Source organism: Streptomyces sp. MMS24-W38, assembly GCF_059889265.1.
This window is the reverse complement of sequence record NZ_JCBCPP010000001.1, coordinates 5,527,875-6,450,620: the sequence shown is the minus strand read 5'-3', so window position 1 is coordinate 6,450,620 and position 922,746 is coordinate 5,527,875. Positions and strand designations below refer to the sequence as shown.

Annotated in this window: 741 protein-coding genes, 10 tRNA genes, 3 rRNA genes, 52 pseudogenes and 5 riboswitches (1 of these 811 cut by a window edge); of the genes and pseudogenes, 303 read left to right on the top strand and 503 right to left on the bottom strand. The window is 71.2% G+C overall.

The window, feature by feature from the left end; translation table 11 throughout:
- The 3 genes and pseudogenes from AC6F7H_RS28235 to AC6F7H_RS28225 all read left to right on the top strand — a co-directional run.
- A protein-coding gene (locus tag AC6F7H_RS28235) for an SMI1/KNR4 family protein (protein ID WP_500759953.1) crosses the window boundary here: on the top strand, window positions 1-1,894 show its 3' portion. The gene continues 44 nt to the left of window position 1, outside the view; 1,894 of the gene's 1,938 nt are visible here — the last part of the coding sequence; the start codon falls outside the window, past its left edge; its stop codon occupies window positions 1,892-1,894.
- Window positions 1,895-2,007: 113 nt separating this feature from the next.
- Complete coding sequence (locus AC6F7H_RS28230; RefSeq protein ID WP_500759952.1) at window positions 2,008-2,586, top strand: hypothetical protein; 579 nt, start codon at window positions 2,008-2,010, stop codon at window positions 2,584-2,586.
- Window positions 2,587-2,762: 176 nt separating this feature from the next.
- Window positions 2,763-2,984: pseudogene (locus tag AC6F7H_RS28225) on the top strand (integrase core domain-containing protein); the annotation flags it as partial.
- Window positions 2,985-3,137: 153 nt separating this feature from the next.
- Here the strand turns inward: AC6F7H_RS28225 and AC6F7H_RS28220 are convergent.
- Both AC6F7H_RS28220 and AC6F7H_RS28215 read right to left on the bottom strand, forming a co-directional pair.
- Complete coding sequence (locus AC6F7H_RS28220; protein WP_363043327.1) at window positions 3,138-3,380, bottom strand: DUF5302 domain-containing protein; 243 nt, start codon at window positions 3,378-3,380, stop codon at window positions 3,138-3,140.
- 213 nt (window positions 3,381-3,593) lie between these two features.
- Window positions 3,594-5,009: a DEAD/DEAH box helicase gene (locus AC6F7H_RS28215; RefSeq protein ID WP_500759951.1), complete on the bottom strand. Its 1,416-nt coding sequence runs from the start codon at window positions 5,007-5,009 to the stop codon at window positions 3,594-3,596.
- Between the two features lie 487 nt (window positions 5,010-5,496).
- Between AC6F7H_RS28215 and AC6F7H_RS28210 the strand changes: the two are divergent.
- A pseudogene (locus AC6F7H_RS28210) lies at window positions 5,497-5,955 on the top strand (IS5 family transposase); the annotation flags it as partial.
- Between the two features lie 9 nt (window positions 5,956-5,964).
- Here AC6F7H_RS28210 and AC6F7H_RS28205 read toward each other — a convergent pair.
- The 5 genes and pseudogenes from AC6F7H_RS28205 to AC6F7H_RS28185 all read right to left on the bottom strand — a co-directional run bounded on the left by AC6F7H_RS28205 (window position 5,965) and on the right by AC6F7H_RS28185 (window position 12,109).
- A complete protein-coding gene (locus AC6F7H_RS28205; protein WP_500759950.1) occupies window positions 5,965-6,840 on the bottom strand; it encodes a PhzF family phenazine biosynthesis protein in 876 nt (291 codons plus the stop codon).
- Window positions 6,841-7,022: 182 nt separating this feature from the next.
- A pseudogene (locus tag AC6F7H_RS28200) lies at window positions 7,023-7,824 on the bottom strand (IS5 family transposase).
- A gap of 401 nt (window positions 7,825-8,225) precedes the next feature.
- Window positions 8,226-9,881 (bottom strand): DUF6236 family protein, encoded by a 1,656-nt coding sequence (locus tag AC6F7H_RS28195; protein ID WP_500759949.1) that lies wholly within the window; start codon window positions 9,879-9,881, stop codon window positions 8,226-8,228.
- 156 nt (window positions 9,882-10,037) lie between these two features.
- Window positions 10,038-10,996, bottom strand: a pseudogene (locus AC6F7H_RS28190) (IS630 family transposase); the annotation flags it as partial.
- Between the two features lie 453 nt (window positions 10,997-11,449).
- Window positions 11,450-12,109 (bottom strand): MSMEG_1061 family FMN-dependent PPOX-type flavoprotein, encoded by a 660-nt coding sequence (locus AC6F7H_RS28185; protein WP_500759948.1) that lies wholly within the window; start codon window positions 12,107-12,109, stop codon window positions 11,450-11,452.
- 113 nt (window positions 12,110-12,222) lie between these two features.
- Between AC6F7H_RS28185 and AC6F7H_RS28180 the strand changes: the two genes are divergently transcribed.
- The gene (locus AC6F7H_RS28180) at window positions 12,223-13,188 is read left to right on the top strand and encodes a transposase (protein WP_500762097.1); all 966 of its coding nucleotides are present in this window, start codon (window positions 12,223-12,225) and stop codon (window positions 13,186-13,188) included.
- Window positions 13,189-13,248: 60 nt separating this feature from the next.
- Here AC6F7H_RS28180 and AC6F7H_RS28175 read toward each other — a convergent pair.
- The 3 genes and pseudogenes from AC6F7H_RS28175 to AC6F7H_RS28165 all read right to left on the bottom strand — a co-directional run bounded on the left by AC6F7H_RS28175 (window position 13,249) and on the right by AC6F7H_RS28165 (window position 14,113).
- Window positions 13,249-13,519: pseudogene (locus AC6F7H_RS28175) on the bottom strand (hypothetical protein).
- The gene (locus AC6F7H_RS28170; RefSeq protein ID WP_500759947.1) at window positions 13,519-13,752 is read right to left on the bottom strand and encodes a hypothetical protein; all 234 of its coding nucleotides are present in this window, start codon (window positions 13,750-13,752) and stop codon (window positions 13,519-13,521) included. Before AC6F7H_RS28170 ends, AC6F7H_RS28175 begins: the two are co-directional and overlap by 1 nt.
- 235 nt (window positions 13,753-13,987) lie before the next feature.
- On the bottom strand, window positions 13,988-14,113 hold the full coding sequence (locus AC6F7H_RS28165) for a hypothetical protein (protein WP_500759946.1): 126 nt from the start codon (window positions 14,111-14,113) through the stop codon (window positions 13,988-13,990).
- A 158-nt stretch (window positions 14,114-14,271) separates the two neighbouring features.
- Here AC6F7H_RS28165 and AC6F7H_RS28160 point away from each other — a divergent pair, with 158 nt between their 5' ends.
- Window positions 14,272-14,928 (top strand): hypothetical protein, encoded by a 657-nt coding sequence (locus tag AC6F7H_RS28160; RefSeq protein ID WP_500759945.1) that lies wholly within the window; start codon window positions 14,272-14,274, stop codon window positions 14,926-14,928.
- Window positions 14,929-15,406: 478 nt separating this feature from the next.
- On the opposite strand, the gene AC6F7H_RS28155 is transcribed toward AC6F7H_RS28160, so the two are convergent.
- From AC6F7H_RS28155 to AC6F7H_RS28145, 3 genes and pseudogenes are all read right to left on the bottom strand, one after another.
- Window positions 15,407-15,709 (bottom strand): hypothetical protein, encoded by a 303-nt coding sequence (locus AC6F7H_RS28155; RefSeq protein ID WP_500759943.1) that lies wholly within the window; start codon window positions 15,707-15,709, stop codon window positions 15,407-15,409.
- Window positions 15,710-15,795: 86 nt separating this feature from the next.
- Window positions 15,796-16,134 (bottom strand): annotated as a pseudogene (locus AC6F7H_RS28150) (Tn3 family transposase); the annotation flags it as partial.
- 121 nt (window positions 16,135-16,255) lie between these two features.
- A complete protein-coding gene (locus AC6F7H_RS28145) occupies window positions 16,256-16,660 on the bottom strand; it encodes a hypothetical protein (protein WP_500759941.1) in 405 nt (134 codons plus the stop codon).
- Between the two features lie 183 nt (window positions 16,661-16,843).
- On the opposite strand from AC6F7H_RS28145, the gene AC6F7H_RS28140 reads away from it, so the two are divergent.
- Complete coding sequence (locus tag AC6F7H_RS28140; RefSeq protein ID WP_500759940.1) at window positions 16,844-17,344, top strand: transposase; 501 nt, start codon at window positions 16,844-16,846, stop codon at window positions 17,342-17,344.
- 39 nt (window positions 17,345-17,383) lie between these two features.
- On the opposite strand, the gene AC6F7H_RS28135 is transcribed toward AC6F7H_RS28140, so the two are convergent.
- Entirely contained in the window at window positions 17,384-18,367 is a 984-nt protein-coding gene (locus AC6F7H_RS28135) for a helix-turn-helix transcriptional regulator (RefSeq protein ID WP_500759938.1), read from the bottom strand.
- Window positions 18,368-18,614: 247 nt separating this feature from the next.
- Here AC6F7H_RS28135 and AC6F7H_RS28130 point away from each other — a divergent pair, with 247 nt between their 5' ends.
- Complete coding sequence (locus AC6F7H_RS28130) at window positions 18,615-20,027, top strand: aminopeptidase P family protein (protein WP_500759937.1); 1,413 nt, start codon at window positions 18,615-18,617, stop codon at window positions 20,025-20,027.
- A gap of 171 nt (window positions 20,028-20,198) precedes the next feature.
- On the opposite strand, the gene AC6F7H_RS28125 is transcribed toward AC6F7H_RS28130, so the two are convergent.
- On the bottom strand, window positions 20,199-21,017 hold the full coding sequence (locus AC6F7H_RS28125) for a DeoR/GlpR family DNA-binding transcription regulator (protein ID WP_500759936.1): 819 nt from the start codon (window positions 21,015-21,017) through the stop codon (window positions 20,199-20,201).
- Window positions 21,018-21,193: 176 nt separating this feature from the next.
- Complete coding sequence (locus AC6F7H_RS28120) at window positions 21,194-22,318, bottom strand: ISAs1 family transposase (RefSeq protein WP_500754596.1); 1,125 nt, start codon at window positions 22,316-22,318, stop codon at window positions 21,194-21,196.
- A 279-nt stretch (window positions 22,319-22,597) separates the two neighbouring features.
- On the opposite strand from AC6F7H_RS28120, the gene AC6F7H_RS28115 reads away from it, so the two are divergent.
- From AC6F7H_RS28115 to AC6F7H_RS28075, 9 genes are all read left to right on the top strand, one after another.
- Complete coding sequence (locus AC6F7H_RS28115) at window positions 22,598-23,656, top strand: ABC transporter substrate-binding protein (protein ID WP_500759935.1); 1,059 nt, start codon at window positions 22,598-22,600, stop codon at window positions 23,654-23,656.
- A gap of 32 nt (window positions 23,657-23,688) precedes the next feature.
- Entirely contained in the window at window positions 23,689-24,531 is an 843-nt protein-coding gene (locus AC6F7H_RS28110; RefSeq protein ID WP_500759934.1) for an ATP-binding cassette domain-containing protein, read from the top strand.
- Window positions 24,528-25,778 carry a sugar ABC transporter permease gene (locus tag AC6F7H_RS28105; protein WP_500759933.1) on the top strand — a complete coding sequence of 417 codons (1,251 nt, stop codon included), beginning with the start codon at window positions 24,528-24,530 and terminating at the stop codon, window positions 25,776-25,778. The genes AC6F7H_RS28110 and AC6F7H_RS28105 overlap by 4 nt, the downstream gene beginning before the upstream one ends.
- A gap of 4 nt (window positions 25,779-25,782) precedes the next feature.
- Window positions 25,783-27,294 (top strand): FGGY family carbohydrate kinase, encoded by a 1,512-nt coding sequence (locus AC6F7H_RS28100; RefSeq protein ID WP_500759931.1) that lies wholly within the window; start codon window positions 25,783-25,785, stop codon window positions 27,292-27,294.
- On the top strand, window positions 27,291-28,787 hold the full coding sequence (locus AC6F7H_RS28095; RefSeq protein WP_500759930.1) for an FGGY-family carbohydrate kinase: 1,497 nt from the start codon (window positions 27,291-27,293) through the stop codon (window positions 28,785-28,787). Before AC6F7H_RS28100 ends, AC6F7H_RS28095 begins: the two co-directional genes overlap by 4 nt.
- Window positions 28,784-29,407 carry a histidine phosphatase family protein gene (locus tag AC6F7H_RS28090; RefSeq protein WP_500759929.1) on the top strand — a complete coding sequence of 208 codons (624 nt, stop codon included), beginning with the start codon at window positions 28,784-28,786 and terminating at the stop codon, window positions 29,405-29,407. Before AC6F7H_RS28095 ends, AC6F7H_RS28090 begins: the two co-directional genes overlap by 4 nt.
- Window positions 29,404-30,438, top strand: a complete 1,035-nt coding sequence (locus tag AC6F7H_RS28085; protein ID WP_500759928.1) for a 2-hydroxyacid dehydrogenase — start codon at window positions 29,404-29,406, stop codon at window positions 30,436-30,438. The genes AC6F7H_RS28090 and AC6F7H_RS28085 overlap by 4 nt, the downstream gene beginning before the upstream one ends.
- 124 nt (window positions 30,439-30,562) lie before the next feature.
- Window positions 30,563-31,732: a hypothetical protein gene (locus AC6F7H_RS28080; protein WP_500759927.1), complete on the top strand. Its 1,170-nt coding sequence runs from the start codon at window positions 30,563-30,565 to the stop codon at window positions 31,730-31,732.
- A 41-nt stretch (window positions 31,733-31,773) separates the two neighbouring features.
- Window positions 31,774-32,577: a helix-turn-helix domain-containing protein gene (locus tag AC6F7H_RS28075; RefSeq protein WP_500759926.1), complete on the top strand. Its 804-nt coding sequence runs from the start codon at window positions 31,774-31,776 to the stop codon at window positions 32,575-32,577.
- On the opposite strand, the gene AC6F7H_RS28070 is transcribed toward AC6F7H_RS28075, so the two are convergent.
- The 3 genes from AC6F7H_RS28070 to AC6F7H_RS28060 form a co-directional block, all read right to left on the bottom strand.
- Entirely contained in the window at window positions 32,567-32,986 is a 420-nt protein-coding gene (locus AC6F7H_RS28070; RefSeq protein ID WP_500759925.1) for a hypothetical protein, read from the bottom strand. The two genes, AC6F7H_RS28075 and AC6F7H_RS28070, sit on opposite strands and share 11 nt — an antisense overlap.
- Window positions 32,987-33,351: 365 nt before the next feature.
- Complete coding sequence (locus AC6F7H_RS28065) at window positions 33,352-33,834, bottom strand: DUF1990 domain-containing protein (RefSeq protein ID WP_500759923.1); 483 nt, start codon at window positions 33,832-33,834, stop codon at window positions 33,352-33,354.
- A 445-nt stretch (window positions 33,835-34,279) separates the two neighbouring features.
- Window positions 34,280-35,710 carry an endo-1,4-beta-xylanase gene (locus AC6F7H_RS28060; RefSeq protein ID WP_500759921.1) on the bottom strand — a complete coding sequence of 477 codons (1,431 nt, stop codon included), beginning with the start codon at window positions 35,708-35,710 and terminating at the stop codon, window positions 34,280-34,282.
- 728 nt (window positions 35,711-36,438) lie between these two features.
- Between AC6F7H_RS28060 and AC6F7H_RS28055 the strand changes: the two genes are divergently transcribed.
- Window positions 36,439-37,905, top strand: coding sequence for a non-reducing end alpha-L-arabinofuranosidase family hydrolase (locus AC6F7H_RS28055; protein ID WP_500759920.1), 1,467 nt, complete (start codon window positions 36,439-36,441; stop codon window positions 37,903-37,905).
- Window positions 37,906-38,226: 321 nt separating this feature from the next.
- Here AC6F7H_RS28055 and AC6F7H_RS28050 read toward each other — a convergent pair whose 3' ends face one another.
- Window positions 38,227-38,418, bottom strand: a complete 192-nt coding sequence (locus AC6F7H_RS28050; protein ID WP_500759918.1) for a DUF397 domain-containing protein — start codon at window positions 38,416-38,418, stop codon at window positions 38,227-38,229.
- Window positions 38,415-39,157, bottom strand: a pseudogene (locus AC6F7H_RS28045) (helix-turn-helix domain-containing protein). The gene AC6F7H_RS28050 and the pseudogene AC6F7H_RS28045 overlap by 4 nt, the downstream one beginning before the upstream one ends.
- Window positions 39,158-39,477: 320 nt before the next feature.
- Here AC6F7H_RS28045 and AC6F7H_RS28040 point away from each other — a divergent pair.
- Together AC6F7H_RS28040 and AC6F7H_RS28035 are read left to right on the top strand one after the other, a co-directional pair.
- Window positions 39,478-39,699 (top strand): annotated as a pseudogene (locus AC6F7H_RS28040) (DUF397 domain-containing protein); the annotation flags it as partial.
- An 87-nt stretch (window positions 39,700-39,786) separates the two neighbouring features.
- A pseudogene (locus tag AC6F7H_RS28035) lies at window positions 39,787-40,029 on the top strand (hypothetical protein); the annotation flags it as partial.
- A gap of 135 nt (window positions 40,030-40,164) precedes the next feature.
- On the opposite strand, the gene AC6F7H_RS28030 reads toward AC6F7H_RS28035, so the two are convergent.
- The 3 genes and pseudogenes from AC6F7H_RS28030 to AC6F7H_RS28020 all read right to left on the bottom strand — a co-directional run bounded on the left by AC6F7H_RS28030 (window position 40,165) and on the right by AC6F7H_RS28020 (window position 40,851).
- A complete protein-coding gene (locus AC6F7H_RS28030; protein WP_500759917.1) occupies window positions 40,165-40,302 on the bottom strand; it encodes a hypothetical protein in 138 nt (45 codons plus the stop codon).
- Window positions 40,286-40,735, bottom strand: a pseudogene (locus AC6F7H_RS28025) (hypothetical protein); the annotation flags it as partial. The pseudogene AC6F7H_RS28025 and the gene AC6F7H_RS28030, both read right to left, overlap by 17 nt.
- Window positions 40,693-40,851: a hypothetical protein gene (locus tag AC6F7H_RS28020; protein ID WP_500759915.1), complete on the bottom strand. Its 159-nt coding sequence runs from the start codon at window positions 40,849-40,851 to the stop codon at window positions 40,693-40,695. The pseudogene AC6F7H_RS28025 and the gene AC6F7H_RS28020, both read right to left, overlap by 43 nt.
- Before the next feature lie 8 nt (window positions 40,852-40,859).
- Between AC6F7H_RS28020 and AC6F7H_RS28015 the strand changes: the two are divergent.
- Both AC6F7H_RS28015 and AC6F7H_RS28010 read left to right on the top strand, forming a co-directional pair.
- Window positions 40,860-42,230 (top strand): annotated as a pseudogene (locus tag AC6F7H_RS28015) (flavin monoamine oxidase family protein); the annotation flags it as partial.
- Between the two features lie 261 nt (window positions 42,231-42,491).
- The gene (locus AC6F7H_RS28010; RefSeq protein ID WP_500759913.1) at window positions 42,492-42,860 is read left to right on the top strand and encodes a hypothetical protein; all 369 of its coding nucleotides are present in this window, start codon (window positions 42,492-42,494) and stop codon (window positions 42,858-42,860) included.
- Between the two features lie 273 nt (window positions 42,861-43,133).
- Here AC6F7H_RS28010 and AC6F7H_RS28005 read toward each other — a convergent pair whose 3' ends face one another.
- The 4 genes from AC6F7H_RS28005 to AC6F7H_RS27990 all read right to left on the bottom strand — a co-directional run bounded on the left by AC6F7H_RS28005 (window position 43,134) and on the right by AC6F7H_RS27990 (window position 47,465).
- Complete coding sequence (locus tag AC6F7H_RS28005) at window positions 43,134-43,793, bottom strand: DUF1775 domain-containing protein (protein WP_500759912.1); 660 nt, start codon at window positions 43,791-43,793, stop codon at window positions 43,134-43,136.
- A 189-nt stretch (window positions 43,794-43,982) separates the two neighbouring features.
- The gene (locus AC6F7H_RS28000; protein ID WP_500759911.1) at window positions 43,983-45,371 is read right to left on the bottom strand and encodes a copper resistance CopC/CopD family protein; all 1,389 of its coding nucleotides are present in this window, start codon (window positions 45,369-45,371) and stop codon (window positions 43,983-43,985) included.
- A 107-nt stretch (window positions 45,372-45,478) separates the two neighbouring features.
- Complete coding sequence (locus AC6F7H_RS27995) at window positions 45,479-46,807, bottom strand: sensor histidine kinase (protein ID WP_500759910.1); 1,329 nt, start codon at window positions 46,805-46,807, stop codon at window positions 45,479-45,481.
- The gene (locus AC6F7H_RS27990; RefSeq protein ID WP_500759908.1) at window positions 46,800-47,465 is read right to left on the bottom strand and encodes a response regulator; all 666 of its coding nucleotides are present in this window, start codon (window positions 47,463-47,465) and stop codon (window positions 46,800-46,802) included. The genes AC6F7H_RS27995 and AC6F7H_RS27990 overlap by 8 nt, the downstream gene beginning before the upstream one ends.
- A gap of 167 nt (window positions 47,466-47,632) precedes the next feature.
- On the opposite strand from AC6F7H_RS27990, the gene AC6F7H_RS27985 reads away from it, so the two are divergent.
- Window positions 47,633-48,004 carry a response regulator gene (locus AC6F7H_RS27985; protein ID WP_500759906.1) on the top strand — a complete coding sequence of 124 codons (372 nt, stop codon included), beginning with the start codon at window positions 47,633-47,635 and terminating at the stop codon, window positions 48,002-48,004.
- A 104-nt stretch (window positions 48,005-48,108) separates the two neighbouring features.
- On the opposite strand, the gene lepB is transcribed toward AC6F7H_RS27985, so the two are convergent.
- From lepB to AC6F7H_RS27860, 25 genes and pseudogenes are all read right to left on the bottom strand, one after another.
- Window positions 48,109-48,639 (bottom strand): signal peptidase I, encoded by a 531-nt coding sequence (gene lepB, locus AC6F7H_RS27980; protein ID WP_500759904.1) that lies wholly within the window; start codon window positions 48,637-48,639, stop codon window positions 48,109-48,111.
- Window positions 48,636-49,139: a hypothetical protein gene (locus AC6F7H_RS27975; RefSeq protein WP_500759903.1), complete on the bottom strand. Its 504-nt coding sequence runs from the start codon at window positions 49,137-49,139 to the stop codon at window positions 48,636-48,638. Before AC6F7H_RS27975 ends, lepB begins: the two co-directional genes overlap by 4 nt.
- Complete coding sequence (locus AC6F7H_RS27970; protein WP_500759901.1) at window positions 49,123-50,697, bottom strand: multicopper oxidase family protein; 1,575 nt, start codon at window positions 50,695-50,697, stop codon at window positions 49,123-49,125. The genes AC6F7H_RS27975 and AC6F7H_RS27970 overlap by 17 nt, the downstream gene beginning before the upstream one ends.
- Window positions 50,698-51,233: 536 nt before the next feature.
- Window positions 51,234-53,219 carry a fibronectin type III domain-containing protein gene (locus tag AC6F7H_RS27965; protein WP_500759900.1) on the bottom strand — a complete coding sequence of 662 codons (1,986 nt, stop codon included), beginning with the start codon at window positions 53,217-53,219 and terminating at the stop codon, window positions 51,234-51,236.
- 662 nt (window positions 53,220-53,881) lie between these two features.
- Complete coding sequence (locus AC6F7H_RS27960; protein WP_500762208.1) at window positions 53,882-54,064, bottom strand: hypothetical protein; 183 nt, start codon at window positions 54,062-54,064, stop codon at window positions 53,882-53,884.
- Window positions 54,065-54,099: 35 nt separating this feature from the next.
- Window positions 54,100-54,387 (bottom strand): annotated as a pseudogene (locus AC6F7H_RS27955) (transposase family protein); the annotation flags it as partial.
- 200 nt (window positions 54,388-54,587) lie between these two features.
- Window positions 54,588-55,100, bottom strand: a complete 513-nt coding sequence (locus AC6F7H_RS27950) for a GNAT family N-acetyltransferase (RefSeq protein ID WP_500759899.1) — start codon at window positions 55,098-55,100, stop codon at window positions 54,588-54,590.
- Window positions 55,101-55,199: 99 nt separating this feature from the next.
- Window positions 55,200-55,403, bottom strand: coding sequence for an MbtH family protein (locus AC6F7H_RS27945; protein ID WP_500759898.1), 204 nt, complete (start codon window positions 55,401-55,403; stop codon window positions 55,200-55,202).
- A 95-nt stretch (window positions 55,404-55,498) separates the two neighbouring features.
- Complete coding sequence (locus tag AC6F7H_RS27940; RefSeq protein ID WP_500759897.1) at window positions 55,499-75,643, bottom strand: non-ribosomal peptide synthase/polyketide synthase; 20,145 nt, start codon at window positions 75,641-75,643, stop codon at window positions 55,499-55,501.
- Between the two features lie 13 nt (window positions 75,644-75,656).
- Complete coding sequence (locus AC6F7H_RS27935) at window positions 75,657-94,241, bottom strand: non-ribosomal peptide synthetase (RefSeq protein ID WP_500759896.1); 18,585 nt, start codon at window positions 94,239-94,241, stop codon at window positions 75,657-75,659.
- 126 nt (window positions 94,242-94,367) lie between these two features.
- On the bottom strand, window positions 94,368-95,717 hold the full coding sequence (locus tag AC6F7H_RS27930) for a serine hydrolase domain-containing protein (RefSeq protein WP_500759895.1): 1,350 nt from the start codon (window positions 95,715-95,717) through the stop codon (window positions 94,368-94,370).
- A gap of 92 nt (window positions 95,718-95,809) precedes the next feature.
- Window positions 95,810-97,033 (bottom strand): cytochrome P450, encoded by a 1,224-nt coding sequence (locus tag AC6F7H_RS27925; protein ID WP_500759894.1) that lies wholly within the window; start codon window positions 97,031-97,033, stop codon window positions 95,810-95,812.
- A gap of 891 nt (window positions 97,034-97,924) precedes the next feature.
- Complete coding sequence (locus AC6F7H_RS27920) at window positions 97,925-98,677, bottom strand: thioesterase II family protein (RefSeq protein ID WP_500759892.1); 753 nt, start codon at window positions 98,675-98,677, stop codon at window positions 97,925-97,927.
- A 267-nt stretch (window positions 98,678-98,944) separates the two neighbouring features.
- A pseudogene (locus AC6F7H_RS27915) lies at window positions 98,945-99,132 on the bottom strand ((2Fe-2S) ferredoxin domain-containing protein); the annotation flags it as partial.
- 140 nt (window positions 99,133-99,272) lie between these two features.
- A riboswitch (cobalamin riboswitch) is annotated at window positions 99,273-99,389 on the bottom strand.
- Window positions 99,390-99,550: 161 nt separating this feature from the next.
- A pseudogene (locus AC6F7H_RS27910) lies at window positions 99,551-99,892 on the bottom strand (ferric reductase-like transmembrane domain-containing protein); the annotation flags it as partial.
- A 426-nt stretch (window positions 99,893-100,318) separates the two neighbouring features.
- Complete coding sequence (locus tag AC6F7H_RS27905; RefSeq protein ID WP_500759890.1) at window positions 100,319-100,786, bottom strand: SAM-dependent methyltransferase; 468 nt, start codon at window positions 100,784-100,786, stop codon at window positions 100,319-100,321.
- Between the two features lie 198 nt (window positions 100,787-100,984).
- Window positions 100,985-101,127, bottom strand: a pseudogene (locus AC6F7H_RS27900) (IS5/IS1182 family transposase); the annotation flags it as partial.
- Between the two features lie 25 nt (window positions 101,128-101,152).
- On the bottom strand, window positions 101,153-102,583 hold the full coding sequence (locus AC6F7H_RS27895; protein ID WP_500759889.1) for an MFS transporter: 1,431 nt from the start codon (window positions 102,581-102,583) through the stop codon (window positions 101,153-101,155).
- A 184-nt stretch (window positions 102,584-102,767) separates the two neighbouring features.
- Window positions 102,768-104,417: an FAD-dependent monooxygenase gene (locus AC6F7H_RS27890; protein ID WP_500759887.1), complete on the bottom strand. Its 1,650-nt coding sequence runs from the start codon at window positions 104,415-104,417 to the stop codon at window positions 102,768-102,770.
- Between the two features lie 15 nt (window positions 104,418-104,432).
- Window positions 104,433-105,392, bottom strand: a complete 960-nt coding sequence (locus AC6F7H_RS27885; RefSeq protein ID WP_500759886.1) for an MBL fold metallo-hydrolase — start codon at window positions 105,390-105,392, stop codon at window positions 104,433-104,435.
- A 128-nt stretch (window positions 105,393-105,520) separates the two neighbouring features.
- Entirely contained in the window at window positions 105,521-106,069 is a 549-nt protein-coding gene (locus AC6F7H_RS27880; protein ID WP_500759885.1) for a MarR family winged helix-turn-helix transcriptional regulator, read from the bottom strand.
- 32 nt (window positions 106,070-106,101) lie between these two features.
- On the bottom strand, window positions 106,102-107,289 hold the full coding sequence (locus AC6F7H_RS27875; protein WP_500759884.1) for an acetyl-CoA acetyltransferase: 1,188 nt from the start codon (window positions 107,287-107,289) through the stop codon (window positions 106,102-106,104).
- Window positions 107,286-107,939: a CoA transferase subunit B gene (locus tag AC6F7H_RS27870; RefSeq protein WP_500759882.1), complete on the bottom strand. Its 654-nt coding sequence runs from the start codon at window positions 107,937-107,939 to the stop codon at window positions 107,286-107,288. Before AC6F7H_RS27870 ends, AC6F7H_RS27875 begins: the two co-directional genes overlap by 4 nt.
- A 40-nt stretch (window positions 107,940-107,979) precedes the next feature.
- A complete protein-coding gene (locus AC6F7H_RS27865) occupies window positions 107,980-108,693 on the bottom strand; it encodes a CoA transferase subunit A (protein ID WP_500759881.1) in 714 nt (237 codons plus the stop codon).
- A gap of 59 nt (window positions 108,694-108,752) precedes the next feature.
- Window positions 108,753-110,075 (bottom strand): winged helix-turn-helix domain-containing protein, encoded by a 1,323-nt coding sequence (locus AC6F7H_RS27860; protein ID WP_500759879.1) that lies wholly within the window; start codon window positions 110,073-110,075, stop codon window positions 108,753-108,755.
- Window positions 110,076-110,385: 310 nt separating this feature from the next.
- On the opposite strand from AC6F7H_RS27860, the gene AC6F7H_RS27855 reads away from it, so the two are divergent.
- The 4 genes from AC6F7H_RS27855 to AC6F7H_RS27840 all read left to right on the top strand — a co-directional run bounded on the left by AC6F7H_RS27855 (window position 110,386) and on the right by AC6F7H_RS27840 (window position 114,192).
- Entirely contained in the window at window positions 110,386-111,585 is a 1,200-nt protein-coding gene (locus AC6F7H_RS27855) for a homogentisate 1,2-dioxygenase (protein WP_500759877.1), read from the top strand.
- Window positions 111,582-112,463: a hypothetical protein gene (locus tag AC6F7H_RS27850; protein WP_500759876.1), complete on the top strand. Its 882-nt coding sequence runs from the start codon at window positions 111,582-111,584 to the stop codon at window positions 112,461-112,463. Before AC6F7H_RS27855 ends, AC6F7H_RS27850 begins: the two co-directional genes overlap by 4 nt.
- Window positions 112,460-113,701, top strand: coding sequence for a fumarylacetoacetate hydrolase family protein (locus tag AC6F7H_RS27845; protein ID WP_500759875.1), 1,242 nt, complete (start codon window positions 112,460-112,462; stop codon window positions 113,699-113,701). Before AC6F7H_RS27850 ends, AC6F7H_RS27845 begins: the two co-directional genes overlap by 4 nt.
- A gap of 335 nt (window positions 113,702-114,036) precedes the next feature.
- A complete protein-coding gene (locus AC6F7H_RS27840; protein WP_500759873.1) occupies window positions 114,037-114,192 on the top strand; it encodes a hypothetical protein in 156 nt (51 codons plus the stop codon).
- A 131-nt stretch (window positions 114,193-114,323) separates the two neighbouring features.
- Here AC6F7H_RS27840 and AC6F7H_RS27835 read toward each other — a convergent pair whose 3' ends face one another.
- Window positions 114,324-115,886 carry a N,N-dimethylformamidase beta subunit family domain-containing protein gene (locus tag AC6F7H_RS27835; RefSeq protein ID WP_500759872.1) on the bottom strand — a complete coding sequence of 521 codons (1,563 nt, stop codon included), beginning with the start codon at window positions 115,884-115,886 and terminating at the stop codon, window positions 114,324-114,326.
- Between the two features lie 290 nt (window positions 115,887-116,176).
- Here AC6F7H_RS27835 and AC6F7H_RS27830 point away from each other — a divergent pair, with 290 nt between their 5' ends.
- Window positions 116,177-116,416, top strand: coding sequence for a DUF6186 family protein (locus AC6F7H_RS27830; protein ID WP_500759871.1), 240 nt, complete (start codon window positions 116,177-116,179; stop codon window positions 116,414-116,416).
- Window positions 116,417-116,488: 72 nt separating this feature from the next.
- Entirely contained in the window at window positions 116,489-116,833 is a 345-nt protein-coding gene (locus tag AC6F7H_RS27825) for a DUF6256 family protein (protein WP_500759870.1), read from the top strand.
- A gap of 451 nt (window positions 116,834-117,284) precedes the next feature.
- Here AC6F7H_RS27825 and AC6F7H_RS27820 read toward each other — a convergent pair whose 3' ends face one another.
- A complete protein-coding gene (locus tag AC6F7H_RS27820) occupies window positions 117,285-118,235 on the bottom strand; it encodes a Rieske (2Fe-2S) protein (RefSeq protein WP_500759869.1) in 951 nt (316 codons plus the stop codon).
- A gap of 278 nt (window positions 118,236-118,513) precedes the next feature.
- Between AC6F7H_RS27820 and AC6F7H_RS27815 the strand changes: the two genes are divergently transcribed.
- The 3 genes from AC6F7H_RS27815 (at window position 118,514) to AC6F7H_RS27805 (ending at window position 121,778) form a co-directional block, all read left to right on the top strand.
- Complete coding sequence (locus AC6F7H_RS27815; RefSeq protein WP_500759868.1) at window positions 118,514-119,251, top strand: nitroreductase family protein; 738 nt, start codon at window positions 118,514-118,516, stop codon at window positions 119,249-119,251.
- A gap of 360 nt (window positions 119,252-119,611) precedes the next feature.
- Complete coding sequence (locus tag AC6F7H_RS27810) at window positions 119,612-121,024, top strand: sigma-70 family RNA polymerase sigma factor (protein WP_500759866.1); 1,413 nt, start codon at window positions 119,612-119,614, stop codon at window positions 121,022-121,024.
- Window positions 120,948-121,778, top strand: a complete 831-nt coding sequence (locus AC6F7H_RS27805; RefSeq protein WP_500759865.1) for a ribonuclease BN — start codon at window positions 120,948-120,950, stop codon at window positions 121,776-121,778. Before AC6F7H_RS27810 ends, AC6F7H_RS27805 begins: the two co-directional genes overlap by 77 nt.
- Before the next feature lie 85 nt (window positions 121,779-121,863).
- On the opposite strand, the gene AC6F7H_RS27800 is transcribed toward AC6F7H_RS27805, so the two are convergent.
- Window positions 121,864-122,928, bottom strand: a complete 1,065-nt coding sequence (locus tag AC6F7H_RS27800; protein ID WP_500762095.1) for an MGDG synthase family glycosyltransferase — start codon at window positions 122,926-122,928, stop codon at window positions 121,864-121,866.
- Window positions 122,929-123,163: 235 nt separating this feature from the next.
- On the opposite strand from AC6F7H_RS27800, the gene AC6F7H_RS27795 reads away from it, so the two are divergent.
- The 5 genes from AC6F7H_RS27795 to AC6F7H_RS27775 all read left to right on the top strand — a co-directional run bounded on the left by AC6F7H_RS27795 (window position 123,164) and on the right by AC6F7H_RS27775 (window position 128,874).
- Window positions 123,164-124,009: an SDR family NAD(P)-dependent oxidoreductase gene (locus AC6F7H_RS27795; protein ID WP_500759864.1), complete on the top strand. Its 846-nt coding sequence runs from the start codon at window positions 123,164-123,166 to the stop codon at window positions 124,007-124,009.
- A gap of 13 nt (window positions 124,010-124,022) precedes the next feature.
- On the top strand, window positions 124,023-124,925 hold the full coding sequence (locus AC6F7H_RS27790; RefSeq protein ID WP_500759862.1) for a DMT family transporter: 903 nt from the start codon (window positions 124,023-124,025) through the stop codon (window positions 124,923-124,925).
- Between the two features lie 42 nt (window positions 124,926-124,967).
- Entirely contained in the window at window positions 124,968-125,753 is a 786-nt protein-coding gene (locus tag AC6F7H_RS27785) for a polysaccharide deacetylase family protein (RefSeq protein ID WP_500759860.1), read from the top strand.
- Between the two features lie 126 nt (window positions 125,754-125,879).
- On the top strand, window positions 125,880-127,496 hold the full coding sequence (locus AC6F7H_RS27780; protein WP_500759859.1) for an SDR family oxidoreductase: 1,617 nt from the start codon (window positions 125,880-125,882) through the stop codon (window positions 127,494-127,496).
- A gap of 4 nt (window positions 127,497-127,500) precedes the next feature.
- Entirely contained in the window at window positions 127,501-128,874 is a 1,374-nt protein-coding gene (locus AC6F7H_RS27775) for a cryptochrome/photolyase family protein (RefSeq protein WP_500759857.1), read from the top strand.
- Window positions 128,875-128,979: 105 nt separating this feature from the next.
- Here AC6F7H_RS27775 and hypE read toward each other — a convergent pair whose 3' ends face one another.
- The 15 genes from hypE to AC6F7H_RS27700 all read right to left on the bottom strand — a co-directional run bounded on the left by hypE (window position 128,980) and on the right by AC6F7H_RS27700 (window position 143,876).
- Window positions 128,980-130,083: a hydrogenase expression/formation protein HypE gene (hypE, locus tag AC6F7H_RS27770; protein ID WP_500759855.1), complete on the bottom strand. Its 1,104-nt coding sequence runs from the start codon at window positions 130,081-130,083 to the stop codon at window positions 128,980-128,982.
- Complete coding sequence (hypD, locus tag AC6F7H_RS27765; RefSeq protein WP_500759853.1) at window positions 130,076-131,215, bottom strand: hydrogenase formation protein HypD; 1,140 nt, start codon at window positions 131,213-131,215, stop codon at window positions 130,076-130,078. The genes hypE and hypD overlap by 8 nt, the downstream gene beginning before the upstream one ends.
- Window positions 131,212-131,532: a HypC/HybG/HupF family hydrogenase formation chaperone gene (locus AC6F7H_RS27760; RefSeq protein WP_500759852.1), complete on the bottom strand. Its 321-nt coding sequence runs from the start codon at window positions 131,530-131,532 to the stop codon at window positions 131,212-131,214. Before AC6F7H_RS27760 ends, hypD begins: the two co-directional genes overlap by 4 nt.
- A 40-nt stretch (window positions 131,533-131,572) precedes the next feature.
- Window positions 131,573-133,957 (bottom strand): carbamoyltransferase HypF, encoded by a 2,385-nt coding sequence (hypF, locus tag AC6F7H_RS27755; protein WP_500759850.1) that lies wholly within the window; start codon window positions 133,955-133,957, stop codon window positions 131,573-131,575.
- A complete protein-coding gene (gene hypB / locus AC6F7H_RS27750; protein WP_500759848.1) occupies window positions 133,954-134,649 on the bottom strand; it encodes a hydrogenase nickel incorporation protein HypB in 696 nt (231 codons plus the stop codon). The genes hypF and hypB overlap by 4 nt, the downstream gene beginning before the upstream one ends.
- Window positions 134,650-134,690: 41 nt before the next feature.
- The gene (locus tag AC6F7H_RS27745; RefSeq protein WP_500759847.1) at window positions 134,691-135,086 is read right to left on the bottom strand and encodes a hydrogenase maturation nickel metallochaperone HypA/HybF; all 396 of its coding nucleotides are present in this window, start codon (window positions 135,084-135,086) and stop codon (window positions 134,691-134,693) included.
- Between the two features lie 110 nt (window positions 135,087-135,196).
- Window positions 135,197-135,313, bottom strand: a complete 117-nt coding sequence (locus AC6F7H_RS27740; protein WP_500759845.1) for a DUF6893 family small protein — start codon at window positions 135,311-135,313, stop codon at window positions 135,197-135,199.
- Between the two features lie 32 nt (window positions 135,314-135,345).
- Window positions 135,346-135,858, bottom strand: a complete 513-nt coding sequence (locus AC6F7H_RS27735; protein ID WP_500759843.1) for a hydrogenase maturation protease — start codon at window positions 135,856-135,858, stop codon at window positions 135,346-135,348.
- A complete protein-coding gene (locus tag AC6F7H_RS27730) occupies window positions 135,855-137,261 on the bottom strand; it encodes a hypothetical protein (protein ID WP_500759841.1) in 1,407 nt (468 codons plus the stop codon). Before AC6F7H_RS27730 ends, AC6F7H_RS27735 begins: the two co-directional genes overlap by 4 nt.
- Entirely contained in the window at window positions 137,258-137,950 is a 693-nt protein-coding gene (locus tag AC6F7H_RS27725; protein WP_500759839.1) for a DUF6084 family protein, read from the bottom strand. The genes AC6F7H_RS27730 and AC6F7H_RS27725 overlap by 4 nt, the downstream gene beginning before the upstream one ends.
- A complete protein-coding gene (locus AC6F7H_RS27720; RefSeq protein ID WP_500759838.1) occupies window positions 137,947-138,597 on the bottom strand; it encodes a DUF5947 family protein in 651 nt (216 codons plus the stop codon). Before AC6F7H_RS27720 ends, AC6F7H_RS27725 begins: the two co-directional genes overlap by 4 nt.
- Entirely contained in the window at window positions 138,594-139,166 is a 573-nt protein-coding gene (locus AC6F7H_RS27715) for a NifU-related iron-sulfur-binding protein (RefSeq protein WP_500759836.1), read from the bottom strand. Before AC6F7H_RS27715 ends, AC6F7H_RS27720 begins: the two co-directional genes overlap by 4 nt.
- Window positions 139,163-140,941 (bottom strand): nickel-dependent hydrogenase large subunit, encoded by a 1,779-nt coding sequence (locus AC6F7H_RS27710; RefSeq protein ID WP_500759834.1) that lies wholly within the window; start codon window positions 140,939-140,941, stop codon window positions 139,163-139,165. The genes AC6F7H_RS27715 and AC6F7H_RS27710 overlap by 4 nt, the downstream gene beginning before the upstream one ends.
- A 76-nt stretch (window positions 140,942-141,017) precedes the next feature.
- Window positions 141,018-142,106, bottom strand: a complete 1,089-nt coding sequence (locus tag AC6F7H_RS27705; protein WP_500759832.1) for an NADH-quinone oxidoreductase subunit B family protein — start codon at window positions 142,104-142,106, stop codon at window positions 141,018-141,020.
- Window positions 142,107-142,160: 54 nt separating this feature from the next.
- Window positions 142,161-143,876 carry a hydrogenase maturation protein gene (locus AC6F7H_RS27700; RefSeq protein ID WP_500759831.1) on the bottom strand — a complete coding sequence of 572 codons (1,716 nt, stop codon included), beginning with the start codon at window positions 143,874-143,876 and terminating at the stop codon, window positions 142,161-142,163.
- Between the two features lie 224 nt (window positions 143,877-144,100).
- On the opposite strand from AC6F7H_RS27700, the gene AC6F7H_RS27695 reads away from it, so the two are divergent.
- A complete protein-coding gene (locus AC6F7H_RS27695) occupies window positions 144,101-144,487 on the top strand; it encodes a hypothetical protein (protein ID WP_500759829.1) in 387 nt (128 codons plus the stop codon).
- A 99-nt stretch (window positions 144,488-144,586) separates the two neighbouring features.
- Here the strand turns inward: AC6F7H_RS27695 and AC6F7H_RS27690 are convergent, their stop codons facing one another.
- From AC6F7H_RS27690 to AC6F7H_RS27680, 3 genes are all read right to left on the bottom strand, one after another.
- Window positions 144,587-145,474 carry an oxygenase MpaB family protein gene (locus AC6F7H_RS27690; protein ID WP_500759827.1) on the bottom strand — a complete coding sequence of 296 codons (888 nt, stop codon included), beginning with the start codon at window positions 145,472-145,474 and terminating at the stop codon, window positions 144,587-144,589.
- 360 nt (window positions 145,475-145,834) lie between these two features.
- Window positions 145,835-147,397, bottom strand: a complete 1,563-nt coding sequence (locus AC6F7H_RS27685; protein WP_500762093.1) for an MDR family MFS transporter — start codon at window positions 147,395-147,397, stop codon at window positions 145,835-145,837.
- A gap of 146 nt (window positions 147,398-147,543) precedes the next feature.
- Window positions 147,544-148,263, bottom strand: coding sequence for a TetR/AcrR family transcriptional regulator (locus AC6F7H_RS27680; protein ID WP_500762091.1), 720 nt, complete (start codon window positions 148,261-148,263; stop codon window positions 147,544-147,546).
- Between the two features lie 196 nt (window positions 148,264-148,459).
- On the opposite strand from AC6F7H_RS27680, the gene AC6F7H_RS27675 reads away from it, so the two are divergent.
- A complete protein-coding gene (locus AC6F7H_RS27675) occupies window positions 148,460-149,362 on the top strand; it encodes an RNA polymerase sigma-70 factor (protein WP_500759825.1) in 903 nt (300 codons plus the stop codon).
- A gap of 69 nt (window positions 149,363-149,431) precedes the next feature.
- Here AC6F7H_RS27675 and AC6F7H_RS27670 read toward each other — a convergent pair whose 3' ends face one another.
- From AC6F7H_RS27670 to AC6F7H_RS27645, 6 genes are all read right to left on the bottom strand, one after another.
- On the bottom strand, window positions 149,432-150,874 hold the full coding sequence (locus AC6F7H_RS27670) for a flotillin family protein (protein WP_202278004.1): 1,443 nt from the start codon (window positions 150,872-150,874) through the stop codon (window positions 149,432-149,434).
- A 146-nt stretch (window positions 150,875-151,020) separates the two neighbouring features.
- Complete coding sequence (locus AC6F7H_RS27665) at window positions 151,021-151,530, bottom strand: NfeD C-terminal domain-containing protein (RefSeq protein WP_500759823.1); 510 nt, start codon at window positions 151,528-151,530, stop codon at window positions 151,021-151,023.
- A gap of 256 nt (window positions 151,531-151,786) precedes the next feature.
- Window positions 151,787-152,422, bottom strand: coding sequence for an Rv1733c family protein (locus AC6F7H_RS27660; protein WP_500759821.1), 636 nt, complete (start codon window positions 152,420-152,422; stop codon window positions 151,787-151,789).
- A gap of 56 nt (window positions 152,423-152,478) precedes the next feature.
- Window positions 152,479-153,288: a rod shape-determining protein gene (locus AC6F7H_RS27655; RefSeq protein WP_500762089.1), complete on the bottom strand. Its 810-nt coding sequence runs from the start codon at window positions 153,286-153,288 to the stop codon at window positions 152,479-152,481.
- Window positions 153,289-153,314: 26 nt separating this feature from the next.
- On the bottom strand, window positions 153,315-153,683 hold the full coding sequence (locus AC6F7H_RS27650) for a TraR/DksA family transcriptional regulator (protein WP_500759819.1): 369 nt from the start codon (window positions 153,681-153,683) through the stop codon (window positions 153,315-153,317).
- Between the two features lie 63 nt (window positions 153,684-153,746).
- Complete coding sequence (locus tag AC6F7H_RS27645; RefSeq protein WP_109378111.1) at window positions 153,747-154,073, bottom strand: TraR/DksA family transcriptional regulator; 327 nt, start codon at window positions 154,071-154,073, stop codon at window positions 153,747-153,749.
- Window positions 154,074-154,399: 326 nt separating this feature from the next.
- Between AC6F7H_RS27645 and AC6F7H_RS27640 the strand changes: the two genes are divergently transcribed.
- The 3 genes from AC6F7H_RS27640 to secD (AC6F7H_RS27630) all read left to right on the top strand — a co-directional run bounded on the left by AC6F7H_RS27640 (window position 154,400) and on the right by secD (AC6F7H_RS27630) (window position 158,910).
- Window positions 154,400-155,353 carry a HAMP domain-containing sensor histidine kinase gene (locus tag AC6F7H_RS27640; protein WP_500762086.1) on the top strand — a complete coding sequence of 318 codons (954 nt, stop codon included), beginning with the start codon at window positions 154,400-154,402 and terminating at the stop codon, window positions 155,351-155,353.
- Window positions 155,350-156,018: a response regulator gene (locus AC6F7H_RS27635; protein WP_500759817.1), complete on the top strand. Its 669-nt coding sequence runs from the start codon at window positions 155,350-155,352 to the stop codon at window positions 156,016-156,018. Before AC6F7H_RS27640 ends, AC6F7H_RS27635 begins: the two co-directional genes overlap by 4 nt.
- A gap of 546 nt (window positions 156,019-156,564) precedes the next feature.
- Window positions 156,565-158,910: a protein translocase subunit SecD gene (secD, locus tag AC6F7H_RS27630; protein ID WP_500759815.1), complete on the top strand. Its 2,346-nt coding sequence runs from the start codon at window positions 156,565-156,567 to the stop codon at window positions 158,908-158,910.
- A 103-nt stretch (window positions 158,911-159,013) separates the two neighbouring features.
- Here the strand turns inward: secD (AC6F7H_RS27630) and AC6F7H_RS27625 are convergent, their stop codons facing one another.
- A complete protein-coding gene (locus AC6F7H_RS27625) occupies window positions 159,014-160,942 on the bottom strand; it encodes an ABC transporter ATP-binding protein (RefSeq protein ID WP_500759813.1) in 1,929 nt (642 codons plus the stop codon).
- 309 nt (window positions 160,943-161,251) lie between these two features.
- Here AC6F7H_RS27625 and AC6F7H_RS27620 point away from each other — a divergent pair, with 309 nt between their 5' ends.
- From AC6F7H_RS27620 to AC6F7H_RS27610, 3 genes and pseudogenes are all read left to right on the top strand, one after another.
- A complete protein-coding gene (locus AC6F7H_RS27620) occupies window positions 161,252-162,349 on the top strand; it encodes a mechanosensitive ion channel family protein (protein WP_500759811.1) in 1,098 nt (365 codons plus the stop codon).
- Between the two features lie 59 nt (window positions 162,350-162,408).
- A pseudogene (locus AC6F7H_RS27615) lies at window positions 162,409-162,620 on the top strand (VOC family protein); the annotation flags it as partial.
- Window positions 162,621-162,704: 84 nt separating this feature from the next.
- Window positions 162,705-162,778, top strand: a tRNA-Pro gene (locus AC6F7H_RS27610).
- 235 nt (window positions 162,779-163,013) lie between these two features.
- Here the strand turns inward: AC6F7H_RS27610 and AC6F7H_RS27605 are convergent.
- From AC6F7H_RS27605 to AC6F7H_RS27590, 4 genes are all read right to left on the bottom strand, one after another.
- Window positions 163,014-163,811: an N-formylglutamate amidohydrolase gene (locus tag AC6F7H_RS27605; protein ID WP_500759809.1), complete on the bottom strand. Its 798-nt coding sequence runs from the start codon at window positions 163,809-163,811 to the stop codon at window positions 163,014-163,016.
- Window positions 163,812-163,915: 104 nt separating this feature from the next.
- Window positions 163,916-165,067, bottom strand: a complete 1,152-nt coding sequence (gene metX, locus AC6F7H_RS27600) for a homoserine O-acetyltransferase MetX (protein ID WP_500762084.1) — start codon at window positions 165,065-165,067, stop codon at window positions 163,916-163,918.
- Window positions 165,064-166,425, bottom strand: coding sequence for a bifunctional o-acetylhomoserine/o-acetylserine sulfhydrylase (locus AC6F7H_RS27595; RefSeq protein WP_500759807.1), 1,362 nt, complete (start codon window positions 166,423-166,425; stop codon window positions 165,064-165,066). The genes metX and AC6F7H_RS27595 overlap by 4 nt, the downstream gene beginning before the upstream one ends.
- Window positions 166,426-166,824: 399 nt before the next feature.
- Complete coding sequence (locus tag AC6F7H_RS27590) at window positions 166,825-169,044, bottom strand: NADP-dependent isocitrate dehydrogenase (RefSeq protein ID WP_500759805.1); 2,220 nt, start codon at window positions 169,042-169,044, stop codon at window positions 166,825-166,827.
- A 242-nt stretch (window positions 169,045-169,286) separates the two neighbouring features.
- Between AC6F7H_RS27590 and AC6F7H_RS27585 the strand changes: the two genes are divergently transcribed.
- On the top strand, window positions 169,287-170,447 hold the full coding sequence (locus AC6F7H_RS27585) for a Gfo/Idh/MocA family protein (protein WP_500759803.1): 1,161 nt from the start codon (window positions 169,287-169,289) through the stop codon (window positions 170,445-170,447).
- Here AC6F7H_RS27585 and AC6F7H_RS27580 read toward each other — a convergent pair.
- Complete coding sequence (locus AC6F7H_RS27580; protein ID WP_500759801.1) at window positions 170,428-171,471, bottom strand: LacI family DNA-binding transcriptional regulator; 1,044 nt, start codon at window positions 171,469-171,471, stop codon at window positions 170,428-170,430. The genes AC6F7H_RS27585 and AC6F7H_RS27580 overlap by 20 nt on opposite strands.
- A 115-nt stretch (window positions 171,472-171,586) precedes the next feature.
- Here AC6F7H_RS27580 and AC6F7H_RS27575 point away from each other — a divergent pair, with 115 nt between their 5' ends.
- The 3 genes from AC6F7H_RS27575 (at window position 171,587) to AC6F7H_RS27565 (ending at window position 174,659) form a co-directional block, all read left to right on the top strand.
- Window positions 171,587-172,774 carry a phytanoyl-CoA dioxygenase family protein gene (locus AC6F7H_RS27575; protein ID WP_500759799.1) on the top strand — a complete coding sequence of 396 codons (1,188 nt, stop codon included), beginning with the start codon at window positions 171,587-171,589 and terminating at the stop codon, window positions 172,772-172,774.
- 27 nt (window positions 172,775-172,801) lie between these two features.
- Window positions 172,802-173,578, top strand: coding sequence for an SDR family oxidoreductase (locus AC6F7H_RS27570; RefSeq protein ID WP_500759797.1), 777 nt, complete (start codon window positions 172,802-172,804; stop codon window positions 173,576-173,578).
- A gap of 76 nt (window positions 173,579-173,654) precedes the next feature.
- A complete protein-coding gene (locus AC6F7H_RS27565) occupies window positions 173,655-174,659 on the top strand; it encodes a Gfo/Idh/MocA family protein (protein WP_500759795.1) in 1,005 nt (334 codons plus the stop codon).
- 52 nt (window positions 174,660-174,711) lie between these two features.
- On the opposite strand, the gene AC6F7H_RS27560 is transcribed toward AC6F7H_RS27565, so the two are convergent.
- From AC6F7H_RS27560 to AC6F7H_RS27540, 5 genes are read right to left on the bottom strand one after another with little or no spacing between them, the layout of a single operon-like run.
- Window positions 174,712-175,731: a Gfo/Idh/MocA family protein gene (locus tag AC6F7H_RS27560; RefSeq protein WP_500759793.1), complete on the bottom strand. Its 1,020-nt coding sequence runs from the start codon at window positions 175,729-175,731 to the stop codon at window positions 174,712-174,714.
- A gap of 58 nt (window positions 175,732-175,789) precedes the next feature.
- Complete coding sequence (locus AC6F7H_RS27555) at window positions 175,790-176,692, bottom strand: sugar phosphate isomerase/epimerase family protein (RefSeq protein ID WP_500759792.1); 903 nt, start codon at window positions 176,690-176,692, stop codon at window positions 175,790-175,792.
- Window position 176,693: 1 nt separating this feature from the next.
- Window positions 176,694-177,605 carry an ATP-binding cassette domain-containing protein gene (locus tag AC6F7H_RS27550; RefSeq protein WP_500759790.1) on the bottom strand — a complete coding sequence of 304 codons (912 nt, stop codon included), beginning with the start codon at window positions 177,603-177,605 and terminating at the stop codon, window positions 176,694-176,696.
- Between the two features lie 5 nt (window positions 177,606-177,610).
- Window positions 177,611-178,687: an ABC transporter permease gene (locus tag AC6F7H_RS27545; RefSeq protein WP_500759788.1), complete on the bottom strand. Its 1,077-nt coding sequence runs from the start codon at window positions 178,685-178,687 to the stop codon at window positions 177,611-177,613.
- Window positions 178,687-179,706, bottom strand: coding sequence for a sugar ABC transporter substrate-binding protein (locus AC6F7H_RS27540; RefSeq protein ID WP_500759787.1), 1,020 nt, complete (start codon window positions 179,704-179,706; stop codon window positions 178,687-178,689). The genes AC6F7H_RS27545 and AC6F7H_RS27540 overlap by 1 nt, the downstream gene beginning before the upstream one ends.
- Window positions 179,707-180,018: 312 nt before the next feature.
- Between AC6F7H_RS27540 and AC6F7H_RS27535 the strand changes: the two are divergent.
- From AC6F7H_RS27535 to AC6F7H_RS27515, 5 genes and pseudogenes are all read left to right on the top strand, one after another.
- Window positions 180,019-180,273 (top strand): annotated as a pseudogene (locus AC6F7H_RS27535) (PfkB family carbohydrate kinase); the annotation flags it as partial.
- Window positions 180,274-180,341: 68 nt separating this feature from the next.
- On the top strand, window positions 180,342-181,217 hold the full coding sequence (locus AC6F7H_RS27530; protein WP_500759785.1) for a Cgl0159 family (beta/alpha)8-fold protein: 876 nt from the start codon (window positions 180,342-180,344) through the stop codon (window positions 181,215-181,217).
- A 28-nt stretch (window positions 181,218-181,245) separates the two neighbouring features.
- Window positions 181,246-182,139, top strand: a complete 894-nt coding sequence (gene iolB / locus AC6F7H_RS27525; protein ID WP_500759783.1) for a 5-deoxy-glucuronate isomerase — start codon at window positions 181,246-181,248, stop codon at window positions 182,137-182,139.
- Window positions 182,136-184,007 carry a 3D-(3,5/4)-trihydroxycyclohexane-1,2-dione acylhydrolase (decyclizing) gene (gene iolD / locus AC6F7H_RS27520; protein WP_500759782.1) on the top strand — a complete coding sequence of 624 codons (1,872 nt, stop codon included), beginning with the start codon at window positions 182,136-182,138 and terminating at the stop codon, window positions 184,005-184,007. The genes iolB and iolD overlap by 4 nt, the downstream gene beginning before the upstream one ends.
- Window positions 184,008-184,061: 54 nt before the next feature.
- Window positions 184,062-184,847 carry a GntR family transcriptional regulator gene (locus tag AC6F7H_RS27515; protein WP_500759781.1) on the top strand — a complete coding sequence of 262 codons (786 nt, stop codon included), beginning with the start codon at window positions 184,062-184,064 and terminating at the stop codon, window positions 184,845-184,847.
- On the opposite strand, the gene AC6F7H_RS27510 is transcribed toward AC6F7H_RS27515, so the two are convergent.
- Window positions 184,837-185,643, bottom strand: coding sequence for a DUF427 domain-containing protein (locus AC6F7H_RS27510; RefSeq protein ID WP_500759779.1), 807 nt, complete (start codon window positions 185,641-185,643; stop codon window positions 184,837-184,839). The genes AC6F7H_RS27515 and AC6F7H_RS27510 overlap by 11 nt on opposite strands.
- Window positions 185,644-185,847: 204 nt before the next feature.
- Here AC6F7H_RS27510 and AC6F7H_RS27505 point away from each other — a divergent pair, with 204 nt between their 5' ends.
- Together AC6F7H_RS27505 and AC6F7H_RS27500 are read left to right on the top strand one after the other, a co-directional pair.
- Window positions 185,848-186,492 (top strand): putative DNA-mimic protein, encoded by a 645-nt coding sequence (locus tag AC6F7H_RS27505; RefSeq protein ID WP_500759778.1) that lies wholly within the window; start codon window positions 185,848-185,850, stop codon window positions 186,490-186,492.
- 128 nt (window positions 186,493-186,620) lie between these two features.
- Entirely contained in the window at window positions 186,621-186,800 is a 180-nt protein-coding gene (locus AC6F7H_RS27500) for a recombinase family protein (RefSeq protein ID WP_500759777.1), read from the top strand.
- A 408-nt stretch (window positions 186,801-187,208) separates the two neighbouring features.
- Here the strand turns inward: AC6F7H_RS27500 and AC6F7H_RS27495 are convergent, their stop codons facing one another.
- The 3 genes from AC6F7H_RS27495 to AC6F7H_RS27485 all read right to left on the bottom strand — a co-directional run bounded on the left by AC6F7H_RS27495 (window position 187,209) and on the right by AC6F7H_RS27485 (window position 189,181).
- Entirely contained in the window at window positions 187,209-187,631 is a 423-nt protein-coding gene (locus AC6F7H_RS27495; protein ID WP_500762082.1) for an ATP-binding protein, read from the bottom strand.
- A gap of 128 nt (window positions 187,632-187,759) precedes the next feature.
- On the bottom strand, window positions 187,760-189,007 hold the full coding sequence (locus AC6F7H_RS27490) for a helix-turn-helix domain-containing protein (RefSeq protein ID WP_500759776.1): 1,248 nt from the start codon (window positions 189,005-189,007) through the stop codon (window positions 187,760-187,762).
- 100 nt (window positions 189,008-189,107) lie between these two features.
- Window positions 189,108-189,181: transfer RNA gene (locus AC6F7H_RS27485), tRNA-Pro, on the bottom strand.
- A 99-nt stretch (window positions 189,182-189,280) separates the two neighbouring features.
- Here AC6F7H_RS27485 and AC6F7H_RS27480 point away from each other — a divergent pair.
- Together AC6F7H_RS27480 and cobF are read left to right on the top strand one after the other, a co-directional pair.
- Complete coding sequence (locus AC6F7H_RS27480; protein WP_500759775.1) at window positions 189,281-189,814, top strand: DUF309 domain-containing protein; 534 nt, start codon at window positions 189,281-189,283, stop codon at window positions 189,812-189,814.
- A gap of 63 nt (window positions 189,815-189,877) precedes the next feature.
- Entirely contained in the window at window positions 189,878-190,678 is an 801-nt protein-coding gene (gene cobF / locus AC6F7H_RS27475) for a precorrin-6A synthase (deacetylating) (protein WP_500759774.1), read from the top strand.
- 20 nt (window positions 190,679-190,698) lie between these two features.
- On the opposite strand, the gene AC6F7H_RS27470 is transcribed toward cobF, so the two are convergent.
- Window positions 190,699-191,439, bottom strand: coding sequence for a cobalt-precorrin-6A reductase (locus AC6F7H_RS27470; protein WP_500759773.1), 741 nt, complete (start codon window positions 191,437-191,439; stop codon window positions 190,699-190,701).
- Between the two features lie 178 nt (window positions 191,440-191,617).
- Between AC6F7H_RS27470 and AC6F7H_RS27465 the strand changes: the two genes are divergently transcribed.
- On the top strand, window positions 191,618-193,018 hold the full coding sequence (locus AC6F7H_RS27465) for a diacylglycerol/lipid kinase family protein (protein WP_500759772.1): 1,401 nt from the start codon (window positions 191,618-191,620) through the stop codon (window positions 193,016-193,018).
- A gap of 75 nt (window positions 193,019-193,093) precedes the next feature.
- Here AC6F7H_RS27465 and AC6F7H_RS27460 read toward each other — a convergent pair whose 3' ends face one another.
- Window positions 193,094-193,888 (bottom strand): sulfite exporter TauE/SafE family protein, encoded by a 795-nt coding sequence (locus AC6F7H_RS27460; RefSeq protein ID WP_500759770.1) that lies wholly within the window; start codon window positions 193,886-193,888, stop codon window positions 193,094-193,096.
- A gap of 183 nt (window positions 193,889-194,071) precedes the next feature.
- On the opposite strand from AC6F7H_RS27460, the gene AC6F7H_RS27455 reads away from it, so the two are divergent.
- The 3 genes from AC6F7H_RS27455 (at window position 194,072) to AC6F7H_RS27445 (ending at window position 196,194) form a co-directional block, all read left to right on the top strand.
- Window positions 194,072-194,554, top strand: coding sequence for a Dps family protein (locus AC6F7H_RS27455; protein ID WP_500759769.1), 483 nt, complete (start codon window positions 194,072-194,074; stop codon window positions 194,552-194,554).
- Window positions 194,555-194,726: 172 nt separating this feature from the next.
- Complete coding sequence (locus AC6F7H_RS27450; RefSeq protein ID WP_500759768.1) at window positions 194,727-195,539, top strand: SAM-dependent methyltransferase; 813 nt, start codon at window positions 194,727-194,729, stop codon at window positions 195,537-195,539.
- A 118-nt stretch (window positions 195,540-195,657) separates the two neighbouring features.
- Window positions 195,658-196,194 carry an NUDIX hydrolase family protein gene (locus AC6F7H_RS27445; protein ID WP_500759766.1) on the top strand — a complete coding sequence of 179 codons (537 nt, stop codon included), beginning with the start codon at window positions 195,658-195,660 and terminating at the stop codon, window positions 196,192-196,194.
- Between the two features lie 25 nt (window positions 196,195-196,219).
- On the opposite strand, the gene AC6F7H_RS27440 is transcribed toward AC6F7H_RS27445, so the two are convergent.
- The 6 genes from AC6F7H_RS27440 to AC6F7H_RS27415 all read right to left on the bottom strand — a co-directional run bounded on the left by AC6F7H_RS27440 (window position 196,220) and on the right by AC6F7H_RS27415 (window position 201,627).
- Window positions 196,220-197,410: an ABC transporter ATP-binding protein gene (locus AC6F7H_RS27440; protein ID WP_500759765.1), complete on the bottom strand. Its 1,191-nt coding sequence runs from the start codon at window positions 197,408-197,410 to the stop codon at window positions 196,220-196,222.
- A gap of 74 nt (window positions 197,411-197,484) precedes the next feature.
- Window positions 197,485-198,318: a carbohydrate ABC transporter permease gene (locus tag AC6F7H_RS27435; protein WP_500759764.1), complete on the bottom strand. Its 834-nt coding sequence runs from the start codon at window positions 198,316-198,318 to the stop codon at window positions 197,485-197,487.
- Window positions 198,318-199,277, bottom strand: coding sequence for a carbohydrate ABC transporter permease (locus tag AC6F7H_RS27430; RefSeq protein WP_500759763.1), 960 nt, complete (start codon window positions 199,275-199,277; stop codon window positions 198,318-198,320). The genes AC6F7H_RS27435 and AC6F7H_RS27430 overlap by 1 nt, the downstream gene beginning before the upstream one ends.
- A gap of 55 nt (window positions 199,278-199,332) precedes the next feature.
- A complete protein-coding gene (locus AC6F7H_RS27425; RefSeq protein WP_500759761.1) occupies window positions 199,333-200,553 on the bottom strand; it encodes an ABC transporter substrate-binding protein in 1,221 nt (406 codons plus the stop codon).
- 247 nt (window positions 200,554-200,800) lie between these two features.
- Window positions 200,801-201,409 (bottom strand): GPP34 family phosphoprotein, encoded by a 609-nt coding sequence (locus AC6F7H_RS27420; RefSeq protein ID WP_500759760.1) that lies wholly within the window; start codon window positions 201,407-201,409, stop codon window positions 200,801-200,803.
- Window positions 201,410-201,550: 141 nt separating this feature from the next.
- Window positions 201,551-201,627 (bottom strand) — tRNA-Pro (locus tag AC6F7H_RS27415).
- A 132-nt stretch (window positions 201,628-201,759) separates the two neighbouring features.
- Between AC6F7H_RS27415 and AC6F7H_RS27410 the strand changes: the two genes are divergently transcribed.
- Both AC6F7H_RS27410 and AC6F7H_RS27405 read left to right on the top strand, forming a co-directional pair.
- Window positions 201,760-202,467: a thiamine pyrophosphate-binding protein gene (locus tag AC6F7H_RS27410; protein WP_500759758.1), complete on the top strand. Its 708-nt coding sequence runs from the start codon at window positions 201,760-201,762 to the stop codon at window positions 202,465-202,467.
- Between the two features lie 55 nt (window positions 202,468-202,522).
- Window positions 202,523-203,422 carry a transketolase family protein gene (locus tag AC6F7H_RS27405; RefSeq protein ID WP_500759756.1) on the top strand — a complete coding sequence of 300 codons (900 nt, stop codon included), beginning with the start codon at window positions 202,523-202,525 and terminating at the stop codon, window positions 203,420-203,422.
- A gap of 24 nt (window positions 203,423-203,446) precedes the next feature.
- Here the strand turns inward: AC6F7H_RS27405 and AC6F7H_RS27400 are convergent, their stop codons facing one another.
- From AC6F7H_RS27400 to AC6F7H_RS27345, 12 genes are all read right to left on the bottom strand, one after another.
- Window positions 203,447-203,806: an MmcQ/YjbR family DNA-binding protein gene (locus AC6F7H_RS27400; protein ID WP_500759755.1), complete on the bottom strand. Its 360-nt coding sequence runs from the start codon at window positions 203,804-203,806 to the stop codon at window positions 203,447-203,449.
- A 61-nt stretch (window positions 203,807-203,867) separates the two neighbouring features.
- A complete protein-coding gene (locus AC6F7H_RS27395; protein ID WP_500759754.1) occupies window positions 203,868-204,773 on the bottom strand; it encodes a LysR family transcriptional regulator in 906 nt (301 codons plus the stop codon).
- A gap of 45 nt (window positions 204,774-204,818) precedes the next feature.
- Window positions 204,819-206,018: a glycine C-acetyltransferase gene (locus AC6F7H_RS27390; protein WP_500759752.1), complete on the bottom strand. Its 1,200-nt coding sequence runs from the start codon at window positions 206,016-206,018 to the stop codon at window positions 204,819-204,821.
- A gap of 91 nt (window positions 206,019-206,109) precedes the next feature.
- Window positions 206,110-207,138 carry an L-threonine 3-dehydrogenase gene (gene tdh / locus AC6F7H_RS27385; RefSeq protein ID WP_500762080.1) on the bottom strand — a complete coding sequence of 343 codons (1,029 nt, stop codon included), beginning with the start codon at window positions 207,136-207,138 and terminating at the stop codon, window positions 206,110-206,112.
- A gap of 261 nt (window positions 207,139-207,399) precedes the next feature.
- On the bottom strand, window positions 207,400-207,963 hold the full coding sequence (locus AC6F7H_RS27380) for a GAF domain-containing protein (protein ID WP_500759750.1): 564 nt from the start codon (window positions 207,961-207,963) through the stop codon (window positions 207,400-207,402).
- Window positions 207,964-208,023: 60 nt separating this feature from the next.
- Entirely contained in the window at window positions 208,024-208,641 is a 618-nt protein-coding gene (locus AC6F7H_RS27375; protein ID WP_500759748.1) for a GTP-binding protein, read from the bottom strand.
- Window positions 208,619-208,990, bottom strand: a complete 372-nt coding sequence (locus AC6F7H_RS27370; protein ID WP_109376185.1) for a DUF742 domain-containing protein — start codon at window positions 208,988-208,990, stop codon at window positions 208,619-208,621. Before AC6F7H_RS27370 ends, AC6F7H_RS27375 begins: the two co-directional genes overlap by 23 nt.
- A gap of 2 nt (window positions 208,991-208,992) precedes the next feature.
- Entirely contained in the window at window positions 208,993-209,427 is a 435-nt protein-coding gene (locus AC6F7H_RS27365) for a roadblock/LC7 domain-containing protein (RefSeq protein ID WP_500759746.1), read from the bottom strand.
- Between the two features lie 62 nt (window positions 209,428-209,489).
- On the bottom strand, window positions 209,490-211,601 hold the full coding sequence (locus AC6F7H_RS27360; RefSeq protein ID WP_500759744.1) for a sensor histidine kinase: 2,112 nt from the start codon (window positions 211,599-211,601) through the stop codon (window positions 209,490-209,492).
- Between the two features lie 549 nt (window positions 211,602-212,150).
- On the bottom strand, window positions 212,151-213,386 hold the full coding sequence (locus AC6F7H_RS27355; protein ID WP_500759743.1) for an MBL fold metallo-hydrolase: 1,236 nt from the start codon (window positions 213,384-213,386) through the stop codon (window positions 212,151-212,153).
- A 197-nt stretch (window positions 213,387-213,583) separates the two neighbouring features.
- Entirely contained in the window at window positions 213,584-214,369 is a 786-nt protein-coding gene (locus AC6F7H_RS27350) for an SGNH/GDSL hydrolase family protein (protein ID WP_500762078.1), read from the bottom strand.
- A gap of 235 nt (window positions 214,370-214,604) precedes the next feature.
- Window positions 214,605-215,534, bottom strand: coding sequence for a LysM peptidoglycan-binding domain-containing M23 family metallopeptidase (locus AC6F7H_RS27345; protein ID WP_500759742.1), 930 nt, complete (start codon window positions 215,532-215,534; stop codon window positions 214,605-214,607).
- Window positions 215,535-215,536: 2 nt separating this feature from the next.
- Window positions 215,537-215,701: riboswitch (cyclic di-AMP (ydaO/yuaA leader) on the bottom strand.
- Between the two features lie 462 nt (window positions 215,702-216,163).
- On the opposite strand from AC6F7H_RS27345, the gene AC6F7H_RS27340 reads away from it, so the two are divergent.
- A complete protein-coding gene (locus tag AC6F7H_RS27340) occupies window positions 216,164-216,961 on the top strand; it encodes a tyrosine-protein phosphatase (RefSeq protein ID WP_500759740.1) in 798 nt (265 codons plus the stop codon).
- A gap of 57 nt (window positions 216,962-217,018) precedes the next feature.
- On the opposite strand, the gene AC6F7H_RS27335 is transcribed toward AC6F7H_RS27340, so the two are convergent.
- The 20 genes from AC6F7H_RS27335 to AC6F7H_RS27240 all read right to left on the bottom strand — a co-directional run bounded on the left by AC6F7H_RS27335 (window position 217,019) and on the right by AC6F7H_RS27240 (window position 238,338).
- Window positions 217,019-217,141, bottom strand: a complete 123-nt coding sequence (locus AC6F7H_RS27335) for a DUF6126 family protein (protein WP_457463505.1) — start codon at window positions 217,139-217,141, stop codon at window positions 217,019-217,021.
- On the bottom strand, window positions 217,138-217,761 hold the full coding sequence (locus AC6F7H_RS27330; protein ID WP_500759739.1) for a helix-turn-helix domain-containing protein: 624 nt from the start codon (window positions 217,759-217,761) through the stop codon (window positions 217,138-217,140). Before AC6F7H_RS27330 ends, AC6F7H_RS27335 begins: the two co-directional genes overlap by 4 nt.
- 109 nt (window positions 217,762-217,870) lie before the next feature.
- The gene (locus tag AC6F7H_RS27325; RefSeq protein ID WP_500759738.1) at window positions 217,871-219,286 is read right to left on the bottom strand and encodes an aspartate aminotransferase family protein; all 1,416 of its coding nucleotides are present in this window, start codon (window positions 219,284-219,286) and stop codon (window positions 217,871-217,873) included.
- A complete protein-coding gene (gene dxs, locus AC6F7H_RS27320) occupies window positions 219,283-221,196 on the bottom strand; it encodes a 1-deoxy-D-xylulose-5-phosphate synthase (protein ID WP_500759736.1) in 1,914 nt (637 codons plus the stop codon). The genes AC6F7H_RS27325 and dxs overlap by 4 nt, the downstream gene beginning before the upstream one ends.
- Before the next feature lie 28 nt (window positions 221,197-221,224).
- Entirely contained in the window at window positions 221,225-222,382 is a 1,158-nt protein-coding gene (ispG, locus tag AC6F7H_RS27315) for a flavodoxin-dependent (E)-4-hydroxy-3-methylbut-2-enyl-diphosphate synthase (RefSeq protein WP_500759735.1), read from the bottom strand.
- Window positions 222,383-222,386: 4 nt separating this feature from the next.
- Window positions 222,387-223,409 carry an adenosyl-hopene transferase HpnH gene (hpnH, locus tag AC6F7H_RS27310; RefSeq protein WP_500759734.1) on the bottom strand — a complete coding sequence of 341 codons (1,023 nt, stop codon included), beginning with the start codon at window positions 223,407-223,409 and terminating at the stop codon, window positions 222,387-222,389.
- 5 nt (window positions 223,410-223,414) lie between these two features.
- Window positions 223,415-224,056, bottom strand: coding sequence for a phosphorylase family protein (locus tag AC6F7H_RS27305; RefSeq protein ID WP_500759732.1), 642 nt, complete (start codon window positions 224,054-224,056; stop codon window positions 223,415-223,417).
- Window positions 224,056-226,185, bottom strand: a complete 2,130-nt coding sequence (gene shc / locus AC6F7H_RS27300) for a squalene--hopene cyclase (RefSeq protein ID WP_500759731.1) — start codon at window positions 226,183-226,185, stop codon at window positions 224,056-224,058. The genes AC6F7H_RS27305 and shc overlap by 1 nt, the downstream gene beginning before the upstream one ends.
- Before the next feature lie 119 nt (window positions 226,186-226,304).
- Window positions 226,305-227,369 carry a polyprenyl synthetase family protein gene (locus tag AC6F7H_RS27295; protein ID WP_500762076.1) on the bottom strand — a complete coding sequence of 355 codons (1,065 nt, stop codon included), beginning with the start codon at window positions 227,367-227,369 and terminating at the stop codon, window positions 226,305-226,307.
- A gap of 71 nt (window positions 227,370-227,440) precedes the next feature.
- Window positions 227,441-228,907, bottom strand: coding sequence for a hydroxysqualene dehydroxylase HpnE (gene hpnE / locus AC6F7H_RS27290; RefSeq protein ID WP_500759730.1), 1,467 nt, complete (start codon window positions 228,905-228,907; stop codon window positions 227,441-227,443).
- Window positions 228,904-229,044, bottom strand: a complete 141-nt coding sequence (locus tag AC6F7H_RS27285; protein WP_500759729.1) for a DUF6380 family protein — start codon at window positions 229,042-229,044, stop codon at window positions 228,904-228,906. Before AC6F7H_RS27285 ends, hpnE begins: the two co-directional genes overlap by 4 nt.
- A complete protein-coding gene (gene hpnD, locus AC6F7H_RS27280) occupies window positions 229,044-229,994 on the bottom strand; it encodes a presqualene diphosphate synthase HpnD (protein ID WP_500759728.1) in 951 nt (316 codons plus the stop codon). Before hpnD ends, AC6F7H_RS27285 begins: the two co-directional genes overlap by 1 nt.
- Window positions 229,991-230,893 carry a squalene synthase HpnC gene (gene hpnC / locus AC6F7H_RS27275; protein ID WP_500759727.1) on the bottom strand — a complete coding sequence of 301 codons (903 nt, stop codon included), beginning with the start codon at window positions 230,891-230,893 and terminating at the stop codon, window positions 229,991-229,993. Before hpnC ends, hpnD begins: the two co-directional genes overlap by 4 nt.
- Window positions 230,894-231,237: 344 nt before the next feature.
- Window positions 231,238-232,026 (bottom strand): ABC transporter ATP-binding protein, encoded by a 789-nt coding sequence (locus AC6F7H_RS27270; RefSeq protein WP_500759725.1) that lies wholly within the window; start codon window positions 232,024-232,026, stop codon window positions 231,238-231,240.
- On the bottom strand, window positions 232,019-232,954 hold the full coding sequence (locus AC6F7H_RS27265; RefSeq protein WP_500759724.1) for an ABC transporter permease: 936 nt from the start codon (window positions 232,952-232,954) through the stop codon (window positions 232,019-232,021). Before AC6F7H_RS27265 ends, AC6F7H_RS27270 begins: the two co-directional genes overlap by 8 nt.
- Window positions 232,955-233,054: 100 nt before the next feature.
- A complete protein-coding gene (locus AC6F7H_RS27260) occupies window positions 233,055-233,900 on the bottom strand; it encodes a glycosyltransferase family 2 protein (protein WP_500762074.1) in 846 nt (281 codons plus the stop codon).
- A gap of 44 nt (window positions 233,901-233,944) precedes the next feature.
- Window positions 233,945-234,724: a CDP-alcohol phosphatidyltransferase family protein gene (locus AC6F7H_RS27255; protein ID WP_500759722.1), complete on the bottom strand. Its 780-nt coding sequence runs from the start codon at window positions 234,722-234,724 to the stop codon at window positions 233,945-233,947.
- Window positions 234,702-235,763, bottom strand: a complete 1,062-nt coding sequence (locus tag AC6F7H_RS27250) for an iron-containing alcohol dehydrogenase family protein (RefSeq protein WP_500759721.1) — start codon at window positions 235,761-235,763, stop codon at window positions 234,702-234,704. The genes AC6F7H_RS27255 and AC6F7H_RS27250 overlap by 23 nt, the downstream gene beginning before the upstream one ends.
- Window positions 235,751-236,503, bottom strand: coding sequence for a phosphocholine cytidylyltransferase family protein (locus AC6F7H_RS27245; RefSeq protein WP_500759720.1), 753 nt, complete (start codon window positions 236,501-236,503; stop codon window positions 235,751-235,753). The genes AC6F7H_RS27250 and AC6F7H_RS27245 overlap by 13 nt, the downstream gene beginning before the upstream one ends.
- Window positions 236,500-238,338 carry a DUF5941 domain-containing protein gene (locus AC6F7H_RS27240; protein WP_500759719.1) on the bottom strand — a complete coding sequence of 613 codons (1,839 nt, stop codon included), beginning with the start codon at window positions 238,336-238,338 and terminating at the stop codon, window positions 236,500-236,502. The genes AC6F7H_RS27245 and AC6F7H_RS27240 overlap by 4 nt, the downstream gene beginning before the upstream one ends.
- 513 nt (window positions 238,339-238,851) lie before the next feature.
- On the opposite strand from AC6F7H_RS27240, the gene AC6F7H_RS27235 reads away from it, so the two are divergent.
- Window positions 238,852-239,790, top strand: coding sequence for a cation diffusion facilitator family transporter (locus AC6F7H_RS27235; RefSeq protein ID WP_500759717.1), 939 nt, complete (start codon window positions 238,852-238,854; stop codon window positions 239,788-239,790).
- Between the two features lie 283 nt (window positions 239,791-240,073).
- Window positions 240,074-240,667 (top strand): isopentenyl-diphosphate Delta-isomerase, encoded by a 594-nt coding sequence (gene idi / locus AC6F7H_RS27230; RefSeq protein WP_500759716.1) that lies wholly within the window; start codon window positions 240,074-240,076, stop codon window positions 240,665-240,667.
- Window positions 240,668-240,673: 6 nt separating this feature from the next.
- Here the strand turns inward: idi and AC6F7H_RS27225 are convergent, their stop codons facing one another.
- Window positions 240,674-241,177, bottom strand: a complete 504-nt coding sequence (locus tag AC6F7H_RS27225; RefSeq protein ID WP_500762072.1) for an ATP-binding protein — start codon at window positions 241,175-241,177, stop codon at window positions 240,674-240,676.
- A gap of 267 nt (window positions 241,178-241,444) precedes the next feature.
- On the opposite strand from AC6F7H_RS27225, the gene AC6F7H_RS27220 reads away from it, so the two are divergent.
- From AC6F7H_RS27220 to AC6F7H_RS27210, 3 genes are all read left to right on the top strand, one after another.
- Window positions 241,445-242,221 (top strand): enoyl-CoA hydratase/isomerase family protein, encoded by a 777-nt coding sequence (locus tag AC6F7H_RS27220; RefSeq protein WP_500759714.1) that lies wholly within the window; start codon window positions 241,445-241,447, stop codon window positions 242,219-242,221.
- Window positions 242,222-242,316: 95 nt separating this feature from the next.
- Window positions 242,317-242,448, top strand: coding sequence for an LPFR motif small protein (locus tag AC6F7H_RS27215; RefSeq protein ID WP_500759712.1), 132 nt, complete (start codon window positions 242,317-242,319; stop codon window positions 242,446-242,448).
- Window positions 242,449-242,553: 105 nt separating this feature from the next.
- Complete coding sequence (locus tag AC6F7H_RS27210; protein ID WP_500759710.1) at window positions 242,554-244,941, top strand: Tex family protein; 2,388 nt, start codon at window positions 242,554-242,556, stop codon at window positions 244,939-244,941.
- A gap of 240 nt (window positions 244,942-245,181) precedes the next feature.
- On the opposite strand, the gene AC6F7H_RS27205 is transcribed toward AC6F7H_RS27210, so the two are convergent.
- The 3 genes from AC6F7H_RS27205 to AC6F7H_RS27195 all read right to left on the bottom strand — a co-directional run bounded on the left by AC6F7H_RS27205 (window position 245,182) and on the right by AC6F7H_RS27195 (window position 249,791).
- Window positions 245,182-246,822, bottom strand: a complete 1,641-nt coding sequence (locus tag AC6F7H_RS27205) for an ABC-F family ATP-binding cassette domain-containing protein (RefSeq protein ID WP_500759709.1) — start codon at window positions 246,820-246,822, stop codon at window positions 245,182-245,184.
- Between the two features lie 101 nt (window positions 246,823-246,923).
- A complete protein-coding gene (locus AC6F7H_RS27200) occupies window positions 246,924-247,955 on the bottom strand; it encodes an oxidoreductase (RefSeq protein WP_500759708.1) in 1,032 nt (343 codons plus the stop codon).
- A 114-nt stretch (window positions 247,956-248,069) separates the two neighbouring features.
- Window positions 248,070-249,791 carry a BCCT family transporter gene (locus tag AC6F7H_RS27195; protein WP_500759707.1) on the bottom strand — a complete coding sequence of 574 codons (1,722 nt, stop codon included), beginning with the start codon at window positions 249,789-249,791 and terminating at the stop codon, window positions 248,070-248,072.
- A 181-nt stretch (window positions 249,792-249,972) separates the two neighbouring features.
- Between AC6F7H_RS27195 and AC6F7H_RS27190 the strand changes: the two genes are divergently transcribed.
- Window positions 249,973-250,671, top strand: a complete 699-nt coding sequence (locus tag AC6F7H_RS27190; protein ID WP_500759705.1) for a MerR family transcriptional regulator — start codon at window positions 249,973-249,975, stop codon at window positions 250,669-250,671.
- 80 nt (window positions 250,672-250,751) lie between these two features.
- Here the strand turns inward: AC6F7H_RS27190 and AC6F7H_RS27185 are convergent, their stop codons facing one another.
- From AC6F7H_RS27185 to AC6F7H_RS27175, 3 genes are read right to left on the bottom strand one after another with little or no spacing between them, the layout of a single operon-like run.
- Complete coding sequence (locus AC6F7H_RS27185) at window positions 250,752-252,941, bottom strand: 3-hydroxyacyl-CoA dehydrogenase NAD-binding domain-containing protein (RefSeq protein WP_500759704.1); 2,190 nt, start codon at window positions 252,939-252,941, stop codon at window positions 250,752-250,754.
- Window positions 252,942-252,980: 39 nt separating this feature from the next.
- Window positions 252,981-254,195, bottom strand: coding sequence for an acetyl-CoA C-acetyltransferase (locus tag AC6F7H_RS27180; RefSeq protein ID WP_109380211.1), 1,215 nt, complete (start codon window positions 254,193-254,195; stop codon window positions 252,981-252,983).
- A complete protein-coding gene (locus tag AC6F7H_RS27175) occupies window positions 254,192-255,346 on the bottom strand; it encodes a CaiB/BaiF CoA transferase family protein (RefSeq protein WP_500759702.1) in 1,155 nt (384 codons plus the stop codon). Before AC6F7H_RS27175 ends, AC6F7H_RS27180 begins: the two co-directional genes overlap by 4 nt.
- Before the next feature lie 262 nt (window positions 255,347-255,608).
- On the opposite strand from AC6F7H_RS27175, the gene AC6F7H_RS27170 reads away from it, so the two are divergent.
- On the top strand, window positions 255,609-256,805 hold the full coding sequence (locus AC6F7H_RS27170; RefSeq protein WP_500759700.1) for a saccharopine dehydrogenase family protein: 1,197 nt from the start codon (window positions 255,609-255,611) through the stop codon (window positions 256,803-256,805).
- Window positions 256,806-256,899: 94 nt separating this feature from the next.
- Entirely contained in the window at window positions 256,900-257,106 is a 207-nt protein-coding gene (locus tag AC6F7H_RS27165) for a hypothetical protein (RefSeq protein WP_500759699.1), read from the top strand.
- 314 nt (window positions 257,107-257,420) lie between these two features.
- Here the strand turns inward: AC6F7H_RS27165 and AC6F7H_RS27160 are convergent, their stop codons facing one another.
- Window positions 257,421-258,137 carry an endonuclease V gene (locus tag AC6F7H_RS27160; protein ID WP_500759698.1) on the bottom strand — a complete coding sequence of 239 codons (717 nt, stop codon included), beginning with the start codon at window positions 258,135-258,137 and terminating at the stop codon, window positions 257,421-257,423.
- 234 nt (window positions 258,138-258,371) lie between these two features.
- Between AC6F7H_RS27160 and ssgD the strand changes: the two genes are divergently transcribed.
- The 5 genes from ssgD (at window position 258,372) to AC6F7H_RS27135 (ending at window position 264,197) form a co-directional block, all read left to right on the top strand.
- A complete protein-coding gene (gene ssgD, locus AC6F7H_RS27155) occupies window positions 258,372-258,788 on the top strand; it encodes a spore wall synthesis regulator SsgD (protein ID WP_500759697.1) in 417 nt (138 codons plus the stop codon).
- Between the two features lie 90 nt (window positions 258,789-258,878).
- Window positions 258,879-260,099, top strand: coding sequence for a GDSL-type esterase/lipase family protein (locus tag AC6F7H_RS27150; protein WP_500759696.1), 1,221 nt, complete (start codon window positions 258,879-258,881; stop codon window positions 260,097-260,099).
- A 353-nt stretch (window positions 260,100-260,452) separates the two neighbouring features.
- Window positions 260,453-262,069 carry an ABC-F family ATP-binding cassette domain-containing protein gene (locus AC6F7H_RS27145; RefSeq protein WP_500759694.1) on the top strand — a complete coding sequence of 539 codons (1,617 nt, stop codon included), beginning with the start codon at window positions 260,453-260,455 and terminating at the stop codon, window positions 262,067-262,069.
- A 196-nt stretch (window positions 262,070-262,265) separates the two neighbouring features.
- Window positions 262,266-263,042: a dimethylargininase gene (ddaH, locus tag AC6F7H_RS27140; protein ID WP_500759693.1), complete on the top strand. Its 777-nt coding sequence runs from the start codon at window positions 262,266-262,268 to the stop codon at window positions 263,040-263,042.
- 180 nt (window positions 263,043-263,222) lie between these two features.
- Entirely contained in the window at window positions 263,223-264,197 is a 975-nt protein-coding gene (locus AC6F7H_RS27135) for an acyl-ACP desaturase (protein WP_500759691.1), read from the top strand.
- 63 nt (window positions 264,198-264,260) lie between these two features.
- Here AC6F7H_RS27135 and AC6F7H_RS27130 read toward each other — a convergent pair whose 3' ends face one another.
- The 3 genes from AC6F7H_RS27130 to AC6F7H_RS27120 all read right to left on the bottom strand — a co-directional run bounded on the left by AC6F7H_RS27130 (window position 264,261) and on the right by AC6F7H_RS27120 (window position 266,766).
- The gene (locus tag AC6F7H_RS27130; protein ID WP_500759689.1) at window positions 264,261-264,506 is read right to left on the bottom strand and encodes a WhiB family transcriptional regulator; all 246 of its coding nucleotides are present in this window, start codon (window positions 264,504-264,506) and stop codon (window positions 264,261-264,263) included.
- A 152-nt stretch (window positions 264,507-264,658) separates the two neighbouring features.
- On the bottom strand, window positions 264,659-265,699 hold the full coding sequence (locus AC6F7H_RS27125; RefSeq protein WP_500759687.1) for a LacI family DNA-binding transcriptional regulator: 1,041 nt from the start codon (window positions 265,697-265,699) through the stop codon (window positions 264,659-264,661).
- A gap of 83 nt (window positions 265,700-265,782) precedes the next feature.
- The gene (locus AC6F7H_RS27120; RefSeq protein WP_500759686.1) at window positions 265,783-266,766 is read right to left on the bottom strand and encodes a multicopper oxidase domain-containing protein; all 984 of its coding nucleotides are present in this window, start codon (window positions 266,764-266,766) and stop codon (window positions 265,783-265,785) included.
- Between the two features lie 259 nt (window positions 266,767-267,025).
- Here AC6F7H_RS27120 and AC6F7H_RS27115 point away from each other — a divergent pair, with 259 nt between their 5' ends.
- Both AC6F7H_RS27115 and AC6F7H_RS27110 read left to right on the top strand, forming a co-directional pair.
- Entirely contained in the window at window positions 267,026-269,536 is a 2,511-nt protein-coding gene (locus tag AC6F7H_RS27115; protein WP_500759684.1) for a ThuA domain-containing protein, read from the top strand.
- Between the two features lie 14 nt (window positions 269,537-269,550).
- On the top strand, window positions 269,551-271,734 hold the full coding sequence (locus tag AC6F7H_RS27110; RefSeq protein WP_500762070.1) for an OmpL47-type beta-barrel domain-containing protein: 2,184 nt from the start codon (window positions 269,551-269,553) through the stop codon (window positions 271,732-271,734).
- A gap of 130 nt (window positions 271,735-271,864) precedes the next feature.
- Here the strand turns inward: AC6F7H_RS27110 and AC6F7H_RS27105 are convergent, their stop codons facing one another.
- Window positions 271,865-273,055, bottom strand: a complete 1,191-nt coding sequence (locus AC6F7H_RS27105; protein WP_500759683.1) for a zinc-dependent alcohol dehydrogenase — start codon at window positions 273,053-273,055, stop codon at window positions 271,865-271,867.
- Window positions 273,056-273,256: 201 nt separating this feature from the next.
- On the opposite strand from AC6F7H_RS27105, the gene AC6F7H_RS27100 reads away from it, so the two are divergent.
- A complete protein-coding gene (locus tag AC6F7H_RS27100) occupies window positions 273,257-274,294 on the top strand; it encodes a DUF3048 domain-containing protein (RefSeq protein WP_500759681.1) in 1,038 nt (345 codons plus the stop codon).
- Between the two features lie 59 nt (window positions 274,295-274,353).
- Here the strand turns inward: AC6F7H_RS27100 and AC6F7H_RS27095 are convergent, their stop codons facing one another.
- Window positions 274,354-274,812 (bottom strand): MarR family winged helix-turn-helix transcriptional regulator, encoded by a 459-nt coding sequence (locus AC6F7H_RS27095; protein WP_500759679.1) that lies wholly within the window; start codon window positions 274,810-274,812, stop codon window positions 274,354-274,356.
- Between the two features lie 366 nt (window positions 274,813-275,178).
- On the opposite strand from AC6F7H_RS27095, the gene pcaH reads away from it, so the two are divergent.
- Genes pcaH through pcaDC form a run of 4 tightly spaced genes read left to right on the top strand, consistent with a single transcriptional unit; the run spans window position 275,179 to window position 279,051 of the window.
- A complete protein-coding gene (gene pcaH, locus AC6F7H_RS27090) occupies window positions 275,179-275,958 on the top strand; it encodes a protocatechuate 3,4-dioxygenase subunit beta (RefSeq protein ID WP_500759677.1) in 780 nt (259 codons plus the stop codon).
- 5 nt (window positions 275,959-275,963) lie between these two features.
- On the top strand, window positions 275,964-276,569 hold the full coding sequence (gene pcaG, locus AC6F7H_RS27085) for a protocatechuate 3,4-dioxygenase subunit alpha (protein ID WP_500759676.1): 606 nt from the start codon (window positions 275,964-275,966) through the stop codon (window positions 276,567-276,569).
- The gene (gene pcaB, locus AC6F7H_RS27080) at window positions 276,566-277,927 is read left to right on the top strand and encodes a 3-carboxy-cis,cis-muconate cycloisomerase (protein ID WP_500759674.1); all 1,362 of its coding nucleotides are present in this window, start codon (window positions 276,566-276,568) and stop codon (window positions 277,925-277,927) included. Before pcaG ends, pcaB begins: the two co-directional genes overlap by 4 nt.
- Window positions 277,924-279,051: a bifunctional 3-oxoadipate enol-lactonase/4-carboxymuconolactone decarboxylase PcaDC gene (gene pcaDC / locus AC6F7H_RS27075; RefSeq protein ID WP_500759673.1), complete on the top strand. Its 1,128-nt coding sequence runs from the start codon at window positions 277,924-277,926 to the stop codon at window positions 279,049-279,051. The genes pcaB and pcaDC overlap by 4 nt, the downstream gene beginning before the upstream one ends.
- A gap of 159 nt (window positions 279,052-279,210) precedes the next feature.
- Here pcaDC and AC6F7H_RS27070 read toward each other — a convergent pair whose 3' ends face one another.
- Entirely contained in the window at window positions 279,211-281,946 is a 2,736-nt protein-coding gene (locus tag AC6F7H_RS27070) for an ATP-binding protein (protein WP_500759672.1), read from the bottom strand.
- Window positions 281,947-282,339: 393 nt separating this feature from the next.
- Here AC6F7H_RS27070 and AC6F7H_RS27065 point away from each other — a divergent pair, with 393 nt between their 5' ends.
- Complete coding sequence (locus AC6F7H_RS27065) at window positions 282,340-283,338, top strand: DUF2510 domain-containing protein (RefSeq protein WP_500759671.1); 999 nt, start codon at window positions 282,340-282,342, stop codon at window positions 283,336-283,338.
- Between the two features lie 27 nt (window positions 283,339-283,365).
- Here AC6F7H_RS27065 and AC6F7H_RS27060 read toward each other — a convergent pair whose 3' ends face one another.
- The 4 genes and pseudogenes from AC6F7H_RS27060 to AC6F7H_RS27045 form a co-directional block, all read right to left on the bottom strand.
- Window positions 283,366-283,794 carry a hypothetical protein gene (locus tag AC6F7H_RS27060; protein WP_500759670.1) on the bottom strand — a complete coding sequence of 143 codons (429 nt, stop codon included), beginning with the start codon at window positions 283,792-283,794 and terminating at the stop codon, window positions 283,366-283,368.
- An 18-nt stretch (window positions 283,795-283,812) separates the two neighbouring features.
- Window positions 283,813-284,487 (bottom strand): helix-turn-helix transcriptional regulator, encoded by a 675-nt coding sequence (locus AC6F7H_RS27055; protein ID WP_500759668.1) that lies wholly within the window; start codon window positions 284,485-284,487, stop codon window positions 283,813-283,815.
- A 32-nt stretch (window positions 284,488-284,519) separates the two neighbouring features.
- Entirely contained in the window at window positions 284,520-284,846 is a 327-nt protein-coding gene (gene fdxA, locus AC6F7H_RS27050) for a ferredoxin (RefSeq protein WP_109380233.1), read from the bottom strand.
- Window positions 284,847-285,010: 164 nt separating this feature from the next.
- Window positions 285,011-285,437, bottom strand: a pseudogene (locus AC6F7H_RS27045) (hypothetical protein).
- A 233-nt stretch (window positions 285,438-285,670) separates the two neighbouring features.
- Between AC6F7H_RS27045 and AC6F7H_RS27040 the strand changes: the two are divergent.
- Window positions 285,671-286,615, top strand: a complete 945-nt coding sequence (locus tag AC6F7H_RS27040; protein ID WP_500759666.1) for a DUF5996 family protein — start codon at window positions 285,671-285,673, stop codon at window positions 286,613-286,615.
- Window positions 286,616-286,647: 32 nt separating this feature from the next.
- Here the strand turns inward: AC6F7H_RS27040 and AC6F7H_RS27035 are convergent, their stop codons facing one another.
- The 6 genes from AC6F7H_RS27035 to AC6F7H_RS27010 form a co-directional block, all read right to left on the bottom strand.
- Window positions 286,648-288,822: a discoidin domain-containing protein gene (locus AC6F7H_RS27035; RefSeq protein WP_500759665.1), complete on the bottom strand. Its 2,175-nt coding sequence runs from the start codon at window positions 288,820-288,822 to the stop codon at window positions 286,648-286,650.
- Window positions 288,823-288,868: 46 nt separating this feature from the next.
- A complete protein-coding gene (locus AC6F7H_RS27030; protein ID WP_500759663.1) occupies window positions 288,869-290,557 on the bottom strand; it encodes a glycoside hydrolase family 13 protein in 1,689 nt (562 codons plus the stop codon).
- A 36-nt stretch (window positions 290,558-290,593) separates the two neighbouring features.
- Entirely contained in the window at window positions 290,594-291,457 is an 864-nt protein-coding gene (locus tag AC6F7H_RS27025) for a carbohydrate ABC transporter permease (RefSeq protein WP_500759662.1), read from the bottom strand.
- Window positions 291,454-292,407: a carbohydrate ABC transporter permease gene (locus AC6F7H_RS27020; RefSeq protein ID WP_500759660.1), complete on the bottom strand. Its 954-nt coding sequence runs from the start codon at window positions 292,405-292,407 to the stop codon at window positions 291,454-291,456. The genes AC6F7H_RS27025 and AC6F7H_RS27020 overlap by 4 nt, the downstream gene beginning before the upstream one ends.
- 6 nt (window positions 292,408-292,413) lie before the next feature.
- Complete coding sequence (locus tag AC6F7H_RS27015; RefSeq protein ID WP_500759659.1) at window positions 292,414-293,757, bottom strand: ABC transporter substrate-binding protein; 1,344 nt, start codon at window positions 293,755-293,757, stop codon at window positions 292,414-292,416.
- Window positions 293,758-293,988: 231 nt separating this feature from the next.
- Window positions 293,989-294,297 (bottom strand): hypothetical protein, encoded by a 309-nt coding sequence (locus AC6F7H_RS27010; RefSeq protein WP_500759657.1) that lies wholly within the window; start codon window positions 294,295-294,297, stop codon window positions 293,989-293,991.
- A 337-nt stretch (window positions 294,298-294,634) separates the two neighbouring features.
- Between AC6F7H_RS27010 and AC6F7H_RS27005 the strand changes: the two are divergent.
- The 5 genes and pseudogenes from AC6F7H_RS27005 to AC6F7H_RS26985 form a co-directional block, all read left to right on the top strand.
- A pseudogene (locus AC6F7H_RS27005) lies at window positions 294,635-294,883 on the top strand (glycosyltransferase family 2 protein); the annotation flags it as partial.
- Window positions 294,884-294,950: 67 nt separating this feature from the next.
- The gene (locus AC6F7H_RS27000; protein WP_500759656.1) at window positions 294,951-295,220 is read left to right on the top strand and encodes a hypothetical protein; all 270 of its coding nucleotides are present in this window, start codon (window positions 294,951-294,953) and stop codon (window positions 295,218-295,220) included.
- Window positions 295,217-296,710 carry a DUF6056 family protein gene (locus tag AC6F7H_RS26995; protein WP_500759655.1) on the top strand — a complete coding sequence of 498 codons (1,494 nt, stop codon included), beginning with the start codon at window positions 295,217-295,219 and terminating at the stop codon, window positions 296,708-296,710. Before AC6F7H_RS27000 ends, AC6F7H_RS26995 begins: the two co-directional genes overlap by 4 nt.
- A gap of 561 nt (window positions 296,711-297,271) precedes the next feature.
- Window positions 297,272-297,697, top strand: coding sequence for a hypothetical protein (locus AC6F7H_RS26990; protein ID WP_500759654.1), 426 nt, complete (start codon window positions 297,272-297,274; stop codon window positions 297,695-297,697).
- A gap of 1,318 nt (window positions 297,698-299,015) precedes the next feature.
- A complete protein-coding gene (locus AC6F7H_RS26985; RefSeq protein ID WP_500759653.1) occupies window positions 299,016-300,179 on the top strand; it encodes a ricin-type beta-trefoil lectin domain protein in 1,164 nt (387 codons plus the stop codon).
- Between the two features lie 460 nt (window positions 300,180-300,639).
- Here the strand turns inward: AC6F7H_RS26985 and AC6F7H_RS26980 are convergent.
- The 3 genes and pseudogenes from AC6F7H_RS26980 to AC6F7H_RS26970 form a co-directional block, all read right to left on the bottom strand.
- Window positions 300,640-300,954: pseudogene (locus AC6F7H_RS26980) on the bottom strand (IS3-like element ISRhosp5 family transposase); the annotation flags it as partial.
- A gap of 61 nt (window positions 300,955-301,015) precedes the next feature.
- A complete protein-coding gene (locus AC6F7H_RS26975; protein ID WP_500759651.1) occupies window positions 301,016-302,020 on the bottom strand; it encodes a LacI family DNA-binding transcriptional regulator in 1,005 nt (334 codons plus the stop codon).
- A gap of 86 nt (window positions 302,021-302,106) precedes the next feature.
- Window positions 302,107-302,769, bottom strand: coding sequence for an MmyB family transcriptional regulator (locus AC6F7H_RS26970; RefSeq protein ID WP_500759650.1), 663 nt, complete (start codon window positions 302,767-302,769; stop codon window positions 302,107-302,109).
- Window positions 302,770-302,992: 223 nt separating this feature from the next.
- On the opposite strand from AC6F7H_RS26970, the gene AC6F7H_RS26965 reads away from it, so the two are divergent.
- Together AC6F7H_RS26965 and AC6F7H_RS26960 are read left to right on the top strand one after the other, a co-directional pair.
- Complete coding sequence (locus tag AC6F7H_RS26965; RefSeq protein WP_500759649.1) at window positions 302,993-303,649, top strand: helix-turn-helix domain-containing protein; 657 nt, start codon at window positions 302,993-302,995, stop codon at window positions 303,647-303,649.
- A 150-nt stretch (window positions 303,650-303,799) separates the two neighbouring features.
- The gene (locus AC6F7H_RS26960) at window positions 303,800-304,036 is read left to right on the top strand and encodes a hypothetical protein (protein ID WP_500759648.1); all 237 of its coding nucleotides are present in this window, start codon (window positions 303,800-303,802) and stop codon (window positions 304,034-304,036) included.
- Window positions 304,037-304,105: 69 nt separating this feature from the next.
- On the opposite strand, the gene AC6F7H_RS26955 is transcribed toward AC6F7H_RS26960, so the two are convergent.
- Together AC6F7H_RS26955 and AC6F7H_RS26950 are read right to left on the bottom strand one after the other, a co-directional pair.
- Window positions 304,106-304,783 (bottom strand): 4'-phosphopantetheinyl transferase family protein, encoded by a 678-nt coding sequence (locus AC6F7H_RS26955; RefSeq protein ID WP_500759646.1) that lies wholly within the window; start codon window positions 304,781-304,783, stop codon window positions 304,106-304,108.
- On the bottom strand, window positions 304,780-305,670 hold the full coding sequence (locus AC6F7H_RS26950; RefSeq protein WP_500759644.1) for a metallophosphoesterase family protein: 891 nt from the start codon (window positions 305,668-305,670) through the stop codon (window positions 304,780-304,782). Before AC6F7H_RS26950 ends, AC6F7H_RS26955 begins: the two co-directional genes overlap by 4 nt.
- Before the next feature lie 318 nt (window positions 305,671-305,988).
- Between AC6F7H_RS26950 and AC6F7H_RS26945 the strand changes: the two genes are divergently transcribed.
- Complete coding sequence (locus AC6F7H_RS26945) at window positions 305,989-307,140, top strand: ATP-grasp domain-containing protein (RefSeq protein WP_500759643.1); 1,152 nt, start codon at window positions 305,989-305,991, stop codon at window positions 307,138-307,140.
- A gap of 58 nt (window positions 307,141-307,198) precedes the next feature.
- Here the strand turns inward: AC6F7H_RS26945 and AC6F7H_RS26940 are convergent, their stop codons facing one another.
- Together AC6F7H_RS26940 and AC6F7H_RS26935 are read right to left on the bottom strand one after the other, a co-directional pair.
- Window positions 307,199-310,264, bottom strand: coding sequence for an alpha-mannosidase (locus tag AC6F7H_RS26940; protein ID WP_500759641.1), 3,066 nt, complete (start codon window positions 310,262-310,264; stop codon window positions 307,199-307,201).
- A 20-nt stretch (window positions 310,265-310,284) separates the two neighbouring features.
- Window positions 310,285-311,649 carry a 6-phospho-beta-glucosidase gene (locus tag AC6F7H_RS26935; RefSeq protein WP_500759639.1) on the bottom strand — a complete coding sequence of 455 codons (1,365 nt, stop codon included), beginning with the start codon at window positions 311,647-311,649 and terminating at the stop codon, window positions 310,285-310,287.
- 364 nt (window positions 311,650-312,013) lie between these two features.
- Between AC6F7H_RS26935 and AC6F7H_RS26930 the strand changes: the two genes are divergently transcribed.
- The 5 genes from AC6F7H_RS26930 to AC6F7H_RS26910 all read left to right on the top strand — a co-directional run bounded on the left by AC6F7H_RS26930 (window position 312,014) and on the right by AC6F7H_RS26910 (window position 317,806).
- Complete coding sequence (locus tag AC6F7H_RS26930; protein ID WP_500759637.1) at window positions 312,014-313,429, top strand: glycoside hydrolase family 16 protein; 1,416 nt, start codon at window positions 312,014-312,016, stop codon at window positions 313,427-313,429.
- A gap of 280 nt (window positions 313,430-313,709) precedes the next feature.
- Window positions 313,710-315,278, top strand: a complete 1,569-nt coding sequence (gene zwf / locus AC6F7H_RS26925) for a glucose-6-phosphate dehydrogenase (RefSeq protein WP_500759636.1) — start codon at window positions 313,710-313,712, stop codon at window positions 315,276-315,278.
- Window positions 315,275-316,210, top strand: a complete 936-nt coding sequence (gene opcA, locus AC6F7H_RS26920) for a glucose-6-phosphate dehydrogenase assembly protein OpcA (protein ID WP_500759635.1) — start codon at window positions 315,275-315,277, stop codon at window positions 316,208-316,210. Before zwf ends, opcA begins: the two co-directional genes overlap by 4 nt.
- A gap of 70 nt (window positions 316,211-316,280) precedes the next feature.
- Entirely contained in the window at window positions 316,281-317,216 is a 936-nt protein-coding gene (gene gnd, locus AC6F7H_RS26915; RefSeq protein ID WP_500759633.1) for a phosphogluconate dehydrogenase (NAD(+)-dependent, decarboxylating), read from the top strand.
- A 5-nt stretch (window positions 317,217-317,221) separates the two neighbouring features.
- Window positions 317,222-317,806: a histidine phosphatase family protein gene (locus tag AC6F7H_RS26910; protein WP_500759632.1), complete on the top strand. Its 585-nt coding sequence runs from the start codon at window positions 317,222-317,224 to the stop codon at window positions 317,804-317,806.
- A 195-nt stretch (window positions 317,807-318,001) separates the two neighbouring features.
- Here the strand turns inward: AC6F7H_RS26910 and AC6F7H_RS26905 are convergent, their stop codons facing one another.
- Together AC6F7H_RS26905 and AC6F7H_RS26900 are read right to left on the bottom strand one after the other, a co-directional pair.
- Window positions 318,002-319,837, bottom strand: a complete 1,836-nt coding sequence (locus AC6F7H_RS26905) for a bifunctional sugar phosphate isomerase/epimerase/4-hydroxyphenylpyruvate dioxygenase family protein (RefSeq protein WP_500759631.1) — start codon at window positions 319,835-319,837, stop codon at window positions 318,002-318,004.
- A gap of 67 nt (window positions 319,838-319,904) precedes the next feature.
- Window positions 319,905-320,789, bottom strand: a complete 885-nt coding sequence (locus tag AC6F7H_RS26900) for a shikimate dehydrogenase (protein ID WP_500759629.1) — start codon at window positions 320,787-320,789, stop codon at window positions 319,905-319,907.
- Between the two features lie 145 nt (window positions 320,790-320,934).
- On the opposite strand from AC6F7H_RS26900, the gene AC6F7H_RS26895 reads away from it, so the two are divergent.
- Entirely contained in the window at window positions 320,935-321,600 is a 666-nt protein-coding gene (locus AC6F7H_RS26895) for a TetR/AcrR family transcriptional regulator (RefSeq protein ID WP_500759628.1), read from the top strand.
- Between the two features lie 199 nt (window positions 321,601-321,799).
- A complete protein-coding gene (locus AC6F7H_RS26890) occupies window positions 321,800-323,158 on the top strand; it encodes an MFS transporter (protein ID WP_500759626.1) in 1,359 nt (452 codons plus the stop codon).
- A 75-nt stretch (window positions 323,159-323,233) separates the two neighbouring features.
- Here AC6F7H_RS26890 and AC6F7H_RS26885 read toward each other — a convergent pair whose 3' ends face one another.
- Window positions 323,234-323,644: a VOC family protein gene (locus AC6F7H_RS26885; RefSeq protein WP_279332409.1), complete on the bottom strand. Its 411-nt coding sequence runs from the start codon at window positions 323,642-323,644 to the stop codon at window positions 323,234-323,236.
- Window positions 323,645-323,779: 135 nt separating this feature from the next.
- A complete protein-coding gene (locus tag AC6F7H_RS26880) occupies window positions 323,780-324,223 on the bottom strand; it encodes a PPOX class F420-dependent oxidoreductase (RefSeq protein ID WP_363042007.1) in 444 nt (147 codons plus the stop codon).
- Window positions 324,224-324,376: 153 nt separating this feature from the next.
- On the opposite strand from AC6F7H_RS26880, the gene AC6F7H_RS26875 reads away from it, so the two are divergent.
- Window positions 324,377-325,606, top strand: coding sequence for a serine hydrolase domain-containing protein (locus AC6F7H_RS26875; protein ID WP_500759625.1), 1,230 nt, complete (start codon window positions 324,377-324,379; stop codon window positions 325,604-325,606).
- A 46-nt stretch (window positions 325,607-325,652) separates the two neighbouring features.
- On the opposite strand, the gene ribA is transcribed toward AC6F7H_RS26875, so the two are convergent.
- The gene (gene ribA / locus AC6F7H_RS26870; protein ID WP_500759623.1) at window positions 325,653-326,312 is read right to left on the bottom strand and encodes a GTP cyclohydrolase II; all 660 of its coding nucleotides are present in this window, start codon (window positions 326,310-326,312) and stop codon (window positions 325,653-325,655) included.
- A gap of 41 nt (window positions 326,313-326,353) precedes the next feature.
- Between ribA and AC6F7H_RS26865 the strand changes: the two are divergent.
- Window positions 326,354-327,112 (top strand): annotated as a pseudogene (locus AC6F7H_RS26865) (creatininase family protein); the annotation flags it as partial.
- Here AC6F7H_RS26865 and AC6F7H_RS26860 read toward each other — a convergent pair.
- From AC6F7H_RS26860 to AC6F7H_RS26840, 5 genes are all read right to left on the bottom strand, one after another.
- Window positions 326,998-328,254, bottom strand: coding sequence for a lysylphosphatidylglycerol synthase transmembrane domain-containing protein (locus AC6F7H_RS26860; protein WP_500759622.1), 1,257 nt, complete (start codon window positions 328,252-328,254; stop codon window positions 326,998-327,000). The pseudogene AC6F7H_RS26865 and the gene AC6F7H_RS26860 sit on opposite strands and share 115 nt — an antisense overlap.
- Window positions 328,251-329,363 (bottom strand): class I SAM-dependent methyltransferase, encoded by a 1,113-nt coding sequence (locus AC6F7H_RS26855; RefSeq protein WP_500759620.1) that lies wholly within the window; start codon window positions 329,361-329,363, stop codon window positions 328,251-328,253. Before AC6F7H_RS26855 ends, AC6F7H_RS26860 begins: the two co-directional genes overlap by 4 nt.
- The gene (locus tag AC6F7H_RS26850; RefSeq protein WP_500759619.1) at window positions 329,360-330,562 is read right to left on the bottom strand and encodes a glycosyltransferase family 4 protein; all 1,203 of its coding nucleotides are present in this window, start codon (window positions 330,560-330,562) and stop codon (window positions 329,360-329,362) included. Before AC6F7H_RS26850 ends, AC6F7H_RS26855 begins: the two co-directional genes overlap by 4 nt.
- Window positions 330,559-330,957 carry a 6-pyruvoyl trahydropterin synthase family protein gene (locus tag AC6F7H_RS26845; RefSeq protein ID WP_363041997.1) on the bottom strand — a complete coding sequence of 133 codons (399 nt, stop codon included), beginning with the start codon at window positions 330,955-330,957 and terminating at the stop codon, window positions 330,559-330,561. The genes AC6F7H_RS26850 and AC6F7H_RS26845 overlap by 4 nt, the downstream gene beginning before the upstream one ends.
- Window positions 330,958-331,090: 133 nt before the next feature.
- Complete coding sequence (locus tag AC6F7H_RS26840) at window positions 331,091-332,074, bottom strand: zinc-dependent alcohol dehydrogenase (RefSeq protein ID WP_500759617.1); 984 nt, start codon at window positions 332,072-332,074, stop codon at window positions 331,091-331,093.
- Between the two features lie 108 nt (window positions 332,075-332,182).
- Here AC6F7H_RS26840 and AC6F7H_RS26835 point away from each other — a divergent pair, with 108 nt between their 5' ends.
- Window positions 332,183-332,947, top strand: coding sequence for a CDP-alcohol phosphatidyltransferase family protein (locus AC6F7H_RS26835; RefSeq protein WP_500759615.1), 765 nt, complete (start codon window positions 332,183-332,185; stop codon window positions 332,945-332,947).
- A gap of 118 nt (window positions 332,948-333,065) precedes the next feature.
- Window positions 333,066-334,067: an ATP-binding protein gene (locus AC6F7H_RS26830; protein WP_500759614.1), complete on the top strand. Its 1,002-nt coding sequence runs from the start codon at window positions 333,066-333,068 to the stop codon at window positions 334,065-334,067.
- A 34-nt stretch (window positions 334,068-334,101) separates the two neighbouring features.
- Here AC6F7H_RS26830 and AC6F7H_RS26825 read toward each other — a convergent pair whose 3' ends face one another.
- Window positions 334,102-334,641, bottom strand: a complete 540-nt coding sequence (locus tag AC6F7H_RS26825) for a hypothetical protein (RefSeq protein ID WP_500759613.1) — start codon at window positions 334,639-334,641, stop codon at window positions 334,102-334,104.
- 215 nt (window positions 334,642-334,856) lie between these two features.
- Between AC6F7H_RS26825 and AC6F7H_RS26820 the strand changes: the two genes are divergently transcribed.
- Window positions 334,857-335,186 carry a hypothetical protein gene (locus AC6F7H_RS26820; RefSeq protein WP_500759611.1) on the top strand — a complete coding sequence of 110 codons (330 nt, stop codon included), beginning with the start codon at window positions 334,857-334,859 and terminating at the stop codon, window positions 335,184-335,186.
- Window positions 335,187-335,197: 11 nt separating this feature from the next.
- Window positions 335,198-335,428: a hypothetical protein gene (locus tag AC6F7H_RS26815; protein WP_500759609.1), complete on the top strand. Its 231-nt coding sequence runs from the start codon at window positions 335,198-335,200 to the stop codon at window positions 335,426-335,428.
- Window positions 335,429-335,504: 76 nt separating this feature from the next.
- On the opposite strand, the gene AC6F7H_RS26810 is transcribed toward AC6F7H_RS26815, so the two are convergent.
- From AC6F7H_RS26810 to AC6F7H_RS26800, 3 genes are all read right to left on the bottom strand, one after another.
- Window positions 335,505-335,921, bottom strand: a complete 417-nt coding sequence (locus tag AC6F7H_RS26810) for a hypothetical protein (protein ID WP_500759607.1) — start codon at window positions 335,919-335,921, stop codon at window positions 335,505-335,507.
- A gap of 44 nt (window positions 335,922-335,965) precedes the next feature.
- On the bottom strand, window positions 335,966-338,224 hold the full coding sequence (locus AC6F7H_RS26805; protein ID WP_500759605.1) for a competence protein CoiA family protein: 2,259 nt from the start codon (window positions 338,222-338,224) through the stop codon (window positions 335,966-335,968).
- A 159-nt stretch (window positions 338,225-338,383) separates the two neighbouring features.
- Window positions 338,384-338,974 carry an Rv1352/Rv1906c domain-containing protein gene (locus AC6F7H_RS26800; RefSeq protein WP_500759604.1) on the bottom strand — a complete coding sequence of 197 codons (591 nt, stop codon included), beginning with the start codon at window positions 338,972-338,974 and terminating at the stop codon, window positions 338,384-338,386.
- Between the two features lie 291 nt (window positions 338,975-339,265).
- Here AC6F7H_RS26800 and AC6F7H_RS26795 point away from each other — a divergent pair, with 291 nt between their 5' ends.
- The 4 genes from AC6F7H_RS26795 (at window position 339,266) to AC6F7H_RS26780 (ending at window position 351,185) form a co-directional block, all read left to right on the top strand.
- The gene (locus tag AC6F7H_RS26795) at window positions 339,266-341,452 is read left to right on the top strand and encodes an N-6 DNA methylase (RefSeq protein WP_500759602.1); all 2,187 of its coding nucleotides are present in this window, start codon (window positions 339,266-339,268) and stop codon (window positions 341,450-341,452) included.
- A 279-nt stretch (window positions 341,453-341,731) separates the two neighbouring features.
- Window positions 341,732-343,027: a serine/threonine-protein kinase gene (locus tag AC6F7H_RS26790; protein WP_500759600.1), complete on the top strand. Its 1,296-nt coding sequence runs from the start codon at window positions 341,732-341,734 to the stop codon at window positions 343,025-343,027.
- A 162-nt stretch (window positions 343,028-343,189) separates the two neighbouring features.
- Window positions 343,190-346,087, top strand: coding sequence for a DEAD/DEAH box helicase (locus AC6F7H_RS26785; RefSeq protein WP_500759598.1), 2,898 nt, complete (start codon window positions 343,190-343,192; stop codon window positions 346,085-346,087).
- 25 nt (window positions 346,088-346,112) lie between these two features.
- A complete protein-coding gene (locus AC6F7H_RS26780; protein WP_500759597.1) occupies window positions 346,113-351,185 on the top strand; it encodes a class I SAM-dependent DNA methyltransferase in 5,073 nt (1,690 codons plus the stop codon).
- Between the two features lie 97 nt (window positions 351,186-351,282).
- Here AC6F7H_RS26780 and AC6F7H_RS26775 read toward each other — a convergent pair whose 3' ends face one another.
- From AC6F7H_RS26775 to AC6F7H_RS26760, 4 genes are all read right to left on the bottom strand, one after another.
- On the bottom strand, window positions 351,283-351,489 hold the full coding sequence (locus tag AC6F7H_RS26775) for a DUF397 domain-containing protein (RefSeq protein WP_500759596.1): 207 nt from the start codon (window positions 351,487-351,489) through the stop codon (window positions 351,283-351,285).
- Entirely contained in the window at window positions 351,486-352,304 is an 819-nt protein-coding gene (locus AC6F7H_RS26770) for a helix-turn-helix domain-containing protein (RefSeq protein ID WP_500759595.1), read from the bottom strand. Before AC6F7H_RS26770 ends, AC6F7H_RS26775 begins: the two co-directional genes overlap by 4 nt.
- A 196-nt stretch (window positions 352,305-352,500) precedes the next feature.
- The gene (locus tag AC6F7H_RS26765) at window positions 352,501-353,721 is read right to left on the bottom strand and encodes a hypothetical protein (protein WP_500759594.1); all 1,221 of its coding nucleotides are present in this window, start codon (window positions 353,719-353,721) and stop codon (window positions 352,501-352,503) included.
- Window positions 353,703-354,560, bottom strand: a complete 858-nt coding sequence (locus AC6F7H_RS26760; RefSeq protein ID WP_500759592.1) for a hypothetical protein — start codon at window positions 354,558-354,560, stop codon at window positions 353,703-353,705. Before AC6F7H_RS26760 ends, AC6F7H_RS26765 begins: the two co-directional genes overlap by 19 nt.
- A gap of 656 nt (window positions 354,561-355,216) precedes the next feature.
- Between AC6F7H_RS26760 and AC6F7H_RS26755 the strand changes: the two genes are divergently transcribed.
- Both AC6F7H_RS26755 and AC6F7H_RS26750 read left to right on the top strand, forming a co-directional pair.
- Window positions 355,217-355,408, top strand: coding sequence for an ATP-binding protein (locus AC6F7H_RS26755; RefSeq protein ID WP_500759590.1), 192 nt, complete (start codon window positions 355,217-355,219; stop codon window positions 355,406-355,408).
- A gap of 111 nt (window positions 355,409-355,519) precedes the next feature.
- A complete protein-coding gene (locus AC6F7H_RS26750) occupies window positions 355,520-356,395 on the top strand; it encodes an AAA family ATPase (protein WP_500759589.1) in 876 nt (291 codons plus the stop codon).
- Window positions 356,396-356,412: 17 nt separating this feature from the next.
- On the opposite strand, the gene AC6F7H_RS26745 is transcribed toward AC6F7H_RS26750, so the two are convergent.
- A complete protein-coding gene (locus tag AC6F7H_RS26745) occupies window positions 356,413-357,621 on the bottom strand; it encodes an RNA-guided endonuclease InsQ/TnpB family protein (RefSeq protein ID WP_500759587.1) in 1,209 nt (402 codons plus the stop codon).
- A 73-nt stretch (window positions 357,622-357,694) separates the two neighbouring features.
- Here AC6F7H_RS26745 and tnpA point away from each other — a divergent pair.
- A pseudogene (gene tnpA, locus AC6F7H_RS26740) lies at window positions 357,695-358,092 on the top strand (IS200/IS605 family transposase).
- 555 nt (window positions 358,093-358,647) lie between these two features.
- Here tnpA and AC6F7H_RS26735 read toward each other — a convergent pair.
- Window positions 358,648-359,382 carry a translation initiation factor IF-2 gene (locus AC6F7H_RS26735; RefSeq protein ID WP_500759585.1) on the bottom strand — a complete coding sequence of 245 codons (735 nt, stop codon included), beginning with the start codon at window positions 359,380-359,382 and terminating at the stop codon, window positions 358,648-358,650.
- A 293-nt stretch (window positions 359,383-359,675) separates the two neighbouring features.
- Here AC6F7H_RS26735 and AC6F7H_RS26730 point away from each other — a divergent pair.
- Together AC6F7H_RS26730 and AC6F7H_RS26725 are read left to right on the top strand one after the other, a co-directional pair.
- Window positions 359,676-360,169, top strand: a pseudogene (locus AC6F7H_RS26730) (ATP-binding protein).
- Window positions 360,170-360,389: 220 nt separating this feature from the next.
- The gene (locus AC6F7H_RS26725) at window positions 360,390-360,914 is read left to right on the top strand and encodes a hypothetical protein (protein WP_500759583.1); all 525 of its coding nucleotides are present in this window, start codon (window positions 360,390-360,392) and stop codon (window positions 360,912-360,914) included.
- Window positions 360,915-361,103: 189 nt separating this feature from the next.
- Here AC6F7H_RS26725 and AC6F7H_RS26720 read toward each other — a convergent pair.
- From AC6F7H_RS26720 to AC6F7H_RS26710, 3 genes and pseudogenes are all read right to left on the bottom strand, one after another.
- Window positions 361,104-361,187 (bottom strand): annotated as a pseudogene (locus AC6F7H_RS26720) (VOC family protein); the annotation flags it as partial.
- Window positions 361,188-361,277: 90 nt separating this feature from the next.
- Window positions 361,278-362,804: a hypothetical protein gene (locus tag AC6F7H_RS26715; RefSeq protein WP_500759582.1), complete on the bottom strand. Its 1,527-nt coding sequence runs from the start codon at window positions 362,802-362,804 to the stop codon at window positions 361,278-361,280.
- 113 nt (window positions 362,805-362,917) lie between these two features.
- Window positions 362,918-363,031 (bottom strand): annotated as a pseudogene (locus AC6F7H_RS26710) (IS5/IS1182 family transposase); the annotation flags it as partial.
- A gap of 164 nt (window positions 363,032-363,195) precedes the next feature.
- On the opposite strand from AC6F7H_RS26710, the gene AC6F7H_RS26705 reads away from it, so the two are divergent.
- A complete protein-coding gene (locus AC6F7H_RS26705; protein WP_500759581.1) occupies window positions 363,196-363,669 on the top strand; it encodes a nuclear transport factor 2 family protein in 474 nt (157 codons plus the stop codon).
- A gap of 62 nt (window positions 363,670-363,731) precedes the next feature.
- Here AC6F7H_RS26705 and AC6F7H_RS26700 read toward each other — a convergent pair whose 3' ends face one another.
- Complete coding sequence (locus AC6F7H_RS26700) at window positions 363,732-364,226, bottom strand: hypothetical protein (protein ID WP_500759579.1); 495 nt, start codon at window positions 364,224-364,226, stop codon at window positions 363,732-363,734.
- A 306-nt stretch (window positions 364,227-364,532) separates the two neighbouring features.
- Here AC6F7H_RS26700 and AC6F7H_RS26695 point away from each other — a divergent pair, with 306 nt between their 5' ends.
- The 14 genes and pseudogenes from AC6F7H_RS26695 (at window position 364,533) to AC6F7H_RS26630 (ending at window position 376,574) form a co-directional block, all read left to right on the top strand.
- Window positions 364,533-364,955 (top strand): hypothetical protein, encoded by a 423-nt coding sequence (locus tag AC6F7H_RS26695; protein ID WP_500759578.1) that lies wholly within the window; start codon window positions 364,533-364,535, stop codon window positions 364,953-364,955.
- A 171-nt stretch (window positions 364,956-365,126) separates the two neighbouring features.
- Window positions 365,127-365,636, top strand: coding sequence for a DinB family protein (locus AC6F7H_RS26690; protein WP_093531971.1), 510 nt, complete (start codon window positions 365,127-365,129; stop codon window positions 365,634-365,636).
- A gap of 86 nt (window positions 365,637-365,722) precedes the next feature.
- Entirely contained in the window at window positions 365,723-366,637 is a 915-nt protein-coding gene (locus tag AC6F7H_RS26685) for an IS982 family transposase (protein WP_500759576.1), read from the top strand.
- Between the two features lie 408 nt (window positions 366,638-367,045).
- Window positions 367,046-367,147 (top strand): annotated as a pseudogene (locus AC6F7H_RS26680) (ATP-grasp ribosomal peptide maturase); the annotation flags it as partial.
- Window positions 367,144-368,268, top strand: coding sequence for an ATP-grasp peptide maturase system methyltransferase (gene tgmC / locus AC6F7H_RS26675; protein WP_500759574.1), 1,125 nt, complete (start codon window positions 367,144-367,146; stop codon window positions 368,266-368,268). The pseudogene AC6F7H_RS26680 and the gene tgmC (AC6F7H_RS26675), both read left to right, overlap by 4 nt.
- A gap of 217 nt (window positions 368,269-368,485) precedes the next feature.
- The gene (locus tag AC6F7H_RS26670; RefSeq protein WP_500759573.1) at window positions 368,486-368,920 is read left to right on the top strand and encodes a VOC family protein; all 435 of its coding nucleotides are present in this window, start codon (window positions 368,486-368,488) and stop codon (window positions 368,918-368,920) included.
- Between the two features lie 26 nt (window positions 368,921-368,946).
- Window positions 368,947-369,174 (top strand): hypothetical protein, encoded by a 228-nt coding sequence (locus AC6F7H_RS26665; protein WP_500759572.1) that lies wholly within the window; start codon window positions 368,947-368,949, stop codon window positions 369,172-369,174.
- Between the two features lie 437 nt (window positions 369,175-369,611).
- Window positions 369,612-370,067, top strand: coding sequence for a DUF2690 domain-containing protein (locus tag AC6F7H_RS26660; protein ID WP_500759571.1), 456 nt, complete (start codon window positions 369,612-369,614; stop codon window positions 370,065-370,067).
- A 169-nt stretch (window positions 370,068-370,236) separates the two neighbouring features.
- Window positions 370,237-370,449, top strand: a complete 213-nt coding sequence (locus AC6F7H_RS26655) for a hypothetical protein (protein ID WP_500759569.1) — start codon at window positions 370,237-370,239, stop codon at window positions 370,447-370,449.
- Between the two features lie 262 nt (window positions 370,450-370,711).
- A complete protein-coding gene (locus AC6F7H_RS26650) occupies window positions 370,712-372,262 on the top strand; it encodes an esterase (RefSeq protein WP_500759567.1) in 1,551 nt (516 codons plus the stop codon).
- Window positions 372,263-372,663: 401 nt separating this feature from the next.
- Window positions 372,664-373,065, top strand: coding sequence for a hypothetical protein (locus AC6F7H_RS26645; RefSeq protein WP_500759566.1), 402 nt, complete (start codon window positions 372,664-372,666; stop codon window positions 373,063-373,065).
- A 265-nt stretch (window positions 373,066-373,330) separates the two neighbouring features.
- Window positions 373,331-374,143, top strand: coding sequence for a class I SAM-dependent methyltransferase (locus tag AC6F7H_RS26640; protein WP_500759565.1), 813 nt, complete (start codon window positions 373,331-373,333; stop codon window positions 374,141-374,143).
- A 160-nt stretch (window positions 374,144-374,303) separates the two neighbouring features.
- Window positions 374,304-375,554, top strand: coding sequence for a metal-dependent hydrolase family protein (locus tag AC6F7H_RS26635; RefSeq protein WP_500759564.1), 1,251 nt, complete (start codon window positions 374,304-374,306; stop codon window positions 375,552-375,554).
- Between the two features lie 402 nt (window positions 375,555-375,956).
- Window positions 375,957-376,574 (top strand): DUF1707 SHOCT-like domain-containing protein, encoded by a 618-nt coding sequence (locus AC6F7H_RS26630; protein ID WP_500759563.1) that lies wholly within the window; start codon window positions 375,957-375,959, stop codon window positions 376,572-376,574.
- A gap of 43 nt (window positions 376,575-376,617) precedes the next feature.
- On the opposite strand, the gene AC6F7H_RS26625 is transcribed toward AC6F7H_RS26630, so the two are convergent.
- From AC6F7H_RS26625 to AC6F7H_RS26615, 3 genes and pseudogenes are all read right to left on the bottom strand, one after another.
- Window positions 376,618-377,019 (bottom strand): cytidine deaminase family protein, encoded by a 402-nt coding sequence (locus AC6F7H_RS26625; protein ID WP_500762068.1) that lies wholly within the window; start codon window positions 377,017-377,019, stop codon window positions 376,618-376,620.
- 431 nt (window positions 377,020-377,450) lie between these two features.
- On the bottom strand, window positions 377,451-378,767 hold the full coding sequence (locus tag AC6F7H_RS26620; protein WP_500759562.1) for a hypothetical protein: 1,317 nt from the start codon (window positions 378,765-378,767) through the stop codon (window positions 377,451-377,453).
- Between the two features lie 150 nt (window positions 378,768-378,917).
- A pseudogene (locus AC6F7H_RS26615) lies at window positions 378,918-379,022 on the bottom strand (Ohr subfamily peroxiredoxin); the annotation flags it as partial.
- 426 nt (window positions 379,023-379,448) lie between these two features.
- On the opposite strand from AC6F7H_RS26615, the gene AC6F7H_RS26610 reads away from it, so the two are divergent.
- Window positions 379,449-379,826 carry a hypothetical protein gene (locus AC6F7H_RS26610; RefSeq protein WP_500759561.1) on the top strand — a complete coding sequence of 126 codons (378 nt, stop codon included), beginning with the start codon at window positions 379,449-379,451 and terminating at the stop codon, window positions 379,824-379,826.
- Window positions 379,827-380,416: 590 nt separating this feature from the next.
- Here AC6F7H_RS26610 and AC6F7H_RS26605 read toward each other — a convergent pair.
- Window positions 380,417-381,220: an SAM-dependent methyltransferase gene (locus AC6F7H_RS26605; RefSeq protein WP_500759559.1), complete on the bottom strand. Its 804-nt coding sequence runs from the start codon at window positions 381,218-381,220 to the stop codon at window positions 380,417-380,419.
- A 593-nt stretch (window positions 381,221-381,813) separates the two neighbouring features.
- On the opposite strand from AC6F7H_RS26605, the gene AC6F7H_RS26600 reads away from it, so the two are divergent.
- The 3 genes and pseudogenes from AC6F7H_RS26600 to AC6F7H_RS26590 all read left to right on the top strand — a co-directional run bounded on the left by AC6F7H_RS26600 (window position 381,814) and on the right by AC6F7H_RS26590 (window position 384,496).
- A complete protein-coding gene (locus AC6F7H_RS26600; protein ID WP_500759558.1) occupies window positions 381,814-382,440 on the top strand; it encodes an ATP-binding protein in 627 nt (208 codons plus the stop codon).
- Between the two features lie 149 nt (window positions 382,441-382,589).
- Window positions 382,590-383,828, top strand: a pseudogene (locus tag AC6F7H_RS26595) (AAA family ATPase).
- Window positions 383,825-384,496, top strand: a complete 672-nt coding sequence (locus tag AC6F7H_RS26590; RefSeq protein ID WP_500759556.1) for a hypothetical protein — start codon at window positions 383,825-383,827, stop codon at window positions 384,494-384,496. The pseudogene AC6F7H_RS26595 and the gene AC6F7H_RS26590 overlap by 4 nt, the downstream one beginning before the upstream one ends.
- A 99-nt stretch (window positions 384,497-384,595) precedes the next feature.
- Here AC6F7H_RS26590 and AC6F7H_RS26585 read toward each other — a convergent pair whose 3' ends face one another.
- The 5 genes from AC6F7H_RS26585 to AC6F7H_RS26565 all read right to left on the bottom strand — a co-directional run bounded on the left by AC6F7H_RS26585 (window position 384,596) and on the right by AC6F7H_RS26565 (window position 387,299).
- Window positions 384,596-385,156, bottom strand: coding sequence for a hypothetical protein (locus AC6F7H_RS26585; protein WP_500759554.1), 561 nt, complete (start codon window positions 385,154-385,156; stop codon window positions 384,596-384,598).
- 193 nt (window positions 385,157-385,349) lie between these two features.
- On the bottom strand, window positions 385,350-385,850 hold the full coding sequence (locus tag AC6F7H_RS26580; protein ID WP_500759553.1) for a hypothetical protein: 501 nt from the start codon (window positions 385,848-385,850) through the stop codon (window positions 385,350-385,352).
- Window positions 385,851-385,912: 62 nt separating this feature from the next.
- Window positions 385,913-386,569 (bottom strand): contact-dependent growth inhibition system immunity protein, encoded by a 657-nt coding sequence (locus AC6F7H_RS26575; RefSeq protein WP_500759552.1) that lies wholly within the window; start codon window positions 386,567-386,569, stop codon window positions 385,913-385,915.
- A gap of 21 nt (window positions 386,570-386,590) precedes the next feature.
- Window positions 386,591-386,890: an RNase A-like domain-containing protein gene (locus tag AC6F7H_RS26570; RefSeq protein ID WP_500759551.1), complete on the bottom strand. Its 300-nt coding sequence runs from the start codon at window positions 386,888-386,890 to the stop codon at window positions 386,591-386,593.
- A 13-nt stretch (window positions 386,891-386,903) separates the two neighbouring features.
- A complete protein-coding gene (locus tag AC6F7H_RS26565) occupies window positions 386,904-387,299 on the bottom strand; it encodes a hypothetical protein (protein WP_500759550.1) in 396 nt (131 codons plus the stop codon).
- A gap of 137 nt (window positions 387,300-387,436) precedes the next feature.
- Between AC6F7H_RS26565 and AC6F7H_RS26560 the strand changes: the two genes are divergently transcribed.
- Complete coding sequence (locus AC6F7H_RS26560; RefSeq protein ID WP_500754596.1) at window positions 387,437-388,561, top strand: ISAs1 family transposase; 1,125 nt, start codon at window positions 387,437-387,439, stop codon at window positions 388,559-388,561.
- 213 nt (window positions 388,562-388,774) lie between these two features.
- On the opposite strand, the gene AC6F7H_RS26555 is transcribed toward AC6F7H_RS26560, so the two are convergent.
- The 5 genes from AC6F7H_RS26555 to AC6F7H_RS26535 form a co-directional block, all read right to left on the bottom strand.
- A complete protein-coding gene (locus AC6F7H_RS26555; RefSeq protein ID WP_500759549.1) occupies window positions 388,775-389,644 on the bottom strand; it encodes an RNase A-like domain-containing protein in 870 nt (289 codons plus the stop codon).
- Between the two features lie 161 nt (window positions 389,645-389,805).
- On the bottom strand, window positions 389,806-391,194 hold the full coding sequence (locus AC6F7H_RS26550) for an IS1380 family transposase (RefSeq protein WP_500759548.1): 1,389 nt from the start codon (window positions 391,192-391,194) through the stop codon (window positions 389,806-389,808).
- A 59-nt stretch (window positions 391,195-391,253) separates the two neighbouring features.
- Complete coding sequence (locus tag AC6F7H_RS26545; RefSeq protein WP_500759546.1) at window positions 391,254-392,174, bottom strand: hypothetical protein; 921 nt, start codon at window positions 392,172-392,174, stop codon at window positions 391,254-391,256.
- Window positions 392,174-392,488: a WXG100 family type VII secretion target gene (locus AC6F7H_RS26540; protein WP_500759545.1), complete on the bottom strand. Its 315-nt coding sequence runs from the start codon at window positions 392,486-392,488 to the stop codon at window positions 392,174-392,176. The genes AC6F7H_RS26545 and AC6F7H_RS26540 overlap by 1 nt, the downstream gene beginning before the upstream one ends.
- Window positions 392,489-392,531: 43 nt before the next feature.
- A complete protein-coding gene (locus tag AC6F7H_RS26535) occupies window positions 392,532-392,954 on the bottom strand; it encodes a WXG100 family type VII secretion target (RefSeq protein ID WP_500759544.1) in 423 nt (140 codons plus the stop codon).
- Window positions 392,955-393,272: 318 nt separating this feature from the next.
- Between AC6F7H_RS26535 and AC6F7H_RS26530 the strand changes: the two genes are divergently transcribed.
- Window positions 393,273-400,235, top strand: coding sequence for a DEAD/DEAH box helicase (locus AC6F7H_RS26530; protein ID WP_500759542.1), 6,963 nt, complete (start codon window positions 393,273-393,275; stop codon window positions 400,233-400,235).
- Window positions 400,232-402,511, top strand: a complete 2,280-nt coding sequence (locus AC6F7H_RS26525; RefSeq protein WP_500759540.1) for a UvrD-helicase domain-containing protein — start codon at window positions 400,232-400,234, stop codon at window positions 402,509-402,511. Before AC6F7H_RS26530 ends, AC6F7H_RS26525 begins: the two co-directional genes overlap by 4 nt.
- Here the strand turns inward: AC6F7H_RS26525 and AC6F7H_RS26520 are convergent.
- Entirely contained in the window at window positions 402,483-403,442 is a 960-nt protein-coding gene (locus AC6F7H_RS26520; RefSeq protein ID WP_500759539.1) for a serine/threonine-protein kinase, read from the bottom strand. The two genes, AC6F7H_RS26525 and AC6F7H_RS26520, sit on opposite strands and share 29 nt — an antisense overlap.
- 536 nt (window positions 403,443-403,978) lie before the next feature.
- Complete coding sequence (locus AC6F7H_RS26515; RefSeq protein WP_500759538.1) at window positions 403,979-404,731, bottom strand: SDR family oxidoreductase; 753 nt, start codon at window positions 404,729-404,731, stop codon at window positions 403,979-403,981.
- 85 nt (window positions 404,732-404,816) lie between these two features.
- Here AC6F7H_RS26515 and AC6F7H_RS26510 point away from each other — a divergent pair, with 85 nt between their 5' ends.
- On the top strand, window positions 404,817-405,290 hold the full coding sequence (locus tag AC6F7H_RS26510; RefSeq protein WP_500759537.1) for an RrF2 family transcriptional regulator: 474 nt from the start codon (window positions 404,817-404,819) through the stop codon (window positions 405,288-405,290).
- Between the two features lie 52 nt (window positions 405,291-405,342).
- Here the strand turns inward: AC6F7H_RS26510 and AC6F7H_RS26505 are convergent, their stop codons facing one another.
- Window positions 405,343-405,825, bottom strand: coding sequence for a MarR family winged helix-turn-helix transcriptional regulator (locus AC6F7H_RS26505; RefSeq protein WP_500759536.1), 483 nt, complete (start codon window positions 405,823-405,825; stop codon window positions 405,343-405,345).
- 139 nt (window positions 405,826-405,964) lie between these two features.
- On the opposite strand from AC6F7H_RS26505, the gene AC6F7H_RS26500 reads away from it, so the two are divergent.
- The 3 genes from AC6F7H_RS26500 (at window position 405,965) to AC6F7H_RS26490 (ending at window position 408,592) form a co-directional block, all read left to right on the top strand.
- A complete protein-coding gene (locus AC6F7H_RS26500) occupies window positions 405,965-406,930 on the top strand; it encodes an aldo/keto reductase (protein WP_500759535.1) in 966 nt (321 codons plus the stop codon).
- Between the two features lie 49 nt (window positions 406,931-406,979).
- A complete protein-coding gene (locus AC6F7H_RS26495) occupies window positions 406,980-408,095 on the top strand; it encodes an SDR family oxidoreductase (protein ID WP_500759534.1) in 1,116 nt (371 codons plus the stop codon).
- A gap of 149 nt (window positions 408,096-408,244) precedes the next feature.
- Window positions 408,245-408,592 (top strand): antibiotic biosynthesis monooxygenase family protein, encoded by a 348-nt coding sequence (locus AC6F7H_RS26490; protein WP_500759532.1) that lies wholly within the window; start codon window positions 408,245-408,247, stop codon window positions 408,590-408,592.
- Window positions 408,593-408,875: 283 nt separating this feature from the next.
- On the opposite strand, the gene AC6F7H_RS26485 is transcribed toward AC6F7H_RS26490, so the two are convergent.
- Complete coding sequence (locus AC6F7H_RS26485) at window positions 408,876-409,166, bottom strand: VOC family protein (protein ID WP_500759531.1); 291 nt, start codon at window positions 409,164-409,166, stop codon at window positions 408,876-408,878.
- Between the two features lie 282 nt (window positions 409,167-409,448).
- On the opposite strand from AC6F7H_RS26485, the gene AC6F7H_RS26480 reads away from it, so the two are divergent.
- The 3 genes from AC6F7H_RS26480 to AC6F7H_RS26470 all read left to right on the top strand — a co-directional run bounded on the left by AC6F7H_RS26480 (window position 409,449) and on the right by AC6F7H_RS26470 (window position 411,989).
- The gene (locus tag AC6F7H_RS26480; protein ID WP_500759530.1) at window positions 409,449-410,249 is read left to right on the top strand and encodes a sigma 54 modulation/S30EA ribosomal C-terminal domain-containing protein; all 801 of its coding nucleotides are present in this window, start codon (window positions 409,449-409,451) and stop codon (window positions 410,247-410,249) included.
- A gap of 209 nt (window positions 410,250-410,458) precedes the next feature.
- The gene (locus AC6F7H_RS26475; protein ID WP_500759529.1) at window positions 410,459-411,343 is read left to right on the top strand and encodes a universal stress protein; all 885 of its coding nucleotides are present in this window, start codon (window positions 410,459-410,461) and stop codon (window positions 411,341-411,343) included.
- A gap of 190 nt (window positions 411,344-411,533) precedes the next feature.
- Window positions 411,534-411,989 carry an archease gene (locus AC6F7H_RS26470; protein ID WP_500759527.1) on the top strand — a complete coding sequence of 152 codons (456 nt, stop codon included), beginning with the start codon at window positions 411,534-411,536 and terminating at the stop codon, window positions 411,987-411,989.
- Window positions 411,990-412,012: 23 nt separating this feature from the next.
- Here the strand turns inward: AC6F7H_RS26470 and AC6F7H_RS26465 are convergent, their stop codons facing one another.
- Window positions 412,013-412,231, bottom strand: a complete 219-nt coding sequence (locus AC6F7H_RS26465) for an RtcB family protein (protein WP_500759526.1) — start codon at window positions 412,229-412,231, stop codon at window positions 412,013-412,015.
- 140 nt (window positions 412,232-412,371) lie between these two features.
- On the opposite strand from AC6F7H_RS26465, the gene AC6F7H_RS26460 reads away from it, so the two are divergent.
- Window positions 412,372-412,797: a BON domain-containing protein gene (locus AC6F7H_RS26460; protein WP_500759525.1), complete on the top strand. Its 426-nt coding sequence runs from the start codon at window positions 412,372-412,374 to the stop codon at window positions 412,795-412,797.
- 146 nt (window positions 412,798-412,943) lie between these two features.
- On the opposite strand, the gene AC6F7H_RS26455 is transcribed toward AC6F7H_RS26460, so the two are convergent.
- Window positions 412,944-413,594: a putative PEP-binding protein gene (locus tag AC6F7H_RS26455; RefSeq protein WP_500759524.1), complete on the bottom strand. Its 651-nt coding sequence runs from the start codon at window positions 413,592-413,594 to the stop codon at window positions 412,944-412,946.
- A gap of 271 nt (window positions 413,595-413,865) precedes the next feature.
- On the opposite strand from AC6F7H_RS26455, the gene AC6F7H_RS26450 reads away from it, so the two are divergent.
- Entirely contained in the window at window positions 413,866-414,342 is a 477-nt protein-coding gene (locus AC6F7H_RS26450) for an Hsp20/alpha crystallin family protein (RefSeq protein WP_500759523.1), read from the top strand.
- A 431-nt stretch (window positions 414,343-414,773) separates the two neighbouring features.
- Window positions 414,774-415,877, top strand: coding sequence for a baeRF2 domain-containing protein (locus AC6F7H_RS26445; protein WP_500759522.1), 1,104 nt, complete (start codon window positions 414,774-414,776; stop codon window positions 415,875-415,877).
- A gap of 78 nt (window positions 415,878-415,955) precedes the next feature.
- On the opposite strand, the pseudogene AC6F7H_RS26440 reads toward AC6F7H_RS26445, so the two are convergent.
- The 3 genes and pseudogenes from AC6F7H_RS26440 to AC6F7H_RS26430 form a co-directional block, all read right to left on the bottom strand.
- Window positions 415,956-416,222 (bottom strand): annotated as a pseudogene (locus tag AC6F7H_RS26440) (hypothetical protein); the annotation flags it as partial.
- Window positions 416,223-416,809: 587 nt separating this feature from the next.
- A complete protein-coding gene (locus tag AC6F7H_RS26435; protein ID WP_500759521.1) occupies window positions 416,810-417,241 on the bottom strand; it encodes an SPFH domain-containing protein in 432 nt (143 codons plus the stop codon).
- A gap of 123 nt (window positions 417,242-417,364) precedes the next feature.
- Complete coding sequence (locus tag AC6F7H_RS26430; RefSeq protein WP_500759519.1) at window positions 417,365-418,030, bottom strand: lysophospholipid acyltransferase family protein; 666 nt, start codon at window positions 418,028-418,030, stop codon at window positions 417,365-417,367.
- A gap of 492 nt (window positions 418,031-418,522) precedes the next feature.
- On the opposite strand from AC6F7H_RS26430, the gene AC6F7H_RS26425 reads away from it, so the two are divergent.
- From AC6F7H_RS26425 to AC6F7H_RS26395, 7 genes and pseudogenes are all read left to right on the top strand, one after another.
- Complete coding sequence (locus tag AC6F7H_RS26425; protein WP_500759518.1) at window positions 418,523-419,185, top strand: DUF7019 family protein; 663 nt, start codon at window positions 418,523-418,525, stop codon at window positions 419,183-419,185.
- Window positions 419,185-423,531, top strand: a complete 4,347-nt coding sequence (locus tag AC6F7H_RS26420) for a WD40 repeat domain-containing serine/threonine protein kinase (RefSeq protein WP_500759517.1) — start codon at window positions 419,185-419,187, stop codon at window positions 423,529-423,531. Before AC6F7H_RS26425 ends, AC6F7H_RS26420 begins: the two co-directional genes overlap by 1 nt.
- On the top strand, window positions 423,516-424,250 hold the full coding sequence (locus AC6F7H_RS26415) for a hypothetical protein (RefSeq protein WP_500759515.1): 735 nt from the start codon (window positions 423,516-423,518) through the stop codon (window positions 424,248-424,250). The genes AC6F7H_RS26420 and AC6F7H_RS26415 overlap by 16 nt, the downstream gene beginning before the upstream one ends.
- A gap of 74 nt (window positions 424,251-424,324) precedes the next feature.
- Window positions 424,325-424,678, top strand: a pseudogene (locus AC6F7H_RS26410) (IS5/IS1182 family transposase); the annotation flags it as partial.
- A 293-nt stretch (window positions 424,679-424,971) separates the two neighbouring features.
- Window positions 424,972-425,775 (top strand): M23 family metallopeptidase, encoded by an 804-nt coding sequence (locus tag AC6F7H_RS26405; RefSeq protein ID WP_500759513.1) that lies wholly within the window; start codon window positions 424,972-424,974, stop codon window positions 425,773-425,775.
- Window positions 425,776-426,369: 594 nt separating this feature from the next.
- Window positions 426,370-426,750: a transposase gene (locus AC6F7H_RS26400; RefSeq protein ID WP_500754603.1), complete on the top strand. Its 381-nt coding sequence runs from the start codon at window positions 426,370-426,372 to the stop codon at window positions 426,748-426,750.
- Between the two features lie 20 nt (window positions 426,751-426,770).
- On the top strand, window positions 426,771-427,775 hold the full coding sequence (locus tag AC6F7H_RS26395; protein WP_109382741.1) for an IS3 family transposase: 1,005 nt from the start codon (window positions 426,771-426,773) through the stop codon (window positions 427,773-427,775).
- A gap of 13 nt (window positions 427,776-427,788) precedes the next feature.
- On the opposite strand, the gene AC6F7H_RS26390 is transcribed toward AC6F7H_RS26395, so the two are convergent.
- Together AC6F7H_RS26390 and AC6F7H_RS26385 are read right to left on the bottom strand one after the other, a co-directional pair.
- Window positions 427,789-428,139: a protein kinase domain-containing protein gene (locus tag AC6F7H_RS26390; protein ID WP_500759512.1), complete on the bottom strand. Its 351-nt coding sequence runs from the start codon at window positions 428,137-428,139 to the stop codon at window positions 427,789-427,791.
- A 309-nt stretch (window positions 428,140-428,448) separates the two neighbouring features.
- Entirely contained in the window at window positions 428,449-428,577 is a 129-nt protein-coding gene (locus tag AC6F7H_RS26385; protein WP_500759510.1) for a hypothetical protein, read from the bottom strand.
- A gap of 599 nt (window positions 428,578-429,176) precedes the next feature.
- Here AC6F7H_RS26385 and AC6F7H_RS26380 point away from each other — a divergent pair.
- From AC6F7H_RS26380 to AC6F7H_RS26365, 4 genes are all read left to right on the top strand, one after another.
- Window positions 429,177-431,960, top strand: coding sequence for a glycosyl hydrolase (locus AC6F7H_RS26380; protein WP_500759508.1), 2,784 nt, complete (start codon window positions 429,177-429,179; stop codon window positions 431,958-431,960).
- 280 nt (window positions 431,961-432,240) lie between these two features.
- Window positions 432,241-432,789, top strand: a complete 549-nt coding sequence (locus AC6F7H_RS26375; protein ID WP_500759506.1) for a TetR/AcrR family transcriptional regulator — start codon at window positions 432,241-432,243, stop codon at window positions 432,787-432,789.
- Window positions 432,786-433,439, top strand: coding sequence for a hypothetical protein (locus AC6F7H_RS26370; protein WP_500759505.1), 654 nt, complete (start codon window positions 432,786-432,788; stop codon window positions 433,437-433,439). Before AC6F7H_RS26375 ends, AC6F7H_RS26370 begins: the two co-directional genes overlap by 4 nt.
- Before the next feature lie 249 nt (window positions 433,440-433,688).
- Entirely contained in the window at window positions 433,689-434,492 is an 804-nt protein-coding gene (locus AC6F7H_RS26365) for an N-formylglutamate amidohydrolase (protein WP_500759504.1), read from the top strand.
- 41 nt (window positions 434,493-434,533) lie between these two features.
- On the opposite strand, the gene betT is transcribed toward AC6F7H_RS26365, so the two are convergent.
- The 14 genes and pseudogenes from betT to AC6F7H_RS26295 form a co-directional block, all read right to left on the bottom strand.
- Window positions 434,534-436,660 carry a choline BCCT transporter BetT gene (gene betT / locus AC6F7H_RS26360; protein WP_500759503.1) on the bottom strand — a complete coding sequence of 709 codons (2,127 nt, stop codon included), beginning with the start codon at window positions 436,658-436,660 and terminating at the stop codon, window positions 434,534-434,536.
- A gap of 106 nt (window positions 436,661-436,766) precedes the next feature.
- The gene (locus tag AC6F7H_RS26355) at window positions 436,767-438,338 is read right to left on the bottom strand and encodes a GMC family oxidoreductase (protein WP_500759501.1); all 1,572 of its coding nucleotides are present in this window, start codon (window positions 438,336-438,338) and stop codon (window positions 436,767-436,769) included.
- Window positions 438,339-438,406: 68 nt separating this feature from the next.
- Window positions 438,407-439,873, bottom strand: a complete 1,467-nt coding sequence (locus AC6F7H_RS26350) for an aldehyde dehydrogenase family protein (protein WP_500759500.1) — start codon at window positions 439,871-439,873, stop codon at window positions 438,407-438,409.
- Between the two features lie 247 nt (window positions 439,874-440,120).
- Window positions 440,121-440,504 (bottom strand): hypothetical protein, encoded by a 384-nt coding sequence (locus AC6F7H_RS26345; protein WP_500759499.1) that lies wholly within the window; start codon window positions 440,502-440,504, stop codon window positions 440,121-440,123.
- Between the two features lie 238 nt (window positions 440,505-440,742).
- Window positions 440,743-442,107, bottom strand: a complete 1,365-nt coding sequence (locus tag AC6F7H_RS26340; protein ID WP_500759498.1) for a hypothetical protein — start codon at window positions 442,105-442,107, stop codon at window positions 440,743-440,745.
- A gap of 240 nt (window positions 442,108-442,347) precedes the next feature.
- Window positions 442,348-443,487, bottom strand: coding sequence for a zinc-binding dehydrogenase (locus AC6F7H_RS26335; RefSeq protein WP_500759497.1), 1,140 nt, complete (start codon window positions 443,485-443,487; stop codon window positions 442,348-442,350).
- Window positions 443,484-444,038, bottom strand: coding sequence for a putative quinol monooxygenase (locus AC6F7H_RS26330; RefSeq protein ID WP_500759496.1), 555 nt, complete (start codon window positions 444,036-444,038; stop codon window positions 443,484-443,486). Before AC6F7H_RS26330 ends, AC6F7H_RS26335 begins: the two co-directional genes overlap by 4 nt.
- Before the next feature lie 426 nt (window positions 444,039-444,464).
- Window positions 444,465-445,694 (bottom strand): annotated as a pseudogene (locus AC6F7H_RS26325) (glycoside hydrolase family 10-like protein); the annotation flags it as partial.
- Window positions 445,695-445,953: 259 nt separating this feature from the next.
- Window positions 445,954-446,664, bottom strand: a complete 711-nt coding sequence (locus tag AC6F7H_RS26320; RefSeq protein WP_500759495.1) for a (2Fe-2S)-binding protein — start codon at window positions 446,662-446,664, stop codon at window positions 445,954-445,956.
- 121 nt (window positions 446,665-446,785) lie between these two features.
- On the bottom strand, window positions 446,786-447,205 hold the full coding sequence (locus AC6F7H_RS26315) for a (2Fe-2S) ferredoxin domain-containing protein (RefSeq protein ID WP_500759493.1): 420 nt from the start codon (window positions 447,203-447,205) through the stop codon (window positions 446,786-446,788).
- Between the two features lie 6 nt (window positions 447,206-447,211).
- Window positions 447,212-448,258 carry an ABC transporter substrate-binding protein gene (locus AC6F7H_RS26310; protein WP_500759492.1) on the bottom strand — a complete coding sequence of 349 codons (1,047 nt, stop codon included), beginning with the start codon at window positions 448,256-448,258 and terminating at the stop codon, window positions 447,212-447,214.
- Window positions 448,259-448,273: 15 nt separating this feature from the next.
- The gene (locus tag AC6F7H_RS26305; protein ID WP_500759490.1) at window positions 448,274-449,059 is read right to left on the bottom strand and encodes an ABC transporter ATP-binding protein; all 786 of its coding nucleotides are present in this window, start codon (window positions 449,057-449,059) and stop codon (window positions 448,274-448,276) included.
- The gene (locus tag AC6F7H_RS26300; protein ID WP_500759489.1) at window positions 449,059-450,168 is read right to left on the bottom strand and encodes a FecCD family ABC transporter permease; all 1,110 of its coding nucleotides are present in this window, start codon (window positions 450,166-450,168) and stop codon (window positions 449,059-449,061) included. The genes AC6F7H_RS26305 and AC6F7H_RS26300 overlap by 1 nt, the downstream gene beginning before the upstream one ends.
- Before the next feature lie 102 nt (window positions 450,169-450,270).
- Window positions 450,271-450,391: riboswitch (cobalamin riboswitch) on the bottom strand.
- 66 nt (window positions 450,392-450,457) lie between these two features.
- Entirely contained in the window at window positions 450,458-450,931 is a 474-nt protein-coding gene (locus AC6F7H_RS26295) for a VOC family protein (RefSeq protein ID WP_500759488.1), read from the bottom strand.
- 288 nt (window positions 450,932-451,219) lie between these two features.
- On the opposite strand from AC6F7H_RS26295, the gene AC6F7H_RS26290 reads away from it, so the two are divergent.
- A complete protein-coding gene (locus AC6F7H_RS26290) occupies window positions 451,220-451,957 on the top strand; it encodes a hypothetical protein (RefSeq protein WP_500759487.1) in 738 nt (245 codons plus the stop codon).
- 301 nt (window positions 451,958-452,258) lie between these two features.
- Here AC6F7H_RS26290 and AC6F7H_RS26285 read toward each other — a convergent pair.
- The 6 genes and pseudogenes from AC6F7H_RS26285 to AC6F7H_RS26260 all read right to left on the bottom strand — a co-directional run.
- Window positions 452,259-452,587 (bottom strand): annotated as a pseudogene (locus tag AC6F7H_RS26285) (2Fe-2S iron-sulfur cluster-binding protein); the annotation flags it as partial.
- Window positions 452,588-452,727: 140 nt separating this feature from the next.
- Entirely contained in the window at window positions 452,728-454,356 is a 1,629-nt protein-coding gene (locus AC6F7H_RS26280; RefSeq protein WP_500759486.1) for an alpha/beta hydrolase, read from the bottom strand.
- Between the two features lie 323 nt (window positions 454,357-454,679).
- Window positions 454,680-456,038 carry a GH1 family beta-glucosidase gene (locus AC6F7H_RS26275; protein WP_500759484.1) on the bottom strand — a complete coding sequence of 453 codons (1,359 nt, stop codon included), beginning with the start codon at window positions 456,036-456,038 and terminating at the stop codon, window positions 454,680-454,682.
- Between the two features lie 105 nt (window positions 456,039-456,143).
- On the bottom strand, window positions 456,144-456,983 hold the full coding sequence (locus tag AC6F7H_RS26270) for a carbohydrate ABC transporter permease (protein ID WP_500762066.1): 840 nt from the start codon (window positions 456,981-456,983) through the stop codon (window positions 456,144-456,146).
- A 28-nt stretch (window positions 456,984-457,011) separates the two neighbouring features.
- Complete coding sequence (locus tag AC6F7H_RS26265) at window positions 457,012-458,010, bottom strand: carbohydrate ABC transporter permease (protein WP_500759482.1); 999 nt, start codon at window positions 458,008-458,010, stop codon at window positions 457,012-457,014.
- A gap of 14 nt (window positions 458,011-458,024) precedes the next feature.
- The gene (locus AC6F7H_RS26260; protein ID WP_500759481.1) at window positions 458,025-459,341 is read right to left on the bottom strand and encodes an ABC transporter substrate-binding protein; all 1,317 of its coding nucleotides are present in this window, start codon (window positions 459,339-459,341) and stop codon (window positions 458,025-458,027) included.
- A 244-nt stretch (window positions 459,342-459,585) separates the two neighbouring features.
- Here AC6F7H_RS26260 and AC6F7H_RS26255 point away from each other — a divergent pair, with 244 nt between their 5' ends.
- Together AC6F7H_RS26255 and AC6F7H_RS26250 are read left to right on the top strand one after the other, a co-directional pair.
- Window positions 459,586-461,427: a pectate lyase-like domain-containing protein gene (locus AC6F7H_RS26255; protein ID WP_500759479.1), complete on the top strand. Its 1,842-nt coding sequence runs from the start codon at window positions 459,586-459,588 to the stop codon at window positions 461,425-461,427.
- 82 nt (window positions 461,428-461,509) lie between these two features.
- Window positions 461,510-461,632, top strand: coding sequence for a hypothetical protein (locus AC6F7H_RS26250; protein ID WP_500759478.1), 123 nt, complete (start codon window positions 461,510-461,512; stop codon window positions 461,630-461,632).
- Here AC6F7H_RS26250 and AC6F7H_RS26245 read toward each other — a convergent pair.
- From AC6F7H_RS26245 to AC6F7H_RS26220, 6 genes are all read right to left on the bottom strand, one after another.
- Complete coding sequence (locus tag AC6F7H_RS26245) at window positions 461,613-462,404, bottom strand: ABC transporter permease (RefSeq protein ID WP_500759476.1); 792 nt, start codon at window positions 462,402-462,404, stop codon at window positions 461,613-461,615. The genes AC6F7H_RS26250 and AC6F7H_RS26245 overlap by 20 nt on opposite strands.
- Window positions 462,401-463,402: an ATP-binding cassette domain-containing protein gene (locus tag AC6F7H_RS26240; protein ID WP_500759475.1), complete on the bottom strand. Its 1,002-nt coding sequence runs from the start codon at window positions 463,400-463,402 to the stop codon at window positions 462,401-462,403. The genes AC6F7H_RS26245 and AC6F7H_RS26240 overlap by 4 nt, the downstream gene beginning before the upstream one ends.
- Before the next feature lie 64 nt (window positions 463,403-463,466).
- Window positions 463,467-464,309 (bottom strand): DUF4097 family beta strand repeat-containing protein, encoded by an 843-nt coding sequence (locus AC6F7H_RS26235; protein ID WP_500759473.1) that lies wholly within the window; start codon window positions 464,307-464,309, stop codon window positions 463,467-463,469.
- Between the two features lie 82 nt (window positions 464,310-464,391).
- Window positions 464,392-464,904: a hypothetical protein gene (locus AC6F7H_RS26230; RefSeq protein WP_500759471.1), complete on the bottom strand. Its 513-nt coding sequence runs from the start codon at window positions 464,902-464,904 to the stop codon at window positions 464,392-464,394.
- 294 nt (window positions 464,905-465,198) lie between these two features.
- Window positions 465,199-467,265 (bottom strand): elongation factor G, encoded by a 2,067-nt coding sequence (gene fusA / locus AC6F7H_RS26225; RefSeq protein WP_500759470.1) that lies wholly within the window; start codon window positions 467,263-467,265, stop codon window positions 465,199-465,201.
- A gap of 454 nt (window positions 467,266-467,719) precedes the next feature.
- Window positions 467,720-468,367 carry a hypothetical protein gene (locus AC6F7H_RS26220; protein ID WP_500759469.1) on the bottom strand — a complete coding sequence of 216 codons (648 nt, stop codon included), beginning with the start codon at window positions 468,365-468,367 and terminating at the stop codon, window positions 467,720-467,722.
- Between the two features lie 278 nt (window positions 468,368-468,645).
- On the opposite strand from AC6F7H_RS26220, the pseudogene AC6F7H_RS26215 reads away from it, so the two are divergent.
- A pseudogene (locus AC6F7H_RS26215) lies at window positions 468,646-468,801 on the top strand (RNA polymerase sigma factor); the annotation flags it as partial.
- Window positions 468,802-468,943: 142 nt separating this feature from the next.
- Here the strand turns inward: AC6F7H_RS26215 and AC6F7H_RS26210 are convergent.
- Genes AC6F7H_RS26210 through AC6F7H_RS26200 form a run of 3 tightly spaced genes read right to left on the bottom strand, consistent with a single transcriptional unit; the run spans window position 468,944 to window position 474,200 of the window.
- A complete protein-coding gene (locus AC6F7H_RS26210) occupies window positions 468,944-470,029 on the bottom strand; it encodes a DEAD/DEAH box helicase (protein ID WP_500759468.1) in 1,086 nt (361 codons plus the stop codon).
- Window positions 470,026-471,885 carry a DrmB family protein gene (gene drmB, locus AC6F7H_RS26205; RefSeq protein ID WP_500759466.1) on the bottom strand — a complete coding sequence of 620 codons (1,860 nt, stop codon included), beginning with the start codon at window positions 471,883-471,885 and terminating at the stop codon, window positions 470,026-470,028. Before drmB ends, AC6F7H_RS26210 begins: the two co-directional genes overlap by 4 nt.
- Window positions 471,882-474,200, bottom strand: coding sequence for a helicase-related protein (locus AC6F7H_RS26200; protein WP_500759465.1), 2,319 nt, complete (start codon window positions 474,198-474,200; stop codon window positions 471,882-471,884). Before AC6F7H_RS26200 ends, drmB begins: the two co-directional genes overlap by 4 nt.
- A gap of 200 nt (window positions 474,201-474,400) precedes the next feature.
- Here AC6F7H_RS26200 and AC6F7H_RS26195 point away from each other — a divergent pair, with 200 nt between their 5' ends.
- On the top strand, window positions 474,401-475,651 hold the full coding sequence (locus AC6F7H_RS26195) for a hypothetical protein (RefSeq protein WP_500759464.1): 1,251 nt from the start codon (window positions 474,401-474,403) through the stop codon (window positions 475,649-475,651).
- Window positions 475,652-475,716: 65 nt separating this feature from the next.
- Here the strand turns inward: AC6F7H_RS26195 and AC6F7H_RS26190 are convergent, their stop codons facing one another.
- The 6 genes and pseudogenes from AC6F7H_RS26190 to AC6F7H_RS26165 form a co-directional block, all read right to left on the bottom strand.
- Window positions 475,717-475,908, bottom strand: a complete 192-nt coding sequence (locus AC6F7H_RS26190) for a DUF397 domain-containing protein (RefSeq protein ID WP_500759463.1) — start codon at window positions 475,906-475,908, stop codon at window positions 475,717-475,719.
- Window positions 475,905-476,150 (bottom strand): annotated as a pseudogene (locus tag AC6F7H_RS26185) (Scr1 family TA system antitoxin-like transcriptional regulator); the annotation flags it as partial. The pseudogene AC6F7H_RS26185 and the gene AC6F7H_RS26190, both read right to left, overlap by 4 nt.
- A gap of 18 nt (window positions 476,151-476,168) precedes the next feature.
- A pseudogene (locus AC6F7H_RS26180) lies at window positions 476,169-476,606 on the bottom strand (transposase family protein); the annotation flags it as partial.
- A 130-nt stretch (window positions 476,607-476,736) separates the two neighbouring features.
- Window positions 476,737-478,173, bottom strand: coding sequence for a group II intron reverse transcriptase/maturase (gene ltrA, locus AC6F7H_RS26175; RefSeq protein WP_500759461.1), 1,437 nt, complete (start codon window positions 478,171-478,173; stop codon window positions 476,737-476,739).
- 589 nt (window positions 478,174-478,762) lie between these two features.
- Window positions 478,763-479,080, bottom strand: a pseudogene (locus AC6F7H_RS26170) (helix-turn-helix domain-containing protein); the annotation flags it as partial.
- Between the two features lie 103 nt (window positions 479,081-479,183).
- Window positions 479,184-479,811, bottom strand: a pseudogene (locus AC6F7H_RS26165) (helix-turn-helix domain-containing protein); the annotation flags it as partial.
- Window positions 479,812-480,178: 367 nt separating this feature from the next.
- Between AC6F7H_RS26165 and AC6F7H_RS26160 the strand changes: the two are divergent.
- The 4 genes from AC6F7H_RS26160 to AC6F7H_RS26145 all read left to right on the top strand — a co-directional run bounded on the left by AC6F7H_RS26160 (window position 480,179) and on the right by AC6F7H_RS26145 (window position 489,736).
- Complete coding sequence (locus AC6F7H_RS26160; RefSeq protein ID WP_500759460.1) at window positions 480,179-486,082, top strand: hypothetical protein; 5,904 nt, start codon at window positions 480,179-480,181, stop codon at window positions 486,080-486,082.
- A 5-nt stretch (window positions 486,083-486,087) separates the two neighbouring features.
- A complete protein-coding gene (locus tag AC6F7H_RS26155) occupies window positions 486,088-487,590 on the top strand; it encodes a hypothetical protein (protein ID WP_500759458.1) in 1,503 nt (500 codons plus the stop codon).
- 107 nt (window positions 487,591-487,697) lie between these two features.
- Window positions 487,698-487,883, top strand: coding sequence for a hypothetical protein (locus tag AC6F7H_RS26150; protein ID WP_500759457.1), 186 nt, complete (start codon window positions 487,698-487,700; stop codon window positions 487,881-487,883).
- Window positions 487,884-488,089: 206 nt separating this feature from the next.
- Complete coding sequence (locus AC6F7H_RS26145) at window positions 488,090-489,736, top strand: hypothetical protein (protein WP_500759456.1); 1,647 nt, start codon at window positions 488,090-488,092, stop codon at window positions 489,734-489,736.
- A gap of 11 nt (window positions 489,737-489,747) precedes the next feature.
- Here AC6F7H_RS26145 and AC6F7H_RS26140 read toward each other — a convergent pair.
- The 4 genes and pseudogenes from AC6F7H_RS26140 to tgmA form a co-directional block, all read right to left on the bottom strand.
- A pseudogene (locus AC6F7H_RS26140) lies at window positions 489,748-490,023 on the bottom strand (helix-turn-helix domain-containing protein); the annotation flags it as partial.
- Between the two features lie 176 nt (window positions 490,024-490,199).
- Complete coding sequence (gene tgmC / locus AC6F7H_RS26135; protein ID WP_500759454.1) at window positions 490,200-491,333, bottom strand: ATP-grasp peptide maturase system methyltransferase; 1,134 nt, start codon at window positions 491,331-491,333, stop codon at window positions 490,200-490,202.
- A complete protein-coding gene (tgmB, locus tag AC6F7H_RS26130) occupies window positions 491,330-492,301 on the bottom strand; it encodes an ATP-grasp ribosomal peptide maturase (RefSeq protein WP_500759453.1) in 972 nt (323 codons plus the stop codon). The genes tgmC (AC6F7H_RS26135) and tgmB overlap by 4 nt, the downstream gene beginning before the upstream one ends.
- Window positions 492,298-492,549 (bottom strand): putative ATP-grasp-modified RiPP, encoded by a 252-nt coding sequence (gene tgmA / locus AC6F7H_RS26125; RefSeq protein WP_500759451.1) that lies wholly within the window; start codon window positions 492,547-492,549, stop codon window positions 492,298-492,300. The genes tgmB and tgmA overlap by 4 nt, the downstream gene beginning before the upstream one ends.
- Window positions 492,550-493,071: 522 nt before the next feature.
- On the opposite strand from tgmA, the gene AC6F7H_RS26120 reads away from it, so the two are divergent.
- The 5 genes from AC6F7H_RS26120 to AC6F7H_RS26100 all read left to right on the top strand — a co-directional run bounded on the left by AC6F7H_RS26120 (window position 493,072) and on the right by AC6F7H_RS26100 (window position 498,002).
- Window positions 493,072-495,459 (top strand): glycoside hydrolase family 84 protein, encoded by a 2,388-nt coding sequence (locus AC6F7H_RS26120; protein WP_500762064.1) that lies wholly within the window; start codon window positions 493,072-493,074, stop codon window positions 495,457-495,459.
- A 306-nt stretch (window positions 495,460-495,765) separates the two neighbouring features.
- Window positions 495,766-496,320 carry an SUKH-4 family immunity protein gene (locus AC6F7H_RS26115; protein ID WP_500759449.1) on the top strand — a complete coding sequence of 185 codons (555 nt, stop codon included), beginning with the start codon at window positions 495,766-495,768 and terminating at the stop codon, window positions 496,318-496,320.
- A 463-nt stretch (window positions 496,321-496,783) separates the two neighbouring features.
- On the top strand, window positions 496,784-497,218 hold the full coding sequence (locus tag AC6F7H_RS26110) for an ATP-binding protein (RefSeq protein WP_457463182.1): 435 nt from the start codon (window positions 496,784-496,786) through the stop codon (window positions 497,216-497,218).
- An 89-nt stretch (window positions 497,219-497,307) separates the two neighbouring features.
- A complete protein-coding gene (locus tag AC6F7H_RS26105) occupies window positions 497,308-497,607 on the top strand; it encodes a hypothetical protein (protein ID WP_500759447.1) in 300 nt (99 codons plus the stop codon).
- Entirely contained in the window at window positions 497,604-498,002 is a 399-nt protein-coding gene (locus tag AC6F7H_RS26100; protein ID WP_500759446.1) for a hypothetical protein, read from the top strand. The genes AC6F7H_RS26105 and AC6F7H_RS26100 overlap by 4 nt, the downstream gene beginning before the upstream one ends.
- 38 nt (window positions 498,003-498,040) lie before the next feature.
- Here the strand turns inward: AC6F7H_RS26100 and AC6F7H_RS26095 are convergent, their stop codons facing one another.
- From AC6F7H_RS26095 to AC6F7H_RS26085, 3 genes are all read right to left on the bottom strand, one after another.
- Window positions 498,041-499,264 carry an RNA-guided endonuclease InsQ/TnpB family protein gene (locus tag AC6F7H_RS26095; protein WP_500759444.1) on the bottom strand — a complete coding sequence of 408 codons (1,224 nt, stop codon included), beginning with the start codon at window positions 499,262-499,264 and terminating at the stop codon, window positions 498,041-498,043.
- A gap of 361 nt (window positions 499,265-499,625) precedes the next feature.
- Window positions 499,626-499,772, bottom strand: coding sequence for a hypothetical protein (locus AC6F7H_RS26090; protein ID WP_500759443.1), 147 nt, complete (start codon window positions 499,770-499,772; stop codon window positions 499,626-499,628).
- Window positions 499,773-499,784: 12 nt separating this feature from the next.
- Window positions 499,785-500,897 carry an ADP-ribosylglycohydrolase family protein gene (locus tag AC6F7H_RS26085; protein WP_500759441.1) on the bottom strand — a complete coding sequence of 371 codons (1,113 nt, stop codon included), beginning with the start codon at window positions 500,895-500,897 and terminating at the stop codon, window positions 499,785-499,787.
- A gap of 352 nt (window positions 500,898-501,249) precedes the next feature.
- Here AC6F7H_RS26085 and AC6F7H_RS26080 point away from each other — a divergent pair, with 352 nt between their 5' ends.
- Window positions 501,250-501,762, top strand: coding sequence for a hypothetical protein (locus AC6F7H_RS26080; RefSeq protein WP_500759439.1), 513 nt, complete (start codon window positions 501,250-501,252; stop codon window positions 501,760-501,762).
- A gap of 53 nt (window positions 501,763-501,815) precedes the next feature.
- Here the strand turns inward: AC6F7H_RS26080 and AC6F7H_RS26075 are convergent, their stop codons facing one another.
- The gene (locus AC6F7H_RS26075; RefSeq protein ID WP_500759437.1) at window positions 501,816-502,277 is read right to left on the bottom strand and encodes a tellurium resistance protein; all 462 of its coding nucleotides are present in this window, start codon (window positions 502,275-502,277) and stop codon (window positions 501,816-501,818) included.
- Between the two features lie 435 nt (window positions 502,278-502,712).
- On the opposite strand from AC6F7H_RS26075, the gene AC6F7H_RS26070 reads away from it, so the two are divergent.
- The 7 genes and pseudogenes from AC6F7H_RS26070 to AC6F7H_RS26040 all read left to right on the top strand — a co-directional run bounded on the left by AC6F7H_RS26070 (window position 502,713) and on the right by AC6F7H_RS26040 (window position 510,746).
- Window positions 502,713-504,173, top strand: a complete 1,461-nt coding sequence (locus tag AC6F7H_RS26070; RefSeq protein WP_500759435.1) for a hypothetical protein — start codon at window positions 502,713-502,715, stop codon at window positions 504,171-504,173.
- Entirely contained in the window at window positions 504,170-504,670 is a 501-nt protein-coding gene (locus tag AC6F7H_RS26065) for a hypothetical protein (RefSeq protein WP_500759434.1), read from the top strand. The genes AC6F7H_RS26070 and AC6F7H_RS26065 overlap by 4 nt, the downstream gene beginning before the upstream one ends.
- 37 nt (window positions 504,671-504,707) lie before the next feature.
- Window positions 504,708-505,373, top strand: a complete 666-nt coding sequence (locus tag AC6F7H_RS26060) for a vWA domain-containing protein (protein WP_500759432.1) — start codon at window positions 504,708-504,710, stop codon at window positions 505,371-505,373.
- A 302-nt stretch (window positions 505,374-505,675) separates the two neighbouring features.
- Complete coding sequence (locus tag AC6F7H_RS26055) at window positions 505,676-506,476, top strand: protein phosphatase 2C domain-containing protein (protein ID WP_500759431.1); 801 nt, start codon at window positions 505,676-505,678, stop codon at window positions 506,474-506,476.
- Window positions 506,473-507,426, top strand: a complete 954-nt coding sequence (locus AC6F7H_RS26050; RefSeq protein ID WP_500759429.1) for a hypothetical protein — start codon at window positions 506,473-506,475, stop codon at window positions 507,424-507,426. The genes AC6F7H_RS26055 and AC6F7H_RS26050 overlap by 4 nt, the downstream gene beginning before the upstream one ends.
- A 338-nt stretch (window positions 507,427-507,764) precedes the next feature.
- Window positions 507,765-509,546: pseudogene (locus AC6F7H_RS26045) on the top strand (DUF4357 domain-containing protein).
- A pseudogene (locus AC6F7H_RS26040) lies at window positions 509,543-510,746 on the top strand (McrC family protein). Before AC6F7H_RS26045 ends, AC6F7H_RS26040 begins: the two co-directional pseudogenes overlap by 4 nt.
- 43 nt (window positions 510,747-510,789) lie before the next feature.
- Here the strand turns inward: AC6F7H_RS26040 and AC6F7H_RS26035 are convergent.
- The 4 genes and pseudogenes from AC6F7H_RS26035 to AC6F7H_RS26020 all read right to left on the bottom strand — a co-directional run.
- Window positions 510,790-511,374, bottom strand: coding sequence for a DUF4352 domain-containing protein (locus AC6F7H_RS26035; RefSeq protein ID WP_500759428.1), 585 nt, complete (start codon window positions 511,372-511,374; stop codon window positions 510,790-510,792).
- Window positions 511,375-512,113: 739 nt separating this feature from the next.
- A complete protein-coding gene (locus AC6F7H_RS26030; RefSeq protein ID WP_500759427.1) occupies window positions 512,114-513,772 on the bottom strand; it encodes an N-6 DNA methylase in 1,659 nt (552 codons plus the stop codon).
- 294 nt (window positions 513,773-514,066) lie between these two features.
- Window positions 514,067-516,121: an NPCBM/NEW2 domain-containing protein gene (locus AC6F7H_RS26025; RefSeq protein WP_500759426.1), complete on the bottom strand. Its 2,055-nt coding sequence runs from the start codon at window positions 516,119-516,121 to the stop codon at window positions 514,067-514,069.
- A 193-nt stretch (window positions 516,122-516,314) separates the two neighbouring features.
- Window positions 516,315-516,667 (bottom strand): annotated as a pseudogene (locus AC6F7H_RS26020) (helix-turn-helix domain-containing protein); the annotation flags it as partial.
- A 354-nt stretch (window positions 516,668-517,021) separates the two neighbouring features.
- On the opposite strand from AC6F7H_RS26020, the gene AC6F7H_RS26015 reads away from it, so the two are divergent.
- A complete protein-coding gene (locus tag AC6F7H_RS26015) occupies window positions 517,022-517,291 on the top strand; it encodes a hypothetical protein (protein WP_500759425.1) in 270 nt (89 codons plus the stop codon).
- A gap of 70 nt (window positions 517,292-517,361) precedes the next feature.
- On the opposite strand, the gene AC6F7H_RS26010 is transcribed toward AC6F7H_RS26015, so the two are convergent.
- Window positions 517,362-517,727 (bottom strand): YybH family protein, encoded by a 366-nt coding sequence (locus tag AC6F7H_RS26010; protein ID WP_500759423.1) that lies wholly within the window; start codon window positions 517,725-517,727, stop codon window positions 517,362-517,364.
- Between the two features lie 98 nt (window positions 517,728-517,825).
- Between AC6F7H_RS26010 and AC6F7H_RS26005 the strand changes: the two genes are divergently transcribed.
- On the top strand, window positions 517,826-518,746 hold the full coding sequence (locus AC6F7H_RS26005) for a LysR family transcriptional regulator (protein ID WP_500759422.1): 921 nt from the start codon (window positions 517,826-517,828) through the stop codon (window positions 518,744-518,746).
- A 541-nt stretch (window positions 518,747-519,287) separates the two neighbouring features.
- Window positions 519,288-520,499: a globin domain-containing protein gene (locus tag AC6F7H_RS26000; protein ID WP_500759420.1), complete on the top strand. Its 1,212-nt coding sequence runs from the start codon at window positions 519,288-519,290 to the stop codon at window positions 520,497-520,499.
- A 57-nt stretch (window positions 520,500-520,556) separates the two neighbouring features.
- On the opposite strand, the pseudogene AC6F7H_RS25995 reads toward AC6F7H_RS26000, so the two are convergent.
- The 4 genes and pseudogenes from AC6F7H_RS25995 to AC6F7H_RS25980 form a co-directional block, all read right to left on the bottom strand.
- Window positions 520,557-521,756 (bottom strand): annotated as a pseudogene (locus AC6F7H_RS25995) (phosphodiester glycosidase family protein).
- A gap of 265 nt (window positions 521,757-522,021) precedes the next feature.
- Window positions 522,022-522,672, bottom strand: coding sequence for a YceI family protein (locus AC6F7H_RS25990; protein WP_500759419.1), 651 nt, complete (start codon window positions 522,670-522,672; stop codon window positions 522,022-522,024).
- A 284-nt stretch (window positions 522,673-522,956) separates the two neighbouring features.
- Window positions 522,957-523,865 carry a ribokinase gene (gene rbsK, locus AC6F7H_RS25985; protein ID WP_500759417.1) on the bottom strand — a complete coding sequence of 303 codons (909 nt, stop codon included), beginning with the start codon at window positions 523,863-523,865 and terminating at the stop codon, window positions 522,957-522,959.
- Window positions 523,862-524,902 carry a LacI family DNA-binding transcriptional regulator gene (locus AC6F7H_RS25980; RefSeq protein WP_500759415.1) on the bottom strand — a complete coding sequence of 347 codons (1,041 nt, stop codon included), beginning with the start codon at window positions 524,900-524,902 and terminating at the stop codon, window positions 523,862-523,864. The genes rbsK and AC6F7H_RS25980 overlap by 4 nt, the downstream gene beginning before the upstream one ends.
- Before the next feature lie 467 nt (window positions 524,903-525,369).
- Between AC6F7H_RS25980 and uriH the strand changes: the two genes are divergently transcribed.
- From uriH to AC6F7H_RS25965, 3 genes are all read left to right on the top strand, one after another.
- Complete coding sequence (gene uriH, locus AC6F7H_RS25975; RefSeq protein ID WP_500759414.1) at window positions 525,370-526,317, top strand: uridine-preferring nucleoside hydrolase UriH; 948 nt, start codon at window positions 525,370-525,372, stop codon at window positions 526,315-526,317.
- On the top strand, window positions 526,314-527,756 hold the full coding sequence (gene uriT, locus AC6F7H_RS25970; RefSeq protein WP_500759413.1) for a uridine transporter UriT: 1,443 nt from the start codon (window positions 526,314-526,316) through the stop codon (window positions 527,754-527,756). The genes uriH and uriT overlap by 4 nt, the downstream gene beginning before the upstream one ends.
- Before the next feature lie 349 nt (window positions 527,757-528,105).
- Window positions 528,106-529,518 (top strand): MFS transporter, encoded by a 1,413-nt coding sequence (locus tag AC6F7H_RS25965; RefSeq protein WP_500759412.1) that lies wholly within the window; start codon window positions 528,106-528,108, stop codon window positions 529,516-529,518.
- 342 nt (window positions 529,519-529,860) lie between these two features.
- Here the strand turns inward: AC6F7H_RS25965 and AC6F7H_RS25960 are convergent, their stop codons facing one another.
- The 3 genes from AC6F7H_RS25960 to AC6F7H_RS25950 all read right to left on the bottom strand — a co-directional run bounded on the left by AC6F7H_RS25960 (window position 529,861) and on the right by AC6F7H_RS25950 (window position 531,548).
- A complete protein-coding gene (locus AC6F7H_RS25960; RefSeq protein WP_500759411.1) occupies window positions 529,861-530,091 on the bottom strand; it encodes a thiolase family protein in 231 nt (76 codons plus the stop codon).
- A gap of 18 nt (window positions 530,092-530,109) precedes the next feature.
- Complete coding sequence (locus AC6F7H_RS25955) at window positions 530,110-530,769, bottom strand: ferredoxin--NADP reductase domain-containing protein (protein WP_500759409.1); 660 nt, start codon at window positions 530,767-530,769, stop codon at window positions 530,110-530,112.
- Window positions 530,770-531,104: 335 nt separating this feature from the next.
- Complete coding sequence (locus AC6F7H_RS25950) at window positions 531,105-531,548, bottom strand: universal stress protein (RefSeq protein ID WP_500759407.1); 444 nt, start codon at window positions 531,546-531,548, stop codon at window positions 531,105-531,107.
- A 940-nt stretch (window positions 531,549-532,488) separates the two neighbouring features.
- On the opposite strand from AC6F7H_RS25950, the gene AC6F7H_RS25945 reads away from it, so the two are divergent.
- Window positions 532,489-534,810: a heavy metal translocating P-type ATPase gene (locus tag AC6F7H_RS25945; RefSeq protein WP_500762062.1), complete on the top strand. Its 2,322-nt coding sequence runs from the start codon at window positions 532,489-532,491 to the stop codon at window positions 534,808-534,810.
- A gap of 125 nt (window positions 534,811-534,935) precedes the next feature.
- On the opposite strand, the gene AC6F7H_RS25940 is transcribed toward AC6F7H_RS25945, so the two are convergent.
- From AC6F7H_RS25940 to AC6F7H_RS25915, 6 genes are all read right to left on the bottom strand, one after another.
- The gene (locus tag AC6F7H_RS25940; RefSeq protein WP_500759406.1) at window positions 534,936-535,139 is read right to left on the bottom strand and encodes a hypothetical protein; all 204 of its coding nucleotides are present in this window, start codon (window positions 535,137-535,139) and stop codon (window positions 534,936-534,938) included.
- A gap of 133 nt (window positions 535,140-535,272) precedes the next feature.
- Complete coding sequence (locus AC6F7H_RS25935; protein WP_500759405.1) at window positions 535,273-537,672, bottom strand: glycoside hydrolase family 65 protein; 2,400 nt, start codon at window positions 537,670-537,672, stop codon at window positions 535,273-535,275.
- A 53-nt stretch (window positions 537,673-537,725) separates the two neighbouring features.
- The gene (locus tag AC6F7H_RS25930) at window positions 537,726-538,598 is read right to left on the bottom strand and encodes a universal stress protein (RefSeq protein ID WP_500762060.1); all 873 of its coding nucleotides are present in this window, start codon (window positions 538,596-538,598) and stop codon (window positions 537,726-537,728) included.
- A gap of 452 nt (window positions 538,599-539,050) precedes the next feature.
- Complete coding sequence (locus tag AC6F7H_RS25925) at window positions 539,051-539,329, bottom strand: SHOCT domain-containing protein (protein WP_500759404.1); 279 nt, start codon at window positions 539,327-539,329, stop codon at window positions 539,051-539,053.
- A gap of 27 nt (window positions 539,330-539,356) precedes the next feature.
- The gene (locus AC6F7H_RS25920; RefSeq protein WP_500759402.1) at window positions 539,357-540,235 is read right to left on the bottom strand and encodes a universal stress protein; all 879 of its coding nucleotides are present in this window, start codon (window positions 540,233-540,235) and stop codon (window positions 539,357-539,359) included.
- A 135-nt stretch (window positions 540,236-540,370) separates the two neighbouring features.
- Entirely contained in the window at window positions 540,371-541,249 is an 879-nt protein-coding gene (locus tag AC6F7H_RS25915) for a universal stress protein (RefSeq protein WP_500759401.1), read from the bottom strand.
- Between the two features lie 499 nt (window positions 541,250-541,748).
- Here AC6F7H_RS25915 and acsA point away from each other — a divergent pair, with 499 nt between their 5' ends.
- The 5 genes from acsA to AC6F7H_RS25890 are packed head-to-tail and all read left to right on the top strand — an operon-like array spanning window position 541,749 to window position 547,264.
- The gene (gene acsA, locus AC6F7H_RS25910) at window positions 541,749-543,539 is read left to right on the top strand and encodes an acetate--CoA ligase (protein ID WP_500759399.1); all 1,791 of its coding nucleotides are present in this window, start codon (window positions 541,749-541,751) and stop codon (window positions 543,537-543,539) included.
- Window positions 543,536-544,633, top strand: coding sequence for a pyruvate dehydrogenase (acetyl-transferring) E1 component subunit alpha (pdhA, locus tag AC6F7H_RS25905; protein WP_500759398.1), 1,098 nt, complete (start codon window positions 543,536-543,538; stop codon window positions 544,631-544,633). The genes acsA and pdhA overlap by 4 nt, the downstream gene beginning before the upstream one ends.
- The gene (locus tag AC6F7H_RS25900; protein ID WP_500759395.1) at window positions 544,630-545,625 is read left to right on the top strand and encodes an alpha-ketoacid dehydrogenase subunit beta; all 996 of its coding nucleotides are present in this window, start codon (window positions 544,630-544,632) and stop codon (window positions 545,623-545,625) included. The genes pdhA and AC6F7H_RS25900 overlap by 4 nt, the downstream gene beginning before the upstream one ends.
- Window positions 545,626-545,627: 2 nt before the next feature.
- Window positions 545,628-547,022, top strand: a complete 1,395-nt coding sequence (locus AC6F7H_RS25895; RefSeq protein WP_500759393.1) for a dihydrolipoamide acetyltransferase family protein — start codon at window positions 545,628-545,630, stop codon at window positions 547,020-547,022.
- Entirely contained in the window at window positions 547,019-547,264 is a 246-nt protein-coding gene (locus AC6F7H_RS25890) for an acyl carrier protein (protein ID WP_500759391.1), read from the top strand. Before AC6F7H_RS25895 ends, AC6F7H_RS25890 begins: the two co-directional genes overlap by 4 nt.
- Window positions 547,265-547,303: 39 nt before the next feature.
- On the opposite strand, the gene AC6F7H_RS25885 is transcribed toward AC6F7H_RS25890, so the two are convergent.
- Entirely contained in the window at window positions 547,304-548,350 is a 1,047-nt protein-coding gene (locus tag AC6F7H_RS25885; RefSeq protein WP_500762058.1) for an alcohol dehydrogenase catalytic domain-containing protein, read from the bottom strand.
- A gap of 96 nt (window positions 548,351-548,446) precedes the next feature.
- A pseudogene (locus tag AC6F7H_RS25880) lies at window positions 548,447-549,323 on the bottom strand (universal stress protein); the annotation flags it as partial.
- Window positions 549,324-549,514: 191 nt separating this feature from the next.
- On the opposite strand from AC6F7H_RS25880, the gene AC6F7H_RS25875 reads away from it, so the two are divergent.
- The gene (locus tag AC6F7H_RS25875; RefSeq protein WP_500762056.1) at window positions 549,515-550,369 is read left to right on the top strand and encodes a universal stress protein; all 855 of its coding nucleotides are present in this window, start codon (window positions 549,515-549,517) and stop codon (window positions 550,367-550,369) included.
- Between the two features lie 97 nt (window positions 550,370-550,466).
- A complete protein-coding gene (locus AC6F7H_RS25870; RefSeq protein ID WP_500759390.1) occupies window positions 550,467-551,072 on the top strand; it encodes an Rv1733c family protein in 606 nt (201 codons plus the stop codon).
- Between the two features lie 244 nt (window positions 551,073-551,316).
- Here the strand turns inward: AC6F7H_RS25870 and AC6F7H_RS25865 are convergent.
- From AC6F7H_RS25865 to AC6F7H_RS25805, 13 genes and pseudogenes are all read right to left on the bottom strand, one after another.
- A pseudogene (locus AC6F7H_RS25865) lies at window positions 551,317-551,499 on the bottom strand (hypothetical protein); the annotation flags it as partial.
- Between the two features lie 105 nt (window positions 551,500-551,604).
- Window positions 551,605-554,286, bottom strand: coding sequence for a formate dehydrogenase subunit alpha (fdhF, locus tag AC6F7H_RS25860; RefSeq protein ID WP_500759389.1), 2,682 nt, complete (start codon window positions 554,284-554,286; stop codon window positions 551,605-551,607).
- Complete coding sequence (locus AC6F7H_RS25855; RefSeq protein ID WP_500759387.1) at window positions 554,283-555,968, bottom strand: NAD(P)H-dependent oxidoreductase subunit E; 1,686 nt, start codon at window positions 555,966-555,968, stop codon at window positions 554,283-554,285. Before AC6F7H_RS25855 ends, fdhF begins: the two co-directional genes overlap by 4 nt.
- Window positions 555,969-556,160: 192 nt before the next feature.
- Entirely contained in the window at window positions 556,161-556,835 is a 675-nt protein-coding gene (locus AC6F7H_RS25850; RefSeq protein WP_500759386.1) for a CBS domain-containing protein, read from the bottom strand.
- A gap of 131 nt (window positions 556,836-556,966) precedes the next feature.
- Entirely contained in the window at window positions 556,967-557,605 is a 639-nt protein-coding gene (locus AC6F7H_RS25845) for a V-type ATP synthase subunit D (protein WP_500759385.1), read from the bottom strand.
- On the bottom strand, window positions 557,602-559,047 hold the full coding sequence (locus AC6F7H_RS25840; RefSeq protein ID WP_500759383.1) for a V-type ATP synthase subunit B: 1,446 nt from the start codon (window positions 559,045-559,047) through the stop codon (window positions 557,602-557,604). The genes AC6F7H_RS25845 and AC6F7H_RS25840 overlap by 4 nt, the downstream gene beginning before the upstream one ends.
- Before the next feature lie 30 nt (window positions 559,048-559,077).
- The gene (locus AC6F7H_RS25835) at window positions 559,078-560,811 is read right to left on the bottom strand and encodes a V-type ATP synthase subunit A (RefSeq protein ID WP_500759381.1); all 1,734 of its coding nucleotides are present in this window, start codon (window positions 560,809-560,811) and stop codon (window positions 559,078-559,080) included.
- Window positions 560,799-561,326, bottom strand: coding sequence for a hypothetical protein (locus AC6F7H_RS25830; RefSeq protein ID WP_500759379.1), 528 nt, complete (start codon window positions 561,324-561,326; stop codon window positions 560,799-560,801). The genes AC6F7H_RS25835 and AC6F7H_RS25830 overlap by 13 nt, the downstream gene beginning before the upstream one ends.
- On the bottom strand, window positions 561,323-561,535 hold the full coding sequence (locus tag AC6F7H_RS25825; protein WP_500759377.1) for a V-type ATP synthase subunit F: 213 nt from the start codon (window positions 561,533-561,535) through the stop codon (window positions 561,323-561,325). Before AC6F7H_RS25825 ends, AC6F7H_RS25830 begins: the two co-directional genes overlap by 4 nt.
- Window positions 561,536-561,545: 10 nt before the next feature.
- A complete protein-coding gene (locus AC6F7H_RS25820; protein ID WP_500759375.1) occupies window positions 561,546-561,968 on the bottom strand; it encodes an ATP synthase subunit C in 423 nt (140 codons plus the stop codon).
- Entirely contained in the window at window positions 561,965-563,344 is a 1,380-nt protein-coding gene (locus AC6F7H_RS25815; protein WP_500759373.1) for a V-type ATPase 116kDa subunit family protein, read from the bottom strand. Before AC6F7H_RS25815 ends, AC6F7H_RS25820 begins: the two co-directional genes overlap by 4 nt.
- 4 nt (window positions 563,345-563,348) lie before the next feature.
- Window positions 563,349-564,281: a hypothetical protein gene (locus AC6F7H_RS25810; protein ID WP_500759371.1), complete on the bottom strand. Its 933-nt coding sequence runs from the start codon at window positions 564,279-564,281 to the stop codon at window positions 563,349-563,351.
- Window positions 564,278-564,697 (bottom strand): hypothetical protein, encoded by a 420-nt coding sequence (locus AC6F7H_RS25805; RefSeq protein ID WP_500759369.1) that lies wholly within the window; start codon window positions 564,695-564,697, stop codon window positions 564,278-564,280. The genes AC6F7H_RS25810 and AC6F7H_RS25805 overlap by 4 nt, the downstream gene beginning before the upstream one ends.
- A gap of 224 nt (window positions 564,698-564,921) precedes the next feature.
- Between AC6F7H_RS25805 and AC6F7H_RS25800 the strand changes: the two genes are divergently transcribed.
- Entirely contained in the window at window positions 564,922-565,773 is an 852-nt protein-coding gene (locus tag AC6F7H_RS25800) for a CBS domain-containing protein (RefSeq protein ID WP_500759367.1), read from the top strand.
- A gap of 81 nt (window positions 565,774-565,854) precedes the next feature.
- Window positions 565,855-566,067: pseudogene (locus AC6F7H_RS25795) on the top strand (CBS domain-containing protein); the annotation flags it as partial.
- A 110-nt stretch (window positions 566,068-566,177) separates the two neighbouring features.
- On the opposite strand, the gene AC6F7H_RS25790 reads toward AC6F7H_RS25795, so the two are convergent.
- Genes AC6F7H_RS25790 through AC6F7H_RS25780 form a run of 3 tightly spaced genes read right to left on the bottom strand, consistent with a single transcriptional unit; the run spans window position 566,178 to window position 568,141 of the window.
- On the bottom strand, window positions 566,178-566,804 hold the full coding sequence (locus tag AC6F7H_RS25790) for a YigZ family protein (protein WP_500759365.1): 627 nt from the start codon (window positions 566,802-566,804) through the stop codon (window positions 566,178-566,180).
- A 9-nt stretch (window positions 566,805-566,813) separates the two neighbouring features.
- The gene (locus AC6F7H_RS25785; protein WP_500759363.1) at window positions 566,814-567,380 is read right to left on the bottom strand and encodes a SixA phosphatase family protein; all 567 of its coding nucleotides are present in this window, start codon (window positions 567,378-567,380) and stop codon (window positions 566,814-566,816) included.
- The gene (locus AC6F7H_RS25780; protein ID WP_500759361.1) at window positions 567,377-568,141 is read right to left on the bottom strand and encodes a hypothetical protein; all 765 of its coding nucleotides are present in this window, start codon (window positions 568,139-568,141) and stop codon (window positions 567,377-567,379) included. Before AC6F7H_RS25780 ends, AC6F7H_RS25785 begins: the two co-directional genes overlap by 4 nt.
- Before the next feature lie 106 nt (window positions 568,142-568,247).
- Here AC6F7H_RS25780 and AC6F7H_RS25775 point away from each other — a divergent pair, with 106 nt between their 5' ends.
- Window positions 568,248-568,655 carry a CoA-binding protein gene (locus AC6F7H_RS25775; RefSeq protein ID WP_500759359.1) on the top strand — a complete coding sequence of 136 codons (408 nt, stop codon included), beginning with the start codon at window positions 568,248-568,250 and terminating at the stop codon, window positions 568,653-568,655.
- Window positions 568,656-568,679: 24 nt separating this feature from the next.
- Here the strand turns inward: AC6F7H_RS25775 and pspAB are convergent, their stop codons facing one another.
- The 3 genes from pspAB to AC6F7H_RS25760 all read right to left on the bottom strand — a co-directional run bounded on the left by pspAB (window position 568,680) and on the right by AC6F7H_RS25760 (window position 570,726).
- A complete protein-coding gene (gene pspAB, locus AC6F7H_RS25770) occupies window positions 568,680-569,282 on the bottom strand; it encodes a PspA-associated protein PspAB (RefSeq protein ID WP_500759357.1) in 603 nt (200 codons plus the stop codon).
- Between the two features lie 22 nt (window positions 569,283-569,304).
- Window positions 569,305-570,219: a zinc metalloprotease HtpX gene (htpX, locus tag AC6F7H_RS25765; protein ID WP_500759355.1), complete on the bottom strand. Its 915-nt coding sequence runs from the start codon at window positions 570,217-570,219 to the stop codon at window positions 569,305-569,307.
- 147 nt (window positions 570,220-570,366) lie between these two features.
- The gene (locus AC6F7H_RS25760; RefSeq protein ID WP_500759353.1) at window positions 570,367-570,726 is read right to left on the bottom strand and encodes an ArsR/SmtB family transcription factor; all 360 of its coding nucleotides are present in this window, start codon (window positions 570,724-570,726) and stop codon (window positions 570,367-570,369) included.
- Between the two features lie 61 nt (window positions 570,727-570,787).
- Here AC6F7H_RS25760 and AC6F7H_RS25755 point away from each other — a divergent pair, with 61 nt between their 5' ends.
- Complete coding sequence (locus AC6F7H_RS25755; protein ID WP_500759350.1) at window positions 570,788-571,813, top strand: cation diffusion facilitator family transporter; 1,026 nt, start codon at window positions 570,788-570,790, stop codon at window positions 571,811-571,813.
- A gap of 43 nt (window positions 571,814-571,856) precedes the next feature.
- On the opposite strand, the gene AC6F7H_RS25750 is transcribed toward AC6F7H_RS25755, so the two are convergent.
- From AC6F7H_RS25750 to AC6F7H_RS25740, 3 genes are all read right to left on the bottom strand, one after another.
- Entirely contained in the window at window positions 571,857-572,414 is a 558-nt protein-coding gene (locus AC6F7H_RS25750; protein ID WP_500759348.1) for a YbaK/EbsC family protein, read from the bottom strand.
- Between the two features lie 43 nt (window positions 572,415-572,457).
- Window positions 572,458-573,030 carry a helix-turn-helix domain-containing protein gene (locus tag AC6F7H_RS25745; RefSeq protein WP_500759347.1) on the bottom strand — a complete coding sequence of 191 codons (573 nt, stop codon included), beginning with the start codon at window positions 573,028-573,030 and terminating at the stop codon, window positions 572,458-572,460.
- 139 nt (window positions 573,031-573,169) lie between these two features.
- Window positions 573,170-573,943, bottom strand: a complete 774-nt coding sequence (locus AC6F7H_RS25740) for an acyltransferase (RefSeq protein WP_500759344.1) — start codon at window positions 573,941-573,943, stop codon at window positions 573,170-573,172.
- Window positions 573,944-574,051: 108 nt separating this feature from the next.
- Here AC6F7H_RS25740 and AC6F7H_RS25735 point away from each other — a divergent pair, with 108 nt between their 5' ends.
- Window positions 574,052-574,585, top strand: coding sequence for a gamma carbonic anhydrase family protein (locus tag AC6F7H_RS25735; RefSeq protein WP_500759342.1), 534 nt, complete (start codon window positions 574,052-574,054; stop codon window positions 574,583-574,585).
- Between the two features lie 74 nt (window positions 574,586-574,659).
- Here the strand turns inward: AC6F7H_RS25735 and AC6F7H_RS25730 are convergent, their stop codons facing one another.
- Window positions 574,660-575,568 (bottom strand): universal stress protein, encoded by a 909-nt coding sequence (locus AC6F7H_RS25730; RefSeq protein WP_500759340.1) that lies wholly within the window; start codon window positions 575,566-575,568, stop codon window positions 574,660-574,662.
- Between the two features lie 274 nt (window positions 575,569-575,842).
- Here AC6F7H_RS25730 and AC6F7H_RS25725 point away from each other — a divergent pair, with 274 nt between their 5' ends.
- Window positions 575,843-576,307, top strand: a complete 465-nt coding sequence (locus AC6F7H_RS25725; RefSeq protein WP_500762054.1) for a cyclic nucleotide-binding domain-containing protein — start codon at window positions 575,843-575,845, stop codon at window positions 576,305-576,307.
- Window positions 576,308-576,343: 36 nt separating this feature from the next.
- Here AC6F7H_RS25725 and AC6F7H_RS25720 read toward each other — a convergent pair whose 3' ends face one another.
- Complete coding sequence (locus AC6F7H_RS25720; protein ID WP_109381061.1) at window positions 576,344-576,781, bottom strand: DUF4442 domain-containing protein; 438 nt, start codon at window positions 576,779-576,781, stop codon at window positions 576,344-576,346.
- 180 nt (window positions 576,782-576,961) lie between these two features.
- Between AC6F7H_RS25720 and AC6F7H_RS25715 the strand changes: the two genes are divergently transcribed.
- Window positions 576,962-577,966, top strand: a complete 1,005-nt coding sequence (locus AC6F7H_RS25715; RefSeq protein ID WP_500759338.1) for a DUF8017 domain-containing protein — start codon at window positions 576,962-576,964, stop codon at window positions 577,964-577,966.
- Window positions 577,967-578,058: 92 nt separating this feature from the next.
- A complete protein-coding gene (locus tag AC6F7H_RS25710) occupies window positions 578,059-579,351 on the top strand; it encodes an MFS transporter (RefSeq protein WP_500759337.1) in 1,293 nt (430 codons plus the stop codon).
- Here AC6F7H_RS25710 and AC6F7H_RS25705 read toward each other — a convergent pair.
- From AC6F7H_RS25705 to AC6F7H_RS25695, 3 genes are all read right to left on the bottom strand, one after another.
- Window positions 579,313-580,158 carry a spermidine synthase gene (locus AC6F7H_RS25705; RefSeq protein WP_500759335.1) on the bottom strand — a complete coding sequence of 282 codons (846 nt, stop codon included), beginning with the start codon at window positions 580,156-580,158 and terminating at the stop codon, window positions 579,313-579,315. The two genes, AC6F7H_RS25710 and AC6F7H_RS25705, sit on opposite strands and share 39 nt — an antisense overlap.
- A 109-nt stretch (window positions 580,159-580,267) precedes the next feature.
- Window positions 580,268-581,437 (bottom strand): elongation factor Tu, encoded by a 1,170-nt coding sequence (tuf, locus tag AC6F7H_RS25700; protein ID WP_500759333.1) that lies wholly within the window; start codon window positions 581,435-581,437, stop codon window positions 580,268-580,270.
- A 308-nt stretch (window positions 581,438-581,745) separates the two neighbouring features.
- Window positions 581,746-582,477, bottom strand: coding sequence for a DNA alkylation repair protein (locus AC6F7H_RS25695; protein ID WP_500759331.1), 732 nt, complete (start codon window positions 582,475-582,477; stop codon window positions 581,746-581,748).
- A 49-nt stretch (window positions 582,478-582,526) separates the two neighbouring features.
- Between AC6F7H_RS25695 and AC6F7H_RS25690 the strand changes: the two genes are divergently transcribed.
- From AC6F7H_RS25690 to AC6F7H_RS25680, 3 genes are all read left to right on the top strand, one after another.
- Complete coding sequence (locus AC6F7H_RS25690) at window positions 582,527-583,342, top strand: TVP38/TMEM64 family protein (protein WP_500759329.1); 816 nt, start codon at window positions 582,527-582,529, stop codon at window positions 583,340-583,342.
- A 225-nt stretch (window positions 583,343-583,567) separates the two neighbouring features.
- Complete coding sequence (locus AC6F7H_RS25685) at window positions 583,568-584,443, top strand: undecaprenyl-diphosphate phosphatase (RefSeq protein ID WP_500759328.1); 876 nt, start codon at window positions 583,568-583,570, stop codon at window positions 584,441-584,443.
- A gap of 89 nt (window positions 584,444-584,532) precedes the next feature.
- Window positions 584,533-584,712 (top strand): hypothetical protein, encoded by a 180-nt coding sequence (locus AC6F7H_RS25680; protein ID WP_500759327.1) that lies wholly within the window; start codon window positions 584,533-584,535, stop codon window positions 584,710-584,712.
- Window positions 584,713-584,763: 51 nt separating this feature from the next.
- Here the strand turns inward: AC6F7H_RS25680 and AC6F7H_RS25675 are convergent, their stop codons facing one another.
- On the bottom strand, window positions 584,764-585,504 hold the full coding sequence (locus AC6F7H_RS25675) for an SDR family NAD(P)-dependent oxidoreductase (protein ID WP_109381069.1): 741 nt from the start codon (window positions 585,502-585,504) through the stop codon (window positions 584,764-584,766).
- 136 nt (window positions 585,505-585,640) lie between these two features.
- Between AC6F7H_RS25675 and AC6F7H_RS25670 the strand changes: the two are divergent.
- Both AC6F7H_RS25670 and lnt read left to right on the top strand, forming a co-directional pair.
- Window positions 585,641-586,095: pseudogene (locus AC6F7H_RS25670) on the top strand (nuclear transport factor 2 family protein).
- A 113-nt stretch (window positions 586,096-586,208) separates the two neighbouring features.
- Entirely contained in the window at window positions 586,209-587,786 is a 1,578-nt protein-coding gene (gene lnt / locus AC6F7H_RS25665; RefSeq protein WP_500759326.1) for an apolipoprotein N-acyltransferase, read from the top strand.
- Here lnt and AC6F7H_RS25660 read toward each other — a convergent pair.
- Window positions 587,707-588,615 (bottom strand): Gfo/Idh/MocA family protein, encoded by a 909-nt coding sequence (locus AC6F7H_RS25660; protein WP_500759323.1) that lies wholly within the window; start codon window positions 588,613-588,615, stop codon window positions 587,707-587,709. The genes lnt and AC6F7H_RS25660 overlap by 80 nt on opposite strands.
- Entirely contained in the window at window positions 588,612-589,967 is a 1,356-nt protein-coding gene (locus tag AC6F7H_RS25655; protein ID WP_500762051.1) for an FAD-dependent monooxygenase, read from the bottom strand. The genes AC6F7H_RS25660 and AC6F7H_RS25655 overlap by 4 nt, the downstream gene beginning before the upstream one ends.
- A gap of 140 nt (window positions 589,968-590,107) precedes the next feature.
- On the opposite strand from AC6F7H_RS25655, the gene AC6F7H_RS25650 reads away from it, so the two are divergent.
- The 3 genes from AC6F7H_RS25650 to AC6F7H_RS25640 all read left to right on the top strand — a co-directional run bounded on the left by AC6F7H_RS25650 (window position 590,108) and on the right by AC6F7H_RS25640 (window position 591,865).
- Complete coding sequence (locus AC6F7H_RS25650) at window positions 590,108-590,698, top strand: TetR/AcrR family transcriptional regulator (RefSeq protein ID WP_500759322.1); 591 nt, start codon at window positions 590,108-590,110, stop codon at window positions 590,696-590,698.
- A 43-nt stretch (window positions 590,699-590,741) separates the two neighbouring features.
- Entirely contained in the window at window positions 590,742-591,251 is a 510-nt protein-coding gene (locus AC6F7H_RS25645; protein WP_500759321.1) for a DinB family protein, read from the top strand.
- 113 nt (window positions 591,252-591,364) lie between these two features.
- A complete protein-coding gene (locus AC6F7H_RS25640; RefSeq protein WP_500759320.1) occupies window positions 591,365-591,865 on the top strand; it encodes a hypothetical protein in 501 nt (166 codons plus the stop codon).
- A gap of 52 nt (window positions 591,866-591,917) precedes the next feature.
- On the opposite strand, the gene AC6F7H_RS25635 is transcribed toward AC6F7H_RS25640, so the two are convergent.
- The 5 genes from AC6F7H_RS25635 to fabG all read right to left on the bottom strand — a co-directional run bounded on the left by AC6F7H_RS25635 (window position 591,918) and on the right by fabG (window position 596,767).
- A complete protein-coding gene (locus AC6F7H_RS25635; protein ID WP_500759318.1) occupies window positions 591,918-592,454 on the bottom strand; it encodes a hypothetical protein in 537 nt (178 codons plus the stop codon).
- Window positions 592,455-592,562: 108 nt separating this feature from the next.
- The gene (locus AC6F7H_RS25630; RefSeq protein ID WP_202281407.1) at window positions 592,563-593,246 is read right to left on the bottom strand and encodes a uracil-DNA glycosylase; all 684 of its coding nucleotides are present in this window, start codon (window positions 593,244-593,246) and stop codon (window positions 592,563-592,565) included.
- Between the two features lie 114 nt (window positions 593,247-593,360).
- On the bottom strand, window positions 593,361-594,953 hold the full coding sequence (locus AC6F7H_RS25625; protein WP_500759317.1) for an ABC transporter substrate-binding protein: 1,593 nt from the start codon (window positions 594,951-594,953) through the stop codon (window positions 593,361-593,363).
- A 278-nt stretch (window positions 594,954-595,231) separates the two neighbouring features.
- Window positions 595,232-595,990, bottom strand: coding sequence for an SDR family oxidoreductase (locus AC6F7H_RS25620; protein WP_500759316.1), 759 nt, complete (start codon window positions 595,988-595,990; stop codon window positions 595,232-595,234).
- Window positions 595,991-596,002: 12 nt separating this feature from the next.
- Entirely contained in the window at window positions 596,003-596,767 is a 765-nt protein-coding gene (fabG, locus tag AC6F7H_RS25615; protein ID WP_109381079.1) for a 3-oxoacyl-ACP reductase FabG, read from the bottom strand.
- 529 nt (window positions 596,768-597,296) lie between these two features.
- On the opposite strand from fabG, the gene AC6F7H_RS25610 reads away from it, so the two are divergent.
- Entirely contained in the window at window positions 597,297-597,791 is a 495-nt protein-coding gene (locus tag AC6F7H_RS25610; RefSeq protein ID WP_500759315.1) for an excalibur calcium-binding protein, read from the top strand.
- 37 nt (window positions 597,792-597,828) lie between these two features.
- On the opposite strand, the gene AC6F7H_RS25605 is transcribed toward AC6F7H_RS25610, so the two are convergent.
- Both AC6F7H_RS25605 and AC6F7H_RS25600 read right to left on the bottom strand, forming a co-directional pair.
- A complete protein-coding gene (locus AC6F7H_RS25605) occupies window positions 597,829-598,212 on the bottom strand; it encodes a DUF3037 domain-containing protein (protein ID WP_500759314.1) in 384 nt (127 codons plus the stop codon).
- Complete coding sequence (locus AC6F7H_RS25600; protein WP_500759313.1) at window positions 598,209-598,973, bottom strand: HipA family kinase; 765 nt, start codon at window positions 598,971-598,973, stop codon at window positions 598,209-598,211. Before AC6F7H_RS25600 ends, AC6F7H_RS25605 begins: the two co-directional genes overlap by 4 nt.
- 261 nt (window positions 598,974-599,234) lie before the next feature.
- Between AC6F7H_RS25600 and AC6F7H_RS25595 the strand changes: the two genes are divergently transcribed.
- Together AC6F7H_RS25595 and AC6F7H_RS25590 are read left to right on the top strand one after the other, a co-directional pair.
- On the top strand, window positions 599,235-599,729 hold the full coding sequence (locus AC6F7H_RS25595; RefSeq protein WP_500759312.1) for a Rieske (2Fe-2S) protein: 495 nt from the start codon (window positions 599,235-599,237) through the stop codon (window positions 599,727-599,729).
- A gap of 30 nt (window positions 599,730-599,759) precedes the next feature.
- Window positions 599,760-600,236 (top strand): pyridoxamine 5'-phosphate oxidase family protein, encoded by a 477-nt coding sequence (locus tag AC6F7H_RS25590; RefSeq protein ID WP_500759310.1) that lies wholly within the window; start codon window positions 599,760-599,762, stop codon window positions 600,234-600,236.
- Window positions 600,237-600,263: 27 nt separating this feature from the next.
- Here the strand turns inward: AC6F7H_RS25590 and AC6F7H_RS25585 are convergent, their stop codons facing one another.
- On the bottom strand, window positions 600,264-601,601 hold the full coding sequence (locus AC6F7H_RS25585; RefSeq protein WP_500759308.1) for an aminotransferase class I/II-fold pyridoxal phosphate-dependent enzyme: 1,338 nt from the start codon (window positions 601,599-601,601) through the stop codon (window positions 600,264-600,266).
- A gap of 35 nt (window positions 601,602-601,636) precedes the next feature.
- On the opposite strand from AC6F7H_RS25585, the gene AC6F7H_RS25580 reads away from it, so the two are divergent.
- Window positions 601,637-602,320, top strand: a complete 684-nt coding sequence (locus AC6F7H_RS25580; protein WP_500762049.1) for a pyridoxamine 5'-phosphate oxidase family protein — start codon at window positions 601,637-601,639, stop codon at window positions 602,318-602,320.
- Between the two features lie 52 nt (window positions 602,321-602,372).
- On the opposite strand, the gene AC6F7H_RS25575 is transcribed toward AC6F7H_RS25580, so the two are convergent.
- From AC6F7H_RS25575 to AC6F7H_RS25560, 4 genes and pseudogenes are all read right to left on the bottom strand, one after another.
- A complete protein-coding gene (locus tag AC6F7H_RS25575; RefSeq protein WP_500759306.1) occupies window positions 602,373-603,326 on the bottom strand; it encodes a DMT family transporter in 954 nt (317 codons plus the stop codon).
- 248 nt (window positions 603,327-603,574) lie between these two features.
- Entirely contained in the window at window positions 603,575-604,588 is a 1,014-nt protein-coding gene (locus AC6F7H_RS25570; protein ID WP_500759304.1) for an EamA family transporter, read from the bottom strand.
- A 134-nt stretch (window positions 604,589-604,722) separates the two neighbouring features.
- Window positions 604,723-605,203: pseudogene (locus tag AC6F7H_RS25565) on the bottom strand (peptidase); the annotation flags it as partial.
- 164 nt (window positions 605,204-605,367) lie between these two features.
- Complete coding sequence (locus AC6F7H_RS25560) at window positions 605,368-605,997, bottom strand: PadR family transcriptional regulator (RefSeq protein ID WP_500759303.1); 630 nt, start codon at window positions 605,995-605,997, stop codon at window positions 605,368-605,370.
- Between the two features lie 175 nt (window positions 605,998-606,172).
- On the opposite strand from AC6F7H_RS25560, the gene AC6F7H_RS25555 reads away from it, so the two are divergent.
- Window positions 606,173-606,988: a PhzF family phenazine biosynthesis protein gene (locus AC6F7H_RS25555; protein WP_500759302.1), complete on the top strand. Its 816-nt coding sequence runs from the start codon at window positions 606,173-606,175 to the stop codon at window positions 606,986-606,988.
- A 68-nt stretch (window positions 606,989-607,056) separates the two neighbouring features.
- On the opposite strand, the gene AC6F7H_RS25550 is transcribed toward AC6F7H_RS25555, so the two are convergent.
- Both AC6F7H_RS25550 and AC6F7H_RS25545 read right to left on the bottom strand, forming a co-directional pair.
- A complete protein-coding gene (locus tag AC6F7H_RS25550) occupies window positions 607,057-607,857 on the bottom strand; it encodes a CPBP family intramembrane glutamic endopeptidase (RefSeq protein WP_500759300.1) in 801 nt (266 codons plus the stop codon).
- An 89-nt stretch (window positions 607,858-607,946) separates the two neighbouring features.
- Window positions 607,947-609,464 (bottom strand): glutamate-cysteine ligase family protein, encoded by a 1,518-nt coding sequence (locus tag AC6F7H_RS25545; RefSeq protein ID WP_500759298.1) that lies wholly within the window; start codon window positions 609,462-609,464, stop codon window positions 607,947-607,949.
- A 552-nt stretch (window positions 609,465-610,016) separates the two neighbouring features.
- Between AC6F7H_RS25545 and AC6F7H_RS25540 the strand changes: the two genes are divergently transcribed.
- From AC6F7H_RS25540 to AC6F7H_RS25530, 3 genes are all read left to right on the top strand, one after another.
- On the top strand, window positions 610,017-610,601 hold the full coding sequence (locus AC6F7H_RS25540; RefSeq protein ID WP_500759296.1) for a hypothetical protein: 585 nt from the start codon (window positions 610,017-610,019) through the stop codon (window positions 610,599-610,601).
- A gap of 388 nt (window positions 610,602-610,989) precedes the next feature.
- Window positions 610,990-611,193: a DUF5999 family protein gene (locus AC6F7H_RS25535; RefSeq protein WP_109383024.1), complete on the top strand. Its 204-nt coding sequence runs from the start codon at window positions 610,990-610,992 to the stop codon at window positions 611,191-611,193.
- 204 nt (window positions 611,194-611,397) lie between these two features.
- On the top strand, window positions 611,398-611,793 hold the full coding sequence (locus AC6F7H_RS25530) for a TOBE domain-containing protein (RefSeq protein ID WP_500759295.1): 396 nt from the start codon (window positions 611,398-611,400) through the stop codon (window positions 611,791-611,793).
- 90 nt (window positions 611,794-611,883) lie between these two features.
- On the opposite strand, the gene gcvP is transcribed toward AC6F7H_RS25530, so the two are convergent.
- Entirely contained in the window at window positions 611,884-614,769 is a 2,886-nt protein-coding gene (gene gcvP / locus AC6F7H_RS25525) for an aminomethyl-transferring glycine dehydrogenase (RefSeq protein ID WP_500759294.1), read from the bottom strand.
- Between the two features lie 172 nt (window positions 614,770-614,941).
- A riboswitch (glycine riboswitch) is annotated at window positions 614,942-615,038 on the bottom strand.
- 118 nt (window positions 615,039-615,156) lie between these two features.
- Between gcvP and AC6F7H_RS25520 the strand changes: the two genes are divergently transcribed.
- On the top strand, window positions 615,157-615,534 hold the full coding sequence (locus AC6F7H_RS25520) for a PRC-barrel domain-containing protein (RefSeq protein WP_500759293.1): 378 nt from the start codon (window positions 615,157-615,159) through the stop codon (window positions 615,532-615,534).
- A 24-nt stretch (window positions 615,535-615,558) separates the two neighbouring features.
- Here AC6F7H_RS25520 and AC6F7H_RS25515 read toward each other — a convergent pair whose 3' ends face one another.
- From AC6F7H_RS25515 to AC6F7H_RS25455, 13 genes are all read right to left on the bottom strand, one after another.
- Window positions 615,559-616,995 (bottom strand): DNA polymerase IV, encoded by a 1,437-nt coding sequence (locus AC6F7H_RS25515; RefSeq protein ID WP_500759292.1) that lies wholly within the window; start codon window positions 616,993-616,995, stop codon window positions 615,559-615,561.
- Window positions 616,996-617,093: 98 nt separating this feature from the next.
- Window positions 617,094-617,780: a MerR family transcriptional regulator gene (locus tag AC6F7H_RS25510; RefSeq protein WP_500759291.1), complete on the bottom strand. Its 687-nt coding sequence runs from the start codon at window positions 617,778-617,780 to the stop codon at window positions 617,094-617,096.
- A 218-nt stretch (window positions 617,781-617,998) separates the two neighbouring features.
- Window positions 617,999-618,472, bottom strand: a complete 474-nt coding sequence (locus tag AC6F7H_RS25505) for a bifunctional nuclease family protein (RefSeq protein ID WP_500759290.1) — start codon at window positions 618,470-618,472, stop codon at window positions 617,999-618,001.
- 84 nt (window positions 618,473-618,556) lie between these two features.
- Window positions 618,557-619,300: a transcriptional regulator FtsR gene (ftsR, locus tag AC6F7H_RS25500; RefSeq protein ID WP_500759288.1), complete on the bottom strand. Its 744-nt coding sequence runs from the start codon at window positions 619,298-619,300 to the stop codon at window positions 618,557-618,559.
- Window positions 619,301-619,346: 46 nt separating this feature from the next.
- Complete coding sequence (locus AC6F7H_RS25495; RefSeq protein WP_500759287.1) at window positions 619,347-620,294, bottom strand: FHA domain-containing protein; 948 nt, start codon at window positions 620,292-620,294, stop codon at window positions 619,347-619,349.
- A gap of 61 nt (window positions 620,295-620,355) precedes the next feature.
- Complete coding sequence (locus tag AC6F7H_RS25490) at window positions 620,356-621,255, bottom strand: DUF881 domain-containing protein (RefSeq protein ID WP_500759286.1); 900 nt, start codon at window positions 621,253-621,255, stop codon at window positions 620,356-620,358.
- A gap of 5 nt (window positions 621,256-621,260) precedes the next feature.
- Window positions 621,261-621,593: a small basic family protein gene (locus tag AC6F7H_RS25485; protein ID WP_003988855.1), complete on the bottom strand. Its 333-nt coding sequence runs from the start codon at window positions 621,591-621,593 to the stop codon at window positions 621,261-621,263.
- Complete coding sequence (locus AC6F7H_RS25480; protein WP_500759285.1) at window positions 621,590-622,504, bottom strand: DUF881 domain-containing protein; 915 nt, start codon at window positions 622,502-622,504, stop codon at window positions 621,590-621,592. The genes AC6F7H_RS25485 and AC6F7H_RS25480 overlap by 4 nt, the downstream gene beginning before the upstream one ends.
- 119 nt (window positions 622,505-622,623) lie before the next feature.
- The gene (locus tag AC6F7H_RS25475) at window positions 622,624-625,119 is read right to left on the bottom strand and encodes a sugar phosphate nucleotidyltransferase (RefSeq protein WP_500759284.1); all 2,496 of its coding nucleotides are present in this window, start codon (window positions 625,117-625,119) and stop codon (window positions 622,624-622,626) included.
- Window positions 625,120-625,234: 115 nt separating this feature from the next.
- The gene (clsA, locus tag AC6F7H_RS25470) at window positions 625,235-625,843 is read right to left on the bottom strand and encodes a cardiolipin synthase ClsA (protein ID WP_109383035.1); all 609 of its coding nucleotides are present in this window, start codon (window positions 625,841-625,843) and stop codon (window positions 625,235-625,237) included.
- Window positions 625,844-625,952: 109 nt separating this feature from the next.
- A 5S ribosomal RNA gene (gene rrf / locus AC6F7H_RS25465) occupies window positions 625,953-626,069 on the bottom strand.
- Between the two features lie 86 nt (window positions 626,070-626,155).
- Window positions 626,156-629,276 (bottom strand): 23S ribosomal RNA (locus AC6F7H_RS25460).
- 321 nt (window positions 629,277-629,597) lie between these two features.
- Window positions 629,598-631,125: ribosomal RNA gene (locus AC6F7H_RS25455) — 16S ribosomal RNA — on the bottom strand.
- The 16S, 23S and 5S rRNA genes sit together here, the layout of an rRNA operon.
- 557 nt (window positions 631,126-631,682) lie before the next feature.
- Between AC6F7H_RS25455 and AC6F7H_RS25450 the strand changes: the two genes are divergently transcribed.
- A complete protein-coding gene (locus AC6F7H_RS25450; RefSeq protein ID WP_500759283.1) occupies window positions 631,683-632,132 on the top strand; it encodes a PTS sugar transporter subunit IIA in 450 nt (149 codons plus the stop codon).
- An 80-nt stretch (window positions 632,133-632,212) separates the two neighbouring features.
- Window positions 632,213-633,883: a phosphoenolpyruvate--protein phosphotransferase gene (gene ptsP, locus AC6F7H_RS25445; RefSeq protein WP_500759281.1), complete on the top strand. Its 1,671-nt coding sequence runs from the start codon at window positions 632,213-632,215 to the stop codon at window positions 633,881-633,883.
- A gap of 122 nt (window positions 633,884-634,005) precedes the next feature.
- Here the strand turns inward: ptsP and AC6F7H_RS25440 are convergent, their stop codons facing one another.
- On the bottom strand, window positions 634,006-634,896 hold the full coding sequence (locus AC6F7H_RS25440) for a DUF8829 domain-containing protein (RefSeq protein WP_500759280.1): 891 nt from the start codon (window positions 634,894-634,896) through the stop codon (window positions 634,006-634,008).
- A gap of 174 nt (window positions 634,897-635,070) precedes the next feature.
- The gene (locus tag AC6F7H_RS25435; protein ID WP_500759279.1) at window positions 635,071-637,047 is read right to left on the bottom strand and encodes an acetoacetate--CoA ligase; all 1,977 of its coding nucleotides are present in this window, start codon (window positions 637,045-637,047) and stop codon (window positions 635,071-635,073) included.
- Window positions 637,048-637,259: 212 nt separating this feature from the next.
- On the opposite strand from AC6F7H_RS25435, the gene AC6F7H_RS25430 reads away from it, so the two are divergent.
- Window positions 637,260-639,629 carry a glycoside hydrolase family 31 protein gene (locus AC6F7H_RS25430; protein WP_500759278.1) on the top strand — a complete coding sequence of 790 codons (2,370 nt, stop codon included), beginning with the start codon at window positions 637,260-637,262 and terminating at the stop codon, window positions 639,627-639,629.
- A 33-nt stretch (window positions 639,630-639,662) separates the two neighbouring features.
- On the opposite strand, the gene AC6F7H_RS25425 is transcribed toward AC6F7H_RS25430, so the two are convergent.
- A complete protein-coding gene (locus AC6F7H_RS25425; protein WP_500759277.1) occupies window positions 639,663-640,205 on the bottom strand; it encodes an NUDIX domain-containing protein in 543 nt (180 codons plus the stop codon).
- Between the two features lie 70 nt (window positions 640,206-640,275).
- Window positions 640,276-641,094: a M15 family metallopeptidase gene (locus AC6F7H_RS25420; RefSeq protein ID WP_500759276.1), complete on the bottom strand. Its 819-nt coding sequence runs from the start codon at window positions 641,092-641,094 to the stop codon at window positions 640,276-640,278.
- A gap of 110 nt (window positions 641,095-641,204) precedes the next feature.
- Here AC6F7H_RS25420 and AC6F7H_RS25415 point away from each other — a divergent pair.
- Window positions 641,205-641,398: pseudogene (locus AC6F7H_RS25415) on the top strand (diguanylate cyclase); the annotation flags it as partial.
- Window positions 641,399-641,421: 23 nt separating this feature from the next.
- Here the strand turns inward: AC6F7H_RS25415 and AC6F7H_RS25410 are convergent.
- Genes AC6F7H_RS25410 through AC6F7H_RS25390 form a run of 5 tightly spaced genes read right to left on the bottom strand, consistent with a single transcriptional unit; the run spans window position 641,422 to window position 649,327 of the window.
- Window positions 641,422-642,027 carry a GTP-binding protein gene (locus AC6F7H_RS25410; protein WP_500762047.1) on the bottom strand — a complete coding sequence of 202 codons (606 nt, stop codon included), beginning with the start codon at window positions 642,025-642,027 and terminating at the stop codon, window positions 641,422-641,424.
- Window positions 642,008-645,709, bottom strand: a complete 3,702-nt coding sequence (locus AC6F7H_RS25405) for a hydantoinase B/oxoprolinase family protein (RefSeq protein ID WP_500759275.1) — start codon at window positions 645,707-645,709, stop codon at window positions 642,008-642,010. The genes AC6F7H_RS25410 and AC6F7H_RS25405 overlap by 20 nt, the downstream gene beginning before the upstream one ends.
- A 24-nt stretch (window positions 645,710-645,733) precedes the next feature.
- On the bottom strand, window positions 645,734-646,129 hold the full coding sequence (locus AC6F7H_RS25400) for a DUF742 domain-containing protein (RefSeq protein ID WP_500759274.1): 396 nt from the start codon (window positions 646,127-646,129) through the stop codon (window positions 645,734-645,736).
- 9 nt (window positions 646,130-646,138) lie between these two features.
- Window positions 646,139-646,573, bottom strand: a complete 435-nt coding sequence (locus AC6F7H_RS25395; protein ID WP_500759272.1) for a roadblock/LC7 domain-containing protein — start codon at window positions 646,571-646,573, stop codon at window positions 646,139-646,141.
- 12 nt (window positions 646,574-646,585) lie between these two features.
- On the bottom strand, window positions 646,586-649,327 hold the full coding sequence (locus AC6F7H_RS25390; protein WP_500759271.1) for a nitrate- and nitrite sensing domain-containing protein: 2,742 nt from the start codon (window positions 649,325-649,327) through the stop codon (window positions 646,586-646,588).
- A 417-nt stretch (window positions 649,328-649,744) separates the two neighbouring features.
- Between AC6F7H_RS25390 and AC6F7H_RS25385 the strand changes: the two genes are divergently transcribed.
- Entirely contained in the window at window positions 649,745-650,263 is a 519-nt protein-coding gene (locus AC6F7H_RS25385; protein WP_500759270.1) for a hypothetical protein, read from the top strand.
- Between the two features lie 90 nt (window positions 650,264-650,353).
- On the opposite strand, the gene AC6F7H_RS25380 is transcribed toward AC6F7H_RS25385, so the two are convergent.
- The 9 genes from AC6F7H_RS25380 to AC6F7H_RS25340 all read right to left on the bottom strand — a co-directional run bounded on the left by AC6F7H_RS25380 (window position 650,354) and on the right by AC6F7H_RS25340 (window position 663,840).
- The gene (locus tag AC6F7H_RS25380) at window positions 650,354-650,566 is read right to left on the bottom strand and encodes a hypothetical protein (protein ID WP_500759269.1); all 213 of its coding nucleotides are present in this window, start codon (window positions 650,564-650,566) and stop codon (window positions 650,354-650,356) included.
- Window positions 650,567-650,744: 178 nt separating this feature from the next.
- The gene (locus AC6F7H_RS25375) at window positions 650,745-655,379 is read right to left on the bottom strand and encodes a hypothetical protein (protein WP_500759268.1); all 4,635 of its coding nucleotides are present in this window, start codon (window positions 655,377-655,379) and stop codon (window positions 650,745-650,747) included.
- A 94-nt stretch (window positions 655,380-655,473) separates the two neighbouring features.
- Complete coding sequence (locus AC6F7H_RS25370; protein WP_363042886.1) at window positions 655,474-656,355, bottom strand: hypothetical protein; 882 nt, start codon at window positions 656,353-656,355, stop codon at window positions 655,474-655,476.
- Window positions 656,356-656,470: 115 nt separating this feature from the next.
- Window positions 656,471-657,997 carry a hypothetical protein gene (locus AC6F7H_RS25365; protein WP_500759267.1) on the bottom strand — a complete coding sequence of 509 codons (1,527 nt, stop codon included), beginning with the start codon at window positions 657,995-657,997 and terminating at the stop codon, window positions 656,471-656,473.
- 206 nt (window positions 657,998-658,203) lie between these two features.
- On the bottom strand, window positions 658,204-659,067 hold the full coding sequence (locus AC6F7H_RS25360; protein WP_500759265.1) for an SGNH/GDSL hydrolase family protein: 864 nt from the start codon (window positions 659,065-659,067) through the stop codon (window positions 658,204-658,206).
- Complete coding sequence (locus AC6F7H_RS25355; protein ID WP_500762045.1) at window positions 659,064-660,254, bottom strand: glycosyltransferase; 1,191 nt, start codon at window positions 660,252-660,254, stop codon at window positions 659,064-659,066. The genes AC6F7H_RS25360 and AC6F7H_RS25355 overlap by 4 nt, the downstream gene beginning before the upstream one ends.
- Before the next feature lie 110 nt (window positions 660,255-660,364).
- Window positions 660,365-661,489, bottom strand: coding sequence for a glycosyltransferase family 4 protein (locus AC6F7H_RS25350; protein WP_500759264.1), 1,125 nt, complete (start codon window positions 661,487-661,489; stop codon window positions 660,365-660,367).
- Between the two features lie 162 nt (window positions 661,490-661,651).
- Entirely contained in the window at window positions 661,652-663,070 is a 1,419-nt protein-coding gene (locus AC6F7H_RS25345; protein WP_500759262.1) for a HEAT repeat domain-containing protein, read from the bottom strand.
- 377 nt (window positions 663,071-663,447) lie between these two features.
- Window positions 663,448-663,840, bottom strand: a complete 393-nt coding sequence (locus tag AC6F7H_RS25340; RefSeq protein WP_109379400.1) for an ankyrin repeat domain-containing protein — start codon at window positions 663,838-663,840, stop codon at window positions 663,448-663,450.
- A gap of 333 nt (window positions 663,841-664,173) precedes the next feature.
- Here AC6F7H_RS25340 and AC6F7H_RS25335 point away from each other — a divergent pair, with 333 nt between their 5' ends.
- Window positions 664,174-664,368, top strand: a complete 195-nt coding sequence (locus AC6F7H_RS25335; protein WP_500759260.1) for a hypothetical protein — start codon at window positions 664,174-664,176, stop codon at window positions 664,366-664,368.
- Window positions 664,369-664,425: 57 nt separating this feature from the next.
- A complete protein-coding gene (locus AC6F7H_RS25330) occupies window positions 664,426-666,105 on the top strand; it encodes a hypothetical protein (RefSeq protein WP_500759259.1) in 1,680 nt (559 codons plus the stop codon).
- A 64-nt stretch (window positions 666,106-666,169) separates the two neighbouring features.
- Here the strand turns inward: AC6F7H_RS25330 and AC6F7H_RS25325 are convergent, their stop codons facing one another.
- Window positions 666,170-667,663, bottom strand: coding sequence for an SCO1417 family PLP biosynthesis transcription factor (locus AC6F7H_RS25325; protein ID WP_500759258.1), 1,494 nt, complete (start codon window positions 667,661-667,663; stop codon window positions 666,170-666,172).
- A gap of 99 nt (window positions 667,664-667,762) precedes the next feature.
- On the opposite strand from AC6F7H_RS25325, the gene yczE reads away from it, so the two are divergent.
- The 4 genes from yczE (at window position 667,763) to AC6F7H_RS25305 (ending at window position 671,233) form a co-directional block, all read left to right on the top strand.
- The gene (gene yczE, locus AC6F7H_RS25320) at window positions 667,763-668,428 is read left to right on the top strand and encodes a membrane protein YczE (RefSeq protein ID WP_500759256.1); all 666 of its coding nucleotides are present in this window, start codon (window positions 667,763-667,765) and stop codon (window positions 668,426-668,428) included.
- Window positions 668,425-669,192: a glycerophosphodiester phosphodiesterase family protein gene (locus tag AC6F7H_RS25315; protein ID WP_500759255.1), complete on the top strand. Its 768-nt coding sequence runs from the start codon at window positions 668,425-668,427 to the stop codon at window positions 669,190-669,192. Before yczE ends, AC6F7H_RS25315 begins: the two co-directional genes overlap by 4 nt.
- Window positions 669,193-669,239: 47 nt before the next feature.
- Complete coding sequence (locus tag AC6F7H_RS25310; protein ID WP_500759254.1) at window positions 669,240-670,592, top strand: MFS transporter; 1,353 nt, start codon at window positions 669,240-669,242, stop codon at window positions 670,590-670,592.
- A gap of 266 nt (window positions 670,593-670,858) precedes the next feature.
- The gene (locus AC6F7H_RS25305) at window positions 670,859-671,233 is read left to right on the top strand and encodes an RNA polymerase-binding protein RbpA (protein WP_003977404.1); all 375 of its coding nucleotides are present in this window, start codon (window positions 670,859-670,861) and stop codon (window positions 671,231-671,233) included.
- Between the two features lie 126 nt (window positions 671,234-671,359).
- Here AC6F7H_RS25305 and fxsA read toward each other — a convergent pair whose 3' ends face one another.
- The 4 genes from fxsA to AC6F7H_RS25285 all read right to left on the bottom strand — a co-directional run bounded on the left by fxsA (window position 671,360) and on the right by AC6F7H_RS25285 (window position 675,653).
- Window positions 671,360-671,941, bottom strand: coding sequence for an FxsA family membrane protein (fxsA, locus tag AC6F7H_RS25300; RefSeq protein WP_500759252.1), 582 nt, complete (start codon window positions 671,939-671,941; stop codon window positions 671,360-671,362).
- A gap of 110 nt (window positions 671,942-672,051) precedes the next feature.
- Complete coding sequence (locus tag AC6F7H_RS25295) at window positions 672,052-672,909, bottom strand: polyprenol monophosphomannose synthase (RefSeq protein WP_500759251.1); 858 nt, start codon at window positions 672,907-672,909, stop codon at window positions 672,052-672,054.
- A 550-nt stretch (window positions 672,910-673,459) separates the two neighbouring features.
- On the bottom strand, window positions 673,460-675,076 hold the full coding sequence (locus tag AC6F7H_RS25290) for an amidohydrolase (protein ID WP_500759250.1): 1,617 nt from the start codon (window positions 675,074-675,076) through the stop codon (window positions 673,460-673,462).
- Between the two features lie 136 nt (window positions 675,077-675,212).
- The gene (locus AC6F7H_RS25285) at window positions 675,213-675,653 is read right to left on the bottom strand and encodes an Lrp/AsnC family transcriptional regulator (RefSeq protein WP_109379411.1); all 441 of its coding nucleotides are present in this window, start codon (window positions 675,651-675,653) and stop codon (window positions 675,213-675,215) included.
- A gap of 267 nt (window positions 675,654-675,920) precedes the next feature.
- Here AC6F7H_RS25285 and AC6F7H_RS25280 point away from each other — a divergent pair, with 267 nt between their 5' ends.
- Entirely contained in the window at window positions 675,921-676,355 is a 435-nt protein-coding gene (locus tag AC6F7H_RS25280; RefSeq protein WP_500759249.1) for a hypothetical protein, read from the top strand.
- Between the two features lie 383 nt (window positions 676,356-676,738).
- Here the strand turns inward: AC6F7H_RS25280 and AC6F7H_RS25275 are convergent, their stop codons facing one another.
- From AC6F7H_RS25275 to AC6F7H_RS25260, 4 genes are all read right to left on the bottom strand, one after another.
- Window positions 676,739-677,914 carry an acyl-CoA dehydrogenase family protein gene (locus AC6F7H_RS25275; protein ID WP_500759247.1) on the bottom strand — a complete coding sequence of 392 codons (1,176 nt, stop codon included), beginning with the start codon at window positions 677,912-677,914 and terminating at the stop codon, window positions 676,739-676,741.
- 398 nt (window positions 677,915-678,312) lie between these two features.
- Window positions 678,313-678,969, bottom strand: a complete 657-nt coding sequence (locus tag AC6F7H_RS25270; RefSeq protein ID WP_500759246.1) for a TetR/AcrR family transcriptional regulator — start codon at window positions 678,967-678,969, stop codon at window positions 678,313-678,315.
- Between the two features lie 64 nt (window positions 678,970-679,033).
- Entirely contained in the window at window positions 679,034-679,192 is a 159-nt protein-coding gene (locus AC6F7H_RS25265) for an SCO1431 family membrane protein (RefSeq protein WP_500759245.1), read from the bottom strand.
- Between the two features lie 149 nt (window positions 679,193-679,341).
- A complete protein-coding gene (locus AC6F7H_RS25260) occupies window positions 679,342-680,733 on the bottom strand; it encodes a C39 family peptidase (protein ID WP_500759244.1) in 1,392 nt (463 codons plus the stop codon).
- A 17-nt stretch (window positions 680,734-680,750) separates the two neighbouring features.
- Between AC6F7H_RS25260 and AC6F7H_RS25255 the strand changes: the two genes are divergently transcribed.
- The 3 genes from AC6F7H_RS25255 (at window position 680,751) to AC6F7H_RS25245 (ending at window position 683,967) form a co-directional block, all read left to right on the top strand.
- Window positions 680,751-680,978 carry a hypothetical protein gene (locus AC6F7H_RS25255; RefSeq protein ID WP_500762206.1) on the top strand — a complete coding sequence of 76 codons (228 nt, stop codon included), beginning with the start codon at window positions 680,751-680,753 and terminating at the stop codon, window positions 680,976-680,978.
- A 56-nt stretch (window positions 680,979-681,034) separates the two neighbouring features.
- The gene (locus tag AC6F7H_RS25250; protein WP_500762043.1) at window positions 681,035-681,664 is read left to right on the top strand and encodes a uridine kinase family protein; all 630 of its coding nucleotides are present in this window, start codon (window positions 681,035-681,037) and stop codon (window positions 681,662-681,664) included.
- Window positions 681,665-682,095: 431 nt separating this feature from the next.
- Window positions 682,096-683,967: an AAA family ATPase gene (locus AC6F7H_RS25245; protein ID WP_500762041.1), complete on the top strand. Its 1,872-nt coding sequence runs from the start codon at window positions 682,096-682,098 to the stop codon at window positions 683,965-683,967.
- Between the two features lie 27 nt (window positions 683,968-683,994).
- Here the strand turns inward: AC6F7H_RS25245 and AC6F7H_RS25240 are convergent, their stop codons facing one another.
- The 9 genes from AC6F7H_RS25240 to AC6F7H_RS25200 all read right to left on the bottom strand — a co-directional run bounded on the left by AC6F7H_RS25240 (window position 683,995) and on the right by AC6F7H_RS25200 (window position 691,626).
- Window positions 683,995-685,155 carry a hemolysin family protein gene (locus AC6F7H_RS25240; RefSeq protein ID WP_500759243.1) on the bottom strand — a complete coding sequence of 387 codons (1,161 nt, stop codon included), beginning with the start codon at window positions 685,153-685,155 and terminating at the stop codon, window positions 683,995-683,997.
- Window positions 685,152-686,498: a hemolysin family protein gene (locus AC6F7H_RS25235; RefSeq protein WP_500759242.1), complete on the bottom strand. Its 1,347-nt coding sequence runs from the start codon at window positions 686,496-686,498 to the stop codon at window positions 685,152-685,154. Before AC6F7H_RS25235 ends, AC6F7H_RS25240 begins: the two co-directional genes overlap by 4 nt.
- A 259-nt stretch (window positions 686,499-686,757) precedes the next feature.
- Window positions 686,758-687,237, bottom strand: a complete 480-nt coding sequence (locus AC6F7H_RS25230; RefSeq protein WP_500759240.1) for a PH domain-containing protein — start codon at window positions 687,235-687,237, stop codon at window positions 686,758-686,760.
- A 25-nt stretch (window positions 687,238-687,262) separates the two neighbouring features.
- Window positions 687,263-688,126 (bottom strand): ATP phosphoribosyltransferase, encoded by an 864-nt coding sequence (gene hisG, locus AC6F7H_RS25225; protein ID WP_500759238.1) that lies wholly within the window; start codon window positions 688,124-688,126, stop codon window positions 687,263-687,265.
- A gap of 50 nt (window positions 688,127-688,176) precedes the next feature.
- On the bottom strand, window positions 688,177-688,449 hold the full coding sequence (locus AC6F7H_RS25220) for a phosphoribosyl-ATP diphosphatase (RefSeq protein WP_010046365.1): 273 nt from the start codon (window positions 688,447-688,449) through the stop codon (window positions 688,177-688,179).
- Between the two features lie 34 nt (window positions 688,450-688,483).
- Window positions 688,484-688,969 (bottom strand): 6,7-dimethyl-8-ribityllumazine synthase, encoded by a 486-nt coding sequence (ribH, locus tag AC6F7H_RS25215; RefSeq protein ID WP_457456016.1) that lies wholly within the window; start codon window positions 688,967-688,969, stop codon window positions 688,484-688,486.
- 37 nt (window positions 688,970-689,006) lie between these two features.
- Window positions 689,007-690,374 carry a 3,4-dihydroxy-2-butanone-4-phosphate synthase gene (ribB, locus tag AC6F7H_RS25210; RefSeq protein WP_500759237.1) on the bottom strand — a complete coding sequence of 456 codons (1,368 nt, stop codon included), beginning with the start codon at window positions 690,372-690,374 and terminating at the stop codon, window positions 689,007-689,009.
- Entirely contained in the window at window positions 690,371-691,015 is a 645-nt protein-coding gene (locus AC6F7H_RS25205; protein WP_500759236.1) for a nicotinamide mononucleotide transporter family protein, read from the bottom strand. The genes ribB and AC6F7H_RS25205 overlap by 4 nt, the downstream gene beginning before the upstream one ends.
- Window positions 691,012-691,626: a riboflavin synthase gene (locus AC6F7H_RS25200; RefSeq protein ID WP_109379426.1), complete on the bottom strand. Its 615-nt coding sequence runs from the start codon at window positions 691,624-691,626 to the stop codon at window positions 691,012-691,014. Before AC6F7H_RS25200 ends, AC6F7H_RS25205 begins: the two co-directional genes overlap by 4 nt.
- A 144-nt stretch (window positions 691,627-691,770) precedes the next feature.
- Window positions 691,771-691,901, bottom strand: a riboswitch (FMN riboswitch).
- 445 nt (window positions 691,902-692,346) lie between these two features.
- Between AC6F7H_RS25200 and AC6F7H_RS25195 the strand changes: the two genes are divergently transcribed.
- On the top strand, window positions 692,347-693,105 hold the full coding sequence (locus AC6F7H_RS25195; protein WP_500759233.1) for an SDR family oxidoreductase: 759 nt from the start codon (window positions 692,347-692,349) through the stop codon (window positions 693,103-693,105).
- A 58-nt stretch (window positions 693,106-693,163) separates the two neighbouring features.
- On the opposite strand, the gene AC6F7H_RS25190 is transcribed toward AC6F7H_RS25195, so the two are convergent.
- Complete coding sequence (locus AC6F7H_RS25190) at window positions 693,164-694,366, bottom strand: ROK family transcriptional regulator (protein WP_500759231.1); 1,203 nt, start codon at window positions 694,364-694,366, stop codon at window positions 693,164-693,166.
- Between the two features lie 183 nt (window positions 694,367-694,549).
- On the opposite strand from AC6F7H_RS25190, the gene AC6F7H_RS25185 reads away from it, so the two are divergent.
- Window positions 694,550-695,755 (top strand): MFS transporter, encoded by a 1,206-nt coding sequence (locus AC6F7H_RS25185; RefSeq protein ID WP_500759230.1) that lies wholly within the window; start codon window positions 694,550-694,552, stop codon window positions 695,753-695,755.
- Here the strand turns inward: AC6F7H_RS25185 and AC6F7H_RS25180 are convergent.
- Window positions 695,715-696,173, bottom strand: a complete 459-nt coding sequence (locus AC6F7H_RS25180) for an acyl-CoA thioesterase (protein WP_500759229.1) — start codon at window positions 696,171-696,173, stop codon at window positions 695,715-695,717. The genes AC6F7H_RS25185 and AC6F7H_RS25180 overlap by 41 nt on opposite strands.
- Window positions 696,174-696,348: 175 nt before the next feature.
- Here AC6F7H_RS25180 and AC6F7H_RS25175 point away from each other — a divergent pair, with 175 nt between their 5' ends.
- A complete protein-coding gene (locus AC6F7H_RS25175; protein WP_500759228.1) occupies window positions 696,349-697,782 on the top strand; it encodes a uracil-xanthine permease family protein in 1,434 nt (477 codons plus the stop codon).
- Here the strand turns inward: AC6F7H_RS25175 and AC6F7H_RS25170 are convergent.
- A complete protein-coding gene (locus AC6F7H_RS25170; RefSeq protein ID WP_500762039.1) occupies window positions 697,764-698,894 on the bottom strand; it encodes a glycoside hydrolase family 6 protein in 1,131 nt (376 codons plus the stop codon). The two genes, AC6F7H_RS25175 and AC6F7H_RS25170, sit on opposite strands and share 19 nt — an antisense overlap.
- A gap of 173 nt (window positions 698,895-699,067) precedes the next feature.
- Between AC6F7H_RS25170 and AC6F7H_RS25165 the strand changes: the two genes are divergently transcribed.
- Window positions 699,068-699,763, top strand: a complete 696-nt coding sequence (locus tag AC6F7H_RS25165; RefSeq protein WP_500759227.1) for a DUF5995 family protein — start codon at window positions 699,068-699,070, stop codon at window positions 699,761-699,763.
- A 72-nt stretch (window positions 699,764-699,835) separates the two neighbouring features.
- On the opposite strand, the gene AC6F7H_RS25160 is transcribed toward AC6F7H_RS25165, so the two are convergent.
- The 9 genes from AC6F7H_RS25160 to fmt all read right to left on the bottom strand — a co-directional run bounded on the left by AC6F7H_RS25160 (window position 699,836) and on the right by fmt (window position 710,943).
- On the bottom strand, window positions 699,836-701,548 hold the full coding sequence (locus AC6F7H_RS25160; RefSeq protein ID WP_500759226.1) for a flavin monoamine oxidase family protein: 1,713 nt from the start codon (window positions 701,546-701,548) through the stop codon (window positions 699,836-699,838).
- Window positions 701,549-701,601: 53 nt separating this feature from the next.
- Window positions 701,602-702,390 carry a carbon-nitrogen hydrolase family protein gene (locus AC6F7H_RS25155; RefSeq protein WP_500759225.1) on the bottom strand — a complete coding sequence of 263 codons (789 nt, stop codon included), beginning with the start codon at window positions 702,388-702,390 and terminating at the stop codon, window positions 701,602-701,604.
- A 417-nt stretch (window positions 702,391-702,807) separates the two neighbouring features.
- Window positions 702,808-704,010, bottom strand: coding sequence for an MFS transporter (locus AC6F7H_RS25150; protein WP_500759224.1), 1,203 nt, complete (start codon window positions 704,008-704,010; stop codon window positions 702,808-702,810).
- Window positions 704,011-704,343: 333 nt separating this feature from the next.
- Entirely contained in the window at window positions 704,344-704,796 is a 453-nt protein-coding gene (locus AC6F7H_RS25145) for an Lrp/AsnC family transcriptional regulator (protein ID WP_109379437.1), read from the bottom strand.
- 80 nt (window positions 704,797-704,876) lie between these two features.
- On the bottom strand, window positions 704,877-706,319 hold the full coding sequence (locus tag AC6F7H_RS25140; protein ID WP_500762037.1) for a GuaB1 family IMP dehydrogenase-related protein: 1,443 nt from the start codon (window positions 706,317-706,319) through the stop codon (window positions 704,877-704,879).
- Between the two features lie 277 nt (window positions 706,320-706,596).
- Window positions 706,597-707,643, bottom strand: a complete 1,047-nt coding sequence (locus AC6F7H_RS25135) for a sugar-binding transcriptional regulator (RefSeq protein WP_109379439.1) — start codon at window positions 707,641-707,643, stop codon at window positions 706,597-706,599.
- A gap of 78 nt (window positions 707,644-707,721) precedes the next feature.
- Entirely contained in the window at window positions 707,722-708,408 is a 687-nt protein-coding gene (gene rpe, locus AC6F7H_RS25130) for a ribulose-phosphate 3-epimerase (RefSeq protein WP_500759222.1), read from the bottom strand.
- A gap of 91 nt (window positions 708,409-708,499) precedes the next feature.
- Entirely contained in the window at window positions 708,500-709,918 is a 1,419-nt protein-coding gene (locus AC6F7H_RS25125) for an RsmB/NOP family class I SAM-dependent RNA methyltransferase (RefSeq protein WP_500759220.1), read from the bottom strand.
- A 92-nt stretch (window positions 709,919-710,010) separates the two neighbouring features.
- The gene (fmt, locus tag AC6F7H_RS25120) at window positions 710,011-710,943 is read right to left on the bottom strand and encodes a methionyl-tRNA formyltransferase (protein WP_500759218.1); all 933 of its coding nucleotides are present in this window, start codon (window positions 710,941-710,943) and stop codon (window positions 710,011-710,013) included.
- A gap of 233 nt (window positions 710,944-711,176) precedes the next feature.
- Between fmt and AC6F7H_RS25115 the strand changes: the two genes are divergently transcribed.
- Window positions 711,177-711,746, top strand: coding sequence for a hypothetical protein (locus AC6F7H_RS25115; protein ID WP_500759217.1), 570 nt, complete (start codon window positions 711,177-711,179; stop codon window positions 711,744-711,746).
- Between the two features lie 22 nt (window positions 711,747-711,768).
- Here AC6F7H_RS25115 and AC6F7H_RS25110 read toward each other — a convergent pair whose 3' ends face one another.
- From AC6F7H_RS25110 to pyrR, 14 genes are all read right to left on the bottom strand, one after another.
- Window positions 711,769-713,916 carry a primosomal protein N' gene (locus AC6F7H_RS25110; protein ID WP_500759216.1) on the bottom strand — a complete coding sequence of 716 codons (2,148 nt, stop codon included), beginning with the start codon at window positions 713,914-713,916 and terminating at the stop codon, window positions 711,769-711,771.
- Between the two features lie 127 nt (window positions 713,917-714,043).
- Window positions 714,044-715,267, bottom strand: a complete 1,224-nt coding sequence (metK, locus tag AC6F7H_RS25105; protein ID WP_500759214.1) for a methionine adenosyltransferase — start codon at window positions 715,265-715,267, stop codon at window positions 714,044-714,046.
- Window positions 715,268-715,503: 236 nt separating this feature from the next.
- Window positions 715,504-716,772, bottom strand: coding sequence for a bifunctional phosphopantothenoylcysteine decarboxylase/phosphopantothenate--cysteine ligase CoaBC (gene coaBC / locus AC6F7H_RS25100; RefSeq protein ID WP_500759213.1), 1,269 nt, complete (start codon window positions 716,770-716,772; stop codon window positions 715,504-715,506).
- 145 nt (window positions 716,773-716,917) lie between these two features.
- Complete coding sequence (gene rpoZ / locus AC6F7H_RS25095; protein ID WP_006382157.1) at window positions 716,918-717,190, bottom strand: DNA-directed RNA polymerase subunit omega; 273 nt, start codon at window positions 717,188-717,190, stop codon at window positions 716,918-716,920.
- 83 nt (window positions 717,191-717,273) lie between these two features.
- Complete coding sequence (gene gmk / locus AC6F7H_RS25090) at window positions 717,274-717,867, bottom strand: guanylate kinase (protein ID WP_109379447.1); 594 nt, start codon at window positions 717,865-717,867, stop codon at window positions 717,274-717,276.
- Between the two features lie 60 nt (window positions 717,868-717,927).
- Entirely contained in the window at window positions 717,928-718,251 is a 324-nt protein-coding gene (locus AC6F7H_RS25085) for an integration host factor (protein WP_006382163.1), read from the bottom strand.
- A 257-nt stretch (window positions 718,252-718,508) separates the two neighbouring features.
- Entirely contained in the window at window positions 718,509-719,354 is an 846-nt protein-coding gene (pyrF, locus tag AC6F7H_RS25080) for an orotidine-5'-phosphate decarboxylase (RefSeq protein ID WP_500759212.1), read from the bottom strand.
- Window positions 719,351-720,457: a quinone-dependent dihydroorotate dehydrogenase gene (locus tag AC6F7H_RS25075; RefSeq protein WP_500759211.1), complete on the bottom strand. Its 1,107-nt coding sequence runs from the start codon at window positions 720,455-720,457 to the stop codon at window positions 719,351-719,353. Before AC6F7H_RS25075 ends, pyrF begins: the two co-directional genes overlap by 4 nt.
- Window positions 720,458-720,531: 74 nt before the next feature.
- The gene (gene carB, locus AC6F7H_RS25070) at window positions 720,532-723,840 is read right to left on the bottom strand and encodes a carbamoyl-phosphate synthase large subunit (RefSeq protein WP_500759209.1); all 3,309 of its coding nucleotides are present in this window, start codon (window positions 723,838-723,840) and stop codon (window positions 720,532-720,534) included.
- Window positions 723,833-725,014: a glutamine-hydrolyzing carbamoyl-phosphate synthase small subunit gene (gene carA, locus AC6F7H_RS25065; RefSeq protein WP_500759208.1), complete on the bottom strand. Its 1,182-nt coding sequence runs from the start codon at window positions 725,012-725,014 to the stop codon at window positions 723,833-723,835. The genes carB and carA overlap by 8 nt, the downstream gene beginning before the upstream one ends.
- On the bottom strand, window positions 725,011-725,583 hold the full coding sequence (locus tag AC6F7H_RS25060) for a PH-like domain-containing protein (protein ID WP_500759207.1): 573 nt from the start codon (window positions 725,581-725,583) through the stop codon (window positions 725,011-725,013). Before AC6F7H_RS25060 ends, carA begins: the two co-directional genes overlap by 4 nt.
- Window positions 725,580-726,875 (bottom strand): dihydroorotase, encoded by a 1,296-nt coding sequence (locus tag AC6F7H_RS25055; protein ID WP_500759205.1) that lies wholly within the window; start codon window positions 726,873-726,875, stop codon window positions 725,580-725,582. The genes AC6F7H_RS25060 and AC6F7H_RS25055 overlap by 4 nt, the downstream gene beginning before the upstream one ends.
- Window positions 726,876-726,879: 4 nt before the next feature.
- The gene (locus AC6F7H_RS25050) at window positions 726,880-727,854 is read right to left on the bottom strand and encodes an aspartate carbamoyltransferase catalytic subunit (RefSeq protein WP_500759203.1); all 975 of its coding nucleotides are present in this window, start codon (window positions 727,852-727,854) and stop codon (window positions 726,880-726,882) included.
- 108 nt (window positions 727,855-727,962) lie between these two features.
- Complete coding sequence (gene pyrR / locus AC6F7H_RS25045; protein ID WP_500759202.1) at window positions 727,963-728,520, bottom strand: bifunctional pyr operon transcriptional regulator/uracil phosphoribosyltransferase PyrR; 558 nt, start codon at window positions 728,518-728,520, stop codon at window positions 727,963-727,965.
- A gap of 274 nt (window positions 728,521-728,794) precedes the next feature.
- Here pyrR and bldD point away from each other — a divergent pair, with 274 nt between their 5' ends.
- A complete protein-coding gene (gene bldD / locus AC6F7H_RS25040) occupies window positions 728,795-729,298 on the top strand; it encodes a transcriptional regulator BldD (RefSeq protein WP_109379456.1) in 504 nt (167 codons plus the stop codon).
- 254 nt (window positions 729,299-729,552) lie between these two features.
- On the opposite strand, the gene nusB is transcribed toward bldD, so the two are convergent.
- The 18 genes from nusB to AC6F7H_RS24950 all read right to left on the bottom strand — a co-directional run bounded on the left by nusB (window position 729,553) and on the right by AC6F7H_RS24950 (window position 748,231).
- Window positions 729,553-729,987: a transcription antitermination factor NusB gene (gene nusB / locus AC6F7H_RS25035; protein ID WP_500759200.1), complete on the bottom strand. Its 435-nt coding sequence runs from the start codon at window positions 729,985-729,987 to the stop codon at window positions 729,553-729,555.
- Between the two features lie 2 nt (window positions 729,988-729,989).
- Window positions 729,990-730,556 carry an elongation factor P gene (efp, locus tag AC6F7H_RS25030; protein ID WP_500759198.1) on the bottom strand — a complete coding sequence of 189 codons (567 nt, stop codon included), beginning with the start codon at window positions 730,554-730,556 and terminating at the stop codon, window positions 729,990-729,992.
- 57 nt (window positions 730,557-730,613) lie between these two features.
- Window positions 730,614-731,720: an aminopeptidase P family protein gene (locus AC6F7H_RS25025; protein ID WP_500759197.1), complete on the bottom strand. Its 1,107-nt coding sequence runs from the start codon at window positions 731,718-731,720 to the stop codon at window positions 730,614-730,616.
- Window positions 731,721-731,812: 92 nt separating this feature from the next.
- Entirely contained in the window at window positions 731,813-732,685 is an 873-nt protein-coding gene (locus AC6F7H_RS25020; protein WP_500759195.1) for a Pro-rich N-terminal domain-containing protein, read from the bottom strand.
- A gap of 225 nt (window positions 732,686-732,910) precedes the next feature.
- Window positions 732,911-734,005, bottom strand: coding sequence for a 3-dehydroquinate synthase (gene aroB / locus AC6F7H_RS25015; RefSeq protein ID WP_500759192.1), 1,095 nt, complete (start codon window positions 734,003-734,005; stop codon window positions 732,911-732,913).
- Complete coding sequence (locus AC6F7H_RS25010; protein WP_109379461.1) at window positions 734,002-734,514, bottom strand: shikimate kinase; 513 nt, start codon at window positions 734,512-734,514, stop codon at window positions 734,002-734,004. The genes aroB and AC6F7H_RS25010 overlap by 4 nt, the downstream gene beginning before the upstream one ends.
- On the bottom strand, window positions 734,511-735,695 hold the full coding sequence (aroC, locus tag AC6F7H_RS25005) for a chorismate synthase (RefSeq protein ID WP_109379462.1): 1,185 nt from the start codon (window positions 735,693-735,695) through the stop codon (window positions 734,511-734,513). Before aroC ends, AC6F7H_RS25010 begins: the two co-directional genes overlap by 4 nt.
- 223 nt (window positions 735,696-735,918) lie before the next feature.
- The gene (locus AC6F7H_RS25000) at window positions 735,919-736,746 is read right to left on the bottom strand and encodes a shikimate dehydrogenase (protein ID WP_500759190.1); all 828 of its coding nucleotides are present in this window, start codon (window positions 736,744-736,746) and stop codon (window positions 735,919-735,921) included.
- Window positions 736,746-738,542: an endolytic transglycosylase MltG gene (mltG, locus tag AC6F7H_RS24995; RefSeq protein ID WP_500759187.1), complete on the bottom strand. Its 1,797-nt coding sequence runs from the start codon at window positions 738,540-738,542 to the stop codon at window positions 736,746-736,748. The genes AC6F7H_RS25000 and mltG overlap by 1 nt, the downstream gene beginning before the upstream one ends.
- A 125-nt stretch (window positions 738,543-738,667) precedes the next feature.
- The gene (ruvX, locus tag AC6F7H_RS24990; protein WP_500762035.1) at window positions 738,668-739,132 is read right to left on the bottom strand and encodes a Holliday junction resolvase RuvX; all 465 of its coding nucleotides are present in this window, start codon (window positions 739,130-739,132) and stop codon (window positions 738,668-738,670) included.
- A 44-nt stretch (window positions 739,133-739,176) separates the two neighbouring features.
- The gene (gene alaS, locus AC6F7H_RS24985) at window positions 739,177-741,849 is read right to left on the bottom strand and encodes an alanine--tRNA ligase (protein WP_500759185.1); all 2,673 of its coding nucleotides are present in this window, start codon (window positions 741,847-741,849) and stop codon (window positions 739,177-739,179) included.
- A complete protein-coding gene (locus AC6F7H_RS24980) occupies window positions 741,849-742,220 on the bottom strand; it encodes a hypothetical protein (protein WP_500759183.1) in 372 nt (123 codons plus the stop codon). The genes alaS and AC6F7H_RS24980 overlap by 1 nt, the downstream gene beginning before the upstream one ends.
- Window positions 742,221-742,227: 7 nt before the next feature.
- Window positions 742,228-742,671, bottom strand: coding sequence for a DUF948 domain-containing protein (locus tag AC6F7H_RS24975; protein ID WP_202276769.1), 444 nt, complete (start codon window positions 742,669-742,671; stop codon window positions 742,228-742,230).
- 276 nt (window positions 742,672-742,947) lie between these two features.
- Window positions 742,948-743,562, bottom strand: a complete 615-nt coding sequence (gene rpsD / locus AC6F7H_RS24970) for a 30S ribosomal protein S4 (RefSeq protein WP_500762033.1) — start codon at window positions 743,560-743,562, stop codon at window positions 742,948-742,950.
- A 328-nt stretch (window positions 743,563-743,890) separates the two neighbouring features.
- Window positions 743,891-745,246 (bottom strand): replication-associated recombination protein A, encoded by a 1,356-nt coding sequence (locus AC6F7H_RS24965; RefSeq protein WP_500759181.1) that lies wholly within the window; start codon window positions 745,244-745,246, stop codon window positions 743,891-743,893.
- 43 nt (window positions 745,247-745,289) lie between these two features.
- Complete coding sequence (locus tag AC6F7H_RS24960; RefSeq protein ID WP_181383570.1) at window positions 745,290-745,949, bottom strand: vitamin K epoxide reductase family protein; 660 nt, start codon at window positions 745,947-745,949, stop codon at window positions 745,290-745,292.
- A gap of 291 nt (window positions 745,950-746,240) precedes the next feature.
- Window positions 746,241-747,503 carry a histidine--tRNA ligase gene (hisS, locus tag AC6F7H_RS24955; RefSeq protein ID WP_500759179.1) on the bottom strand — a complete coding sequence of 421 codons (1,263 nt, stop codon included), beginning with the start codon at window positions 747,501-747,503 and terminating at the stop codon, window positions 746,241-746,243.
- Between the two features lie 11 nt (window positions 747,504-747,514).
- The gene (locus AC6F7H_RS24950; protein ID WP_109379472.1) at window positions 747,515-748,231 is read right to left on the bottom strand and encodes an MBL fold metallo-hydrolase; all 717 of its coding nucleotides are present in this window, start codon (window positions 748,229-748,231) and stop codon (window positions 747,515-747,517) included.
- 204 nt (window positions 748,232-748,435) lie between these two features.
- Between AC6F7H_RS24950 and AC6F7H_RS24945 the strand changes: the two genes are divergently transcribed.
- Window positions 748,436-749,257 (top strand): peptidylprolyl isomerase, encoded by an 822-nt coding sequence (locus AC6F7H_RS24945; RefSeq protein ID WP_109379473.1) that lies wholly within the window; start codon window positions 748,436-748,438, stop codon window positions 749,255-749,257.
- Window positions 749,258-749,395: 138 nt separating this feature from the next.
- Window positions 749,396-750,625, top strand: coding sequence for a DUF349 domain-containing protein (locus AC6F7H_RS24940; protein WP_500759175.1), 1,230 nt, complete (start codon window positions 749,396-749,398; stop codon window positions 750,623-750,625).
- Between the two features lie 112 nt (window positions 750,626-750,737).
- Here the strand turns inward: AC6F7H_RS24940 and relA are convergent, their stop codons facing one another.
- The 15 genes from relA to pgsA all read right to left on the bottom strand — a co-directional run bounded on the left by relA (window position 750,738) and on the right by pgsA (window position 766,258).
- Entirely contained in the window at window positions 750,738-753,296 is a 2,559-nt protein-coding gene (gene relA / locus AC6F7H_RS24935) for a GTP pyrophosphokinase (protein WP_500759174.1), read from the bottom strand.
- Window positions 753,297-753,490: 194 nt separating this feature from the next.
- Window positions 753,491-754,039, bottom strand: a complete 549-nt coding sequence (locus tag AC6F7H_RS24930) for an adenine phosphoribosyltransferase (protein ID WP_500759172.1) — start codon at window positions 754,037-754,039, stop codon at window positions 753,491-753,493.
- On the bottom strand, window positions 754,036-755,154 hold the full coding sequence (gene secF / locus AC6F7H_RS24925) for a protein translocase subunit SecF (RefSeq protein ID WP_500759171.1): 1,119 nt from the start codon (window positions 755,152-755,154) through the stop codon (window positions 754,036-754,038). The genes AC6F7H_RS24930 and secF overlap by 4 nt, the downstream gene beginning before the upstream one ends.
- Before the next feature lie 3 nt (window positions 755,155-755,157).
- On the bottom strand, window positions 755,158-756,960 hold the full coding sequence (secD, locus tag AC6F7H_RS24920) for a protein translocase subunit SecD (RefSeq protein WP_500759170.1): 1,803 nt from the start codon (window positions 756,958-756,960) through the stop codon (window positions 755,158-755,160).
- A gap of 128 nt (window positions 756,961-757,088) precedes the next feature.
- A complete protein-coding gene (gene yajC, locus AC6F7H_RS24915; RefSeq protein WP_500759168.1) occupies window positions 757,089-757,604 on the bottom strand; it encodes a preprotein translocase subunit YajC in 516 nt (171 codons plus the stop codon).
- Window positions 757,605-757,769: 165 nt separating this feature from the next.
- Window positions 757,770-758,834, bottom strand: coding sequence for a Holliday junction branch migration DNA helicase RuvB (ruvB, locus tag AC6F7H_RS24910; protein WP_500759166.1), 1,065 nt, complete (start codon window positions 758,832-758,834; stop codon window positions 757,770-757,772).
- Window positions 758,835-758,938: 104 nt separating this feature from the next.
- On the bottom strand, window positions 758,939-759,547 hold the full coding sequence (gene ruvA, locus AC6F7H_RS24905) for a Holliday junction branch migration protein RuvA (protein WP_500759165.1): 609 nt from the start codon (window positions 759,545-759,547) through the stop codon (window positions 758,939-758,941).
- Window positions 759,544-760,101, bottom strand: coding sequence for a crossover junction endodeoxyribonuclease RuvC (ruvC, locus tag AC6F7H_RS24900; protein ID WP_500759163.1), 558 nt, complete (start codon window positions 760,099-760,101; stop codon window positions 759,544-759,546). The genes ruvA and ruvC overlap by 4 nt, the downstream gene beginning before the upstream one ends.
- Before the next feature lie 203 nt (window positions 760,102-760,304).
- Entirely contained in the window at window positions 760,305-761,057 is a 753-nt protein-coding gene (locus tag AC6F7H_RS24895; RefSeq protein WP_500759161.1) for a YebC/PmpR family DNA-binding transcriptional regulator, read from the bottom strand.
- A 78-nt stretch (window positions 761,058-761,135) separates the two neighbouring features.
- On the bottom strand, window positions 761,136-761,741 hold the full coding sequence (pdxT, locus tag AC6F7H_RS24890) for a pyridoxal 5'-phosphate synthase glutaminase subunit PdxT (protein ID WP_500759160.1): 606 nt from the start codon (window positions 761,739-761,741) through the stop codon (window positions 761,136-761,138).
- Between the two features lie 2 nt (window positions 761,742-761,743).
- Window positions 761,744-762,655 (bottom strand): pyridoxal 5'-phosphate synthase lyase subunit PdxS, encoded by a 912-nt coding sequence (pdxS, locus tag AC6F7H_RS24885; protein ID WP_500759158.1) that lies wholly within the window; start codon window positions 762,653-762,655, stop codon window positions 761,744-761,746.
- Window positions 762,656-762,845: 190 nt separating this feature from the next.
- Window positions 762,846-763,388 (bottom strand): LemA family protein, encoded by a 543-nt coding sequence (locus AC6F7H_RS24880; protein WP_109379486.1) that lies wholly within the window; start codon window positions 763,386-763,388, stop codon window positions 762,846-762,848.
- Window positions 763,389-763,473: 85 nt separating this feature from the next.
- Window positions 763,474-764,637, bottom strand: coding sequence for a glycosyltransferase family 4 protein (locus AC6F7H_RS24875; RefSeq protein WP_500759156.1), 1,164 nt, complete (start codon window positions 764,635-764,637; stop codon window positions 763,474-763,476).
- Window positions 764,634-765,545, bottom strand: a complete 912-nt coding sequence (locus tag AC6F7H_RS24870; protein WP_500759155.1) for a phosphatidylinositol mannoside acyltransferase — start codon at window positions 765,543-765,545, stop codon at window positions 764,634-764,636. The genes AC6F7H_RS24875 and AC6F7H_RS24870 overlap by 4 nt, the downstream gene beginning before the upstream one ends.
- On the bottom strand, window positions 765,542-766,258 hold the full coding sequence (pgsA, locus tag AC6F7H_RS24865; protein WP_500759154.1) for a phosphatidylinositol phosphate synthase: 717 nt from the start codon (window positions 766,256-766,258) through the stop codon (window positions 765,542-765,544). Before pgsA ends, AC6F7H_RS24870 begins: the two co-directional genes overlap by 4 nt.
- A gap of 311 nt (window positions 766,259-766,569) precedes the next feature.
- On the opposite strand from pgsA, the gene AC6F7H_RS24860 reads away from it, so the two are divergent.
- Window positions 766,570-768,765 (top strand): elongation factor G-like protein EF-G2, encoded by a 2,196-nt coding sequence (locus AC6F7H_RS24860; RefSeq protein ID WP_500759152.1) that lies wholly within the window; start codon window positions 766,570-766,572, stop codon window positions 768,763-768,765.
- A 315-nt stretch (window positions 768,766-769,080) separates the two neighbouring features.
- Entirely contained in the window at window positions 769,081-770,736 is a 1,656-nt protein-coding gene (locus AC6F7H_RS24855) for an AbeC-like domain-containing protein (RefSeq protein ID WP_500759151.1), read from the top strand.
- Window positions 770,737-770,794: 58 nt separating this feature from the next.
- Here AC6F7H_RS24855 and AC6F7H_RS24850 read toward each other — a convergent pair whose 3' ends face one another.
- A complete protein-coding gene (locus AC6F7H_RS24850) occupies window positions 770,795-771,343 on the bottom strand; it encodes an HIT family protein (protein WP_500759150.1) in 549 nt (182 codons plus the stop codon).
- 151 nt (window positions 771,344-771,494) lie between these two features.
- The gene (thrS, locus tag AC6F7H_RS24845) at window positions 771,495-773,471 is read right to left on the bottom strand and encodes a threonine--tRNA ligase (RefSeq protein ID WP_500759149.1); all 1,977 of its coding nucleotides are present in this window, start codon (window positions 773,469-773,471) and stop codon (window positions 771,495-771,497) included.
- 339 nt (window positions 773,472-773,810) lie between these two features.
- Between thrS and AC6F7H_RS24840 the strand changes: the two genes are divergently transcribed.
- Entirely contained in the window at window positions 773,811-774,536 is a 726-nt protein-coding gene (locus AC6F7H_RS24840) for a 3'-5' exonuclease (protein ID WP_500759147.1), read from the top strand.
- Between the two features lie 78 nt (window positions 774,537-774,614).
- Here AC6F7H_RS24840 and AC6F7H_RS24835 read toward each other — a convergent pair.
- The 3 genes and pseudogenes from AC6F7H_RS24835 to AC6F7H_RS24825 form a co-directional block, all read right to left on the bottom strand.
- Window positions 774,615-774,686: transfer RNA gene (locus tag AC6F7H_RS24835), tRNA-Val, on the bottom strand.
- Window positions 774,687-774,725: 39 nt separating this feature from the next.
- A complete protein-coding gene (locus AC6F7H_RS24830) occupies window positions 774,726-775,187 on the bottom strand; it encodes an SRPBCC family protein (RefSeq protein ID WP_500759146.1) in 462 nt (153 codons plus the stop codon).
- Window positions 775,188-775,227: 40 nt separating this feature from the next.
- Window positions 775,228-775,746, bottom strand: a pseudogene (locus AC6F7H_RS24825) (RIFT barrel domain-containing protein).
- 112 nt (window positions 775,747-775,858) lie between these two features.
- On the opposite strand from AC6F7H_RS24825, the gene AC6F7H_RS24820 reads away from it, so the two are divergent.
- Window positions 775,859-777,016, top strand: coding sequence for an RNA-guided endonuclease InsQ/TnpB family protein (locus AC6F7H_RS24820; protein ID WP_500759144.1), 1,158 nt, complete (start codon window positions 775,859-775,861; stop codon window positions 777,014-777,016).
- A 280-nt stretch (window positions 777,017-777,296) separates the two neighbouring features.
- On the opposite strand, the gene AC6F7H_RS24815 is transcribed toward AC6F7H_RS24820, so the two are convergent.
- The 6 genes and pseudogenes from AC6F7H_RS24815 to AC6F7H_RS24790 form a co-directional block, all read right to left on the bottom strand.
- Window positions 777,297-777,896, bottom strand: a complete 600-nt coding sequence (locus AC6F7H_RS24815; RefSeq protein ID WP_500762031.1) for a hypothetical protein — start codon at window positions 777,894-777,896, stop codon at window positions 777,297-777,299.
- A 27-nt stretch (window positions 777,897-777,923) separates the two neighbouring features.
- Window positions 777,924-778,856, bottom strand: coding sequence for a carbohydrate ABC transporter permease (locus tag AC6F7H_RS24810; RefSeq protein ID WP_500759143.1), 933 nt, complete (start codon window positions 778,854-778,856; stop codon window positions 777,924-777,926).
- A pseudogene (locus AC6F7H_RS24805) lies at window positions 778,853-779,855 on the bottom strand (carbohydrate ABC transporter permease). The gene AC6F7H_RS24810 and the pseudogene AC6F7H_RS24805 overlap by 4 nt, the downstream one beginning before the upstream one ends.
- Entirely contained in the window at window positions 779,855-781,186 is a 1,332-nt protein-coding gene (locus tag AC6F7H_RS24800) for an ABC transporter substrate-binding protein (RefSeq protein WP_500759142.1), read from the bottom strand. The pseudogene AC6F7H_RS24805 and the gene AC6F7H_RS24800 overlap by 1 nt, the downstream one beginning before the upstream one ends.
- A 362-nt stretch (window positions 781,187-781,548) precedes the next feature.
- A tRNA-Val gene (locus AC6F7H_RS24795) sits at window positions 781,549-781,620 on the bottom strand.
- Window positions 781,621-781,698: 78 nt separating this feature from the next.
- The gene (locus AC6F7H_RS24790; protein ID WP_500759140.1) at window positions 781,699-782,160 is read right to left on the bottom strand and encodes a TIGR02611 family protein; all 462 of its coding nucleotides are present in this window, start codon (window positions 782,158-782,160) and stop codon (window positions 781,699-781,701) included.
- Between the two features lie 191 nt (window positions 782,161-782,351).
- Here AC6F7H_RS24790 and AC6F7H_RS24785 point away from each other — a divergent pair, with 191 nt between their 5' ends.
- Entirely contained in the window at window positions 782,352-782,765 is a 414-nt protein-coding gene (locus AC6F7H_RS24785) for an SsgA family sporulation/cell division regulator (RefSeq protein ID WP_004002642.1), read from the top strand.
- Window positions 782,766-783,051: 286 nt separating this feature from the next.
- Window positions 783,052-783,612, top strand: a complete 561-nt coding sequence (locus tag AC6F7H_RS24780; RefSeq protein ID WP_109379496.1) for a CGNR zinc finger domain-containing protein — start codon at window positions 783,052-783,054, stop codon at window positions 783,610-783,612.
- Window positions 783,613-783,760: 148 nt separating this feature from the next.
- Here AC6F7H_RS24780 and AC6F7H_RS24775 read toward each other — a convergent pair whose 3' ends face one another.
- Both AC6F7H_RS24775 and AC6F7H_RS24770 read right to left on the bottom strand, forming a co-directional pair.
- Window positions 783,761-783,913 carry a hypothetical protein gene (locus AC6F7H_RS24775; protein WP_181383571.1) on the bottom strand — a complete coding sequence of 51 codons (153 nt, stop codon included), beginning with the start codon at window positions 783,911-783,913 and terminating at the stop codon, window positions 783,761-783,763.
- 211 nt (window positions 783,914-784,124) lie between these two features.
- Window positions 784,125-784,574: a hypothetical protein gene (locus tag AC6F7H_RS24770; RefSeq protein ID WP_500759139.1), complete on the bottom strand. Its 450-nt coding sequence runs from the start codon at window positions 784,572-784,574 to the stop codon at window positions 784,125-784,127.
- A 253-nt stretch (window positions 784,575-784,827) separates the two neighbouring features.
- Between AC6F7H_RS24770 and AC6F7H_RS24765 the strand changes: the two genes are divergently transcribed.
- A complete protein-coding gene (locus tag AC6F7H_RS24765; RefSeq protein ID WP_500759137.1) occupies window positions 784,828-785,346 on the top strand; it encodes a DsbA family protein in 519 nt (172 codons plus the stop codon).
- Between the two features lie 60 nt (window positions 785,347-785,406).
- On the opposite strand, the gene AC6F7H_RS24760 is transcribed toward AC6F7H_RS24765, so the two are convergent.
- Genes AC6F7H_RS24760 through AC6F7H_RS24750 form a run of 3 tightly spaced genes read right to left on the bottom strand, consistent with a single transcriptional unit; the run spans window position 785,407 to window position 788,172 of the window.
- Window positions 785,407-786,249 carry a GNAT family N-acetyltransferase gene (locus AC6F7H_RS24760; protein WP_500759135.1) on the bottom strand — a complete coding sequence of 281 codons (843 nt, stop codon included), beginning with the start codon at window positions 786,247-786,249 and terminating at the stop codon, window positions 785,407-785,409.
- Window positions 786,250-786,301: 52 nt separating this feature from the next.
- The gene (locus tag AC6F7H_RS24755) at window positions 786,302-787,123 is read right to left on the bottom strand and encodes an aminotransferase class IV (RefSeq protein WP_500759134.1); all 822 of its coding nucleotides are present in this window, start codon (window positions 787,121-787,123) and stop codon (window positions 786,302-786,304) included.
- 2 nt (window positions 787,124-787,125) lie between these two features.
- A complete protein-coding gene (locus tag AC6F7H_RS24750) occupies window positions 787,126-788,172 on the bottom strand; it encodes a chorismate-binding protein (protein WP_500759133.1) in 1,047 nt (348 codons plus the stop codon).
- 155 nt (window positions 788,173-788,327) lie between these two features.
- On the opposite strand from AC6F7H_RS24750, the gene AC6F7H_RS24745 reads away from it, so the two are divergent.
- The 5 genes from AC6F7H_RS24745 to AC6F7H_RS24725 all read left to right on the top strand — a co-directional run bounded on the left by AC6F7H_RS24745 (window position 788,328) and on the right by AC6F7H_RS24725 (window position 788,792).
- Window positions 788,328-788,400: transfer RNA gene (locus AC6F7H_RS24745), tRNA-Gly, on the top strand.
- Window positions 788,401-788,436: 36 nt separating this feature from the next.
- Window positions 788,437-788,510: transfer RNA gene (locus tag AC6F7H_RS24740), tRNA-Cys, on the top strand.
- A gap of 1 nt (window position 788,511) precedes the next feature.
- Window positions 788,512-788,583 (top strand) — tRNA-Val (locus tag AC6F7H_RS24735).
- Window positions 788,584-788,602: 19 nt separating this feature from the next.
- A tRNA-Val gene (locus AC6F7H_RS24730) sits at window positions 788,603-788,674 on the top strand.
- 43 nt (window positions 788,675-788,717) lie between these two features.
- Window positions 788,718-788,792 (top strand) — tRNA-Val (locus AC6F7H_RS24725).
- A 55-nt stretch (window positions 788,793-788,847) separates the two neighbouring features.
- Here the strand turns inward: AC6F7H_RS24725 and AC6F7H_RS24720 are convergent.
- The 4 genes from AC6F7H_RS24720 to AC6F7H_RS24705 form a co-directional block, all read right to left on the bottom strand.
- Window positions 788,848-789,132 (bottom strand): TFIIB-type zinc ribbon-containing protein, encoded by a 285-nt coding sequence (locus AC6F7H_RS24720; protein WP_500759131.1) that lies wholly within the window; start codon window positions 789,130-789,132, stop codon window positions 788,848-788,850.
- 79 nt (window positions 789,133-789,211) lie between these two features.
- On the bottom strand, window positions 789,212-790,144 hold the full coding sequence (locus AC6F7H_RS24715; protein WP_500759130.1) for a phosphotransferase: 933 nt from the start codon (window positions 790,142-790,144) through the stop codon (window positions 789,212-789,214).
- Between the two features lie 260 nt (window positions 790,145-790,404).
- Entirely contained in the window at window positions 790,405-790,614 is a 210-nt protein-coding gene (locus tag AC6F7H_RS24710) for a hypothetical protein (protein ID WP_109379504.1), read from the bottom strand.
- Between the two features lie 285 nt (window positions 790,615-790,899).
- The gene (locus tag AC6F7H_RS24705) at window positions 790,900-791,130 is read right to left on the bottom strand and encodes a DUF8836 family protein (protein ID WP_500759129.1); all 231 of its coding nucleotides are present in this window, start codon (window positions 791,128-791,130) and stop codon (window positions 790,900-790,902) included.
- Between the two features lie 196 nt (window positions 791,131-791,326).
- On the opposite strand from AC6F7H_RS24705, the gene AC6F7H_RS24700 reads away from it, so the two are divergent.
- Together AC6F7H_RS24700 and AC6F7H_RS24695 are read left to right on the top strand one after the other, a co-directional pair.
- The gene (locus AC6F7H_RS24700) at window positions 791,327-792,706 is read left to right on the top strand and encodes a serine/threonine-protein kinase (protein WP_500759127.1); all 1,380 of its coding nucleotides are present in this window, start codon (window positions 791,327-791,329) and stop codon (window positions 792,704-792,706) included.
- Between the two features lie 69 nt (window positions 792,707-792,775).
- A complete protein-coding gene (locus AC6F7H_RS24695; protein WP_500755205.1) occupies window positions 792,776-794,080 on the top strand; it encodes an IS630 family transposase in 1,305 nt (434 codons plus the stop codon).
- A gap of 732 nt (window positions 794,081-794,812) precedes the next feature.
- On the opposite strand, the gene AC6F7H_RS24690 is transcribed toward AC6F7H_RS24695, so the two are convergent.
- The 9 genes from AC6F7H_RS24690 to AC6F7H_RS24650 all read right to left on the bottom strand — a co-directional run bounded on the left by AC6F7H_RS24690 (window position 794,813) and on the right by AC6F7H_RS24650 (window position 807,313).
- Complete coding sequence (locus tag AC6F7H_RS24690; RefSeq protein ID WP_500759126.1) at window positions 794,813-795,631, bottom strand: TrmH family RNA methyltransferase; 819 nt, start codon at window positions 795,629-795,631, stop codon at window positions 794,813-794,815.
- Between the two features lie 89 nt (window positions 795,632-795,720).
- Entirely contained in the window at window positions 795,721-796,980 is a 1,260-nt protein-coding gene (cobA, locus tag AC6F7H_RS24685; protein WP_500759125.1) for a uroporphyrinogen-III C-methyltransferase, read from the bottom strand.
- 139 nt (window positions 796,981-797,119) lie between these two features.
- Entirely contained in the window at window positions 797,120-800,977 is a 3,858-nt protein-coding gene (gene cobT / locus AC6F7H_RS24680) for a nicotinate-nucleotide--dimethylbenzimidazole phosphoribosyltransferase (protein ID WP_500759123.1), read from the bottom strand.
- A 381-nt stretch (window positions 800,978-801,358) separates the two neighbouring features.
- Entirely contained in the window at window positions 801,359-802,570 is a 1,212-nt protein-coding gene (gene cbiE, locus AC6F7H_RS24675; protein WP_500759121.1) for a precorrin-6y C5,15-methyltransferase (decarboxylating) subunit CbiE, read from the bottom strand.
- 154 nt (window positions 802,571-802,724) lie between these two features.
- A complete protein-coding gene (locus tag AC6F7H_RS24670; RefSeq protein WP_500759120.1) occupies window positions 802,725-803,366 on the bottom strand; it encodes a GNAT family N-acetyltransferase in 642 nt (213 codons plus the stop codon).
- A gap of 183 nt (window positions 803,367-803,549) precedes the next feature.
- Window positions 803,550-804,383, bottom strand: coding sequence for a MetQ/NlpA family ABC transporter substrate-binding protein (locus AC6F7H_RS24665; RefSeq protein ID WP_500759119.1), 834 nt, complete (start codon window positions 804,381-804,383; stop codon window positions 803,550-803,552).
- Window positions 804,384-804,446: 63 nt separating this feature from the next.
- Window positions 804,447-805,184, bottom strand: coding sequence for a methionine ABC transporter permease (locus AC6F7H_RS24660; protein WP_500759118.1), 738 nt, complete (start codon window positions 805,182-805,184; stop codon window positions 804,447-804,449).
- A complete protein-coding gene (locus AC6F7H_RS24655; RefSeq protein WP_500759116.1) occupies window positions 805,181-806,254 on the bottom strand; it encodes a methionine ABC transporter ATP-binding protein in 1,074 nt (357 codons plus the stop codon). The genes AC6F7H_RS24660 and AC6F7H_RS24655 overlap by 4 nt, the downstream gene beginning before the upstream one ends.
- A gap of 408 nt (window positions 806,255-806,662) precedes the next feature.
- Window positions 806,663-807,313, bottom strand: coding sequence for an HAD-IA family hydrolase (locus tag AC6F7H_RS24650; protein ID WP_500759115.1), 651 nt, complete (start codon window positions 807,311-807,313; stop codon window positions 806,663-806,665).
- Between the two features lie 69 nt (window positions 807,314-807,382).
- On the opposite strand from AC6F7H_RS24650, the gene AC6F7H_RS24645 reads away from it, so the two are divergent.
- Window positions 807,383-807,742: a hypothetical protein gene (locus AC6F7H_RS24645; RefSeq protein WP_500762029.1), complete on the top strand. Its 360-nt coding sequence runs from the start codon at window positions 807,383-807,385 to the stop codon at window positions 807,740-807,742.
- A 1-nt stretch (window position 807,743) separates the two neighbouring features.
- The gene (locus AC6F7H_RS24640) at window positions 807,744-808,160 is read left to right on the top strand and encodes a hypothetical protein (protein WP_500759113.1); all 417 of its coding nucleotides are present in this window, start codon (window positions 807,744-807,746) and stop codon (window positions 808,158-808,160) included.
- A gap of 10 nt (window positions 808,161-808,170) precedes the next feature.
- Here AC6F7H_RS24640 and AC6F7H_RS24635 read toward each other — a convergent pair whose 3' ends face one another.
- From AC6F7H_RS24635 to AC6F7H_RS24625, 3 genes are all read right to left on the bottom strand, one after another.
- Window positions 808,171-808,668, bottom strand: coding sequence for a GNAT family N-acetyltransferase (locus AC6F7H_RS24635; RefSeq protein WP_500762027.1), 498 nt, complete (start codon window positions 808,666-808,668; stop codon window positions 808,171-808,173).
- 57 nt (window positions 808,669-808,725) lie between these two features.
- Window positions 808,726-809,229 carry a sigma-70 RNA polymerase sigma factor region 4 domain-containing protein gene (locus tag AC6F7H_RS24630; protein WP_500759111.1) on the bottom strand — a complete coding sequence of 168 codons (504 nt, stop codon included), beginning with the start codon at window positions 809,227-809,229 and terminating at the stop codon, window positions 808,726-808,728.
- 76 nt (window positions 809,230-809,305) lie between these two features.
- Window positions 809,306-810,505, bottom strand: a complete 1,200-nt coding sequence (locus AC6F7H_RS24625; protein ID WP_500759110.1) for a glycerophosphodiester phosphodiesterase — start codon at window positions 810,503-810,505, stop codon at window positions 809,306-809,308.
- 485 nt (window positions 810,506-810,990) lie between these two features.
- On the opposite strand from AC6F7H_RS24625, the gene AC6F7H_RS24620 reads away from it, so the two are divergent.
- A complete protein-coding gene (locus AC6F7H_RS24620) occupies window positions 810,991-811,662 on the top strand; it encodes a lysophospholipid acyltransferase family protein (protein ID WP_109379519.1) in 672 nt (223 codons plus the stop codon).
- A 68-nt stretch (window positions 811,663-811,730) separates the two neighbouring features.
- Here the strand turns inward: AC6F7H_RS24620 and AC6F7H_RS24615 are convergent, their stop codons facing one another.
- From AC6F7H_RS24615 to AC6F7H_RS24605, 3 genes are all read right to left on the bottom strand, one after another.
- A complete protein-coding gene (locus tag AC6F7H_RS24615) occupies window positions 811,731-812,687 on the bottom strand; it encodes an aldo/keto reductase (protein WP_500759108.1) in 957 nt (318 codons plus the stop codon).
- 129 nt (window positions 812,688-812,816) lie between these two features.
- Window positions 812,817-814,244, bottom strand: coding sequence for an argininosuccinate lyase (argH, locus tag AC6F7H_RS24610; RefSeq protein ID WP_500759106.1), 1,428 nt, complete (start codon window positions 814,242-814,244; stop codon window positions 812,817-812,819).
- A 375-nt stretch (window positions 814,245-814,619) separates the two neighbouring features.
- The gene (locus tag AC6F7H_RS24605; RefSeq protein ID WP_363037302.1) at window positions 814,620-815,813 is read right to left on the bottom strand and encodes an argininosuccinate synthase; all 1,194 of its coding nucleotides are present in this window, start codon (window positions 815,811-815,813) and stop codon (window positions 814,620-814,622) included.
- Window positions 815,814-816,036: 223 nt separating this feature from the next.
- Here AC6F7H_RS24605 and AC6F7H_RS24600 point away from each other — a divergent pair, with 223 nt between their 5' ends.
- The 5 genes from AC6F7H_RS24600 to AC6F7H_RS24580 all read left to right on the top strand — a co-directional run bounded on the left by AC6F7H_RS24600 (window position 816,037) and on the right by AC6F7H_RS24580 (window position 820,713).
- On the top strand, window positions 816,037-816,513 hold the full coding sequence (locus AC6F7H_RS24600; protein WP_500759104.1) for a hypothetical protein: 477 nt from the start codon (window positions 816,037-816,039) through the stop codon (window positions 816,511-816,513).
- A 100-nt stretch (window positions 816,514-816,613) separates the two neighbouring features.
- Window positions 816,614-817,201 carry a pyridoxamine 5'-phosphate oxidase family protein gene (locus AC6F7H_RS24595; protein WP_500759102.1) on the top strand — a complete coding sequence of 196 codons (588 nt, stop codon included), beginning with the start codon at window positions 816,614-816,616 and terminating at the stop codon, window positions 817,199-817,201.
- Window positions 817,202-817,337: 136 nt separating this feature from the next.
- The gene (locus AC6F7H_RS24590; RefSeq protein WP_500759101.1) at window positions 817,338-818,720 is read left to right on the top strand and encodes a ferredoxin reductase family protein; all 1,383 of its coding nucleotides are present in this window, start codon (window positions 817,338-817,340) and stop codon (window positions 818,718-818,720) included.
- 39 nt (window positions 818,721-818,759) lie between these two features.
- Window positions 818,760-819,920, top strand: a complete 1,161-nt coding sequence (locus AC6F7H_RS24585) for an FMN-binding protein (RefSeq protein ID WP_500759100.1) — start codon at window positions 818,760-818,762, stop codon at window positions 819,918-819,920.
- A gap of 55 nt (window positions 819,921-819,975) precedes the next feature.
- On the top strand, window positions 819,976-820,713 hold the full coding sequence (locus tag AC6F7H_RS24580; protein ID WP_500762025.1) for an FAD:protein FMN transferase: 738 nt from the start codon (window positions 819,976-819,978) through the stop codon (window positions 820,711-820,713).
- Window positions 820,714-820,748: 35 nt separating this feature from the next.
- On the opposite strand, the gene AC6F7H_RS24575 is transcribed toward AC6F7H_RS24580, so the two are convergent.
- The 5 genes from AC6F7H_RS24575 to argC all read right to left on the bottom strand — a co-directional run bounded on the left by AC6F7H_RS24575 (window position 820,749) and on the right by argC (window position 826,038).
- The gene (locus AC6F7H_RS24575) at window positions 820,749-821,288 is read right to left on the bottom strand and encodes an arginine repressor (RefSeq protein ID WP_109379526.1); all 540 of its coding nucleotides are present in this window, start codon (window positions 821,286-821,288) and stop codon (window positions 820,749-820,751) included.
- A 100-nt stretch (window positions 821,289-821,388) separates the two neighbouring features.
- Window positions 821,389-822,597 (bottom strand): acetylornithine transaminase, encoded by a 1,209-nt coding sequence (locus tag AC6F7H_RS24570; protein WP_500759098.1) that lies wholly within the window; start codon window positions 822,595-822,597, stop codon window positions 821,389-821,391.
- Window positions 822,594-823,577 (bottom strand): acetylglutamate kinase, encoded by a 984-nt coding sequence (gene argB / locus AC6F7H_RS24565; protein WP_500759096.1) that lies wholly within the window; start codon window positions 823,575-823,577, stop codon window positions 822,594-822,596. Before argB ends, AC6F7H_RS24570 begins: the two co-directional genes overlap by 4 nt.
- A gap of 162 nt (window positions 823,578-823,739) precedes the next feature.
- Complete coding sequence (argJ, locus tag AC6F7H_RS24560; RefSeq protein ID WP_500759095.1) at window positions 823,740-824,897, bottom strand: bifunctional glutamate N-acetyltransferase/amino-acid acetyltransferase ArgJ; 1,158 nt, start codon at window positions 824,895-824,897, stop codon at window positions 823,740-823,742.
- Window positions 824,898-825,009: 112 nt separating this feature from the next.
- The gene (gene argC / locus AC6F7H_RS24555; protein ID WP_500759094.1) at window positions 825,010-826,038 is read right to left on the bottom strand and encodes an N-acetyl-gamma-glutamyl-phosphate reductase; all 1,029 of its coding nucleotides are present in this window, start codon (window positions 826,036-826,038) and stop codon (window positions 825,010-825,012) included.
- A 352-nt stretch (window positions 826,039-826,390) separates the two neighbouring features.
- Here argC and AC6F7H_RS24550 point away from each other — a divergent pair, with 352 nt between their 5' ends.
- The 6 genes from AC6F7H_RS24550 to AC6F7H_RS24525 all read left to right on the top strand — a co-directional run bounded on the left by AC6F7H_RS24550 (window position 826,391) and on the right by AC6F7H_RS24525 (window position 833,380).
- Window positions 826,391-827,068, top strand: coding sequence for a TnsA-like heteromeric transposase endonuclease subunit (locus AC6F7H_RS24550; protein WP_500759093.1), 678 nt, complete (start codon window positions 826,391-826,393; stop codon window positions 827,066-827,068).
- Window positions 827,068-829,353 (top strand): transposase, encoded by a 2,286-nt coding sequence (locus AC6F7H_RS24545; RefSeq protein ID WP_500762023.1) that lies wholly within the window; start codon window positions 827,068-827,070, stop codon window positions 829,351-829,353. The genes AC6F7H_RS24550 and AC6F7H_RS24545 overlap by 1 nt, the downstream gene beginning before the upstream one ends.
- Window positions 829,350-829,547, top strand: coding sequence for a hypothetical protein (locus AC6F7H_RS24540; RefSeq protein ID WP_500759091.1), 198 nt, complete (start codon window positions 829,350-829,352; stop codon window positions 829,545-829,547). Before AC6F7H_RS24545 ends, AC6F7H_RS24540 begins: the two co-directional genes overlap by 4 nt.
- Before the next feature lie 66 nt (window positions 829,548-829,613).
- Window positions 829,614-830,428 (top strand): IS5 family transposase gene (locus tag AC6F7H_RS24535; protein ID WP_500756563.1). Its coding sequence is split into 2 segments (ribosomal slippage): window positions 829,614-829,971 and window positions 829,971-830,428, totalling 816 coding nucleotides; the frame shifts between segments, so codons are not numbered across the junction.
- A 79-nt stretch (window positions 830,429-830,507) separates the two neighbouring features.
- Window positions 830,508-831,533, top strand: a complete 1,026-nt coding sequence (locus AC6F7H_RS24530; protein ID WP_500759090.1) for a TniB family NTP-binding protein — start codon at window positions 830,508-830,510, stop codon at window positions 831,531-831,533.
- 14 nt (window positions 831,534-831,547) lie between these two features.
- Window positions 831,548-833,380, top strand: a complete 1,833-nt coding sequence (locus AC6F7H_RS24525) for a TniQ family protein (RefSeq protein ID WP_500759089.1) — start codon at window positions 831,548-831,550, stop codon at window positions 833,378-833,380.
- Window positions 833,381-833,514: 134 nt separating this feature from the next.
- Here AC6F7H_RS24525 and AC6F7H_RS24520 read toward each other — a convergent pair whose 3' ends face one another.
- Both AC6F7H_RS24520 and AC6F7H_RS24515 read right to left on the bottom strand, forming a co-directional pair.
- Window positions 833,515-838,215, bottom strand: coding sequence for a DEAD/DEAH box helicase (locus AC6F7H_RS24520; protein WP_500759087.1), 4,701 nt, complete (start codon window positions 838,213-838,215; stop codon window positions 833,515-833,517).
- An 81-nt stretch (window positions 838,216-838,296) separates the two neighbouring features.
- Window positions 838,297-841,290 carry a hypothetical protein gene (locus AC6F7H_RS24515; RefSeq protein ID WP_500759085.1) on the bottom strand — a complete coding sequence of 998 codons (2,994 nt, stop codon included), beginning with the start codon at window positions 841,288-841,290 and terminating at the stop codon, window positions 838,297-838,299.
- Window positions 841,291-841,494: 204 nt separating this feature from the next.
- Here AC6F7H_RS24515 and AC6F7H_RS24510 point away from each other — a divergent pair, with 204 nt between their 5' ends.
- On the top strand, window positions 841,495-843,234 hold the full coding sequence (locus AC6F7H_RS24510; RefSeq protein WP_500759084.1) for a sigma-70 family RNA polymerase sigma factor: 1,740 nt from the start codon (window positions 841,495-841,497) through the stop codon (window positions 843,232-843,234).
- 26 nt (window positions 843,235-843,260) lie between these two features.
- Here the strand turns inward: AC6F7H_RS24510 and AC6F7H_RS24505 are convergent, their stop codons facing one another.
- Window positions 843,261-845,417 (bottom strand): UvrD-helicase domain-containing protein, encoded by a 2,157-nt coding sequence (locus tag AC6F7H_RS24505; RefSeq protein ID WP_500759083.1) that lies wholly within the window; start codon window positions 845,415-845,417, stop codon window positions 843,261-843,263.
- Between the two features lie 128 nt (window positions 845,418-845,545).
- Between AC6F7H_RS24505 and AC6F7H_RS24500 the strand changes: the two genes are divergently transcribed.
- Complete coding sequence (locus AC6F7H_RS24500) at window positions 845,546-846,268, top strand: hypothetical protein (protein WP_500759081.1); 723 nt, start codon at window positions 845,546-845,548, stop codon at window positions 846,266-846,268.
- Window positions 846,269-846,347: 79 nt separating this feature from the next.
- Window positions 846,348-848,963: a GmrSD restriction endonuclease domain-containing protein gene (locus AC6F7H_RS24495; protein WP_500759079.1), complete on the top strand. Its 2,616-nt coding sequence runs from the start codon at window positions 846,348-846,350 to the stop codon at window positions 848,961-848,963.
- 271 nt (window positions 848,964-849,234) lie between these two features.
- Here AC6F7H_RS24495 and AC6F7H_RS24490 read toward each other — a convergent pair whose 3' ends face one another.
- Both AC6F7H_RS24490 and AC6F7H_RS24485 read right to left on the bottom strand, forming a co-directional pair.
- Entirely contained in the window at window positions 849,235-849,783 is a 549-nt protein-coding gene (locus AC6F7H_RS24490) for a hypothetical protein (protein ID WP_500759078.1), read from the bottom strand.
- On the bottom strand, window positions 849,780-850,652 hold the full coding sequence (locus tag AC6F7H_RS24485; RefSeq protein WP_500759076.1) for a ParA family protein: 873 nt from the start codon (window positions 850,650-850,652) through the stop codon (window positions 849,780-849,782). The genes AC6F7H_RS24490 and AC6F7H_RS24485 overlap by 4 nt, the downstream gene beginning before the upstream one ends.
- 449 nt (window positions 850,653-851,101) lie before the next feature.
- On the opposite strand from AC6F7H_RS24485, the gene AC6F7H_RS24480 reads away from it, so the two are divergent.
- Window positions 851,102-852,226 (top strand): ISAs1 family transposase, encoded by a 1,125-nt coding sequence (locus tag AC6F7H_RS24480; protein WP_500754596.1) that lies wholly within the window; start codon window positions 851,102-851,104, stop codon window positions 852,224-852,226.
- On the opposite strand, the gene AC6F7H_RS24475 is transcribed toward AC6F7H_RS24480, so the two are convergent.
- A complete protein-coding gene (locus AC6F7H_RS24475) occupies window positions 852,204-852,746 on the bottom strand; it encodes an ATP-binding protein (protein WP_500759075.1) in 543 nt (180 codons plus the stop codon). The genes AC6F7H_RS24480 and AC6F7H_RS24475 overlap by 23 nt on opposite strands.
- A 163-nt stretch (window positions 852,747-852,909) precedes the next feature.
- Between AC6F7H_RS24475 and AC6F7H_RS24470 the strand changes: the two genes are divergently transcribed.
- Together AC6F7H_RS24470 and AC6F7H_RS24465 are read left to right on the top strand one after the other, a co-directional pair.
- On the top strand, window positions 852,910-853,785 hold the full coding sequence (locus tag AC6F7H_RS24470; protein WP_500759074.1) for a helix-turn-helix domain-containing protein: 876 nt from the start codon (window positions 852,910-852,912) through the stop codon (window positions 853,783-853,785).
- Window positions 853,782-853,985, top strand: coding sequence for a DUF397 domain-containing protein (locus AC6F7H_RS24465; protein WP_500759072.1), 204 nt, complete (start codon window positions 853,782-853,784; stop codon window positions 853,983-853,985). Before AC6F7H_RS24470 ends, AC6F7H_RS24465 begins: the two co-directional genes overlap by 4 nt.
- Window positions 853,986-854,009: 24 nt before the next feature.
- Here AC6F7H_RS24465 and AC6F7H_RS24460 read toward each other — a convergent pair whose 3' ends face one another.
- Both AC6F7H_RS24460 and AC6F7H_RS24455 read right to left on the bottom strand, forming a co-directional pair.
- Entirely contained in the window at window positions 854,010-856,499 is a 2,490-nt protein-coding gene (locus AC6F7H_RS24460; protein ID WP_500759070.1) for an Eco57I restriction-modification methylase domain-containing protein, read from the bottom strand.
- A 138-nt stretch (window positions 856,500-856,637) separates the two neighbouring features.
- Complete coding sequence (locus tag AC6F7H_RS24455; RefSeq protein ID WP_500754409.1) at window positions 856,638-858,236, bottom strand: IS1634 family transposase; 1,599 nt, start codon at window positions 858,234-858,236, stop codon at window positions 856,638-856,640.
- A 243-nt stretch (window positions 858,237-858,479) separates the two neighbouring features.
- Here AC6F7H_RS24455 and AC6F7H_RS24450 point away from each other — a divergent pair, with 243 nt between their 5' ends.
- Entirely contained in the window at window positions 858,480-859,577 is a 1,098-nt protein-coding gene (locus AC6F7H_RS24450) for an IS630 family transposase (protein WP_500754592.1), read from the top strand.
- A 39-nt stretch (window positions 859,578-859,616) separates the two neighbouring features.
- Here the strand turns inward: AC6F7H_RS24450 and AC6F7H_RS24445 are convergent, their stop codons facing one another.
- A complete protein-coding gene (locus AC6F7H_RS24445) occupies window positions 859,617-860,147 on the bottom strand; it encodes a GNAT family N-acetyltransferase (RefSeq protein WP_500754593.1) in 531 nt (176 codons plus the stop codon).
- Between the two features lie 228 nt (window positions 860,148-860,375).
- Here AC6F7H_RS24445 and AC6F7H_RS24440 point away from each other — a divergent pair, with 228 nt between their 5' ends.
- Window positions 860,376-861,680 (top strand): IS630 family transposase, encoded by a 1,305-nt coding sequence (locus AC6F7H_RS24440; RefSeq protein WP_500755205.1) that lies wholly within the window; start codon window positions 860,376-860,378, stop codon window positions 861,678-861,680.
- Between the two features lie 305 nt (window positions 861,681-861,985).
- Window positions 861,986-862,528 carry a hypothetical protein gene (locus tag AC6F7H_RS24435; protein WP_500761856.1) on the top strand — a complete coding sequence of 181 codons (543 nt, stop codon included), beginning with the start codon at window positions 861,986-861,988 and terminating at the stop codon, window positions 862,526-862,528.
- Here the strand turns inward: AC6F7H_RS24435 and AC6F7H_RS24430 are convergent.
- The 4 genes from AC6F7H_RS24430 to AC6F7H_RS24415 all read right to left on the bottom strand — a co-directional run bounded on the left by AC6F7H_RS24430 (window position 862,485) and on the right by AC6F7H_RS24415 (window position 873,318).
- Complete coding sequence (locus AC6F7H_RS24430; RefSeq protein WP_500759068.1) at window positions 862,485-863,330, bottom strand: IS5 family transposase; 846 nt, start codon at window positions 863,328-863,330, stop codon at window positions 862,485-862,487. The two genes, AC6F7H_RS24435 and AC6F7H_RS24430, sit on opposite strands and share 44 nt — an antisense overlap.
- 213 nt (window positions 863,331-863,543) lie before the next feature.
- Window positions 863,544-864,950 (bottom strand): hypothetical protein, encoded by a 1,407-nt coding sequence (locus AC6F7H_RS24425; RefSeq protein ID WP_500759066.1) that lies wholly within the window; start codon window positions 864,948-864,950, stop codon window positions 863,544-863,546.
- Entirely contained in the window at window positions 864,947-867,913 is a 2,967-nt protein-coding gene (locus AC6F7H_RS24420; protein WP_500759064.1) for a DUF8741 domain-containing protein, read from the bottom strand. Before AC6F7H_RS24420 ends, AC6F7H_RS24425 begins: the two co-directional genes overlap by 4 nt.
- 125 nt (window positions 867,914-868,038) lie before the next feature.
- Window positions 868,039-873,318, bottom strand: coding sequence for a DEAD/DEAH box helicase (locus tag AC6F7H_RS24415; protein ID WP_500759062.1), 5,280 nt, complete (start codon window positions 873,316-873,318; stop codon window positions 868,039-868,041).
- Between the two features lie 223 nt (window positions 873,319-873,541).
- Here AC6F7H_RS24415 and AC6F7H_RS24410 point away from each other — a divergent pair, with 223 nt between their 5' ends.
- A complete protein-coding gene (locus tag AC6F7H_RS24410) occupies window positions 873,542-874,555 on the top strand; it encodes a serine/threonine-protein kinase (RefSeq protein WP_500759061.1) in 1,014 nt (337 codons plus the stop codon).
- A 181-nt stretch (window positions 874,556-874,736) separates the two neighbouring features.
- The gene (locus AC6F7H_RS24405; RefSeq protein ID WP_500759059.1) at window positions 874,737-876,788 is read left to right on the top strand and encodes an HsdM family class I SAM-dependent methyltransferase; all 2,052 of its coding nucleotides are present in this window, start codon (window positions 874,737-874,739) and stop codon (window positions 876,786-876,788) included.
- Window positions 876,789-876,816: 28 nt separating this feature from the next.
- Here AC6F7H_RS24405 and AC6F7H_RS24400 read toward each other — a convergent pair whose 3' ends face one another.
- Window positions 876,817-878,298: a serine/threonine-protein kinase gene (locus tag AC6F7H_RS24400; RefSeq protein WP_500759058.1), complete on the bottom strand. Its 1,482-nt coding sequence runs from the start codon at window positions 878,296-878,298 to the stop codon at window positions 876,817-876,819.
- A 182-nt stretch (window positions 878,299-878,480) separates the two neighbouring features.
- On the opposite strand from AC6F7H_RS24400, the gene AC6F7H_RS24395 reads away from it, so the two are divergent.
- From AC6F7H_RS24395 to AC6F7H_RS24380, 4 genes are all read left to right on the top strand, one after another.
- Complete coding sequence (locus AC6F7H_RS24395; protein WP_500759057.1) at window positions 878,481-880,226, top strand: PD-(D/E)XK nuclease family protein; 1,746 nt, start codon at window positions 878,481-878,483, stop codon at window positions 880,224-880,226.
- A complete protein-coding gene (locus AC6F7H_RS24390; RefSeq protein ID WP_500759056.1) occupies window positions 880,219-881,487 on the top strand; it encodes a pPIWI_RE_Y domain-containing protein in 1,269 nt (422 codons plus the stop codon). The genes AC6F7H_RS24395 and AC6F7H_RS24390 overlap by 8 nt, the downstream gene beginning before the upstream one ends.
- Window positions 881,480-885,244, top strand: a complete 3,765-nt coding sequence (locus tag AC6F7H_RS24385) for a pPIWI_RE_Z domain-containing protein (protein ID WP_500759054.1) — start codon at window positions 881,480-881,482, stop codon at window positions 885,242-885,244. Before AC6F7H_RS24390 ends, AC6F7H_RS24385 begins: the two co-directional genes overlap by 8 nt.
- A gap of 81 nt (window positions 885,245-885,325) precedes the next feature.
- Window positions 885,326-888,373 (top strand): pPIWI_RE module domain-containing protein, encoded by a 3,048-nt coding sequence (locus tag AC6F7H_RS24380; protein WP_500759052.1) that lies wholly within the window; start codon window positions 885,326-885,328, stop codon window positions 888,371-888,373.
- A 338-nt stretch (window positions 888,374-888,711) separates the two neighbouring features.
- Here the strand turns inward: AC6F7H_RS24380 and AC6F7H_RS24375 are convergent, their stop codons facing one another.
- Window positions 888,712-889,272, bottom strand: coding sequence for a hypothetical protein (locus AC6F7H_RS24375; RefSeq protein ID WP_500759051.1), 561 nt, complete (start codon window positions 889,270-889,272; stop codon window positions 888,712-888,714).
- Window positions 889,273-889,891: 619 nt separating this feature from the next.
- Between AC6F7H_RS24375 and AC6F7H_RS24370 the strand changes: the two genes are divergently transcribed.
- The 7 genes and pseudogenes from AC6F7H_RS24370 to AC6F7H_RS24340 all read left to right on the top strand — a co-directional run.
- Entirely contained in the window at window positions 889,892-890,164 is a 273-nt protein-coding gene (locus AC6F7H_RS24370; protein WP_500759050.1) for a helix-turn-helix transcriptional regulator, read from the top strand.
- A gap of 138 nt (window positions 890,165-890,302) precedes the next feature.
- A complete protein-coding gene (locus AC6F7H_RS24365) occupies window positions 890,303-891,208 on the top strand; it encodes a DUF6083 domain-containing protein (protein WP_500759047.1) in 906 nt (301 codons plus the stop codon).
- On the top strand, window positions 891,205-891,678 hold the full coding sequence (locus AC6F7H_RS24360; RefSeq protein WP_500759045.1) for a hypothetical protein: 474 nt from the start codon (window positions 891,205-891,207) through the stop codon (window positions 891,676-891,678). The genes AC6F7H_RS24365 and AC6F7H_RS24360 overlap by 4 nt, the downstream gene beginning before the upstream one ends.
- 78 nt (window positions 891,679-891,756) lie before the next feature.
- On the top strand, window positions 891,757-893,220 hold the full coding sequence (locus AC6F7H_RS24355) for a UvrD-helicase domain-containing protein (protein WP_500759043.1): 1,464 nt from the start codon (window positions 891,757-891,759) through the stop codon (window positions 893,218-893,220).
- A 409-nt stretch (window positions 893,221-893,629) separates the two neighbouring features.
- Window positions 893,630-895,801 carry an AIPR family protein gene (locus AC6F7H_RS24350; protein ID WP_500759042.1) on the top strand — a complete coding sequence of 724 codons (2,172 nt, stop codon included), beginning with the start codon at window positions 893,630-893,632 and terminating at the stop codon, window positions 895,799-895,801.
- Window positions 895,794-897,221: a serine/threonine-protein kinase gene (locus AC6F7H_RS24345; protein ID WP_500759041.1), complete on the top strand. Its 1,428-nt coding sequence runs from the start codon at window positions 895,794-895,796 to the stop codon at window positions 897,219-897,221. The genes AC6F7H_RS24350 and AC6F7H_RS24345 overlap by 8 nt, the downstream gene beginning before the upstream one ends.
- Window positions 897,222-897,234: 13 nt before the next feature.
- A pseudogene (locus AC6F7H_RS24340) lies at window positions 897,235-897,534 on the top strand (ATP-binding protein); the annotation flags it as partial.
- A 2-nt stretch (window positions 897,535-897,536) separates the two neighbouring features.
- On the opposite strand, the gene AC6F7H_RS24335 reads toward AC6F7H_RS24340, so the two are convergent.
- Window positions 897,537-898,322, bottom strand: a complete 786-nt coding sequence (locus AC6F7H_RS24335) for a GNAT family N-acetyltransferase (protein WP_500759040.1) — start codon at window positions 898,320-898,322, stop codon at window positions 897,537-897,539.
- Window positions 898,323-898,702: 380 nt separating this feature from the next.
- Between AC6F7H_RS24335 and AC6F7H_RS24330 the strand changes: the two genes are divergently transcribed.
- Window positions 898,703-899,647 carry an RNA-binding protein gene (locus AC6F7H_RS24330; protein ID WP_500759038.1) on the top strand — a complete coding sequence of 315 codons (945 nt, stop codon included), beginning with the start codon at window positions 898,703-898,705 and terminating at the stop codon, window positions 899,645-899,647.
- Window positions 899,648-899,850: 203 nt separating this feature from the next.
- The gene (locus AC6F7H_RS24325) at window positions 899,851-900,312 is read left to right on the top strand and encodes a DUF2199 domain-containing protein (RefSeq protein ID WP_500762021.1); all 462 of its coding nucleotides are present in this window, start codon (window positions 899,851-899,853) and stop codon (window positions 900,310-900,312) included.
- Between the two features lie 198 nt (window positions 900,313-900,510).
- Here the strand turns inward: AC6F7H_RS24325 and AC6F7H_RS24320 are convergent, their stop codons facing one another.
- Window positions 900,511-901,899 carry an IS1380 family transposase gene (locus AC6F7H_RS24320; protein ID WP_500759036.1) on the bottom strand — a complete coding sequence of 463 codons (1,389 nt, stop codon included), beginning with the start codon at window positions 901,897-901,899 and terminating at the stop codon, window positions 900,511-900,513.
- Window positions 901,900-901,974: 75 nt separating this feature from the next.
- Here AC6F7H_RS24320 and AC6F7H_RS24315 point away from each other — a divergent pair, with 75 nt between their 5' ends.
- Window positions 901,975-902,637 (top strand): hypothetical protein, encoded by a 663-nt coding sequence (locus AC6F7H_RS24315; protein WP_500762019.1) that lies wholly within the window; start codon window positions 901,975-901,977, stop codon window positions 902,635-902,637.
- Window positions 902,638-902,980: 343 nt separating this feature from the next.
- Window positions 902,981-903,846: pseudogene (locus AC6F7H_RS24310) on the top strand (AraC family transcriptional regulator).
- 108 nt (window positions 903,847-903,954) lie between these two features.
- Here the strand turns inward: AC6F7H_RS24310 and AC6F7H_RS24305 are convergent.
- Window positions 903,955-904,599, bottom strand: coding sequence for an alpha/beta hydrolase (locus AC6F7H_RS24305; protein WP_500759034.1), 645 nt, complete (start codon window positions 904,597-904,599; stop codon window positions 903,955-903,957).
- A gap of 204 nt (window positions 904,600-904,803) precedes the next feature.
- Between AC6F7H_RS24305 and AC6F7H_RS24300 the strand changes: the two genes are divergently transcribed.
- Together AC6F7H_RS24300 and AC6F7H_RS24295 are read left to right on the top strand one after the other, a co-directional pair.
- Window positions 904,804-905,358, top strand: coding sequence for a DoxX family protein (locus AC6F7H_RS24300; protein ID WP_500759033.1), 555 nt, complete (start codon window positions 904,804-904,806; stop codon window positions 905,356-905,358).
- Window positions 905,359-905,594: 236 nt separating this feature from the next.
- Complete coding sequence (locus AC6F7H_RS24295) at window positions 905,595-906,035, top strand: DUF6314 family protein (RefSeq protein WP_500759032.1); 441 nt, start codon at window positions 905,595-905,597, stop codon at window positions 906,033-906,035.
- Here AC6F7H_RS24295 and AC6F7H_RS24290 read toward each other — a convergent pair.
- The 3 genes from AC6F7H_RS24290 to AC6F7H_RS24280 form a co-directional block, all read right to left on the bottom strand.
- The gene (locus AC6F7H_RS24290; protein WP_500759030.1) at window positions 906,017-906,610 is read right to left on the bottom strand and encodes a histidine phosphatase family protein; all 594 of its coding nucleotides are present in this window, start codon (window positions 906,608-906,610) and stop codon (window positions 906,017-906,019) included. The two genes, AC6F7H_RS24295 and AC6F7H_RS24290, sit on opposite strands and share 19 nt — an antisense overlap.
- Window positions 906,611-906,748: 138 nt before the next feature.
- Window positions 906,749-907,192, bottom strand: a complete 444-nt coding sequence (locus AC6F7H_RS24285) for a GNAT family N-acetyltransferase (RefSeq protein ID WP_500759029.1) — start codon at window positions 907,190-907,192, stop codon at window positions 906,749-906,751.
- Window positions 907,193-907,249: 57 nt separating this feature from the next.
- On the bottom strand, window positions 907,250-908,719 hold the full coding sequence (locus AC6F7H_RS24280) for an aminotransferase-like domain-containing protein (RefSeq protein ID WP_500759028.1): 1,470 nt from the start codon (window positions 908,717-908,719) through the stop codon (window positions 907,250-907,252).
- Between AC6F7H_RS24280 and AC6F7H_RS24275 the strand changes: the two genes are divergently transcribed.
- Both AC6F7H_RS24275 and AC6F7H_RS24270 read left to right on the top strand, forming a co-directional pair.
- A complete protein-coding gene (locus AC6F7H_RS24275) occupies window positions 908,718-909,710 on the top strand; it encodes a DMT family transporter (RefSeq protein ID WP_500759026.1) in 993 nt (330 codons plus the stop codon). The two genes, AC6F7H_RS24280 and AC6F7H_RS24275, sit on opposite strands and share 2 nt — an antisense overlap.
- 149 nt (window positions 909,711-909,859) lie before the next feature.
- The gene (locus AC6F7H_RS24270) at window positions 909,860-910,054 is read left to right on the top strand and encodes a DUF1918 domain-containing protein (RefSeq protein WP_109380432.1); all 195 of its coding nucleotides are present in this window, start codon (window positions 909,860-909,862) and stop codon (window positions 910,052-910,054) included.
- A gap of 21 nt (window positions 910,055-910,075) precedes the next feature.
- On the opposite strand, the gene AC6F7H_RS24265 is transcribed toward AC6F7H_RS24270, so the two are convergent.
- On the bottom strand, window positions 910,076-910,258 hold the full coding sequence (locus tag AC6F7H_RS24265; protein ID WP_500759024.1) for a hypothetical protein: 183 nt from the start codon (window positions 910,256-910,258) through the stop codon (window positions 910,076-910,078).
- Window positions 910,259-910,664: 406 nt separating this feature from the next.
- On the opposite strand from AC6F7H_RS24265, the gene AC6F7H_RS24260 reads away from it, so the two are divergent.
- Window positions 910,665-911,525: a 3-hydroxybutyryl-CoA dehydrogenase gene (locus AC6F7H_RS24260; RefSeq protein ID WP_361459332.1), complete on the top strand. Its 861-nt coding sequence runs from the start codon at window positions 910,665-910,667 to the stop codon at window positions 911,523-911,525.
- Between the two features lie 50 nt (window positions 911,526-911,575).
- On the opposite strand, the gene AC6F7H_RS24255 is transcribed toward AC6F7H_RS24260, so the two are convergent.
- From AC6F7H_RS24255 to infC, 10 genes are all read right to left on the bottom strand, one after another.
- Complete coding sequence (locus AC6F7H_RS24255) at window positions 911,576-912,121, bottom strand: NUDIX hydrolase (protein WP_500759023.1); 546 nt, start codon at window positions 912,119-912,121, stop codon at window positions 911,576-911,578.
- Window positions 912,122-912,302: 181 nt separating this feature from the next.
- On the bottom strand, window positions 912,303-913,643 hold the full coding sequence (locus tag AC6F7H_RS24250; RefSeq protein WP_500759022.1) for an NsdA family TPR-like regulatory protein: 1,341 nt from the start codon (window positions 913,641-913,643) through the stop codon (window positions 912,303-912,305).
- Window positions 913,644-913,919: 276 nt separating this feature from the next.
- Window positions 913,920-914,969 (bottom strand): PP2C family protein-serine/threonine phosphatase, encoded by a 1,050-nt coding sequence (locus tag AC6F7H_RS24245; protein ID WP_500759020.1) that lies wholly within the window; start codon window positions 914,967-914,969, stop codon window positions 913,920-913,922.
- 252 nt (window positions 914,970-915,221) lie between these two features.
- A complete protein-coding gene (pheT, locus tag AC6F7H_RS24240) occupies window positions 915,222-917,732 on the bottom strand; it encodes a phenylalanine--tRNA ligase subunit beta (protein ID WP_500759018.1) in 2,511 nt (836 codons plus the stop codon).
- Window positions 917,732-918,853 (bottom strand): phenylalanine--tRNA ligase subunit alpha, encoded by a 1,122-nt coding sequence (gene pheS / locus AC6F7H_RS24235; RefSeq protein ID WP_500759016.1) that lies wholly within the window; start codon window positions 918,851-918,853, stop codon window positions 917,732-917,734. Before pheS ends, pheT begins: the two co-directional genes overlap by 1 nt.
- A 150-nt stretch (window positions 918,854-919,003) precedes the next feature.
- Entirely contained in the window at window positions 919,004-920,149 is a 1,146-nt protein-coding gene (locus tag AC6F7H_RS24230; RefSeq protein WP_500759015.1) for a sensor histidine kinase, read from the bottom strand.
- A gap of 131 nt (window positions 920,150-920,280) precedes the next feature.
- A complete protein-coding gene (locus tag AC6F7H_RS24225; protein WP_500759012.1) occupies window positions 920,281-921,171 on the bottom strand; it encodes a TrmH family RNA methyltransferase in 891 nt (296 codons plus the stop codon).
- A 97-nt stretch (window positions 921,172-921,268) separates the two neighbouring features.
- Window positions 921,269-921,652, bottom strand: coding sequence for a 50S ribosomal protein L20 (rplT, locus tag AC6F7H_RS24220; RefSeq protein WP_055470307.1), 384 nt, complete (start codon window positions 921,650-921,652; stop codon window positions 921,269-921,271).
- Window positions 921,653-921,752: 100 nt separating this feature from the next.
- The gene (gene rpmI, locus AC6F7H_RS24215; protein WP_109380440.1) at window positions 921,753-921,947 is read right to left on the bottom strand and encodes a 50S ribosomal protein L35; all 195 of its coding nucleotides are present in this window, start codon (window positions 921,945-921,947) and stop codon (window positions 921,753-921,755) included.
- 108 nt (window positions 921,948-922,055) lie between these two features.
- Window positions 922,056-922,712, bottom strand: coding sequence for a translation initiation factor IF-3 (gene infC, locus AC6F7H_RS24210; RefSeq protein ID WP_202276840.1), 657 nt, complete (start codon window positions 922,710-922,712; stop codon window positions 922,056-922,058).
- Between the last annotated feature and the right edge of the window lie 34 nt (window positions 922,713-922,746).

Here is a 922,746-nt window from a genome sequence, read left to right as displayed (position 1 = left end):
ATGGAGCGGGGAGTGGGCGGATTCCCTGCCGGACGGTGAGACGCGGGGTCAGGACGACGAGGCCGCCCGGCAGGCGCGGTGGCTGGGGTTCCCGCCCGCGTCCGAAGAGCGGATCGCCGCCGTGGAGGAGCGCCTCGGCCGACGGATGCCCCCGTCCTACCGGGAGTTCCTCAAGGTCAGCGACGGGTGGCGGCACGCGGGCGGGTTCGTGTGGCTGCTGGCGGGGGCCGAGGATGTGCGCTGGCACGACGACGAGTCGGGACTCGCGGACATCTTCGAGGAGGACCTGGACGAGGACGCCGGGCCCGAGGAGTGGCGGGAGGCGGACCTCTGGCGGCGCGGGCTGCAGCTCGACGTCAGGTCCGACGCCACCTACGTCCTGATGGATCCCGAGGACATGGACGAGGACGGCGAGTGGGCCGTCTACACGTGGGCGGGCTGGCGGGCCGCGCCACCGGAGCGGCACGCGAACTTCCTCGAGTTCATGCGGGACATGCACCGGAAGTTCCACAGTCTGCGGGCGCGCCGGGGCGACGGGGAGCCGGTGTTCGTCAACGACACGACGCGAAAGCTGGACGCCCTGGTGGAGGAGGCCCGGCTGGAGGCGCTGCGCGGCGGCTGGGAACGGGCCGTAAAGGCGCTGGACGAGGCCAAGGAGTACGGCAGGCCGCGGGCCGCCGGGCTGGGCGACCAGATACGCCGCCTGCTCGGACAGACCTCCATGGTGTACTACGACGGCCTGGTGACGGACCCGCGGTATGCGCCTGAGCTGCTGCCGGCGCTGGTGGCCGAGCACGCGGCGCACTCGTACTGGGACGACTCCACGCTGAGGTTCCCTCTGCGGGGCGCCGACGACGACCTGGTGGCACTGGCTTACGCGACGCTGGATCAGGTGAGGAACGGCACGTACCGGTACACGGCGGCCGGACCGTTCGGAGAGGCGGTGGAGCGGGCGCGGGAGCTGGCGCGGTGGGCAGACACCGACGGTGCCTGGCGGACGCTGATGAACGCTCTGCACCTGTGGGAGCCGCTGGGACCGGACCACCTGGTGCCGCTGGGGTGGGTGGCCGACCCGGTGCTCGGGCCGCTGCTGACCCCCCAGCGGGGCCGCGAGCTGCTGTCCGCTCCCCGGGGCGGGCAGGCGGGTGAGGCACCGGAGCCGACGGCCGGGCTCGATCCGGGCGGCTTGGCGTGGCTCGCGGAGCCGGACCCGGGCGGCCACCGCACGTGCTACCGATTCGTCCTGGTGGAAGGGGTGGAGCCGAAGGAGCTGCCCGGACGTCTCGCGGACGGGGACGGCACCGTGCTGAACGAACCCATGACCCTCTGGGAGGCGCGCCACAGGTCGCTGCACAACAGCAGGGAATTCTCGTCCTACGACGACAGGGCTCTCATGGCGGTCGGCCGGGCCGGTACCGGTTGGAGCTTCGCCTTCGACGGCGACCCCGCCCCGTTCGACCGGCGGCGGTTCGTCTCCCCGGCCGCGGCCGCCGGCGCGGGCACCCGTGCGGTGGTGGTGTGGAGCGGCCTGAGGACACGGCACGGGGAACCGTTCTTCCACCTTTCGGTGGCGCGCGACGGTGCCGAGCAGTACGCGTTCACGTACGCGGACGGAGAGATCCAGAAAAGCGGGGAGATACCACGGGCACTGGACCCGAGCCGGTTCTTCGGCGCCCCGGAGGACGGCGCCGAGGTGGAACGGTCGCTGCTGGAAGCGGCGAGCGGGGAGTTCGGCGCCCATCTGCCGCGTCACGCCATCGTGAACGGGCGGCTGCACACGTTCACCACCCGCTCCTGGACACGGCCGCCGGGGGACGGCGAGACGTACGCGGTGATCCGCATACACCGGGGAGCCGCGCGCCCTGCGGACGGCGAGCGGACGGAAAGCAGCTAGTGGCTCGTCTCGCACCGTTGGCCGGGTAGCGGACCTCTCCGGGTTTTCCGATGAGGCCAGTCGCTGCGGAGAAAATCCGCAACGGTTCTCGCGGGTCGTGCCAGGGTGAGAGCGTGGCAAAGATCGAGATGGCAGATGTGTTTGCGGCCGGACAGCACGGTGGGGGTGGCGGTCTCTACGCGTACCGGGTGCGAGGGCTCGGCCGCAGCGGGGTAGTTCTGTGGATCGGTGGCAGGGGCGACGACCCTGATCAGGTGCTGGCGTTGCCAGGAGCTGATCACTGTCGGGTACCGGTGTTCATGACTGTTCGGCAGGCGCGGGTGTATGTGAGCCGGCGGGGGCGAAGGCCGGCCACTTCTGAGGCCGACACGCTGGAGCTCGTCCGTGTCCAGCATTGGCTGAAGGACCCGTCGCGCCGGCGCGTCCCCTCGGGTGCGGTGCTGGACGCGTGGAACTTCTTCGAGGATCTGGACCGAGGACTCGGTGAGGTCCACCGGCTGCCCCAGCAGAGCGCGGTGCATAACAACGCCTGCGAGAAGCTGTTCGGAGGCGAGTGCGCCGCATGGACTCCCGACGAGCAACGCGCGGTGCTGGAACTGATCACGGCCGGGGTGGAGCTGTGGAACTCCTGCCCAGTGATCGTAAAGCCCTGCTCGAGCAGCGTCTTCGCCAGTGGGTGGGGCGGTGGTTGAGGGTACCGCCCCACCCCGGCGTGTGCGTCGGCATCGTGGAGGACCTGGCGCAGTACGGTCGGTGACGTCCGAACCGGGTTCCGGACGGGCCGGTGTCAGCGTTCGTGTATGACGGCCGTGTCCAGCGGCGGCAGAACGAGTCGTCTCGTGATGTCACGGTCGTGGAGGAGTCCACGTCCGGCTACGACAATGTCCTGGCCGAGTCGTTCTTCCATGGGCTCAAGCGGGAGTTGCTCCACGGACGGCGCTGGACTTCGAAGGCGCAGACGAGGCTCGAGCTGTTCCGCTGGCTCGCCTGCTACAACCGGCGCCGACGGCATTCCTCCCTCGGCTACCTCACACCGATCGAGTTCGAACAGCGGCTGATCACATCAACTACGCTGCCACTCGCCGCATGAAACCCGGTGTCCACTCCCGGGGATCAACCTCAAGCTACGCCTTACCCGCAACGCGCACTGGGGTACGCGCACGTCGCGGGCCACTGCACGGGACGCGCGAGTGGGGGGCGCTCAGAGTGCCGGTGAAGCGGCCGGACCGGGGTACTGATCGACTCAGCCGCCGCTCTTACGCCTGAACGACCGCTGGCTCGCAGCCGGGCCGTGCGCCGCACGCACCTTCGACGCATTCGGGTGGGCGGCACCATCGGCGGCGGCCGCCTGCGCACCGCGCTTGCGCGCCAGGGCTTCGCGGAACTTGCGCTTGAGGTCGTGGTTTCCGTCGCTGTCCGGCGCCAGAGGAGAGGTCTCGGGGGCAGCCGGCTCCGAACCTTCCGTAGGTACGGGCTCTGCGGTCATGGTGACCTCCTGGTTCGGGGGTGGGCGAGCACAGCTTGTCATGCCGGGCGCAGTGCGGGGCACCGGCACCATCGTCCTGCTCCGTTTCGGCGGGTGTCCCTCTCCCGGCCGAGGGCGTTCGCTTCGCAGGCGGGGGGACGCAGAACGGGCTTCGGGCCGGGCCGCGGGTTGTCGATCCCGTGGCCAGGAGATTCGCTGCCGGGGCAACGCCTCTCAGCCGTTGCGACGCACGAGGGCGGCCTTTCGGGCCTCGGCGAGCTTGCGGGCCTCGCCGGCCTTTCGGGACTTGCCGCCGGTGCCGCGGGCGGTGTCCTTGCTGGTGCCGAGGCCGCGGAAGGGAGCGTTGGTGTTCTTGGGCCGCTCGACGGCGGGCCCGCCGTCGAGCGGGGTGCCGGAGGGAGCCTTGGCGCCGGTGATCCGGCTCAGCTCCGCCTCGCCCGAACGCACCTTGGTGACGGTCGCCTCGATGCCGGCCCCGGCCATCATGCGGCTCGTCTCGCGGCGCTGGCCCGCCAGCACGAGCGTGACCACGCTGCCCGACTCACCGGCGCGGGCGGTGCGGCCCGCCCGGTGCACATAGTCCTTGGGGTCGGTGGGCGGGTCGACGTTGACCACGAGATCGAGGTCGTCGACGTGCAGGCCACGGGCCGCGACATTGGTCGCCACCAGAACGGTGATCTGGCCGTTCTTGAACTGCGCCAGGGTCCGTGTGCGCTGTGGCTGGGACTTGCCGCTGTGCAGGGCCCCGGCGTGCACCCCGCTGGCCCGCAGATGCCGGGTGAGCTGGTCGACGGCGTGCTTGGTGTCGAGGAACAGCAGTACGCGGCCGTCGCGGGCGGCGATCTCCGTGGTGACGGCGTAGCGGTCAGGGCCGTGGACGACCAGAACGTGATGCTCCATCGTCATGACCCTGCCCGCGGACGGGTCGACCGAGTGGACGACGGGGTCGTGGAGGTAGCGGCGGACCAGCTGATCGACGTCGCGATCCAGAGTGGCCGAGAAGAGCATCCGCTGACCGTCGGAGTGCACCTGGTCGAGCACGTCGGCAACCTGCGGCAGGAACCCCAAGTCGCACATCTGGTCGGCCTCGTCCAGCACGGTGATCCTTACCCGTCCCAGGCGGCAGGCGTTGCGCTCGATCAGGTCGTGCAGGCGTCCGGGGGTGGCGACGACCACCTCGGCTCCCTGGCGCAGCTCGGCGACCTGCCGGCCGATCGACATGCCGCCGACGACCGTGGCCATCCGCAGCCGCAGCGCCTCGGCATACGGCGCCAGCGCCTGGGTGACCTGTTGAGCCAGTTCGCGGGTGGGCACAAGGATGAGAGCGAGGGGCTGCTTCGGTTCGGCGCGCCGCCCGGCCGTACGTGTCAGCAGCGGCAGGCCGAAGGCGAGCGTCTTGCCCGATCCGGTGCGTCCGCGCCCCAGGACGTCGCGCCCCTCCAGGGCATCGGGCAGTGTGGCGGCCTGGATCGGAAAGGGTTCGCGCACCCCGAGTCCGCTCAGTGTCCGCAACACCTCCACCGGCAGTTCCAGACTGGCGAAGGAGACGGCCGGGGGCAGCGCCGGGGTCAAGGCCCCGGGCTGGGCGGGACCGCCGTGAGCGATGCCGGAGTCATCGGGATGCTTCATGAACAGCCTTCCGCAGAGGAACGTACCGAGGAAGGCCCGGCAGGATTGAACAGCCCACGCACAAGCGGAACCGAACAGGCAGAATCGCCCACCGCGACGACCACGCAAACGCATGAGACTAACACGATGCATAACATCGCGCCGTGATACCGATCGCCCCTCCCTCTTCCATGACCCTACGCAGCACGACAGCCTTTCCGGCATTACCTGATCCGGGCCCCAACTCACCGAGATGCGCCGATACATCACCGGGGTGGCCATCCCGCACACTTGCCTACAAAAGGGGCTCACGCACGGCGCGATCATGACCCGACTGAGGCGGCATCGCGAACGGCCGGAGTTGCGATCCTCTGTTCCACAGAAGGCAAGCGCGCCCGTCCAGTCCACCACGGCGGGCGGCTTGTCGTTCTACGGCACAGTGTGCGGGCTCCCATCTCACTGGACCGGTATCGGTCGGTGACCACCGCGCATAGGAGAGTGAGTGATTGCAGCAGATCGCCTTTCTTCCCACCTCCTGATCGGTGCGGGTCCGGCGCCCATGCCCCTGATCACCGAGCGGACCGGTCTGCCCCTGTCCGCCGGAATCTCCGGCGCCAACGTCCACGACAGCCAGGCCCTGGTCCCGCTCGTCAAGGGCATCCCTCCCGTCCGCTCCCGCCCCGGCCCCCGCCGGCGCAGGCCGGGCAAGCTCCACGCCGACAAGGGCTACGACTACGACCACCTGCGGCGATGGCTGTCCCAGCGGGGCATCCGGCACCGCATCGCCCGCAAGGGCATCGAGACCTCGCAGCGGCTCGGGCGTCACCGCTGGACCATCGAACGCACGATGGCCTGGCTCGCCGGCTGCCGCCGACTCCACCGTCGCTACGAACGCAAGGCCGAGCACTTCCTGGCCTTCACCAGCATCGCCTGCACCCTCATCTGCTACCGCCGACTCGCCAAATGAGATGACTTCTTAGCTGATGCGGGCTCCTGCGCCGCCGACCCGGACGCGCCGGTCACCCGCGCGCAGTGTCACCGTGAGCTCGCCGGGGCGGCCCAGGTCCTCGCCCTGGTGCAGGGTGAGGACGGCGTCCTCGGGGACCAGGCCGAGCTCACGGGCGTAGGCACCGAACGCGGCGGCCGCGGCGCCTGTCGCCGGGTCCTCGACGACGCCGCCGACGGGGAACGGGTTACGGACGTGGAAGACGGTGGCCGACTCCCGCCACACCAATTGGACCGTGGTCAGGTCAAGGCGGTGCATCAGGGCTTCGAGACGTGCGAAGTCGTACGCGAGATCCGCGAGGCGAGCGCGCGTCGCCGCCGCGAGAACGAGATGGCGGGCGCCGGCGAACGCGATACGGGGCGGGAAGCCCGGATCGAGATCGGCGGCCGGCCAGCCGAGCGCGGCGAGCGCCTCCGCGAGGTCGGCGTCGGCGATCTCCTCGATGTGCGGCTCGGCACTGGTGAGCGTGGCCCTGACCGTCCCGTCCTCCTCGGCCACCTCCACCGGCACGGTGCCGGCGCGCGTCGCGAACACCAGTTCCCCGGGACCTCTCCGTTCGGCGAGCGCGACGGCGGCTGCGACGGTGGCGTGCCCGCAGAACGGCACCTCGGCCTTGGGGCTGAAGTAACGGATGCTGTATGCCCGCCCCTCCTGGCCGCCGAGGCCCTCCGGGGGCGCGGCCAGGAACGCGGACTCCGAGTATCCGAGGTCGGCGGCGAGGGCCAGCATGTCGCTGTCGTCCAGCCCGGCGGCATCCAGAACGACGCCGGCGGGGTTTCCGCCGTCGGGGGTGCCGGAGAAGGCGGTGTATCGCAGCACCTCGGGCCGCGGCGCATTCGTCGTCATGCTCGTGGCAACCCGGTGCGGGCCCGCGGCTATTCCTGGACGCGGGCGGAGGCGGGTATGGGCGCCTGCGGCGGAGCCGCATATCGATACAGACCCACCCTGCCCCTTCCCGAACCGGGCCCCCACGCCGACAGATGGGTTCATGGGCGTCGCCTCGGGCGGTTGTCCCAGCGGTGGGTGGTTCAGGACTGTCGGGTGAGGCTACGGACGGTGATGATCGTGTCGGCGAGGTCGAAGAAGGCGTCGACGACGGTGGCGCGGCGTTCGTAGCAGCGGGCGAGCCGATGGAAGGCGTTCTGCCAGGCGTGGGTGCGCTCGACGTGCCACCGTCGGCTCGCCTGGATCGGTGCCTTCTCGCCCTTGTGAGCAATCCGGCCGTGCAGTCCGCGTTCGTCGAGCAGGGTGCGAGTTCTCCCCGAGTCGTAGCCGGCGTCCAGGTGCACCGTGATCTCGTCGGGCAGCGGTCCGAGATCTGCCAGGCGGTCCAGGGTCGGGGCCAGCAAGTGCGGAGTCGTGACGGTTGGCCCCGGCCAGGGCACCGCCCAGCGGAATTCCATAACCATCTGTCATACCCGGGCGCCTCAGGCCTTGTTTGCCGCGGTCGACCGGTGAATGCCCGGCGACCTCACTGCCGCCGGGGGCCCTGGTGATGGATCCGTCGATCGCGATCTGGTCCAGCACGAGGCCGACGATCTGGTCGTAGGCGTCCAGCGCGATCTGCTTGAGCCGGGCGAAGACGCCGAGCCGGATCCATTCGTCGCGGCGACCTCGGATCGTCGTGGCCGAGCAGGTCGAATCGGCGATCGCCTGGTAGGAGCAGCCGAACCGCAGGAGTTGCAGCAGTTTGCCGAAGACGATCCGGTCGCTGATGCGGGGGCGGTGGCAGCCCAGCGGATGGCCCGGGTCGTAGGCCGGCTGTTCGGGCAGCAGCGCGGCGAATTGGTCCCAGAGCGGTTCGGTCAGCCATGATGGCAGTACAGGCACAGGTCTCCCCGGTGATCACAGAGCGTCGCAACTCCATGATCGTCAAGACCTGTGCCTGCCTTGCTGCCGGAGGTGCGCCACCACACCTGTCCGCGCGACCCCTTACTCACTCATGCGCCACATGACCCCTACGACGCCAGCCCCTACGGCTGCACCCACGAGCCCACTGGCGAGGCAAAGGACCCATCTCCGCATCGCGCGAACGTTCGAGGCCGTCGTCTCCCCGTCACCCTTGCCACTCTCATCAACCGACATGGGCGGATCTTGACCGTCGCCGATGCCGCCGGCCTCCGATGTACTGAGATCGTAGTCATCTCGCCCATACAGCGCGTAGGGCCGACGGTGGTTGACCGCCGTCCTCAGGGCGTCCCACTCGCCCCGGTCGCAACGCGCGGCCGCCCCTACACGGCGCCTTTCAGACCGAACTGGCGACCGAGCTCGTAGACATAGCGGTAGGGGGAGTCGTGGAGACGCGTCTGGGAGACCTGCAAGGCGTGGGCCGACCGTACGATGCCTGCGACCAGGGCGCCGGTCGCAAGTACCGCTCCTCCAAAGGTTCCTGCGGCTGCTCCCTGCATTTCCCACGTATTGCCGAACACGGGGGCTGCTACTGCTGCCGTCGCTAGGCCCGTAACGATGCTGCGCCCCCCACCCAAGGTGCGATAGGCGATGCTTCTGGCGATATTCCTGGTTCCCAGATTCTTGTGATGCAGCAGGCTTGCCTCGATTTCCTCCAGCGGCTCTTTCAGTCGCTCCTTCAGTTGCCGGGTGACCTCATCGAGAGATTCCAGGTCGGAGAAGTTGGAAAAAATTCCGGTTACCTCTTCGCGGATAATCGTAAATTCCGTCTCGTGCGACCTCCGGAAATCGACTATCTCTTCCAGGTTTCCCCGTGCCGGAACCGGCAGCAGTTGACTGATGACGAGGGATGTGTCTGCCTCTTCGCTCAGAAGTCCCGACGTCCCGTGAATCATCCGCTGAGGTGTCGATATGAGGACCCAGTCAGAATTCTGCGAGCAGTGCCATTCGGCCAGCGTGGCGAGGACGTCCCGTATCACGGGGGCGGGGCCGATCAGCGTTCCGGCCCAGGGTCCCTGCGAGTGGGGCACAAACCACATGCCCGCTTCGGTCGCCAAGAATTCAAACACCCGTCCTGTGCCGATCTTTCCGACGGAGAGGGTGCTCAGGTGCTTGGGGAGGCCGGCCAGGCTCGTCTGGTTTTCGGGACGGAGCCAGGGCATCGCCGGTAGGTGGCGCGCTGTCTCCATCCTGGAGCGGCACGCGGCCAGACGGGACCTCGCCTCCCTCAGGGTTCGTCGCAGGTTGCGTCGTTCGCGTGCCAGAACGCTCACGCGGTGCAGGGCCGAGTAATAGGGAGTGAGCTGATCATCTTGCAGAAGGGAGTCGATCTGCCGACGGGTCTCCTCGATCTCCGTGTCGTTGCGGCGTAGGGCGGCTTCACGTTCGGGACCCGACTCCATCCCGTATATGATTTCGTTTCGAGTGCGCATCACCGATGCGAAAAGGAGTCTGTTCGCCTCCCGCTTCGCGGTCAAGATCGGCTGTAGTTCACGTCGCATGTCTTCCAGCCGCGACTCGAGCGCATCTATTTCACTCACTTTTCTGTCGAGTCGTTGCTGAAGGGATGACGCTTCGGCGGACAACCTCGCATCGTCCGCCTCTCCGGTCGTGATCCGTGCGCGATATCCCGAGTTTCGCAAGGCCCGGTCGTGGTGGTCGGTCCTGCGGAGCCACGACCCAATCCATTCACTGTTGTTCCGTTGGTTCCACTTGTTCATCTCACCGCGCCAATGAGGCAGCTTCCCCCGGAGAATGTCCACCAGATCATCCGGTATCAGCGCGGAGGATAGGGAGAGAGGGCTGTAGAGCGATCCCAGAAGCGTTCTGAGTCGATGAGCGGCGGCCTTGTCAGCTCCGTCCTCCCAGGGTTCAGGTGCAAACGTGGCCACCTTGTCCTGATACAGGATGGATGGAATCAGCCATTCCAACGGCGGACTGACGTCGGGCTCCCAGAGTGCGGTGATGGGTTCGCGCATGGGTAGATCGAAGCACGTACGGGGCAGCGCCGAGTCCGTGTTGCACGAGTCCGGCCTGCCTGGTACGGCCTTGTCTGGTCCGGCCTGTCTGGGACGGGGGCCGACTCGGGCGGCTTCCCTCCGGCGCCAGTACTGAACTTGAATTCGTGATGTCGGTCAGTCGTTGAGGGGCAGACCGGTGCCAGCGAGGCAGCCGTCGAGCACGTCGGGCCGGTACTGGATCTGCTTGAGCTTGCGCTTGACGACCCGGGTGACCTGGGAGAGGTTGGCGGCGGCAAGGTTGCCGATCTCGCGTTTGACCAGCGACCAGATGCCCTCGACGGGGTTGAGGTCCGGTGCGTAGGTGGGCAGCTGAAAGACGGTCAGCCAGTCGGCGTTCTTCTCGATGAACTCCCGTATGCCGTGGGTGAGGTGCAGGCGGACGTTGTCCCGGACCAGCACGATCGGGCTGCCGAGCCGGACCCGGGCCCGGACCAGGAGGCGGTAGAAGTCGCGCCGGCCGAAGCCCTTCGGCTCGCCCCTGCGGCCCCGGTACTCCGGCAGCCCGTGGATCAGCCTCGACCGGGACCCCGACCTGAAGCAGCACATGCCCACCATGGACAGACGGCCACTTCCCCGGCCGCGAACCCTGACCGCCGGCGTGCGGCCGACCCGGCCCCAGGTCTTGGCCCTGGGCGGTGTCATCGACTGCCCGGCCTCGTCCTCGAAGGCGATGCACGTACCCCGGGCCGCGGCCACTCTTTTACCTGCGGCCAGACCTCCTTCTTCCACAGCTCGACCGCCTCGTCGTCCCGCTCAGTCGCCTGCCGGGCGGGCTGCTGCCAGGACCAGCCGTGCCGCCTCAGCAACAGCCAGATGCCCTCGATGGTGTACGAGACGTGGAACAGCCGGCCGATCAGCGCCTTGATCCTCGCCAGGGTCCACCGCTGGTCCGGCCAGCCGTGCGCGAGCGGGCCACGCTCCAGCTCCCGCTCCAGACGCTCCATCTGGGCCGGCCCCAGCCTCGGACGGCCCGGTGACCCCTTCGACAGGATCCCGGCCCTGCCCCGCTCACGCCAGGACTTCCGCCAGCGCTCCACCGACCGCTCCGACACCCGCAGTGCGGCGGCGATCTCCTCTGGGGACCGGTCGGAGGAGCCGCTGGAGGCCTGCCCGATGCCCGAGCTGTTCCGCTGACATCCAACATTGACATCAACGCCCCCGGACGGCGGCACACAGCATCCACGTACGGCGTCGGTTCACGAGGCGCGCCCCGACCAGTCCGAGGGAGGATCGAACTCCTAATGCAGTGCTCACGCACGAGCGCCCTCCCAGGCCGTCCTTGGGCGGTGAAAGGGCGCTCAGCAGTGACCAACGCCGACAGGTGCCGACAGCTCGGCAGTAGGTCAGGACGTTGATCGATGAGGCGGCCGCTGGTCACGGCCGCCGGTGATCAGTGCGGTGTCCCGTCGGCCTGGGAGGGGGCAGAGGAAACCAGGGGCGGTTACGGGCTGCCCCGCGATTGATCTTGGGGCGTGCTGGTCCGGGGGTTCGGCGGGCTGGTGGTTCAGCACTCGCTGGTCGGCCCGTTACTCGTACCGGTACTTCAGCGAATCCGCCTCCGCCTGCTCGATGTCGGCGATCGTCAGCTCCGGCATCCGCAGCTGGGCCAGCGTCACCTCGGCCGAGGTCGGCTGCGCGTCCGCCGGCAGCCACTGCTCCGGCTTCCAGGCCCCGCTGCGCAGCAGCGACTTGGGGCAGTGCGGGTAGACCTCCTCGATCCCCAGCACCAGCGCGCTGGCCGGCGGCTTGCCCACGGCGGTCAGCTGCGACAGCAGCTCCGGGCGGGTGGAGACGACAGCCCGGCCGTTCACCCTGAGCGTCGTGGTGCGCCCCGGGATGACGAACAGCAGCCCGGCCCGTCCGGTGGCGACGACGTTCTGCAGGGTGTCCAGACGCTTGTTGCCGGTCGCGTCCGGTATCGCCACCGTCCGTGCGTCCAGGACGGAGACGAACCCGGCGGGGCCTCCGCGCGGGGAGACGTCACAGTTGCCCTCGGCGTCCGCGCTGGCGACCAGGACCAGCGATGAGCATCCGATCAACTTCCGGGTCTGTTCGGTGAGTTCGGTCATCTGCTTGCGCACGGCCGCGTCGCTGGGGAGTTCGTAGGCCCGGCGCAGCGCCTCCTGGTCGGGCACGGCGTCGAGGCGGAGCGAGTCGAAGGCACTGCCGGCAAGGGGTGTCGTCATGCCTCCGACCCTAGTGGGCCGACCTGCGATTGATCTTGGTCGGTGAGTGCGGGGACATAGAGGCACCCGCGCGAGTTGTCTGGTGTGTGAAGACCAAACAGGCCCGCGCGGCCATGTCCCATCCTGCCTTCTGCGGGCTGTCGCGCCAACATCTGGGCGAGTTGGTCGCAGAACTCGCTCCGCGTTGGGTGGCGCGCTGTGAGTCCGGGCGCCATGAGCGACGTGAGGGCGACCGTCGGCGGGAGGCGGGGGCCGGGCCGAAGTACGAACTGGTCTTCACCGACCGGCTCCTGGTGACACTGGTCCATCTGCGGACCGGGCTCACCCATGAGGCGTTGGGCGTGCTCTACGAGGTGGGGTCTTCCACGATCGGCCGGGCGATCCGGGAGGTCCGCCCGCTGCCGGCGGACCGTGGGTTCGCCGTTCCCGACCGGCCCGGCATCCGGCTGCGGACCCTGGAGGACGTGTTCGCCTATGCCGAGGCCGAGGGCGTCACCTTGCGGATCGACGGGATGGAGACCCAGGTGCGCCGCCCACACGCGGGCCGTCCCGGCCGGCGGGCCTTCGTCTCCGGCAAGCGCAGGCAGAACACCGTCAAGACCACCACGATCAGCGATGGTCAGGGCCGCACCCTGTGGTCCGGGGCCCAGCGCCCAGGTCGGATGCACGACCAGACCGCCGTGCGCACCGAGGGCATCGCCGAGCAGTTCCACCGGCACCCCGGCGTGAAGGCCGAGGTCGACGACGGCTACCGCTGCCTGGCCAACGAGTTCCCCGACCAGGTCAGCGCCCCGCCCAAGAAACCGAAGGACATGAAGGCCCCGAACGAGGGGCCGGTCACCGAGCGGTACGGCTGGCGCGAGATGAAACGCCGCCAGTCCTCCCGCCGGATCTGCGTTGAGCACGCCAACGCCGAAGTCCGGCAGTGGCGCCCGCTCCAGCGGTACACCGGCCGCCGCGAGACCTATGGCGAGACTCACCTCGCCATCGCCGCTCTGGTCTCCGACCGCGCCGCCAAACGGCCCACCCGGCACAAACCCAGCACCGAGCTGGTGCACGTTCGCATCAAGGCCGGCTGAACCACGACCCAGCCGAACCCGCAGGCCAACACGCCCCAAGATCAATCGCGGGGCAGCCCGTTAGACCTCGAGGTATGCCACGACCACCACGGTGCGAAGCGCCGTGACCCAGTACACGAGGCGTACGCGCTCGACTTCATCGGCGTACTCGCGCAGCTGGGGACCGGCGGTGTCGCCGGGGATCGGCTCGCCGACGTCGGGGTCGACGGAGACGACGACCAGGGCGCGGTCCAGGGCGTGGATCTCCGCCTCGCTGGTCAGGTTCTCCAACTGCTTTGCGGCGGAGCCGGAGAAGGCGATCCGGGCGCGGCGGGCCGTGCGGCGGGGCCATCAGGCGACGGCCGGGCGCTGGCGAGCGAGCCGGGCGAGGTGGGCCTCGCGCAGCTCCTCCCACGGGGTGCACTGCTCGGGGTCGGGCAGGCCGTGGGTGGCGATGTCCTCCAGCACGGCGGCGAACCGGTCGGCGTCGGCGCGGGTCTTGGCCGCGCACGCGCGCAACCCGTCGGCGGCCGCGGGCTCCAACTGCTGCCGGGCCGTGTCGGCGGGGGCTGGCTGTTCGCTCATCGAGGGGCTCCCGAGGGCAGAACTGGCGTTGTTCACCACGGCATCGCCGGGCAACCGGGCCGGGGAGCACTCCGGAAGAACCCGGCCCACGACTGCGTTGTCTTCTGACGCTGAACCTGGAGCGATTGCCAAGGAAGGCGGATGGTAGATGGGTCGCACATCCGTGCGACCCATCTACCATCCGCGGCCAACGTGGGCGTCGGCGGCGCCGGTTATTGGCTGCGTGGCCGCGGTACTACTTGCAGATCGTGATGTCGGTGAAGCTGATGAGGAAGACGTGAGGGGCGTCGCCCTCGTCGAGGTGGTGGCTGGCGCTGGCCCAGGCGTCGGTGAGGCGGATGCGGCGCGAGCCAACTGTCACGCTTCCCTCGAACCCGCCCGCGACCTGCATAAACATCTGCCAAGAACCGCCCGGCGTGACAACGTGACAGCCCCTGGCAACAGCGGCCGAAGGTCGGCACGCCCCGCGCGAAGACGGTCCGCGTACGATGACCAACTCGAGGGGGTGGTGGCATGGCCATGAGAACGCACCGGTGGTACGCGGCGACCGCGGTGGCACTGTTGCTGAGCGGCTGCGGAGGCGCGCCAGAGAGCGACAGCACAACCGGCAAGGCGGCGGCACTCACGAAGGAACAGGTCGGCCAGACGCTGCCGGACGGCGAGGTCATGACGGGCTGGAAGCAGTCCTTCCAGCCCACAGCCGTCGAGATGAACAAGCTCTACCGCTCGCGGGCATGCCCCATCAAGGGCAACGCCGGCTGCGAGAACTCCCGCTTCTTCGGCGCCGCGACCTTCCGGCGCGAGGACCCCTTCGCCTCCGTCACCTTCCAGGTCGTCGCCTACGACAGCGAACAGGCGGCCCAGGACGCGTACGACGTGCTCTGGGACGGCTACTACTGCAACCAGGCCAGCCAGACGGGCCAGAGAGCCAAGACCTTGAAGCTCGGCCCGATCGGTGACGAGCACGACGCCCGGCTCGGCACCTCCGGCTTCCACGGCGAGCCCGGCGCCGTGACCCAGACCCGGGTCGGCACGACGCTGTTGTGGACCATGGAGTCTGCCGCGCACAAGGGCGACATCGACGAGGACAGTGTTCGGGGCCTGGCCACGATGCTCGCCAAGCGATCCCAGCAGGCCCAGAACGGCAACGAACCCTCCGCCGCGCTCAACGGCTGACCGCACGGCCACCTCAGGCCCCGTGCCGACCAGCTGTCGGTGCCCGCCTCGTCACTGGGGACGACCTGGGAGCCTGGGAGACGGGCCCGTTCCGAGCGGTGTCATGCTCACCCAGCGTCACAACCACGGGTGTCACGTACATTTCACGCCGCCCGTCACGCTCGCTGCCGACCGCGTGACAGCAGCCGCTCAAATGCCCGAATTGACCGCGCCCTGAAGCCGGAACACCCCCGGAGCCCTCATTCAAGACCGTTTTCACGCGACAGCGTGACACCCCATGCCTGAACATCACGCTCCGTACGGAGCGTATACGTTCCGCACTGCTCCCGGGCGTGCGTGAGGTCGGACCCCGGCTGTCACTCCCCCCGCTCGGAATCCGGCCTGGAGGCCCCTGCGGGCACCAAGAAACGGGCAAACGGGCACGTATTCGCAGTGGCGTGACATTTTTCCGGGGGAGCGTGACACGGCCTGGGAGAGGTCAGCTCGCGTCGGAGCGGGCGCGGGCGAGGAACACGGCGAGGGCTCTGGCGGCTTCGGGTTCGCTGGTGGAGAGCCGGGCCGCGAACGCCAGCTGGTCGACGCCAGCGTCGGGGATCAGGCGGGCAAGTTCGGCGAGCAGCCCGGCATGCACGAGGACCGGTGGCGGAAGAAGGCCGGCGGCGGCCTCGCGGGCGGCCGGGGCGCGGTAGCGCCCGAGGTGCGCAGCCAGGGCGTGGGCGAGCCAGGCGTCGACGTCGGCCTGGACGCACCCGCCGGCTCGCCGGGTCAGTTTGTCGCGCACGACTTCGTCCCCGTCGCGGGGCTCTGCCTGTTCCAGCGTGCCCAGCTCGCGCAACGCCTGGAGTTCGTCGGCGCGAGCGGCGATCCGCTGCGCCTCGCGTACGGCGCCCGCTCGATCGTCTGCGCCTTGCTCAACTGCCCGTACCGGGCCGGCGTGGACAGTCGGTTCACCGGCACCCGGGACAGATCGATCCGGCCCAGCGCGAACGCGGAGATCTCCTCCACCCGCTCCATCGCCCGGACCATCGCGGTGCCCGTCGTCTTCGTCGGCGGCGTACGCAGCCGCTCCAACTCCGAGACCCGCTTGCCCTCGGGCACCACCAGCAGCTCCGCCAGCGCCGGATCGGCCCGGTCGGTGGCACGGGCCACCGCCTCATACAGCCGCCGCTCGGCCGCCGTACGGGCCTCCGACACCTGCCGGGCTAGCGCCCCCCGTAACGGGTCTGCCCCTGCTCGAAAGAATGGCCCAAATGCCCAACATGGCAGGGCACCCAGGCCACTTCAGATGGCGGGGTGGCGCGGCCGCACACCGGACTGCAACGGGCGACTAGCCTGCAGAACAGAGGCCGGTGCTCGGGCAGAACACAACCCCCGTGTAGTTGTAGCCGGTCCGTATGGTCACGGGATTTGGGTCGGGCGGAAAGTTGACGTATGAACCCGCGTCAGCTGTAGCGCTGAAGTGGACCGTCGTCCCGATCGGGAAGCTCGCAGTGCAGGTACCGGTCGGGTCGGGCGCCGGGTCACCGGCGTACGGATCCCACGCCGAAGTGTGGCAGTTGATCCCGGCGGGGTTGCTGATGAGGGTTCCACCGCCCCAGCCGTCGCTGACATACGCGTTCAGTCGAGCGGTGGACTGAGCCTCAGCCGGGGCGACGAAGCCGATCGCGGCGGCCGTGGCGAGTGCGGTGATGACTCCCGTCGCGCGCCAGGCGCGGTTTCTGTACTTACTCATGGGCGGCCCCTCTGATCGAATCTGATCGAACCGACCCCTTGCGACTAGGCTATTCGCCCCCTTGGGGACCCACAAACCGGGCAGGTTCGCCGTCACCGCCGACGGCGGTTGCTCTCAACGGCCGCAGGCACTGTGTTCACGGGAGACCGGGTTGTCCGGAGGCGTTGAGGATGATCCTTTGGAGTGGACACTCTGGCAGTGGATCTTGATGGTCCAGGGAGGGATGTCCAGGTGGGACGCAAGTCTCCGTATCCGGAGGAGTTCGGACAGGACGCCGTCGCGCTCTACCGCGCCGCGGGTGGCAAGCGGACGTACGCGGCGGTGGCCGCGGATCTCGACATCACCGCGGAGTTGCTGCGGACGTGGGTCCGCCAGGACGACCTCAGAGCGTGTGCCACCTCGCCCAGGCGGCCAACTCTTCCCGGGCCGCGCGCAACAGGGCCCGGAGGGAGCGGTGGCGCCGCTGGTGACGAGCGCGGCGTGCGGGCTCGGGGTCGTCGCTGTGAGCAGAAGGCGGCGGGCGTCGGGCCTCCGGGTTTGGGTGCGACGGCCGAGGACTTCCGGAGAGGAACACCCGGGCCGTCTCGTCCCCTGGTGTCAGCGTCGGCCTGTTCGCCGCCGATGACGAACTCTCGGGGCCGGGTGACGATCGCGTGGGGGCCACAACGAACCGTTCTCCGCTGAAGCCGGACGGAGCCGTCGCAAGGGCTCCTGGACGCCTGGTCACAGCCAGCCGGAGCGCTGTGCCTGCAGGGCCATCTGGAAGCGGTTCGCGGCGCCGAGACGGGCCATCAGGATCTGGAGGCGGCGGAACAGCGTACGGCGGCTGATGCCCAGTTCGCGGGCGATGACGTCGTCGGTCGCGCCGCCGGCAAGGAGACGCAGCAGGCGACGGTCGGCGGGTGGGAGGCCGACGGGGCCGGTGGCGTGGCCGTGGATGGGGAGGGCGTTGTGCCATGCCTGCTCGAACAGGGCCACCAGGGCGGAGAGCAGGCCGCACGGCTGCACCACCAACATGGTGTTGTGCACGTCCGCTTCCTTGATCGACAGCGACACCAGTGCGTACGCCTCATCGATGATCAAGAGCTTGACCGGCACCGACGGCAGCACCCTGGCCTGCTCGCCCGCCTCGATGCAGGGTTCGATGACGTCCTGCAGGTGGCCGGGGTGCTCCAGTGACTCCCGTGAGTAGACGACGCGCTGCGTCACCCCGCGGGCCAGCGTCGCCAGGGCGTCGTCGGTGGCTCCGGCCAGAGGGGCGTACGGCGGGGACTCGAACTGCCGGATCTGCTCGCGGGCGCTGGCCCACGCATGACGCATCCTCGGACCGATGGCTTCGCCGGTGACGACCTCGACGAGGTTGTCGTTGTACGCGGCGAGCCGCTGGCGCCGGAACGACTCGAACGCGCCTGTGACGGCGATGCGCGACTCCTCGAGCTCGGCCGCCCGGTGCCGGGCGAGGATTTCCAGGCCCGCGGCGGGCGGCACCGGGGCCACCGTGTCCCCGTCCTCGGCTGCGGAACTGGCCAACCCGGCGTCGGCCAGTTCTCCGTAAGCCGCGGCGAGATCGGTCCCGCCCAGCCCGGCCGCCGCGCCGATCGCGCTCAGCGGAGCGGGAGCCAGCTCCAGCAGGGCCAGGTAGACCCGGCACGCCGTGTGATCGAGCCCCAGCCGCCGGAGGGCCTCGCCGAGTTCTGCGTTCGCCATGGGGCACATTATCGATGCTTTCCGCCCGGGCCCGTGGCCGATCTGTGCCACTGGCACTGTTCGGCCCCAGCGTCCGCCGCGAGGCGGTACCGTCCGGGAGCCGCCGCCAACCGGCGGCAGCGAGGGAGCCCGGAACCCCACCGGGCGGGGGCCACCCTGCCCGGACGGTGCGCTTGCCGGCCCTCGCCGCCGAGACATGGGCTTCCTTGGGAAGCACATGTAAGCCCAACGGAAAAAGGTGCACGACGTGGCGAAGCGCCGGAAGAACGGCCTCTACCCGGAGATCTCCGCAGAGCTGTCCGCCCTCATGCGGACGGGCTGGGCGGACACCGAACGACACGACCTCCAGCTCGCCGAGCAGGCCCCGCACGCGGCCCGCCGCCGCGCCGCGCTCTCCGCGCGGTTCCCCGGCGAACGCCTCGTGATCCCCTCGGGGAACCTCAAGGTCCGCTCGAACGACGACACCTACCCCTTCCGTCCGTACTCGGGCTACGTGCACATGGCCGGCGACCAGGTCCGGGACGGCGCGCTCGTCCTCGAACCCCGCGCGGACGGCGGCCACGACGCCTACTGCTATCAGCTGCCGCGGGACAGCAGGGACGACGACGAGTTCTGGACGGGCGCCCACGCGGAGCTGTGGACGGGCCGGCGCCGCTCACTCGCCGAGTCGGAGCGTGTACTCGGCCTGCCGTGCCGCGACGTGCGCACCGCGGCTGCCGACCTGGCCGCCGCCTCCGGAGCACCGACGCGGATCGTCCGTGGGATCGCCCCCTCCCTCGAGGCCGCCGTCACCACCGACGCGGGGCGGGACGCCGAACTCGAAGAGGCGCTCAGCGATCTCCGCCTCGTCAAGGACGCCTGGGAACTCGGGGAACTGCGCAAGGCCGTGGACTCCACCGTGCGCGGCTTCACCGACGTCGTCGCAGAACTCTCCCGGGCGATCGCGTCGTCGGAGCGGTGGATCGAGGGCACGTTCTTCCGCCGGGCGCGCCTCGAGGGCAACGCCGTGGGCTACGGCTCGATCTGCGCCGCCGGCGAGCACGCCACGATCATGCACTGGACGGACAACGACGGCCCGGTGCGCCCGGGGGACCTGCTGCTGCTCGACGCGGGTGTGGAGACGCACTCCCTCTACACCGCCGACGTCACCCGCACGCTTCCGATCAGCGGCACCTTCACGCCCCTGCAGCGCGAGATCTACGACGCGGTGTACGAGGCCCAGGAGGCCGGCATGGCGGCGGTCAAGCCGGGCGCCCGGTACCGCGACTTCCACGAGGCGGCCCAGCGTCACCTGACGGCACGGCTGGTCGAGTGGGGTTTCATCGAGGGTCCCGTCGACCGCGCGTACGAGCTCGGCCTGCAGCGCCGCTTCACCATGGCCGGCACCGGTCACATGCTGGGCCTGGACGTCCACGACTGCGCGCAGGCCCGCACGGAGGACTACGTCGACGGTGTGCTGGAGCCGGGCATGTGCCTGACCGTCGAGCCGGGCTTGTATTTCCAGGCGGACGACCTGACGGTGCCCGAGGAGTGGCGCGGCATCGGCGTCCGGATCGAGGACGACCTGGTCGTCACCGACGACGGCCACGAGAACCTGTCGGCGGCCCTGCCACGCGCCGCGGACGAGGTCGAGGCATGGATGGCGCGCTTCTCCGGCTGAGTGCGGCGGTGGCGTCGTCGGTGCGCCAGTGCGCCGGGTGTTCGCCGTCGCCCTCGGTGATGCAGGGGCCCTGGAAACATCGCCGGATGGGTTCTCAGCGGCGCCGAGACTCCCACCGAGCGCCAGGGCGAGCGGCTGCCGGGACTGGCTCGACCCGGTGCCGGACGTCGGCTACGGCCGCGGCTGTTCCGGGCGGGCCACGAGAACCTCGACGCCGTCGGCCTGGAGGGCGTCGAGGTCGGAAGCCGGGATACCGGAGTCGACGATGACGAGGTCGAAGGCGGTCACGGGGGCCAGCTGGTAGAGGCCGCGGCGCCGGAACTTCGTGTGGTCGACCAGAAGGACCTTGCGTGCACAGGCATCCATCAGGGCCCGCTTCACCGCCACCGTCTCCTGCGACTGGTGGTAGCAGTGGCCACGGGTGATGGCGGTCGTGGAGGCGAAGAGCGTGTCGGCGCTGAGACTGGTCACGGCGTCCACGGTGCGCAGGCCGAGGAAGGCGTCGTAGGCGGGGTAGTAGGTGCCGCCCAGGGAGATGAGCTCGATGCCCGGGCTGTCAGCCAGTGTCTGGGTGACGGGGCCGAAGTTGGTGATGACGGTCAACGGGGCATGCCGGTCCAGGAGACGGGTGAGCGCCAGAGCCGTCGTACTGTCGTCGATGACGACCGCTTGCCCGGGCTTGACCAGAGGCAGGGCAGCGCGGGCGATGGCGTCCTTCTCCGCCGTCATGGCGCGGGCGCGGTGGCGGACGTCGCCGTGGAAGGCGGTCGAAGGCTGAGCGGTCGCGCCCCCGCGGACCTTTCTCAGCCAGCCCCGGTCCTGCAGGTAGTCGAGGTCCCGGCGGATGGTCATGGTGGTCACGCCCAGCTCGTCGGCCAGCTGATCGATCCGAACGAATCCCCTGTCCACGACGCGGCCTTTGATCCGCTCCCTCCGTTCGCGGGGTTTCCTGCCGCTCGTGTCGGCCGGCTGCCGGTCCTTTGCTCCCATAGAGGCTCCTGTTCATTTTCTGTGAAGTGAACATCTCCGGACCTGCCCCCTTCGCCTCGTTCGTCACTCCTTCCGGAGAGGCCGCCCGCGCATCTGCCGGCGCCGTCTCCGCGCTTCGGAACGATGACCATCGGCCGGACTCCGCATCCCGGGCAGGGCTCCGGCAAAGTCGTCGGTCATGCGGTCAGAAGAAGGCTGACGGGGCGGTCGGTGTCGCGGGCGTGGTGTCGTAGGGCGGCGGCGATGTTCTGGTGGCCGTGGAGGCGGAGGAGGGTGATCGCGGTGTTGCGGATGCCTGCCATGACGCGGGGTGCGTTGCCGGTGCGGACCTGGGAGCGGTCCTCGTCGAAGGTGACGTCGCGGACCCAGTGCAGGCGGTTCTCGATCTCCCAGTGCGACTGCACCCATGTGGCCAGCAGCTCCGGGGGCGCGGTGCGGGCGTCCGCGCTGGTGATCAGGTAGACGATCTCGACCGTCCGTGTGCCCTTCCTGGTGACGGTGCGCCGCAGCTGGGCGACCTGCGCGGCCCCGGTGAAGTCGATCCAGGCGGGGACGGCGACGGCCTTGATCGTTCGGGTGGCGCGGCGCCCGTGTCCGCGGTCCGTTCTGGTGACAGCAGGTATCCGGGCCCAGGGCAGAGCCTTGAGCCGTGCGTACAACGACTTCTGATTGGCCTTCACGGTCAGGACGTAGTCGGCGCCGGCCTCGGTCACGAGTGCCGCGGTGGCGTGCTGGGTGTGCAGCGCGTCCATCGTGACCACCGCCCCGTCCAGGTCGAGGGCATCCAGCAGTTCTCTGGCCGCGGGGATCTCGTTGCTCTTCTCGCGCACGGCGACTTGGCCCAGTACCGCTCCCGAACCGTGCGCGAGCGCGGCGACCAGATGTGGGGCCGGGGCGTCACCGCCGCGTGCGCCCCGGACGGTCTTGCCGTCGATCGCGATGACCCGCCGGCCCGCGACCAGCGAGGCCCTCGTCGCCGCCCATGTCCCCAGGAGCGCGTCGAGGCGGTCCGCGTCCAGCCTCGCGAACAGGCGCCGCAGCGTCGACTCGTCCACCGAGCCTCGCACCAGGCCCAGCTGTTTCACGGCTACCGCTCCGGCGTCCCGGGCCCACTCCCCGATCGCCGTGAAACCCCGCGCTCCGGCCATCACCGCGCACACCGCGACCGCGATCAGAGCACTCACCGGGTGACGGACCCCGCGCCGGCGGCGCGGATCGGGCATCCGGCCGAGCAGGTCGACGAGGAGCTCGCGCTCCGGGACGGGCGTGCGAACAGGCACGCAGATGCGAGACGATGGCATGGCGCGGGCGTTGTTCCCTGGTCGGACGGAAGGCGTAGGAACCTCCATCCAACCGGACCGGAACACGCCCGCGCACCTCACCCACCCGCAAAACCACACGTCACAGGGCTACCAAACGACTTTGCCGGAGCCCTGGCATCCCGGGCCCCGCACGCCGAGCGAACATCGAAGGGTGGAGAAGCAGCACGGCAATTGTTCAATTACTGCGGTCTGTTGACGTAAATGAAACATCTGAGTTTCCTGAACGTTGCCCTCGGTGTCCACGAGCAGGGAGTCGACATGAGAAGACCGGCACGTCTTGCTCTCACCGGGATCCTCGCCGTGGGCACGCTCGTATCGTGCGCGGAGGAACCCGCCACGACCGGCTCCGGCGGCGTGGGCAAGGTCGCCTTCCTGATGCCCGACCTCGCCTCCACCCGGTACGAGCAGTACGACGCCCCCCTGTTCAAGAAGCGCATGCGTGCGCTCTGCCGGGAGTGCGGGGTCATCTACCAGAACGCCGACAGCGACGCGTCGTTGCAACAGCAGCAGGCCAACTCCGCGATGGCGCAGGGCGCCAAGGTCATCGTGCTGGACCCGGTCGACTCCGACTCGGCTTCCACCATCGTGCAGACGGCACATTCCCAGGGCGTCAAGGTGATCGCCTACGACCGCCCGGTGTCCAAGAAGCCCGCGGACTTCTATGTCTCGTTCGACAACGAGGCGATCGGCGAATCCATCGGCCGGTCGCTGGTCGGCCATCTCGAGGAGACGGGAGCGAAGGGCGGACTGCTCCAGGTCAACGGCTCTCCGACCGACGCCGCTGCCGGGCTGATCAAGAAGGGCATCCACAAGGCTGTCGACGACAGCGGGTTCGACCTGCTCGCCGAGTACGACACCCCGGACTGGTCACCGGAGAAGGCGCAGCAGTGGGTGAGCGGGCAGATCGCCCAGTACCCCGGTCGGATCGCCGGTGTGGTGGCCGCCAACGACGGCACCGGGGGCGGGGCGATCGCGGCCTTCAAGGGCGCCGAGGTGAAGGTCCCTCCGGTCACCGGCAACGACGCCGAGTTGGCGGCGGTCCAGCGCGTCGTCTCGGGCGACCAGTACAACACCATCTCCAAGCCCATCAAGACGGTCGCGGAGGCGGCGGCGGAGGCCGCCCATCAGCTGATGGAGGGTGAGACGCCCGAGGCGGACTCGACGCTCTTCGACACGCCTTCGCAGCTGTTCGAACCGACGGTGGTGACGCGGGAGAACCTCAAGGAGGTCGTCTTCGGCCCCGATGGGGTGCTCAAGGCCGAGGACGTCTGCACCCGCCCGTACGTCGACGACTGCCGGCGTCTGGGCATCGAGTAGCGGTGTCCCGTCCCGAGTGAGAGAGGGTGCCCATGGCAGGCTCCGCGATCCCCGGAACGGCCCCCGTCACGCCCCCTGGAAACGACGGGACCGGCGTGCTGTCGCTGAGGGGTGTGAGCAAGCAGTTCGGCGCGGTCGCCGCGCTCAGCGGGATCGACCTCGACGTCGCGGCCGGCGAGGTGGTCGCCGTGGTCGGGGACAACGGCGCCGGCAAGTCCACCCTCGTGAAGATCCTGTCGGGGGTGTACGCCCCCGACGCGGGGACGGTCTCCTTCCACGGCAGGGAGGTCTCGTTCGATTCTCCGAGCGCCGCGCACGCGCTGGGCATCGCCACGGTCTACCAGGACCTGGCACTGTGCGAGAACCTCGACGTCAAGGCGAACCTCTTCCTCGGCCGGGAACTCCGGCCCTGGATGCTGGACGACGTCGCCATGGAGAAGCGGTCCCGGGAACTGCTGCGTGAGCTGCGGGCCAGGATTCCCACGCTCGACGTCCCGGTGGCCGCTCTCTCGGGCGGCCAACGGCAGACGGTGGCGATCGCCCGGGCTCTGCTCGGCCGGCCGGAGGTCGTCCTGCTCGACGAACCGACGGCCGCCCTCGGTGTCGCGCAGACCGCCGAGGTGCTCAACCTCATCGAGCGGCTGAAGAGCAACGGGCTCGGCGTCGTCATGATCAGCCACAACATGGAGGACGTCCGGGCGGTCGCCGACCGGGTCGCCGTGCTCCGGCTCGGCCGCAACAACGGTGTGTTCGACGCCCGGGAGGTCTCCTCCGAAGAGGTCGTCGCCGCGATCACCGGCGCCGCCGACAACGCCGTTTCGCAGCGTGCCGCGCGCCGCGCGGCCATCTCTCGGGAAGAGGAGGAACAGCCGTGACCTCTCTCGGTTCTCCGGTGGCGGCGGCCCACGACCGGCAGGACGAGCCTCCGGCGGCACGGCACGGTTTCCGCGACAGCGTCCGAGGTGCGGTCCGCCGGGCCCGGCACGGCGACCTGGGCATGCTGCCGGTCGTCGCCGGTGTCGTGGTGATCTGGACGATCTTCCAGTCGCTGAACCGGACCTTCCTGTCCAGCACCAACCTGGTGAACCTGGCCTTCGACATGGTGTCCCTGGGGGTGATCGCGCTCGGCATCGTGTGCGTCCTGCTGGTCGGCCAGATCGACCTGTCGGTCGGCTCCATGAGCGGTGTCGCCGCCGCGACCACGGGCGTGGTGATGGTCCGTCACGAGCAGTCGGTGTGGCTGGCGGTCCTGGTGGCGGCCGGCGTCGGCGCGCTGAGCGGCTGGCTCTACGGGCAGGTGCTCAACCGCTTCGGTGTGCCCAGCTTCGTCGCCACCCTGGGCGGCCTGCTGGCTTTCCTCGGCGCCCAACTCTGGCTCCTGCGGGGCCAGAACGCCATCAACCTGCCGTACGACTCCGCCCTGGTGAAGTTCGCCCAGGTGTGGTTCGTCCCTGATGCGCTGGCCTACGCCTTCATGCTCCTGGCGGCCGGCGGCTTCCTCGCCGTCGGCCTGGCCCGTGCCCGCAGTCGCCGCCGTGCCGGGCTGTCGTCCGTCTCGCCGCGGTGGCTGGCGGTGCAGTCCCTCGCACTGGCGGCGGCGCTGCTGTTCGCGGTGTACTACCTGAACCGCACCCGCGGTGTGCCGTGGATGTTCGTGCTCTTCGTCGCCCTGGTCCTGGTCCTGCACTACGTCCTCACCCGGACCCGACTCGGCCGGTCCCTGTACGCGGTGGGCGGCAACGCGGAGGCGGCCCGCAGGGCCGGGATCGACGTACGCGCCGTGTACACCACGGCGTTCGTCATGTGTTCCACACTCGCCGCGACCGGTGGGGTCCTGGCCGCCGCCCGTCTCGCGGCGGCGAACCAGAGCACCGGCACCGCGGACGTGAATCTCAACGCCATCGCCGCCGCGGTGATCGGCGGGACCAGCCTCTTCGGTGGCCGTGGTTCCGCCTTCGCCGCCCTGCTCGGCGTCCTCGTCATCCAGTCGATCTCCAGCGGGCTCACCCTGCTCAATCTCGATTCCTCGTACCGCTTCGTCATCACGGGCTGCGTGCTGCTGGTCGCCGTCGCCCTGGACTCCGCCGCCCGCCGCTCCCGGCAGGCACACGGAAGGGGCTGAGGGCATGACGTCGCTGGCCATCGACGCCGGCACCACCATGGTCAAGGTCGTCGGATACGGCTCGGACGGAGCGGAACTGACCGTCAGTCACCGGCCGACCCAGGTGCTCAGGACCCGGCCGGGCTGGGCGGAGCAGGACATGGGCCAGGTCTGGGAGGCAGTCGCCTCCGCCACCCGCGAAGTCGTGGCCGCGCTGCCCGAGCCGCCCGAGCTGGTCGCCGTCACCGGGCAGGGCGACGGGGCATGGCTCGTCGACGACCGGGGCCGTCCCACCGGGCCCGCCGTGCTGTGGAACGACGGACGGGCCGCCGACCTGGTCACCGGGTGGGAGCGCGACGGCACCCTGGAGCAGGCCTTCAGGATCTGCGGCTCCCGGCTGTCCACCGGCATGCCCAACGCCGTACTGGCCTGGATGCGCAAGCACGCCCCGGACCGGCCGCGCCGCTCCCGCCACCTGCTGACCTGCGGCGGCTGGATCTTCCTGAAGCTCACCGGGGAAGCGGCCGTGGACGAGTCCGAGGCATCGGCACCCTTCCTGGACATCGGGCGACGCACCTGGTCCGAGCGGCTGTTCGAGCTGTACGGCGTGGAGTGGGCCCGTGACCTGCTGCCCCCGCTCCGGGACGACGACCACCGGGTGACCGCGCTCACCGCCACCGCCACCGCCGAGACGGGGCTGCCCGCGGGCATACCGGTGGTGCTGGCGCCCTACGACATCTGCGCCACCGCCATCGGCTCCGGCGCGGTCAGCACCGGCCGGGCCTGCACCGTGCTCGGCACCACGCTGTCCACCGAGGTCGTCACCGACTCCGCCGACTGTGTGCTCACCGACGAGCCGGTGGGCATCACCGTCCCCCTGGGCGTCCCCGGGCACTATCTGCGCGCCTTCCCCACCATGAGCGGCGGCGACATGCTGCACTGGGGCGCACGGCTTCTCGGGCTCGCCTCGGTCACCGACCTGATGGCGCTGGCCGAGCGCGGCGCCGCCAACACGGCCGGAGTGCGGTTCCTGCCCTATGTTTCCTCGGCCGGGGAACGCGCCCCGTTCTTCGATCCGGCGGCCCGCGGTTCCCTGTCCGGTCTGTCCCTGGACAGCGGCCGGGAGGACGTGGCCCGCGCGGTCGTGGAGGGCGTCACCATGGCCATCCGCGACTGTCTCGCCGCCTCCGCGGCCACCCCGGAGCTGTTGACCCTCAGCGGCGGCGGAGCCCGGAGCGCGTACTGGACGCGGCTGATCGCGGATGTCGTCGGCCTGCCGGTGGCGATTCCCGCCGACACGGAGACCGGGGCCCGCGGCGCCTGGCTGACCGGCATGGTCGCGACCGGCCGCGAGCCGGACTTCGCCACCGCGGCGGCCCGGCACGTGCGGATCTCCGCCACCTTCGAGCCGGACCCTGCCAAGGGCGGGGCCCTGAGCGAGCGTTATGCGGAGTTCCTGCGGCTGCGGGAGCTGCACCGCCCGATCTGGGCGCTCGGCCGCGGCGGCACGGGCCCCGAGGGCGGAGCCGGCACGTGACCGGCGCCGGCCCGGACCTGTGGCTGGGCATCGACCTGGGCACACAGGGAGTCCGCGCGGTCGCCGTGACCTCGGACGGCCGGCTGCTCGGCACGGGGTCGTCGCCGCTGACCGGTCGCCGGCGGGGCGAACGCCATGAACAGGACCCGGGACAGTGGTGGCGTGCGGTCTGCTCGGCCGTCGGGCAGACCTGCGCCACGGGCGCCGACCCGCGTCGTATCCGGGCCGTGGCCGTCGACGCGACCTCCGGAACCCTCACACTGACCGACCGGCACGGCAGGTGTGTCGTCCCCGGTCTCATGTACGACGACGGCCGCGCCACCGTGGAGGCGGAGCAGGTCAACGCGCTCGGCGAACAGCAGTGGGCCAAGGCCGGCTACCGGCGGATGCAGCGTTCCTGGGGGCTTCCCAAGCTCCGCTGGCTGCTCGACCGGTACCCGAACGCGCTGACGGACGGCTGGCGCCTCGCCCACCAGAACGACGTGATCAACCGCAGGCTCGTCGGGCACGAGGTACCCACCGACACCAGCAACGCCCTCAAGTCCGGGGCCGACGCCGCGGCGGTGGCCTGGCCCGGACACGTCTTCGCCGCGCTGGGGATCCCCACCGGGATCCTGCCCGGCCTGGTGATGCCCGGCACCGTGATCGGCGGGGTCTGCGCCGGTGCCGCGGCGGAGTGCGGGCTCGTCCCGGGAATTCCCGTGGTCGCCGGAATGACCGACGGCTGTGCGGCCCAACTGGGCTCCGGGGCGACCGCGGTCGGCAGCTGGAACTCGGTCCTCGGCACCACGCTCGTCCTCAAGGGGGTCACCGAGGACCTGCTGCACGACCCGAACGGTGTCGTCTACTCCCACCGCTCGCCCTCCGGCCACTGGCTGCCCGGAGGTGCCTCCAGCACCGGTGCGGGCCTGGTCGCCCGGGAGTTCGCCGGCTCGGCCCTGGACCGGCTGACCGACGAGGCGGCGCCCCTGCTGCCCACCGGGCTGCTGCGCTATCCGCTGGTCTCGCCCGGGGAGCGGTTCCCCTTCGTCGCCCCGGACGCCGTCGCGTTCAGCAGCCGGGAACCGGCGGGCCGCGCCGAGGACTTCGCCGCACTGATGCAGGGCGTCGCGTACCTCGAACGCCTCTGCTTCGACTATCTGGACCTGCTCGGCGCCCCCACCGACGGGACCGTCGTCCTCACCGGCGGCGCGACCCGCAACCCGGTGTGGAACCAGCTCCGCGCCGATGTGCTGCGCCGGCCCCTGTCCCTGCCCCGCCATGCCCAGCCCGCACTCGGCATGGCCGTACTCGCCGCCTCTGCCTGCGGGGCTCCGGGCGGTCTGGACGGTGCCGCCGCCGCGATGGTGCGGCCCGCCCGGGTCCTGGAGCCGCGCGCCGCGCATCGATCCGCCCATGACGAGGGCTACGCCCGGCTGCTCGATCTGCTGGTCCAGCGTGGCTGGCTGCCCGAGACCGTCTCGGCCCACGCACGAGAAAGGACCGCACCATGAGCCTCCATGTTTTCCTCGTCCGGCACGGAGAGAGCGTCTGGCACGACGAGAACCGCTATGCCGGGGTCACCGACATCGATCTCTCCGAGCACGGCCGCGCCCAGGCCGCCCGGCTCGCTTCCTGGGCGGGGCGGGCGGATCTCACGGCGGTCTGGTCCTCCCCGTTGCGACGCTGCCGGCAGACCGCGGAGGAGAGCGCGGCCCGCGCCGGTCTGCCACTGATGGTCGAACCACGGCTGCGCGAACTCGATTTCGGCATCGCCGAGGGGATGACCCGCGCCGAGATGCGGCAGCGCCTGCCCGGCGTACTCAAGGCCTTCGAGGCCGACCCGGTCGGCAGCCACTTCCCGGAGGGAGAGGACCCCGTCGCCGTCGGCGAACGCTACGCCGACTTCCTCGCCGACCTACGGGCCGGTCACCAGGAGGGACGCGTTCTCGTCGTGGCCCACTCCACCGCGATCCGGCTCACCCTCTGCCGACTGCTCGGCCTCCCGCTGCGGGACTACCGCTGCGTCTTCCCCTATCTGGCCAACTGCGCGTTGAACGAACTGATCCTCCACGACGGCACACCCTCGCTGCTGGCGCTGAACCAGCACGTGACCCCAGGAGTACCCGAGTGACCACGATCCTCGCGGCAGGCGACCACTTCGTCCGCAGCTCCCTGTTCACCGACCGCCTCCGGCCGGTCGCACCCGACGCCACCTTCCGCGAACTCACCCTGCCCTGGCCCGTCGAGCCCTTCGGCGCGGTGGCCGAGGTCCACGAGGCCTCCGGTACCGAGGATCAGCTCATCGAGGCGCTGGACGGTGTGGAGATCTGCGTCACCCAGATGGCACCGCTGACGGAACGGGTCCTCGATGCGAGCCCCGGGCTCCGCCTGTTCTGCGTCGGCAGGGGCGGCCCGGTCAACGCCAATCTCGCGGCGGCCACCCGGCACGGTGTCGCGGTCACCTTCGCCCCCGGCCGCAACGCCGCCGCCACCGCCGAGCACACGGTCGCCCTGATGCTGGCGGCCGCCCGCCGTGTCCCCGCCGCCCACCAGGACCTCACCGCAGGCGTCTGGCGGGGCGACTACTACCGCTACGACAGCGTCGGCCCCGAACTGGAGGGCAGTACGGTCGGCATCGTGGGACACGGCGCCGTCGGCTCCCGGGTGGCCCGTATCGTCCGCGGATTCGGCGCCCGTGTCCTGGTCGCCGACCCGTACGCCGACGCGGCCGACCTGGCCCCGGCGGACCGGGTGGACCTCCCCGAACTCATGCGCCGCTCCTCCTTCGTCACCGTGCACGCCCGGGCCACGCCGAAGACCGAAGGGCTGCTCTCCCGCGAGCTGATCGGGCTCATGCCTCCCGGCGGCGTACTCGTCAACTGCGCCCGCGGCTCCCTGCTCGACTACGACGCCGTCTGCGACGCCCTGGACGAGGGCCGGCTCTTCGGAGCCGCCTTCGACGTCTTCCCCGAGGAACCGCTCCCGGCCGGCTCCCGGCTGCGGCGCACCCCCAACGTCGTGATGACCCCGCATCTGGCCGGCGCGGGCAAGCAGACCGCCCACAACGCGTCGGCCCTCGTGGCCGGTGAGGTCGCCCGGTTCCTGGCCGGCCGCGCCCCGGCCCACTGCGCCAACCCGGAGGTGTTGCGGACCCGGTCCTGACCGGCACACGAAGAGTTCCCCGGCTCCGCCACCACCGGTCCGCCCCGTGCTCGCCCCTCACCCGTCGGACGTCGCGGGGCGCTCCGGTGAAGCCCGACTCACCATCTCGTGGAAAGGACATCGCGTGCGCGGCAAGCTCCGGACGTTCCGATCCGTTCTCCTCGCCGGAATCAGTGTCCCTGCCCTCCTCCTCGCCGCCCCTTCTCCCGGCGTCGCCGCCGCGGGCGCCCCCGGCGGCCGACATCCCGAACTGCCCTCCTCCGTGTACGGCGGCGCCTGGCCGACCAGCCATGTGCAAGGCGTGACCGTGGACCGCAGACGCGGTTTCGTCTACTGGTCGTTCACCCAGAAGCTGGTCAAGACCGACCTCGCCGGCAAGGTCGTCGGGACCGTCGAGGGCCTCACCGGCCACCTCGGTGACATCGACGTCGACGACCGGAGCGGCAGGGTCTACGGATCACTCGAGTACAAGGCGGCGGAATCGTTCTACATCGCCGTCTTCGACGGCCGCGAGATCGACCGGGTCGGAATGAACGCCGAACGGGACGGCGTCATGACCGCGGTCCATCTCCACGAGGTGGCCGCGGACTTCACCGCCGACATGGACGGCGACGGAGTCTTCGACGGCGACACCGCCGACACCCCCGACCATCGCTACGGATGCAGCGGCATCGACGGCGTGTCGTTCGGCCCCGGGTTCGGCAAGCGGGGCGGCAAACAGACGCTGAAGGTCGCGTACGGCGTCTACTCCCACACCGGCCGGACCGACAACGACCACCAGGTGATCCTGGAGTACGACATCGGCTCCTGGGGCAGGTACGCGCGACCGCTCTCCCAGGACGCCCCGCACCACAGCGGCCCCGAGCACCACGCCGGCAAGTTCTTCGTCCACACCGGCAACACCACCTACGGCGTGCAGAACCTCCAGTACGACCCGTACACCAGGAACTGGATCATGGCGGTCTACAAGGGCAAGAAGGAAGGCTTCCCCAACTACTCCTTCTTCACCGTCGACGGCTCCGCCGAGCCGGTACGCGGCGAGATCAAGGGACAGCCCGTGCCGGAGACCGGTAGCCTCCTCACCCTCCGCGAGGCCGGCCTGCGCGACGACGCGACCGGCATCCGCGGCTGGGAGTTCCACGGCAGCCACGGGTTCGACGCGTTGGGCGACGGACGTTACTACGTGGCGGAGGGCCGGGCCGTGGAGGAGGACGGCGTCCTCAAGCAGGAGGGCGAGATCCGTCTGTACCGCTGGACGGGCGGGACTCCGGGGCCGTTCGAACCCCTCGGCTGACGGTACCCCGCCGGGCCGGCCCGGCGGGGTACCGTCATGGCATGTCAACTGCCGTACTGGGCACCTCAATAGGTCCGCTGCTCCGTGGCTGGCGGGAGCAGCGGAGGCTCAGCCAGCTGGAGCTGGCGCTGCGTGCCGACTCCTCCGCCCGGCACATCAGCTTCATCGAGACGGGCCGGTCCCGTCCGAGCGAGGAGATGATCCTGCGGCTGGCCGAACATCTCGATGTCCCGGTCCGGGAGCGCAACGTCCTGCTGCTGGCGGCCGGTTACGCCCCTCGTTACGCCGAGACCCCGCTGCACGATCCGGCGCTCGGCTCACTGCGCAGGGGCATCGAGCGGCTGCTGCAGGGCTACGAACCGTATCCGGCGCTGGTCGTCGACGGGACGTACAACGTCGTCGCCGCCAACCGAGGAATCATGATGATGCTGGACGGGGTGGCGGAGCATCTGCTTGCCCCGCCGCTGAACGCCATGCGGCTCACACTGCACCCGCAGGGAATGGCGCCCCACATCCGCAATCTGCCGGAATGGCGCGGACATCTGCTGGCCCAGATGGAGCGTCAGATCGCACTGGCCAGGTCCGAGGCGCTGCGCGCGCTGTACGACGAGGTGGCCGCTTATACGCTGCCGGAGACCTGGGACCACGGCAGCCACCCGGAGGAGTCCACTCCGTACTTCGCACTGCCGCTCCAGCTCGAGCACAACGGCCGGACCCTGTCCTTCATCTCGTCCATCTCGACCTTCAACACTCCGATGGACGTGACAGTCGCCGAGCTGGCCATCGAGACGTTTCTCCCGGCCGACTCGGCGACAGTCGAGTATCTGCAATCCCTCAAGCCGTAGTGGCACGCAGCGAGAGGAACTGGAGCACACCGAAACCGGCGACGGTCATGGCCTGCACGGGGATCCAGACGGCACCCGCGGTCGTCGGCGAGAACCAGGTGACCATCGCGACGATGCTGAGCACGGCCCACAGCACATTGGCGTCGATGACCGCCTTCACGGCGAGGGCCGGCGGCTGCTCCCGCGTGGCGAGGAAGCCGACTCCCGCGGCGTACAGCACCAGGAAGACGCCGAGTTCGAACAGCAGACCGGATCCGATGCCGAGCAGGTTACCGACCGGCTTCGAGTCGATCAGGTAGACCAGTCCGTTGGCACCGGTGACGACGGCGTCGAGGGCGAGGAAGCGGCGCAGCATGGTCTGCGGGCGGTCGGTGCGGGAGAGCGTGCCGAGCAGGGTGGTGGCGGACATATCGATCAGCCTCCGTCGAGGTCGAAAACGCTGGTCAGGGGGCCGTGCCCGGGCGGAGTGCGCCGCCCGGGCCACGGCGACTCCCACCTTGCCCCGTTCCGCACGAAGGGTCGATTACCACTGAGGTAATGAAGCAGGTCAGGCCACGGATGCCGAATCGGGCCCCACCCGCGCGGCGGCCGTGCAGAGGGCCGCGAGCACCGGGGCCATCGGCGATGCACGTCCGGTCGGACCACGTGCGGTGGAACCAGCAGCAGGTGGAGACCCTGGCGGCCCTGGCCGCGGGTGAGGCATGCCGTGCCCTGGTGCCCCAGCAGCAGAGTACGGGCGGGGCCTGGCCGAGCCTCCATCGGACCCGGAACGGGTCACCGCACGCCCGCTCGACGAGCAGGCCGCAGGGCGCGCAGATAACGCCGCCGGAAGAACCGCTGCGCGACCAGCAGCACCGGGAACACCAGGCGCCACGGCCCATGCGGGGCGGCACGGGTCAGGGAGCGGATCGTCAGCGCGACCGTGCCGTCGGGAGACCGGTGGACGACGAAGGCCTCCTCGCCGCTCACGGGATGGCCGGGCAGGGTGCCGTAGGCGAAGCCGCAGCGGTCCGGGGTGTCGACGACGGCGACGACCCGGACGGGCTCCCGCACCGCAAACGGACCGAACGCCGCGCTGATGCGGTACTCGGCCCCCTCCACGACCCGGCCCCCTGCGCCCTCGCGGCCCGTCACCGTGAAGCCACTGCGCCGCTTGATGCCCCAGCACAGCACCGCGTCCGCCGCAGCGTGCCAGTCAGTGTCCCCGTGCCCGATGACGACGGTACGGACGTAGGGGCGCAGACCTGTGATCCCCACCGACCAGGACTCTTCCGCGGGCCGGGTCGCACCGGCCGGCCCATAAGTGAGTTCACCCGACGACGGGCCGCGTCTCGTACGGCTGTTGGGCATGGCATTCCTGTTCGGAAGAGGGGACGGGCCATGAGTGATGTGCCCCGGCTCACCGCCCGGGCCTCACCATTGCGCAAGCCGCAGCCCACCATCATGACGATCTCGAGCGCGAGATCATCGTCAGCGACAGTCAGCGCCTTCTTCACATGGGCGAGGGACGGGATGACCACCTTCTCACGGACGTACTCCGGCTCTTGAACGCCCTTCACAGGGTCATCCACCATGGCTCCCTGACGCTCTTCTGACCGAGTTCGCGGCGGGCCCCGGCGGATGGTGCTGTCCTCTCGTGAGGGCCGCCGCCACCACGGCGGCGGCCCTCACGATCACCAGCGATGTTTTCGTGCAGGCCTTGTCAGGCGCGGGTCCAGCGTTGGTTGTTGCTGTTCGAGCAGGAGTAGAGCTGGATCAGGGTGCCGTTGACGGTGCCGCCCCCGACGGCGTCGAGGCAGCGGCCGGACTGGACGCCGACGATGGATCCGTCGGAGTTGAGGCGCCACTTCTGGTTATCGCCGCCCCAGCAGCTGTAGATCTGGACTTTGGCGCCGTTGCCGGTGCCGGCGGCGTCCAAGCACTTGTTGCCGTAGACCCTGAGCTCTCCGGCGTCGGTGTACGTCCACTGCTGGTTGGTGCCGTTGTGGCAGTCCCACAGGTGGAGCTGGGTGCCGTCGGTGGTGCTGGTGCCGGGCACGTCCAGGCAGCGGCCCGAACCGACGCCCTTGATCGTTTTGCCGTCCGCGGGCGGTGGGGTGGAGCCGCCGTTGAGTGCGTTGAGGACGGCGGTGTAGGCGGGCTTCTTGCTGCCGTCGTTGTTGAACAGCAGCGGCGTGTGCTCCGATCGCCAGGAGTCGCTGTCGCGCACACCCCAGACGGTGATGCCGAGGCAGCGCGAGACGGCCAGGCAGTCGTTGACCACGTTGGCGTAGGTCGAGGCCGAGGCACCCTGGATGTCGAGCTCGGTGATGGCCACGTCGACGCCGAGGGCGGCGAAGTTCTGCAGGGTGGTGCGGAAGTTGCTGTTGTAGGGGCTGCCGCTGTTGAAGTGCGACTGGAAGCCGACGCAGTCGATCGGCACGCCGCGCTGCTTGAAGTCCCGCACCATGGCGTACATGGCCTGAGTCTTGGCCCAGGTCCAGTCCTCGACGTTGTAGTCGTTGTAGCAGAGCTTGGCGGACGGGTCGGCGGCGCGCGCGGCGCGGAAGGCGACCTCGATCCAGTCGTTGCCGGTGCGCTGCAGGTTGGAGTCGCGCCGGGCTCCGGAACTGCCGTCGGCGAAGGCCTCGTTCACGACGTCCCACTGGGCGATCTTGCCCTTGTAGTGGGCCATCACGCCGTTGATGTGGTCGATCATCGCCTGGCGCAGTGCGCTGCCGCTGAGGCTCTGCATCCAGCCGGGCTGCTGGGAGTGCCAGGCCAGGGTGTGGCCGCGCACCTGCTTGCCGTTCTGCACCGCCCAGTTGTAGACGCGGTCGGCGGCGGTGAAGTTGAACTGGCCCCGCTGCGGTTGGGTGGCGTCGATCTTCATCTCGTTCTCGGCCGTCACCGAGTTGAACTCACGGGCCGCGATCGTCGCGTACGTCGAGTCGCTCAGCCTGTTCGCGGCGATGGCGACGCCGAAGTAGCGGCCGCTCTGCGCCGCCGCGGCGCCGAGCGTGCTCTCGGCGGCCTGAGCGGACGGCGGCGCGACCAGTACGGCGGCCACACCGAGGACGCCGGCGACCAGCGCCAACAGCAGAGCGCGGATCTTCCGCCGGACAACGGGTCTGGGAAGGGCGTACAAGCCCATGGCTGTGCCTCCAAGGTAGGAATGACGGGATCACCGGACACCGCGGTCATGGGGCCCGGGAGGATCTCAACCGGCACGGACGGGCCCGGTCGGCCGCCGAGTGGCGTAGGCCGGGCGACGGCGGTCTTTCGACACGGGCACGGGGGTACTCCATCGCGGCTCAGCCGGGAGGCCGTCACGCGGCGTCGCACACCTCTCCTGCTGCACGGAGGGTCGGGATGCGTCGGTGCGAGCCTCACCGGGACGAAAAACGGGGTGGCGCAGGTGCTTTGGTGCGCAGATCTGTCGTGCGGCTGTGCGCGGCTCTGCAGTGCGGCACAGGCTGCCCGGGACCAGCGTGGTTCGAAATCTCGTCCTACGGTCGGTTTACCAGACAGGATGATTGAGAGGTTGACAGTGGCTCGTCAACCCTCGCGGCAGAAAAAGTTTCCGCTTCCATTTCGAAACTTTCGATTCCGCGTCGAGGTGGGCGGATCCCTGGACCGGTGAGCCGTATCGCACACCACCTGCGGATTTACGGTTGACGCAAGGGATTGTCACGCCCGGTGGGAGGAATTGTTTGCAGACAGATCGACGACAGACCTTGACCGGAGGGCCTCTCCTTCCTAGCTTGTGGCGTCACAGAACCGGGATCACTTCGAAATTTTCGAACCCGTCTCTGCCCCTGGCGCGGCTGCCGCTCCGCGGTTCATCGGCGTCGCCTCACCCGCCCCCAAGGAGGCCCTCTGATGTGGTTTCGCCACCCGTCCCCGGTCCGTCCAAGACGCTTACTCGGCGTCCTTGCGCCCTTGCTGCTGGTGGCCACCTTCCTCGGTGCCCAGCCCGCCGAGGCCGCGACCGTGGATCCCGACGCCTCGTACGTGCTGGTCAACCGGAACAGCGGCAAAGCCCTGGACGTCTACAACATGGCGACCGACGACGGCGCCCGCATCACCCAGTGGACCAGGAACGACCAGAACCAGCAGCAGTGGCAGTTCGTCGATTCCGGGGACGGCTACTACCGCATCAAGTCCCGCCACTCGGGCAAGGTGCTGGACGTCCACAACTGGTCCACCGCGAACGGCGGCTCGATCGTTCAGTGGGCCGACCTGAACGGCACCAACCAGCAGTGGCGGCTGGCCGACAGCTCGGACGGCTACGTGAGACTCATCTCGCGCCACAGCAACAAGGCCCTCGAAGTACAAGGCGCCTCCACCGCCGACAACGCGAACGTCGTCCAGTACGACGACTGGGGCGGCACCAACCAGCAGTGGCAGCTCGTCAAGGTCGGCGCCGGCACCCCCGGCTCGTGCGATCTTCCGTCGAGCTACCGCTGGACATCTACGGGCGCACTGGCGCAGCCCCGGCAGGGGTGGGTGTCGCTCAAGGACTTCACCGTCGCCCCGTACAACGGCAGGCAGCTCGTCTACGCGACCACGCATGACACGGGGACACGGTGGGGTTCGATGAACTTCGGCCTGTTCACCGACTGGCCGGAGATGGCCTCGGCCGGCCAGAACGCGATGTCCAGCTCGACAGTGGCACCCACGCTCTTCTACTTCGCGCCGAAGAACATCTGGGTGCTCGCCTACCAGTGGGGCGGGACCGCCTTCTCCTACCGGACGTCGAGCGACCCCACCAACCCGAACGGCTGGTCGTCCGAGCAGGTGCTCTTCTCCGGAAGCATCTCGGGCTCCGGAACAGGGCCCATCGACCAGACGCTCATCGGTGACGGCACGAACATGTACCTGTTCTTCGCCGGCGACAACGGCAAGATCTACCGGGCCGGCATGCCGATCGGGAACTTCCCGGGCAGCTTCGGCTCGACCTCGACCGTGGTCATGAGCGACACGACGAACAACCTGTTCGAAGCCCCGCAGGTCTACAAGCTGCAGGGCCAGAACCGCTACCTCATGATCGTCGAGGCGATCGGCTCGCAGGGCCGGTACTTCCGCTCGTTCACGGCGACCAGCCTGAACGGCTCCTGGACGCCCCAGGCCGCGACCGAGAGCAATCCCTTCGCCGGCAAGGCCAACAGTGGCGCCACCTGGACCAACGACATCAGCCACGGCGAGCTGATCCGCACCAGCGCCGATCAGACCATGACCGTCGATCCCTGCAACCTGCAGTTGCTCTACCAGGGGCGCAGCCCCAACTCGGGCGGTGACTACGGCCTCCTGCCCTACCGTCCGGGTCTGCTGACACTGCGGCGCTGACGGCACGACGCGGGTCCGGCTCCGAGGGGGAGCCGGCGTGGTCCGAACAGCCCAGGTCACCTCCCCCGGCCCCGCAGAAAGCCAAGCGGGCCAAGGCGGCACCGGCCGGGCGTGCGGGCGGCAAGGAGCCCACCCCGAAGAAGTCCACGGCGAAAACGCCGTGCAGAAGCCGAAGCCCGCGCCCGTGCGCGTGCGCGACCTCGGTGACCGTTTCATCAACCGCGCGGCCCTCGGCTACGGCCCCGTGGACGAGACCAAGGGATCCAACGCGGTGAGGGCGTGCCGTCCGCTGCTCCGGCGGACGGCACGCCCTCAAGTCGCTCAGTGTTCCGACGCGAACCGGACGAACTGCCCCCAGCCTTCGTGGCCGACGGTGAAGGACGGGCGGGTCACGTCCTTGGAGTCCCTTACGTGGACGGCCTGTTCGGCGATCGCGACCTCCACGCAGTCGTCGCCCTGGGTGCCGCTGTAGCTGGACTTGAACCAGGCGAGTTCCGACATACCGCTGCTCATGGCTCTCCTCGCAGTCGCTCCAGCAGGTCCCGGGATTCCTGGGGATTCAGGGCCTGCGAGCGCAGTGTGTCATAGCGTCGACAGAGCAGACTCATCTCTTTCGCGTCGGAGGTCAGCCGTCCGTTCTGCCGCCCCTCGGAGTAGCCGACTCGGCGCCCCTCCGGGGTTTCCAAAATTCGCATAGGTCCATCCAGGCAGCCGTGGAACTCCAATCCCGCATCATCGCCTGCCGCTCCATTCGGGCTGCGACCTGTGCCTCCGTCTGCTCGTCGGTCAGCAACGGGATGCTGTTGTCGAACACCGCCCGCGCATACGCCTCCGACTGCAACAACCCCGGAACCAGCCGGCACTCGTACGTGCACAGGCTCACCGCCTCCCGCTCCAGCCGCGCCCACCGCCGGAACCACGCCGCCAGCCCCGCCTCCCCCCGCGTCAGATGCCGCGCGGCCTTCCGCAGCGCACCCGTGTTGCCCAGCGCCTCCTCCGCACGCTCCACGAACGCCTCGTCCGGCATCCGGCGGCCCAACTCCACCGACTCCACCGTGTGCTTGGAGTACTGGACCCGGGCGCCGAGATCGACCCGGCTGAGTCCCACGTGCTCGCGCAGTGCCTGGACGACGGCGCCGAACGTCCGCAGGCTGTCCGACGGATGCGGCTCCCGCTCCCACTCCCCCGCCGGAACCACCCGCGCGCCGGCGCCGCCTCCGGCCGCCTCCCCCTCGACTCCGACGATGTCCATCCGCCGCCCCTTTCCTCTTCTCCGCACCGCACCGCGACGGCTCCTCACGCCGCCTCGCGTTCACCGGCCAGCGTGACGGAAAATCAGACGTACCATCCACTCTTCGTGTCCGCACGATGACTCAGCGTACGGGGTGCCACACTCGTCCCCGCCCCGTCCGACCGCCACTCTGAGGTCACGGAGAGCGAGGAGAAACCGCCCGTGCTCGCCGATCACCTGCGGAAACACCCGGTCGGCCGTCTCCCCTCCCGTGCACTCCCGCCCACCACGGGCGGCGGCGGCCGGTCCTGGCCGCGTCGGACGAGCTGGAAGGTGCAGTCATGCAGAACGGAACCAACCTGTACGCGTTCGACATCAGCGGGGCCTCGTTCGTGAAGGCGTGCGGCGGCCCCTGCACCGAGGGGTGCGTGACCCTGGCCCGGATCGGCGAGGACGCCTGGGCCCTGGGCGACAGCAAGCGGCCGGACGCGCAGCCGCTGCGGTTCACCACGCAGGAGCTGGCCGCCGCCGGTATCGACCCGGCGCGCTTCGGCCTCGGCGCCTGCCCCTCCCCCCCTCCCCTCCCCACCGCCGGCCGGACCGGGTCCCTCCCCCTGTCCGGCCGGCGCTCCTCGAAACGGGAACGGCTCGTGCACCACCACGGCTATCTGTGGACCGGCCCGAAGGCACGCTTCGACGACGAGGCCCTGCGGCGGCCCCCGCACCCCGACCCGCCCCCGGCCGGAAGCAGGCCGGAACTGATCGAGCGCTACCGCCAGGCGGCCGCGGAGTTCCGGACGTCGGACCTCCCGCCCCTGGAAACGGCGTACTGGCTCGTCAAGCCCCGCTCACTGGTGCGGGGCACCTGGGACGGGGCGAAGGAGGCGGCGGCCTGACCCTCGTCGCCGCCCTCGCCGACCACTGGGACTGCGTCCCCTACCCACCCGGCGGCAAGACCGTCCGGGCGGTGCTGACGGCACCGGTCGATGCGTGACGGCGCCGGCCGGGGAGAGCCGAAGCTCGCGCGCCTACGCCTCCGCGGGCAGCGCGGGGAACACGAGCACCGAGCCGTCCTTGTCTCGGGCGATCTCGATCGCCACGTCCGTCGGGCGGCCGTTGACCGCGACGCCGTCGCCCAGCCTGCGGATGGCGCTCGGCGTCGGCATGCGTGCTCACCCCCACCGCCACGGCCATGAGCACGAGCGGCGCGGCCACGGTGAGCGCCGCGCCTCCAGCGGTCACGACACCGGCTGTCGCACCGGCGACGATGCCACCCGTTGGGTTCACGAGTGGGCCGCGGATGCCACCGGCCACCCCCTTCGCCGCCATCGGGCGGACGATGCCCTGACCGAACTGGGCGGCGACCCTCGCAGGAACCACCATGCGGTACAGGCCCTCGCCGGCAGCGGTCGCCGTAGCCGCCGCAGAGGAACTTCGCGCCGACTGCGTGATGAGCTGCGACAGGTGCTGTGCCAGGGGACTCGCGGCATCGAGCGGGATGCCTCGGCTGCGGTCGAGCTCGTCGGACAGCGCCTCCACTTCGCCGAAGCCGTCCGTCAGTCCCTGCCGATGACGACCACTTCGTCCTCGACCGTCCAGCGGCGCCGCTCGTGTTTGGGCGGATTGATCCGCACACCGTAGCCGGGGCTCGTCGACGAGTCGTCGTGGCTCCGGTAGCCGATGGCACAGTGGCCGCGACGACGTGCCGCGGCCACTACTGTGGCGAAGGACGTCTCACGCCCGGGCAGTACGTAGTCGGCGGCCGGCCGCAGGCGGACCCCGGGCCCACTGGGGCACCCCCGCCGCCACCATCCTGCGCTCCGCGCTGGATCCGGTGCGCGACGAGTTCAGTTTCGTCGACCGTGACGGCAAGCGCGTCGAGAAGCCCCTCCCCGAGCGGCTGCAGGGCTGGGCCCGCGTGGTGCAGCGGTTCGGCCACTGGTCGATGTTCCGCTTCCTGACCGAGCACGCCGGCCTCGACGAGCGGACCATCGACCTGATCGGCACCCTGGAGAACCTCACCTCTCGACTCCCCCTGTCCTTCATCCACAGCTTCATCGGCTCCTCCCTCATCAGCCCCGACACGCCCTTCTACGAGTTGGAGGGCGGCACGGCCGTACTGCCGGATGCCCTGTTGGAACGCGCGCGCAAGGACGTGCGGTTCGACCGCCGTGTCACACGCATCGAGTACCACCACCCGGACCGCCCCTCACCGGACACCGGGCACGTCCGGAGCAAGGGTCCGCACGTGTGGGTGGACACCGTGTCGGAGGGCCGCAGCGGTCCCGTCGTACGCGAGCAGTTCACCGCGGACGTCGCCGTGGTCACGGTGCCGTTCTCCGGACTGCGTCACGTGCAGGTCGACCCGCCCATGTCGTACGGCAAGCGCCGGGCGGTCTGCGAACTGCACTACGACAGCGCGACCAAGGTGCTGCTGGAGTTCAGCCGTCGTTGGTGGGAGTTCGACGAGGCCGACTGGAAAAGGGAGTTGCGCACCGTCGACCCGGGTCTGTACGACGCCTACCGCACCGGTCGCGCCCCCGCGGACGGCAGCCTGCTCGGCGCCCACCCCTCCGTGCCCGCCGGGCACGTCACAGAGGGTCAGCGCACCCACTACGCCGCCAACCGCGCGGTCGCGCGCGACCAGCCGGAGGCGGTCGACGTCGTGGGCGGCGGCTCGGTGTCGGACAACGCCAACCGGTTCATGTTCCACCCGTCCCATCCGGTTCCGGGCAGCGCGGGGGGTGTGGTCCTGGCCTCCTACAGCTGGGCGGACGACGCTCTGCGCTGGGACTCCCTGGACGACGACGCACGGTATCCGCACGCTCTGCGCGGCCTCCAGCAGGTCTACGGCCAGCGCATCGAGGTCTTCTACACCGGCGCGGGCCGCACACAGAGCTGGCTGCGCGACCCCTACGCCTACGGGGAGGCGTCCGTGCTCCTGCCCGGGCAGCACACGGAGTTGCTGCCCGCCACCCCCGTGCGCGAAGGGCCGTTGCACTTCGCCGGGGACCACACGTCCGTCAAACCCGCGTGGATCGAGGGAGCCGTGGAGTCCGCCGTGCGTACCGCCTTGGAGATCCACACCGCATGAGCCGCGCGGGCCGAGCGGCTCCCGAACGCATCGTCGAAAACAGGACAGACAAGCGGAGATGAGGTACCAAGGATGGAAGGCCGCGTCAGCGGCGACCTCCGCCCTCGCGCAGAGGCCGAGGGCACAACGCGAGGTGACCACCGGTACGCGGCACCTTCCCCCTTCGCGCAGCGTCGTCTGCAGCAAACACCAGGTTTTCCCCATCGCCTTGGTAGTGCAGTCAGGCTTCCCCGAAGCCTCATTGCCGGAAAGGAGATCGTCATGCGCGCACAGAGGATTGCGGTCTCGCTCGTGAGTCCGCTCGTCTTCGCGACCGCCTTCGCGATCCCGTCAGCCGCGGCCTCGCAGGCCTCCGCCGCCGTTCCCCAGACAGCAACCGCAGCGGCACCGGAGGTCAGCCGGACTCTGGCGCCCACCTCGATCGCCGACTACCGTCGCGGCGTCCGCGACGGACTCCGCGACGGACTCCGCGACGGGCGCAGGGACGGTCGCGACTGCGACTACCGCGACCGCTACGACGACCGGGCCCGTCACGGCAACCGTGACTACCGACGCGGCTACCGCGACGGATACAGGTCCGGGTACGACTTTGCGTTCCGCCAGGCATTCGACCGGAACTGCCGCGATTAGGCCCGCCTCGCCGTCCACGCGCAGACGGTGATCGAGAAGCACCTCACCGTGAGTTTCCTGCGGCCCGACCCGCAGCCGTGGTCGCTCGTGGCCGGGTGGGTACGGCTGAGCCCGACGCGCGGGTCGGGTCCTCCGGTGTGCCTCGGGTCGTGGGCGAGCAGGAACGGTGCCGCGGTTCAAGTGGCCGGCTGTGGCAGGGCCGGGTTGCGGAGATGTGCGGGGCAGGAGGTGGCCGCGCGGGTGCGTGCGCTGCGGCCGCGTAGGGGGAACGGCTCAGCGGGAGACGGCTTTCCGGCGTCGCGCCATGGAGCGCAGCGCCGGCAGCGCCGCGGCCGCCAGGAGGACCATCACGCCGCAGACGATCGCCGCCGTCCGCGCGAGTCCCGGGCTCTCCCCGGAATGGGGCGCCGACTCCGTGTGGGACGCTCCGGTGAGACTCAACACCGGTGCGGGGTACTCCGGCTCGGGCTTGCCCTCTTCTGCCGGCTGGTCCCAGGAGACGACCTCGCCGTCGTCGTACTGCTGCTTGGCGACGAAGGCCAGCGCGTCCACGCCGGTGGGGACGCGGTCGATGTGCACGACGAAGTCGGCCCCGTCCTCGCCGCTGATCGCGCCGCCGAACCAGCCGACGGTGCCGCTTTTGCCGCCGGGTGCCTGCTGCCGCGCGGTCCATCCCTTCACCTGCTCGGCGCGCATCCCCCGTACGCCCTTCGGCGCCTCGATCCACACACCGACGGTGCGCGCGTCGTCCTTCTCGTTGGGTACGTGGAACGTCATCCGCACGTCCTTCGCACCCGGCTTCACCTCGTCCTCGGAGTGCACGTGCACATGCGCCAGGGCGGGGGCCGCCGTCACCATGAGCAGGCCCGTGGTCAGCAGGGCCGCGGTCAGCAGGGCCGCGGCCGTCCGGGCCGGTCGCCGGAGAAATGCCATGGGTGATTCCTCTCTCGGCGTCCGTGCACGCTGGCCACGGACGACAGGGGGCGTGGGAACGGCCGGCCTGAATCCGGCGCGGGGTGGTTCTGTACGGCGTCGGCGGCGGACTGTGCCGTGACGCCGGGCGTTCCAGGGCCGTACCCGCTGAGTGGGGACGGCCGGTGCGCGGCCCGGTGAAGATTTGCCTCACGCGGGCGGATTGGTGACGACCATGGCCGCCGTGACGCTCAGGACGAGGACCCCGACGAGCAGTTCCGCCACCAGGCCGCGCCGGAGGGTGCGTACGCGCGCCGTGTCCGGCAGCACGGGGGGTGCCGGCGCGACCAGTGTCGCCGTCGCCCCGGTCCCGTCAACGGGTTCGGCGTCGAAGGGAGTCGGTGTCGGGACCGTCGTGTGCCGGCGCAGCCAACGCCGGGCGACGCCGCCGAGCGTGACGACCACGGCCACGCCGGCCGTCTTCAGGAGCAGCAGTCGGCCGAACCGGGTGTCGAAGAGGGCGCCGACGGTGCCCACTTCACGCCACGCCTGGAAGGTGCCCGTCACGACGAGCACGGTCACACAGGCGAACGCGAGCCGGGAGAACCGGGGCAGCACGGAGGCCGGCGCGGTGACGGCTCCCGGCCTCGCCAGAACCGCCGCGGCCAGCGCGAGTCCGCCCAGCCACACGGTCATCGCGGCGAGATGGGCGAAGTCGGCGGCCAGGGCGAGGAATGTGTACCGCCCGTCGACGGAGTGGCCGGTCACCGGCCACGTGCTCCACAGGACCACGGCCGCCGCGGTCGCCACGAGGGCCGCCGCCCTGGCCCGCCTGCCCGACGCGCCGGCCGCAAGGGTCGCGAGCACGGTCGCGGCGCCCAGGGCGAGAAGGGCGTAGAAGCGTACGGCGTAGGCGTAGTCGGCGAGCGCCGCGTGCTGGTGGGCGCCGGAGCCGGACCAGGCGTCCGACAGGGGCCGGCCGTCGGCCCAGACGGCGTGGACGGCCAGGACCGCGAGGGTGCCGGTGGCCAGCAGGCCGAGCCCCGCCCACACCAGACCCCGGGCGCCGCGGTCACGCAGCCCGGCGGGCCACAGCCACAGTACGACCAGCAGCACGCCGGGGCCGAGCGCGAGTCCGGCGTAACCGGCCGCGCGTGACACGCCGAGGAGGCGGCTCGCCCACGCGCTGCCGGAACCGCCGAGCGGCGGGACGGCGCCGACGACCTGGCTGGTCCTGTGGATGGAGAAACGGAAGGTGCCTGCCACGGGATGTCCGTCGGCCGACGTCACCTGCCAGGCCACGGTGTACGTACCCGGGTGCAGGCCGCCGGGCAGGGCGGTCCGGACGACGGGATCGGGCCGGTCGTCGGCGTGGCCGCCGAGGTCCACTCGGCGCATGTGGTCGTCGAACACGCGCACCGCGTTCTCCCTCGCGGTCACCGGCTGCCGGAACGTCAGCGCCGCCTGGGCGGGCGAGCCGGGCAGCACCTCGCCGGCGGCGGGATCGCTCGACCGTACGCCGGTGTGCGCGGAGGCGGGCCCGGCGGACGCGGCCGCCAGGCAGAGAACGAGGCAGAACATGGTGATGATGCGGCGCATCCGTTTCCCCCCGGGTGCCCTTGAGATGCAACGCGTCCAGGCTGGGGCCTCGCCGCTGCCTGCGGCAGCCTCGCCTTTGGGGGTGCGACCCCCTCAAAACGAGGGGGTCAGGTGCGCAGCGGCAGCACGGTACGGACCTCGGTGCCACCGTCGGGGCGTTCGGCGACCGTCATCCCGCCGCCCAGTTCGGTGACAGTGTCCCGGATGAGCTGCAGGCCGAGGTGACCGGTCTTGCCGAGTGCTTCTCCCGGGCCCTTCCCGTCGTCCGCCACCCGCATCAGCAGCCGTTCCCCACCGCCGGTGACCTCGATCCAGGCGTGCCGTGCCTCGGCGTGCTTGAGGACGTTCGTGACGCACTCCCGCGTGCAGCGGTAGACGAGAGCGGCGAGGTCGGGTCCGAGCGAGGCCCGGACCTCGACGGTCGTGGTGACGCCGAGGCCCTCCCTGCGCATTCGTTCGGCGAGCAGTTCGACCGCCTGCGGCAGACCGTCCTCGGTCAGGTCCGGCGGATAGATGTCCACCATCATCGTGCGCAGTGAACCGACGGCGCCGCGCAGGACCTCACCGACCTTGTCGAGCATGCCGTCGGCTGTGGCGCCGGCCCCCGGGGGCAGTGCGCCGCGGACCGCGGACAGGGCGTATCCGGCCCCGGCGAGGTCCTGCACCACTCCGTCGTGCAGGTCGCGGGCGATCGCGCGCCGCTCCCGTTCGGAGGCGGTCAGGGCCTTGCCCAGCAGTCGGCTGCGTTCCGCGTCCGCCTTGCTGACGCGGCGCAACAGGTGTATTGACAAGGGAAGTTGGGCCACCAGCAGGAGCAGCAGCGCCACGATGGAGAAGGGCACGAGGGTGTGCATCAGCTCGGTCCGCGCGGTGGCGACGCGGGCGTCGGTGGAGTACACCTCGAGCGCCAGCCGTTCACCGGAGTCCAGGTCGAGCGGGACGTAGACCTCCACGAGGCGGCGGCCGCCGTGGCGTTCGGTGACGTTCTCCTCGTCGGACAGGTCGGACAGGTCGGCCCAGCTCGCCCGCTCGTCGATGGTCCTGCGTACGTCGTCGTTCGGGAAGGACATCCCGATGGCGTGGTGCTCGTTGGAGTACAGGACGTCGCCCTGTCGGTTCCACACCTTCACCCGGACGACGCCGGCCTCGTGCTGCCGGGCCCTGACGGCCTCGTCCAGCCGTGTCCGCGCGGAGACGTCCCCGCGGAGCAGCGCAGGCATGGCCGGCTTGAAGATCACGTTGCCCATGAGCTGCGCGGAGCGGGCCGCCTCGGCGAGCGCGGTCTTCTCCGCGATCGAGTCGGCGGCCACCACGGTACCCGCCCCGACGACCGCGAAGGCACCCACTCCGATGAGCACCATCGCGACCAGCGCCCGACGGACGGTTCTGCTGCCCCCCGTCTCCACCGTGGAACCGCCGCCCGTCCGGTCAGCCATCGGTACCCGCCTCGACAAGGCCGAGCCGTTGAGCCTTCACGACGGCCTCCAACTGCGAGCGCACCCCGAGTTTGAGGTGGATCGCCTTCACGTAGCCGCGGCAGGTGTTGACGCTGATCCCCAGCAGCCTGGCGATCGCGGCCGGCGCGAGGCCCTTGCCCATCAGGCCGAGCACCTCGGACTCCCGGGCGGTGAGACTGGCCGCGCCGGGCTCGTCGGTGACCTGGGGCCGGCCGGCGTCGCCGAACATCGACGCCGACACCAGCATCGACCCCTGCCGCACCTCCCGCAGAACGGTCAGCATCTCCTCCAGCGATCCGGACTTGGGCACGAACGCGCTCGCGCCCGCCTGCGCGGCCCGCACCACCCAATCCGGGTCACGGTGCGCCGAGACGATGACGACGATCGCGCTCGGGGCGGCGTCGCGGACCCGCCGGGTGACGTCCAGCCCGCTCTCCCTGCCGAGCGAGATGTCCATCACCACCATGTCCGGTTGTTCCCTCACGGTCAGTTCGACCGCCGCCGACCCGGTCGCCGCGCATCCCGCGCAGTCGAAGTCCGGCTGTGATCCGAGCGCGAAGGCCAGCAGCTCGGCAAACGTCCGATGGTCGTCGACGATCAGCACGCGCGTCGGCGACGAACCCCTGTGTCCCCCCATGTTCCCCCCACCGGGCGGGCCGCCACCGTTGCCGGTCCGCAGGAGACATGGAACCACGGCATGTGAGGAATGGCCTATCAGCTGTGCAGGAATGGTGCTTTTTCCGAGTAGCCGACCCCTCTGCTTTGGGGATGGCTGTGGCGCCCCGGACCAGGCACCGTTGAACCATGCCGATTCGCCTGCTCGTCGTGGACGACCACCAGCTCGTGCGGGACACCCTGGCCACCGTCCTGGGCGCAAGCACACTCGTCGACGTGGTGGGCGTGGCGTGCGACGGTGCGGAAGCCGTCGCGGCGGTACTGCGGCTCGTGCCGGACGTGGTTCTCATGGATCTCGCCATGCCGGTGATGAACGGCGCCGAAGCGACCCGGCGGCTGCTGGTCCTGCGGCCCGGCACCCGAGTCGTGGTGCTGACGTCCGCGGTCGGCGGACGGCTGGAACAGGCGGCCCTCGACGCCGGGGCCTGCACGGTGCTGCACAAGGGCGCCGGGATCGACGTGGTGCTCGACGCGATCGTGGCGGTGGCGCCGCGGGACTGAGCCGCCGGGCGGCTTGCGGCCGACGGCGAGGGCGGCGGCCCCGCGTGCCGCCCCCGTGGCGGTATGCGGGGCACGGGTCTGCCGGCCCCTGACGCGGATCACGCTCACGGAGCACCCGGACGCGGCCACCAGCGCAGCAGTACCCGACCCCGCACGTCCTCGACGGGCACCGGGCCGAACTGCCGGGAGTCGAGGGAGTGCCGACGGTTGTCGCCCAGGACGAAGACGGTGCCGTGCGGCACGTGCACGGGCCCGTAGTACAGGCCGTCGAGGGTCCGCAGGTCGATCGCCGGTTCCGTGACGGGGCGGCCGTCGACCGTGAGGACCCCGTCCTCGATCCCGACGGTGTCACCGGCCACCGCGGCGACCCGCTTGACCAGCCGCGAGCCGCCCTGGTCGAACACCACGAGGTCTCCGCGCCGGGGCGTTCCGCGCCAGTAGGCGCGTTCGTCGACGAGCAGGTGGTCCCCGGCACGGAGCGTCGGCTCCATGCTGGTCGACTCCACCCGTACACGCTCCAGCAGGAGGCTGCCGGCCACGAAGGCCGCACCCACCACCACGCAGGCGACGGCCCGGCGCACGGCGGCCCGCGGTACGGCGAGGTGCCGTACCGCGGGCCGCCGGGGCGGGCTCACCCGAGCAGGCCGGTCAGCCCGAGTGTCCACAGGACTGTTCCGATGACGAGGAGTCCGTTGACCGCCCGGGACCGGGCGCGGCCGGAGAGGGACCGGACGAGCATCAGCAGTGCGGCGAGCCGCGCGCACAGTCCGACCGTCAGCAGCGGGTCGGCCTCGACCGGCCGGTTCCGCTGTCCCAGGGGCACGCCGGTACTGACGGCCACCACGTACGAACCGATCAGCAGACCGAGCACGAGGACCGCGGAGAGCGCCGCGGCCGTGCCCCGCGAGACCCACACCTGCCGCGCCGCGACGAGCTGGACGACGGCGGCCAGCAGGAAGGGCAGGGCCCCGGCCAGGCCGTGCGCCACGCGCTGCTGGAAGGCGACCAGGTCCCCGGCTGCCGCGGCCACGCAGAGCAGCGACGCGACGTGCGGGGCGCGAAGGCCGCCCACGAGGCCCGCACGAGTCACCGGCACCGCCCCCTCGGCCATCGGCGCCTCAGACGAGGGTGTCATCGTCACCTCCCAGCTCGGGAGCGGGCTCGGCCTTCGCCGGGTCGGCGAAGACCGGGTGGTGCTCGGTGCTGGGCGGCCCCACGCGGAACTGCGCCATCATGTCGTGGTCCTCGTGCACGAGGTTGTGGCAGTGGATCATGTAACGTCCGGTGTGCGGGCCGAACTTGACCGCCACGCGCACCGTCTCGTTCTCACCGACGTACACCGTGTCCTTGCCGCCGAGCTCCCAGGGGTCGGGCGCCTTGCCGTTGCGGTCCAGCACCTTGAAGTCGACCAGGTGCACGTGGACCGGGTGCCACCAGCCACCGGACTTGTTGACGAACTCCCAGACCTCGACGTCCCCGAGTCCCGGGTCGGCCCAGACGTACTCGTAGTCGGAGGCGATGACGTCGGCCCAGGTCTTGCCGTTGATGGTCCAGGTTCCGTTCTTGCGGATGAACTCGAACCTCCGGGTCTTCTTCGCCATCGCCGCGGTGAGGTCCATCGCGGGCGCGTTCGGGTTCAGCAGGGCCGGGATCGCGTTGCCCGACAGGTCGGTGGGATCGCCGGCGACGTCGAAGGCCATCACGTCGCCGGTGGTGTCGAAGTCCTCCACGTTCGGCACGCTCAGGTTCTTCAGGACCACCCGCTGGCCGATCCTGTACTTGGCGAAGTCGATGATGACCTCGTACCGTTCGGCCATGCCGTGCCGGTAGCTGGTCGCCGAACGGGGCTGCGGCATCAGCCCGGCGTCCGTCCCGATGAAGACGAACGGGTCGCCGGTGCTGAGCGCGAACTTGAAGCCCCGCGCGATCGCGCAGTTCAGGATCCGGAAGCGGTACTTGCGCCGCTCGACCTTCATCACGGGCCAGGGTCGGCCGTTGACCAGGATCACATCACCGAAGAGTCCGGAGTGCCCCTCGTCGTCGTACAGCAATTGCCCGTCGCGGTCGAACATGGCGTCGCGAATGAGCAGCGGGACGTCGTACCGGCCCTTCGGGATGGGCAGCGACTGCTCCAGCTCGTCGTGCATCGTGTACATCGCGGCGAGGCCCATGTACGCGTTCTCGGCGGTGTGGTGGGCGCCGTGGTCGTGGTACCAGAGCGTCCGGGCGTCCTGGAAGTTCGGGTACTGGTAGTCCTTGTACTGGCCGGACCGTGTGATGTCGCTGGCGTAGCCGTCGTACTCCGGCAGCGATCCCGATCCGTGCAGGTGCACCGAGGTCCACGACTCGTACCCCAATCTGGGGTGCACCGAGGGAAGTTCGTTGATCTGCCGTACGACGGCCGGCCGGCCCCGCGTGGCCCGGATCGTCGGGCCGCCGAACGTCCCGTCGTACGACCAGGTCTCGGTCTTCATGCCGGGCAGGATCTCCGTCGCCGCGCTGCGCATGCTGATGGTGTAGTAGTCGGTGGTGCTCGACCGCTTGGTCGGAACCGCCTCGGGCGGCACCGTGAACGGCACGGTGAACGGCTTCGGGAACTTGCTGACCGCGATCCGGTCGGAAGCGGTCTTGGCGCGCGCGACGCGTTCGAGTGGCAGCGCCAGGGCCGCCGACGCGAGGACACCGAACTTCATCACATCACGTCTGGACAGCGCGTTTTCATGCATGTGCGTGCTCACCCCCATGGTGGGCCGCCGAAGCGGCGCTCGGGCCCTGCTCTCCCCCTGGAGTCGCGGATGCCCGTGTTCTTTTCTCGGTGCTGGTCGGTGCTGGTCGGTACTGCTGGGTGCTGGTCGTACGCGGTGGGTCATGTACGGCGCCGCACATGACCCACCGGCAGTGCGATGCCCGTGCGGGTGGACGGGCTGTACGCCGGTCGTGCTCCTCGGCCGAGGGGGCCCGCGATGCTCCTGAATGCACCGCTGAGGAGAGGCGACCAGGCGGCTCGGCGAGGAACGGGCAGCCGGTGGAGGGGGGGCCACCGGCTGCCCGGAGGGAACAGGGCGGCCGGTGAACCGGGGGCTCTTTCGGCTGCCCTGTCCTGGCCGGCTTCCCGGCCGCGGTGTTCGTCTGAGGGAACGAACACCGCCTGACGGGGGACCGGTCGGTCGGCGCTGGTGCGAAAATCCCGTCTTCCGCCGCCGGGCAGGCGGGACCTCCGCGACAGGCCCTAGCTGTTCGGCACGGTCACCGGTCCCAGGGTTCCGCCCTTGTCGGACGAGACGTAGACGGGGGACGGGTTGTTCGTCGCGGCACTGCCGGTCCTCAGGCGCAGGCTCCAGGCCCCGTTGACCGCGCCCGCCGCGGCCGGCTGCACGATCACGCCGGTGGCGAAGACGGGACCGGTCGGCGACCCGGAGCGGAACGTCAGCGACGCGCCGGGGACGGACCCGGTGCCGTCGAGCCTGAGGTCTCCGGACTTCCACTTGGCGAGGGTGATCGCGATCTTGTCGACCGCGGGTACCTTCGGGGTGACGTCGGCCGGCGTCGACGCCTCGCCCCTGCCCACCGCGTTCACGGCGACGACCGTCACGGTGTACTTCGTGTCGTTCGTCAGCCCGGTGAGGAGCAGGCTGGACGCGCTGGGCCCGGCCGTGACCGTGACCGGCGACCCCGAGGCGGGCGTCGCGGTGATCTCGTAACCCGTGAGGGGCGACGTGCCCGGGTCCTCGGGCGCCGTCCAGCGGACCGTCGCGCTCGCGTTGGAGTCCTGAACGGTGACCCCCTGCGGGGAGCTCGGCGCCCTGGTCGACCCGAACGTGTACTTCTCCATCCTGGCCTGCGAGGCGTTGCCGGCCGGGTCGAAGGCCACGTACCGCAGGGTCTTCGGCCCGTCGGACGCCTTCAGCCCGATCGGCTCGGTGTACAGCGTGGCCGCAGGCCCGGCGGTGCCCGCCTCCAGCGGGTCGGAGCCGTCGAGCGTGTAGTAGATCTCCGAGCCGGTCTCGTCGGCGCTGAGGGTGACCTGCGTGTCGTCCGTGTAGAAGCCGCCGGCCGGCTTCGCGGTCACGGTCGGCGGCGTGGTGTCGCCCGACGGGGTGTTGCCCTGCAGCGCGGGCGGCCAGGACTCGCCGGTCTCGCTGAACGACCTGACCTCGACGCGCCTGCCCTTGACGGAGCCCGGCAGGGTCGCCGAGGTCGCGTCCGGATTGTTGACGCGGACGCCGACCTCGCTCTGCACGCTGTTCCTGCTGAGCTGGTCGACGGCTCGCACGGTGTATCCGAGGACCGGCGCGGCGCCGGGGACGGGCTTCGGCGGGGTCCAGCTCACGGACGTCGAGTCGCCCTGGTCGTGCACCTCGACGTCGGTCGGCGAGGCCGGCCCCTGCTGCGACGGGCCGGGCGGGCAGCCGCCCATCCCGGGCCCGCCCACCTCGCCGAACTCCGAGATCGTCACGCCCTGGGTGTTGCCGCCGGGGTCCTGGTCCTGCCAGCTCGTCGCCATGTACATACCGCCGGCGGCGGTGGTGGCCGTGTCCGCGTCGAGGAACTCGTAGGTCGCGGTGAACTTGCCGTCGGCCACCTGCAGTCCGGAGGCGTAGCCGCCCTTCGGCGCGTTCGTGAGCGGGCCGGGCGCCGCCCGCACGTCGCGCCGTCCCACCGCGGTGTCGCGCAGCGCCGGTTCGACGATCCGCTGTTCCAGGAACGTCGGATCCACCTGGGGCCCGAGCCGGCCCTGGATCACCAGGGTGGTCGGCGTGGTCAGGGTGCCGCCGGTGACACCGAGATCGAGGGTCGTGGCGTCGGCGGCCACGGTGCCGCCGAACTTGACCGACACCACGTCCCCGGCCCGGATGTCCGGGGTCACCTGGGGACCGCCGCCCGCGCCCCAGCACAGGCCGCCCGGGTGATTGATCTCGATGGCCGGGTTGCCCGCCGCGATCGAGGCCGCCGCGGCCATTGCGCCGGTGGCCGAGCCGACGAGGCCGACGCCGGGGCGTCGCACCTCGACGGTCACCTGCTCTCCCTCGTGCTCGGAGAAGCCGTCGATGGAGACGAAGTCCCGGTCCGGGAAGATCGTGATGTTGTCCGGGAAGATTGGAACAGCTGCTTGGGCGGTGACAGGCGTCATCGAGGCGCTGATCACCATGCCGGAGATGACGAGGCCGGCGGCGGTGCGCTTTCCTCTGCCCCCGCCCCGCGCGAACTTGCTCATGACGACATTCCCCTCTGTGGCGACACGCGGACCGACCGGCGCCGGGCGGTCGGCTGCGATGAGCGGGTTCCAAGGTCCCCGATTCCCGTACACCGCGGCAGCCTCGTCTTGGGCACCCCCCTATCCCCAATCTGGAGGGGTCGCCCCTTCCCAGGGCGTGCCGCGGGGCGACGCGAGCGGATGGTCCGGGACCAGAAGGCGGGGCAACCGCACACGGTGAAGCCCCGCCACGGGACGGCCGGGCTTTCGGAGTGCTCGAGGCGCCGCGTGCCACGTCGCCTGGCACGCCTCGTGCCCGGGGCGGAAACCCCTTGCCCGACCACCGGACGGGCAACACACAGTGGACCGACAGCACCGAGGCATGCCGGATGCGACCCCGCTCCAAGGACCTCGTGGCACTGCGCGCCTTCACAGCCCAGCACGCCGCCGCTCACGCGAAGGCGGCCCGACCGCGCCCGCACCCGGGCCGGGCTTGATTCACTTCGGCGGACATCCAGGATCAGGGACCGGGTCCCGGAAGGATGTCCACCACGGAGGGCATGGGGAGGAAGAAGCCGCGTCCTCGCCGCTCGTTCACGGCGGAGTTCGAGGCAGAGACCGTCGAGGCGTGCCGAGGCGGCGACCGCTCCATCGGCCGGGTCGCCCAGGGTGGACTCGATCGATCAACGCAACAGGGCCGTCAGCGCATCGGCCGACGCGTCGAAGCCGAGCGTTCCGCGAGGACGGCTGTTCGGTTTGAGCGCGATGGCGTCGAGGTCGTCCTTGGGCAGGCGCCCCATGCTGGTGTCTTCGGGCAGGTACTGACGGGGCAGGCGATCGGGTTCTCGTTCGTGCCGCGCTGCCACGGGCTGCGCGGGTCGGCGAAGTGCACGTCAAGGCCGGTGGCAGCGGTCGTCTCCTGGTGACCGGCGAGCTCCGTCCCGCGATCCCGCGTCAGGGTCTTGCGGAGCGTGGTGGGCGGACTGCGTGGCTTCTCGGACAGCCGCGCGGTGACGGCGGCTGCGTCTCGGCCGTCGCACCGGACCGGACTCGTGAAGCGGGGGGAACGTTCGACGACCGCGGCGATCCGAGTCGGACTGCGGCCCGGGAGCAGGTCGCCCTCCCAGCGGTCCGGCACCGTGCGGCTGTCGGCTTCGACAGGCCACTCGCGGAGGGAGACCGCGTCCATGGTCTGCGAACGCCACCGGCCCGACACGGTGTCCTCGGTTCCCCAGCCGTCCCACAAGGCCCGAACGCCCTCCCGGGTCCGGCCACGACCGGGGGGGGGAGGGCTCGGCCGACCGGCCGTGGCCGCCCCTCAGGAGGGGGCGCGGAGCCGGTTCGAGGGCGCGGGGACGGCACCGTGGCGTTCCGGGCCGGCTCCCGGCGTCAGTCCGGGTCCGTCGTGGAGATCACCACCATCTTGGTCACCGTGCCGTCGTCGCCGACCACGTCGCGCACGTGTCGGGTGCCCAGGCGGCGGCACAGTGCCAGGCTGGCGGTGTTGTCGGCGCCGACCATGCCGTAGACCTCCTTCAGGCCCAGGTTGTCGGCGGCGTGGCGGAGCAGGCCGCGGATCACTTCGGTGCCCAGGCCCCGGCCCCAGTGCTCGGGGGCGAGGGCGGTGATCAGTTCGTGGCCGTCGACGTTGCCGGTCTTCTTCACCTCCGCGTGGCCGACGTAGACCTCCTCGCGCCACAGTCCCCACACGTCGAACCTGCGCTTCGGGTAGACCTCGGTGAGGATGGCGCGGAACAGCGTGCGGAGGTCGGCCTCCGGCACGCGGTCCTGGCCCATCCAGCGGCAGACTTCCTCGTCGCGCAGCAGGGCCACGAAGACGTCCTCGTCCTCAGGGCGGTAGGGCCGGAACGTGAGTCGTTCGGTGTGCAGGACCGGTGTCATGACGGCTCCTCGGGACGGGCTGGGGGACGGGCGGGGCCGAGGCCGGGGTGCGGTGGTGGGACGCACCCCGGCCTGCGTTTCGTGGCTGCGCGGGATACGTCAGGCTTCGGCGTTCTCCATGCGCTCCCGCAGGCTGCGCGGGCGCATGTCGGTCCAGACCTCGTCGACGTAGGCGGAGCACTCCGCCTCCGTGCCCTCCTTGCCGACGGGCTGCCAGCCGGCGGGCACCTCGACGTCGGCGGGCCACAGCGAGTACTGCTCCTCGTCGTTGCGCAGCACCTGGTAGCGGGTGTTCTCGTCCATGTCTGTCGGTCTCGCTCTCTCGGGTCGGACGGGTGGGTGGCGACGGGCTGCTGGTGTGGTGTCGGGCGGTGGGGCGCGGGCCGGGGGGCGGGGCGTCACCGGTTGTTCCGGGCGTAGTGGGCGATGTGGCGCAGGGCCTCGGCGAAGTCGTCCGCGACACGTCGCACGGTGTCCGTGGCGTGGAGGGCGGGCCGGTGGTGCCAGGTGAAGAACAGCCGGCCGCCCTGCACCGCGCCGACGACCTCCAGCGGGTGGGAGCCGCTGTCGCGCGGGTCGTGGTGGCGTCCGAACGACCCGTGCTCGGCGCGCACCAGGCCGTCGCCGGAGTGCTCCGGGCGGGCGTCCCACTGGCCCAGGTAGTTGAAGACGACCTGTCCGTGCGCGGCCCGTCCGAGCCGCTGACGCACCTCGGGCGGGCCGAAGGTGCGCAGCGCACCGAAGCCCAGACCGTTGCCGGGCACGGCGCGCAGCTGGCGGCGCACCGACTTCACCAGGCTCCGCCAGTCCCGGGCGGGGCCGAGGTCTGCGGGTTCGGGCACCTGGAGGGCGACGGGGTGGACGGTGGTGAACCAGCCGACCGTGCGGGAGAGGTCCACGTCGTCGAGGACGTCCTCACGGCCGTGCCCCTCCAGGTCCAGGCGGACCTCCTCGCGGCCGGTCCAGCGGGCCAGGGCCAGGGCGAGGGCGGCGAGCAGCACGTCGTTGACGCGGGTTCGGTAGGCGGTCGGCGCGGCGCGCAGCAGTGCCTCGGTGTCCGCCTCGTCCAGTTCGACGGTGAGCGTGTCGACGACACCCGTCTCCGGCCCGGTCGATGCCTCGGCCGGCAGCGGCTCGGCGTTCACCGCCCTTTCCCAGTAGGGCAGTTCGTCGTCGAGGGCGCCGTCCGCGACGTGCGCGGCGAGGCTTCGGGCCCACTCGCGGAAGGAGGTGGTGCGTTCGCCCAGCGCGACGGTCTCGCCCTGGACGGCCTGCCGGTAGGCGGCCTCCAGGTCGTCGCGCAGGATGCGCCAGGACACGGCGTCCACCACCAGGTGATGGGCGACCAGGAGGAGGAAGGCGGGCCGGCCGGCGTCCCCGGTGAACAGGGCCGCCCGCAGCAGCGGGCCGCGCGCCAGGTCGAATCCGGTGTGCAGGTCGTCGGCGGCCCTCTCCATCGCCGCGTCGGCCTCGGCGGAGGTCAGCCCGCTCAGGTCGTGGCGGTTCAGGAGCCGGTCGCGGTCGGTGTCGGACGGCGGCGGGTTGAACTGGCGCCAGCCGTCCTGGTCCTCGGTGAAGCGCATGCGCAGGGCGTCGTGGTGGTCGAGCAGGGCGTTCAGGGCCGTTTCCAGGGCGGTGGCGTCCGGGGCGGTGCCGAGCTCCAGCAGCAGCGACTGGTTGAAGTGGCTGTGGCCGGCGCGCGGGCTGGTCAGGAACCACTCCTGGATGGGGGTGAGCGGCACGTCTCCGCTCACCGGGCCGTCCCCGGAGTGCTGGGGCGCGCCGGTGACGACGGTGGCCAGCTCGGCGACCGTCTGGTGGGTGAACAGGTCGCGGGTGGCCAGGTGCAGTCCGTCCCGCCGCAGCCGTGACACGACCTGCATGCTGAGGATGGAGTCGCCGCCGAGGTGGAAGAAGTTGTCGTGCGCGCCGACGTCCGCCACGCCGAGGACGTCGGCCCAGATGCGGGCGATACGGCGCTCGGTCTCGGTGCGCGGTGCCGTGGGCGGCCCGGCGGCGGTGTGCGTGGGTCCGGGTTCGGGCAGGGCGCCGCGGTCGGTCTTGCCGTTCGGGGTGAGCGGCAGGCGCTCCAGCGGGACGAACGCCGACGGGACCATGTGCGGCGGGAGCAGCCCGGCGAGGTGGTCGCGCAGCTCCGGCACCGGCAGCTCCTGCGTGGTGCCCTCGGCGGGCACGATGTAGGCCACGAGCCGTCCGCCGGACCGGCCGTCCGGGTCGGTCCCGCCACCGCGTACGGTGACCACCGCCTCGCGCACCCGCGGGCTGCGGCGCAGCGCGCTCTCGATCTCTCCGGGCTCGATGCGGAAGCCGCGCAGCTTCACCTGGTCGTCGGTGCGTCCGGCGAAGCGCAGTTCGCCGGACGCGTCCCAGCGGGCCAGGTCACCGGTGCGGTACATCCGCTCCCCCGGCGCGCCGAACGGGTCGGCGACGAAACGCGAGGCGGTCAGGCCGGGCCGGTTCAGATAGCCGCGGGCCAGTCCGGGTCCGGCCACGTACAGTTCGCCGGTGACGCCGGGCGGGACGGGGCGCAGCGCGGCGTCGAGGACGTGGACGCGGGTGGCGCCGGCCGGGCGACCGATCGGCGGGGCGCCCGTGCCCGGGGCGAGGGGGCCGGTCCAGGTGGCGACGACGGTGGCCTCGGTCGGGCCGTACGAGTTGATCATGCGTCGGCCGGGGGCCCACCGTTCGACGAGGTGGGCCGGGCACGCCTCGGCGCCCACGATGAGGGTGCGCAGGTGCGGCAGGGCGTCGGAGGTCTCGGGGGCGACCGTGGCCAGGGCGGCGGGCGGGATCAGCGTGTGGCTGACGCGCCGCTCGGCGAGGACCTGGGCGAGCCGCTCGCCGACGAGTGGGCCTTCCTCCCCGGTGACGAGGGTGGCTCCGCCGAGCAGGGACACGCACAGCTCCAGCACCGAGGCGTCGAAGCTGGGCGAGGCGAACTGCAGGACCCGGTCGCCGGGGCCCGCGTCGTAGCGGTCGGCGGCGGCCGCGGCGAAGGCGGCCAGGCCGCTGTGGGTCACCGTCACGCCCTTGGGTGTGCCGCTGGAACCGGACGTGTAGATCACGTACGCCGGGTGGGCGACGGTCAGCGCGGCCGTGCGGTCGGCGTCCGTGGGCGCGGTGTCCGGCCCGTCCGCGTCCCGTACGGTGGCGGGGTCGTCCAGGACGAGCCAGGCGTCCGCGTCGCGCAGCATGAACTCCCGCCGCTGCTCGGGGTAGTCCGGGTCGACGGGCAGGAAGGCACCGCCGGCCTTGGCCACGGCGAGCTGGGCCACCACCGTCTCCGTGCTGCGGGGCAGGGCCAGCGCCACGACCCGTTCGGGCCCCACACCCCGGGCGATGAGCCGGTGAGCCAGCCGGTTGGCGGCGCGCTCGACCTGCGCGTACGTCAGCTCGCGGCCGTCGGCGTCGGTCAGGGCCACGGCGTCGGGCGTGCGGGCGGCCTGCTGTTCGAACAGCTCCGGCAGCGTCGCCGCCGGTACCGGGCGGGCGGCGGGGCGTCCCTGGTCGAGGACGGCCTCGAGTGTCTCGCCGGTGGCGAGGGGCAGGGCGCCCAGGGGCCGGTCGGGGTCGTCGGCGACGGCGGTCAGGAGCGTGCCGAGCTGGTCGGCCATCCGCTCGGCGGTGGCCGCGTCGAACAGGTCGGTGTTGTAGGTGAGCAGGCCGTGCAGTTCTCCGGCGGGGGTCTCGGCGAACTCCAGGGTGAGGTCGAACGCCGCGTGCCGCAGGTCCGTGTCGCCCCCGGTGACCTCGATGCCGGGCAGGTCGAGGTCGGCGGCCGGGGCGTTCTGCAGCACCACCATGACCTGGAACAGGGGGGTGCGGCTGGTGTCGCGGACCGGCTGCACCTCGTCCACCACCCGCTCGAACGGCGCCTCCTGATGGGCGAAGGCGTCCAGTACGGTCCCGCGTACCTCGGTGAGGAACTCAGGGAAGGGACGGTCGGGTTCGACGCGCGAGCGCAGGACGAGGGTGTTGACGAAGAACCCGACGAGGTTCTGGGTCTCGGCCCGGTCGCGGCCCGAGGTGACCGTGCCGACGGTGATGTCCCGGCCGCCGGTCAGGCGGGCCAGATAGGTCTGCGCGGCGGCGACCAGCGTGGCGAACAGGGTGGCCTGCCGGTCCCGGCCCACCTGGACGAGGCGGCGGGTCACACCGCGTGGCAGGACGAGGCGCGCGGTGGCGCCGTCGTGGGTGCGCACCGCCGGGCGCGGCCGGTCGGTGGGCAGGTCCAGCGTTTCCAGACCGGCCAGGTGCTCCTTCCAGTACGCGAGGTGTTCGTCCGTGCCGCTGCGGCGCTGCCAGTGGGCGTAGTCGGCGTAACTCACCGGCAGCTGCGGCAGCGGCTTGGCGGCCGCGCCCAGTTCGGCCCGGTAGAAGTGGGCGAGGTCGCCGGTGAGCACTGCGGTGGACCAGCCGTCGGTGACGATGTGGTGCAGGGTCAGCGTCAGGACGTGCTCGTCGTCCGAGAGCCTGATCAGCCCCGCGTGCAGCAGCGGGCCGCGCCGCAGGTCGAACGTGCGGGCACGCTCGGCCTCCAGCAGCTCCTCCAGCCGGGCCACCCGGCCGTTCCCGGCCGTTCCCGACAGGTCGTGCAGCGGCAGCGGCACGTCCGGCGCCGGGTGGACGATCTGCACGCCGTGGCCGTCCACCGTGTCGAAGGTGGTGCGCAGCGCCTCGTGCCGCTCCACCAGGGCGCGCAGGGCCGCGGTGAGAGCGGGCACCTCGAGCCTGCCGCGCAGGCGCAGGGCCAGCGCGGTGACGTACTCGCCGCTGCCCGGCGCGAACTCCTCCAGGAACCACAGGCGTTGCTGGGCGTACGACATCGGGGCGGGCGTGTCACGGGGGACCGGGACGATCGCGGTGGGCGCGGCGTCGCCGGACGGCTCCGCGGTGAGCAGGGCGGCGAGGGCGGCGGGGGTGGGGTGCGTGAACACCGCGCGCGGTGACAGGTCGGTGCCGAACGCCTCGGACAGGCGGGCGGCCAGCCGGATGCTGAGGATGGAGTCGCCGCCCAGCTGGAAGAAGTCGTCCTCCACGCCGGGTTGTTGCACGGAGAGGACCTCCGCGAAGACGTCGGCGGTGCGCCGCTCGGCGTCGGTGCGGGGTACGGTCGGCGCGCCCCGCCGGTCTCCGCCGACGCTTTCCGGCGCCGGAAGCGCGGCCCGGTCGACCTTGCCGTTGCCGCTGAGCGGCAGCGCGGGCAGGGCGACGAACACCGAGGGGACGAGGTAGTCGGGGAGCGAGCGCCGGGCGGACTCCCGCACGGCCGTGAGGTCTTCGGGGCCGACCACGTAGGCCACCAGGCGCCGGCTGCCGGGCCGGTCCTCGTGGGCCACGACCGCCACGTCCGCGACGCCGGGATGCGCCGCGAGGGCCGCCTCCACCTCGCCGGGTTCGACGCGGAAGCCGCGGATCTTCACCTGGTCGTCGGCGCGGCCCAGGAACTCGACCGTGCCGTCGGGGCGGCGGCGGGCCAGGTCGCCGGTGCGGTACATGCGCGTGCCGGGCGGGCCGGCCGGGTCGGCGAGGAAGCGGGCGGCGGTGTCGCCGGGACGGCCCAGGTAGCCGCGGGCCACGCCCTCGCCGGCGAGGTACAGCTCGCCGGCGCAGCCCGGCAGTACGGGTCGCAGACGGCCGTCGAGGACGTGGACCCGCATGTCGTCGAGCGGGTGGCCGATGGGCACGGCGTGGGGGACGGCCGTCGCGTCGGTGAGCGCGAAGGACGTCGCGAACGTCGTCGTCTCGGTGGGGCCGTAGCCGTCCACGACGGTCAGGCCGGGGCAGGCGGACAGCACGCGGCGTACGGCCGCGGCGGGCACCACGTCGCCGCCGGTCCACACCTGGCGCAGGCCGGCGAAGCAGCCCGGCGCGTCCTGCGCCAGCAGCCGGAAGAGGCCGGCGGTCAGCCACAGCGCGCTCAGGCCGCCGTCGCGGACCAGGTGCCGCAGCAGTGCCGCGTCCATGGGCCGAGGCGGTGCCACGACCACGCAACCGCCGGTGAGCAGGGGCGCCCACACCTCGAAGGTGGCGGCGTCGAAGGCCACCGGGGAGTGCAGCAGCACCCGGTCGCACACCCCTCCGGCGAAGCGGCTGTCGGTGGCGAGGGCGGCCACGTCGCGGTGCCGCACCGCGACCGCCTTGGGCTCGCCGGTCGACCCGGAGGTGAACATCACGTACGCCAGCCGGTCGGCGTCCGCGGGAACGGCCGCGGGTGCGCCCGGCACGGGGGTGCGTGCGGCGACGACGTCCGCGGCGGTCAGCTCGGCCGTCGCGCCCGCCCGCTCGATCAGCGTGCGGCGCCGCTCCCCGGGGGCACGGGCGTCCACCGGTACGTAGGCGCCGCCCGCCTTGAGGACGGCGAGCTGGGCGACGACGAGCTCGGCGCAGCGGTCCATCAGCAGCGCCACCCGGCCCTCCGCCCGCAGGCCGCCGGCGAGGAGCCGGGACGCCACGGCGTCGGACCAGTCGTCGAGGCTGCGGTACGTCAACTCCGTGTCGCCGTCGCGCAGGGCGGGCGCGTCGGGGGTGCGGCGGGCCTGCTCGGCGAACAGCTCGACGGGGCTGCGCGGCGCCGTCCGCCGGGCGGTGGCGTTCCACCGCTCCAGCAGGGCGCGGTCGTCCTCGGTCAGCAGCTCGAGACCGGTCACCTCCGCGTCGGCCTCGATGCCGTCGGCGAGCGCGGTCAGGACGACCACGAGCCCGGCCGCGAGGCGTTCGGCCGTGTGCGCGTCGAACAGGCCGGCGTCGTAGGCGAGGTCGATGCCGAGCCGGTCGCCGAGGTGGGCGCGCAGGCACAGCGGGAAGGTCGGCGCGTCCTCGGCCCGCACCTCCTCGACGTGCACGCCCGTCCGGGCCGTGGCGGACTCGTCGACGGGGTAGTTCTCGAACACCACCATGCTGTCGAACAGCGCCTCGCCCGCCGGGACCTCGCTCAGCGCCTGGATGCGGGGCAGCGCGAGGAAGTCGAAGCGCCGGGCGTCGCTCTGCCGCTCCTGCACGCCCCGCAGCCAGGACGCCGCTCCCCCGCCCGTGACGCGGATCCGGGTGGGCACGGTGTTGATGAACATGCCGATCATCGCCTCCACACCCGGCAGTTCGGCCGGACGCCCGGAGACGGTCGTGCCGAACACGACGTCGTCGCGTCCGCCGTGGCGGGCCAGCAGCAGCGCCCAGGCGCCCTCGATCACGGTGTTCACCGTCAGCCCGGCCCGTGCCGCCGTCTCCCGCAGCCGCGTCGAGACCCGCTCGTCCAGCTGCCGGTGCACCGTGGCGGCGGCGCGGGCGCGGTGTGCCTCGGCCGGTGTGCGGTCGTACGGCAGCGGGGTGCGGGCCGGGAAGCCGGCGAGGGTGCCGGCCCAGTACGTCTCGGCCGCCTCCTCGGCCGAGGCGTGCTGGTCCCGCAGCCAGCGCAGGAAGTCGGAGAACGGGCGCCTCATCGGCGCGGGGGCTTCGCGGCCGCCGGTGAGCGCTGCGTAGCGCTCGCACACCTCGGTGAGCAGCTGCCCGGCGCTCCAGCCGTCCAGGATCAGGTGGTGGGAGGACCACAGCAGCCAGATCTCGTCGCCGGGCAACGCGGCCAGGGTGATGCGGGTGAGGGGTGCGGTGGTGAGGTCCATGCCCGCCGTGCGGTCGGCGACCAGCAGTTCCTCGGTCTCCCCCTCTCGTTGCCCGGGCGTCAGGTGCCGCCAGTCCAGGTGGGTGACGGGCAACTCCACGTGGTGGTGGACGACCTGGACCGGGTGTGGCAGGCCCTGCCAGTGGACGCTGGTGCGCAGGGCCTCGGTGCGGTCGGCGACCTGCTGCCACGCGACGGCGAAGGCCCGCGGGTCGGCCACCCCGGACAGCCGTACGGCCGTCCGGTCGAAGTAGGCGCCCGCCGTGTCCACCAGGCCGTGGAAGAGCATCCCGCTCTGCAGGGGCGTCAGCGGCAGGACGTCCGCCACGTGCCGGCCGTCGCCCACCAGGCGGTCCAGCTCGCTCTGGCCGAGCCCGGCGAGCGGGAAGTCCGACGGGGTGCGGCCGCCCGCGTCCGGGTGCGTGCAGTGGGCCGCGATGTCGCGCAGCGCCGCGCACATCCCGTCGGCGAGCCCGCGGACGGTGGACTCGTCGTAGACGGCCGGTGGATAGGTCCAGCCGAGCTCGAGCCTGCCGCCTTGGACCACGCCCGTGATGTCCAGCAGGTAGGGGCGGGGTGCGTCGGGGTCGGTGTCGGAGCCGGCCGGGGGCAGGACGGTGCCGTAGAGGCCGCTCCGGTCGCCGTCGGCGTCCCACTGGCCGTGGTAGTTGAAGCCGACCTGGGGCATCGGGGCGGCGGCCAGTGGGCTGTCGGGCAGCAGGTAGCGCAGCGCGCCGTGGCTCAGACCGTGCAGGGGCACCGCGCGCAGTTGCTCCTTCACCGAGCGCAGGGTGTCGTGCCAGCCGGCGTCGGGGGCGACCCTCAGCGCGAGGGGGAACTCGGCGGTGAACCAGCCGACCGTCCTGGAGAGGTCCACGTCGTCGAAGAGGTCCTCGCGGCCGTGGCCCTCCACGCCGACCAGTACGGTGTCGCGCCCGCACCAGCGGGCCAGGGTGCGGCCGAGGGCACTGAGCAGGACGTCGTTGACCTGGGTGCGGTAGACCTCCGGGACCCGGCGCAGCAGGGCCTCGGTCGTCTCCGGCTCCAGCAGTACGGTGACCGTGGCGGCGGTGCCGTGGGTGTTGGGGCCGGGCCTGCCCGCGGGCAGGCCGGCGGGGGTCGCTGCGGTGCGCTCCCAGTGGGCGAGGTCGCCGTCCAGGGCGCCGGAACGGGTGTGCGCCTGGAGCCGGACCGCCCAGTGCCCGTACGCGGTGGTGGCCGGGGGCAGGTCGACGGGCCGTCCGTCCGCGGCCGAGCGGTGGGCTGTCTCCAGGTCGGCCAGCAGGATCCGCCAGGAGACGCCGTCGACGACCAGGTGGTGGACGGTGAGCAGAAGGCGCGCGGGCAGGTCCGGGCCGCGGTCGAAGAGCAGGACGCGCACCACCCGGCCCTCGGCCGGGTCGAGGGACGCCCGGGCCGCGTCCGCCGCGCGCCGCACCTCGGCCTCCAGCGCGGGGCCGTCCAGGCCGGTCACGTCGTGGTGGGTGAGGATGCCGTCCGGGACGTCCGGCAGGACTTCCTGGCGCCGGCCGTCCTCGGTGCGGCGGAAGCGGGCGCGCAGGGCCGGATGGTGGCGGACGAGGACGTCAACGGCGGGGCGCAGGGCGGACCGATCGGTTCCGGGGGCCAGTTCGAGGTGCTGCGACATGGTGAAGCGCAGCGGGTCGTCGGGGCGGCGGCCGTCGAGGTACCAGCGCTGGATGGGCGTGAGCGGTGCCTCGGCGGGCCAGGCCGCGTCCGCCGTCGCGGGGACCGCCCCGGTGACGCGGAGGGCGAGTTCGGCGACGGTCTGGTGACGGAAGACGTCCTTGGTGGTCAGCGCCAGTCCGGCCCGGCGGGCCCGGGAGACGATCTGGATGCTGAGGATGGAGTCGCCGCCGAGCGCGAAGAAGTTGTCCCGCGCGCCCACCCGTTCCAGCCGCAGGACGTCCGCCCAGATCTTGGCCAGCGTCTCCTCGTTGCCGGGGAGCGGTGCCACGTACGTCGTGGCGGGGTCCGGTTGCGCGGGCGGGGCGGGCAGGGCGCGCCGGTCGGTCTTGCCGCTGCTGGTGCGCGGTATCCGCGCCAGCGGGACGAACGCCGTCGGCACCATGTGGTCCGGCAGGGTGCGCCGGAGCGCGAGGCGCAGTTCGTCGGCGGTCGGGACGGCGTCCTGGGCGGGCACCAGGTGGGCCACGAGCATGAGCCGGCCCGCGTGCTCGCGTGCCGTCACGACGGCCTCGGACACGTCCGGGTGGGCGAGCAGCGCGGCCTCGACCTCGCCGGGTTCGATGCGGAACCCGCGGATCTTGATCTGCTCGTCGGCGCGGCCCAGGAACTCCAGCAGCCCTGGTGCCTCGGCAGGCGGCGTTAGCCCGTCAAGGAGCGGCGTCCGGTGCGTGCTCTCGGTGTGCCGGCCGGAAGTCCTCGTACTGGATGTACTCGGGCTTTCGGCCGGTGCGGCGAAGGGGGTACCTCCCTGCTCGGGCAAAGCCGAGAGCTCGGGGGCGCGTGCCGGGCGTCGCGACGGGGCGGACGTCGCCTGCCGAGGCACTACCCAGCGGGCGCGGTCGCCGGTGCGGTACATCCGCTCCCCGGGCGCGCCGAACGGGTCGGCGAGGAAACGCGACGCGGTCAGGCCGGGGCGGCCCAGGTAGCCGCGGGCCACCTGGGCGCCGGCGAGGTACAGCTCGCCGGGCACGCCGGGCGGCACCGGGCGCAGGGCGCCGTCGAGGACGTAGGCGCGCAGGTTGTGGCCGGGGCGCCCGATGACCGGTCGGTCCGGGTGCTCGGCGCAGCGCCCGTACGTGGCGTCGACGGTGCACTCGGTGGGTCCGTACATGTTGTACGCGGTGACGCCGAGGCCGGCGGCGGCGCACAGCTCCCGCCAGGTGTCGGGGCCCGTCGCCTCACCGCCGACCAGCAGGACGCGCGGGTGGTGGCGGCCGGGTGCGAGGAGTCCGGCGGCGGTGAGTTCGCGCAGGAAGGACGGGGTGACGTTCACCAGGTCCAGGCGGCGTTCGGTGACTTGGGCGCAGAACGCGTCCGGGTCCAGGCGCACGTCCTCGTCGACGAGGTGGACCTCCTGCCCGAGGGCGAGCAGCAGCGGCCCCTCCCAGGAGGTGTCGAAGGAGAACGAGGCACTCAGCGCGGCGCGCAGCCGGCGCCCGTCCGCGGTGTGCGGTGCGACGAGCCCTTCGCGGTGGTCGTGGCAGAGGTTGACCAGGTGGCGGTGTTCGACGACGACGCCCTTGGGGCGGCCGGTGGAGCCGGAGGTGTAGACGATGTAGGCGGCGTGGTCCGGGCGCAGCGGGGCCGGGCGGTCGCGGTCGGTGGGGTCGTGGGCGGGCAGCCGGTCCCACGGCACCTCGCGCAGTGTGCCGGCGGTCAGCACGGTGTGCGGGGCCGCGTCCGCGAGGAGGCGGGCGACGCGTTCCTCGGGCAGGTCGGGGTCGAGGCAGAGGAGGACGCCGCCCGCCTTGACGACGGCGAGCACCGCCACCAGCAGGTCGGAGGTGCGCGGCAGCCGTACGGCGACCACCCGCTCGGGGGCGACGCCCTGGGCCACGAGGTGGTGGGCGAGCCGGTTGGCGCGCTCGTTGAGGGCGGCGAAGTCGAGCGTGGCGTCCCGTGCCACCAGGGCGGTGACGTGCGGGGTGCGGGCGGCCTGCGCCTCGAACAGGGCGGGGAAAGTGGTTTCGGGAACCGCGCGCCGCGGCCCCTGCCAGTCCTGGAGCACCCGGCGCCGCTCGACCGCGGTCATCAGCTCCAGCGTCCGCACGTCCCGGTCGGGGTCCTGCGCCGCGGCCTCCAGCAGCAGCCGCAGACGGGCGGCCAGGCGCCGGACGGTGTCCTCGTCGAACAGGCCGGTGTCGTACTCCAGGTGGCCGGTGACGCCGCCGTCGCCCTCCACGAAGTCGAAGGCCAGGTCGAACGTGGCGTGCCGGACCGGCGGCATGACCGGCTCGACGTCCAGGTCCAGGAGCGCGGGAGCCTCGGCGCCCAGGTTGTGCAGGGCGACCATGACCTGGAACAGGGGGGTGCGACTGGTGTCCCGCTCGGGCTGGAGGGCGTCCACCAGCCGCTCGAAGGGCACGTCCTGGTGGGCGAACGCCTCCAGGACGGTGCCGCGCACCTGCTTCAGCAGCGCGCGGAACGACGTGCCGGGGCGCACCCGGTTGCGCAGCACCAGCGTGTTCACGAACATGCCGACCACGTCGTGCAGCTCGGGGCGCTCACGGCCCGCGGCGACGGTGCCGACGGCGAAGTCGTCCTGGTCGGCCCAGCGGGACAGCAGGGCCGTGCAGGCGGTCAGCAGCGTCATGTACAGGGTGGCGTCGGCCTCCCGGCCCCGCTCGCGCAGCCGGTCGGTCAGCTCGGCGGGCAGGGTGAAGGTCACCAGCGCGCCGTCCCGGGTCCGTACGGCGGGACGCGGCCGGTCGGTCGGCAGCTCCAGCGGGGGCACCGCGTCCAGCGTCTCGCGCCAGTGGGCGAGTTGGTGCTCGACGCGGTCGGCGCGGGCGCGCTGCCAGGCGGCGTGGTCGGCGTACCGGACGGGCAGCGCGGGCAGCCGGGGGCGGCGGTCCTCGTGTGCCGCCGCGTACAGCTCGCCCAGGTCCCGGCCGAGGACCCCGAGCGACCAGCCGTCGGTGACGATGTGGTGGACGGCGAGTACGAGAACGTGCTCGCCGTGCTCGCCGGCGGCCAGGCGGGCCAGCCGGGCGCGCAGCAGCGGCCCGGCCGCCAGGTCGAAGGGTGTGGCGGCCTCGCGCTCCAGCAGCGCGTCCAGCGCCGCCCGCGCGTCCGGGGCCGTGGTGAGGTCGTCCACGGGCAGGTCGACCCGGTACGACGGGTTCACCGACTGCCGTGCCTGTCCGTCCTGTTCGGTGAACGTGGTGCGCAGCGCCTCGTGCCGGGCGACCATGCCGTCCAGCGCGGTGCGCAGGGCGCTTGCGTCGAGCGGTCCGCGCAGGCGGAGCACGGACAGCGTCGTGTACTCGGTGCTGCCGGGCTCGAACCGGTCGAGGAACCACAGGCGTTGCTGGGCGTACGACAGCGGCGCCGGGGTCTGCGGGGCGGTCGCCGGTATCGCGTCGGCCTGCGGGGCCGACGCGTCGTCGGCCGGTTCGCCGAGCTCGGCGGCCAGGGCGGCCACCGTGGGACGGGTGAACAGCAGCCTCGGGGAGACCTCGGGACCGAACGCGGCGCGCAGCCGGGCGGTGACGCGGACGGCGAGGATGGAGTCGCCGCCGAGCGCGAAGAAGTCGTCGCCGGCGTTCACCTCCTCGACTCCCAGCACGTCCGCCCAGGCGGCGGCGACCAGCCGTTCGGCGGGCGTGCGCGGCGGTGTCCGGTCGGTGCCGGTGGCGTAGCCGTCCGGTCCCGGCGCGGGCAGCGCGCGCCGGTCGAGCTTGCCGTTGACGGTGAGCGGCAGCGCGTCCATCGGCACATGGGCGGCGGGCACCATGTGGGCGGGCAGCAGGCGCTCCAGGTGGGCGCGCAGCTCGGCCGCCGCGGGGGCCTCGCCGCCGGAGCCGACGACGTGCGCCACGAGCCGGCGGCTGCCGGAGGCGTCCTCGAACACGCCGACCGCGGCCTCGGCGACGCCGGGGTGGGTGTGCAGGGCCGCCTCGATCTCGCCGGGTTCGATGCGGTAGCCGCGGATCTTCACCTGGGCGTCCGCGCGGCCCAGGTACTCCAGGGTGCCGTCGGCCCGCCACTTCGCCCGGTCGCCCGTGCGGTACATGCGGCTGCCGGCCTGCCCGAAGGGGTCGGCCAGGAAGCGGGCGGCGGTGAGGCCGGGGCGGCCCAGGTAGCCGCGGGCCAGGCCCTCGCCCGCCACGTGGAGTTCGCCGATGGCGCCGGGCGGCACGGGCGCCAGGTCCGCGTCGAGCACGTACACCCGCAGGTCCTCGATGGCCGTGCCGATGGGGCCGGCGGGGCCGTCCGCGTCGGTGGCGGGGGCGAGCGGGGCGTGGGTAACGTGCACGGTGGTCTCGGTGATGCCGTACATGTTGACCAGCCGCGGGGAGGAGGCCGGGTGGCGCGTCCACCAGTCGGCGAGCCGGCCGACGTCCAGGGCTTCGCCACCGAAGATCACCGTGCGCAGCGCGAGGCGGGCGCCGGTCTCGGGGTGTTCGGCGTCCGCGCGGATCAGCGGGTAGAACGCGGACGGCGTCTGGTTGAGGACGGTGACCTGCTCGTCCGCCAGCAGGCGCAGGAAGTCCTCCGGGGAGCGGGCGGTCTCGTCGGGCACGACCACGAGCCGGCCGCCGTGCAGCAGCGGGCCCCACAGCTCCCACACGGAGAAGTCGAACGCGTAGGAGTGGAACATCGTCCACACGTCGGCCGCGCCGAAGTCGAACCAGTGGCTCGTGCGGGTGAACAGCCGCACCACGTTGGCGTGCGGGATCACCACGCCCTTGGGGCGGCCGGTGGAGCCGGAGGTGTGGATGGCGTAGGCGGGGCTCTCCGGCAGCGGGCGGCGGCCCGGGGCGGGGCCGGTGACCGGGCGGCGGGCGAGGTCGGCCTCGACGTCCGGGTCGTCGAGGAGGAGGACGGGCACGTCGGTGCCGTCGGCCCGTGCCGCCGTGCCGGTCGTGGTCACCAGCGTCACCGGGGCGGCGTCGGCGAGGAGGTGGCCGATGCGTTCGGCGGGCGAGGCCGGGTCGATCGGCAGGTAGGCCGCGCCGGTCTTCAGCACGGCGAGGATCGCGACGACCTGGTCGCAGGAGCGGGGCAGCGCGAGGGCGACGAACCGCTCGGGCGCGGCGCCGAGTTCGGCGAGCCGGTGGGCGAGCCGGCCGGCGCGGGCGTCGAGCGTCGCGTAGTCCAGGTGCTCGGCTCGGCAGGTGACGGCGACGGCGCCGGGCGTGCGGGCGGCCTGCGCCTCGAACAGGTCCACCAGGGTCTGAGCGGGGCGGCCCCGTTCGGTGCCGTTCCAGTCGGTGAGCATCCGCCGCCGTTCCCCGGCCGTCGGCCGGGCCAGGGTGCGCAGCGGCCGATCGGGGCCGTCGGCCAGCTCCGTGAGCAGCAGGCACAGCCGGTCGGCGAGCGAGCGGACGGTCGCCGCGTCGAACAGGGCGGGATCGTAGGCGAGGTCGAAGCCGAGGCGTTCGCCGTGGTGGGCGCGCAGGACGAGCGGGTAGTTGGTGGCGTCGCGGGAGGTCACCTCGGCCAGGCGCACCCCGGAGCCGGCCGTGCGGGCCTCGTCGAAGGGGTAGTTCTCGAAGGCGACCATGCTGTGGAAGAGCGGGCTGCCGGACGGCACGTCGCTCAGCTGGGTCAGCTCGGCCAGCGACACGGCCGCGAACCGCCTCGACTCGGCCTGGGCGTCCTGCAGTTCCCGCAGCCACGCGTCGGCCCTGCGCCCGGCGTCGACGCGTATTCGGGTGGGCACGGTGTTGATGAACATGCCCACCATCGACTCGACGCCGGGCAGGTCGTCGGGCCGGCCGGAGACGGTGGTGCCGAACACCACGTCGTCCTCGGCGCCGTACCGGGCCAGCAGCAGTGCCCAGGCGCCCTGCACGACCGTGTTGAGGGTGAGTCCGGCGTCGCGTGCGGTGCGCACCAGCCGGGCCGACGCCTCGTCGTTCAGGCCGGCCGTGTGCACGTCCGCGGAGCGGGCCAGGTGGGCCTCGCGCAGGGGACGGTCGGCGGGCAGCGGGGTGGGGGTGGTGAAGCCGGCGAGGACCTCCTGCCAGTGCGCGCGGGCGGCGTCGGGGTCCTGCTCGGCGAGTCGGCGCACGTAGTCGCCGAAGGGACGCCGTACCGGCGGCCGGGACTCGGCGCCGACGGTGAGTGCCGCGTACTCCTCGCACACCTCGGTCAGCACCTGGGCCAGGCTCCAGCCGTCCAGGATCAGGTGGTGGGAGGTCCACAGCAGGCGCAGTCGCGCGTCGGGCAGCCGGACCAGGGTCAGCCGCATCAGCGGCGCGGCGGCGAGGTCGATGCCGCGGGCCAGGTCGTCCGCCCGCAGCCGGATGAGGCGCTCGGCCCGCTCCGGCTCGCCCAGGCCGCGCCAGTCGAGGTGGGTCACCGGCACCCGCACGTCCCGGTGGACGACCTGGAGGGGCACCGGGACGTCCTCCCAGACCACGCGGGTGCGCAGGGCGGGCGTCCGCTCGGCGACGCGCTGCCAGGCCGCGGCGAAGGCGTGCGGGTCGGCGACGCCGTCCAGCAGGAGCGCCGCCTGGTCGACGTAGACGTCCTCGGGGCCGCCGACCAGCCGGTGGAAGAGCATGCCCTCCTGCAGCGGGGTCAGCGGCAGTACGTCCTCCACGTCCCGCCCGTCGCCGACCAGCCGGTCCAGGCGGTCCTGGTCGAGGCGGGCCAGCGGGAAGTCGGACGGGGTGCGGCCGCCCGCGTCGGGGCGGGCGCAGTGATCGGCGATGGCGGCGAGCGCGCGGGTCATGCCGTCGGCGAGGGTGCGGACGGTGCCCTCGTCGTGCGCCTGGTCGCTGTAGTGCCAGGTGATCTCCAGCTCGCCGCCGGCGACCACGGCGGAGATGTCCAGCAGGTGGGCCGGCGGCTCGTCGGCGGCGATGTCACGGCCGGGTGCCTCGCCCGCCGGGGCGAAGTCCCGCCCGTCGCCGGCCTCCCACTGGCCGTGGTAGTTGAAGCAGACCTGCGGCAGCGGCAGATCCCGCAGTGCGCGGGCGGCCGGGTCGGGCGAGCCGAGGCGGGCCAGGGCCTCGTAGCCGAGGCCGTGCCGGGGTACGGCTCGCAGGCGCTCCTTCACCGTCTTGAGGGTCGCGCCCCAGTCGGGCGCGTCGGACGGTCCGGCGGGCCCCAGGGTGACGGGGTACTGGGTGGTGAACCAGCCCACCGTGCGGGACAGGTCCAGCGTGTCGTCCTCGCGGCCGTGGCCCTCCAGGGCGACGGTCACCCGCTCGGTGCCCGTCCAGTCGGCGAGGACCCGGCTCAGCGCGCTGAGCAGCACGTCGTTGACCTGCGTGCGGTAGACGGCGGGCACCTGGCGCAGGAGGGCCTCGGTGGTGGCGCGGTCCACACGGGTGCGGAGGGTGCGGACCGAGCCGGCGAGCGGGGTGCCGGGGCGGTCCACGGGCAGCGGGGTACGGGGTTCGGCGGCCTCGGCCGTCCAGTGCGGCAGGTCGGCGTCGAGGTCACCGGCACGTACCCGGCGGGACAGGTGCGCGGCCCAGTCGGCGAACGGCGTGGAGACGGGCTCCAGTTGGGGCGGGTCGCCCTGGGCCGCCTGCCGGTAGGCCTGTGCGAGGTCGGCGAGGAGGATGCGCCAGGAGACGCTGTCCACCGCCAAGTGGTGAACGGTGAGGAACAGTTGGGGACGCCCGCCGGGACAGGACAGCAGGGCGGCGCGCAGCAGGGTGCCGGTTTCCGGGTCGAGGGCGGCGCGGGCGGCCTCGGCGGCCTCCTCGCGGGCGGCCGTCGCGTCGGCGGCGCGGGAGAGGTCGTGGCGGGTGAGCAGGCCGGTGGCCGGACCGTCGCCGGGGTGCTGGCGCCAGGTGTCCCCCGAGCGGGCGAAGCGGGTGCGCAGCGCGGGGTGGTGGGCGACCAGTGCCTCCAGGGCGCGCTCCAGGGACCGCTCGTCCAGGTCGTGCGGCAGGTCCAGCAGCATCGACATGCTGAAGTGCCGCAGCGGGCCGTGCGTGGCGAAGAACCACTCCTGGACCGGCGTCAGCGGCGCCGGGCCCTCCTCGCGCGGCCGCCGGGGCGCGGGCACGTCGGCGGTGCGCGGGGACGCGGCGGCGGCGAGGTCGGCGACGGTCTGGTGGCGGAAGACGTCCCGCGAGGTCAGGTGCAGGCCCGCCGCGCGGGCGCGGGAGACGGCCTGGATGCTGAGGATGGAGTCGCCGCCCAGCTCGAAGAAGTTGTCCGTCACGCCGACCCGGCGTGCGCCCAGCACCTCGGCCCAGATGCGGGCGAGGGTCTCCTCCTCGGGAGTGCGCGGGGCGACGAACTCCTTGTCGCGTTCGCCGCCGTCGAGGTCGGGGGCGGGCAGGGCACGCCGGTCGACCTTGCCGCTGACGGTCATCGGCAGGGCGTCGAGCACGGTGAAGGAGGACGGCACCATGTGGTCGGGCAGCACGCGCCGGCAGGCCGCCCGCACGTCGGCCACGGTGAGCCGCGCGTCGCGGCCCGCGGGTACGAGGTAGGCGGCGAGCCGGGTGTGGCCGTGCGGGTCGGTGACGGCGACGACCGCGGCGGCGGCGACCTCGGGCCGGTCCGTCAGCGCGGCCTCGACCTCGCCGGGCTCGATGCGGTGGCCGCGCACCTTGACCTGGTCGTCGGCCCGCCCCAGGTGGTCCAGGCGTCCGTCGGCGGTCCAGCGGGCCAGGTCACCGGTGCGGTACATGCGGGCGCCGGGCGGTCCGAACGGGTCGGGCAGGAACCGTGCGGCGGTGAGCCCCGGCCGGCCCGCGTAGCCGCGCGCCAGTTGCACGCCGGCCAGATACAGCTCGCCGCCGACTCCGGGCGGCACGGGCCGCAGCCGGTCGTCGAGGACGTAGGCGCGCACATTGGCGAGTGGCCTGCCGACGGTCGGACGGCCGTCGCCCTCGATGCGGCAGGCCAGGGCGTCGACCGTGCACTCGGTCGGCCCGTAGAAGTTGTACGCGGCCACGTCCCGCAGCTCGGCCAGCTCCCGCCACAGGCGGGGCCCGACGGCCTCGCCGCCGAGCATCAGCACCCGGGGGTGGTGGCGCGGGTCGGTGAGCAGTCCGGCGGGCAGCAGTTGACGCAGGTGGGTGGGGGTCAGGTCGAGGAAGTCGATGCGGTGCTCGACGACGTACTCGACCAGCGCGGCGGCGTCCAGCCGGGTCGTCTCGTCGACCAGGTGCAGCGGGTGGCCGTCGGCCATCAGCAGCACGCCCTCCAGTGAGGTGTCGAAGGAGAACGACGCCGTCAGCGCCACCCGCAGCGGCCCGCCGCCCGCCTCGGCGACGAAGCCCTCGCGATGGCCCGCCAGGAGGTTCGCCAGAGACCGGTGCGCCACGGCCACGCCCTTGGGGCGGCCGGTGGAACCGGAGGTGTGGATGACGTAGGCACTGGTGTCGGGGTGCGGTGGGGCGAGCCGGTCGGCAGCCGTGTCAGGGGCCGTGTCGGGGACTTCCCGCAGCGCGGCCTCGTCCAGGACGAGCGCCGGCCGCGCGTCGTCCAGCAGGAACCGCACCCGGTCCTTCGGCAGCGCGGGATCCAGGGGCAGATAGCCGGCGCCGGCCTTCCAGACGGCGAGGACGGCCACGATCATGTCGGCGGTGCGCGGCAGTCTGAGGGCGACCAGCCGCTCGGGGCCCGCGCCACGCGCGATCAGGTGACGGGCCAGACGGTCGGCTCGCGCGTCGAGCGTCGCGTAGTCCAGGCGTACGTCCCCCGCGACCAGGGCGGTGGCGTGCGGGGTGCGGGCGGCCTGCCGCGCGAACAGCTCGGGCACGGTCTCCTCGGGCACGGGCCGCGCGGTCGCGTTCCAGTCCCGCGTCACCTGCCGCGTCTGCCGGGGCGAGAGCAGGGGCAGGGCACCGAGCGGCCGGTCCGGTTCGGCGGCGGCGCCGTCCAGTGTGCGCAGCAGCTGGTCCGCCATGCGCTCGGCGGTGGCCGCGTCGAACAGGTCGGTGCGGTACTCCAGCAGGCCGGTCAGCCCGTCCCCGTCCGGGACGAACTCCACGCTCAGGTCGAACGTGGCGGCCCGCCGGGGCACGGCGACCGGGGCGGTGGCCAGGCCGTGCGGGTCGGGTGCGGCGGGCGGCGCGGGGTGCAGCAGGACCATCACGTCGAACAGGGGGTTGCGGCCCGCCTCCCGGGTCGCGCCGACGGCCTCCACCAGCCGCTCGAACGGCGTGTCGCCGTGCGCGAAGGCACCGTTGACGGTGTCCGCGGCAGCGGCGAGCAGATCGCGGAAGGAGCCGCCGGTCTCGACGCGGGTGCGCAGCACGACGGTGTTGACGAAGAACCCGACGGACCGTTCCAGGTCGGTGCGCCCGCGTCCGGGGGTCAGCGAGCCGACGGTGATGTCGTCCTGCCCGGACCAGCGGGCCAGCAGGGCCTGGCAGGCGGCGACCAGGGCGGTGAACAGCGTGGTGTGCTGCTCGGCCGCGAGGTGCTTCAGCCGGGCCGCGGTGGCCGCGGGCACGGTGAAGGTGTGCACCGCGCCCGCGCCGGACTCCTCGCCGCGGCGCGGCCGGTCCAGCAGCAGCTCGGGCGCCACCGTACCGGACAACTGCTCCTTCCAATAAGCCAGTTGACGCTCCAGCCGGACCCCGGACAGCTGCTCGCGCTGCCAGACGGCGAAGTCCGGGTACTGCGTGGCCACCGGCGGCAGCGCGGGCCGTACGCCCCGGGCGAGGGCGTCGTAGGCGGCGCACAGCTCCTCCAGCAGCACGCCCATCGACCAGCCGTCGGTGACGATGTGATGGGCCGTCAGCAGCAGGACGTGCGCGTCGCGCGACTCCCGCAGCAGCAGGGCGCGCAGCAGCGGCCCGGTCCGCAGGTCGAAGGGGCGCTCGTACTCGGCCTGCAGCAGCGCGTCCAGGTCCGCCGGCCCGTCGCCGGAAGCCGTCAGGTCCCGGACGGGCAGCGGGAGCGGCCCGGCGGGGTGCACGGTCTGCGCGGGTGTGCCGTCGGTCTCCTGGAACGTGGTGCGCAGCGCCTCGTGCCGCCCCACCGCGTGCTCCAGCGCGCCGGACAGGGCGGTGTGGTCGAGGGTTCCGGTCAGGCGCAGCGCGACGGCGCTGTTGTAGCGCGGGTCGCCGGGGCGCAGCCGGTCCAGGAACCACAGGCGCTGCTGGGCGAAGGACAGGGGCAGCGGCCGGCTGCGGTCCGCCCGCCCGATGGTCTGCCGGGCGGCGCCGGGGGTTTCGGCGGCCCGTCCGGCGAGCCGGCGGCGGAGCACTTCCTGGAGGTCCTGGGGCAGGGCCTCGGCGCGGTTTCGCTTCGAAGACGTCATGGTCGTCCGGTCCTCACCGTTCTTCGTGGTCGCTGTCGCCGCGTGCGGCGTCTTCGAGTTCGCTCAGCACCTGTTCCTCCACCAGGTCCGCCAGGGCGGCGACGGTGCGGTGGACCAGGACGTCGCGGGGCGTGAGGGTCACGCCGAAGGTGTCGCCCGCGCGGGAGGCGATGAGCAGGGCGCGCAGGGAGTCGCCGCCCAGGGCGAAGAAGTCGTCCTCGGCGCCCACGGCGGTCCCCAGGGCCTCCTCCCACAGCGCGGCGACGGCCTCCTCGGTGGGGGTGCGGGGCGGCACGTGCCCGGCGGTCCGCTCCTGCGCCTGAGGACCGGGCGCGGGCAGCGCGGCCCGGTCGGTCTTGCCGTTCTCCATGAGCGGGAACCGGTCCAGCGTCACGAACGCCGAGGGCACCATGGGCCCGGGCAGGGTGCGGGCGGCGAAGGCCCGCAGTTCCACAACGGCGGGCGGTTCGGCGCCGGGCGCGACGAGCAGGTGGGCCACCAGGCACGGCAGCCCCGGTTCGTCCTCCCGGATGCTCACCACGGCGTCCAGCACCGCCGGGTGGCGTACCAGGGTCGCCTCCACCTCGCCGGCCTCGATGCGGTGGCCGCGCAGCTTGAGCTGGTGGTCGGCGCGTCCGAGGTGGTGCAGTTCGCCGCGGGTGTCGCGCCGGACCAGGTCGCCGGTGCGGTACATGCGGGCGCCGGGCGGTCCGAACGGGTCGGCGGTGAAGCGGGTCGCCGTCAGGCCGGGGCGGCCCAGGTAGCCGCGGGCCAGGGCCGGTCCGGCGAGCCACAGTTCGCCGGGCACACCGTCGGGGACGGGGCGCAGACGTGCGTCGAGGACGTAGGCGCCGGTGGCGGGCAGCGCGCGGCCGATGGGCGGCGCGCTGCCGTCCGGTTCCAGCGGGTCGGACCAGGTGGCGACGACGGTCGCCTCGGTGGGCCCGTAGGAGTTGACCATGCGGTGGTGCGGTGCCCACCGGGCGACCAGTTCGGCCCGGCAGGCGTCCGCGCCGACGATCAGGGTGTGCAGGTCCGGCAGGGTGCCGGGGGTGTCCGGCGGGAGGGTGGCGAGTGCGGCGGGCGGCAGCAGGGTGTGCGTGATGCGCGCGGTGCGCAGGAAGTCGGCCAGCTCGGCGCCGAGCAGCGGTCCGGGCGGCGGTACGACGAGGGCCGCGCCGCTCGGCAGGGACATGCACAGCTCCAGCACGGAGGCGTCGAAGCTGGGCGTGGCGAAGGCCAGGACGCGGTCCGCGGCGCGGACCTGGTAGTGCGCGGCCTCGGCGGCGGCGAAGCCGGCCAGTCCGCGGTGGGTGACGACGACGCCCTTGGGGGTGCCGGTGGAGCCGGAGGTGTGGATGACGTACGCCGGGTCGTCGAGGTGGAGGAGGCGGAGGCGGTCGGTGTCGGTGGGCCGGTGGCCGGGTGTGCCGTCGGGCGGCGCGGCGAGCAGGGCGGCGACCTCCTCGGCGGTGAGGGTGACGGCGGGGTCCGCGTCGCGCAGCATCAGCGCGACCCGTTCGGCCGGGTAGCCGGGGTCCACCGGGAGGAAGGCGGCGCCCGCCTTGGCCACGGCGAGCTGGGCGAGGACCATGTCCACCGAGCGCGGCAGGACCAGCGCGACGATGTCGCCGGGCCCGGCCCCGCGTGCGATGAGCCGGTGCGCCAGCCGGTTGGCGTGTGCCTCCGCCTCGCCGAAGGTCAGCAGCGACTCCCCCGTGTCGAGGGCGGTTCGGTCGGGCCACCGGTCGGCCGCGGCCTCGATCAGCGCGGGCAGCGTCGCCGGGGTCACCGGCGGCAGCTGCGGGCGTACGGGGCCGTGCAGCAGCCGGTGCCGTTCACCGGGCGGCAGCACCTCGACCGCGTGCAACGGCACCCGGTCACCGGATGCGGCCAGGGCGGTCAGGGTGTGCGTCAGCCGGGCGGCCAGGGCGCGGGCCGTGGTCTCCTCGAAGTACCGGGGGTCGTAGCCGAGTTCCACGCTCAGCTCGTCACCGGGCGAGATCACCACGGTGAGCGGGTAGTTGGTGGCCTCGCGGGCGTCGAGGTCCCGGATGCGCACGCCGTGCGCGCCGGCCGTGGCGTCGCCGACCGGGTAGTTCTCGAAGACCAGCAGGCTGTCGAACAGGGATGTTCCAGGGGGGAGTTCGCTCCACTGGTGGAGGTCCGTCAGCGGCACGTGGTCGAAGCGCCGGTCCTCCGCGCGGGCGGCCTGGAGCTCCCGCAGCCACGCGGCGCAGGGCGTGGACTCGTCCACGGTGACCCGCGCGGGCAGGGTGGTGATGAACAGGCCGGTGATCGTGTCGGCGCCCGGCAGGTCGGCGGGCCGGCCGGAGACGGTGGTGCCGAAGCACACCTCCCGCTCGCCGCTGAAGCGCGCCAACAGCAGCGCCCAGGCGCCCTGCACCAGCGTGTTGAGGGTGAGCCGGTGGCGGCGGGCGAAGTCCGTCAGCCGGGCCGTGCGCTCGGCGCCGAGCCGCTGGGACAGCCAGGTCCCCGACCGGGCGGCGGCGCCCGGGGCGGGCCTGCGGTCGTACGGCAGCGGGGTGGGCTCGGCGTGGTCGGCGAGGGCGGCCTTCCAGTGTTCCTCGGCCGCGGCGGTGTCCCGGCCGGCCAGCCAGGCGGCGTAGTCCGCGAAGGGCCGCCGTCGCGGCAGCCGCGGCTCGCCGCCGGCGGCGAGCGCGGCGTGCGCGGCCATCACGTCCGACAGCACGTGGAAGACGCTCCACCCGTCCAGCAGGACGTGGTGGAAGGTCCACACCACGCGCACCTCGTCGGGGCCGAGCCGGATCAGGGTGACGCGCAGCAGCGGGGGGTGGTCCAGGGCGATGCCGCGGGCGCGGTCCTCGTCGAGCAGCCGTCCGAGTTCGGTGTCCCGTCGCGCCGGGTCCAGGCCGCTCCAGTCGAGTTCGGTGACGGGCAGGGTGACGTGGCGGTGCACGGTCTGGAGGGGGACCGGGGCCTCGCCCAGGGCCACCGCGGTCCGCAGCACGGGCGTGCGGTCCACGACGTGCCGCCAGGCGGCCGCCAGCAGCCGGGGCTCGCGCACGCCGTCCGCGACGAAGGTGATCTGCTCGACGTACAGGCCCTCGCCGGGCTCGTCCATGCCGTGCACGACCATGCCGGTCTGGGTGGGGGTGAGGGGGTAGACGTCCGCCACGTCACGCCCGTCGCCGGCGAGCCGGTCGACGGCCGCCTGGTCCAGTGCGGCCAGCGGGAAGTCCGACGGGGTGCGGCCGCCCGCGCCCGGCTCGGCGCAGTGCCGGACGATCCGCCGCAGTTCCTCCACGGTCTCCTCCGCGAGGCGTGCGACGGTGTCGTGCCGGTGCACCTGCCGGGAGTACGACCAGGTGAGCTCCAGCCGCTTGTCGGTGACCCGGCCGAGGACGTCGATGAGGTGCGGCCGGTCCGCCGAGCGGTCCATACCCCCGGTCAGCCCGCCGTGGGACGCGTGCAGCAGACCGCCCTCGGCCGCGTTCCAGTCCTGCTGTCCCAGGTAGTTGAAGCCCACCTGCGGCAGGCCGGGCAGCTCACGTCCCGCCGTGGGGTGCAGGTGACGCAGCGCGCCGTAGCCCACTCCCCCGCGCGGCACGGCCCGGAGGTTCTCCTTGACCGTCTTCAGCGCGGCCTTGAGGTCGGCGTCGCGGGGCACGTCGAGGCCCACGGGGAACATGGTGGTGAACCAGCCGACCGTCCTGGAGAGGTCGACGTCGTCGAAGAGGTCCTCGCGGCCGTGGCCCTCCAGCGCGACGACCACCCGGTCCTGTCCCGTCCAGCGGGCCAGGACCCGGCCGAGGGCGCACAGCAGGACGTCGTTGACGCGGGTGCGGTAGGCGTCCGGCACGTCCTTCAGGAGCCGGTGGGTGTCCTCGCCGCCCAGGCTCACCGTCACGGTCTCCTCGTGGGCGGCGGTGTTGCCGCCGGTGAGGTCGGTCGGCAGGTCGGTGGGGCGCAGGCCCCTCCAGTGCGCGATCTCGTCGTCGAAACCGCCGTCGACGGTGTGCGCGGCCAGGCGCCGGGCCCAGGTGCGGAAGGAGGTCGTCTTCTCCCCCGGATCGGGCGTGACACCGGCACGCAGTGCCCGGTGGGCGGCGTCGAGGTCCTCCAGGATCACGCGCCAGGACACCGCGTCGACGACCAGGTGGTGGGCGGCCAGCAGCAGGACGGGCGGCCGGTGGTCGTCCGGGCGGCACAGGGCGGCCTTGAGCAGCGGCCCCCGTGTCAGGTCGAATCCGGAGCACAGGGCGGCGGCCACGGTCTCCAGCGCCTCAGGGGTGTCGTGCACCTCGAGGTGCGGCGTGGCGCCGGGCGGGGTGCCGTGCTGGCGCCATCGTCCGTCGCCGGCCGGTTCGTAGCGCATGCGCAGCGCGTCGTGCTGTTCCAGCACCGCCGCGAGGGCGGCGCGCAGCAGCGTCTCGTCGGTGTCGGACGCCAGCTCGAAGGAGACCGTCTGGGTGAAGCGGGCCGGGTCGCCGGTGAGGGTGTCGAACAGCCAGTGCTGTACGGGCGTGAGGGGGACGTCTCCGACGACCGGGCCCTGTTCGGCGCTGACCGTCGCGGCCGGGAACTCCTCGACCGCCGTGGCCAGTTCGGCGACCGTCTGGTGCTGGAAGAGGTGCCGGGGGGTCAGCGCGAGTCCGGCTCGGCGGGCGGCGGAGACGATCTGGATGCCGAGGATGGAGTCGCCGCCGAGCGTGAAGTAGTTGTCCGTCGCGCCCACGTCGGGCACGCCCAGCACCTCGGACCAGATCCCGGCGAGCGTCCGCTCGGTGGCGGTGCGCGGCGGCCGGGTGTCCCCCGTGGTGGCGGCGGCCGACCACACCGGTTCGGGCAGGGCCCGCCGGTCCAGCTTGCCGGTGGCGCCCAGCGGCAGTCGCTCCAGCTCCACCACGACCGCCGGTACCAGGTGGTCGGGCAGCGTCCGGGCGAGGAAGGCACGCAGGTCGGCCGGTGCCGGGGCGGCGCCGCCGCGGGGCACGGCGTAGCCCACGAGGCGTTTGTGGCCGTCGTGTTCCACGACCCGGGCGGCGGCCGCGGCCACCTGCGGGTGCCGGGCCAGCGCGGCCTCCACCTCGCCGAGCTCGATGCGGAAGCCGCGCACCTTCACCTGGTCGTCGGTCCGGCCGAGGTACAGCAGATCGCCGTCGGCCGTCCAGCGGACCAGGTCGCCGGTGCGGTACATGCGGCTGCCGGGCGGGCCGAAGGGGTCGGCGAGGAAACGGGACGCGGTCAGGCCCGGCCGGTTCAGGTAGCCGCGGGCCACGCCGGTCCCGGCGAGGTACAGCTCGCCGGGCGCCCCGACGGGCACGGGGCGCAGGCGGGCGTCGAGGACGTAGGCGCGGGCGCCACCGACGGGCCGGCCGATGGGCGGGACCCGGTCGGGGTCCGCCGGGTCGCAGGTGAACGCGGTGGCGTAGACGGTGGCCTCGGTGGGGCCGTAGATGTTCATGACCCGGCAGCCGGGGATCGCCGCGCGCACCTGGCGGACGGCGCGGGCGGGCAGTGCCTCGCCGGCCAGGACGACGGTGCCGGCCGTGACGTGCACGGTGTCCTCGGCCAGCAGGCGGCTCAGGGCGGAGGGGACGGCGCTGAGCAGTCCCGCACGCCACGGCTCGGGCCGTTCGGCGAGGGCCAGCAGGTCGCGGACGACCTCGACGTGGCCGCCCGCCAGCAGCGGCGAGAGGATCTCGAACACCGACACGTCGAAGGTGAGCGACGTGGAGGCCACCACGTGGGAGAGCCCGCGGTCGGTGAACTCGGCGGCGGCCCAGTCGGTCAGCGCCACCACCGAGGCGTGGGGGACGACGACGCCCTTGGGCCGGCCGGTGGAGCCGGAGGTGTGGATGACGTAGGCGGGGTGTTCCGGCAGCAGCCTGCCACGGCGCTCACCGTCACCGACGGGGGCGGCGGACACGGCGGCCAGACGCCCGGCGCAGGCCGCGTCGTCCAGGGCGATCCGCGTGTACGGACCGTCCGGCAGCCGCGCGGAGGTCTCCGCGCAGGTGATCACCGCGTCGGGCCGCACGTCCTCGAAGAGGAACGCGATGCGCTCCGCCGGATGGCCGGGGTCGACCGGAAGGTAGGCGGCACCGCTCTTGAGGACCGCGAGGAGCGCCACGATCAGGTCGGCGGTGCGGGGCAGGGCCAGCGCGACGAACCGCTCCGGTCCGGCCCCGGCCTCGATCAGGAGGCGGGCCAGCCGGTTGGCGCGCTCGTCGAGCTGCCGGTACGTGAGGTGCTCGGCGCCGGCGGTCACGGCCGGGGCGTCGGGGGTGCGGGCGGCCTGTGCCGCGAAGGTGTCCGGGAGGGTGCGGTGCGGCAGCCCCGCCACCGGTCCCGCGAGCCGGTCCAGCAGGCGGCGTCCGTCGTCCGCCTCGAGCGCCGGCAGGTCGGCCAGGCGGTGGTCGGCGTCGGCGGCGATCCGTGTCAGCAGTGTGCGCAGGCTCGCGCCGAGCCCTTCGACGGTGGCGGCGTCGAAGGCCGCCGGGTCGTAGTCGAGGGACACCGTCACGTCGTCGCCGGGGGCGACGACCACGCTGAGTGGGTAGTTGGTCGGCTCCAGGTCGCGTTCCTGCTCGACGGCGAGCCCGTGCCGGGCCAGGGCGCCTTCGTCGAACGGGTAGTTCTCGAAGACGACGATGCTGTCGAACAGGTTGGTGCCGCCGGGCACCTCGCTCCAGGTCTGCAACTGGGCGAGGGAGACGAAGTCGTGGCGCCGGGCCTCCGACTGGGCGGCCTGCACCTCGCGCAGCCATTCCAGCAGGGGGCGCCCACCGTCGATCCGCAGCCGGGTGGGCAGGGTGTTGATGAACAGGCCCACCATGGAGGTCACGCCGGGCAGTTCGGCCGGGCGGCCGGACACGGTCGTGCCGAAGACGACGTCCACGCCGCCGCCGTAGTGGTGCAGCAGCAGCCCCCAGGCCCCCTGGAGCACCGTGTTGACGGTCAGCCCGGCCCGCTGCGCGGTCTCCTTCAGCCGCGCCGACACCTCCTGCCCGAGGGCCACCCGGACCGTTCCCGACGAGGACGTGCGGTGGGCCTCGGCGGGGCGCCGGTCGCGCGGCAGTTCGGTGGGGACGGCGAACCCGGCGAGGGTCTCGCGCCAGTGGCGCTCCGCACGGCCGGTGTCCTGGGCGGCCAGCCACCGCAGGTAGTCGGCGAAGGGCGCCCGGTCGGGCACCTGCGGGCGGTGTCCGGCGGTCAGGGCCGCGTACCGCTCGCACACCTCGTCGAACACCTGGGCCGCGCTCCAGCCGTCGAGCAGGACGTGGTGGAACGTCCACACCATGCGCACCCGGTCCGGTGCCAGCCGGATCAGCGCGAGCCGCATGAGCGGGGCCGCGCCGAGGTCGATCCCGGCCCGCCGGTCCGCGTCGAGCAGCGACTCCATCTCCCGCGCGCACCGCTCGGCGGGCCGGCCGGACCAGTCGTGGTGGGTGACGGGCACGACGGCCCGCCGCTCCACCACCTGGAGGGGTTCGGCGGTCTCCTGCCACACCAGGCGGGTGCGCAGGATCGGGTTCGCGTCCGCCGTGCGCCGCCACGCCTCGGCGAGCGCGTGCGGGTCGGTGACGCCGCACAGCACCACCTGCACCTGGTTCACGTAGGTGCGGGCCTGGGGATCCATGAGGCTGTGGAACAGCATGCCCGCCTGCATCGGCGTCAGCGGGTACACGTCCTCGACCGTGCGTCCGTCTCCCGCGAGCCGGTCGACGGCGGCCTGGTCGAGCCGGGCCAGCGGGAAGTCCGAGGGCGTGCGGCCGCCGGCGTGCGGGTCGGCGCAGTGCGCGACGATCTCCTCCAGTGACCGCAGCATGCCCTCGGCGAGAGAGGCGACCGTCTCCTCGCGGTGGCGTCCGCCGCTGTAGTGCCAGGTGATCTCCAGCTCGTCGTCCTCCACGCGGGCCACCACGTCCAGCAGGTGCGCACGCGGCGCCCCGGGGTCCTCGGCGCCGCCCAGACCGCCGGGAACGGCCCGGACCAGCGCGCCGCCGTCGGCCGACCAGTCGAACCGGCCCAGGTAGTTGAAGCTGATGCCGGGCAGCGGTGCGGCGGCGAGCCGCTCGTCGCCCGCCAGGTGGCGCAGGGCGCCGTAGCCGACGCCCCGGTCGGGTACGGCCCGCAGCTGTTCCTTCACGGACTTCAGTGCGGCGCCCCAGTCCCCCTCGGGCAGTTCGAGGGCGACCGGGAAGAGGCTGGTGAACCAGCCGACCGTGCGGGACAGGTCGAGGTCGTCGAAGAGCTGGTCCTCGCGGCCGTGTCCCTCCAGCCCCACGGCGACGGTGCCGCGGCCGGTCCAGCCGGCCAGCACGCGGCCGAGGGCGGTCAGCAGGACGTCGTCGATGCGGGTGCGGTAGACGCCGGGAACCCTGCGCAGGAGGTCGTCGGTCCGTCGGCGGTCGAGGCGTACGGTCACCGCGCGCAGGTCGGCGACGGTGTTGCCGCCGTCGAGGTCCACCGGCAGCGGGTCGGCACAGTGCCGCGACACGGTCTCCCAGTGGGCGCGCCGAGCGGTGAGGTCTCCCCCGCCGGTGCGCCCGGTGAGCCGCCGCACCCACTCCCGCACGGACGTCGTGCGCTGCGGCAGCCGTGTCCGCTCGCCGGCCAGGGCCTGCCGGTAGGCGGTCTCCAGGTCCTCCAGGAGGACGCGCCAGGAGACACCGTCGACGACCAGGTGATGGGCGGTCAGCAGCAGGCGTGCGGCCCGGTCCCCGCCGGTGAACAGCCGGGCGGCGATCAGCGGGCCGGTGTCCAGCCGGAAGCCGGTGTGCGCCTCCTTCGAGAAGCGGACCTCGGCCTCCTCGGCGGCCCTCGTGTCGAGGCCGTTCAGGTCGTGGACCCGCAGCAGCCGGGGGGCCTCGGTGTCCGGGGCGGCGTACTCCTGGTGCCAGGTCCCGTCCGTGGCGCGGGTGAAGCGGGCGCGCAGGGCGTCGTGGTGGGCCCACAGCGCGGCCAGGGCGGCGCTCAGCGCGTCGGCGTCCACGTCCTGGGCCGTCTCGACGACCACGGACTGGTTGAAGTACTCCGGGCGCGGCGGCTCGGCGTCGAGGAACCAGCGCTGGATGGGGGTGAGCCCGACCTCGCCGGCCACCGGGCCGGTGTCCGCGACGGCCTGGGCGGCGCCGGTCGCGGCGGTGGCCAGGGCGGCGAGCGTGGGGTGCCGGAACAGGTCCCTCGGGGTCAGCGCGAGCCCCGCGGTGCGGGCGCGGGAGACGACCTGGATGCTGACGATCGAGTCGCCGCCCAGCATGAAGAAGTTGTCGTCGACGCCGACCCGTTCCACACCGAGGAGTTCGGCCCAGATGCCGGCGAGCACCCGCTCGGCTTCGGTGCGCGGCGCGCGGTAGGCGGTGTCGGCCGCCACCGACGGGTCGGGGTCGGGCAGGCGTCGCCGGTCGACCTTGCCGTTCGCGGTCAGGGGCAGCTCCGTCACGGTGACGAACGCGGCCGGGACCATGTAGTCGGGCAGTTCGCCGGACAGGCTCTCGCGCAGCTCGGCCGCCGGCGGCACCGCCGCTCCGGGTGCGGGTACCAGGTGGGCCACCAGGCGTTTGCGACCCGCGTGCCGCGACACCGAGACCACCGCCTCGGCGATCGCCGGGTGCGCGGTGAGCCGGGCCTCGATCTCGGCGGGTTCGACGCGGAAGCCGCGGATCTTGATCTGGTCGTCGGCGCGTCCCACGAAGTGCAGTTCGCCGTCGGCGCTCCAGCGCACGATGTCGCCGGTGCGGTACATCCGTGTGCCGGGCGGGCCGAACGGGTCGGCCAGGTAGCGGGCCGCCGTCGCGCCGGGGCGGCCGGTGTAACCACGGGCGAGTCCGGCGCCCGCTAGGTACAACTCGCCCGGAACGCCGGGTGGTTGCAGCTGGAGCGCGTTGTCCAGGACGTACACGCGGGTGTCGTCCAGGGGGCGGCCGATGGGCAGTGTCGCGGGCAGCGCGTCACCGGCGCGAAAGACCCGCCGGGTGGCGAAGGCGGTGGTCTCGGTCGGGCCGTACACGTCGACGACGGTGAGGTCCGGACAGGCGTCCAGCACGCGCCGTACGGCGGAGCCGGGCACGGCCTCGCCGCCGGTCCACACCTCGCGCGCGCCGGTCAGGCATGCGGGGTCCTCCTGGGCGAGGAGGCGGAACAGGCCCACCGTCAGGAACAGGCAGCTCACTCCCTGTTCGGTGATCGCGTGGCGCACGGCGGCGGCTTCCAGGTCTCCCGGCGGGGCGAGCACGGCCGTGCCGCCGCGCAGCAGCGGCACCCACACCTCGTAGGTGGAGGCGTCGAAGGCGTGCGGGGAGTGCACGAGGACCCGGTCGTGACGGGCGAAGGCACGGTCGAGGGCGAGCGCGGCGACGTCCCGCTGCCGCGCCGCCACGCCCTTGGGGTTGCCGGTGGAGCCGGACGTGAACATGAGGTACTGGACGTTGTCCGGTTGCACGCTCGGCACAGTGGTAAGTTCCGGGGCCTCGGCGACGTCGTCGTCCGGCCGCAGCACGCGGCCTTCCGGGAGAAGGGCCGCAGCCGTCTCCTCCCAGGCCCTGTCCGTGAGCAGCAGGTCGGCACCGGCTTCACCGAGCATCGTGCGCAGCCGCTCCCGCGGTGCCCTGCCGTCGAGCGGGACGTACACGCCGCCGAGGCGGGCGAGGGCGACCTGGGTGACGACGAGGCCGACCGAGCGGTCCATCAGGACGCCGACGGGGACCTCCGGACGGACCCCGAGCGCGGCCAGTCGGCCGGCCAGTGCCCCGGCCCGGTCGTCGAGTTCGCGGTAGGTGAGCCGCTCGTCGCCGGCCAGCAGCGCGACGGCGTCGGGGGTGCGCCGCACCTGCGCGGCGAACAGGCCCGCGGTGGTCGCCGCAGGGGTACAGGTGGCGGTGTCGTTCCACCCGTGGAGCACCTGCTCACGCCGGTCGGCCGTCAGCAGGGGCAGGCGGGCGGGCACGCTCCGAGGCGCGGTGGCGAAGCCCTCCAGCAGGACGGTGAGGTACTCGGCCATCCGCTCGACGGTGGCGGCGTCGAAGAGGTCCGGGTCGTAACCGAGGCGCAGGGCGAGCCCCGTGCCGGGGTAGGCGACCAGGCTGAGCGGGTAGTTGGTGGTCTCGATGCCGTCCAGGCCACTGAGCCGCAGCCCGTGCGCGGCGGCGAGGCCGTCGTCGACCGGGTAGTTCTCGAACACCACGATGCTGTCGAACAGGGCGACGCGTTCGGACAGTTCGGTGAACGCCTTCATGTGGTGCAGCGGCACGTGGTCGTGGCGGCGGTCCTCGCTCTGCTCCTGCTGGAGCCGGCCCAGCCAGGTGAGCAGGGTCTCGTCCCGCGGCACGGTCACGCGGGTGGGCAGGGTCGCGATGAACAGGCCGGTCATGGCGTCGGCCCCGGGCAGCTCGGGCGGCCGTCCGGAGACGGTGGTGCCGAAGACCACCTCGTCGCGGGCCGCCAGGCGGCTCAGCAGCAGCGCCCAGGCGCCCTGCACGAGGGTGTTCATGGTCAGACCCGCCGTCCTGGCGAGGCCCTCCAGTGCCCGGGTGGTGGTCTCGGGCACCGTGACGCGTACCGCCCGCGTCGACTCCGCGCGGTGGCTCTCGCGGGGTTCGCGGTCGAAGGGCAGCGCGGTGGCCTCGCTCAGGCCGTTCAGGCGGGTCCGCCAGTACCGTTCGGCCTCGGCCCGGTCGGCGCGGTCCCGCAGCCAGGCGACGTAGTCGCGGAAGGGGCGGCGGTCGGGCAGCGGGACGTCCGCGGCGCCCGCCAGGCCGGCGTGGCACGCGAAGACGTCGGAGAGGACCTGGAACAGGCTCCAGCCGTCCAGGATCAGGTGGTCGAAGGACCACACGACACGGACCGCGCGGTCGGAGACCCGGGCCAGTACCAGGCGCTGGAGCGGCGCGCGCGTCAGGTCGACACCGCGGGCGCGGTCGCCCTCGAGCAGTTCACGCAGCCGCTCGTCCCGCTCGGCCTCGGACAGGCCGCGCCAGTCCGGCCGCTCCACCGGCACGGCTGCTCCGCGCTGCACCACGAGGAGCGGCTCGGGCACGTCCTGCCACACCACGCGGGCGCGCAGCACCGGCGTACGGTCCGTGACCCGCTGCCAGGCGTCCGCCAGCACGGCCGGGTCCTCCACGCCGTCCAGGACGAACGTCAGCTGCTGGAAGTACACGCCGCGGTCGTCCTGCGAGAGCCGGTGGAAGAGCATGCCGGCCTGGGTGGGCGTGAGGGGGTGGACGTCCTCCACGCCGGCGGGGTCCTCGCCCGCGATCCGGTCGACGTGCGTCTGGTCGAGCCGGGCCAGCGGGAAGTCCGAGGGGGTGCGTCCGGCGGCGCCGGGCCGGGCCGCGTGGCGGGCGAGGCCGGCCAGCGCGTCGGCGAACCGTCCGGCGAGGTCCGCGACGGTGTCCCGCCGGTGCAGCTCGTCCGAGTAGAACCAGGTGAACTCCAGGCTGTCGCCGTCCAGCCGCCCCACGACCTCCAGGGCGTGCGGGCGTGACGCCGAGGGGTCGGCGTCCAGCTCCAGCGGACGGAACAGACCGCCGTACAGCCCCTCGGAGGCATCGGAGAGCCCGAAGCGGCCCAGGTAGTTGAAGCTGATCTGCGCGGTGGTCGCCGGCAGCGGTGTGGTGTCGCGGCCCGGCAGGGTCAGGAGGCCGTGGCCGAGGCCGTGCCGGGGCACCGCTCGCAGGTGCTCCTTGACCTGCTTGAGCACGGCGTCCCAGTCCGCCTCGGGCGGGACGGCGAGGGCGACGGGGTGACGGGTGGTGAACCAGCCGACGGTGCGGCTGGTGTCGACGTCGGCGAACAGTTCCTCGCGGCCGTGGCCTTCGACGTCCACCAGTACCCGGTCGTGACCGGTCCAGCCGCACAGCACCCGGCCGAGGGCGGCGAGCAGGACGTCGTTGGCCCGGGTGCGGTAGGTCTCGGGCAGGGTGCGCAGCAGCACGTCGGTGTCCTCGGGTCCGAGGCGTACCGTCACCGAGCGCTGTGAGGCGTAGGTGTTGGTGCCCGTCCGGTCCGACGGCAGGGCGGCCCGGGCGCCTTCGGTCGCCCGCGTCCAGTAGGCCTTCTCGCCGTCGAAGCCGCCGGCGGCGGCGTGCGCGGCGAGGCGCTCGGCCCAGTGCCGCAGCGGAGACGTCTTCCGGGGCAGCGCCGCCGCTCCGTCCCGGCCGGCGCGGCGGGCGCGGTAGGCCCGGTCGAGGTCCTCGAGGAGCAGGCGCCAGGAAACCCCGTCCACGACGAGGTGGTGGACGGCCAGGTGCAGCACGTGCGGCCGTCCGGAGCCCCGGTCGTGCAGTACGGCACGCAGCAGTGGGCCGTGACGCAGGTCGTGGGGGCCGAGGTGCGGGGTGTCGGTGTCCGGCCCGGTGTGGCGCGCGAGGCGGCAGCGGGCGGCCGGGACGTCGATCAGCCACCGTACGCCCGCCTCGTCGGTGCGGAAGTGCGAGCTCAGGGCGTCGTGGTGGGCGATCACGTCGTTGAGGGCGTCTTCGAGTGCCCTCGCGTCGACGCCGGCGTGCAGTTCCACCGAGAGGGTCTGGCCGAAGTGCCCGGCCCGCTCGGCGGCACTGTCGAAGAGCCAGTGCTGGATGGGTGTCAGCGGCGCGGAGCCGGTCGCCTCGACGGGTGCGGACGCGGCGGCGGGCTGCCGGCCTTTCGCCTCGTCGGCGCAGCGGGCGAGGGCGGCGACCGTCTGGTGCCGGTAGACGTCCCGCGAGGTGATCGTGAGGCCCGCCTGCCGGGCCCGGGAGACGATCTGGATGCTGAGGATGGAGTCGCCGCCCAGCGCGAAGAAGTTGTCGTCCGCTCCGACCCGCTCCACGTGCAGGACGTCGGCCCAGATGGCGGCGAGGGTCCGTTCGGTGGGGGTGCGGGGCGCGACGTGGCGTGTGACGGGTTCGGCCGGCGCCGGGTCGGGGAGCCGGCCGCGGTCCAGTTTGCCGTTGGGGTTGAGCGGCAGGGCGGGCAGCACCACGACGGCCGAGGGGACCATGTAGTCGGGCAGGGTGCGCCCGAGTTCGCGGCGTACCGCCTCCGGTTCCACGCGGGCGCCGGGGGCGGGGACGACGTATCCGGCCAGGCGGCGGTGGCCGTCGCCGTCGCGGACGGTCGCGGCGGCCTCGGCGACGCCCGTGCAGCGGCGCAGGGCCTCCTCGACCTCGCCCAGTTCGATGCGGAAGCCGCGCACCTTGACCTGCTGGTCGATGCGGCCGAGGTACTCGAGCCGGCCGTCGGCACTCCAGCGCACCAGGTCGCCCGTGCGGTACATGCGGTCACCGGGGACACCGAAGGGGTCGGCGACGAAGCGCGCGGCGGTCAGACCGGGGCGTCGCAGGTAGCCGCGGGCCAGTCCACCACCACCGAGGTACAACTCACCGATGACACCCGGAGGTTGGGGGCGCAGCAGGCGATCCAGCACGTAGGCGCGGGTGCGGGCGACGGGACGGCCGATGGGCGGGGCCTGGTCGGGGACGGTGCCGTCGGCGAACCAGGCGGCGGCGTAGACGGTGGCTTCGGTCGGGCCGTAGATGTTCGCCACCTCGGCCGAGGGCATGGCGTCCCTGATGTCCCGCACGGTCCGGGCGGGCAGGGCCTCGCCTGCCAGGAGGACGGTGTCCGCCTCGACCGCGCTGTCGCCGCCGAGCACGCGGGAGAGTACGGACGGGACACCGCTGAGGAGTCCGGCCCGGCGGGGTCCGGGGCTGTCGGCGAGGGCCGGGAGGTCGGCGACCACCTCGACGCTGCCGCCGGCCGTCAGGGGGCACAGCAGCTCGAAGACGGACACGTCGAAGTTGAGGGAGGTGGACGCGACGACGTGCGCCAGCCCGCGCGGGCCGAACGTCTCCTCGGCCCAGGCGGCCAGCGCGGCCACGCTGCGGTGGGTGACGATCACGCCCTTGGGGCGGCCGGTGGATCCGGATGTGTAGATGACGTAGGCGGGGTGGGACGGGTCGAGTGGCCGGGCCCGGTCGGCGTCGGTCAGGTCTGCGGTCAGGTCCGAGGCACCGGCATCGGACGGCTCGGCGTCCTCCGGGAGCAGCGCGTCCTCCAGGAGCAGTGGTTCGCAGTCGTCGGGGAGCGCGTGAGCGGTCTCACGGGTGGCGACGACGAGGGCGGGGGCCGCGTCGGCGAGCATGAAGCGGATCCGCTCGGCCGGGTAGCCGGGGTCGACGGGCAGGTATCCGGCGCCCGACTTCAGGACGGCCCACAGCGCCGGCAGCAGGTCGGCGGAGCGCGGCAGGCACAGCGCCACCAGGGACTCCGGAGCCGCGCCGTGCCTCGTCAGCAGACGGGCGAGCCGGTTGGCACGCCGGTTCAGTCCGGCGTAGTCCAGCCGGGTCTCACCGCAGGTCACGGCGGTCCGGTCGGGGGTTTTGGCCACCTGCGCCTCGAACAGCGCCGGGAGCGTGGCGCCGTCGGCGTGGTCGCCGGCCGGCGCGGGCGGATTCCAGGAGTCGAGGAGCGTGCGCCGCTCGTCGTCCGACAGCAGCGGCAGTTCGGCCAGCGTCCGGTGCGGGCCGTCCGCCATGCCCTCCAGCAGGCGGTGCAGCTGCCGGCTCATCCGGGCCACGGTCGCCGCCTCGTACAGGTCGGTGTTGTACTCGACCGTCAGCTCGCAGCCGCCCTCGGCGCGCGGCGCGAACTCCAGCACGAGGTCGAAGCGGGCGGCCGGGCGGGGCAGCGGATGCTCCTCGATCCGCGCCCCGGCCGCCAGCGGAGGCCGGACGGGCGCCGCCTGCTGCACCACCAGCACCTGCACCAGCGGAGTGCGGCTGGGGTCTCTGGGCGGGGCCAGTTCCTCGACCACCCGGTCGAACGGCACGCCGTCGTGCACGAAGGCGTCCAGCACGGTCGCGCGCATGGACTCCACGAACCGGTCGACCGTGACGGTGTCGTCGACCTCGCCGCGCAGCACGACGGTGTTGGCGAAGAAGCCCGTCACGTCCTCCAGTTCACGGTGGTCCCGCCCGTTGGTGACGGTCCCGAACGCCACGTCCCGCTGCCCGGAGTAGCGGGAGAACAGCACGGCCGCCGCCCCGGCGAACAGTGTGAAGACGGTCGTGCCGCGGCCCTGGGCCAGTTGCCGCAGCCGGTCCACCAGGTACTCCGGGAGGTGGTGGCGGTGTGCCGCGCCCGCGGTGGTGCGCACCGCCGGCCGGGGCCGGTCGGTGGGCAGTTCGAGTTGCTGCAGGCCGGCCAGGTGGCGCTTCCAGTAACCGAGGTCGTCGGCGTCCGCGTCGCCGGTGCGCCGCTCGCGCTCCCACAGCGCGAAGTCCGGGTACTGCACGCCCGGCCGGGGAAGGCCGTCCGGTTCGCCGCAGGCCTCCGCGCGGTAGAGCGCCGTCAGGTCCCGGGTCAGGACGCCGACCGACCAGCCGTCGGTGACGATGTGGTGCTGGGCCAGCAGCAGGACGTGGTCCTCGGGCGCGCGGCGGACGAGCAGCGCCCGGGTCAGGGGCCCGGTCGTCAGGTCGTGGGGGCGGCGCAGTTCCTCGGTCAGCAGGCGCTCGACGGCGTCGCTCTGCCGGTCGGCGGGCAGGTGCTCCACGTCGGAGGTGCGCAGGGGGAGCACCGCCTCGGGGGCGATCAGCTGGACGCCCTGGCCGTCGACGGTGGCGAAGGTGGTGCGCAGGGAGTCGTGGCGGGCGGCGAGCCGGTCCAGGGCGCGTCGCAGGGCAGGCGTGTCGAGCGGGCCGCGCAGCCGCAGCGCCACGCCGGTGTTGTACTCGGTTCCGCCGTCGGTGAGGTCGTCGAGGAACCACAGGCGTCGCTGGGCGCTGGAGAGCGGGACGGGCTTTCCGCGCGGGGCGGAGGGGATCGGGTCCTGCGGTGCGGCGGCGGACGGCTCGGCGGCCAGCGGGGCTAGCGCGGCGACGGTCCGTGCGGTGAACACGTCGCGCAGGGAGAGCCTGGCGCCGAGGACTTCCCGGATCCGCGTCAGGGTGCGGGCGGCGAGGATCGAGTCGCCGCCCAGGTCGAAGAAGTCGTCGGTGACGCCGACGGCGTCGACGCCGAGGACGTCGGCCCAGATCGCGGCCAGGGCCCGCTCGTCGCCGGTGCGCGGCTCGACGTGCTCCTCGGTCCGCGCACCGCCGGGGGCGGGCAGGGCCCGTAGGTCGATCTTGTGCTGCGGAGTGAGCGGCAGCGCGTCCAGGACGACGACGGCGGAGGGCACCATGTGGGCCGGCAGGGCGGCGGCGAGTGCGGCGCGCAGCCGGGCGGGCTCTGGCCTGCGGGCCGGATCGGCGGGCGTGACGTAGCCGACGAGCCGGCTGCGGGCGGGTTCCTCGTCGCGGACCACGACCACGGCCTCACGGACGCCGGGGGAACGGGTCAGGGCGGCCTCGATCTCGCCGGGTTCGATGCGGAAGCCGCGCACCTTGACCTGCCGGTCGACCCGGCCGAGGAACTCCAGCTCGCCGTCCGGCCTGCGGCGCACCCGGTCGCCGGTGCGGTAGAGGCGGGCGCCGGGCGGGCCGGAGGGATGGGCGACGAACCGGGACGCGGTCAGGCCCGGCCGGTTCAGGTAGCCGCGGGCCAGCCCGTCGCCGCCCACGTACAGCTCGCCCTCGGTGCCGGGCGGCACCGGGCGCAGCGCCGCGTCCAGGACGTGGGCCTCGGTCCCGGGCAGCGGGCTGCCGATGGCCGGTGTGCCGGTGCCGGCGGTGAGCGGTCCGGTCCAGGTGGCGACGACGGTGGCCTCGGTCGGCCCGTAGGAGTTGATCATGTGGCGGCCGGGTGCCCACCGGTCGACGAGCGCGGCCGGGCACGCCTCGGCCCCGACGATCAGGGTGCGCAGGTGCGGTGCGCCGCCGGTGTCCGCCGGGTCGGGCAGGGTGGCGAGGGCGGCCGGCGGTATGAGGGCGTGGGTGATGCGGTGCTCGTCCAGGACGGCGGCCAGTTCGTCGCCCAGCCAGGGCCCGTCCGGCGGTACGACCAGCAGGGCGCCGGACAGGACGGAGATGCACAGCTCCAGTACGGAGGCGTCGAAGCTGGGTGAGGAGAACTGCAGCACGCGGTCGCCCGGGCCGACGGCGTACCGCTCGGCGGCGGCCGCGGCGAAGGCGCCGATGCCGCGATGGGTGACGGTGACGCCCTTGGGGGTGCCGGTGGAGCCGGAGGTGAAGATGACGTACGCCGCGTGGTCGGGGAGCACCCGCCTCCCGGGCGGGTTCGCCTCCCGGCCCCCGGCGCTCATCAGCGCGCGGACCCGGTCCGGGTCGTCCAGGACGACGGCCGGTGCGGCGTCGGCGAGCATCAGGGCACGCCGTTCGGCCGGATAGGCGGGGTCCACGGGGAGGAAGGCGGCACCGGTCAGGGCCACGGCCAGCTCGGCGGCGATCAGTTCCATCGAGCGCGGCAGGACCAGCGCCACCGTCCGCTCCGGTCCGGCGCCGCTGCCGGCGAGGTGGGCGGCAAGGCGGCCGGCCCGCCGCGCGAGTTCTCCGTACGACCAGGTGCGCCGGCCGTCGGTCACCGCGGGGGCGTGCGGGTCGCGGGTCACCCACCCGGCGAACAGCTCACCGAGCGGGACGGGACGGGTGGCGTGGTCCGCGCGGGCCGACGGGGTGGTGCCGGCCGGCGCGGAGGCGGGACGCTGGGTGTGCAGGTACGTCATCGGGATGAAGTCCTTCGGACGTGGGGCGGCGCGTGAACCCGGCGCGCCGATCTCGGGCAGCCCGCGGGCACACCGGAGCGGTGCGGGGGTCCAGGCGTACGGGGCGGGTGCGTGACGCGGGCGCGGTCAGACGGTGCCGGTGCGGCGCGCGGTGCGTCCGGATATCTGAAGGCGGTCGACGGTCCCGGTGGCGGGGTCGCGGTGGAAGCGGCCGCCGGGCTCGTGCCGGCCGGTTGCCGGGTCGACCAGATCGCAGGACAGGTCCGGGTAACACACCAGCGGTATGGGGTAGTCGCCGTCGACGGACAGGGTCGGCGTGCCGGCCCCGTCGAGCTTGACCGCGTACTCGGTGCCCCCGTTGCGGTAGGTGCCGGCGCACTCCGGCAGCGGTACGGCGCGGCCGCGGCGGGCGGTGGCCGGGGAGGCCGGCACGCGTATGCCGGTGAGCCGGGTGAGGTCGGCGGCGAGGTCCCGCCACAGGGCGGTGGCGCCGCCGGCGTTGCCGGTGAAGGCGACGACGACGCCGCTGTCCGGCTCGGCCCGCAGATGGCAGGAGGTGCCCTGGGCGTTGCCGTCGTGGCCGCACCACACGCGGCCGTCCTGCTGGAAGAGGGCGAGGCCCAGGCCCCAGGAGTCCGCCAGGGCACCGGGATCGGCGGCCGGTTCGGAGCGGCGCATCCGGGCGGCGGCGGACGCGGGCAGGGCGGTGGACCGGCCGATGACGGCCCTTCCCAGGGCCACCAGGTCCTCGGCGCTCGCCAGCAGGGCTCCGGCCGGAGCCTCCACCGGGGCGAGGTTCTGGTGGGCCGGGCGCACCAGGCCCGTGGCCGTGTTGAGGGCGTGGCCGGTGGCAACCGGCCGCGCGGGGGTGGCGTCGCCGAGGAACGCGGGGACGATGCCAAGGGGTTCGAGGAGGAGCGCTCGCAGCGCTTCCTGCCAGGTCATGCCCGTCACTTCGGACATGATCCGGCCGACGGCGACATAGCCGGCGTTGGAGTAGGAGAAGCCGGTTCCCGGCGGGAACAGGGCGCTCTGCGCGGTGCAGGCCGCCGAGAGGTAGCGCGTGGGGGTGGTGCCCGCGGCGCTGTCGGAGTCGGGTCCGGTGGGCAGGCCGGCGGTGTGGCTGAGCAGGTGACGCACGGTCACATCGGGCAATAACCCGAATTCGGGCAGCAGTTCGGCGGCGGGCTCGTCGAGGTCGAGGTCTCCGTCGTCGGCGAGGAGCAGCACGGCGGCGGCCGTGCCGAGCTTGGTGACGGAGCCCAGGGGTACGGCCGTGTCGGCGGTGAACAGGGTTCCCGTCAGGGCGTCGGCCGTTCCGGTGTGCACGCTGAGGGTGTGCGTGCCGGTGCGGACGGCCAGTTGGGCGCCGGGCACGCGGTGGACACGCGCGAGGGAGTCGATGCGGCTCTGCAACTCCCGGCGCAGCGGGGACAGCGGTCGGTCGGCGGCCGGAGCGGCGGCGGTGTACAGCATGAGCAGGGTACTCCTGGGGAGAGCGGGTGCGGGGAGGGAACACGGCCGGGCCCGCGGGTGAGCGGTGCGGGACTTGGGCGTGTCGACGCGCGTCACGCTCTGGTGACGGCGATCGGCAGGTGGCGTACGCCGACGATGACGGCCGGGTTCTGGTACGTGACGTCGGCGTAGGAGGGGACCGCGAGGACGGGAAAACGTTCCATCAGCATGTGCAGCGCGATCCGTGCTTCCAGCCGGGCCAGTGGTGCGCCGAAGCAGAAGTGGATGCCGTGGCCGAAGGTCAGATGGGGATTCGGACTGCGGGCCACGTCGAAGACGTCCGGAGCGGTGAAGCGGGAGGGGTCACGGTTGGCGGCGCCCAGGTGCACCATCAGCAGGGTGTCGGCCGGGACCTCGTGGCCGCCGAGCACCACCGGCCGGGTGGTGCGCCGTCCCAGTTCGGGGAAGGGCGGCAGCCAGCGCAGTACCTCCTCGACGGCGTCCGGCAGCCGGGCGGGGTCCTCGCGCAGCGCGGCGAGGGTTCCGGGATGCCGGTCGAAGGTGACCACGGCGTTGCCGAGCAGCGCGGTGGTGGTGACGTGCCCGGCGACCAGCAGCAGGGCGACGAATCCGACGATCTCCTCGTCCGCCAGGCGTGTTCCGTCCACCTCGGCGGTGAGGAGTCTGCTGGTGAGGTCGTCCCCGGGGTGGGCGCGGCGGTGCCGGATGTGGTCCAGCACGTAGCCGTTCATCTCACGCACGGTCGGGGCGATGGCCTCCAGCGCCCGTTCCAGGTCGGCCATGTCGAGGCTGTCGCCGAGCTGGTCGCCGCCGAAGAGGGTGCCGGCCCACTCCTGGAACAGTCCGTGGTCGTCGGCGGGGATGCCGAGGAGTTCGGCGATCACGATGATCGGCAGGGGGTGGGCGAGGGTGTCGACCAGGTCGAACCGGTCCCGGTCGGCAACACCGTCCAGCAGGCTCGCGCACACGGCCTCGATGCGTGGTTCGAGCCCGTGGACCACTCTGGGGGTGAAGGCCTGGCTCACCAAGGTGCGGAGTTTGCGGTGTTCCGGCGGGTCCATGCCGACGAAGTTGCCCTGCCGGAAGGTCTCGAAGTCCTGCTGGGTGGGGGTGATCGGCGTGAGGTCGGACGAGTACGTCGCCGGGTCGGCGAGGACGGCGGAGACCCCCTGGTGGTCCACGACGCGCCACTGCTTCTGCCCTTCGTCGTGGGTCACGGGGCCCGCCTCGCGCAAGGACCGCCACTGGTCGGCCAACGCGTCCAGGGGCGATTCGGTCCCGGACAGTTGTGTGCTGGTCACCTGTGTGCTGGTCACCGTTCCTCCTTGCGTGAGGGCGCGCGGGCCCGGCGGTGGGTCACCGACGGTGCTGTGGGTCCGCCGGGCAGGGCGGGAAGCCGTGGCCGTCATGGGCGTGGTCAACGGGTATGGCACCGGTCGGCAGTCCTCGCTCCGCGCCAGGCGGCCGACTCGTGGTCAGGCTGGGCCGGCCGCCGTTCGAGGGCCGCCCGCCCGTCCGCCCTCGCACGGAACGCGGGTGGCTTCCCGGGGCGTCAGCAGACCTCGGGACGGGTTCCGTACGGCGGGGCGGCGGCTCCGAGCGGTCTGGACGTCCACCGTGCGGCCGGCAGGTCCGCACGCCCGCAGCCCGGTGACACGTGCGACGGGCACCCAACAGACATCACCGCATCCCCCCGACTTTCCTGCGCAGCGGCCCCGCGCAGAACTCTCCTGTTCCATGATTCAGTGCTTTTTTTCGTGCCAGAACACGCTTCGACCCGATACCTCCGGGCCGAATGCGCTCACAGTTTTCACGTTGGGTCACGCAATGGCAACCCCCCGAAACCGGAGGGGAGATGCCCAGTCAGCGACCCATCGCGAGGGGCGTGTACCCGTCGGCCCACACTCAAATCCCTTGCACCAACGGAGAATTCACTTCTCTCGCGACAACCGGACCATGACCGCCGCCACCTGCACCATCCGCCTCGGAGGCCTGGTCACCCACCCCGTGGGTTTCGGCCAGATTCGGCAACGGCATGTCTGAACGCCGCCCGTGCCGGGCCCCTTGACGGGCGCCCGGCACACGGGCGAACGACCCGGCGTGTGAAGGAAGCCACCGGCGCTCACGACCACCGTGCGTGCGCGGGCGTACATCAACCTGCTCGCTGCAGTACCGCAAGCCCCCGCGAGCCGCGAACATGCCGTCCGTCATCGCCCGTCGGCGTCGGCGCACTCGGCGACGAGCCGCACGACGGTGTCCGGATGGTCCGTCAGGAAGAAGTGCTCCCCGGGGAGCGTTTCCAGCCGGAAACCGGCCGTGGTGTGACTCTTCCAGGCCGCGGCCTCCTCCGGCGCGACCTGTGGGTCCCGGTCCCCGGTCAGGCAGAGGACGGGCGTGTCCACCACGGCGTCGGGGACCGGCCGGTACCGGGTCACCGCCCGGTAGTCATTGCGTATGACGGGCAGGAACAGGTCCATGAGATCCGGGTTACGGACGATCGCCGGGTCGGTGCCGCCGAGACCGGCAAGGTGGTCGAGGATCTCCTGGTCGGAGTCGAAAGCCGGGATCTCACGCGATGCCGACGGGGCGGTCCGGCCGGAAACGACGAGACGGCAGTGTGCCGTCAACCGGTCGCGCCCGAGCCGGAGTACCGACTCGAAGGCGACGGACGCCCCCATGCTGTGGCCGACGAGCACGAGCGGCACGGGCTCCGCCGCCCATCGCCGCAGGGACGGCATCAGCCGGTCGGCGAGTCCTTCGACGGTCGCCACGAACGGTTCACCGAAGCGCTCCTGCCGCCCCGGGTACTGAACGGCCGCGACGTCGTACCCCTCGGGGAACCGCCGCGCGAACGGCGCGTAGAACGAGGCGGCGCCACCGGCGTGCGGAAAGAAGAGCACGCGCGCGCGAGGTGGCACGGCACCGCGCAGTGTTCTGATCCAGGGGTCCTTGCCCTCCATCGGAGCTTCCCGCCCTTCTTCTCTTCCCTGCGGCCGGAGTTGCCCGCCCGGCAGGTCCGGTGTGACCATCGCCGACCGTACGGTGCCCGCGCGCCGACCGTCGAGGGGCACCTCGCGGGGCGCGACCGCCAGGTACCCGGTGCCGGGGGGCGGCAGAGATCGGCCGGCCCACGGCAGGCCGACCACCAAGATCCACCCGGCGGCCGATGCCCGTTGCCGGCCACCGCGTTCGCCCTCACCGCCGGACAGGTCGGCCGACCCCGGTCAGACCGGCCGGGCACCGACGGCACGGCCCTCGGCGGGGGGGCTGGACGACGATGACGTCGGCCTGGTCGCAGACGTCGAGGCATGTGGAGACACGTACCGGCGCCGCCGTGCGCAGGCGTCGGGTCCGGGCCGTGTGCTCGGCACCGGTTGCCTTGGGTCTGCCGCAGCAGCAGTCCCTGCACGACGATGCGGCACGGAACCGGTCCGGCCGCGGTTGCGCCCGCCGGCTCCTCGGTCGTCGCCCCGGTCGGCGTCGCGGACACGCCACGCCCTTCCTGTCTCCGGTGAGATCCGCCCCGGTGGTTCGTCGAGGGGGCGACCGCGTGAGTTCCCTGGCTCTCGGGTCGGGGCTCGTGCCGGCCTTCCCACCCGCCCCGGGCAGTGGCCTGTCGGGATCCGCTCACCGATCACAGTGGCGGGACCGCGCCGGATTCACACCGGCTTCTTCGCTCCGCCGTCGCCCTGTCGCCGGCCTTCCTTCCCCCCACTCGGGGGGGCGCCCACACCACGGTGGCCTCTGCCCCGCCCCGGGGCGGGAGGGCCGGGTGCCTCACCCTCTGCTCCGGGCCGGGCGGTCATTCCGTTTCGGGGGCGTGCGGGCTGCTCGCGGGAGGGTGGGCCGGGCGGTCGCGGCCCCGACAGCAGCAGCCCGAGCATGACCGTGCCCCACGCCCACAGCAGCCCCGACCAGCCGAACGCCTGGCTGAGCAGGTACATCCAGTACATACCGGCGTCGTCCATGAACGGCATGACCGCGACCGTCGCCGAATCGCCCGACTCCATGCGCGCCCAGAAGAACACGAACACGGCCGCCGTGAGAACGACCGCCGCGGTCGCGTCGACCAGCGCGGCCCGCAGGTCGGCCCGCGGGGTGACGCGAGCCGCGGGGGGCCGGTCACGGGCGGGCGGCGCGGTCGTCCCGTCGTCCTCGGGCGTCTCCGGCAGCATCCTCGGGCTCCCCGGCGCGGGCCACCGTTGAACGGTGTGCAGGTGTCGCGGAGGAGCAAGTGTGGCCGGTGTGAAGGGGATTCACCGAGACGACATCCGGCCGGAGACGCTGGACGAGGCCAAGGAGCCCGGCAGACCGCGAGCCGCCGGGCACGGTCGCTGCCGGAAGCGGTGACCAAGGAGTTCGGCGCCCATCTGCCGCGTCACGCCATCGTGAACGGGCGGCTGCACACGTTCACCACCCGCTCCTGGACGCGGCCGCCGGGGGACGGCGAGACATACACGGTGATCCGCATGCACCGGGGAGCCGCGTGCCCGGCGGACGGCGAACGGACGGAGAACGCGGGGCCGGAAAACAGCTGGAGACCGGCTGCCGCAGCAGTCTCCTCACCGGGGGGATTCCGGGGTTTCGCCCCCAGACCCCGCTTACGGCTGGAAGTACTCCGACATCAGGCGGCTGACCCATTCCGGCTGCTCGATGTCCACCGGGCGGAACTCCGCCATGCCCGGCTTCAGGTCGATGACCGGGGTGCCCGAGACCGCGTCGAGGCCTACCACCGTCAGTTCGCGGCCGTGGACGGATTCGACGGCGCACCACGTCGACCCGATGCGGTTCGGTCTGCGGGGGCCGCGGCCGGCGAAGACGCCGACGGGCGGGAGGTCGGAGCGGCCACGGTAGGGGCGGGGTTCGCGGTAGTCGTCGGGTTCCGGGAACCGGTCGAAGACGAAGAGGACTTCCACGTGGGAGAAGCCCTCCAGACCCTGGAGGCAGGCCTCGCCGAAGCGTTCGTCGATGGTGATCGTGCTGCGGACGGCACCCCAGTTGTCCGTGTGCTGGACGTCCGTCCGGTTGTTTCGGACCGTGCCTATCGGTGTGATCTCGAAGCTCGGCATGGGTGGAGGCTACCCCCGCCGCGCCCACACCGGCGTCTCGCTGCGGTGAGATTCGAGAGCCATGAATGGTACGGACCCACCGGGACCGCGCAGCCCCGGCCGACCCCGTCGGCCTCCAGCTCGTCGCAGGAAACGCTCGACCGCTATCGGCGTGACGGGGATCAACTTCCGCGGTCCCGGGCACGGAACGATGTGGACGTCGATCGGCAGCAGCGTGCCGTTCAGGAGCGGGTACGCCTTCACCGACGCGGTCCGCGCACCGCGTCGGTGAGGCTGGGAGCGAGGGCGGCCGGGAGTTGGACAGCCTCGGTGGCATAGCGGTGAACCGTCGTGGTTCCGATCGCCGGAGAGGGTTCTGTCGGGCGGTCAGGCCACCGTCGTGACGGACGGCGAGTCCGAGCTGTGCTCCTCGGTGATCTCCTCGAGGGTCTTGCCGGTGGTCTTGGGGCCGAAGATCCAGACCAGGACGGCCGTGATGACGAAGAGGGCGACCGAGAGCAGGACGACGGCCGTGCCTCCGAAGGCGTCCAGGATCGCGATGCCGAGGAAGGGGATCGCGACGGCGCAGAGGCGTCCGGTGCCGTAGCAGAGCCCGATCGCGGTGGTGCGCAACCTGGTGGGGAAGACCTCCGAGCCGTACATGTTGATGGAGCTGGTCTGCACGTTGGAGAGGAATCCGATCGCGAAGCCCGCGGCCATGATCATCAGGCTGCCGACCCCGAAGCCGAAGAAGAGGCCGGCTGCGGCGGTCCCCAGGCCGGTGGCGATGCAGACGGTCCGCCTCTCGTACCGCTCGGCGATGAGTGCGGCGGTGAACGCTCCGAGCGGGTAGCCGATCGCCATGACGGCCGTGTAGAGCAGGGAGCTCTTCAGGTCGTAGCCCTTGTCGGCCAGCAGGAGCGGGGTGAGCGAGCTGAAGCCGTAGTAGGCGAGGACGTTGAGCGTCCACAGGGCGCCGGCGGCGATCATGGCTCTACGAGCACCGCGCTTGAAGAGGTCGGAGACCCGTGCTCGGTCCTCGCCCTGGTGCGCGGGTGCCTGGGACACGGTGACCGGCACGGGCGGAAGCGGCTTTCCGGTACTGGCGACGATCTCCTTCTCGATCTTGGTGACCAAGGCGTCGGCCTCGTCGAGGCGACCGACCGAGGCGAGCCAGCGGGGCGACTCGGGCAGACCACGGCGGAACCAGAGCAGGGCGAGGATGCCGCTGGAACCGATCACCAGCAGCCAGCGCCACCCCTCGATGAGGAAGTGGCTCCCCGCAAGGGGGGCTCCGATGAGGGTGATCACCGGGTAGGCGAGGAAGGCCATGGTGAAGGCGTAGCCGATGTGACGGCCTCGCCGCTTCGGCGGAATGAACTCCGCGAGGTACGCCGGGATGAGGGCGGCCTCCGCGCCGGCGCCGATGCCGGCGATGAAGCGGCAGGCGACCAGCACCCAGAGGTTGGGGGCGAAAGCGGCGACCAGGCTGAAGAACAGGTAGATGGTCAGGTTGATGAGGAACATGCGCCGGCGGCCGATTCGGTCGGCGAGGCGCCCCAGGGTCAGGGCACCGAAGAACATGCCCAGGAACACCGAAGCGATCAGGCTGGCGGTCTCGAAGCTGTTGAGCTGCCACATCGGGCCGAGGACCGCTGCGAGCACTCCCCCGAGGAAGACCTCGTAGTACTCGTAGAAGGCGCCGATTCCGACCAGCACCGTGAGTTTCCAGTGCCATCGGCCGACCGGCAGCCGGTCGAGCCGCGCGGCCGGCGACGGTGCGTCGGGAACTCCCGTGGCATGCGTGGTAGCAGTCACTGTGCTGCCTTTCGAGGAAGGGACGGACGTCGGCCTGCTCGACCGAGGGGTGGCGGGCGACGCGGTCTCCCGCCACCCCTCGGCGTGACCGCCGTCACCAGGTGGCCATCACTGTGACCCGGAATACATGTCAGTGACGTGTCGAGTGCGGGTCACGTTCAACAGCACGTTCGACGGCGCGGTGTCAGACCCGGGAGGAGGTCGGCCGGGGCGGCCGCGCGAGCGCGGTGACGGCGGATCCGAGGCCCCGGGTGACGGCGGCGTTCACCTCGGCCGCGGTGGGATCGGTGAGTGTCGCGGCCAGATGGGCGTCGGGGCGGATCACCCACACCTCGTCCGGCTTGATGCCGAGCGTCGCGGCGGCGCCCCCGGCCAGGTCCGCGCTCCGGTACACGGGCACGGCACGGCCCAGGTCGAGCAGTTCCCGGTGCAGCGCGGCGGCGTCCACCTCGTCGCCGGTGACGACGGTGAAGCGCCTTCGCGCCAGCAGCCGCAGGCGTGTCGCCCTGGCCGTGCCGGGGTCGGTGACCGGGACGTCGGGCACCAGCACTCCGGGGCCGGGGGCCGGCACGGACCCCTTCGGCGGTCGGCCGGCGAACGGGCGCGCCGGGTCGGTGGTGGTCAGTGGCGAGTCGACGTACCAGAACGGCTCTGCCAGCCGTCCCGAGTCCACCTCCGCCCGAGCGGCCGGATCGGCCACGGCACGCTCCAGCACGTCCAGCCGCCGAGCCTGCTCCGCGGGGGTCTGGGGAACCAGGAACTCCATCGTGGCCCCGGTGACCGCGAGGTTCTCCAGGGCCGCGGCGTACCGCTCGTGGTGGTAGCTGTCCAGCAGCGCTTCCCCTGCCGTGCCGTGCAGGACCGCGGCGACCTTCCATGCGGCGTTCTCGGCGTCCTGCACCCCGGAGTTCAGGCCCCGGCCGCCGAACGGGGAGACCAGGTGTGCGGCGTCGCCCACCAGGAGCACCCGGCCCACCCGGAACCGGTCGGCGACCCGGGAGTGGAACCGGTAGACCGACTTCCACACGATCCGGTACGGGCGGTCGCCGATCACGGCCCGGATCCGGCGGTCGAGCCGGCCGTCGCTCTCCTCGGCCGCCATGTCGAAGTCCTCGGGCACCTGCCAGTCGATGCGGTACGTCGAGTCCGGGCAGGGGTGGATCAGCACCTGGCGCCCCGGGTTCCACTCCGGGTCGAAGTAGAAGCGCCGCTCTCGTTCCCAGCCGGGCAGATCGGCCTGGATGTCGCAGATGAGGAACTGGTCGCCGAAGGTGCGGCCGCCGAACTCCACTCCGAGGCGCTCACGCAGGTCGTGCCCGCGGGCACCCACGCAGGCCAGCACGTAGGCGGCGCGGACGGTCACGTTGCCGCCGGGGGTCTCGCAGACGAGTTCGACGTGGTCCTGATGCTGGATCAGGTCGGTGACCCGGTGCCCCCAGCGTGCCTCGACGAGCGGCTGGCCGGCGATCCGCTCGTCGAGCACCTGCTCGGTGCGGGTCTGGGAGATGTTGACAAAGGGGGGAAAGGCACAGCCGTCGTCGGTGTACTCGGTGCAGAAGAGTTCGTGCTCGCGGTGGAACGTGCGGGAACGGCTCCAGGTCAGGCCCTCCTGAGTGATCTGTCGGCCGGCTCCGTCGAGGGTGTCCCAGATATCGAGGATGTCGCGCTGTTGGGCGATCGCCTTGGAGCCGACGGGGTCACGCTCGGGGCGCTGGTCCAACACGATGGCGGGCAGACCCCAGTGGGCCAGGAGCAGGGCGGCGGTCTGGCCGACCGGGCCGTTGCCGATGACGGCGACGGGGGCGTCGATCCGGCTTCTTTCGGTGGTGGTCATGGCTTTGTCACGTCCTCAGTGCTGCAGCTGGGCCCAGACCTCACGGTCGCGCTCCGCGGTCCAGATCGTCGGGTGCTCGCTTCCCGAGAGCTCCTCCCAGAGCCGGGCGACGTCGAAGGGCAGGCAGTGCTCGAAGATCGGCCAGGTGCCGTACTGCGGCTCGAGTGCGCCGTGGGCGGCTTCGAAGGCTTCCTTGAGGCCGCCTCCCCGGGCCTGGACGCCCTGGACGGCGTCGATCAGCGTGGTGAGGAAACCCCGCGTCTGGGCGATCGCCGCCGAGACCTCGTCCCGGCCCCGGGCGATGACGCCCCGGCCGCCCACCAGCACCTCCGCGCCCAGGGCCGCGACCCGGTCGAGGGTGTCGGTGGCCCATTCCCGGTGGTAGGCGTCACCGGTGTAGAGCGCAGCCTGGGTTTCGACCAGGTCGCCCGCGAACAGCGTCTTGTGGCGCGGGAGCCAGGCGGCGATGTCACCGGACGTGTGCCCCCGGCCGAGGAAGAGGAGCTGCAGCTCGCCCCGGTCGCCGCCGAGGTCGATGGACAGCTCGTCGGTGAAGGTGACGTCCGGCCGGGTGAGTCCGGGGATGGAGTCGGGGTCCTCGAAGAGCACCGGGAAGCGTCCCTGCTCGGAGTCCCAGTCCTGCTTGCCGCGCTCCTCGATCAACGCCTTGGTCCGGTCGTGGGCGATGATCACGTCGGGCTCGAACGCGCTCGCTCCGAGGACGCGGGCCGCGTGGTAGTGCGACAGGACCAGGTGGCGCACCGGCTTGTCGGTGTGCTCACGCACCTTCGCCAGGGTCCTGCGGGCGACTGTCGGCGTGGCGAGGGCCTCGAAGCAGACGAGGAAGTCCTCTCCCTCGACGGCACCGAAGTTGGGGTCGCCCTCGGCGGTGACTGCGTAGACGCCGTCGGCGAGTACTTCCAGGGTCTGCTGCTTGACCCGGGTCTCACCGGTGGAAGCGAACGGCTTGGACATGGCGGCTCCAGTGACTAGAGGTCATCAAACCTTTGATGACCGTAGGGGGAAGGCATCACGTCCGGCAAGGGGGTCCGGCGGGCTTTCACCGGCGCCCCCGCTGTCGGAGCGTGTCCGTGCAGGGAGGATCAGTCGACGCGGCGGCGTACTTCGAGGTCGTCGGCGGCTGCCAGCAGCTTGCCCAGAGCGCCCACGACCGCGGCACGCTCATCGGGTGTCAGGACCTGCGCCCACAACCGTTCCCGGTCGTTGTGGGCGCGGTAGACCTCCCGGACCCGCTGTTCCCCTTCGGGGGTGAGCGCATAGGTGATCAACCGGCCGTCGTCGGGTGAGGGGGCGCGGGTGAGCAGTCCATGGCGTTCGAGGGTCTGGGACAGCGTCGAGGTGCTCTGCCGGCTCATGCCGGAGAGACGGGCCGCGTGCCGGGCCTCGAGCGGACCCGAGACCCAGAGCACGTAGAGCAGGCGGAAGCCCGACCAGCTCCACCCGGCCGGCCGGTGGACGGTCGACTCCAGGTCGTAGACGACGGTGCTGGCCGCACGGTGGAGAGTGAGCACCAGCCGTGCCGCCTCGAGGTCGATGTCCTCGACGAGTTCGCTGGTACGCCTGTGGGCGTGTTCGGCGAAGGACGGGAAGTCGAGATCGGTGACGTCGGGTTCCGGTTGACGGTGCATCATCCGCCCAGCATGGCAGAGCGGGTGTCCCGCGCTCAGGTCGCCTCGAGGATGCTGACGTGGTTGGCGACCGCGAGCCCGCCCATGTTGTGCACGGCGGCGCGACGAGCCCCCGACAGCTGCATGTTGCCGGCGGTGCCGGACAGCTGCATCGCGGCCAGTACGTGCTGGGAGACCCCGGTGGCACCGACCGGGTGGCCCTTGCTCTTCAGCCCGCCGGAGAGGTTCACCGGCAGTCTGCCGTCCCGGAACACGGTGCCCTCCTCGAGAGCGACGCGTCCCTGTCCGCGGGGGGCGATCCCGAGCGCCTCGTACATCACCAGCTCGGCGATCGTGAAGCAGTCGTGCAGCTCGATCAGGTCGAGGTCGTCGAGACCGACGCCGGCCATGGCCCTGGCCCGGTTCCACGCGGCGACGCTGCCGGCGAACTCGACCGGGTCGCGTTTGTCCGCGGGGAGGAAGTCGTTCGCCTGGCCGAAGCCGGTCAGCCGGACCGGGCTCTGTGCCGCGCTCGAGCTCGGGACGGTCGTGAGGACGAGGGCGGCCGCGCCGTCGGAGATCGGCGAGCAGTCGGTGCGCCGCAACGGGCCCGCGACGACGGGATTCTTCTCGGACGTCGTGCTGCAGAACTCCGGAGTGAACTCCTTGCGGAGGTGTGCCCAGGGATTCGCCAGACCGTTGCGGTGGTTCTTGGCGGCGATCCGTCCCAGTGTGTCGCCCAGGTCGCCGTACCGCTGCCGGTAGGCCTCGGCGACCCTGGCGAACAGCCCGGCGAAGCCGGTGCTGGACTCCTGGCCGGCGAGTTCGTAGTCGGCCCCGAGCAACGCGGTTCCGACCTGCTCCGCCGGGGCGTGAGACATCTTCTCGGCGCCGATCACCAGGACCGTACGCGCCGTACCGGCGAGGAGGGACCTGACACCGGCATGGACGGCCGCCGAGCCGGAGGCGCAGGCGTTCTCGACGCGGGTGGCGGGCACACCGAAGAGGTCGTCGGACAGCTGGAGGGCCAGGGACGAGGCGAAACCGAGGGGCCACAGGCCGGAGTTGAACTGGCCGAACCAGATCTCGTCGACGTCCCGGGCGTCGATCCCCGCCGAGACGATCGCCCCGCGGGCGGCGGCGAGCACGAGGTCTTCGAGGGACTGGTCACGGAGGGAGCCGAAAGGCGTGTGCCCCCACCCGGAGACGAGGACGTCGGTTCCGAAGGTCGTGGCGAGGGTCATGCCGCCACCTCGCACTCGAGGCCGACGGCGAACTCGGCCCCGGTGACCGGGCGGAGCGTGTCGACCGTCACCCCGGGCGCGGTCCGGACGAGGACCAGTCGGTCCTCGACGACGTCGAAGACCGCGAGGTCGGTGATGACACGGTCAATGACACCCACGCCGGTCAGCGGAAGGGTGCACTCACGGACGATCTTGGGAGACCCGTCCTTGGCGACATGGGTCGTCAGGGCGAGGACACGGCGTGCCCCCGCGACCAGGTCCATGGCTCCGCCCATGCCCTTGACCATGGCTCCCGGGATGCTCCAGTTGGCGAGGTCTCCACGGCCGGACACCTGCATGGCCCCCAGGATCGTGAGGTCGACGTGGCCGCCGCGGATCATCGCGAAGGAGGCGGCCGAGTCGAAGACACTGCCGCCGGGCAGGACGGTGACGGTCTGCTTGCCCGCGTTGATCAGATCGGCGTCCTCCTCGCCCTCGTAGGGGAACGGTCCCATGCCGAGGAGCCCGTTCTCGCTCTGGAGGGTCACCTTCACTCCCTCGGGGAGATGGTTGGCGACCAGGGTGGGTATGCCGATGCCGAGGTTGACGTAGGCACCGTCCCTCAGCTCGGAGGCGGCGATGGCCGCCATCTCGTCACGGGTCCAGCTCATGACAGCTCCTCGTTCTTGGTGATCGGTACGTGCTCGGGGCTCAGGAGGACACCGCGGTCCGCGGCCGCGTGGTGCGCTGCTCGATGTGCTTGACCCGGCTGGAGGTCCGTACGACGCGCTGCACGTAGATGCTCGGCGTGACCACGTGGTCGGGATGGATCTCGCCCTCGCCGACGACCTCGTCGACCTCCGCCACGGTGACCCGGCCTGCGGTCGCGACGACCGGGTTGAAGTTGCGCGCGGTGTAGCGGTAGACGAGGTTGCCGGCGGGATCCGCGCGATGGGCGCGCACCAGCGCCACATCGGCGACCAGCCCACGCTCGAGCACGTACTCGACTCCGTCGAAGACCTCGGTCCTCTTGCCCTCCGCGACCTCGGTGCCGACGCCGGTGCGGGTGTAGAAGGCGGGGATGCCGGCACCGCCCGCGCGGAGTCGTTCGGCCAGGGTGCCCTGGGGGTTGAACTCCACCTCGAGCGCTCCGTCGAGGTACTGCCGCGCGAAGAGCCTGTTCTCACCGACGTACGACGCGACGACCTTGCGGACCTGGCCGCCTTCGATGAGGACGCCCAGACCGACCCCGTCCACCCCCATGTTGTTGGAGATGACGGTGAGGTCGCGGACGCCCGAGGCGCGGACCGCGTCGATCAGGTCACCGGGGATGCCGCTCAGGCCGAACCCGCCCACCGCCAGTGTCATCCCGTCGGACAGCAGATCGTGCAGCGCCTCGGTGGCGGAGGAGGAGAGGACAGCCATGTCGGTTCCTTTCACGGCCGGCTTGCCGGCGGAAGCGGAGCGGGAAGGGTGATCGGACATCAGGTGGACGGGGTACGCCGACGCGCGCTCAGGCAGACACCGCAGAGCGCCGCGACCGCCTTGAGGTAGGTGATGCTCAGCGGACCGAAGGGTTCGGAGGAATGACGGTGGAGGCCCATCGTCCCGACCACCGACGCACCGCTGCGCAGCGGGACGAAGAGGTAGGTGCCGGGCAGCTCCACGCGAGCCAGCGCCGCGGTGCGGGGGTATCCCGCCTTGGCCGAGAAGCGGCGCAGCTGCACCGGTTCCTCCGCGGAGAGGGTGCGTACGGCCGCGAAACCGGCGTCGGCCAGACGCAGTTCCTGGGCGGCCTCCTGCCAGGCGGCGCTGAACCCGTGGTGGGCGACCAGCTGCAGTCGATCACCGTCCAGCAGGTGCAGACCGACCGCGTCGACGGTCCCTTCCTGGACGAGGGAGCGGGCGACCAGGCTCGCCGCGGACCCGGCGTCGGGCGCACTGGCGAGCTCCTCGCACCGCCGGGCCAGCCGCTCGGCCAGGAACAGGTCGTTGCCCGTCCCGGGCGCGTGCCGCTCCTCCTCCCTGGCCCCCACCTCGGTGACCTGGCCGCCGAACCGATAGCCGGAGCCGCGCACCGAGAGCACGAAGCGCGGCTTCTGGACGGTGTCGCCCAGCTTGCGCCGCAGCCGCCCGACTCCGATGCGCAGGGTGTTGAGTCCGTCGTCACCACCGGCCCACCCCCACACGCGGGAGACTAGGCGGCTGGCCGGCACCACCTGCCCTCCGGCCTCCATCAGGCAGACGAGCAGCTTGAACTCCGTGCCGGTCAGCCGCACCGGCTCGGTGTCGAGGGTGGCCTCCCGCTGCCACAGGTCGACGCGCAGCGGCCCGGACACGAGGTAGCGGGCGCCCGCGTCGGAGCCTTCGGCCGCCCGGCGGACCAGGGCCAGCAGGCGAGCGCCCAACTCCTCCTCACGGGCGCTGGTGGACACGACGGTGTCCGCTCCGGCGGAGATGAGCGCGACGCTCTGGGGGCCGCTGACGTCGGCGAGCACGGCGACGGGCGCGCGCGTGGCCCGGCGCACCCGCTCGATGATCACGGGGTGGGGCGGCAGGTCCGCGGCGAGGACGACGAGCACGGCGGCCGGGCGGTTGACCGTGAGCGCCCACCCGAGCTCCTCGGCGTCGGTCAGGTGCAGCACACTCCAGTTCAGCCGCTCGGCCATCGTCCCGACATGGGGTCGGGTGTGCAGTTCACGCCCCAGGTCGACCACCGCCAGGCGCTGGTTCGGCACCGGGAAGACCGAAGCGGCGCCCGTCCGCAGACGACGGGCACGGGGATCGTCGCCGATGTCACGTGTCATCACGGCATCGACCTCCTCTCCCGGCGTTGCCGGCACAACGTTGCTGTGGCCCTGGTCACCGAGGACCTGACCCAGACTCTGACACGTCGAACATGTCGTTTCCATGTCGACGTGAACGGTCTCACCGGGCCGGATCAGCAGCCCCGACGGCCTGACGAGCCCCGCCTCGCGCGCGTGATGAGCGGGAAATCCGCTGGGAGAAGACACCGCGACGAGGCGTCCGGGGGTTCACGGGCGGCTTTGCGCCTTCGACAGGCACGCTCCCATGCTCGGAGCGCATCACCGCTGAACGATCACCAAGGAGCACCTGATGGCGTACTACCGTTCGCTCGGTGAGGTGCCACCGGTCCGGCACACCGTGTTTCGGTCGGACACCGGGGACCTCTACTACGAGGAACTGATGGGTGAGGAAGGGTTCTCCTCCGACTCCTCCCTCCTTTACCACCGCCACATCCCGTCCGCGGTGGTGGGAGCACGGCGTTGGGAGCTTCCCGACCAGACGCTCACCCCCAACGACCCGTTGCTGCCCCGGCACCTGAAGCTGCACGACCTCGTGGACGCCTCGACCACCGCCAGGACCGACGCCGTCACGGGTCGTCGTCTCGTGCTCGGCAACGAGGACGTCCGCATCTCCTACGTCGCGGCCGGCGCCGCCTCGCCGCTCTACCGCAACGCGCTCGGCGACGAGTGCGTCTACGTCGAGGCCGGTGAGGCCGTCGTCGAGACCGTCTTCGGCGCGTTGCCGGTCCGGCAGGGCGACTACGTCGTGATCCCGCGCGCCACCACGCACCGGTGGGTCGTGGAGGAGGGCCGGGAGGTCCGGCTCTACGCCATCGAGGCGAACGGCCACATCGCGCCGCCCAGGCGATACCTGTCGAAGTACGGGCAGTTGCTCGAGCACGCCCCGTACTGCGAACGCGACCTGCGGGGACCGTCCGAGCCGCTCCTTGCCGACGCGACGGACGTCGACGTCCACATCAAGCACCGGGGCCCGGCGGGGATCACCGGCAGCATCCACACCCTGCCCCATCATCCGTTCGACGTGGTGGGCTGGGACGGCTGCCTGTACCCGTACACGTTCAACATCGCCGCCTTCATGCCGGTCACCGGCAAGGTGCACCAGCCGCCGCCGGTCCACCAGGTCTTCGAGGGCGACAACTTCGTGATCTGCAACTTCGTGCCGCGCAAGGTGGACTACCACGAGAAGGCGGTGCCGGTGCCCTACTACCACTCCAACGTCGACTCCGACGAGGTCATGTTCTACGTCGGGGGCGACTACGAGGCCCGCAAGGGTTCCGGCATCGGTATCGGCTCGGTCTCCTTCCATCCGGGCGGCCATCCGCACGGGCCGCAGCCCGGCGCGATCGAGGCCAGTCTCGGCAAGGACTACTTCGACGAAACCGGCGTCATGGTCGACACCTTCCGGCCGCTTCAGCTGGGTGAGGCCGGTCTGGAGACCGAGGACAAGGCCTACGCGTCGTCCTGGAGCGGCGGGCGGTGGCTCGCGTGACGACGACCGACCCGGCGTTCGCCGGCTTCTTCGACGACGCCGCGGTGTTCCCTCCGGGCTCCGCCACCCTGCCGGACGCCGTACGAGCACACCTGGCCCGGCGGTCCACGCCCCTGGCGGCGCTGGTCGGACCACTCCTGCTGACGGCCGACCGGGTTCCCGTCGCCGCACGGCTCGCCCGGACCACGAGCACCGAACCCGGCCTCGGTCCCGCGAGCGAACCGCTTCGGGCGGGACTGGTCGTGGCCCCCGGTGCGCTCGACGAGGCTCGCCGCCTCGCCGAGGACCCCCCGGAAGGACTGGTGGTCTGCGGCCTGGAGGTGAAGACCGACGAGCGGTGGCGCGACCAGCTGCGTGCGGCGGTGGACCTCGCCGCGACGTCCCGCTGCACAGTCCACGTCGAGCTGTCCGCTGCCGCCGTGCGGGACGGAGGAGTCGCCTCCCTCGCCGGAACTCCGGCACGTCTGAAGTTCCGGACAGGCGGCCTCGACGCCGCGCTGTTCCCCACCGCCGAGCAGCTCGCCACGGTCATCGCCGCGGCAGCCGCGGCCCGAGTGCCGTACAAGCTGACGGCCGGACTCCACCGGGCCGTCCGGCACGTCGGACCCGCAACCGGGTTCCCGCACCACGGCTTCCTCAACATCGCCCTCGCCACCGCCGCGGCGCAGCGGGGCGCGCCCCTGACGGAGGTCGTGCGGATGCTGTCGCTGGAGGGTCGTGACGAGGTCCGCCACGCCTACCGGGAGACCGACGCGGGATGGCGCACAACGTTCGAGTCCTTCGGCACCTGCAGCATCCTCGAGCCGGTCGAGTCCCTCGTCGAACTCGGCCTCCTGGACCCAGCCCTTCTTCCCACCCCTCACGGAGGTCACGCATGAACACCCCGCACCCCGACAGTGCCGCGGCGGCCCTGGGCACCGTCGGCAACGGTGTCGAACACCTTCCCTACGGGTCGTTCACTGCCGGGGACGCGGCGCCCCGGCTCGGCGTACGGCTCGGAGAGAGCGTCCTCGACGTGGCGGCCGTGCTGGCCCTCGTCGGCGGAGAGCTGAGCGCCACCGCGCGGAAAGCCGTCGACTCGCCTTCCCTGGACGGGCTGCTGGCCCGCTCCAAGGCGGTGTGGGACGAAGTGCGTGCCGCTCTGCAGGCGGTGCTGCGGGACCCCGGACACACCGACGCGGTCGTCGCGCTGGCCGTGCCGGTGACGGAAACGACGCTCGGCCTGCCGTTCACCGTCGCCGACTACGTGGACTTCTACGGCAACGAGTTCCACGCCCGCAACGTCGGCAGGATCTTCCGCCCGCACATGGAGCCGCTGACCGCGAACTGGAAGCACCTCCCGATCGGCTACCACGGCCGGGCCGGCACCATCGCCCCCAGCGGATCGGACTTCCCGCGCCCGCAGGGAGTGCGGACCGAACCCGAGGGGGCGCCCAGCTTCGGCCCCAGCCGGCGCCTCGACATCGAGGCCGAGGTCGGCTTCGTGCTCGGCTCCCCGGTGCCCGGGGGACGTGTGCCGCTCGCCGAGGCCGAGCAGCACATCTTCGGACTCACCCTCACCAACGACTGGTCGGCGCGCGACATCCAGAGCTTCGAGTACGTCCCCCTCGGCCCCAACCTCGGCAAGTCCTTCCGCACCACCGTCTCGCCCTGGGTCACTCCGCTCGCCGCCCTGGCGGGAGCCCGCGTCGCGCCGCCGCCCCGGGACACCCCGCTTTCGGCGTACCTCGACGACAGCGACGCCGACCCGTGGTGCTTCGACCTGCAGATCGAGATCTCCCTCAACGGCGAGGTGGTCTCGACAGCCCCCTTCGCCGAGACCTACTGGACCGCTGCCCAGATGCTGGCCCACATGACGGTCAACGGGGCGGGCCTGCGCGCGGGCGACTTCTTCGCCGGGGGCACCGTCTCCGGGCCGGAACGCGACCAGCGCGGATCGTTCCTCGAGATCTGCTGGGGAGGCTCGGAGCCTCTCACCCTCAAGGACGGCAGCGAGTTCACCTTCCTCCGGGACGGTGACGAGGTCGGCATGCGGGCCACCGCCCCCGGCCCCGACGGCAGCGTCATCGCGCTCGGGGAGTGCACAGGCCGGGTGCTGCCTGCCGTCCACGACTGACCGTGCCCGTCAGCCCCGCGAGGAGGCGTGGTACGACGCCGTCCTGCTTGCCGGCCGCAACGAGGAGGAGCGTGAGGCCACCATCCGGCGGCTCGACGTCCGGGCCGCCGTGCTCGCACGGTCGACAGCGCGACCGGGCGGCCTCGTCCGGCCTGCCCTGCGGCTGATCCGGAGCACCGGGAGTGATGACGTGCCGGCCGTCATCACTCGTCTGGACAACGCCGTGGAGCGATCCCCCGCCCGGCAGGGGACGGGCTGAGGCCCGGCGGATCGACCGTCGGCCGCGGCCGGGCCGGCCCGGTCCGCCGAGGCGCCCGCCCCCCGAGGAGCCGCCGGTGGTGGGCACCCGGCGGGGCAGCCACCTCCGCAACCAGGGCAGGACCCGGCTCGGGCTGGACATCACCTCGTCCGGCGGCGGTGTACCGGAAGCGGTGTTCAGGTTCTCCGCGCATCCCGACAACCCCGATGCCCCCACGGCTCCTTCGCCGTGATCGGCTCGTACGAGGAAGGCCGGACGGTCCTGCGCGGGGACCGCCGGATCGAACGGGCCGGCGGAGACCTCGGCGTGACCGGGGCCGACTTCGGGTCGGTCGGTCGGCCGGTCGGCGCGTGCGCGTCCGTCTCAGGTCGAGCCGTAGACCTCGCGCACGTTGTCGCGAGGTGCCGGCCTGGTCTTGGCGGCCGGCCCCTCCGCGAAGGCCCGGAACAGGTTCTCGGTGGTGCGGGTCACGAAGGCCCCGGTACGCGCGTCCATGCCGTGGTTGCGGCCGTTCTCCCCCGTCCCGGCCATGAGGCCCTCGACCCACCGCATCGTCCCGGACGCGAAGACACCGGCCCCGCTCGGCACCGTGTAGTACGCCGAATCGGAGTGGCTTCTCCTGCCGTTGCAGACCAGGGGGGAGTGGGCGATGATCTCGATCGGCGCGTCCGGAAGCGACCCCGGGGTGACGCGGTCGTACTCGACGCCGACGAGATGGGCGAAGGAGTCGCCCCGCTTGACTCCGGTGCCCGCGAAGAGCCAGTGACCGGCGTTGCGGACGACATAGGGGGCGTTCACGGGATAGCCCTCGTAGAGGACCCCCGTCAAGGACGATTCCGGGTCGGGATCGGGTATCTGGCGGAAGTCGGTGGTCACCAGGGCACCATGGCGGGGATACAGGGGATCGTGGCGGTAGTCGGTCTTGTAGCAGACCACGGTGCGGTTTCCGTCCTCGAGCCTGATCCGGCGGAAGCAGGTGTTGGCGCCGAGGAAGGCTAGGTTGGTTCCGGCGTCGCGGGCCCGGGTCATGGACTGCCGCTGCTGGGGTGTCCAGTACTCGTCGTGGCCGAGCGTGACCGCGGACACGACACCCCGCAGCACCGCCGGGTCGCGGTGGATGTCGACGCCGGTGGTGTACGCCAGCGGTATGCCCAGCCGCTCCGCGAGGACGACCACGGCCCGCTCGTACACCAGGAACTTCTCGGCTCCGTCGTTGTCGTAGGGCCGGGCGAAGGAGACGGCGAGGGAACGCGTCCCGTACGACCCGTCGTCGCCCTCGTAAAGGCTGTAGCCGCCCCACAGGTTGTACGCCTGCCAGGTCGCCGGCGCATGGATCAGCAGGGTCCTCCCCCTGGCGGTCGCCGAGCGGACGATCAGGGGGACGTACCGCTGGTGGCCGCTCGAAGCGTCGAGACGGAGCAAGTAGGCGCCCTCCGGCCAGCCGTCGGTGTGGACGAGGACCGTACGCTTCCAGCCCGCCCGTACCGTGCGCGTCCTCGGAGCCAGATCCGGCTCTCTCTGGACGCGCCCGGCCACCCTGTCGGAGCGCCAGACCAGGCGGGCCTGCGCGCCTCTGTACCAGCCCATCCGGTACGCCGAGACACGGAACCCCGGCGCAGTGGTGGACACGTACAGCCCGAAGTCCTCCCCCGGCAGAACGCTCGCTTTGTCGGTGTAGCCGAGAACGGCCTCGGGCGGGCCCTTTGAACGGATACGCCAGCCGGATTCGCCCGGGCGGGAAGCCTCGGGCGAGCCGGCCGGTGCGTCCGGGTCACCGCCGGACGCCGTGTCGCAGCCGGTCAGCGCCGTGCCCGCGGTCCAGACGCCGGCCGCCGCGGTCACCCCGAGGAACCGCCTGCGGTCCAGGCCTGTCCCGGCCCCGCCGCTCCCGGAGCGTTCCCGCTCCGCGTCCACCGGACCATCCATCGGAACCGTCCCATGTGCCGAAGGTCTCGCGTGCTCTCGCCGCAATGGTGAGCGAGCATCACGCCTTCGGCCACCGGGGGAGGCCCGATGCGCGGCCGGTGGCGACGAAGGCGGTGTGAACGGAATCGCGCGGTGGGCGGCGCAGGAATCCTGGGCGAGGAGACGGGCGCGGGCCCCCTGATCACGGCATCGCCCGACCCGCCGTGCGCTGCTGGAACCGATACGGACCCTTGTCGAGGCGGAACCATGGGGGACGGCCGCCAGACAGGCGTGCATGGATGTGGGAGGTCATGGTGGCGGAGCATCCGGTGATCGGTTATCTGGTCTGGGCGGTTCTGTTCGGCACCCTGTTCGCCTGGGAGGGCGTCGGCCTGCTGCGGGCCGGCGACGCGTTCCCCACCCTCAGTGACACACTGCGCGCGGTCATGCGCTATCCGGTGGGGCGGTGGGCCCTGTTCGCGCTGTGGCTGTGGTTCGGCTGGCATGCTTTCGTCCGCGGGTGGCACTTCCTGCTCCGGGACGGACACTGAGGGGTGTGGAGATCAGTCCCGCACCGGAAGGAGGGACCTTCCCTGATCCCCCTGCATCTGAACATCGCCCTCATGCTGGCCGGCTATCTGCTGGTCATGGGGTACCTGGCCCTCGGTTTGCGGGTCCTGCGCCGAGACACGGTACGGCCCGTGCCCACCGGCAAGCGGGGTTGGCCCGGTCTGATCCGCAAAGTGGCCGGCACCGCTGTCGGCGGCTACGTGCTGCTGATGGGCGTGGTGGTCGGCTACTACCAAGGCGTGGCGCGGGTGGGCGGCCATTTCCTGGCGAGCGCGTTCACCGGCTGCGCGCTGCTGATCGGGGTGACTCTGCCGGTCTTCCTCACCGCCTCCTGGCTGGCCGAACGGTGGCACCCGCGGCCTTCCGGGCGCGTCGACCGCCGGGGCACCAAAGGGTGAGGTGGACGTTACCCGGCTTCCGGGCCAGGGGCGGGTGCTCGTCGAGCACGGACAGGGAAGATGTTCGCCAGAGCGGAGAGAGCGCCTTCACGAGCACCGCCTGCACCCCATCCACTACCGCAGACCCGGTGGGGCGTGCCGCGGTGAACAACTGGCGGCGGCGTCACGGCTCCTTCCCCACACGCGTCGGCGGCACGGACGTCAGCCCTCGGTCGCCCCTGGCCGAGGTCGAGCAATGGCTACGGGAGAACGGCGAACTCGACACCATCGTCGGGCCGGGCGTGCAGCGCTGCCGGTTGGGACGGCTCCTCGGGGCGGGCGGACTACGGCACGTCGAGATCCAGTTCGTCCCGCCACGGCCGCTGGACAGCCGCCCAGGGGGGCTTCCTGCCCCGGAAAGTAACTTCGTGTGCGCCGCGAAAGCCCGTCGATCCGTCAGGCGGAGCGGCTGTCAGCCGACGTACCCACTGGCCCGGGCCACTCCGCTCCCGCTCCACTCGCCGTCCGCTTCCCGGTCGGCCCGACGCAGACGCACCTCGACATGCCCGTCGAGGACCCGGGTGTCGAAGGCGGGCTGCGGCGCGGTGGCCGGACCGCGGACGTTCCAGCCGTCCGAGAGACGGAAGACACTGCCGTGCCACGGGCACCGGACACATCCGTCGGCGACCGTGCCCTCGGACAGCGGACCGGCGAGATGGCTGCACCGCTCGGCCAGTGCGTGGATCACCCCGCCGGATTCACGGACCACCAGGACCGGCACATCGTCCACGACGCGCCGCACGGGCTGCCCGGCCGGAAACTCGGCCACGGCACCGATCCGGTGCCAGCCCGCCCGGACGACGTGCGGAACCTCTTCCGCATGGTTGGCTCCGGACGCCTGGCGGTAGGCCAGGTGGCCGCCCAGCATGCCGCCGAGCCCCACCGCCGTCAGCCCCAGGAAGCCGTACACCCGGCCGGCCCCCGTACGCCCCTTGAGGCGGCAGGTGAGCGAGGTCGCGTACAGGCCCACGGCCGCCCAGTTCGCCATGGCGTGCACCAGCCCCACGCGCGCCTGCTCGCGGTGCAACTCCGCCCAGTCGACGGCGCCCGCCAGCGCGGAGGGCGCGGCCGCGGCCAGGCCGACCCCGACGAGCAGTCCCGCCTCGCGGGAGCGGCCGGGCACGGTGTCCAGCACCGCCGCGGACAGCCAGCTCCCGACCGGCACCTGCACCATCAGCGGATGGAGCGGGTGCCCCAGCCATTTGCCGTGCAGCACGTCCCGTCCGCGCCCCAGCGGCAGGGAGCGGACCGCCGACCGAAGAGCGTCGATCGCCGGGTCCGCCCAGGGCGCCCGTTCCAGACGGTCCAGGAGCGACAGCACTCGGTTCTGCTGCATCCGGCGGCGACGTGGCTTCGCAGTCATGGGCTCCGAGTCCCCACCTGCGCACATGACAAACGCGGGCGGGTCCCGGTGCCCGAGGCATGAACGACGGCCCGCCGGGGCGGGTGCCTCGGCGGGCCGTCCGTGTCTCAGGGCCGCTGTCGTCCTGTCGGCCGGGATCACCTCCGTCCGCTCTTCGACCAGTCCGGTGACGGGGCATCAAAAGCGAGTGGTTCTGCGGCAGATGACTCCTCCCGGCACGACGACGCACACGTGACCTGGTGGTCCGGACGGGGCGCGCCGTCCCTACACTCACGATCATGACCTCTGAAGCCACCCTCTCCGGGGCACCGGCCAGCGACACCGCCGAACCGGCCCTCTTCGCGACCATGTCCACCATGCGGGCCATGCGGCGCCTGCGGCCCGACCCGGTGCCCGACGAGCTCCTGGACCGGCTGATACAGGCGGCCGTCTGGGGCCCCAGCGGCGGCAACATGCAGCGGTACGAGTACGTCGTCGTCACCGACCCCGCGGTCATGGCCGGCCTCGCCCCGCTGTGGAAGCGTTGCGTGGACGCCTACCTGGCCACGACCGGCAAGTACGCCCCCGCCGGCATGGACGAGGCCGCGTACGGACGCATGGTCGCCGCCATCGAGTACCAGCGCGACCACTTCGCCGAGACCCCGGCACTGGTCATCCCCTGCTACCGGTTCCCGGAGCCGAGGATCGAGGATGAGGGCATGCGGCGCTACGCCGAGGAGCTCGGCGCCGAGGGGACGGCACGCATGGGGCGGATCCAGGAGCGTTTCGCCGCCCTCGCGGAGGGTTCCTGCGTCTACCCGGGCGTGCAGAACCTGCTGCTCGCCGCGCGGGGCCTGGGCCTGGCCGCCAACATCACCATCTGGCACCTGATGCTGGAGGACGAGTGGAAGGCGGCCCTCGGCATTCCCGGCGACATGAACACCTTCGCGGCCGTCCCGGTGGGGTGGCCGCGCGGCAGGTTCGGTCCGGTGAGCCGCCGTCCGGTCGAAGAGGTCGTGCACCGCAACCGCTGGTAGGCCACGGCCGCCAGGCCGCCACCGGGCCGGTGACACAAGGCGCTCCCGCACCGTCCGCTCCGGCACCCGGGGCGGACGGTGCGGGCGGGCGGTCGCCTCACGCGTCGGTTGCCTCGACACGGAGGGTGGCGTGCCTCAGGCCCGGGCGGGCAGCACATACCGGCCCGGGAGCGCAACTGGTCGGCGCCTGACGTCACCCGCGGGACGGACAGATGTCCCGCACGCGGCGCAGGCCGTGTTTCGAAGACCGGCCGAAGGGTGACTCCGAGACTGACGTGGACACCACGGTTCCCTGGTGGGGTGGCTGTCCACGCCCGAAGATCGTCTCCCAGCAGGCCCGCCCCCTCCCCCCAGAGGCCCATGTCCACCTCAGCCGCCGGCGTGATCCGGACGCGCGACGCCGCCGTACCGGAGCCGTCCCCGGAGCAACTCGACGCGCTGCTGCGCGAGCTCTCGGAGCACCCGCCGGGACTGCGGCGGGCCGCCCTTCGGGACCACGTCATCCGTCTGCTGCTGCCGATGGCCCACCGCGTCACGCACCGCTTCCGACGCCAGGGGGAGGAATTCGACGATCTCCTCCAGGTCGCGTCCCTGGGACTGATCAAGGCCGTCGACGGCTACGACCCCACCCTGGGCCACGCCTTCCTGTCGTACGCGCTTCCCACGGTCACCGGTGAGCTCCGGCGGCACCTGCGCGACCGCACGACCGCCGTACGGCTGCCCCGGCCCCTCCAGGAGGCGAGCGGCCAGATCTTCCAGGCCGTCGAGGAGCTCGAACAGCGGCTCGGCGGCTGCTCGCCCACCTCGGAGCAGATCGCCGAGCACACCGGGCTCGGGCGAGGCCGCGTGCTGGCCACGCTGCGGGCGGTGCACGAATGCCGTCCGCGTTCCCTCGACGAGCCCACCGGGCACGGCCAGGAGGCCTCGCTCGCCTGCCTGGTCGGTGCCGAGGACCCGGCGCTCGGCCGGGTCGTCGACACCGTGTCCCTGGCTTCCCTGGTGAAGCGACTGCCGGAGCGTGACCGCCAGGTCCTCTACCTGCGTTTCTACCGGGAGCGCACCCAGCAGCAGATCGCGGATGCCGTCGGCGTCTCCCAGATGCAGGTGTCGCGCATTCTGAGGCGCTGTTTCGACCGGCTCCGCGAGGCGCTCCTGGCGAGCGAGCCGTGTGCGGGAGACGGCGAGGAGACGCGGGTGCGGGTCACCGGCCGGGCGGACCGGCCGGCGCGCTCGTCGTGCGGTCCCCGTGGCGCGGCAGAGCCGGTACGGCCCACGGACTCCACCGGTCCGGCAGGTCCGACACCCTGTCCCGCGGCCTCCGCACACCCGGCGACGGGCCCGGCCCCGGGTGTCGCGGTCGGTGCGGGGTGCCGGCTCCCGCCCGGCGGCGGGCACCCGGTCCAGCGGCGGTCCGGCTGCGCGCCGTGGCCGCGGTTCCGCCGAGGAAGCGACGTCGACGTCCCCCTCGGCTCGCGGCGGCGCGGGTACGCCGGTGCTGTGCCGCGCACCAGGCGGGCGCGGTCCCCTCCTGGTGCCGCGCGTACGAGGAGACAGCACGTTTCCCTCCCTCGGCCGCTGAGGCGGCATCACCACGCTCGTCCGCGGCCCCGCCCACCACGACGGCTGCGTCCAGGTTTGTCCCGCCTGCCGCCAGGTGACACAGGCGCGTGTACGCGAGTCGACGAAGGAGCGCACCGTGAGGCGTCACCTGCGCACGCTCCGGCACGGATGGGAGTGGCTGGGTGCCCACATCCTGCTGCGGCGCGGCCGTGACCTGGAGCTGATGCACCGCGCCCTGGGGTTCGCCACGCTGGCACTGGTCACGCTGGCGCCCCTGCTCATCGTGGTCGCCGCCGCCGATCCGCTCGGGCGGGGCGGCTTCGCGGCCTGGCTCGCGGACGGCATGGGCCTGTCCGGCCGGTCCGCGCGTGTACTCGCGGACATCATCAGCCCGCCGCGCGAGGTGGTCGGCACCACCAGCGTGTGGGGCGGGCTGGCACTCGCCGTGTTCGGTGTCCCGTTCGGTGGGAGCATCCAGAACGGCTACGAGCGGATATGGGACCTGCCTCCCGGGCCGTGGCACCGGATCTGGCGGCAGGCGACCTGGCTGTGCGTCCTGACCGCGTTCCTCTACCAGGAAGTGCTGACCCGCCACACCTTGCATGGGCCTGAGCGGATCGCCCTCTCGCTGGTGACCGGCGTCCTGTTCTTCTGGTGGGGGCAGCGCTTCCTGCTGGGCGGCCAGGTCCGCTGGTGGCACCTGCTGCCGGGCGCGATCGCCACCATGGCGGGTCTGATCGGTCTGCGGGGCTTCTCCTACTTCGTCTTCACACCGCTGATCGTCGAGAACGCGATCAGCTACGGCACGGTCGGTGTCGTCCTCATCGTCGAGTCGTGGCTCATCGGCGTGGGATTCGTCATCTTCGGCGGCTCCCTGTTCGGCCGCTGGCTCCTCGACCACCACGGGCACCGGTTCACCGACGACCTGCCCACGAGGGCCGGGACGGGACCGGCCGGCGACGGCTGACGCGTACGGCACGTCGCACGAGGCGTCGGCGTGCAAGGCGTCGTCGTCCGGGGAGTCGGCGCCTCTTCCCGGCTGTTCCGGCGGATCACGCGGGAGACATCTCGGTGAGTGCGGCCACCCGTGCCAGCACGTCCCCCCGGAAGAGCTCCCGCCCGCGGGCGATCCGGCGGTCCCGGTACGCGCCGTCCACCGACAACCGCCGCAGGGCGCGCAGCAGGGCGGTGGCGTCCGGAGCGAGCTCCGAGACGCCGAGCGCCGCCATCCGTCGCACGCCCTCCTTCCCGTGCCCGGGCAGCGGGCGGTAGCCCACCACGGGCAACCCGGAGGCGAGAGCCTGCACGGCGGTCTGGCCGGCGGCGTTGTCGACCAGGACGCGGGCCGCACGCAGCAGGCCGGGCATGTCGGTGACCCAGTCCGGTACGAGCACGCCCGGAACCCCGGCCAGGCGGGCTCGCAGGCGTTCGTTCCGGCCGCACAGCACGATGGGGAGGAAACCGGCAGCGGTGAGCAGCCGGGCCGTCCCGTCCAGCGCCGAAGCCGCGCCCCAGGCTCCGGCGGACAGCACGACGGGCGGGCGCCCGGGGGCGTACCGCTCGAAGCGCAGTCGCCATGCCGCGGCCCCGGCGGCCGGCGCGAAGAAGCCGGGTGCCACGACCGGTCCGGTCGTCTCGACGGGCACCGTGGTGCTCCGGCCCACGTCCCTCGCGGCCTCGTCGGTGAGGCAGAGGTACAGGTCGTTGCCGGGATGGAGCCACTGCCGGTGGACGGCGAAATCGATCGCGAGGACGGCGCTCGGGGGCCGCAGGCGCCCACGGGCCCTCAGGTGGCCGGTCAGCTGAGCGGCCAGATGGAAGACCGGGACCACCACGTCGGCGCCCGTCCGCTCCGCCAGATCCGTCAGACGGCCGCCCGCCAGCCGGGCGAGGGGGACGCCACTGGGGCGGCGGCGCGGACCGGGGCGGAACAGCGCGTGGTAGAGGCCCGCGTACGCCCAGGGAAAGTGCCGTACCGACGACTGGTAGAAGAGGCGCACCGCGGTGCCCAGGCCGTGCGGAAGCAACCGCAGGAGGTCCACGACCTGCGCGTCGTGGCCTTGTTCCCGGGCACGGCGGGCGAGTTCGCCGGCCACCGTGTCGTGGCCGGCCCCCATGCTCGCGCTGACGATCAGCAGTCGCTGCCTGCCGTCCGCCGACGCGTACCGGCGGGGTGCCGAGGACGGTGAGTGCACGGGGTGGCGGGTCTCCTTCCGCTACGCCGGTGAAACATGCTCCCCCGCGTTTCGGCGGCCGGGCCCGGGATACTTCTCGGGTGCCCCCGCCTAACGCCGGGAGCGGCCGCGAACAGCGGCTTCTCGGGCGTTCTCCCTCGCAGCCAAGGTGCAGCCCATGTCTCACGCTTCTCGTGACGGCACAGCCGACGTGTTGTTCCCCCGGACGTCCGCCGCCCCGGCCGACGCGGTGCTGGGGTCCCCGGCCGGCGGAGCCGGGCGTCCGGGCGCGGCGCTGGTGACCGGCGCCTCCTCGGGCATCGGCGCCGCCGTGGCCCGAACGCTCTCCGCGAAAGGGTGGCGTCTCGTCCTCAACGGGCGGGACGCGGCACGCCTCCACCGGGTCGCGGAACGGGCCCCGGCCTCGGTCTTCCCGGCGGATCTGACCCGGCCCGGCGCCGAGCGGCAGCTGACCCGGTTCGCCCTCGAGCACGCCGGTCGAGTGGATCTCCTGGTGGCCGGCGCCGGTATCGGCTGGGCCGGGGACTTCGGCGCCATGCCCCCGTCCGCCCTCGAGGAGGTCGTCGAGGTCGACCTCCTGGCCACGTTGCGCCTGGTCCGGCAGCTGGTGCCGCACATGGTGGAGGCGGGCTCCGGGCGTGTGGTGCTCATCGGGTCCGTCGCGGGGATGGTGGGCGTGCCGGGAGAGGCCGTGTACTCGGCGGCCAAGGCGGCGCTGGCCGTCTTCGCCGACGCCCTGCGGTACGAGCTGCGCGGCAGCGGCGTCGCGGTCAGCCTGGTGGTGCCGGGAGTGGTGGACACGCCGTTCTTCGAACGGCGCGGCGTCCCCTACCGGAGGTCGTGGCCCGGGCCGGTGCCGCCCGAGCGGGTCGCCGACGCCGTGTGGAGCGCGGTCTCCCGGGGGCGGGACGAGGTCTACGTCCCCGGCTGGCTGCGTCTGCCCGTCCGGGTGCGCGGCGCGGCGCCGGCCCTGTACCGGCGGCTCGCCACCGTGTTCGGCTGAGTGGTGGTACGGCGTGCTGGTCGTCGTCCTGGCCCTGCTGGCGGCACTGTCCAACGCCTCGTCCTCGGTGCTGCAGCGGCGGGCCGCGGCGGAGGAGCCGGAGGGCGGCGCGGGGCTGCGCCACGCCGCCCGCTGGCTCGGGCGTGTGCTGCTGCGGCCCCATTGGGTGGCGGGTGCCGGGCTGCTCGCTCTGTCCACCGTTCTGCAGGCGGCGGCTCTGGGCATGGGCAGTCTCGCGCTGGTCCAGCCGCTCATGGCCACCGAGTTGCTGTTCACCCTGGTCGTCGGCAGCGTGGTCTTCCACCGCCGTCCGGACCGCGGTATCTGGCTGGCGTTCGCCGCCCTGGCCCTCGGGCTGGCGATGTTCCTGACCTCGGCCGATCCGATCGTCGGCCGGTCCACGGCCTCCGCGGGGCTGTGGACGATGGCCGCGGGGGCGGCGCTGGGTGCCGTGGCGGCGCTGGTGGTGACGGCCCGCGCGGTGCGGGGCGCACCGCGCGCGGCGCTGCTGGGGCTGGCGTCCGCGATCTCGTTCGCCCTGACCGCGGCACTGCTCAAGGAGATGACCGGCAGGTTCCCGGACGGGCTGGGCGCCCTGCTGGCGTCGTGGCCTCCGTACGCCACCGCCGTCGCCGGAGCCGTCGCCTTCCTGCTGCTCCAGAGCGCGTTCCGGGCCGGGACGCTGGCGGCGTCCCAGCCCGCCCTGACCCTCGGTGACGCGCTGACGAGCGTGGTGCTGGGGTGGGCGCTGTTCGGGGAGCAGATCATGCTCGGCGTGCGGGCGGCTCCCGCGGTGGTCGGCGTGGTGCTCATGGGGGTGGGCGCCGCCGGGCTGGCCCGCGCCCCGTCGGTCTCCGGCGGCTGGGACGCGGCGTCGCAGCGCCCGGGTACCGACTCGGTCCGGCCGGTGCCGTAGGGATCCCGACCACCCCGAACACACGGCAAGGAGGCCTTGCCCATGCCCACCTCCCCCGGTCGCTCCCCCGCCCGGCGCGCGGCGGCCGTACTGACTCCGCTCGCCGCCGTCGCCGCGGCGCACATCGCCCCGGCGGCCACCTGGCTGCCCGTGGTGCGCCGCTGCTTCCCGGGCCTCGCCGGCATCGGACATCCCGCCCACGTCGCGCTGACCTTCGACGACGGGCCCGATCCCGATTCCACCCCGTGCTTCCTCGACGCGCTGGAGGCGATCGGGGTCCGGGCGACCTTCTTCGTCCTGGGCGACAGCGTCGTACGGCACCCCTCCGTGGTGCGTGAGACCGTCCGCCGCGGGCACGAACTGGCCGTGCACGGCTGGAGCCACGAGCATCCCTGGCGGCCGGCCCCGGCGGACGACGTGCGTGCCCTGCTGCGGGCGGCCGGCGCGGTCCGGGACCTGACGGGCCGGCGCCCCCGTTGGTACCGCCCGCCCTACGGCATCCTCACCTCCGGGCGCTGGGCGGCCGCTCGCACGGCGGGCCTGCGTCCGGTGCTGTGGACCGCCTGGGGCAGGGACTGGACGGCCGAGGCCACCCCGGCGTCGGTGCGCTCGACCGTCGCGGCCGGTCTGCGCGGCGGCGGCACCGTCCTCCTGCACGACACGGACAGGACGTCGGCCCCGGCCTGCTGGCGGGCCGCGCTCGGCGCCCTGCCCGGCATCGTGGACGGCTGCCGCGACGCGGGCCTGTCGGTCGGCCCGCTCGCCGAACACGGGGTGCCCCCGCAGCGTCCCGGCTCCGGTGAGCGGATGCCGGCGCCCGGGGGCTGACCGTGCGGGCAGAAGGTCGCCTCCCGCGTCACGGCCGTCGGCCGACTCGCCGCGACGGGCGCGGGCGCGCTGTTGCGGCCATGATCGGCGATAGGGGGACAATCGGGGCGAGCACAGGGAGGAACGATGGCGGGCACGGACGGACGGCAGGGACGGCAGGAAACAGAACGGTTGCACTGTCTGGTCACCGGGGCGTCCGGGTACATCGGCGGTCGTCTGGTACCCGAACTGCTGGAGGCCGGCCATCGCGTCCGCTGCCTGGCCCGTTCCCCGGACAAACTCCGTGACCATCCCTGGGCGGGGGACGTCGAGACGGTGCGGGGCGACGTCACGGACGCGGACTCGGTCGCCGCGGCCATGCACGGGATCGACGTCGCGTACTACCTGGTGCACGCCCTCGCAGGCGGTTCCGGCTTCGAGGAGACCGACCGCCGTGCGGCCCGTGTCTTCGCCGAGCAGGCGCACGCCGCCGGCGTGCGGCGGATCGTCTACCTGGGCGGGCTCACCCCACCGGACGTGCCCGAAGGCTCGCTCTCCCCTCATCTGCGCTCGCGGGCCGAGGTCGGGCGCATCTTCCTCGACGCCCCGGTGCCCGCCACCGTGCTGCGGGCGGCGGTCGTCATCGGCTCGGGGTCGGCCTCCTTCGAGATGCTGCGCTATCTGACCGAGCGGCTGCCGGTCATGGTGACCCCCCGTTGGGTGCACACCCGGACCCAGCCCATCGGGGTACGGGACGTACTGCGCTACCTCGTCGGCTCGGCCACCATGCCGGACGACGTCGACCGGGCGTTCGACATCGGCGGGCCGGACGTCCTCACGTACCAGGAGATGATGCGCCGTTACGCCGTCGTCGGCGGGCTGCGGCGGCGGCTCATCGTGCCGGTGCCGGTCCTCACCCCGAGGCTGTCCAGTCTGTGGATCGGCCTGGTCACCCCGGTGCCCGCCGCCATCGCCCGGCCGCTGACGGAGTCGCTGCGGCACGAGGTGGTCTGCCAGGAGCACGACATCGCCCGGTACGTGCCCGACGCCCCGGGCCGGCCGCTGCCGTTCGGCGAGGCGCTGGCGCTGGCCCTGCGGCGGGTACGGGAAGCACAGGTGGCCACCCGCTGGTCGTCGGCGTCCGTACCGGGGGCCCCGAGCGATCCGCTGCCCACCGACCCGGACTGGGCCGGCGGCAGCCTCTACCAGGACGAACGGCAGCTGCCGGTCGACGCGTCACGCGAGGCGCTGTGGAAGGTGATCGAGGGCATCGGCGGCGACAACGGCTGGTACTCCTTCCCGCTCGCCTGGGCGGTCAGGGGCTGGCTGGACCGGTTCGTCGGCGGGGTCGGGCTGCGGCGCGGACGACGCGACGCCGAGCACCTGCGGGCCGGGGACTCGCTGGACTTCTGGCGGGTGGAGGAGATCGAGCCCGGGCGGCTGCTGCGGCTACGGGCGGAGATGCGACTGCCGGGTCTGGCGTGGCTGGAGATGTACGCCGAGACGGACGCGGGGGGCCGCACACGCTACCGGCAGCGCGCGCTGTTCCACCCACGCGGTCTGCCGGGCCACGCCTACTGGTGGTCCGTCGCCCCCTTCCACGCCGTCGTCTTCGGCGGCATGGCCCGTAACATCACCCAGGCCGCGGTCAAGGGCATGAGCGCGCGCGGGGCCGGATCCTCGCCGACCGCGTCCGGCGCTCCCCCGCCGGGCGGAGCGTCCGGAAGCAGCACTCACAGCACCGCTTCACGACACCAGGAGTGACGTCATGACCGTCGCGGTCGTCCTGTTCACCTCGGACCTGCGTCTGCACGACCATCCCCCGCTGCGCGCCGCCCTCGCGGCGGCGGACGAGGTGGTGCCGCTGTTCGTACGCGATCCCGGAGTTCATGCGGCCGGCTTCGACACACCCAACCGCAACGCCTTCCTCGCCGACTGCCTGGCCGACCTCGACGCCTCACTGCGTCGGCGCGGCGGCCGGCTGGTGGTGCGCACGGGGCCGGTCGTGCGGGAGGTCCGCGCGCTCGCCGCGGAGTGCCGGGCCACGGAGGTGCACATGGCCGCCGGGGTCACCGGATACGCCCAGCGCCGGGAGGAGCGGCTGCGCGGGGAACTCGGCGACCACGGCGTGGCACTGCGCGTGCACGACGGCGTGATCACCGCTGTGGGCGCGGGGGCCGTGACTCCGGCCGGCTCCGACCACTACGCCGTGTTCACGCCCTACTTCCGGCGCTGGTCGCAAGAGCGGCTGCGGGACACCTGTCCGACGCCGCGCACCGTGCGCGTCCCGGAGGCGGTGCGCGGCGAGCCGCTGCCGTCCCGCGACGGGCTGTCCGGCGTCTCCCCGGACCTGCCGTCCGGCGGGGAGACGCGGGGGCGTGAGCGGTTCTCCCGGTGGGCCCGCGAGGACCTGTCCGGGTACGAGGACCGCCACGACGACCTGGCGGGCGACGCGACCTCCCGGTTGTCGCCGTACCTGCACTTCGGAGCCCTCTCCCCGGTGGAACTCGTCCAGCGGGCCCGCGCGCACGGCGGGCCCGGGGCGGACGCGTTCGTGCGCCAGTTGTGCTGGCGCGACTTCCACCACCAGGTACTGGCGGCACGGCCGGCGGCGTCCGCCCGGGACTACCGCACCCGGCACGACCGGTGGCGCACCGAGGAGGAGGCGTCCGAGGACATCGCCGCGTGGCGGGAGGGCCGTACCGGTTATCCGGTCGTCGACGCGGCGATGCGCCAACTGCGCCACGAGGGCTGGATGCACAACCGGGCACGCCTGCTGGCAGCCAGTTTTCTGGCCAAGACCCTGTATGTGGACTGGCGGATCGGTGCCCGGCACTTCCTCGACCTGCTCGTGGACGGCGACATCGTCAACAACCAGCTCAACTGGCAGTGGGTCGCCGGAACCGGCACCGACACCCGCCCCCACCGCGTGCTCAACCCGGTCGCGCAGGGCAGGCGCTTCGACCCGCGGGGAGCGTACGTACGCCGATGGGTTCCGGAACTGCGGGACGTGGCGGGCGGGGACATCCACGAACCGTGGCGGCTGCCCGAGCGTGAACGCGCACGCCTGGACTACCCCGGGCCGCTGATCGACCTCGCGGACGGCCTGGCACGGTTCAAGCACGCACGCGGCCGGGACTGAGGAAGGAAACGTCGTGCCCGGCTCGCACGGCCGGGATGCGAGCCGGGCACGACAGGACCCGACCGCCCCGCGGACCCGTGGTTCCGGGACCGTGGCCGGCGGTCCTCAGCAGATCCGCGGCAGTTGCTCGCCGAGGGGCAGGTCCACCACTCTGGTGCCGCCCAGCGCGGTGCGGGCGACGACCATACCGGGGTGCGCGTCGGTCACCTCGCCGATCATCGCGGCCTCGGCGCCCAGCGGATGTGCGCGCATGGCGGCCAGGACCGCGTCCGCGTGGGCGGGTGGCACGAACGCCACGAGCTTCCCCTCGTTGGCCACGTACATCGGGTCCAGCCCCAGGACCGCGCACGCGTTGGTCACCGCGTCGGGGACCGGCACGGCACGTTCCCGCACCACGATGCCGGTGCCGGAGGCGGCGGCGATCTCGTTCAGCGAGGCGGCCAGTCCGCCGCGGGTGGGATCCCGCAGGGCGTGCAGGTCGGGTGTGACGGCGAGCATCGCCTCGACGAGGCCTCCGAGCGGTGCGCAGTCGCTCAGGATCTCCACCCCGAACTCCAGCCCCTCCCGCACGCTCATGATCGCCACCCCGTGGACGCCGATCGCTCCGCTGACGAGGACGACGTCACCCGGAACCACCCGCTCCGGCCGCAGGTCCACGCCTGAGGGGATCAGTCCGATGCCGGAGGTGTTGATGTAGACGCCGTCGCCGTGGCCTGCCTCGACGACCTTGGTGTCGCCGGTGACGACTTCCACCCCCGCGGCCCGGGCGGCGGCGCCCATCGCCGCGGCGACCCGTCCGACGACGTCCGTACCGGTGCCCTCTTCGAGGATGAAGCCGCAGGACAGATAGGCGGGGCGGGCCCCGCTCATGGCGAGGTCGTTGACGGTGCCGTTGACCGCGAGGTCCCCGATGCTCCCGCCGGGGAAGAACAGTGGGCGCACCACGAAGGAGTCGGTGGAGAAGGCCAGCTTGGCCCCGCCCAGTTCCAGGGCGGCGGAATCGGTCAGCGCCGCCGGTACCGGGCCGCCGAAGGCGGGTGTGAAGAGCTGCTCGACGAGCTCGGCGGACAGGGCTCCGCCGCCGCCGTGGCCCATGACGATCCGTGGTTGGTCGCGCAGCGGTACGGGGCAGGTCCAGTTGAGCATGTCCGGGCGGGTTTCCTCGGCCTGCCGGACGGCGCCGGGGACGGTGCCGGTGGTGTCAGACAACGGGGCTGCCCTCCAGGGACGCGGCCGGCATCGCCAGGGTTTTCAGCTCGAGCCGTCGGTAGAGGTAGTACGCGGCGCAGGCACCCTCGCTGGAGACCATGGTGGCGCCGAGCGGTGAGCGCGGGGTGCAGGTGGTCCCGAAGGCCTCGCACTCGTGCGGCTTGATCAGCCCTTGCAGCACTTCGCCGCTGCGGCAGGCGGCCGGTTCGCGGGTGGTGATGCCGTCGACGGCGAAGCGGTGCTCGGCGTCGTAGTCGCGGTAGCGCGGGGACAGCCGCCAGCCGCTGTCCGGGATGACGCCGATGCCGCGCCAGGCGCGGTCGGTGACCTCGAAGACGTCGTCGAGCATGGCCCGGGCCGCCGGATTGCCCTCCGGGCGCACGGCGCGCGGGTAGGCGTTGTCGACGGTGTGCTCCCCGCGTTCCAGCTGGCGGACGGTACGGCGGACGCCTTCCAGGATGTCGAGCGGTTCGAACCCGGTGACGACGATGGGCACGCCGAAGCGCTCGGCGAGTTCCGGGTACTCGTCCATCCCCATGACGCTGCACACGTGCCCGGCGGCGAGGAACGCCTGCACACGGCAGTCCGGCGACTGCATGATCGCCTCGATCGCCGGCGGCACCCGTACGTGCGAGACCAGCAGACTGAAGTTGCGGATGCCGAGCTTGCGCGCCTGGTACACCGTCATCGCGTTGGGCGGAGCGGTCGTCTCGAAGCCGATGCCGAAGAAGACGACCTGCCGGTCCGGGTTCTGCTGGGCGATGCGCAGCGCGTCGAGCGGGGAGTAGACGACCCTGACGTCTCCGCCGGTGCCGCGCACCTGGAACAGGTCGCGTCCGGTGCCGGGCACGCGGAGCATGTCGCCGAAGGAGCAGAAGACGACGTCGGGGCGGGAGGCGATCTCCAGTGCCTTGTCGATCACCTCGAGCGGGGTGACGCAGACGGGACACCCAGGGCCGTGGATCAGCTCGACCTCCTCGGGGAGGAGCTGGTCGATGCCGTGCCGGATGATGGTGTGGGTCTGGCCGCCGCAGACCTCCATCAGCGCCCACGGGCGGGTGACGGTGGCCCGGATGTCGTTCAGCAGCCGTTCGGCGAGGTCGGGGTCCTGGAACTCCTCGATGTACTTCACTGCTGTACCTCCCGGGCGGTGGTGCGGTCTGAGGGCTGCTGCGCGGCGCCCTGGGCTGCCGCCTGCTCCCAGGGGTCGCCGAACTCCTCCTGGAGCATGCCGAGGTTCTCGAACAGCTCCAGGGTTCTGCGGGCCGATTCCTCGTCGAGCCGCTGGAGCGCGAACCCGACGTGGACGATGGCGTACTCCCCGACCTTCAGGTCCGGCAGGTACTCCAGGCACACGTCCTTGACGACTCCTCCGAAGTCGACCGTGGCCATACGGGTTCCGTCCCGGTCCTCGACGTCCAGCACTCTGCCGGGTACCGCAAGACACATGCGTTCTCTCCTCACTGTCGCGTGTTCGGGCCCGGCTCCGTCACTCGGTGGCGGCGGCTCCGGTACGGGCGGCCACCATGAGCTGGCCCACGGCGAGTCCTCCGTCGTTCGGCGGGATGCGCCGGTGGCGCAGCACGGTGAAGCCGTCGCCGCGCAGCCGTGCCGCGCACTCCGACGAGAGCAGCACGTTGGCGAACACCCCGCCGGTCAGGGCCACCGTCTCCAGGCCGAGTTCGTCGCGTGCCCGGCTGCACACCTCGTGCACGAGCCCGGCGACGGCGTGGTGGAAGCGTGCCGCGACGAGGGACGGCCGGACGCCGCCCCGCACGTCGTCGACGACCGCGACCAGCAGGGGCGCGGGATCGGCGGCGAGGGGGGTGCCGTCCCCGCCGGTGAGCCGGAAGGTGTAGCGGGCGTCGTCCGCGCAGGCGTCGGCCGTCACTGCGGCGGCCTCGAGTTCGACGGCGGCCTGCGCCTCGTAGCCCGCGTGGTGGCACACTCCGGCGAGGGAGGACACGGCGTCGAAGAGGCGGCCCATGCTCGATGTGGGCAGGCAGTTCAGCCCGCGCGTCAACTGCTGTTCGAGAAGGTGCAGTTCGTTCGGCGGACAGGCGGCCTCGCACGGCAGGTCCCCGCCCCACTGGATGCCCGCGGCGCGCAGATGGGCCAGGGCCATCCGGTACGGGCGCCGGACGGCGGCGTCCCCGCCGGGCAGCGGCACGTAGGCGAGATGCGCGAAGCGGGAGAAGCCGGTGTAGTCCGCGGCCAGGAACTCACCGCCCCACACGGCCCGGTCGTCCCCGTAGCCGGTGCCGTCGAAGGCGACCCCGAGGACGGGGCTGCTGCCGTCGAGGCCGTGCTCGGCCATGGCGGACGCGACGTGGGCGTGGTGGTGCTGGACGCGCAGGACGGGCCGCCCGGCGGCGTGCCGTTCGGCCCAGCGGCCCGAGCGGTAGGCGGGGTGGCGGTCGGCGACGAGACGTTCGGGCCGTACCCCGGTGATCGCCTCCAGTTGCCACTCGGCGCGTGCGAAGGCCTGTTGGGTGGCGAGGTCGTCCATGTCCCCGATGTGCGCCGACAGCCAGGCCCTGCGGCCCTCACCGAGACAGAAGGCGTTCTTGAGGTCGCCGCCGACGGCGAGCGCCGGGATCACGGGGACGGGCAGGGTGAGCGGCAGCGGGGCGTGGCCGCGGGAGCGGCGCAGGGTCAGCGGCTCACCGTCGCAGACCCGCATCACCGAGTCGTCGCACGGTACGTGGATCGGCCGGTCGTGCAGCAGCCAGGCGTCCGCCAGGCCGGACAGCCGTTCCAGCGCCTCCGCGTCGTCGGTGACGATGGGTTCGCCGGCGAGGTTGCCGCTGGTCATGACCAGCAGCCGCGCTCGCGTGGAATCGTGGTCGCCGTCGGCTTCGAGCAGCAGGTGGTGCACGGGGGTGTACGGGAGCATGACGCCGAGGTCGGGGCTGCCGGGGGCGACCTCTGGAACGGGCCACGGACGGCCGGGGTCCGGGGCGCCGGTGCGGCGACGCCTCATCAGGACGATGGGCCGCTCCTTGGCGGTGAGCAGGTCGCGCTCCGCCGGTCCGGCGTGGACCAGGTGTGCGATGTCGGCGACGTCCCCGGCCATCAGGGCGAACGGCTTGTCCCCGCGGTCCTTGCGGCGGCGCAGTTCGGCCACGGCCCGGGGGTTGGTCGCGTCGCAGGCCAGGTGATAGCCGCCCAGGCCCTTCACCGCGAGGATCGCTCCGTCGGCGAGCAGGTCACGCGCGGCGCGGATCGGGTCGGCGGGTTCGGGGCCGCCGACCTTCCCCGGGGCCACGGTCAACCGTAGCCGCGGCCCGCAGGCGGGGCAGGCCACGGGCTGCGCGTGGAAGCGGCGGTCGGCCGGGTCGGCGTATTCCCGGGCGCAGTCGGCGCACATGGGGAAGCCAGCCATGGTCGTGTGGTCGCGGTCGTACGGGAGGCCGGTGACGATGGTGAACCGCGGCCCGCAGTGCGTACAGGTGATGAACGGGTGCCGGTGGCGCCGGTCCGCCGGGTCGGCGAGTTCGGCGAGGCAGTCGTCGCAGGTCGCGGTGTCCGGCGAGACGAGCGTGCGGGCGGGGCCGCCGGCGCGTGAGGGGACGATGGCGAATCCGTCGGCGCCGGTGGTGGGCACTTCGGTGGCGTCGACCGATTCGACGAGCGCCAGGGGTGGGGCGTCGGGGGCGATGCGCGCGCAGAACCGGTCCACGGACGACGGGTCGCCCTCGACCTCGACGACGACGCCGTCCGCGGTGTTGGTCACATGACCGGAGAGCCTGAGTTCGGTGGCCAGGGTGTACAGGTACGGCCGGAAGCCGACGCCCTGCACCACGCCCCGCACGACGACCCGGCTGCGCCGCGGGGCCGGCGTGCGGTCGGCCACGGGCTGGGGAGCGGTCACGCCTGTACCCGGGCCATCACCGGGGCGTGGGGCACGGTGCCCTGCGCCGCCGCGAGCGCCCGGTCGAGCAGTGTGCCCGTGCCCGCTCCGGTGCGCACGGAGGTGAGGACCACCTCCACGCCCGGGTTGACCTGCTGGACGTTGGCGCGGAAGGCCGCCTCGTCGAATTCGGCGGGTGCGGCCAGGTCGGTCTTGGTGACGATCACGAGTTGGGCGAGGCCGAAGGCCGTCGGGTACTTGAGCGGCTTGTCCTCCCCTTCGGTCACGGAGGCGAGCACGACCCGCAGCGATTCACCGAGGTCGTACGAAGCCGGGCAGACCAGGTTGCCCACGTTCTCCACGAACAGCAGCCGGGTGTGCTCGGGGAGCCAGCCGTGGAGGTGCCCGGCGAGCATGTCCGCCTCCAGGTGGCACAGCCCGTCGGTGAGGACCTGTTTGACGGGGGCGCCGGAGCGGGCGAGACGTTCGGCGTCGTTCTCGGTCGCCAGGTCCGCGGTGAGCGCGGCGACGGTGACGTGACGTTCCCGGGCCAGCAGCAGTTCGTGTTCCAGCAGGGCGGTCTTGCCGCTGCCGGGGCTGGAGAGCAGGTTGACGACCGTGGTGCCGCGGGCGGCCAGTTCGGAGCGCAGCAGCCGGGCGACGGTCGTGTTCTTGGCGAGGACTGCCTGTTGGAGATCGACGACTTTGCACATGGTTCGGCTCACCTCGAAGACGGGTTACCTCGAAGACGGGTTCACGTTGCGTCGGCCGGCCGCGGCACGGCCGGTGCGGACTGTCGTTCCGGTGCGGCCCACCGCACCTCGCTGATGCGCAGTTCGCGGCCGGAGAGCAGTTCGGCCGCGGCCTGTCCGCAGGCGGGGCACAGCAGGCGGGGGGGCATGCCGACCTCCCACACGTCGCCGCACCCGGTGCAGCGTGCCGTGCCGGGGACGGTCCGGGTGGTCAGTTCGGCGCCTTCCAGGACGGTGCCGGCGCAGGCCAGTTCGAAGCAGAAGGCGAGCGCGTCCGCGACGACACCGGCCAGTTCGCCCACGTCGAGGGCCACGCGTGCCACGCCCGTGGCCCCGGCGGGCCGGGCCGCCTGTTCCACCTGGTCGACGACGGCCATCGCGATGGACATCTCGTGCATCGGTCTCCGTCCTGCGCCCGTGGCTGCCTGTCCGGCGCCCATTACAGACGCGCGCTCCCGGACCGGCCGACCGGCGCGCCGGGATCACACTCCTGCGTACGCCGTCCGGTTCACATCCTGCGCATCCGCAGGTAGCGCCTGATGTCGGGGAGGACTCCCCTGACGAGGGCGGTGGCGGCGGTGACGGCGGTGACGGCGGTGATGCCGCCGATGAGGGTCTTCTTCACGGGGTGCTCCTTGTTCCTTCTGCGACGGCGTGTCATACGGCGGCCTCCTGCCGGACGAGGTCGGTCACCATCCGCACCGCCTCCGGTACGGCGGCGGCGACCTGGGGGCTGAGCTCGAGGGTCTCGTCGAGGCAGGCGGGTTCGCAGCCGACGACGAGGGTGCGACGCGGGGGCGTGGCGCCGGTTCCGGCGCACAGGGTGGCGAGCAGGGCGAGGACCGCGTCGGGCGACATGTGGTGCCCGTCGAGCGGGACGTCCGCCGCCGGCCCGGTACCGTCCGGTGTCCCGGCGTCGATCAGGTACAGGGTTCCGGGTTCGCCGCCGCGTGCGGTCGCGTCGACGATGACGAGCGTGTCGTAGCCGTCGAGGAGCCGGTAGGCGAGGTGCACGCCGCGGATGCCGATGTCGGCCACCTCGACACCGGTCGGCAGTTCCTCCTGGGCGAGCCGGCGCGCGGTCTCGACGCCGAAGCCGTCGTCCCCGAGGAAGATGTTGCCGACACCGGCGACGAGGGTGCGGGCGCCGTGTGGTGCGGTGGGGGTCACGCGTCCTCCAGGGCTTCCACCTCGTCGGGCTGGAAGTAGAGGAACCGGCCTTGTTCGCGGCGGATGTCGGCGCCGGGGTCGTCCTCCACGGTCACGGCGATGTGCACGCCTCCGTCGACGTCGTGCAGTACGGCTTCGACCAGTGCGCTGCGGCCGCTCAGGAACAGGTCCTGCGCGTCGGTGTGCCGCAGCCGGGGCCGCAGGACGACGCGGCAGCCCGCGCGTACCCTTCGGCCGCCGACGGTGACGTGGTCGCGGTCGGGATCGACCGCGGTGTCGCCGCCCGGGTCCCACCAGGGGCTCTCGGGGCGGAACACGCCCTGCGGGTCGTCCCCTTCGTCCGGCGGGCCGGTGACCTCCCGCAGGCTCCGCACCGCTCCGTGCAGCCGTTCGAGGACCTCCGGCGGCATGGAGTCCGCCAGTTCGATCACGGCCGCGGCACGTGCGTCCGTGCCTCTGGCCTCGCGTTTCTCCTCGTCGGTGAGGGCGATGGTGCGCAGCGCGAGGATCTCGTCGATCTCGGTGGCGTCGTAGAGCGCGCCAGGGCTCTCGGGGGCGATGGCGGGGTGGTCCTCGAGGATGATCGGCGAGGACAGTACGAGGTCGGCACGGCCCGGTTCGCCGGCGAGCACGGGCCAGGTGTGCAGGTTCCGGCAGGCCGCGACGGCGCCCTTCGCCCACTCGGGCGGGTCGGTCATGGAGAGGAACGCCCCGGCGTCCAGGTGCAGGAGTACGTGGCTGGCGACCAGCGAGTACGGCAGCGCCGCGTCGCGGTCGCCGGCGTCGTCGGGCAGCCAGGGGCTGGTGTTCTCGACGACCACGCGCAGGCGCTGCGTGCGGTACGGGCCGTCCAGTTCGGTCGTGGAGAGCCGGACGACGCCGCTGATCTCCTCACGACGGCGGACCAGGCGCCCCACGGGCCGCCCGTCGGCATCCGTGACGGGCTCGGTCTCCTCGGCTGCGGCCCGGGTGAACGGGACGGCCACCCCGTCGCCGGTCAGCTCGGCCACCGGCAGGGCGATGTCGACCTTCTCCTCCCGGCCCTCGTCCCAGGGGACCAGGACCCGGTCGTCGAGATGCAGTTCGCGCACCGTCTCGTACGTCCCGTCGGCGTGTGCCTGCTGGACGATGCGCCGTTGGGTGTGCAGGAGGCGGACCTCGACGGCGAGGGTGGCTCCGCTCTTCGGTTCCATCAGGCACTCGGTGTGCTGGAAGTCGTGTTCCTCGGCCGCCGCGCACCAGGCGGGCGGTACGAGCACGCCGAACTGCCAGCGCAGCCTGTTCTTGGCGGCCGACGCCCGGTACGGGTAGAGCACATAGCCCTCGAAGAGGACGGCGTCCGCGACGTGGCGGGCGACGGCGAGACGGGCCTCGGTGCCGGGGGTGAACGCGGTGGTGGTCATGGTGTCCTCTCCCCCGCCGCGTCGAGCAGCGTCTCGACGGTCGCCTGCCACGACGGCAGCGCGTGGCGCGACCGGTAGGCGAGCAGCGCGTCCATGGCGTCCTGCGGCAGCCGGATCCAGCCGCAGCCCGGGAAGTGCTGCTCGATCATCTCCCGCCAGGTCTTCACCGGCAGGCGGAAGGCGGTCTCCTTGTCCCAGGGGACGGGCTCCACGTGGAAGCCGCCGGCGCCGGTGAACGCGGTGCCGGAGAACAGCATCAGCAGCGGCACCTCCCCCTCGGACAGCGCCCGGAGGTACCGCGACGCCGCGATGTCCGTGTCGTACGTGCAGGGCACGACCAGGTCGGTCTCGATCTCGCCGGTGAACCCGGGGACCATCACCGAGACCTGTGCGAACTGCACGGGGTTGAGGCTGCTGCCCCATCGGGAGCGTTCACCGAAGAGGTCGGTCAGTGCCGCGGCCTCGGTGTCGTCGTAGCCGCGGCGGGCGGGTTCGATGCGGATCTGGCAGCGCAGTGCGAGCGCGTGGACGCGGGTCGCTCTGGACGCGGTGATCCGCAGCCGGAACACCAGGGTGGGGCCTGCCGCGTAGGCGTCGGCGCGTACTCCGGTGCAGCTGAAGGAGAAGCCCGAGAACCCTGAGGATTCCGCGGACCCCGAGGACTTTGAGAACTCCGAGAACTCGGTCACGGCTTGCTCCCCTGAGGGGCGCGGGCCCGGTCGCGGACGTGGGTGAAGAAGGCGTCGAGGTCGGCCCGGGCCTCCGCTCCCCCGTCGAAGCCCTGCCAGCGCAGGCGCATCCGGCCCACGAGTTCGTAACAGAGGTCGATCGGCACCAGATAGCACTCGGTGCGACCGTGGTGCCGGCGCAACAGCAGGGCCTCCACATCGGGTTCGAGCAGTGCGGCGAGGCGGGTCCCGGCGAGGACGGCCTGCCAGGAGTCCGGTTCCAGTTCGCTCTCGGTCGCTCCGGCCGGGCTCGGATAGAGCGCGACCAGCCGGTCGAGGGCGGAGTTGTGGAAGAAGAAGGCGACGCCGACCGGGATGCGCAGTCGGTCCCAGGCGTTGTCGTCGAGCCGGTGCTCGGGGTCGCTCAGGCAGCGGCCGGGTACCGCGCGGAAGCGGCCTTCCGAACCGCCGGAGCGGTCCAGCAACTGTGCACAGGGGCCGCACGCGCAGGCCAGCGCGCGCTTCTCGGTGTCGACCAGGTGCGGGTGGCGTTCACCGGCGAGGGGAGCTCCGCACAGTTCGCACTGTTCCTCGCGGGGCGGCCGGGGGGCGGTGAAGCGGCTCAGGCCGCGGCGGTCGGCGGTGGGCCGCGGTCCGCGCGCGCTCACGGCGCGGTGGCCGGCGGTCGGCGGCGACCGCCCGTGCCGGGGTTCGGCGGTGCGGTGCCGATCTGGAGCAGCGCCGGTTCGCGGGAGGCGCCGGCGGGTTCCATCTCGACGGCGGTCACCTCGGGGGCGAAGCAGGCGAGCGAGTCGGCGGCCGCCTGCCGGACGGAATCCTGGGTGCTGGGGCAGCCGCAGCCCGTTGAGGCGGTGACCTTGAGGCGCAGCACGCCGACCGCCGGGTCGAAGCCCGCGTTCTCGACGGCGTGCGGGAGGCCGCCGAGGGCGCGGGCGATGCGGGTGTGCACGTCATCGGGGTGCAGCCCGTGCAGCACGAGCAGGCTCGCGACGAGTTCGTCGCCGAGCAGCGGGTCCAGCGGGTCGCCGGACCTCCCGGCGCCCAGGAGTTCTACGGCGCGGGCGAGCCCGGCGCCGTAGAACTCCATGAGGACGCGCACCAGTTCCTCGGCGGTCCGGCTCGCCTGGGGGTCCCCGGCGCCGGCGAGCCGGTCGAGGATCTCCTCGACCCGCCGGCCGGCCTGCTCCGCGGTGGTGGCGGCGGTCGTCGTGCTCATCCGGCGAGTCCGCTCAGCCCGGTGGGCACGTGCATCGACTTCACGGTCTTCCCGCCGCCGACGTACATGTGGACGCCGCAGGGCAGGCAGGGGTCGAAGCTGCGCACGGTGCGCATGATGTCGATGCCCTTGAAGTTCTCGGGCGGGTTCTCCTCGAAGATCGGCGTGTTCTGCACCGCGTCCTCGTAGGGGCCGGGGGTGCCGTAGGTGTCGCGGGTCGAGGCGTTCCACGGGGTCGGCGGATACGGGTGGTAGTTGGCGATCTTGCCGTCCCTGATGACCACGTGGTGCGAGAGGAGGCCGCGGACCGCCTCGGTGAAGCCGACGCCGATCGACTCGTCCGGCACCTCGAACTTCTCCCACGTCTGGGTGCGCCCGGCGCGGACCTCTTCGAGGCCCTTCTCGGCGCAGTGCAGGGCGACCGCGGCCGCGTAGGCCTGGAAGTACGTGCGGGCGCGGTTGCGTTCCAGCGCGTTGCTCCACTGGGGGATCTTCCACTCGAAGGTGGTCTCCGGCTTGGTCAGCGTGCGCGGCAGGTTGATCACGACGCTGTGGCCGGTGGCCTTGACGTACCCGATGTCGACGAGACCGGACAGCGCGGTGGACCACAGCCGGGCGAGGGGGCCGCCACCGGTGTCGAGGGGGAGGTGGTCCTTGCCGTCGAACCAGCGCGGGGACATGACCCAGCTGTACTTGTCGTCGAAGTCCCGTTTCTGCGGAGCCGGGATGGTGTGCTGGTTCCACGGGTGCCGCGGGTCGACGGGGTTGCCGAGCGGGTCGTTCGTCACGAACTGCTCCTGGCCCTGCCAGTCCTCGTAGTACGAGCTGCCCAGCAGGATGCGGATGCCGAGATTGATCTCGGTGAGGTCGTTGGTGACGAGCTTGCCGTCGACGATGACGCCGGGGGTGACGAACATCCGCCGGCCCCAGTCGGTCATGTTGGCGTAGGTGAAGTCGCAGTGCTCGGGGTCGTTGAGCGCTCCCCAGCAGCCCAGCAGCACCCGGCGGCGGCCCACTTCCTCGTATCCCGGCAGTGCCTCGTAGAAGAAGTCGAACAGGTCGTCGTGGAGCGGGACGACACGTTTCATGAACTCCACGTACCGCATGAGACGGCTCAGGTAGTCGGTGAACAGCTGCACGCTGGCGACGGTGCCGACGCCGCCGGGGTACAGGGTGGAGGGGTGCACGTGGCGGCCCTCCATCAGGCAGAACATCTCCCGGGTGTAGCGGCTGACCTGCAGCGCCTCGCGGTAGAACTCGCCTTCGAGGGGGTTGAGGGAGCGCATGATGTCGGCGATGGTGCGGTACCCGTGGTCGGCCGCGTGCGGAGCCTCGGTGCGCTCGGCGAGTTCGAGGACGCCGGGGTTGGTCTCGCGGACCATTTTCTCGCAGTAGTCGACCCCTACCAGGTTCTCCTGGAAGATGTTGTGGTCGAACATGTACTCGGCGGACTCGCCGAGGTTGATGATCCACTCCCCGAGGTGCGGAGGCTTCACGCCGTACGCCATGTTCTGCGCGTACACCGAGCAGGTGGCGTGGTTGTCACCGCAGATGCCGCAGATCCTGCTGGTGATGAAGTGCGCGTCACGCGGATCCTTGCCGCGCATGAAGACGCTGTAGCCGCGGAAGACCGACGAGGTGCTGTAGCACTCCGCGACCCGCTTCTGCTTGAAGTCGATCTTCGTGTGGATGCCGAGACTGCCCACGATCCGGGTGATCGGGTCCCAGGCCATCTCCACCAGGCCGGTTTTTTCACCGGTCGTCGTCTTTGCCATGGTACGTGCGGTGCCCTTCGTCAGCTGTTCGCGAGGGAGGTGGGTTCGGTGTGCGGTGCTGCCGCCGGCGGTGCTGTCACCACGGCGGCCGGTAGCCGGTGGTGATCTTGTCTCCCGTGTGGCGCCACCTCGGCTCCTTGTCCACGGTCCGCGCCGTGATCGTGCGGAGCCTGCGGACGACGGCGCCGTACGCGCCGCTCCCGGTGCTGGAGACCTTGGCGCCGGGGGGTTCGTCCATGAACGGCATGAACTTGTCGGGGAAGCCCGGCATGGTGCACGCGATGCAGATACCGCCCACGTTCGGGCAGCCGCCGATGCCGTTCATCCAGCCACGCTTGGTCACGTTGCACTTGACGACGGGCCCCCAGCAGCCGAGCTTCACCGAGCACTTGGGCGAGTCGTAGCTGGTGGCGAACTGCCCCTGCTCGTAGTAGCCGGCCCGGTCGCAGCCCTCGTGCACGGTGGCACCGAACAGCCAGGTCGGCCGGAGCTTGTCGTCGAGCGGGATCATCGGCGCCGAACCGGCGGCCTGGTAGAGCAGGTACGTCAGCGTCTCGGCGAAGTTGTCGGGCTGGATCGGACAGCCGGGCACGCACACGATGGGAATGCCCGCCTTCGACTTCCAGTCCCATCCGAGGTAGTCGGGCACGCCCATCGCACCGGTGGGATTGCCGGCCATGGCGTGGATGCCGCCGTAGGTGGCGCACGTGCCGATGGCTACGACGGCCAGGGCCTTGGGCGCCAGCCGGTCGATCCACTCGCTGGTGGTGATGGGCTGCCCGGTCTCGGGGTCGTCTCCGAAGCCGCACCAGTACCCCTCCTGCTTGATGGTCTCGTTGGGGATCGATCCCTCGATCACCAGGACGAAGGGGTCGATCTCGCCTCGTTCGCCCTTGAAGAACCATTCGATGAACGTGTCGGCTCCGCCGACCGGACCGCATTCGAAGTCGATCAGCGGCCAGTGCACCGCGATCTTCGGCAGGCCCGGCAGTCCTTGGAGCGCGATCTCCTCGATGCTCGGCTGCATGGCTGCGGTCAGGGAGACGGAGTCGCCGTCGCAGCTCAGTCCGGCGTTGATCCAGAGGATGTGGATCGGCTTCTCCTCGGAGCCGGACGTGCCCGTCGCGCCGGGCTCCTCGACCGTGGTCGGCGATGCTGCGCTCATGGGAACGCCTCCTGGAGGGTGCGGCAAGACCCGCGCTCGGATCTTCGTTCTCTGCTAACAGTCGGCCCGTCCGGCGAGAGCCGCATCCGGACCGCCTCCGTTGGTGGCCGCGGGTTCCTTGCGCACGAAGGCCCGGCGCAGGGCGTGGTAAGGGGCCGTTGGGTCGTCGAAGATGCTCCGTATGCGGGCGAGTTCCTGCTCCCGGTGATGGGCGAGAGGTGAGGCGGCCTCCCGGTGCTCGGCTTCCGCCTTCTTGGCCGCGAGACGCGTCTGAACGGAGGGAAGGGCCGCCAGATGTACGGCCGTTCGGGTGACGTCGTCGGTGAAGTCCTCCGGGCCGCAGTGCAGGACCCGGTCGACGAGCCCCATGCCGAGCGCCGCCGAGGCCGTCAGCGGCACGGCCTCGGCGGTGAGCCGTTCCGCCGTGGCGGTACCCACCCGGCGGGGCAGGGTGTACGTCCAGTACTCGGAGCCGTACAGGCCCATGAGCCGGTAGTGCGGGTTGAGGACCGAACCGGAGCGGCACCAGACCTCGTCCGCGGCCAGGGCGAGCATGACCCCGCCGGCGGCCGCGTTGCCGCCGATCGCGCTGACGACGAACCGGTCGGTCGTGGTGAGGACGGCCTCGACGAGGTCGTCCATGGCGTTGATGTTGGCCCAGGACTCGGCAGCCGGGTCGGACGCCACCTCGATGACGTTCAGGTGGATGCCGTTGGAGAAGAAGTCCCGGCCACCGCCCAGTACGAGGACGCCGGTGGGGCGGGAGCAGGCCGCCCGGTAGGCGTCCAGCAGACGGCGGCAGTGGTCGGTGCCCATGGCACCGCCCGGGAAGGAGAAGGTCAGGAAGCCGACCTGCCCCTCCTCCCGGTAGCGGATGTCCTGCCAGGTCCGGGCCCCGGGAGGCGGCTGCGGTGCCGCGGGGACTTCGGGCAGGGCTGGCAGGCGGTCGGCGAGGGCGAGGGTGGCGGGCAGTTTGCAGGCCCGGGGACGTCCCGGGCCGGTGCGGGCCCGCAGTTCCGGGATCCAGACCGCGCCGTCCGCCGTGGCCCGGCAGATCGCGCCGGTGCGGGTCGCCAGGAGCCCACCCGGGCGGCCGCGGAGCCGGTCCTCCGCATGGCCGCCGTGCAGAAACCATTCGCGGCCGAGAAGTTCGTCGCGCACGCCCGGCTGGGAGTCCGCGGCGCGCAGCTTGCGCAGGACGGTCTCGGTGGAGTCCGTGTCCCAGGCGATGCCCCGGTCCTTCTGCCGCAGCGGCGGCCGGGTCCTGGCACCCGGCAAGCGGGTGAAGTCGTCCTGCGGCCGGGGCACGTACGTACCGGAGGCGAACCGGTCGACCGCGAGCAGGACGGCTTCCAGCGCCGCGTCGGACACCTCGCCCCGGTACAGGTCGCTCTTCGCCACGTCCGGCACGGCGAAGTTCGTCGTCGCCCACACGGGGCCGGCGTCCATCTCGGCCACGGCCTCCAGCACGGTGACGCCCCACTCGGCGGCTCCCTCCTGGAGGGCCCAGTCGAGTGAGGACGGCCCACGGTCCCCCACGGGACCGGGGTGGACGATCAAGCAGGTCCGCGCCACCCAGACGTCAGGCGGCACGACGGTCTTCAGCATGGGGGCCACGACCAGGTCGGGATCGTGCCGGCGCACGGCACGGCGCACGTCCTCGCCGTGCGGTGTGACCTCCACTGCGACGGTGTGGCGGCGTTCCGACAGTTCGGCGTGGACACGCTGCGTGAGGCTGTTGTACGCGCTGGCGACGAGCAGAATACGCATGGCGGCTCTCCCTCGAAGGCGCGGCCGCCGTCGTACCGCGGCCGTCCGGGCATCGTCGGACCCTCGCGCCCTCCGGTGGTGGCATGACCCCCGGGCATCGCTCGCGCGGGTGACCCTTCGGGTCCACCTGGCCGGGAGGCGAGTTCGCCACCAGTTGGGACAATTGGTGAATATCGGGCACTCGACAGGGTGGCCGACACGACAACCGACAGGCAGGCCGGCACATGTCCAGGAAAGAGAAGCCATCGCAGCCCTCGCACGGCGAGGGCCCGAGCCGCCACAAGGGCACCGAGCAGCACGGCTGGGCCCCCGACGTCGACGAGACACGCCAGCAGGACAACCCGAGCGCCCGGCGCTCCTTCCACCCGGACGAGCACGCCCCGCCCCCCGGCAAGGGACGCAGGAAGTCCGAGCAGGAACGTGGGTCCGTCCCCGGGGACACGGTCGGGAGCGGCACGAAGAGCGGCGAGGAGTACGGCGGCGACGCGGAGAAGGGAATGCGCGACACCGGACGCCGAGGTCGCTCCCGGCGCCCGAGCGGCACCAGGGACGACTCCGCCTTCACCGGCGTCGACCCGGGCAAGGACAAGGACCAGCGCCGCCCCGGCTGACGCCGGGCGTGTGGTGCGCGCCCGCGCCGGATGCGCATCACCGGGGACGGCCGGGAAACGGTCACCGGCCGTTCAGGCCGCGCCGTGCCGGGCTCGGGGTCACCGCCGGGCGGCGCGGCGGGCCGCCCGGGCCGTGGGCAGGTAGCGCAGGCGCTCGGGCAGGAGCGGGACCACCGTGCGGACGACGGCGCCCGAGCGGCGCAGTCGTCGTTCGTCACGTGCCGTCCAGGCCAGGCCCAGGTGGTCACGGACGGTGGGCGGGAGCAGGCCGGTCGTGACGAAGACGTGCAGTCGTGCCAGGGGCGGGCGGAGCACCGGCCAGAGCCGGCGCAGGAGCGTGCCCGCGCCGTCCGGCGGCGGGATCGGCCGCCGCGGGTCGAGCAGTTCCGTCAGGACGGCCGTCCTCTCCAGTTCCTCCCGCACCATCGTGTCGAAGTACGGCCAGAACTCCTCCGGGGTGCGCGGCATGTCGCGCTGCTTGATGCCGAGGATGGCCCCGAGGTCGAGGAGTTCGTCGTAGAGGCGGCGTTCGTCCGGTTCGTCGAGCGGGCGGGACAGGTACTGCGCGGCCCTCAGGAAGACGGGGTAGGCGGTGGCGTGCACCCAGGCGTAGTAGGCCGGGGTCAGTGCGTGGTAGGCACGGCCGCGGGTGTCGGTGCCGCTGATGCCCTTGTGCAGTTCACGGAGCCTGCGGCCCTCCTCGAGGGCCTGTTCACCGCCGTAGACCCACAGCTGCAGGGAGTTCAGTGAGCGCTCGGCCCGGCCCCAGGGGTCGGTGCGGAACACGGAGTGGTCGTCGACGCCCGCGCCGACCGCCGGGTGGGCGACCTGGAGCACCAGGGCGGCCGGCAGGGAGAGCAGGATCCGGACGTCGCCGACGATGTCCCAGAGGAGGGAGCCCGGCGCGAACGGGACGGGCCCGGAGCGGGTGTCCGGGCCGGGTGCGGGGCCCGTGCCCGGCCCGGTGTGTGCGGGGTCGCCGGCCATGTCACCACGCTCCCATGGACCGTCGTGCTCGTCCCCTGCACCCTGGCCGTGGGGCTGTGGGGCCGTGGGCATCTCCCTCCGCCCAGGGGGGCGATCGCCGCCTCCTTCGCGGTGTCCGGCACCGCGTTCGAGGTGCACGCCGAGGAGAGCACCGTGAACGGCGTGTCTCCTTCTTCCCATCCTCCATCGGCTCCGGCCGCGCCGCCAAGCCGGTCCTGCCGACCACCGTCGAGGACGGCGCGGAGGAGGTCCTTCCCGGCGCCGGGTGAGTCCCCCGAGGGGGCGTGACGAGCGCGGAGGCCCTCCGGGCGTTCCGCCGGAAGACCTCCGCACTCCGCCGCCCCACAGGGCGTGCGCGCCTCAGCCGATGCCGGCCGGCGATGCCGCCGTACCGGCGGAGTCCGCGGACTCCGCGGTGAGCCGCTCCATGCCGCTGGTGTCCTTCAGCGGCTTCTCCCTGATGAACAGCACGGCGATCACGGCGAGGGCCGCGACGGGCGTGGCCACGAGGAAGAGCTCCGCGGTGGCGACCCCGTAGGCGCGCTCCACGATCTCCCGCATCGGCCCGGGCAACGTCGCCATGTCGGGCACCCCACCCCCACCGGACTCGTTCGCACCGGCCGGGATGCCCGCTTCCGTCAGGCTCCTGGTCATCTCGGTGGCGACCCGGTTGGCGAGGATCGCCCCGAGCACACTGGTGCCGATGGTGCCGCCCATGCTCCGGAAGAAGGACAGCACCGAGGTGGCGGCGCCCAGTTCGGTGGCGGGAACGTCGTTCTGGGCGGCCAGCACCAGGTTCTGCATCAGCATGCCGACGCCGATGCCCATGACCGCCATGTAGGTGCCGAGCAGGCCGAAGTGGGTGTCGACGTCGATGGTGGACAGCAGCCCGAGGCCCGCCGTCATGATGATGGAGCCCGCGACCAGGTACACCTTCCACCGGCCGGTCTTGGTGATGATCTGCCCGGCGACGGTCGAGGAGACGAGCAGGCCCAGGATCATGGGCAGGCTCATCAGACCCGCGATCGTCGGGGACTTGCCCAGGGAGATCTGGAAGTACTGCGAGAGGAAGACGGTGCCGCCGAACATGGCCACACCGACGAGGAGACTGGCGACGGTGGTGAGCGTCACGGTGCGGTTGCGGAAGATGCCCAGGGGGATGATCGGTTCCGGCACGCGCGACTCGACGACGACCGCGGCGATCAGCAGCAGCACTCCCCCGCCGGTCAGAGCGGCGGTCTGCCACGAGACCCAGTCGAACTCGGTCCCCGCGAGCGAGACCCAGATGAGCAGGGCGCAGACACCCGCGACGATCAGGAAGGCGCCCAGGAAGTCGATCCTCGCCTCACGGCGGACGGTGGGCAGCTTCAGGGTGCGCTGCAGCAGCACGATGGCGAGCAGCGCGAACGGCACCCCGATGAAGAAGCACCAGCGCCAGCCGAGCCAGGACGTGTCCACCAGGACACCTCCGATGAGCGGTCCGGCCACGGTGCCGACCGCGAAGACGGCACCGAAGATGCCCGCGTACTTGCCGAGCCGGCGCGGCGGGATGATGGCCGCCATCACGACCTGCGCCAGAGCCGTGAGACCGCCCGCGCCGATGCCCTGCACCACGCGGCTGAAGATCAGCAGTCCCACCTCCTGCGAGAAGCCCGCGAGCAGCGAGCCGACGATGAAGAGGGACAGGGACAGCTGGAGCAGCAGCTTCTGGTTGAACAGGTCCGACAGCTTGCCCCACAGGGGCACCGTCGCCGTCATCGCCAGCAGTTCGGCGGTGATGACCCAGGTGTAGGAGGACTGGCTGGCCCCCAGATCGGCGATGATGCGCGGGAGTGCGTTGGCGACCACGGTGCCGGCCAGGATGGCGACGAACATGCCCGCCATCAGCCCCGACATGGCCTGGAGTATCTGCCGGTGGGTCATGGCGGTGGGTGACGCCTCCACGGGCGCCGGTGTTGAGTTCACTTCGGTTCTTTCGCAGCGGTCAAGAGTGTGAGAGGGAAGAGCGAGAGGGACGGATCACGCGTGCCGGGGACGACGCGCAGCCGTTCCGTGAGAGGCGGAGGGGGTCAGGCCCCTTCGACGGGTTCGGCGTGCTCGACGGGTTCGACCGGTCCCGGGAGTCCGGTGGCCACGTGGTCGAACACCGATCGGAAGACCTCCTCGAAGGAGGCCTCGTCCTGCCGCACGCACCAGTGCTCCACGGCCACGCGGGCGGCCGTGGTGCCGACGGCGGCCAGCAGCCTCGGATACAGCCCCAGGGCCTTCCTCCGCAGTTGGCCCTCGGCCGACCCGAGAGGGGGACGGTCCCCCGTGAACAGCGGCGATCCGGCGCCGATGCGCTCCGCGAGCGTCTCGGCCAGGAGGAACTCGTCCTCGACGCGGGCGCCGAGGCTCCGCGCCAGCAGGTGCGGTGATCTGCGCAGCACCTCGGAATGCAGGCGCCACAGTTCGTGCTGTTGTTCCACTTCCCCCAGCTCCGCGGCCAGCGCGTCACGCAGCGCCGCCAGCGGGGGCGTGTCGGCGGGCGCGGCGAGCACCGCCTGCCGGACACGCACACCCGACTCCGCGCCCACCATCACGAACGCCTCGTCACGGGAGTCGAAGTAGTTGAAGAACGTGCGGGGTGAGACGCCGACCACCTCGCTGATCGCGTCGACGGTGACGTTCTCCGCGCCGTGCTCGGCCGCCAGCCGCACCGCGGCCGCCACCAGGGCGGCACGGGTCGCCCGCTTCTTGCGTCCCCGAAGCCCGCCGTCCGCCGGGTCTCTGTCGCTCACGTCGTGCAGGATACGCAAATATGCAGAGCCTGCAAAAACACGGAATGCCTCGACCGTCGTCGCGACCTGGACCATGCGCTGTCACAGCCATCGGTCGCGCGGTGTCTCCATGCCGCGGCCGGTCACGACGAGACAAGACGTGACGCGACGGGCTGCGACGAACTGCGACGAAACATGACGGACCATGACAGAAAGGAGCCGCGGCATGAACGACGGCGACCACGCCACCGACCCTGCGACCGAGACGTTCGTCGCCCACCGCAACCTGCTCTTCACCGTCGCGTACGAGATGCTCGGCTCGGCCGCCGACGCCGAGGACGTGCTCCAGGAGACCTGGCTGCGCTGGGTCAGGGTCGACCTGGCGCAGGTGCGCGACCGGCGCGCCTACCTGGTCCGGATCACCACCCGGCAGTCGCTGAACCGGCTGCGCGCCATGAAGCGCCGCAAGGAGGCGTACGTCGGCCCCTGGCTGCCCGAGCCGCTGCTCACCGCGCCGGACGTGGCCGAGGACGTCGAACTCGCCGAGAGCGTGTCGATGGCGCTCCTGCTCGTCCTCGAGACGCTCTCACCTACCGAGCGGGCCGTCTTCGTGCTGCGCGAGGTCTTCGACGTCGATTACGACGAGATCGCGGCCGCCGTCGACAAGAGCCCCGCGGCCGTCCGTCAGATCGCTCACCGTGCCCGTCGGCACGTCGATGCCCGCCGTCCACGCCGGATGGTCTCCCCGAGCGAGACCCGGGCGGCTCTGGAATCGTTCCGGCGTGCGCTCGAGAGCGGGGACCTGCAGGCGCTCCTCGACGTGCTCGCCCCGGAGGTCGTCCTGCTGAGCGACGGCGGCGGCATCAAGCAGGCCGCGGTGCGGCCGGTCAGCGGGGCCGACAAGGTCGCCCGCTTCATGATCGGTGGCCTCGGCAGGAACCGGCTCCCGATCGCCGTCGGGCCCACCGCGGTCAACGGCGGCCCGGCCCTCGTCGTGCATCTGGACGGCGGGCTCGACGGCGTCCTGGCGGTCCGCGTCGAGGACGCCCGCATCACCGGCGTCTACTACGTCCGCAACCCGGAGAAACTCTCCCGCGCCGAAGCCGAGACCCCCCTCACCCTGCGCTGACCCACCGGCGGACGCGACGGAGCCCGGTCACCCCGGGGTGACCGGGCTCCGCTGTCGGGGCCGGGGACGTCAGTCGGTGATGTCGACCTTGCCGCCTGCGGGATCCACAGGGGTGTGCTCCGCGGGAGCCGGTACCTTCGGCGTGCCGCGCCGGGCGATCCCCTGGAGGAGTTCACCGAGGTCGACGCCGGTGGTGGAACTGAGGAGTTCCATGCCCTGCGCGACGTTGTCGGCGACGGTGCGCGGGAGCTGTCCCGCGCCGTCCGTGGAGATGACCGTCAGCTTGTCCACGGCGGCCAGCGGCTCGGCGGCCTTGCCGACGACCTGCGGCAGCACCTCGACCAGCATCTGGAGCACGGCCGCGTCGCCGTAGCGCTCGAAGGCGTCGGCCTTCTTGTGCATGGCCTCGGCCTCCGCCGCACCCTTCGCGGAGATCGCGGCGGCTTCGGCGTCACCCTCGATGCGTACGGCGTCGGCGAGCGCCGCGCGGTGGGCCTTCTCTCCCTCACCGGTGAGCCTGGCCCGCTCGGCAGCCGCCTCGGCCTCCTTGACCGCGGCGATACGGCGGGCCTCGGCCTCCTGCTCGGCCTGGTAGCGGGCGGCGTCGGCGGGCTTGCGGACCCGGGTGTCGAGTTCACGGTCGGTCAGCGCGGCCTGCCGGGTGGCGACCTTCTCCTGCTCCTGCAGGACCTCCTGCTGCCGGGCGGCCTCGGCGAGCGGACCGGCGGCGTTGGCGCGGGCGGCGGCCTCGTCCGTCTCGGCCTTGATCTCGGCCTGCTTCAGCGCGAAGGTGCGCTGGGCGATCGCGATCTCCTCCTCAGCCTTGAGACGGGCCTGCTCGGAGGCGCGCCGGGCGACGGCCTCGGCGATGTCGGCCTCCTGCTTGGCGCGGGCCGCCTCGGGCCTTCCCAGGTCCTCGAGGTAGGAGCCCTCGGTGGTGATGTCCTGGATCTGGAAGGCGTCCAGCACGAGGCCCTGCCCGGAGAGGCTGGCCTCGGCCTCCTCCGCGACCTGTCCGGCGAAGGCGGCGCGGTCACGGATGATGTCCTCGACGGACATGCGCCCGACGATGGAGCGCAGCGCGCCGGACAGCACTTCCTGGGTGAACCCGACGATGCCGTCCTGCTGGTCGAGGAAGCGCTGGGCCGCGGCGCGGATCGAGTCCTCCGTGCCGCCGACCTTGACGATGGCGACACCCTCCAGGTTCGCCTTCACTCCGCGCAGGGTGACCGCGCCCCGGACGGCGACCGGGATGTGCCGGCTGGAGAGTTCGAGGGTGAACTTCTGCTGGACGAACGGGACGACGAAGACACCTCCGCCGACCACGACCTTCTGGCCGCTGTTGTCGGTGAAGATCCGGCCGGTCTCGGGGTCGGTGGACTTCTTGCCGCGCCGGCCGGTGACGATGAACGCCTCGCTGGGGCCGGCGACCTTGTAGCGGGTGACCACCACCAGGCCCAGCAGGACCAGGAGTACGACGACTCCCACCACGGCGATCAGTACAGGACTCATAGGTGTGGAATCCCCTCAGCCTTCCCCGGGGGACGGCGATGTGGTTCGGATGGGACGGGAACGCGGGTACTGCGGGAGGTGTCGGCATCGTGGCGGGCCTCGACGGATGACGGGCCGTTCCGCGGGGACGTGCCGGTCGGCACCGGTCAGCGCTCGACCGGGCGGACCGCCACCGAGGTCGCGGACAGTGCCGACTCCACCCAGACCTCGGTGCCCCGCGCGACGGGCACGGCGCTCTTCGCGGACAGCTTCAGCGGCTGCCCGGCGAGATACACCAGCACCTCGCCGTACCCCTCGGCCGGGATGGCGGTCACCACCGAGCCGGAGGTGCCGACGAGGTCGCCGCCCCGCGGGGTGGCAGCGGTCTGCTCCCGCATCAGGGCCCGGCTGAACTTCCAGGTCAGCCACCCCGCGGCGACTCCCGCCAGCACGCCGGCCACCGTCGCACCGGTGACCCCGAGGTCCGTCGTACCGAGGACGATCGCGCCGCCGAAGCCGAGCATGGACACGAACCCGGCGATCACCGGCAGTGACAGCAACCCGTCGAACATGCCGTCCAGCACACCGCCGAAGACGCCTTCCAGGAGTCCGTCGAAGATCAGTGAGAACAGCAGCAGAAGCAGTCCCGCGATGCCGAGACCCACAAACCACTCCATTCGGGCCTCACCTTCGCCGACCGACTCCCGCATGCGGATGCTCTCACACACCCGGACTCGAACACATTGCCAGAACTCGGCAATCTTTACGCGCCCTTCATGCCGCCTTCCACCGGAGCCCGCTGTTCCGCTCCTGCTCGGGCCGCGGTACGGGTCACGGGGCACACGGCGGACGCGTCCCCGTCGCCACCGGTGCCCTTCCGGGAGCCTCCGCACGGAACCGCGAGAACCGGGACCCTTGCTCGCCTTCGGCAGTTCATCCGGGTGCCGTCCAACGGGGGGACGTCTCGGCCCAGGCTCTGTCCCAGTCGGCGAGGTTCCGGCGGCGTACGACGAGACGGGTCACGCCGTGGGCGGCGGCGCCGGTGAGGGCGACGCCGGTGCCTGCGAGGAGGGCCCAGCCCATGCTGCGGCTGCGGATCTCCTCACGCGTCAGCGGTGGCTCGGTGGCCTCGCCACCGGTGGTCACCCAGATGCGGACCGGGCTGCCCGCGGGCAGGCTCGGCCGCACCTCGGCCCGGGTGGTGCCGGTCCGTCCCTCGTGGGTGGTGAAGCGGACCTCGACCGGGTAGCGGGCCAGCTCCTCCTCGTCCGATCCCGGCTCCGGATGGCGCGGGGCGTCTTCGGTGAGGGTCGCGGTCGTCTCGTACCGGGTCAGGTTCTGGTGGCGGGCCGTGTCCTCGTAGTGGCGGTGGGCGAGTTGTGAGACGACGACGGCGACCACGGGCGCCACCGCCAGGACGGCGAGCAGGATGCCGAGACCGATCCAGACCCGGAGTGCGTCGGTGCGGCGGCACAGGGGGTTGCGCCGGCGGCGCCATGGCAAAGGACGGTCGGACGGTTTGAGAGGGGGACCCGGGGGCGGTTGCGCGGGAGGAATGGTGCCCGCCACGTCGTGGCTCCTTCGGATGTCGGGGCGCGGACGAATGGGAGTGCGGGGAGGGCGGGTCAGCCGGGTCCGGTGGCCAGGGGGTGGTGGTGCGCCGCGGCGAGCAGGCCTGCGGCGCCCCGGACCGCGGCGGTGTGCGGCGACGGCACGGGCTGGACCGGGCAGCCGAGCCGGTCGGGCAGGCCGTGGGTGATCTCCGGGCGCAGGGCGCCCCCGCCGGACAGGAGGATGCCCCGGCGCAGGGCGGTGCGGGTGGTGGCGCTGCGGTCCTGCCGCAGCATCGCCGTCACCATGTCGACCACCGCGTCGGTGAGGTCTCCGGGCGGGGTGCCGTAGTCACCCAGGTCACCGACGCCCAGCGCGGTGCGCCGGGCGTCGGTGACGGCTCCCTCGGCGAGCAGCACCACCTCGGTGAGGTGCGCACCGAGGTCCACCACCAGGAGCGGGCTGGAGTGGTCGGCGCCCGCGGCGAGGGCGACCGCCCGCGCGCCCGGGACAGTGTGTACAGCGCGCGGGCGGAGGATTTCGACGGCCGTGCGGGCCGCTTCCCGGAAGGCGGACCCGTCCAGGACCGGCGTCGTGACGACGACCAGGGGGCGGCCGAAGCGGGGCAGCCGGTGGCCGAGCAGCCGGTCGAGCATCCGGGCGGTGCCGGAGGCGTCGACGATGGCGCCGCGCTGAATGGGGTGGATGGCGCCGCTGCCCGGGAAGGTCACCGTGGGTACGTCGAGGACCATGCCCCGTCCGGCGATCCACGCGCGCGTGCGGGAGCTGCCCAGGTCGAGCGCGATGCCGGAGCACCGGCGGCACCGCGGCCAGGGGCTGTGCCGCGCGGCCGCCGTCCTGCGTGGACGCCGGATCACGGTCATCGTCCGCTCCCTTCGGCCCGTGCTCATCACGCGGCCTCCCTCACCTGCTGGCAGCGGGCGCAGTAGCGGGCCTGGGGGACTACCAGCAGCCGGTCCCGTTCGACCGGGCCGCGGCACAGGTGGCAGCGGCCGTAGCCGCCGGTGTCCATCCGGGCGAGCGCCGCCTCGACGTCGGCGAGCACCATCCGGGCGGACGCGGCGAGCCTGACGTGCACCTCGAGCCGGCCGGCGGCCTCCTCCCCGAGCGGCTCGCCGGGACCCGACCCGGCGTCGGCGGCGAACTGCCGCAGCTGCTCCTGGCGGAACAGCAGTTGCTCGCGCAGGTTCGCTCGCAACGCCGCGAGGTCCTCGGACGTGAGGACCTCGTCGTGCTCGTCGATGGTCTGGTGGGCCACCACTTCACCCCCTTGGGCGGAGCAGGAGAGCAGAGCGGGATGGAAGTACGGACGGGGTACGGGTCAGGCTGCGCGGCTCTGGCAGGTGACGCAGTACGGGGTGTGCGGAAGGATCTCGAGGCGCTCCGCCGGGACGGGCTTGGAGCAGCCCAGGCAGGTGCCGTAGCTTCCGTCCTCGACGCGGGCGAACGCCGCTTCGATCTCCGTGAGGGCGCGCTTGATGCCGTCCTTCTGGTTGGACATCAGGTGGTCGTCGGGACTCCCTCCTGTTTCGTCCAGGGCCTTGAGCTGGGCCAACCGCGTGGTGCGCGCGTGCTCGAGGCGCTGACGGATCTCGTCGGCGGCGGTGTGGGCGGAACGCGGTTCGGTGCGCGGCAGATCGATCGACACGGAGGGTCTCCTCTGTTGGCAGACGGGTGATCTCCCACCGTCTCCCTTTCCGCGCCCGGCGCCCATCGGGCGCGGGACCCATTTCCGTCCGTCCGAGGACCCACCCCGAGCGGGGTGGGTCCTCGGACGGACGGAAATGGGGTGCGGGGCCCATCGACGGAAGGAGGCCTGCTCGTGCACTCTGTCCGCTGTTTCGCCGTTCGCCGTTCGCCGTTCGCCGTGAGACAACGTGGGACAAGGGGCATGCCTTCGGGAAGCCGTTGCCGCATCGGTCGCTGTGGTGTCCGACAGTAGAGGCAGACGAGAAAGAGGAAGGCGTGACCCCCGTGTCCCTGTACTGGCGGATCTTCGGGCTCAACGCGGTGGTGCTGGGCGCGGCGACCGCGCTGTTGCTGTGGGCTCCGGTGACCGTGTCCGTTCCGGTGTTGCTGACCGAGGCGGTGATCCTGGTGGGCGGCATGGCTGTGATGCTCGTCGCCAACGCGGCCCTGCTGCGGGTCGGGCTCGCGCCGCTGGACCGGGTGACCCGGCTGATGACCACCGTCGACCTGCTGCGGCCCGGCCAGCGGCTTCCGGTGCGCGGCGGCGACGAGATCTCCGAGCTGGTCAGCGCCTTCAACGCCATGCTGGAGCGGCTGGAGAAGGAGCGCGCCGCGAGCAGCGCCCGCGCCCTGCTCGCACAGGAGGCCGAACGGCGCCGGATCGCCGTCGAGCTGCACGACGAGGTCGGGCAGAGCATGACCGCGATCCTGCTGGCCCTGAAGCAGGCCGCCGACGAGGCGCCCGATCCGCTGCGCGGCGAGCTGCGTCAGGTGCAGGAGATCACCCGGGAAAGCCTGGACGAGGTCCGCCGGCTGGTGCGCCGACTGCGTCCGGGTGTGCTGGACGATCTCGGTCTGGTCAGCGCGGTCACCTCGCTCGCCACCGAGTTCGCCACCCACACCGGACTGCGGGTGAAGCGCAGCTTCGACCCCGATCTGCCCACCCTCGACAACGGCACCGAGCTCGTGATCTACCGTGTGGCGCAGGAGAGTCTGACCAACGCCGCCCGACACGCCGAGGCGCGGAACGTCAAAGTGAGCCTGTACCGGGAGGACGACCACGTGGTCCTCGATGTGAGCGACGACGGCCGTGGCATCGGCGCCGCCCATGAGGGCGCCGGAATTCGCGGTATGCGTGAACGGGCCCTGCTCATCGGGGCCACACTGGACATCACTCCCGTCACCCGGACCGGTACCCGGATCCGGCTGGCCGTGCCCGCCGTCAGGAAGCAGTCATGACCCACCAGGCCCCACCGACCACGATCCGGATCCTGCTCGCCGACGACCATGCCCTGGTGCGCCGCGGCGTCCGGCTGATCCTCGACCGGGAGCCGGACCTGGAGGTCGTCGCCGAGGCCGGTGACGGCGCGGAGGCGATCTCGATGGCCCGCGCCCAGGAGATCGACCTGGCCGTCCTGGACATCGCCATGCCCAGGATGACCGGTCTGCAGGCCGCCCGCGAGTTGTCCGCGCTCAGGCCGGGATTGCGTATCCTCATGCTGACGATGCACGACAACGAGCAGTATCTGTTCCAGGCGCTCAAGGCCGGGGCCAGCGGATACGTCCTGAAATCGGTTGCCGACCGCGACCTGGTCGCCGCCTGCCGGGCCGCGATGCGGGACGAGCCGTTCCTCTACCCGGGGGCGGTCACCGCGCTGATCCGCAACTATCTCGACCGGGTCCAGCACGGTGAGGAGGCCTCCGAGCAGGTGCTGACGCCGCGCGAGGAGGAAGTGCTGAAGCTCGTGGCCGAGGGGCACTCCTCGAAGGAGATCGCCGAGCTGCTCTTCATCAGCGTCAAGACGGTGCAGCGGCACCGCGAGAACCTGCTGAGCAAGCTGGGTATGCGGGACCGTCTGGATCTGACCCGGTACGCGATCCGTGCGGGGCTCGTCGAGCCTTGAGCCATGTCCTGCCGGGACCTGCCGCCCGCCTCCCACTCCGTATCGCCGCGCTTCTCACCGCGCTGGCCTCCGTACTGCTGACCTTCGGGTTCGGCATCCCGGACGGCCCGCGGCCCGCTCTCGCGGCGCAGTCGCCCTCCGTCGGCGCCCCCGTGGCTTTCGGTCCCTCCGTCCCGGGGCCGGCGGCGCCCGGCGGGCCGGACCGGTCCGCGCCGGATCCCGCCGCGGCTCCCGGGACCCACTCGTCCGACGTGGGTCCGCACACCGACGACTGCACCGCCCGCACCGAGCCCTTCCGGCCGCAGCGCGACGCCGGGGAGCGTACGGTGCCGGCCGGTCATCTGCTGTTCACCCCCGAGCACACCCCCCGTGTGTCGCCCCGGCCGGCCCGGCCCGCCCCGGCGGCCGGGCACGCGCCGCCCGCCGCCGCGTACATGCCGGCGGACCTCGGCCGGGCGCCTCCTATATCGTCCAGCGCTTGAGAGTCCTGTCACCCATCTCTCCGCCGTGCCGTAGTCGGCCACGGCGTGTCTGCTGGAGTCATCAGTGAAAAGTTCCGCCCGCTTCCGGGCGTTGTTCGCGCTCGTCGTGATCGCCCTGTCCGTGTACATCGCCGCCACGGTCCCCGTCCGTCTGGGCCTCGACCTGCGCGGCGGCACCCAGATCGTGCTGGAGACCCGCTCCACCGAGACCATCAAGGCCGACGGCGAGGCGACCGAGCGGACCCTCGAGGTCCTGCGCGGCCGTATCGACGCGCTCGGTGTCGCCGAACCCACCATCGTCCGCTCCGGTGACAACCGGATCATCGTCGAGCTGCCCGGTGTGCAGGACCCGCGGAAGGCCGCCGACGTGCTGGGCCGTACCGCGCAGCTCTCCGTCCACTCGGTGCTCGGCCCCGGCGCCGAGTCCGACAAGTCCCTGCCGAAGGGGGAACGCGTCCTGGCCGACGAGGCCGGCGAGCGGCTCCACCTGGCCGCCGCCGCGCTCTCCGGTCAGGACGTGAAGGACGCCGAGGCCACCTTCGACCAGCAGAACGCTGCCGGCTGGCTCGTCACCGTGGACTTCGAGGACGACAAGGGCTGGGCCAAGCTGACCGGCCAGGCGGCCTGCAACCCCGCCGGCGACCCCAAGCGCCGGGTCGCGATCGTGCTGGACAACAAGATCATCTCGTCGCCGCAGGTCGACCCGTCCGTGGCCTGTGGGGCCGGCATCACCGGTGGGTCCACCCAGATCACCGGTTCCTTCACCAGTGACGAGTCCAAGGAACTCGCCCTGCTCATCAGCGGCGGTGCCCTTCCGGTGCCGGTCGAGACGGTCGAGCAGCGGACCGTGGGCCCGACGCTGGGCGCCGAGGCCATCGAGTCGAGCGCCTGGGCGGCCGTCGTGGGCACCGCCCTCACCGCACTGTTCATCCTCGTCGTCTACCGGCTGATGGGTCTCCTGGCCATCGTGGCCCTGGCCTGCTACGGCGTGATCTCCTACGCCGCCCTCGCGGGCCTCGGCGCGACCCTGACCCTGCCGGGTCTGGCCGGTTTCGTCCTGGCGATCGGTATGGCCGTCGACGCCAACGTGCTGGTCTTCGAACGAGCGCGCGAGGAGTACGGCAAACGCAACCGGCCCAGCAGCCGCTCGGCCCTGACCGCCGGCTTCAAGGGCGCCTTCAGCGCGATCGCCGACTCCAACATCACCACGCTCATCGCGGCGGGGCTGCTGTTCCTGCTCGCCTCCGGCCCGGTGAAGGGCTTCGGCGTCACCCTGGCCATCGGTGTCCTCGCCTCCATGATCAGCGCACTGGTGATCACGCGGGTGCTGGCCGAGTTCGCGGTGGAGCGCCGCTGGGTGCACCGCCGTCCCAAGCTCACCGGTCTGGCCTCCGTCGGGCGGGTCCGCGAGTACCTCACCCGTCGTGACCCGCAGCTGATGCGCCGCCCGCGCCGCTGGCTGGCGGTGTCCCTCATCGTGCTGATCGTCACCGGCGCCGGCATCGTGGTGCGCGGGCTGAACTTCGGCGTCGAGTTCACCGGCGGCCGACTGATCGAGTACTCGACCACCAAGACCGTCGATCCGGACCAGGCCCGCGCGGCCCTGGCCGACGCCGGCTTCCCCCAGGCCGTCGTGCAGTCCTCCGGGGACAACAGGCTGACGGTGCGTACCGATGAGCTGAGCAACGCCGAGGCGGTCAAGGTCGCCGAGGCCGTCGACGAGGTCGGCGGCGGGGCGGAGAAGGTCCGCGACGAGCTGATCGGCCCGAGCCTCGGCGACGAACTGCGCCGCAACGCGCTGATCGCGCTCGGTCTGGCCCTCGGCGCCCAGCTCCTGTACCTCGCCTTCCGGTTCCGCTGGATGTTCGGTACGGCGGCGGTCAGCACCCTGGCCCACGACGTGGTGATCCTCACCGGCATCTTCGCGTGGCTGGGCAAGCCGATCGACGGGATCTTCCTGGCCGCACTGCTCACCGTGGTCGGTTACTCGGTGAACGACTCCGTCGTGGTCTTCGACCGCGTCCGGGAACTGTGGCAGAAGAACCCCAAGACGCCCCTGGCCCAGACCACCAACCTGGCGGTCCTGCAGACGGTGCCCCGTACGGTGAACACCGGTATCGGTGTGATCTTCATCCTGGCCGCGCTGGCTCTGCTGGGCGGTGACTCTCTGACCGACTTCGCACTCGCCCTGCTGATCGGCATGCTGGTGGGCACGTACTCGTCGGTCCTGACCGCGTCGCCGCTCGCCATCGAGCTCGACGCGTACGCGAGCAGCGGCGGCGGCCGTGGTCGCGGGCGTGGTCGCGGCCGTGGCCGTGGCCGTGACCGTGACCGGAGCGATTCCGGGCGCGGGAAGTCCGGCGTCAGGGAGAGCTCGAGCCTGGCGAAGGCCACCAGCCAGGAAATCTGACGCCGAGCGGCTCCCCACGGGGAGCCGCCGTGCGCACGCGAGCGCCGCCGCCGACCCCGATCCCGGGGTCGGCGGCGGCGCTGTGTGGCGGGCCGGGCGGGGCCTACACCGCCGCCGGTGCGCTGCGGTCGTGGTCCGAGTCGTGGTCCCGGTCGTGGCCGGGGTCCGCCGACCGGCGTGCGGACCGGGCATGGTGCAGTGCGGCGTAGCGGCCGCCGGCCTCCAGCAGTTCCTCGTGCGTGCCCCGTTCCACGATCCGGCCGGCTTCGACGACCAGGATCCGGTCCGCGGTCCGGACGGTGGACAGCCGATGGGCGATGACGATGGCCGTCCTGCCCTCCAGTGCCTCCGCGAGCGCCTCCTGGACGGCCGCCTCGGAGGTGTTGTCCAGGTGGGCGGTGGCCTCGTCCAGGAGGACGACCCGCTGCCGGGCCAGCAGCAGCCGGGCGATCGTCATGCGCTGGCGTTCCCCGCCGGAGAACCGGTAGCCGCGTTCTCCGACCACCGTGTCCAGACCCTCGGGCAGGGAGCGTACGAGGTCGTCCAGGCGGGCGCGGCGCAGCGCGTCCCAGAGTTCGGGCTCGCTCGCCCCGGGCCCGGCCAGGAGCAGGTTGGCGCGGACCGTGTCGTGGAAGAGGTGGCCGTCCTGGGTGACCATGCCGAGGGTGTCGCGCAGCGACCGCGCGGTGAGGTCCCGGACATCGACGCCACCCACGCGCACCGCGCCCGAGTCGACGTCGTAGAGGCGCGGCAGCAGCTGCGCGATGGTCGACTTCCCGGCGCCGGAGGAGCCGACGAGGGCCACGGTCTGCCCGGGTTCGACGCGGAAGGAGATGCCATGCAGGACCTCGGCGCCCCCGTTCGGGTCCAGGGTGGCGACCTCCTCCAGGGAGGCGAGTGAGACCTTGTCTGCGGACGGGTAGCCGAAGCGGACGTCGTCGAACTCGACGGACACCGGCCCGGCGGGGACGTCGCGGGCGTCCGGCTTCTCCTCGATGAGCGGCCGCAGATCCAGCACCTCGAAGACCCGTTCGAAGCTGACCAGGGCGCTCATCACCTCCACCCGCGCCCCCGCGAGCGAGGTCAGCGGCGCGTACAGGCGGGTGAGCAGCAGCGCCAGCGACACGACCGCGCCGGGCTCCAGCGCGCCGCGCAGCGCGAGGTGGCCGCCCACTCCGTAGACGAGGGCCAGGGCGAGGGCGGAGACGAGGGTCAGCGCGGTGATGAACACGGTCTGGGCGGTGGCCGTCCGTACGCCGATGTCCCGCACCCGGCGGGCGCGCTCCGCGAACTCCTCCGACTCCTCCTCGGGTCGGCCGAACAGCTTGACCAGGGTGGCTCCGGGCGCGGAGAAGCGCTCGGTCATCCGGGTGCCCATGGCCGCGTTCAGGGCGGCGGCCTCGCGCTGCATACGGGCCATGCGGCGGCCCATGCGCCGGGCGGGGATCACGAACACCGGCAGCAGGACCAGCGCGAGCAGGGTGATCCGCCAGGACAGGGCGAGCATCACGGCCAAGGCGAGTACCAGCGTCACCACGTTGCCGACCACGGTGGACAGGGTGTTGCTGAAGGCCCGCTGGGCGCCGATCACGTCGTTGTTGAGACGGGAGACGAGCGCTCCCGTACGCGTGCGGGTGAAGAACGCGACCGGCATCCGCTGCACATGGTCGAACACGGCGGTCCGCAGATCGAGGATGAGTTCCTCCCCGAGGGAGGCCGACAGTCTGCGGCCGAGGATGCCGAGCGCCGCCTCCGTCACCGCGATCAGCGCGATGAGCAGGGCCAGCCGGACGACCGTGGCCGAGTCGCCGCCGGTCACGATGGTGTCGACGACGCGCCCGGCCAGCACGGGGGTGGCGACGGCGAGCAGTGCGGTCACCGATCCGAGCAGGACGAAGAGGGTCAGGCGCCGGCGGTGCGGGCGGGCGAACCCTCCGATCCGGCGCAGCGTCTCCCGCGCGAAGGGACGGCGCTCCTCCTCCGCGGTCATGACGCTGCGCAACTGGGTCCAGGCTGTGGTCTCCATGCTCATACGGGAGACCATAGAACCTCAAGCTTTGTTGAGGGCAAGGCGAACCGTCCGAACGGCTCCCCCACCCGCGAGCCGTCGTCCTCGAACAGCCATCCGGCCGACGGTTGCCGGGCGTGCTGCTCTGCGCGGTGCGAACTCCCCCTCCCGATACGGCAAGATGAGCGACTGTGCCGACCGCGGGCCAGGCCGATCCGGCACGGCACACCTCCCGGCCCGCCTCTCCCGGGCATCCCCGAATTCGAACAGGTGACGAGACGTGACACGACATCACATACGGTCGACGGCGAGGACGTTCGCCGGAGGTGAGCGGTGACGCGCGCGCTCACTCTGGACGATCTGCTGTACGCCGGTATCGCGCTCTTCGCGGGCCTGCTGGCGGCGTTCCTGCTGCGGATGCTGCTGCGCTGGCTCGGCCGGCACGCCGAACGCACCAGCTGGCGCGGGGACGACGTCCTCGTGGACGCCCTGCGCATGATCGCGCCGTGGGCGGCGGTCGCCGGCGGCGCGGCCTCCGCGGCGGCGGCGCTGCCGCTGACCCGGACCGTGCAGCACAACGTCAACCAGATGCTGACGGTCCTGGTCATCGTCGCGGCGACGGTGTCGGCGGCCCGGGTGGTGGCCGGTCTGGTGCGCTCGGTGACCCAGTCCCGTTCCGGTGTCGCCGGGTCGGCCACCATCTTCACGAACATCACCAGGATCCTGGTCCTGGCGATCGGGTTCATGGTGGTGCTCCAGACGCTCGGCATCCCCATCGCCCCGATGATCACCGCCCTCGGCGTCGGCGGCCTGGCGGTCGCGCTGGCCCTTCAGGACACGCTCGCCAACCTGTTCGCGGGCATCCACATCCTCGCCTCCAAGACCGTCCAGCCCGGTGACTACATCCGGCTGAGCAGCGGCGAGGAGGGCTACGTCGAGGACATCAACTGGCGTCAGACGACGGTCCGCGCACTCTCCAACAACCTGGTGGTCATCCCCAACGGGCAGCTCGCGAAGACGAACATGACCAACTTCATGCGCCCCGAGCAGAAGCTGACCATCCTGGTGCAGGCCGGGGTGTCCTACGACAGCGACCTGGAGCAGGTGGAACAGGTGACCAAGGAGGTCGTCGCCGCGGTGATGACGGAGATCACCGGCGCGATCCCGGAGCACGAGCCGGCGGTGCGGTTCCACACTTTCGGCGACTCCCGGATCGGGTTCACCGTGATTCTGGGCGTCGGCGAGTTCAGCGACCAGTACCGGATCAAGCACGAGTTCATCAAGCGCCTGCACCGGCGCTACCGCGAGGAGGGCATCCGCATCCCGTCACCCGCGCGGACGGTGGCGCTGCAGCAGGGCACGGTGGTGTTCCCGCAGCAGCGCGGCGCAGAGCCCGAGCCGAGCGACATGACGGTGACCCGGCCGATCTGACCGGCTGCAGCGGATCCCGACGGGCCCCGGTGGACCCCGGCCGACGACGCGCGGCGGGGACGGGGAGGGCCGGCCGGTGCAGATGGGTTCGAACCCGCGACGACATCCTGCGCGCCACCGATCTCGCGTCGGCACCGGTGTGTTCATCGAGACGGGACCGCGCAAGCACGCCATCCAGCGGATGTTCTTCCTCCATGCCTGCGAACCGGGCGGCAACCGCGTCGTGTTGTGCGACCCGCTCGGCCGCCCGGTGCTCGCCCCTCCACACCCGCGGCACGCCGCCGGTCGACGGACCACACTCCGCATGAGGTAGGGTTGACCTGCGAGATCACGCGGTTCGCCGCGCGGAACGCAACGGGACGTGGCGCAGCTTGGTAGCGCACTTGACTGGGGGTCAAGGGGTCGCAGGTTCAAATCCTGTCGTCCCGACAGAACAGAGGGTCCTCACGGGCAAAAGCCCGTGAGGACCCTTCTCGTTGGGCTCAGGCCGGCGCCGAGTCCCCTGTGCGTCGCGAGCATCGTCGGCGCCGACGGTGGCGGACCGGGCGGTGGCGCAGCAGGACGGGATGATCCGGCAGGGGCTGCGGTCGAGCCGCTCGACGTCGCGCACGATCAGCGGCCCGTCGGCGCGCCCCGGACGCCGACCTGCTGGAAGCCCCGTGCGTCAGCGCGACACCGCGTCCACCAGGGCACCGAGCGCCGAGGCGAGGGACGACAGGCCCGGACCGGCGGGTCCGCCCGGCTCGGTCATGTAGGTGTCCCGGCGGATCTCCACCATCAGCGCCGTCACCTCCGCCCGCTTCTCGTGGAACTCCAGCGGCACGTACGCTCCGGGGAACGGGCTGTTCAGCCCCGTCTCCCCGCAAGGCGCGAACGCCTCGCGGGCCGCGTCGAGCAGCGCGGGCGGCGTGTGGAAGCGGTCGGTGCCCAGGCAGACGGCCGGGCGGGGGCCCGCTCCGGGCAGCTCGTAGGGCAGGGGCGAGGCGGGGTAGGAGTGCACGTCGATGATCACGGCCCGCCCGGTGGCCGCGAGGCGATCCGCGACCGCCTCGGTCATGGCCCGCACGTACTGCCGGAAGTACCGCTCGATCAGCGGTTCGGGGTCGTAGTTGTCGGGCCGCAGCACGTCCTTGTGCGTGGTCCGGGTGTAGACCGCGCCCATCCCCACGGCCAGCATCTCCTCCCGCTCGTCCGGGAACCGCTCGGGGTCGATCACCAGCCGGGACAGCCGGTTCACGAACCGCCACGGGGTGATCCCGGCCGCCTCGGCCGCGGCCCCGGCGATCGCGGCGGTGTGCGCGTCGGTGATGTGGTCCAGCTCCCGCTCCAGCTCCGCGTCCCCCAGCACGATCCCGGACCGCACCGCGGCCGGTATCTCCCGCGCGGAGTGCGGCACGTGGAGGATCACGGGGGAGTTCCCGGCTCCGGGCAGGAGATCGCAGGACTGCGGGATGTCGGTCATCGGGCTGCTCCAGGAGGGTCGTCAGTGGTGCACGGCATGATCGGTGCACGGCATGATCAAGGTGCCGCACACCACTGACAACACGTCGCGACGGGGAGCGGAGGTCAGCCCAGCAGCTCGCGGATCAGCGCGCCGACCTGTTCCGTCTCGAGGAGGAAACCGTCGTGTCCGTAGGGCGACTCCACCACTCTGAGCCGGTCGGCACCGGGAAGGTGCGCGGCCAGCTCGGCCTGCTGGGACGGCGGATAGAGCCGGTCCGAGTCGACCCCGGCCACCAGCGCGGGCGCGGTCACCCGGCGCAGGGCCGCACGGACGCCGCCCCTGCCGCGTCCCACGTCGTGGCCGTTCATCGCCTCCGTCAGCACCACGTAGCTGCCCGCGTCGAACCTCCGGACGAGCTTGACCGCGTGGTGGTCGAGGTACGACTCGACCTGGTACCGGCCGCCGCGCCACGGGTCCTCCGTCCCCTGGGGCGCCCGGCCGAACCGGGCCGAGAGCTCCGGCTCGCTGCGGTAGGTGACGTGGGCGATGCGCCGGGCGATCCCCAGCCCGGCGTGCGGGCCCCGGCCGGTGTCGTGGTAGTCGCCGCCGTGCCAGTGCGGATCACTGCGAACGGCGTGCAGTTGGAGGGTGGACCAGGCGATCTGCTCGCCGCTCGCGGCCGCCGTGGTGGCGAGCAGCAGCAGCGCCCCCGTGCGCTCGGGATGCGTCACCGCCCATTCCACCGCACGCATCCCGCCCATGGAACCGCCGACCACCAGCGCCCACGTCTGCACACCGAGCGCGTCCGCCAGCCGGGCCTCGGCGGCGACCTGGTCCCGCTGGGTCAGGTACGGGAAGGCACCGCCCCACCGGCGCCGCCCGCCGGGGCGCGGCGAGGCCGGCCCCGTGCTGCCCTGGCAGCCGCCCAGCACGTTCGGGGCGACGACGAACCAGCGGTCGGTGTCGAGGGCCAGCCCGGGCCCGATCAGCCCGTCCCACCAGCCGGCCGTGGGATGACCGGGACCGGCCGGTCCGGCCGCGTGGCTGTCACCGGTGAGCGCGTGCAGCACCAGCACGGCGTTGGAACCGTCCGGCGCGAGCCGACCCCAGGTCTCGAACGCCATTTCCACGCCGGGGAGTTCACCGCCCGCCTCCAGCGGCAGCGGCGTGCCGAGGACATGCCATTGACGCCGCCCGGGCGGGTCCCCCTCCTGCCAGGCCCCGGTGGACGGCGGGAGGGGAACCGATGTTCCGGAGGCCGCGAAGACGTTCAGAGGACGCCCTTGGCCGCGCGGAAACCGGACTCCAGGTCGGCCCTGAGGTCGGCGAGGTTCTCGATGCCGACCGACAGCCGCACCAGACCCGGCGCGGTTCCGGTCGCCTCGAGCTGCTCCTCGTTCAGCTGGCTGTGGGTGGTGGACGCGGGGTGGATGATCAGGCTGCGCACATCACCGATGTTGGCGAGGTGGCTGAACAGTTCCACACCGTCCACGAACCGCTTGCCCGCCTCGACACCGCCCTTCAGCTCGAAGGAGAACACCGCGCCGGCGCCGCGGGGAAGGTACTTCTGCGCCGCCTCGTACCAGCGGTTGGACGGCAGGCTCGGGTGGTGCACCACCGCGACCTCGTCGTGCTGCTCCAGCCACTCCGCCAGCGCCAGCGCGTTGGCCGTCTGCCGCTCCATGCGCAGGCTCAGCGTCTCCACGCCCTGCAGCAGCAGGAACGCGGAGTGCGGGGCGATGGCCGGTCCGAGGTCGCGCAGCAACTGGACACGCAGCTTGACCGCGAACGCGCCGGGGCCGAGCGCCGGCCAGTACTGCAGGCCGTGGTAGCTGGCGTCGGGCTCGGTGAAGTCCGGGAACCGCTCGGCGTGTGCGCCGAAGTCGAAGGTTCCGCCGTCCACGACCACGCCGCCGATCGTGGTGCCGTGCCCGCCGAGGAACTTCGTCGCCGAGTGCACCACGATGTCCGCGCCGTGCTCGAGCGGACGCAGCAGGTAGGGCGTGGCGATCGTGTTGTCCACGACCAGCGGCACGCCCGCGCCGTGGGCCACGTCCGCGACCGCCCGCACGTCGAGCACGTTGTTCCGCGGGTTGCCCAGTGTCTCGGCGTAGAGCGCCTTGGTGTTGGGGCGGATGGCCGCGCGCCAGGCCTCGGCGTCGTCGGGATCGTCGACGAAGGACACCTCGATGCCGAACTTCGGCAGGGTGTGCCGGAACAGGTTGTACGTTCCGCCGTACAGCGAGGTGGACGAGACGATGTGGTCGCCGGCCCCGGCGAGCGTCAGGAGGGCCAGCGTCTGCGCGGCCTGCCCCGAGGACAGGGCCACCGCCGCCACTCCGCCCTCCAGGGCGGCGACGCGCTGCTCGAGGACGTCCTGGGTGGGGTTGTGGATGCGGGTGTAGATGTTCCCCGGCTCCGCCAGCGAGAAGACGTCGGCGGCGTGCTGGGTGTCCCGGAACACGAACGAGGTCGTCTGGTAGATCGGCGTGGCCCGGGCCCCGGTCGTGGGATCGGGTTCGGCACCGGCATGGACCTGCTTGGTCTCGAACGACCAGGCCGACGTGTCGGGACCGGTGGACGTCCCCTCGGGCGTGTCGGCGACGGTGCCGGGTTCGGTGGGCTGGCTCATGATGTGCTCCTCGTGCGCAGTGCGGGCGCGGACGACCGGTGGGCGTGTGGGGTGCGGGGGCGTGCCGGATGTCCCTGTCCCCGGAGAGCAGGGCGTCGGAGAGGACCACGTGCCGACGTGGGTGTCGGTTTCTCGCGTGACACGCCGTAGTGGTGACACGTGTGTGGTCGGTGGCAGCGTGTCACCGGCGCCAGCCTACGACCAGGTGAGCACGGAATGAGACGGCGTCTCATTAGGTGGTCGATCTCTTCACACGGTGTGCATGAACGTGCTGTGCCCGGGTCGCGGCCCCGCCGACCGGACCGCCCGGCCGACGACGAACACGGCTCCGCCCCGGCCGGGCGTCGTGCCGGCCGGGGCGGAGCCAGTGGGCAGTTTGCCCGGATTGCTCGGATTGCGTCAGTCGAGGGAGGCCAGGGCCTCGTTCCAGATGGCGGACGGACGCATGACGGCGGCGGCCTTGGCCGGGTCGGGCTGGTAGTAGCCGCCGATCTCGGCCGGCTCGCCCTGGACGGCGATCAGCTCGTCGACGATCTTCTGCTCGTTCGCGGCGAGCGTCTCGGCGAGCGGGGCGAAGGCCTTCGCCAGGTCCGCGTCGTCGCTCTGCCCGGCCAGCTCCTGCGCCCAGTACAGGGACAGGTAGAAGTGGCTGCCGCGGTTGTCGATGCCGCCGAGACGACGGCTCGGGGACTTGTCCTCGTTGAGGAAGGTCGCCGTGGCCCGGTCGAGGGTGTCGGCGAGGACCTTGGCCCTGGTGTTGCCCGTGGTCGTCGCGAACTGCTCCAGGGACGGAACCAGGGCGAAGAACTCACCGAGGGAGTCCCAGCGCAGGTAGTTCTCCTTGACCAGCTGCTGCACGTGCTTGGGCGCGGAGCCGCCCGCACCCGTCTCGAACAGGCCGCCGCCCGCCATCAGCGGGACGACCGACAGCATCTTGGCGCTGGTGCCCAGCTCCAGGATCGGGAACAGGTCGGTCAGGTAGTCGCGCAGCACGTTGCCGGTGACCGAGATGGTGTCCTCGCCGCGGCGGATGCGCTCCACCGACAGCTTGGTGGCCTCCACCGGGTTCAGGACGCGGATGTCCAGGCCCTCGGTGTCGTGCTCCGTGAGGTACTGCTCGACCTTGGCGATCAGGTTGGCGTCGTGGGCGCGGGTCTCGTCCAGCCAGAAGACGGCCGGGGCGCCGGTGGCGCGGGCGCGGGTGACGGCGAGCTTCACCCAGTCGCGGATCGGCGCGTCCTTGGTCTGGCAGGCACGGAAGATGTCACCGGCGGAGACGGTCTGCTCCAGGACGACCTCGCCGGCCTGGTCGACCAGGCGGACGGTGCCGGTGACCGGGATCTCGAAGGTCTTGTCGTGGCTGCCGTACTCCTCGGCCTTCTGCGCCATCAGACCCACGTTCGGGACCGAGCCCATCGTGGACGGGTCGAAGGCGCCGTTGGCACGGCAGTCCTCGATCACGGCCTGGTAGACGCCGGAGTAGCTGGAGTCCGGCAGGACGGCCAGGGTGTCGGCCTCCTGGCCGTCGGGTCCCCACATGTGGCCGGAGGTGCGGATCATGGCCGGCATGGAGGCGTCCACGATGACGTCCGAGGGGACGTGCAGGTTGGTGATGCCCTTGTCGGAGTCGACCATCGCCAGCTCCGGGCCCTCGGCGAGCTCGGCGTCGAAGGACGCCTTGATCTCGGCGCCCTCGGGCAGGCCCTCGAGGCCCTTGTAGATGCCGCCCAGGCCGTCGTTCGGGCTGAGGCCGGCCGCGGCGAGCTGCTCGCCGTACCGCGCGAACGTCTTCGGGAAGAAGGCGCGCACCACGTGGCCGAAGACGATCGGGTCGGAGACCTTCATCATCGTGGCCTTCAGGTGCACGGAGAACAGCACGCCCTCCTGCTTGGCGCGGGCCACCTGTGCGGTGAGGAACTCGCGCAGCGCGGCGACCCGCATCACGGAGGCGTCGACGACCTCGTCCTTCATGACGGGTACGGACTCGCGCAGCACCGTGGTGGTGCCGTCGTCGCCGAGCAGCTCGATGCGCAGCGCACCGTCCGCGGCGATCACCGCGGACTTCTCGGTGGAGCGGAAGTCGTTCTCGCCCATGGTCGTCACGTTGGTCTTGGACTCGGCGGTCCAGGCGCCCATGCGGTGCGGGTGGGTCTTGGCGTAGTTCTTGACCGAGGCGGGGGCGCGCCGGTCGGAGTTGCCCTCGCGCAGGACCGGGTTCACGGCGGAACCCTTGATCTTGTCGTAACGGGCGCGGACCTCGCGCTCCTCGTCGCTCCGCGGGTCGTCCGGGTAGTCCGGCAGCGCGTAGCCCTGGCCCTGCAGCTCGGCGATCGCGGCCTTGAGCTGCGGGATCGACGCCGAGATGTTCGGCAGCTTGATGATGTTGGCCGCGGGCGTCTTCGCCAGCTCGCCGAGCTCGGCGAGGGCGTCCGGGATGCGCTGGTCCTCGGTGAGGTACTCCGGGAACACGGCGATGATGCGTCCGGCCAGCGAGATGTCACGCGTCTCCACGGCGACACCGGCCTGCGCGGCGTACGCCCGGACCACCGGCAGGAAGGAATACGTCGCCAGGGCCGGGGCCTCGTCAGTGTGCGTATAGATGATGGTCGAGTCAGTCACCGGGTGCTCCGCTCCACGTCTGCAACATTGCTCGACATCAAGATATCCCGTTCGCGGTCCGGGCTCGACAGGGGTGTCGGTGGCGAAGGCGATGTGGTGCAGCCGCCCGTTGGCCGGGTTCGGCCTGCGGCTGCTTGACAGTCCCGCCCGAACACGCTCAAGGTTTGTCCGGACAAGCGGGAACGGATGTTGAACGGATGACGGAACGGTCCGGTGACGGAACGGTCCGGGGAAGGGCTCGCATGGTGGATACGCTCGGTGTCGCCGTCGTCGGATTCGGCTGGATGGGGCGGGTGCACACCCAGGCGTACGCGCGCGTGCCGCACCACTACCCGCAGCTCGCCCTGCGCCCTGAGCTGGTCACGGTCGCCGAGGAGGTGCCGGGCCGGGCCGAGGAGGCCGCCGCGCAGTTCGGGTTCGCCGGCACGACCCGTGACTGGCGCGAGGTGGCCGCCGATCCGCGGGTCCGGGCGGTCAGCATCACGGCCCCGAACTTCCTGCACCGCGAGATCGGCGTCGCGATGGCGGAGGCCGGAAAGCACGTCTGGATCGAGAAGCCCGTCGGTCTCACCGCCGAGGACGCCCGCGCGGTGGCCGACGCCGTCGCCAGGGCCGGGGTCCGCAGCGCGGTCGGCTTCAACTACCGCAACGCGCCCGCCGTCGAGGCGGCCCGCACGCTGATCGCCTCCGGTGACATCGGCACCGTCACCCATGCCCGCATCCGCCTGTTCAGCGACTACGCCGCCCACCCCGAGTCCGCTCTGACCTGGCGCTACGAACGGGAGCGCGGCGGCAGCGGAGTCCTCGGCGACCTGGCCTCGCACGGCGCCGACCTGGCCCGCTTCCTGCTCGGCGACATCGCCTCGCTGACCGCCGACACGGCGATCTTCCTGCCGGAGCGGGCCCGTCCGGCCGGTGTCACGGCCGGCCACTCCCGCGCCACCGGCGGCGAACTCGGCCCGGTGGAGAACGAGGACTACGTGAACTGCCTGCTGCGCTTCGCCTCCGGCGCACGCGGGGTGCTGGAGGCCTGCCGGGTCTCGGTCGGCGAGCAGAACAACTACGGCTTCGAGGTGCACGGCACCAAGGGCGCCGTGTTCTGGGACTTCCGCCGGATGAACGAACTCGGCGTCAGCCGCGGCACCGCGTACCAGGACCAGCCGGTGAGCACGGTCTACGTCGGTCCGGGCGACGGTGAGTTCGGCGCGTTCCAGCCGGGCGCGGCGAACGCCATGGGCTACGACGACCTCAAGGTCGTCGAGGCGTACCGGTTCCTGCGTTCCGTCGCCGAGAACGCCGAGCACGGCGCCACGCTCGCCGACGCCGTGCGCAGCGCGGCCGTACTGGACGCGATGGTGCGCTCGGCGGAGAGCGGCACGTGGGTCAACGTACCGTCGGTGTAGGGATGTTGGTGGGCATGTTGTACGGCGTGACCACCTGGATCGGGGACGGCAGGGTGGGGCCCGCGGGCGGCAGGGCGCCGTGCGCGCGCATCACGATGTGGCAGGCCTCGCGCAGGTCCTGGCGCAGGTCGTGGTGGAGCACCGCGGACAACCGGTGCTCACGCAGCAGCCGGGTGTTGTCGTGGTCGAGGTCGTGTGCGACGAACACGGCGCACTCCCGCCCGGCGTCCTCGAAGGCGCGCAGGGTCGCGATGTTGCCGCCGCCGATCGAGTAGACCGCGCGGATGTCCGGGTCGTGGTCCAGGGCGGCCCGGACGAGGTCGTACTGGGTGGTGTCCAGGCCCTGGCCCTCGGCGATCTCGACGAGGGCGCGTCCGGGGTGCCGGGCGCGCATGGCAGCCCGGAAGCCCATCTCACGTTCCTCCTCGTTGCGGAAGAATCCGCTGCTGAGGCTGGTGAGCACATTGCCAGGCCGGTGCCCCAGCCACTGGCCCACCAGATACGCGGCGGTGGCGCCCGCGGCCCGGTTGTCGCTGCCGACACAGCCGACCCGGGCGCTCGTCGGCAGGTCGGTCACCAGGGTCACCACCGGGATGCCCGCCGCGGCGAGCCGGCCGACGGCGGCGGTGATCCCGGGGACGTCCGGCGCCTTGAGGATCACTCCCTGCGAGCCGCGCCGGGCGATCCGGTCGAGGACGGCGGTCAGCTCGTCGGCGGGGCCGGTCTCGCGGAAGTGGAAGCGGGAGCGGACCACCGCCGGGTGCAGCGCGGGCAGTTCGGCCTCCAGGGCGGTGCGCACGGCGGTGGAGAACCGCTCGGGCGACTGCATCACGATGTCCACCATGAACGTGCGGCCGACCAGCCGGACCTGGGTGCGCTGCCGGTCCAGATCGGCGATCGCGCGGCGCACCTCCTGCGCGGTGCTGTCCCGCACCCCGCCGCGGCCGTTGAGGACCCGGTCGACCGTGGCCTCGCTCAGCCCTGCCTGACGTGCGATTTCCCTGATCGGGAAGGGATGGCCCATACACCGGCTCCTGAGACTTCTGAGGGGTTTTTGATGGCTGGCTGATGGTTGTTCGAAGGCTTTGTACTGACAAGAATGGCAGAGCCGAGTCCCCCCGTGACCCGAAAGGACGAACATGTCCTTCTCCACCGCTTCCACCCCGGCCCAGCCGTCCACGGAGCAGCGGCCCTGGCTGTCCGAGCAGGACTGCGACCTGGACGCCTTCCGTGCCCTGGTCGGGCAGACCACGGAAGGCGCCGACTACTCGCACGCCTCGGCCGTGGAGCAGAACGTGCTGCTCTACGACGCCGACCGGCTCGCCCTCGCGGACCGCCGCGACGTGCAGGCCGAACTGGTGCGCGCCCTCTTGGGCGGCCCCGGCATCGTGGTCGTCCGGGGTGCCTTCCCCGACCCGGCGGTCGTGGACCGGGCCACCGCCGTGTTCGACGCCCTGATCGCCGAGCAGCGCGCCACGGGCGCCACCGCCGGCGACCACTTCGCCAAGCCGGGCGCCAACGACCGGGTGTGGAACGCCCTGGAGAAGACCGCCCTCCACGACCCGCAGGCCTTCGCGGACTACTACGCCAACGACGTGATCGCCCTGGTCTCCTCGGCCTGGCTCGGCCCCGGCTACCAGGTCACCTCCCAGATCAACGTGGTCAACCCGGGCGGCGCCGCCCAGACCGTGCACCGCGACTACCACCTGGGCTTCCTCTCGGGCGAGGTCGCCGCCGCCTACCCGGCGCACGTGCACCACCTCTCCCCCGTGCTCACCCTCCAGGGCGCGGTCGCGCACTGCGACATGCCCGTCGAGTCCGGTCCCACGCTGTATCTGCCGCACTCTCAGAAGTACGGGCCCGGCTACCTCGCCTGGCGGCTCCCCGAGTTCCAGGCGTACTTCGAGGAGCACCGCGTGCAGCTGCCGCTCGCCAAGGGCGACGCGGTCTTCTTCAACCCTGCGCTGTTCCACGCCGCCGGCGCCAACCACTCGGCGGACATCCGGCGCATGGCCAATCTGCTCCAGGTGTCCTCCGCGTTCGGGCGGGCCATGGAGACGGTGGACCGCGAGGCCGTGACCGGAGCCGTCTACCCGGCGCTGCTCAAGGGCCGGGCGGAGGGCGCTGGCGAGCAGTGGCAGGAGAACGTGATCGCGGCGAGCGCCGAGGGCTACCCCTTCCCCACCAACCTCGACAACGACCCGCCGGTCGACGGTCTGGCCCCGCCCTCGCAGGCCGACCTCGTGCGGCGGGCGCTGCGCGAGGAATGGACCGCGCGGACCCTGCGGGACGCGCTGCGGGCCGCCGCCAAACGGCGCGACAGCTGAGAGGACCCGGACCCCAGGAGCACAGTCATGGGACTTCTCGACGACAAGGTCGTCCTCGTCAACGGCGGCAGTCAGGGCGTCGGCGCCGCCGTCGCGCGGGCCGCCGTCCGCGAGGGGGCGGCCGTGGCCGTCACCGGGCGCCGTACCGAGCCCGGTGAGGCCCTGGTGGCGGAGCTGACGGCCGCGGGCGGCGAGGCGCTGTTCGTCCGCGCCGATCTGGCGGACGCCGAGCAGGCGAAGGAATCCGTCACCCGGGTGGTGCGGGCCCACGGCCGGGTCGACTGCCTGGTCAACTCGGCGGGGCTGACCGCGCGCGGCACGCTGCTGGACACCACGCCGGAGCTGTTCGACCAGCACGTCGCGATCAACCTCAAGGCACCGTTCTTCGCCATGCAGGCCGCCGTGGCGGACATGGTACGGCGCGATGCGCCCGGCACGGTCGTCAACGTCATCACCTCGTCGGCGCACGGCGGACAGCCCTTCCTGGCGCCCTATGTCGCCGCCAAGGCCGGGCTCATGGGCCTGACGCGGAACGCCGCCCACGCCCACCGCTGGGACCGGATCCGGATCAACGGCCTGAACATCGGCTGGACGGCGACCGAGGGCGAGGACGCCACCCAGCGCACCTTCCACGCCGCCGGGGACGACTGGCGCGAGCGGGCCGCCGCCCGGCTGCCGATGGGCAGGCTGGGCCGGCCGGACGAGATCGCCGACTTCGTGGTCCTCCTGCTGTCCGACCGCTCCGGGGTGGTCACCGGCTCCGTGATCGACTGGGACCAGAACGTCCTCGGCGGCCTCGACTGACCTCTCCCGCTCTGCCGCAGTCCGCTCGTACGCACCCCGCATCCCCGTATCCCCGCATTCAAGGAGCACCACCCCCATGCGCATCGGAATCCTCGGCCTCGGCCGCATCGGCGCCTTCCACGCCGAGACCCTCTCCGGACTCGCCGCCGTCGAGTCGCTCGTCGTCTCCGACCCCTTCGCGGACGCCGCGAAGGCCGCCGCGGACCGGTTCGACGCCGAGGTCGCCGACTCCCCCGAGGCCGTGCTCGCGGCCGGGGTGGACGGCGTGGTGGTCGCCGCGGCGACCGACGCCCACCCGGGACTGATCCTCGCCTGTGTCGAGGCGGGCGTCCCCGTGTTCTGCGAGAAGCCCGTGGCCGGCACGATGGCCGAGGGCGTACGGGTGCTGAAGGCGGTCGAGGGCCGGGACGTGCCGATCCAGATCGGCTACAACCGCCGTTTCGACGCCGCCTTCGTCGCCGCGCGGGCCGCCGTGCACAGCGGTGAACTCGGCGCGCTGCACACCGTGCGCTCCACCACGCTGGACCCGGCGCCGCCGCCGGCCGCGTACATCGCCGCGTCCGGCGGCATCTTCCGCGACTGCTCCGTGCACGACTTCGACATCATCCGCTGGGTGACCGGCCGCGAGGTGACCGAGGTGTACGCGGTGGGCGGCAACCGGGGTGCCGACTACATCAGGGAGGCGGGCGACGCCGACACCACCGGCGCGATCCTCACCCTGGACGACGGCACCATCGCCGTGGTGTCCAACAGCCGCCACAATGCCCGTGGTTACGACGTCCGCATGGAGATCCACGGCTTCCAGGACTCCATCGCGGTCGGCCTGGAGGACAAGCTGCCGCTCCGGTCGGTGGAGCCGGGCACGACGTTCCCCGCCGGCACCCCGCACGACTTCTTCATGGACCGCTTCACCGCGGCCTACCGGGCCGAACTGACCGCGTTCACCGAGGTCGTGGCCGGTTCCCGCCCCTCTCCGTGCACGATCGGGGACGCGCTGGAGGCGGGCTGGATCGCGGAGGCGTGCACCCTCTCACTGCACGAGCACCGCCCCGTCACCCTCGAGGAGGTACGTCGGGCATGAGCGTGGGGGCCGTCCTTCGAAAGGACGGCCCCCCTCCACGCGTCATGTCGTCTCACCGGTACAGCGGGGGCTTGTCCGCCAGTTCGACCGCGACCCGGCCGCCTTCCTCCAGGGCCCGCACGCCGGCCTCGCAGACGGCGGCCGCCGCGTAGCCGTCCCAGGTGCTGGGGCCGGTGACCTCGCCCCGGCGGGTGCTGTCCACCCAGGCCTGGACCTCGTCGTCGTAGGCCTGGGCGAAGCGTTCGCTCCAGTCCTGGGCGATGGTGCCGCCCCAGCGGCCGGCCATGTTGGTGACCAGGTCGTGGCCGTCGCCGATGCGGGCGGTGCCGCGTTCGCAGACCACCTCGGCCTGGACCTGGTAACCGAAGCCGCAGTTGACGAAGATCTCGACGTCACTGAGCGCGCCGCCGTCGGTCTCCAGGACGACGAACTGCGGGTCGCGCAGTCCGTCCGGGGCACCGGCGGAGGGGGTGGGGCGCAGTACCGTGACCGCGGTGATCTCGTGGCCCAGCAGCCAGCGGGTGGCGTCCACCTCGTGTGCCACGGAGTCGCTGATCAGCATGGAGCTGGTGAAGAACGGCGGGCTGGCCACGTTGCGGTGCCGGTTGTGGAGCATCAGCGGGCGACCCAGCTGCCCGCTCTCCAACAGGGCTTTGAGGCGGACGTACTCGGCGTCGTAGCGGCGCATGAAGCCGACCTGGACACGGCGGTGGCCGAGTGCCTGTTCGGCTTCCACCACGCGCAGGGCGGAGGCCGCGTCGGGTGTGAGCGGCTTCTCGCACAGCACGGGCAGGTCGTGCTCGAACGCGGTGAGCAGGGCCGCCTCGTGGGCCGGTCCCGGGGAGGCGATGAGGACGGCGTCGACGTCGGCCGCCGCCATCGCGGCGGCCGGGTCGGTGTGGGCGGTGCAGCCGTCGACGCCGGCGGCCACCGCCTTGGCCCGTTCCGCGTCGACGTCGACGACGGCGGTGACCCGTGCGCCGCTGATGACCCGGTCGATCCGGCGCACGTGGTCCGCACCCATGCGGCCCGTGCCGATGACGGCGATTCCCAGGGGTTCCTGCCGGTTCATGTCGTCGCCTCCCCTTTCCGGGTGGTCGGGTGTTTCCGAGTGGTCGGGCTCCTGGCCGTCAGGCGCCGCAGGAGCGGAGGAACTTGCGGGTGCGGACCGCGATCGGCAGCGGCTTGTCCGGTTCGCAGGGGTACATGTCCTGCTCGACGATCGCGAACAGATCCACGTCCAGCTTCTGGGCGGCCGTGAGGACCGGACCCAACTCCGGTACGCCGAGGGGCGGTTCACACATCACGCCGCGCTGCACGGCGGGGCCGAACGGGATCTCGTTCTCGACCACGTCGGCGAGGATCTCCGGGTCGACCTGCTTGAGGTGCAGATAGCCGATGCGTTCGCCGTAGGTCTCGATCAGCTTGACGCTGTCGCCGCCGCAGTAGGCGTAGTGGCCGGTGTCGAGGCAGAGGTTGACCAGGGAGGAGTCGGTGGAGTCGAGGAAGCGCTCGACGTGTTCCTCGGTGTCGATGTGGGTGTCGGCGTGCGGGTGGACCACGATGTCGAGTCCGTAGGTGTCCCGCACCTGGCGGGCGAGGCGTTCCATGCCCCGGGTGAGGTGGCCCCACTGCTCGGTGGTGAGCTCCGGGGCCTCCAGGATCTCGGCGGTCCTGTCGTCTCGCCAGAAGGACGGGATGACGACGAGGTGCCTGGCGCCCATGGCCTGGGTGAGGGAGGCGACCCGGCCGACCTGCTCCCAGGTGGACTCCCACTCGGAGGGGCCGCGGTGCAGTCCGCAGAAGATGGTGCCGGCGGAGACCTTGAGGTCCCGCTTCTTCACCTCGTCGGTGAGGCGGGCGGGGTCGGTCGGGAGGTAGCCGTAGGGGCCGAGTTCGATCCAGGAGTAGCCGGCCTCGGCGACCTCGTCGAGGAAGCGCTGCCAGGGCACCTGCCGCGGGTCGTCGGGGAACCAGACGCCCCAGGAGTCGGGTGCGGAGCCCACCCGGATGCGGTCGAGCGCGACTGCCATGTCAGGACTTTCCTTCCGGGGATGCCGCTGCGGAGGTGTGGAGGTCCTCCGCCTCGGGGAGTTCCTCCACGTCGACGCCGCGTACCTGCGCCAGTTCGTGCTTGAGGGCGGCGAGTTCGGTGCCGCCGGCCATGTGGTGGGTGAGTTCCTCGAGGGTGACGTCGCTGCGGGAGGCGGAGAGTTCCATGGTGCCCAGGCGCAGGACGCTGAAGTGGTCGCCGACCATGTAGGCGTGGTGCGGGTTGTGGGTGATGAAGATGACGCCGAGACCTCGGTCGCGGGCGGCGGCGATGTACTTCAGCACCACACCGGACTGTTTGACGCCGAGCGCGGCGGTGGGCTCGTCGAGGATGAGGACGCGGGCGCCGAAGTAGACGGCACGGGCGATGGCCACGCACTGGCGCTGACCGCCGGAGAGGGTGCCGATGGGCTGCTCCAGGTCGTCCAGGACGATGCCCATGTTGCGCAGTTCCTCGTCCGCGGTCCTCTTCATCCGGTCGATGTCGAGGCGGCGGACGGGCCAGGGGCCCTTGGTCATCTCGGAACCGAGGAAGAAGTTGCGCCACACCGGCATCAGCGGGACGACGGCGAGGTCCTGGTAGACGGTGGCGATGCCCTGGTCGAGGGCCTCGCGCGGGGTGGAGAAGCGTACCGGGGTGCCGTCGACGAGGAACTCGCCCTCGGTGTGCTGGTGCAGTCCGGAGATGATCTTGATGAGGGTGGACTTGCCGGCGCCGTTGTCCCCGAGGACGCAGGTCACCTTGCCGGGGTGGACGGTCAGGTCGACACCGTGCAGGGCGCGGATGTTGCCGTAGGACTTGCCGGCGCCGCGGAGTTCGACCAGGGGGTGCTCCCCGCCTGGGTCGGTGTCCTTGAGGACGGCACCGTGGGTGCCGGTCGTGTCGTCGGTCATCGCTGTCACCTCCGGGTCGCCGTGCGCTGGACCCACAGATTGATGAGGACGGCGCCGAGGAGCATGACGCCGAGGAAGGCCTTGAACCAGTCGGGGTTCCAGCCTGCGTAGACGATGCCCTGCTGCACCATGCCGAACATGAAGGCGCCGAAGACCGGGCCGATCGCGGAGCCGTAGCCGCCGGTCATCAGGCAGCCGCCGATCACCGCGGCGGCGATGTAGATGAGCTCCTGGCCCACACCCTCGCCGGACTGCACGGTGTTGAAGGAGAAGAGCTGGTGCATGCCGACGAACCAGGCGCCGAAGCCGACCAGCATGTACAGGGAGATCTTGGTGAAGTTCACCGGCACGCCGACGGCGCGGGCGCTCTCCTTGTTGCCGCCGACCGCGAAGATCCAGTTGCCGTACTTGGTGCGGAGCAGCACCCAGGCGGCGAGGACGGCGAAGACCAGCCACCACACGATGGTGATCTTCACCTGGACGCCGCCCAGCTCGAAGCTGGAGGCGAAGAGGGCCTTGGCCTGGTCGAAGCCGTCCATGTCGCTGATGTCGTCGGTCGCGACGTTCCCGGTGACCGTCTTGGTCACGGCCAGGTTGATGCCCTGGAGGATCAGGAAGGTGCCGAGGGTGACCAGGAAGCTGGGCAGGCCCGTCTTCATCAGGAACCAGCCGTTGAACATGCCGACCGCGAGGGACACCGCGAGGGCGGCGATGACGCCCACCCATACGTTCATGGACAGCTGGTAGGCGAGCATGCTCGCGGTGAGCGCCGAGGTGACCACGGCGACACCGGCCGAGAGGTCGACCTCGCCGCCGATCATCAGCAGCGCCACCGGCAGGGCCATGATGCCGATGGTCGAGGACTGGTACAGGATGTTCGCCATCGAGCTGCTGTCCCGCATCGGCGGGGCGGCGATCAGGAAGAACACCAGAACGACCACGACGCCGAGGAAGACGCCGACCTCGGGCCTGGCCAGCAGTCTGCGGAGCGGTGTGCGCGGCGCGGTGCGGCCGTCGTTCGCCTTCGGGCCGGAGGCCGGCGGTGGGGTCACCGCCGGCTCAGCCTGTCGGGTCATGCTCATCACCGAGTGCCCTTCGCGGCGTACTCGGAGACCGCGTCGACGTTGGACTTCTCGACGAACGCCGGGCCGGTCAGCACCGGCTGCTCACCGCCGCCGCTGTAGTTGCCGTTGTTCTCGTAGAGCCACAGGCCGTCGATGGCGAGGTAGCCCTGGAGGTAGGGCTGCTGGTCCACGGCGAACTCGATGTCGCCGGCCTGGATCGCCTTGGTCAGGTCCTTGTTGAGGTCGAAGGTGGCGACCTTCGCCTTGCTGCCGGCGTCGCCCACCGACTGCACCGCGGTCGGCGCGAACGGGGCGCCGAGGGTGGCGACGTAGTCGATGGCGGAGTCCTGCTTGAGCTTGGCGGTGATCGTCGACTTCACCGACGGCATGTCGGTGCCGTTGACGTTGAGGATCTGGGTCTTGCCCTCGAAGGTCTTCTTCAAGCCGTCGCAGCGCTGGGTCAGGCCGACGTTGCCCTGCTCGTGGATGACGCAGACGGTGTTCTCCGCGCCCACCTCGTTCAGCTTCTTGCCGAAGGCCTCACCCGCGACGGACTCGTCCTGGCCGAAGAACTCGAGCAGGCCGAGGTCCTTCCAGTCGCTCAGGCCGGAGTTGAGGCCGACGACGGGTATGCCGGCCTTCGTCGCCTTGTCGATGACGCTCTTGAGCGCGTCCGGCTTGGCGAGGGTGACGGCGATGCCGTCGACCTTCTGGTCGATCGCGTTCTGCACCAGGTTGGCCTGGTTGCCCGCGTTCGGGTCGGCGGAGTAGACGAGCTTGACGTTGTCCTTGGCCGCGGCGGCCTCGGCGCCCTTGCGGACGATGTCCCAGAAGGTGTCGCCGGGCGCCTGGTGCGTGACGAGGGCGACCGTCATGCGGGGCGTGCTCGCCTTGCCCGCCGAGGAAGCGCCCGCGCCTTCCTCGGACTTCTTGCCGCCGGAACCGCTGGAGCAGCCGGCGAGGGTCAGGGCAGCCGCCGCGGCCACCGCGACGAACGGCGCGATCCTGCGGGGGTGGTTGTGAGAAGAGCGGTCCATCTTTGCCTGCACCTCGCTGGGCTACGCGGAAAAAGGGCGGGTTCCGAGGATCCTCCCCGGAGCCTCGGACGTCCGGTCTGTCGTGCGAAACGGCTGTCGTGCTGGGACGGGATCAAATCCCTTGACGCGCACTCTGTCAATACTTTGTTAAGACATCATTTCACTAGCTAGTCCGAATGTAAGTACAAACTATTGACAGCGTCGCCCTCCGCGACCTACACCTGAGAGGCGGCAGGTCCCTGGCTTCCACGTCCCCACCGTCGCAGGGCGCCAGGGGACCCGCATCCCCAGCAGTTCGAGGAGCTTCGCTCGATGACCGACTCAGACGCACCACAGTATTTCGACCTGATCACCATGGGCCGCATCGGGGTCGACCTTTACCCATTGGAGACCGGCGTTCCGCTGTCGAAGGTCGAAACGTTCGGAAAGTTCCTCGGCGGTTCGGCCGCGAACGTCGCGGTGGCCGCCGCCCGCCCCGGCCGTGCCACGGCGGTGATCACCCGCACGGGGGACGACCCCTTCGGCGCCTGTCTGCACGAGGCACTCAAGGAGTTCGGGGTCGACGACCTCCTCGCGCGGGCCGTGCCACCGGGCGACACGAGCCCGCCGAGCCAGTCCTGAACGGAGTCCTTCCCTTGAACCTCAGCATCTGTGACCTCACCGCGGTCCGGGCCCGGAATCCGGAGGCCGTCGCCGAGGCGGCGGCCCGCCGGGCGCGCCGCCCGCTGATCGGCGACAGCGGGCGGCTGATGATCGTGGCCGCCGACCACCCCGCGCGGGGCGCGCTCGGCATCGGCGACCGGCGGCTGGCCATGGCCGACCGCGCCGATCTGCTGGAACGTCTCTGCGTCGCGCTGTCCCGGCCCGGTGTCGACGGGGTGCTGGCCACCGCCGACGTCCTGGAGGACCTGCTGCTGCTCGGCGCACTGGAGAACAAGGTCGTCATGGGGTCGATGAACCGCGGTGGGCTGGCCGGCTCGGCCTTCGAGATGGACGACCGCTTCACCGGCCACCGCCCCGAGGACATCGAACGGTTCGGCTTCGACGCGGGCAAGCTGCTGGTCCGCATCGACTACGACGACCCCGGCTCCCTGACCACCCTGGAGTCCACCGCCCGCGCGATCGACGCCATGGCCGAACGCCGTCTTCCGGTGTTCGTGGAGCCGTTCATCTCGCGCCGGGTCGACGGCAGGGTCCGCAACGACCTGTCGGCCGAGGCCGTCACCCGGTCCATCACCATCGCCTCCGGCCTCGGCGGCACCTCCGCCTACACCTGGCTGAAGCTCCCCGTCACCGAGAACGCCGACGACATGGCGGAGGTCCTGCGGAGCTCCACCCTGCCCGTCGTCCTGCTCGGCGGCGAGGTCGGCGACCAGGAAGCCGCGTACGAGCGGTGGGGCAAGGCTCTGCGGCTGCCCTCCGTGCAGGGCATGGTCGTCGGCCGCTCGCTGCTCTACCCGGCGAGCGGCACCGTGGAGTCGGCGGTGGACACGGCCGTCGGTCTGTTGTGAGAAGCCTGTTCCGAGACGGAGGCATGCCATGACGTACCACCTTCCCGCGGGCAGGGCCCACGCCGGCCCCTACGTCGTCGACGTGACCCCAAAGACCGCCGGCTGGGGGTATTCCAGCCTGCGCGTGCTGGAACTGCCGCCCGGCGGCAGCCACACCTTCGACACCGGCGACAGCGAGTGGATCGTGCTGCCGCTGAGCGGCGGCTGCACGGTCACGGCGGACGACGAGTTCGGCCACGACACCTTCGAACTCACCGGCCGCACCGGCGTGTTCGACGGCGTCACCGACTTCGCCTACGTGCCGCGCGACGCCCGCGCGAGCGTGACCTCCGCCGCCGGCGGCCGGTTCGCGCTCACCGGTGCCCGCTGCACCCGCCGCCTGCCCGCCCGCTACGGGCCGGCCTCGGACGTCCCCGTGGAGCTGCGCGGCACCGGGAACTACTCCCGGCAGGTCAACAACTTCGGGGCGGCTGGCGTGTTCGAGTGCGACAAGCTGATCGCGGTGGAGGTCCTCACCCCGGGCGGCAACTGGTCGTCCTTCCCGCCGCACAAGCACGACGAGCACCGGCCGGGCGAGGAGTCCGTGCTGGAGGAGATCTACTACTTCGAGTTCGCCGGCCACGACGGCACCCCCGGCCTCGGCTACCAGCGGGTCTCCCCCTCCGGTCCGGGCCGGGAGACGGACGTGCTGGCGGAGGTGCGCGACGGCGACGTCGTCCTCATCCCGGACGGCTGGCACGGGCCGTCCATGGCCGTGCCCGGCCACCACATGTACTACCTCAACGTCATGGCCGGCCCGGAAGCCGAACGGGCCTGGCTGATCTGCGACCACCCCGACCACGCCTGGATCCGCGGCACCTGGCCGGACCAGCCGGTCGACCCCCGTCTCCCCCTCTACACCGCCCCGGAGAGGTCCGCATGAGCGCCGCCACCCGCCGACTGACCACCGCCCAGGCCCTGGTGCGGTTCCTGTCCGCCCAGTACACCGAGCGGGACGGCGCACGGCACCGGCTGATCGCGGGCACCTGGGGCATCTTCGGCCACGGCAACGTGGCGGGTGTCGGGCAGGCACTCGTCGAGTACGCCGACGTCATGCCGTACCACCAGGGCCGCAACGAGCAGGCCATGGTGCACGCGGCCGTCGCGCACGCCCGCCAGCTCAACCGGCTCTCGGCGCAGGCCGTGACGACCTCGATCGGCCCCGGCGCCACCAACCTGGTCACCGGCGCCGCCCTCGCCACCGTCAACCGGCTGCCGGTGCTGCTGCTCCCCGGCGACTACTTCGCCTCGCGCGCCGCCGACCCGCTGCTCCAGCAGCTGGAGCACCCGGTCGAGGCCGACGTCTCCGTCAACGACACCCTGCGCCCCGTCTCCCGCTACTTCGACCGGATCACCCGCCCCGAGGCGCTGATCGCCTCCGCGCTGAACGCGATGCGGGTGCTCGCCGACCCGGCCGAGACCGGCGCCGTCACCCTCGCGCTGCCGCAGGACGTGCAGGCCGAGGCGTACGACTGGCCGGAGGAGTTCTTCGCCGACCGCGTCTGGCCCGTACGGCGCCCGGCGCCCGACCCGGCCGAGCTGACCGCGGCCGTGGCAGCCGTACGGGCCGCCCGGCGCCCGCTGATCGTCGCGGGCGGCGGCATCCACCACAGCGAGGCCGAGGCCGCGCTCAAGGCCCTCGTCGACGCCACCGGCATCCCGGTCGCCTCCACCCAGGCCGGCAAGGGCTCCCTGCGCCACGACCACCCGGCCGACCTGGGCGGCATCGGCCACACCGGCACCGCGGTGAGCGACGACCTCGCCCGCACCGCCGACCTGGTGATCGGCGTCGGCACCCGTCACACCGACTTCACCACCGCCTCCGGCACCCTCTTCCGCCACCCGGACGTCCGCTTCCTCAACCTCAACATCACCGGCTTCGACGCCCACAAGCTGGCGGCGCGCACCCTGGTCTGCGACGCGCGCACCGGACTCGAGCAGCTGGCCGGGGCGCTGGCCGGGCACCGCGTGGACGCGGCGTACGAGGCGGAGTACCGCGCCGGCAAGGAACGCTGGGAGCAGGTCGTCGAGACCGCCTACCGGGCCGACGACGAGAACGCCGTACCGACCCAGACCCAGGTGCTCGGCGCGCTCGACGCGGTCGTGGGCGACACGGACGTGGTGATCAACGCGGCCGGTTCGCTCCCCGGCGACCTGCACAAGCTGTGGCGTGCGCGCAGCCCGCGTCAGTACCACCTGGAGTACGGCTACTCCTGCATGGGCTACGAGATCCCGGCCGCCCTCGGCGTCCAGCAGGCCGCGCCCGGCACCCCGGTCTGGGCGCTGGTCGGCGACGGCACGTACCTGATGATGCCGACGGAGATCGTCACGGCCGTCCAGGAGCGGCTGCCCGTCAAGATGGTCCTGATCCAGAACCACGGATACGCCTCCATCGGCGGCCTGTCCGAGGAGACCGGCGGCGAACGCTTCGGCACCGCCTACCGCTACCGGGCCGAGGACGGCACCTTCACCGGCGCCCCGCTGCCCGTCGACCTCGCCGCGAACGCGGCCAGCCTGGGCATGGACGTGCTGCGCGCCAAGACGGTGCGGGAGCTGCGGGACGCCCTGGACCGGGCCCGTACCGCCGACCGCCCGACGTGCGTGTACGTCGAGACGGACCCGGCCCCCACCGCTCCCCCGGCCGAGGCCTGGTGGGACGTGCCGGTGGCCGAGGTCGCCTCCCGCGAGGCCGCCGTCCGGGCCCGCGAACGGTACGACGCCCGGGTCGCCGAACGCCGCCGCCACCTCTGACCAGTCCCCGACCCCGACCGACCCCGACCGCGCCCTCGACAGGGAGGTACGCCCATGGCGAAGACCGGTGACCGGCCCCGTGCCGTGACCGAATCCGCGCTCAGCACACTGGACTTCGCCCTGGACCGGGGCAGCCCGGTGCCGCTGTACCACCAGCTCGCCCAGCAGCTGGAGGCGGCGATCGCACGCGGCGTCCTCGCCCCGGGCGACCTCCTGGGCAACGAGGTCGACCTCTCCGTACGCCTCGGTCTGTCCCGCCCCACCGTCCGCCAGGCCATCCAGTCCCTCGTCGACAAGGGGCTCCTGGTCCGGCGGCGCGGGGTGGGCACCCAGGTGGTGCACAGCCGGGTCAGACGGCCGCTGGAACTGAGCAGCCTCTACGACGACCTGGAGGCGGCGGGACAGGGTCCGACCACACAGGTCGTACGCCACGAGACGGTCCCGGCGCCCGCCGAGGCGGCCGCCGCGCTCGGCCTGGCCGAGGGCGGCGAGGTGGTCCTGCTGGAACGCCTGCGCCGCACCCACGGCCAGCCGGTCGCCCTGCTGTGCAACTACCTCCCGCCGGAGCTGCTGGACCTGGACGACGCCCGCCTGGAGTCGACCGGCCTGTACCGCATGATGCGCTCGGCCGGCATCACCCTGCACAGCGCCCGCCAGACCGTCGGCGCCCGCTCGGCCACGGCCTCGGAGGCCTCCCGTCTGGACGAGAAGGAGGGCGCCGCCCTGCTCACCATGCAGCGCACGGCCTACGACGACACGGGCCGCACGGTGGAGTACGCCACACACGTCTACCGCGCCTCGCGGTACTCCTTCGACTTCCAGCTCCTGGTCAGGTCCTGAGGCCCGCGCTGAAGGGCGTGACCGGGCGCCGGAGGCGCTCACCGTCCACGGTGAGGTCGACCGCCTCGTTGAAGAAGGCCGGCCGCCCCCTGATCGCGGCCACGGCGGGCAGTGGCTCGGAGTAGCTCCACACGATGTCCGGCGGTACGGCGCCCGCGCCGCGCCAGGACCAGTACTGGTCTGCCGTGCCCTTGTACGGGCAGTCGGTGCTGTGGTTCGTGGCCTCGAAGAGGTCCAGGCGGACGTCCTGGCGCGGCAGGTAGAAGCGGGTCGGCAGGGAGGTCTCGAACAGCAGGACCGGGGACCGGGTGTCGGCAACGACCGTGCCGTCGATCCCGACCCGGACGTGGCGGCTGCTCGGCACGGCGTCCACCCGGGTGTGCGGGTCACGGGGATGGACGAAGATTTCCTCGTCCTCCTCGTACCAGTGGTCGAGTCCCGTGTCGGTGCGCCGGAACCACTCGAAGGCGATGTGGCCGGCCAGATCGTCCGCGGGGAACGTCCAGGCCGCGTTCGGGCGCACCCCGCCGCCGACCTCCAGGTCGTAGAAGACCGTCGAGCCGGGGTGCCTGCCCGTGGGCGGGTCCTGTGCGGGGCGGAGGAGGTCCGTACGCACCTCCGCACGGGGGAAGGCGTACTGCGGTACGGGCAGCCGGGGCTCCCAGACGAGGAGCGGGTGGCGGCTGTCGACGACGGTGACATCGCCCGCAGTACCGCGCACCCAGCGCTCACTGGGCTCCCACAGCAGGCCTTCGGGGGTCGCCCGGATGGTACGGGCGGCGGGGTGAATGGTCATGTCCGGCGCTCCCTCCGGATATCCGGGTGTCCCTTCCACGGTCCCACCGCCACACCCGGACGTCCCAGCACGCCCCCTCCAGCCGGGCCCGCTGCCCCACCGTCAGGTTCTCCTCCGGCTGGGCCCCGAGCTGCCAGGCCGGCGAACGTGAGGAAGCGGCAGGGCAAGGTGCGGTCGTCCGACCGGTACTGACAAGATTGGATCATGGGGTTGAACATGGTCGTCGGTGTGCTCGTCGATGCCGAGGACGACTGCACCGAGATGGTCCGCGCCGACTTCAGCGCGATCGGCGAGCTGCTGGAACGTGCTGGAACACGGCAGTGGGTCGAGCCCGACCTGGTCGAAGCGGACGTCGCGGAGTTCGAGATGTGGGGCTACTCGGGCTTGCACACCGTTCGTCGTCTCGCCGTTCACCTTGCGGCGGGCGGGCGCCTGCCCGAGCCGTTGGACAAGGCCCAGCGTGCGACCGACGACCCACTCTTGATTGAGGTCTACAAAACGCTCCCTGGGGACCCTCCCGGACCGTTCGACCATCTGACCCACCACTCGGACTGCGAGGGCTACTACGTCCCCGTCGACTTCGCCCATGTCATCACCGACAAGAAGGCACCGGGCGGCTACCTCGGCTCCTCGGTGCGACTGCTGGCGGAAACCCGTCGGCTCGCCGAAGCCCTCGGGCTCCCCGAAGACCTCGACCCACACTCCGAGGAGGTCTTCGGAGCCGCCGACGCCGAGGAGCCGGCCACCGGGGGATGGCAGCGTTACGGCGTCGAGTCCTACGTCTGCCTGCAACTCCTCCGGGCCGCGAAACTCTCGCTCGCGACCGGGGCAGCCATCGCCTTTACCTGAGAAGGACACCGGAAGACGACCATCTGCCGACACCCGCCCCGGCAATCGCAAACCCGCAGGTGGGCAGAGTCGGCAATCCGCGTCGAAAATCAACGTCGGCGAACGGCCCGGCCGATGGATTCCAACACATGTTCATCGGCTACGTGCAGGGCTCTACCGCCGACCAGAACCCCGATCGTCAGATCGACGCACTTCTACGGGCCGACATCGACTGCGACAACATCCATGTTGACGAGGCGAGCGGCGCGAAGACGTCCCGGACGAAGCTTGCTCTCGTCCCTGAACCGTTGTGTGAGAGCGACACGTAGAAGGTCACCCAGCTCGACCGGCTCTCCCGCTCGACGCTGCACCTCGTGGCCCCTGGAGGCCCGAGGGTGCTCGGAATGCTGCCCTCACCAGCCAAGTTCCCCTGTGAGCTGATCGTGGCGAACACCGACGACGGTCGCGTCTCCGCACGGGCCCGGGACTGTGTCAGCGGGCGCCCGGCCGGTGAACGCCACCAAGCCAGGGCTTCCCGCTTGTCTACAGCCGCCCCCGCATCTCCTCACGCGGTGTCACCACGGCCAAGCACTCCGGCTGCTCCGAAACCCACTGACCCGGCCCGGACTCCGGCCGCAGCACCCATACAGCGCCGCCGCGCACGTCCGTGACGATCCCGCACCGACCGGCGTTCTCGTCATGGGCCAAGTCGCCCACCCGCGGGGTTCGTTCGCCGGTCATCCGCGTTTCTTCCCGTGCAGCTCTGCCCACACCCGCTTGCCCCAGGGCAGCAGATCGGTGCTCCAGTCATCCGCCAGTAATCCCACGAGCACGAGACCACGCCCGCTCTCGTCCTCTTCGTCTGGCTCTCGGGGTTCTGGGCAAGCCCTCGACTTGTCCACGACGCCGATGTACACCCGCGCGGTCCCGGGCCGGGTGACCGTGACCCGGATGGAATGGCTTCGTGCGTGCCGGACGGCGTTGGACACCAGCTCGGAGACGATCAGGGTGCCGTCATCGGCAAGCTCGTCCAGGCCCCAGACGGCCAGCGCGGCACGCACCAAGCGCCGGGCTGCGCCCGCACTTTCGGGCTGGCGCGGCAGAGTCTCGCTGTACCCGGGGCAGCCAGTACGGCGCGCCCGCGTTGTAGATTGCGGCATGTCGGTCTGCTTTCTCAGATCGGCCAAGCCCCGGGACCGTTCGCGCGGTCGCCGGGGTGCTGCCTCTCATGCAAGCGACATACCGAGGACGCCGACAGGGACGCAACGTCCCACTTTCACCACGCTGTTCACTGAACCCCCAGGAACTCCGCCAACGGCCTGACCCCCGGCGGGTGGTTGGGGAGCGCCCACAGGTCGCGCACGATGGCCACGGCCAACGTGTGGTGCTGCATCCATGTCGGTGCCACCCGGCGCAGGGACTCCAAGGTCTTCACCGCTCCGGCCGCATCCCCCAAGTCCGTGTGTGCTCGGGCCACATCCAGTAGAAGCCACGTCCGCCAGGACGGCGGGGTGTCCTTGCTCAGCCGCATCCCCTTGGCCAGCGCCAAGGCGTCCTGCGGATGCCCGTACTGGACGGCGAGACGGACGCGTTCGATGCGAACCGACGAGGGGCTGAAGACGCTGACCATGCGGTTGTCGCCACCGTCGGGCAGCTTTGAGACTCGGGCGGCTTCCTTCTCCGCCTTTTCCATCATCGCCGCCGCGCGCTCGTAGTCGCCGCTCCGCGCGGCCGATGTGGCGGCGCTCATGGTCAACGCGCCCCACACCTTCAAGCCGTCGGCCGTGTCGGTGCGGTCCGCGTCCACCAGGTCGGCGGCGGCGCGAAGAGCGACGCCCAACGCGTCCGACAGACGCCCTTGCCGCTGGTAGGTCCACGCCGTGGAGTTGACGACCATCGGCAGAAGCAGCGGATCGGAGGACTGTCCCGCAGCATCCATCGCGCGCTCCAGGCTCGTCAGGGCGAGGTCCGTCTTGCCCATCCGCACGGCGACGTGTCCGGCGAGCTGCAACGCCTTGCCCAGGACCGCGAAACCGGCCCTGCGGTCCTCCTCGCTGCTCGATGCCGTGGCGGTGCGCGCGTCCGAGATCAAGTCCGGCAGTGCCTTCATCACCGTGTCGAACTCGGCGGAGTGGTACTGCGTCCAGCCGTCCGCGATCTGCTCGCGCAGACGGTCCAAGGAGAAGTCGGGCCCTGGCGGCTCCGGCTCCGGTCCCCAGAGCGCCGGCATGATGGCGCGGCGTAAGGCCACGAAGCGCGGCCCGTCGTTCTCGCCCGTGGAGGAGACCGCAGGCGGGTCACCCAGGAGCGCGGTCAGCTCCACACCGAGACCATTGGCCAGCGCGTGCAGCGTCGGAAGGCGCGCCGAGTGCTTCCGTCCCTGTTCGAGCTGACGGATCACATCGACGGACACATCAGAGCGTTCAGCCAGCTCTTCTTGCGTCAGGGAGGCCAAGCGGCGCAGGCGGCGCAGAGTCCGTCCCAGGTCTTCGTCTGCCACGCTGCCACGGTACGCCGCCACGACCGGGGCGATCACCGACGCCGACGTTACGCCGGTCTCCACCTGATCCCCGAAGACGATCGAGGGCCGGTTTCGGATGTCTCCGAAACCGGCCCTGATCTGCGACTGTCTCCAGTCGGGACGACAGGATTTGAACCTGCGACCCCTTGACCCCCAGTCAAGTGCGCTACCAAGCTGCGCCACGTCCCGGTGCGGTCACGTGCGGTGAAGCGCGTGATCACGTGGACAGCACTTTACCGCACACCGCGCCCGGCGCCGAAGCCAGGTCGGGCGGGGGACAATCGGCGTATGGACAGCACGGACAGGACACCCCCGGACCGGACGGCCGTCGCTCGGGACCGGGACGGTGAGGGACGGGCGCGCAACGCCCGGCCGCGGGACGGGCTGGGGCGGCCGCTGCCGTACGGCGCGGAGGGGGTCCCCCGGCAGCCCGAGGGGGTCGTCCGGCCGCCGGAGGAGAGCGTCGCCGAGGCGCAGCGGCTGCTGGACGAGGGGAAGCCGTTCCACGCGCACGAGGTGTTCGAGGACGCCTGGAAGTCGGGGCCCGAGGAGGAGCGGGAGCTGTGGAGGGGGCTGGCCCAGCTCGCCGTGGGGCTCACCCACGCGGCACGCGGGAACGTCACCGGCGGGGCCCGGCTGCTGCGGCGCGGGGCGGGCGCGGCGGAGGAGTGGGCCGCGGGTGCCGGGTCCGCGCGTCCGCACGGGATCGACCTCGACGGTGTCGTCGCCTGGGCCCGGGAGCTGGCGGCGGAGGTGGAGCGGGGGGACGGCGTTCCGGTGGACGCGGGGGCGCGGGCGCCACGGCTGCGGAAGCCCGCGTAGCGGGGCGGGTACCGACCGGGGTGCGGTGCGTGCGCTGTCAGTGGCGTACGGCAGACTCTGGACGTGCGAAAAATCCATGTCATCGGTATCGGCGCGGGCGATCCCGACCAGTTGACCCTGCAGGCGGTCAAGGCGCTGCGCGGCACGGACGTGTTCTTCATCCTCGACAAGGGCGAGGTGAAGGCGGACCTGACCGGGCTCCGCCGGGACATGCTCGACGCACACCTGCCGGAGCGGACGTACCGCGTCGTCGAGGCGCGCGACCCGGAGCGGGACCGGAGGGCCGGCGGCGCGGCCTACTCCCCCGCCGTCGGTGACTGGCGCAGCGCCCGCGCGGACATCTACGAGCGGCTGATCGCCGAGGAGTTGGGCGAGGGCGAGGTGGGCGCGTTCCTGGTGTGGGGGGACCCGTCTCTGTACGACAGCACGCTGGGCATCCTCGAGGAGGTGCTGGCGCGGGGCACGGTCGCCTTCGAGTACGACGTCGTGCCGGGGATCAGCAGTGTCTCGGCGCTCGTCGCCCGCCACCGCACGGGGCTCAACCGGGTCGCCCGCCCGGTCCAGATCACCACGGGCCGGCGGCTCGCGGAGGGCTTCCCCGAGGGGGTGGACGACGTCGTCGTGATGCTGGACGCCCACCAGACCTTCCGTCAGTACGTCGGCCAGGACGGCCAGGACGGCCGGGCCGACCAAAACATCGACATCTACTGGGGCGCCTACATAGGCACCCCGGACGAGATCCTCGTCTCCGGACCGCTCGCCGAGGCCGCTCCCCGGATCGAGCGGCTGCGCGCCGAGGCCCGCGAGCGCAAGGGCTGGATCATGGACACGTATCTGCTGCGGCGGAATCCCGGGGACGGCTGAGCCGCCCGCGGCCCGTCGCGTCAGAGGGGGCCCAGCCGTTCCAGGGCGCTCGTCACGTCGGGCACCGGGCTGACGCCCTCCGGCAGCGGTGGGCGGCGTACGACCACGACCGGCAGGCCGAGTTCGCGGGCCGCCGTGAGTTTGGCGGACGTCGCCGATCCCCCGCTGTCCTTGGTCACCAGTACGTCGATGCGGTGCTCGCGCAGCAGGGCCGTCTCGTCGGCCACGGTGAACGGCCCGCGGTCCAGCAGGACGCACGTGTGCGGCGGCACGGGCGGCCCGGGGGGCTCCACCGAGCGGATCGTGAAGTGGAGCCGGGTCAGCCGGGCGAAGGCGGCGAGGCCCAGGCGGCCGGTGGTGAGGAGGACTCGCTGTCCGAGCCGGGGCAGTAGTTCGGCGGCGGCGTCCAGGGTGGGGACCGGGTGCCAGCGGTCGTCCGGTCCGGGCTGCCAGCCGGGGCGGCGCAGTACGACCAGGGGCACGCCGGTCGCGCTCGCGGCCCGTGCCGCGTTCGCCGTGATCCGCTCGGCGAACGGGTGCGTGGCGTCGACCAGGGCCGTCACGTCCTGGTCGCGGAGCCAGTCGGCCAGCCCTCGCGACCCGCCGAAGCCGCCGACGCGCATCCCGCCGGCGACCGCTGAGGGCCGGGCCACCCGTCCGGCGAGCGAGGTGGTCACCCGCACTCCGGGACGGGCGGTCAGCTCGGCGGCGAGTTCGCGTGCCTCGGTGGTACCGCCGAGGACCAGGACGTGTGCGGACATGACGCCGAGCGTACGAGTCCGGCGCCGGAGGGGACGGGGCGGGCCCGGAAGGTGGCATCGGAGGAGTACCTGAGGGACAGGCCCGTGAATGTTGGACATGCACCGTGGCCAGGACGCGGATGTCGGCAACACCCGTCCCCCCGTACGTCCTACGATGACGCCGTCGACTGGAGGAGTCATGGCCGTGGACTTGAGCAGGCGGGCCTACCGGGTCCAGCGGTGGTCCGCGCGGGTGGCGCTGGCCGCGGCCACGCTCGCGGTGCTGTTCCCGCTCCTCTACGGAGGTCTGCGCGGGCTGGCGTTGCTGCTCTGCGGCGCGGCGGGCCTCGCCGTGAGCGCCGCGGCCCTGTGGTGGACGCTGACCCTGCGGGGTCCGCTGCGCTGGGTGGCCGGGCTGGTGGTGCTGTGTGTGCCCGCGGCTGTCGTCGCGCTGTTCGCCGTCACCCTGTTCTGGGCGCTGCCGCTGTCACTGGCCCTGTGGGGGCTGGCCGTGTGGAGCGGCCGGTACGCGCTGCGGGGGACGGGGAGCGAACGGCTGCGGGATCGGCAGGGGGAGCGGCGGACACCGCCGCCCCGGCGGCCGGTGCTCATCATGAATCCCCGTTCGGGCGGCGGAAAGGTGGGCCGGTTCGGCCTGCGGGAGAAGGCGGAACGCCTGGGTGCCCGGGTCGTCCTGCTCGATCCGGAGGTGCAGAACGACGTGACCGCTCTGGCCCGGGAGGCCGTCGCGGACGGCGCCGATCTGCTGGGTGCCGCCGGGGGTGACGGCACGCAGGCGCTGGTCGCGGCTGTGGCCGCCGAGCACGGCATCCCGTTCCTGGTCATCAGCGCCGGGACGCGCAACCACTTCGCCCTGGACCTGGGTCTGGACCGCGGTGATCCGGCCGCCTGCCTGGACGCGCTCACCGACGGGGTGGAGCTGCGCGTCGATCTCGGTTTCGCCGGTGACCAGCCCTTCGTGAACAACGCGTCCTTCGGCGCGTACGCGTCGATCGTGCAGAGCCCGGCCTACCGGGACGACAAGCTCGGCACCAGTCTGGAGCTGCTGCCCGACCTGCTCACCGGGCAGCAGGGTCCCCGGCTGGTCGCCCGCGTAGGCGACACGACACTCGACGCCCCGCAGGCGGTGCTGGTCAGCAACAACCCCTACCGCACCGACGACCCCTTCGGCCTGGGCCGGCGGGATCGGCTCGACTCGGGCGTACTCGGTGTCCTCGGCGTCAAGGTGGAGGGCGCGGTGCACGCCGCCGCGCTGCTGCTGGACCCCGCACCGAGCGGGCTCACCATCCTGACCGCCTCCGAGGTCGTCATCGAGGGGGACCGCGCGGAGGTAGAGGCCGGGGTCGACGGGGAGGCCCTGGTGCTGCCGGCACCCGTCCGCTGCCGTATCGCACCCGGCGCGCTCCGGGTCCGCGTCCCCCGCAAGCGGCCCGGCGTCGCGCCGCCGCCACCGCGCCTGGACTGGCGGCGGCTGCGCAAACTGGCGGCGACGGTCGGCCGCACGGCGGCCCCCAGCCGATTCCGGCACGGCGACTTCCCGCAGACGGAGGGCAGGGAGCCCTTTCTCGGCTCACGGTAGGTCCGGCGCCCACCGCACCCGCCGGCTCCCGGCTCCCGGCTCCCGGCTCCCGGCTCCCGGCTCCCGGCTCCCGGCTCAGTGCAGCAGCAGTTGCACGCCGCCCACCACCGTCGCCGCGATCACCAGCCGCTCGAAGAGCAGCTGGTTGATCCGGCTCACGGCCCATTTGCCGAGGAACGCTCCGGGCACGACGAACAGGACGAGCGCCGCGTCGAGCAGCAGCGATTCCGCGTTGATCAGTCCGAGGCCCACACTGAACGGCACCTTGGACGTGTTGACGATCAGGAAGAAGAAGGCCGACGTCCCCAGGAAGCCCAGCTTCCGGAAGCCCGCGGAGAGCAGGTACAGGGACATCACCGGTCCGCCCGCGTTGGCGACCATGGTGGTGAAACCGCCGAGGACGCCGTACGAACGCGCCTTGAGCTCGCCGGCCCGGGAGGTGACCGCGTCGGGTTCGTTCCCGGCGCCGTCTCCCTTCGCGGCTCTCTCCGCGGCTCGTCGCCGCCACACCGTCACCCCGGCCATCAACAGCAGGATCGCCCCGATCGACGTCCGTACGGCCGCGTCGTCCGCCCACATCAGGAAGACGGTGCCGGCCACGACGCCCGCGGCGACCGCCGGGAACAGCCGCCACAGCGTGGGCCAGTGGGCGTGCCGCCGGTAGGTGAGCACGGCGAGCACGTCCCCGGCGATCAGGATGGGCAGCAGTACGCCGGTGGAGGCGCGGGCGGGCAGCATCGCCGCGAAGATGGCGAGGCTGACCGTGTTGGCCCCGCTCACGGCGGTCTTGGAGAAGCCCACGAGCAGGGCCGCGAAGGCGAGGGCGGCGAATTGCCAGCCGTTGAGGTCCCAGAGTGACATCGTGTTCATTACAGGGACCGATGCTATGTCCCCTGATGATCGCGGTCAGCACCGTCTCGCCTGATGGCCCTGCCGCACCCGTCCGCCGAACCGTGCGCGCACCGCGGAGGCCGTCGTGTTTGTGCCGGAGTTCCCGGGGCACCCGCGGGCACGGACGAGAAGGACAAGAACAAGAAAGGAGCCTCCCACCCCATGACCGTTGTGCGGAGCACGCTGCCCGACGAGGACCGCCGAATCGCCTGCGAGGCGCTCCAGAGCACCCTGGTGGATCTCCTCGGCCTCTCCCTGATCGGCAAGCAGGCGCACTGGAACGTCGTGGGTCCGCGGTTCCGTTCGGTCCACCTCCAGCTGGACGAGGTGGTCTCGGCCGCGCGCACCGGCGCCGACACGGTCGCGGAGCGCTCCGCGACGCTCGGCGTGCCGCCGGACGGCCGTCCGGAGACCGTCGCCAAGGTCTTCTCACTGCCCGTCCCCGAAGAGGGCTGGCTGCGGGACGAGGACGCCGTGCGGGTGATGACGGAGGCGCTGGGAACCGCGATCGTACGGCTGCGCGAGCGCGTCGACGCCACCGAGAGGGCGGACCCGGTCACCCAGGACCTGCTGATCTCCGTCACCGCCGGACTGGAGAAACTGCGCTGGATGTTCGAGGCGGAGAACGCCCCCGTCGGCTCCTGACGGACGCACACGGCGCCCCCTCCCCGGCGCCCCCGCTGCCGTCTCCCCGCTCTCTCTCGCTCCCGCTCCCCTGTCCCGCTCTCCCATTCCCGGGACAGGGTGATCACCGCGCGGCACAATGACCGCGACGGCCGGATCCGGCCGGAGGAGCGAGGGAGGGAGGGCGAGAGACGTGGGTGAGAGCCACACCCCACCGAGGGTCCCGGCGCGGCTGGACACCTCTGTCGCGCACAACGCGCGCGTGTGGAACCACTGGATCGGCGGCGAGGACAACTACGAGGTCGACCGGCGGGTCGGTGACCAGGTCGCCTCGATCATCCCGGTCATCCGGGACATCGCCCGCGCGGACCGGGAGTTCCTGGGTCGGGCCGTCACGTATCTGGCCGGTGAGCGCGGGGTGCGGCAGTTCCTCGACGTCGGCACCGGGCTGCCGACCGCGGACAACACCCACGAGATCGCGCAGCGGATCGCCCCGGACTCCCGGATCGTCTACGTCGACAACGACCCGACCGTGCTGGTCCACGCCCGGACCCTGCTCACCGGCGGCCACGACGGCGCGACCGCCTACATCGACGCCGATGCGCGCGACCCGGACGCCATCCTCGAACGGGCCGCCACCACACTCGACTTCGACCGTCCGGTCGCGGTGATGATGCTGGGCATCCTCAACTTCGTCCTCGACACCGGCGAGGCCCGTGAGATCGTACGGCGGATCGTGGCAGCCGTCCCCTCCGGCAGTTTCCTCGTGCTCACCCACCCCACCTCCGACGCCGGGGTGGGCGGCGAGAACCAGATCCCCGCGATGGAGTTCTGGAACGAGAACGCCACTCCCCCGATCACCGCCCGCAGTTCCGAGGACATCGCCGCGTTCTTCGAGGGGCTGAACCTGGTCGAGCCCGGCCTGGTGTCCTGCTCGCGGTGGCGTGCCGGGGCGGACGCCGCGGTCGTCGTACCGCAGTACGGCGCGGTGGCCGTGAAACCCTGACGCCGTGAAACCCTGACGCGACCGTCGATCCGATCCGGCCGAGCCCCTCGAGGAGGAAACACCGCCGCGGAGCGGCCGGCACCCCGCAAGTCCGAACCGTTGAAAGTATGATCAAGCGATGTCTGACACGACCGAAACCACGCCGGGTTGGCTGTCCTCCGACGAACTGGAGATGACACGGGCCCGCATGCCGATCCTGTACGTCGAGGCCGTCCCCGTCCGTGTCGACGACAGCGGCGAAGTCACCAGCGTCGGCCTGCTGTTGCGCATCGGACCCGACGGCACGGTCAGCCGGACGCTGGTCTCCGGCCGGGTGCTGCACCACGAGCGGATCCGCGACGCGCTGCTGCGCCATCTGGAGAAGGACCTCGGCCCGGTGGCGCTGCCCCGGATCCCGGCGTCGCTCCAGCCGTTCACGGTCGCGGAGTACTTCCCCACCCACGGCGTCACGCCCTACCACGACCCGCGTCAGCACGCGGTGTCCCTCGCCTACATCGTGCCGGTGACGGGTGACTGCCGGCCCCGGCAGGACGCTCTCGACCTGGTGTGGTTCAGCCCGCGGGAGGCCCTGTCGGAGGCCGTGCAGAGCGAGATGCCGGGCGGGCACGGGGTGCTGCTGAAGCAGGCGCTGGCCCACGCGGGCTGCGTGGGCTGACCCGGCGGGGACGGCGCGAGCGGGGTCAGGGGGCGTCCGTGCTCTCCGGGTGGGTGAGGTTCGCCCCGGTCGAGGGGTCGAAGACATGCGCCTTGCCCATGTCGACCCGGAGTTCCACGGGCGCTCCCTCACGGGCGCGGGTGGCGGCGTTCAGCCGGGCCACGATCTGCTGCGCGGCCCCCGCGCCGGTGTCGCGCAGACCGGAGTCGGTGGCGAGTTCCTCCAGTTCGGTGGTCGTCACCGGTCCGCCCTCGGCGCCGAAGTGGACGTACACGTCGGACCCGAGCGACTCCAGCACGTCCACGGTGGCCGTGAGGACGGGGCCGCCCGGCTCGCGAACCAGGGCCGCGTCCTCGAAGGCCTCGGGACGCAGCCCGACGATGACGTCGCGCGGCGCGTTCCGCCGTTCCAGCGCCTGGCGCGTACGGTCGTCGAGCGGCAGGTCGCCCAGCGGTGAGCGCAGCACGCCCGCCTCCAGGGCGGCGCCGACGAAGTTCATCGCCGGGGATCCGATGAAGCCCGCGACGAAGAGGTTGCGCGGCAGGTCGTAGAGCTGCGCGGGCGTGCCGATCTGCTGGACCACGCCCTGCCGCATGACCACGACCCGGTCGCCGAGGGTCATCGCCTCGGTCTGGTCGTGGGTGACGTAGACGGTGGTGGTGCCCAGGCGGCGTTGCAGCCGGGAGATCTGGGTGCGCATCTGCACCCGCAGCTTGGCGTCCAGGTTGGACAACGGCTCGTCCATCAGGAACGCCTTGGGGTCGCGGACGATGGCCCGCCCCATCGCCACCCGCTGACGCTGGCCGCCGGAGAGGTTGGCGGGCTTGCGGTCCAGGAACTCGCTCAGGTCGAGGACCCGCGCGGCCTCCTCGACCTTGCCGGCGATGGTGGCCTTGTCCACCTTCGCCAGGCGCAGCGGGAAGCCCATGTTCTCGCGCACGCTCATGTGCGGGTACAGGGCGTAGCTCTGGAACACCATGGCGACGTCGCGCTCCTTGGGCGCGAGGTCGTTGACGACCTCGCCGCCGATGCGCAGGGTGCCCTCGGTGATGTCCTCCAGTCCGGCGATCATGTTCAGGGTGGTGGACTTGCCACATCCGGACGGGCCGACCAGGATCACGAACTCGCCGTCGGCGATGGCGAGGTCCACGTACTTCACGGCGACGGATCCGTCGGGAAAACGCTTGGTGACGCCCTCTAGGACGATCTCGGCCACGGGTGGTGCCTCCTTGCCTTCGTGACGGGCCTTCGTGACGGGCCTTCAGGCGGCCGGGGCCGGGTGCGGTCCGGTCACCCCTTGACCGCCCCGGAGGTCAGTCCGGCCACGATCCGCCGCTGGAAGAACAGGACGAAGACGATGATGGGGATGGTGATCACCACGGCGGCGGCGGCGATCGACCCGGTGGGCTGCTGGAACTGGGAGCTGCCGGTGAAGAACGCGATCGCGGCGGGCACCGTCCGCGCGGACTCGGTGGAGGTCAGCGAGATCGCGAACAGGAAGTCGTTCCAGCAGAAGATGAACACCAGGATGGCGGTGGTGAACACGCCTGGCGCGGCCAACGGCACGATGACCAGCCGGAACGCCTGCCCGGGCGTGGCGCCGTCCACCTTGGCGGCCTTCTCCAAGTCCCACGGGATCTCCCGGAAGAACGCCGACAGGGTGTAGATCGCCAGCGGCAACGAGAAGGTCATGTACGGGATGATGAGCCCGATCCAGGTGTCGAAGATCCCGATGGCCCGCTCGATCTCGAACAGCGGCGAGACCAGGGAGATCGGCGGGAACATGGCGATCAGCAGCGACATTCCGATGAGCAGCTGCTTGCCGGGGAACCGCAGCCGGGCCACGGCGTAGGCGGCCATGGTGCCCAGGACCACCGCGATCACCGTGGCGATCAGCGCGATGCCGATCGAGTTGATCAGTGCCCGGGTGAACTGGGAGGTCTCGAAGATGCCCCGGTAGTTCTCCCAGGTCCAGTCCCGGGGGATGTAGTCGCCGTCGGAGAGGGTGGCGGGGTCCTTGAACGACAGTGCGGCGATCCACCACACCGGGAACAGGGCGTACAGCACCACGACGACGTTGACGACACCCCAGCGGGTCGCGTGCGTCCTGCCCGCTTCGGCCATCAGCGCTTCACCTCCGCGCCGGGTGCGGCGGCGCCGAACAGCTTGACGAAGGTGAAGGCGATGATCCCGACGCAGAGGAAGACCAGGACCGAGATCGCCGACCCGATGCCCAGGTTCAGCGCGGTGAACAGGTTGTCGTAGCCGAGGATCGACAGGGAGCCGGTGCCGTGTGCGCCCGAGGTCAGGACGTAGATGTTGTCGAAGATCCGGAAGGCGTCCAGCGTGCGGAAGAGCAGCGCCACCAGGATGGCCGGTTTCATCAGCGGCACCATGACCTTGGTGAACCGCTGCCAGGATGTGGCGCCGTCCACCATGGCCGCCCGCAGAGTCTCCTCGGGGATCAGGGCCAGGCCGGCGAGCAGCAGCAGCGCCATGAACGGGGTGGTCTTCCACACCTCGGCGAGGATGATCAGCCACAGCGCGGGCCACTGTTCGGTCAGCGGGGCCTCGCCGCCGGGCAGCAGTCCGGCGAGATAGCCCAGTTCGGGGGTCCAGGCGTACTGCCAGGAGAAGGCGGCGACCACCGTGACGATGCCGTACGGGATGAGGACCGCGGTGCGGACCGTGCCGCGCCAGAAGATCGTGCGGTGCATCACCAGGGCGAGCCCCATGCCGAGAACGAGTTCGACGGCCACGGACACGGCGGTGATGAACAGCGTGACCCAGAACGCGTCCCACCAGAACGGGGAGGACAGCACGGCCCCGTAGTTGCTCAGGCCGACAAACTCGGCCTGAGCCGGGAAGCGCAGGTCGTAGCGCTGGAGGGACAGATGGACGGCGTATCCGATGGGGTAGGCGGTCACGGCGATCATGACGATGACGGCCGGTGCGCACAGCAGCCAGCCGAGGCGCCGCTCCTGCTTGGCACCGGCCGAGAGAGCCGCCCTGTCCTTCCCGCCCCGGGGCGGCGTCGTCCCGTCGGGCGGCCGGGTACCGGCCGGGTCGGCCATCGTGCTCATCCGGTGCCGCCCCGGAAGGATGTCCGCGCACCGGCGGGGCACGGCGGGTGGTGGTTCACGGGATCACACCCTCGGATCGCAGGGCATCGTCGATCTGCTCCCTGAGGGTCTCGACCGAGCTTTCCGGCTTGACGGCGGACGGCGGGGACAGTGTGTGGGAGACGGCGATCGACACGTTCTGGTAGGCGGGAGTGACCGGCCGGACGCTCGCCGACTCCAGAGCGGCCAGCACGTCCTGGGAGAAGGGGTACTGCTCCGTCAACGTCGGCTCGTCGTACAGGGAGCGCAGGGTGGGTGGCAGTCCGCCCTCGAGCGCGGCGGTGAGCTGGTTCTCGTGGTTGCGCAGGCACAGGGCCGCCTCGAAGGCCAGGCCGGGGTGGCGGGAGTAGGCGCTGACGGCCAGGTCGATGCCACCGATGGTGGGGCGGGCGGGGCGGTCGGCGTCGATACGGGGGTAGGGCGCCCAGCGGAAGCTCTTGAACAGCTGCGGGTTGTTCGCCTTCATCGACGGATAGACGAACGGGTAGTTGATCTCGAACGCCGCCGCCCCCGACTCCATGGCGAGACGGTTCTGGTCCTCCATCTGGTTGGGCAGGGAGGGATCCGCGGCCGGGGAGCGGGCGAAGTCCCACATGAGGGCGGCGGCCCGCACGGCCGGTGCGCCGAGCGACGGCGCGGTGGCGCTCGGGTCGAGGATGGAGCCGCCCGCGCTGTTGATCAGGGTGTTGAACCAGACGGTCAGCCCCTCGTACTGGGCGCCCTGGATCTCCACGTAGTGCGGTTCGCCCCGCCGGGCCAGGTCGCGGGAGATCGTCAGCATCTCGGACCAGGTCGTGGGCGGGGTGGGCACCAGGTCCTCGCGGTACCACAGGAGCTGGGTGTTGGTGTTGTACGGGACGGCGTAGAGCCTGCCATTCCAGGTGGCGGTCCGCAGGGGGACACGCAGGGTGCCCTCGGTGGCCCGCCGTTTCGCCTCGCCCGTCCACTCCCGGATCCAGCGGGCCTCGGCGAACTCCGCGGGCCAGGTCACGTCCAGGCCCAGGATGTCGAGGGAGTCGTCCTGGGCGGCGAGCCGGCGCACCATCTGCTGGCGCTGGCCGTCGGCGCCCCGCGGCAGCTTGTTGTAGCTGATCCGGTAGCGGCCGCCCGATGCCCGACCGCACCGGTCGGCGGCCTTCTGCAGGGCGCCGGAGTCATCGGGGAAGTTGTACCAGTTGAGCGTGGTCCGGCCGGCTCCCTGCTGTTCACCGCCGCAGGCGGCGAGCGTGGACGCCATCAGCGTCAGCGCGACCAGCACCCGTGGCCGCGGCCGTCGCGTTCGTCGGGGGTGTCGGGGGTGCCGCCCCTCGCCGAGGTCTCCCGAGTCCGGTCGGCCCCCGCACATCGCGCGCACGCGCTCCACACCTCGCTTCCGGGACGGCGGCGCGGGCGTCGGGCGCCGCGGCGGTGCTTACCCGGCGAACATTAAGCAGCACACAGAGCGACATCAAGGACATCTGCTGGCGAATCGACCGCGGAGTGCGTCAGACAGCTCGCCAGACGTTGTCGAAGGCCGCGTCCTCGATGTCTCGCCGCTGCCGTACGGCCCCCAGTTCCATGACGGCGTCGTTGACGGTGGCCAGGACGGCCACGACCTGATCGTCGGCGAGCTCGGCGACCAGGTCCTCGGTCGGCTGCTCCCCGATCCCCGCGGCGGCGGCGAGGCCGGCCAGCACCGGTTCACGCGACGCCCAGCGGTCGGCCGCCCGGCTCCGGGCCGGCGAATCGGCCGGCACCGGCGGATCCGTCCGGAAGGAGATCCGGCGGGCGTGCGGCCGGGTGACCAGCCCTTCCGACTCCAGGGCGGCAAGATGGGCGGCGGCCAGACCGCGGCCCCGGCGCCACAACCAGTCCTCGACGGATTCGTAGGGCGCCTGCCGTACGAGTGACGAGGCGGCCTCGCTCAGCAGTCCCTCACCGCCGGCAGGCGGCAGCCCGGGGACGACGCGGTGCTCGTCCAGGGTGACGGCCTCGGCATCCATGAGGTCGATCAGCTCCGCTCCCGCGAGCGCGAGCGACAGCTCACCCTGCGCCACCGGAGGGGTGGAGGGGGTGTCGAGGGCGACGATCATCAGGTCCCGTGCCGTGGTCATGAGCGACTCCCTGTCAGTGGCTCCCCGTCAAAGGGGTGGTGGCACATCCCACAGACGACACATCGTACGACCACCACACCGGGGGACGACGAAAAGCCGCCTTCTCATCCATGAGAAGGCGGCTTCCGACCTGCTACAAGCTGGTCGGGACGACAGGATTTGAACCTGCGACCCCTTGACCCCCAGTCAAGTGCGCTACCAAGCTGCGCCACGTCCCGATGCCCGTCTGACCTGGGGATTCCCCCGGATCAACGTGCACGGAAACAATACCGCACTCGGGACGGTGATCGCGCACCCGTTTGCACGGTGGAGCTTGACCTGAAGTTTGGTTGAGGTTGCACGATCGCCGTATGACGATCACCGAGGAACACACACGTACGCACGGGTTCGCGGATCTGCCGGGGCTGATGGGCCTGATGACCGGCGACGAGAAGCACGGGCCGGCCGCCACCTCCACGCTGGACGTGCTGTGGGTGCTCTACGACCGGGTGCTGCGCGTCTCGCCGGAACGGACGGACGCCCAGGACCGGGACAGGTTCCTGCTGTCGAAGGGGCACGGGCCGATGGCGTACTACGCCGTGCTGGCCGCCAAGGGCTTCCTGCCGGTGGAGTGGCTGCCGGGCTTCGGCTCGTACGACTCCCCGCTCGGCCACCACCCCGACCGGGTGCTGGTGCCGGGGGCCGAGATCGGCAGCGGCTCGCTGGGGCACGGGCTGCCGATCGCGGTCGGGACGGCGCTGGGGCTGCGCGCGCAGGGGCTGGACGGACCGGCGGTGTGGACGCTGATCGGGGACGCCGAACTGGACGAGGGCAGCAACCACGAGGCGATCGCCTTCGCCGGACCGGTCGGTCTGGAACGGCTGCACACCGTCGTCGTCGACAACTCCTCCGCCGGCCACTCCCGGCCCGGCGGAATCGTCGCGCGTTTCGAGGCGGCCGGCTGGTCCGCGCTCACCGTCGACGGCCGTGACCACGAGGCGCTGTACGCCGCGTTCACCGCGCCGCATCCGGGCCGCCCGCACGTCGTCGTGGCCCGGGTCGAGCCGAAGTACGCGTGAACCCTCCCCTTCTTTCAGTCAAGTTCGGTATGCGGTATGGAAAGGACTGACTTCCGTGGACACCATGCGTGACCGTTTCGCCCCTGTCGTCACCCGGCTGCTCGACGAGGACCCCCGGGTCGCGGTGGTCCTCGCCGAGGTCGGCAAGGACGGCTTCAGCGAGGCACTGCGCCGGCATCCGGACCGGGTCGTCAACGTCGGCATCCGGGAGCAGCTCCTGGTGGGAGCCGCCGCCGGGATGGCGCTCACCGGCCTGCGGCCCGTCGTGCACACGTTCGCCGGCTTCCTCGTCGAGCGGCCCTTCGAGCAGGTCAAGCTGGATCTCGGGCATCAGGGCGCGGGTGCCGTGCTGGTGAGCGCCGCCGCGTCCTTCGACTGGCCGGCCGGCGGTTACACGCACATGGCGCCCGGTGACGTGGCCCTGCTGGACACCCTGGACGGCTGGACCGTGCATGTGCCGGGGCATCCGGACGAGGCCGAGACGCTGCTGCGGCACGCGGTGGCCGCCGGGGACGACAAGGTGTACGTGCGGCTGTCCCTGCAGTCCAACGCACACCCGCTGCCGGTGGACGGTGAGCGCTTCCGCACCGTCCGCGAGGGCCGCTTGGCGGTGGTGGTCGCCGTGGGGCCCGTTCTGGACGCCGTCCTCGCGGCCACGGAGGGGCTCGACGTCACCGTCCTGTACGCCACCACCGTCCGCCCGTTCGACGCGGCCGCGCTGCGGCGGGCCACCGGGACCGCCGGGACGGATGTCGTCCTCGTCGAGCCGTACCTGGCAGGTACGTCGGTGGCGCGGGCGAACGACGCCTTGGCCGACGTACCGCACCGGGTGCTGGGGCTGGGCGTGGGGCGGCGGGAACTGCGACGGTACGGGCAGCTCGAGGAGCACGTCGCCGCGCACGGTCTCGACGCCACCTCGCTCCGGGAGCGGATCGCGGGCTTCGTCCCGGGGTGAACGAATGGCAACGCCCGTCGGTGTTCAGCCCACGGGCGGCAGCCCCAGCCGGGGATACGCTTCGAGCAGCCGGGGCGGGGCCGCCTGGCGCCAGGAGTCGGCGAGGATGTCACGCAGCTCGTCCTCGCCGTCGAGGGCGGCAAGGCGTGCCCTGACCCAGGCGAACTGCGCCTCATGGTCCGCGATCCAGAACTTTTCCGGCTCGGCGAGAGCCAGTTCGTCGCGCTCCTCCTTGGGGCAGCGCACGGCGATGGACGTCTCGTCCTCGGGCAGGGTGGCGAACATCTTCCCCGCCACCCGGAACGTGGGCATGCTCCACGCGATCTTCTCCGTGGTGTCCGGCAGGGACAGGGCGATCCGTCGTACGTCTTCGGCATCCGGCATGTCAGGCACCGTAGCGACTGCCACTGACATCAACCGGTCACGGGACGGGGGGGCCGGTCGCCTACGGTGCTCCGGCGGCCTCGCTCAGCGCGTCCAGCACCGGGCGGATCAGCGGGTGCTCCTCGGCTCCCCGGCGTACGGCGGCGAAGACCCGGCGGGTGGGTGCCACACCGTCGACGGGGCGGACGACGACGCCCGTCAGGTCCGTGCCGCGCAGCGCCGAGCGCGGGACCAGGGCGACACCCACGTCCGCCGAGGCCAGCGCCACCACCGCGCGGAAGTCGTCCGAAGTGTGCTCCAGACGGGGTTGGAATCCGGCGTTCTCGCAGGCCAGGACGAGTACGTCATGGCAGGGGTTGCCGGGGTAGGGGCCGATCCACGGGTCCTTGGCCAGCTCGGCGAGCGGCACCTCGGGCAGGTCGGCCAGCCGGTGGCTGACGGGGACGACCGCGTCGAAGGGCTCCGCGTACAGCGGTACGTGGGTCAGCCGCGGATCGTCGGCGGACGGCGCTCCCCGGTACTCGACGGCCACGGCGACGTCGATCTGCCGGTCCAGCAGCATCGGCAGGCTGGCGTCGCCCTCGGCGTCCTGGACGTGGATACGGATACCGGGAGCCGTGGCGGCGAGGCGGACCAGGGCGGGCACGACGACCTGGGCGATCCCGGTCGCGAAGGAGGCGACGGTGAGGGTGCCGGCCGCGCCCGAACTGTAGTCGGCGAGTTCGGCCGCGGCCCGCTCCAGCTGGGCGAGGACCACGTGGGTGTGGTCGAGCAGGATCTCGCCGGCCGGCGTCAGTCGTACCCCCTTGGCGCTGCGCTCCACCAGCCGGTGGCCGGTCTCCTGCTCCAGAGCGGTCAGCTGCTGGGACACGGCCGAGGGGGTCAGATACAGCGCGGCGGCAGCCGCCGTGACCGTACGGTGGTCGGCCACCGCACGCAGGATGTGGAGCCGCCGTGCCTCGATCATGAGACCGGATTCTCTCAGATCCCCTCGAACGCCGCCGCGCTCCGCTCAGGCGTCGAGCTCCGCCCGCGCCGCCACGAAGGCGTCCACCGCGCGGTTCACGTCCTCGGTGGAGTGGGCCGCGGACAGCTGGACCCTGATCCGGGCCTGTCCCTCGGGCACCACGGGGTAGGAGAAGCCGATCACGTACACACCGCGTTCCAGCAGCAGCTCCGCCAGGCGTCCCGCGCGGGCCGCGTCGCCGATCATCACCGGGGCGATGGGGTGGTCGCCGGGGAGGATGTCGAAGCCCTCGCCGGTCATCCGGCGGCGGAACAGGGCGGTGTTCTCACCCAGCCGGACCCTCAGGTCGTCCGCGGACTCCAGCAGGTCGAGGACCTTCAGCGAGGCCGCCGCGATCACCGGGGCGAGGGTGTTCGAGAACAGGTACGGCCGGGAACGCTGGCGCAGCAGGGCGACGATCTCCGCGCGGGCGGCGACATAGCCGCCGGAGGCGCCGCCGAGCGCCTTGCCGAGGGTGCCGGTGAGGATGTCGACGCGGTCCATGACGCCGTGCAGTTCGGGGGTGCCGCGCCCGCCGGACCCGACGAAGCCCACGGCGTGCGAGTCGTCGACCATGACCATGGCGTCGTGGCGGTCGGCGAGGTCGCAGATCTCGTCCAGCGGCGCGACATGGCCGTCCATGGAGAAGACGCCGTCGGTGACGATCAGCTTGCGCCGCGCCCCGCCCTCGGCGGCCTCCTTCAACTGGCGCTCCAGGTCCGCCATGTCACGGTTGGCGTAACGGAAGCGGCGGGCCTTGGACAGCCGGATGCCGTCGATGATCGACGCGTGGTTGAGCGCGTCGGAGATCACCGCGTCGTCCGGGCCGAGCAGCGTCTCGAACACGCCGCCGTTGGCGTCGAAGCAGGACGAGTAGAGGATCGTGTCCTCCTGGCCGAGGAACGTCGACAGCCGGGCCTCCAGCTCCTTGTGCACCTCCTGCGTACCGCAGATGAAGCGCACCGACGCCATGCCGTAGCCCCAGCGGTCGAGGGCCTCGTGGGCGGCGGCGAGCACCTCGGGGTGGTCGGCGAGGCCGAGGTAGTTGTTGGCGCAGAAGTTGAGGACCTCACCGGGCCGGCCGCCCGCGGTGACGTTCACGGTGGCGGACTGCGGGGTGCCGATCACCCGCTCGGGCTTGTGCAGTCCGGCGGCGCGGATCTCGTCGAGGGTGGCGCGGAGGTCGTCGCGCACGGAGTCGAACATGGGAAGGCTCCTGGATGAAGGTGCTCGCGGATGAGGTGGATGCCGAGGAAGAGGAAGGTGCCGGGCGGGTGCCGGGACGGGCGCGCCGGGGTCAGGACGTCCAGTCGAGGATGATCTTGCCGCCGCGGCCGCTCGCCGCGTCCTCGAACGCCTCCTCGAAGTCGCGGTGGGAGTACCGGCCGGTGATCACGGGGGCGAGGTCGAGGCCGCCCTCCAGCAGCACCGACATGGCGTACCAGGTCTCGAACATCTCACGGCCGTAGATGCCCTTGAGGGTGATCATCGAGGTGACGATCCGGGCCCAGTCGACCGGGAACTCCTCGGCCGGCAGGCCCAGCATCGCGATCCGGCCGCCGTGGGTCATGTTGGCGATCATGTCCCGCATCGCCTCGGGGCGGCCGGACATCTCCAGGCCGACGTCGAATCCCTCGCGCAGACCGAGGATCTGCTGCCCGTCGGCGATGGCCGACTCCCCCACGTTCAGCGCCAGGCTCACGCCGATCTTGCGGGCGAGTTCCAGACGCTCCTCGCTGACGTCGGTGATCATGACATGGCGGGCTCCGGCGTGCCGGGCCACGGCGGCGGCCATCAGGCCGATCGGTCCGGCGCCGGTGATCAGGACGTCCTCCCCGACGAGCGGAAAGGACAGGGCGGTGTGCACGGCGTTGCCGAACGGGTCGAAGATCGCGGCGACATCGAGGTCGACGGGCACACGGTGCACCCAGACGTTGGTCGCGGGCAGCGCGACGTACTCGGCGAACGCGCCGTCGCGGCCGACGCCGAGCCCGATGGTGGCACGGCACAGGTGCCGTCGTCCGGCCAGGCAGTTGCGGCACTTGCCGCACACGAGGTGGCCCTCGCCGCTGACCCGGTCACCGGTCTTGATCTCGTCGACGTCCCGGCCCGTCTCGACGACCTCGCCGACGAATTCGTGCCCGAGGACCAGCGGAGTACTGATCGTCTGTCGGGCCCAGCCGTCCCAGGACCGGATGTGCAGGTCGGTGCCGCAGATACCGGTGCGCAGCACCTTGATCAGCACGTCACCGGGCCCGACGGCCGGCTCCGGAACGTCCGCGAGCCACAGCCCTGGTTCGGCCTTCTCCTTGACGAGCGCCTTCAACGCCACGGCTCCTGAGGGTGAGTCCCGGCTCCCGGGCATGCCGGAGCAGCCCAGGCCGGGAAGCGGAGTGGATTCGCACTGCAATCTGCCGTACGCCACCCTCACCGGTCCATCGAGGATTTCTTAAGCGTGGCCACAGCTTTCCTTCACGCCGTCACCCCATCGGCCCCCCATGCTCACCTGCTCACCACCAGGCCCGTGGGTTCACCACGACAGCCCGTCGGTCTCTCCGTGTTCCAGGTGTGCCAGGTTTTCGAGGTTTTAGAGGTTCTCGAGGCGTTCGAGGTGTACGACGAGATCCGCGGCCTGCTTTTTGATGGCGGTGAGCCCCGCCTGTCCCCAGGCCCGCGGCCGGATGTCGGAGACCGACACGGTGCCCAGCACCATGCCGGTGCTGTCGATGAGCGGGGCGCCCAGGTAGGAGCGCACCCCGAACTCGTCCACGACCGGATTGCCCGCGAACCGCGGATAGTCGCTCACGTCCCCCAGGGCCAGTGCCTTGCGCCGGGCCACCACATGGGGGCAGAAGCCGTGGTCGCGGGGCAGTGCCCGGCCCAGCAGGGCGCCGGTGCCGTCGCCGCGGACCACGGGCGCGACCGCCGGGGCGTGCAGACCGGCGAAGAACTGCCCGTCCTCCCTCAGGAAGTTGACCACGGCGTACGCCGCCCCGGTGAACTCGGCGAGGCCGTACGCGAAGGCGTCGAGCGTGGGCTCGGGGCGCTCGCCCAGGCCCAGTCGGCGCAGCCGCCGGGTGCGGGCCGGGGCCTCCTTGTCCTCTGGGGTGAGCAGCAGACGACCGGCCGGGCGGGGCAGGTCGTAGCTCATGGGCGGGCTCCCTGGGTGTGGGCAAAACGCATATACGGGCTCCGTGACGGTGTGCGGGGATCACATGTGGGCGCCATACCCCATGGCGGGGGCCGGGGCGTGGGCGATGAGGTGGCGTACCAGGGTCAGCAGGGTCTGGACACCCGAGCTGGAGATCCGGGCGTCGCAGCACACGACGGGGATCTCGTCGGTCAGGTCCAGGGCGGCGCGCACCTCCTGGGGGTCGTAGCGGAAGGCACCGTCGAACTCGTTGACGGCGATGACGAAACCGAGGCCGCGCTGCTCGAAGAAGTCGACGGCGGCGAAGCACTCCTCCAGGCGCCGGGTGTCGGCGATGACGACCGCGCCGAGGGCGCCCTCGCAGAGTTCGTCCCACATGAACCAGAACCGCTCCTGGCCCGGTGTGCCGAACAGGTACAGCACATGCTCCGGGTCCAGGGTGATGCGGCCGAAGTCCATCGCCACGGTCGTCTCGACCTTGTTCTCGATCCCGTCGAGCCGGTCGGTGGCGGCACTGACCGTGGTGAGCAGTTCCTCCGTGCTGAGCGGGGCTATCTCGCTGACCGCGCCGACGAAGGTGGTCTTGCCCACGCCGAACCCGCCCGCCACGAGGATCTTGAGCGCGGTGGGGAACGGGTCGGTGCCGGTGCCGCGGTCAGAGCTGTCGTCGTAGTCCATCGAGCACTGCCTCCAGAAGGGCCCGGTCCGTCGGGTTGTGGTCGGACACGGGGGGCTTGGTGGTGAGCCCCCCGCAGTCGACGAGGTCCGCCAGCAGCACCTTGGTGACGGCCACCGGCAGCTTGAGGTGGGCGGCGACCTCGGCGACCGGGAGGGGTGCGCGGCACAGGTCGAGTGCCTGCGCGTGCTCGGGGCCGAGGTAGCCGAAAGGGGTGGCCCCGGTGGCCATCACCTGCGACATCAGGTCGAGTTCGACGGTGGGGCGGGTACGGCCGTCGCTGACGGTGAAGGGGCGCACCAGCCGCCCGGCCGCGTCGTCCAACCAGGGGCCGTCGCCGGCCGCCGCCACGTTCAAGGCCTCATCACCGGGGGTTCGACGGCGGGCTGCCGGGGAGCAGTCATCAGATACGGCCGGACGCTCTTGACCAGCATCGCCATCTCGTAGCCGAGCACCGCCGCGTCGGCCTCGTGGCCGGCCAGCACAGCGAGACAGGTGCCGGAACCGGCGGTGGAGACGAACAGCAGGGTCGAGTCGAGTTCGACGACGACCTGGCGGACCTCGCCACCGTCGCCGAAGCGGATGCCGGCGCTGCGGCCGAGCGAGTAGAGGCCGGAGGCCAGGGCGGCCATGTGGTCGGCGCTGTCCGCGTCGAGGCCGTGCACGGACTTCACCAGCCCGTCGCAGGAGAGCAGCACGGCACTCGACGTGTGCGGTACCCGTTGCACGAGGCCGCTCATCAGCCAGTCGAGATCGGACACGTGGGCGGTCGGCGCATCACTCGCCATGGTGGATCGACTCCTTGGGGTACGAAGGTCTGCGGGAGCGCTGGGGGTGGGTGCGGGCATGCTCATCCGGCGGGTGCGCTCCCGTCGTCCCGGGCGGTGTGGTCGGTGCGGGGCGCGGGCACCCCTTCATGGGCACCGCGCATCTCCCGGGGCACCGCGGGCACATGGCGCGTCTCCATGGGGTGGGACTCCATGGTGTGAGGTTCCATGGCACGGGTCTGCGTGGTGTGGAGCGTGTCCATGGGGTGGGACTCCATGGGCCGTGACGGCAGCATGGACACGGACCCCGTGGGGTCGCCCACCGTGTGCTCGTCGACGTTGTCGTCGCGCCCCATGTGGCCGGCGTCCGTGGGCTGTTGGGTTTCGGCGAGGCTGACGCCCCGTTGGAAGGCCGCCATCAGGTGGGGATCGTGACCGGCGACGTGTTCGGTCTCCTGACGCGGCGTGGGGCCGTCACGGAGTTGGGGCACGAGGTGCTCCTGGGCGCGGCGGCGGGGCAGTCGGGGTTTTCCCATGGTGCCGCGCACCGTGCCGTCGCGCGGGGCGGGGGAAGCGGCCCCCGGCCCGTTCTCCGCGAGGGTCCGCCGGTCATCGGGATTGACGCCGGGTGTCGCCTCGGCCGGGTTGGGCCGTACCCCGCGGGCACCCCGCAGCGGCAGGGGTGGTGCCACGCCGTCAGGCGGCGACGGGGCCGGAACGGGGGCGTGGTCGCGGCGGTGCGACCCCTGGCCCGCGGCATGCGGCACCGGGGTGCGGGGCGCCCCGGGCCCCTGCATCGGGCCGGGTCCGGAGACCGTCTGCGGATCGGGCAGCGGGCCGGTCCCGTACCCGGCGGACCCGGGCAGCGGGACACCCCCGGGCGCGGGCACGGGGTGCCCGGGCCGGGGCGTCGGCCCGCCGCCGTACTCGGCGTCCGGCACCGCGTCGATCTCTCGCGGCTGTCCCGTGCCCTGCCCCGCGACCCACGGCTCCGCGCCCAGCAGTGACTGCGGCACGACGAGGACGGCCTGCACTCCGCCGTAGATGTTGCTCTGCAGCCGGACATGGATGCCGTGCCGCTTCGCGAGCTGCGAGACCACGAACAGACCGATGCGTCCGTCGGCCAGCAGGCCGGCCACATTGACCTGGTCCGGGTCGGTCAGCAGGGCGTTCATCCGCTCCTGCTCGCCCATGGGCATGCCGAGTCCGCGGTCCTCGACCTCGACGGCGAGCCCGGAGGTGACGAGGCCGGCGCGGAGCAGCACCTGGGTGTGCGGGGCGGAGTACAGCGTGGCGTTCTCGACGAGTTCGGCCAGCAGGTGGATGACGTCGGCGACGGCGTGCCCGCGCAGGGTGCCGTCGACCGGCGGGACGAGTTTGACCCGCGAGTACTGCTCGACCTCGGCGATGGCCGAGCGCAGCACCTCGCTCATGGAGACGGGGTTGCTCCACTGCCGCCGGGAGACGGCCCCGCCGAGCACGGCGAGGTTCTCGGCGTGGCGGCGGATGCGGGTGGCGAGATGGTCGACGTGGAAGAGTCCCTTGAGCAGGTCGGGGTCCTCGATCTCGTTCTCCATCTCGTCGAGGAGGGAGATCTCGCGGTGCACCAGGGACTGCAGGCGCCGGGCCAGGTTGACGAACACCTCGAGTTTCTGTTCGCTGCCCGCCTGGCTGGAGAGCTGGGACGCCTGCACGACGGCGGTGACGGCGCCGTCGTGCGCCCGGGACAGGTCGGCGGCGAGCAGGTCGAAGTCGTCCGCGTCCTCCGGCGTCCTGTCGCGCTGTCCCCGTGGTGGCGGGCCCTCCCCCCGGCGCAGGGCGTCCACCAGAGCGCCCAGGTCGGCCTCGCGCCGGGCCGTGCTCCGGCGCAGGCTCTCCACCCTCTCGTGCACGGAGCGGGCGGCGCGGTCGGCGGCCACGGCGGCGATGACGATGCCGGCGAGGGCCACCGACCCCGCGCCGCCGAGCACGGCCCACAGCGTGGCGCCGGGTCGTACCCCCGTGGAGCGGACCGTGAACAGCACGGCCGCGCAGGCGCTGAGGGCGACCGCGACGGGCGGCAGCACGGCGAGCCGCAGCAGCTGGGGCCGTATCTGCGTCTCGGGGAGGACGGGGGCGGTCCGGGAGGGCGGGCGTCCATGCCGTCCGCCCTCCCGCCGGTCCGTGCGGGAGGCCGGAGCGCGGGAGCCGGGCATCGGTGTCCTCGAACTGGTACTGGTCCGTCGGTTCCGGGTGCCGGTCGCGCCCGAGACGTCGGCCGGGCCCGGCCGGCGGTACTCCTCGCCCCGTCGGCTCCCTCGTCCGTCTGCTGCCTGCACGTACCGGTCCCCGCTCCCTGATCCGATCCGGTGAACATGGCCCCGGGGCGCGATGCGCCCGACCGACACTCACCGTAGTCACCACCGCATCACGTGCGGTGGTCAGTTGACAAACTTGCCCGGACAGCGTCCCGCTCTGGTATGAGGCGTCGTACGACAGACCGATAAACTCGTCAGGGAGTCACTCGAAAACGGTCACAGATCGATCCGACCTGGTCAGAAGTGGTCACGGGTACAGACCGAGGGCCGGGGAGCTCACGGCTCCCCGGCCCTCGCCCTTCCGGCGTCCACTCACCCGGGACCGCCTCGACGGCCGCGGTCTCTCCGGCACGGCGTCTCCAGGGGTCCTTCACACCCGAGGGAGGCCCACAGAATTCTCACTCTCCGTAGCAAAGCAGGCCATGACTCCTGGGCTCCTGACCCATGTCACTCCTCTCCCACCAGGTCCAGGTCCTCCTGGGAGGAAGCGGAGGGCCCCGTGACGGGGGCGGGCAGCGGCCACTTGTGGTTCGGGACGTGCCCCACCTCCCGCCACCACGTCTTCGTCGGCAGCTCTCCCGCGGGCTCGAACGGCAGGCCCGGGACGGGGAAGGCGGCGGGCTGACCGACCGCGTCGGCGGCCACCATCGTCCACTCGCCGGGCTCCGCCCAGGGATGCGGCGCCAGGTTGAAGGTGCCCCAGTGGATCGGCAGGAAGACACCGTCCGGGCGGCCTCTTTGCAGGTCCAGATGGGCCTGGATGCCCTCGGCCGGGTTCATGTGGATCTCGGGCCAGGAGCCGGGTCCCGGAACCGGGTCCAGTCGGCCCTTGGGCCAGAAGTCCGAGTACGCGCCGATCTGGATCATCGTCGCGTCGAACGGGCCGTGGTCGGCGCCGATGTCCTTGAAACCGTCGAAGTAGCCGGTGTCGCCGCTGTGGTACACGCGGTGCTCCGCACCTGCCACGACCCAGGAGGCCCACAGGGTGTGCTGGGTGTTGCGCAGTCCCCGGCCGCAGAAATGGCGGGCCGGGGTGGCCGTGAGGGTGAGTCCGCCGACCCGCGTCGCCTCGTACCAGTCCAGTTCACGCAGCCGGTCGGCGGACACGCCCCAGTGCTCCAGATGGGCACCCACTCCGAGCGGCACGGCGAACAGCGTGTCCGTGCCGGCCAGCGCCTCGACGGTGGGCAGGTCCAGGTGGTCGTAGTGGTCGTGCGAGATCACCACGACGTCGACCGGGCCGAGCGCGGCCAGCGGCAGGGGCACCGGGTGCAGCCGCCGGGGCCCGACGAAGGGGAAAGGGGAGCAGCGCTCGCCCCACACGGGGTCGAACAGGACCCGCTGACCGTCTATCTCCGTGAGGACGCTGGAGTGGCCCATCCAGGTGAGGCGCAGCCCGGTGGCCGGCTGCCGGGCCAGGTCGGCGAGGGTGGTGGAGTGCACCGGTACGGTGCCGCGCGGCGCACGGCTGTACCGGGTCTCCTTGTCGAAGTAGGTCTTCGCCAGGTCTCGGGCCGAGCCCTCGGACCGGGGCCGGGTGGGGCCCCCGGGGTTCTGGAACACCCCGTCCCGGTAGTGCGGGGATCTGCGGATGCGCTCCATGCGCTCCCCACTCGGGTCCGCGCCGAAGGCCGCGGGCCGTAGCGCACGGAGCCCGGAGCTCTGGGAACGGAAACCGGCCACGATGCCTCCCAGCGGAGTCGGTCAGACATCCCATTATGTGCGGACAGGCCGGTACCGCGGTGTCGGACGGGACAGAACCGGCCGCACGGGGCGATGGGCCGGCCGGGCTCCGGCCCCTCGCGGGGGCGGGGTGCGGGCGCCCGCTCCCGCGCCCCGCTCCCAGGCCTGCTGCCCGCCGCCTCCGTCCCCGTCCGGCGTTACGCCACCGAGGCGATCCGCACCTTGATGTCGTCCGGGGACAGCGTCCCCTTCGCCGTCACGTGGTCCCCCGACGATTCCCCGCGCAGCCGGCGCCCTATCCACGGCACCAGGTACTCGCGCGCCCAGTGGACGTCGTCCCGCCGGACGTCGAGGTTGCCGCGCGGCGGCAGCGGGGGCCAGGGCTGCTCCGGGTCGGCCGGGACGTCCAGGCCGAGGGTCTGGCCCGCGCGGAGCGCCACGCGCGTGTGCCCCTCGGGCGACAGGTGGAGCCGGTCCGCGTCCCAGGCCCTGCGGTCCTGGACGCTCCTCAGGGACCACAGGTCGAGCACCGGGCAGCCGTACCGGTCGGCGACGGCCCGCACGTGCCCGTTGTAGGTGGCGATCTTGCCGCGCAGATGCTTGAGCAGGGGCACGCCCCGGGTGTCGAACCCCGTGGTCACCAGAACCGTGCCGGAGACCGCCGTCAGCGCGGCCACAGCCCGCTCGAAACGCTCGGCCACCTCGTCGGGGTCGGTACCGGGGCGGAGGATGTCGTTGCCGCCCGCGCAGAAGGAGACCAGCGCGGGAGCCAGTTCGACGGCCCGCGGAACCTGGTCGGCCATGATCTGGTCGAGCAGTTTTCCGCGCACCGCGAGATTCGTGTACTGGAAGTCGCCTTCGGGACGACGGTCGGCGAGAAGTACGGCGAACCGGTCGGCCCAGCCGACGAACGCCCCGTCCGGGCCGGGGTCGCCGACGCCCTCGGTGAAGCTGTCCCCCACCGCCACGTACGACCCGATCACTGATGTGCTGTCACTCTTCGAATCGTCTGCCACGAGGGGACATGATTCCCTTTCGAATGTGACCTACGCGACCGTAGGAAGGGGTTGACGCGCGGTGAGATAAGCCACTCCCGAAGCATCGCCCCATTCCGGAATAGCCCCGTCGGCAAGAACGTTGAGGGGCGAAGCACGCCGAAGGCCGGACCCCGGGATCGGGGTCCGGCCTTCGGCGTGCTTCAGGCGGGTCTCGCGGGGGTCAGGCGATGGAGACGCCCTTCGAGCCGAGGTAGGCGACCGGGTCCACGTCCGAGCCGTAGTTCGGCGTGGTGCGGATCTCGAAGTGCAGGTGCGGGCCGGTCGAGTTGCCGGTGGACCCCGAGAGGCCGACCTGCTGGCCGCCGCTCACGGCCTGGCCGGCCGAGACGGACAGCGAGGACAGGTGGGCGTACTGGGCGTAGTGGCCGTCCGCGAGCTTGATGACGACCTGGTTGCCGTACGCACCGGCCCAGCCCGCGGAGACGACGGTGCCCGGGCCGACGGCCTTCAGGGAGGTGCCGGTCGGAATGGCGAAGTCGACACCGGTGTGGTAGCCGCTGGACCACATGCTGCCGGCCACCTTGTAGGCGGTGCCGAGGCCGCCACCGGGCACCGGCGAGCTGTAACCGGGGGTGTTCGCGGCCTGGTTGGCGGTCGTGGCGCCGGAGGAGGCCTTCGGCGCGGAGGACGGAACGGGCGAAGAGGGCAGCCCCAGGGAGCCGGAAGGACCAGAAGAGGGCGACTTCTTCGGAGTGCTCGTCGCGGCCTTGCCGTCGACCGAGAGCTTCAGGCCGGGGTGGATGAGCGACGGGTCGTCACCCACGGCCTCCCGGTTGTCGGCGTAGAGCTGCTTCCAGCCGCCGTCGACGTTCTCGGACTCGGCGATCTTCGCCAGGTAGTCGCCACCCTTCACGACGTACGTGCGGGCGTCGCCGTTCTTGCCGCTGTCGACCTTCTCGTCGTCAGCCTTCTTGTCGGCGACGGAGAACGTCTGGACGGCCTTTTCCGGGGCCGCCTGCGCAGGGGCGGCGCTCGCGCCGGTGGCACCGAGAAGCGGCAGGGCGAGCGCGGCGCCACCAGTGCCGGCGACGGCGATGGCGCGGGTGAAACGCAGAGCGCGGGGACGGCGGTGCTTACCCTTTGCGGGCATGACGAATTCCTCTCCGGCGCCTACGAGGTGAGCTGTCGGGTTCGGACTGGAGCTGCCCGGCCGCGTCGAGACGCGACTTAACCCCGAGCCTGTTCCGGAGACCGGAACAGGCAGTGGTACCTGTGGGTCCCCCGCTCCTGCCGTACACGGGTCAGTGTGTGCGGGCTCCGGGCGGCGGCAGGATTAGGCGTCCGTCCGGATCGATGGCGAACGTAGGCGACCACGACGCAAAGGGACAAGCGCGATGTTTCGAATGAAGGCCCTTTTCCGTGATCCATTTACCTGAATTCCGTCACCCGGAGTCGTCCCGGATTTTTCGCGCGCCTGAATTCCCTTGCGAAACACCGGAATTACGTGAGCATGACGACAACACATCGTCACCGGTATGACGATGCTCACCACGCCCTCCCCATATCTCTCTTTATTTGGGCACATTGCATCCAAACGCCCTAAACGGACAAAATGCATTCAATTACCCGATCGGGGGCGATCTGCTCCGGCTGCACGGCGGGCTCGGAACGCCCGTGTCGGCTGATCCGTGGACAACTCATTGCCCCTGACAGGCATGTCGTATCGTCGAGTGACACCCGCCGGCGCCTCCCCGTCGGCGGCGAGAGGGAGGGGCCCCCGTGACGCAGCACATCCCGTCGACCGAACCCGAGCTGACCGGAGTGCGGAACTTCCGCGACGTGGGCGGACTGCCGACCGTGGACGGCCGCCGGGTACGGCACGGCGTGCTGTTCCGCAGCGGTCACCTCGCCCACGCCACCGCCTCGGACACCGACTTCCTGTCCTCCCTGGGACTGCACACCGTCTTCGACTTCCGCAACGCGGCCGACCAGAAGCTGGACGGCCACGACATCGAACTGCCCGGCGTACGCAATGTGAACCTGCCGCTGAGCGACCCGGCCGACGGCGCCCAGTTCTGGAGGATGGTCCGCGACGGCGACCTGGAGCAGCTGCGCTCGATCCTCGCCGACGGCAAGGGGGCGGGCCGGATGATCGCCTCGTACCGCGTGATCGTCAAGGAACGCACCGCCGAGCACTCCCAGGTGCTGCGCTCGCTCGCCGAGGACAGCGTCCCCGCGCTGATGCACTGCGCGGCGGGCAAGGACCGCGCGGGCCTGTCGGTGGCGGTGACGCTGCTCGCCCTGGGCGTGGAACGGGACGCGATCTTCGACGACTACCTCAAGTCCAACGCCAAGCACCGCCGCTACAAGGTGCGTCGCAGCGGTAGCTCCGCCTCGGCCTACTCCCCCGAGGTCATGGAGCTGCTCAACCCCCTGTTCGACGCCCGCGCCGAATATCTGTCGGCCGCCCTGGAAACCATCGAGGAGACCTGGGGCGGCGTGGACCCCTACCTCGAGACGGCGCTCGGGCTCACCCCCGAAAGCCGGGAGCGACTGCGCGAGCGCCTGCTCGACTGAGGAACCACCCGGCCGGGCAGCGCCTCACGGAGGCACTGCCCGGACAGGCCCCGAGGGCTACTGCTTCGCGCCCAGCGCGAACAGCAGATAGATGAAGCCCGCGAAGAGGTGCCCCACCACGACGTAGACGAACAGCCTCACCCACAGGGCGCGAGGGAACTTCTCCTCCAGGTCTTTCATGACACATCTCCATGGGTGGGGCCCAGGCACAGGGCGGCCGTGGGGCTCTGCAACAGGGTATGGACGAAGAGCAGCTCGACCCCGTCGGGGTCCTGAGCGGCGATACGGTGCGGGGTCAGCGAGTCGAAGTGCGCGCTGTCGCCCGGGGCCAGCCGGTGCAGCGCGTCCCCGAGGCGCAGCAGCAGTCGCCCCTTGAGGACGTACAGCCATTCCTCGCCCGGGTGGACCCGCACGATGCCGCTCTGGGCGCCGTGGGGAACCTCGACCCGCAGGGCCTGCATCCCGCGCCCGGGGGAGCCGGCCTGCCGGTACGTCCAGCCGCCCGCGACGGTCGGCTCCGTGTCGGCGGCGCGCAGCACCGTGTCATGGCCGGTGGTGGTCTCGCCGAGCAGTTCCGAGACGGTCGTACCGTAGATACGGGCCAGGGAGAGCAGCATGGGCAACGAGGGCTGCCGCTGCCCGGTCTCCAGCCGGGAGAGATGGGCGGGCGACAGCCCCGCGTCGCGCGCCGCGGCCTCCAGGGTCAGACCTGCCCGGCGGCGCAGCGCGCGCAGGTGCGGCGCGACCGCGGGAAGCGCGGCGGCCGGTTCGGCCGACGGCTCGGTTCCGGGGGTGCTCATGACCCCATTCAGCAGCATTATTGCCCGTGGGGCAAATTTCTTGCCTCACGGGCAAAACGGGGTGGGTGTCACCGCCTGGCAGGCATCACGGCCGGACGGGGTCAGTGTCTCACCGGCCGACGACCGCCTGCTTCATCAGGGTCCTGCCGAACTCCCACACCAGACCACCGTCGTGGGCGTCGTCCATCACCGCCGTGAAGGCCTCCACGAACCGGTCCACGTCCCGCTCGTCGATGATCAACGGCGGAATCAGTTTGATCACCTCCATGTGGTCACCGGAGACCTGGGTGAGGATCCTGTGCCGCCGCAGCAGCGGTACGACCACCATCTGCGCGAAGAGTCCCTTGCGCGCTGCCTGCAGCGCGGCCCAGCGGCCGCGCAGCTTGAGCGACCGCGGCCTGCCGAACTCGATGCCGATCATCAGGCCCCGGCCGCGGACGTCGGTCAGCAGTTCGTACTTCTCGGTCAGTGCCGCGAGCCGGGACCGCAGCAGCTCCCCGGTGGCCCGGACGTGCGCGACGATGCGCTCGTTCTCCAGGACCGACAGGACCGCGAGGCCCGCGGCCATCGCCTGGGCGTTGGCCCCGAAGCTGGCCGAGTGGACCAGCACCCGGTCCATCGACGAGTAGACCTTGCGGAAGATCCAGTCCTTGCCGAGCGTGGCCCCCACCGGCACATAGCCGCCGGAGAGCGCCTTGGCCACGCACACCAAGTCCGGCTCGACCCCCTCCTCGTGCTGGTAGGCGTAGAAGTCGCCGGTCCGCCCGAGTCCGGTCTGCACCTCGTCGGCGATCAGCAGCGCCTTGTGCCGGTGCAGCAGTTCCTGCGCGGCGCGCAGATAGCCGGGCGGGGCCTCGTGCACTCCCTTGCCCTGGATCGGCTCCACGATGAGGGCGGCGACATCGCCCTTGGCCAACTCCCGCTCCAGCGCGTCCAGATCGCCGAGCGGTACCGCGGTGTCGGGCAGCAGCGGGGCGAAGCCGTCGCGGAAGCCGGACTCGCCGTTGACGGACAGGGAGCCGGTGGTCAGCCCGTGGAAGGCGTGCTCGCAGTACAGGACGCGCGGTCTGCCGGTCACGTAGCGGGCGAACTTCAGGGCGCCCTCGACCGCCTCCGTTCCGCTGTTGCCGAAGAACACCCGGTCCAGGTGCGGGCTGTGCGCGAGCAGTCGCTCGGCCAGCAGACCGGGCAGCGGCTGGCAGTCGAAGCGGGTGAGGTCGGCGAGCGAGGCGTCGAGGACGTCGTGCAGCGCCTTGCGGACCACGGGGTGGTGGCGCCCCAGGCCCATCACCCCGAATCCGGCGAGCATGTCCAGGTGGTCGTTGCCGTCCGCGTCCCAGAAATGGGCGCCCTCGGCTCGTTCGTAGACCTTGTCGAAGCCGATGGTGTGCAGCATGCGCGGGAGCTGGTGGTTGAGGTGCCGGGTGTGCAGCTCGTAGCGCTCGGCTCCGCGTTCGGCCAGCAGCGCGCCGAGGTCGAACTCCCCGGCCCGCGAAGACTTCGCCGCGGACTCCGCGATGGTCATTGCGGTGACTCCTGTCGGTCCTGTGGTTGCTTCGGCGACTCGTCCCCGGCGGTCAGGCTCGCGCTGATCCGGCCGGCGATCTCGACGGGCGTCAGGCCGATGTCGGCCAGCACCTCGCCTCGTTTGGCGTGCGCGAGGAACTGCTCCGGGATGCCGAACCGCCGTACCGGTACGTCGACATCGGCGTCGCCCAGCACCAGGGCCACGGCCGAACCCACGCCCGCCGCGCGGCTGTTGTCCTCGACGACGGCCACGAGACGGTGCTCGGCGGCCAGCCCGACCAGCGCCGGGTCGACGGGCTTGACCCAGCGGGGGTCGACCACGGTGCAGCGGATGCCGCGGGCTTCGAGCAGTTCGGCGGCCTGAAGACAGACGGACGCCATCACCCCGACCGCCACCAGCAGCACCTCGGGAGCGCCGGCACGGTGCAGGACGTCCATGCCGCCGACCCGTTCGAGCGCCGGGATCGCCGGTCCCACGGCCTCCTTGGGGAACCGCAGCAGCGTCGGCGCGTCGTCGACGGCGACCGCCTCCCGCAACTGGACGCGCAACTGGTCCGCGTCGCGCGGTGCGGCGATCCGCAGGCCGGGGACGACCTGGAGGATCGACATGTCCCACATGCCGTTGTGCGAGGGCCCGTCGGCGCCGGTGACACCGGCCCGGTCCAGGACGAAGGTGACCCCGCAGCGGTGCAGCGCCACATCCATCAGCAGCTGGTCGAAGGCGCGGTTGAGGAAGGTGGCGTAGACGGCGACGACCGGGTGCAGGCCGCCGGTCGCCAGTCCCGCCGCGGACACGGCGGCGTGCTGCTCGGCGATGCCGACGTCCCACACCCGGTCCGGGAACCGTTCGGCGAAGGCGCCCAGGCCCACCGGATGCAGCATGGCGGCGGTGATCGCCACCACGTCCTCGCGTTCCTCCCCGACACGGACGATCTCCTCACCGAAGACCGAGGTCCAGGAGGGCGCGCCGACCGGTGCGAGCGGCGCACAGGTGAGAGGGTCCATCACGCCGACGGTGTGGAAGTGGTCCTCCTCGTGGGCGACGGCGGGTTCGTAACCGCGGCCCTTCTCGGTGAGGCAGTGGACCAGGACGGGCCCGTGGAAGCGTTTGGCGCGGCGCAGGGCGGACTCCACGGCCTTGACGTCGTGCCCGTCGATGGGGCCGACGTACTTCAGGCCCAGGTCCTCGAAGAGGCCCTGGGGGGCGAAGGCGTCCTTGAAGCCCTTTTTCGCGCCGTGCAGCGCCTCGTAGACGGTGCCGCCGATCAACGGGGTGTGCTGGAGTACGTGTTTGCCCCAGGCCAGCACCTGCTCGTAGCCGTCGGTGGTGCGAAGGGCCGCAAGGTGGTTCGCGAGGCCGCCGATGGTCGGGGCGTAGGAACGTTCGTTGTCGTTGACGACGATGATCAGCGGGCGGTCCTTGGCGGCGGCGATGTTGTTCAGCGCCTCCCAGGCCATGCCGCCGGTCAGGGCGCCGTCGCCGATCACGGCGACGACATGCCCCTTCTCCCCCTGCATCCGGCGGGCCTTGGCCAGTCCGTCGGCCCAGCCGAGGGCCGTGGAGGCGTGGCTGTTCTCGACGACGTCGTGCTCGGACTCCTCGCGCGAGGGATAGCCCGACAGACCTCCCTTGCCGCGCAGCTTGGAGAAGTCCTGACGCCCCGTCAGCAGCTTGTGGACGTAACTCTGATGGCCCGTGTCCCACAGGATGCGGTCGACGGGTGACTCGAAGACCCGGTGCAGGGCGACGGTGAGTTCCACCACACCCAGGTTGGGCCCGAGGTGCCCTCCGGTCCTGGCGACCGCGTGCACCAGGAACTCCCTGATCTCTTCGGACAGTTCACCGAGTTCCGCCTCGGACAGCGCCTTCAGGTCACGTGGTTGCCGGATGCTCTCCAGAATCGTCACGCTCGGGCCCCCTTCGGTTCCGTGCTGTTCAGCTCACGGTGACGGCCGGCTCCCCCGACGCGACGCCGTCCTTCTCCATCTGCTCGGCGATCTTCATGGCCTCCTCGATCAGCGTCTCCACGATCTTCGACTCCGGAACGGTCTTGATGACCTCGCCCTTCACGAAGATCTGCCCCTTGCCGTTGCCCGAGGCCACCCCGAGATCGGCCTCCCGCGCCTCCCCCGGACCGTTCACCACACAGCCCATCACCGCCACCCGCAGCGGCACCTCCATCCCCTCCAGCCCCGCGGTCACCTCGTCCGCCAGCTTGTACACATCCACCTGCGCCCGCCCGCACGACGGACACGAGACGATCTCCAGACCCCGCTGCCGCAGATTCAGCGACTCCAGGATCTGCAGCCCCACCTTGACCTCCTCGGCCGGCGGCGCCGACAGCGAGACCCGGATGGTGTCACCGATGCCCTCGGACAGCAGCGCCCCGAAGGCCACCGCCGACTTGATCGTGCCCTGGAACGCCGGACCCGCCTCGGTCACCCCCAGGTGCAGCGGATAGTCGCACCGCGCCGCCAGCTGCCGGTAGGCCTCCACCATCACCACCGGATCGTTGTGCTTCACCGAGATCTTGATGTCCCGAAAACCGTGCTCCTCGAACAGCGACGCCTCCCACAGCGCCGACTCCACCAGCGCCTCCGGGGTGGCCTTCCCGTACTTCTGCAGCAGCCGCCGGTCCAGCGACCCGGCGTTGACCCCGATCCGGATCGGCGTACCGTGCTCGCCCGCCGCCTGCGCGATCTCCTTGACCTTGTCGTCGAACTGCTTGATGTTGCCCGGGTTCACCCGCACCGCGGCACAGCCCGCCTCGATGGCCGCGAACACGTACTTGGGCTGGAAGTGGATGTCCGCGATCACCGGGATCTGCGACTTGCGGGCGATGACCGCCAGCGCGTCCGCGTCGTCCTGGGTGGGGCAGGCCACCCGCACGATCTGGCAGCCCGACGCGGTCAGCTCGGCGATCTGCTGCAGCGTCGCGCCGATGTCGGAGGTGCGCGTGGTGGTCATCGACTGCACCGACACCGGCGCGTCCCCGCCCACCGCCACCGACCCCACCTGGATCCGCCGCGACGCACGCCGCTCGGCGAGCAACGGCGCGGGCGCCTCGGGCATTCCGAGCGATACGGCGGTCATGGCCTCACTCCCTGTTTCCCGAGACCGTGTCGCGCATGGCGCGCAGGGACTCCTTGAGCGACCCCATGGTGGCGAGGACGGCGGTGGGTTCGTATCCGCAGTGCGCCATGCAGTTGGCGCAGCGCGGGTCCTTGCCGCGGCCGTACTTGTCCCAGTCGGTCTCCTCGATCAGCTCCCGGTACGTCGGCACATAGCCGTCGCTCATCAGATAGCAGGGGCGCTGCCAGCCGAAGATCGAGTAGTTCGGGATCGCCCACGCGGTGCACGGGAAGTCGACCCTGCCCTCGAGGAAGTCCAGGAACAGCGGGGAGTGGTTCAGCCGCCAGCGGCGCCGGTTGCCGCCGGCGAAGGCCTTCCTGAACAGTTCCCGGGTCTGCTCCACACCCAGGAAGTGCTCCTGGTCGGGGGCCTTCTCGTAGGCGTAGGCGGGCGAGATCATCATCTCGTCGACCTTGAGGTCGTCGTTGAGGTAGTTGAGCACCTCGACGACGGTCTGCGGGGTGTCGGTGTTGAAGAAGGTCGAGTTGGTGGTGACCCGGAAGCCGCGCCGCTTGGCCTCCTTGATGGCGGCCACGGCCTCGTCGAACACGCCCTCCTTCGCGACGGACTCGTCGTGCCGCTCGCGCAGCCCGTCGATGTGCACGGCGAACGCGAAGTAGGGCGACGGCGTGAACTTGTCCATCTTCTTGCGCAGCAGCATGGCGTTGGTGCACAGGAACACGTACTTCCTCCTGGCCACCAACTGGCGTGTGATCTCGTCGATCTGAGGGTGCATCAGTGGTTCACCGCCGGCGATCGACACCATCGGCGCACCGGACTCCAGCACCGCGCCCACGGCCTGGGCGACCGGCATGCGCTGCTTGAGCACCCCGGCCGGGTGCTGGATCTTCCCACAGCCCTCGCACGCGAGATTGCAGGCGAAGAGCGGTTCCAGCTCGACGATGAGCGGAAACTTCTCGCGCCTGCGGAGCTTCTGTTCGGCCAAGTACGTAGCGACCTTGATGGACTGCCGCAGTGGCATGGCCATCTGGCTCACCTCCTGGGGAGCAGCAAGGAACGGTGCCATTCGAGATACGCGGGAAGAACGGAACGAAGAACGCGGAAAGCCGATATTCCACCGCGCACCGTGCCGATCCGGACCAGTTCATGTTCAGGAGCGTCCACGACCACCCGGACGGCCGCAACAGGGCGCGCACCCACCCGGACGGCGCTCAGGAGCGTGGCCGCGGACTCCATGTCCACGGCGATCGCGCCGGTGGCGAGCAGCTCGGACCGTTCGTGCCCGCGGACGACGTGCTCGGAACCGGTGAGCGGACCGGTGTGGACGGTGCGCCCCGGGGCGACCCGGGCCAGTTCCTTCACCAGCAGTTCGGTGCCGTCGCAGGGGACGCTGCCGCGCGGGTCCCGGGTCTCCTCGGCGACCACCAGGTCGCCGGGGTGCATCCCGGGGGCCAGCCCCGCGCAGAAGCCGGTGGCCAGCACGGCCGCGTCACGCAGCACCCGTTCGGCGAGCATCCGGGTGACCGAGCGCTCGGCCGCCTCCGGCCCCATGCCTGTGCGCAGGACGGTGACCGGCCCGGCGGCCCCTGCCCGCACCCGCCTGTGCAGGGCGAGCTGCTCGATGCCGAGCGCGCAGGCGATCAGCAGCGGGGCCGGGGCCGGCCGGGCGCTCATCAGCTGCCCTTCGCCTCGGCGAGCCGCTGCTCCGGTCCGGGACCCGAGGCGCCGGCGTCCGACGCTCCGGGGTGCGACATGCCGACGCCCGAAGCATCCGGTGCGCCCGCGCTCGCCGTGTCCGCGCCCGGCTGCGCCGCAGCGGGCTTCCCGGCGAACGGTTCCCCGTTCACGTACCGGCCGAGCGCGGTGAGCGGGAAGACCTGCCGGTAGAGGTGGTAGTTGATGGAGAAGTCCCAGGGGAAACCGGTGCCGGTGAAGTAGGGCTCGTCCCAGGAGCCGTCCTCCCGCTGGGTGGCGGCCAGCCACGCGATGCCGCGTTCGACGGCCCCGGACTCCTTCTCGCCTGCCGCCAGCAGGGCCATCAGCGCCCACCCCGTCTGCGACGCGGTCGAGGCGCCCCGGCCGCTCCACTCACGGGCGTGCCGGTAGGAGCGCAGGTCCTCGCCCCAGCCGCCGTCGTCGTTCTGGACCGACTCCAGCCAGACGACGGCCCGCCGGATCGCCGGGTGCGAGCCGGGGAGCCCGGCGGCGACCAGCGCGGGCACCACGGATCCGGTGCCGTAGAGGTAGTTGACGCCCCAGCGGCCGAACCACGAGCCGTCCGGCTCCTGTTCGGCGAGCAGCCACCGGATGCCGCGCCGGGTGCGCGGGTCGTGGGCGAGTCCCTCGACGGCGAGCATCTCCACGACGTGGGCGGTGACATCGGCCGACGGCGGGTCGATGACCTCGCCGAAGTCGCAGAACGGCAGCCGGTTGGGGAACGAGCTGGTGTTGTCGACGTCGAAAGCGCCCCAGGCACCGTTGCGGGACTGCATGCCGAGGTTCCAGCGCACTCCGCGGCCGATGGCGTTGTCGACCCGCTCCGGATCGTGGTGCTTGACCCGGCGGAGTGCGAGGACCACCTCGGCGGTGTCGTCGATGTCGGGGTAGTTGTCGTTGTGGAACTCGAACGCCCAGCCACCGGGCGGCAGTCCGGGCCTGCGGACGGACCAGTCACCGGGTCTGACGACCTGTTCGCCGAGCATCCAGTCGGCGGCCCTGACCAGTTGCGGGTGGTCGGCGGGCAGACCGGCGTCGGCCAGGGCGATGGTGGCGAGACAGGTGTCCCACACCGGGGACTGGCAGGCCTCGATCATCCGGGCACCGTCCTCGCGCCACACGGCGAACCGGTCCAGGGACTGGAGTCCCGCGCGCATCACGGGGTGGTTCAGGTCGTAGCCGAGCAGGTGCAGGGCGATGACCGAGTACACGGCGGGCGGCTGGATGCCGCCCCAGCAGCCGTCGTTCTCCTGCCGCTCGATGATCCAGCGGGCCGCGGTGTGCATCGCCGCCCTGCGCAGCCCGCGCGGGACGGCCCTGCGCAACGCGTGCAGGCCCTTGTCCAGCCGCTGGAAGGCGCCGTCCCAACTGGTCGCCGGAGCGAGCGGTACGGGAGGGTTGGGGCGGGCCGGGTCGGTGTGCAGTTCGTCCAGCGGGAACGGGGCGGGCCGTACCGGCCGCTTGGCGGAGACGATCGTCAGCGGGACGATGGTCTGCCGTGCCCAGCAGCCGAAGTCGTAGATGTTGAGCGGCACCCAGGACGGGAACCAGATCAGCTCGGGCGGGAGCTCCGGCAGGTCCTCCCACTTCCACCAGCCGAACAGGGCCAGCCAGATCCGGGTGAAGACCCGGGAGGCGGCGACCCCGCCGTGCGCGCGGACCCAGGCGGAGGCCCGCGCCATGTGCGGGGCGTCCGGTGGGTCACCGGCCAGCCGGAGGGCGACGTACGCCTCGATGGTGGTGGAGAGTTCGCCGGGGCCTTCGTGGAAGGTGGCCCAGGTGCCGTCCTCGCGCTGCTCGCCCCGGATGAACAGGGCGGCGGCACGGGTGGTCTTCTCGTCGAGAATGCCGAGGAACTGACGCAGCAGCAGGTCCTCGGCGTCCATCGTGACGTTGGTCTCGAGGTCTCCCTTCCACCAGCCCTGGTCGTCCTGGCGGGACAGCAGGAACTCGGTGGCGCGCCGCATGGCGCCGGCGGCGATGTCGGGTGCCCCGGCCGCCACGGGGATGTCGGTGTCGTTTTCGCTGGCCGCGGTCACTCGGGACGGCAGGGCCGCCCCGGTGCTTCCGTCGGTCGTCGCTGTCATGGCTTCCCCTTCGTGCAGTCCTGCAATGTGTGCGTCTGCTGTGGGTCCGCCGTCGGCCGGTGCCGTACTCCTCGTCACACCGGCCGGCGACTACGCGAGGGCTATTCGACCGATGATGATCATCTCTTTCGTACGACGACGAAGTCCGCGAGCGCCGTGAACTGGTCCCGTACTCGGTCGGGCATGTCGACGGCGTCGAGGGCTTCGATGGCGGTGGTGTGCTGACGACGTGCTTCCTCGGCGGTCCACTCCCGTCCGCCGGCCTGCTCGATGAGGGCCGCGCGGGCCGCGAACTCCTCCTCGGAGAAGTTCGCGAAGTCGCTGCTCTCGGCGTCGGCGGCGAGGATGTGGGCGAGCTGTTCGGAGGCGGAGCCGCCCGCGGCGAGCGCCGCCACGACCGGGAGGGACTTCTTGCGCTGCCGCAGGTCGCTCCAGGTCTGCTTGCCGGTGGCAGCCGGGTCGCCCCAGATGCCGAGCAGGTCGTCGACGGCCTGGAACGCCAGGCCGAGGTGGTAGCCGTAGGTCTCCAGGGTGTCGGCGGTGTGCTGGTCGGCACCGCCGAGGACGGCCCCGACGGAGCTGGCGCAGGCCAGCAGGGCGCCGGTCTTGTTGCCCTCCATCTCCAGGCACTCCTCGACGCCGACCCGTTCGCGGTGCTCGTAGGAGATGTCCTGCGCCTGGCCGTCGATGAGGGAGCGGCTGGCGGTGGTCAGCCGGCGGGCGGCCCGGGCGGCCTCGACGGTGCCGAGTTCCAGCAGCACGTCGTAGGCGAGGGCGAACAGGGCGTCGCCGACCAGGATGGCCTGGGCGGGGCCGTGCACCTTCCAGACGGTGTCGCGGTGCCTGCGCTGTTCGTCGCCGTCCATCAGGTCGTCGTGCAGCAGGGAGAAGTTGTGCACGAGCTCGACGGCGACCGCGCCGGGGATGCCGACCTCGGGGGCGGCACCGGTGACCTCGGCGGACAGCACGGCGAGCGCGGGTCGTACGGCCTTGCCCCCGTCGCCGTCGGCGGGCCGGCCGTCGGCGTCGATCCAGCCGAAGTGGTAGGCGGCGACGGTGTCCATGGGAGGCGCCAGGCGGTCGATGGCCGCCCGCAGTACCGGCATGGCCAGTGTCCGGCCGCGCTCCAGGAGCGCGGGCGCGTCCGCCGCGGTCCTTCCAGCGGCCTTCGAGGCCGGGGGCACAGTGGGCACAGTCTCTCCTCTTGTTGCGGTACCGAGGGTGCGCGGGCCTGCCGCGGCGGGTGCGTCGGCGGTCACCGGAGCCCACCTCGCACGGCGGCGCCCGGAACGCCGCGGTCGGCCGCCTCCTCTGCGAAGAGGCGGCGGGGGCGGGGTCGGCCCAGGGCGCCCAGCGCGGCGTCCGCCGCGTCGACGCCGCTGCGGACCGCACCCTCCATGGTCGCGGGCCACCCGGTGGCGGTCCACGCTCCGGCCAGATACAGGCCGGGGGCCTTGGTGCGGGCGCCGGGCCTGAGCCGTCCGACGCCGGGTGCGGGAACGAACGTGGCGGTGCGCTCCCGGGTGACGAAGAAGTCCCGTACGCCGGCGCCGCGGGTGCGCGGCAGCAGCCGTTCCAGTTCGGGCAGATAGCGTGCGCGCAGCGCGGCCACGGGCTCGTCGATCTCGTTCTGCGCGACCGACTGCGACACGGCCAGGTACTGCCCCTGTCGCAGGCCGGACGCCTCGGTACGGTCGAAGACCCACTGCACGGGGCTGCCGAGGGCCGCGAAGAAGGGCCGGGCGAGCACCTTGCGGTCGTAGACGACGTGGACGTTGAGGATCGGCGCGGTGCCGATGCGGAGCAGCCGCTCCGGCTCGTCGAGCGCTCCCGCGGGCAGCAGGTCGTGCGCCTCGCGCTGCGGTACGGCGAGGACGACCGCGTCCGCCTCGAGCGTCTCGCCGGGAACCCGGACGCTCCACCCCGCGTCGCCGTGCGGGGAGACGGAGGTGACGCGGGTACGGACCTCGGTACGGACGCCTGCGGAGTCGAGCGCCTTGCGGGCCAGCCGGTCGTGCAGGTCACCCAGCGGGACATGGGCCCAGCCGATGTCGGCGGCGCCCGGGTCGGACAGCAGTCCGGTCTTGAACACCATCGCGGCGAGCGCCAGGGAGGAGTCGCCCGCGACCGCGTTGAGGGTGGCGACCCCGACCAGGTCCCACAGTGCCTCGACGGCGCGCGCCGACTGGCCGTGCGCGGCCAGCCAGCTGCCGAAGTCCTGGTCGTCGAGGGCCGGATCGGCGAGGTCGAGCCCCTTGAGCGCGAGTGCGGCCCGGCCCACCCCGGCCCGCTCGGCGAGCGAGAGGTGCGGGTACGTGGCGAGGCTGCGCCCCAGGTGCAGGGGTACGGGCAGCGCGTCGCGGCGCAGTCGGCCGAGCCGTCGGCCCTCGGGCCGGTCGGCGTCGAGAACGGGGACGTCGAGACGATTCTGCAGCGGTGCCAGGGCCGCTCCGTCGATCCGGTCGAGGAACCAGCGGTAGGCGGTGCAGCAGCGCAGGTACACGTGCTGGCCGTTGTCGACGGTCAGGTCGCCGCGCTGGAAGGAGAAGGCGAGCCCGCCGAGCCGCGGCCGGCCCTCGAGCAGGCTGACGCGCACTCCGGCGTCGGCGAGCGCGAGCGCGGCGGTGACTCCGGCGAGCCCGCCGCCGATCACGACGGCGTGCCGTCCCGCCGGTGCCCGATCGTCGGCGGGTGAACCTTCGGGCCTGTTGACACGGGTCATGGTGCGCCCTTTCCTGCCCGGCCGCCGTACGGCCCGGACGGTGTGCGGACGGCCGTCTCAGTACGGGACGCGGCGTCGCGGCGGAGGGTTGCCCGCCGCTTCCCGGCGGGGGTGCCGACTGGGAGCGGTGTGTCCATCAGGCACGCCTCCTGACGGTCCGCCGGGTCGCGTTGCGGGTGTCCAGGCCGGAGAGGCCGCGCACCGCGACGTAGGCCTTCTCCCGTCCGGGCAGGGAGACCCGGCCGCGCAGCACTGCCTCGGGCTCGCGCTCGATGCGGTCGAGGAGGCGGCGGTAGATGCCGGCCATGGCGGCGACACAGGCACCGCTGCGCCGGTCGAGCATGGGCAGCAGCCGGTAGCCCTCGGCGAACAGGGCGCGGGCTCTGCGTACTTCGAAGTGGACGAGGCCCGCGAAGTCGGAACCCTGCGGCGGGGTCGGCCCGCTGAACCCGGCCGCGCAGCCGAACTTGGCGAGGTCGTCGGCGGGCAGGTACGTGCGACCGCCCTCGGCGTCCTCCCTGACGTCCCGGAGGATGTTGGTGAGCTGGAGCGCGAGCCCCAGCGTGTCGGCGTACTCGGCGGCGCGCTCGACGCCCCGCGCGCCGGGTTCCGTGCCGAAGACGCCGAGGGAGACGCGCCCGATGGCACCCGCGACGCAGCGGCAGTAGACCTTCAGGTCGTCCCAGGTCTCGTAGGTCTCGCCGCGCACGTCCATCTGGACGCCGTCGAGGAGCTCGTCCAGGCCGCCGAGCGGAATCGGGAACCGCTGTGCGGCGTGCGCGAGGGCGACGGCGACCGGGTCGGTGTCGTCCTCGTCGACCGCGCCGTTCCGGATCCGGGTGAGCAGCGCCCGGGTGTCCTCGAGCCTGGCGACCTTGACGTCGTCCGCCAGCGGGCCGTCGCCGATGTCGTCGACACGCCGGGAGAGCGCGTACAGCGCGGACATCGCGCGCCGCTTGGGCGTCGGCAGCAGCCGGATACCGTAGGCGAAGTTGCGGGCCTGCTGTCCGGTGACGGCCTCGCAGTACCGGTATGCGGCGAGTACCGGTGCTGACGCGTGTGCTTCCGATTCCACGGCCCGGATCACCCCTCTCCTCGCAGCGTCATGCCCACCTCGCGCAGCAGCCGGACCTTGCCGGGCTTGGGCGGGCTGGTGAGTACGTCGTATTCGGCGGCGGCGATGGCGCCGAGGGCCGCCCTTCCCCCTGCCACGAATCCCGCGAGCAGCAGTTTCAGCCTGCCGTGGACGCCGGCCACGAGGGGCTCGCCCTCCTCCAGGAGGTCCCGGGCGCGTCGCGCCTGGAACGCGATCAGCGCGCGCACCGACGCGCCGGCGTGCGGCGCGGCGAGGTCCGCCTCCTGGACGTGGAAGCGCTTCATGTCCGCGGCGGGCAGGTAGACGCGGTCGCGGCCGAGGTCCTCGGCGACGTCCTGGAGGTGCTCGACGATCTGGAGGGCGGTGCAGACGGCGTCGGAACGGCGGATCCGCTCGGGGCTCGCGGTGCCGGTCACGGCGAGGACGAGGCGGCCGACCGGGTTGGCCGACAGCGCGCAGTAGGCGAGCAGGTCGTCGTAGGTCTCGTAGCGGCTGACGATCTGGTCCTGGCGGTTGGCGGCGATCAGGCCCAGGAAGGGTTCGGGGGTCAGGGCGTGGCGGCGGACCGTCGGCTGGAGCCCGCGCAGCAGGGGATGGCGCGGGACGGCGTCGAACACCCGGTGCAGATCCGCCTCCACCGCGTCCAGCAGCACCGTCCGGTCGTCGGCCTGTTCGGGGGCGACACCGAGCAGCCGGGCATCGGCTCCGCCGGGGGCCAGGTCGCCGTCGCCGATGTCGTCGACCAGCCGGGCATAGCCGTAGACCGCCATCAGGTCGTCACGCCAGGCCCTGGGCAGGAAGAAAGGCGCCACCGGGAAGTTCTCGGCGGCGGCCTTGTCGAGAGTGGCGCGCTCGGGGTCGACGCCGCGCGGCGTGCCGGTTCGCGTCATCGAGGGCTGCCCTGGGCGGGGACGGCACATGCTGCGTTCAGCAGGGGAGCCTCCGTAGCCATTGCCGTCACATCTCCCGTTCTACACTGCCGACCCAATTCACACTATTTCGGACACGCCGCCCACGCCTCTGGCGGAGGGGACCGCCGGGCGGCGTCGCGCATTATGGCCCTGATTGCCGTCTTTAGGCACCGCTACAGCTTACGTTGTACAACGCGGTACCGACCGCCGGGGTGTCCCGCGCATCACGAGAACGCACCGATTGGCGTCAAGATTCCTACTCGGAGCGGAAGTTGACGCTCCCTTGGCAGACGCCGGGGCCTGGCGGACCCCGGCGTGCCAGGCTACTTTCCGGCGAACTTCTCGTACTCCTTGAGCACCTCGTCGGTCGGCCCGTCCATGCGCAGCTCGCCCCGCTCCAGCCACAGGACGCGGTCGCAGGTGTCCCGGATCGACTTGTTGTTGTGGCTGACCAGGAAGACGGTGCCGGCCTCCTTGCGCAGTTCCCGGATGCGCGCCTCGGAGCGCTTCTGGAACTTGCGGTCGCCCGTGGCCAGCGCCTCGTCGATCATCAGGACGTCGTGGTCCTTGGAGGCGGCGATGGAGAAGCGCAGCCGGGCGGCCATGCCGGAGGAGTAGGTGCGCATCGGCAGGGTGATGAAGTCGCCCTTCTCGTTGATCCCGGAGAAGTCGACGATCTCCTGGTAGCGCTCCCGGATCTGCTCGCGGGACATGCCCATGGCGAGCCCGCCCAGTATGACGTTCCGTTCGCCCGTCAGGTCGTTCATCAGGGCCGCGTTGACGCCGAGCAGGGAGGGCTGGCCGCCGGTGTAGACCTTGCCCTTCTCGGCGGGCAGCAGACCGGCGACGGCCCGCAGCAGGGTCGACTTGCCCGAGCCGTTGGAGCCGATCAGGCCGATGGCCTCGCCCCGGTAGGCGACGAAGGAGACCCCGCGCACGGCGTGCACCGTGCGCACGCCCCGTGCCGCGTCGTCCTTGCCCCGCCGGATCATGCGGCTCAGCGCCGCCGTGGCGCTGCCCTTGCCGCCCCTGGCCCCGTTGACGCGGTAGACGATGTGCAGGTCGTCCGCGATGACGGTGGGCACGCGCGGGTCCGTGTTCGCGTCAGCCACGGCCGTACCTCTCCTCGGCCTTCCAGAAGTAGACGAAACCGATCACCCCGGCCAGCAGCGCCCAGCCCCCCGCGACCGCCCACACATGCGGCGGCAGATACGAGGAGCCGTAACCGTCGATCAGCGCGAAGCGCACCAGGTCCATGTAGACCGCGGCCGGGTTCCACTGCAGCACGTCGGCGAGCCAGCCCGGCACGTCCTTCTCGGCCAGCATCACCGGCAGGCTGAACATCACCCCCGAGGCGTACATCCAGGTGCGCAGCACGAACGGCATCAGCTGGGCCAGGTCCGGCGTCCGGCTGCCGAGGCGCGCGAAGAGCAGCGCCAGCCCGGTGTTGAAGACGAACTGCAGCCCCAGCGCGGGCACCACCAGCAGCCAGGACAGCGCGGGCAGGCTGCCGAACGCCAGCACCACCACGATTAGGACGACCATCGAGAACAGCAGCTGCTGCAGCTGCTGCAGCGCGAAGGAGACCGGCAGCGCCGCCCGCGGGAAGTGCAGCGCCCGCACCAGCCCCAGGTTGCCGGAGATGGCCCGCACCCCGGCCAGCACCGAACTCTGGGTGAAGGTGAACACGAACACCCCGGTCACCAGGAACGGCACGTAGATCTCGTGCGGGATGCCCCGGCGGGCGCCCAGCAGCAGCCCGAAGATGAAGAAGTACACGGCCGCGTTCAGCAGCGGGGTGGCCACCTGCCACAGCTGGCCCAGTTTGGCCTGGCTGTACTGCGCGGTCAGCTTCGCCCGGGAGAAGGCCAGGATGAAGTGCCGGCGCGCCCACAGCCGGCGGACGTACTCGGGCAGCGACGGCCGGGCGCCGCTGACCGTCAGCCCGTACCGGGCGGCGAGCTCGGCTGCCGTGAGGCCCTCGTCGGGCGGCACGGGCGCGCTGACCGCGACCGTGCCGTCGTGCGTTGTCTCACTCACTGGTGGAAGCTTTCCCTCTTCGAGATGCGCGGGCCTGGCACGTGCCGGGGAGCTCGGGGTGTGCTCCCGTGGTTCCCGGCTGGTTCCGGATATGAGCTTGTCAGATGACGGGGGGCCGGCCCAGCCGGGTCAGCCGCCACACCGTACGCCACTTCATGGGCCGGCGGGGCCCGCAGGGGGTGGCCCAGCCCTCCCGAAAGCCGCCGAACCAGGCCCTCAGGGCCGGGCGTGAGGGCCTGCGCACCAGCGTGAGCAGCATCCAGACGCTCAGATAGACGGGGACCAGGAGCGCGGGAAGATTGCGGCGGGCCAGCCAGACCCGGTTGCGGGCGACCATGCGGTGGTAGACCGCGTGCCGTGAGGGGGCGGTGGTCGGGTGGTACAGCACCATGTCGGACCGGTAGTCGATCATCCAGCCGGCGTCGAGGGCCCGCCAGGCCAGGTCGGTTTCCTCATGGGCGTAGAAGAACGCGTCGGGCAGCCCGCCGACGTCGGCGAAGACCCGGGTGCGTACGGCGTTGGCACCGCCGAGGAAGGTCGTCACCCGGGAGGAGCGCATCGGGTCGGCGGCGCGCAGCCGGGGCACGTGGCGGCGCTGGGTGGCCCCGGTGTCCGGGTCGGCGATGCGGAAGCTGATGATGCCGAGCCCCGGGTCGGCCGTGAACGCCTCGCGGCAGAGCTCGGCGGTGTCGTGGCTCGCCAGGAGGCCGTCGTCGTCGAGGAACAGCAGGATGTCGACGTCCCGGCCGTTCGGTCCGAAGGCCTCGATGCCGACGTTGCGGCCGCCGGGGATGCCGAGGTTCTCCGGCAGCTCGACGGTGCGCACGCCCTCGGGCACGTCGGGGACGGGTGAGCCGTTCCCCACCACGACCACCTGGACCGGGCCGCCCTCCTGCTTGGCGACGGAGTCGAGCAGGGCGCGCAGTTCGTCGGGGCGGTTGCCCATGGTGATGATCACCGCGCCGACCGTGAGGGAGGAGCCCACAGCGGTCACCTCAGCCTGCTGGAGGCAAGGATGGACACCAGGTGCAGAACGGTCTGCAGCAGGGCGATCCCGGCGAGGACGGCGGTACCGAGCCGGGTGAAGAACAGGTCGCCTTGGACCGCGTCCGCGATCGCGAGGACCAGGATCAGCAGGGACGCCTCGATACCGAGGATCAGCCGGTGGAACTTCAGGGCCCCGGCGGCCCGGCGGGCCAGTGCCATGCCGGAGGAGCGCGGCTCGGCGGCGGCCTCCTTGACCGGCGGCAGCCCGCCCTGGTGGCGGGCCACGCCGACCAGGTCGGTCTCGGCCTTGACCAGGATCGCGCCGAGGGCGGCCAGAGTGCCGAGGAAGGCCCAGAGCCAGTCGATGCGCCCGGTGCCCCACAGGTCGGCTGCGCGCAGGCCCAGTCCGACCAGGACGGCGGCGTCGCACAGGTAGGCGCCGACCCGGTCCAGGTAGACCCCGCTGAGCGAGAACTGCTGCTTCCAACGGGCGACCTCGCCGTCGACGCAGTCCAGCAGCAGGTACAGCTGGACCATGACCACGCCGAGGACGGCCCCCGTGATCCCCGGCACCAGCAGGGCCGGGGCCGCGAGGACACCGAAGACGGTCATCAGGTACGTGAGCTGGTTGGGCGTGACCCTGGTGTTCACCAGGTAGCGGTCCACCCGCAGGGACACCTCACGCATGTAGAGGCGTCCCATCCAGTGCTCACCGCTGCGCCGGTCCTTCACCCCCGCGGGGTGTACGACCGGGCGGAGTTCAGCTACCGATGGCCTTGACATAGTCGGCGTAGACGTCCTTGATCTGTTCGGTCTTCAGGTCGAGATGCTCGAGGATCGTGTAGCGGCCGGGCCGGGTCTCCGGGGCGAACTCGACGGCCCGGACGAACTCCTCCGTCGTGAAGCCGATCTCCTGGGGCAGCACCGGCAGTCCGTGCCGGCGCAGCACCTCGGCCATGTACACCGACTCCTCGTGCGCGCCGCGCAGGTACATCGCGAAGGCCGCGCCCAGTCCGCACTGCTCCCCGTGGGCGGCGGCCCGCTTGGGGAAGAGCAGGTCGAAGGCGTGGTTGATCTCGTGGCAGGCCCCGGAGGACGGCCGCGAGTCACCGGACACCGACATGGCGATGCCGCTGAGGACCAGCGCCTCGGCGAGCACCTGGAGGAAGTCGTTGTCGCCGATGCCCCCGGGGTGGCGCAGCACGGACTCGCCGGCCTGCCGGGCCATGGCCGCGGCGAGTCCGTCGATCCGCTCGCCCTTGACCCTGCACGCCAGTTCCCAGTCCGCGACGGCGGAGACGTTGGAGACGGCGTCGCCGATCCCGGCGCGTACGTAGCGCACCGGGGCGTCCCGGATGATGTCCAGGTCGATGACGACGGCGATCGGGTTGGGCACCCCGTAGGAGCCGCGTCCCGCGTCGTTGTCGAGGGTGGCGACGGGCGAGCAGAGACCGTCGTGCGCAAGGTTCGTCGGTACGGCGACCAGGGGGAGGCCGACGCGTGCCGCGGCGAACTTGGCGCAGTCGATGATCTTGCCGCCGCCGAGTCCGACGACCGCGTCGTAGTGGCCGGCCTTTATGGCACCGGCCAGCCGGACCGCGTCGTCGAGGGTGCCGCCGCCGACCTCGTACCAGGTGGCGCCGGGCAGCGACGGGGAGAGCCGCTCGCGCAGCCCGGTGCCGGAGCCGCCGCTGACGGCGACGGCGAGGCGTCCGGACTGCGAGATGCGCTCGTCGGCGAGGACACAGCCCAGGCTGTCGAGGGCGCCGGGGCGGATGTCGACGACGAGCGGGGAGGGGATCAGCCGGGTCAGTACTGGCACGTGATCTCCCGTCCGCGGGCGAGATCGTCGTGGTTGTCGATCTCCACCCAGTCGATGTCACCGATCGGCGCCACGTCGATCCGGAAGCCGCGGTTCACGAGCTCCTGGTAGCCGTGCTCGTAGAACTGCTGCGGGTCGGCCTCCCACACGGCCCTCAGCGCGTCGGCCAGCTCCGGGGCGGCGTCGCCCTCGATGAGGGTGACGCCGATGTACTCGCCGGTGGCCTCGGCGGGGTCCATCAGCTTGGTGATCCTCGTCATGCCCCGCTCGGGGTCGGCGACGACCTTCATCTCCTCGTCGGCGAGCTGCTTGACCGTGTCGAGGGCGAGGATGATCCGCTTGCCGTCGCCGCGGGCGGCGAGCAGCGTCTTCTCGACGGAGACGGGGTGCACGGTGTCGCCGTTGGCGAGGATCACTCCGTCCTTGAGGGCGTCACGGCCGCACCACAGGGAGTAGGCGTTGTTCCATTCCTCGGCCTTGTCGTTGTCGATGAGGGTGAGCTTGAGCCCGTACTTCCGCTCCAGGGCCGCCTTGCGTTCGTACACGGCCTCCTTGCGGTAGCCGACGATGACGGCTGCCTCGGTGAGGCCGATCTCGGCGAAGTTGCCGAGGGTCAGGTCGAGGACCGTCGGTTCGCCCTCTATGCCCGCGGGCCCCACCGGCACCAGCGCCTTGGGCAGGGTGTCGGTGTAGGGACGCAGACGCCGTCCGGCGCCGGCCGCCAGCACGAGGCCGATCATGCGGGTTCTCCTTCATCGTGTACGGCGGGCGCGCCGCCCCGGTGGGCGGCCACCCAGAAGCGGATGCTCTCGACGAGCACCAGCAGGGCCACGGCCACGGCGAGCACCGTGAGTGCGACCGTGAACTGCGAGGCGGTGAGCAGGGCCGCCAGTACGGCGACCGCCAGTGTGCGGCCCTCGTGCCCCCCGATCGCCCGCACCAGCCAGGGCGGGGACGCGCCCGCGTTGCCGCGGATGCGGTAGACCGTGTCGTAGTGATGGTAGGCGACCGCGGCCACCAGTCCGTAAGCCGCGGGTAGCGCTCCGTTCACGTCCGCGTCGGCCGCGAGCGCCAGGACCGTGCCGTACTCGGCGGCGCGGAAGAAGGGGGGGACCAGCCAGTCGAGGGCGCCGCCCAGGGGACGGGCGACGGCGAGGGCGGAGGTCAGGACGTAGACGCAGGCGGCGGCGACGGTCCACGGGCCGCCGAAGCCGGTCAGCGCGGCCGTGGTGACGACGGCGGCGCCGCCGAGCAGGGCGACGGCGGGGGCGGTGAAGCCGGGCAGGCTCCGCGCGGTGTTCCTCAGCACGGCCGCCAGGCGCTCGGCGAGCGGCCCGGTGTCGGCGAGGTCGGCGAGGGCCCGCGTCGCGCGCTCGGCACGGCGGGCCTTGCGGTTCCGCGAGCGCAGGACACGGCCCGCCGTGGTGTACGTCGCCGCGAAGGCGCAGCCGATCAGCAGGGCGTAGAAGGTGATGCGGGGGGTCGTGAGGGCGGTGAGGACGGCGAGCATCGCCCAGCGCTCGCCGATCGGCAGGACGATCATGCGGCGGACCCAGACCGTCCAGCCGACGCTGTCGAGGCGGTTGGAGAGGGCGGCGGTGGGGCTGGTGTTGGCGGGGTCCCCCGTGTTCGCCTCGTTGAAGGAGAAGTCCACGACGTGTCGGCAGGTCTGCAGGACCATCGCGCCGAGGGCGAGGGCCCATACGTCGTCGCCGCCGCGGGCGGCCCCGAGGGCGAGGCCGGCGTAGTAGGCGTACTCCTTGGCGCGGTCGAAGGTGGCGTCGAGCCAGGCGCCGAGGGTGGAGTACTGCAGGGAGTAGCGGGCGAGCTGGCCGTCGGTGCAGTCCAGCACGAAGGAGGCCAGCAGCAGGACGCCGGCGGCGACGAAGCCGCCGCGGGTTCCGCTGGCGGCGCAGCCCGCCGCTATGAGCGCGGTGAGCAGCGAGGCGGTGGTGACCTGGTTGGGGGTCAGCCCGCGGCGGGCGCACCAGCGGGCGAGATAGCGGGAGTACGGGCTGACGCAGTAGGTGGTGAAGAAGCCGTCGCGGGCCTTGACCGCCGACTTCAGGCGGACGGCCTCGTCGTCGACCGCGGCGACGGCCTGCCTGGCCTCGTTGCGGGCCTGCGGGTCGTCGGGGACGGTGGCGACGAGGCTGCCCAGGTCGGGGCGGTACACGTCGATGCCGTCAGCACCGTCGGCTTCGAGGGCCGCGACGACGCGGTCGGCGAGACTGCCGGTGAGGGTGGTGCCGCCGACCGGGCTCTCACCGGTGGCGGAGCTCTCGCGGGCCATCGCGCGGGTCAGGGCCTGGCGGCCGGCCGGCTGGGCGGTGACGGCGCCGGGGATCGCGGCGAGCGGGAAGCGCGGGTCGGTGAGGCCGAGGCGCAGCGCGTGCTCATGGCCCACGAAGCGGGCGTCGACGACGGCGACCCGTCGGCCTGCGGGCACCTCGGCGAGCAGGGTCTCGGCCTCGGCGGTGTCGGCCGCGATCCGCACGTCGAAGCCGAGGGAGCGCAGGTCCGTCTCGAGCGACGAACCGGGGACCGGCTGTCCGGTGAGGATGGCGGTCGGCAACCGAATCTCACTCCCTGGAGTGTCGGCGCGTCCACGCCGGTCGTGTACATGAGTGGGGGCGCCCGTACGTGCCTCCGGGCGGCATGTCGGCTGAGGCTATCGGATGTCCCTGAACCCACGTTCACCGCGTGTTCGACGGTTGGATCGACGTGGTTCCGCTCGCGTCCCTGCCGCGATCATCATCAGGGATGGCGGGACCGACTCACAAACCACGCACCCAGAAGGGACATTGAGCCGAATACGGGGCATTGCCGGTCGCAAGAGGGCCGCCGGCCGCGGCATGGAGCGGCTTCGTCCGTTTTCCCCGCCGGCGCCCGTGTGCGGCGCTCCCGGTGTGGACCTCATCACGGAGGACGGCTGCGCCGCACGGTTCGAGGAACGCCCGACCACTCCTGACCTGCGATCGGTTTCCGCAGGTCAGAGCACATGACAACGGTGTTCAGTGCCGCGTTGCCCCATACCCCCCACCCGTAGTTCACTGTGATCGGGACGAGCGACGAAGGGACGGTCTCCATGGGGGCTGGACACGATCACGGGCACGCGCACGGAGCGCCCGCCGGCGGTACGGCGAGTGCGGCGTACCGCGGCAGGCTGCGGGTGGCGCTGGCGATCACGCTCGGCGTCATGGTCGTCGAGATCGTCGGCGGTGTGCTGTCCGGCTCGCTGGCTCTCGTCGCCGACGCCGCTCACATGGCGACCGACGCTCTGGGGCTCGGCATGGCCCTGCTGGCGATCCATTTCGCGAACCGCCCGCCGAGCGAACGCCGCACCTTCGGATACGCCCGTGCGGAGATTCTCGCCGCCCTGGCGAACTGTCTGCTGCTGCTCGGGGTGGGCGGCTATGTGCTGTTCGAGGCGGTCCAGCGGTTCGTCTCACCGGCCGGTATCGAGGGCGGGCTGACCCTGGTGTTCGGCGCGGTCGGCCTCGTCGCCAACGTGGTGTCGCTGGCGCTGCTGATGCACGGGCAGAAGGAGAGCCTGAACGTGCGGGGGGCGTTCCTGGAGGTGGCCGCCGACGCGCTCGGCTCGCTCGCGGTGATCGTCTCCGCTCTGGTCGTCATGGCCACCGGCTGGGCGGCCGCCGACCCGATCGCCTCCCTCGCGATCGCCTTGATGATCGTGCCCCGCAGCTTCAAGCTGCTGCGCGAGACATTGGACGTCCTGCTGGAGGCGGCGCCCAAGGGCGTGGACATGGCCCAGGTCCGCGCGCACATCCTGGCCACGGACGGCGTCGAGGACGTCCACGACCTGCACGCCTGGACGATCACCTCGGGCATGCCGGTGCTCTCCGCCCACGTGGTCGTCAGCACCGAGGTCCTCGACGCCCTCGGGCACGAGAAGATGCTGCACGAGCTCCAGAGCTGTCTGGGCGACCACTTCGACGTGGAGCACTGCACCTTCCAGCTGGAGCCACGCGGCCACGCGGAGCACGAGGCACGACTCTGCCACTGAGGCGGCGCCGAAGGCGTGCCCGGGGCGTGGGGCCGGGGACCGCGCGCCGGCGGAACGCATCCTTTCGCCCCCGTTCCGGCGCCCTTTCCCTCATGCCGTGCGGCTCCGGACGGTTCTCCGGCAACCGGTCCGGGCACGATCGCTTACCGAGCCCCCTTCCGGTGTCCGGCCGGCGCCACCGGCCGGTCGCGCCGTCCGCGGGACATGCGGGCGGGCCGGGGAGTGCCGGGAGTGCCGGATTCGTGCGGCAGACTGGGGCGCGAAGACCGAGTGAAGGATGGGTATGCCGATCACATCTGCCAACGCGACGCACAGTCCGTCGAGCGGTACCGCCGAGGCGATCTTGCTGGAGCTGGTCGACGACGAGGGCGTGACGATCGGCACCTCGGAGAAGCTGGCCGCCCACCAGCCCCCGGGACAGTTGCACCGGGCGTTCTCGGTGTTCCTGTTCGACGAGCGCGGGCGGCTGCTGATCCAGCAGCGGGCGCTGGGCAAGTACCACTCCCCCGGTGTGTGGTCCAACACCTGCTGCGGTCACCCCTACCCCGGTGAGGCGCCGTTCGCGGCGGCGGCCCGGCGGACCTTCGAGGAGCTGGGTCTGTCCCCGTCCCTGCTCGCCGAGGCCGGCACGGTCCGCTACAACCACCCGGACCCGGCCTCGGGCCTGGTGGAGCAGGAGTACAACCATCTGTTCGTCGGCATGGTGCAGGCACCGCTGCGGGCGGACCCGGAGGAGGTGGCGTCGACGGCGTTCGTGACCCCGGGCGAGCTGGCCCGGCGGCACGCCGAGGACACCTTCTCGGTGTGGTTCATGACCGTCCTGGACGCCGCCCGCCCGGCGATCCGGGAGCTGACGGGACCGTCGGCGGGCTGGTGACCGGTTTCAGAGCCGCACGGGTTTGAGCGGCAGGGCGGCCCAGACCACCTTGCCGCCGCTCGCGGTGTGCTCCACGTCGCACAGACCGCCCGCCTCGTGGGTGATCTCGCGCACCAGGAGCAGTCCGCGGCCGCCGGTGCGGCCGTGGTCGGTCTCCAGGGCGGTCGGGCGGTAGGGATGGTTGTCCTCCACGGACACCCGGACCCACTCGGCACCGACGGCGACCTCGACGGCGAGCGTCGGGGAGAGCAGCGCCGCGTGCCGTACGGCGTTGGTGACCAGTTCCGAGACGATCAGCAGCAGTCCCTGGACCACGTCGTCGGCGACCGGCACCCCCTGGCGCAGCAGCAGGTCCCGTACGGCGTGGCGCGCCTGCGGGACCGAGGCGTCGACGGCGGGCGCGGTGAAGCGCCAGACACCCTCGTACGGAAGCGGTGCCGCGGTGCCCGCCTCGGCGGATCTCTCCCTGCTCTCCGGGCGTGGGCCGGGGCCGCTCCCCTGGTCGTCCATCGTCAGGTCGCCGCCCTCACACTCGATTGTCACCACACGTCGAGTGTTGATAACGATCCGCGTCTCGCCGAAGCGCTGAACAGAAGTCAGCGGATACCGAGCGTTTCTGATCGTCGACGTTTGCCGCCGCCCATCGCGGGATCGTTTCTGCCTGCCCGGAACCGTCTCGGCGAACTGTTCGGATTGTATGGGTTCGCCCTCACTCGCTCCTTCCTCGTACGCTCCTGCCGCTCAGTGCCCCGACCGGGGCGGATAGCATCCGACCCCATGGAGCCCCAGGTGCTGTACAGCGTCACCGACGCGGTCGCCACGGTCGTCATCCGCCATCCGGCGAAGCGCAACGCCATGACGACCGCGATGTGGCACGCTTTGCCGCCGCTGCTCGACACGCTGGCGGGTGACCCCGGGGTACGGGCACTGGTGCTCACCGGCGAGGGCGGGACGTTCTGCGCCGGGGCGGACATCTCCACGCTCCGGGGGTCGCCGCAGGAGGCGCAGCGGCTCGCCGTGGCGGCCGAGGAGGCACTCGCCGCCTTCCCCAAGCCGACGCTGGCGGCGATCCGGGGCCACTGCGTCGGCGGCGGGGCACAGCTGGCGGCGGCCTGCGATCTGCGGTTCGCCCAGGAGGGAGCGGTGTTCGGGGTGACACCGGCCAGGCTCGGCATCGTCTACCCGGCGTCCTCCACCCGGCGGCTGGTGTCGCTGGTGGGTCCGTCCACCGCCAAGTACCTGCTGTTCTCGGGTGAATTGATCGACACCGGGCGGGCCCTGCGCACGGGACTGGTCGACGAGGTGCTCCCCGAGGGCGAACTGGGCCGGCGGGTCGCGGAGTTCACCCGGATCCTGGCATCCCGTTCGCAGTTGACGCAGGCCGCGGCGAAGGAGTTCGCGAACGGGCACACCGACCGGGACGACCACTGGAGCGAGCGGGCGCACGGGAACGGCGACACCGCGGAGGGGGTCGCCGCGTTCCTGGAACGCAGACCGCCCCGGTTCACCTGGAGCCTTTCGGGTCAACGACAGGCCGCCTCGGGGCAGTCGTAGCGACACGGCGCACATGTCGAGGCGTCGACGAGGTACACGGAGGTCCACGTGGTCCGTCCCGGCCGAAGACGGTCGGGGGAGGAAAGGGGAAACACGTGTTCCGTGCCGTCGCGGATGTCCTGCGCCAGATCGGCGGCGCCGTCGCCACCGTCGTGACGCTGCCGCTGCGGGCTCTGGCCCGTCTCTTCGGCGGTGCCTCGTCCGCCGGCCGCGGCCGGCGCGCCTGACCCGGCGCGCGCCACGGCCCGACGAGTCGCCGCCCTGATCCCCGATTGTCGGCGCCACCTGCCACAATTGCCGCGCAACCTCAGCGAAGAAGGCGGTACGGGATCGTGACGACACCCCTCACAGGGTCCATCGAAGGCAGGATCGCCGGGGAGCTCGGCGTACAGGAGCGGCAGGTCAGAGCCGCCGTGGAACTGCTCGACGGCGGTTCGACGGTGCCCTTCATCGCCCGCTACCGCAAGGAAGCGACCGAAATGCTCGACGATGCGCAGCTGCGCACGCTCGAGGAGCGGCTGCGCTATCTGCGGGAGCTCGAGGAGCGGCGCACGGCGATCCTGGAATCGGTGCGCGAGCAGGGCAAGCTCACCGAGGAGCTCGAGGAGCGGATCCGGGGCGCGGAGACCAAGGCGCGGCTGGAGGACGTCTATCTGCCGTACAAGCCCAAGCGGCGCACCAAGGCACAGATCGCGCGTGAGGCGGGGCTGGAACCGCTGGCGGACGGGCTGCTCGGTGATCCGGGCGTCGAGCCCCTCGCCGCGGCCGCCGCGTTCGTGGACGCCGACAAGGGCGTCGCCGATCCGCAGGCCGCCCTGGACGGAGCGCGGGCCGTCCTCACCGAGCGGTTCTCGGAGGACGCCGACCTGATCGGCGAGCTGCGGGAGCGCATGTGGGTGCGCGGGCGGCTCGCCGCCAAGGTGCGCGACGGCAAGGAGGAGGCGGGCGCCAAGTTCGCCGACTACTTCGACTTCGCCGAGCCGTTCACCGAGCTGCCCTCGCACCGGATCCTGGCGATGCTGCGCGGGGAGAAGGAGGAGGTCCTCGACCTCGTCCTGGAGCCGGAGGAGGCGACGGACGGCCCGTCCTCGTACGAGGGCCTGATGGCCCACCGGTTCGGGATCGGCGACCGGGGCCGTCCCGCGGACAAGTGGCTGCTCGACACGGTCCGCTGGGCCTGGCGTACGCGCATCCTGGTGCATCTCGGCATCGACCTGCGGCTGAGGCTCCGTACGGCGGCCGAGGACGAGGCGGTGCGGGTGTTCGCGGCCAACCTCCGTGACCTGCTGCTCGCCGCACCGGCCGGCACCCGCGCGACGCTCGGGCTCGACCCCGGGTTCCGTACGGGCGTGAAGGTCGCCGTGGTGGACGCGACCGGCAAGGTCGTCGCCACCGACGTGATCCACCCGCACGTCCCGGCGAACCGGTGGGACGAGGCGATCGCCAAACTGGCCCGGCTCGCCCGGGAACACGCGGTCGAGCTGATCGCGATCGGCAACGGCACCGCGTCCCGTGAGACCGACAAGCTCGCCGGCGACCTCATCACCCGGCACCCCGAGCTGAAGCTGACGAAGGTCATGGTGTCCGAGGCGGGCGCCTCCGTGTACTCGGCCTCCGCGTTCGCCTCGCAGGAGCTGCCGGACATGGACGTGTCGCTGCGCGGCGCGGTGTCGATCGCGCGGCGGCTCCAGGACCCGCTGGCAGAGCTGGTGAAGATCGATCCGAAGTCGATCGGCGTCGGCCAGTACCAGCACGACCTGTCCGAGGTGAAGCTGTCGCGTTCGCTGGACGCGGTGGTGGAGGACTGTGTGAACGGCGTGGGCGTGGACGTCAACACGGCGTCGGCGCCGCTGCTCGCCCGGGTCTCCGGCATCACGTCCGGGCTCGCCGAGAACATCGTGGCCCACCGGGACAGCAACGGGCCGTTCGGGTCCCGCCGCGAGCTGAAGAAGGTGCCGCGGCTCGGTCCCAAGGCGTTCGAGCAGTGCGCCGGCTTCCTCAGGATCCGCGGCGGCGACGACCCGCTGGACGCCTCCAGCGTGCACCCGGAGGCCTATCCGGTCGTGCGGCGCATGGTGAAGACCTCCGGCCAGGAGGTCGCCTCGCTGGTCGGCAACACCGCCGTGCTGCGCTCGCTGCGGCCGCAGGACTTCGTGGACGAGACGTTCGGTCTGCCGACCGTCGGGGACATCCTCCGGGAACTGGAGAAGCCGGGGCGCGACCCGCGGCCGGCGTTCAAGACCGCCGCCTTCAAGGAGGGCGTGGAGAAGATCTCCGACCTGTCGTCCGGGATGATCCTGGAAGGCGTGGTGACGAACGTGGCGGCCTTCGGCGCGTTCGTCGACGTCGGCGTCCACCAGGACGGTCTGGTCCATGTCTCCGCCATGTCGAAGACGTTCGTCAAGGACCCGCGGGACGTGGTGAAGCCGGGCGACATCGTCAAGGTGAAGGTCCTCGACGTCGACATCCCGCGCAAGCGGATCTCGCTGACGCTGCGGCTGGACGACGAGGCCGCGGAGCAGGGGGACGCCTCCGGCGGGCGCCGGCAGCGCGGCGTGGGACGCCCGCCTCAGCAGCGTCAGGGGCAGGGTCAGGGCCGCGGCGGTGGCGGCGGTCGCGGAAGCGCCGGCGCGCGTCAGGCACCCGCGCCGGCGAACAGCGCGATGGCCGACGCCCTGCGCCGCGCGGGCCTGGTCGACCCCAAGAACGGCAGGCGCTGACCTCTCCCCGGGCCCGGATTCTCCGCTGCGGCGCGAGGGTCCGGGCCCGGCCCGTCCGTAGAGCGTCGGCATGTCGACATCACGGGTCGGCACTCGGGACGTCATGGCGAGCGAGGAGTACGGGACCGCCCGGGGCGGGCTGTCAGCGGGCCCGCTGCGGGCCGTACGGCCCTCACGTCAAACGTGTGCCCGTCTCGGTCCGGCCGGGTCCGGCGCCCGGCACCGCGTCGGCGCTCGGTGTCAGTACTCCGTCACCTTGCCGTCGGCCACTTCCAGGCGGCGGGTGACGTGCACCGCGTCGAGCATGCGCCGGTCGTGGGTGACGAGCAGGAGAGTGCCCTCGTAGGAGTCCAGGGCCGACTCCAGCTGCTCGATGGCGGGCAGGTCGAGGTGGTTGGTCGGCTCGTCGAGGACGAGGAGGTTGACGCCCCGGCCCTGGAGGAGGGCGAGGGCGGCTCGGGTGCGTTCGCCCGGGGAGAGGGTGACGGCCGGCCGCATCACCTGGTCCGCCTTGAGCCCGAACTTGGCCAGCAGGGTGCGGATCTCGGCCGGTTCGGTCTCCGGTACCCCGGCACGGAAGGCGTCGAGCAGGGTGTCGGTGCCGTGGAACAGGGCGCGGGCCTGGTCGACCTCGCCGAGCAGGACGCCCGAGCCGAGGGCGGCGTGCCCGGCGTCGAGCGGGACACGGCCCAGCAGGGCGGCCAGCAGGGTGGACTTGCCGGCGCCGTTGGCGCCCGTGACGGCCACCCGGTCCGCCCAGTCGATCTGCAGCGAGACCGGCCCGAGCACGAAGTCGCCGCGTCGCACCTCGGCGTCCCGCAGCGTCGCCACCACCGCGCCGGAGCGTGGGGCCGCCGCGATCTCCATACGCAGCTCCCACTCCTTGCGCGGCTCCTCGACCACCTCCAGGCGCTCGATCATGCGCTGGGTCTGGCGGGCCTTGGCTGCCTGCTTCTCGCTCGCCTCGCTGCGGAACTTGCGGCCGATCTTGTCGTTGTCGCCGCCCGCCTTGCGGCGCGCGTTCTTCACGCCCTTGTCCATCCAGGACCGCTGCATCTGGGCGCGCTCCTGGAGCGCGGACCTCTTGTCGGCGTACTCCTCGTACTCGTCGCGGGCGTGCCGGCGGGCCACCTCCCGTTCCTCAAGGTAGGCCGTGTAGCCGCCGCCGTAGAGGTTGATCTGCCGCTGGGCGAGGTCGAGTTCGAGGACCTTGGTGACGGTGCGGGTGAGGAACTCGCGGTCGTGGCTGACCACGACCGTCCCGGCGCGCAGCCCGCCCACGAAGCGTTCGAGGCGCTCCAGACCGTCCAGGTCGAGGTCGTTGGTCGGTTCGTCGAGCAGGAAGACGTCGTAGCGGGACAGGAGGAGGGAGGCGAGGCCTGCCCGGGCCGCCTGGCCACCGGACAGGGCGGTCATGAGGTGGTCCGGGCCGACGGTCAGTCCGAGGGAGGCGGTGACCTCCTCGGCGCGCTCGTCGAGGTCGGCGCCGCCCAGGGCCAGCCACCGCTCCAGGGCGTCGGCGTACGCGTCGTCGGCGCCGGGCGCCCCGTCGACCAGGGCCTGGGTCGTCTCGTCCATGGTCCGCTGGGCCTCGGCGACACCGGTACGCCGGGACAGGAACTCCCGGACGGTCTCGCCGGGCCGGCGCTCCGGCTCCTGCGGGAGGTGTCCGACGGTCGCCGTGGGCGGGGAGAGGCGCAGCTCGCCCTGCTCCGGCGCGGTGAGGCCGGCGAGCAGGCGCAGCAGGGTGGACTTGCCGGCGCCGTTGGCACCGACCAGGCCGATCACGTCGCCGGGGGCGACGACGAGGTCGAGGCCGCTGAACAGGGAGCGGTCGCCATGGCCGGCGGAGAGGTTCTTGGCGACGAGAGTGGCAGTCATCAGACCGCCGATCCTAGCCTTTGGGCTCATCCGCCGGCGCGCCGGTTCCGACCGCCGCACGGACGTCGTGCCGCTCCCCCGGCTTTCCCCGCCCCCCGTCCTCACCGCCGCACGGACGTCGTCCGTACCGCCCCGGCGGTGCGGGCCACCAGGTAGGACTCCCCCTTCACCGCCTTCGCGTCCAGGGGGATGCGGTGGAGTCCCGGTTCCAGGACGCCGTCGAAGAGTTCGTGGGTGTGGGTGCGGGAGAGGCGGTCGACGCGGTACGCGGTGAGCCGTACCCGGCAGGACGAGGTGACCTCGACCTCCGCCACGGCACCGGCCGCGGAGACCGGGACGCTCAGAGCGGTGAGGCGGCGCCGCTCGGGCGGGCTGCGGTCCAGGGCGTGTTCGGTCTGGGCGACGAGGAGGGGGACGACCGGGGCGAGGCCGTCGACGCAGGGCACGTCGACGTCGGCGGCGGCGAACGCGCCGCGTACGGCCTCCCGTTCGGCGGCGCCGGCCGACCGGCCGAAGACCACGGCGCTGTAGCCGCGCAGTTCGTCGGCGGGGACGCCGTCGGCGTCCTGGGCGATGTCGGCGCCGATCCCGATGGTGCGCAGGGCCGCGGCGAGCCTGGCGAGCAGGGCGACGCGGGCCCCGATCAGCAGGACACGGCGGCGGGTGCCGTCGGCGCCGTCCAGCAGGGCGGCGAGGGCCGTGCGGTAGTCGGTGCCGCGGAAGCGGAACGGGCCCAGGCCGTGGTAGCCGTTGCGTTCCAGGTCGGCGTGCTCGTCGGTCTGCCAGGCGAAGTCCCGCCAGATGTAGTCCTCGCCGTCCCGTTCGATGGCGGCGGTCACCGCGCCGCAGGCGAGGTCCTCGCAGTCGGGGCAGCCGTAGACGATGTACCGGCCGGACGGCAGCGGGGCCTCGGTCTCCAGCAGCAGGCTGCGGACCTGGGCGGTGAAGATGGCGGGCGGCACGTCGGAGGCGAGCGGGGAGACGGCGTCGAGGTCACAGAGGCGGAACAGCAGCGGGCGTCCGTCGACGACGAAGTCGACGAAGTCCCGGTGGACCTGGTAGTCACCGCCGGAGAGGAGTCCACCGGCACGGATCGCCGGTGTCAGGCCGAAGGTCGCGTACTCGGCAGGCATGTTGTGAGTATTACCGCAGTCGGACGGACACGAGCACGGCATGACATATTCCGTTACCTCCGCAATGCGCGGCCCGTCCACCGCCGCCGAGGGCGGCCGAAGCGGCGTCGGCGGTCACTGCTTGCCGATCGGGTCTCCCTCCACGTCCGGCCCGGGGCCGGGGCCGATACGGAGTTCGAAGTCGCCGTCGTACTTCGTGTGGCCCGCGATGACGGCCATGTCGACCGCCTCGGAGGCCATCTCGCCCCGCACGATGAGCGGATCGCGGCGCAGATCGCGCATGAGCGCCACGCACATCACGATCATCACGATGACGAACGGGGCCGCCGCGAGGATCGTGAGGTTCTGCAGGCCGGTCAGCGCGTCGCCCTGGCCGCTGCCCACCAGCAGCATGATCGCGGCGACGGCGCCGGTGACCACGCCCCAGAACACCACCACCAGGCGGTCCGGTTCGAGCGCCCCCTTCTGGGAGAGGGTGCCCATGACGACCGAGGCGGCGTCCGCGCCCGAGACGAAGAAGATGCCGACGAGGATCATCACCAGCAGGCTCGAGGCCGTGGCGATGGGGTACTCCTGGAGCACCGCGAACAGCTGGCCCTCCGGGGTCGCCTCCGCACCGAGCCGGCCCTGCCCCTGGAGCCGCATCGCGGTACCGCCGAAGATCGCGAACCAGATCAGGCTGACCGTGCTGGGCACGAGGATGACCCCGCCGATGAACTGACGGATCGTACGGCCCCGGCTGATGCGGGCGATGAACATACCGACGAACGGCGTCCAGGAGATCCACCACGCCCAGTAGAAGACCGTCCAACTGCCCAGCCACTTCGCCACTCCCTGGCCGGCGCTGATCTCCGTACGGCCGGCCAGCTGGGGCAGGTCGCCCAGGTAGCCGAAGACGGAGGTGGGCACCAGGTCGAGGACGAGGATCGTCGGGCCGGCCACGAACACGAACAGGGCGAGCACCAGTGCCAGCACCATGTTGGTGTTGGACAGCCACTGGATGCCCCTCTCCACGCCCGACACGGCGGAGGCGATGAACGCGACCGTGAGCACCGCGATGATGCCGACCAGCAGCCCCGTGCTGACCTTGTCCAGCCAGTTCAGTTCCCGCATGCCGGAGCCGATCTGCAGCGCGCCGAGGCCCAGGGAGGCCGCCGAGCCGAAGACGGTCGCCACGATCGCGAGGATGTCGATGACGCGGCCGGGGGCGCCGTTGGCGTGCTTCGCCCCGATGAGCGGGGTGAAGACCGCGCTCATGGTCTGCCGGCGCCGCCTGCGGAAGGTGCTGTAGGCGATGCCCAGGCCGACCACGGCGTAGATTCCCCACGGGTGCAGCGTCCAGTGGAAGAGCGTGGTCGCCATGGCCAGTTCCATGCGCTCGCCCGGGTCGGCCGGGTGGGTGCCCGGCGGCGCGGTGATGTAGTGCGCCAAGGGCTCACTGACGCCGTAGAACATCAGGCCGATCCCCATGCCCGCGCTGAACATCATCGCGACCCACGAGACCGTGCGGAACTCGGGTTTCTCGCCCTCGGCGCCGAGATGGATCTTTCCGTAGCGGCTGATCGCGAGCCAGAGGGCGAAGACGACGAAGCCGGAGGCGGCCAGCATGAACGCCCAGCCGCCGTTGTGCATCAGACCGGTGAGCGCGCTGCTCGAGACGTCCTCGAGCGATTCGGTCGCTGTGGCGCCCCATACGACGAACGCGACGGTGAGCACGGCCGTGACACCGAACACCACCCGGTCGGTGCGAGGGCTCTCACGTCCGGTGGGTTCCGTTCCCGAAGCCGACCCCGGGCCGGCCGTGCGGTCCTTGTCGCCGGGTTGATCCTGCGTCACGGGCGGCACCTTTCGTCGAGCCGATGGGCGGAGCTTCACTCCCCCAGACAAGCCCCTACCACATATGGCCTGAAACTCACCTCCCGGCAGTCGTCGTCCTGTCGATCGACGGCCGGACCGTGACCGGCAGTCGGGGTGACTGAGGTGTCGCACGGCTGGTGGGACAGTGATACTGCTGTACATGACGACCGACATCGAGGGGCCGGCCCTCACGATCGACGAGCTGGCGGCGAAGGCCGGGGTCACGGTGCGGACGGTCCGGTTCTACGGCAGCAGAGGACTGCTGCCGCCCCCGGTGATCGGGCCGCGTCGCGTCGGTCACTACGGGCAGGAGCACCTGGCCCGGCTGGCGTTGATCGAGGAGTTGCAGCGGCAGGGCATGACGCTGGCGGCCATCGAACGGTATCTGGGGCGGTTGCCGCCGGATCTGAGCGCGCGGGACCTGGCGATCCAGCGTGCGGTGGTGGCCTCCTGGGCGCCCGGCACGGTGGAGAGGGTGTCGCGCGAGGAGTTGGAGCGGCGCGCGGGGCGGGTGCTGGACGAGGAGGACCTGCGGCGGCTGGCCGCGCTGAACGTCGTCGAGCGGGACGGCGGGGACTTCCGGGTCGACGCGGGTCTGCTGCGGCTCGGCGTCGAACTGCTGGACGTACCGCTGGCGCACGAGACGATCCTCGCCGCCCGCGCGGCGCTCACCGAGCATGCGCGCGCGGCCGCCCAGGACCTGTCGCGTCTGTTGCGGGACGCGGTGGCGGAGCGGGACACGCGGGAGGTGAGATCGCTGTCCGCCCATATGCATCCGCTCGTGGTGCAGGCGCTGCTGACGACGTTTCAGCGGTCGCTGCGCGAGGAGCTGCGGGAGTGGCTCGACGGCGGGGAATGAACAGGGATGCGGGACGGACAGCGGGGACGGACGAGGGACGGGCCCGCTGTCCGTCCCCCCGCCCGGGCTCTCCCGGCGCCTCAGCCGGCGTCCGTGAACCGCTCCCCCTTCTCCGCCTTGGCCACCAGCAGCGCCGGCGGCGCGAAGCGCTCGCCGTAGCGCTCGGCGAGTTCACGCGCGCGTGCCACGAATCCGGGCAGGCCGCCCTCGTAGCCGTTGATGTACTGCAGGACGCCGCCGGTCCAGCCGGGGAAGCCGATGCCGAGGACGGAGCCGATGTTGGCGTCGGCGACCGAGGTCAGCACGCCCTCCTCCAGCAGCCGGACCGTGTCCAGCGCCTCGGAGAACAGCATCCGCTCCTGCATGTCCCAAAACGGGATCTCGTGGCCGGGCTTGGTGAAGTGCTCCCGCAGGCCGGGCCACAGGGCGTCGCGCCCGCCGTCCTCCCTGTACGTGTAGAAGCCGGCGCCGGCGGCGCGGCCGGGGCGGTCGTACTCGTCGACCATGCGGTCGATGACGGCGTCGGCGGGGTGCTCGGTCCAGGTACCGCCGGCCTCCTCGACGGCCCGCCTGGACTCGGTCCGGATCTTGCGCGGCAGGGTGAGGGTCAGCTCGTCCACCAGGGACAGCACCTTGGCGGGGTAGCCCGCCTGGGCGGCCGCCTGTTCGACGGAGGCGGGCTCGATGCCCTCGCCGACCATGGCGACGCCCTCGTTGATGAACTGGCCGATGACGCGTGAGGTGAAGAAGCCGCGCGAGTCGTTGACGACGATCGGCGTCTTCTTGATCTGCCGGACCAGGTCGAAGGCGCGGACGAGCGCCTCGTCCCCCGTTCGCTCGCCCTTGATGATCTCGACGAGCGGCATCTTGTCGACGGGCGAGAAGAAGTGCAGCCCGATGAAGTCGTCCTGGCGTTCGACGCCTTCGGCGAGGGCGGTGATGGGCAGGGTGGAGGTGTTGGAGCACAGGAGCGCGTCGGGGGCGACGACGTCCTGGATCTCCTGGAACACCTTGTGCTTGAGGGCGGTGTCCTCGAAGACGGCCTCGATGACCGCGTCGCAGCCGGCCAGGTCCTGCGCCTCGGCGGTGGGCGTGATCCGGGCGAGCAGCGCGTCGGCCTTCTCCTGGGTCGTCCGGCCCTTGGCGACGGCCTTGGCGCACAGCTTCTCGGAGTAGCCCTTGCCCTTGACGGCCGCCTCCAGGGAGACGTCCTTCAGGACGACGTCGATCCCCGCGCGGGCGCACGAGTAGGCGATGCCGGCTCCCATCATCCCGGCGCCGAGCACGGCGACCTTGCGTACCTGGCGGGGCTCGATGCCCTGGGGGCGGTTGGCGCCGGCGTTGACGGCCTGGAGGTCGAAGAAGAACGCCTGGATCATGTTCTTCGACGTCTGCCCGGCGGCCAGCTCGACGAAGTAGCGGGCCTCGATGACCTGGGCGGTCTCGAAGTCGACCTGGGCGCCCTCGACGGCGGCGGCGAGGATGCTCCGCGGCGCCGGGTAGGGGGCGCCGTTCGTCTGCTTGCGCAGGTTGGCCGGGAAGGCGGGCAGGTTGGCGGCGAACTTGGGGTGGGACGGAGTGCCGCCGGGGATGCGGTAGCCGGGCCGGTCCCAGGGCTGGGCGGACTCGGGGTGGGCGTCGATGAAGGCGTGGGCCTTGGCCAGCAGCTCCTCGCGGGTGTCGGCCACCTCGTCGACGAGGCCGTTCTCCAGGGCGCGTCGAGGGCTGTACCGGGTGCCCTGGAGCAGCACCTTCAGCAGGGCGTCGGCGATGCCGAGCAGGCGGACGGTGCGGACGACGCCGCCGCCCCCGGGGAGCAGGCCGAGGGTGACCTCGGGGCAGCCGATCCTGGAGCCGGGCGCGTCGAGGGCAACGCGGTGGTGGCAGGCCAGGGCGAGTTCGTAACCGCCGCCCAGGGCGGCGCCGTTGATCGCCGCGACGACCGGCTTGCCGAGCGTCTCGATGCGGCGCAGCTGCCGCTTGACCGCCAGGCCGCCGTCGAACAGGTCCTGCGCCGTGTCGGGGGTGACCCGGATCAGGTCGCGCAGGTCGCCGCCCGCGAAGAAGGTCTTCTTGGCGGAGGTGAGGATGATGCCGCGGATGGAGTCCGGGTCGGCCCGGAGTTCCGCCTCCAGGCGGTCGGTGATCACGGCGAGCGAGTCGCGGAACGCCTGGTTCATGGTGTTCGCGGACTGGTCGGGGTCGTCGAGGACGAGGGTGACGACGCCGGTGTCGTCCTGTTCCCAGCGGATGGTGGTGCTCTCGGTCATGAGGGGTCTCCGTAGAAGTCGCGTGTGGGTCGCCGGGGTTCAGATGCGCTCGACGACGGTGGCGATGCCCATGCCGCCTCCCACGCACAGGGTGGCGAGGCCGTAGCGCTTGTCCTGGCGTTCGAGTTCGTCGACGAGGGTGCCGAGGATCATCGCGCCGGTTGCGCCGAGCGGGTGGCCGAGCGCGATGGCGCCGCCGTTCACGTTGACCTTGTCCAGCGACAGGCCCATGTCCTTCACGAAGCGGAGCACGACCGCCGCGAACGCCTCGTTGATCTCGACGAGGTCGATGTCGTCGATGGTCAGCCCGGCCTTGGCGAGCGCCTTGCGGGTCGCGGGGGCGGGGCCGGTGAGCATGATGGTGGGCTCGGAGCCGGACACGGCGGCGGAGACGATCCGCGCGCGCGGGGTGAGCCCGTAACGCTCACCGACCTCCTTGGAACCGATGGCGACGAGGGAGGCGCCGTCCACGATGCCGGAGGAGTTGCCCGCGTGGTGGACGTGGTCGATCTTCTCCACCCAGTGGTACTTCTGCAGCGCCACCGCGTCGAAGCCGCCCAGGTCGCCGATGTCCGCGAAGGACGGCTTGAGCCCCGCGAGGGAGTCGGCGGTGGTGCCGGGGCGCAGATGCTCGTCGTGGTCCAGGACGACGAGTCCGCTGCGGTCCTTCACGGGGACGACGGACCGCGCGAAGCGGTTCTCCTTCCACGCGGTGGCCGCCCGCTCCTGCGACAGGGCCGCGTACTCGTCGACGTCCCGGCGCGAGAAGCCCTCGATGGTGGCGATCAGGTCGGCGCCGATGCCCTGCGGGACGAAGTTCGTGGCGAGGTTGGTCATCGGGTCGTTGAACCAGGCGCCGCCGTCGGAGGCCATCGGCACCCGGGACATCGACTCCACGCCGCCGGCCAGCACGAGGTCCTCCCAGCCGGAACGGACCTTGGCCGCGGCCAGGTTGACGGCCTCCAGGCCGGAGGCACAGAAGCGGTTCTCCTGGACGCCGGCGACGGTGTCGGGCAGTCCGGCGGCGATGGCGGCGATCCGGGCGATGTCGGAGCCCTGGTCGCCGACGGGGCCCACGACACCGAGCACGATGTCGTCGACGGCGGCCGGGTCGAGGTCCGGGAAGCGGTCGCGGACCTCGTGGATGAGGCCGACGACCAGGTCGACGGGCTTGGTGCCGTGCAGGGCGCCGTTCGCCTTGCCGCGCCCACGCGGGGTGCGGATCGCGTCGTACACGTACGCTTCGGTGCTCACGGGGTGGCCTTTCGCTGAGGGTTTCGGGGCGCGGACAGCAGTCGGGGGACGTCCCAGTCGCGGGCCACGTCGTCGGTGTCGGCGCCCGGCCGGGTGGGCCCGGTGCGCACGGTGGTGGGGGTGGCGGAGAACCGCGGGGCCGGTGCGGGCTGGGTGATGCCGTCGTGGTCGGTGAAGGTGCCGCGGGCGGCGAGGTGCGGGTCGTGCGGGGCCTCGCGCAGCGACAGGACGGGGGCCACGCACGCGTCGGAGCCGTCGAAGACGGCGGTCCACTCGTCGCGGGTACGGGCCTTGAAGCGGGCGGCGACGTGCTCGCGGAGCGCGGGCCACCGGGTGACGTCCGTGTGGGCGTCCGTCTGGTCCTCGAGGCCGAGGAGCCGCAGGAACTCGGCGTAGAACTGCGGCTCCAGCGCGCCGACCGCCATGTACCCGCCGTCGGCCGTCCCGTAGGTGCCGTAGTACGGGCAGCCGCCGTCGAGGAGGTTGCCGCCGCGCCGGTCCTGCCAGCCGCCGGCGGCGAGCATGCCGTGGATCATCGCGGACAGGTGGGCGGTGCCGTCCACGATGGCGGCGTCGACGACCTGCCCGGTGCCGCCCGCGCGCACGTGGTGCAGCGCGGCGAGGACGCCGACGACGAGGTAGAGGGAGCCGCCCGCGTAGTCGCCGAGCAGGTTGGCCGGGACGGTCGGCGGCCGGTCCGGGCTGCCGATCATGCCGAGGGCGCCGGTGCGGGCGATGTACGCGATGTCGTGCCCCGCGCGGTCGGCGAGCGGGCCCTGCTGGCCCCAGCCGGTCATCCGGCCGTAGACGAGGCGCGGGTTGCGGGCGTGGCAGTCCCCGGGGCCGACGCCGAGGCGCTCGGCGACGCCGGGGCGGTAGCCCTCGAGGAGGACGTCGGCGCGTTCGGCCAGGTCGAGGACGCGGTCGGCGCCGTCGGGGGCCTTCAGGTCGACGACCACGGAGCGCTTGTTGCGGTTGGTGACGTCGTACGCGGCCTCGATCGCGAGCACCGGGGCGCGGGGGCGGTCCACCCGGACGACGTCGGCGCCCAGGTCGGCGAGGAGCATGGCGGCGAACGGGCAGGGGCCGATCCCGGCCAGCTCGACCACGCGCACTCCGGTGAGCGGACCCTGCGTCGGTACCTTCGTCATCGCACCCCCAGCTGTGACACAACTGATGTAACACCAGTGATGCTAAGAACACGTTCCATCCGGCACAAGAAGCCGAGCAAGCGCTTGGCCATGCGTCCCGGCCACTCTACGGCGCGGTCCGCGCCGCGCTCCCGCTCGGCTCGGCGCTTCCACCGTGGTCGTCGGGTTCCGCACCCCTCACGCTAGCCTCGGCCACCGACAGCGGCACGACCGCGGAGCCAGGGGCGTCACGATCACGAGGGGCGCCACGACAAGGGGTGTCATGAACAGGCTGAACAGGACGGACGACCGTCCCTACGACATCGTGCTCTTCGGGGCCACCGGCTTCGTCGGGACGCTCACCGCCGAGTACCTCGCCGCCCACGCGCCCTCCGGTCTGCGCTGGGCGATCGCGGGCCGCTCCCCCGAGAAGCTGGAGCGCCTGCGGGAGCGGCTGGAACGGCCCTTTGGCGATCCGGAGATCGGGGTGCTGCGGGCGGACGTGTCCGATCCGGCCTCGTTGCGCGCGCTCGCCGAGCACGCGCGCGTGGTGGCCACGACCGTGGGCCCCTACGTGACCTACGGCGAGGAACTCGTCGCCGCCTGCGCGGACACCGGCACCGACTACCTCGACCTCACCGGTGAACCGGAGTTCGTGGACCTGATGTACGTCCGCCACGACGCACGCGCGCGGGAGACCGGCGCACGCCTGGTGCACGCCTGCGGCTTCGACTCGGTTCCGCACGACCTGGGCGCGTATTTCACCGTGCTGCAACTGCCGGAGGGGGTGCCGCTGACGGTGGACGGTTTCGTGACCGCCGACGCCACCTTCTCGGGCGGGACCTTCGCCTCGGCGCTGGGCCAGTTCGCCCGGCCCCGACAGCTCCGTGCGGCGGCCCGGGACCGGCGGCGGCACGAGCCGCGGCTGATGGGGCGCCGGGTGTCGGCGCCGTCGGGCGGGCCGCGCTACGCCCCCGAGGTCGGCGCCTGGGCGCTGCCCCTGCCGACCATCGACGCGCGGATCGTGCGCCGGTCGGCGAAGGCGCTCGACCGGTACGGGCCCGACTTCCGCTACCGGCACTACGCGGCCGTCCGGCACCTGCCGTTCGCGGTGGGCGGGGTCGCGGCCGTGGCCGCGCTGGTCGCCGCGGCTCAACTGCCGCCCCTGCGACGCCGCCTGTCCGGCCGGCTGGCACCCGGTGACGGGCCGGGACCCGAGAAGCGCGCCAGGAGCTGGTTCACCGTCCGCTTCGTGGGCGAGGGCGGCGGACGGCGGGTCTGCACCGAGGTCGCGGGCGGCGACCCCGGCTACGACGAGACGGCGAAGATGCTCGCCGAGGCGGCGCTCTGCCTGGCCTTCGACGACCTCCCGCCGACCTCGGGACAGGTCACCACCGCGGTGTCGATGGGCGATGCGCTGATCGAGCGGCTGCGGTCCGCGGGCATCCGCTTCCGCGTCGCCGCGACCCGCCCGTCCTGAGCCCGGGTCGAGACTTTTCGACGCTCTCCCCCTGCAGACCGAGCATGCCTTTCACCCAAGTCTCAAAGGGGAGTTCAATGAAACAATCGAAGGCATGCGATTTCTTCTCGAAGTGAGCATGGACGACGAGGCATTGGCCGAGGATCCCGTGGGTGAGCTGGGGCGGATCCTGCGGTACTGGGGCGGGAACCTGCGCCACTACCCGATGAAGCCCGGGGACGGAGCGGAGATCTACGACTCGGAGTACCGCGAGGTGGGGCGCTGGCGCATCGAGCAGGACGAGCGGCGGGGAACCGCCTAGGGCCTGTCCGGCGGATCAAGTCGCAGGAAAGCGACGGCGCCCTCATCAGCGCCGGTGAGCGGGGGCGATGGGGGTGCCCCCGCTCATGGGGTCCCTCCCGCTCATGGGGGTCCCTCCCGCTCGAGCGAAGCCGAGAGTGGGGGAGAAGCCGAGAGAGGGGGAGCGTGCAGCGGCAAGGCGGAGGAGGGAGTCGACGCGAGGGGGGTCCCCCCTGCCCGAGCTCGTCGAGAGTTCGGGGGAGTCGGCGAGTGACGACAACGCGGCAGATGTGCGTGCCGGACCCCGCGTCTGCGGCATGATCCGCCGGCCGGGCCCTAAGCGTCGGCGCCCGCCGCCTCCCCCGCGCCCCCCGCCTCCCGCAGGGCCCGGCGGCACAGGGCGTCCGCTCTGCGGGTGGTTTCCGGGAGGCGGTACGCGGGGGTCAGCGCGAGGGTGTGGGCGCGGGCGTTGGCGAGGGTCACGCGGTGGCCGACCGAGACGAAGACCGGCTTGACGGCGTCCCGGGTGCGCAGAGCCAGGCCGACCTCCTCGGCCCCGGCGAGCAGCGGAGCCGTGCTGCCGCGCGGGGCCGCCGGGGGCGTGAAAGTGAAGGTGAAGGGGTTCTTGGCGACGCCGATCGTCGGCAGGCCGGTGAGCACCCCGAGGTGGCTGGCGAGGCCGAAGCGGCGGGGGTGGGCGAGTCCGTAGCCGTCGCAGACGACCAGTCCCGGCGGGCACGGCAGGGCGTCGAGGGCGGCCAGGACGGTGGGGATCTCCCGGAAGGCGAGCAGGCCCGGAACGTACGGGAAGGAGATCCGGCCGACGGCCGTGGCCTCGGCCACGACCTCCAGGCTGCCCGCGTCCAGGACCACGGCCGCCGCCGCGACGAGGTCCCGCTCGTCGTCGTACGCCACGTCCACCCCGGTGACACGGCCCGTTCCGGGCGCCGGGCCGGGCTCGTCGAGCACCACCCGCCCGCGCAGTCCGTCCTGGACCGCGCGGGCCTGCTCCTCGGTCGTGGGCCAGTCCGCGGGGATGCGTACGCTCGTCATGGTGGCGACGAGCCTACGGGCCCGGGATCTTCTCGCGGCGGGGCGGGGTCCCGCGCAAGCCGCGCACACCACCCGCCGGGAGACCCCGGCCACTCGGACGCATGAAGGCGGTGACAGAGGTCACTCTGTTCCGGCGGGCACGGATTGGCTGATTCCGTCGTCTCTTTGAGTAGGCCGCCCTATCCGCCCGGAAGCCGTTCAGCCGTCGTTCAGCCGTCACGAGGGAGCAAGGCGTTGTCCACCGTCATCGAGCAGCCCGTCGAGGCCCGGCTCGTCGCCGCCGCGCCGCGGATGGCGAGCATTCCCGCCACTTTGCACTACGACCGGAGCGACCCGTTCGCCGTGCGTATGACCTTCCCCGCCCCCGCCACCCTGGAGGGCGTCGAGGTCTGCTGGACCTTCGCCCGCGAACTGCTCACCGCGGGGCTGCAGGAACCCGAGGGCCACGGCGACGTACGGGTGCGGCCCTACGGATACGACCGGACGGTGCTGGAGTTCCACGCGCCCGAGGGAACCGCCGTCGTCCATGTCCGCTCGGGCGAGATCCGCAGATTCCTCGAGGCCGCCGGCGAACTCGTGCCGGTCGGCCTGGAACACCTTCAGCTCGACCTGGACCACGGCCTCGCGGAACTGATCCGCGACGCCCGCTGAGCCACGGCGTGGGGCGAGCCGGGCGCCCGGTGGGTGCCCGCGCCCGGAAAAGCGTTTGCGGACCGCCCACCCCGTTGACAGCCTGCGATCATGAGTGCCTCAGTCCCTCGAGACCCCGCCCCCGGCGCCACGCCGACGCCCCCGGCAGCGGGCTGGATCACCACCCCGCTCACCGAGGAGCTGCTGCGCGGCGCGCTCGAACTGGAGCGGACCGCGCAGGGGGTGCAGCCGCACCGGTTGCCCGCCCGGGCCCGCGCGCAGGGTGCCGACGGTCAGCTGAACATGGCGGAGGCGCAACCGTCCGGCGTCCGGCTGGTGTTCCGCACCCGGGCCACCGCCGTCGAGCTGGACGCGCTCCGCACCAAGATGGCCTACGAGGGCGCCCCGCCCCGTCCGGACGGCCTCTACGACCTGCTGATCGACGGCGAACCTGCCGGGCAGGCCGAGGTCACCGGCGGGAACGTCATGCTGGTGAACATGGCCACGGGCTCCGCCGACCTGCGGCCGGGCCCCGTCGGCACCGTCCGCTTCACCGGGCTGCCGGACCATGACAAGCGCGTCGAGATCTGGCTCCCGCACAACGAGATGACCCAGCTGGTCGCCCTGCGCACCGACGCCCCCGTGGAGCCGGTGGCCGGTGGGGACCGCAGGGTGTGGCTGCACCACGGCAGCTCGATCAGCCACGGGTCCGACGCCGCGAGCCCGACCACCACCTGGCCGGCGCTGGCCGCCTCCCTCGGCGGGGTGGACCTGGTCAATCTGGGGCTGAGCGGCAGCGCGCTGCTCGACCCGTTCACCGCGCGGGCGATGCGGGACACCCCCGCGGACCTGATCAGCGTCAAGATCGGGATCAATCTGGTCAACGCCGATCTGTTGCGGCTGCGTGCCTTCGCACCGGCGGTGCACGGCTTCCTCGACACCATCCGCGACGGCCATCCGGCGACGCCGCTACTGGTCGTCTCGCCGATCCTGTGCCCCATCCACGAGGACACCCCGGGCCCGAGTGTCCCCGACTTCAGCACCATCGGCGAGGGCCGACTCCGGTTCGCGGCCATGGGGAACCCCGAGGAACGGGCCGCCGGCAAGCTCACCCTCAACGTCGTACGGGAGGAACTGGCCCGGCTGGTGGAGCAGCGGGCCGCCGACGACCCGAACCTGTACCACCTGGACGGTCGCGAGCTCTACGGCGAGGCCGACCACGCCGAGCTGCCGCTGCCCGACGCGCTGCACCCGGACGCCGCCACGCACCGTCGCATCGGCGAGCGCTTCGCGAAGCTGGCCTTCGGCGACGGCGGGCCGTTCGCCGGCTGAGCCGCCCGGCCGGCCCCTTCGGCCCTCCGCCTGGCCCCCTCTCCGCCTCTCCGCCGCTCCACCTCTCCGCCGCTCCGAAATCGCGTTGACAGCGAATCCGGCCTCTCGTACGGTTCATGACGCTTCTGTTGCCGTCGATCGGAGAAGGACGTTGCTCGTCTGAGGTCCTGAGACACCGCGTCACACCTGTGTGGTGTGCACGCCGCGTGCGACCTCGGCGTACGAGCCGTCCTTGCGGAACAGGGCTTCTTTCATACCCGGACCCTCCGCCCGGCCTGTCGTCCCGCGGTGTCCCGCGGTGTCTCGATACGCGTTTGCACCCGACCACATCACGCAACCGCGCGGAGGCCCGTATGCCCGCATCCATCACCTGTACCTCCCTGTCCTTCACCTGGCCCGACGGCACCCCCGTCTTCGAGGGCCTCGACGCCGCCTTCGGTCCCGGCCGGACCGGACTCATCGGCGTCAACGGGTCGGGAAAATCAACCCTGCTGAAGCTCATCGCCGGTGAACTCCGGCCGGCCGACGGCGCCGTACGCGTCGCCGGCGAGGTGGGGTACCTGCCGCAGAACGTGACGCTCGACACCGAGCTGAGGGTCGACGACGCGCTCGGCATCGCCGCGCAGCGTGCCGCACTGCACGCCATCGAGGCGGGCGACGTGGCCGAGGCGCACTTCGAGACCGTCGGCGACGACTGGGACGTGGAGGAGCGTGCCCTGGCAGCCCTCGGGGAACTCGGCCTCGGACACATCGGGTTGGACCGCACCATCGGCGAGGTCTCGGGCGGCGAGTCGGTGCTGCTGCGGCTGGCCGCGCTGCTGCTGGGCCGGCCCGACGTACTGCTGCTCGACGAACCCACCAACAATCTCGACCTGTACGCGCGCAGACGGCTGTACACGGCCGTCGAGGACTGGCCGGGCCTCATGGTCCTGGTCAGCCACGACCGCGAACTCCTGGAACTGGCCGACCAGATCGCCGATCTGCGCTCCGGAGAGGTCACCTGGTACGGCGGCAACTACTCGGCCTACGAGGAGGCACTCACGATCGAACAGGAGGCTGCCGAACGCATGGTGCGGGTCGCCGAGTCGGATCTGCGCAAGCAGAAGCGCGAACTGGCGGACGCTCAGGTCAAATTGGCCCGCCGCAAGCGGTACGGGCAGAAGATGTGGGACAGCAAACGCGAGCCGAAGATCGTGATGGGCGCCCGCAAGCGCGCGGCACAGGAGTCCGCGGGCAAGCACCGCATCATGCACGAGGAGAAGCTCGCCGGAGCCAAGGAGCGACTCGACGAGGCGGTGGAGGCCGTACGGGACGACGACGAGATCCGTGTCGACCTGCCGCACACCGCCGTACCACCGGGGCGCACCGTCCTCACCCTCAGGGGTCTGGAACTCGCGTACGGCGCCCGGGTGGAGGGCCACTTCGAGCTGCGGGGCCCCGAGCGGGTCGCGTTGATCGGACGCAACGGCGCGGGCAAGACGATGCTGCTGCGCACCGTCGCGGGCGAGCTCCCGCCGGTGTCCGGAGAGGCGACGGCACAGGTCCCGCTGCGGTTCCTGCCGCAACGGCTCGATGTCCTCGACGACGAGCTCAGCGTCGCCGAGAACGTGGCCCGCTTCGCTCCGGGTGCCACCGACAACCGGATCCGGGCGAGGCTCGCCCGCTTCCTGTTCCGGGGTGCCCGCGCCGACCAGAAGGCGCTGACGCTCTCCGGCGGTGAGCGTTTCCGGGCGGCACTGGCCGCGCTGATGCTGGCCGAGCCCGCGCCCCAGCTGCTGATGCTGGACGAGCCGACCAACAACCTCGACATCGCGAGCGTCCGCCGGCTCACCACGGCCCTGGAGTCCTACGAGGGGGCGCTGATCGTGGCCAGCCACGACCTGCCGTTCCTGGAGTCGGTCGGGATCACGCGATGGCTGCTGTTGGAGGAGGGAGAACTGAGGGAGACCGCACCGGACGCCGTCGGCTGACCGGCCCGGCCCTCCACCGGCACGGGTCAGGACGGCACGTCTGGTTACCGGTGGTGGATCTCATCGCCGCCGGGGGTGGCCCGGACCGGCTTCTCCCTGCATGATGGCTGCGCCGCCGTCCGTGGGAGACCGGCCGGCCCACCGGCGCCCTCGGTGACGGTGCCAGACCTGCCCCGTCCGATACGGAGTCACGCTCGTGTCCAGCAAGAAGGCCCTCGTCCGCCGTCCCGGTCCCCGACTGGCCGAAGGGCTGGTGACGCACATCGAGCGGGAGGGCGTCGACGTCGACCGCGCGGTGGAGCAGTGGGAGGCGTACACCGAGGTGCTGCGCGGCCACGGCTGGGAGACGGTCGAGGTGGACCCGGCCGACGACTGCCCCGACTCCGTGTTCGTCGAGGACACGGTCGTCATGTACCGGAACGTGGCCCTGATCGCCCGGTCCGGTGCCGAGTCCCGGCGCCCGGAGACCGTCGGGGTCGAGGAGGCCGTGGCCGCGCTGGGCTGTTCGGTGAACTGGATCCGGGAGCCGGGCACCCTGGACGGCGGGGACGTGCTCAAGATCGGCGACACCGTGTACGTGGGCCGGGGCGGGAGAACCGACGCGGCCGGGATCCAGCAGCTCCGGGCGACGTTCGGACCGCTGGGCGCCCGGGTCGTCGCCGTGCCGGTGGACAAGGTGCTGCACCTGAAGTCGGCGGTGACGGCACTGCCGGACGGGACGGTCGTCGGCCGCATACCGAACCTGGACGCGCCGTCCCTGTTCCCCCGTTTCCTGCCGGTGCCGGAGGAGTCCGGTGCACACGTGGTGCTGCTCGGCGGGGACCGGCTGCTGATGGCCGCGAGCGCGCCGAAGACCGCGGAGCTGTTCGCGGACCTCGGCTACGCGCCGGTGCCGGTGGGCATCGGGGAGTTCGAGAAGCTCGAGGGCTGCGTCACCTGTCTCTCGGTCCGGCTCCGGGACCTGTACGCCTGACGGGTGGCTCCTTCCCCGTACGGCTCCTGGCCGACACGCGTACCCCCCTGATCTGCGGCATTTATGGCGCCCTTAACCTACGGTTTCGTAACCTACGGTTTCGTAGCCTACGATCCCGTAGGTTGCCGGCGCCGCCCGCCGACGCCCCTTGTCTGTCCCCGTCCCCCCCTGGAGTACCCCATGTCGATCACTTCTCCCCACCTCGGCAGCCCGGCCGTGTGGACCGACGCCCGGCTGTTGTACGCGCTGGAGGAAGTGGTCGAGGAGGAGCTCAACCGACACCTGAAGGTCGCCAAGGACTGGATGCCGCACGAGTACGTGCCGTTCAGCGACGCCCGTAACTTCCCCGGCTTCTTCGAGGACGGCGAGGCATGGGAGAAGGAGCAGTCCAAGGTCACCGAGGTCGGCCGGATCGCCCTGGTGGTGAACCTGCTGACCGAGGACAACCTCCCGAGCTACCACCACGAGATCGCCACGCTGTTCGGCCGGGAGGGCGCCTGGGGCACCTGGGTGCACCGCTGGACCGCGGAGGAGGGCCGGCACGGCATCGTGATGCGGGACTACCTGCTCGCCTCGCGGGCGGTGGACCCGGACAAGCTCGAGCAGTTCCGCATGTCCCACATGAGCGAGGGCTTCGAGTCGGACAACCGCCACTCGATGCTGCACTCGATCGCCTACGTCGCGTTCCAGGAGCTGGCCACCCGTATCTCGCACCGCAACACCGGCCACCAGTCCGGTGACCCGGTCTGCGACCGGATGCTGGCCCGCATCGCGACCGACGAGAACCTTCACATGGTCTTCTACCGCAACCTGCTCAAGGCGGCCTTCGAGCTCGCCCCCGACCTCACCATGCAGGCGGTGCGGGACGTCGTCGTGAACTTCCGGATGCCGGGGCACGGCATTCCCGGCTTCGAGCGGGCGGCCGCGCAGATGGCGATCGGCGAGGTCTACAACCTGCGCATCCACCACGACGACGTGCTCCTGCCGGTGATCCGCCACCTGAAGGTCATGGAGATCGACGGGCTGGGTGCCGAGGGCCGTCAGGCCCAGGAGGAACTGGGGATGTTCCTCGGCGGTCTGGACTCCGAGGCGGCGAAGTTCGACGAGAAGCTCGCCGCCCGCAAGGCCCGGATGGCGGCGCGCGCGGCCGGCTGACCTCGTTCTCCCCCTCAGACACCGGCGGGCCGCCCGGGCAGACCGGGCGGCCCGCCGTTCCCTCTAGTGGGGCGTACGCCGGAGCTCCAGCCGTTCCTTCTCCGACAGTCCGCCCCAGACGCCGAAGCGCATGTCGTTGGTCAGGGCGTAGTCGAGGCAGGTGGCGCGGGTGGGGCACATACCGCAGATCCGTTTGGCCTCACGTACCGAGCTGCCGGGCTCGGGGAAGAAGAAGTCGCCTCCGGTCTGCGCACACAGGGCCTCTTGTTGCCAGGCGAGTTCGGGCGACGCGATGGTGTCGATGTGCATGGCCGAAAGCGTGCCGACCGTCGAAAAACGTTCGATCAACGCCGGATCAACGCGCCACGCCGAGGAACGCCGGCCTCCATCGACCACCGCCGACCACCGCACGAACGGTGCCCGCGCGGACGCCGGAACGCACGGCGGCGCGCGGAGACGTGTCACGCGGAGGCGCGGCGTACCAGCGTCGTCGGGAGGATCACACCGGCGGGGTCGCCTCCCACGGTGTCGTGCGTGCGGGCGGTGCGGTCGAGTCCGCGCAGAAGGATCCGGGCCATCAGCCGGCCCATCTCCAGGATGTCCTGGCGGACCGTGGTCAGCGGGGGGTCGGTCTGCTCGGCGAACGGCAGCATGTCGTCGAAGCCGACCACCGCCACGTCGTCCGGCACCCGCCGCCCGTGCTCGCGCAGCACCCGCAGCGCGCCCGCCGCCGTGAGGTCGTTGGCGGCGAAGACCGCGTCCAGGTCGGGTCGGCGCTCCAGGAGTTCCCGCATCGCCCGCTCGCCGCCGGCCACGGTGAAGTCGCCCTCCGCCACGAGCCGCGGATCGCCGTCGACCACGGCGTCCCGGAAGCCGTCCAGCCGGTCCACCGCCGAGGTCTGGTCCAGGGCGCCGGTGATGTGCGCCGCCCGGCCGCGGCCGAGGCCGAGCAGGTGCCGTACGGCGTCGCGGGCGCCGCCCCGGTTGTCGCTGTCGACGTACACGACGCCGTCCCTGCCCCCGGACCAGCCGGGCCGGCCGCCGAACACCGTCGGGACGCCCGCGCGCTGGATCAGTTCGGGCAGCGGGTCGTCGAGGTGGAGCGAGAACACCAGCGCGCCGTCGACATGGCCGCCGGCCAGGTAGCGGGCGACCCGGGCGTGGTCGGCCCGGCCCTCGGTGAGCAGCAGCACGAGCTGGTTGTCGTGTGCCGTCAGCTCCTTGCTGATGCCGCGCAGCTGGCGGGCGAAGAAGGGGTCGGCGAAGACCCGGCTCTCCGGTTCGGCGACGATGACGGCGATGGCGTCGTGGCGGTTGGTCACCAGGCTGCGGGCCGCCCGGTTGGGCACGTAGCCGAGTTCGTCCACCGCCTGCCGGACCCGCTCGGCCAGGGGCTCGGTGACGCCGTCGGCGCCGTTGACCACGCGGGAGACGGTGGCCCGCGAGACACCGGCCCGCGCGGCCACGGCCTCCAGCGTGGGGCGCGGCACTGTCTCGGTCACGTCGGCGGCTCCTCACCTGCGGCTGCGGATCAGGATAGCCCCGGTCGCGGCAGAGGTGAGAGCGCTCTCGCGGGTGCCGCCCGTCAGTGCTCGTGCGCCTCGCCCTCCCCCGCGGGCCCGTGGCCGTGCTCGTGCGGGTCGTGGCCGGGGATCGTGCCGTCCGGCTTCTTCACCAGGAACATCCCGGTCATCCCCATGTCGGAGTGGCTCTGGACGTGGCAGTGGTACATCCAGGCGCCCGCCCCCACCCCCTCTCCCGCGATGATCTGGAAGCCGAAGGAGTCCGCCGGACCCACGATCTTGTTGTCGATGACCTGGCTCGGGTCGTCGGGGCCGGTGAGCATGCCGGTCCGGTTGTCCGCCCAACGGTGACCGTGCATGTGGAAGGTGTGGTAGTACTCGCCGTGCGTGATCATGACGATCTCGACGCGGTCGCCGACGGTGGCCTCGAAGTCGGGGCCGGTGTGGGCGGGCCTGTTGTTGATCGTCATGTCGTTGAAGACGATCGTGTGTGTCCGGTCCGGCAGGACGTCTCCCTTGCGCCGCACGATCACCGGGCCGTACAGGCCGTTGCGGATGCCGCCGGTGCCGTGTTCCGTGCCGACGACGTGGTCGTGGTAGTGCCAGTAGCCGGCGCTGCCGGACCGCCAGGTGCCGTCCGGGCGCCGCCCGGGTCTGTGGGTGCGCCAGGTGTAGGTGCGGGTGTCGCCGGGGGCGACGTCACTGCGGTTCATCTTGGTGCCGTCGCTGGAGATCTCGTAGTCCAGGCCGTGGACGTGCAGGCTCACCGGCACGTCCATGGTGTTCTCGAACTCGATGTGCAGCGTGTCGCCTTCGTTGAGCTCGATCAGGGGGCCGGGGACGGACGCCTTGCCCTTCTCCAGGCCGTAGCCCATCCCTCCGCCGTCCAGTCGCTCGGCGTACAGCTTGATGCGCCTCACCTCGCCGCCGGCGGGCGCGGTCTTCGCCGGCGTGGCGGCGCCGACCGCCTCGGGCCCCAGGGACATCGATGTCGCGACGACCGCTCCGCCCAGCAGCACCCGCCGGTTGAAGTCGCGTCTTTGCATGCCGAACTCTCCCTACTGATAAGGGACTTGATGGTGCGGGTCTGTGAGAGACGTGAACACAATGGCCGTGATGTTGCTGTCATGAACCTGGGAAACCGTACCGACCGCCCTCGCGTTTATCCACACTCAGGACAAAGTTCGTTTCATTGCGGCCATAGGTATTGGCGTGTGACACAAAGAGGTCTAGCTTCCTTGACGCTGTCGCTGCGACCGAAGAGGGGCGGGTGGCCACATGCGGTTCACAACGCATCAAGAACCCATGCACTTAAAGGGGTTGAGCACAAGAAGAACCAGAAGCACGAGAAGGACCGGAGCGGGGCGAAGGGCGTGGGCGGCGACCGTCACCGCCTCAGTCGTCGCTGCCGGACTGCTGTCGGGTCCCGCCGCCAGCGCGCGCCCGGACGACGACCCGGCCCTGACAACGATGTCGATCAAGTCGCCTCCGGGCGGCGCGGACGTGCGGGTGCTGCTCTTCCACGGTTCCGCCGCGGCCGGTGACGAGTCGCCGGTGGTGAACGCCGGCATTGAGGCGATCGAGAAGATCGGGCTGTCCGGCCCGGCGAACCAGCGCTTCGAGGTCACCGCGACGGACGACGCCTCGGTCTTCACCAACGACAAGAGGCTGGGCCGCTTCAACGCGATCGTGTTCCTCACCGGTGGCGGGGACGTCCTCGACCCGGCCCAGGAGGCCGGCCTGGAGGCCTACATGGAGGCCGGTGGCGGGTTCGTCGGCATTCATGACGCGGCCCGCGCGGAGCCGTACTCGGACTGGTTCACCGGTCTCATCGGCGCCCGTCCGGCCGCGTCCGGCCCGGCGGGCGCCCAGCGAGCGACCGTCGAGGTCGGCGACCGGCGGCATCCGGCGACCAAGAACCTGCCGCAGGAGTGGAAGCGGCCCGACAAGTGGCTGAACTGGACGAAGAACCCGTCCGGCGAGGTGCACACCGTGGCCAGGGTCCGCGAGTCGACCTACCAGCCCGGAGCGAGCGCCAACGGAGCGGACCACCCGGTGAGTTGGTGCCGCGACTACGACGGCGGCCGGTCCTTCTACACCGGGATGGGCGGCACGGTGTCGTCGTACGACGAAACCGACTTCCGTGACCATCTGCGCGGCGCCCTGCTGTGGACCACCCGGCTCGTCCAGGCGGACTGCAAGGCGACGATCAACGGCAACTACGCGGCGGAGCGGCTCACCCGGCCCAACCAGCCGGGCCAGAACGACCAGATCGGCGAGCCGCACGGACTGGTCACCGCTCCCGACGGCCGAGTCTTCTACATCGGCCGCGGCGGCGCCGACTCCTCCCAGCCGGTGATCACCGACTGGAACAACCCCGACATCGGCAAGGGCAAGGGCGAGATCCACGTCTACGACCCGAAGACCGGGAAGGTGACCCTGGCCGGCGCACTCACCGTCTTCGGGAACAAGGGCGGCGGCGACGAACTGGTCAAGGTCGAGGAGGGGCTGCTCGGCATCGAGCTGGACCCGGCGTTCGAGCGGAACGGGTGGGTGTATCTGCACTACACCCCCCACTCGGAGATCGACCGCGTCAAGCGCATGGCCGACCGCCGGGTCTCCCGCTTCACGTTCGACGAGTCCACCGGCAAGCTGGACCTGCGCAGCGAGAAGGTGCTGCTCGACTGGCCGGTGCAGATCCACAGTTGCTGCCATGCGGGCGGCGGGCTGGCCTGGGACTCCAAGGGCAACCTGTACATCGCCACCGGCGACAACAACTCCAGTGGTTCCAGCGGCGGTTACTCGGGCAACAACCCCGAGCCGAACTTCAAGGGCGTCTCCTTCGCGGACGCGCGCCGCACGGCCGGCAACACCAACAACCTCAACGGCAAGATCCTGCGCATCCACCCGGAGCCGGACGGGACGTACACGCTCCCCGAGGGCAATCTGTTCACCGGCAAGGAGAGTGCCGAGGGCGGCGGCAAGACGCGCGGCGAGATCTATGTGATGGGTGTGCGCAACCCGGCGCGCATCTTCGTCGACCCGGTGACCGACGTTCTCTACGCCGGCTGGGTCGGCCCGGACGCGGGGCAGCCGTCGACGACCTGGGGCCCGGCCAAGTACGACACCTTCGCCGCGATCACCAAGGCGTCCAACCGCGGCTGGCCGTACTGCATGGGCGACAAGCAGCCCTACCGGGACCGCAATCTGCCCGATCCGTCCCAGCCGCTGGGCTGGTACGACTGCGACCGCCCGAAGAACGAGTCGCCGAACAACGACGGCCTGGTCAACCTGCCTCCGGTGACCGGCAACAACATCTGGTACTCGCCGCAGGGCGGCGGCCCGGTCTTCCCCCGGGACGGAAACGGCGTCCCCTCCTACAAGCAGGAGGAGACCACCTACAAGCTGCCCTGGCTCAAGGGCGGCGGGCAGGCCGCGATGAACGGGCCCGTCTACCGCTTCGACGAGGCGAACGGCAGTGACACCAAGTGGCCGGCCTACTGGGACGGCAAGTGGTTCGTCGGCGACTTCTACGACGCCGACCAGCCGCGCAACGCGGTGCTCATGAACCCGAAGACCCAGGGCGACGGCGGACTGCCGGTGCACTCGGAGTCCCTGAAGAAGATCGTGCCGATCGGAAACGACGGCATCAAGAACCTGATGGACTGGAAGTTCGGTCCGGACGGCGCGCTGTACGTCCTCGACTACGGCCGAGGTTTCTTCACCTCGGACGCCAAGTCCGCGCTGTGGCGGGTCACCTACAAGGGCGGCGGCCCGACCCCGGCCGCCGGTCAGCTGGCGAGGGGAACCGAGTGATACGGCAACGCAGAATCTGGGCCGCCCTGTTGGCCGCCCTGCTCATGGCGCTCGGGCTGCAGAGCATCTCCGCGGCCGACGACACCGAGGCCCCCGTGGCCAGGGCTGCGGACCAGGTACTCACCTGGACCGCGGGCAACGACATCGACAAGTACCTCTCGGCACCGGCGACCGCGGTGGCCGGACCGGCGACGATCGTCTTCGAGAACAGCGTGGCCACCGGCAACACCACCGGTATGCCGCACACGTTGACGTTCGTCACCTCGGACCCCGAGTTCAACAACGACGTCCAGCTCAACATCCTGGCCAACCCCAACGACGCCCAGAAAGGCCGGTACACCGCCGAGGTCACGCTCACCCCGGGCCGCTACTTCTACCACTGCACGATCCCCGGCCACGGCCAGATGCAGGGCATCCTGGTGGTGACCGAGGGCAGCGGTGAGGACACCACGGCGCCCGAGGCGACCGCGGAGGTGACCGGCGCGCGGAACGCCGAGGGTGCCTACGTCGGTTCGGCGAGCGTCGCCGTCACGGCGACCGACAGGGGCTCGGGCGTCGACCGGATCGAGTACGCGATCGGCGCCGACGGAGCCTGGCAGCCGTACACCGCGCCGGTCGTCGTCGACCAGGTCGGTACGCACACGGTGCGCTACCGCGCCCTGGACAAGGCGGGCAACGTCTCGGCGGAGCAGAGCGTCGGGTTCACCGTCGTCGCCCCGCCGACGGACGACACCACCGCACCGGAGACCTCGGCGACGGTGGACGGTGAGAAGAACGCCGACGGCGCGTACATCGACATGGCGACCGTCACCGTCACCGCCTCCGACACGGGCTCCGGTGTCAACACCATCGAGTACGCGATCGGTTCCGGCGCCTGGCGGGAGTACACCGGCCCGGTGATGGCCCATCAGGTCGGTACGCACACCGTGCGCTATCGCGCCACGGACAAGGCGGGCAACGCGGCGGCCGAGAAGAGCGTCGAGTTCACCGTCGTCTCCGCGCCCCCGCAGGACACCACCCCGCCGGTGACCGGCGTGACCGTCGCGGGCTCGAAGAACTCCGACGGGGCGTACGTCGGCAGCGCGAAGGTGACCGTAAGCGCCACCGACGGGCACGGTTCCGGCGTCGCCGGCATCGAGTACTCGCTCGACGGCGGGCCCTACCTGGCGTACACGGCGCCCGTGGTCGTCGACCGGGTGGGCAGGCACACCCTGGCGTACCGGGCGAGCGACAAGGCGGGCAACACCTCCGCCCCGCTCACCGTGAGCTTCACGGTCGTGTCGGGCCAGGTCCCCCCGCCGCCCTGCCCGGAGTTCGACGAGCGGCTGACGGTGTTCGTCGGCGAGATCGACTCGGGTGTGCCCAACCGGGTCACCAACAACCGGTGCAGGATCGGCGAGTTGATCGAGGACGAGAAGGAGTGGACGTCCCACGCGCTGTTCCTGAAGCACGTCAAGGGCGTGCTGGACAAGCTCGAGAAGGAAGGAGTCGTCGACCGGCGGGAGTACCGGGCGATCGACACGGCGGCCGGCCAGTCCGGGATCGGCAAGCCGGGCCAGACCGAGGGCTACCGCACGATCCTCGACGGCAGTGCGGAGTCGTTCGCCAAGTGGCAGCAGGTGGGCGGGGGTTCGTTCGGGCTGAACCCGGACGGGTCGATCACCTCCGGCACCACCAGGGCCGGACTCGGCATGCTGTGGTTCCCCGAGCGCAAGTACGGCGACTTCTCGCTGAAGCTGCAGTGGCGGGACGACGCGCCGGGCACCGGCAACGCCAACTCCGGTGTGTTCGTGCGGTTCCCGCAGGTGCACGACCATCCGGAGGAGACGCGGCCGGAGTGGGTCGCCATCAAGTACGGGCACGAGGTGCAGGTGTTCGACTCCCCCACCGGCGACATGTACAAGACGGGCTCGGTCTACGGCTTCGACCGGGTGGGCCTGGCCGGTGCGGGCGTGACGCAGAAGGGCACCTGGAACGACTACGAGATCCGTGTGGTGGGCCAGCACTACTCGGTCTACCGCAACGGTGTGCTGATCAACGAGTTCGACAACACCGGTGGCCAGGACTTCACCCCGCCGCGCTCGGACGACCCGGGCACGGACGGGCGACGGTTCGCCTCCGGCTACGTCGGGCTCCAGGTCCACGGCACCACCGACGTGGTCTCGTACCGGGACGTCCGGATCAAGGAACTGCCGTGAGACGGCACTGACCGAGGAGCCGAGCCGAGTTGAGCTGATCGACGGTCAGGAAGCCGCGGGTCCGGGCTTCCTGACCCGGCTCGGCCGGCCCCGACCGGGCTCCCCCGGCGTCTTCCCGGCGTCCTCGGGCTCACGGCTGCATGAGCACCTTGACCGCGCCGTCCTGCTTGTGCTGGAACATGTCGTAGGCCCGGGGCGCGTCCGACAGCGGCACGCGGTGGGTGGCGAAGTCCTCGACGCCGAGGGGGTCGTCGTCCGTGAGGTGGGGGATGATCTCGTCGCTCCAGCGGCGTACGTTCGCCTGCCCCATGCGCATCTGGATCTGCTTGTCGAACAGGGTGAGCATGGGCATCGGGTCGGCCATGCCGCCGTAGACGCCGGTGATCGAGATGGTGCCGCCACGCCGCACGAGCTCGATCGCGGTGTGGAGGGCGGCGAGCCGGTCGACGCTGAAGCGTTCCGCCAGGGGCCCGCTCAGTTTGCGGGGCAGCAGCGCGGAGGCGTTCTGCACCATGCGGGCCGCCGCGCTGCCGTGCGCCTCGGTGCCGACGGCGTCGATCACGGCGTCGGGCCCGCGCCCGTCGGTCTGGTCGCGCAGGGCCGTGACGAGTTCCTTCTCGTCGTCGAAGGAGCGCAGGTCGAAGGTCTCCACGCCCCGGTCACGCGCCCGGTGCAGGCGTTCCGGGACCAGGTCCACGCCGAAGACCCGGCCGGCTCCCTTGAGCTGGGCGATCCTGCAGGCCATGTCTCCGATGGGACCGAGGCCGAGCACGGCGATGCTGCCGCCCTTCGGGACCCCGGCGTAGGCGACCGCCTGCCAGGCGGTGGGCAGCACGTCGGAGAGGTAGACGAACCGGTCGTCGGGCGGCCCCTGGGGGACCTTGATGGGACCGTACTGGGCCTGCGGGACCCGCAGGTACTCGGCCTGGCCGCCCGGCACCGCGCCGTAGAGGCGGGTGTAGCCGAACAGGGCCGCGCCCATGCCCTCGGCGCTGACCTGAGTGGTCTCGCACTGGGTGGGCAGGCCGGTGAGACACATCCAGCAGTTGCCGCAGGCGATCTGGAACGGCACCACGACCCGGTCGCCGGCCTGGAGGTCCGGCACGGCGGCGCCGACCTCCTCGACGATGCCCATCGGCTCGTGGCCGAGGATGTCGCCCGGGGTCATGAACGGGGTGAGCACCTCGTACAGATGCAGGTCGGAGCCGCACAGGCCGGTGGAGGTGATCCGGATGACGGCGTCCGTGGGTTCCTCGATCCGGGGATCGGGCACGTTCTCCACCCTGACGTCCCGCTTTCCCTGCCAGGTCACTGCCCTCATCGCCGCCCGCTCCCTTCGTGGTGGCCGGTGTGCCGTTGCCGCTGCGCTTCTTCGTGGCCTCTTCGTGCGGGGTCCCGGGTACCCGAGCGGCCCGTGCCGAACCACGCGCCCCTGGGCCGATCGGCGGAAGCCGCCGCGCGGGACCGCCATCGATCAGGCATAGCCACAGACGATCAGGAAAGCGCAAAATCAAGACAACTGATGATTCAGGGCAGGCAGGGTGGCGACGGTGGGCATGGGACGAGGGACGCGCACACGACGCGCGGCACGTGCACGGCAACGGCGAGAGCACTGCCGGCGGTGTTCCTGGCGGCCGGGCTGGCGGCCGGCTGCACGGCCTCGGACGGACCGGTCGACGACGGGCGCGGACAGCCCGGACCGTCGCCGCTCGAGCCGCGGCCGGACGGGACCGGCAACCCTCCGGTGCTCGCCGTGAAGCTCGACAACGCTCCCGCGGCCCGGCCGCAGACGGGCCTGGACGCGGCGGACGTGGTGTACGTCGAGCAGGTCGAGGGCGGACTGAGCCGGCTGATGGCGGTCTACGCCACCCGGCTGCCCGAGTCCGTGGGGCCGGTGCGCAGCGCCCGGCAAGCCGATCTGGAGCTGCTGCGCCAGTTCGACCGGCCGATCCTGGCGTTCTCCGGGGCGCAGAGCAGACTGCTGCCGCTGATCGACGAGGCTCCACTGGAGGTCCTGACCCCGGGGACACCCGGATCCGAGGCGGGTGTCTACGACCGGGCCACCGACCGGTCCTCCCCGCACAACCTCTACCTGCACCCCCGGCGGCTCCTGGACGACCCGCCCGGCCGATCCGCACTGACCACCGGCTTCCACCACGGTCCGCCACCCCGGGGCGGCACACCCGAGGCCACGCACACGGTGCGCTATCCGGCGGCCCGCTTCGCCTTCACCTGGTCCGACGCCCGTGACCGCTGGCTGGTCTCGATGGACGACGATCCCGCGGTCACCCCGCGGGGCGAGCGGCTGGCGCCCGCGACCGTCGTCGTGCAGTACGTGACCGTCCGCCCCTCCGACTACCGCGACCACCTCGGCAACAACACGCCGTACACCGAGACGGTGGGCTCCGGGGAGGCCACCGTGCTGCGCGACGGGCGCGCCCACGAGGTCCGCTGGAACCGGCCGGACGCCACGGACGGCACCTCGTTCACGACGAACGACGGCGCTCCGGTGAACTTCGCGCGGGGGCAGGTGTGGGTGGTCTACGCGAAGGCCCCCTGATCAGCGCGGGGCCGTCACCCGGCGTCGCGACCGCGCCACCGCCTCACCGCCTCACCGCCTCACCGGTTCGACGGGACGGCGGGATGGCGCAGCCCCTCGGCCGCGTCCGCCACCCGGCGGATCAGCTCGAAGAAGGCAACCTGCTCGTCGTCACCCAGCGGGGCCAGGAAGACCTGGTTCATCCGGGCGGTGCGCACCACCAGCTTGCGGTGGGCGCGCAGGCCGTCGTCCGTGAGCCGGAGCAGGAAGCGGCGGCCGTCCTGCGGATCACGGACCTTGTCGAGCAGGTCCCGCCGGAGGAGCCGGCCGACCACCTCGGCGATGGTGGACCGGTCGAGTCCCACCCGCTCCCCCACCGTGCGCTGGTCCAGGCCGGGCTCGGCGACGAGCGCGTTGAGGACCGCGAACTGCGGCGAGGTGATCTCCTCGGAGACCATCGTGTTCCACAGCAGGTGGTGCGCCTGCTGGAGCCGCCGGGCCAGATGCCCGGGGTGGCTGGTGAGGTCCACCGCTGCCATGTACGCCCCCACTGTCCTATGCCGTTTCGTCGGTGCACTGAACAATACCTGCGCGAGGGCTGACCTGTCTGCGACTCCTGAAGACATCGCCTCCTGGAGACATCACCGCTGGACAGAAGAGGGTATTGACGCCTCGGCCCAGCGATGGCAGCGTGAAGGACTGCTGCGAAAATACTCAGTGCCCTGATTATCTCGGTACCGACGACACACGGCCGCGGACCGGTGCGCATCCGGTCGGCCGGACTGGAAGGGATGGGGTTTCCTGATGGACAAGGTGTTGGCCTCCGCCGCGGAGGCAGTGGCGGAGGCGGTCGAGGGGATCACCGCCCCGACCGGAGCCGGACCGACCGTTGTGGAGGGACTGTCGTGACGAACGCACTCACCCAGCACGACATCGACCAGGAGATCGCGGCCGAGCACGCCGCGTACGAGAAGCGGGTGGCGGGCGGCGCCCCGGTCGAGCACCATCCGCGCCGCGACTACGCCCCGTACCGCTCCTCGGTGCTGCGCCACCCCAGGCAGCCGGCGATCGCCGTCGACGTGTCCAAGGACCCGGAGCTGGTGGAGCTGTCCTCCCCCGCCTGGGGTGAGCGGGACATCACCATGGTCGACAACGACCTCACGCGCCACCACGACGGCGAGCCCGTCGGTGAGCGCATCACCGTCTCCGGGCGGCTGCTGGACCGCGACGGGCGTCCCGTGCGCGGCCAGCTGGTGGAGATCTGGCAGGCCAACTCGGCCGGGCGGTACGCCCATCAGCGGGAACAGCACGACGCCCCGCTGGATCCCAACTTCACCGGCGCCGGCCGCACCCTGACCGACTCCGACGGCTTCTACCGCTTCACGACCATCCAGCCGGGTCCGTACCCGTGGCGCAACCACGTCAACGCGTGGCGCCCGGCGCACATCCACTTCTCCGTCTTCGGCTCCGCGTTCACCCAGCGGCTGGTGACGCAGATGTACTTCCCGAACGACCCGCTCTTCCCCTACGACCCGATCCTGCAGTCGGTGACCGACGACGCGGCCCGCGAGCGGCTGGTGGCGACCTACGACCACAGCCTGTCGGTGCCGGAGTTCTCCCTCGGCTACCACTGGGACATCGTGCTCGACGGACCGCGGGCCACCTGGATGGAAGAAGGGCGCTGACCACCATGACGAAGATCGACACGAGCAGCCCGGAGAACGTGCTGCCCACCCCCTCACACACCGTCGGCCCGTTCTACGGCTACGCGCTGCCCTTCCGCGGCGGCGAGGACATCGCACCGCTCGGCCACCCGGAGACCGTCACCGTGCACGGGTACGTGTACGACGGCGAGGGCAATCCGCTGCCGGACGCACTGCTGGAGGTGTGGGGCGCCGATCCGGAGGGCAACCTGCCGACGGCCGACGGCTCGATGCGGCGGGACCCGGCGAGCGGCGACTTCCTGGGCCGCAACGGGGTGGAGTTCACCGGCTTCGGCCGGATCCAGACCGATGCCGACGGCCACTGGTACGTGCGCACGCTGCGGCCGGGGGCGCGGGGACAGCACGCGCCGTACCTCAGTGTGTGCGTGTTCGCGCGGGGCCTGCTGATGCATCTGTTCACCCGGATCCACCTGCCCGGCGACGAGGCCGTGCTCGCGGCGGACCCGCTGCTGTCCCGGCTCGACGCGGACCGCCGCGACACACTGATCGCGGTGGACGAGGGCCACGGGACGTACCGCTTCGACATCCGCCTTCAGGGCGAGGGCGAGACGGTCTTCCTGGAGTTCCAGTGACATCACCCGATACCGGTACCGGCCTGCTCGCCCCCGGGTGGGCCGGTTCCCCGGCCTCCGCCGAGACCGGTGACGACGCCGTCCTGCGGGCGCTGCTGGACGCCGAGGCCGCGCTGACCCGGGCGCAGGCGGCCGCGGGGCTCGTCCCCGCCGAGGCCGCGGCGGCGGTCACGGAGGTGGCCGCCGACCCCGGACGCTTCGACCCCGCGTCCCTCGCCGAGCGTGCGCGGGGCGGCGGGAACCCGGTGATCCCACTGGTCGCGGACCTGACCCGGGCGGTCGGCGAGGAGCACGGTCCCTCCGTGCACCGGGGTGCGACCAGCCAGGACATCATGGACACGGCGATGATGCTGGTCGCCCACCGCGCCCTGGGCCCGCTCCTCGACGACCTCGACCGCTGTCAGCGGGCGCTGACCGGCCTCGCCGCCGAGCACCGCGACACGGTGCTGCCGGGGCGGACGCTGACCCAGCACGCGGTGCCGACGACGTTCGGACTGAAGGCCGCCGGGTGGCGGTCACTGGTGCTCGACGCCCGCGACCGTGCGACGGCCGTACGCGCCTCGCTGCCGGCCCAACTCGGCGGTGCCGCCGGGACCCTGGCGGCCTTCACGGCGTACGGGGCGACGGACGCGACCGCGCTCCCCGCGCTCTACGCCCGGGAGCTCGGACTGTGCCCGCCCGCTCTCCCCTGGCACACGCTGCGCACTCCGGTCGCCGATCTCGCCGGCGCCCTCGCCTTCACCACGGGGGCGCTGGGCAAGCTCGCGGCGGACGTGCTCACCTCCTCCCGCACCGAGATCGCGGAGCTCTCCGAGGGCAGCGGTGGCGGCTCCTCGGCCATGCCGCACAAGGCCAACCCGGTGCGTTCGACGCTGATCGCGGCGGCGGCCCGGCGCGCGCCGCAACTCGCGGCCACGCTGTACGGCTCGCTGGTGGCCGAGGACGAGCGGCCGGCCGGTGCCTGGCACGCCGAGTGGGAACCACTGCGGGACCTGCTCCGCCTGGCCGGTGGAGCGGCCCGGGACGCCGCCGAACTCTCCGAGGGGCTGCGGGTGCACGCGGACGTGATGCGTGAACACCTCGGCCTCACCCACGGGTTGATCGTCTCCGAGCGGCTGTCCGCGGAGCTGGCGCCCGTACTCGGTCGCGGCCGGGCGAAGGAACTGCTCACCCGCCTGGCGCGGCGCGCCTACACCGAGGGCCGCGACCTCGGCGAACTCCTCGCCGAACAGATCGAGTCGGCCGAACTGCCGGAACTGAAGAACCTCGACATCACCGACATCGCCGCCGCGACCGATCCCACCCGTTACACCGGCTCTGCCGGACCTCTCACCGACCGTGCACTGGAGCGCTCGTGACCGACACCGTCCTCAACCACCTTGTCGAGGGGCCAAGTTCCGCTCCCCCGCTGCTGCTCGGACCCTCGTTGGGCACGTCGTACGCCCTGTGGGACAAGGTGGCGCCCGAGCTGTCGATCACGCACCGGGTGGTCCGCTGGGATCTGCCCGGGCACGGCGGTTCGGCGGCCGGACTGATCGGTCCCGGCGCGACCGTCGGTGAGCTGGCGGATCTGGTGATCGGGCTCGCCGACACGCTCGGCATCGAGCGGTTCGCCTATGCGGGCGTGTCGCTGGGCGGAGCGGTGGGGCTGGAACTGGCCGTGCGTCACCCGGAGCGGGTGTCGTCGCTGGCCGTGATCTGTTCCTCGGCACACTTCAACGGCGCGAAGGCGTGGGAGGAGCGGGCGGCGCTGGTACGGAGCGAGGGGCTTTCGGGACTCGCGGAGAATGCGAACGCCCGCTGGTTCACGCCCGGTTTCACGGTGCCGGAGCTGGTCCGCGACCACCGGGACGCCGATCCCGGGGCGTATGCCGCCTGCTGTGACGCGCTGGCCGCGTTCGATCTGCGGGAGCACCTCGCACAGATCCGGGTGCCGACCCTGCTGGTGGCCGGCCGGGAGGATCCGGCGACGCCCCCGGCGCATCTGCGCGAGATCGCCGACGCGGTGCCGGGTGCTGGGCTCGTGGAGATCCCGGGCGCCTCTCATCTGGCGCCGGCGGAGCGTCCCGAGGCGGTGCTGACGGCGCTGCGGGCCCACTTCGGCGGGGACGCGCTCAGCGGGATGCGGGTACGGCGCGAGGTTCTCGGGGACGCGCACGTGGACCGGTCCCAGGCCCGGCAGACGGCGTTCACCGCGCAATTCCAGGACTTCATCTCGCGCTACGCCTGGGGCGAGATCTGGACCGATCCGACGCTCACCCGCCGCGAACGCAGCATGATCACGCTCACCGCGCTGGTCGCGCACGGGCACTACGACGAGTTGGCCATGCACGTCCGCGCGGCACTGCGCAACGGGCTCACCCCCGAGGAGATCGGAGCAGTGCTGATGCAGACGGCGGTGTACTGCGGCGTACCGGCGGCCAACTCGGCCTTCGCGACGGCCCAGCGGGTACTGGCGGAGGAGGCCGACGGCACGTCGTGACGGGCCCGGGGTCCGGGGTCGTAAAGGGCGGGGCGTTACGGCCGGTCGTCCTGGCCCCGCCCGCCCGCCGGCCGGGGCCATGCGCCGGGGCCAGGGCCAAGCGCCAGGGCCCGGGGCAGGCACCGGAGCCAGGGCCGGGGGGCCGTGAAGGGCGGGGCGTTACGGCTGGTCGTCCGGGCCCCGCCCGGTGGCCGGAGCCGGCGTGGCGGTCGACGCCTGTCCGGTGACCGAGGCCAGTTCGGCCCGGGCCCGCGCGACCAGTCCGTCCGCGCCGCAGGACCGTGCGAGCGCCAGACCGCGCTCCAGGTCGGTCTTCGAGCGGGCGAGGACGCCGTACTCGACGCGGGCGGTGGCATGTTCGTACTGGCAGGGTGAGGACTCCAGGTAGGCGACGGCCCGGGCGGCGAGCCGCACCGCCCGCTGGCCGGTCTCCAGAGCGGCGGCACAGCGCAGGGCCTCCCCTATGGCGGTGTCCGTGCCGAAGCGTTCGGCCCGCCTGCGGTACTCCACGGCGAGCCGGGCGGCACGGGCCGGGTCCGCCCCGGCGAGGGCGCGGGCGAGGTCGGCGGCCCAGAAGACGTGGACGGGGTTGTGGTGACCGCGGGAGGCCGCCGCCTTCTCGGCGGCCTCCAGTTCGTTGACGCCGTCCTCGGTGCGGCCGACCGCGAGCAGCAGTCTGCCGCGCACCGAGCGGGGGTCGGGAAGCACGATGGTGGACGGGTAGGGCGGTGCGAACCCGTGCCGTTCGGCGACCGCCCGGGCTTCGTCCACGTGCCCGCGGGCGAGCAGGGTGTCGACCAGGTTGCAGGTCGCCGTCCAGTACAGGGGCAGACCGCGGCCGACGCGTTCGGCCAGGCGCAGGGACTCGCGCAACGATTTCTCCGCCGCCGCCAGGCGGCCCCGCCTGCGGTGCCCGAGACCGACGTAGGCGTGGGCGAGGGCCAGGTGGCCGCCGCTCCAGCCTGCCGTCTCGTAGGCGCGCAAGGCCTCGTTGTAGAGGCTTTCGGCGCGGTCGAGGCGGTCGGTGTAGGCGTAGACCCCGGCCAGCATCAGCAGCAGTTCGACGCCCCATTCGGAGTCGGTCCAGCCGAGGCCGGGCGCGAGGCGGCCGTTGACCAGCGCGCGGTCGCAGGTCTCGGCGATCTCCTCGGCGTTCTCGCCGCGCATCATGGCGTCGAAGCCGCGCAGGACGAGCAGCGCGCGCTCGGAGTTGTCGCGGCCGGTGCAGGTGGCGGCGAGGGCGGCCAGGCGTTCGCTGCGGCCGGGTGCGGCGGCCTCGCCGGCGTGGATGCCCTCCCACATGAACCGCACGGCCTGCAGCCGCATCCGGGCGGGTCCCGGCTCCAGCCGGGCGGCCTCCGCCTCGACGGTGCGAAGGGCCTCCTCCATCTGGTTGTTGTGCAGCAGCGCCTGCGAGAGCCGGACCACGGCGTCCACCCGTGCCTCGCCGTCGAGGCCGGACATGCCGAGCGCGGTCCGCAGGTGGCCGATGGTCCGGGCGGGTGCGGTGAGGAAGGTGGCACGGCCCAGTTCGTAGAGCACGTGCGCGTGGACCTCGGGGCGGGGCGGTTCCTCCAGTGCGCGTTCCAGGCAGCGGCGGGCCGCGTCCGGGGCGCCGGTGGCGAGGTGTTCGCGGGCGGCCTCACGCAGTTGCCACACGAGTTCCTCGTCGTCGTCCGGATGTACCTCGAGGAGGTGCCGGGAGGCGGACGCGGCGCCGCGTCCGGAATCGGTGACGATCCGGGCGGCTATGCCGTGCATGGCCCGGCGCAGGGCGTCGGGGATGGAGTTGTAGACGGCGGTGGCGATGAGCGGGTGGACGAACTCGAGGTCGGCCGCTCCGGTGCGGCCGGTGCCGGGGTCGGGGACGGTGAGGATGCGGTCGCCGCGCAGGAGTTCGGCGCAGCGGACGGCGTCGTCACGGTTCAGGGTGGCGAGCCGGGCCACCAGGTCGACGGTGATGTCGGTGCCGAGGATGGCGGCGGCCCAGGCGAACCGGGTGGAGTCTATGCCGAGTTGTTCCAGGCGGGCCACGACTCCGCCGCCGCGGGCGGAGCGGTTCAGCGCGCGCAGTTCGCCCGCGTGGGTCTCGACGGGTTCGAGTTCGCTGTCCTGGACCTTGGCGAGGAGCTCGACGGTCTCGTACGGGTTGCCGCCGGTGACGGCCCACACCTCGCGGCAGAACGCGGCGTCCGCGTTCTCGCCCAGGGTGGCGCGGGTGAGCCCGGCCGTGGCGAGCGGGGTCAGGGCGCTGAGGACGGTGACGGGGTGCTCGGCCGCCTCGGCGACGGCGTCCAGGTGGCGGGCGCTCACCCCGGATACCTCGCCCGGCCTGCGGGCGACCACGACGAGGACGGTCACCTCCGCCAGGCGTTCGGCGAGGACGGCGAGCCAGCGCAGGGTCTCCTGGTCGGCCCAGTGGGCGTCGTCGATGGTCAGCACCAGCGGCCAGTCCCGGCGGGCCAGCCGGCGCACCGCGGCGCTCAGTCCCTCGCAGACGCCCTGCGGGTCGATGTGCCGGTCGCCGGGTTCCGCGACGCCGAGGGCGGGGCCGGCGATGTCGTACCAGTCGCCGAGGTACTCGCGGGTCTCCTCCGGCAGCATCGACACCAGTGCGGGCTGGAGGAGCTGACGTACGACGTTGAAGGGGACGGAGCGCAGGGTCTCGCCGCCGCGGGCCGACCAGACGGTGCAGCCGCGCTGTTCGGCGATGCGCCGGGTCTCGGCGAGCAGCGCGGTCTTGCCGAGCCCCGCCTCGCCCCGGAGCACCAGCAGGCCACCGGGTGAGGACCGGTCCGCGCACAGGGTGTCGACCACCGCGGTGATGGCGGCGACCTCCTCGTCCCGCTCCCAGAGGGAGGGCGAGGCCGCGACCGTGGGCCGTACCTCCGTCATCCCGCTGCCTCCCCAAGTCGCCCGAACGACGTACAGGCGTCGAGCGTAGTCCTCCGACAGCCCTGATGGAGCAGTACCGTGCCCGCTCTTGCCGTGACGGATGACACGCGGTACAGAGGTCGACGCGTCCCGCCGCTCACCTGGGGGTCCGAAGGGCCCAAAGGTCAACGCCTGTCAATGAATGGGGTGATGACGGGACATCGGATCAGTTTCACAGGGGCGCGCCGGGGAGGGGAAGGCCTGCGGTGAAGCGGCGGCACGCCGGTCCTGCGGGGGGTGCACCGAGGCCGGCCGGCCGGGGCGGGGCGGCCGACCACCGGAGGTGACGGACCTCTCTTCTCCGGTCTCCTCCGGTCTCATCCGGCTTTCATCGACGCCTCATACGGTGGGGGCATGACGCAGGCGACTCCTCCCGGGTGGTATCCCGACCCCGGGCAGACGAATGACGGACCGGCCACCGAGCGCTGGTGGGACGGCACTGCCTGGACGGACCAGGTCCGGCCGACGGGTTCGGCACCCGCCTGGGGCCCTCCGGCACCGGGCACAGCGGCCGGGCCGGTGTACCCGGCCCATCCGGCGTACCCGGTGCACCCGGGATATCCCGGGGTCGTCCAGTCCGGCTCGGGTTCCGGCCGGGGGCGCGGGCTGCGGATCGGAATCGCCGTGGCGGCGGCCGTCGCGGTGCTGGCGAGCATCGGGGTCGGCGTGTACGCGCTGACCGACGACAGCGGCAGTGGTGACTCCGCGGCCTCGCAGGGGCCGGGCGGACGGGACGGCGGCCCCGGTGGACCGGAAGGCGGTCCGAAGGGTGGTCCCGACGGGGAGGGGCCCGGTCCGGACACCTCTCAGCCGCCACGGGTCGAGAGCGGGTCGGTGACCGACGGGCTGAGCGGAATCAGCCTGCCCATCCCGGACGGCTGGTACGGCCAGGAGGGCCGGGGGGGCGCCCAGATCACGTCGGAGGACACCTACGAATGCCCCGGCAACACCTCCAGCACCTGCACCAAGGGCGGGGCCTACTCGGCACCGGCGCCGGCCCTCGGTATCCGCGGCTCCACCGCCGAGGAGGTCGCCAAGGCGGACATCGCCGCCAATGCCGAGGAGTCGTACGGCGGCGATTCCTACGGGAGGATCACCTCGCACGAGGTCCTCGAGTCGAAGGCGGTGGACGTCGCCGGGCAGAAGGGCTACCTGGTGCGCTGGAAGGCGGTCACCAGCAAGGGCTCCGACGGGTACGTCCAGTCGCTGGCCCTTCCCTCCCCCGCGCAGCCGAAGCAGATCGTCGTGATCCGCTTCGGTCTGGACACCGACCAGAAGCAGTCGGTCCTCGACGACATCATCGAGGGCATCGAGGAGGCGGAGGGCAGCGGGGGCAACGGCCAGGACGTGTGACCCGCTGACGCGACGGCCGGGTGGCGCTCAGGCGGCGAGAAGCAGGATGCCGAGAACCAGGAGCGCCACTGCCTTGACGGCCTCGAACCCCACGTAGTACCAGTGGGCGTGGGAGCGGGGCAGTCGCTCTCCGGCGAGCACCCGGTCGGACCGGCGGTTGAGCCGGGGCCGGATCACACCGAGTTGAGCCGCCAGCACCGCGGCCGCCACGACGGTGGGCACGGCCACCGAGGTGCCGGGCCCTTTGACCGCCACGGCGACAAGGGTGGTCGCGACGAGGACGAGTTCGACGAGATTGAGCGCCCGGAAGACGCTGCGGCCGATACCGAGGCCGATCGGGATCGTCACCCCCGGCGCACGGAACTTCAACGGCGCCTCCAGGAAGGAGATCGCCAGCACCATGCCGAGCCAGACGAAGGCGGCGGCGGCCGCGGTGGCGGCCGATACGGAGTTCACTGCCGGACTGTCCTTCCTCTACGCGGCGCGCGCATGGACGAAATGGGCGTGACAGACGTCGGGTTCGGCGAACGGCTCCAGCCGGTCGGCGGCGACGGGCGCGTCCAGTTCGGCCAACGCGCCCTTCATCAGGCCCAGATGGAGCGGGCAGACGATCTGCCGGTACTCCTCGGCGAGTTCGAGAAACGGACAGTGCCGCAGACGAATGACGTCGGGCACGTCATCGGGCACGTCGTTCACCGGGTCCACCGAGTTCACAGGGTTCACCGGATCGAAGCCGAGGTCGGCGAGGAGTCCGACCAGCCGGTCGACGGCTTCACGGCCGGTCACGGCGTGGAAGGGCGGTGCCGGGTCGACCAGATGCCGCCCCCAGGCCCGGCCGGCCTCCACGGCCTCCGCCTCGGCGTCGGCGCCGGTCGACGCGAGCCGGCTGAGCAGCATCCGGGCCAGCAGTCGGTACTCACGCCGCCCTCCACGGTCCATTCCGCGACGCGGCGCATACACCGCACGGGGGCGCCCCCGCCCGGACGACGCCTCCGAAGTCCGCTCCACCGCTCCGCGCGTCACCAGCGAATCCAGGTGGAAGCGCGCCGTGTTGGCGTGAACCCCCACCCGCTCCGCCACCTCGTTGACGCCGAGCGGCACGCCGGCGGCGCGCAGCACCTCGAGCACGCCACGGCGGCGCGGGGTCATCGGATCGCTTCCCCCGGCGCGTTCCCCGGAGGTCACGTCGCGCCGTCCTGCGGCGGCAGCGCGGCGATCAGCGGGTGGTCCCGCTCGATCAGCCCCAGCTTGGAGGCGCCGCCGGGCGAGCCGAGGTCGTCGAAGAACTCGACGTTCGCCTTGTAGTAGTCCTTCCACTCCTCGGGAGTGTCGTCCTCGTAGAAGATGGCCTCGACCGGGCAGACCGGTTCACAGGCGCCGCAGTCGACGCATTCGTCCGGGTGGATGTACAAGGACCGCCGGCCCTCGTAGATGCAGTCGACCGGGCACTCGTCGACGCACGCCTTGTCCTTCACGTCGACACAGGGCTGGGCGATCACATAGGTCACGACGTCCTCCTCCCCGAATTTTCACGAATCTCACTTGTAAGAATAGTGCCTCACGGCATCGGTCCACCACCGGCGACGGCCGGAGACCACAGGGAACAGGGCCCTGCCCGGCCGGGCAGGGCCCTGTGCGGGCGAGGCAGCCGATTCGCCCCGGAACCGGACGGTCAGCGCGTGTCGCGCGTCATCTCGTCCACGACGAATCCGAGACCGATACCGAGCATCCAGGCGTCCTCGGCCAACGCGGTGCCCTCCCGGGTCGGCCGCAGACTGCCTTCCTGCCGCATCCCCGGAGTGCGCAGGTACAGACCCCGGCAGCCCCGACGAGAACGCGGCGAGCCCGGCACCCGCCACCACCGTGGGCACGAAGGGCAGGAGCAGGGCGGCTCTCAGCGTGATCTCCCCGGTGGACAGCAGCCGTACGAAGGTCGCGGGCCGCATCCGTTCCAGGACCGGGTAGGTGTTCTTGGCCATTCCGTGCAGCTGGGCCGCGGTCTCCTCGTCGACCCCACACTTGGACAGGCCCGAGTTGAGGATGAACGCTCCCGTGGCCAGACGCGGCGCCGCGTGCCTGAGCTCGATGGGCAGACGCATGGGGACTCCCGGTGGGGATGTGAAGCGCGATCGCGATCCAGCCCGGGGCGCGCGGCACTCACCGGCAGATCGAAGCGCCCTCCATTGCGCCGATCGCGCAAGCCCGTCCGGCGCACTGCGAGCGGGCACACCGGACGCCCTCGCCTTTCGACCTTCCCTTGAGGGGGATACCGTTCAAGGGCAAACAGTCTCATATCCCGACATGCACGTATACGCGGCACCCTGGAGGAGCTGTGGAACTCTTTCCCCCGCTGCCCTACGCCGAATGGCGGGCGACCAAGGAGACGCTGCACCGGTTCGCGCAGGTGGTCGGAAAGGTGCGGCTCGCGGCGTCGCCACGCCGCAACCACTGGTGGAACGTTCCCTACCATCTCACCGGACGTGGCATCACCACCCGCCCGATGGGACTGGACGACCAGGGCCGTTTCTTCTGCATCGACTTCGACTTCGTCGACCACAGGCTTCTCGTCACGACCGGCTCGGGTCGCGAGGTGTCGTTCCCGCTGCCCGGCCTCTCGGTGGCCGACTTCTACCGGCGGTTGCAGTCCGCGCTCACCGAACTCGACGTCTCCGTGCGCATCGGGCTGCCGCACCCCTTCGACCTGCCGGATTCCGACCGCCCCTTCGACGAGGACACGGAACACCGCGCCTACGACCAGGAGTCGGTGAACCGCTACTGGGTCATCCTGTCCCAGGTCAACCTGGTCCTGGAGGAGTACGCCGCCGAGTGGTGCGGAAAGACGAGTCCGGTGCACCACTTCTGGCACACCTTCGACATCGCGGTGACCAGGTTCTCCGACACCGTCGTCCCCCACTCCGAATCCGTCGATCCGGTCACCAGGGAGGCGTACTCCCGCGAGGTGATCAGTGCGGGCTTCTGGTTCGGCGACCCGGCCTTCCCTCGGGCGGCGTTCTACTCCTACACCGCGCCCGAACCGACCGGCCTGGCACGCCATCCGCTGCAGCCCGCGGCCGCTTCGTGGGTCGAACGCGGCACCGGCAGCCGTCTGGCGATCCTCGAGTACGAGAAGGCCAGGACCGCACCCTCGCCGCGCGCCGACGTGCTCGCCTTCCTGCGAAGTGCCTACCGGGCCGGCGCGGAGACGGCGGGCTGGGACATCGAACGGAACGCCTGCCCGGGAGGCGTGACCGACCCCGTCGCCGCACAGCGGGTCTGAGCCGGGGGCGGCCGAGGCCGTGCGGAAGGAGGTCAGGAGAGATATGCCTCCACTTCGCTGAACTGGGCTGCCGGCCAGCCGGTGTTGCCGGTGACGTGCAGTCGGAGGTGGCGCAGGTCGGTGCCGTCCGGCAGCGTCACGGTGACCGTGTTGCCGGTGGCCGGGTCGAAGCGGTACTCCTTCGCGGCGAGGACCGTCGTGTACGCGGAGCCGTCGGTGCTGCCCTGGACGGCGAGGGTCTGGGTGCGGGTCTGCCACACGGGCTGCGGGGGCAGTTTCAGCACCAGTCTCCGGACGGCCCGGCTGGAGCCGAGGTCCACCGTCAGAGACTGAGGGAAGGCGTGGTTGGCGGACTCCCAGTAGGTGTTCGCGTCGCCGTCGACCGCCTTGGCCGGCGTGTAGACGTCCTGGGAGCCGGTGGCGGTCGCGGGGCGGCCCTGGGCGAGGTTGCGGTCCGGGTCCGGGTCGGGGTTGCCCCCGCCGGGCTTCGGCCAGGTGGAGCAGTCCGACCAGGTGCTGTCCCAGCCGGAGTTGCCGCCACCGTCGGTGAGGGTGAAGGTGCCCGAACCGGCCGGATAGGGGCAGTTGTAGATGCCGGCCGAACCGATGCCGGTGGCGGTGACGTTCCGGAAGGTGGCGGCGCCCGGTGTCTCGGCCTGGACGACGACCGTACCGGCCCCGTCGACGGTGGCGCCGTCGACGGTGATGTTCTTCGCGGCGTTTCCGCGCCCGCTGCCGGAGACGAACTCGAAGGCGCTGTACGGGCTGTCGGTGATGGTGGTGCCGGTGATCCTGACCTGTGCCTCGATGGAGCTGTCGTAGGAGTCGACTCGTAGGGCACCCATGGGGTGGTTCCAGTTGGGGTTCATGGCACCGGTGCGGACCAGGGTGTTGCCGTCGACGGTGATCGTGCCGGCCAGCGGGTGGAACGGGTCGAGGAACTTCTGGTTGGAGATCGCGATACCGCTGCCCAGCGCGTTGGTGTCGGCGATCAGGTTGCCCCTGACGGTGATGTCGGTGCCGCCGTAGATCGCGATGCCGTTGGCGAGGTTCGGCTGCGAGATGGTGTTGTTCTCGAAACTGCTGTTGCTGTTGGGCCCGTACAGCGACCACATGGCGAGCGAGTCGTCGCCCTGGTTGCGCAGGAAGTTGCCGCGGACCTTCACCCCGCGTGCGTTGCCGTTGAGGTTGAGGCCGTCCGCCGTCATGTCGAGGAAGCGGCTGTCCTGCACGACCAGGTTGTCGTTGTTGCCGGTCAGCCAGAGGCCCACCTTGAGGTGCTGGAGCCACATGCCGGATACGGACGAGTTCGGGCCGAGCGAGCCGTTGACGAAGTTGTCGGGGTTGGAGTCGACCCGCTCGGTGACCTCACCGATGACGGCGAAGTCCTTGATGTGGACGTTGCCGGCGGAATTCGACTGGTCGATGAAGCGGGAGGAGCGCACGACGGAGTGCCAGTGGCCCGCGCCCTGGAGGGTGACGTTCTGGACGCCGCCCAGTGCGGAGGTGAGCCGGTACTCGCCCTGCGGTATCCAGACCACCCCGCCCTGAGCCGCGGAGACGGCCTCCCGGAAGGCCTGCGTGGAATCGCCCCGCCCGCTGGGGTCGGCGCCCTTGTCGATGACGGAGACCGAACCGGCCGGTCTGGCGGCGGGCGCGGCCACCTGCTCGAAGTCGGCCACGTCGACGGTGACCTGGACACCCGTGGCCTGAAGGGCGACGGTGTCACCGGCCCGGATGTTCCGGTCGAGCAGCAGGCGCGCGTTGTCGAAGAAGTGATGGGTCTTGGAGCCTGCGATCCAACCGGTGTCGACGTAGGAGTACTTGGAGGTCACCGGCAGGGCCTTGGCCAGCTTCTCGCCGTTGACGTAGACGTCGAGCGAGCCGGACTGCCCGTCGGGGACGCTGTAGGCGACGTTCACGGCGTTGGCCGCGCGCGGCACCGTGAACTCGACCCGCTGACCGGTGTCGAGCCGCACGGCCCGGCGGCCCGAGGCCTCGGAGGCGAGGGTGCCCTGGGTGTGGTCGGGACCGATCCTGGTCCCGGTGGTCGTGACGGACTCGGCCTCGACCGAGGTGAAGGGGAGGGTGGCGCCCGCGGCGGCGCGGGCGGGCGCGGGCGCGAGGGCGACGAGCATGCCGGCGGCGACGGCGACGACCGTACCCATGGCTGACATACCCCTGACAAACGGTCTGAATGTGCGCATGGCTGGTCCCTTCGTGGTGGGGGTGCGGGAACAAGCGGGTGCGGTCTCAGGCGCGCAGCCAGACCGCCGTGTCCTTCGGCAGGCGTCCGTCGGGGTCGAGGGGAGCGCTGCCGAGGAGCAGTCCGGTGTGGGTCGGGAGGGCGGCGGGCGCGTCCACGAGGTTCACCACGCAGATGGCGCCGCCGTCCGCGCGGGTGAAGGCGAGTACGCCCTCGGTGGTGGGCAGCCAGGTGAACGAGCCGTCGCCGAAGGCCGGGCGCAGGCGGATCGCCTCGCGGTACAGGGCGAGCATGGAGCCGGGGTCCCGGGCCTGCCGGTCGGCGGCGTACGAGGCCCAGCCGGCGGGCTGTGGCAGCCACGGTTCGCCGCCGAAACCGGCGTGCGGCGCGTCGGCCGTCCACGGCAGCGGCACCCTGCATCCGTCACGTCCGGGGTCGGTGCCCCCGGAGCGGGCGTGCATGGGGTCCTCGATGCGGTCGAGCGGGATGTCGGCCTCGGGCAGGCCGAGTTCCTCTCCCTGGTAGACGTAGACCGCGCCCGGCAGCGCCAGCGACAGCAGGGCGGCGGCGCGGGCCCGGCGGGTGCCCAGGAACAGGTCGGTCGGGGTGCCGAAGGCCTTGGTGGCGAAGTCGAAGCCGGTGTCCGAGCGGCCGTAGCGGGTGACCGTACGGGTCACGTCGTGGTTGCACAGCACCCAGGTGGCGGGCGCACCGACGGGGGCGTGCTCGGCGAGCGTCTCGTCGATGGAGGTGCGCAGCCGACCGGCGTCCCAGGGGCAGGTCATGAAGGAGAAGTTGAACGCGGTGTGCAGTTCGTCGGGGCGCAGGTAGCGGGCGAAGCGTTCGGTGTCCGGGAGCCAGACCTCGCCGACGAAGACGGCCCCGTACTCGTCGGCGACGGCCCGCCAGCCGCGGTAGATGTCGTGGAGTTCGTCGCGGTCCACGTACGGGTGCGGGTGGAGGCCCTCGGTGAAGTCGGGCAGCAGGGGGTCCTTCGCCGGCAGCGCGGCGGAGTCGATGCGCACGCCGGCCACGCCCCGCTCGAACCAGAACCGCAGGATGTCCTCGTGCTCCTCACGGACGGCGGGGTGCGCCCAGTTGAGGTCGGGCTGCTCGGGGGCGAACAGGTGGAGGTACCAGTCGCCGTCGGAATCAGTGGGGCCCGAAGGGCCTTCCTTGGAAGGGTGGTGGTGGGAGACGGGGTCAACAGGGCCCGTAGGGCCTTCCTTGGAAGGGTGGTGGTGGGAGACGGGTGGGCGGGTCCAGGCGGGGCCACCGAACTCCGACCGCCAGTCGTTGGGCGGCAGTTCGCCGTGCTCCCCGCGGCCCCGGCGGAAGTGGAACAGTTCGCGCTGGGGGCCGCCGGCGAGGGCGGCGCGGAACCAGGGGTGCTGGTCGGAGACATGGTTCGGCACGATGTCGACGATCGTGCGGATTCCCAGTCCCCGCGCCTCGGTGATGAGTTTCTCCGCCTCGGCGAGGGTGCCGAAGGCCGGGTCGATCGCCCGGTAGTCGGCGACGTCGTAGCCGCCGTCCTTCATCGGGGACAGGTACCAGGGGGTGAACCACAGTGCTTCCACGCCGAGTTCTGCGAGGTAGGGCAGCTTGGCGCGGACTCCGGCGAGGTCGCCGGTGCCGTCACCGTCGCCGTCGGCGAAGCTGCGGACGTACACCTGGTAGATGACGGCGGAGCGCCACCAGTCGTCGTCGTTTCGGGCAAGGGTGGGCTGTCCCACGGTGCGTGCCTTTCTTCTGGGTGGACGGATTCGGCGTCAGCCCTTGGTGCCGCCCGCTCTGATCCCGGCGACGATGTGCCGCTGGAAGACGAGGAACAGCGCGACCATGGGGATGCTGGCGATCACCATCGCAGCGATGAGTACGGTCAGTTGGACGTTCTGTGACAACTGCACCAGGGCCACGCTGATCGGCTGTTTTTCGGTGTCGGAGAAGACCATCAGCGGCCACAGGAAGTCCTGCCACACGGCGACCAGCGCGAAGATCGACACCACGCCGAGCACCGGGCGCGACAGGGGCAGGACGATCGACCACAGGGTGCGCAGTTTCCCGGCGCCGTCGATTGCGGCGGCCTCCAGCACGTCCCGGGGCAGTTGATCGAAGAACCGCTTGAGCAGATAGAGGTTGAAGGCGTTGGCGGCGGCCGGCAGCCAGATGGCGAGGGGGTCGTTGAGGAGGCCGAGGTCCGCCACGGTCAGGTACTTCGGTACGACGAGGGCCTGCGCGGGGACCATCAGGGTGGCGAGGATGCCGCCGAGGATCACCTTGCCGAAGGCGGGCCGGAGCTTGGACAGCGCGTAGGCGGCGGCCGTGCAGAACACCAGCTGGAACAGCCAGGCACCGGCCGCCTGCACCACCGTGTTCCACAGGTGGGTCGGCAGTTGCATCAGGTCCCAGGCGTCGGTGTACCCGCTCGTGCCCCACTGCTCCGGGAGGAGTGTCGGCGGGGTGCGTGCCACCTCGTCCGGTGACTTCGCCGCGCCGCTCACCATCCAGTAGACGGGGAAGAGGAAGGCGAGCGTGAACAGGACGACGACGCCGGTGAACACGGCCCAGTAGACGGCCCTGCCGGGCTGTCGGGTCAGGACGGCCGGGGAGACGAGGGTGCGGGCGCTGCTCACGTCGCCTCCTTCGGGGAGCCGGTGAGTCGGAGGTAGAGGGCGGAGAACAGACCGAGCAGGACGAGGAGCATCACGCTCAGCGCGCAGGCGCCGCCGAAGTCGTTGTAGAGGAAGGCGTACTTGTAGATGAGGTAGAGGACGGTGACGGTGGAGTTCTCCGGTCCGCCGCCGGTGATCACGAAGGGTTCGGTGAACACCTGCATGGTGGCGATGACCTGGAGCAGCATCAGCATGAGGATGACGAACCTGGTCTGTGGGATCGTCACGTGCCGGATGCGCTGGAGCAGGCTCGCGCCGTCGAGTTCGGCGGCCTCGTACAGTTCGCCGGGGATGGACTGGAGGGCGGCGAGGTAGACGAGGACGGTGCCGCCCATGTTGGCCCAGGTGGCGACGATGACCAGGGACACCAGGGCGGTGTCGGCTCCGTTGGACCAGTTCGAGGTGGGCAGATGCAGGAACCGCAGCGCCTCGTTGGCGAGGCCGGTGCCGGGGTCGTAGAACCATTTCCACAACAGGGCGCTGACCACCGGCGGGATCATCACGGGCAGATAGACGACGACGCGGAAGAACGCCTTGGCGTGCCGGAGCTCGTTCAGCACCAGGGCCAGGACGAACGGGACGGCGAAGCCGATGAGCAGGGCGAGCAGGGTGAAGCCGAGGGTGTTGCGCCAGGCCGCGCCGAACTCGGGGTCGTCCAGGACGCGGGTGAAGTTGGCGGTGCCGACCCATTCGGACGGTGAGCCCGGTGTGTACCTCTGGAACGCGATCACGACCGCGCGGATCGCCGGGTACCAGGAGAACAGGGCGAAGCAGACGAGGCCGCCGAGGAGGAAGCCGTAGGCGCGCAGTTGGTCGGTGAGGCGGCGCCGTCTCCGGCTCCCGGCCGGGAACTGCGCCCGCACCGGGCGGAGCTCGACGGCCTCGGCCGGCCGGCGTGCGACCGTCTTCATCGCCGGTCAGCCCCGGGCCAGGATGCCGTCGATCTTGCCGGAGGCGTCCTTCAGAAGCCGGTCGATGTCGGCGTCCTCCTTGGTGAGCACCGCGGAGACGACGCCGTCGAGGACGGAGTAGAGCTGTTGTGCCCGCGGCGGCTCGATCTTCATCTCCAGACTCTGGTTGCCGTCGAGGAAGGCCTGGTAGTTCCCCACCGGAACGTTGGCGTTGGCCTTCTTGACCTGCTGGTCCTTCACGTCGGCGGCGCCGGTGAACAGCCGGGGCTCGGGCAGGCCGACCGGCGCGTCATTCTTCCTGGCGCGGGCGTAGTCGCCGAGGAAGCCGGCGCCTGGGGTGAGGAACATGTGGTCGAGCCACTTGAGGCCGGCCCTGATCTGCTCGGGTGAGGCCTTCTTGTTGACCATGTAGCCGTCGCCGCCGATGAGGGTGGCCTTGCCGCCGGGCATGGGGGCGAGGGCGAGGTCCTTGTACTCGGCCCCCTTCTCCTTCACCAGGATCGGGATGTTGTCGGGGGCGGCGAGGTACATGCCGAGCCTGCCGGCGCCCATCATCTGCTGGACGTCGTTGATCACGAGCAGTTGTTTGCTGCCCATGGAGTCGTCCTTCCACCGCATGTCGTGCAGGGTCCGCAGCACGGCGCGGCCTTCGGGCGAGTCGACGGCCGCCTTTTCGCCGTCGGGGGTGACGACGTCCCCGCCCTGGGAGTAGAGCTCTGCGGTGAAGTGCCAGCCGCCCTGGTTCTGGGCGCTGTAGTCGGCGTAGCCGACGGTGCCGTCGCCGAGTGCGGCGATACGTTTCGCGGCGGCTCGGACCTCGGCCCAGGTGGTGGGCGGCCGGTCGGGATCGAGGCCGGCCTTCTCGAAGAGCGCCCGGTTGTAGACCAGCCCCATGGAGTAGCCGGTGCGGGGTACGCCGTAGACCTTGCCGTCGACGGTGTAGATGTCCCGCAACTGCTGCTGGATCGTCCCGTAGCTCTTCAACTCCTTGAGATACGGGGTGAGATCGGCTGCCTGGTTGATGTCGACGACATGCCCGGCGTCGGTGAAGTAGGTGTAGAACACGTCCTCCATCTGCCCCCCGGCGAGCTTGGCGTCGAAGGTCTTCGGATCCTGGCAGGGGAACGCGTCGTGCGGGACGACGTCGATGTCCGGGTTCTCCTTCTCGAAGGCGGCGATGTCCTCCTCGAAGAACCGGCGGTCGACCTTCGCGCTCTTGGGCGGCATGCAGTTGACCGTGATGCGGGTCTTGCCGTCGGCCGCCTGGTCGTCGTTCGAGCCGCAGGCGGTGAGTGTGAGGGCGCCGACGCCTAGCGCGACGAGGGTACGGCGGATCCCGGTGCTTCTCATCGGTGGACCCCTCTGGGACAGGAGCGGGTGGACCCCTCGGACAGGAGCGGTGGGCGGGGCACACTCAAGCACCGACGACAGGGGTCCGCAAGATGTCGCGCAATCTTTGAAATTATTCGACATCAGCCCGGAAACAGGAATGAAGAAGGCCGGAAGCGGCTTGGAAGCTGTTGTCTTTCCGGGCGTGATCGCTGCGTTCCCGCCGGCCGGCCGAGCCGACGCCGGGCCGGTTCACCCTCGCTGCGTGCGTGGCCGGGCCGGGCGGCGGGTCACGAGCAGCGTCATCGACCAGTGGACCATCGCCTCGGCCCTGCCGGTGCGGCGTTCGACGTCGTGCACCAGGCGGCGACTTTGCATCAGGTGGGCGAAGAGGTGCTCGACGATCCACCGTTGGGGCGGCATCACGAAGCCGCGCCTGTCGTCGCTGCGTTTGACGATCGCCGGGACCAGGGCGAACGTGGACAGGCAGTGCCCGACGAGGCTGCCGGTGCAGCCGCCGTCGGCCCACGCCGGCTCCAGCCGGTGGTGCGCGTCGGCCACCCGCGCCGGCAGGACCCGGGCGGCGGAGCGCTTCCCCGGCGGTGGGCGGTGCTGTCCATCGCCCTGACCGACAGCTCGGCGCCGACCTCCGAAGTGCCTCCCGAACCGCTGCGGGACCGCTGCGGGACCGCTGCTCCTCGACGTGCACAGAGCCACCCGTGCAGATCAATGACACGGTCATGCCCAAAAGGAAGTGATATGCATCGGATGGACATGCATGCGCATGAGATCCATCACCAGTCCAGCGAGATGGTTCACGAGAGGTTTCCACCATGAGCCATATGCGTGACATCAGGTGCAGGAATTTGTGGTGCACCAGATTCCGGGCCTTCCCCGGATGCGCGGGTATGACCCCTTGGCTGCCCCGGAGGGGGCATGCCCGGTGACCACTCTGCAAATCTCCGTCATGGCGCCCTGCTTCAACGAGTCCGAAGTCGTCGGAACGTCCCCCGCCGCATTGATCTCGGCCGTTGAGCCCACCATGCAGGCGCTCGAGGTCTGTTGTGCGGATGACGGCAGCAGCGACGGCACGCGCTCCCTGCTGAGGGGAATCGCCGCCCTCGCCCCGCGTATTCGCTACACGGCCTTCAGCCTGAACTTCGACAAGGAAGCCGCCCTGCTCGCCGGTCCACGCACGGCTCAGGGGCGCGGTCGTGGTGCTGGACGCCGACCTCCAGCACCCACCGAAACTCCTTCCCCGCATGTTCGAGCTGCGTCGGCAGGGCTTCGACCAGGTGGTCGCCCAACGCGACCGTTCAGGTCATGGCGTCGTACGGGCTGTCCTCGGCCGTGCCTGCCACAGACTGGTGCGCCACTGCACGGACGCCGACGTGGTCGACGCGGGTCAGGTGACGTCGGACGCCGTCACCCCGGACGGTGGCCGGTCTGCCCGACCGATCGCTGAAAGGCAGTACCGCGCATGATCTTCGACAGGTCCGGAACGACGGACCCAGAGCAGTCGGACAAGGCCGGTGAGCCCACTCGGAGACGACGCACCCGATCCGGACGACCGTGGGCGCAGCACTGGGCCGCGGCCGTCTCCCTGGTGCCTCTCGGGCTGCTCGCCGCGGCCATGTGGTTCGGGCGCTGGGTCCGGCCCAGTGGGGACGAGTGGTGCTTCCTGCCCGTGGTGCGCGACGGCGGCCTCACAGGCATGCTCGAGAAGTTCTACGTCCACGACAACGGGCGGGTCTCGAATGCCCTGCTCGTCTGGGCCTATGCGCGTTTCGGTGCTCCCGGACACCAGTGGTTCGCGCTGATCAGCGGCCTCGTGGTGGTGGGCGTCCTCTGGGCCGTGGTCCTCGCGGCCGTGCACCGGGCCGGCGTGACCGTGCCCCGGGGGGTGCCGCTCCTGGTGGCGTCCATGGTGACGGTCCTCTTCCTGTTCGCGTCCCCCAACACCTACAAGACCTTCTACTGGCCGGCGGCCTCGGTCTCGCACACCCTGGCCCCCGTACTGGCCGGCGCGGCGGTGATCCCGTTGCTCCGAGCGCGATCACGCACGGCGAAGATCACTGCGCTGGTCGTCGCCTTCCTGTCCGGCGTCTTCATCGGCACCCTCTCGGAGCAGAGTTCCATCTGCGTGCTGGTCCTCCTGAGCGGTGTGCTGCTCCTCGGCCGCCGGATCGTCGCCGGGCCCCGGCGAAGCTACGTACGGCTCTGGTGTCTCGTGGGAACCGCGGGAACGGTGATCGGTACCTTGGTGCTCGTCACGTCTCCGGGCTCACGCAACCGACGTCATGGGCGCGATGCGGGGCTGGCGTCCATGCTCGCTCCCGAATCCCTGATCGGGGCCGCCAAGGGCTTCGTCCGGATCCTCGGAACCCTCCTCACCACCTGGCCGTACGCGGGGGCGATCGCGGCCGGCGTCCTGCTGGGCGTGCTCGCCACGAGGGCGGACGGCGACACAGCCCCGTCGGGGAAACACCTCTTGCCGATAAACGCCGCCGTCCTCGCGTTCCTGCTGTCCGGCTACCTCTGCACCCTCGCCGCCTATCCCGTCTTCGGCCCGGGAGTGGTGGCCTCCACCCGGTTGTGGAACGACTTCCTGTTCCTCTACATCGTGCTGCTCCTCGGTCTCGGCGTGCTCCTGGGGCACCGACTGCGCCGGCGTGCCCTGCACCCCGTGGCTCCGGTGGTGGTCAGCACAGCCGTCTGCGGCCTGGTGTGCGTCGTGCTCGCCCTCTCCCTCAACCAGCTCGAACACACCATGCGGGTGCGGGCCCATCAATGGGACCGCCAGGACCAGTGGCTCCGCACACAAGCGGAGGGTGGTGCCCGGGAACTGCCGTACCGGCCCACACCGATCAGCAAGATGACGGAGCCCATCGACGGGGCCTGGCCCAGCGGCTGCGTCGCGAGGTACTACCACCTGGATCGCATCACCCCCGCACGGGTGTTCCCCTGGCAGTGACGCCTCCCTCGCCCCCCCCACCCCGCACGGGGCACGGACCGAACCGGAGCGGAGTACCGTGACAAGTGGAAGGCGGGCGACAGTGCCCTACCCGCAGCGCAGGCCGGGACCGTGCCGAGTTCGAGGCCGGTGCCGGCACCTGCACGGAGCGGACACCGGCGCAGACCCGGGCGGACGCGAGCACGGCCCGCGCCCGCTCACTGCGCGACGGCAGTCAGGAACTCGTCACGGCCGACCGGGTGGTGGAAGACCTACCGGCCCTGGCCCAGGCGGCTGCCCGGGACGTGTCAGGAGCAGCCCTCACCGCGCTGGACGGAATCACCGGCGTCGACGGCATGGCCGCGGGGCTGGTGGGACAGGGCATGGTCATCCTGCGTCCGCTCCAGGCCATGACGTCCGGGGCCACCGGTGCGAAGCCGCCCCGAGGCGGTGCCGAGGGCAAGCTGACACGGCCGGGCGGCGTTCGCCGGCCCGGGCCACAGGCCCCTTTGTCCGGTACGGCTGCTCCCGCTGCCCCGGGGGGCGTCCTGAGTTCCCGTCCGCGTAGGAGGTGCATTCGACATGGATGCGGAACGTGCCCGCCGCATGGTGGAACTGCTGCGTGCCCGTGGTGTGATGGCCCATCTCGTGGAGGCGGGAGTCTACGAGTTCGGAATCCGCGTGGTCCTCGATGAGGGGATCGAAGCACTCTGGGACGTCGACGGAGCGGCGGGACTGGATGCGGAGATCGTCGACGAGGGAGTCCTCATCGGCTTCGTCCCCCATGTCCCCGGCTCCGAGAACTACACCGAACAGCAGCTCGTGGACAGCATCGCGACAACGGACTACTCGATGGAAGGACTACACCCACCGACGGACGGCCCACCCGGTGCACCTCCTCCCGGGACGGGCTCCCCGGCCGGTGGTGACCCTCCGCGCCCCGATGCGCCGCCCCCGGTCCGCCGCGACCAGCGCCGTGCCCACTGGATCCGGCGGGGCCGGCGATGACGGTGCCCGAGAGGGATGACAACAGGACCGTTCCCGGCCGGCCCGCGCAGGAGCGGGACGCTCCGGTCGTTGTCCGTACCTCCAGGCTGACGAAGGTGTACCCGGACACGAACGTCCTGGCCGTTGACGGGATCGGACCCACCGTGCGGCGGGGGTCTGTCAAGTTGACCGGTACAGCCCCTGTCAAGGTGGTGACGACGATGCGACGGGGCCGCCCCGGCAGGGCGTACGCATCCGGGTGGGGCGAGTCGACGACGCACAGGTCACCAGTGCCGATGCGGACCCCCGCCGGCGCCGGGACCGAGACGGTGAGGACCCACGGCCTGGTTGCCGGGGGCCAGGCGGCCGAAGGTTCGGCGGGCCGGCCTCCACCGACGTGGCGCACCTCGCCCGACACGCTCCGGAGCGACTGGATGACACCGTGTCAGTGTGGTCGACGTACGGACCGGCCCTGTCCGCGGTGCTCATGACCACCGGTTGGTGGCGTGCCCGGCGGATGGGCTCCACCGCGTCGGTGACGGCGCTCGCCGTGCCGCGGCCGTCCCGGGTGGACCGGGACACCTGTGCCTCGGCATGGCTGAGCACCGTGTACCGGACGCGCCGGTCGGCGGCACCGAATCCGCCGATGATGTCCCGGGTGCGGTCGGTCACTGCTGCCGTCGTCCACACAGCAGATCCCGTGGTCGAGCCCCAACGGGCCGAGAACCTCCCCGACAGCCGAGTGGAACCTCTCGATGACGACGGCCTCGTTGAAGCACGGCACGACCGCGGAAAGCCGAGGAGTCGCCGAACCGGTCTCCTGACCGAGGACGTGAGAGCGGTGCCGTCCACCGCACGAAGGCGGGACGGCTGTCCCTGTCGCTGCCGGGGACAGCCGTCCCAGGGGCATTCGATCCGTACTCACCCGCCGAAGGGCGGAATCACGCATCCACACGCCTGCGGATGACCCGTTCGGCCTCGTCGGGCGGCCTGACGGACATGGCGTGACCCCCCACAGGGCAACATGCCGTCGGACCGGGTTTGAGGCAGCGACGGCGCTGGAGGGGCCACTGGTCCCGGCAGCGGGTGTCAGCAGGACGAAACGGTACGAGTGGTGAGGGCAGACGGAGTGGTGAAACACGAGGATGCGCCTCGGAAGGGGAAAAACGGGCGCCGATGGCCCCTTCAGGCAGCTCTCGTCGCTCTGTGCGGGGCGTTGACCCTCGCGCCGGCGAGCAGCCTGTCTTCGCCCCTCGGCCCCTCCGGGGCCGAGAACCCGATCACCACGGGCCTCGGCGGTGTCGCCGGACGGACGGATTGCCCTCGCACCCTGGTCGGAGTGGCCCACGAGGACGACGACCTCCTGTTCACCAGCCCGCGCGTCGCACAGTTGGTGGAACAGATGTGCCCGGTGCATGTGGTCTACCTGACCGCCGGCAACTACGGGCGTCCTGCCGGTACCGGCAGTTTCGCCGCCCGCCGCGAGGCGGGTGTGCAACGTGCGTACGCGCGGCTGGCGCGAGCGGTGAAGAGCTGGACGCCGGACCCCCTGCGGGCGGGCGCGGAACGGATTCCTTCCCATGTCCTCCGCAGTCGCGGCGGAGAGATCCGTCTCACCTTCTTCCGCTTGCCGGACGGCCTCCCCAAGGGCGGCGGAGCCGTACTGGACAGACATCGAAGCCTGCTCCGCCTGTTCCAAGGAAAGATCACTGTTATCGATGCTCTGGACTCTTCACGCCGCTACAGCGAAAAGCAGCTGGTGGCCGCATTGTCGACGATCATGAAACAGTGGAGAACGGATGATTTACTGACCCTCGATTTCGACAACGTGAAATTCGGCGGGCCGAGGGTGAGGGGCGCGGACCACAGTGATCACGGCATTTCGGCACGCTATTTCCGTAGTGCCGCGTACGCGCTGCCGGCCAGGCCCCGTATCACTCCGTACATCGGTTACAGCATTTCTCTTCTGCCGGCCAATCTTGACGCCGCCGAACGCAGATCCAAGAAGATCGGGCTCGTCGCCTACACCGAGACGGTGGGATGTGTGACGCACCACTGTCTGCGCCCGGACGTCATCTCCCCCACCTATCGGAACTGGCTCGCGCGGCAATACCCCCGGCGGCACCGCGCCCCGAAACAGGGGGAGATCCTCTCGGACATCGGCAAGGCACCCGCGGACGGATCCACCGAACTGTGCCTCGATGCCCGGGAAACCTCCAGGGCGAGTACGCGCCCGTGCGACGGTTCACCGTCTCAGACCTGGGAGTTCGCGCCGGACGGGACCGTCCGGTCGGCCCACTCCACGAGATGCCTCACCAGCGGCCCCGAGGTCGGACTTCACCCGTGCTCCGGCAGGGCGGAACAAATCTGGCGGCGGGACGGGCACGGCCGTCTGGAAGCCGGAGGCCGCTGCCTGACCCAGGACGACATGGCCCGGACCGCACCCCGCCTGCACATGGCTGACTGTGCTCCGTACCGACCGGAGGTCACTTGGCGCTGGTGAGCCCCGCAGGAGCCACCCGCAGCTTGCCCCGCAACCCCGAAGGCGATCCGCGACCACCGGACCGGGGCCGGGGCCGAACGGGTCGGCCGAGACGGGCCGTTCGGCCCCGGCCGTGGAAGACGAGATCGGTCCCACCGGGACTGCTGCGAGCAGCACAGCGGTCAGCAACCGCGCGTAGCGCGTAACGCCACCAGGCCCCCAGAGCCTGTGCGCTCGATCGTCGGCGTAGGCCAACTGTCGCGGCCGACAGGCAAAAAGTCCGGGTGTCGGCATCGAAATGCTTCCGCCAGTGGCCACAGGGGCGCGCAGGGGGCCACGTACCGGCCGGGCCCCACCGGACCCCGTCACGCGGCGCGGTTCCACTCCCTCCGCAGCGTCGAGAACGCGGACACCGCCGACGCCGCCGCGATCGCCACGAAGTGCTCCCTGCTCGCGAGATCGGGTTTGACGATCGCTTCCACCAGCCGGCCGGGCGGCGGGAGGCGAGGGCGATGACGGTGGCCGGACAGAGGAACCTCCCGCTCTCCAGCGGGAGACAGGTGATGTCGCCGACGTACCTCTCGTTCGGCGCGCTCACGGTGAAGTCGCGGCCGATCAGGTCCGGGGCCTTCGCCGCGGCCGGGTCCGGAGTCGTGGTGCGGTGCCTGCGACGCAACCGCACACCCGCCGGACCCATGGTCCGCATCACCCACGCGATCCTCCCCCGCAAGCGGGGGTACCCCCAGTGGTTGACGCGCTCCTCCTCCCGGAGTTCGGCGGTGCTCCTGGGGACACCGTCCGCTTCGAACCCGTCACCGCGACGGCCCGAACGGCACACTTGATTTTTCGTGTCAGAGTCAGGCTCGGGGACGGGGCGCCTGTGCGGTCGACCCCCGTACCACCAGCTCGGGCTCGAACAACAACTCCTCGGCGGCCACCGAACGCCCGTTGATCTGCGCGTTCAGCAGTTCCACCACGGCTGTGCCCATGGCCTCGATGGGCTGGCGGACGGTGGTCAGCGGCGGCTCGGTGCAGTTCATCAGGGCCGAGTCGTCGTACCCCACGACCGAGATCTGCGAGGGGACGTCCAGCCCCTTGCGGCGGGCGGCCCGAACGGCGCCGAGGGCGAGGGGGTCGCTGGCGCAGATGAAGCCGGTGACGCCCCGGTCGATGAGCCGGGCGGCGGCGGCGTGCCCGCCCTCGATGGAGAACATGGCGCGGGCGACGTGCGCGTCGGGCACCTCCGCGGCGACCGCGCGGGCGGCGGCCAGTTTGCGGGCCGACGGCACGTGGTCGGCGGGACCGAGCACCAGACCGATCCGCTCGTGACCGAGCGAGGCCAGATGCCGCCACGCCTGCTCCACGGCCACGGCGTCATCACAGGAGACGCCCGGAAAACCCAGGTGCTCTATGGCCGCGTTGACGAGGACGACGGGGATGTTCCGCTCGGCGAGCTGCCGGTAGTGGTCGTGGGGAGCGTCCGCCTGGGCGTAGAGCCCGCCGGCGAAGACGACGCCGGACACCTGCTGCTGGAGCAGCAGCGTCACGTAGTCCGCCTCGGAGACACCGCCCCGGGTCTGGGTGCACAGCACCGGCGTCAGCCCCAGCTGGGCCAGCGCGCCACCGATGACCTCGGCGAAGGCGGGGAAGATCGGGTTCTGCAGCTCGGGCAGCACCAGGCCGACCAGCCGGGCGCGCTCACCGCGCAGCTGGGTGGGCCGCTCGTAGCCGAGCACATCCAGCGCGGACAGCACCGCCTGCCGGGTGGCCTCGGAAACTCCCGGCTTGCCGTTGAGCACCCGACTGACCGTGGCCTCGCTGACCCCGACTTTCTTCGCCACCACAGCAAGTCGTCGCGTCATGAACGCAAGAATAGCGCAAGCCCTGCAAGCCACTTGCGTGGCTTGCAGGAAGCGCTCGCGTCATGGCGATGTCGTCACGGCAGGAGTCAGTCGGCCGCCGACACGACGCTGAGGTGGGAGGCGGCACGACGGTGCCCGCGGCGGCGGGACGGGGCGCGGCGCGTCTCGCGCAGGACCAGCGTGAGCCGGGTGCAGTCCATGCCCTCGAGGGTCCTGGTCGTCTCCACGACGAGACGGCAGTCGGTGACTCCCCAACGCGGATCGGGATGGCGCAACGGCCTTACCGCGCCGTCGTGTTCGGCGGCCTGCTCGCCGACGGCACGGAGCCAGTGCGGCAGCCCCTGCCGGTAGGCCGCCTCCATGATGGGGTCCTGGGCGATGTCCCGGCGGATGGCCTGCAGCCCGTGGTCGTGGCCGTCCCGCTCCACCGTCTTGGCGAAGTGGGCCAGCATCGGCAGGCACCAGCTCGACTCGTGTTCGCCCAGCACCGTGGATGCGTCCGGGTGGAAGAGGACGAACCGGAGGAAGTTGTCGCCGGGCATGGCCGTCGGATGCGGTTCGACATCCCGGAAAAGTGTCTGGAAAGCAGCGTTCGCCAGCAGTACGTCCCAGCGGTGGTCGACCACCAGGGAGGGGAAGGGGACCGCGTTCAGGAACACGGCGTAGTCCTCCAGATAGGCACGCGCCTCGGGAGTCTCGAAGACGGGCGGCCGCGGTGTCGGCCGCTGCCATCCTGCCTGATGTGCCATCGGGAGGTCACCCCTCTTGCCTGTGCGGCCTTGACGCGGCGCCCCGATCCTGCTGCCCTGACGTGAGGCGTGTCAACTATCGTGGCATTCCATACCCGTTGACGGCTGAAATTGGACACAGTTGTGGCGAGACCTGGATGTGAGTTCGAGACACGGGCTAGTCTCCGTGAAGTTCATGGCAAACGCTCGTGAGAAGCCTGTGAGAGACGTAGGAGATCTGTCGGTGACGGGTGGCTTCGAGGGTCCGGACACCGCGCCGACGACCGCGCTGTCGGCCGTCGTCGCCCGCGTCACCGTACTCGCCGACCGGCTCGAGGTGCCGCACGCCGAGATCTTCGACGTCGGTCGGCTGTCCGTGGCGTCCGGCGTTCCGGAACCGGTGGTCAAGGCTCTGCTGAGCGGCCGGCCCGCAGGCGAGCCCGAGGTGCAGACCCGGTTCGTGCAGCGTCTGGACCTGCTGCGCCGTACCCGGCTCAAGCCGAACGGCCGCAAGTACACGCAGCAGGAGATCGCGGACGGCGCGGGCATGTCCCGCCAGCAGGCCGGCGCCCTGATCAACGGCGACCGGCGTCCCACCATGGAACACTGCGACGCCATCCAGCGGTTCTTCCGGGTGCACGCCGGATTCCTCACCGCCGAGGACCCCGAAGCGCTCGCGGGCGCCCTCCGGCACACCGAGCAGGAGCTGCTGCAGACCCTCGCGGACCGTGAGCGGCGGGCCGCCGCGGCGGCCGACGACCCGCTGGAGCGGCTGCTGCGGGACCACGGCGTGCGCGGAATCGCGTGGCGGGCCGCACAACTCCCCACCGACCAGCACCGCGACAAGGTCGCGGAGTGGCTGGACATGCTCCTGGAGAGCGTCCAGCGGCCCCACTCCTGAACTGGGGAGCGCTGGTGGGACGCCGCTCCGCCGGACGGGCGGAGCGGCGGGCGGCACAGCCCGATTGTCAGTGGTGGACGGCAGGCTGGAGGCGTGCCCGCACCGTGCGGGACGTCTGATGCCGGATCACGACCCGGGGAGAGCCGAGCGATGTCCACCGCCGTACTGACCGACCACGAGCACACCGCCGTCCAGGCCTATCTGCGGCTGCTGCACACGGTGCGCGCCGCCTACGACGCGGAGAGCGGCCCGCCGGACACCCGCAGGCCCCCGGTCGTCGCGCCCTCGGTCCTCGCGGAGGCGGAGACCGCCCTGGCCCGAGCCGGGCTGAGCGGCAACGAGGAGGTCTTCTTCCGGATGCTCCGCGACTGGCACCCGAAGCCGTGACCGGGAGAGCAGGGCCGGGCCGACGCCCGTGCCGGTGCCGCGCGACAGTGGGGCCCTGCGTCGTCCCCGTCAGCCGTGGGGGACGGCGACCGCCGTCGCGACCAGGCCGCTCTCGGCGGTCCAGCGGCCCGCGAAGTGGTCGAGGCGGCGGCCGCCCACCCATGGGCCGGGGACCAGGAGCGCCGCCCGGAAACCGCCGCGCGTCCGTTCGCCGGGGTCGGTGAACAGCTCGATGTCGGCCTCCATGAAGTCCAGCCACTTCCCCGTGAGCGGGAACCACGCCTTGTAGACGGCCTCCTTGGCGCTGAACAGCAGCCGGTCCCAGTGCACCTCGGGCCGCTCCACGGCCAGTCGGCCGATCCGCTCCGCCTCCCCGGGCAGGGCGATGGAGGACAGCACCCCGTCGGGCAGCGGCCCCTGGACCTCCGCGTCGATGCCGAGGGAGGCCAGGTCGTCGGCCCGGACGAGGGCGGCGGCGCAGTAGCCCGTGCAGTGGGTCATGCTGCCGGCCAGCCCGGCCGGCCAGCCCGGTGCGCCGCGCTCGCCGGGCAGCACGGGCTGCGGGGGCACTCCGAGCTTCTCCATGGCCCGGCGGGCGCAGGAGCGTACCGCCCGGAACTCCCGGCGGCGCTTCTCGACCGCCCGCTCCACGAGCGCCGCCTCCTCCGGGTAGAGCGGAGCGTCGGCGCCCTCGTCGCCGCGGGCCTCCACGACGACGACCGTGGCCGGCAGCAGTTCCTCGATCATCGGGTTCCTTCCTCGGGCTCGCTCTTGCTTCCGTCCGGGTGCCCACCCGGCACGATCCGGTGCAGCCGTCCCGGTGGCGTCGCCCGCTTGCGCCATTCACGGGGGTAGCCCACGGACACCTCCTCGAAGGGGACGCCGTCCCGGCGGGTGCTGCGCGGGATGTGGAGATGGCCGTAGACCATCGTGTGGACGTTGAACCTGCGGTGCCAGTCGTCGGTCAGCTCGGTGCCGCACCACATGGCGAACTCGGGGTACCACAGGACGTCCGTGGGGTGCCGGTGCAGCGGGTAGTGGTTGACGAGGACGACGGGCAGGTCGTCCGGCAGTTCGGCGAGCCGGCGCTCGGTCTCCCCGACCCGGGCCCGGCACCAGGCCTCCCGGCTCGGGTACGGGTCGGGGTGCAGCAGGTGCTCGTCGGTGCAGACGACGCCGGTGCCGTGCGCGTACGCCAGTCCTTCGTCCTTGGTGGCGCAACCGGTGGGCAGGAACGTGTAGTCGTACAGCAGGAACAGCGGGGCCACGGCCACCGGACCGCCGGGGCCGTCCCAGACCGGGTAGGGGTCCTCGGGGGTGGTCACGCCGAGTTCCCGGCACTGTTCGACGAGGTGGTCGTAGCGGGCGACGCCGCGCAGGGTGACGGTGTCTCTCGGGTGGGTCCACAGTTCGTGGTTGCCGGGCACCCAGACGACCTTCCGGAACCGGCCGGCGAGTGTCTTGAGCACCCAGCGGATGTCGTCCACCGTCTCCGCGACGTCCCCGGCCACGAGGAGCCAGTCCTCGTCCGACTCGGGGTGCATCCGCTCGACCAGCGCACGGTTCTCCTCGTAACCGATGTGCAGGTCGCTGATCGCCCACATCTGTCCGTCGCCACCGGCCGTGGACGCCACTCGTCGCCTCCTGGAGATGAACGAACAACCCGTACGGACAGCATGCGCTCCCCGAGCTCTTCGAGCAGGGGGACCCGGCGTCCGCGAACACTCTCAATGGATCACATCCGTGCCGCCCGGACAAGGGCGGTTCTCCCGGAGTCTCCCGGGAAGCCGTGACACGCCCGTGGTTCGGCCCCGGGCGCCGAAGCCGTATGATCGGCCCCGACACCACCGCGTTGAAGAGCCCTTCGCACAGGGCCGTTCGGTGACCCTCCATACCCTCTGCCCGGGCACGGGCCGCTGAGGCCTGCCCGCACACCGTGAAAGGCGGCCTGCATGGCCTCATGCGTACGAGTATGGCTCAACCGCACGTACGCGGAGAACGTGTTCTTCATCGATCAGGTGAGAAAGAACCCCGACGACCGGGCCGTCGAGGTCCATGCCACGCACGGCGACCCCGACTCCCCCGTACTGGCCGCAGCCGACACCGCCGAGCTGGAACCCGAGAACCTGTCCCCGGCGGCGTACGTCGAGTACGCGCTCGCCCAGTGCGCGCGGCGCGGCATCGACGTGTTCGTGCCCCGGCTGCACCAGGGGGCCCTCGTCGCGCACCGCGCGGAGTTCGAGGCGGCCGGTACGGCGCTGCTGGCGCCGCCGCCCGAGGCCGTGGCCGTCTTCCGCGACAAGGTGATCGCCTACGAGGCCGTGCAGGCGATCGGGGTGCCCGTGCCGCCGTGGTGGCGGGTGCGGTCGGCGGACGAGCTGGTCCGTGCCGTGGAGGAGCTGGAGGCGCTGGGGCACCGGGCGTGCTTCAAGCCCGCGTCCGGCGCGGGCGGTGTGGGCTTCCGGGTGATCACCCGTGCCCCCTTCGCCCTCGGGCAGCTGAGCGGTTTCCCCAGCCCGCAGGTGCCGCTCGAGCTGGTGCTGGCGGCGGTGCGGCAGGCGGAGGAGCCGGTGGACTGGCTGGTGATGCCGGTGCTCGAGCAGCCGGAGGTGTCGGTGGACTGTCTCACCGGGCCGGACAACCGGGTCCGGCTGGCCGTCGGCCGCACCAAGAACGGCCGTCGCAGGGGGTTCACCCTGCACGAGCGGTGGCTGGAGCCGGCCCGGCGGATCGCGGAGGGTTTCGGCCTGCACCATCTGTCCAACATCCAGTTCCGGATGTTCGGCGAACAGCCGGTGCTGATGGACGTCAACACCCGCCCCGCCGGTGGCCTGCACCAGCTGTCGCTGTGCGGGGTGAACGCGCCGTGGGCCGCCGTGCGGCTGGCGCTCGGCGATGACCCGGGCGAGATCTCCCCGCCGTTCCTGGGCCAGGACTACTCGGTGGTGTCCGGCCCGCGTCCGCTGCGTCCCGTGTCGGCGCCACAGCTGCGCCCCGACCTGCCCGCGGAGCTGCCCGCGCCCGCGCTGAGCGGCGTACCGGCCGCGGCGGTGGCCGGGGACGTCGTGGCCGGTGGCCCGGCCTGGGGCCCGGGCCACCGGTAGGGTCGGTCGGCCGCTGTCACGGGGGCCGGCCGACCCGACGCACACGGTGCGCGGGTGGTCAGTCCCGGTTCCGGTCCACCGTCAGCCGCAGGGTCAGCACCTGGAACGGACGCAGGGCCACGGGCACGCTGTCGCCGTCGGTGTCCGCCGGTTCCAGCGGCCGCTCCAGGAGGTCGGTCACCTGGGCCCCGCCGAGGGGGAAGCCGGTGCGCAGGGTGCCGGTGGCACGTCCGCCGCGGGATTCGTAGAGGCGGACGACGACATCGCCGGAGGCGTCGTCGGCGAGCTTGACCGCCTCGACGGTCACACCCCGGCCGTCCACCGAGACGACCGGGTCCGGTGCGCCCGCCGCCCGGGCCACACGCAGCGGCAGGTTGAGCGCGTAGCCCTCCGCGACGGCGTCCTCGATGCCCGCGCCGGGCAGCAGCGCGTAGGTGAGGCGGTGCGTGCCCTGGTCGGCCTCGGGGTCCGGGATCCGCGGGGCACGTACCAGGCTGAGGCGGACCGTCGTGGTCGTGCCCCCGTCGTCGCGGACCGTGCGGGTCACGTCGTGGCCGTACGTCGAGTCGTTGAGGAGGGCGACGCCGTAGCCGGGTTCGCCGATGTGCACCCAGCGGTGGCCGGAGACCTCGAAGCGGGCCGCCTCCCAGCTGGTGTTGGTGTGGGTGGGGCGCTGGATGTGACCGAACTGGATCTCCGCGGAGGAGTGCGGGGCCCGGATGTCGAACGGGAAGCCGGCCTTGAGGATCTTCTCGGCCTCGTGCCAGTCGATCTCGGTCTCGAAGTCGATCCGGGGGCTGCCGGCGCGCAGGGTGACCGTCTGGGCGATCCGTGAGCCGTTGCCGAAGGAACGCTCCACCCGGACGGCGCCGACCAGCGGATCCTGTGCGACGACGGTGACGGACTCGGCGGCGGGCAGCTCGGTGAACCGGTTCCGGTAGTGCCGGTCGATGTCCCAGGCGTCCCAGTGGTTGGGGAGGTCCGTGTGCAGCCGGAGCAGGTTGCCCGGACCGGCCAGCACCTCGCGGTCAAAGCGGAGGTCGTGGACGGATGCCAGCGTGCCGTCGTCCGCCAGTCGCACCCGCACCATCCCGTTGTCGAGCACCCGCTCCGTGACGGTCACCGGCCGGGGGCGGGGGGAGCCGGCCGGCGCCTCCAGGGGTGCGCTGCCGTTCGCGGGCGCGGTCGTCCACACCGGCGCTCCCCCGGGTGTCCGGATCACCTCGGCGCGGTCGTACGGACTGGTGTTGAACACCCGGAGGCCTGAGCCCTCGCCCAGGGCGGCGATCGCCTCCCCGGTCAGCGCCTCCAGTTCCCGTGCGACCCTGGCGTACTCCGCCTCCGCCTCCCGGTGCACCCAGGCGATGGACGAGCCGGGCAGGATGTCGTGGAACTGGTGCAGCAGGACCGTCTTCCACAGCCGGTCGAGTGTCTCGTACGGGTAGGCGTGGTCCGGCGCGTGCAGTGCCGCCGTGGTGGCCCACAACTCGGCCTCGCGCAGGAGGTGTTCGCTGCGCCGGTTGCCCTGCTTGGTGCGGGCCTGGCTGGTGTAGGTGGCGCGGTGCAGTTCCAGGTAGAGCTCGCCGTTCCAGACCGGGGCGTCGGGATACTCCTCGCGGGCCTTGGCGAAGAAGGCGTCGGGGTGCTCGACGACGACCTTCGGGGAGCCCTCCAGATCGGCCAGCCGACGGGCCCGTTCCATGTGTTCGCGGGTGGGGCCGCCGCCGCCGTCGCCCCAGCCGAACGGTGCGAGTGAGCGGGTACCGCCGCCCTTCTCGCGGTAGTTGCGCACGGCGCGGGCCATCTCCTCGCCGGTGAGGGCGGCGTTGTAGGTGTCGACCGGCGGGAAGTGCGTGAAGATGCGGGTGCCGTCGATGCCCTCCCACCAGAAGGTGTGGTGCGGGAACCTGTTGGTCTGGTTCCAGGAGATCTTCTGGGTGAGGAACCACTCGTTGCCGGCCAGCTTGGCGAGTTGCGGGTAGGCGGCGGTGTAACCGAAGGAGTCGGGCAGCCAGACGCCCTTGGTCTCGATGCCGAAGTGCTCGAGGAAGAACCTTTTGCCGTGGACCAGTTGACGGGCCAGGGCCTCGCCGCCGGGCAGATTGCCGTCGGCCTCCACCCACATGCCGCCGACCGGTGCCCACTGTCCCTTGCCGACGGCTTTCCTGATCCCCTCCCACACCCGCGGGTAGTGGTCACGCACCCACGCGTACTGCTGGGCCTGCGAGCAGGCAAAGACGAAGTCGTCGTACTCGTCGGCGAGCGCGGTGACGTTGGAGAAGGTACGGGACGTCTTGCGCCGGGTCTCGCGCAGCGGCCACAGCCAGGCGGAGTCGATGTGGGCGTGCCCGACGCCGGAGACGGTGTGCGCGCTGGCGTGCGCGGGCTTCGCGAGGACGGGGGCGAGGGCCTCGCGGGCTGCGGGGGCGCTGCCGGAGACGTCGTCGAGGTCGAGGGCGTCCATGGCCCGGTCGAGGGCGTGCGCGATCTCGTGCCGGCGTGGCTCGTGTTCGCCCAGTTCGGCCATGAGTTCACGCAGCACGCACAGGTCCAGGTCGAGATGCCAGACCGGTTCGTCGAGGACGGCGAGATCGGCGCCGCGGAACACGTACAGCGGTGTGTCGCCCGCCGTGCGCCGGTCGCCGAGCGGGGTCGGGCGGGCGAAGCCGTCGGCCAGGATGTCGGGGTTGGAGGCCGCCTCGACCAGGTAGTCGATCTCCTCGCCGCCCCCGGCCCGGCGGGCGACCGGAACGTACCGGTTGAACGGGTTGACCGCCTTCAGCGGGGTGCCGTCGGTCAGGTGCACCAGGGCTTCGGCCTGGAAGCCCGGCCCGGCGCCGGTGAAGCCGAGGTCGATGACCGCCTCGACGCGCCGGCCGGCCCACGCGGCGGGGACCTGTCCGCGCATCCGGAACCAGGTGGTGCCCCAGGGCGGGCCCCACGGGGTGTTCCTGGCGAAGGGCTCGTAGGGGGCGGCTGCGGCCTGTGCGAAGGGGACCGGCTCGCCCGGCGCGTGCCAGGCCTCGACGGTGAGCGGGACGGTGGCGGCGTAGAGCGCGGGCTTGACGCGTTGGGTGTGGACGCGCTCGACGCGGCCCTCGATCCGATGGCGTTCGTCATGCATGAAGTGCTCTCCTCACGGGGCTACTTGAGGTGGGCGAGGCCGGGATGGACAGCGGTGTAGCCGTCGACGAGGCGACGGGCCACGTTCACGGAGTCGACGAGCGGGTGCAGCGCGAAGGCCTTGACCGCCCGGGCGCGGGAGCCGGACTCGGCGGCCTGGAGCACCTCGCGCTCGACCGCCTTGACCGCGCAGACCAGGCCGGTGGCGTGGCCCGGCAGCGGGTCGACGGAGACGGGGTGCGCGCCGTTGGCGTCGACGAGGCACGGGACCTCGATGACGGCTTCCGCGTCGAGTGTCGAAAGGGTGCTGCGGTTGCGGACGTTGAGGATCAGGGTGGTCCGTTCGTCGCGGGCGACGGCCCGCATCAGCGCGAGGGCCACCTTCTCGTAGCCGCCGGACAGGTCGTCCTCGTCGCGGTCGCCGGCGCCGGCGGTTTCGCGGTTCTCCGCCATGTAGGTGGCCTCGCGTTCGGCGCGGGTGCGGTTCCAGGTATCCAAGGCGGGGGTGCCGGGGGTGCCGGGGGTGCCGGTGTCGTCGGGGTCGCCCACCTGCGCGTAGAACCGGGCCTGCTGGTCGTGGAGGAAGGCGCCGCGGGTCTTCTCCGCCTGTTGGTAGGCGCGCACGGTCTCCCGGTTGAAGTAGTAGTAGTGCAGGTACTCGTTGGGGATCGCGCCGAGGGACTGGAGCCAGTCGGCGCCGAAGAGCCGGCCCTCCTCGAAGGAGCCGAGCAGGTGGCGGTCGGCGAGCAGGCGCGGGAGTTCGTCGCGGCCCTTGACCCGCAGGCCGCGCACCCAGCCGAGGTGGTTGAGGCCGACGTAGTCGATCCACGCCTCCCGCGGGTTCGCGCCGAGCACCCGGGCGATGCGGCGGCCGAGGCCGACCGGCGAGTCGCAGATGCCGATGACGCGGTCGCCGAGGTGGCGGGACATGGCCTCGGTGACCAGGCCCGCCGGGTTGGTGAAGTTGATGACCCAGGCGTCGGGGGCGAGGCGGGCCACCCGGGCGGCGATGTCGACGGCGACGGGGACGGTGCGCAGTCCGTAGGCGATGCCGCCCGCGCCGACCGTCTCCTGTCCGAGGACGCCCTCGGCGAGCGCGACCCGTTCGTCGTTAGCGCGGCCCTCGAGGCCGCCGACGCGGATCGCGGAGAAGACGAAGTCGGCGCCGCGCAGGGCGTCGTCCAGATCGGTGGTGGTGGTCACCTCGGGAGCGTCGGGCACCTCGGCCGCCTGCTCGGCCAGCACGCGGGCGATCGCATACAGTCGACGATCGTCCACGTCATGGAGGACGACCCGGGTCACCCGCCCCTCGGCGTGGTCCTCGAGGAGCGCGCCGTACACCAGCGGTACCCGGAATCCTCCGCCGCCCAGAATCGTCAGTTTCACGTCTGCACCCTTCCCTTCTCGACGTCACCGATGCCGTCGATGCCGTCGACGGCATCGACACCAGCATGTCCGGCCGACCGAGCGGGGCGGAGGCCGGAGCGAGCACTGAGGTACGGGCCGCCCGTACGCCGTCGTCGTGGCGCGGTTGCACCCGTTCGCGTCGATTCACGGGATGAACTCTGCCCGCGCAGAAGGACTTTCTCGGTTACACCTCTTGACGGTCACGGGGCCGCAGAGCACATTGGCGACACTCTGAGAGCGCTCTCAGACCCATCGAGCCGGGCTCTTCGAGCACTCCCCGCACGCACCTGCGCGCCCGCATCCGTTCTTGTGTCCGTATCCGCATCCGAGAGGCAGCCCCCACATGAGTGACACCTCCGGCACCCCCCGCAGATCCCGGCCCCTCCGCAGACCCCGCCCGCTGCGGCGGGCGCTGCTCGCCGTCGTCGGCACGCTAGGGCTCACCGCGGCCGCCGTCACGGCCGCCGTCCCGTCGGCGAGCGCCGCCGCCCCGCCCCCGCCGTCGGGCTGGAACCAGGTCTTCGTCGACGACTTCAACGGCGCCGCGGGCAGCGGTGTCAACACCTCCAACTGGCAGTACGCGACCGGCAAGGGCTACCCGGGCGGCCCCGCCAACTGGGGCACCGGCGAGATCGAGACGATGACGTCGAGCCCGGAGAACGTCTCCCTCGACGGCAACGGCAACCTCCGTATCACCCCGCGACGGGACGCCTCCGGCAACTGGACCTCGGGCCGCATCGAGACCAACCGTTCCGACTTCCAGCCGCCCGCCGGGGGCACGCTGCGCGTCGAGAGCCGCATCCAGGTGCCGAACGTGACCGGCGCCGCCGCCAAGGGCTACTGGCCGGCGTTCTGGATGCTGGGCGCGCCGTACCGGGGCAACTACTGGAACTGGCCGTCCGTCGGCGAGCTCGACATCATGGAGAACACGCAGGGCAACAACACCGTCTTCGCCACGATGCACTGCGGCACCGCACCCGGCGGGCCGTGCAACGAGAACAGCGGCATCGGCGGTTCGACCACCTGTCAGGGCACGACCTGCCAGGCCGGCTTCCACACCTACCGGCTGGAGTGGGACCGCTCGTCGAGCGTGGAGCAGATCCGCTTCTACCTCGACGGGAACAACTTCCACACCGTGCGGCAGAACCAGGTCGACGCGACGACCTGGCGGAACGCCACCGACCACGGCTTCTTCATCATCCTCAACGTGGCGATGGGCGGCGGCTTCCCCGACGCCTTCGGCGGCGGCCCGGACGGCGGCACCCAGCCCGGCCACTCGATGCTCGTCGACTACGTCCAGGTGCTGAGCTCCGGCGGCGGTGGCACCACGCCCCCGCCGGCCGGCAACCGGGACGCCTACGGCACCATCCAGGCCGAGTCCTTCGACGCCCAGTCCGGCACGATGACGGAGCCCACCTCGGACTCCGGCGGCGGCCAGAACGTGGGTGCGCTGGCGGGCGGTGACTGGCTGCAGTACAAGGGCGTCAATTTCGGCTCCTCCGCGGCCCGGCAGTTCTCCGCCCGGGTGGCGAGCGGTGCGCCGACCGGGGTCAGCGGCCTGGTCGAGGTACGCCTGGACAGCCGCGGCAACGCTCCCGTCGGGAGTTTCGCGGTGGGCAACACGGGCGGCTGGCAGTCGTGGCGGACGATCCCGGCGAACATCACCTCCGTGACGGGCACGCACGACGTGTATCTGACCTTCACCAGCGGCCAGCCGCAGGACTTCGTGAACGTCAACTGGTTCACCTTCGGCCGCTGACCACCGACGGTGAGGGGGCTCCACGCACGCGTGGGGCCCCTCACCCATGCGGGTGGCCACCGGAAACCAGCCCCTCGAGGCATCCTTCCGCTTGTAACGTCATACTTTTACTACTGAAGGCAAAGCCGCAGTCACTCCTTCGGATCGAAGGCTTCTCAAGGGTGAGCGGGCGAAAACCACGGGCACGGGCCCCGCCCGGATTTCTCGGAGGTGAAGGTTCCCGCTTCCCGGGACACCCTGTAGGTGGGAAGGCCCTCGACACCAAGGGAGCTGACGCGGAATGACCGAGGAGACGGCCGAGGCCGAAGGCGGAGGCGAGAACGAGGCCTGCTGGTCCAACCCCTTGCACGACCCCCGCGACCGCCGGCTCCCCCGGATCGCCGGCCCCTCCGGGCTCGTCATCTTCGGAGTGACCGGCGACCTCTCGCGCAAGAAGCTGATGCCGGCCGTGTACGACCTCGCCAACCGGGGTCTGCTGCCGCCGGGCTTCTCGCTGGTCGGGTTCGCCCGCCGGGACTGGGCGGACCAGGACTTCGCGCAGGTGGTGCACGACGCCGTCAAGGAGCACGCCCGCACTTCGTTCCGCGAGGAGGTCTGGGAGCAGCTCGCCGAGGGCATGCGGTTCGTGCCGGGTGACTTCGACGACGACACCGCGTTCGAGCAACTGCGCGCGGCCGTATCCGAGTTGGACAGCGCCCGAGGTACCGGCGGCAACTACGCGTTCTATCTCTCGGTACCGCCGAAGTTCTTCCCGAAGGTGGTCCGGCAGCTGAGGAATCACGGGCTGGCCGACGCGCCCGAGGGTTCCTGGCGGCGCGCGGTGATCGAGAAGCCCTTCGGCCACGACCTGAAGTCGGCCAAGGAGCTCAACGCGATCGTCCACGAGGTGTTCGCCCCGGACCAGGTCTTCCGGATCGACCACTACCTGGGCAAGGAGACCGTCCAGAACATCCTGGCGCTCCGCTTCGCCAATCAACTGTTCGAGCCGGTGTGGAACCGGTCCTTCGTGGACCATGTGCAGATCACCATGGCCGAGGACATCGGCATCGGCGGCCGGGCCGGCTACTACGACGGCATCGGCGCCGCCCGTGACGTCATCCAGAACCACCTGCTCCAGCTGATGGCGCTCACCGCCATGGAGGAGCCGGCCTCCTTCGACGCGGCCTCGCTGCTCTCCGAGAAGCTGAAGGTGCTCCGCGCCGTGCGGCTGCCGAAGGACCTGGGCCTGCACACCGTGCGCGGGCAGTACGCGAGTGCCTGGCAGGGCGGCCGACGGGTGTGCGGCTACGCGGAGGAGGAGGGCATCGACGCGGGCTCCACCACCGACACCTACGCCGCGATCAAGCTGGGGGTCGACAACCGCCGCTGGGCGGGTGTCCCCTTCTACCTGCGCACCGGAAAGCGGCTGGGCCGCCGGGTCACCGAGATCGCGATCGTGCTGCAGCGGGCGCCGCACTCCCCTTTCGACTCCACCGCCACCGAGGAGCTCGGGCAGAACGCGATCGTCATCCGGGTGCAGCCGAACGAGGGCATGACGGTGCGGTTCGGTTCCAAGGTGCCGGGCACGTCGATGGAGATCCGCGACGTGACCATGGACTTCGCCTACGGCGAGTCGTTCACCGAGTCCAGCCCGGAGGCGTACGAGCGGCTCATCCTGGATGTCCTGCTGGGGGACGCCAACCTGTTCCCCCGCCATCAGGAAGTGGAAGAGTCGTGGAGGATCCTCGACCCGGTCGAGGATCACTGGGCATCCCACGGCGCACCCGCGCGGTACGCCTCGGGCAGCTGGGGACCCGCGGAAGCCGACGAGATGCTCGCACGAGACGGACGGAGCTGGCGCAGGCCATGAAGATCGACCTCACCGACACCACGGCAAGCGATGTCAACAAGGCGCTGGTGCGGGGCCGTCGCACCATCGGCACCCCCGCCGTGGGCATGGTCCTGACGATGGTGATCGTCACGGACGAGGAGAACGCCTACGACTCGATCAAGGCCGCCGAGGAGGCCTCGCACGAGCACCCCTCGCGCATGCTCGTCGTCATCAAGCGCCACGCCCGCAGCCTGCGCGAACGCACCCACCCGCGCCTCGACGCCGAGGTGCGGGTCGGTTCGGAGGCCGGCACCGGCGAGACCGTGGTCCTGCGGACCTACGGCGAGGTGTCCGACCACGCCGACTCCGTGGTGCTGCCGCTGCTGCTGCCGGACGCCCCAGTGGTGGTCTGGTGGCCTGCGGACGGGCCCGAGCACCCGTCGAGGGACCCGCTGGGTGCGCTGGCCCAGCGCAGGATCACCGACCTGTACGCGGTCGAGGACCCCCTGGAGGTGCTGGCCACCCGGAGGCGTTGCTACGCGCCCGGCGACACCGACCTGGCCTGGACCAGGCTGACGCCGTGGCGGTCCATGCTGGCCGCCGCCCTGGACCAGGCCCGGCTGACGGTCACGTCGGCGGCCGTGGAGAGCGAGGCAGACAATCCGAGCGCGGAGCTGCTGGCGCGCTGGCTGGAGGCCCGGCTGGGCGTGCCGGTCGAGCGGGTGGAGACGGCCGGCCCGGTGGTCACCGGTGTGCGCCTGGGCACGGTGGACGGCGAGATCGTCATCGACCGCCCGGAGGGCCCGATGGCCACGCTGTCGCTGCCGGGGCAGCCGTCTCGGCGGCTCGCGCTGAAGGTACGCCCCCTCCCCGAGCTGATCGCGGAGGAGCTCAGGCGTCTCGACGCGGACGAGATGTACGCCGTCGCCCTGCGCGGCGAGGCCACCGAGGAGGTCCCCGCCCGTGCCTGACGCCCCCTCCCCCGCACCGACCCGGCGCCCCCGGTGGGCCGCCCTACCCGAACCCAGGAAGTGAACTGACATGCAGATCGGCCTTGTTGGTCTCGGCAAGATGGGCGGCAACATGCGTGAGCGCATCCGTGCCGCCGGACACACCGTCGTCGGCTACGACACGAACCCGGACCGCTCCGACGTCGGCCACCTGTCCGACCTCGTCGACCGGCTTGAGGGCCCGCGCGTCGTCTGGGTGATGGTCCCGGCCGGCGCGGTCACCCAGCGCGTCATCGATCAGCTGGGAAGCCTGCTCAAGCCCGGTGACACCGTCGTCGACGGCGGCAACTCCCGGTGGACGGACGACGAGAAGCACGCCAAGGAGCTGGGTGCCCGGGGCATCGGCTTCGTCGACGCGGGTGTCTCGGGCGGTGTGTGGGGGCTGGAGCACGGCTACGCCCTCATGGTCGGCGGCGAGGAGGAGCACGTGGAGCGGCTGAAGCCGATCTTCGACGCGCTCAAGCCGGAGGGCCCGTACGGCTACGTCCACGCGGGCAAGGTCGGTGCCGGGCACTTCGCGAAGATGGTCCACAACGGCATCGAGTACGCCATGATGCAGGCCTACGCCGAGGGCTGGGAGCTGCTGGAGAAGGTCCACTCGGTGGACAACGTCCGCGAGGTGTTCCGCTCCTGGCAGCAGGGCACGGTCATCCGCTCCTGGCTGCTCGACCTGGCGGTCAACGCCCTCGACGAGGACGCCCACCTGGAGAAGCTGCGCGGCTACGCCGAGGACTCGGGCGAGGGCCGCTGGACGGTGGAGGCCGCCATCGCCAACGCGGTGCCGCTCCCCGCGATCACCGCCTCCCTGTTCGCGCGGTTCACCTCCCGGCAGGAGGACTCGCCGCAGATGAAGATGGTCGCGGCGCTGCGCAACCAGTTCGGCGGCCACGCGGTCGAGTCCGCGGACCGAAACGCCCCGGAGCAGAAACGGGACCAGAAGCAGCAGGAGCAGGAGGACTGGGCGTAGCGACCGTGGGAGATCTCCTGCTGGCCCGGCACGGTGAGACGGAGTGGAGCAGGGCGGGACGGCACACCGGTGGCACCGATCTGCCCCTGACCCCCGGCGGCGAGGACCAGGCCAGGTCCCTGGCCCCGCTGCTCGCGGGCCGCGCCTTCGCGCTCGTGCTCACCAGTCCGCTGCTCCGCGCCCGGCGCACCGCCGAACTCGCTGGGCTGGCGGGGGCCGTGCCGGAGCCGGACCTGCGGGAGTGGGACTACGGCGGCTACGAGGGCGTCACCACCGCGGACATCCGACGCGCCCGGCCCGGCTGGGACCTGTGGACCGACGGGGTGCCGCCCGGTCCGGAGTTTCCCGGCGAGTCCGCCTCGCAGGTCGGCGAGCGGGCCGACCGGGTGCTGTCCCGGGTGACCGGGGCGCTCGACACGGGTGATGTGATGCTCGTGGCGCACGGCCACCTGCTGCGGGTGCTGACCGCACGGCGGCTGGGCCTGCCGCCCGCGGACGGGCGGCTGTTCCGGCTGGAGACGGGCACGCTGAGCCGACTGTCGCTGGAGCACGGCAGCCCGGTGCTCGCGGAGTGGAACACCCGGCCCTGAGGCCGTGACGCCGACGCCCTGCCCTAAGAGCCCCGAACGCAATGGGCGTCCGATCAGCTCGCGGCGTCATGGGGTCCCCCCTACTCATGGGGGTCCCCCCTGTTCGAGCGAAGCCGAGAACTCGGGGGAGAAGCCGAGAACTCGGGGGAGTGCGTGCCAGACGCCGCGAGCCGGGCGCCCATTGCGTTCGGGGCTCTAAGGCTGGGACGTGAGGGCGGTCGACGTCCGGACGGCGTGCTGGGCGGCCAGCCGTACCGGTGCGTTGCGGGCGCCGTAGCCGCGGTGGCCGCCGTCGCGCTGGAGGAGTTCGAAGAACACCCGGCCGACGGTGCGGGTGTAGCAGTGCCGCAGGCTGCCGTGCTCGTCGCGGTCGTAGAGGATGCCCAGTTCGCGGTAGGTCTCCAGCTCGCCGTCGGCGAACTCGTGGCGGGCGGCGAGGTCGTCGTAGTAGTTCGCCGGGATCGGCAGCAACGGGACGCCCGCGTCGCGCAGTCGGCGGGCCGCGGCGACCACGTCGTCGGTGGCGAACGCGATGTGCTGGGCGTGCACGGTGTCGTCGCCGGGCGCGGCTTTGACGGTGAGGGCGATCCGGACGGTGCCGTCGGCGTTGCTGACCGCGCGGCTGCGCTGCAGCCCGTAGGGATCGGCGACGTCGACGCTGTCCTCGGCCCGCAGCCCGAGCACGCTGCGGTGGAAGAGGGCCGCCTCGTCGAAGTGGTGCCAGGGCTGGGTGAGCGCGAGATGGTCGATGCGCCAGATCCTCGACGTGGCGGCCGGGTCTGCCGTGGCAGCCGCGGCAGACCCGGTCGAAGGCTCCCCGACGTCCTCGAAGTCGGCCCGCCAGCCGGCGAGTCGGGCGTCGCAGAAGAACAGTTCCGTGCCGTCGGGGGCGGCGACGGCGTCCAGCGGGGCGTCCTCGGGGGCGCGGCGGCGCGGCAGTACGGGCGCCAGCAGGGCCTCGGCGCGGGCGGCGGCACCGGCGGGGTCGGGCGACTCCAGGCCGAGGGCGGCGAGTCGGGTGCCGTCGCGGCGTACGGCCGTACCGGTGTTGACGAGGAGGCGGGCCTCGCCCTGCTGCCAGAGGTCGACGGGTTTGCTCCGGTGCCGGGCGGTGCGGGTGAAGCCGAGGGCACCCAGCAGTCCGGTGAGGGGGTCGGCGTCGGCGGTGACGAGTTCGGCGAAGGCGACGCCGGTGGGGACGACGGGGGCGGGCGGCCGCGCCACCCCCACCTCCTCCTGCAGGACGAGCAGGGAGCGCCGGGCGTCCACTGCGGTCGGGACGGCCTCGGCCTGCCGGAACACGTCGTTGAACACCTCCAGGGACAGCGGCCCGTCGTAGCCGGTGCGCAGGACGTGCCGGACGAGTCCCGAGACGTCGAAGCCGCCCTGCCCGGGGAAGCAGCGGTGGTGGCGGCTCCACTGGAGGACGTCCATCGCGGGCAGCGGGGCGTCGGCCAGCTGGAGGAAGAAGATCTTCTCACCGGGGATGTCCTCGATGCCCTTGGGGTCGGAGCCCCTCGAGAGGATGTGGAAACTGTCCAGGCAGGTGCCGAGCGCCGGATGCCCGGCCGTCTCGACGATGCGCCAGGCATGGTCGTACGTGCTGACGTGCCGTCCCCAGGCCAGCGCCTCGTACGCGACCCGGATGCCGGAGTCCTGTGCCAGGTCCGCGAGTTCGCGCAGTTGGGCGGCGGCGAGGGCGTCGTCGTCGATCGCCTCGGGGTCGACGCTGGAGCAGACCAGCACGGTGTCGGCGCCGAGTTCGCCCATCAGCTCGAACTTGTGCCGGGCGCGGCGCAGGTTGCGGGCGAACGTCTCGGCGGGCACGGCCTCGATGTCCCGCAGCGGCTGGTAGAGGTCGATGCCGAGTCCGAGGTCGAGGCAGCGGGCGCGGATCTCCCGTGGGGTGAGCGGGCTGGCGAGCAGGTCGTTCTCGAAGATCTCCACGCCGTCGAAGCCGGCGCGGGCGGCGGCCGTGAGTTTCTCGGTGAGGGTGCCGCTGAGGGAGACGGTGGCGATGGACGTACGCACGTCGGTACCTCTGCTTCCGTGAAGTTCCGTGCTCTGGAGGCTCTGGGGGTTCTGGAGGCTTTGGGTGCTATTTGGGTGCTGCGACGGGGCCGGTGAGTTCGGTGAGGTCCGCGAGCATGCGGGCCCGGTCGGGTTCCCGCCCGGTGAACAGGCGGAACGCGTCCGCGGCCTGGAAGGCGGCCATGCCGCCGCCGTCGAGGGTGGCGCAGCCCGCCGCGCGGGCGGTGCGCAGGAGCTCGGTCTCCAGGGGACGGTAGACGACCTCGGCGACCCACAGCCCGGGGTGCAGCAGCTCCGCGGGCAGCGGCAGTCCCGGGTGGGCGGCCATGCCGGTGGGGGTCGCGTGCACCAGGCCGCCGCTGCCGTCGGCGGCGGCCAGGAGCTTCGGCAGCCGGTCCAGGGGTGCGGCGGCGGCGCGGTCCGCTCCGAAGGTCCGGTTCAGGGAGTCGGCGAGTTCGTCGGCCCGTTCGGGCAGGGCGTCGGCCACGGTGACCCGTCCGGCGCCGAGGGTGAGCACGGCGTGCGCGACGGCGGCACCGGCGCCGCCCGCGCCGAGCTGCACCACCCGCTCCAGCGGCACGTCGGGCAGGCCGCGGGCGAAGGAGGCGGCGAAGCCGGTGACGTCCGTGTTGTGTCCGACGGCCCGGCCGCCCTCGAAGACGACGGTGTTGACCGCGCCGAGCGCCTCGGCCTGCGGATCGAGTGCGTCGAGGTGCTCGACGACGAGCCGTTTGCACGGATGGGTGATGTTGAGCCCGTCGAATCCGAGCAGCCGCGCGGCGCGCAGCAGCTCGCCCACCGCCTCGGGCGGCACGCCGATCGTGTCGAGGTCGAGGAGCCGGTACAGACAGCGCAGACCCTGCCGGTCGGCCTCCCGCTCGTGCAGCGCGGGGCTGAGCGACGGGCCGATGCCGGAGCCGATCAGCCCGACGAGATACGAGTCCTTGAGCACCGGGGCCTCCAGAGACCACTCACTAATGTACGAACCAGTACGTTAGCTATATCAGCCGGTCGGGGCCTCATGGAAGTCCCGGCGGGCCGATGACGGCCCCCTTCTACAATCACCGGCACTGCACCCCCTCACCCGAAGGAACTCCATGACCAGCGTCGAAGAACCGGCACGGCCCGGCGAGCGCATCCGTGACGCCGCCCGCACCAGGGCCGAGATCCTCGACGTGGCGACGCGGGAGTTCGCGCGGGCCGGCTACGACGGGGCCCGCGTCGACGAGATCGCCGCCCGCACCAGCACCACCAAGCGGATGATCTACTACTACTTCGGCGGCAAGGAACGGCTGTTCACGGCCGTGCTGGAGCGCGCGTACGGCGTGATCCGCGAGGCCGAGCAGCAGCTGGACGTCGACCACCTGGACCCGGTGGCGGCCATCCGGCGGCTGGCGGAGGTGACCTTCGACCACCATGAGCGGCACCCGGACTTCATCCGCCTGGTGAGCATCGAGAACATCCACGGCGCGGAGCACATCACGGCCTCCGAGGAGCTCGGCCGGATGGGCTCGCCGGCGCTCGACGTGATCCGCCGGATCCTGGCCGCGGGGCAGGAGTCAGGCCTGTTCACGGCCGACGTGGACGCCGTCGACCTGCACGCGATGATCAGCTCGTTCTGCTTCTTCCGGGTGTCCAACCGGCACACCTTCGGTGCGCTGTTCGGCCGCGACCTGGTCGCCCCGGACCGGCGCGAGCACTACCGGGCGATGCTGGGCGACATGGTGATCGCGTACCTGACGGCGGAGCGGGCCACGGACTGACCGGCGGAGAGCCTCACCCCTTCGATCCGGCGGACCCGGGCCGACTCCGTACGACGCCACCTCTTGACACCGGGGGCCGTCGGGCGCAGCATCCCTATCCAGCCGCGACTAACTATCCAGTGGGTTAATTAGCGCACCGGCTTCTCCCCTCAGCTCATCCTCCGCGTACCGTCGTGGAGTCCCCTCGAAGGAGCCCGCCGTGTCCGTCCCCGCACCGCCCCGCGACGCCTCCCCGCCCGGACAGCCGAAGAAGGCGGCGACCGCCGCCTGGATCGGCAGCGCCCTGGAGTACTACGACTTCTTCATCTACGGCAGCGCGGCGGCGCTGATCTTCCCGGAGGTGTTCTTCGACGACTCCGACCCGGCCACCGCGACCCTGCTGTCGCTGGCGACGTTCGGTGTCGCGTACGCGGCCCGGCCCCTCGGCGCGCTGTTCCTCGGCCACTACGGGGACCGGGTCGGCCGTAAGAAGATCATGGTCTTCACGCTGATGCTGATGGGCGTGTCGACGTTCCTCATCGGCTGTCTGCCCACCCGTGACCAGGTCGGCACCCTCGCACCGGTCCTGCTGGTGCTGTGCCGCGTCCTGCAGGGCATCTCGGCGGCCGGCGAACAGGCCAGCGCGAACTCGATGACCCTGGAACACGCACCGCCCCACCGGCGCGGCTTCTTCACCAGCTTCACCCTGAGCGGTACACAGGGCGGCCAGCTGCTGGCCACGCTGGTCTTCATCCCGGTGGCCGCGATGCCCGAGGAGCAACTGCTCACCTGGGGCTGGCGGGTACCGTTCTGGATGAGCGTCACGGTCGCCGTGGTCGGGTACGTCATCCGCCGCAAGCTGGACGAGACCCCGGCCTTCGAGCAGCAGACCGCCACCGAGGGGGTCGTGAAGATGCCCCTGGCCGTGCTGCTGCGCGAGCACTGGGCGGACGTCCTGCGGGTGGTCGCGGGTGCGCTGATCGCCTCGGTCAGCACGATCTTCACGGTGTGGGCGCTGGCGTACGCGACCAGCGACGCGGTCGGCATGTCCCGCACGTCGATGCTGTGGGTGGCCGCGCTGGCGAACGTCGCCGCGCTCGCCGCGATCCCCCTGTGGGCCGTGCTCTCCGACCGGATCGGCCGCCGCCCGGTCTTCCTGGTCGGCGCCGTCGGCAGCGCGGTGACGATGTTCCTGTACCTGTGGGTCGTCTCCACCGGCAACTTCGCCCTGACGATGCTGCTGGGCATCATCGCCTTCGGTGTCGTCTACAGCGCCGCGAACGGTGTGTGGCCGTCCTTCTACGGCGAGATGTTCCCGACCCGGGTGCGGCTCTCGGGCGTGGCGATCGGCACCCAGATCGGCTTCGCCGTGGCCGGCTTCGCGGTCACCTTCGCCGCGCAGATCGCGGGCCCGGACGGGGACGACTGGACGGCGGTGGCGCTCTTCACGGCCGCCCTGTGCGTCCCGCCGGTGATCGCGGCGCTCTCCGCGCGGGAGACCCACCGCGTCCCGACCGAACTGCTCGGCGAACGCGCGACCGGCGACGGCGTGACCCAGCCGGAGAAAGTGACGGCCTGACCCCGCTCGCTTCGACCCCTGGAGCCGGTGTCCGGCTCCAGGGGTCTCACGTCGGCACGGCTCCGCCCGCCCCGCCTACCGGTTGGACCACCCGCGCCGGCACAGCACCAGCCGGTAACCGTCGGGGTCCTCGAGGGTGACGCCCCACTCGTTCCAGTACGGATTGGGGGACGGGACCGCCGTGCCGCCGTGCTGCTCGAGCCGGCCGACCAGGTCGTCCGGGACCGGGCCGTCGAGGTAGACCACCAGCAGGTCCTCCTCGGTGGGCCGGGGCTCGACGGGCCGACCGGGTTCATGCACGAGTTCGAGGTGCCAGTCGGCGTCCGGCCACCCCAGCATCAGCAGGTCGTGCCCGCCGGGCGGGGCGCCGCCCTCGGTCCGCCACACCACGCTCAGTCCGAGCCCGCCGCACCAGAACCGCTCGGCCGCGGCGAGGTCCCGGGACGGGCGGGCGATACGGATGTGACTGCGGCCGTCGACGGACATGATGCCCTCTCCCCTGGGATGCGCTCCTCCGCGCCGGAACCGGCGCCGATCCGTTCCGCAGCGTAGACGCCCCACGATCATCGAACCATCGGCCCTCCGGCGGGGGCCTCGGGTCCTACGACTCGGTCCGGGGTCCTACGACTCGCCGCGCCGGGGGATCCCGTAGGCCCGCTCCACCCGCAGCCGCAGCACGAGGCGGCGGTCGCGGACCATGGCGGCGCGGTAGTCGTCCCAGTCGGGGTGTTCGCCGTTGACGTCGCGGTAGAGCCGGATCAGTTCCCGCACCGTCTCGTCGTGCGGATCGGCGGCGACGGGGGACAGTTCGGCGGTGCCCTCGGCGACCGTGTACGCCCACCGGTCGGGGGTGGTCACGTGGTAGGACGCCCGGGGGTCCCGCCGCAGGTTGCGGGTCTTGGCCCGGTCGTCCGTGATCGAGACGCGGATCAACCGCTCCTCGGGGTAGTAGGCGTGGTTGACGTTCGACAGCTGGGGCCGGCCGTCCTGTTTCAGCGTGACGAGCACGCCACCGTTGTGATCACCGATCAGTGCGAGCAGCGCGGGCAGTGTGTCCTGTGTCATAACCCGTGCAACGCCCGTACCAGCCCCGTCGTTCCCGGCGCCCTCGCCGTCCGCCCGGGTTCGCCGGTGTGTTCACCCAGCCCGACGAGGTCTGACGTGCTTCGGGCGGGGTATGCCGGACTCAGCTCGGGAGCATGATCGAAGGAGTGCGCGATGGAACTGCTGCGGCAAGAGGCCGACCCGGCGGAGGCCGGTCTGGACGCGAAGGCGCTGGACCGGCTGGACCGGCACTTCGCGCACGAGGTCGACGAGGGGCGGCTGCCCGGCTTCCTCGTCGCCGTCGCGCGGGGCGGGCGGGTCGCGCATCTGACGGCATACGGGCGGCGGGACGTCGCGGCCGGGCTGCCGGTGCGGAGCGACACGCTGTGGCGGATCTACTCCATGACCAAGCCGGTGACCGCCGTCGCCGCGCTGATCCTCATGGAGGAGGGCCTGCTGTCGCTGGACGATCCGGTCGGCCGTCACCTGCCGGCGTTCGCCGAACCCCGGGTGCACGAGAGCGGTTCCGGCGACCGGATGCGGACGCGTCCCGCGGCCGGCCCCCTGCTCGTACGGCATCTGATGACCCATACCGCCGGGCTGACGTTCGCCTTCTACCACGCCCATCCGGTGGACGCGCTGTACCGCGAGGCCGGGCTGGACTCGTCGGTGGCCCCGGGTGCGGACCTCGCCGGGACGGTCGACGTGTACGCCGGTCTGCCGCTGCAGTTCGATCCGGGCACGCAGTGGAACTACTCGGTCGCCTCCAACGTGCTGGGGCGGATCATCGAGGTGGTGTCCGGGCAGCCGCTCGACACCTTCTTCGCCGAGCGGATCTTCGGCCCGCTGGGGATGACGGACGCCGGTTTCCAGGTCGGTGACGAACAGGCGGGGCGGCTCGCGGAGTTGTACGGCGAGACGGACTCCGGCGGCATCGAGCCCATCGCCGGGCTGCCGCTGCGGGGCCGTCCCCGGTTCCTGTCCGGCAGCGGGGGGATGGCTGCCTCCGCCCACGACATGCACCGTTTCATGGAACTGCTGCGCCGTCGGGGCGAACTGGACGGTGTCCGGCTGCTCACCCCGGAGACGGTGGACCTGATGACCCGCAACCACCTTCCCGGCGACGCCGATCTGCGCGCCTTCGGCAGCCGTCCGGCCCACGACGCGCCCGGCAACGAGGGCATCGGCTTCGGCCTCGGTGTCTCCGTGGTCGTCGACCCGTCCCGTACGCGGGCCCCGTCCGGCCTCGGCACCTACGGCTGGACCGGGGTCGCCACCACCGCGTTCTGGGTCGACCCGGGCCGCGACCTGACCGTGCAGTTCTACACACAGGTGCGGCCCCGGTCCTCCCACTCGGTGTTCCCGGACCTCAGGCGGCTGGTGCACGAGGCCGTGACCGGCTGAACGCCGGCCGGACGGATGCCGCTTCGCTGCCTGGGCCGGCGAGCCGTCAGGACCAGTGCGCCACCGCGTCCAGGTGGGGCAGGTCGTGGTCGAGGCGCTCCCGCTTGGTGCGCAGGTAGGTGATGTTGCTCTCGCACGGCGGTATCAACAGCGGTACCTGCTCGGCGACCTGGATCCCGTGCCGCACCAACGCCTCGTGCTTGCGGGGGTTGTTGGACATCAGCCGCACCGACCGTACGCCCAGGTCCTGGAGCATTCCGGCGGCGACACCGTAGTCGCGGGCGTCCACCGGCAGGCCGAGGGCGAGGTTCGCCTCGACGGTGTCCAGCCCCTCCGCCTGCAGGGCCATCGCGCGCAGCTTCGCCAGCAGGCCGATGCCGCGGCCCTCGTGTCCTCTCAAGTAGAGGACGACGCCCGCCCCTTCGGCGGCCACCGCGCGCAGTGCGGCGGCGAGCTGGTCGCCGCACTCGCAGTGCTGGGAGCCGAACGCGTCGCCGGTCAGGCACTCCGAGTGCAGCCGGGTGAGGACCCGGTCCGTGCCGATGTCCCCGTGGACCAGGGCGACTTGTTCGTCACCGCGGTCGTGGTCGAGGTAGCCGACCGCCTGGAACTTTCCGTACACGGTGGGCAACGGCGCATTCACGACACGTTCCACGCCGGTCCGCTGGGGTGGCTTCTTGCCGAGTACGCCTATGTTTTCTGTCATGATTCTCGAGTTCCTAAGCAGAGACGAAAGGCCGTGAGGGCATGGGTGGTTCACAAAAGCGGTCGGCGGCATACGGCCCGGTCCACGGTCTGTTGCCGGCGGATACTACAGAAGATGTACGGAATCGAGGCGCCGACGTCTCACGGCAGATCGCGGTCCTTCCCATCGGGAGTTTCGAGCAGCACGGCCCGTTCCTGCCGCTGGTGACCGACACACTGGTGGCGTGTGCCGTCGCGAGGGAGATCGCCGACACGTACCCGGTGCATCTCCTCCCTCCGGTGACGGTCTCGTGCTCGCACGAGCACGCGGCCTGGCCGGGAACCGTCTCCATCTCCTCCGTGACCCTTCACGCGGTGGTACGGGACATCGCCGACTCGCTGCGCCGGTCCGGCGTGGACACCCTGGTGCTGGTCAACGGACACGGCGGAAACTACGTACTCGGCAACGTCGTTCAGGAATCCTCCGCCCGGGGCGAGCGGATGTCGCTGTTCCCGGCGTCGGAGGACTGGGAGGCCGCGCGCCGGCACGCCGGCGTGGTCACCTCGCTGCTCACCGACATGCACGCGGGAGAAATCGAGACCTCCGTCCTTCTGCACACTCATCCCGAATTGCTCCGTACCGGTTATGAGACCTCCGATCACGTCGCCGACGACCGGCGCCAGTTGCTCACGCTGGGAATGACCGCCTATACCGATTCCGGTGTCATCGGACGCCCTTCACTGGGCTCCGCGGAAAAGGGCAAAGAGCTTCTGGCGAGCCTCGTGGATTCCTTCGGCGCGTATTTCTCGATGCTCACCTCCGGCAGCACCGCGGCGGAGGCGGCGACCCCGGCCGGCTCGGCAGGCACCACCGGTTCCGCCGACGCGGTGAGCGACGGCGCATAGGCCGTGTCCTCCCGGGCGCGCCGGGCGGCGGTGGCGGCCGCCCGCCGCCCGGCGCGCAGTTCCGCGTACCAGCGGACGACGAGCACGATCACTCCGGGCAGGCTCGCCACGAGGCTGAGCACCCCGTAGACCACGGCGACGGCCAGTCCCCGGCCCGCGCCCAGTCCCGCGGCGCCGAACGCCCAGGCGGCGACGCCCTCCCGGGGGCCCCAGCCGCCGACGTTCAGCGGCAGCGCCATGGCGAGCAGCGCCAGTACTCCCAGCGGCAGCAGCTCGGTCACCGCCGCGCCGACTCCGGCGACGCGGGCGGCGAGGACGAACATCGCCAGGTATCCGGCGAGCACGACGAGGGAGGAGAGCAGCACACCCGGACCGTTGCGCCGGGACAGCAGCCCCTCGCGGGCCTCGGCGAGTACCGGCCGCGGCGCCCGGCCCCGGCGTGACGACGCCGACCGGTTCATCCACAGGGCGAGGACGACGGCACAGGCCCCGAGTGCGGCGAGGCCCACGAGCGGGACGGCCTGCCGCATGTCGTCCCGGACCGGCGACGGCATGGTCAGCAGCATCACGGCCCCGGCGGCGAACAGCGCCAGCTGTCCCGCGGTCCGCTCCAGCACCACGGACCGCACCCCGCGGCCCAGGTCACCGGTGCTCTGCCCGTGCCGCACCGCGCGGTGGACGTCGCCGAGGACACCACCGGGCAGGGCCGCGTTCAGGAACAGGGCACGGTAGTAGTCGGCGACGGCCGGAGCGAGCGGCAGCCGGATTCTCAGGCCCCGGGCCACCAGGGCCCAGCGCCAGGCGCTGAACACCGTGGTCACCAGCCCGATCCCGAGCGCCGCCAGCACGGAGAGCCCGTCGATCCGGCGCAGCCCGTCGAGGAGGACACCGGTGCCCAGGCGCCACAGCAGCACGGCGAGGATGAGGACACCGGCGGCGCTGCCGAGGCGGGTGCGCACGGTGGGGGTGTTGAGCCGGGCGAGGAGAGCGCGCGGGGCGCTGCCGGGGCGCGGTACCGGGGTGTCCAGGGCCGGTGTTCCCCCCGTCCGGGCACTCACGCGGCGGCACCCGACGGCCGGCACAGGGCGAGCAGGTCGCTGTGGTGGACGACGACCCGCAGCTCGCCCGCCGCGCAGGCCTCCAGGCGCTCGGTCAGGTAACGGCCCGCGGGCTCCGCCAGTTCGGGGCGTTCCTCGACCGCCGCGCCGACCCAGCCCCGCAGCCACTGCGCGGTCAGTTCGGCATGCTCGGGGCCGAGCCGCCAGGGGCTCGGGGCGAGCCGTACGGTCGCACCGTGTTCGGCGAAGGCCTCCGCGGCGACGGTGGCCGCGTCCGGGCCGAGCAGTCCGCCCCGGCGCTGGTGGGCGTTGAACGCCTCGGTGATCTCCTGGTCCAGCGGGTGCGGCGCGGTCAGTTCGACGCGTCCGGCCACCGAGAGCGTGAGCAGGGCCGGGCAGCCGGCTCCGGCGCAGGCGGCGGCGAGGGCGTCGACGTCCTCGCGGGTGAGGACGTCGAGCAGTGCGGACGCCGTCACCAGGGAGGCGCCGGCCAGGGCCTCCGGGGTGAGCCGGGCGACGTCGCCGCGCCGGGTCTCCACGCTGACGCGGCTGCCGTCGGCGGCGGACCGCGGGGAGGCGACGGCGGCGAAGTGGAGGAGGTAGGGGTCCCGGTCGTGCAGGATCCAGTGCTGGGCGCCGTCCAGCCGGGGCGCGAGCCAGCGACCCATGGAGCCGGTGCCGCAGCCGATGTCGTGGACGATGAAACCGCCGGCCCGCTGCGGCAGGTTGGCGAGCCGGATGCGCAGCGGGTCGAGCAGGTCGTGGGCGCGTGCGTGGGCGTCCGCGGGCTCACGCAGTTGGAGCCACTCGGGCGCGTACCGGGCGGGTTCATCGGTGTCGGCGGTGGCGGCCTCCCGCAGCCGGAGGGTGTCCCGCTCCCCGGGACGGAGCGCGGGGCCGGCCCCGGGGATGACGGACTGCCGGGTGGTGGGGCCGCCCGGTCCGGCCGGTGCCGTCGGCTGCGCCGCCTGGGCCGTCTGCGTTGTTGACGGGGTCTGCGTTGTTGACGGGGTCTGCGTTGTTGACGGGGTCTGCGTTGTTGACGGGGTCTGCGTTGTTGACGGGGTCTGCGTTGTTGACGGGGTCTGCGTTGTTGACGGGCTGGTCATGCGGCCCTCCGGGGTTCGGTCGGAAGCCGGCGCAGTACCGCCGCCAGGCTCTGTGCGGTGCTCGCCCAGCCGCCGAGCGCGGCGCGCCGGCCGCGCGCGGCCGCCTTCAACCGGCGGCGGACGTCCGCCTCGCCGAACCAGCCGCGGAGTTCGACGGCGATGGCGGCGGGGTTCTCCGGCGGTACGAGGATGCCGGGCACCCCGCCGTCGGGGGCGCGGCCGACCGCCTCGGGCAGGCCGCCGACATCGGTGGCCAGCACCGGGATGCCACGCGCCAACGCCTCGGTGACCGCCATGCCGTACGTCTCGGCGTACGAGGTGAGGACCATCAGGTCGGCGGCGGCGTAACTGGCGTCGAGTTCGGCGCCGGATTTCGGTCCCGCCAGCTCCAGCCGGTCCTGGAGGCCGTACTCGCCGATCAGGGACCGCAGATGGGCGACGTACTCGGGGTCATGGCCGAGCCCGCCGACCAGCGCACAGCTCCACGGCAGGTCGGACACCGCCGCCAGCGCCTCGACCAGCCGGTGCTGGCCCTTGCGCGGGGTGAGGGCGGCGACGCACAGCAGCCGGGAGACGCCGTCGGTGCCGGAGGCGAGGGGCGCGATGTCGGCGCCGGGAGCGGCGACATGGACGCGGTCGGGTGCGAGGCCGTGGTGGGAGACGAGGCGGCGTACCGCCCAGTCGCTGGTGCCGATGACGGCCGGCACCGCGCGCAGCACCGTACGCTCACGGGCGTCCAGGTCGGCGGCGACCGCCGGGTCGAGCCCGGTCTCGTCGCCGAGCGGGAGGTGGACGAGGACGGCCATCCGCAGCCGTTCCGCCTCCGGGACGATGATCTCGGGGACCCCGCAGGCGACCAGTCCGTCCAGCAGGACGACGGCGCCGTCGGGCAGTTCGCGCAGGGTGCGGGCGAGCGCGGTGCGGGCGGCGGCGTCCGGGCGGGGCCAGTCACCGGCCACGGCGTGCCGCTGCACCTCCCAGCCGAATCCGGGCAGGTCCAGACAGACGCGCCGGTCGTAGGCGTTGCCACCGCTCGGTGCGGCCGGGTCGTCGACGCCGCCCGGCATCAGGAAGTGCACGGAGCGCAGGGACATGGGGATGATCCCTCCGTTCCCCGGGAAGGAGGCCTGCTGGGGAACGTAGTCCAGGCGGGCCCGCTGGGTGGCCGTGGCGGTCACGGTGGCGGTGGCGTCGTTCACAGCTCACGCTCGTAACTCGCCCAGGCTATGTGCGATTCGTGCAGGGTGATCGTGAGTCCCGCGATGCCCTTGGCGCCCTCGCCCAGCGCGCCCTTGTGGATGCGCTCGGCGAGCCGGTCGGCGATGACCTTGGCCAGGAACTCCGTGGAGGTGTTGATCCCCGCGAAGTCGGGTTCGTTGTCGAGGTTGCGGTAGTTCAGCTCGCCGACGACGGCCCCGAGTTCCTGCGTCGCGAGGCCGATGTCGACGACGATGTTGTCCTCGTCCAACTGTTCGCGCCGGAATGTGGCGTCCACGAGGAACGTGGCCCCGTGCAGGCGCTGGGCCGGTCCGAAGACCTCGCCATGGAAGCTGTGGGCGATCATGATGTGATCGCGGACGGTGATGCTGAACAACGGACGACCCTCCAGGTGCGGCGCGTCTGCCCCCCGGCCGATCGCCGCCGGGGATGCCGTGTAGTACGGCCGTCCGCCGTTCGGCGTTCAGCCTCCGGTCCGTCTTTTCTCAGGTCAGGCGGTGGCCCTTCGATCAGGGCGTGACGTGGTCGTAGCGGACGAGGTGGCACAGGGCCGGGATCTCGCCGGAGGCGAGGCGGGGCATGACGCCGGGCAGCTCCTCGAACGCGGACTCGCCGGTGATCAGCGCGTTGAGCGCGGGGTCGGCCAGCAGGTCGAGGGCGAGGGCGAGCCGGTCGGCGTAACTGCGGCCGGGGCGGGCCGGGGAGACCGTGCCGACCTGGCTGCTGCGGATGGCGAGCCGCCGGGAGTGGAAGGCCTCGCCCAGCGGGAGGCTCACCTTCCGGTCGCCGTACCAGCTCAGTTCGATCACCGTGCCCTCGGCGCCGAGCAGTTCGAGCGCCCGGGTGAGCCCTTGCTCGGTGGCGCTGGCGTGCACGACCAGGTCGCAGTCGCCCAGGGCGTCCCCGGGCAGCGCGAATCCGACGCCGAGGGCCTCGGCGGTCCTGGCGCGCGCGGGGTCGGCGTCGACGAGCTGGACGCGTACGCCGGGGAAACGGGCCAGCAGCGCGGCCACCGAGCTGCCGACCATGCCGCCGCCGACGACGGCGATCCGGTCGCCGATCAACGGCGCCGCGTCCCACAGGGCGTTGACGGCGGTCTCCACGGTGCCGGCCAGCACGGCCCGGCCGGCGGGCACGCCGTCGGGCACGGGTGTCACGGCGCTCGCCGGGACGACGTAACGGGTCTGGTGCGGGTAGAGGCAGAAGACCGTGCGCCCGACCAGTGCCGCAGGCCCCTCCTCCACCACGCCCACATTGAGGTAGCCGTACTTCACCGGCCCCGGGAAGTCGCCCTCCTGGAACGGCGCGCGCATCGCCGTGTACTGGCTCTCGGGCACCCCGCCGCGGAAGACGAGGGTCTCCGTACCGCGGCTCACCCCGGAGTACAGCGAGCGCACCAGCACCTCGTCCTCACCGGGGGCGGGCAGGGCGATCTCACGGATCTCACCCCGCCCGGGCGAGTCGAGCCAGAACGCACGAGCGGTGCGGTTCATCGAATTCCTCCTGAACGAACGGCGAGTTGTACCCGTACCGAGGGGTGCACAGGCCGCGCACAAGGCAGCGGCGTTGATCGACTCTGTCACACGGCCGGAGGGTGTTCGGTGGCCCTGAACAACAGTTACGACGCGAGGCTCGTACAGCAGGAGACCGCCGTGGGGGCGGGCGTACAGGTCCTGCTGCTGGCGCTTCTCGGTACGGCGATCGGCATGGGCCCGGCGGGCTGGCTGACCGGCCTCGCGTTCGCGATCGCCACCTGGGCGGTGCTCTCCCGGGCCCTGCACCGGTCCCGGCTGCGCTCGTTCGGCCCGGCCAACCGGGTCACGCTCGGCCGGGCGATCCTGGTGGGCGGGGTGACCGCGCTGGTCGCCGACTCCTTCCAGGACACTCCGCCCGTCTCCCTCCTCGTCGGACTGACCGCCGTGGCCCTCGTCCTCGACGGGGTGGACGGCAAGGTGGCGCGCAGGACCGGCACGTCGACCGCGCTGGGCGCCCGTTTCGACATGGAGGTCGACGCGTTCCTCATCCTGGTGCTCAGCGTGTACGTGTCGATGGCGATGGGCCCCTGGGTGCTGCTGATCGGCGGTATGCGGTACGTCTTCGTCGCCGCGGCCCGGGTGTGGCCGTGGCTGAACGCCGCCCTCCCGCCGAGCACGGCCCGCAAGACGGTGGCCGCGCTGCAGGGCGTCCTCCTGCTGGTGGCGGGCGCGGACCTGCTGCCGCACCCGGTCAACGTCGGGGTGGTGGCGCTGGCCCTGGGCCTGCTGCTGTGGTCGTTCGGCCGCGACGTCCTGTGGCTGTGGCGCACCTCGCGGCTGCGGCCCGCCTCCCGCGCCGAACAGCCGGTGCGCGAACTCGTCGCGGGCTGATACCTCCTCGACCCGTAAGCGTGAAGTGGCGCCGACACGCCCCGAAGTGTTTGACCCCACCCCGGCCCCCCTCTAAATCTACCGACATGACATTCGTTTTCAAGACGGTGGAGTGCCGATGAGGATCGCGTTCGTCGGCAAGGGCGGCAGCGGCAAGACGACGATGTCCGCCCTCTTCTCCCGTCACCTGGCGAGCACCGGCGCCCCGGTCCTCGCCATCGACGGCGACATCAACCAGCACCTGGCCGAGGCCCTCGCCCCCGCCGAGGGCGCCCCGGTGACACCCCCTCCCCTGGGCCCGCGCCTGCACGACATCAAGGCGTACCTGCGCGGCACCAACCCCCGCATCACCTCCACCGAGTCGATGATCAAGACGACTCCGCCCGGCCGCGGTTCACGCCTCCTGCACCTGCTGGGCGACGACGAACTGCACGCGCGGCACGTAGTCCGGGCCGGTGGCGTCCCGCTGATGGCGACGGGTCAGTTCGACGACAGCGACCTGGGCGTGGCCTGCTACCACTCCAAGCTCGGCGCGGTGGAGCTGTACCTGGGCCACCTGGTCGACGGCCCCGGCGAATACGTGGTGGTCGACATGACCGCGGGCGCCGACGCCTTCGCCTCCGGCCTGTTCACCCGCTTCGACCTCACCTTCCTGGTCGCCGAACCCACCCGCAAGGGCGTCTCCGTCTACCGCCAGTACCGGGATCACGCCCGCGAGTTCGGCATCCGCATCGCGGTCGTCGGCAACAAGGTGACCTGCGAGGACGACCTCCTCTTCCTCAAGAACCAGGTGGGCGACGACCTGCTGACCCACCTCGTGCACTCGGACTGGGTACGGGCGGCGGAACAGGGCAGGACAGCACCGGCCGGCCCCGACGCCCCGGACGCCTCAACCCCCCTGAGCACACTGGAACCCCACAACCGCCACGCCCTGACCGTCCTGCGCGAGGCCGTCGACTCCCACCCCCGCGACTGGGACCGCCTCCACCGCCACGCCGTGGAGTTCCACCTCCGCAACGCCCGCTCCTGGGCCGACGCCCGCACCGGTGAGGACCTGGCGTCCCAGATCGACCCGGACTTCGCCCCCGGCCCGACAGCCCTCCTGCCTTCTTGCCCCTGACCCCGCTCCTGGTCCTGGTCCTGGTCCTGGTCGGCTACTCGATGCCCGTCGAGTCGAGCAGCCGGACCAGGTCCTTGCGCCCGTACCCGAGCAGCCGGGCACGATGGGTGCCCATCAGCAACAGGTGCGCGGCGATCACCGCCGCGTCTCCGTCCTTGTCGTCGCCGAGCCACTCCTGAGGTTTCTCCACGCCCAGGCTGTTGAGCACCAGCCCGTGCCCGCGCCGGACCTCCGCGACGGTCCCGGCGACCGCGTCCAGCAGCGTCTTCCCCGGCCGCTCGCACTCCAGCGCGAAACACCCCCAGTCGACCGGCACACAGCCCTCCGGCGGCCGCTCCCGCACCCCCGCATACCGCTCGTCCCCGAACCCGACTGCGCCGAACTCCTCGTGCACCAGCGCGAACCGATGGAACCCCGCCGGAACCGGCGGCGGTGGCGGCGTGTACTGCCACCCCGCGTCCTCGTACAACAGCCTCTTCACCTCCTCCTCGTCGGCATGCGTCACGGTGAACCCGCTGGCGTCATTGCGCCCGGTCGTCGTCCCGTCGGGGTTGCGATGAAAGCAGAGACCCATGTGTACCCCCGTGGTCTGCGATGAGAACAACGAGAAGCCCTCGTCACAGGACCAAACGGACCGCGCCCCCCACCCGTGCCCGTCCTCGGCAGCATCACCCGATCGCGTGACCAGGCACTGCATGGCTGACGCCGGACAACGCGACTCCGCCGTCCCACCCCGGAGATCACCACAATCCCCCCACACTTTCACGCCCGCTGAACTACCGTGCCGGCATGACGACGACGCCTGGGAAGCCACTCCCCCACCTCACTCCGACCGGCACCTGCTGGTGCGGCTGCGCCAAGAAGGTCGGCGCGGGTTCCTTCTTCGCCCCGGGCCACGACAAGGTGGCGGAGGCGGCCCTGCTGGCAGCCGAATACGGTTCGTCCGTCGCCCAATTGCTGCACGCCCACGGATACGGCCCCGGACACTCGGTGAGCGCCCGTGCCGTCGCCGAGGGCGTATGGCAGAAGTGTCCGTCGTGCTCCTACGTGGGCGCCCCGGCGAGCATCGCCAACCACACGAGGCGCGAGCACGCGCCCGCCACAGCCGAACAGGCCTGAGGACCAACACCATGACCGAACCGACAGCCGCCACATCCAGCCAACGCGCCGACCTCGAAAAGGCGGTGCGTACCCATGGTGGCCACTGGGACACCGCTCGCGGCCTGCGCGCTCTGCGCGACGCGGGCCACAGTCCCCAGGAAAAGAACACCCGCCACATCCTCCGCGAGCTCGCACGTGAAGGCCTGCTGGTCAAAACGGAGGACTGGCCCGTCCGCTACACCACGGCGAAGAAGGATTGAGGGGAAACGGCCGGTGCACCGAAGCACCGGCCGTCCTTCCCGCGGCTCCCCACGGCTCGACGGCGCCTGACAGCTCTCACGCGCCGAGCATGAGCTCCGCGTTGACGGCGTCGACCCGTGCGTACAGGGGTCCTTCAGTCACGATGGTCTCGCCCCTCCCCTGGCGCCGCGGGTCCACGTCGATCACGGTGACGAGCGAGTTGCCCAGTCCGATCACCACCCACCAGTCCCGCCCGTCCGCCCGCACCCGCCAGGTCGACTTCACCCACTTGCCGGTGTCCGTACGCACCTCGGCCGAGACCAGCTCCCAGCCTTCCGGGTCGAAGCGGGTCACCGTCTCGAGAGGTGCGCCCCGTTGCCGCAGGCGCTCGGTGACGTGAGCGCCATGGGCCTTCAGCCGTACCGGTTCGCCCAGGATGTGGCGCACTCGCGCGAAGAGGCTTCCGGGGCCTGTCTCGACGTGGAAACGGGCGGTCTCGAACCGGGGTGGCACGGAGAACTCCTGGTGAGGGGAAGGAAGATGCCGGCGGGCAGGTGTCAGCGGTGACGCCAGAGTTGGTGCAGGCGGAGTACGTCCATGCGCCAGTGCATTTCGATGGACGGGTCCGGTACTCGCTCCCGGCCGAGGCTGTGGCGGATGCGCTGGTACAGACCGTCCGGTGACAGATCGGCCCCTGCGACCAGCGCCGACAGCAGCGGCTCGTCCGCCGGCGTGTCACGGTCGGCCATCGTCAGGATCTCCTCCCGGTGCTGCGGGTGGAGAAGGGACGTGTCCCCGCCTGCACGGTGCCGCAGGCCTTCCCAGGTGATCGTGGTGCCGGCACGTGCCACGTCCTGCAGGACGGCCCGTACACGGTCGGTGAGAGGGGACAGGGGTTCCCGTGCGGTGCCGGCCGGAGGCTTCGGTTCCCGGTCGCGCACCCACTGCTTGAACTCCCGCATCAGACCTGTCAGTTCCTCGCGGTCCCGGGGCGACAGGCGGAGTGCGTAGACGGGTCCCATGTCGCTGCGTACCTGCTCGGCCCGTGCGAGATCACCGGCTGCGCGGGCCGCACGGAACTCGTCGGCCATGTGGTCGAAGAGTTCACGCGCCTCGGCCTCGTGGGTCCGGATCCGTTCAGACTCCTCCCGGGTCTTCGGGTTCTTCCGCCCGCGCACGGCCGGAGTTCCCGTGCGGCTGCGGTAGGCGGAGCGCCAGTGGTGCAGTCGCTCCACGACCGTGTCCGGCAGGGAAGGCTCTCCGATCCGGGAGACCAGACGGTCCGCCTCCCCCAGCATCCGGTAGAGGTCCAGAAGGGAGAGTTCGGCGCCTGCCACATCGAGATGCCGGAGAAGGGCCAGGAGACGTGTCCGTGGGCCCTCCCCCTCTCGTGCCGCCGGCGGAGCGGAGGACTCGGGCCCGGACTTCGATGCCTCGTTCCGCGCGGGAGTCGACGGCCCGGCACTGGGTGCGCCCGGCGCTTCTTGCGGGTCCGGCTGGGACTGAGGTCGAGGTCCGGGTGCCGGCTCCCTTCCAGGGCAGCCGCTCACGGCCTCGGACGGGGCACCGTTCCGCTCCTCCCTTGCCTCCCGCGCGTCGACCGGCTTCTCGGACACCGGGCCGGGAGGCTTGAGCAGTTCCCATTCCGCCGCCCTCTGGGCGGGGAGGCGGACGTACCCCTCGGCACGCAGAGTCCACCGTGAAGCGGGGTCGCCGCTCTGCGGGCCGCCGAGCACGGCCGCCCGTTCGGTCAGTACGTACACATGGTGGGGTTCCGGGGCCGCGGTCGAGGACGGCAGCGATATCCGGGCACGGAACAGGGCCGATCCGACGGGCTGCGCGTCCACGTCGTAGACGCGGCGGCCGTTCTCCTCGGACAGCAGCACGGCACCGGTGAAGGCGAGGCTCCCGGTCCTGAGAGGAAGCGCGGGACCCGCCGGGGCGGACGCCGCCCCGACGGCTTTCCTCGCCGGTTCCTGTACGGGTACCGGCGTCGGTGCCGAGGCCGGTACCACCGGGGCCGCCGTCCGGGTCCCGGCAGCGGAGACTGCCGGTTTCCGCGGTGTCGTCGCGCCCTTGGGCTGTATCCCGTACGGGGTCTCCTCCAGCCACGGAGTGACGATTCCGGCCGGGACGAGGCGGCACCGGTCAAGGGTCGTCCATTCGACCCGGTGGCCGGGGAGGTGTGTCCCGATGTGCACGACGCGGGTGCCGTTCACGGTCTCGCACCGGAAGCGGAGGGCGTATCCGGTGACCTCGAGTTCGAATGCGGACAGCTGGCTTTCCGGCCCGTACGTGCGGAGCGTGGACGGCTTTCCGGCGGAGGCGGCGAGCCGTGCCCCGTCCTGCTGCCACTCCTTGAACGACCGTCGGGCCATCTGTACGTGGATCAGCCGCTTCTTCTTCCTGGAGCCGAAGCGGATCTCGATCGTGTCGCTGCGCGCACTCTTCTGCTTCACGTAGTCCACGACGATGTTCGGCCGCCCCTGTGTGCGGAGCCACTTCCCGAGCGCTTCGCCGATGTAGAGGTGGTCGGCACTGCTCTCGCCCCGGGCGCTGCGGTTGCAGCGGACGGGCGGGCGGTGGGCGAAGTGCGACTTCTTGTCGTCACAGGCGCGCAGGGTCAGCAGCTTGCCGCACCCTCCGAGGAGGAGACCACAACTGAAGGCGTTGGGGCCGTATTTCTCACGGAGCCGGTTCGCGGCGTGTTTCTCATAGGGGAGGAACTCCGGGATCCCGCTGTCGGGACCGCCCCGCACGGCGGTCTGCACCGTACGGGTGTCCTCCTCGTCGAATCCAAAGAAGGCCGCAGTCATCGAAGGCCGTCTCCTTGTTGCGCGCACCAAGCATCTGACGTACGGCAATGCCGCATTGAGGTCACTCGTGCCGAAGTGTCGCATCCGGGTGTGCACCGGATTCGGCCGGGTTCGGAGCGGCCCGGTACCGGGCCACGGGGGCGACGGACGGACACCGGCTCAGCCCACCCTCTTCCACTCCTGGCACCGGTTGGTCTTGAAGTACTCGCCGGTGTTGAGGGTCACCCGTCCCGGGCCGTTCAGGTTGTTGTTGGCGATGATGGAGCCGAACTCGCCGCTGGCGTCCTTGGCCCGCTCCCAGTAGCAGCCGAAACCGCCGTCCGCTCCGGCCGTCTTGTACGTGCCGGCCTTGATGTCCTCGCCGACGACGTACTCGCCCTCTCCCGAGAAGCTGGTCGCCGGGCCCGGCTCCTTGGTCTTCTTCGGCTTGGCGGTCACCGTCTCGGTCTCGGTGACGGTGGGCGCGGGCTTGGCGCCCCCGCCGTCGGCCTTGACGGTTTCGGTGACGGTGGCCGTCGGTCTGGGCCCGGACTTGGTGTCGGCCGCCGCGTTCTCCGACGCCGCCGAGCCGTCGCCGCTGCTCCCGATGCCGACCCCGATGAACAGGGACACCAGGGCGACCGCCCCGTACTTCAGCCACCGGCCGCGCCGCTTCGGGGACTGTGCCGGCCCGGTGGGCGCGCCGGGGCCGAAGGGGCCCTGCGCACCGGGGCCGGGCTGCGGGAAGGAGGAGGGCTGCTGGAAGGACATGGTCGTGCTCCGTTTCCGTGTGACGCGGCACGTGAACTGCGATGAGGGAACTGCGACATGGAAGGGGTCGAAGGGTGCGCGGACGCTCACCCGCGCCCCTCGCCCCGTCGCTGAGGTCGAGGCGCCCCGAGGTGCCGGTCTGAGCGGCGACGCCGCCCGGCACCTGACTCCGCACCTCCGGAAGCACCACCAGAGAAGCAGAGCCGCGAAAGCGTTGTCAACCAGCACGCCCGGCTTGACGGGTGCTGTAGGTTGTTGACGTCCGCTATCGAGAGGTCCAGGTCTTCCGTCATGCCCCAGCAGTCGTCCGCGCAGGTGACCGCCGCCGAGATCTCCCGCATCGCCGGGGTCACGCGCGCCACCGTCAGCAACTGGCGTCGCCGGTACGACGACTTCCCCGACCCTTCCGGCGGCACGGAGAGCAGCCCCCTGTACGACCTGGAGACGGTCAGGGCCTGGCTCGCCTCACGCGGTCATGCCTCGGCGGCCAGCCCGTCCGAGGAACTGCGCACGACCCTCCGCCTCAGCCCCCCGACCACGGACGACGGCGGCACGGCGGACCTGCTGCTCCTCGTCCTGGCGGCGGCCCGCCGCACCCCGGACCAGCTCACGGCCGCGGCACAGCTCCCGGACGCGGAACTCGCCCTCCGGGCGGAGCGCGACGCGGCGGGCGTCGCCGACGCCGTGCCGAGCGCGGGCGCCGTACGCTTCGCCGGCACCGACGCAGCCGTGCTCCGCGCGCTGTACGTGTGCGTACGGGACGAGGGCGGCCGGGCCACGCTGGGCGTGCTCGCGGAGCGGGAGCTGGAGGAGAGCGCGGCGAGCGGCGCGTACGGCACGCCGGACCCGCTCGCCGACCTCCTCGCGCGCCTCGTCCCCGGCACCCCCACCCGCGTCCTCGACCCGGCCTGCGGCAGTGGCACCCTGCTGGAGGCCGCCGCCCGCCGGGGCGCGACCGAGCTGTACGGCCAGGACGTGCTCCCCGTGCAGGCGCGGCGCAGCGCGGTGGGCCTGATGCTCGCGGCGCCGGGGGCCACGGTCACCGTGCGCGCCGCCGACAGCCTCCGCGCGGACGCCTTCCCCGGTCTGGACGCCGACGCGGTGCTGTGCACCCCGCCGTTCGGCGTCCGGGACTGGGGGCACGACGAGCTGGCGTACGACCCGCGCTGGGCGTACGGCGTACCGGCCCGAGCCGAGTCGGAACTGGCGTGGGTGCAGCACGCACTCGCCCACCTGACCCCCGGCGGTCACGCGGTCCTGGTCATGCCGCCCGCGACGGCCGGCCGCGCGTCGGGCCGCCGGGTACGGGCCGAACTGGTCCGCAGCGGTGCCCTGCGCGCGGTGGTGGCGCTGCCGGTCGGCGCGTCGGTGCCGTTCCACGTGGGCCTGCAGGTCTGGGTCCTGCGACGGCCCGAACCGGGCGGCGCGGCGGGCAAGTCGGTGCTGTTCGTCGACACGGACGGGACGACGGCCGGTGCGAAGACGGACGCCCGGACGGGCCCGCGCACCCGCGGCGGCAGCCGGTCCACCTCACTGGACTGGGAGCGGATCACCGCACAGGCTCTGGAGGCGTGGCACGCCTTCACTCAGGACCCGGACACCTTCGAGGGCGAGCCCGGCGTCGCGCGGGCGGTCGACGTGGTCGACCTGCTGGACGAGACCGTGGACCTGACGCCGACCCGTCTCGTCCGCGCCTCACGCGCCGACGTGGACCCGGCGAAGCTGGCGGCGGAGGCCGACGCGACGCGCCGGAACCTGGTCAAGGCCGCCAAGTCCCTCGTCCGGGCCGCCGGTTACGACGACTGGGACCCGGCGGGCGACTCGGCCCGACAGTGGCGCACGGCGACCGCGTCCGACCTCGCGCGCGGCGGCGCGCTCACGGTGCTGCGGACACTGCCGGAGGGGGCCCGGAGCCGCGCGGAAGACGGAGTCGGCACCTCGGAGCAGCCGGGCGCCCGCGCGGTGCTCACCGGCTCGGACATCGCACGCGGGTCGGGCCCCACGGGCGACCCGGCGGAGCTGCGCAGCGGCACGGCGCCCGTGATCGCCGTCGGGGACGTCCTCGTACGGGCGGTCGCGAGCAAGGACGGCCCGATGGCCCGGGTCGCGGGCGACGCGGAGGCGGGCGCGCTGCTCGGCCCCCACGTCCACCTCTTCCGGCCGGACCCGGGCCGCCTGGACGCCTGGTTCCTCGCCGGGTTCCTGGGCGCGGAGGACAACATCGCGGGCGCGTCCACCGGCAGCACGGTGCTGCACGTCAGCCCCGGCCGGCTGCGCGTACCGCTCCTGCCGCTGGAGGAGCAGCGCCGGTACGGGGAGGCGTTCCGCCGCGTCCACGAACTGCGGGCGGAGGCGCAGCGGGCGACCCGGCTGGCGGAGGAGACGGCACGGCTGCTGGCGGGCGGACTGACCGGGGGCCAACTGCTGCCGTCCCGGGACGCGACCTCCCGTTCACCGCACGGCGATTCACCCCATTAGCCAGGACACCACCCCTTGTCACCGCATTCACGCGCACTCGCGTCACCGGCGACGCACCGCCGACAGGAGCCGGACGCCCACGGAAGGAACCCCCGGAGTCACTCGACGGGCACCATCTGCCACACCCGGCCGGAACTCTCCACGGGTTCTCCACCTCAAGTGGTTGATATACCCATCCCGTACTCCCCGCCCCGGACCCCGACCCCATCCACTACCTTGTCTTCAGGCGCGCATCGCGGCTGATCAGACGCTCGCCATGATCGAATGTCGAGGACACACGTGCAGATCACGCCCCTGAACCCCGAGGACCCGCTCTCGCTGGGCGACTTCGAGCTCCTCGGCCGGATCGGCCAGGGAGGCATGGGCCAGGTCTTCCTGGGGGAGTCGCCCGGTGGTGAGCCCGCCGCGGTGAAGGTGATCAGACCGTCGGTAGTGGACTCCGAGTCCCGTCGGCGGTTCGCGCAGGAGATCGAGGTGCTCAAGACCATCTGGGGTCCGCGCATCGCGGCGTTCCTGGGAGCCGACGCGGAGGCGGGGCAGCCCTGGCTGGCCACCGAGTACGTGGACGGCCCGGACCTCGCCCGGCACCTGAAGACGCACGGACCGCTGCCGTCCGTCCTCACCGCCGCGCTCGGCGCGATCCTCGCCGAGGCGCTGTCGGCCGTGCACACGCAGGGCCTGCTCCACCGCGACCTCAAGCCGGCCAACGTCCTGCTCGGACCGAACGGCCCGAAGATCATCGACTTCGGTCTGGCCGCCTTCACCGAGTCGAGCAGTTCCCTCACCGCTCCCCACCAGGTCGTCGGCACCCCGATCTGCATGGCTCCCGAGCAGGCCGCCGGGGTGAAGCCGCTGACGGCGGCCGTGGACGTGTACGCGCTGGGCGCGCTGCTGCTCTTCGCCGCGACGGGTCACTACCCGCACGAGGCGGCGACCCCGTACATGGTGTTCCACCTCGTCACCGACCCCGACACGGCACCGGACCTGTCCGGTGCGCCCGGCGACCTGGTGCCGCTCCTGACGGGCATGCTCGCCCAGAAAGCCGAGGACCGGCCGTCGCTGACCGAGGTGGTGCGGCAGTGCCGCTCGGTGATCGAGGCCCAGGGCATGAAGATCGCCCAGGCCCGCCGCAGGCTCACCGCGCACACCGCGTACCCCCCGGGGCAACGGCACAAGGCGGCGTCCGCCGACGCCTCCACCCTCTCCGCCTGGCCCGTCCCCGTGAGCGACACCCCGGGCACGGAGATCACCCCGGCCGACCTGGACACACTGGTCCCGTCCGATGCGCCGACGCCCTCCCCCACGGTGGTCGACGCCCCCTCCCCCACCGTGGTCGACGCCCCCGGCCCCGCCGACCCGACGGCTCAGGAAGCACCCGGTCCCGTGCCTCCCGCCCCTCCCGCCCAGCGGGAGCCCTCCGACGGCTCCCGTCGCGAGCAGCCGGCACCGGACCGCCGCCCGCCCACGGCGCCCAGGCGGCCCAAGGAGGCGACGCACACGCTGCGGCATTCCGTGCAGGCCCGCAGGACGGCGGAGCGCCTCCGTGCCGCGTATGCGGCGAAGGCTCCGTTCTGAGCCCCGCGCCCGCCCGCCGCACCGAGCCCCACCTCCCCTCCCCTCCCCTCCCCCGACCACGCGTCCCGCCGGTCCGACGGTGACCCCACCGGTCACCCTCCACCCGTCGCCCGCTACGGGACGCATCCAGCCCACCGACGTGAACGCCCAGGAGGCACCCGCGTGACCGCCGACTTGAGTACCGCCCCCGCGACGCGCGGCGAGGACGCCCTGTTCCCGCCGGGCGCCCAGATCCTCGTACGGGACGAGGTGTGGCTGGTCCGCAACGCGACGCGGACCGAGCACGACGGCGCCCGGATCGAGGCGGTCGGCGCCTCGGACTTCGTGCGCGACCAGGAGGCGGTGTTCTTCACCGGGCTGGACCGGATCGAACTGCTCGACCCGAGGCGCACCCGCCTGGTGCGGGACGACTCGCCGAACTTCCGCCGCTCGCGCCTGTTCCTGGAGGCGGTCCTGCGCAAGACGCCGCTGCCGCAGGCCGAGCGCGGCCTCGCGCTCGCGGACTCCTTCCTCCTGGACTCCCTCCCCTACCAGCAGCGTCCCGCGCAACTCGCCCTGTCGGGCCGCAACCTGCGCCCCCGCCTGCTCATAGCGGACGTCGTCGGCCTCGGCAAGACCCTGGAGATCGGCCTCACCCTCGCCGAGCTGATCCGCCGCGGCCGGGGCGAGCGCATCCTCGTCGTCACCCCGCAGCACGTCCTGGAGCAGTTCCAGCACGAGCTGTGGACGCGGTTCGCGATCCCGCTGGTGCGTCTGGACTCGGTGGGCATCGAGCGGATCCAGCGGGAGATCCCCGCGGGCCGCAACCCGTTCACGTACTTCAAGCGCGTCATCGTCTCCATCGACACCCTGAAGAACACCGACCAGTACAAGCACCACCTGGAGCGCATCAACTGGGACGCGGTCGTCATCGACGAGTCGCACAACCTCATCAACAAGGGCTCCCTGCGCAACCAGTTGGCCCGCACGCTCGCCCCGCACACGGACGCCCTCCTGCTGGCCTCCGCGACCCCGCACAACGGCGACGCCCGCTCCTTCGCCGAGCTGATCTCGCTGCTCGACCCGGCCGCGATCCGCGACCCAGAGCACTACCGCGCCGAGGACATCAAGCACCTGTTCATCCGCCGCACCAAGGTCAGCCCCGAGGTGCGGGAGCAGATGAAGGGCCAGTGGGCGGACCGCGGCCCCTCCCGTTCGATCCGGGTGACGGCCACGCCCGCCGAGGAGAAGGTCTTCGAGGAGTTGGCCGCGGTCTGGCTGCCGTCCGACGGCTCCAAGTCGGTCAGCGACGTCCCCCTGTTCCCGTACACGCTGCTGAAGTCCTTCCTCTCCTCCCACGCGGCGCTGAAGGCCACGGTCGCCACGCGCGTCAAGACGCTGGAGAAGAAGGACGACCCGGAGTCGACGGCCGCCGAACGCGCTGCCCTGCACCGGCTCCTGGAGCTGGCCTCGGGCATGACGGAGGCGGACTCGGGCAAGTTCGGGGCCCTGCTGGAGCAGTTGCGGGAGATCGGCGTCGGGCCGAAGTCCGACACCCGGGTCGTGGTCTTCTCCGAGCGGGTGCAGACCCTGGAGTGGCTGGCGCGGGCCGTGCCGGGGGCCCTCGGCTTCAAGGGGAAGGCCGCCCAGGAGGCGGCCCGGGTCATGCACGGTGGCCTGTCCGACGAGCAGCAGATGCAGTGCGTGGAGGACTTCGGCCTCGCGGACACGCCCGTACGCATCCTGTTCACCGGCGACGTCGCCTCCGAGGGCGTCAACCTGCACCGCCAGTGCCACCAGCTCGTCCACTACGACGTGCCCTGGTCGCTCATCCGCATCGAGCAGCGCAACGGTCGCATCGACCGCTACGGGCAGGCGCACCAGCCGCAGTTCCGGGCGCTGATCCTCACCAGCTCCGTCGACGGCGCCAAGGACGACACCCTCGTCTCGGAGCGCCTGCTGGAGCGCGAGGCCCAGGCCCACCAGGCGCTGGGCACGGCGGAGGCGGTGTCGGGCCTGTACCGGGCGGAGGCCGAGGAGAAGTCCCTCATCCAGGACCTGCTGCGGGGCCGCACCGTGGACGAGTCCCTGGACGCCGACCGCGCCTCCGGCGCCGACGGCGACGACGCCGTGGACGACTTCCTCGCCGACTTCTTCGGCGCCGTGAACGACGAACCGGAGGACGACGCCGCCGGCGCTTCCGACGCGGGCGGCGGCGACGGCACCGGGACGGTGCCCAGGGCGCACGTGCCCCGGCTGTTCGCCTCCGCACGCGCGTTCCTCGACGAGGCGCTGCGCGAGGTCTACCCGGACGCCCACGACCGGCTCGACCTGTCCGCCGACCCCGAGACCGGCCTGCTCTCCTTCGTCCCGCCCTCCGACCTGGTCCACCGCCTCAAGGCGCTGCCCCCGGACTACGTCCGCGAGCAGGGCCTGCGGGACCGCCTGAAGGTCACCTTCAACCGTCGGCTCGCCGACAGCAGCCTGACGCGCGCCCGCGCCTCGGCGACGTCGAGCTGGCCCGACATCTCCCTGCTGACCGACCTGCACCCGGTCATGGAGTGGCTCACGGACAAGGTCCTGGTCCGCCTGGACCGCCAGGAGGCACCGGTGCTGACCGCCGACGTGTCCCGGCCCACCTACCTCGTCCAGGGCATCTACTCCAACGCGCTCGGCCGCCCGACCGTCGTCAAGTGGATGGCGGTCACCGCGGGCGGCGAGGTCGACGACGACATGGTGGCGGTGCTGCGCCGCGCCCAGGTCGGCCCGACGATGGCGAACCCGGGCCTCGACCACGACACCACCCGCCTCGCCGAGGCGATCCCCGGCGTCCTGGACACCGCGGAGGCGTTCCTGGAACGGCACCGCGAGGCGTGGGACGAACCGCTGCGGGCCCCGATCGAGGAGTACAAGGCCCGCCTGGGCTCGTGGGAGCAGCCGACGCTGACGGCGGGCGCCGGCTCCGCGCCCACCGCCACCCGCGACCGTCTCGCCTCCCTCGCGGACTCCCTCCTCACCACCGGCCGCCCGATGCTGCGCGTCCTCGCCGTCCTGGCCCCCGCCACCGCCCACGCCGCCTGACCGCATCACGCAGAGGTTCACGAAGATGACGTTCGACTCCCTGGTCAACCGCGGCGACTACTTCTCCGCGCACTACCTCGCCGAGGTCCTCCCCAAGGACCTCAAGTCCGGTCTGCTCGCCCAGTGGAAGCAGCACGAGGAGGACGCCGCCGGCGCCGAGCGCCCCGAGGGCGCCCTGCCGGTCACTCCGCGCGCGGGCCTGCGGGCGCTGCGCCGCCCCTACTTCGCGGCCCGCTCGTACTTCACGATGGACGAGGAGCACGCGGCGACCGGCGACGACGCCGTGACGTACGACGCCCCCGAGTGGCGCGACCGCGTCCGCGCCCTCAACGCGGAGGTGCTGCACGCCCTCGGCTTCGACGCCAAGCCGGGCACGCTCACCGTCGTCCGCGCCGACCAGTCCCACGAGGTGACGGTCGCCCACGCGGAGAAGGACCTCGTCGCCCTGCATTGCGGCTGGTCCGCCGAGCCCGACGACGCCCTGGACCCCGACGGCGCCGGACGCCTCCTGGACGAGCTGCGCCTGGACGGCCAGCACACCCTCACCACCGGTTCCAAGCTCGCCTCCTTCCTGTTCGCCTGCGAGGACGCCCCCCGCTACGTGCTGCTGCTGGTCGGCGGCGTCGTCGTCCTCGCCGACCGGGCGGCCTGGGGCGAGGGCCGCTACCTGGCGGTGTCGCTGGACACGGCACTGGAGCGCAACGACACCAAGGCGGGCGGCGAACTCGACACGGTGGCCGCCCTGTTCGGCGCCGACTCGCTGCGCACGCCGGAGGAGGGCGGCGAGAACCCCCTCGCCACGCTCATCGACAAGTCGACCAAGCACGCGGTGGGCGTCTCCAGCGAACTGCGCGACGGCCTGCGGCTGAGCGTCGAGCTGATCGCCAACGAGGTCCTGGACCGGATCCGCGAGGCCGGCGTCCGCCCGGAGGAGGTCAAGGAACTCCCCGAGCTGGGACGCCAGTTGACCCGCGAGTCGCTGCGCTACCTGTACCGGATCCTGTTCCTGCTGTACGCGGAGGCCCGCCCCGAACTGGGCATCCTGCCCTCGGATTACCCCGAGTACCAGATGGGCTACGGCCTCGACCGCCTCGGCGAGCTGATCGCCGAGCGCGATCTGGTCGACGAGAAGTCCCGCAAGGGCTTCTACCTGTACGAGTCGCTGGACCTGCTGTTCAGCAAGGTCCAGGAGGGCCACCGCCCGCGTCGCACCCACGGCGTGGACGCGGAGTCGTCGGAAGCCGTGACCGCGAAGACGTCGGAGGACGTCGGGCTGCGCTTCGAACCCCTGCACTCCAAGCTGTTCGAACCGGACGCGATCCGGCTGATCGGCCGGCACGCCGTCCCCGACCCTCGTGTCGACAGCGAGGCCGAGGCCGGTCCCGAGGGCGGGGAGCGCTTCATCGACACCCGCCTGCGCAACGAGACCCTGTACCGGGTGCTGCGCCTGCTGATGCTGACCCGCGGCAAGAAGCGCGAGCGCGGCGGCTTCATCTCCTACGCCCAGCTCGGCATCAACCAACTCGGCGCCGTGTACGAGGGCCTGATGTCCTACTCGGGCTTCGTCGCGGGCGAGGAGCTGTACGAGGTCGCGAAGCACGGCGACCCGAAGGACGGCTCCTGGCTGATCCCGTCGACCAAGGCCGACGAGTACCCCGACGAGGTGTTCGTCCGGCACTCGGACGCGGACACCGGTGAGGAGCGGCGCGTGCGGTACGCGCCGGGCGCGTTCGTGTACCGCCTTTCGGGCCGCGACCGCCAGACGTCGGCCTCGTACTACACGCCGGAATCCCTGACCCGGGTGACGGTCCAACTCGCCTTGCAGCACCGCCTGGACCAGGACGACACGGTCACCGAGGCGCGCGAGATGCTGGACTGGAAGATCTGCGAGCCGGCGCTCGGCTCGGGCGCGTTCCTCAACGAGGCGATCAACCAGGTCGCGGCGGAGTACCTGCGGCGCCGCCAGGACGAACTGGGCGTCGCCATCGACACGGAGAAGTACGCGGTCGAACTCCAGAAGGCCAAGGCGTACATCGCCCTGCACAACTCCTACGGCGTCGACCTCAACAACACGGCGGTGGAGCTGGCGGAGGTGTCGCTGTGGCTCAACACGATGCACCCGGGCATGGAGGCCCCGTGGTTCGGCCTGCACCTGCGGCGCGGCAACTCGCTGATCGGCGGTCGGCGTGAGGTGTACTCCGCCGAGCGCCTGAAAAAGGGCGGCTGGCTGGGGACGACACCGGAACGCTTCCCGCTGTCGGAGGCGCTGGCGGGTGCCTCGCTGCCCGAGGGCGCGGTGCACCACTTCCTCCTCCCGGCGAAGGAGTGGGGCGCGGTCGCGACCGAGAAGGAGGCCAAGGCCCTGGCCCCGGAGGAGTCGAAGGCGCTCGCGGCCTGGCGCAAGGCGATCACCAAGTCGCCCAACGCCACGCAGACCAAGCGGCTTCAGGGCCTGGCGCGGCGGGCGGAGTACCTGTGGGGGCTGGTCGTCCGCCGGCTGGAGATCTCCGAGCGGGAGATCTCGCGGCGGATCGACGTGTGGGGCGCGGAGGACGGCTGGCTGCGCTCGCCCGAGGTCGCGGTCCCGAGGGAGAAGGTCAAGGCCGACCTGGAAGCCGTCGACACTCCGTACTGGCGCCTGAAGACGCTGATGGACGCGTGGTGCGCGCTGTGGTTCTGGCCGGTGCAGGAGGCCGCGCTTCTGGACGGGTCGCATGCGTCGTACGCGCGAGCGGCGGAGGTCGCCTCGCAGTCGGCGGGGTGGACCGTTTCGGCGGTTCCCGCTCAGTCGGGCGCGCCCGCGCGGGAGACGTACGAGTCGGAGGACCTGTTCGGTGACGTCCAGGTCGTCGAGGTCAAGGCGAAGGGCGCGCGGGGCGGCAGCCGCAAGGAACAGATCCGGGGCGAGCGCCGCCCGGTGATCCCGCTGGCCTCGCTGGACGACTGGCTGGACTTCGCCGAGTCGCTGCTGGGCACGCAGGACGTGGCCGCGGACTCGCTGGTGGCCCAGTTCGACACGCTGGACGAACTGGAGCGGTACGAGGACGAGTTGCCCGAGTGGATGGGCATGGAGCGGTTCTACTCGCTGGGGTCGCGGTATCCATGGGCGGCGGTCGCTCGGGATGTGGCTGAGCGGCAGGGTTTCTTCCACTGGGAGTTGGAGTTCGGGCAGGCCTTCGGTGCGCGGGGCGGGTTCGATCTGCAGGTGGGGAATCCGCCTTGGGTGAGGCCGGAGTGGCGGGAAGACCAGGTATTGGCAGAGTTGGACCCCTGGTTCGCGCTTACGGCCAGGCCAACCACCGAAGAGAAGCGGCTACACAAGAGGGAGGCACTGGAGAACAAAGGAATCACTTTTTACTCGAGTGAATTGGCTACTAACATCGGCACCACTACGTGGCTACTCAGCCCGACTTCCTACCCTCTGTTGACCGGGACACAGCCTGACCTCTATCGCGCGTTCATGTGCAGGACCTGGCGCAACAGTGGACCATCAGGAATGGCCGGACTGATCCACCCGGACAGCCATTTCAGAGGAGGACGCGAAGCTAAACTTCGCGCTGCAACTTACCGACACCTTCGATTTCACGCTCATTTCTGGAATCAGCGGCACGCATTCCCTGACATCAAGGAGACCCGGCAGTTCTCCATCAACGTCTACGGCCTCGCCTCCACCATCTCTTTTCCCCACATCAGCTGGCTTTTCGATGCCAGCACCTTGGCCGAAACACTCACCCATGACGGAGAAGGAGAGCTCCCGGGAATCAAGCACAAAGGCGAGTGGGAAATTCGCCCACACCGCCAACGCATAATCGAAGTCGACTCCATACGGCTGCACAAATGGCTGCGCCTGTCAGGCAATTCGGACACACCAAGTAGCGAAGGGGCACTTCTCTACCCCGTAACAACCGCCGAAGAAGCAGCCGCGGAAGCCCTGGCGACCGCACCTCACCGCCTCGTCTCAAATTCTCCCCGGATCGCCAGCGGCTATCACGAATCGGGTGCCAAAAAAGAAGGCATCATCCGCTGGGCAGAAGCATCTCCACAGGACCTTGCTGAAGTAATCCTACAAGGGCCCCACTTGGGTATCGCCACCCCGTTCGAGAAGCAGCCGAATCACCCGCTACGCAACCACAACGATTATGAAGTTCAAGCTCTCCCCGACATGCCAGTGGGCACGATTCCGCGCACAAACTACATCCGCAACACCAGTAAAGAAGGCTATGTGTCGGCCCAGGATGTATGGAATGGTCGCCCTTATACGGACCATTTTCGCCTCGCTTGGCGAGTAATGATCCCCTTCGACACTGAGCGAAGCCTTTTTGCCGCCTTGATCCCTCCAGGCCCTGCGCATGTACATGCCGTTCACTCGATGGCACTCGCGGACAACCGCCTAACCACCCTCAATGCCGGTTTCTGGGCTACGCTACCTCTGGACTATCTACTGCGTATCACAGGTCGTTCCCATCTTCAGGTAGCCGAAGCTCACAAGATGCCCGCTCCCACTCCTGACCATCCACTGGCCCAGCCCCTCCTCCTCCGCACGCTCCGCTTGAATGCGCTGACCAGTGCCTACGCTCCGCTTTGGCATGAACTATTCCACCCCACTTGGCCACATTACGAAAATTGGGCCTACCCAAACTGGCCAAATATCAAGCCGCTGACCGAGCACCTTACTCATACGTGGGAGTACAACACTCCCTTGCGCACGGAATACGAACGTCGCGCCACCCTTGTCGAATTGGATGCTCTCGTATCCGTCTGGCTGGGCATCACCGCAGACCAGCTCGTAGCCATCTACAAGTCACGGTATTATATTTTGGCCCAACGCGAGTCGGAAACCTTCTTCGACGCAAATGGCCGCAAGATCACCGCGAACTACAATGCCTTCGGGTACGGCCAGACCAGACAGGACTACCTCGACCTCCTCGCCCACTTGGAGAACCCAGAGACCACTCCACCCCCGGCCGGCTACACCGCCCCCTTCTACAAGGCTGACCGCGAGGTCGAGATGCGCGCCGCGCACGCGCACTTCCAAGCTCGTTTGGACAAGGAGATCGCCGCCGGCCGCTGGACTCCGCCTGGGAGCCGTGAAGCCTGAGTGCCGCTCCGCATAGCGCAGGTCGGCGCTTCCTTGGGAGAAGCGCCGACCTGGCGAGCCACTATAGGCCCGCTCGACCGCCCCTGGAACGGCCAGCTCACATCGCGTCGAGCAGGGCCAACCACGCCACCGGCCCAACCGTCAGCACAGGCCCGCATTCCAGCGCCTGCTTCGAGTCACGCACCTGGACGGCAACGGTGTCGATGGCAACCTCGACGCACTCCCCGCCTTCCTCACTGCTGTAGCTGCTCTTGAACCAGCGCAGGCGGCTATCCGCTCCTGGCACTTCTTTGTCGATGCTCACAGCTCTCCCAACAACTTCTCGACGTACGCGAGTGATTCGCGAGGCGTCAGCGCCTGGGCACGCAACGTTCCGTACTTGGCTTCCAGAGCCCTTACCGATTCCCGATCACTGTGCACCCGGCTGACGTTCTGCACCTCCACGTACGCGATCCTGCGCTCTCCCTTCGTCTCGATCAAGGTGAACGGACCGGCCATCCCTGCGTTCTCATCACGGTCCAGCGGCATGACCTGTACCTCAACGTGCCGCATGTGGCTGACGAGCAACACCTGCTCCAACTGCCCCCGTAGCACGTCACGTCCGCCAATGGGACGGCGCAGCACAGACTCATCGATGACGAAGCTCATCAGCGGGTGTGGCGTGCGGTGAAAGATCTCCTGTCGTGCCAGCCTCGCGGCAACCCGCTCGTTGACGATCGCATCATCCAGCGGGGGCCGCAGGACCCCGAACACCGCCCGTGCGTACTCCTCCGTCTGCAACAACCCCGGCACAGCCTGGTTGGCATACACATGCAGCTCAACCGCCTCCGCCTCCAGCTTCGCCGCATCCCGGAAGAAGGCGGGGTACCGGGCCCTGGCCACCTCCTCCTTCATCACCGTCAGCAGGCCGCCGGCCTCCAGCACCGCGTCCGCACGCTCGATGAACTCCGGTTTCGGGATGCGTCGCCCCAGTTCCACCGAGGCGACCATGTCCTCGCCGTAACTGAGCTTCGCACCCAACTCCGCCCGCGTCAGCCCCCTGCTCGTCCGCAGCAGCCGCAACTGCTGCCCGAAACACCGCAGGATGCCCGTCTCGCCCTCACTGCCCTGAGCCGTCACCGGTGACCTCACCTCACCCACCCGCACAGAGGCGCCCGCCCCGCGTCCCGCCGCAGGCACCCGACCGTCACTCCTGGCTCACTCTAGGGACACGCATCGTGGCCTGCGCACCGCTTCTGCCCGCTTCCCCCGTACCGGGGACAAGCGCCCGCCCTCCCCCGTACAGCACCCACCTGTACACACGCACCCATGCGCTTCACCGCCACTCCAGGAACACCGTGTCGTTGGTCAAGGAATCAGCGGAGACAGGAATCGCGGCCCCTTCTCCCGAGGTCGACACCACCCGGAAGTCGCCCAGGCCCACCGGCTGCCCCGAGCGGTCGTTGGGCGAGTGAACGGAGGCGATGAACTTCTCACCGTCCGCCGACACCACCATCCCCTCGGCGACCCTCCCGTCGTCCTCGCGGACCACGGCGACGGCGTTCCCCTCGGGACGACCGCTACGAGCATCCACGGTCCGGAAGTTGGCGGACTGGGTGCGGCACAGCACCCGTTCGTCGCCGACCCAGCCGACGATACCGACGCACCCACTGAGCAGGGTGGCGGAGCGGCCCGATGCCGCGGTGAGCGGTCCCGAGGTGTCCAGGGTGTGGAAGACGTGCCCGTAGATCTTCGGCGCGGTCGCGGTGAGGCGACGGCCGTCGGGAGCGAGGTGCACCATGTTGGCCTGGACGGCACGCGGGGACTTCCCGGTGACGGTCAGGGGGAGGTCGTGCCCGATCGCCGGGCCCTCGTCCGACAGCCGGTGATCCCCCTCCGTGGATCGCGAACCGATCCTGCGCTCACCGTCGCCGGTGATGTACGTGAACCAGACGCTCCGCCCGTCGGGTGCCATCACGGCGTTCTGCTCGTCGTCGCCCTGCGCGTCGCTCAGGCTCACGAAGTCGTCGGCATTGCCGCCGCTCTCCACGTAGCCGGCGTGCGTCGTCCTCCCGTCCGGGTCCCGGAGCACCACCGCCATGCGCGTGTACGCGAGGTCGAACAGGGCACGGACCCGGGGAGTCACGTACTCCAGATCGTCCACGGCGTAAGGCGACGGACTGTCCGAACTCACTCCGCAGAGGTCCACGAGAGGGCTGTGGACATCCTTGACGTCCGGGTAGTTGCTGAACGCGGCGTCGACGGGGATGAAGAAGTTCCGGGTCTCGCGCAGCTCCCACCGCTCGGGATCCCAGGCCTGCACGTTGACCCCGGCGTAACGCGCACCCATGCTGCACGTCGCGGTGACGACCGTGCCCTCGCGGGTGAACGGGTTGTCCGGAAGGGTGTAACCGCGGTTGCCCCAGTAGGGCGCCGAGGGACCCGGCTCCGGCCCTTCCTCCTCCTCGGACTGCGAGGAGCCGCACCCCTGGACGCACAGGACGGCCAGCACAGCGACCAGGACCGCCACCTTGCCCGTCAGAGCAACCCGTAACAATGCTTCTCCTCGGGCTTGTCGTGACACGACGTCCAGGGCATGGACCCGAAGATCCAACTCTGCCGGGGATCCTCAGGGACGGACTCCGTGCGGATGCGGAGCGGCTCGCCCTTGTCGTCCTTCAGTTGGATCCACCGCCCTTCCGGCCGATGGGTGTCGTTGTAGTGGACCTGGACGCCCCACTCGCACGACTGTCCAGGCGGCGCGATCACCTCCGCCCGGAGCCCGCCCGACGACTGACCGTTGCCGACCTCGACGAAGCGGTTGTCGAAATAGGGCTCGCCCTGTCCCTCGGTGTCGTCGGTCAGCACCGGTTCGTCGGCGCGGGGCGGAAGGTGCAGCCGGATTCCCTCGTAGGCGACTCCGCCCTGCGGTGGAAGACCGACGACAGCCTGCGCAGTGCTCTCCCGGCACGTCAGGTCGGTGACCTTCCAGTCGTTGATGGTCACCGCGTACTGGCGCGTGCTCAACACGGTCATCTTGAACGTGTCCGAGAACTCCATGCGTCCACTGGAGGTCTGCTCCTCCAGGTACCGCTGCGGAGCGTGCTCCAGCAACGGCGCGTAGGCGAGCGGGTGGCCTCCCAGCGACTTCAGGTAGGAGAAGACTGCCGAACTGCCCTTCAAGGACTTCATTTTCCGGACTTCGTCGTCGGTCAGTGTCCGGTCGAGCACCATCGCCCACTCACGGGACTCACTCTGCTCGGGTTGCACGGACACCGTGAAGGGCGGCTGGGAGGCGTCGTACGCCTTGTTGGAGTCGTTCTCCTTGGTGACGCTCGGCCCGATCATGGCGTAAGCCAGCAGCGCCCCGCCCAGACCTCCCAGCACAGCGCTCACCGCCGCCACCGTCAACCACAGCCTCCTCTTGCGCCGGGAGGCTCCCGCGGGCACGCCGAGCACTTCGGGAAGGACCGTCCGCAGACCGTCGTCGGCCCCGCTGCCCGCGCCGGGGGAAGCCGGGGGCGGCACGTCCGGGGGTCGCGTCGGCGGGGGCGGCACGGGGGCGGGCGGTGAGGTACCGTCCGGGGTCCCGCTCTGCCCTGCCGGTCCCGGAGTGGTGCTTCCCCCGCTGCTCCCGGCGGTGTTCGGCCGGGGTTCCGGTGTCCCGCCCGCTGGCGCGGTCGCCGTCATGCCGTCCCCTCACGACGTGATCCGTGGTTCCGGCTCGGCGGACCGACCCGGAGTCCGTACAGAACCCCTTCCCACCGGGCATCGACTCTCACCACCCACCATAGGGACAACATCCCTACCTGTCCGCAGAGTTGACATCACTCCGTCCCCCTGCCCCACACCGGGCGCGCCCCACCTCACGTACAGCACACTCCCGTACAGGCGTCGTTGCTGGTGAGACGCCCGCCGCAGCCATCACGCTGACGGCATGCACAGTTCCTCCCCCCAGCGGCACCGGCTGCTCTCCCCCGCTCCCACGCCGCCCACCGAGTTCGCCATGGCCTTCACCGCGACCCTGCGAGGCGGACGGCGGGCGGCTGCGCGTGGAGGTCTCCGACACTCACGCGGAACGCCGGCCCGCCGTCACCACCCCCGCCGACCCCGACGCCGAGTCCGGCTGCGGCCTCCTCCTCGTCACCGCCCTGGCCGACGACTGGGGCGTCACCGACCGTCGTCACGGTCCCGGCAAGACGGTGTGGGCGTCCCTGAGTGCGTGTCGGCCCCCGGCGGAATGACCGCACCGAATGCGCGGCCCGATGTCAGCCGTCCCGGATACGCTGAGCCACGATGTTCCGCGCGCGGAAGACAACCGACCGCGCGCGGAAGCCAGACCTGACGGAGGGCCGATGCTGACCCGATTGGAGGTCCACGGGTTCAAGAACCTGCTGGACCTGTCCATCGACTTCGGACCGGTCACCTGTATCGCGGGGGAGAACGGGACCGGCAAGTCGAACGTGTTCGACGCGATCCAGTTCCTGTCCCTCCTTGCCGACCGCTCCATGATGGAGGCCGCACAGGAGGTCCGTGGGGTGCACGGCGAGCGCCACGGCGACCCGAGGGACCTTTTCTGGAAGGGATACCGGTCCGGACAGCATCGCATGCGCTTCGCTGCCGAGATGATCGTCCCGCCGGTGATCGAGGACGACTTCGGGCGGGTGGCCAAACCGACGACCTCCTTCCTGCGCTACGAGCTGGAGATCGGTTATCAGGAGCCCTCCGGGCTCGACCGCTTCGGCCGGTTGACGCTGCTTCGCGAGAACCTGCAACACATCACCAAGGGAGCAGCCAAGAACCACCTCCGTTTTCCCCACAGCGCCGGCCGCTTCCGCAACGAGGTCATCATCGGGCACCGCAGCGGTGCGCCCTACATCTCGACCGACACGGACGCGTCGTCCGGCGAACCCATCGTCAAGATCCACCAGGACGGCGGCAGTCGTGGTCAGCCCAAACCCGCAGCGGCCTCGCGTGCCCCGGCCACGGTCGTCTCGACCATCACGTCCAGCGACGACCCGACGATCCTCGCTGCTCGGCGGGAGATGGAGTCGTGGCGCAGGCTCGCGCTCGAGCCCTCCGCTTTGCGCAGCGCGGACCGTTACATGGACCCGCAGAACATGGACATCGACGGTTCACACCTGCCCGCCGCCCTCTACCGGGTCGCGCACACCTTGCCCGAGGCGGATCCCGACCAGGTGTACGCGCGATTGACATCCTCGCCCCCGTGAGCGGGGGCGATTCCCGCCTACCGTGCCGTGGAAGGCTGCGGTGTCGGGTGGGTTCCCGCTTCGCTGCGCGGTGCCGGGACGAGTCCCGGTCTTACCCGCGCTCCACGGGCTGACACGGCCAGTCCGGCCGCCTTGGCGACGTTGACCGCCGCGTTGATGTCCCGGTCCAGGACGGCCCCGCACGCCCCGCAGGTCCACACGCGAACGTGCAGAGGCTTGGGGCCGTCCTTCACGCCGCACATGCAGCACACCTGACTGGTGGGCTCGAAGCGGCCGATCCGGACGAAGACGCGCCCGTACCGGGCGGCCTTGTACTCCAGCATGGCCACGAATGCCGACCATCCGGCGTCGTGCACGGACTTGGCCAGGCGCGTGCGGGCGAGTCCCTTCACCGCCAGGTCCTCCACGGCGACCGCTTGGTTCTCGCGGATCAGCTTCGTGGAGAGCCGGTGGTGGAACTCGCGGCGCGCGTCCGCGACACGGGCGTGCGCCCGGGCGACGCGGAACCTGGCCTTGTCCCGGTTCTTGCTGCCCTTCTCCTTGCGGGAGAGGGCGCGTTGCGCCTTCTTCAGTTGTTTCTCGGCCCGGCGCAAGAAGCGCGGGCTGTCGATCTTCGTGCCGTCGGAGAGGACGGCGAAGTGCCCGAGGCCGAGGTCGATGCCCAGCTCGGGCGTCGTCTCCGGCAGCACCTCTTGCGGACCGGTCTCCACGACGAAAGACGCGAAGTACCGGCCCGCGCTGTCCTTCATCACCGTCACCGTGGACGGCGTCGACGGCAGCGTGCGCGACCACCTCACCTTGAGGTCGCCGATCTTCGGCAGGCGCAGCTTCTGCCCCGGGGTGATGGAGCAGCGGGCGTTCGCGGTGAAGCGCACCGTCTGCCGGGTGTCTTTCCGCGACTTGTATTGGGGCGCACCCATGCGCGGGCGCTTGCCCTTCAGGCCGTCGAAGAAGTTCTTGTACGCGGCGTCCAGGTCGCGGAGGGACTGCTGGAGGACCACCGCCGACACCTCGCCGAGCCACGTCCGTTCCGGCGTGTGCTTCGCCTTGGTGATCAGCGTCTTGGACAGGTCTCCGGTCTTCGGGAACGGCAGCCCTTCGCTGCGGGCGGTCTCCCGAGCGCGAAGCGCGTCGTTGTAGACCACCCGCGCGCACCCGAACGCCCTCGCCAGCGCCGTGCGCTGACCGGCGCTCGGGTACAGGCGGAAGCTGTACCGAAGCTGCACGCGGATCACGATACGCAATTGGTTTAGGGGTATCGATGAGAACATTCGTACTGGTCGTCACTGCGTCTTCCGCATGCATGTCCACTTGGTTTTCGTGACGAAGTACCGGCATTCCGTCTTCACCGGCCGGCACCTGACGCGCTGCGAGGAGATCATGCGGGCCGTGTGCGAGGACTTCGAAGCCGAGCTGGTGGAGTTCAACGGCGAGGCCAACCACGTCCACCTGCTCGTGAACTTCCCGCCGAAGGTCGCCGTGTCCAGGCTGGTGAACTCCCTAAAGGGCGTGTCCTCGCGCCGTCTGCGGCTGGGGGCACCTCCCGGCCGAAGGCCGGGGGCGAGTTCCCCGACCTCGTCCGGCACTACTGGCGGGCGCAACGCCTGTGGTCCGGCTCGTACTTCGCCGGGTCGGTCGGCGGCGCGCCGCTCAGCGTCGTGAAGCAGTACATCGAGCAGCAGAACCGGCCGCTCTGACGCCGGCTGAGGCGAACAGTGCGGATCCGTGCACACATCTGAGGTCAGAGCGGGCCAAAGATTCGCTTCACCACCGGGCTGAAGCCCGGTGCACTGCGAATAGACCCGGTAGCCCTGCCACCAACACCGGCGACCCCTCCGACGGCGCGGTCCTCGGCGCCGACGTGATCCACGGCTGAAACACCCGGTTCGTCGCCCAGCTCGCCGCGCCACGCGCTCAGCACGTCGGCCTCACCCGCGAAGGCATCACAGAGCACCTGTTCCTCGACGTCGACACCGGCGCCTGGGCAGTGCTCCGAGAGGACAGCGGTCGGTGGACGGTCCGGCAGAGCGGGCCGTCCCGCCTCTGGGACGTCATCGAGGCGCACATCAGCCGGTGGCGCGGCGCCGGGGCTCCGCCGTTGGAGGAGTTCGAGATCCCCCTCACTTCCGACCAGCCGGCGATCACCTGGCCGGGCCGCTGACCTGTGCCTGACGCATGCGCTCCGCCTCACCAGCACTACAGGGCGGAGCGCTTCGCTCTGAGCGGCTCTTCGCCGGAGCCAGGCACCCCGTTCAGTGCGGTGGCGGTTGCGGGTCCAGGGCGTTGCCGGTGGTGCAGCCGCCCTCTCCGGGCATCCGCTGGATCCGGGGCGGCACCCACACCTCGGTGGCGCCGGGGCCCACGCGGGCAAGAAGGCAGTCCTGCGCGTCGAAGCCGTTGCCCTTCACCGACAGGAGAACGCCGACCCGACCGCCGTCCGTCTTCGTCTCGGTACGGATCGCCGGATGCAGGTCCAGGGCGTCGAGCGTACGGCGCACCTCGGCCTCGTCCACCCGGCCTCCCTCCGGCACCCGGGGAAGTGTCGCGCGAAGCTCCTCGTACGGCAGCCGGGGCGGTTCGGGTGGCGGGGCGAAGGTCAGCGGAGGGCCATCCGGGCAGTCCACGTCACGGGGATCCTCACCCCACTCCGACTTGGGCGACACCCGCACCGCGAAACAGCGCCGCACGGCGACCTCCTCAGGGTCGAGCCATCCGTTGTACGCCGAGCCGGACGTGCGGACGACCACGTCGACGCCGTCCCCGTCGTGTGTCGAGGTACCCGTCACCCGCAGTACCTCCACCCCGTCGATACCGGAAGCGGAACGCCCTACCTCCTCCGCCGTGCGCGGACGCTGGCCGTAGAGCCGCTCGCCCGCCTTCCTGGCCACCTCCCGTGCGGCGTCCGTCGCCTCGTCTTCGGAGGACTGCACCACCCCGCAGCCTACGGTGAGCAGCAACAACGGGACGAGCAGCAGCAGTCGGCGCATACGTCCACCCTTCCGGCGCCGCGCGCGGCGGGCAACCACTCGCGTACTCAGACCGGCGTAGGTGATCGTACTCAGCCGGTTGAAAACGTCCCGGACACCTACGATCCGCCCGGCACCCTCAGTGGAATGCGGAACGGGCGCCGCCGGAAAAGCGCCATCAAGCACCGTCCGTACAACGCCCGCACCCGCCGCGTACGAAGGGGTCGCGTCGGCGCGTCACCGCTGGTCACGCCGGGCCACGGAACGCGACCGTGAGCGCAACACAACCACCCCCCGCGGTGCACCAGTTCACGATGTGCTTCAGTTCCACCCCGCGCGGCGCCCGCCTCGCCCGGCACCTGTGCGGGCACCGGCTGGACGCCTGGGGCGTGCCGTACGGCAGCGCCGCGCACGACATCGTCACGCTCGTCGCGGCCGAACTGTGCACCAACGCCGTACGGCACGGGCGCGTGGACGGCCGTGACTTCCACCTGCTGCTGGCGGCCGACGCCGCGACCGGAACCGTACGCATCGAGGTGAGCGACACCCGTGGTGAACGTCTACCGCGCTGCCGTCCCCACCTCCGACCGACGGCGAGGGCGGGCGCGGGCTGCTGCTCGTCGCGGCGACGGCCGACCGATGGGGCTGCCACCTGCGCCGTTCGGGTGGCCCCGGCAAGACGGTCTGGGCGGAATGTGCCGCACCTGGTGCTGGTCATGAGGGGGTGGTTCTCCTGCCGTGCCCTCTCAGGCCAACCCGACGCAGCGGGACATCTCACCAAAGGCTGGCAGAGAGGGCTCGGTGCTGATGGTCCCCGCTAAGGCTGTCCCGCACCTGTTGGTCACGGGTGAAATGAGCCTGCACTGCTCAGCTGACACCGGGCACTCGGCTCTTCGGCAGTACGCATCTCAGTTGAGGCGGAGGCCTGCACTCTGCCACCGGGTACTGCGCAGGCATCCCGCCCAGTGCCTGTCCTATTCTGACCGCTGCCGTCCATGCCAGGACGGGCTCGACGGAGGGGCGGCAGAGTGCCGGACGTGTACAAGATCATGCTGGACGCCGAGCTGAGCAAAGCGTTCGACGTGTGGTCCGGCTATCTGGACGCCCGGACCGGCGAAGACCCCCAGGCCCGTGCACGACTGCGTTCCACCTTGCGATCGGCCCGCGAGGCAGCTGCCGCGGGCGATCCCGAGTCCGCACGCGCCCTGGTGGCGGATATGTACGACGACGCGCGAGAAGCCGGCCTTCCCTGGGCTCCCGTGCTGCCTGGCCCCTGTGCGGCGGACCGGGAGGCGCGCGACTACGCCAAGGACGACCTGCGGGAGGTGCTGCCTCTGCACCTGCGTGACGAACTCGACAGCATCGCGATCTCCCTGAGCGTCACGGGCCGCCGCCTCCAGGCCGCCCCCGGCCTGGACACCGCCACCCACCGAGACATCCTCTACATCACGGCCCGCGCCGGCATGGCCCTCGACCTCGCCCACCCGACAGCGGCGCGACGGGAACTCGAACGCCTCAAAGGAATCGCGCGACGCTGTGGCGTGGAGCCCTGAGAACCGAGCGACAACGGCCGCGAGCTCTCCCGGGCTGCCCCGACCGAAGCCGCTCGGAGATCATTTATGGGAAGCCCCTGGGCGGCGGGGCCGGCATCGCAGGGCGCCGGCTGCGATCACATGGGTAAGAGCAACGGTTGAGGGCCGCATCCCGCGCTGGGGCGCGGCCCTCGGTGCATGTGGTGACGAGGTCCAGCCGCCGTACGGCACGGTGATGAGTTCCATGGCGTGGCCTGCCGGGTCCATGAAGTACACGCCGCGGCCACCGTCGTTGACGGTGGTGCGTCGCTCGTGGCAGCGGGCGAGGAGACTGCTTCGGCAACCACTGTTTCCTGGCGGACCGGCCACCCGCCGTGCCCGTCCTCAGTCGACCTCCCGCACGCGTGCAGCGGTCCGCTCGGCGAGCTCGCGGACGCCCTTGGCGGCGTTCTCCGAGAGTTCGCCGAGTACGGCGTCGGCGGCGGTAAGGAGGGCACGGGCCTCCTCGGGGCGGCCCGCGTCGGCCAGGGCGAGGGTGAGCCGGTAGTGCTCCTCGGCGATGAAGCGGCCGAGGTTGACCTGCTGCCAATAGCGCAGTGAGTCGTCGCCCGGGGTGGCCAGGGCGTCGCGCACGGCGGCCAGGCTGTCCGCCGCCTGCGGCAGCCGGCCCGCCTCCCGCTCCAGGCGGGCCAGGGTGTGCCGGGCCGAGGCCCGGTCCCATGCCGTCTCCTGAAGGGCGGCGTACAGGCGCTGGGCGCGCAGCGCCTGGGGAAGGTCGCCGAGTTCCTCGAAGTCCCGGGCGAGCCCGCTCAGTGGAGCCATGGCCAGGGTGCGGGGCGCATCGGGGCGGCGGAGTCTGCTCTGGTCCATGAAGATGCTGTCGAGTTCGCGGATCAGCGTCACCCGCGCGAGGTCCGTCATCCCCTGGTCCCGCGCCAGGTCGGTCCATGTGGAGACCGGCTCGTCCGACGGGTCCGTCCCGAACATCGACTCGTCGAGCTCCCGCGCCCACTGTCGCAACTCGTCCGCGCCGGCACCCGGTTCCGGCATACCGCCCAGGCCGCACGCCGTGTCGAAGTCCGTCTCCCGGACCTCGAGCAGCAGCGGCAGGTCTCCGGTGTCCCCGCGCAGCCCCACCAGCACGGCCGTTAGCCGCAGTTCGTCCGTCATCGAGGACCGTGTCTCGTGCCGCAGCAGATGCCGCAGCAGCTCCAGATCTCCCTCGGCGCGGTCGAACTGCGCGGCCCGCAGGGTGATCCGGCGCCGGACCGGGTCCTCGGCGACTTCACGCCATGCCGTGTGGTCGCCCTCCCGCAGGCGGGCGAGATCGGCGCGGCCCGCCGCGAGCACGGGCTCCCACAGCGGGGGACCGGCCGGGCCCAACCGGTCGTACGCGCAGCCCTCATCCGCGTTGAGCAGGACGAAGTCCGGCTCGGTGCGCAGCAGTGCCGCACGCAGTCTGCCCACCAGCTCGACCGGGGAGCGCTCAGGGAAGCCCAGCGCCGCACGGAGCTCGGCCCGCTCCTCGTCGATTCCGTAGTACTCACGGATCTCGTCCTCGGTCTGCGCGACGCACGCCATGATCTTCTCCTCGCCGTCGTCCGGCGACAGACGTGTGCAGCCGCGCCAGCCGGGCAGGCCGATCACGAGCTCCAGGGCCTCGTCGACACTGGAGCCGATGATCCCCGCAGCGCCCTCCGAGTCGGCGTAGAGCACCGAGCCGTCCGCGCACACGAAGTACGTGCCGCCGGTATCGTCCCCGGCTACCGTCTCCAGCGGTCCGCCCGAGGCGAGGCGGACCTCCTCGACATGGCCGTGGGCGGCGCGGTCAAGGTCGAAGTCGAAGGGGAAGGCGGCCAGTTCGGCCAGGCGGCGGTCCTGCCGCAGCAGCCGTAGCGCGTGATCGGTCATGTCACGGAAAGTAACACCGTCCACTGACCCGCGGACTCGCGGCCTCTGCAGGAGGCCACGCGGGCAAGGGTACGGTCATGATCGGCGGTTCGGGCGTTCGCCCCAGTGGTGGTACGTCGGCGGTGGCAGCCGAGTGGATGGTCCGGGTGGGACTCGGGCCGCTCGGAAGGCAGTGCCACGAAGCGGTCCCAGAGCGGTTCCGTGAGCCATGACGGCAGCGCGGGCACGAGCCTCCTTCGCGATCACGGAGTCACCGTCCTTCCCCCCAGCGGCGCCGACCGTCCTCCACTGAACCGGCATGTGGGGCGTGTTGTGGAAGTGCCGACCGCCGTCGCACAACGGTGTCCGATCGCCGCCGGCAAGATCCTGTCGCGGTGCACAGGCTGGTGGCATGACGATGCCCACCACCACAGAGTCAGCGACGGTTCTCACCGGCATGTACGCGGCTGAGGCGGAGTACCTGGCGGCGGGAGGCCCCGGCGAGGCCTCGTTCGATCTGCTCGCCCCCTTCTTCGCGCAGGAAGTCGAACTGCATCAGGCAGAGGCTCTGCCCTACGGAGGCACGTGGCGCGGGCACGACGGCATGGCGCGGTTCTTCCTCGTGAGGGGAGAGGTGTGGGAGTCGTTCGACATGGTGGAGCAGGAGTTCCTCGCCACCGGCGAGACCGCGGTCGTGCTCACCCAGGTCCGTGCCCGCGCTCGCGCGACCGGACGTGAACTCAGCTTCCCCATCCTGCAGACGATCACGGTCAAGGACGGGCGGATCACCGAGGTCCGCCCGTTCTACTGGGATACACGGGCCATCGCCGACGCCTGCGCCGCGCCGACACCGACACCGACACCGACACCGACACCGACAGACTGAGACCGAAGACGTCAGCGCGTTGGTGACCGTCTTGCGCGTCTGCGTGGGCAAGGACGTCGAGCTCATCTTCGGCTGGCCCTGTCTCCTTGGCCGTCTACAGGCTGGGGCGTTCGCGAGTGGTCCATGGTGGTGCCGTCAGGATTCCGCCCGAAGGCGGCCTCCAGAACGGCGGGGAGGTCTTCCTCGGGGACCGTGGTGCGCACGTCGGCCAGAACCCGGGGGAAGCCGTCATCGTCGATGACGCCCAGGTGCTCCTGACGGAGTCGGTGGATGATCTCGACGAGCTCCGGTCTCAGCCGCATCCAGGCACGAGAGGTACGGATCTCTTCATCGACCTGGTGCATGAACCAGCGCATGACCTCGTACGGGACGTCAGCGTGTTGTGCGTGCGGGTCGAAGCACACCGTCGGCTCCCGTGCCGGATCCTCGTCGGGGACGATTGCGGTCACGAGAGCCCGTTGTCCGGCCACGATATCCAGTTCCAGATACCAGGCGTCATCGGGCACCGAGTACATCACAGTGATCGCGTAGTCGCCGTCGGGGTGCCGAAAGACCATGGCCTCATGCTGCCACGCCGGCCTGAGAAGGTGCCTCTCCGAAGTACGCGGCCCGACGCCTCCACGCCCGGGCCCGGATGAGGATGACAGCGAACATGACCGGGCTTCGTACCCGGCTCGGCCCGGCCTCGTGTACAGACCCCTCCCGTACAGGGCCCGCCTGTCCAGCGGCGAGGGCGTCGAATCGCCCGTACCCCAGTCACTCCCCCGCTCCGGGTCTCCCCCGCCCCACGGCGGTCCCGTCGGCGGGCCGCCGCCGTGCCGTGACAGGATCCGGCCGTGACGTGCGACGTGTGTGGACACGAGATGCGGCAGGTACCGGCGGCCGAGCCGCGAGCGGCATGGGACCTGCCGGTGAAGGAGCGGTGGTTCTGTCCCTGGTGCTATGCGTGGACCGAGCTGGGACACGATCCCCGTGAGGTCTCACGACCCCAGTACCAGCCCGTGCACGAGCGTTGGGAGCGGGCGGACTCACCCGAGCTGCCCGAGGACGTGGCCCACGCCTACGACACGGCCTACGCCTCCACGGATTCCGGCGCGACCCTGTGCGGCCTGGTGCACGGCGGCCTCTCCGTCTCCCCGTACTTCTGGATGCCCGACCGGGACAACGCCTGCGCCGCCTGCAAGGAGACCGCCGTCGTCATCGACCGGCGTTGGCTGCCGGAAATGCGCGACGGGAACCGCGTCAGCCCTCCCCCTCCTCCTGGTTCCTCCTGGCCCCCCTTCTAGATGATCGATTCCAAGGGGTAGTTGCGGCTGCGGGGTCCAATGAGCCTTTCCGGTTCCTGTGTTCGGCGACCTCCGAGGGAACAATCAGGTCCGGTTGACGGCCCTCGTAGGGGACAGCCGACGGGAGTAGATACTGGCCCTCAACGCAGGCACGGATGAGGAGCACAACCAGTGACCAGCGACAACCGCATAGGACCGCCCAGTTTTGGCAGCGAACGCGACATGCTGCGGGCTTTCCTCGACTACCACCGCGCGACCCTCGCCATGAAGTGCGAAGGGCTCACCGACGAGGAGCTGCGACAGCAGTCGATGCCGCCGTCCACGCTTTCGCTGCTCGGTCTGGTGCGGCACATGGCGGAGGTGGAGCGTGCTTGGTTCCGTCGAGTGTTCGAGGACAACGACGCGCCCATGGTCTGGTCCGACAAGATCGACTTTCAGGCAGCGTACGACGCGAGTGCGTCGACCAGGGACGAGGCGTTCGTGGCCTGGGATGCCGAGGTGGAGAACTCGCGCCGTATCGAGCGGGAGGCTGAGTCCCTGGACCAGGCCGGGTATCAGCCACGATGGGGCGAGGAGGTGTCGCTGCGGATGGTGATGGTGCACGTGCTTCTGGAGTACGGCCGCCACAACGGGCACGCGGACTTTCTGCGTGAAGGTGTCGACGGGACCGTGGGCGCCTGAGTCCGCGGGAGCCATCGATCTCCACATGCTGATCCGTTCCAGAGAATCGCCCGCGGGGTTGGAAGGAGGGAGTCCAACGTCATTGTGTGAAGACAGAGTTGGACTCCCTCGCCACCGCACTCTATGTGAAGACCGACGACCTGCTGAAGGACTCACCGCACCTGGCGCCCTGGCGTCCGGCGGTCGGGATCGCCCCGCAACTGACCGATGCCGAGCTGGTCACGCTCGCGATGATGCAGGCCATGCTGGGCTTCACCTCCGAGGCCAAGTGGCTCCGCCACGCCCGCGCCCACCTGCGGCATCTCTTCCCCTACCTGCCCAAGCAGCCCGGCTACATCAAGCGCCTACGCAAGGCCACCGAGCTGCTGCGGCGGGTGACCCGGGTGCTGGCAACCGACACCTCTGTATGGAGTGATGACGTGTGGATCGTGGACTCCACGCCGGTGGAGTGCGGACGCTCCCGCGAGACCGTCAAGCGCTCCGACCTGGCCGGATGGGCCGAGTACGGGTACTGCGCCAGCCACAGCCGCTTCTTCTGGGGCCTGCGCCTGCACCTGGTGTGCACCCTGCAGGGCCTGCCCATCGCCTTCGCCCTGACCGGGGCCAAGGCCGACGAACGCGAGACCCTGCTGGACCTGCTCGCCGCCGAACCGGAACTGGTCGCCGCCCGGGCCGGGCAGACGCTGATCGGCGACAAGCACTACTTCGGCCGCGCCTTCGAGCACCAGTTGGCCGAGCAGGACATCCGGCTGCTGCGGCCGGCCCGCAAGAGCGAGCCGGAACGGCCCGGAGCGCCCCTGTTCAAGCCGTTGCGGCAGGTCATCGAGTCGGTCAACGAGAGCTTCAAGGGCCAGCTCGACCTCGAACAGCACCGCGGGCGCACACCCCGCGGTGTCATCGCCCGCGTCATGCAGCGCATCCTCGCGCTGACCGCCGCGATCTGGCACAACGACCACACCAGCCAGCCCGTCCTACGCTCACTGACCGCCTACGACCACTGACCCCTTGGAATCGATCATCTAGGAGTCGTCGTCACATGGCAGGGCCACATCGGCAAAAAGGCGAGGGTGACGGTCGCCTGGTGGGACTCGGTCGTCCTGAAGCAACGGGTGGCGAGCACCCCTCATCACCATGTGCGTCGCGAACGGTCGGCCCGGCCCGGACGGACCGGGCCGACCGCCGTCAGCGGTTACCTGACGTGGAAACCGTAGACGTGGTGGGTGTCGGCGCCGGTGAAGGGGGCCAGCGTGTGGGGCGGGAGGACTGCAACGTCCCATCCCCAGTTCGTCCTTCAGAAATCGAAGAGAACCAGCAGAACCAATGACCCAACATCACCACCACGTCACGAACATGCACGCCATGTTCTAACGCAGGTCACAGCCCTCTAGGGAACCTCGGCGGTCGGAAAACTGGAGTGCAACCCGTCCGGGCAGTGGGCGTGGCTGGAACCGGAGACCGGGCTGCCGATGGTGGCGGCGATGGCGGATCTCCTGGAGAGGAGGACGGCGTGAACGACGAGGAGTTGAGGGCACGGCTCGTCGAGCGGCTGACCGCCGACGGCCACCTGCGGACCGGGCCCTGGCGGGAGGCCGTGTCCGCGGTGCCGCGCCACTCGTTCCTGCGCGGCGGCTTCTTCCAAGAGGTCGACGGCTCGTCGCCCACCGCCTGGAGCCCGGTCATGCCGGACGATCCGCGGTGGCCGGCGGCCTGTTACGACGATGCCTCCCTGGTGACGCAGGTCGCCGGGACCGTCGTGCCCGGGGACGTCCGCGGGGAGATCATGCGTGCCCCCACCTCGTCCAGCACCATGCCCGGCCTGGTCGTACGCATGCTGGAGGACCTTCGGGTCGACGCCGGCCACCGTGTCCTGGAGATCGGCACGGGCACCGGATACTCCACCGCCCTGATGTGTCACCGGCTCGGCGACGACGCGGTGACCTCCGTCGAGGTCGACGAGGACGTGTCCACCCGCGCCCGCGCCGCGCTGGGGCACTGCGGGTTCGCCCCGGACCTGGTCGTCGGCGACGGCCTCGCCGGACACGGGGCCGGGGCCCCCTACGACCGGGTGATCGCCACCTGCGGGCTCCTCACCGTCCCCCGCGAGCTGATCGAGCAGACCCGCCCCGGCGGGATCGTGCTCGTCACCCTCTGCGGCTGGCTGTACTCCTCCGAACTGGCCCGGCTCACGGTCCACGAGGACGGCACGGCGTCCGGCCGCTTCCTCGGCGGACAGGTCTCCTTCATGCTCGCCAGGCCGCACCTGCCGCCGCCGCTGGGGCTGCTCCCCGACCTCGACGAGGGCGACGAACGGCAGGCCGTCCTCGGTACCGACGTGATCGACGACTGGACCACCCGGTTCGTCGCCCAACTCGCCGCGCCCCGCGCCCAACACGTCACCCTCACCCGCGACGGTCGCACGGAGCACCTGTTCCTCGACGCCGACACCGGCGCCTGGGCGATGCTGCGGGAGCACGACGGCCGGTGGACGGTCCGGCAGGGCGGGCCGTCCCGCGTCTGGGACGCCGTCGAGGCACACATCACCCGCTGGCGCGGCGCCGGGGCTCCGCCGCTGGAACAGTTCGAGATCACCCTCACCTCCGAACAGCCGACGATCACCTGGCCGGACCGCTGATCTGTCTCCCCCGCATGCGCTCCGACGAGACCCCGGAAACCGATCGCCCCATCACGCAGGTCCTGGTGTCCTGAGTCGGGAACTCGCTTCAGATATCCAGACTCAGGACACTGGATGATCGATTCCAGGGGATCGATGCGTGCACAAGGCGAGGGAAGTGGGCAGCCGGAGTGCTGCAGACCATGTGCCGTAGGAGGCCGGAAGGTAGCTTGAGGCCATGGAACAGCGCATCAGTCTGGTCACCCTGGGAGTTACAGATCTGGCCCGTGCCCGAAGTTTCTACGAAGCATTGGGCTGGCGGGGCCAGGAGGTTGAGGAGACCGTCTTCTTTCAGGCGGGCGGTCTCGGTCTGGTGCTGTGGGGGCGTGACAAGCTCGCCCGCGACAGCGGATTCGAGGAGGGGCCCTCGACCGGTTTCGGAGGGATCACTCTCGCACACAATGTGCGGTCCCGGAGCGAAGTCGATGCGCTCCTGTCCGAGGCCGAGCGGGCCGGCGGCAGGGTCACCAAGACAGCAGTCGAGTCCCTCCACGGCTTCTACTCGGGGGCCTTCACCGACCCGGACGGTCATCCGTGGGAGGTCGCTCACAACCCGGGCTTTCCGCTCGCCGAGGACGGCTCTCTCACCCTGCCCGACTTCGGCGCCCTCTGAGTGGGCGGTCGTGCGGTAGCCGTGTCGTGGTCATCGAACTTGTCACGCCGGACGGCCGCACCGCGGTCATCGACCACGCCCTCGCCTGCGGCCCCCACGACAGCCGCCGCGTCCCGTACCGGGGCGTCCTCACCCACACCACCGCCCCCGAGACCGCCACCGCGATCCTCACCGCCCCCGCCGACACCCTGCACCCGCGAGGGAATGAGGAACAGCCACCGCCGGAAAAGCGACCGCCTTCTTCGTGTCGATGAAGCGGCACCGCGCGGCGGTGTCCACCTCTGGATCAGCGGGCTGACCAGAGGAAGGCGAGCAGGGCAGGAGTGTCCACAGGGGGAGAGCATCGGTTCGGGCAGCGTCCACGTCACTGCGGATGCCTTCCCTCACGGGTGTGCGACGGGCCGACTTTCCACGCTCGAGGGTGAACCGTCGGGGAAGCCGCCCCGACCAGCCGTACGGCTCCGGCATGAAGATCACGACCAGTTGGGATGCGTAGGCCCGCCGTCAACCCGACGCCCCGGCCGCCACCGTCGGCCGGGTCAACCCCACGCCACGATCCGGGGCGCGGTCCACTCTTTGTGGTGATCACCGCCTCGCCCTGGTCTACACGGCATACGCGCTGGCTATCACCTACTGCGTGAACTTGAACGCAACGCGCTGTGCCCCACCACAGCGCACGAGAGGAGTCTCCTTGGCTACTCACCGGCTTCCGCGTCTCCTGGCAGGCACCCTCGCTGTCCTAGCGCTGGGCGTGACCGCTCCCGCCGAGGCTTCCGCACAAGCCGCGGCGGCGCCCGCCTGCAAGGGGGCGTCCTGCAACGGCAAGAACCCCAACGCGACAGGCTGCGACAAGGACGCCGTCACCCCCGCAGGCGCGGTAGCCCGGTCGGCCGGCGGCGGGCCGCCACCCGTTCAGATGCGGTACTCGAAGAAGTGCAACGCCGTGTGGGCGCGCTTCGAATACGCCGCAAACTCCAGCTTCAGGGGCAAGCTGGAAATCAGAAATCGCAACCCGTACGTGTTCCACGCGTCTCCGAACTACCCGGCCTACACCACGATGGTGAACGCCGACCTCGCCACCCGCCCCTGTGTGGAGCACTACGACGGCGTCGGGGGTAGTTGGGCGTGCACGAAGAAGTGGTACTAGCCGACCGACGGCGTGACGCGGCCACGCAGGCCGACCGTGGCCCCGACAACCCTCCCTTCTAGACGAGCGGCCCCTGATAAGGAGGTCGTCGTCGCAACGCAGAGGCTCCGGCGACGGGTGCCGACACCTCGCACCACATCCTGTCGTACTGGGAAGGCACAATCGGCGCATGTCTGAGACCTTCGTCGACCTGGGATCCGTCAATGCGCCGTCCGGTGCGCTGGTGCTCGGCATGGCCGGGTGGATCGACCACTGGCGGGAACTGGGCCAGCCCCTGTCCGAGCGTGCCAAGGCGGCGGCGTCGTCGGGAGGGGGCCATGTTCGTGGTTCTCCCGGCACCTTCTCGAGGAGCCCCAGGGAGTCGCGTGGCATCAGGGCCTGAGCACGCAGGATGCCGTACTGCTCCCCGCACTCGCGCACCGACCTCCGCTCGCTGAGGAGCTGGCTGCCGTTGCATACCTCAACGCTCGAAACGATCTTTTCCGTCGAAGAGGTGATCTTCTTCAGTAAAACTGACATGCCTCTGGTACAACCCTTCCTCCTCATGCAGCGTCAAACAAGGCACTGGGTACAGGAACCGGACCTACCCGGACACCCCTCACACCCCTGAGCCAGCCGGTCATACCTGCGCCAAGGAGCCGCTCATGCGCAAGCACCGCTCGGCCGCCGTCGCGGCGGCATCGTTTCTCCTCGTGACGGGCGCGGTCGTCGCGACCGCTCCGAGCGCCTACGCCGGAACACCCGGCGGAACACACGCCAACGACCGCAACACCGACTTCAACGGCGACGGATACGACGACGTGCTCGTCGGCGCCCCCGGGGCGACGGTCGGCGGGCGCAAGGGCGCCGGCATGGTGACCGTGCAGTACGGCGGACCCAAGGGCATCGGCACGACCAGGGGCAAGGCCTTCAGCCAGAACTCCACGGGCGTCCCCGGCGCCGCCGAGACCGGTGACAACTTCGGCAAGTCGCTGGCCACCGGCGACCTCGACGGCGACGGCTACGACGACGCGATCATCGGTATCCCCGGCGAGGACATCGGCGCCGTCGCCGACGCGGGCGCCGCGGTCGTCCTGTGGGGCACGCCGAAAGGCCTCACCGGATCGACCGGCAACTGGCTGCAGTCCGACGACCTCACCACGGGCGGCAGGTTCGGCGCCTCACTCGCCGCGGCCCGTTTCGACGACACCACTCCCGGCGACTCCCTCGCCGTCCTGGACTCGGTCGGGCTGACGGTCTACACCTTCGAGCCCTCCCCCCAGCCCACCGCCAAGAGCGCGGACGCGCAGGCGCGGCGGCCGGTGCAGAAGTCGCGCACCACGCTCACCTCTCCTCCGCGTAAGACGCTCAGCAAGGCCTCCGCCGCCAACGCGCCGGGCATCCGGCCCAAGTCGATGACCACGGGCGACTACGACAACAACGGCTTCGCCGACCTGGTCGTCTCCGGCACCAGCGTGGGCGCCGAGCCGGGCCACGGCTGGTCGTACATCCTGCCCGGCACCGCGTCGAACGACGAGCCGCTGCCGATCACCGCGGTACGCGGCGGCCCGGTCGTCGCGTCCGGCGACATCAACCGCGACGGATACGACGACCTGGTCACCGGCGAGCCGCACAGCCCGGACGACGGCGGCGAGAACATGACCGGCGGCGTGGTCGGCGTCTACTACGGCAGTGCGGACGGGGCGGCCGGCCGGGAGGGGCCGGGCACCCCTCCCGTGTGGTGGACTCAGAACTCGGCGGGCGTGCCGGGTACGAACGAGCGGGGCGACGGCTTCGGCACCGACCTCTCCGTCGGCGACAGCAACCGCGACGGATACGCGGACGTGGCGATCGGTGTCGCGGGCGAGGACATCGGCGCCGTCGCCGACGCGGGCGCCGTCACGGTCCTGCGCGGCTCGGCCAAGGGCATGACGTCCACCGGCGCACTGTCCGTGAACCAGGGCACCGCGAAGGTCCCGGGCACCGTCGAGAAGGGCGACAAGTTCGGCGGCCAGGTCTCCTTCACCGACCCGAACAACGACGGCTGCTTCGGCCTGCTCGCCTCGGCACCCGGTGAGAACACGAACGACGGCTACGTCTGGGTGTTCTCCGCGGGCCGCTCGGGCCTGACCACCTCCGGCTCCTGGAACTACGGTCCGCGCGCGTTCGGCGGCCTGCCGACGGACGCGCTGTACGGGGCGGCGATCGACGACTAGGGAGTGTGCCGGGACAGTGCCGGCTCGGTGCGTTATCGGCGGGCGATGATACTGCCGGCGTCCGCCGGCGGAAACCGGGTGCCGGTGATCGCCCGGCTGCTCACGGCATCCCGTTTCCCGCCGGCGGGCCGGACGAACCGTCGCCCAGCCTCGCTTTGCCCGAAACCCGGTGGCGTCGCCTGCCGTTTTGGAGTGGGGCCTGGGGCCCGCCCGCGAAGCCGCAAGCCGGGTACGGCGTCGCGTCCCTCGGGTCAAGGCTGCGTATGCCTGCCCGGGCCGGAGCCGGTGATACGCGCCCGATCGCCCATCGCGAACTGACAGGGGCGGCCGTGGAGGCCCTGGCACTTGACCTGGCCGACCGGGCGGCCCGACTGTCGGGCCGCGCCGTTACAGTCGCCTGCATGACGAAGCCGTTGATCCGGGCCACCGAGGCCGGCGGGAAGTCCATCGACGACCCGTCGGAGGTGGCCGTCCACGACCTGCTCGCCGACATGAACCTGTCGCACCCGTTCGTGATCGTCGAGCGGACCGACAGGGAACCGGTGGACCAGCACTTCATGCAGGTCCTCCTGAACGATGACTTCAGCTACCAGGTCGAGTACCGCGAGGGCGGTGACCACCTGCACTTCGAGGCGCACGTGCCGTGGCAGGGGGACATCGTCGGACCCGAGCCGGTGGCCAAGGCCATCGGGGACTGGATGCGCGGCGGCGACAGCTGGCGCACGGCACTGCCCTGGACTCCGCTCTTTCCGGCAGGCAAGGACCGGCCGCAGAGTGGGGGCCCGGGGCCCGACGGCCGCTGAGTGGCATTGTCATCCCTGAAGGAGCGGGGGGACAGCGCCTGCGGTACGGCTACCGGTGGCTCAACGCGGTCGACGACCCCGACCTCGCTCTCCTCGACCGGCCGGACCTCGACGCCGTCGAGCGGCAGCTCCCCGGCGCCCACGACCGCCACCCCGACGGCTCCGTCGCCCGCCCCCTCACCGACTGGTGGCAGCACCTGACCGGCGCCCCGGCTCGTCGACCGATCACCCGACCCTGACCGCGCCGCTGCGAGAGACTGGACCCGTGGCCTCCTCCACCCCCTCGTACCCGCCCGGAGAGCTGTTCGCGTCCACCGTGCCGTACTACGCCGCCTTCCGGCCCCGTTACGCGCCCGAGTTCTACACCCTGCTCGCCGAGCGCTTCGGCCTGGACGGCACCCGGCGCGTCCTCGATCTCGGCGCCGGCCCCGGCATCATCGCCCTCGAACTCGCCCCGCTCGTCGGCGAGGTCATCGCCGTCGACCCCCAGAAGGGCATGCTCGAAGAGGGCCGCCGCCTGGCCGCCGAGCACGGCATCCCCAACATCACCTGGTGCGAGGGCGACTCCACCACCCTGCCGACGATGGACATCGGGCCCGTGCTGCTCACCGTCATGGGCGCGGCGTACCACTGGATGGACCGCGACCGGGTCGCCCGGGACCTCGACCGGATCATCGAACCGGGCGGAGCGATCGTCCTCGCCTCCCGCGGCGCCCCCGGCGACCTCGAGCCCGCCCCCTGGCGGCAGGTCGTCGACGAGGTCCGCACCCGCTACCTCGGCCCCGAGCGCCGCGCCGGCTCCGGCACCTGCTCCCACCCCGAGGAACCCCACCAGGACGTCCTCGCCCGCTCCCCGTTCTCCCAGGTCGACACCGCGCGCTGGGACCACCCCCTGACCCGCACCGTGGACGAGGTCCTCGGCTGGGTCTTCAGCCTCTCCTACTCCAGCCCCGCCCGGCTCGGCGAGAAGAAGGACGCCTTCGAGCAGGACCTGCGCGCGGCGCTGCTCGCCTTCGCCCCGTCCGGCCGGTTCGACGAGGTGATCCACACCGAGGCGGTCATCGCCACCAGGCCCTGAAGGTCGCGGGCGGTTCGGGGGCGTTGAGGCCGAAGTGGATGTCGAGCATGCGGACGGCCGGTATCACCGCAGAATCGCGTTTCCTGCACAGGTACAAGCAAAGTGTGACAATCGGAAGGTGATCGGGGGTACGCATCGGCGCGCATGCCACGGAGGGGCCATGACCGCGACCGCCTCGCGCGAGACCGTCGTACTGGTAGCCGAGCGGAGCTGGGACGGGCTGGCCGAGACACCGTCCGGCCACACCGAGATCGCGGTCCGCGGCGGGCGCATCACCGAGGTCGGCGACCATGTGGAGCGAGGCGCGGGGCAGGTGGTCGACCTCGGTGAGCGCATGCTGCTCCCCGGCTTCATCGACTGCCACATCCACACCACGATGGACCCTTCCGCCCTGCTCACCGCGTTCGCCGCCGACCCGGCCACGGTCATCGCCCTACGAGCCCTGCCGGTGCTGCGCGATCTGCTTGACCGCGGGTTCACCACGGTGCGTGACCTGGCCACCTTCGCCGACCAACCGATCACGCTCCACCTGCGCGATGCCCTCGCCCAGGGCCTGATCACCGGGCCGCGCATGCTCGTGGCCCCGCACCTGATCTCGGCCCGCGGCGCACACGGGGACCTCTCCACGCTGCTCGCCCCCGAGTACGGCCGCGAGATCGGCGTACTCGCCGACGGGCCCGCCGCCATCACCCGAGCCGTGCGCGAGGAGATCCGCGCCGGCGCGGACTGGATCAAGTTCGGTGCCACCGGCGGGTTCGGCACCCCCACCGACGATCCCGGGCAGGCCACCTACTCCCAGGCCGAGATGGACTCGCTGGTGGCCACCGCCGCCGACCTGGACGTGCCGTGCACCCCGCACGCCTACGGCGACGAGGGCGTCGCCCGCGCCGTACGGGCCGGGGTGCGGTCCGTCGAGCACGGCAACCTCGCCTCGGCCGAGACGCTGTCCCTCATGCAACGGCAAGGGGTGTTCCTCGTCCCCACCCAGTTCATGGTCGTCGACGCGCTCGACCACCTCGACGACGATGACTACTGGCAGGGCAAGGACCCCGCCGAGCGGGAGAAGTTCCACCGCTACGCCGGCCAACTCCGTGACAGCGCCCGCAACGTCGCCGCCAGCGACGTGCGCATCGCCTTCGGCACCGACGCCGGCATGTTCCCCCACCACCGGAACGGGAACGAGTTCCCCGCCATGGTGGAGAGTGGCATCACCCCGCTACGGGCGCTGCGCGCCGCCACCAGCACCGCCGCCGACCTGCTGCAACGGCCCGACCTGGGCCGCATCCGGTCCGGCGCCACCGCAGACCTGATCGCCCTGCCCGGCAACCCCTTCGATGACATCAACGCCACCACCGGCGTCGACTTCGTCATGCACGACGGCACTCTCCACCGCGGGACCGTCCCGGCATGAGGCGCCAGAACCTGGGGCGGGGAGTGTCTGACTCGTCGAATCGACCGCAGGCGCCCGGTCTGCGGCCGTGGCGTCCAGGGTGCCGGTCGGCACGGGCTCATGTGGTGTCCTGCCGCCCTGCGGGCCGGCTCATGATCAGCGTGCCGCCGCCGTACGCCACGGACGCGTCCCCGGCCGGGACTTCCACGTCCGGCTGACCACCGAGGCGGACTGCGAGCGGCTGTGCCCGGAGGTCACCGACCGCCGCTCCGGGCCCGGCAAGGCCGTGTGGGCGTCCGTGAGCGTGCCCCGTCCTTCGGCGACATGACTCCGCCGAGCGCGCGGCCCGCAGCGGCCTGGAACCCAACTCACCCACAGGTGCCGGCCATGCCCTCAGTCCGCCGGCTGCTTATCCTTGTGGCCATGACTGCTCAGCCTCCGAAGCCCTCTCCGCGCCCTGCTCCGCCGGGAGGGCTCCGCGCCTCTCACGACGACCGGGAAGCAGTGGTGGAGCATCTGCGCGATGCGGCAGCCGAGGGGCGAATCGACCTCGATGAGCTGGATTCGCGCCTGGAGCAGGCGCTGAAGTCCAAGACTTACGCCGAGTTGGCCGCCCTGACCGCCGACTTGCCGAGGATGAATTCCGCTGAGGACCTGCCGCCGCTGGTGCTCAAGGGCGGCATGCACGGCGCGTCTCGAGGTCCCGGGCGCTGGGAGGTTCCCGGGCGCGTGATCGCTCACGGAGGCTTGGGGGGTGTGAAGGTCGACTTCACCCGGGTCGAGTGCCGCCTCACGGAGGTCGCGGTGGAGGCGTACGGGGAGACAGCCGGTGTCACGATCGTCATCCCCGAGGGCTGGGCCGCAGACACCAGCGGCATGGATCCCGGCATCGGCGGCCTGAGGGACAAGACCACTCCCGACCGGCTTCCGGGAACTCCGCTGATCCGGCTCACCGGGTCCGGCGGCATGGCGGGAGTGGTCATCCGCCACCCCAACCTCTGGGAACGGCGCAAGTTGCACAGCAATCCGACGCAGGGTTAGGTGCCGCATCAAGCAACGTTCGCCCTGTTGTCGGCCGGCGGTGTCAGCTCGTGCTGATTGGCGCGGTTTTCTCGGCGTCGAGCTGGTGGTCGGCCCAGACGTAGCTTTCGGGCAACAGGTCGGTGATCAGGACGGTCCGGACGCGGTCGCCCTCGCCGACGATGACCCTCAGGGCGGGGAAGCAGTCGAGAAGGACCTGGCGGCACCGGCCGCACGGGGGAACAGCCCCTCGGTCGCGGTCGCCCACGGCGACGACGGTGTCCAGCTCGTGGGCGCCCTGGGCGGCTGCCGCGCCGATGAGGACCAACTCGGCGCAGGGTCCTCCGGTGAAGTGATAGGCGTTCACCGCGGTGACGATCCGGCCGTCCCGGGCGCGGGCCGCGGCTGCCATGGTGTGGTTGTCGCCCCGGCAGCGTGTGCGAGCGACGTGGGCTGCGGCCCGGATGAGTTCGTGGTCGACGGGGTGGGTCTGCGTGGTCGTCTTCTCTGCCTTCGTCGGGTGTCAGGCGACGTTGGCCCGCGTGACGATGGCGTGCAAGCGAATATCGGCGCTGTGCTTGCTCCGCCAGATGATGTAGCGGCGGATCATGCTGCCCTGCTCCCCATCAGTCGAGTCGTGGGAGTCAAGTCCGTGAGCCCAGGCCTTGGCTGCCGCGAGGTCTGAGGCAGTACCGACGGGGACACGGGAGAAGCCGTCCCACTCCTCCGAGGTCCCGGGTCCCTCGGGTCGAAGGTGGACAGCACCGGACTGCGAGAGGCAGGTTGCCACTGAAGCCATGGGTCGGCACGGTCACCTGCCCCCTCACCGCGATGTGCGGCCGGGGACCAGTGGGGCCCGGCGCCGGCGCGCCGGGCCCGATGGCAGGGTCGCCGTGGTCAGCTGACGAAGTCCACGATGACGCTGGCAGTTCCCGCAACGTGGTCGGTATCTCCTGCGTAGCTGACGGTGTATTGGTACCAGCCCGGCAGGGGCGGGCTGTCGCGGAACGTGAAAGTGCCGCCGGCTGCCACGGGGACGTCGGCGATCGGCACGCCGTCACGTGTGACCGTGACCCGGGCGTTGGCCGGATGTGGCACCAGGGAACTCAGCGTTCCGTGGACGGTCAGACTCTTCCCGAACTGGCCTGTCGCCGGTGCCTGCAATGTGATGTCGCTGGATGCCTTGTGGAGATCGGTGACGACGTCGAGGGTCACTTCGCTCAAGTACGGGAGGCGGGCGGCGAACAGACGGTTGCCGTCCGGGGCCCAGGCCACGCCGCGTGCCAGCAGGTCCTTGTAGGGCCAGGAAAGCGCGATCTTGCGTATCGCGGTGGTCGAGCCGGGCTGGTAGAGGTAGATGTCCCAGTCCCCTCCGGCCACGATCCCCGCGGCGACCATGCCATTGGGGGCTATGGCAACCGAGTTGGGGTAGGGACCGGTCTCGTATCTGCCGATCTCGGTCAGGTCCGAGATCCGCCACTGCGAGTGGAAGTAGTCGGATCCATAGGCGGTGACGATGGTCTGCCCGTCCGGGTTCATGGCCAGGTCAGAGACGCCGCCGATGGCGTCACTGTGGGCGGTCTCCTGGGCGGTTCCGGAACTCACGTCGTACACCCGCATCCCGGGCACGGTTTCGCCCCCCACGGCGACGAGCCGGTCAGGGAAGACCGGTGAAACGGCGAGGTGCGGCTTGCCGTACCACACGGCATCGTCGCCCAAGTCGACCACCGGATCGGCATCGGCAACGCTGATCGAACCGATGCCGGCGTCGAAGAGGTTCGCCTGATAGGAGAACCAGAGCTTCCCGCCCGCAACGGCGAGGTTCTCCGGTTCCGTGCCCGCCCCGGTGGCGAACCGGCGCGTCTCAGTCAGTGTGGTGGTGTCGACGGCGGCGATTGCGTCGGCTTCCGACAAGGCCACGTACAGCGTGGACTCGTCCCGGGACAGGGTCATGCCGTGGGCCCCGTCGAGCCCTTCGATCGTCTTGAGCACCCGCCCGTCGTGGTCGGTGGCCACCACGACATCGTCGTCGGGTGCACTGATGTACACGTGGTGGTTGTCAGCAAGGGTCTGCCAGTGCGACCTCACCGGCAGGACGATGCCGTCCGCGGCCCGCGCCGGGCCTGGACCGGCGAGCAAGGTCAGTGATGCGGTGATCGCGGCAAGCACCGTCCCCGCCGCGAATCTTCGTATGCGCACGTGCGTGAGCTCCATTCAGTAGCCGGTCGACCGCGCGATGCGATCAAAGATCCAACTCTAAGGGCAGGCAATGACATTGGAGCTGGACCGCTGCACGGCCCAACCTCTCCGTGTCCCTGGCAATCGCCCTGCTGCCGGCACTCGCGTCGACCGGTTGCCCGACTGCTCGACGACCAGCTCGACCGGGTTGTCGCCACAGGTCGCGTTCGAGTAGGGACAAACCTGGTGGGCCTGCTCCAGCAGGTTGCGGCTGGTCTCCTGATCCACACCGGGTGCCTCCGACCCGCGTCACCCAGGAAGCGGAACTGCGCCGGATCGGCGTGGCCTCGCAGTGGTCCGTCCGTCGGAAGAGCAGCCCGTTCACGGCCGGAGACGTTCCCCTGCGGATCGGAGCAGACGTGACCCCGCCCGCGAACCGGCGAGGCGGCGTACCCGGACGCTTCCGCACCCTCGGTACAGGACGCGAGCCGGATACCCGAGCGGGCCTGACGCCTCACCAACTCGGCATGGTCCCGGGCGCTTTGGCCGGTGACGGGAGTGGTTCACTTGCTGCCGGTTCCCGTGCCGGGATCGCCTGCCCGTATACCGAAGGAAGCCGTTTCGATGACTGCGCCCGCTCCCCTGCCGCCCCCTCCCTCCACCCCGCCGGTTCCTGTCACCGGTCGTCGTCCTCCCTCCCGGTGGCTCGTGCCGTGCGTGGCGGCCGTCACCGCCGCCTGTGCGGGCACAGGCATCGGCTGGCTCCTGTGGGCCGGGCCGGACAGCGCGGCCTCCGGGACCGGCGTCAACAACGCGGCGGCCGATGCGGCGGGCGCCTGCCAGGCGTGGAAACGTGTTCCGTCGTTCGACACGATGCACAGCGACGACAGCGACGACAGGGTGGCCCACTTCGACCGCGCCCTCGGTGCTGCCGCCCTGGCCCAGACCGCGGCCCGACTGGACGACCGCTACAAAGCTCTGGGCGAGGCCTTCAAGGACATCAACGTGCGCCTGCAGACCTACAAGGTGGAGGGCGCCGAAGCGGAGGCGGCCCACGAGAAGGTGACCACCCTCTGCGCCGAGCTGGACAGCTGACAGCCGAACATCGCGCGCCCGCCCCTCCGGTGGCGAACCGGCGCGCTTCCGGCCGGGTGTTCCTCGGTCCGCGTCGCGAGGTTGCCGAGTCCCTCGCGGAGTCCCCCTGCGCGGGACAGTCGGTGTGCCGGTCCGTGCAGGGGGCGCGGAGCCGCTTGGCCGACAGGACCACGTACGCGTACGAGACCGTGCGAACCGTTCGCGGCACGGCACCGACGGCTCGGTGACCCCGAAGGCGCAGCAGGACGTCCGGGCTGCCCCTGCGCAGCGTCGGTGGCACGGCTCCCGCCGGTCCGCCGGGCTTGAGCACCGTCCTGCTGTATGTGCCCGAATGGCATGGGTGCCTCCCGCTCCTGGTGGTCGAACGCCACAGGACCCTAACCCGCGCCTCCGACAGCCGACGGTCCCGCCCATACTCCCGCCCTGCGCGAGGCACGCCTGCGGCACGCCGCGCGGCCGCTGCGGAGCACCGCGCCGCCGGTCGCCCGGGGGACCGAGGCGTCCGGCAGCGCCGGCCCCTTCCGCTTCAGCCGTGTCTTCCGCCGACGCTGACGGGGTGCCTGCGCGGGACTACCGAGCGGCAGAGCGGGTCACTTCTTGACCGCGACACCGCACACGGAGACGTCGGCCGTGTCCTCCTCGGCCCGGTCGGCGTCCGGGCGCCAGGCGGCCGTGGACACGACCCCCGGCTCCACCAGATCCAGACCGGCGAAGAAGGAGGCGATCTCCTGCGGCGAGCGCAGGTGGTAGGTGTTGGCCGACTGCCCGTTGTAGACCCCGATCGCGGTGTTGAGCGCCTCGTTGGTGTTCGTGCCGTCGCTCAGGGCCAGGTAGCTGCCCGGGGGCAGGGCCGACATCAGCGTGCTCACCAGGTCGGCGGGGCGCTCGGCGTCGGAGATCTGTCCCATGATACCCAGCATGGTCAGGGCGACCGGGCGGCTGAGGTCCAGGGTCTTCGCTGCTTCGGCGAGGATGCGTTCCGGGTCCCTCACGTCGGCGTCGACGTAGGCGCAGGCGCCTTCGGTGCTGCTGGTGAGCAGCGCCTGCGCGTGCACCAGGACGAGGGGGTCGTTGTCGACGTACACGATGCGGCTCTCCGGCGCGATGCGCTGGGCCAGTTGGTGTGTGTTGTCGGCGGTGGGCAGTCCGGTGCCGATGTCGAGGAACTGGCGGACACCGGCCTCGCCCGCGAGGAAGCGCACGGCGCGCGCGAGGAACCTCCGCTGCAGCCGCGCGACGGCGGCGAACTCCGGAAAGGTCTTCAGGATGACCTCACCGGCCTCGCTGTCGACGGGGTAGTTGTCCTTGCCTCCCAGCAGGTAGTTCCAGACACGGGCGGAGTGCGGGCGATCGGTCTGCAGCCTGGCCCTGACTTCTTCACGCGGATGAGTCATGGGGAAAGCTTCACACAGAGCTGTGCATCCGTAGGCCAACTATCGTGATACCGCCTTGCCTTCGCTCGGGTTGAGGAACGCCGCCAGGGCCGCGACGGCCCGGACACCGGCACCTGCCGACTCGTGAAGGAAACGAACGAGTTCGCAGCGTTCAAGCAGCACATCGCCGGTTCGCGCCCCCCGCGGAGGCCTGCCCCTTTGACTTCACGTCGATCGAGCCACGTGCGAGGGTGGCGGCCATGCCGCATCTTGGTCACCACCTCCGTTCCCTCAGGTTCACGTTCGGGCTCGCCCCGACGTGCTTCACGGCATGCCGGGAGACAGGTGACCCGGCTCTGGAGCACGCCTTGGCGGGTGAGGCGACGCTCTGCGGCATCCCTCGGCGTCGGGTGACGGTCTACCGGCACCTGTTCGTCGCGAAGAGGTCCGGAAGGTGCTCGGACTGCCGGGTGCGGGCAGTCGACGCCATGTCCAGGCCCTGAGTCGGAGGGCGCGCTCGTGCAGGCACAGCAGCCCGCCGTCCCGTGTACAGCGCACTCCCGTACAAGCGTCGCTCCTGGTGGCGCGCCCATCCCGGCCGCCACGCTGACCGCATGCACAGCCCTTCCTCCCAGCGGCACCGGCCCTCCGGCCCCGCGGCCTCCACCGAATTCGCCATGGCCTTCACCTCGACCCCGCGAGGCGCCCGCCTCGCCCGGCTGTTCGTCGCGCACTGCCTGGACTCCTGGGGCCACCCCTACGACAGCGACGTCAACGAGACGCTGACCCTGATCACCGCCGAGCTGTGTGCCAACGCCGTCCGGCACGGACGCGTCCCCGGCCGGGACTTCCACGTCCGGCTGACCACCGGGGCGGACGGCGGGCCGGCGTTCCGCGTGGAGGTCTCCGACACCCGCGTGGAACGCCGGCCCGCCGTCACCGCGCCCACGGACCCCGACGCGGAGTCCGAGTCCGGCCGCGGCCTCCTCCTCGTCGCCGCCCTGGCCGACGACTGGGGCGTCACCGACCGCCGCTGCGGGCCCGGCAAGACGGTGTGGGCGTTGGTCAGCACCGCGTCGAGCAGCCGGCCCGACGCCCATCGGCAGACCCCCACCGGATCGCCTTGCCGACCTGCCGCCGAGCCCGTGACCACCGGCTCCACACGGCCGGAGGCAACTCACCGAACCAGCGACGCACCGAATGCCGCGAGCCACAGGCGTGATGTCAGTGACCCGGCCTAACCTGCTCGACGTGCCCGGCCACCTCGCTCCGGACCGCACTCCCGCCGCCATCCGGGCCGCGTACGAACAGGATGGGAACACAGCAGCGTGGGCGACGCATCCGGCCCACTCCCCCGCACCGCGATCACCGACCCGATAGGTTTCGTCCCATGCCTGGCCGCCTCCTCGAACTGCACGTCGAGAACTTCCGCAGTCTGCGCGACGTGACCGTGCCGCTCGGTCCGCTCACGGTGTTGGTGGGCCCGAACGGGGCGGGCAAGTCCAATGTGCTGGATGTGTTCGACTTTCTCGCCGACATCATCCGCACCGATCTCCAGCCGGCGCTCGACACGCTCGGCGGGTTCGACGAGGTGGCCTTCTGGGGCGGGACCAAGCCTCCGACCACCATGCGTATCCACCTCAAGGCGACCTGGACGACCAACTCCACCCTCAACGCGCCGGACGAGTACAGCCTCACCATCCGACGCCGCTCCCTGCGGTCGAAACAAACCGGCGAACGATCGCCTTACTACGCACTGTCCCGCGAGGAGAGCTTCGCGTTCAAGCGCAGGCAGGGGCGCGGCCGGCGCATCACCATCTCGGGGAACGAGGCGCGCATCCTCGACGTGCGGGCGGGTCAGAGCGAGGACAGCGGCAGCTTCGGCATCAGGAGGCTGAGCAGCGGCCTGTCCACGCTTCCCCGCCTCGGTCCCTCCGACGGCGGCGACGAGGTGACCCGGGTTGCCGACCGGTTGTCGTCGTTCCGGGTCTTCGACGTCGACGTGGCGGCGGCCCGGCAGCCGACCCGCCTGCGCGGTACGGATTTCGCCGCCCTCTCGCCGCACGCCGAGAACCTGGCCGGGTTCCTCATCCACCTCAGCGGCCGCGAGGAGATCTAGGACGATTTAGTGGCCGACGCCCGTACGGTCCTGCCGCAGTTGGAGAACATCGAGTTCGAGGAGGTCGGCGGGGCGACCGACCAACTGACCGCCGTCCTGCGCGAGCGCGGCCTGCGCCGCCTGACCCCGATCGCCTACGCCTCCTACGGAACGGTCCGCCTCCTGGGGCTGCTCGCCCTGCTGTACGACCCCAACCCCCCGGCGTTCACCTGCATCGAGGAGATCGACCACGGCCTGCATCCGCAGGCCCTGGAACTCGTCGTGCAGCGGCTGCGCGAGGCCGCCGAGCGGACGCAGTTCATCGTGGCCACCCACTCGCCCGCGCTCGTCGACCGGCTGCGTCCGGAGGAGTTCGTCGTCTGCGACCGCGACGAGGACGGCGCGTCGATCATCCCGGCCCTCACCGTCGACGAGGTGAAGGACATCGTCGAGGCGTCCGGTGAACAGCCGCTCGGGGAGCTGTGGTTCTCCGGAGTACTGGGCGGCGACCTCACCGGAGGTGAGCTGTGACCCCGAAGGGATGGCAGGGCGGCGGACGTGGATCCCGGGCACAGGAACGGGGCGTCATCGTGCTGGCCGGTGAGGACCGGAACGACTGCGAGATCCTGGCCGCGCTCATACGCGCCCACCGGCCCGACCTCGGCGCGGCGACCAAGCTGGTCCGCATCAACGACCCGGTGCGGCTACGCAGGAAGTCCGGCCCGAAGCTCGCCGATGCTGTGGAGTCGCTGGTCGGCAAGGCGCGGGCCGAAGCCCGCCTGGAGCGGGCCGAGTTGCTCGGGTTCGTCGTCCACGAGGACCTCGACGGCTACACCGACACCCACTACGACCGCATCCGCAAGACGCTGACCGCCGAGTTCGCGCGCCAGTCCCCGGGGTCCCGGACGGCGCTCGCGCTCGCCGCATGGGAGAGCGAGGGCTGGCTGCTGCTCTTCCCGGACGCCTTCCCGCACGTCCGTCCACGCTGGAAGGTCCCCGCCCAGCTGCTCGACAGGGACACCGGCCGCCTCAAGGACGCCAAGGAGGAGCTGAAGCGGGGGCTCGGCTCACCGGTCTTCCGGGAGAGCGACGGCCCCACGGTCGCCCGCGAGGCGCTCAAGCACCGGCTGATCCCCTCCCCGCGTGGCACCAACCGCTCCTACGCGGGCTTCGTCGGGGACCTCACGGACTGGAGCTGACCGCCGGGCCTCGCGCCACCGGAGCGTGTAACACCGAAGGGCGCGAACGAAACCCGGCTGCCTGCGGGCAGCCGCCGGGCATGAGAATCGGCAGCCGGGTCACAGGTCGCTGAAGTTCCAGAACATTCCGACCTCCGTGTCCGAGACGATGATCAGGCCGCAGTCCTCCGTGTAGACGCTGAGCGGGCTGTACGCCCAGCTCGACGACGTGAAGTCGAGCGTGCCACGCACATGACCGGGCATGTTGATGTTGGTGTGGTAGCCGGCCCCGTCCCCGTAACGCGCGAGGATCGTGCGCGCCATCTCCCGCAGTTCCTCCCCGCTCTCCGCGAAGCGCCTCAGGTTGGACAGGGTGCACCTGTCGTCCGTGAGGGCCAGGAGCAGATTCTCGGCGCTGTCCCGGTCGATCTCCTGAAGACGCGGCGCGATGTACTCCGGGGGATGGACGACGAAGGGATACGTGGGTGAAGCCTCACGCTCCGGGGCCTGAGCCGCGTCGTCGAGACCGGTCCAACCCCGTGGGTCCGGGATCCGCGCCATCAGCGCGAGGACGTCGAGGACCCAGTCCTCATGGCGGCGCGGGCCCGTGGCGTCGTACGGGTACGCGTCCTCGTACAGGTGACGCACCGCGGCTTCCCAGGAGTCCTGGTCGATAGACATGTAGTGCTTGCCTTTCTCGGCGAGTTCAGACGGTGCTGCTGTTGAAACGGACGGGCGTCGGCGACCTCACGCGTCCGGAAGACGTGCTTCACCACCGGCCTCGGCGCATCCTCGACCGGCGCGGGCAACCGCTCGAGAAGCCTGCGGTCGTGCCTGCTCACCACGGCCGAACACCTCGTCACCGCCGGACGCGTCAGTCGTCCTGCACTTGGATCAGCACGACGAAGCGGTCACCATCACTGCCGGCGACGAAAGTGTCCATGGTGGCGCCGGTGACACCGCTCACGCTGCCCTCGTCCCGGTTGGACCACCAGCACGCCCCGGGCCCGAGTGCGGCCACCACGTGCCGGGCGACGGCATCGGCCTCGTCTCGGTCCATGTACGCGTGCGTCGGCCACAGCAGACTCACCGAGGCGAGCTCCCCCATCAGCGCGGCGGCGTCCGAGGCGTCCCACGGCACGAGCGACGCCTCGACCTGGTCGACGGGCGCCGGGCCCGAGCCGTACCGGTGCCAGTACTCCTCGTGCAGCCGGCGCACGAGGGCGTGAACCTCGGCAGCGACAGCGGAGACGAGAGGCCGTGGCCCGTCCGGAGCGGGGCCGGCCCCGGAAAGCCGTCCGGCACTCACGTAGACACTCAGCTCACGCGCCAGCCGTCCCATGAGCTCTGCCGTCTCGTCCCTGCCATGCGTCACTGGTCGTCTCCCGGACCTTCGCGGCCGGACCGGTCCCCCTGCACCGGCGGCCCATCCTCGGCTCACGGCACCACGAGCCGGGCGGCGACGGAGGCGAGCCAGCCGCTGGGGCTGTACGGGGCCGGAGGGTCCACCTCCATTCCCAGCTCGGCGGCGGCCAGGGCGTAGTCCGGCTCGTCCAGGTCGAGGGCGAGGAGTTCGTGGAGTTCACCGATGAGCCGGGCTACGAGCTGCGGATCGGTGTGCGCGAGGAAGTCAGCGACGGCCGCGTCGTGGTCGTCGAACTCGTCCGGCATGTCCTGGGAGAACCAGCCGCCCAGGAACTGGCCGAGCTCCGGGAAGCGCGCGTGCCACTCCCAGTGGGTCGCGGGCACGGCCGGGGACGGGGCCGCACCCTCGGTGACGCTGTGCTTGATGTGGTCGGCGAGACAGCGGAGCCACTGCTGGATGTCACTCTCGGGCAGTCCCACGTCAGGGACCGCGTAGAACTCCCCCAGACTCAGGCGCAGTCGTCCGGGCGGCTGTTCGGCGTACTCGCGCAACTGCCGTTCGGCGACGGCCAGCGCCCACGGGCGGGTGTGCCAGGTGTGCCGCAGGTAAGCGGTCAGCGCCAGGCTCGCTCGCTCCGGTGTGTCGTCGGCCTGCTGCCCGATATAGGCGCAAATCACCTGGTCCAGCTCGCCGTAGCGGCGGTCATGCTCGAGAGGGGTCAGGGGCACGGGTATTCAGCCTCTACTGGGTCACAGATAGACGGGGAACGTGGAGTGCACCACGAATCCGTGGGGACGGGACGCGTCGCGTCTGAGGATCACTCGCGCGGCCCGCACATCGACGGGCTCCCGCTCCGCCAACATCATCGCCTGCAGGAGTACCTGCCCGACGGGCTCGGGCCGGGAGGGCCAGGAAGCCTCGATGGTCAGTCGTGACCTCGTGGATCGCGCCAGCCAACGGTGGATGACCTGCTCATTCGCAGTGACGACCCGCTGGGTGGCCCACTGAGCCGTTTCGCGGTCGGGATATGTCGCGCTTCGGGTACGCATCACAGTGGGCCCCTCACCTGGCATCGAACGACCAGAAGACGCCGACCTCTTCGGATGAGACGACGACGAACCCGAAGTCGCCGATGAACTCGGTGAGAGGAGCCCAGCCGGTAACCCCGTTCGTGAGGTCCGGTGACGGGGTTTTCACCGCTTCAGTGACGTTGCTGTAGCAGGAGATTCGGTCGCCGTACCGGTCGAGCACAGTTCGGGCGTCAGCGAGCGCCGCCCTGGTCTGTTCGTCCGTTCCGACCGGTCCCCATTCGTACGTCATCTCAACCAAGAGGCGAACGGCCGTCTCGGCCGTTACCGGGTACAGCCGACTACCCAGCCCTTCTTCAGACAGCGGGACGAAGGGATAACAGGGTCGGCTCTCGGTCCGCTCCTTGTCGTTGTCCTTGTCCCAGTCCAAGGCAGGGCTCCGGCAAAGTCGTTTGGTAGCCCTGTGACGTGTGGTTTTGCGGGTGGGTGAGGTGCGCGGGCGTGTTCCGGTCCGGTTGGATGGAGGTTCCTACGCCTTCCGTCCGACCAGGGAACAACGCCCGCGCCATGCCATCGTCTCGCATCTGCGTGCCTGTTCGCACGCCCGTCCCGGAGCGCGAGCTCCTCGTCGACCTGCTCGGCCGGATGCCCGATCCGCGCCGCCGGCGCGGGGTCCGTCACCCGGTGAGTGCTCTGATCGCGGTCGCGGTGTGCGCGGTGATGGCCGGAGCGCGGGGTTTCACGGCGATCGGGGAGTGGGCCCGGGACGCCGGAGCGGTAGCCGTGAAACAGCTGGGCCTGGTGCGAGGCTCGGTGGACGAGTCGACGCTGCGGCGCCTGTTCGCGAGGCTGGACGCGGACCGCCTCGACGCGCTCCTGGGGACATGGGCGGCGACGAGGGCCTCGCTGGTCGCGGGCCGGCGGGTCATCGCGATCGACGGCAAGACCGTCCGGGGCGCACGCGGCGGTGACGCCCCGGCCCCACATCTGGTCGCCGCGCTCGCGCACGGTTCGGGAGCGGTACTGGGCCAAGTCGCCGTGCGCGAGAAGAGCAACGAGATCCCCGCGGCCAGAGAACTGCTGGATGCCCTCGACCTGGACGGGGCGGTGGTCACGATGGACGCGCTGCACACCCAGCACGCCACCGCGGCACTCGTGACCGAGGCCGGCGCCGACTACGTCCTGACCGTGAAGGCCAATCAGAAGTCGTTGTACGCACGGCTCAAGGCTCTGCCCTGGGCCCGGATACCTGCTGTCACCAGAACGGACCGCGGACACGGGCGCCGCGCCACCCGAACGATCAAGGCCGTCGCCGTCCCCGCCTGGATCGACTTCACCGGGGCCGCGCAGGTCGCCCAGCTGCGGCGCACCGTCACCAGGAAGGGCACACGGACGGTCGAGATCGTCTACCTGATCACCAGCGCGGACGCCCGCACCGCGCCCCCGGAGCTGCTGGCCACATGGGTGCAGTCGCACTGGGAGATCGAGAACCGCCTGCACTGGGTCCGCGACGTCACCTTCGACGAGGACCGCTCCCAGGTCCGCACCGGCAACGCACCCCGCGTCATGGCAGGCATCCGCAACACCGCGATCACCCTCCTCCGCCTCCACGGCCACCAGAACATCGCCGCCGCCCTACGACACCACGCCCGCGACACCGACCGCCCCGTCAGCCTTCTTCTGACCGCATGACCGACGACTTTGCCGGAGCCCTGCAGTCCAAGGTGACCCATCCACGAGGATCGTCGACCTCCCGGTTCATCACCGCCAGCGCGTCCCTTTGCCAGCCGGCGAGGGTCCTCGGGCCGGTTGCAGCGAAGGTGTACACGTCCTCCAGCAGACGCTGGACAGCGTCCTCCCATGAGACTTGGGTCATGGTTCGCATTCTCTTTTCAGACTGATCGGTCACAGCGCCGGCATGGACGTGACGACAACGAATGGCGGATCAAGGTTGGGATTGTACTTCAGGCGCGTATCGATGTTCTTCACTTCAATGGGCCTGACATTCATTCCTCCCTCCTTGAAACCCGTCATGGGATCGGACGGGTCGTACGGCTGCTTCCTCACACTGACACCCGTGACTTCTCCGTTGGGTCCTGGGCCAACGAATTTCTTGTACGGATTATTAGAGTCGGGCGGGCCATCCAGCCAGGCCTTGATCTCGGCGGAATGAGCGTCGATGTTGTACTGCGTGTACTTTTGCGCGCTCTTCAGATCGGTGAAGCTCGAAGCCCCCCCGATGCTTGGTTTCCCGTGCACCCAGGTCCCGCCCGGAGGGTCGCCCTGGTCACGAAGGCGCTGAGCGAGTTGCTCCGAGCTCTTTCCGACGTGCCTGTCCAGGGTGTGTCCGTTCTCAAGCCATTCGCTGCTCGCCAGATCAATGCGGTAGACGCCGTTCTTGGTGTCCTCCGGTTCGGTCCAGCGATGCTCGGTCTTGAATTCGTTGAGCGCCCTCATGCCGAAGCCCTCCGCGCGGGCCTCCTGGGCCTCGAACTTCGGGGCGCTCCGGTGTGCCTCGTCCAAGGGGCCCATGAGTGCGTCGAGTTTCGGTACGAGCGCGTCGACCCGTCGGTTGTACTCGGTGACGATCGCGTTCAGCTTGGCGGTGTCCATGTTCAGGACGATGCCCTGGCCCAACTGGGAAGCGCCCTTCGCGATGCTCTTGCCCAGACCTTTGACCAGGCCCTTGACGTCGTCCATACCGACGCCGTCCTTGAGGTTGACCTCGACCTTGGGGATCGCGTCGCGTACAGCCTCGGTGTAGACGTCCCACACCTCGCCGTTGAGCCTCGATCCACCGCGTGATCTTTGATCGCGCGGTGTGATTGGTTTCGGGGTGGATTTTCGGTTCCGGGCAGGGCGGGTTTCCGGATGGCCGTTCCGGTGGCGGGTTCTCCGAGGTCTTCCAGATCGTGGACGGGCGGGGGTCCGGTTGGTCAGGTCTGCATCCGCTGCCCGGTGGCGGTCCACAGGTCGGTGAAGTCGTCTTCCCAGCGCCAGCGTTGGGGCAGATGCAGCACTACTCGTCGTCCCGGGCGGGCGATGCGGGCCGGAACGGCGATGAGATGACGGCGGATCGTGCCGGTCCGTGCCCGTGCGTGGAAGGCGGAAGCGAGGTGTCCGGCCGCGCGGGTGAGGTTGTAGGCGGTGGCGGCCAGGGTGAGCCAGGCCGCGTTCGCGGTGAACTTCCCCGAGGGCAGGTGGGCCAGGGCGGAGTCCTCCAGATCGGCGAAGACCTGTTCCACCGCGGCGTGAGCACGATGCATGGGCTCGGCGTCGGTGAGGACGAAGGTGCTGTCGGTGAAGACCACATGATGGCGCCAGACCGCGAACAGCTCACTTTGTCCGTCGGGCACCGTCTTCGGGTTCAGCCGCTTCACACGGCGGACGATCAGCCGGGCGGTGGTGTGGAACTGCTTCTTCTTGCTGGTGAACGCGGTGAACGGGATCTCGGCGATCTCGGCGTCGGAGATCCAGCGTTCCTCCTCGGCGTCCCAGATCGCGTCGGTGTACCGGATCGGTGTCCAGGTGTCAGGGGGCATCGTCTCGATCGCCGTGCGGATCGTCTTGGTGACCGCGACGGCCAGCGAGAAGCGGGCGCCGGCCCGACGGCAGGCGGCGACGACCTTGTGGGAGAAGAACGCCGAGTCGGCGCGCACGATGATCTGCGCGGTGATCCCCATGGCCCGCACCGTGGTCAGCGCCTCGCGCAGCAGACTCGCCGCCCCCTTGCCGGAGCCCGCCGACCCCCTGCGCAGCCTGGTGGCGACGATGACCGGCGCGCAGGTGGACGTCTTGACCGTGACGATCTGGAAGTGCAGCCCCCGGACCTTGGTGTAGCCGAACGAGGCGCCCTGCTTGGCCGGGCCGTAGACCTGCTTGACCTTGGAGTCGATGTCGACGAACACCACCTCGTCCGTCGTGGGCACCAGTCCGGTGTGGGCGGCCAGGTTGCAGGTGAACGCGCGTGTCGCGGACTGAAGTTGCCGGACGTGTCCCCAGGTGAAGGCGCGCAGGAAGGTGCCCAGCGTGGACGGTGCCCGCACCCCTGCGAAGAGCTTCCGCAGCCCTCCGTGCCGCAGGACATCCAGGTCGTCGATGGAGTCGGCGCCGGCGGCCATGCCACCCACGATGCTCATCGCCTTCGCGTCGGGGACCGTGCCGGCGCCGTTGGCCGCGCCGGCCAGTTTGACCTTCTCGGCCACCAGAGCCGGCAGGCCGCACCGCTCGGCCAGCCGGATCACCGGGACCAGCCCGGCATGCGCGATGAGATTCGGCTCGTCGAACGCGGCAAACACCCGCGCCGGGCTGTGGGACGATTTCACTTGAGAGGTGCCTTGCAGGTCGGGACCGATGGAAGCGTAGGAACTCCCATCATCCCAGGTCAGCGGGCACCTCTTCTGATTTCTCCGTCCACGGCCCGTCCGCTACGCGGTGGATCCAGGCTGAGGTAGACGGCCGCCTCGGCGAATTCGTAGAGAATATCCCCGACTTTCCGGGCCGTGTCGAACAGCACGGTCATCACGGGGTGGGTGGCGGTCTGCGAGGAAGAACTGTCGTGCCCCCACTCGTAGTTCTCGCGGTTCTTGCCCCACGCCGTCGTGCCCCACAGCGAACTGCAGAAGTGGCGCATCGCGTCGTACCACTCGCTGTGGCTCTGCTGCGTGATGCTGCTGACGTTTCCGGTCAGGCCTTGCTCCGCCGTCGAGAGCGGGACGGTCACCGCCATCCACGCCTGGGACAGCGAGTTCAGGTAGTGCTGCTGGGGAAACGGGTAGACCTCGGCGACCTTGCCCATCCGGAAGGCGTGTTTCACCACCGGTCTCAGCACGTCCCGGACCGGCTCGGGCACCCACTCGAGGACCCTGCGGATGAAGTCGTCGCCGCCGTCGTCGTCGCCCCACTTCAGGTTCGGCACGGAGCCGTAGGCGGGAGCCTTCTCGATGACCTTGGGTAACGGCTGGACGACCGGTTTCGCCTTCCCCTTGGGGTCATTGGCGGCCTCGGCCTTCGCGTAGGTGTTGGCCGTCGTGGTGAAGCCGACCGCCGCGCCTCCGATGCTGACGATGCTCTTGGCCCACACTTCGAGGAAGCGGTCGCCCACCTTGACGTACGACGTCGCGAAGGCCTGGGGCGAGGTGCCGTAACCGCCGGCGTCCGGGTACTTGCGCAGGTCCTCGAGCAGACTCCTGGCGCCTCTGTCCATCACCGTCTGCTGGCTCGCCACACCGCCGGAGACGCGGTGGAGGTCGGTCGGCTTGACGTCGATGGTGCCGTTCTGGCCCGGCGGTGGTGGTGTCCCCATCAGTCGGCTCCCCAGCCGCGCAGCACGGCCTGGTGCGCCGCCGTGTAGTTGACGTGGCTCGTGGTCGCGCACTCGTGCAGCCACTTCTGGGCCGCCTGGAGGTCCTGGGCAGAGCGGTCCCACTCGTCGAGTTTGTCGACGAAGACCTCGCGGGCCTCCCCCTCCCAGGACAGCACGACCGGCACGACCCGGTCGTGGAGGTCGTCCAGACTGCCGTTGAGCTTCTTGAGGATGTCCTCCAGTTCGGCGGCGAGCTCGCGGAGGGTGGTGAAGGAGACGGTTATGTGACCGTCGTCCGCACTTCCGGTTGACATGGTTCCCCGTTTCGTAGATGTCGTCACGGTTGCGGAGTGGCCGTCAGAAGGAGTCGAGGCTGCTGCGCGGAGGGACGGGCCCGGTCGTCTCCGGGTTCGGTGTCGAGAGCTTGTCGACCTCGCTGTCGATGTCCACCTGGATGCCCCGCAGTCGGGCCATCACTTCCAGTTCCTGCTCCGTGAAGCCGTCCCGGCTGAGGCGTACGGCCTGCTCGATGTGCCGGATCACTTCACGGATGCGCACGGCGTCCTCGGCCGCCGCCCGGTGGAACCCGCGGTACGCCGTCGCCGCCGGGCCTCGCCAACCCGCTTCGATGCGGTCGACGATCGCGTCCATCCGCCGGACCTGTTTGTCCAGGTGGTCCTGCATGTCGTCGAGGTCGTCGGCCAGTTTGGTGAGGTCCTGGCTCGATGCCCTCAGGTCGACGCCGCCCTCTTGGCCCGCGCCTGCTCCCCGTACGCCCATGCTCCGTACCTCCGCCCCCGTGACCTCGGCATGACAAGCCGCATGTGCACAGTGATCCTAACCACGCGCTGCCTCGAGGCCGGCGCCCGGCTACGGGCCCGGAAAGGGCAGCCGGCGGGCAGGCGCCTTCGGCCACGGGCATCGCCAGCACCTGCGTCCCGCCGTGCCGGGCGACCGGATCGGCCCGGGATTCGACCAGGTGGGTGCCGTTGTCCGAGGTGGCCGTTATGTTGGGGGCTGATCGTCACGGTGCCGATGACGGCTGTCGCGGTGGTGCGCAGTGGCGGTCGTGGTACCCGTCCTGCCCGAAAGGTCCTCGTGAAGCCCACCCTGGCCGCCGCGCAGCTCCGCGGCAGTCTGACGCAGTACCTCACGACGACGTACGCGCTGGCCGACGAGGACACGCGGCTCGCGTTGGATCGGTTCCTCGGGGATCCGGAGACGGGCATCTTCCGGGGGCCGTACCTGCGGATCAGGACGCCGTTCCACCCCGCCGACGACGGGTGGCGGTCGGCGCTGGAGTGGCAGCCGTCGTTCACACCGTGGCGGCACCAGGCGAAGGCGTGGGAGCGGCTGAGCACGTACCGGGGGGCGGCCGAGCCGACGCTCGTGACGACCGGCACCGGGTCCGGCAAGACCGAGTCGTTCCTGATCCCGGTGCTCGACCACTGCCGACGGCAGAAGGCGCTGGGCCGGCGCGGGGTGAAGGCCGTGCTGCTGTACCCGATGAACGCGCTCGCCACCGACCAGGCCGGCCGGATCGGCGACTACCTGGCGCAGCCGGAACTGGCCCAGGTGACGGCCGGTCTCTACATCGGCGACAAGCCGGACACGGACTTCAGGCGGGTGATGACGCGGCGCGAGGAGATGCGCCAGTCGCCGCCGGACGTGCTGATCACCAACTACAAGATGCTGGACCTGCTGCTGCAGCGGGCCGAGGACCGGCCGCTGTGGGAGGGCGCCGACCCGGCGTACGTGGTGCTGGACGAGTTCCACACCTACGACGGCGCGCAGGGCACCGACGTGGCGATGCTGCTGCGGCGCCTCGCGTCCGCCGTGGGCGCCTCGAAGCCGGAGCGGCCGCTCGGGTCGATCTGCCCGGTGGCGACGTCGGCGACCCTCGGTGAGGGCGGGGGCGACACCGGCGGCATCCTCACCGTCGCCGAGCAGGTGTTCGGCGTGCCGTTCGGTCCGGACGCGGTGATCGGCGAGGAGCGGCTGAGCGCCGACGACTTCGTCGGCGACATCGACTACGAGCTGCCCGAGCCTCCCGGCCCCAAGGACGTCATCGAGGTCTCGGGCGGGCCGGGCGTGGAGTCCGACCCGGACCGGCTCGACCTGGACGGGCTCGCCGAGCGGCTGCTGGGGCGGCGCGGCCTGGACGCCTTCCAGATCGGGCGGCTGCTGAAGAAGCACGACTTCACCCACGGGGTGCTCGCGCTGCTGAACGGCGAGCCGCTCGACGAGTGGGGGCTGCGGGACCGCATGGCCCGCTTCGGGTACGCGTGGGCGCGCACCGCGCGGGAGAACCCGCGGCTCGCGCTGGAGGCGCTGTCGCGGTTCGTGGCGCTGCTGTCGTCCGCGCGGGACCCGGAGTCCGACGCGCGCCGGCCGCGTCCGCTGCTGCACATCGAGGCGCACCTGTGGGTCCGTCCGGTCGGGCGGGTGCTGAGCGGGGTGAGCGGCCGGCCGGAGTTCCGCTGGTACGAGGACGAGCGGACCGTCGCGCGGCGCTCCGCGCTCACCGCGGCGTCCGCGTCCGAGGACCCGTCCGAGAGCGACGACTGGCCGACGGCGGACTCACGGCGGCCCCGGGCGCTGCCGGGTTCGGACACCGTGCAGCGACCGGCCCAGGCCCATCTGCCCGCGATCTACTGCCGCGTCTGCGGCCGTTCGGGCTGGGCGGCCCTGTCCCCGGAGGCCGATCCGCAGAAACTGGAGACCGGTCCGCTGAAGATCTGGCAGGCCGCCGTCGGACGGGACAAGCGGCGGCTGCGGTACTTCATCGCGGCGACCCCGGCCGAGGCGCGGGACGCCCTCGCGGCGCTCACCGGCACCGCGCCCAAGCAGGCGGGCGGCGTCGATCCGCAGTCCGTCGTGGTGCTGGACGGGGCGCAGAGCACCTACCGCATGCCGGTCGCCGGGGACGGGGAGGGTCTGCAGGACGCCTGGTTCGCGCGGGCCCTCCTGGACAAGAAGACCGCCGACCAGGCCGCCCGGGACGACACCTGCCCGGCCTGCAACACGGACAACGGCATCAGGTTCCTCGGCACCGCGCTCGCCGCGCTGGCCTCCGCCACGGTCACCCAACTGTTCACCGGCGGCCAGGAGATCGCGCTGGCGCCGGAGGAGCGCAAGACGCTGCTGTTCAACGACTCCACGCAGGACGCGGCACACCGGGCCGGGTACGTCGCCAACGCCTCGTACAAGTTCTCGCTGCGCTCGCTGCTGGCGCACCGGCTGGACGACACCGGTGCGCCGCTCCCGCTCAACGACCTGATCGGCGACGTCCTTGACTCCGTGGACGACCCGCAGGCACTGGCCGCCGTCGTCCCGCCGGACCTGCACGACGAACCGGGCGTGGACCGGCTCCTGTCGGGGCGCGGCACCGGGGACGCGCGGACCTGGAAGCTCATCGGGGAACGGCTCGCGTTCGCGACCGTCATGGAGTTCGGGTTGCGCTCCCGGCTCGGACGCACCCTGGAGCTGACCCGGACCACGGCCGCGGAGGTGGTGGTCGCCGATCCGGACCGGATCGTCGCGCTCGCCCGCGACCTGCACCTCACGCTGCCGGGGCAGTTGGGGCTGGGCGGCGGCCTGCCCACGCCCGAGCGGTACCTGGCGTACGTGCGGGGGCTGCTGGAGCGGGTGCGGCTGCGCGGTGGCGTGCGGCACCGGTGGCTGGAGACCTGGATCAAGGAAGCGGGCGTCAACCAGTACCTCATCTCCGGCCGGCGGCCGGAGGGGATGCCCGCCTTCCCCGAGGGGTACGTGGCGCCGCCGAGGTTCCTGCTCGACGGCCCGAAGGAGAAGTCGAAGTTCGACACGATCACCGGCCGGGGCACCTGGTACCAGGACTGGACGCGGCGCTGCCTCGGCCTGGACGCGGTACAGGCGACCGAGTACCTGCGCAGGCTGCTGCCCGTCCTCGCGGACGAGGGCGTGCTGTCGGTGCGCACCGCCAAGGACCGCACGACCCGCGTCTACGGGCTGCAGCCGGGCCACATCCACGTGCGGCTCCTGACGGACGACCTGGTCAACAAGGCGTTCGTGTCCTGCGAGGAGTGCGGCTGGCAGCAGGTGGTGCCGCCCGAGCGGCGCACCCGCTGGTACGGGCACCCCTGCCCGCGCTGGCGCTGCACCGGCCTGCTCACCCCGCCGCAGCACGGCGTGTCGTCGACCGGGGCGGGCAGCGGCGGCTTCGGCGGGAAGCTGGAGCGTGACTACCGGGCCGACTACTACCGCCGCCTGTATCTGACCGGCGGCACCTACCGGGTCGTCACGGCCGAGCACACCGGCATGCTGACCCGGCCCGAACGGGAGCGTGTGGAGCGGACGTTCCGGCAGGGCAGCCACTACACCGACCCCAACGTGCTGTCCTGCACGCCCACCCTGGAACTGGGCATCGACATCGGTGACCTGTCGGCGGTGCTGCTCGGTTCGCTGCCGGGCGGCCCGGCGAACTACGTGCAGCGGGCCGGGCGGGCCGGACGCAGGACCGGCAACGCGCTGGTGGTCGCCTTCGGCGGGCGCCGGGCCCGCGACCGGTACTACCTGGACGACCCGACGGAGATGATCGCCGGTGACATCGTGCCGCCGGGCTGCTACCTGTCGGCCGTGGAGATCCTGCGCCGCCAGTACACGGCGCACCTGCTGGACCGGGCGGCACGCGGCGAGCTCACCACGGCGGACGGCGAGCCGCTCATGCCGGTGCCGCGTCTGTCGTCGGCGCTCTTCGGCACGACCGGCTGGTGCCAGGACCTGTCGGAGGCGGCGCTCACCCACGGGGCGCGGCTGGTGGAGGAGTTCCTGGCGCTGTTCCCGCAGGCGCCCGGCGGCCCGGACGACGACCGGGGGGTGTCCGCGCACGCCGCGGGCGAGCTGCGCGCCTACGCCACCGGCGGTATCGCGCGGGCCCTGCAGGAGGCCGAGGAGGAGTGGACGGCGCGCCGCGAGGAGCTGCGCCGCCGTATCGCCGCCATCGACACCGCCGTGGACGGGCTGCTCGCCGAGGACCGTGAACAGGGCGCGGAGCGGCGCGAGTTGCTCGCGGAACGGCGGGCCACGGGCGAGCTGCTGCGCCAGCTGAGCCAGACCGGTGCCCACGGCGCCCTCGTCGAACTGGGGCTGCTGCCGAACTACAGCCTCACCGACACGACGACGTCGCTGGAGGCCACGCTCTACTGGAAGGAGGCGTCCGGAGACGACGGGGAGGACGGAAAAGACGGGGACGCCGAGACCCCGGAGGGCGACGACGACCGCCGGAACCAGGTGTACCGCAGCGAGATGCGCGACTACGAGCGCTCCCGCAAGCCGGCCCTGACCGAACTCGCGCCCGGCAACAGCTTCTACGTCAACGGCTACCGGCACGTCGTGCGCGCCCTCGACATCGGCAGCCCCGAGCGGCGCGCCTGGGCGGTGTGGCGCCTCTGCCCGGCCTGCGGGTACGCGCGCACGCACGGCGATCCGAAGAACGACACCTCGCCGTGCCCGCGGTGCGGTTCTCGGGAGATCGCCGACGCGGGCTGCGTGCACCACGTGCTGGAGCCCCGGCGGGTGCTGTCCCGGGACAAGCGGGACGACGCCCGGGTCCGGGACGACCGCGACGAGCGGGACCGGAGGCGGTACGCGGTCCTCACCACCGTCGACATCGACCCGGCGCACCTGGCGGCCGGATCGTGGCGGCACGACACCGCGGTCTTCGGCGCCGACTTCACGCGCAGGGCCGTCGTCCGCACCCTGAACCTGGGGGTCGACCGGCAGGACGGCAGCAGCACGGTTCCGCTGGCCGGGGACGACGTGCGCCTGAACCCGTTCTACGTGTGCGCGAGTTGCGGCGGCGCGACGGCCGACGGCCGGCCGGTCGTCGACCAGTCGCAGCACGCGCTCACCGCGTCGCTCGCCCGTTCCACCCGTGCGAGCGCCCACCACCAGCTGTGGTGCCCGCGCCGACGGCTGCGCGGCAGCGGGGAGGAGCAGGGCGCCGGGCTGGACGTGCCGCTGCTGCTGGCGCACGAGCTGACGACGGAGGCCGTGCGCATCCTGCTGCCGGCGTCCGTGGCGCGGGCCGGGGAGCGGCTCGCCTCGTTCACCGCCGCGCTGTTCGCGGGCATAGCGGCCCGCTACGGCGGCGACCCGGACCACATCGACATCACCGCCGCGTCCATGCCGGACGGCGAGGACCGCGACTGGCCGCGCCGGTTCCTCGTGGTGTACGACCGGCTGCCCGGCGGCACCGGTTACCTGCACCGCCTGGCGACCTCCGAGGGCTTCCGCGAGGTCCTGCTGAAGGCCCGTGAGGTGATCGAGAGCTGCGACTGCCTGAGGAAGGGGCTCGACGGCTGCCACCGCTGCCTGCTGCGCCGCGTACCGCCGGCCGACTACGACAAGGTCAGCCGCAACGAGGTCCGGCAGATGCTCGACGAGCTGCTCGGTGCGGACGGCGAGCGCTGGCGCACCTCGTCCGTCGCCACCACCCAGCACATCCCGATGCACCAGCAGGCCGAGAGCGATCTCGAAGTCCTGTTCATCGACACCCTGCGCGAGTGGGCCGAACTTCCGGAGAGCCGTGCGAGCGGTGACGCCTACATCACTCCGGCCGGCACCCACGCGCTGGACCTGCGGCTGACCGCGGCCGACGGCACCACGCTGAGCTGGCGGGTGTCGCAGCAGCGCGTCCTCGACGGCACCCGCCCCGACGTCCTCTTCGAACGGGTCGACGCGCCCGGCCCGCGCGTGGCGGTCTACCTGGACGGCTACGAGTTCCACGCCGGCCGTGCGCACAACCGCGTCGGCGACGACGCCGACAAGCGCACGCGGCTGCGGGCCGAAGGGCTCAGGGTCTTCCAGCTCACCTACGGCGACGTGACGGGGTGGCAGCGCCACGTCCGGGACACCGGTCACTCGGGCGCGGGACCGGCCGACCCGGTGTGGGAGCCGTACGGCGACAAGGCCCGCGACAAGGCCCGCGGCTACTACGCCAAGGTGTGGGGCGCCCTGCCCGGTGAGCTCGCGGAGACGGTGTGGGTCAATCCGGCCGTCCAGCTCATGGAGTATCTGCGCCGGTCGGACGCGAAGCTCTGGCAGGGGCGGGCGGAGGCCGCCCTGGCGGGCTTCATGGGCACCGAGGACCGTCCCGTCGCGCTGCCGCCGGACGTGCTCGGCGAGCAGATCACGGCGGCGTTGCGCGGAGGGACACCCACCGGGCCGCGCGGCCCGGTGCAGCTGTTCACGGTCACCGACCGGTCGGGGCTGCCGCTGGTGTTCGCCGCGGACGGCCGCGCGAAGCCCCCCGCGTGGACCGGCATAGCCCTCCTCGACGACGCGCCGGGCGTCCATGCCCAGGAGGATGCGCACAAGCGCCGCTGGCGGGCCTGGCTGTACTGGTCCAACCTGCTGCAGTTCCTGGACACCGGCGGCGGTGACGCGGTCCAGCTGACGACCGGCCGCCTCGACGGGTTCCCGGTCGAGACCCTGGCGGTCACGGGCGGCAGCGGTGTCCTGGAGAGTGTCCGCGTCACCCTCGCCGCCACCGCGACCGCGACCGCCGTCGTCGGCAAAACGTCCGCGCCGGCCGGGACCTCTGCGCCGTCGCCGCAGGTCCCGGCCGCCGCGGAGGTGTCCCGGGCGGGCGCCGCCGCGCCCGTGCGGGACGCGGCGTGGGACCGGGTCGTCGAATATCTCGACGCGGACGAGCCCGGCCTGCTCGCGCTCGCCGGGGCCCTCGCCGCGCGCGGTGTCCCGGTCCCCGAGGACGGCCACGAGCTCGACGAGAACGGCTGGCTGGCCGAGTTGGCCTGGCCCGCCGCACGCGTCGGTGTCGTCCTCGCCCCGCGCCCGCCGGAGGGCGAGGACGAGGATCCGGAGGCCGTCGACCGCGACCGCGCGTTCGCCGCGGCCGGCTGGGAGGTGCGGCCCGCCGCCGACTGGACCGCGGACGACATCGCGGACCGCCTCGACGGCGCACCGCCGGCACCACCGGCGTCCCCGTCCGGCGACCGGAGACATCCTGACCAGCCCGACGGCACCACCACGGAGAACGGGGAGAACGAACAGCCGTGACCGGCAAGAACGTGACGCTGCGCCTGCTCGACAAGGCGGACCGGGAGATCCTCAAGCTCCCCCGCCCGGTCAAGGGCGCGATCTACGACTTCCAGCACAAGTTCAAGACCAACCCCGACTCCGCGGGCCTGCGTCTCAAGCAACTGCAGGGGCACGACAAGCTGTACTCGGCGCGCGTCAACGACGAGTACCGCGCGCTGCTGCTGCGCCTGGCGGACGACGACTGGCTGATCGTCTCGGTCAAGCACCGCAAGGACGTGTACGCGCACCTGGACCGGCTCACGTACTCGGTCAACCGCGTCACCGGCGGCATCGAGTACGTGGACCTGCAGGTCGTGCAGGCGGAAGTGCTCACTCCCCCGGCCCCGCGGACCACCGCACCGACCGCCGGACCCGCGGAGCGCGCCGAGCCCGCCCGTCCCGCCGAGCCGGCCGCTCCCGAGCCGCTGTTCGCGAAGTGGTCGCAGCAGCAGCTCACCGATCTGGGGGTGGCCCCGTCCCTGCTCCCGGTCGTCGCCGCACTGACCACCGAGGACCAGCTCCTCGGACTCGCCGAGTACGCGCCCCAGCTCACCGGCGAGGTGCTGCTGGCGCTGTACGACGGCAAGGAGTACGACGACGTCCTGGAGCAGGTGACCGCCCCCGTCGCGGCGCCGGAACCCGTGGACCCCGAGGACTTCCGGGCCGCCGCCGAACGTCCCGCCACCATCGTCACCACCACCGACGACGCGCTGCGCGAGGCGCTGGAGGGCGAGGACTTCGGGCGCTGGAAGGTGTTCCTGCACCCCACTCAGGCCAAGCTCGTCTCGCGGGACCACAGCGGTCCCGCCCGTGTGGGCGGCGGGCCCGGCACCGGCAAGACGATCGTGGCGCTGCACCGGGTCAGGCACCTGGTCGAGCGGCTCCCGGCCGGCCGGAACAAGCCGGTCCTGCTGACCACGTACAACAAGAACCTCGCGGCGGACCTGCGTTCACGGCTGCTCGCCCTGGGCGGCGAAGCGCTGCTGGCGCGCGTCGAGATCAGCCACGTCGACCAGCTCGCGCTGCGGACCGTCCGGGAGGCGGAGCCCGGCAACCGCAAGCGGATCATCGACGAGGCGCAGGCGGTCCGGGAATGGCGCTCGCTCCTGGACGAACTCGGCGAGGACGGCTGGGACGCGGAGTTCCTGAACGACGAGTGGACGCAGGTGATCCTCGGCCAGGCCGTCACCTCCCGCGCGGAGTACTTCCGGGTGCGCCGCGCCGGCCGCGGCGGCACCGTCACCCGTGCCCAGCGCGCCGAGATCTGGCAGCTCGCCGAGCGGTTCACCCAGCGCCTGGACCGGCTCGGAGCCCAGACGTGGGACCAGGTCGCGGAGCGGGCCGCGCAGTTGGAGGCGGCGCGCGCCCGGCGTATCCAGGCCGTCGACCGCCGGCGGGAGGAAGCGGGCGGCCTGGACAACATCCACGTGGCCGACGGTTCGGAGGGCTGGCTGCGCTACCGGTACCGGCACATCGTGGTCGACGAGGCGCAGGACCTGCGGCCCGCGCACTGGAAGATGCTGCGTGCGATGACCGCTCCGGACCGCAACGACCTCTTCCTGGTCGGTGACACCCACCAGCGCATCTACAAGAACCAGGTGACCCTCGGCAGCCTCGGCATCAACATCCGCGGCCGGTCCTCGAAGCTGTCGCTGAGCTACCGCACCACCCGGCAGATCCTGCGCTCCGCGCTGAACGTGCTCGGCGACGAGACGTACGACGACCTCGACGGCAGCACCGAGACGCTGGCCGGGTACCGGTCCGTGCTCAGCGGTGCCGTCCCGGACCTGCACCGGCTGGACGACTGGGAGGACGAGCGCGAGGCGATCGCCGCGCTGATCGAGTCCTGGGGTGAGGTGCCGCACGAGCAGATCGCCATCGCCGTGCCGACCAACGACATGGCGCGCGAAGCCGGGAACACGCTGGCCCAGCACGGCATCCGGGCGCTGGAGATAGGCCCGGACGGGCCCCGCGGCGACAGCGGCGTCCACATCGGCACGATGTTCCGGTTCAAGGGGCTCGAGTACCAGCGCATGATCATCGCCGGGGTGACCGACGGGCTGGTGCCGCATGCGAGCGTCCAGCAGCGGCGGACCACGGACCCGGCGCGCTACCGGACGGAGATGCAGCGCGCCCGGTCCCTGCTCTTCGTGGCGACCACGCGCGCCCGGGACAGCCTGGACGTCTTCTGGCACGGGGAGCCGAGCCCGTTCCTCAAGGAACTGATCAAGGTCCGGCCGCCGGTCGGGGCATGACCGGCCCTTGGGGCACGAGGAACGGCCGCCGGGGGTCCTCCGGCGGCATCCTGCGGGTCGCGCGTGCCGGATCCGGGGCCGGCAGGTACGGGGCGAGGGCGGCGTACACGTCCGCCGCCCCGCCGGGGCGGTCCTCGGGGCGCTTGGCGAGCAGCGCGTGCAGCAGGTCCTGGAGCGCGGCCGGGGCGTCGACCCCGCATCCGGCCAGCCGGGGCGGGGGCGCGGTGAGGTGCTGAGTCGCCAGCTCGGCGGGACCCTCACTGTGGAAAGGGGGTCGGCCGGTGAGCATGTGGTGCAGCAGGCACCCCACCGCGTACAGGTCGCTGCGGCCGTCCAACGGCTGTTCGCCGGCCAGGAGTTCGGGCGAGGCGTAGGCGATGTTGCCGAGGGTCTCCCCCGTCATGGTGAGCCGCGGGTCGGCGTCCGAGAGCACCTTCACGAGGCCGAAGTCGAGGATCTTCACCAGACCGCTGGTGCGGACCATGACGTTCTGCGGCTTGAGGTCGCGGTGCACCAGGCCGGCCGCGTGCGCGGCGGACAGCCCCGAGCACAGTTGCGCGGCCACGGAGACCGCGGCGGGCACGGGCAGGCGGCCGTCGTCGGCGCCGTCGACGACGTTGTCGAGGGTCGTCCCGTCGACGAGCTGCATCACCAGGCAGCAGACGTCCTCGGTGACGGCCGCGTCGTACACGGTGGTGATGTTGGCGTGGTCCAGCCGTGCGGCGGCCTTGGCCTCCCTCTCGAAGCGCGCCAGGGCGGTGTGGCGCCAGTCGGGCAGGGCGAGCAGGTCCGCGGCGACGGTCTTGACCGCGACAGGACGCTCCAGAAACACGTCCGTCCCCTGCCAGACGTGCCCCATCGCCCCTCTGCCCAGAACCCGGTCCAGCCGGTACCTGCCGCGCAGAACCTTGCCCGCAGCGAACTGCTCCACGTCCACTTCCTTCGGTGAGCCCCAGCGGCATGTCGGTGCACGAACTGCCTGGTCGAAGGCCCGCCGTCGACCGCCCGTGCAGAAGAAGTCAACCAGCCTCGCACACACCTGGTCCGCGACAGCCCGTAGGTCTCCCGGTCGTACGAGCCCGGCCCGTTCCTGACGGAGGCGGGTGGGTGAGGGCGAAGGCCTGAGGTCCGAGATCAGGACGGCCCTGCCCGACCGTCCGGACCGGGCCACCGGCCGGGTCGTGCGCCGCCACCGCTTGCGTGCCACGCCGCCGAAGCCGTCGACCTCGATGAGTTGCGCGGATTCCGCCGGCAGACGCAAGGAACGGTCTCATCGGGTGAGCCGGGCCACGGTGCGTTCGGTGGTCCAGCGGTGCCTGCCCGCCCAGCCGCCGGCCGGAGTCCGTACCCACCTCTACGGGCGATCCGGGGCGTGCTGCCACGGCCGCGTGACCATCGGCGCAGGCGGGGTGGCCGTGGCCCGCTACCGCGATCGCAGCGGCGCGGGGCGCTGTGGAGCGGAACGCGCTATCGCTGCTGTGCGAGCCACTCGTCGAAGGTGGTCGGCGCGATGCGGGCGCCCGCACGGGGCAGCAGCACGTCACCGGCCATCGCCGGGCCGAACAGCGCTGACCACGTCGGCACGAGCTTGACCGCACGGCCGCGCGCGTCGTTGGTGCGCCGGGCCATGTCCACCAGGTCCTGCGGCTCGGGACCGGCGACCTCGCGGTAACGCCCCCGCGGCGCGCCCGTGGCGATCTCGGCGAGGATGTCGGCCACGTCCGCGGGTGCGATCGGCTGGACGAGCAGTGGCGCGACGGTGGCGGTGCCTTCCCGCTCGGTCCAGCTCGTCACCATCGCGGCGAAGTCGTGGAACTGGGTGGCCGGGACGATCGTCCACGGCACCGGGCCCTCGGTCACGAGACGCTCCTGCTCGCGCTTGCCGGCGTAGTGCGCATTGCCTTCGACGCGGTCGACGGCGGCGATCGAGAGCAGCACGTGGTGGCGGACACCGGCCCGCTCCTCGGCGGCGAGCAGCGTCCGGGTGGTGGTGCCGAAGTACGTCACCGCTTCGTCCCGGTCGGTCGCCGTGCAGTTGGTGGCGTCCACGACGGCCTCGACGCCGGTCAGGGCGGCGTCGAGGCCGTCGCCGGTGGCCAGGTCCACGCCGAGTGAACGGCTGATGCGCACGACGTGGTGTCCGGCCTGTTCCAGGGCGGCGACGGTGAGGGCCCCGATGTTCCCGGTCGCTCCGGCCACGGCGATTCGCATGGTCCGCATGGTGATCTCTCCTCTGTCTCTCGCGCTGCCGCCGGACGCTATCTCGGACTAAAGAGGTCTGCAATATCCGGGATAGGATTCGGCCATGAAGCTGCCCGTGAGTACGGAATGGCTGTTGCACTGCGCCACGTCGCTGGCGCAGCTCGAGGCGGGGGCCACCGCGTCGGCGGCACAGCTCGCCCGGTACTTCGATCTGCCGGCGGCCTATCTCGCCAAGCAGCTCCAGGCGCTGGTCAAGGCCGGTGTGCTGGCCGCGACGACGGGCCCGCGCGGTGGGTTCCGGCTGGCCCGGTCCGCTTCCGAGATCACGCTCCTGCAGATCGTCGAGGCGGTCGACGGTGCGTCCGCGCCGTACGAGTGCCGCGAGATCCGCCAACAGGGGCGGGGGGCACTGACCGCAGAGGAGTGCCAGAACCCCTGCATCCTCGCCGAGAAGATGGCCGAAGCCCACGAAGCCTGGCGGCACAGCCTCGCCGCGACCTCGCTCGCCGAGATCACCGCCGCCCTGCCCCCGTCGGCCCCCTCCCGCACCCGCCTGCGCCTGACCGGGACGCCGTAGCGCATCCGCCGCCCCGGGCAGCGCCCCGGAGGTCGCGCGGGCGGGCGGCCGGTCAGGCTCGCGCGAACCCCGGCGGGTCGAGGGCCTCGACGATGCGGGCCGCCGCCTCGCCGAGGGCTCGCCGCTGCTCGGGCGTCAGACTGTCGAACACGTAACGCCGCACGGCGTCGACATGCTCGGGCGCCGCGGCGGCGACCTTGTGCCACCCCTCGTCGGTCAGCCTGGCGAGGGTGTACCGGCCGTCGGTGGGGTCCGGGACGCGCCGCACCCAGCCGGCCTTCTCCAGGCGCGACACGACACGCGACAGGTGGGAGAGCGTCATGTTCGCGACGGTCGCGAGCTCGCTGAGCCGGAGCGTCCGGTCCGGTGCCATCGAGATCTGCGAGAGCGCGTGGTACTCGGGGAGGCTCAGGGCGGAGTCCTGACGGAGCTGTGCGTCCAGCCGCACGGGCAACCACACCGTCATCGTCCAGAGCGCGAGCCACGCCTCGGACTCCTCCGGTGCGAGCCAGCGCGCTTCCTCCTCGGACTCCATGGCCGACACCCTAGCATTCACTTGACACGGAAAGTCATTGGTCCATACAGTCACTTTCCGAAGCAAGTGATAATTCCGTGACCTGAGGCGGGGAACCCTTCGGGCACAGCACGACACGCACCACAGCAAGGGACCCCAAGTGGCAGTCAGCGACCAGACCGATCTCTTCTCCGTTCCGCGCACCGATCTCACCACCGTTCCGCTCGTCCTCGGCGGCAACACCTTCGGCTGGACCTCCGGCCGTGGGGAGTCGTTCGCCGTGCTCGACGCCTACGCCCGGGCCGGCGGCACACTCGTCGACACGGCCGACGTCTACTCGGCCTGGGCAAAGGGTCACACCGGCGGCGAGTCCGAGACGATCCTGGGTGACTGGATGGCCGCACGCGGCAACCGCGACGACATCGTCGTCGCCACCAAGGTCGGCATGCTCCCGCCGTTCGACAAGCAGGACCGCGACACCGTCACCGAGGCGCTCGACGCCTCCCTGAAGCGCCTGCGCACCGACCACGTCGACCTCTTCTACTCCCACCAGGACGACGAGAACGTCGCGATCGAGGACCAGGCCGCGACCTACGACGCGCTCGTCCGCTCCGGCAAGGTCCGTCACATCGCGCTCTCCAACCACTCGCCCGAGCGCATGCTCCGCTGGTTCGAGCACGCGACCGCGGAGAACCTCGCCGTGCCGGTCGCGATCCAGCCGCAGTACAACCTCGTCTTCCGCAAGGACTACGAGCAGGGCTACCGTCCGGTCGCCGAGCGGTTCGACACCGCCGTCTTCCCCTACTTCTCCCTGGCCGCGGGCTTCCTGACCGGCAAGTACCGTTCCCTCGCCGACCTCGAGGGCCGGGCCCGCCAGGACCAAGCCCACGGTTACGTCTCCGAACCCGGCCTGAAGGTCGTCGCCGAGGTCGTCCGCGTCGCCGAGGCGCACGCCGCCGAGCCGGCCACGGTCGCACTCGCGTGGCTGCTCGCGAAGGGCGTCACCGCGCCCATCGCCTCGGCCCGCACCGTCGAGCAGCTCCCGGCTCTCCTGGCCGCGCCGTCGCTGCGGCTCACCGAGGCCGACCTCGCCGCCCTCGACGCCGTGTCGCAGCCCTTCGCCTGAGCGTCGCCGCCGGTCGCTCCGCGGCCCCCCTCGAACGGAGATCCCGTCCATGACCACGCCCCCCGTCCCCACCACGCCAGGACTCGGACTGACCGACCTGCCCGCGAACGGCGGCACCGTCCTGGTCGCCGGAGACGGCGGCCTCATCGGCAGCCACGCCGCCCGCGAGTACACCCGGCTGGGGTGGACCGTCCACGGTGTGAGCCGCCGTGCCCTCGACGACGTGCCCTGGCAGCACCACAGCGTCGACCTGCTCGACGCCCAGAGCGCGACGACCGGCCTCGCCGGCCTCGGCGACGTCACGCACCTCGTCTTCGCCGCCTACATCGAGAAGCCGACCGACGCCGAACTCATCGAGGTCAACGACGCGCTCCTGCGCAACACCCTCGACGCGCTGCGAGCCGCCGGCGCGCCGCTCCGCCACGTCACCCTCTATCAGGGCGGCAAGGCGTACGGCCACCACCTCGGGTACTTCACGACGCCGGCGAAGGAGAGCGACCCGCGGCTCGTCGCCCCGCACTTCTACTCCACCCAGGAGGACCTCCTGCGGCAGGCCGCCGCCGAACGGGGTTTCGCGTTCACCGCGCTGCGTCCCGAGGGGGTGACCGGCCATGCGACCGGAAACCCGATGAACCTCCTGCTCGTCATCGGGGTCTACGCCGCGATCTGCAAGGAACTCGGCCTGCCGATGCGGTTCCCCGGCACCCGCGCCGCCTACGACGTGCTGTACCAGACCACCGACGCCGAGCTGCTCGCCCGGGCGACCGTGTGGGCGGGCTCAGCCGGGACCGCCGCCGATCAGGTCTTCAACGTGACCAACGGCGACCAGTTCCGCTGGTCCGGCCTCTGGCCGCGGTTCGCCGAGCACTTCGGCATGGCTTACGCCCCGCCCCAGCAGATGTCGCTCACCGAGGCGATGCCGACCCGCGCGGACGTGTGGCAGCGACTCGTCGACCGTCACGGCCTGGTCCCCACGCCGTACGAGAGGCTCGTCGCCTGGCCGGTCGGGGACTTCCTGTTCCACCACGAGGCGGACAACATCACGTCCACCGTGAAGATCCGTCAGGCGGGTTTCGCGGACGCGCTCGACACCGAGACGCGGCTGCTGCAGCTGTTCGACCGCCTGGTGGAGCAGAAGGTGCTGCCGCCGTTCCGCGACCGCTGAACCGCGTACACCGGCGTGGTTCACCTCTACCGTGCCACCGCGAACGCCTGGAGCACGGGTCGGTGACCGGACGGCGGGGTTGTGATTTCAGGTGGGTGCGCGAGATCGTTCGAGGCGATACTGCCGGTGTCGTCCGTTGGAGGGCCTCCGTGACCGATCCTGTGCCCGCGTCGCTGCCCACCCCGCCCTACTACGCCGTGGTGTTCACCGCCGTGCGGACCGCCGGCGACAACGGCTACGGGGAGACAGCCGATCGGTTGCTGGAACTGGCTGCCGACCAGCCGGGATTCCTCGGGGTCGATTCCGCTCGCGGTGCGGACGGCCTGGGGATCACGGTGTCGTACTGGAGGGACGAGGAGTCGATCGCCGCTTGGCGAGATCACGCGGAGCACGCCCCGGCCCGGGCGCACGGACGAGAGCGCTGGTACTCCTCGTTCTCGCTCCACGTGGCCAAGGTCGAGCGCGCCTACGGGTTTACCCGCCCGGCGGATCTGTAGGTGCCACCGCCGCCCATCCTCGTGATCATTCGCGCGGCTCGACAGGACTCGCCACGCCCTGACCGACGAGCACCACCAGCCGTAGGAAACGACGTCTTGGGCCCTGACACCCCGTCGGCCCCAAGGCGGTGCAGCCAGAGCGCTGATCCGGTCGAGGACCGAGAGCGGCCAGGGCGTTCGCGATGAGCCCACGGGCCGCCGGCCCCCGCACGGCGTGCTCGGCGAGCCGGTCGAAGGCCCGTGCGTACAGCTCCACCGTCCTGCGGTCACCGACGGCATTCGATCACTGACGGGCACGGAACCGTGTCTCGTGCCCGACCGGCGGCCCGGCCACGCCGACACACGCCTCGTTCCCCTCGGGGTCGGCCGGCACCCGGTTCGACGGCGCGTCGGCGTCGCTCACCAGGCGTCCGCCGACCGCGAGTGCTGCGGCCATCCGGGCCTCGGCCCGGTCGTACGGCACCCACACGTCAACGTGGACCCGGTTGCGCTGTGGGCGCGGTGCGGCGGGGCTGTCGGCAGCCGGCAGCCGGCAGCCGGCAGCGATGCGACGGTCGGCGTCCGAAATCGTCACGCCTACGTCCGGGAAGACGCGTGCGGATGCTCTGCCGCCCGGTCCGGAATGCTGCCGGCTGCGCTGTGCGGTCCGCGGCTCCGAGTCGCGGTCCCGAAGCCGCCGTACTCGTAGCCGTCGACGAAGTCGCCACGGCTGCACAGGTGAGCCGGCCGCGGCGGCGACGAGCTTCCGAGGCCGTCGCCGCGCGAGGCGTACCGCCGTGTCCGGCGCTGCCCGTGCACACGGGAGCCATGGGAGATAAGTGTGGAAGGTGACATTTTCCGGCGTGAGGAGGCCGCCATGAAGCGATCGGCGCCACAGGAAGCTCCCGAGATCCAAGTGGAGACCCATGGACAGATGCCGCCCGGCGCCATCGAGTACGCGCGGGAGAAGGTAGGGGTGCTCACCGGCCGGACGCGGGAGCCGGTCCTGTTCACCCGCGTCAAACTGACCCACATGGCCAACCCCGCCATGGAGCAGCCGGCGACCGCCCAGGCCAATCTGGACGTCAACGGGCGTCCGGCCCGCGCGCACGTCGCCGCCCGCACCGTGACCGAGGCCGTCGACCTGCTGCAGGACCGGCTCGCCGCACGGCTGGAGCGCCTGGAACAGCACTGGGAGGCCCGGCGCGGCAAGACGCCCGTGCCGGGCCCGCACGAGTGGCGTCACGGCAGCGAGCCCACCCACCGCCCCGACTACTTCCCGCGCCCGGCCGAGCAGCGGCAGGTCGTACGGCACAAGTCCTACTCGCTGGCCCGGGAGACGCCCGACGAAGCGGCCTTCGAACTGGAGACGATGGACTACGACTTCCACCTCTTCACCGACATCGGCACCGGAGAGGACAGCGTGCTGTACCGGTCCGGCCCGACGGGCTACCGCCTCGCCCAGGTCCACCCCCAGCCCCACTTGGGCGGTCCGGTGGCCGTGCCGCTCACCGTCAGCGACCTGCCCGCCCCCCGGATGTCCCTGGCCGGGGCCAAGCAGCGCCTGGACATCGGCGGACTCCCGTTCGTGTTCTTCGCCGACGACACCACCGGCCGGGGAAACGTCCTGTACCACCGCTACGACGGTCACTACGGGCTGATCGCCCCCTCGGAGTAACGGGCCTGCTCGCCATCGCCCCGCAAAGAGCAGCACGACATGACGCAGAACCATCCCGAGGAGGCGACACGCGGCGCACCACTCGCCCACGAGAGCCTGTGGATGCGCCGTCACACCGCCGGAAGAGACGGAGGCTGCCTGCCATGACCGGCGCCACCGGTCAGCACCGGGCCGACGGGTCGGCCGAAGAAACCACTGGGGAGTCGGCGATGACACGTACAGAAGGACGTCCACCGATCGTGGTCGGTATCGACCCCGACCCTGGCAAACGCAGGGCGCTCGCCTGGGCCGCCGACGCGGCCGGCCGGCGCCGCCTGCCGCTGCTGCTGGTCCTCGCACAGAACCTGCCGACGCCCGGGTACCGGCCGGCGGGCGGGCACCCGTCCTGGGAGGAGTGGAACGAGGCGCTGCATGCGACGGGGGACCGAGTGCTCAAGGACGCGGTGGCCTTCGTCGAGTCCCGGCAACCGCAGGTGCAGGTGTCCGGGCTGCTGACGGAGGGGCACCCCGCGTGGGTGCTTCGTGAACAGGCGCAGCACGCCAAGGAGGTCGTGCTCGGTTCCTGGCATCTGAGCGCTCTCCAGGAGCTCTTCACCTCCGCCGCCATCACCCTCCCGCTCATCGCCCACGCGCCCTGCCCCGTGGTGGTCGTCCCCGAGTCGGAGCACATCACCCAGCATCCTCCGTACTTCGTGGTCGGGGTCGACGGCAGCCCTCATTCCGCGGCCGCCGTCGACGCCGCCTTCGAGGAAGCCGCCCTGCGCGGGGCGGCCCTGCGGGCCCTGTATGTGTGGCACCCTCCGCGTCTCGGGGGCCTGGACGAGGACGCGGCCGTCCAGGAGTGCCGTCGACTGCTGTCGGAGACGGTTGCCGGGCGTGCCGCCACCCATCCGGAGGTGGAACTGCACCATGAGGTCGTGCGCGGGCATCCGGTGCAGGTCCTCATCGAGGCGTCCGAACACGCCCTCGGCCTGGTCGTGGGCACACATGGGCACGGCGGCTTCACCGGCATGCTGCTGGGCTCCGTCAGCCAGGGCGTACTGCACCACGCACGCTGCCCGGTCATCACCGTCCCGCACGCGCACGGCCAGTAGCCCGCCGTTCAGGAGGCTCCTCACGCCGGAACACGAGACGGCAGCCCATGTCCCGGCGCGGATGTGCCACCGGCGGTTCCGTTCCTCGACAGCGGCGCGCGCTCCGCCTGCTGACCTCGACCCGGCGCATACCGCCCGGTACGGCGCCGAGGGTCCGTGTGAGTGCGGCAGGAGCGGGCACACGGTGGGCATGGTCGGTGACACGGACAACGACCGACAGGCACGACGGAAGGGCGAGAGGGGGCACCGGGCAGCGCCACACACCGCCGACGTGCGGGTCGAGGCGTGGGGCACGACCCGGAAGGACTGCCTGGCGGAGGCGGCGCTGGGGATGGTGGAGTGCTTCGCCGACACTTCCGCAGCGCGGGTCGCCACCGTGGAGCGGGTACGACTGGCCGAGGGAAGCGACGAGGAACTGCTGACCGCGCTCCTGGAGGAGGTCATCTACTGGCTGGAGGTGCCGGGCCGAGTACCGGTGGACGTGGAGACGGACGCCTCTGACGGCGGGCTGGAGGTGCGAGCGGCGCTCGCCGAACTCGCCGACGTGGAGATCATCGGGGCCGTACCGAAAGGCGTGTCCTGGCAGGAGCTGCGGATCGGCCCGGATCCGTACGGCTGGTCGTGTGCGGCGGCCATCGACGTATGAGACGCGGGACCCAGTGGCGGGCCTCAGCCCTTGACCACACCGAGCGGCACCAGACGGGCCACCGTGCGGCACAGCCCGGCGCTCTCGCTCGCCGCGACCACCGCGCTCACGTCCTTGTACGCCTCCGGGGTCTCCTCCGACAGACTGCGCAACGACTTCGGGCGCACTGCGATGCCGCCCCGTTCCAGGCGCTCCCTCAGGTCCTTGCCGGTGATCGTGCGTGCGGCCGCGTGGCGGCTCATCACCCGGCCCGCGCCGTGGCAGGACGATCCCCGGCAGGGTGGCCACGTTGACCACCTGCCGCAGCGACTGCTCGGCATCCGCCAGCAGCTCCCGGGAGGCGAACACCACCCCGGGCACCGGCATGTCACCGTGCGGTTCGATGCGGAAGCGGCAGGGACGTTCCTCGACGAGTTCCATCGCGACCTCCTGCTGTGTGCACGCGCCGCCGTCCGCCGACTCGTCCGGCCGGCCGACAGGTGGCCACGGCGAGCTGCCCGTCGTGGACGACGCCGATCGGCTGGTGGGCATCGTCAGCCGCGGTGACCTGCTGCACGTCTTCCTGCGTCGAGACCTCACGATCCGGGAGGAGAGCACGACGGATGTCCTGACCCGGACCCTCGGCCTGGCTCCCGGCGCGGTCACCGCCCAGGTCACCGACGGACGGGTGACGCTCAGCGGCACCGTGCCGCAGGAGAGCCTCATCCCCATCGCGGTACGCCTGTCCGAGAGCGTCGACGGTGTCGTCGACGTCGCGAACCACCTCCGCTCCGAGACCGACGCCACACCCGGTGAGCCACCGCGGTGAGCCGCACGTTCTGTTCGGAGCGGGTTGCCGAACCGAGGACGAGTGCCCCGCTGAAGCCGGTGAGGGCAGGCTCCAGGAGCCGTCTCTCGGTCTCAAGCTCACGAGGCACACAGCTCACATGGCTACGCGCTCCTGGGCCGGATCGATCACCGTTCCGCGGGCCGCTGGGTCTGTTCGGCGGCGGCGACGTTGTTCTTGACGAGCAGGAAGCTGTCGGGAGTCACCGAGACCGAGTCGATCGCGGCGTCGACCAGAAGGCGGGCGAAGTCGGGGTCGTCGCTGGGGCGCTGGCCGCACAGGCCCACCTTGCGGCTCTTGAGGTGGGCGGCGCCGATCAGGGTCCGGATGCTGGTGGTGACGGCCGGGGCACGCTCGTTGAACAGCGCGCGCAGTTGTTCGGAGTCCCGGTCGACACCAAGGGTGAGCTGGGGCAGGTCATTGCTGCCGATGGAGAAGCCGTCGAAGCGATCGAGAACCGGATCCTCAGAAGGGACCTCGTTCTCGACCCGGCCGCCTTCCGGGTGGAGGCGGACAGCGGCGTGGTCACGGTGCAGGGACGGCTGGACGTCGACCTCATCCCGAAACTCCTCGAGTCGATCCGGGAGATCGAGGACGTGGTCGAGATCGTCGACCGCCTCAGCGGAACCACGGCCTGACTGCGGCAGACCGCTGCGTCCGCGGGCCGCACGTGCGCGGCAGTCAGGCGTATCCGTGCGGCCGGCGGTGTCTCGGCCTGCCGGAGCTCGGGACAGCTCGTGGAAGCCGTGGTGGCCCCGAAGTGTCCGACCACTCGGCACGGAGGTCGATACGCCCGATCCCCGTGCTCTGTGGGCAGCGGTGACGGTCCGTCATTGCTGCGCGCCGGTCCGCCCGTCCGGCGCACGTCGGCCGCATGGCGCAACTCGTACGTCCAGGCGCAGCAGCGGACCACACGGCCGGGGTTCACCGCGAGCGGATCAGCGCGAGCGACTGCGGCATGCACGGGCGGGCCCTTGAGTCGCCCGGTTGGGCGAGGACGTGCACCATGGAAAGTGACCCGGATGCCACTCTTCGCAAAGGTGAACCGCGATGACCCTGCCTGTACGACACCGGCCCGGCAGTCTGCCGGAGAGGGCGTTCCCCACCGTCGGCTGGGGTGAACCGGTCGCCGCCGAGTTCGATGAACTGTTCGAGCGCATGAACCGGTTGCTGGAAACCGCTGCCACCGCTCCGGCTGCCCTGGCTTGGGCACCCGCGGCGGAGATGCGGGAGACCGATGACGCCTACGTGGTCGAGGCGGAACTGCCCGGAGTCAAGAGGGACGACATCGACATCGAGATGAGCGAGCGGGAACTGCGCGTCACCGGGGAGTACAAGGAGAGGGAGCGTGAAGGCGTACTGCGGCGCAGCACCCGCCGCACCGGGGGCTTCGAGTACCGCGTCCTTCTTCCCGCCGATGTCAAGGCCGACGAGGTCAACGCGACGCTCAGCGACGGCGTACTGACCGTCACGGTGCCCAAGGCACAGGCTGTCAAGCCCCGGCACATCGAAATCACCGGGTCCTGACAGCCCCGGCCCGGCGCGTCACGACGCCTCCGCGCGGCAGCCGGTGCTGGGCGCGTCGCTCTCCCGCCCAGCTGCCCTGCGACAGCCGTTCCACCGGCGCAGGCCGCCGCCACGCTGCCTGCACACCGGCACGCACGGGGCCGGGCTGTCGCACGATCCGGCACGCCTGCTCCGCTGCCGTCAGCTCGACGACGCCGCCCGGACGCCCTGCGGGCGCATGGGCCGACACAGCGCCGTCGACGTCGCAGTACGGCGGATGCGGGACCGCCCTACCGGGTGCACCGCGACGACGCGGTCACGGGACAGAGATCTTGCCCGGCCCCGGGTACGCGGTCGAGCCACGTCCGGCAGGCGTCGTGACGCCGCCCGTACGCATCGCGAGACTGGCGCCTTCCCGCCGTGGAGGCGTCGACAGGGTAGGGGGAGTGACCATGAGACTTTCGTTTCTCGAACCTCTGTACAAGCAGTCCGGCCCCTTCGCGTCGGTGTATCTGGACACGTCCCGCGACAGCGCCATCGAGGATCCCGACGCCGCCATAGAACTGCGCTGGCGGCATCTGCGGGACGCCTTGCTGTCCGAGGGAGCGGATCAGGACTCCATCACCGCGCTGGCGGACATGGTGGGCAGCGACACGGACGTCCCCGGCACCCACGGGCAGGCCGTGTTCACGGCGCACGGTCGGCCGGCCCTGACAAACGAGCTGCCCGCCCCGCCCGCACGGGACACGGCGCACTTCGGGACATTGCCGGACACCATGCCGCTGATCGTCCAACACGCGCCCGGGATCCCGTACCTGGCGGTCCACGTTCACTACAGCGGCCCTCACTCCACGGAGGCCACCGGCACCGTGCGCATCGACGCCGAGGCCGGCACCTGGCCCCTGACCAAGGTCGCACCGGGGCACCGTCTGCACGAAGAGATCCCAGTGGCCGACTGGCTGCACGCCGCCGAAGTGATCGGCCGTGAGCTGGAAGGCGATGCACGGCGCGTCGACGCGGAAGCCGTGGTCGTCGCGGGGGACGTCTGGGCCCGCGGCATCCTCGTCAACCGGCTTCCCGCCTCCCCGCGCGGCCGGGTCACCGTGGTGGAGGGTGTCGGCGAGTCCCAGCCGGGGCGGGCGCTCATGGAGCAGCGACTCGAAAGTCTCTTCAGCGGGCGCATGGCCGCGCACGACCGGGAACTGCTGGACGCCTTCCTCGCACAGAAGGCCCGCGACAGATCGTCGGCCGAAGGCCTTGCCGCCGCCGTATCAGCCCTGCAACGCGGCCGTGTCAAGGCCCTGTTCCTCAACCACCACCCCGAGTCGACGCTGCGCCTGTGGGGCGGTCCGGAACCCGGCCAACTCGCCCTCACCGAACAGGAACTGCGCTCCTACGGTGTACAGGATGTATGCCAGGAGCGTGCCGACGCGGCCCTGACGCGCGCCCTGGTGGGCACGCGGGCCGAACTGGTGGTGGTGCCCGAGCAGCAGCTGCGGCTGCCTGAGGGTGTGGGCGTCCTACTGCGCTACGCCGACCCCGCATCCCGCGCGTGACCACGGGCTCCGACGCCTTCGGGAAACGACACAGCCCGGTGGGGTGGACCATGGGCGTTCCCCGGACCGGTGGTGCTGCGGAACGGTGGCGCCGCCGCCGACCCGCACGGCTTCCACCACCACCTGATGCAGGTTCCGGCTGTCCCGCTCCGTAGAGCAGGGCACGGGACTTCCGGTGAGGGTGAACCACTGGGAGGTGCCGCTGCACTGGACCGTCACGTCGGCCTGACTGCCTTCCCGGGTGGTGTGCACGGTCAGGTCGCCGGACACGATCCCGGCCTCGTCGGTACGGACACCTCCCCGCCCGGCGAACACTCCCGTCGTCGTCCATGGTGCCCGGGCCATGACCACCCACCTTCCTTCTGACCAAGGAAGCTCCTCTTCAGACGACCTCCTGCTCCCGGGGGCCGGCGTGCCGACGCGGACAGGACGACTGTCCGCGTCGGCGGCCCGGACAGCCCGGACCTCCGAGGGCCACCAGGCGCGTGGCGTCCTTCTCCGGAGGCCGCGGGTGCCACGAGCAGCGGCCCGGGAACCTTTGTCCTGTCCCACCTGGCACCTGGCTCGGACCCCGACAGAGCTGCCGCTTGCCGCCGGTTCTCGGTGCGGGCCGCGCGTGCGCAGTTCCGGCAGGGAGGCGGCGGCCTTTCCGGCTTCCTCTTCGACGAACCGGGTCAGGGCCCGGGTGCTTTCGAGGGACTGGGCGGGGAAGACGATCGTGGAGTTCTTCTCCGCTGCGATCTCGGCGAGGATCTGCAGGTTACGCAGGTGCAGGGCGATGGGGTGGTCGCTGATGACGTCGGCGGCCTCGGCGAGGCGGTCGGCGCTCAGGGCTTCCCCCTCGGCGGCGGTGATCTTGGCACGCTTCTCGCGCTCGGCCTCGGCCTGGCGGGCCGTGGCCCGTCGCATGGCGGCCGGGAGCCCGATGTCCTTCAGCTCCACCAGCAGCGCGTACACGCCCCACTGCTGGGTGAGGCGGTCGAGGATGTCTTGATCTGGGTGTTGGGTGTCTCGGTGCCGGTGAGGACCTGGTCGAGCAGGGAGCGGCCGACAGCGTTGCGCACGGTGGTCTGGGCGATCTGATTGATCGCGGACGACACGTCCTCGATCTCGACGATGGACTTCACCAGGTCGACGCGCCGGAAGTAGGCGACGGCGGCGACGCCGATGGAGACGCTGTCCCGGGTGATCACCTGCTGGGACGGGATCGGCATGGTGACCGTCCGCAGTGTGACCTTCCACATCCGGTCCGCCAGGGGAATCATGAACCGTATTCCTGGTTTGCGCACGTTGTGCAGTTTTCCACACCGGAACACGACACCGCGCTGGTACTGCCGGACGATCGCGACTCCGAGGTTCGCCATGGGGCCCACCTCCTTGAGGCTCTTGTTCCATGGCGGCTCGGCCGGCCTGCCCCGGCGTACCTCCTCAGCCGTTGCGGGTACGGCTGACGCTCACGGACTGGGACTGGGCGGTCAGCGGCAGCTTCAGGAGGCGACCGGGGTCACTGGTTCGCCGAGTTGTCGCGCAGCGGTGTACCAGGCCCGGGTCAGCGCGCTGCGGGCCGAAGCAAGGGCCCGGGCCTGTTCGCCGTCGAGGCACAGCGGCGCGCCGACGTGCACACGCAGCCCGGGACGGCGCAGCGGAGCCGTGAGCAGCCTGACCACCTGTTCGACGGGGCCACCGGACACCAGTGCCCGGGCTCCGGCCTGGCCGACGGGCACGACCGGGGCGCCGGTCGTGCGCGCGAGGTGGAAGAGGCCCGGGTGGAAGGGCCGGGGCGGTGCTTCGCGGACGCCCTTGCGGTGCGGGAGCCCGCCCTCCGGATAGAGCAGGACGGACCGGCCCGCGGCCAGCGCCGCCCGGGCGCCCTCCACTGCCTGCATCGCCCGGGGGTCGTGACGGTGAACGGGGATGTGCCCCTCCCGAGTGAGGAGGCGGCCGAGCAGGGGGATGCCCCACAGCTCCGCGGTTGCCAAGACGACGGGTTCGGTGCCGAGGCGGCGCAGTCCGGCGAGGACGATCACAGGATCGCTGAGGGAGGTGTGGTTGGCGATGATGATGCTGCCCGTAAGCGGTCCGGCACTGGCATCCCCGGTGACTCTCAGACGGCCGAAGACGGGCACCACGACACCTGCGATGCGACTGAGCACGACACCACCCCCAGTGTGGCGACGACCAGTGGTGGCCCGTCGCCCGCCGGGCAGGGCGAGTCCGATCACCGCCGTGGACACCCTCGACGCCGCCGGACAGCGGGCCGTGGAAGTCGGAGCCGAAGGGCCCGACCGGACCGCCCGTCCGCCCGTCCGCCCGTCCGCCCGTCCGCCCGTCCGAACATCGTGCCGACCAGTCGGCCCCTGATCGGCCAAGGCACGCCAGCCGCGGACCATGAGGGTGCCCGAACAGCTCAACCCGACTCGGGACAGCTCCCGCATGGCGAAGCACTCGGCAGGCAGAATTCGCGGCCGGCGCCGCTCGCCGGGAGGCCCGCGAAACCCTCCGGATCCTGGTGTGCACATGTGCGCGTCATTCCGCTCGGAGCGCGGACGCCGCACCCTCATGGTGCCCGCCCCACGTAACTGATGGCTCGTATTGGGCCGTGATCGCTACGCTGAGGCAGGTCAATGCCTGGGAGGGAGCCGGCAATGTCGTTCAGCTACTACGTTTACGTCAGCGACAGCAAGATCAACATGCTTTTACCGCAGATCGCCCCAGGGTTCGGGGCGAAGCGCACGACGGAACTGGGCGTGAATCTCACGGTGCTGTCGGCGAAGCGAACGACCGAGGGCCCGTCCGACGACCGGATCGGCCGGCTGGAGACCGTCGTCGAGTACCTGCGCGATCACGGTGATCTCGGCTCGGTGGACGAACCGGGTCAGTTCTTCTGGGGGTTGCTGCCGATGCGCTGGGGGGCGTTCCCCGGCGATCCCACGTCCTCGCTGGTGTTCTTCGGCGGGCGGAGCGAGGACACCGTCGTCGGGCTGGGCGGCTCGTACAGGCATGTGTGCGACTCCGTGCCGGACGCTGCGGCGCACGGGGTGGGGCGCTCGATGATGTCGTCGATGCTCGACGGGCTGGGAGTCGCCTCGGACCTGGAGGACGAGTACGTCGCCGACGCGGTGGACGGCGACCTCGACCGGGCCGATCGCGCCGCGCTCGCACGGGTGCAGGGCGCCGTGGCGAGCCTGCGGTGGCCCGCGCAGAACGTCGAGTTCGTGGCCAAGCGCCTGCTGCACGGCGACAGCTCGGACGGCACGGCCAAGTCGGTACTGCTCGGGACTCCGGTGTACGTCGCCATCGTCGACTGATGGCGATGGAGGCGTGGCACCGCGGGGACCTGGTCCTCGGCCTCTACGAGGTCCTGGACGTGGTACGCACCGGCGGCATGGGACTGGTGCACCGGGTCCGGCACCGCGGCTGGGACATCGACCTGGCGGTGAAGACCCCGCGCCGGGCCCTGGCCCGCTCGCCGGAGGCGATCCGGGACTTCGAACGGGAAGCCGAGGTGTGGGTCGGGCTGGGCCTGCACCCGCACATCGCGAACTGCGTCTACGTCCGCACCCTCGACGGCGTGCCCCGGGTCTTCGCGGAGTGGGCGGACGGCGGCAGCCTGGCCGAAGCCGTCCGGAGCCGGAGCCTCTACGGGAACGACCCCCTGGGATCGCTGCTGGACGTCGCCATCCAGTCCGCGTGGGGGCTCGACCACGCGCACGAGAACGGGATCGTGCACCAGGACGTCAAGCCCGCCAACGTGATGCTCACCCGGGACGGCACGGTCAAGGTCACCGACTTCGGCATGGCCCGGGCCCGCATGGCCGCCGAGGAGGACGCCGGGGACGCGGATCCGTTCGTCAGCCGCGGCGGCCTGACTCCCGCGTACTGCTCGCCCGAACAGGCGCGGTCGCCGGGCGGGCTCACGACGGCCACAGACGTCTGGTCCTGGGCGGTCACCGTCCTCGAAATGTTCCTCGGCCGGCCACCGGCCCCGGACGGGACCGCGGCGGGCGGCGTCGTCGACGGCTTCGCCCGCTCCGGGGCCCCGGACGCGATCCTGCCGGTGCCGGTCGAGGTGGTGGACCTGCTGCGCGAGTGCTTCACCGAGGACCCGGCCGTGCGCCCCGGCCGGCTCGGGCCGCTCGCGGAGCGTCTGGTCCGAGTGCACGAGCGGGAAGTCGGCCCGTACCCCCGGCGCGCGCCGTCGGCGGCCACCCTGCTCGCCGACGGCCTGTCCAACCACGCTCTGTCCATGTTGGACCTCGGCCGCCGCGACAGCGCCGAGGAGCTGTGGGCCCGGGCTCTGCGAGCGGATCCGCACCACCCGCACGCCCGCTACAACCGCGGGCTGCACCGCTGGCGGACCGGGGTGATCACCGACGCCGAGCTGGTCGACGAACTGGAATCCGTGCGGTTCGGGGATGCGGATGACGGCGTCGGGGCATACCTGCTCGCGCTGGTACACCGGGAACGCGGCGACCCGGTCGCGGCGGCCGCGCTGCTGCGGGACGTGATCGCGCGGACGCCCGGCGACCCGCAGGCCGCCGCCGCGCTCGCGTCGGTCGAGTACGCACCCTCGCCCGCACAGTCGGTCCTGCCGGGGGAGCACGAAGACTGGATCGCCGCCCTCGCGCTGACCCCGGACGGCCAGGTCGCGGTCTCGGCCGACCACTCCGGCGGGCTGCGGATCTGGGACGTCCCGGCGAAGGAGTGCCGACAGCAGCTGCAGCTCGAAAAGTACAGAGCCTCGGCCCTGGCGGTGCGCGACGACGGACAGCTCGTGGTCGTCGGCGGGGGTACCAGGCGGGCGCTCGTGCTCGACCTCGAAGCCGCGGCCGGGTTCGAGCTGCCCGGCCACCCGAGCTGGGTGGGCCTGGTCGCGCTGACGGCGGACCAGCGGCACGCGGTCACCAGCGGCTTCGAAGGGGAAACCGTCACCTGGGACCTCGAGACGCGCGAACCCCTTGACGTCCGGCAGTTCGAGAACAGGGCGGACGTCCTCGGTGCCCAGGGCACCCTGTGCTCCGTCATCGACCACCAGCGCCGCACGAACTCCGTGTACGACGTCCGCACGGGCGAGCTGGCGCACCGGTTCGACCACACGGTGGGGTCGGCGCGGTTCAGCGGCGACGGCCGCCTCGCCGTGGTCGACCTCGGCAGCACCGGCGTCCGGCTGGTCGATCTCGAATCCGGCGAACCCCGGCGGGAGTTGAAGACCGGCTACGGCCGGATCGCCGTCAACCTGGACGGCACGGTCGGCTTCTCCAGCGGCGGCCGCGACGAGCCGTCGCGGGTGTGGGACCTGAGCAGTGGCCGGTGCCGCCTGTCCCTGGACCCGGCGCCCGACACCAAGGAGGTCGTGCTGAGCGCGGCCGGGCGGGTCGCCGTGACCGCCGAGGGGAAGTCCGTTCGGGTGTGGCACCTGCCGCCCGCGGGGCCGCCGGCCCCGTGGAGTTACGTCCGCCCGCATGAAGCCCCGGACGTCGCCGCCACCGCCGACCGGGCGGCCGCGCTGCTGGCGGAGGCGGCCACGCTGGCCGGCGCCGGGCGGCTCGACGAGGCGGCAGGCCGGATCCGCGCCGCTCGCGCGCTGCCCGGGCACCGGCGCCACGCCGAGCCGGTGCGCCTCTGGCGCCGGCTCGGCGTCCTCGGCCGCCGGACCGAGCTCGCCGACGCCTGGTCCGCGGGCCGGATCGTCTTGGGGGACGGCTGGTCGTGGGCCCTGGAGTTCAGCGGCCGCAGTCCCACCGCGCTCGCGCGCAACGGGAACGCCGCCGAAGCGTGGGTCTTCGACGTCGAGACGGGGCAGTTGCTGCACACGCTCAGCCTGCACACCGGCCATCTCAGCGCCCTGGCGATGACCCCCGACGGCCGGCTCGCGGTGTCCGGGGGCGAGGACGGCCGGGTCGTCGCCTGGCACCCGCGCGACAGGCGGATGGTCCAGCTGTTCACCAGCCCTCGCGACCACGTGTACTACGTCGCGGTCAGCGAGGACGGCCACGTGGCTCTCTCGGGAACCTCCGACGGCCTGGTCGCGGCCTGGGACATCGGCAGCGGCCGGAGCATCGGGCGCTGGGATGCGCACCCGGGGGCGGTGCTGGACGTGGCCGTCAGCGCTGATCACCGCTACGGGCTCTCTCGCGGCCAGGACGTCAGCGTGAAGGTCTGGGACCTGCGCGAAGGCGAGCTCCGGTGGGTGCTGCGCGGGCACGACGAGTGGATCGGCGCCGCACGGCTGAGCGACGACAGCCGGTTCGTGGTCACCGGTGGCGCCGACGCCGTGGTGCGGGTCTGGCGGACCGCCGACGGGCAGTGCGAGGCGGTGCTCACCGGGCACGCGGACGCCGTGGTCGACGTCCTGCCCAGCCGGGACGCCCGGCGACTGCTGTCCTGCTCGGTGGACGGCACCGTCCGGCTGTGGGACGTCGTGGGTGCTCGCTGCGTCCACGTCCTGGCCGAGCACACCGGCGTCGTGCGGAGTCTGGCCGTCACACCGGACTTCCGGCTCGCGGCGTCGGGCGGGGAGGACCGCAAGGCCCGGTTGTGGGACCTCACGACCGGTCGGCAGCTGCGCGCCTTCACCGGTTTTTCGGATGCGGTCACGCACGTCGCGCTGGCCCCCGACGGCACCCTGCTCCTGGCCGGCGACGAGCACGGACGCCTGCTGACCTGGACCCTGGACTGGGAGTACGACTTCGGTTCGGCGCCCGGCTCCCTGCGGCCGGAGGCCGAGCCCGCGCTCGACGAGCTGCGGGCCGAGGTCTCCGTTCCAATGCCTTCCCGCGAGGACAGCCGCCCGGCGCTCGTCGAGGCGTTCGCCCGCCTCGGCGACCGGCAGCGGCACGCCGTCACCCGCACCCTGGAGCTCGTCGGCGAACTGGACAGGATCCCTTCGCGCACCGATACCGGCTATCGCCTGTACGTGCACTTCGTGGCCGAGGACGCGGCGACCCGGGAGCCCGCACACATACCGAGCACGGCCGAACAGCTCGCGCTGCTGCTGCGACCGGAGGCAGAGCTGAACCGGTCCGAGGAGTTCTGGGCCGGCTACTTCGCCGAGCAGCTCCAGGACGACCTCGTCACGCTCGCCGAGGCTGCCCCGGTCCTGCACCGCGAGGGCGACCTGGCCGCAGCCGAGCACGCGTGGCAACTCGTCGTCGACGTCCGCTCCCACCTCTGGGACGCCGGACACGTCGAAACCCAGGGCGCGATGCTCGGCTGGGCCGCGGTCCTCACCGACCTGCACCGGGAGCCTGAGGCCCTGGCGCTGGTCCGGGCGGTGACCGCAGAGCGCACACAGGACCTGGGGCCGGACCACCCGGCCACCCTGGAGGCCACCGCGGCACTCGCGTCCCTGCTCTCGGCGAGCGGCGAGCAGGCAGAAGCGGAACGGATGTACGAGGACCTGCTACCCCGGCTCGTGAAGCGCTTCGGCCGCGACGACAGCCGGACGCTCGACGCCCGGGTGGGGCTGGCGCGTGTGCACCACCGGCTCGGGCGACTGGGCGATGCCGAGCCGGTCCTGCGCGAGGTGCTGGCGAAACGGCGGCTGCGGCTCGGCGACGACCACCCGGACACGCTCGCCGTCCAGACCGAGCTGGACAGCGTGCGGGGGCCGGTGCCGGAGAAGCCGGCGCGGCGGCGATGGAGGAGGCGGTGATGATCCCGGATCGGTCCAGTATCGAAGCCCTGATCACCGGCAAGACGTTCATGACCCAGATCGGGGCGTTCTTCCCCGTGAGCATGACGTTGCGAGGCGACGAGTTCGCGGCCGTGTTCATGATGCACACCAGTCAGCTCGGGCATCGGACCACCGGGCCGTACACGCCCGACCGGCCACCGGCCGACGCGATGGAATGGGCTCAGCTGCGGACGGGGATCGCCATGGCGGGGCGCTTTCCCCGCTTCCGGATCGACGCGAGCGGACAGTGGCCGCGCATCCACGTCGAGCTGCTCGGCACCGCCGTCCGTGGGTTGATCGTGATGCCGGAGGAAGTGACCGCGGAGTCGGTGAACGCGCCTTACCTCGGCGAGTGGCAGGAGCAGATCTCTACCACGGTGCGGGTCGCGCTCGACTGGATCGCCGGCTGGCTCATGGGCTGTCACCACCAGGCCGGCGGTACCGAGCCGTCGGTCGACCTCGATCTGGTCTATCGGTCGGACGACGATTACGAGACGCGTCTCGCCCAGGCCGACGAGCGGGTGCGGGAGCTCATCCCGCCGGTGCGCCCGGTCCTTGAGCTGCGCTGGCGTTCTGTGAGCCCGACCCAGCGCAAGGCCTTCATGAAGAACCTGAAAGGCGCCCGAAGGATCGGGCCCCGGTCAGACCGTCGACTGAGCCACCGGATCGGCGGCATCGAGCTGGAAGTGCCGGGCTGAGGAAGGCCACCGTGAAAGCTTTCCGACATTCCGCTGCCGACCGCACGTTGAACGCTCCTGCGCAGCGACTTCGCATGCTTGTCCACCCATCCTCGATCGATCTGTCCGGCCGAACCCTGCGGTTCCGTACCGGTCAACTGGCCGCGCGGCAGGCGAAGGCCGGTACACGGTGGCGACGCCTGCCGCCGGCCGCCAGGCTCTGCTCGCCCTCGCGCCTTCGCTCGCCGAGGCGATGCGGACGATCCGCGAGAAGGCGATCGTGCCCCTGGACGGCACCCTGTCACCGATCGACTGGGGGCACCTCCCGGCCGAAGGCTGGGGGAGATCGCTGCGGACACCCCGTACCACTCCGGGAAACACAAGCGCCACGGCATGAACATCCAGGTCCTCACGATCCGTTCGGACACCTGCTCCGGTCCTCGCCCGCCCCGCCCGTATCCCGCCCGCCCCGCAGCCCGACCGGACACGAGGATCCGTCCATGCCGCAGCTCGCCTTCGGCATCGGCTTCTTCGCCGAATCCTCATCTGCGGTGGGTGGACGACGCCTCCTGCCCCGAACTGCGGGGAGCGGTGACGCCGGCGTGCTCTAGGGGCTCCCCTAACTCCCCCGAGGAGAGTGTTGCGCACACATCAAAGTTCGGCATCCTGGGCCCGTCCGCGCAGGAGGAGACCGATCCTCCACGCACTTCGTAGTTCGGAGACAGCATTGCGATCGATACGCATGGCCCTCGTGGCCCTCGTGGCCCTCGTGGGCGGCCTGCTCGCGGCGACGCCCGCGCAGGCGGCGCCCCTCTTCAAGGCACCCTTCGCCTGCGGCCAGAAATGGACGTACAGTCACCACTCGGCCGAGGTCCGTCGCGCGCTGGACTTCGTCCGCAGTGACGGCGGCACCACCAACGGCTCGCCCGTGCTCGCCTCGGCCTCCGGAACCGCCACCCGGCACTACCAGGCGAACGGCGCCGGCAACTACATCAAGATCGACCACGGCGGCGGCTGGCAGACGTACTACTTCCACCTGAGCGCCTTCTCCGTAGCCAGCGGCGCGTACGTCGGTCAGGGACAGCAGATCGGCACCACCGGCAACACCGGCAACAGCTTCGGCGCGCACATCCACTACGAGCAGCTCTACAACGGCGTCGGCCAGAACATCAAGATCAACGGAACCTCGCTCGCCTACCCCGGCTCGTACGGCAGCTACCACCTGACCAGCGACAACGGCTGCGGCGGCAGCAGCAGCAAGTACTGGGTCGACACCTACGCCAACGCCACCGGCTACGCGCAGCCGAACACCAACGACGCGCAGGGTGTGCTGAACGCGGGCACCAACTACGTGTACTGCAAGGTGTGGGGCCAGGAGATCCGCGGCGCGAACGGCACCTACAACCACTGGTGGCTGAAGACGGACCTCGACACCACCTACGCCGGCAAGAACGGGCGCGGGGCGTACGTCTCCGCGTACTACCTGTCGCGCTGGGGCAACGACGAAGCGCGTGACAACAACGGCACCGTGATCCCGAACTGCTGACGCACCATCACCGAACGCACCGGGCCCGGCCGCTCCCCTCGCGAGCGGCCGGGCCCGGTGCGCCGAGGGGCAGCCCTCGGCGCCGTCCCCCTCATCCTCCTCACCGTCTTCACTCAACCGGGGTCACCGTGACCCCGGGCCTGAGCCCTCGACTTGGGAAGCGTGTCCATCCGGGGCCTGAGCTGCGCTTGCGGGGATGGTCCCTGCGGGCGCTGCAAGGGATCTGAAGGTGGCGTCGCGGGTCGGGGCCGGTGGTGCCGCTCGGCAGCCTCGACGTGGGCGATGCCGGGACACGCGTCCATGCCCCGGGGAGGGACACACCACCCCGAAACCGTGAGCACTTCGGCTATTGCTGTCCTGATGCCGCTCGTTTGAGCGCTTACGTGACACATGCCCGCCGACTGCTCACGGTTTTCGGCACGGCACCCGTCCCCGGCACCGCGGCGCAGGGACCGCAAAGATCCCCCACACCACCCGGCGGGACACCGTCCGACACCGTGACCGGAACCGTACCCCTCTCTGTCAGCCTTGAGTGAGACACCCGGCTCTGCCGGGTTAGCCTGAGAGGGCACCGACAGGAGAACCACCTCCCTCATGACCAGCAAGAACCCCGCGTCCGATCCCGCTCCTCGGCCGAAGCGCCGCTCCTTCAGTCCGGAGTACAAGCTGCGGATCGTCGCCGAGTACGACGCGGCCCCGAAGAACGAGAAGGGTGCGATCCTGCGCCGCGAGCGTCTCTACCACTCGCACGTCAAGGAATGGCGGGCCGCGCGGGACGCCGGCGCCCTGGAGAAGCTGGTCGACCGCCGGACCAGTCCCGCGAGGCCGAAGAAGTCGGCCGCCGAGGCGGAGAACGAGAGACTGCGGCGCCAGGTGGAGCGGCTCGAGAAGGAGCTGGCCCAGAACAAGGCCGCTCTGGAGGTCATGGGAAAAGCTTCTGCGCTCTTGGAAATGATCTCCAGGAGCGCGGACTGAAGTCTGCCGCCGCCCCGGTCGTGGACGACGCCTTCCACGGCGTCGAGACCGAGCTCGGTGTCGTTGCCGCGTGCCGGCTGACCGGCCGTTCCCGTGCCACCCACTACCGTCGGCTACGGCCACCGGCCCGGCCCGGGCCCCGCGCGGTCGGCGTCCAACCGTCCGCCCTGAGCGCCGAAGAGCGCCTGACGGTGCTGGAGTTGATGAACAGCGCCGAGTACGCGGAACTGCCGCCCGCGCAGATCTGGGCCCGTGAGCTGGACGCCGGGCGCTACCACTGTTCGGTCTCCACGATGTACCGGATCCTTCGGGAACAGGGCCAGAGCGGTGAGCGCCGCCGCCAGGCGACCCACCCGGCGCGGGTGGTGCCGGAACTGGTCGCCACCGGCCCGTCTCAGGTCTTCTCCTGGGACATCACCAAGGTGGCCGGGCCCGCCAAGGGCGTCTGGTACCACGCCTACGTCATCATCGACATCTTCAGCCGGTACATCGTCGGCCACACCGTCGAGCGCGCCGAGTCCGCCCTACGGGCCGAGGAACTGATCCGCGAGACCATCGCCCGCAACGGCATCGTGCCCGGGACCGTGCACGCCGACCGCGGCACGTCCATGACTTCCAAGAAGGTGTCCCAGCTGCTGATCGACCTGGGCGTCACCCGGTCGCACTCGCGGCCGAAGGTCTCCAACGACAACCCCTACAGCGAGGCTCAGTTCAAGACCACGAAATACATGGCGGACTTCCCGGAAAGGTTCGATTCGCTGGCCCATGCCCGTGAGTGGTTCGACGCGTTCATCGCGTACTACAACCACGAGCACCGCCACTCCGGTATCGCCTGGCACACCCCGGCCAGCGTCCATTTCGGCACCGCCGAAGAGGTCCGCGACCAGCGGGCCGCCACCCTCGCCCAGGCCTACACACACCACCCCGAACGCTTCGGACGCCGCCCCCGGCCACCCGAGATACCCCGGACAGCCTGGATCAACGATCCCGCCAAGCGCCGCGAATCAGCACCACAAACCTCATAGCATCACAACTGTCTCACTGGACTTGAAATCTTCCGTACACATCGAGGTGAGCGACACCCGGGGTGAACCTCGGCCCGTCACTGCCGTACGACGGAGAAGGTGGAACAGCCGAAGGAGCCGACGACTTCTCCTTCGAGGGCTTCAGGTCCCTGTGCACCACGCCCACCGAGTGGATGGCCTCCAACGCCTCGGCCAGCCCGGCCGCCAGGAGCAGCACGGATCTCTCGGGCCACGGTCCGTGCCGCTGCACCGCCGCGTCCAGGGAAGGGCCGGGTATGTATGCGGTGGCCAGCCACGGTGGGTCGCCGTCGGAGTCGGCATCGACGACACCGGCGGTGTACACGCCGTTGACCTTGCGCGCCATTGACCTTGCGTGCCGCGTTCACCTCGCGCGTGAAACGGCGTTGGAAATCCTGGTCGCCGGCCAGATCCGGGTGGATCACCTTGACGGCCGGCGACCGGCCGCCGCGGGGCCGTGCGAGATAGACGGTCCCCATGCCGCCGTTGCCCAGCCGGGCTGTGATCGTGTATGGGCCGACCCGTGCCGGATCCCCCGCACGCAGTGGCTCGAATCGGTCTTCCATACATGTCCTTCCGGTTCGTAGGATCCGCGGCTCGCACGGATCTGACAAACCGGCGTCCGGGTGGCTCCTGCCGGGGCGTATCGCCAAAATCACGGACGTTCGGCGGCAGCGCGCAGTTCCTCGCCCAGGAGCACCGGCACGTCGTCCTGGCCCAGGACGTCCGGACGCTCGCCGTCATCGGTCTCCGGTGCCGCACCGTTGCATGCGGCGATGGGCACGACCGCCGCACCCACTTCAGCAGCAGACGGAGACGACACCGGGGTCCAGCAACTCCAAGCCATTGAAGAACCGGGCGAGTCCCTCCGGGCTGCGGTTGATTCGGGGGTCGTCGCTCACTGCGTTCCACTGCTCGATCAGTTCGGCTCGCCCGCCCGGGAGTTGCTCCCCTCAGATGGGCAAGGCACATGCCCTGCGTCTCCCGACCGGAGGTCTCGTCGACACCGCGGGCCCGGAGACGGGCGCCTCGTGGAAAGGCGTGAGCAGTCGGCGGGCATGTGTCATGCGAGCACTCGAACGATCGGCATCAGGCCAGCGGTGGCCGAAGTGCTCACGCCTTCGGGACGGTTCCCTCGCACCACCCGGATGGGCACCGTCCTGGCTTCAGGGTGGGCCGTGTGCGTGGGTGCGCTCTCCAACGTCCGCCGGAAGGGAGTCCCAGGGGGCTCACACCGTCAAGTCGCGAAGGCATAACGGGGTTCAAGTCCGGCGCCACCCACCCGTTGTGTTCAACGTATTGACACGTGCATTACAGGGGCTTTACGTTCCGGCCACCTGAGAGCGCTCTCAGACTCCCCCCTGTCACAACTCGAGGTGCCCCATGCCATCCCCCCGCGCCCGCACCAGACCGGCAGTGGTACTGCTTCTGGCCTCAGCCCTCGCCGTCGTAGGCCTGGGCCCGGCCGCCGCACCGGCGGCCGCCGCCACCGTCCCCGTAGGCTCCGGCAGCTACTCCGACACCCGGCCCCCCGGTACGTCGGGCCCCACCACCAACACGGGAACGCCGGTCACGCCCAAGCTGACCGCTGCCGCCCGGAACCGGCCCGTGCCCACCAACGACTGGTGGTCCTCCCTCGCCTTCCAGCGCTACGGCGACAACCCGTACTCGACCCCCATGTACGGACACCCCCTCACCTACCAGGCCACGGCCGGCGGGCTCGACGTCGGCTACCCGACGACCCCCGCGATCGTCGGTGACGGCCGTCAGTACGAGTACGCCCACAAGCGCGACCTCACCATCGGGCTGACCGGCCTCGACTCACCCGACACCAAGGCCGACGACTGGTCCGACTGGACGGTCACCCCCCAGTGGTCCGACGGCGCTCGCACCCTGCGCACCACCATCGGCCACGGCTCCCCGTTCGTGTACGCCAAGGGCTCCGGCGGCAACGCCCAGATCACCACCGCCGGCGCACCCACCGTCTTCGCCGACCAGGGCAACGTCCTCGGCATCACCGTCGCCGGGCATCACTACGCCCTCTTCGCGCCGACCGGCAGCGACTGGAGCGTCGCCGGTTCCACCGTCACCGCGGGTCTCGGTTCCAAGGACTACTTCTCCGTCGCCGTGCTGCCGTCCACCGGCGCGCTGGCGACCTTCAAGAAGTACGCCTACAGCTTCGTCACCGACTCCAAGGTCACCTGGAGCTACACCGGGGGCACCGTCAGGGGCACCTACACGCTCACCACCGAGGCGAAGGAAGGCACCGAGCGCGGCACGCTCCAGGCCCTCTACCGCCACCAGTGGCTGAACACCACGGACCCCCTCACCTCCTACACCTACGTCTCACCGCGCGGCACCATGAAGGTCCGCGAGTCCGCCTCCTTCACCACGAGCCAGAAGGCCGCGGCGGTGCTGCCCGCGGTGCCCAAGTCGAACGGCGTGGACGCCGCCGGACTGCGCGGTCACCTGAACGAGGTCGTGAACGCCGCCGACCCCTTCTCCGGCGCCACCGACACCTACTGGACCGGCAAGGCCCTCGGCCGCCTCGCCCAACTCGTCCCGGTGGCCGACCAGATCGGTGAGACCGGCATCCGCGACCGGCTGCTCGGCCTGATGAAGGGCAGGCTCCAGGACTGGTTCACGGCGGGAGGCGCGAACGAGTTCAGCTACGACAAGGACTGGAAGACGCTCACCGGCTACCCCGCCTCCTACGGAAGCGACACCGAGCTGAACGACCACCACTTCCACTACGGCTATTACGTCTACGCGGCGGCGATCGTCGCCCAGTACGACCAGGGCTGGGCCGCCGACTCCGCCTGGGGCGGCATGGTCAAGACCCTCGTACGGGACACCGTCAACCCCAGCCGCACCGACACCGCCTTCCCCTTCCTGCGCGGCTTCGACGTCTACGCTGGCCACAGCTGGGCCTCCGGGCACCAGGGTTTCGCCGCCGGCAACAACCAGGAGTCCTCCTCGGAGTCCACCAACCTCAGCGCGGCCCTCGTCCTGTGGGGCTCCGCGACCGGTGACACCTCGCTGCGTGACCTCGGTACCTTCCTGCTGACCACCGAGTCGGAGTCGATCGCCCAGTACTGGTTCGACGCCGACGAGCAGGTCTTCCCGTCCTCGTTCGGCCACGACACGGCCGGCATGGTGTGGGGCAGCGGCGCCGCCTATGCCACCTGGTGGACCGCCAACCCCGAGGAGATCCACGGCATCAACGTCCTGCCCGTGACCGGCGGATCGCTCCACCTCGGCGGTGAGAAGGCCGCGATCCGGCGCAACATCGCCGAGATGGAGCGGGAGAACGGCGGCCCGGCCGTCGAATGGCGCGACATCCTCTGGGAGTTCCAGTCCTTCGCCGACCCGGGTGCGGCCAAGGCGAAATGGGACGCGGGCCACGCCGGCTACACCCCGGAGCAGGGTGAGTCGAAGGCACACACCTACCACTGGATCAACACCCTCGACGCCCTCGGCGCCCCGGACGCCACCGTGACCGGTGACATCCCCACCTCCGCCGTCTTCACCAAGGGTTCCACCCGCACCTACGCGGCCCACAACCACGGAGCCACGGCGCGCACCGTGACCTTCTCCGACGGCAAGACCCTCTCCGTACCCGCCCGTTCCACCGCGACCGGCACCGGAACCGGTTCAGGAGACCCCGACCCCGACCCGGAACCGCCGACCGGTAACACCTTCCAGCTGCGCAGCGGTGGCGTCCTGACCACGGCGACCGGCGGCACGGCGGGCAGCGACACCATCGCCTCCGCCGGCGGCACCAACCACGACGGCACCCCGTACCAGCCCCTCGTCTACGAGGTCCGAGGCGTCAACGGCACGCTCACCCCGGGCGCGCAGACCGCCTTCCGGCTCCAGGTGGACGCGGGCAGCACGGTCGGGCTGGGCCAACAGGCCCGGATCAGCTACGACTTCACCGGCGACGGCGCCTTCGACCGGACCGAGACGTACCACTACTTCGCGACCGACCCGGTCATCGGATGGGAGGAGTACACGCAGGCACGCGGCCTCAAGGCGTCCACGGGCACACCGCGCGATCTGAACGGCGGCACCGTACGCCTCGAGGTGTGGAGCGCCATCGGCAACGGCACCTCGAAGCTCCAGACGGGCACGGACAAGTCCGTGCTGGTGATCCCGTACAGCTGAACCGGAGAGAACCGGCGGCGGGCACCGGCATCCAGCCGGTGTCCGCCGCGCCGGCATGGCCGGAGTGCACGCGGACGGGGAACTTCGACGTTTGACGGCTAACAGCGTTAGCCGTAGGGTGACGACCATGCGGCTAACACCGTTAGCTTCATCGGACCAGCCCGACGCGGAAGGACCACCGTGACCACCACCACGACCACACCCACCGGCAGCACCCCGCCCGTCGCCGGACCAGGCCGACCCACCGGCACCGCTACCGCCACCGCGCGGACGGCGCGCCGTGGCTGACCGCGCGCAGGAGATCACGGCCGCCGCCCGGGAGCTGCTCGAGACCGAAGGGCCGAACGCGCTGTCGATGCGGCGCATCGCCGAGCGCGTCGGCATCCGGGCACCGTCCCTGTACAAGCACTTCCCCGACAAGGCCGCCGTCGAGGCCGCCCTCCAGGCGCAGGGCATGGCCCAGTTGGCGCAGGAACTGGAGGCCGCCGAAGCCGAGGCCGGCGTCGAACCGCCCCTGCCCGCGCTCGCCCGCGCCTACCGGCGGCACGCCCTCGACAACCCGCACCTCTACCGCATCACCCACACCCGGCCGCTCGCCCGCACCGCCCTGCCCGGAGGGCTCGAGGACCGCGCGGCGATGCCGCTGGTCCGCGCGGCGCACGGCGACATCGACATCGCGCGCTCGCTCTGGGCGTTCGCGCACGGCATGGCCGTGCTCGAACTCGACGGCCGCTTCCCGCCCGGCGCCGACCTGGACGCCGCATGGCGAGTCGGCTGCGAGGCGTTCACCCGTGCCATCCACGACAAGAGCCAGGGAGACACCGCATGACCGCGATCGCTGCGGGGCCGGCCACCGCCGCCGCCCCCCGCGCCGCCGGATACACACACGCCGCCGCATGGATCGTCGGGCTCGCCGTCGCCTGGGGCGCCACACCCGAAGCCGGCGACACACACGCCCGGATCGCGACCGCGTACGCCGACCGTCCGGTCCAGGCGATCGCCCAGGCGCTGCTCGTGCACGGTGTGGCGGCCGCCGCCCTGGCGGTCCTCGGATCCGGGCTGCTCGGCTGGGCCCGCCGGACCGGCAACGCCACGGCTCGCTTCGCCGGACGGGCCGGGACGGCCGCGGGCGCACTCGCGTTCGTGCAGCTCGTCCTGGAGCTGATCGCCGTGTCCGGAGCCGATCCGGCGTCACCGGGCAGGACCGGCGCACTGTTCGAGGTGGTCCAGCGCGTGGACGGCGTCAAGATGTTCGCACTCGCCGCGCTCGCCGCTGCCGCCTGCGCGGCCTCGCGGCACGGCTCACTGCTGCGGCGTTGGGAGGCCGTCACCGGCTGGGCCCTCGCCGTCACGATCACCGCGTCCGGCATCGGTTACCTGCTGCCGGCCACGGCCCTGACCCCGGTGGCGTTCGTCTCACTGCCCCTGCTGCTGGTCTGGATCGCCGCCCTCGGCGCAGCCCTCGGCCGCCGGCCCTGAGCCCGGAGCTCAGAGCACCAGACCTCCGGACCACCGGGCCCCGACACCTCATCGGCCTCGCGCAATCACCACACTCTCGCACCCAGTCGATTGACAATGCTTTCCCATGAATGGTTAGGTGTTCACGTTTCCGGCGGCGGCTGGGGGGCGCCGCCGGAAGCACCAACCTCATGTCCCCCGAGGGCGGGAAGCGCGCTTGCTTCCCGACGCACGACCCATACGGATCCGACGCAAGGAGCACCATCCGCGATGCGCGACACCTCACCGTCCTTCCAGCTGCTGTCCGGCTCCCCCGACTCCCCCGTGATCCTGCACGTCCCGCACTCCTCGCGCATCGTGCCGGCGGATGTGCGAAGCGGGATCACGCTCGACGACGCCGCACTGGAGCGGGAGTTGGACCACATGACCGACTCGCACACGGCGGAGATCGCGGAGCTGGCCGCCGCCCGGGTGTCCTCCGGTACGCCCTGGCGGTTCGTGAACCGGCTCTCCCGTCTGGTCGTCGACCCCGAGCGGTTCCCGGACGAGCGGGAGGAGATGCTGGCCGTCGGCATGGGAGCGGTGTACACGGGGACGTCGCACCGGGGTGAGCTGCGGCCGGGCGACCACGACGGACGTCCGCTCGTCGAGCGGTACTTCCACCCGTACGCCGAGGCCATGACCGACGCGGTCGCCGGGCGGCTGGACGCGGTGGGGCGGGCGGTCGTCATCGACGTGCACTCGTACCCGACCGAGCCCCTGCCGTACGAACTCCACGGCACCGGCCCCCGCCCGCCCGTCTGCCTGGGCACGAACCCCTTCCACACCCCGGCCGGGCTGCTCGCCCGCGCGGAGAAGGCGTTCGCGGGCTTCGGCGGCACGGGGATCGACAGCCCCTTCGCGGGGACCTACGTACCGCTCGCGTACTACGGGAAGGACCCGCGGGTGAGCGCGCTGATGATCGAGATCCGCAGGGACCTGTACATGGACGAGCCGGGCGGCCCGGCGGGGCCGGGCCTCGACGCGCTGGCAGAGGCACTGGCGGAGCTGGTCCGGTCGGCCCACTCGGAGTAGGCGTTCCGGGCCGCCGCCCCCGCGTGGGGCCCGCGTAAGGCCTACTCCTCCGGCAGGTGTGCGTCCGGCGCGTCCAGGCGGTGGTGGGGGAAGCTCGAGCGGGTGGCCGCCTCGTGGCGCATCCGCAGGAACTCCAGGTGCCGCTCGTACTGGTCGAGGCCGTCGGCGATGAGCTGTTCCTTGGTGTAACCCATCACGTCGTAGTCCTGGTTGCCCTCGGCGAGCCGGACCTCGAAACGTACGTAGGTGTCGTGCGTGCTGACCGACCGGGTGGCGAACGCGGGGGTCGGCAGCTCGACGGGTCGGACCTCGTAGAGGAATTCGTCGCCGGGGCCGATCGGCACCCGCAGGCCGACGTGGGCGAGGCCGGTCTCCTCGTCGGTGCCTTCCAGGACCTCCGCCTCCGCTCCCTGCTCCCGCAGCTCCTGGGCGACCTCCTGGAAGGCGGGACGGCACACGTGGTCGACGAATCTCGCGGCCGCCCGCCTGCCGGGGAACGCCATCGTTCGCGCCAGCCGATGCCGCCAGTTCGGCGCCCCCGGCAGACCGTGCTGCGCCGTACGGCCGGAGAGCCTCCCGGGCAGCGTGGCGATCCTCGCCTCCGCCCGCATCCGCTCGGTGCGCAACGCCAGATAGAGCCCGGCCATGATCAGGAACATGACGAAGGAGAAGGGCAGACCCATGATGATGGTGGCGTTGGTGAGCGCGTGCACACCGCCCACGATGAGCATGGCGAGGGTGAGCAGCCCTGTCGCCACCGCCCAGAAGATGCGCAGCCACGAGGGCGCGTCGGTCACCGGGGTGGGCAGTTCGGCGCTGAGGTTGCCCATGACCAGGGCCCCGGAGTCCGCGGAGGTGACGTACAGCAGCAGCCCGACGAACGTCGCGAGTCCGGCGCTGAACAGGAACCCCGGGTACTGTGCCAACAGGTTGTAGAAGCCGTGCTCAGGGGTGTTCATGGCCGTTTCGCCGAACTCGGTGTTCCCGCCGCGCACCAGGAACAGGGCGCTGTTGCCGAAGATCGACAGGAAGAGACCGGTGAAGAGGAACGGGATGACCAGCGTCGCCGCGATGAACTCGCGCAGGGTGCGGCCGCGGGAGATGCGGGCCAGGAAGAGCCCGACGAACGGCGCCCAGGCGATCCACCAGGCCCAGAAGAAGAGCGTCCACGCGTCCAACCACTCGATGGGCTGGTCGTAGGCGAAGGTGTTCAGGGTCATCGACGGGAAACGGCTGATGTAGTCCCCGACGTTCTGGACCAGGGCGTTGAGCAACCGGAACGGTTCACCCACGACCAGGATGTAGAGCATCAGCAGGGCGGCGAGGAGGACGTTGAGCTGCGACAGCCGCCGGATGCCCTTGTCCACGCCGGACGCCGCGGACACGGTGGCCATCGCCACCGCGACGACGATCAGGGCGATCTGCGCGGAAAGCCCCTCCGGCACGCCGAAGAGGACTTTCAGTCCGTAGTTCAGCTGCACCACGCCGATGCCGAGCGTCACGCCGATGCCGAACACGGTGCCGATGATGGCCGCCAGGTCGACGGCGTCACCGATCCGCCCGTGGATCCGGCGGCCGATGATCGGATAGAGCGCGGAGCGGATCGCGAGCGGCAGCCGGTACCGGAAGGAGAAGTAGGCGAGCGCCATGCCCATGAGCGCGTACATGCCCCAGCCGGTGATGCCGTAGTGGAACAGGGTCCACACCACGGCCTGCCGGGCGGCCTCCAGCGTCTCCGGGTCGCCCTGCGGTGGCGCGAGGTAGTGGCTGACGGGTCCGGAGACCGAGAAGAACATCAGGTCGATGCCGATGCCCGCCGCGAACAGCATCGACCCCCAGGTGAAGAGGCCGTAGTCGGGCTTGGAGTGCTTGGGGCCCAGCTTGACCGTGCCGTACTTGGACACGGCGATGAAGACGACGAACAGCAGGTACAGGCTCGCGGCGAGGAAGTAGTACCAGCCGAACCAGCGGGAGATCTTGCCGACCACCACTCCGATGACCGTTTCCGCACCGGAGGGGGTGATGATCGCCCAGATCGAGATCGCGAGGATCAGGAGGGCCGACCCGAAGAAGACCACGGGTTTGAGCCGGACCGTGCCCATCGGCACCTCCTCCGCCGGCGTATCCTCCGGCGCGGCTCCGGTGCCCTTGCCTCCAGCGGTCGACACGGTCGGGTTCCTCCTTCGCTCAGGACGAGGACAGGGTCGAGGACGCGGGCTCTCGGCGGCCGGCCGTGTCGGCCTGCGGGCATCTGTGCGCGAGGGCGCGGACCGGTCACCGTGCCGTCTCCCGGCCGGTGGGCCCGGGGCTGTCGGTGAGCAGGTCGGCGGCGCGTTCGGCGGCGAGCAGGACGGTCACCATGGGGTTGATGGTGGGCATCGTCGGAAACACCGACGCGTCGACGATGCGCACGCCCTCGACGCCGCGCAGCCTCAACTCCGGGTCGCAGACGGCCATCGGGTCGTCCGCCGCGCCCATGCGGCAGGTGCCCGCCGGGTGGTAGACGGTGTGGGCCGCGCGGCGCCCGTACTCCGACAGGTCGGCGTCGGAGGTGACGTTCGGGCCGGGCGCGACCTCGCGGAGGAGCCAGCCGCTCAGGGGATCGGTCGCGGCGACCTCCCGGGCCACCTTGAGCCCCTCGACGATGGTGCGCTCGTCGTGGCCGTCGGGGTCGGTGAAGTACCTAAAGTCCAGGGCGGGGTGCTCGGCCGGGTCGGAACTGCGCAGCCACATGCGGCCGACGGAGCGGGCCCGGGGCACGTTCGGCGTCATGCACACCCCGTGCTCCGGGACGGGGTAGCCCAGGCGTTCGGTGTTGACGGTGAACGGCACCTGGTAGAAGTGGAACATCAGGTCCGGGCGCGGCTGCCCCTTCTCGAGGCGCAGGAACAGGCCGGCGTCGGAGTCCATCGCGGAGTTGGGCGGCAGCGGGCCCTTGGTCTCCCAGACCATCACGGACTCGGGGTGGTCCAGCAGGTTCTCCCCCACGCCGGGCAGGTCGACCTGTACGTCGATGCCCAGGCGGCGCAGGTCCTCGGCCGGGCCGATGCCGGACAGCATCAGCAGGCGCGGGGTGTCGATGGCGCCGGCGCACAGCAGGAGTTCGCGTTCGGCGCGCACGGTGGCGGGCTCGCCGTCGGCGCCGCGGACGGCGACGCGGGTCAGCCTTCCCGACTCGTCGGTGAGCAGCCGGTGGGCCCAGGTCTCCAGGAGGAGGGTGAGGTTGGGGCGGTCCATGACGGGGTGGAGGTAGGCGACGGACGTGGAGGAACGCAGGTTGCCCTCCGGCTCGTAGGCCAGGGAGAAGAAGCCGGTGCCGTCGGCGAAGGGCTCGGCGTTGAAGTCGTCGATGACGGGGACGCCGGTGGCGCGGGAGGCGGCGGTGACGAAGTCCTTGGCGATGGGATTGCGGTCGGCCTCGGCCACCGGGACGATCTTGGTGAGCAGCCGGTCGCGGTAGGGGAGGATCGTCGCCGGGTCCCAGCCGGCGCAGCCGTGGGCCACCCAGTCGTCGAGGTCCTGCGGCAGCGGCAGGAAGCTGATCAGCGTGTTGTGGGAGGAGCAGCCGCCGAGTACGCGGGCCCGTGAGTGCAGGATGTGCGAGTTGCCGCGCGGCTGTTCGACGGTGGTGTAGCCGTAGTCGAACTCCGTACCGAGCAGGTTGATCCAGTTGCGCAGACGCAGGATGCGCTCGTCACCGACGTCACTGGGGCCGCCCTCGATGACGCAGACACGGCAGTCGGGGTCCTCGCTCAGGCGGGCGGCGAGCACACAGCCGGCGGTGCCGCCGCCGACGATGACGTAGTCGTAGGAGGACTCGGCGCCGTGCGGGGTGGTGGAGGCCATGGGGTGCCTTTCTTCGGTGGCCGTCGGGAGGGGGCGGATGGTGTGCTGCGTCGTGCTGCCGCGCCCGGTCAGCCCTTGAACCAGCCGGAGGGTGCCGGGGCGAGGTTCTGGTAGATGTGCTTGGCCTCCTGGTATTCGCGCAGGCCCGTGGGTCCCAGCTCGCGCCCGACGCCGGAGCGGCCGAAGCCGCCCCACTCGGCCTGCGGTACGTAGGGGTGGAAGTCGTTGATCCACACGGTGCCGTGCCGCAGCCGCTGGGCGACGCGCTGGGCACGGCTCGCGTCGGAGGTCCACACGCCGCCGGCCAGGCCGTAGCGGGTGTCGTTGGCCAGCTCCACCGCCTCGTCCTCGGTGTGGAAACGCTCGACGGTGACAACCGGCCCGAAGACCTCTTCCCGCACGATGCGCATGGACCTGTCGCAGTCGGCGAAGACCGTCGGCAGCAGGAAGAAGCCGCGGCTCAGCGCCGGGTCGTCGGGGCGGGTGCCGCCGGTGACGAGCCGGGCGCCCTCCTCCCGGGCGGCGGCGATGTGGCGTTCGACCTTGTCACGGTGCTCGGCGGAGCTGAGCGGGCCGCTCTCCGTGCCCTCCTCCATGCCGTCGCCCAGGCGGATCGACCGGGCGCGCCGGGCGAGGGATTCGACGAACCGGTCGTACAGGGAGTCCTGGACCAGCAGGCGTGAACCGGCGGAGCAGACCTGCCCGGCGTGCAGGAAGGCGGCGTCCAGCGCGTAGTCCACGGCGGCGGCGAAGTCGGCGTCCTCGAAGACGATGTTGGGGTTCTTGCCGCCCAGTTCCAGGGCGACGGTCTTCGGTCCCTCGGCGGCGGCGGCCATGATGGTGCGGCCGGTGGCCAGGCCTCCGGTGAAGGAGACCAGATCGACCTCGGGGTGGCCGGTCAGGGCCGCGCCGACGGTCGCCCCGGAGCCGAGCACCAGGTTGGCGACGCCGGGCGGGGCACCGGCCTCCTCGATCAGCCGGATCATGGCGATCGTGGTGAGCGGTGTGGTCTCGCTGGGTTTGAGGACGAAGGTGTTGCCGGCGACCAGCGCCGGCGCCACCTTCCACGAGGCCTGCAGCAGCGGGTAGTTCCAGGGGGCGATGAGCGCGCACACCCCGACCGGCTGGTAGACGACGCGGCTGAGGACGTCCGGGCCGACGTCCACGACACGGCCGCCGTCCTTGCCCGCGAGTTCCGCGAAGTAACGGAAGGCGTTCGCCACGTCCTCCACGTCGAAGCGGGACTCGGTCAGCGTCTTGCCGGTGTCGGCGGTCTCGGTGCGGGCGATCTCCTCCTTGTCGCGCAGCAGCAGGTCGTGGACGCGCAGCAGGAGGTCGGCGCGCCGACGGGTGGGGGCGTTCGCCCAGTCCTCCTCGTCGAAGGCACGCCGGGCGGCGCGCACCGCGCGGTCCACATCGGTGGCGTCCGCCTCGTCGACGGTGGTCACGACGGAGGCGTCGTACGGGTTGACCACCTCCCGCCGCCCGCCGGCCGCCGCCTTCGTCCACTCGCCGTCGATGTACAGCTCGCCCACCGCGGGGCCTCCTTCGCATCCGGCCGGTACCGATCGGTTGCCGGTCGGCAACACGGTCATCGTGCGGTCGGCGGCCACGGGGCGCGCGGCCACCATCGCGACCGGGTGGTCCGGGTGCCCCGGGTGGGCTAACGACCGGCCGGGACGGGACCGGACGAGCCGGCCGGGAGGTGTACGCGGGGGCGACGCGCGAGGCGTTGTTCCGGCAGTGGGCGCCCCTGCCGTCAGGAGGTGGCCGGCGCGCCGGTCAGCGGGCGTCCGCGTTGCGCCGTTGCGTCGTCTTCCTCGCCGGCCGGCGGATGATGTCGTCGGCCTCCTCACGCGGGACGTAGAGGAAGCCGCCTTCCGCCTCGGGGCCGTAGTGCACGACGACGTTGTCCCTGGTGAGCATGGACCGCCAGGACTCCAGCCTTTTCCTGGAGTCCTGGTCCAGGCTCATGCCTGCTCGGGCCCTGGCTTCCACCCGGAGCATCGCCAGCGGATACAGGTGTCGGTGACGCAGTTCCACGGCCCAGGGGATCAGGTCGTCGTCGCGTGTGATCCGACGGGTCAGACCGCGGCGACGACGGAAGTCGGACCACATCGACAGCTGGGTCTCGAGGTTGTACTTGCGCCAGTACTCATCGGTCATCTGCTGGTAGGTCCACCCTGCCTCGAACCACCTGATGACCTCGCCCTCATCGACTGTCTTCTTCTTCGCCGCGTCTCTCCGCCGGGCTCTCCGCGAGACTGCCCGGCCACCTCCGTCTTCCGTGTCCGGGGCCGGGCCGCACCGCGCTGCCACCTCACCCTGCCATCCGGGCACACATTCGCACACGGTTGCGAGCGGATCGGAGAAACCCCGGGTCGGTCGGTGGCAGGGCGGGTCGTCACTCCGCCGAGCGCGACCTGTCCGGTGCTCCGTCCAAGCCGCTGAAGTCCTCGATCGGACAGTCCGCCGGGGTACGTTCGCCGGTCGTCGCGGTCGTGGCGGCCCGTTCGGCGAGGGCTTCCGGGTACCCTCCGCGCTCGGCCAGGAAGCGGACCCAGTCCGGGAAGAGGGCATGTGCCGACGCGGTGACGGGGTGGTCGGGCCTCCAGTCGTGGATCAGGGCGTACTGGTGCTGCACCCGGTGGGGGGACGGCTGCAGTTCGGTGCCCGGCAGAGCGCCCTCCAGCCATTCCTCGGCGAGCGCGGCCGCCCCCTCCGGCTCGGGGCGCCGGCCGCCGTTCCGCTCGGCGTACCACGCACCGAACGCTTCCTCGGCCCACCGCGTCTCGACGTCCGTGTACAGCGACCGGCGGGGCGGAAGCCCCTGCCCGCGCTTGCGCAGGGCGCGGTCCAGGTCGTACAGGCGGCGGCCGGCGCGGTACCACTCGTCCAGCTGACCGCGGTTCTCCGTGCCCCGCAGCATCTCCTCGCCGAGATCCAGCTGGACGAGGCATTGCAGATCCGCCTGATCGGGTACGTGCGGCGCGCACTGTCCGGCCGTGTCGCCGACGGCCGACCGCCAGGCCGCAGCCGCCTGCGCGAAGTCCTCATGGGTGCCCCCACCGGCCAGGCACGGGACCTCGCAGGCATCGACGTCCCACAGGTAGACATGGCGGTCGACCCCACCGGGATAGGCGAACTCCGCCAGCACCCCGATCCGCGGCAGACAGGGGTCCCTCAGCAGCCGGACCTCGCCCGTCGCGGTCGGCTTGGGCAGCAACCGCAACCAGTCGGGCGGTTGCACCGCCCCACGGACCTGTTTCCGCACGCCGTTCATCATCCGAAGGACCACCGCGCACAGGTCGGGGGTTCCGATCGACGCCATACCGTGCAGCAGCCGCCAGGGCGCCTCCCACGCGCCGCCGTCCCCCTCCAGGCCGGCCCGGACCTGTTCGGCCGCGGCCTGGGCGAGCTGCTCGAACCAGGCACCGAACCACAGACCACCGACATCACCGTGCACACGCTCATGGAGCCGGGCACCCAGCAGCACAGCCGTCGCGTCCTCCACCTCACGTGGCCCGTCGGCTCCGAGAAGCACCCCCGCCTCGTCAAGCACGCGAGCGCTCGACTCGGCGTACCAGACGGCCTCCTCCCGGTCATGACCGAGGCCCCGAGCGAGTGCGGCCAGAGCCGACCGCTGCCCGGGCAGCGGAGCGCCGCCGAACGGCTGGTCCGCGCCGCGGGACACGGCGGCCCCGTCCGCACCGCCCCTCTTCGAGCGCTTGGCCTTCTTCGACTTGCGTGGACGTGATACCGGTGACATGCACCGCACTCTAGGGAGCCGTCCCACAGGTCGCCCACCTCGGGCCAGAACCTCACACGGGCCGGGCCTCGTCCGATTGAACGCCGGCTGCCACGAGCGCCGGTGCTGGAGGAGGACGCTCTGGACGACGTCCAGCACATGCTCACGACCGCGGGCGGCGACGCGCCGGACCGGGAAGACACCGATGGCGCTCCTCCCGTGACCGGGAGGAGCGCCATCGGCCGGGCCCGGCAGGCCGCGTCAGACGCCCAGCATGCCCGAGGCGTCGATGACCTGACGGATCGCCCGGCCCGAAGCCAGCTCCTCCATCGCCGCGTTGATGTCGGACAGCGGCAGTGTGCCCGTGTGCATCCGCTCCACCGGCATCAGACCGGCCCGCCACAGGTCCAGGAACCTGGGGATGTCGCGGCGCGGGACCGCGTCACCCATGTACGAGCCCAGCAGGGACTTTCCCTCGCCCGCGAACGCCAGGGCCGGAACCTCCAGCACCCGGTCGGGGGCGGGCAGGCCCACCGAGACGACCTTGCCGCCCCGGGCCACGGCGGTCAGGCACTGAGCCATCACCTCGGGGCTGCCCACCGCCTCAACGGCCAACTCGGTCCCGCCTCCCGTGAGTTCGCGAATCTCCTCGATCGCCTCGCTGGGGGCGCAGGCATGAGTCGCGCCCAGCTGGAGAGCCAGCTCGCGCTTCTCCCGGACCGGGTCGACCGCGATGATCGGGTACGCGCCCGCCGCACGGGCACCCAGCACCGCGGACAGGCCCACGCCGCCCAGGCCGTACACCACCGTCGACTGGCCGGGGCGCAGGGCCGCCGTGTTGATGACGGCTCCGGCGCCGGTCAGGACGGCGCAGCCGAACATCGACGCCACCGTGAACGGGATGTCCTTCGGGATCGGCACCACCGATTCCTGGGCCAGCACCGCGTGTTCGGAGAACGCGGAGACGCCCAGCTGGTGGTGGACCGGGGCGCCGGAGGCATCGGTCAGCAGCGAGGAGCCGTGCAGCAGCGCACCCGATCCGTTCGCCGCGGCCGCCTGCGCACACAGGGCGGGCCGACCCGCCGCGCAGTCGGCGCAGAAGCCGCAGCTCGGCACGAAGACCAGAGCCACATGGTCACCGGGACGGACCCGGCTGACGCCCGGTCCGGTGTCCTGGACGACGCCCACCGCCTCATGGCCCAGCGCCATGGGCAGGGGGCGGACCCGGTCGCCGTTGACAACCGAAAGGTCCGAATGACAGAGCGAGGCGGCGGCGATCCGCACCAGCACCTCGCCCTCGCGCGGGGCGCCCAGCTCCAGCTCCTCCACCTCCACCGGACGGGTGTCGGAGTAGGGGCGGGCCGTCGACACGCCGCGCAGGACCACCGCACGGGTCTTCATGCCCTCACCTCCGGGCGCGGGGCACGGCGCAGCGCGTCACGGCTCTCCGACAGCGGGACCACCGTGCCGAGAACGGTGTCCTGAAAGTGCGAGGTGACGCGGTGCGCGGTGAAGTCGACCTCGGAGACGTACTCCTCGTACAGCACGATCGCCCGCGGGTCCTCGGTGCCCTGGTGGACGCGGTGGGCGTGGTTGCCCGGCTCCTGGCCGGAGGCGGCGGCCACGGTGTCGAGCAGGGGGAGAACGGTGTTCCCCCTCCCCTCCTTGGTGCGGTGGCGGGCGACGACGTATGACATGGGGGACTCACTCCCGGGGTGGTGGGCGGACCTCTTCAGAGCGGCGGGCGGGACGGACGGTAGCTGGTCCCGGCGCAGGTGCCGGAGGCGGGGGTGGGGGGCGGACGTGGCGGCGACGGACCCGAGGGCCGGCGCGGTCGGGAACTGCAGCAGCGGCCGGGTGCCGACGACCGACGCGACGACCGGGACCTCGGCGAGCGCGGACGCGAGCCGTGGGTCGAGTGCGGCACCGGATCGGGACGGGAAAGAGGTCATGGCAGAGGTCTGCCTGGGGATCAAGGGCCCGTCGGCACGTCCGACACTGCGTGGCTGCCGCGGGTTCCGCGCCTCCTGGCTCCGTCGGCCGGGTGGAGCCAGGAGGTCGGACCGGATACGACGTCAGTGTGTGCGCGGCCGTGCGGTGACGGGGGCGCTTTCGCGGTTGGCACGGTCCACCGAGGTGACCGCGTACGCCGAGCCCTCCGGTGCCGCCGGCCCCGTCCACTCGGTGCTGCGGGCGCCCGGGAGCACCGCCACGAGCTCGTCGCCGCCGGCGGCGCCGCGCAGCCGGACCGCGTACAGCGCGGGGACGTGGTTGCCGCGGGAGCGCACCTCGATCCGGATCCCGCCGCCGGTTGTCCGCGTCGCCGACGCGAGCGGGGGCAGCGGCGCGGGACCGCCGGCGAGCCTCGGCAGGACGGGAGGCAGTGCGGGCCGCTGCCAGTGGTCGCCGGCCATCCTGCTGATCGCGCCGATCGGATCGGCGGTCACGTCCGTGGCGCTGAACAGGATCTCGCCGGTGATCCCCGGCAACCCCTTGTCCATCGTCAGGTGCCGGGAGAGCTCGGCCGGGTCCTGCCAGGCGGCCGGTTGGGCGGGGTCGCCCACCTTGTACACGGCCTGGCCGATCCACAGCTGCACGTCGGTGCCGCGCACCGCGTCCGCCCACCACGGAGCGAGGACGCCGTAGTCGGCCACGGGGAGACCGATGTTCCAGTAGAGCTGCGGGGCGATGTAGTCCAGCCAGCCGTTGCGTACCCAGCCCAGCGTGTCGGCGTTCAGCGCGTCGTAGGACTGGGTGCCGCCGGTGGCCGAGCCCCGCGGGTCGCTGGAGGCGTTGCGCCAGATGCCGAAGGGGCTGACGCCGAACGCCGCTTCGGGCCGCACCTCGCGCACCCGCTCGTGCACCTCCCGCACCAACAGGTCCACGTTGTGCCGGCGCCAGGCGGCCCGGTCGGTGAAGCCCGCGCCGTACGCGGCGAAGGCGTCGTCGTCGGGGAAGTCCTGGCCACCCACCGGGTAGGGGTAGAAGTAGTCGTCGAAGTGGACGCCGTCGATCTCGTAACGCTCCACCGCGTCCATGACGGCGTCCTCGACAAAGGCGCGGGCGGCCGGGATGCCGGGGTTGTAGTACAGCCGGCCGCCGTAGGAGACGATCCATTCCGGGTGCAGCCGCGCCGGGTGGCCGGGCACGAGCTTGGTGACGTCGGACTGCTGCGAGACGCGGTACGGATTGAACCACGCGTGCAGGGCCAGCCCGCGAGCGTGCGCGGCGTCGACCATGAAGCCCAGTGGGTCGTAACCGGGATCCTGCCCCTGAGTCCCGGTCAGATACTGCGACCACGGCTCGAACCGTGAGGGCCAGAACGCGTCGGCCGTCGGGCGGACCTGAGCGAACACCGCGTTGAGCCCGATCGATCTGGCGTGGTCGAGCAGCGCGACGAACTCCGTCTGCTGCGCGGCGGGGCTCAGGCCGGGCCGCGAGGGCCAGTCGATGTTGGCGACGGTGGCGATCCACTCACCGCGCAGTTCACGGTCTCCGGCCCCGGTCACCGTGCCGTTCTTGACGGTCGGCAGCAGGGACGGTTCTGTCCCGGAGGGGACAGCCGCACCAGCGGAGGTGGGGAGCCCGGCCACGGTGAGGCCGGCCATCAGTCCGGCGGTGCGCAGCAGTCCGCGGCGGGTGGGGCGGCGTGCGGCAGAGCCGGGGTCGGTGCTGTCGGTCACGACGACTCCTGAGGAGAGACGGAAGGCAGACCGGCTCACCCTGCCCAGCCCATCATGCCCAGGTCAACCACCGGGTCAAATGGTCACCAAACGGTTGGAGTTCGAGTAACGAGTGACTGACATGAGGCGCTCGATGTGCACGGCGACGGCCGTGCACACGTGCTGCGGACCGAGTCGAACAGGGTCAGGCTGACGGTCCGTCTCGGCCGGCCAGGCAGCAGTCGCCGCACTTCGAGCCGTTCGGCGCACGGTAGTAGAGGCAGCAGCTGCGGCGGCGGAACGTGAGATCCGGGCCGGTGATCACTCCGGTGCCCGCGAGTCGTCCGGTGCTCAGCAGCCGGGTGGTGAGGTCCGTGAGCGGCTCCCGCAGCTCGGGGCGGGCCGACAGCAGGACATGGGCCGACCCGACGAGTGCGGAGGCGGCGTTCCCGTCCAGCAGGCGCGGAGCGATCTTGACGCGCAGTCCGGCCTCGAGCGCGCGCAGATGCCGCATCACCTGCTCGTTCAGGGCGAGAGCGGGATCGGGGAGCCGCTCGGCGCACCAACCGGCGGGGCGGGGCAGGCGGAGGGCCGGTCCGTCGTCGGCACGCTGCAGCTCCGTCAGGTCCGGGACGATCCCGTGCAGCAGCACGCACGCCAGGGCGGGGGACCAGAGACGGGCCGCGTGTCCGAGGTGGGCGATGGACACGCCGATCCGCGGTTCGCCGGTGCGGTACCGCCGCGCGACGGCTGCGGACAGGTCGGTGAAGCCGCGCGCGGAGGACCGGTCGAGCGGGTGCCAGCCCTCGTCCGGGCCGCCGACGGGCAGGACGAAGAAGCCGCCGAGGGCCGCCACGTCGTGCAGGGCCGCGGTGACGGCCTCGGTGGATGCCTGAGTCTGAGCGTGTTCGGTCATGCCGTGGCGTTTCCTTTCCGGCGGGCTCCGCGACGTGGATCCGATGGGGGCCGTGGTGACCCGCTCGTGCGGCGGCGGCCCCGGCCGCCGCCGCACGGAGGGCGGTCCGGTGAGCGCGGTCTCAAAGGGTCGTGCCCCGCCGCGGCGGCCTGATGGTGTAGAGGTCGAGGATGTCCGGGAGGGGTGCGACGCCGGGGCCGCCGGCATGCGCCCAGGCGACGATGTCCTCGATGGCGTCGGGGTCGTTGACCAGCCCCAGCCAGACGGGCCGGCCGCCGGCCGACCGGCCCGCCGCGGAAGGCTGGACGACGATGACGTTGGCCTGTTCGCACAGGTCCAGACAGGCGGACACCCGTGTCGGAACCGCCGCGCGCAGGCGCGCCGTCTGCGCCGCGTGGTCGACGCCGGGCACCTTGGAGCTGCCGCAGCAGCAGTCCCGGCACACGACGACCCGGCAGGGCGCGGGGGTGTTCGCCGGGGCGGGCGGCGAGTCCGTGGCCTGACCGGACGTCGCTTCGACCGGGTTCGCGTCGACGGACATGCGGCCTCACTCCTCTCCCCGGGGAGAGCCGCCCCGGTCGAAGTTCCTCAGCTCTGCGGCGAGCGAGCTGACGGCCGCGGGATTACGCGGGCTCTCCACCAGGTCCACGTAGTCGAGGACGACGATCCGGTCGTTCTCGACGGCCGAGACGTGTGCGAGCGGTGGGTAGGACTTCAGGAACTTCCGCTTCTGGTCGGCGCCGGTGTCTCCGTAGTCGTTGATCACGATCACCTCCGGGTCGCGTTCGACGACGGTCTCCCAGCCGACCGTCGTCCAGCTGTCCTTGAGGTCCTTCATGACGTGATCACCGCCCGCCTTGGTGATGATGTCGTGCGGACCCGCGTACGCACCCGAGGTCAGCGGCTTGTCCCGCCCGTCGTCGTAGAGGAAGACCCTCGGACGGTCCGCCCCCTTCGGCGCCTTCGCCTGCGCTTCGGCCACCTGCTCCTGGAACGTCGCGATGAGGGTTTCGGCACGGTCCTCGACGTCGAAGATCCTTCCCAGGTTCCGAAGATCGGTGTAGAGGGCGTCGAGCGGCGACATCACGCCCCGTGCCTTCCCTCTCCCGTTACGGCACGACTCACTCAGCAGATACGAGTCGACGCCCACCTCGTCCAGCTCGGCGGGGGTGAAGCCGGTTCCCTCGCTGAAGCCGTAGTTCCAGCCCGCGAAGACCAGATCGGCACGGGCGTCGAGGACCAGCTCCTTGTTGATCCTCTCCTTCGAGAGCCACTCGGTCTTCTGGTAGGCGTCCTTCCAGGGAACGGACGTGAGGTCGCCCTTGTCGTCGGGCATCACATAGCCCGCCATATGACCCTCGAGTCCGAGCGCGAACATGATCTCGGTGATGCCGACGTCGTTGGTGACCACGCGCTGAGGGGCTTTGTCGTAGGTCTTCTTCTGGCCGCAGTTCTCCACGGTCACCGGATAGTGGCCGTCACGGGCGGCGGAACCGTCCTTCTCCCCTTCCTGAGAGGTGACCTGCGCACCGCAGCCGGTGAGGAGCAGGGCCGTGGCGAGTGCGAGTGCGGCGGGACGTACCGGGTGCGGCATGCTGGCGGTGACTCCTCAGGTAGTGGGCTGAGCGGGCAGGAGACGGTCGAAGAGCAGCTGTACGGCGCCGGTCTCCGGATGCGGGACGCGATGCGCCCGCACGCCGAAGACCTCGGCCAGCAGCTCGGGGGTGAGCACGTCGTGCGGAGCGCCGGAGGCGACGATCCGGCCGCCGTCGATGACATGGAGCAGGTCGCAGTGGAGCGCGGCGAGGTTGAGATCGTGCAGCGCGGTGAGCACCGTCAGCCCGCTGCCACGCACCAGGGCGAGCACTTCCAGCTGCTGGGCGATGTCCAGGTGGTTGGTGGGCTCGTCGAGCACCAGCACCCGGGGTCGCTGGGCGAGCGCCCGGGCAATCAGGACCCGCTGCCTCTCGCCGCCGGAGAGGGTGAGGAAGCCACGGTCGGCGAGGTGGCCGGCGCCGACCCCCGCCAGCGCGGCCTCGCACGCCCCGCGGTCCTCATCGGTGGCCCGGGCCGCCGACCGTTGGTGCGGCAACCGTCCCATCGCCACGACCTCGGCGACCGTGAAATCGAATTCGGTGACCGACTCCTGGGGCAGTGCGGCCACCCGACGGGCACTTTCACGCGCACTCATGGCGTACAGGTCCTCACCGCCGAGCCGGACCGTACCGGCCGAGGGACGCAGCGCCCGGTAGACACAGCGCAACAGGGTCGATTTCCCGCTGCCGTTGGGCCCGACCAGACCGACCAGCTGCCCCTCGGCCGCCCCCAGCGTGACCTCTTCCACCAGCCGGGCACCCTCGGACTCGACGGTCAGTGCGTCGACGTCGACCCGCATCACATGCCTCCGAAGGTGTAGGAACGGCGGCGCATCAGCAGGACGAAACACGGCACGCCGATGGCCGCGGTCAGGACGCCCACCGGCAGTTCGACCGGTGCGAGCACCACGCGGGACAGGATGTCCACCCAGACCAGCAGGACGGCTCCGGCGAGCGGTGCGACGGCCAGCAGCCGCCGGTGGTCGGCGCCGACGAGCATCCGTACGGCGTGCGGAACCATCAGCCCGACGAAGCCGATCGCCCCACTCACCGCCACCACCGCCCCCGTGACGGCCGCGGAGACCAGGAACAGCTCCTTGCGCAGCCTCCCCGGGTCCACCCCCAGCGCGGCGGCCGTCTCGTCGCCCATGGCCAGGGCGTTCAGACGGCGCGCCGACCACGCGAGGTGGACGAGGCCGCCGAGCACCGCCCCCGCGGCGATCGGAACGGAGGCCCAATCGGCGCCGCCGAGGCTGCCGAGCAGCCACATCATCGCGGAACGAGCCGCCTCACCGCGCTCGGCCGCGAACACCATGAACGTGGTGACGGCCGAGAAACCGTAGAACATCGCGGTGCCCGTCAGAACAAGTCGCAGCGGGCTCAGGCCGCGAGGGGTACGGGCGATCGCGTACACCAGCACCATGGCCACAAGCGCGGAGAGGAACGCCGCCGTGGACAGGGCCCAGACGCCGAGCGCGCCGAAGGCTCCGAAGATGAGCACGGCGTTGGCACCCACGGCCGCACCCGAGGAGATGCCCAGCACGTACGGGTCGGCGAGCGCGTTGCGGACCATGGCCTGCACCGCGACGCCGATGGCCGACAGCCCGGCCCCGACGATCGCGGCCAGCACGGCCCGGGGAAAGCGCAGCTCCCAGACGATGGTGTACGCCGGCACCTGGCCGGGGGTTATGGACCCGCCCGTCGACCCGGCCCACAGATGGTGCAGCACCTCGCCCCAGGAGATCCCCGACGCCCCGATCCCCACCCCGCAGACGAGGGACACGGGCAGAGCGGCGCCCAGGCCGATCAGGAGAAGGGGCAGTGGAACGCGCCGGGGGGACGCGACCCCGGCTCCGGTACGGGGCGTGTGCGCGGGCTTGGCAGGTTCGGTTTCGAGGGTGGTGGCCACGGGCGGGTCGCTTTCGCCTCAGGCCGTGCCCCTGCGCAACAGAAGGAGCGGCCCCGGGCGCGGGGCGCCCTGCGCAGCACCTCTTCGCAGTCCACGGCGATTGACAGGAGCCTTCGCACCGCGGGTGATCGGGCTTGCGGGACCTCGGACGGGCTCCGCCTACCGTTGCGGGTCAGCGCCGGAATTCGACCGGACTTCCCCCGCGGGGCACGTGCAGCTTAGCCTGCCCACCAGGACACCCCCGCCGGTGGTGGCGGAGATCACCTTCCGCCGGGGTGGCCTGGAACTCTCACCGGACTTCTGTATCTGTCCTGGTCAACGGCCTGGCGGTGGGGAGTGCCGCTACAGGATCCCCGGCAGGGTCGAGCTGGTTCCGCGGTGCCGGGGTGCGCAGGACGTCGAACTCGTTGCCCTCGGGGTCGGCCGTGACCACCCAGCTCCGGTCTGAGCCCTGGCCCACGCCCACCTTGGCGGCGCCGAGGCCGAGCAGCCTGGTCACCTCGTCCTCGGTGCTGCCGTCGATCGGGCTGACGTCGAGGTGCAACCGGTTCTTCACGGTCTTGCCCTCGGGCACCCGGATGAACAGCGGGGTGGGCGGCATCTGGCGGGCGCGAACATCCTGGACGGTCGGCGCCCAGGAGCCGATCCCGACCTCGCCCTCGCTCCGGTCGATCACCTCGAAGTCCAGGACCTCGCACCAGAAGGCCGCGAGCCTCTCCGGATCGTGGCAGTCAACGGCCGGCTCGGTGAACCTACTTGTCATGACTCTCCCAGTCGGTGCTGTCGTCTGTTCACGACCGCTCAGGCTGGCCAAGAGGTGAGCGCGGCGTCTGGTCGCAGCCATTCGTCGAGGGCTGCTGCCAACCGGGAAGCAGCAGCCTGACGACTCCCCGAACGCTCTGTCCCACGGCCCGGCCAGGCGATAGAGTCCGGATGTGCGTTGATCTTCCGGGCGGCGGCCATGTGCAGCCGCAGACGGTGCCGGGCGCCTCCCGTACCAGGGGCCGCCCCAGCAGGCATACCCGTCATCACCTCACCGGAGATCCACCCCATGACTGCTCAGCAGCCTCTCGCCCACGACGCGTTCGTCGAACTCGCCGCCGCTGATCCAGCAGTCGTCGGCCTCGTCCTCAAAGGTTCCCGAGCCCACGACGGCATGATCACAGCACACTCCGACCACGACCTTTACGTGGTCATCGCCGATGACGCCACGACCGATCTCACCCGGTTCACGGGCCACCGCACCGCCCTGCTCGACCTCGTCATCGTCTCCCTCACCGAGTTCCGTGCAGCCGGGATGCCCGGTTCTGAACGCTACGGCCTCGCCCGTGCCCAGGTCCTGCTCGACCGGCTCGACGGAGGCATCGCCCGAATCCTCGCCGACAAGGCTCGGCTGCGTGCCGATGAGGCGTTCCAGGACTCCAGCGGCTGGCTCGACGCCTATGCCAACTCTCTCTACCGCTCCGTCAAGAACCACCGGGACGGCCAGGTTCTCGCCGCTCGCCTCGATGCCGCCGACAGCACTCGGTTTCTGCTGGAGCTGCTCTTCGCTCTCGACCGTCGCCCCCGCCCCTACAACAAGTACCTGGAGTGGGAGCTCGCCCGACACCCACTGCCGGGCTGGGACAGTGACATGCTGCTCCGTGCCGTGGACCGCGTCTCGGCGACAGGCGACGTACCCCTGCAGCGGCACCTGTTCACCCTGGTCGAGGCGGCGGCCCGAGAGGCCGGACACGGCGAGGTGCTGGACGCGTGGGGCGAGGACCTTGAGCTCATGCGACCGCGATAAAGGAACGAAGAGACTCCCTGCCGAGGTAGGTGTGTTCCGCCCGTGGCTCAGGCACGGGGAGTCCGGCAGGTCGAGCGTGAGCTGGAGCTGGAGGCGGGCGCGTGGGAACACATGGTGGAACTCGATCCTGGCTCCGCTGCTCGTCGGCTGGTCGCTGAGGGCGATGGGCGCCCGGGACCGGCTCATCCCCCGCGCCCCTGCGCGTCCGCCGGTCGGGCGCCGAGGGCGCGGGAGATGCCGCGCGCGGCCGTGCGGACCACGGGGAGGTGGGACCGGGCGGCGGCGTCAGGTCGAGGACCGCTCACAGGTCGAGGACGAGGCGGGGCAGGCGGCCCGGGAGACGCAGATCATCATGGTGTCGTTCGCGGCCTGCTCGTCGGGGGTGAGGAGGGAGTCGCGGTGGTCCACGGTGCCCTCGAGCACCGGCGTCTCGCAGGTACCACAGGTGCCCTCGCGGCATGAGGACAGCACCTGCACACCCGCCTGCTCGACGGCCTCCAGCACCGAGACACCGGGCGGCACCGTCACGGTGCGGCCGCTGCCGGCCAGCTCGACCTCGAACTCCTCCTCCGTGGCGGCAGGTTGCAGGTTCTGGGGGGCGAACCGCTCGGTGTGCAGGGCGGCGTGCGGCCCGGCCGACGTCGCCGGGCGGCAGGAACCACAGTCGGTGATCCCGGATGCCCGCGCCCGGACCCCGCTCTCGGGTCCGGGCGCGGGCCCGTCGCCGGGCCGTGTCGGGCCGGGAGTCGCGGCCGGGGGTCGCGGCCGGTTCAGGAGACGGCGCCGGCCGTCCCGCCGCCGCCGGTGGCGACGCCACCGATCGGCTTGGGCGCGGAGAAGGGAGGCGTGTCCTGTCGGCACGTCGTTCCGACCGGCGGGAGGGTGCCGTCGATCAGGTAGCGGCTCTCGTGTGCCTTGACGCAGCTGCTGGGGTTGATCAACGCGGTGTGCCCGTAGCCGTCGTTGGTGAGCAGACGGGCGTTGGCCAGTTCTTTGACCATGGCCTGCGCGTTCGAGTAGGGAGTGGCGGGGTCGTAGGCGGTACCGACCACCAGGACGGGGTGTGCCGTCGGCTTGTTCCACGGACCGCGGTAGCGGTCGGCGGCGACCGCGGGCCAGGTGGCGCACCCCGCGGCGGCCCAGGTCCAGAAGCGTCCGGCGTCGCCCGCACGAGCGGCGCTGTCCTCCTCCATGGCGTGGTAGACACCGGGGTCACGCGGGTTGGGGCTGTCGCCGCAGAGCACCGCGGCACCCTGTTCCTGGCCCAGGTACGGGTTCGGGTTCGGGACCGCTGGCGGGGGCGGGAGCGGGGCCGACTCCGGGACGCGGCCCCGCCACAGGTCCTGCAGCCGGCCGGCGAGGTCCGTCCACCCCGGGTGGACGACGTAGAGGCTGCTCACCGCGTCGGCGACCGTGCCGGCGTAGGTCCACGCGCCCACGGGCTGCTTCCGGAGCCGCTGCATCAGCTGGTCGAACTTGGTCCGGGTCGCTTTCGGGCTGCCGGCGGAGAAGGCGCAGTGGGCGGTGCTGGTGGACCCGCACAGGTCGAGGAACCTGTCCAGGGTCGCTGCCGCGCTGCCGTCCGAGCCCATGCGCAGGAACGTCGTGAGCCGAGGGTCGTCGGACGCGTGATTCGTCCAGGCCTGCGGGTCGATGTCGCTGTCGAGGACCATGGCGCGGACCTTGCCGGGAAAGAGGTTGGCGTAGGTGGCGCCCAGGATCGTGCCGTAGGAGATCCCCTGGTAGGTGAGGTGCGACTCCCCCACCGCCCGGCGGAGCAGGTCGAGGTCTCGGGCGGTGTCGGTGGTCGACACGTGGCGCAGCAGCTCGGGGTCACGCTGCTCACAGCGCCGGGCCAGGTCCTTGTACGCGGCGACGAAGGCCGCCCGTTCCTTCTCGCCCACCGGGAAGCCCGCCGGTTTGCCCGCGTTCCATTCGGCGGCTTCCTCAAGACTGGCGAAGCAGTTCACCGCGGTGCTGCTGCCGACTCCCCGGGGGTCCCAGCTGACGATGTCGAACCGCTCCCGCACCTCGCGCGGGAACTTCTCGTAGTTCTGCGGCATCTGCACCGTTCCGGGACCGCCGGGGCCGCCGGGGTTGAAGAAGAGGGTGCCGATGCGCCGGTCGGGGTCGGTCGCCTTCCGCTTGACGACCGCCAGTTCGAGCATGCGGCCACCCGGTCTGTCGTGGTCCAGCGGCACCTTCGCGGTCGCGCAGTCGAACTCGCTGCCTCGAACGCAGGGGCTCCAGTCCAGCCGTGGGACGGGCACCGAAGGTGCGGGCGTGCCGCCGGCCACGGCGAGGTCCTGGCCGGTCAGTACGGTCGAGCAGGTCACCAGCGCGGTGATGAGCGCGGCAGGGCGTCTGCGGCCCGCTGTGAATCGGCGTATGAGGGGCATGGGCATACTCCGTTCGTGGTTCTCCGTGGCTGGGCGCCCCGGGCCACCGATGCCCTGGCCGCGGTGCGCGTCCGGGTCCACGACACAGCGGTCCGCCGGTGCGCGCGCGGCAATGCCGCCGAACGGCCCAACCGCCTCGCTCCGGCCCGGCGCACTGTGGTAAGCAGCACCACCCACCTGGGTCGGCGGTCCACCCGCCGGATGCGGAGCGGTGAGCCGCTGACCGAGAACGGATCCGGGCGTGGCGCGGACCGCCTCCTCACCGGATCGATCACTTCCCGGCGTCCACAGTGCCCGGCGCCGGCCGGGCCGGCCGAGGAACGTCAGGCCGCCCGCCGCGACCGGTTCCCGTGGCCGCGGATGATGTCCGCGTACCGGTGGCCGGAGCCCTTGATGGTGCGGGTCTGGGTGGCGTAGTCGACGTGGACGAGGCCGAAGCGCTTGTCGTAGCCGTACGCCCACTCGAAGTTGTCCAGCAGGGACCAGGTGAAGTAGCCGGCGAGCGGGGCGCCCTTGCGGGCGGCGGACGCGCAGGCGGCCAGGTGCTGTTCCAGGTAGTCCTGGCGTTCCGGGTCGTCGATCGTGCCGTCGGGGCGGACCACGTCCGGGAAGGCGGAGCCGTTCTCGGTGACGTAGAGCTTGCGTGCGCCGTAGTCGTTCGTCAGGCGCAGCAGCAGCGTCTCGATGCCGCTCGCGTCGATCTCCCAGTCCATGCCGGTGCGCGGGACATCGGCGCGGCGCACGAAGGCCGCCTGCGGTGCCGGGCCGTCGAGGTCGGCCGCCACCACCTGGGGGAAGTAGTAGTTGAGGCCGAGCCAGTCGAGCGGGGCCGCGATGGTCGCCAGGTCCCCGGGGAGCTCCGGGAGTTCGACTCCGTAGACCTCGCGCATGTCGGCCGGGAAGCCGTAGCCGTGCACGGGGTCCAGCCACCAGCGGTTGGTGTGGCCGTCCATGCGGACGGCGGCCGCCCGGTCCTCGGGGCTGTCGGTGGCGGCGTGGATCGTGGAGAGGTTGTTGACGATGCCCACCTGGGCGTCCGGGGCGGCGGCGCGGATCGCCCGCGCGGCGAGGCCGTGGCCCAGCAGCAGGTGGTAGGAGGCGCGGACCGCCGCCGTCAGGTCGGTCAGGCCCGGCGCCATCCTGCCTTCCAGGTGGCCGATCCAGGCCGAGCACAGGGGCTCGTTGAGGGTGGCCCAGTGGTGCACGCGGTCGCCGAGGCGTTCGGCGACCGCCGCCGCGTACGCGGCGAAGTGCTCGGCGGTGTCGCGCTCCGGCCAGCCGCCGCGGTCCTGGAGGACCTGCGGCAGGTCCCAGTGGTAGAGGGTGACGGACGGGGTGATGCCCGCCTCGAGCAGGCCGTCGGTCAACTGGTCGTAGAAGTCTAGGCCCTTGGCGTTGACCGGGCCGTCGCCGCCGGGGACGACCCGGGGCCAGGCGATGGACAGGCGGTAGGCGTTGGTGCCGAGGCGGCGCATCAGGTCGATGTCCTCGCGCCAGCGGTGGTAGTGGTCGCAGGCGGTGTCGCCGTGGTCGCCGTTGTCGATGGCGCCGGGGGTGTGCGCGAAGGTGTCCCAGATCGACGGCGAGCGGCCGTCCTCGGCCACGGCTCCTTCGACCTGATAGGCCGAGGTGGCCGTGCCCCACAGGAAGTCGTGCGGGAGGGCGGCGTAGTCGATGGTCACAGAAGTCCCTTCGATGTCAGGTGCGTTGATCCGTCAGATGTATTGATTCGACAGACGTTCCGGGCCGTCAGATGCGTCGGTTCGTCAGGCCTGTCAACAGGTGCGTCACTTGACGGCTCCTGCCGTCAGGCCTGCGACAAGGTAGCGCTGCAGCAGCAGGAAGCCCGCGACCACGGGGACGCTCACCACGAGCGAGGCCGCCATGATCTGGTTCCAGTACACGTCGTTGAGGGTGGAGTAGCCCTGGAGTCCCACGGCGAGGGTGCGGGTGGTGTCGTTGGTCATCACCGACGCGAACAGCACTTCGCCCCAGGCCGTCATGAAGGCGTAGACGGCGACCGCGACGATGCCGGGGATCGCGGCCGGCACGACGACCCGGAAGAGCGCGCCGAGCGGACCGCAGCCGTCGACCAGCGCGGCCTCGTCCAGGTCCCGCGGGACCGAGTCGAAGTAGCCGATCAGCATCCAGATGGAGAACGGGAGGGAGAACGTCAGGTACGTCAGGATCAGACCGCCTCGCGAGCCGAACAGGGCGATGCCCGTGGCGTTGCCGATGTTGACGTAGATGAGGAACAGCGGGAGGAGGAAGAGGATACCGGGGAACATCTGCGTCGACAGCACGGTCACCGTGAAGACGCGTTTGCCGCGGAAGCTGTGGCGGCTCACCGCGTAGGCGGAGAAGACCGCGATCACCACCGAGCAGACGGTCGCCGCGCCCGCCACGATCAGCGAGTTCACGAAGTACCGGGCGAGCGGGACGGTGGACCAGATGTCGATGTACGGGCGGATCGTCAACTCGCTCGGCAGCCAGCGGAACTTGCCGGTGACGTCCGCGAGCGGCTTCAGCGAGCTGGAGATCATGACGTACACCGGGATCAGCACGAAGCCGGTGAGCAGGGTGAGGAAGATCCGCCGGGACCAGAGGAACGAGCGGGGCGGCGCCATCGGGGAGGCGATCGTCGTCCTCGGTGAACTAGGCATGTGACGGCCTCCGTCGGCGCGAGGTGAGGACGAGGTACACGCCCGTCACGACGAGCAGGAACAGCAGGAGCAGCACGGACATGGCGGAGCCGGTGCCGAAGTTCCAGGTGACGAAGGACGCCTGGTAGATGTGGACCGAGATGAGGTCCGCGGCCTCGGGGGCGGTCTTGCCGAACAGGACGAACGGGGTGTTGAAGTCGTTGAACGTCCACAGGAACAGGACCAGCACCAGGACCTGGTTGACCGGGCGCAGCGACGGCAGGGTGATGCGGCGGACCTGTTGGATCATCCCGGCGCCGTCCAGCGCGGCGGCCTCGTACAGTTCACGGGGAATGTTCTGCAGGCCGGCCATGACGATCAGGAAGGCGAACGGCCAGCCCTTCCACACGGACACCGTCAGCAGCGCGAAGAAGCTGTTGTCGCCGATCAGCCAGAAGGACGGCTTGTCGGTGAGGCCGAGCTGGTCGTGCAGGACATGGTTCACCAGGCCGTTGTCGTGCTGGAACATGAACACCCAGGTGATGACGGCCGCGTAGACCGGCAGGGCGTACGGCACCAGGAACAGGGCGCGCAGCAGGCCGCGGCCGCGGAAGGTGTCCTGCAGGTAGATCGCGGCGGCGGTGCCGATGAGCCAGCACAGGCCGACCGACAGCACGGTGAAGGCGACGGTGACGAAGAAGGAGTGGAGCAGGGCCGCGCCGACGGGGGCGTCGAAGTCCACCGACACCTTGTAGTTGTCGAGGGCGGCCCACGGCGCGGTGCCCCAGTCACGGATGTAGAACTGGGTGAGCTCCTTGAAGCTCATGACGATGCCGATCACCATCGGCACCAGGTGGACCAGGAGTTCGAGGAGCAGTGCGGGCAGCAGGAGCAGGTACGGCAGTCCGACGCGGCGGATCCGCCCGGGGCGGCGGGGGCCGCGCGCCGCACCGGGGGACGTCTTCCGCACGGCGGCCTCCCCTGGGGCAGTGACTGGGGCAGTGGCGGTCATGGCGGTGTCGGGGCTCACTTCTTGGGCATCTGCTGCTGGGCCTTGGTGAGTGCGGCCTTGACCGAGCCGGTGGTCACCTCACGGCCGCCGGCGGCGTCGGCGAACAGGTCCTTGATCGCCGTTCCGACGGCGGTCTCGAACTGGGACTCGTCGGGGACCTGCGGCAGCGCCACGGCACTGTTGGCGAGGGTGTCCTTCAGGACGGCGTTGGCCGGGGAGTTGAAGGCGGCGTCCTCCTGGGCGGCCCTGACCGGCGGGATGGAGCTGTAGGCCGTGTTGAGGATCTTCTGCTCGGCGTCACTCGTCATGAACTTCACGAACTCGGTGGCGCCGTCGAGGTTGTCGCTGTTCTTGAAGACGGCCAGGTTGATGCCGGCGACCATCGAGTTGACCTGCTTGCCCGCGCCCGGGGTGCCGGACTGCACGGGCACCGGCGCGATGCCGTAGTCGTCCTCGCTCATGCCCTGGGACGTGAGGTTGGCGGACGCGGACTGCCACAGCAGCATCGCCGTCCTGCCCTTGGCGAAGTCGCTCACGGACTGGTTCTGGGCGTACTCGGCGTTGCCCGGGGCGATGATCTTGTCCTTGGCCATCAGGTCGACGTACTGCTTGACCGCGGTGACCGCACCGTCGTTGGTGAAGTCGGGCTTGCCGTCGGCGGTGAAGAAGTCGGCGCCGTGCTGCTTGGCGAAGACGAAGGCGTGGTGGATGTTCTCGGAGGGGTTCGAACCCTCCATTCCGATCCCCCACTTGCCGCCCTTGGACACCTTCCTGCCGGCGGCGATCAGCTCGTCCCAGGTGGCGGGCGGGACGTCGACGCCCGCGTCGGCGAGCATCTGCTTGTTGTAGTAGAGGGCGTACGCCATCGAGTACAGCGGGACGGCGGCCGGGTCCTGGCCCTCGGTGCCGGTGGAGCCGAGTGCGGAGTCGACGAAGCGGTCCTTGCCGCCGATCCTGTCGAAGTTCTTCGCGTCCCACGGCAGCAGCGCGCCCGTCGCCTGGAGCGAGGCGGACCAGGTGTTGCCGATGTTGAGCACGTCCGGGCCCTGGCCGGAGGTGGTCGCGGTGAGGATCCGGTTGAGCAGGTCGGACCAGGGCACGACTTCGAGCTTGACCTTGATGCCGGTCTGCTTCTCGAACTTGTCCAGCTCGGGCTGGAGCACCTTCTTGTCGATCTCGATGCTGGCTCCCTGGTTGGAGGCCCAGTAAGTGAGCTCCTCGGGCGAGTCGCCGGACCCGCCGCCCGTGCTCGAACCGCCTCCACAGGCCGAGGCGGCGAGTGCGAGAGACAGGACGACGGCGCCGGTGGCCGCGGCTCGGATACTGCGCATGGCTCCTGATGTGCCTTTCCGGGGGTGCGGGCAGGGAGTGGAGAAGGATGGCGGGGTCGGCGACTCATGTCTTAATTTAGGACGTGAGTTAAACCCTCTGAAGGCGGCACGTCAAGGGTTTGGACGGAGTCGCCCAACTCTCGCCGCGCCTCTTGACGCATCTGTTCCACGGATGAACCATCAGCGGCGAGAGAGCGCTCCCACCTCCCCCACACCGTTCACTTCCTGAACCAGGAGAGCCCCCATGATCTCCGACTCCCCCTCCACCCAGCCGTCCCCCGACGATCCCCGTGCCGCCGTCCGCCGCCGGGCCGTCCTCGGAGCCGCGGCCGCCGCGCCCGTGCTGGCGGCACTGACCACCACGGCCTCCGCCGCACCGGCCGCCTCCGCCGCACCGGCCACCCCTCCCGTCGCGGCGAAACCCGGGAAACCGCGCCGACTGCGGGCCGGCGGCGACCTCGGTCCGAACGTGATCGTCTTCGACCCGTCCACGCCGGGCATCCAGGCGAAGCTGGACGAGGTGTTCGCCCGCCAGGAATCGGACCAGTTCGGCCCGGGTCGCTACCAGTTCCTGTTCAAGCCGGGCACCTACCACGGACTCAACGCCCAACTCGGTTTCTACACCTCGATCTCGGGCCTCGGCCTCTCCCCCGACGACACCACCATCAACGGCGACGTGACGGTCGACGCCGGCTGGTTCGACGGCAACGCCACGCAGAACTTCTGGCGTTCGGTGGAGAACCTGGCCCTCGTCCCGGTCAACGGCACCAACCGCTGGGCGGTCGCCCAGGCCGCCCCCTTCCGCCGGATGCACATACGCGGCGGCCTCAACCTCGCGCCCGCCGGCTACGGCTGGGCCAGCGGCGGCTACATCGCCGACAGCCGGATCGACGGAGTGGTCGGCCCGTACTCGCAGCAGCAGTGGTACACCCGGGACAGTTCGGTCGGCGGCTGGACCAACGCCGTGTGGAACATGGTGTTCTCGGGAGTCGAGGGCGCCCCCGCGCAGAGCTTCCCGGAGCCGCCCTACACCACGCTCGCCCGGACACCGATCTCCCGCGAGAAGCCGTTCCTGTACCTGGCCGGCGCCGACTACCGCGTGTTCCTGCCCGCGCTGCGCACCGACGCGCGCGGCGTCACCTGGGGCAACGGCACCCCGCGCGGCACCTCCCTGGCCCTGGACCGTTTCTACGTCGCCAAGCCCGGCGACTCCGCGGCCACCCTCAACCAGGCGCTCGACCAGGGCCTCAACCTGCTTCTGACGCCGGGCATCTACCACGTCGACCAGCCGGTCCGGGTCAACCGCGCGAGCACGGTCGTCCTCGGCCTCGGCTACGCCACCCTGATCCCCGACAACGGCGTCACCGCCCTGAAGGTCGCCGACGTCGACGGCGTACGGCTGGCCGGCTTCCTCGTCGACGCCGGACCGGTCAACTCCCCCACCCTGGTGGAGATCGGCCCGAACGGCGCCTCGAGGGACCACTCCCGTGACCCCATCACCGTCCAGGACGTGTTCATCCGGATCGGCGGCGCGGGCCCCGGCAAGGCGACCACCAGCATGGTGGTCAACGCCCGGCACACCATCGTCGACCACACCTGGATCTGGCGCGCCGACCACGGCGAGGGCGTCGGCTGGGAGACCAACCGCTGCGACTACGGCGTCGTCGTCAACGGCCCCGACGTCCTGGCGACCGGCCTGTTCGTCGAACACTTCAACAAGTACGACGTGCAGTGGAACGGCGAACGTGGGCGCACGATCTTCTTCCAGAACGAGAAGGCCTACGACGCGCCGAACCAGGCAGCCGTCCAGAACGGCTCGATCAAGGGATACGCCGCGTACAAGGTCGGCGACCACGTCACCACCCACGAGGGCTGGGGCATGGGGAGTTACTGCTACTACAACGTCAACCCGTCGATCGTGCAGCACCACGGCTTCGCCGCCCCGAACCGCCCGGGGGTCCGCTTCCACCACCTCTTGGTCGTGTCGCTCAGCGGCCACGGGCAGTACGAGTGCGTCATCAACGACACGGGTTCGCCGACGTCGGGGACCAGCACCGTGCCGTCGAAGGTGGTGTCCTACCCCTGACCCCGGTACGCGGTGCGCGACCGAACGACTCATCGCGCCAAGGGAGTTCCAGCTGGCGACGTCCGCGGAGCAAGCTCGGCGGATGACCGAGAGCGCCGGCGGGGCGGCGTACTCCGACGCGGTGTCGGAGTACGCCGCCCTCGGGCGGGGTGAGTTGCGGAAGGCGGCCCGCGCCGGCATGGCGGTTACTTCGGGTCGCGGTTGAACGTCGAGGTCGACCAGAAGTAGCCGAGCACCGCGAGACCCAGGCACCAGGCGACCGCGAGCCACCCGTTGTGGCCGATCTCGCTGCCGAGCAGCAGGCCCCGGAGGGTTTCGATGGCGGGGGTGAAGGGCTGGTACTCGGCGACCGGCTGGAACCAGCCGGGCATGGCGTCGACCGGGACGAAGGCGCTGGACAGGAGCGGCAGCAGGATCATCGGCATCGCGTTGTTGCTGGCGGCCTCGGCGTTCGGGCTGACCAGGCCCATGCCGACCGCGATCCAGGTGAGGGCCAGGGTGAAGAGCACGAGCAGGCCGAGGGCCGCGAGCCATTCCAGGGCGGTGGCGTCACTGGAGCGGAAGCCGATGGCCACGGCGACGGCGCCGACGAGGACCACGCTCGTGATCGACTGGAGCACGCTGCCGGCGACGTGTCCGACGAGCACCGAAGGGCGGTGGATGGCCATCGTGCGGAAGCGGGCGATGATGCCCTCGGTCATGTCGTTGGCGACGGAGACCGCGGTCCCGATCACGGTGGATCCGATGGTCATCAGCAGCAGGCCGGGGACGATGTAGGCGATGTAGGCAGAGCGGTCCGGACCTCCGCCGTCGATGCCCGCGCTCATGGTGTCGCCGAAGACGTAGACGAAGAGCAACAGCAGCATGATCGGCGTGAGCAGCAGGTTGAGGGTGAGGGACGGGTAGCGCCGGGCGTGCAGGAGGTTGCGGCGCAGCATCGTGTTCGAGTCGCGCGCGGCGAGGGAGAGGGAGCTCATCGGACAGCCTCCTCGGGCTGGTCGGGGATGCCGGTGGAGCCGGTCAGGGCGAAGAACACGTCGTCGAGGTCGGGGGTGTGCACGGTCAGCTCGTCCGCCTCGATGCCGGCCGAGTCCAGCCGGTCGAGGAGGGAGCGCAGCTCGCGCTGGCTGCCGTCGCTGGGGATCCGCAGCGCGAGCGCCTCGTCGTCCCGGGTCACCTCGCTCAGCGCGAAGGCGGCGGACCGGTAGGCGGCCGGGTCGGTGAAGCGGAGCCGGACGTGCCCGCCGGGGATCATCCGCTTCAGCTCCTCGGCGGTGCCCTCGGCGACGATCCTGCCGTCGTTCAGCACCGCGATACGGTCGGCGAGCTCGTCGGCCTCCTCCAGGTACTGGGTGGTGAGGAAGACGGTGACGCCCTCGGAGACGAGCTCGCGGATGATCTGCCACATGGTGTGGCGGCTGCGCGGGTCGAGGCCGGTGGTCGGCTCGTCGAGGAAGATGATCCGCGGGTCGCCGACGAGGGTCATGGCGATGTCGAGGCGGCGTTTCATGCCGCCGGAGTAGCTCTGGGCGGGCTTCTTCGCGGCATCGACCAGGTCGAACCGCTGCAGCAACTCGGCGGTGACCCGCCGCCCCTCGCGCCTGGGCAGGTGGTGCAGGTCCGCCATGAGAAGCATGTTCTCCTCGCCGGTGATCAGCCCGTCGACGGCGGAGAACTGCCCGGTGACGCCGATCGCGGCACGCACGGCCTGCGGGTCGGTGGCGAGGTCGTGGCCCGCGACCTGAGCCTGCCCGCCGTCGGCGGCGATGAGCGTGGACAGGATCTTCACGGCGGTGGTCTTGCCGGCGCCGTTCGGCCCGAGCAGCGCGAACACGGACCCGGCAGGGATGCGCAGATCGATGCCGTCGAGGACGGTCTTGTCGCCGTACGACTTGCGCAGACCGACGGCGGAGACGGCAGCCGGCGACGGGTGACCGTCACCCTTTCCGGATGCGGGCATGACAAAAGAAGGCATGGGCCCTCCCATTCGAAGGCTGAAGTGGCGTGGGGTGCGTGAGTCGAGACCGGCTCTTCCGGGATCAGGCCTTGGCTCGGCGGATGTCGATGTTGCCGTACCGGGTGCGGGCTCGGACCTTGACGGTGCCCTCGGTCTCCTCCGGGGTCTCGGACGCGGTGAGCGTGTTGCGTACCTGGCCGGAGTCCGAGCTGACGTCGAGCCAGGCGGCCGTGCCCTCGCGGACGCCGACCTCGATGGCCCCGTAGGAGGTCTCCAACTGGACGGCACCGCAGGCCACTTCGCCCACGCGCAGGGTGCCGTGGGCGGTGGTGGCGGTGACCGAGGCCTCGGCTCGCCGGATCTCGATGTCGCCGTTGGCACCACTCACCCGCAGTTCACCGGTCGCGGCGCCTACGGTCGTGGTGCCGTGCGAGTTCTTCAGGACGGCGGGGCCGTCGAGGAGACCGACGCGCAGGCTGCCGGAGCTGGTGGTGATCTCGGCCATGCCCTCGACCCGGTCCACGGTGATCGAGCCGTGCGACGCGGTCAGCTTCAGCGGGCCGGTCGTGTCGAGGCGGACGTCGCCGGACGAGGTCTTCACGCGGACCTCGCCGAGCCGGTCCTCGCCGAGCACCTGGACCCAGGAACCGGTCACGTCGACGTGCGAGCCCGTGGGCAGCTCGACCGTCACGTCGACGGTGCCGGTGCGGCCGAACAGGTTGGACTTGGGCGTCCTGACGGTCAGGACACCGTTCGCGTACGTGACCTCGGTCTGGGCGGCCGTCCGCACGTCCAGCTCCTTCTTCGGGTCGCGGGGACGCACATCGACGTCGGTGTCGGGGCGGTCGCCCGCGGTGAACCGGATGGAACCGGCATCCACGTGCGCGGTGACCGAGATCGGTTCGGGAGTGTCGAAAGAAGGCATGGCTGTCCCGTCCTCTTGAGTCTTCAGGACGTCCCTGCTGGTGGGACGCGGTGTGGGTGAAGTGGTGCGGGCAGGGGTGCGGCTAGCGCACCCAGCCCGTGAAGCTCTGTCCGATGGTCCGGGTCCTCTCCGTCGGCCGCGGTCGCGTACCGCCGTCGACCGCGGCCGACACGGCCCGCACCAGCCACGCGTTGACCGACAGGCCCTCGCGGCTCGCGGCCTCCTCGGCGCGTGCCTTGAGGCGGGCCGGCAGGCGCAGATTGACGCGGGCGGTCCCGCCTTCGTCGCCTTCGGCGACCGCCTGCGCCCTGAGCCGTTCGACGGGCGCGACCGGCTCCGTGGGGCCGCCGACGGGCGGCGGCGTCACCACGAAGTCGGGGTCCAGCCCGCGCAGCCGTACGTCGACCGAGCCGGGGGCGAGCTCTCGGGTGATCTCGTCCATCGCGGCGGAGAGCACATTGAGCAGGGTCAGGCGGGTCGCCGACTCCAGAGGCGCGGTGAGCCGTTCGGCCAGCTCGCGGGCATCTTCCCCGCCGGCTTCGGCGGCCACCGCGAGTTCACGGCGGAGGGTGTCGACATACGGGGTGAGGTCCATGGCGCCATGGTGGCACCGTTAAGGCGCCACGCGCAAGCCGAATGGCGGCATTTCTGGTTCGACATCTGAAGCAGTCGGTTCACCTGGAGAAACGCACTGATTCCCGCCTGAGCAATTGCGGCGCCATGCTTACTCATGCGCTTTCGAGAGCATGGGATGGCACCAATTGGCACCGGACAGCGCCAAGCGGCGCCATCCGATGCCATCCGGCGCCACACCGATTGCAGGGGCCGTCGACCTCAAGCACCCACCGTTGGCCACCGCCCTGTCCGCGGGCGCGGGCCGGCATGGCGACTACCGTGCCGGGACGGGCGCCGGGGCATAGCCGGTCGGCCGGGTGGTGAAGGTGCCGCGGCCCTGGGTGCGGCTGCGCAGGCGGGTCGCGTAGCCGAACAGTTCGGCCAGCGGCACCGTCGCGGTGACGACGGTGCCGCCCGGCCGGGTGGCCGAGCCGGTCACCCGGCCGCGGCGTGCGGCCAGATCGCCGAGCACCCCGCCCACCGCGTCCTCGGGCACGGTGACGATGACCTCGACCACCGGCTCCAGCAGCACCATCGCGCAGGCCCGCAGGGCCTCCCGCAGACCGAGCCGACCGGCGGTGCGGAAGGCGGTGTCCGAGGAGTCCTTCACATGGGTCGCCCCGTCGGTGAGCGTGACGCGCAGACCGGTCACCGGATGACCGCCCAACGGCCCCTCGGCCAGGGCGTCCCGGCAGCCGGCCTCGACCGCACGGACGTACTCCTGCGGCACGCACCCGCCGACGACGGCCGAGCGGAACTCGAACCCGGTACCCGGGGTGCCCGGGGTGCCCAACGGCTCGACGTCGAGCACGACGTGGGCGAACTGGCCCGCCCCGCCGTCCTGTTTGACGTGCCGGAAGGCGAACCCGGACACCCCGCGGCCGACGGTCTCCCGGTAACTGACCCGGGGGCGGCCCACGTTGACGGCCGTCCCGTGATCGCGCCGGATCTTCTCCACCGCGACCTCCAGATGCAGCTCCCCCATGCCGGACAGCACCGTCTGACCGGTCTCCGGGTCGGTCCGCGCCACCAGTGAGGGGTCCTCCTCGACGAGCCGCGCGAGTGCCGACGCCAGACGTCCGGTGTCGGTGCCCCGCAGCGCCTCGAGCGCCACGGACACGACGGGCTCGGCGGCACCCGGAGGCTCCAGGACCAGCGGAGCGGAAGGTGCGCACAGGGTCGATCCGGCACGGGCGGACTTCAGCCCGACCACGGCGACGATGTCCCCGGCGACCGCCCGGTCCAGCGGGGCGTGCCGGTCGGCCCGGACCCGCAGGATGCGGCTGATGCGCTCGGTGCGGCGGGCGGTCGCGTCCCACACGGTGTCTCCCCTCTCGATCGTTCCCGAGTACAGGCGCAGGTGGGTCAGTCGTCCGGTGGACGTGGCGTTCACCTTGAACGCGAGGGCGGCGAACGGTGCCTCGGGGTCGGCGGGACGGTCCTGCTCACCGGTGCCGTCCTCGCGCGTCCCGCGCACGGGCGGCACGTCGAGCGGGGACGGAAGGTAGGCGAGGACGGCGTCCAACAGGGGTTCGACACCCCGGTTGCGGTACGCCGAGCCGCACAGCACGACGACACCCTCGCCACTGCGGGTGAGGTCGCGCAGGGCGGAGGTGAGCGTGCGGGCGCTGAGCGCGCCCGTGTCGCAGAACTCCTCCAGCGCGCCCGGATGCAGTTCGGCGACGGCCTCCTCCAGCGTCCGGCGCCGATGGCGGGCCTCCTCCCGCAGGTCGTCCGGCACGGGGCCGTCGTGGGCCGTCGTGCCGTCGTCGGTCCAGGTCAGCGTCCGCATGCGGATCAGGTCGACGACACCGGTGAAGGCGTCCTCGGCACCGATCGGCAGCTGGACCACCAGGGGTGAGGGGTGCAGCCGCTCGCGGATCGAGGCGACGGCGGCGTCCAGTTCGGCACCGGCACGGTCCATCTTGTTGACGAACGCGATGCGCGGCACACCGTGCCGGTCGGCCTGCCGCCACACCGACTCGCTCTGCGGCTCCACACCGGCGACCGCGTCGAACACCGCGACCGCGCCGTCGAGTACGCGCAGCGAGCGCTCGACCTCGTCGGCGAAGTCGACGTGCCCGGGGGTGTCGATCAGGTTGATGCGGTGACCGTCCCAGGTGCAGCTGACGGCGGCGGCGAAGATCGTGATGCCCCGGTCGCGCTCCTGCGGGTCGAAGTCGGTGACGGTGGTGCCGTCGTGTACCTCGCCCCGCTTGTGCGTGGTGCCGGTGGCGTACAGGATCCGCTCGGTGACGGTGGTCTTGCCAGCGTCCACATGGGCGAGGATGCCGAGGTTGCGGAAGGCGGCGAGGGGGTCGGCGTGCAGGAGGTTGCGCATGGCCCGTGGCCTTTCGGTGCTCTGTGACAGGGCAGCGCGATTCCCGGACGGGACGAACGGTGTGTGGGCAGGCGGGCAGGCGAACGCCCTGAACGCAAACGCGTCCAGGACCCGGACCGTCAGCTGTGTCGTCTCGTCACGACATCCGGCGCCGGCCGCGCAGCGGGCACCGGACGGACGAAGACACCAGGATCACCATGGACCGCGAGGAGGACCAGGAGGACCGGGAACGGGGAGCGACAGCAGCGGCACGGACACGCACGGCTGGACTCCCCTCAACGGTCACGGATACGCGACCCCATGACGAGGGGGCCGCGCTTGCTGGTTGTCGAGTGTAGGGAAGGACGGGAGAACGAGGCCACGGCTTTTCCGGCAACGCACGAGGCCGCCACAGCGGTCGGCCGGATGGGGCCGGTCGGATCGGCACGGGCTTCGGGGCCAGGACGGGTACGCGTCAGCCGACCGGGTCGGTCGGCTCCGGCGACGGGTCGGGCGGGACCTGGGGGACCGCGGGCGGCTGGGCCGTCGGAGACGGGATGGTCAACTGCTGAACCGTCGGTGCCGTGGCCGTCGGCGGCTGGACCGCAGACAGCGGAAGTGCCGGCGCCGGGACGCCCACCGGCGCCTGCTGCTCAGCCAGGATCAGGGCACTGGACGGGACGGCGACGCGCAGTTCGTGCAAGCCCAGAAGGGCGGTGTACAGATGCTCGGGGCCCTTGTAGGCGTCGTAGGCCAGGACGAGTCGGGCACGCGTCTCCAGTTCCTGCCAGGCATAGCGTCTGCGGAGGTTCGTCATGTGGCGGGCGTCCGCCCGCAGGAAGGTCGACCCGGCCGAGAACCCCGCGGCCAGAAGGGCCAGGATGGCCGCGGGCACCCGCGCTTCGACAGAGGCCAGACCCGCCGCGCCCGAGATGCCGGCGAGGACCGCCGCGGGGAAACCCAGGCTGAGATAGGCCGCGTGCCAGAGCTTGGCACGGCGCTGCGCCCGCCGTGCGCCGATCCGGGCCTCGGTGATGAGCTTCTCGACCTCGGCACGCAGCGCGAGCAGCCGTGCGTCGCCGACGGCACCCTGCGCGGCTCCGGCGGAGGTACTGTCGGGCACGAATCCCCCTTTCTGACAAGGGAGTTGGGTCTATCAACCCTGAGTGTAGGGCTGCGCCCGGATTGACGACAGGGAACGCACCCGCGTCACCCGTACGGGATCAGCGGCTACCGGAGCTCCTGTACTGTGCGCACGACCCGGTAAACCTGACCGGCGTGAGGCCACGCGGGTCACGGCAGCCTGTGCGGAGCGAGAGCGCTCCTCGCCGGAAACGCGGTCGGGGTGGGTCCGTCAGGTCTGATGTCCGTGGGGGACGGCTCCCTCAGCGACTGACGGCGGTCAGCGGTGAAGTCGGGGATGCGCTGCGGTGCCTCGCGCCGGAACTGAGACAGGTGCTGCAGGCCATGGTGCTCGACGGGCTGTCCGTCCGGGAGACCGCGGTCCTGCTCGGACTGCCCGAGGGCACGGTCAAGACCCGTGCCCACCGGGCCCGGACAGACACGGGAGGAATCGGCCTGCACTCACCTCCTGCGGATGCTGACCGGAACCGGAAACCCGCCCTCGGGCGGGAGCACACCGCAGGGCGTCCATCTGGTCCATCTGTACGACGTGCCAAGCGGGTTGCCCGGCACCGGTCTACCCTCGTTGCAGATCTCCGCGGTTCACCTGGGCGAGGAGCGGTGGTTCGGACTCCCCTTCGTAACCGAGGTGGAGTTCCCGCCGCGCCCGGGTGGCCATGACGTAGTAGGACATCCGCAGTGCGGCGGAGGTCGGGTCGGTCGCGGCGTCCTCGTGGGTGTCGGGGATGACGACCGTGTCGAACCCCAGTCCCTTGGCGCTGCGGCGGTGCACGATCACGATGCCGGGCCGGCCGAGGTCGAGGTTGCGGTACTGCCCGCCCCTCGACTGCGATGTGTACAGCTGGGGCTTGAGCCGCGGCGCCCGTTTCTGGATGCTGCCGAGCAGGGAGAACTGGGTGTGCTTGGAAGCGGCGATCACCCCGATGCTCCTCTTGGGCTGCGTCTCGGCCAGCAGGACGAGCAGGTCCGCGACGCCCCGCTCGTGGAAGCGGTGCAGGCGCGGCGGCGGGCCCTGACGGGCCGGCAGGGCAGGGATGCCGGTTCCGGTGTGGAAGTGCGCGGCGAAGGACGCGATCTGCTCGGTGTTGCGGTGGTTGCCGGCCACATCGTGGCGGGTGCACTTGCCCAGGTTCCGGGCGATCTCGTCGAGGGTGGAGTTGGTGTCGGTGAGCCGCTGGCACTCGTCCGCGTAGACGGTCGTGCGCGCCTTGAGCATGCGGACGAGCAGGTAGAACTGCGGGGGAAGGTCCTGGCCTTCGTCGACGACCAGGGCGGCGCCGACGGCTCCCGCCGGTTCGGCGGCCCGGTTTAGGAGTGCGTCCCAGTCGTACCAGCCGTCGCCGCCGGCCGGTGGGGTGGTTCCGTACCACTCGGCGAGCCAGCTGTGGACGGTCATGACACGGATCGAGCGGTCCGCGGGCCCCAGTGCGTGCACCGTACCGGCGAGCGACTGCCGCAGCAGGTTGGAGTAGGTCAGCAGGATCACCGGTGTGCCGGTGAGGGCCAGCATGACGGCCCGCTGGCCCGCCAGGACGCTCTTGCCGCTGCCTGGCGGGCCGCTGATCAGGTGGTTGCCGTCGAAGGGCAGCTCGTCGAGGCCGGCCCGCTGGTCGGGGTCGAGGTCGAGGTAGGTGATGGTCACGGCTGCTCCAGAGCGGTGGCCGCGGCGGTGCGGGCCGCGGCGACGACGGACTGCAGGTATCCGGGGACGCGTTCGCCTCCGACGACGAGGACACGGTCCAGGAGGGAGTTGCCGGTCTCGCAGCTGGTCTCCGGGAGCAGGGCGCAGGCGTGGCAGGCGGCCCTGTTGAGGTTGCCGAAGCCCTGGCCGCTGTGTTCGGCGCACAGGGGGTCGGCCGAGCACCAGGCTGCCGACTCGGTCATCCGTAGCAGTGTTTCGGCCAGCCGCGGGGGTTCGCCCTGGCGGACGAGTCCGCCCAGGGTGCCCTCGGCGTCTCCGTCGGCGGTGTAGACGAGGATGCCGTACTGGTCCTGCTCGGGGCGGGCGTAGATCCGCTCGCGCAGGCTCGCGGTCGTGTACCCGGACTCGAAGGACAGCTGGCGGATGAGGAGGTGGGCGAGGGTGTGCAGAAGGACGAAGCGGGGGGCGAGTTCGGGTCCGGTCACACTCTCCAGACGGTCCTTCTGGAACGAGCGGTCGAGGTCGGTGCGCATGCCTTCGACCCGTCGGCGAACCTCCGTGTCCTGCTCCCATTCCCGGAGCGCGTCGCGGTCCAGGGTGAGGAAGACGCCCTCGCCGAAGACCTCGACGGCGGGCAGCCACTTCAGTCGGCGGGACGTGTCGGCGGGGACGACGGTGGCGTCCGGGGAGACCCGGGTGAAGCCGGACAGGGCCCGGACCTCGCGGAGGCGGTCGGCGAGCACGATGCGGCCGAAGCGGCGGGCGAGCCCAGCCCACGGTTCGTCCGTCTCCCCCGCCAGCCCGAGCGTGGTCTCGCGCAGGGCGAAGTCACGGGTGGCGGGCGGGGCGGGCGCCGTGAACGCGGCCCATTCCTCCCGGCTCAGGTCGGGGCGGGCGGGGCCGGTGGGCGTCTGTTCCGGGGAGGCGGCCACGGCGGGGGCCGCCTGTCCCGTCTCCTCCGCCAGGAGGGCGTCCATCAGGCTGTCGTCGGCTCCGGTGTCCTCCTGGATCATCTCCCGGAAGGCGGCGGCGCGCGGTGAGGCGGGGTCCCTGCACAGCAGGACCCACAGATGATGTTCACGGACCCGGGCCGCGTGCGCGTCGTCGGTGTGCACGGGGACGTCGGTCTCGGGGATGTCCAGCGCCGAGTGCACGACGGGGTAGTAGAGGTTGCCCGCCGTGCGCTGCACGATCTGCACCGGACGCGGGCATGCGACGGCCTCGCTCGCACGCTGCCACGGGTTGCGTCCCGAGCAGCGCATACCGTGGGTGCCGAGGATGTCGAGCAGGTCCCGGGTGGCGCCGCACCCCTTGGCCGTGCAGGCGACGGAGAGCGCTTCGAGGCCGGAAGCCCGTTCCGAGACGAGGAACCGCAGCCTCTCGCGTTCCTCACAGCGCCGCCGCTCGCCGCCGTCGCGCCGCGAGTGCGCCCAGAACCACCAGTCGACGTCGCCGAGGTGCCCGGCCTGGCAGATCTGCACGAACCGCATCGGTGCCAGGGTCCGCGCGGGGGTGCAGGACGGGCAGCGCGGCGCCTGGCCGTGCTTCTCGTCGGCGATCCGCCGGCGTTTCATGCGCCGGCAGGCACCGCAGAACAGCCAGGAGGGGAAGCGGATGTACGGTGCTCCGGGCGCGTCGGCGACATCGAAGCGGTCGTTGGCGGTGGCGGGCGCGGCGTGGAAGCCGGTGACGCCGAGCCGGTCGGCGAGCCGGGGTGAGTCGATCCGCTGCTTGGTGCGGGTCGGCCAGTCGCCGATGCCGGCGGCCACGAACGACTCGCCCTGGATGTCGAAGACGGCCCCGACCCCGAAGGGCACCACGGTCTGCGACTGGTGTACCCGGAGTGTGCGGCTCACAGGTCGGCTCCCTTCACTGTCACCTGGCATTCCCGGTCGACGTTGCGCATGGAGTTGGGTGTCTCCCACAGGCCGTAGAGCTGTTCGAAGCTCTTGATGAGGTTGGACTGGCCCTTGCCCTGGCTGCGGTAGTACAGCTCGCGGCCGTCCTTGCGGGCCTGGCGGGCGAGGTCCTCCCAGTCCGCGACCAGCCCGGCGAGTTCCTTGCGGACCGCGTCCCCGGCAGTCGGCTCGGCGGTCTCCGCCCGCTGCGCCAACTCTTCGATCAGCTTTCCCACTTCGGGCAGCCGGTCGAGGATCCGCCCGGCCTGGTTCTCGGCCGCAAGACCGAGCCGGTGCCGTACGAGGACCACGAGCACGGCGTGCAGGGCGCGGCGGCGGGAGGGAACCGACCAGGGTGTGACGCTGGTCGGCTCGACGTGCCGGTAGAGGGCTCGGTGGTACACGTCGAAGGTCTCGTAGTGCGAACGGTCCCTGGGGCGGGTGGCGTTGAAGAAGGTCACCACGAGTCCGGGAACGGCGTGCCGGCCCACGCGGCTGGTGGCCTGGATGTACTCGACGGTCGTCTTGGGCTGGCCCTGCATCAGCATCAGGGCGAGCCGTTTGACGTCGACGCCCACGGACAGCATGTTCGTGCAGGGCAGGAAGGACACCGACTTCGGGTCGTTCCAGCTCTTCTCCAACCGGTCCAGCAGCACCGGTTGCTCGGCCCGGGGCAGGTTACTGGTCAGCTCCTCCACCTGGGCGTCCGGCAACGGACGTACTCCCGCACCGGAGTCGAGTCCGGCGAGCTGGGCGGGGATGTCGTCGGCGGCGGCGGTGCGGCCGAGTTCGCGCAGGCTGTGGTGGTAGGCGACCAGGGTCCAGTAGGCGTCCCGGTGTTCCTCCGGGAGCTGCCACGCCCCCTGGAGCAGGGCGGCCGCGGTGGCCACGGAGGCACGGCCGGCGGTGTGTCCCTGGGCCATGACACCGAGGTAGCGGCGGCCTGGGCGGGAGGTGTCGGGCTCGGCGAAGTAGGAGTGGCGGGCGTCGAGTCCGGCGGGTGGGAAGAGCTGGACGTCTCCCCCGTACAGGGCGCGGACCTGTTCACCGGAGCGGCGGATGGTCGCCGTGGACGCCACGACCTTGGGGCCGGTTCCGTCCGGTGCGGTGCACAGTCCGAGGACGGCGGCCTCGTACAGGCCCGTGGTGGTGCCGAGCGGGCCGGTGAGCAGGTGGAGCTCGTCCTGGATGACGAGGGACGGCGGCAGATGGCCGGTCCCGGCTCCGAGGAGCCGTCCCGCCCGCTGTTCCCAGGCGAGCCGGGCGAACTTGTCGACGGTGCCGAGGACGAAGGTGGGCGGATTGTCGTACAGGTGCTCGTCCACGACGGCGACGTGCAGTTCGTCGTGGAAGAGGCACGCGTCCCTCGGGCAGAAGAAGGCGAAGGAGTCGGCGCCCGCACGCACTCCGTAGTCGTCGATGTCGGGCGACTTGTGGGCGGGCAGGATGCGCGTGCCGCACCAGGGGCAGCGGTCCAGGACGAACACGTCGTCGGGGGTGGCGGCCTGGCGTGCGTCGTCGAAGGCGCGGCGCGCCTTCTCGTAGCTGTTCGCGGTGGTGGTCTCGCCGACCCACAGACCGATGGAGAAGGGCTCCTCGCCGTACGTGGCCGGGTCGGCGCGGCGCATGGACTCCAGCGCGCACACGGTCGTGGCGGCGCGCTGGAACTGCTGCGTGGTGAGCAGGCTGAGGGTGTACCGGCTGAGTACGGCCGTCCCGCCGCCGTCCCGCTCACCCCGGCGGAGCACCATGACGAACGCGGCGAGCAGCAGGTACGCCTCGGTCTTGCCGCCACCGGTCGGGAACCAGATCAGGTCCGTCACGGCACGGTCCGGGTGGCGGGGGTCGGCGGTCCCGTCGACGGCCAGCAGGAAGAACGCCAACTGGAAGGGGCGCCAGGTGGCGTCCGCGTACGGCTGCGGGTCCGGTGGTACGCCGTCGTCCCGGCGGGGGCGCCGGGTGCCGGCGAGGTCGGCGGCGGAGTGGCGCATCTGCAGTGCCATGGCGCGGTTGGCGGCCCGGAAGGCGTGCAGCAGTTCGGGGCGCCGCGGGTCGCAGAGGGTCCGTACCCCGGACTCGATGCGGGTGACGGCGGCGCTGATGCGGTCGAGGACGCGCCGGGCGGCTTCCCTGCCCCAGTCGGGCACCTCGCTGTCGAGCTGGTTGAGCTGTCCCACGTACCAGGCGCGGTAGGCGGCGGCGAACTCGGCCAGTTCCTCCCTCAGTTGATCGGCGGAAACGGCGGGGTCGTCGAGGTGGGTGAGCCTGACCAAGGATCTGATCCTCACTGAGCACGACCGCATGGCCGCAACCAGCGTCAGCCTGGAGAACCCGTTGGTGGACGGCGAGAACTACACCTCCACCCTCACCCCGTCCCCGGGTCACGGCCCCCGGCACCCCGCCTGACCGCCCGACGGTCGCCGCGCACACCCCGATCATCCTCAACTGCGAGAAGCCACTTCGGGAGCGGGCAATGGACAACGAGATTCAGCTGATCAGTGACGGTGATGGACTGGCGGTCATCGGGAATGCGACGGACGTCGAACGCTTCCTCGCCTCGGAGGGATTGCCGTCGAAGGACCTCGGAGCGCAACGGCTCAAGTCCGTCTTCGGCACCGGGGCTGCAGTCGCGCAGGCAGGTTCGGATATTGCCGCCAACTCCGGCCGCTGGGTGAAGCTGACCAAGGAGTCCGCGGGGCGTGTCAAGGAGTTCGGGCTGATGGAAAGCAAGACGCCAGGCATCAGCCATGCGATGGTAGGGAAACCTGGCTCGATCAAGAACTGGCTTCAGATCGAGAAGGGGGCCGGCTCGTTCCTGACCAACCCTGCGCGTCTGGCTGGTGCCGCAGGGCTCATGGCACAGCTCTCGATGCAGCAGACCATGGACGAGATCACCGACTACCTCGCCACGATCGACGAGAAGGTCGACGACGTGCTCCGCGCCCAGAAGGACGCTGTGTTGTCCCGCATGATCGGAATGGCCCTCGTGATCGAGGAGACCATGACCATCCGAGAGCAGGTGGGCCGAGTCTCCGAGGTCACGTGGTCGAAGGTGCAGACCGCGCCGACGACGATCGCGGAAACCCAGGCGTACGCATTGCGTCAACTCGACGCCCTAGCGGAGAAGTTGGAAAGCAAGTCCAAGATCGGTGATCTCGCCACGACGGTCAAGGAAGTTGAGCCCAAGGTTCGGGAGTGGCTCGCTGTTCTGGCTCGCTGCTTCCAACTGCAGGACGCGATCGCCGTGCTCGAACTCGACCGAGTACTGGACGCGCATCCGGATCAGCTGGACCAGCATCGCCTCGGGCTTCGGGCTGCCCGACAGAACCGGCTGGATCTCATCTCGCGGAGCACCGAGCGTCTGGTGACCCGGATGAAATCGGCTGCCGACGCGGCCAACGCGAAGGTGTTGCTGCACCCGACCAAGTCCCCGGTTGTGGTCCAGTCGAGCAACCATGTGGTGACCGGCGTCCATGACTTCCACGCGCGGCTCGGGATCGAGTCCGGTCGCCAGTCATCGGAGGCGAGGCGATGGGTGGAAGCGGCGGCGAAGGCGAAGGACAAGGCGCTCGAGACAGGAGCGAAGGGCGTCAGTGCCGCCAGAAGCCTCGGCACCGAGACCCTCGACCGGGCCAACTCGGTCAAGGGCAAGCTCTCCAGCGAGATCGCCGAGCGAACGCGCCGCCTGCGCGGGGACGAAAAAGAACGCAGCGAGGAAGGCTGAGTGAGCGTCGACCGCCCGCACCCGTGGGGCGAGCCATCAACCGCCCGCCCCACGGCCGACCTCTGTCAGTCCCGCCCCGCCGCGAAGCCCACGAAGTGAGCCCAGCCCTCATGCCCAACGGCGAACAGCCGTCGTATCGCGTCCTTAGAGTCCCTTACATGGATGGCCTGTTCGGTGATGGCAACCTCAACGCAGTTGTCACCAGCCGTGCCGCTGTAACTGGATTTGAACCAGACCAGTTGCGTGCTGCCGCTCATAGTTCTCCTCTGATCCGCTCCAGCAGGCCCACGGAGTCGTGAGGGGTGAGGGCCTGTGCGCGGAGTGTCGCATACCTCCGGTGGAGGACGGCAGCCTGCTTCGGTTCAGCGATCAATCGGCCACTCTCCTGCCCTTCGGAGTATGCCAAGCATCTCCCCTCCGGCGTCTCCAACAGAGCCAGAGGACCGTCCAGTCCCGCGTGAGACGTGGTGAGGGTAGGCATGATCTGCACGGATACATTGAGCCGTTTCCATCTTGATCAGCTGGTGAGTTCGAGAGTGACGATGGCGCGGACGACGGTGGTGATCCTCGTGGTGCTGCAGCGCAGTCTGCGAAGTACCCGCCAGCACTTGAGGGTGGCGATGGCGCGTTCGCCGAGGCTTCGGATCTTTGCGTGATCGCGGTTGTGGCGGCGGCGCCAGCCGCGCAGGTGCTTGCCCCGGATCGGGACGCGGACGGCGGGTCCGGCGCCCTGGTAGGCCTTGTCCGCCCAGCACTTGATGCCGTCGGCGGCGAGGGCGGCGGGGATGCCGTGGGTGCGGGCCGCGGTCAGATCGTGGACGGCGCCGGGCAGGGCGTCCGAGACCCAGAGCAGCCGTCCGGCCGGGTCGGCGAGGACCTGCACGTTCATCCCGTGGTGCTTCTTCTTTCCCGAGCAGTACGGGCGGTCGGCCGCAACACGGTCGATCGGCAGGAGGTGAGGTCGGCCCGGGGCGCCCTGCCGACGTTTCTGTCGGTGGGTTTCCCCGAGCCGCCTCCCGCACCCGCCGTGCGCGTCTCCACGCAACGGGCGCTCCACAAGTCCCGGTGGTTCAGCCGGTTTTCCCTCACGCGGAGCTCGGCCACGGCGAGGGGATCTTCGTTCCCCGATAGGAGTAGTAGACGATCTTTACTCCCGCCGGGTTGAACAAAGTCACCTCGCCGGTGGCGGGCCACCATCCGTCGCGGGTGTTCTTGCGACGGAGTTCCTTCCAACTGGTTCGCCGGTGCTTACGGCGAAGCCATCCAAATACCTGCTTCCAGGTGTAGGCCCGCAGGTAGTTGAAAGTCGCCTTCGACGAACCATGCCTGAAATAGGCGGTCCAGCCCCGCAGCACCCGGTTGAGCTGGTGCAGCAGGACATCGAGCGGCAGGTTCACGTCCCGCCAGCACAACTTCTTCACCTTGGCCATGATGGAGCGAAGCGCCTTCTTGGCTGGATAGAGGTAGACGAAGCGTTTACTGGTGCCTCGCTTCCGATGACGTTGGATACGCCAGCCGAGAAAGTCGAGACCGTCCTCGATATGGGTGATCAGCGTCTTCTCCCTCGACAGGCGCAGACCCATCGCGGAGAGCACGACTGCGATCTCCTCGCGCATTGCCTCCGCGTCAGCACGGGAGCCCGACACCGCCAAGCACCAGTCGTCCGCATACCGGATCAACCGGTAGTTGGGCAGACCATTTCGGCGGCGCTTGGCCCGCTGATGCGGCTTGGCCCGCGGTCCACCCGGCGCCTGGTCGATGTACTCGTCCAGGACGGACAGGGCCACGTTGCTCAGCAACGGCGAGAGGATCGATCCTTGCGGAGTACCGGCATCGGTCGCCCTCAGGGCCTTGTCCTCGCCGAGGATGCCCGCCTTGAGGAACGCCTTCACCAGAGCCAGAACGCGTTTATCCCCGACACGCTTTCGCACCCTGCCCATCAGGGCCGGGTGCGAGATTTCGTCGAAGCAGGCGGCAATGTCACCTTCCACGATCCACTCATAGGAGCGGGATGTCAGGTGGCGCACTTCCACCACCGCGTCCTGGGCCCGGCGCTTCGGACGGAACCCGTAACTCTGCGGGTGAAAATCCGCCTCGAAGATCGGTTCCAATACCAGCTTCAAGGATGCCTGGACCACCCGGTCGGTGACGGTCGCGATCCCGAGACGACGAAACTTGCCGTTCGCCTTGGGGATGAGCCGCTCACGTACCGGCAACGGGCGGAAACTGCGGTCCTTCAGCACCGACCGCAGCTCGTCGAGGAACACCTCAACGCCTCGCACGGCCTCGACATAGTGGGCGGTGTTTCCGTCCACACCGGCAGTGCGGGCACCCTTGTTACCCCGCACCCGAGCCCACGCGACCAGAAGGAACGCGGGATCGGTGACGAGGTTGAACAGATCGTCGAACCTGCGATGAGAATCACCGCTGGCCCACTGGTGCAGTTTGGTCTGAATCCCCAGTACCCGGCGCTCGCCCCAGTAAAGGGCCGACTCCAGCTCGTCGGTGTTCACCGGCGACATCCTCCTGGCATTCCAGTCTCCTCCCTGCTGACTTGCTGGTCCCCTTCGCCATGTGCACGCCTCTCGCGCGCTCGGACTACTACGGGACCTCCGCCCCACCCCGCGGCCCTCGGCCGGCGACGGGCCTGCCCTGGACCAGGCCGGCTGCCTGCTCCCGAGGGCGACCGGGGGTGGTTCCCACGTTCACTCGATGACCGGTCGACGAGGGAGGTGCCCAGCTCTTGCCCCGGCAGCATCGCCACGACTACGCCGCAGTTCTTCATCGTGGCCTCCTCACCGACGGCACTACGCGGCTTCGGAGTTGACCACCGAAGTGGCCACGCGCTGCATCCCGGCCCATATCCACCAGGTTGGAGCCGGTTCGCTCGCTTACGGGGCTTTACCACTGGTTCCTCGCGTACACCTTCTCGTCTCGCTTGCCGGGCCCGCACCGTCTGGCAGTGCCAGCACGTCCCGGCGTTGTCAGGGCCGCTTCCCACCCTCCCCGGCGTCCCCCGGGTCAGGCTGCCCTCAGCTTCAACCGGACTGCTGCGACAGCCCGGTGGCGGGGTCCTTTCACCCCCACCCGGTCATCAAGCGCCTCGTGGCGCACGGTGCCGTCGAGGATCACGTACGCCTTCCCGCGGATGGTGTGCATGGCCTGCTCCAGCGTCGGGGCGAGGGTGGCCAGGAGGCCGACGGCCTCGCGTATGGAGCGGTAGACCGTCGCGATCCCGACCCGGAAGCCGGCGGCGAGGCGGCTGTAGGTGTCGCCGCAGCGTAGGTGGGCGAGTACGAGCAGAGCCTGCCGGCCGCAGCTCAGGCGGCGCCAGCGAGAACCGATCCGGCGTCGGTGACCTGCCAGCAGACCGGAGAGGCGACGCAGGGTACGGCTGGACAGATCGATGGCAGACGGGTAGACAAGCACACGAGCTCCTGGCGGATGCGGTGATCTTGGTCGTGAACCCGTCTACCAGGAGCTTTTTCATGCCCGCCGCCGGGGCCCGCAGCCCAACCACCCGTCAGGTTGGAAGGGGCTCATTGCGAAGCCGGGCGAGATCGAGAATGCGGTCCAGCTGGTCACGCAGCACCCGCTCACCCCCAAGAGGGCGCTGCACGATGCACTCCTCCATCACGAAGCTGAAGCAGGTGTTGGGTAGTTCCCGGATAAGGCCCTGCCGTTCCATCCGGGCTGCCACCTGCGCCTCCATCTGTTCGTCGGCCAGGGGTGGAATGCGGGTTTCGAAAGCCGCCCGCGCATACCCCTCTGACTGCAACAGCCCAGGAACCAGCCGACACTCATAGGTACCGAGACTCACCGCCGTGCGCTCCAGCCTCGCCCACCGCCGGAACCAAGCCGCCAGCCCCGCCTCCCCCCCGCGTCAGAAACCGCGCCGAGTGCCTCAACGCCCCCGTGTTCCCCAGCGCCTCCTCCGCCCGCTCGACGAACGACGCGTCCGGCATCCGCCGCCCCAACTCCACCGACTCCACCGTGTGCTTGGAGAACCGCACCAGTTCCCCGAACTGCACTCGGCTCAGCCCCGCGTGCTCGCGCAGTGCCTGGACAACGGCCCCGAACGTCCGCAGACTGGCCGACGGATCCGGTTCCCGCTCGCACTCCCCGCCTGTCACCGCCGGTTCGACGTGGTCGGTCGTCATCCGAGGCCCACCTCCAGGTGCTCACACGCCAGATCCCCTTCCCTGCAAACGCCAGAGTGGCCAAAACGAATTCGCACAGCCCACCGAACGGCCCGTACGCTGACGCAACGTACGGGCCCCCTGGAACCTCATCCGCGGTAACGATCAGGTGTTCCAGTGAACCGAGGGCTGTGAAGTAGCTGCCGAGGCATGGGAAGATTCCGTCTCGGAAATGCCTTGCAGATCCAGCACGCTGGACTGCCTCATGACCTCCCGTCATCACAGGTCGCAGGGCTCTTCCTCGGTCGCGTGGGGAGCGCGGTCGGACGTCACCCGGCGGATCCGGGCTGAAAGGTGCGCGCAAGGCGCATGGCAGGGGGGCTCTACGGTGTTCTCGGTCTCGTCGTTCCGGCAGTGGTTGCAGGAGATGCCCGACCTGGTGCTCTCGTTGTTCCGGCACATCGAGAAGGTGCACGGCCCGGCTGCCTTGCAGTACCGAGGCGGCCCGGCGGTCGCGAAACTGCGCAAGACGGCCGGTGTCCGCATGTGGGTCACCCGAGCACCGGAGCATTTGCTGCTCAACGTCTGCAGGTGCGGCACGATGATCGCCGAATCGCGGCTGTGCGAGCTGGGGTACGAGGACCAGATCCAGGATCCCGGCCTTGAACGGCTCACGCTCATGCTGAAGGACCTGCCGCCGGACTTGGCCCAGCTCATGCTCCACGGCGTCTCGCTCTTCTCCGACACGCCTACCCACCGATTCGCGCACAGTCACGCGGAGGAGCTCCTGGAGGCCGCGCTGAGCGATGCCGCTCCGCTCACAGATGCCGACTACGAGCGGCTGTCCTGTGTGAGCCGGGTTCAGGAGGACACCGACGAAGCGACCCAGCCGGAACCCGACGGCACCACGGCCGTTTCTCGAGAAGAGCACGGGAACGAAGTTGTGATGGAACTGGACGCCGACGGGATCGAGCTGGAGACCGTACGGCTGAACGAAACCGGAGCGGCGCTGGCCGGAAGGCTGGACGCCTTCGCCGCGGCCGTCCGCGACGGACGGCTGGCCGACGGCCGGGAGCTCTTGCGCGACACGGTGTCGTGGGTCCGGGAACGCCGGGCCCTGGATCGGGCCTTCGCGGCCGTCGGCGCGGAAGAGGGATGGGGCGACGACCAGGACTGGTCCGCAGCTCAGATGCTCATCGAACGGCTGCGGGAGGAGCAGCGCCGTCAGCAGGAGGCCGACCGGAAGATCAGGGAGACCGAGCAGGCACTGGACGAGGTCCGGACCATGTTCGACATGGTCACGAACGATCTGGTGCGGGAGAACCTCCGTGGCCAGATCACCCAGTTCGAACAGCGTCTCCGGGATCTCCGCGGAAACACGTTGGCCACCGGGGCCGTACGGTCCGCCGACGTGAAAGCCGGTGACTCCGGTGCGGGGACGGAGACGGGAACCCGGAGCGAGCCGGAGCCCGACCCGGAACCACAACCGGTCGGCGTCTCCGTCGAAGGGACCCCTGAAACGCCCCGGCCCGAGGCCGCTCACGAGCACGGCACCGAGTCGGCGTCCGTCATGGCGGAAGAGGCCGGAACTGACCTCCGAGATGTGTCCGGTCCCGTCACGGGAACGGAGCCGGAGGAGACACCGGGCGGACGCCAGGAACAGGAAGCAGCCCGCTCCGAGGAGTTCGTGTCCGGCGGCGCCGTCACGACGGCCGGGACCACCGAACCCGCACCCGCCCGGGAGGCGCCGCGGCCCGGGGCCGCGCAGCCCGCCGAGTCGTCCACCGACGCCCCGGCGGAGGAGGCGCTGCCGGCAGCTCACACCCCGGCCACCGTGCCGGTCCCGCAGCGCTCCGCCAGTCCCCAGGGGACGGCGACGGACAAGCCTCCCACCCCCACCGTCCCCGCCGCGTCGGACGTCTGGGCGGGCGCTCCCGCCCCGGTGGAGGTCCTCGTCAGCGAGGGCCGGCTGGCCGAGTCCTACTGGCTGTCCCGCGCTGCCGGCGCCCCCGCTCACCGCACCCTCGCGCTCGCGTTCGCGGACGCCGCCTTCCACACGTCCCCGGCCGGGGCCTCCGACCTCCAAGTGCGAGCCGAGGAACTCCTCGAGGCGTTGGACGAGGGGCACCCCTGGGACGACGACCGTGACGCCTACCTGGTCCTGCTGACCGCGGCCATCCGCAGTGGTCTGTCGGCACGCTGGGCGAGCAGCGCCCTCACCGCCTTCACGTCGATGCCGGGTATTCCCGAGCCATGGGCATCGGTCCTGGGCGAGTTGGTGCACGCGGTACGGCAGTCCACGGAGATACAGCCGGGCGACCTGGGCAAGCCCACGGCGGCTCCGGTCCCGGACCGGCGTGAGGAGATCGGCGACCGGGCACGGCAGCTCGCGCTGGATCTGCCGCTGCGCACCATCAAGCTCCAGCGCGGCACGATCGTCCTGCAGACCCTCGCCGCACCCGACGGCCGGCTCGGACAGACCCTGAAGCTGATCCAGGGTTGGGCCGAGGGGCGGATCGAGGCGGAGGAACTCACCAAGGACATGGAGGAGCACTACAAGCGCTCCGACGCCGCCGACCGGATCATCGACATCACCGACCGAGCCAAACGCACGCCGCAGCAGTCCAAGAACGACATCCATTCGGCGGCCCGTGAACAACTCCGCACCCACATCAAGACCGTTCGGGACCTGCTGACGACGGCGCTGCGCATCGCCTCGTCCCCCCGTCCGTCCGGCGGCCGTGACATCGGCCGGGACCTGATGCGAGCGATCGCGGACGCACGTCAGGCCACACCGATGTCGGGTGTGGGCGGAGCCCTCCTTGCGCTTCTGTTGCGCTGGCTCGACGGCTCCTACGCCCCCGAGCCGCGCAACACGGGGTTCCGGCCGTCCGCCGAAGGCCTGCTGCACCTGCCCAAGCTGCACTGGCACGTTCACGAGGAACAGGACGAGCCCGACCTCGAGCACCCGGACTCGCTCGGGGCGCTCCTGAGTCTGCTCGGCCCGGCCGCCCCTGCCGTCGCGCTGCAATGCCACCAGGACGCGGGCGACCTCCACCTCGCCGACCGCTTGCTCGAGCGGCTCGAGCACGGGCAGATCGTCGGCGCCGCCATGTCGACCACAGAGCTCGCCGAATGGCGGCAACGTATCGCCGACGCGGTCAGCACCTGGGATCGTAGATGCGCCGAGGAACACCGAAACGCCCAGTTGCTCCTCGCCCGGATCCGGGTGCAGAACCTGCTGAAGCCCGAGGAGGAACACGACTTCACCGTCCGGCTCCTCGACTTGGAGGGCAACGACCACAGCAACCGCTTCGGGAAGCGTTTCCAATCCATCGCCGCCATCGGCTTCGACCTGCGCGATCTGGAGCGGCAGCAGACCGCGAAGCTCTACCGCCAGCTCGATGTCGCTCACCTGCCCGAGGCCGAGCACGGGCGCATCCACCGGCTGCTGGACCGCGGCAAGACGGTGGCCGCCGAAGAACTCCTGTCGTTCGCCCGCCGTGGTGAGGCCCTGCCCACCCCCGCCGAACCGGCTGGGGAGGAGCTGACCCGCTTCCTGAAGGGCGTGGCCCATCCGGAGGCACCCCAGTCCATCCGCCGCGGCGTCGGGGCCCGCTGGTGGGCCCAGCACTACGCGGAAGACGAACCGCTGGTGCAGAACGCACTCTCCGGGCTCGGCGCCTGGGAGGAACTGATCGGCGAGCGGGACCAGCGGAAGATCCGCGGCCTGGTCAAGAGCGTCCTGCGCCTGCTCGGTCTGACCATGATCGAAGCCAACGTCGAGGAGGCCCGGTACGGCGTCACCCGGCTCAGCGTGCGCGCCGACATCACCGAGAGCACCCCCGGTTACGTTGCCGCCCTCGGTTCCCAGGCACGCCGCATGTACAAGGTCGTCGTCATCGCCGACGAACTGCGCGGCGAAGGCCCGCTGCGTCACCTTCCCGAATCGGCCATCGGCGCCAATCTGATCCTCTACCTGCAGCCCCTCGGCACGGAAGGACGCCGCCGGCTCGCGCTCGCCTCCCGCAGCCGCGGCCAGCAAGCCCTGGTCGTCGATCCGGCCGTCGTCGGCTGGGTCGCCGCCCGCGCCCCGCGCTCGTTCCGGGTGACGCAGCGCGTCACCCTGCCCTGGACCGGCTACACCCCCTACACCCCGCACGTCGCGGGGCTCGTTCCGCCGGAGGTCTTCAAGGGCCGCGCCGAGGAGATGCAGGAGGTCCTCCGCCCAGACGGGTCCATCTTCCTCTTCGGCGGTCGCCAGCTCGGCAAGTCGTCCCTTCTGCGGCAAGCCGTCGAGGTGTTCCAGAAGGCCGCCCCGGACCGCCACATCGCCGTCTACACGGACCTCCTCAAGGCTGACATCGGGCATGCCGAACCCCCTGAGGGCATCTGGCGGGTTTTGCTGGCCGAGCTGAAGCGTCGCGGCGTCATCGGAACGAACGTCTCCGACCGTGCCGCCGGCGTCGACGTGATCGCCGACGCGGTCCAGCAGTGGATCGAGGCCGAACCCGGCCGCCGTGTCCTCCTGCTCGCGGACGAGGCCGACGCCTTCCTCACCGCCGACGCCCAGGCCGTCTACACCGGTGGAGGCCAGTCGACCTTCCGTACCGTCAAGCGGCTCCAGCGCCTGATGGAGACCACCGGCCGGTCGTTCAAGGTCGTCTTCGCCGGCCTGCACCAGGTCCAGCGCTTCAACCACCTCACCAACGTGGTCACCGCGCACGGCGGGCCGGGCATCCTCGTCGGTCCGCTCAAGCCGCAGGCCGCCGTCGGGCTCGTCGAGGAACCCCTGGCTGCCGTCGGTCTCACCTTCGAGACCCCCGACCTGGTCTGGCACATCCTCGGCGTCACCAACTACCAGGCCAACCTGGTGCAGATCTTCTGCGACCACCTCGTCGCCTACATGCAGCAGCGCGCCGTACCTGCCGACGGCCGTCACGCCCCTATCACCTGGGACGACGTCCAGGCGGTCGCGAACCTGGAGCGGGTCCGCGAACTCATCGCGGAACGCCTCCGCTACACCATCAACCTGGAGGACCGCTACCGCGTGCTCACCCTCCTGGTCGCCCTGCGCAGCCTCGAGAACGGCTACACGCACGCGTCCCGGCCCAGTGAGTTGCTGGAGGCGGCCCATGAGATCTGGGACGAGGGCTTCCCTCTCAACAGCGAACGTCAGCTGACCATCTTCCTGGACGAGATGGTCGGCCTGGGCCTGCTCATCCGGGTCCCCGGCGAGGAGCGCGCCTACGCGATGCGCAGCCCCAACGTCGTCAACATGCTGGGCACCCGGAACGAGCTTCAGAGCGAGCTGAACGACACCGAGTTCGACCTGCCCTACGACTACAACCCGCGTGCCGCCCGTCGGTCCATCGGTACCTCCGGCGGCGTCCAGCGAATGAGCCCACTCACCGAGGGCCAGTTCGGCGACATGCTCAGTCATCCCACCCGCACCACACTCGTACCCTGCACCCGGGCACTCGGCGACGACCACGTCGAACGCGGACTGCGCTTGTACGGCGGCGGGTACGGCCTCGACATCATCAGCGTCGGATCCGGCGACAACCTCACCGAAGCGATCACCGCCAACTCACGCCGAAAGGGCTCCCGGATCCTTTTCGTGGACCTGCGCGGCCGGAACGCCGACCAGGTCGGGGAGGCCGCCGAGCGACTCGTCAAGCACACCGGTGGTACAACTCACGACGCTGACGCGACCTCCGGCGCGCCCCGCCGGTACGCCGTGATCCTCTGCTCGCCGGACGCCACGGTGGAAGCGGAGAAGACAGGAGCCGGCCTCGTCCTGCCCCAGCGGTGGACCGTCGACAGTGTGCGCGCCTGGCCGGAGTCGCCGTTCGGTTCCCCGCAGGAACGGCGTGGCCTCATCGAATCCACCGGGGGGTGGCCCGGTCTGATCGAGACCGCCATGCACAACGTCCGCTCCGGCATGCGGCAGAAGGAAGTCCTCCAGAGCTTGCGCGAGCTTTGGGGAACCCCCGATGCTGCGACGGCCCACCTGAAGGCGGCCGGTTTCACGCCCACCGACGTCTCCCGCCTCACGGCTTGGGCCCAGTTCTACAGCGACGAGGAGTACGCGGACGGCAAGGCGGCCATGACTCCGGGCGACATCGCCGCCGCGTTCTTCGACCAGAGCGACGATGACCCCCTCGAGGCCGCCGAGCACCTTCTGAAGCGCCTCGACGGCCTGGCGGTCCTCGACCCCAACAAACCCGGAGGCGTCCGTCTCGACCCGGTCACCTTCCGGGCGCTGAAGACGATCGGGCCCGCGCAGTGAACGCCGTGAGCTTCAATGCCGCAGACTCCGCGGCACCGGAGTCCACGGCGTCCGGGCCGGTCGCCGCCGGGACCGGCCGACACATCATGGACGAGGACCTCGCCCAGCTCCCGGGTCCTCGTCGGCACCTCGACATGCTCGAGGCGGAGCTGCGGGCAGGCCGCAGTTGCGTCTGGTACTTCCCCGACCCCGTCGTGGGATCCGGCCGCGCCGACTTCTTCGTGCGCGAGCTCACCCACCGCCTCGAGGCGGTGATCCCCGTTCCCGGCGTCGTCTCCCTCGCCAACCGCTGTGCCGGCCCAGTGTCCTTGCCCACGCAGCGCGCACCGATCGCCGAGTCGCACGAACTCCGGGCGGACACGGACCTGCCCGATGACCCCTACAGCAGCCTCCTGAGCCGGCTCGCCGCGCCCAGCGGCAACGTCCGGCCCAGCCTGACTCCGGCTGCCGCCGTGCCTGCAGCAACGCTGGAGGAACGCCTCGCCAAGGAACTCGGCGTCACGGGCGATCCCGTGGAAACCCTCGCCGAACAAGCCGCAGTCGGCCAAGCACCCCACGTGATCGTCGTGCGCTGCTGGGACGAGACCTCCCCCGAAGAGGCCGCCCGGCTCCTCCGCGTCGCCCAGGCCACCTTCCACGAAGCCGGTCTGCCCAGTCATGCACGGCCGCGCTTCCTCCTGACCGCACGTGCCGCCGACCTGCCCCGCGCCACCCTCGGCAGCCAGGGCCGCGCGGCCGTCCACTGGTGGTGGAAGGTCTGGACCCGTCTCGACACCGAGGTCCTCATGGCTTGGCGTTCCCGCTCAGGAGTCACTGACGCCGCCGACACACTCCTCCGCCGCGTCACCGACGCCATCGTCGCCGAAGTCTGCGGCCCCGACATCGACCGCGCCCTCGCTCTCCGCGACATCTGGGACGGCGGTGACCTCGGCACACTCCGCCGCGCGCTGAGCCGCGTCCTGCCCAAGCCCGCAGCCGGCTCCACGGAGCCCGTGCCGCCCAGACGCCTGTCCACCGCCCACGCCTCCGCCCCCGACGCCGAGATCCACGGTGCCTGGGCCCGCGGTGCCATCGACAGCTGGGACGGACGCATCCACCCCACCCACGGCCATTCCCTCTTGGACGCCAACTCCCAGGAACTGCGGATCCTCGTCTGCCACGCCCAGAACCGCGTCCTCCTTCCCCTCATCGAGGAAGCTCGCACCACCCTGATCCACCTCGTCCCCGGGCTACTGCGCAAACAGCGCTTCACTCTTCGGGATTTCTGCGAGAAGGCCCGCTCCCAGCACTGGAAAAGCACCGAGGAAGCCGCAGTGCCCGACCTTGAGGAACTCGAGCTCGGCGGCCTTTCCTACGCCGCCTACATGCTCGCCCTGACCACCACGCAACGTCACCGCCTGCGTACCTTGCACACAGCCCGCAACACCCTCTCCCACCGGACCCCTTTGGACCACGATGAACTCGTGTACCTGGCGGAGGTACTGACCACGGACTGGACCGCAGGCTGACTGTCACCGGCTGGCCCAATCCACATGATGCGCCCACTCACCGGTGAGTCCGCCTTCCGGTTGCCCGATGGACAGGGGGGGGTTCACGTGGGACCCTCGCCCACGACTTGGGCGACGAGGGTGAGCCGTACCACTGGGACGAGCTCCGGCGGGCGCGGCTGCGCGCAGAGTCGGACGCCCGCTTCTTCCACCTCTCCGGCATTTCGGCCGAGGAGGCGGGCTACATTCCGGAGACGTTCCAGTCGGAGTCGGAAGGCCTGAAGAACAACAAGATCGCCGAGTCCGGCGAGTAGCGCGCCAAACTTCTTGTCCTCATCGAATACAACCGTGCGACGGACACGGACCTCTAACTCGCGAAGCCCCTGAAGGCCGGTGAGAACTACACTTCTCCTCCCACTCCGCCGCCCGCCCCCGACGCCCCGCGAACTGATCCACAACCGCACAGAGGCACGAACGGGCAGCCGGTCAACGAGGACCGACCGCTTCGAAGGGATCGCCCATGGAACCTCGCGGTTACCGCATGGTCATATCGACCCCGCAGGACTTCGTCACCGCATCCGCGCTCGCCGAACGACAGCTCTACACCTGGCTGGAGAGCAAACACTACGACGCCTCTGCGCTCGACGAGGGCCGCAACGACATCGCTTTGAACGTCACGCTCGACCGTGACTCGTCGTCAGGTCGCCAAGGTGCTTACACCCGTTGGCGCATGCGCGAGACACCCTCGCCCGAGATCGGTACCTGGCAGTCCACGCTCACCGTCCGCCGGGATCACCGGGACAACGCGGACCGCACCTGGCTTCAGGTGGACATCGAGCACATGCCCTCGTCGACCGGCAGAACACCCACGCGCGCCAACACGCCGGGAATCGCCGGGCTGCTCCTCGACTCCCTTCAAGCCCGGGACGGACTTGCCGAAGTGAAGGCCAAGCCGGCCTTCATCGAACCGGAGGATGTCCAGGAAGTCATAGAGGAACTCTGCGACGAGCAGCGCCGCCTCCCCATCGTGATAGCCAGCGTCCCCTACTGCGTAGACGCCAACGCATGGGCCGACAAAACAGTCGAGCACGCATACCGGCACCTGCCCGGCCTCGCCGTCCTCTACATCCTCTCCCCCGAGGCCCAGGCATCCTTCAACCAGGAGCTGGAGTTTCACCCCGTCTTCGGCGGCGGTATCCGCACCTACATGCCGGGCATCGATCCCGCTTGGAAGCCGGATGCCCAAAGTCACCCCGTGATGTCGCGGCGAACCCTGGAAGCGGACGTACGCCGCGCTGCCCGCACTCTCGCGATCCTTCCCCAACGTCATGCCCTGCGTCAGCCGTTGCCAGCTGCCCTGGCCACTCTTCCAGTCCAGCGCACCAGGCCTCGTCAGCAGATTCACGGCTCCGACATCGAGAAGCTGACCGGCGAGATCAAAGCCCTGAACGCACTCCTCGACGAGGCGGAGCAGATCGAGGCCAAGCGCTCGAAGGAGGTCGAAGAACTCAACGCCGACCTGGACAAAGCAGACCGAGTGGCATACGAACTGCGCGGTGAGAACGAGGAGCTGTACGAGCAGTTCCAGGTAGCGCAACGTCGCGTCCGCTTCCTGCAGGAACAGCTCAGGAAGGCCGGCGAGTACGAGGCTGCCAACTGCGAGCCGGATGCCCCTGTCATCACGTACCCGGAAACGTTCGCCGACCTGCTGGACCGGCTCAAAAAGCTGCCGTACCTCTGCTTCACCGGCAAGGAGAAGATCACCCGGGACCTCGACAGCCAGTCGGTCGACAACTGGCTGCACGTCGCCTGGGACGCACTACTCGCCCTCGATCACTTCGCCAAGGCGTCGGCGAAGGGCACCGCGGGTGGCGACTTCCTCAGCTGGTGCAAGAACGAGGAATCACATACCTACCCGTTCCCGGCGGCGAAGGTCGCGATGCGCGAGTCGGACACCGTCGCCCGGCAGGACAAACTCCGGCGGGAACGCATGCTTCCCGTACCGAAGTCGGTGCATGCCGACGGCGTGGTCTTCATGCAGGCCCACCTGCGCATCGGTTCCGGCAACACCGTCGCCCCACGCCTGCACTTCTACGACGACGGCTCGAACACCGGTCGGGTGTACGTGGGTTATCTCGGCCCTCATCTGCGTAACACCCTGACGTGACGGTCCTCGCGGTGGCGGGCGAGCGTACGTCCGCCGCCGCGGTGCGCCTCCGTCAGCTTCTCGCTCCGCTCGGCGAACGACGCGTCCGGCATCCGCCGCCCCAACTCCACCGACCCCACCGTGTGCTTGGAGAACCGAACCAGCTCCCCGAACTGCGCCCGGCTCAACCCCGCGTGCTCACGCAGCGCCTGCACGACGGCCCCGAACGTCCGCAGGCTGTCCGACGGATCCGGTTCCCGCTCGCACTCCCCGCCCGGCACCGCCGGTTCCACGTGGTCGGTCGTCATTCGAGGCCCACCTCCAGGTGCTCACGCGTCAGGTCCCCCCTGAGAGCGCCCAGAGTGGCCGGAAGGCATTCGCACATCACACCGAACGTGCCCGTACGCTGACGCAGCGTACGGGGTGAGTGGATCCAGAGGGCGCGTCACACGTTCTTCCAGGGCGAGGCTCGATACGGGCCTTCTCAGGTCGGCAGTCGCCAGCGAGGGCCCTCCGGGTCGCCCAGCCAGACGACCTGGTCCCACTCGGTGACCGTCATACCGAACGCGGACTGGTCGGGCGACCCCGCTTTCTGCCAGGCGTCGAGCGCGTCCTCGACCTGGTCCCACAGTCGCAGGGGTCCGTCCTGGTGCACCGTCCAGCCGTCGCCGTCACGCTCGGTCCATGCCTGCGATCCAGTTGCCGCGTCGACCAGGGCGATGCCGTCCCCCGTGCGAACCAATTCGGCTGACGGCGCGCCAAGTTGCGCGACGAACAGCCCGGTCCAGTCGTCCAGCAGGCCCGGGCTCACCCACGAGTCTCGCGTGCTGCCCGGATGGGTGTAGAACGTGGGGCGAGGCGGCCGTTCGTGCGGCCGGGCGAGCATGTACGACACCGGGTCGGCGGCGAAACGGCCGCGTGCGATGCCTTCCTCGTCGAGGACGAGCCGGATCAGGCCCGAGCCCAGCATCCAGCCGCTGATCGTCGTGGTGATGCTGCCTCCGTCGCGGAGCTGCCACAGCCACGAGGGCGGGATGGTACGCACGGCACACGTTGCGATCACCGCGTCGTACTCCGCACCGTCCTGGTGCCCGCGCAGGCCGTCACCGACGACGAGGTGCGGGGAGCAGCCGACGGCTCGGAGGTGCTGTGCGGCAGCGGCTGCCACCTCCTCGTCGTACTCGACGGAGTACACCGTCTCGCCCCCGAGCCGGTGACAGAGCACGGCGGTGGAGTAACCCGTGCCCGTGCCGATCTCGAGGACCCTGTCACCGTCTTGGACATCGGCGAGTTCGAGCATCCGCGCGACGAGCGACGGCAGGGTGCTGGAGGAGGTCGGCCGCCCCGACACGGGGCCCGCGGCTTCCTGGGCGCTGATGCCGTCGACCTGCGTCACCCAGGTGGTGTCCGAGTAGACCGTCCGGAGCCACTCGTCGTCACCGAGTCGCTCACGGCGTACGGGCTCCCACTGGGCGCCGTCGGAACGGAACACGGCACCTCCCAGGAACAGCTCGCGGGGCACGGCCTCGACGGCGGCGCGCCATGCCGGATCGGTGAGCAGGCCCTGTGCGGCGAGTTCGCCGGCGAGGCTCTGGCGGAGGATTGTGCTGCTGGTCATCGGCGGTCCCGGCGGTCGGAGCACTGGAGTCGGTCGGCGAGGGCGGCGGTGACCCGGTCGGTGACGGGATCGGGGAACCATGCGAACTGCCCGTTCGGATTGCACTCGTACCAGTGCCACCGTCCGGCAGCGTCGAGCCCGAAGTCGAAGGCGCCGTAAGCCAGGCCGAACGCGTTGAGGTACTGGTGCACGCCCTTCGCCACGTCGGGCGGCGTGTCGATGAGGGTGTAGTGGAGGTCGTCGTAGTGCCGACGCCAGTCCAGGCCCGGAGAGCCGTCGATCCGCACGGCGAACAGCCGGTTCCCCACTGCGGTGAGCCGTACGTCCGCGACCTTGTCCACGCGGCTCTGGAACAGGTGCATCGTGTGGCCGATCCCGGCGTCGAGGTCGGCCGTGGCGACTTCTTCGACCCACACCGTCAGGCCTTGGCCGTCTCGATCGGTGTAGTCACTGTTGCACAGCGGCTTGTAGACGGCCGGGCCATGATCACGGATGAACCGCCGGGCCCGCTCGGCGTCGTTGGTGAGGAGCGTCGGCGGTACGCGCAGCCCGCACCGCGCCGCGGTCGTGAGCTGGGCCGGCTTGTACTCGGCGGCCCGGTTGCACCACGGGTGGTTGACGTAGTGCGCTCCCGGCAGAGACGTCAGGATTCCGCCAAGGCCATGGCGTGCCTGCTGGGCGCACCAGTCGGCATCCGGTCCGTCCAGTCCTTCGGGAGCGGAGCAGGGGCGCGGGCGGCGCCAGTACACGGACCGGATCGTGTCCAGCGCCAGCCCCCTGGTTTCCGTCCGCACCTCACCCGTGAGCCGCGAGCCTTCCACGCGCGCCGCCACGGAGACCTTCTCCGGGAAGTCGCCCGGGTCGAGCCGGACCACCGGCACCGAGCGCCTGCCCAGTTCCTCGATGACGACGTCCGCCGTCGCGTCGTCCAGCCGCGTGACGACGAGAACCGGTGATGCCTCACTCAATCGCTGTCTCCCTGCTGGTCGCTTCCCTCGTCCGTGGTGCCGTCCAGGGAGGTCTTCGTCTTCGTCTCCTTGCAGGTCTCACTGCGCTTGTGCCGGTCCAGCTCCGGAACATCCAGGCCATCGGGCCCGACCCACCGCCCGATCTGGCGGTCCGCATCGAGTACGACCGTCGCCCCGGTCAGTACGGCCGCTGCGGGAAACGGCTTCATCCGGGTCAGGCCCCACGGCCTGGGAGTCGGCGTCGTCATCGGGTGCCCCTTTCTCGTCAACACTGCGGCGACCGCGCCGGACACAGCCGCGTGCCTGCAGCCCCGGCACTCGGAGCCACCTTCAGGTGTATGCGGGTCATGTCCCCGCGATCGCCGGCACCCAGCGTGAGCGACGCGAATACGAACCATCCACCGAACGTGTCCGTACGCTGACGCAGCGTACGGGGCGGGTCGGTTCAAGAAGCACGTCACGCCTTCCTTCTGGAGGCAGCCGAACTCCTCGTGGGCGGCGAGTTGGGGGCGATCCGCCGGCCCTCTGATATCGCCGCGCCGTAGGCGTAGGAGGTGAAGCCGGATCCGGGAACTCCGGCCCAGCCCCAATTGGTGCCGCCGCACCCCATGCAGGAGTTGAACGTTGGCCAGAGTAAAGGCGGATCACAGAGAGGTCTAGACCCCATATACCTTACCTCTCCCCCCTCACTCACTCATCATGAGCAGAACGAGGCCACTTGTTAGTCCAGACCACGAAGGGGAGTTGCAGTGGGAAGACGCACAAACGTGATGATGGCGGCCAGCATGTGCTTCGCACTCGCAAGCACTATGGCTTTCCAGGCACTACCGGCCGCCGCAGTACCGAATGCCGTCCCCCGCACGGCCGGTGCCGTGCCGCCGGTCTCGCCGACCCCGCAGTCCCTCACCCGCGCCGGTGGCGACGCCGTCGTGACCGGCAGGGTGCTCATCGTGGCCGGTGAGGACACGGACCCCGCCGCCCGGGACCGTCTCGTCCGGGAGTTGAAGGCGCACGGCGCCGACCGGGTGGACGTCGTCGCCCCCGGCAAGGTCCCCAAGGCCGCCGCCGGCCTGCTCACCGTACGGCTCGGGCCGGCGACCCGGCCCGACATCGCGGCGGCGCTCGGGGACACGGCGGTCCCGGACCGTGCCGAGGGCTACGCCCTGCGCGTCTCGAAGACCCCATCCGACGGGGCCGGGATCGCCCTCGGCGGCAAGGACGCCGCGGGCCAGTTCTACGCCGTGCAGACCCTGCGCCAGCTGTTCGTCCGCGCCGACGACGACGGCTGGAAGGTGGCGGGCGTGCGGGTCAGCGACTTCCCGTCGATGCCGCTGCGGGGCACCATCGAGGGCTTCTACGGCCAGCCCTGGACCCACGCCGAGCGCCTCGACCAGATGGACTTCTACGGGGACGTCAAGGCCAACACCTACGTCTACGCACCCAAGGACGACCCGTACCACCGGGGCAAGTGGCGCGAGTCCTACCCGGCGGACAAGCTGACCGAGCTGGGCGAGTTGGTGGACCGGGCCACGGAGAACCACGTGCGCTTCACCTTCGCCGTGTCCCTCGGGGAGTCGATCTGCTACTCCGATCCCGCCGACCGCGAGGCCCTCGAGGCCAAGCTCCAGGCACTGTACGACCTGGGAACCCGCGCCTTCTCCATTCCGCTCGACGACATCAGTTACACCCGCTGGAACTGCGAAAGCGATCGGGCGGCCTACGGCGAACCCGGTCGCGGAGCGGCCGCCAGGGCACAGGTCGACCTGCTCAACGACGTACAGCGCGACTTCATCGCCACCCACGAGGGCGCCCGGCCGTTGCAGACGGTGCCCACCGAGTACGGCGACCTCACCGACACCGCGTACAAGCAGGCCATGCGGGACACCCTGGACCCGGCGGTCGTGGTGATGTGGACCGGCACGGACGTCGTCCCGCCGAAGATCACAAACAACGAGGCCGACCAGGTGTCGAAGCTCTTCGGTCGCAAGGTCTTCGTCTGGGACAACTACCCGGTCAACGACTTCGGCAACACCAGCGGACGGCTGCTGCTCGCGCCGTACGACAAGCGTGAGGCCGGTCTGTCCGAACACCTCTCCGGCATCGTCGCCAACCCCATGAACCAGCCCTACGCCAGCAAGGTCGCGGTCTTCGGCACCGCGGACTTCACCTGGAACGACCGGGCGTACGACGCGCGGAAGAGCTGGCCGCGCGCCATGTCCTACCTCGCCGGCGGCGATCGTGAGGCCACCGACGCCCTGCTCGTCCTCGGCGACCTGGAACACATGGCCCCGACCTTCGGCGCCACGCCCTGGCAGCCACAGGCTCCCGAACTCGCCGGGCGCGTGGCGGAGTTCTGGAAGACGTGGGACGAAGGGGACCGCGCCGGGGCCGTCAAGGCACTGCGCGGCTACGCGACCGCCATCGAGGAGGCCCCGGCCACCATCCGCGGCGGAGCCGTGGAGAAGGGCTTCACCGTCGACGCGGCACCCTGGCTGAACGCCACCGAGCTGTGGGGCGAGGCGATGGTGAAGATGCTCGACGCGCTCGCGGCGCGGCAGTCCGGGGACAAGGAGACTTCGGACCGGCTGCTGGCCGAGTCCGACGGCCTGCAGCAGCGGGCCCGTGCCGTTCGGGTCGATCCGCCGCGCAACTCCTGGGGCAAGGCCCAGCCCAAGATCGGTGACGGCGTGCTCGACGCCTTCCTCGTACAGGCCGATGTGCGCCTCCGGTTGTGGGACTCCGCGGGCGGCGGGGAGAACCTGGCCCCGAAGGGGAAGGCGTCCGCGTCCAGCGTGGAGCAGAACCTCGACCGGCTGGCCGCGCGGCACGTCAACGACGGCCGGATGGACACCCGTTGGGCCTCGGGCTACTCGAACGACGAGTGGGTGCAGGTCGAACTCGCCGCTCCCACGAAGGTCGCGGCGGTGACCCTCGCCTGGGAGAACGCCTGCGCGACGGAGTACGCCGTCCAGACCTCCCAGGACGGTGTGAACTGGCGGACGGTGTCCATGCAGCGCCCGGACGCCTGTGGAAACGAGGTCGTCCGGCTCACCGCCGACGAGGCCGTGCGCTACGTCCGCATGCAGGGCGTCGAGCGGAAGACGACCTGGGGCTACTCCCTCTACGAGATCGGCGTCTACGGGACACCGGCGTCCTGACCGACGGCGCACGGGCCGCCTCGGGCCACAGGCGGGGGGCGCTTCAGCCTCTCCACCCTCATGGTCCACCGCACGTCGGTGACCGTCACACGGTCGGGTCGCAGCCACGTGCCGCCCGCAGCGAAGGGCCCGTCCGGCCCAGGTGACCGATGACTCGACGACCGGACACCGGCCCGCCACCTCGGCCCTGGAAGAGCCTGGTCTTCCAGGGCCGACGGAGCACCCCGCCGACCGGCAGGCCGTCGCCCGCCGATCCGGAGGTCCGGGGCGATTCACTCCAGCCGCGCAACACCCAAAGGTCCCCGCATGAGCTTCGCTGTCACGACGGCCGAACTCCTCAACACCTTCGGCCTGACCGGCGTCGTGCACTTCCCCCGCTACGAATCCCCCGACAACCAACTCGACACCCGAACCGCGGACTTCCTCAGCCAGGTCGGCCTCCCGCACGACGAGACGTTCAAGTCCAAGGCGAGCGTCGGTCAGGAAGAGTCGATCCTCCTGACCGAGTGGTTCACCCCTGACGACGGAACCCTGCCCGAGGAATGTCACCCATGGCTCATCCTCGGCTACTTCACAGCCTCCGTCATCGCCCTCGACCCCCTCACCGGAAAGGTGTACGCCTTCGGCGAGGGGGAGCCTCTGAACACCTACACCCAGCTCCATCGAGACGTCGAATCCCTCGTCCACGCCCTGAACCTCTTCAAGGAATTCGAGGAACACCAATGCGACGACCAGGCCGACATCGACGAGCAAGTGGAGGATCTGCGCGCACGCATTCACGCCTTTGACGCGACCCCCTTCGAAGACGATCAGTCCCAGTGGAATCTCGTCCTCGACGAGGTCATCGAAGGCGTCTGGTGAGCGAACCGCCCAGGCCTCGCTGGTGGCGCCAAGGACAGTGACCAAGGAAAGCCAGGATCCCGACTTCGCACGACGAACAGCCGGTTCCCCATTACGGCAAGCCGTACGTCCGCAGCCTTGCCCACGCGCTCGTACTCGGCAGCCCTGCTGCGCCACCGCTCGACCCACTCGTCGAACAGCCCGTCGCGGACGGTGTACGTACGCAACTGCGTGGTCCTGGGCATAGGGCGCACTCTCCTGTCGAGCCTGGCAACCGACCGCCACGGGTGGCGTGTTGCCCGGCGGGACGACGCTCGTCACGAGCACGTCCGGCCAGCCACGCGCACCGCTTCCAGCCACCTCCGATCCGCACCCAGCGTGATCGTCCACCCCTCGCACCGTCCACAGCACGCGTCCGTACGGTGACGCACCGTACGGGCCACGCCACTGGAACGCGCCCCCGCGCGCCCGTCACCGTGGTCCCATGAGCGCAACCACGCCCCAGCTTCCCGCCGCCGTGCGGTCGTTCACACAGCAATTGTCGTCCACCCGCCGCGGGGCTCGCCTCGCCCGACTGCTCGCCTACGAGCAGTTGCGCACCTGGCAGACGTCACCCGGCGTCACCGACCGCGCGGAGCAGATCGTCGCGGAGCTGGCCGCCAACGCGGCGCTGCACGGCCGGGTCCAGGGCCGCGACTTCCGTCTCACCCTCACCCACGACCCGACTGCCGACGTCCTCCGTGTCGCGGTAACGGACGCTCGCGGGGACCGGCTCCCCTCCCCCGTGACGGACGTCGTCATGCAGCCGGACGACGAGTCGGGCCGCGGCCTGCTCATCGTCGCCGCCCTGGCCGACCGCTGGGGCACTGAGTCGTATCCGCCCGGCGGCAAGACCGTGTGGGCCGAGTGCGCGTGCTGAGCACCGTCATGTTCACCGTTGCACTCGATGGGGTGAGGCCGCCGTCGTTCGGCTCTCCCCTCAGGAACGCGAGCGGTATGGTCGATGGTATGGCAACCAAGAAGTACACCGTCACGCTCCCCGAGGAGCTTGCCGAGGCCATCCGGGCAGAGGTGGGCCCCGGCGGGTTCAGCCGCTATGTCACGCAGGCCATAGAGCGTCGGCGGGAGCAGGACCGGCTCGGCGAACTCGTCGACTGGCTGGAGACGGAATACGGCCCTGTCACCGAGGAGGAACTGGCCGCAGCCGAGGCCGAACGCAAGGAGATCGAGCACGCTCATGCGGGGAGGGCTCGTGCTGAGCGTGTCACCGAACAGCAGCAGGCCGGGCAGGAGCGGCACGTCGCGTGAAGAACAACATCGCCTATCTGCTCGACTGCGAGGGCCTGTCCCAGACCGTGCGGGGGGCCACCGCGATGAAGGGGCGCCTCAAAACGGCCCACCTCTCTGGCATCCGCGTGATGACCACGTCCATGACCTTGATCGAGGCGTACGACGTGCGGACCTACCTTCCGGCCTGGCACTGGGCGCTCTCCTGGATCCACGTCGAGCCGGTGACCGAGGACATCGCCAAGGATGCCATCGAGCTGCTCAAGGAAGCCGGCCTCCACGGCCACAAGTACGCCATCGACGCGGCCCTGGCCGCCGTCGCCCTGCGGCAGCCGGGGCCGGTCACGGTCTTCACCTCCGACGAGGACGACCTGCGCAAGCTGTGCGGGGACCGTGTGGTCGTCATGGGCCTTTGACATCCTCCCCCTCCTGGAGAAGGAGGGGGATTCCTGGCTCAGGCTGCCGCCGGGAGCAGCGCTCCCGGGGGTCTTGTGCCCTCAGCACCAGCCGGGTTGAGACCAGCCCGGACCAGCATCACGCGTGCGGAGTTCTTGTCTCTGGGGGAGACGGCCTGGCAGGCGGTGCAGGTGTAGGTACGTTCCGACAGTGGGAGTGCGTGCTTGGTTCTCGCTCCGCACGACGCACAGTCCATGGTGGTGTGCGCGGGGTGCACCAGGCGGACGTCCCGCCCGTGCTTGCGGCCCATCTCGATCAGGGCCTGTTTGGTGGCGCCGATCGCGGCGTCGGCGGCCTTGCGGGCCATGGTGGTGCGGGCGAGGAACTTCGGCCGGAAGTCCTCGACGGCGATGGCGTCGTGGTCGGTCACGACGCGTTTGGCCCACTTGCGGGCGGTGTCCTGCCGCTGCCGGGCCACCTTCTTGTGCAGCTTCGCGGCCTGCGCCTGCGCCCGCCGGTAACCCTTGGACGCCGCATGCCCGCGGGCGGGCTTGCGGCGGGCCATCATCCGCTGATAGCGGGCGAGGCGCTGCGCGGCCCGCTTGCCGTGTTCGGCGTGCGGCAGGTCGTGCGCGTCGGACGTGGTGGTCGCGGTCTGCCTGACGCCCCAGTCCACGCCGATCACAGCGCCCGTCTCCGGGAGCGGCTGGACTTCGGTGGCGACGACGAACGACGCGTACCAGTGGCCGACGCTGTCCCGGTACACCCGCACCGACGAGGGTGCGCGGGGCAGGTCCCGCGACCACACCACCGTCAGGGCGATCCCGCCTGCCAGGTGCAGACGGCCGTCCTTCAGGCGGAAGCCCCGGGTGGTGTAGTTCAGACTCGGGGCAACCTCGCGCTTCTTCTTGTGACGCGGCATTCCCGCACGTCGCTTCACCGGGAGACGCTTGTCGATGTCCTTCAGCGCCTTGGAACGAGCCCTGGCGAAGTCCCGGACGGTCTGCTGCTGCGGCACGCTCGCGCCGTCGCGGAGCCATGGCGTACGGGCACGGGCCTCGGTCAGCATCTTGTCGAGCTGGGCCGGACCGCACGTCAGCCCATCGTCCGGGTGCGCGCGATTGTGGGCGTGCACCTGCCGGGACTTGGCCACGCATTCGTTCCACACCCAGCGGCAGCGGTCCCACTCGGCGAGCAGGGCGGTACGGGCGGTCGACGACACCCGCAGCCGGTAGGTGTACCGGGCACGCCCCGCTCTGTCGGCCCCGGCTGCGTGCGCCACACCCTCACCCCCGTCCACATTCCGGCCGCGTCGACCCTGCGAGGCGACCATACGCACGAGATCCGCACACCCGCACCCCTCTCCCGCCCCGACCACCCCCACCAGCGAACACCGGCACGCACGTTCGCCCACACCCCCGGCCCCACCCGGCAAGCCACAGCGGCACTCCACGCTCAGAGGGGCAGGACGCCGCGACGCCCCGCGCCGCTGTCACGGAATGCGATTCCTCCCCGGCGTGAACGCCGGGGCCTCCTCGCAAGAGACCAGGTGACCGGCCTGTCCGCCGCTTCCACCCCTCCGGGGGCGGAAAACGGCGGACAGGGCACGGGCGGGGCCCCCGGGCTCCGTATCCGGCGCGACGTCACACGTCGAGCGCCACGCACTGCCGGAGCAACGGTTCCCGGCGCAGCTGCGTGTCCTCACGGTCGAACACCTGGAAGACGTCCGGATACGCGAAGACCCAGCGAGCCTCCTCCTCATCCTCGATCCGGCAGGCGGCGTCGTCCACGACCAGCAGAAGTCACCAACCGGGATAACGGCTCCACCAGTGCGGGTCCCAGCCCTTGACGTACTCGCTGCCGCTGGGCGAGTCGAGGATCTGGATCAGCAGGTCACGCGCCAAGGTGTCGAGCACCCATGACAGTTCGTGACGGCTCACCAGGTCCACGGGCAGTGCCTCGATCCCGTGTACGGCACCGAGCAGCGCGCCCGCCACACAGGCGACGGAGTCTCCGTCCGGCGCTCCCGCCGCGAACTGCAGTGCAGTTTCGAAGCCGGTTCGGTCGGGGAAGGATGCTGCGGCGTAGAGGCCGCCGTACAACGCCGAAGGGGCGGTGGCGTCCGGTGCGAGCCGCGCGAGCAGCCCCGCGTCCGCGGGCTGGTCGACGGCGTGCCAGAACACCGTCACGAGGTGGTCGTGCTCGTCGCCGACGTCGCCGCGGTCCAGTGGCGGGAGCGCGGCAATACCCGTTCGCAGGGTCTCCCGTACCGGCTGGTCGGTGGTGACGGGACGATGGGCTTCCTCAGGGGAGTCGGTCAGGCAGTGGTAGAGCAGCGCGGTCGCCCGGGCGGCGGCGGCCTGCGCTGCTGTGTCACCGTGCGTGAGGGCGGCGGTCTCGCCGGCCAGTGCGGCTCCCTCCTTCCCGATCGCCGAGATCGGGAGGGCCCGTATCAGGGCGTGACAGCCTCGGCTTCGAGTGGCCGTCCACTCGCCGCGTCCGTCGATCCGGGACAGGGCGGCCACGGTCGCCGGTGCGCTGCCCCGCCGCTCGGCCAGCACGGGCACACCCGCGAGCCAGCCGTCCGGCCACTCCGCTTTGGTCCCGGAGGCCCAGCGGCGCCGCATCCTCTCCGTTTCGACGCCTTGCAGCGCCGCCCACCGGCAGTAGGCGTGCAGGACCACCGACCGCGGGTGGCAGATCCCTTTGTGCTCCATGCGCACCATCGCGCGGATGATGCCCTCGGCGGTGAAACAGGCGAGTTGCGTGCTGACACCGGCCCGCAACGGACCGTTGGTCGGCGGCTTGCCCCGAGCCGTTCCCACCGTGTCCCCGAGCGCAAGGCCGAGCATCATCCCCCGCAGCCGGGACTCAAGCCTCCGGAACTTCCTTTGTTGGCCCTTCTCGTCGGCCAAGGCAGTCTGCTTTCTTCTCGAAACGGTCTCCGCCGGAAGCGAGCCCGGTGGACGAGGTCACCGGCACGGCGCACCTCCCGACGCTGCGGACGGCTGCCCGGCGGGCAACGTCCTTTCACGCAGACCGTGCTGATGAGTCATGCGCTCCCCTGGTGTCCTGCTCCCCGTGACCACTGTTCACTCCTGGCGGTCCACATCGGCGATCGTACACGCGCCTACAAAGGATAGCTTGTTGACATTATCAACGCGCATGCTTCATGCTCCAGTTCGCAACGGCGTGACCGGCCCGGCCGCACCCATGCGCCTTCAACTTCCGTACGCCCACCTCCGCTCACCGCCCCCGGGAGAAACCGTGAATCCGCAGAACCACCCGCAGGGTCCGTCCGACATACGGCCGCTGCGCAAGCGCAAGAGACTGTGGGCCGTCGGCGCCGCCCTGTTCGCCTTGGGGGCGATCGGCGGCACCCAGTCCGCACAGGACGAGGTGGACGCCGCCCAGGCCCTGGCCGCCAAGCCCGTGCCGACCGTGACGACCACGGCGACGGCAACGGCGACGGCGACCGTCACCGCCGAGCCGGAACCCGCCCCCACGGTCACCAAGACCAAGAAGGTCACCACACCCGGCCCGACCGTCACCGTCACCAAGACCGCCCGGGCCGCCGCCGGATCCGGCACCAGCAACAGCACCGGCAACAGCAGCGACAGCGGCTCCGGGACCTGCTCCATCACCTCCAACGCGGGCAACTGCTACCAGGCGGGGCAGTACTGCCGGAACAGTGACCACGGGGCCACGACGACGACCGCGGGCGGCACCCGGATCACGTGCAGGTACAGCTCGAACGCATGGCGCTGGTCCTACTCCTGACGGGCGGCACGGCAAGGCCGCGAGCCGGCTCCCGACGGCGCCCACCTACAGGCCTACAGGGGCGGTTTGGTGCCCGGCACCCAGTCGAAGTCGAAGCCGTAGGCACGGTCGATGAGTTGCTGGTTCGACAGGAACGGCTCGGCGGTGAACCAGCGGACCTCGCGCCGCAGGTCGAGGGTGGCGGTGCCCTGCCCCGGGGTGAGCAGGGCGATGGCGCAGGAGGTGGCTCCGGCCGGGGAATCGTCCAGGTGGATGCGCCAGGTGCCGTTCGGCGCGCTGACGGTGACGACGCCTCCGAGGCTGCGGAAGTCGGCTGCGCCTTCGTAGAGGTACACGTAGGCGAGCAGTTCGGCGAACCGGTGCCGGTGCTCGAGGCTGATGCGGAGGGTCTCGCCAGCCGAGGTCTCGCCGGTCCGGTCGTCCTGGTCGAGGCTGACGTAGGGCCAGGCGTCGAGGTCGCCGAACTGCGCGCCGAGCGGCTGCACCGCCGCCCCCGCTCCGTCGCGGGTGAGCACCAGACAGCCCAGATCGAGGTCGGCCTCGGCCGCGACGCCCGGTTGAGGTTCAGTTGGAGAACGCCTCGGCCCGTGATTTCGGCGCGAGGCGTCCACTTGGTGAGGTCCGCAGGACGCGCCGGCGCCCCCCACTGCGTCCGCCCCTCCGGTCAGGTCGATGACTGTCCGTCGCCTACCGTCGCCGCTCAATGAGCACCCGCATATACATCAACGGCCCGCACCACCGCCCCGCGCCACGCCGTCAACACCATGTTTTTGTCGTTCATTATGGCCTAGTCAGTGAAGGAGATGTAAAGGTCTCCGTCACTTTGCATGCGCGGCAGGGATGCACGTGGCAGGCCATCGCCCTGTCCCGTCGCGCTCGGATCTGTACAAAGTCCCGGCATCACCGGGCAAGGGTGAGGAATGTTAACCGGGACACAACTAGACAAAGGGGTGACCGCACGTCACCTCGAGGACGCGGCGCAGGACCCTGCGCTCGCCCCGCGCGCCGAAGAACTGCGCGCACTGGCACGGGCGCTCGACTCCACCGACGTGGACGCCCTCGACGCCTGGGCCGATCTCGACCTGATGGCCCACTTCGCCCGGCCCGAGAGCATCGCCGAACCGGTGGACACCGGCCGGGGCGAACGGCTCGACTCGGTGCTGGACTGGGTGCTGGGGGCCCTGGTCTTCCTGCCTCTGCTCTTCACGTGGTTCGGCCTGTGGCAGGCGTCAAGTGCCTACGGGGCGCTCACCGGGGACGACCCCAAGGCCGCCGGTCGACCGTTCCTGCAGTTGTGGCAGTCCGGGTTCGACGGACACCTGAGCGGGGCATACCGCTTCGGCCACGTCGCCGTGGGCGGGTGCCTGGCCCTGGTGATGCTGTTCGTCCTCACGGCCGTGCACGGCTACCGGCGCACACGCGCCGAGCGTCGCGAGGGGCAGGCGCGGGAGCGTGCCCGTGCGGCTCTGGTCCGCCTGGTCCCGGTCCTCACGCGTGCGCAGCTCTCGCTCAACGAGCACCGGTTCGCCTCGCCCCAGCGCTTCGCCGCGGAGCTCAACTCGGCGGCCGGCCGACTGCAGCGGATGCACTCCAAGGCCATCACCACGCAGGAGGCACTCAGTCGGGCCGCCGAGCTGGTGGGCGAGGCCGCGGACAAAGCGGAGCAGCGCCTCGCCCAGGCGGAGGCGTACGTACGGCCCATCGAGCAGGTGGTGCTGCGGATCGAGGAGACCGTCCGGGACAGCGGCACGGCCATTCAGGCCACCGTCCAGGGTTTGGAGGACCCGTTGACGCAGGCGGGCCGCCGACTGGCCGACGCCGTCAGCGGGCAGACCGGTGTCCTGGACAAGGCGTTGGAGGACCTGAGGACGGCCGGCGACGACATGCGCGACGTTCTGTCCCGCGCGGCGGACCGGCTGGAGACGGCGGTCGGCGACAACGGTGACCGCGTGCGCGGCGCGCTGTCGGACGCGGCCCGGCAGGTCGAGGAGTCGCTGACCGTGCTGGCCGCCTCCCAGCGCGGGTTCACCACCGGCATCGAGGTCGTGGCGGATGTCAACGGACGCCTGCTCGACGACCTCGGCGCGGTGGCCGACCGGACCGGCGAGGCCGCCGAGGCCTCGCGGGAGGCCCTGCTCGGCATCGAGGCGCGCAGCCGCGCCGTCCAGGAGGCGACGGATCGCTTCGTCGCGGTCACCGACGCCCTGGAGCGAGCACTCCGCGAAACGGAGGCTGCGCGGATCGAAGCGGAGGCCGCGCGGGGCCAAGCAGAGACGGCGCGGATCGAAGCGGAGGCCGCGCGGGGCGAAGCGGAGACGGCACGCGCGGGTGCCGAAGCGGCCCAACGACGCGCGGAGAGCGAACTGCGTCAGGCCGAGAAGCTGCGGGCCGGGATCGGACCGGGCCGGTGAGCCCGCTGAAGAGGCGTTTCCGGTTCACTCCGCTTCACCTGGCCGGGTGGCTCTTCGCCGACATGCTGCTCGTGCTCGCCCTGGTGTCCATGGGAGACCGCGGTGACCCGCTCGCCGCGCAGGCCAGCGCCAGTCCCTCGAAGTCGGCCGATGCCACGCCGTCCCCCGCACCGAGCCCGACGCCGACTCCGACGGGACCGCGGTCGGTGGCGCGCAAGCCGGTGAAGATCCACCTGACCGCAGCGGTCGGCGACACCACGCGGATGGTGAAACAACTCCGTGCCGCCACCACCCGTTACCAGGGACGCGAAGCCGCCTTCGTCCTGACCTTCGGCCAGGCACCGGAGCCCGGTGACGGCCAGGCATACGCGCGGGAGGTGAACGAAGCCCTGCGGGAGGCGCGGCCGGACATGTTCACCGACGCGACCACGCGGGACTTCTGGACCGGCGGCCCCTCGGGCTCCGCCGACCTGGAGATCTACTTCTACACCCGTTGACGGCCACGCCGTCTCATCAGCTCAGGAGAACCAACCCATGCAGATCCTTCCCTTCTACATGGTGTGCGACGAGTCCGGCTCCATGGCCGGCGGCGGCGTGGACGCCATCAACTCGGCGTTGCCCGACCTGCACCACGAGATCAGCACCAATCCGAGTGTCGCGGACAAGACCCGCTTCGCGCTCATCGGTTTCTCCACGCAGGCCTCCGTGCTGCAGCCGCTCGCCGACCTGAGCGAGCTGACGCAGCTGCCGTCCCTGTCGGCGGGCGGCGTGACCTCCTTCGGCGCCGCCTTCCGGCTGCTGAAGGACACCATCGAGAAGGACGTCGCGGCGCTGAAGGCGGAGGGGCACGACGTGTACCGCCCCGTGGCGTTCTTCCTCTCCGACGGCATCCCCACGGACGAGGGCTGGCGCACCGCGCTCAACGACTTGAACGGGTTCCGGTACGCGCCGAAGATCATCGCGTTCGGAATCAGTGACGCCGACGCCGCGACCATCACGGAGGTAGCCAACTTCAAGGCGTTCCTCCAGCGGGACGACTCCATTTCGCCGGCCGTCGCGCTGCGCGAGTTCGCCTCCAGCCTCACCCGGTCCATCGTCAGCTCGGCGACCAGCATGGCCGCCCAGGGCGGGGAGGGCTTCCAGCTCCAGGTGGACGAGCAGGTGCCCGGCTTCACGAGCCTTTCCCTGGACAAGCTGTGAGCGGCCCGATGCATCACGGAGAAACCCCCGAGGCGCATGGGGATGTAAGGGGTCTCGGCAGGCCCGCCCACGGTGACGGTCTTGACGAACACTTCGCGAGCCTGCCCACCGACATCGTCGTCCATGACACGCGCACGCTCGGGCTCGCCACTCCCGCAGAGCGGTCTGCGCCTCCGGCAACGGACCGTCTCGTGCCGCCTGCGTCCCCTGCGGAATCCGGGGACGCTCTGTTGCGCGGGGTACCTGCGCACGTCGGTCAACGGCCCCCCAGCTATCCGCCCCACCCTCTGCAGTGCCCTTCCGTGCGGGACGGCGACGAGTTCGCGGCCTTCACCCCGGCAGTGCTGCTGGACGGGGCCCAGGTCGGACGGCTGACGGTGCGGGCCGCCTCCGTGCGCGGTGACTCCCACAACTGGGAGGGCAGTTGCCGCCAGGACGCCATGACGGTGACGCGCGTCGGTCCACCGGAGGCCGGCTTCCTGCTGCTGGCGGTCGCCGACGGAGTGGGCTCCGCGAAGCACTCGCACATCGGCTCGTACCGCGTCACTCGCCAGACGGCTCTCCACCTGGACCGGGAGGCGGAGAACATTCATGCGGCGCTGATCGCCCAGGACGAGGGTGAACTCCGCGCGATCGCCAACAAGGCGATCGCCGGCGCGGTCAACGAGCTGCGTATAGGTCAGGAGCACGCCACCACCCTGCATGTCCTGCTGGTTCCGACCGACGCCCGCATCCGCGAGCGTGTCGTGTTCAGCGTGGGGGACGGCGGCCTGTTCGTGCTGCGGGAAGGCCGGTGGGAACAGGGCAATTCGGTGGACGACGGAAGTCTCCTGGACACCCGCACCGAGGCTCTCCCGCACGCCTATCGCAGCGTCAAGGCCAAGCTGCTGCGTACCGAACCGGGCGAGGTCCTTCTCCTGGGCACCGACGGCATCACCAACCCGCTGACCCAGAAGGATCCCGAGTTCGCCCAGCGCCTCGCGAACGCGTGGGGCGGGCCTGAAGCGCCTTCGCTGTCCGACTTCCTGTGGCAGGCGCAGACGAGGGCCAAGTCCTACGACGACGACCGGACCGTCATCTGCGTGTGGGAGAAGCCGGAATGAGCGCGGAGGACGGAGCCGACGTCGCGCGGTCGTCGCTCACCCTGGGCGAACGGGTCGGCAGCGGCGGCCAGGGGGACGTGTACGCAATCACGGGTGGCCCGCTCCTGTTCAAGGAGTACAAGGACCCGTCCAAGGTCAACGGCACCGCCCTCACCGACCTGGTCGGGCTGCGGCAGGGCCTCGGCCAGGCGGACCGGAGCCGCCTCGACGCCCTTGCCGCCTGGCCCCTGTGCCGTGTGGTCGAGGGCGGCCGGACGCTCGGCTTCCTCATGAGGCGGGCCCCCGCCCCCATGTCGTGGCGCACCGCGACGGGGGCGACGAAGCTCCTCGAGCTGCAGTACCTGATCCGGCCGCCCAAAGCGGCCTGGCAGGACGTTGCCCAGCCGAGCCTGGAGCAGCGCAGGGCTCTCGCGCTGGCCTGCGTCGAGGCCATCGGTTGGTTCCACGACGCCGGACTCGTGATCGGTGACATCTCGCAGGCCAACGTCCTGTGGTCCCTCTCCCCCGAGCCCGCCGTCCACTTCCTGGACTGCGACGGCTTCCGCCGGGTGGGACGCGCGGCGGTCCAGGCCCAGGCCGCCACTCCGGACTGGAACGACCCGCTGGCGTCCTCCACCGACGCGACGGTGGACACGGACGCCTACAAGACCGCTCTGGTGGCGGGGCGCATCGTCGCCCAGGAGCCGTATGTCATACCGGGCCAGGATCTGGAACTCGTCCCCGGCTGCCTCAACGACCGGCAGAGCGACGGAGTGCGGAGGCTCTTCGCGCAGGCCGCCGGCGAGCGCGGTACCCGGCCCCGGCCGGGCGAGTGGCAGACCGCGCTGAGCGACCGTGGCGTCATCACGCTCACCGCGGCCGCGCCCCGAGCCCGGCCTGCCATCGACCACACGGTCCTGGACGGAGCGCGCAACCGGACACCGATCAGGCTGCGGGGCCCGGTGCAGTAGAGGGGTACCGGTTCCCTCGGATGTCGTGGGAGCCGTACCCGGCTCAGGCCTGCATCGGCTCCCAGCGGTAGGCATCGGCGATGCTTCGCATGCAAACGTCCCACGTGTCAGGATCCGGAAAGACCGGCAGTCGGGACACCAGGTCGCGCAGGACAAGCCCGTAGCGGAAGCGAGCGAGCCGCCCGGAGCGGGGCGTCGATGCCTGCCAGTACGCTGCAGGCAGGCTTGATCAGCAGGTGCGAGGGGGTCCCATGGTCGACGAGTGTCCGGGGTTCCGGCTCCGGCTCCGGCTCCGGCTCCGGCTCCGGCTCCGGCTCCGGCTCCGGCTCCGGCTCCGGCTGCCCAACGGTGACGGTATCGACCGGGCACGCGGAGTACTCCTGGACGAAACGGGCACCAACGGCAGCCGGAAGTTCCTCGTGCGGGCCGGCTCACCGGTGCGGGACCATGTGATGCCCTCGCTGGGCAAGCATTTCAAGGCGCCGACCAAACGCCGTGAGGAGCTTCGGGCGCAGGGCGTGCTGATGCCGTCGGCGCGCTGGCCGGGCTGGCTGGAGCTGACCGAGGACGTGGTGTTCGGCTCCCCCTCCTTCGCCGCCGTCGTGCTGGTCGGGGCGCCGCGCAACGGGTGGGAGGAGTGGCGGACCGAGGACGACAGGCCCCTGTCCGACTTCATGTCCGGAGTGTGGGCGGGCCCCAACCGGTCCTGGCTCGTGCGCGGCTCCAACGTCACCGGCCTGGACCTGGTCCAGCGCCTGTGGCTGCCCGAGGGACGCGTCACCCTGGCCACCTCCCGACTGCGGCAGGGCGTTCGGCAGGGCATCAGCAAGGACGAACTGCGCACGCTGGTCCAGTAGGACTACGAGTCGACCGCCACGTACAGCCAGCGGCAACAGCTCGTCGAGGACCTTCACGCCTTCCTGTCACGCATGAAGCCCGGCGACACCGTGTGCACGATCTCCGGCGGCCGGCTGTACGTCGGCGAGATCACCGGTGAGGCCGAGCAGACGGAGTCCGAGGACCGCCGGTCCAACCTGCGCCGGCCCGTGGAGTGGCAGCCCACCGGCTTCTCCTACAACGACCTGCCCGAGGAACTCCAGCAGAAGCTGTCCATCCAGCACGACGTCGTCGACCTCTCCGCCGTCCAGGCCCACATCGAGGGTCTTGGCCTCACCGACCAGGAGCTGGTCGAGGAGGCGGGGACAACGGAGCGGGACCCGAGCATGGAGATCCCCGCGCTCGCCGCCCGGCGCGAACTCGAGCTGCCCGAGCCCACGGACGAGCTGGCCGCCGAGTTGCTCGTGCACGGGACCGAATGGCTGCGGGAGGTACGCGATCTGCTCTGGGACGAGCGGCAGCTTGTGCTCTACGGCCCACCCGGCACCGGCAAGACCTACCTCGCCCTCAAACTCGCCGAGTTCCTGGGCGGCGGCCCCGAGCAGGTCAAGCTCGTTCAGTTCCACCCTTCCTATTCCTACGAGGACTTCTTCGAGGGGTTCCGGCCGCAGGAGGATCCGGAGACCCGCGAGGTGGCCTTCCGGCTCACCGCGGGGCCGCTGCGCGAGCTCGCCGATCTCGCGTCCCGCGAGGGCAACCGGCACATCCCTCACTTCCTGGTCATCGACGAGATCAACCGCGCCAACCTCGCGAAGGTCTTCGGCGAGCTGTACTTCCTGCTGGAGTACCGCAACAAGTCGGTGCGGCTGACGTACTCCGGGGACGACTTCGCGCTGCCGCCGAACCTGTTCGTGATCGGGACGATGAACACCGCCGACCGGTCCATCGCCCTCGTGGACGCCGCGATGCGCCGGCGCTTCGCCTTCGTCGAGCTGTCGCCGCGCGTCGAGCCGACGAGCGGCCTGCTGTGGAGGTGGCTGGAGCGGGAGGGGAAGGACCCCGAGCCGGCGGACCTGCTCGACGCGCTCAACACGCGGATCGACGAACCGGACTTCCGCATCGGGCCCTCGTACCTGATGAAGAAGGGCGTGTACCGGGAGGGCGGCCTCGAGCGCACCTGGCGGACGAAGATCCTTCCGTTGCTCGAGGAGCACCACTACGGCGAGGGCGTGGACGTCGAGAAGCGGTACGGGCTGGCGGCGCTGCGGGAGTCGTCGGGGTGACGCCGGTCGTCGAGCTCGTCGAGCACGCGCCGGCGGTCAGCGTGACCCTGCCGGACGGCGTGGGGCGGGCGCTCGCGGAGCTGCGCGTCGTGGACGCCGCGCCGGACCCGTACTCCCCGGGCCGCTGGTCGCTGCGGGCGGGCAGCAAGGTCGGAGCCGTCACGCTCACGGTGCCGGGGAACGACGATCCGCTCACGGTCCGCGTCGTCCCCAAGGTGCCCGTCGCCCGCCTCTTCCTCCTCCTCGGCTATGGCCTCGATCCCACCGGTGCCTGGCGGGACGGTGAGGTCGAGGTGGCCGAGCACCGGGACCTGTTGCCGGCGCTCGTGCACGCGGTGGAGCGGCAGGTGGACCGGGCCCTGCGGCAGGGGCTGTTGCAGGGTTACCGGGTGACGGAGGAGACCTCGGTGGTCGTGCGGGGGCGGATCCGGGAGGCCGAGCAGATACGGCGCCGGTTCGGGGCGACGCTGCCGGTGGAGGTGACGTACGACGAGTTCACGACGGACATCGCGGAGAACCGGATCCTGCGGGCGGCCGTGGAGCGGCTGCTGCGGCTGCCCGGGGTGCCGCGCGAGGTGCGCCGGAGGCTGCTGCACCAGCGGGCGCGGCTGGCGGACGTCACGGTGCCGGTGCGCGGCCGGGCCCCTGCCCGAGTGGCGTCCGAGCCGCCTCAACGCCCGGTACCACCACGCCCTGCACCTGGCGCGGGCCGTGCTGCAGGACGCCTCCCCGGAGCACGGGCCCGGCGGACTGCGCGTCGCCGGGTTCCTGTTCGACATGAACAAGCTCTTCGAGGACTTCGTGACCGTCGCCCTGCGCGAGGCCCTGCGCGGGTCGGGCCGCACCGCCCGCTTCCAGGACAGCCACCACCTCGACGAGGCCGCCGCCCTCCGCATGCGGCCGGACTTCGTGCTGTACGGGCCGGAAGGCGTCCCGTGCGCCGTCGCGGACGCGAAGTACAAGGCGGAGAAGCGGGGCGGTTACCCGGACGCCGATCTGTACCAGATGCTGGCGTACTGCACCGCCCTCGGCCTGGACGAGGGACACCTGGTCTACGCGAAGGGCAACGCCTCGCACGCGGCCCACCGGGTGCGCCACGCGGGCACACTGATCCACCAGCACGCCCTCGACCTGGACCAGGAACCGGCGGGGCTGCTCGCCGACGTCGCGGAGGTCGCGCGGCGCATGCGGAACGGCTGACGCGACCTCCCTGTGCGACTCCTGCTACTGCAGGTAACTGCGGTTACCGCAGCTTCCACTCGCCGGTCTTGTCGGCGAACCCGGAGTCCATGGTGAACTGCACGGTGTCGACCTTCGCCGCCTCGGGAACCTCGAAGACGATCCAGCCGAGGCCCTTGGCACCGGGCTTGAGCTTCAGGCTGGAGGCCATGGACGGCCCGGCCGTGATGTCCCCGAAGGTGGCGTCGAACTGCTGGCCCTCGCTGTCCGCGACCTGGGCGCCGTTGGACGGGCTGTCGCTGTAGGCCGCCTCACCGGTGTTGACGAGTTGGAACTGGACGCCGACGAACCGCTTGCCGGAGGCGGGCTCCATGAACTCGTCGGCCGACTTGGCGGGGTCGGCGACCTTGACGACGGTGACGTCGAGCTGACTGCCCTCCTCGAAGCCCTCCAGGGTGAGGGTGTCGCCGACCTTGGCGACCTCAGGAGCGTCGGGCTTCTCCTTCTTGGTGTCCTTGCCGCTGTCCGCCTGGGCTGCGGCGTTCTCCTTCGGCTTGTCGACGACGGTACTGCCGGTGTCGCAGGCGGTGAGAGTGAGCGCACCGACGGCGGCGGCTACGGCGGCGGCGATTCGGATACGGGCGTGCATGGTCCCCCCAAGGACAGTGCTGGATGTTCACGTACACGCCCCGTCACCTCAGTCACGGCGGGGCTGTACAGGTAAACCATAGGTACGACACGTTGGCGATGTCAACAGAACCCCTAAGGGTGTTCACGCGATGAGACGGTGGTCGGGCAGCGTGCATCCAATGCGCCACCGGGCCCCAGACGACCGCCTCTTCAGGGCCGGGAACGCGTGCTGCAGCCTGCGTTCGCCAACAGCTTCCGGGGGAGCTACGACGCTCTCGAAAAGGCACGCGGTAAGCGGATGCGAACCATCCGTATCATCGGCTTCCGGCACAGTGTGGTCCTCACCCCGGACAACGGCAGCGATGTCTTCCTATTGGTGGCTGTCGTCCGCCACAACGACGCCTGCACCTGGGCCGCCGAACGGCTGTACACAACGAACGCGGCGACCAGGGCGCTCGAGGTCCGCACCATGGTGGCGGTCGAGCGGGTGACGCCGCACCCGGAGAAGGCTGCCGCCGCTGCCGGTTGCCTGTGGTTCGCCCGGCACTCGGACACGGTGCTGCATGAACCCTGCCTACTCCGTGCGGTGCGCACCGTCGTCGACAAGCCTCAACCGGAGACGTCCGGCCCCTGTTGCCGAGGGGTGCCCGCTGTCCGTGGCGTGCGCGAACTCCCGGGAGACGTTTACGGTCCCGTGGAGTGTGTCGGACAGCCCGTTCCTGCCCCGGTGAGCCCGGGGCGTCGGCCGTCGCGTCCCGTCAGTCGCCGGGCTCCAGGGCGCCGTTGCCGAGTCCGTCCCGCGCCAGTGCGGCGATCTGCCTGCTGAGTTCGGCCACCCTTCGCGACCGCTCCTCGAACTCCCTGAGGGCGCCGAAGACCGCTCCGTAGCGGCGCTGTGCCGCGATGTCCATCTGGGGGATGCGGGCACCCTTGCCGTCGAACCGGAAGGTGCCGCTGGTGGTGGTGGAGCGGCGGCTGTTGACGGTGCTGTGCAGGAAGCCCTGGAGGAAGTCCGTGTCGAGTTGGTCGCTGACCGAGACCGGTTCCGGGTCCGCGTACTCGACCAGTCCGGCCCTGACGAGGTCGGCGACGCTCACACTGGCCCCGTCCAGGGGGCCGGGTCCCTCACCGGCGACCAGGGTCGGGAGCAGTTCACCCAGGCGTTGCAGCTGCTCGGCCAACTCGCGGTGCAGGGCGTCGTATTCGGTGACGAAGTCACGGTGGGACCCGTCGACGTGGCGGCCCGGGGTGAGGTCCACCAGATCGTCCAGCAGGTCGATCTGAGCGACGTCGGTGACCTGCTCGGGGCGCGGCTCCAAGGGCCCGTCCGGGTCGTTGGCCGTGAGGTCGACCATGCGGACGGTGGCAGCGGTGTCGCCCGGTGTCCGTGGCCGCCGCAGCTGCCACAGGTGCACGGGCAGGGAGTGCGCGGCGGCCGTGCCCGGGGGCAGGGCGGTGACCTGGGTCAGGATGCCGCGACGGACGAGCTCGGCGCGGATACGACGGCCGGCCTTGCGGTAGGCGACCGACGCCGGCATCACCATGACGACCCGGCCGCCCGGCGCGGTGTGCGCGTAGGCGTGCTGCAGCCAGGCGAGCTCGCCCTCGGCCCGGGAGGGCGTGCCGAGCTCCCAGCGCGGGTCGAGGAGCAGGTCCTCCCGCCCCCAGTCGGTGTCGCTCACCGGCGGGTCGCAGACGACGAGGTCGGCCTTGAGGTCCGGCCACTGGTCGGCGCGCAGGGAGTCACCCTGCCTGACCTCGACGGGAGTCGGCTTCGCGAGCTCGGCCCTCCATCGCGCGAACCGTGCGCTGTGGGTGTCCACTTCCTGGCCGTACCGCCTGCTGCCGCGGTTCGTCCCGGTGGTCAGGAGGAGGGTGCCGATTCCGCAGGCCGGGTCGAACAGCACCGCGTCGGGCGCGAGGTCACCGGCGCTGTGCCGGACGGCACGGATGACGCGGGGCGAGGTCACCTGATCGGATCCGGCCCGCCGCACGGACTCCGTGAACCGCTCGGCCAGCCCGTTCACCACGTCGGCCGGGGAACTCTCCTCCGCCATGCGGTGGGCCAGGCGGACAGCCTGCGCCGACAGTACGGACGGCTCCTCGCCCCCGGGGACGGCGAGAGCCTGCGCGACGTCCGCGAGCCCGCCGAGGATGTCGTCGCCGTAGGCTCCGCGCAGCACCTGCCACAGCTGGACCTCGTCGGTGACGTCCTGTCCCTTGTGCTGCTTGTTCAGCCACGCCTGCACCTCGGCCAGGTCGAAGAGAGGACTGTTGGCCCCGCCTCCGGCCGGAGCGGGGAAGTCGTCGTACCGCCGCCTCCAGTTGGACACGGCGGCTCGAGTGACACCCGCGATTCGAGCGATCTCGGAACCTGTCACCAACGGGTTCGTCGGAGTGGCCGGGTTCTGTGGCATGCCCTCCACCGTACACAGCCCGCCCGTCTGAATCAATGCAAGGCGACCGTTGACGACGTTAACGAGACATATCCCCTCTCAGCGCTCCAGTAGCGCTCCAGCCCGGTTTCGTGCTCCGACGCGGGTGCGGCGCCTGTCCGTGAGCGCGCACATGAGCTGCCGGAGTCGAGCGTCTCGGGTCGGCGGGAAATCGGGCGCTGCGGGATGGCCCATCGTGGGGTCAGGAGCACGGTCACAGGGTCCCGGCATGCAGACGGTGACCGGGCCCGACGGCGGGTCCGGCCACCGGAGTTCTCAGCAGGTGATCTTCAAGTCCGCCCAGTCGGCGTGGTCGTACTCGTTGCCGTCGCCGCCGTCGGTGACGACCAGCGTGACGGTCCGGGCGCCGCTCACCTCAGCGGTGAGTTGCTGCGCGTCCTGGGAGTTGGTGAGGAGGCCGGTGGCGGCCGCGCGCTCGCCGTCGGCGCGGACCTCGAAGGCGACGGTGCCGCGTGTCCCCGTCTCGTCGTCGAGACCGACCAGGGCCGTGACCTGTTCGCAGCGCCCCGCGGTGAAGTACTCGACGCGGCTGTGGGCGTGCACGCCCAGGCCCTTGTCCCAGGTGCGGCCGCCGATGGTGAGCGTCCCGCCGTCACCGGCCGCCTTCTCGCCGTTGCTCCGGTCCTTCTCCACCGGCCCCCAGCCGTTGACCGCTGTCAGCGGCGTGAGGTCGCTGAGGTAGGTGGTGCCGTCCTCCGGCGCGACGGACACCTCCACCTGGACCGGGGAGACGGAACGGACCTCCCGCCCGGACGGCGTGCGGTACGTCGTGGTGAGCCTCAGCTCGTAGGTACCGGGGTCGGTGCCCTCCGGAACCCTCGCCCGCCACGTGGTCCGGAACTCCGCGCCACCACGGAGCAGCGGGCTCCCGGGACGGGAGTCGGCCTTCGTCCGCCACCCCTCGGGGCCGGTCAGCGCGATGGAAACGGAGTGCACCGGGCGGCGTCCGAGGTTCGCGGTCACCGCGGTGAGCCGTGCGCTGTCACCCGCCTCGGTGATCGCGACGCCGCCCGCTCCGGAGTCCACGGCGGGCGGCAGCTGGGCCCAGCCGCGGTCCGGGCCCACCCGCACCAGCACGGTTCCGTGTCCGGGCACGGTCGCGGAGATCTCGCCCGCCGTGTGGGTGGAGCGGTGCTCCCACAGGTCCCGCACCCGATAGCCGGCCGCGTGCGGCAGGCCGGCCGTACGCGCCGTGGTGGAAATCCGCTGCGGCCGGTCGCTCTCGTTGAACAGGGCCACCGCGCGAGTGCCGTCGGCCAGTTCCTTGACCACGACCCAGCGGCCGTCCTCGGAACTGATCACCTTGCCCTGCTTGCCCAGCTCGTCCTGGTCGACGGCGATGACCTCCTCGTTGGAGAGGATGTCGAAGGCCGACTGCGGCGCCGACCGGAGGTCCGCGCCGATGAGCAGGGGCGCGGCCATGACCGACCACATCGAGAAGTGGGTGCGGTACTCGGTGTCGGTCATGCCGCCGTTGCCCACCTCCAGCATGTCCGGGTCGTTCCAGCCGCCCGGGCCCGCGTACTCGTCGAGGGACAGGTTCTCCTTCATGATCGACAGCGTGGAGTCCCAGTCGTCACTGATGTCCCCTGTGGTGCGCCATGACTGCCCGACGCCCCTGGCCCATTCCCAGGGCTTGTTCTCACCCCACTCGCAGAGGCTGTAGAGGATCGGACGCCCGGTGGCCTCCAGCGCGTCGCGCATGGTCGTGTAGCGCTGCTTCGCGTCCACGCCCTCGTTGTTGCAGTTGTCGTACTTGAGGTAGTCGACACCCCAGTCGGCGAACTGCTGGGCGTCGCTGTACTCGTGGCCCAGTGCGCCGGGGAAGCCGATGCTGCTGCACGTCTTCGTTCCCGCGCTGGTGTAGATGCCGAACTTCAGGCCCTTGCCGTGCACGTAGTCGGCGACGGCCTTGATGCCGTGGGGGAACCGCTCCGGATCGGGCACGAGCTTGCCCTCGGCGTCGCGCTGGGGCAGAGCCCAGCAGTCATCGAGGTTGATGTACTCGTACCCGGCGTCCTTGAGCCCCTTCTCCACGAAGAGGTCGGCCATGCCCTTGACCAACTCCTCGTCGAACTCCGCTCTGCAGTGGGTCGAGTTCCAGTTGTTGAACCCCATCGGTGGTGTCAGTGCCAGGTGGTCGTCGATGCCCGCCGGGGCCGCGGAGGAGGCACGGGCTTCCTCCGGAGCTTCCGCGGCCGACGCCGGTGCGCCGAGCGCGGTGGCGCACAGCAGCCCTGCGGCGAGCGTGGCGAGCGCAGTGCGTACGGGAGTGCCGGACCGGGTTCTCCACCCGGGAAAGTGAGCCATCTGCATGTCTCCCTCGTCAGGCGTCCTGAATCGTTCCCCTGGTGCGACTGCCGAGTGAAGAGGCTACGGACTGTTGGACTTTGTTGGAAGAAGTTCGACAACGAGCGTTCTTTCAGCCGTTCGGGAGAGACCGTCACAGGTCACACCTTCATGGGCGTGCGCCTGCACAACCCGGTGACCGGCCGCTCCCTGACAGCCTCGGCACCAACCGGCATTCGTACGTGCACAGACTCACCGCCGTTCGCTCCAGCCTCGCCCACCGCCGGAACCACGCCGCCGGCCCCGCCTCCCCTCGCGTCAGGAACCGCGCCGAGTTCCGCAGTGCCCCCGTGTTCCCCAGCACCTCCTCCACCCGCTCCACGAACGACAGGTCCGGCATCCACCGCCCCAACTCCACCGACTCCACGAGCGCTTGGAGAACCGGACCAGTTCCCCGAACTGCGCCCGGCTCAGGCCCGCGTGCTCGCGCAACGCCTGGACGACCGCCCCGAACGTCCGCAGGCTGTCCGACGGATCCGGCTCCCGCTCACACTCCCCACCCGTCACCGTCGGCTCGACGTGGTCGGCCGTCGTTCGAGGCCCACTTCCAGGTACTCACACGCCGGCTCCCTCCGTGAGGACTCTCGGGGCACCTCGAAGGACACTCGTACAACCCGCCGACCGTGCCCGTACGCTGACGCACCGTACGGACCGCGTGCACGGAATGAGATCCGGGCCCGCCCCCATCCGCACCGGAGAACAAGAGCGCCCCCGTGAACCCGTACCACACCACCCCGCTCGCACCCCCGTCCCGGCCCTGATGGAAGACCACCCCGCCCTGCTCGGCCTCCTGGCCCTGGTAGCCCTGATCGGGGCACTGAGGTCCGGGCTCTCGGCCTTCTCGCGACGATCGCCTCCACGGTGGCGGTGTGGGTCCTGCCCGCGTGGCGCTGGTACGCCCGGCTCGGCGCCACGGTCGGCGCGTTCTTCCTGCTGCTGATCAGCGCGGACATGAGCGGGCAACTCGAAGAGGCCACGGTCGAAGACCCCGACCCGCCCCACCTCGCGGAAGTCTTCGGCCTCGACGACAAGACCGTGATCCGCTACGCGAGCTCCGCTCGCGCTCTCATGGAACGGTCCCCGGAAACCGACCCCGCGACTTCACCACGAACCCACGGATCAACTCCTTGACACTGGGGGCACCGGCCCCCGGGTCCACCCCCGACAGCCTCCAGTTTCACGAACTCACGGAGGCGAGGGGTCAGCGGGTGGGTGGGACGAACTCGGGCTGGTCGAGCAGGCGCAGCCAGCTTCCGTCGGGCTGGCGCCGGACGACCTGCGCCCGGGCACCGGCCCCGTCCTTCGGCGGGGTCGAGGTGAGGGCAATGTCGCCGCTGATCAGCGTCGGCAGCGGCTGTTCCGGCTCGAAACGGGGACGGTTGGCCAGCACCTGCTCCCACAGCGCACGAATCGCCTTTCGGCCCACCGTCCGGTCGCCGGGCGGGTAGGCCATCACCGCACCCTCTTCGTAAAGCGCGGCAACCCCGGCCGCGTCACCGGCGTTGGACCGTTCGACGAACAAGCGGGTGATGTCCTCGGGCCGCATGGCCTTCTCGTACTCCGGCATGGGTTCCTCCTGACGTCGGGCTTCGGCGCTTTCCAGCGTGGCCGCCCACTGGCCAGAAGTCCAACAGATGGATCTCATGGAAGCTAGAAACCACAGTCATGGAACTGAGGCAACTGGAGTACTTCGTCGCGGTCGCCGAGGAGCAGAACTTCACCCGGGCGGCCGAGCGGGTGCACATCAGCCAGTCCGGCGTCAGCGCCCAGATCCGCCAGCTGGAACGGGAACTCGGTGCCGAGCTGTTCGACCGGTCGGCCCGCACCGTCACCCTCACCGTCGCGGGAAAGGCCGCACTCGAACACGCCCGCGCCGCACTCGCCGCCGCTGGGGCCGTCGGCCAGGCGGTGGGCGAGGTGACCGACCTGATCCGGGGTCGGCTCACCGTCGGGATGGTCATCGGCTGTACCCTCACCCCGCTGTTCGACGCCCTCGCCGCGTTCCACCAGGCACATCCCGGTGTGGAGATCTCACTGCTGGAGGACAGCTCCGACCGGCTCGTCGAGGGGGTACGCACCGGCGCCGTCGACCTGGCACTCATCGGGGCCGCAGCCGCCACCCCCGAGGGGCTGGACGCGCTGACCATCATCAGCGAGCGGCTCGTCGCGGCAGTCCCGGCCGGGCACCCCCTGGCGAAACAGCGACGGGTCACCCTGAGCGACCTGATCACCCACCCGATCGTGTGCATGCCGCCCGGCACCGGCCTGCGCACGGTATTCGACCAGGCCTGCGCCGCACAGAACCTCCAACCCGCGATCGCGCTGCAGGCCAGCGCCGCGGACGCCATCGCCGACCTCGCCGCCCGCGGGCTCGCCGTCGCCGTCCTCAGCGACTCCATGGCCGCGCACTACCGCGACCGGCTCACCGCCCGCACCATCGATGACCTCGATACACCCGCATTGCTCGCCCTGATCTGGAAGAACACGCACAGCCCGGGGATGCGTGAGCTGCTCGTGCACAGCAGGCAGGCATTCGCCGAGCCCGACCCCGCGACTTCCCCGCGAACCCACGGGTCCATCCCCTGACATCAGAGCGACAGACCCTTGAGTTCCCGCCGAAGTGCCCTTGGTGGGCAGCTGTCACCGCTGTTTTTGGCTCTTGGGCAGGATGCTCGGTCAGTCAGCGAGCCTTGTGGGGTGCGCGGCGAGTGCCGTGTTGGTGATCGTCGTGGGTGAGATCGGTGACCGAATGCGGCGCCGCTTCTTTCCTCACCGCGAGGTGGGCTGATCGGACGGCCTGCGCAAGCCTGTCGGATCGGGGAGCCGACGGTCGGCCCGGACGATGGTGGTCTCCGATCGTTTGGGGCATGGCAGAGGAAATGACACGTCCTGGGATCAGCGGTGACGTGCGGCGGGTGTCGCGCGGCGAATGGACGCCGGAGTGCGTCCGAGCAGGTTGCGGGATGTCCGGGTCGGATGGGCCTGATCGGCGAAGCCCGCCTCGGCCGCGGCCACTGATGCGTGGGGCATGGGGGGACTGTCCGGCTGCCGGCAGGCCGTGTCGCTCCGGAGGTGACGGGTACCTGGAGCGGGCCAGGAGCCCCCGCCGACCCTGGAGGGAAGCCACATGCTCTCCGACACGTCCCGTCCCGTCATCACCGCCACGCTCCCCGTGGTCGCCGACTACATCGGTGAGATCGCCCAGCGCTTCTACCGGCATCTGTTCTCCGCGCATCCCGAACTCCTCGACGGCGTCTTCAACCGCGGCAACCAGGCGCACGGCCATCAGCAGCAGGCCCTGGCCGGGTCGGTGGCCGCGTTCGCGACGACCCTGGTGGAGACACCGGAGCGGGTGCCGGAGCAACTGCTGCGCCGGATCGCCCACAAGCACGCCTCGCTCGGCATCCGCCCGGACCAGTACCAGGTCGTCCACGACCACCTGATGTGGGCGATCGGCGACGTCCTGGGCGACGCGGTCACCGCGGAGGTCGCCGCGGCCTGGGACGAGGTGTACTGGCTGATGGCCAATGCCCTGATCAACCAGGAGCGCGGCCTCTACAGCGCCCGCGGGGTCCGGCCGGAGACGGTCTGGCGGGACTGGCGGGTGGAGCGGAAGATCAAGGAGACCGACGATGTGGTCACCTTCGTGGTCAAGCGGAACGACGACCGCCTGGTGAAGACCTCACTGCCGGGCCAGTACGTCACCGTCCGGATGCGGATGCCCGACGGGAAGCTCCAGCCACGCCAGTACAGCCTGACCCGCGCCGACGACGGCGAGCACCGCCAGTTCTCGGTGAAGCGGGTGCGCGGCGAGGGCGGCGACCCCGACGGCGAGATGTCGGCGCTGCTGCACGACTCCGTCGAGGTGGGCGACGACCTGACGCTGTCGCTGCCGTACGGCGACGTGGTGCTCGACGACTCGGGACGGCCGGTGGTGTTCGCCAGTGCGGGCATCGGGGTCTCCCCCATGGCGGGCATGCTGTCGCACCTGGTCGCGGCCGACTCCGGGCTGCCGATCACCGTGCTCCACGCCGACCTCGACGAGGCGTCCTTCCCGCTGCGGCGGCAAGTGGTCAACGACGTGCTGGCGCTGCGGGACGCGCGGATGTACCTCTGGTACGAGAAGGGCGCGCACAGCCTCGAACCGGTGACCGGCGTCTTCGAGGGACAGATGGACCTGTCCGCCGTCGACGTCCCCGGCGACGCCCTCTACTACCTGTGCGGGCCGCTGCCCTTCATGCAGGCCGTACGGAGCCGGCTGATCGAGCAGGGGGTCGCCCCGCGCGACATCCAGTACGAGGTCTTCGGCCCCGACCTGTGGCAGGCCGACCTGGACTGACCGTCGTGGCTGCGGCACCACGACCGGCACCTGAGTTCTCCAACCGGGCCCGGAGCGTCAGTTCTTGCGTGGCAGGACCAACAAGGCGTCTCCGACGGGGCGTTCGCCGGCGGCGTCGGACGGGTCGTTGATGACCCGGCCGTCGGCCACCATCGTGGTCGAACCGCCGCCGTCGAGGTTGACCGCGTCGCGCAGTCCGAGTGCCCTGGCGACCTCGGCGCTCTCGCCGATGCTGAGCCCGAGGGCGTCGGTGCCGCGTCCGTCGGCGGTGACGAGCACGGTGCGGCCGGCCGCGTCCACTCCGGCCAGGGTGCGCGGGTTGCGCTTGTGCACCCAGCCGTAGTACCAGCTCGGGTCGCCCGGGTGCACCATGCCGTCGGTGGCGGGCGTGACGTGCAGCCGCCCGTCGCGGACCAGTTCGGGGCCTGCGTTCAGGATGTCGGTACGGGGTGAGGGCGAGACGCGGTGTCCGCGTTCGTCCAGCAGGGTCGCCTCGACGCGCAGGCGGTCGCCGACGCGTGCGAGTCCGGTCAGCCCGGCGACGTGTCGACCGGTCGCCTGCACGGAGCTGCCACCGTCCGGGAGCGACCCGCCGCGGTCGCGCCGGCCGCCTCCGCCAGTTCGCTGGTGGTCTCGCGGTTCTCCAGGTCCGGGCCGTACGGGGCCGCCAAGTCGCCGCGGAGGGCGCGCGGGTCGATGGTGAGCACGTCGACCCGCCAGGGGCCGCGGTCCGTGGCGTCGCCGTCCCAGCCGGTGTAGACGGCGGCTCCCGTGTGACCGGCCGCCCGCAGCCGCGCGCGTTCGGATGTCGCGGCGGACTGCGAGTCGAAGGAGCCGACGCGGACCCGCCACCCCAGCGTGCCGCCGGCGTAGTCGGCGGCCTTCGCCGTCGTCACCTTCTCGACCCGGGCGGCGAAACCGTCCCGTTCGAGTCCGGCGGCCAGTTCGTCGGCACTCGCCTTGTCCTTCAGGGCGGTCGGTGGCGCGTCGGGGTCCGGTGAGGTGTCACCGCCGGGGATGGAGACCTCGACCGTCCAGTGCAGCGCCGGGGCGTCGTCACCGCGCACGATGCGGGTGAGGGTGACACCCGGTTGCAGGGTGGTCGTGGTACGGGTCTCGGTCAGACCGGACGGGCCCAGGGGCAAGGGCTGCGTGGTGATGCCGCGGTGGGTCCAGGGGCGACGCCGGCGCCGCCAGCGCACCCACCGTGACGAGGAAACCGAGGACGGCACCCGCACCGGACAGTCTCTTCTTCATCGGCACCGCCCGGAAGGATGGCATGAGGATGTGACCGCGGTTCGTCGGTACCCGTCCCGGAAGTCGCGCTGCGGGTGGACCACAGACCGGGTTCGAACGAGCACCATCCCCCCCCGCCTGGTGCCGACACGGCTATGGGCAGCTGACTGTGCGTGCTGCACCAGCATCGACGGGTCCTGGCTCACGTCAAGATCCTCGAGAGCGGGACCACGGCACCGCACATCCGTGGGGGAGCCTGCCCCGGGGCGCCGCGTGTGCGGGGTGGTCAGGGCGCGCGGACCGCCGAGATGTCGAACTCGAGCTCGATCTGCTCGCTGACCATCAGGCCACCGGTCTCCAGCATCGCGTTCCAGGTGAGGTCCCACTGGGTGCGGTTGACGACGGCTGTGCCGTCGAAGCCGATCCGCTCGACGCCGAAGGCGTCGACCACCAGGCCCGTGTAGAGGAGGTCGATGGTGATCGGATGCGTGCGGTCCTTGACGGTGAGGGCACCCGTCAACTGGAAGCGGTCCTCACCGACCTGCTCGGTGTAGGTGCTGCTGAAGGTGATGGTCGGGTAGCGCTCGACGTCGAGGAAGTCGGCGCTGCAGAGGTGACGGTCGCGCTGCGCGACGCGGGTGTCGACGGTGGCCGTCCGAACGACCACCCCGGCTCCGGAGCGTTCCGGTCGTTCACCGTCCAGGCGAAGCCAGCCGTCGAAGTCGGTGAAGCTCCCCCGGACCCGGGTGACCAGAGCGTGCCGGGCGGCGAACCCGATGGTGCTGTGCGACTGGTCGAACAGCCACTCCCCGGAGAGCCAGGCCCGGGAGGGGTCGGCATTGAACGTCCGGGCGCCCGCGCCCGTCGGCGGGGCCGGCGACGGTGTCGGTTCGGTGTCGACGGACCGTGCGGTGCGGAAGAGAGAGCGGAAGTCCATCAGATCTCCCGGTGAGGGTGCTTGACATCCGCATGTGCGGCTTCAGGAGACCGCCATTCAACAGGTGCAGGGCGCATCAAAACGATCTTGGCCGGATTCTTTCTCAAGTTGAGACCTTCGTCATGGGCCGGGACCGGCGGCGTGACTGGGGGCCACGACTTCGGCGCTCCGCCGTGAGCGGCGCCGTGGCACCGGGCACGGACCCGGTGCGGGTCCCCACGCGGGCGGACCTCAGCCCGCGCCACGGCGACGATCTCCCCGGCGCCTCCCGCCGGAACGGCGCTTCAGCTGTTCCCGGTGTTCCCGGCCAGGAAGGCCTCCACCTCGTCGCGGCGGGCGAGGGAGGGCTGGGCGCCCGCCCGGGTGGTGCTGATCGCCGCGGCGGCACAGGCCCAACGGGCGGACTGCTCGAGGGTGCGGCCCTCCGCTAGGGCGACGGCGAGCGCGCCGCAGAAGGAGTCACCGGCGGCGGTGGTGTCCACGGGCCGGACGGAGAAGGCGGGGACGTGCAGGTGCGCGGCGCCCTCGAGGAGGAGCACCCCGTCGCCGCCGAGCGTGACGATCACCGCGCCCGCACCGGTCAGCTTCCGGGCCGCGGCGACGACCTCGTCGATCGTCTCCGGTACGGGCGTGCCGGTGAGGGCCGCCAGTTCCGTGCGGTTGGGGACCAGCACGTCGACGTGGGGCGGCGGGACGGCGCCGGCGACGGCGGGGGCCGGGTTGTGCAGCACGATGCCGCCGGCCAGCCGTGCGGCGGCGTGGTTGGCCTCGTCCGGGACCTCCTGCTGGAGGACGGTCACGGCCGCCTTCCGCAGCACGTCCGCGGCGGCCTCGCAGTCGGCGGCGCCCAGGCGGGCGTTGGCCCCGGGGCTGACGATGATGGTGTTCTCGCCGGCCGGATCGACGGCGATCAGGGCGCGGCCGGTCGCCACGTCCGGGGTGCGGGTGATGTGTGTGGTGTCCACACCCTCCTCCCGGACGGCGCCGAGCATGATGTCGGCCGCGTCGTCCTCGCCGACCCGGCCGACGAAGGCGACGTTCCCGCCGAGCCGGGCGGCGGCGACCGCCTGGTTGGCGCCCTTGCCTCCGGGGTGCTGGGCGATGCCCCCGCCGAGGACCGTCTCACCCGGCACCGGATGCTGGGGAACCGGTACGACGAGATCCAGGTTGAGGCTTCCGACGACTGCGATCACTGGTTTTCCTCTGAGGTGCGGGTACTGCCGGTGTCCTGCGCCGAGGCGGCACGGGGTGCGCTGGAGGCGCGTACGACGAGTTCGGGGGCGAGCCGGACCGACCGTCGCGGCCCGTCCGGCTGCCCGTTCTGCTGCCCGGCCAGCCGGTGGCCGAGCAGGTGCGCGGCCTCGGTGGCCAGTGCGCGCACGGGCTGGCGGACGGTGGTCAGGGGCGGTTCGGCGAGGTCCGCCACGGGAACGTCGTCGAAACCGGTGACGGCGATCTCACCCGGGACGTCCACGCCGAGTTGCCGCAGCCGGCGCAGCGCACCGACCGCGATGAGGTCGTTGGCGCAGACGATGGCGTCCGGCCGGGAGGGCAGGATCCGGTCCACCGCGGCCCGCCCCCACTCCAACGAGAAGTCGCCGAGTTCGACGCGGCCGGGGGCTTCCGCGTCCAGGGCGCCGGCCCCCGCCTTGTACGCCGCGAGCCGCTCGACCGCCGCCGAGGCGGTTCCGGCCGCGCCCACGAAGCACGGGCGACGGCGGCCGGTGGCGGCCAGGTGGTCCAGGACGAGTGCCATGCCGGCGGTGTTGTCGGTCGCGACCGAGTCGGCGACGCCGGGCCCGCAGCCGCGGTCCAGCAGCACCAGGGGCACGTGGGCCGCCGCCATCGCCACCGCCTCCCGGCTGTGCGTCTCGTCGACGGGGACGACCAGCAGGGCGTCGACCTGCCGGTCCAGCAGGGCGGTGATGCGGGCCGCCTCGGTCTCCGGGTCGTCGTCGCAGTCGGCGAACAGCACGGCGCGGCCCTCGGCGTGCAGCGCGTGCTCCACCTCCCGTACGAGGGAGGGGAAGAAGGGGTTGGTGATCTGCGGCAGGACGAGACCGATGGTGCCGGTGGCGCGGCTGCGCAGGGCGCGGGCGACCTGGTTGGGCCGGTAACCGAGACGGTCGGCCGCCTCCTTGACCCGGCGGGCGATCTCGGGCCCGACCGGACGGGTTCCGCCCAGCACCCGGGACACCGTGGCAACGGAGCAGCCCGACGCGCGAGCCACGTCCTTCAGTGTGACCTCGGCCACTGCCGAGCCCCCCTTCACTCGGTGCGACTCCGCTTCGCTCACCGGGCTTTCGCCGGGCGGGAAGCGGCCTTCCGGGACTGTTTCCGGCAAACGTTATCACCTGGGATTGCCGATCATCAGTCCATCCGCGGGGAGTCGTGAGATATCGGTCATTGACAACTGCGGGTTCCATGAGGAACTTTTCTGGAGAACGTTTTCCCAAACCGTTTCCAAGGAGGTGCGCAGTGTTCACCCCGATCACCCCGATCGCCGCCGGCGCCAGTCGGTCGCCCCGTGCCGCTGCCGTCCCTCCGGTGACGGTGACGGAGACGGCCACCACCGCCGGCGCCGGGCATACGCGCCGGCCCGCCCTCCGGTAGCAGCCCTCCTTCGGCGCTCCAGAGATCCGCTTCACCCCCGTTCCACCCGTTCCACCCGTTCCACCTTGAGCAAAGGGGCTCCCGATGGCCAAAAAGATCATCCTCGACTGCGACCCCGGACACGACGACGCCATCGCGATGCTGCTGGCGCACGGCAACCCGGACATCGACCTGGTCGCCGTCACGACCGTGGTCGGCAACCAGACGCTGGAGAAGGTGACCCGCAACGCCCTCTCCGTGGCGCGCATCGCCGGGATCACCGGCGTGCCCTTCGCCGCCGGCTGCCCGCGGCCGCTGGTGCGGGCCATCGAGACGGCCCCTGACATCCACGGCGAGACCGGTCTGGACGGACCGGTGCTGCCCGAGCCGACCCTCGAGCTGGACCGCCGGCACGCCGTCGACCTCATCATCGACACGGTGATGTCGCACGAGCCCGGCGAGATCACCATCGTCCCGACGGCGGGCCTGACCAACATCGCCCTCGCCGCGCGCAAGGAGCCCCGCATCGTCGAGCGGGTCCGCGAGGTCGTCCTGATGGGCGGCGGCTACCACGAGGGCAACTGGAGCGCGGTCGCCGAGTTCAACATCATCATCGACCCCGAGGCCGCCCACATCGTCTTCAACGAGAGCTGGCCGGTCACCATGGTCGGTCTCGACCTGACGCACCAGGCCCTGGCGACGCCCGAGGTCGCCGAGAAGATCGCCGCGGTCGGCACCAAGCCCGCCAAGTTCGTCGGCGAGCTGCTGGACTTCTTCGGCGCCACCTACAAGGAGGCGCAGGGCTTCGAGCACCCGCCCGTGCACGACCCCTGCGCGGTCGCGTACGTGATCGACCCCTCCGTCATGACGGTGCGCAAGGCTCCCGTGGACGTCGAGCTCAGCGGCGGTCTGACCCTGGGCATGACCGTGACGGACTTCCGCGCCCCGGCCCCGGCCGACTGCCACACCCAGGTCGCGGTCGAGCTCGACCGCGAGCGGTTCTGGGACCTCGTGGTGGACGCCCTCGAGCGGATCGGTGACGTCGAGGCATGAGCTCACCCATCACCGTGAACCGGCCCGACGAGGCATCGGGCCGCCGCACGACCCGTGTGGGCGTGCTGATGGTCGCACTCCTCGCGGCCTGTTTCGCCTTCCAGCTCAACGCGAGCATGCTCAGCCCCGCGCTGAAGAACATCGAGGAGAGCTTCGGGGCCAGCTCGGCCGAGATCGGGCTCACCCAGACCGCGTTCTTCACCTCGGCGGCCCTGTTCTCGCTCTTCCTGCCGAGGCTGGGCGACGTCATCGGCCGGCGCAAGGTCCTGGCCGGCATGCTGGCGCTCATGGCCGTCGGCTGTGTCGTCGCCGCACTGGCGCCGAGCGTGCCCGTGCTGTTCGTCGGCCGCATCATCCAGGGTGTGTCCGGCCCGGTCGTCCCCCTCTGCCTGATCATGCTGCGGCAGGAGGTGCGCGAACCGAAGAAGTACGGCACCCTGCTGGGTGTGATCACCGCCGTCAACGGCGGCATCGCCGGTATCGACGCCCTCGCCGGGGGCTACCTCGCCGACAACTACGGCTTCCGGTCGGTCTTCTGGACGATGGCCGTCGTGGCGGTCCTCGCCGCCGTGATGGTCGCCACCCTGACCCCCGAGACCAAGGCTCCCGCCGCGGACCGGATGGACTGGCCGGGTGTCGCGCTCCTCGTCGTGTCCGTCGGCGCACTGCTCACCGCGCTGAACGAGGCCGGCAAGCTCGCCGACGCCAACTGGCTCCTCGTCGCCGTCCTCATCGTCGTCGGCGCGGTCGCCTTCGCCCTGTTCTGGCGGACCGAGGACCGCAGTACGCACCCGCTGGTCGCCACCCGGCACCTGAAGCAGCGCTCGACCTGGGCGACCCTGCTGACCACCCTGCTCACCATGACGGGCGTGTTCGCCGTCATGAACGGCCTGATCCCGGCCCTCGCCCAGGACGGGAACGCCGGGCTCGGCATGGGCGCCGAGCAGTCCGCGTGGTGGACCCTCACCCCGTACGCCCTGGCCGGCCTGGCCATGGGGCCCATCGCCGGCCGGCTCGCCGCCACCTTCGGGTACGGCCGCATCCTGCGGCTGGGGCTGATCGGGGCCGTGGCGGGCGTGCTCCTGATGATCCTCACGGTCGACTCCCAGTCCCGCTCCATGCTGCTGCTGACCTCGATCCTGGTCGGCATCGCCTACGCGGGCGTGGCGAACATCGTGCTCAACGGGCTCGGCATCGTCCTGTCCCCCAAGGAGAACCCGGGCTTCCTGCCCGGCCTCAACGCGGGGGCGTTCAACCTCGGCGCCGGTCTCAGCTTCGCGCTGCTGTACGCGGTCAAGACGGCCGCCCTGCCGGACGACCCCACGTCGCCCGCCGACTACACCGCCGCCATGATCGCCGGAGTGGTCATCCTGGCCGCCGCCTTCGCGACGTCCTTCATGATCCCGAAGCCGGTGGAGGCCGAAGCGCGCGACGACTGAGTCAGCCCTTCCGGTACCGCCGCGACCCGGCGGCACTCCGGTCCGGCGACCTGACGACGGCCTGCGGCACGGGCCCGGGGATTCCTCCCGGGTTCCGTGCCGCAGGCCGTTCGCCGTTCGCCCTCCGGGGGCCGGCTCCCGTGGCCGGCCCGCGTGCGTTCACAGCGCCCGACATCTCGAACTCGTCCCACATCTTGATACGCGCCGCCTGATGAGTGAGATATCTGGGAACCTCGAGTTGCCTGTACCGTACACGCGGCCTTCCTCCGGAAAGGTGCCCGCTGTCGGGCGGGCCGTCGGCGGCACGCCGCCGGCGCCTGTTCTCCGCCCTCGTGCGAAAGACCCAGAAATGCCCGCACCAGCCACCAGCCCAACCCAGGCACCCGTCAACTCGCGGTCCCGTGTCCTCGTCGCGAGCCTCATCGGCACGACGATCGAGTTCTACGACTTCTACATCTACGCGACCGCCGCCGTCCTGGTCTTCCCCGCGCTCTTCTTCCCGAACAGCGACCCGACCACCGCGCTGCTGTCGTCCTTCGCGGTGTTCGGCGCCGCCATGGTCGCCCGTCCGATCGGCGCCGTCGTCTTCGGGCACCTCGGCGACCGGCTCGGCCGCAAGGGCACGCTGGTGGCCTCGCTCCTCACCATGGGCATCGCCACCTTCCTCATCGGCGTGCTGCCCACCTACGAGCAGGCCGGCTGGATCGCCACCGCGCTGCTGGTGCTGATGCGGCTCGCCCAGGGCTTCGCGCTGGGCGGTGAGTGGAGCGGCGCCGCGCTGGTCGCCACGGAGAACGCCCCGAAGAACAAGCGCGCCCTCTACGGCACGTTCCCGCAGCTGGGTGCCCCGCTCGGCTTCATCATCGGCAACGGCCTCTTCCTGATCATCGGCGCGCTGCTGCCGTCCGCCGCGGGCGCCGACCCGTCGCAACCCTCCGAGGCCTTCCTGAGCTGGGGCTGGCGCATTCCGTTCCTGTTCTCGGCCGTGATGGTCGTGATCGGCCTGTGGGTGCGGATGCGCCTGGTCGAGGCGCCGGTCTTCTCCAAGACCCGCGAGGCCGGGCTGGTGCGGAAGCTGCCGCTGGCCACCGTCTTCCACAACCACTGGAAGCAGCTGGTCCTCGGCACCTTCTTCATGCTGGCCACCTACGTGCTCTTCTACCTGATGACCACGTTCTCGCTGAGCTACGGCCGGACCGCGACGGACGCCGCCGTGCCCGGCCTGGGGTACAGCTACACCACCTTCGTCCTGATGATGATCTTCGGGGTGCTGTTCTTCGCCGCGTTCACCCTGATCTCCGGCCCGCTCGCCGACAAGTACGGCCGCCGCACCACCCTGATCTGGGTCACCGCCGCGATCCTGGTCTTCGGTCTGGTGTGGGTGCCGCTGATCGGCCTCGGCACGCTCGGCGTGGTGCTGTGGCTGGTGCTCGGCTTCACGCTGATGGGCATGACCTTCGGCCCGATGGGCGCGCTCCTGCCGGAACTGTTCCCGACGAGCGTGCGCTACACCGGCTCCGGCATCTCGTACAACGTCAGCTCGATCCTCGGCGCGGCCGTCGCCCCGTTCATCGCGGTGGCGCTGTGGGAGGCCGGCGACGGCTCGCCGTGGCTGGTCGGCGTCTACCTCTCCGCGATGGCACTGCTGACCCTGGTCTCGCTGCTGATCGGCAAGGAGACGAAGGACACCGCCCTCGACGAGGGCGAGGCCCCTGCCGCCCCCGACCGGGACCAGGCCACGGCCGTCGGCGCGGCCCGCTGAACCGTCCGGAGTGCCAATGCGGCCCCCTTCGCCCCGATACCAGGGCAAGGGGGCCGCGGTGCGTCGTCGCACGATTCGGCCAACGCTCAGAACCTGGTCGGCGCTGGTCGGCCCCGGGCCTCCAGTGGCAGGATCCGCTCCTCCCGCCCGGCGGGCGGCACCGCCCGCCGGGCCCGGGCCGCGAAGGAGAGAACGCACACGCCCGCCGGCCGGTTCGAAGGCGCCCGCGGCGCTCCCCGGTGTGGCCGGCCCCTCCCGCATGCGGCATCGCGACTCCACGGGGGCGGGCGTCCCCACCGCGCTCCTGGCGGCGGGGACGCCGAACGCCTCGGCGTCCCCGCCTCAGTCAAGGCGGCGGAAGAGGGCGGTGAGGGCCTGGCCGCCGCCGATGCACATGGTGACGATGCCGAACTCACCGCCAGTGCGGCGCAGGTGCTTCACCACCCGCAGCGACAGGATCGCGCCGGTGACCGCCGCCGCACCGAGCTCGTGCGCCGGCACGTCCTTGAACTGGCCGCCGAAGCTGCCGATCGGGGTCCGCGCCCCGTCGATGACGACGATGCGTTCGCCCACGTCCGTCTCCTGGTTCGTTCAGTCGGTCGAAAGCGCTGCCGCGATCACGGCCAGTTGGGCGTCCCTGTCCGCTACCTTGACGCGCGGACGGCCCGCGGCTCGGCCGCTCGTCCTCTCGTGGGCGTCCAGGGCCTTCCACGCCTCCAGGTCGGCGACGCGCGGCAGGATCGATGCGACGTCGGTGGCATCGGCCGGCTCGCCGAGTCGTCCCGCTTCCCAGTCCTCGAGCAGGGCGTCGACCGTCTCACGCGCACATCGCCTGTTGGTTCCGATGACGCCCGAGGGCCCGCGCTTGACCCAGCCCGTGACGAAGGCTCCCGGGACCGTCGTGCCCGTGGCCGGGTCGACGACCCGGCCGTGCTCGTTCGGCACGACTGCCCGCTCCTCGTCGAAGGGCAGGTCCTTGATCGGCTGCGCCCGGTAGCCCACGGAGCGGATGACCAGGCCGGCGGACACGTCGTCCGTCTCGTCGGTCACCGAGGTCGGGCCGGTCTCGGGATCGATCTGCGTCCGCGCGAACCGGACCGCCTCGACTCGCTCGTCGCCCACGATGGCGACCGGCGTCTTGCAGTAGTCCAGGACGACCACCGGCCGGTCGCCGTCCGGTATCTCGGTCGGCAGCCCTTCGATGAGATCGCGCTCGTACTGGTCGAGTGGCGCCCCGCCGGCGCCGAGCACCCCGAGTTCGGCCGCGCTGTCGCCGTGCGGGCCGGGCTCTTGACGTCCTTCGCCGGGCCGATGCCCAAAAGCCCGGCCCGCAGCGGGTACGTCCCGTTCGCCCCATGCTCTTCGACGCGGACACCGTGCAGCCCAGGCCCATGGGGTCCGTGGAACCCGGCTCGCCCCGGCCGGACAGGTCGAGCGGCCCCGACCGGCCCGGCAGTCGCTCGATCATGCCGTTCATGTCACCCTCCTCTGCACTCCCCGCGACCAGCAGCGTCACGCAAGAGGGTCGGTGCGTCGTGGGCCGGTCGGCCCCGCACCGTCCCGGTCCGCAGGTCACTGCTTCGGGGTCACTGCTTCTCGGAGCGCACGATCACCACCGGGCAGCTCGCATGCTGGGACACGTGCTGGCTGACGGAGCCGAGCAGGGCGCGCGCGAATCCGCCCCTGCCCCGGCTGCCGACGACCAGGACCTCGGCTCCTTCGGCGGCCCGCAGCAGGACGTCGGCGGGATTGCCGTGCACCACATGGGTGCGGACCGAGTCGGCCGTGTCCGCGCCGAGCACGTCGGCCAGCTCCCGGCTCATCTTCTGCCGGGTCTCGTCCTCGTCGACGTCCATGTCCACGGCGGGCGCCGACCAGCCGTACAGTCCCGGCAGCTCCCACACCGCGACCGCGTCCACGGTGCCGCCGACGAGACCGGCGTAGCGCACGGCCCAGCGCAGAGCCTCGTACGAGGACTGCGACCCGTCGACACCGACCACCACCCGGCGCTCGGAGGCATCTTCGTCCATGCGTCCCACCTCTCCTTCAGCGTACGTGCCCACCAGGCCGGTCCGCCCCTGCTCCCCACGCTGCGGGAATCATCGCCACACAGCCAGAGGTGCGCCCCCGGCGGCATGACGGACGGCGGTGCGCCGTCCGTACGCAAGGCGGGCCACCCAGCCGGAGGCCACGCCCTCACGCATTCAGCCAAGAGCCGTCAACTGTCAGCCGTCGGGTCGGAGCGTGTCGCGACCTGCTCACCGCCGTTCGGGTACGACCGCGACCGGGCACTGCGTTCGTCGCGGGCCTCCTTCAGCGAATGCTGAGGGCTGCGCCGGGTGCGGTCGTGTTCAGGGCTTGAGGGGAGGGCCGACGTGCGGGACGACCGGCGTCTCCCCGTGGGCCGACCACTCATCGAGGATCTGCCGGGGTTCGGGTGCGGCTGGGCCAGGGGCGTGCTCGTGGTGCTGGTCGAGGGCGCGCCCTCCGGGAGGTCTCCATCTCGAGGGTGGAGACCGAGCAGAGCGATGCCCCGCGGCGTTCACGGTGTACGACGGCGGGTAGTACCTGCGGGCACCCGCAGCGGTCGGCCTGCCGCCGCCCAGGCCCTGACCAGGCAGGTACAGGAGCCGGGCGGGGGAAGTGCGCTCCTCACCCGGGTTGCCCGCCTCACCCGCGCGTACTCGCCATCGCCCGATCCGGCCGGCTACGCGCTGCACCCCTGGCTTCCCGACGGGGAGCACCGTGACGGGCCCTGGGCGTGGCGGGCCGGGGCCGGGCGAGGAACATGAGGGCCGTGCGGCCCTGGATCCGCCCGATGAATCGTCGGATCCTGGACGCGAGGCGAGGAGAGTACTCACCCGGCCGGGCGGGTGGCGTCGTTCCCGGCCGCTCCCCGCCGCGAACCCGCCGACGGTGAGGACTGCCATGCGTCACGTCAACCGCGCCGACCACTCCCGCCGGGCCGGCATGGAGAAGTCGGTGCCCGGACCTGCCTCGGCGCAGACGGCGACGTCCTGGCTCGAACCCGCTCTCCTGGCTGTCACGGCCTCGGCGCTGACGGCGGGGGGCGTTCTCTGGCTGCTGGGCGACACCGACGCCGCCGACCTGTGCTGGGCTCTGGGCACGGCTTTTGCCGTCGCCCCCGCGGTCGGCTGGGTGCTGACCGCGCTGCGGCGCGGTCACGCCGGCGTGGACCTCATCGCGGTCCTGGCACTCGGCGGCACCCTGGCCGTCGGCGAGTATCTCGCCGGTGCACTGATCGGTCTGATGCTGGCCACCGGCCGCGCGCTGGAGGCCGCCGCCCAGCGGCGTGCCTCCCACGACCTGCGTGCGCTGCTCGCGCACGCGCCCCGCACCGCCCGCCGGCGCACCGGCACCGAGGTCCGCCCGGTCCCCCTCGCCGAGGTCGCCGTGGGGGACCTGCTCGTCGTCGGCGCGGGCGAGGTCGTTCCGGTCGACGGGCAGGTGGTGGGCCCGGCGGCCGTCCTCGACGAGTCGGTGCTCACGGGCGAGTCGGCGCCGGTGGAGCGGGTGTCCGGGCAAACCGTGCGCAGCGGGGTCGTCAACGCGGGCGGGGCCTTCGAAGTGCTGGCCACGGCGACCGAGCAGGACAGTACCTACGCCGGGATCGTGCGGCTGGCCCGGCAGGCGGGCGCTGAGGCGGCCCCCGTCGTCCGCCTGGCCGACCGCTACGCAGCATGGTTCCTGCCCCTCTCGGTGGCGGTCGCAGGGCTGGCCTGGCTGTTCAGCGGCTCCGCGGTGCGGGCCGTCGCGGTGCTGGTGGTCGCCACCCCCTGCCCGCTGCTGCTCGCCGCCCCGGTGGCGATCGTCTCCGGGCTGTCCCGGGCGTCCCGGCTGGGTGTGGTGGTCCGGGACGGTGGCGCCCTGGAGCGCCTGGGACGGGCCCGGACGCTGCTGCTCGACAAGACCGGCACCCTCACCGGCGGTCGCCCGCGCGTTCTCGACGTGACCGCGGGCCCCGGCTGGAAACCCGCCGAGGTACTGCGGCTGGCGGCCGCCGTCGACCAGTACTCACCACACGTCCTGGCCCACGCCATCGTCGAAGCGGCCCGTGAGCGCGAGCTGGAGCCGTCGGTGGCGACGGACGTGTCGGAGGAGGCCGGCCGGGGCGCGCACGGCGTGGTCGAGGGCCGCAGGACGACCGTCGGCCGCCTGGAGCCCGCTACGCCGGTCCCGGACTGGGCACGGGCGGCGGAGAACCGGGCTCTGTTGGACGGCGCCGCTGTCGCCTGGCTCACCGTCGACGGCGGCCCCGTGGGGGCCGTCCTGCTGCGCGATCCGCTGCGGCACGACGCGCCGCGGACCCTGCGACGGCTGCGTACGGCAGGCATCGGGCGGATCGTGATGCTCACCGGCGACCGGCCCGAGCCCGCCCGCGAGCTCGCCGCCGTCCTCGGACTCGACGACGTACGGGCCGAGCTGACCCCGGCGGACAAGGTGGCCGAGGTCCGCGCGGAACGCCGACGCGCCGTCACCGTCATGGTCGGCGACGGTGTGAACGACGCGCCCGCGCTCGCCGCCGCGGACGTCGGCGTGGCGATGGGGGCACGGGGCTCCACCGCATCCTCCGAGGCCGCGGACATCGTCCTCACCACCGACCGCGTGGACCGGCTGGCCGACGCCGCGTCGATCGCCGTACGGGCGCGCCGCATCGCCGTGCAGAGCGCCCTCGGCGGCATGCTGCTGTCCCTGGCGGCCATGGCCGCGGCCGCCATGGGACTGCTGCCGCCGGCGGTCGGCGCCCTGCTGCAGGAGGGAATCGACGTGGCGGTCATCCTCAACGCGCTGCGCGCCCTGCGCGTGGACCAAGGGGGCCGGCCCGCCCTGGAACCCGCCGCCGAGGCCCTGATCCACCGCTTCGCGGCCGAGCACGAGGAACTGCAGGACGTGTTGCAGGCCGTGCGCGACGCGGCGGCCAGGCTCTCGGCTCCCGGTCAGGACGCTCAGGCCCTGGAGTCGGTACGCGAGGTGAACCGGCTGCTCACCGAGCGGCTGCTGCCGCACGAGCACGCCGAGGAGCACCAGCTCTATCCGGCTCTCGAACCCACACTCGGCGGCCCCGAGGCGACGGCGACCATGAGCCGCGCCCACGCCGAGATCGAACGGCTCTCCGGGCGGGTGGCCACCCACGTGGCACTCGCCGAAGCACAGGGCGCGCTGAGGTCCGAGCAGTTCGAGGACCTGCGCGCCTGCCTGTACGGTCTGCACACCGTGCTGCGGCTGCACTTCACGCAGGAGGAGGAGAACTACTTCTCCCTGGCTCCCTGATCGGTACGCCTTTCCCACGAAGAAGCGTTCGCACTGCTCCTGATCGTGGGCATGGCCCTCGGTTGACCCACGAGCCGGCGGCGCGCCGGAAATGTCAGAAAGACGCGACGACCGGCCTCGGCCGGTCAGCGGTGGGCGGGCGGATGCCGATCGGCGGTTCCTGTCCCGGTACGGCGGGATGTCCGTGTCGGCCTACGGTGTGCGCGACGGCTCAGCAGCCGGACGGCGAGCGCGTCGCGCACCGCGGTGAGGACGAACGTCACGCCCGCCGCGGCCACGAGCAGAAGCGCGAACCGCTCCCGGGACTCCGGTGTGGGACTCGTACCCACGGTGCCCGCCCCTCGGTCGGCGTCGTCGGCGTCGCGTCCGTCCGAGTGCGCCGCGCTCCCTGCCGCCCGGCCGGCGGCTTGAACTCCGGTGACTCGTGACGTCACCCCGGGCTTCGCCCGTCGGCGGCGCCGATCAGCTCGTCGGCAGTTGGAGCGTGCAGGTCTCTCCGGGAGCGACGGTGACGGCCCGGTCCGCCAGGACCACGCGGACCGGCGACTCCTCCGAGTCGGGTACGCCGAGCTCCAGTTGCCCGCTGTAGCGCCGCAGGCTGATGCCCCGGTGCCCGCGATAGCTCAGTGCGAACCCGTACTCCGACAGGGCCGGCAGCGGCACCGGGTCGAGCCACAGGCCGTCCTCGCGGGTCTCCAGCCCCGTCAGGCCGCGTTGGACCAGATCAAGCGTGCCGGCCATGGCACCCAGGTGGATGCCTTCGCCGGTCGTGCCGCCCTGGACGTCGGCGACGTCCGCCTCCAGGGCCTCGTGGAAGTACTGCCACGCCTCGGCCCGCCTCACCCGGGCGAGGACCCAGCCGTGCACCAGTTCGCTGAGGGTGGAGCCGTGGCTGGTGCGGTGCAGGTAGTAGTCGACGGTTCTGCTCCAGACCTCGTCGTCCAGGTGGTATCCGAGGCGCCGGAACAGGCTCTGCAGCTCCGTGGGCGGGAAGAGGTAGCCCAGCATGAGGACGTCGGCCTGCTTGGAGGCCTTGTAGCGGTTGACCGTGTCGCCCTCGGCCTCGAGGATCCGGTCCAGTCTGCGGATGCTGTCGTACCGCGCGCGACAGCCGTCCCAGTCCAGTTCGGCAAGGTCGCCGTAGCCCTCGAACTGGCTGATGACGCCCTGGTGGTAGGGCACCCGCAACCGCCGGGAGACCTCCTCCCACTTCGGGAGCTCGTCACGGTCCAGACCCATGTGCTCGAACAGTTCCTCCCTGCGCCACGCGGGAAGCCGCCGCAGGAGGTCCAGGGCACGGCAGAGGACCCAGGCGGCGGTGACATTGGTGTACGTGTTGTCGTCCAGGCCGGGCCGGGAGGCGCCCGGGTAACCGTCGTGGTACTCGTCGGGGCCGACCACCCCACGGATGCGGTAACGACCCGACTCCGGGTCGTGAACCGCCGTGTCCGCCCAGAAACGGGCGATCTGCAGCAGCATCTCCGCACCCTTGGTGTACAGGAACTCCATGTCGCCGGTGGCCTCGCAGTACCGCCACACGTTGTAGGCGATCGCCGAGCCGACGTGGTGCTGGAGCCGGGAGTGATCCGGCAACCAGCGCCCCGAGCGGGGGTTGAGGTGCAGCTCCTGGGACTCCTCACGGCCGTCGCTGCCGCTCTGCCACGGGTACATCGCCCCCGCCCGGCCGATGGTGGCGGCGGCCCGGCAGGCCCGGCCGAGGCGCCGGTGGCGGTAGGTCAGCAGGGCCCGGGCCACCTCGGGGAGATGCAGGTTCAGGTACGGCAGCACGAACAGCTCGTCCCAGAACACGTGCCCCCGGTAGGCCTCGCCGTGCAGCCCCCGGGCCGGCACCCCCACGTCCAGATCCGCGGTGTGGGGGGACAGTGTCTGCAGCACGTGGAACAGGTGCAGGCGCAGGATGCGGCCTGCCTGGCCGGGGATGCGGATGTCCGCGCGTCGCCACAGCCGCTGCCAGGCGGCGGCGTGGGAGTGCAGCAGGGCGGCGAAGTCCGATGCCACGGTCACCCGGTCGACGGCCGCGCCGAGCGGATCGCTGATCGCTGTGTCGCGGGAGGTGTGCAGCGCCACGGTCTTCTCGACCTCGACGGGCCGGCCCGGAGCGATCGGGACCACCGAACGGTGAACCGTGCGGCGCCGGTCGGGACGCAGCTGTGAGAAGGAGGAAGGAGGCCCCACGACGACGCTCCGGGCGGCCATGGCGATCCCGATGTCCGAGGTGCTGGTCCGGCAGCGCAGCCACACTGTCCCGGGCTCCTGCACCCCGGTCCGTACGCGGGCCAGGTGGTGCCGGTTGAGAGACCGGTAACGGTGGACGTTGGCGTTGATCACATCGCCGTCGAGGGAGGACTCGACCTCGACGTCCCCCGACCAGTCCTCGGCGGTGAGCACCGTTCGCAGCGCCGCCAGATGCGGGTCCCCCATGTGCACCAGGCGGATCTGTTCCACCCGGAGCGCTCCTGCGGCATCGTCCCGGTAGCGCGAGGTACGGATGAGCACGGCCCGGCGCAGATCCAGGACCTGCCGGTGGTCGAGCAGGGCTGCGGAGTCCGGGGTGAGCCACGGCCCCCACGTCCCGCCATGGGAACGCAGACGGAAGCGCAGCAGCAGCCAGTTCGGGAGGTTGACCATGTCCTCGCTGACGACCCGGCGCCCCGCCACGGTCGACTCGAGGCGGTTGTAGCACCCGGCCGCATAGGTCCCCGGGCAGTGCACCAGGCCCGCCCTGCACTCGGGCATCGCGCCACGGGTGGCGAAGTAGCCGTTGCCGAGCGTGCACAGCGATTCCCGCAACCTCTCGGCAGCGGGGTCGTACCCCTCGTACTCCCAAGTCCACTCCGGCATCGGCCGCCCTCGCATTCCTCCTTGCCGAACGGTGCAGGAGCGCCCCCTCGGGCTCAGCCCCGTTGCGGGACGACGGCGACCGGGCACTCGGCGTGGTGCAGCAAGGTGTGGGCGACCCTGCCGAGTTGGAGACCGAAGTGGCCGTGCCGCCGCAGGGCTCCGACGACGATCAGGTCGGCCTCGGCCGATGCCTCCAGAAGGGCCTTGTGGGCGGGACCTTCGACCGGTCTGCGGCGCACGTCGACGTCCGGGTGTTCCCGTACCGCTTCGCGCAACGCCTCGGCGAGGCCGGCCGACGCCCGTTCCTCGGGCGCGGGCATGCCGTCGTCCGCGTTCCGGGGGTTCGCGTGCTCGGGAGCCGCACTGCGCCAGGCCCGCACGGCCTCCAGGGCTGAGCCGCGCACCTCGGCCTCGCGGAAGGCGAACCGCACCGCGCCCAGACCCTGGGGCGGGCCGCCCACCCCGACCACCACCCGTCCGAAGGCTCCCTGCCGGTTCCGTTCCCCGCCACGGACCACGATGACCGGGCACATCGCGCGAGCGGCCACCGCGAGACCGACCGACCCCAGCATCAGCCCGGCCGGCCCGCCGCGCCCGCGGGAACCCACCACCAGGGACCACGCCTCGTTTCCGGCTGCCAGCAGCGCCGGCACGGGATCGTCGGGGAGCACGTCGCTCGACACCTTGACCTCCGGGCGGCGCTGCCGGGCGCGTTCGGCTCCGGAGGCGACGATGTGTTGGGCAAGGACGGCTTCGGCGGGACGCTCACGTCCGAAGGACGGGACGCTGCCTTCGTACCGCTCCCACAGCGAGGCATGGACCAACCGCAGAGGCAGCCCGTGCCGCGCCGCCTCCTCCACCGCCCAGTCCACCGCCGCGAGGCTGGGATCCGAACCGTCGACCCCCACCACCAGCGGAAGTTCCATGGCCACCACCACCTTCCTGTCCTGCCGCTCACGAGACTCCCTGGACATACCGTCGCACTGCCTACGGCCCGCCGCGACCTCCGGACCCGGCTCCCGAGGGCTTGTCTGCGCCTCGCACGCGCACGCCGCCGCCACGGGGCATGCGTCGCCCTCGACCTCCGCCGCAGCCGCGCGTGAGATGAGGAGAGGGCAGGTGTGACCGGCTGACCGGGCCACCGTCACGTGGGCGTGGACCGTTTTGGCCCAGCGTTCGCCGGGACCGCGCGGCGGGTGGCGCACGGCGTCGTCGCGGGCGGGGTCCACGTCCGGTGCCGTGGCGGGCGGTCCGTCCATGACGACGTCGACCCACAACAGCGGAGGCATGGCCGGGGGTGCTCTGACGACGGGCATGGACAGGTACCGCCCTTTCTGCAGGAGTCGGCCGGTCCAGAGGAATCAGAGCACCAGAGGAATCAGGGCGAGTGCCCGCCCGAAGGCGGGGCGTCCCCTCGGAGGACGGCCAGCCGGCGCCGGTACTCGTCCTCGTCGATCTCCCCGCGGGCGAACCTCTCAGCGAGGACCTGTTCCGCGGCGGGGCGGCCGACGGGCGGGTGCGGAGGACCGGGAGCCCGGCCGAGGGCCCGGACGACGAGCACCCCGACGATGATCAGCAGCGCCCAGAACAGGACCGTGCCCAGTGACATGGCGAACCAGCCCCAGCCGTTCATGCCGTGCCCGTTCCAGTACGTCATCACGGACCACTTCCTCCCAGCGTCCTGTCAGTCGTGCGGCACGATCGCCACCGGGCAGCCGACGCGGTGGATCACGGCGTGGGTGACCGGACCGATGCACGGGGCCTTCGACCGGTCGGTGAGCCGGTGGCCGACGACCAGCAGTCCGGCCCCGGACGCCGCCTTCAGCAGGGCGCCGGACTGCTTGCCCTCCACCACCGTCTCCAGCACCTCGACCTCGGGGTACTTCTCGCGCCACACCTGGAGCACGGCGGACAGGAAGCCCAGCCATTCCTCGGCCCGCTGCGGACCGCCCGCCAGGCCGACTTCGCCGGGACCCAGGGTGAGCAGGTCGGGCGCGCGCCAGGCGTGCAGGACCCTCAGCCGGGCGTGCCGCAGGCGGGCCGCCTCGAAGGCGAACGCGAGCACCTCGCCGCACGGTTCCGTGACGTCGATGCCGAGGACCACCTCCCGCCGACCGGTGCTCTCCGTGTCCGCTTCCTCCCCGGCCGTGCCGGCCCGTACGAGGACGACGGGCCGCGTGGCCCTGGCCACGACGCCGAGCGCGACCGACCCCACGACCAGTCCGCTGAGGCGACCCAGCCCGCGCGAGCCCAGCACCAGCAGATCGGCGTCGCCTGCCGCCCTCGCCAGGGCGGCGGTCGCCGGACCCGCGACCTGCTTGTCGTACAGCGGCACCTCGGGGCACGCGGCGCGGACGCGTGCCGTGGCCTCCCGCAGGACGCGCCGCGCCAGGTGCCGCTCGCCCGCGTGCGTGATCTCCGTTCGGTCCTGGCGCGGGTGCCAGTTGCGCGCGTGCAGCAGCCGCAGGGCCCGCCCGCGGCGCACGGCCTCGTGGGCCGCCCACTCGGCGGCTGCCAGGCTTTCGGCAGAACCGTCGACGCCGACGACAACGGGTGACACCATGACATGCACCTCCAGAGCAGGGCCTTCTCCTCGCTCCCAGCGTCCCCCGGCGGCAGCGCGTGCGCAGGGGCCGGCCGGTCCTCACCCGGGGGCCGTCGGGCCCCGCCGGGAGCGGCGGACGGGACGGTTGCTCCGTCACACCCGTTGCGGCACGACCGCGACCGGGCACCGGGCGTGGTGCAGCAGGGTGTGGCTCGCCCGGCCGAGCTGGAGACCGAGGGGCCCCTGACGGCGCCGGGCACCGACGACCGCCAGATCGGCGGCGGCCGACCGGAGCACGAGGACCTTCGAGGCCGGGCCTTCGACCGTGGCCCGGCGCACCCGGACGCCCGGGTGGGCGGCGATCGCGTCGCGCAGCAGCTCGCCGAGCAGGGCAAAGGCCTGCTCCTCGTGGTGACACGCCGGTTCCCCGGCGCGTGCCGGGTGGTGGGTGGTCTCGTGGGCGGGACAGCGCCAGGCGCGTACGACGTCCAGGACGCACCCGCGTGCCTCGGCCTCACGGAAGGCGAAGTCCACGGCCTGACCGCTCGCGCCGGGGTCCCCCGCGCCGAGAAGGATCCGCTCGTGGGCGCCGGCCAGTCCGGCCGTATCGCCTCGCACGACGATCACCGGACAGCGCGCCCGCGCCGCTACGGCCAGGCCGACCGAGCCGAGAAGCAGTTCCTTCAGCTCGCCCCGGCCGCGTGACCCGGTCACCAGGAACGAGGCGTTGTCACCCTCGCGCACAAGGGCGTGTGCCGCTTCCTCGGGAAAGATCGCCGTGGAGACCCTGACCTCGGGGTCGCGCCGGCGGGCGCGTTCGGCGGCGGACGCGACAATGTGCTCGGACGGCACACTCGTCAGGGGCCTTTGTCCGCCGACCGGGGGAACGGTGCCTTCGTAGCGCTCCCAGAGGGAGGCGTGCACCAGCCGCAGCGGCACCTTGTGCCGGGCCGCCTCGTCCACGGCCCAGTCGACCGCCAGGAGGCTGTGATCCGATCCGTCGACGCCCACGACCAAGGGCGATTGAGTCATGGTGCCCGCCGCCTTTCTTCACACTGCCGCAGGGCGGCCTCACGGGCGGCCCGATCGGCAGCGGCGAGGCTTTCGCACGAGCCGTCCGAACCGAGGGTGACGGTGGGAAACATCATGGACCTCCCGGTTGGGTGTGATTCCACTCTCGGCGCCCTCAGCCCGTAGTCGGAGGTGCCGTTGGTCCCTGAGCGGATCCGGCCGGCCCTACTCTCCGCCGAGAGGACCGGCCGGCCCTCTCGGTCGGGGCCGTCCGGCCCTACAGCCGGCGGGCGGGCAGCGGTGTCATGGAAATGAGCCGAGGGCCACACAAGACACGGAGGAGCGGAGCGAGACCGCGCACCGTGCAATGAGGGCCCGCAAGAAGCGGGCGGCCCTCGGCTCCATCGAGGCCGACAGATGCCGCTCGTCCATTGGTCCGGGTGCTCCACGTGGGCCGACGTGCGACCGGCGCAATGCTCCGCGACCCTGGAGATCTAGGGCAGTGCCGCGAGGAGCACCCATGGACTGGGAAACGATCCACAAGGACACCGCACCGGTCGTTCCGCCCCGTCTCACCGACTACGAACGGGCCCGCTCGACGTTCACCTGGGCTCAGGCGCGCACCGCGCTGGCCGGGTTGCCCGGCGGCGGGCTGAACATCGCGCACGAGGCGGTGGACCGGCATGCGACCTCGGACCAGGCGGACAAGATCGCGCTGCGGTGCATCGCCCGGGACAACTCCGTCACCGATGTCGCGTACGCCGAGCTGGCCCGGCGCACGGCCCGCTTCGCGAACGTGCTGCGGACACTCGGCGTCGGCCACGGCGACCGGGTGTTCACGCTGCTCGGCCGCTGCCCCGAGCTCTACACCACGGTGCTGGGCACGCTGAAGAACACCAGCGTGCTCTGCCCGCTGTTCTCCGCGTTCGGCCCCGACCCGGTGGAGCAGCGGCTGTGTCTCGGCGACGCCCGGGTTCTCGTGACCACGGCGGCCCTCTATCGGAAGAAGGTGGCCGACCGCCGGCACTCGCTGTCCGACCTGGAGCACGTCCTGATCGTCGGGCCGGACGCCGATGACCTGCCCGGCGCCGTCTCCTTCGACGCGCTGATGTCCGCCGCCTCGGACACCTTCACGATCCCGCCGACCTCGCCCGAAGACATGGCGCTGCTGCACTTCACCAGCGGCACCACAGGCACTCCCAAAGGCGCGGTCCATGTCCACGAGGCAGTGGTCGCCCACCACGCCACGGCCGCGTACGCGCTCGATCTGCACCCCGGGGACGTGTACTGGTGCACCGCCGATCCCGGCTGGGTCACCGGCATGTCGTACGGCATCATCGCCCCGCTGGTGCACGGCGTGACGGTGGTCGTCGACGAGGGCGACTACGACGCCCGCCGCTGGTACCGGATCCTCGGCGAGCAGCGGGTCACCGTCTGGTACACGGCGCCCACCGCGCTGCGCATGCTCATGCGTGCGACACCACGTCAGGGCCCGTACGACCTGCCGCGCTCCTACGATCTCTCGGCCCTGCGCCTCATCGCCTCCGTCGGGGAACCCCTCAACCCCGAGGCCGTCGTATGGGGCCGGGACGTGCTGGGCCTGCCGGTGCACGACAACTGGTGGCAGACGGAGACCGGCTGCATCATGATCGCGAACTATGCGGCCTGCGACATCCGGCCCGGCTCGATGGGCCGCCCGCTGCCCGGCGTCGAGGCGACCGTGCTGAGGACCGGCGAGGACGGCCGGGCGCTGGTCACCGGCGGCCGGGTCACGGAGGTGCGGAGCCCCGGCGAAGAGGGTGAGCTGGCGCTGCGCCCCGGCTGGCCGTCGATGTTCCGCGGCTATCTGCACGACAAGGAGCGCTACGACGCCGCCTTCACCGACGGCTGGTATCTGACCGGCGACCTGGTGCGACGGGACGCGGACGGCTGGTACTGGTTCGTGGGACGCGCCGACGACGTGATCAAATCGGCGGGGCATCTGATCGGCCCGTTCGAGGTGGAGAGCGCGCTGATGGAGCACTCGGCGGTCGCGGAGGCCGGAGTGATCGGACGGCCGGACCCCGTCGCCGGGAACGTCGTCAAGGCCTTCGTGTCGCTGCGCCCAGGTGTGGAACCCTCCCCTGATCTGGAGCGCGAGTTGCTGGGCTTCGCCCGTCGGCGGCTGGGCCCTGCCGTCGCCCCCAGGCAGATCGCGTTCGACCAGAACCTGCCCAGGACCCGCAGCGGCAAGGTCATGCGTCGACTGTTGCGTGCACGAGAACTCGGCCTGCCCACCGGTGACTTGTCGTCCTTGGAGGGATCCGCATGAGCGCGGCCCGACCCACCACCCGCACCCGCGAGGACTCGGCGCCCCCGAAGCCCGGCAGGAAGACCGCGACGGCCAAGCGGAAGGCGGACACCGGACCCCCACCGGTCGGCCGGGCGGATGTCCGGCGTCGAACGGACCTGCTGACGGTCATGCTGCGCATCCGGCGCTTCGAGGAGCGATGCGTCGAGTTGTACAGCGCCGCGAAGATCCGTGGCTTCGTCCACCTCTACATCGGCGAGGAGGCCGTCGCCGTCGGCGTCAACGAGGCGTTGACCCCCGAGGACGCGGTCGTCTCCACCTACCGCGAACACGGCCACGCGCTGGCCCGCGGCCTCACGGCCGAGGCCGTCATGTCCGAGATGTACGGCAAGGCGACCGGCTGCAGCGGCGGCCGGGGCGGATCCATGCACCTGTTCGACGCGAGCCGCCGCTTCTACGGCGGCAGCGCGATCGTCGCCGGTGGTCTTCCCCTGGCCGCCGGTCTCGCCCTCGCCGACCGGATGCGCGACATGCCCCGCGTCACCTGCTGCTTCTTCGGCGACGGAGCCTTCGCCGAGGGCGAGTTCCACGAGACGGCGAACCTCGCCGCCCTGTGGAATCTGCCCCTGCTACTGGTCTGCGAGAACAACCTGTACGCCATGGGAACGGCGCTCACGCGCGAGCACGCCCAGACCGACCTGGCGATGCGCGCCGCCTCCTACGGCATGCCCGCCTGGGCCGTGGACGGCATGGACGTCGAGGCCGTCGAACAGGCCGCCCGGCGGGCCGTCGAGGGCATCAGGGCGGGCACCGGACCGCACTTCCTGGAACTGCGCACTTACCGGTTCCGCGCCCACTCCATGTACGACCCGGACCGCTACCGCAAGAAGGCGGAGGTCGAGGAGTGGAAGTCCCGGGACCCGATCGACCGGCTGGCGGACCGTATGCGCGACAACGACGAGCTGAGCGACGAAGAACTCACCCGGATCGAGCAGCGGATCACCGACGAGATCGACCGCGCCGTGGAAGCGGCCGAGCAGGCACCCGAGGAGCCGGTCGAGGACCTGCTCCGCCATGTCACCAGTACCTCGGCCGAGGAGGTGAGCCGACCGTGAGCCCGGTCGGGGCGGAGGGGGCGAGGACGACGTACCGGGAGGCGATGCGCGAGGCCCTGCGGGGAGCCCTGCGCTCCGACGACCGGGTCTTCCTCATGGGCGAGGACGTGGGCAGGTACGGCGGCTGTTTCGGCGTCAGCCTCGGGCTCCTGGAGGAGTTCGGACCGGACCGCGTTCGCGACACCCCGCTCTCGGAGTCCGCGTTCGTGGGCGCCGGCATCGGCGCCGCTCTGGCCGGTATGCGGCCCATCGTCGAAATCATGACCGTCAACTTCAGCCTGCTCGCCCTCGACCAGATCCTCAACAACGCGGCCACCTTGCTGCACATGTCGGGCGGTCAGCTGCCCGTGCCGCTGGTCATCCGTATGACGACGGGCGCGGGACGACAACTCGCGGCGCAGCACTCGCACAGCCTGGAAGGCTTCTACGCACACATTCCCGGCATCCGCGTGCTCGCCCCGGCCACGCTCGAGGACGCACGCCACATGCTCGCCCCCGCGCTCGCCGACCCCGACCCGGTGGTGGTCTTCGAGCACGGCAGCCTCTACAACACCTCCGGCGAACTCGCCCCGACGGCCGCCCCCGTGGGTCTGGACCACGCGGTGATCCGCAGGCCCGGCACCGACATCTCCCTGATCACGTACGGCGGTTCGCTGCCCAAGGCGCTCGCAGCGGCGGACGAGCTGGCCGCCGAGGGCATCGACGCCGAGGTGATCGACCTGCGCACGCTGCGGCCCCTCGACGGCGCGACCGTCGCCGCGTCCGTGACCCGTACCCACCGTGCGGTGATCGTCGACGAGGCATGGCGCACGGGGAGTCTCGCCGCCGAGGTGTCCGCCCGCATCGCCGAGGAGTCGTTCTACGACCTGGACGCCCCCGTCGAGCGGGTGTGCAGCGCCGAGGTGCCCATTCCGTACGCCCGGCTGCTGGAGGAGGCCGCCCTGCCACAGACCGCCGACATCGTCGCGGCCGCACACCGGGCGGTGGACTGATCATGGGCGAGTTCACCATGCCGTCACTCGGCGCCGACATGGACGAGGGCACGCTGGTGGAATGGTTGGTGGGGCCCGGTGACCTCATCCGCAGAGGCGACCCGGTCGCGGTCGTCGAAACCGCGAAGTCCACGATCGAGGTGGAGTGCTTCGAGAGCGGAGCGATGGGACGGCTGCTCGTCGAACCGGGCACGACGGTACCGGTGGGCACGCCGCTCGCGCTGATCGAGCCGGCGGCAGAAGAGCGCGGAGAACCGGGGAAAGCCCAAAGGGCCCGGGGGAAACCACAGGCCCCGTCCTCCCCTGAGCACGCGAGGCCTGCCGGGACCTCCGAGCCCGCCCCCGCCCGCACGCCGGTGCCGCTCGAGAAGCGGGACCGCGACCGCGGACGCGTCGAGGCAGGCCCGTTGATCCGGCACCTCGCGGAGCAGAGCGGCGTCGATCTCGCGGCCCTGGACGGCTCCGGGCCGGCAGGACGTGTCACCCGGGCCGACATCGAGCGGGCAGCGACAGCCACGCCCGCTGCTGAGCCCTCGCGCATACGGGCCACCCCCCTCGCCCGCCGGCGCGCCGCCGAGCTGGGGGTAGATCTGTCCTCGGTGACCGGCACCGGCAAGGATTCCGCCATCCGCGCCGGGGACGTGAGCAGGGCGGCCTCCGGACATGCTGCCGCGCCCCCACCGCCGCGCCGGACCACCGCTGCTGTGCGTGCTTCCCGCCCTCCCGAGGATCAGGCATCGGGCATGCGCCGGGTGATCGCACACCTGATGACCCGCGCCAACCGGGACATCCCGCACTACTACCTGTCCACCACCGTCGACATGGCCGCCGCGATGGACTGGCTGCACGACCACAACCGGCGCAGTCCGATGTCCGACCGGCTGCTTCCGGCGGCCCTGCTGCTCAAGGCCGCCGCCCTCGCGGCACACGAGGTGCCCGAGCTCAACGGCTTCTGGACCGACGACCACTTCACCGCTGGTCAGGACGTCCATCTCGGTGTGGCGGTGTCCCTGCGTGGCGGGGGGCTCGTCGCCCCCACCCTGCACCGAGCCGACATCCTTGAACTGCCCGAGCTGATGGCTGCCTTGAAAGACCTGGTGTCACGCGCCCGTACGGGCAGGCTGCGCGGTTCCGAAGTGTCCGACGCCACGATCACGGTCACCGACCTCGGCGACCAGGGCGTGGAAACCGTGTTCGGCGTGATTTATCCGCCACAGGTGGCCCTGGTCGGCTTCGGGCGGGTGGTCGACCGGCCGTGCGCCGTCGAGGGCCTGCTGGGCGTACGTCCCGTTGTCACGGCCACCCTCTCGGCGGACCACCGGGCGACGGACGGCGCCGTCGGGGCCCGCTATCTGACAACGCTCGACCGTCTCTTGCAGAACCCGGAGAAGCTGTGAACCGAACCGACGCGCTGAACGCGGTCAAGGATTCGATCATCCAGGTCGTTCCCGACGCCGACCTGGCCACGCTGGGTCCCGACGAGGCGTTTCGGGACGCGCTCGAGATGGATTCGCTGGACTTCCTGACCTACATCGAGATTCTGGGCGAACGGACCGGCATTCGTATCGACGACGAGGACACGCCACAGCTCACCACGCTGGCCGGCAGTGCCGACTTCCTCGTCGCCCAGGTGAAGTGAGAGGTGTCCTCGTCGGTCCGGGGCGAACCGATGGATCGGTTACCGGGGTGGTTTCGGCGGTTCGCGGTGCAGCACGACCTTGAGGGCGCCGGTGTCCGGGCCGTGCGCGAAGACCTCGTAGGCGTCCTCCATCCGGTCGAGGCGGAACCGGTGGGTGACGAGTGGGGAGACCGCCAGGCGTTCGAAGGCCAACAGGTCGAGCAGCCACGGCGTGGAGAAGGTGTCGACCTGCCCGGTGCTGATCGTCACGTTCTTGCGCCACAGGGCCTCCAGGTGCAGGGTGGCCGGCTTGCCGTGCGTGCCGATGTTGGCGATGTGCCCTCCCGCGCGCACCACGCGGGTCGCCAGGAGGAAGCCGTCCGGGTCGCCCGCGGCCTCGATGACCACGTCGGCCCCGGGCCCCTCGGACAGTTCGGCCACCATCCGTCCGGGCAGTTCGGCGGCGTCGGCGCCCATCCGGGCGGCGGCGGCCAGCCGGGGGTGGGACAGGTCCACCGCGACGATCCGGCGCGGTGCGTAGAGCCGGGCGATGATGACGGCGGCCAGCCCCACCGGGCCCGCGCCGATGACGACGACGGTGTCTCCCGGGCCCACGTGTCCGTTGCGCACCCCGACCTCGTAGGCGGTGGGCAGCAGCTCGGCGAGCAGGACCGCCTCGTCCAGCGGGAGGTTCGGGGGGCGCCGGTGCGTGGAGTGGTCGGCGAAGGGGACGCGGACGAACTCGGCCTGCGTGCCGTGGATCGTGTTGCCCAGGATCCACCCGCCGCCGCCGCGGCACTGTCCGTACAGGGTGTCGCGGCAGGGCGGGCAGTGGGCGCAGGCCGAGACGGACGACACGATCACCTGTTGTCCGGGGCGCCGGGTGTGCACGCCGCTGCCGGTGTCCACCACCTCGCCGACGGCCTCGTGGCCGAGGACCGTGCCCGGTTTCACCTCGGGGAGCTCGCCCCGCCGGATGTGCAGGTCGCTTCCGCAGACGGTGGTCGCGTCGACGCGGACGATCGCGTCGGTGTCGGCCTCGAGCACGGGGTCCGGCACCGTGTCCCAGGAGGTCTGTGCAGGACCGTGGTAGACGAGTCCTCGCATGCCCGCTCCCTCCCTCGCCGTCTCCTGTCCACCGTCACCCCGGACGGACTCCCCGGCAACACGGAACGCCCGCACCGCCCCGGATCGTCCGGCTCGGTCATGGGGGACGGCGGCGACAGGGCAGCGCGGGTGAGGGACGGCCGCCTGCGCGACGGGGCCCGGACGAGATGCCGGGACGCGGCGGTGCCGGCCGACGCCCAGCAGTCCGGCGTTCCCGGCGGACCGCAGGACCGCCCTGGCGGGGCTTTCCAGCCCGATGCCGTCGGTCACCTCCACCCGCGGGAACTTCTCGAGCCAGGGGCGGAGGACCTGGTCCAGCTGCTTCCTCGCGTCCTGCGTGATCCCTTCGGCGATGTCGTGGTCCACCCCCCAGGGAACGTAGGCGTGCACGGGCAGGGCCCGGCCGTGCACGGCACGCAAGGGCACGCCGCGCGCGGCGGCGGTGGCGAAGGCGAACCCGAGCAGGTTGTCGCAGGGACCGTGCAGCTTCAGCGCGGCCGCGGCATCGCCTGTCCCACCCGGTGCGGCCAGTGGTGTTTCCGCACGGGATTCGGCACGGACCGGGACCACCGGTCGCTCGGCCCGTGCCACGACGGACATGCTGATGTCGCCGAGGAAGTAGCTCTCGACGAGCTCCAGCCCCCGTGAACCGAGCACGGTCACCTCGGACTCCGAGGCCGCGTGCAGCAGCGCGTCCCGGGCCTCGTCGGCGACCGGACTGCCGACGACGGCGAGACCGGGGTGGCGCCTTTGGAGTCCTTCGGAGTTCCGTCTGTGCGTTGTGCACCAGCCGCTTCGCCCAGTAGTTCTGGTCGATCTCGGAGGGCACCTTGGTGGGTTCCGGCGCGAGCATGGGCCACGCGTGCAGCAGGCGCGGCGTCAGTTTGCGGTGCTCGGCCTCGTCCGCGGCCCAACGGGCGGCGGCAAGGCTCTCGGGTGAGCCGTCGAGACCGACGGTGATCACAGGCTCCATGGCGCCTGCCTCCGTCCCGTAAGAAACTGGACATGACGATGCCCGGGGTCGCCCCTCCGGAAGCGTCGGCAGACCGCGCAGTGCCTGCCACTCATTCGAGAGTCACCGCAAACCCTTCTGCGGCGCATGCGGACCCGATGTGGGTCGGGGCTCGCAGGGTGGAGTCCGGCATGGGATGAGGTGTGGCCGTGATGATTCCCCTGGTGGTCGGGGTCGACGGGTCGGAGTCGAGCCTGGAGGCGGTGGACTGGGCGGTCGGCGAGGCGGCCCGGCACGCGGTGCCGCTCCACCTGCTGCACGCGGCGGCGCCGGGCCAGGACGCCTCCGGCCTGATCGCCGCCGCCTCGGAACGGGCCGGGAGGGGCGCCGCCGGCGTGCGGCTGTCGAGTGAGGTGCTGCGCGACGACGCGGCCTCCGCCCTGGTCTGCGAGGGAGGCAAGGCCTTCGCGCTGGTGCTCGGGTCCAGAGGGCTCGGGGAACTCACCGGGCTGCTCCTGGGTTCGGTCAGCCTCGCCGTGGCGGCGCGGGCGGACTGCCCGGTCATCGTCGTGCGTGGCTCACAGGAGAACCGGGCCGGCCGGTTCGGGAGCGTCGTCGTGGGGGTCGAGGACGGTGAGGGAAGCGACACGGCCGTGGGGTTCGCCATCCGCGAGGCTCATGTGCGGCGCTGCGGACTCGTAGCGGTCCACGCCTGGAGCGCGCCGCTCGGCGCACTCTCCGAACCTCTGCCCGGGCCGTGGTACGCCCTCGAGGCCCACCGTCGCCCGCCGGCCCAGGTGCTCGACGACACTCTGCGCAACCCTGAGAAGCAGTACCCGGAGACCGACGTGACGCACCGGGTGGTCGAGGGCTCGGCGCGGCGGGCGCTGTTGGAGGCTGCGGCGCAAGCGGATCTGCTCGTTGTCGGTGCCGGTGAACGGCAGGCCCGTTCCGGCCTGCAACTCGGCCTTATCAACCACGCCCTGCTCCATCACGCACCGTGTCCGGTCGCGCTCGTACCGGCGCGTCGGAGGGAACCGCGCCGGGGGCCGGCCCCCATGGCCTGAAGAACCGTCCACCAGGGACCTTCGGCCCTGTGCCCGAGGCCCGCCGCCGTTCGACGGTGGAAAGCGAAGCAGCCGGCGATCCGCTGGAGGCCCGACGATGAGTACCCCACATTCCCCGCACGCGTCCGGCCCGCTGCCACCACGCCGGGGTGAGGCCCCCCGGGGGCGGAACCCCCTGATCCGCGCGTCGGACCGGGTCGAGTTCTGGTTGCGTCGCGTGCTGATGATCGTCCTTGTCGTCGGACTGCCGTTGGCGGGAGTCGTCGCGGGCAGGGCGGCGTACGAGTCGTCGATGCGCACGGTGCAGGCCCAGTCGGCCGAGCGGCAGCAGGTCAGTGCCCGGGTGATGTCGATCTCCGAGGACGTCGGCCAGACGGTGAAGGCGCAGGCGCAGGTCCGCTGGACCGACAGCAGGGGCACGGTACGGACGGTGACCGCCCTCGTGAAGCCGGATACGTCCAAGGGCGCCACCGTGCGGGTATGGGTGGACCGGGGCGGAACCGTCACCGGGCCGCCGCTGACCAAGCCCCAGGCCGTGACCAACGGCTGGTTCGTGGGAGGCATGGCGGTGATCAGTGTGGCGACCGGGGCCTTCGTGACGCGGGCAGGAATGCGCCACGTGCTGGACCGGAGGAGGTACGCGCAGTGGGACACCGAGTGGGATCTGGTGGAGCCCATGTGGACCGGCCGATTCCGCCGGTGACGTTCGGGCGGACGGAACGGGACCGAGAAGGTGGCGCTGATGTCCGCTGCGACGACCACCGAACCCGGCAGATGTGACTGATCATCGCCTGCAACGGCTCGGCCGTCCGCTCCGCGGAGTACTCCTGGGCGAAGCCGACGGCGGCGTTCAGCACCACCACACACAGGATCGCCGCGGCGAGTTGCGGCGTGCCGACGTCTCGCGGTTCCTGAAGCCCGTAGGCCAGAAAAGTGATCGCGGAGGCAACGAGCAGGACGACGGCGAACAGGTCGGTGAACCGACCGGCCAGATCCCGCCACAGCCGTCTGCGGTGCGCGGAGGGAAGTTCGTCGGGGCCCGGACGAGCCTGCAGCGCCGCCGAGGTCCGCCCTCGCCGAGAGGTGTCCAGCGCGGCGAAGACCTCCCCGGTCGGCGGGGTCTGGGCCATGGGCGCGTCCATGGTGCCAAGGGTCGTCGGTTCGCCGTCCCCACTCCCTGCCGTCCGCAGGGGAATCCCCGTACCTGTTACGGGGCGTCCGGCTTCCTTGCTCTGTCACGAGGCGACCACGCGGACCGCCGTGACCTTGTACTCGGGGCAGGACGTGACGGTGTCGGCGTGGCCGGAGGTGAGGCGGTTGACCCCGCTCGCGGGGAAGTGGAAGGAGCAGAAGGCCTGGCCGGGCGCGGTCTGCTCGCCGATCCGGGCGATGAGGCGGGCCCTGCCGTGCCGGCTTTCCACCGTGACCGGTTCGCCGTCGCACACGGCGTAGCGGTGGGCGTCGCCGGGGTGGAGGTCGAGGAAGTCGACGGGGTCGAGGGCGAGGTGGGCGCCGCGCCGGGTCATGCTGCCGGAGTTGTAGTGCGCCCAGCGGCGTCCGGTGACCAGGACCAGCGGGTAGTCGTCGTCGGGGTGTTCACCCGGCGGGAGATAGGGCGCCGCGGCCAGGTGGGCACGGCCGTCGGTGGTGGCGAACCGATCCCGGTAGAGCTTCGCCTCACCGGGGCGGCCGGGGTCCCGGCAGGGCCACGGCACGGCGCCTTCCCGGTCCAGCCGGTCGTGGGACAGGCCGGCGAAGACGGGGGCGATGCGGCCGCACTCGGCCAGGGCCACGGCCGGTGTCGGACAGCCGAGGTCGACGCCCATCGCCGAGGCGAGGGCCTGCACGACGTCGAAGTCGCTGCGTGCCTCTCCCGGCGGGGGCACGGCGGGGCGAACCCGCTGGAACCGGCGGTCGAAGTTGACGAAGGTGCCGTCCTTCTCCAGCCAGGACGCGACGGGCAGCACCACGTCGGCGCGGCGGGCGGTCTCGGACAGGAACAGCTCGCTGCACACCACGAGGGGGCATGCCTCCAGAGCCTCGGCCACTTTGTTCGCATCGGGGTCGGTGGCGCACACGTCCTCCCCGATGACCCACAGCGCCCGCAGCCGCCCCGCCCGCGCGGCGGCGAACATGCCCGGGATCCTCAGTCCGGGCCGCTCGGGCACGGGGGCGCCCCACACCGCCTCGGCCCTGCCCCGCGCCGCCGGGTCGGTCACCTTGCCGTAGCCGGGCAGGAGGTCGGGCAGCGCGCCCATGTCGGAGGCGCCCTGGACGTTGTTCTGCCCGCGCAGCGGGTTGACCCCGAGTCCTCTGTCGGTGCCCACGGCGCCGCGCAGGATCGCGAGGTTGGCCAGTGTCCGCACCCCGTCCGTGCCGTGCAGGTGCTCGGTCACCCCCAGGCCGTAGACGATCGCGGGACTTCGGGCCCCGCCGTAGAGCCGGGCGGCGGCGATCAGGTCGGCGGCGGGCACACCGGTGATGTCCGCGACCCGGTCCGGGGGGTAGTCGGCCAGCAACTCGGTGAGCCCCGGCAGACCGGTGGCCCGCTCCCGCAGGAACGCCTCGTCGGTCATGCCTTCGGCGAGCAGGACGTGGGCGAGCCCGTGGAAGAGCGCCACGTTGGTGCCGGGCCGGGGCCGCAGATGCACGTCGGCGTGCACGGCGAGCCCCACGGCGCGCGGATCGGCGACCACCAGCGCGGCCCCGTGCAGCACGCGCCGCAGCAGCCGCGCCCCGACCACCGGGTGGGCCTCGACAGGATTGGCCCCCACGACCAGCAGGCAGTCGGACCGCTCCACGTCGTCGAAGCTGTCGGTGCCGCCGGACAGGCCGAAGGAGGCGGTCAGGCCGGCGGCGGACGGGGAGTGGCACAGGCGGGAGCAGTTGTCGACGTTGTTGGTACCGATGACGACCCGCATGAACTTCTGGACGAGATAGTTCTCCTCGTTGGTGGCGCGGGCCGAGGAGATCGCCGCCACGGCGTCCGGACCACCGGCCGCGACGGCCGCGCGCAGCCCTCGGGCGACATGGTCGAGCGCCTCGTCCCAGCCGACGGGCTCCAGGCGGCCGTCTCGTCGCAGCAGGGGCCGGGTGAGCCGTTCGGAGGAGGTGAGATAACCGTGGGCGAAGCGGCCCTTGACGCAGGCGTGGCCCTGGTTGACCGGGCCGTCGCGGGCGGGCAGTACGGCCGTGACCTCGCCGCCGGTCGTGGCGACGTCCAGGGCGCAGCCGACACCGCAGTATCCGCACGTCGTCCGGGTCGCCGGCGGCCGGTGGGCGGAGGTGAGCCCGCGCGCCGGGCCGGGTTCGGTGAGCGCCCCGGTGGGGCAGGTGTCGACGCAGCCGCCGCAGGCCACACAGTCCGACTCCGCCCAGGGCCCGCCGGTGCCGGGTGCGACCACGGTGCCTGCGCCCCGGCCGACCAGGGTCAGGGCGAAGGTGCCCTGCACCTCGGCGCACATGCGGACGCACCGGCCGCAGGCGATGCACAGGTCCCGGTCCAGATGGACGTAGGGGTGCGAGTCGTCCCCGCCCCGGCCTCCGGCGCCCTGTGCCGTGTCGGGGCCGATGCCCATCGACCGGCAGACCTCGGCCAGTTCACTGGGGTTGCCGTCGGCAAGGGCACGGGGCGGCAGAGTCGAGGCGATGACTTCCACCGCCTCCCGGCGCAGTTGCCGGAGTGCATCAGTCGTGGTCTCGACATGGACACCGGAGGCGGCCGGGGTCACACAGGCCGCCACGATCTGCCCGTCGGCGCGTACGAGGCAGGTGCGGCAGGAGCCGGCCGGGCTGAGCCGCTCGTCGGAGCACAGCGCAGGAAGCTCGGCGCCGGCCGCCCGTACCGCCGCGAGCAGGGACGCCCCATCGGGAACGACGGTGCTCGTGCCGTCGACCTGCATCTCGATTCCGGTCATGGCTCCCATCCCGCCAGTCGGTGGCCGTAGACGCGGGCGAGGCTGTGCACGGCGGGCGGTATGCGCCGACCGAAAGCGCACAGGCTCGCCTCGGCCAGCACCCGTGCGAGCCGTCCCCACTCGGCACCGGGCGGTGTGCCGGCCAAGGCCAGCTCCAGACCACGGCCCGAGCCCACGCGGCAGGGGGAGCAGGCGCCGCAGCTCTCCGCCGCCGCGAACTCCCACACATGCCGCAGCACGTCCTGCGGCGCCACGTGCTGGTCGAAGGCGACCAGTCCGGCGTGGCCCAGAGCGGCGCCGCGGGCGGCGAGGTCGGCCGTGGTGAGCGGCACCTCCAGCGCGTCAGGGGCGAGGAAACCGCCCAGGGGGCCGCCCACCTGGACGGCGGTCAACTCGCTGCCGTCCTTCAGGCCGCCGCCCAGCTCGGTGACGATCCGCAGCAGCGAGGTGCCCATCTCGACCTCGTACGCCCCCGGCCGGGCGAACCGCTCCGAGAGGCAGACCAGTTTCGTGCCGGTCTCTTCCGGCGTGCCGCGCCGGGCGTACACGTCGCCGCCCCGGGTCACGATCCACGGGACGGCCGCCAGGGTCTCCACGTTGTTCACCACGGTCGGCGCATCCCACAGTCCGCGCGCGGTCGGGTACGGCGGGCGCGGTCGGGCGCAGCCCCGGTCCCCTTCCAGGCTCGCGATCAGCGCGGTCTCCTCACCGGCGACGTACGATCCGGCGCCCTGCACCACCTTGACGTCCAGGACCGTGTCCGTGCCGTGCACGGAAGGGCCGAAGTGCCCCGCGGCGTAGGCTTCCTCGACCGCTTCCCGCATCCGTGCCAGTGCGCGCGGATACTCCGAGCGCACCAGCACCACGCCCCGGCGGGCGCCACAGGCGAAGCAGGCCAGTGCCAGGCCCTCCAGCACCCGCCTCGGGTCGGCCTCCATCAGCAGCCGGTCGGCGTACGACCCCGGGTCCCCTTCGTCTCCGTTGGCCACCACCACGGTGCCGGGCGCCCGGCCGGCCGCCTCCCATTTCGCCGCCACCCAAAAGCCCGCTCCCCCGCGTCCCCGCAGCCCGGAGGCGGCCACCTCTTCATGGACCTGGTCGGGACGACCGGCCGTCACGGTCCCCGGCCACACCTGCCACGCCGCCTCACCGGCGACCGCCCCTGCCAGTAGCACGGGGTCCCCGGTGTCGTCGGCCACCGGGATCTCAGGAGCCGACCGCGGCTCGCGTCCTGCCAGTTGGGCGGCGAGCGCCGGACCCGTGCAGGGCGTGGCCCCGTCGAGCGCGGCGGGTCCGGCGTAGCAGTACCCCAGACAGCGGACGGCCTGCAGCGATGTCCCTCCGTCCGGTGAAGCGGTGTCCACGGCGACACCCAGTTCCTGCTCCACCTGGGTGAGATGCCGTCCTGACCGCGCCGCGAAGCACGCCGCCGCCGAACAGACCCGGACGTGACGGCGCCCGTGCGGGGCGACGAGGTCCGCGTAGTAGGCGGCCGGTCCGAGTGCGGCGGCGGCAGGCAGGCCCAGGTCGGCGGCGACCGCCGGGGCCCAGCTCTCGGGGCCGTCCACCGACCTCCCCCTGGTGTGGGCCAGACGCTCGACCAGCAGCTCACCGGCTCTTCCACGCCGCTCAAAGAGAGCCCGGAAGGCGTCGAAACGGCCGACGGGACGAATGGCAGCCATGACTTCATGGTGGCGGCAGTCCTACGGCGCCACCATCCGGGCTGCGGACTGCTCACGTCCGCTCCGGGGGCGCCGGGGTGCCGGTACATCGCGCGCGGCGCCTCGGTCGAAGTCGTACGGCACCTGGTCCACCGAAACGGGGGACCCGGACCGGTCGGCACGCCGACACGTGATCCACGGGCGGGTCGCAGGCTACGCCCCGGTGGGGAAGCGTCGGGAGTCGTCCGTCCGGTACACGATGTGCTCGGAGACCGACACCACGCCGTCGACACTCCGGCACAGCCGCTCGATGACAGGGATCATCATCTTGACCTCGACGGACCCGCCGAGGGTCACCCTCCCCTCGTGCACCTCGACCGTGACCTGCTCGGCGGCAGGGCCCAGCGTCCGCCGCAGGACGTCCCCGGTGATCTCGTCGTGGATGGCGTCGTCGCGGCGCAGGAAGATCCGGAGCAGGTCGCTCCGGCTGACGATGCCCTGAAGCCGGTCGGTCTCGTCCACCACGGGCAGTCGCTTGACGTTCTGCACCGCCATGAGGCGGGCCGCCTCGACCACGGTCCACTCGGGACGTGCGCACACGGCAGGGGAGGACATGAGTTCCTCCGCCCGAGTGCCCTCGGCCTTGGCCCGCTCCCACGCCTCGAGGTGCGGGATCGGCGTCTGTCCGGACGGGTCGGGCTGGGCGGACGACTTGCGCAGCAGATCGGCCTCGGACACCACGCCCATGGGCCGGTCCAGTTCGTCCACCACCGGTACGGCGGTGATGTCGTTGTCCTCCAGCAGTCTGACGATTTCCTTGAACGGCATGTCACGCGGTGCCCGGACCACGTTCCGGGTCATGAGCTCTGCGACCGTGCGGTGGTGCATGTCGCCTCTCCGTTCCGGTTGGCGGTCCGACTGCTCGGATACGGCACCCCTGCCGGGTTGCCCCGGTTACAGCACCATTGTGGGGAAACGGGGACGACCGTGCGAGCCAGGCCCGGCCGTCGCGGTCCTTCTCACTCACCGTCCCCTCTGCCGCCCTCCCGGGTACGAGCCGCCCAGCGGCGCCTCACCGCGTCCTCGTGCTCGGCCTGCTCCAGGGCGAGTTCGACGCGGGCGAGCGCTGACTCGAGGCGGGGTATCCAGTGTCGTCGCAGGGCTCGGGCACGTCGGCGGGTACGCGTCAGTTCGGCCTCGACGGCCCTCCTGGCCGCCCGGACGACGGCGTACTCGGCTGCCGCTCGCAGTGCCTCACGGAAGGCGGCCTCCGCGTGGATCAGGGCGGTGTTGGCGGGCGGGGCCGAGGTGGGCGTTCGGTCGGGCACGGAGCAGGTGACCTCGGACGGGTGGCGAACCCCCATGGTGACGGTTTCGACGACCGTGATGCTCGCCGGGCCGACCCCGACGGCCGCGCCGCCGAGCACCGGTTCGCCGCCGAGCAGGACTGCTCTCAGCAGCCATGTCTCTGCTTTCTCCGCACTGTCGTGCCAGCGGCGGGCACCGCTCTCCTCTGCGCGGCGCAGGAACTCGTGGCGGGCACGCAGGATGCGCAGCTTCTGTTCGAGGAGGTCGGCGCCCCGGCGGGCGACCGTCAGACGGTGCCGCAGATGCAGGCGCCCGGCGCGTGAGGGCGGGACCCGGGACGGGGCCGTCATGGGAGCGTCCCCTTTTCCCTTTTTTCCCTGGGCGTATCGGATCTTTCGTCGTGGTCTCCCGGAACCTCCCGCGCGCCGTGTTCGTCGAGCAGGGCGGCGGGCAGCATGGAGAGTTGGCTGCGCGTCAGCGTCGACAGCACCTGCCAGGCGTCCTCCAGTGTCTGCTCCAGGGGCCGCGACGCGTCGCTCGGCTGGTTCACGAAATCGCGCAGGAACGCCTCCTCGAAGACCAGATGGCGGCGGTCGGCCGGGCTCAGCGCCGGCCGGCCGACCAGGTCGGCGAGTTCACGGACCTGCCGGGCCCGGGCGAGGGATGCCAGGAGTTGCGCGGCGACGTCGAGGTGGTCGGCGCGGGTGCGGCCCGGCCCTGCCCCCTTGCGCATCAGGCGGGACAGCGAGGAAAGGGCGTCCACGGGCGGGTACACGCCCAAGGCGTGCGTCTCGCGGGAGAGGACGATCTGGCCCTCGGTGATGTAGCCGGTCAGGTCCGGAACGGGGTGGGTGATGTCACCGGCGGGCATGGTCAGTGCGGGCAGGACGGTCACCGAGCCGGGCAGGCCGCGGAGCCGGCCGCAGCGCTCGTAGAGAGAGGCGAGGTCGCTGTAGAGGTAGCCGGGGTAGGCACGGCGGGCCGGGACCTCGCCGCGCGCCGCCGAGACCTCGCGCAGGGCCTCCGCGTAGCTGGTCATGTCGGACATGACGACGAGGACGTGCCGCCCGCCGGTGAAGGCGAGGTCCTCGGCGATGGTCAGGGCGAGGCGCGGGGTGAGGATCCGTTCGATGACGGGGTCGTCGGCGGTGTTGAGCAGCAGCACGAGGTCGCCGGTGGCGGAGCGCTCCTCCAGTGCGTCCCGGACGAAGGAGGCGTCCGGGTGGGTGAGCCCCATGCCGGCGAAGACCACACTGAACGGCTCGCCGGCGGCGGTGGCCTGGGCCGCGATCTGGGCCGCCAGTTCCAGATGGGGCAGTCCGGCGGCGGAGAACACCGGGAGCTTCTGCCCGCGCACCAGGGTGGTCAGCGCGTCGACCACGCCGACACCGGTGAGGACCGGTTCGGACGGAGGCTCACGCCGTACGGGATTGAGGGGGTCGCCGCCCACGGGGGCGCTGCTCCGTCCGAAGACCGGAGGCCCTCCGTCGACCGGCTCGCCGCGCCCGTTGCAGACCCGGCCCAGCCAGGCGGGACCGACCGGAATGCGCAGCGGCCCTCCGGTGAAAGCCACGCGGGTGCCTCGCGGGTCCATGCCGGTGGTGTCCTCCAGGACCTGCACCACGGCGAGGTCCCGGTCCACTTCCAGGACGAGTCCGTGCCGCTGTTCGCCGCTCTCCAGCGTGATCCGGGCGAACTCGTCGTAGCCGACACCTTCGACCCCTTCGAGGACGGCGAGCGGACCGCGCAGTTCGCGGACGGCCGTGTACTCGACATCGCCCCACAGGGTCACGGCCGGTCGCCTCCGTCCCCGCGACTCATGTCACCGCACCTCCCGCAGCCGGGTGAGCAGGGCGTCCCGTCGTGCCCGCACGCCCTCGGTGTCGTGCGGGCCGACCTCCTCGCGGGCCCGGAGCACCGGACCGAAGTCCACGTCCTCGAGAACGGCCGCGGGAACACCGGAGTCGACGAGTTCCCGGCACCGGTCGACCACCGCGAGCACCGCGTCGACCAGCGCGGCGGTCTTGCCGGCGCCGCAGTAGGCGTCCTCGGCCGACAGGGCGCTCTGCTGGAGGACGCCCTCGCGGACGAGCCGTCCGGCGAGGACGCCGACACGTTCCCGGTCGGGCAGTGCGGTGATGCCGATGAGATCGACGAGAGCGGCCAGCCGGTCCGCCTCGGCGAGCAGGGCGGCCACGCGTGCGCGCCGCGCGGGCCGGGCCGGGTCGTCCGCCGCTTGGCGGGCGGTGAGGGCCGCCGCGTCGCGGGAGAACGATCCCGACCAGGACAGGGCCGGGTAGTGCCGGGCGTAGGCGAGGTCGCGGTCCAGCGACCACAGGCAGCGCACGAACCGCTCGGTGTGGGCGGTGACCGGTTCGGTCATGTCGCCGCCCGGCGGGGAGACCGCGCCGATCACGGTGACCGAGCCACGATCGCCGCCGAGTGTGGTCACGGCTCCCGCACGCTCGTAGAACGCGGCGATCGCCGAGGCGAGCCCCGCCGGATACCCCTCCTCGGCGGGCAGTGCGCCGGTCCGGGAGGCGAACTCGCGCAGCGCCTCGGTCCACCGCGAGGTCGAGTCGGCGATGACCACGACGTCGAGCCCCATGTCCCGGAAGTACTCGGCGACCGTGGCCCCGGTGTGGATGCTCGCCTCACGGGCCATCATCGGCATGTTGGAGGTGTTGGCGATGGTCACGGTCCGGTCGGCGAGCCGTCCGCCGGTCCGGGGGTCCGCCAGTTCGGGAAGCTCGGCGATGACGTCCGCCATCTCGTTGCCGCGCTCTCCGCAGCCCACGTAGACGATCACGTCGGCGTCGCACCACTTGGCGATCTGCTGCAGCAGCATGGTCTTTCCGGTGCCGAAGCCACCGGGGACGGCGACCGTGCCACCGCGGACGACGGGAAAGAGCAGGTCGATCACGCGCTGCCCGGTGCTCAGGGCCTCCGGCTCTCCCCCGCGCTCACGCACCGGGCGCGGGCGGCGGACGGGCCAGGTGGCGCCGATGCGCACGTCGGTGCCGTCGACCCGGGCCGCGACAGCGTCCTGTATATAGGTTCCCTCCGGCGCGATCCGCTCCACCACGCCCGCGACGCCCGGCGGTACGAGCACCCGCACGCGGACCGGTCCCGTCCCTCGCACCTCCCCCAGCACCTCGCCCTCCGCGACCCGTGCCCCCTCCTCCACACCGGGGACGAACGGCCAGTCGCGCTCCTCACCGGCGGACCGGTCCGTGCCGGGAACCAGCCGGTCACCCGCGCCGGAGAGCGGCCGGAGCAGGCCGTCGAAGACGCCTCCGAGCAGCCCGGGACCGAGCCGTGCGGAGAGCGGTCCCGCGCCCGGTCGTGCGGGGTCTCCGGGGGCGAGTCCGCCCGTGTACTCGTACACCTGGACGGTGACGATGCCACCGCTGATCGCGACCACCTCGCCGGGCAGCCCCGCCTCGCCGAGGAAGACCAGGTCGTGCATCGCCGTGCCGTCGGTGTACTCCGCCTCGACCAGCGGTCCGGCGACCCGCAGGATCCGCGCGGTGGGGTCGGCGTTCACGGCGCCCACAAGCTCTCCACCTCCGCCCCGAGCCGGTCCAGCGCCCGCGCGGCCAGGGCATCGAGGGTGCAGTCGACCCGCCGGCCGGTGGCGTGGGCGACCAGGCCCCCGCCGGAGTGCACGGTCGTCTCGGCGTCCGGTCCCAGGAGCCGGCGCGCGTGCCGGGTCAGCCGCTCCAGCAGCAACGGGTAGTCGGCCGTGTGCCGCAGTTCCCGGACGTGGGCGGTGGCACGGCGGCCCAGTTCCTCGTACGCCTCCCTGCGGGCGGTCAGTTCACGCGCCCGCGCCGTTCGCCGGACCCGCGCGCGTATGACCCGTCCGGCAGCGGCTCCTTGGGCCTCCCCCTCGCGGTGGGCGTCCTCCAGCAGGGCGCGAGCCTCGGCGCGGGCGCGTTCGAGGAGCTCCGTGGCGTCCCGGTCGGCTCGGTCCAGCAGGTCGGCGGCCTCTGCCCGGGCGGCCCGCAGCAGCTCGGCCCGGACCGGTTCGAGTGCGCCCTCGACCCGGTCCGGGGCGGGCGCCTTCATGGTGGCATCACCGCGGACAGCGGCGCGGTGGCCTCCGACGGCTCCGGGCCGAGCGCGTCGGCCGCCGCCGGGGTGAGGATCACCAGCTCCATGTCCTCGGGAAGGGTCCGCCACGCTGCCCGCACGGCGTCCGGCTCCTCAGCGATGAGCACGGCGACTCCGGCCAGCGCGAAGCCGGCCACCCGCACCTGTTCGCCTATCGCGGCCACGCGTCCCACGTCAGGCCTTTCCGATCAGGATGATCGCGACGACCAGTCCGTAGATGGCGATGCCCTCGGCGAGGCCGACGATGACCATGGCCCGGCCGAAGAGCTCGGGCCGCTCGCTGAGTGTCGCCAGCGCCGCTGCGCCGGTGTAGGCGACGGCGATCGACGCCCCGATCGAGGCTCCGGCCACCGCGATCGCGGCGCCGATCAGTGCGGCGGAGCCGGATCCGGAGTTCTGCGCCGTCTCGGCTGCGGCGGCGGCTCGTGCGTCCCCGCCGCCGATGGCCACCGTGAGCAGCGCGAGTGCCCCGGCGAACAGGAGGGCGTCGGCGACCAGGACCAGCCGCAAGGTCGTGCGGGCGGACCGGCGCACCAGCAGCCGGGTGACGAGCCAGACCACCGTGATGACGGGAAGAGCGATGAGCCAGGCGATCACGACATCACCTCCATACGCTGAACGGGCACCTTCCAGGGCCGGAAGGGCCGCCCCTGCGTCTCGAAGACCCGGGAGAACAGCTCGTAGAACTCCAGCCGCAGCGCCTGCACCCCGGCGACCAACGCCTCCAGCGCGAAGGCCAGGCCGTTGCCGACGAGGAAGAGCAGCACGGCCGCCGCCGACGCGGCAGGCCCTTTGCCCGCCAGCGCCGTGGTGCCGCGCCACACGATGCCGCCGAGCGCGGCATGGGTGAGCCCGAAGGCGGCCAGCCGCGCGAAGGACAGAAGGTTCGAGCCGATCCGTACGACGGCGTCGAAGAGCTGGACACCGGTCTGGGCGACGCCGCCCGGGCCGCCGACGGTGGCGGCATACATTCCTGTTCCGGCCAGAACCAGCCCCGTGACGGCGATGCCCGCCCCGGCAAGGGCGTACCCCGAGCGGCCCAGCCAGACAGCTCCGGCGACCACGACGAGCCCGAGGTAGAGCGCCCCTCCCGCGATGCCGGACACCGCGTGGAGGGCACCGGACGGCCCGCTCTCCCTCCAGCGGTTCACTGCCCCGGCCCCGTACGCCAGCGTCAGGAGGACGGCGCCGAGCACGACGGCCGCGGCCAGCAGCCGTATCGGCTCGTCCAGCGGGTTCAGCCAGAGCACCGGAAGGACGCCGGTCGGGCCGAAGAACTCGCCGTAGGCCAGCCCGGCCAGTGTGCTGGTCAGTCCCGCTCCGGCCACGAGCGGCCACAGCGGGCGCAGCGACGCCGCCCGGCGCGGGCGGCCGGCGCGCAGCAGGAGCGCGGCCAGGAGCAGCAGCGCACCGTGCCCGGCGTCGCCGAACATGACGCCGAACATCACCGCGTACACAAGGCCTGCGGGCACCGTGGGATCGAGGTCGGAGTAGGGCACCGTCCCGTAGGTGCGCACCAGCGGCACGAACGAGCGCCGCATCGCGCCGGTGTCGCGCAGCAGAGTCGGAGGGTCGGCCCCGCGCGGTGCCTTCAACGGCACCAGCGCCGCCCCGGCGCCGGCCAGGCGCTCGGCGGTCGCGGGCACGTCGACGGCGGGGCACCAGCCGGCGAGCGCCCCGACCTCACCGTGCCGCACCATGCCGGAGAGCCGCTCCTCCAGCTGGACCTCCCCCGCCAGCAGATCGGCCCGGCCCGCGCGCTCCAGGGCGTCGAGATCGGGGGGACTGGCGCTGACGACGGCTTTCACGGGCCCGGAGCGCAGGCGCCGCAGGCGGTCGGCCGCCTCCCCCCTCGCTGCGCCGTCGGAACTGTCGAGCTCCACACAACCCGCCTCTGCGACGCGCACCAGGGCCTCCCGCACAGCGTGCAGGGGAGCGATGATCGCCACCCGCTGCATGCGGACAGGACCCACGGCATCAGGACGGAGCATCGAGCGCCTCCGGCGATCCGCCGCCCCGCGCGGCCAGCTCCAATGCCCCGCGTACCCTCCAGGCGTCCGTGGACAGCACCGCGACCGCACCCACCACCGGCCCGGAGCCGGGGCGGGATGCGCGCAGCAGCTCGGAGCCGTCTCGAGCGAGCCGTTCCCACCACCGGACCTCCGCCCGCCACAGGTCCTCAGCGGCGTCGAGCCCGTCCAGTGCCCAGCGCGCGGACTCCGGCAGCCGCCGCCGGAAGCCGGCGAACGAGGAGGCCGCGACCGTCGCCCGCCCGAGCAGCCGGGTGGCCGTCCGGGCAGCGGGTTCGGTCAGCGGGCGGCCGACGAGGAACACCTCACGCGCGATCAGCAGAGCGAGCCGTCCCGCTGCCCAATGGGCGGCCTGGGGCACGGAGTCAGCGGTACGCACCGCGGCGGAGACCCGCATCCCGGTGGCCACCGCGGCCGGCGTGTCGGCGCCGGGGTCGCCCCACACGGAGGTGGCCAGTTCGGCCCTGAGCGCAGCCGGCGTTCCGGTCCGGGACAGCCGGGGCCACGCCGTCGCCAGCGTGCCGAGGACGTAGGGCGGGTGGGACCGGGCTGGAGCCGCTCCGGACATGCCGCGGAGATGATCCTCGGTGTTGGAGATCTCGAACCCTGCCGCCAGCGACCGGATCACCACCGCGCCGCCGCGTGGCTGCCAGCCCGCGAGGACACGCAGGTGCCACAGCAGTGTCGCCGCGACCGCCCGCTGGGCCTCGGCGAGCGACGCCCCGGGAGCGAGGTCGCGCCGGTAGGACGTGCCTCCCAGGTAGTGCAGGGCGGCGTCGAGTGTCGGGGCGGAGGCCACCTCTCGGAGTCCGGTCGCGCCGAGGCATCGCGACCGCAGGGTCCGGGCCCGCGTGGCCCCGGCCACCCATCCGGCGCTCACGTCGGGTCCTCTTCCCCCGGCTGTCCGTTCCGGGTGAGTGCCCGGGGCGGGGCGCCTTCCCCTGTGCCGAGTTCCTCGATGACGAGTGCGACCACACGGTCCACAAGAGCGGGTGTGCGTGCCGCAGCCCGCCGGCATACGCGTGTCGCCTCCCGCTCGGCGTCACGGAGGAGCACGGCCGCCTCGGCCTCGGCGGAGCGGCGTGTCCGGACGGCGGCCTCCGCACGCGTCTCGTGGGCGCGGGCACGTGCCTGTTCCACGATCTCCTCGGCCTGCCGCGCGGCCTCGGCCCGCACTCTCGCAGCGTCCCGGGCAGCCCGCTCACGCACGGCCCGTGCCTCGGCCTCCGCCCGCTCCAGCAGCGCGAGCGGCGGCTGCAGTTCGGCTGCGGCCTCTGCTGAACGATCCGCGGGCACACCCCCGGGTGCCGCACGGCCGGGCGGCACCCGACGACGAAAACGCGTCAGGAAATCCCGGAATCCCGCCATGGGCTCCCCTCACGTCTGCCCCTGTTCCAAGTTTCCGCTCTCATGTCGGCGCTGTCGCGCTGTATGGGTCGCTGAGGGGCACAGGGCATGAGCCCGGGATCAATGCGACACTGGCCGCGTAGGAGACCGACTGTGCCTGTCGGGAGGTTGCGGTGAGTGACTACGAACGTCGAGCCGCCGCGCGAGAAGCCCGTGGCGCCGTTCCCCGCCGCTCCTGGACACCGGAGGAAGAGCACCGCCAGGATCTGCTGCAACGCTATCTCGGTGCCCTCGCCTCCGTCTCCGCGTCGGAGGCGAGGGCAAGCGAATCTCCGGCAGCACCGGCCCCGGCCCCCGCCCGGCCGCAGGGCCGTGACCGGGCACCGCAGGCACCACGTGTACGCGATGTCATGAACGTCCCGGCCGTCTCGGTCGCCGGCGGCACACCGTTTCTGGACGTCGCCCGCGCCCTCTCCGGCGAACACCTGAGCTCAGTACCCGTGGTGGACAGCGAGGACCATGTGATCGGTGTGGTCTCCGAGTCCGACCTGCTCGCCAAGGCCGCCGTCATGGCTGTCCCGCACCGGCCGGGCCCCATCGGGAGGTTCCGCGAGCGCCACCTCTACGAGAAGAGCCGGGGTGAGACTGCGGCCACCCTCATGACGTACCCGGCGGTCACCGTCCATCCGGGCGACCTGGTGGCTGATGCCGCCTGGACCGCCGCCCGCGGACGCTTCAAGCGCTTGCCCGTCATGGACCACCTGGGCCGGCTCGTGGGTACGGTCAGCCGCACCGACCTGCTCAGGGCACTCATCCGCGACGACACCGAAATCCGTGAGGAGATCGAGTCCCGGATCCTGCGCCGTGAACTTTTCGTCAGCCCTGACACCGTCGACGTGACGGTGGAGAACGGGGTCGTCACCGTGAGCGGGACGCTTGATCCGGAGCTCGTGCCCGAACTTCTGGACGCGGTCCGGGAGATCGAGGACGTGGTCGACGTGGTCGACCGTCTCGGCCCCGGGTGACCGTGGTTCGGTCAGCAGCACGTGGCGGGCCTCAAGGAAGCCCGGGGCGCACCGCCCCTCCGCCTCTTCAGGAGGTCCGCAGTGTCTGAAACCCCGCACATCGTGAGCGATGTGATGACCCGAACGGTCGTGGCCGTCGGGCGCGACGCACCCTTCTAGGAGATCGTCCGGACCATGGAGCAGTGGCAGGTCAGCACCATGCCGGTGCTCCAGGGAGAGGGGCGCGTCATCGGTGTCGTCTCCGAGGCCGACCTGCTCCTGAAGGAGGAGTCCCGCGACAGCGATCCGGCGAGAGTGTCGGCCGGGTCCGACAACACGGCCGGTAACTCCTGTATCACCCCGTCATGGCCCAAAACCCGTGCGCCCGTTCTGAACCCGATGACCGCACTGTGAATCGATGGTGGTCACACGTCCCCGTATGCCTCGCCGCCCAGCTCGAAGCGGGCGGTCCCGGCGGTCGCGTCCGCGAGCCAGGACCGGAAGGCGTCCACGTCGGAGTCGGGGAGGCCGATCTCGATCGTGACCGCCTCGGCGTAGCGCACGTCCCGCACCACGCGCCCCGTGGAGCGCAGGTCGTTCTGGATCTTGCCGGCCCGCTGGTGGTCGACCGTCACCGCGGCCAGCCGGAACCGGCGGCGGGTGAGCGTGCCGACGGTGTCCAGTGCCTCGCCGACGGCGCCGCCGTACGCGCGGATCAGCCCGCCCGCGCCGAGCTTGACACCTCCGTAGTAACGGGTGACGACCGCGACGACGTACCGCATGTCGCGGCGCAGCAGCATCTGGAGCATGGGGACGCCCGCGGTGCCACCGGGTTCCCCGTCGTCGCTGGCCTTCTGGACGGAGGCGTCCGCGCCGATGACGTACGCCCAGCAGTTGTGGGTGGCGTCGGCGTGCTCCTTGCGGATGCCGGCGATGAACTCCTGCGCCTCCTGCTCGGTGGCCGCCGGGGCGAGGGCGCACAGGAAGCGGGAGCGGTTGATCTCGGTCTCGTGCACACCCGCGCGGGCGACGGTGCGGTACTCGTCCTGCATCCGGCCAGCCTATGCTGCGCCCCGGGGCACGGTCATGGCGGTCAGCAGGGCGGTGCCGGGGACGAGGTCCGGCCAGCCGGCGCCGCGCCAGGACAGTACGGCGATCGCGGAGGTCGGGAACTTGGTGCGGACCCGGTCGAGCGTGTCGTCCACGCCCTCGCCCGCCAGTGCCACGACGAGGTCCGCCAGCCCCGGGTTGTGGCCGATCAGCAGCAGGGTGCCGACATCGGTGGGCACCTCGTGCAGCACGGCCAGGAGCGCGGGGACGTCGGCGGCGTACAGCCTCGGTTCGTACCGGACCGGCACGGACGTGTCCCACTGCGCCGCCGCCAGCTCCCAGGTCTCGCGGGTGCGGGCGGCGGTGGAGCACAGCACGAGACCGGGCAGGCCGATGGTCTCGGCGATCGCGCGTCCGGCGGCGGGCGCGTCCCGGCGGCCGCGCGCGGCCAGCGGGCGGTCCCGGTCGGCGACGCCGTCGGGCCAGGCGGACTTGGCGTGCCGCAGGACGACCAGCCGTCGCGCCCGTCCCGCACCGGTGCGCCCGGTCGCCCCGGTCGTCCCCGCCGCCCCGCTCACGCCGGGGCTCCCAGGTCTCGGGCGAGGTCGAGGCCGAGCAGCCGGTCCGCGTAGACGTACGTCTCGAAGCGGGCGCCGTCCGGCAGGTCCGGTGCGGTTTCCACGTCCCGCAGCACGCGGAGGACGCCGACCGCGTCCAGGTCGTCCTCCCAGGCGGTGCGCAGGTCCGCGCGCACCGCGTCGGGGATGGGCCGCGAGGGCCGGTGCGCCCAGGCGGCGACCGCGCCGCGCCAGCGCGCGAGGGTGCCGGTGGCGTCGTCCAGGGCGGCCGGGCCGAGCCGCAGCGGGCTGTTCCTGGGGTGCGCGAGCAGGGCGAGACGCAGAACGGTCGGGTCGGTGCCGTCCGGTGCGCCGGGGTCTTCCGGACGGACGGGCGCGACGGCGACCCGGACTCCCTCGGGTGTCTCGCCGCCCTCTCCCACCACGTGCAGGACCTGGGCCTCGCCCAGCCCCGTGCCGGCGTCCCGGCTGTCCTCGAAGGGCCGTACGCCGAGGGCCGCGCCCGCCGCGCGCAGTTCGGGCAGGTCCCGTTCGCCCACGAGCAGCGCCCACACCGGGGTGCCGCCGAGTTCCAGGGCACGCACGAGCAGGTCGGCGACGAGCAGCACCCGCAGGTTCGACGGGTCGAATCCGCGCGTGTGGGCCTCGACGCGGGTGAGGCCCCGCCGGGCGGGGGTGGCGTCCACGGGTTCGCCGGTCCGGGCGTCGGTGATGCGCAGCACGAGGCGAGCGTAGGCGCACAAGCGGGCCCGCGCAGGCATCTCGCACGCTTTTCGGGCCCGCCGTGGCTCCTGAGCCGGGAATCTCCGCACACACTCGGCCGTTGTCGGAGCAACACTTCTTCCGCGACCCTTCAGGAGGCCGACGGTGTACGGCGACGAGGCAACGGTCCGCAAGATCCTCACCGGGCTGGGCGACACCTGGGCCGTGGTGGGCCTGTCGTCGAACCGGCAGCGCGCGGCGTACGGCGTCGCCCAGGTGCTGCAGCGCTTCGGCAAGCGGGTGGTGCCGGTGCATCCGAAAGCCGAGACGGTGCACGGCGAGCAGGGATACGCCTCACTCGCGGACATCCCCTTCGAGGTGGACGTCGTCGACGTGTTCGTGAACAGCGACCTGGCCGGAGCGGTCGCGGACGAGGCCGTCGTCAAGGGCGCCAAGGCGGTGTGGTTCCAGCTGGACGTCATCGACGAGGCGGCCTGCGAGCGGACCCGCGCGGCGGGCCTGGACATGGTGATGGACCGCTGCCCGGCGATCGAGATACCGCGCCTGGGCTAGCCGGGGCCGGGCCGACGGCAGACTTCAGGGCCGGGGCCCCGCGAGCCCCGGGGCGCCCCACACCGGGAACCAGCGGGCCAGATCGTCCTCGATGCGCAGGTCGTCCGCGAGGAGCGCCCTGATCTGGAGTTCCAACGCGTTGTCGCGCCGCTCCGTGCCGTCGGGGAGCGGCGCGAACGGGTAGAAGGTGCCGCGCTTGTAGAGATAGACCAGCGCCAGGGCCCGGTGGTCCGACGTGGCCTGGAACCCGATCAGGGAGCAGAGGAGTTGCGGGCCGAAGCCGGCGTCCTGGAGGAGCGTGTTGACGGCGTGCAGATCGTTGACCAGTGAAGCGGTGTCGTCGGCGGGCTGACGGACGAGGAGCCACGTGTACCCGTACGCGTCCTTGGTGTACTCGACGGGCGTGCCGCCCCGGCCGGTGTCGGCGTCGAGCAGGTCCCGTACCTCCTGCTGGAGCTGGTCGAAGGCGCCGCCCTCCACGCTCGCGAAGCAGACCGATCCGGTCCCGGTCGGTGTGAACCCCGCCCCCGCCTGCACGGTGATCGCGGCCGCGGGCAGGCTGAAGAGCTGGTCGAGGTCCGGGCGCACCGGTTTGCTGCGGCCGAGGATGGTGTCGAGGAGTCCCACGGCGCGGCACCTCCGTGCATCGTCATGCCCGGCCGAGCTGGGCCGAGATCCGGCCGAGCTGGTCGAGGCGCTGTTCGAGGGTGGGGTGGGAGGAGAGCAGCCGGCTCAGGCTCTCCCGGGAGGAGAAGGCCGGTGCGAACCAGAAGGCGTTGAACGGCTCTGCCCGGCGAAGGTCCTTCGTCGGGATCCTCGCCATCTCGCCGGTCACCTTGGTGAGTGCGGACGCGAGTGCGGACGGACGGCCGGTGAGCAACGCGGCGGAGCGGTCGGCGGACAGTTCGCGGTAGCGGGACAGCAGCCGGGTCAGCAGGAAGCTGATCACGTACACGACGGCACTGACCAGGGGGATCAGGACTGCCACGAGGGCGGTGGTGCTGTCGCGGCTGGTGCGGCCGAGTCCGGTGTAGAGCGCGGCGCGGGTCATGAAGCCGGCCAGGACACCCAGGAACGAGGCGATGGTCATCACGGCGACGTCCCGATGGGCGACATGCGACAGCTCATGGGCGAGGACGCCCTCCAGCTCCTCCGGTTCCAGGCGCCGGAGCAGACCCGTGGTGACGCATACCAGGGCCGTTCTCTCGTTGCGGCCGGTGGCGAAGGCGTTCGGTAGGTCGCTGTCGGCGATCGCCACCCGCGGCTTGGGTATGTCGGCGAGGGCGCAGATGCGGTCCACGGAGCCGTGCAGCCCGGGAGCCTGCTCGGGGGTGACCTCGCGCGCGCCCATGCTGAAGGCCGCGATCCGGTCGCTGAACCAGAACTGCGCGACGAACAGGATGCCCGCGAACAGCAGGATGACGGGCCACGCGTTCTTCAGGAGGGCCAGCAGAACGCCGACGAAGACGACATAGAGCAGTCCGATCAGGAACATCGTCGTCACCATGCGGGTGGTGAGGCCCCGGTCCGGGGCGTACCGCGAATGCGACCGGGTCTTGGGCATCCGGATCACCTCCAGTGAACGTGCACTGCCACACTGCACATCCCTCTCCTGCCAGTGTGCCCCTTCCCCGCACGACGGGGCCCGGCGCGGAACCCGCCGGCCCGGGCCGATGTGCACGGCACGAGACGTCTGCACCCGCTGCTGCCGTCAGTCGTGCGAGGGAGAGCCGCCGATCCGGTGGTCGGCCAGGTTCAGCGCCTCGTCCACCAGCCGGCGCAGATGTCCGTCACGCAGTGAGTAGATCACTCTGCGGCCCTCCTTCCGCGTGTCCACCAGCCCCGCGAGGCGCAGCCGTGCCAGGTGCTGGCTGACCGCGGGGCGCGCCGCCCCGCACACCTCGGTGAGCGTGCCGACGTCGGCCTCGCCGCCGGCCAGGGTGTGCAGCAGGGTCAGCCGGGTCCGGTCACCGAGCAGGGCGAGGAGTTCCGCCGCGAGCGCGAACTGCTGGTCGCCGGGAGTGCGCGGGTGCGCATCGTGCGCAGGTGACAGGTGCGTGCGTGCGCTCATACGCACATAATGGTCCCCTGGGCGGCACCCCGTCCACCCCGCCCACCGGAAGGGGATCCACGTGAGCCTCCGGCACGAGCACCCGCACCCGCACCCCGGAACGTCCCCGCGCCGTCGCCTCCGCCACCTGCTCGCCCCGCACTCCCACGAGACCGCCGACAAGCTCGACTCCGCCCTCGAGTCCTCGGCCCGCGGCCTGCGGGCACTGTGGATCTCGCTGGCGGTGCTCGGCGTGACGGCGCTGGCCCAGGCGGTCGTGGTGGTCGCCTCGGGCTCGGTCGCGCTGCTCGGCGACACGGTGCACAACGCCGCGGACGCGCTGACCGCCGTACCGCTCGCCCTCGCCTTCGTGCTGGGCCGGCGCGCCGCCACCCGCCGTTTCACCTACGGCTACGGCCGGGCCGAGGACCTGGCCGGCATCGCGATCGTGCTGACGATCGCCGCCTCCGCGGCGTTCGCCGGCTGGACGGCGGTGGGCCGGCTGCTCGATCCGCGTCCCGTGGACCACGTCCCGGCGGTCGCCGTGGCCGCACTCGTCGGATTCGCGGGCAACGAGTGGGTGGCCCGCTACCGCATCCGGGTCGGCCGTGCCATCGGCTCGGCCGCGTTGGTCGCCGACGGACTGCATGCCCGGACGGACGGGTTCACCTCACTCGCCGTACTGCTGGGGGCCGGCGGATCGGCTCTGGGGTGGCAGCTCGCGGACCCCGTCGTGGGACTGGTGATCACCGCGGCGATCACCCTGGTGCTGCGGGACGCCTCGCGGGAGGTGTTCCGGCGGGTGATGGACGCCGTCGACCCGGCGCTCGTGGACCGGGCGGAGCAGGCACTGACCCGGGTCCCCGGGGTACGCGGCGTGGGCGAGCTGAAGCTGCGCTGGATCGGGCACCGGCTGCGCGCCGAGGTGGCGGTCGTGGTGGACGGCGGGGCGACGGTGCGGGAGGCCCATCGCATCGCGGTCGACGCCGAGCACGCCCTGCTGCACGCCGTGCCCCGGCTGACCGCGGCCCTGGTCCACGCCGACCCGCAACCCGTCCCCGGCGAGCGGGACCCGCACCTGCCCCTGGCCCACCACGCGACGGGGTGACCGGCACGCCCCGGCTCCGCCTGAGCCGGGCGCGACGCCCCGCTCAGGCCACTCCCAGGCCTTCCAGCACGACCGCACCCGGCAGTTCGGCGAAGGCCTTGCCCGGCACGAGCAGTTTGCCCTGGCGGCGCCCGCTGCCGACCAGCACGTACGGCAGGTCGACGACGGCCGCGTCCACCAGCACCGGCCAGTCGGCCGGGAGCCCGATCGGGGTGATGCCCCCGTACTCCATGCCGCTCTCCCCCGTGGCCGTGTCCATCGGGGCGAACGACGCCTTGCGGGCGCCGAGTCGGCGGCGCACGACTCCGTTGACGTCGGCCCGGGTGGTGGACAGGACGAGGCACGCGGCGAGGGTGGTTTCGCCGCCGCGCTTGCCCGCCACCACCACGCAGTTCGCCGACCGCTCCAGCAGGTCCTGGCCGTAGTGCTCCACGAAGACGGCGGTGTCGGCCCAGCGCGGGTCCGTGTCGACGTAGAGGATCTGCTCGGCGAGGACGCTGCCGTTCCAGGCACGGACGGCCGCGGCGACCGGCGCGGTGAGCTGGTCGAGACAGTCGGGGGCGGGGGTGGCGTGGTCGAAGGAGCCGATGGGTGCGCGCATGGCGGCACCGTAACAGTCGCTCGGCGGGCGCCGATGGGGCGTCTCAGCGCACGGGCGGGACCGAGACCGCCATGACCATCTCCATGGGTTCGTCGCCCTGATTGCCGTAGGTGTGCGGGGTGTCGGCCTCGAAGGAGGCGCTGGCACCGGCCGGGACACGGTGCTCCGTGCCGTCGACGGTGAGCGTCAACTCCCCGGCCGTGACATGGATCAACTCGACCGTGCCGGCCGGGTGCGGGTCGGAGTCGCTGCTCTCGCCCGGCATGAGACGCCAGTCCCACATCTCCACCGGTCCGGGGGCCTCGGTGCCCGCGAGCAGCCGGTTCCAGCTGCCGGCCTCGGTGTGCCAGAGCCGTACGGCCCGGTCGGCGGGGACGATACGGACCCTGGAGCCCCGCTCGTAGTCGAGCAGGGTGGTGATGCTGACGCCGAGCGCGTCGCCGATCTTGACGATGGTGCCGATGCTCGGGTTGGTGCGGGCCTGTTCGATCTGGATGAGCATGCCGCGGCTCACTCCGGCCCGCGCCGCGAGCGCGTCCAGGGTGAAGGCCCGCTCGGTGCGCCAGCGCTTGACGTTGCGCGCCAGCGACTGGGTCAGCAGGTCGAGATCCGACACGTTCCGTCCAATATTCCGGATGACAGCGTTCAACTCGTTCGACTGCGGTGCGGTGCACCCGATCGTCCACCGAACTGTACTGCGCGCCTCGCCGCGGCAGCGGTCTTCGCCCTGGCCACCGGCCCGCTGGGGGCGGGGATCAGCTCTCGGGCTCCAGTTCGACCAGCCGGGCCGCGTCCTCGGCGCCCTCGGCGTCCAGCGTCGCCAGCGCCCGCAGTTGCTCCGGGGTGATGCCCTCCGGGATCGGCACCGGCGCCGGAGTGCGCAGCGGCGGCTGCCATCCGTCGGCCGGAGTCCAGCGGCGTACGACGCGGGCCGGGGCGCCCGCGACCACGGCGTGGTCGGGCACCGTGCCCCGGACCACCGCGCCCGCGGCCACCACCACGTTCCGCCCGATCCGCGCGCCCGGCAGGATCACCGCCCCGGTGCCGATCCAGCAGCCGGGACCGATCTCCACCGGGTCCATCCGCGGCCACTGCTTGCCGATGGGCTCGTGGGGATCGTCGTAGGAGTGGTTGGTGGACGTGATGTAGACGTACGGCCCGAAGTAGCAGTCGCTGCCGATGGTGACGGTGGTGTCGGCGATGACATGGCTGCCGCGACCCAGGACGACGCCGTCACCGAGGCGCAGGATCGGGGCGGGGCCCAGCTCCAGACCGGGCATCAGGCCGGCGGTGAGGGTGACCTGTTCGCCGATGATGCAGTGGGCGCCGAGATGGATCCAGGGCTCACCGAAGACGGTGCCGAGCGGGAAGGCCAGCCTGGTGCCCGTTCCCATCGCGCCGAACCGGAGGCGGCCGGGGTGCTCGGCGGTCACCGAGCCCGTGCGCTGCGCCCACGCCCAGCCCGCGTGGACGGCGCGCTGCGCGAGGCGGCGCAGCCAGGACGAGAACGTGTTCCTGCTCTTCGGCACCCGCTCACCGTAGTCGGCGGGCGCGCCGCCGAAGAGCCGGACGCCCTGTGATCTTCACCCCACCGTGCCGGCGTACGGTGCCTGACATCACCCGACCAGGAGGCGACGATGACGCACAGGGCACTGATCACCGGTATCGGCGGCAGGGAGCCGCAGGTGGACCAGGAGGCCTTCGTGGCACCCACCGCCACGGTGATCGGGGACGTGACACTGCGGGCGGGCACCAGTGTCTGGTACGGCGCGGTCCTGCGCGGTGACGTGGAGAGCATCTCCGTCGGCGCGAGCAGCAACGTCCAGGACAACTGCACGCTGCACGCCGACCCCGGCTTCCCCGTCACCGTCGGCGAGCGGGTCTCCATCGGGCACAATGCCGTGGTGCACGGGGCGACGGTCGGGGACGACTGCCTGATCGGCATGGGCGCCACGGTGCTCAACGGCGCGGTGATCGGCGCCGGTTCCCTGGTGGCCGCACAGGCGCTGGTGCCGCAGGGCATGGAGGTGCCGCCGGGCTCCCTCGTCGCGGGGGTCCCGGCGAAGGTCCGGCGGGAGCTCACGGAGGAGGAGCGTGCGGGACTGACGCTCAACGGGACGAGGTACGCGGAACTGGCGAAGGCGCACCGCGACGCGCACGGCACGCCCTAGGGCGGGACCGGGGCACCGTCCGGCGCCCGTGCGCGTCGGACGGTGCGCCCTCCCCGATCCCGTCTTCTGCCGGATCAGTCGTGCGCGACGACGGCGACGGGCGCCGCGGAGTGGTGCAGCACGGCGTGGGCGATGGGTCCGACGCGGATGCCGAACGGGTTCCGGCGGATGCGGCGCCCGACCACGACGAGCGAGGACTCCCGGGACGCCTCGATCAGCCGGATGGACGGGCTGCCGCCGAAGGACTCCTCCGTCACCTCGACGTCCCCGAACTCCGCTCGCCAGGGGACGAGCGCCTTCGTCAGCGTCGCGGCCTGCTCCGCGCTGACCTTCTGGTACGTGTCCGGGTCGGCCGGCAGCCCGTGGACGTAGTACGACGGCAGGTTCCAGCCGTGCACGACGCGCAGGCCGGTGCCCCGGCGGGCCGCCTCGGCGAACGCGAACCGGATCACCGCGTCGTCGGGCCGGTCGGCGTCCACGCCGAGGAGGACGGGCCGGTAGCGGGTCGCGGCGGACGGGATGCCCGTGGGGTCCGGCTCGTGCTCGTCGGCGGCCTGCTCCCCGGCGCGGACCAGGACGACGGGCCGCTCGGCACGGGCCACGACGGCGAGGCCGACGGAGCCGACCAGGAATCCGGCGAAGGCGCCCATCCCCCGGGAGCCCAGCACGAGCAGTTCGGCGTCCTCGGCCGCCTCGGCGAGCACCTCGTGGGGCCGGCCGGCGGCCTGCTCCGCGGCGACCTCGATGCCGGGGTGGCGCAGCCGCAGCCCCTCGGCGGTCTCACGCCGCGCACTGTCCCAGTCGGCGGCGGAGGAGCTCTCCGCGCCGGGGAACGGTGCCCGGGCCGCAGGCTCCGGAAGGGGCTCGCGGACCTCGAGCAGCCGCAGCGGCAGACCACGGAGCTTCGCCTCGCGGGCCGCCCATTCGGCCGCGGCCCGGCTCTCGGCCGAACCGTCGAAGCCGACCGTGATGGTGCGGGACATGACGTGCGCCTCCTGTTGTCGGTGGATCATCCACAGCGTCGGGCGGGAGAATAGCCTGACGGCAGGGGCCGCAGGTCCCCCACGGGTGCCGAAGGTCCCGCCCCATGGAGAAGGGAACGGCCGGGCCACCGGGTTCCAGCGGCGTGCGGGAGCGGCCTCGCGCGGGACGGACGTGAAGCATCAGGGCCGTACGGCCCATGGCCACGGCCGGGGTTCCGCAGGACGCTGGGATCACAACGACAGTTCCCGCACCTCGTATGGGAGGCCCGCGATGATGTCCGCTCCCCCGTCCCCCAGCATGCCGCGCGCTCTGCCCGCCGAGCACCGGGTGAAACTCCTGCAGACCGCTCGGGAGGTGTCCTTCCCGCAAGGGGCCCGGCTGTTCGAGGAGGGTGGTCACGCGGACCGGTTCTGGGTGGTCCGTACCGGCACCGTCGAACTCGACATGCACGTGCCCGGCCGCCGGGCCGCCGTCATCGAACGTCTCGGCCACAACGAACTCGTCGGCTGGTCCTGGCTGTACCGCCCGCACGTCTGGCATCTGGGCGCCGAGGCGGCCACTCCGGTGCGGGCCTACGAGTTCGACGCCGCGACGGTCCACGCGCTGAGCGGGGAGGAGCCGGCCCTCGGGCGGGACCTCTCCCAGTGGGTGGGCAACGTGGTCGCCCACCGGCTGCACGCCGCCCGGATCCGGCTGCTGGACCTGTACGGCCCTTACGGGGCGGGCAGCGGCGTCTGAACCGAACCCGCCACCGCCGCCCACCCGTTCCCCTGGTCAGCCGTTGGGTCGGAGGGTCCAGACGACCGTCATCTCCCCGGTCACGGCGCCGTCCTCGCGCCGGATGGCGACCGACACCGGGAACTCGGGACGCCGGCCCTCGTCCAGTTCCGCCACGACCTCGGCGGCCGGGCGGCCGAGGGTCGCGGTGGCGGTGACCGGGCCCATCGCCAGCTTCTTGTAGGCGATCTCGGCGCGGACCGCCAGTGGTACGGCTCGCGCGAGCTGGTCCCCGAAGGCGGCGAGCACGATGGCGCCGCTCGCCGACTCACCGAGGGTGAACATGGCACCGGCGTGCGGACCGCCCACGTGGTTGTGGTAGTCGCCCTGATCCGGCAGGGACACCACGGCCCGTTCCGAAGTGGTCTCCAGGAACTCGAGGTTGAGGGTCCGGGCCATGGGCACCGTGGCGGCGAGCATCTCGCCGATGGTCATCTGGTCTTGGCTCATGGCCGCATGTTACCCATGAGTAGAACATGCCGGCCAGGCTCTGGGCCCGCTCTCCGACGGCCCGCACCGGCGGCCCGCCGCGCGGCGCTCACCCCCCTGGTTGCTACGTCCCTGTCAAAGGGCAGTGACCTAATCGTTTCCCTGGCGGGACTAGGGTGGCTGACCATGTGGCCAGGAAACCAGCCGCCCGGGGGCGAGCAGAACCCGCAGTCGAACAATCCGTATCAGCAGCCGGGATACCAGCAGCCGAATCCGTATCAGCAGCCCGGCGCCCAGCAGCCCAACCCCTACGCACAGCAGCAGTGGGGGGCGCCGGCCACTGTGGGCATGCCCCAGCCGCCGCAGGGCGGGGGCGGCGGGAACCGGACGAAGCTGGTGGCCGTCGTGGCGGCGACGGCTGTCGTCGTGGCCGCCGGCGTCACCGGTTTCCTGGTGCTGGGCGGCGGCAAGGACGACACGGCCGACAAGAAGGACGAGGAGCCGTCCGTGAGCGCGTCCGCGGAGCCGAGCACATCCGAATCCGGCTCTGGCTCCGAGGACAACCCGCGGGGCGGTGAAGCGGAGAAGGCGACCGTTCCGGGCTGGCAGGTCGTCACGAACACCCGTTTCGGCACCAAGTTCGACGTCCCGGCCGACTGGGAGATAGAGACCCCCGGCACCAGCGTGGGCTTCGAATGGGAGGAGGAGGACGGTGAGACGGACCGCACCACCGTCACCGCCCCGGCCTATCTGAAGTCCAAGTGGTGCACGAGCGACGACGACAAGGACGGCCGCGAGGAGAACACCTCCCTCGTCACCGCCGGAACCCGTGGTGAGAACGGCGCCAAGACCACTGACATGGCGGCGGAGACCCGTGTGCCGTGGTGGATCTTCGGCGGTTACACCCAGCCCGACAAGAAGAGCGTGAAGGCGGAGAAGCCGAAGGCGTACACGACCGCCTCGGGCCTCAAGGGCAGCGTCGCCACCGCGCACTCGGAGGGCACGCCGCAGAACGGCAAGTGCGACAGCGAGGGCAAGGCGATCACCTTCGCGTTCAAGAACGGTGCCGGGGACTTCGTCACCTGGAACCTGTACGGCGCCAAGGGCGTCAAGGACGAGATCCCGGAAGAGACCGTGCAGAAGATCCTCAGCACGGTGCGGCTCACCGAGGAGCCGCCGACCGAGTCGTGACGGGGTCGTGGCGGACGGCGGACGGCGGGAAACGGGCGGAGCGGCCCTCGGCACATTTGGCAAGTCGGCCGCCCCCCGGCGATAGTCACGGTGTGCCGACCATCGATTCCCGTCGCCGTCCCGCCTGGGCGGGCCGCAACTACACGCTGCTGACCGCGTCCGCGGTGGTGACGAGCCTGGGCAGTCACGGTGCGCTGATCGCCTCCGCGTTCGCGGTGCTGGCCGCGGGCGGGGACGCCGGCGACGTGGGCCTGGTGGCCGCCGCCCGCACCCTGCCGCTGGTGCTGTTCCTGCTGATCGGCGGTGCCGTCGCGGACCGGCTGCCGCGCCACCACGTGATGGTCGCGGCCAATGTCCTGAACTGCCTCTCGCAGGCCGCGTTCGCGGCCCTCGTCCTGGCCGGTGAGGCCCAGCTGTGGCAGATGATGCTGCTCAGTGGCCTGGGCGGAGTCGGCCAGGCGTTCTTCGGCCCCGCCGCCGAGGGCATGCTGCTCTCCTCGGTCGAGGGCGAACAGGCCGGCCGGGCGTTCGCGGTGTTCCGGATGGCGATGCAGGGCGCGACGCTCGGCGGCGCCGCCCTGGGCGGCCTCATGATCGCCGCGATGGGGCCGGGCTGGGTGCTCGCGGCGGACGCGGCCGCCTTCGCGGTCGCGGCGGCGCTGCGCACCTTCCTCGACGTGAAGCACATCCCGCCGCGTGCGCCGGGCGGCGGTCTACTCGCCGACCTCCGGGACGGGTGGCGGGAGTTCTCCGGCCGGCCCTGGCTGTGGGGCATCGTCGTCCAGTTCTCCGTCGCCAACGCGGTCGTCGGTGCCGCCGACGCGGTCTACGGTCCGCTCGTGGCCCGGGACCATCTGGGCGGTGCCGCGCCGTGGGGCCTGGCCCTGGCCTTCTTCGGCGGGGGCACGGTGCTGGGCGCGCTGCTGATGACGCGCTGGAAACCGCGCCGCCTGCTGTTCGTCGGCACCCTGTGCGTGTTCCCGCTGGCCCTGCCGTCCGCCGCGCTCGCCGTTCCGGTACCGGTGGCGGTGCTGTGTGCGGTGATGTGCGTGACCGGGGTGACCGTGGAGGTGTTCGGCGTCTCCTGGATGACGGCCCTGCACCAGGAGATACCGGAGGAGAAACTCTCCCGGGTGTCGGCCTACGACTGGTTCGGCTCGGTGGCGCTGGTGCCGGCCACGATGGCGCTGGCGGGCCCCGCCGAGTCGGCGTTCGGCCGCACGGAGGCGCTGTGGGGCTGCGCGGCGCTGGTCGTCGTGGTCACGGCGGCGGTGCTGTGCGTGCCGGACGTGCGCAACCTGCGCCGCCGGACCGTGCCCGTCGCCGGGGCGGTCCGGGGCACCGAGTCAGCCGATGTCGAACGCCCCGTCGGGGGGCTCGGGTGACGGTACGGCGTCCTCGTCCCGCACCGGCCTCGCCCCTCCGGTGAAGTCCCGCAGGGCCGCGCCGTGCTCGACGCGGGCGGGGAAGACGTCGGCGGCGGTGCGCCGGGCCAGGGCGGCGATGTCGAGGGGGCGGTGCGCGGCGGCCAGTACGGCGTTGCCGAAGCGGCGTCCGCGCAGGACTCCCGGCTCGGCGATCAGCACCAGCTCCTCGAAGACCGTGCCGAGCGTGGCCAGTTGGGAGCGCAGAAAGGCGAACGGGGCCGCGTCGGCGAGGTTGCCGAGGTAGACGCCGCCGTCCCGCAGGACGCGCGCTGCCTCATGGGCGTAGGCGACGGAGGTCAGGTGCGCCGGAACCCGTGAGCCGCCGAAGACGTCGGCGACGAGGACGTCCGCGCAGGCGTCGGGAGCGGCCTCCAGCCAGGCGCGGGCGTCCGCCGCGTGCAGCGTGACATCCGCCCCCTCGGGCAGCGGCAACTGCTCGGCGACCAGGTCCAGCAGTTCCCCGTCGAACTCGACGACGTCCTGCCGGGAGCCGGGGCGGGTCGCGGCCAGGTAACGGGGCAGGGTGAGCCCGCCGCCACCGAGGTGGATCGCGTCCAGCGGGTGCCCCGGCTCGGCGAGGGTGTCCAGGACGTGCCCGAGCCGCCGGATGTACTCGAACTCCAGATGAGCCGGATCGTCCAGGTCGACGTACGACTGCGGCGCCCCGTCGACCGTCAGCAACCAGGCCCGCTCACGGTCGACGTCGGGCATCAGCTTCGCGGTGCCGTGACCGACGGCACGGGTCACGGGTATCGGCTCGTTCACAGTCCCCCATTGTGCCGTCGTGACACCGGTCGGGTGCCTGCCCCACCCCGTGCACGGGGTGGGGCAGGCACCCGGCACCACCTCTCGGACGGCCGTCGCCGCCCGCCGTTCAGCCGACGGTCGTCACCGTCCCGGCGCCGACCGTGCGACCGCCCTCGCGGATCGCGAAGCCGAGCCCCGGCTCCAGCGGCACCTCGCGCCCCAGCCGCACGGTCATCGTCACCGTGTCGCCGGGCCGGGCGACCGCCACCTCACCAAGGCCGACGTCGCCGACGACGTCCGCGGTGCGGATGTAGAACTGCGGCCGGTACCCGGTCGCCACCGGTGTCGTACGGCCGCCCTCCCGGGCCGACAGCACGTACACCCGCGCCGTGAAGCTCCCGCTGGGCACCACACTGCCCGGGGCGGCCACCACGTGCCCGCGTCGCACCGCGTCCCGCGGCACCCCGCGCAGCAGCAGCGCCACGTTGTCCCCGGCCTGCGCCTCCTCCATCGGCTTGCCGAAGGTCTCCAGGCCGGTGACCACCGACTCCAGCCCGGCGCCGAGCACCTCGACGCGGTCGCCGAGGCGGACCGTGCCGCGCTCCACCGCGCCGGTGACCACGGTCCCCCGGCCGGTGATGGTGAGCACGTTCTCCACCGGCAGCAGGAACGGCGCGTCCACGTACCGCTCGGGCACGGGCACATAGGTGTCCACCGCGTCGAGCAGCGCGTCGATCGACGCGGTCCAGCGCGGGTCGCCCTCCAGCGCCCTGAGTCCCGAAACCCGTACGACGGGCGCGGAGTCACCGCCGTAGCCGTGCGCGGAGAGCAGTTCGCGGATCTCCAGCTCGACCAGGTCGGTCAGTTCCTCGTCGCCGGCGTCGGCCTTGTTGAGGGCCACCACGATGTGGTCGACGCCCACCTGGCGGGCCAGCAGGACGTGTTCGGCGGTCTGCGGCATGATCCCGTCGAGCGCGGAGACGACGAGGATCGCCCCGTCGAGCTGCGCGGCTCCGGTGACCATGTTCTTGACGTAGTCGGCGTGGCCGGGCATGTCGACGTGCGCGTAGTGGCGGGTGTCGGTCTCGTACTCGACGTGCGCGATGTTGATGGTGATGCCGCGCGCGGCCTCCTCCGGCGCCCGGTCGATGCGGTCGAACGGGACGAAACCGCCGGAGCCGCGCTCGGCGAGGACCTTGGTGATGGCGGCGGTCAGGGTGGTCTTGCCGTGGTCGACATGGCCCATCGTGCCGATGTTCAGATGCGGTTTGGTGCGGACGTACGCCGTCTTGGACATGGCGGTACCTCGAAGCCTCTCGATGGTGATGCGTGATCGGCCCCGGCCGCGCGGCGGATCGGCGCGCGGCCGGTGCGGGGACCCCGGAAACCTGGCCGACCCTCCCCCTGGGGGTCCGCCGGACGATCCGGGGAGGGTCAGCTTCGGGCGCCGTCGACAGCGGCGAGGAAAGCGGGAACGGCAGCCTCCGGGGCATCCGCGACCGCGGATGCTGCGAGGTGGAAGGCGTACCGGAACATGGCGTCGATCATTTCCGACGACCCGCCCCGCGTCGAATGGTTTTCCGCGAGGTCGCGGAAGCCGGGCGGTCACACGGCGGTGTTGTTCGGAGTCCTCAGCGCCTCGCGTACGGACAGCGGCGCGAACCGCTCCTGCTCGCGCGCCAGGAAGGCCCGTACGGCGTCCGGGTCGGTCTTGGCGTACTCGCGCAGGCACCAGCCGATCGCCTTGCGGACGAAGAAGTCCTGGTGGCCGGAGTGGCGCAGGCAGTACCCGAAGAGGCGCCCGGTGTCGGTGCGCTCCTTGAAGCGCAGCTGGTGGAGCAGGGCGGTGCGGGCGAGCCACAGGTCGCCGTCGCCGATCCAGTCGTCCATGTCCGTCGTGAGTGCGGGGTCGGCCGCGACCAGCGCGCCGACGACGTGGGCGGCGAGCAGGTCGACGGTGTCCCACCACGGGACGGTGGTGACGAGGTGCCGGACGACGGGCAGGAACCCGGAGGAACAGTGGCGCACGTGGCGGCGCAGCAGGTCCACGGCGAAGTGCTGGTACTCGCGCTCGGGCAGTTCCCAGCAGCGCAGGGCGATCGCGGCGCAGTCGGCCTCGTCGGGTCGGGGCAGGCCCTCCAGCACGGTGCGGGACAGGGCGCGGCGGACCGGGGTGGCCAGGCCCAGGAAGGGAGCCACGTCCTTCATGTACGTCCGCATGGCGACGGCCCGTTCCGGGTCGGCCGCCGCCCCGTAGGCGGCGGTGAGCCGGTCCAGGACGGTGTCGGCGAGCCCGCTGCCCGGCACCCCCGGCGTTCCGGCCGCTGTGACGCTCATGAGACGCACACTACGGCGACCGGACATATTCGTCGGTTAATGTCACCGAATGCTCGATGCCACCGACCGCTCTGGGGGCACCGCGGCGGCCTCTCCCCGGGCCGTCGCCACGGAACTCACCGCTGCCGCCGTCTCCGTCCCCACGGCCGCCCCCGCGTCGGCGTCCGTGCTCCCGCCCGTGCCCGCCACGGGTCTCACCGCCCGCTGCGCCAGAGCCCTGCTGTCGCCCTGGTCACGGCTGTCCCTGCTGGGCGTGCTGCTCGCCTCCGCGGCCTCGGCGATGCTGCTCCTGGAGCCGCAGAAGCTGCTGACCGACGGCTGGCCGCCGCAGCTCGGCGGAGCCGCGGCGGTCGTGGCGTACGCGGTGGCCTACGGGGTGTGCACGGTGGCGTTCGTGCCGCGCCCGCTGCTGAACCTCGCCGCGGGCGCGCTGTTCGGCAGCCAGCTGGGGCTCGGTGCCGCCCTGTCCGGCACGGTGCTCGGCGCCGGGATGGCCTTCTGCCTCGGCCGTGCACTCGGTCAGGACGCACTGCGCCCGCTCCTGCGGGGGCGCTGGCTGAAGGCGGCCGACAACCAGCTGAGCCGGCACGGCTTCCGCTCGATGCTGGCGGCTCGGCTCTTCCCGGGGCTGCCGTTCGCCGCCTCGAACTACTGCGCCGCCGTCTCCCGGATGGGCCTGCTGCCGTTCCTGCTGGCGACGGGGCTCGGCTCGATCCCGAACACCGCCGCCTACGCCGTCGCCGGCGCCCGCGCCTCGGCACCGACGTCCCCCGCCTTCCTGATCGCGCTGGCCTGCATCACCGTGCCGGGCCTGCTGGGCGCGGTGATCGCGTGGCGCAAGCGGCGCCAACTGCGCGGCCGTTGACGCCTCCGGCACTCCGGGAGGATCCGCCGCCGCCACGTCATGGCCGTTTCGGCACCATCGCGTCGGCTTCAGGGGCCGAAGGCCCGTGTGGCACCTGGCGTCGGGTTCGTCATCTTGGGGCGCTACGCTTCGACCCCGGCACGCCTGATCACCGCACACCGTGCTTCGGCGTGCCTGTCACCTTTTCCGCTTTTCCCACGATCGGCACTTGGACACCGCTGCCTCATGTCTTGGTTTGAATCTCTCATCCTCGGACTCGTCCAGGGGCTGACCGAGTTCCTTCCCATCTCCTCCAGCGCGCATCTGCGGCTGACCGCGGCCTTCTCCGGCTGGGAGGACCCGGGCGCGGCCTTCACCGCGATCACCCAGATCGGTACGGAAGCAGCCGTGCTCATCTACTTCCGCAAGGACATCGGGCGGATCCTGTCGGCCTGGACCCGCTCGCTCGTCGACAAGGAGATGCGTCGGGACCACGACGCGCGGATGGGCTGGCTGGTCATCGTCGGCTCGATCCCGATCGGTGTTCTCGGCCTGACGCTGAAGGACCAGATCGAAGGGCCGTTCCGCGACCTGCGGCTCACCGCGACCATGCTGATCGTCATGGGCGTCGTCCTCGGTGTCGCCGACCGGTTGGCGGCGCGGGACGAGAGCGGCGGCCGGCACCGCACTCCCAAGCAGGGCAAGGAACTCAAGGACCTGACCGTCAAGGACGGCCTGATCTACGGGTTCTGCCAGGCCCTGGCGCTCATCCCGGGTGTCTCCCGATCCGGCGCCACCATCAGCGGCGGCCTGTTCATGGGGTACCGGCGTGAGGCCGCGGCCCGCTACTCCTTCCTGCTCGCGATTCCCGCGGTGCTCGCCTCCGGGCTCTACGAACTGAAGGACGCCACCAACGGCGGTCACGTCACCTGGGGCCCCACGATCTTCGCGACGGTCGTCGCCTTCGCGGTCGGGTACGCGGTGATCGCGTGGTTCATGAAGTTCATCTCCACCAAGAGCTTCATGCCGTTCGTCTGGTACCGCATCGCGCTCGGCATCGTCATCATCGTCCTGGTCAGCATGGGTGTGCTGAGCCCGCACGCGGCGGAGTCGTCGGGCTGAGGGTCCTCACGGGGGACGTGACCGAACCCATACGGGACGGGTAGCCGTCCGGTAGCGCACTGTCAGTGCGTGGCCCTAGGCTGGTCGGCATGTCCCCCGATTCCGTGACCCCTGGTTCCGTGCGGTCTGCCGCTGAGGTCAACGAGCACATCCGAGCACTGTGGCTGCGCGCGGGCGGATCCCTGTCGGCGCAGGAGCGCGCGGAGTACGAGCTCCTGGTGGTCGAGTGGGCGGCGGCGATCCGAGGCCAGGTCGTCAAGGCGGCCTGAGCCCTCGCAGCCTCGCCACCGCCCCCCCACCCGCGCACCGGAACGCGCGCTTCAGCGCCCGCCCGCCACCCGCAGCACCGCCCCCGTCGTATATGAGGCATCCGGCGACATCAGCCAGGCGACCGCCGCGGCGATCTCCTCGGCCCGCCCCGGGCGGCGCAGCGGGACCGCGGCGGCGACCTCCCACGCCCGGTCCGGGGCGCCCATGGCGGCGTGCATGTCCGTGTCGATCACGCCCGGGGCGACCGCGTTGACACGGATGCCGACCGGACCGAGTTCCTTCGCCAGCCCGACCGTGAGGGCGTCGACGGCGGCCTTGGTCGCCGCGTAGTGGACGTACTCACCGGGGCTGCCGAGGGTGGCGGCCCCCGACGAGATGTTCACGATCACCCCCTCGCCCCGGGACGTCATCAGCTGTGCGGCGCGACGCGAACACAGCAGTGTCCCCATGAGGTTGACGTCGACGACCCGGCGCATGGTCGCGGTGTCGACCTCGGTGAACCGCCCCAGCGGCCCGGTCACCGCGGCGTTGTTCACCAGCCCCGTGACCGGCCCCAGTTCCCGCTCCGCCACGTCGAAGAGGCGGTCGACGTCCCCCTCGTCGGCGGTGTCCCCCCGCACGGTGACGGCCCGTGCACCGGCCGCCCGCACCCCGGCGGCCACGCTCTCCGCGGCCGAGGCGTCCCGTACATAACCCACCACCACGTCGTGCCCCTCCCCCGCGAGCCGCAGACAGGTCGCGGCCCCGATCCCCCGGCTACCACCGGTGACCACGGTGACGAGACGTTTCATGAAGTCCTCCTGGCCTGGAGCCCGAACCGAAGATCCCCAGGCTCCCAGACCGCGGGAACCTCCTCGTGGGGATACGAACATCCGCGCCCACCTCTTGGTTCCGGGCCGACCTTGGCCAAGCCGTTGGAAACAACCGATGACGCAGCGTGCGGAGCTTGCGACCGTGAGGGACCGGCTGGCCGACTGGCCGTCGGCGGGGGTCGTCACCGAGTACGCGGTGGCGGTCGACGACGGGGACTGGGAGGCGTACCGAGGGCTGTTCACCGCGGACGGGCGGGCCGACCACCGCTCGGCCGGCGGCATCGAGGGCGACGCCGGAAAGGTGGCGGCGTGGCTCGCGGAGAGCCTGTGGGTGTTTCCGGTGCGGCAGCACCTGATCGTGAACCGGCGGGTGCGCTTCGGGGTCTGGGAGCGGGACACCGGCGACACGGCTCGGGTGCAGGCCGACTACGTCAGTCCGCCGGGCACGGCGGGGGCCGACGGTGGGCCGGCCGCGCCGGACTTCGTGTGCGGAGGGAGCGATGCTCGTTCGCGATGCTGCGCACGGACGGCGGCCGGCGGTTGCACGAGGTGGTCGTGCGGGAGAAATGACGGCGCCCACCCGGCCGGCCGACGGCACCTGCGGTCCACTGAGCCCGACGCGCCCTGTCCCGGATCTTGCCCGGGGCGCACACTGGAGGCATACACGGGACAGGGAGGCGCCGTTGAAGTCGTCCGGCCACTGGCTCGTCTCCCCGTGGCGGCGCTCGGTCGTCGCCGCGGGCGCGGGAGCCCTGCCCGTCCTCGCCTTCCCCGCCCCGTCCCTGTGGTGGTTCGCCTACGTCGCGCTGGTGCCCTGGATTCTGCTGGCGCGTTCCGCGCCCACGGGCCGCCGCGCCGCGTACGACGGCTGGTGGGGCGGGTTCGGTTTCATGTTCGCGATGCACCACTGGCTGCTGCCGAACCTTCATGTGTTCACGTTCGTCCTCGCGGCCCTGCTGGGCGCGCTGTGGGCGCCCTGGGGGTGGCTGGTGCGACGGCTGCTGGGCGGGGTGCCGTCGCGGGGGAGGGTCGGGGCCGCGCTGGTCGTGCTGCCCTCGGGCTGGCTGGTCGTCGAGCTGGTGCGTTCCTGGGAGGCGCTGGGCGGCCCCTGGGGCGTGCTCGGTGCGAGTCAGTGGCAGGTGGGCGCGGCGCTGCGGCTGGCGTCGGCCGGCGGGACTTGGCTGCTCAGTTTTCTGCTGGTGGTGCTGAACGTGGCCGTGGCCGTGCTCCTCGTGGTGCGGCAGGCCCGGGTGCCGGCCGTGGCCGGTCTGGTCGCCACGGGCGTGGTCACCTCCGCCGCGTGGGTGGGGATGCCCCTCCCGGACGCCGACGGCCGGGCCAGGATCGCGGTGGTCCAGCCGGGGGTCGTCTCCGGGCCGGACGGTGCGGACCGGCGCTTCGACCGCGAGGAGCAGCTCACCCGGGAGTTCGCCGGCCGGGACGTCGACCTGGTCGTCTGGGGTGAGAGCAGCGTCGGTTTCGACCTCGGTGCCCGGCCCGACCTGGCGCGACGTCTTGCCGCGCTGTCGCGTGCGACGGGCGCCGAGCTCCTGGTCAACGTGGACGCGCGGCGCTCCGACCAGCCCGGCATCTACAAGAGTTCGGTGCTGGTCGGCCCGGACGGACTCACCGGTGACCGGTACGACAAGATGCGGCTGGTTCCGTTCGGGGAGTACGTCCCGGCCCGTTCCCTGCTGGGCTGGGCCACCTCCGTCGGCGAGGCGGCGGGCGAGGACCGCAGGCGCGGTTCGGAGCAGGTGCTGATGGATGCGGGGAGCGGGCTGCGGATCGGTCCCATGGTCTGCTTCGAGTCCGCGTTCCCGGACATGAGCCGGCATCTGGCCGGGGACGGCGCCGATGTGCTGCTCGCCCAGTCGTCGACGTCGACGTTCCAGCAGAGCTGGGCACCCGGGCAGCACGCCTCGCTCGCCGCGCTGCGCGCCGCCGAGACCGGCCGCCCGATGGTGCACGCGACGCTGACCGGTGTGTCCGCCGTCCACGGCCCGGACGGCGCGCGCGTGGGCCCGTGGCTCGGCACGGACGCGAGCGCGGCGCAGGTGTACGACGTCCCGCTCTCCCACGGGACCACGCCCTACGTGCGCTTCGGCGACTGGCCGCCGCAGGCGGCACTGCTGGTGCTGGCCGTCTGGGGGGCGGCCGAGAGCATACGGACCCTGCGGCTCAGGCGGCGGACCGCTCCCGCACCGCACGCACCACACGCTCGCACAGCTCATGGGTCGCCAGCGCGTCCCGGGCGCTGAGCGTCCTGCCCTCGCCCACCGCGTCGAGGAAGGCGAGCACCGCCTGTTCGATGCCGCGCTGCCGGGCCACCGGCACCCAGTCCCCGCGCCGCCGGACGGTGGGCTGGCCCTTGTGGTCGATCACCTCGGCGAGGTTGACCACCTGCCGTTTGCTGTCCTGGCCGGAGACCTCGAGGATCTCCTCGGCCGAGCCGCTGAGCCTGTTCATCACGCCGAGCGCGGTGAATCCGTCCCCGGCGAGCTGGAGCACCACGTGGTGCAGCAGTCCGCCCTCGGTGCGGGCCCGCACGGTCACGTCGTCGATCGGCCCGGGAACGAGGAAGCGCAGGGTGTCGACGACGTGGATGAAGTCGTCGAGGATCATCGTGCGCGGCTCCTCCGGCAACCCGATCCGGTTCTTCTGCAGCAGGATCAGCTCACGCGGGTGGTCGGCGCACTGCGCGTAGCCCGGGGCGAAGCGCCGGTTGAAGCCGACGGCGAGGCTGGTGTTCCGCTCCTCGGCGAGGGACACGAGCCGTGCGGAGTCGGCGAGTTCGTAGGCGAGTGGCTTGTCGACGTAGGTCGGTACGCCCGCCTCGAGCAGCCGGGTCACGATCTCCGGGTGGACCTGGGTCGGGGCGTGCACGAAGGCGGCGTCGAGATCCTGGGCGAGCAGGGCGTCGAGGTCGGCGTGCCGCTGTCCGCGCGGCAGGTGGAGGCCGTCGGCGACCCGGGTGAGTGTCGCGGGCGTGCGGGTCTGCAGGTGCAGCTCCACGCCGGGCCGGGTGGCGAGCACCGGAAGGTACGCCTTCTGCGCGATGTCGCCGAGTCCGATGCAGCCGACCTTCACGGGGTGTTCTCCTCCAGCGGTTGTCCGTCGCGGGTCCGGTCCGCGGTCCGGCCTCGGTCCCGGTCCCGGTTGTCGCCCGCGGCGCGGGCTTCGTCCTCGTCTGTCGGAAAGGATGCCGGAAAGGATGCCGGAAAGGATGCCGGAAAGGATGCCGGAAAGGATGCCGGAAAGGATGCCGGAAAGGATGCCGGAAAGGATACGGCGTCCGCCGCCGGGGGTCGCCAGGCGGCGATGTCGTCGAAGCTCCGCAGGAGCAGCGCCGGTCCGGCCTTCGACAGCGCGGCGATCGCGGTGTCGCGTACGGCGATCCCGGCGCGGTTGGTCATCATGTTCAGGCGGGCCGCCCGCACCGCCCGGCGGGCGATGGCGGTGGTACGGGGCAGCCGGGCGGCGGTGTAGGCGGGCAGGTCACCGGAGTGGTGAGCGAGGGTGACCGCGTCCTCGACGGCCTGGTTGCCGCCCTGGCCGAGGGTGGGGGGCATGGCGTGCGCGGCGTCGCCGACCAGGGCGACCCGGCCGTGGTGGTAGGCGGGCAGCGGCTCGGTGATGTGGTGGACGTCGTGCCGCAGCACGTCCTCGGGGCGGACGGCGGCCAGTACGGCGGGGATCGGGTCGTGCCAGTCGCCGTAGCGGCGCAGCAGTTCGGCGCGCTCGTCGTCGGGGGCGTGCTGCCCGGCGGGGGCCAGGGCCGCGGCGTACGCGTAGACGCGGCCGTCCTTGAGCGGATGGGTGCCCCACAGGCGGCCCCGGCCCCAGGTCTCGTGGGAGGCGAACCGCACGCCGGGCAGCGGGATCACCGTCCGCCAGGTGGTGAAGCCGGCGTACACGGCCCCGGGATGGTCCGGGAAGAGCAGGTGGCGTACGGCGGAGTGGACGCCGTCGGCGGCCACCACCAGGTCGGCCTCCAGCTCGCCGTCGGGGGTGCTCACGCGGGCGGGCCGGGTGGGGTCGCCGGGGTCGCCCGGATCGATGAGGTGCGCGGCGGCGGCCGTGCGGACGGTGTCCGGTGGGAGCAGCCCGGCCAGCCGGTCGATGAGGGTGGCGCGGTGGAGCAGGACGAGGGGTCCGCCGAAGCGCTCGGTGGCGGCCGCCGCGCTGGACCGGGAGAGCCAGCGCCCGCCGGGTGCGCGCAGGCCCCCGTCGCCCTGCCAGGCGGACAGCGCCCGGACGCCGTCGCCGAGTCCGATGGCGTCCAGCCCGCGCAGCGCGTTGGGGGCGAGGGAGATGGCCGCGCCGACCGGCTCGAGTGAGCCTGCCCGCTCCAGCACGGTCACCTTCACCCCGCGCCGGTGCAGGGCGGCCGCCGCGGTCAGGCCGCCGATCCCACCGCCGATCACTACGGCTTTGCCCATCACCTGTGCCACGGCTCCTCCTCGGTTCCGCTGCTCCTCGGCCTGTCGGCCTGTCGGCTTCAAGACCCCGATGACTACAGCTGTAGTCACCCCGGGGTCGACTGTACTACGGCTGTAGTGCTGCGGGTAGTTTGACCCTCATGTCCGTACGCACCGCAGGCGCCTCCCGCGCCGACCTCGTCGCCGACGCCGCTCTCGCCCTGCTCGCCGAGCGCGGGATGCGCGGCCTCACCCACCGTGCGGTCGACCGGGCGGCCGGACTCCCCCAGGGCTCCACCTCGAACGTGGCGCGCACCCGGCAGGCGCTGCTGGAGCTGGCGGTACGGCGGCTCGCCGAGCGGGAGGCGCGCGTCCTCGCACTGCACGAGATGCCGGACCCGCGGGCCGGGACCGACTCGTTGCTGGACGCGATGGCGCTGGCCACCCACCGCGCCCTGACGCGTCATCGCGAACTGACCCTCGCCCGCTACGAACTGGCCCTGGAAGCGACCCGCCGCCCCGAGCTGCGAGCCCACTTCGACGCGGCCGGCGCCCGGTTCCGCGACCAGCTCACCGGCCTGGTCGTCGGGCTCGGTTCCACCTCCCCGGACCGGCACGCGCTGTCGCTGATCGCCTGGGCCGACGGGCTGATGTTCTCCTGCGTGGCCGGGTCCTTCAGCGCGCGCGTGCCGACCCTGGAGGAGGTACGGGCGGACCTGCGGGAACTGCTGCACGGGATGCTCGCCGTCTGAAAACGTGTGGCGCGGGGCGTCGCCCACCGGAAAGGATGCGCCCATGACAACCGAGCGCCGTGAACCCGCCACCACCGCCGACGAACGCACCATGCTGGAGGACTGGCTCGAGTACCACCGCCAGACCCTCGCCCACAAGTGCGAGGGCCTGACCGACGAGCAACTGCGCACCGCCTCGGTGCCGCCGTCCGAGCTGTCCCTGATGGGGCTGGTACGGCACATGGCGGAGGTGGAGCGCAGCTGGTACCGCAAGGTTCTCGCGGCGGACGACCCCGGCCCGATCTACTACAGCGAGGCCGACCCGGACGGCGATTTCCACCTCACCGAGGCGGACACCTGGCAGGAGGCTTACGCCACCTGGCAGACCGAGATCGACATCGCCCGGCGCAACTCGGCCGACGTCTCACTGGACGACCTGGCCAAGGGCAGGCACCGCAGCGGCGAGCAGTTCAACCTGCGCTGGATCCACATCCACATGATCGAGGAGTACGCCCGTCACAACGGCCACGCCGATCTGATCCGCGAGCGTCTCGACGGCACCACCGGCGACTGACGTCACCCCCGGCACGTTCACGGCCCCCCGAAAGGGGGCGGAGATCACCCGTGCGGGGGATCCTCCGCCAGTCCACCGTCCCCCGGACGGTCAAAGCCAGCAGAGTGACGCGAGTGCATCGAAAGACGACCACTGCAACGCTTCTGGTGACCGTGGCGGTCACGGCTCTCGCGGGCTGTGTGACGGTCCAGCGTCCCCCTGTGGCCGGCCCGTCGGCAGGCGTGTCCCACCCGGCGGCGCCCCACCTGGACGGCAGGGCACGGACACAGGTCGTTCAGGCGCCGGCGCGCGAGGCCCTGGAAATGATCGCTCCGTCCCGGCCGACGGAGCCGCCCGCGCCCCCCTCGCAGCGCGCCACCCCCGCCGCACCCGCGCCCGTACCGGAGCGGACCGCGCCGTCCGACGTCCGCGACCGACGGGTCGCCCCCGCCCGCCCGGCCGCCGGAAGGACCGCACCACCCAGAAGGCCCGCCCCGGATGCCTCCGAGGCCTCGGAGAAGGTGCGCCGCGACCTGCGGGAGCAGGCGGACATCTGTGCGCTGGGCAGGAAGTACGGCCAGTGGCAGGCGGACAGCCCGCAGTCGGCCATCTGTGAGGAGACATACGGGCGTTGACCGCGCCGTCGGCACCGTGCACGGCCGACGGGGCCCCGGGCCTCCGAGCGTCCTAGGGACGCCCCCTCGGCGGCCCCCATCCCCCGGTCTCCCCCTCCTCGCCTGCCGCACCCGCCTCGCTCAGGAGGAGTTCCATGCTCCGGATGGCGGCCCGGACCTTGTCTCCGTAGCGGTCGGCGGCGAGGGTACGGGCTGCTCCGCGGGCCCGGCTGAGGTGGGTGCGGGCAGCGTCGGGGCGGGCGAGACGGGCGTAGTCGGCGGCGAGGTTCAGGTGCAGGGACGGGTAGAGGGCCCGCAGGGCGGGGGCGCCCTCGTACCCGGCGGGGCGGGCGTCGGCGACCTCTTCCGCTGCCGCCAGCGCCCGTAGGTCCCAGGCCAGTTCGTCCCCGGGGTCGTCCTGGGTGTCGGCCAGGTAGTGGGCCAGTGTGCAGCGGTGCAGGGGGTCGCCGTGCTCGCCGATCTCCGCCCACAGGACGAGGAAACGGTGCCGGGCCTCCACGCGGTCCCCCGCGTGGTGCAGCATCACCCCCTGCCCGATCCGCGTCAGCACCGCGTCCGGCGCCGCCTGCCCCTGCCGATTCGTCACCATGCCCTCCGCACCGCTCGCCGGCTGTCCCTGCCGACGCTACGGCAGGCAGGGACGATCCAGATCAAGCCGCTCCGGGACGCCCCGTGACACCTCGCGCCCCGAAGGACGTCAGCCCAGGTTCGGGATGGTCCAGTCGATCGGCTCGTGGCCCTGCGCGGCCACCGCCTCGTTGATCTGCGTGAACGGACGGGATCCGAAGAACTTCTTCGCCGACAGCGGCGACGGGTGCGCCCCCTTGACCACCACATGCCGACTCTCGTCGATCAGCGGCAGCTTCTTCTGCGCGTAGTTGCCCCACAGCACGAAGACCGCCGGATCGGGCCGGTCGGCCACCGCGCGGATGACCGCGTCGGTGAACCGCTCCCAGCCCCGCCCCTTGTGCGAGTTGGCTTCGCCGCCGCGCACCGTGAGCACCGCGTTGAGCAGCAGCACGCCCTGCTCGGCCCACGGCATCAGATAGCCGTTGTCCGGGACGGGCGTGCCCAGCTCGGCGTGCATCTCCTTGTAGATGTTCCGCAGCGACGGCGGGATCCGCACCCCGGGCCGCACCGAGAAGCACAGACCGTGTCCCTGGCCTTCGCCGTGATAGGGGTCCTGACCGAGGATCAGGACCTTCACCTTGTCGTACGGCGTCGCGTCCAGTGCCGCGAAGACCTCCTCGCGGGGCGGGTGGACGGGACCCTTCGCCCGCTCCTCCTCGACGAACTCGGTCAGCTGCTCGAAGTAGGGCTGCTGCAGTTCGTCACCCAGAACCCCGCGCCAGGACTCGGGCAGCATGGCGATGTCGGTCACGTCAACGTCCTCACGATCGTGGTCACTTCCAGGCCTCGAAACCTACAGGTGACCACTGACAACCGCCTTTCCCGACCGGCCCCGGACCAGCCCCGTGAGGGCCGCCGCCGGTTCCTACCAGCTGGTCTTGCGGGAGAGCTGCCACACCATCATGATCGTCGCCGGGTCCAGCGCCCGCTCGGCGCCCGAGATGTCGCGGCTCGCCGCCACGTACTGCCGGCCCTGCCACAGGGGCAGCAGCCGGGCGTCGTCCAGGAGGATCTGCTGGGCCACCTCGAAGTCCTTCACGACGTTGCCCCGGTCGCTCTCCCGGCGGGACCGCGGCAGCAGCACATTGCTGATCTCATTCGCCTCGTAGGGTGTGCCGAGCGCGTTCTGCTTGCCGACGAACGGGGCGATGAAGTTGTCGGCGTCCGGGAAGTCGGGGGACCAGCCGCGCCCGAAGACCGGATACTCGCCCTTCTGGTAGCCCGTGACGTACGTCTTCCAGGGACGGCTCTTGAGGGTGATCTCGAACAGCCCGGAGGCCTCCAGCTGGCGCTCCAGCTCCTTGAACTCCAGCTTGGTCTCGGAGCCGTAGCGGTCCGTGGTGTACCAGAAGGTCAGCGGCACCGGCTCGTTGATGCCCGCCGCGGTGAGGATCTTCCGGGCCTTGTCGACACTGGGCTCGCCGTAGTCGTCGAAGAAGCCGGTGGTGTGGCCGGTGAGCCCCTTGGGGACCATCGAGTACAACGGGTCGACGGTGTCCTTGTAGATCATGTGTGCGATCGCCCCGCGGTCGACGATCTGGGCGATCGCCTGGCGCACCGGTTTCTTGCCGGCCCACGGGTCCTTCGGGTTGAACACCAGGTAGTTGATGCTGTTCCCGGCGCCCTCCACCAGCTGGAGCTCCTCCTCCTTGGAGGCCTGGCCCTGGAGTTCGACGACGTCGTCCGCGGCGAGACCGCGGTAGGTCAGGTCGATCTGCCCCTCGCGCAGCGACTTGACCATGGTGGCGGAGTCCTGGAAGTAGCGGACCGTCACCGCGCTGTTCTTGAGGTCGGCGAAGCCCTTGTAGCGGTCGTTGCGGACGAGCCGGGCCTCCTTGCCCTCGTCGTAGGACCGGAGGGTGTACGGCCCCGAGCCGACGATGTCGGACTGCTCGCGCAGGGCGTCGGCCGGGTATGCGTCCGGGGCGACGATCGACATGGCCGGCGTGGCGAGCACGAACGGGAACGTCGCGTCGGGCTTGTTGAGGTGGAAGACCACTTCGCGGTCGCTCGGTGCCTGCACCCGTTCGAGGCTGCCCAGCAGCCCGGCCGGGCCGCCGTTGACGTTGATCTTGCGGATCCGGTCGATGGAGTGCTTGACCGCCTTGGCGTCGAGGGCGCTGCCGTCGGAGAACTCAAGGCCCTCACGCAGCTCGCAGCGGAACACCTGATGGGAATCGTCGGAGAATTCGCAGCTCTCGGCTGCGTCCGGCTGGGGCGTGCTCGCGCCGACCGGGTAGCTCAGCAGCGTCTGGTAGACGTTGCGGAACAGTTCCCAGGAGTTGTCCCAGGAGGCTGCCGGGTCCAGCGTTCTGGGCGAGCTGGTGGTCCCCATGACGATCGGCCCTTGGTCGTCCGGGGTGTCGGACGCCAGCACACCGCATCCGGCCAAGGACGATATCGACGCGATGGACGCGATGACCGCCACCCCTCGCAGGCATCGATTCCGCTTGAACACGCGCACACTCCTCGATCTGCCGTCCCAAGAGTCGGCAGACGATACCGCGGTATTCCGCTCTGTGGCCCTCCCACGTACGCTCGTTGAGATCAACTCGTTGTAGATGATGTTGTCACTCTGCGTTGACTACGTTGTCAGCGGTCCACGTGTCTTCGAAAACGCCGGTACGGGCGCCGTTTCGTCAACGAACGCCCGTACCGGAGTCCTTGTGGCTCAGCCTCGTCGATTCAGCCCCGGGCTGTCCGGCGGATCACGCCGGCGACGCGGATGACGCGGTCTCAGCCCACGCCGGCGTTCAGGAAGATGCCGCCGTCGACCACCAGCGTCTGGCCGGTGACCCAGTCCGCCTGGTCCGAGGTGAGGAACGCGGCGGCGCCGCCGATGTCGGAGGGCACGCCGAGCCGGCCCAGCGGGTAGGCCGCGGCGGCCTCCTCCTCCCTGCCCTCGTACAGTGCCTGGGCGAACTTGGTCTTCACCACGGCCGGGGCGATCGCGTTGACCCGCACCCCGGGCGCGAACTCGTGGGCCAGCTGCGCGGTCAGGTTGATCAGTGCCGCCTTGCTGACGCCGTAAGCGGCGATGAAGGGCGAGGGAGCGATGCCCGCGACGGAGGCGATGTTGACGATCGCTCCGCCGTGGTCCTTCTGCCAGGCGTGCCAGGTGCGCTGGGCGAAGCCGAGCGCCGAGATCACATTGGTCTCGAAGACCTTGCGCGCCACGTTCAGGTCGAGGTCGGCGATCGGCCCGAACACCGGGTTGGTGCCGGCGTTGTTGACGAGGTAGTCGATCCGGCCGAAGGCCTCCATCGTCCGCTCGACGGCGATGGCCTGGTGCGCTTCGTCGTGCGCCTTTCCGGCCACGCCGATGACCCGGTCGGCGCCCAGCTGCTCGACGGCCTCCTTGAGGGTGTCCTCGCTGCGGCCGGTGATGCAGACGCGGTCGCCGCGTGCGACCAGCGCCTCGGCGACGCCGCGACCGATGCCGCGGCTGGCGCCGGTGACCAGGGCGACCTTGCCCGAGAGTTCCACTGAAGTCATGTCACGTATTCCCTAGTCGAGCGGTCCGCCGGCCACGTACAGCACCTGGCCCGAGACGAATCCTGCGGCCTCGCCGGTGAAGAAGGCGATGGCGTTGGCGATGTCCTCCGGCTCGCCGACGCGGGCGACCGGGATCTGGGTGGCGGCGGCGGCCTTGAAGTCGTCGAAGCCCATGCCGACGCGCTCGGCGGTGGCCTTGGTCATCTCGGTGGCGATGAAGCCGGGGGCGACGGCGTTGGCCGTGACACCGAACTTGCCGAGCTCCTTGGCGAGGGTCTTGGTGAATCCCTGCAGACCCGCCTTGGCGGCGGAGTAGTTGACCTGGCCGCGGTTGCCGAGCGCGGAGGAGGAGGACAGGTTGACGATGCGGCCGAAGCCGGCGTCCACCATGTGCTTCTGGCAGGCCTTCGACATCAGGAAAGCGCCCCGCAGGTGCACGTTCATGACGGTGTCCCAGTCGGCGACGCTCATCTTGAACAGCAGGTTGTCGCGCAGCACACCCGCGTTGTTGACCAGGATGGTCGGCGCGCCGAGTTCCCCGGCGATGCGTGCGACGGCGGCCTCGACCTGCGCCTCGTCCGAGACGTCGCAGCCGACCGCGAGAGCCTTGCCACCGGCGGCGGTGATCTTCTCGACGGTGTCCTTGCACGCACCCTCGTCGAGGTCGATCACGGCGACCGCGTGGCCCTCGGCGGCCAGCCGTACGGCGGTGGCGGCGCCGATACCGCGCGCGGCACCGGTGACGACCGCGACCCGCTGCTGCTCAATGGTGGACATTGCTGCTTCTCCTCGCCCTTGGGATGCGGCTCCTGCGGCCCGCCCCGTCAGTGAGCGACCGCTTAGTACCGTCAGCAGACGTGACGCTAGAAGCCCTGGCACCCGGTGTCAACGGCACATCCTGCTGTGTGATCCATTCCCCGGGGCCGCCACCCCCGAGCGGACTGTGCCCCGGTCGGCGCCGTCCCGCCCCGGGGCCCCGCCCGGACCCGCCCCGCGGCCCCGCCCGTGCCACCCGATCGGCCTATGGCTGCACGTCCCGGTGCGGGGGCTCTCCTGCGACCTGCCCGGCGGATCAGGTCGCAGGAAATCGGCGGTGCCCATCGGCGCAGGTGAGCGTGGGCTGATGCGTCCAGCCGCACGGCGGAGAAGGGCGTCGACGCGGGGCGTCGATGAGCGACCGACAACACCGCGGACGAACGTGCCGGCCCACCGCGTCTGCGGGTTGATCCGTCGGACAGGCCCTAGCGTCGAAGCGCGAGCCACTCACGGCCGGAGTAACCACTCGCGGCCGGAAAGGAGGCGCTCCATGCGCCGTCGCACCGGTGCTCTCGGCATACTGATCGCGCTCGCCGCGACCGTGCCGTCGACCCACACCGCTCACGCACAGGATCTGAACTGCCGGGACTTCACCTACCAGGAGGAGGCGCAGGCCCTGTTCAACCTGGACCGGAGCGATCCCAACGGACTCGACGAGGAGCAGGGCCCGGACGACGACATCGCCTGCGAGGCGCTTCCCCGCCGGGGCGCCCCCGTCACTTCCTCCACCAGCTCTCCCCGACCCGCGCCCACCACCGCGACTCCCGTCGCGGCCCCCACCAGCCCCGTGACGCCCACGATCCCCGCGGTGACGCCTCCGGCTCCCACTGCTCCCGCCTCGGTCGCGCCCACGCGGGGTGTGGAAGGCGGGTTGGGCGGCTCCTCGGACACCGGGCCGAGCGACTGGGACATCAAAATCGGCCTGGCGTTCGCGGCGGGTGCCGCCGCCGCGGCCGGCTACGTGGTGAGGCGCCGTCGGCGCTGACCCCCGGACCGGCCCCCACCACAAGGGTGTTGCCGGTTCAGCGCACGAGCAGGTCGAGCAGCCGCTCCACCTCGGCCACGGGATCGGCGGTGAGCCCGGTGTGCACGGGCCCGGGCTGGACGACGGTGGAGCGGGGCGCGACCAGCCAGCGGAAGCGCCGCCCGGCGTCGTCACCGGCGGCCTGGCCCGCCGCCTCCCCACCGGCGCACACTCCCTCGACGGCACGCAGCGCGGCCCGTACACCGGCCAGGTCCACGTGCGGGTCGAGGGCCAGCAGCCGGGCCGCGTCGAGATGGGTGCGTGCCCCGACGAACGCCTCGTGACGGCAGTACACGAGTACCCCCGCGTTGACGCACTCGCCGCGCTCGACGCGCGGTACGACCCGCAGCAGCGCGTATTCGAAGACGTGCCGGTCGCTCACTCGTCCTCCCCGAGGCCGTGGACGCACTGGTGGACGGTGGCCGCGCGGGCGAGCAGGGGCCGTGCGTAGGCCCGCCGGAGCTCGTCCGGGGTGTCGAATCCCGGCTCGTCCACCAGCCATACGTCGGGAATCTGTGCGGTGACCTCGCCGAGCAGGTCCTCGGTGACGCGGGGCGCGAGGTCCGCCGCCGCGGCGGCCACATCCGGCGCGAAGGTCTTCAGGGCGTGGTCGGAGGCATCGTAGGGGCGGGCGGCGGACGCTTCGACGCCGGGCCAGTTGTGGTGCCAGATCATGGTGGCGCCGTGGTCGATCAGCCAGAGCTCGCCGTGCCGGCTCAGCAGGTTGGGGTTGCGCCAGGACCGGTCGACGTTGTTCACCAGCGCGTCGAACCAGACGACCCGCCCGGCCTCTTCGGGGCTCACTTCGAAGGCGAGCGGGTCGAAGCCGAGCGCGCCGGAGAGGAAGTCCATGCCCAGATTGGTGCCCCCGCTGGACTTGAGGAGTTCCTGAACCTGTTCGTCGGGCTCACCCAGCCCCAGCACCGGGGCGAGTTCGACCGTCACCAGGCGCGGTACCCGGAACCCCAGTCGGCGGGCGAGTTCCCCGCAGACGACCTCTGCGACCAGGGTCTTGCGCCCCTGACCCGCACCGGTGAATTTGAGGACGTAGGTGCCGAGGTCGTCGGCCTCGACCAGTCCCGGCAGCGAGCCGCCCTCGCGCAGGGGCGTGATGTAGCGGGTGGCGGTGACCTCGGTCAGCATTTCGCCAGGCTACGCGATCCCTTGACCTTGCAATCCACGACCTCCCCAAGATCCTCGTGCTCCGGGGAGTTTCGGCCGGCGCGGGCGGCGCTCGTCTCCGTGCGGCAGTGCATCGCGTCACGCCGACAGCGAAACGACGGCTGTGCCTTACGCCCCTCCGACCGGGCGCGGGTCAAGCTCTCTGCACGGCCTGAACGACGTGGGCCCGCTGACCGTACCTCTTGCCAGATCACGCAACCTCCCCGGAAGGGACACACCCGCATGACCAGCGCATCGCATCAGCTCGCATCGGGGCCTGCCCGTCGTACCGTCGTGGCGGCGGCCGGAGCGGCGGGCCTCGTCGCCGCGCTGACCGCCTGCGGAGGCTCCGACGACGCCTCCGACTCGTCCGCGGGCTCCGGCGCGTCCAGCAGCCCGCAGGACAACAACGAGACGAGCAGCGGAGGTTCGGGCGGCGGCAACGCGGCCGGGGCCGAGCTCGCCGCGGTCGCCGACATCCCCGAGGGTGGCGGGAAGGTCTTCGCCGACAGCAAGGTGGTGGTGACCCAGCCGACGGCGGGCGAGTTCAAGGCCTTCTCGGCGACCTGCACCCACCAGGGGTGTGCGGTGAAGAGCGTCGCCGACGGAGTCATCAACTGCCCTTGCCACAACAGTAACTTCTCTATCACCGACGGCAGTGTGCAGGGCGGCCCGGCGACCGCGCCGCTGCCGTCCGTGGAGATCACCGTCAGCGGGGACTCGATCAGGCTCGCGTGAGCCTGGTCCATGTGAGAAAAGAGGGACCGCATGACCGCCACGCAGCGCCGGGGCCGGAAGATCATGATGACGCCGGGCGAACTGGACGACTTCCTCACCGTTCAGCGCACCTGTCGGGTCGCCACGGTGTCGGCCGACGGCGCGCCGCATGTGAGCACGCTCTGGTTCGCCTGGGACGGCGCCTCACTGTGGCTGTACTCCGTGGTGCGCTCCAAGCGCTGGGCCGACCTGCGCCGGGACCCGCGGGTGGCGATCGTGGTGGACACCGGCGAGGAGTACGACGAACTGCGCGGTGCGGAGCTGTCCGGGCGGATGGAGTTCGTGGGCGAGATACCGCGCACCGGCGAACTCCGCGCCGAACTCGACGTCCCCGAGACCCTGTTCGCGCGCAAGAACTTCGGCCTGGACGAGATGCCGCACGACGGCCGGCACGCCTGGATGCGGCTGACCCCGGAGAAGATCGTGTCCTGGGACTTCCGCAAACTGGGCGCTCGCCAGGTGGGCTGAACTGAGGGGTCGTCCGTACGAGAGGTCCTATACGTACGTCCTGGACTCCGGCGTGTCCGGTCCGATCGCCGCGGTGACCGCCTTGCTCAGGGGGCCGATCTCGTCCCCCGTGAGCGTCGACACGGTGATGCGGATGCCCGGTGGTGAGCTCATCCGGAAGCGGGCGCCGGGGGCCACCGCCCAGCCCGCGTGCAGCAGCCGTGCGACGGCGCCGGTCTCGTCCGGCACCGGCACCCACACGTTCATACCGCTGCGCCCGTGCGCCGTGACCCCCTGCCGGGCCAACGCCTCGATCAGGGCGTCCCGGCGCCGCCCGTACTCCGCAGCCACCACGCCCGGGTCCACCGCGCTGCCGGTCCACAACCGAAGCACCGCGCGCTGGACGGTACGGCTGACCCAGCCCGGCCCGAGCCGCTGCCGCCCGCGCACCCGGTCTAGGGTGACCGCGTCCCCGGTGAGCACGGCGAGCCGTAGGTCGGGGCCGTACGCCTTGGCCGCCGAACGCACGAAGGCCCAGCTACGGGTGGGGCCGGCGAGGGGGTGCAGGGGCAGGTCGACGATGTGGTGCCCGTGGTCGTCCTCGATCAGCAGCGTCTCCGGGTGGTCCGCGAGCACCGCCCGCAGGGCACGCGCGCGCGTTGCGCTCAGTGCGGCCCCGGTCGGATTCTGCGCCCGGTCCGTCACGATCAGCGCACGCGCCCCGCCCGCCAGCGCACGCCGTACGTCATCGGGGAGCGGCCCCTCGTCGTCGACACCGACCGGGACGGTCCGCAGCCCGAGCGCCGGGACGAGGTCCAGCACGCTTCCCCATCCCGGGTCCTCCACGGCGACCGCGTCCCCCTGCTTGAGGTGGGCCGCGAGCACCCGCTCCACGGCGTCCAGGGCACCGGAGGCGACGGCGACGGGACCGTCGGGAACGCCGTCGGCGTCCAGCCAGGCGCGTGCGTGCCGCGCCAGTCCGGGCTCCACGGGAGCGTGCCCGTAGAGCACCGGCTCCCGGTCCCCCTGCCCGGCCGCGGCGGCGAACGCCTCGGCCAGCGGGGGCAGCAGCGCGGGATCCGGGTTGCCGTCGGACACGTCCCGTACGCCCGGCGGCACCTCCACCCGGATGAAGTCGCGCGCCGTCGTGGCCGGTTTGGACCGCACCCGGCTCCCCCGTCGGCCCGCGGTCTCGATCACCCCGCGCTCGCGCAGGGTCCGGTACGCGGACGCGACGGTATTGGGATTCACACCGAGCCGTTCCGCCAACTCCCGCATCGGGGGCAGAAGTTCACCCGGTCTGAGGTCCCCTTCACCCACCGCGCGCTCAATGCTCGCCGCAATCTCCGCTGCGCGCCGCCCGCTGATCCGATACTCTCCTAGCACAAAATCAATTATGCACTAGTGCAATGGAGAACGCCATGCAGGGGACCCGGCCGCCGCAGCAGCCCGCCACCAGCTACCCGCCCACCGAGCGCACCGTCCCCACCCGCTCCCCCCACCGCGCCGCGTACGACAAGGAGCTGGTGCACGCGATACTCGACGAGGGGTACGTCTGCCACCTCGGTTTCGTCCGCGACGGCGCGCCGGTGGTGCTGCCCACGCTGTACGCCCGGGTCGGCGAGCGGCTCTACGTGCACGGTTCGACGGGCTCGCGCCCGCTGCGCGCGGTGGGCGGGGCCGAGTCCGGCCTCCCGGTCTGTCTGACCGTCACCCATGTGGACGGGCTGGTGCTGGCCCGCTCCGCCTTCCACCACTCGCTCAACTACCGCTCCGTGGTGGTGCACGGCCTCGCGCACGACGTGACCGACCCCGAGGAGAAGCGGCGGTCGCTGGACGCCCTGGTCGATCAGGTCGTCCCCGGCCGTGCCGCCGACTCCCGCCCGGCCGACAAGAAGGAGCTGGCCGCCACCGCGGTGATCCGTCTCGACCTGACCGAGGTCTCCGCCAAGCTCCGCACCGGCGGCGTCAACGACGAGCCGGAGGACCTCGCTCTCCCCCACTGGGCGGGCATCGTCCCCCTGAGTCGCGGCTACGGCACCCCGCTCGCCGACCCCGGTCTGGCCCCCGGCACGGAGCTGCCGGAGTATCTGGCGGCCCTGTGACCCGGCGCCGCCCCGGGCGGCCGCGCCGCACGGGGACCCGGGGCCCTCGCCGTCACGCCGGTACCGCGTCGTCCTCCGTCCTGCGGGCCCGGGCGAGCCGTGCCTCGCCCACCGCGAGCCCCGCGACCGCGCCCAGCATCAGCAGGGTGCCGACCAGCGTGGCCCGGGTGAGCCGCTCCCCGAGCAGGGCGACGGCGAGCACCGCCGCGCTCACCGGCTCCAGCAGCATGATCACGGACACGGTGGCCGACCGTACGACGGCCGCGCCCGCGAAGTACAGGCCGTAGGCGAGAGCGGTCGGGACCGCTGCGACGTACGCCACGAGGCACAGCAGCAGACCGGGGTCGCCCGTGTGCGGGACCAGCCCTTCGACCGCGGCGAACGGCAGCAGCAGCACACTCGTGACGGCGAACGCCCCGACCGTCGCGCCGGAGGCGTCCAACCCGCCGTCCCGCCCCCACCAGCGGGTGAGCAGCGTCATCGCGGAGTAGCCCGCCGCGGCCAGGAGCGCGAGCAGCACGCCCCACGGGTCCACGACCGCCTCCCCGCCCCCGAGGACGAGGACGACGAGCCCGGCGAGCGCCCCGGCGACGGCGGCGCTCCCACCCCGGCCGAGCCGCTCCCCCAGGAGCAGCCGTGCGCCGAGCGCCATCAGAACGGGTCCCGCGCCGAGGGTGACGACGGTGGCCACGGCGAGTCCGGTGGCGGCGACGGCGGCGAAGTAGGCCGTCTGGAACACGCCGAGCGCGACCCCGGTGGCCACGGCCCGCCGCACCCTGCGGCCCAGGGGCCCGGGCACGTTCCGGGTGCGCGGGAGCAGCACCCGGGCCCCGAGCAGCAGTACGAGTCCGGCCGCACAGCGCCAGAAGGAGAGGGCGACCGGGCCCATGTCACTGGCCCGGTAGACCAGCGACGCGGCAGCGCCGGCGGTGCCCCAGGCGACACCGGCCACGATCAGATAGAGCAGGCCTCGCCCGACGGGCAGGCCGGATACGGCGTTCGACACGTGTTCTCTCCGCAGATGCACACAGATACGCGCGGGTACGCGCCCCTCAAGGCGGTGCGCGCACTACGCGAAAGGAAGGAAGGAAGCCCCGGATCAGGCCCGGGTCGAGCCGGGTCGACGGGGTCCGCGGACTGCGTCTGCGGGCAGCACCGCAAGGCCCGGCGGCGCGCCGGGCGAAGGGAGCTGTGGACCCGCCTCAGGCGGCGGGAGGCGGAAGAACGAGTGCGCGCGCATGCATGATCAGCACCTTAGGCGGCAGTTCCGGGCGTGGACAACTCCCTTTCGGGTCCTCCGCTCGCCACCGGCCCCTCGGAGTTCCTGGCCGGCGCTGAGGACTGGGCGATGAACGCGCCCGCCAGCACCACCGCGCCGCCCACGAGCTGCGGCGCCGACAGGTGTTCGCCGAGGAGAACCCAGGCCAGCACGGTGGCGATGACCGCTTCTAGGCAGGCCACGACCCCCGCGACCTGCGGCGAGAGCCGCCGCACCGAGAGCACTCCGGTGCCGTACGCGACGACCGTGGCGACGAGGACGATCCAGGCCAGCAGCACGAAGGCCGCGACCGGGGTGCCGTCCATGCTCGCGTTGCCATCGAGCACCGACCAGTCCATGGACCACGGACGGGCGACGAGGGTGAGTACGGCGGCGCCGACGAGCAGACCGTAGGCGATCACCCCGAGCGGGTCCGGCGCCCGGTCGCCGTGGTCGCTGCCCTGGTCGGACAGGACGAAGTACCCGACCTGACAGCAGGCGGCGCCGAGCGCGAGCGCCAATCCGAGGACGTCGAAACCGAGGCCCGACCACACCTCCACGACGCAGGCCAGTCCGCCCACCGCCAGGACCACACCGACCGCCGCCGCCCTGGTCACCGGCCGCCGCTGGACGAACCGCACCCAGCCGAGGACGAGCGCGGGCGCGAGATACTCGACGAGCAGTGCGACGCCGACGGGGATACGGGAGATGGCCGCGAAGTAGCAGGCCTGGACGCCGGCGACGGCGAACAGTCCGAACCCCGCGAGCAGCGCCGGATGGCTGCGCAGCAGCCCCCGGTGGCGCACCGCCAGCGGCAGCAGGACCAGGGCCGCGCCCGTCACCCGCAGCCAGACGACGTGCAGCGGGTCCAGTCCCGCCTCGATCAGCGGCTTGGCGGCGACACCGGATCCGCCGAAGGCCACCGCGGACAACAACGCGAGGCCGAGCCCCACGCCTTTCCCACGGGTGCCCAGGGTGTTCCGGGTGCTGACAGAGGTAGACACCGGCACATGATGTCAGGCGTCGACAGGAGCGTCACCCCCATGGCTCCTGTCTCACTTGCTGGACGGCGGCTCCCTCCGTTTTCAGTGAGCCGGGTCGCCGGTCCACGTCTCGAGCCGGGCGAGCAGGGCGCGGGAGTCGATCCGGCGCGCTCGAGCACCTCGACGGCACGGGCCTGCGGGTCCACGATGATCGCCGCGAGCAGGTCCACGCCACGCGGCGGTCCCCTCGCGGTGTGCCGCACGTTCGCGGGCGTACGCCATGCGGGCCGCGGCGAGCGGCGAGAAACCGGCGGCCTCCGTCACCACCGGGACCACGTCGGAGTCCTCGACGGCGCTCTGCCAGCGCAGGCCGTAGCCGATGCTGCGCTGGACCAGACAGCCGAGCAGCCGGGCGGTCCGCGGGCCCTCACCGAAGACCGCGCGCACCTCGGCATCGGACTCCAGCAGCGAGTGCAGCAGATGGACGGTGTCGATCTGCCGGTCCGCGTCCCTGAGCGCCCTGCGGCGGGCACCGGCGACCACCGCCGCCGGCTCCGCACCGAGTCCGGCACCGTGGTCCGCGCGGCGAACACCCCGCTCCTGGGCCTCGTGGGCCGGCTGCCGGGGAATACGGGATTGCACATCCTTCACCCCATCAGCCCCGCAGGTCCGGGGCATCCCCGGCGGGGAGCATCTTCCTGTCCCACGGGAAGCGGACACGCCGGGCCTGACTCTCCTCCTCGAGAAGGAGAATCAGGCTGTTTTCCTCAGGTTCCCTCAGTTTTCCTCAGGGCCGCGCACCCGCCTCAGTCGTCGTCGGCGAGGATCAGGTACAGCTTCTTGCGGGCTTCGTTGATGACGGCGAGCGCCTTCTCCCGCTGCTCCTTGCTGCCGGTCTTCCAGACCTGTCCGAAGGCCTCCATCAGACCGAACCCGGCCTGCCGGATCTCGCTCAGCGCCTCCCAGTCGACCCCGCGCGAGGCCTCTTCCCAAGGTGCCTCCGGACCCTCCTCGGCCGCCGTGCGACCGGTGTCGGTGAGCGCGAACAGCTTCTTGCCGCCCTCGGACTGGCTGATGATCAGCCCCTCGTCCTCCAACAGCTGCAGGTTGGGGTACACCGAGCCGGGGCTGGGCTTCCACGCCCCGCCACTGCGCTCGGCGATCTCCTGGATCATCTCGTAGCCGTGCATCGGGCGATCCTTCAGCAGGGCGAGGATCGAGGCCCGCACGTCACCGCGCCGTGCCCTTCCCCTCGGCCCGCCACGCCCTCGGCCACCACCCCAGGGGCCGTGCCCGAAACCCGGGCCGAAGCCGGGGCCACCGTGACCACCGGGCCCCGAGGGACCGAAGGGCCCGAACGCGGCCCGCAGCCGCTCGAAGTCGCTCCGGACGCCCCGCGGGCCGCCCTGGCCGTGCTCGCAACCATGGGTACGCATCGCAACCACTCTCCATTCCATCGTTGATCTGTCGCGATACCTCAACGATATATCGGCTAGCGTCGCTGGACAAGCCCTCGGCTGCCCGTTGCCGGGCAGAGAGACCCGTACGGCCGGTCCAACGCGCCTGAATTGGCCTTGGCCTGCGACTTTGCTCGGCCCGTACCGTCAGGGCATGCGCATCCGAATCGTCGACGCCTTCACCGACCGGCCCTTCTCCGGCAATCCCGCCGGGGTCCTGCTCCTGGACACGGAGGCGTTCCCGGACGACACCTGGCTCCAGAACGTCGCCCTGGAGGTCAACCACGCCGAAACCGCCTTCGCGCACCCGCTGCCCGCGGGCGGCACGGCCGACTGGGCACTGCGCTGGTTCACCCCCGCCACCGAGGTCGCGATGTGCGGCCACGCGACCCTGGCCACCGCACACGTCCTGCACACCACCGGCACCCACGAGGGGTCCGTCCGGTTCGCCACCCTCAGCGGTGTCCTCGTCGCGACGCCGGCCGAGGACGGCTCCGTGACCCTCGACTTCCCCACGGCGCCGCTCACCCGGCTCGACATCCCCGAGGGGGTCGCCGACGCACTGGGCACCGAACCGCTCACGGCATTCGACACCGGCCCGAACGTCGGAGACCTGCTGGTCGAAGTCGCCGACGAGCGGACCGTCCACGCCCTGCGGCCCGATCTGAAGGCCCTCGGTGCCCACTCCGAGCGCGGCGTCATCGCCACCGCCCGCGCAGCGGACCCGACCGGGGACTACGACTTCGTCTCCCGCTGCTTCTTCCCGAACGTCGGCATCGACGAGGACCCCGTCACCGGCAGCGCCCACACCGCGCTGGCCCCCTACTGGTCCGAACGTCTCGGGCGTCCCGGCCTCACCGGCCTCCAGGCCTCACCCCGTTCCGGCCGCGTCCGTACGGAGCTGCGCGGCGAGCGCACCTTGCTGGGCGGACGGGCGGTGACGGTCATCGAGGGCGAGTTCCTGGCCTGACCGGGCGCCGGAACGGCGAAGGGGCGTACCGGCACGGCCGGTACGCCCCTTCCCGGTCTCCGGGTCGTTCAGGCCGTGGGCAGCCAGCCCACCTTGCCCGCGAGCAGCGCGTACCCCACGAACGCACCGATGTCGAGCAGCGTGTGCGCGACCACCAGGGGCCCCACCCGGCCCCAGCGGCGGTAGAGGTACACGAACACCACGCCCATGACCATGTTGCCGATGAAACCGCCGATGCCCTGGTAGAGGTGATACGAACCGCGCAGCACCGAACTCGCCGCCATCGCGGCGCCCGGTGTCCAGCCCAACTGCTCGAGCCGCCGCAGCAGGTACGCGAGGACGATGACCTCCTCGAGGATCGAGTTCTGCAGTGCCGAGAGGATCAGCACGGGGAACTTCCACCACACCTCGGGCAGCGCCTCGGGCACCACGGTGAGGTTGAAGCCGCACTCGCGCGCGGCCAGGTAGAAGGCGATGCCGCTGCTGCCGATGACCGCCGCGACCGCCGTCCCTCGGCCGAGATCGGACCAGGGCCGGGTGCGGTCGAACCCGAGGACGCGCAGTCCCGCGCCTTCGCGCAGCAGGAAGTGGGCGACGAGCGCGACGGGAACGAGCGCGGTGGTGATCCCGAAGAGCTGCCAGGCCAGGTCGAGCCAGGGACGGCCCGGTGCGGCCGAGGCGTTGAGGGTGGCCGCCTGGTCCTTCAGGCCGCCCGGCCGGGTGACCGAACCGATGAAACTGATCAGCGCGGACACTCCGCTCGCGCCGAGCGACACCGCGAGCACGAGCAGCGTCTCGTTGCGGAGCATCGTCCGCGTGAGCCGCCGCTGAGGATACTCATCGGCCAGCGGGCCCGCCTCCGCCTGCACAGCTGCCTCCACATCACCGATCCGTCCGATCAGTATGAGGGCAGCGTCCGACGGCCCGACGGGCGGTCCTCGGTGGTCCCGCCCCGGTGTCAGGTCGCAGGTACCGGGTCCGGGAGGCCGACGGGCCAGGTGTGGACCGGATCGCCCTTCAGCATCAGCTCGCGGTAGCGCCGGGTGGTGGCGGCCAGCGCCGCTTCCCGGGTCAGGCCGCCGTCCAGGGCCCGGTGGAAGGTCGCGGCCTGCCAGCTCGCGCCGTTCTGCCGGCGCCGGCAGCGCTCCTCGATCACTCCCAGGTACAGGTCCCGGTCCGCGGGCTCGATGCCCCACGCGTCCAGTCCCGCCTCGGCCAGCGGCAGCAGCTCGTCGCGTACGAGGGTGACCGCGTCCACTTCGGCCGTACCGCCGTAGCGCCCGCGCCGGGGCCAGGTGAGGCGGGCTTCGATGCCGTGCCTGCAGGCGGCGTCGAAGTTGGCGGCGGCGGCGTCGAAGGGCAGCCGGGTCCACACCGGGCGGCTGTCCTCCGCGAGGGCGCGGACCAGGCCGTAGTAGAACGCCGCGTTGGCGACGACGTCGACGACGGTGGGCCCGGCGGGCAGGACCCGGTTCTCCACCCGCAGGTGGGGGACTCCGTCGGCGACGCCGTAGACCGGACGGTTCCAGCGGTAGACCGTGCCGTTGTGCAGGACGAGTTCGGCGAGCGTGGGGGTGCCGTCCTTGTCCAGCACGTCGAGCGGGTCCTCGTCGTCGCAGATGGGCAGGAGAGCCGGGTAGTAGCGCAGATTCTCCTCGAAGAGGTCGAACGCCGAGGTGACCCAGCGCTCCCCGAACCAGGTGCGCGGCCGTACGCCCTGTGCCTGCAGCTCGGGCGGCCGGGTGTCGGTGGACTGCTGGAACAGCGGTGGCCGGGACTCGCGCCACAGCTCGCGGCCGAACAGGAAGGGCGAGTTGGCGCCGACGGCGATCTGGGCGGCGGCGACCGCCTGGGCCGCGTTCCACACGTCGGCGAAGCGGGCCGGAGTGACCTGGAGGTGCAGCTGCACCGAGGTGCAGGCGGCCTCGGGCGCGATGGACTTGGAGGTGCAGCTGAGGCGTTCCACCCCGTCGATGTCGAGGCTGAAGTCCTCCCCGCGGGCGGCCACGATCTGCTCGTTGAGCAGGGTGTAGCGGTCGACTTCGGAGAGATTCGAGGAGACGAGGTCGTCGCGGTCCAGCGTCGGCAGAATACCGATCATCACGATCTCGGCGTCCACCTCGGCGGCTTTCCGGTCGGCGTACGCGAGCGAGGTGCGCAGTTCCTCGGCGAGCCGGTCGAATACCCGCCCGTCCAAACGATGTGGAGCTATGTTGACTTCCAGGTTGAACATGGCGAGCTCTGTCTGGAAGTCCCGGCTCGCGATCCGTTCGAGGACTTGTCCGTTCAACATTTTGGGCATGCCGTCGGCGCCCGTGAGATTCAATTCGATCTCCAGCCCCACGAGGTTCTTGGGGCGGTCGAACCGCTTCTCCGCCAGGAGTCGCTCCAAGCCCGTCAGGCACCTGCGGAGTTTGTCGCGGTAGCGCTGGCGATCGGACAGGTCGAACCCGCCTGCCACCACCTTCTCCCCCATCGAAGCGTCCCTCCTCGGCTGGGCGGTCCGATGATCGGCCGCCGGGGTCCCGGTCCACAGGGGAGGATGCCCCGTGGATGCGATCGATAACGCCCCGAACCGGTCTGTCGACCACTACGCTGGTCGAATGTGACCACTGGCACATTCACGCGGCATGGCCGGCGTGGCACGTAACAACGCGACGACTGACTCGTGAAAAACGCCGACGAAAATAGGCCTACCGCTTAACGACCGTTTATCGAGGTCATCGCTGTGCACCCGGTTCGGAATCGGGATGATTCCCCCGCTTCATCGACCAGAAGCACCCTTGTTCAACGGGTCGAAAACAGCTAGCGGAAACACAGCCCGAAAACGCGTCGTATAAACTCCGTGGACAGGGCAGAAGGTTGGCGCCCACGGTCGAGTGATCCAGCCTCGAGGTGACGTGCGGCAGTCCTCACCCCCACCTCTCGCGCTCAGCCCCCGGCCCCTGCCTTCCGACCCTTCGTGAGCTGACAGCGTCGTCCGCCCCGCCCTCGTGCCACCGTGCCTTCGAATGAGAGGCGACCCACCATGCCCCTGCATGTTCCCCCGGCCCCCGCGCCCGCACTGCGTTCCGTCCTGACCGCGCTCTCCTCCCCCACCGCGGTCAGCGAGGCCCGAACCCCCTCCCTCCTCGGTGCCCAGGGACCGGTCTCGCCCGAACTGCCGCTGCCCGTGCATGTCCTGGACCGGATCACCGCCGAGGGCGTGTCCGCGACGCGACTGGCCGGCTGGCGCTTCCTGATCCGCTGCGGCGACCGGGCAGTGGCCGCGGCCGACACCGTACTCACCCCCGACGGCTGGACCTTCTCCCGCTTCTTCGAGGGCCCGTACATCGCCTCCACCGAACTGGCCCTGCGCCAGGCCGAGTCCCTGCCACAGCCGTACCAGCCCCGGCTGTTGTCGGTGCCCGGCCTCTACATGCTGACCCTCTGGCTGCACGGCGACCGCACCGCGGACGGCGCCACCGGCCACCCCGCCGCCACCGACCTGCTCGTCCCGCTCGCCCCCGCGCCGCCCGGCATCGCGGCCCACCGCCCGCACCTGGTCGCGGAACTCCTCCCGGTGCTGACCCACCGGGTGACGCCCAACCGCCTGCTCGGCTCACCCGCCTGACCGACGCGCGTCACGCGCGCGTCCCGCCCCGCCGCTCCCGCACGACCGTCCCCGTGCCCCGCCGCCCGGTCCCCGCGGCGGGGCACGCGCGTGCTCCGAGCCCCCGGCCCGAGCGGCCTCGAGCATTCCGAACCCTCGGACTAGCCTCATCCGGCCATGCGGAACCACCCGAAGTGACAGTGCAGTTGAGGTGAACCGTCCGCGCGGGTGACGCGTCATCGACCTGTGAGGGGCGGTGCCGCCAAATCCCTGCGGATCGCCGTCCGGAGGGCAACACTTGTTTCCGACCGACCTATGACAACGGGGGGCGGCCATGAACGAGGTTTCACGCCGCGCAACAGAGACAACAGCCAACCCACAGGTCACAACAGAGCGAAAGATCCCATCCATGTGCCAGCATCCGTCACCGTGCCCCTCAGCCGAATCCGCCGACCGGGAGTCCGCCCGTCTCGTGGCGCACCACCCGGAGCAGGGCTGGAGCCTGCTGTGCAACGGTGTCGTGCTCTTCGAGGACACCGGTGAACTCCTGCCCGACGGCAGGAGCATCGCCCCGCAGCGTCCCGGGGGCACCGCGGTGATGACCACCGCCTGAGCTCCACCGGGCGGATCCGTGCCCGTCCGCGGAGCGAGAACCTCGCCCGCATGGAGCCGGGCACGGGCCTGGTCGTACGGGGGCGAGCAGGGCGGTTCCTGCACAGCGCCTCTGAGCCCCGCCGGCACCCACCGAGGACGGCGGTCTCACGTCACATCCGCTGGTGGCCCCGCCCGGCTCCGCTCGCCGCCTATCGTGATCGGCATGCAGTCCTACACGATCGGCCAGGCAGCACGGCTGCTCGGCGTCAGCCCGGACACCGCCCGACGCTGGGCGGACGCGGGCCGGCTCACCACCCATCGCGACGAAGGCGGACGGCGGCTCATCGACGGGCGGGACCTGGCCGCGTTCTCCGTCGATCTCGCGAAGGCCGGCGCCACCGAGGAGGGCACGCCGTACACCTCGGCCCGCAACGCCTTCCCCGGCATCGTCACCGCGATCAAACTCGGCGACGTGGCGGCCCAGGTCGAGATCCAGGCAGGACCGCACCGCCTGGTCTCGCTGCTGACCCGCGAGGCAGTCGAGGAGCTCGGACTGGAGGTCGGCGTGGAGGCCACCGCCCGCGTGAAGTCGACAAACGTCCATATCGACCGTGTCTGACGGAAGCGGTACGCGGAAGGGCTCTGCTTCGGCCGTACGGCCGAAGCAGAGCCCTTCCGCTCCTCGGTCCCGGTGACCGGGCCCTCCGCGTCAGTCGTCGTACGCGTCCAGCGGCGGGCAGGAGCACACCAGGTTGCGGTCGCCGAAGGCCTGGTCGACACGGCGCACCGGCGGCCAGTACTTGTCGGCCGCGCTCACACCGGTCGGGAAGACGGCCTCCTCACGGCTGTACGGGTGCTTCCACTCCGTACCGAGCGCGGCGGCGGTGTGCGGGGCGTTGCGCAGCGGGTTGTCGTCCGCGGGCCACTCGCCGGAACCGACCTTCTCGATCTCCGCGCGAATCGCGATCATCGTCTCGCAGAACCGGTCGAGTTCGGCCAGGTCCTCGGACTCGGTCGGCTCGATCATCAGCGTTCCCGCCACCGGGAACGACATCGTCGGCGCGTGGAAGCCGTAGTCGATCAGCCGCTTGGCCACGTCGTCCACGCTCACGCCGGTCGCCTTGGTCAGCGGGCGCAGGTCGATGATGCACTCGTGCGCGACCAGTCCGCCGGGGCCGGTGTAGAGCACCGGGTAGTGCGGCTCGAGACGCTTGGCGATGTAGTTGGCGCTGAGCACCGCCACCTGGGTGGCCCGCTTGAGCCCCTCGCCGCCCATGAGCCGGACGTACGCCCACGAGATGGGCAGGATGCCCGCGGAACCCCACGGGGCGGCCGAGACCGGCCCGATCCCCGTCTCCGGCCCGGCCCCGGGCTGGAGCGGGTGGTTCGGCAGGTACGGCGCCAGGTGCGACCGCACCCCGACCGGGCCGACGCCGGGACCGCCGCCGCCGTGCGGGATGCAGAAGGTCTTGTGCAGGTTCAGGTGCGAGACGTCGCCGCCGAAGTGTCCGGGCTTGGCCAGCCCGACCAGCGCGTTGAGGTTCGCGCCGTCCACGTACACCTGGCCGCCGGCCTCGTGCACCGCCGCGCAGATGTCGGCGACGTGCTCCTCGAACACACCGTGCGTCGACGGGTAGGTGATCATCAGCACCGACAGCTCGTCGCGGTACCGCTCGATCTTCGCCCGCAGGTCGTCGATGTCGACCTCGCCGTCCTCGGCGGTCTTCACGACGACGACCTTCATCCCGGCCATGACGGCGCTGGCGGCGTTGGTGCCGTGCGCGGAGGACGGGATGAGGCAGACGGTGCGCTGCTCGTCGCCGTTGGCCCGGTGGTAGCCGCGCACGGCGAGCAGCCCGGCCAGTTCGCCCTGGGAACCCGCGTTGGGCTGGAGGCTCACCTTGTCGTAGCCGGTGACCTCGGCGAGACGCTCCTCCAGTTCGTGGATGAGCGTGAGGTAGCCCTGGGCCTGCTCGGCCGGCGCGAAGGGGTGCAGCTGCCCGAACTCGGGCCAGGTGATCGGCTCCATCTCCGTGGTCGCGTTGAGCTTCATGGTGCAGGAGCCCAGCGGAATCATCCCGCGGTCCAGCGCGTAGTCACGGTCGGCGAGCCGGCGCAGGTAGCGCAGCATCGCGGTCTCGGAGCGGTGCTGGTGGAAGACGGGGTGCGTCAGGTACTCGTCGGTGCGCAGCAGGGCGTCCGGCAGGGTGTCGGGCGCTGCCGCGTCCAGCGCTGCGATGTCGGCCTCGACCCCGAAGGCGTCCCACACGGCGGCGAGCCGGGCCCGTGTGGTGGTCTCGTCGCAGGCGATCGAGACGTGGTCGGCGTCGACGAGGAGCAGGTTGACGCCGTTGTCCCGCGCGGCGGCGACGACCTCGGCACCCCGCCCCGGGACCCGCACGGTCAGCGTGTCGAAGTAGGAGCCGTGGACGATCTCCACGCCGCCGGCCCGGAGTCCTTCGGCGAGGACGGTCGCGTAACGGTGGGTGCGCCACGCGATGGTCCGCAGTCCTTCGGGACCGTGGTAGACGGCGTACATCCCGGCCATCACGGCGAGCAGCACCTGAGCGGTACAGATGTTGCTGGTGGCCTTCTCACGGCGGATGTGCTGCTCACGGGTCTGGAGCGCGAGCCGGTAGGCCTGGTGGCCGTCCGCGTCGACGGAGACACCGACGAGCCGTCCGGGCAGGCTGCGCGCCATCTTCTCGTGCACGGCCATGTATCCGGCGTGCGGCCCGCCGAAGCCCATGGGCACACCGAAGCGCTGTGTCGTGCCGACCGCGATGTCCGCGCCGAGTTCGCCGGGCGACGTCAGCAGCGTGAGGGCGAGCAGGTCGGCGGCGACAGTGACCAGCGCGCCCAGCTCGTGCGCCCGGTCGATCACCGGCTTGATGTCGCGTACGGCTCCGGAGGCGCCCGGGTACTGGATCAGCACGCCGTTGATCCCGCGCTCGGCGATCTCGGCGGGGATGCCCTCGCTCAGGTCGGCGACGACGACCTCGACACCGGTCGGCTCGGCACGGGTCTCGATCACGGCGATCGTCTGCGGCAGTGCGTCCGCGTCGACCAGGAACAGACCGTTCTTGTTCTTGCCCATGCGCCGCGACAGCGCCATCGCCTCGGCGGCGGCCGTGCCCTCGTCGAGCAGTGAGGCCCCGGATGTCGGCAGGCCGGTCAGTTCGGCGACCATGGTCTGGAAGTTCAGCAGTGCCTCGAGCCGCCCCTGTGAGATCTCCGGCTGGTACGGCGTGTAGGCCGTGTACCAGGCGGGGTTCTCCATCACGTTGCGCAGGATGACGGGGGGCGTGAAGGTCCCGTAGTACCCGAGCCCGATCATGGAGCCGAGCACCTCGTTGCGGTCGGCCAGCGACCGGAGCTCGGCCAGCACCTCGGGCTCGGTCCGGGCGCCCGGCAGGTCGAGCGTGTCGGCGTTCTTGATCACATCCGGGACCGCCGCGGCCGTCAGCTCGTCGAGCGAGCCGTAGCCGACCTGCGCGAGCATTTTGGCGCGGGCCTCGTGGTCGGGGCCGATGTGACGCTGCTCGAAGGGCGTTCCCTGTTCGAGCTCGGAGAGGGGAATGCGGTGGGCGGTCATTGCGGAGGCCTCCTGGTCTGACGACCTTCGAGGGGCACCATGACGGGTGCCCGGACGGCCTCCCCCTCTGTCATCTCAACCTGAGAGCTTCACCGGACCGCCGCAGGGCGCCCGGCTTTCACCGTCGGTGAGAGCGGGAGCCGTCGACACCCGCCCTGCTTTCCAGAGTGACCTCGTCCATGCGGTACGTGGGCCTGAGAGTTTCCGGGGAGGATTTGCTCCTTCGGCGCCCTCCGATGGTGTCCGGAGGACTCTCCCGCACGGGGTCAGCAGCCGCTGTCAGCGTACCAGCGAGGGCAACCCCCGAACCTTCGAGTGGCCGCCGGACCAATTGTGCCGTTTCGTAGTGCTGACGAATGATTGCGGATTGCGACCAGTGGAGGGCCCGTGCAGACCGACATCGATCCGCGCAACCTGATCGGCCGCAAGGCGTTCGACCGCAACGGAACCCGGATCGGCACCGTCGACGAGGTCTATCTCGACGACGCCACCGGCGTACCCGAGTGGGCGGCGATACGCACCGGCCTGTTCAGCAGGGACGCCTTCGTCCCCCTGGAACCGAGCGAGCTGATCGACGGCAGCCTCCACATACCCTTCGAACGCGCCCTGATCAAGGACGCTCCCGACTTCGGCGTGGGCCGCCACCTCTCCCCGGAGCAGGAGCTCCAGCTCTACCACCACTACGGTCTGGACATCTCCGCGCCTCCCCCGCTTTCGGACCACGACTTCGGCAAACTCGCCGACCGCGACGACCGCCCGGCCTGACGGCCCCCGGAGCACGAGGCCCACTCACACCTGCGAGGGCCCCTGGCCCATGACACCGGGCCTCGCCCCCAAGCCGTCGCCCGTCTCCGCGCCCTCCCGCGGTCTCTCGCCCTCCCCGGGGCCTGGATCCACCAGTGGCAGCGGATCCGCCGGTTGCAGGGCCGGGTCGTCGGTGCGCAAGGTCTTCACCCGTCCCACCGCCGAGCCAGGCGTCTCGAACCGGACCGTGACCCGACCCAGGCCGCTGCCCTGTACCCACCCGTGCCCGTACTCGGTGTGCCGTACATCGTGCCCGGCCGGCCAGCGCCGCTCCGTGCTCGTCTGCTGCTCTTCCTCCGTGGGTGCGGCCACCTGGTCCTCCTCGCCCGGCGACTCCTCCCCCCGGCCCCCCGCCGCCTGCGCGAACAAGTCCTCCTGCGTGTAGTCCGCGAGTCCGCTGACTCCCACGCCCAGCAGCCGTACTCCGCCTGTCGTGTCGACCGATTCCAGCAGCCGTGCCGCCGTCTCACGCACCACCGCCGGATCGTCCGTGGGCCCCCGCAGCGTCTCGGACCGGGTGAGCGTCGAGAAGTCGTAGCGCCGCACCTTCAGCACGATGGTCCGTCCCGCCAGCCCCGCTCCCCGCAGCCTGCGCACACAGCGATCGGCGAGCCGCCGCACCTCCGTACCGACCCGCACCCGGTCGTGAATGTCCACGTCATACGTGTCCTCGACCGACACCGACTTCGTTTCCCGATCGGCCACCACGGGCCGTTCGTCCCGTGCCAGGGCCATGGCGTACAGCGCGTGTCCGTGTGCCTTGCCGAGCAACCGCACCAGCTCGTCCTCCCCGGCCTCGGCGAGCTCGTCGACCGTGTGGATCCCTGCCCTGCGCAGGTGGTCACCGGTGGCGGGCCCCACTCCCGGCAGCGTCCGGACCGGGAGCGGCGCCAGCAGGGACCGCTCCCTTCCCGGCTCGATGAGCACCAGCCCGTCGGGCTTCGCCTGCTCCGAGGCGATCTTCGCCAGCATCTTGGAGGCGGCGAGCCCGACGGACCCGGTGAGACCGGTGACCTCCCGTATGTCCGCGCGCAGTTTCACCCCGGCCAGCCGGGCCGACCGCTCGTCCCAGGCCGCCCCGCCGGCCTCCAGGTCCACGAACGCCTCGTCCAGGCTCAATGGCTCCACCAGCGGCGACAGCGCCCGCAGCAGCCCCATCACCTGGTCGCTGATCGACCGGTAGAACGCGAAGCGCGGCACGAGATACGCCGCGTTCGGCGCGAGCCGCCGCGCCTGCGCCATGGGCAGCGCGGAACGCACGCCGAGGATCCGGGCCTCGTACGAGGCGGTGGCGACCACTCCACGCGGCCCGAGCCCGCCCACGACCACGGCTTTTCCTCGTAGGCTCGGCTTGGACGCCTGCTCCACCGAGGCGAAGAAGGCATCCATGTCGAGATGCAGGATGGTAGGCGCGGATCTCACATCTCCGATGCTGCCCTACGCCACTGACAATGCCCTGCCGCACGGGCCGTCCACCGACCGCCCCGGACCACACGGGCCGCTCAGCCGGCCCCGACGGCTCAGACCGCGCGGTTCCGCCGCCGCGCCAGCTCGTCCGTCGGGTTGGGCCCGATCAGCGTCTCCCCGGTGTCGACACGCTCCCCGTGCAACTGGGACAGCGCGCTCTTGACATCCCGCCACACCACACCGACGGCGATCCCGAAGATCCCCTGGCCGCCCTGGAGCAGGGCATGGACCTCATCCGGCGTGTCGCACTCGTAGACCGTGGCGCCGTCGCTCATCAGCGTCATGCGCTCCAGGTCACGAAAGCCTCGCTCCCGCAGATGCTGGACGGTGGTACGAATGTTCTGCAGCGACACGCCGGTGTCAAGGAACCGCTTGACGATCTTCAGGACGACGACGTCCCGGAAGCTGTACAGCCGCTGTGTCCCGGAGCCGTGCGCGGGCCGCACACTTGGCTCGACCAGTCCCGTGCGGGCCCAGTAGTCCAGTTGCCGGTAGGTGATGCCGGCGGCCGCGCAGGCCGTGGGGCCGCGGTAGCCGATCTCCTCGGACACCACGGACGTCGTTGCCCCTCCGCTGCTCGGCACGGCCGCCGGCCGCTGCGGAGCATGATCGGCCGCACTGCCGTGATGGGCATACGCCCCGCTCGCGCGGAGCTGAGGGCCTGGGTGAGGGTACGGACCGCTCGCCCCGAGACCATGTCCGGGGACACCCCCAGCCGTACCGTCGCCGGTGCTTCTCACGCCGACCTCCGTCCTCGACCTGCCTCCCCGACGGTAGGCAGTCACCAAGGGTGCGTCAACGATCGCCACACTCGGCACGCCGAGTGATAATCACCCTAAGAGTGGTTTCCCGTGCCCCACCGCGGGGAAAGGCTAGCCGAATGCCCTCTGCGCGGGCCGTTCGACGCCCTCGCGCACCGCCGACCCGAGCGGGAATCCGGCGGGACGGTCGCCGCCGCTCACTGACTGCTGGAGCCGAAATCCTCCGGCGAGATCTGGTCGAGGAACTCGCGGAACTTCTCCACCTCGTCCTCCTGCTCGTCCGGGATGACGATCCCCGCGTCGTCGAGGACTGTGTCACTGCCGTAGATCGGCGTCCCCGTCCGCAGCGCCAGCGCTATGGCGTCGGACGGCCGGGCACTCACCTCCACACCGCTGGCGAAGACCAGCTCCGCGTAGAAGACCCCCTCGCGCAGATCCGTGATGCGCACTTCCGTGAGCTCTTGGCCTACGGCTTCCAGCACGTCCTTGAAGAGGTCGTGGGTCAGCGGGCGCGCCGGAGCCATGCCCTGCTGGGCGAAGGCGATGGCCGTCGCCTCCCCCGGCCCGATCCAGATGGGGAGGTACCGGTCGCCTCCCACTTCGCGCAGCAGCACGATCGGTTGGTTCGAGGGCATTTCGACCCGGACACCTACGACATCGAGCTCGTTCACACAGCAACCCTAGGCCGTGCCCGGGACGTTTGGGTAGTCGGGCCGGGATCAGGTGGCCGATCCGGTCCCCCGATCCCGTGCCCCTCAGGGCAGCCGCACCCCGAGTGCCGAGCTCACCAGCGCGGCGTGCAGCTTCACCGTGAGACCGGCGAGCTCCTTCGCACGCGCCTCCGCATGAGCCCTGGTCTGCGGGTTGCGGTGGCGTTTGAGCGGGGCGACGACCTGGTCCACCAGCCCGGCCTCCCGCTCCGCGGCGGCCTTCATCGCCCTCAGGTGTCTCGGCTCGATCCCGAACCGCCCCAACTCGGTGATGAGACCGGCGACGGTGACCGCCTCGGCGTCGTACACCTCGTCCTCGACGGGAGCGAGCAGCCCGTACGACTCCCACTCCGCGAGCTGCTCCTGGTCGATGTCAGCGGCCGCCAGCAGCTGCGCACGCCCGATCCGGGCCGCCGTGGCGACAGGATCGGCGGACGGCTCGGGGCCGGCTTCCCCGTCCCGCTGCCGGGACAGCACCGGCAGCGGGAGGGCCTCGCCGCGCTCCATCGCCTCCAAGTGCTCGCGGATCACTTTGAGCGGCAGATAGTGGTCCCGCTGCATCCGCAGAACATGGCCGAGCCGCTCGACGTCCGCCGCGCTGAACTTGCGATACCCCGAGGGGGTCCGCTGCGGCTCGATGAGCCCCTCCGACTCCAGGAAGCGGATCTTGGAGATGGTGACTTCGGGGAACTCCTCGCGCAGCACGTTCAGCACCGTGCCGATGCTCATCAGTCCAGTTTCCGCGGCGGCGGTGCCGTGCCCGGCACCGCCGCTCGGTGTGTGAAGCATGGACCTTCCCTGGGGTCAGGGTGCCCCGGACGGAACCCGGGGAGGGTCAGTAGCCCCGCTGGCTCGCGTAGAACACCAGCCGGTACTTGCCGATCTGCACCTCGTCACCGTTCGACAGACCGACCTGGTCGATCCGCTCACGGTTGACGTACGTGCCGTTCAGACTGCCCACGTCGGCCACCGTGAAGGAACCGTCCTGGCCGCGTCGGAACTCCACGTGCCGACGCGAGACCGTCACGTCGTCCAGGAAGATGTCGCTCTGCGGGTGTCGGCCGGCCGTCGTCAGGTCACCGTCCAGCAGGAAGCGGCTGCCCGAGTTCGGCCCGCGGCGCACGACCAGGAGTGCCGAACCCACCGGCAGCGCGTCGACGGCCGCCTGCGCCTCGGGCGACAGCATCGGCATCTGCGTCTGGCCGGTGGCCTCCGCGTCGTAGGCCTCAAGACCGGAGATGGAGATGGTGGAGGTCGTCTCGGAGGGACGCTCCGGGGCGACTCCGGGCCGGAGCGGAGCTCCACAGTTGGAGCAGAACCGGCTGCTCTCCGGGTTGCGATTACCGCACCTCGCACATACCAGGACCGACATGGACGGATCCTCCTGCCCACCGGGGGCTTGGGACGCATACGGGTCGGAGAACCCTCCACCCGTACCTGAGGTTGACGGTTGCCCGAAACCTATGCCGCTCGACTGCGCGGGGTCAACCGACGGCGCGCCCTGAGCTCCCGCAACGCCCTCGCCCTGGCCGCCCACCTGGTCCCGGAACAGCGGACGTGAACCTTCCGCCTCCGGCTGTGCGCGATGCCGGGCAGTCTCGCTGTCGCGGCCTTCTCGTGCGCTCTTGCCGAACAACTTCCCAAACAACTTCACGGGCGATTCCCCTTGACCGAAACAGACCCGCCCGTGGGGCAGGACGAACCCTGACTGAACACATTGGCCGACCCGGACGTCCTCACAACGTCCGTATCCACCAGACAGTTTCCACCACGCACCACCCATTCGGTGCGCCGACCCCCCGCAACCTCACGCCCGCGCCGGTCACCCTCCATGCACCCCCGGTTCACTGGGAGGACGACCGAGCGTAGTCAGGCTGCTTCGCCGACCGCAAGGCATCCACGACGATCTTGGCCGACCGCTCCACGGAGGCGGTGGCCTGTTCCTTCTCGAGAGTCTGCACCACACCTCCCGGGATGTTGAGCGCAGGCTCGAGGTCCTGCGGCTTGCCGATGACCTTGAAACGATAGGGAGCAGTGATCTTGTTCCCGTCGACGCTCACCCCGTTGCCGGAATCGGCCAGGTAGGTGCCCGCCACGACCCGCACGCCGTCCAACTGAATGGCCTCGGCGCCGGCCGCACGCAGCTCCTGGACGGCGTCGAGCAGCATGTTCGCCTTCACCATCCCCTTCGTGTCCTCGATGACCAACGTGATGCCGGGCCCCTGCGCGGCCACGGTTCCCGCCAGGATGCCGAGTTGCCGTTCCTTCTCGACCGTCTGTCTCCGGGCCTCCTCGGCCTGGTCGGAGCTGTTCTCCAACTCGTCACGCTGCTTCTCGAGCCCTTGCTTCTCATCCTCAAGACGCTCTGTGCGGTCGTCGAGTTCATCGAGGATACGAACAAGATCTTCCTGACGAGCGCCGCGCAGGGCACTGTCACCCTCGCTGTTCGAGGCGACCTGGACGGCCAGGCCGAAACCCAGGCCGAACAACAGCACGGCGACAGTGAGTTGAGCCCGGGTGATCCGTGGCGGCCACAACCCCTTCACCAGCCGCTGCCGTCCGGTCAGACCGGATCCGGGCGGCTCCGGCTGTGTCTGCCCGTCCTCGACCGCGGGCGCCGGCGCGGACACTTCGTCGGGCAGCTCCTTGCGGAGACTGCCACCGGGTACCGGGCGTGGTCCGGGTACCGGGCGTGGTCCGGCTGCCGACTCGGGCATCGTCCTGTCGTGCTCGTGATCGCTCATCGGCCTCACGCCCGGAACACGTGCCGGCGGATCGCCGCGGCGTTGGAGAAGATCCGGATGCCGAGGACGACCACGACCCCGGTGGACAGCTGGGCCCCTACACCCAACTTGTCGCCAAGGAAGACGATCAGCGCGGCCACCACCACGTTCGACAGGAACGACACCACGAAGACCTTGTCGTCGAAGATGCCGTCGAGCATGGCCCGCAGCCCGCCGAAGACGGCGTCGAGCGCCGCCACGACGGCGATCGGCAGATAAGGCTCGACGACCGCCGGAACCTCGGGCCGGACCAACAGGCCGGCCACGACTCCCACGACGAGGCCCAGTACGGCGATCACGATATGCCCTTCTCAGTTGCAGGTGTCGTCTCGGTTATCGGTTGTGCGGTTCGTACGATCACACTCGGCGCGGCGGGCAGCCGGAGGTCGTCCTCCACCGAAAGTTCGGTGCGGATGTCGTAGCTCTCCTTCAGGGCCTGCATATACAGCCCGTCCGCGCTGTTCTGGAACCGGCTGCTCAGCTGTCGACCGTCCCCCACCGCGAGCACCGTGTACGGCGGTACCAGCGGCCTGTTGTCGACCAGTATCGCGTCTCCCGCGGCCCTGATCGCAGACAGAGCGGTCAGCCGCTGCCCATTGATCGAGACGGCCTCGGCGCCGGACTCCCACAGGCCGTTGACCACGCGTTGCATGTCACGGTCGCGGACCCGCCCGGTGTCGGAGAACCCGGAGGTGGACCGAGCGTCGCCGTCCCCGCCGACGCTCGTGTCCTTGGCGTCGTTCACCACGAGCTTCACTCCGGGTCCGTGCACCGCGACGGCACCCGCCAGGACGCCCACCAGCTCGGTACGGTCGCCCTCACCGCTGTGCTTGAGCGCCTCACGCTGCCGTGCGCCCACGTCGTCACGGAGTGCGTCGACGCCGTCCTTGAGCTTGTCCGCCGCCTCGGTCTCGCGGTCGATCCTGTCGATCAGTTCCTCGCGCTCCTTGGCGACGACGGGGGCCGCCACCCTGGCCTGCGCGGCTCCCACGGTCACGACCAGGGCGGCGAGCACCAGACCACCGGCGAGCCCCAGTTTCGCCCTGAGGGTCTTCGGCATACCGCCGCTGCCGTCGGCCTGCTTCCGCGCGGCGGCCTCGGCGTATCCCTCGTCGAGGCTGTGGTCCATCACGTTGGTGAGCAACGACATGGACGCGTCCGGGCGCGGAGGCCGCTGGGGTGTGCTCCGAACGGGGGTTTGCTGCGGCATGCCGCACATCGTCGCACGCCACGGTCACTACCTCCGAACGACCCTACCGGCGTGCCGGACAGGCCCCGTTGGGGGCACTTGTCCGGCACGCACGTGTACCGCTGGTTCTGCCGTCCCGCCTATCGTCCCGCGCTGTCCACGACGGCCGCCCACTCGTCGAGCAGGGCCTGGGCGGAGGCGTCGTCGGGTCCCTCCGCCCACAAGTGGGTGACCGCCTCGGCCGGGTCGGGCAGCACCATCACCCAGCGTCCGTCGGGCTCCACCACGCGTACACCGTCTGTGGTGTCCACGAAGCGTTCACCGGCCTCCTCGACGACCCGCCGCATCACCAGTCCCTTGACGGCCCACGGAGTCGCCAGATCGCGCTTGATCACGTGCGCGCGCGGGATCCGCGCGTCGATCTGGCTGAGCGTGAGCTGCGTCCTCGCCACCAGACCGATGAGCCGGACGAAGGCCGCGGTGCCGTCGTAGACCCGGCTGAACTCCGGGACGATGAATCCGCCCTTGCCGTCACCGCCGAAGATCGTCCCCTCTTCCCCGCCCACGCGCGTCAGGTCGTCGGGCGAGGTGGTCGTCCACTCCACCTGCGTGCCGTGATAGGCAGCCACCTGTTCGGCGATCCTGGTGGTGGTCACGGGAAGCGCGACCCTGCCGCTGCGCCGCTCGGCCGCGATGAGGTCGAGCAGGACGAGCAGCGCCCGGTCGTCCTCGATGATCCTCCCCTTCTCGTCGACCAGGGACAGCCGCTCGCCGACAGGGTCGAATCGCACACCGAACGCGGCACCGGAGGACGCCACCATCTCACCGAGCCGCACCAGCCCCGAGCGCCGCATATCGGCCGTCTCGGTCGGCCTGGACTCGTTCAGGCCGGGGTTGACGGTCAGCGAGTCGACACCGAGTTTGCCGAGCAGACTCGGCAGAACGAGCCCCGCACTGCCGTTCGACGCGTCCACGACGACCTTCAGCCCGGACTCCGCGATTCCCGTGATGTCGACGTTCCGCAGCAGTGACCCGGTGTACGAGTCGAAGACACTCGCCGGGAAGTGCAGATCGCCGATCTCTCCCGGGAACGCACGCCGGTACTCCTGCCGCGCGAACACCCGGTCCAGTTTGCGCTGGCTGCCTTGCGAGAGGTCGGCGCCCTGCCCGTCGAAGAACATGATGTCGACCGAGTCGGGCACGCCGAGTGTGGTGCGGATCATGATGCCGCCCGCGCTGCCCCGCGCGGTCTGCTGCCGGGCCACGGGCAACGGTACGTTCTCCAGGTCCCGTACGTCGATGGCGCTGGCCTGCAACGCGGAGATGACCGCACGCTTCAGGGCACGGGCACCACGGGAGTGGTCCCGGGCCGTGGTGACCGTCGATCCCTTCTTCAGCGTCGTCGCGTAGGCGCCGGCCAGCCGCACGGCGAGTTCCGGGGTGATCTCGACGTTCAGGATTCCCGAGACCCCACGGGCTCCAAAGAGATGCGCCTGTCCTCTGGACTCCCAGATGACCGAGGTGTTGACGAAGGCTCCCGCCTCGATCGTCTTGAACGGGTAGACCCGCACATTTCCTTGGACGATCGATTCCTCGCCGATCAGGCACTCGTCGCCGATGACGGCGCCGTCCTCGATCCGCGCCGCGCGCATGACGTCGGTGTTCCTGCCGAGGACACAGCCCCGCAGGTTGCTGTGCGGACCGACGTACACATTGTCGTGGACGACGGCCCTGTGCAGGAAGGCCCCGCTCTTCACGACGACATTGGACCCCACGATCGTGTGCTCGCGGATCTCGGCGCCGGCCTCGACCTTGGCGTAGTCACCGATGTAGAGCGGACCGCGCAAGACGGCATCGGGATGTACTTCGGCGCCCTCGGCCACCCATACGCCCGGCGAGATCTCGAAACCGTCGATATCGACGTCGACCTTGCCCTCCAGGACGTCGGCCTGCGCCTTCACGTAGCTCTCATGGGTGCCGACATCTTCCCAGTAGCCTTCGGCGACAAAGCCGTAGACGGGTTTGCCCTCCTTCATCAACTGTGGGAAGACGTCACCGGACCAGTCGACGGGCACATCCGGCTCGACATAGTCGAAGACCTCGGGCTCCATGACGTAGATCCCGGTGTTCACCGTGTCGGAGAAGACCTGCCCCCAGGTCGGCTTCTCCAGGAAACGCTCGACCTTGCCCTGCTCGTCCACGATGGTGATACCGAATTCCAGCGGATTCGGCACCCGGGTCAGACAGACCGTGACCAGCGCACCCTTTTCCTTGTGGAAATTGATCAGCTCGGTGAGGTCGAAATCTGTCAGAGCATCGCCGGAGATGACAAGGAAGGTGTCGTCCTTCAATGCCTCCTCGGCATTCTTGACGCTTCCCGCGGTACCGAGTGGCTTCTCCTCATTGGCATAGGTGAGCTCCATTCCGAGCTCTTCGCCGTCACCGAAATAGTTCTTGACGAGCGACGCCAGAAACTGGACGGTCACAACCGTTTCGTTGAGCCCATGCTTTTTGAGCAGCCGCAGAACGTGCTCCATGATCGGCTGATTGGCCACTGGCAGGAGCGGCTTGGGCATGCTTGAGGTCATGGGGCGAAGGCGTGTGCCTTCACCCCCGGCCATCACGACGGCCTTCATGTCGGAAGCGCCCTCCTCTAAGAGACGACGGTCTAGCCGACTTCACCCACCAGAATTGTCCCGCACGTTTCCACTGCGGGCCATCGCGCCACTCTGCGCGTGCCAGTCAGCGAGTTCAGCCGGCCATGGCGTCCGCACGCACCAAGCGGCGGACTTGGACCACATAGAGGACTCCTGCCCACCAGTACAGCGTTGTACCCCATCCAGCGAACGCCCATCCGAAAACAGCAGCAAGTGACGAGATCCAACCGCTACCGTCGCTGAGCAGGAGCAAGGGGAAGGCATACATCAGGTTGAAGGTGGCTGCCTTCCCGAGGAAGTTCACCTGCGGCGGCGGATAGCCGTGCCTCCGGAGGACACCCACCATCACCAGCAGAACCAACTCACGTGCCAGCAGTACGGCCGTCAACCAGAGCGGAAGAATCTCGCGCCAGGTGAGTCCGAGCAGAGTCGACAGAATGTAGAGCCGGTCGGCCGCGGGATCAAGAAGCCGACCGAGGCTGCTGATCTGATTCCACCGTCGCGCGAGTTTGCCGTCCAGGTAGTCACTGACACCGCTCAGGGCGAGCACCAGAAGCGCCCAGCCGTCACTCTTCGGGCCCCCGAACTCAGGCCTGAGGATCAACCACAGGAAGAGAGGGACGCCGAGAAGCCGCGCCATGCTGAGGATGTTCGGGATGGTGAGGACACGGTCCGTCTGGACGCGAGTCTCCTGGACCTCCACCCGGGGGCCTCCTGTGGGAAACGTACCAATGATGCTCACTGACCCTACCTCAACACAAAAAAGCTCTGGCTCTCGGGCTGCGTGCCCAAGAGCCAGAGCTCTAAAAGAAGTTCGGCGGCGTCCTACTCTCCCACAGGGTCCCCCCTGCAGTACCATCGGCGCTGTAAGGCTTAGCTTCCGGGTTCGGAATGTAACCGGGCGTTTCCCCCACGCTATGACCACCGAAACACTATGAAACACTCAACCGCACCACACCCAACGGGCGCGGGGTCGTTCGTGGTTTCAGAACCAACACAGTGGACGCGAGCAACTGAGGACAAGCCCTCGGCCTATTAGTACCGGTCACCTCCACCCCTTACGAGGCTTCCAGATCCGGCCTATCAACCCAGTCGTCTACTGGGAGCCTTACCCCATCAAGTGGGTGGGAACACTCATCTCGAAGCAGGCTTCCCGCTTAGATGCTTTCAGCGGTTATCCCTCCCGAACGTAGCCAACCAGCCATGCCCTTGGCAGAACAACTGGCACACCAGAGGTTCGTCCGTCCCGGTCCTCTCGTACTAGGGACAGCCCTTCTCAATGTTCCTGCGCGCGCAGCGGATAGGGACCGAACTGTCTCACGACGTTCTAAACCCAGCTCGCGTACCGCTTTAATGGGCGAACAGCCCAACCCTTGGGACCGACTCCAGCCCCAGGATGCGACGAGCCGACATCGAGGTGCCAAACCATCCCGTCGATATGGACTCTTGGGGAAGATCAGCCTGTTATCCCCGGGGTACCTTTTATCCGTTGAGCGACGGCGCTTCCACAAGCCACCGCCGGATCACTAGTCCCGACTTTCGTCCCTGCTCGACCCGTCGGTCTCACAGTCAAGCTCCCTTGTGCACTTACACTCACCACCTGATTGCCAACCAGGCTGAGGGAACCTTTGGGCGCCTCCGTTACCCTTTAGGAGGCAACCGCCCCAGTTAAACTACCCATCAGACACTGTCCCTGATCCGGATCACGGACCCAGGTTAGACATCCAGCACGACCAGACTGGTATTTCAACGACGACTCCACCACCACTGGCGTGGCGGTTTCACGGTCTCCCAGCTATCCTACACAAGCCGAACCGAACACCAATATCAAACTGTAGTAAAGGTCCCGGGGTCTTTCCGTCCTGCTGCGCGAAACGAGCATCTTTACTCGTAATGCAATTTCACCGGGCCTATGGTTGAGACAGTCGAGAAGTCGTTACGCCATTCGTGCAGGTCGGAACTTACCCGACAAGGAATTTCGCTACCTTAGGATGGTTATAGTTACCACCGCCGTTTACTGGCGCTTAAGTTCTCAGCTTCGCCAGGACGAATCCTGACTGACCGGTCCCCTTAACGTTCCAGCACCGGGCAGGCGTCAGTCCGTATACCTCGCCTTACGGCTTCGCACGGACCTGTGTTTTTAGTAAACAGTCGCTTCTCGCTGGTCTCTGCGGCCACCCCCAGCTCACCGAGTAAATCGGATCACCGGGCGTGGCCCCCCTTCTCCCGAAGTTACGGGGGCATTTTGCCGAGTTCCTTAACCATAGTTCACCCGAACGCCTCGGTATTCTCTACCTGACCACCTGAGTCGGTTTGGGGTACGGGCCGCCATGAAACTCGCTAGAGGCTTTTCTCGACAGCATAGGATCATCCACTTCACCGCAATCGGCTCGGCATCGGGTCTCAGACACATGTCAGGCGGATTTGCCTGCCTGACGTCCTACACCCTTACCCCGGGACAACCACCGCCCGGGCTGGACTACCTTCCTGCGTCACCCCATCACTCACCTACTACAGGTCTGGTCCGTCGGCTCCACCACTCCCCTTCACCCGAAGGATCCGGGGCGGCTTCACGGACTTAGCATCGCCTGGTTCGATGTCTGTCGCTTCACAGCGGGTACCGGAATATCAACCGGTTGTCCATCGACTACGCCTGTCGGCCTCGCCTTAGGTCCCGACTTACCCTGGGCAGATCAGCTTGACCCAGGAACCCTTGGTCAATCGGCGCACACGTTTCTCACGTGTGAATCGCTACTCATGCCTGCATTCTCACTCGTGAACCGTCCACAACTCGCTTCCGCGGCTGCTTCACCCGGCACACGACGCTCCCCTACCCATCACGATCCCCGTTGGGGGTACATATCGCAATGACACGACTTCGGCGGTACGCTTGAGCCCCGCTACATTGTCGGCGCGGAATCACTAGACCAGTGAGCTATTACGCACTCTTTCAAGGATGGCTGCTTCTAAGCCAACCTCCTGGTTGTCTGTGCGACTCCACATCCTTTCCCACTTAGCGTACGCTTGGGGGCCTTAGTCGATGCTCTGGGCTGTTTCCCTCTCGACCATGGAGCTTATCCCCCACGGTCTCACTGCCGCGCTCTCACTTGCCGGCATTCGGAGTTTGGCTAAGGTCAGTAACCCGGTAGGGCCCATCGCCTATCCAGTGCTCTACCTCCGGCAAGAAACACGCGACGCTGCACCTAAATGCATTTCGGGGAGAACCAGCTATCACGGAGTTTGATTGGCCTTTCACCCCTAACCACAGGTCATCCCCCAGGTTTTCAACCCTGGTGGGTTCGGTCCTCCACGACCTCTTACAGCCGCTTCAACCTGCCCATGGCTAGATCACTCCGCTTCGGGTCTTGAGCGTGCTACTGAAACGCCCTGTTCGGACTCGCTTTCGCTACGGCTTCCCCACCCGGGTTAACCTCGCAACACACCGCAAACTCGCAGGCTCATTCTTCAAAAGGCACGCAGTCACGACATGCAGGCAAGCCTGCATGCGACGCTCCCACGGCTTGTAGGCACACGGTTTCAGGTACTATTTCACTCCCCTCCCGGGGTACTTTTCACCATTCCCTCACGGTACTGTCCGCTATCGGTCACCAGGGAATATTTAGGCTTGGCGGGTGGTCCCGCCGGATTCACACGGGATTTCTCGGGCCCCGTGCTACTTGGGTGTCTCTCCAACGAGCCGTACAGATTTCGGCTACGGGGGTCTTACCCTCTGCGCCGGACCTTTCGCATGTCCTTCGCCTATCCATACGGTTTCTGACTCGTCCCACGGCCGGCAGACCGTGGAAGAGAGATCCCACAACCCCGCATGCGCAACCCCTGCCGGGTCTCACACGCCTGCGGTTTGGCCTCGTCCGGTTTCGCTCGCCACTACTCCCGGAATCACGGTTGTTTTCTCTTCCTGCGGGTACTGAGATGTTTCACTTCCCCGCGTTCCCTCCGCATACCCTATGTGTTCAGGTATGGGTGACAGCCCATGACGACTGCCGGGTTTCCCCATTCGGAAACCCCCGGATCACAGCCTGGTTGACGGCTCCCCGGGGACTATCGTGGCCTCCCACGTCCTTCATCGGTTCCTGGTGCCAAGGCATCCACCGTGCGCCCTTAAAAACTTGGCCACAGATGCTCGCGTCCACTGTGCAGTTCTCAAACAACGACCGACCACCCGTCACCCCGAGCCGAGGCTCGGGTGCACCGGGGCCGGCACCGAAGGCTTCCCGGCCGTGCGGCCGTGCCCTCAGACACCCAACAGCGTGCCCGGCCGGCGTCCGTCCGGAGATCATGCGTTCCACGCTCCGGGGAGCGGTACTTGCAGTCTCCGGCCCGAGACGGCCGGCCGAATAATCAACGTTCCACCCATGAGCAACCAGCATCGGACGTTCGCCGATGTACTGGCCCCTGACCTCACCCCGAGGGGATCGGTGAGAAGTGCTCCTTAGAAAGGAGGTGATCCAGCCGCACCTTCCGGTACGGCTACCTTGTTACGACTTCGTCCCAATCGCCAGTCCCACCTTCGACGGCTCCCTCCCACGAGGGGTTGGGCCACCGGCTTCGGGTGTTACCGACTTTCGTGACGTGACGGGCGGTGTGTACAAGGCCCGGGAACGTATTCACCGCAGCAATGCTGATCTGCGATTACTAGCAACTCCGACTTCATGGGGTCGAGTTGCAGACCCCAATCCGAACTGAGACCGGCTTTTTGAGATTCGCTCCACCTCGCGGTATCGCAGCTCATTGTACCGGCCATTGTAGCACGTGTGCAGCCCAAGACATAAGGGGCATGATGACTTGACGTCGTCCCCACCTTCCTCCGAGTTGACCCCGGCGGTCTCCCGTGAGTCCCCAGCACCCCCGGAGGGGCCTGCTGGCAACACGGGACAAGGGTTGCGCTCGTTGCGGGACTTAACCCAACATCTCACGACACGAGCTGACGACAGCCATGCACCACCTGTACACCGACCACAAGGGGGACCCTGTCTCCAGGGTTTTCCGGTGTATGTCAAGCCTTGGTAAGGTTCTTCGCGTTGCGTCGAATTAAGCCACATGCTCCGCTGCTTGTGCGGGCCCCCGTCAATTCCTTTGAGTTTTAGCCTTGCGGCCGTACTCCCCAGGCGGGGCACTTAATGCGTTAGCTGCGGCACCGACGACGTGGAATGTCGCCAACACCTAGTGCCCACCGTTTACGGCGTGGACTACCAGGGTATCTAATCCTGTTCGCTCCCCACGCTTTCGCTCCTCAGCGTCAGTATCGGCCCAGAGATCCGCCTTCGCCACCGGTGTTCCTCCTGATATCTGCGCATTTCACCGCTACACCAGGAATTCCGATCTCCCCTACCGAACTCTAGCCTGCCCGTATCGACTGCAGACCCGGGGTTGAGCCCCGGGCTTTCACAACCGACGCGACAGGCCGCCTACGAGCTCTTTACGCCCAATAATTCCGGACAACGCTCGCGCCCTACGTATTACCGCGGCTGCTGGCACGTAGTTAGCCGGCGCTTCTTCTGCAGGTACCGTCACTTGCGCTTCTTCCCTGCTGAAAGAGGTTTACAACCCGAAGGCCGTCGTCCCTCACGCGGCGTCGCTGCATCAGGCTTGCGCCCATTGTGCAATATTCCCCACTGCTGCCTCCCGTAGGAGTCTGGGCCGTGTCTCAGTCCCAGTGTGGCCGGTCGCCCTCTCAGGCCGGCTACCCGTCGTCGCCTTGGTGAGCCGTTACCTCACCAACCAGCTGATAGGCCGCGGGCTCATCCTCCACCGCCGGAGCTTTCGACCCCCGCCCATGCGGGCGGGGGTGGTATCCGGTATTAGACCCCGTTTCCAGGGCTTGTCCCGAAGTGGAGGGCAGATTGCCCACGTGTTACTCACCCGTTCGCCACTAATCCCCACCGAAGTGGTTCATCGTTCGACTTGCATGTGTTAAGCACGCCGCCAGCGTTCGTCCTGAGCCAGGATCAAACTCTCCGTGAATGCTTCCGGGATGTCCCGGTGACACACACGAGAGCGGAACCACCGGAGGAATAGTCCGGCGGTTCACAGCGTCCTCGCTGTGATTCTTCAAAGGAACCTCGTCCCGGCCTGATGACCGGAGACGGGGTATCAACATATCTGGCGTTGATTTTTGGCACGCTGTTGAGTTCTCAAGGAACGGACGCTTCCTTCGTACTCACCCCTGCGGGTTTTCCTCCGGGCGCTTCCCTTCGGTGTTTCCAAACTCTATCAGGGTTTTTCCGACCCCCTGACCACCGCCCTGCAGGCATGCAGAAGATGATCTACAAGATAAGATCTGACGAGTTGGGCTGCCAAGAGTCAGGACGCGCGTGATCGCATCGCTCATCCCCAGGCAGGTCCTCGACTGTACATGGGGCCGCAGAGCGGGTGCAAATCGCCGCGAGATGTGGTCTAGACCTCTAATTAGTCCTCTCGTACGAAACCGGTACTACCTATGCCATACCCTGCATCACAGTGCACCGTCCGAGATAGGCAGTGACGGGCTCCTATAGATCTCCGCCCCTGGGAGGCTTCCCATGACCACCGTGACGTCCCCGCTCGCAGGACGGGCCATCGGACTGGAGTCCGTGCCCGATCCCGTCTTCTCCGGGGCCATGGTCGGCCCGGGTACAGCGATCGACCCTGTACGGGAGCCCTCCGCAGCCGTCTCCCCCGTGGACGGTGTCGTCGTCTCTCTCCACCCGCATGCGTTCGTCGTCGTCGACGAGAGCGGGCACGGCGTGCTGACGCATCTCGGCATCGACACCGTGCAGCTCAACGGCGAGGGCTTCGAGCTGCTCGTCAACAAGGGCGACACCGTGACCCGTGGCCAGAGCATCGTGCGCTGGGACCCTGCCGCCGTCGAGGCCGCCGGCAAGTCCCCGGTGTGCCCGGTCGTGGCCCTGGAGGCCACCGCGGATGCTCTCTCCGAGCTGCGCGACGACGGCGAGGTGAAGGCCGGCGACAGTCTCTTCCTCTGGAAGTGACGTCAGTGCCGTCCTCATTGACGGCGAGCAGGGCAACCAACCCGGCGGCGTGAGCCGCCGCACTATCGGAGACGGGTGAGATGGAGACAACGCTGCGAGGCGTCGGCGTGAGCCACGGTGTGGCGATCGGCGAGGTTCGACACATGGGAACGGCCGTGCTCGAACCGCCGGCCAGGCAGATCCAGGCGGAAGAGGCGGAGCGTGAGCAGGGGCGCGCCCGCAAGGCCGTGGAGGCTGTGGCGGCCGATCTGATGGCGCGCGGCAATCTGGCGGGCGGTGAAGCCCAGGCGGTCCTTGAAGCTCAGGCCATGATGGCCCAGGATCCCGAGCTGATGACGGACGTGGAACGTCGTATCGCCGCAGGCAGCACCGCCGAGCGGGCGGTGTACGACGCGTTCGCCGCGTACCGCGAGCTGCTGGCCGCCGCCGGTGAGTATTTGGCGGGCCGCGTGGCCGATCTCGACGATGTTCGGAATCGGATCGTCGCGCGGCTGCTCGGGGTACCGATGCCGGGTGTCCCGGACAGTGACGAGCCGTACGTCCTGGTGGCTCGGGATCTGGCGCCGGCGGACACGGCCCTGCTGGACCCCGCACTGGTGCTCGGCTTTGTGACTGAGGAAGGGGGGCCCACCAGCCACAGCGCGATCCTGGCACGGGCGCTCGGTGTGCCGGCCGTGGTGGCCCTGCCGGGTGCGGGTGAGCTCGCCGAGGGGACGATGATCGCGGTGGACGGCAGCACCGGTGAGATCTTCGTGAACCCGAGCGAGGAGAAGAAGCGGCAGCTCGAGGCTGCGGCGGCCGCGCGCAGGGCGTCGCTGAACGCGTCGACCGGGCCCGGTGCGACCGCGGACGGTCACACGGTGCCGCTGCTGGCGAACATCGGCGGTCCGGCGGATGTGGCGGCCGCGGTCGAGGCGGGCGCGGAGGGCGTCGGTCTCTTCCGCACCGAGTTCCTCTTCCTGGACGACAGCAAGAACGCTCCCTCCGAGGAGAAGCAGGTCGCGGCCTACCGTCAGGTACTCGAGGCTTTCCCCGAGGGCCGTGTGGTGGTGCGCGTGCTGGACGCGGGCGCGGACAAGCCGCTGGACTTCCTCACCCCGGCCGATGAGCCGAACCCGGCGCTGGGTGTGCGTGGTCTGCGGTCGCTGCTCGATCACCCGGAAGTGTTGCGTACCCAGCTGTCGGCGCTGGCCAAGGCCGCGGAGGGGTTGTCCGTCCAGCTCGAGGTGATGGCCCCGATGGTGGCTGACCGCGCCGACGCCAAGGCTTTCGCCGACGCGTGCCGTGAGGCGGGCCTGCGTGCGAAGTTCGGTGCGATGGTCGAGATTCCGTCGGCCGCGTTGCGTGCGCGCTCGATCCTGCAGGAGGTCGAGTTCCTTTCGCTGGGGACGAATGACCTCGCGCAGTACACGTTCGCCGCGGACCGCCAGGTGGGCGCGGTGTCCCGGCTGCAGGATCCGTGGCAGCCCGCGCTGCTCGACCTGGTGGCGCTGTCCGCCGAGGCGGCGAAGGCCGAGGGCAAGAGCTGCGGTGTCTGCGGCGAGGCCGCTTCCGACCCGCTGCTCGCTTCGGTGCTGACCGGTCTGGGTGTCACCTCCCTCTCCATGGGCGCGGCGTCCATTCCTTATGTACGGGCGGCGCTGGCGAAGTTCACGCTGGCGCAGTGCGAGCGGGCCGCAGCGGCGGCTCGCGCGACCGACAGCGCCGAGGAGGCCCGTAGGGCCGCTCAGGCAGTGCTGTCGGGCGAGTAGCCGACCGCGGCAGGCGGCCGCCCGACCGGCCGCTCTTCGTGAGGGGCGCTCCAGGTTCTGAGGCGCCCCTCTTCCTTCTCTTGCCTTCCCTCCGATTCCCCCTTTGCGTTTCCTGTTCGTGTTCAGTGGTGGTGGGTCGGGCTCGGGCCCTCGTCCGCGAGGTCGGGCGGCTCGCAGTAGTCGACGTTGGACTCGGGCGAGATGAGGTCTCCGGATTCCACGTCGGTGCAGTAGGCGTCGAAGACCTCTCCCGCGGTGAGGGGTTCGAGGCCGTGGGCACGCAGCCGCCAGCCGTGGATGCGGTCGGCGGTGCCTGGTGCGGTGGTCCGCATGACGAGTCCGCCCGGACTGTCGGTGGCAAGGCCGACTGCCAGCACCGTGGTGAATTCGAGGAGCTCGGCGTCGTCCAGCTCCATGTGTCCGTCGTTGTCGTCGGCGTGCAGGACGGCGACCAGGGTCTCGGGCGGTCCGGAGACACTGCAGACGAGGTGCCGGTTGCCGGGTCCCGCGGTGTCGAGGATGCGGGCGATCAGCTGGGAGGCGCGGGTGAAGGCCTCGCGGCCCAGGTCCTCACCGCACGAGGCGCAGGCGCCGCGGCGGGCGAGGAGTGTGGCCGCGTACTCCCAGGTCGCCCGGCGGACCGCCTCGTCGACGAGGGCGGGCAGGAGGTCGGCCAACGGCTGCCCCTCGTAGGGGACGGTGGGGCCTGTGGCCGCGAGTTCGGCGGTGAAGCGGGTGCGGCTGGTGCGGCGGTCTGGGTCGAGGCCCGTGTGCGCGCAGAACGCCGCGTACTCCTCGGGGTCGAAGAGGGCCAGTGTGGTGTGGTTGCCCTGTAGGGCACGCGTCCTGAGGACGGCCTCCACGTGTTCGAGGTACGTGGCGTGGTCGTCGAAGACGAAGCTTCGGTAGTGCCGCATGGCGCGGAAGTCGTGCTCGTCCGTCAGCACCCCGATGGTGCCCGCGATTTCCCGGCGCAGGACACGTCGGACGGTTCGGTGGTCGGTGTACGTCATGTCTCCCCCTGTACAGTCGATCAATGCTCACTCACAGTAACCGGGGGCACTGACAACGGCGTCCGGCGGTGACGGCGAGTGGGCGGAACCGCGTCGTGCCGCCCCATAGGGGCGGCACGGTGGGAGGAGGTCGTACTGGACCGGTCGGCAACCGGCCGGCCGGCGTCCGGGGGGTCAGGTGCGTTGGCGGGCCAGGTCCTCGTAGAACGTGAGCAGGTCCAGGTTGTCGACGGACCCCGGGTTGACCGCCTTCTCCAGCGGCGTGCCCTGGAGAAGGCGTTTGACCGGCACCTCGATGCGCTTGCCGGTCAGGGTGTGCGGCACCCCGGGCACCTCGATGATCTCGTCCGGGACATGGCGTGGCGACAGTTGTTCACGGATGGTCCGCTGGATGAGCTCCTTCAGTTCCTCGTCGAGCACGGCGCCCGGTACCAGGTGCACGAACAGGGGCATCCAGTAGCCGCCGCCGGGCTGCTCGACGCCGATGACGAGGGATTCCTTGATCTGGGGAAGGCGTTCGACGGCCTCATAGACGTCCGCCGATCCCATGCGGACGCCCTGGCGGTTGAGCGTGGAGTCGGAGCGGCCGTGGATGACGACGGAACCGCGCGAGGTGAGGGTGATCCAGTCGCCGTGCCGCCAGACGCCGGGATAGGTGTCGAAGTAGCTGTCGTGGTAGCGGCTGCCGTCGGGGTCGTTCCAGAAGTGGATCGGCATGGACGGCATCGGATTGGTGACCACGAGCTCGCCGACCTCGTCGGTCAGGGGTTTGCCGCTCGGGTCCCAGGACTGCAGGTCGGTGCCCAGACCGGGGGCCTGCAGCTCGCCGATGTACACGGGGAGGGTGGGTACTCCGCCGGCGAAGCAGGAGCAGACGTCCGTGCCGCCGCTGACGGAGGCGATCCACAGGTCGGCCCCGCTCTCGGCGAATTCATCGTGCAGCCAGCGGAAGCCGTCGGGCGGCAGGGGGGAGCCGGTGGTGGCGACGCACTGCACCGCGGAGAGGTCGAAGTCGCGGGAGGGGTGCACGTCGGCCTTGCGGCAGGCCATGACGTACGCGGCGGAGGTGCCGTAGAAGGTGGTGCCGGTGCGTTCGGTGATCCGCCACTGGGCGCCCGTGTCCGGATAGCCGGGACTGCCGTCGTACAGGACGATCGTCGTTCCGGTGAGGAGGCCGGAGACGAGGAAGTTCCACATCATCCAGCCGGTCGACGTGTACCAGAAGAAACGGTCTTCCGGCCCCAGGTCGCAGTGCAGTCCGAGCTGCTTGAGGTGTTCGACCAGGATGCCGCCCTGTGACTGGACGATCGCCTTCGGCAGTCCGGTGGTGCCGGACGAGTAGAGCACCCACAACGGATGCTCGAAAGGCACCTGCTCGAATGCCGGTTCGATGTCCGCGGAGGTCAGGGCCGACCAGTCCAGCGCCCCGTCGGGGGTGTCGGTCCCGAGCAGGGGGACGTGCACGACCGCACGCAGGGTGGGCAGTTCACGGCGCAGTTCGGCGACGACGTCGCGGCGGTCGTGCTCCTTTCCGCCGTAGCGGTATCCGTCGACGGTGAACAGGACGACCGGTTCGACCTGCTGGAAGCGGTCGAGCACGCTGCGGGCGCCGAAATCGGGCGCGCAGGAGGTCCACACGCCGCCCACCGCCGCGGTGGCCAGGAAGGCGACGACGGCCTGCGGGATATTGGGGAGGTAGCCGCTGACGCGGTCTCCGGGACGTACGCCCAGGGCGCGCAGCTCGGCGGCGAGGGAGCCGACCAGGCGGCGCAGTTCGGCCCAGGTGACGGGCCTGGGGTCATGGGTCTCGTCGACGTACAGGAGCGCCGGCTCGTCCGCGCGGGTCGCCGCCGCGCGAAGGGCGTGTTCGGCGTAGTTGAGGGTGGCACCGGGGAACCACTGGGCGCCGGGCATCGAACGGTCGCCCAGCACACGCGCGTAGGGGGTCGAGAAGCGGACGTCGAACCACTCCGTGACGGCCTTCCAGAAGGTTTCCGGCTCGTCCACGGACCAGCGGTGCAGTGCCGCGTAACCGCCCTCGGCGGGGGCGCCGTGCCGTTCGGCGGCCCATGCCTGGAACGTGGTGATCCGGGCCTGGGCGATGCGCTGCGGATCAGGCTGCCAGAGCGGCTGGGGGTTCTGGGTCGACATGGGCGGCTCCCGGACTGTGCGCGTCGTGTGCGTCCTGCGCGCACGGGCTGGGGTGTGCGCAGGACGCGGCTGACAGGAACGATGAGAGGTGATCGACTTCCTAACCAGGGTGTGCCCCTCACAGTCCGTGTCGTGAAGATGTGGTCCGATCATGGGTGAACGGCAGTTGAACGGCACGCGTGTGAGGTGCACGCAATGGCAGGGTGAGCACCATGGACGGTCGTGGCCTGGTGCGTTCGGTGAGATCGGTCGGCTCGGTGGGTGCGGCACGGCGGTTGCGTACCGTACGGGCAGCGTGGCGCAGGCGACGGGCCGACGCCACCGGGCTGCCACCCCGGGGGGCGGAGCGCGCACGGACGCCCGGACAGGTGCGGGAGGTGGAGCCTGGGCCCGGGGGCGGGATCGTGCGGTTCAGCCGCTCCGAGCTCCGGATCCTCGTCGCCGTGAACGGCGCCGTCTTCTGGGGCTGGGACGGGGCGGCTCCCGAACCGTCGTACGCACTGGCCGGCCGCTGTCCCGATCCGGATCCGCGGGCGGTGCTGGAGCCGGACACGGACGGCGGCTGGCGTGTGGTCGCCGAGCGGGTGACGGTCGCCGTCTCACGGCTCGGCTCGGTGGAGGTGCTCACCCCGGGAGGGGTGGTCCTGCGGCGCGATCTGCCGCCGCGCTGGTGGGAGCCGGTGGGACCGGTGGGAGGGGGCACCGCGCGCTGGATGCAGCGGTCGGAGGTGCGGGCCGACGCCCGGTTCTTCGGACTCGGGGGGCGCGCCTCCGGGCCGTGGCTGCGGGACGGCACCTACCGGCTGTGGAACACGGGCCCCGGTCGCGCTTTCGGGTCCGGTGACGACCCACTTCCCATCACGATGCCGGTGCAGCTGGTGGTGGCCGACGCGGGCACGCATCTCGCGTTCCACGACAGTTCGTGGGACGGCACGGTGACACTGCGGGAGGGTGCGGAGGGCGCCGGCTCCGGGCACGACCGGGCCGGGACGAGCACGCTGCGGATGGACGGGGGCCCACTGCGCTGCTGGGTGATGGTGGGCACTCCCGCGCGGGTGCTGCTCGCCTGGGGATCGCTGACCGGTGCGCCCGCGCTGCCGCCCGCGTGGGCCCTCGGCCATCATCACGCGCGGTGGGACCGGTGTGGCGAGCAGGAGGTGCGGCGGACCGTCGCCTGCTACCGGGAGCACGGGCTGCCGCTCGACGCCGTCCATCTGGGCGTCGACCACTATGACGCCCACCGGGTGTTCACCGTCGACCGGGAGCGGTTCCCGAAGCTGCCGGAGCTCGCCGACGAGCTGCGGCGGGACGGGATCCGGCTGGTCTCGGTCGTCGGTCCCGCGGTCGCTGCCGAGGGCGGCAATGCCGTGCACGACTCGGGGGCGACGCAGGAGGCGTTCGTGCGGGACGCCTCGGGAGAGGTCGTCCAGGGCGTCTCGTGGCCCGGAGACGTGGTGTTCCCTGACTTCACGCACGCGCGCGTGCGCCAGTGGTGGGGCGGTCTGTACACGGAGCGACTGGAGCAGGGTTTCGCGGGTTTCTGGCACGACATGAACGAACCGACGTCGTTCACCGCGTTCGGGGAGCCGACGCTCCCCCGCTCGGCACGGCACGCCCTGGACGGGCGGGGCGGCGATCACCGCGAGGCGCACAACGTGTACGCGCTGTGCATGGCCAGGGCGGCCTACGAGGGGCTGCGGACGCTGGTGCCGCAGGAGCGGCCGTTCGTGTTCTCGCGCTCGGGGTGGGCCGGTATGCAGCGCTACGGAGGGACGTGGTCGGGGGAGGTGGCCACGGGCTGGTCCGGACTGCGGGCCTCCCTGGCCCTGGTGATGGGGCTCGGGTTGTGCGGTGTCCCGTATGCGGGGCCGGATGTCGGCGGGTTCGACGGGGACCTGTCCGCGGAGCTGTATCTGCGGTGGCTCCAGCTGGGTGCCCATCTGCCGCTGTTCCGCACGCACGCGGGTGCGGGGAGCAAGGAGCCGTGGGAGTTCGGTGCCGAGGTGGTGCGGCACACGCGTACGGCCCTCGTCGGGCGTCGCCGGCTGCAGCCGTACTTCGTGACGCTGGCGCGTCTGGCCCGGCGCACCGGGGCTCCCTGTGTGCGGCCGCTGTGGTGGTCGGCGCCGGAGGAGCGCGCGTTGCGCGACTGCGAGGACGCCTTCCTGCTGGGTGACTGCCTGCTGGTGGCACCGGTGCTGGCCCCGGGGACGGGACGGCGTACGGTGCGGCTGCCTGGGGGGCGTTGGTACGAGTCGGCTACGGGGCGGGCGTACGACGGGCCCGCCCAGGTGCTGGTCGACGCGCCCCTGGACCGCATTCCGGTGTTCGCCCGCGCGGGCTCCGTGATCCCCGTGCGCGGTAAGGACGGTGGGCTGGAGTTGGAGGTGTGGGCGCCCGTGAGGGGGCGGACCGGGGGCGGGACGGTCGTCGCGGATGTCGGCGACGGGTGGGAGGATCCGGAGATCGAGCGGTACGGCGTCCGCTGGGCGGGAGCCCGGATCGTCGTCGAGCGGGAGGGTGCGGACGGCGCCCGCGAGCTGCCCTACCCGGTGCGGGTACGCGGGCTCGGGCCGCGCTGAGCCGTGCCGGGTCGGACCTGGGCGGGCCTGGAGTCAGATGTACCGGCCCTCGAACCAGGCGTGCGCGGCCCGCGTGTGCAGCGGGAAGGCGAGTTCCTCCGCGCGGCGCAGCAGGTGCCGGCCTTCCGTCTCGTCCGTGGCGGCGAAGGGCGGCAGGCCTTCCGCGGGACGTTCCGGGAGGAGACCGAACAGCAGGATGTGTCCGTCGGGCGAGCTCATGGCGTCCGCGAGTCGCACGTCCTGGCTCGCCGCGTCGATTCCGGTCTCCTCCCGGAGTTCGCGTACGACGGCCTGGCGCCAGTCCTCCCGGTCGTCGATGTACCCGCCGGGCAGGGCCGTGCCTCCGCGCGCGGGGGCGATGGAGCGGGTGATGACGACCAGGGCGGTGCCCTTCGTGTCGTACACGGGCTGAAGGGCGACCGCGACCGGCAGCGGGTTGCGATAGGCGACGGCACCGCATGCCGGACAGTCCCGGGGCCAGCCGGAGACGCCCGCGCCGAAGGGCGTGCCGCAGCTCGAACAGTGTGAGTCCGGCACGGGGTCGAGGGCCGGGTCGGGGGTTCGGTTTCTGGACACGCGCGGACTGTAGCCGATCACGGCGGGGGCGTCTTCGGGGAGCCGCTCACCAGGCGGCTTCGGGGAGCGCTCAGTGGTGACCGGTGAGCGACCCGCGGGACACCGGGAAGTCGAAGTAGGTGTCCGGATGAGCCTCCGGCTTGAAGGTGTAGTGCCACCACTCCTCGGCCAGGTTCACGAAGCCGAGGCTCTCCAGGGTGCCTTTGAGGAGCAGCCTGTTGGCCCGTTGTTCGCCCTGTATGCGGGGGTCGAGGGTGTGGCTGAGCGTGTCGAAGCAGTCGTAGCCGGTGCCCATGTCGACCGAGTTGTCGGGGAACCGCTGGTCCTTGGCCGCGAAGCAGGGGGTGAGGGACTGTCCCGGGTGGTACGGCCGGGTCGGCTCGGCGGGGAGCCGTACGACGGTGAGGTCCACGGTCGAGCCTCGGCTGTGGCCGGACTTCTCCGCGATGTAGCCGTCGGCGAACAGCCGGTTCTTGTCGACGTTCGGGTAGAACTCCCCCTTCATCGCCTGATCGTCGAGGTCCTTGGCCCAGCGCACGAAGTGGTCCACGGCGCGTTGTGGCCGGTAGCAGTCGTACACCTTGAGGGAGTAGCCCTGTCGCAGCAGCTTGCGCTGGGCCTCGTGGAGGGCCCGGGCCGCGGGGCGGGTGAGGATGCACAGGGGCTGCCGGTAACCGTCGATGCGCTCGCCCACGAAGTTGTGCGGGGTGAAGTAGCGCATCTCCTGGATGATCGTCGGGTCCACGCTGTCCAGCGCCACGAAGTCCTTGGGCGCCTTGGGTTCCGGCTTCTCCGGAGCGGATGCGGCGGGGGCGGATACGGCGGTCGTGGCCGTCAGGGCGGCGAGCGCGGTGATCAGGGCGCGTACCGCGGCGGAGAGTCGTGTCATGTCTCCTGCATCTATCAGGAGTGGGATCCGTCGGGAAGCCCCCCGCCTTGCTCCGGTCACCCGTGACGCACCACTGGCGGCCTGTCGCGCTGCTGCCCGCCACCGCGTCGGCGGGGCGGGTGCGGGCCCTGGCCGAGACCCGGGTGGCAGAAGCCCGGGACTCGCTCCGCTGACCCGACTGCCGGGTCCGGGCACGATCACCGACGAGGTGGCCCGGCGCATCGCGGGCGGCGAGGTCTTCACGCTCAGCCCGCTGGATGTCGACCACTTCGAGCAGGTGAACGACGGCGCCGACTCGGCGGCGAGTGTGACGCGTCCGGGCGCGCTTCAGACGGTGACGGTCCGGCTGCGCTGTGCCGCCTGTGCCATGGCGTGCTGGACGACACCGATGAGCACCTCCTTGACCGACTCGCGGTCCCGGGCATCGCCCATCACGAGCGGTACGTGCGCGTCGAGGTCGAGGGCCCGGCGGACGTCTTCGACCGGGTGACGCGGTGCTCCCTCGAAGCAGTTGACGCCGACGAGGAACGGTATGGAGCGCCGCTCGAAGTAGTCGACGGCCGCGAAGCAGTCCTCCAGCCGCCGGGTGTCGGCGAGCACCACAGCCCCGAGGGCGCCCTCGGCGAGCTCGTCCCACATGAACCAGAACCGCTCCTGGCCGGGAGTTCCGAAGAGGTACAGCACCAGATCCTCGCGGAGCGTGATGCGGCCGAAGTCCATGGCCACGGTGGTGGTGTTCTTCGCCTCCACGCCGCTGAGGTCGTCGACCGGGCGCCCGGCCTCGGTGAGCAGTTCCTCGGTGCGCAGCGGCCTGATCTCGCTGACCGCTCCGACGAGCGTGGTCTTGCCCACGCCGAAGCCACCGGCCACCAGGATCTTGAGCGTGACGGGCTCGACCGGGGGCTTGCCGCGCTCAGAACGCCCGAAGATCATCGTTCTTCTCTCCTGCTCGGTGGGCATCGGGCGGTGGACCGTATCCTCCACCGCCGGGGGTTTCGATGACGAGTACGTCGTCGGCGCGGACGTCCGCCGAGTCGCTTCCGCCGAGTTCGGTGACGCTGCCGTCCGCATGGTCGACCCGGTTGGCGCCGGGCGCGCCGGGCGCGCCGCCCGCCATGCCGTACGGGGGGACCCTGCGGTGCTGGGACAGCGTGGAGACGGTCATGGGTTCCAGGAACCGGATGCGGCGGACCGCTCCGTCCCCGCCGCGCCACCGTCCCGCGCCGCCGCTGCCGGTGCGCACGGCGAACTCCTCGAGACGGACGGGCAGCCGCCACTCCAGGACCTCGGGGTCGGTGAGCCGCGAGTTGGTCATGTGGGTCTGCACGACGGACGCTCCGGAAAAGCCCTCTCCCGCGCCCGAGCCGGAGGCGACGGTCTCGTAGTACTGGTGGCGGGCGTTGCCGAAGGTGACGTTGTTCATGGTGCCGGAGCCCTCGGCCTGGATGCCGAGCGCCGCGTAGAGGGCGCCGGTGATGCTCTGGGAGGTCTCCACGTTGCCCGCGACGACGGCTGCCGGGGGCCGGGGCGCCAGCATGGAGCCGGGCGGCACGATGATGCGCAGAGGGCGCAGACAGCCGTCGTTGAGCGGGATGTCGTCGGCGACCAGGGTCCGGAAGACGTACAGGACGGCCGCGTTGACGACGGAGAAGGGGGCGTTGAAGTTGGTGGGGAGCTGTGCCGTGGTGCCGGTGAAGTCGATGGTCGCGGAGCGGTTCTCGCGGTCGACGCGCACGCGCACGCGGATGGCGGCGCCCGAGTCGGTTTCGTAGGTGTACTCGCCGTCGTCAAGGGCGTCGATGACGCGCCGTACCGCGTCCTCGGCGTTGTCCTGGACGTGCCGCATGTACGCCTGGACCACGTCGAGGCCGAAGTTCTCGATCATTCGGCCGACCTCGTCGACGCCCTTCTGGTTGGCGGCGATCTGGGCACGCAGGTCGGCGAGGTTGGTCTGCGGGTTGCGGGAGGGATACCGCGCTCCGGTCAGGAGGCCCAGTGTCTCCTGCTCGCGGAACCGGCCGTTCTCGGCGAGGAGCCAGTTGTCGAAGAGGACGCCCTCCTCGTCGATGGTGCGGCTGTCGGCGGGCATGGAGCCCGGGGCGATGCCGCCGATCTCGGCGTGATGGCCGCGTGAGGCGACGTAGAAGAGGACCCTCCGGTCACCCTCCGTGGTGTCACCGTCCACGGTGCCGGGGGACGTGGTGCCGGGGGACGCGGTGCCGAAGACCGGCGTGATCACGGTGACGTCGGGGAGATGGGTGCCGCCGTGGTACGGGTCGTTCACGGCGTAGGTGTCGCCCGGACGCATGGTGGCACCGCGCCGCCGGATGACCTCCTTGACGCCGGTGCCCATGGATCCCAGGTGGACGGGGATGTGGGGGGCGTTGGCCACCAGGTTTCCGTCCGGGTCGAAGAGGGCGCAGGAGAAGTCCAGGCGCTCCTTGATGTTGACGGACTGGGCGGTGGACTCGAGGCGGGCGCCCATCTGTTCGGCGATGGACATGAAGAGATTGTTGAAGACCTCGAGCAGAACCGGGTCGACTTCCGTGTCGAGGTCGGAACTCCGCGTAACCGCGACGCGTTCCATGACCAGATGCCCGTCGTCGGTCGGCGAGGCCCGCCAGCCTTCGTCGACGACGGTCGTGGAACCGGCCTCGGTGACGATCGCCGGGCCGGAGACGGTCTCGCCGGGGGAAAGGTCCTCGCGGTGGTGGAGGGGGACGTCGCGCCAGGTGCCGCCGGTGTGGAGGCGGACGGGTCGCGCAGCGGTGGGGCGGCCCCGGTAGGGGGCGAGGGTGGAGAGATCGGGGGGGGCGGTGATGCCGGTGGCTTCGACGGAGAGGGATTCGACGACGATCGGGCGGTCGAGCGTGAAGGAGTACATGGCGCGATGGCGTTCCTCGAAGGCGCGGCGCATGGTGTCGGCGCCGGTCAGTTCGACGGTGAGGGCGGTGTCGGTGCCGTCGTAGCGGAGTTGGGCGCGACGGGTGACCTCGATCCGGTCCTCGGGGACGCCCTCGGCGAGGAGTTCGGCGCGGGCCGCCGCTTCGAGGTCGTCCGCGGTCCGGTGGACGCCGGGCATCGCAGCGGGCTCCAGGGGTGCTTCGGTGGAGCGTTCACGCATGGCCGTGGTGTCGGCGAGGCCGATGCCGAGTGCGGAGAGGACACCGGCCGCGGGTGGCACGAGGACGGTGCGGATACCGAGGGAGTCGGCGACCATGCACGCGTGCTGCCCGCCCGCACCGCCGAAGGTGGTGAGGGCGTAGCGGGTGATGTCGTGGCCCTTCTGGACGGAGATCCGCTTCACCGCGGCGGCGATGTTGGCGACGGCGATCCGCAGATAGCCCTCGGCGACCTGTTCCGGGGTGCGGTCGTCGCCGGTCCGTTCCCGGATCTCGCGCGCGAGGGTGGTGAAGCGATCGCGGACGAGTTCGGTGTCGAGGGGCTGGTCGCCGTTCGGGCCGAAGACCGCCGGGAAGTGGTCGGGCTGGATGCGGCCGAGCATGACGTTGGCGTCGGTGACGGCGAGCGGGCCGCCGGCCCGGTAGCAGGCGGGGCCGGGGTCGGCGCCCGCCGAGTCGGGCCCCACGCGGTAGCGGGAGCCGTCGAAGTGGAGGACCGAGCCGCCGCCGGCGGCGACCGTGTGGATGTCCAGCATGGGCGCGCGCAGCCGCACGCCGGAGATCTGAGTGGTGAAGACGCGTTCGTACTCCCCCGCGAAGTGCGAGACGTCGGTGGAGGTACCGCCCATGTCGAAGCCGATGACCCGGTCGTGGCCGGCGAGCTGCGACATGCGGGCCATCCCGACGATGCCGCCGGCCGGACCGGACAGGATGGCGTCCTTGCCGCGGAACTGCGCCGCTTCGGCGAGGCCGCCGTTGGACTGCATGAACATCAGCCGTACCCCGTCGAGTTCGTCGGCCACGTGCTGCACGTAGCGGCGCAGCACGGGCGAGAGGTAGGCGTCGACGACGGCCGTGTCCCCGCGCGGGACGAGTCGCATCAGAGGGCTGACCTCGCTGGACAGCGAGATCTGCGGGAAGCCGATGCGGGCGGCGAGTTCACCGACCGCCTGCTCGTGAGCGGGGTGGCGGTGGCTGTGCATGCAGACCACGGCGACGGCCCGGATGCCGTCGGCGTGGGCCTGGCGCAGCGGCCCGCTCAGGGAGTCCAGGTCCGGGGCCCGCAGGACGGTGCCGTCGGCGGCGATGCGTTCGTCCACCTCGACGACCCGTTCGTACAGCAGCTCGGGCAGTTCGATGCGACGGGCGAAGATGGCGGGTCGGTTCTGGTAGGCGATGCGCAGGGCGTCCCGGAAGCCGCGGGTGACGACCAGGAGGGTTCGTTCGCCCGTGCGCTCGAGGAGGGCGTTGGTGGCGACCGTGGTGCCCATGCGTACGGATTCGACGGGTTCGCCGGAGCCGGCCAGCAGTTCGCGGATGCCCGCGACCGCCGCGTCGGCGGCGGTGGCCGTCCCGCCGGAGCGGCGCCGGGAGGGCGCGAGGGCCGGGTTGTCCGAGAGGAGTTTACGGGTGAGCAGCCGCCCGTCCGGGCGGCGCGCGACGATGTCGGTGAAGGTGCCGCCTCGGTCCACCCAGAACTGCCAGCCTGTCACGTCAGTACCCCGCTTCCGCGCCGCTCACAGCGCTCGCAGGCCGTTGATCACGTCGCGCAGAATACCCTCGTCCGGCAGTTCGGCGGGGGGAACCGGCCGGTTCACGTGGACGGATTCGAGGTCGACGAGATCTCCGACGAGGACTCGTACCACTCCGGTCGGCAGGTCGAGTTCCGCGGCGATTTCGGCGACGGTCTGCGGCGTGTCACGGCACAGTTCGAGGATGTCCACGTGTTCCGGGGAGAGGGTGGGGTCCGCCTCCGGATCGTCCGTGTCGGGTTCGGTGACGACCACCGCGATCAGGTCCAGGCGGTGCTGGGCCGCACTCGAGGTGCGGCCCCGCGTCATGGCATACGGACGGACGACCGGTCCGGCCTCGTCGTCGAACCAGTGGCTTCTTCCCTCGCCGTCAGCACTCATGTCATCCCACTACCCGCCCGGGGGCAGATCGGTGCGTGGTCCGGCGTCCAGATGCGGACCGACCCGCTTCACGAGAAGGGTCATCTCGTAGGCGACCTGTCCGACGTCCGAGTCGGCGTCGGCGAGGACGGCGAGGCAGCTGCCGTCTCCGGCGGCCGTGACGAACAGGAATGCCTCGTCGAGTTCGACGATGGTCTGGCGGACACCGCCTGCCTCGAAGTGGCGGCCCACCCCCTTGGCGAGGCTGTGGAACCCGGAGGCGAGGGCGGCGAGGTGCTCGCTGTCCTCGCGGGTCAGTTCCCCGGACGCCCCCGTGGCGAGGCCGTCGCCGGAGAGCACGACGGCCTTCCGTATGCTCGCGACGCGGTCCACCAGGTCGTCGAGGAGCCAGTTCAGCTCCCCCTTGCCGCCTTCGGCGTGGCCGGTCGTGTTCGGTGCGGTCATCGACCGTCCCCCTCAGTCATCCTTGATCGTTCCTCGTGCTGCTGCCCCGCCGGGGCCGTCGTCGGCCTCGGCGTTCTCGTCGCGGCCGCGCTGCCAGCCGCGCTGGAGCGAGGCCATGCGGCTGCGTACTTCCTCCGCGTCCCGTTCGACGGGCCGGGATCTTTCCTCGTTCCGTGGTCGCGTGCTCCGTTTGAGCTGTGGGGCGAGGCTGGCCTGCCGTACACGTCGGGGCAGCGATCCGGGGTCGGGCCGGTCGTCCGTGTCCTGCGGGCTGTCCGCGTACTGCGGGCCGTCCGCGTACCGCGGGGTGCTGCCGGGGTGGGACTCCGCGCTCCGTCGGCGGACGGGCAGGGGCGGCGGTGCGGGCTCCTGCCCCGGGTGGGCGGAGGGGGTGCCGGTGTCGTGGGCCGTCCGCTCCCGGCGGACGTGCTCGTCGCCGACCGGGCGGCCGTGGGAACTGACCAGCTTGGGGACCCCCCTGCGGGGCAGCGGAGCGGGGCCGTTCATCTGCCCGTCCGTGTCCCTGTCCGGTCCGTCGCGGTTCTCGGGAGCCCGCTGATGCGGCTCACGCCGACGGCCCGGCCGCTCGTCCTTGGTGCGGGCCGGGGAGTGCCGGGGGCGGAACAGGCCGCCGTGTTCGTTGCCCTCGTCGTCCTCGTCCCTCGGGGCCCCCGGACAGTCGTCGACGGCGTCCAGGTCGACAGGGCTCTCGAGTTCGACCGGCCCGTCCAGCAGCGAGGCGGGCAGTCCGGGCAGTTGTACGGGCATCTGGGACAGCGCGCGACGGCGGTTCTCCTCCGGCTCCTTGTCCTTGGCGCGCCGGGGCCGGTCGAGGCGGAAGCCGACTCCATTGGTGTCCGGGACGTCGTCCGTCAGGAGCGCGTCCGGGATGAAGACGACCGCGGTGGTACCGCCGTAGGGGGAGGGCTGCAAGGAGACCCGGACGTTCTGCCGCTGCGCGAGACGGCTGACCACGAACAGTCCGAGCCGGTCGGTGTCGGAGAGTTCGAACTCCGGGGTCTCGGCGAGCCTCAGGTTGGCGTCCAGCAGCGCTTCGGCCACCATGCCGAGACCGCGGTCGTGGATCTCCAGGGTGAAGCCGTTGGCGACGCGCTCGCCCAGGACCTGGACGGCGGTGTGCGGTGGAGAGAACACCGTGGCGTTCTCGAGGAGTTCGGCCACGAGGTGGGTGAGGTCGGCGACGGCGGGGCCGGTGACGGCGACCCGCGGCAGCCTGCGGACCTCGATGCGCTCGTAGTCCTCGACCTCGGCGACGGCGGCGCGCACGACGTCCATGAGCTGGACGGGTCTGCGCCACTGCCGGGAGGGCGCGGCCCCGGAGAGGATGACCAGACCCTCGGCGTGCCGGCGCATGCGGGTGGTCAGATGGTCCAGACGGAACAGGTCGGCGAGTTCCTCGGTGTCCTCGGTCCGGCGCTCCATGCTGTCCAGCAGAGTGAGCTGCTTGTGCAGCAGGACCTGGCTGCGGCGGGCGAGGTTGACGAACACCTCCGAGACCCCGGAGCGCAGTTCGGCCTGTTTGACGGCCGCCTCCACGGCCGCGCGCTGCAGGGTGTTGAGGGCCTGGCCGACCTCGCCCATCTCGTTCCTGTCGTACTCCAGGCGGGGGACCTCGGTCTCGATGTCGACCTGTTCACCGGCCGAGAGACGGCGCATCACACTGGGCAGTCGCACGCCGGACGCCTCATGGGCCTCGAGACGCAACTGCCGCAGGTCACGGATGAGGCCGCGGCCGATGCGCATGGACAGGACGAGGGAGACGAGGAGGGCGACCAGTCCGAGGACGCCGGCAACGACGGCCCGGGTGATGACGCCCGTGGCGACCGGGTGGACGCGGTCCTGATAGCGGTCGGTGGCCTGGTCGTTGAGGGTACCGAGTTCTTCGAGCACATGGCCGGCGGCGGTGTCCCAGCTCTTCGCGGTGATTCCACGGGGCGGTCCGGTGCCGGAGGAGACGGCCGCCTCCTCGGCGACGCGCAGCGGAGCGGACGCCGCGTTCTTCCAGAAGCTCTCGTAGCGGTCCCGGTCCGCAGCCGGCAACTGCGCCAGAGCGATGTCGTACAGCAGCGTGCGCTGGGCCACGAGGTCGGAGATGTCGCGTACCTCTGCGCGGGACAGTGTGCCGACGACGAGGGCCGAACCGAGCAGGGCGTCCTCGCGGGCGAGGAGTTCACGGGCGCGGCTGAGGTTGAGGAGGGCGCGGCCCTGCTGACCCATCTCCACGTTGTCGATGCCGTCGAGGGAGGTCAGGAGGGCATAGCAGGAGTCCACGAGAAGGTTGTACTGGTTGAGGGCCTCGACGCGGTTCATCGTGCCCTGCTCGACGCTGCCGCGCAGGGAGTCGATGCCGTCGAACGCGTCCAGGACCGCGGTGAGCCGGTCCTCGCCGCCTGTGCTCAGCCCGTCGCGGACGTCGGGGTTGTCCGCGTTCTCGCGGACCTTGGCGATGGCGCCGTCGGTGGCCGTGCGGGTGGTGCGGAGAGCGGAGAGCGTGTCCGAGGCCCGCGGATCGGCGAGATGGACGAGGGTCTGGCGGCGTTCCTGCTGGAGGACGCGGACGGTTTCCTCGATCGGGTAGCCGATGTCCTCGACCGCGGCGGAGACCCGAAACAGCTGAATGACCGACCGTCCCGTGAATACCGTGGCGAAGCCCCAGATCGCCGTCAGGGACACCAGCGGCACGAGAAGCAGCGCCACGATCTTCCGGCGGATGGACTTCCCGCGAAAGCGCATGGACTCCCCCAGCTCGACCCCCACCGGCAGGGGGTACGCATGTACGTCACCAAACGGCGCGAGCCTACTACTGGCGCACAGGTAACTCGAAGACTCTTCCGGAGGCAGAGCTTCCGTACGAGCCCGGGAGGATGAGGAGTTGTCCGCTTATTGAGGGAGATTGCTTCCCCGAAACCGGTGACGGCCTGAAAGCCCGTTCCGGTGGGCGCACGCGGACATTTGGCCGAAATTTTTCGCCGACAGGGAATCTTCATGACTCGCCGCTCGTCCTTCTATACAGGAAATGAGGGCGGAATCGGCCCCAGGAGCCGCACCTTGCATCCGGGCGGCGTAAAGCAGCGCAAGCCGGGCAGCCGTAGGAAATCGGGTCTTCGGACAGGGGTGAGCGGTCCGCCGAGGGTGGGGAGCGACACTGTGATGGGCACGGCACAGCGGCAGGAGACGTCCGGGAAGGACGTGGCCGCACAGGACACGGCACGGCGGGACACCGATGCGCGGGATCTCGGCGTTCGGAGTGAGCGGGAACCCGCTCAGGAGCGGTCCCACTACCGGCCGTTGTGGATAGAGGAGTCGGCGAAGCGGCGCAGGCTGCCCGACCCGGTGCGGACAGCAGCCGTGCGGGCGGTGCTCATCATCTCGGTGACGCTGATACAGGCCATGGTGGCGTTCCTGTGCACCTTGGCCGGGTCGTGGCTGGCATTCCCCATGGTGCTCAGCAGCATCGCCAGCACCGTGGTCGCCACCTGGGCCGCGCTCGATGTCTGGGTGACACGCCAGGTGTGGAACCAGCGCAACGGCGTGGTGTCGGCACCGAGCAGTACCGCCCGGTCCCTGCGGCGCGAGCGGCGCAGGGCACGACGTCAGGCCCAGGCCGCGGAGCGGGCCCAGAGGCGTATACGCCGACAGGGCAAGAGGGAGCAGTTGTCGCACCCTTGAGGGAGCCGAGGTCGTCGAGCGGGCGAGCACCGACCTGGGAACACGAAAGCAACGAGCCCGAAGGCCCGCCCGTTCGCCGACTTGTGCCGGTCAGGCCTTGGCGTACTTCCAACCGCCGCAGCTGTACGGGGTGCCGCTGGATGTGTCCTGGAGGCAGGCGCGGATCTGCAAGGTGGTGCCCTCCGCGAAGGACAGGTTTCCTTTCCCGACGGTGGCACAGCCGCCACCGTGGTAGCAGGAGCAGGTGGCCGAGCTGGAGTTGTAGCGCCGTCGTGCGGCGACGCCGTGGCCGTCGCTCTTCATGTCGAGAGTTGACAGCCGGATACCCGTGCCGCCGACCACGTCCGTCTGCGACTGTGGTCGACGGCACGGGTATCCGGCTCCAACGCCGCCACGGAACGCAAGAGCGAGCACGTTCTCTCTGTCACAAGCACCGCCTGCACCCACGCCGCGGAGCCGCATATCGACACAGTCCCGCGTCCTAGGAGGTTGCGGATGCCGGGCGTTTGAACATCCGGGTGGCCGTGATCTCGCTGTGCACGGCTTCCCCCTCCGTGGCCTCCTGGGGCAGGCCCGGCCGCAAGTGCTCCTCGACGCTGATGTACTTCAGGCCCGCCCTCAGGTCGGCGTCGTTGCGCAGGCGGATGACCAGCGGGAACTCCGCCAGTGCCGTCGTGTCGAACAGGCCGGTGGTGTAGAGGAGCTGCACACCGAGCGCGTCGGCGACGGCCCGCTGGAGCTCCAACAGGTAGGTGGCGTTGGCGCGGCCGATGGGGTTGTCGAGGAACAGGGTGCCGGCGTGCCGGTGCCGCTCCCGACCCCGGTCGTTGGAGCGCAGCGCGGCCATCGTGCAGTACAGGGCGATGGCCGCGGTGAGCAGCTGCCCTCCGGAGAACACATCGCCCATCTGCCCGACGGGGACCCGCTCGGCGCGCAGTACGGCGTCCGGCTTGAGGATCTCGACGGCGACGCCCTTGGGCCGGATGGCGGCCGCGACTCCACGCAGCAGCAGGGACATGCCGTCGCGCCGCAGATCGGAGTTCTTGCGCACGGCCGCGCGGGTCGCCTCGTCGATGACCTCACCGAGCCGTTCGGTGAGGGTCGCCTGGTCGGGTTCCTCGAAGCGGATGCGGAGGAACTCTTGCCCGGACCACTCGCCGAGTCCTTCGGGCAGCCGGGACAGCCGCTGCGCGGAGCGCAGGGTGGCGAGGGCCGACTCGACGAGTCCTCTGAGCCGGTCCACGATCGAGTCGCGGTTGCGTTCCAGCTGTTCGAGCTCGTCGGTGAGGACCCGGAGCCGTGGCGCGAAGGCGTCCGCCCACTTGTGGGCGTGCTCGGGCAGCGCGGAGGCGGGCAGTTCGCGGATCTGCTGCCGCGCGGGGGTGCGAACCTGCTCGTAGCGGGTGGAGTTGGCGTGCCGGACGAGGATGTCGCTCGCCTCGCGCACCGCGGACTCGGTGGCGGACAGATCGGCGGCGCAGCCCCGTAGTGACCGGCGGGCTTCCGCGGCGGAGCTGCGGGCCTCCGCCAAGCTGCCCGGGTAGGGCTCGGGCCGCTCCGGCTCCTCCTCGGACGCGTGATCACGCAGCAGGTCGCGGAGCATGGCGGCGATCTCGTCGAACCCCCCGGCGGCATCCTCCGCGGCGTGGTGCGCGTCGAGGAGTTCTCCGTGGGCCTGCCTGGTCCGGTCCAGCTCCTCCGTCCGGGAGGCCAGTTCGGCCGTGGCGGTCCGCAGCAGCGCCTGTGCGTGTTCGGCGTCGCGGGGCACCGACTCCTCGGGGAGCCGGGTGTGTTCCTCGCCGTCCTCGGGCGCGAGCCGCTCCGCCTCGCCGCGCAGCCGTCCGAGTTGCTCGCTCGCGCTCGACATACGGGTCTCCAGGAGCTGCACCAGCTCCTCGGCGCGGGCCGCGGCGGCCTGGCGACTGGGACCGTCCGAACCGTCGGGCGACTGGAGCAGCTGCTCCGCGCGGGTGCGGACCTTGTTGCTCAGCCGGTCCAGCTCCGCGCGGGCCGCGCTCTCGTCGCTCTCGGCGCGGGCCTGCTCGGCGCGCAGGTCGGCGCCGACGCCGACCTTCTCGTAGACCTGGGACGCGGCCCGGTACGCCTCGCGCAGGGCGGGCAGGGAGATCTGCGGCGCCTCGGTGCCGTCCTCCGGTACGTCGTCGGGGGCGCCGGCGATCTCGGAGCGCTCGGCGCGCAGCGCCCGCGCGGTGCGCCGGGCGTCGTCGGCGGCCCGCTGCGCGCCGCGCCGGTCCTCGTCGGCGGCCCGCGCGCGCTCCAGGCAGGCCTGGGCGCCGGCCTCCGCCCCGGCGGCGTCGTCGGCCAACTCCCGCAGTTTGGCCTGCCAGCCGCCCCGCTCGCGCAGCCGGAAGGCGAGCCCCGCGAGGGCGTCTGCGGCGCGCCGGGCCTTCTGCGCGGTCTCCTGGCGCTCGTCACGCACCCGGGCGGCCTCGGCGGCGGCCTCCTCGGCCTCCACCCGTACGGCGCGTGCCTCGGCGAGTTCCGCCTCGGACTCCGCCGCGAAGGCGCGGGCATCGTGCGCCGCGCGGGCCAGTTCGGCGAGCCGGCCGGGCGGGCAGCCGGTACGCCAGGAGGTGAGCCGCGCGGTCAGCTCCCGGTCCTTGGCGAGCCGCGCCGCCAGCGCGCGGATCTCCTCGTCCCGTGCGGCCGCCCGGACGCGCAGCGCCTGCCGCTCCTCGTCGGCGGCGTGCTCGTCGTGCATGGCCGGGTTCGGCGGTACGAGGAAGACGTCCCCGGTGTCCACGTCCGGCGCCGGGGTCGGCGCGAGCAGGGCGGCGGCCGTGCCGACGGCGACCGTGGACCGGGGCAGCAGGGCGGCGTCGCTCAGGGCCGCGCGGGCGCGGGTGTGGGAGTCCGGATCGGTGATGATGACACCGTCGACCAGTTCGGGGCGGGCGGCCAGCACGCGTGCGTGGTCGGCGGGGTCGACGGCCTGGGCGAGATAGCGCCAGCCGGGCAGGGCGGGGATGCCGTGCTCGCCGAGGTACTCGATCGTGGCCAGCACGTCCGGGCCGGGCGGCAGCAGTCCGCCGTCTCCGAGGGCGCCGAGGATGCGGGCGTCGTCGGCGGCGGCGGTGCGCAGTTCGAACAACTGGCGTTCGGCGGAGGAGACCGCGTCGTCGAGCAGTTCGCACAGGTCGTCGGCGAAGCGGTCCAGTTCCGTGGCGGTGAGGGTGCCTTCGGCGGGGCCGCCGTCCGGTTCGGCATCCGAGTCGGGACGGGGCCACGGGACCGAGGGGCGTGCGTCGGTGGTGGTCAGGCCCAGCAGCTCGGCCGGCCGTTCCTCGGCGGCCAGGGCCTGTGCGGTGCGGAGTTCGCTCTCGTGGGCGCGGTCGGCCGCCGTGGCCGCGTCCGCCGCGCGGGCGGCGGTGAGTTCCGCGCGTGCCTGGGTGGCGGCGGCCTCGCGCGCGTGCTCGGTCGCCCGGCGGGCCGCCTCGCGGGCCGAGTCCCAGGCGGCGACCGCGGTCTTCTCCGCGTCGCTGGCCGCGAGGGCGGCGCGGGCCGGGTCGGCGTCGGGGGCGCTGTCGTCGAGCCAACCGGCCCGGACGGCCTCGGTGGTCTCCTGCTCGACCTCGGTGAGGCGCTGCCGGAGGTGGCCGATCTCGCTGCGGGCCCGCTGTGCCTCGGTGGCGGCAGCGGTGGCGTCGCGGTGGGCGGCGTCGCTGACCTCCTGGAGGGCTGCGGACCGCTCCTCCTCCTCGTTGGCGAGGTTCTCGGCGTTCTGCGCGGCGGTGTGCAGGGCGCGTACGAGATCGACGGCGGCCTTCGCGCGGGCGGCCAGCGCGGGTGCCGCGTCCCGCTCGGCCTCCTGGATCGCGGCTGAGACCCTGGCGGCCCGGTCGGCGGCGGCGCGGTGGCGCAGCGCTGCCTCGGCGGCCTGCCATGCCGAGTACAGGGTGCGCGCGTCGGCGAGTTCCCGTTTCTGGGCGGCGGCGGACTTCTCGGCCGCGGTGAGCGCCAGGGAGGCGTGCCGGTAGGCGATCTCCGCCGAGATCAGTGCGCTGTGTTCGCGTGCCGTTCCGGCCTGGGTGACGGCGTGGGCGGCGGCGGTGACGCGCTGCGCGAGGTCGGCGGCGCGGGTGCGTTCCTGGTTGCCGCGCGCGGAGAGCCTGCGGGCCAGGGTGCGGGTGCGGCGCTCGGCCGCGGTGTGGATCTTCTGCGCCTGGGTACGGGCACCGGCCGCTTCGACGATCCTGCCGAGCAGTTCGACGGAACCGGCGGTGAAGTCCCGTTCGGCGATCAGCTCGGCGCGTCGGCCCAGCTTGTTGCCGAAGCCGCCGACCAGGTCGGCGAGTCCGTCGGTGTCACGGGTGTCCGTGACGGCGCGCAGCAGCAGATCGGTGAAGTCCGAGTCCTTCTTGACCGCGAAGAGGCCGGCTGCCTCGCCCTCGTCGGCGTTCATTTCCCTCTGGTAGCGGAAGAGTTCGGGGTCGAGTCCCAGATCGCCGAGGTGCTCGGTCCAGCGCTCGTGGGTCTCCTCCCAGTGCACCTCCAGGTGCGGATAGGTCCTGCCTGCCTCCGTGAGGGCGTCCCGGAAACCCTTCATGGTGCGGCGGCGGCCCCTCGCGCCGGACTGGCCGTCGGCGGGTGGCCGTACGGCGGTGGCCTCCGCGACGGGAAGGTTGTCCAGGCTGAGTCCCGGGCCGGGCCGCAGCGAGTACCAGGCCTCGGCGAACTTCCTCGGGTCGTTGGAGACCTGGCGGCCACGCCATTCACTGGCCTTGCCGACTACGACGCACTCGCCGGTCAGCACGTGCTGCCACTCCAGCGCAACGTGTCCGCAGTCGTCGGCCAGCAGGAACTTGCGCAGCACTCCGGAGCTCGCGCCGCCGAGGGTGTTGCGGTGGCCCGGGAGCATCACGGAGAAGATCAGCTTCAGCAGGACGGACTTGCCGCCGCCGTTCTCCAGGAAGAGCACCCCGGCGGGCGCGGGCCGGCGGGGCGGGCCCACCGGCTCCTCCACGAAGAACTCCGCCTGCGTCGGCGCGGGTTCGGGCACGGTCTCGCCGACACCACGCAGGTCAAGCACGGTGTCGGCGTAGCGCGCGCCGGCGGGCCCGATGGAGTAGAGGCGGACCCGGGACAGCTCGTACATGGCGGACTCTCGAAGTCTTCGGCAGGTCGGGGTGGTTCGGAGACGGGGACGGGAATGAGGACGGAGGCGAGGACGGGCGGCGACGGGGGACGGCTCAGACGGAATGGAACGGCAGGCCGGCGCCGGCCACCAGTTCCAGGTCCTCATCGCTGTCCGCGGGCAGCAGGGTCGGGGTGCCATCGGTGACCGGGACGACGCCCAGCTCCAGCAGTTCGGCCATGGCCGCACCGCCCGCCAGGTCGCGCACCTGGAGCTGGTAGCGGGCCGTCGTGCGGTAGGTGCCGCCGTGGTCGTCGCCGGTGCGCTGCAGGAATCCGGAGTCGGTGAGGAACGTGACGGCCTTGGCGACGATGCCGGTGGTCGAACCCGCGAGCCGGCGTGCGTCCTTGGTCGCGCCGGTCGCGCTGCGTCTCGCCCAGATCCGCCAGGCCGTCTCCAGCCCCGGGGCGTCGCTGGCCGGGTCGGTGTTCTCGCCCTGTTCCGCGGCCCGCTCCTCCAGACGGTGACAGGCCTGGCGTACGAAGGCGTCGACGCCGTTGACGGTGACCCGCCCGATGTAGGCGTCGTCGGCGAGGTCCTCGGGACGCGGGAAGGCCATGACGGCGACGGCGAGGTGTGCGAGCCCGTGCAGGAACCGGTCGCCGCCGTCGGCGGAGGTCCGCCGCGCGTAGTCGCCCATGCGGACGGCGAACACCGAGTCCTCGGCGGCGGTCACGGCCATCCCCGCGCGCGGGGACACCTCGAGCACGATCAGGCCGAGGCCGGTGGCCACGGCGTCGGCGAGGCGCGCGAACGGCGGGTCCTCGCGGTAGCGGCGCAGCAGGTCCGCGTACTCCTGGTCGCGGGCCGGCTGCAGCTTGGGCTGGAGGCCGAAGGCGACGAGCCGCGCCGCGTCGGCGGCGTCGGCGGGTGTGACGGCGGCGCTCGCCGGTGCGGTGGAGGGCTCCGCCTCGCTCCACTCGGCATGCTCGCTCACGGACACGGTTCCTCCTCGCGCTGGCGAACGACGGTGACGGCGGCAACGACGGTACTGGCGGCCTGCCGGGAGCCGGCGGCCCCCGCAGGCTCCCCGAGGTCCGGCGGAACGCCCATCAGGCCGCCTCCGTCCGGTCCGCCGCCATCCCCGCCGCGTCCAGCAGGGCCGTACCGACGATGAGGTCGGCGCCGCCGAACTCGGGGTCGTCCAGTTCCACACCGTCGTCCACCGCGAAGAGCAGGCGCCGCTCGCCCTGGCGGTAGGCGGTGCCGACCGGCGGGCTGGCCGCGTGGACCGCCAGCAAGGCCACCAGGTACGGAAGTTCGGGGTCCTGGCGGCGGGCCTCGGCGAGCAGTCCGGACAGCCGTCGGGGCGCGTCGGCCGGCAGTTCCAGCAGGGTGGTCGCGGCCGCCAGCTGCTCCTCGGTGAAGCGGCTGTCGTCCGGTGTGGCGATCAGGTCGGGTTCCGGCATCTCGGCGCCCAAGTGCTCCCGTTCCACCGCCGGGGTCAGCAGGATGTCGACGAGGTCGGCGACCCGGACGGACACCGGTGTACGCAGCCCGGTGCCGCGGGCGAAGAAGGCGTCGGTGATCCGCACCGCCTGTTCCAGGGGCAGTGGGAGCAGGGGGGAGAGGAGGTGTCCGTAGAGGTCCGTGCCCGAGGTCGAAGCCGGCGTGGCGAAGGCCTGCCGGTCCTGTTCGGCCCGGAACAGCGGGCCGGCCTCCAGCATCCGGGACTGCAACTGGGTGTGCCGACGGATGCAGTCCTTGACGATGTCCACCAGCTCGGCGGCCCTGCGTTTGTGCTCGGGGTCCTCCGATTCGTCACGGGCCTTGCGGATGTTGGTGAGGATCGCGTTCTCGTGGCGGTACCGGTCCGCGACGTGGTCCAGGGCCTCGGCGATCATGTCGGGAACGGCGCTCAGCCAGTCCACCGCGCGTACATTGCGCCGGGTGGCGTCCAGGGCGCGGCGCAGCGATTCGGAGTACTGCACGGTCCGGTAGCGGGCCTGCTCGGCGGCGAGCTGGGCGTCGGCGAGCCTGCCCCGGTTGATCAGCACCTCGAGTTTGACCTCGGCGGCGATCTGGGCACTGGTGACATCGGTGTCCAGGGCACCGACCAGGACGTTGACCGCCTCGTCCGTGGTCCGCAGGTAGACGGTGCCGCCGGGGCCGGGTACCTCCTCGATCAGCTTGAAGTCGTAGTCGCGGCGGACATAGCTGCCGTCCGCGCCGAACACGCCGTACACCGCGCGGAAGCCGCGATCGACACTGCCGACGTTGATCAGGTTCTCCAGGACCCAGCGGGCCACCCGCTCGTGCTCGGCGGCCGGTCGGCGGGGAGCCTGGGCGGTGATGCGCGGGACGAGCCGGGCGACTATCTGGTCGTGGTCGGCACCGGTGTCGAAGTCCATGTTCAGCGTGACCAGGTCGATGGCCGCCAGGGCGACCTCCGCCATGCCGTACACCGAGTACTCGCCGGCCAGATTGGCCTTGCGGGCGTCCAGGTCGTGCAGCGGCGCGGTGCAGGCGAGTGCGCGCAGCCGCCGGGCCAGCCCCTCGTCGGCCGCCGGGCCCGGCGCGGGCCGCGGGCCCGCGCTGAGCTGGGGCGGAGCACTGTCCGTCGATGCAGGTGAAGTCACGGTGCACAGACTAGGTCCTCGGTCTGACAACGGCCCAAACGACGCAGATGCGCCCCGGTGTCACGGTCGTCACACTGCTCCGAACCCACAGGGCCGCCGAGGGCCCGCTGACGACCCGTTCGCTCCGCACGCGGTGCGCGTCGGGCGGCGCGCGGCCGGACCCGCACCAAAAGGGTCCGGCCCATCTCATCGCCTCACGGCGCCCCTCACTGCCGTGCGGCGCCCCTGAACCCCGGGGGCTCCCCCGCCGTCAGCGCGGCCAGTGCCGCCGACACCGCGGCGGAGGTCCGCAGGTCGAGCCGGACGCTCGTCCCGCGCGCGCGGTGCCGCAGGTCGTCGGCGGCGAGCGCGAGGAGCTGGGGCAGCAGGTCGGTGCACCGACGGGCCACCCATCCGGTGCCGGCGGTGGCCAGCCACCACAGGCTCGCCGCCAGGGTGGGTCCCGCGGACTCCGGTTCGGGCGAGGGCGCGGGTCCGGGTGCGAGACCCCGTTCCGCCAGCAGCGCGTGGAACCTCACGGCCAGTTGGCGGTGTCCCCGCTCGCCCGGGTGCATCCGGTCCGCGCTCCACATCGCACGGTCGGTGACCCAGTCACCGTCGCTCGCGTGCAGGTGCACCGCGCCGTACCGGTCGGACAGCGCGTGGACGACGGTGTTGACCGCGCGCTGCCGGCGGGCGAGCGGCCTGGCCAGCGCCCCGGGCAGGCCCATGGTGCCGCCGGGGTCGGGCAGGCACGCGGTGAGCAGCACGGCGCCCTGGGCCGCGCAGGCCGCGTACACCTGGTCCAGCCGCCTGGCCACGGCGTGGATGTCGAAGCCCTGGCGCAGGGTGTCGTTGACCCCGACGACGACCGACACGAGGTCGGGCCGCAGGGCCAGCGCCCCGGGGAGTTGGCCTTCGAGCACGTCGTGCGTCTGCGCCCCGCTCTTCGCCAGGTTGGTGAACCGCACGGGCCGCTCGTCCAGCGACCCGGCGAGCAGCGCGGCCCAGCCCCGCCATCCGTCACCGGCGCGGTCTCCGACGCCCTCGGTCAGCGAGTCGCCGAGGGCCACGAACCGCACGGTTCTCATCTCGGGCCTCCCCGTGCTGCGGACGCGGGCCGGACGGGTGCCACGCCGTCCGGCCCGCCCTCCCGCGCGGCCGTCCGCGGGGCCTCGTGGGCGTCGAGGAACGCCGTCACGGCCGCTCCCCACCCGAAGCGCTCCGCACGTGCGCGTGCCGCCGCGCGCCGCTCCGTCTCCGGCCGTCCCAGCAGGAGTTCGACGGCGTCCGCGAACGACTCCCCCCGGTCCCCCGCGACCGCCCCGGCGGAGCCGATCACCTCCGGCAGCGCGGACGAGGTGCTCGCCACCACGGGGGTGCCGCACGCCATCGCCTCCAGCGCGGCGAGCCCGAAGGTTTCCACGGGCCCCGGCGCCAGGCACACGTCCGCGGAGGCCTGGAGCGCGCCGAGGAACGCCCGGTCGAGGACGTGGCCCAGGAAGACGACCGGCAGTCCGCGTTCCCGGGCGCGCTGCTCGAGCCGCGGCCGCAGCGGTCCGTCCCCCGCCACCACCAGCACCGCCCGCCGCCCGCGCCGCAGCAGTGCCTCCAGCGCGTCCAGCGCCGTCCCGGGCCGCTTCTCCACGGACAGCCGGGTACACGTCACCAGCAGTGTTTCCGCCCCGCGCGCGTGGCGGGCCCGCAGCCCGGGGTCGTGCAGCGCGGGGTGCCGCTCCGTCAGGTCGACACCGAGCGGTGCCCGTACGACGTTGCGGGCACCGATCCTGGCGAACTCCCGCTCGGCGAACTCGGTGGTGCACACGACACGCGCGTAGGTGTGGGCGGTGCGGGCGTTGAGGGCGTCGGCGGTGCGCCGCGCGATCCCTTCCGGCAGCCCCCAGGTGCGCAGCACGCCGTCGGCGGTCTCGTGGGAGACCATGACCGCGGGTACCCGGGCCCGCCGCGCCCATCTGCCGGTCCAGCGCAGGGTCGTACGGTCGGACACCTCGAGCCGGTCGGGAGCGAGTTCCTCCAGCAGGGCGGCGATCCGCCGCTTGTCGGTGAGGACGCGGTAGCCGCCGGTGCCGGGCAGGAGCGGGCCCGGCAGGGTGATCACCCGCCCCTGCTCGGTCTCCTGGTCGCTCTCCCGCTCACCGGGAACGATGAGCACGGACTCGTGCCCCGCCTCCCGGTAGCCCCTGCCGAGCTCCCGCAACGCGGTGCGCAGTCCGCCGGAGGCCGGCGCGACGAAGTTCGCGAGCCGCACGATCCGCAGCGAGCCGTCGACACCCTGGGGGCGCCCGACGCCCTGCGGACACTCGACGCCCGGTGTGCCGTCGACACCCGGCACACAGGTCGGCAGGGCCTCCGTTCCCACCGGCCCGTTCACGCCGCCACCGCCGTCCTGCGCCCGGCGAGCACATCCGTGTAGTGGCCGATCAGCCGGTCCCCGACGGCCGCCCAGGTACGGCCCTCGACCGTCGCGCGCCCCGCTGCCCCGTAGGCGGCCCGCAGCCCGGGGTCGGTGGCCAGCGACCACACCGCGTCCCGTACCGCGGCTGCGTCGCGCGGCGGCACCAGGAACCCGGTGCGCCCGTGCGCGACCAGGTCCAGCGGGCCTCCCACGGCGGGCGCGACCACGGGCACGCCGCTCGCCATGGCCTCCTGCACGGTCTGGCAGAAGGTCTCGAACGGTCCCGTGTGGGCGAAGACGTCCAGCGAGGCGAAGATCCTCGCGAGTTCGTCCCCCGTGCGTCGTCCCAGGAAGACCGCGCCGGGCATGGCCTGCTCCAGACCCGGCCGGCTGGGGCCGTCGCCCACGACGACGACCCGCACTCCCGGCAGGGCGCTCGTTTCGGCCAGCAGCTCGACCTGCTTCTCGGGGGCGAGCCGGCCGACGTAGCCGACGATGAGCTCGCCGTTCGGGGCGAGTTCCCGGCGCAGTGCCTCGTCCCGCAGTTCGGGCCGGAAACGGACGGTGTCCACGCCGCGCGGCCACAGTTTGACCCTGGGGACGCCGTGCTCCTGAAGGTCGCTCCGCGCGGCGCCGGACGGGGCGAGGGTGAGGTCGGCGGCCGAGTGCACGGACCGGATCCGACGCCAGGCCGCGGCCTCGCCCGCGCCCATGTACGTGCGGGCGTACCCGGCGAGGTCGGTCTGGTAGACGGCCACGGCCGGCAGGCCGAGACGAGAGGCCGCCGCCATGCCGCGCACACCGAGCACGAAGGGGCTGGCCAGATGGACGAGATCGGCCCGGTGCTCGGTGATCGCCGCGGTGACACGCCGGCTGGGGAGAGCGACGCGGACCTGGGGGTAGCCCGGGAGCGGGAGGGAGGGGATCCGGACGACGGGGCACGGGGCCCGGTCGTCGGGTTCGTCGCCCGCGGCGGTGGGGGCGACGACAACAGGGCTGTGACCGCGGTCCACGAGGTGCCGTGCGGTCTGGAGCGCGCAGTGAGCCACGCCGTTCACGTCAGGGGGAAAGGATTCGGTCACGATGACGACTCGCATACGGGTGTTCTCGCCGCGCCGGACGTGGCCACGTCAACGTGGATCTTTCCGGCCGGGGAACGTCCCATGAGCGTTGCGTCGCACACCCGCAGGGGTCGAACACCGGCCATGTGCTCCTGCCCCGCGGGCCATCCGGCGTTCACACCGCGCGCCCCGGGCGGGTCACACGACGGTCTCCCCGGGACCGATCCGGCTGCGTACGGCGGTCTGCACCTCGGCCTCCTCGGCCGGGTCGACGGCGAGCCGGCGCAGGCGCTCGAAGACCCGGGCGTCGCCGGTCTCGGCGTGCCGCGCGGCGATCTCGCGAGTGGACTCCTCGCAGTCCCAGAGGCACTCGACGGCGAAGCCGCTGCCGAAGGAGGGGTCGGTGGCCGCGAGTGCGCGGGCGGCCCGGCCGCGCAGATGGGAGGAGGCGGTCTCCCGGTAGATGTGGCGGAGTACGGGAGCGGCACAGGTGATGCCCAGGCGTCCGGCGCCGTCGACGAGGGTCCACAGGGTCGGCGCGTCGGGGCCCTCGCCCCGTACCGCCTCGCGCAGCGCGGCGAGGACCAGGTCTCGGTCCTGTGCGCCGCCCCGGAGGGCGAGGACACGGCCGGCGGCGGCGCCCAGGGCGTCGGGCCGGTGGGCCCAGCGGCGCGCACGGTCGACGGCGGCGAGACTGCGCATGCGTTCGAACGCGTCGACGGCGGTCTCCACGACGGGCGCCGACCCGGTGGCCACGGCGCCCTCGATCAGGGCGAGGGCGTCCGGATCATTGCTGTCGGCGAGGTAGCGCAGGGCGGTGCAGCGGGCCCCCTCGGTGCCGTCCTCGGCGGCCCGGACGATCTCGGGCCGGTCCTCCGGGCCCGCCACGGCGCTCAGGCAGCGGGCGGCCGGAACATGCAGGGCGGTGCCGCGTTCGATTCCCTGCTGGGCCCATTCGAAGACGGCCCGCACGCTCCACCCGGGGCGGGGACCGGTGGGGCGCATCTGCCGCTGCCAGCGGTCGAAGCAGCCTGCCTCCTGGGCGCCGCGCACACGCGTGGCGACGGATTCGCGTGGATCGTCGGCCCACAGGCGCCAGGGCCGCGGCTCGAAGGCGTCGCGGACGGTGGCGGCCAGTTCGGCCTCGCCCTCGGCGTCGGTGGTGAACCGCGCGAGCACCGGGACGGCGAGGGCGCGCAGACCCGCGTCGTCGTCCCGGAGGGCGAGTTCGTCCAGGGCCCAGGCCCAGTTGGAGCCCTGGGTGGCGTACCTGCGCAGCAGGACGAGCGCGTCCCGCCTGCCGTAGGAGGCGAGGTGCCCGAGGACCGCGAGGGCGAGCCCGGTGCGTGACTCCTCGGTGTCGAGGATGTCCTCGGCCTCGAAGAGGTGCGCCTCGATCGCGTCCAGTTCGCCGTGCAGATCGAGATAGAGGCGGGCGTAGTAGAGGGAGCGGTTCTCCACCTGCCAGTCGTGGCGCGGATCGCGCAGCACGCAGTGGTTCAGCGCCGCGAGCGTTTCGGAGCGCGGGGCGGTGAGCGCGTGCAGCGTGCCGTCGCCGCGGCCGCGCTGAAGCAGGCCGAGCAGTGTGCCGCTGGGCGCTATGACCGGATCGAACATGGGAAACAGCCTCACATCAAGCGTCGACGCAACCGGGGACGTGCATTACCTGGCCGCGTGCCAACACGTCGGGGCGCCCGCCGTTTCCTGCTTGCTGTAGACCATCTTCCTCTGCCTCTCGTCGGTGGCCCGTGCGGGCCGCGTCACGGCCCGCGCGGTGCGGCAACACCTGCCCAGCCATCGCGTCCGTGAATCACGTCGTCATGATGACCCGGCGGTCACATCTGCCGCGACCGAATTCCGGCGGCCTCGTACCGCCTACTCCGTTTCCCGTGGGTTTCCCGCGGTTTCCCGCGGTTTCCCGTGCCCTCGCCGGTCGGAGTGCTCAGCGCAACGTCCGGCTCAGCACTCGGCCCGGCTCCGGCCCCCTGCGCGGTTCAGTGTTCACCGAACAGTTCGAGCAGTTCCGCGCGGCCGAACATCCGGGCCGTGTCGACGGCCGAGGGAGTGCCCGCGGCAGGGTCGGCACCACCGTGCAGAAGGGCCTTGACCACCTCGGTCTCGCCCTTGAAGGCGGCCCCGGCGAGCGGGGTCTGTCCCCGGTCGTTGATCCGGTCGGCGTCGGCGCCGCGCTCCAGCAGCGCGCGGACCACCTCGGCATGACCGTGGTAGGCGGCGAGCATCACGAGCGAGTCGCCCCGGTCATTGGTGAGGTCGGCAGGCACACCCGCGTCGACGTAGGCCACGAGTTCCCCGGTCCGGCCGCGCCGGGCCAGATCGAAGATCTTGGTCGCCAGCTCCACGACCTCGGGGTCAGGGGCTTCAGTCATATCGGCCGGACCGCCTCTCACCACGGATCACTCCGCACATCGGGGACAGGGTGTACGTCTGCGAGCGGTGCAGAGCCGTACGGGTGAATCGCCAGGGTACTGGCTCGCGCGGCACATGAGCCGACGTGTCCGAGGTAAGGATCACGGGGCACCCGGCCGGACGCAGCGGGATGCGACAGCCCACGTCCGCCGGGTCAGGAGCGGTCCGCAACGGTCCGCCGACCGGGCGAAACGATCGCCGATTGACCCAGTTGCACCTTTTGTCGTATAGATACATTCTGCGAGGATGGAAGTACTCATGGTGACTGTCCCCCATGAACCAGGAGAACTCACATGATCCTCTCGATCTCAGGCGTGGTCCTGCTCGGCATCGTCCTCTTCATCTTCTGCCGCAAGGACGGCCTGAAGCCGTTGCACGCCCTGGTGGCCCTGCTGTTCGGCTTCTATCTGGCCAGTACGGCCATTGCGCCGAGCATCAAGGCGGGCGGCGAAAGCCTGGCAGGCCTCCTCGGCGGAATCAGGTTCTGACCCACCGCGCTCCGCGTACCCGACGTACCCGCCCACCCGCACACACTGGAGGCAGCAGTGGCCCGGCGCCCCCTTCCCCACATCCTGAGGAACGGCGGCATCCAGCTCGCCCGGAGCCGGGAGCTGGCCCGGACGGCGGCCGACAGCGCCACGGACGTCCTCCATCCGCTCATCACGATCATGCGCGGACTGCGCCGGCTCGCCTCGGCCGGACGGCGCAGGTGGCTCGCCACCCCCAAGGAGCGACGCGGAGCGCTGCTCTTCCTGGTGACGTCGGTGGTCCTGGTCGTGGCGCTCCTCCCCTACGGCCCCCTGCTCGCCGTCGTCACCCTGATGGCGGCGGCGGCCTGGCAGGGCCGGGACCGCGCCCCGGCCACGTCCGACGGGCCCGACGAGTCACAGATCCAGCGCCTGAGGTCGCTGTACGAAGCCCTGGTGCCGTACTTCTCGTCCGCCGGGGACCCGGACCCCCTCTACACCCACGGCGGCGCGTGGGAGAACGTCTTCCCCGCGTACGAGTTCGACGGCACCGGCCGCATCACTCACCTGCTGATCAGCTATCCCGCGTACTACACCGACGGCGAACCGGAGTCCCGCGCCCGGATCGAGCACCTGCTCGCCGCCAAGTCGGGGCGCGGCCGCGAATACCACTTCGCCTGGGACGAGGAGGGCAACCAGCTCACGGTCCGCGTCCTCGCCCCGCTGCCCGCCGACATCGCCGCCCAGCGCTTCGTCACGTCCCCCGGCGAGACGGTCCTCGGTTTCACCGATCCCACCCGGGTGCGGCGGACCCTGCCGCTCACCCACGGCAAGGAACAGCGCGACGTTCCCCCCGTCGTCTGGCGCACCGGCATCCGCTCCGCCGAGCCCCATCTGCTGGCGGCCGGGCACCCCGGCAGCGGTACCTCCACGCTGTTGCGCTCCGTCGCACTGCAGGCACTGGTCCACGGCGATGTGATGATCATCGACGGCGGCGGCACCGGTGAGTACGCGTGCCTCACCGGCCGGGACGGCGTGCTCTCCGTCGAGTGCGGCCTGGCGGGGGTCCTGGCGAGTCTCCGGTGGGCCGCGCACGAGACGGAGCGCCGCCTGATCGCCACCAACCGGGCCCACCAGGCGGGCGACCCGCCGCCCGCGGACGCCAGGCGGCCGCTCTGGATTCTGCTGGACCGCCCGAGCGCGTTCACGCACCTCGCCGCCGCGGACGGCCGCGAGGACCCCCAGTCGCTGCTCCAGGTCCCGCTGCGGCACGGCCGCCCCGTGAACGTCACGGTGGTCGTCGCCGATCAGCTCGACAGCATGGAGGCCCTCACCGACGCGGTACGGCAGCACACCCGCGCGCGTGTCGTCCTCGGACCCGCGACACCGGAGCAGGTGGCGGCCGTCCTGGGCGCTCCCCCGCACACCACCCCCGTCGAACACGTCCCCCCGGGTCGCGGCTACGCCCGTCTGGGCACGGGCCCGGTCCACCGGCTCCAGGTGCCGGCCACGCCGAACCCGTACGACGACGCGACCAGCGACGCCCACCGGCAGGCGGTACTCGACCTGCTCCCGGCCCGGACGGCTCCGGCGGACACGGAAGCGAAGGCGCGGACGCCCGAGCGCACACGGCCGGTACCCGGCCTCCTGTCCAAGGCACCTGTCGACGAGACCTCCGTGGACACGGCCCCGGCGATGGCCGACCAGCACACCGAGGACAACGTGCCCGCGGAGGCGGCCGTCGCCGAATCCTCCTGACCGCCCACTGCCGGCCGCCGGCCTCCCTCGAACACCGCGCGCAGGCGCCGCCCGTCCGCCGTGGCTACGCCACGAAGGAGCGTGGTACCTCCGCCCCCGACGTCCCGCCGGTCTCGACGATCCGTGCCGCCGCGGCCAGCCGTACCGCCGCCTCCTCGGCCACCGCGCCGCCCACGGTGAACGGCAGTCGCACATATCCCTCGAACGCCCCGTCGACCCCGAAGCGTGGCCCCGACGGCGCCCGTACCCCGACCCGCTCCCCCGCCTCGGCGATCCGCGACCCCGAGAGCCCACCGGTACGCACCCACAGGGTGAGCCCGCCGCGCGGGACCTCGAACTCCCAGTCGGGCAGCTCCCGGCGCACCGCGCCCACTAGCGCGTCCCGGTTCTCCCGGGCCTGCGCGCGTCGGATCTCCACGGCCCGTTCCCAGCCGTCCGTGCCGAACAGCCAGTTCACCGCGAGCTGTTCCAGTACCGGCGTGCCCAGGTCGGCATACGCGCGCGCGGCGACGAGACCGCGGATCACGTCGGGGGCCGCGCGCACCCAGCCGATACGCAGACCGGCCCAGAACGCCTTGCTCGCAGAGCCGACCGTGATCACCGTGGAGCCGGCCGGGTCGAAGGCGCAGACGGGGCGCGGCATCTCCACATCCGGATCGAGCCAGAGCTCGCTCATGGTCTCGTCGGCGACCAGCACCGTCCCCGCCGAGCGCGCCGCCTCCACCAGCCGGCGGCGCTGGTCCTCGTCGGCGAGCGCACCGGTCGGGTTGTGGAAGTCCGCGACGACGTACGCGATGCGCGGCGCCGCTTCCCGCAGCACCTGCCGCCAGTGGTCCATGTCCCAGCCGGCCAGCCCCTCCGCCATGGCGACGGGGACCAGCCGGGCCCCGGCCTCCCGCATCAGCTGGAGGATGTTGGCGTAGGACGGCGACTCGACGGCGATGCGCTCGCCACGGCCTCCGAAACGGTGGCAGATGGCGTCGATGGCACCCATCGCCCCCGTCGTCACCATGATCTGCTCGGGCATGGTCGGGATGCCCCGCGCGGTGTACCGGTCGGCGATCGTCGCGCGCAGCGCCGGCAGTCCGGCCGGGTAGTCGCCGTGGGTGTGCGCATAGGGCGGCAGTTCCTCGATGGCGCCCTGTACGGCGCGGGTGAGCCAGGGTTCGGGCGCGGGCAGGGCGGCGCAGCCGAGGTCGATCACCGAGCCGAGGGCCTCGGGGGGCAGCGGTTCCAGTCCCCGCGCGGGCACCGGGTTTCCGGCCGGCACGGCGGTCCAGCTGCCGGCGCCGCGTCGTGACTCCAGGAAGCCCTCGCCGCGCAGCGCCTCGTAGGCGGCGGCGACGGTGGTGCGGCTGACGGACAGGGCCAGGGCCAGTTCCCGCTCTGCGGGCAGCCGGGCGGCCACCGGGACGCGTCCCTCGAGCACCAGCAGCCGGATCCCGTCGGCCAGGGCACGATAGGCGGGCGGGCGGCGGGTGCCGGCAGGCCGGTCCTGCTGGGAGCTGAGCAGCCGGGCGAGCTGCGCCGCACCCACCGCCGAGGTCCACTGCGCCATCTGAATCAGTCCACCTTCCTCGAATTGGCCATGGATGGCATCCCCCTCCCTGCCACAGGGTGTCACGGGTCAGTCCACTTCCACCATGGGGGGTATGCCTTGTCCAGCCGATCGCCCCGGCACGGGCATCTCGCACGGCGCCTGTTCCAGCTCTACACCGGACTGGCGCTGTACGGCGCGAGCTCGGCCCTGCTGGTCAGGTCCGGACTCGGCCTGGAGCCGTGGAACGTGCTGCACCAGGGCCTGTCCGAGCGGACGGGCCTGTCGATGGGCCTGGTGGTGACCCTCCTGGGCGCGGCGGTGCTGCTGCTGTGGATCCCCCTGCGCCAGCGCCCGGGACTCGGCACGGTCTCCAACGTCCTGGTGATCGGCGCTGCCATGGACGCGACCCTGGCCGTGATGCCCGAGGCGCACGGCATGGCCCTCCGCGCGCTGATGACGGTGTCCGGCATCGTGCTGAACGGCGCGGCGACCGGGCTCTACATCTCGGCGCGCTTCGGGCCGGGCCCGCGCGACGGGCTGATGACGGGCCTGAATCAGCGCACGGGGGCGTCGATCCGACTGGTGCGCACGGCCATCGAGGTCACGGTGGTCGCCACGGGCTTCGTCCTCGGCGGCACCGTGGGCGTGGCGACCCTCCTGTACGCGGTGACGATCGGCCCGCTCGCCCAGCTCTTCCTGCGGGTGTTCGCCGTCCCCTCGGCATCCGCCGGCCCCGCGGTCGTTGCCACCGGTCAACCGCACGGGGTGATACTGCGTCCGTGACCTCACGGATACGCCACCCCTACCTCGACCATCCCGGCCCGATCGCGTTCGCCCACCGCGGCGGGGCGGCGAACGGACTGGAGAACACCGTGCGCCAGTTCCAGTGCGCCGTCGAGGCGGGTTACCGCTACATCGAGACGGACGTCCACGTCACGCGGGACGGCCGGCTCGTCGCGTTCCACGACGCGACCCTGGACCGGGTGACGGACGGGGCGGGCCGGATCGCCGACCTGCCGTGGCGGGAGGTGCAGCACGCGCGCGTGGCGGGCCAGGAGCCGGTACCCCTCTTCGAGGAGCTGCTGGCCGACTTCCCCGAGGTGCGGTGGAACGTCGACGTCAAGGCCGAGCCGGCTCTCCTGCCCTTCCTGGACCTGGTCGAGCGGACGGACGCCTGGGACCGGGTCTGCCTCGGCTCCTTCTCCGAGGCCCGTGCGGTACGCGCCCAGCGGCTGGCCGGGCCCCGCCTCGCGACGTCGTACGGCACGCGGGGGGTGCTGAATCTGCGGCTGCGCTCGTGGGGGCTGCCGGCCGCGGTGCGCCGGTCGGCCGTCGCCGCCCAGGTTCCGGAGGCCCAGTCCGGCGTCCCGGTGGTGGACCACCGCTTCGTGCGCACCGCCCACGCGCACGGGCTCCAGGTGCACGTGTGGACGGTCAACGAACCCGAGCGGATGCACCGGCTCCTGGACCTGGGGGTGGATGGCATCATGACCGATCACATCGACATACTGCGTACGGTCATGGAGGACCGCGGCCTGTGGGTCTGAGACCCCGCCCGGCCACTGAGCGCGTTCACGGGGAAGCGAGGGCACGGGTGGGCGACGACACCGTGCGATCACCGGCAGCGGACGAGGCGGCCGGCCGACGGTACGAGCAGCGCGGCTGGTACTTCTACGACTGGGCGTGCTCCGTGTACTCCACGAGCGTTCTCACGGTGTTCCTCGGCCCCTACCTGACGTCGGTCGCCGAGGCCGCGGCGGACGCGGACGGGTTCGTTCATCCGTTCGGCGTTCCGGTGCGCGCCGGGTCGTTCTTCGCGTACTCGGTGTCCCTGTCGGTGATCCTGGCGGTGCTCGTGATGCCGCTGGTGGGCGCCGCCGCCGACCGCACCGGCCGCAAGAAGCCGCTCCTCGCGGCCGCCGCCTACACGGGTGCCGCCGCCACGGCGTGCATGTTCCTCCTCGACGGCGAGCGCTATCTGCTGGGCGGCGCCCTGCTGGTCGTGGCGAACGCGGCGCAGTCCGTGGCGATGATGCTCTACAACTCCTACCTGCCGCAGATCGCCACTCCCCAGGAACGCGACGCGGTCTCCTCGCGGGGCTGGGCCTTCGGCTACGCGGCGGGCGCCCTGGTCCTCGTCGCCAACCTGATCCTCTACTCCGCCCATGACGGTTTCGGACTCTCCGAGGGCATGGCGGTCCGTATCTGCCTGGCGTCGGCGGGTCTGTGGTGGGGCGCCTTCGCCCTGGTGCCGCTGCGGCGGCTGCGCGACCGCCGCGACCCCGCGCGGGAGGCGTCGTCCGCCCTGTCCGGTTTCCGGCAACTCACGGCGACCGTCCGCGACATGCGGCGCCACCCGCTCACGCTCGCCTTCCTGCTGGCGTACCTGGTCTACAACGACGGCATCCAGACGGTGATCTCACAGGCCTCGGTCTACGGCTCGAAGGAGCTGGGGCTCGGGCAGTCCACGCTCATCGTCGCCGTGCTGCTGGTCCAGGTACTGGCGGTGGTCGGCGCGCTGGCGCTGGGCCGACTGGCCCGGATCCACGGGGCGAAGCGCACGATCCTCGGCTCACTGGTCGCCTGGACCCTGACGCTGGCCGCCGGGTACTTCCTGCCCGCCGGGGAGCCGGTGTGGTTCTTCGTTCTGGCCGCCGGGATCGGCCTGGTCCTCGGCGGCAGCCAGGCTCTGTCCCGGTCGCTGTTCTCCCACCTCGTGCCGCCCGGCAAAGAGGCCGAGTACTTCTCGGCGTACGAGCTGAGCGATCGCGGGATGAGCTGGCTCGGTCCGCTGCTGTTCGGGCTCACCTACCAGCTGACGGGCAGCTACCGGGACGCGATCCTCTCGCTGGTGGCCTTCTTCGTCCTCGGTTTCGCGCTGCTCGCGCGGGTTCCGGTGCGCCGGGCGGTCGCCGCCGCGGGGAATCCCGTTCCGGAGAAGATTTAGCACTCGGCGCGAAAGGGCTGTAGTGTACGCGTTTGGCCTGCCAGGTGTACCGTTACTGCGCGTCAAAGATACCGAAACGCTGTGTTGCATCTGTCATTAGATGTGACAAACCGGGCGCCGGTGGGTACTGCACTGGTTGACAAGGCTGCGGCTACGACGGCGACACATGGCCCGGAACGGGAATCTTTACCGCCGACCGGACGTTGACCGGATGACGACGACAGCGACACCTGTCCTGTGGGCGACAAGCCCGGGAGGCACGATTCATGAGTGAGCGAGCTCTTCGCGGCACGCGCCTCGTGGTGACCAGCTACGAGACGGACCGCGGCATCGACCTGGCACCGCGCCAGGCCGTGGAGTACGCATGCGAGAAGGGGCACCGCTTCGAGATGCCCTTCTCGGTCGAGGCGGAGATCCCGCCGGAGTGGGAGTGCAAGGTCTGCGGTGCCCAGGCACTCCTGGTTGACGGCGACGGCCCCGAGGAGAAGAAGGCCAAGCCCGCGCGTACGCATTGGGACATGCTGATGGAGCGACGTACCCGTGAGGAACTCGAAGAGGTCCTCGAGGAGCGTCTCGCCGTTCTGCGCTCCGGTGCGATGAACATCGCGGTTCACCCCCGGGACAGCCGAAAGTCGGCTTGATCCCGACGGAGGATCGGACGGGAGCACAGCGCACAGCAGCACACAGGACCGCGGGCGCCGTACCAAGTGGTACGGCGCCCGCGGTCCTGTGTGCGTTCGGCGTCCTGTGTGCGTTCGGCTCGGCCCTCAGCGCGGGAGCGGCGGCCGGGGTTCCTGCGGGAAGTCGCCCGGCGGAGTACCGCGCTCGTCCCTGATCACCTCGCCCTGGACCACCTTGCCGTCGGGCCGGTGGATACGCGCCTGCTGGAAGGCGCCGCCCAGGGAGCCCTGAGCAGCCTCGCGCAGCTTGCGCTCGAAGGTGCGCTCGGCGTAGCGGCTCACGGCCTTCTGGACCGGGGGCACCAGCAGGAGCAGACCGGCCGCGTCGGAGACCAGACCCGGGATGATCAGCAACAGCCCGCCCAGCATCATCAGGCCGTTGCCCTCACTGTTCGGCCGGGGCTCGGGCAGCACGCCGCTCTGTTGCTGCTGCAGCGTCTCGGTGAGGTTCTTGAAGGCGCGTCGGCCGGCTCGCTTGATCACCACCGAGCCGAGAACCAGGCCGGCCAGCAGCACCAGGAAGACCACCAGCCCGTTCGACACCCCGGCAAGGACCGTGAGCAGCCAGATCTCCAGCACCAGCCACGCGGCGACGCCGAGCGGCAGGACGGTGCGCAACCGGGAGCGCCGGGGCCGGGCGGGGTTCGAGGTCTGAGCGCCAGTCGTCATGCTCCCAGTGTGCCTGGCCCCTGCTCAGCGCGGGATAAGCGGGACCGGCGGGACCTCGGGGCGGTGGACGCACGCGCGGCCCGCCCCTTCCGCCCAGCGGGCCCTTCTGCCTACCCGCCCTGCTTCGTCCGCTCGACCCGCTGCGACTGCTCGGTCCGCTGCGACTGCTCGGTCCGTTTGGCGTCCTCACGTCCCAGGACCTTGCCGACCCTGTCCCCCACGCCCCACGCGGTGACCCGCCACAACGCCTCGACGACGATGTCGCGGCTCATCTTCGAGTCGCCGAGTTCCCGCTCGACGAAAGTGATGGGCACCTCGACGACGTGATAACCGGCCTTGACCGCGCGGCGGGCGAGGTCGACCTGGAAGCAGTAGCCCTGGGAGGCGACGTCGTCCAGACCGAGGCCCTCCAGGGTCTCGCGGCGGAACGCGCGGAAGCCGCCGGTGATGTCGCGCAGCGGCAGATCGAGCGCCACACGGGAGTAGAGGCTGCCCCCGCGCGATATGTACTCACGGGACTTGGGCCAGTTGACCACCCGGCCGCCGGGCACCCAGCGCGAACCGAGCACCAGGTCGGCACCCTTGAGGGCGGTCAGCAGACGGGGCAGTTCCTCGGGCTGGTGGGAGCCGTCGGCGTCCATCTCGACGAGTACGCCGTAGTCGCGCTCCGCACCCCAACGGAAGCCCGCGAGGTACGCGGCGCCCAGGCCTTCCTTACCCTTGCGGTGCAATACCTGGACGTGGTCGTCCGTGGCGGCCAGCTCGTCGGCGAGCCTGCCGGTGCCGTCGGGGCTGTTGTCGTCGGCCACGAGAACGTGAGCCTCGGGAACGGCCTTGCGCACCCGGCCGACGATCGCCTTGATGTTCTCCGCCTCGTTGTAGGTCGGGATGATCACCAAGGCCGTGCCGAGCGGGCCGAAAGTCCTCCCCTGGGCTTCCGCCGCGCGGGTCTCGTCGCCGTCGTTCACAACTGCCCCTTCATGTCATGTTCAGGGTCCCACCATAGTGGTCACAGCCTGCACCGACATGGCATGACGTTCATATGATGGTGCTAATTTCCAAAGATCGGGTAGGAGCGGGCCTTCCCCCTGCGGGGAAGGCCCCGGGTGCGGTGTACGGCGGATGGGGGCCCGGCGCCCTTCGGTCCGACCTGGGACCCGCCGGCTGCGAGTCGACCTGAAGCCGTTGTCTACTGAGCGCCCGGCCCCACCCGGGGCCACACCTTCCCGACCCACCGGAACGTTCCCTCGCGCCGCGCCGACGCTGAGCCTGGCTCCCGGTGACGGTGCCCGGTGCGGCACACCGTCCCTGACCCAGCGGCGCTGCCTCGAGTGGGCGGAACTTCCCCGGTCGGGCGTCCGATGGTGGACCCCGCCGAACCTAGCTTTCCCCCCGCTGCTTCCCGCCAACAGACGTTTGACCTGCGCAATGCGGTTCAGATGTCTGGCCGGCGGGGAGGATGCGCAGGTCGCGAGACGGGGGCTCGGCACGTGCTCGTCACCGGGCGGTCCGCGTAGATCACTCTCCCGGCCGTACGAAGACCGTGCGTCCGCCGACCACCGTGCGCCGACAGACGGGCAGGTCACCACCCGGGGTCAGGTCCGGCAGCCCGGGGGTGCCGGAGCGGGGGTCGGTGGACCAGCGCGCCACCCGGTCGTCGGGTGCCTGTACGACGAGGTCACCGGTGCGCCACACGGCGTAGTCGGCGGGGGCCCCCGGCACCAGGGTGCCCGCGTCGTCACGTCCGATCGCCCGCCAGCCGCCCCGTGTGTGCGCGGTGAACGCGGCCCGCACGGAGATCCGGTGTTCGGGCGTGCGATGGAAGGCGGCGGCCCGGACGGTGCCCCACGGGTCGAGGGGTGTGACCGGGCTGTCCGAGCCGAAGGCGAGCGGGACACCGGCGCGCAGCAGGGCCGCGAAGGGGTTCAGGGAGCGGGCCCGCGCCACGCCCAGGCGCCGGGCGTACATGCCGCCCTCGCCGCCCCACAGGGCGTCGAAGGCGGGCTGGACGGAGGCGGTCAGGCCGAGTTCGGCGAACGCGGCGACGGTCTCGGGGGTGAGCATCTCGGCGTGCTCGACCCGGTGCCGGGCGGCCCGCACGCGCGCGATGCCCACCTTCTCGGCGGCGGCGCGCATCCCGTCGACCACCGCGCCGTTGGCGGCGTCGCCGATGGCGTGGAAGCCCGCCTGGAGGCCCGCCTCGGTGCAGTCGACGACATGGGCGGCGACGGCGGCGGCATCCAGGTGGGCGGTGCCCGTGTGGCCGGCGTCGGCGTACGGCTCGTACAGGCAGGCGGTGTGCGAGCCGAGGGCTCCGTCGGCGAACAGGTCGCCCGCGGCTCCGGTCGCGCCCAGTTCGCGGGCCTTGGCGACGTTCCGCTCGGCCCAGTAGCCGACGACGCGCGGGCCGCCGCCCTCTGCGGCGAGCCGCAGCAGGCCGGTGAAGTCGTCCTCGGAGGAGATCTCCGGGCCACCGCACTCGTGGACGGTGCCGATGCCCAGTGAAACGGCGTGGGCCAGGGCGGCACACTGCGCCTCGGTGCGCTGGGCGGGCGTGACTGCGCCCAGGGCGGCGGCGCGTACGGCGTGGTGGGCGTCGCCGGTGAGCGGCCGGGCCTCGCCGGGTGCCTCGCGGGCGATCTCGCCGGTGACGAGGTCGAGCAGCGCGGTGGTGACGACCGCGGAGTGGACGTCGATCCGGCTGAGGTAGAGAGGGCGTCCGCCGGTGGCCGCGTCGAGTTCGGCGCGGGTCGGGGGGCGGCCGTCCGGCCAGCGGGACGCGTCCCAGCCGTGGCCGAGCAGGACCCGGTCGGCCGGACGGGCGGCGGCGAACTCCCGTACCCGGACCAGCGCGGCCTCCAGGGAGGGGGCGTCGGACAGGTCGAGGCCGGTAAGGGCCAGTCCGGTGGCCGTGGTGTGCACGTGTGCGTCGGTGAACGCCGGGGTGACCAGCGCCCCGTCGAGGTCGATCACCTCGTCCACGCCGTCCGCGAAGGAGTCGGCGGCACCCTCGGAGCCGACCCAGGCGATCTGGCCGCCTTCGACGACCATCGCGGTGGCGAAGGGGTCGGCGGGGCTGTGGACCTCGCCGCGGCGGAGCAGGACGGTGTGCGGCGGGGCGGTGCGTTCACTCATGACCCACAGTGTCGCCCCTCGCGGGGCCGGACTCGCACCCAGGGCCGCTCTTCACGTCACGTCCGCACCGCTGCGCCCGCGCGCCGCACGCCCGGTCGCGCCGCGCACGCGCGGCGTACTCCCGCGCGGGTGCGGGTCAGACGCGCGGCGGACGGGCCTCGTACGGAGTGGACAGGACCACCGTCGTCCGGGTGGAGACGCCCGCCAGCGAGCGCACGCGTGCGAGCAGTTCCTCCAGTTGGCGCGGGGTGGCCACCCGTACCTTGAGGATGTAGTTCTCGTCGCCCGCGACACTGTGGCAGGCCTCGATCTCGGGCACGCCCGCGAGGCGGTCCGCGATGTCGTCGGGGGCGCTGGGGTCGAACGGCTTGACCGAGATGAAGGCGGTCATGGGCAGACCGACGGCATCCGGGTCGACGACCGCGGCATAGCCGCGGATGACGCCACGCTGTTCCAGTCTGCGCACCCGCTGGTGCACGGCCGACGTGGACAGGCCCGTGGCCTTGCCCAGGTCTGTGTAGCTCATCCGCCCGTCCTTGACGAGCAGCTGCACGATCTGTCGGTCCAGCTCCTCCATGGCGCAAGAACCTACAGTGCCGTCGATCTCCTCGGATACCCGAGCTGTCCAGGTCATGCCCGGTTCGTGATGTGCCGGGCACCCGACCCGAGTCGTGCGGGGGACGAAACCGTCCGCGGGCGACGCCCACGGACGGCATGTGACGAATACCACACCCTCCGAACGGTCTCCGTGATGTTCTCGTGATTACCTCCGATGGGGGACGGGAAGTGCTTGCTGTGGTCGAGGCCGCAGCGCCTTCACGGCCCAGCCCGAGGGGGAGAACCCATGCAGAGTCTTAAGCGCCCTGGTCGCACCACGCCCAGGCGGCAGCAGCCCGTCGTCGAGCTCGTCCCCGAGTACGTCGACCCCGACGCTCTCGACGACGAACTCGACGCGTACGACACCTTCGAGATGTACCGGGTCGTCTGCCCGGACTGCGCGCAGCCCATCGCACTGCTCGCGGACGAGGAGGTCCTGCCGGAGCACGCGCTGTGCGCCTCGCCGTGGAACCCGTTCGGGCTCACGGTCTGCACCGGCACCGGCCGCAGTGCCGACGAGGCCCGGCCGGCGGACGAGTCCGCCACGCTCCAGGAACATGACGCCGCCCTGCTGTTGACGCTCCCTCAGGGACTCGACTGGCGCACCCAGCCCTTCTCGCACGTCGGCGGTCCGGCTTCGCGTCCGATCAGGGTGCCCGTCATACGGCACCACGCCGCCTGAGCCGCCCCGCCCCGGCCGGGGCGGCCCGTCGAGCGCACCGCGACGGAATTCCGTGCGCGGTGCGCCACCCGGACGGGCGGCCGGACCGGACATCCGCGAACGCACGCCCTATTCGGGCGGTCGGTGACCTGCCCGGTCGCTCCCGCGTTGCCCGGGCATGACGACCCCCACGCGCTCGACGACCGGGCGTCAACTCCGTGTCCTCGCTCCGGCGCCCGTACCGCAGCCCGCCGGGCACACCACCTCCCCGCCACCGCCGCAGCTCCCGGATCCGCCGATCTACCGCGGTCTGATGCGGGCCTGGGCCGACAAGGGCCGCGCCCTGCCGGGCCGGCACGACCCGGAGTGGGCCCGGCTCGCGGCACCCTGGCGAGGAAGCCGGGTCAGCTCGTCGGCGGCCCCGCGAGATGGCGGGCGATGACCATGCGCTGAATCTGGTTCGTCCCCTCGACGATCTGCAGCACCTTGGCCTCGCGCATGTAGCGCTCGGCCGGGAAGTCCGCGGTGTAGCCGTAGCCGCCGAGGATCTGGACGGCGTCGGTGGTGACCCGCATCGCCGTGTCGGTGCAGTGCAGTTTGGCCATGGCCGCCTGCTTGGCGAACGGCCTCCCGGCGTCCCGCAGTCGGGCCGCCGCGAGGTACAGCGCGCGCCCCGCCTCGATCTGCGTGGCCATGTCGGCGAGCATGAACCGCAGCCCCTGGAAGTCGGCGATGGGCCGCCCGAACTGCCGCCGCCCGGCCGCGTACCCCAGCGCCTCGTCGAGCGCCGCCTGGGCCAGGCCTATCGCGCAGGCCGCGATGCCGAGGCGTCCGCCGTCCAGCGCGGACAGGGCGATCGCGAAGCCCTGGCCCTCCTCGCCGATCCGCCGGTCGTCCCCGACCCGTACGCCGTCGAAGTGGACCTGCGCGGTGGGCGAGCCCTTCATGCCCATCTTCTTCTCGGGAACGGCGGCGCTCAGCCCCTCGGCGTCGCCGGGCACCAGGAACGCGGTGATCCCGCGCGGGCCGTCCTCACCGGTGCGCGTCATGGCGGTGTAGAAGTCGGCGATGCCGCCGTGCGTGATCCACGCCTTGGTACCGGTGATCGCCCAGCCTCCCCCCGCCTCGCGCACCGCCTTGGTGCGCAGCGAGGCCGCGTCCGACCCGGAGGACGGCTCGGAGAGGCAGTAGGCGCCGAGCAGGCCACCGCCGAGCATCGCCGGCAGGTGCTCGGCCTGCTGCTCCTTGGTGCCGTGGGTGGCGAGCGCATAGGAGGCGAGGGTGTGCACGCTGACGCCGAGGCCGACGGTCAGGCGCGCCATGGCGAGTTCTTCGAGGACCTGGAGGTAGACCTCGTACGGCTGGTCTCCGCCGCCGTACGCCGAGTCGTAGGGCAGTCCGAGCAGTCCGGACTCGGAAAGCAGGGAGAAGACCTCGCGCGGGAAACGTCCGGCGTCCTCCTCCTCGGCCGCCTTCGGGGCGATCTCGCGTTGCGCGATGTCGCGGACGAGCGAGATCAGGTCCCGCGCCTCGTCCGTGGGCAGTTGCCGGTCCACCGGCTGCGGGGCGTGGTCGGACATGGCGACGCTCTCCTCCCTGTTCGGGCACATCGGCGGATGTGCGCCTTGGGTCGGGGCGGCTCCGCCGGGTGGTTCCGGTGCCTGGCCGATGCTCTCGCCCCCGGGTCTCGGAAGCTGCTGACCAGCCGCTGTGAGCTGTGAGTATGCCCGATCAACCCGAGCACGTCACTCGTTAACGACCGCTTACTACAAGAATTTTCCGGACATCGGAATCGGTCCGCACCATCGACCTCGTCGGCCGGTCCTCCCGCTGTTCCGCTCCGACAAATTCACTGCGTCCATGTCAATCAAGTTCCGTTTCCCCTCCCCCCCATGAGGAGACACCGGATGCAATCTCCCACCGCACCGCGATCACGGACGTCGGCGTCCCGGGCGTCGAGCCCGCGGACACCGACGCGTCAGCCGTCGCGGCGGGCGGGCTCCGGGGCCGGGTGCGCGGGGTCCAGTTCCTCGATGGCGCGCATGACCCCGCCGAGCATCTTCACCAGCAGTTCACACATGGTCTCGCGGGGCAGTTCGGGACGGTCGATCCAGTCGAGAGTGGCGCCCTCGACGCTGCACACCCAGGACAGCAGACCCATCCGCGCCAGCGGCGTGATGTCGCTGGTCCCGTAGGCGCCTTCGGCGATGGTCTCGACGATCACCTCGCGCACCCCGTCCCGGATGGCATGGACCTCGGCGTCGAAGCCGACACCGCCACTGACGATCGTGCGGTACGCGGCCTGGTTGTGCTCGGCGTAGCGCAGATAGCTGTCGACGGTGCGGTGCACGCGCTCCGCGGGCGGCAGTTCGACGCCGCCCGCCGCGAAGGTGACCAGGCCGGCCACCGAGTCCTGGATGATGGACAGGTAGTAGCCCCGCTTGGAGTGGAAGTAGTAGTAGATCAGCCCCTTGGCGACACGCGCCTGACGTGCGATGTCGTCCATCGAGAGCGCGTCGTACGACGTGTCGGCGAACAGCTTTCGCCCGATGGCGATGAGTTCGGCACGGCGTGCCAGCGAACGCTCGGTACTGCGCACACCGGTGCGCACGGCAGGCTGCTGACTGATGTTCAATCTTGACCCAGGTTTCCTGCGGGGGCGGACCTCCGCAGTATGTCAGGTCGCCTCCCTGGTCAGGTCAGAGCATTCCGAGCCGGGTCACGAGCATCGCGACCACCACCACGAGAACCCATCCCACGATGTGCTCGAGGATCTCCGGGCCGTCCTCCCGGGGGCCGCCGGTACGAACACCGGGGGCGGCGACAGGAGTGGTGACGGTGGCTGCGTTCGCGGTCATGGCTTCTCGCTGATCTCGGATCTCGGTGGTGCGCGCTGGACCCCCACGCGACGTTGTCCACCTTGCCACCGTCGGCGGCTTTTGCGGCCGAGTCCTCGGTCACACGGCGGGGCCCCGTGCGGCGGGCTCCGCCCGCCGCACGGACCGGTTCAGCGCACGCCGACGGCCGCGAGCGCCTTGCGCATGCGCGAGGTGGGACGCGCCGGAAAGTACAGGTAACAGACGCCGCCGGTGCCGGAGACGACCTTGCCCGAGGCGTTGTACCGCTTGGTCCTGAGCCAGATGTTCTCCCACTCGCGCCGCCGGTAGACGCGCCGGACGGCCTCGTTGTCCGGGGAGGCCGGGTCGTTGGCGATCACGTCGCCGTCCTCGGTGAACCCGATCACGGTCATCAGGTGCCCGGACGTCCCGTACCCCGCTCCGGTCAGTTCCTCCTCGCGGAAGGACTGGGACGTGATGGCCGGGATGCCCGCCCCGATCAGGGTCTCCAGGTCGCTCAGCGAGCCGAGCCGGGTGACGACGCCCTGAAGACCCTCGAAGGTGGCCGCGTAGGCCGCGTTGAACGGCCAGTTGCCGCAGCCGGCGTACTGGTGGTCGTATGTGTGGCGGGCCGCGTGGCACACCTGCGGATCGGCGTAGGACGGGTCGACCCAGGCCAGTTGCTCCTCGGTGAGCCGGCCGCCCCAGTACTCGATGATCATCTGTGAGGAGGTCGGGCTGCACCAGGCCTCGCCGCCGTTGTCGTACTCCGGGTACTGGCCCTTGTGGATCTCCTGCGAGTAGCGCGGGACGCTCAGCTCCCGGGCCGGGCCGGGCGTGGAGGCCGGGACGGTGAAGCGGTCGGGGATGTCGGAGCCCATCGCGCCGAGCCGCCACACGGTCGGGGTGAGTGCCGTCCCGGGACGGCGGTGGAGGGTCAGCCGCAGCCGGTACGAGACCAGGCGCAGCCCCGAAGCGGGGTCGTCGACGGCGAGGGTGTCGGTCCACACCGTGCTCCGGCCGTCGCTCTGGCCGTCCACCGAGGTGCGCCGGATGTCCTGGTCGCCGGCCGCCCAGCGGCCCATCACGTACCAGGGTGTGTCGGTGCCGTCCGTGTAGGCGCCCTTCAGCTCGACCTGGATCCAGGTGCCGTCGGGGGTGCGCGCGTTCCAGGAGGCGATCGCCTCCGTCGCCGGCACGGTGAGCCGGTGGACGGGCGAGGTCCAGGTCGCGTACTCCCAGACGGCGGTGTCGCCGGTGTGCGGGGCGGTGTGGTCGGTGGTGCCCGCGGCCTTCGCGATCACCAGGCCGGGACGGGCGCCCGCGACGGCCCTGGTCCCCTCGGCGGTGCCGCCGCGCCAGTCGCTGTAGGAGGTCCAGGCCCTGTTGTCCACGGGGCGGGCCTCCGCGGCACGTTCGGGGTCCGCGGAACCGCCTGTCGGGCCTGCGGCGGACCGGCCGGTCGCGGTACCGGCGAATGCCGGGCCGGCGCTCGATGCGGCGGCGACGACGGCCGCCGCGGCCAGAAGGGTTCTGCGGGACGGCTGTTCGGCTCTGCTCATGGGTGGAGGGCCCCCAGGTGTCGGAGTCGGTGCAGGTCCGGAGCGCGGCGGGCCGTACGGCTTACGTCCACCGGGTGGAGCGGATGTCCGCCCACTATGAACACACCGGAGCCGACCCCGCCAGCACCCGGGACCGTGCCGCGCCGACCGATATGGGACTCGACCAATGGCACGTACGGCGGCGGGTCGAGGCACCGACGTTCCGGGGCGCGGGCGCCGGCCACCGGGTCCCGGTCGGGTTCTAGAGTGTTCGCGTCACCGTCTCTCCGTACGCCGCCCCGCCCCTCCCCAGGAATCAGCCATTCACGATCTCGTCTCCCGCATCCGCGGCCTCGCCCCCTCCTGCGGACCCGTCCGGCTCGTCGGTGTCGACGGACACGCCGGTTCCGGGAAGTCCACGTTCGCCGGCCGGCTGGCCGGAGCACTGGGCGGCGCTCCGGTGCTGCGACTCGACGACATCGCCAGCCACCAGGAGCTCTTCGGCTGGACCGGACGGCTGCTGAGCCAGGTGATCGGTCCGCTCGGCCGCGGTGAGCGGGCGTACTACACCCCCTACGACTGGCGGGCCCGCGTCTTCGGACAGCCGCACCCGCTGCCGCCCGCCCCGGTGATCGTCGTCGAGGGCGTCGGAGCGGGACGCCGGGCGCTGCGGCCCCATCTGGCGCTGCTGCTGTGGATGGAACTGCCCGCGGAGGCCGCCTGGTCACGGGGGCGGGCACGGGACGGGGCGGAGCAGCGGGAGTTCTGGGAAGGGTGGGTCGAGGCGGAGCGCCGGCACTTCGCCGAGGACCCTTCACGCCCCTTCGCCGACCTTCTGGTGCGGGAGCGCGGGGAGCTCAAGGAGGGGTACGAGGTACTCGCCGGGCCTGCCGGGACGACCGAACCCACCTCTCCACTCACGCACGGTGACGGACCATCCGCAATGTGCTGAATATGTGAAGGGCCTTGTCGAGCAAGTCTCCGGAGTGCTCCGACTTCGCTTGACCAGGGGCCCGTACAGGTCTTACGTTCTCGATGTGCGGCCGTTCGGAGCCGCCCACAGACGCGAAGCCCCCGGTTGTTCCCCCGTGATCGGGGGCTTCGTTCTGCCCTCTTCGCCTTTTCCGGCTGCCGAGCGGCATACGTTGATCACTCTCGGTCACAACACGCGTCGAAGCTCTCCCGCCCGCCTCTGTTCCTCGGCGGGTGCGGCACCCCTACGGAGGCGGCACCGCCGCAGGTACGATGCCTTCGGTGCGACCTACGGACGCCGCTTCGCGCACCGTGCAACTCCGGTCCGCAGCGCAGCGGTTCGCCTCACGGCAGCCGGCGGGCGAGGGCCGGTGGGGCATACCGACGGGGCACGGTTTGTGGGGGGACGTGATGGACTTCGGCACGCAGGGCCCGCAGGCCCCGGCCGACCTCGCCTGGCTGCGGGGCGTGGACGCCTACACCATGGGCGCCTATCCGCAGGCCGAGGAGGAGTTCCGGGCCGCGGTGCGGATCGACCCGGGGATGGCGGACGGCTGGCTCGGGCTGCACGCGCTGCGCGTCGACACGACGGCCTCGCTGCTGCGCATGTTCCGGCACCGGGACCGCTTCGGCGAACAGCGCACCCGGCACCGCCGTACCCTCAATTCCTGGTACTGGCTGGGCTGGTGGGTGCAGCCGGTGCTGGAGAGCCCCCGCGATCTGCTGCTCGCGCACGCCTCCCACTGGCTGGACGGCCGCCACGTCCCCGAACTGGACCGCGCGCTCGCCGGCCTGCCTCCCGTGGACACCGACCCGCAGGTCCGCTTCCTGCACGCCTGCCGCGCCTATCTGGTCAAGGACTGGGAGCAGTTGGTCCGGCACACCGATCCGCTGCACGGCGATCCGCTGCTCGGCATCGAGACGGGCCTGTTCGGCGGTATGGCCCGGGTGCGCCTGGAGATGTACGGGCAGGCCGAACCGCTGCTGTCGGCGGCCCTGATGCGCTGCCGCAGCGAGCAGCCGCAGCGCAAGGAACTGCGGTACTGGCTGGCGCGCGCCCACGAGGGCACCGGCCGCAGCGCCGCCGCGGTCCCCCTGTACCGGGCCGTGCACCGTGTCGACCCGGCCTTCATGGACACCTCGGCCCGGCTCGCCGCCATCGCCGAGGGGGACGGCTACGACGACCCCGCCGATCCCGGCTCGCTCACGCTCGGCGGGGCGGGCCCGGACCTGCTGGACGGCCCGGACACACTCGACCCGCTGTTCGGCACCGAGGGCCGCGATCTGATGCTGTCCGAGCCGGACCCGCAGCCCGCAGCCCCGCGGCCGGCCACGGGGCCTTCGGTGCGCGAGCGGACCGGCGACCCGGTGCCGTCACTGCCCACGGGCCCCACCGACCCCGCCTTACTGGAGGAAGCGCTCGCCGAGCTGGAGCGCATGGTGGGACTGGAGCCGGTGAAGCGCCAGGTCAAGGCGCTGTCGGCGCAGTTGAACATGGCACGGCTACGGGCCGGGCAGGGGTTGCCGGTGCAACCGCCGAAACGGCACTTCGTCTTCTCCGGCCCGTCCGGTACCGGCAAGACCACGGTGGCCCGCATCCTGGGCCGGGTCTTCTACGCCCTCGGGCTGCTCGGCGGGGACCATCTCGTGGAGGCGCAGCGGGCCGATCTGGTCGGCGAGTACCTGGGGCAGACGGCGGTGAAGGCCAATGAGCTGATCGACTCCGCGCTCGGCGGGGTCCTCTTCGTCGACGAGGCCTACGCGCTCTCCAACTCCGGGTACGGCAAGGGCGACGCGTACGGCGACGAGGCGCTCCAGGTGCTGCTGAAGCGGGCCGAGGACAACCGCGACCACCTGGTGGTCATACTGGCCGGCTACCCGGAGGGCATGGACCGTCTGCTCGGTGCCAACCCGGGGCTGTCCTCCCGCTTCACGACGCGCGTCGACTTCCCGTCCTACCGGCCACTCGAACTCACCGCGATCGGCGAGGTGCTGGCCGCGGAGAACGGCGACGTGTGGGACGAGGAGGCGCTGGAGGAGCTGCGGTCCATCGCCGGTCACGTGGTGGACCAGGGGTGGATCGACGAGCTGGGCAACGGACGGTTCCTGCGGACGTTGTACGAGAAGAGCTGCGCGTACCGGGATCTGCGGCTGTCGGCGTATCCGGCGTACCCGGGCACGCTGACCCGGGAGGACCTGGCGACGCTGCGGCTGCCGGATCTGATGCAGGCGTACGGGGAGGTGCTGTCCGGGCGGGGCCCACAGGATCCGCCGGCACCCTGACACCGGCGGATCCCGCGACGCCGGAGGTCAGCGGGTGAGCGCTCCTGCCGGGGCACCGTTCCTGGACTCGGTCGGTCCGACGTCCGCCCCGCTGTCCGGAAGCGTTCCGGCATCCGGAGGCATCCCGGAACCGGGGTGTGCCCCGGTGTCCGGCCGCGCGCCCGGCGTCTCGCGGTGTGCCGGGTCCCGTACCTCGCCGACCAGCAGCTCCAGTACGTCCTCCAGGGCCACCAGACCCTGTGCCCGGCCGGACGCGTCGGCCACCTGGGCCAGGTGGGTGGCGGCGCGGCGCATCACGGTGAGGGCGTCGTCCAGCGGGAGTTCGGGTCGGAGGGTGGGCATGCGCCGCCAGAGCCGCTGCGGCACGGCCCCGTCGGTCTCCTCCAGGTCGAGCACGTCCTTGACATGCAGGTAGCCCATGAAGGCGCCGCTCTGCGCGGCGACCGGGAAACGGGAGTACCCGGTGCGGGCGGTGAGTTCCACGATCCGTGCCGGGGTGGCCTCGGGGCCGACCGTCACCAGTGACTCACGGGGCAGCAGGACGTCCGTCACCGGGCGGGATCCCAGCTCCAGGGCGTCCTCCAGGCGCTCGGCCTCCTCGGGGTCGAGGAGGCCCGCCTGACCGGCGTCCTCCACCAGCCGGTTCAGCTGCTCGCTGGTGAAGGCGGCCTCGACCTCGGCCTTCGGCTCGACGTGGAAGGCCCGCAGGACGGTCTCGGCACAGGCGCCGAGCGCGGTCGTGACGGGTCGGCACAGCCGGGCGAACCAGACCAGGCCGGGGCCCAGCCACAGCGCGGCCTTCTCGGGGGTGGCCATCGCGAGGTTCTTCGGGACCATCTCGCCGATGACGAGGTGGAAGAAGACCACAGCGGCGAGTGCGACGACGTAGCCGAGCGGATGGATCATGCCGTGCGGCAGCTGGATCCACTCGAACACCGGCTCCAGCAAGTGGGCGACCATCGGTTCGGCGACCGCTCCGAGGGTCAGCGAGCAGACGGTGATGCCGAACTGGGCCGCCGCCATCATCCGCGGCAGATGCTCGAGCCCGTACAGGACCTGGTGGGCCCGGGCGGTGCCGAGCGGTTCGATCTGGCTGCGGCGCACGGAGACCAGCGCGAACTCGGCGCCCACGAGGAATCCGTTGGCGAGGACGAGCAGGGCGGCGAAGAGGAGGTGCAGCACGCTCATCGGGCTGCCTCCACGAGTGGCGGCGGGGCCGCCTCGACCAGGCGGACGCACTCGGCGCGGTAGTGGCCGACGCGGCGGACCGACAGCCGCCAGCCGGGCAGTTCCGCGTGATCCCCGACGGCCGGGATCCGGCCGAGCAGATCGGCGACCAGGCCGGCGACGGTCTCGTAGGGTCCGCCGGGCACGTCGAGGCCGATGCGGAGCAGGGTGTCGACGCGGACGCTGCCGTCGACGTCCCAGGCGGAGTGGCCGTCCTCCGACGGGACGGCGACGAGTTCGAGGGCCTCGCCGAGGAGCTCGTCGTGCTCGTCGTGCTCGTCCAGGATCTCGCCGACGATCTCCTCGACGATGTCCTCCAGCGTGACGACTCCGGCCGTGCCGCCGTACTCGTCGACGACGACCGCGATGGGCTGCTCGCTGCGCAGCCGCGTCAGCAGCGGCCGGACGGGCAGGGTCTCGGGGACGAGCAGCGCCGGGCGGGCGATGTCGCCGACGGGGGTACGCAGCCGGTCCCGCGGGGGAACCGCGAGGGCGTCCTTGAGGTGGGCCATGCCGACGACTTCGTCGATCCGCTTCGTGTGGACGGGGAACCGGGACAGGCCGGTGGCCCGGGTCAGGTTCACCACGTCCTCGACGGTCGCGGAGGACTGCAGGGCGCTGACCTTCACACGCGGGGTCATGACGTGCTGCGCGGTCAGCCCGCCCAGGGACAGGGTCCGTACGAAGAGGTCCGCCGTGTCCTGTTCCAGGGCGCCGGCCCGTGCGGAGTGCCGGGCCAGGGAGACCAGTTCGCCGGGCGTGCGGGCGGAGGCCAGCTCCACGGTCGGCTCGATGCCCAGGGTGCGCACCACCCGGTTGGCCACGGCGTTCAGTCCGGCGATGACCGGGCGGAACAGGCGGGCGAAGACGTGCTGCGGGCCGGCGACGAACCGCGCGACCTGCAGCGGCCGGGACACCGCCCAGTTCTTGGGCACGAGCTCGCCGATCACCATCTGCACGGCCGAGGCCAGCAGCATGCCGACGACCACGGCGATGGTGGAGACGGCGCCCTCGGGGACGCCCGTGCCGGTGACGGGGCCGCGCAGCAGCTCGGCGAGCGCCGGTTGGGCGAGCATGCCGACGACCAGGGAGGTGATGGTGATGCCGAGCTGGGTGCCGGAGAGCTGGAAGGACAGCTCCTTGAGTGATTCGACGACCCGGTGGGCGCGTCGGTCGCCGTCGGCGGCGGCCTGTTCGGCGTCCGGTCGTTCGACGGTGACCAGGCCGAACTCGGCGGCCACGAAGAACCCGTTGGCGAGAATCAACAGGAATGCGACTGCGAGCAGCAGCAGAGGGGTGGTCATGATGCCGCCGCTTGCGCACGGTCACGAACCTCGTGGAACGGGCTCGCGCTATGTCGACAGGGGGCGGCGCAGGTACTGCAGGACGATCCGTCCATCGCCGGAGAGGGTCACTCCTCGGTTAGCTGGAGCCCCTGGGGCACCGGGCGGGGCGGCAGGGGCGAAGGCGCTGTCGGCGCGCCTCCGCCCACCAGATTAATCAAGACATGGGCGGCCGCGTCAGGGTGGCCGACCCCGATGTCTCCCCGAGATGTCCCCCGGATCAGCCCCGTGACGCATCGGGGTCGGCCAGGGAACGCGCCACGGTGAGCGCTCGCAGGGCCTGCGCGTCGGCGATGGCGCGTTCCTTGGCGATGCCCGGCTGGATGCCGAGCACGGGCATGCTGGTGCCGTCGCTGAGGTCGAGGAAGACCCAGGGGTCACCCGGACGAAGGTTCACCTGAAGGATCTGAGCCCATTCGAGGCGGCGCCTGCCGACGATGTTGACGACGGTGACGCCGGACTCGTCGGCGTCGACCCTGGGCCGGGCCAGCAGCACCAGCCCGCCGGCCAGCAGGGCACCGGTGAACACGAAACTGATCCGCTCGCCCGGGTCGACCTGTTCCAGCAGCAGGGCGATCAGGGAGAGGGCCCCGAAGAGCGCGACGGCCGCACCGAGCAGCACCGCGCGGGTGCGACCGGGACGGAAGGTGACGGGCAGGGCGGGCACGTCGGACGGCTGGTCCGAGGGGGCGTCCGGCATGGTGCGGCTCCGGGGTCGGTCCGGGTCAGAGACGGCAGGCGTGGATGGCCGTGGTGAGGATGGCGCGGGCACCGATGTCGTAGAGGTCGTCCATGATGCGCTGGGCCTCCTTGGAGGGGACCATGGCGCGGACGGCGACCCAGCCCTCGTTGTGCAGCGGGGACACGGTCGGGGACTCCAGGCCCGGGGTCAGCGCGACGGCCTTCTCCAACTGCTCGACCCGGCAGTCGTAGTCCATCATCACGTAGGTGCGGGCGACGAGGACGCCCTGGAGACGCCGCAGGAACTGCCCCACCTTGGGCTCGACGGTCTCGTCGGGCTCGGCCGCGGCGCCGGTGCGGCGGATGACGACCGCCTCCGAGGTCATGATCGGTTCGCCGATCACCTCCAGGCCCGCGTTGCGCAGGGAGGTGCCGGTCTCGACGACGTCCGCGATGATCTCGGCGACGCCCAGTTCGACGGCGGTCTCGACGGCGCCGTCGAGGTGGACCACGGAGGCGTCGATGCCCTGTTCGGCGAGGTGCCGGGCGACGATCCCCTCGTAGGAGGTGGCGACCGTCCTGCCGCCGAGGTCCGTGACGCTCCGCACGACACTGGGCTTGGCGGCGAAGCGGAAGGTGGAGCGGGCGAAGCCGAGGGGCAGGATCTCCTCGGCCTCGGCGCCCGAGTCCACCAGGAGGTCCCGGCCGGTGATGCCGATGTCGAGGCGGCCGGAGGAGACGTAGATCGCGATGTCCCGGGGGCGGAGGTAGAAGAACTCGACCTCGTTGACCGGGTCGACGATCCTCAGTTCCTTCGACTCCCGGCGCTGCTGGTAGCCGGCCTCATGCAGCATCTCCGCCGCAGGGCCTGCCAGTGAACCCTTGTTGGGGAGTGCGATGCGCAGCATGAGGTCGGCTTCCTTTGCGGTGTGGGTGGTGGTGGGGTGGGTGCCTGCGATCACAGGTGGGCGTAGACGTCGTCGAGGGAGATGCCTCGGGCGACCATCATCACCTGGACGTGGTAGAGCAGCTGCGAGATCTCCTCGGCAGCCGCTTCCTTGCCCTCGTGCTCGGCGGCCATCCAGACCTCGGCGGCCTCTTCGACGACCTTCTTGCCGATGGCATGGACGCCCTTTTCCACCAGTTCGGCGGTGCGGGAGGTGGCGGGGTCGCCGTGCGCGGCCTTGTGCTGGAGCTCGGTGAAGAGCTCCTCGAACGTCTTCTTGGACATGGTGGTTCTCACCCTACGCGGTGTCGGGGCCTGTTCACCGCCAGGGTTCGGATACTGAACGCAGCGTGGCCGCGGTCGCCACCGCCGCCGTGACCGCCTCGTGCCCCTTGTCCTCGGTGGAGCCGGGCAGTCCGGCGCGGTCCAGGGCCTGTTCCTCGGTGTCGCAGGTGAGCAGGCCGAAGCCGACGGGCACCCCGGTGTCGACGCTGACCTGGGTGAGGCCCTGGGTGACGCCCTGGCACACATACTCGAAGTGGGGTGTGCCGCCCCGGATGACGACGCCGAGGGCGACGATCGCGTCGTAGCCGCGTCCGGCGAGGACCTTGGCGACGACCGGGAGTTCCCAGCTGCCGGGGACCCTCAGCAGGGTCGGTTCGTCGATGCCGAGGTCGTGCAGGGCGCGCAGGGCGCCGTCGACCAGTCCGTCCATCACCTTCTCGTGCCACTGTGCCGCGACGACGGCGACGCGGAGGTCCCCCACGTCGCGTACGGACAGTTCCGGTGCACCCTTGCCGCTCACGTCTCTCCTCGGTGTTCTCTTGGTTCTCTTGGTTCTCTCACTGGTTGCCGCAGGCCGGCACGGTCGGTGTGTCCAGCCAGGGCAGGTCGTGGCCCATCCGGTCGCGCTTGGTACGCAGGTAGCGGATGTTGTGCTCGCCGGCGGTGACGGGCATCGGCTCGCGGCCGGTGACCTCGATGCCGTGCCGGACGAGCGCGTCGGACTTGTCGGGGTTGTTGGTCAGCAGGCGGACGCCGCGCACCCCGAGGTCGGCGAGGATCTGCGCACCGGCGCCGTAGTCACGGGCGTCGGCCGGAAGGCCTAGCTCGAGGTTGGCGTCGAGGGTGTCACGCCCGCGTTCCTGGAGTTCGTAGGCGCGCAGTTTGGACATCAGGCCGATGCCGCGCCCCTCGTGTCCGCGCAGGTAGACGACGACGCCCCGGCCCTCCTTCTGGATGCGGTCCAGGGAGGCGTCCAGCTGGGGGCCGCAGTCGCAGCGCTGGGAGCCGAAGACGTCGCCGGTGAGGCATTCGGAGTGGACGCGCACGAGGACGTCCGCGCCGTCGCCGATCTCGCCGTGGACGAGGGCGACGTGCTCGACGCCGTCGACGGTGGAACGGTAGCCGTAGGCGGTGAAGGTGCCGTGCGAGGTGGGCAGCCCGACCTCGGCCTCGCGGCGGACGGTGGGCTCGGATGGGGGTCCCCCCTGCTCATGGGGGTCCCCCCTGTTCGAGCGGAGCTGAGAACTCGGGGGAGAAGCCGAGAGCTTGGGGGAGCGGCGGTAGGCGATCAGGTCCTCGATGGAGATGATCGTCAGGCCGTGCTTGCGGGCGAACGGGATCAGCTCGGGCAGGCGCAGCATCTGCCCGTCCTCGCCGGCGATCTCGACGATGGCGCCGGCCGGGCGCAGTCCGGCGAGGCGGGCCAGGTCGACGGCGGCCTCGGTGTGGCCGTCGCGCACGAGCACACCGCCGGAGCGGGCGCGCAGCGGGAAGATGTGGCCGGGGCGGACGAAGTCGGCCGGCTGGGCGGTGCCGCTCGCGAGCAGTCGGAGGGTGGTGGCACGGTCGGCGGCCGAGATGCCGGTGCTCACGCCGTGGGCGGCGGAGGCGTCCACGGAGACGGTGAACGCGGTCTTCATCGACTCGGTGTTGTCCTCGACCATCTGCGGGAGCCGGAGCCGGTCCAGTTCGTCGCTCTCCATGGGGGCACAGATCAGTCCGCGGCATTCGCTCATCATGAAGGCGACGATCTCGGGGGTGACCTTCTCGGCGGCGATGACGAGGTCTCCCTCGTTCTCGCGGTCCTCGTCGTCGACGACCACGACCGGGCGGCCGGCCGCGATGTCGGCGACGGCCTGTTCGACCGGGTCGAGCGTCAGGTCCTCGGCGTCCTCGGTGCTGTACAGGCTCGGTGCCGTGCTCATGCCGGCGCTCCTTCCAGGGCGGGCCGTGCGTCCCCGCGGGAGCGCAGCCACCAGTCGCGCAGCCCCCACAGGACCAGCGCGCCGTAGATGATGTAGACGAAGCCGGAGAAGGCGAAGCCGTTGGCGAAGTTCAGCGGTACGCCGACGAGGTCGACCAGCAGCCAGGCGAACCAGAACTCGACCATGCCGCGGGCCTGGGCGTACATGGCGACGACGGTGCCGACGAAGATGTACGCGTCCGGCCAGGGGTCCCAGGACAGGGACGGGTACAGCGTGAACAGTCCGCCCACCGCGAGGGTGCCGATCGCCGCCGCGCCCACCATGAGTACACGCTCGAGGCCGGTGGCGAACCGGACGGCGATGGAGCCGTCCTGCGCCTGCTGCCGGCCGCGGTTCCACTGCCGGAAGCCCCAGGCGGCGACCAGCATGACGACGATCTGCTTGCCCGCGCTGCCGGAGAGATGGGCGGTGGCGAAGGCCGCGAAGAGGATCAGGCCCGAGACGAACTGGGCGGGCCAGGTCCAGATGGAGCGTCGCCAGCCGAGGGCCAGGGCGATCAGACCGATCACGTTGCCGATCATGTCCGACCACTTGATGTGCTGGTCGAAGAGGGTGAACGCCTCGGAGTTCAGCCAGTTCACCGCGTGGCCCCCTCACCGATGACCCGGTCGCCGATCATCCGCTCGACGTACTTGGCGATGACGTCCACCTCGAGGTTGACCGGGTCGCCGCTCTGCTTGAGGCCGAGGGTGGTCAGGGCGAGCGTGGTGGGGATCAGACTGACGGTGAAGAAGTCGGGTCCGGCGTCGACGACGGTGAGGCTGATGCCGTCGACGGTGATGGAGCCCTTCTCCACGACGTAGCGGGAGAGTTCGGCCGGGAGCGAGATCTTCACGATCTCCCAGTTCTCGGACGGCTTGCGTTCGAGGATCCGGCCGGTCCCGTCGACGTGTCCCTGCACGATGTGGCCGCCGAGGCGGGCGCCCAGGGCCATGGGGCGTTCGAGGTTGACCCGGGAGCCGACGGCGAGGGCGCCGAGGCTGGAGCGGTTCAGGGTCTCGGCCATCACGTCGGCGGTGAACTCGTCGCCCTCGTGGTCCACGACCGTGAGGCAGACGCCGTTGACGGCGATCGAGTCGCCGTGCTTCGCGCCCTCGGTGACGAGGGGGCCGCGCAGGCGGAAGCGACAGGCGTCGTCGAGAGTCTCGACAGCGGTGATCTCGCCCAGTTCTTCGACGATTCCGGTGAACACTTCCCGGGTCCTCCTGCCTCTTCGGGCACGGACTCCGGGGCTGTCGATGACGACAGAAGTACGGGCAGGTACACCGGGGGCGACGCCGGACGGAGTTCGCCCTCAGGGCGAACCGATACGGCGGCGCGCACGAATGCCCGCCCGCCGCGCACTGCCTCCCATCCGGACTTTAACCGTCGGTCCAGGAATTTCACCTGGTCAACCGGCCACTGGAAGCGGCCGGGTCGCGGACTGTAACCGCCGGTTCGGACTTTCACCGACCCCGGAGTGCGCTGCTGCTGGTACAGGGCCCAGTGTGCCATGCCCGGCCACCACCCATACAGGTGAGAGGTGTGGGGTACCTCACAGGAGGAGGCGCCGTATGCGCCGTCCGCCCGCGGTCGCCCCTCGGCCACCACGCGCCACCGGCGCACGATCGGCGCACAGTGACCCAACCCGCGCCCTGCCCTGCCCCCTTGAACGCTGTTGAACGCCGCCGAGCGCCCCCTGAGCGGCCCTCACCCATTGACCATAGTGGTCTAGTCCTCTTAGCGTCTGATGCGGCCTCCACACAGACCGGCCCGGCGGCGGTGACGACGGCCCTTGCCCGCCGCCGGGCCTCACCATGCCGTCCGCCGGGATCGCCCGTGATCCCGTGTCACATTCGGGGCCGCCGATCCGTCCCTGTGGACGAGGGTGCTCCAGCGGGGAGCTCCCGTGTCTCCCAAGGGGCTGAGCAGCATGACCACGATCCTGGTGACCGGCGGTACCGGAGCCCTCGGCCGGCACCTCACCGAGCGGTTGCGGACGGACGGGCACGAGGTGCGGGTGCTCAGCCGGCACTCCCGTCCGTACGCCGTGGACCTGCGCCGGGGCGGCAGCACGTTGGACGAGGCCGTCACGGGGGTGGACACGATCGTCCACTGTGCGACCACACCGCGCGGCGGAGACGAGCAGGCGGCGAAGAACCTTCTCGCGGCAGCGCGGCGGGCCGGGGTGGGGCACCTCGTGTACATCTCGATCGTCGGTGTCGACCGGGTGCCGTTCGGCTACTACCGGACCAAGTTCGCGGTGGAGCGGCTGATCGAGGAGTCGGGGATCGGCTGGACCGTACTGCGCACGACCCAGTTCCACGACCTGCTGCTCACGGTGTTCCAAGGGCTGGGCAGGCTCCCGGTGCTGCTGCTGCCGTCCCATGTGAAGGACCAGCCGATCGACGTGACCGAGGTCGCGGACCGCCTGGCCGAGTTGGCCCGGGGCGGGCCCGCGGGGCGCGTCGAGGACATGGGCGGCCCGGAGGTGAGGACGTTCGACTCCCTGGCGCGCTCCTACCTCCGGGCGACGGGACGACGCCGCGCGGTGGTCAGGGTTCCGCTCCGGGGCGCCGCCTACCGCGCCTTCCGCGCCGGCGGCCATCTCGCCCCGGAGCACGCGGTGGGCAAGGGCACCTTCGAGGAGTTCCTGGCGACACGGGCGGGGCGTGGACACGTCGGCACGTAGGCGCGCGAGCCGGAGGGGGCCGGGGCGGGCGCCCGGTGGCGGGACGGGGCGCCCTGCATCAGGGTGCGGCGGCGGGCGGGCCGAAGAGCTCGTCCTGGGCGCGGTCCCGGGCCGTCAGGAGGGCACCGCGCAGCACCGCTCCGCCGCCCAGGAGGCTCGCACGCACCTCGGTGGACAGCGGTGACATCCGGGCCGTCCGGGCCTGTACGCGGGCGGCGAGTTCCGTACCGCCGGCCTGGCCGATCTCCCCGCCGAGCACCACGCATCCGGGATCCAGCAGCGCCGCCACCGCCGCGACCCCCACGGCGACGCGGTCCGCGAGGGCGTCGAGGAAGCGCGCGTCCGCCGAGGCCGGCTCCTCGCGTGCTCTTGCGGCGGCCGCCCGTACCGCTCCCGCCGCCACCGGTTCCGTGTCCGGCTCGGCCACGACCCCGTGCTCCCCCGCCAGTTCCGCGACCGCCGCCGCGGCCGCGAGGGAGTGGAAGCCGCCGCCGCAGTCGGTGGCCGACGGCAGGCCCGGGGTGCCCGGCACCGGCAGGAAGCCGATCTCGCCCGTGCCGCCGGAGGCGCCCCGGCGCAGGGAGCCGTCCAGGATCACGGCCGCGCCGGTGCCGTGGCCCAGCCAGAGCAGGACGAAGGTGTCGCGGTCCCTGGCGGCGCCGTCGCGCTGCTCGGCCAGGGCGGCGAGGTTGGTCTCGTTCTCGAGGCTGACGCGCGCCTCGGGCAGCCGCTCCTGCAGCGCGGCCACCAGCAGGCGGTGCCATTCCGGCAGCCCCTTGGACACCCGCAGTTCGCCGCTCGCCGGGTCGATCAGCCCGGGGGCACCGATGCCGACGGTGTGCAGCCGGTCGGCGCCCGCCTCCTTCACCGTCCGCTCGACCAGCGCCACCGCCCGTTCCACGGCCGGACCGGTCCCGGCGTCCACCGCGATCGGCGCGTAGGCCTCGGCCAGAACCGTACCGACGAGGTCGGACACGACCACGGCGACACCCTCGGTGCGTACGTCGAGCGCCGCCAGCTGCGCCCGGCCGGCGACGATCCCGTACACCTTCGCGTTCGGCCCGCGCCGCTGCTCCCCGGCCTCCCCGACCACCGTGATCAGCCCGGCCGCGGTCAGCCGCTCGACGAGGTCGGCGACGGTCGGCCGGGACAGACCGGTCAGCTGCTTCAACTGCCCTGCCGTCAGCTGGCCTTCCTGCTGGAGCAGCCGCAGGGCGTTCCGGTCGTTGATGGCTCTGGCGGTGCTGGGGGATGCGGCCATGGCGTGATCCTTCCAGATGGCGGCCCGGGTCGGCGGCCGGCGAGCGACGGCCGGCGGGACCGAGTGGTACGGCACCGGTCGCCACGAACCGGGCGACTGGCGGAAATCCCCTTATCTATCAGGCAGCCTTCCTGATAGTTTACGGCGGCGCATGGGGGCCACGGCGACCGGAGGGGCGGGACCATGACCGCAGAGGTGTACGGGCAGCGCGAGGTACGGAGGGCGCGGTACGCCGTGGGCGCCGTGTTCGCCGTGCACGGCGCCGTCACCGGCTCGTTCGCCACGCGCGTGCCGTGGATCCAGGACCATGCCGGCGTGAGCCCGGGGCAGTTGGGGCTCGCGCTCGCCTTCCCCGCGATCGGCGCGTCCCTCGCGATGCCGCTGGCGGGGCGGGTCAGCCACCGCTTCGGCACCCGCACCGCGCTGCGTGGACTGATCGCCCTGTGGACGCTCGCGCTGGTCCTGCCGTCGATCGCCCCGAACCTGCTGACGCTCTGCCTGGCCCTGTTCGTCTACGGCGCCACGGCCGGCATGTCCGACGTGGCGATGAACGCCCTGGGGGTGGAGGTGGAGAACCGGCTCGAGCGGTCGATCATGTCCGGGCTGCACGGTATGTGGAGCGTCGGTGCCCTGATCGGCTCGGCGGCCGGCACACTCGGCGCGCACCTCGGCGCGGACGCCCGGCTGCACCACGCGCTCGCGGCCGGTGTCCTGACGGTGGCGGGCGTCGCCGGCGCGGGCCACGTGCTCGATCTGCAGCCCGCCGAGGACGAGGAGCCGCCGCCGAGGTTCGCGCTGCCGCCCCGCTCCGCGCTGCTGATCGGCGCCATCGGCTTCTGCGCGGTCTTCGCGGAGGGTGCGAGCCTCGACTGGTCGGCGGTCTATCTGCGCGACCGGTTGGAGACCTCGGCGGGGCTCGCCGCGGCCTGCACCACCGGGTTCACGCTCACCATGGCGATCGTCCGGCTCGCCGGTGACCGGGTGGTGGACCGCTACGGCGCGGTGCGCACGGTGCGCACGAGCGGTGTCGTCGCCGTCACCGGCGGACTGCTGATCGTCCTCGCCCCGCACCCCGCGACGGCGATGGCCGGGTTCGCGCTGATGGGCCTCGGCATCGCGGTGGTGGTGCCGCTGTGCTTCGCCGCGGCGGGCCGCAGTGGTACCAATCCCAGCCTCGCCATCGCGGGCGTCGCGACCATCACGTACACCTCGGGCCTGATCGCTCCGAGCGCGATCGGCCTGCTGGCCCAGGCGACCAGTCTGATGGTGTCGTTCGTCCTGGTCACCGTGTTGTCGTGCGGTCTGGCCGGCCTCGCGGGCGTGCTGCGCTCCGGTGACCGCGTGAAGGTCATCCGCCCGGACGCAGCAGTTCCCGGCCCGCGGCCCTGAACGTCTCGCTCCAGGGCGCCGGGCGCAGGGTTCTTGCGTTCAGCCGTACCAGCGCCCGGCTCCCCCGCGCGTAGGTCACCGCCCCGTCCCGCGAGCAGAAGCGGAAACCGTAGGTCAGCCCGGTCGTCCCCAGCCGCTCCAGCCACAGGTGGACGGCGTAGGCGCCGGTCCGGGTCACCGGGGCCTCGTAGCCGATCCGCAGTTCCCTGACCGCGTTGCAGGCGTCGCCGGCCGCCGTCCAGTCGCCCTCGAAGCGGATGCCGTGCTCCTCCCACAGTTCGGTCCAGGCCCGCTCGACCATCAGCGGATAGCGCGCGTTGTGCAGCAGCCCCAGCGCGTCGAGGTCGTCGAAGTGGACGGTCACGGGGATCAGCCGACCGTACGACAGGGCGTGGGCGGTCGGGGCTTCGGCGGTCACTGCGGGACTCCTGGTGCGTACGGGGACGAGTGCCGCCTACACGAACCAACGGCGCACCCTCATCCTAAGCAGACGCTCAGACAGCCGGGGTGAGCCCGTCCAGGTGTACGAAGCACACCTGCTCAGCCCCGACAATGGTCCGGACACGCTGCACGAACGACGAAAGCGACAGCCCATGGATCTCGGCGTCCGCTGGACACTGCACGGAGACGGACGCACCCCGGCTCCCGGCGCGGTGGTCCGCCCCGACGAACGGCTCTCCTGGCCCCGTACCGCAGGACTCGGCGCCCAGCACGTCGTGGCGATGTTCGGGGCGTCCTTCGTCGCCCCGGTGCTGATGGGCCTGGACCCCAACCTCGCGATCATGATGTCGGGCGTCGCGACCATCGTCTTCCTGCTGGCCACACGCGGCCGGGTGCCCAGCTATCTGGGCTGCTCGCTCTCCTTCGTCGGCGTCGCCGCGGTCATCCGGGCCCAGGGCGGGTCGAGCGCCACCGTGACCGGCGCGGTGTTCGTCGTCGGGGCCGCGCTGTTCCTGGTGGGGCTCGCGGTGCGGCGTTTCGGGGCGCGGATCATCCACGCCACGATGCCGCCGATCGTCACCGGCGCGGTGGTGATGCTGATCGGCTTCAACCTGGCGCCGGTGACCGCCGCCACGTACTGGCCGCAGGACCAGTGGACCGCCCTGTCCGTGATGCTGTTCACCGGCCTGGCGGTGGTGTGCCTGCGGGGCTTCTGGTCCCGTATCGCGATCTTCCTCGGGCTGGTCTTCGGGTACGCGCTCTCCTGGGTCCTCGACCTGGTCTTCGGCCGGATCCACTCCGCGGACGCGAGCGGCAAGGTCACCGACCACTGGCGCCTGGACCTGTCCGGCGTGGGCCAGGCCGACTGGATCGGCCTGCCGAACCTGCACGGCCCGTCCTTCGAGTGGTCGGCGATCCTCGTCGCCCTGCCGGTCGTCATCGCGCTGATCGCCGAGAACGCCGGACACGTCAAGGCCGTCGGCGAGATGACCGGCGACAACCTCGACGACAAGCTGGGCACGGCCATCTCCGCCGACGGCGTCGGCTCCATGCTGTCCACCGCCGTCGGCGGCCCGCCCAACACCACCTACTCCGAGAACATCGGCGTGATGGCGGCGACCCGTGTCTACTCGACCGCCGCGTACTGGGCCGCCGCGTGCTTCGCCCTGCTGTTCGGCCTCTGCCCGAAGTTCGGCGCGGTCGTGGCCGCGATCCCCGGGGGTGTGCTCGGCGGGATCACCGTCATCCTGTACGGCATGATCGGCCTGCTCGGCGCCCAGATCTGGATCAACGCCAAGGTGGACCTGCGCAATCCGCTGAACCTGGTACCGGCCGCCGCGGGCATCATCATCGGCGTCGGCAACGTCACCATGGAGTTCACCGACACCTTCTCGCTCAGCGGCATCGCGCTCGGCACCCTCGTCGTCATCACCGGGTACCACGCGCTGCGCGCCTTCGCGCCGGCTCATCTCAAGACCCAGCCGCCGCTGCTCGACGCAGGCACCTCCGCCTACGACGAGAACGGCGAGAGCGGGAACGGCGGGGACGAGGCGGACGGCGGGGGCACTCAGCGCGCCAAGTCGTAGGCGTACGACGGGGTGAAGGTGCCCGGCGCGCCCTTGCAACCGTCCGACTCCCCCGGCAGTTTCACCCAGAGGTAGGCGTCGATCCCGGCCTCGCCGGTGCTGAGCGTCGGGGTCCGGCCGAGCTTGCGGCCCGCGGGGTCGCACCATTCGCCGTCGGCCGGGGCGCCGTTGCCGTTGCGGCTGGTGTCGATCACCGCGCCCAGGCCGGGCGGGCCGCCGAGCGCGTCGAGCACCTGCCGGTTGTGGGCGATCTCGTCGACCGTGTCGTGGAAGTTGGAGACGTTGCTGAAGACGCCGTCGGAGGAGGCCGCCGACGCGGCCCCGGCCTGCCTCAGCCAGTCGGCCTGTCGCGCGGGCGCGTTCCACCCGGAGTGCCCGGCGTCGTAGTAGACGCGGGCCCGGGAGTTGGCCTCCTTCAGTACCCGTCCGGCGCGGGCCAGTGAGGCGAAGCGGTCGGCGCGCTGCCCCGCGGAGAGGCATTCGACCTGGGCGAGGGAGTCCGGCTCCAGGATCACGATGACCTCGCCGGATCCCAGCCCGGCGGCGAACCGGTCGATCCAGCCGTCATAGGCGTCCAGGTCGGGCGCTCCGCCCCGGGAGTGCCCGCCGCAGTCGCGGTCGGGGATCGTGTACGGCACGAGGACGGGCACCCGGCCCCGTGCGGCGCCGGCCGAGGTGATCGCGCGCACCCGCGCGGTGACCGTGTCCGGTGAGTGGTCGGCGAACCACACGGCCGCCGGCTGGTCGCCGATGCGGGACTCTATGACCACGCGGCGCGGATCGCCGGGATGGGCCCGCACCCAGTCCAGGACCTGGGACTCGGGGTGGCGGTAGAGCCGGGGGGACACCGGGGCCGACCGCGGCTCCCGCGCGCTGCGCGACGCGGACGGCGTGGTACTCGTCTTTTTCGCACCGAGCTCGGGAGAGGCCGACGCGGAGGGGGACGGCGCCTCGGACGACGGCGACACCGACGGCACGACGGGCAGTGCTTCCAGCCGCGGCGACGCGGTCGCCTCGGGCCGTGCCTCGTCCGAGCCGCGTCCGTCATCCACCGAAGAAACCACCCCGGCGGCGGTGCCGACCGCCACCACGAGGGAGGCGGCCACCACCATGGCGGCGCGCCGGGCCGCGCCTCTGCCCGCGGACCGCCGGGCGGCCAGGCGTTGGGCACGCGAGCCTGACACAGTGCTGCTCCCCCTCCCCCACGACGGGCGCGTTCCCCCGATCCGGGGAAACGTCGGGCCCGCCGCGACTGGCACCACACTAAAGGTGCGACTCTGCGCTCATGGCGCAATGCGAACAAGCCCGTCAAGTCCGCACCCCCGTAGACACCGTCGTCTCCCGGATGCGCGCCCTCGACTCCGCCCTGCCCCGCCGGGACGGGATCGCGGTCTTCAACCGCGTCTACCTCGCGGTGACGACGGAGGTGGACCGGCGCATCGACACCGGTCTGCTCGCGGACGAGCGGGCGGCGGTCACCCTGGACGTGCTGTTCGCCGAGCGCTATCTGGACGCCGTCGAGGCGGTGTCCGAGGGCCGCCGCCCACCGGCCTGCTGGCGTCCGCTGTTCCAGTTCCGCCACCATCCGGGCGTACGTCCGCTGCAGTTCGCGCTGGCGGGCATCAACGCGCACATCGGCCACGACCTGGCGCTCGCCGTCGTGGACACCTGCCGTACGCTCGGCTGCGAACCCGCCCGTGTGGAGGACGAGTTCGACCATGTGGGCGACCTCCTGGTCACGCTGGAGGAACGCATCCGCGAGGAGCTGATGCCGGGTCCCGACCTGCTCCAGCTCGCCGACCCGATGACCCATCTGCTCGCTGCGTGGAGTCTGGACCGCGCCCGGGACGCCGCCTGGACGGCGGCCCGCGCGCTGTGGGCGCTGCGCGGACTGCCGGACGTCGCCGAGGAGTTCGCCGCGCGGCTGGACATGGCGGTCGGCTTCGCCGGACGCATGCTGCTCACGCCCCTGCCCGACTGACCCGGGCGGTCCGGCGGCCGCGAGCCGGACGGGCTCCGGAAGGGCCAAGGAGCTCCCGGGGCTCCGGGGGGCTCAGTCGTCGGAGAGTTCCACCGGCGCGATCTCGTCGTAGACGTCACCGGGACCGGGGTTGGTCGCGTCGGTCGCTCCACCGAAGTGGTGCATGACGCCCCAGACCGCGTTCAACGCGGTCTGGACGGCACCCTCGGCCCAGCCGGCCGTCCAGGAGATGTCGTCGCCGGCCAGGAAGACGCCCCGCTTGTCCTCGGGCAGCCGGTCCTGCATGAAGTGCGTGAACAGGCGCCGCTGATAGCGGTAGTGGCCGGGCAGGTTGGCCTTGAAGGCGCCCATGAAGTAGGGCTCGTTCTCCCAGGAGACGGTCACCGGGTTGCCGATGATGTGCTTCCTGATGTCGACCGTCGGGTAGATCTCGCCCAGCGACTTCAGCATGACCTCCATCCGCTCGTTCGGCGACAGCGGCAGCCACTTCAGGCTGTCGTCGCACCAGGTGTACGAGAGGCAGATGACGGCGGGCTTGTCCGGGCCGTCGTCGAGCAGGTAGGTGCCGCGGGTCATCCGGTCGGTGAGCGTCATCGACATGACGTCCCGCCCTGTCGGGTTCCCGTTCTCGTCGACGGCCTCGTCCAGCCAGAAGGGCCGGTCCACGGGCACGAAGAGCTTGGAGCTCTCCATGTAGTGGGTGCGCTCGATGGCGGTCCAGTGGTCGATGGGGAAGAGCGATTCGTCGCAGGCGATCTTGGAGAGCAGCATCCAGGACTGGGCGGTGAAGACGGCCGCCCGGTAGGTGCGGATGTCCCCGTTCGCGTCCGTCACCGTGATGTGGTGGCCGGCGGTGCGGTGCAGCCGCGTCACCGCCGGGCGGGGCTCGCCGTCGGTGTGCAGGGACTTCAGCGATGTGCCGTACGGCCAGTGGACGATCTTCTCCGGCTCGCGCTCCCACAGGCGCAGCGGCAGCTGCTGGGAGCCGCCGACGATGCCGCGGTGGTGGTCGTCGGCCTCGGTGTAGACGACCCGCAGGATCTCCAGGATGGAGTTGGGGAAGTCGGTGTCCCAGCCGCCGGTGCCGAAGCCGACCTGGCCGAAGATCTCGCGGTGCCGGAAGGACTTGAAGGCCTCGGAGTCGCAGAGGAAACCGTAGAAGGTCTGGTTGTCGAGCCTCTCCACCAGCCGCGACCAGATCTCGCGGATGCGCGGGACGTCCCGTTCGCGCAGGGCGCGGTTCATGTCGGAGAAGTCGGCGCCCTCCTCCAGGCAGCGGTTCCAGGCGTCCGCCACGTCCCGGTAGACCTGCGGCAGGTCGTCGGGCGTCTCGGCGTAGTGGGACTCGCCCTTGAGATCGACGACGGTCGAAGGCGTCGTCTCGGCAAGGGGGTTGGGGAAGGGGCGGGTCTCGAGTCCCACCAGGTCGATGTAGTGCTGGAGGGCGGTGGAGGACGGCGGGAAGCGCATCGCGCCCATCTCGGCGGTGAGCGAGGGGTCGCAGCCCTCGAAGCCGACGGTGCGCAGTCGGCCGCCGATCCGGTCGGCCTCGTACACGACGGGCTTGAGGCCCATCTTCATCAGCTCGTAGGCGGCGATGATCCCGGACAGGCCGCCGCCGACGACCGCGACCTCGGTACCGTGCTCGGTCGCGGGGATCTGGCCGAGGCCCGCGGGGTGGGCGAGGAAGTCGTCGTACGCGTACGGGAAGTCCGGGCCGAACATGGTGATCGGCGGCTGCTGCTCGTCGGCGTGCTCGACGGCGTTGGGCACCGTGGACGTCATGGGGTGCGGACTCCTTGCGCGAACGGTCTTCGAGATGTCGTGGGAGGCGTGGTTCAGCCGCGGGGCCCGTACAGGCCGGGGCGGCGGTCCCGCAGATACGGGTTGTTCTCACGGGAGGCCGCGAGAAGGGCGGGGTCCACGTCGGCGAGGACGAGTTCCTCGCCGCGGCCCGCCCGGGTGCGGGCGACTCCGTCGGGTCCGGCGAGGGCGGACAGTCCCGCGAACTCCAACTCGCCCTCCCGACCGACCCGGTTGACGTACGCGATGTACATCTGGTTCTCGAACGCCCGCACCGGCACGACGGATTCGGCGACGAACTGGAACGGGTGCATCAGCGCCGTGGGCACCAGGAGGAGGTCGGTGCCCGCCAGGGCGTGGGCGCGCGCGTTCTCCGGGAACTCGACGTCGTAGCAGATCAGCAGGCCGACGGTGAGGCCGTTGAGCTCGGCCTGGACGACCGGCTGGTCGCCCGGGGTGAAGTGCTCGTGCTCGAAGCTGCCGAAGAGGTGGGTCTTGCGGTAGTTCGCGAGGCGGGTGCCGTCGGCGGAGACGAGCTGGAGGGAGTTGTGGACCGTGTCGTCGGTGCGTTCCGGGTAGCTGTAGGCGATGGCGAGTCCGTGCCGGGCGGCCGTCCGGGCGATCGCGTCGGCCGCGTCGCCGTCGGCGGGCTCGGCGAGCGCCGTGATGTCGTCGCCGATGGCGTACCCCGTCAGGAACAACTCCGAGGTCACGAGCAGCCCGGCGCCGGCCGCGGCGGCGCGGCCCGCGGCCTCGTCGAGGACCTTGAGGTTCTCGGCGACGGATCCGGGCCGTCCGGAGCTCTGGAGCAGGGCGGTGCGCATGCGTTTTCCTCATCGGTACGCGGGGGTTTCGGGGGTCGCACAGACGCTACGTCCGGTCGGCTCGGCCGGACAAGAAGGAGCCGTTGCGTGCCCATGAGCGAACTGTTGCGTCCGCCGCGGGGTCGGCGGCGATTCGTTGCACGCCCCCGGTTCGGCGCCCGTGTCGGGGAGGTGGAGGCGACGCCGGGGGCCGTCCTGCCCGTCCGTTCCACCTGCGTGAAGACCGCCGTGCGAAACACCCGGGGCCGCCGCGTGGACGGGGCGAGCACCGGAGCGAACGCGAGCGCGACGAAGCGGGCGCGGACCGTGGTGGGCCGGCCGATGAGCCGGCGCTCGGCTCTCCCACGAACGCCCGGGTGACCGGGCGGACGAAGCGGCCGCCGGCCGGTGTCACCGGCCGGCGGCGAGGCGCACGGCCTACGGGACGCCGCGTGGCGAGCGCAATGGCCTCATGAGCATCAGGAGCAACGCTGTCACCAGGTACGGCAGCGCGAACACGGCGAAGGCCGTGCTGTGTCCGCCGCGTGAGGCGATCACCGCGTAGCCGCCGAACACCGCGACCGTGGCCACCTCGGTGACCAGGCCCGCGACCGAGGTCAGGGTGGCCCGCCCGGTGTCCGCGATCCGCCGCTGGAGGCCCGCGTCGGCCAGTACGGTCGCCGCCTGGAAGCCGCCGAAGGCCAGGGCGACGAGCACGAGCCCGGCCGTCGTGCCCGCGGCGGAGCCGACGGCCAGGACGAGCCCGGAGCCCGCGAGCAGGCTCGCGAGTCCGGTCGTGCCGAGGCGTTCGCCCTCCCCGGCCAGCAGGCTTCCGGCGGTGGCACCGGCCCAGATCAGCAGGAGCAGCCAGGGAACCGTCTCGTCCGCCACGCCGGTGTCCCGCACCAGCAGCGGCGTGTACTCGTCGAGGGCGCCCCAGACGGCGCCCACGGCCGGTACGAGCAGCAGCGCGCCGCGCACCGACCGGTCGGCCCGGGCCTCGGCGAGCCCGGCGCGCAGGGCCGCGGTCCAGCCCTCGTGCCCGGTCGCCGGGCGGCGGTGCTCCGGGAACCGGAGGGCCGTGACCGCGGTCAACACGCATCCCAGGACGCTGGCGGCGCCGACGGCGGTGTGGCCGCCCCAGGCCAGCACCGGACCGGCGAGCCCCATGGCCGCCATCACGGCGACCAGTCCCGCCGCGCGGGCGCGGCCCATGACGCGGGCGTAGCGGTCGGCCGCGTCGAGCCGCTCCAGTTCGTCGTAGACCAGCGCCTCCAGCGCACCGGACGCGAGCGCTCCGCCGGCTCCCCACAGCACGAAGCCGATCGCGAAGGCACCGTAGGAGGGCAGCAGCACCCACAGGGCGAAGCCGGCGGCGGTGAGCAGCGGGCCGAGCCACAGCAGCAGGCGCCGGGACACGGCGTCCGCCCAGACACCGGAGGGGACCTCCAGCAGGACGCCGGCGACCGACCAGAGGGCGAACAGGGAGGAGATCTGCCAGACCGTCAGACCGGTGTCGCTGAACAGCAGCGCGTACACCGGGTAGAGCAGCACGAAGTCTTCGAGGAACGCGTAGCCGTACAGCGTGGTCGTCAGCCGTCGGACGCGGGGGTCGGGCGCACGCGTGGGCGTGAGAGTCATGAGGCCTTCCCGTAAAGGCGGTTCGGACACCGGACGTGGAGGACGTACGGCGCCCGGGGCGGCCCACGGGAGGCACGAGGGGTGGATCAATGTCGCCAGGTCATGACACCGATGGTAGACGCCTGAGCCGGATGCGGTCCGTCGTTTCCGTGTCCGGCCGACGTGTCCGACCGGACGGTCACGGCTCCGGGGCGGAGGGCCGAGGGGGCGGCAGCGCGTCTCCGCTGCGCCTGAGCCGGCGCCGGACAGCCGGGATCGCGACATGGCCGATCCGTTACAGATGCAGGATGTTCCGGTCGGCGTTCGCCTCGAAGCCGCAGCCGGGGTTCTCGCCTAGGTGGGCGACCCCGACGAGAAGCGGCGCAGCAGCGGTGACAACACCAGTACGGACTTGGTCCGCTCGACGAACGGCTCCCCCGCGATCCGTTCCAGGACCCGTTCGAAGTGCCGCATGTCGGCGGCGAAGACCTGGGCGACCGCGTCCGCCTCCCCGGTGACGGTGGAGGCGGACACGACCTCCTGGTAGCGCTCCAGGCCCCGCTGGATGGTCTCCGGGGAGGTGTTGCCGCGGCAGTAGATCTCGACGAACCCCTCGGTCTCCCAGCCGAGGGCGGCGGGGTCCACCCGTACCGTGAAACCGGTGATGGCACCGGTGGCGCGCAACCGGTCCACGCGCCGCTTCACCGCGGGCGCGGACAGGCCGACGAGCTGGCCGATGTCCGCGTAGGAGCGGCGGGCGTCCTCGGCGAGGGCGTGCACGATGCGTTCGTCGAGATCGTTCAGCACTGCGGGCGGTTCACTTCGCTTCTGGGAGGTCCACAACGGGGCCGGTGGGGTCGGGCCGGTACGGAATCGGCCGGGGCGGGTCAGGTCCAGCTGGCGTGCAGCGGCTTGCCCTCGGCGTAGCCGGCGGCGCTCTGGACGCCGACGACGGCCTTCTCTGCGAACTCCTCCAGGGAGCCGGCGCCCGCGTACGTGCAGGAGGAGCGGACGCCCGCGATGACCGAGTCGATCAGGTCCTCGACGCCGGGCCGGGCCGGGTCGAGGAACATGCGGGAGGTGGAGATGCCCTCCTCGAACAGCGACTTGCGGGCCCGGTCGTAGGCCGACTCCTCCGAGGTGCGGTTGCGCACGGCGCGCGCGGAGGCCATACCGAAGGACTCCTTGTAGGGGCGGCCGTCCGCGTCGTGCTGGAGGTCGCCGGGGGACTCGTAGGTCCCGGCGAACCAGGAGCCGACCATCACGTTGGACGCACCGGCCGCGAGCGCCATCGCGACGTCGCGCGGGTGACGGACACCGCCGTCGGCCCACACGTGCTTGCCGTACTTCCTCGCCTCCGCCGCGCACTCCAGCACCGCGGAGAACTGCGGCCGGCCGACGCCGGTCATCATGCGGGTGGTGCACATGGCGCCGGGGCCGACACCGACCTTGACGATGTCCGCGCCGGCCTCGATCAGATCGCGCACCCCCGCGGCGGCGACGACGTTGCCCGCGGCGACCGGGACCTGCGGATCGAGGTCGCGCACCAGCTTCAGCGCGCTGATCATCGACTCCTGGTGCCCGTGCGCCGTGTCGATGACGAGCGTGTCGACGCCTGCCTCCAGCAACTGCTGGGCCTTGCCCGCGACATCGCCGTTGATGCCGACGGCCGCGGCGATCCGCAGCCGGCCCCCCGCATCGGTGGCCGGCGTGTACAGGGTGGCCCGCAGGGCGCCCTTGCGGGTGAGGATGCCGGCGAGGCGGCCGTCCTTGTCGACGGCGGGGGCGTAGCGCCGGTTGGCACCGTCCAGGGTGTTGAAGGCCTCGCGCGGGTCCGTGTCGGCGTCGACGAGCAGCAGGTCGCGGGACATGACCTCGGTGAGCTGCGTGAAGCGGTCCACGCCGGACAGGTCGGTGTCGGTGACCACGCCGACCGGCCGGTGCTCGTCGTCCACGACGACGCCCGCGTTGTGCGCGCGCTTGGGCAGCAGGGCGAGCGCGTCGGCGACGGTCTGGTGCGGGGCGAGCACGATGGGGGTGTCGAGGACCAGGTGGCGGCTCTTGACCCAGGAGACGACCTCGGTGACGACCTCGATCGGGATGTCCTGCGGGATGACCACGAGACCGCCCCGGCGGGCCACCGTCTCGGCCATGCGGCGGCCGGCGATGGCCGTCATGTTGGCGACGACGAGCGGGATGGTGGTGCCCGTGCCGTCCGGGGAGCTGAGGTCCACGCTCTGACGGGAACCGATGGCGGACCGGTTCGGCACCATGAAGACGTCGTCGTACGTCAGGTCGTACGGGGGCTCGATGTCGTTGAGGAAACGCACGTGCTGCACATCCCAGTCGTTCAGAGGTGGCCCCCGGACAGGTCAGCCAGGGGGAAGAGCACGTACCTCATTGTCCCATGACGGCCGGAACGCCTTCTCCGGTCGGATCGTCCAGGCCGTGCCGCCGGGCACTGGGAGGAATCTCCGAGCGTCCGGGCCACGGCGAGTGACGGGGTACGCGGGGCCGAGCGGGCAGGCAGGCAGACGGGGACGAGCCGCGGCACCATGCGCCCGACGCTGCCACGCCCACCCCGGGCCCACGCGTCGTCGGGATCGGTCAGGGGCCGTCGGGGTCCGAGCGGTTGAGGGCGGACCTGGGGGCCGGTCCCGCCGCCATCAGGTAGTCCGCGGCCGAGGTGTCCGTCACCAGGCTGGTGACGAGCCCGGAGCGCAGCACCGCGTCGATGGCGGGGCCCTTGCGCTGCCCGCCGGCGATCGCGACGACCTCGGGGACCCGGCGGAGCTGGTCGGCCTTGACCGTGATGCACCGCTCACCCAGGTCGCGGCCGACCCGGCGTCCGTCGGAGTCGAAGAGATGGGCCGACATCTCGGCGGCGACCCCGAGCGAGGCGTAGTGCGCGCGCTCCTCGTCCGAGAGCATGTCGTGCACCGTCGAGATGCCCGGCTCCCACGATCCGATGGAGACACAGGCGACCGTGACCTTGTCGAAGTACTCGAAGGCCCGCGCGATGCCCGTCTGGTGGCGCAGCGCCTGAGCGGTGGCCGCGTCCGGCAGCAGCATCGGCGCGTAGATGGGGTGGGCGTCGCCGCCCGACACCTGCGCCGCCCGCCGTACGGCCTCCACCGAGCCGCGCTCGGCGGTCCCGGCGTCGTACACGCCCGTGAGCTGCACGACCGTGCAGGGCGGCAGCCGGTCCAGGGCCGCCGCCATGTGGATGGTGGACCGGCCCCAGGCCAGGCCCAGCACATCACCTTCGTCGACCAGCTCGCCGAGCAGGTCGGCGGCCACCTCTCCGAGGTTCTCGGGATCGGGTGTCTCCTCGGCCTCGGCCGGGGACTCCACCACGACGGCGTGCCGCAGGCCGTAGCGGGCACGCAGCGCGTCGGAGCGCTCCGCGTCCAGCTCGGCGGGCACACGGATCTCGATGCGCACGAGATCCCGTTCGAGGGCGGTCTCCAGGACCCGGGCCACCTTGAAGCGGCTGACGCCGAACTCCTCGGCGATCTGGATCTTGGACTTGCCCTCGAGGTAGAAGCGGCGGGCCATGGCCGCCGCCTGCACCAGCTCAGCGGGTCCCATCCGCATGGCTGAACGGCCCGCCGCCGACATACCCGACACGGCGTTCTCCTCACTGCTGTTCACATTCTGGATTCGCCGTTCATCCTCGCAGATCCGGCGCGGTCGATCAGCCCTGCTGAAAGCCGTTCACGTTCTCGTGGCTCAGTGGTCGCATGCCCAGGACGCCCTGCCCGTGGCGGCCTCGGCCTGGCGGCGCAGTGCGCGGACCGCCTCGGCCGGGTCCGCCGCCCCGTACACGGCGGACCCCGCGACGAAGACGTCGGCGCCGGCGTCGGCGCACTGCTCGACGGTGGACGCCGAGACCCCACCGTCGACCTGCAGCCAGAGCTCCAGGCCGTGCTTGCTGATCAGCTCGCGGGTGCGGCGGATCTTCGGCAGCATGATGTCGAGGAATGCCTGGCCCCCGAAGCCCGGCTCGACCGTCATGATCAGCAGCATGTCGAGCTCGGGGAGCAGGTCCTCGTACGGCTCGATGGGGGTCGCGGGCTTCAGCGCCATGGAGGCCCGCGCCCCCTTGGCCCTGATCTCGCGGGCCAGCCGCACCGGTGCGGCGGCCGCCTCGACGTGGAAGGTGACGGAACCGGCCCCCGCCTCGACGTACTGGGGCGCCCAGCGATCGGGGGCCTCGATCATCAGGTGGCAGTCCAGCGGAGTGTCCGTCGCACGGGCGAGCGACTCCACGACCGGCACACCGAGCGTGAGGTTCGGGACGAAGTGGTTGTCCATGACGTCGACGTGGAGCCAGTCGGCTCCCGCGACCGCCCGCGCCTCGTCCGCGAGGCGGGCGAAGTCGGCGGACAGAATACTGGGGTTGATCTGCGCGGCCATGCACCAAGCCTGCCATGCCCTTCGGGGGTCGGCGGCATCGGTCGGGTACCAATACGGTCGCGTGCGGACAGGCCGCCGCTTCGGGGCGGGGTCAGCCGGTCCGGCGGACGAGCGCCAGATACATGGCATCGGTTCCGTGCAGATGCGGCCACAGCTGTACGTCGGGGCCCTCGCCCAGCTCCGGGACTCCGGGCAGCAGCGGCCGGGCGTCGAGGAGCTCGGTGTCCGGGAACTGCTTGAGCAGGTCGGCGACCACGGCCCTGGTCTCGGCGAGGTGCGGCGAGCAGGTGGCGTAGCCGACGACGCCGCCGACCCTTACGGCCTCCAGGGCGCCGCGCAGCAGCCCGCGCTGCAGTGGGGCGAAGCCGTCCAGGTCGTCCGGCCGGCGGCGCCAGCGCGCCTCGGGCCGGCGGCGCAGGGCGCCGAGCCCGGTGCACGGCACATCGACCAGGACCCGGTCGAAGCTGCCGGGCCGCCACGGCGGCTGGGTCCCGTCGGCGGCGACGACCTGGTACGGCCCGGGGTTCCCGGCCAGCGCCTTCGCGACCAGTCCGGCCCGGTGCGGCTGCTTCTCGGAGGCCAGCAGGGCGGCGCCCCGCTCGGCGGCGAGCGCGGCGAGCAGCGCGGCCTTGCCACCGGGGCCGGCGCAGCCGTCCAGCCACCTGTGGTCCGGCCCGTCCAGCGGGGCGTTGGCGACGGCGAGCGCGACGAGCTGGCTGCCCTCGTCCTGCACTCCGGCCCGGCCGTCCGCCACGGCCGGGATCGCGCCCGGCTCGCCGCCCTCGCTCAGCCGCACCGCGTACGGCGACCAGCGTCCCGGGAGGGCGGCCTCCTCGCCGAGCAGTTCCTCGGGGGTGGCGCGCCCGGGACGGGCGACCAGGGTCACCTCGGGCCGCTCGTTGTCCGCCCGCAGCAGTTCCTCGATGCCGGCACGGCCGCCGCCGAGGGAGTCCCACAGCGCGGAGACGATCCAGCGCGGGTGCGAGTGCACGACGGCGAGATGGTCCTCGGGATCCTCGTCGTAGGGCGGCGCGACCCGCTCCAGCCAGCCGTCGAGGTCGTGCTGCGCGACCTTGCGCAGCACGGCGTTGACGAACTTGGCCCGCCCGTCGCCGAGCACCACGCGCGCGAGCTCGACGGAGGCGGAGACTGCGGCATGCGTGGGGATCCGGGTCCCGAGCAGCTGGTGCGCGCCCAGGCTGAGCACGTCCAGCACGGGCGGGTCCACCTCCCGCAGCGGCCGGTCGATACAGGCCGCGACGACCGCGTCGTACGTGCCCTGCCGGCGCAGCGTCCCGTACACCAGCTCGGTGGCGAGCGCCGCGTCCCGGGCGTCGAAGTCACCGCCCTCGCGGGCCCTGCGCAGTAGCGGCGGCAGGACGAGGTTGGCGTAGGCGTCCCGCTCGTCCACGGCCCGCAGGGCCTCGAAGGCGAGGATGCGGACGGGGTCCTTCTTGGGCCGACGGTAGGGCTTGCCGGGCTTGCGGGGCCGACGGGACTGGTCGCTCACGAAAAAGGTGCTCCGGGTGTGGGATGAAGTGCGCGGTCCAGCCTACGTCGCCGGGGGCGGGGCCGGAGCGGGGTGGGACCGGGGGCCTCGGCTCAGGCGCCGACCGTCTCCTCCGCGCCGATCCGCGCGCCGCGTGCCCAGTCCGCCGCCCGCATCGGCTTCTTGCCCTGGGCCTGCACCCACAGCAGCTCCACGGCGTGCGAACCGGTGCCGACGTACACGTTGTTCTTGCCCGCGGACACCCGGCCCGGGGCGAGGTCCGTGCGGTCGGGAGCGGGGACGGCCTGGACGAGCTTGAGCCGCTCGCCCCGGAAGGTGGTCCAGGCACCGGGCGCGGGGGTGCAGCCGCGCACGATCCGGCCGACGCGCAGGGCCGGGGCGTTCCAGTCGACGCGGGCGTCCTCGACGGAGACCTTCGGGGCGAGGGTGACCCCGTCGGCGGGCTGCGGTACGGCCTTCAGGGTGCCGTCCGCGATGCCGTCCATGGTCGCGGCGAGCAGCCCGGCACCGGCGAAGGCGAGCCGGGTGAGCAGGTCGCCGCTGGTGTCGGTGGGGCGGATCTCCTCGGTGACGGTGCCGTAGACCGGCCCGGAGTCGAGCCCCTCCTCGATGAGGAAGGTGGACGCACCGGTGATCTCGTCTCCCGCCATGACGGCGTGCTGCACGGGCGCCGCACCGCGCCAGGCGGGCAGCAGCGAGAAGTGCAGGTTGACCCAGCCCCGCTCCGGGATGTCGAGGGCGGCCCGGGGCAGCAGGGCGCCGTAGGCGACGACGGGGCAGCAGTCGGGGGCGATCTCGCGCAGCCGCTCCAGGAACTCCGGGTCCCGGGGCTTCACGGGCTTGAGCACCTCGATCCCGGCCTCTCGCGCCCGCTCGGCGACCGGAGAGGCCACCAGCCTGCGGCCCCGCCCGGCCGGCGCGTCGGGCCGGGTGACGACGGCGGCCACCTCGTGCCGCTCCGAAGCGAGAAGAGCTTCCAGGGCGGGAACGGCGACCTCGGGGGTACCGGCGAAGACGAGCTTCATGGAGTGGTTCGGGCCTCTCGGGCAGGGACGGGTGCGGGCAGCGCACCAGTCTATGGGGGACCGACGCGTCGGACGAAGCCGAGGCGCACGCTCCCGCACGGGGGCGCACGCATATGCCGCCACGCCCCCATCCCGTGACCCGCGGGGCGAATCCGCGTTGGTCAAGAAAGAGTTGACCACATCGGGCCCGGACGCGGCCCGTTCCTTTCAACGCCGGCTCGAGAGGCTTGTTCATGGCCGACCACGCAACCCACGACGCCCAGGCTCGCGCCAGCCTGCACTTGCTGGTGCGGGACATCGAGCGGGTCCGCCGGCAGGTGGACGCACTGCGCACGCTCACCGCCCAGCTGGGCAACGTCTACCGCCCTCGCCGCTCCGGCCCCTCCACGGGCTTCGTCGTCTACGGACGTGCCCCCGCTCCGACGGTCCGTCTCGCCCAGGAGCTGCGGGACAGCGTCGAGACCCTGGTCACCGCGGCCGTCGACTTCGACCGTTCGCTGGGCTTCTCGTGGGACGCGGTGGGCTCCGCGCTCGGCGTCACCAAGCAGGCGGTGCACCGCCGCTACGGCTCCCGCCGTGCCTCGGCCGCCCGGACCGCCCCGGCCGTGGAGGCGGAGCGCACCGCGGAGCCGTCGGGGACCCGCACGGTCAACGTGGGCGCCGGGGTCTCCACCGTGCCGACGGTCCCGGCCGCCCGTTCCATGCCGACCCAGCCCACAGCGAGCAGCTCGTCCCTCCGCAACGACCCCCGCCCCACGACGTTCCCCGCTCCCCCGACCTTCCCGGGCCCCCGCAACGGCTGACCCGACGGTAGTACGGCGCCGTTCAGCCGATGTCGAGTGGGTCGATCCGCACCCGTACCGGTGTGTCGCCCCCGCGGGCCATGCGCGCCGCCTGGGCCGACTTCAGTGCGCCGGTGAGCGCCGCCCCCCTGCCCGGTGGTACCCGGATCAGCGCCCGCTCCCAGTGGTCCCCGGGCGGCGAACCGCCTGGTCGCCGGGGGCGGCCGACGGGGGTGCGGGACAGCGGGACGGGTCCCAGCACCTCCGCCTCCCCCGGCAGTTCGACCGCGCGGAGAAACTCCGCCACGGCCTCCCCCGGCCCCGACACGGCCGCCATCCGCGACACCGGCGGAAAGTCCAGCTCGGTCCGCTCGCTCAACTCCCGCACCGCGTGTCCCACCGGGTCCCACCGCACCAGCGCCTGCACGGGCCGCAGCGTCGGCTCGGCGATCACCACCACCGTGCCGCCGGCCGCCTGCGGACGCACCAGCGCCGCCGCACCGATCCACCGGCGCAGCGCGTCCTCCGCGGCCCGCAGATCGGGCCGGCCCAGCATCGCCCAGCCGTCCAGCAGCAGCGCCGCCGCGTAGCCGCCCTCCGCGACCGGCTCGGCCCCGGGGGTGCTCACCACCAGCGCGGGCGCGTCCGGCACCGTGTCCAGCACATGCTCGCGCCCTGAGGTGCGCACCGGCACGGCGGGGAAGGCCCGCCCCAGCTCCTCGGCGGTCCGGCGGGCCCCCACCACCTGGGCCCGCAGCCGGAACCCGCCGCACTCCGGGCAGTGCCAGCCGGCCTCCTCGCGCCCGCACCACCCGCACCGCAGATCGTCGGCACCGTGCGCCTCCAGCGGCCCCGAGCAGTGCCGACACCGCGCGGGGGTGCGGCAGCCGGCGCACGCCATCCGGGGGACATAGCCGCGCCGGGGCACCTGCACAAGCACCGGCCCGTGCCGCAGCCCCTCCCTGACGGCCTGCCAGGCGAGCGTCGGCAGTCGGGCGGCACGGGCGGCCTCGTCCCGCGCGAGGTCCCCGTCACCGACGGTCCGCACCAGCGGCGCGGCGGCCCGTACCCGGTCCCTCCCGGCGACCAGCGGTCCGGCCCAGCCGGTCTCGACCAACTGGGCGGCCTCCACCGTGCAGCTCCAGTTCCCCAGCAGGAAGCCGCACCTGTCCTGCGCCGCCCGCAGCAGCAGCACTTCTCGCGCATGCGGCTGCGGGGCGTGCTGCTCGCTGTGGCTGGCGTCGCCGTCGTCCCAGAGCGCGACCAGCCCGAGATCCTGGACGGGCGCGAACATCGCCGCCCGGGTGCCGATCACGGCGCGCACGGACCCCCGTCGCACGGCGAGCCACTGCGCGTACCGCTTCTCGGGTCCGGCGTCGGCGGTCAGTACGGCATGCCGCCCCTTGCCCAGGAGCTCGGTGAGCGCGGCGTCGACACGGGCGACGCTCCGTCCGTCCGGCAGGACGACGAGCGCGCCGCGCCCCGAGGCCAGCGTCGCCGCGACGGCACGGGCCAGCTCCTCGCTCCACAGCGGTCCGGGCAGCGCGTTCCACACGGCGCGCGGAGCGCCGCCGGAGGCCAGCGACCGGAGGAAGGCCTCCCCCTGTTCGTACCGGGCCCAGGAGCCCGGCTCGGGTATCGGGGGCGGCGGCGCGGGGGCGGGCGAGGGACGCCGTTCGGCGCGGGCGTTGCGCGGCGGCACGGCGAGCTGAAGCACGTCGGCGAGGCTGCCCGCGTACCGGTCGGCGACCGCGCGGGCCAGCCCCAGCAGTTCCTCGCTCAGGACCGGCTCGGGCGACACCACCTGGGCGAGGGCGGCCAGCGGGCCGGAGTAGTCGGACTCGGCGAGTCGCTCGACGAGGAACCCGTCGATCAGCCCCCCGCCCTCGCGGCGTCCCTCGCGCACCCGGTGCCGGCCGGCCCCGAACCGCACCCGGACCCTGACGCCCGGCTGCGCGTCGGCGTCGAGCTCCTCGGGCACCGCGTAGTCGAAGTACCGGTCGAGGTGCAGCACGCCCTTGTCGACCAGGACGCGCGCGACCGGTAGTTCCCCGGCGAGCGCGGCACCCCGCCAGGTCCGCGGCTTGGCCCGGGGCGTGTCCGCCTTGCGCACGGTCTCGCGGATAAGCGCGAGCTGTTCCGGCGGGGCGCCCCGCGCACCACCGTCCACCTGCCCGTTCTCGCTGCTCACGCTTGCATTCTTACCAAACGCGACTGACAACCGGCGGCGTTCCCGCCCTCCGGGAACGCGCCGGGGCCCGGCGTCCCCGAAGGGACGCCGGGCCCCGGCGGACGTGCCATGGGTGCGGGCGTGCGGTCTACAGACCCGCCGCCTTGCGCAGCGCGTCCACGCGGTCGGTGCGCTCCCAGGTGAAGTCGGGCAGCTCCCGGCCGAAGTGGCCGTAGGCGGCGGTCTGGGCGTAGATCGGGCGGAGCAGGTCCAGGTCGCGGATGATGGCGGCCGGGCGGAGGTCGAACACCTCGTCGATCGCCCGCTCGATCAGCTCGGTGTCGACCTTGGCGGTGCCGAAGGTCTCCACGAACAGACCGACCGGCTCGGCCTTGCCGATGGCGTACGCCACCTGCACCTCGCAGCGGGCGGCCAGGCCGGCCGCGACCACGTTCTTGGCGACCCAGCGCATCGCGTACGCCGCCGAGCGGTCCACCTTGGAGGGGTCCTTGCCGGAGAAGGCGCCGCCGCCGTGTCGGGCCATACCGCCGTAGGTGTCGATGATGATCTTGCGGCCGGTGAGGCCCGCGTCGCCCATCGGTCCGCCGATCTCGAAGCGGCCGGTGGGGTTGACCAGCAGACGGTACTTCTCGGTGTCCAGCTTGATGCCCTCGTCCAGCAGCGCCTTCAGCTCCGGCTCCACGACGAACTCGCGGATGTCCGGGGCGAGCAGCGACTCGAGGTCGATGTCGGAGGCGTGCTGGGAGGAGACGACCACGGTGTCGAGGCGGACCGCCTTGTCGCCGTCGTACTCGATGGTGACCTGGGTCTTGCCGTCCGGGCGCAGGTAGGGGATCGTGCCGTTCTTGCGCACGTCGGACAGGCGCTTGGACAGGCGGTGGGCGAGGAAGATCGGCAGCGGCATCAGCGTCGGCGTCTCGTCCGACGCGTAGCCGAACATCAGCCCCTGGTCCCCGGCGCCCTGCCGGTCCAGCTCGTCCGTTTCCCCACCTGCGGCGGCACCCTCGACCCGGCTCTCGTACGCGGTGTCGACACCCTGCGCGATGTCCGGGGACTGGGACCCGATGGACACCGACACGCCGCAGGAGGCACCGTCGAAGCCCTTCTTCGAGGAGTCGTAGCCGATCTGAAGGATCTTCTCCCGCACCAGCTGCGGGATCGGCGCGTAGGCCTTGGTCGTGACCTCTCCGGCCACGTGCACCAGGCCGGTGGTGATCAGGGTCTCGACGGCGACGCGCGAGGTCGGGTCCTCGCGGAGCAGTGCGTCAAGGATGGTGTCGCTGATCTGGTCAGCGATCTTGTCGGGGTGACCTTCGGTCACGGACTCCGAGGTGAACAGACGACGGGACACAACGCTCCCTGGGGTTGCAGCGGCTGCTGGCTGATCATTGGCGGGCGGCGGGGGCTGCACCTCACGCCGTCCGTGGAACAGCTTATCTGTCGCGCCTCGCCACGGGGCCCCCTGTCTCGCCTCTCGGGAGCTCCGTGACCTGCGGCACGGGCATTCTGCCCATGTCGAGGCGGGTTGGCCAGAGGCGCCACACCCCGACGGGCGGCGTTTCCGGCCCGCGCACCGGATGTTCCCGTTCAGCCCAGGCGGCCGGCGACCAGGTCCCAGACCGTGTCGGCCAGGGCTTCCTTGGGGCCTTGGGCCACGGGCGTCTCGCTGCCGTCGGACCCCAGCACCACCGCCTCGTTCTCCTCCGAGCCGAACGTCCTGTGCTCGCCGACCTCATTGACCACGAGCAGGTCACAGCCCTTGCGCTTCAGCTTGGCGCGGCCGTTGGCGAGTACGTCGTCCGTCTCCGCGGCGAAGCCCACGATCACCTGCCCGGGGCGGGCCCGGTCGGCGGAGATCTCGGCAAGGACGTCCGGGTTGCGCACCAGGGTGACGGGCTCGGGCTCCTGGCCGTCCTTCTTCTTGATCTTGCCAGCCGCGTAGGCCGCGGGCCGGAAGTCGGCGACGGCGGCGGCCATGACCACCGCGTCGGCGTCGGCGGCGGCGCGCAGCACTTCCGCACGCAGTTCCACGGCGGTCCCGACGGGGACGACGTCGACCCCCGCGGGGTCGGGCAGGGACGCGTTGGCGGCGATCAGCGTGACGCGCGCGCCCCGCGCGGCGGCGGTACGGGCGAGGGCGTAGCCCTGCTTGCCGGAGGAGCGGTTGCCGAGGAAGCGGACCGGGTCGAGGGGCTCGCGGGTGCCGCCGGCGCTGACCACGACATGCCGTCCCGCGAGGTCGGGCTCGGCCGCGCCCCGGGCCAGCACCCGGCGGCAGACCTCGAATATCTCGCCGGGGTCGGGCAGCCGGCCCTTGCCGGTGTCCACGCCGGTGAGGCGGCCGACCGCCGGTTCGATGACGACGGCACCGCGTCGGCGCAGGGTCGCCACGTTCTCCCGGGTGGCCGGGTGCTCCCACATCTCGGTGTGCATGGCGGGGGCGAAGACCACCGGGCAGCGGGCGGTGAGCAGGGTGTTGGTGAGGAGGTCGTCGGCCAGGCCGTGCGCCGCCTTCGCCAGCATGTCCGCGGTGGCCGGGGCGACGACCACCAGGTCGGCGTGCTGCCCGATGCGGACGTGCGGCACCTCGTGGACGTCGTCCCAGACCTCGGTGGTGACCGGGTTCCCGGAGAGCGCGGACCAGGTGGCGGCGCCGACGAAGTGCAGTGCGGAGGCGGTGGGGACGACACGCACGTCGTGCCCCGACTCCGTCAGCCGCCTGAGCAGCTCACAGGCCTTGTAGGCGGCGATGCCGCCGGTGACGCCCAGAACGACCTTCGGCTTGTCCATGCCTCTCCGTCTCTCCGTCTCTTTCCGGTTGTCCGGCTCCCGTGCGCGCCTCGGACGGGCGCACACCTCTCATGCTGCACCACCGCGGGGAACGGCCCCCACGCCCCCGACAAAACCACAGGCCCGGCAGCCGTGCTGCCGGGCCTGTGGAAAAGTCGGTTGAAAGTCGCTGATACGACGTTGCGACCGCAGTACCGAATGACGGTGCGACTTACTGAGCGGGGCCTTCGACGGCCTCGGAGGTCAGCAGTCCCGCGTTGATCTCACGCAGGGCGATCGAGAGCGGCTTCTCGTGGACGTGGGTGTCGACGAGGGGGCCGACGTACTCGAGGAGCCCTTCACCGAGCTGCGAGTAGTACGCGTTGATCTGGCGAGCCCGCTTGGCCGCGTAGATCACGAGGCTGTACTTCGAGTCCGTGGCCTCGAGAAGCTCGTCGATCGGCGGGTTGATGATGCCCTCGGGCGTGGAGATGGAAGAGGACACGCTCTACCTTCCGATGGATGGGAAAGATGGGTGCAGATGAGATCTGCGTGATCGTGGGACGGCCGCTGGGGAAACGCTGACGATCACACGACGTTCATCAAGGCTAGCAGCTCGCGCGCCACGTCCTCGACGGAGGTGTTGACCAGGGTCGTGTCGAACTCCGGCTCGGCAGCCAGTTCGATCTTCGCGGCCTCCAGCCGACGCTCGACCACCTCGGGCGACTCGGTGCCCCTGCCCGTGAGCCGGCGCACCAGCTCCTCCCAGGAGGGCGGGGCCAGGAACACCAGCTGGGCCTCGGGCATGGACGTACGGACCTGCCGGGCGCCCTGGAGGTCGATCTCCAGGAGGACGGGCAGGCCCGACTCCAGGTGCTCCAACACCGCCGCGCGGGGGGTGCCGTAGCGGTTGCCCGCGAACTCGGCCCACTCCAGCAGCTCACCGTTGGCGATCAGCTTGTCCATCTCGTCGTCGGTGACGAAGAAGTAGTGGACCCCGTGCTGTTCTCCCGGGCGCGGCTTGCGGGTCGTCGCCGACACCGAGAGCCAGACCTCGGGATGGGCCTTGCGCATATGGGCGACGACCGTGCTCTTGCCGACCCCCGAGGGGCCGGAGAGCACGGTCAGCCGCGGACGAGCGTCCGGGGGTACGGGGGTCGTCCCCCGGGGTGTTGCAGCCATACGGCGATTATTCCAGCAATCCCGGGGTGCCCGGGACGCCGGTCCCGGACCGCCCGGTACTCAGGAGCCGGTGCTGCCGAACTCGCGCTCCAGGGAGGCGATCTGGTTGGAGCCGAGGCCACGCACCCGGCGGCTCTCCGAGATGCCCAGTCGCTCCATGATCTGCTTGGCGCGGACTTTGCCCACGCCCGGCAGGGACTCGAGCAGCGCGGAGACCTTCATCTTGCCGATGACGTCGTTCTCCCGGCCCTGCTTGATGACCTCGTGGAGGGAGGCACCGGAGTGCTTGAGTCGATTCTTGACCTCGGCCCGCTCCCGGCGAGCCGCGGCGGCCTTTTCGAGCGCGGCTGCGCGCTGTTCAGGGGTAAGGGGCGGAAGAGCCACGCCTACGTCACCTCGGATGTCGAACTGTCGGATACGGACCGGTGAGGAACCTGGTCGCCCCACACCTGGGAGCCACGGGCACCACACGCTTACCCGTTCACTCTCCGTCGGAGACTAGCGGCCAACTCCGTCAGAGTCAGCGAGAACAGCGGAAAAGTCCAGGTCAGCCTTGATCGAAACAGACATTTAGGGCTAATCGCCCAGGATTTGTCGCCGTATCCAGACCTCGGCAAGCTCCTGCGTCCCTCGTCGGAGGCTCAGGCCGATGTCACGGCCGCCCTGATCTCCTCCGCGAACCGCTCCGTGGCGTCACGCAGCGCGACCACATCGGCACCGTGGCGCAACACGCCCCGGCTCACGTTCGGCACGACGTTGCGCACCGCCTTCCCGAAGACCGCCGGGAGATCCGCCGCCGTGGCCCCCTGGGCGCCGATGCCGGGGGCGAGAAGCGGACCGTTGATGTCCAGGTCGTACGACGACAGGTCGCCGAGCGTCGCGCCGACCACCGCGCCGAAGGACCCCAGGGGCGCCTCCCCCGCGTTCTCGGCGGCCAGGTGGGCGAGCACGGTCGCCGCGACGCTGCGCCCGTCGGGACGCACCGCGTGCTGCACCTCGCCGCCCTCCGGGTTGGAGGTCAGCGCCAGGACGAACAGTCCCGCGCCGTTCTCCCGGGCCGTCTCCACCGCCGGGCTCAGCGAGCCGTAGCCGAGGTAGGGGGAGACGGTCAGCGCGTCCGAGAACAGCGGGGAGCCCCGGTGCAGGAAGGACTCGGCGTAGGCCGCCATGGTCGAGCCGATGTCACCGCGCTTGGCATCCATGACGACCAGCGCTCCGGCCTCCCTCGCTTCGGCGACCGACCTCTCCAGTACCGCGATGCCGCGTGAGCCGAAGCGCTCGAAGAACGCGCTCTGCGGCTTGAGCACGGCGACCCGGTCCGCGACCGCCTCGACGACCGTGCGGCTGAACCGCTCCAGTCCGGCCACGTCGTCGTTCAGGCCCCATTCGGCGAGCAGGGAGGCGTGGGGGTCGATGCCGACGCACAGCGGGCCGCGCGCGTCCATGGCGCGGCGCAGGCGCACGCCGAAGGGGTCGAGTCCGCTCATGCCGTCTTCCTCACGTCGGCGCCCACCGCGTCGGCGAGCGTGCTGTACGGGCTGGTGCGCAGCCGCGCGGCGAGTCCCTTGTGGACGGCGCGGCTCCAGAAGGGGCCCTCGTAGATGAGGGCGCTGTAGCCCTGGACCAGTGTGGCGCCGGCCAGGATGCGCTGCCAGGCGTCCTCGGCGTTCTCGATGCCGCCGACTCCGATCAGGGTGATCCGGTCCCCCACACGCGCGTACAGGCGGCGCAGCACCTCCAGGGAGCGTGCCTTGAGCGGAGCGCCGGACAGGCCCCCGGTCTCCGCGACCAGGGCGGGCTCGGAGGCCAGGGAGAGCTCCGCGCGCGCGATGGTGGTGTTGGTGGCGATGATCCCGTCCAGGCCGAGTTCCACGGCGAGGTCGGCGACCGTGTCGATGTCCTCGTCGGCGAGATCGGGGGCGATCTTGACCAGCAGCGGCACCCGGCGGCCGGGGGCGCTGCGGTCGGCGGCCTCGCGGACGGCGCTCAGCAGCGGGCGCAGCCGGTCCGCGGCCTGGAGGTCGCGCAGCCCCGGCGTGTTCGGGGAGGAGACGTTGACCACCAGGTAGTCGGCGTACGGTGCCAGCCGCTCGGCGGACTTCACGTAGTCCGCGACGGCCTCGTCCTCCGGTACCACCTTGGTCTTGCCGATGTTGACGCCCACCACGGTCCGGAAGACGGGTGTGCGGGAGGCCAGGCGGGCCGCGACGGCCAGCGAGCCCTCGTTGTTGAATCCCATGCGGTTGATCAGCGCCCGGTCCGGCACCAGCCGGAACAGCCGCTTCCCGGGGTTTCCGGGCTGCGGTTCCCCGGTCACCGTGCCGATCTCGACGTGGTCGAAGCCGAGCATCGCCATCCCGTCGACGCCGACGGCGTTCTTGTCGAAGCCGGCGGCGAGTCCGAAGGGGCTGTGCAGACGCAGCCCGAACGCCTCGGTGCGCAGTTCCTTGATCCGGGGGGCGAGCACGGCGGCGACGAAGGTGCGCAGCACGGGAATACCCGCGACGCGGCGGATCCAGCGGAAGGCCAGCCGGTGGGCCCGCTCCGGGTCCATGCGCTGGAAGATCAGACGGAAGAAGTACGTGTACATCGGGTGTCCTGTCCCAGGTGGTCCTCATGAAGAGGGGGACACCGTTGACGGTGTCCCCCTCCGGCGGCTCGGCCCTAGTCGCGGGCCGCTGTCAGATGGTGTGCGTGTTCCTGGAGCGAACGGACGCCCACCTCGCCGCGGTTGAGGGCGTCGATGCCCTGGACCGCCGCGGCGAGCGCCTGGACCGTCGTCAGGCACGGCACGGACCGCGCCACCGCGGCCGTGCGGATGTCGTAGCCGTCGAGACGGCCGCCGGTGCCGTACGGCGTGTTGACGATGAGGTCGACCTCGCCGTCGTGGATCAGCTGGACGATGGTCTTCTCTCCGTTCGGGCCGGTGCCCTCGGACTGCTTGCGCACCACGGTGGCGTTGATGCCGTTGCGCTTGAGGACCTCGGCGGTGCCGGAGGTGGCGAGCAGTTCGAAGCCGTGGGCGACCAGCTCACGCGCCGGGGAGATCATCAGGCGCTTGTCCCGGTTGGCGACCGAGATGAAGGCGCGGCCCCGGGTGGGCAGCGGCCCGTAGGCGCCGGCCTGCGACTTGGCGTAGGCCGTGCCGAAGACGGAGTCGATGCCCATGACCTCGCCGGTGGAACGCATCTCCGGGCCGAGGACCGTGTCGACGCCGCGGCCGTGGATGTCGCGGAAGCGTGACCACGGCAGGACGGCCTCCTTGACGGAGATCGGCGCGTCCAGGGGCAGTGTGCCGCCGTCCCCCTGGGCGGGGAGCAGGCCCTCCGCGCGGAGTTCGGCGACGGTCGCGCCGAGGGAGATCCGGGCGGCCGCCTTGGCCAGCGGCACCGCGGTCGCCTTCGAGGTGAAGGGGACGGTGCGGGAGGCGCGCGGGTTGGCCTCCAGGACGTAGAGGATGTCGCCGGACAGCGCGAACTGGATGTTGATCAGGCCGCGCACCCCGACCCCGCGTGCGATGCCCTCGGTGGAGGCGCGCAGCCGCTTGATGTCGAAGCCGCCGAGCGTGATCGGGGGCAGGGCGCACGCCGAGTCGCCGGAGTGGATGCCGGCCTCCTCGATGTGCTCCATGACACCGCCGAGGTAGAGCTCCTCGCCGTCGTACAGCGCGTCGACGTCGATCTCGACCGCGTCGTCGAGGAACCGGTCGACCAGCACCGGCCGGGAGGGGCTGATCTCGGTCGACTCGGCGATGTACGACTCCAGTCGGTTCTCGTCGTAGACGATCTCCATGCCGCGTCCGCCGAGCACGTAGGACGGGCGCACGAGGACCGGATAGCCGATCTCGTCGGCGATGGCCTTGGCCTCGGCGAAGGTGGTGGCGGTGCCGTGCTTGGGGGCCGGCAGGCCGGCCTCCGCCAGGACGCGGCCGAAGGCCCCTCGGTCCTCGGCGGCGTGGATGGCCTCGGGGGGCGTGCCGACGATCGGCACGCCGTTGTCCTTCAGCGCCTGGGCCAGGCCCAGCGGGGTCTGGCCGCCGAGCTGGACGATCACACCCGCGATCGGTCCGGCCTGCTGCTCCGCGTGGACGATCTCCAGGACGTCCTCCAGGGTGAGCGGCTCGAAGTAGAGCCGGTCGGAGGTGTCGTAGTCGGTGGAGACGGTCTCCGGGTTGCAGTTGACCATCACGGTCTCGTACCCGGCGTCGCTCAGCGCGAAGGAGGCGTGGACGCAGGAGTAGTCGAACTCGATGCCCTGGCCGATGCGGTTCGGGCCGGAGCCCAGGATGATCACCGCGGGCTTCTCGCGCGGGGCGACCTCGGTCTCCTCGTCGTAGGAGGAGTAGAAGTACGGCGTGTCCGCGGCGAACTCGGCGGCGCAGGTGTCGACCGTCTTGTAGACCGGACGGATGCCCAGTGCGTGCCGGACCTCGCGGACGACGTCCGCGCGCAGGCCGCGGATCTCGCTGATCTGCTCGTCGGAGAAGCCGTGCCGCTTGGCCTCGGCGAGCAGGTCCCGGGTCAGCTCGGGTGCCTCGGCGATATCGTCGGCGATCTCCTTGAGGAGGAAGAGCTGGTCTACGAACCAGGGATCGATCTTGGTGGCGTCGAAGACCTCCTGGGGGGTGGCTCCCGCACGGATGGCCTGCATGACCGCGTTGATGCGGCCGTCGGTCGGGCGGATCGCCTCGTCGAGGCGGAGCGCCTTGTCCCCGGGGTCGCCCACGAAGGTGAACCGGCTGCCCTTCTTCTCCAGCGAGCGCAGCGCCTTCTGCAGGGCCTCGGTGAAGTTGCGGCCGATCGCCATGGCCTCGCCGACCGACTTCATGGTGGTGGTGAGGGTGGAGTCGGCACTCGGGAACTTCTCGAAGGCGAACCGCGGGGCCTTGACGACGACGTAGTCGAGGGCCGGCTCGAAGGAGGCCGGGGTCTCCTTCGTGATGTCGTTGGGGATCTCGTCGAGGGTGTAGCCCACGGCGAGCTTCGCGGCGATCTTGGCGATCGGGAATCCGGTCGCCTTGGAGGCCAGTGCCGAGGAGCGCGACACACGCGGGTTCATCTCGATGACGATGACGCGCCCGTCCTCGGGGTTCACCGCGAACTGGATGTTGCAGCCCCCGGTGTCGACACCGACCTCGCGGATGACGGCGATGCCGACGTCCCGCAGGATCTGGTACTCGCGGTCGGTCAGCGTCATCGCGGGCGCGACGGTGATCGAGTCGCCGGTGTGCACGCCCATGGGGTCGAAGTTCTCGATGGAGCAGACGACCACGACGTTGTCGTGCTTGTCGCGCATCAGCTCCAGCTCGTACTCCTTCCAGCCGAGGATGGACTCCTCCAGGAGCACCTCGGTGGTCGGCGACAGGGTGAGGCCCTGTCCGGCGATGCGGCGCAGTTCGTCCTCGTCGTGGGCGAAGCCGGAGCCGGCGCCGCCCATGGTGAAGGACGGGCGGACGACGACGGGGTAGCCGCCGAGCTCCTCGACGCCCTTGAGGACGTCGTCCATGGAGTGGCAGATGTAGGACCGGGCGGACTCGCCGTGGCCGATCTTCTTGCGGACCTCCTCCACGACGTCCTTGAACAGTTCGCGGTCCTCGCCCTTGTTGATGGCCTCCACGTTGGCGCCGATCAGCTCGACGCCGTACTTCTCCAGGACGCCGTTCTCGTGCAGGGAGATCGCGGTGTTCAGGGCCGTCTGGCCGCCCAGGGTGGGCAGCAGGGCGTCCGGCTGCTCCTTGGCGATGATCTTCTCGACGAACTCCGGGGTGATCGGTTCGACGTAGGTGGCGTCGGCGATCTCCGGGTCGGTCATGATCGTCGCCGGGTTGGAGTTGACCAGGATGACGCGCAGGCCCTCGGCCTTCAGCACCCGGCACGCCTGGGTGCCGGAGTAGTCGAACTCGGCGGCCTGGCCGATGACGATCGGGCCGGAGCCGATGACCAGGACGGACTGGATATCGGTGCGCTTAGGCACGCTGGCCCTCCATCAGGGATACGAAGCGGTCGAACAGGTAGGCGGCGTCGTGCGGACCCGCCGCCGCTTCCGGGTGGTACTGGACGCTGAAGGCCGGCCGGTCGAGCAGGCGGAGCCCCTCCACCACGTTGTCGTTGAGGCAGACGTGGGACACCTCCACCCGGCCGAACGGGGTCTCGGAGACCTTGTCGAGCGGGGCGTCGACGGCGAAGCCGTGGTTGTGCGAGGTGACCTCGACCTTGCCGGTCGCACGGTCCTGCACCGGCTGGTTGATGCCTCGGTGGCCGTACTTCAGCTTGTAGGTGCCGAAGCCGAGGGCGCGGCCGAGGATCTGGTTGCCGAAGCAGATCCCGAAGAGCGGGGTGCCGCGCTCCAGGACGCCCCTCATCACGGAGACGGGGTGGTCGGCGGTGGCGGGGTCGCCGGGGCCGTTGGAGAAGAACACCCCGTCGGGGTTGACGGCGTAGACGTCGTCGAGGGTGGCGTTCGCGGGCAGGACGTGCACCTCGATGCCGCGCTGTGTCATGCGCTGGGCGGTCATGCCTTTGATGCCGAGGTCGATCGCGGCGACGGTGAACTTCGCGGTGCCGACCGGGAGGGCAGCGCCGTCGGGGCCGACGGCGGGGACGACGTACGGCTCGGTGGTGGCGACCTCGGCGGCGAGGTCGGCGCCCTTCATCTCGGGGGCTTCCCGCACGTCGGCCAGGAGCGCGGCGTCGTCCCGTACGGCGTCGCCGCTGAAGATGCCGACGCGCATGGCGCCCCGTTCCCGCAGGTGCCGGGTCAGCGCGCGGGTGTCGATGCCGCTGATGCCGACGATGCCCTGGGCGGCGAGCTCCTCGTCCAGGGCGCGGCGGGAGCGCCAGTTGGACGGCACGCGCGCGGGGTCACGCACGACGTAGCCGGCGACCCAGATCCGCTGGGACTCGGGGTCGTCGTCGTTGACACCGGTGTTGCCGACGTGCGGTGTGGTCATCACGACGACCTGGCGGTGGTAGGAGGGGTCGGTGAGGGTCTCCTGGTAGCCGGTCATCCCGGTGGAGAACACCGCTTCGCCGAAGGTTTCCCCCACCGCCCCGTAGGCACGGCCGCGGAAGACCCGGCCGTCCTCCAGGACGAGTACGGCGGGAAGCACCTTCTTGCGAGAGGTGGTTCCCCGGGTGGAGGTTGTCATCGTTCGGCGCCTTCCGTTGTGACGTTCGTCTTGCTCATGGAGTTGATGGCCGGGACCCACTCGTTGTGGTCGGCCGCGTGGTCGAAGCGGAAGCCGGAGTCGATCAGCCGCTCGCCGTGTGCCCAGGTGACGACGAGCAGACCGCCCTCGGTGAGCACTTTGCCGGCGATGCCCTTGTCGAGCCGGGCCCCGCGCAGCGCGTCGGCCGGGACGAAGAAGTCGCCGGCTCCGGGGCGCACGACGTCCAGGCCCGCGTCGGTGAGGGTGAGCTCCACCCGGCTGCGGGTGCCCAGGCCGTGCGCCACGATGCGGTCGAGCCACTGACCGGCGGTGGTGGAGCCGTGGTAGCGGCCGCCCGCGCTCAGTTTCGCCGGGCCGGGGTCGTCCGGGGCCGTGGGCAGCCCGGGAAGGTCGCCCTGGAGGGTGCCGCGCCACTTCCAGCCCTCGCGCATCAGCCAGTAGACGAGCGCGACGAAGAGGGCGAGTCCGACGACCCAGCCGATCCTGGCCGCCCAGTCGGTCACTTCCGCCGATCGTTTCTCGGCGGCCAGCAGGATTACAGGTGTCACGTGAGCTTCCCGTCGACGAGCGTGGCCGTGCCCCGGAGCCAGGTGTGCGTGACACGGCCCGGCAGCTCGCGGCCCTCGTACGGGGTGTTGCGGCTGCGCGAGGCGAAGCCCGCGGGGTCCACGGAACCACGGTATGCCGTGTCGACGAGGGTGAGGTTGGCGGGCTCACCGACCGAGACGGGACGGCCGTGGCCCTCGGCCCGTCCGATGCGCGCGGGGGCGAAGGACATCCGGTCGGCCACGCCGGCCCAGTCCAGCAGGCCCGTGTCGACCATCGTCTCCTGGACCACCGACAACGCGGTCTCCAGGCCGACCATGCCCATGGCCGCGGCCGCCCACTCGCAGTCCTTGTCCTCGTGCGGGTGCGGGGCGTGGTCGGTGGCGACGATGTCGATCGTGCCGTCGGCGAGCGCCTCGCGCAGCGCCAGGACGTCCCGCTCGGTGCGCAGCGGCGGGTTGACCTTGTAGACCGGGTTGTAGGTGCGCACCAGCTCGTCGGTGAGGAGCAGGTGGTGCGGGGTGACCTCGGCGGTGACGCGGATGCCGCGGGCCTTGGCCCAGCGCACGATCTCGACGCTGCCCGCCGTCGACAGGTGGCAGATGTGGACGCGGGAACCGACGTGCTCGGCGAGCAGGACGTCCCGGGCGATGATCGCCTCCTCGGCGACGGCCGGCCAGCCGCCCAGACCCAGCTCGGCGGAGACGACGCCCTCGTTCATCTGGGCGCCCTCGGTCAGCCGGGGTTCCTGCGCGTGCTGGGCGACGACGCCGTCGAAGGCCTTCACGTACTCCAGGGCGCGCCGCATGATCACGGCGTCGTGGACGCACTTGCCGTCGTCGGAGAAGACGGTGACGCCGGCCGCGGACTCGTGCATGGCGCCCAGTTCGGCGAGCGTGCTGCCCTCCAGGCCGACGGTGACGGCGCCGACGGGCCGTACGTCGCAGTAGCCGTGCTCCTTGCCGAGCCGCCAGACCTGCTCCACGACGCCGGCGGTGTCGGCGACCGGGAAGGTGTTGGCCATGGCGAACACGGCGGTGTAGCCGCCGCTCGCCGCCGCGCGGGTGCCGGTCAGCACGGTCTCGGAGTCCTCGCGGCCCGGCTCGCGCAGATGGGTGTGCAGGTCGACCAGGCCGGGCAGCAGCACCTTGTCGGCAGCCTCGACGACCTCGGCGCCCTCGACGGTCTCGGCACTCAGTCCGGTGCCGACGGCCGCGACGGTCCCGCCGTCGATCAGCACGTCCTGCGGGTCGCCGCCGAGCACCTTCGCACCGCGGATCAGGGTCTTGCTCATGGTGTTACTTCTCCTCCGTGGTGCGGGTGAGGGCGGGTTCGTTGCCCCCGAGCAGCAGGTACAGGACGGCCATCCGGATGGAGACCCCGTTGGTGACCTGCTCGACGACGGTGCAGCGGCCGGAGTCGGCCACCTCGGCGGTGATCTCCATCCCGCGGACCATGGGGCCGGGGTGCATCACGATCGCGTGCTCGGGCATCCGCCGCATGCGCTCGCCGTCGAGGCCGTAGCGCCGTGAGTACTCGCGCTCGGTCGGGAAGAACGCGGCCTTCATGCGCTCGCGCTGCACGCGCAGCATCATCACGGCGTCGGACTTGGGCAGGGTGCGGTCGAGGTCGTAGGAGACCTCGCAGGGCCAGGACTCGATGCCGACCGGCAGCAGGGTCGGCGGGGCGACGAGAGTGACCTCGGCCCCGAGGGTGTGCAGCAGGTCGACGTTGGAGCGGGCGACCCGGCTGTGCAGGACGTCACCGACGATCGTGATGCGCCGGCCGGCGAGGTCCTGGCCGATGCCGGCGTCCGGGCCGACGAGCCGGCGCCGCATGGTGAAGGCGTCGAGCAGCGCCTGGGTGGGGTGCTGGTGGGTGCCGTCGCCGGCGTTGATGACGTGCGCGTCGATCCAGCCGGAGGTGGCCAGCCGGTACGGGGCCCCCGAGGCGCCGTGCCGGATGACTACGGCATCGACCCCCATGGCTTCCAGGGTCTGCGCGGTGTCCTTGAGGGACTCCCCCTTGGAGACGCTGGAGCCCTTTGCGGTGAAGTTGATGACGTCCGCGGACAGCCGCTTCTCGGCGGCCTCGAAGGAGATCCGGGTCCGGGTGGAGTCCTCGAAGAAGAGGTTGACGACGGTCCGGCCGCGCAGGGTCGGCAGTTTCTTGATCGGCCGGTCGGCGACCCGGGCCATCTCCTCGGCGGTGTCGAGGATCAGGACGGCGTCGTCGCGGGTGAGGTCGGCGGCCGAGATGAGATGACGGTGCATCTGTCAGGCTCCGTAAGACGGTTCAATCGGAAGAACGGGAGAATCCGGGCACCCGGAGGCGTGGAGGCGCCCCGGGCCGGCGCACGCCGACGACGTGCGCCCGGATCGCTACGGGGAAGGCCGCTTGGCGCCGAGCAGCACGGTGTCGCGACCGTCCTCCTCGGCGAGCAGGACCTTGACCGTCTCCCGCAACGACGTGGGGAGGTTCTTGCCGACGTAGTCGGCGCGGATGGGCAGTTCGCGGTGGCCGCGGTCGACGAGAACGGCGAGCTGCACCGCGCGGGGGCGCCCGATGTCGTTCAGCGCGTCGAGGGCGGCGCGGATGGTGCGCCCGGAGAAAAGAACGTCGTCGACGAGGACGACCAGTCGGCCGTCGATGCCGTCACCGGGGATCTCGGTGCGGGCCAGCGCGCGCGGCGGGTGCATGCGCAGGTCGTCGCGGTACATGGTGATGTCGAGCGAGCCGACCGGGACTTTGCGTTCGGTGACCTGCTCGAGCTTGGCGGCGAGCCGCTGGGCGAGGAAGACGCCCCGGGTCGGGATGCCGAGGAGAACCACGTCGTCGGCGCCCTTGGCGCGCTCGACGACCTCGTGGGCGATGCGGGTCAGTACCCGCGCGATGTCGGGGCCTTCGAGAACGGGCCGCGCATCGACGTGCGTGTCCATGTGAACGGACCTCCTTCTCCGCCTCACGGGACGGACATTAAAGGACGTCGGAATTGCGTCGCCCACATTATCAGGTCGGCAGCGACACCCCTGTTCACCCCTTCGCCCGCCGCCCCTCACCCCCCTGGCGCAACCGGTCCGGCGTAGCACGGAAGAGTCGGTGTGGACCATTCGGCTTGACGGGCGAGAGTAACTCTGCGTAACCTCACAGTGAGTTACCAGCCGCGCGGCCTGGAAACATGCCAGCCGCGTCGACACAGTGCCGGGGAGCTATATGTCCAGCGAATACGCCAAACAGCTCGGGGCCAAGCTCCGAGCGATCCGCACCCAGCAGGGCCTTTCCCTCCACGGTGTCGAGGAGAAGTCCCAGGGCCGCTGGAAGGCGGTCGTGGTCGGTTCGTACGAACGCGGCGACCGCGCCGTGACCGTGCAGCGTCTTGCCGAACTGGCGGACTTCTACGGCGTTCCGGTGCAGGAGCTCCTTCCCGGCACCACTCCGGGCGGAGCCGCCGAGCCGCCGCCCAAGCTGGTCCTCGACCTGGAGCGGCTGGCCACGGTGCCGCCGGAGAAGGCGGGTCCGCTGCAGCGGTACGCGGCGACGATCCAGTCCCAGCGCGGCGACTACAACGGCAAGGTGCTCTCGATCCGTCAGGACGACCTGCGCACCCTCTCCGTGATCTACGACCAGTCCCCCTCGGTTCTCACCGAGCAGCTGATCAGCTGGGGCGTCCTGGACGCGGACGCGCGCCGTGCGGTCGCCTCGCACGACGAGGGCTGATCACGGAGCGCTCCGCGGGTTGAGCAGAAACGTACCGCCGGGGTGGCCCGAACCTGTGAGGTTCGGGCCACCCCGGCGGTCTTCGTCCGGCCGACCTGTCATCCCCGTCGTCCGTCCCGTCACCGGGGTCCGGTGGCACCGAGTACGCCGGAGGGCCCGCAGCAGTCGTGCTGCGGGCCCTCCGGCGTGTCTGTGCCGGCGCGGGCACCTGCCGGGCGCCTGTACCGGTTCCTGTCCCGGTTGGCGGTGCCCGCTCAGGTCTCGTCGCGGCGCAGCGAGGGCTTGAGTTCCTTGAGCCGGCCGAGGAGGCCGTTGATGAACGAGGGCGACTCGTCCGTGGAGAACTCCTTCGCCAGCTGCACCATCTCGTCGAGGACGACGGCGTCCGGGGTCTCGTCGACCCAGATCAGCTCGTACGCGCCGAGACGCAGGAGGTTGCGGTCGACGACCGGCATCCGGTCCAGCGTCCAGCCGACCGAGTACTGGGCGAGCAGCTCGTCGATGCGCGTCGCGTGCTCCGCGTAGCCCTCGACCAGCTGCATCGTGTACTCGCTCACCGGCGGCTGCCGGGTGTCGGAGCGAGAATGCCGGACCCAGTCCGCGAGGACCGTCAGAACGTCGGCGCCGCGCTGGTCACCCTCGAAGAGGATCTGGAAGGCGCGCTTGCGGGCCGTGTTGCGGGCAGCCACGGTTAGCTGGTCACCCGGCCGAGGTAGTCGCTGGTGCGCGTGTCGACCTTGATCTTCTCACCGGTGGTGATGAAGAGGGGCACCTGGATCTGGTGACCGGTCTCCAGCGTGGCCGGCTTGTTGCCACCGGTGGAGCGGTCGCCCTGGACGCCCGGCTCGGTCTCGGCGACGGTCAGCTCGACGGCGGCCGGCAGCTCGACGAAGAGCACCTCGCCCTCGTGCTGGGCGACGTTGGCCTCGAAGCCCTCGACGAGGAAGTGCGCGGCGTCACCGACGACCTTGCGGTCGATGTGCATCTGGTCGTAGGTCTCCATGTCCATGAAGACGAAGTAGTCGCCGTCCATGTAGGAGAACTGCATGTCCCGCTTGTCGACGGTGGCCGTTTCGACCTTCACGCCGGCGTTGAAGGTCTTGTCGACGGTCTTGCCGGAGAGCACGTTCTTGAGCTTGGTACGCACAAAGGCCGGGCCCTTGCCGGGCTTGACGTGCTGGAACTCGACTACGGACCAGAGCTGGCCGCCTTCGAGCTTGAGCACCATGCCGTTCTTGAGGTCGTTCGTGGAAGCCACGTTGCGGAATCTCCTGGACTGACGTGAGACGACCCGGGGCCGGCACTCGGCGCGAGGCTAGAGCGCCAGCAGCTCCTTGGTCGTGATGGTGAGTAGCTCGGGTCCGCCGTCCGCCTCGGGGCGTACGACGAGCGTGTCATCGATCCGGACACCGCCCCGGCCCGGGAGATGAACCCCTGGTTCGACGGTGACCGGCACACAAGCGTCCAGTTTACCCATGGCCGCCGGGGTCATCTGCGGGTCCTCGTCGATTTCGAGTCCGACTCCGTGCCCGGTGACGGCCGGAAGGGCCTCGGCGTACCCGGCCCCGTTCAGCACCTGACGGGCCGCGCGGTCCACGTCACGGCAGGCGGCGCCGGGTACGAGGGACTCCCGTCCGGCCCGCTGAGCGGTGAAGACGAGGTCGTACAGCTCGATCTGCCAGTCCGCGGGGGCGGTGCCGATGACGAACGTACGGCCGATCGCGCAGCGGTACCCGCGGTAGGCGGCGCCGAGACAGACGGAGAGGAAGTCGCCCTCCTCCACCCGCCGGTCCGTGGGCCGGTGACCGGGCCGCCCGGAGTTCGGGCCGGTGGCGACGGAGGTGGCGAAGGCGGGGCCGTCGGCGCCGTGGTCGACCAGCCGACGCTCCAGCTCCAGCGCGAGATGCCGCTCGGTGCGGCCGACGAGGATCGACTCCAGCAGCTCGCCCAGGGCCTGGTCGGCGATCTCCGCGCCGATGCGCAGGCAGGAGATCTCCTCCTCGTCCTTGACCACCCGGAGCTGCTCGACCGCCGCTCCGACGTCGGCCAGACGCAGCCCGGGAGCGGCCGAGCCGAGGGCGCGGTGCCGGGTCACGGTGAGATGGTGCTCCTCGACGGCCAGGGAGTCGGCGCCCTGGGCGGCGGCGAGACCGGCGGCCAGGGCGGCCGGATCGCCGCCGGCCCTCGGCACGACGTGAACACGCAGCGCCTCGTCGGGCCGGGACTGCGGGAAGCGGTCGTCGAGGGGCGCGGCGCACACCAGCAGGTCCTCGGCCGGGCCCAGCAGCAGCACGGTGTCCTCGGGGACGGCGCCCGCGAGATAGCGCACATTGGCGGGCCGGGACACCAGCGCCGCCGCGCTGCCGCCCGCGTTGCAGCACTCCCTCAGCCTCATCCGGCGGACCGCGTACACCTCAGACATGACCCGAGCCTATGAGCGATGGCCGGATATCGCCGGTCGAGAGGTCCGAGTGGGCGGGCCGGCCCGGGGGCGGCGGCGCCGTGGGGCGGGATTCACCAAGCCGGAGGGCTGGCGATGGACCGGGCCAGGACGTCGTCCAGGATCGCGGCCGTTTCCGGTATGCCGAGTTGGGAGTTGTCGATGATCGGGAGGCCCGAGCCGTACCAGCCGGCCATGCGGCCGTGGATGCGGGCGACCTCCTCGTCGCCGAGGCGGCGGTTGCCGGACCGCTCCGCGTTGCGTTCCAGGACGATGTCCAGGCCCGGCAGCAGGACGACGGGCAGCAGGCCCGGCCCCACATGCCGTTTCCAGCCACCGAGGCCGACGACGGGGCGGTCGGGGAAGACGGCATCGTCGAGGATGCAGGAGATGCCGTTGGCGAGGAAGTTGCGCGCGGCGAAGCCACAGGTACGGCGGGCCAGCCGGTACTGCGCCTCCGAGTGGTCGTTCCACCCGGTCTGCGGGTCGGCGAAGCCCGACCGCACCCACTCCCGTACGTCGTCCAGGCTGATGTGCGCGGTCGGCACCCGGCGGTGGTCCGCCCAGTACTTGGCGACACTGGTCTTTCCCGCTCCCGCCGGGCCTATGAGCAGCACCGCGAGGGTCGTACCGGCCGGGTCGGGGGCCGCGGGGGCCTGTGGGGCGCTGGGCACGGCCACGGGGCCGCCGGGCGGCAGCGGTACATGACCGGTGGCGTCCGGCGGCGGAATCGAGGGATGCCCGGCCTGCGGAACGCCTGCGGGGCGGGGCGCCGGCCCGGGCGGGGGCGCGGGGTACCCCGGGGCCGGAGGGGCCGGAGGTGGTGGGGGCACCGGGGCGGGCCCCTGGTGCGCTCCCGGGTGGTGTGCGGCCGGTGACCAGCCGTCGGCCGATCCGTGCCCCGGTCGGTGGGGCGGCGGCAGCGGAGAACCCACTGCGTGCTGCATCCGGTGCCACTCCGTCTCGGTCTGCTGGGCTCGGTTCACTCGCCACAGGCGACAAGCACTGAAGGCAGGGTGGGCCCCCGCTCTCCCCCACCCTAGAGCGTCGGGCCGACTGTTCGAACGGTATGGCCCACTGCCATTGTCGGATGAACGGCCGGGGGCGTCCCCGAGTGCCCCGATCGCCGGGCCGAACGGCCCGGCGATCGGGTCCGGGGGTCTGCTCCGGGGCTACTCCCCCACTTCTCCGTAAGCGGCGAGCAGCACCGCCGGGTCCGGGCCCTCCAGCACGGTGGGCCGGGCGAGACCGTCGAGGACGATGAAGCGCAGCAGGTCGCCGCGGGACTTCTTGTCGACCTTCATGGTCTCCAGCAGCTTGGGCCACTGGTCGTAGCGGTAGTGCAGGGGCAGCCCGACCGACTCGAGGACGGCGCGGTGCCGGTCGGCGGTGGCGTCGTCCAGACGGCCGGCGAGCCGGCCGAGCTCGGCGGCGAAGTGCATGCCCACCGACACCGCCGCGCCGTGGCGCCACTTGTAGCGCTCGTTCTTCTCGATGGCGTGGCCGAGGGTGTGCCCGTAGTTGAGGATCTCCCGGCGGCCCGCCTCCTTCAGGTCGGAGGAGACGACCTCGGCCTTGACCCGGATCGAGCGCTCGATGAGCTCGGCGGTGTGCGGGCCCGCCGGGGTGCGGGCGGCCTGGGGGTCGGCCTCGATGAGGTCCAGGATCACCGGGTCGGCGATGAAACCGGCCTTGATGACCTCCGCCAGCCCGGAGACGTAGTCGTTGACCTGGAGGGAGTCCAGGGCGGCGAGGTCGCACAGCACACCGGCGGGCGGATGGAAGGCACCCACCAGGTTCTTGCCCTCGGCGGTGTTGATGCCCGTCTTGCCCCCGACAGCCGCGTCCACCATGGCCAGCACCGTGGTCGGGACCGCGATCCAGCGCACCCCGCGCAGCCAGGTCGCGGCCACGAAACCGGCCAGGTCGGTGCTGGCGCCGCCGCCCACGCCGACGATGACGTCGGTGCGGGTGAACCCGGACTGCCCGAGCGCCTTCCAGCAGTACGCGGCGACCTCGGCCGTCTTGGCCTCCTCCGCGTTGGGCACCTGAATGGCGATGGCCTCGTAGCCCTGCTCGGCGAGGTCGGCGCGGAGCACGTCGCCGGTCTCGGCGAGCGCCTCGGGGTGCACGATCGCGACCCGCTTGGCCTTGTCCCCGATCAACCCGCCGAGCTCGCCCAGGAGCTGACGGCCCACCAGGACCTCGTACGGGTCGGTGCCCGCGGTGCCGCCGATGTGGATCCGCGTCACTGCCTCGCTGCTCATGCTTGCTTCATCTCCAGTGCGTCCAGGGCGGAGCGGGTGACTTCTTCCGGCGTGCGGCCGTCCGTGGCCACGACGGCCGTCGCGGCCTCCTCGTACAGATGGCGCCGGGCCTCCATCAGCTCGCGCCACTGCTTGCGCGGATTGACCGCGAGCAGGGGGCGGGCGGCGTTGAGCCCGGTGCGCTTGACCGCCTCCTCGACGTCCATCGACAGATAGACGACCCGCTCCCCGGCGAGCAGCGCACGCGTGTCGGCGTCGAGGACGGCGCCGCCGCCCAGGGCCAGGACGCCCTCGTGCTCGGCGAGCGCGGTGCGCACCGCCTGCTTCTCGATCGCGCGGAAGGCGGACTCGCCCTCGTCCACGAAGATCTCGGCGATGCTGCGGCCCTGCGCGGCGACGATGTCGTCGTCGGTGTCCCGGTAGCCGACGCCCAGCCGCTCGGCCAGCAGCCGCCCGACGGTGGACTTGCCCACGCCCATCGGGCCCACCAGCACGATCAGCGGGGTCACCGGACGGCCAGGTTCTCGAGGTAGGACGTCACGTTGCGGCGGGTCTCGGTGACGCTGTCGCCGCCGAACTTCTCCGCGACCGCGTCCGCGAGGACCAGTGCCACCATGGCCTCGGCGACGATGCCGGCCGCCGGCACGGCGCACACGTCGGAGCGCTGGTGGTGGGCGGCGGCCTCCTCGCCGGTGGCGACGTCCACCGTCTTCAGCGCCCGCGGCACGGTCGCGATGGGCTTCATCGCGGCCCGCACCCGCAGCAGCTCACCGGTGGTCAGTCCGCCCTCGGTGCCGCCGGAGCGGCCCGAGGCTCGCCGGATGCCCTCGTCGGTGGGGACGATCTCGTCGTGCGCCTTGGAGCCGGGCACCCGGGCCAGGTCGAAGCCGTCGCCGACCTCGACGCCCTTGATCGCCTGGATGCCCATGAGGGCGGCGGCCAGCCGTGCGTCGAGACGCCGGTCCCAGTGCACGTGCGAGCCGAGACCCACCGGCACGCCGTACGCCAGCACCTCGACCACGCCGCCGAGGGTGTCGCCGTCCTTGTGGGCCTGGTCGATCTCGGCGACCATCGCCTCCGACGCGCCGGCGTCCAGGCAGCGCACCGGGTCCGCGTCCAGCTTCTCCACGTCGGCCGGGGTCGGGTACACCCCGTAGGGCGCCTTGGCGGCGGCCAGCTCCACCACGTGGGAGACGATCTCGATGCCGGCCGTCTCCTTCAGGTACGACCGGGCCACCGCGCCCAGTGCCACGCGGGCCGCGGTCTCGCGCGCGGAGGCCCGCTCCAGGATCGGACGGGCCTCGTCGAAGCCGTACTTCTGCATGCCGGCGAGGTCGGCGTGGCCGGGGCGCGGGCGGGTCAGCGGGGCGTTGCGGGCGAGGCCGGCCAGCACCTCGGGGTCGACCGGGTCGGCCGCCATGACCTGCTCCCACTTCGGCCACTCGGTGTTGCCCACCATGACCGCGACCGGGGAGCCGAGGGTGAGGCCGTGCCGGACGCCGCCGAGGAAGGTGACCTCGTCCCGCTCGAACTTCATCCGGGCACCGCGACCGTAGCCCAGCCGCCGCCTCGCGAGATGGTCCGCCACCATGTCCGTGGTGATCGGTACGCCGGCGGGAAGACCCTCCAGCGTCGCGACGAGTGCGGGGCCGTGGGACTCCCCCGCGGTCAGCCAGCGCAACCTGCTCAACGGTGCTCCTCGGTGCTCGCGCCCTGGTACTGCTCTGCGCACGCGCGTCCTCGCGTACGACTACGACACGACGGGGTGCGCGGCCCCGGCCCGCCGTTTCCGATCCTCCCACGTCCGGGTGGTGTGTCCGGCCGCCGGTCCATCAGACGGACGGGCCGCGGCGGAGCGCGGGCCCCCGGGTGGGGAAGTCGGCCCCGCGTCCCTGCGGGGCCGGGACGGGGCCCTATCGGGCCGCGAGAGCGCGCTCGCCTGCTTCTCGCATGACGGCCACCGGGGCCGGGGCGCGCCCCGTCATCTGCTCGACCTGGAGCACCGCCTGGTGCACCAGCAGGTCGAGCCCACCGATCACGGCGCCGCCGTACGCCGACCAGCGGGCCGCCAGGGCGGTCGGCCAGGGGTCGTAGAGCACGTCGAAGAGGGCCGCGGGGCGTTCCGGTACGAATCGGGCGAGGCTGTCGGTGACCCCAGCCGGGGTGGTGGCGACCACCAGTGGTGCGTGCAGGGCCTGCTCGGCGTCGTCCCAGTCGGCGATGCGCACCGCGACGCCGAGCCGCTCGGCCCACTGCCGCATCTCGGTGGCGCGGGCCGCGCTGCGGACGTAGACGGAGACCTCGCCCGTGCAGATCCGCGCCAGCGCGGCCAGCGCGGACGAGGCGGTGGCTCCGGCGCCGAGGACGGCCGCGGTGTCCACCTTCTCGATGCCGTGCTCACCCAACGCGGCGACCATGCCGGGGATGTCGGTGTTGTCGCCGGTCCTGCGGCCGTCCCGGGTGAAGACGACGGTGTTCACCGCGTCGACGGATGCGGCGGTCTCGCTGATGCCGTCCAGCAGCGGGATCACGGCCCGCTTCAGCGGCATGGTCAGCGACAGCCCCGCCCACTCGGGTCCGATCGTCTCGAGAAAGCCCGGTAGCGCCTTCTCGTCGACCTCGAACCGGTCGTACGTCCAGTCCCTCAACCCCAGTTCCGCGTAGGCGGTGCGGTGCAGCACCGGGGAGAGCGAGTGGGCGATCGGGGAACCGAGCACGGCGGCGCGGCGGGGTTCGGCCATCAGTTCTTCCTCGAGGCGTTCCACTTGTCGACCAGCTTCTGGTGCTCGGCGTTGGTCTTGGTGAACTCGCTGGTCTTGCCGTCGAGCGAGATGAAGTAGAACCAGCCGCCGTCGGTCGGCTTGAGCGCTCCCTCGATGGCGTCCTCGCCGGGGTTACTGATCGGTCCGGGCGGCAGGCCCTTGTAGAAGTACGTGTTGTACGGGTTGTCGTAGTTCCTGAGCTCGCTGAGACTCAGGTCTATCTTGCTCTGGTTCTTGACGTAGTTGTAGGTGGAGTCGAACTCCAGCATGCCGTTGGTCTCGGTGTTGCCCGGCTTGAGCCGGTTGTAGATGACCTCGGACATCTTGCGGAAGTCATTGTGGCTGGTGCCCTCGGCCTGGACGAGACTCGCCACGGTGACCAGCTGCCACGGGTCCTCGAGACCGAGGCTCTCGGCCTTCTTCTCGACACCGAGCTTCTCGTAGGTCGCGGTGGCCCTCTCGACCATGTTCTTCAGCACGTCCTCGGGCGTCTGCCCCTCGGACACACCGTAACTGGAGGGGAACAGGAACCCTTCCAGGGGGTCCTTGACGTCCTCGCGGTTCACCGCCCAGTCGGGCAGGCCGAGCTTCTCCCAGTCGTTCTTGGCGACCTTCGCGGTGGTCCCGTCCTCGACCTTGAGGCGTGTGTCGATGTCCTTGTAGATATCGGCGTTGCGCCTGCCCTCGGCGATGATCAGGTTGTTGCGGCTCTTCGGGCTGAGCATGAGCTCGACGGCGGCCTCGGCCGACATCTCCTTCTCGAGCGTGTAGACGCCGTCCTGGATCGCGCCGCTGTTCGGGTTGCCCTGCTGGGCCGCGACGAAGGCGTCGACGCTCTTGACCACGCCTTCCTTCTTGAGCACCTGGCCGATGGCGTATCCGCCCGCGCCCTTGGGGATCGTGACGGTGACCTGCTCGCCGTTCCCGTCGCCCGCGAAGTCCGGGGCACTGCCGAAACGATCCTGGACGAACTGCCAGCCGAAATAGCTCACACCTGCCAGACCGCCGCCGAGGACCAGCACCACCACGAGGCAGGCGGGTCCGCTGCGCCGCTTCTTGTCCTTGCCGCCCCTGCCCCCCTTGTCGGCCTTGCCGCTCTTGCCCCGGCGCTCGCCGCGACCGCGGCGAGTGCCCGGATCACCGTCACCGTCCTCGTCGTCATCGTCGGCACCCGAGAAGAAGGCGTGCTCGCCCTGGTCGGGCCCGGGGTCCCAGTCGGTGTCCGGCTCCGGGTCCGCCTCCCGCTCCGGCCGCCGCTCGGGCTCGGTGTTCCGGTGGGCCGGGGGCTCCGGCGGCGGATAGGCCTCCGGTGTGCCGTAGTGGTCGGACTGCTGGGCGCCGTACGCACCGCCCTGCTGCCCGTACGGGTCCGTCGGATCGGCTGCCGCGTACGGGTCCTGCGGCTGGGCGCCGGTGTGCCAGCCGCCGGTGTCGTACGGCTGCTGGTCGGGATGCTGCATCTGCTGGGGGGCGTACTGCTGCTGACCGTACTGCTGCTGACCGTGCTGCTGCTGACCGTGCTGCTGCTGGTCGTAATGCTGCTGACCGTGCTGCTGGTCGTACTGCGGGTACTGCTGCTGGCCGTATCCGCCCTGCTCGGCGCTGCCCCAGTCGCCGTACTGCTGCTGCGGGTAATGCTGCGCCTGGCCCTCGTAGGGGGACTGCTGACCCGGCTGGGCCTGCTGGGCCTGCTGCCCGGTCCACCCGCCGTCGCCGTAGAACGGGTCGTCCGGGTGCCACGGTTCGGAGCCTTGGCCCCGGCCATACTCAGTCATCGATCCCCTAGAGCCGCGAGGCGGCGGTCGCGCGGCTGTGGGGGGCGCCGGCACCCGTCCCGCCTCTCTCTGTGCGGTGGCTGTTCGAACGCCACCGCATCGCGCGGAACGTTACCGTACCGCGATCAGATGACCACTTCGACGCCCTCACCGGGTGGGTTGCCTGACACCCGTTCGGATTCGAGAGCCTGCTGAAGGATGATCACTGCGGCGACCTGGTCGATGACGGAGCGTCCCTTCTTGGACTTCACGCCCGAGGCGCGCAGCCCCTGACTCGCCGTCACCGTCGTCATGCGCTCGTCCACGAGCCGCACCGGCACCGGCGCGATCCGGCGGGCCAGCTCCTGGGTGAAGCCGCGGACCTTGGCCGCGGCGGGGCCCTCGCCCCCCTTGAGGGAGCGAGGGAGGCCGACCACGACCTCGATCGGCTCGTACTCCTCGACGAGCTGCCGAAGGCGCCGGTGAGCCGCTGGGACGTCCCGGCCGGGGACGGTCTCGACCGGGGTGGCGAGGATCCCGTCGGGGTCGCACGAGGCGACCCCGATACGGGCGTCCCCGACGTCGATCGCGAGCCGGCGCCCCCGGCGCATCGCGGGGCCGTCTCCGCCCGGCGTGGAGCTGGCCACGGGCTCGCTCACTTGGCCGTGTCCGCCACGAGCCGCTCGACGGCGTCGACGGCTTCACCGACGGCGGCCGGGTTCTGGCCGCCGCCCTGGGCGACGTCCGGCTTGCCGCCGCCACCGCCGCCGAGGGTCTTGGCGGCCGTGCGGACCAGGTCACCGGCCTTGAGACCGCGCTCGCGGGCGGCCTCGTTGGTGGCGATCACGGTGAGGGGCTTGCCGTTGTTGACCGTGAACAGGGCGACGACGGCGGCCCGGCCCCCCTGGATGCGGCCGCGTACGTCCAGCACCAGCTTGCGCAGGTCGTCGGCGCCGGTGCCGTCCGGGACCCGCCCGGTCACCAGGGCGACCCCGTGGACGTCCCTGGCGGACTCGGCGAGGCCGCCGGCGGCCTGGAGCACCTTCTCCGCGCGGAACTTCTCGATCTCCTTCTCGGCGTCCTTGAGCTTGCCGAGCATGGCGGAGACCTTCTCCGGGAGCTCCTCCGGACGGCCCTTGATCAGCTCCTGGAGCTGGGCGACGACCGTGTGCTCGCGGGCGAGGAAGTTGTAGGCGTCCACGCCGACCAGGGCCTCGATGCGGCGCACGCCGGAGCCGATGGAGGACTCGCCGAGCAGCTTGACCAGGCCGAGCTGGGCGGTGTTGTGCACGTGGGTGCCGCCGCACAGCTCCTTGGAGAAGTCGCCGATGGTCACCACGCGCACGCGCTCGCCGTACTTCTCGCCGAACTCGGCGATGGCGCCCTGCTTCTTGGCCTCGTCGATCCCCATGACGTCGGCACGCACGTCGAGGTCACGGGCGAGCACCTCGTTGATCTTCTGCTCCACGTCGGTCATCACGGCCGTCGGAACGGCGGACGGCGAGCCGAAGTCGAAGCGGAAGCGGCCGGGCTGGTTCTCGGAACCGGCCTGGGCGGCCGTCGGGCCGAGGGCGTCGCGCAGGGCCTGGTGGGTGAGGTGGGTGGCGGAGTGGGCACGGGCGATGGCCTTGCGGCGGCGGTCGTCGATGGAGGCGTGGGCCTTGGCGCCGACGGTCACCTCGCCGACCTGGACGACGCCCTTGTGGACGTACACGCCCGGGACCGGCTTCTGGCAGTCGCGGACCTCGATGACGGCACCGGAGTCGGCCTTGATCCGGCCGGTGTCGCCGATCTGGCCGCCGCCCTCGGCGTAGAACGGGGTGCGGTCGAGGACGATCTCCACCTCGTCGCCCTCGGTGGCGGCCGGTGAGGAGACGCCGTTGACGAGGATGCCCACGACGGTGGACTCGCCCTCGGTGTCGGTGTAGCCGGTGAAGTCGGTGGCGCCGGCCCGGTCGGCGATCTCGCGGTAGGCGCCGAGGTCGGCGTGGCCGGTCTTCTTGGCCTGGGCGTCGGCCTTGGCCCGCTCCCGCTGCTCCTTCATCAGCCGTCGGAAGCCGTCCTCGTCCACGGACAGCCCCTGCTCGGCGGCCATCTCCAGGGTGAGGTCGATCGGGAAGCCCCAGGTGTCGTGGAGCAGGAAGGCCTTGTCGCCGGCCAGGACCGTGCCACCGGACTGCTTGGTCTCGGTGACGGCGGTGTCGAGGATGTTGGTGCCGGCCTTCAGCGTCTTGAGGAAGGCGTTCTCCTCGGCGACGGCGACCTTCTCGATCCGCTCGCGGTCGGTGATCAGCTCGGGGTACTGCTGCCCCATCATCTCGATCACGACGTCGATGAGGTCCTTGACGACCGGGCCGGTGGCACCGAGGAGGCGCATGTTGCGGATGGCGCGGCGCATGATGCGGCGCAGCACGTAGCCGCGCCCCTCGTTGCCGGGGGTGACCCCGTCGCCGATGAGCATCACGGAGGTGCGCATGTGGTCGGTGACCACGCGCAGCGAGACGTCGGAGGCCTGGGCGTCGCCGTAGGCCACGCCCGTCAGCTCGGTGGCCTTCCTGATGACGGCCATGGAGGTGTCGATCTCGTACATGTTCTGCACGCCCTGCAGAATCATGGCGAGCCGCTCCAGGCCGAGGCCCGTGTCGATGTTCTGGCTCGGCAGGTCCCCGAGGATCTCGAAGTTGTCCTTGCCGATGCCCTCGCCCCGCTCGTACTGCATGAAGACGAGGTTCCAGATCTCCACGTACCGCTCGTCGTTGACGGCGGGGCCGCCCTCGACGCCGAACTCGGGGCCGCGGTCGTAGTTGATCTCGGAGCACGGGCCGCAGGGGCCGGGGACGCCCATGGACCAGTAGTTGTCCTTCATGCCCAGGCGCTGGATGCGCTCCTCGGGCACGCCGACGACGTCGCGCCAGATCCGCTCGGCCTCGTCGTCGTCCTTGTAGACGGTGATCCACAGGCGCTCGGGGTCCAGGCCGTAGCCGCCCTGTTCCTGGGAGCTGGTGAGCAGCTCCCAGGCGAGCTTGATGGCGCCTTCCTTGAAGTAGTCGCCGAAGGAGAAGTTGCCGCACATCTGGAAGAAGGTGCCGTGCCGGGTGGTCTTGCCGACCTCTTCGATGTCCGGCGTGCGGACGCACTTCTGGACGCTGGTGGCGCGGTCGAAGGGCGGCTTGACCTCGCCCAGGAAGTAGGGCTTGAAGGGCACCATGCCGGCCGGGACGAGCAGCAGAGTCGGGTCGTCCGCGATGAGCGACGCCGAAGGGACGACGGTGTGCCCGCGCTCCTCGAAGAAGCTCAGCCAGCGGCGGCGGATCTCGGCCGACTCCATCAGTGGTCCTCATTCCGGTTGTACGGGTGCGTCAGGTACGTCGAGCCCTCGACGTACCGGGGGTCGCTCTTCGGGTTGTTTCGGTTCTCGATGGCGGCGTAGCGGCGGACCGCCGGGAGTTCCCGGTCGGCGGGGGTGTCGATGCCGAGGGCGTCGCTCAGTTCGGCCTCGCGCCGGGCCATGTTGTCGCGGACCTCGAACGCGAAGTCCACTGCCCGGTCCTTGAGCCGGCCGCCCGCCTCGAGCGCCTTGTTCGCCGCGGTCACGGCAAGGTTCTCGGGGGTCAGCTGCTTCAACTTGCGGTTGACCTTGGTGGTGGCCCACACCCCGGCGGCGACGCCGGTGCTGAACCAGAAGGTACGGCGGAACATCGCTGCGTCAGTCCTTCTTTCCCCGGGTGCGCCCCGCCCGCCGCATGCCCGGGACGGCGCGGCCCACGATCACGGTGCGTCCCGGTGTCCTGGCGGACGTGTCCTCCTTGCGGCCGCTGACGGCCCGGCGCACGCCGTAGCCGAAGGCTGCGACCTTGACCAGCGGGCCGCCGAAGGTGGAGGCGACGGTGGTCGACAGCGCGGAGGCGTTGGAGGTGACCTCCTGGACGTCGGAGGCGATCGCGTCGACCCGTTCGATCTGGGTCTGCGCGGAGCGCACCGCCGAGGAGGCGTCCGCCAGCAGCGGGACGGCCTGGTCGGTCACGTCCGCCACGAGCCTGGTGGTCGCCCGGAGCGTCTGGGCCAGCCTCGCCAGTGCGACGGCGAGGAAGGAGACCAGGATCGCCCAGAACACGGCCACCAGGATTCCGGCCACCTCTCCACCGGACACTGTGTGCACCTGCTCCCTGAGAAACGTGCCTGCCACATCGAGGAACCCCGAGGAACCTCGAGGAACACCGAAGAACCTCCGAGAACCTCGAGCAACACCGAGAACGTCAAGAAATTCGTGCACCGAGCCTATCGCGCCGGTGGCGGGACTCCGCACCGGATTACCGTCCGGCGGGGTCGGCACGTCGCGGCCGGGGCGCCCATGCAGCAGCCCGCCGCCCCGCCCACCCTGAGGGGTGGGGAGACGGCGGGCTGAGGTACCGCCTGCCTGCTGGGGTCAGCGGGCGTAGAACTCGACGACGAGCTGCTCGTCGCAGATCACCGGGATCTCCTTGCGGTTCGGCTCACGGTCCAGGCGGAACGCCAGGGCCTTGAGGTTCACCTGGAGGTAGCGCGGGGTCTCGCCGTCGGGGGCGAAACCACCCTCGCGGGCGATCGTGAAGAGCGTCTTGTCCTTGCTGCGCTCACGGACCTGCACGACGTCGTTCGGGCGCAGGAGGAAGGAGGGCTTGTCGACCTTCTTGCCGTTGACCTGGATGTGGCCGTGGGTGACCATCTGACGGGCCTGGTAGATCGTGCGGGCGATGCCCGAACGCAGGACCAGGGCGTCGAGACGGCGCTCGAGCTCGATGACGAGGGCGTCACCGGTCTTGATCGTCGTCTTGGCGGCACGCTCGTACGCGCGGACGAGCTGGCGCTCGCTGATGTCGTACTGGGCGCGCAGGCGCTGCTTCTCCAGCAGACGGACCTTGTAGTCCGAGTTCTGCTTGCGGCCGCGGCCGTGCTCACCCGGCGGGTAGGGGCGGGCCTCGAAGTACTTGACGGCCTTCGGGGTCAGCGCGATACCGAGGGCACGCGACTTCTTGACCTTGGGACGGGACTGATTCGCCACTGTCTCTTTCACTTTCCAAATTGTCGGCTCACCAGGGTTAAGGGAGGTCGCATCCTCAGTCGGGGAAACCCCGCGGGTCCGTGTAGGACCTGCCGGGCAGCCGCTCCCCTGATCTGGGCACATACGTGCAGCACGCGAGTGGCCCACCGACCGCTCCCGGAATTCCGGGTGGTGATGGGCTGCCCGCGACACCGTTCGACGGTGCGCGACGCTCCTGGAGATACCTGCCCGGGGGCAGGCCCTCCTGCCGGATGTCCCGTTCTGGTGGCGCCGGTTTCCCTTGCGGGGCCGGACACGGGACTCGGCTTCGGCGAATTCTACAGGGTAATCACGGCTGCTTCCGACCGAGGTGCCTCCTGGTCCACTCCACCGCGTCGGCGTACCGCGCCTCGGCTCCGTGCCGGGTGGGCTCGTAGTACGCGCGGTCCTTCAGGGCGTCCGGGGCGTACTGCTGGCGCGCGATGCCCTCGGGCAGGTCGTGCGGGTACACGTACCCCTGCGCGTGGCCCAGTTTGGCCGCGCCCTTGTAGTGCCCGTCGCGCAGATGCGGCGGCACGGTCCCGGCCAGCCCCTTGCGCACGTCGTCCAGGGCGGCGCCGATCGCGGTGGTGGCGGCGTTGGACTTGGGGGCCAGGGCGAGGGCGATGGTGGCGTGGCTCAGGGTGAGAGCGGCCTCGGGGAAGCCGATCATGGCGACGGCCTGGGCGGCGGCGACCGCGATCGGCAGCGCGTTCGGATCGGCGAGGCCGATGTCCTCGCTGGCGGAGATCATCAGGCGGCGGGCGATGAAGCGGGGGTCCTCGCCGGCCTCGATCATCCGGGCCAGGTAGTGCAGGGCGGCGTCGACGTCGGAGCCGCGGATGGACTTGATCAGGGCGCTGGCGACGTCGTAGTGCTGGTCGCCGGAGCGGTCGTACTTCACGGCGGCCCGGTCGACCGTCTCCTCCAGGGTGGCCAGGGAGATCGCCGCCTCGCCCTTGTCCAGCGCGGCCCCCGCGGCTGCCTCCAGGGCGGTCAGAGCGCGGCGGGCGTCCCCGCCGGCGATGCGCACCAGATGGTCCCCGGTGTCCTCGGGGAGGGTGACGGCGCCCTTCAGGCCCCGCTCGTCGCCGAGCGCGCGGTGCATCAGGCCGCGGACGTCGTCGTCGGTGAGGGGTTCGAGGGTGAGCAGGAGGGAACGGGAGAGCAGGGGGGAGATGACCGAGAAGTAGGGGTTCTCGGTGGTCGCGGCGATCAACGTGACCCAGCGGTTCTCGACCGCGGGGAGCAGGGAGTCCTGCTGGGCCTTGCTGAAACGGTGGATCTCGTCGAGGAAGAGGACGGTCTCCGTGCCGTACCCGCCGGAGGCGCGGCGGGCGCCGTCGATGACCGCGCGGACCTCCTTGACGCCCGCGGTGATCGCCGACAGCTCGACGAAACGCTTGTTGGTGGCCTTGGAGACGACGTAGGCCAGGGTCGTCTTGCCGGTGCCGGGAGGCCCCCACAGGAACACCGAGGACGGGCCCGCGGGGCCCGAGGCACCCTCGCCGACCAGCCGACGCAGGGGTGAGCCCGGCTTCAGCAGATGCTGCTGGCCCACCACCTCGTCGAGCGTGCGCGGGCGCATCCGCACGGCGAGGGGGCTGCCGGTCGGGTCCTTCTGCTGGCGTTCTTCTGCTGCGGCGGTGAACAGGTCGGGCTCCACGTCGGCAACCCTAAATGACCGCACCGACAACGCGGCGGGCCCGTCAGCTGGTCCAGAAATGCCACCAGCGGGTCAGGATCAGCATGCCGATGACGCCGATGTGCAGCACCGGCATGACCCAGGTGAACTCGCCGAAGAAGCTCTTCAGCCAGCCGGGGGCGGGCAGGAAGCCCTTGCGGACGTTGAACGACGTCACGTACCAGAACATGATGATCGTGGCGACCCAGGCCAGGCAGCACCACAGGCACAGGGCGTTGATCCGGTACAGGGACTGGAACATCAGCCAGGCGCAGAAGCCGGTGCCGAACAGGGTGCCCGCGTTGAGGGTGAGCCAGTACCAGCGGGGGAAGCGGGCCCCGGCGAGCAGGCTCATGCCGACGCAGACGACGATGCCGTAGGTGACCAGGCCCAGCATCGGGTTGGGGAACCCGAAGACGGACGCCTGGTCGCTCTCCATCACGCTGCCGCAGGAGACCACCGGGTTGAGACTGCATCCGGGGACGAACGTCTCGCCCTTGACCTTGGCCTCGAGCAGCTTGAACTTGTCCAGCGTGATGACCCACGCGGCGAGTACGCCGGCCGCGCCGGTGATGACCAGGAGCAGGGCGAACGCACGGCCGGCGCCCTCGCGGGGCGGCCCGGCGGCGGGTCCCGGCGAAGGCTCGGGCACGGTGGACACGTCCTTCACAGTCGTCTTGCTCATCACGCCGATTCCGTCGCTGGGGAGTGTGGACCTGCTTCGGGCAGGGCCATTGTGCCGCACGCACCTGTGCACCCACCGCCCACTGGCCACAAGAACGTACGAGTCACCCCGTGAGGGCTCGGTTTCGGCCGCCGTCTGTGCCATGACCGCACACACGCCCCAGCCGGGTCCCCCGTTCGGACGAATCGGCGTCCCCGGGGTTCCCGGCATCGACGACGGAGGCGCCGGTGTGCCCCAGGGGCACACCGGCGCCTCCGTGGCGCGTGGTCCGCACGTGGCCGCGTACGGGGATCAGCCGAGCCGTGCCTCCAGTTCGGCCACGATCTCGTTCACGCCGACCGCGGTCTGCTCGCCGGACCCCATGTCCTTGAGCTGGACGACGCCTTCGGCGAGGTCGCGCTCGCCGAGCACCAGGGCGTAGCGCGCGCCCGAACGGTTGGCCGCCTTCATCGCCGCCTTCAGGCCCTTGCCGCCGTAGGCGAAGTCGGCGGCGACGCCGTTCTTGCGCAGTTCGGTGACCTTGGCGAACAGCACCCGGCGGGCCTCGTCGCCGAGCGGGACGGCGAACACGCTGGTGATGGCGGGGAGCTCGAGTTCGACGCCCTCCGCCTCCAGGGCCAGCACGGTGCGGTCGACACCGAGCGCCCAGCCGACGGACGGCAGCGCGGGGCCGCCGATCATCTCGGAGAGACCGTCGTAGCGGCCCCCGCCGCCCACCGCGGACTGGGAGCCCAGACCGTCGTGGACGAACTCGAAGGTGGTGCGCGTGTAGTAGTCCAGGCCGCGCACCAGCCTCGGGTCGTCCTCGAACGAGACGCCCGCGGCCGTGATCAGCTCGCGGACCTCCTCGTGGTACGCCTTGCAGGCGTCGCACAGGTAGTCACGCAGCAGAGGGGCGCCGGTCAGCTGCTTCTGGACCGACTCGCGCTTGTCGTCCAGGACGCGCAGCGGGTTGATCTCCGTGCGGCGCAGGGTGTCCTCGTCCAGGTCCAGGCCGCGCAGGAAGTCCTGCAGTGCGGACCGGTAGACGGGGCGGCACTCCTTGTCCCCCAGGGAGTTCAGCAGGATGCGGAAGCCGCTGAGCCCCAGGGAGCGGTACGCCTGGTCCGCCAGGATGATCAGTTCGGCGTCCAGCGCCGGGTCCTCGGCGCCGATCGCCTCCGCGCCCACCTGGGAGAAGTGGCGGTACCGGCCCTTCTGGGGGCGCTCGTAGCGGTAGTACGAGCCGGAGTACCAGAGCTTGACCGGGAGGTTGCCGGCCTTGTGCAGGTTGGCCTCCAGGGCCGCGCGCAGCACGGAGGCCGTGCCTTCGGGCCGCAGGGCGAGGCGGTCGCCGCCCTTGGTCTCGAAGGCGTACATCTCCTTGGTGACGATGTCGGTGGACTCGCCGACACCGCGCGCGAACAGCTCGACGTTCTCGAAGCCGGGTGTCTCGATGTAGCCGTAACCGGAGTCGCGCAGCGGGGCTGCGATGGCCTCGCGGACGGCGAGGTACTTGGCGCTGTCCGGAGGGATCAGGTCGTAGGTGCCCTTGGGGGCCTTGAAGGTGCTCACGGAAGGTCTTGTCACATTCCTCGTCGGGGAGCGTCGGCGGCGCCGCGTCCTTGGCGGTCTGCCGCCACCTGCCGCAGATACGGGTTAGTGGCGCGCTCCTGGCCGATGGTCGTCTGGGGTCCGTGTCCGGACAGCACCACGGTCGAGTCGTCGAGCGGCAGGCACACACGCGCCAGCGAGTCGAGCAGATCGGCCATGTCACCGCCGGGCAGGTCGGTGCGTCCGATGGAGCCGGCGAACAGCAGGTCGCCCGAGAAGAAGACCGGCGGGATGTCCGCCGCCTCGGGCAGGCCGAAGGTCACCGACCCCTTGGTATGCCCCGGCGCGTGCGCGACCGTCAGCTCCAGTCCGGCCAGTTCGAGTTTCACGCCGTCGGCCAGCTCCTTGACGTCGTCCGGCTCCCCCACGGTCAGTTCGCCCATCAGCGGCATCCCGATGGAGCGGCCCAGGGCCTTCTCGGGGTCGCTCATCATGTACCGGTCGTCGGGGTGGATCCAGGCCGGTACGTCGTGCGCCCCGCACACGGGGACGACGGAGGCCACGTGGTCGATGTGACCGTGGGTGAGGACGACGGCGACGGGCTTCAGCCGATGCTTGCGGACCGCCTCCTCCACTCCTGGGGCGGCCTGATGGCCGGGGTCGATGATCACGCACTCCTCACCGGCGGCGGGGGCGACGAGATAACAGTTCGTCCCCCAGGCCCCGGCGGGGAACCCGGCAATGAGCACGATCGTCCTTCGTTGTGTCGAGGGTCGTGTCGACGGTTGTGTCGATACGGGAGGCTTGCGACAGGGCTCGCGCCCGTCGTCAGAGCCTACCGGCGCTGCCGATTCCACAGCGAACCCATATACGGTACGGGGCACACGCAGACGGTCGGTCCGCCGCAGGCACGCGTACCGGTCGGCACACGAGACGCATGAGGAGTAAACCCGGTGGTCAGCCAGGAACAGCGGCGGCGTCAGCTCGCGCGGGAGAAGTTCTTGCGGCAGCAGCAGCGGCGCACCCAGGCACGACGCAAGGCGCGGACCCGCAACTCGGTGATCGCTTCCGCGCTCGGTGTGGTCCTGATCGGCAGCCTCGCGCTGTACACGGCCGGGGCGTTCGAATCGGACGGGGACAAGGCCAACGCGAGCGCGGAGGTCACGCCGAGCGCCGAGGCGACCGGCAAGGCGCCCGACCCGTGCGAGAAGCCGGCCGGGGGCGAGGTCGCGTCGAAGACCTGGAAGAAGGAGCCGGCGATCTCCATCGACGAGTCGGCGAAGTACACGATGACGCTCGAGACGACCTGCGGCACGATCGACATGGCGCTCAAGGCGTCGGCGGCCCCGCACACCGTCAACTCGTTCAACTTCCTCGCCGACAAGGGCTACTTCGACCACAGCAAGTGCCACCGGCTCACCACCAACGGCATCTACGTGCTGCAATGCGGTGACCCGACGGGCACCGGCACCGGCGGTCCCGGCTACACGATCCCGGACGAGAACCTGAAGGACGAAAGCCTGAAGGACAACACGTACCCGGCGGGCACCGTCGCGATGGCGAACACCGGGCAGAAGGACAGCGGCGGCAGCCAGTTCTTCCTGGTGTACGAGGACAGCCCGCTCCCGCCGAGCTACACGCCGTTCGGCACCGTCTCGGAGGCCGGCATGAAGGTCCTGAAGAAGATCGCCGCCGCCGGTGACGGCACCGGAGCGGGTGACGGCCCGCCCAACGCGACGGTCGTGATCGACAAGGCGACCGTCACCGAGTCCTGACCGCCCAACTGCGGAATTTCGGTCGCGCGGGATGCGGACAGGTGTCCCGTCGGTCGCCTATGTTGGCCGTGACGAAAACTGTGGACGATGCCCGGGGGGTAGCAAAGCCCTCCGCAGGCATCATGTGGAGGAGGCGCTGTGAGCAGCGACCCGTGGGGCCGCGTCGACGAGACGGGCACCGTGTACGTGCGTACGGCCGACGGAGAGCAGGTCGTCGGTTCCTGGCAGGCGGGCTCCCCCGAGGAGGCACTGGCCTACTTCGAGCGCAAGTACGAGGGCCTGGTTGTCGAGATCGGCCTCCTCGAGAAGCGCGTGAAGACCACCGACCTGTCCTCGAAGGACGCCATGACGGCGGTCGAGCACCTGCGGGAGCAGGTCGACGCCCATCACGCGGTCGGTGATCTGGTCGCCCTGCGCGTGCGTCTGGACAAGCTCGTGGAGCTGGTGGACAAGCGGCGCGAGGAGCGCAGGGCGCAGCGGGCGAAACAGTCCGACGAGGCCCGTCAGGCCAAGGAGACGCTGGTCACCGAGGCGGAGGAGCTGGCGGGCTCGGACCAGTGGCGGGCGGCCGGTGAGCGGCTGCGGGCGCTGGTGGACACCTGGAAGGGGCTGCCCCGGCTGGACCGCAAGTCCGACGACGAGCTGTGGCACCGCTTCTCGCACGCCCGGTCGGCGTTCTCCAAGCGGCGCAAGCAGCACTTCGCGCACCTGGACGCGCAGCGCGAGGAGGCCCGCAAGACCAAGGAGCGTCTGGTCACCGAGGCGGAGGCGCTGTCGAACTCGACGGACTGGGGCGCGACGGCGGCACGCTACCGGGACCTGATGGCGGAGTGGAAGGCCGCGGGCCGTGCCCAGCGCGAGCACGAGGAGGACCTGTGGAACCGCTTCCGCGGCGCCCAGGACGTCTTCTTCGCCGCCCGCGGCTCGGTCTTCGCCGAGCGTGACGCGGAGCAGGCGGAGAACCTCAAGCTCAAGGAGGAGCTGGCCGAGGAGGCCGAGAAACTCCTGCCGATCACGGATCTGAAGGCCGCCCGTGTCGCGTTCCGCGCGCTCAACGAGCGCTGGGAGGCCATCGGCCATGTGCCGCGGGACGCCCGGCCGAAGGTCGAGGGCAGGATGCAGACCGTGGAGCGGGCCATGCAGGAGGTCGAGGAGGCCGAGTGGCGCCGGACCAACCCGGAGGCACGCGCGCGTGCCGAGGGCCTGACCGGTCAGCTCCAGGCCGCCGTGGACAAGCTGAGGGGCCAGATCGAACAGGCGCGGGCGCAGGGCAACGAGGCCAGGGCCCAGAAGCTCGAGCGGGAGCTGGAGGGCCGCCAGGCGCTGCTGGACCAGGCGCTGAAGGGGCTGCAGGAGTTCGGCGGCTGACGACGGTCGCCGCGCGCTGAGAGGGGCTCCCGTACCGGGTGTACGGGAGCCCCTCTTCCGTGTGCTTCGCGCCTCGTGTTCCGTGGGTTGCGTGCCGTGCGCGGCGGCGGGGCTACCGGTTGCGGGCCGAGGTCACCCGGTACACGTCGTAGACGCCCTCCACGCCCCGTACCGCCTTCAGGACGTGCCCGAGGTGCTTCGGGTCGCCCATCTCGAAGGTGAAGCGGGAGGTGGCGACACGGTCGCGGGAGGTCTGGACGGCCGCGGAGAGGATGTTGACGTGCTGGTCGGACAGCACGCGCGTGACGTCCGACAGCAGCCTGGAGCGGTCCAGCGCCTCGACCTGGATCGCGACCAGGAAGACCGAGGACTGGGTGGGCGCCCACTCCACCTCGAGGATGCGCTCGGGCTCCCGGGACAGCGAGTCGACGTTCACGCAGTCGCTGCGGTGGACCGAGACACCGCTGCCGCGGGTCACGAAACCGATGATCGGGTCGCCGGGGACCGGCGTGCAGCAGCGGGCCAGCTTGACCCAGACGTCGTCGACGCCCTTGACGACGACGCCGGGATCGGCGCTGGTGCGGCGCTTGCGACCGCGGCCGCGGGCCGGCGGCACCGACTCGTCGATCTCCTCGGTGGCCGCCTCCTCCCCGCCGAGGGCCTGCACCAGCTTCTGGACGATGTTCTGCGCGGCGACATGGCCCTCGCCGATCGCCGCGTAGAGCGCGGAGATGTCCGAGTAGCGCATCTCGTGCGCCAGCGTGACCAGCGAGTCGCCGGTGAGGATGCGCTGGATCGGCAGGTTCTGCTTGCGCATCGCACGGACGATGGAGTCCTTGCCCTGCTCGATGGCCTCGTCGCGGCGTTCCTTGGAGAACCAGGCGCGGATCTTGTTGCGGGCGCGCGGCGACTTCACGAAGCCGAGCCAGTCCCGGGAGGGGCCCGCGCCGGCCGCCTTGGAGGTGAAGACCTCCACCAGGTCGCCGTTGTCCAGGGTCGACTCGAGCGGTACGAGACGGCCGTTGACCCGCGCCCCGATGGTGCGGTGGCCGACCTCGGTGTGGACCGCGTACGCGAAGTCCACCGGGGTGGCACCGGCGGGGAGCGCTATGACGTCGCCCTTGGGCGTGAAGACGAAGACCTCGTTGCGGGACAGGTCGAAGCGCAGCGACTCCAGGAACTCCCCGGGGTCCTCGGTCTCCTTCTGCCAGTCCAGCAGTTGGCGCAGCCACGCCATGTCGTTGAGGTGGTCGTCCTTGCTCTTGCCGGACGACTTGGGTGCGTCGGTGCGCACCTTGGAGGCTCCGGCGACGGCCTCCTGCTTGTACTTCCAGTGCGCGGCGATGCCGTACTCGGCGCGGCGGTGCATGTCGAAGGTGCGGATCTGGAGCTCGACGGGCTTGCCACCGGGGCCGATGACCGTCGTGTGCAGCGACTGGTACATGTTGAACTTGGGCATCGCGATGTAGTCCTTGAACCGGCCGGGGACCGGGTTCCATCGCGCGTGCACCGTGCCGAGGGCCGCGTAGCAGTCGCGGACGGTGTCCACGAGGACGCGGATGCCCACCAGGTCGTAGATCTCCGCGAAGTCCCGGCCGCGGACGATCATCTTCTGGTAGACGCTGTAGTAGTGCTTGGGGCGGCCGGTGACGGTGGCCTTGATGCGTGCGGCCCGCAGGTCCTGCTGCACCTCGTCGGTGACGACGGCGAGGTACTCGTCGCGCTTGGGGGCCCGCTCGGCGACCAGGCGGACGATCTCGTCGTACATCTTGGGGTAGAGGATCGCGAAGGCGAGGTCCTCCAGCTCCCACTTGATGGTGTTCATGCCCAGCCGGTGGGCGAGCGGCGCGTAGATCTCCAGGGTCTCGCGCGCCTTCTTCTCCTGCTTCTCGCGCTTGAGGTAGCGCATGGTGCGCATGTTGTGCAGGCGGTCGGCGAGCTTGATGACCAGGACGCGGGGGTCCTTGGCCATGGCGACGACCATCTTGCGCACGGTCTCGGCCTGCGCGGCCTCGCCGAACTTGACCTTGTCCAGCTTGGTGACGCCGTCGACCAGCAGGGCGACGGTGTCGCCGAAGTCGCGGCGGAGCTGCTCCAGGCCGTACTCGGTGTCCTCCACCGTGTCGTGCAGCAGGCCGGCCATCAGGGTGGCCGGGTCCATGCCCAGTTCGGCGAGGATCGTGGTCACGGCGAGTGGATGCGTGATGTACGGGTCGCCGCTCTTGCGCTTCTGGCCGCGATGCCAGCGCTCGGCGACCTGGTAGGCGCTCTCGATCTGGCGGAGCGTGGCGTTCTCGATCTTGGGGTCGTTGCTGCGGACTATCCGCAGCAACGGTTCCAGCACCGGGTTGTACGGGTTGGCACGCTGCACACCGAGTCGGGCCAACCGGGCGCGGACGCGGTTGGAGGAGCCGGAGCGGGCGGGCTGTCCGGTGTTCGGGCGGGCCATGGGGGCGGAGCGCTCGGGCGGTCCCTCCGCTCGAGCGGAGTCGAGAGGGGGGGCTGGTTTGGGACGCGGCTGCTCGGGCTTGTCCGCGGCAAAGGCCTGGGCGTGCTGGACCGGCCCGCGCGTGTCGTTCTTCGCGTAGGGCGTGCTGGGCGCGGGCTTGGCCGCCGCAGCCGAGTCGGACTCGGGCTTGTCTGCGGTCAGGTGCTGGGCCTCGTCTGGCAAGAGGACTCCTCGTGCGCTTTCCGGGTCCCCGGCAGGCTCCGGAGCCCCCATGGTAGCCATCCCCGGCCGATGGCTCTCCTGCGGACCGGTGTGAGGACCGTCTACCCGTGAAACGCACGGGGCGGGCGCCGGATTCCTCCGGCGCCCGCCCCGTGCGGTGTTCGCCGCGCTCCACGCGCGTCCCGCGTAGCCGCTCAGAGCGTGAGCAGTGCCTCCAACGGGGCGCCGGCCAGGGCCGGCTCCACCCGGGCCCGACCTCCGAGGAAGCCGAGTTCCATCAGCACGGCGAGGCCCACGACCTCGGCGCCGGCCCTGCGGATGAGCTGCACCGACGCCTCGGCGGTGCCGCCGGTGGCGAGCACGTCGTCGATCACCAGGACGCGGTCGGTGACGGTCAGGTCCTCGGCGTGCACCTCGATCTCGGCGGAGCCGTACTCCAGGTCGTACGCCTGGCTGAGGGTGGCTCCGGGGAGCTTGCCCGCCTTGCGTACGGGGATGAACCCGAGGCCGGCCTGGACGGCGACCGGGGCGCCGAGGATGAAGCCCCGGGCCTCCAGGCCGACGACCTTGGTGGCGCCGGTGGCTTCGGCGATCCCGACGAGGGCGTCGCTGAGCACGGCGAACGCCTTGGGGTCGGCCAGGAGCGGGGTGATGTCCTTGAACATCACACCCGGCTCCGGGTGGTCCTCGACGTCCCGGATACGGCTCAGCAGCAGTGCGGAGGCGTCGGTTGTTTCGGTCATCTGCGTTTTCCTGAGGGTCGGCCGCGACCGCGGTTGCGGGACGCGGGTTGATGGCGTGGCGCCACGACGGCGGGAACGGCGTCCGCCGGCCCGTCGTCGTGGCTGTCGTCGGGCACCCGGTTGTCGGCCGGCTCGCCCGTGTCCGTGCCCTGGGCCCGCTTGGCCAGGACACGCTTCTTCAGGGTCCGCATCGACGGCTCGCGCTCCTTGAGGTCTGCGACGAGCGGCGTGGCGATGAAGATCGAGGAGTACGCACCGGCGGCGAGACCGACGAACAGCGACAGCGAGATGTCGTTCAGCATGCCGGCGCCGAGGACTCCGCCGCCGATGAACAGCAGGGCGCCCACCGGCAGCAGCGCGACCACCGTGGTGTTGACGGAGCGGACCAGCGTGCCGTTGATGGAGCGGTTGGCGATCTCGCTGTAGGTCCAGCGGGTCTGCTGGGTGATGTCGTGGGTCTGTTCCTTGAGGCTGTCGAACACCACGACCGTGTCGTAGAGAGAGTAGCCGAGGATGGTCAGCAGCCCGATCACCGTGCCCGGGGTGACCTCGAAGCCCACGAGGGCGTAGATGCCGACGGTGATGGTGATGTCGTGGATCAGCGCGATGAACGCGGCGACGGCCATGCGCCACTCGAAGGCGATGGCCAGATAGATCACGACCAGGAACAGGAAGATGCCGAGGCCCAGCCAGGCCTTGTTGGCGATCTGCTCGCCCCAGCTGGGACCGACCAGGTCCGCGTTGATCTGCTCGGGATTGACCTTCAGGTCCTGGGCGAGCTCCGTCTTGATCTTGTCCGAGACGCCGGTGTCGATGGCCGCGATCTGGATGCGCAGACTGCCGTCACCGAGCTTCTGGACGATGGCGTCGTGGCCGGAGGCCTCTTTTGCGTAGGTCTCGGCCTGGGCGACCGAGGCGCTCATGTTCTTCGAGGTGGTGAAGACCGCCCCGCCCTGGAACTCGATGCCCATGTGGAGGCCGCGCACCGCCAGGCCGACGATGGCCAGGACGGTGATCAGGATGGAGATGCCGTACCAGATCTTGCGGCTCTTGATGAAGTCGTAGCTGACCTCACCGTGGTGCAATCGGGCGCCGAGACTACCGAGCTTCGACATCTCTCACGCCTCCTTCGGATGGGAGGGGGCGGAGTGGTGGCGGGTGCGGCGCAGCGGCGGCTTCGCTCCCAGGGCCTTCGGATCGAGACCGGACCACTTGTGACCGCTGGCGAAGAACTTCCGGCGGGCCATCAGCGTCAGCAGCGGCTTGGTGAACAGGAACACCACCACGACGTCGAGCACCGTGGTCAGGCCGAGCGTGAACGCGAAGCCCTGGACCTTGCCGACGGTGACGACGAAGAGCACAGCGGCTGCGAGGAACGAGACGAAGTCGGAGACCAGGATGGTGCGCCGGGCGCGCGGCCAGGCCCGCTCCACGGCGGGGCGCAGGGTGCGGCCCTCACGGATCTCGTCCCGCACGCGTTCGAAGTAGACGATGAACGAGTCCGCCGTGATGCCGATCGCGACGATGGCGCCGCAGACGGCCGGCAGGTTCAGCGCGAAGCCGATGGTCGGGCCGAGCAGGGCCATGATCACATAGGTGAGGGACGCGGACACCAGCAGCGAGGCGACGGCGATGAAGGACAGACCGCGGTAGTAGACCAGCAGGTACAGGACGACCAGGGCGAGGCCGATCGCGCCGGCGATGAGACCGGCGTGCAGCTGGTCACCGCCGAGCGCGGCGGTGACGGTGGTGACGCTGTCCTCGCGGAACGTCAGCGGCAGCGCGCCGTAGGACAGCATGTTGGCGAGTTCCTCGGCCGACTTCTGCGTGAAGTTGCCGGAGATCTCCGCGTTGCCGCCGGTGAGGGCCTGGCTGACGTAGGGGTCGGAGACGACCTCGCCGTCCAGGACGATGGCGAACTGGTTCTGCGGGGACGGGTTCTGGGCCAGCTTGCCGGTGATGTCGGCGAACTTGCTGCTGCCCTTGTCCGTGAAGTCCATGGTGACGGTCCAGCCGGCACCGGACTGCGTGTTGAGGACGGCCTTGGCCTGGTCGACGTCCGTGCCGTCGACGGCGGCGGGGCCGAGGATGTACTTCTGCCACTGGCCCTGGGAGTTCTGGCCGCAGGCCACGGTCGAGTCGGTGGACTTGGCGCCGTCTCCGGCGGTGGCGCGGACGCTCGCCTTGGTGCAGTCGAGCGCGGCGTACTGGGCCTGGAGCCTGCTGTCCGTCTCGCCCGGGGTACCGTCCGTGGCGGACGGGGAGGGGGTGGCCCCGTCCTCGGCCGGGCCGCTGGGGGACGCCGACGGCGTGGCGTCGGCCTTCAGGGCATCGGTGACCGCGCGGCCCTGGGTGGTGGGGTTCGCCGACGGGCTGGTGGCGGCGGACGGGGACCCCTCGTCGGGGGTCTTGCCCGTGGCCTTCTCGCTCGCCTTGTCGGTGGCCTTGTCCGCTCCGGTGCTCCGGCTCGAGGCGTCACCGGTGGTGCTGGGCGTGGGGGCGGTCCCGCCGGTGGCGATCTCGGTCGCGAGGACCGGACGGAAGTAGAGCTTGGCGGTGGTGCCGACCTGTTTCCGGGCCTGCTCGGAGTTGGTGCCCTTGGGAATGTTGACGATGATGTTACGGTCGCCCTGCGTCTGGACCTCTGCCTCGGAGACACCGAGGCCGTTGACGCGACGTTCCATGATGGAGACCGCGGTTGCCATGTTGGCCGGGTTGATCGCGGATTCCTGGCCGGCCTCGGGGACCGCCGCCAGCGTGATGCTGGTGCCGCCGGCCAGATCGATGCCCAGACGCGGGCTTCTGTGCCCGGAGGCGAACATGCCTCCGGTGAGCGCCACGATGGCGATCAGGATAAGGGTGAGCGAGCGCCACGGCTTGCTTGTGACGCTCGCCTTGTTTCCCTTTTTGAGTGCAGCCACCTTCGTACTCCCTCTCGGGCCGCCTCGGGCCCGGTCGATGAGCGGGCGGCCATGACTGGTCTGGGGATTCCGTGCGAACGGGGCGGGTCCCGGGGTACGCGGGCGGGCCCGCGCACCCCGGGGCTCGACTACTTCGTCCCGGAACCGCCCTCGGACTTCTTCGGCTGCTCGTCCGTCTTCGCCTTGGCGGCGGCGTCGGCGTCGGCCGGCTCGTCGGCCGTGTCAGCCGTTTCCTTCTCGTCCTTCTTACCGAAATCGACCGGCGCATCGTCGGAGGCTGCAGCGCCGGGGGAGTCGTCGGTCTCGGTGAGGGAGGAGGCGTCGTCGGGGACGACGTCGGCGTCGGACTTCAGGTCGTGCTCGATGCCGTGGACGATGTGGTTGTACTCGTCGTCGCTCAGGACCGCACCGATGGCGTTCTTCGCGAACAGCAGTTCCACGCCGGGGCCGGCGTCGAGGAGGACCGTGTCCTCACTGACCTCCTTGACCGTGGCGTACATGCCCCCGATCGTGCGGACACCGGAACCCGGCTGCATCTGGTTCCGCATATCGATGGCCTGCTGCTGCTTCTTCTTGGCCGACCGGGTCATCAGGAACATGGCCCCGATGAGCACAATGAACGGGAGGAGGGTCAGGAGACTCACGGGTCTGACTTCCTTCACATGACCGCGATGGTGAACGGCCTGTTGGTTGGGGGTATGTGATGCCGCCTACAAGCGGTGGCACCGGCGGAGTCTAGGCGAGTCCGCGCGCAGGGAACAACGCTCAGCGTGGCACCGGGGTTCCTGTCCCGGCCGGTGCCGACCCCCTCATGCCCCGAACAAGTCCCCTTGTCCGGTTCCGCGGGAGCCGGGCGGGGTGAGGCCGAGGTGCGCCCATGCCGCCGGGGTCGCGATCCGGCCGCGCGGGGTACGGGCGAGCAGGCCCTCCCGGACGAGAAAGGGCTCGGCGACCTCTTCCACCGTCTCACGTTCCTCGCCCACCGCGACGGCGAGCGTGGACAGGCCGACCGGGCCGCCGCCGAACAGTCTGAGCAGCGCGCCGAGCACCGCGCGGTCGAGCCGGTCCAGGCCGCGGCCGTCGACCTCGTAGACCGCCAGGGCCGCCGTGGCGATCTCCCGGGTGATCCTCCCGTCGGCCCTGACCTGGGCGTAGTCGCGGACCCGGCGCAGCAGGCGGTTGGCGATGCGGGGTGTGCCGCGCGAGCGGCCGGCGATCTCGGCGGCGCCGTCGGCCTCTATCCCGACCTCCAAAAGGCCCGCCGAGCGGTGGACGACCCGCTCCAGCTCGGTGGGCTCGTAGAACTCCATGTGCGCGGTGAAGCCGAAGCGGTCGCGCAGCGGGGGCGGCAGCAGGCCCGCCCGGGTGGTGGCGCCGACCAGGGTGAACGGGGGCAGCTCGAGGGGGATGGCGGTCGCGCCGGGGCCTTTGCCGACGATGATGTCGACGCGGAAGTCCTCCATCGCCATGTAGAGCATCTCCTCGGCGGGCCGGGACATCCGGTGGATCTCGTCGAGGAACAGCACCTCGCCCTCCTGGAGGGAGGACAGGACCGCCGCGAGGTCGCCGGCGTGCTGGATGGCGGGCCCGGAGGTGATCCGGATGGGCGCTTCCATCTCCGCCGCGATGATCATCGAGAGGGTGGTCTTGCCCAGGCCGGGGGCACCGGACAGCAGCACGTGGTCGGCGGTGGCGCCCCGCGCGCGGGCGGCGCGCAGCACCAGGTCGAGCTGCTCGCGGACCTTCTCCTGGCCGATGAACTCGTCCAGGTCCTTGGGCCGCAGGGCGGCCTCGACGGCCTGGTCCTCCCCGTCGGCGACAGATCCCACCAGCCGCTCCGCGGCGGCGGGGTCGGTCGTGTCGTCCCAGTTCACTGAAGTCTCCTAGCCGGGGTGGGGCGGGCGTGCGGGTGTTCCGGTCGGGGCCGGCGGCCCGGGTGCCGCATCTGGCGGTGGTGGTCCGTGGGCCGTGGGCCGGACTACCGGGCGCGGTTCAGGGTCTGCAGAGCCGCCTTCAGCAGCTGGCCCACCTGGGGGGTGCCCTCGGCCGCCTCGGCCTGCGGAGTGACGGCGGCGACCGCCTCGTCGGCCTCGCGCGTCGCGTACCCGAGGCCGATCAGCGCGGCGTGCAGCTGGTCGCGCCAGCCCGTGGTGCCGGGACCGGCTGCGGCCGCCGCCGCGCCCACCGGTGCGCCGAGGCGGTCCTTCAACTCCAGGAACAGCTTCTGGGCGCCCTTCTTGCCGATGCCGGGCACGGCGGTGAGCGCCTTCTCGTCGGTGGTCGCGACGGCCCGGCGCAGCGCGTCCGGGGTGTGCACGGCGAGCATGGCCTGGGCCAGGCGCGGGCCGACGCCGCTGGCGGTCTGCAGCAGCTCGAAGACCTGCCGCTCGTCGTCGTCCGCGAAGCCGTAGAGGGTGAGCGAGTCCTCGCGCACGACCAGGGACGTCGCGAGCCTGACGTGCGCGCCGACGCGGAGCGCGGACAGGGTGTTGGGCGTGCACTGGACGGCCATGCCGACGCCGCCGACCTCGACGACCGCGGCGTCGGGGGCGAGCGCGGCGACCGTGCCGCTGACGAAGGCGATCATGCGGAGCGCCCCTTCGGTGAGTTCGGTGCTGTGGGTGTGCGCGAGGCGTGCAGGGCGGCCGCCTGACGCAGCCGGTTCTGGGCCGGGGCCCGCCAGATGTGGCAGATGGCGAGAGCCAGGGCGTCGGCCGCGTCGGCGGGCTTCGGTGGCGCGTCGAGCCGCAGCAGACGGGTGACCATCGCGCCGACCTGGGCCTTGTCCGCGCGGCCGGAGCCGGTCACGGCGGCCTTGACCTCGCTGGGCGTGTGCAGGGCGACGGGGATGCCTCGGCGCGAGGCGCACAGCAGGGCGACGGCGCTTGCCTGGGCGGTCCCCATCACCGTCCGGACGTTGTGCTGGCTGAAGACCCGTTCGACGGCGACGAACTCCGGCCGGTGTTCGTCCAGCCACTGTTCCAGGCCCTGCTCGATGGCGACGAGGCGGTCTCCGAGATCGGCGTCGGCGGGCGTGCGTACGACACCGACGCCGAGCATGGTGAGCGGTCGCCCGGCGACCCCCTCGACCACCCCGACACCGCACCGCGTCAACCCCGGGTCGACCCCCAGCACTCGCACGCCGGCCTCCCCTCTCCGCGGCTCATCCGCCGCCGCTCTCGCGGACCTGGCTGATCGCCGCCGGGGTTCCTCGATCGAGGGTCACGGCCCGCGTACGGTGATCTTTGACGTACGCCAGGCTATCGGCTGCCACTGACAGGAGCTGCGGGCCGGTGGGGGCATGCCCCCACCGGCCCGTTGGAATCATCGCGAACGCAGCCGCGTCACACGTCGACCTTCTCCATGATCTCGTCGCTCACGTCGAAGTTGGCGAAGACGTTCTGCACGTCGTCGCTGTCCTCCAGCGCGTCGATCAGCTTGAAGATCTTCTTGGCGCCCTCCTCGTCCAGCTCGACCTGCATGGTCGGGACGAAGTTGGCCTCGGCGGAGTCGTAGTCGATCCCCGCGTCCTGCAGTGCGGTACGGACCTCGACGAGGTCGGTGGCCTCGCTGAGCACCTCGAAGGACTCACCGAGGTCGTTGACCTCCTCGGCGCCCGCCTCCAGGACGGCGGCGAGGATGTCGTCCTCGGCCAGCTCACCCTTGGGGACGATCACGACGCCCTTGCGGTTGAACAGGTACGACACCGAGCCGGGGTCGGCCATCGAGCCGCCGTTGCGGGTCATCGCGACCCGCACGTCCGAGGCGGCGCGGTTGCGGTTGTCGGTGAGGCACTCGATGAGCACCGCGACACCGTTCGGGCCGTAGCCCTCGTACATGATCGTCTCGTAGTCGGCGCCACCGGCCTCGAGACCGCCACCGCGCTTGATGGCGGAGTCGATGTTCTTGTTCGGCACCGACTGCTTCTTGGCCTTCTGAACGGCGTCGTAGAGCGTGGGGTTGCCGTCCAGATCGATACCGCCCATACGCGCGGCGACCTCGATGTTCTTGATCAGCTTCGCGAAGAGTTTGCCGCGCTTGGCATCGAGGACGGCCTTCTTGTGCTTCGTCGTGGCCCATTTGGAGTGGCCGGCCATCTGACTCTCTCCTTCGCGTAACCCATCCCTGCAACAAACTCCCCCAGGGCTCGAAAGCCCGGGAGGTACCCAGGAATCCTACAAGGCGTCGGCCGCCCGGCACTCGCGTGTCATGGTGACGAACAGGCCGTGCACACGGTGGTCCCCGGTCAGTTCCGGGTGGAACGAGGTGGCCAGGGCGTTGCCCTGGCGGACCGCGACGATGTGGCCGTCGTGCTCGGCGACCACCTCGGCTCCGGCTCCGACGGACTCGACCCAGGGGGCGCGGATGAAGACACCGTGCACGGGGCCGCCCACCACTCCCTTGACGTCGACCGCGGCCTCGAAGGACTCGTTCTGCCGCCCGAAGGCGTTGCGGCGCACGATCATGTCGATCCCGCCCACGGTCTCCTGGCCCGAGCGCGGGTCGAGGATCTTGTCGGCGAGCAGGATCATCCCGGCGCAGGTGCCGTAGACGGGCATGCCTGCGCGCACGCGTGCGCGCAGGGGCTCCATCAGACCGAACAGGACGGCCAGTTTGGAGATGGTGGTGGACTCTCCGCCGGGCAGGACCAGACCGTCGACCTCGGCGAGTTCGTCGGGCCGGCGCACCGGCCTGGCCACGGCACCGGCCGCGGCCAGGGCGACGAGGTGCTCCCGTACGTCGCCCTGGAGGGCCAGGACGCCTGTCACGACGTCGCTCATGGCTACCAGCCGCGGTTGGCGTAACGCTCGGCCTCGGGAAGGGTGTCGCAGTTGATGCCGACCATGGCCTCACCGAGGTTGCGGGACGCCTCCGCGATCACCTTCGGGTCGTCGTAGAAGGTGGTGGCCTTGACGATGGCGGCGGCACGCTTGGCCGGGTCGCCTGACTTGAAGATGCCGGAGCCGACGAAGACGCCCTCGGCGCCGAGCTGGCGCATCAGCGCGGCGTCGGCGGGAGTGGCGACACCGCCGGCGGAGAACAGCACGACCGGCAGCTTGCCCAGCTCGGCGACCTCCTTGACCAGCTCGTAGGGGGCGCGCAGCTCCTTGGCGGCGGCGTACAGCTCGTGGTTGTCGAAGCCGCGCAGCCGGGCGATCTCGTTCTTGATCTGGCGCAGGTGACGGACGGCCTCGACGACGTTGCCGGTGCCGGCCTCGCCCTTGGAGCGGATCATCGCGGCACCCTCGGCGATGCGGCGCAGGGCCTCGCCGAGATTGGTGGCGCCGCAGACGAAGGGGGTGGTGAACGACCACTTGTCGGAGTGGTTGACCTCGTCGGCCGGAGTGAGGACCTCGGACTCGTCGATGTAGTCGACGCCGAGGGACTGCAGGACCTGGGCCTCGACGAAGTGGCCGATGCGGGACTTGGCCATGACCGGGATGGAGACGGCCTCGATGATGCCGTCGATCATGTCCGGGTCGGACATGCGTGCCACACCGCCGTCCTTGCGGATGTCGGCGGGCACGCGCTCCAGGGCCATGACGGCGACGGCGCCCGCGTCCTCGGCGATCTTCGCCTGCTCCGGTGTGACGACGTCCATGATCACGCCGCCCTTGAGCTGCTCGGCCATGCCGCGCTTCACGCGGGCGGTGCCGGTCTCGGGAGCCTGGTTTTCGGAGAGCGTGCTGGACACGAATGACCTCACTGTTGCGAAGAAGGGGTTCCTACAGCACTGAGGAAACGTGAACGGACCAGTCCACAGCAAGAGCCAATGATGAGACGGTGGATCCTTCCGGGCGGATCCTTCCGGGTGGCTCTCCCGGTACGGCCCTCGGCGCGACCGACTCCGGGCGGACTCCTGGCCCTCCCGGGCGGGGCTCGCGCTACGCGGCCCGCTCCATCAGGGAGGCCGGGGGTTCGTCGTCCATTTCGAAGGCCATCGGGAACGGCGCGTGTCCCGCCAGCCGGAACCAGCGCACCTTGCGGTGCCGGCGCAGAGCACGTGCGGCCCGTACGGCGTCGTTGTGGAAACGCCGTGCCATGGGCACCCGGCGAACCGCCTCGGCGAGTTCCAGGGCCGCTTCCTCTCCCCCGGGCGCGTCCCTGACCGCGTCCACCTGCTGCGCCTCGGCGAAGACGGCACGCAGCGCCTGGCTCAGTTCGCTCTCTGCGACCTCCCGTTGCTCCTCCACCGTCTGCCGCGCGGCGTGCGCGGCCTCGTACAGCACGATCGAGGCGGCCGGGTCGAGCACCCCCGACGTGGCCAGTTCCTGCGCCACTGAGGCGCGACGCAGCAACTGCGCGTCCAGCGCGGCACGTGCGGCGTCGATCCGGGCGTGCAGCCGGTCCAGCCGCCCCGCCGTCCAGCTCAGATAGAGGCCGATCGCGGCGAGGACGACAAGGATCCAGATGAGGGTTGCGGTCACGGGCGGCAAGGCTACCGGGAGCCGCGTCCGGACCCGAAAGGGCCGGAGCCCGACCTACAAGGGTCGGGTCAGGCCCTTCCCGGCCTCAGTCCCGCGTCAGACCGAAGCGTGTCCACCGCTTCGTCGTCCGGTCGTCCGCCGCCACCGCGGCCGCGCCGGCGGTCACCGTCTCGTAGACGGACATGATGTCCGCGCCGACGGTCGACCAGTCGAAGCGGCGGACGTGGGCGCTGCCCCGTTCACGCAGCTTCGCGCGGCGCTCCGGGTCCTCCAGGAGGCGTATCGCGGCGTCGGCCAGCGCGTCGGCGTCCTCGTTGGGGAACAGTTCGCCCGCCGCCCCCCGGTCGAGGACCTGGGCGAAGGCGTCCAGGTCGGAGGCGAGCACCGGCGCCCCCGCGGACATCGCCTCGACCAGGATGATGCCGAAGCTCTCGCCGCCGGTGTTGGGCGCCACGTACAGGTCGACGCTGCGCAGGAGCCGGGCCTTGTCCTCGTCACTGACCATGCCGAGGAACTCGACCCGGGAACGGAGCTCGGCGGGCAGGCTCTCGACCGCCTCCTCCTCGTCGCCGCGTCCCGCGACCAGCAGCCGCGCCCGCGGGCGGGCGGCGAGGATCTTCGGCAGGGCCCGCATCAGCACCGGGAAGCCCTTGCGGGGCTCGTCGATACGGCCGATGAAGCCGATCGTCTCCCCCTGCCACCGCGGATCGGCCTCGGCGCGGGCGAAGAAGTCGACGTCCACACCGTTCGGGATCACCACGGCGTCCCCACCGAGGTGTTCGACGAGCGTGCGGCGGGCGTACTCGCTCACCGCGATCCGCGCGCTGATCTTCTCCAGGGCCGCCTGCAGGATGGAGTAGGCGGCGATCATGGCCCTGGAGCGCGGGTTGGACGTGTGGAAGGTGGCCACGATGGGTCCCTCGGCGGCCCAGCAGGTCAGCAGGCCGAGCGAGGGCGAGGTCGGCTCATGGATGTGGATCACGTCGAAGGCGCCCTCGTGCAGCCAGCGCCGCACCCGGGCCGCCGACAGGAAACCGAAGTTGAGCCGGGCCACCGAGCCGTTGTACGGCACCGGCACCGCTCGGCCGGCCGAGACGACGTACGGCGGCAGCGGGGTGTCGTCGTCGGCCGGGGCGAGGACGGACACCTCGTGGCCGAGCCGGATGAAGTACTCGGCCAGGTCACGGATGTGGAACTGAACGCCACCCGGTACGTCCCAGGAGTACGGGCAGACGATGCCGATTCTCACGGAGTCGCCTCCCGCGCGGGGTCGAGGTCCTTGAGCCACAAGCGCTGCAGCATGTGCCAGTCCTCCGGATGTTCGGCGATCCCCGTGGCGAAGGCGTCGGCCAGCGCCTGTGTCATCACGGACGTCTTCTCGGCACGGGTGCCCGACTCGGGAATTCCGACCGGTGGATGGACCCGCCCCCGCATCACGGGCGAGTCGTCGTACCAGAGCGTCGCCGGCAGCAGCAGCGCGCCGGTCTGCTGGGCGAGCAGGGCGGGGCCGGCCGGCATCCGCGCGGTCTCGCCGAAGAAGTCGACCTCCACGCCGGAGGCCGACAGATCGCGGTCGGCGACCAGGCAGACCAGTCCCCCGTCGCGCAGCCGCCGGGCCAGCGTGCCGAACGCGCTGCCGCCGCTGTGCGGGAGCACCTCCATGCCGAGGCCCTCACGGTAGGCGACGAACCGGTCGTACAGCGTCTCCGGCTTCAGGCGCTCGGCGACGGTGGTGAAGGGGATGCCGAGCCCGGTGGTGACCCAGGCGCCCGCGAGATCCCAGTTGGCGAGGTGCGGCAGCGCCAGGACGACGCCCTTGCCGGCCGCCATGCCGTCGGTCAGACGGTGGATGTCCTTGACGTCCACGCAGCCCGCTATGCGCTCCCGGCTCCAGGCCGGCAGCCGGAAGGACTCCATCCAGTACCGCAGGTACGAACGCATGCCCGCGCGGGACAGTTCGGCAAGCCGCTCGGGGGCCGCGCCCGGCACCACACGCGCGTAGTTGTTCTCCAGCCGCAGCACGCCCTTGCCCCGCCGCTTCCAGGCCAGGTCGGCGATGCTCCGGCCGAGCCGTACGGCGACGGGTTCGGGGAGTTTCCTGACAGTGGCCCAGCCGGCGCCGTACAGGGCGTCGGTCAACCGCTCCTGGACGCTCACTTCGCGGTCTCGCTCCCCCGGGTCTGCTGGTCCTCGGCGGTCTCCCGCACCCCTGCCTTCCTCACCCCGGCCCCCCGTTCCGCGGCCTCGGCCTCGGCGGACTCCCGGCGTACGGTGACGACCCGCTGGATCAGCGTGATCAGGCTGCCGACGGCGACGATCCACAGGGCGATCGGCAGCAGGTACTGGATGCCGGGCACGCCGAACGCGTGCAGGCCCGCCAGACCCGCCGCGACCAGCGAGATCACCAGCCGCTCGGCCCGCTCGATCAACCCGTTCACGGCGACCGGCAGTCCGATCGACTCGCCGCGCGCCTTGGTGTACGACACCACCTGGCCGCTGGCCAGGCAGAAGATCGAGACGGCGCACAGCACGAGGTCGTCGCCCCCGCCCGCGTACCACAGGGCGAAGCCGGCGAAGACGGCCCCGTCGGCGACCCGGTCGAGTGTGGAGTCGAGGAAGGCCCCCCAGCGGCTGGAGCGGCCCAGCTGGCGGGCCATGTTGCCGTCGACGAGGTCGGAGAACACGAACAGCGTGATGACGACCGTGCCCCAGAAGAACTCGCCCATGGGGTAGAAGACCAGCGCGCCCGCGACCACACCCGCGGTGCCGATGAGCGTGACCGTGTCCGGGCTGACCCCCCGCCGGATGAGAAACGCGGCGAACGGCGTGAGGACACGCGTGAAGAATGCACGCGCGTACTTGTTCAGCATGGCCTTCCCGACGGTCGGTGTGGCCGCGTGGCCCTGCTGGCCACCGGCTGGCCCATCGTAGTCACGCGCGCGTACCGCCGTCGGCCGGGCACCCGAACGTCCGGTGCGCGGGCCGGCGGCGCACGTGGTGGCGGACCGGGGGACGGGAACACGTCCCTCGTATGGACGCACCGTGACGGGAGTGCAAAGCTCGAAGGACCGCGGGCGTCGCCGGAGCCGTCACCGCTCGGGGTGCCCCCGGGCGAGTACCCGGGGGAGGATTCCGCGTGTCCGCGCCCACAGTGACCTCACCGTGCACGGGAGGCAGGACCATGGGCGACAAGGCGCACACACACCCCGGAGCCGCCGGAAGGGCACAGGCGGCCGACCACCCCACGTCCGTACGGAATGTGGTGCTGGTCGGCCACTCCGGGTCGGGCAAGACGACCTTGGTGGAGGCTCTCGCGCTGACCGCGGGAGCGGTGAACCGGGCGGGCCGGGTGGAGGACGGCGGCACCGTCTCCGACTACGACGACATCGAGCACCGGCAGCAACGCTCGGTACAGCTCTCCCTGGTGCCCGTCGAATGGGACGGCATCAAGATCAACCTGCTGGACACCCCCGGATACGCCGATTTCGTCGGTGAACTCAGGGCCGGTCTGCGAGCGGCGGACGCGGCCCTTTTCGTCGTCTCGGCCTCCGACGGCGTGCACGGCTCGACCCGGATGGTGTGGGACGAGTGCGCGGCCGTCGGCATGCCCCGGGCCATCGTCGTCACGCACCTGGAAGCGGCGCGCGCGGACTTCCAGGAGATGACGCGCGTCTGCGCGGAGGCGTTCGGCGGGGACGACCCCGACGCCGTACTGCCGCTGTACCTGCCCCTGCACGGCCCTGCGGGGCCCGACGGGCACGCGCCCGTGACGGGGCTGATCGGCCTGCTGACGCAGAAACTGTTCGACTACTCCTCCGGGGAACGCGAGGAGTCCGAGCCCGGCCCGGACCAGCTGCCGCTGATCGAGGAGGCACGCAACCGGCTGATCGAGGGGATCATCGCGGAGAGCGAGGACGAGACCCTCATGGACCGCTACCTCGGCGGCGAGCAGTGCGACGTCGAGACGCTGGTCGAGGACCTGGAACGCGCCATCGCGCGAGGTGCGTTCTTCCCCGTCCTGGCCACCGCTCCCGCGGCCGAGGGCGCCCGCCAGGGCCTCGGCACCGTCGAACTGCTGGGGCTGATCACCGGCGGCTTCCCGACCCCGCTGGAGCACGTCACACCGCAGGTGACCACGGTCGACGGCACACCGCGCGAGCTGAAGCCGTGCGATCCCGACGCCCCGCTGGTCGCGGAGGTCGTCAAGACGTCGTCCGACCCCTACGTCGGCCGGCTCTCGCTGATCCGCCTCTTCTCCGGCACCCTGCGCGCCGACCAGACGGTGCACGTCTCCGGGCACGGACTGGCCGACCGGGGCCATGAGGACCACGATGTCGACGAGCGGATCGGCGCACTGTCCACGCCGTTCGGCAAACAGCAGCGGCCGGTGTCGCACGTCATCGCGGGCGATCTGGCGTGCGTGGCGAAACTGGGCCGTGCCGAGACCGGGGACACCCTGTCCGCCAAGGACGACCCGCTGCTCATGGAACCCTGGGAGATGCCCGACCCGCTGCTGCCGCTGGCCATCGAGGCGCACAGCAAACCCGACGAGGACAAACTCTCGCAGGGACTGTCCCGCCTCGTGGCGGAGGACCCGACGATGCGCCTGGAGCAGAACCAGGACACCCACCAGGTGGTCCTGTGGTGTCTGGGCGAAGCACACGCGGACGTGGCCCTGGAGCGGCTGCGCAGCCGGTACGGCGTCCAGGTGGACGTCGTGGCCCACCGGGTGCCGTTGCGGGAGACGTTCGGCGACCGGGCGGCCGGGCGCGGGCGGCACGTCAAACAGTCCGGTGGCCACGGGCAGTTCGCCATCTGCGAGATCGAGGTGGAGCCGCTGCCGGGCGGCTCGGGCATCGAGTTCGTGGACAAGGTGGTCGGCGGCTCGGTGCCGCGGCAGTTCATCCCGTCCGTCGAGAAGGGCGTACGGGCCCAGGCCGCCAAGGGCGTCGCGGCCGGCCACCCGCTGATCGACGTACGGGTGACGCTGCTGGACGGCAAGGCTCACTCGGTGGACTCCTCCGACGCGGCGTTCCAGACTGCGGGCGCGCTGGCGTTGCGGGAGGCGGCCGCGGACGCCCGGATCCATCTCCTGGAGCCGGTGGCCGAGGTCAGTGTCCTGGTCGGCGACGACTACGTGGGAACGGTGATGAGCGATCTGTCCGGCCGGCGCGGCCGGGTGCTCGGCACCGAGCAGTCGGCGGGTGGCCGCACCCTCATCAGGGCCGAGGTGCCGGAGATCGAGATAGGCCGGTACAGCGTCGATCTGCGGTCGCTCTCGCACGGCACCGCGCGCTTCAGCCGCCGGTACGTGCGGCACGAGCCGATGCCGCCGCAGGTCGCGGAGCGGGTGCGGGAGGAGGCCCGCAGCGCCTGACGGCGCCGGGCGGGCCGCGTGGCCGGCGCCGGCGGTTGTCCCGCCGGCCGGCACCGGGCGCCCGTGGGGAAGCCCGGCGGGCGCCCGCGTACGCCTTCGCCGCACGGGCCCCGGGCGCACCAGCCCCGGGCGCACGAACCCCGGGTCCTCCGAACACGCCCTCGGAGCGTCGGCCGCCGCCCCGGCAGGCGGCTTTCGGCCGTCCACCGACGGACACCAGTGGCTGCGGATACTCTGAAGTCCAGATCAACAGGTGTGCGTGGCAAGGAAGTCGGGAAGGCCGCAAGACGACAGTCGCGGCGATCGGGGGCGGGAATGACCGTTGAGGGCGGTTACGCGGATTTCTTCGGTCCGCAGGTGCCACGCACCGGCGACGAGGGGCAGACCCCGACGTTCGCTCTGGCCTCGGCGGCCTACCGGGACAACGAGGCCGAGGAGATACTCAAGGCCAACAACGAGTGGCACAAGTCGTCCGTCGACAAGCCCAGGATCGCGCTGTTCCGGCCGAACCTGGGCGAGGCGTTCTCCCGGGCGATCATCGACCGGATGCTGGGCTCCGGGCGGGCACCACTCATCCAGTCCTTCGGCGCCCACCCCCAGGTGGTGGTGGAGCACAGCCTCGCGGCGCACCGCATCCGGCGGGATCGGGACAACTGGCTGAGTGCCGTGATGGTGCTGTGCGGCCTGCTGTTCCTGCCCGGTCTGCTGGTGTGGCTGCTGGTCTTCCAGATCCGCACCACCATCGCCAGACGCGAGGACAAGCGGGCCGGCGCGCTCGCCACCACGCTCCTGGTCGCGGTGGGCGTCCTCGCGGTGATCTTCCTGCTCCGGATGCCCTTCGACGGGTTCTGGGGCTGGTACGCGCGCGCGTCGGTCGTCGCCCCGGTGGTGGGCTGGTTCTGGGCCAAGCGGATCTGCGAGCGCACGGCGCGGGACCTCAGGGAGCGCTGGAGCAGTCTGCTCTCCGGCGGCAGCGTGGGTGCCAAGGTGCCCGAAGCGGTGCCGAGCAGCCCCGGTGAGACGGCCGCAGAGCAGTTGCGTCAGTCGCTGGCCCGGCTCAGCGCCGAGCAGCAGTCCAACTCCGTGTTCTACGCCGGGCCCAAGGGGATACTGGGCATGGGCACGCGTTGGGGCAGCTGGCAGCTCGCCGAGGAGCTCATACCGATCGACCCGGACCGGGAGATCAACCCGTTCCGCAGCTGGGACGTGATCAAGGCCATCCACGACCGGCTGCGCATGCTGGAGCGCGGTCCGCTGCACACCGGCGGCTTCCCCAAGCCGTCGGTACGGCACTGGATCGTCACCCCGATCGGGGAGAACGCGGACGAGGTGTCCCGGCCCGAGGGCACCGACGTCGAGGCGTACCAGGTCAAGCAGCACGCCATACAGGAGATCTGCAACAACCAGCAGTTCGGCGCGGGCGACCGGCACTACCTGGGCGTGCAGTGGACGCTGTGGGACGGACAGCTGGTCCTCACCATGCTGATCACGGTGACGGTGCTGCACGAGACGCTGCGCATCGAGGTCACCGGGCATGCCCTGGGACCGGTGCACTCCCTGTTCACGACCAAGCCTGCGGCCAAGGAGAAGACGGTCCAGAAGTCGGTCAGGTTCTGGGAGACCCGGACGGTGAAGCTCCCCCTGGTCGACACGGACGAGGTGGTGCGCCTGGCCGCCCGGGCGCCGCTGACCTGGTATCCGCCGCTGCTGTACTGGCTGGGCGGCAAGCTCTCGCTGCCCGAGCCCTTCGGCCTGCGGCACGCCTGGGCCGACAAGCCGTGGCGGCACCGTTTCATGGCCGACGACGCGCTGCGCGCCGCCACACCGGTCCTGCGGGCGGTGCACTCGGCGGCGATCAAGGTGATGAAGGAGAACGGCGTGGACACGGAGAAGTTCGGTGCGCGCTCGGCGGGCCTGAGCGGAGCCATCCAGGAAGCGGTGCCCAAGAAGGCCGACGTGTACGACGCGTAGGTCTCCGGCGGTGCGGCCGGAGACATACGCGTCCGCCGGTACGGGCGTCAGCCGCGGATCAGTCCGTCGGCCAGGCTTCCGCGAGCATCTTGCGGGTGTCACCCAGTAGTTGCGGCAGCACCTTCGTGTGGCCGACGACCGGCATGAAATTGGTGTCGCCGCCCCAGCGGGGCACGACGTGCTGGTGCAGGTGTGCGGCGATGCCCGCGCCGGCCACGGTGCCCTGGTTCATCCCGATGTTGAAGCCGTGGGCGCCGGAGGCGCTGCGCAGGGCACTCATCGCCTGCTTGGTGAACTCGGCGAGCTCCGCCGTCTCCCCCGTCGTGAGGTCCGTGTAGTCGGCGACGTGGCGGTACGGCACCGTCATCAGGTGCCCGCCCGTGTAGGGGTACAGGTTGAGCACGGCGTAGACCAGCTCGCCGCGCTTGATGATCAGCCCGTCCTCGTCGGACTTGGCCGGGATGGAGCAGAAGGGACAGCCGTCGTCGGCACCCGGGCCGCTCGGCTTGTTCTCGCCCTGGATGTAGGCCATCCGGTGGGGCGTCCACAGACGCTGGAACGCGTCCTGCGTGCCCACTCCCAACTGCTGCTCCGGCTCACTCGTCATGCGTGCAGCATATGGCGTCGCTGTGGGGGAAGGGCAAAGGCCCCCGGGGAACACCCCCCGGGGGCCGATCCCGCATCGGCGTGGAGCACAACCGCTGTCCGCGGTTCCGGATCTCCTGCATCGGAGCACCCCCGCTCAGGCGGGGACCACGTCACACCTGAACGCGACGCTCCACCACGTCAACGAGCTTGGCGATGGCCTCGTCACGCGGAATGCCGTTCTCCTGCGAGCCGTCGCGGTAGCGGAACGACACCGTGCCCGCGTTCATGTCGTCGTCACCAACGATGATCATGAACGGGACCTTGAGCTTCTGCTGCGTACGGATCTTCTTCTGCATGCGGTCCGAGGAGGAGTCCACCTCGACCCGCAGGCCCTGCTTCTTCGCGTCGGCGGCGAACTTCTCCAGGTACTCCACGTGGGCGTCGCCCACCGGGATGCCCACCGCCTGCACCGGCGCCAGCCATGCAGGGAAGGCGCCCGCGTAGTGCTCGAGGAGCACCGCGAAGAACCGCTCGATGGAGCCGAACAGCGCGCGGTGGATCATGACCGGGCGGGTCTTGGAGCCGTCCGCGGCGGTGTACTCCAGGTCGAAGCGCTCCGGCAGGTTGAAGTCGAGCTGGATCGTCGACATCTGCCAGGTGCGGCCGATGGCATCGCGGGCCTGCACGGAGATCTTCGGTCCGTAGAAAGCGGCGCCGCCCGGGTCCGGGACCAGCGGCAGGCCCTGCTTCTCGGCCACCTGGCGGAGGGTCTCGGTGGCCTCCTCCCACGCCTCGTCCGTACCGACGAACTTCGTCTCGTCCTTGGTGGACAACTCCAGGTAGAAGTCGGTCAGGCCGTAGTCGCGCAGCAGGTTCAGGACGAAGGTGAGGGTCTTGTCGAGCTCCTCGGACATCTGCTCGCGGGTGCAGTAGATGTGCGCGTCGTCCTGGGTGAAGCCGCGGGCCCGGGTCAGGCCGTGCACGACGCCCGACTTCTCGTACCGGTACACGGTCCCGAACTCGAACAGACGCAGCGGCAGTTCACGGTACGACCGGCCGCGCGCGTCGAAGATCAGGTTGTGCATCGGGCAGTTCATGGGCTTGAGGTAGTAGTCCACGCCCTCGTCGAGCTGCATGGGCGGGTACATGCCGTCGGCGTACCAGTCCAGGTGGCCCGAGGTCTCGAAGAGCTTCCCCTTCGTCGCGTGCGGGGTGTAGACGAACTCGTAGCCCTCCTCCTCGTGCCTGCGCCGCGAGTAGTCCTCCATGACCCGGCGGATGATGCCGCCCTTGGGGTGGAAGACGGCGAGGCCGGAGCCGATCTGCTCGGGGATGGAGAACAGGTCGAGCTCGGAGCCCAGCTTGCGGTGATCGCGCTTCTCGGCCTCGGCGAGGAACTCCAGGTGCGCCTTCAGCTCGTCCTTGGTCGGCCAGGCGGTGCCGTAGATCCGCTGGAGCTGCTTGTTCTTCTCGCTGCCGCGCCAGTACGCCGAGGCGTTGCGCATGAGCTTGAACGCCGGGATGTTCCGGGTGGTCGGCAGGTGGGGACCGCGGCAAAGGTCTTTCCAGCACAGCTCGCCGGTCTTGGCGTCCAGGTTGTCGTAGATCGTCAGCTCGCCGGCGCCGACCTCGACGTCCGCGCCGTCGTCGTGCGACGCGGAACCCTTGAGACCGATCAGCTCCAGCTTGTACGGCTCGTCGGCGAGCTCCTCGCGGGCCTCGTCGTCGGTGACCACACGGCGGGAGAAGCGCTGGCCGCGCTTCTGGATCTCCTGCATGCGCTTCTCGATGGCCTTGAGGTCATCGGGGTGGAAGGGCTTGTCGACGTCGAAGTCGTAGTAGAAGCCGTCCCGGACCGGCGGGCCGATGCCCAGCTTGGCCTCGGGGAACAGTTCCTGCACGGCCTGCGCCATGACGTGCGCGGTGGAGTGGCGCAGGATGTTCAGGCCGTCCTCGGAGGAGATCTCGACACCCTCGACGGTCTCGCCGTCCTTGACCTCGTAGGCGAGGTCCTTGAGCTCACCGGCCACCCGCGCCGCGATGATCGAGCGCTCGCCTGCGAAGAGCTCGGCGGCCGTGGTGCCCGTCGTCACCACGCGCTCGTCCCGCTCGGAATCGCGTTGGATGATCACACGGACGTCTGACACCGGTCTCTCCTGACTGAAGGCTTTGGCTGCGGCGCCATACCTGAGCGCACGCACGGGTGCGATCGTACCGACCCGAACCGGTCAGGTGCGAAATCATTCCTCGCGGCCGGCCCGCTCGGCCTCGCCGGCCCGTACCGGGTGCGGTACGGGTCCTCACCGAGAGTGATCGACGCGTATCCGGTCCGGCCCCCGCGGGTACCTGTGGCCGCACGGAGCCGGGCAGCGACGGGCAGCGACGGAGCCGCCGGTGCCCGCGTACGGCGCGCACCGACCGGGTATCACCGGAGCGGGCAGCGGACTGGGCGTCAACTGCCGATGGTGCGCGAGGGGTTGGTGGGTATGAGGTGCTGGTACGAGGGGCCGCTGGCCGCCTTCGACACGGAGACGACGGGGGTGGACGTCGAAACCGACCGGATCGTGTCGGCCGCCGTCGTCGTCCAGGACTCACCGGGCACCCGGCCGCGGGTCAGCCGCTGGCTGGTCAACCCGGGGGTGCCGGTGCCGGCCGCGGCGACGGAGGAACACGGGCTGACGGACGAGCATCTGCAGCGCAACGGCCGCTGGCCGGCACCGGTGATGTACGAGGTGGCGGAGGCGTTGGCCGAGCAGGCGGGGGTGGGCCGGCCGCTGGTGGTGATGAACGCTCCGTTCGATCTCACCCTGCTGGACCGGGAGTTGCGCCGTCATCGGGCCGCGCCGCTGAGCCGCTGGTTCGAGCGGACGCCGCTGCTGGTGCTGGACCCGCAGGTCCTCGACAGGCATCTGGACCGCTACCGCAAGGGCGGCCGCACGCTCACCGACCTGTGCGCGCTCTACGGCGTCCCGTCGGAGGGCGAGCCCGGCGCGGAGGCGGGTGCGGCGGCGGCGCTGGAGGTCACCCGCGCGGTGGGCCGCCGCTTCGCGTCCCGTCTGGAGCGCCTGTCCCCCGGCGAGCTCCACACGTTGCAGGCGGTGTGGCACGCGGGCCAGGCCCGGGGCCTGACGTCCTGGTTCGCCCGTAACGGCACGGAGGAGGCGGTGGACCCGGCCTGGCCGCTGCGCCCGGACCTGCCGACGGCTGCGTGAGACCCCGGCCAGGAGCGCGTGAAAACGGGTCGAGGCACACAAAAAGCCGGTCCGCCTGAGGCGGACCGGCTTTCCCGGTGGGCGATACTGGGTTCGAACCAGTGACCTCTTCGGTGTGAACGAAGCGCTCTCCCACTGAGCTAATCGCCCGGGAACGGACTGAACAATACAGGTCCGGGCGCGCTTGGTTCAAACCGCTTGCAGGTGTGCGGCCAGGCCGCGCCGCCCGGCCCGCATCATGAGTGCGTGGTTCGCGCGGAAGACGAGCCGCCCCGGCCGGGCGAGACGGCGCAGCAGGGGTCTGCGGACGTCGACCTCCTGGGCGTAGCGGGCGAGGGCGCCGCCGGAGCCCTGGGGGGTGACGGTCCAGCGGGCCCAGCCGTCGATGTCCCCGGACAGGGCGACTTCCAGGATTCCGGCCGCGGGGTCGCGCCTCGTCTCCCGCACGGTCGCCACCAGGGAGAAGGGCAGCACGGAGCGGATCCGGAGGATCCCCGCGCCCCCGTCGGCGGTGTCGGCGAGCCGGGTGACCTCTCTCACCTGCGGCCACCAGCGGGGATAGTCCTCGACGCGTTCCAGGGCGCGGTACACGGCGGGCGCGGGCGCCGGCAGGGTCCACAGACTGCGGAAGCGGTAATGGTTCCGGTCCATGGACGGAGTGTGCCCGCCCGCACCCGCGTCGTGCGGTTCCCTACGGCATCCGGTGGCCGAGCAGGGCCAGGTTCTCGATGGCGGCGAGGCCCGTAGAGCGCGGTGTCGTTGGTGGACACCCTGGTGGCCTCACTGCCGGCCACCAGGGCGGTCGGGCCGGTCACCTTCTCGTTCTTCCAGGGGGCGGACTCCTGGTAGCCGAAGCCGGAGGCGCGTCTGCCGCCGGCGCCGATCCAGCCATAGCCCTTCCTGGTGCGCTTACGCATCGCGAAGCCGTCGGCGGAGAGCCGGGATAGGGTGCCGGCGGTCAGGGTGAGCTTGCCGGTGCCGGAACTCACGGCGTGGGCGGTCCACTTGAGGGAGCCGTCGGGCCAGTGGGCAATCGGCCAGGACTGTACGGGTACGGCGTTGCCGTCGGCGGCGGTTTCAACTCTGGGCGCGGCGGCGGTGTCGCGACTGCCGAGGGCCAACTGACCTGGGCGGCGGCGCCTGCAACGGCGGTTACCTTCAGTGGATTCTTGCGAGGAACACGGGGCCTCGGCCCCGGGAGGAATCGCATCCTCGCTCGCGGGGCAGGGCAAGTCGGCCCCAGGAGTGCCGGTTTCACTCGATGGGGTGGCCGCTGGGGAACGTGCGGTGCGGCATCGTGCGGGTGTCCACGATCGGTGATCGTGAAGCTGGTGGTGCGGGTCAAACTCCTGCCGACGCCCGAGCAGGCGGCGGCGCTGGAGGCGACCCTGCGTGCCTGCAACGAGGCCGCCACCTGGGCGGCCGAGGTCGTCTTCGCCGAGAAGGCGATGAAACCCCTGGCCCTGCGCAAGCACACCTACCAGCAGACCAAGGCACGATGGGGACTCGGGGCGCAGGCCGCCCAGCATGCGATCAAGAAGACCTGCGACGCGTACACCACGCTGCGCGCCAACCTCCGGGCGGGCACCTACGGCAGGCCGGGCTCGAAGCGGTACGAGAGGGCCTCGGGCAAGCCCGTTGCCTTCCGCGAGCGGGCGGCGCAGCCGTACGACGACCGGATGCTGTCCTGGCAGCACGAGGACCACACGGTGTCGATCTGGACGACGTCCGGGCGGATGAAGAAGGTGGCGTTCACCGGCGAGGCCGGTCAGCTGACCGTGGTGGCCGCACACCGGCAGGGCGAGTCCGACCCGCTGTGCCGGGACGGGCAGTGGTTCCTGCTGGTGACCTGCGACATCGCCGAGGCCGAACCGAACACGCACCCGGCCGGGTTCGTCGGGGTGGATCTGGGGATCGTCGACATCGCCACCACCTCCACCGGAATCCGGCACAGTGGCCGGCACCTCACCCGCCGCCGCGAGGCCGACCGGGCACTGCGCTCCAAGCTGCAGAAGAAAGGCACGAAGTCGGCGAAGCGGCGGGCGAAGAAGCACGCGGGCAGGGAAGCCAGGCGGGCCCGCGACATCAACCACAAAATCAGCAAACACCTCGTGGCGGAGGCGATGGGGGTACCTCCCGCGCCGTTCAGGCAGTGGGGGAGCACCGGTCGCGGCATCGCCCTGGAAAGTCTGGGCGGTATCCGTGAGCGGGCACGGCTGAGGAAGCCCCAGCGCGTCACGTTGCACTCCTGGTCGTTCCACCAACTCGGCTCGTTCATCGCCTACAAGGCAAAGCGCGCCGGGGTGCCGGTGGTCCACGTCGACCCGGCCCACACCAGCCGGGAATGCTCCCGCTGTCATCACATCGCCAGAGCCAACCGGCCCTCCCAGGCCGTGTTCACCTGCGGGTCGTGCGGCTTCGCCGAGCGCGCAGACCACAACGCGTCCCACAACCTCAGCCACCGCGGCTGGTACGCGTGAGTCCGCGGGGCCGAGTCACAGGCCCCCGCTCTCACCCTCACCGCCTGACGCACCGCGACACGCAAAAAAGGGGGAAGAGCTGGACGCGGCCGGAACCGTCGAAGCCATCGACGGAACCGAGCAGCAAGCCCGGGACTTCAGCCCCGGGTAGTTGACGAGGGACCTGCGGGGATGGGGACATGGCCTTCCTTTCCGTGCGGGACGCAGCGTGACGCCAGGGGTATGACAGGCAGAGACGCGGCGTCGGGACGCCGGCCCTGAGGCGAAAGACACCGCCGCGTCAACGGTGCCGGTGGCGCTCCTCCACGGCGACGGCCGCCGCCGCGACCGTGCCCAGGACGGGCAGGGCAAGCGGCGCGCTGAACCAGGCGGAGCAGACCACCACGGCCAGTCCGCCGACGATCAGGAAGGATCCGGTCGGGTCGAGCACGGTGCGGCGGCCGGCCTGCGCGAGCAGCGACCGCCAGGAGGCGCCGGGCCGCCACTCGGCCGCCGCACGCAGCCCGGCGACGACCGCCGCGATCAGGGCGAACACTCCGACGGCGGCCACGAGCGCACCACCGGGCAGCCCGGCCCGTACGGCCCGTACGTCCACCCACACCACGGCGAGGGCGGCCCATCCGGCGAGTCCGACGAGCCACCCGCCGCGCAGTGCCGACCGGAAGTCGGCCGCGAACTCCCGCAGCCCGCCGCGCTCGTGGGCGAGCCGGCGCCCGAGGTGCCGCGATCCGGCCGCGAACGCGGCGGGCCAGGTGACGAGCGGCAGCGATGCCAGCGCGATCCACACTCCGGTGAGCAGGCACTCGGCGAACAGGGCGAACCGGCCGGTGAACAGTGACTCGCCGCGTTCCCGGAGGACCTCGGCGCGCGCCTTGGCCATGATCGGTTCGGTCATGATCGGTCCACCTCAGCCCTTCAGGCCGGACGTGGCCATGCCGTCGATGAGGTAACGCTGGAAGGCCAGGAAGAAGGCCAGTACCGGCAGGAGCGCGACGAGGGACATGGCGATCATGCCACCGTAGTTCGCCAGCGCCTCCTGGTCGACGAACATCTTCAGGCCGAGGGAGACCGTGTACTTGCCGGGCTCGTTGAGGTAGATCAGCGGGCCCATGAAGTCGTTCCAGGCGTTGATGAAGGTGAAGATGGCACTGGTGATCAGCGCGGGACGGCACAGCGGGAGCACGATCGACCAGTAGATGCGCAAGTGCCCGCAGCCGTCGAGGCGCGCCGCCTCGTCGAGTTCCCTTGGCAGGTTGCGCATGAACTGCACCATCAGGAAGACGAAGAACGCCTCCGTGGCCAGGTACTTCCCCAGCAGGAGCGGGGTGTATGTGTTGATCATGTCCATGTTGCGGAAGAGCACGTACTGCGGGATGAGCAGCACGTGGTACGGCAGCAGCAGCGTGCCGATCATCAGCGTGAAGAGCAGATTGCGGCCGGCGAACCTGATCTTCGCGAAGGCGTAGGCGGTCAGCGAGCAGGACACCACGATCCCGATCACCGAACCGACCGCGAGGAAGAGCGAGTTGAAGAAGAACGTGGAGATCGGGATGTCCGCGATGCCGTCGGCGAGGCTGGTGTAGTTCGAGGTGATCGGGTCGCCCGGGAAGAGGTCCAGGCTGCCGACGACGTCCTCGCTCTTCCTGAACGACCCGCCGATGATCCAGATCACCGGGTAGAGGATCACCGCGAGGATCGCCAGCGACCCGAGGTGCCAGGCCAGTGAGCCGGGCAGTCCGCGCCGGAAGGCCGTCGCCCACGGGGACCGGGCCGGTGTGACGTCCGTGGTCGATGGGGGCGCCCCCGGATCGAGCGAAGTCGAGAGATCGGGGGAGCTCATCGGCCGCCCTCCTCGTAGTGCACCCAGCGTTTCTGGGACCAGAACAGCACCGCGGTGACCAGGGCGACCGCGACCAGCAGCATCCACGCCATGGCGGAGGCCAGGCCCATCCGGCTGTTCTCGAAGCCCTGGACGTACAGATAACAGGTGTAGACCATCGTGCCGTCCGCGGGACCGCAAGCGTTGCCTCCGGCGCCGCCGCCGACGATGTAGGCCGAGCTGAAGATCTGGAAGGAGTGGATGGTCTCCAGCAGGACGTTGAAGAAGAGCACCGGGGAGATCATCGGCAGGGTGATGTTCCAGAACTTCCGCAGCCTGCCCGCCCCGTCGACGTCGGCCGCCTCGTACAGCTCGCGCGGCACCTGCTTCAGGCCGGCCAGGAAGATGACCATGGGGGCGCCGAACTGCCAGACGGTGAGCGCCACCAGGCTGTAGATGATCAGGTCCGGGTCGCCGGTCCAGCCACCGGCGTCGATGCCGAAGAGCTTCTGCGCGCGGTCGACGATCGCGTCGTCGGAGAAGATCGCCTTCCACACGATGGCGACGGAGACGCTCGCCCCGATCAGCGACGGCGCGTAGAAGGCGGCCCGATAGAAGGCCTGCCCGCGCCGCTTCCGGGCCAGCAGCAACGCCACCCCGAGCGCGGCGATCAGCTTGATCGGCGTGCCGACGGTCACGTACCAGAGCGTGATCTGCACCGAGTGGCGCCAGCGCGGGTCGGCGAACATCTCGGAGAAGTTGTCCAGGCCGATCCATCGGGGGGCGTCGAACAGGTTGTAGTCGGTGAACGCGAAGTACAGGGAGGCGATCATCGGGCCCGCCGTCAGCAGCAGGAACCCGGCGATCCAGGGGGACATGAAGAGGTAGCCGGCCAGGTTCTCCCGGCGGCCCCGCCGCTTCAGGGCGGCGGGGCCGCCGGGACTTCACCGCACCGTGCCGCGGCTCGGGGTCCCGGGTCGGGGCCTCCGTCGCAGGGGCGTGTGTCACGGCGGTTCCCATCAGCCGGCGAGAGCCGTCTTCGACTCGGTGAAGAACTGCTTGACGGTGTCCGCCACGGAGCGCTTGCCCAGGCCCAGTTCCTCCGCGATGCGCAGGAACGCGGCCTCGCAGATGTCGGCGCCGTTCGGGTGCGGGGTGATGGGCTCCAGGACGCCCGCGTCGACGAGGGACTCCTCGTAGGCGGCGATCGCCTTGTTGACCGGGTCGGTCGGCTGGTACGCGTCGTACTGTGCCTGCGTCGCGGGCACACCGCGGTCGTATCCCATGATCTTGGCAACCTCGGGATCATGCACCATGAAGTCGATGAACCGGGCGGCCTCCTCGGGGTGCCGGGTGTGCCGGGACGCGCTCAGCATCAGGGAGCCGAGGTACTGGCCGGTCCTCTTGCCGTCCGTGGTCGGAATGGGCGCGAGACCGTACTCGCTCTTGCCCTCGGAGGTGTAGCGGACGGTGAAGTTGTCCCAGGTGAACTCGGATCCGGCGAGTTCGGCGGAGAGCGCCGCCTTGGGCTTGATCTGGGAGACCTTCCTCGGGTCGGCGAACAGGCCGGACTTGACGCCCTTCTCGGCCTTGGTCCACCACTGGGTGAGATCCGCCTCGGTGAACCCCAGACCGTCCTCGGTGAAGAACGCCTTGCCGTTCTGCCGCAGATACAGGTCGTAGAGGTACATGACCCCGTACATGCCGCTGTCCCCGGCCCGCCCGGTTCTGTCACGGACCTTCGCCATCGCCCCGTCGAAGTCGTCCCAGGTCCAGCCCTGTTCGGGTGTGACACCGGCGCGGGTGAAGACGGGCTTGTCGATGACCAGGGCCATCGAGTTCGAACCCACGGGCACGCCGAGGAGCTTGCCGTCGATCTCACCGAACCTCTCCAGGTCCGCCCGGAATCCGTCCATGGAGAGGTTGCCGGCCTCGACCTGCCCGCTGAGGTCGAGCAGAACGTTCTTCGCGTCGTATTTACGCAGGAATCCGACGGCATTCTGGAACACGTCCGGCGGATTCCCCCCGGAGGCCTGCGTGTTGAACTTCTTCCAGAAGTCGGTGTACGGCTGGAAGTCGGTCTTTATCTTGATCTTCGGGTGCTTCTTCTCGAAGAGCGCGATGGTCTTGTTGATGCGCTCGGCCCGGTCCTCGGCACCCCACCACGAGTAACGGAGCGTCACCGTCCCGCCTCCCGAGCCGCTGCCGCCACCGCAGGCGGTGGCGGTGACACCCAGGCCCGCGACGGCCAGCGAGGCGCCCGCCGCCTTGAGGACCGCCCGCCTCCCGACCCGCCCCTCAGCCCGCCTCTCCGCGTTCTCGCCGTTCGCGCCGTTCGCGCCCTGCTGCACACGAGCCTCCCCGCGACGTCGCATCCGCCTCATGAATCGTTTCAAGTAAGCGCTTGCTGGCACAAGGTACGGAGGGCCCACGAGCGCGTCAATGATTCGGACAGGAATTACCGGGCGTGGCGATCGGGCGCGGCCGGCGACGACCTCCGCTCCCTACGAGGGCGGGGGCGAAAAGACCCAGGCCTGCGCGGGCGTGACCGACGGACCGAACACCGAAGGGCCCGCCGGAACACGGGCCCGGGAAGGTCACGGTTGGATGAAAGGCTACGCAGACGACACGGACGGACGGTCGCGCCGCCCCCGTGCGCAAACGCGGTACGGCCCGGCTCACCGTCGGTGAGCCGGGCCGTACCGCGATCCGGTGGGCGATACTGGGTTCGAACCAGTGACCTCTTCGGTGTGAACGAAGCGCTCTCCCACTGAGCTAATCGCCCGGACGCAGGAAGAACATTACCCCATGTCAGCCAGTGCCCGTGACGGGCGGGGGACCGGTCGCCGCACCCCACCCCGGCTCACTGGTTCTCGATCTTCCAGGGCATCACAAGGCCGAACTTCCACAGGTAGGCCCCGGTCAACGCGGCCGCGATCACCAAGCCGATCGAGGTCAGGACGATGTTCCGGCGCCGCACCCGTGGATCGAGGGCTCGCTGCGCCGCCTCGGTGACCTTGCGCTTGGTCCACCGGAGCACCAACTGGGCCCAGACGAACTCCGTCGCCCAGATGGCCATGCCGGCGAAGATCACCACCCACCCCGGCCCGGGCAGCACCAGCATGGCGGCCCCGGCCGCCACCACCGCGAGTCCCACGATGAAGACGCCGACCTGCCAGCTCAGGTGCAGGGCGCGCCGCGCCTGGACGAACGCCGGCGCCCGCGAGCCCAGCGCGCGCCCGTCCTTCACCTGGTCCGCCCCGTCCGTTCCCGCCCGATCCGCCGTCATGGCCGCCTCGCCGGGTGAGTCACTCCCCGTGTTCATACCGCCAAACACTACCGGAGCCGATCCTGTCACCGGAACGGGCGCACCGGGCGAACGCCCTCTCGGCCGGTTGAGTTACGTATACCGATGCAAAACACCCAGAGGGGTTTACAACGGCACCGTAGGTGGCATGTCGATTTCGCCGACGTGCGAATCCCCGAGCGCACACTGAGCGAAAGGCCCTGGCGCTTATGAACACCACGGTCAGCTGCGAGCTGCACCTGCGCCTCGTTGTGTCGAGCGAGTCCTCCCTGCCTGTCCCCGCAGGCCTGCGGTACGACACGGCCGACCCCTACGCCGTGCACGCCACTTTTCATACCGGAGCCGAGGAAACCGTCGAGTGGGTGTTCGCCCGCGACCTCCTCGCCGAGGGACTTCACCGTCCCACGGGCACCGGCGACGTCCGCGTCTGGCCATCGCGCAGTCATGGTCAGGGCGTCGTCTGCATCGCCCTGAGCTCCCCGGAGGGAGAGGCCCTGCTCGAGGCCCCGGCACGGGCTCTGGAGTCCTTCCTGAAGCGCACGGACGCCGCCGTGCCTCCCGGCACGGAACACCGGCACTTCGATCTCGATCAGGAGCTCTCACACATCCTGGCGGAAAGCTAGGGAGGGCTCACCGAACCGCCCGGCGCCGTCGACTCGGGGAGACGGCGCGGGCCCTGACAGCCGTGCGACGGCACACAACGGCGCCGACGCCGCGGGGCACCGCGGGCGGCGCCGTTGTGTCGCGCCCACGTCCCGGCCGGGCGGGTGATCGGGAGCCCTGGCCGGCCTTTCCGCGTCGCGTTTCGAAGCCGTGCGCGGGCCGGACAGCGGTCGGGGGTCGCAGGAGCCACTACCATCGGCCAGCATCGGCGGGCGCCCGCCCGACCCTCAGGCCAGGGAGCGAATCGTGCTGATCACCCACGACACCCGGTGCGCGCTGGACACCGTGGTGGATCTGGTGAACACCGCACCGGAGGACGACTCGGCACCGGACGGGCTGCCGGACGTCGCGGCGCTCGAGAGCTTCGTGCACTCGCACCAGGTCAGTGAGGTCGGGGTACTCACGGAGTTCGACCTGTCGGCGGTGCGCAGGCTCCGCGGACGGTTCGCGGCGGTCTTCGCCGCTCCCGACGCCCACACCGCCGCCAAACTGATCAACGAACTGGTCGCGGCCGCGGGCACCACGCCCCGGCTCACGAACCACGACGGCTACGACTGGCATGTGCACTACTTCGCTCCCGGCGCCTCGATCACCGACCACCTGGCCGCGGACTGCGGAATGGCGCTGGCCTTCTTCGTGGTCGCCGGTGAGCGGGAGCGGCTGCGGCGCTGCGAGGCCCCGGACTGCCGGCACGCCTTCGTCGACCTTTCCCGCAACCGTTCGCGCCGCTACTGCGACAGCCGCACCTGCGGCAACCGCCTGCACGTCGCCGCATACCGCGCGCGGCGCAAGGAGGCGGCGGGCTGACCGCCGGACTCCCCGGGCCGGGAGGTAGGACAGGCCCGGGATACGGGCGGGCCTGATGGACCCGGCAGGCCCGGCGTAGGTACGGGAAGGAAATTGATGCCGTGCCGACGCGGTCCCGACGGGTGGCGCCGGGTACCGCGGGTACGGCTCACAGCCACAGCAGGTCGTGCAGGGCAGCCGTGAGCAGCAGACACCCGATCACCGCAAGGAAGATCATCAGCGGTGGCTGGGAAAGGGCGAAGAGGCATCCGCGCGGCTCTTCCTGCGGCGGCGCGGCCTCGCTCTGTGTCGTGTCCAGCATCTCTCGGCGATCATGACGCATCGGAAGCGCCCGACGCGATCACCACTCAGGTAGTGAACGCGAGTTAACCGATTCCGTGGCCTACGGCCCGAATCGCGATCGTTTACGGGCGCTCCGGGACTGACTGTGACGTTTCAGCCGTTTTCCCGGTCCGGCCCCCGTTTTCCCGGTCCGGCCCCGCGTCACACCCGTCACCTGCGGAGCGGCACCTTCATATGCCGTGCTTCTTGAGAATCGCCTCGATGTCGCTGAAGTCGTCGTCGCCCCCGGCCGCGGGCCGAGACGCCGGGCGGGAGCCCTGACCCAGTGAGGGCGCCGAGGCCTTCGGGGCCACCGCCCCGGGCTGAGCGGCCGCCTCGGCCGAGCGGCGCTCCTTGCGTCCCTTCCGCTCCTCGCGTGTGCCGCCGCGACGGCGCTCCACCGCTCGCGTGGTCATGAACAGCACCCAGGCCAGGCCCAGCAGCCCGAAGCCGGCCCAGGCCGTGGGGCTGAAGGCGGTGTCGGCCAGCCACTTGACGACGCCGGTCATCACCAGGCCGATGGGAACGAGAGAGTAGGCGGCGATGCGGGTCGCGGCGAGGAAGCGCTTACGCCACGCCGTGACCAGCGCGATGCCCAGGCCTGCCGCGGAGACGGCGGCACAGACGGTCTCGGCAATCATCCGGTCCTCCAGGCAGGGTCGGTTCGGTGGCGACGGGCACGTGACAACAAGCACTCCGTGCCCCTCCATCCTGCACCTTCCGGACCCCGTCGGGCCATGCTCCGATCGCAGATCAGGGACATCTCCGGGTCGGCTCCTCCCCAGGTGCCGGTGCGCCGTACTCCCTCGTCGGAACTCCCTCGTCGGACCCGGTACGGACGATCGTCCGAGGTCCGATTGGGTGCTGTGGGGCGGGGCTGGGAGACTGTCGGCCATGAGCGACTCCTCCTCCGACCGTGCCGCCGCCCCCGTTCTCGACGTGTGGTGCGAGCTGCAGTGCCCGGACTGCCGCAGCGCCCTCGACGATCTCCGCGCCCTGCGTGCCCGTTACGGCGACCGTCTGGAAGTGCGGCTGCGGCATTTCCCTCTGGAGAAGCACAAGCACGCCTTCGCCGCCGCGCAGGCCGTCGAGGAGGCGGTCGAGCAGGGCCAGGGCTGGGCATATGCCGAGGCCGTGCTGGGGCGGGTCGAGGAACTGGCCCGTGAGGGAGAGCCCTTCCTGGTCCAGGTCGCCCGGGAACTCGGACTGGACGCCGAGGAGTTCGACACCGCGCTGATCGACGGCCGGCACATCCTGATCGTGGACGCGGACCAGGCCGAGGGCAAGGCGATCGGGGTGACCGGCACTCCGACCTATGTCATCGGTGGCGAGCGCCTCGACGGCGGCAAGAGCCAGGAGGGCCTGCGCGAGCGCATCGAGGAGATCACGGACCGGCTGCTGGCCGAGCAGTAGGGGCGGATCGGGGCCGCCCGGCCACCACGAACCGGCTCCACCTCCCGCGCGGGGCCCCCGTCACAGCAGGTGCTTGTACATCGCGTACCGCGTCGTCCGATAACCGAGTGACGTGTAGAGCCGCTCCGCCGGGGTGTTGCCCGTGAAGACATTGAGCCCGACGGCCCGTTTCCCGGCGGCGACCGCCTGGGCCTCGGCGAGCAGCATGAGGGAACGTCCGTGCCCCTGGCCGCGGTGCGCGGCGGCGGTCTCGACGTCGAACACGTACGCACGCTCCCCCCGCACCGCGAGCCACAGTGTGCCCACGGGTGTGTCCCGGTGTTCGAGGACGCTGAGGAGCATGCCCTCGGTCCTGGGTCCGTCGGGCAGCAGGGCGGCATGGTCCTCGGCCGCCTCGGCCCGCGCCTCGGCCTCCGGCACGCCGCGCTCGATCAGGTTCCGCGCGTGGTCCGCCTCGCTCTTGGCGGACCACGGGCCGTACTCGGCGTCGGTCATCGGCCGTGCGCGGCTGCCCTCCGGCAGGGCGGGCGGGGCGTCGCCCAGCGCCTTCTCCATGGCGTAGTTGCGTACGACGTAGCCGAGCGCCGTGGCGAGGCGGAAGGCGGCGTCAGCGCCGGGGTCAGCGCCGGGGTCAGCGGGGACGCTCGCCTCGATGCGGCGGCAGCCCCAGCTCCGCGCGATCTCCTCGGCGGCGAGCGCGGCCACCGTGCCCCGGCCGCGTCTGCGGTCCGGCTCCTCTATCCGCAGGCTCATGATGCGGGCCACGGCGTCACCCGAGACGGGCTCGGTGCCAAGTCGTACGCGTCCGACGGGACGGCTGTTCACGCACACCTGGTAGCGGCGGGAACGCGTGCCGTCAGGATTCTGCTGGAGCGGCTCGGTCGGCCGCAGGGTCGTGGTCATCACCGGGGTTCTACCCACTGCGGCCCGTCGGGTCAGCCGAATTTCCGCGCGCTCACGGATCGAGGTCGGCCGTGGCGTGCTCGTCGAAGATCCGCATGGCCTTGGCGGTCACCGGGCCCGGCGCGCCCGGCAGTTCACGGTCGTCGACACGGTGCACGGCCTGCACGTCCCGCAGGGTGGAGGTGAGGAAGATCTCGTCGGCCCGCTGGAGGACGTCCATCGGCAGATCGGTCTCGGCTGCGCCGGTCCACTCGACGGTCAGCGCCCGGGTGATGCCCGCGAGGCAGCCGGAGGCGACCGGCGGGGTGTGGATCTCGCCGTCCAGGACGACGAAGACGTTCGAGCCCGTGCCTTCGCAGAGCCGGCCGACCGTGTTGCCGAACAGCGCCTCGGAGGCACCCTGTTCACGGGCACGGGCGAGGGCGACCACGTTCTCGGCGTAGGAGGTGGTCTTCAGGCCGGTGAGCGCGCCGCGTTCGTTGCGGGTCCAGGGGACGGTGATCACGGCGGTGGAGTCGGGACGGCGGGTGGTGTCGCCCAGGGCGACGAGGAGTGTCGGGCCGTGTTCGCCGCGGTCGGAGCCGAGGGGGCCGTGGCCGCCGGTGTAGGTGATGCGCAGCCGGCCGAGCGGCATCGGGTTGGCCTCGAGGACGGCCGTGCAGGCGTGGCGGACCTCGTCGGCGTCGGGTTCGGGCAGGCCGAGGCCGCGGGCCGAGCGGGCCAGCCGGTCCAGGTGCCGGGTCAGCGCGAACGGCCTGCCGTTCACCGCCTTCACCGTCTCGAAGATGCCGTCGCCCACGGTCAGTCCGTGGTCGAAGACGGAAACGCGGGCGGACTCGATGTCCTGCAGCCCGCCGTCGAGCCAGATCTTCACCTCTAGGTCCCTTCACTCACCTCGTGCCCGCCCGACGCTACCGCGAGCAGCCGGGACGCCTTCAGTTCGGTCTCCCGCCACTCCCTCTCCGGGTCCGAGCCCCAGGTGATGCCGGCACCGGTGCCGAACCGGAGCACGGCGGCGCCGTCCGCCCGCCGGTCGATCCAGAAGGTACGGATGCCCACCGCCAGCCCGGCGGTGCCCCGGTCGGCGTCGACCCAGCCGATGCCGCCGCAGTACGGACCGCGGGGCGCCCGTTCCAGGGCGCCGATGATCCGCAGGGCGCTCGACTTGGGCGCGCCGGTGACGGAGCCGGGCGGGAAAGCGGCGGCGAACAGGTCGGGCCAGCCGGCCCCGGGCCGCAGTTCGCCCCGCACCGTGGACACGAGGTGCACCAGCCCCGGATGCTTCTCGACGACGCACAGGTCGGGCACCGTGACGCTGCCGGTGGCGCAGACCTGCCCGAGGTCGTTGCGGACGAGGTCCACGATCATCACGTTCTCGGCGTGGTCCTTGTCCAGGAGGTCGGCCTCGGTGCGCCCGGTGCCCTTGATCGGCCCGGACTCGACGGTCCGCCCCGCGCGGCTCAGGAAGAGCTCGGGTGACGCGGTGGCGATCTCCACGCCGTGTCCGGGCAGGCGGATCGTTCCCGCGTACGGGGCCGGGTTGCCGCGTGCCAGCAGGGCGGTGAGGGCGTCCACGTCGGCGTCGGCCGGGACGGGGGCGGAAAGCACCCGGCAGAGGTTGGCCTGGTACACCTCGCCGGCGGCTATGTGCTCGCGGATGCGCCGGACGCCGGCCACGTACGCCTCGTGGTCGAGGGAGGACGTCCAGTCGCCGACGGCGGGCCCCCGCCAGCCGCCGGGCACCGGCGCGGGCACCGGCTGCTCGCGGACGTCCCGGAAGCGTGCGCAGGTCAGACGGCCCTCGAAGTCCGCGCAGACGGCCCAGAAGCCACGGGAATCCAGTGCCGCGGGATCGTCGGTGACGTCGAGGAGTCCGGTGGCCACGCGGCTGCCGAAACGGGCGAGGGGCGGGAGATCGAGCACGTCGTCGAGTCTATGGCGGGGGACGCCGAGGTGACCTGGCCGTGTCCGTGGGCGGGCGCAGCGCAGCACGCTGCACAAACGGGTTTTTGTACTGGCCCCGGAATCCGCTAGAGTTCACCACGTCGCCGGGACGCGGAAGCGGACCGGATCGACAGGCGGACGTAGCTCAGTTGGTAGAGCGCAACCTTGCCAAGGTTGAGGTCGCGAGTTCGAACCTCGTCGTCCGCTCGAAGGAACGGGGGCCTCCCGGGCCCCCACACTCCTGGTGGAGTGGCCGAGAGGCGAGGCAACGGCCTGCAAAGCCGTCTACACGGGTTCAAATCCCGTCTCCACCTCCACGGACGATTAGCTCAGCGGGAGAGCGCTTCCCTGACACGGAAGAGGTCACTGGTTCAATCCCAGTATCGTCCACTGGATCTTCGGATCCTCCGCGCGATTAGCTCAGCGGGAGAGCGCTTCCCTGACACGGAAGAGGTCACTGGTTCAATCCCAGTATCGCGCACGCACCGTCCGTGATCCGCTCCTCGGAGCGATCGTGGTCCCGAGGACGATTAGCTCAGCGGGAGAGCGCTTCCCTGACACGGAAGAGGTCACTGGTTCAATCCCAGTATCGTCCACCACCTCGGAACCCCCGGCCGTTCAACGGCCGGGGGTTCCGTCGTCCCCGGGGTGCGATCAGGACGAGAACAGCATGCGGCCGAAGCCCTTGTTCCGGTGGTGGCCGTAGTGGTGACCGCCGTGCGGGGCGCCCCAAGCGGGCTGCGGCGCCGCCGGGTACGCCTGCGGGGCGGCGGGCGGCGCGGGCGGCGGCGCGGACTGGGACCACTGGGACTCCAGCCGGGTCAGCGACTCGAGTTCGCCGTAGTCGAGAAAGATGCCTCGGCAGCCGCTGCACTGCTCGATCTGGACACCGCTGCGGTTGTAGGTGTGCATCGGCGCACGACACTTCGGACACTGCATGTTCGGTCAACTCCTCGCCGGTCGGCCCTGCTTCGTGTTTCGCCGGGACAGACTCTGTCCGGCTGCGGTCGGTTGCACCCTACTTCGTCGACTTGTGCGTCAACTGGCCCGGGATCGCGGCCATTCGCCGGCAGGCGTCGACCACGGCACGGTCCAGCTCGTCCAGGTCCCGCCCCTCCGCCACGGCCTTGGCGACCGTTCGCGCGGCGGTCTGCACGGTGAGGGCGCGGGCCGGGACGTCCAGGACGGCCCAGGGGTCGTCCCGCGGGCCGAACGCGGTTCCGCCCGCGGCCCGGTAGGCATCGAGGAACCGTGTCCACTCCTCCCCCGGCAGCAGCCCGCAGGCGAACCAGGCCGCGGGGCGTGCGAGGTCCCAGGCCGGGGGGCCCGCGCCCAGATCGTCGATGTCTATCAGCCGCCAGGGCCCCGCGGGCAGGCGTACCAGCTGGCCCAGGTGGAGATCGCCGTGACACAGGGCGGCCGGCTGCGGCATGGGAGCCTCGGCGCGCGCCCAGGCGGGCAGGGCCGCCCAGGCCCGCAGCACGGGAGCCACGGCCGGGTGATCGCCGACGGCGCGGAGCCCGGCGACGGCCCGGGCCGCCTTGAGGGGGCCGCGCATGTCCGGCGCCGACTCGGGCACGGGTGCGCGGTGCAGCAGGGCGAGCAGGGTACCGACGGCCTCCCAGGGGGCGGCGTCGGGATCGTCCGGGTCGACCGGGCTGCCGTACGGCCAGAAGGTCACGAGGCGTCCGTGCAGGTCGACCGGTGCCGGTCCGAGCGAGGGCAGGAACACGTCCGGGAGCCCGGCGGAAATGGTGAGGCGCCGGGCCAGCTCACCGGCGTCGGCGTCCGGGGCATGGGCCTTCGCGACGGTGTCCGCGTGCCGGACGACGGTGCCGTCCGGGCGGTCGGCCAGGGTGCCGGTCGCCCCGCAGGGGCAGGTGGGGGTACGGGTGTGGGCGATGCCTTCGGCCCGGGCGGTGAGTTCGGGAAGGAGGGTGGTGGCTGTCACGGGACTCCCTGGGTGCGGCCTGGGGAGAGGGTATGCGGGGGTGTGGCCGGCGTTGGCCCCGGTCGCGCGAGGGGGGGAAGCAGAGACACGACTCACCGCAGTGACCAGGCAGCTGTACGCGCCAGCTCAGGAGCAAGAAAGTGCCGGCGCAGCTCCCCAGCTGCGCCGGCATTTGTGCCGTCCGCCGCACCCCCGTCCCCACGGGGTTTCATGGGTGGATGTCCCCGCCCGGACCGCTCTTCCGGGCCTGGGGTCGCCGCTCAGCGCCCCAGCATCTCGCCCACGGACGACGCTTGTGTGGCCACCGTCTCCCACCCGTCGAAGACGAGGAGGAGCAGGACCGCCAGGGGGAGGGCCATGAGCGTCGCCACCACGGGGTGGCGACGGCCCTCGCGGCGCGGGCGGAACGCGGCGGTGCCCGCCTGCTGTACCCGCGTGCGGACGAGTGTCCGCGGTGCCGTGTGGGCCATGACCCCTCTCCTGACCGTTTCTGTTGTCATGCTGCTTCAGGTGCCTTTGTGCGCCTTGGCAGCGGCGGGCGTCCGACCTCGGGGGACGAGTACCGCACCCGCCGCTCGATCTCAAATCTAGGGGCCCGGCGCCGCCCGGACGTCATGCCCTCGTACCGATTACCGGGCCTCCCGGAGGATGAGCCATGCCCTGCGGTGTACTCCCCTGGGTGGAGACGGACTCCTCCGTGTCAGGGACATCCCCGAGGGGGCGGCAGCTCCGGGGCGCCCCGCCCGTCCCCTCGCCTACTCGGAATCGTCCGCCCTCGGCACCGGCTGCTCGACCAGCGCGAGCACGCGGCTCGCCATGAAACGGGCGGTCCGCACCACCGAGCCCGTACGCGTGACTTCACTCACTTCCACCACGCCCCGGCGCACCGCTGTCTCCACTCTGCGGCCCGCCCTGCTCGCCACCACCTCGTACGTCCGCGTCGTGTCCCCCGCGTCCACGACTATCTCCACACGATCACCCTTCACTTGATCAATCCCCCTTCGGCGTCAAGTGGTTGGGATCATGCTCGGGCGCGGGCCCGGCCTGCTCGCGCCTTCCCCGACCACTCTTCAAGTTTCCCACCCATCACTGACAATCCGTCGTCGCGAGAGGGCGCGGCCTCTGCGCACGGGAGCCCGGGGAAACGTAAGCTGAGGCACGTCACAGGACCGGGCAGCGGGGATGAACATGGCGATGATGCGCCTGAGGCGCGAGGACCCGCGCGTCGTCGGCTCTTTCAGACTTCACCGACGGCTCGGTGCGGGCGGGATGGGCGTCGTCTACCTGGGCTCCGACAAGAAGGGGCAGCGGGTGGCGCTGAAGGTCATCCGTCCCGATCTGGCGGAGGACCAGGAGTTCCGTTCGCGGTTCGCCCGCGAGGTCTCCGCCGCGCGTCGGATCCGCGGCGGGTGCACGGCCCGCCTGGTGGCCGCCGACCTGGACGCGGACCGGCCGTGGTTCGCCACGCAGTACGTGCCCGGCCCGTCGCTGCACGACCGGGTCGCCGACGAGGGGCCGCTCGGCGCGGCCGAGGTCGCCGCGGTCGGCGCGGCCCTGTCGGAGGGGCTGGTCGCCGTGCACGAGGCCGGGGTGGTGCACCGGGACCTGAAGCCGTCCAACATCCTGCTGTCCCCGAAGGGGCCGCGGATCATCGACTTCGGCATCGCCTGGGCCACCGGCGCCTCGACGCTCACCCACGTCGGTACGGCGGTCGGCTCCCCCGGCTTCCTCGCCCCGGAACAGGTGCGCGGCGCGGCCGTCACCCCGGCCACGGACGTGTTCTCGCTGGGTGCCACGCTCGCGTACGCGTCGATGGGCGACTCGCCCTTCGGGCACGGCAGTTCCGAGGTGATGCTGTACCGCGTCGTGCACGAGGAGGCTCATCTGCACGATGTCCCGGACGCGTTGGCGCCGCTCGTCCACGCCTGTCTGGCGAAGGACCCCGAGGAACGGCCCAGCACCATCCAGTTGTCGCTGCGGCTCAAGGAGATCGCCGCGCGGGAGGGCCAGGGATTCGCCGACGCACGTCCGCCCGCACCCCGCGGCGCGGAGCCGGAGCGGATGACCGGGCGGCAGTCCGGCACCTATCCGGACCGCGTGCAGCGTCGGGCCCCGGGCCAGCAGGGCACGCCCGGGGGCCGGGCCACTCCCCCGCCGTCCGGGGCGTCCGCCGGACGCGGTGCCGCTCCGGCCGGGAGCGGACCGTCGCCGCGGCGCGGCGACCGGCGGGTGCCCGCGGCGCGCGGGAGCGGCCCGTCACGCGGTGGCGCCTCGCGCGGTGGTACGCCGTCCCGGTCCGGCCCGCGCTCCACGTCGGGGTCGCGGAACCCGACCCGGTCGGGCACCGGCTCCCGTCGTCCCGGACCCCGGACGGCGGGTGGCGGGCTGCGGCCGGCCAATCCGCGGCTGCTCCGGCAGCGGCTGTTCGTGTTCGTCGTGGTGACGCTGGTCGTCGCGGTCGGCATCGCCCTGGTGCAGGGTTGCCAGGGCCCGGCCCACGGACTCGGCGACGACGGCAACAACGGCGTGCGGACCCAGCAGGGGCAGGGGTGGAGCGGCTAGTGTGCTGCGCCGCAAATCACGCGGGTAAGTTGCTACCCTTTTCGCGTGTCGCATCCGGGTCCTTCTGCAGTGTCGATCACGTTGTCCGAGGACGAGCGTGCCGAGTTGGTGCGCCGCGCCGGGGCGCGGGACCGGAGAGCCGCCGAGCGGGCCCGGATCATTCTGGCGTGCGCCGACGGGATGTCGAATGCTGCCGTGGGGCGGCTCGTTGACGTTCAGGCCAAAACGGTGGGCAAGTGGCGCCGGAAGTTCGCGGCCGAGGGGCTGGCCGGGCTGCAGGACGCGGGCCGGATCGGCCGGCCGAAGGCGGAGCTGGTCCTGAGCGAGGCCGAGCGGGACCAGCTGGTGCGCTGGGCGAGGCGGGCGAAGACCGTGCAGTACCTGGCACTGCGCGCGAAGATCGTGCTGCGGTGCGCCGAGGGCGGGACGAACCGGCAGGCCGCGGCCGATCTCGGTATCGACGCGTCGACCGTGGACCGCTGGCGGGCGAGGTTCATCGCCGAACGCCTCGACGGCCTGCACGACGAACCCCGGCCGGGCCGGCCGCCGTCGATCCTGCTCGACCAGGTCGAAGAAGTGATCGTGGCGACCCTGGAGTCCACCCCGGGCCAGGACACGCACTGGTCGCGGGCGGCGATGGCGAAGCGCACCGGCCTGTCGAAGTCGACCATCGGGCGGATCTGGAAGAGGTTCGACCTCAAGCCGCATCTGCAGGACTCCTTCAAGCTGTCCACCGACCCGCAGTTCGTCGACAAGGTCGTGGACGTGGTCGGGCTCTACCACAACCCGCCCGAACGGGCGGTGGTCCTCTGCGTCGATGAGAAGAGCCAGATCCAGGCGCTGGACCGCTCGCAGCCGGTGCTGCCGATGATGCCGGGCATGCCCGAACGCCGCACCCACGACTACCTGCGGCACGGCATCACCAGCCTGTTCGCCGCGTTCAACATCGCCGACGGCACCGTCATCGGCGAGCTCCACCGCCGTCACCGGGCCGTCGAGTTCAAGAAGTTCCTGGCCACGATAGACAAGGCGGTACCGCGTGAACTCGATGTGCACCTGGTGTGCGACAACTACGCCACCCACAACACCTCCGAGATCAAGGCGTGGCTGGGCAAGCACCCGCGCTTCCACGTCCACTTCACCCCGACCGGCTCCTCCTGGATCAACCAGGTCGAGCGCTGGTTCGGTCTGCTGACCGACAAGCTCATCCGGCGCGGCGTACACACCTCCGTCAAAGCCCTCGAGGACGACATCAAGGCGTGGATCGACACCTGGAACGAGAACCCGCGACCCTTCACCTGGGTCAAGACCGCCGACGAGATCCTGAAATCTCTCGCCGACTACCTCACCAAAATCAACCCGCCAAACAGGTAGCAACTTACCCGCGTGATTTGCGGCGCAGCACACTAGTGCCTCGACAGACGGCTTTTGCCCGTCGAGGAGCGGCGTCATGGGGGTCCCCCCTGTTCATGGGGGTCCCCCCTGTTCGAGCGGAGCCGAGAACTCGGGGGAGGGGCCGAGAACTCGGGGGCGCGTGCCGGGCGTCACGACGGGGCGAACGCCGCCTGCCGAGGCACTGGGAACCGACGGTGCGGGGCAGCCCGTGTCCGAGCGGTATGTGTCGAGGACGGGCCGGGACGGCTGACCCGGCAGGGTCGCGGACCCGTGCCCGCCGACTCCCCCGCCTTCGGATCGCTCTACGGCTCGTGCTTCGGTACCGTTCCTGAAGGCTGAGCAGAAGTGAGCCCACTCAGCCGCACGCCCCGAACGGTCTTGGGCGCACCGGTCCCCGGCGTACCCGGCCCCGAGTCGGCGACACGCATCCGGTGCGTGGTCCGGTCCCGGGAGGCCCCCGCGGCCGGAGGCCGCTATGGACACTGCCCTCGCGACCTGGCCATATGGGTGTGGCCAGAGGCGACGGGGAGGCCCTGAACCATCACACCGGTGGAGCGGGGGCCCCGCGCGCCGACGCCGTACCCGGCGTCCCGGATCGCACGCTCACGCCAGCCCAGCCTGCCCGGGGCACCACAGGCTCGCGAACGAACCACCACACGATCGAGCTGACGCGGCCTCGGGCGCACTCCCCGGCGAGCGGTTACCAACCCCTCACGGGGCTGGCCGGCCCGTCGCCACCGCGTAGAAGGCGACCGCGGCCGCGGCGCCCACGTTGAGGGAGTCGACGCCGTGGGACATCGGGATGCGGACCCGTTCGTCGGCCGCGACCAGGGCCTGGGTGGACAGCCCGTCGCCCTCCGCGCCCAGCATGAGGGCGACCCGGTCCATCCGGTGCGGGGCGGCCTCGTCGAGGCTTCGGGCCTTCTCGTCGGGTGTCAGGGCAAGGAGTGTGAAGCCCGCCTCGCGGACCGTTTCCAGGCTCTTGGGCCAGTTGTCCAGCCGGGCGTACGGCACGGAGAAGACCGCGCCCATGGAGACCTTGACACTGCGGCGGTAGAGCGGGTCCGCGCAGTCCGGGGAGAGCAGGACGGCGTCCATGCCGAGGGCCGCCGCCGAGCGGAAGATGGCCCCGATGTTGGTGTGGTCGTTGACCGACTCCATGATCACCACCCGGCGGGTGGTGCGGAGGAGTTCGGTCGCCGTGGGCAGTGGCTTGCGCTGCATGGAGGCGAGTGCGCCGCGGTGCACGTGGTAGCCGGTGACCCGTTCGGCGAGTTCTGAGCTCACGGCGTAGACCGGCGCGGGGATTTCGTCGATGACGTCGCGCATGACGTCGACCCACTTGGCCGAGAGCAGCATGGAGCGCATCTCGTAGCCCGCTTCCTTGGCGCGTCTGATGACCTTCTCGCCCTCGGCGATGAACAGGCCCTCGGCGGGTTCGCGTGTGCGGCGCAACTCCACGTCGGTCAGGCCCGTGTAGTCGTGCAGGCGCGGGTCGTCGGGGTCCTCAAGGGTGATGAGATCGGCCACAGGGGTGATACTGCCTTGTCCTGGATGGGGTGCCAACGGCCGGGACCGGCCGCGTTACCAAGGGTTACTTTCGGATGGGCCGCCCGGGGTCACCGCGAGGCCCGCGAAGGCTTCGGAGCCTGCGCGGACGGGGGGCCGACGTTCACGACCTCCCCGATGACGATCACCGCCGGCGGTTTGACCTCCTCGGCGCGGACGGTCTCGGCGACCGTGGCGAGGGTGGCGTCGACGCGGCGCTGCGCGGCCGTGGTGCCCTCCTGGACCAGGGCGACCGGGGTGTCCGGGGACCTGCCGTGCGCCACGAGGGTCTCGGCGATCCGGCCGATCTTGTCGACACCCATGAGGACCACCAGGGTGCCGGTCAGCTTCGCCAGGGACGGCCAGTCGGCCAGGGAACGCTCGTCGTCGGGCGCGACATGGCCGCTGACCACGGTGAACTCATGGGCCACACCGCGGTGGGTGACCGGAATCCCGGCAGCGCCCGGCACCGAGATGGAGCTGGAGATGCCGGGGACGACCGTGCACGGGATGCCCGCCTCGGCGAGCGCCTGAAGCTCCTCCATGCCGCGGCCGAAGACATACGGGTCGCCGCCCTTGAGCCGGACCACCGACTTGCCCTGCCTGGCGTGTTCGATCAGCGCGTTGTTGATGGCCTCCTGCGCCATGAACCGGCCGTACGGGATCTTCGCCGCGTCGATCACCTCGACGTGCGGCGGGAGTTCGGCCAGCAGGTCGCGCGGGCCGAGCCGGTCGGCGATGACGACGTCCGCCTCGGCGAGCAGCCGGCGGCCGCGCACGGTGATCAGGTCCGGGTCGCCGGGACCGCCGCCGACCAGGGCGACGCCCGGGGTGCGGGTGCGGTGGTGCGGGGCGACGAGGGTGCCGTCGCGCAGGCCCTCGACCACGGCGTCACGGATGGCGGCGGTGCGGCGGGGGTCGCGGCCCTTGGCGTCCGTGGTGAGGACGGCGACGGTGACGCCCTCGCTGTGCCCGGTGGCCGGGGTCCAGGCGGTGGCCCGGTCCGCGTCGTCGGAACGGACGCACCAGACGCGGTGGCGTTCCGCCTCGGCGGAGGCCCGGGTGTTGGCCTCGTCGTCGCCGGTGGCGATCAGGGCGTACCAGGCGTCCGCGAGGTCGCCCTCGGTGTACCGGCGCCGCTGCCAGGTGATCTCGTCGGCGTCCGCCATCGCCTCCACCGACGGCGTCGCCTCGGGGGAGATCAGAAGGATGTCGCCGCCGGCCGCGATGAGGGCGGGCAGACGGCGCTGGGCGACCTGGCCACCGCCGAGCACGACCACTCGACGGCCGGTGAGGCGGAGGCCCACGGGGTAGGCGGGGTGTTCGGCCATGAGGTGCGGCTCCTCGTACAGGCGGCGTGCGCGGGCGCTACGGCACTGGAGCGGCCCTGACGTGCGGTGTGCGGATGGGGACTTCAGCGTACGGCGGGGGCGGGGCGGCGGTCGCCGCCCCGCCCCCGCCGGGTGCCTGCTACTTCTCGGTGACGCCCGCCGAGTCGAACGTCGCCACCTCGTGCATGGCGCGCGCCGTGCTCTGCACCATCGGCAGTGCGAGCAGCGCGCCCGTGCCCTCGCCGAGGCGCAGGTCGAGGTCGACCAGCGGGCGCAGACCCAGTTTGTTGAGGGCGGCCACGTGGCCGGGCTCGGCGCTGCGGTGTCCGGCGATGCAGGCGGCCAGCACCTCGGGTGCGATGGCACGGGCCACCAGGGCAGCGGCCCCGGCGCTGACGCCGTCCAGGATCACCGGCGTACGCAGCGACGCGCCACCGAGGAGCAGGCCGACCATGGCCGCGTGCTCGAAGCCGCCGACGGCGGCGAGGACGCCGAGGGGGTCGGCCGGATCCGGCTGGTGCAGTTCGAGGGCACGGCGCACGACCTCGGTCTTGCGGACCAGGGTCTCGTCGTTGATGCCGGTGCCCCGGCCGGTGACCTCCGCCGGGTCCGCGCCGGTGAAGACCGAGATCAGGGCGGCGGACGCGGTGGTGTTGGCGATGCCCATCTCACCGGTGAGCAGGGCCTTGTTGCCGGCCGCGACCAGGTCGCGGGCGGTCTCGATACCCACCTCGATGGCCTGCTTGGCCTCCTCGCGGGTCATCGCGGGGCCGGCGGTCATGTCGGAGGTTCCGGCCCGGACCTTGCGCGGCAGCAGCCCGGGGGTGGCCGGAAGGTCGGAGGCCACGCCCACGTCGACGACGCAGACCTCGGCGCCCACCTGGCTGGCGAAGGCGTTGCAGACCGCTCCCCCACCGAGGAAGTTGGCCACCATCTGGGCGGTGACCTCCTGCGGCCACGGGGTGACGCCCTGGGCGTGCACGCCGTGGTCGCCCGCGAAGACCGCGACGGCCGCGGGTTCCGGGACGGGTGGCGGGCACTGGCGGGACAGCCCGGCCAGCTGTGCGGAGATGATCTCCAGCATGCCGAGCGCGCCGGCCGGCTTGGTCATGCGCTTCTGCCGCTCCCACGCCTCGCCGAGCGCCTTGGCGTCCAGCGGACGGATCTGCGCGACGGTCTCCGCGAGCAGGTCGTGCGGGTCCTCGCCGGGCAGCGCACGCCTGCCGTAGGTCTCCTCGTGCACGACCCAGGACAGCGGGCGGCGCTTGGACCAGCCCGCCTGCATCAGCTCGGGCTCGTCCGGGAACTCGTCGACGTAGCCCACGCAGAGGTAGGCGACGACCTCGAGGTGCTCGGGCAGGCCCAGCGCGCGGACCATTTCGCGCTCGTCGAAGAAGCTGACCCAACCGACCCCGAGTCCCTCGGCGCGCGCGGCGAGCCACAGGTTCTCGACGGCCAGCGCGGAGGAGTACGGCGCCATCTGGGGCTGGGTGTGCCGGCCCAGGGTGTGCCGGCCGCCGCGGGTCGGGTCGGCGGTGACGACGATGTTCACCGGGGTGTCGAGGATGGCCTCGATCTTCAGTTCCTTGAACTGCTTCGCCCGGCCCTTGGGCAGGGACTTGGCGTAGGCGTCGCGCTGACGCGTGGCCAGTTCGTGCATGCCGCGCCGGGTCTCGGCGGAACGGATGACGACGAAGTCCCAGGGCTGCGAGTGGCCCACGGAGGGCGCCGTGTGGGCGGCCTCCAGGACGCGGAGCAGGACCTCGTGCGGGATGGGGTCGTCGCGGAAGCCGTTGCGGATGTCGCGGCGTTCCCGCATGACCTTCAGTACGGCCTCGCGCTCGGCGGCGTCGTAGCCGGGGGCGGGAGGACCGGCGGGCGGTGCGGCGTCGGGCACTCCGGCGCCCTGGGTGTCCAGGTCGTCCGGGTTCTGGGCGGGTTCGTTCTGCTCGGATTCGTTCTGCGCGGGTTCGTTCTGCGCGGGTTCGTTCTGCGCGGGTTCGTTCTGCGCGGGTTCGCTCTGCACCGGCTCGTTCTGGGATGGCGTGGTGGGCACCGCGCCGGTGTCGGCGGCGTCGGCCGGGCGGGGTGCGGGCACCGGGGTGGCGGCTTCCGGCGCGGGCTGTTCCTCGGTGGGGAGGGTCAGGGGCTGCGGCGGCGTCGGCGCGAGGTGCGGGGTGGCCGGGACGCTCCCCTCCACGGAGACGAACTCTTCCGGCGTCTGCTCCGGCTGGGCCTCCGGGAGAACAGTGCCGTCGGGGGCCTGCCCGGGTCCGGCGGGAGGGGCCGCGTCCGGGGTGGGGGCCTCGGCGCCCGAGGGGGCCGGGGACCCGGGAAGCGGCGCCCACGCCTCCTGGACGGACGGGGCGAAGGGGGCGGTCGGAGCCTGGGGCTGGGTCTGGGCCTGCTGCGGTCCCTGGACCGGGGACACGACCGGGTGGTGCCCGCTGTTCAGGTTCTCGGCGGCCGGCTCGGCCTCCGCCCGCCGGAGAAGCGGTTCGGCTGCCGCGACGGGAGTGGGCTCCGCGTCAGGGGCGGGTGCGGCGGTCTCGGGGGCCTCGGCCGTCTCCGCCGGGCCGGGAGCGGGCGCGGGAACCGGCTGCTCCGTTTCCGTCGCGGAGATGTGCCCGGGTGCCGGAACGCCGTCAGCGGCAACCAGCGGTACGGAGGCTGACGCCTCATCGTTCCCGACAGCGGTCATGGCAGGGGCGGCCACGTTCGGGGTGGCCAGGTCGGCGACCGGGCCGTGGGGCTCGTGGGCCCCGGCGTCCGCCTCGTCGGTCGCCGCGGGGACGGCGGCGTCGCCGGTCGTCGTCCCCGCCTCGGGGGCGGCATCCGCTGCGCCCGCGGCGGGTCGGTCGGCGTCGGGGGTGACGCTCTCCGGCGTCCGAGCGGTCACGGACTCATGGTCCGAAGCTCCCGGCACCACGGCAACGACGGGGGTGGACGCCTCCTGTCCCGCGACATCGACCCCGGCGGCCACGGCGTCGGCCGCCTCGGCGGCGTGCCCGTCGCCAACCGGTGCCGGAACGGTCCCGGCGCCCTGACCGGCCTCCGGGGCGACGGGAGGTACGGCGTCCGCGGCAGGGTCCGTGCCGGACCCGTTCGCATCGGCCGCCGTCGGCGCGGGCGCACTTTCAGCACCCTCAGCACGCTCGGGGTCCTGCGCCCCCTCTCCGGAACCGGTGTCCGTGCCGGAGGCCCCCGCCTCGCTCTGCCATGCCTCCGCGGCCGCTGCCACCACTGGCGCAGGTGTCTCCGGCGCCGCAGGCGTCTCCGTTTCCGCAGGCGCCGCCGGGGTCTGCGCCGTCGCCGCCGGCACAACGTCCTGCGGCGCGACCTGCGCCCCGGCGGTGGCGCCCGCCTCCGTCGAGACGCGGGCGACGAGCGCCTGGGCGGCGCCCACCGGCCGCGGCGACGGAACAACCGTTTCCGCTTGGGCCGCCGCGCCCGCGCCCACCGGCGTCGGGGCGCCCCAGGGCTCCGCCGCCTGCGGGGCCGCCTCCCGGGGTCGCGGCACGTCGAGGTACTCGGGGCCGACGGTCGGCGGGCCGACCTGGCGCACCGGCACGTCGGCCGGGCCGCGGTCGGCGAGCGAGCGGACCGGGCCGGTGGTGGCACTGGGGATGGGCGGGCCGAGGTGCAGCGGACGGCGCGGCGCCGCCGGTGCCGCCGACTCGCGCGTGAACGCGCGGCCGGGTGCCTGCGCCCGCTCCGGTTCGGGGAGGCGGACACCGCCGAGGTCGACCGAGCCGGTGTCCCGGCCGGCCGTCTCGTGCGGTCCCGGCTCGTGCACGGTCTCGAAGACCGGCTCGGGCGCGGGTGGGGCGACCTCGTTGCCCCAGGCGCTCTGGGCACCGGGCAGCAGCAGCTCTTCGTCTTCGGCGGAACTCTCGGAGAGGTAGGTGTACGGGTCGGGCGCGGGGACGCCCGGCTGCTCCACCATGCCTGCGTTCTCCGGCAGTCCCTCGCCCGGGACCTGGCCGGTGTCGGTCATGCGTACCCCTCGCCCATCGGTTAGTGCTCCTACGACCAGCTCACCCGGAACGGCGCACCGACCGCCCCACACTGAAGAACGAGCGTGCGTCCCCAGCGGCACGAACGGCCTGCCGAGAAAAGGCGACAAAGCCATTCACTGGCATTGTCGCTGCCGTACTGCCGTCGCGTCAGCTTGATCGACGACGGTTCCGCTGTGGACTGCGCCACTTTGCGCGTCCTTGGGTCCTGCCGTACCACACACACCGCAAAACGGGCGCGTTTTCGGGACATCGGCCGACGAATCGGCGAGCGTCCGAGTTGCGGTACAACGATCGGCCAGCCTACCGCGAGCGGTACGACAACCCGATCACGGGGACGGCATCGGAACCGGGCGGCGCGATCAGGGGGTGCGCGCGGGCAGTACACCGCTGAGCAGGAACGCGACGCTCCGCTCCGTCTCCGTCCAGGCCCGGGTGTCGAGTTCGACGGACTGCAGGAGGGCGCACTCGACGCCGTAGCCGTGTTCCGTCAGTTCCCGGCCGATGCGTTCGGCCGCGTCGCGGGTGGCGGCGTGCGTGACGATGCGCTGCGGGCGGCGGTCGGCGACCGCCGTGACCACGGCCGCTCCCCCGCCGCCGACCCGGACGACGTCCGGTTCCGGGAGGTCCTCCAGGACGTGCGGGGCGGTGCCGTGCACGATCTGGAGCTGGACGCCGTACCGGCGGGCGGTGGACTCGGTGCGCGCGCAGGCCAGCGGGTCGCTGTCGACGGCGATGACCGCGGCGCCGGCCCGTGCCGCCTCGGTGGCGAAGGCACCGCTGCCGCAGCCGATGTCCCACACGAGGTCACCCAGCCGCGGTCCGAGCCGGGCGAGTTGGGAGACGCGCAGCGGCTCCCGCTCGCCCTCGCCGAGTTCACCGCCGTAGGCCTCGGCCGGCAGCGACCAGCCGCGCGGGCCGGCGGCGGGGTCGCGCCCGGCGATCCAGCCGCCGGACCCGCCGGCGGCGGCCGGGCCACCGATCACGATGACGACGTTGGGGTCGCGCCAGGTGTGGTCGGCGGCCTTGTCGGAGGTGACGACGCTGACCTGTTCGCGAGCGGTGCCGAGTTCCTCGCAGATGACGAAGGTGCGGTGGACGCCCTCCATGAGCAGGCCCAGTTCGGCGGGGCCTGCGCCGGGAGAGGTGAGAACCGCCACTTTGGTGTGAGCTCGGCATACGTTCACCGCGCGTCGCAGGGTTCGGGGGTGTGCGACGACCACCTGTGCGTCGTCCCAGGGCATTCCGGCCCTGGAGAAGGCGGCGGCGACCGAGGAGACGGCGGGGACGACCTCGACCTCCAGGCCGAACTCGGGTGCGCGCAGGGTCCGTACGACGCCGAAGAAGCCGGGGTCGCCGTCGGCGAGGACCACCGCCGTGCCGCGGTGGCCGGCGACCCGGCGGGCGGCCAGGACGGCACTGCCCAGCCGGACGCGCTCGGCGCCCGCGGGTACCTCGGGGAGTTCCAGATGGTGCGGGGCGCCTGCCACCAGGGTGGCGGCGCCCAGTGCGGCGCGGGCCGCTGCGGTCAGCGGCGAACCGTCCCAGCCGATCACCGTGACCCGGTCGGCCATCGTCGTCAGTCTCCTGGGTTGTGCGCGGGTCGTCTGGGGGTGTGAGCGGGTCCGTCGTCGGCCGCTCCGCCCGCGGACGGGCGGGCTTGGTGAGAGTACCTGGTACGGCCATGCAGTGGGTGGACGGTACCGCCGGCCGCGGGTTCGCGGAGGGTCAGCTCCAGTCGGTGAGGGCGGTGAACTCGCCGGTGTCGGTCAGGGACCCGGACGCGCCCTCGAGGTCCTCCGGCAGCAGGCTCCAGACGATGAAGTCGGTGCGCACGTCCGTCCAGCCGCCGTCCTCGGTGCGGACGTGGGCTATGCAGGCGTTGCGCAGGACGCCCTCACTGATGCAGCCGATCTTCTGGGCGACCTGTTGCGAGGCGGTGTTGTCGGCGGCGGTGCGCAGCTCGACGCGTTCCAGCTTCTGGTCGCCGAAGAGCCATTGGGCGGTGGCGAGCGCGGCCTCGGAGGCGTACCCCTCGCCCCGTGCCCAGGGGGCGACGATGTACGACAGTTCGGTGGACCGGATGTGCCAGTCGGTGCCGGTGAGCCGGATGACGCCGACCAGGCGCTGGGTGAGGAACTCGGTGACGGCGAGGTCGAGTCCGCGTCCGGCCATCCGTTCGGCGGGGGCCTCCTCGGTGATCCAGGTGCGGACGGCCGGTTCGGTGAAGGGCCGGGGAACATCGGTCCAGGCGGCGACCTGTTCGTCGTTCATCATCTCGGCCAGGGCGGGGACGTCGTCCTCGTCGAGGGGACGCAGCACCAACCGCTCCGTGCTGATGGAGATGTTGGGGAAGGTGCTGCTCGTCATGCGCCGCTCCGTAACCTTCGAAACCTTCGGAACCGTCAGGTCCTGCTGAACTGCCCAGCATGCAGCATGAAAGCACCGAACCGCACCACGGGGGCCACTCCGTGTACCGGAGTGGCCCCCGTGGGTGCCGGACGGGTCGTGCGCGTGGTGCTCGCGGTGCGCGCGTCCCCCGGATCAGCCGAATCAGAAGGAGGCGACGACGGAGCCGTCGTACTTGTCGTCGATGAACTTCTTGACCTCGTCGGAGGTGAGGAGCTCGGCGAGCTTCTTCACGCGCGGGTCGTTCTCCTGGCCCTTCTTGACGGCGAGGAGGTTGCTGTACGGGTTGCCCTTGGCGGTCTCCAGGACGAGGGCGTCCTTCGCGGGGTTGAGGTCCGCCCCGATGGCGTAGTTGCCGTTGACGACCGCGGCGTCGACGTCGTCCAGCGAGCGCGGCGTCTGAGCGGCCTCCAGTTCCTTGAACTGGAGGTCCTTCGGGTTCTTGGTGATGTCCGACAGCGCCGCCGAGGCACCGGCGTCGTCCTTGAGGGTGATGAGCCCGTTGGCGGCGAGCAGCTGGAGGGCGCGGCCTCCGTTGGAGGTGTCGTTGGGGATGGCGACGGTCGCGCCGTTCTTCAGCTCGTCGGCCTTCTCCACCTTGTTGGAGTACAGGCCGAGCGGCTCCAGGTGCACATCGACGACGGGCACGACGTGGGTGCCGTTCTCCTTGTTGAATTCGTCGAGGTACGGCTGGGTCTGGAAGAAGTTGGCGCCGACCGAGCCGTCCTCCGTCGCCGTGTTCGGCGTGACGTAGTCGGTGAACTCCTTCACCTCGAGGTCGAGCCCGGCCTTCTCGGCCAGGTTGTCCTTGACGAAGGTGAGGATCTCCGCGTGCGGCACGGGGGTCGCGGCGACGACCAGCGGGCCGGAGCTGTCGGAGGCGGCGTCGGCCTCCTTGTCCGAGCCGCAGGCGGTGAGGCCGAACGTGAGGGCTCCGGCGGCGAGGACGGCGGTGGTGATCTTGGCGGTGTTACGCACGAAAAGTGCCTTTCCTGTGGGTGGTGCGGCCCCGTCTCAAGAGATACGGGGAGTCTGAGGGGGTCAGGCGGTCTTGCCGGCCTCGGCCGTCGCCGGCTCCTTGGCCTTGAGCAGCCGCAGCTTCGGCGCGGCGCCCGGGCGTCCGCCGCGGTGGTGCAGGGAGCGGGCCGCGTAGTCGCCGGCGAACTGGATGAGCGAGATGACCACGGCGAGGATCGCGACGGTGATCCACATCAGTCCGCCCTCGAAGCGCTGGTAGCCGTAGCGGACGGCGAGGTCGCCGAGGCCTCCGCCGCCCACGGTGCCGGCCATGGCCGAGTAGCCGAGGAGGGCGATGATCGTGGTGGTGGTACTGGCGATCAGCGAGGGCAGCGCCTCGGGCACGAGGACCCTGCGGACGATCGTCCAGGTGTTGCCGCCCATGGCCTGCACGGCCTCGACGAGTCCGTGGTCCACTTCGCGCACGGCCGTCTCGACGAGCCGGGCGAAGAAGGGGATGCCGCCGATGGCGAGCGGCACGATCGCGGCCTCGCTGCCGATGGTCGTCCCGGTGATCCAACGGGTGAAGCTCATCAGGGCGACCATGAGGATGATGAACGGCATCGAGCGACCGACGTTCACGACCTGGCCGACCACCTTGTTCACCACGGTGTTCTGCAGCAGCCCGCCCCGGTCGGTGAGGACGAGCAGGATGCCGAGCGGAAGGCCGCCGACGACGGCGATCAGGGTGGACCAGCCGACCATGATCAGCGTCTCGACGGACGCCTGCTCGAGCAGCGGCTGCATCTGGGACCAGGTCACTTGGCCGCCTCCTTCACGAGGGTCCGCGCGCCCGGTTCCGCCTGCGCGGCCTGCGCCGCCCGCGCGGTCTGCTCGACGACGTCGATCTGCAGCCCCTGCTCCCGCAGGAAGCCGACCGGCACGACGTTGTCCTCGTAGCGGCCAGGGAGTTCAATGCGCATCCTGCCCACCTGGAGACCTCCGACGGTGTCGATGGCGGCACCGAGGATCGATATGTCGATGTTGTAGGTGCGGGCCAGCTGGGAGATGACCGGCTGGGTCGCGCTCTCGCCCTGGAAGGTGACGTCCAGGACGGTGCGGTTGTCGTCCGAGGCCTCACCGGCGACCGGGAACAGCGCGGAGGCCAGTTCGGAGCCGGGGGTGGCGAGGAGTTCGGTGACCGTGCCGGACTCGACGATCCGGCCCTTCTCCATCAGCGCGGCCGAGTCGCAGATCGTCTTCACGACGTCCATCTCGTGCGTGATGAGCAGGACGGTCAGGCCAAGCTGGCGGTTCAGGTCGCGCAGCAGCGCCAGGATCGAGCGGGTGGTCTCCGGGTCGAGAGCGCTGGTGGCCTCGTCGGACAGCAGCACCTTCGGGTCGCCGGCCAGCGCGCGGGCGATGCCGACACGCTGCTTCTGGCCACCGGAGAGCTGGGCGGGGTAGGCCTTGGCCTTGTCGGCGAGGCCCACCAGGTCGAGCAGTTCCAGCGCCTTGCGGGAACGTTCCTTCCCCGACTGTCCGAGGATCTCCAGCGGCAGTTCGACGTTGTCCTGCACGGTGCGCGAGGAGAGCAGGTTGAAGTGCTGGAAGACCATGCCGATACGGCTGCGCGCCCGCCGCAGTTCCCGTCCGGCGCGCGGGCCGCGCCCGGCCAGGGCGGTGAGGTCCTGCCCGGCGACGGTCACGGTGCCCGAGGTGGGGCGCTCGAGCAGGTTGACGCAGCGGATGAGCGAGGACTTCCCGGCGCCGGACTGGCCGATGACGCCGTAGACCTCGCCTTCGCGGACGTGCAGGTCGACGCCGTCCAGGGCGGTGACCTCGCGTCCGCGGGAGCGGTAGACCTTGGTGAGGCCCGAGGTGGTGATCACGTGAACATCCGTCACTGTCGAGTGCGCGACACGTCGTGGCGCCGGCACGAGGCATTCAGGGTCGAAAGCAGCCCGTACGCGGCACGGCTTCTCCCGAGCGCGGTGGAGGTGAACCGTGGAGAGACGTGCGCGGGGGCGTGGTTCCGTCGTGCATGCGGGACCCGGGGGACACGCGGACGGACGGGAACCGGCTCTCGCTTCGGGGCGCGAGGCTCAAGTGGTGCGGGGGCCCTCTAGAAGGCGCGCATTCGGAGCGGACACATACAACCGGCGCCGGGCTGCATGTGCACCTCGGTCGCGGGGCTGCGGTCGCTCATCGTGGTCATGCGGCCAGTAAAGCAGACCTTTACCGCTGACCGGACACCCTTGTCCACATTCTGGACAGCCGTGGACGCGAGTGACCGCACGTCAGGGGCGTACGGCGATCTCCACTCCCGCGTCCGTGACCAGTGCGGACAGGGCCGACAGGTCCTTCACCACCAGGTCGGCGGTCAGCTCGTGGGCCTGGTGGGTTGTGGCCAACGCCACGGTGGTCATGCCGGCGGCCCGGCCCGCCTGGAGCCCGGCGGGGGCGTCCTCGAAGACGACGCAGTGCGCGGGGTCCACGCCGAGCGTCCGGGCGGCGAGCAGGTAGGGCTCGGGGTCGGGCTTGCCCCGGGTGATGTCGTCGGCGGCCACCAGGGTCTTGGGCAGGATGCCGGCGGCGGCGAGGCGGGCTTCGGCCAGCCGCCGGGTGGCGGAGGTGACGACGGCCCAGCACTCGGCCGGCAGCACGTCGAGGAAGTCCCGGGTGCCCGGCAGCAGAACGGCCCCGCCGTTCGGCACGTCCTCCACCTCCAGGTCCTCGATCCGCGCGACGGCCTCCGGCACGACGTGGGCGGGCAGCAGGTCGGCGGCTATCTCGACGGCCGGCCGGCCGTGCAGCTCCACCCGCCCGAACTCCTCGGCCGTGATCCCGTACTCCACGGCCCACCGCGTCCAGCAGCGCCGCACGGATTCGAGGGAGGACACGAGGGTCCCGTCGTTGTCGAACAGGAGAGCTTGCGCATGGATGGTCATGCCATCGACCATACGGTGCGGACGGGGCCGGGCACGGTGGGGCCGTTCCGGCGTAATAAGGTCGCTGACATGCTTGATGTCCTGACGCTGACGACCGGCGTCGCCGCGCTGCTGCTCGCCGCCTGGTGCGGCTGGGCCGCCTACCGTGATCAGCCGACGAAGGACTGGCATTTCATCGGTATGGCCGTGGTCACGCTGCTGACGCTGGTTCAGCTGATCGTCGGGATCGTGCAGCTGGCCCGGGGCGAGAAGCCGGAGCAGGGGACGACGATCTTCCTCGCGTACCTGCTGGGCTCGTTCGCGTGCGTCCCGGCGGCGGGCTTCATGTCGCTGGCCGAGCGCACCCGGTGGGGCTCGATCACGGTGGCCGCGAGCGGTGTCGTCCTGGCCGTGCTCGAGGTCCGGCTCTATGACATCTGGGGGAGCTGAGATGGCCGCGACGGAACGGAAGCCGACCGGGGCCCGGTTGATCGGCGGGCCCGGTCTGCTGCTGGTGTGGCTGTACGGGGTGATGGTCGTCGGCGCCGTGTCGCGCTCCGCGTACCAGATCGCCACCGAGTTCGACCGGGCACCGCTCGCCTACTCGCTCTCGGCGATCGCCGGGGTGGTCTACGGATTCATCACGTACACCCTGGTGCGCGGCGGAGAGACGGCCCGCAGGGCGGCGCTGGTGTGCTGCGCCGCCGAGCTGGTGGGCGTCCTGACGGTCGGCACCTGGACCCTGGTCGATCCGTCCGCCTTCCCCGACGCGACGGTGTGGTCGGACTACGGGATGGGGTACCTGTTCATTCCCGTACTGCTGCCCCTCACGGCCATGTACTGGCTGCGCAAGGCGCGCACGGCGTAACGACCCCCGGTCAGGCGGTGGTCGCGTACGTCTCGGCCGACTTCTCCAGGACGATCTGCGGTACGCCGTCCGCGCCCCGGGACGTCCCGACCCGCTGGTAGCCGACCCGGCTGTACAGCTGGAGGTTGCTCTCGCTGCGGTGCCCGGCGTGCAGGCGGAAGGTCCTGGCACCCCGCTCGTCGGCGAGGGCGGCTTCGGCGACCCGCAGGAGCCGGGCGCCGATGCCGTGTCCCTGGAGGCGGGGGTGGACGCAGAGCTTGCCGATGGCCGCAGCGGTGTCCTCGGTGCTCCTGCCGTGCACCGAGCCGACGATCTCGTCACCGAGGCGGGCGACGAAGACCAGGTCGGCGGCGACCTCCTCGCGGACCGAGTCCAGACTCTGGACGAGCGGGTCGATGCGGTAATTGCCGTACAGCGCCGCTTCGCTCTGGAAGCACAGGTACTGCAACCTGAAGATCTGCTCGGCGTCCTGCTCGGCCGCCGCAGAGATGGTCACGCTCATGCCCATGTGCGCACGCCTCCCGCTCACCTGATCACCTGTGGTCCCTCACTCCTATCCCCGTCCTCAACGCGACGCAACCTCCGGCGCGAGCAATCGACGCAGACATCCCAGGCATCTGGAACGTTCCGGACCCAGGCTGCCCTGTGAGATACCCAACTCCCCCGCGATTTCCCGGTATGTCGGGTCATGCGGGGCCAGCAGCGCCTCCAGCAGCCGAGGACAGCGGCCGGGCAGCCGGCGCACCGCGTCCCGCAGGCCGCGGCGGCGGGCGGCGGCGACGGCGAGGAGTTCGGGATCGCGGTCGCGGGGGTCGCCGGGATCGACGGGGTCACCGGCCCACGGTCTCTCGTGCCGGACGGCGCGGCGGCTGCGACGGGCCTCGGCGCGGACGGCCCTGCGGAGCCAGTCCTGGGGGTCGCGCGGCGGGCCGTGGGCGTCGAGGCGTTCCAGGAGGCGCAGCCAGACCGCCTGTTCCAGGTCGGCGGGTTCGGCACCGGACGCGTACGCCTCGGCGGAGGCCTCCGCGGTGAGCAGCGGACGGAGAGCGGCGACCAGGTCACGGGTCATACGCACAACGACACGGCCGCCCCGGGCCCAGTTGCCCGGGGCGGCCGGAAATCATCCTGAAAGGGGACAGAACGACTCAGCCATTGACGAAGTCCTCGCGGGCGAGCAGACCGGTGTCCGGGTGGTCGGTGAAGACGCCGTCGATGCCGGTGGCGAAGTAGGTACGGAAGGCTCCGAAGACGTCGCCGTAGGCGTCGGGGTCGTTGCCCTTGCGGAAGTTCGCCGGCAGGAAGGGGTTCTCGTTGCGCATCGTGTACGGGTGCAGGATCAGTCCGGCCCGGTGCGCGTCGCGGACGAGGCTGGTGGGTTCGGTGAGGTTTCCGGCCGCGTCACGGGGGATGACCAGGTCCAGGGTGGGGCCGATGCCCTGGGCGTAGGAGGCGATCTCCTTCAGGCCCTTCGGCGTGATGAGGTCGGCCACGGTGCGCGGGTCACCGTTCTCGACGAAGTCCCAGGGGCGGCTGTCCGCGCCGGAGAGCAGCACGGCGAGCGGGTTGCCGACGAGCCTGCTCATCCGCTGGACGCTGGTGGGTTCGAAGGACTGGACGATGACGGGCGAGTTCTTCTTGTCCTTGCCGTACTTGCGCAGCAGCCGGGCGAGGCGCTCCTCGGTGCCCAGGCCCAACCGGCGGAAGTAGGTGGGGTGCTTGAGTTCGGGGTAGATCCAGACCTGCTTGCCGCGCTTGCGGGTCTGCTCGTTCTGCCAGCGCAGCACCTCTTCGAAGGTGGGGATCTCCCAGCGGCCGTCGTAGAGGGTGTTGTGCGGGCGGTTGGCCGGGATGCGCTCGGTGGCACGGAGCGTCTTGAGTTCGGCGAGGGTGAAGTCCTCGGTGAACCAGCCGGTGACGGAGACGCCGTCGAGTCGCTTCGTGCGCTTGCGGTCGGCGAACCCGGGACGGCTCGCGACGTCCGTGGTGCCGCCGATCTCCGGCTCGTGCCGACAGACGAGGTGACCGTCCCTGGTGGGCACCAGGTCGCCGGCCTCGACGATGTCGGCACCCATGTCGAGAGCCAGTTCGTAGGAGCCGAACGTGTGCTCGGGCCGGTAGCCGCTGGCCCCCCTGTGGCCGATGACGGTCGGGACGGGCAGGCCCTTGACGCCCCGTCCGCCGCCGCTGCGTCCCTCGGCGTGCCGGGCCTCGGCCGCTCTCGCCGTGCCGCCCAGCCCGAGGACGGTGCCGCCCGCGCCGAGCACCGCCGCGCCCAGGAGCGCCCGCCGCCCGGTTCCGCCGTCCGCGGCCTTGCCCGTCCGCTCGTCCGACTCCTGCGTTCCCATGAGGTGCCTCCTGCCGTCGACCGTCAGTGCGGGGTGATCGTAGGGGCGCGTGCATGACGAACGGGAGACCGCGACCGGAACACGCGGGGGCCACCGGATGGCGTACGGCCCGGGCCCGGCCCATCGGGCTCCGACGGGTGTGCGAGGCGGGGGGTCTGACGAGCCGCCGGCTTCGGAGGCGCCGTACCGGGTACTTGTAGGCACGCCGTCAACGGCGCGCCTCCCGCGGTCCGCGGGTCGCGCGTGCTTCGATCCGGCCGTGTCCGCACCCCGGACCGACGACGCCGCGGATCACCCTCCGCGGACGCGACATGCCTCACATCACGTCGTGCGCGTCACGGCCGTACGACACCACGTCACCGCAGGTGAAAATGCGCCTGCACCGCGTGACACCCCGGTGGACCCGACGTGCGCGTCCCCCTCGCCCGCGAGTAATGTCCTTGCCTGCACAGACTCATACCGCATTCCCGACACCGGAGGACCCGTTGTCCCGCTTCGCGCTCATCAAGGCAGTGCTCGGCCCGATCATGCGCCTGATGTTCCGCCCACGGGTGGAGGGTGCGGAGCACATCCCGGGTGACGGTCCCGTCATCCTGGCCGGCAACCACCTCACGTTCATCGACTCGATCGTCCTGCCGATCGTCTGCGACCGCCAGGTCTTCTTCATCGGCAAGGACGAGTACGTCACCGGCAAGGGCCTCAAAGGGCGGCTGATGGCCTGGTTCTTCACCGGCGTCGGCATGATCCCGGTCGACCGGGACGGCGGCCGGGGCGGGGTCGCGGCGCTGATGACGGGCCGTCGGGTGCTGGAGGAGGGCAGGATCTTCGGCATCTACCCCGAGGGCACCCGCTCTCCCGACGGCCGCCTCTACCGGGGCCGCACCGGTATCGCGCGGCTCACCCTGATGACGGGCGCGCCCGTCGTCCCGTTCGCCATGGTCGGCACCGACAAGCTGCAGCCGGGCGGCGCGGGACTGCCCCGCCCGGGCAAGGTCACGGTCCGCTTCGGTGAGGCGATGGAGTTCTCCCGTTACGAGGGCATGGACCGCGACCGCTACGTCCTGCGGGCCGTGACCGACTCGGTGATGGCCGAGGTCATGCGCCTGTCCGGGCAGGAGTACGTGGACATGTACGCCAGCAAGGCGAAGGCCGCCTGACCTCGCCCGCCGCGAGGACCACGCACGCCGACGGCGGACCGCTGCTGAAGCGGTCCGCCGTCGGCGTGTCAGTGCCAGGGCAGCTGTCCGCGTCGTTCCCAGTACGCGTGCGGGTCCTCGGGCAGCGCGGCGAGGCGGGAGAGCTGGTCGTCGTCGAGGTCGACGGCCGCCGCTCGCAGGTTGGAGGCGAGCTGGACGACGGTGGCGGCACCGGAGAGGACGACACCGGCCCAGGGCCGGCGCAGCACGAGCGCGAGGGCGACGGCGTCGCAGTCCAGTCCGGTCTCCGCGGCGACGGCCCTGAGCGCGTCGGGAGCGTGGGCCGCGGCCAGCCGTCCGTTGGCCATGCCCTCCTTGACGATCACCGTGAGCCCGGCGTCGTGAGCCTCGGCCAGCGCGGGCTCGGCGGACGTCTCCAGCGCGTTGTACGTGGACTGGACGGTACGGAAGAGGGGTTCGCCCTCGACCGTGACGGCGAGCGCCGCGCGGACGGCGTCCGCCTGGGCCGGGCCGCTGGTGGAGAACCCGACCGTGAGTCCCTGGGCCGCCGCCTCGGCGAGGCGGGCGTGGAGGTCCTTGTCGGTGAGGGCGGGGCTGTCCGGGGTCACCGAGTGGATCTGGTAGAGGTCGAGCCGGTCCCCGAGCAGTGCGTCGGATTCGGCGCGCTGGCGCTCGTACGCGGCGAGGGAGTGCTCCTTGACCTCGTGCCGCTCGGCGTCGGTGGACCAGTCCGCGGTGTACGTGTAGCCCCATTTGCTGCCGATGACGACGTCGTCGGCGTCGGGCCGGTCGCTCAGCCAGTCGGCGAGGAACTCCTCGGACCGACCGTAGGAGCGGGCCGCGTCGAAGTAGCGGACGCCCTGGGCGTAGGCGGCGTCGAGGAGGTCGTGGGTGCGGGTGCGCAGGGCTTCGACACTGCGGTCGCCGCCGAGGTCGGTGTCGCGGTCCAGGTTGATGTAACCGGGCCGGCCGACGGCGGCGAGTCCCAGGCCGATGTGGCAGGTGGGGGTAGCGGCTGTGGCCATAGGGGTCTCCCCTGCTCGAGCGAAGCCGAGAGCTTGGGGAAGCGCGAAGGGCATCGGGGCTCCGTCCGGTCGGCTCCTTGCGGCTGCCCGACCAACGTAACCCGCGATGCCCCTGCGACACCTGCTCCCTTACTTCTTGGCGTTCGCCCAAGCGTGCTGGGCGGCCAGGTCCGCCTTGACCTCGGTGAGCTGCGTGGCGACCGCGCTCGGTGCCGTGCCGCCGCGGCCGCGGCGGGAGGCGAGGGCACCGGGGACGTTGAGGACGGTGCGCACCTCGGGGGTGAGGTGGGCGGAGATCTTCGCGAACTGTTCGTCGGTCAGCTCGTCGAGCTCCTTGCCCTCCGCCTCGGCGGCCTTGACGCACTCCCCTGCCACCTCGTGCGCGACCCGGAACGGCACGCCCTGCTTGACCAGCCACTCGGCGATGTCGGTGGCCAGCGAGAACCCGGCCGGGGCCAGCTCCTCCATGCGCTCGCGGTGCACGGTGAGGGTGGCCATCATGCCGGTGAAGGCCGGGAGCAGGACCTCCAGCTGGTCGATGGAGTCAAAGACAGGCTCCTTGTCCTCCTGGAGGTCGCGGTTGTACGCGAGCGGGAGCGCCTTGAGGGTGGCCATCAGGCCGGTCAGGTTGCCGATCAGCCGGCCCGACTTGCCGCGCGCCAGCTCCGCGATGTCCGGGTTCTTCTTCTGCGGCATGATCGACGAGCCGGTGGAGAAGGCGTCGTGCAGGGTCACGAAGGAGAACTCCTTCGTGTTCCAGATGATGACCTCCTCGGCGATCCGGGAGAGGTTCACGCCGATCATCGCGGTGATGAAGGCGAACTCGGCGACGAAGTCCCGGGAGGCCGTGCCGTCGATGGAGTTGGCCGCGCTGCCGTGCTCGAAACCGAGGTCGCGGGCCACCGCCTCCGGGTCCAGGCCGAGGCTGCTGCCGGCCAGCGCGCCCGAGCCGTACGGCGACACCGCGGTCCGCTCGTCCCACTGGCGCAGCCGCTCGGCGTCCCGGGACAGCGACTGGACGTGGGCGAGGACGTGGTGGGCGAAGAGCACCGGCTGGGCGTGCTGGAGGTGGGTGCGGCCGGGCATGGCCACGTCCGGGTGGGCCTCGGCGAGGCCGACGAGGGCGTCCTGGAGATCGGCGATCAGGCCGCCGAGCGTCCGGGCGTGATCCCGCAGGTACATCCGGAACAGGGTCGCGACCTGGTCGTTCCTGGAACGGCCCGCACGCAGTTTGCCGCCGAGGTCGGGGCCGAGGCGCTCCAGCAGGCCGCGTTCCAGGGCGGTGTGCACGTCCTCGTCGGCGACGGTGCCCGTGAACGAGCCGTCGGCGACGTCCGCCTCGAGCCGGTCGAGGCCCTCGATCATGCGGGTGAGTTCGTCCTCGGTGAGCAGGCCCGCCCCGTGCAGCACGCGCGCGTGCGCACGCGATCCGGCGATGTCGTAGGGCGCGAGCCGCCAGTCGAAGTGGACGGACGCGGACAGCTTGGCCAGGGCCTCGGCGGGACCGTCGGCGAAACGGCCGCCCCAGAGCCGTACGTCACCGCTGTTGCTGCTCACTTGAAACCTCCGAGGGCGCTTTCGGCTCCAGCCGGGGAATGAATCGAACTTCTGCGGAGCGGAGTTTCACCCAAAAGGTGATAGGCCACCCACACGGTTGGGTAAGCTGACTTTCGTGCGTTGCGAGAGCCAAGCACGCGCAGCTCCTTTGTCTTAACGGGCAACCGGACAGGTTCCGTCCCGGCTGGTGCTGAGAGCGTCAGTCTCGATCGCTCGCTGAGCGAATGAGCTGCTTGAGCCAGGAATCCCCTGCTTCAGCCGGGGGAGGGTTCAATTGCGTTGCTCCTCGAAAAATGGTGCTGTGTGACCGCCTCCCCACTTTGGTGAGTGAGGAGGCGGTTCCCAGACTGATGCGGGTGAGGCGACCGGACGCCCCTACGCGAGGTCGCGCCTGGCGGCGATCTTCGACGACAGGCTGTAGATGTCGATGAAGCCCTTGGCCGCCGCCTGGTCGAAGGTGTCGCCGGTGTCGTAGGTGGCGAGGTTGAAGTCGTACAGGGACGACTCGGAGCGCCGGCCGGTGACGACGGCCCGGCCGCCGTGCAGGGTCATCCGGATGTCGCCGTTGACGTGCTGGTTGGCCTCGGTGATGAAGCCGTCCAGGGCGCGCTTGAGCGGGGAGAACCACTGGCCGTCGTAGACCAGCTCGCCCCAGCGCTGCTCGACCTGCCGCTTGTAGCGGGCGAGTTCGCGCTCGACCGTGACGTTCTCCAGCTCCTGGTGGGCCGTGATCAGCGCGATGGCGCCGGGCGCCTCGTACACCTCGCGGGACTTGATGCCGACGAGGCGGTCCTCGACCATGTCGATCCGGCCGACGCCCTGGGCGCCCGCGCGCTCGTTGAGCTGCTGGATGGCCTGGAGGACGGTGACGGGCTTGCCGTCGATGGCGACCGGCACGCCTTCCTTGAAGGTGATGACGACCTCGTCGGCCTCTCGCGCCACGGCGGGGTTCTGCGTGTACTCGTAGACGTCCTCGATCGGCGCGTTCCAGATGTCCTCGAGGAAGCCGGTCTCGACGGCGCGCCCGAAGACGTTCTGGTCGATGGAGTACGGCGACTTCTTCGTGGTCGCGATCGGCAGGCCCTTGGCCTCGCAGAAGGCGATGGCCTTGTCGCGGGTCATGGCGTAGTCACGGACCGGGGCGATGCACTTCAGGTCGGGGGCGAGGGCGACGATGCCGGCCTCGAAGCGGACCTGGTCGTTGCCCTTGCCGGTGCAGCCGTGGGCGACGGTGGTGGCGCCGTGCTTCTGCGCGGCGGCGACGAGGTGCTTGACGATCGTCGGCCGGGACAGCGCGGAGACCAGCGGGTAGCGGTCCATGTAAAGGGCGTTGGCCTTGATCGCCGGGAGGCAGTACTCGTCGGCGAATTCGTCCTTGGCGTCGGCGACCTCGGCCTCGACGGCACCGCAGGCGAGCGCGCGCTTGCGGATGACGTCCAGGTCCTCGCCGCCCTGGCCGACGTCGACCGCAACGGCGATGACCTCGGCGCCCGTCTCCTCGGCGATCCAGCCGATGGCGACGGAGGTGTCCAGACCGCCCGAGTAGGCGAGTACGACGCGCTCGGTCACGGGATTCTCCTTACAGTGCATTCGCTGATATGCATGAGTATGCAGGAGAACGCATGATTCGTCAATCCACCTCCGCGTGAGTGTCGATTCCGGGGGCGATCGAACGCGGGAAACCGCTTTCCCGCATCTCCGCAGGACGCAGGCGCCGCGTCGGCACGACCGGGACACCACGCGAGACCCACGAAACCCGACCCCACCCCCTCGATCCGAGTGAGGCATCCGCATGTCCTGGGCTCTTCCGAAGTGCAACAAGCGTCGCGTCGGCCTCATCGGCGATGCCGCCGCCGTGGCGCCGTCCGGCGCGGTGACCGCCGGATCCGCCCTCGCCGGCGAGTCGTCCGAGGACAGCGCCGCGAACGCCCGGACATCCGCGGTCCCTGGCACGATCAGCTGTCCCGACGTCGCCCCGCGGCTCCCCGCCGTCCCCGCCTCCGCCCAGGCCGAGGTCGAGGTCGAGGTCGAGGTCGAGGTCGAGGTCGACCGCAACCTCGCCGACCTCGACACCCAGATCAACGAGGCCGACAAGCGGCTCGTCGACACCGTCGGACAGGGCGGACCCGACTTCGTCCAGAACGCCGCCCTCAGGCCCCTCAAGGACAAGCGCGTCGCCGCCATCAACCGCATCGCCACCGCCATCGGCCGCACCGCCGAACGCCCCGCCGGACTCGACGCGCTCGCCGCCTGCACGTTCACGAAGTGACGTGACAGGCACCGTGGTCGCCCCGTATTCACGCCGGCCGGGGCGGCCACGGACGATAATCCTTAGACAGGCGAAAGAAGTGCGCCCATAATCGGTGCCCATGGGAAAGACCTATGAGCGCATAGACGGCCGGCTGCGCACGTTCATCGAGGCGCAGCCGGTCTTCTTCACCGCCACCGCACCCCTGTCCGCCGACGGCACGGTCAACCTCTCGCCCAAGGGCCTCAAGGGCTCCTTCGTCGTCCTCGACGAACTCACCGTGGCCTACCTCGACTTCGCCGGTTCCACCGCCGAGACCATCGCCCACCTGCGGGAGAACGGCCGTATCACCCTGATGTGGTGCGCCTTCCAGGGGCCGCCCAACATCGTGCGCGTCCACGGCCGCGGTGAGCCCGTCTTCCGGGACGACCCGCGCTTTCCCGAACTGCTCGCCCGCTTCCCCGACATCGATCCGGCGGCCCACGGCCTGCGCGCGGTCGTCGTCGTGACCGCCGAGCTCATCCGCGACTCCTGCGGCTACGCCGTCCCGTTCATGGCCTACGAGGCGGAGCGCGACCTGCACGGGAAGCGGTTCGCGCGGGAGGACGACGCCTCGCTGGACGCGTACTTCACCAAGAAGGAACACATCGCGACGAGCCTGGACGGCCTCCCCGGGCTGCCCCTGCCGCTGCCCCCGTCCCCGGCCTGAGCCGTCCGCCCGGACGCCCCGGTCTCCCAAGGAATGTCCCGGGGCGTTTTTCCTCCGCACGCCCCGCCTTTTCGCTGAACGCTCCCGAGTCACGGCACGTATGTGTGGGCCAAGGGTCAAGTCCCACGGAGGAACCGTGACCACCACGCTCGCAGGCGGACGTGCCGCCCGCCGTCAGACGATGCGCCGCATCCGTCCGCGCCGCTCCCCCGCCGTGCCCCTGCTGCTCGCCGTGGGGGCGGGCGCGGCGGCCGTGCTGTGGTTGTGGTGGGACAACACACCGTCCATCTCGGACACCACCGGAAGGATCGTCGCCGCGGGCCGCATCACCGGCCTGCTGGCCGGCTATCTGATGGCTCTCGTGGTGCTGCAGATGGCCCGGGTCCCCGCGCTGGAACGCCGGGTGGGCTCGGACCGGGTGGCCCGCTGGCACGCGATGAGCGGGCGCTACACCGTCAGCCTGGTCGTCGCCCACGTCTTCCTCATCATGTGGGGCTACGCCCTCCAGGCCGGCAAGGGCCTCGGCGACATCGTCCGGCAGACGATCACCTCCGTCGACCAGCTGCCGGACATGGGCAAGGCCGCCATCGGCACGGGTCTGCTGTTCGTGATCGCGTTCATCTCGATCGGCCCGGTCCGCCGCCGGCTGCCGTACGACAGCTGGTACCACGTGCACCTGCTGACGTACGCGGCGATGTACCTGACGTTCTGGCACCAGATCACCACCGGCAACGAGTTCGCCGTCGAGCCGGCCGCGAAGACCTTCTGGTACGGGCTCTACGGCGCCGTGACCGCGCTGGTCCTCTGGTACCGGGTGCTCACCCCGATCCGGCTGAACCTGCGTCACCGGATGCGGGTCGAGGCGGTCATCGAGGAGACCCCGGGCATCACCTCGGTGCTGATCAGCGGGCGCAAGCTGCACCGGATGGGCGCGGAGGCCGGTCAGTTCTTCCGCTGGCGGTTCCTGGCGCCGGGGATGCGGTTCAGCTCCCACCCGTACTCGCTGTCGGCGGCTCCCCGCCCCGACATGCTGCGGATCACCGTGAAGGCGATCGGCGACCACACCTCCCGGCTGCGCGAGCTGGAGCCCGGCACCCGGGTGTGGGCGGAGGGACCCTACGGGGCGATGACCGCCCAGCGCCGCAGCCGCGGCAAGGTGCTGCTGGTCGCGGGCGGAGTGGGGATCACCCCGATGCGGGCCCTGTTCGAGACGCTGCCCGGCGCCTCCGGGGACATCACCCTGCTGTACCGGGCCAACACCACCCAGGACCTGGCCCTGTGGGGCGAGCTGGCCAAGATCGCCGAAGAGCGCGGTGCGCGCCTGATGTACGCGGTGAACAGCCCCGAGGGGGAACGTCCCGACATCTCGGCGGACAGTCTGCGGCGGAAGATCCCCGACATCGACGACCACGACGTCTTCATGTGCGGCCCGCCCGGGTTCGCCCAGTCGGTGTACGACGCACTGCGCGGCGCCGGGGTCCCCGCCCGCCGTATCCACCACGAGTCGTTCGAGATGTGAGCGACGGGTCATCCACACCCATCAGGAGCTTGAGAAGCGATGAGGAAGAGTCACCCCGTCCGGCGTGCCGTGCTGGCCACCGCCGCCACCGTCTCCGGGATCGTGCTGCTGCTGACGCTGAAGCCGGATTCCGACCCGGGCTCGGCGGACGCGGCCGGCGGCACGGTCCCGCCCGCGGCCGCGCAGTCCCCGCAGGGCGGCGCCCAGGCCATGGCCAACGGCACCGTCACCGGTGACGCGGCGCAGACCGAGTACGGGGCGGTACAGGTACGCCTGACGGTCAGCGGCGGGAAGATCACCAAGGCCGAGGCCGTCCAGTCCCCCAAGGGCGGTCAGAGCGACCAGATCAACGCCGACGCCGTACCCAAGCTCAACCAGTCCGTGGTCGCCGCGCAGAGCGGCGAGATCGACGCGGTGTCCGGCGCCACCTACACCAGCACCGGGTACAAGAAGTCGCTGCAGTCCGCGCTCGACAAGGCCAGGGCCGCCGCACCGGCCGGGGACGGGCAGGGCGCGGAAAACTCCCAGACCCTCAAGGACGGCACCGTCACCGGTGACGCGGCGCAGACCCAGTACGGGGCCGTGCAGGTACGGATCACCGTCCAGGGCGGGAAGATCACCAAGGCCGAGGCCGTCCAGTCCCCCAAGGGCGGTCAGAGCGACCAGATCAACGCCGACGCCGTACCCAAGCTCAACCAGTCCGTGGTCGCCGCGCAGAGCGGCGAGATCGACGCGGTGTCCGGCGCCACCTACACCAGCACCGGGTACAAGAAGTCGCTGCAGTCCGCACTGGATCAGGCCGAGGCCGTCGGATCGGCCGCGTCCGGCGGCGGGTCCGCCGGCAAGAAGGAGCCCTCCGACGAGGAGCCCGCCGGGAAGGAGTCCGCCGGGAGCGGGCAGGGCTCGGGGGGCGGGCAGACCCTCAAGGACGGCACCGTCACCGGTGACGCGGCGCAGACCGAGTACGGGGCGGTACAGGTGCGGATCACCGTCCAGGGCGGGAAGATCACCAAGGCCGAGGCGGTGCAGGCGCCCAAGGGCGGCCAGAGCGACCAGGTCACATTCTCGTCCGTGCCCCGGCTCAACAAGGCCGTCGTGGAGGCCGGCAACGCGGACGTCGACGCCGTGTCCGGCGCCACCTACACCAGCGCCGGCTACAAGAAATCGCTGCAGTCCGCACTCGACAAGGCCGGTGGCTGACGCCGTGGCCGAGTCCGCACAGGCTCCCGCCGCGGTGCGTCGTACGGAGGAGACGATGGGGACCGTCTTCTCCTTCGACGTCCGCGGCGGGGAACCCGCTGCCGTACACGCGGCGCTGGAGGAGGCGGTCGCCGGGCTGCGCCGCATCGACGAGGTGTTCAGCACGTACCGCGACGACACCCAGATCTCGCGGCTGGCACGCGGCGACCTCACGGTCGAGGAGTGCGACCCCGAGGTCGCCGAGGTGCTGGAGCTGGCCGCGGAGGCGGAACGGGTGAGCGGCGGCTGGTTCAGCCCGCGCTACCGGGGCCGGCTCGACCCGACCGGCATCGTCAAGGGCTGGGCCACCGAGCGGGCCGCGCGGCGGCTCGCGGAGGCCGGGGCGGTCGGCGTGAGCCTCAACGGCGGCGGTGACGTCCAGTTGCTGGGCTCCCCGGGGGCCGGGCGGCCGTGGCGGGTGGGCGTGGCGGATCCGCTCCGGCCGGGCGGCCTCGCGGCCGTGGTCTCCGCGGCCGGCGTGGACGAACTGGCCGTCGCCACCTCGGGCACCGCCGAGCGCGGCGACCACATCGTCGACCCGCGCACCGGCCGTTCCGCGGTCACCGACCTGGTCTCGGTGACGGTGGTGGCGCCCCGGCTGGTCTGGGCCGACTGCTGGGCCACTGCCGCCTTCGCGATGGGGTCGCGGGAGGGGCTCGCCTGGCTGGAGACGCTGCCCGACGTGGAGGCGCTGCTGATCACGGCGGGCGACGAGGTGCGCTGCACGGGGGGCCTGGCGGACCGGCTGGGGTGATCGACCGGGCGTGCCCCTGCCGGCCCGGCCCGCGCTCAGTGCCCGTTCTGGGCCAGCCGCAGCATGTGCTCGGCCAGGGCCGGCCCGCCCACCGGGTCGCGACTGATCAGCATCAGCGTGTCGTCACCGGCGATGGTCCCCAGGATGTCGTGCAGTTCGGCCTGGTCGATGGCCGAGGCCAGGAACTGCGCGGCACCCGGAGGGGTGCGCAGGACCACGAGATTGGCGGACGCCTCCGCGGAGATCAGCAGCTCCTGGGAGAGCCGCCGCATCCGCTCCTCCTTCGCTGACTCCCCCAGCGGTGCGCGCGGAGTGCGGAAGCCGCCCTCGCTCGGTACCGCGTAGATGAGGTCTCCGTCGGTGTCGCGGATCTTCACCGCGTTCAGCTCGTCCAGGTCCCGGGAGAGCGTCGCCTGGGTGACGGTCAGTCCGTGGTCGGCGAGCAGCTTCGCCAACTGGCTCTGGGAACGCACCGGTTGCCGGTTGAGTATGTCCACGATCCGGCGGTGGCGGGCGGTGCGGGTCTGCGGTACGGCAGGCCCGACAGGCTGTCCGTGGTCCTGATCGTGGCTCATCGTCGTCTCATTCTCCGGTCATCCTCGGGGCGTTCCCCGGCTCGTGGTCCGGTTCATCGCCCTGCTCGTCGTCCGGGCCTCGCCCGGCTCGTGGTACGGCTCACCGTCCGGCTCGCCCTTCCCCGTCCGCCGCCCGGCCGACGGCGTCCAGGACGCCGGGCAGTGCCCCGAGGAAGGCGTCCACCGCGTCGTCCCCGAGGATCAGCGGCGGCATCAGCCGTACGACATCGGGGGCGGGCGCGTTCACCAGGAAACCGGCGTCCTGAGCCGCCTGTTGCACCTGGGGCGCGAGCGGTTCGGTGAGCACGATACCCAGGAGGAGGCCCGCACCCCGGACATGGCTGATCAACGGGTTGCCGAGCGCCTCGATTCCGTCGCGGAGCCGCTCGCCCTGCCGCTTGACGTTCTCGAGCAGCCCCTCGTTCTCGATGGTGTCGAGGACGGCGAGGCCGGCGGCGCAGGCGACCGGATTGCCCCCGAAGGTCGTGCCGTGGTGGCCGGGGTGCAGCAGTTCGGCGGCGCGTCCGAAGGCGACGGCCGCGCCGATCGGCAGCCCGCCGCCGAGTCCCTTGGCGAGGGTGACGACGTCGGGCAGGACGCCTTCGTGGGCCTGGTACTCGAACCAGTTGCCGGTGCGGCCGATGCCGGTCTGCACCTCGTCCAGGACGAGCAGCGCGCCCGTGGCGGCCGTGATGGCGCGGGCGGCCTTCAGATAGCCGGGCGGGGGCACCACGACCCCGTTCTCGCCCTGGATCGGCTCGATGACGACCAGCGCCGTGTCCTCGGTGACCGCGGCGGCCAGGGCCTGCGCGTCGCCGTAGGGGACATGGGTGACGTCCCCGGGCAGCGGTGCGAACGGCTCCCGCTTGCCCGGCTGGCCGGTCAGCGCGAGGGCGCCCATGGTGCGGCCGTGGAAGCCGCCGTCGGTGGCGACCATGTGGGTCCGCCCGGTGAGCCGCCCGATCTTGAACGCGGCCTCGTTGGCCTCGGCTCCCGAGTTGCAGAAGTACACCCGGCCCTCGCGGCCGAAGAGCCTCAGGAGCCGTTCGGCGAGCGCGACGGGCGGCTCGGCGACGTACAGGTTGGAGACGTGACCCAGGGAGGCGATCTGCCGGCTGACGGCCTCCACGACGGCCGGGTGGGCGTGGCCGAGCGCGTTGACGGCGATACCGCCGACGAAGTCGGTGTACTCCTTGCCGTCGGCGTCGCGGACGGTGGCGCCCGCGCCGCTGACCAGGGACAGCTTCGGTGTGCCGTAGTTGTTCATGAGCGCGCCCTGCCAGCGCGCGCTCAGCTCCTCGTTGCTCACGACTCCCCCTGTCCTTCCTGCACGTCCTGCGCATGCGGTGTTCCGTCGGGTACGGCCTCGGCGGGGTCGTCGGGCACGACCATGGTGCCGATGCCCTCGTCGGTGAAGATCTCCAGCAGGATCGAGTGCTGGACCCTGCCGTCGATGACGCGGGCCGTGGTCACGCCGTTGCGTACCGCGTGCAGACAGCCCTCCATCTTCGGCACCATGCCCGAGGACAGCTCCGGCAGCAGCTTCTCGAGCTGGGAGGCGGTGAGACGGCTGATCACCTCGTCGGAGTTCGGCCAGTCCTCGTAGAGCCCCTCGACGTCGGTGAGGACCATGAGGGTCTCGGCGCCCAGAGCAGCAGCGAGTGCCGCAGCCGCCGTATCAGCATTGACGTTGTAGACATGGTGGTCGTCCTGGCTCCGGGCGATGGACGAGACGACCGGGATACGGCCGTCGGCGAGCAGTGCCTCGATGGCGCCGGTGTCGATCTCGGTGATCTCACCGACCCTCCCGATGTCGACCGGCTCCCCGTCGATCTCGGGCCGGTGCTTGGTCGCGGTGAGGGTGTGCGCGTCCTCACCGGTGAGGCCGACGGCGAACGGGCCGTGCCGGTTGAGCAGCCCGACCAGCTCACGCTGCACCTGTCCGGCCAGCACCATCCGCACGACGTCCATGGCGTCCTCGGTGGTGACCCTGAGGCCGGCCTTGAACTCGCTGACGATGCCGTGCCGGTCGAGCGCGGCGCTGATCTGCGGGCCGCCGCCGTGCACGACGACCGGCTTGAGGCCGGCGTGCCGCAGGAAGACGACGTCCTGGGCGAAGGCGTTCTTCAGTTCCTCGTTCACCATGGCGTTGCCGCCGAACTTGATGACGACGGTCTTGCCGTGGTGCCGGGTCAGCCAGGGCAGCGCCTCGATGAGGATCTGCGCCTTGGGCAGGGCGGTGTGCTTGCGAGTCGGGGACTTTCGCTCTTCTGGGTGATTGACCGTCATAGCCGACTTTCGGAAGAATCTCGGATCAGCCGCCGGGCGGGCGGTGTTGGCCTGTGGGGGCGACGTAAGACTCATCTCGGACTCGTCCGGGGCGAGCGGTCGCCGGTGAATCAGGAGCTCTCGTCGGTGACGACGAGGACCCGCGACAACCAAGCGGGCACGTCAAGAGGAGTAGGCGCTGTTTTCGTGGACGTAGTCGGCCGTCAGGTCGTTTGTCCAGATCGTTGCAGACTCATTGCCTGCCGCGAGGTCCGCGACGATGTGGACCTCGCGGTAGCGCATGTCGACCTTGTCGCGGTCCTCGCCGACGCCGCCGTTCTTGCACACCCAGACGCCGTTGATGGCGACGTCGAGTTCGTCGGGTTCGAAGGCGGCCTTCGTGGTGCCGATCGCGGACAGCACGCGGCCCCAGTTGGGGTCCTCGCCGTGGATGGCGCACTTGAGGAGGTTGTTGCGGGCGATGGAGCGGCCCACCTCGACGGCGTCGTCCTCGGTCGCGGCACCCACCACCTCGACCTTGATGTCCTTGCTGGCGCCCTCGGCGTCGCCGATGAGCTGCCGACCGAGGTCGTCGCAGACGGCGCGTACGGCCTCGGCGAACTCCGCGTACCCGGGGGTGACGCCGGTGGCGCCGGAGGCGAGCAGCAGCACGGTGTCGTTGGTGGACATGCAGCCGTCGGAGTCGACGCGGTCGAAGGTGACCCGGGTGGCGGCGCGCAGGGCCCGGTCCAGCGTCCCGGCGTCGACGTCGGCGTCGGTGGTGAGGACGACCAGCATGGTGGCGAGGCCGGGGGCGAGCATGCCGGCACCCTTGGCCATGCCGCCGACGGTCCAGCCGCCGTCCGCCGAGGTGACGACGGCCGTCTTGTGCACACTGTCCGTGGTCTTGATGGCGATGGCGGCCTTCTCACCGCCGTGCTCGGACAGCCGGCCTGCGGCCGCCTCGACCCCCGGCAGCAGCTTGTCCATGGGGAGCGTGACGCCGATGAGCCCGGTGGAGCAGACGGCCACCTCGCCCGCGCCGGTCCCGAGCACCTCGGCGGCCTTCTCCGCGGTGGCGTGGGTGTCCTGGAAGCCCTTGGGGCCCGTACAGGCGTTGGCGCCACCGGAGTTGAGGACGACGGCGGCGACCTGGCCGCCCTTGAGCACCTGCTCGGACCAGAGCACGGGTGCGGCCTTGACGCGATTGGCGGTGAAGACGCCCGCCGCGGCGCGGCGCGGCCCTTTGTTGACCACGAGGGCCAGGTCCGGATTGCCGTTCTCCTTGATCCCGGCGGCGATACCGGCCGCCGTGAATCCCTTTGCTGCCGTCACACTCACTGTGTCTCCTTGTTCGCCCTGCCGCGGTAGCGGCTGATGTCACTGCCGCCCGAGCAACGCAGAGGTGCGGGCATCGTGCTCGTCTGCGGCCCGGCGGCTGCACGTGCGTCGCTCACGGAGCGACTCCGATCGTGGTCAGTCCGGTGGACTCGTCGAGCCCGAGGGCGATGTTCATGCTCTGCAGAGCGCCGCCCGCGGTGCCCTTGGTGAGGTTGTCGATGGCGCTGATCGCGATGATCCGCCCCGCGGCCTCGTCGTACGCGACCTGGATCTGAACGGCGTTGGAACCGTGGACGGACGCCGTCGCCGGCCACTGGCCCTCGGGAAGCAGACGGACGAAGGGCTCGTCGGCGAACGCCTTCTGGTAGGCGGCCCGGACGGACTCGGCGGTGACTCCGGGCCTGGCCTTGGCACTGCACGTGGCGAGGATGCCGCGGGGCATCGGCGCGAGGGTCGGCGTGAAGGAGACGGAGACCCGCTCCCCCGCCGCCGCGCTGAGGTTCTGGATCATCTCGGGGGTGTGCCGGTGGGTGCCGCCGACGCCGTAGGGCGACATCGACCCCATGACCTCGCTGCCCAGCAGGTGCGGCTTGGCCGCCTTGCCCGCGCCGGAGGTGCCGGAGGCGGCGACGATCACCGCCTCGGCCTCGGCGAGCCCCGCGGTGTAGGCCGGGACGAGGGCCAGCGAGACGGCGGTCGGGTAGCAACCGGGCACCGCGATGCGCTTGGACCCCTCCAGCGCAGCGCGGCCGCCCGGCAGTTCGGGCAGGCCGTAGGGCCAGGTGCCGGCGTGCGGGGAGCCGTAGAACCGCTCCCAGTCGGCGGCGTCGGCGAGCCGGTGGTCGGCGCCCATGTCGACCACGAGCACATCCGGCCCGAGCTGCTCGGCGACGGCGGCTGACTGCCCGTGCGGCAGGGCCAGGAAGACGACATCGTGCCCGGCGAGCACGTCGGCCGTGGTCGCCTCCAGCACCCGCTCGGCGAGCGGCACCAGATGCGGCTGCAGGCTCCCGAGCCGCTGCCCGGCGTTGGAGTTCCCGGTCAGCGCACCGATCTCCACCCCGGGGTGCGCCAGCAGCAGGCGCAGAAGCTCCCCACCCGCATATCCACTGGCCCCGGCCACAGCCACCCGTACGCTCACGAAAACCTCCTCCTCGATGGCATGACTATACGTACATCCGCACGTTTATGCAACGCTGCACAGGGAGCGCCGGGCGACAGCTGCGACGGAGAATTTTAGTTGGCACATGGAGAACGCTGGTTGGCAAATCTTGGTCCCGTCACGCTGTGTTGCGGGCAGTACCGGCGAAACGCCCCCGTCGCCGGTCGAGTGGTGCTTCTCTGGATGAGTGAGCGAGGCAGCGAGAGCGAAGATCCCGTCGGATTCAAGTCAGCTGGACCACCTTGTCACGGCGTACGACGGGGACGCCGGACTGCGGGATCGGCTGCGGCTCGGGGACGACTGGCCGCGTCGGTGGAGTTCGACGTGGCAGGTGGGCGCCGACGAGGTCTGCTGGCCGGTCCGGGACATGGCTCACGTACCGGTGATGTCGTCCCGGCCGATGCGGGGGTTCACGTGGCGGGCGAAGCAGCGGCACCGCCCCGGCCTGGAGGCGATGGCGTCAGCGGGCGGGAAGCATGGCTTCGAGTCGCTGAAGGAAGTGAGCCTGCTGGTCGCGCTGGACTTCTTGAGGGCATCGGAAGTGCTGTCGCAACCGTTCCGGCTGGACTTCGAGCATGCGGGCGGGCATGCCTGGCATATCCCGGACTTTCTGGCCGTGATCGGCGGTGGGATGTGGTTGCTGGACGTCCGCCCGATGGAGCTGATCAAGGAAGAGGACGCGGTGAAGTTCGCGGCGGCGAGGGAGGTGGCGGCTGCCTGCGGCTGGAGGTACTCGGTGGTCGCGGGCTGGCGCCCGCATGTCTGGAGCGTCCTTGATCACATGTCTTCGCGCCGGCGGCCAGCGAGGGACCTGCTCGGCATGCGCGAGCAGCTGCTCACCGCTATCAGCGGGCAGCAGGGGCGGGTGATGACGTTCTCCGACCTGGCGGAGGCGACCAGCGTGCCTTCCGTTGGCCGGGCGAACATCGTCCGGCTGCTCTGGCAGCGCGAGCTCGGCGTTGACCTGGGAAGTCCTCTGCGGGACAGCTCGCTGATCTGGGCGGTGTGATGGCAGCGAGGGGGTTCTTGCAGATCGCGCCGGGTAGGCGGGTCGCGCTCAATGGCGTCGAGTGGACGGTTGAAGACGTCCAGGGCCAACTCGGTCGGCTCGTCCTCGTGGATGACGACGGCCGCGCGGAGACCCGCTCGTTCCGTTGGCTCATCAACCATGCTGACCTGCGTCTTCTTCCGGCAGTCGAGTCGGGGCGCCCGTCGCCGGTCGCCCGGCAGCCGAGGACACTGGCCGACTTGACCAAGGACCAGTTGGAGCGGGCCCGGCTGCGGGCGGCGCACGTGCTGGAGGCCGAGACGGGGTTCCGGGAGGGCCACCCGACTCGGGCCCTGCAGGGTGAGCCCCGGCCAGCCTACGACCCGGACCGCACGACGTTAACTCAGCGTCGGTACGCGAAGGCTGCGGAGATAGAGGCGATGCCCCGTCCGGAGGCGGTCCGGTGCGGTCTGCAGCACCTCAGCTACCGGACGCTGGTACGTCTGTCGGGACTGGTGGGCGACAGTCTCCTGCTGGCCTGCGCGGACGGGCGCTGGACGCGGCGACGCAGCGGGCACCGCACCATCACGAAGGAGGTCCGGGAGGCGATCTTCGCAGTAAAGGCCGAGTGCGGCCCACGCGCCCGCCTGAGCCAGAGTGCCAAGCACCGGTTGATGCACCAGTACATGCGTGAGCGGTTCCCGACGTTTCCCACTGAGAAGATCCCTTCCCGCTGGACGCTCGCGGCCGTCTGGAAGGAGTGGTTCGGGCCCGGCGGAGCCCGGCCGCGTTACGGGCGGACGGCGGAGGCGGCCGCGGAGGCCGGGGTCTCCGGCCGGATGGTGGTCCACCGGCCGGGCCAGGTTCTGGTGCTGGACTCGACCCCGATGCCGGTGAAGCTGCGCGAGACCGTGTTCGGCGACGCGATCACCGCGACGCTGACCCTCGCACTCGATCTCTACACGCACGGGCTGCCGGCCTTCCGGCTTACGCTCCAGTCCGACACCTCGGTCGACATCGCGATGCTGCTGCGGGACGTGATGCTGCCGCTTCCGATGCGGGACGGCTGGGGCGAGGACATGGAATGGCCCTACGCAGGGGTGCCGGCCGAGGTGATCGCCGAGTTCACCGGGCACCGTGTCGCCGCTCTGCCGTTCTTCGCCCCGGAGACGGTCACCACCGACCACGGCGGCCCCTACAAGAATCACGACCTGGTGGAAGCCGAAACGGAGATCGGCTGCCGGATCCTGCCTGCTCGCGTCCTGCGGCAGACCGACAAGTTCGCGGTCGAGCGCCAGTTCCTCACCATCCAGACCATGCTCTTCGAGCACCTGCTGGGATTCACCGGCGGTGACGTCGCGGATCGCGGGGCCGACCCGGAACGCGATGCGAGCCTCACGCTCGCGCAAGCCGAGCACATCATCGCGACCTGGATCGTCCAGATCTGGCAGAACCGTAAACTAGGCGAATACGCCCCGAGTTGGGCGCCGGGTGAAGACCACAGCCCCAACACCCTGTTCGCTGCCGCGATGGAACAGGGCGGCTTCGACCTGGACTTCCCCGAACCGAGCTTCTACTACAAGGTCTTGCGCAAACACCACGTGAAGATCCATCCTCGTCGCGGGGTGAAGATCCTCGGGCTCTGGTATCACCACCCGGTCTTCGACGAGCCGCGCTTCCAGCAGCCCTCCGCCCGGGGCGGCAAACACGCGGGCAAGTGGGTTGTCCGCAGTGACCGGAGGGACCGCCGGCAGGTGTTCTTCCAGGACCCTGCCGACCACGAGACCTGGCACATTCTGCGCTGGAGAGGACTGCCGCCCGAAGGTGAGATCCCTGCGTTCTCGGACAAGACTGCCGACGCCCTGCTGACACGCGTGAGGGCGAACAAGATCAGGATCCATTCCGAGAGCGAGCTCCTAGAACATCTGCTCGGGATCCTCGGCTCGGTCACCCCAGTCGACCAATGGCCCAGCCAGGCCAAGAGGAAGGCCGGAAAGAAGCAGCGCGTCGCCCAAGCCCGCGAGATCACCCGCGCACAGGCTGCGGCCGCTGACCGCCCCGCCGCACCCGCCATCGCGGATGAGCCAGCTCCGGCTGAGATGCCCGCGGCCTGGGCCGAGCACGCCCGCACGATCGACCACGCGGTCGACGCCGACCGCCGTCGACGACGCGAAGAAGCCCTCGCCGACGTCAAGCCCGTGGCCCCGGCAATGCTGCACGAGGCCCTGAACCGGCGTCCCATGTTCCGGCTTCCGCCCCCCGACGACTTGGAAGCCGATACACCTGTTCAGGAGGACGACACGTGACCCGAGCCCTCTCTCACGATGACCCGCTGGACGGTCTGCCGTCACGAGCCAGGATCGCCGAGCTGATCCTGGGCAGCCGCCCGCCCCTCGACACCTACGCCGGCTGGCAGCACTACCGCACCCACTACGACCTACTCGTCCCCGCTCCGACGATCTCCCCGCAGCAGTGGTCGATGCTCCCTAAGAGGACCTAACAAAATAGAACGTTTGCGCTAATCTGGAGATGTCGGTGCGGATCCGCTCTGACCAGGAGGTGCGCGATGTCCCGCCCCAAGCCCTGGGAGATCGACGACGACCTGTGGGCCCTGATCGAGCCGCTGCTACCCGTGGTCGAGCGCCGGCCCGACCATCCGGGCCGCAAGCGACTGGACGACCGCAAGGCCCTGCAGGGCATCCTGTTCGTGCTGGCAACCGACATCCAGTGGGAGTGGCTGCCACAGGAACTGGGCTTCGGCTCGGGCATGACCTGCTGGCGTCGGCTGCGGGACTGGAACCAGGCCGGTGTCTGGCAGCAGTTGCAGGCCATCCTGCTGGCCAAGCTGCGCGGCGCGAACCAGCTGGACTTCTCCCGCGCCGCCATCGACGCCTCTCACGTGCGTGCCCTGCGGGGCGGCCCAAAACCGGCCCGAGCCCGGTCGACCGCGCCCGGCCGGGCTCGAAGCACCACCTGATCACCGATGCGCGCGGCACTCCGCTCGCGGTCTCGCTCACCGGCGGCAATCGCAACGACGTCACCCAGCTGATGCCGCTGCTCAAGGCGATTCCCGCGGTCCGCGGCCGCTGTGGGCGTCCCCGGTTCCGGCCGCGGCGTCTGTATGCGGATCGCGGCTACGACCACGACCGCTACCGCAGCATGGTCCGCACCCTGAGCATCACCCCGGTCATCGCCCGCCGGGGGCAATCCCACGGCTCGGGCCTGGGCGTCCACCGGTGGGTGGTCGAGCGTGGACTGTCGTGGCTGCACGGTTTCCGGCATCTGAGGATCCGTTGGGAGCGCCGGGACGACATCCACGACGGCTTCCTGCAGTTGGCGGTCTGCCTCATCCTGTACCGGCGCGTCCGAGCACTCTGTTAGGACCTCTAAGAGCCGCCAGTACGACTACGACCTCTACCGGGAGCTGACGAACGCGAACCTCCCGCTGCAGGACACCCCCATGCACGACAAGGTCGGCAAGCTGATCCGGCACCGGTTGAGCGGCAACACGAGGAAGAAGAACGACCCGACCCGCGCCGGCGTCATGATCAGCGGCTGGGGCAACTACGGCAAAACCGCGTCTGTCTGCTCAGCCGGGGCCGTCTTCGAAAAGCAGTGGCTGGAACTCCACAGCCACCTCAACCCCCAGGCTCTGCCGGGCACCCGTGATCTCCACGCACCGGTCGTCTATGTCTCGACCCCGGTGACAGCAACCCCGAAAAGCCTTTGCACGTCGATCTTAGGCTTCTTCCGGGCACCGACCCGCAAGTCGGCCACGCTGCCGGAACTGGTACGGCAGGTCGCCGACTCCCTTTATGACCATGGCGTCAAAGCTCTGATTCTGGACGACATCAGCCGGCTGCGGATGCACAGAGCCGACGACCAGGACGTCCTCGACCTGATGCGGGCCTTTATGAGCCTGGACGTCACTCTGATCCTGACCGGCGTCAACATCTCCGGCATCGGGCTATTGCGTGAGGCCAAGTGGAACAAGAAGACCCGGCAATGGGAGATGCCACCGCTAGAGTCGACCCGCATCCACGGTTTGGAGGTCACCCAGACGGAACACCGCTTCGAGCTCATCGAGATCGACCGGTTCCGCTACACCACCCCGAAACAGATCGCGGTCTTCGTCAATCACCTGAAGGGAATCGAGAAGCACCTGCGGCTGATGAACGCGACGCAGGGCATGCTCACCGGCGGCGGTATGCCGGAGTACTTGATGCGTCGCACCGGCGGTGTCATCGGCCTGCTGGGACGCCTGCTCGAAGACGGCGCCCAGGAAGCCATGGAGTCCGGGAAGGAAATGATCGACGAGAGCCTGCTGGACGAGATCGTGCTCCGGCGGGACGAGCCCGAGCAGCCGCCGGACGAGCCCATCATCCCGGCCGCCCCGCGGACCGCCGTCAAGAAGGCCACGCAGGCGAAACGACCCCGGAACACCGTTTTCGATGACCCTGGCCCGGCTGCCCGCGCGGGCGCCTGACGGATGGAGCCGTGATGCATCCACTGCCCCGGAGTCTCGAACCGCTGTCGGGAGAATCCCTGGTCAGCTATCTGCTTCGGCTCGGGCACCGTCTCGGCCTCTCGCCTCTGCACCTGAGCCGCGCGGCAGGCTGGATCAGGCAAGGCACCCCCAATCACTTCCCGGGCAGTCTGCTACTGGATCTTCCCAAGCCTCAGGCCGAAGCGTTCGCCCGGCTCACGGGACAGACGGCCAGGGAAGTCTCCGCGCTGACGTTGGCGCAGTGGCGGGACCGATATCCTCCGATCGCCCGGTCCCTGTCCGAACCCGGGCGCTTGATGAGACCAGACGCATGGGTCTATGTCGGCTCGCCCCGCTTCTGCCCCTCCTGTCTGGCGGGCGACGGCACTGCGGCCCAGCAATTACACGGCGGGCCATGGCTCAAGCTCTGGCACCTGCCCATCGTCTTCGTCTGCACCGAGCATCGGCTTTATCTGGAAGCCGAATGCCCGCACTGCGGTCAGCCGCACGACGCGCAAGGCCCTCTGGTCCAACGAGCCAACGACCATACGCTGCATCCGGCGCAATGCCGGTGGACGGTCGCCGCGCAGACGCCGAGGAGGAAGTCTTTCGCCTGTGCCGGCAGACTCGACGACCGCACCGCCCCTGCCTGTGACCGGCCACAACCGACTGCGGACATCCTCCGCTTCCAGAAATCCCTTCGTAGCCGCCTGAAATCACCCACTCGCGCCACGGAAGCGTCCGAGTATTTCACGGATCTCCGGCTGGCCACCGCACTGATCAGCACAACATTGCCTCATAGCCGGGACCTCCTCGACGCCAAGACCGCTGAGCGAATCGACTCCAACTCGCAGAAACTGCGTGACGATTCGGGCGGGAGGCGCAACCAGCAAGTCCGCGACACGCCACCGCGCGATCCCGTTGTCTGCGGAGCTCTGCTGATGGCCGCAGATCGCCTGCTTTCGAGAGACGACCTGCCTGACCTCCTGTCGGAGATCACGCGCGCCGCCTTCGGCAGCCCCTCAAGCCGAACACCGTGGGCAGTTCTCTATGACAAGCACAAGAACGACTGCTCTGAGCGACTCCGGCAGGTCGCTGAGCCAGCGACCCGGGTGTTCCCCCGAGTCAACGGCCGCAGGGGCACACACGCACCACTGCGAACCGGCTACCAAGCCGAGCACATTCCGGCATTCCTGGAGCCGGACTGGTATCAGCGCTATCTGGCCAGCTGTGCGGGATCAGAGTCCAAGACCGTGCGGAGAGCCGCCGCCGTCCGACTCGTCCAGTGGGCCATGGGTGGCACCTACGACGACGCCGCGAAATTTCTCGGGATCACGCCCGTCCAGACGCACCTGCTCACCGGACGCGGGACGCGGTGCTCAGCGAAGACAGGCTGCAACCCTCTTGATCTCGACAGAGCCCTCCGCGCTCTTGCCTCAGAACTGCAATCACCACGTCAACCACCAGTTAACTATCGGCGCAGGCGACAAGTACTTCACGAGTGGGTACTCAGCATCGACGCCTGGAATGCCTTGGTCGGACAACTCCCGCCCACCCTCGTCCAGTTCCGTACACTGACCAACGACCGCAAGCGTCAGGATGCCTCGGTGTTCATCTGGACGCTGATCACGCGAGGCGAGCACCTTTTCGCTCCGCGCCCGCTCGAAGCCACGCAACCCACCGAAATCCAGCAACAATGGGCCACACGGCGAAATACCTCATGGTTCCAGTACTCCCGCCCCGATCCGCTGCGCCACTACGCCGACCTGCGCCACGTTCTCACCAAGTACGCGCAGCGCCTCGCCCGGGACATCGACGCAGGCGCTCGCCCAACGTCGCTCGGCTAGTACTCCAGCAGGATTTCGCTGTCTGACCTGGTCTTTTTGCCGGGTGGCGGGAGTATAGCGGGACTTCGATCGTGCGGGGGCGGTCTCACGGGGACCGCCCCTCGATCGTGCGACAGCGCCGCAGGAAGTGCGTCTCACCCCTTCAGCCCACGGCCAGTCAGGGCATCGAGGAGTGCGATGGCCTCGCGGCGGCTCAGCAGCTCGTGGAAGCGCTCGTTGCGGAAGTTCCGCAGGCACGCGTAGCAGCTGCTCTCTGGGCCGCACTCGCAGGCCGCCACCCGGGCAAGCGCGGCAGAGACAACCGGTTCGAGCCGCTCACCCATGGACACGGCGTTGCCCGCGCCCCCCGGAGTGGTGTCGAAGAGCAGCAGGGACGGCATGCCGTCGGTGCCGGTGTGCACCGTACCGTCGATATCGTCGCGGCTGATCTCCAGGTGCGCGGCGGCGCCTTCGAGCAGTGCGTACAGGCCCGAGCGCAGGCGGGCCGCAGTGGCGGTCAGGCCTGTGAGTGGGTCCAGATGGATCTGGAGGAAGTCGGTCTGGTATCGGTGAGCGAGGGAGACGACCCGGAGGGGGCCCGTGCACTGGGTGTCTTTCAGCAGGTGCGGGTGGCCGCCGCGAAGAGGCCCGGCCTGAGCGTTCGGACGGCCCCAGCCGCACCAGTCGCAGATCTGGTATCCGGCGCCGGCCGGTCCTTCGGAGACGACCACCATTTCGCCCCGGGTGCCAGCCGACCAGGGCGTGGTGTGGCCGGAGACGAAGGTGGTCGCGCCTTCCTGGAGGTCGGCGGTGTCGGTGGACATGTGGACGTCGCCGTACCAGGACCGCCGTGGCGGGGTCTGCCCCGGGCGGCGCTGTGGGCCGCGCGCGGCGACGAAACCGTAGACCGGTTCGACGTACCGTCGTTGCGCGGCCGCGGACTGCGTGCCGCAGGCGGCGCAGACGGGGTCCACGGGTTCGGTGGCCTCCCGATAGCGGCCGCAGGCGGCGCACACGGCATAGTGGCGGCTGACCAGTTCGCGGTCCGGCAGCCGGTAGACACCGGCGGACGCCCACAGGTGGCCGCCCGCGACGATCTCGGCCCCCGGGGCGTACTCGTGGACAGCGGCGCTCAGATCCCGGGTGAGTTCCAGTTGCCCCGAGACGGCGCCACCCTCCTGGGGGATGCGCAGTTCGACGGTGTCCACGGGGAAGCCGTACTTGGGCAGCACGTTGCGGTTGGCGAGGACGCCGAGCAGTTCGCGCTGGGTGAGGTTGCGGATGACCTTCTCGTACATCTCCGCCTGCCGGTACTTGCGTGCGGCCGCGGCCTGGTCGCGGCGTTCGCTGTACGAGGTGACGTCTTGGTCAAGGATCTGCTGTGCGGCCCGCAGGAGTCGGTCCAGTTCGGCGACCCAGTCGCCGGAGTCGATGCCGATCTCGGTTTGGACCGTGTCGGGGAGAACCCGGTGCAGGGAGGCCATGACGCCCTCCGGGACAGGCGTCAGCCAGTCGCGCACGGTGTGGGCGGCGATCTCACCGGTGGTGTCGTCGGGAAGGAAGAACTCTCCCGCCTTGCGCCAGATCCGGCCCCGCTCGTCCTTCATGGCACGGAAGAAGGCGGCGAGCGCGATGGAGTGGGCGTGGCGGCGGTCGATCCGGACGTTGTCGACAGGGACGATCGGGGCCCTCACCTCCCCGGCGATCATCCGCTCGGGCTCCGCGAACCGGGAAAGGTCGTGGGGGCGCCGCTGTGCGTAGGTGAGGACCAGCGCGGCCGAGTCGGCGCGGCGGCCGGCGCGGCCGGCGCGCTGGACGTAGTTGGCGGTGGAGGGCGGCATGTTGCGCAGGACGACGGCCTGGAGTTCACCGACGTCGACGCCGAGTTCGAAGGTGGTGGAGCAGGACAGGGCGTTGACCTGCCCTCGGACGAACTCCCCCTGGATCTCGGCGGCCTTCTCCCCGGTCCACTGCGCGGTGTGCTCCTGAGCGCGCAGGGGAACGGGGTCGAAGGTCAGGTAGAGGCGCCGCAGATGCTCGTCCGTCTCGGGCGACGGCTTGAAGTCCTCCAGGCGTCCTGTGCAGCGCAGCGTCGGGCACACACCGCGCACGGACACCGCGGTGATGCGGCGGCAGCGGTCGCAGGCGTACAGCGGATCGCTGTCCGCCGTCACCGGCCGCAACCGCAGCCAGGCGTGGTCGAGCCGACGGACGACGCCGATCCCCGGTTGGCTTTCGGACGGCAGCCAGTCGGCGAGGTGACCTGTCGTGAGGTCGGTCCACAGACGGTTCAGGACATCGAGAGCGGCGGCCCGTCGTTCACCCTGGTGGCCGAGGACGTCGAGTACGCGTACGAGGTAGTCGACGCGTCGGTTCGAGGCGCTCGCGGCGCTGGGCAGCCAGCTGATCACCCTGCGCTTGGCCTCAGAGCCCTGGGAGCGGACCCAGATGGGCCCCTTGCGCGGGGCGAACGCCTCGTCGCCCGCGTCGACGTCCTCGGGCATGGTGAGCGCGCCCTGGTTGCGCAGGCTGCGCAGAAGTTCCTGCAGCAGCAGCCATGCCTCGTCGTCCGTCAGGCCGAGTGAGGTGAGGGCGGCGGGCGGCTGCCAGAAGGGCTCGCGGTCGATGTCGACCCGGAGCAGGCCGAGGCCTTCGAGTGACTGGCGGTCGTCGAGGCTGAGCACTTCCTGCATCACCCACAGGGCCACTTCGCGCTGCTTGGCCTGGCGGGAGTCGTTGCGGCGGAAGACTCCGGCGCGGTCGGCGGCGCGGATGGTGTGGGCGACGAGGTCGTCGATGTGCAGGGGCTCGTCGGGATCGGGGCAGCCCTGCCGGACGGCCTGGGTGATCAGACGTCGGTGCTGGATGCGGGTGTAGGAGTCCTCCAGGTAGGGCGCGAAGTACGCGGCGGCCTGTCGGCTGTCGCTGAAGAACAGCAGCTTGCGGCCCTGTCCGGGCAGTGCGGCGGCCGGGCCGTCGGTCGCCGGAGGCAGCGCCTGGTAAAGGGCGGTGCTGAGGACGGCGGCCGAAGCCTCGTTGCCCGCCTCGAACAGGCGGATCATGCCGTGACCACGCGCTCCGCAGGCGAGGCATGCGGCCGGGGTGCCCTCATGGGTGTCGAGCTGGTGGACTCGGCGCAGTTCGGTGCCACCGCATCCAGGAGCGGTGCAGGATGCCGTGGCCGCGGGGTGCACGGCCGCACAGCGAGTGCACAGTCGGCGTTCCTTGAGGCCGCCCTTGGCGCTGTCACCGAGTGTCTCGTCGTCCTCGTCGGCACCGGTGTCCGAGCCGTCCCCGTCGAGGAGCAGCCAGGTGTGGGGGCTGTCGGGAGACTTGCGGTGTGCGAGGCGGGCCTGTGCCCCCTTGCCGGTGAGGGTGCCGTGCAGGTGTACGGCACCGCAGCGGCGGCAGGCGCCCACCTCGAAGGAGGGGCGGGCACACCGCGCGCAGGTCTCGTGGCGGGCCAGGTCGAGGTGGGGGCCTGCCGGGTCGAGGCAGGTGAAGGCGCCTTCCGTGGCGCGTGCGAAAAGGTGGTAGCGGGCGGAGAGCACGGGAGCGCCGTCGGTGTCGGTCACCTGGCTGGCCAGCTGGATGAGTGCGGTGACCGCCGCGGGTCCGACGGAGTCACCGGGGAAGACGTCGCGGGCAATCTCGCTCACGGGCCGTGGTCCGTCGGCAAGGGCCCGGCGCAGAGCCGCGGTGCCAGCCTCGGCGGCCAGGGCTGTGGCCGCGGTCGTACCGGCGGGCAGGCCGTGCATGCGCGCGGCCGACACGATCTCCGGTTCAGGGTCGGCGGTCGTGGCCAGGCGCAAGTACTCGGTGGTCGGCAGCGGCCCCCAGTGCGGGCCGTCGGGTGTGGCGACCCGGGTGGCGGTGACCAGGTCCTGGGCGGCAGGGTCGCTCGCGTCCCACCGGAAGGAGACGTCGAAGAGGGCCTGAGCGAAAGCGGTGACGGCGGCCGGGTTCTCCTCCGCGCCAACGGTTGCACTGGTGGCGATGGCCTGGATCTCCCGCCCCTGCCCCACACGGTCCTTCAAGCGGCGCAGCAGCATGGCGAGTTCCGCGCCGCGCGCTCCGTCGTAGACGTGGGCCTCGTCGACGACGACGAACCGCCAGGAACCCGCCTGCTCTCCCTCGAAGAGGTCCATGTCCTGGGGGCGGAGAAGCAGATACTCCAGCATGGCGTAGTTGGTGAGCAGGACGTGGGGCGGTGTTGCGCGCATCTCGCGTCGGCTGAGCAGTTCGTTGGGCAGGCGCGGTTCGCCGGGGTTGAGCTGCTCGAAGGTGTCGGCGGCGCGCTGCGGATCGTCCTTGGTGTCGCCCGTGTAGCGGCCGAAGGTGATGTGGGGGGTGTCGGCGAGCAGTCGGCGCAGTCGCTTCATCTGGTCGTTGGCCAGGGCGTTCATCGGGTAGAGCAGCAGGGCGCGGACGCCGGGTCCGAGGGTGCCGCGGGCGTGCTCGGCGGCGAGGGCGTTGAGGACGGGCAGGAGGAAGCTCTCGGTCTTACCGGAGCCGGTGCCGGTGGCCACGACGAGGTTGCGTCCGGCGACGGCCTTGCGCAGCGCCTGTTCCTGATGCCGATACAGGGGACGATCGGCGGGCAGCGCAGGGCCGGTCAGTTGCCGGAACGCTGGGTCGAGTACCCCCTCTGCGACGAGCTCGTTCAAGGTGGCGCCCGGCGCGTAGGCGGGGGTGGCCTCCAGCAGCGGCCCCTTGGTGAGCAGCGGGCTGGTGTCGATGGCATGGGCGAGGGCCTCGGCCAGGCGGGGCTCGCGCAGGGGCAGCAGGGAACGCAGATAGCGGCGGTAGGTGTCGCTGATCATGCGGGAGGTGGCGAGCGGGTCGAGGCTGTGCACGGGAGGCTCCGATGTGACGGTTGGCTTCGGACGAGCGGTGGGGCGGTACCGCTGCGGTACGGGCTGGACGGGAACCGGTGGTCAGCCGGTGCTGTGCACGGCCTCCGCGGTGACCAGGCATTCCGCGAGGGCGATGTCGACGGCGGTGAGATCCGGTGCGTGGGAGGCGACGGGCGTCCACAGGTGGCGAAGTCCCCGTTCCAGACCGGCGGCACGGGCGTCACCGGCGGCGGCGAGCCTCGCGATCAGCGCGCATCCCAGAGACAGGTGAGGGACCCGCATCCAGGCTTCGCCCGGCCCGTGCAACCGGCCTGGGCCCCGTCCGCGGAAGGCCTGGGCCAGGTCGGGGTGTCCGTCGTCCAGGAAGATCGATACGGCGTCCAGTGCTTCGGAGAACTCCTCACGCGTGGCGTGGTACTGGAGGTCCTTGCGGGCACGGAACGCCTGCCAGGCCGCGTCGGCACGGGTGTCGGGGTCCAGGAGGCCGCGCGGGACGACACGGGCGCTGCGCCACACAGCCTGCTGCTGGGGTTCGGGGAGCTGGCTGAGGGCCCGGGTCGGGGCGCCGAACCGGCCGACCGCGGCGCTCGGATCCGCCTGCCCGGCCAGCAACGCCGCGGTGGCGTCGCCCAGAAACTGGCCGACCTCGCCGAGGAGTTCCGCCTCCTCCGGGTAGAGCTCCCCGACGTCATACGCGGGCTCACCGGAGAGATACGGCAACAACGGGGCCGTGAGCAGCAGCGCACACAAAGGAGCCTGCCGCCAGACGTGACGTACGGCGGCAGGGTTCGCCACCTCTCGTATCCGCAAGGCGGCGAGACCGCTGCCGGCGAGCACGGAGGCGAGTTCGCCGGAGCGCAGTGCGCTGTCGGCCGCTCCCATGAGGGCGGTGGGCCCGGCGTCCACGAGGGCGCTGCGGCATTCCGCCGGTGCCGTCTCTATGGCTCCGCATGCCTGCAGGTCGCGTCCGCGGGCAGCCACGATCCACTGGTAGGGGATCGCGTCGGTGTCGCGCGGCAGCGCGCCGTGTCCGGCCAGGTACTCCGACACCCGGGCGCCCGTTCCGTGGTCGGCGGCGGAGGTGAACGGGGACCGGCGCAGCACAAGGGTGTCGCGATCGCGGAGGCGGGGCCATGCGGGAGTGGTGGGTGTGGGGACGCCCGCGTTCAGGTGCACGATCAGGGGACCGAGCGACCGCCAGGCCGAGGGCAGCGGTATACGCCCGCCCTGGTCGACCGTGGCCGTCAGGGACTGCTCCCACGGGGCGAAGGCCGCGTACAGGCGGGCGGTCAGTGCACCTGGGTGGCGCAGGCCCCGGAGCAGCAGTCCGCCGCCGTCCGGTACGACGTCCTCCGCGATGGGCTGGGTGCGCACGGTTGCGACGTGGATGCTCTCCCCCGCGACCAGCAGCCGTAGCTCGGCTTTCACGCAGTCGCGCACGGTGTCCGCCAGGGCCGCCAGTGAGTACCGGAGGTCTCCTCTGCGCGTACGAGTGCGGCGTTCCGGACGCAGCGTGAGCAGGGTCGCCCCTTCGACGACCAGTGCCAGCAAGGGTGTCACCGCCACCGCCTGTTCCGGCAGGCGAACGGTCACGGCGCTCTCGCCGGCCAGGTCAGCCGCGTCGATGTCGAGCGGCCGGATGGACCAGGTCAGGGGGTGGCCGCCTAGTTCGAGGCGGACCTCAGAGTGCGGGATGCACGCCTCGACGGCGAACTGACGGATCCCGTCGCCCAGCACCAGCCCCTTGGTGATCTCGTACGGGGAGAACGCGACGACCCGCTCGGAGGCGGTGACCGGTCCGCCGGCGCCGAGCGTCAGCCGAGCGGGGGCCAGGCCTCCGTGCGGGGCGAGCAGACGCCACTCGGCGGTCGGTTCGGCCGTGATGCCCTCGGCGAGGAAGGCCGCCAGTCGGCGCCTGCGCCGGGAGCCGACGCGGTGGACGAGGATTTCGTACGGTCCCAGAAGCGGGCGGGGTACGTCCTTCCAGGGATCGAGGAGCGACCCGGGAGCTCCGGTCTGACGGGCGAGAGGCTCCTCGTGGCCGGGGCGGCGCACTTCGGCCTGCCAGAGTCGCGCGTCCGGCTCGTCGGCGCGCCGCGGAAGCCGGAGAGCGGGCGGACGGTGCCACACGGGTACCCCGTCGTCGCCCGTGATCCAGGGCAGCGTCGCACCGCCTTCCCACCCGAGCGGCCGTCCGGCGGCTACGTCCAGCCAGTTTCCCGGAACCGCGGCGGCGGCCCGCACCCGCGTCACCCCGGTCAGTGACACCCTGCTCAGCGTCCAGCCGTTCCAGCCGTACGGGGTGGGCAGTTCCACGATGCCGGGGTCGGCGCCCTCGGTCTGCAGGGTGCCGGCGTGGAGAAGGCAGATCTCGGCGGCGGGCAGGGGCTCGTCCGGGGGGATGCGGTGGCCGTCGACGCCGAAGGCCAGGAGGGCGTCGTCCGGGTCCACGATCGCCGAGACATGAGTGGTTCCCGTCGGGTCTGTCGCCTCGACACGGCGCACGGGGCCCGGCAATACCCAGTAGGGCGGCAGGGCTGCGAACACCTCACCGTCGGCGGAAAGTTGCCAGTCCCCCGCGTCCGGCTCGCCGGGCAGGGTCAGGAGCACGCTGCCCGCGCCGGGCCCGAGACGGACCTCGGGAGCGGAGGTAGCGCCGCGGGACGGGGTGACCGAACCGTCCGCCGCAATCGGGGCACGCCATGTCCAGCCCAGCGAGCGGGCGGCCTCGTGCGCGGCGCGACTCCATTCGCCTGCGCTCTCCGGGGCGGCTCCGTGTGACCCCAGGTCGGGGCGTGCCGCGAGCACGCGCGCGTGTGCTTCGGCCACGAGACGCGGGAGTTCCGGGCCGTCGGCCAGTGCCACGGTGTGGACCGCGCAGGCGGGCCAGCGTGCGAAGACCGTGTCGCGCGGGAGGTCGGAGTGGTCCGCGAGCAGCCGGTACGCCACCAGCGCTTCCAGGACGAGCGCGGTACGTACGGCGGCGACCGCCTCCACCGCGCCGACAGACGGCTCCCCCGCCTCGCGCCAGGCCCGCTCGCAGTCGTCCAGCAACTGCGTGGGATCAACCAGCATGCCCCACCCCTCCCCGCCACGGGCGTGCGCGAACTCGCCCGGGACCGACCATCGTTGTACGTTCTACCATTCCTTCACATAAGGAGCATGGGGAATCCGCAGGTGAACGGTGCGCTACCCGGGGCGTGACTGATTGTCAGTGGTGGGTGGTGCAATGCGAGAAGGCTCGTCGCACCGCAGTACGGCACATGGGGGGGCACGCTGATGACGACGGACACCGAGGCCGGGACGCCGGCCGTGCTGCATGAGGCGCTGGTGACTGCCGCGGGGCCACAGCGAGCCCTGACTCCGGTGGCCTTGCGGGGACTGCTGGTCGGCGTGAATACCGCGGTGGTGGTCGAGGTGCTGGGCCGGGTGATGGCGGAAGGGGTCGCACTGCCTCCGGCCGCGGTGGCCGCGTTCGGTCTGGGAGGCGGTTCGGCGGCCCCGGCCGCGCCAGAGCTTCCCACGACGGCCGAGCCGTTGAGCGACACCCAGGGTGAACGCAGCGTTCCGGCGGGGCCGGAGCCGGAACCACGCCGACCACCGTGCTTCACCCTTCAGCTGCACCAGGACAGCAGGCTGGACCTTTCCGCGTTGACCGTGCGAGCGCTCGGTCCCGGCGTTCCCTCCGCGTCCCGGCCGCCCCTGCGGGCCGAGAAGCCGTACGAGACGCCCGCCGGTCCTACCACCGCACTCACCGTGCTGCCTTTGCCACGCCCCCGCCCCGAGCCCGTCGCCGAGTCCCCGGAGGAGGACGCTTCCCCACGTCAGGCCGTGGGCGACTCTTTCACGCACTACCGCAAGGAGATCGGCAGGTTCCCGCTGCTCTCCCGGCAACAGGAGACGGAGCTGGCCCAGGCCATCGAGGCGGGACTGCTGGCTCGCGAGAAGTTGGACGAGGCTGGCCGGAAGATCGCTCCTAAGTTGCGGCGTGAGCTGGAACAGCTGGTCCGGCTCGGGGAACTGGCGTTCACGGACTTCGCCCAGGCGAACCTCCGGCTGGTTGTCAGCATGGCCACCTGGTACACAGGCCGGGGGCTGGACCTCATGGATCTGATCCAGGAGGGCAACCTCGGTCTGCTGCGCGCCATCGAGAAGTTCGACCACCTCAAGGGGAACAGATTTTCGACGTACGCCGTCCCGTGGATCCGGCAGGCGATCACACGGGCCCTGGCGGACAAAGGCCGCACGATACGGGTCCCTGTCCACGCGTACGAAACCCTGGCCGCGCTAAGGAAGGCGGCACGGGAGTTGGGGCATGATTCACCCACCGATGCTCTTCCCACGGTGGCCGCCCGCTCGGGTGTCACCGTTGACGAAGCGCACGTCCTACTGGCCCGGGTCCGCCGAATACTCCCCCTGGAAGACCTGACCGAGTCCATCGGTGACGACGCCTTGCACGAAGAAGCGGACCGGAGCATTCAGGGACCGCACTGGAACGAACCGGACTTCTACTACGGTGACCTGTCCCCGGAAGAAGTCCGTGATCTGCTCAGCTGCCTCTCCGAACGAGAGCGCCAGGTGATGACCCTCCGGCTCGGACTCGACGACGGTCCCGAGCTCACCCTCGATGCAATCGGAGCGGAGCTGCACGTCACCCGGGAGCGGATCCGCCAGATCGAGTCCAAGGCCATGGGCAAGCTGCGGGGACAGATCGACGAGAACCGCATCCGCGCCGCCCGTCCGGTCCGCGAGCCGTCGCGCGCCGTACCGAGCGACGTGGACGGGCCTCCCGCCGAGTTCGCCTCCGACGTCCCCCGGGTACGCCGAAGGGTCTACGGGCCCGGAGGATTCATTGTGGTCGGCCATCAGACGATCCACGTGGGCCTGCAGTGGCACGCGAAAACCGTCACCGTCCTGGTGGCGGACGAGTGGTTCCAAGTACTTCACGACGGGCGCGAGATCACGACTGTGCGTCGCCGCCGCACGGGAGTCGACAAGATCCATGGGGCTCCGGACTGAGGCGATGCCGGAGCCCACACTCGACATCACGCCGCGAGGAACTCACTGGCCCGCCCGCTGTACGACACATACAGCGCCTCCCGCGCCCGGGTGCAGGCGACGAACAGCAGGCATCGCTCGGCGGCCAGGTCGGTGGTGTGCTGGATGCGGTCCACCTCGGCCGGGGTGACGGCCGGCGCGAACGGGAAGGCGGAGCGGGCGACCCCGGCGACGGCGACGCACCGGTACTCCAGGCCCTTCATGCTGTGCAGCGTCGACACCCGTACCCCGACCGCGCTCTCCGGTTCCCCGTCCCGCACCCGCACCACTGCGATGCCGGCCGCGGCGAGGCGGTCGCCGAGCTTGCCCGCCAGGGTGTTGAAGCGGGCACAGACGGCGATGTCCGAGGGTGCGACCCCGGCGTCCATCCAGTCGCGCACTCGGCGCACGACCGCGTCGGCCTCCTCGTTCTCACTCCCGTACCCCTCACACACGGGCTGTGCGCCGTGCAGCAGCGAGCGGTATCCGGTGAGGGTGTCGTGGGCGTCGCCCGTCAGGTCGGCGACGGGCTCGCTGTCGAGCAGGCCGCGCGCCCAGCGCAGGATCTCCTCGGTGGAGCGGTAGTTGACGCGCAGTCGTCCGCTGCGTCCCGCGACGGAGATGCCGAGGGAGCGCAGCGAGACCCGGGCGTCGTAGATCCGCTGGTGCGGGTCGCCGGTGACGAACAGGTCGTCGGGTCCGTCGGGGGCGAGAACCCGCAGCAGGCGCCACTGCGCCGGGTGCAGGTCCTGCGCCTCGTCCACGACGACATGGTCGTACGCCGGTCCCGCACCCGGCTTGTCGCGCAGCAGCCGGGTGGCCTCGGCGCAGACCTGGAGCCAGGTGTGCGCCCGGTCACGGGTCAGGCCGTCCTCGAACAGGGTCACGGCCTGCCAGACGCGCCGCCGCTGGGTCTGCCCGAGCGCGCTGCCGCGTCCACGCCGTTCGCACGCCAGGTACTCCTCCTCGCTCCGCAGGTCCTGGGCGAGGACCACATGCCGGTACTCCTGGGACAGGAACGCCTCGTTCCAGGGCAGTTCGAGGCGGCGGGCCACGCGCTGCCAGCGGGTGCGCTCGTCCCGGTCGCCGAGCGCGGTCCCCGGGTTGCCACGCAGTTGTCGTACGACGCGGTGGGCGACGGCGTCGACGGTGGTGACGTCGACACGGGCGAGCAGCGCCGGGTCGTGGTCGAGCAGCAGGGCGAGGCTGCTCTGGAGGGAGCGGGCCAGGGCTCCGGTGTAGGTGGTGAGGAGGACGCGCTTATCGGGTGCCCGGTCCAGGAGGTGCTTGACCCGGTGCAGGGCGACGACCGTCTTTCCGGTGCCGGGGCCGCCGGTGATCTGGGCGGGTCCGGCATAGGCGGGTCGGTAAGCGATGCGCCGCTGGGTGGGGTGGAGGAAGATCCGCCAGGCGGCAAAGGGCTTGGTCAGGATGTCGGCGAGTTCGTCGGGGCCAGTGACGAGCGCGATGCGGCTGCGGGTGCGGGTGACGGCGGAGGCCAGGTCGTCCCCGGCGGTGTCCTCTCCCGCCGTGCTCTCGGCGACGGTCGTCTTCTGGCGTACGGCGACGAGGTCCCGGTAGATCTCGTCGGGGTCGAGGCCCTCGGCGAGCAGCCACAGCGCCTCGTACTGGTCCTCCGGCATCAGCGACCCGAACGCCTCAAGCTGCGCCTTACTGGTGACGGTGCGGGCCGCCCGCAGGGTGACGTCGTCGACTCCGAGGTGCCGCAGGACGGTGTCCGACCAGGGGGCGAACAGGAGTTGCGGGGCTGCGGCGGCCTCCTGAGCGAAGAGCGGCGTGATCTGCTCCATGGCGGTCAGGTCGCGTACTTCGAGGCAGCGGGTCACGGAGTTGACCGTGTAGAGCCGTCGGCGGGCCCAGGAGTAGGCCTTGTCGTGGGGGACGACATGGACGAAGACGAAGAGGTCGCTGCCGTCGTCAGGTGCGAGCAGCACTATGCGCAGGCCGTCGTCGACGCGGATGGTCCGCATCCGCGGGTCGCGCGAGCTCACCACCGACTCCAGGTGCAGCCCCTTGTCCGCGTGGAGTTGCGGGACCGTCAGCTGCTGGAACTTGGCCATCGCCTTGTGGACGCGGGCACGGGCCGGCTTGTCCAGCCGGTCGACGCCCTCCCAGAACGTGTTAGTGATCGCGATCTGCGGCATGTTCCCCACCCTTCGACAACATCGACCGACAGAGTATCTGTTGACTCAGTTCACGAAAACCTCCATGATTCGTCGCAGGAGTCGCTGTACGACACAGGGGCATCGCGAGCGCGGGGGTTGTTGGGGAGATGACACTGCTGGAACCGGATACGGACGGCCAACTCACCCTGGAAACGGACGGCCAACTCACCCTGGAAGACGACTGCGTGGATCTCTTCGATCTGGCTGGTGACCCTCTGGACGCGGCCGTGGCCCGGCTGAAGGCGGGCGTGAAGCCGACCGCCGAGGACATCGCCCTGCTCACCGAGGCGGCCCGCACCGCGCAGCGCGCCTTCGAGGAGGTCGGCGCGGCGAACGACGTACTGGACGACGCCTCGGACCTGGGCGAGGACCTGACGACCGCACTCGCGGAGACCCTGCGACGCCGGGCCCGGGCCGAGGTCCCGGCACTGCTCGGCGCCCTGCGGGCCCAGGCGGCTCGCGTCGAACGCTCCGAGGCCGTCCGTACGATCGCCAACCGCATCCTCGGCAACGGTGGACCGGACGAGCCGGCCGCCCTGGACTCCGTCCCCCCTCTCACCGCCGACCTGCTGCCCCGCGTGCCGTCCGTGTACGACGACGAGGAAGAGCCGGGCGCGAGCCTCGCCGACCTGTGGGAACGTCAGGAACGCCTGGAGCAGGTTCAGGACCGGGTGCGCACGGAGCGGGTGGAGCACGTCGCGGCGCACCTGGTCGCACTCGCGGAACGGATCGTCGACCGAGCCTTCATGGACGCCCGGTTCACTCGGGCGGCACTGGAGGAGATGGACCGGGCCCACGCGCTGTGGTGTGCGTGCCTGGACGAGGGCTGAAGCGCCCCTGACTGTCAGCGGGAAGCCCTAAGGTCCTTCCCACGCGCTACGACCGGACCGATCACCGAGGGGGGACGCCGTGCAGGCGAAGGAGACGTTGTTCGCCGATCTCGTCCAGGGCAGGGCACAGCAATTCCAGGTGCCGCTCTATCAGCGGACGTACTCCTGGACGGAGAAGCAGCTCAGACAGTTGTGGACCGACATCCTGGAGCAGGCCGAGCTGCTGGAGTCCGGGGAGAACGCGAGCACACACTTCCTGGGGTCCGTGGTGCTCGCGCCGTCGCCGCAGAACGAAGCGACGTTCCCCCGCTGGCTCGTCGTCGACGGTCAACAGCGGCTGACCACGCTGTCGCTCGCCCTGGCCGCGATCCGCGACCACATAGCGGACGGCGAGCCGGACGAGGCCGAGCGCATCGACGAGGAATACCTCATCAACAAGCGCAAGAACGGCAGCGATCGCTTGCGGCTATTGCCGACCCAGGCTGACCGGGCGCAGTTCGCGGCATACGTTCGCGGGCCGCTCTCGGAACAGGCCGCCGGCGGAGCCGTCGCCGCCGCTTACGGCTTCTTCCGCCGCAAGCTCGTCGAGGCCGCCGATCCGGCCGCCCCGCAGGACGTGCTCCGCATCGAGGAGGCCATCACCTCCCGGCTCACGCTGGTGGCGGTGACAGCCGAGCGCGCGGACAACGTGCACCGCATCTTCGAGTCCCTCAACAACACCGGCCTCAAGCTGAGCCAGGCCGACCTGCTGCGCAACTACCTGTTCATGCGGCTACCCACCCGCGGTGAGCACATCTACGAGACCTACTGGCTTCCGCTGCAGGACAGTCTGAGCAACGACGAGCTTGAACAGCTCATGTGGCTTCAGTTGGTGCTCGACGGGGACGACCGGGTCCGCCGCCAGGACCTCTACGCTGCTCAGCAGCAGCGCTTCGAGCGGGGTGAGGTCAGCGAGGCGGAGATCGAGGCGTACATCAAGGAGTTGTACCGGCGCGGCGCCCTCTTCCGTCGGCTGCTCCACCCCGAGAAGGAGGCGAACAAAGCGGTCCGCGCCCATCTGCACCGGCTGGACACCTGGCAGGCCCAGGTCACCTATCCCGCGCTTCTGCTGCTGCTCGACCGGCGCGAGCGCGGGGAGCTTGACTCCACGGACACAGCCCGCGCGATGTCGTACGTCGAGAGCTTCCTGGTGCGCCGGATGATGTGCCGGGTGCCGACGAACAACCTCAACAGGATCTTCCAGGCGGTGCCCGGGCAGCTCCCGCTCGACATGCCTGTCGCCGACGGGCTGCACCAGCTCCTCTCCGCCGAAAACCGCTTCTGGCCCGATGACGACGAGCTGCGCGAGAAGGTCCGGACGGCGCCCTTCTACAAGTTCGGCCGCGGGCACCAGCGCAAGATGGTGCTCCAGCGGTTGGAGGAGAGCTACGAGCATCCCGAACCGGTCGACTTCGCCACCGCGCAGCTCACCATCGAGCATGTCATGCCGCAGTCGCCGGGCGACGAGTGGCTCCGGATGTTGAGCGAGGACGTGGTCGACGGCGAGAGCGCGGAGGACCTGCACTCCCGACTCCAGCACACGCTCGGGAACCTGACGCTCACCGCGGTCAACGCGGAGTTGTCCAATCACCCCTTCGAGCGCAAGCAAGGCCTGCTCCAGGGCAGCCACCTGGAGATGAACCGCCGCATCGCCACCACAGAGCGGTGGGGCGCGGACGAGATCCGCGCCCGTGCCGACGAACTCGCCGACCGCGCGATCGCGCTGTGGCCGGCCCCGCTGCGCGGAGTCGGCCGAGCGGAGCGCAGCCGGGACTGGAACCTGGCCCACCAGGTGCTCGCCACGCTCCCCCACGGCACCTGGACGTCGTACGGCGATCTCGCGGCGTTCATCGGCTCCGGCGCCCAGGCCGTGGGCAACCATCTGGCCAATACGCCGGGGGTGGCCAACGCGTACCGGGTGCTCACTTCCGAGGGCAAGGTCTCCGACGGCTTCCGCTGGACGCCTCAGGACGTGGGAGGAGACGTCCGCGCCCGGCTGAGCGCCGACGGCGTGCGCTTCACGGCCAACGGGGCCGCCGATCCGGCGCAGCGCCTCTCCGTAGACGACCTCGCTCTGCTGGTCGGCGGAGCTGAAGACGACCAGGCCGACGGCGAGGAGGACGCAGCGCAGCCCACCCCGGAGAGCCAGGGTGAGCAGACGCACGCCGACCTGTTCTACCTTCAGCTCGTGGCGGAGAACTCCCCCGAGAGGCGGTTCTTCCGTCGGCTCGCGGAAAACAATTCCTCCGGGACGGTGGAGGCGGTGCGCGCCCTCTTCGACCGCTGGGAAGAATTCGGCGGCTCAATCGTCCACGTGGGAAACGACCACTTCACCGGCGCGGGCCTCACGCTGGGTGAGGCGGGCACCCCAGGCAGTGGGATCTCGCCAATGGGCCTACTCCCGAGCCCCGGGGGTGGCACTGCGTACGTCGCCTTCCAGACTCTGGCCGTACATAAGCCTTTCACCGACCAATCCCTGCGTGCCGACTTCCTCAGGCGTCTCAACGAACTTGAAGGTGTCGACCTCCAGGAGAGAAAGCCGGGGCCAGATCCCAGCTTCCAGTTGTCCGTGCTGGAGAACGACGGCAACCGTGAGCTGCTCGTCGAGACTCTGGCGTGGTTCCGGGACCGCTGGGAGAGTCGGGGCACGGACTGAGGCAGGGACTCAGGGGGCCCAGGTTGATCGTCACAAATCGAACAGTGCCCCTGGCAGTCCGCCCCTTGCCAAGGTGCGCGAGCAAGGACGAGACCCCTTACCACAACCGCGCCCGCCCGAGTAACAGGCGGGCGACACCCTGCATCTGCTGGCCGGTGGTGAACAGGTCGTCGAAGAGGAGGATGGTGCGGTCCTCGACACGGCGCTCGACGCGGATGGCCCTGGTATGGGCGGCGGCCGCGAGGCGTTTGGCGCGTCGCGCCCGGTTGCCTCAGGGCGACGAGTCCTCGGCCGCCGAACCCGCAGCCTCATCGTGTCGCAGAGCGGGCTGTTCCGGCCGTCCCCGGAAGGCGGCTCCCTTGGCTGTCCGCGATTCGACGCGTTCCACGATGCGGTCGATGACCCGTTGAGGGTCCTTCCACTTCAGCGCCAGCCGGTCGTGGTCCATCCCGTGTTCGGAGACGATGTCCCGCAATTGTTCGAGGCCGAGCTCGCTCAGGCTCGAACGGAGTCCCGTCTCGCCGGTTTCGGCGAACACCGCGAACGGGTCGATCACTCCCGGAGCTCGCCGGCTACGCCTCGGGCGTTCTGCCGGCCGAAGTGCGGTCTGCGCATCGGGAGGCGTCAGTGCCTTGGACAGTGCTCGGGCGAAGCGTGTCGTGCGTGCGGCTTCGGACGCCACCACACCGAGGACACGCGCGAGCGTCGCGGCGAGTTCCGGGTCGGAGGCGCCGAGCTTGGTCAGGGCTTCTTCGGCCTCCCTCACCTGGGCATTCAGGAGACCGTTGTCGTCGGGCCGACTGTCGCTCTGCTCGGTCACGCGTTCTCCTCGACCAGTTCGATGAACTCCTGCGTCATGCCACGGAAAGCGTCGAACCCGCCCTGGTAGCCGTACTTCTGCCGCAGGGTACCGCGACCGACGAACTCCGCCGAACCGGCGATGTCGTTCTTCTCGGGGATGAAGGTCGGCAGCACCGCGGGGAGCTTCTTGTCGCCCTGAAGTCGCCTGACGGTGTTCCAGTGGACCGTCGAATTGGCCTTGTATTTCGTGATGACGATGCCGATCTCCTTGATGGTCTCCCCCAGGTCGTCCGCGAAGGCCCGCACCCGCCGCTGGATCTGAGGAATGCCGTAGGTGGACAGGACATCAGGGATGGTCGGGATGATGTATCCCTCGGAGATGCGCAGACCGTTCAGAGTGACGATGCCGAGGTTGGGAGGGCAGTCGACGAGCACGTAGTCATAGTCATCAATGATCTTCCGGATCGCCTTGCGCAGGAGATCGGTGGGGTTGTTGGCGTGGAAACGCCCCCGGGGCATGGACGCCAGGCGATCCTGGACGTCGATGAGGTCCAGCGAAGAAGGCAAGAGGTCCACCTTCGTCACCGCATCCACCGAAGAGACATTGCGCTGGAGTGTCTTCTCCAGGTCGAACTCCAGAGGCTCGTCCTCGGGCCGGAGGGCATCCTTGAACAGGGTGGCCAGGGTGTACCCCTCGTCGTTGAGCTCCTCCCACTTCTCCTCCCCGATCAGGACCGTGGTCAGGTTGGTCTGCGGGTCGAGATCGACCACCAGGACCCGCTTGCGGAACTCCGCGGACAGGAACTCCGCGAGTCCGGCCGTGGTGGTGGTCTTCCCGACACCACCCTTCAGGTTGATGGTCGAGATGACATGGGTTTTGGGGGCCATGTGCTTCTTCCTCCGTTTGAGGTAGCGCTGAATCTGACTCGCCCGGAAAACCGGACCGCTCCGCAGGTCCGCGACGGGAGCGGGGAAGTGTTTGTCACGGGCGCGCCAATTCGCTACGACCGTCCGACCGACCCCCGCCATCTCCGCCACTTCGAACAGTCCGACGAGTTGGTCATCCGCCTCGGGCATGCCTTCCATGACATCTCCCCGTGAACGGCCTTCACGATTACCTGTTAAGCGTGAAGGGCGTTCACGATCACCGTCAATCCCTAACTCCTGCCAGTAGATGCATAGTTGACTTCACGCGCCCCCCTCAGGGCTCCGGCAAAGTCGTTTGGTAGCCCTGTGACGTGTGGTTTTGCGGGTGGGTGAGGTGCGCGGGCGTGTTCCGGTCCGGTTGGATGGAGGTTCCTACGCCTTCCGTCCGACCAGGGAACAACGCCCGCGCCATGCCATCGTCTCGCATCTGCGTGCCTGTTCGCACGCCCGTCCCGGAGCGCGAGCTCCTCGTCGACCTGCTCGGCCGGATGCCCGATCCGCGCCGCCGGCGCGGGGTCCGTCACCCGGTGAGTGCTCTGATCGCGGTCGCGGTGTGCGCGGTGATGGCCGGAGCGCGGGGTTTCACGGCGATCGGGGAGTGGGCCCGGGACGCCGGAGCGGTAGCCGTGAAACAGCTGGGCCTGGTGCGAGGCTCGGTGGACGAGTCGACGCTGCGGCGCCTGTTCGCGAGGCTGGACGCGGACCGCCTCGACGCGCTCCTGGGGACATGGGCGGCGACGAGGGCCTCGCTGGTCGCGGGCCGGCGGGTCATCGCGATCGACGGCAAGACCGTCCGGGGCGCACGCGGCGGTGACGCCCCGGCCCCACATCTGGTCGCCGCGCTCGCGCACGGTTCGGGAGCGGTACTGGGCCAAGTCGCCGTGCGCGAGAAGAGCAACGAGATCCCCGCGGCCAGAGAACTGCTGGATGCCCTCGACCTGGACGGGGCGGTGGTCACGATGGACGCGCTGCACACCCAGCACGCCACCGCGGCACTCGTGACCGAGGCCGGCGCCGACTACGTCCTGACCGTGAAGGCCAATCAGAAGTCGTTGTACGCACGGCTCAAGGCTCTGCCCTGGGCCCGGATACCTGCTGTCACCAGAACGGACCGCGGACACGGGCGCCGCGCCACCCGAACGATCAAGGCCGTCGCCGTCCCCGCCTGGATCGACTTCACCGGGGCCGCGCAGGTCGCCCAGCTGCGGCGCACCGTCACCAGGAAGGGCACACGGACGGTCGAGATCGTCTACCTGATCACCAGCGCGGACGCCCGCACCGCGCCCCCGGAGCTGCTGGCCACATGGGTGCAGTCGCACTGGGAGATCGAGAACCGCCTGCACTGGGTCCGCGACGTCACCTTCGACGAGGACCGCTCCCAGGTCCGCACCGGCAACGCACCCCGCGTCATGGCAGGCATCCGCAACACCGCGATCACCCTCCTCCGCCTCCACGGCCACCAGAACATCGCCGCCGCCCTACGACACCACGCCCGCGACACCGACCGCCCCGTCAGCCTTCTCCTGACCGCATGACCGACGACTTTGCCGGAGCCCTGGCGCCCCCCTTGAGCGCGGGTTCACGCTGGCCGCACTCGGCCCAGACTGTCTTGCCGCCGGGGTGGTGGGGTTCGCATCCCCAGGCATCGGCAAGCGAGGCGACGAGGAGCAGGCCGCGCCCCGACTCGCCGCCCCCATCTCCGTCGCCGTCTCTGCCTGGCGCCAGTTCGGGCAGGCGGTCACCCCGGGCGTCCGTGACCTCGATGCGCAGGGTGCCGGACGTGAGGGTCAGGGCGAGGCGGGCGAGGCGGCCCCGTACGCGGCCGTGCAGGGCGGCGTTCGCGGTGAGTTCCGCGATGAGGAGGGAGGCCGTGGCCGCGTCCTCGTCGCCGGCCACGGCCTCCGGGCAGTCCCGCTGGTCGGCGAGCCAGCGTTCGGCAGCGTGGCGGGCGGTGTGGGCGGTGTGGGCGCCGTGTCTGCTGGTGGGGAACGTGACGCGGAAGTGGTGGGTGGTGGCGGTCGGTTCACCAGTGACGGTGACGGTTTGCTGGATCACCTCACCGAGAGTGACGGATCGCTTCTACTGTGTGGAGGGTGCGGGGCGGTACGGAGGACGACTGTCCCGGGGCGGAGGGCGGGATGTCCGGGTGTACGGCCGTGACCTGGCCGGACGTTCGGCGGTTCGCCCCTGGTACGACGAAAGTGGGCGGTGGTACGGGATGGCGGCACAGGCGGGCGGTTCGGGGGTTCCCACCGGCGGTGAGGCGGACGGTACGGACGAGGTGGCCGACCTGTTCCGGGCGCTCGGGCGGCAGATCAAGGTCGCGCGGGCACGGGCCGGGATGAGCCAGAAGGAGCTGGGCGACCGGCTCGGGTACGGGGAGGAGACCATCTCGTCCGTGGAGCGGGGGCGCCGGACGCCCCAGCCTGAACTGTTGGTCGCGGTGGATGAGTTGCTGGAGTGCGGGGGGTTGCTGGCTGCGGCTGCGGAGGATGTAGAGCGGGCGCGGGCGCGGAGGAGGGTTCGGCACCCGGAGTGGTTTCGTGATTATGCACGTTTGGAGCGGGACGCGGTTGAGATCAACTTCTACAACAACCATGACATCCCGGGCCTGCTGCAAACCGAGCGGCGAACCCGTGCCCTGTACGAGATGCGTAAGCCGCTGCTGGATGAGGAGACGATCGAGCACCGGGTGATCTCTCGGATGGGCCGTCAGGAGATCTTGACCAGTTGGCCTCCGCCCATGATCAGCGCCGTCATCGAGGAGACCGTGTTGCGACGCCCTCTCGGCGGGCAAGAAGTCCACGGGGAGCAGCTGGAGCAGCTGCTCAAACTCGGGCGCCTGCGCAATGTGGAGCTGCAAGTGATGCCGACCGACCGCAGCGAGCACGCGGGGATGGGCGGTGCGTTCGTGCTCCTCACGCCGAAGGGGAAAGCACAGTTGGGATACACCGAGGCGCAGAACTCCAGCCGGTTGATCACGGACCCGGAGGAAGTCCGTATCCTGGCCGCACGGTACGGCAGCATTAGGGGACAAGCGCTCACCATGCGCGAGTCTCTATCCCTGATCGAGAACTTGCTGGGGGAACGATGAACACTGCGGAACCCGCACGACCTGTTTGGTTCAAGAGCAGCTACAGCGGCAACGAAGGCGGCGAATGCCTGGAGGTCGCCGCCGACGGGACTGCCGTCCGCGTACGGGACTCCAAGGAACGGGGCGACGGTCCGCAGCTCGCGTTCACGCGGGGCGCGTGGGCCGGGTTCGTCGCGGACCTCGGGCGGGACGGGCTCTGACCCACCCGCCCGAGGCGGCAGCATTCAGGCCTCGTGACGCGGTCCCTTCCCTGGCGGCGGGTCCAGAACGGTTCGGTACTCGTCGCCCGCTCCCCGTGCCTCCTCCATGCGGTCGTAGATGTCGAGGATGAGGTCCTTGGTGCGGTAGGCGCCGCCGTGGACAGCCTCGTCCTCACGCTTGACCACGGGGAAGGTGTCCATGACGTACTCCACATCGGCACGGTCGAGCCCGTAGAGATGGAAGAAGGCAGCGTCCACTTCGGCGCGCAGGAGCTCACGGCGCCCTTCACTCCATTGGAACGGAGCGCCCTGGTCGCCGAGGGCACGTGCCAGCGGAGCCATGTCAGTCGCCGTGTAGGTCAGCTCCAACACGCGCCGGTCTAGCCAGTCGCCAACCGACCCGGCGCCATCCGGGGCAGCCTCTTCGTATGCGCTCGGAGGCAAGAGGGCGAGCTGCTGAAACTGGAAGAAGTTTAGGTTGGTCCCGGCGAGCTTCTGACGCAGCAAGAAATCTAGTACAAACGACGTGGTGTTGGCGTAGAGAGCAGCAGCGTGCCCCTCGGCCGTCGGCAACATCAGGTTCGCTGAGTCACCAAGTCCCGCCGCCGGGAAGAGGAACGAGAGCACGGTCCGGCGGTCGGTGGACCGGCAGATCTTGCGGAAGCCCATCAACCAAGGGCTGTACCACTCCCGCTCAGCCAGCCGCGTCTCCACCCCCGCCCACATGATCCGGTTCCCCTTCTTGTCCCGCTTGCCAGAGTCCACATCCTGCTCAGGCACCCAGTACCGGGGCAGCGGCGCGAAGTCGGGATCGTTGTGCTGTTCGGGCGTCACGCGCGGGAGGGTGCCGACGTTCGCCTGGGCCTGGGTCTGACCCTCATACGTGCCGAGGCGGTGGTCGAAGTGGTGAAGCATCTTCGCCTCGTACAGTGGGAGATACCGGCGCTTCTCCCCCGCTTTGGTACGCGTGAAGACGTTGCCGGTCAACTGCCAGCCCTCGTCCTCCAGTTCCTGCTTACCACGGAACAGATACGAGTCGTTGGCCATGTGGAACATGGTCATGAACGTCAGACCCCACGGGTTGGTCCCGCCCCAGCCGTTCTCGTCCGGCTCCTTCATCAGCACCGGGACCCGGCGGTAGATCCCGAGGGTGATCTCCGCGTCCCGCCGGGTACGGAACACCGGAAGCGTGCCCGTATTGGGGTTCACCAGCAGGATCTCCTCCGGGGGCATGGCGAACCGCCGGCCGTCCAGGTCCTCCATGTACCGGGTGCCGAAGGCGAAGGACGCCTCGTCGACGCGCGCGCCGACACCGGTGGCCGTAAGCAGGGAGAAGCGCACCGAGTGATGCACGTCCCGGCTGAGGATGAACGCCTCGTTCTCGAAGTCCAGGAACGACGCGAGCCGCGCCGTACGCACCAGGTTCGAGAAGAACGGCGCCGTCGTGGCGTCGGTGGCGATGCCCGTCGGCAAGACCAGGCCCAGCCGCCCCGTCGGCGCGATGCCCAAGGAGGCGGCCTCGGCGAAGACTGCGTATGTGTTCACGTCGCCTCGTCCGGCCAGTGGGAAGCGGCCCGAGTCGCGCAGCAGATGGCTGACGCCCTCGGAGAGGCGGCGCGCATCGATGAACTCGGTGTGCAGCGTGCGGTCCGTCTCCTCCTCGCTCTCGGCCAGCGCGTCGATCATGCGCTCGCGGGCCGCCTTGTTCGCGGCGTTGGCGATCTTCTCGTCACGGGTGGCGAAGAACTCCTGTTCCTGGAGCTTGACCCGCTCCCACGGCGGATTCCCCAGCACACAACTGAACCCGCCCTTCCACCCGGTCCGCTCGTCCACCCCCGGCGCCGCGGCATCCGCCGGAACCCGGAAAACCTCCGGGAACTCCAGATGCCAGTGGAAGAACCGGTACTCCTCCCGGAGCCGTACGACCTCCTCCACCGTCCCGTCCGGCAGGCTCGCGCCGCCGTCCTCGGAGTGCAGCGTTAGCAGGGACTTCGTCGTCAGCGCGGGCGGCGTCGCCGTCTTCGTCTTCTTCCAGACGAACGCCGCGCACCAGGCGTCGGCCAGCTCCAGTGCCCGGATGTAGTCCGGGGAGGTGGTCAGCTCCCGATACGCCTTGGCCTGGTTCCGGACGTCTTCCAGTTCCCGCGAGTCCGTCCCCGTGATCGCCGAGACCTTCTCGCCGAACCCCGCGTTGGACTCGGCCAGCACCTCCTCCTCAGCGAACAGCGCGTCCTGGTTCGCCCCGTGGCGCAGCGCGACCTTCCACGCCGTCCGCTCCGCAGCGTTGCGCTTCTTCAGGTCGGTGACGTGCTTCGACTCGTCGCCCTCCAGCGGCTTGAACGCGTCGTCGGGCAGGCCACCGGCCAGCAGCTTCGGCGTGGTGCCCAGGAGGCCGTTGCCGTGCTTGATGTGGGCGTCGAGGAAGGTGAGCGGCCGGCCCGGCTCCATCGCCTCGATCCACAGGGACACCTTGGCCAGCTCCACGGCCATCTTGTTGAGGTCGACGCCGTACACGCACCGCGCGATCACCTCACGCAACGCGTGCCGTACGTGCTCGGCGCTCGGCTCAGGGTCGTCCCTATCGATTTCGGCCAGGCGGCGGGCGATACGGCGGGCCGCGGCGACTAGTCCCGTACTTCGCGGGTCGTCGTTTCAGGTCTGTGGCCAGCGGGTTTGCGTGATGTCTGTTTCGAGGAGATCGAGGAGGTGGAGTTGGACACCGCGGGTGATCTGGACGGTGGGCGGATCGGTGGTGTTGCCGATCCGCAGGGTGAGTTCGCCGAGATGGTAGAAGATCATGCGGCCGGTGGGGCGGACCCGGCGCTGGTCCGGGTAGAGGCCGACCATGGTCTGCTCGGATCCCAGAGCGCGTCTGACCTGCCGTTCGATCAGGCTGAAGACGAGCAGGGCCAGGCAGATGACCTGGATGAGAGCGGCGACACGCCGGTTGTGCTGCACGAAGACCGGCGCGACCGCCAGGGGGCCTTTGAAGTCGTGGTACCGGCGTTCGACCGCGCCCTGGCCTTTGTAGTGGACAAGGATCTGGCCCGGGCCGGCCTGCTCGGCCGGGATGCTCGTCAGCAGCGCCCACCAGCCGTCCACCGCAGCCTCGGCCGCCAAAACGTCCTGGTCGAAGTGCCACCGAAGGGCGGGAGGCTCGCCTTCGCCTCCGGTGATCGTCCAGCGCAGGCAGGAGGTGACGTGCCGCTTGGCTGCGATGACCCCGATCCGGGCCATGATCTTCTGCTGGGTGCCGTAGTGCCGGCCGCCCGCCGCGCCGGCGAGCTTGTCCATCTCCTCGCCGGCCCGGGCCAGTCGCTTCTCGCGGGCCCGGCGCTGGCCCGCCGCGACGGCGGTGGAGTGCACCAGGATCCGGCGCACCCGGTGCACCGGATCCCGCTTGCGGCGCCCGGCCATGGTGTGGACGTCCTCCAGCACCCGGTAGCTCTCCCGCGCGGCGGCCGGTTTGTCCACGTCCCGCTCGGGCAGCCAGTCCACCGCCTGTGCCCGTGCAACGTCCAGGGCCGCGTAGACCTCGTCCTTGACCTGGGCAGCCGGGACCGGCGCGATGAAATCCACCCCGGCCGCGAGCAGGGCGGCGACATTCGTATAGGACACCAGCTTGGAATCGGCGACCAGCAAGAACTCCCGTGCACCAGCCATGCCTTGCAGGTCCTTCATCGCGCCGACGACCTGGCTGACCTCGGCCGCACCCCCGTCGAAGACACGGGCGTGGACAGGAATGCCGCCGTCGGCGGACACCGCGAGTCCGGCCTGGACCTGCTTCAGGTCCACCCGCCGGTCCTTGGGGCGCCCGTAGCTGATGACCGGGTACTGCTCGTCCTGGTCCTCGGCAGGGAAGGCACCATGGACAGACATGCTGGTCATGTCCCAGTGCAGCCTCGACACGTCGATCCCGAACTCGGCGATCGCCCGGGCGCCGACCGTCCCCGCGATTCTGTCCAGCTCCGGCGCGATCGCATCCAGGGCCCGGGCCAGACGGTCGTCGTTGAGCAGGGCCGGCTCGATGCCGAACACCTCCTCCACCGCCCAGGTACGGGCCCAGTCACCGACCCGCACCAGCGGCGCGGGCGAGGTCAGCCGGTTGACCACCAGCGCCTCGATCACCTGCCCATGGGTCAGATGCGCGCTCGCGCCTCCCGGACACACCTCGTCGACGATCCCGGCGACATCCAGCCGGCGCAGAAACTCGGCAGCGACAGGCAGAGCGCCCAGACGCTTCTCCACCACGGACGTCACCACCACATCAAGGCGCTGACGCTGAGACCGAGGCCGCGGAGACCGGGAAGTCATCGACACACCCCACCCAACGCCACACGACCGGCCCAGGACACCCCCGGACCGGTCACGTCATGCGAATCAACGACCCGCGAAGTACGGGACTAGTGGCTCGTCACGCAGCCTTGGCCGGGTAATCAACCCGCTGTTCGTCGGGCAGCAGACTGTCTCCAAGACCTGATCTTGGAGGTGGTCGTGGGACGTCGACCAAGCGTGTTCGTCCGGCCGGTGAGCATGGAGGAGGGCCGGAAGCTGCAGCGGATCAGCCGGACCGCGAAGGACCCGGTGAAACTCCGCCGGGCGATCGTGGTGCTGATGTCCGCCCAGGGCCAGACGGTCAAGGACATCACCGTGCTGATGCAGGCCGGCGAGGACTACGTCCGCGATGTCATCCACGCCTTCAACGAGCGAGGGCTGGACGCGCTGGACCCAAAATGGAGCGGGGGACGCCCCCAGACGATCAGTGACCAGGTGCGTGAGCGCATCTGCCTGATCGCCCGGACGTCCCCCGCCGACTGGAAGATCACCGCGTTCTCCACCTGGAGCCTGAGCAAGCTCGCCGAGCACCTGGTCAAGCAGAAGGTGACCGCGGCCATCAGCCGGGAGACGCTGCGCCGGATCCTGCACGCCGGCAAGGTCTCCTGGCAGACCACCACCACGTGGAAGGCGTCCACCGACCCGGAGTTCATCGCCAAGATGCACCGCATCCTGGCGCTGTACGACACCCCGCCCGCCGACGGGCGGGTGATATGCGTCGATGAGTTCGGGCCGCTGAACCTGATGCCCCGCAAGGGCAAGGCGTGGGGGCCGGTGCGGCGTCCGCGCCGGCTGCGGGCCACCTACAACCGGTACAACGGCGTAATGCACATGCTCGCCGCCCTCGATCTGGCCACCGGCAAGTTGTACTACCGCATCCGCCCGCGCAAGCGGTGGCGCGAGTTCCTCGACCTGCTCATGGTCCTGCGCGCCCGCTGGCCCGGTCAGAAGCTGTATGTGGTGCTGGACAACTTCTCCCCGCACAAGCATGCCAAGGTCCGCGCCTGGGCGGTCGGCAACGACGTCGAGCTGGTCTTCCTGCCGACCTACGGCTCCTGGCTGAACTGGATCGAGGCCGAGTTCGCCGCCCTGCGCTACTTCGCCCTCAACGGCACCGACCACCGCAGCCACGACGAGCAGAACGCCGCCATCGCCGCCTACGTCCGCTGGCGTAATGCCCGTGCCGAGCCGAAGACCATCTTCGCTCCTGACTCACCCATCCGGACCTGGACCCGGTATCCGACCCGCGCTGCCTGAGCACCCGTAGGAGGTTCAGAGGCAGTGTTTTGCTCGCCCCTATCGGGCGAGGGGCGACTTGTCGGTCGCAGCCGGACCGCGGGCCAACACGCGGGTGGTGGTGCCGTCGTCCTCTTTGATGTCCCGGACATGCTCGAAACCGATTCTGCCCAGCAGAGTCAGTGAGGCCTCGTTCGATGCAGCTACGGTGGCATACACCCTGGTCAATCCGAGAGTATCCAAGCCATAGGCGACGATGGCCTCAGCCAGCTCAGTCCCTAGGCCGGACCCCCATGCCGTCGGCGCCAAAGCGTAGATGATCTCGTGGCCTCCGACGACGTCGGTCAGCTTGATCTCGGCATGCCCGACCAGGAGTCCGTTGCGACGAACAGCCCAGACATCGAACAGGTCCTGGGCATAGACCTTCGTGAAGATCCGCCCGAACAGGGCCCGGTCTGTTGCTTCGGAAGCAGGGCCGTCACCCATCCACTGCGACACCCTGGTGTCCTGGAACAGAGCGACGAAGCCCTCTTCGTCCTCGGGGACGTACGGCTCCAGAAGCAGCCGCTCGGTGCGCAGAGTCGGGGTCACAGATGGCGACGCTACCCACGCAACATCCGTGTCGGCAAACCACTTTCGCCTGCGCGGACATCGCTTTTCTCGTCGCCATGCCCCACATCGCCCAGCGCTGCAGGCCGAGCTGTCATGAGGGGCCATTTACACGGTCAACTATCCGAGCTGAGCCACTAGTGTGCTGCGCCGCAAATCACGCGGGTAAGTTGCTACCCTTTTCGCGTGTCGCATCCGGGTCCTTCTGCAGTGTCGATCACGTTGTCCGAGGACGAGCGTGCCGAGTTGGTGCGCCGCGCCGGGGCGCGGGACCGGAGAGCCGCCGAGCGGGCCCGGATCATTCTGGCGTGCGCCGACGGGATGTCGAATGCTGCCGTGGGGCGGCTCGTTGACGTTCAGGCCAAAACGGTGGGCAAGTGGCGCCGGAAGTTCGCGGCCGAGGGGCTGGCCGGGCTGCAGGACGCGGGCCGGATCGGCCGGCCGAAGGCGGAGCTGGTCCTGAGCGAGGCCGAGCGGGACCAGCTGGTGCGCTGGGCGAGGCGGGCGAAGACCGTGCAGTACCTGGCACTGCGCGCGAAGATCGTGCTGCGGTGCGCCGAGGGCGGGACGAACCGGCAGGCCGCGGCCGATCTCGGTATCGACGCGTCGACCGTGGACCGCTGGCGGGCGAGGTTCATCGCCGAACGCCTCGACGGCCTGCACGACGAACCCCGGCCGGGCCGGCCGCCGTCGATCCTGCTTGACCAGGTCGAAGAAGTGATCGTGGCGACCCTGGAGTCCACCCCGGGCCAGGACACGCACTGGTCGCGGGCGGCGATGGCGAAGCGCACCGGCCTGTCGAAGTCGACCATCGGGCGGATCTGGAAGAGGTTCGACCTCAAGCCGCATCTGCAGGACTCCTTCAAGCTGTCCACCGACCCGCAGTTCGTCGACAAGGTCGTGGACGTGGTCGGGCTCTACCACAACCCGCCCGAACGGGCGGTGGTCCTCTGCGTCGATGAGAAGAGCCAGATCCAGGCGCTGGACCGCTCGCAGCCGGTGCTGCCGATGATGCCGGGCATGCCCGAACGCCGCACCCACGACTACCTGCGGCACGGCATCACCAGCCTGTTCGCCGCGTTCAACATCGCCGACGGCACCGTCATCGGCGAGCTCCACCGCCGTCACCGGGCCGTCGAGTTCAAGAAGTTCCTGGCCACGATAGACAAGGCGGTACCGCGTGAACTCGATGTGCACCTGGTGTGCGACAACTACGCCACCCACAACACCTCCGAGATCAAGGCGTGGCTGGGCAAGCACCCGCGCTTCCACGTCCACTTCACCCCGACCGGCTCCTCCTGGATCAACCAGGTCGAGCGCTGGTTCGGTCTGCTGACCGACAAGCTCATCCGGCGCGGCGTACACACCTCCGTCAAAGCCCTCGAGGACGACATCAAGGCGTGGATCGACACCTGGAACGAGAACCCGCGACCCTTCACCTGGGTCAAGACCGCCGACGAGATCCTGAAATCTCTCGCCGACTACCTCACCAAAATCAACCCGCCAAACAGGTAGCAACTTACCCGCGTGATTTGCGGCGCAGCACACTAGAAAGTGGCCGGAGCCGCAGGCGGGGTCACACACCGTCAGGGCGAGCAGTGCGTCCTTGCGCTCCTTCTTCGTCGTACCGGACTTGACCGCCTGCTCGATGACCGGGTCGAGCGCGGAGTCGAGGAGGCAGTCGATGAGCGGGGACGGGGTGTAGTAAGAAGCTGTTGTCTTTCCGGACGTGAGGGCTGCGTTTTCGCTGGTGGGGCATAGGGGCGGCGATCTGGTGGGAGTGACGGGCTGTCATGTCGTCGCTGCTGTGGGAGTCGTGGATGCCGTCGGTGGTCGGACTGCTGGAACAGCGCGAGCTGGGTGCTCGCCGTCGGGTGGACGAACTGCGGGAGGAGGCCGACCGTATTCAGGCCGAGCTGGCCGTGGCCGAGCGGGAATGGAAGGAATGGGCCATCGCCCGCTCGAAGGTCGGCGAAGTGCTGGCCCCGGCGGACGAGACCGGGCAGGACCACGCGGCGGCCGACCGGACCGCGCCGGCCGCCGAGGAGCAGACCGGAAGGACGCCGCAGGCGGCGAGGCCGAAGTCGCAGGTGCCCCTGTGGCGCGAGGGACTTGCCCGGTCGGCGCTGCCGGTGGACTACCAGCGCATCCTGCAGGTGGCAGCCGACCGGGCCCGGCTCGGGCAGGGGCCGGTGACCTGTCAGGAACTGGCCGCAGGGTTCGGCATGGACGTGGTACCGGCGCGGGTGGAGGCGCTGCGGTCGAAGGCCAAGCGCCTGGTGGCCCGCGGCTGGCTGGCCGAGCAGCAGCCGGGCCGGTTCACGCCTGCCCGCGGGGTGGCCGGGCCAGGCGGCGGGTCATGAGCAGGGTCATCGACCAGTAGACCATCGCCTCGGCGCTGCTGGTGCGGCGCTCGACGTCGCGGACCAGGCGGCGGCTTTGCATCAGGTGGGCGAAACACCGCTCGACGATCCACCGTTTGGGCAGCACCACGAAGCCGCGCATGTCGTCGCTGCGCTTGACGATCGCCAGGACCAGGGCGAACGTGGCCAGGCAGTGCTCGATGAGGCTGCCGGTGTAGCCGCCGTCGGCCCACACCAGCTCCAGCCGGTGGTGGGCGGCGGCCACCCGCGCCAGCAGGACCTGGGCGGCGGCGCGGTCGCCGACATCCGCGGCGGTGACCAGCACGCCCAGCAGCAGGCCGAGGGTGTCGACCACGACGTGCCGCTTACGGCCGTTGATCAGCTTGCCGCCGTCGAAGCCGCGGCTGTCGGCGCCGACCACGGCGTCCGCCTTGATGGACTGGGAGTCGATCACCCCGGCCGTCGGCTCCGCGTCCCGGCCCAGCTTCTTGCGGACCTGCGCGCGCAGCCGGTCGTGGAACTCCTGGATCAGGGCGTTCTCGAGCCAGCGGCGGAAGAACGCGTACACCCGGTCCCACGGCGGGAAGTCGGCGGGCATCGCCCGCCACTTGATTCCGTTGTCGACGAGGTAGCGGATCGCGTCCAGTATCGCGCGGTGGCAGTAGCCCTCGGGCCGGCCGCCCCGGCCGCCCAGCCAGGCGGGCACCGGCAGCAGCGGCCGGACCTCGGCCCACTCCGCGTCCGTCAGGTCGGTCGGGTACCGGCGCTGCCGCTCGGGCCGGTCGGCCGCGTTGCCGTACACGTGCGCGAGGCACTCACACGATGGAGCAGCCGGGTTGGACTGCCCGCCCGTTGACACGGAAGACTGCGGCACCGGGGCCTCCTGTTGCTCTATGGATTCGACACCCACGAGTTGTTCAGGAGGCCCCGTCTTCATGCCCTGGCCTCGGCAGGATCACCCGACCGGGAACCCGCGTTCGACCGCCACCGCTCAAGATCGAAAAGACAACAGCTTCTAAGAGCCGGAGGTCTTGCGGTCGTTACCGTCCAGCTTGGCCAGGACGTACTCGTTGCCCTCGCCGAGGCGCGGCTCCAGTTCGAGCAGTGACTCGTAGACCGAGCCGAGCTCGTCGGCGCCGAGGTGACGGTAGTCGACCTTGCGGGGGCGGCCCAGCTTGGCGTCGTACACCTCGGACAGGGCCTGTACGGCCTCGTAGAGGGACTTGTTGGACAGACTCAGGCCGTCCAGGATCGCGTCCGCGGCGGTGGGCTCGAACAGGCCGCCCAGAGCCGGGAGTCCGAGCTCGGGGCGGCCACCCGGCGTGCCGAGGCCCTCGATGACCAGCCGCAGCGCCTGCCACTGGTCGCCGTGGAGGCTGCCGGTGCGGCCGGCGACGCGGCGCAGGCGGGCCGTGGAGAAGTACTTCTCGTACGTCTCGCGGGCCTGCTCGGTGGCGTCGGGGTGCAGGAGCAGGTCGCGGTCCTCGGTGACGAAGAGGAACAGCAGGCGGTAGGCGAGGCGGAGCAGGGCGGGGTGGAGGTCGTCGCGGACGTTCTTATCGCGGGTGCGCAGGGCGTCGCGCAGGTCGGCGTTGTCGGGGTGGGCGATGAGGCCCGTGCCGATCACGGTCAGGGCCTTCTCGACGCCCTTGCGGAGTTCCTTCAGGGCGCGGGTGCCGCTGTCGATGGCCTCGGTGCGCCACTTCTCCAGGGGGCAGGTCGCGGCCGGCTCGCCCTCGGCGCGGGGCTCGAAGCGGGTGCGGTGCAGCAGGCGCCACAGGAGGACGAAGTCGTCGGAGCGGTCGCCGTCGAAGATCGCCTGGAGGTCGAACTCGATGAAGGCGGCGCCGGTGAGGGAGGCGGACTCGCGCAGCAGGCGCAGCTGGCGGCCGTTGGAGAGGACGCCCCAGAGGGTGGAGTCCGCCGAGCGGTTGAGGTACTCCTGCACCATCGACTGCGGGGCCTGCTTGGCCAGTTCGGTGGTGCGCGTGTCGAGGGGGACGTTCCAGCCGGTGAGGTGGACGGGGACGTGCGCCCAGTGGTGGCTGACCTCGAAGTCCTTCTCGTCGTCGCGGGAGGGCAGGCCGGGCGCGGGCACGGGGGCGAGGGCGCCGAAGCCGAGCTGCTCGAACAGGGGCAGCAGCCAGCGTTCGGTGGTGACGCCGACCGCGTGCACGCCGGGGTCGGCGTCGGCGCCGTCGCGGGCCAGGGCGTCCTGGTAGGCGGCCCACACGCCGCGCAGATAGCCCCAGGAGCGCTCGGCGGCGTCCCGTACCGAGTCGCCCTTGGCGTACAGGCGGTAGTCGGCGGGCTTGGAGCCGGTCTGCTCCTTGCCTTCCTTGATGCGGACCAGGAGGTCGTACGGCAGGAGGCCGCCGACGGTGGCGACGGAGTCGGTGACGAGGGTCCTGGCGGTACTCATGCGCCCACTCCCTGGGGGAACGTCGGGGCCGGGCGGTAGTGGTAGACGCCCAGAATGTCCGGGTCGCCCTGGGGGACGACCTTCAGGCCCGCGAGGCGAGCGCGGGAGGCGGTGCGGACCCTGCGGTGCGAGGCCTCCAGGGTGCGGCCCAACTCGGCCGACTGGCGCCGTAGTTCGGGCATGATCGCGGGCAGGGCGGCCAGGATCTCGGCGATGTGCTCGGTGGCGAACTTGGGGTCGGTGTTCTGCGTGGCGCGGGCGTCGAGGAGGGCCACGGCCTCGTCCTCCGGCAGCCACTCCGGGGCGTCGGGCCTGCCTCGGTAGGCGACCACGCGGGCGTCCTCGGCGAGCTGCTCGCGCACCGAGCCGTCGCGGGCGGGCAGGTTCAGCTGGAAGCGGTGGCGCACCAGCAGGAGCGTGGTGTTCCGCTCCACGGCCTTCGTACGGACGACTCCGCAGCGGCGGGCCGGGCGCTGCCACTCCGGCACCTTGTCGGCGTCGTCGAGGGCCGCGTCCAGGACGAAGCGGGCGACGGCGGCGACCACCGGGTCGGTGCGGGTGAGGGCGGCCTCGCCGCGCGGGGCGCTGGGGGCGTCGTGGAAGACGACCGGGCGGGGGTGGCGGGGGCCGAGCGCGTGGGAGACGGTGTCGCGCAGGCCCTGCGGGAGGGCGTCGGTGTGCGCGGTGAAGCCGCCCTGCTTCGTGGGGGCGGGCATACCGCGCAGGGCGCCCAGGGCGCGGCGGATGAAGTCCCGTACCTCCTCGCCGGTACCGAGCGCGGCACGAACCTCGTCGACCTCGGCCGCGACCTCATCCTTCTTGATGGTGAGCTGGGCGTAGCGGGAGCGGTAGCGCTTCTCCCGCTCGGCGGAGGACTGCCAGGCGATCTCCAGCTGCTCGGCCACCTCCTCCTGCGCGAACAGCCCCTCCTGCTCGTACGGCGACCGCTCGCCGCGCAGGATCAGTCCCTCGAAGACGGCCTGCATGGCGCTCTCGGACTCCTGCGGCACGGGCACAGAGATGCCGGTGACCCGGCGGATGCGCTCGTGCTTGCGGAGCAGGACGTTGAGGACGATGCCGTCGACGGGGTTGTCGGCGCCGTACAGGGTGAGCGCCTTGACGATGTCGGTGCGCTGGCCGAAGCGGTCGACGCGGCCCTCGCGCTGCTCGTGGCGGGTCGGGTTCCACGCGAGGTCGTAGTGGAGGACCGCGTCGAAGGACTCCTGGAGGTTGACGCCCTCGGAGAGGCAGTCGGTGGCGACCAGGACGCGGCGCTCGGGCGCGGGGTTGCCTTCCTCGTCGGTGCCGGTCAGCTCGGCGATGCGGGTGACGCGCTGGTCGGGTGAGAGTTCGCCGGTCACGGAGGCCACCGCGACCGGGTGCTCGGCGCCCTTCTTGTTGAGGACTTTCTTGAGGTGGTCGGCCACGTAGTCGGCGGTCGCGATGTAGCGGCAGAAGACGATGGGCCGGTAGCCCTTGTCGAGGAGGTCGGAGACGGTGGTGATCAGCTTCTTCAGCTTGGCGTCGCGGGTCGGGCCGTAGAGCTTCTTGGCCGATTCGGCCATGGCGACCAGGCGGGCCTTCTCCTCGTCGTCGGCCTCGGCGTCGACCTCGGTGCTGGTGGCCTCGGTGCTGGTGGCCGTGGGGAGGCGGGTGCCCGGTACGGCGTCCGCGGACTCGGGGGTCTCGCTGTCGGCCGGGTCGGAGACGGTGCGCTCCCCGGTGCGATCCGCCTCGGCGGGGGTGTCCGCCTCCTCGACGCCGGCGCGGGTGTTCAGGGACTGCATGGCGGCGGCCGGGGAGGAGGACAGGGTGCGCAGCAGGGCGAGGGTGGACCACCAGCGCTGGCGCTGCTGGAGGGCGCCGTCGGCCGCGCGTACGGTCTCGCGGGCGTACGACAGGACCTCGTCCAGGAGCTTCTTGTAGTCGCGGTGCAGGGTGTAGGCGGTCTCGGCGGTGTCCCGGGAGGACGGGAAGTGCGCGCCGTCCTGGAAGTCCTCGCGGATGTCGGCGCGGCGGCGCTGCACGAAGAACTCGGCGAGCAACCTGCGGCCCGCGTCGGTGTCGAGGGGGACGGCGGCCAGGCGGTCGTCGAGCAGGCCGATCAGTCGGCGGAAGGGCTCTTCCTTGCCGCTGTGCGGGGTGGCCGTGACCAGCAGGAGGTGGCGGTCGGTCCGGTCGGCGAGGGCGCGCAGCAGCGCGTAACGCTGCTGGGAGGAGCGGGCGGACGCGCCGACCGTGGTGTCGGAGACGCAGGAGTGCGCCTCGTCGACGATCACCAGGTCGGGGCAGTGGCGCAGGAAGTCCTCGCGGTGGCGGGGGGACTTGATGAAGTCGGTGGAGACGACGTACGCGCCGTCCGGGCGGAACACCGACTGGCCGTACGGGGTCTCACGCTCCAGACGGCCGATCGTGGACGGCAGCACGAGACGGGCGTCGACGCCGAACTTGCCGTACAGCTCGGCCCGCCACTGCTCGGCCAGGGCGGGCGAGCACAGCACGACCAGGCCTCGGGCGTCGCCCTGCGCCAGCAGCTCGGCGGCGATCAGCCCGGCCTCCACGGTCTTGCCGATACCGACGTCGTCGGCAATCAGCAGCCGGACGGTGTCCTGACGCAGCGCCATCAGCAGCGGGACCAGCTGGTAGGGGCGGGGGTCGACAGCGATCGAGGCGAGCGACCGGAAGGGGCCCGCGCCGGAACGGAAGCCGATGCGCAGGGCGGTGCGCAGCAGCCCGGCGGCCTGCTGGTCGCCGAGGTCGGAGGGGGTGGGCGGGGCGAAGGTGGCGGGGACGACGGTTTCCAGGCCGGGCAGGACGCCCGCGATGTCGTCGTCGGCGCCGCCGAGCGGGCGCAGGACCAGCAGGTCGGGTGTGGAGTCGGGCAGCACGACCCACTCACGACCCCGGGCGTGGACGAGGGAGCCGACGGCGTACTGCCGGGTCGGCTGGGCGGCGGTGGTCATGCGGGCCTTCCGGGGTCGGGGCGGTAGGGGTCGTTCGGGCGGGTCGGCCGGGGCGGTGGCCGGGCGGACCGCGTGCGGGCCGTGGGACCGGGGCGGACCGAAGAGGTCCGCCCCGGTCCCTGAGATCAACGGCGCGCCTCGCCGAACACCGAAGGGTAGTCGGCCACGGCCTTCGACCAGTCGTCGTCGTAGCGGATACGGATGACCTCCCAGCCGATCTCCTTCAGCCGCTCCGCGGCCTCCTCGTCGCGCAGCGTCGTCTCCGCGTGGTCGTGGTGCGGGCCGTCGACGAAGACCGCGACGGGGCCGAAGGAGGTGTCGTAGACGAAGTCCGGCTTGGAAAGGGCCGCGCTCAGCCGGACCTGCTGGTGGTCGGGCAGGCGGTGGCCGTGGGTCCTGAGGTAGGCGACGAACCGCTCCTCCAGGGAGGAGTCGGCGCCCTCGATGAGCGCGTCGGCCTGCTCGTCGCGGGTGCGGCCCGCGTGGCTGGAGCCGACCTCGCCGCCCGCGAAGTCCATCAGCAGCTGCTTCACCAGGTGGCGGTCGATCATCCGGTGGTGGCGCTGGTTGCCGAAGGAGAGCAGGCAGTCGTAGCAGCCCTTCTCGCACGGGTCGCCACTGCGCTTCTCGGCTCCCCGGTCGCGCCCGACCTGGTCGAAGTGCGCGATCTCCAGGGCCCGGCGGGCGGCGCGGGCGAGCGCGTCGGGCTCGGCTTGGAGGCGGCGCAGCACGCCCGCGCCGCCCTCGGCGCTCTCGATGAACAGCAGCCGCTCGCGGGGACCGTCGTGCGGCGGCAGCTCCTCGGTGTCCAGCTCGGAGTCCTCCAGCTGGAACTCGGCCTCGATGCCCCGCTCCAGCGCGTACTGGAGGGTGATCGCGGTGTCCTTGTCGACGGGGGCCGCGAGCTTGAGGACGAGGATGTTGCGGGTGTCCTGGACGTACGGGATGACGGGGATCTTGCGCACGACCTTCTCCGCGTCGGCGAGGCCCTCGTCCTCCACCGGGGTCTCCCGGCCGGGCGCGCTCGTGCTCGGCCTGCCGGTGGAGCCGGCCAGCCACTGGCCGGTGACCGGGTCGAGCCAGAAGCCGATGTCGCCCTTGGCGACCGAGCGGCGGTAGCCCAGGTTTGTGAGCCGGACGGTGGCGCTGTCGCCGTAGACCAGTTCGGCGAGGAGGCGGCCGGCCGCGGCCTTCGCCTCGGCGCGCAGCGAACCGTCCCGGCCGTCCTCGTGCTGCTTGAAGCGGTAGGAGATCTCCACCGCGTAGCCGGTGCGCTGGCGCTCCTCCTCGTCGGAGGAGATCCGGTCGCGACGGTGGGTGAAGACGGTGTGCAGGTGCAGCAGCCCGGTGCGGGGGTCGCCGTACGAGCTGCCGCAACCCAGGCAGGTGTCCTCGCGCCGCTCCTCGGGGGACAGATAGCCGCAGCCCTGGCACACCTTGGCGCTCTCGGTGGTCAGTTCGCCGCTGGTGTCCGGGGGCAGCTGCACCCGGTCCACCTTGAACCGGCTGCCCTCGTGGTAGATCAGCGCGCCCGGCCCGAACTCACGGATCGCGATGAACCGGGACCGCTGGAGGTAGTCGCCGTCGTAGCCGCGGCTGGTGCGGCCGGTGCCGGGGATGTACGCGGCGAGCGGCAGCCGGGGGAAGGAGTAGCCGGGCAGGAAGCCCTCGGAGGCGAAGTAGCGGTACGGGTAGAAGTCCGACAGCACCGTGCGCTCGCCTCCCTGCCTGTTCTCCAGGAGCGCGATCTGGTTCTCCGCCTGGGCGCGGCGGCGGACGGCCTGGGCCTGGGAGCGGCCGGTCGCCGTGCGGTTGCGGATGTTGTCGTGCTGGATCTCCCGCTCCTCCAGCGCCTTGCGGTAGAGGTTCCGCCAGCGTCCGCATTTCTCGTCGAAACGCCCGGGGGCCTTGGCGACGGTGTCCTCCAGCCACTGCTCGTGCCACCAGGACGTCTCGCGCAGGGCGTCGACGCAACCCGCGAGAACGGTGCGGGCCCGCACGAGGGCGCGCTGCTGGGCGGTCGGCGTGCCGATCTGCTCCCGCACCTCGGGCAGCAACTCCAGCGAGGGGGTCTTGCCGTCGGTGTCGAGGATCTTGGTCATGGTGCGGCCGAGTTCCAGGCGGGTCTCGGCGAGCCAGATGGCGTGCACGTGCGAGGCGAGCAGGTCCTCGTTGGCCAGGTCGAGGCGGGGCGCGGCGACGGTGCCCGCAACCATCTGGTCGGAGCGGGTGAAGTAGTACTGGTCGTGGCTGTTGCCGGTCGCGCAGTACGTGGTGACCAGCGCGGGCTGACCCGAGCGGCCCGCGCGGCCCGAGCGCTGCGCGTAGTTCGCGGGAGTCGGCGGGACGTTGCGGAGGTTGACGGCGTTGAGGCTGGCGATGTCGACGCCGAGCTCCATCGTGGGCGAGCAGTACAGCAGGGGTAGCGGCAACCCCTTGCTGAACAGCTTCTCCCGCTCCTCGCGGACGTCGGGGTGGACCTGGGCGGTGTGCTCTGCGGCGTGCAGTCCGGCGAAGGTGGACGCGACCTCCGTGTAGAGACCCTGGAAGAAGGCGTTGACGCGGGGGCCCCGGCCCGTGCGGTAGGTGCGGCGCAGCCGGTCCACCGCGCCGTACTCGTCGTCGCGGGCGTGCCAGCGGATCACCGGGTGGTGGATCTGGTAGCCGGGGTCCTCGCCCCGGCCTTGGGTGATCCGGCTCAGGACACCGCCGTCGGCGAGGACCTCCAGCAGGTCGCGGATCACGTCCTGGGCGTCATCGAGGGAGAGGCCGTGGCTCCAGTGCGGGAAGGTCTCCGGCTTGCGGACGTGGCGGCCGAAGGCGGTGCGGCCGGTGAGGTTCAGCTCGCTGCGGGTGCGCCCGGAGCGGCCCGGCTGGCCGGAGCGGGCCACCGCGACGCCGGGCGCGGGGGGCGCGGACTCGGTCTCGGCGATGGCCCAGGCGTCGTTGAGCTTGGCGGACTCCTTGCGCAGCTCGTTGAACTTGGCCTCGGTGAAGTACGGGGTGTCCACGGCGCGCTGGCGGCGCAGCTCGTCCATGAGGACGCGGGAAAGGTCGAGCCGGGTGGCAGGGGTCGCGGTGCGCAGTGGCCCGGCGGCGCGCTGCCAGCGCTCCTCGTCCTGGGCGATCTGGTCGAGCCCCGCGTACTCCAGGCCCAGCAGACCGGTCTGCTCCAGGTTGGGCATGGTGATCCGCCAGCCGCGCTCCAGGTCGAGGAAGAGCCGGTACTCGGCCACCTGGGCCAGCGCGTTCAGCGTCTCCTCGGCGAGCGCCTCCACCTCGGTGGGGTTGTTGGCGTACTCGTGACGGGCCAGCCCCATGGCGGCCACGACCTCTTCGCCCAGCCGCTTCCAGCGCAGGCCCGCCTCTCCCGCCTTCAGCATGGCGCGGTAGAGGGCGCCGCGCAGCTGGGTGACCATGACGAAGTCGTTGAAGTGCCCCGACTGCAGGCTGGCGTCCTGCCGGTTGTCGACGAACGTGAGCAACTTGCGGGCTTCGTCGTCGAGTTCACTCGCGGGCAGACTCTTGAGGTGGCGGACGATGGAAGCGCTGACGACGGAGGTGGCGGTGGAGCGGCCCTCCTGGTCGAGCGTCATCAGCTTGGCGAAGTCGCGTTCCCTAACCTGCTCGTAGCTGACCCCGCACTCCAGGCAGAACAGGAACGGGGCGGACACGTAGGCGGCGTACAGGCCATCCCCGTCCTTGTTCACCGCCGTGCCGTCGGGCCTCACCCACACGGGCTGCGGGGCGCGCTTCTTGCGGCTCGCGGTGAGGACGGGCGTGCCCTTCTTCGGGTCGAGGGTGAGCCAGCTGTCAGGGAAGCGGCGCTGGTCGATCGCGTCCGTGACACGCTCGGGCCACGGGTTGGTGGCCGAGAGGTAGAGGTAGCCCTGCTCGTCGTCCGCGTCCTCCCGGGTCCGGAAGGAGACCGTGCCGTCGTCGCTCTGCTCGCGAGCCACGGTGAGGTACTCCTGGCCGCACTCACGGCAGAAGGACAGCGGCAGAAGGAGCTTCTCCGGCTCCCCAGGCACCCGCTGCTGGTAGGTGCGGGTGATGTGACGGCTGTCCGCCGGCTCCAGGGAGACGTACGCCGAGCCGCCCTTGGAGAGGAACTGGTGGAGGCGGAACGCGAACAGCGCGCGGTCGTCGGCGTCGCGGACCTGCGTGCCGGCCCGGAGCGTGGACCGGATGGCCTTGGCGCAGGCGGTGTACTGCTCGTCCTCGGGTGCGTCGCGCGGGACGTCGAAGGCGTCCTCGCGCAGGGCGCGCGCGGCGAGTTCCACGGTGGTGGGCTTGGCGCGCACCAGCAGGCGGGTGCCGTCCTCGTCGGTGGTCTCGGTGAGGCCGAAGGCCGTCTCGACCCAACGGGCCAGCGGGTCAGCCTTGAGTGTGTCGTACTCCAGCGGAGGGTTGTTCTCCCTTATGCGGGCGGCGAGTTCGGCACGCGTGGGGGTCGTGTCGCCGGTCGCGCGGACCAGGGTCTCGCCCACCACCCGGTCCGGGGAGATCTCCGTGTCGAACAGGGTGGAGGCAACCTCGGCGACCTCACGGCGGCGGGCGGCGGGGGTACCCTTGGTGGACATGGTGGCGGAGGTGCCGACGCACTGCAGGGCGGGCGACTCGCACGCCTCGCGCACACGCCGGACCAGCAGGGCGACATCGGCGCCCTGACGGCCGCGGTAGGTGTGCAGTTCGTCCAGGACGAGGAAGCGCAGGCCCTTGGCCCGGCCGATGAGCCGCTTGCGCTCCTCGGGGCGGGTGAGCATCAACTCCAGCATCACGTAGTTGGTGAGCAGGATGTCCGGGGGGGTGTCGAGGACCGCGTCCTTCTCGGACTGCTTCTCCTGGCCGGTGTAACGGGCGTACGTGACGGGCTCGTCGCCCTCGCCGTATCCGGCGGTGAGGAACTTCCTCAGCTCGCCCCGCTGGCTGTTGGCCAGCGCGTTCATCGGGTAGACGATGATCGCCTTGATGCTCGGGGGGTCTCCGGGCCGCTTCTCGCTCAGGATCCGGCTGACGATGGGCACGATGTAGCCGAGGCTTTTTCCGGAGCCGGTGCCGGTCGTCAGGACGTACGAGTCCTTCGAGTCGGCGGCCTCGATGGCGTCGCGCTGGTGCCGGTGGAAGCGGATGGGACGAATCGTCGCACCCTGCTTGTCCTTGCCGGTGCGGAAGATCCGCTTGCACTCGGGGTGGAGGAGGCCGAGGTCGTCGGCGAGGTGGTCGACGGTGCCGCCGCTCGCGAAGCTCGGGTTGAGCGAGAGCCAGGGGTCGGGCCACTGGTCGCCGTCGGCAAGGGACTTGGACACCTTCTCGCCGATCCGCGGGTCGTCGATCACCACCGATCCGGACGTGTATTCCTTGTAGTCCCGGATGAGCCGACGGTGCACCTCGAAGACGTCCACGTGATCCTCACTAGCTCCCGACGTGATCCACGCATCACCGTAGTGGGTGATACGCACGGGACGAACCGCCCCGCCTTCACCCCATTAGAGCAAGAGCATGTGAACTCAGTCAACGAATAAAGCGCCGCGCGGGCAGCATTCGAAGCACCACCGTGTCACACTCTCCCTGACACCAGCCCGAGCAGGGCGCGGCAGGGCACGGAGGGGACGGGCCGCAGCGCGAATGGACACCAGAACACTGATCGCCGGCCGCTACCGGATCAAGCGCCTCATCGGCCGGGGCGGCATGGGAGTCGTCTGGCTCGCCCACGACGAGAACCTGGGCCGCGACGTGGCGCTGAAGACCATGAATGTCGATCCGGGACTCACCGAGGAGCAGCGCGCCCGCGACGCCGAAAGGTTCCGCCGGGAGGCGCAGGCCGTCGCGCGACTCGACCACGCGGGCCTCGCCACCGTCTACGAACTCGGCGAGGAGAACGGCACCCGCTTTCTCGTCATGCAGTACGTGATCGGGCCCCCGCTCGACGACCGGATTGCCGAGGAGGGCCCGCTCTCCATCGAGGAGACCGCGTCAATCGGCGTCCAGATCGCCTCCGTCCTGGGCTCAGTGCACGCCCGCGAGGTCGTGCACCGCGACCTCAAGGGCAGCAACGTCGTGATCCGCACGGACGGCGTGGTCAAGGTCCTGGACTTCGGCGTCGCCGCCTTCCTCGACCCGGACACCACAGGCCTCACCACGACCGGTGAGCACCCCGGCAGCCTGGAGTGCATGGCGCCGGAACAGGTGCAGGGCAAGCCGGTCGACCCCCGCACCGATCTGTACGCGCTCGGCTGCCTGCTGTACGCGATGCTGACGGGCGAGCCGGTCTTCACACACGAGTCCGAACTGATGCTGCCCGGCATGATCCTTGAGCAGCCGCCCGTACCGCCCGGAAGGCTCCGCGCGGGCATCCCCTCCGAACTGGAGGACCTGGTGCTCCAGTTACTGGCCAAGGACCCCGACGAGCGACCCGCCCACGCCGGCGAGGTGTGGCGGCGCCTCGCCGTGTGGCTGCCCGAGCGCCGCACCCCTGAACAGGCACTCCTCCCGTGGGCCGAAGTGGACCCGCTGCGGCCCTTCACCCACCCAATGGGACCAGAGGCCCGGCCGGTGCGGGCATGGGCAACTTCGGGGCGGAACGGCCGACCCGGTCGGACGGGGGCGACGCCCGGGCGGCACGGCCGGCCGTCGCGCTGACCCGCGCGCGCCTCGCCGACCGGAACGCGACGTACGCCCCCCAAACCGTCATTACGCATCTGTGAACAAAGTCAATGGTCATGTACGCTGACCGATGCAGTTCGGAGGAAGGGTGGCTTGATCACACACCCATAACCGAGGGGAAAGTCCTCCCTCCACCAGAAATGCCCTGGGAGTGTAGATGTCCACGTCGCGCGCCGTACCGGTGACCTTGGCCGAAATCGCCCGCCTTGCGGGTGTGGGACGAGCCGCGGTGAGCAACTGGCGGCGGCGGCATCCGTCCTTCCCCGAGCGAATCGCCGGCACCGACACCAACCCTCAGTTCTCCTTGACCGACATCGAGGGCTGGCTGCGCGACAACAAGAAGTTGAAGAAGTCCGCCGAGAGGGAATGGCTCTGGCCCGGTTTCGAGGCGCTCGGCGGGCGTGACGAGACCGGGGCCGCGATCGCCGAGGTAGGACGGCTCCTCTCCGGGCGGGTGAGCGACGAGGGCGAAGAGATCCGTGCCGACACACGGGAGCTGATCGAACGGGCCGTGGATCTCGGCCAGCGTGAGGGAGGCACGGAAACGTTCGCGTTTCTGCTGCGCCGCTGGCTCGACGTCCATGTGCGCCAGATCGCCACGACCCCGGAACCGCTGGCATCCCTCATGGCGCAACTCGCCCTCAGGGCGGCCAACGGCCTGGCGGGCGACAGCCCGGGCGGCTCCGGCGGCACCACGGTCATGGACCCTGCTTGCGGCCCCGGGCATCTCCTCCTGGCCGCGGCCGACGCCGCGAGGGCATCCGGCGCCGAGGCACTCACGCTGCTCGGCAGTGACCGGGACGCCGTCCTCGCTTCGCTGGCGGACTCCCGCATGGCCCTCGCCGAGATCGACGGCCATAGGGAGAAGGAGTGGGCGCAGGTCTCCGTACGGGCTGCTGACTCCCTACGCGACGACCCGTTCTCCGGCACCCCCGCCGACATCGTCCTGTGCAACCCGCCCTTCAACGAACGGGACTGGGGATACGAGGAGTTGGCCACCGACGCCCGCTGGAGCCACGGCCTTCCCCCGCGCACCGAGCCCGAACTCGCCTGGGTCCAGCACTGCCTGGCCCAGCTGCGGCCCGGCGGCGCCGCGGTACTGCTGCTGCCGCCCGCCGTCGCGGCCAGGAAGGCCGGCCGCCGCATCCGCGGCTCGCTGCTGCGCACCGGGCAACTGCGGGCCGTCGTCGCGTTGCCGCCGGGCTGCGCCGCACCGCACAGCGTCTCCCTACACCTGTGGGTGCTGCGGATGCCCGTCCACGGGGAAGGCACACCGGTGGGCGATCGGCTGCTGGTCGCCGACGCGGCCTCACGCTTCCCCCGGGACCCGGAGGAGAAGTGGACCCCCGACTGGGCGGCGATCAGCGCTTTCGTGCGCGAGGCCGTCGAAGAGGCGGACTCCCCACAGGCCCCTGCCTACGTACGACAGGTGCCCGTCATCGAACTCCTCAACGACGAGGTCGACCTCACCCCTGGACGCCACATTGCCCCGCCCCCGGCGGACACGGCACTCCGACTGGCCGAATCCTGGCGGGAGTTCACCGGGCTCACCGCGAACGTGAACAAGTCGGCCAGGCTGCTCGCGGCGCTCGACCTCGCCACGGCCGAGGCGGAAACACCGACGGCAACCACAGTCGCCGAGCTCGCCCGGGCCGGGGCGCTCACCCTGCGCGGCGGCCAGCAGCCGCCGGAGGAATCGATCCACGCCGGCCCGCCGTCCGACGACGGCATCCCCCTCCTCACCGTCCCCGATCTTCTGGTGGACGGCGAACCCCGCAGCTGGCTCGCTCCCGGCACCGCGGCGGCCGGCGAGGCCGTCATCGCCGAACCCGGGGACATCGTGGTGGTGGGCGTCGCCCGTGCCTTCTCCGCCTGGGTCCACGAGGGGCCGCCGACCGCCCTCGGCCCCCAACTGCATGCCGTGCGAGTACAGCCCGAACAGCTCGACGCCTGGTTCCTCGCCGGTTCACTGCGGGCTCCCGCCAATGCCCGGCAGGCCGGCACCCACACCACGAACTCCTCCCGCATCGACGTCCGCCGTCTTCAGATCCGCCAGGTTCCCCTCGGAGAACAACGGCGCTACGGAGAGGCGTTCCGCGAACTCACCGCCTTCGAACGGCTGCTGCGCCGCGCGGCCGACCTCGGCACCAGCCTTGCCCGCGACCTTGGCGACGAACTGGCGGCCGGACGCCTGGCCAACCAGGCGTAGCACATCGGCTCGCCCGCAACGGCTGGCGTCACGCCTCCCCGCGTCTGGGCTCGGCCAGGCGGGCCGTGAGCTGGGCGTCGACCGCGTGGCGTACGGCCTCGACACGAGCCGCGAGTTCCGGTGGCAGTCCGGCGGCGGTGCGGCCCGCCGTGTCAACCGCCGCGATGGCCGCCTCCAGTTCACCGAACGTGAGCCGGCACTCGGCCGTGCGCAGCCGGATCAGCGCGCGATCGGCCCGCTCGGCCGGGCCGTCCCCGTGAATGAGATCGTTGTCGACGGCCTGGTAGAGGCGGGCCGCAGCGCCGAAGTTGCCGGAGAGGCGGAATCCGTCCGCAGCCCCCTGCCACACGCGACGCACCAGAGGGCGCCGATCACCCCACTCCTTGCGGACCCGTTCTGTCAGACCGTGCAGCCGGTCGGTCGCGTCGCCCGGCTCACCGGACGCGATCTCCGACTCGGCCTGCGTGCAGAGCTGTTCCACCACGCGGGCGTCCAGCCACTCGTCGGCCGGTGCGGACGCGACAGGCAGCGTGAGAGCGACCGGGCGCGGACGAACAGCCCGGTCCCGCGGCCGACGCAGGGGGGCGGTGGGGTCGGGGTGGGTACGGGGCCGGGGTTCGGGATCGCCGATCCCCGGGGCGAACGGGTCGAGGACCTCCAGGACCTCGTCAACGGCCGGGCGCTGCTCGGGCTTCTTGGCGAGCATCTGCAGTACGAGATCGTCGATCGGCTCCGGGATGCCCGCGGCGTACGTGCTCGGTGGCAGCGGCTCCTCGTTGAGGTGCTTGTCGGTCAGGCCGGACTCCGCGCCGAGCGGGAACGGGGGCCGCCCCGTGAGGAGTTCGTAGAAGATGCAGCCGAAGCAGTAGACATCCGTGCGCGTGGTGGGCTCGCGCTCCAGGAGCTGCTCCGGCGCCAGATAACCGCGGGTGCCAAGCGTCGAACCGTGTGCCGTGTAACGGGTGGCGTCGGCGTGCAGCGGCTTGGCGATGCCGAAGTCGATGAGGACGGCCCACCCCTCTTCATCGATCATGATGTTCGCGGGCTTGAGGTCCCGGTGTACGACCGGGAGCGTGTGTGCGCAGGCCAACGCCCCTGCCACCTGGATGGCGACGGCAACCGCCGTGGCCAGAGGCAGGGGGCTGTGCTCGTCGAGGAAGATCCGCAGACTCACTCCGGTCACCAGGCGCATGGCGATGTAGGGGACGCCCCGGTGCGATCCGCTCCCGTAGAGTTCGGTGATTCCCGGATGATCGAGCGTGCCCAGGAGGTTGGCCTCGCGCCGGAACCGGGCGTTCCTGACGGCGAGTTCGACATCCCGCTCGTACGGGTCGAGGCAGTACAGGGCCTCGGAGTCGTGGCGCAGGAACTTCACCGCCACCTCCCGCCCCCCGGACACCTCTCGGGCCCGCCAGACCTGGGCCATCCCGCCCTTGCCCAGAGAGTCCTTCAACTCGTAGCGCCCGTCGACCAGATCACCCACGCCGGGCTTGTACGTATCCGCGTCCACCACTGTGCCCCTTCGCACCGCTGCGCATCAGACCCACCAGCGTAGCGTGAAAGATTCTGGACACGAGCCGTCCATGGACTCAGTTCACAGATTTATGCCATGCTCTAGTGGTGCCCGGACGTCCTCGGACTCCCGTTGCTCTGGGCACCCTCCTGCCCATACCGCCTGTCACGGGGGTCACCATGCAGAACCCACCCGGTGTCGCCGGCCACGACTGGTTGATCAGGGCGAGCCCCCGGATGGCCCGGCCCGACGACGCGGCATGTCCCACCCACCGACGCACCGCGATGCGGCCTCTGCTCGTCGCCGACCCGGCCGTGCCGTTCCGGCGGCCACCCCGCGAGGAGTTCGCATTCGGCCCACTGTTCACCGCCCTCGACCTGCTGGAACACGACGGATGGTCCGTGGAGCGGGTACGCGAGGAACTCCGGGGCACCCGCGGTCCCTTCCGGGGATGGGGCGCCCCGGTCCACCCCGCCCACCTGGCCTGGACCGCCCACTCCCTGGAGCGCTACGTGGCCGCCCGTACCCGCGAACAGGCGGCCGCCGTCGAGGCCGGGCTGCCTGAGACCAAGCCGGTGAAGCAGCCATGGACGTGGCGCACTCCCCGCACGGACGCTCCCGACGCCCGTGGCGCCCGGCAGTACGAGCACACCCTCTGGGGCCGCATGTACGCCTCCTCCGACGGAAGGGTGCGCGACCTGTGGCTGCCTTCCATGGGCCGGGCCAAGACCGGCCGCCCCGACGCAGAACTCGGGGCCGTGGCGCAGGTGATGGCCTTCGGCGCGCCCACGCCTCGCCGCAAGCAACGCGCCCAGCCTCCGCCCACCGCGACCGAGAGCACCAGCTTGCCCCGATTGGTCCGCGTCTTCGACGTCGGGTGCGCCGACGGGTCCGTGGAGGAGCTGCTCTCCGAGGACCCCGCCGGGGCGAGGCAGCGGTTCCGGGACGACGCTGTGCCTGCCTTCGTCACGGCTGCCACCGAACTCGGCGTGCGTCCCGGGGAGAGCTGTGTCGACTGCAAGGCCATCGCCGGCTGCACGGATCTGAAACGCACCCCGCGGCTGTGGGGCGGGCGCCCTCCGGCTCTCGCACGCCAACGCCGCTCTGTCTCCGTCTGGGACCTGCGGCTGCACGCCGAGTGCCCCGCCCAGTACCACCTTGTGCGGCGACTGCACCTCAACGACCTCTCGGCCGAGGACCGGGGGGCGCGGCGCGGCAGAGCCGTCGACGCCTGGCTCGACGCAGAGCACGCCGAACGCCCGGTGCGCGGCTGCCGGAACCGCGAGATCCCCGAGCCGACGGCGGTACGGGCCAGGGCCGGACTCGACGACACCTCCGCACGCGAGGCTGCCGGGATGCTCGCGGAACACCGGCTCCTGTGCCCTCTCAACGGACTTGACGCCGACGAGCAGGTGCTTGTACAGCATCGGGTCACGGCCTACGTGCCCGAACTCGACGTCGTCGTCCTCGCCGTACCCGACCTGGTGTACACCCACCGCGGCCGGTGGATCTGGCGCGAGACCAAGACGTCAGCCCGCCCGCTGTGGGAACGCGATTCCCTGCTCCACACCTATCCCCAACTCGCCCTCGGTGTCCTGCTGTTCCACGCGGGCGCGCTCGGCGACGACCCGCGCCGCTCCTGGGTCGAACTGGAGCACCTACGTGAAGGCCACGGGGAGAGTCGGCTCGAACCCATCGACCCGGGCCGCGCCGAGAACGTCGACGAGGCCCGGGCCGTCATCGCCGAACTCGTCCAGCCACTCCTGGACGACACCACCTACGAACCGAGGACCGGACGCCACTGCCACGGCTGTCAGGCCCGGACCTGGTGTCGGCCCGGCACCGCCTTCGTCACCGACCATCCGCGCCCGCCGAGCCCCGACACGCAGACCTCGCCGCGAGGAGACGCCACGCCCCATGCCTGACCAACAGCTCGTACCGGACTGGCTGTCCAACCCCGATGTCGTCCTCCTGCGGGACGTGGCCACCGCCGTACTGCACCTGGCGGCCGTCGACCACCTCGACTCCTTCACTCTGCCTTACCCGGCCGGCGCGCAGCGGGCCCTGGATGCCCTGGTACTCCAGTGCCTGCGCAACGGCGCCAAGCCCCCGTCCGGGGTACCCGAGATGATGCGCTGGGCCCGCGCCCGCCCCTTGGGCAGCTGGCCCCTGGACCGACTACCCACCGACCTGTTCGACACCGCGGACCGGCTGATCGACGAGGATTCCGGAGAACCCGCGCAGCTCTGCCACGAGCTCGCCGTGCAGGGGTATGGCTACAGCACCGGACGGCAGTACGACCGCCTGGTGATCCACGAGGCCCTGCGCGCCTGTCGGGCCGTGTCGTCACCCGAGTCGTACACGGCCTTCCGTCGCCTCCTGGTGAATCAGCCCGTCCTCACCGAGGCGGACTGGGCTGAGGTGAGCACCGACCTCTTCCTCGACCCCGTGCGCTTCCTCGTCGAGGAGATCTATGCCCCCGTCCCGCTCGGATTCCGCCGGGACGGCGCGTACCTGTGCTGTCATCGCTGCCTGACCCTGCTCCATCCGGTGTCCGACACCGAGTGGTGGTGCGAGCGCGACCAGTGCCGGCACCAAGGTCCCCCACCGCACGGCCGGGAACTCGTCGCGTCCGAGGTGGGCGAGCTGCGTCAACTGCGGAAACCCCTGCGGCAGTTCGTCACCGGGCCCGGACGCGCCGAGGTCTTTCTGGAGGGCGAGCTACGCGCCCTGGGCCTCACCGTCGAGATGTGGCCGGGCTTCGACGCGTACGACCTTCGCATCTCTTTCCCCGACGGTCACGTGTGGGCCGTCGACGTCAAGGACTGGGCACACCCCGCCTTCCTCGGACGCGCCGCCACCGCCGTCCGCCCCGAGCCCCCGTACGACGAAGCCTGTTGGGTGGTGCCCGCATTCCGGGTGCGCGCCCGCCGTGACTACCTGGCCATGTACGCCAAGGAGCGGGGCGCGGGGGCGGGCGGTCTGCGGCTGCTGACGGACGACCAGCTGAAACGGACCGCGCGGCTGCGGCTGTCCGGCGAACGCGGGCCGGACGCGTCCATCGCGCCCCTGCACACCGTGCCTCCGGCCAGGGAGCACGGCGGGGCACGCACGGCGTCGTCCCGGTCCGAAAGTCAGACGGCGGCGACCGACGGCGCCGGGAAGAAGGGAGCAGACCATGCGTGACCGTAGCAGCTGGTACCAGCCGGTCGTCGCCGCACTGAGGCCTTGGCCCGAAGAACACGCCGGGACCCGGCCCGCTCTGCTCTGCCAGGTCGAGCTCGCTCTGCGGCTGATGGAGACCGTGGCGCCCGGTCACGCTGCCGACGGGGCGTGGACGCTCCTCGGCGGCTACGGCCTCGCCTTCGCGCGGGCCTCGAAGCTCCCCACTGGCACCACCGAACAGGTCGCGCTGGCCGCGGCCCGGCACCTGCTCTGGCCGATGCGCCGCGGCCGGATGTGGCAGCAGAGCCTGGACGCCTACCTGGAACTGCCCGAACGGCTGCGCGCGTACCGCGTCCCGGCGGCCGGGGAGCCCGCCCATCGGGTCCCCCTCAAGGTGGCGGCCGACCGCTTCACCACCTACGACGACGCGCTCGCGAACCTCCCCGGCTTCGCCACGAAGGTGCTTCCCCCGGCGGAGGCGGGCGAACACCGCTTCATGGACCGCCGCCACCGGCGCACTTCCGTCACGGTCCCCGCCGATCTCGTGCGGGACCCCTTCCCCGGCCACCCCCTCACCGCCGAACGCCCGGCCACCGCAGGCCCCCTCGACGTGCCACTCGACGAACTCGCCGACGTCGCACGGTGGATGGACACGGAGGAGCAGCGGCGCGGGCTCAAGGCGGGGAACTGGGAGCAGCGTCTCGCCCAACTCAACCTCGACACCCGTACCCCGGACGGGACGGTCTTCGAAGCGGCGTCCGCGCTGCCGCTCGACCGGCTCACCCACCTCGTCGGCATGGTCGGCGCCGGTAAGTCGACCTTGATGACCCTGCTCGCCGTCTGGGCGTACCACAACGGCCTGCGCATCACTCTCGTCGTCGGCGACGTGGCCGAACAGCTGACGCTGACCGAGCTGTTCCGCACGCTCGGCCTGAGCGCCGCCCTGGTACAGGGGGGAACGACTCGGCCCCAGCACACCCAACGGTTGCACCGCAGACTCGCCGCACGGGGAGAACACTCCCTACTGGCTCACACCGGACCCGTCTTCGCCCACCTCAGCACCGCCTGCCCGCTGGACGCCCTGCGCGCACTCGACACGTCCGAGCCCCTGCGCTACACCGACGCGCCCTGCGGTGGCCTTCACCCCGCTCGGCGCCAGGAGACCACCGAGGAGCCCGCGGCCGAGCGCGCCGTACGCGAACTCGAACGAGCCCGAGGCGCCGTCGACAGGGAGGGCGCCACGGACGACACCGACGAGGAAGACCTGGGCACCCCGCACGCCTGCCCGCTGTGGAGCGCCTGCCCCCGGCACTCCGCCGCGCGTGACCTCGTGGACGCGCTGATCTGGGTGGCCAACCCGGCCAGTCTCGTCCAGACGGCGGTTCCGCGTCAGCTAAACGCCGAGCGCCTGCGCTATCTGGAGCTGGCCTGCCTGCGCAGCGACATCGTCGTCGTCGACGAGGCCGACCGTGTACAGATGCAGCTCGACCAGATGTTCGCTCCGTCGGCCACGCTCGTCACCAAGGGTGTCTCCGACTCCTGGCTCGACCAGCTGCAGACCCACGAGATCGCCGAACTCGCCCGGCAGGGACGGCTGCAACTCTCCGACCAGGACGTGGAACGGTGGTCCGCCGCCCTGGACGTCGTCGGATCCGCCGCGAACCGGCTGTACGCCATGCTCATCGACGACGGAGCGATGCGGGACTGGGCGCAGATCGACTACTTCAGTGCCTGGACTCTTCAGGAGAAGCTGCTGCACGCCTGGTACCCGCTGACGCGAGGCCAGGCCGCCGGGCGGCCGGAGAGCACGAACGAAGGAGACGTCGAGGACGAGAGCGCACTCTACGAGGACAAGGAAGGGCTCGGGGCCGATGGCGACTCCCCCGTCCCCGACGCTCCCTGGGCGCAGCGACGCACCGCGATCACAGGGTTCTTCGACACGTTCCGCGACGATCCGCTCGGCGGACGCGGCCCCTACGGAACCCCCGCCGACGAGCTCACAGCCCTCGCCCACGACGTCCTGCACACCCTCGACGAGAAACGGACACGGCGCCGTGTCCGCACGCTCCTCGACTCCTTCCTCGTCGGAGCGCCGGGCCCGCAGCAGCGCCCCGTGCCCGCTGCCGAGCGAGGCAAGGAGCCTGCCCCTGAGGACGTACCGCTCACCGAGGAGTGGCGGGAACTCAACGCACGGCGAATGGAGTTCACCCTCGTTCTCGCCGCCCTGCACCAACGCCTCGACCGGGTGACGTTCCTGTGGCCTCAGGTGGAGGCGGCGCTACGGCTGGACTCCGCGGCCCACGAACTGACCCGCCGCCCGCCCCTCGACTACGCGCCCCTGCTGCCCGAAGCGCCCATGGGCAACGTCCTGGGCTTCCAGTACCTGGTGGACGAACGGGCCGCCGCCCGAGACAAGGACGGACACCGCACCGGCACCCTGCGCTTCTTCCGTTGCGCGGGCGTGGGCCGGGAGCTGCTCCTGCGTCTTCCCCAGCTCGGCGCCGACCCGGGCCTCGGCAAAGCAGGCCCTCACGTGCTGCTGATGTCGGGCACCAGTTGGGCCGGCACCTCCACCCGGGCCCACGTCCTCGCCCCCGTCCGCGCCGTACTGAAACCGCAGCCCAAGGCTCTCGACGCCATCCGGAAGACCGTGTTCCGCACCGAGTTTCTCTACGACGCCGCAGGAGCGCCGATCCGGCTCTCCGGCCAGGACCCCGACCAGCGCGAGGACGTCCTGCGCCTGATGATCGACCGGCTCGCCCGGTCCCGGAGCGACGGCAACTCCTCCCCTCTCCAGAGCGAACTCGCCCGAATCCCCGACCAGCGCCGCAAGCGCGCCCTGCTTCTGGTGGGCAGCTACACGGAAGCCAAGGTGGCCGCCACCGCCCTGAACGAGATCCCGCGCTGGCGTGGCCGGGTACGCGTCCTGGCCGCCGACGACGCCGAACTGGAGGCCGCTGTCGACGGGACGGCGCCGACGCGGAGCCAGGCGCCGGGCACGGGGTCGGGCGCGGGAGCGGTCCGGCGTGGGGACCTCGCATCCTTCGCCGACGACCCGGACGCCGAACTGCTCGTGGCGCCCCTCCTCGCCGTGGAGCGAGGACACAACATCCTCACCGCCCCCCAACGGTCCGGTGAGGAGAAGGTGGCGGCGTTCGGGACGGTGTTCTTCCTGGTCCGCCCGCACCCCCGCCCCGACGATCTCTCCCTGGCGGTCTTCGCCATCAACGACTGGGCAACGCGGTTCGTACGCGGTCGACTGAAGCTGCCGGACGAAGGGACGTTCAGCGACATGGTCACCCAGGCCGGGGACCTGAACGCGGCAGGCAGCGCTTTCAGGACCACCGCACGCGGCGTGTGGCGACACGTACTGTCACGGCCCTACATCTACTCCTCGCTCTCCGATGACGAGAAGAAGTCCTTCGTCTGGGACCAGCTCGTCACCATCTGGCAGGTCATCGGGCGCCTCGTCCGCGGTGGCGTACCCGCCCGCGTCGTGTTCGTCGACGCGGCCTTCGCACCGCGACTCGCCGCGGCACAGGCGCCCTTCACCGGCCAGAGCCGGCATCCACGCCGCGCAGGCGACCCGGGGCTGCTGGTCAAGCTACGGGACGTTCTGGCGCCGTACTTCGCCCAGACCGACACGGACACCGACACCGTCGAGCACGGCGCGCGCACCGATCCCGCCGACGCCGCACTCGTCAAGCTGCTCTACCGCCCGCTGTACGAAGCACTGTGCGCCATGGGGACGTCACCCGGCCCGCGATCGGTCGACTGAAATACGTCAACCACCGGACTGATCAGCGCTGTTGGCGAGCAATCGCACCACCTACGCATGGACATCGCAGGGAGAACCGACATGTACAAGAACATCCGCCGATCCGCGTACCACCTGGCCGAGGAGGGCACCCCCTGGACCGAGGACTTCCACGCGCTTCCCTTCCCCGAACACTGGCATGCCGGACTCCTCGAACTGCACAACCATGGGCGGGACGAGGAGAAGCGCCAACCGACGCTGCCCACCCGCCGACTCGACGGCGTGCTCCAGACCCTCGCCCCCGACGTGATCGTCCGCCCCCGGCCACGGATCCCCGTGGAACCGGGGCCGCAGGCCGCCGAGGACTTCTGGATGTACGTACCGGCCTCGGCGCCCGACCCCCTCCCGGGCCGTTCCATGCAGCAACTCCTCGATGCCTGGCTGCGTACCCTCGGTCCCAAAAACTCCGCGCAGGATCCCCGGTTCCGCTCGCTGTTGCTCGCGAGCAGCACCGAGCTGAAGCAGAACCTGCCCGAGTGGCAGCCGGTCACCGGCGTCGAACTCCTCACCGCCCCGACCACTCGAGGCGGCACCGCCGCCCCGGAACCGCGCCAGTTCCAACTTGCCACCGACGCCCTGGCATGCCGCATCCTGACCCTCGACCCCTTCCCGTTCGAGGGAGGGGAGCTGCGGTTCCGGGCGCTGCCCCGCGGGCCTCGCGACCAGGGCGCGGAACTCATGTCGCAGCCTCTGTGCCGGACCGTCAAACGCAAGGAATGGTGGTTCTCCGTCCTCCTGAACATCTCCCTGCACACCACGCCGTTCGACCCCGGGCCGCGTCTCCACCTGCACTGGGGTGTACGTCGCTGGGCAACCCACCCTCGGACCACCACCAAACGCCTCAACCTGCCCTACCGGGAGGCCACCACGGTCTACCTGCGGCCCACCATCCCCTGGCTGCCCGGCGCACCGGCCACCGAACGCTACGCACTGGCCCGCCTGCGACGTGACCGGGCCGCCGACACCTTCGTCTGGTCGGAGAACGGCACCGCCGGCATCCTGCGCGGACTCAGCCTCGCCGGCAACTTCCCCGACCCCGAACAGCTTCTCACCGAACCGGTCTCCTGGATCGGCGAGGGCCGCGGCGTCCGCGCCGCCGTGGTCCACAGCACCAGGATGGGCAAGCACGAGATCGGCACCAGCTTCATGTCCAACCAGCGGGCTCAGCTCACCGAATGGGCCGAGCAGGCTCTCCCTGAAACACTGGCCCGGGTACCCGACCTCACGCGCGGACGGGGCAAGGGCATTGGCGCTCCGGAGAACCGGCGGCCCAAGCCCAGGACCGACGAGGCCAAGAAGGCCGAGCTGCTGCGCAAGACCCGGGCGCGGCGCGTGGCCCTCGCGGCACAGGCCCGGATCGCCTCCCACGGCCCGGAACAGGCCGGCCCGCCCGTGGTGGAGGCCCGGCTGCTGTGGCAGTCGCCCGAGGTACGCGTCGAGGCAGTGGAACAGTTCGCCAAGGCCCTGGGCCTCGACGGAGACGGCGGCACCAGTGCCGCCCACGTCACGGACCGGAACTTCGACGAGGCCGCACCCGGAGCACCGGTCGTCCTGGAGTGGCGGACGGCGGAGGTCACACTCCGGCTGCGCTGCCTGCCCCTCGCCGACGGTCTGGGCGACCGGCTCGTGCCCGACCCGGCGGTCAAGGGCAAAGGCGCGGCGCTCGCGGCTGCCGTCGCCGAACGGCGCCGCGCCCTGCGCGCATGGCTCCGCGCGGACGGCGCGGACCCCTCCCGCCCCGAACTCGCCCTCGTGGAAGTCGCACACCGCAGCACATTCCGCCCGGCGTCGACGGACCCCAAGTTCGCCATCCGCCTCGGGTGCGCCGACGCGGGCTTGCTGACTCAGTTCGTCGTCACCCCGTCCACCGACCGACAGATCGACAATGCGGAAAGCCTCGACCACCGCACGTGCAGCGCGTGGCTCGACGGACTGCGCCAGCTGGGCGTCCGCGTCCTGCCCCAGCACACCCTTGGTGGCGATCTTCCGGACTCGCTGCAATACGCGGCGGTGTGGATGGTGAAGCGTCGCAAGGACGGCCCGACCCGGTTGCCCAAGCACCTGCCTGTGGCCGTCCTCGTCACCCCGCTCCCGGCCGGGGAAGGCCTCGCGGCCGTACGCGGCTGGGACGACACCGCGGGGGAATGGGTGCTCTATCCGCAGTTCCTCCTCGGTCTGGTGAAACAGGCGGAGATCGGCCCCGAAGCGTTCACGGAACCCGGGACTCCAGACGATGACGCACGTCCCGATGCCCCTAGGGTCACCGGCAAGCAGTGGCGCAGCAACCTCGCCCAACAGCGCAGGGAGACCGCGGCATTCCTCCAACGCGTGCTGCACTCCCTCCGAGGGCAACCCACCGCACTGATCACCCACGCTCAGAACAGCCGACTACACTGGCCCTGGCTCCAGGACGGCCAGACCGAACGCGATCTGATCAAGACTGGCCACGCCCCGGCAGGACGACTGGACGACGAACTGCGCCTCGTACGCGTGCGCGGATGCGGCGGTCGCGAGAGCGCCCAGTGGTGGGGTCTGGCCGACTCGGGCAAGCCCCACGGACAGCCGGCCGGCTTCTGGGCGCAGAATCCCCAGCAGCGGTACGGGGACGGGGCTTCGTCGCGCGAGCGGGTCTTCTACAGCACCACCGAACGCCCCGGCACCCATGCGATCTCCCCCGCACTCGACCGCCTCGCCACCCGGGTCAACGCGGCGGGCAACCTCACCTCGCAGGCGGGCACCAGCGCCTGGAACCCGACCCTGGTGGAGATCGCGGTACTGGGCTGCCACGAAGATGACGACTCGGCAGCCCCTGTACTGGAAAAGCCCGACGACCCCGAGGCGCTGGCCCTCGCCATGCACCAGCTCCGCCAGGCCCCGGACTACGTCGCCGCCCTGTCTCTCCCCCTCCCCCTCCACCTCGCGGGGCTGGCCCAGGAATATGTCCTCCCAACACTCGCCAACGACGACCGGACTTCGAACGAGGAGTCGGACACACCTGCTGGAAACCAGAGCATGGAGGACCCAGATCTCGCCGACGCGGCCGGACTGTCCACGACGCCGGACGACGAGGCCGAGACTGCCCACGGCTGACGACGGGATCGACACCTACGCGGTGCCCTGACGACGGAGGACACCGGTATCCACAGGACCTGTGTTCTGAGAGACCGACGACAGCCCTTCCATGCACCCTTCTCTACTCGTGTGCGCGGTCCAGCGGAGGAAGGCGGAACACTGGGGTGACCGTGACCAGTTCGGGTCTGGCCGCGACGTCGGTCACGTCGTCATCGGTCCCCTCGCCGCCGGCGCGGTCAGGCGCTCATCCCGTTCCTGGGTTCGAACCTGCAACCGCTTACCCGACAGCACGTCTGACGAGCCAAGTCACCCCCGCCGGCCGTTCCCGCATCTCACGGTCGGCAAGGGGTTGCCGGTCATCGCCTCGGCGCTAGCGTCCAGTGCACGTCGCCTGAATCCGGGCAGATCCACCACCCTTCCAAAACGCCGCTCGCCGTCAGACGGCTGAGCACACCGTGGAACCCTTGATCGCGCAGGCCACAGTCACGGATGATCCGGTCGCATTCACTCAATCCCTCCCCCGAGGACGGATCGCTGCGCGCCGCGAGATAGACGCCCGACAGTCGCAGCTGCGGCTCTGCCCCACCGATCCGGGCAGGGCACCCTGTGCGCAGTGCCCAGTCGGCCGCGCGTCGCCGGTCGGGGCGGGCCGGTGACTGGGCGAGCAGCGTGGCATCGCGAAGCTCCGCAGCAACCCCGGCCGCTCCGGGACCGTTCACCATGTTTGCCCACCGCGCCTGTTCCAACTCTCGGCAGGCCTGCACCGGATCGATACGAAGGCTGCGCAGCAGGCCCGCACGGAGTTCGACGTGCAGGTACGCGTTCATGCGCAGGGCGCACTGCAGGGCGAGGAGCCTCGCCCCGGCGGACACGTCCGCGGGCAGGGCCGCGGCCAGGTAGCTGAGGATCTCGCTCACGCGGACACGCTCCCCCGGCCCCCGGCTGGGCCGGGGACCGCGCGGCCGCACGGAAGGCGGGTGGAACGGTGCGGCCAGCACGGTGTCGGGCACGACGGCGGCCTGGGCGGTTGCCGCGGCGCAGGCGCCGCAGGCGTCGGCGAGGCGCCAGAGACGGCCGCCGCGTTCGCAAGCCAGGAGCAGGCGGATGGCCCCCGCGCACCCGCGGTGACGGCGGTGCCAACGGCAGCCGCGTTCATGACACTGACAGATCCGCAGGTGAGGAGCCCTCAGGTCACCGCGAGCATGCCGGGCGAGGTGAGCAAGGGCCGCCGAGCGCGCGGACTGCGCGGTGACCCGCCGGCCGTCCTGGGGGGCAGTGCTGGCAAACGAGAACGAGCCCGCCGGTCTGGCATCGCAGTTCCACCGTCCAGGTCCGCGCCGCCTGAGGACACACGGTGCGCAGCCTCATGGGCGTGTGTCCCTCCCTTCCCGGTTCGGCGCCAGCCCCACCGCGCGGTACGGCGGGACGGCCGACACCGTAGTGCAGACCCCTGCCCTCCCGCCGGTGGAGCCATCTGGAGAAATAGGGCAGAGGTCTGCACTGACAGGGCAGGGGTCTGCACCGTCGGATGGTCGGGTGACGATCTTGCCGCCCGATCCGGACCTCGACGCCCTCCGACTGGAGCTCGGGCGTCTGCGGGCTGAGCGCGGGTGGAGCTACGACGAGCTCGCCTCCCGCAGCGGCCTGGGCAGGCGCACTGTGATCGAGATCGAGCAGGGCCGCACCATCGGCACCCTCAAGACATGGCACGCCCTCGCACACGCCCTGGACACACCGCTCGACGAGCTCTTCGCCACCCTCTGCCACGAGCACGGCCTCCCCGGCACCGACGACAGCTCCGACAGCTGATACGGGCCCGTCCAGCGCCGGCGGCGATTCACTCGATCCGGCAACGCCCTATCGAATGCGCGAGCAAGCGTTCGCACTGTTGTCGCCCCGTTCTGCTCTGCCCGGGGGATCATCAGGGTCGCGTACCGCAGGCGGGGCGTGTCGGCTGGCAGGTTCGCCCGCATGTGCTCCTCTCCTTCTCCTTCCGCGCGGCGCTGGGACGGCAGCCGCGCGAGCGCGCCCCAGCGGCGGTCCCTGCGTATCGCCCCCGACAGTGCCAGCCGGTTGCTGCGATGCGGCCAGACCACGTCCTGCCGCGAATGCGGCAATCCGGTCGAGTGCTACCTGGGGGCCGACGACCGGCTGGTGCGGCTGCATCCGCACGAACTGCCGGTGGCCGGGGTGCCGGAGTCCTGCCGCTGGCACGTCAGCCGCGGCATCGCCCATCCCGCGGGCGACGGGAGCAGCTGGTGCCGGCTGGCACACGACCTGCTGTGCCCAGCCCGCTCGGCTCCGACGGCCGCGCCGCAGCTGTCCGGCCTGCGCCGGACTCTCGCCCTGCGCACCCACCGTCTGCTGGACACCGGAGTCCTCGCTCCACCTGCCACACTGGCAGGCGGCCCGCCGCCGGGCGAGGCCGTCTGCCGTCCGGCCCGGCCCGTCGTGCAGCTGCTGTTCGTCCGCTACCTGGCCTCCCGCCCCGTCGATGAGATCCAGTGCGTCGCCCAGACCCGGCGCCGAACCCGCTGTACGGCCGAGGTCCTCGGCCCCGGCGGGTTGCACGGGGTGTGGACCCTGGTACCCGTGACCGTGCACCACGGTCAGCTCGCACTGCCGTCGGATGTCATGGCCGTCTACAGCCTGTCCGCACTGCCGTACCAGGAACAGCTGCGCTGGCGCACCCAACGGTGCCGGGACCATGCCACAGCGTCGACCGCCGGTGACCTCGCCGTCGCGGACTGGGAACCCTTCGACCCGCTCCGCCACCACGAGCACATCCACACCCGCCTGCCCACGCACGGGCGCCGCCCCGGCGGCCACGCACCCCGGCGGGTCTGGTCGTGACGCATCAGTACGCCGTCGAGATCGTCCTGACGCGGCCCGCCACCGTTCGGGAACTTCACCAGGCCCGCCACCGGGTGACGTTCGCCGCGAACGCAGACCGCACCCGGCTGATGACGGTGCAGCGCGGCAAGAGCCCGGGCCGCGCCCTGCACCGCATGCGCCGCCACCTGGACACGGTCCTGCCGATCGACGTGCTGACCACGCACTATCCCGACCGCCAGGGCCATGTCCTGCTCAATGTCGCCCTCAGCCGCCGCGCCGACGCGCAGATCCGCGAGGAGGCGGCCGCGCTTGGCCAGCGCGCCGGGGACGTCCTGGCCGAACGAATTACGGCCTATCTCGCGCACGAGCAACGCCAGCGGCGCCACCGCCTCGAATTGCAGATACAGCGCCTGCTCACCCACCACACCCTGGAAGAAGTTCTGGCCTGCGCCGCAGGCCGCCTTCTGCAGGTACGTCTGCCACGCTGAGCCCGCCGTCGCCTCCCCGGCCGGACGCAGCCACCCGCTGCGCCCCGTTCCGGCCGTTCCCATCCCACGGAGCCCACGTTGCCCACCCCCACCCACGAACAGGTCCACGCGGCGGACACTTTCCGCGCCGGACGGCACCTCGCACTGCAGGCCGGAGCCGGAACCGGGAAGACCAGCACCCTGTGCATGCTCGCCGCCGGCACCAAACGCCGGGGACGCTACCTGGCCTTCAACAAGGACATCGCGCAGGACGCCGCAGCCCGCTTCCCGTCCACGGTGCAGTGCCGGACCGCCCACGCCACCGCCTTCGCCGCACTCGGACACCGCTATGCCGACCGACTCAACAGCCCCCGCCAGCCGGCCTGGAAGACCGGACAGTCCCTCGGCATCCTCCGCCCTGTACGGATCGCCGACCACGAGATCAGCCAGAGAACCCTGTCCCACAACGTGCTGCGCACCGTCACCCGCTTCTGCCACTCCGCCGACAGCGCACTGGCCCAACACCACGTGCCGCGCCTACGCGGCCTCGACGCCCCCGCCGCCCATCGGCAGTTCGCCGAACTCGTGCTCCCCTTCGCCGCCAAGGCATGGGCGGACCTGCAGCGCCCCGACCACGGCATCGTCCGCTTCGAACACGACCACTACCTCAAGATGTGGGCGCTGACCAGGCCGAACATCGAGGCCGACTTCCTCCTCCTCGACGAGGCCCAGGACACCAACCCGGTGCTGGAGCAGGTGTTCACCGCACAGCGCGACCACGCCCAGCTCGTCATGGTCGGCGACTCCGCCCAAGCCATCTACGGCTGGCGGGGCGCAACCGACGTGATGACCGGCTTCGACGCCGAACAGCTGACCCTCACCCGCTCGTTCCGCTTCGGGCCACAGATCGCCAACGAGGCCAACCGGTGGCTCGCGCTCGCCGACGCCCCTATCCGGCTGACGGGCACCACCAGCGTTCCCGCAGAGGTCAGCAGCGTCGACCACCCCGACGCCGTGCTGTGCCGCACCAACATCGGCGCCATGACAGAGGTCATGCGTCTGCTCGGCGAAGGACACCGCGTAGCCCTCACCCGGGGAGGCCAGCAACTTGCCCAACTCGCCTCTGCGGCACGCAACTTAAAGGAAGGGCGCCGCACTCATCACCCCGAGCTGGTGCTGTTCGCGTCCTGGGGCGACTTGCAGGACTACGCCGCCTACGATCCGGCCGGCTGCGACCTGCAGCCCTTCGTCGACCTCGTCGACACCCACGGTCCCGACGCCATCCTCGCTGCCGTGTCCGACCTCACCGAGGAAGCACACGCCGACGTCACCGTCTCCACCGCCCACAAAGCCAAAGGCCGCGAATGGCCGACCGTCAGGATCGGCAACGACTTCCCCCATCCGAAGGACCCCAACTCCGGCACGAGCGCGGCCGACCAGGCCCCGGAAGTAAGCGGCACGGACGCCCGTCTCGCCTACGTCGCCGTCACTCGCGCCCGTCACCGACTCGACCTTGGCGGCCTGGCATGGAACGCTACCGCCCAGGAGAACGAAAGCGGATGACGCCACAGACCCCGAGGGGCAGCCGGTTCCCCAGACCGCCCACGACCAGCGCGGCCGAGCGGTGGCCTAGCTAGTCGAGTCCGTCATCTCGGAAAACGTGCCGTCCCCAGCCAGACAGTTCACATCCCCGTGCCAGGTCGGGTCAGCCCGCAGACCATTGGCCGCGAATCACGCTCGGCCCGCAGGGACCCACCTGAAACCGCTGCCCGCGGCCCGCCCCTTTTGCGCGCACTCCTACCTCGTGGGGGGGCAGGTGGCACGACCACCGCCGATACCCCTGGTGCCCGTGCGGTGGGTGGCGCTGCATCCATCGGACAGACACGCTTCAGGGCCTGACGGGGAACTCTCGCGAACCCGTGTGCGTCCTCGCTCGTATAGTGCTGGGATCACGAGCGGACGGAGGCGCGGCGTGACGGCAGGGAGCAACCAAGAGGCAGCCACGCCCTTGCAGGTGCGGCAGGTCCAGCAGGCCCTCGCGAGCGAGTTCGACGGGCTGATCGAGCTGGGGAACGGCGAGTTTGCCGGAAACCGCGAGACCGTTTTCTTCTCCCGCGCCCTGGCGGCGAAGGCCGTGCGGATCGTGACCGACTGCACCGCACAGGAGGCGGCCGCCGCTGTCACCGACGGAGCCGGTGACTTCGGCATCGATGCCGTGGCCATGTCCCCGGGGACCGGCGAGTTGTGGCTGATTCAGGCCAAGTGGAGTGACCGGGGTACTGCCCGGTTCACGTCCGCCGACGCCTCCAAGCTCCTCCATGCCTTTCGAATGCTGGACAACCTGGACTTCGACCGCTTCAACGCCTGGTTCCAGGCCTCCGCGGACCGGATCCGTCGTGTGCTCGCCCAACCAACTCCCCAAGTTCACCTCGTCGCTGCCGTCATGGGGCCGACAGCACCGACGGCCAGTGCCCTACAGCTGATCCACGGGGAGTTTGCCGCCCTGGACACTCGCACCGAGCTGAGGGTACTGGCGAGCAGCGACCTGCACGCGGCGATCCGCCAGGACGTGGCACCACAGCCGCTGACCGTGACCGCTACCTTCGCCGACGGCTGGTACGGGCAAGACCTGCCCTATCCCGCCCACGTTGGCACGGTCACTGCCGACGAGCTCGCCCACTGGTATGAGCGGCACGGCGCAGAACTGTTTAACGTCAACGTACGCCACCCTCTGGGGCACACATCCGTCAACGCCGCACTGGACGACAGCCTGGCCAAAAATCCCGAGCATTTCTGGTATTTCAACAACGGCATTACGGTGCTGTGCGAGTCGACCACCGCCGAGTACTTCGGCCGTCGCGCCCAGGGCGCGCCGGTGCGCCTCACCCTTACCGGCGCGCAGATCGTCAACGGCGCACAAACCGTGGCAGCGCTGTACCGCACCTTCGCGGACGATCCGCAGACGCTCGCGGAAGCGAAGGTCATGGTGCGGATCATCACCGTCGGACAGACCCCGCAAGGATTCGCCAGCTCGGTCACGGTGGCCACCAATACCCAAAACCATGTAGAGCAGCGCGACTTCATCGTGCTGGACCCGGCGCAGGCGTACATTCGCGACGACTTCCGACTCACCCTGGACAAGGAGTACGTCATCAAGCGCGGTGAGCTTGAGCCCGCACCTGATGCGGGCTGCACCGTGCTGGAAGCAGCCACCGCGCTGGCCTGCGCTCACCCCGACGCGCGGATGGCCGCAGGGGCGCGTGCCTCCACTGATTTTCTGTGGCAGCCCGCCCCGGAGGGCGGCTATACGCAGCTGTTTTCTGAGCCGCCCACCGCCGTGCAGATCTGGCGCTCGGTGCAGCTGCTGCGCACCGTGCAACAGACTGTCCACGGCCTTACCGCGACCTTGCCCGGCCGCGCCGCCGCGATCGCGGAGAGTGCCGCACTCCTGGTGGCCCATCTGGTGTTCCAGCGCGCGGACACCGAAGCGATCGACGACTTCGACACGGACTGGCAGCCCACGCTGAACGAGGCCCCGGAACTCACCGCGCAGACCTTGGCCCATCTCATCGCCGAAGTCGACCGGCAGTACGGGCCGCACAGCTTCGTCTCGCGCACCTTCACACAAGCGGCCGCCTCCCGGGAGCTGGCGGCAGCAGTCCTGGCCTCGTTCGACCGCCAAGGGCACCACCTCGAGCTCGCCTCCTACCAGCGTCCCCCCGAGCCGCGTCGCGGGCGGCGTCCCAACCCGGTGCGGCTCCTGGTCGACCAGCACCGGCTGCCGGACGGCACCCAGCTCATGTATCACCCCAGGCCCCGGGAGGACGAGGCGATCGGGGAGTGGCTGAACGCCGACCCGAACCGGTTCATGGCGACATGGACTAACGACACGGCCAAGCCCCTGTTGTGGGCGGCAAACGGAGCGCGCTATTCCCCGGCCGGCCTGATCCGGCACATGTGGCGGCAGGCTGGCTGGGACGACGCCCCGCTCGTAGTGCAGGCCAGCACGCGGTGGGCCCTGCCTGGCGGCCCCGCATTGAGCGACCTTGCGCAGGAGCTGTGGCTCGAGGCCCCGAACACCGAGCCGCACTCGGGCGAGACGGGCGGGGACGTGAGGCGGGAGGACGGCACGAGCGGTGCCTGAGCCACGGATCATCGCCAAGCGCTACGCGCTGCGTGAGTCGATCGAGGAAGGCGGGATGGGCCAGGTCTGGCGCGCCAACGACCTGACCCTGGGCCGCGATGTCGCCGTCAAGCTCATCCTGGAGAACCTCGCCGCCCACCGTGATGGCGACGCCGTTGTAGAGCGCTTCCGCCGGGAGGTGCGCGTGACGGCGCAGCTGCATCACCCGGGCATCCCCCAGGTGTACGACGCCTTCTTGGACGGCACGGCAGACCGCATGTTCATGGTCATGGAGCTCGTGCAGGGCATTTCCCTGAAGCGAGTCATCGACGCTTCCGGGAGTGTGCCGCCGGAGTGGGCCGTGTGCCTGGCACTGCACATATGTGCCGCTCTGCACCACGCGCACGATGTCCACGTGATCCACCGTGATATCAAGCCGGCCAACATCATGATCGCGGTCGACGGCACCGTGAAGGTCCTGGACTTCGGCATCGCCATGGCCCTGGGCGTGGATGCGCCTACCCGCCTGACGAAGCCCCAACAGATCATTGGCAGCCCGCACTACATGGCCCCCGAGCAGTTCGATGCGGGTCACATCACGCCGCAGACCGACCTCTACGCCCTGGGCGTGGTCCTGTACGAGCTCCTGGCCGGTGACCGGCTGTTCGATGGGGGCAATGTCGTCAACCTGATGTGTGCGCATGTGCTCCAGCCGCCCGCACCACTGCGCGGTCACTGTGCGGACGTCGACCCGCGACTCGAACGGCTTGTTCTCGACCTGTTGGCCAAGCGCGCCGACGCGCGCCCCAACAGCGCCCGACACGTGATCGACGGGCTCCTGGACCATCTGCCACACCAGCATCCCGGGTACCTGTCCTTCCCCGGACTGCCAACCTTGACAGTGCCCCCGGTCCTGATACCCGGTCCTGACACACCTCGCGTTCCGGCAGCCGCGTCGAGGGGCCACCATGCGCCCCCCGAGCCGGTCAGTGCGGAAGGGCACACCGACCGTCTGGTAGCACCGCGGGCTCTGTTCGAGGCGGGTCGGCTGAGCGAGGCGCTGTCGATCTACGAGGCCCTAGCTGATGAGTTGGGCTTCCTCGGCGCGCAGGGCGCTGAGGACGCCCTGACCTGCCGCATTCAGGCCGCCCGCTGCCGGATCGGACTCGGCCACCACCAGCGCGCGCTGGGCGATCTCCAGCGCGAACTTGCCCAGTTGCGCGCCTACCGCGCGCCCACGGACACCGTGGTCCTTGAGGTGCGCCTGCACGTAGGACTGTTGCTGCGCGATGTGCACCGCTTCGCGGAGGCGGCACAGGAGTTGGGCAGCCTGTACAACGACTTGGTGGGCGGGCACGGTCCGGAGACTGCCCTGGTGAATGAGGTGCGCGAGGCCCTCATCGGTATTCGTCGGCGGCCGCCGGGCAGCCGCTCCATCTGACGAGCCCGATGCCATCGCCCGCTACGGCCGCGTCGACCCGCTCTGCATCGACGAACTCGGCTGCATGGAACTCGACCGGCACGGCGCCGAACTGCTCTTCCAGGTGCTGACCGAGCGCGAGGAGAAGAACAGCGTCGCCATCGCCTCCAACGAGTCGTTCGGCGGCTGGACCAAGACCTTCACCGACCCGCGTCTCTGCGCGGCCATCGTCGACCGCCTGACCTTCAACGGCACCATCATCGAGACCGGCACCGACTCCTATCGCCTCGCCAGCACCCGGGCACGAGCCGAGGAGCCGACGAAGGCCGGCTGAGCTCAGGGCGACCAGACATACGGTGTCGTCGTGGTGACCGCGTGCAGGCCAAGGCGGGTGAGGATCGGGGCGCTGTCGGCTGAGGCGTCGACGTAGACGTAGGGGACATCGCGGGCAGCAGCGAGTTGGGCTCGGTGGGCGACCATGGCCCGGTAGATGCCCTGTCCGCGCCATTCCTTGAGCGTTGAGCCGCCCCAGAGGCCGCCGAAGTCGACGCCGTCGTTGAACACCAGCCAGGCGGCGCAGACGACTTCGGCGCGTGCCTCGGCGACGAGGACGATGGTGTTCTCCGGGGCGTTCTCGACCCGGGCGGCCAGGTCGTCGGCGAGCCAACTCCAGTCCTCGCCCCAGACGGTGCTCTCCAGAGCGGCGATGCGCTGGAGGTCTGATCTGGCGGTGACACGGCGGAGGGTCACGCCGTCGGGCAGGACGGGGTCGGCGGCAAGGTCTGCGGCCTGCCCGATGAGCACCGTCTCGCTGTCCTCGGCGACGAAGCCGGCCGCGGTGAGCCGGTCGGTGAGGTCGGCGGGGAGATCATGGGCGCGAGTCTTCCATTCGACCGCCTCACCACGGGCAGCGTAAAAGTCACGCTGCCGCGCTATGAGCGTGTCGAGTTCTGCCCCGTACACACCGAGGTCGCGTGGGCCCGTGACGAAGCCACGGTGCCAACCGACGACACGGGTCAACGGGCCGTCCCTCTCGACGCGGGCGCTGCCGCCAGACGGGGTGACACCACGGAGTTGGGCGTCATACGCGGTGCGGAGTTCGTCGATCAGAGTGTCCTTCACTCGAACACCGTACGGACCGGGTCAAGTGCTTAAACGCCGGTCGAAACCGCGCGAACATCAAGGGCTGCACTCTCTCACCCGGCCACCGGAGACCAAAACAGGTACTGACCTCTGCCGCTACCTGCCTCGACGGCCAGCCGCCCTTCAGGCGGCTGGCCGTCCCCACGTTCGCATCCACGCAGCGCCGTCATTTCTCATCCACATTCCAGAGCCGGTTGATCACCAACTGCCTCCGGAAACCGTCGACAAACGCTGTCCTTGGAGATCAACGAAGCCAGGCCCCGGACCTCGGACCCTACGATGTGGACCGGACACCTCCCGACCATGGAATCGGGACCGGAAACTACGTTGGCCCCCCTTCCGCCCGTCCATGGAGCAGCGTGCCGCCGTCTTTCGTCTACCGGATCACCAAATACGACCCCGCCGACCGCGATGAGCACGGCCACTACACCGGCGCCCAGGACACGGTCAGCGACCACGGACCTGTCGAAGCGGCGTACCTGGCGGCGATCGCCGCGTTCGCGGAGGCCTCGGACGTCGACCGGCTGGAGATCCGCGAATCTGCGGTCACCGGCTTCGTCCACTTCGGTGTGGAGCCGCCGGTCGAGGGGCACGGCCTCGGCGGGCTCTTCCCGCCCGACCTCACCGGCTGCCACGACGGGGCCGAGGTCTCCCTTCCGGTCGCCCTGGAACTGGTCCGGGCCATGCTCCGCGACCAGGGCGCCTGGTGCCGGCTGGAGGTGGGGGATGCGTTCACCGTACACGTCGGGTGGGACCAGTACGTGTACGTGGGCAGCGACCGGCCCTGCGCGGACGCCGTGGCCCGTACACGGGAACTCGGCCTCTTCCCGGAACCGCTGACGGCCTCGCCCTATGCGGCTGAGTTCGACGAAGCGGAAGTGCCGGAGCCAGCCGACGAGGACTTCTGGACACGAGTGCGCACCGCGCTTGCCTCACAACAGACGTTGCTCCTCGAGGAGACCTACGTCCGCAACGCTGCACGCTGGCACCGCCTCACGCCGGAGAACCTCGACACAGTGCGCGCCGGTCTCGGCCCGCGCGCCCTGCTGACCGTCTGGCCCGACCTGACCCCGGACGTCGGCGCGGTCCTCGCCGCGCTGCCCGAGGAGGGATCCGTGGAGTTCGTCTGGGAGGCGCAGGACGGGATGATCAGCCACGCAATCGTCGACGACACCGAGTACCAGGAGCTCGCCACCCAAGTGGCCGATGCCCGAGCGGCCTGCGCCCTGCCCCTCGACGAACTCCACCCGCCGCTCTGCGCCGTCCTGCCGGACAGCGACGGCGTGCTGCGCGCCCGATGGTGACCCGGTTCGCGCGCCGCGCGGGACAGCCGGGTGCTGTGCATGGAAATTTTCCTGACAGGCCAGGTGCCGCGCTCAGTCACAGGGGGACGTGAGGAGCTCCTCGCCCGAGGTGGTTCCGTCGCCTGTCACTAGGCTCCAGCGCCATGACCAGTGATCTCGGATTCACCTGCACATGCTGCGGGGCCCAGCACCTTGAACTGCCGATGAACCAGACGGCCGAGGCCCCGGCCGTGTGGGATCCGGCCTTCGTCGACGCCAGCGACTGCCTGCTCTCGTCGGACCAGTGCGTGGTCCGCGGGCAGCACTACTTCGTCAAGGGCCTGATCGAGATACCGGTCATCGACAGCGACGAGATGTTTTCCTGGGGTGTCTGGGTCTCGCTCAGCCGTGAGAACTTCTCCCGGGCTGCAGATTTGTGGGACAGGCCCGACCGCGAGGCGGAGCAGCCGTACTTCGGTTGGCTCACCACCGACCTGCCGGTCTACTCGCCCACGACCCTCAACCTGAAGACGCATGTCCACACCCGCCCGGTCGGCGAGCGTCCCTACATCGAGCTGGAGCCTACCGACCACCCCCTCGCCGTCGAACAGCGCACGGGGATCACGCTGGACCGCGTGCGGGAGATCGCGGCGGTCGTACTCCACGGCGGCGGTGAGCGGCGGTAATGACCGGTAACCCCGTATCGCCGATCCCAGTCGCCCCTGCCGGCCTGAGCCTCGATCCACCGCGTGATCTTTGATCGCGCGGTGTGATTGGTTTCGGGGTGGATTTTCGGTTCCGGGCAGGGCGGGTTTCCGGATGGCCGTTCCGGTGGCGGGTTCTCCGAGGTCTTCCAGATCGTGGACGGGCGGGGGTCCGGTTGGTCAGGTCTGCATCCGCTGCCCGGTGGCGGTCCACAGGTCGGTGAAGTCGTCGGCCCAGCGCCAGCGTTGGGGCAGATGCAGCACTACTCGTCGTCCCGGGCGGGCGATGCGGGCCGGAACGGCGATGAGATGACGGCGGATCGTGCCGGTCCGTGCCCGTGCGTGGAAGGCGGAAGCGAGGTGTCCGGCCGCGCGGGTGAGGTTGTAGGCGGTGGCGGCCAGGGTGAGCCAGGCCGCGTTCGCGGTGAACTTCCCCGAGGGCAGGTGGGCCAGGGCGGAGTCCTCCAGATCGGCGAAGACCTGTTCCACCGCGGCGTGAGCACGATGCATGGGCTCGGCGTCGGTGAGGACGAAGGTGCTGTCGGTGAAGACCACATGATGGCGCCAGACCGCGAACAGCTCACTTTGTCCGTCGGGCACCGTCTTCGGGTTCAGCCGCTTCACACGGCGGACGATCAGCCGGGCGGTGGTGTGGAACTGCTTCTTCTTGCTGGTGAACGCGGTGAACGGGATCTCGGCGATCTCGGCGTCGGAGATCCAGCGTTCCTCCTCGGCGTCCCAGATCGCGTCGGTGTACCGGATCGGTGTCCAGGTGTCAGGGGGCATCGTCTCGATCGCCGTGCGGATCGTCTTGGTGACCGCGACGGCCAGCGAGAAGCGGGCGCCGGCCCGACGGCAGGCGGCGACGACCTTGTGGGAGAAGAACGCCGAGTCGGCGCGCACGATGATCTGCGCGGTGATCCCCATGGCCCGCACCGTGGTCAGCGCCTCGCGCAGCAGACTCGCCGCCCCCTTGCCGGAGCCGGCCGAGCCCCTGCGCAGCCTGGTGGCGACGATGACCGGCGCGCAGGTGGACGTCTTGACCGTGACGATCTGGAAGTGCAGCCCCCGGACCTTGGTGTAGCCGAACGAGGCGCCCTGCTTGGCCGGGCCGTAGACCTGCTTGACCTTGGAGTCGATGTCGACGAACACCACCTCGTCCGTCGTGGGCACCAGTCCGGTGTGGGCGGCCAGGTTGCAGGTGAACGCGCGTGTCGCGGACTGGAGTTGCCGGACGTGTCCCCAGGTGAAGGCGCGCAGGAAGGTGCCCAGCGTGGACGGTGCCCGCACCCCTGCGAAGAGCTTCCGCAGCCCTCCGTGCCGCAGGACATCCAGGTCGTCGATGGAGTCGGCGCCGGCGGCCATGCCACCCACGATGCTCATCGCCTTCGCGTCGGGGACCGTGCCGGCGCCGTTGGCCGCGCCGGCCAGTTTGACCTTCTCGGCCACCAGAGCCGGCAGGCCGCACCGCTCGGCCAGCCGGATCACCGGGACCAGTCCGGCATGCGCGATGAGATTCGGCTCGTCGAACGCGGCAAACACCCGCGCCGGGCTGTGGGACGATTTCACTTGAGAGGTGCCTTGCAGGTCGGGACCGATGGAAGCGTAGGAACTCCCATCATCCCAGGTCAGCGGGCACCTCTTCTGATTTCTCCGTCCACGGCCCGTCCGCTACGCGGTGGATCCAGGCTGAGCCGCCGGGCCCAGAGGTTCGTCGAGGTGGACGGCATCCGTGTCCCCCCGCAGGACATCCGGCGCCACCGCGACGCGTGGATCGAACGAGAGATTCCCGCTGCGGAGATCGACCGGGCCGCCGACTTCCAGGACCGCTGGGGCGGCCTCGCCCTGCCGCCTGCCCCGTTCTACGAGGGCGGCCCGCGCATCCTGGACGCCGACTGTCCCGAGGGGTCGGCCGCAGAGGGCTGGTCGTTTCCGGCGGGGAACTGCCGGGTGTCCATGGCCTACGGATTCATGATCGGCCCCGACGGCGCGTTCGGAATCGATGCCTACCGCTGGACACCTCTACATGCCAGCACAGACGGATGGGTGGAGTCCTTGGCGCTCGCCGCCCATGCCACTCGCTGGGCCAAAGCCGTCACAAGAATCAAGGGCAAGGCCGTCAAGTCATTGGACCTGGGGGGCTACGAGCTGGTGCCCGAAGTACAGGGTGTGACGGACACCTGGTGGCGAGGCGAGGACTCGCTCATCGCCCTCTACCGAGGCGAGGCCGTCGGCCTTGACGCACCTCAATGCCTCGAAGCCCACGTCTACGAAGGCCTCGACGAGTGGGGGCTCTACGGCGGCTGACCGTCGGCGCCGCCGGATCTGAGCACCTATTTCGCTGGACGGGCCAACTATCGCACTCAGCCACAACAGGTCATCAACATCGACACCCCGGCGCTCACACACAGTGAACAGGCATGCTCATGATCCGCCAACTATCCCGCTCAAGATCTGCCAACAAAAATTCTCCAAGCCCGCCTGACCTGCACGATTCGGACCAAGATTCGCCAACTAAAAATCTCGGTCACAACAGCGTCGTGGCGGGGCCGGCACGCACACCCGACTCGATCGGGCACAGGATGTCGGGTCCGGCGGGACGCCTGCCGCCCAGCGTGTCGACCGCAAGCAAGAAGGAAGGAGACCGGGCGTGCTGGAGCGGCTCGACCAGGCCATGGAGCAGATCGAGCAGGGCCTCGACCGGCCCGTCGAGGTGGCGGGGCCGGCACGCACCGCGATGACCTCGGAGTACCACCTGCGTCGGATGTTCTCCGCGCCGGCGGGCATGCCGTTGTCGGAGTACGTCCGGCGTCGGCGGCTGACCGTCGCGGGTGCCGAGGTGCTCGCCGGCCGTGAGCCGCTGCTGGAGATCGCGGTGCGCTACGGCTCCGGCTCGGGGAGGCGTTCGCTCGGGCGTTCCGCGCCATGCACGGTGTCGGTCCGGGCGAGGCCCGGCGCACCGGCTGCACGCTCGTCTCCCCGCCCCGGTCGACCTCCCGCCTCACCGTCGAAGGGAACAGCAGCATGCGCTATCACTCGGTCGACCGTCCGGCCTTCACCGTCGTCGGCCTCAAGGCTCGGGTGCCACTGGTGCACTCGGGGCCGAACCAGGCGATCATCGACTTCGTCCGCGGCATCGAACCGCGGACCGTGGAACGCCTGGAGCAGCTGTCGGACCAGGAGCCGCAGGGCATCGTCGCGGTCTGCGACGGCCTGGACCCCAGCCACGCCGAGGGTACCGAACTCGACTACCACCACGGGGTGATCACGTCGGCGGCCGCTCCTGAGGGAACGACGTCACTGGCCGTCCCGACCGGCACCTGGGCGGTCTTCACCACCTCCGGACCGGCCCCACAGGCCATCCAGGAGCTGTCGCGGGACGTGTTCACCCAGTGGTTCCCGTCGAACCCGTACCGCAGCCGCCCCGGCCCGGAAATCCTGCGCACCCGCCTCTCCCCGGACAGAACCGAAGCCGACGCCGAACTGTGGCTCCCCGTGGAGCGGGAACAGGATTGAACACGGCACCGGGCCCGTGGCCGCCGAACGTACGAGCGCTTCAGCCGACAGCACGGGACGGCTGAAGCGCTCAACACCACGCGCCGTCCCGGCCACCGTTCGCGGGGCTCAAGCCACCTCGCCCCACGCGCGCCGCAGGAAGGCCGAGGCGTCGGTCAGTTCCTGGAGGGCGATGGAGTGGCCCAGGCCCGGGTAGCGGTGCTCTTCGAGGTGGGCACCGGATTTTTCGCGGAGCCAGGCGCCGGTCCGGGTGACGAGGTCGGCGGGTATCACCTGGTCGGCGGTGTCGCGGCCCCAGAAGACCGGCACCCCGGTCAGGCGGCCTTGACCCTCGGGCAGACCCGCGTCCCACGGCAGGGTGCCGGACAGGAGGACGGCGGCGGCGAACCGCTCCGGGCGGGCGAGCAGCAGGCCGCCCGCCATGGCCATGCCGCCGGAGAAGCCGAGGAGTGAGACCGAGGTGTGCTCGGCGGCCTCGCTGTCGAGCCAGTGGAAGAGCCAGTCGGCGGTGGCCGCGATGGAGTCCGGCAGGGGGCGCCCGATCCCCCGGTTGGCGAACCACGCGTATCCGCCGCCCTCGGCCAGCGGGGCGCGTACGAAGGCCACCGTGGCCTCCTGCGGCAGATGCGGCGCGAGCTGCGCGAACGACGCCTCGTCCGCTCCCCGCCCGTGCAGGGCGACGACGAGCGGTGTGCCGGGCCTGCGGTCGGGTTCGACGGACCAGCTGACCGTGGGGGCGGCGGTGTGGGGCATGGCGGCGACTCCTTGGGCGGCGTGGGGCAGACACAGGTTTCGGCTCGGGGCCGAGCACGCTCGAGCGTACCCACACTGCTTGAAAGTTGAAGCAAGGGCTATGGTTGGTTTAGCTTGAAGCTTCAAGTTTGCCGGGGCGGGGCGTCGCTCAGTGCCGCGCGGCGCCCCCACCGTCTTCGCCGTCCCCTTCCGAGGAGTCCCCCCATGGCCAGTGCCACCACCTTGTCCCGCCCCGCCGCCGCGACGTCCGGCCAGGAGGGCCCCGCCGCCCCCGCCCGCGCCTACGACATCGGTCTGCTGGTCCTGCGTCTCGTGCTCGGCCTGACCATGGCCGTGCACGGCGCCCAGAAGCTGTTCGGCTGGTTCGGCGGGGGCGGTGTCGAGGGCACCGGCATGTTCTTCGGGTCCCTCGGCTACCCCTCGCCCGAGGCGTTCGCCGTCGTGGCCGGGCTCACCGAGACCCTCGGCGGGCTCGGCCTCGCGCTCGGCCTGTTCACCCCGCTCGCCGCAGCGGCCGTCGCCGGCACGATGGTCAACGCGATCGCCGTGAAGTGGGGCGGCGGCTTCTTCGCCCCGGAGGGCGTGGAGTACGAGCTGCTCCTCACCCTGGCCGCGGTGGCGCTCGCCCTGACCGGCCCCGGCCGGATCGCCGTGGACCGGCTGCTGCCCTGGCTGCGCACGCACCGCCTCACGTACGGCGTCGCCGCGGTCGTGCTCGGCGCCGTGGTGGCCGGCGTCACCCTGCTGCTGCGCCACTGACCCGGCGGGTGGTTCCCGGTCGGCGCCGGGTGCGGGCCGCCGTCCCCGTGACGGCGGCCCGCACGCCACCGAGGCCGATCACCGTGCGGGCCTCGGCCCCGCACCGGGCCCGCCCCCGAGAAGTCGTACGCTTGCCCTTCTCCCTCCGGAGGCCGGTTTCGAACAGCAGGACAGGAGAAGGCAGAAGCACGTCAATGGTTCGTGCGGCGACGGACACGAGGGGGGAACTCAATGGGATGGACGAGTTCTGGCCAGTACCGGACGCACTGGCCTACCTCGGCGGACGCTGGCGGGTGACCCGGACCGTACGGGACCTCGCGAGCGGCGACCTGGGGCGCTTCGAGGGAACCACGCTTTTCGGCCCGCTCGAGGACGGCGGCCTGCTGCACCAGGAGTCCGGCACCTTCATCTGGCAGGGTGTCCCCCGGCCCGCCGAACGCACCCTGCGCTTCCTCCCCGGACCCGGCGGTGCGGTGGACGTGCAGTTCGCGGACGGCCGGCCGTTCCACGACCTGGATCTCTCGACGGGCCGGTACGTCGCCGACCACCCCTGTGCCGCGGACCTCTACCGGGGCGAGTTCACCGTCCACGACGAGGACCACTGGTGGACCCTCTGGCGGGTGCGCGGCCCGGCCAAGGACCTGGAGCTGGACACCGGCTACGTCCGCGTGCGCTGAGGAGAGACCCCCTCGATGCGCAGGCTCCAGCGGCCCGCCTGCCCGGTGACGCTGACTCGCGACAGCGCGCGGACGTCGATGTTCCAGTAGGTCGCGGGCGGCGCCTTCAGCGCGTACACCAGCGCGGCGCGGATCACGGAGGGTTCGGCCACCGCCACGACCCGGAAGTCCTCCTCCAGCGGCCGGGTGTCCAGCCAGCCGCCCACGCGGGTGATGAAGTCCAGCAGCGATTCCCCGCCGTGCACGGTAGCCCGCGGGTCGGCCAGCCAGACGTCCACGGCCTCCGGCTCCCGGGCCATCGCCTCGCCCAGGGTCAGCCCGCGCCAGCGACCCATGTCGCAGTCGCGCAGGGCGAGCTGGACCAACGGGGCATAACCGAGCCCGTCCCCGGTGGCACGGCTGCGCGGGTTCGGCGAGCAGTACCGCAGGTCGGCCGCGGCGAGCGGCAGCAGCTCATGGGCGACGCGCTGCACCTCGCTCCACCCGGCCCGGTCGAGTGGCCGGTCGTCCTCGAAACGCTCGGTCAGCCGCGAGGAGTTCCCCGCTGCGGCAACGAACGTGACCCGAAGTGCCATGCCGCGATCGTCGGCCCCCCGGGTGAGCAAATCAAGGGGTCCGGCCGGGGTGTTACCGAGCGTCCACCAGACCTTAAGCGCAGATCATGACCTACCGGGCAAGTGCCGCGATACGCCTTCCCCTTCGCCTCACCGCCCTCACTCGAGCTCGAGGGGGAGCGCCATGAAGTGGTCGGGCCGGTCCAGTGCCCGGAATCCGAGCCTGGCGTAGACACCGTGTGCGTCGTGCGTGGCGAGCAGGATGCGCCGCAGTCCGCACGGCCGTAGTTCCTCCCGTACGGCGGCCACCAGGGCCGTGCCGAGCCCCTTGCCCCGCACCGACGGGCCGACGTAGACATCGCACAGCCACGCGAAGGTCGCCCGGTCGGTGACGACCCGGGCATAGGCCACCTGGTCCCCCGACAGCGTCTCGTACACACCGAAGTTGAGCGAGCCCTCGATCGCCGCGTCATGCTTCTGACGGGACCGTCCGAGGGCCCAGTACGCGTCGGTGGACAGCCAGTGGTGCACACGTCCTGCGTCGATCCGGGCGGGGTCCGTGGAGATCTCGTAGCCCTCGGGCAGGCTCGGTATGGCTCTCATGGCCGAATATTCGCAGGTCGAATCCGGCTGGAACGAGCGCTTTTCCCGGTACACCGGTCAGCCCAGTACCTCGTCGCAGGCGGTGCGCAGTCGCCGTACGCCCTCCGTGATCTCGCCGGCGCCCGCGACCGCCGCGAAGCTCAGCCGCAGATGGGCGGCCGAGGGCTCGGCGCTGAAGTACGGGCGACCGGGGGTGACGGCGACGCCCGTGCGCAGGGCCGCCGCGGTGAGCGTGGACTCTCCTCCAGGGCCGAAAGCCTGGGAGGTGCCCCCGGCGCCGTCGGGCAGGCGCAGCCAGAGGTGGTAGCCGCCCGCCGGGATGTGCGGCAGGACGAGTTCGGGCAGGCGGAGCCGGAGCGCGGTGGTCATCGCGTCCCGACGGGCCCGCAACTCGGCGGAAACCGACCGCAGATGGCGCGGCCAGGCGGGCGAGCCGACGAGTTCCAGCGCAGCCTCCTGGAGGGGCCGGGGGACGAAGAAGGTGTCGACGATCTGGATGGCCCGCAGCCGCTCCAGCACCGGCCCGTGCGCGGCGAGGGCGCCCACCCGGAAGCTCGGCGAGGTCGCCTTGGTGAGCGAGCGGACGTGAACGACGACGCCGTCGGGATCGTCGGCGGCCAGCGGGCGCGGCACAGGGCCCGCGTCCTCGTGGACCAGGTGCCGGACGAAGTCGTCCTCGACGACGAACGCGCCGGCCCGGCGTGCGATGTCCAGCACCTCACCGCGTCGTTCGGGCGCGAGCACGGCACCGGTGGGGTTCTGGAACAGGGGCTGGCAGACGAGGACCCGGGCGCCGGTGGCCCGGAACGCGTCGGCGAGCAGCGTCGGCCGCACCCCGTCGGCGTCCACCGGAACGGGCACCGGCCGCAGTCCGGCGGCGCGGGCGACGGCCAGCATGCCGGGGTAGGTGGGTGACTCCACGAGGACCGGGGCACCGGGCGGGGCGAGTGCGCGCAGGGCGGTGGTCAGCGCGGACTGACCACCCGCGGTGATCAGCACCCCCGCCGCGGTGACCGCACCCCCGACACCGCGCGCGAACCACTCGCGCAGTTCCGGCAGCCCTTCCATGGGCGGCCTCCCCCAGGCGCCCGGCCTGCGCCCGGCCCGGGACAGGGCCGCCGCCATCGCTTGCTCCGGCTGCAACGACGGGTGCAGATAGCCGCCGTTGAACTCGATCACCCCGGGCGCCGGAGCGGCGAGGGAGACCAGGACCCCGGAGGCGTCCACCGAGCGCGGTACGAGGTCGGCTGCGCCGTCCGCGCTGAGCGCGACCTCCTGCCAGGAGGTGTCCCCCGCCGCGGCGGCAGGGGCCACAGGCCGGTCGGCGCGGAACGCGCCCGCGCCGGGCCGGGTCACCACCAGCCCCTCGGCGGCGAGCTGCGCCAGCGCCCGCGAGACGGTCACGGGACTCACCCGGAACCGCTCCACAAGGGCTCGACTCGACGGGAGCTTTCCACCGGACGAGTAGCGGTCCAGCTCCCGTCGCAGCTTCTCTGCCAGCTCAGCGACACTGCTACGCTCATGCATGAGAGCACAGAGTAGCGCTACTACCGAGGCCCCGATAGCGGTCACCGGACGTCGGGAGCGCGTCGGCTTCGGCACCCTGCAGGCCGCCCTCGGCGTCATCGCCTTCTCGCTCACCTTCCCGGCCACCGCCTGGGGACTGGAGGGCTTCGGCCCCTGGTCGCTGGTGGCCGTACGCAGCGTGCTGGCGGGGCTGATCGCCGGCGGCTGTCTGCTTGCGGTGGGGGCACGGGGCGTGGGGTCGGGCGCTGCGGGAGGGTCCTCGCCCGGGCGGGTTCCGGCGCGGTGGCGCGTGCGGCGTGTTCCGCTGCCCGCCCGCCGGCACTGGCCGGGGCTCGCCGTGGTGGCCATCGGCGTCGTCCTCGGTTTCCCGCTGCTGACCACGCTGGCCCTGCAGACGTCGACCACCGCGCACGCGGCCGTCGTGGTCGGGCTGCTCCCGCTCACCACCGCCGCGTTCTCCGCCCTGCGCGTCGGCTCCCGCCCCTCGCGCACCTTCTGGGCGGCCGCGTCGGCGGGTGCCGTAGCGGTGCTGGCCTTCACCCTGCGGCAGAGCGGCGGCGCGCTGACCACGGCCGACCTGTACCTCTTCGCGGCGCTGGTGGTGTGCGCGGCCGGGTACACGGAGGGCGGCAGGCTGGCCCGGGTGATGCCGGGGTGGCAGGTGATCGGCTGGGCGCTGGTGCTGTGCCTGCCGCTCGCCGTACCCGCCGCCGCCCTCGCGCTGGCCGTCGAGCCGGTGCGACTGACCGCGCACAGCGTGGCCGGGGTGCTGTGGGTGGCGGCAGGTTCGCAGTTCCTGGGCCTGGTCGTCTGGTACCGGGGCATGGCGGCGATCGGCATTCCCCGGGCCAGCCAGCTGCAGCTGGCCCAGCCGCTGCTCACCCTGGTGTGGTCGGTGCTGCTCCTGGGCGAGCATCTGACGGCGGCGGCCCCGCTGGCGGCGGCCGCTGTGCTGGTGTGCATCGCCGTCACCCAGCGGGCTCGCACCTGAGGAGCGGCACGGGCCGCGGAGACGCGGCCCGCCGACGTACGGACCCCGGGAGCGCGGGACCGTTCCCGTGCGGGGCGTGCCGGGTGGTGCGCCGCGCCGTAGACTCGAAGCCACGGACCGCTGCTCCCGCACTTGGTGAGGAGACCCCGATGCGCGCAACTGTGGGCGACCAGCTTGTCCAGCACGGCAGGGTGGTCGGTCAGCACGACAAGGTGGCCGAGATCGTCGAAGTGATGGGCCAGAAGGGCGATCCGCCCTACCGCGTCCGCTTCGAGGACGGGCACGAGGCCGTGTGCTCACCCGGCCCCGATTCCGAGATCCGGCACAAGAACCGTCAGCGATAGCCCGGCGACCGCCGGGGTGGTTCAGCGTGGAGGTGTCGCCGGCCGCCCGTAGTGGTCGGCGACCACCCGCGCCATCGCGCCGACCGGGTCGGTGCTCAGCTCCCGGGCGGCTGAGAAGACGTGCCCGCGTACCTGCGGGCGCTCCTCGGCGAGCGTGAGGTGCTGGGAGAGTTCGGCTCCCGGTTGGCCACGGTCGCCAGCCACATGCCCCGCATCTCCCCCGACGCCGCTCCCCCGTCCCCCCGCCGCACCCGAGGGACCGGGCCCCGGCCGGGTCCGGCCGGCCGAGGCGGCCGTCATCATCGTCACGGCCGACAGCGCAGCCGTCGCGAACGCCCTGCGTGGCACTCGTCCCATTTCACGCCCGCCACAAAAGCCGCGATCCGCCCGATCGCGGACCTTTTCCTGCTCGGCATGCCCGACCCGCACGATCGATCATCGATACTTCCGGGTAGCGTGCACGAACGGAGCAGGGCGCCGCGAACCGGCGGCCCTGCCGGAGCCGCAGAGCACAGCCAAGGGGCAGAGCCGTGGAACAGAGCGGTGGCACAGCGGTAGAACAGAGCCGTAACAGCGCAGACGGACCGCGCAGGGAAACAAAGGGGACGATGTGACCGACATCGAACGCGTCGGAGTGGTGGGCTGCGGGCAGATGGGCGCGGGAATCGCCGAGGTGTGCGCGCGCGCCGGACTGCACGTGATGGTCGCGGAGACCACCGGCGAGGCCCTGGAGATCGGCCGTACCCGGCTGTACAACTCCCTCACCAAGGCGGCCGAGCGCGGCAAGATCACGGCGGAGGAGCTGGAGTCCGCCCAGGCCCGGCTGAGCTTCACCACGGACCTCGGCGAGTTCGCCGACCGCGACCTGGTGATCGAGGCCGTCGTCGAGAACGAGCAGGTCAAGACGGAGATCTTCCAGGTGCTCGACCAGGTGGTGACCCGGCCGGACGCGATCCTGGCCTCCAACACCTCCTCCATCCCGCTGGTGAAGCTGGCGGTCGCCACCTCGCGGCCCGACCACGTCATCGGCATCCACTTCTTCAACCCGGCCCCCGTGCAGCAGCTGGTCGAGCTGATCCCGGCGCTCACCACCTCCGAGGGCACGATCAGCCGGGCGCAGATCTTCACCGAGAAGGTGTTGGGCAAGCACGCGATCCACGCCCAGGACCGTTCCGGGTTCGTGGTGAACGCGCTGCTGATCCCGTACCTGCTCTCCGCGATCCGGATGTTCGAGTCGGGCATCGCCAGCCGTGAGGACATCGACAACGGCATGGAGATGGGCTGCGCCCACCCGATGGGGCCGCTGAAGCTGTCCGACCTGATCGGCCTGGACACGGTGGCCTCGGTCGCGCACTCGATGTACGAGGAGTACAAGGAGCCGCTGTACGCCGCTCCCCCGCTGCTCCAGCGCATGGTCGACGCGGGCCGTCTGGGCCGCAAGACCGGTTCCGGTTTCTACAGCTACGGCTGAGGGACGCTTCGTGGGCCCGGCTCCCCGAGGGGGTGCCGGGCCGTCGGGTGTCAGGGCCTGCCGTCCTGGCCGAGCCTGAGATGGTGCAGCAGCAGTAACGCGGCCGCCATGTTGGCCGCCGGGACCTCGCCGCGGGCGACCAGGTCGGGGACCACCTTCAGCGGCACCCACTCCCGGCGGTCCGACTCGAAGTCGTCCACCGGGTGTCCGACGTACTCGCCCTCGTCGGCCCAGTAGATGTGGTGCCGGGCGTCGGTGAGCCCATTGGACGGTTCCACGCTCATGAGGTGGTGCAGGGGTCCTGGCCGCCAGCCGGTCTCCTCCTCCAGTTCCCGGGCCGCCGCCCGGACGACGTCCTCGCCGTCCTCGACCACACCGGCCGCGAGCTCCCACCCCCAGCTGTCGGTGATGAAGCGGTGGCGCCACAGGAGGAGGACCTCGTTGGCCTCGTTCACCACCGTGGCCACGGCGACAGGCCGCAGCCGGATGAGGAAGTGGTCGAGATGCCGGCCGTCCGGTAGCTCGACATCCGCGAGATTGACGCTGAACCAGCGGTTCGAGTACACGATTCGTTCGTTCTGCTTCGTCCATTGCACGGTTATGCCACCTTCCGCTGAGTGAGTGGCAATATCGCAGCAGCAGCGGTCCGGCAGCAGGCGCACAGGAGGCCGCCCACGACGCAGCAGACGGCGCGACGCGGGCGCACTCCGCGGCCACCTGCGGCGGGCCACCGGGACCACCGTGCGCGCGGCCGGGCCACCGGGCACGCGCGGCGGGCTACAGCGGTACGCGCAGGGCGCCGTCGATGAGTTCGGCCGCCTCGCCGGTGCCGGCGCAGCCGTTGCGCAGCAGGTGCTCGCGCACGGCGCGCAGTCTGTCGCGCAGCCGCTGCGACTCCATTCCACGGGCCTGCTCGGCCATCTGCACCGCGATGGCGACCGCTTTGTCGGCGTTGCCCTGCCGCAGTTCGATGGTGCTCAGCATGGCGAGCCGGTGCACCCGTCCCCGGTCGTGCGCGGGGTTGTCGACGGCGGCGGCCGCGTGCTCGCCCGCCGCGGCCAGCTCGCCGAGGCTGAGCAGCGCCTCCGCCACCTGCACGTTGACCAGGCCGGGTTGGACATAGCCGGTCTCGTCGGGTTCGTGGCCGCGCCGGATGCGCTCGGCGGCCTGCTCGGCGCGCCGGATGCAGGACAGCGCGCTCGTGCCGTCGCCGAGGTGCGCGTACGCCTTCGCCTGCATCGCGTACAGGTCGGAGGCGAGGGCAGGGGTGATGTGCTTGCCCGCGGCGCGCAGCGCGGCCTCCGCGAAGGCCACGGCCTGCCGGTACTCCCGCATGAACAGCGACTGGTTGACCAGAAGCGCGATCACGTACGCGCCAAGTCCACGGCCCCCACTGGCCTTTGCCAGCCGGAGCGCCTGGTGGAAGTAGCGCTGGGCGAGTCCGTGCGCGTCGGAGTCGTACGCGCAGATCCCCGCGACCGCCACCAACCCGCCGGTGGCCCGGTGCAGTTGACGGCCGGTGGAATCGGTGTAGCTGCCGCGCAGCAGCGGGGCGGCCTCGGTGTTGAGGAAGCCGACGATGCGGGCGCGGGTCGCGACACCGCCGGCCTTGCGGTACATCTGCTCGTAGTGGGAGCGGGCGGAGCGCAGCATGTCCAGGTCGCCCGGTGTGACCCGGTGCCGGCCACCACGTGAGACGTCCACGTCCTCGGGCGGGTTCTCCCACTCCCAGACGGGCATCACGGCGGGGGTTCCGGTGAGCGCGGGCGCGCCCAGTATGTGCGGACGCCGCTGCTGGTCGGAGCGCCACAGTGCGGTGGCCCGCTCGACGAAGCCGGAGAGCGAACCGGGGTGCGGGGCGGACGGTCCGCCGGGGACACCGAGGCCGATGTCGTCGAGGGTGACCTGGCGGTGCAGCCGGACGGCCAGGACCTCGCAGATCAGGTCGGGCACCTGACCGCGGGGCCGCTGCCCCTTCAACCAGCGGGCCACGGCGGTGTGTTCGTACCTGAGTGACAGTCCGCGTGCCCGGCCGGCCTGGTTGACGTGCGCGGCCAGACCGGCGTGCGAGATGCCGGCCTCGTCCAGAACCGCGTCGAGCAGAGTGTTGGGCTGCATGAGGTCCCCCGGAGGATCGGTGCCGACAGAGTAGTGGCCGGGTGTTCACACGGGGTGTGAACGAAGTGCCCGGATCCGCAGCGTGTGCGCGCTGTCGCGGAGAGCTTCCGGACGGTTGACTGAGGTGCCTCGAAAGAGGCCGGCCGGGCCGTCGGCTCCCCCTCGTACAGTGCGGCGGCCCGTGTCCGCGCCGTCCGCCCAGCTGCCTGCCCGACATTCCGTGGCGGGGCGGACGGCCCCGCCGGCTGTCCGCGCACGCTGCCGGGGGGGCGCACACTATGCGGGGAACTGCTGGTGGCTGACCGCGTGCGGGTCCGTCGTGATCGACCGCGGGGATTCCGGCGCGATCGAGGGGGCGCGCGGAGACGGGCGCTCGTTCCTGAGGACCATGAGCGCGATGTCGTCCTTGGGCGGGCCGCCGGTGTGGCGGGTCAGCGCCGTGAGGACCGTGCGCAGGACCGCCTGCGGTGTGCGCGGTGCCTCGCGCGCGACTGCGGCGAGCACCTCCGGCAGCGGGAAGAAACGGCCTCCGGCGTCCCGCGCGTCCTCGGCTCCGTCCGTGTGCAGGACGAGCATGTCACCGGGCAGCAGTCGTCCGCAGGGGACGGTGGGGAGCTCGGCGGGCAGCGGGAACGGGCCCAGCGGCGGGTGCGGATCGGCGCGGGCGAGCGGTTCGGCCCGCGCGCCGCGAAGCAGATGGGGCCAAGGGTGCCCGCAGTTGAGCGCCCGGACCTGCCCGTCCGGGAGGATCTCGAGCAGCAGTACGGTGACGAACTCCTCGGCGACCTGATGGCCGTCGGCGGCGCCGACGGCTGCCGAAAGGTGCTCGGCGCGGGCCCGCTCCCGCAGGTGCCGGTCCATCGCCCGCTCCAGTCGGCGCAGCACTCCGGCCAGGTCGGGTTCGTCGTACGCGGCCGCGCGGAAGCAGCCGAGGACGGCGGTGACGGTGGGGACGGCGCCGAGCCCGTGGCCGCGGACGTCGCCGATGACCGCCCGTACGCCGTACTCGGTGGCGACCACCTCATACAGATCGCCGCCGAGCCGGGCGCCCCGGTCGGCGGAGAGCTGGACGGCGGCGACCGCCAGTCCGTCGACGCGCGGTGGCGGCCGCAGCCTCCGCTGCGCGGTGCGGGCGATCGCGCGGGTCCGCCGCAGCTCCCGCAGCAGGCTCTGCCCGACGTGCAGCGCCAGTCCGGTGCCGATGGCGCTCAGGGCGGTGGGTGGCAGTCCGCGGGCGAGCACCCGGCACAACGGGCAGCGGTCGGGATTCCATGAGGTGGTCCTGGGCCGCCCCGTGCGGGGCGGCCCAGCCTTGAAGCGGATCATGCCGATGGCCCCCCACTTGTGGCCCAGACAGCGCAGACCGGCCTCGGAGAGGCCGGTCTGATTCTTTCGACCACATGATCCGATCCGGACGTATCGACCGAAAAGTCACCCGAACGAGTGAGGTGACTGGCGGTAACAGAGCGGTAACAGATACGTGAGAGAGCTACGTGCCCCAAGAGCGCACGGGAACTCGAGCACCCCCGCGAAAACCCGAGGACCGGCCCCGAAGGGCCGGTCCTCGGGAGGAACCCACTAGCCGCGAAGGACCGCCCCGGTGCGCTCGCCCGCGAGAGCGACCGCCGTCTCCCGGGCCGCGGACGCCTCGTCGACCGTCAGCGTCCGGTCGGGCGCGCGGAACCGCAACGCGTACGCCAGGGACTTGCGCCCCTCACCCAGCTGCTCGGCGTTCTCGTACACGTCGAACAGGCGGATGGACTCCAGCAGTTCGCCGGCGCCCTCGCGCAGTGCCGCCTCGACATCCGACGCCGGCACGAACGCGTCGACGACCAGCGCGACGTCCTGCGTGGCGACCGGGAAGGTGGAGATGCCCGGCGCCTGCGGGGTCTCGTCGCCGGCCTGCTCCAGGACGTCCAGGTCGAGCTCCATCGCGCAGCTGCGCGCGGGCAGACCCAGGGTCTTCAGCACGCCCGGGTGCAGCTCTCCGGCGTGTCCGATCACCCGCTCGGTGCCGTCGACGACGACCGCCAGCTCGGCGCAGCGGCCCGGGTGCCACGGGCCGTACTGGCCCTTGCGCACGACGAGTTCGGCGCCCGCCTCGGCAGCGACGGTGCGGGCGGCCTCGATCGCGTCGGCCCAGTCGGCCGGGCGGCCCGCGCCCCACCAGCCGGCCTGCTCGCGGGCACCGGCGAGGACCGCGGCCACGTGTCGCGGCTGGTCCGGCAGCGCCGCGTCGAGGCCGGCGAGCTCCTCGTCGGTGGGGCGCCGGTCCACCGGCAGCCGGACGGCGGTCCGCTGCTCCTCGCGCGGGAAGAAGACCAGGCCGGTCTCGAACAGGGCCAGGTCGTGCGAGCCGCGTCCGTCGTTGCGCCGCAGCGCGCCGAGCAGGCCGGGCAGCAGCGAGGTCCGCAGCGCGGGCTCCTCGTCGCTGAGCGGATTGGTCAGCTTCACCACCCGGCGGGCCGGGTCGTCGGCGTCCAGGCCGAGCTGGTCGAAGACCTGCTCGCTGACGAACGGGTAGTTCGGCGCCTCGACGTATCCGGCGCCGGCCAGGGCCCGGCCGATCCGGCGGTGCAGCCGCTGCCGGGAGGTCAGCCCGCGGCCGGCGGGCGGCCTGGGCAGCGTGGCGGGCAGGTTCTCGTAGCCCTCGAGCCGGATGACCTCCTCGGCCAGGTCGTTCGGGTCGGTCAGGTCGGGCCGCCAGGACGGCACGGTGACGATCAGCTCATCTTGGCCGTAGACGTCGCAGCCGACCTGCTGGAGGCGGCGCACGACGGTCTCGCGGCCGTAGGCGACGCCCGCGACCTTGTCAGGGTGGTCGGCCGGGATGGTGATGGTGTGCGGCGCGGTCGGGGCGACGACCTCGGTGACGCCGGCCTCGGCGGTACCGCCGGCGAGCAGTACCAGCAGGTCGACCGTGCGCTGCGCGGCAGCGGCGGCGGCCTGCGGGTCGACTCCCCGCTCGAAGCGCCGGGACGCCTCGGAGGACAGCTTGTGCCGGCGGGCCGTGCGCGCGATCGACACCCCGTCGAAGTGCGCGGCCTCGATCACCACGTCGGCCGTGGCGTTCTCGTTGTCGTGGTCGGCGATCTCGGTGTTGGCGCCGCCCATGACGCCGGCGAGCCCGATCGGGCCGCGCTCGTCGGTGATCACCAGGTCCTCGGCGTCGAGGGTGCGCTGCACGCCGTCGAGGGTGGTGAGCTTCTCGCCCGGCTCGGCCCGGCGGACGCCGATGGTGCCCTGGACCAGGGAGCGGTCGTAGGCGTGCAGCGGCTGGCCGAGCTCCAGCATCACGTAGTTGGTGATGTCCACGGCGAGGGAGACCGGGCGCATGCCGGCCTTCTGCAGCCGGCGCTGGAGCCAGATCGGGGAGCGCGCGTCGGGCCTCAGGCCGGTCACCGTGCGGGCGGTGAAGCGGTCGCAGCCGGCCGGGTCGGAGACCTTCACCGGGTAGCCGAAGGCGTTCGGTCCGGGCACGTCGAGCAGGGCCGGGTCGCGCAGCGGCAGACCGTAGGCGGTGGCGGTCTCGCGGGCCACGCCGCGCATCGACAGGCAGTAGCCGCGGTCCGGGGTGACGGCGATGTCGAGGACCTCGTCGACCAGCTCCAGCAGCTCGATCGCGTCCTTGCCGACCTCGGTCTCCGGCGGCAGCACGATGATGCCCTTGCTGCCGTCGTCGCCCATGCCCAGCTCGTCGCTGGAGCAGATCATGCCGTGCGAGACCTTGCCGTAGGTCTTGCGGGCGGCGATCGCGAAGCCACCGGGCAGCGTGGCCCCGGGCAGGACCACGACGACCTTGTCGCCGACCGCGAAGTTGCGGGCGCCGCAGACGATCTCCTGGGGCTCACCGGTGCCGTTGGCCCGGCCGACGTCGACGGTGCAGAAGCGGATCGGCTTCTTGAAGCCCTCCAGCTCCTCGATGGTCAGTACCTGGCCGACGACCAGGGGACCCTTGAGGTCGGCTCCGAGGTGTTCGACCGTCTCGACCTCGAGGCCGGCCGAAATGAGTTTGGCCTGGACGTCGCGGCCGGTCTCCGTTGCCGGCAGGTCGACGTACTCCCGCAGCCAAGAAAGCGGGACCCGCATCAGATCTCCATCCCGAACGGCCGGGTGAACCGGACGTCACCCTCGACCATGTCTCGCATGTCCTCGACGTTGTGGCGGAACATCAGCATCCGCTCGATGCCGAACCCGAAGGCGAACCCGCTGTACTTCTCGGGGTCGACGCCGCAGGCGGTGAGCACCCGCGGGTTGACCATGCCGCAGCCGCCGAGTTCGATCCAGCCCTCGGAGGAGCAGGTGCGGCAGGGGCGGTCGGGGTTGCCGACGGACTCGCCCTTGCAGACGTAGCAGAGCATGTCCATCTCGGCGCTCGGCTCGGTGAAGGGGAAGAAGTTCGGCCGCAGCCTGGTCTTCATGCTCTCGCCGAACAGCGACTGCACCATGTGGTCCAGGGTGCCCTTGAGGTCCGCCATGGTCAGGCCCTCGTCGACGGCGAGGAGCTCCACCTGGTGGAAGACGGGGGTGTGGGTCGCGTCCAGCTCGTCGGTGCGGTAGACGCGGCCGGGGCAGATGACGTAGACCGGCAGCTCGCGGTCGAGCAGGGTGCGGGCCTGCACGGGCGAGGTGTGGGTGCGCAGCACGACCCCGGACTCGGTGCCGCCCTTCGGGCCCTGCACGAAGAAGGTGTCGTGCTCACCGCGGGCCGGGTGGTCCGGACCGATGTTCAGGGCGTCGAAGTTGAACCACTCGGCCTCGACCTGCGGGCCCTCGGCGACCTCGTAGCCCATGGCCACGAAGATGTCCTCGATGCGCTCGGACAGCGTGGTCAGCGGGTGCCGGGCGCCGGCCGGTACGCGGTCGTGGGGCAGTGTGACGTCCACCGCCTCCTCCACCAGTACGCGCGCGTCGCGCTCGGCCTCGAGCTCGGTCTGACGGCCGGCGAGGGCCTTGTTCACGGCACCGCGCGCCTGGCCCACGCGCTTGCCCGCGTCGGCCTTGGCGTGCGGGGGCAGGGCGCCGATCTCGCGGTTGGCGAGGGCCAGCGGGGAGGCGGCGCCGGTGTGGGCGACCTTGGCCTCATGGAGCGCGTCGAGGGAGTCCGCGGCGGCGAAGGCGGCGAGCGCCTCGTCCCGCATGCGCTCGATCTCTTCCGGTTTCAACGCCTCGACCTCGACTGGGTCGTACGACTTATTGGGTGCCGACATCTCTTCCCGTACTTCCGTTTGGCTGGCTGATGGTCCCCGTCACCGGCTCGTGGACGAAGCGTCTTTCGTCTGCGGGACACAATGGTGGCCAGAGGCCGAGTCTAACGGGGTGAGGGCAGTCGAATGCGCCCGTGGGGCCCTGGGTGCGCTCTAGGTGAGATACGCCGGGGCCGCCACGGGCAACGTAAATCGGAGCTCCGCGCCGCCGCCGCGGGCGCGGCCGACGGTGATGGTGCCGCCGTGGGCCTCGACGATGCCCTTCACGATGTAGAGCCCGAGGCCGGTGCCGCCGCGCTTGCTGCCCCGCCAGAAGCGGGTGAAGACGCGGTTCATGGACTCCTCCGGGATGCCGGGGCCCTCGTCGCTCACGGTGACCGACGTGGCCGCGTGCTCGCCGTTCTCCCGGTCTCGGGGGGACGCCGAGGGCGTGATGTCGATGGTGACGGTTCCCTCACCGTGGCGCACGGCATTTTCCAGCAGGTTGCTGAGCACCTGGTCGACCTTGTCGGGGTCTGCCCACAGGGCGGGCAGGGGGTGCTGGATCCGCAGCAGGAACCGGTCGGCGGGCTGTCCGGCGGCGACGTACGCCTGGATGTGCCGTCCGACGGCCGTGCCGATGTCGACGGGCTGGCGGCGCACCTCGAGGCGCCCGGAGTCGATGCGGGAGATGTCGAGGAGTTCGGCGATAAGCCGGGTGACGCGGTCGGCGTCGGCGTCGACGGTCTCCAGCATCAGCTGTTTCTGCTCGTCGGTGAAGCGCTCCCACTTCGCGAGCAGGGTGGCGGTGAAACCCTTGACGGAGGTGAGCGGGGAGCGCAGTTCGTGGGCGACGATGGCGATCAGTTCGGCGTGGCTGCGTTCGGTGCGGCGCCGGGCCTCGGTGTCGCGCAGGGACACCACGACCCGGCGGACCGGGCCGGTGGGGCGGGCGCGGACGTAACGTGCCGAGACGAGGACCTCCCGGCCGCCGGGCAGCAGCAGATTGCGCTCGGGCTGGCTCACCCGGATGGCGAGGCCGCCGTAGGGGTCGGTGAGCTGCCACCAGCGCCGACCCTCCAGGTCCTCCAGCGGCAGGGCCGCGTCGAGGTGTTGCCCGAGGGCCTGCTCGGCGGGGACGGCGGTGATCCGGGCGGCCGCCGCGTTGAAGCAGATCACCCTGCCGTGCTCGTCGGCGACGACGAGTCCGTCGGGCAGCTGGTCGGGTTCGATGCCGAGCTCGGCGGGTCCGACGGACCGGGACGCGGGCGGGTGCGCCGCTTCCGGTGCTCCCGGTGCGCTGCTCGTGCCGACGGTCATCCCCGTACCCCACCTCTCAGAACTCCCTCGGGGTGCCCCGCGCTCACGGCGGGTGCCCCGGCCCGGGCGAAGCCGGGAAGCCTGGGGCACGGCCGAAAGCTTGGGGAAGGGTCCCCGGGCAGGTCACCCTACTAGCTCTCGGTGACGGAGCGGCACCCTCCGGCGGCGCGCTGTGCACGCGCCGACGCGTAGAGACATACGGCGGCGGCGGTGGCGAGGTTCAGACTCTCGGCCTTTCCGTGGATCGGGACGCGGACGACGGCGTCCGTGAGCGCGCGGGTCTCCTCGGGGAGGCCCCACGCCTCGTTGCCGAAGACCCAGGCGGTCGGTCCGCCCATGGTGCGCCGGTCGAGTTCGTCGTCGAGGTCGCGGTCGCCCGCGCCGTCCGCCGCGAGCACCCGTACCCCGGTGTCCCTGAGGGCGGCCACGGCCCGCTCGACGGGTACGCCCACGGCGACGGGCAGGTGGAACAGCGACCCGACGGAGGCGCGTACGGCCTTGGGGTTGTACAGGTCGACGGAGGCGTCGGTCAGGACGACGGCCTCGGCGCCGGCCGCGTCGGCGCACCGCAGTACGGTGCCCGCGTTGCCGGGGTCGCGTACGTGCGCGAGGACGGCGACGAGCCGGGGCCGGGCGGCGAGGATCTCCTCGAAGGGGGTGTCCAGGAAGTGGCACACCCCGACGAGGCCCTGCGGGGTGACCGTGGTGGAGATGTCGGCGATGACCTGCTCGGCGGCGAGGTGGACGCGGGCGCCTGCGTCCCGCGCGGCGCCGATGATGTCGGCGTACCGCTCGGCGGCCTCCGGCGTGGCGAACAGCTCGACGAGCGTGGCGGCTCCGGTGGGCCGGTGACCGCCCTCCCGGCCGGCCGTGGTCCGGTGGACGGCGGCCTCTCGTACGGCCTGCGGCCCCTCGGCGAGGAACAGCCGCTCCTTGCCCCGGAAGTTCCGCTTGGCCAGCCGCCGCGCGGCGGACACACGGGGCGAGCGGGAGGAGATCAACTCGGGGGTGGCGGGGGGCATTCGGTTCACTTTCGCTCGAAACTTCCGCACAGACGACGGACCCGCAGGCAGCGCCTGCGGGTCCGTCGGATCACGCCGGATCAGGGCCGGCGCGGCGTCACGCGGCCTTGGGCGCGTTCACGTCGGACGGCAGCGCCTTCTGCGCGACCTCGACGAGCGCGGCGAAGGCGGTGGCGTCGTTCACGGCCAGCTCGGCCAGGATCTTGCGGTCGACCTCGATGTTCGCGGCCTTCAGACCCTGGATGAAGCGGTTGTACGTGATGCCGTTCGCGCGGGCAGCGGCGTTGATGCGCTGGATCCACAGCTGGCGGAAGTCACCCTTGCGCTTCTTGCGGTCGTTGTAGTTGTAGACCAGCGAGTGGGTGACCTGCTCCTTGGCCTTGCGGTACAGGCGCGAACGCTGACCGCGGTAGCCGGAGGCCTGCTCGAGGATCGCCCGGCGCTTCTTGTGGGCGTTGACTGCCCGCTTGACGCGTGCCACTTGTTAACTCCTTGTAGCGGGGCCGCGGTTGTTGCTCACACGGCCCGAAATCGATTGGGTCCCGGTCCTGACGTACCTACGGCGCCTGGGCGCCGTGACGTCACTTGCCGAGAAGCTTCTTGATCTTCTTGGCGTCGCCCGGGGCCATCTCGGCGTTGCCGGTGAGGCGACGCGTCACACGGGACGACTTGTGCTCGAGCAGGTGGCGCTTGCCGGCGCGCTCACGGAGCACCTTGCCGGAGCCGGTGACCTTGAAGCGCTTGCGGGCACCGCTGTGCGTCTTGTTCTTCGGCATAGCGCCGTTATCTCCTCGTCGGTGGCGCTCCGATGCCCGGTCACGAAAACCGGGCACGGTGGAGCGTCGTACTTGTTTCGGTTATGTCCTGGGGGCGGACCCCCGGGATCACGCCTCGGCGGCGGCCTGGGCCGGAGCTTCGGTCTCCGCGTCGTGGTCACCCTCCGCGGCGTTCTGCGAGCGGCCGGGGTGGGCCTTCGCGTCCGCCTTGCGGGCTTCCTGCGCCTGGCGAGCCTCGGCCATCGCCTCGGTCTTCTTCTTGTGCGGACCGAGAACCATGATCATGTTCCGGCCGTCCTGCTTCGGGTTCGACTCGATGAACCCGAGGTCCTGGACGTCCTCCGCGAGCCGCTGCAGCAGTCGGTAGCCCAGCTCGGGCCGGGACTGCTCGCGACCACGGAACATGATCGTGATCTTGACCTTGTCGCCCTGCTTGAGGAACCGGACGACGTGACCCTTCTTGGTGTCGTAGTCGTGCGGGTCGATCTTCGGCCGGAGCTTCATCTCCTTGATGACCGTGTGCGCCTGGTTCTTGCGCGCCTCACGGGCCTTCATGGCCGACTCGTACTTGAACTTCCCGTAGTCCATGAGCTTGCAGACGGGCGGACGGGCGTTCGCCGCGACCTCGACCAGGTCCAGGTCGTACTCCTGCGCAAGCTCCAGTGCCTTGGCCAGCGGGACGATGCCCACCTGCTCGCCACTGGGACCGACAAGTCGCACCTCGGGAACGCGAATCCGGTCGTTGATGCGGGGCTCGGCGCTGATGGATCCTCCTCGATAAGCACCACGCGACGGTCTG

Coding starts and splice junctions, on each gene's coding strand:
- AC6F7H_RS24615 (WP_500759108.1), bottom strand. CDS start 812,687: ATGGCCACAGCCGCTACCCCCACCTGCCACATCGGCCTGGGACTCGCC.
- ftsR (WP_500759288.1), bottom strand. CDS start 619,300: ATGCTTCACACACCGAGCGGCGGTGCCGGGCACGGCACCGCCGCCGCG.
- cobA (WP_500759125.1), bottom strand. CDS start 796,980: ATGGCCGAACACCCCGCCTACCCCGTGGGCCTCCGCCTCACCGGCCGT.
- AC6F7H_RS26540 (WP_500759545.1), bottom strand. CDS start 392,488: ATGTCAACCGGAAGTGCGGACGACGGTCACATAACCGTCTCCTTCACC.
- AC6F7H_RS25115 (WP_500759217.1), top strand. CDS start 711,177: ATGGCCGACCACGCAACCCACGACGCCCAGGCTCGCGCCAGCCTGCAC.
- AC6F7H_RS27550 (WP_500759790.1), bottom strand. CDS start 177,605: ATGACCGACGACACGACCGGCACCCACGGTGCCGTCCTCAAGGACACC.
- carA (WP_500759208.1), bottom strand. CDS start 725,014: ATGACAACCTCCACCCGGGGAACCACCTCTCGCAAGAAGGTGCTTCCC.
- AC6F7H_RS25075 (WP_500759211.1), bottom strand. CDS start 720,457: ATGTACACGTACTTCTTCCGTCTGATCTTCCAGCGCATGGACCCGGAG.
- AC6F7H_RS26635 (WP_500759564.1), top strand. CDS start 374,304: ATGACCGCGACCGCCTCGCGCGAGACCGTCGTACTGGTAGCCGAGCGG.
- AC6F7H_RS24770 (WP_500759139.1), bottom strand. CDS start 784,574: ATGATTGCCGAGACCGTCTGTGCCGCCGTCTCCGCGGCAGGCCTGGGC.
- AC6F7H_RS25885 (WP_500762058.1), bottom strand. CDS start 548,350: ATGCGAGGACTCGTCTACCACGGTCCTGCACAGACCTCCTGGGACACG.
- AC6F7H_RS26245 (WP_500759476.1), bottom strand. CDS start 462,404: ATGAGCTCCCTCTCCCTCGCCGCGCGCGACTCGAACACGATGCTGCGC.
- AC6F7H_RS25450 (WP_500759283.1), top strand. CDS start 631,683: ATGACCACCGTGACGTCCCCGCTCGCAGGACGGGCCATCGGACTGGAG.
- AC6F7H_RS27865 (WP_500759881.1), bottom strand. CDS start 108,693: ATGGCTGTCCTCTCCTCCTCCGCCACCGAGGCGCTGCACGATCTGCTG.
- AC6F7H_RS26420 (WP_500759517.1), top strand. CDS start 419,185: ATGGCGATGGAGGCGTGGCACCGCGGGGACCTGGTCCTCGGCCTCTAC.
- AC6F7H_RS25965 (WP_500759412.1), top strand. CDS start 528,106: ATGCCCGCACCAGCCACCAGCCCAACCCAGGCACCCGTCAACTCGCGG.
- AC6F7H_RS27135 (WP_500759691.1), top strand. CDS start 263,223: ATGTCGATCACTTCTCCCCACCTCGGCAGCCCGGCCGTGTGGACCGAC.
- AC6F7H_RS26335 (WP_500759497.1), bottom strand. CDS start 443,487: ATGAAGACCCGTGCGGTGGTCCTGCGCGGCGTGTCGACGGCCCGCCCC.
- AC6F7H_RS25610 (WP_500759315.1), top strand. CDS start 597,297: ATGCGCCGTCGCACCGGTGCTCTCGGCATACTGATCGCGCTCGCCGCG.
- AC6F7H_RS24395 (WP_500759057.1), top strand. CDS start 878,481: ATGCAGAACCCACCCGGTGTCGCCGGCCACGACTGGTTGATCAGGGCG.
- AC6F7H_RS27690 (WP_500759827.1), bottom strand. CDS start 145,474: ATGGCCGGCGACCCCGCACACACCGGGCCGGGCACGGGCCCCGCACCC.
- AC6F7H_RS24465 (WP_500759072.1), top strand. CDS start 853,782: ATGAACACTGCGGAACCCGCACGACCTGTTTGGTTCAAGAGCAGCTAC.
- AC6F7H_RS27430 (WP_500759763.1), bottom strand. CDS start 199,277: ATGAGCACGATGGCCGACCCGGCCGGTACCCGGCCGCCCGACGGGACG.
- AC6F7H_RS24830 (WP_500759146.1), bottom strand. CDS start 775,187: ATGGACCGGAACCATTACCGCTTCCGCAGTCTGTGGACCCTGCCGGCG.
- AC6F7H_RS26425 (WP_500759518.1), top strand. CDS start 418,523: ATGTCGTTCAGCTACTACGTTTACGTCAGCGACAGCAAGATCAACATG.
- AC6F7H_RS26305 (WP_500759490.1), bottom strand. CDS start 449,059: ATGCGGGTCGACGTCGACGCACTGACCGTCGAGTCCGAGGGTGCCCGG.
- AC6F7H_RS28120 (WP_500754596.1), bottom strand. CDS start 22,318: ATGCCATCGTCTCGCATCTGCGTGCCTGTTCGCACGCCCGTCCCGGAG.
- AC6F7H_RS26475 (WP_500759529.1), top strand. CDS start 410,459: ATGACACGTACAGAAGGACGTCCACCGATCGTGGTCGGTATCGACCCC.
- AC6F7H_RS24230 (WP_500759015.1), bottom strand. CDS start 920,149: ATGACCGTCGGCACGAGCAGCGCACCGGGAGCACCGGAAGCGGCGCAC.
- AC6F7H_RS25760 (WP_500759353.1), bottom strand. CDS start 570,726: ATGAGCGCACGCACGCACCTGTCACCTGCGCACGATGCGCACCCGCGC.
- AC6F7H_RS24700 (WP_500759127.1), top strand. CDS start 791,327: ATGAACATGGCGATGATGCGCCTGAGGCGCGAGGACCCGCGCGTCGTC.
- AC6F7H_RS27715 (WP_500759836.1), bottom strand. CDS start 139,166: ATGAGCACGACGACCGCCGCCACCACCGCGGAGCAGGCCGGCCGGCGG.
- AC6F7H_RS26960 (WP_500759648.1), top strand. CDS start 303,800: ATGTCCACCGCCGTACTGACCGACCACGAGCACACCGCCGTCCAGGCC.
- AC6F7H_RS25305 (WP_003977404.1), top strand. CDS start 670,859: ATGAGTGAGCGAGCTCTTCGCGGCACGCGCCTCGTGGTGACCAGCTAC.
- AC6F7H_RS26195 (WP_500759464.1), top strand. CDS start 474,401: ATGGACAACGAGATTCAGCTGATCAGTGACGGTGATGGACTGGCGGTC.
- AC6F7H_RS26800 (WP_500759604.1), bottom strand. CDS start 338,974: ATGTCCTTCCAGCAGCCCTCCTCCTTCCCGCAGCCCGGCCCCGGTGCG.
- AC6F7H_RS24710 (WP_109379504.1), bottom strand. CDS start 790,614: ATGGCCCACACGGCACCGCGGACACTCGTCCGCACGCGGGTACAGCAG.
- pdhA (WP_500759398.1), top strand. CDS start 543,536: ATGAGCGCGGCCCGACCCACCACCCGCACCCGCGAGGACTCGGCGCCC.
- AC6F7H_RS27575 (WP_500759799.1), top strand. CDS start 171,587: ATGTCCTTCTCCACCGCTTCCACCCCGGCCCAGCCGTCCACGGAGCAG.
- AC6F7H_RS27695 (WP_500759829.1), top strand. CDS start 144,101: ATGTCCAGGAAAGAGAAGCCATCGCAGCCCTCGCACGGCGAGGGCCCG.
- AC6F7H_RS24895 (WP_500759161.1), bottom strand. CDS start 761,057: ATGGCCGGCCACTCCAAATGGGCCACGACGAAGCACAAGAAGGCCGTC.
- AC6F7H_RS25620 (WP_500759316.1), bottom strand. CDS start 595,990: ATGACTTCAGTGGAACTCTCGGGCAAGGTCGCCCTGGTCACCGGCGCC.
- AC6F7H_RS27205 (WP_500759709.1), bottom strand. CDS start 246,822: ATGACTGCCACTCTCGTCGCCAAGAACCTCTCCGCCGGCCATGGCGAC.
- AC6F7H_RS24585 (WP_500759100.1), top strand. CDS start 818,760: ATGAGGAAGAGTCACCCCGTCCGGCGTGCCGTGCTGGCCACCGCCGCC.
- ptsP (WP_500759281.1), top strand. CDS start 632,213: ATGGAGACAACGCTGCGAGGCGTCGGCGTGAGCCACGGTGTGGCGATC.
- AC6F7H_RS25410 (WP_500762047.1), bottom strand. CDS start 642,027: ATGATCTTCGGGCGTTCTGAGCGCGGCAAGCCCCCGGTCGAGCCCGTC.
- AC6F7H_RS26295 (WP_500759488.1), bottom strand. CDS start 450,931: ATGACAAGTAGGTTCACCGAGCCGGCCGTTGACTGCCACGATCCGGAG.
- AC6F7H_RS28055 (WP_500759920.1), top strand. CDS start 36,439: ATGTGGTTTCGCCACCCGTCCCCGGTCCGTCCAAGACGCTTACTCGGC.
- AC6F7H_RS24930 (WP_500759172.1), bottom strand. CDS start 754,039: ATGACCGAAACAACCGACGCCTCCGCACTGCTGCTGAGCCGTATCCGG.
- mltG (WP_500759187.1), bottom strand. CDS start 738,542: ATGACTGAGTATGGCCGGGGCCAAGGCTCCGAACCGTGGCACCCGGAC.
- AC6F7H_RS27820 (WP_500759869.1), bottom strand. CDS start 118,235: ATGACTGCGAAGCCACGTCGCCGCCGGATGCAGCAGAACCGAGTGCTG.
- hisG (WP_500759238.1), bottom strand. CDS start 688,126: ATGCTGCGCATCGCACTCCCCAACAAGGGTTCACTGGCAGGCCCTGCG.
- AC6F7H_RS26655 (WP_500759569.1), top strand. CDS start 370,237: ATGTCTGAGACCTTCGTCGACCTGGGATCCGTCAATGCGCCGTCCGGT.
- AC6F7H_RS25845 (WP_500759385.1), bottom strand. CDS start 557,605: ATGACGGCCCCGTCCCGGGTCCCGCCCTCACGCGCCGGGCGCCTGCAT.
- AC6F7H_RS25350 (WP_500759264.1), bottom strand. CDS start 661,489: ATGCGAGTCGTCATCGTGACCGAATCCTTTCCCCCTGACGTGAACGGC.
- AC6F7H_RS27780 (WP_500759859.1), top strand. CDS start 125,880: ATGGCGGGCACGGACGGACGGCAGGGACGGCAGGAAACAGAACGGTTG.
- AC6F7H_RS25780 (WP_500759361.1), bottom strand. CDS start 568,141: ATGCCTGCGCGGGCCCGCTTGTGCGCCTACGCTCGCCTCGTGCTGCGC.
- AC6F7H_RS24500 (WP_500759081.1), top strand. CDS start 845,546: ATGACACTGCTGGAACCGGATACGGACGGCCAACTCACCCTGGAAACG.
- fmt (WP_500759218.1), bottom strand. CDS start 710,943: ATGAAGCTCGTCTTCGCCGGTACCCCCGAGGTCGCCGTTCCCGCCCTG.
- AC6F7H_RS27965 (WP_500759900.1), bottom strand. CDS start 53,219: ATGAGCAAGTTCGCGCGGGGCGGGGGCAGAGGAAAGCGCACCGCCGCC.
- AC6F7H_RS27810 (WP_500759866.1), top strand. CDS start 119,612: ATGTCCACCTCAGCCGCCGGCGTGATCCGGACGCGCGACGCCGCCGTA.
- AC6F7H_RS25435 (WP_500759279.1), bottom strand. CDS start 637,047: ATGTCGACCCAGAACCCCCAGCCGCTCTGGCAGCCTGATCCGCAGCGC.
- AC6F7H_RS25645 (WP_500759321.1), top strand. CDS start 590,742: ATGACAACCGAGCGCCGTGAACCCGCCACCACCGCCGACGAACGCACC.
- AC6F7H_RS27145 (WP_500759694.1), top strand. CDS start 260,453: ATGCCCGCATCCATCACCTGTACCTCCCTGTCCTTCACCTGGCCCGAC.
- AC6F7H_RS27055 (WP_500759668.1), bottom strand. CDS start 284,487: ATGACCCCGCGCCGCCGTGGCGTGCTCGAGGTGCTGCGCGCCGCCGGC.
- AC6F7H_RS27710 (WP_500759834.1), bottom strand. CDS start 140,941: ATGGCAAAGACGACGACCGGTGAAAAAACCGGCCTGGTGGAGATGGCC.
- AC6F7H_RS26370 (WP_500759505.1), top strand. CDS start 432,786: ATGACCGCGATCGCTGCGGGGCCGGCCACCGCCGCCGCCCCCCGCGCC.
- AC6F7H_RS27400 (WP_500759755.1), bottom strand. CDS start 203,806: ATGCCGGATGCCGAAGACGTACGACGGATCGCCCTGTCCCTGCCGGAC.
- AC6F7H_RS26115 (WP_500759449.1), top strand. CDS start 495,766: ATGAGCTTCGCTGTCACGACGGCCGAACTCCTCAACACCTTCGGCCTG.
- AC6F7H_RS25395 (WP_500759272.1), bottom strand. CDS start 646,573: ATGACCGCACCGAACACGACCGGCCACGCCGAAGGCGGCAAGGGGGAG.
- AC6F7H_RS27975 (WP_500759903.1), bottom strand. CDS start 49,139: ATGACACCCTCGTCTGAGGCGCCGATGGCCGAGGGGGCGGTGCCGGTG.
- AC6F7H_RS24600 (WP_500759104.1), top strand. CDS start 816,037: ATGTCCTGGGCTCTTCCGAAGTGCAACAAGCGTCGCGTCGGCCTCATC.
- AC6F7H_RS25495 (WP_500759287.1), bottom strand. CDS start 620,294: ATGGGTGGTGCGTGGTGGAAACTGTCTGGTGGATACGGACGTTGTGAG.
- AC6F7H_RS28180 (WP_500762097.1), top strand. CDS start 12,223: ATGTCCCATCCTGCCTTCTGCGGGCTGTCGCGCCAACATCTGGGCGAG.
- AC6F7H_RS26840 (WP_500759617.1), bottom strand. CDS start 332,074: ATGAACCGCACCGCTCGTGCGTTCTGGCTCGACTCGCCCGGGCGGGGT.
- AC6F7H_RS24650 (WP_500759115.1), bottom strand. CDS start 807,313: ATGACCATCCATGCGCAAGCTCTCCTGTTCGACAACGACGGGACCCTC.
- AC6F7H_RS27435 (WP_500759764.1), bottom strand. CDS start 198,318: ATGGCCGAAGCGGGCAGGACGCACGCGACCCGCTGGGGTGTCGTCAAC.
- AC6F7H_RS24720 (WP_500759131.1), bottom strand. CDS start 789,132: ATGCAGTGTCCGAAGTGTCGTGCGCCGATGCACACCTACAACCGCAGC.
- AC6F7H_RS26940 (WP_500759641.1), bottom strand. CDS start 310,264: ATGCATGACGAACGCCATCGGATCGAGGGCCGCGTCGAGCGCGTCCAC.
- AC6F7H_RS27795 (WP_500759864.1), top strand. CDS start 123,164: ATGTCTCACGCTTCTCGTGACGGCACAGCCGACGTGTTGTTCCCCCGG.
- rpmI (WP_109380440.1), bottom strand. CDS start 921,947: ATGCCGAAGAACAAGACGCACAGCGGTGCCCGCAAGCGCTTCAAGGTC.
- AC6F7H_RS26435 (WP_500759521.1), bottom strand. CDS start 417,241: ATGGCGAACCTCGGAGTCGCGATCGTCCGGCAGTACCAGCGCGGTGTC.
- AC6F7H_RS27150 (WP_500759696.1), top strand. CDS start 258,879: ATGAGTGCCTCAGTCCCTCGAGACCCCGCCCCCGGCGCCACGCCGACG.
- AC6F7H_RS25185 (WP_500759230.1), top strand. CDS start 694,550: ATGACCGCAGAGGTGTACGGGCAGCGCGAGGTACGGAGGGCGCGGTAC.
- AC6F7H_RS27170 (WP_500759700.1), top strand. CDS start 255,609: ATGAACAGGCTGAACAGGACGGACGACCGTCCCTACGACATCGTGCTC.
- AC6F7H_RS28205 (WP_500759950.1), bottom strand. CDS start 6,840: ATGACGACGAATGCGCCGCGGCCCGAGGTGCTGCGATACACCGCCTTC.
- AC6F7H_RS26330 (WP_500759496.1), bottom strand. CDS start 444,038: ATGACCTCTTTCCCGTCCCGATCCGGTGCCGCACTCGACCCACGGCTC.
- AC6F7H_RS25420 (WP_500759276.1), bottom strand. CDS start 641,094: ATGACACGACTCTCCGCCGCGGTACGCGCCCTGATCACCGCGCTCGCC.
- AC6F7H_RS25725 (WP_500762054.1), top strand. CDS start 575,843: ATGTCCGCTCCCCCGTCCCCCAGCATGCCGCGCGCTCTGCCCGCCGAG.
- pyrF (WP_500759212.1), bottom strand. CDS start 719,354: ATGAGCGGACTCGACCCCTTCGGCGTGCGCCTGCGCCGCGCCATGGAC.
- AC6F7H_RS25635 (WP_500759318.1), bottom strand. CDS start 592,454: ATGGTGACGAATCGGCAGGGGCAGGCGGCGCCGGACGCGGTGCTGACG.
- htpX (WP_500759355.1), bottom strand. CDS start 570,219: ATGCCCAAGACCCGGTCGCATTCGCGGTACGCCCCGGACCGGGGCCTC.
- AC6F7H_RS25920 (WP_500759402.1), bottom strand. CDS start 540,235: ATGGTGTCACCCGTTGTCGTCGGCGTCGACGGTTCTGCCGAAAGCCTG.
- AC6F7H_RS26605 (WP_500759559.1), bottom strand. CDS start 381,220: ATGACTCATCCGCGTGAAGAAGTCAGGGCCAGGCTGCAGACCGATCGC.
- AC6F7H_RS25000 (WP_500759190.1), bottom strand. CDS start 736,746: ATGGCCGAACCCCGCCGCGCCGCCGTGCTCGGTTCCCCGATCGCCCAC.
- AC6F7H_RS28050 (WP_500759918.1), bottom strand. CDS start 38,418: ATGAGCAGCGGTATGTCGGAACTCGCCTGGTTCAAGTCCAGCTACAGC.
- AC6F7H_RS26025 (WP_500759426.1), bottom strand. CDS start 516,121: ATGGCTCACTTTCCCGGGTGGAGAACCCGGTCCGGCACTCCCGTACGC.
- AC6F7H_RS27225 (WP_500762072.1), bottom strand. CDS start 241,177: ATGGACGACCAGGGGAGCGGCCCCGGCCCACGCCCGGAGAGCAGGGAG.
- AC6F7H_RS24405 (WP_500759059.1), top strand. CDS start 874,737: ATGTCCACGTCGCGCGCCGTACCGGTGACCTTGGCCGAAATCGCCCGC.
- AC6F7H_RS27830 (WP_500759871.1), top strand. CDS start 116,177: ATGGTGGCGGAGCATCCGGTGATCGGTTATCTGGTCTGGGCGGTTCTG.
- AC6F7H_RS24295 (WP_500759032.1), top strand. CDS start 905,595: ATGGACGAGTTCTGGCCAGTACCGGACGCACTGGCCTACCTCGGCGGA.
- AC6F7H_RS25380 (WP_500759269.1), bottom strand. CDS start 650,566: ATGAAGAGCGACGGCCACGGCGTCGCCGCACGACGGCGCTACAACTCC.
- hpnH (WP_500759734.1), bottom strand. CDS start 223,409: ATGGCCATGCCACTGCGGCAGTCCATCAAGGTCGCTACGTACTTGGCC.
- AC6F7H_RS27305 (WP_500759732.1), bottom strand. CDS start 224,056: ATGAGCGCCCGGCCGGCCCCGGCCCCGCTGCTGATCGCCTGCGCGCTC.
- AC6F7H_RS26670 (WP_500759573.1), top strand. CDS start 368,486: ATGGAACAGCGCATCAGTCTGGTCACCCTGGGAGTTACAGATCTGGCC.
- AC6F7H_RS26495 (WP_500759534.1), top strand. CDS start 406,980: ATGACCACGCCCCCCGTCCCCACCACGCCAGGACTCGGACTGACCGAC.
- AC6F7H_RS24810 (WP_500759143.1), bottom strand. CDS start 778,856: ATGAGCTCCCCCGATCTCTCGACTTCGCTCGATCCGGGGGCGCCCCCA.
- AC6F7H_RS27245 (WP_500759720.1), bottom strand. CDS start 236,503: ATGATCGGCCTCGTGCTGGCGGCCGGCGCCGGACGGCGTCTGCGTCCC.
- AC6F7H_RS26650 (WP_500759567.1), top strand. CDS start 370,712: ATGCGCAAGCACCGCTCGGCCGCCGTCGCGGCGGCATCGTTTCTCCTC.
- gcvP (WP_500759294.1), bottom strand. CDS start 614,769: ATGACCGCCCACCGCATTCCCCTCTCCGAGCTCGAACAGGGAACGCCC.
- AC6F7H_RS25945 (WP_500762062.1), top strand. CDS start 532,489: ATGGAGAAGTCGGTGCCCGGACCTGCCTCGGCGCAGACGGCGACGTCC.
- AC6F7H_RS24385 (WP_500759054.1), top strand. CDS start 881,480: ATGCGTGACCGTAGCAGCTGGTACCAGCCGGTCGTCGCCGCACTGAGG.
- hpnE (WP_500759730.1), bottom strand. CDS start 228,907: ATGACCCGTGTCAACAGGCCCGAAGGTTCACCCGCCGACGATCGGGCA.
- idi (WP_500759716.1), top strand. CDS start 240,074: ATGCCGATCACATCTGCCAACGCGACGCACAGTCCGTCGAGCGGTACC.
- AC6F7H_RS25240 (WP_500759243.1), bottom strand. CDS start 685,155: ATGAGCGTGCTGCACCTCCTCTTCGCCGCCCTGCTCGTCCTCGCCAAC.
- AC6F7H_RS27595 (WP_500759807.1), bottom strand. CDS start 166,425: ATGAGCCAGCCCACCGAACCCGGCACCGTCGCCGACACGCCCGAGGGG.
- AC6F7H_RS24425 (WP_500759066.1), bottom strand. CDS start 864,950: ATGAGTACCGCCAGGACCCTCGTCACCGACTCCGTCGCCACCGTCGGC.
- AC6F7H_RS27395 (WP_500759754.1), bottom strand. CDS start 204,773: ATGATCGAGGCACGGCGGCTCCACATCCTGCGTGCGGTGGCCGACCAC.
- AC6F7H_RS27020 (WP_500759660.1), bottom strand. CDS start 292,407: ATGAAGACGGTCGCACGCCGGCCGGCCGAGGCCGTCGAGCTCCGCCCG.
- AC6F7H_RS24545 (WP_500762023.1), top strand. CDS start 827,068: ATGGCAGCGAGGGGGTTCTTGCAGATCGCGCCGGGTAGGCGGGTCGCG.
- opcA (WP_500759635.1), top strand. CDS start 315,275: ATGAAGATCGACCTCACCGACACCACGGCAAGCGATGTCAACAAGGCG.
- AC6F7H_RS26735 (WP_500759585.1), bottom strand. CDS start 359,382: ATGCGCCGACTGCTGCTGCTCGTCCCGTTGTTGCTGCTCACCGTAGGC.
- gmk (WP_109379447.1), bottom strand. CDS start 717,867: ATGGCTGCAACACCCCGGGGGACGACCCCCGTACCCCCGGACGCTCGT.
- AC6F7H_RS27760 (WP_500759852.1), bottom strand. CDS start 131,532: ATGTGTCTTGCGGTACCCGGCAGAGTGCTGGACGTCGAGGACCGGGAC.
- AC6F7H_RS27220 (WP_500759714.1), top strand. CDS start 241,445: ATGGAGCCCCAGGTGCTGTACAGCGTCACCGACGCGGTCGCCACGGTC.
- AC6F7H_RS25170 (WP_500762039.1), bottom strand. CDS start 698,894: ATGGTGGTGGCCGCCTCCCTCGTGGTGGCGGTCGGCACCGCCGCCGGG.
- AC6F7H_RS27380 (WP_500759750.1), bottom strand. CDS start 207,963: ATGAGCTACGACCTGCCCCGCCCGGCCGGTCGTCTGCTGCTCACCCCA.
- AC6F7H_RS28110 (WP_500759934.1), top strand. CDS start 23,689: ATGGCAGGCTCCGCGATCCCCGGAACGGCCCCCGTCACGCCCCCTGGA.
- AC6F7H_RS26380 (WP_500759508.1), top strand. CDS start 429,177: ATGCCATCCCCCCGCGCCCGCACCAGACCGGCAGTGGTACTGCTTCTG.
- AC6F7H_RS26695 (WP_500759578.1), top strand. CDS start 364,533: ATGCGGCAGGTACCGGCGGCCGAGCCGCGAGCGGCATGGGACCTGCCG.
- AC6F7H_RS27460 (WP_500759770.1), bottom strand. CDS start 193,888: ATGAACACGATGTCACTCTGGGACCTCAACGGCTGGCAATTCGCCGCC.
- AC6F7H_RS24305 (WP_500759034.1), bottom strand. CDS start 904,599: ATGCCCCACACCGCCGCCCCCACGGTCAGCTGGTCCGTCGAACCCGAC.
- AC6F7H_RS28070 (WP_500759925.1), bottom strand. CDS start 32,986: ATGTCCGCCACCACCCTGCTCGGCACGCTCTCCCGCACCGACCGCCCG.
- AC6F7H_RS27585 (WP_500759803.1), top strand. CDS start 169,287: ATGGTGGATACGCTCGGTGTCGCCGTCGTCGGATTCGGCTGGATGGGG.
- cbiE (WP_500759121.1), bottom strand. CDS start 802,570: ATGGCCGACCGGGTCACGGTGATCGGCTGGGACGGTTCGCCGCTGACC.
- AC6F7H_RS24760 (WP_500759135.1), bottom strand. CDS start 786,249: ATGACCACGACCCTGCGGCCGACCGAGCCGCTCCAGCAGAATCCTGAC.
- AC6F7H_RS25160 (WP_500759226.1), bottom strand. CDS start 701,548: ATGACGTCCACGGTGCCCAACGCCGTCGAGCACGCCGACGAGCAGCAG.
- AC6F7H_RS26000 (WP_500759420.1), top strand. CDS start 519,288: ATGCTCTCCGACACGTCCCGTCCCGTCATCACCGCCACGCTCCCCGTG.
- AC6F7H_RS24980 (WP_500759183.1), bottom strand. CDS start 742,220: ATGTTCCGCCGTACCTTCTGGTTCAGCACCGGCGTCGCCGCCGGGGTG.
- AC6F7H_RS25875 (WP_500762056.1), top strand. CDS start 549,515: ATGATTCCCCTGGTGGTCGGGGTCGACGGGTCGGAGTCGAGCCTGGAG.
- AC6F7H_RS24505 (WP_500759083.1), bottom strand. CDS start 845,417: ATGCCGCAGATCGCGATCACTAACACGTTCTGGGAGGGCGTCGACCGG.
- AC6F7H_RS27465 (WP_500759772.1), top strand. CDS start 191,618: ATGGCCGTGGACTTGAGCAGGCGGGCCTACCGGGTCCAGCGGTGGTCC.
- AC6F7H_RS27870 (WP_500759882.1), bottom strand. CDS start 107,939: ATGAGCTGGACCCGTGACGAGATGGCGGCCATCGCCGCCTCCGAGCTG.
- AC6F7H_RS27700 (WP_500759831.1), bottom strand. CDS start 143,876: ATGCGTATTCTGCTCGTCGCCAGCGCGTACAACAGCCTCACGCAGCGT.
- ispG (WP_500759735.1), bottom strand. CDS start 222,382: ATGACCGCCGTATCGCTCGGAATGCCCGAGGCGCCCGCGCCGTTGCTC.
- fusA (WP_500759470.1), bottom strand. CDS start 467,265: ATGCGCAACCTCCTGCACGCCGACCCCCTCGCCGCCTTCCGCAACCTC.
- AC6F7H_RS26240 (WP_500759475.1), bottom strand. CDS start 463,402: ATGCCTTCTTTTGTCATGCCCGCATCCGGAAAGGGTGACGGTCACCCG.
- AC6F7H_RS25730 (WP_500759340.1), bottom strand. CDS start 575,568: ATGTCCCGCACCATCACGGTCGGCTTCGACGGTTCGGCCGAGAGCCGG.
- AC6F7H_RS27200 (WP_500759708.1), bottom strand. CDS start 247,955: ATGCCTGCCGAGTACGCGACCTTCGGCCTGACACCGGCGATCCGTGCC.
- AC6F7H_RS27160 (WP_500759698.1), bottom strand. CDS start 258,137: ATGACGAGCGTACGCATCCCCGCGGACTGGCCCACGACCGAGGAGCAG.
- tuf (WP_500759333.1), bottom strand. CDS start 581,437: ATGTCCAAGACGGCGTACGTCCGCACCAAACCGCATCTGAACATCGGC.
- AC6F7H_RS27375 (WP_500759748.1), bottom strand. CDS start 208,641: ATGGACTACGACGACAGCTCTGACCGCGGCACCGGCACCGACCCGTTC.
- hpnC (WP_500759727.1), bottom strand. CDS start 230,893: ATGACGCGAACCGGCACGCCGCGCGGCGTCGACCCCGAGCGCGCCACT.
- AC6F7H_RS28060 (WP_500759921.1), bottom strand. CDS start 35,710: ATGGGCTTGTACGCCCTTCCCAGACCCGTTGTCCGGCGGAAGATCCGC.
- AC6F7H_RS25560 (WP_500759303.1), bottom strand. CDS start 605,997: ATGCGTACCCATGGTTGCGAGCACGGCCAGGGCGGCCCGCGGGGCGTC.
- AC6F7H_RS27775 (WP_500759857.1), top strand. CDS start 127,501: ATGACCGTCGCGGTCGTCCTGTTCACCTCGGACCTGCGTCTGCACGAC.
- AC6F7H_RS26620 (WP_500759562.1), bottom strand. CDS start 378,767: ATGGAGCTCACGCACGTGCGCATACGAAGATTCGCGGCGGGGACGGTG.
- AC6F7H_RS28030 (WP_500759917.1), bottom strand. CDS start 40,302: ATGCCGACGCCGAGCGCCATCCGCAGGCTGGGCGACGGCGTCGCGGTC.
- AC6F7H_RS25830 (WP_500759379.1), bottom strand. CDS start 561,326: ATGAAGGCGCCCGCCCCGGACCGGGTCGAGGGCGCACTCGAACCGGTC.
- AC6F7H_RS25345 (WP_500759262.1), bottom strand. CDS start 663,070: ATGTTCGATCCGGTCATAGCGCCCAGCGGCACACTGCTCGGCCTGCTT.
- AC6F7H_RS25735 (WP_500759342.1), top strand. CDS start 574,052: ATGACGCACAGGGCACTGATCACCGGTATCGGCGGCAGGGAGCCGCAG.
- AC6F7H_RS24510 (WP_500759084.1), top strand. CDS start 841,495: ATGACGACGGACACCGAGGCCGGGACGCCGGCCGTGCTGCATGAGGCG.
- AC6F7H_RS25385 (WP_500759270.1), top strand. CDS start 649,745: ATGGGCACGGCACAGCGGCAGGAGACGTCCGGGAAGGACGTGGCCGCA.
- AC6F7H_RS26415 (WP_500759515.1), top strand. CDS start 423,516: ATGGAGGAGGCGGTGATGATCCCGGATCGGTCCAGTATCGAAGCCCTG.
- AC6F7H_RS26250 (WP_500759478.1), top strand. CDS start 461,510: ATGACCGAGAGCGCCGGCGGGGCGGCGTACTCCGACGCGGTGTCGGAG.
- AC6F7H_RS27120 (WP_500759686.1), bottom strand. CDS start 266,766: ATGCAAAGACGCGACTTCAACCGGCGGGTGCTGCTGGGCGGAGCGGTC.
- AC6F7H_RS25150 (WP_500759224.1), bottom strand. CDS start 704,010: ATGACTCTCACGCCCACGCGTGCGCCCGACCCCCGCGTCCGACGGCTG.
- uriH (WP_500759414.1), top strand. CDS start 525,370: ATGGCCAAAAAGATCATCCTCGACTGCGACCCCGGACACGACGACGCC.
- AC6F7H_RS27875 (WP_500759884.1), bottom strand. CDS start 107,289: ATGACCCTCGCCACGACCTTCGGAACCGACGTCCTCGTCTCCGGGTGG.
- aroB (WP_500759192.1), bottom strand. CDS start 734,005: ATGAGCAGCGAGGCAGTGACGCGGATCCACATCGGCGGCACCGCGGGC.
- AC6F7H_RS27095 (WP_500759679.1), bottom strand. CDS start 274,812: ATGGCAGCGGTGGACCTCACCAGCCACCCCGGGCATCTGGCCCGGCGG.
- AC6F7H_RS27860 (WP_500759879.1), bottom strand. CDS start 110,075: ATGACACGTGACATCGGCGACGATCCCCGTGCCCGTCGTCTGCGGACG.
- AC6F7H_RS27035 (WP_500759665.1), bottom strand. CDS start 288,822: ATGCGCACATTCAGACCGTTTGTCAGGGGTATGTCAGCCATGGGTACG.
- AC6F7H_RS25870 (WP_500759390.1), top strand. CDS start 550,467: ATGAGTACCCCACATTCCCCGCACGCGTCCGGCCCGCTGCCACCACGC.
- AC6F7H_RS24285 (WP_500759029.1), bottom strand. CDS start 907,192: ATGAGAGCCATACCGAGCCTGCCCGAGGGCTACGAGATCTCCACGGAC.
- AC6F7H_RS27175 (WP_500759702.1), bottom strand. CDS start 255,346: ATGACGAAGGTACCGACGCAGGGTCCGCTCACCGGAGTGCGCGTGGTC.
- AC6F7H_RS25650 (WP_500759322.1), top strand. CDS start 590,108: ATGTCCGTACGCACCGCAGGCGCCTCCCGCGCCGACCTCGTCGCCGAC.
- AC6F7H_RS27625 (WP_500759813.1), bottom strand. CDS start 160,942: ATGAGCATGGAGACCACAGCCTGGACCCAGTTGCGCAGCGTCATGACC.
- AC6F7H_RS27455 (WP_500759769.1), top strand. CDS start 194,072: ATGACCGTTGTGCGGAGCACGCTGCCCGACGAGGACCGCCGAATCGCC.
- AC6F7H_RS26535 (WP_500759544.1), bottom strand. CDS start 392,954: ATGGGCGTACGGGGAGCAGGCGCGGGCCAAGAGGGCGGCGTCGACCTG.
- AC6F7H_RS25720 (WP_109381061.1), bottom strand. CDS start 576,781: ATGACCATCGGCGAGATGCTCGCCGCCACGGTGCCCATGGCCCGGACC.
- AC6F7H_RS25990 (WP_500759419.1), bottom strand. CDS start 522,672: ATGGACTTCCGCTCTCTCTTCCGCACCGCACGGTCCGTCGACACCGAA.
- AC6F7H_RS27555 (WP_500759792.1), bottom strand. CDS start 176,692: ATGGCAGTCGCGCTCGACCGCATCCGGGTGGGCTCCGCACCCGACTCC.
- AC6F7H_RS26035 (WP_500759428.1), bottom strand. CDS start 511,374: ATGCACGCCCGTATCCGAATCGCCGCCGCCGTAGCCGCCGCCGTCGGT.
- fdhF (WP_500759389.1), bottom strand. CDS start 554,286: ATGACCGGAATCGAGATGCAGGTCGACGGCACGAGCACCGTCGTTCCC.
- AC6F7H_RS25935 (WP_500759405.1), bottom strand. CDS start 537,672: ATGCCGGAGTGGACTTGGGAGTACGAGGGGTACGACCCCGCTGCCGAG.
- AC6F7H_RS27190 (WP_500759705.1), top strand. CDS start 249,973: ATGACGACCGACATCGAGGGGCCGGCCCTCACGATCGACGAGCTGGCG.
- AC6F7H_RS25580 (WP_500762049.1), top strand. CDS start 601,637: ATGCAGGGGACCCGGCCGCCGCAGCAGCCCGCCACCAGCTACCCGCCC.
- AC6F7H_RS24575 (WP_109379526.1), bottom strand. CDS start 821,288: ATGAGCCACGATCAGGACCACGGACAGCCTGTCGGGCCTGCCGTACCG.
- AC6F7H_RS27905 (WP_500759890.1), bottom strand. CDS start 100,786: ATGCCGAGCTTCGAGATCACACCGATAGGCACGGTCCGAAACAACCGG.
- AC6F7H_RS26970 (WP_500759650.1), bottom strand. CDS start 302,769: ATGGCACATCAGGCAGGATGGCAGCGGCCGACACCGCGGCCGCCCGTC.
- AC6F7H_RS24325 (WP_500762021.1), top strand. CDS start 899,851: ATGAACCAGACGGCCGAGGCCCCGGCCGTGTGGGATCCGGCCTTCGTC.
- AC6F7H_RS26805 (WP_500759605.1), bottom strand. CDS start 338,224: ATGACTGCGGCCTTCTTTGGATTCGACGAGGAGGACACCCGTACGGTG.
- AC6F7H_RS26400 (WP_500754603.1), top strand. CDS start 426,370: ATGACCAGCAAGAACCCCGCGTCCGATCCCGCTCCTCGGCCGAAGCGC.
- AC6F7H_RS24245 (WP_500759020.1), bottom strand. CDS start 914,969: ATGATCCGCTTCAAGGCTGGGCCGCCCCGCACGGGGCGGCCCAGGACC.
- AC6F7H_RS25390 (WP_500759271.1), bottom strand. CDS start 649,327: ATGCGCTTTCGCGGGAAGTCCATCCGCCGGAAGATCGTGGCGCTGCTT.
- AC6F7H_RS28160 (WP_500759945.1), top strand. CDS start 14,272: ATGAGAACGCACCGGTGGTACGCGGCGACCGCGGTGGCACTGTTGCTG.
- AC6F7H_RS27495 (WP_500762082.1), bottom strand. CDS start 187,631: ATGCCGCAATCTACAACGCGGGCGCGCCGTACTGGCTGCCCCGGGTAC.
- hypB (WP_500759848.1), bottom strand. CDS start 134,649: ATGTGCAAAGTCGTCGATCTCCAACAGGCAGTCCTCGCCAAGAACACG.
- AC6F7H_RS25325 (WP_500759258.1), bottom strand. CDS start 667,663: ATGGCGCAGTGGACCTCGGCGGTGGGTGCGGCGCAGCTCGCCCGGCTG.
- AC6F7H_RS25895 (WP_500759393.1), top strand. CDS start 545,628: ATGGGCGAGTTCACCATGCCGTCACTCGGCGCCGACATGGACGAGGGC.
- bldD (WP_109379456.1), top strand. CDS start 728,795: ATGTCCAGCGAATACGCCAAACAGCTCGGGGCCAAGCTCCGAGCGATC.
- AC6F7H_RS27705 (WP_500759832.1), bottom strand. CDS start 142,106: ATGAGCGCAGCATCGCCGACCACGGTCGAGGAGCCCGGCGCGACGGGC.
- AC6F7H_RS27985 (WP_500759906.1), top strand. CDS start 47,633: ATGCCGATTCGCCTGCTCGTCGTGGACGACCACCAGCTCGTGCGGGAC.
- AC6F7H_RS27105 (WP_500759683.1), bottom strand. CDS start 273,055: ATGAGGGCAGTGACCTGGCAGGGAAAGCGGGACGTCAGGGTGGAGAAC.
- tgmA (WP_500759451.1), bottom strand. CDS start 492,549: ATGACGACGCCGACTCCCAGGCCGTGGGGCCTGACCCGGATGAAGCCG.
- AC6F7H_RS25055 (WP_500759205.1), bottom strand. CDS start 726,875: ATGAGCAAGACCCTGATCCGCGGTGCGAAGGTGCTCGGCGGCGACCCG.
- AC6F7H_RS27360 (WP_500759744.1), bottom strand. CDS start 211,601: ATGCCCGGCTCCCGCGCTCCGGCCTCCCGCACGGACCGGCGGGAGGGC.
- AC6F7H_RS27255 (WP_500759722.1), bottom strand. CDS start 234,724: ATGTCAAGGCCATCGGTAGCTGAACTCCGCCCGGTCGTACACCCCGCG.
- AC6F7H_RS25590 (WP_500759310.1), top strand. CDS start 599,760: ATGACCGCCACGCAGCGCCGGGGCCGGAAGATCATGATGACGCCGGGC.
- AC6F7H_RS26700 (WP_500759579.1), bottom strand. CDS start 364,226: ATGGTCTTTCGGCACCCCGACGGCGACTACGCGATCACTGTGATGTAC.
- AC6F7H_RS26105 (WP_500759447.1), top strand. CDS start 497,308: ATGGCAACCAAGAAGTACACCGTCACGCTCCCCGAGGAGCTTGCCGAG.
- AC6F7H_RS27480 (WP_500759775.1), top strand. CDS start 189,281: ATGGACAGCACGGACAGGACACCCCCGGACCGGACGGCCGTCGCTCGG.
- AC6F7H_RS28090 (WP_500759929.1), top strand. CDS start 28,784: ATGAGCCTCCATGTTTTCCTCGTCCGGCACGGAGAGAGCGTCTGGCAC.
- AC6F7H_RS27330 (WP_500759739.1), bottom strand. CDS start 217,761: ATGAGCACCCCCGGAACCGAGCCGTCGGCCGAACCGGCCGCCGCGCTT.
- AC6F7H_RS24765 (WP_500759137.1), top strand. CDS start 784,828: ATGAGCGACTCCTCCTCCGACCGTGCCGCCGCCCCCGTTCTCGACGTG.
- AC6F7H_RS27540 (WP_500759787.1), bottom strand. CDS start 179,706: ATGGACCGCTCTTCTCACAACCACCCCCGCAGGATCGCGCCGTTCGTC.
- AC6F7H_RS26260 (WP_500759481.1), bottom strand. CDS start 459,341: ATGCGCAGTATCCGAGCCGCGGCCACCGGCGCCGTCGTCCTGTCTCTC.
- AC6F7H_RS27940 (WP_500759897.1), bottom strand. CDS start 75,643: ATGACGTCTTCGAAGCGAAACCGCGCCGAGGCCCTGCCCCAGGACCTC.
- zwf (WP_500759636.1), top strand. CDS start 313,710: ATGACCGAGGAGACGGCCGAGGCCGAAGGCGGAGGCGAGAACGAGGCC.
- AC6F7H_RS27015 (WP_500759659.1), bottom strand. CDS start 293,757: ATGAGAAGCACCGGGATCCGCCGTACCCTCGTCGCGCTAGGCGTCGGC.
- AC6F7H_RS27990 (WP_500759908.1), bottom strand. CDS start 47,465: ATGGGGGGACACAGGGGTTCGTCGCCGACGCGCGTGCTGATCGTCGAC.
- AC6F7H_RS26955 (WP_500759646.1), bottom strand. CDS start 304,783: ATGATCGAGGAACTGCTGCCGGCCACGGTCGTCGTCGTGGAGGCCCGC.
- AC6F7H_RS27675 (WP_500759825.1), top strand. CDS start 148,460: ATGAACGACGGCGACCACGCCACCGACCCTGCGACCGAGACGTTCGTC.
- AC6F7H_RS28100 (WP_500759931.1), top strand. CDS start 25,783: ATGACGTCGCTGGCCATCGACGCCGGCACCACCATGGTCAAGGTCGTC.
- AC6F7H_RS24250 (WP_500759022.1), bottom strand. CDS start 913,643: ATGCAGCCCAACACTCTGCTCGACGCGGTTCTGGACGAGGCCGGCATC.
- AC6F7H_RS27335 (WP_457463505.1), bottom strand. CDS start 217,141: ATGAAAGACCTGGAGGAGAAGTTCCCTCGCGCCCTGTGGGTGAGGCTG.
- AC6F7H_RS26255 (WP_500759479.1), top strand. CDS start 459,586: ATGATCTCCGACTCCCCCTCCACCCAGCCGTCCCCCGACGATCCCCGT.
- AC6F7H_RS28005 (WP_500759912.1), bottom strand. CDS start 43,793: ATGGCATTTCTCCGGCGACCGGCCCGGACGGCCGCGGCCCTGCTGACC.
- alaS (WP_500759185.1), bottom strand. CDS start 741,849: ATGGAGTCGGCCGAGATCCGCCGCCGCTGGCTGAGCTTCTTCGAGGAG.
- AC6F7H_RS25430 (WP_500759278.1), top strand. CDS start 637,260: ATGGACGGTCGTGGCCTGGTGCGTTCGGTGAGATCGGTCGGCTCGGTG.
- AC6F7H_RS26570 (WP_500759551.1), bottom strand. CDS start 386,890: ATGCGTACCCGAAGCGCGACATATCCCGACCGCGAAACGGCTCAGTGG.
- AC6F7H_RS26230 (WP_500759471.1), bottom strand. CDS start 464,904: ATGGACCTCACCCCGTATGTCGACACCCTCCGCCGTGAACTCGCGGTG.
- pcaG (WP_500759676.1), top strand. CDS start 275,964: ATGACGAAGATCGACACGAGCAGCCCGGAGAACGTGCTGCCCACCCCC.
- AC6F7H_RS25715 (WP_500759338.1), top strand. CDS start 576,962: ATGTGGCCAGGAAACCAGCCGCCCGGGGGCGAGCAGAACCCGCAGTCG.
- AC6F7H_RS27825 (WP_500759870.1), top strand. CDS start 116,489: ATGCTGGCCGGCTATCTGCTGGTCATGGGGTACCTGGCCCTCGGTTTG.
- AC6F7H_RS26290 (WP_500759487.1), top strand. CDS start 451,220: ATGACTGCTCAGCAGCCTCTCGCCCACGACGCGTTCGTCGAACTCGCC.
- AC6F7H_RS25790 (WP_500759365.1), bottom strand. CDS start 566,804: ATGCAGGACGAGTACCGCACCGTCGCCCGCGCGGGTGTGCACGAGACC.
- AC6F7H_RS28145 (WP_500759941.1), bottom strand. CDS start 16,660: ATGAGTAAGTACAGAAACCGCGCCTGGCGCGCGACGGGAGTCATCACC.
- AC6F7H_RS28220 (WP_363043327.1), bottom strand. CDS start 3,380: ATGACCGCAGAGCCCGTACCTACGGAAGGTTCGGAGCCGGCTGCCCCC.
- AC6F7H_RS25680 (WP_500759327.1), top strand. CDS start 584,533: ATGTCCCCCGATTCCGTGACCCCTGGTTCCGTGCGGTCTGCCGCTGAG.
- AC6F7H_RS27855 (WP_500759877.1), top strand. CDS start 110,386: ATGGCGTACTACCGTTCGCTCGGTGAGGTGCCACCGGTCCGGCACACC.
- AC6F7H_RS25375 (WP_500759268.1), bottom strand. CDS start 655,379: ATGTACGAGCTGTCCCGGGTCCGCCTCTACTCCATCGGGCCCGCCGGC.
- AC6F7H_RS27800 (WP_500762095.1), bottom strand. CDS start 122,928: ATGGGGGCCGGCCACGACACGGTGGCCGGCGAACTCGCCCGCCGTGCC.
- AC6F7H_RS26780 (WP_500759597.1), top strand. CDS start 346,113: ATGACGTTCGACTCCCTGGTCAACCGCGGCGACTACTTCTCCGCGCAC.
- ruvX (WP_500762035.1), bottom strand. CDS start 739,132: ATGCGCCGGGGGCGCCGGCTCGCGATCGACGTCGGGGACGCCCGTATC.
- AC6F7H_RS24280 (WP_500759028.1), bottom strand. CDS start 908,719: ATGCATGAGCGTAGCAGTGTCGCTGAGCTGGCAGAGAAGCTGCGACGG.
- AC6F7H_RS27420 (WP_500759760.1), bottom strand. CDS start 201,409: ATGACCACGGCACGGGACCTGATGATCGTCGCCCTCGACACCCCCTCC.
- AC6F7H_RS27470 (WP_500759773.1), bottom strand. CDS start 191,439: ATGTCCGCACACGTCCTGGTCCTCGGCGGTACCACCGAGGCACGCGAA.
- AC6F7H_RS25340 (WP_109379400.1), bottom strand. CDS start 663,840: ATGACTGAAGCCCCTGACCCCGAGGTCGTGGAGCTGGCGACCAAGATC.
- AC6F7H_RS26270 (WP_500762066.1), bottom strand. CDS start 456,983: ATGGCGCCGCCCCGCTCGTTCCTCTGGTCCCGGCGGATCTTCCTCACC.
- AC6F7H_RS27815 (WP_500759868.1), top strand. CDS start 118,514: ATGACCTCTGAAGCCACCCTCTCCGGGGCACCGGCCAGCGACACCGCC.
- pheS (WP_500759016.1), bottom strand. CDS start 918,853: ATGTCGGCACCCAATAAGTCGTACGACCCAGTCGAGGTCGAGGCGTTG.
- AC6F7H_RS26545 (WP_500759546.1), bottom strand. CDS start 392,174: ATGGGGACACCACCACCGCCGGGCCAGAACGGCACCATCGACGTCAAG.
- AC6F7H_RS27345 (WP_500759742.1), bottom strand. CDS start 215,534: ATGCCCGCAAAGGGTAAGCACCGCCGTCCCCGCGCTCTGCGTTTCACC.
- AC6F7H_RS24380 (WP_500759052.1), top strand. CDS start 885,326: ATGTACAAGAACATCCGCCGATCCGCGTACCACCTGGCCGAGGAGGGC.
- AC6F7H_RS26510 (WP_500759537.1), top strand. CDS start 404,817: ATGAAGCTGCCCGTGAGTACGGAATGGCTGTTGCACTGCGCCACGTCG.
- AC6F7H_RS27500 (WP_500759777.1), top strand. CDS start 186,621: ATGTTCATCGGCTACGTGCAGGGCTCTACCGCCGACCAGAACCCCGAT.
- AC6F7H_RS27390 (WP_500759752.1), bottom strand. CDS start 206,018: ATGTTCGACTCCGTGCGCGACGACCTCCGCGCCACCCTCGACGAGATC.
- AC6F7H_RS27945 (WP_500759898.1), bottom strand. CDS start 55,403: ATGGACGAGAACACCCGCTACCAGGTGCTGCGCAACGACGAGGAGCAG.
- AC6F7H_RS25025 (WP_500759197.1), bottom strand. CDS start 731,720: ATGTCTGAGGTGTACGCGGTCCGCCGGATGAGGCTGAGGGAGTGCTGC.
- AC6F7H_RS26390 (WP_500759512.1), bottom strand. CDS start 428,139: ATGGCGCGCAAGGTCAACGGCGTGTACACCGCCGGTGTCGTCGATGCC.
- AC6F7H_RS24485 (WP_500759076.1), bottom strand. CDS start 850,652: ATGGCCCCCAAAACCCATGTCATCTCGACCATCAACCTGAAGGGTGGT.
- AC6F7H_RS28115 (WP_500759935.1), top strand. CDS start 22,598: ATGAGAAGACCGGCACGTCTTGCTCTCACCGGGATCCTCGCCGTGGGC.
- tgmC (WP_500759454.1), bottom strand. CDS start 491,333: ATGACCAGCAGCACAATCCTCCGCCAGAGCCTCGCCGGCGAACTCGCC.
- AC6F7H_RS26945 (WP_500759643.1), top strand. CDS start 305,989: ATGGCCTCATGCGTACGAGTATGGCTCAACCGCACGTACGCGGAGAAC.
- AC6F7H_RS27995 (WP_500759910.1), bottom strand. CDS start 46,807: ATGGCTGACCGGACGGGCGGCGGTTCCACGGTGGAGACGGGGGGCAGC.
- AC6F7H_RS25545 (WP_500759298.1), bottom strand. CDS start 609,464: ATGGGGGAGAAGGTGGTGGCAGGCGGGTTCGACCTGTCCGATCGCCAG.
- secF (WP_500759171.1), bottom strand. CDS start 755,154: ATGTCGAAGCTCGGTAGTCTCGGCGCCCGATTGCACCACGGTGAGGTC.
- AC6F7H_RS27185 (WP_500759704.1), bottom strand. CDS start 252,941: ATGACCGAGAGCACCACCATCCGCTGGGAACAGGACGACACCGGCGTC.
- AC6F7H_RS24670 (WP_500759120.1), bottom strand. CDS start 803,366: ATGACGAGCAGCACCTTCCCCAACATCTCCATCAGCACGGAGCGGTTG.
- AC6F7H_RS28215 (WP_500759951.1), bottom strand. CDS start 5,009: ATGAAGCATCCCGATGACTCCGGCATCGCTCACGGCGGTCCCGCCCAG.
- AC6F7H_RS24815 (WP_500762031.1), bottom strand. CDS start 777,896: ATGGCCAAGGCGCGCGCCGAGGTCCTCCGGGAACGCGGCGAGTCACTG.
- AC6F7H_RS27065 (WP_500759671.1), top strand. CDS start 282,340: ATGACGCAGGCGACTCCTCCCGGGTGGTATCCCGACCCCGGGCAGACG.
- pdxT (WP_500759160.1), bottom strand. CDS start 761,741: ATGAGCGACGTCGTGACAGGCGTCCTGGCCCTCCAGGGCGACGTACGG.
- AC6F7H_RS25020 (WP_500759195.1), bottom strand. CDS start 732,685: ATGCAGCACGCAGTGGGTTCTCCGCTGCCGCCGCCCCACCGACCGGGG.
- AC6F7H_RS27655 (WP_500762089.1), bottom strand. CDS start 153,288: ATGACCGTGATCCGGCGTCCACGCAGGACGGCGGCCGCGCGGCACAGC.
- AC6F7H_RS26280 (WP_500759486.1), bottom strand. CDS start 454,356: ATGCCCCTCATACGCCGATTCACAGCGGGCCGCAGACGCCCTGCCGCG.
- AC6F7H_RS24850 (WP_500759150.1), bottom strand. CDS start 771,343: ATGACGAGTGAGCCGGAGCAGCAGTTGGGAGTGGGCACGCAGGACGCG.
- AC6F7H_RS28170 (WP_500759947.1), bottom strand. CDS start 13,752: ATGAGCGAACAGCCAGCCCCCGCCGACACGGCCCGGCAGCAGTTGGAG.
- AC6F7H_RS26995 (WP_500759655.1), top strand. CDS start 295,217: ATGATCTTCGACAGGTCCGGAACGACGGACCCAGAGCAGTCGGACAAG.
- AC6F7H_RS25195 (WP_500759233.1), top strand. CDS start 692,347: ATGACCACGATCCTGGTGACCGGCGGTACCGGAGCCCTCGGCCGGCAC.
- AC6F7H_RS25360 (WP_500759265.1), bottom strand. CDS start 659,067: ATGAGAACCGTGCGGTTCGTGGCCCTCGGCGACTCGCTGACCGAGGGC.
- AC6F7H_RS27165 (WP_500759699.1), top strand. CDS start 256,900: ATGCGATTTCTTCTCGAAGTGAGCATGGACGACGAGGCATTGGCCGAG.
- pheT (WP_500759018.1), bottom strand. CDS start 917,732: ATGCGGGTCCCGCTTTCTTGGCTGCGGGAGTACGTCGACCTGCCGGCA.
- AC6F7H_RS25165 (WP_500759227.1), top strand. CDS start 699,068: ATGGCGCAATGCGAACAAGCCCGTCAAGTCCGCACCCCCGTAGACACC.
- AC6F7H_RS28195 (WP_500759949.1), bottom strand. CDS start 9,881: ATGCGCGAACCCATCACCGCACTCTGGGAGCCCGACGTCAGTCCGCCG.
- iolB (WP_500759783.1), top strand. CDS start 181,246: ATGACGTACCACCTTCCCGCGGGCAGGGCCCACGCCGGCCCCTACGTC.
- AC6F7H_RS27445 (WP_500759766.1), top strand. CDS start 195,658: ATGTCTGACACGACCGAAACCACGCCGGGTTGGCTGTCCTCCGACGAA.
- AC6F7H_RS27950 (WP_500759899.1), bottom strand. CDS start 55,100: ATGACACCGGTCCTGCACACCGAACGACTCACGTTCCGGCCCTACCGC.
- AC6F7H_RS25850 (WP_500759386.1), bottom strand. CDS start 556,835: ATGCACCACCGCACGGTCGCAGAGCTCATGACCCGGAACGTGGTCCGG.
- AC6F7H_RS27935 (WP_500759896.1), bottom strand. CDS start 94,241: ATGACGTACCTGCACACCCAGCGTCCCGCCTCCGCGCCGGCCGGCACC.
- AC6F7H_RS27565 (WP_500759795.1), top strand. CDS start 173,655: ATGCGCATCGGAATCCTCGGCCTCGGCCGCATCGGCGCCTTCCACGCC.
- AC6F7H_RS27560 (WP_500759793.1), bottom strand. CDS start 175,731: ATGAACCGGCAGGAACCCCTGGGAATCGCCGTCATCGGCACGGGCCGC.
- AC6F7H_RS26120 (WP_500762064.1), top strand. CDS start 493,072: ATGATGGCGGCCAGCATGTGCTTCGCACTCGCAAGCACTATGGCTTTC.
- AC6F7H_RS24525 (WP_500759089.1), top strand. CDS start 831,548: ATGCATCCACTGCCCCGGAGTCTCGAACCGCTGTCGGGAGAATCCCTG.
- AC6F7H_RS24530 (WP_500759090.1), top strand. CDS start 830,508: ATGCACGACAAGGTCGGCAAGCTGATCCGGCACCGGTTGAGCGGCAAC.
- AC6F7H_RS26315 (WP_500759493.1), bottom strand. CDS start 447,205: ATGTCCGTCGACGCGAACCCGGTCGAAGCGACGTCCGGTCAGGCCACG.
- AC6F7H_RS26645 (WP_500759566.1), top strand. CDS start 372,664: ATGACGAAGCCGTTGATCCGGGCCACCGAGGCCGGCGGGAAGTCCATC.
- AC6F7H_RS27130 (WP_500759689.1), bottom strand. CDS start 264,506: ATGCACATCGACACCATCGCGTCGCCCGAACTCGCCTGGCAACAAGAG.
- AC6F7H_RS25925 (WP_500759404.1), bottom strand. CDS start 539,329: ATGACGTACTGGAACGGGCACGGCATGAACGGCTGGGGCTGGTTCGCC.
- AC6F7H_RS26930 (WP_500759637.1), top strand. CDS start 312,014: ATGAGTGACACCTCCGGCACCCCCCGCAGATCCCGGCCCCTCCGCAGA.
- AC6F7H_RS28185 (WP_500759948.1), bottom strand. CDS start 12,109: ATGACGACACCCCTTGCCGGCAGTGCCTTCGACTCGCTCCGCCTCGAC.
- AC6F7H_RS26320 (WP_500759495.1), bottom strand. CDS start 446,664: ATGACCGAACACGCTCAGACTCAGGCATCCACCGAGGCCGTCACCGCG.
- AC6F7H_RS25950 (WP_500759407.1), bottom strand. CDS start 531,548: ATGGACGAAGATGCCTCCGAGCGCCGGGTGGTGGTCGGTGTCGACGGG.
- uriT (WP_500759413.1), top strand. CDS start 526,314: ATGAGCTCACCCATCACCGTGAACCGGCCCGACGAGGCATCGGGCCGC.
- AC6F7H_RS25335 (WP_500759260.1), top strand. CDS start 664,174: ATGATCCTCTCGATCTCAGGCGTGGTCCTGCTCGGCATCGTCCTCTTC.
- AC6F7H_RS25695 (WP_500759331.1), bottom strand. CDS start 582,477: ATGAGCGTCACAGCGGCCGGAACGCCGGGGGTGCCGGGCAGCGGGCTC.
- AC6F7H_RS27845 (WP_500759875.1), top strand. CDS start 112,460: ATGAACACCCCGCACCCCGACAGTGCCGCGGCGGCCCTGGGCACCGTC.
- fabG (WP_109381079.1), bottom strand. CDS start 596,767: ATGTCCACCATTGAGCAGCAGCGGGTCGCGGTCGTCACCGGTGCCGCG.
- AC6F7H_RS26465 (WP_500759526.1), bottom strand. CDS start 412,231: ATGAGCCGCCACGCGGCCGCACGCACGATCACCGGCAAGGACCTGAGG.
- AC6F7H_RS24640 (WP_500759113.1), top strand. CDS start 807,744: ATGGCCGCGACGGAACGGAAGCCGACCGGGGCCCGGTTGATCGGCGGG.
- AC6F7H_RS24290 (WP_500759030.1), bottom strand. CDS start 906,610: ATGGCACTTCGGGTCACGTTCGTTGCCGCAGCGGGGAACTCCTCGCGG.
- AC6F7H_RS27260 (WP_500762074.1), bottom strand. CDS start 233,900: ATGGGCAACCGCCCCGACGAACTGCGCGCCCTGCTCGACTCCGTCGCC.
- AC6F7H_RS25440 (WP_500759280.1), bottom strand. CDS start 634,896: ATGACGTACACCGACCACCGAACCGTCCGACGTGTCCTGCGCCGGGAA.
- AC6F7H_RS26585 (WP_500759554.1), bottom strand. CDS start 385,156: ATGTCTATCGACCAGGACTCCTGGGAAGCCGCGGTGCGTCACCTGTAC.
- AC6F7H_RS27580 (WP_500759801.1), bottom strand. CDS start 171,471: ATGGGCCATCCCTTCCCGATCAGGGAAATCGCACGTCAGGCAGGGCTG.
- pyrR (WP_500759202.1), bottom strand. CDS start 728,520: ATGGACACGCACGTCGATGCGCGGCCCGTTCTCGAAGGCCCCGACATC.
- AC6F7H_RS24470 (WP_500759074.1), top strand. CDS start 852,910: ATGGCGGCACAGGCGGGCGGTTCGGGGGTTCCCACCGGCGGTGAGGCG.
- AC6F7H_RS26855 (WP_500759620.1), bottom strand. CDS start 329,363: ATGACCAGCCCGTCAACAACGCAGACCCCGTCAACAACGCAGACCCCG.
- AC6F7H_RS26795 (WP_500759602.1), top strand. CDS start 339,266: ATGCCCCAGCAGTCGTCCGCGCAGGTGACCGCCGCCGAGATCTCCCGC.
- AC6F7H_RS27635 (WP_500759817.1), top strand. CDS start 155,350: ATGACCCACCAGGCCCCACCGACCACGATCCGGATCCTGCTCGCCGAC.
- ribB (WP_500759237.1), bottom strand. CDS start 690,374: ATGAGCACGGCACCGAGCCTGTACAGCACCGAGGACGCCGAGGACCTG.
- AC6F7H_RS28075 (WP_500759926.1), top strand. CDS start 31,774: ATGTCAACTGCCGTACTGGGCACCTCAATAGGTCCGCTGCTCCGTGGC.
- AC6F7H_RS25675 (WP_109381069.1), bottom strand. CDS start 585,504: ATGAAACGTCTCGTCACCGTGGTCACCGGTGGTAGCCGGGGGATCGGG.
- AC6F7H_RS25480 (WP_500759285.1), bottom strand. CDS start 622,504: ATGCCGCAGCAAACCCCCGTTCGGAGCACACCCCAGCGGCCTCCGCGC.
- AC6F7H_RS28010 (WP_500759913.1), top strand. CDS start 42,492: ATGCGCGCACAGAGGATTGCGGTCTCGCTCGTGAGTCCGCTCGTCTTC.
- AC6F7H_RS26630 (WP_500759563.1), top strand. CDS start 375,957: ATGACTGCTCAGCCTCCGAAGCCCTCTCCGCGCCCTGCTCCGCCGGGA.
- AC6F7H_RS26895 (WP_500759628.1), top strand. CDS start 320,935: ATGACCAGCGTCGAAGAACCGGCACGGCCCGGCGAGCGCATCCGTGAC.
- AC6F7H_RS27410 (WP_500759758.1), top strand. CDS start 201,760: ATGACGATCACCGAGGAACACACACGTACGCACGGGTTCGCGGATCTG.
- AC6F7H_RS27070 (WP_500759672.1), bottom strand. CDS start 281,946: ATGACGGAGGTACGGCCCACGGTCGCGGCCTCGCCCTCCCTCTGGGAG.
- AC6F7H_RS24630 (WP_500759111.1), bottom strand. CDS start 809,229: ATGACCCGTGACCTGGTCGCCGCTCTCCGTCCGCTGCTCACCGCGGAG.
- AC6F7H_RS24225 (WP_500759012.1), bottom strand. CDS start 921,171: ATGCCCCCCGCCACCCCCGAGTTGATCTCCTCCCGCTCGCCCCGTGTG.
- AC6F7H_RS27285 (WP_500759729.1), bottom strand. CDS start 229,044: ATGGACACACCGCTCCCAGTCGGCACCCCCGCCGGGAAGCGGCGGGCA.
- AC6F7H_RS27880 (WP_500759885.1), bottom strand. CDS start 106,069: ATGATGCACCGTCAACCGGAACCCGACGTCACCGATCTCGACTTCCCG.
- AC6F7H_RS27545 (WP_500759788.1), bottom strand. CDS start 178,687: ATGAGCATGACCCGACAGGCTGAGCCGGCGGTGACCCCACCGCCGGCC.
- iolD (WP_500759782.1), top strand. CDS start 182,136: ATGAGCGCCGCCACCCGCCGACTGACCACCGCCCAGGCCCTGGTGCGG.
- AC6F7H_RS25490 (WP_500759286.1), bottom strand. CDS start 621,255: ATGAGCGATCACGAGCACGACAGGACGATGCCCGAGTCGGCAGCCGGA.
- AC6F7H_RS27505 (WP_500759778.1), top strand. CDS start 185,848: ATGGGGTTGAACATGGTCGTCGGTGTGCTCGTCGATGCCGAGGACGAC.
- argB (WP_500759096.1), bottom strand. CDS start 823,577: ATGACGGTCAATCACCCAGAAGAGCGAAAGTCCCCGACTCGCAAGCAC.
- AC6F7H_RS26405 (WP_500759513.1), top strand. CDS start 424,972: ATGGCCCTCGTGGCCCTCGTGGCCCTCGTGGGCGGCCTGCTCGCGGCG.
- AC6F7H_RS25190 (WP_500759231.1), bottom strand. CDS start 694,366: ATGGCCGCATCCCCCAGCACCGCCAGAGCCATCAACGACCGGAACGCC.
- AC6F7H_RS26365 (WP_500759504.1), top strand. CDS start 433,689: ATGCGCGACACCTCACCGTCCTTCCAGCTGCTGTCCGGCTCCCCCGAC.
- AC6F7H_RS26345 (WP_500759499.1), bottom strand. CDS start 440,504: ATGACCGATGAGTACTGGCGCAAGTACAACCTCGAGACCCAGCTGTCG.
- AC6F7H_RS24645 (WP_500762029.1), top strand. CDS start 807,383: ATGCTTGATGTCCTGACGCTGACGACCGGCGTCGCCGCGCTGCTGCTC.
- AC6F7H_RS27425 (WP_500759761.1), bottom strand. CDS start 200,553: ATGGCGTCCACGCTCGCCGCCTGCGGCGGTGAACAGCAGGGAGCCGGC.
- AC6F7H_RS25280 (WP_500759249.1), top strand. CDS start 675,921: ATGCAGAGTCTTAAGCGCCCTGGTCGCACCACGCCCAGGCGGCAGCAG.
- AC6F7H_RS25690 (WP_500759329.1), top strand. CDS start 582,527: ATGCTCGATGCCACCGACCGCTCTGGGGGCACCGCGGCGGCCTCTCCC.
- AC6F7H_RS26355 (WP_500759501.1), bottom strand. CDS start 438,338: ATGGCCTCCACCACCCCGCACGGCGCCGAGTCCTCCTACGACTACGTC.
- AC6F7H_RS25260 (WP_500759244.1), bottom strand. CDS start 680,733: ATGAGCAGAGCCGAACAGCCGTCCCGCAGAACCCTTCTGGCCGCGGCG.
- AC6F7H_RS26310 (WP_500759492.1), bottom strand. CDS start 448,258: ATGCCGCACCCGGTACGTCCCGCCGCACTCGCACTCGCCACGGCCCTG.
- AC6F7H_RS24435 (WP_500761856.1), top strand. CDS start 861,986: ATGCCGTCGGTGGTCGGACTGCTGGAACAGCGCGAGCTGGGTGCTCGC.
- AC6F7H_RS27115 (WP_500759684.1), top strand. CDS start 267,026: ATGCACTTAAAGGGGTTGAGCACAAGAAGAACCAGAAGCACGAGAAGG.
- AC6F7H_RS26265 (WP_500759482.1), bottom strand. CDS start 458,010: ATGACCGCCACTGCCCCAGTCACTGCCCCAGGGGAGGCCGCCGTGCGG.
- AC6F7H_RS28000 (WP_500759911.1), bottom strand. CDS start 45,371: ATGCGCCGCATCATCACCATGTTCTGCCTCGTTCTCTGCCTGGCGGCC.
- AC6F7H_RS27515 (WP_500759781.1), top strand. CDS start 184,062: ATGGCGAAGACCGGTGACCGGCCCCGTGCCGTGACCGAATCCGCGCTC.
- AC6F7H_RS25475 (WP_500759284.1), bottom strand. CDS start 625,119: ATGAAGGCCGTCGTGATGGCCGGGGGTGAAGGCACACGCCTTCGCCCC.
- AC6F7H_RS25400 (WP_500759274.1), bottom strand. CDS start 646,129: ATGAGTGCTGACGGCGAGGGAAGAAGCCACTGGTTCGACGACGAGGCC.
- AC6F7H_RS25290 (WP_500759250.1), bottom strand. CDS start 675,076: ATGAGTGAACGCACCGCCCCGCCGCACACCGTCCTGCTCCGCCGCGGC.
- fxsA (WP_500759252.1), bottom strand. CDS start 671,941: ATGACGACTGGCGCTCAGACCTCGAACCCCGCCCGGCCCCGGCGCTCC.
- AC6F7H_RS26515 (WP_500759538.1), bottom strand. CDS start 404,731: ATGCGGACCATGCGAATCGCCGTGGCCGGAGCGACCGGGAACATCGGG.
- AC6F7H_RS25235 (WP_500759242.1), bottom strand. CDS start 686,498: ATGACCACCCCTCTGCTGCTGCTCGCAGTCGCATTCCTGTTGATTCTC.
- acsA (WP_500759399.1), top strand. CDS start 541,749: ATGGACTGGGAAACGATCCACAAGGACACCGCACCGGTCGTTCCGCCC.
- AC6F7H_RS26060 (WP_500759432.1), top strand. CDS start 504,708: ATGCAGATCCTTCCCTTCTACATGGTGTGCGACGAGTCCGGCTCCATG.
- AC6F7H_RS25600 (WP_500759313.1), bottom strand. CDS start 598,973: ATGCTGACCGAGGTCACCGCCACCCGCTACATCACGCCCCTGCGCGAG.
- AC6F7H_RS25230 (WP_500759240.1), bottom strand. CDS start 687,237: ATGCCGGACGCCCCCTCGGACCAGCCGTCCGACGTGCCCGCCCTGCCC.
- AC6F7H_RS26340 (WP_500759498.1), bottom strand. CDS start 442,107: ATGTCACCGGTATCACGTCCACGCAAGTCGAAGAAGGCCAAGCGCTCG.
- AC6F7H_RS27325 (WP_500759738.1), bottom strand. CDS start 219,286: ATGACCATCGCGGAGTCCGCGGCGAAGTCTTCGCGGGCCGGGGAGTTC.
- AC6F7H_RS26975 (WP_500759651.1), bottom strand. CDS start 302,020: ATGACGCGACGACTTGCTGTGGTGGCGAAGAAAGTCGGGGTCAGCGAG.
- AC6F7H_RS27885 (WP_500759886.1), bottom strand. CDS start 105,392: ATGTCCAAGCCGTTCGCTTCCACCGGTGAGACCCGGGTCAAGCAGCAG.
- AC6F7H_RS27510 (WP_500759779.1), bottom strand. CDS start 185,643: ATGACCATTCACCCCGCCGCCCGTACCATCCGGGCGACCCCCGAAGGC.
- AC6F7H_RS26815 (WP_500759609.1), top strand. CDS start 335,198: ATGACCGAACCGACAGCCGCCACATCCAGCCAACGCGCCGACCTCGAA.
- AC6F7H_RS27670 (WP_202278004.1), bottom strand. CDS start 150,874: ATGAGTCCTGTACTGATCGCCGTGGTGGGAGTCGTCGTACTCCTGGTC.
- AC6F7H_RS27235 (WP_500759717.1), top strand. CDS start 238,852: ATGGGGGCTGGACACGATCACGGGCACGCGCACGGAGCGCCCGCCGGC.
- AC6F7H_RS24775 (WP_181383571.1), bottom strand. CDS start 783,913: ATGCTGGACACGACACAGAGCGAGGCCGCGCCGCCGCAGGAAGAGCCG.
- AC6F7H_RS27835 (WP_500759872.1), bottom strand. CDS start 115,886: ATGGATGGTCCGGTGGACGCGGAGCGGGAACGCTCCGGGAGCGGCGGG.
- AC6F7H_RS26050 (WP_500759429.1), top strand. CDS start 506,473: ATGAGCGCGGAGGACGGAGCCGACGTCGCGCGGTCGTCGCTCACCCTG.
- ltrA (WP_500759461.1), bottom strand. CDS start 478,173: ATGTCGCCGGTGAACACCGACGAGCTGGAGTCGGCCCTTTACTGGGGC.
- AC6F7H_RS26445 (WP_500759522.1), top strand. CDS start 414,774: ATGAGACTTTCGTTTCTCGAACCTCTGTACAAGCAGTCCGGCCCCTTC.
- AC6F7H_RS24625 (WP_500759110.1), bottom strand. CDS start 810,505: ATGGGAACGCAGGAGTCGGACGAGCGGACGGGCAAGGCCGCGGACGGC.
- AC6F7H_RS24840 (WP_500759147.1), top strand. CDS start 773,811: ATGAGGTGCTGGTACGAGGGGCCGCTGGCCGCCTTCGACACGGAGACG.
- AC6F7H_RS25265 (WP_500759245.1), bottom strand. CDS start 679,192: ATGACCGCGAACGCAGCCACCGTCACCACTCCTGTCGCCGCCCCCGGT.
- AC6F7H_RS25535 (WP_109383024.1), top strand. CDS start 610,990: ATGTGCCAGCATCCGTCACCGTGCCCCTCAGCCGAATCCGCCGACCGG.
- AC6F7H_RS25530 (WP_500759295.1), top strand. CDS start 611,398: ATGCAGTCCTACACGATCGGCCAGGCAGCACGGCTGCTCGGCGTCAGC.
- AC6F7H_RS25155 (WP_500759225.1), bottom strand. CDS start 702,390: ATGCGCACCGCCCTGCTCCAGAGCTCCGGACGGCCCGGATCCGTCGCC.
- AC6F7H_RS24480 (WP_500754596.1), top strand. CDS start 851,102: ATGCCATCGTCTCGCATCTGCGTGCCTGTTCGCACGCCCGTCCCGGAG.
- AC6F7H_RS24420 (WP_500759064.1), bottom strand. CDS start 867,913: ATGACCACCGCCGCCCAGCCGACCCGGCAGTACGCCGTCGGCTCCCTC.
- AC6F7H_RS26190 (WP_500759463.1), bottom strand. CDS start 475,908: ATGAGCGGCAGCACGCAACTGGTCTGGTTCAAATCCAGTTACAGCGGC.
- AC6F7H_RS26505 (WP_500759536.1), bottom strand. CDS start 405,825: ATGGAGTCCGAGGAGGAAGCGCGCTGGCTCGCACCGGAGGAGTCCGAG.
- AC6F7H_RS25050 (WP_500759203.1), bottom strand. CDS start 727,854: ATGCACCGTCATCTCATCTCGGCCGCCGACCTCACCCGCGACGACGCC.
- AC6F7H_RS25220 (WP_010046365.1), bottom strand. CDS start 688,449: ATGTCCAAGAAGACGTTCGAGGAGCTCTTCACCGAGCTCCAGCACAAG.
- ribA (WP_500759623.1), bottom strand. CDS start 326,312: ATGACAGAAAACATAGGCGTACTCGGCAAGAAGCCACCCCAGCGGACC.
- AC6F7H_RS26005 (WP_500759422.1), top strand. CDS start 517,826: ATGGAACTGAGGCAACTGGAGTACTTCGTCGCGGTCGCCGAGGAGCAG.
- AC6F7H_RS26820 (WP_500759611.1), top strand. CDS start 334,857: ATGACGACGACGCCTGGGAAGCCACTCCCCCACCTCACTCCGACCGGC.
- cobT (WP_500759123.1), bottom strand. CDS start 800,977: ATGACCGACACCGGCCAGGTCCCGGGCGAGGGACTGCCGGAGAACGCA.
- AC6F7H_RS27665 (WP_500759823.1), bottom strand. CDS start 151,530: ATGGAGTGGTTTGTGGGTCTCGGCATCGCGGGACTGCTTCTGCTGCTG.
- AC6F7H_RS27365 (WP_500759746.1), bottom strand. CDS start 209,427: ATGGCGAGTGATGCGCCGACCGCCCACGTGTCCGATCTCGACTGGCTG.
- AC6F7H_RS27685 (WP_500762093.1), bottom strand. CDS start 147,397: ATGACCCACCGGCAGATACTCCAGGCCATGTCGGGGCTGATGGCGGGC.
- AC6F7H_RS25685 (WP_500759328.1), top strand. CDS start 583,568: ATGTCTTGGTTTGAATCTCTCATCCTCGGACTCGTCCAGGGGCTGACC.
- AC6F7H_RS24410 (WP_500759061.1), top strand. CDS start 873,542: ATGGACACCAGAACACTGATCGCCGGCCGCTACCGGATCAAGCGCCTC.
- AC6F7H_RS24785 (WP_004002642.1), top strand. CDS start 782,352: ATGAACACCACGGTCAGCTGCGAGCTGCACCTGCGCCTCGTTGTGTCG.
- AC6F7H_RS27100 (WP_500759681.1), top strand. CDS start 273,257: ATGATTCAGGGCAGGCAGGGTGGCGACGGTGGGCATGGGACGAGGGAC.
- AC6F7H_RS24855 (WP_500759151.1), top strand. CDS start 769,081: ATGACCGTTGAGGGCGGTTACGCGGATTTCTTCGGTCCGCAGGTGCCA.
- AC6F7H_RS24275 (WP_500759026.1), top strand. CDS start 908,718: ATGAGAGCACAGAGTAGCGCTACTACCGAGGCCCCGATAGCGGTCACC.
- AC6F7H_RS25855 (WP_500759387.1), bottom strand. CDS start 555,968: ATGGCTGCCATTCGTCCCGTCGGCCGTTTCGACGCCTTCCGGGCTCTC.
- AC6F7H_RS26825 (WP_500759613.1), bottom strand. CDS start 334,641: ATGGGTCTCTGCTTTCATCGCAACCCCGACGGGACGACGACCGGGCGC.
- AC6F7H_RS25655 (WP_500762051.1), bottom strand. CDS start 589,967: ATGGGCAAAGCCGTAGTGATCGGCGGTGGGATCGGCGGCCTGACCGCG.
- AC6F7H_RS27970 (WP_500759901.1), bottom strand. CDS start 50,697: ATGAAGTTCGGTGTCCTCGCGTCGGCGGCCCTGGCGCTGCCACTCGAA.
- AC6F7H_RS24635 (WP_500762027.1), bottom strand. CDS start 808,668: ATGGGCATGAGCGTGACCATCTCTGCGGCGGCCGAGCAGGACGCCGAG.
- ruvA (WP_500759165.1), bottom strand. CDS start 759,547: ATGATCGCCTTCGTCAGCGGCACGGTCGCCGCGCTCGCCCCCGACGCC.
- AC6F7H_RS25930 (WP_500762060.1), bottom strand. CDS start 538,598: ATGGAACTTCCGCTGGTGGTGGGGGTCGACGGTTCGGATCCCAGCCTC.
- pgsA (WP_500759154.1), bottom strand. CDS start 766,258: ATGCTGAACAAGTACGCGCGTGCATTCTTCACGCGTGTCCTCACGCCG.
- AC6F7H_RS25915 (WP_500759401.1), bottom strand. CDS start 541,249: ATGACTCAATCGCCCTTGGTCGTGGGCGTCGACGGATCGGATCACAGC.
- AC6F7H_RS27930 (WP_500759895.1), bottom strand. CDS start 95,717: ATGCTGTACACCGCCGCCGCTCCGGCCGCCGACCGACCGCTGTCCCCG.
- AC6F7H_RS25540 (WP_500759296.1), top strand. CDS start 610,017: ATGCCCCTGCATGTTCCCCCGGCCCCCGCGCCCGCACTGCGTTCCGTC.
- AC6F7H_RS27570 (WP_500759797.1), top strand. CDS start 172,802: ATGGGACTTCTCGACGACAAGGTCGTCCTCGTCAACGGCGGCAGTCAG.
- AC6F7H_RS26885 (WP_279332409.1), bottom strand. CDS start 323,644: ATGTCCGTCGACGGCCGCAGTCACATCCGTATCGCCCGCCCGTCCCGG.
- AC6F7H_RS24860 (WP_500759152.1), top strand. CDS start 766,570: ATGGGCGACAAGGCGCACACACACCCCGGAGCCGCCGGAAGGGCACAG.
- AC6F7H_RS24595 (WP_500759102.1), top strand. CDS start 816,614: ATGGGAAAGACCTATGAGCGCATAGACGGCCGGCTGCGCACGTTCATC.
- AC6F7H_RS27745 (WP_500759847.1), bottom strand. CDS start 135,086: ATGCACGAGATGTCCATCGCGATGGCCGTCGTCGACCAGGTGGAACAG.
- AC6F7H_RS26110 (WP_457463182.1), top strand. CDS start 496,784: ATGAGCGCAACCACGCCCCAGCTTCCCGCCGCCGTGCGGTCGTTCACA.
- AC6F7H_RS26600 (WP_500759558.1), top strand. CDS start 381,814: ATGCACAGCCCTTCCTCCCAGCGGCACCGGCCCTCCGGCCCCGCGGCC.
- AC6F7H_RS28135 (WP_500759938.1), bottom strand. CDS start 18,367: ATGGCGAACGCAGAACTCGGCGAGGCCCTCCGGCGGCTGGGGCTCGAT.
- AC6F7H_RS25285 (WP_109379411.1), bottom strand. CDS start 675,653: ATGGAGGAGCTGGACCGACAGATCGTGCAGCTGCTCGTCAAGGACGGG.
- AC6F7H_RS24580 (WP_500762025.1), top strand. CDS start 819,976: ATGGGGACCGTCTTCTCCTTCGACGTCCGCGGCGGGGAACCCGCTGCC.
- AC6F7H_RS26030 (WP_500759427.1), bottom strand. CDS start 513,772: ATGCCACAGAACCCGGCCACTCCGACGAACCCGTTGGTGACAGGTTCC.
- AC6F7H_RS27920 (WP_500759892.1), bottom strand. CDS start 98,677: ATGGAGGGCAAGGACCCCTGGATCAGAACACTGCGCGGTGCCGTGCCA.
- AC6F7H_RS25175 (WP_500759228.1), top strand. CDS start 696,349: ATGGATCTCGGCGTCCGCTGGACACTGCACGGAGACGGACGCACCCCG.
- AC6F7H_RS26875 (WP_500759625.1), top strand. CDS start 324,377: ATGGAACTGCTGCGGCAAGAGGCCGACCCGGCGGAGGCCGGTCTGGAC.
- AC6F7H_RS25555 (WP_500759302.1), top strand. CDS start 606,173: ATGCGCATCCGAATCGTCGACGCCTTCACCGACCGGCCCTTCTCCGGC.
- AC6F7H_RS25750 (WP_500759348.1), bottom strand. CDS start 572,414: ATGCGCGCACCCATCGGCTCCTTCGACCACGCCACCCCCGCCCCCGAC.
- AC6F7H_RS24270 (WP_109380432.1), top strand. CDS start 909,860: ATGCGCGCAACTGTGGGCGACCAGCTTGTCCAGCACGGCAGGGTGGTC.
- AC6F7H_RS26480 (WP_500759530.1), top strand. CDS start 409,449: ATGAAGCGATCGGCGCCACAGGAAGCTCCCGAGATCCAAGTGGAGACC.
- AC6F7H_RS27890 (WP_500759887.1), bottom strand. CDS start 104,417: ATGACCACCACCGAAAGAAGCCGGATCGACGCCCCCGTCGCCGTCATC.
- AC6F7H_RS26880 (WP_363042007.1), bottom strand. CDS start 324,223: ATGACACAGGACACACTGCCCGCGCTGCTCGCACTGATCGGTGATCAC.
- AC6F7H_RS26450 (WP_500759523.1), top strand. CDS start 413,866: ATGACCCTGCCTGTACGACACCGGCCCGGCAGTCTGCCGGAGAGGGCG.
- AC6F7H_RS26830 (WP_500759614.1), top strand. CDS start 333,066: ATGAGGATCGCGTTCGTCGGCAAGGGCGGCAGCGGCAAGACGACGATG.
- AC6F7H_RS26235 (WP_500759473.1), bottom strand. CDS start 464,309: ATGCCTTCTTTCGACACTCCCGAACCGATCTCGGTCACCGCGCACGTG.
- AC6F7H_RS26750 (WP_500759589.1), top strand. CDS start 355,520: ATGCTGACCCGATTGGAGGTCCACGGGTTCAAGAACCTGCTGGACCTG.
- AC6F7H_RS25595 (WP_500759312.1), top strand. CDS start 599,235: ATGACCAGCGCATCGCATCAGCTCGCATCGGGGCCTGCCCGTCGTACC.
- AC6F7H_RS26460 (WP_500759525.1), top strand. CDS start 412,372: ATGCGGAAGCGGCAGGGACGTTCCTCGACGAGTTCCATCGCGACCTCC.
- AC6F7H_RS26705 (WP_500759581.1), top strand. CDS start 363,196: ATGACGATGCCCACCACCACAGAGTCAGCGACGGTTCTCACCGGCATG.
- AC6F7H_RS24390 (WP_500759056.1), top strand. CDS start 880,219: ATGCCTGACCAACAGCTCGTACCGGACTGGCTGTCCAACCCCGATGTC.
- gnd (WP_500759633.1), top strand. CDS start 316,281: ATGCAGATCGGCCTTGTTGGTCTCGGCAAGATGGGCGGCAACATGCGT.
- rpe (WP_500759222.1), bottom strand. CDS start 708,408: ATGGCCGCGCAGATCAACCCCAGTATTCTGTCCGCCGACTTCGCCCGC.
- AC6F7H_RS26715 (WP_500759582.1), bottom strand. CDS start 362,804: ATGACCGATCACGCGCTACGGCTGCTGCGGCAGGACCGCCGCCTGGCC.
- AC6F7H_RS27730 (WP_500759841.1), bottom strand. CDS start 137,261: ATGACCACCACCGCGTTCACCCCCGGCACCGAGGCCCGTCTCGCCGTC.
- AC6F7H_RS26145 (WP_500759456.1), top strand. CDS start 488,090: ATGGAACCTCGCGGTTACCGCATGGTCATATCGACCCCGCAGGACTTC.
- AC6F7H_RS24960 (WP_181383570.1), bottom strand. CDS start 745,949: ATGAGCAAGACGACTGTGAAGGACGTGTCCACCGTGCCCGAGCCTTCG.
- AC6F7H_RS27605 (WP_500759809.1), bottom strand. CDS start 163,811: ATGACCGACATCCCGCAGTCCTGCGATCTCCTGCCCGGAGCCGGGAAC.
- AC6F7H_RS26470 (WP_500759527.1), top strand. CDS start 411,534: ATGGTCGGTGACACGGACAACGACCGACAGGCACGACGGAAGGGCGAG.
- AC6F7H_RS26560 (WP_500754596.1), top strand. CDS start 387,437: ATGCCATCGTCTCGCATCTGCGTGCCTGTTCGCACGCCCGTCCCGGAG.
- AC6F7H_RS24300 (WP_500759033.1), top strand. CDS start 904,804: ATGGCCAGTGCCACCACCTTGTCCCGCCCCGCCGCCGCGACGTCCGGC.
- AC6F7H_RS25275 (WP_500759247.1), bottom strand. CDS start 677,914: ATGTCCGACCACGCCCCGCAGCCGGTGGACCGGCAACTGCCCACGGAC.
- AC6F7H_RS26990 (WP_500759654.1), top strand. CDS start 297,272: ATGGATGCGGAACGTGCCCGCCGCATGGTGGAACTGCTGCGTGCCCGT.
- AC6F7H_RS27785 (WP_500759860.1), top strand. CDS start 124,968: ATGCCCACCTCCCCCGGTCGCTCCCCCGCCCGGCGCGCGGCGGCCGTA.
- AC6F7H_RS28125 (WP_500759936.1), bottom strand. CDS start 21,017: ATGGGAGCAAAGGACCGGCAGCCGGCCGACACGAGCGGCAGGAAACCC.
- AC6F7H_RS24790 (WP_500759140.1), bottom strand. CDS start 782,160: ATGAACACGGGGAGTGACTCACCCGGCGAGGCGGCCATGACGGCGGAT.
- AC6F7H_RS25245 (WP_500762041.1), top strand. CDS start 682,096: ATGGACTTCGGCACGCAGGGCCCGCAGGCCCCGGCCGACCTCGCCTGG.
- shc (WP_500759731.1), bottom strand. CDS start 226,185: ATGACAGCGACGACCGACGGAAGCACCGGGGCGGCCCTGCCGTCCCGA.
- AC6F7H_RS26010 (WP_500759423.1), bottom strand. CDS start 517,727: ATGCCGGAGTACGAGAAGGCCATGCGGCCCGAGGACATCACCCGCTTG.
- AC6F7H_RS24515 (WP_500759085.1), bottom strand. CDS start 841,290: ATGCTGGTTGATCCCACGCAGTTGCTGGACGACTGCGAGCGGGCCTGG.